Raw genomic sequence first — 740217 nt, forward strand, 5'->3', positions numbered from 1 at the left:
ATATTGGGCATAATGAACTGGCAAAACAGCTTACAGGAAAGGATAAAGCTAACATTACCGGCTATTACAAAGCAGGTATAACCCAGGTTTGGAACCGTGCAAAAGAGAATGCTTTTTACCGGGGCATCCCTTTTATATGGTGCAGCAACAATTTAACGGTATCGTTTGCCATTCAATGTGGCTGGTACAAAAATTTAACAGGCGATGAAACTTTTGATGCGTTGGAACAGGCAAATTTCGATTGGCTTTTCGGTTGCAACCCTTGGGGTACAAGCATGGTTTATGGCCTACCAAACGGTGCAGATACGCCCAAAGACCCCCACTCTGCCTTTACACATTTGAAAAATTATCCTATAGATGGCGGTTTAGTTGATGGCCCCGTTTATACAAACATCTACAAAGGCCTTATTGGAATTACATTGGCAAATGAAGATGAGTATGAAGATTTCCAAAGCAATTTAGCGGTTTACCACGATGATTACGGCGATTATAGCACCAATGAACCAACCATGGACGGAACCGCATCATTAATTTACTTACTCGCAGCAAAGGAGGCGCAGGCAAGGCCAAAAAAGTTGGTGCCTCTGCAGCCAGAGGCGAAACCAAATTTTTAGGCGCAACAGTTCGTGGCGATTCCAGCATCAAGAAATTAGCCCTGGTATTTACCGGTGATGAGTTTGCGGATGGAGGCGAAATCATTAGAAAAAGTTTAAATGACGATAATGTAAAAGCATCATTTTTCCTCACGGGAAATTTTTATAGGAACCCAGCTTACAAGGCGTTAATTGAAAGCCTTAAACGAGATGGGCATTATCTTGGGCCACATTCTGACAAACATTTGCTTTACTGCGACTGGACTAAAAGAGATAGCTTACTGGTTACGAAAGAACAATTTGAGAAAGATTTGGACGCAAACTACGTCGAACTGGCTCGATTTGGGATTAGTAAAGGTGACGCTCCGTTCTTTTTGCCGCCTTACGAATGGTACAATAAGAAGATAGCCGACTGGACAAAAGATCAGGGCTCGAGTTTATTAAATTTTTCTCCAGGAACCCGTTCTAATGCAGATTACACCTATCCGCAATTAGGAAAAAGTTATAAAACTTCAGAAGAGATTTTTAGGTCGATTACGAGCTATAACGAATCCCATCCCAAAGGATTAAATGGTTTTATTCTGCTGTTACATATTGGTACCGACCCTCAGCGAACTGATAAATTTTATGAAAAACTGCCACTGCTGATTAAATATTTAAAGAATAATGGTTATGAATTAAAAAAAATTGATGATTTATTAAGCCAATAGGTATTTATCACGAAACAAGTTTTAAAATAAATATTAACTTTGCCTCAAATAATTTAGAAAATGAGTACACAAGAAAATAGCAACAATAACTTCAACTGGCTTTATTATGCTTTAGGTTTGTTTTTCGGTATGCTAACAGGAGCCGTAATTACACAAAGCTATATTTTCGCTTTATTAGGTGGTGTATTAGGTTTGCTAACCGCAGGCTTATTCTTAAATGCCATTGTAAAAGGTAGAAAATACTAGTCTTTGGTCGCTCAAAACATCCTATTTAGGCTTTAATAATTCAAATGGGCGTATTTGATTTAGAAATCACGCTTGCTCATTACTGATGAAAACAAACCATCTTCAAATGAAAAATATCTTCATTGTTGTTTTCGTTCTTTTATGTTTTGGTAGCAAAGCACAAGAGGCAAACGGTGCCGATGTAAAATTTGCACCTGCAGACCCTAGTCCGGCAGATATTGTTTACTTTCCTATGAACGCAGCGAAAGTTAAAGCCGAAGATGCAACTAAACCGGTAATACGTGTTATTTACTCACGCCCACAAAAGAAAGGGCGGGAAATTTTTGGCGTACTGGAACAATTTGGAAAAGTCTGGCGTTTCGGCGCAAATGAAAGTACAGAAATTCAGTTCTTTAAAAAGGTAACCGTAAGCGGAAAAAAAATTAAGCCGGGTGTATACAGCTTATTTGCAATTCCAAATAAAGATACCTGGACAATTATTATCAACTCGCAAACTGACAGATGGGGCGCTTTTACTTACGACCAGGGAAAAGATATTGTGCGGCTGAACGTTCCGGTAAAAACTTTAACAAAACCAATAGAATACTTTTCGATAACGTTTACACCACTAACAGGCGGCGCAACTTTAATTGCAGCCTGGGATAAAACACAAGTCGAGCTGCCAATTGCTTTTTAAGCTTTTAAAACTATTAAACAAAAAATGCTTCAGAATTCTGAAGCATTTTTTGTTTGTGGTAGTTCTTAGAAAACAGCTCTAACTAAGCTTTTCCCTTTTAAGCTAAAGCGCCGCCCATATAAGGGTCGGTTACGGTAACTTGTCCAGTCTCAATTTTTCCTGCGTAGCGATGTTTAAAAACATTGTTTCCGATCTGGGAGATGGTAAAGTCGTACCAGTAAAAATTTTTTGTCAGGTTTAAAATCACATTTTTGGTCGTTTTCGATTTCAATATAAAGCTTTGAGTTTCAGCTTTATATTTATTATCAACAATCTGAATCTGTACGGGAACCATGCCGGTATTCTCAATAATAAAACTAAGATTACCTGTTAAACTTTTAACAACAAGGCCACGCTGTTCTGCCACGGCTTTTATATTAATTGAAGGATTTTTTTTACTTCCGGTAAAATGCCTGTAAAATCCATTTGGTCCGGTAATTCTAAAATCATAAACTTCGTTGTCAAAATCTTCAAGGCTTATTTTTTCTGTTATTGTATCGCCAGCCTTAACGGCGTAGGCCCAAACTTTGCCTTTTACGCCTTTAAAATTTGCATTGGTGTTCATGTTAAAAGGTGCGCCCACGGTTTCAATTGCTTCACCAAATAATGTTTTTGCCGATTGAAAAGTAAGCTCAATTTCGTTCGCTCTTAAATTCGCATCAACAGCAAGTTGGTAAGGAAGCGCACAGGCAGGCTTTGTACCCTGCTCCTGCTTCGGCGCATATGCAGATGTTTGGCTCGAAAAAGACTCGAACTTGTTAATTTTAGCGATTTCTGTTTTATTTAATGCAGTTGGGCCAACTTGCGCCGGCTTATTCTTTGCATTGCTGATGTTTGTTACAACAGTTTCACGTTTCAGTGGTGCCGGCGATGTAATATCCCCGCCGTTGTACGGGCGAAAAACAGAGGTCAAATCGCCACAAATATTTCGCCGCCAATCGCTGATGTTATTGCTCCTGATATTTTTACCGGTTTTTTTGCTCAGCCATTTCTCCAGAAACATCAATGATGAAGTATGATCGAAAACCTGCGAATTTACAAATCCACCTTTGCTCCAGGGCGACGCCACAACCATGGGTACGCGGTATCCCAGGCCAATCGGACTGCCTTTTTTAGCTTCGAAATCTGGAGGATAATTTATCCCTGCAGAGACCTTGCCGCTCGATGGATCATCAGGGTTAGGTACAACAAACGGTGGCTGATGATCAAAATAACCATCATTTTCATCGTACGTTAAAATGAAAATTGTTTTCTTCCAAACCTCCGGGTTTTTAGTTAAAATATCTAAAGCCTCACTTACATACCAGGTACCATAAAGCGGAGAACTGGTATGGTCAGAAAAACGTTGCGGCGCCACCAGCCAGGAAACTGCCGGAAGTTTGCCGTCATCAACGTCTTTTCTAAACTGATGAAAGATATCGCCTTTGGGAATGTTAACGGTTTCAGATTTTCCCTCATCATTGGTAAACGTAAATGGCGCCAGCTCAAGGTAATTCTGTTCATTAATGTTCGTTTGAAAAGCTTTATCAATAAGGTTTTTCTCCCGCTGTGATAATTTATCATATTTGCCCTGAACCTCTGCCGCAGATAATGGCGGTTTTACGGTGTTGTCGCCATTTTTTCTAAAATAGGCAGACAATTTAACGTTATGCCTTTTTACATATTCAACAGGGTTATCGCCATAGTTGCCTAACCAGTCGTCAATTTCTCCCTCCGGAAGCTTTGATGTCCACAGTTCGTTCTGATAAATGCGCCAATCGATGCCATTATCTTCCAGGGTTTCCTGGAAAGTAGGCCAATCTACAAAGACATTGTTCTGGGATTCGGCCTGGTCGTTATTTACAACCGCAACCCGGTTTGCACTCTTTTCTCCACGTACAGTCCCTGTAAAAAAGAATAGTCTGTTGGGCGTAGTTCCTGTTAAGGATGAGCAGAAATGTTGGTCGCACACGGTAAAGGCATCCGCAAGTGCGTAATAAAAAGGAATATCATTTCTATCGTAATAAGATAGCGTCATGGCCGATTTTACCGGAAACCACTTGTCGTATCTTCCTCCATTCCTGGCGGCAACCTGGTCATTCCAGGAATGTGGCAAACCACCCTGCCAGGTAATTTTAGTTTTGTTAATGTCGACATGGAACGGAGCGTAAGTATAGCCCTGTCCATCCTTCTGCAGCCAAACTTTGTTTCCATCTGGCTGAATGTGAGGATGAGGATCGTTAAATCCGCGAACGCCTTTCAATTTGCCAAACATATGGTCGAAAGAGCGGTTCTCCTGCATCAAAAATACAATATGCTCTGCATCTTGAAAAGTAGTGCCGGGCTCGGCATTTATAGCCATTGCCTTCACAATCGAACCTGGCAACGCATTAGCCAGGCCCGTACCGCCAGCAAAAAGTGCTGCCTTTTTCAGAAATTCTCTACGTGAATCCATTTGCCATAAAATTATTGACCAATGCAAATGGGCAAGGACAAAGCAGCAGTGCTGTTAGTCCGTTGCTCATCTTTACTTTTGGTAAACCCGTACATAATCAACTTTCATTGTCGCCGGAAAGATGGCGTCATCAACTCCCTTTTTTCCGCCCCAACCGCCACCGACAGCGATATTTAAAATGAGGTGGAAGTTTTGGTCGAAAGGCCATTCAGGAGCACCTTTTCCTGTATTTTTGAAACTTAAATATTTTTGGTCGTCTACAAAAAAGTCCATTCTATCTTCATACCATTCAATGGCATAAATATGGTACGCATCATAAGGATTTATTTTTACCCCTTTGCCAACCTGGGTGTGTATTATGTGGTTAAATTTCTCTGTGTGCACAGTTCCATAAACACTGTCTGGCTCATAACCCACATGCTCCATGATGTCGATTTCTCCGCTTTTTGGCCATTTTCCATACTTCCAATCGGTAGGTAACGCCCAAATTGCCGGCCACAAACCTCTACCCTTAGGCAACATAGCCCTTACTTCTACTCTACCATACTTAAAATCGAATTTGTTTTTGGTTGCCAACCGTGCCGACGTATAGTGATTTTTATCTTTATCAGCTTTTATAGCTGTAAGAAGCAGGTTTCCTTTAACAACTTTGGCATTCGCAGAATCTGATTCCGTATAGTATTGAAGCTCGTTGTTTCCCCAGCCATTTCCACCAACATCGTAACTCCAGTTTTTCGCTAGAGGCAATCCTTTATCATCAAATTCATCTGCCCACTTTAATTTCCAGCCAGCCGCAACCGGTGTTTTCTTCAGTTCTTCAAAAAGCAATTCTGGCTCATTTGTAGTTATAAATTCTACTTTGTGTGCTAAAAGCCATTGCATTTCAGGCACGGTATTTACGGTCCACGCATTAACCGTTAAGCCTAACCGATGTGCGTTTTCTATCCACCCGTCTTTCTGGTAAATGCTGTAATGATAATCTACACCAGGCATCTTGTCGTTTTTCACCTGTTCAGCACTAATGTCTCCTTTCAAATACGCAACTTTAGCTTTCGGCAGCACTTCTAATATGCGCTTGCAGTAATCGTAATCAAAACTGATGTATTCTGTCCAATCTAAAACGCCAATCTTTTTAACCATTTCAATACATTTGTTGGTTACGTCGATGCCGCGTTCTTTACTGATCAACGAAGGCTTTATTTCCAGGATGAGTTTAGTGGTTTTTTGCTTTTTGCCCTCTTTCAGGTAGGCTTCAAGCGTAGGGATTTTCTCACCGTTACTCATCGTTTTAGTTAAAAGCTCATCGTATTTTACCTTTTCGATGGTTAACCCCTGAAATTCCGGGTCGTGATTAATGACCAGCACGTTATCTGCCGTCATCCACACATCAAATTCAGAACCATAGCAACCTAATTTTACAGCTTCTTTTAAAGATGCGATAGAATTTTGAGGAAAGCTATTCTTCTTCCATGCACCGCGATGCGCAATTACCTGGTTTTTATTCCAGTTAAATTTTTGGGCGAAAGAAACCGTGAAAATGAATAACATTAATGTCGAAATAAGTGCTCGTTTCATATTTGGGGTGATTATACAAAAAATCAAAAGTAGATTTTTCTAATAAAACTAGTTTAAAATCTATGTAACCTTTGTATTAACTATTAACAAGATAGAAATTTTAATCATCCATATGAAACCCCTAAAGTTTAATTTATCGCCTCCAGATAAATTAATTGAAATAAACACGTTACCTTAAAGACGTTTCTTTTAATTGATACGAACAATTTTTACATTTACGTTGATATGGTGAGCAGTAATTACAACGATTTGTTGAGGAAGATAGATGAGTTTATCCGTAAATTTTATTTGAATAAGATTTTGCGGGGTGCCATTTATTCGGCCACAATATTGCTTGCCCTATACCTGTTGGTGTTTTTAAGTTTGTATTATTTCAATCCAACGGCCGGGTATAAAACCTTTATATTTTTTGCTTACTTGTTGCTCGGCGTGGTATTGGTTGGTTTGCTGATTATAAAGCCACTGCTTTCGATGCTCAAATTAGGCAAACATTTATCTTTTGATGAAGCTTCGATCATAATCGGAGATCATTTTTCTGACATAAAGGATAAGCTTTTGAATACGCTACAGCTGCACAAACTTGCTGAAAATGCACCAGGTAATCAGCTTATTTTAGCCAGTATCGATCAGAAAATTCTCGACCTGAAACCGGTTCCTTTTTACACCGCCATTCGAATAACCGACAACCGGAAATATTTAAAATTCCTCTTTATTCCAAGTTCGATAATTTTATTAATCGCCTTTATTGCGCCATCTATTTTGCGGGATGGAACCAATAGTTTCTTCAAATATGATGAATACATTGCTCCCAAAGCGCCATTCAGTTTTACGGTTTTAAACAAAAACCTGGTTGTTACCCAGGGCGATGACCTTACCATTAATTTGAAACTTGCCGGCGATGAGCTCCCTGCAGAGGTTTACGTAGAAGATGGAAAAAACACCTATAAACTCGATAAGAAAACCATCAGCCAATTTAATTACACCGTTAAAAATATTCAGACCGATAAGAAATTGATTTTTAAAGGCGGTGGCTTTAGTTCGGCCGCTTTTACGATTAGCGTGAAACCACGCCCGGAATTGTTGAATGCTACAGCAACATTAACCTACCCTGCTTACTTAGCTAAAAAGCAAGAAGTTATTGCAAATGTTGGCGATATTCTTTTACCTGAAGGAACCCGCGTAACCTGGAATTTTAAAACAGGCAAAAGCAATTCGCTTCTGTTTATTTTAAACGGAAAACAAAACATTTTAAAAGTTGATGATGATGAATCTGCATTTAATGCTACGATTCGTAATAATTCTAAATATAGTGTCTCACCAAAAAATGAATTTGTAACCCTAAGCGATTCTTTAACACACCAAATTAACGTAATTAAAGATCAATCACCGGCAATCCGGGTTGAAGAAAAACCAGACTCTGTCAATGCTAGAGCAGTTTATTTTAGCGGTCAGGTTAGCGATGATTATGGTTTCAGCAGGCTAAGTTTTAAGTACAACGTTAAAGAAAACAATAAAATTATTCGTTCCTTCAGCAAGAATATCAGCGTTAATGCAAAGGCAACCCAAAATACATTTTTCTACTTCTGGGATGTGAAAACGGCATCGGCGAAACCCGGACAAGAAATTGAATACTATTTTGAAGTGGCTGATAACGATGGCGTAAATGGTGCAAAAGTAACTCGTTCTGACGTAAAAACATTTAAGCAGCCAACCAAAAAAGAAGCTGCCGAGCAAGTAAACGCAAATAGCCAGGCGCTAAAGCAAAAAGTGCAGTCTGCCATCCGGCTGGCCAATAGCATCGAAAAGGAAAGCAAAAAAGTAGCTGAAAGCCTTGTTGATAAAAAACAGATTTCCTTTGAAGATAAAAAGCAGATTGAAGCATTACTTGATAAGCAAAAACAACTGGACCAGGCGGTTAAAGAAATTAAGGAGCAAAATGATAAAAACATTCTGCAGCAGGAAGACCAAAAGCAAACCGAAGAACTTATAGAAAAGCAAAAACAAATCAAAGATTTGTTTGATAATGTGCTCGATGAGAAAACCAAAGAGCTTTTGCAGAAATTGCAAAATTTGATGAACGAGAAAAATAAAGACCAAACGCAGAACGAACTTTCTAAAATGCAACTGGACAATAAAACGCTCAAAAATGAACTGGATAGAATCTTAGAACTTTATAAGCAGCTGGAATTTGAACAAAATTTCCAAAACGATATCGATAGATTAAATGAACTGGCTAAGGCACAGAAAGAACTGAGTAAACAAACTGCAGATAAAAAACCAGATAATGAATCGCTGAAACAAAAACAGGATGCGTTAAACAAGGAGATGAAAGATTTGAAGGATGATTTGAAAAAACTGGAAGAAAAAAACCAAACCTTGGAAAAACCAAATCCATTTGAAAACCCGGAAAAAGATATTCAGGAGATTCAAAAAGAGCAACAGGATGTTAAGGATGCATTAGATAAAAAAGACTCAAAAAACGCAAGCCAGAAACAACAGAAAGCCGGAGAACAGATGGAAAAGCTTTCGAAGAAAATGAGCGAAATGCAGCAACAGGGTGAGGAAATGGAAAATAATTTGAATGCTAAAGAATTGCGAAAACTGCTCGAAAATCTCCTCACCACATCTTTTGAACAGGAAAAAGTAATGTTAGCGCTGAAAAGAATGACGTCAGCAGATCCATCTTACACGACCAATGTGCAAAAACAGCGTAGCATTAAAGACAATTTAAAAACTATTGCCGATAGTTTATATGCTTTAAGTAAGCGTGTGCCTCAAATTGAATCAACGGTTAATGAGGAAATGAATAAAATAAATTTCAACCTCGATAAAAGCTTAGAAAGTTTAGGCGACAGGAGAACGCCTGAAGCTAATCGCTATCAGCAATTTACAATGACTTCTATAAACAATTTAAGTTTGATGTTGAGTGAGGCGCTGAATCAGTTGCAGAATATGCAGAAAAATTCAAAACCTGGAAGCGGCAAAAAGCAAAAGCAAGGCATGAAGCAGCTTTCTCAAATGCAGGAACAACTGAACAAGAGCATGCAAAAGGCCCGTGAGCAAATGCAAAAATCTGAAGGTAACTCTGGAACTATTGGTAAAGGACAGATGAGCCAGGAGTTTGGAAAGATGGCACAACAACAGCAGATGATTCGCCAGGCATTGGAAAAAATCAATCGTGAGGAAAATAAAGATGGTTCAGGGAAAATGGGCAACCTAAACGAAGCCATCAAAGAGATGAAGCAAACGGAAAGTGATTTGGTGAATAAACGTTTGCAGCAAGAAACGCTAAACAGACAAAAAGAACTGTTAACCAAGCTTTTAGAAGCAGAAAAAGCAGAACGCGAACAAGAGGAAGATTCTAAACGTGAAAGTAAAGCAGCCAAAGAATTTCCTCCGACTTACCAGAAAATGATTGAACAATTTAGAAAAGAGCAACAGAACGGAAACGATTTGCTACAGAAGCTGCCACCAAGCTTAAACTATTATTACAAAAATAAAATTGCCGAATATTTAAAATCACTAAATGTAGAACGCTAGTTCTTAACGCTAATAATATCTGAATTCTTCATATAAGCTTAGTGAAGGCACCATTTGCAACATGAGAAAGTGGTGCTATATTTTCTTAAATTTGCAGTCTTAAATCATTTATATGCCTGCAATTTCCTTTTTCACAGAATCTGTAACTTATAACCTTCCTCAAAAAATAAAGGTTAGAAAGTGGATTAAATCAACCATAGAAAAAGAGGGTTTTAAATTGCAGGAACTTAATTTTATATTTTGCAGCGATGAATACTTGCTCGGCATTAATCAGCAATATTTAAACCACAATACATACACAGACATCATCACCTTCGACAATTCTGACGTAGAGAAAATGATTGTAAGTGACATCTTTATTAGTATTGAGCGTGTAAAAGAGAATGCAGAAACGTATAAAACAACCATTTTTGATGAGGTATGCCGCATTATGATACACGGTACTTTGCACCTGCTCGGTTATAAAGACAAGGGTAAGGCTGCAAAAACCCTTATGACGCAAAAAGAAAACGAATACTTAAGTTATAGAACCGAAGCGGGTATGGCTTAAACTTTACTAATTCGTCTCGGTTCTAATCATTAACCATTATCGTCGCTTGATTTGAGTAACCTTCGGCTATCACTCAACCCAACTGGAATCATCCATTTTTTGTTGTAAAAACTGAATTTGGTCAAAGCTTCCATCTAAATCATATTGTTTCATCCTGTTCGTCTAATAGTTCTTGGCGTTGGTCGATAATTTCCCTATGCTGGTATATTAACGCAAATCTGCGTGCAACTTTTCTGCGGGCTTGCAGTCTTATATTCGAAAACAACAACAAAAAGATTTAAAAATATTAAGATATACAGTTATGAAAAACTCTATTAAAACATTATTCGCAGCAGCCTTAACAACAATCATTTTAGGCACAGCAAGCGTTTCGGCAATGGCCACCGAAAAAAACAACAATTACACAAACCTAACATCGGTAAAAAACATCAGTAAAATTAAAATCAGCGGAAACGTTAAATTAATTTTAGTGCAGGATGCTAAAGAAAGCGTTGAAGTATACGACAATTACTTCGCAAAAAACGCACTAGTGCAACAACAAAACGGCGAACTTAGAATAAGCTCTTTCACAGCAACACCATTGTTGGTTATTGCGCACGTAAATAACCTGTTAGCAATCGAAGCCTCAAATACTTCCACAGTTAAAACCGCTGGAAATTTTAATCTATTGAATTTGAGCATTGTTTTAAATGACGCAGCAGTTGCTAACATTAATGCAAATACAGTTAATTTAAATACAAATGTTGGGGGCGCTTCCAAATTAACTTTAAGTGGCGCAACAGACAGTTACACTTCAATCCTGGGTTCTACAGCAAAAGTTAACATGAATGATTTTGTTGCCGCAGATACCAATGTGAGCGCTGCACCAATTTTTGCTGCCTACAACGCCAGCAGGTACCAAGATATTAAAGTTGATGTTTTGGAATCAATTTTTTAGACATCAAATCAAGATAAAGTTTAGTTTTAGTTAATGATTGAAGCAGCGGCGGAGCGATTCCGGCCGCTGTTTTCTTTTTTAGATGTACATCATTAAAGAAACACTATTCAATTTGAAAGGTATTTTGCGGTTCCAATCTTAAAACGAATTCTTTGTATATCAATATTTTGCCATTTTAATTACTTGTAGATTCGCTTTTGAGGCATCACTGTGGACTGCCAAATATTTTATACTTACTTTTGCACTAATTTTCCTTTATAAATCCGAAATACAAATAAATTGAGCACATTAATTGCGGCAGAAAGCTTAGGACATGGTTACCATGACGAATGGCTGTTTAAAAATTTAACCTTAGGCATTAACTCTGGTCAGCGTGTGGCGTTGGTTGGAATTAATGGTGCTGGTAAAAGTACACTTTTGAAACTACTGGCTGAACGATTCCCTCCGCTTGAAGGTAAAATCGTAAAAAACAAAGCAGTGAAAATCGGCTTTTTGGATCAGGAACCTCAATTTACCGAGGGCTTTTCAATAAGCGATCACATATTTTCTTTGGAAAATAAGCAACAACAATTAATAAAGGAGTATGAGGAACTAATTGAAGATCCGAATCCAGATGAAAAAACGCTTAATCGTTTGTATGAAGAGTTAAGCGAGCATAATGCCTGGGAGTACGAGCATGAGATTAAAACCATTTTGAACAGAATGGGGATCACGCATCTTCAGCAAAAAATATCAACGCTATCTGGCGGACAAAAAAAACGTTTGGCTTTAGCGAAGTTATTAATTGAAGATCCGGAAATCTTAGTACTGGACGAGCCAACCAATCACCTGGATATTGATACCATTGAGTGGTTAGAAAAGCTTTTAACAACAGGACAAAAAACGATCTTGTTAGTTACTCACGACAGGTATTTTCTGGACAACGTTTGTAACACAATAGTAGAATTAGATAGAGGCAAAATTTTCAACTATAATGGCAATTACGCTTATTACCTCGAAAAGAAATCAGAAAGGGAGGCGTTAGACGCTACAGTTCAACACAAGAACCAGCAATTGCTCAAAAAAGAACTGGAGTGGATGAGGCGCATGCCCCAAGCCCGTGGGACGAAATCAAATGCGAGAATTAATGCATTTTACGACTTAGAAGAGAAAACGAAGAAAAAGGCTGATAATCAAACCATTAGCCTTCAAATGAAGATGTCTCGTCAGGGTGGCAAAATTGTTGAAATTGAACACGTCGCAAAGTCTTTTGATAGCCGTGCAATTATAAATGACTTCAGCTATACTTTTAAAAAAGGTGACAGGATTGGCCTGGCTGGTAAAAATGGTACAGGAAAATCAACATTGTTAAATATTATCACCAGTCAGCTAGCGCCAGATACTGGCACTGTGGACACGGGAGATACAACGGTTTTTGGTTATTATAAGCAAGGTGGTTTAACCTTCGATCCTAAAGAAAGGGTTATTGACATCGTTAAGTCTGACGCCGAATATATTAAGATGGCCGACGGTTCGATTATTACTGCCTCTGCCCTATTAACACTATTCTTATTCCCACCAAAGAAGCAACATGGCATGGTGGAGAAGTTAAGTGGTGGTGAAAAAAAACGCCTTAATCTAATGAAGGTATTGATGCAGAATCCGAACTTTTTGATTCTTGATGAGCCGACAAATGATTTAGATATTGATACGTTAAATGTACTCGAGGAATTTCTTGAAAATTTTCCTGGTATATTGATGTTGGTTTCGCACGATAGATATTTATTAGATAAGATGAGTGACCAGTTATTTATCATGGAGGGCGAAGGCGTAGTAAAAATCTATAATGGAAATTACTCTGAATATAGACTAAGTTTAGAGCAGCCTAAAGTGAAGGCTGAAGCGAAAAAACCGAATCCGGTTGTTGATCAGCCCGTTGTAAAATCAGCGAAGAAGTTAAGTTTCAAAGAACAAAAAGAACTTGAAGAAAGTGAGAAAGGAATGGCAGAAGCCGAAATGAAAATCGCTGAGTTAACAAAACGCCTACAGGAAATAGACGCTTCCAATTACATAAAAATACAAGAAGTGTCTGATGAAATTGAAGTGTTTAAGGAGAAGTTGGACGAGCATACTATGCGCTGGCTAGAGCTATCCGAGTAGCAAAAACAATTCCAAAGAAATGAAACCGTTATTGTTCCACGTGGAACAATGTTGTAATATAATAGTGAATGTTTCACGTGAAACATAAATAAAATTTAAGATGTTTTCAAAATACGATTTGATTGTGGTTGGTGCAGGACACGCAGGGTGTGAAGCTGCTGCTGCTGCTGCTAACTTAGGATCATCTGTTTTACTAATAACAATGAATATGGGCACCATTGCTCAAATGAGTTGTAATCCGGCTATGGGCGGTGTTGCTAAAGGACAAATTGTACGAGAAGTCGATGCGATGGGCGGATATTCTGGAATTATTTCCGACAAGTCAACTATTCAATTCAGGATGCTTAATAAGTCCAAAGGGCCGGCAATGTGGAGTCCCAGAGCGCAGATTGATAGAATGCGTTTTGCGGAAGAATGGCGTTTGGCTTTAGAAAGAACACCTAATGTAGACATGTGGCAGGACAGCGTTGTTGGCCTTTTAGTAAACGACAATACGGTTTATGGCGTTAAAACTTCTCTAGGTATTGAAATAGAAAGCAAAGCAGTAGTATTGACCAACGGAACCTTTTTGAACGGCGTGATGCACATTGGTGAAAAGAAGTTTGGTGGTGGTAGAACAGCTGAGCGGGCATCGACCGGGATAACCGAGCAATTAGTTGAACTTGGCATGGAAGCTGGCCGGATGAAGACTGGTACCCCACCCCGGGTAGACGGCCGTAGTTTAGATTATTCTAAAATGGAAGAGCAATGGGGAGATGAAAATCCTAATAAATTCTCTTTTACTGATACCAATGTTTCGACTGACCAACGCTGCTGCTGGATTACTTATACCAATAATGAAGTTCATGAAACATTGAAAGAAGGCTTTGAAAAATCTCCAATGTTTACCGGCAGAATAAAAGGATTAGGTCCGAGATATTGTCCTTCAATCGAAGACAAAATTAATCGTTTTGCAGAGCGAGACAGACATCAGATTTTTGTTGAACCTGAAGGATGGAATACCTGCGAAATTTATGTAAATGGTTTTTCAACTTCACTTCCCGAGGATGTTCAGTTTAAAGCGCTACGCTTAATACCAGGATTTGAGAACGCCAAAATGTTTAGACCTGGTTACGCGATTGAGTATGATTTCTTCCCCCCTACGCAACTATCCTTAACTTTGGAAACAAAGATAATTAACAATCTCTTCTTAGCTGGCCAGATAAATGGAACTACTGGTTACGAAGAAGCAGCTTGTCAGGGATTTATGGCAGGTATCAATGCGCATCAAAAAATTAACGATAAACACGAATTGATTATGAAACGATCAGACAGTTATATTGGTGTTTTGATAGATGACCTTGTAACCAAGGGAACGGACGAGCCATATCGTATGTTTACTTCCAGAGCAGAACATCGCTTGTTGTTGCGACAAGATAATGCAGATATTCGCCTCTCACCTATCGGTCATGAATTGGGCTTGATATCTGATGAACGTTTAGAAAAAGTAAATCGTAAAGTAGCTGCAGCAGACGCTTTGGTAAAGTTTACCCGTAGTCAAGGTATTGAAATGGTTGACGCAAATCCAATGTTGGAAAGTCTTGGCTCAAGCGCACTAAATCAGAACGTGAAAATTCACAGTCTTGTTGGTCGACCTCATGTGGGCTTGCAAGACATTATTAAAGTGAGCAAGCCTTTGGCTGAGGCAACGAAAAATCTGGACAATGAAACCATAGAACAGGCAGAAATTAAAATTAAGTACGAAAGCTATTTCGAGAAGGAAAATGAGATAGTTGCTAAAATGCTGAAGATGGAAGACAAAGAAATTAGAACAGACTTCGACTATAATACCATCGTATCTATCTCGAAAGAAGCCCGTGAAAAATTATTTAAGATAAAACCGCGTACCTTAGGTCAGGCTTCCCGAATTTCAGGTGTTTCTCCATCTGATATTTCGGTTTTAATGGTCTACATTAATAAGTAGCTGAATATCAGATATTTAAATAAAATTTTGTTGACTTAAAATTAAGCGATATAGAGAGCTAAAATTATTTTTTAATCATAGTTATTGAAAAACTATAAAAATTCGTCAGAACGTTTAAAATATGCCAAATTTAAAAACACAGTTTTTTAACTTAAAAAGTTTAGGAGTGTTAATGCTCTCGCTTATATTTTTTGGCTGTGCAAGTATTCAAACACCGCAAGGCGGACCAAAAGATAACAAAGCACCTAAGGTTGTTAGCATGGTTCCCAAAAATCAAACGAGAAATTTTAACGCAAAAAAAATCCTTATTCAGTTCGACGAGTTTTTTAAAATCCAAAATGAAACCAAAGAATTTTCAATTTCACCGGAATTGGAAAAAGCACCAATATTGAAGATTAAGAAAAAGGTGTTGGAAATTACAATGCCGGATACTTTAGAAAAAAACACAACCTATACTTTAAACTTCGGTAAAGCCATTGCCGATATTAATGAAAGTAATGTGATTAAAAATCTGTCTTATGTATTTTCTACCGGAAATGAAATCGATTCTTTAAGCTTAAGCGGAAAGGTTACCAATTCATTAACCGGCGAATTTGAAAAGGAGGTTACTGTTTTAATCTTACCGATAGAAAGAGATACCTTGTTCGGTAAAAAACGTGCATCAATTTATACACTAACAGATAGTTCTGGAAATTATAAATTAAATAACCTCAGGAAAGGAACCTACAAAGTTTATGCATTAAAAGAATCAACTGGTGGTGGAGATAAGGTTTACCAGCAAAGTTCTGACGAGGTTGGTTACATTAAAGAACCTTTGGTAATCGATAAAAATGTAGACAATGTAAACTTACAGGTTTTTAAAGAACTGGCACCAAATTTCAGGGTTCTGGAGAGAAAAATAAATGCCGATGGAAGCATATCGTTAAGCTTTACTCAACAACTTAAAAAACCGAAATTAACAATTACAGAACCGGGTGCCCTTGATGTTTCAAAATTAGTGAGGTTTAATAATACCAACGATTCGGTAAAGGTATGGTTGAATGATATGAGCTTTGATTCTGTTAAAGTAGCTATCCAGGACCAGGGTAAGTTGCTGCAGGTAGTTAACCTGTCAAGGGGAAAAAAAGATACTTATACCCGCGATATTACCCCGGCAGACAATGCCGGAGCCGGTAAACTGAGCCCTTACCAACGCTATACCTTAAATTTCCCGTCTCCAATAGTTTCTGCTGATGCATCCAAAATTATATTACTCGACGATTCTATAAAACGAACCAACTTCGAATTGGTAAAAGACAGCGTTGATTTCCTCAAATATTACTTAACTTTTCCCTGGAAAGCAAAACGTAAATATGATATTAAATTTACGGCTGGAGCGTTTACGGGTCTGTTCAATACAAAAAATAAAGAATTTATTAAGCGGTTTACCCTGGATGTACCTGAAAATTATGGCAGCCAGTTCGTTTTAAATGTTTCTGTGCCAGATACAACTTCAAGTTACATCGTAGAGATATTAAATGAGAAAAAAGCCGTGGTAAGGTCGTATCCTATTAAATTAAATACGAAACTAAGCTTTAATCACTATCCGGTGGCAAAATATCTAATCAGGGTAGTTTATGATCAAAACCGCAATGGAATCTGGGACACCGGAAATATCAAGGCCGGCAGCCAACCAGAAAAGGTTTGGTATTCCAAAGAAGAAATTACGCTTCGCCCAAACTGGGATATAGAAAACAAATTGATTATTCCACCCCCACCTAAAGAATAATTAAGGATTAATGAACCAGTCAGAATACATGATGTAATTATCTGGTAATTTGTTCAGTAAAGCCCTTTGCTCTTCGGTAATGGGCTTTATTTTTTTGGCCGGCGTTCCTGCGTATAAGTATCCACGTTCGCAAACGGTATTTTCCAAAACAACCGAGCCGGCTGCTATGATACAATACTGCTCAACAACAGCGCGATCCATTACTATCGCACCCATGCCAATTAAAACATTATCTTCAATAGTGCAACCATGAACAATTGCATTATGCCCTACAGATACCCGGTTGCCAATATGAGTGGAAGCCTTAAGATATGTTGCATGTATTACGGCACCATCCTGGATGTTAGACTCATTTCCAATCGTAATGGCATTTACATCGCCTCTAACAACCGCATTAAACCAAACCGAACAGTTATTGCCAATTTTAACATCGCCAACAATTGTGGCGTTCTCTGCAATGAAGTTATCTTTTCCTATTTCAGGATATTTATCTTTTACCGGAAGTATTAAAGGCATGTTATGGTTATGGTTTATGTAGTTTTATTAATATGAGATCAGAGAACTATAAGCATGGCGAATTCTAAAAAACGGTATCCACTAATTGTTCTGCATGTTCAGGATAATCTGTAGTGAAATGTAAGCCGCGGCTTTCTTTTCGCTGCATTGCCGATTTTATAACCAAATAAGCAGTTTGTATAACATTTCTCAACTCGCAAAGCTTAACCGAAACCTTATTTTTTTTATAGAATTCTTCGGTTTCCTGGTAGATTAGAAATAGCCTGCGGTGTGCCCGTTCCAAACGAAAATCTGAACGGACAATGCCAACATAATCGCCCATTACCTTCTGTAATTCTCTCAAATTATGCGTCACCAATACATCTTCATTCGTTTGTGTAACCCCTTTAGAGTCCCACTCCGGAATGTTATCAGGTATTATATTATTTTTAAAATTTTCGATTGCATCCTGATAGATTCGGTGTGCAAATACGGTAGCTTCCAATAAAGAATTAGATGCTAAACGATTAGCACCATGTAACCCCGTAGATGAACATTCCCCACAGGCATAAAGGTTTTTAATGGAAGAGCGACCATACTCATCTACCAAAATACCACCACACATGTAGTGAGAGGCAGGCGTAACGGGGATAAAATCCTTGGTCATGTCGATACCAATAGATAAACACTTGGCATATATATTAGGAAAGTGCTTTAAAATATCTGCTTTCTTGCGCATGGTGATGTCGAGATAAACAAATTCATCACCCGATTTTTTCATCTCATTATCAACTGCCCGGGCTACGATATCACGGGGTGCGAGCGATTTTCGGTCATCATATTCCTGCATAAATTCTTCGCCATTTTTGCGTCGAAGAACACCGCCAAAACCCCGAACCGCTTCAGAAATTAAAAAGGAAGGGTACTCTCCGGGATGGTATAGCGCAGTTGGATGGAACTGAATAAACTCCATATTCCGCACTTTACCTTTAGCCCGGTAAACCATTGCCATTCCGTCGCCCGTGGCAATTACAGGGTTGGTGGTGGCAGAATACACATGTCCGGCACCACCCGAAGCCATTACGGTAACGTTTGCCACAATCTTTTCCACATCGTTAAGCTCTGTGTTAAAGGCATATATACCGTAACAGTTAATATCTTCAGTACGTTTATCAACAAATTCACCAAGGTGATGCTGGGTGATTAACTCGAGGGCAAAGTAATGTGTTAATATCTCTATGTTCGGATTCTCATGAATTTCGTTCAATAGTACCCGTTCAATTTCGTATCCGGTGATGTCTTTATAGTGCAAAACACGGTGTTCGGAATGGCCACCTTCTTTCGCTAAATCGTAGAAACCAGCGTTGTCTTTATCGAAATTTATACCATAGTCAATAATCTCCTGAATGCGCTGAGGACCCTCTTTTACAACGATTTCCACAATCTTTTCATCACACAATCCATCGCCTGCAATCAAAGTATCCTGAATATGTTTTTCAAAAGAATCGCCTTCATCCACAACAACTGCAACACCGCCCTGTGCATACTTGGTGTTCGATTCATCTTCATTTGATTTGGTTACGATTAAAACCTTGCCGAACCTGGCAGCCTTTAATGCAAAACTTAAACCCGCTATACCTGAACCAATTACCAGGAAATCTACTTTTCTCATCTAAAAAACATTTACTTTATCAACGATGTTAACAACTATAGAGGAAGTGTTAACTCAGTGTCTAAATTCTACTAACAAATAAATTTGAATGTTTAAAGCTACTGTAAAAAGACAATTTGCCACAATCTTTTACTCAATTTTTAAGCACCTTTGTACAAGTAATTAACTTTTCACACACTTGTAAACAATTAACATTCCAATATTGATAAAATTTAAGTCGTTTTTCGATAGTGCTGTAAATCAATCTTATCATATTACAAAAATGTAATCTGAATGTTAGTAAACGATTAACAACTTATCTGAAAGAATTATTTTTTGAAACTTGCCAACATTACCAACACACTAATAAACAAACAAGATCTATTTATTTAAAATAACTTATTAATTATTGAGACGTGGAAAGCTTTATCTTTGACCAACGTCTAAATTCAAAAAGGAAAAATAATAATGAACATCGATGTCTTAGAAGAAATTAACAAAAAGGGATTTGTAGATGAAGCGATAGATCCAACGCTCGACCTTTTTGTTGAAATCGAAAAACTAAAAAAAGAAAAAAATGCGATAATATTAGCGCATTACTATCAAGAACCTGATATTCAGGATATTGCAGATTATATCGGTGATAGTTTAGGTTTATCGCAGGAAGCTGCAAAAACGGATGCCGACGTAATTGTTTTTGCTGGTGTACATTTTATGGCAGAAACTGCAAAGATTCTCTCGCCGGGTAAAAAAGTTTTGTTACCAGATGTTAAGGCGGGTTGTTCTCTGGCAGACAGCTGTCCGCCACATTTATTTAAAAAGTTTAAAGAAAAATACCCCGATCATCTGGTAATTACTTATGTAAATTGTACTGCAGAGCTGAAGGCGCTTAGCGATATTGTTTGTACCTCTACCAATGCGGTACAAATTGTAGAAAGTTTACCAAAAGACCAGAAAATTATTTTTGGTCCGGATAGAAATCTTGGCGCCTACGTGGCTAAAAAGACTGGAAGGGATTTAGTGTTGTGGAATGGCGCCTGCATGGTGCATGAAATTTTTTCTCAGGAAAAGATTATTAAATTGAAAGAACGTCATCCGGAGGCAAAGTTTATTGCGCACCCGGAGTGTGAGGAAGTGGTTTTGAAAATGGCCGATTATATTGGCTCAACAACAGGTTTGTTGAAATACACAATTGCTAACCCCGCAAAGGAATTTATTGTGGCAACCGAAAGCGGAATCATACACCAGATGGAGAAAGCTTGTCCGGATAAAACCTTTATCCCAGCGCCCCCAAATAATAGCTGTGCCTGTAATGATTGCCCTTATATGAAGCGGAATACGCTCGAAAAACTTTATTTATGTTTAAAGAATGGTTTACCAGAAGTAACTGTTCCTGAACATATTATAGAAAAAGCAAGGAAACCAATTCAAAGAATGCTAGATATTTCTGCAGAACTGGGATTGTAAGAACTGAGTTTCGCCGGTGATGAAAATAAAATAACTAATGAAAGCAAACAACATTTTAAAAAACTACGCTGGCTTATTATGGCTTTTAGCAGGAATAACTGCCGGAAGCATAGTCGGTTTAATTTTTGGAAAAAGTGTTGAAAGTATCAAGCCGCTTGGCGACATATTCCTAAACCTGTTGTTTACAGCGGTAATTCCACTGGTATTTTTCGCTGTTTCATCGGCCATTGCGAATATAGACAGAAGCAAAAAATTAGGAAAGTTATTAACTGTAATGGTGTTGGTTTTTTTGTCGACCATCTTAATCTCAGCACTTTTAACGCTTTTTGCAACCTGGATTTTTCCAATTCACCAGCAATTAGGCGGCAGTACAATACCTTTGGAAAAAGAAAAAATGCTATCATTTGGCGAACAAATGACGCAACTTTTAACCGTTGGCGAATTTTTCGAAATTGGAAGCAGGAAAAATATGCTGGCACTGATTATCTTTTCGGTATTGGTTGGTTTTTCTACACTATATGCCGGAAAAGATGGTGATGGTTTCAAAAATTTTCTGGTTTCGGGAAATGAGGTGATGAAGAAGCTAATCATCCTGATTATGAAGCTTGGACCAATCGGTTTAGGTGCTTATTTTGCTTATCAGGTTGGTGTCTTTGGTCCGCAGTTATTTGGTACTTATGCAAAAGCACTCGGTTTATACTATGGCGTTGGGGCTTTTTATTTTATTGTTTTTTTTACGCTTTATGCTTTTGTAGCCGGGGGCTTTAAAGCCATAAAAGTATTTTGGAAGCATAATATTGTTCCCGCCTTAACTTCCATCGGCACTTGTAGCAGCATAGCAACAATACCTGCAAATTTAGAAGGAACATCAAAAATGGGTGTACCTGCTTACATTGCAAATGTTACCATTCCTTTGGGTTCAACACTACATAAAGATGGTTCGAGCATCAGTTCAATTGTAAAAATAGCGGTTGTTTTTGCAATTTTTGGTAAGGATCTGGTACATGTCGACACGATAATTTTAGCTTTAGGTATTACCGTTTTGGTTAGTATTGTGGAGGGTGGAATACCAAACGGAGGTTATATTGGCGAACTGTTAATGATTTCTGCTTACCAGTTACCGCCAGAAGCCTTACCACCAGCAATGATTATTGGCACTTTGGTAGACCCAATGGCCACCTTGTTGAATGCGACCGGAGATAACGTTGCAGCAATGTTGATTGCAAGATTTACAGAAGGTAAAAACTGGATGGAGCAAAAGGAAATTTTGTAAATTCTTTTGATATATTTTCTAAAAAATCGGGGGCTTCGCCCCTTTTATTAATAGTATTTGAAATTAAATGCCTGTAATAGGTTAAGATATGTTTGAAAATAAAGAGCGCACAGATATAAACGAACTAGGGGAATTTGGCTTAATAAAACACCTAACCTCTAACTTTAGAATTAGGAATGATTATTCGGTAAAAGGCGTTGGCGACGACGCCGCAGTTTTGGATGCAAAAGGAAAACAGACTTTAGTTTCAACGGATTTACTTTTAGAAGGAATTCATTTCGATTTAGCTTATGTGCCTTTGATGCATTTGGGTTACAAAGCTGTGCAGGTTAATTTGAGCGATATTTATGCGATGAATGGTACTGCAAGTCAGATTACTGTTTCCCTGGGTTTATCCAGTAAGTTTCCACTCGAAGCGGTTGAAGAAATTTACAAAGGAATTGAACTGGCTTGTAATAAGTTCAATATTGATTTAATTGGCGGCGATACATCATCGAGTAAACAAGGCTTGGTAATTAGCATTACGAGCATAGGTTATGCGGATGCTGATAAAGTGACTTACAGAAATGGCGCTCAGGAGCATGATTTGCTTTGTGTTTCAGGAGATTTGGGCGGCGCTTACGTCGGACTTCAAATTTTGGAGCGGGAGAAATTGATTTACCTGGAAAATCCACAAATTCAACCAGATTTAGAAGGGAAAGATTACATTATAGAACGCCAGTTAAAGCCCGAAGCAAGAATGGATATTGTTGCGCTTTTAGAAGAAATGAACATTAAGCCAACGTCTATGATCGACGTTTCTGATGGTTTAGCTTCAGAAATTTTGCATTTGGCCGAACAGTCTGATAAAGGGATTACGATTTACGAAGAGAAAATTCCCTTAGATCCGATGACATATGAAACAGCCCGCGAACTCGGCATCGACCCTACAGTTTGTGCCTTAAGTGGTGGCGAAGATTATGAATTGTTGTTTACTATCAGTCAGGAAGATTATAAAAAGCTTAAACACGATGTTGACATTACAGTTATTGGACATGTTACGGACAAAAACTCAGGCTGCAAAATGGTTTCAAAATCGAATAACGTGCACGAGTTGAAAGCACAGGGATGGAACGCATTTAACAAATAATCATAATAATCTTCATCGCTTCGTTGCATTAGCAAACGAAGCGATTACTCATCCTCCAGATATTTAATATCGATCTGCTTGGTCGTTTTTGCACCGAGCTTTTTGATTTTTTCGGATGTGTTAGTCAGGTTTCCTGAACCTGAAGAAAGTTTGTTGACTGCTTTATCATAAGCATCCTGTCCATTTTTTAAATGCTTTCCGATGTTTTCCATATCAGTAACAAATCCAACGAATTTATCATACATGCTACCGCTCAAACGGGCAATTTCCATTACATTTCTGTTTTGTCTTTCCTGTTTCCACATGCTGGCAATGGTGCGTAGAGTTGCCAGCAAAGTTGATGGACTAACGATTACCACCCGCCTATCCCAGGCAAAATTGAAAAGTTCCGCATCTTTTTGAACCGCAACACTAAATGAAGATTCAATCGGCACAAAAAGCAAGACAAAATCCGGAGAATTTATTTTATACAAATCCTGGTAGTTTTTTGATGACAACTCCTGGATGTGGTTTTTAATAGAGGCTAAATGCGCCTTTACAAAGCCCTCACGCTCTTCATCTGTTTCTGCAGATATCGAGCGCTCGTAGGCAAGCAAACTCACCTTAGCATCAACAACAAGGTGCTTATCATCGGGCAAATCTATAACCACATCGGGTTGGAACCGACCGCCTTCGGCGGATGAATGCGAGGCCTGAATGCGGTATTCCTGATCTTTGACCAAACCTGATCGTTCTAAAACCTTCTCCAAAATTATTTCGCCCCAGTTTCCCTGTTTCTTACTGTCGCCTTTCAGGGCTTTCGTTAAGTTGTTAGCATCTTCCTGAATCATTTTGCTCTGAACCTGAAGTTCAGAAATTACCCCTTTTAAAATGTTACGCTCATCCGATTCTGCCTTATAAACCTTTTCTACTTTCTCTTCAAAAGCTTTAATGTTTTCTTTCAGTGGATTTAAGATCAAATCTAAATTTGTTCTGTTTTGCTCTACAAATCGTGTCGATTTCTCTTCAAGAATTTTGTTGGCAATCAACTCAAAATCCTTATTTAATTTCTCCTGCGATTGCTCATAGCTTTGCTTCTGCTCTGCTAATTTTTCTTTCTCTGCAAGGTAAAAAGACCGCGTGCCTTCCAGCTCCCGGTTTGCGTCAGCCAGCCGGTCGCGTTCTCCCTGCAATTCGTCAATTAAGCGCTGTTGCTCTTGTTTCAGAAGTGCCGTAATATGTTCTTTCTCCGATATCAAATTTAGAACCCGTTCATCGGCTTTGGCTAAGCTTATTTTTAAAGATTCATTTTCAGCTTTTATATTTTCAAATTCTTCGATAGAGAACAACGCAACGGCAGCTTGTGGCTTTTTAAAAAAAAGCAGTACCAAAACAATTAAAATAACAACTAACAAAGCAACAGCCGCGGTTTCCATAATGATAAAAATTTTAGTAAAAATCGAGATTTAAAACTGCTTTACCAAAATATTTTGCTTTTCTGGTCGGGCATGTACCGGTACTTATCAGAAAATCTGATAATCTGTGATTTACTTTCATTATCATTGATTTTCGAAATACAGATGAACGAATTAACGATACTCATTTCTTGTCAGGATAAAGTTGGCCTGGTTACTGATATTACACGTGTTTTGGCTGAACACAATTTAAATATTGTTGCGATGCGGGAGTTTGTAGATGAAACAAAAAAGGCATTCTTTACGCGTATTGCCTGCACGGGGATTTTAAACGAAACCGATAAACTTCAGACAAAACTTCTCGAAAATTTACCTGCCGATGCAGTGGTAAACCTCGCTACGCAAGCTGGAAAACGAATAGCTGTTCTGGTTACTAAAGAATACCATTGCCTTGCAGAAATTTTAGTAAAAAATCAGTTCGAAACCCTTGGCGCTGATGTTAGATGTGTGATTGGCAATTACGAAACACTACAAAATTTTACAGAAAAGATGGGCATACCTTATTTTTGTGTGAGCCATGCCGATAAAGATAAGCATGAATTTGAAGCAGAGCTGAAAGATATTATCAATAGACATGAGGTGGATTACATTGTTCTGGCCAAATTTATGCGCATCCTTTCAGCTGATTTCGTAAAGGATTACTCAGGAAAAATCGTAAACATTCATCATTCATTTTTACCTGCATTTATTGGAGCGAACCCCTACAGGCAGGCTTTTGAACGTGGTGTAAAAATTATTGGCGCAACGGCTCATTTCGTAACGGATAACTTAGATGAAGGGCCAATTATAACTCAGCATACCACACATGTCGATCATAATTTTGGGGTTAAGGAAATGGTTAGGGCCGGAAAAGAAATAGAGAAAAAAGTATTGCTGGAAGCGCTTGCGTTGATTTTTGAAGACCGTGTTTTTGTAAGCGGCAATAAAACGGTTGTTTTTAAGTAAGATAGATCTTAATCATAAACTTTTTAAAACCAATTCTGCTACGTCTTCGCCGGTTTGGCTGCCCATCGCAACACCCATGCCGTTACACCTAACGGCACAGTAAACTTTCGGGCGAGCCTCTTTTACAATCGGTTCCAATTCATTTCCAAAAGCCATAATTCCACTCCAACGCTGGTCGATTTCGAAATCAGTTTCAGGAAGTATAACTTCGCTCAAAAGTCTTTCTAAAGCATTCTGAACGGTCGCTGTTAAACCGAAAGCTACAGTCTCTTCCCCTTTAAAATCCAGATTTCTACCACCACCTAATAAAACTCTGTTATTAATATTTCGGAAATAATAGTAGCCTTTATCGTAATGGAAACTACCTTCTATTTTAAGCTTTTTAATTGGTTTTGTAATTAACACTTGTCCGCGGCCAGGTTTAACATCCAAACCGGCAATTAGCTTGTTTACGAAAGCATTTGTTGTTATAATAACGCTTTTAGCGCTAAATGAGCCGTTTTTGCTTTTTATAATTAACTTCTTTCCTTCCAGAATTTCCTCAACATCGCAGTTATTAAAAACCATACAACCTAGGTGCTGTGCGTATTGTATCAGCGCAAGCATCATTTTTCCGGTATCTATTTGTGCCTCATGCCGGTTTGCTATCAAACCCGTTATCCCTTTGAAACCAGATTTTAAAATTTTGTTGTCATCAATGCAGAAATTGTATGAACCTGTAACAAACTTCAGCAGCTGGTTATAATGTTCAATTTTCGCTACACAAGTTTCGTAAAGCGGAATGTCATTGCTTTTAAATAATTCGTATCCACCCAGTTGTTGATAATCCATCGCTTTATCGCCCAGTATGGCTCTTAATTTCAGTAAGCCTTTCCAACGCTTTTCAACCAATGCCGCCAGCTTTTCCGAACCACTTGTACGCTCTTGTTCCATCAGTTCAGAAATGCTTCCAAAACAGGCGAAACCTGCATTTTTGGTGCTTGCGCCAGCCGGTAAAAAGCCCCTTTCCAATATGGCTACTTTTAAACCTGGCGCCGTTTTTTTCAGGTGAATAGCGGCACTTAAACCAACAATTCCGCTCCCGACAATGATTGTGTCGAAATCAAAAAAAGAGGTTGTTTCCCAGTAAGATAGTTGCTTGGCCATGCATTAAAAATATAACAAATATGTTGGTTTTTAATATAGGATCGCTTTTTGATATACCGTTAAACGAAAAACATACACAAAAGAAAATGGGAGTTTATTTAATTTTAATCATCCCGGTATTATTGCTGAGCATGTTTGTACAATGGCGCTTTAGGAATAAATTTTCTAAATACGCAGAAATGCAATTAAGCTCGGGCTTATCGGGTAAGGAAGTGGCAGAACGAATGCTGCATGATAACGGCATATTCGATGTGAAGGTGATGAGTACCGAAGGGCAACTTACAGATCATTACAATCCGACAGATAGAACCGTAAATTTAAGTACAGATGTATATTATAGCCGAAGTGTAGCTGCGGCAGCCGTGGCAGCACATGAGTGTGGTCATGCTGTTCAGCATGCAAAATCCTATAGCTGGCTAAATTTAAGGAGTACGATGGTTCCGGTGGTAAGCATTTCTTCAAATTTGCTGCAATGGGTTTTGTTAATTGGCGTAATGTTGCTAATTGTTAACGTAACGCCAATTGTGTTAGCAATCGGTGTTGTAGGCCTGGCCCTGGTAACGGTGTTTAGCATTGTTACTTTACCGGTAGAATTCGACGCCAGCAACAGAGCATTGGCATGGTTAAAAAACAACCAGGGCGTAATGCAAACGCAGGAAGAAAATACTCAGGCTAAAGATGCATTGTGGTGGGCCGCTATGACCTATGTTGTCGCAGCCGTAGGTGCATTGGCAAACTTACTTTATTACGCATCTATGCTTTTCGGACGTAGCCGTGACTAAGATATTTTCATCTACTTATGAAAGACAATTAGCGGTTCGGGATTAATTTCTCGGCCGCTTTTGGTTTTAAATAAGTTTTGATTTACCTTGTCGAGGCGAACCAAACTTTGTGATTCTAAGCGTGAGAAATTTTATTTTTTTGAAGCGCTAGAGCAGTGATTCTTCGCTTTAGTTCTGTCCCGCCAATACTGCAATCTTTTGGTGATAGTTTCCCGGATTATGAAAGTACCAGCAACCAAAAGGATTTCCGTTTATGTCGGGGCTATTTAACAAAGTATTGCTTAGCCTGCGCAATTTTTAACTATATCTTTGAAAGCAACGTAATGTTGAGGAAACCAAACTTTGTTTCTAAACCCGATAGAGCCAGGTAGCCCGCAGCGAGGTACGAGCAAGGCTACAGGCGATAGTGGGGCTACAAGCCGCCATGATCGCAGAACCTTTCATTTCCAAAAAATCTTTGTGCATTATCAATGCGAGAAATGATTTTTTGAAGCGCAAAGCCTGTAATTCTTCGCTTGGTTCTGTCCCGCCAATACTGCAATCTTTTGGCGATAGTTTGCAGGATTATGAAAGTACCAGCAACCAAAAGGATTTCCGTTTATGTCGGGGCTATTAACAAAGTATTGCTAAGTGAACAGAAGAGGGTCTGTAAAAACAGAGCCTCAATTTCCAAAAAACTGTCTGAATTATAATTTAAAACGAGAATTAATTTTTCTTACACAAGCAAATCAACCATCAATACAGATTTGAAAGCGCAGGCATAGAATTAGTTTCGATTATGGAAGGCTGAAGAGTGTTAATTTAATTTATAGGGCGCTACGAGCTGAAATTCGGGTATATCAACTTCGAATTCGGCATCATCTACCAGGCGGGTCATCAGGTATTTACCTTGCATGCTGCCCATATCGGTTTTTAAGTTGCAACCTGAAACGTAAACATGGCTTTCACCAGGCTCTATTACCGGCTGCAGGCCAACAACGCCCTCGCCTTCAACTTCCCTGCGGCTGCTGTTTGAGTCGAAAATAAACCACTGACGGCGCATTAATTGCACCGGATAATCAGATAAATTGGAAATTTCTACGCGGTAGGCGAACATAAAATGTTCGTTAGCAGGATTTGAATATTCCGGCTGATAAATAGTTTCTACTGAAACTTTAACCCCATCTGTAATTGCTGTAACCATGATGATTTAACGAATGTACAAAAAGCAATTCAAAAATCAAGCCATTTGGCTGGCCGGATCGTAGTTGGCAAATTTTTCTGCCACTTCGTCTAAAATGCTGTAAATGTTGCTGATATCACCCTCCGAAACCAGGCGCATACGGTAAGGCTTGAAGTCAGGTAAGCCCTTGAAATAATTTGCATAATGGCGGCGCATTTCAAATACACCGGTTTTTGGGCCTTTCCACTCAATTGATTTTTCGAGGTGGGTTCTGCAAACCGTAATCCGCTCGTCGATAGTTGGGCCGGCGAGGTGTTCGCCTGTTTTAAAGAAGTGCTTAATTTCCCGGAAAATCCATGGATAGCCAATCGCAGCACGGCCAATCATAATTCCATCCACCTCATATTCCATCCGCCAGTCTGCTGCTTTTTCAGGACTATCGACATCACCGTTTCCAAAAATTGGAATTTTTATTCTGGGGTTGCGTTTAATTTCACGAATCAGCGACCAATCTGCCTGGCCTTTATAAAGCTGAGCCCTTGTTCTGCCGTGAATGGTTAAGGCCTGGATGCCAACATCCTGAAGCCGCTCGGCAACCTCATAAACATTTTTTGTATTGTCGTCCCAACCGAGGCGGGTTTTAACCGTTACCGGTAAATGCGATGCCTTTACTACAGCATCTGTCATTTTAACCATCTTATCAATATCCTGGAGCAAGCTCGAGCCCGCCCCTTTACAAACTACATTTTTTACCGGGCAGCCGTAATTAATATCAACCAAATCCGGACCTGCAGCCGATGCAATTTCTGATGCTTCACGCATGTGTTCAATATCGCCACCAAAAATCTGAATGCCGATAGGCCGTTCGTATTCGAAAATGTCGAGTTTTTGAAGGCTCTTTGCGGCATCACGAATCAATCCTTCTGATGAAATAAATTCGGTGTACATCATGTCTGCGCCATTTTGCTTACAAACAAAACGAAACGGCGGGTCGCTAACATCCTCCATCGGAGCCAGCAATAACGGGAACTCACCTAAATCTATATTTCCTATCTTAACAGACATTTTCTATCTTCATCGATTAATAAAACATACAAAGGTACAAATAATGAATGTTGTAACGCCAAATCAGGAAGAAATGAATCCTTTCCTGCAATTACTTTTACTTTTATTTTACGCAATAGTTGGCGCAATTTTATTCACAATTATCTCATGCTTAATCATTTTGGCTATTTATGGCCTTGGCATAGTTAAAGATATTAGTTTAATTACCGCAGGAGATCCAAGATTTACTGACGCACTTAAAATACTTCAGATTGGCACCTCGATAGGGATGTTTGTTGCTCCGCCGTTAGCGCTTGCCTATACAAATAGAAAGAAACCTTCAAATTTTTATGCTTTCGGGAAGCCCAAGGCCGTATTATTAATTTTGGTGCTTATTATCATGATTGCTTCGATGCCGTTTATGGAATGGGTTGCGGTTACCAATCAGAAAATGGTTTTGCCATCGGGTTTAAAGTGGCTGGAAGATTGGATGAAGGAGAGCGAAGAAGCGACAATGAAGATGACCATCCAACTTTTAACCATGCGGAATAACTGGGATTTTATCGTAAACCTGGTTATGATAGCGGTTTTACCGGCCATTGGTGAGGAACTGATGTTTCGTGGTGGCGTACAAAGGTCGTTAACTAAGGCCTTTAATAACCCGCATGCAGCAATTTGGTTATCAGCCATAATTTTTAGCGCCATCCATATGCAGTTTTATGGTTTTGTGCCCAGGCTGCTGCTTGGCGCCGGATTTGGTTATTTATATTATTTTAGCGGAAGCATTTGGTACGCCATGTTGGGCCACTTTATAAATAATGGTTACGCAGTTTGTGTAGCTTTTTACATGCAGAAGCACAATATGCCACTTGATAAAGCAGAAGACCCGATTGGATTTCCATGGTACGGCTATTTAATTAGTGCAATATTAACCATAGCTTTGTTTAAACTTTTTAATGATACAGCACACCGTGAGCGAAAATTGGGTTAAAGTATACACAACAGGCGATGCATTTGCCGCCGAGGTTTTAAAGCAAGGTTTAATTGAAGAAGATATTCCTGCCGTTGTAATAAATAAGCAGTTATCGGCTTACAATTTTGGGGAAATTAATGTTTTGGTAAATAAAGCAGATTTCGATAAGGCCATTGAATATATTGTTAAAAATGAAATCGAATAGCACGGTAAATCCCAACTGTTTTACCCTTTCAATTTTTAGATTTTAACCATGAAAACCAGAGCAATAACTGCCTTCTTTTTTACCATTGTGATGTTGGGCTCCGTGTTTTTAGGAAGCTATGTTTTCACGGCATTCTACCTTATTCTGAGCATTCTTTCGCTTTTCGAGTTTTATAAGCTGATAAAGAATTCGGGCATTCGGCCGCATAGAAATATTGGCTTGGCTGCGGGTTCGGTAATCTTTTTAATGGCTGCCGGTTTACATTACTTAAAATATGATGTTAAGTACCTTTTGCTTTGCATCCCATTGATTTTTTCGGTATTTATTACGGAGTTATACAAGAAGAACAAAATTCCTTTTGCCAACATATCTTACACTTTTGTGGGCTTTGTTTACGTAACCTTTCCCTTCTGCTTTTTCCATGCGCTGGGGTTTCTAAGGAATTGGAATGCTTACAATTTTCACTTTCCGCTGGCATTTTTACTAATGCTTTGGGCAAATGATACCGGAGCATACCTGTTTGGTGTAAGATATGGTAAGCGGAAATTATTTGAGCGGCATTCGCCCAAAAAGAGCTGGGAAGGTTTTTTTGGTGGCATGTTTACGAGCGCAATAGTTGCCTATGGCTTATCTTTCTTATTTAAAGAAACAACACCAACGGTATGGGTAGGCATGGCCATATTAATTGCATCTTTCGGTACGCTTGGCGATTTAGTGGAATCGATGCTAAAGCGCAGTTTAGACACAAAAGACAGCGGTGGTTTGCTTCCTGGTCATGGCGGTTTGCTCGATCGTTTCGATGGTTTGTTGCTTGCTGCTCCGGTTGTTTACGCTTATCTCTATTTAATTTTGTATTAATATTTCTTCGAAGATTGTGTGGGTTTGGCTTTAATTAAAACCTAACTGTAACAAATTTACAGCAAGCATATTAACCTCGGCTTTCTGTTATATATTTGGTATTAACCAACCAAACTTTCCCGAAAATGATAAAAAACTACTTTAAGAGGTTATGTTTTGCCTTTTTAATGTTGAGTTGTGCAACTGCTTTTGCACAGGAAGTTCCGACGCCAAAATCGCACTTCGGTTTCGACATCGGCGACGATTACCAGCTCGCAAACTACACACAAACAGAAGCTTATTTCAAAAAACTTTCAGAGACATCGAAACGCGTTAAACTTGTCGATATCGGGAAAACCGAAGAAGGCCGGAGCCAATACATGCTTATCGTTTCTTCGCCAGAAAACCTGAAAAAACTAGAAAGGTATAAAGAAATATCGCAGCAACTGGCGCACGCCGAACTCAGTACTGAGCAGGCCAAAGCTTTGGCGCAAGAAGGTAAAGCAGTAGTTTGGATAGATGGTGGCTTGCACGCAAATGAGGTTGTTGGCGCACATCAGTTAATTCAAACTGCGTACGAGTTTGCATCTAAAACTGATCCGGAAACGTTAAAGATTTTAGATAACGTGATTATCCTGTTCACGCATGCCAATCCTGACGGGCAGGAGCTGGTAAGCAACTGGTATATGAGGGATAAAGATCCGAAGAAAAGAACTTTGTCGGGCTTACCAAGACTTTACGAAAAATACGCTGGGCATGATAATAACCGCGATTTTTTTATGCTAAACCTCAAAGAAACGCAAAATATGGGCAGACAGCTTTTTGTAGAGTGGTTGCCCCAAATTATGTACAACCACCACCAGGCAGGCCCAGCCGGAACGGTAGTTGCAGGTCCGCCTTACCGAGACCCGTTTAACTATGTGTTTGACCCAACAATTTTAACAAGTTTAGATGCTGTTGGTGCCGCAATGCACAACAGAATGAACGTTGAAAATAAGCCTGGTTATACACAAAGAGGCGGCTCAGTTTATTCAACCTGGTATAATGGCGGGTTAAGAACGACAACATATTTCCACAATATGGTTGGTTTGTTAACGGAGATTATTGGCAGCCCTACACCTTCTGACATTCCACTTGTTCCGTCGAGGTTGTTGCCAAGCGGTGACTCGCCAAACCCAATTACACCTAGAAAGTGGTATTTTAAAAATTCGATAGACTACTCCGTTTCGTTAAATTATGCTGTTTTAGGTTATGCCCAGCGCTATCGCGATGAGTTGCTGTACAACATTTACCAAATGGGCAAAAACTCTATCGACAGAGGAAAAAAAGATACCTGGTCTTTTTCTCCTAAAAAAATCGATGCAATAAATGCTGCGGCCAAAACACCAGCTTCAACGGGTGCCGGCGAATCAGGTAGGGCCAGAGGTGTAATGAGCATGAAAGCCTTTGATACGGTGATGAAGGCGCCGTTAAATCGCGACGCCAGAGGTTATATTTTATCTGCAGATCAGCCCGATTTCAACTCAGCGATTAAATTTCTTAATGCTTTAATAAGAACAGGAATTTTGGTGCAAAAAGCAACCGCGGCCTTTACCGTTGCGGGCAAAGACTATCCGGCAGGAAGCTATGTGGTAAAAACCGATCAAGCTTTCAGGCCACACGTTTTGGATATGTTTGAACCACAAGACCACCCAAATGATTTTAAATATGAAGGTAGTGCTCCAATACCACCTTACGATGCGGCCGGTTGGACCCTAGCTTACATGATGGATGTGAAGTTTGATAGATTGCTTGATGATTTCTCGGGCCCTTTTCAGCGGGTTCCTTTCGGACAATTGTTAAAGCCGGAGAACAAGTTAAATGCAGGGCCGGGCTATGTGTTGGCTTCCGCACAAAACGACTCTTACACGGCAGTAAACGACTTGTTAAAGGCTAAAGTTGAGGTCTATCGCTCCGCAGAAAATGGAGACTTTTATGTTCCGGCTTCCGGCAACGCCAAAAATATTTTAGAAAAAGCAAATGTTAAGCTGAAATCTGCAAGTGCGCCAAAAAATAAAATTAAGGTTACTGCCGGAAGAATTGCCCTTTGGGATACTTATGGTGGCTCGATGGCTTCAGGCTGGGTACGCTGGATGATGGAGCAATATCACTACAATGCAACGGTAATTTATCCGCAAGATATAGACGCCGGAGATTTGAAATCGAAATACGATGTAATTGTATTTGTGGGTGGCGCTATACCGGCATTGCCTACTGCGGGCGCTACTGCACGGGGCGGAGGTGGTTTTGGTGCGCCAGGTGCGCAGGACATACCCGACGAGTTTAAAAAACAAACCGGAAGAATAACGCCTGACAGATCAATTCCTCAACTTAAAAAATTTCTTGAAGATGGCGGTAAGATCGTAGCAATTGGTTCAAGCACGAACTTGGCTTACCATTTACAGTTACCTGTTCGCAATGCGATGGTTGAAATTGTAAATGGAACAGAAAAAAGACTTCCTGATGAAAAATATTATGTTCCGGGGAGCGTGCTCAATGTAGAAGTTGATAATAAGCAGCAAGCAAACTGGGGCATGGAGCATGAAGCCGACGTTTATTTTGACAACAGCCCGGTTTTTAAATTAACGGGAGATGCCATTGCATCAGGGAAAATAAAACCGTTAATGTGGTTCAACTCTGCAACACCATTGCGAAGCGGATGGGCCTGGGGACAAGCATATTTACAAGATGGCGTAACAGCTTTTGAAGCCAATGTAGGCAAAGGAAAACTTTACGCTTTTGGTCCGGAGATTGCGTTTAGGGCACAGACGCATGGAACGTTTAAATTGATATTTAATCAGTTGTATAAATAGATTTTCTTGTAAATAAAAACGGCCGCTTCAATTGAAGCGGCCGTTTTTGTTAGACTTGTTTGGGTTTATTTTGAATAAGGAAAGTTTCTCGAAACCTTTCGCATCATGTGTTCAACCAAATCATCGGTAGATGTTGTGATGCTATCGTTCATCGTTTTAAAAAATCTCCAGAGTAAATCACCAGAAGTGCCGCTATTCAGCGTAAGTGTAAGCGTTCCGGTACCGGTTTTGCCGCCAAAACCGCCAAACAACACGGCTGATGCGATGGCTCCTGCTTCGGTTTTTGTTTGCTCCGTTTCAAAACTGCCGCCTAAAACCGCATCAACACCAAGAATTTTCGCAACTTCATCTTTCGTCATTTCATCTAATTTATCAGCAATACCAGCTTTTTTTAACAAGATATTTGTTTTATCTACATCCTGAAATTCTACCGTATAGTCGCCCGCTTTGCGGAGCAAAAATGTGTACATACTCGATTGGATGGATTTAGACATCGTTTTTTCCTGATCTCTATTTGCCTCTGCATTAAAGTTTTTTGGCATTTTCTTATAAGAAATCTTGGTAGCAAAAGGAAGAATTGCTACGAGCTTGTGAGTGGCTTTTTCCGATTTAAGTTTCGGGCTTTCAAAAATCTGCTTTGAACCTTCAAGCTGGGCTTTGGCTGCAAAAGAAGTCGCAACCACTAAGAGCGATAATAGAATTTTTTTCATCATTAAATAATTTGTTTAACCAAACATAAAGAATAAAAGCAAATCCTGAGCATCAAAACTAACTTTACAGTTTTTACTTTCTGTTTACGCGGCTCAATTCCGGATTGAGTAGTTTTACACAATGAAAGTAGAAGTCTGGTCGGATGTAATGTGTCCGTTTTGCTATATCGGGAAGCGTCATTTTGAAAAAGCGATGGATGCTTTACCGTTTAAAAACCAAATCGATGTTGAATGGAAAAGCTACCAGCTAAACCCGGAGTACCACAACACAAGCAATGAAACGATTTACGATTATCTTTCGAGAAGTAAAGGAATGCCGGTTGAACAGGCCAAACAGATGACAAAGCAGGTTTCTGACATGGCGGCTGATGCTGGTTTAACAATAAACTTCGATAAAAATATCCCCGCAAATACCTTTGATGCGCACCGGTTGATTCATTTGGCGGCGAAACACAATCTTCAGGATTTGGCCGAAGAAAAACTTTTTGAAGCACACTTTGTACGAGGCCTGAATATCGGTGAACATGCAGTATTGTTGCAACTGGCGCAAGAGATGGGATTAGACAGGGAAGAATCATCAGCGGTTTTACAGGGTGCGCAATTTGCCGAGGCTGTTCGATACGATGTTTACGAAAGCCAGAATTTGGGAATTCGCGGCGTTCCGTATTTCGTAATGGATAGAAAATACGGCGTTTCTGGCGCCCAGCCTGTTCAAGCATTTACCGATGCCCTGACCAAAAGCTTCGCCGAATGGAAATCTGCTCAGCCTAAAACAAATCTAACTTCACTAAATCAAAATGATGGTGCGAAATGTGATGAAAACGGCTGTGCGTTAGAATAATTCTCTTGGCTTACATCACTCATTTTCTAGATCTTCCTTCCGTGCACTCTAGGTTTCTTTGGCAACAATCAAACACCACGGGTAATGAAACAAAACAACTGAATAATTTCTCTGTCTTACTTCGCTCTGCTTCCGTGAATTCCGTGTTTCTGTGGCAATAATTAAACCAGGCAACAAAAAAAATTACTGTGAACTAAAACAATTTTTTTGTCTTATTTCACTCTGTTTTCTACACTATACTTCCATGAACTTCTTGATTATCAGGCAATAATAAAAAGCCATATTAACTAAACAACAAAACTGACAGCAAGAATATTCTCCAAAAATTTCAGTGTGCTCAGAAAAATTATTCTCCCAGCCGCAAAACTCCCCGCATTAAGTTATTTTCCCTTTAGTGGCGTCAAAAGGTATTCCAATCCATTAACCCGAATTTCAAACATAGTTGCCATTAAATCGCCCAGTTTGCCTTTTGGGAACCCCTTATCTTTATACCAAAGCAGATAACTTTCGGGAATATTGCAAATTAAATAACCTTTGTATTTGCCATATGGCATTTGCATTTTAACCAAATCAAGCAATAGTGTTGGGTCTAGCATTTTAATCAATCAGTTCTAAAGTTTGAATAGCTTCTTCAACCGTTTTCACGTTATCAAAAGCGATACGCAAAGTATTTTTAACTTCCTTTAAATTGCACATTCGTGGATGATTTTGCGCAAAACTTAAAATCTTTGTAAAAGTCTCCGAATCGAAGTATTTCGATTGCTTATCACTTAAGAAATAACCACGTAAACTATTTTTCTTGAAACTGATTTTCTCGAAACCCAGTTTTTTGCCTAACCATTGCAGCCTCACAACGCTCAACATGGTTTTAACCTGCGGTGGAACAGGGCCAAACCTATCCGCTAAATGCTTTTCGAAAACAGCGAGTTCTGTTTCATTATCAAGTTTAGATAACTCGGTATATAAATTGTAACGTTCAGTAATATTGGTTATGTAAGCATCCGGAATGTATAATTCCAAATCAGTATCTACCTGTGTAAAACCGACATAAGGACGGGCGGGTTCGTTTTCAAACAATCCTTTAAATTCTGCTTCTTTTAGTTCCTGAATCGCCTCATCTAAAATTTTATGGTACATTTCGAAACCAATTTCTGCAATGAAGCCACTTTGTTCCGCACCAAGTAAATTGCCACTTCCACGGATGTCCAAATCACGCATTGCAACATTAAAGCCACTGCCCAAATCGGAAAATTCTTCTATTGCACTTAAGCGTTTTCTTGCTTCGGATGTTAAGGTAGATAAAGGCGGAGAAAGCAGGTAACAAAATGCTTTCTTATTGCTGCGGCCAACGCGGCCACGCATTTGGTGCAAATCGCTCAACCCAAACATGTGCGCATGGTTGATGATTATTGTGTTGGCATTTGGAATGTCTAATCCGGCCTCAATAATTGTGGTGGCCACTAAAACGTCTTTTTCTCCGTTGATAAAATCGAGCATTACATCTTCAAGCGCATCGCCATCCAACTGCCCATGTGCAATGCCAATTCTTGCTTTTGGAACGAGTTTCTGAATTAAGCCCCCCAATTGCATCAAATCGTTTACTCGGTTGTGTATAAAGAAAACCTGACCGCCTCTATCCAATTCAAACTGCACCGCTTCCTGAATTAGCTTATCATTAAAAACATGCAATTCGGTACTAACCGGCTGGCGGTTTGGCGGTGGCGTGCTAATTATCGATAAATCCCTGGCGCCCATTAAGGAGAAGTGTAAAGTACGGGGAATAGGCGTTGCCGTGAGCGTTAAGGTGTCAACGTTTACGCGAACAGCTTTAAGCCGCTCTTTGGCGGTAACGCCAAACTTTTGCTCCTCATCAATAATCATGATGCCGAGGTCTTTAAACTTAACATCCTTACTTAGTAAACGATGTGTACCGATTAGTATGTCAACTTTTCCTGCTGCCGCTTCTGCCAGCGTATCCTTAATTTGTTTGTTGGTTTTAAAACGGTTTATGTAATCTACCGTAACCGGGAAATCTTTTAGTCTTGACGAGAAAGTTTTGAAATGCTGTAGCGCTAAAATCGTTGTCGGAACTAAAATTGCAGCCTGTTTACCTTCGGCAACGGCTTTAAATGCCGCACGAACGGCAATTTCTGTTTTACCAAAACCAACATCACCGCACACCAGGCGGTCCATTGGATGTGGAGATTCCATGTCTTTCTTAACATCCTGAGTGGCCTTCAACTGGTCGGGTGTATCCTCGTAAATGAAGGACGCCTCTAATTCAGTCTGAAGATAGCCATCGGGTGAAAACGCGGTTCCGGCTTGCGTTTTACGTAAAGCGTAAAGCTTAATTAAATCGCGGGCAATGTCTTTAACTTTTTTTTTTGTGGTTTTTTTCAGTTTATCCCAGGCATCGGTACCCAGTTTATTCATTTTCGGAACGCCACTTTCTTTGCCGCTATATTTTGCGATTCGATTTAGCGAATTGATGTTAACATAAAGCAAATCGTTATCAGCATAAATTAAACGAATCATTTCCTGGGTTTTGCCGTTAACTTCAACCTTTTCCAAACCGGCATATTTTCCAATACCGTGATCTATATGTGTAACGTAATCGCCGGATTTTAGCTCTCTGAGGTCTTTAAGCGTAATTGCCTGACTTTTCTGATAACCCTTTTTAAGCTTATACTTGTAGTAGCGGTCAAAAATCTGGTGGTCGGTGTAAAAAGCAGTTTGAATTTGCGCATCAACAAAGCCCTCTCTTAACATGCTGTTAATTGGTGTAAACTTCGCAGTCTTATCAATATCTTCCAAAATGGCATATAAACGTTCAATTTGTTTGGGCGAATCGGTAAAGATAAAATTCACGATACCGGCTTTCTCATTCTCTTTTAAATTGTGAATAAGCAGGTTGAAATCTTTATTAAATGATGGCTGCGGTCGGGTTTCGAATTCAAAGCGATTTTCGGTCTGGTAAAAAAACTGCTTTCCGAATTCTATAATCGGGAAATCCTGAAGGTGATCGCCAAGCAATTTTTCATCAGTAAAAGCGAATTTAGGGTCAATCCATTCGGGGTTTTGCGTCTTATCGGCAAGCGATAAAGCTTTCCAAAGTTCTACTGCCTTTTTAAAGCCAGCTTTAACAATGTCTAGCGTAAACTCAACATCTTTAAACCAAAGCTGGGTGTCGCCATCAATGTAATCTAAAATGCTGATGTTGCTTTCCGTTAAAAACTTTGCCTGCACATTTGGCACAATCGTAAGCGATTTAACATCAGCTACAGAAAGCTGACTTTCAATTTCGAAGCTTCTAATGCTTTCAACTTCATCGCCAAAAAACTCGATGCGGTAAGGCAAATCAGAAGAAAAAGAAAAAATATCTACAATACCACCGCGGATGGAAAACTGCCCGGGTTCGTAAACAAAATCCCTCCGGTCAAAATCGTAATCTATTAAAAACTCATTTATAAAATCGATACCCAGCTTAGCGCCTAAACTAATTTCCAGCGTGTTTTTCTCTAACGCAGACCGGTCAATTACCTTTTCTGCAATGGCTTCAGGGTAAGAAACAACAATTTTTCCGTATTCAGAATCGTGGTTAAGCTCATTCAAAACTTCGGCACGGGCCAAAACATTTGCTGTATCAACCTGTGTAAAATCGAAAGATTTTCGGTAGGATGACGGAAAAAGTAAAACTTGTTTATCCAGAACACTCTCTAAATCAGATTGGAAATAAGCAGCCTCCTCCCTATCAGGCAAAACAAAAAGCAAAGGCTTATGCAAAATAAAGTATGATGACAGGGCAACAATTGCATCTGCAGAGCCCACCAATCCTTTCAATTGGATTTTTGGATTTTTAGAAGTATTCAACGCTTTGGTAAATTGCGTTACCCTATCGTCGGTTTTGTATCTGTTTATTAAATCGCGAATATTCAAGGCACAAAAATAAGCTTATCTTTTATATTTAACCGTAAACTTCTGTAAAGGTTTTTTAAGTTTGCAGCTACATTTTTGTTAAATGCAAAATATTTCTTCGAACCGGTAAAGCACTTGGTCGTGTAATTTTTAGCGTTGGTCGAATTAATGCCTCTTTCTGTAACAAAACTTTTTCCTTTACTTCTAAACAATATAAAAAGCGAAACATGAAACACTTAAAAAGCTTGCCTTTAGAACTTTTTTTCTGGGTAACAGCGTTAGTGTTAATGGCCGCAACAAATGCAAACGAGCATCACTTTACACTTTGTCCGCTGGCTAATTTAGGCCTCGCAGATTGGTGCCCGGGGTGTGGATTGGGAAGGTCAATAAGCCATATTTTACACGGCGAATTTACAAAAAGCTTTTCCGAGCATTGGTTAGGTTTTCCCGCTTTAATAATTATAGTGTACAGGATAATCACATTGATAAAACACAAAACGAGCAAAAAATATTTAACAACAAACACATAGAAATCATGGATATATATCAATCACCTCTAATGTCGTTACCAGGTATAACACCAGAGGAATATTCTTACTTACAACAAGCAACCACCGGCTTAACCGAACAACAATTGCGTAATTTCCTGATGGTTTACAGCAGCAAAAGGAAAAACCCTTCAGATATGTTAATTTTTTGTCTAATCGGCTTATTTGTGGTGCCAGGTTTACAGAGATTCATTGTTGGCCAAATTGGAATGGGCATTTTATACCTTTTAACCATCGGTTTATGCTTCATTGGGTCTATTGTAGACATTATAAACCACAAAACACTGGCTTTTGAACACAACCAGAAAATGGTTTTCGAAAGTTTGCAAATGGTTAGAATGGGCGGATTTCAATAATTCTGCTAATTTTTAGAAAAGCAGGGGCAGCAGCAATTTTTAATGTTAGTCCCGCCATACACTACAAGTCCGCACCCGATGAAAAATCGGGTTTGCGGGCTTTTTGTTTCTGTCGGGTTTATAAAAAACAGCTCTCCAAAACTTACAAAGTTTCTCGCCCGCCTTATCTTTTAAGCTTCGTATTTTTGCTCAAATTTCTATCTTTATGCCATGAGGTTATCAGAAATAACAAATTATCTGGAAAGCATTGCGCCATTAAACTACCAGGAAGATTACGATAATTCGGGTTTAATAGTTGGCGACCCAAATATGGATATCCGGGCGGCGCTTGTTGCGCTCGATTGTGTAGAGAAAATTGTTGATGAGGCAATTTCTACCGGATGTAACCTGATAATTACCCATCACCCGATAGTTTTCAAAGGACTGAAAAAGCTAAATGGGAAAAACTACGTAGAGCGGGTTATTTTAAAAGCAATTAAGAACAACGTTGCCTTATACGCCATACATACCAATCTTGATGCGGTGCATACAGGTGTGAATGCCAGAATTTGCGAAAAACTTGGCCTTAGTGGTATAAAAGTGCTTTCACCAAAAGCTGGATTGTTAAAAAAGCTGGTAACATTTTGTCCGCAGGCACAGGCCGAGCAGTTACGTTCTGCGCTTTTCTATGCCGGCGGTGGAAACATCGGCAATTATAGTGAAACGAGTTTTAATGCCGATGGCTTTGGAACTTTTAAAGCAAATGAAAATGCCGATCCCTTTGTTGGCGAAAAAGGCGTTCGCCACCATGAACCGGAAGTTAGAATTGAACTTATTTATCCAATTCAATCAGAAAGAAAAATACTAGTGGCGCTTTTTGAAAACCATCCTTACGAAGAAGTAGCTTATGATTTATATAACCTTGAAAACAAACACCAGCAAGTAGGTTCGGGTATGGTTGGCTGGCTCGAATATGATATGGAAGCCTACGATTTCCTCCATATGGTTAAAGACAAAATGCAGGCAAAAGTTGTTCGCTACACTTCAGTTTTACCAAAAAGAATAAAAAAAGTTGCAGTTTGTGGTGGCTCCGGAAGTTTCCTTTTAAAAGAAGCCATCGCCGCAGGAGCAGATGCCTTCATTACTGCAGATTTTAAATATCACGAGTTTTTCGATGCCGAAGAAAAACTTATCATTGCCGACATCGGACACTTTGAAACTGAACAATTTACATCAAATTTATTGGTTGAAATTATTCAGAAAAAATTTACTAACTTTGCAATCCGTTTAACGGAGCAAAATACAAACCCCATAAATTACTTGTTTTAATGGAACAAACCGTAGAACAGAAGCTAAAGGCTTTATACGAATTACAAAATATCCACACAAAAATCGATAAAATCCGTCAGGTAAGAGGCGAATTGCCAATGGAAGTTGCCGATCTTGAGGATGATGTGTTAGGATTAGAAACCAGAATTCAGAAAATTAAGGCAGATCTTGATGATCTTGAAGATTCTATCGTAACCCGTAAAAATACAATTAAAGATGCCCAGGCAGCTATTAAAAGATACGATACTCAATTAAAGGAAGTTAAAAACAACCGTGAATACGATGCTTTAACTAAAGAAATTGAGATTCAAGGTTTAGATATTCAGGTATCTGAGAAAAAAATTAAAGAACACGGTTTCGAAATCACTTCAAAAACTGAAATCTATGAAGCTGCAAAAGCTGAATTAGAAGGCAGAAAAAAAGATTTAGAAGTTAAGAAAGGCGAACTTGATGTAATCACTTCTGAAACTGAAAAAGAAGAGCAGGAATTACAAAAGAAAGCTGATAAAGCAGAGCCAACCATAGATGAGCGCTTGTTAGTGGCTTACAAACGTTTACGCAAAAATGCTGTAAATGGTTTAGCTGTGGTAACAATCGATCGCGATTCTTGTTCAGGTTGCTTTAATCAGATTCCTCCTCAACGTCAGTTAGATATCCGTCAGCGTAAAAAAATTATTGTTTGCGAGCATTGCGGACGTATTTTAGTTGATGAGGCCCTAACCCACGAAGTGGCAGAAGCTTAATCTTAAAAACAAATTATTTAAAAAAGTCCCGACTAAATCGGGACTTTTTTGTTTTTGCGCCAAACTCAAAATCTTTTAAAATTATTTAAATGGGTACAGTATTTGTGCATAAAGGAAAATATTTGATTGATAACCCAAATGACCAAAAGCTTACGATTCCTATCTGTTCTGTTTCTTTTAATTTTTTTCAACACACAGGCGCTTTTTGCCAATTTCGACTTTAATACCAACTGCTTAAATGCTTACAAAAGTATTTTCGAACTAAAATTAGGAAATGCAAAGGCATACATCTCAACAGAAAAAAAACAGCACCCGAACAATTCCATCATCTTTTTGCTCGAAAACTATGTAGATTACTTTACGCTTATCACCTCAGGCAGCAAAACGGACTTCGACAAGCTTAAAGCCAACAAATCGGTTAGGCTTGATAAAATAAGCGATGATGATAAAAATTCGCCCTACTACCTATATGCCCAGGCCGAAATTAATTTACAGTGGGCTTTGATAAGAGGAAGATTTGGCGAGTATTTTAATGCAGCAATGGAGATTCGAAAAGCAAACGCTATGTTGCAGGATAATGCTAAGAAATTTCCCGGATTCTTGTTAAATAATAAAGGCCTTGGCCTAATAAATACCGTGCTTGGTAATCTGCCAGATGGTGCTCTAAAAAGCACGTTGGCAACTTTTGGCATTAAAGGCAATATGGAAAAAGGACTGTCCATGCTGGATAAACTTGCAGACGGCCTTCCAAAATCAACCTACGAACCGTTTTACGAAGAAGTAGTTTTCTATTATGCGTATGTGCTAACCGATGTGGCCCATAGTCCTTCTGCGTACGCAAAAACGATGAGATTTACAGAACGAATTGCCGATACGAGCCTTTTAAAATCGTATTTGCAGAGTTACGTCTGCATTAAAACTGCCCACAATGATGAGGCGATTACTATTTTAGCTAAAAGGCCAGAAGGAGGCGTTTATCAGCCATTTCCTTACTTAGATTACCTGGAAGGAGTTGCGCACCTGAATAAGCTCGATTTATCGGCATCAAACTATTTCAATAAGTTTTTGCAAAACAATAAGGGTGCAAACTACATTAAAGATGCAAACCTCCACCTCGCGTGGATTGCGCTGCTTAAAGGCGATAAGTCGAATTATACATCTCTTATTTCAAAAGCCATTAAATCTGGCTACACTTATAATGAAAAGGATAAACAGGCTCAAAATGAAGCTTCGGCACCTGCCCCGCCTGTAGATTTGCTTAAGGCCAGATTATTATATGATGGTGGCTATTTAACAAAGGCAGCTCAGTTGTTAAATGATAAACAGGCTACAGATTACGCTACGGATAAAGACAAGACCGATTTTAGCTACCGAATGGGAAGAATATTTGATGATTTAGGTAAAGATGACCAGGCACTAACTTACTATCAGGCAGCCATTTCACAAGGTAAAAACCTTAAATATTATTTTGCATCGAATTCTGCTTTGCAGATGGGCAAAGTTTACCAGAAAAAAGGAAATAAAGCCAAAGCCAAAGAAGCTTTTAATACGGCCATTTCAATGAAAAATCACGAATATGAAAACAGTATAGAAAGCCAGGCAAAGGCGGGCATTAAGAGGCTGGGCTTTTAAAACCGATAAACAAAAGCGTTTATATGCATTCCGGCTCCAACTGAAGCGAACACAGCCACATCGCCTTGCTTAACTTTATAGCCTTTTACCTGCTCTTTTAGTACTAAGTCTAAAAGCGTTGGTACGGTGGCTACCGAGCTATTTCCCAGCCAGCTAATTGTCATCGGAACCAGGTTTTCGGGTACCTCATCCGAGCCGTATAATTTAAATAAACGCTTCATAATTGCAGTGTCCATTTTTCCATTTGCCTGATGAACAAATACGATGTTTACATCTTCAATGGATAAGCCAGCTTTGTCAATTGCTTTTTTAATTACCTGCGGAACTTGTATAACGGCGAATTCATAAAGCTTTCTGCCATTCATTTTCAGGTAAAGATTGCCATTATCTTCATCCGGATGAGCACTTCTTCCCATTGTTAACAAACCCCCATGTTGCAATGCATGCGTTTCTGTTTTGTGTGCAAGTATACCCGTTCTTTCTTCGGCTGTTACACCTTCAAAAATTACGGCTCCGGCACCATCCGAGAATATCATGCTATCTCTATCGTGCGGGTCGATAATACGCGAAAGCGTTTCAGCGCCAATAACAAGTACCCTCTTCGCATCGCCACTTTTAATATAGTAATCTGCCTGAATGCTGCCTTGAACCCAGCCTGGACAACCGAAAATAATATCGTAAGCAACGCAATCCGGGTTTGAAATGCCTAGTCTCTGCTTTACTTTAGAGGCGAGCGCCGGCAAAATATCAATGCGGTTGCTGCTTAATGGAATGTCGCCAAAGTTGTGGCAAAATATAATGTAATCCAGCGTTTCCCTATCTATGCCGGCATTTTCAATTGCTTTTTCTGCTGCTATGGCTCCAATTTCATTGCTCAATTGTTCCGGACAAGCATAGCGGCGTTCAACAATTTCAGTAATTTCAGAGAACTTATGGATAATCTCAGCATTTTCTTTTTCTAAACGATTTCCGTTCTCAAAAAACGTCGAGTTTAAAAATTCATCACCGGTAATAATGTTCTCGGGGATATAGCTGCCCGTGCCGATAATAACTGTATTTATTGTTGCGCTCATAATTATAATACCGCATACTAAAACGGTATGTAGTATAAAAATATAGTTAATAAATTAGAAATGAAAATAATTTAAGAAAAATCGTCAACAAGGAATACAAAAAGCTCCTTTGGGCCATGTGCGCCTAACACCAACGTTTTTTCAATATCTGCCGTTCGGCTTGGTCCGGTTATGTTGCTAATCATCGATGGAATTTGACTTCCGTATTTTTTTTTTAAAAGCTGAAAAGCATCTTTTAAATCCAAAACCAGTTGGCTTGTTCGGGCAATAACAATATGGTGATGCGGGAAAATGCTTAATCTTCTTCCGGCTGCGCTTTCATTAGTCACCATAACGCTACCGTTTCGGGCAATTAGCGCTTCGCACATCGTAATACCAACCTCTGCCTGTTCAAAGTCTTTATCTGTTTGGTAGAATGGAAATTCGTATTTGGCCAGAAAATCCTGTAACTCAGGTTCCCAGCAATAAATTTTTCGCCACTTGAATTTATCTGCAAGCTGAAGCATATTTTCGATAAAATCTATACCGTCCTCACAAAAGATGAAATTGCCGGATACTGCGGTAAGCTGTTCGGCAAACAACACCTCTAATTCATCCGTGTTTTTTTTATACAGCGCAGTTTCTTCCAAATTAGGATAGGGATTTTCACGTTTTTCTAAAAGCGCTTTTCTTATCTTCTTTAAAATTTGCTCTTTCGCCGTTGTATTATCTGCCATCTCTTAAAAATAAAAACCCCGGATTTTTTACATCCGAGGTTTCAAACTTATGCATAAATGTTTTGTTTTAAAAGCCCTTTTGGCTTAAAATTAAGCCTCTACCGGAGGAACGTTGTTTGTTCCGCCTTTGGCCAGCTCTTCAGTAATCTCTGCACCGAAAGGACGTTTGCCGAAAATGTTCTCCAAATCGTCTTTAAATAATACTTCTTTATCAATTAAGATATCGGCAAGTTGAACCAATTTATCTTTATTTTCCTGAAGCAGATTAATGGCTCTCTGATACTGACTCTCAATTAACGCAGATATTTCCTTATCAATTAATAAAGCTGTTTCTTCAGAATATGGCTTATTAAAGTTGTATTCGTTCTGGCCTGAAGAATCGTAATAAGTAATGTTACCAAGTTTTTCATTCAAACCATAAATCGTAATCATTGCTCTGGCTTGCTTATTTACTTTTTCAAGATCGCTTAACGCACCTGTTGAAATCGTGTCGAAGATAACTTTCTCTGCTGCACGGCCACCCATCGTTGCACACATTTCATCAAGCATTTGGTGCGGACGAACAATTAACCGCTCTTCTGGTAAATACCAGGCTGCACCTAAACTTTGGCCGCGGGGAACAATGGTAACTTTAATTAAAGGCGCTGCATGTTCAAGCATCCAGCTCACGGTAGCGTGGCCGGCTTCATGAATTGCAATGGCTCTTTTTTCAGACGGAGTTACAATTTTATTTTTCTTTTCTAAACCACCAACAATTCTATCAACAGCATCTAAAAAGTCTTGCTTATCAACCGCTGTTTTGTTTTTTCTTGCTGCAATTAAAGCAGCTTCATTACAAACATTGGCAATATCTGCCCCAGAGAATCCCGGAGTTTGTTTTGCAAGGAATTCTGTATCTAAACCCTCGGCCATTTTAATTGGCTTCAAGTGAACTTCGAAAATTTCCTTACGCTCACGAACATCTGGTAAGTCAACATAAATTTGTCTATCAAAACGGCCTGCTCTTAATAATGCTTTATCCAATACATCGGCCCGGTTTGTTGCCGCTAAAATAATAACATGTGTATTAGTTCCGAAACCATCCATTTCTACCAATAACTGGTTTAAGGTGTTTTCACGCTCATCATTACCACCCATTACACCATTTTTACCTCGGGCACGACCAATAGCGTCGATCTCATCGATAAAAATAATACATGGAGATTTGTCTTTAGCCTGCTTAAATAAGTCTCTAACCCTCGAAGCACCAACGCCTACAAACATCTCTACGAAATCAGAACCCGATAATGAGAAGAATGGAACCTGAGCTTCTCCGGCAACTGCTTTTGCTAATAAAGTTTTACCAGTACCCGGCGAACCAACAAGCAAAGCACCCTTTGGTATTTTACCCCCAAGCACAGTATATTTTTGAGGATTTTTTAAGAATTCAACAATCTCCTGAATCTCTTCTTTGGCGCCTTCTAAGCCCGCAACATCTTTGAAAGTTGTTTTAACATCGTTTTTTTCATCAAAAAGCGTTGCCTTCGATTTGCCAATGTTGAAAATCTGGCCGCCGCCACCTGCACCACCGCCCATACGGCGCATCATAAAAATCCAGAAGGCGATTAATAACAATACCGGAACAATAATGGTTAAGAACCAACTTGCAAGCGGGTTATTTTTTGTTGTTGGCTGTGCCAAAATTCTTTGGTTGCTTGGAATGTCTTTTTGCGAATCAGCAAGTAACTTATCAAGTGCATCCGGCGAGCCCGCAATAAAATAAGCTGTTGGGCCCGTATTATTATTGAAAGTACTTGTACTCTTAAACTGTTTATATTCTGGCTTATTTAAACTGTCTTTTTTTATGTAAACTTCTGCTTTTACAATATCATCAGATTTGTAAGAAATTATCTTTTCTACATCGCCTTTTAAAAGCATTTGCGTTTCAAACGTTCTGTAAGATACTTCTTTTCCGCCTTCTGTTGTGAACAGGAACTGCGCAGCAACAATAGCGATTATTATGGCAGCATAAACCCAAAAAATATTAAATTTTGAAGGTTTCTGGGGCTTTTTAGGAATATTTGGCAACTTTTTACCGGGTTTGCCGTTTTCGTTTGTATTTTGATTATCGTTCATTTGTTTCGTTCAAAAGGTGTGGTTATGGTTAGGCGCTCTGGTAATTTGTGCTCTCGGCATCGCCCCATAATTCTTCTATGCCATAAAAGTGGCGCTTTTCGGTCTTAAAGATGTGCACAACCACATCAAAGTAATCTAAAATTACCCAATCAGCAGATTCAAAACCTTCTTTATGTCTTGGGTCTGTTTGTGTGGCTTTATATATTTCCTTTTCTACACTATCGGCAATAGCTTTTACCTGCGTTGCAGAGTTTGCGCTCGCAATAATGAAATAATCCGCTACTGATGTATGAATGTTTTTGAGGTCCAACCGCACAATATCTTCTCCTTTTTTCTCTTGTATGCCGTGTACGGCCAACTCAGAAAGGTATGTAGAAAGGGCTACTATTTTCTTTTTTACCATTAAAATGCTTTAATTTTGGAATTACAATAATATAAATTCAACACTTGCAAAATAACACTTTTTCGACACTATTTGTTGGTCAAAATTTCATCAAATTAAAAGAGGTTGATTCTACTAATAACTATTTAAAGAAACTGACTTCAAATTCCGAGCCATTACCCGAAGGTACTGTAATTATGGCAGATCATCAGTTTGCCGGACGAGGACAGCAGGAAAGCGTTTGGCAAACCGAACCAAGGAAGAATATTAGCGCAAGCATCTATTTAAAACCATCTTTTTTGCCCCTAAAAAAGCAGTTTTATTTAAATATGGCTGTAAGTTTAGCAGTATCTGAAGCCCTTTCTGATTTTCTTCCGCATCCGGTAATGGTAAAATGGCCTAATGATATTTATTACAATAAAAAGAAACTTGGTGGCATACTTATAGAAAACACACTGACAGGTTCAACCATTAAATCAGCGGTTATTGGAATAGGGTTAAATATAAACCAACAGAACTTTACCGGAGATTTAGGCGCCAAAGCAACATCTTTATTTCAAATTTTACATAAAGAAGCAGATTTAGAGTTTGTTATGACCAAAATATTCGTTTATATGGAAAAATACTATCTAAATTTGAAATCAGGAAAGTACGATTTTCTACATCAGCAATATTTGAAATGCCTGTTGAACTATAACCTAAGCGCCGGCTATCGTCAGAATGGTAGGGTTTTTGAAGGAATAATTAGAGGCGTGGAAGATAACGGCTTGCTAAATATGGAAATTGATGGTAAATTATTTACGTTCAATTTTAAAGAAATAGAATACATACACACAAATTAAACACATAATGAAAAAAATCACCTTAGTATTGTCGCTGGTTTTATTTACCATCGCGGGGGCATTCGCCCAAATCGAAAAACCAGTTACATGGGCTTACGTCGCTAAAAAGACGAGTAAAACTGAAGCTACTTTATACATAAAAGCGTCTATTGAAGACAGATGGCATATTTATTCTCAAAACGTAAAAAGTGGCGGACCTGTAAAAACGACTTTCACATTTTCACCTTCAAAAGATTTCAGCCTGGTTGGTAAAACTGCAGAACCAAAAGCGATTGTAAAATACGAAGACACATTTAAAATGAATGTTAGCTATTTTGAAGATCAGGTAATTTTTCAGCAAAAAATAAAGCTTAACAAAGGCGTTACTGCGGTAAAAGGTAAAGTTGAGTTTATGGTTTGTAATGATCGCCAATGCCTTCCGCCAGAGGAAGTTGAGTTTAGCATTCCGGTTAAATAATAATATCCAAAAACAGAAAGAGTTCCGAACATTCGGAACTCTTTCTGTTTAAAGTAAAATCTCCAGTTCGCTTTCTTTTACATCATCGTTTTGTGTATTTTCGCCAGAATAAACACACACACATGAAAAGGGTTTTATTGTTACTTATGCTGACTGCAATATTTTTTGCGTTGCCGGCTTCAAAAAGTTTTGCCAATACAAAGCAAGACACAACCACATCTGTGCCAGATGATATCCAGTTTACGGAGGTAGGCTCCGCACAAGATAGCGCAGCAAACAGCGTGGTTAAAGATTCTGCAGCTAAGAATGAAACAGTGGCGGTTGTTAAAACAGTAAATGAAAAACCTGTAGAGACCGGTTCATCGAAATCACTCCTTTCCATATTTGCAGCAGGCTTCATCGCTGGCCTGATTGCTTTTTTGCTTCCATGTATTTTTCCCATGGTGCCATTAACAGTAAGCTATTTTACAAAACGAGCCGAATCCAAAGGCAAAGGAATACAGGGAGCCATAATTTATGGTGTATCTATTATTGTAATATATGTGGTTTTAGGCTTGCTGATTACCTTAATATTTGGGGCAAGCGCTTTAAATGAGCTGGCTACCGATGGCTTCTTCAACGTATTTATCTTTTTAATATTATTAATTTTCGGGATATCGTTTTTAGGCGCTTTCGAAATTACGTTACCTAGTTCATTTGTGAACAAAATGGATTCTAAATCAGATTCCAAAGGCCTAACCGGGATATTTTTTATGGCAGCTACGCTAGCCGTAGTTTCTTTCTCATGCACCGGTCCACTTATTGGCACCTTATTGGTAACCGTTGGGCAAACCGGGGGCTTTTTAGCGCCGGTTATGGGTATGTTCGGTTTCTCTCTTGCGCTGGCTTTAATATTTGTAGTGTTTGCAATTTTCCCTAGCTGGATGACTTCACTACCAAAATCTGGTGGCTGGTTAAATGCAGTAAAGGTTGTTTTAGGTCTGATTGAAATCGCCCTGGCTTTAAAATTTTTATCAACGGCAGATCTGGCCTACCATTGGGGAATTTTAGACAGAGAAGTTTTTATTGCCATTTGGGTTGTAATCGCCTTCATTTTGGGTTTTTATTTATTAGGAAAAATAAAGTTCTCTCACGATAGTGATTTGAAATACATATCCATTCCAAGATTATTTTTAGGTGGAGCAGCATTTGTGTTTGCGTTTTATTTGATTCCGGGTTTGTGGGGCGCTCCATTAAAGGCAGTTAGCGCTTTGGTACCACCACTGTCAACGCAAGATTTTGTATTGAACCAGGAGAGCGGAACCATAGTCGATTCAACAAAAACACACCCAAAAAGAAAGTATGCCGACTTTTTGGAAATTCCCTTAAAAATTGATGGTTTCTTTGATTATCAGGAAGCACTAGCTTACGCCAAAGAAAACAAGAAGCCACTTTTCCTCGATTTTACTGGCCACGGTTGCGTTAATTGTCGGGAAATGGAAGCAAAAGTCTGGTCAGATCCGCGGGTGCTTAAAAAGTTAAAGGAAGATTATATTGTTGTGTCTTTATACACTGATGATAAAACAGCTTTGCCAGAAGGCGAACAATTCTATTCCAAAATACTATCAACCAAGGCAAATACGGTAGGTAAAAAGTTTAAACACCTGCAGGCAGAAAGATTTAATACAATTTCGCAACCTTATTATGTACTTTTGGGTACCGATGAAAAAGAATTAGTTTCTCCTCCAATCGGAGTAGAATTTAACATTGACAAATATTTGCAATATCTGGATAAAGGACTTTCAGAATTTGCTAAGAAACAAACAAATGAATAAGATAAAGAACATTGGTGTTTTAACCTCCGGAGGGGATTCTCCGGGCATGAACGCCGCAATTAGGGCTGTTGTTAGAGCCTCAATTTATTATGATATTGAAGTAACAGGTTTCCTTCGTGGATATGAGGGCCTAATCACAGACGATTGTATGCCTATGGATCGCAAATCGGTGGCGAACATTATACAGCGTGGAGGTACGATTTTAAAAACGGCACGTAGCGAAGCTTTCAGAACCGCTGAAGGAAGAAAAACTGCTTACAATAATTTAAAAAATAGGAACATCGATGCGCTTGTTGTCATCGGTGGAGATGGAACTTTTACCGGCGCAAATGTTTTTGCAAATGAGTTCGATTTTCCGATTGTTGGTTTACCAGGCACGATCGATAACGATTTGGCGGGTACCGATTTTACAATTGGCTACGATTCGGCTATAAACACCGTTATAGATGCGGTTGATAGAATCAGAGACACTGCCGAATCTCACGACAGGCTTTTCATTGTCGAGGTTATGGGTCGGGATTCCGGCCTAATTGCCCTTCGAAGCGGTATTGGCGTTGGCGCTGAAGCAATTCTTATTCCTGAAGCTAATATGGGTGTAGAAGATGTATTGCATAAACTCGAACACAGCCGTAAAGATAAATCATCAAAAATTATCATTGTAGCCGAAGGAGACGACGCTGGTGGTGCTTTCAAAGTTGGTGAAATTCTCCAGTCAAAATACCCGCATTACGATACGAAAGTTTCTGTACTCGGCCACATTCAACGTGGTGGTAAACCCACCTGTATGGATAGGGTTTTAGCCAGCAGGTTGGGGGTATCGGCGGTAGAAGGTTTAATAAATGGCGAACGTGGCGTAATGGCCGGTCAGGTAAACCGCGAAATGGTTTTTACCCCGTTCGACCACGCGATTAAACACATCGATGCAGAAAAAGTAAGCTCTACCTGGATAAAACTAATTGATATATTATCCTTTTAAATCAACTATCGGATGTTCGGGCCACAATCCGGACACCCGATAGATCTACAAATTTTCGAGAATTACAGCAGTTCCGCTTGCAGTTACCATAAGCATGCTCCCGCCCGTTCCAACGGTTTCGTAATCCAAATCTACGCCAACAATCGCATTGGCCCCAAGTGCTGCGGCATACTGTTGCATTTCGTTTACGGCGGTATCTTTAGCTTCCCTTAAAACCTGCTCATAAGCGCTGGAGCGGCCGCCAACAATATCCCGTATTCCGGCAAATAAATCTTTAAAAATGTTTGCCCCGATAATTGTTTCTCCGGTAACAAGACCAATGTATTTTACAATTTTTGTGCCCTCAACAGAAGGCGTTGTGGTTACTAACATAGGTTGATTTTTTTTAGTATTAGAACGGTTTCTCAACCAAATGTTACATTTTTTTTTCGAAAAGCAAGGTTCTGTTTTCCATCTGTTCCACCTCTCCTGCTATTCATTTCAAGCTGCGCAATAGAAAAAATTGCTACGCTTTACATTGCTATCAGGTTTATTTAAATTTGGTTTTTGGTGCTATTTCCGCTTCAATCGCAACCAGGTACAAAAATAAATTTATGTAATCCTAACAAGATTTGCATCAGTTTAAAAAAGACCAACTGTTATGAAGCCATTTAAAACCCTAATCACTATCTCCCTAATTTTACTTGCATTTTTTTCACAGGCGCAAATGCCTGTACTGAAAATTCAGCAAGCCGAAACAGCGCAGGAAAAGGAAGCTGTTAAGCTTAAAAAAATAAGTATCGATGTTCAAATCACCGGAAATATTGCAACCACCGTTATGACGATGACTTTTCATAATAGCAGTAGCCGGATTTTAGAAGGAGAACTTACTTTTCCAATGCCTGAAGGTGTAAGCATTAGCCGATACGCGTTAGATATAAACGGTAAGATGCGTGAAGCTGTTCCTGTTGAAAAAGCAAAAGCGACTGAAGTGTTTGAAAGTATCGAACGGCGTAGAGTAGACCCCGGTTTGTTAGAAAAAGTTGAGGGCAATAACTTTCGAACAAGAATATATCCTTTACCCGCACACGGCAGCCGGACTATAATTGTTGGGTACGAAGAAGAACTCAATTTTAGTAGCGGTAATGCTTTACGGTACCATTTGCCTTTAGATTATAGTCAGCCGATCGAGAATTTCTACCTAAAAACAACTGTTTATGAAAGCATTATTAAACCTGAACTTGGCGAATTACCAGACGGCAGCTTCGATTTAAAGGCTAACGGAAATACCTATGTCGGCGAAATCAACAAAACTAATTATCAACCCAAAAACGGTTTAACAATTAATCTCCCTAAAAGGAATGATTTGCCTGAAGTGCAAATGCAGAACGCATCCAACGGCTATTATTTTCTGGTAAACGTTTTCCCAAAAACCCAAAGCCGCCCAAGACAATGGGCAAATCAAATCGGTTTAATCTGGGATACTTCTTTAAGTGGTTTGCAGCGAGATGTTAAAAAGGGGTTGGAACTTTTGGGATTAATTATAAATGAGAAACAAAACCTAACCATAGAATTAGGCCTGTTAAATAACAATTTTAAAAATGGCGGAACTTTTAATATCATAAACGGAAACTGGGCATCATTAAAAGAAAAATTGGAAAGCTTGGTTTATGATGGCGGCACAAACTTTAGCGCTGTAAATGCCCTGCACTTACCGGCTGATGAATATCTTTTTTTTAGTGATGGCTTATCAACCTTCGGTAACAATACTCTGGCTTTAGTTAAGCCAGTTCATTGCATAAATACATCACTGAAGGCCGATTTTAGCACCTTAAAATACATCAGCTTAAAAACAGGCGGTCAGTTTATAAACTTAAATTCAGTTTCTGTAAACGAAGGTTTTAAGCATTTGAATCAGCAAAATCTACAATTTTTGGGCATAAAAAACGGGTCTGATATTCGCCAGAGCTACCCATCTATGCATGTAAGCGTAAACGGACATTTTTCTGTAGCCGGAATTTTGAACGGCTTAAACACCGAGTTTGTTCTTCAGTTTGGCTACGGAACCACAGTAGTTGCATCGCAAACCATTCGCCTAAATGCAACTGAACATGCTTTAAACAGCATGGATATAAGCAGGGTTTGGGCGCAAAAGAAAATCTCTGAAATGGATATTCAGTACGAAGAGAATAAAGATGATATTAGTGTTTTAGGCAAGCAATTTGGAATCGTAACAAGGAATACAAGTCTTATTGTTTTAGAAAATTTCGAAGATTATTTGCGCTATGACATTACACCACCGGCAGAATTGCGCACCGCGTACGAGTCTGTTTTAAAGCAGCGCAGTGTCGACATTCTAGAGCGTAAAACCGATTTGCTAAATACTGCAGTTGCAATGAGTAAGGATTTAAAGACCTGGTGGAACACAAACTTTTATGATAAAGAACCCATAAAGAAGCAAGATGATTACCCGACTCCGGCACCGATATCAATGGTGGAGCCTGCGCCCCCAATTCGAAGGGCGGTACAAAATGGCGTGCCGGCGAGAGACGTTGTCGCTGTAGTACCGCCGCCGGCTAGGCCCAAAAGCAGCCCTCCTGCAACTTCTGGTATTGGCAAACTGGACGAAGAGAAGTCATTAAACGAAGTTGTAATAGTTGGTTATGCTGCACAAGCAAAGCGGATGGAAACCACAAGCGCAATAGCTGTAGTTAGACCTCAGGCCGATGGCGTAAACTCGCCCCTGCAAGGTCGTATTGCAGGCTTAAACATTCAAAATAAAAACACAGCCAGAAATGTAGAAACACAACCTGAAATTATTATACCTGAATTTAAAAGCGATAAAGATTACATGAAAAATATGGTTGGAAAACCAGATAGCGCTTATCAATCTTATTTAAAAATGCGCCCGGATTATATAACCACGCCAATGTTTTATTTTGATGTTGCCAACTGGTTTTATTCAAAAAAAGACAGCGTAAGGGCACTAACTATTCTAAGCAACATTGCCGATTTAGATCTGGAAAATGCCGATCTATACAAAACCCTGGCCTATAAATTAAAACAAACAGGAAATTATAGAGAGGAACTTTTGTAACCCACAAAGTGTTGCAATGGCGCCCCATGGATGCGCAAAGCTATCGCGATTATGCTTTGGCGCTGGCCGATAATGGTCAGTACCAAAAATCGCTTGATAATTTATATAAGGTACTAACTCGAAGCTACAATGCCCAAACATCCGACAGCAATGAAGGCATTGAGGAGATTATCATTCCTGAAATCAACAACCTGATTGCCAAACATGGTAACAAACTAAATGTAAAAGGAATTGATAAAAGGTTAATTCAACCGTTACCTGTAGATGTGCGTGTGGTGTTAAGCTGGAATAAAAATGATACTGATATTGATTTGTGGTTAACTGACCCGACAGGTGAAAAAGGTTATTATGGAAACAGCACAACCAAAATTGGTGGCCGAATTAGCAATGATTTTACTTCAGGATATGGGCCAGAGCAGTTTATGATTAAGAAAGCCGTAAAAGGCAAATATAAAATAGAGGTAAATTATTTTGGCGACAGGCAAATTAACATCAGTGGACCAACAACCGTAACTGCAGAAATTTATACCCGTTATGCGACCGGGAAGCAACAAAGAAAAGTAATTGTGTTGCCAATGGCTTCGGGTAATAGAGAGGGAAATCTGGTTGGAGAGTTTAACTTTTAGTTAGAGCCTCAAAAAAAAGCCTTAAGCGAGGCAAGAACATTTAAACATCGCTTAAATGTTCTTGCCTCGCTTAAAAAGTTTAAATCTAGCTAATCACTCAGCTAAAAAACCAATAGAAAAATTTTTAAAGCAGCAATGTCGCCACCTCTTCCCAGGTGTTTACGCGTTCATATTCTGTAACCAATAAATTATGTGGTGAAGTGAAAAGTAAAGGCCTCCCCTGAAAATTAACGAAGTTTTTGGTACGGTCATCAATAATAATATCCGCTTGAATAATTTTATTCCCGCAAAAAATAATGTGTTGCCAGTCGATAAAAGGAAAGTGCTCCTCCAGCCAATCGTATTTATCTACCAGAGAGTTGCGAAATTCCATGGCAGCCGAAACAATGTAAACATCGTATTTTTGTTGCAAAGCTTTAATCACACGCTGACTGTCGGCAATAACGCCTAAATCCCGAAAAAAGCCAGGCTCATTTATGTATTCAAACCATTTTTGGTTTACATCTTGTGGAACATGGTGATAAATTTCGTTGCCGGCATCAATTTTCAAATCCAGCGGCACGTTGTAATCTCTATTGTAAAGTTTAATAAATTTCCCAAGGGCATCGGCAATAACCTCGTCCATATCAATGGCAATTCTTTCCATATTCTATCTGCAAATATTAGGAGGCAAATCTCCTGAAAATAAACAAATTAAACTATGTTTTTAATTTGCAGATTTTTTTTATCTTTGCAGCCCGCAACACGAAGTTCCGGGAATATGTTGTATACATAAACAAAAAAAGAAATGGCAACCAAAATCAGATTGCAAAGATTCGGTAAAAAAGGAAAACCTTTTTTCCACGTAGTAGTAGCAGATTCACGTGCTCCACGTGATGGTAAATTTATTGAGCGTTTAGGTTCATATAACCCAAACACCAATCCTGCAACTATCGAAATTAACTTCGAAAAAACTTTAGCTTGGGTTAACAAAGGTGCTGAGCCTACTGATACAGCTCGTGCTATCCTATCTTACAAAGGCGTTTTGTACAAAAAACACTTAGAAGGTGGTGTTAAAAAAGGTGCTTTAACTCAGGAACAAGCTGATGAGAAATTCACTGCTTGGTTAGATGCTAAAGCAGGTAAAATTTCTGGTAAATCAGAAGGATTAGCTACTTCAAAGGCAGACGCTCGTAAAACAGCTCTTGCTGCTGAAGCTAAGAAAAAAGAAGATAGAGCAGCCGCTATCGCAGCCAAAAATGCACCAGTTGCAGAAGAAGTTGCCGAAGAAGAAGTTACTGAAGAAGCACCAGCTGTTGAGGCTGAAGCAACTGAAGAAGCTCCTGCAGCTGAAACTAAAGAAGAAGGCGCAGAATAATTTTTATTATTTTGTTTTGAAAAATAGCGTTCCGAATTCCGGAGCGCTATTTTTATATAAAGAGATTTTTATCGGGTGTCGTTATTGGCAGCTATGCATCAATACCGGTACTCAACAGCAGATTACACCTGATGACCAGTCAGGCTCGTAATCGTTATCAATACTGAATTTGCAGGTTTATGAAACACGAAGAAGCATTTTATATAGGCTACGTTACAAAAAGCAGGGGGCTGAAAGGTGAGGTTCAGGTTTTCTTTGAATTTGACGAGTATGAGCAATTAACATTCGATGTCCTTTTCGCAGATATGAACGGCAAACTTGTGCCTTACTTCGTTTCGTCTGCAAAACTGCAAGCCAATAAAACGGGCTATTTCAATTTTGACGATGTAGATCATATCGATAAGGCTCAGGCGTTGTTGAAAAAGAAGCTCTATTTACCGATTGCCCAGAAGCCCGAACGTGATGAAAACGAATTTTTTTACACGGATTTGAAGGGCTTTACCGCTATAGATGAAACATTAGGCGAGCTTGGCGAAATTATTGAAGTAAATGAATACCCTCAACAGTTTATTGCAACGGTTTTATACAAAGGAACTGAAATTCTGTTTCCGCTTAATGAGGATTTCATTATTGAAATTGACGATGAAGAGAAAATCCTAACGCTTGGCTTGCCTGAAGGTTTGCTGGATATTTATCTTGAAAATTAAACCTTAAATTTGACCTATGCGTTTCGATATTATAACCGTTTTGCCCGCTTTACTGGAAAGTCCGTTTGCCCATTCTATTTTGCAAAGGGCGCAAAAGAAGGGTATTGCCGAAATTGTTTTGCATAATCTTCGTGATTACGCAACCAATAAACAGAAAAGTGTAGATGATTATCAATATGGAGGTGGTAGCGGTATGGTTATGAGCATCGAGCCCTTCGCAGCCTGTATTGAAAAGCTTCAGGCAGAGCGAAATTACGACGAAATTATCTTTATGACGCCTGATGGAGTTACCCTAAACCAAAGTACAGCGAACGAACTTTCAATAAAAGAAAACATCATCATTTTATGCGGGCATTATAAGGGGATAGACCAGCGCATAAGAGACATTTTTGTAACCAGAGAGATTTCTGTTGGCGATTATGTTTTAAGTGGCGGAGAACTGCCCGCTGCGATTGTGGTAGATGCTGTGGTTCGTTTGATTCCCGGGGTTTTAAATGATGAAACTTCTGCCCTTTCTGACAGTTTTCAGGGAGAGCTTTTAGATGCGCCTGTTTATACCCGGCCTGCAGATTGGCGTGGACATAAAGTGCCTGATGTGTTATTGAGCGGACATGAAGCAAAAGTAAACGAATGGCGCCATGAACAGGCTTTAGAGCGTACTCAGAAACGCCGGCCTGACCTTTTGGAATAGAAGCATTTAACATCTTGGAATGTGGAATTCTAAAAGATTGTGGAAAAAATTAAATTAGACTTTTTTATATCAAAATATTTCCCTAATATTGCAATCCGATTTTCAAGGTAAAGAAAGTTGGTTTAATAGCTTAAAATCATGGATTTAGTAAAATTTGTTGAAGAGCAGGCCATCGCGAAAAAAGATTTTCCTGCGTTCAAGTCTGGCGATACAGTGAGCGTACACTATAAAATTCGCGAAGGTAATAAAGAACGTGTTCAAATTTACCAGGGTGTTGTTATACAACGTAACAGTGCAGGTGCAAACGAAACTTTCACTGTTCGTAAAATGAGCAACGGTGTGGGTGTAGAGCGTATCTTCCCTGTAAATTCTCCAAACATTGAGAAAGTGGAAGTGAATAGCTATGGTAAAGTTCGTAGAGCGAAATTGTTCTATTTACGTGCTTTAACTGGTAAAGCTGCCCGTATTAAATCTTTAAGAAAATAATATTCTTTATTACAAGATATAAGCCTTCACGATTCAAAATCGTGGAGGTTTTTTTGTTTCCATTATATTTGTCGAATAATTTAAAGCCGGTATGTTAGATTCAGCATTTTTTGAGCAAACTTTTTGGGGCAATACCGTAAAAGCTTACTGTTTGTTTAGCGTTATTCTTTTGCTGGGCTTACTGTTCAAAACCATTGTTTCAAAGCTCTTAAGTAAACTCTTATTTAAGTTATTTAAAAGCTTTTCGCAACAAAATCACGATGAAACTTTTGTCGGATTGCTGCTCAAACCGATAGAAATTTTTATTCTTTTTTCTACCCTGTATCTCTCCATAAATCAACTTAAACATCCATTAGAGGTAACGGTTTTTCATTTCAATAAACTAGTTGGAAAAGTTAAAGAACACATTCCGGTAACCATTGGCGAATGCATCGACAGGATATTTTTGTTTTTAATTATTCTTTCAATCTTCTGGATTTTCCTTCGGATTATAGATTTCATTTCGCATGTTTTAACTTATAAGGCATCGCTTACGGAAAGTAAAGCCGATGACCAGTTGGTACCGTTTTTAAAAGAGTTATTTAAAACCATTGTTGTTTTTATTGGCTTTTTTACGCTCTTGGGTTTTGTGTTCGAGGTTAATGTTTTAACCCTAATAACCGGATTAGGAATCGGCGGTATTGCGATTGCCCTGGCCGCAAAAGAGAGTCTGGAAAACTTACTTGGCTCCTTCACTATTTTCCTCGATAAACCTTTTACTGTTGGCGATTTGGTTAAAGTTGATGGCGTAGAAGGAACAGTTGAAAAGGTTGGTTTCAGGAGTACACTTATTCGTACAACCGAGAAAACAATGGCAACCATTCCGAATAAGGGGATGATAGATGGTGTTTTGGAAAACATGAGTTTGAGGAATTTCAGGCGGGTGAAGTTTTCATTCGGAATAACCTATGAAACCACTGCCGAAACCATTAAGAATATAGTTGATGAGATAAGAACATACATTAGGGAACACCAGGATACCAGCGATGACGGCAATGCGTATTTTGAAGGTTTTGGTGATTCTGCTTTGAATATTGAAGTAATTTATTTCGTTTCAATTACAGCCTACAATGATTATTTATCCATAAAGCAGGAAATCAATTTCAAAATTATGGAAATCGTAATGCGTAATAAATCCGATTTTGCGTACCCAACCCAAAGGCTGATTAGTGATAAGCCTGCAGCTTCGGCCACGGCAGAAAAAGAAGTTGGAAATGATACAACCGATTAATTAAGGGCTTAAGGATTATACCTTTATCAGGATGATAAGCTAAAGCCTTTCAATTTGCCAAAATAAACAGGCTAATCAGATTTAACCTAAAGTTGCTAAGGTTGTGATTCCCCCTTTAACAACATCGTTTAAGGCCACATTAACCTTTGTTCCAACCGGAAGAAATACATCAACCCTCGAGCCGAATTTGATAAAGCCAAACTGTTCGGTTTGTACAACCTGATCGCCTTCTTTAACATACCATACAATTCTGCGGGCTAAAGCGCCGGCAATTTGACGAAAAAGTACAGGCGTGCCATTTTCATGTTCTACAACGGTTGTTGTGCGCTCATTTTCCGTAGATGATTTGGGGTTCCAGGCAGCTAAATACTTACCCGGGTGGTATTTAAAAAACTTCACAACACCTGAAATCGGGTTGCGGTTAATGTGAACATTTACCGGCGACATAAAAATCGAAACCTGTAATCTTTTATCCTTAAAATATTCTCCCTCTTCAGTTTCTTCGATAACAACAACTTTTCCATCTGCAGGACAAATAACTAAATCCTCACCGGCAGAAAAGCTACGCCTTGGGTTGCGGAAGAATTGTAAAACAATTAAAAATAAGGCAGCCGAAAAAATATAAATAAACCAACGCAACCAGGTTACATCATAATATTTGTAATCTACAAATGCGTTAATGATGAAGATAAATAATATGCTCAAAGCTATGGTTGTATAGCCTTCTTTATGTATGGTCATTCTGTTTGGAAATTATTGGGCAAAGGTGCGAAAAATAAATTAATACAATTCAAAAAATTATGCTTCTGTTGCTCTGTAAATGTCAGTTAAATTGCGGCCAAGTCCATTGTAATCTAAGCCATAGCCAACAACAAATTCATTTGGAATTTCAAAACCGATATAATCAAGTTCGGCTATTTCATATTTCAGAGCCGCCGGTTTAAGCAACAGGGAACTCACCTTTAATGAAGCAGGTTTTTTTTCCTTTACGATTTTAATAATATGGCTCAGCGTTAAACCGGTGTCTACAATATCTTCAACAATTACAATGTCGCGGCCTTCAATATTATCAGGCAAACCAATTAATTCTTTTACTTCACCAGAGCTCGATGTACCTTCATAAGATGCTACACGCATAAAGGCAACCTCACAAGGCACGTCAATTTCTTTGATTAAATCGGCCATAAATAAAAAGCTGCCATTCAAAATCCCGATAAATAATGGACATTTCCCCTCGTAATCAACATTCATCTGGATACCGAGCAGTCTGATTCTTTTGCTTATCGTATCGCTTTCCAGAAAAATCTCGAATTCCCTGTCTTCTACTTTTATTTTGTTCATGAGTATCTTTTGTTGTTGAAAAATGAAAGCAGATTGCAACTATTGGTTCTTTTCCATCTCCTTTTCTAATCGTCGTTGTTCTCTCCGTTCCTGCCTTAACTGCTTTTTAGTTTTTGCCGTGTCTGCTGGTTTAACCCCGGTCCGGTTTGCTGTATCTTTTTTTCCTCCGCCAAAAATCCTGTCGAAAAGATTTTTGTTTTTGTCCTGCATTACAACTGGCGCAACATCTGCATCGTCATCATTATCAAAAACAGATGTATCTACAGCGGCCGTATCTGGTGCTAAATATTGGCGTAAACCTTCCCTTAACCGAACGTTATAAAAACCATAACCTGATGTATCAGAAGGCGTTAAGCCTCTCCTTGCCATAATATTGCCCATAAACCTGAAATAGTTGAACATGTATGGTTTAAGACTTCCATCGGCCATAAATTTGTACATAGAAGCCTTCGGCTTTGGAACAATGCTGGCAAGAAAAAGACCGTCACCGATGGTTAAATCCGCAGGTTGCTTCCCGAAATAATATCTTGCCGCCTCTCCAATTCCATATATATTCTGGCCCAGTTCCATAATATTAAAATAAACTTCGAGCATGCGCTGTTTACTAACCAAATGGTTGTGTTCAATCAGCCAAACAATCAAAATTTCTTCGGCTTTACGGGCGAGGGTTTTCTGGCGACTTAAATAAACGTTTTTAACAAGTTGCATGCTTATGGTACTCCCGCCGCGTTTAAATTTTTTCTCTTTAAAATTCACCGCTATCGATTTACGGATGGATTCCTCAACAAACCCGTTGTGGGTAAAAAATGAGGGGTCTTCCGCCGTTAATACTGCATTTATAAAGTTTTTAGAAATTGCACTTAAGGGCGTAAAGTTAGGGTTCGACGGGCCAATAGTGATGTCACGCATCGGTTTTCCGTACTCGTAAGGGGTGTAAACAAACGGACTGTTAATTTTTTGGAGATTGGTTTTGCCCCATTGTAATATTTTAAAATCTACAGGCGTTAGGGTAGAACTAAATTTTACACTGTCCGGAATTGCAGTATCGAGGTAAAAATTTAGGTTGTATTTTATTTTTCCCTGAACTTTCAAGCCATCTAATGATTCGAACAAGCCTTGTGGAAAAGCTTGAAAAATAGACTGCGCATCTTGTTCTTCTGCATTTAATTTTAATTCGTAGATTTTATTTTTTCCTAAGGTATATTTAACAAAGGGATGAATAGACGCATTTTTTAAATAAGCTGTTGAGGTACTATCTAAGGCAATATAATTTGGCCCCACCAACACATCGGCATCTAGTTTTGCGCTTTGTACAATAATATCATTACTTGCAATCCTTGGTTGGTTTATCAGCATGTTTTTAACCGACCATGAACCAGAAATCTTATAGTCATCGCCACTATATCTTGCATTTTTCAGTTCGGTTTGTAAAGTATCAAAACTTAATTTTGCGTGGAGTTTGTTGTTTAGATATGGCAATTCTAATTTTTTTCCGTCGGCGTAGGCACTTATGCTCAATTGCTTATTTCCCGGGTCAACTTCTCCATCTAAATGCCAGGTGGCTTCGCCTCCATTAACATTTATTGTCGACTTTAAATCTCCGCCGTCAATTGTTGCCACTGTGGCAAAACTCAATTTAGCCGTATCGTTGTCATTTAGCTTGAACACCATGTTTTTAACATCCATGTCATCAGGTATTTTATACAAAACCTCATTAAGGATGTTGCTGGCAATGTCGGCGAGATTAACTTTATTTTTTGTAGCGGTGCTGTCTTTTTTCTTCCTTTTAAGTAAGAAATCGATGTTTGTTGTAGAATCTTTTAGTACAACATTAACGAAGCCGTTGTTAAGTTTGAGTTCGGCTAATTTTACATTACCAAAAATAAGAGGCCAAAGTTTTACCCCTACACTAAGTTCGGAAATGTTTGAAAGGGTATCCCGTTCTTTTGGAACCACCGAAATTGCGGTCATTTTTACCGTGCTTAAACCCGTAAAACCCGCCGAGCCAATTTTAACATCCAGGCCGTAATCTTTATCTGCCTTCGCTATCGCTTTTGCAACCATTTTTTTAAGCAAAGCTTCTCTTTTGCTGTACGCAACCGCACCTAAAGCGACACAAACAATTAAAAAAATACCTAAAACCCAGGCTCCAATTTTTAAATATTTTTTAGGGATATTAATTTTAGGTATGCGCATACAGTCGTTAAAATGGTTAATTGCTTAAACGTAACAATTAAATGTTTATTTCGTGTTAAAATTACAGTTTAAAAGCCTAAATAAAAGTATTTGTGGCTATGTTTTGTTAATTTTGAATTTAAATGAATACGATGCAGATTAGCCCGCAACAAGTTTTAGATGCCTTAAAGAATGTAGAAGATCCCGATCTTAAAAAAGACCTGGTAACCTTAAACATGATTAAGGATTTACAGATAGTTGACACACAAGTAAACTTCACCCTCGAGCTGACTACGCCGGCATGCCCGATGAAGGAAATGCTTAAAAACGCATGTACAAATGCAATAAAACATTTTGTAAATGCCGAAGCGGAGGTAAATATAAATGTAACTTCACGGGTAACACAGCCAAGCAATTCTTCATCATTAGATAATATCAAGAACATTATTTTAGTTTCATCGGGTAAAGGTGGGGTAGGGAAATCTACCGTAGCCAGTAATTTGGCGGTTACCCTTGCTAAAGATGGCGCAAAAGTTGGCTTAATTGATGCCGATATTTATGGCCCCTCGGTACCTACTATGTTCGATTTGGTTGATGCCAAGCCGGGAGCGGAGGAAACTGCAGATGGTAAAACAAAAATTATTCCGATAGAGAAATACGGCATTAAACTGCTTTCGCTAGGCTTTTTTGCAGATCCAGGCCAGCCGGTGCCCTGGCGTGGACCAATGGCTTCAAACGCAGTTAAGCAGCTATTTAATGATACCAACTGGGGCGAACTCGATTATCTGATTGTCGATCTGCCGCCAGGAACTGGCGATATCCACATCACCATTACACAAAGTTTCCCGATTTCGGGAGCTGTTGTGGTTACCACTCCGCAACAGGTTGCGCTGGCAGATACACACAAAGGTTTAGCAATGTTTCGTATGCCTGGCATCAACATTCCGGTTTTAGGGGTTATCGAGAATATGTCGTACTTTACCCCTGCGGAGTTGCCTGATAACAAATATTATATTTTTGGCAATGGCGGCGGCCGAAAACTGGCAGAACGCTTCGATGTTCCCTTTTTAGGAGAAATTCCAATTATACAAAGTATTGCAGAAGCCGGAGATAGTGGAAAACCGGTTGCCCTAAACCAAAACGCCCAGCTAAACACGATATTCGGTGATATTGCAAGTAAGATAGCACAGCAGATTTCCATTAGTAATGCGCAAATGGCTAATTGCTAAAAAATTACTATTTTTATATTTTAAAAATTAAATAATGAATTTAACAGAACAAGTAGAACAGGCATTAGAGACTATCAGACCATATTTAATGGCCGATGGAGGTGATGTTTCTGTTGAAGAAATTACATCAGAGGGCGTGGTAAAGCTTAAGCTTTTAGGCAATTGCGGCTCCTGCCCAATGAGTTTCATGACCATGAAATCCGGCATTGAACAGGCCATTATGAAAGCCGTACCCGAAATTACATCGGTAGTTGCCGTAAATATGGCGGAGCAAGATTAACACTATTTAACAAGCGGTTTTAAGTATTAAAATTACTTTTGTCTTAATGAGATATTGTGTTACCCTAATTTGTCTTCTTTTTTCTGTAGCCACATTTGCACAGCAGAAACCTGCAAAGGATAAACTTATCCAGTTTTCAGGAATTATTACGGATATTGACAGCAGTAACGTTATCCCATATGTTACCATTACCAACCTTTCGGCCAACAGCAGGCGGGTTGGTGCAGATTATCGTGGTTATTTCACCTTCATTGTAAACCCTGGCGATACCATTCTTTTTACAGCTATTGGTTACAAGAAATTCTCAACCATTATTCCCGAAAGCACGCCAGATAGTAAGTACACCATTATGGTTAAATTGCAATCAGAGGTAATTAACCTGCCAACGGTCCGCATTTTTCCATGGGCTACAACTGAAGAATTTACCAGGGAATTTTTGTCTATGAAACTTGCTGATGATGATTTGGCGATTGCAAAGCGAAACCTTTCTAAATCATCAATTAATGGCTTAATACAAAGTCTGCCACGCGATGGCGGGGAAATTGGAAGCCAGAATTACCGCTATAATTTTGATAGAATGGTGAACAAAAATATGGTTCAGACCAATCCGCTGCTGAATCCTTTTGCATGGGGTAAGCTTATGCAGCAAATCTTTGATGGCGATAAGAAGCGAGGTGAAAACGAAGACTAAAAAAAAAGGAAAACGTTGCCATTTTCCTTTCTGAATTTTCCATCAGTTTTATCTTCTCTTGCTCTTATTCGGAAACTTCATCTTATAATCTGTTTTGATATTTCCTTTTGAAATCGCATCCAGCTTACTTTTAAGCATCGTTTTGCGCAAAATACTTACCTTATCGGTAAATAACTTTCCTTCAATATGGTCATACTCATGCTGAATCACACGAGCAGGCATTCCGTCAACATCATCGGTATGTTCAACCCAGTTTTCATCAAAGTATTTAACCTTAATGTTTGGCTTGCGCATAATGTTTTCGCGAATATCAGGAATGCTTAAGCAGCCTTCGTTAAAGTTCCAGGGTTCGCCGGTTTCTTCTAAAATCTGCGCATTTATAAACACCCGTTTGTAACCCGGGTTTCCATCTTCATCTTCGCCTGTATCAACAATAAAAAGACGAATTGGCAAACCGATTTGCGGCGCAGCCAAACCAACGCCGTTTGCATAATACATGGTGTCAAACATGTTTGCAATCAACTCTTTTAATTCAGGATAGTCTTTATCAATATCGGTTCCAATTTTCTTTAAAACCGGGTCTCCGTATGCTACTATTGGTAATTTCATTTGTAATGTATTTCTTTCAGGCAATTGAGCCCGAGGGTATTCATTTGAACTTTTTGTTAGCCTAAACTTGTCGAAAGCTGTTATTTTGTGATCATTTTACAAACTCCTACAGGCAGGCCAATATTATTTCACAATGCAAAAATAACAATTATTCCAGTATTGGACTGAAAGTAAAAACATTCAACTCCTCAGGATTTAAAACCTCATCGGCAATTTCGGCGATTTCTTTCGTTGTAACCTTGTTTATTTTTTCGAAAACCTGCTCCAACGAATCGATTTTATGATGGTCGATAAGACTTTTCGCCATCGAAATAATTAATCCAATCCTATTTTCTTCACTTAAAGCAATTTGTCCGATGAATTTGTTTTTCGCTTTTTGTAATTGCAGTTCATTCAGCGGATTAGCTATCAACCTCTTCATCTCTTTAAAAATTAATGATAAGGCCCTGGTGTGTTTTTCTTTGTCAGTTCCGAAGTAAACCGAGAATATTCCGGTATCGCTTAATGGCGAAAAATTCGATTCTATTGTGTAGGCGATTCCATATTTCTCCCTGATTTGAAGATTTAAAACCGAACTCATGCCGTTGCCACCGAAAAAATTATTTAAAAGCATTAAACCAGCTTTTTGTTCATCATAAGTAGAATAGGTTTGCTTGCCCAAAATACAATGCGATTGCATTATTGGCTTATATATCGTAGTATTTGTTGGGTTTAAAACAGCAGGTCGTGTTCTGTGCAGCGCTGGCGCATTCTCTTCAACATCCGCAAAATATTTGCTGCCTTTTTTAACAAAACCGTTTAAACTGTAGTTGCCTAAAACGGCAACAACGATTTCGTTGGTGCGGTAATTTGCCCTGCGGAAATCGATAACATCTTCGCGGGTAAAATGGCTCACACTTTCGGTTGTGCCCAAAATGTTGTTCCCTAAAGCGTTACCAGCGAAAAGCATGTCTTCGAAGTCGTCATTAATGGCTTCTTCAGGTTGGTCCAGATAAGAAGCAATTTCATCCAGAATCACGCTTTTTTCCTTGTCCATTTCCTCCTCAGGGAAAGTTGAGTGGAAAATAATATCGTTAAATAAATCCAATGTTCTGTCCAGATATGGGTTTAAAAAAGACGCGTGAACGCAGGTATATTCTTTGGTGGTGTATGCGTTCAAATCTGCCCCAACACTTTCCAGGCGGTTTAAGATTTGGTTGGTGCTGCGTTTTTCAGTACGCTTAAAAATAAGGTGCTCAATAAAATGCGCAAGCCCGGCCTTACCTTCAGGCTCATCGCGAGAACCCGTGTTAATAATTATGCAGGCATGAGATATTGTCGAAGCCGATGGCACATGCAACAAGCGGATGCCGTTCGGTAAAGTATGAACATTGTATTCCATTGAGGTGCAAAGATAGCGCAAATTGCTCACAAAGCCTCCGTATCCGCATATTGCAATTGTAAAGCGGAAATCAATTTATAGTTTCTTAAATAGCCCCGACATGAACGGAGATACTTTTGGTTGCAGGTACTTTCATAATTAATTGAAGAATAACCGCATTTGCGGCGCTAAAGAAATCATATTTCACCCTCAGATTATATAGAAAGATTTTTTGGAAATGAAAGGTTCTGCGATCATGGCGGCTTGTAGCCCCGCTATCGCCTGTAGCCTTGCTCGTACCTCGCTGCGGGCTAGCTGGCTCTATGGGTTTATAAACAAAGTTTGGTTCCCCGATCATAAAATTAAATGCAAAATGTATTAAAAAATAGGGAAGGCTACGCAATACTTTGTTAAATAGCCCCGACATAAACGGAAATCCTTTTGGTTGCAGGTACTTTTATAATCCGGCAAACTATCGCCAAAAGATTGCAGTATTGGCGGGACAGAACCAAAGCGAAGAATCACAGGCTTTGCGCTTCAAAAAGGCAAACCTTCTGGTATTCTCAACATAAAATATTGAGAAAATTTTTCACGTTTACAATAATTGAGTACGCTTGGTTCCTTTCGCTTGCGTTCTTAAATTTTGATAATGCCCCGCAAAATATTTTATTTTTCAATTCCTTCGAGTGCAAATAGAAATGCCCACCTTAAAGATACATCTTTCAAATAATCGAACCTGCCGGATGCTCCGCCGTGGCCGAATTCCATGTTTGTTTTGAGAAATAGAACATTCTTATCAGTCTTTGTGGCACGCAGTTTAGCAACCCATTTTGCCGGTTCAAAATATTGCACCTGACTATCGTGTAAACCGGTTGTAACCAACATATTTGGATAGGCTTTCTTCTCTACGTTTTCATAAGGAGAATAGCTTTTCATATAGTCGTAGGCATCTTTTTTCTTCGGATTTCCCCATTCATCGAACTCGTTGGTGGTTAACGGAATGCTTTCATCCAACATGGTATTTACAACATCAACAAATGGAACGTCGGCGATTACGCCATTCCATAAATCTGGCGCCAAATTTACTACCGCACCCATTAATAATCCGCCTGCGCTGCCTCCATGGGCATATAAATGGGCTTTCGAGGTATATTTCTGTTCAACCAAATATTCGCCTGCAGCAATGAAATCAGTAAAGGTGTTTTTCTTCTTCATCAGCTTTCCGTCTTCATACCACTGGCGGCCCATTTCTTGTCCGCCGCGAATGTTCGCGATAGCGAAAACAAAGCCTCGATTTAGCAAACTCAACCTCGGGGAAGAAAAAGTTGCATCAGTACTTGAGCCATAAGAGCCATATGCATACAGTAAAAGCGGTGCCTTGCCGTTTTTTTCAAACCCTTTTTTGTAAACCAATGCCACCGGTATTTTGATTCCATCTTTTGCAGTTGCAAAAACGCGTTCTGTTGCGTAATCGTTAGGATTGTAGCCACCTAGAACTTCCTGCTGTTTCATTAACTTTTTAGTTTTTTGCTCTAAATCGTAATCGTAAGTAGCGCTCGGAGTGGTTAACGAAGTGTAAGAATAGCGGAGGGTTTTTCCGTTGTATTCGGGATTAGAGCCGATTCCTGCAGCATATACAGGTTCATCAAATTTAAGGTAATAATCGCTTCCGTCTTTTTTCAAAACCCGTAATTCTGTTAGTCCGTTTTTACGCTCAGATAAAACCAGGTAATTTTTAAATTCATCGCCATACTCCAGTAAAACATCTTTACGGTTTGGAATCACTTCTTTCCAATTTTCCTTTGCGGTTTTATCCAATGGGCATTCCATCAGCCGGAAATTTTTTGCATTCCAGTTGGTTACGATATAAAATTTATCATCAACGGGTAGCACATCATACAAAACGTCTTTAAATCTGGGCGAAAAAACTTTGAACGCCGATTCAGGCTGGTCTGCGTTTATCATCCTATACTCAGAAGTTAAAGTCCCTTGAGAGCCAATAAAAATATACCGTCCGTTTTTTGATTTGCTAACGCCAATGTAGTTCGAATTATCCTTTTCATCATACACTATCGCATCGCTTTTAGCATCCGTTCCAAGTACATGTTTTTTTATCTTTTCACTTAATAACGTTACCGGATTTTTTGAGGTGTAAAAGAAAGTTTTATTATCATTTGCCCAAGCTACGCCACCTTCGGTGTTTGGAATAGCATCTTTGTAAATCTCGCCGGTTTCCAGGTTTTTAACCTGAATAGTGTATTGTCTTCGTGAAACTTTATCGACACCAAAAGCGAGTAATTTGTTATCAGGACTAACGCTAAAACCGGTTGCACTGTAATATGAATGACCTTTTGCCAAGGCATCAACATCAAGTAAAACTTCTTCTGCGGCGGCCAAACTGCCTTTTTTACGGCAATATTTGTAATATTGCTGCCCATCTTCTGTTCGGCTATAGTAGAAATAACCATTTTTTAAAACAGGCACCGATTCATCTTTTTCTTTAATGCGGGCCTTCATTTCTTTGAATAAATCAGACTGAAAAGCATCAGTACTTTTCATCATTACATCGAGGTATTTGTTTTCTGCTTTTAAATAATCTACCACCTTGGTGCTGTCTGGCCCTTTCTTAAAATAATCAATCATCCAGTAATAGTTATCTACCACGGTATCGCCATGGATAATTCTTTTATGCGGGTTAATTTCGGCTATGGGAGGTTTAGCATCTGGCCATTTAATTGGTTTCATTTCTTGTTTTTTTGGGTTATTGCAGGCTGTAATTGCGCCAAGCAAAAATAGCGAGGGTAATATACGTTTCATCATGATGGTTCGGTTGAGGTTGATGCAATTTAACGAATTTTTGCTTCAAATTGATTTAGAATATATTAAGGTCGTTTCCTGTAAAACAGAGCCCGGTTTTGCATCGCAATAAGTTTAAGCTTGTTGTTCCTGATGCTTGCTATTGCTTAAAGCCTTGTAGGTTAGTGCACGTAGTTAAATGAGCTGCCCAAGGCACGGCGGCATTTGAAAATTGCTTCATGTAAAATTCTATTACCAGCACGATAATCTTCGGTGAAAAATCTGGCACCAGATTATCATTTTCGCAAAAAATTCCTAATCATCTTAATTGTATTCCTTTTGGAAAAAAATAGATGTTAAATTGCCGCTTAATTTTCTAACAAAGCCTTCATTGGTGGTGAGGGTTGGAAGGAGCCAAATGAATTTAGGGTATAAAAAGATAGTTGTCAAAATCGGGTCGAATGTAATTACACAGGAGAACGGGCTACCAGACGAATCGCGTATTCAGCACCTGGTTAACCAGCTTGCTGAAATCAAAAAGCAGGGAATCGAAGTAATCCTGGTTTCTTCGGGTGCTGTGGCATCTGGCAGGAGTTTAATTAAGGTTTCGGAAAAGCAAGACGCCGTTACCACACGTCAACTTCTGGCGGCTATTGGTCAGGTAAAACTGATAAATACTTACGCTAATTTCTTCGACGTTCATAAAATAAAATGCGCCCAGGTTTTGGTTACCAAAGAAGATTTTCGCGATAGGGCACATTACCTTAATATGAAGAACTGTATGCAGATTTTGCTGCAAAACGAAGTTATTCCGGTGGTAAATGAGAACGATGTGGTTTCTGTAACTGAACTCATGTTTACAGATAATGATGAACTGGCCGGCTTAATTGCCTCGATGTTAAATGCCGATGCGCTGGTTATCCTTTCTAATGTAAATGGAATTTACAATGGGGACCCAAAAGTTCCAGGCTCGACGGTGATTGAAGAAATATCAGGGTCTGCTTTAAATCTCGCATCATTTATCCAAACAGGAAAATCGCAATTCGGTCGCGGGGGTATGATTACGAAATCTACCATGGCGCAAAAAGTGGCGAAACTGGGCATAACGGTTCACATTGCAAATGGAACTACCGACGATGTGCTTACTTCTTTGTTAAAAAATGAACTCGTTCATACCCGTTTTGCTCCGGAAAAGTCAAAATCGGGCAAAAAGAAATGGATTGCGCATTCAGAAACTTCTGCAACGGGTGTAGTTAAGTTAAACGACGGAGCGAAAAGTGTGCTAACCTCGGGAAAGGCAACAAGTTTGTTGCCGGTCGGCATTGTCGAAATACAATCTGACTTTTTAAAAGGCGACATAATTAAAATAATTGATGAAAATAACCAGCTCATCGGTTTAGGCATTGCAGAATATGGTTCGGAAAAGGCAAGAGAAAGAATTGGCCAGAAAAAGCAAAAAGCTCTGGTACACTACGATTACTTTTACGCTGCAATTTAAGTTGCGAGTGTAAAAAAAGGGCAAGAAATCCGTTACTTTCTGTTGCATTTGCACAAATCTGCTGGCACAGCGCTAAACAACCTGACAGGCATTGATACTATAAAAATGGACTATAAACAATACTTCGAAAATGCAAAACAAGCAAGCCGAAAGTTGGTTGGCTTAAGCAAAGAAACCGCTAATAATGTGTTGGCTGATCTGGTGGATGCTTTAATTTTGCATACGCCGGAAATTCTGATCGGGAATGAAAAGGACATAGCGAAAATGTCCATCGAAGACCCAAAGCACGACAGGCTGAAATTAACCGAACAGCGTATTGCTGATATTGCTAACGATGTTAGAAATGTAGTTAATCTGGCTAGTCCGCTGGGCGATATCCTTTCAAATAAAACATTAGAAAACAAGCTTAGAATTCAAAAAGTCCGCGTTCCTTTAGGTGTTGTTGGCGTAATTTACGAGGCCCGCCCTAATGTTACCGCCGATGTTTTTTCGCTTTGTTTTAAAACAGGAAACGTGGCAGTTTTAAAAGGAGGCAGCGATGCCGAATGCTCAAATCTGGCCATTGCAAAAGTGATTAAAAACGTTTTGGCAAAGCACGAAATTGATCCGAATGTTTTAACGCTTTTGCCTGCCGAAAGAACGGCAACTGAGGCGTTGCTGAATGCTAGAGGGTTTGTAGATGTGTTAATTCCCCGTGGTAGTTCATCCTTAATTAACTACGTTCGGGATAACAGCAAAATCCCGGTTATTGAAACGGGCGCAGGTATTGTGCACACTTATTTTGATGAATCCGGAGATTTAGAGAAAGGAAAAGCCATTATTTTTAATGCAAAAACCAGGCGGGTTAGCGTTTGCAACTCACTGGATTGTGTGTTAATTAATCGAAACCGCCTGGCAGATTTACCAGAGCTTTTAGCGCCTTTAGCTGGTGGAAAAGTAATGCTTTTTGCTGATGAACAAAGCTATGAAAAACTGAAACCTACTTATCCCGAACAACTTTTAAGCAGAGCGACTGAAGAGCATTTCGGAACCGAGTTTTTATCGCTGAAAATGGCGGTAAAAGTTGTCGATGATTTTCAGGAAGGTTTAAATCATATTGCAGAATATAGTTCTAAACACAGCGAAGCAATAATTTCGGAGAGTGCCGCCAACATTACAAGGTTTTTAAATGAGGTGGACGCGGCCGCAGTTTATGCCAATGCATCAACTGGGTTTACTGATGGAGCGCAATTTGGCCTCGGTGCAGAAATTGGAATTAGTACCCAAAAGATACACGCCCGCGGGCCAATGGGCTTAGAAGAATTAACGAGCTATAAGTGGGTTGTGCGTGGTGATGGGCAGATAAGGCGATAAAAACCTACTCATTGTCATTGCGAGACACGAAGCAATTTTAATGCTTTTCTTATCAACCCAATGAACTAAATCTCAAAAACCGCTCCTCTTTCTGGCGCTACAACATTGAAACCCTCTTCCTGTAACGCAGCGGCTAAACTTTGCAAACCTTTATCTTCGCCATGTACCAGAAACACCTGTTTTGGCTGCCCGGTTTGTTTTACCGTTCGCATCAAATCATCATGGTCGCCATGGCCGCTAAGCAAGTCAGTTTGGCGAATGGTCGCGTAAACCATCATCTCGCGGTCTTTGATCCTAACAATTGGTGCCCCGCTCAAAAGCTTGTAGCCGAGCGTTCCTTTAGCGCAGTAGCCGATAAAAAGAATGGTGCAGTAGTAGTTTTGGATGTTATAATAAAGGTGATCCTGAATGCGGCCCCCTTCTAACATACCTGCCGAAGAAATGATGATGCATGGGTCGAAATAATTCGAAACATCCTTACTTTCTTTCATGGTTTGCACATATGCCAAATGCTCAAATTCAAATTCGTCACCCATGGTCTTATAAAAATCTTTCGCCTCCTGGTTAACAAGATCATGATGTTTGCGGTAAACATCTGTTGCATGGATCGCCATAGGGCTATCAACGAAAATCTGAACAGGCGGCAGCAGTTTTTTCGTAAAAATCTGGTTCAAAGCAAAAACCAGCGATTGTGTTCTGCCAATACTAAACGCTGGAATAATCAAGCGACCAGGGGTTTTAATACAGGCTTCTTCAATTTCCTTAACCAGTCTTTCCTCCAGGGTTTGGTCTTTGGTGTGGTAGCGGCCGCCATAAGTAGATTCGCAAACAAAATAATCAACTTCAGGTATGGGTTCTGGCTTTACCAGCACCGGGTAATGTTCGCGACCAATATCACCGGAAAACGCAATTTTTTTCTCGGCTCCATTGTCATTTACCGTTAATACCGCAGCTGCGGCGCCTAATAAATGCCCTACAGGTACAAAAGTTAAACTAATATCTCCATTTATTTTAAATGGCTTGTTAAAGGCAATAGTAACAAAACGATCAATCGTATCCATTACATGCTTATGCAAATAAAGTGGTTTCGGGCCGCTAAAATTACCGCGTTTTGTACGGGGCTTGCGACTTTGTTTTCGTAAAAAAAGCTCTACAGAATCGAACAAAAGGATAGACGTTAAATCGGCTGTTGGCGGCGTACAAAGCACTTGTCCGCCAAAACCCATACGTACCAACGTTGGTAAATTACCAGAATGGTCTATATGTGCATGCGTTAAAATCACCAAATTAATACTAGCCGGGTCGAAAGGAAATTGTTGGTTATCTTCTTGGTAAGTTTCCTTTTCGTAATCTAAACCACAATCTATCAGTATTTTATAATGCCCAACCTCGAGCAGGTGCATGCTTCCTGTAACTTGTTGCGCAGCGCCCCAAAACGTTAACTTCATCTTTCTTTCTGTAGGGTAAATTGTTGGGTGTAAAGTAGTACAATTGGCTGAATTTTAAAACAAGAGCAGGTAATTTTTTGGTTAATCGCATGGCTTAACATGTCTATTTCCGGCTATGCTGCTCTTAAATTTTTTTTGAAAAGCAATTGCAGTGGTCTTTTTGTTAACGTAGTCCCGCTTTCCATTACAAGTCCGCACTCGTTCCTCGTTTGCGGGCTTTTACATTCCAATCGGGTTTAGCAAGAGGCGCTGGCGGTGCTATTTCTGGCTAGTCGCCAACCATAGTTTTATAAACCCGATTGCAGCGAAAACCCAAAGCTTTTTCTGCTTTGGTCGCAGAAAAAAGCGGGACAGAAAACCTCCAAGAAAACCGGGCCTTTGATTTCCAAATCATTAATTAGAAAAATGCTTTAGTATTCGGTTAATCGCATCGCTTAACATGTCTATTTCCGGAAATGCTGCTCTTAAATTTTTTTTCGAAAAGCAATTGCAGAGGCCTTTTTGTTCATGTAGTCCCGCTTTCCATTACAAGTCCGCACTCGTTCCTCGTTTGCGGGCTTTTACATTCCAATGGGATTTAGCAACAAGCGCTGGTGGTGCTATTTCTGGCTAGTCACCCACCATAGTTTTATAAACCCGATTGCAGCGAAAACCCAAAGCTTTTTCTGCTTTGGTTGCAGCAAAAAGCGGGACAGAAAACCTCCAAGAAAACCGAACCGTTCATTTCCAAATCATTAATTTTAAACGCAAATTAATTTTCTAAAACCCCTATCTTTGTTAAAAAATTTAGCCATGCAAGAACCATTTGACATAGAAATAGGCCAGGTAAATTATTCGGTTTTTCCTGAGGGAAACGATTCATATACCATTTTCAAAGATGGGAAAGAGTACATCCAGATTCAGAAAGATACGTCTTCAATTTGGTTGAAGATGGATTACAAAACTGAGCTTCCAATTTTTGAGGAAGATGAAGAAGTAAATGCGATTGGGCAGGCCATTGAAAGTTATGTGCCCGATGAAGAGGATGAAGAAGAGGAGGAGTTATAAGAAAAAAGTCACGGCCTAAACCGTGACTTTTTTTTCTTTAAGCTACCTGGTACAATTGGCGGTCCAGGTACCGTTAGTGTTTGATACCCCTATTTTTAGGGTACTTGCATCTATTGTAATTCCGATTACGCCGGTACCAACACTAATGTATGTGTTGCCACTTTCCTGAAATTTTACCCCTGTAATATCAGGAATGTTGTTTCCAAAAAAGAAACTGTAAGTGTCGTTAACCTTTGTTACGGTTACTTTGCCATCAGTGCTGTTAATTTGCGTAGCACCTTTGCTGTAAGAAACGGTTCCTCTGTATGTTCCAACAAAGAAATCACGGTCTGCCGGGTCGGTGTCTTTTTTACACGAGGCCATTACCGTTAATGCTATTAAAAGCATGCTAAAAATTTGGACTGTCTTTTTCATAGGGGTATTTTTTCAGTTTTGAATTGCTGAGGTAGGCAGCAAATTCGGTTAATAAAATGTAACATGCCCTTTACAACGACTATGCCAAACGGCATTTGCAACAGCTGAAAACGAATTTAAAGCCGTATTAAAAAGAGTTCTATTTGTTGGTAACCCATTGCAAAACAGATACTTGACCGTTAATTTTTTGCTAGCAGGCGGCAAAGTTAAATCATTTCCAACCATTACGGTTTTAGTTATTACATTCCAAAACAAACTGTTTAGTTTAATGGAATGTGTTGTAAAAATTTTTTAGCCAATTAATATTTCCTATTTTAACGGTATAAACTACGCCAAGCAGCCCGCAGAATGAAGCTCTCAGATAATTTACATAAACTACTTCCTTTTGGTTACCTTTTTCTGGTGGTGCTTGGAATACTCAAAGAGAGTATTTTCTACTACCAGATTGGCATCAATATTCTAAAATATTCTAGTCTGATGGATATTTTAATAAGTCCGATTGCTACGTTAACATCAAACCTTATTGTATTTGTGGCGGTTATAATTTTCGCAATTATTTTGTACGCATATCCTGCTTTTTTAGCGAAAAGGCTCGATAAGAAATGGGCACAAAAATTATCAGGACTAAAAAATGCGGAAACGCTTAGCGAAGAAAAGGTGGCGAATCATTTCACCAGCTTTTTTGCCGTTCTCTTTGCCTGTGGCTTATTTTCTTTTTTTATTGGCATTGGTTTTGGCCAGGGAAAAAGGCTGGCGGCGAAAATAAATTCGAATACGCTCAAATACAACCACATTTTAAATTATGGTACCGGCGATTCTGAAACAATTTACCTGATTGACGTAAATAGTGTTTACTACTTTTATATAGCTAAAGGAAGTAGAACAATCAAGATATCGCCGGTTGGCTCAATTAAAAATATGGAATTAACAATTAATGAAAAATTGAAATGACCGAGATAAAATTAGAGGAATTAAGCAATGAAGAATTGCTGAAAAGAGAAAAAATGGTAAAGTCGGTAACCTACACGCTTGCAGGAATGTTATTTGTATTGTTTGCACTAAGCATGTTTTTAACTTTTAAGAAAGGTTTTACACCACTAACCGTTATCCCAATTGCTTTAATGCCTATTGTACTGGCTAATTTAGGAAGTATCAAAAAGATACAGGCTGAACGTAAATTGAGGGGTTTATAGCAACTAATGTTCTCTTTAATATCCTAAAAATCCCATTGTAACCAGCACCAAAATACATATTCCGTAAGCGATTATTAACGCTGAAATGATAATGCTGACAATAGATAAAATTCTGGCAATTTTTAAATGTTTAATTTCTTGCAAACTATAATCTGACACTTTAAGCGCCGACTTTTTTAGCTCATTCCGGGTGAGCATTAACACTGGTATAGCCAAAACCAAGCCTGCAATGTCGACAAACCACGACAGCAAGGAAGACGCCAGTGCCGCCATAGACAGGTATAGTAAAAGATCAGGTTTTTTCATTGATAGCGGGCTATTTCGATAGGTCTTTTGTATAATTAGCCTTTCCGTTAATATCTATAGTCTCGCCTAAAAACCGGGGTTCGCGGCCCCGCCAAACATCAATAACGGCTTTAGCAATTGCCAGGCATTCGCGGAATGAAACATATTTGTAGCCTAAGTACTCACCTTTATTTGCAAAAAATCCGCATGATTTTATACCGAGTTTATTCCCAATATAAATGCAACGGTTAAGGTGATATTTTTGAGAAACCAGAATTGCCGAATCAACTTTGAAAATTTTCTTGGCCCTATACATGGTCGAGTAGCTATCAAAACCTGCGTAATCGACATAAATTTTATTGGTATCCACACCATTTTCATAGCAATATAACTTCATCACGGTAAGTTCGTCGTGCTCATCCTGTCCGTTATCGCCCGAGAGCAAAATTTTAGCTACTTTGTTGGTCTTGTAAAGCAAAATGCCAGCATCCAGCCTGTCTTTTAAATATTTGCTCGGTTTATTGCCATTTATACCTGCGCCAAAAATAATGGCAACCATCGTGTTTGGTGTGTCTTTTTCAGAAGTATAAATCAGATTTTCGGTTTTACTTTTTACGAAATAATTTGTGGCAACAACAAGCAAAACTCCAATTAAGCAGAGCCATAGAGCGGATTTGAAGAGCGGGTTAAATTTTTCATTTTGGGTTTAAACAGTTTTGATTGTAATTTAGCTGGGAAGTTCAGGAAGAAAATCTTGAGCTATACGCAAAATGTTTTTTGTTCCAACCCTTTCTATTGGTATGGTTTTCAAGGAAACTAAGCCCTTTAACTTAAAAGTAGTCGGAACAAGACATTCGATAAAATGTATTAGCCAGCAAACAATTGCTTTTTAAAGGTCAGTTTTTGGCCATCCCAGCTAAACACCCAAGCCGATAGATATTCGCCGCACACTTCCTCCTCATCAGGATGTTTTTTTGAGTAGTCGCCATTTGTATTGGTGCCATAACTTATCGTTACTTCATTATCTATATGTTTGATACTGTACATGAAATAGCAACCTTCATTTTTAGGTTTATGTACATAATCGAGCGTATTTTTTTCGCTTAGGTCATTTAATTTTAAAAACTTAAAAAGATTTGAGAACTCTTCGAAATCCCAGTACTCATACAACCTTTCAAAATTATCATTAAACATTTCTTTAGTAAGTTTATTCCCGTTTTCAATGCGTTGTTTATCAAAATCCGCGTTGATATCGTAAATTGTTAAAGTGCTATCTGCCACAGGAAAGTTGAAGAAAGTGGCTATTTCGGTCTTATTCTTAGTTTCCACGGCAACTTTAAATCTATCTAACTCGGCGATTAACTTTTCCTTTTCCGTTAAGGTTTTACTTACCGTTTTCTGCTGTATTGTCTGCGCAGTATCAATGTGCTTCGTGGTATTTTCATTTGGTTTTTTGCTTTCATTACAAGCCGTAAAGGCGATTGCGAAAAGCACAGCTGAAATTATTTTTTTCATCTTATTTTTTTGTGTAGCGTAGCAGTTCCTTTTTGTTCCATAATATCTCTAAACCATCACTTTCCAATTTTTTAATTATTCCTTTTCTGTAGAAATAATAGTCATCTTTAAAAACGGTTAGGGTGTCATTTTTCAAGGTGTAGCGCATGTTTCTGTTACCATTAAAACCATAAGCGTAGTACCTGTCTTTGGTAATTTTAAATCCATTATTTTCATCTTCCATCCAAATTCCAAACAAACTATCAGGTTTAAACTTTGGATTTGTTATCTGAAAAAATTCGGGTTTATTTTTAAATTCCTCATGCAGAAATACAATTGCTCTTCCATTAACTTTTTGCAATTCATGTTTACTGCTGTCTTCGGTAATTAAACGCGAATATTCTGTTGTTTCACCGGCATGGTGCCAAACCATTGGCACAGTATCGGTAATGTAGCCCTCTTTTTTGAGAATTACTCCTTCCAAAGTACTCGCTTTAAGTTTGAAAAATCCGTTTTTATCAGTTGTGGTTGTACCGGCATATTTATCAGCCAAATCTTCTTTAACGAAAACACCTTCAATTGGTTTTCCAAACTCATCTATAATTATGCCCGCGTAATAATCATGAGTCTTTTGCTTGCAGGCGCACAACAATACCACCAACAAACCTAAAGTAATCAGAACTGAATTTGTTAAATGGAATTTTAACCGACTTAAAATGTTCCACGATTTTAATAGCTTCATGTTTTTATCAGAAAATACGGCAATATAATGAAATATGATTTTTTAGCCAGTTTAATAAAAAGTTCATCTTGTTTTATGATGATAAAAGTTACCCTGCCCAGCCATCTCTATCTAAACTTCTGTAATTGATGGATTCTGCAAGGTGTTCGAGTTCTACGCTTTCGCTTCCATCCAAATCAGCAATTGTTCTGGCTACTTTCAAAATTCTATCATAAGCACGGGCCGATAAACCCAAACGCTCCATTGCCGATTTTAAGAGTGTGGTTCCCGCCTCACTAATCTGGCAAACTTTACGAACCATTTTTGGGCTCATCTGTGCATTGTAGTGCAAATCTGCTTTATCAGCAAAGCGTTGGTCCTGAATTTCCCTGGCCTTGATTACCCTTGCCCTGATGAGTTCACTTTTTTCAGTTTCCCGCGAGGATGCCAGCTCTGAAAAATTAACGGGTGTAACTTCAACATGTAAATCAATCCTGTCTAAAAGCGGTCCGGAAATTTTGCTAAGGTATTTTTGAACTACGCCAGGCGCACAAACACATTCTTTTTCGGGGTGGTTATAAAATCCACACGGACAAGGATTCATGGATGCCACCAGCATAAAACTTGCAGGGTATTCTACAGAGAATCTTGCCCTCGAAATGGCAACTTTTCTATCCTCCAGGGGTTGGCGCATTACTTCCAGAACGGTCCTTTTAAACTCAGGAAGTTCATCTAAAAACAGCACACCATTATGCGCTAAAGATATTTCTCCTGGCGCAGGATTTATGCCTCCGCCTACGAGGGCCACATCAGAAATGGTATGGTGTGGTGAGCGGTAGGGCCTCACCGTCATCAGTGCATCTGCGGCAGAAAGTTTGCCCGCTACCGAATGTATTTTAGTGGTTTCTAATGCTTCGTATAAATTTAACGGAGGTAAAATGGTTGGCAAGCGTTTCGCTAACATCGTTTTACCAGCACCTGGCGGGCCAATTAAAATTACATTATGTCCGCCTGCTGCGGCAATTTCCAAAGCACGTTTAATATTTTCCTGGCCTTTAACATCTGCAAAGTCATGTTCATAATTACCTATGTTTTTTAAAAACTCTTCCTTGGTATCGATTTTTACCTGTTCAAGGCCTTCACTTTTATTGAAAAAGGCAATTACCTGCGCCAGTGTTTCTACGCCGTATGCAACCAGGCCATCAACGATAGCGGCCTCCCGTACGTTTTGCTTAGGCAGAATGAAACCTGTAAAGCCATCTTCCTGCGCCTGGATGGCAATTGGTAAAGCACCTTTAATGGGTTGAATTGCACCATCAAGCGAAAGCTCGCCCATGATAAAATAATTTTCTAAATCATTTGCCGGAATCTGGCCCGAAGCTGCTAAAATGCCAATTGCAATAGGTAAATCGTAGGCAGAACCCTCTTTTCTGATGTCGGCAGGAGCAAGATTAACAACAATCTTTTGCCTTGGCATCCTAAAACCTGCAATATGGATGGCGCTTTCTACCCTTTGCAAGCTTTCCTTAACGGCATTATCGGGCAGGCCAACCATGTAATATTTATTGCCGGCGCTAATGCTTACCTCAATTGTTGTTGTTAAAGCATTTACGCCAAACACAGCACTCCCATAAGTTTTTACAAGCATTAAATTTCATTAAAAAATTGGGATGTTATTGTTATTCGGGGAGGATTAATGGTTTTACTAAGATATAAAGAAATATTTAGATACCACTGGTTGAAACCAACGGTAATAAATTGTAGGCGCTTTGCCTTTACGGTTATAATAGTGAGCGTAAGTTGGTTAAAATCAAGAGAATTGAAACCGTAAATATTTTATTCGGGTGCATTATGCCTGTTTCAGTTTCAATACAAACTACTTTAGCAGTCGGCTTTTTACTGGCAACAAACGCTTCAGCCGAGGTGCAATATCTAACTAACAAAATCGAAAAAACAAAAAAATCCCGGCCTTTTCTGGCCGGGATTTGTATATCTGCGATACGTTATCTTCGCTTTAGTCTTTAGTCTTTCTGCTTTGCAAATTAACCTTTCTACTCAAAACCTACCGTTTCCCAAAAGGCATTTTTGGCATACCTTTCATCATCGCTGCTGCGGCTGCCGGATTCGAAAACTGCTTCATCATTTTACGCATGTCTTCAAATTGTTTAATCAGTTTGGTAACCTCTTCTATTTTGCTTCCAGAGCCTTTTGCAATACGTAAGCGTCTGCTTTGCTGAATCGCATCAGGATTTTCCTTTTCAAATGGAGTCATCGAATTAATGATGGCCTCGATAGATTTAAAAGCATCATCTTCAATGTCAACGTTTTTCATCATTTTGCCAACACCCGGAATCATGCCCATCAAATCTTTCATATTTCCCATCTTCTTAATTTGTTGAATCTGGTTGTAGAAATCGTTGAAATCGAATTTATTCTTGCGGATTTTTTTCTGTAATTCGGCGGCCTCTTTCTCATCGAACTGCATTTGAGCACGTTCTACCAATGAAACCACATCACCCATACCTAAAATACGCGATGCCATACGGTCTGGATAGAACACATCCAGTGCTTCCATTTTTTCGCCGGTACCGATAAACTTAATCGGCTTATTTACAACTGATTTAATTGAAAGTGCAGCACCACCACGGGTATCGCCATCCAGTTTGGTTAAAACAACGCCGGTAAAATCAAGCCTGTCATTAAATATTTTGGCAGTATTTACAGCATCCTGTCCGGTCATCGAATCCACAACGAATAAAATTTCATGTGGCTGTGTTTTCGCTTTCACTTCCGAAATCTCATTCATCAGAGATTCATCAATCGCTAACCTACCGGCTGTATCAATTATAATTACATTGTTTCCATTTTGTTTACCATGCGCAATACCTTCCAGGGCTATAGCAACAGGGTCTTTCGATTCGCGGTTTGCATAAACCGAAACACCAACTGATGTACCTAAAACCTCCAATTGATCTACCGCTGCAGGGCGATACATATCACCGGCAACTAATAAAGGTTTTTTGCCTTTGCCTTTTAAGTGCAGGGCTAATTTACCGGCAAAAGTAGTTTTACCCGCACCGTTTAGGCCCGCAATTAAAATTACAGTTGGGTTTGCCTTTGTTTCCAATTCGGTAACCTCGCCACCCATTAAAGCAGCAAGCTCATCGTTCATTATTTTTGTGAGCAACTGGCCCGGCGAAACCGTAGTTAAAACGTTCTGGCCCAATGCCTTCTGCCTTACGTCATCCGTAAATGCTTTTGCGGTTTTATAGTTAACGTCGGCATCTAATAATGCTTTACGAATCTCTTTCATGGTTTCCGCCACGTTAATTTCCGTAATGCTGCCTTGTCCTTTTAATACTTTAAATGCTCTGTCTAGCTTGTCTTGTAAATTATCAAACATGTTTCTTTAAGCTAAAAAGCCAATCGCTGTGGGCGAAAAGCCAATGTTTTTAATAAAAGGCAAATGTATCAAATTTTGATTGTAAATCGCTGCACCTCAAAGTCAAAAATATTTACCTTAAAGATTGTAAAAACCATATTTTGAAAACGAATGTTCGGTGCCTTTGGCAGGCTGCAGCCCCGCCATCCGCTGTAGCCCTCATAAAATATTCGGGGCTGCCGCTACTGTCGGGTTTAAGCACCGGGGTATGCCACCCAAACGTAAAAAAGAGCAGTCAGTTTGCCACTTAGCCCCGGGTGCAGCGGTACCCTGCAGCGGAGGAGGTACGACGAAGCAAAGCGTACAAGCGAAACACGGGAAAAAAGATACCTTGGTTAGCAGAGCAATTGCGCTTCGAAATAACCATATTTTTTTTATTGGGTGCAACATTTTAATATACCGGGAGTCTTATATTCACTAAACCAAAGAAATGAGATTCTATCTAGCCCTTTTTTTTCTGTTCGCATATTCTTTTTCCAGGGCACAAGACCCCGCAAAAGAAAAGCAATTATCGGCTGTGAGAACAACTGAAACGCCAAAAATTGATGGGCTTTTGGACGATGCCTGCTGGGTAAACGTACCTGTGGCCACCGATTTTTTTGAAATTAGACCTGTGCCCGGAAGAGTTGAAAAGCAAGACAGAAGAACAGAAATGAAAGTGCTTTATGATGATGTGGCGATTTATGTGTATGCCCGCATGTATGATGATAAGGATAGTGTTTCCCACGAACTGGTTTCGCGGGATAACATTGGTAACGCCGATTTTATTTCGATAATTGTTGACCCGTTTTATGATAAAATGAACGGAAACGGCTTTTTTGTTACTGCAGCGGGTGTGCAGTTTGATGCAAAATACTCGCAGGTTGGAGATGAAGACCCAAACTGGAATGCCGTTTGGGAAAGTGCTGTAAAAATCGATGAAAAAGGCTGGACTTGCGAAATGAAGATTCCTTATTCAGCGCTACGTTTTTCGAGCAAAGACGTACAAAATTGGGGCTTAAATTTTAGCCGGAGAATACAACGTACCAACATCCAAACGTTTTGGAATTTTGTAGACCCAAAAGTTAACGGCTTCATCAATCAGGAGGGGCTATTCTCGGGCATTAAAGACATAAAACCGCCACTGCGCCTTTCCTTCTCTCCCTACATTTCTGCCTATGTTAACCATTATCCGGTAAATCTTCCCGGCGTTAAAAACACCACTTCGCGGTTTAATGGCGGTATGGATGTAAAATATGGTATAAACAACAGTTTTACGCTAGATATGACGCTTGTGCCTGATTTTGGCCAGGTGCAATCTGATAACCGCATTCTTAACCTTACGCCATTTGAAGTAAAATTTAATGAGAACCGCCAGTTTTTTACCGAAGGAACGGAACTGTTTAATAAAGGCGATTTGTTTTACTCTAAAAGAATTGGGTCTATACCTGCTTATTACAATTACAGTGGTATTGGCGCAGGCGATAAAATTGTAAAAGACCAAACGGAGGCGAAAGTTTTAAATGCAACTAAAATTTCGGGGCGTACGGCGAAAGGTTTAGGTATTGGCATTTTTAATGCGATTACCAACAGTATGCAAACCGAGGTAGAAGATGCGCAGGGCAATTTACGGAATGTAGAAACCCAGCCACTTACAAATTATAACATTTTGGTTTTCGACCAATCGTTAAAAAATAACAGTTCGGCAACGTTTATAAACACCAATGTTTTAAGGCAGGGAAGTGCTTATGATGCCAATGTTAGTGCTTTGCTTTTTAACTTAAATAACAAAGGCAATAAATACTTTATTAATGGTGGCGCAAAAATGAGTTATATAAAAGGTGCCGAAACCAGTACTGGCTACAGTTATAGCCTAAGGCTTGGCAAACAAAGCGGCAACTTTACCTGGAGTTACAACCAGGTTTATGCCGATAATAAATTCGACCCTTCGGATATGGGCTTTTTTACCAACAATAACTTTTTAGATCAAAGGATTGGTTTTGGGTACAACATTTTTAAACCCGGTAAATGGTACAATGAGTGGCAAAACTGGTTTAATACTTCGTATTCTCGAAGAGTGGCACCGGGCGACTATCAAAGCTATGGAATTGAAGCAGGCTCGTATGTGCGGTTTAAAAATTTATGGTCGGCGGAGGTGGATGTAAACTATGATGCTAAAGCCAATGATTTTTATGAAGCTAGAAACGGACAAGTTTATAAGGCACCAGAAAACTTTACAGTAGGTCTTTATATAAATCCAAATCGGGCGAAGGCTTATAATTTCGGAGGTAATATTCGTTACCGCGAGCAGCAGCTGTTTAAGGGGAAATCGTATAACTTTTACTTTTTCCAAAATTTCAGGTTAAACGATAAAATAGCCTTTGGGTTAGATGTAAACTTCAACCCAAATTATAATTATGTAAACTGGGTTACCGCACAAGGAAATGAGGCAATTTTTTCTAAATACGACCGGAGAACGGTAGAAAATTCTTTCGATGCAAAATATACCTTTACCAATTTAATGGGTTTAACCGTGGTGCTAAGGCATTATTGGAGCGATAGAAGAAATAAGGATTTCTACCAGTTAAAGCCCGATGGCAATTTAACGGATTACCAAGGCCCTGCACTTACAGGAACGGATAGAAATTATAACGTGTTTAACATCGATTTAATTTATACCTGGCAGTTTGCGCCTGGCAGTACACTTTCAGTATCATACAAAGATGCGGCCGAAACTTACGACACCTTTTATACGCAACGATACAATAAAAACCTGAGTGGTATACTAAACTCGCCTCAAAATAACAGCTTATCAGTAAAGGTTTTGTATTATATAGATTACCTGGATTTGAAGAAAAAGCACAAAAAAATTTAAAGCCAAAAGGCTTTAGCAGCATGTTTTATCTGGGAAATACGAATGCGAAGCCGAGCGCCAAAGTTTGGCTGGCTTGCACTTTGTTGGTGCCTGTATCCATATCATAAAGTAAAACACCGGTTAAGCTGGTGTTCATGTACCGGTTAATCTTCGCAGTTAACGCTACATCGAGCCTATGGTCTACACGTTTAACGGCAATGTCTTCGTAAGGAATAAACATTGCATAACGGGCTTTCAAATTTGTATTGGTAAAGATGTCTTTATCAAAGGCTGCTACGATTTGAAATGCCAGTTCATTTCTAAACTGCTTGCCAGGCGTTACGCCATAGTTTTTTGGATTTGTTCGGTATAAAGCCGTATCGAGTACAAAAGTTTGGCGGGCCGTTCCGGTACCAATCCGCGTAGAAAAATATTTATTTGGCTTGTATTCAAAACCGACAGATTCGGTTAAATAGCCGGGGCCCATAAATTTGGAAATTAGCGTAGCAGTTTCCGTTCCGTTTACGGTTGCATAAGAGTAACCATTATCAAACTGAGATTCAAAGTTTACAGAACCGAAAAAATACCAGTTTTTCGACAATTGGAAAGAGGCTTTATTATCCCAGAAAATCCTGTCGTTGGTTTTCTTTTGTAGTTGGTCTTTGTTTTTAATTTTTCCGTATTGAAGAATCACCTCACTCACATAGCTGTAGCTATTTTTACTGTATTCGGCTTTCCAGTTTAGTAAGCCACCAACCGCGATAGAGTTTACACCTCCACCTTTCCAGTTATCGCTAAACTGCGCCTGGTTAATATTTATTCCGATGGCTGTTTTGGTTTTCCAGTAATTTACCTTGGCATTCACAATAGCAGGCCGAAGTTTAACCGGTTCAAACTGCAAAGGTAGTGTTCTGCTTGGCAGCGGACTGCGTTTAAGCTTAATGTTCAGATCCTTCGTGTTGATTGGAATGGTATCAATCTCCTGTGCATATAGTTTCGCAGAACTGAGGCTTAAAATGATGATTAAGGAAATTAAAAAATTCTTCATTGGTTACAAAGAAAAAGAAAATATTCAGAGATTGAAAGATTTAGCAAATGATTTTGCTTCGAAGAAACCAATTTGGAATCAGTTTCTAAAAATGCTTTTTATCGATTATCCCGCAACCAACCAAACCAATTGCCTTTTTTAAGGTAGTTTAAATCGTGCTCGTGCTTATAAGCTTCTTCCTCGAAAATAATTTTTCGGTAGGCTAAATCGTGTTGTTTATGTCTGGCTAAGTTAATGAGGTAATTACCTAAATAAAGGATGTAAAAAGGCAAAATTAAGAGTTCTAATTGCTGCCTCAGGTGTATTTTCTCGTGATTTATAATTTCCTTATCCGTTTTGTAGCTTTCCTTTTTCAATAAAATAAACGGAAAAATAGCCATTCCTGCAGCTGGCAAACTTTTTACGATTAAAATTGGCGCTTTCAAAACTTATCTGTGCTTAATTGTGAAGTGGTGGCAATCGCAAGGCCTGTGGATTTAGGCGATAGCTTTTGTAAGCATTTCTAACAAACAGGTTAAAGGCGTAGTCATTAGCATCGAGCACGAACTGATAGGTTGGGCGGTATTGCTCCATAAAATCTTTCAGTTCGGCGCCATTAATGCCCAAAATTTGCTGTACGAGATTAGGTGTAAAACGATAATCGATCATGTCCTCTTTATAATCTTTCTCTAAAATTTTTTGAAGGTGACGGGCATTTTTCCCCTGCCTGCTTAAGAGATTATAAATGGCATCAATACCTAAACCAACACCGCCACTTCCCAAATTCAGTAAATCTTTGCTGCTGCCGCGGTCAGTTGCATATTTATATTCTTTCAGTGCTTTTTCATATTGCGCCTGCGGCGAAAGTCTTTTCTGCTGTATTAAAACATCCCTCAAACGGATACCCAAAGAATTTAGCTGAAAATAAGCAGCAGGCTGCCCTTTAAAAATAACGGTATCCACACCGTAACCAGATAAAGCGGCAACCAACGTGTCGCCCGGCATTGCATAAGTACTAAACTCGCCTTTGGTGGTATTGTAGAGTCCATCGCCGGTTCTGGTGTTGTAGATGTAAACTTTTGCCAGCCGTTGTTTAGTTTCTTTATCAATAACAATGCCCTGCACAGGTTTGTTTTGCGCAAAAAGCATCGCCGAAAGGCTAAAAGACAAGATAAAAACAGCTAAAAATTTCATTGGATAACAAAGCTACAACATAACTGGCTGTAAGCATTTTGATTAACATTATTTAACCTTCAATACCTGGCCAAGTTTAATTGCATCGGTCGTCATATTGTTCAGCAACTTTAAATCATCTACACTAATGTTAAAACGTTTCGCAATGTTGTAAAGTGTATCCCCTTTAACAACTGTGTAAGTTCCGTCTGCCAGAATTGGTTTTGCACCTGCTGGTGGTGTATCTACAGGTGTAAATTTTGCCTTTTCCTGCGGGATGTTTTGATTAATCTCCGAAAAAACCCGGTCTTCGCGGGCAATTTTTTGTTTCTCTGTTTCAGACTGGTCGTATTGATAGAGCTGATATTTTTCTATCGTATTAATCAACAAGTCGGGATATTTTGGATTTGTTGCATACCCGGCCTGCTTTAACCCCTGAGCCCAGCTTTTGTAATCATTTTTATCCAGTTGAAACAAGGCGCTGTAACGTTTCCGTTTTAAAAATTCTGAATGATCTTTAAACGATTCGCGGGCATCCTTGTAAACCCTAAAACAATCGTTTTTCTGGTCATCATCTCTAAAATAGTTCTTCCCTTTCCAATCTGAAGTACATTTAATACCAAAATGATTATTCGCATATTTTGCCAAATCGCTGTTGCCGCTTCCCGATTCTAAAATTCCCTGTGCAAGCGTTATACTCGCCGGAATACCGTATGCGTTCATTTCTTGAATGGCAACAGATTTAAATTCATCAATGTAACTTAAGGTATTGTAGCTTTTATAAGTGTTGTTATTGGCCTTGTTGGCAGCCTTTTCTATCTGTTTGTTATTTTTAGAAAATTTACGTGTGGCGCACGAGCTAAATAACGCCATGGTTAGTACCAGATAGATGTATTTTTTTTTCATTTGAACGATTAGTTTTTCCAGGGGTTTCGCTTTAAAGCTTAATTTTCTGACCAGGCTTTAAATTTGCCTTTTTCATTCCGTTTTTCAGCATAATCGCCTTTACGGTTGTACCTTTCTTTTTGGCAATAACGCTTAAATTATCGCCGCTTTTAATGGTATACGTGTTTGCTTTTCTTAGTTTATTAATTTTACGGTGGTAGGTGCGGGTGGCATAAACGGGTTCTTCATAACCCTCAGGGCGTTCATCATATTGGTAAAGTTCGTACTTTTTCACCAGTGCAATAACCTGATTTGCCCAGCTCCTGCTATGGGCATATCCCGAGCGCTGTATGCCTTTAGCCCAGCCTTTGTAATCGTATTGGTCGTACTTTCCGAACAGACTGTTAAAAGGCGATCGGGTTTCCATTATCTCGACGAAATGGCTGTAAGATTCATCAGCGCTTAAATAATCGCGGTAAGAGGAACGAATTTCTATGTTATTATTTGGCCCCTTAACGCCAAAGTGGTTGTTAAGGTGTTGTGCAATGCGGCTATTTCCCGCCGCAGATTCGTGAATGGCTACGGCCAAAATTAAGCTGGCCGGAATTTTATGGTCACGCATGAGCGTTTGTGCAAATTCTACGTGCTCAGCAATATAATCTTCGGTAACCTGTGCCTTTGCCAGCAAACCTGACAAAAGCAAAAAACATAGACTAAATATTTTTATCATAATTGTAGTTTTGTGTTACCCTTTAGTGCTTTGCTAACGGATGTTCTATTTCTTTCTAATCATAAACAAGCCATCCCGAACCGGAAGTATTAATTTTTCAACACGTTCATCATCAGCTATTTTATCATTAAAACTAGTTATATTTTTGGTGTCTTTGTCTTGTTTCTGCTGAAGTACTTTTCCACTCCAAAGCACGTTATCAACAATTATTATCCCGCCCGCACGAACCCTGTCGAAAATTAGATCATAATAAAAGCCATTGTTTTTTTTGTCTGCATCAATGAAAACGATGTCGAAAACTTCATCTAAATCGTTTACGGTTTCTGTGGCATCACCTAAAATATATTTAATCTGAGTGTTGTAGCCGGATTTTTCGAAGTTGGAGCGAACCATTTCCTCAAGTTCGGCATTTATGTCTAAAGTGTAAATTATCCCGTCTTTTGTTAAGCCTTCGGCAAGGCAAATTGTGGCATACCCGGTAAAAGTGCCGATTTCCAAAATCCTCTTCGGCGCAACCATCTTGCTTAGCATCGATAAAACCCTACCCTGATAATGACCGGAAAGCATGCGTGGCATTAACACTTTAAGGTTCGTTTCGCGGTCTATATTTTTAAGCAAATCGCTTTCCGGTTCGCAGTAAGCAAGGAGTAGGTTTTGTAAATCGTCGTTTATCAGGCTCATTTTATTTGATTATAAACGGTTCATTTCCATAAAATATTGCAAAATCAGTGTGGCGGCAATCGTATCAACACGCTCTTTGTTTTGCCTGTCTGTTTTTTTCAAGCCACTATTTAGAATTGCCTGATGAGCCATTTTTGAAGTAAAACGCTCATCAACCCAGTGTTGCGGGATGCCTGGAAAGGCCTTTTTCAACAAAGTGGAAAAGCCTTTTGCATGTTGCTTAGCGTCAGAGTCAGAGCCATCCATTTGCTTCGGATCCCCGATAACAAATGCTTCTACCTGTTCGGTTAGCAGGTATTTCTTGATAAATTCTATGGCGTCTTTTGGGTGTACGGTATCCAAACCAGTGGCAATAATTTGCAAAGGGTCTGTAACCGCGATGCCAATTCGTTTTGTTCCGTAATCAAAAGCTAAAATCCGAGCCATAGAAAATAATGAAAGCCCCAAAGGTAAGGTTTTTTAAGAAATCAGGTTTTTCGGCCAGAATCTGCTGCTTGCGTTAAGGCAAAAACTATGATCCTGCTCTTTTCATTTCATCGGTTGCGCCCCCGTTTGAGCGCTTAACTGCTTTTAGCGGTTTACCAAACCGGTAGGTAAAGCTGAGTACAAAAAGACGGCTGTCACGCGTGAGTTTGAAATATTCCTGGGCCTGTGGAAAATCTGTCAAACCCTCCATCGCCTGCGTTAAAAAGATATCTCTTACATTAAATTTAACGTTCGCTTTTCCTTTTAGCATCGATTTTGAAATCCCCGCAGAAACCTGGCCTGTTGGGTAAAGTAATTCCTGTAAATCATTACGGGCTTTAGTTATGTAGTAGCCAGAAATTTCTGCGTTTAGCGTTTTGTTTAGGTTAAACTGATTATTAACACTAAACTGAAACTGATTTACCGAAGAGTTATAACTAATGTTTTGATAGCCGTCGAGCTTTTTATAGTTGTAATTCGCCTGACCATTAAACGACCACCATTTTACAGGATAAAATTGAATTGAAGTAGATACACCAAGGTTTCGCAGCTCACCCACGTTGCCATCGGTATAAATTAAAATGTTGGTGCCTTCTGAAAGAAAAAGTTGAGAAAAGTAGTTTTCGACAACGCTGTAAGAAATTGTTGTCGTTAATAGTTGCTTAAAACGGTGGCTCAGTTCCATGTTCCAGCTGTATTGTGGCACTATAAAAGGGTTTCCTCTTTGCAGGGTATACTTATTTACAATAAAAACAAATGGATTTAGTTTTTGATAGGCCGGCCGGTCTATCCGTCTGCTTGCGGTTAAGGTTAAAGCATTTAAAGAGTCCAGGTCGTAACTCAGGTATCCCGAAGGAAAAAAGTTACCATATGTTCTCGAAAAAGACGAATCGGGCTTTATGGCATTGCCAAGCTGATGTGCCTTATAATCTGTGTGCTCATAGCGCAAGCCAACCTGTGCGTTCAGTTTGCCAATTTTACGCTCAAAACTGCTGTAAAGTGCATTTATAGTTTCCTGGTATTGAAAATGATTGCTTCTGTTCAAATCTACTGAGCGAGTAGCGCCATTCGAATTAATGTATCCCGCTGTGTTATCCGTATTTATTGATGATGATTTAAATCCAGATTCAAGCTGTGAATTTTTGCCGAAGTGGATTACATGGTCTGCTTTGGCCGATAATATTTTAATGCTTGATGGAATTTCGATATCTGTTCCCGTAACATAACCATTAACCGAAAGCAACCTGTTCGTAAATTCCTGGTCATTGTTCATGCTATACTTCAATACGTCTAAATCAACAGATAAATCCTGGTCGTTTCCAATAGCTTGTTTTAGACTAAAATTTATGGCGCCGTTTTTGAATTTATACTGGCTTAAGCTGGTTGTAGAAACTGCAGAATCTATAAGGCCAGAGGGTTGCTTCCAGTTTGCAACGGCGTCACTGCCGCCAGTTCGGTTAATTAATGTTCCGCTTAAAGCCAGGCCAAGTGTGGTGTTTTTTGAGGCATAAAAATCTAAACCGGTCTTTAGAAACGAGTAATGCGTTAAATTTTTTATCGCCGTTGTCTGGTCGAGGATTCCGGTAATTGAATTTTCCTTACCGAAATAATTTCTGGACGCAAGTATATCTGTAAAGTTATTGTTTGCATTAAAACTCGCAGTAGCAAAGGCGTTTACGCTGCCTTTCCGGTAATTTAAAAGCAAGCCATTATTGTTTTTATAATCTCTACTCCATCCGCCAATAATTGTTACGGAACCATTAAAACCTTCCTGCGTATTTTTTTTCGTTTTGATATTAATAATTCCACCATTTCCACTGGCATCATATTTTGCCGATGGATTTGTGATAAGTTCTATCTGGCTAACCTGCAAAGCGCTCATGCCAGACAACATATTCGTTAAATCACTTCCCGAGAGGTAAGTTGGCTTTTCATCAATCATAACCAGAACTGTAGATTTCCCCTGCAAACTAATGTTGCCTTCTTTATCAACCATAACACCAGGAGATTGCTCGAGCAATTCTAAAACCGTGGTGCCCGTATTCGTAGTGGTGGCGTCTACATTGAGAATAACTTTTCCTTTAATGTGTTGTATGGGAGGTTTTCTTGCTTCGATAACAATTTCTCTTAAAACCTGGCTGCTGGGTAAAATTCTAATATTTAATGCAGAGATTGCAAATGGCGATTTGATTTGAGTGGTTTTGTGCGGTTCGTATCCAACAGCCTTTACATTAAAAAAATACGTTCCGGCAGGCGGGTCGTTAAAAAGAACAGCTCCTTTTTTATCTGTTTTAGCAGATTTGAATAATTTTGTGCCTTTAGCAAGAACGAGTTCAACCGTTACGTTTTCGAAAGGTTTGTTCCTTTCATTTATAACAGTTATTTTAATGGTTTTTATCTTTTTTTGGCTAAAGCTAGTTATTGTTGAGAGCAATAAAAAAAGCAATAACAAAGACTTTAAAAAGTTCATTTGTATAAGTAATAGTTAGTTTTGGTCGGGTCGATTGGGTTTCAAAGATAATGAAAACCAAGTATATATGTTAATCTTCGAAAGTTAAATATTTTGACTATTGTCATCATCGCTACGCAGCCTTTATGCCACTATTTTTAGGTGTTTGTGGTTTCGTTTCCGTCAAATTCTATCCTTAAATACCAACAATTCATATCTATTTCTTATTTTGCACCAAATGCAGTTTAAAGAAATCATAGGGCAGGAAAAGATTAAGCAACACTTGATTCAAACGGTGAAGGAAAACCGTGTAAGTCATGCGCAGCTTTTTTTATCGCCTATTGGTTCGGGTGCGCTACCTCTGGCGGTAGCGTATGCACAATATGTAAATTGCCTGGATAAAGGTGCTACAGATAGCTGCGGCGAGTGCTCTAGCTGTAGAAAGTATGAGCGGTTAATCCATCCCGACTTGCATTTTTCTTACCCTTTCTTTGCCTCCACAAGTATAAAAACGGCTGTTGATGTTTTGGATGACTGGCGGAATATGCTGTTGCAGGACCCGTATTTTGATATGGACATCTGGCGCTCAAAACTGGAGGCCGCAAATAAGCAGGCCAACATTCCAATTGGCGAATGCCATGATATTATTAAAAAATTAAGCTACAAGGCTTTCGAAGCTGAAACAAAAGTGCTGATAATGTGGTTGCCGGAATACCTCGATAAATCGGGCAATGCTTTGCTCAAATTAATTGAAGAGCCACCTGCAAATACCCTTTTTATATTGGTTGCTCAAAGTCAGGACCAGATTTTAACAACCATTTTATCGCGTACGCAAATTGTAAAAATCCCTAAATTAAGCAGTGATGATATTTCTGGTTATCTACTCACCAACAGTGGTTTAAATTCACACCAGGCAGTTGATTATGCTTTTTTAGCTGATGGAAACCTGATAGAAGCAAAAGCGCTTGCTGCCGATGTGCAGAGCGACAGTTCCGGGATATTTACAAGCTGGTTGCGTATGGGCTTTGGAAATAAAGTGCCCGATTTGGTTGACTTTACGGACGAAGCTGCCAAATGGGGCAGGGAAAATCAAAAGAATTTTTTAAAGTTCGGGATTAACTATTTGCGGGAATGTTGCCTGCTTATAAGTGGTGCCGATGCATTAGTAAAATTGCCGCCGTTAACCATGGAAACGGCGAAAAAGTTGAGTCAGCATGTATTAACATTGCCAATGGCAGAAGCAATAATTGCTGAGCTCGAAAAAGCACATTACCACATTGAAAGAAATGCAAACCCAAAAATTCTGTTTTTAGATGTATCTTTACAATTGGTAAAAATTATCAAGTTTAAAACGCTCCCTCAGGGGACTCAATATATATACAATTAATTATGGGATGTGGAAGTTGTTCAACAGGTGGTGGTTGCACCCCTAATGGATGCAAAAGTAATGGCTCATGCGGCACCGGTGGTTGCCAAACAATGGAAGTTCACGATTGGTTATCCAACCTGGCTATGCCTTCTAGCTATAAACCTTTTCAGGTTACAGAAATAAAATTTAAAGGCTCCAGAAAAGAGTTTTTTCTAAATAACGATAACATTTACCTCGAAATTGGAGAACTTGTTGCGGTTGAAGGTCCGACAGGCGGCTTCGATGTAGGTCATGTTTCGCTCACAGGCGAACTGGTAAGGGTGCAAATGAAGAGGCGTAAAACGCCATTAGACCAGGTAACAAAAAAGATTTACCGTAAGGCTACAGAAGCCGATGTGGAAAAGTGGAACGCGGCGAAAGAAATGGAATGGGAAACCATGCATAAAGCACGCAAGCTTGCACTCGATTTACGCTTATCAATGAAAATAAGCGATGTAGATTATCAGGCAGACAAAACGAAGGCGACATTTTTTTATACCGCTGATGGTCGTGTAGATTTTCGCGAGTTAATTAAAAAAATGGCTGAAAGTTTTCGCATCCGCATTGAAATGCGCCAGATTGGTATGCGCCAGGAGGCCGGCCGTTTAGGCGGAATAGGTTCTTGCGGCCGCGAATTGTGCTGCTCTACCTGGCTTACAAATTTTAAAACGGTTTCAACAGCTGCTGCTAGATATCAAAACCTTTCTTTAAACACTTTAAAGCTCGCCGGACAGTGTGGTAAGCTTAAATGCTGTTTAAATTATGAGCTGGATACTTATTTAGATGCTTTAAAAGACATTCCAGACAGGATTGAAAACCTGGATACAGAGGCAGGCTACGCCCGTCATCAAAAGACTGATATTTTTAAAAAAATTATGTGGTTTAGTTATCAGGGTGATGAAAACTGGATTCCGGTTGCTGCAGCCCGCGTTAAAGAAATCATGGCAATGAACAAGGCGGGTAAGAAAGCGCCTAATTTGAAAGAAGAAGCCGTGCAAATTGCGGCCCCGGTTGTTGTTGAAAAATCTTTTGATTATGAAAATGTTGTTGGTCAGGATAGCTTAACGCGTTTAGATGAGCGTTCAAAAAACAGAAATAACAACCAGAACAGAAATCAGAAAAACAACAGAAACAACAGCAATCAAAATAGAAGAGATCGCGTTCAGGGTGGTGATAAGCCTGCAACCGCAAGGCCTCAAAATCCAAATCAACAGAAACCTCAGCAAAACGGTCCGAAACCTCAGCAACAAGCTGGTCAAAAATTGCAGCAGGGTTCCAGACCTCAGAATAATCAAAAACCACAACAGCCGCAGGCGCAAAAACCCGTAGTTAAGGCCGAAGGTGCGCCCTTGGTGGCCGGCGAGAAAACACCTGAGCAAGCCAGAAATAGAAACAAAAACAACCGAAGGAGAAATAATAACCGCAGAAATAACAACAATGGTTCTGATAATAAACCGGCTGCAGAATAAGCACGTTGCGCTTATTGGTTTCTTGCTTTTTGTTACTTTCCTGGCGGGATGTAGTTCCAGCGTGGTTGACAGTAATGCCGAGATACCCGAAAGGAAATGGACTTATCGAAACCACCTTTTAGTTCCATTCGAAATTAAGGATAACACTAAGCCATATAACATCTATTTTAAACTTAGGCATACCTCAGAATACCGGTATGCCAACATTTTCGTTTTGGTTCATTTTAAAGATGGCCAAAATAAAGTAACAAAGCGTTATCAATTTAAACTCGCTAAAAATGATGGCGAATGGCTTGGCAGTGGTTCTGGAAACGTTTTTAATTATACCTTCCCGTTGTTTACGGATTTTCGTTTCGCCCACAACGGCAAGTTTGAACTAGAAATTGAACAGAACATGCGTGATAATCCGCTTTTAGAAGTTAGTGATATTGGTGTATTGGTGGGGCCAAAGTAATGTGTTAACCGTTCTTCAATTTTCATTTACAGAAGGTTATAGATTTCTATTTTTCTTAGCAGTATTCATCACTTATTTTTGTTCCCCCCTGATTTAAAAAAACCACAGAGCGTTTCAATTTGCGTTTTGTGCAAATCGGTTCCATCGCCGTTACTAATTAAGTGGGTATGTGTTTATAAGTATGCCAACAAACTTTCGAGCTTCATTCCCCTCGAGCCTTTCAGTAATATCAATGCATCCGATATTTTATTGGTTTTGAGGTAGTCTGCTGCCTCATCTGGCGTTTCAAAAAAGACCGCATTATAATTTTTGCTTAAAGCATAAAAATATTTGCCGATAAATATGATTTGATCCAACCCTGAGTTCATTGCTTGTTCTGCAATTCGTTTGTGTTGTTCCTCAGATTCGGGCCCAAGTTCAAACATATCGCCTAAAATGGCCACTTTCCTATTTGCCGTTAGTACAGCGATATTGGCAAGTGCTGCAGTCATACTGCTCGGGTTTGCGTTATAAAAATCGCAAACAACAGTGTTAGTTTCTGTTTTGGTTAACTGCGAACGGTTATTTTTTGGATGGTAGTTTTCTAATCCCCTGTTGATTTCTTCCGGTTCCATATCGAAGAAATCGCCGATACAAATTGCGGCCAGAATATTTTCGAAATTGTAGCTTCCTGTTAAATGAGTATGTACGGTTGATAACACTTCATGATTGGTCCATTCAACAGAAATAAAAGGATCGCTGCTTTGCAACTTTCCTTTAATTGTATTCCCGTTTTCAGTTCCATAAAAAATCAACTTTGATAAGCCGGCAGCCTCACTCATTTGCATTAAATGGGAATTATCTCTGTTGATGAAGGTATAGCCATGATTCGCTTTTAGATAGGCGTATAATTCTGCCTTCCCTTTTTTAACGCCCTCGAAACCGCCAAAGCCATCTAAATGCGCCATGCCTACATTGGTAATAACGCCATGGGTTGGTTGCGCTATAGTACAAAGCAACTCAATCTCTTTTTGATGATTGGCGCCCATTTCTATAACGGCAACTTCCACATCATTGCGAATGGATAAGATAGAGATTGGAACCCCAATGTGATTGTTCAAATTGCCAAATGTGGCGAAAGTTTTATACCGCTCGGCCAATACCGCGTTAATCAGCTCTTTGCTTGTGGTTTTTCCGTTGCTGCCCGTAAGTCCGATCACTGGTATGCTTAACTGTTTCCGGTGGTGCTTTGCCAAGGCCTGCAATGCCGTAAGTACGTCCTCAACCAACAGGCAGTTTCCTGCTTCCGAGTATTCTGCTTCATCAACAACCGCAAATGCGGCACCCTTTTCAATGGCCTGCGCCGCAAATGTATTTGCATTGAAGTTGTCGCCCTTTAATGCAAAAAAAATACAACCTTCAGCAATGTTGCGTGTATCGGTAGAAATTACCGGGTGTTTTAGGTAGTGCTCGTATAATTCTTCGGTTGTAATCATGCTGATTTAAAAATATTTCGGGTAAAATTAAGCTTTCGCAGGAACAAAAAACAAAATTAGTACATTAGATAAAATTATCCATTATGAAGAAACTTTTTACCATTTGTTTATCTGCTATTTTCTCCGTTCTACTTGCTCAGGCACAGGTAAAATCTCCCGATGAATTTTTGGGTTATGAGCTTGGGGTTCATTTTACACCACATCATAAAGTAGCTGAATATTTCAAACAAACAGCTGCTGCGGCCTCAAATGTTGTAAAGTTAGTTGAATATGGAAAAACGAATGAAGGCAGGCCGCTTATGGTTGCCATTGTTTCTTCTGCAGAAAATATTAATAAGCTTGAAAAGATTCAAAAGGATAATTTGTCGCTCGCGGCCGGTACAACTAATGCTGTAGATATCCGCTCGCAGCCTGCTATCCTCTGGCTAAGCTATAACGTTCACGGCAATGAAGCAAATTCTATGGAAACGGCCATGAAAATGCTTTATAATTTAGCTTCCGGAAAAAATCAGCAGGCGAATAACTGGCTAAAAAACACAATAGTATTTATAGATCCTTGTCTAAATCCGGATGGAAGAGACCGCTACGCAAATTATTTTAACAGTGTTGTTGGCGAAAAACCAAATTCAGATCCATCATCAAGAGAACACATAGAACCATGGCCAGGTGGCCGGCCGAACCACTACTACTTCGATTTAAACCGCGACTGGGCATGGCAAACGCAAATCGAAAGCAAGCAAAGACTGGCACTTTACAATCAATGGATGCCTCAGGTACATGTCGATTTTCATGAGCAAAGCTATAACGACCCTTATTATTTTGCTCCTGCTGCAGAACCTGTGCATCAAGACATTACGCCCTGGCAGAAAAGCTTTCAGGTTGTAGTTGGTAAAAACAATGCGAAATACTTCGATGAGCAAGGTTGGCAATATTTTACAAAAGAACGTTTCGATTTACTATACCCATCTTACGGCGATACTTATCCCTTATATAATGGTGCAATTGGCATGACGTACGAGCAGGGCGGCATTAGGGCAGGTTTATCCGTTGTTACAAATGATGGAGATACCTTAACATTGAAAGATCGCATCGCACATCATTACACAACAGGCATGTCGACTTTAGAAGTTACCTCTCAAAACCACGATAAGCTTTTAGAAGAATATAAAAAGTATTTTCAGCAATCGCTTACCACAGCACCAGGAATTTACAAAACCTATATCATAAAGCCTGATAACCTTTCGAGGTTGAAAAAATTGGCGGAACTATTGACAAAGAACAAAATTGAATTTGCATACGGTGGCGATAAAGCCGGAAGGGGTTATGATTACGATTCTAAAAAGGAAGAAAATTTCACTTTAGGCAGAAATGATTTAATTGTAAATGTTGCGCAGCCGAGGGCCGTGCTTGCTAATGTTTTACTCGAGCCACAAACTTTGGTAACCGATTCGAACACTTATGATATTACTGCCTGGGCCCTGCCGTATGTTTATGGCTTAAAAGCTTATGCATCAAAAGAAAGTATAAAAGGAAAATATGACAACATCGAGGAGCGCAAAATCACTTCTTCGAATCTGGATAAACCATTAGCCTGGCTATTTGGTTGGGGAAACAGTGAAGATTTGCAATTGTTGGTGGCTTTACAGAAAGAAAATATAAAAGTACGGCAAGCAGATCAACCGTTTTCGGTGAGTGGTAAAGATTATCCTGCAGGTACGCTTATCGTTTTGCGTGTAGAAAATGAGAAGGGAATAAAAGAGCTTAAGAGCAAGATTGCTAAAATTTCGAACGAGCTCGAAAAACCCGTTCAGGCGATATCGACCGGTTTTGTAGATAAGGGCAAGGATTTTGGCTCTTCTGTTTATCCAATTTTAAAACAGCCAAAAATTGCGATTGTATCCGGAAATGAAGTTTCATCACTTGCCTTTGGAGAAGTTTGGTACTATCTGGAGCATGATCTGGGCCTAACTCCGAATATAATCAATGCCAGAGACGTCAATAATTTAGACCTCAGCAAGGTAAATACCTTAATTCTTCCCGATGGAAATTATGGAAGCTTTATTGATGAAGGCTTAAAAAGCTGGATAAACAGGGGCGGAAAGTTAGTTTTAATGGAAGATGCCATCGAGAGTGTGTTGGAGAAAAAGGGATTTGATATCAAAAAGAAATCGGCTGTAGTAAAAAAAGACGAAAAACCGGAGGCAAGCAAGCTTTTATTTAAAGACAAAGACCGCGATGACTATGAGAATACCATACCGGGTGCAATTTATAAAATCAATTTAGACGCTTCTCACCCATTCGCATATGGCATCGGGAAAAATTACTATACCTTAAAAACAGATCGAAAAATTTACGAACCCTTAGCAGAAGGCTGGAATGTGGGTCAGCTGACCGACAAAAGTTTAATGGCAGGCGTTGTTGGGAAGAAAGTGCGGGAAGACTTAAAAACCGGCCTGCTTATCGGTGTTCAGGATGCGGGAAAAGGTTCCATTGTTTACCTCGCGAACGACCCATTATTCAGGAATTTCTGGGAAAATGGTAAAACCCTGTTCGGAAATATAATTTTTTGCAGCTATTAGGCCGGTTTTTTGAGGTAATCAAACTTTCTTTTTCAGGAAAATCATTTTTATCACAAATCACCTGAAGATATTCCTAAAACATTTATATAATTGATATGCCGGGTTTTTAATGCCCTTTTTTAGCTTGTCCTAATCTTATTTTAACAAATGAAATGTTAAATGTTAAAATTTGTTAAAAATAAATTTGGTGTTATAGCCAACTAACTATATTTTAGCATATTATTACTAATCATTAACTAACTTTTTTAACATGAAAAAACTTCTACAAAGTTTGTTCATACTTATGTTCGTTGCTGTAACAGCAATGGCACAAGAAAGAACAATTACTGGTACGGTTACTGCCTCGGATGACAAATTGCCAATCCCAGGAGTAAGTGTAAAAGTAAAGGGAACATCTGTCGGTGTTTCAACGGGCGCTAATGGAGCCTACTCTCTTTCGCTTCCTTCGGGCTCAACCACACTTGTATTCTCAAGTTTGGGGTATGCATCTAGAGAAATTTCCGTAGGCTCATCGAATGTCGTTAATGCTACACTAGCTTCGGATACTAAGCAACTCGGTGAGGTTGTAGTTACAGGAGCTCTAGGTATTAAAAGACAAGCCAAGGAAATTGGTTACTCTACAACAACAGTTACAGCCAAAGATTTAACAGCTACTAACGTAACAAACATTGCAAATGGATTAACAGCAAAAGTTGCTGGTTTGCAAATTAACACTGTTAACAATGGAATTGACCCTGCAGTGAGGATTACATTGCGTGGAGCAAGGTCTATCAATGGTAACAACAATGCATTAATCGTTTTAGATGGTGTTCCAATTCCGGGAGGAACCTTGAACGCAATTAACCCGAATGATGTTGAAGATGTAACTGTGCTAAAAGGCTCGAGTGCTTCTGCATTATATGGTTCTGAAGCTTCGAACGGTGCGTTAATTATTACAACCAAAAGAGGTACTGCCGCTAACAAGCCAAAAATAACTTATTCAAACTCTTTTCAAATTAATAAAGTAGCCTATTTCCCAGATATTCAAACAAAATTCGGGCCGTATGGTGGCGAGACTGTTGCAGATGGTTTTCGTGATCCAAACACAGGTTTCCCTTTGTTTACTGGATATGAGAATCAGTTATATGGACCAGCCTATAATGGTGCTCAATATCAGTTAGGTGCTCCGCTTGCAAATGGTGAAAAAAATATAATCACCTATTCTCCACTTGAAAAAAGTCCGATAGAGGCGTTTTTCAAAACGGGTTTAACAGAGCAAAATGACCTTTCTTACCAAAGCGGTGATGCGGACAACAACTTTTATTTTTCTGCTCAAAATGTTTATAACAAAGGTGTAATTCCAGATGATTTATCAAAAAGAACTTCTTTGAGGGCATCTGGTACAAAAACTTATGGTATTTTTAAATTAGATTACTCAGTTGGTTATACAAATTCTAGTTCTAGTACGTTCGGTGTAAACTATTCTACAAATGCTACAACTCAGATCTTATATGCCAATTTGTTTCAAATGCCAGCATTCATTAATATTGATGATTTAGCTGAAGGCGATAACAGTAAGTTTTATAATCCAAATGATTATTACAGTGCTTATAATGTGAATCCTTATTGGCAGATTAAAAACTCAAGAATTAATCGTAAAGGCGATACTTTTTTGGGTAATATCAGTTTAAATGTTAAGCCAACAAAGTGGTTCGATGCAACTTATCGCTTATCACAAAACTTTGGTATAAACAATTACAAAGCTACACGTAAAGAAGTTCAGTTTTCTGCATACGCAGCTTCAGATCCACTTGGTGTAAGTAATATTCCATCCCGTTATGGAGCAGCTCGTAAATCGCCTGGTTTTGTTCAGGATTACACACAATATGGAGATGGTTCAACTAACTTTAACTCCCTTAATGCTCAAGGTTCTTCTCGTTTACAGCAAGATGTTTTCTTAAAATTCAATCATACGTTTTTCGATGATTTTAAAACAGATTTATTATTAGGTAATACGATTTGGCAAACTAAGGCCCGTACTCAGAACGATCAAAGTTCAAACCTTTTAATCCCTGAATTTTATAACATCGGCTTAATTTCTGGTGCGCCAACAGTTTCACAAAACGATTATTTTGTGCGTCAGATTGGTGTATATGGTGCTTTGAATATCGGTTATAAAGACATTGCATTTATTCAGGCCACAGGTAGAAATGACTGGGATTCACGTTTATCAAAAACTAAAAGATCATTATTTTATCCATCTATCTCTGGATCGTTCGTGTTCACAAACGCTTTCGAAGCTTTAAAAAACAATAAAATTTTATCTTACGGTAAATTAAGAGCAGCAGTTTCTAAGGTAGGGCAGGTAAGTATTGCGCCTTATTCAATTAACAATACTTTTTCGTCAACATCAGGGTTTCCTTACGGAGGCTTAGGCGGTTTATCATTAGGCACAACAAACAATAACCCATTGTTAGAGCCAGAATTTATAAACGAGAAAGAGTTTGCAATCGAATTAGGTTTATTTAATAACCGCGTGAATTTAAACGCTACCTATTACAAACAAAATAGTAAGAACCAAACATTAAGCGTGCAAACTTCTGCTTCTACTGGTTTTAATCAAGCTACTATTAATGCAGGCGAAATCGCTAACAATGGTTATGAGTTTGAATTAAATGGAACAGTGCTTCCTGTATCTCAAAATTCAGTAGGTTTGAAATTGGGCGGTAACTTAGGTATATACAATTCGGAAGTTGTTTCATTACTTCCTGGTAGCTCTCAATTCCAAATTACTCAGGGTTCAACTACTGCCGTTTATGCAGTTGTTGGTCAGCCTTACCCTTCATTATTGGGAACAGATTACAAACGCGATAATCAGGGAAGAGTTGTAGTTGATGCTTCTGGTACAACTGCTGGTTATCCTCAGTTGGGTTCAGGTTTAACAAACTTCGGTAGAACAACTCCAAAATATGTTTTGGGTTTAAATATGTCTGCAACCTATAAATTTGTTACATTGTCTGCAGTAGCAGAATATAAAAGTGGTTATGTTATCTTGAACTCAATCGCTTCTACATTAGATTTTGGTGGTATTTCTGCAACAAGTGCATCAGCAGATCGCCAACGTTTCATCTATCCTAACTCTGTTATTGAAACTTCTCCAGGTGTTTACGTTCCAAATACAACAGTTCCTGTTGTTGACGGTAACTATGGCTTTTGGCAAAGTTCTAATTATGGAACTGCAGCTACGCCTTTCGTAACAAGTGCAGCATTCTGGAAAATTAGAGAGATGACGTTAAATTTCAACTTAACGCAGTTTATAAACAAAACGAAGGCAATTAAAGCTTTAAACTTCGCATTAACAGGAAGAAATTTATTTCTGTTTAGACCAAAAGATAATCCTTACACAGATCCTGAATACAACTTAGATACTTCAAATGCAACGGGTGTAACAAATGCGAATCAAACGCCACCTACAAGAATATTTGGTGCTAACCTTCAGATAACTTTTTAAAAGATAATTATATGAAAAAGATATTTTCGATAATAGCGCTTTCTGCACTGATCAGTATAACTGGTTGCAAGAAAGACTTCCTGAGTTTGGAAGTAAATCCTAACGTACCCTCAGTTGCTACGCCTCAATTCCAGTTATCTGGAGCTTTGGTTATATCAGCGAATTTATACAATGCCGCTACCACTACTTCTGGAGCAATTAGCTTAGCATCGGGTGCATACTCGCAAACAACCGGTGTTTGGATGGGATACTGGACAACCAGTGGTAACTATGTTCCAAACTCTGCACTTAACACAAATAACTTTACGAATTCAGCTTATCAAATTTGGACGCAATTTTATTTGAACCTTTCTAACTACACCGATTTAGAGAAAAAAGGAACTGCAGACCCTACATTGGTTTATTTTTCTTCGATTGCAAAAATCATGAAGGCTTTAGAATTCCAAACGTTGGTAGATACATATAATAATGTGCCATACAGCCAGGCATTTAAAGCTCCGGAAATTTTGTTTCCTGCTTATGATAGTGGTGATGTAATTTATGATGACTTAATGAAACAGCTTGATGCTGCAATTGCTGGAATTAAATCTGCACCAGCTTCTGCAGTAAATCCAGGAACTTCTGATGTCATGTTTAAAGGTGTGATGACAAATTGGGTTAAGTTCGCAAATACCATTAAGTTAAAATTGGCGATTAGGCAATGGAATAAACTACCTGCAAAACAGGCTGCATTAAAAACAGCTGTTACAGCGACTGCTGCTGACGGATTTATTGATCAAACTTTCCAGGCAGCTGTAAATCCTGGTTATACAAATGATGATGCGAATGGACAAAAACAAAATCCATTTTATGTTAGTTATGCATTTACAGCAACTGGAGCAGTTTCCCTTCCGGGCGATTATTACAAAGCGAATGCGTATGCAATTAATAAATTAAGATCAACAAATGACCCTCGCTTATCCAGGTTATATGCACCGGCTTCGGCACCAGTAGATCCTTTAGTTCCTTTTGTAGGTAATGTTTACGGTTCAACTGCGCCAACTAACAACCCTAAAACGAGTAGTATTGGTCCTGGTTTATTGAAAAGCGCAACACAAGATGCTGTAATTTTAAGTTCATCCGAATCTTTATTCCTGCAATCTGAAGCAGCGCTTTATGGTATTTTAACTGGAAACGCACAGGCATTGTACGAAACTGGAATCACAGCATCATTTACAACTCTAGGTGTTCCAAATGCTGCAACCGCTGCTGCTACATATTATGCTCAACCTTTAGCAAATATCAGCTGGACAGCTTCTACTGATAAACAGGCAGCTATCATCAATCAAAAATGGACAGCGCTTAACGGATACGGTAATATTGAAGCTTATAATGAATACAGAAGAACTGGTTTTCCAGCAGATGTACCAGTTTCTACTCAGTCTACCCAACCAACAGTTCCTAGCCGTATTTTCTATCCTAATACTGAGGTAGCAAACAATGGTGATAACTTAAAAACGCAAGGGACAATTAATCAATTTACATCCAAAATATTTTGGGCTAAATAATTATCAACATGAAAAAATTTAATATAAATAAATTATTTCCAGTTTTACTTGTAGCATTAGCTCTCAATTTAAGCTCATGCTTAAAATCAAGAGATACTTATGTAGACTTTAGTCAAGTTGGAACGACGATTGAGTTGCCGTTAGCCGCTTTAAATCAAGAAACAGGCGTTAGGGTTGTGGCTAAGGCTTATCCGTCTAGCGCCACTCCTGCTGATTTGCCTGTAGTAGTAAACATTGCTTCGCCAAAAACTTTAGATCGCGATTTAACAGTAACATTGGCGGTGAACGCAAATGATGCTATTGGAAAGTTAAATACTGCTGTTCCTACAGGAGCTTATGTGTTAATTCCTAGTAATGGATATTCTGTATCAAGCCTTCAGGTTACAATACCTGCAGGTCAGCGTACGGGAACGGTTAATTTTAAAATTAATTCGTCTCTTATTGGTACAACTAACAAAAAATATATATTACCAGTTTCTATAGTAGATGGTGGCGGTGAACAAATTAGTTTGTACAGCACAGTATACTATAACATTACTGCAAATTAGAAACTCATTTGTATTACGTTGAAGAGCCCGGTCAGAATGACCGGGCTCTTTTTTTGTTCTTTAGATTTTTATATGCCGACAGAAGATTTTAAGAAATGACAATTGGCTCTACCCAAAAAATTTGTTTGTTGATTTTTAAGATATGTCACAGAAATATCACATTATAAACTAAAAAGGTTAAAAATTGTTAAAGATTTTTTTTTGAAGACTATATTTAGATTTTTAATAAACTAATATCAAACTAACTTAAATTTCATGAAAAAACTTTTACAAAGTTTGTTCGTGTTGATGTTTGTTGCGGTAACTGCAATGGCTCAAGAACGAACAGTAACTGGTACGGTTACCGCGAAGCAAGATGGACTACCAATTCCAGGCGTGACCGTAAGAATCAAAGACACGAAGATAGGGTCTACGACAAATGGTAGCGGACAATATTCGCTTAAAATTCCTGCTGGCTCAGTTCAGTTGGAGTTTTCTTCAATCGGATATATGCCTGTAACGAGAACCTTGGCGGCTGGCGCCAGTTCAGTAAACATCTCATTAGAAGGCGACAACAAAGATTTAGATGAAGTTGTGGTTACTGGTTATGGGTCTGGAAGAAGAGTTTCGTCCTCTGTAGGGTCTGTTGCTACTGTGAGTGCAAGAACGGTTGAAAACAAACCTGTTGCTAACGCATTTGATGCATTGCAAGGTAAAGTTGCTGGCTTACAGGTTTTTACATCTTCTGGTGAACCATCACAAACAGCAAGTATTAGATTACATGGTGTTGGCTCTTTAGGCGCTAGTAGTGCACCATTATTCTTGTTAGATGGTATCCAGGTTGATGAGAGCAGTATATTGAACATGAACCCTAATGATATCGAAGCGGTTTCTATATTAAAAGACGCTTCTTCAACTTCAATTTACGGTGCTCGTGCAGCAAATGGTGTGGTTTATGTTACTACAAAACGAGGCAGAATTGGTTCGGATGCAGTAATTACCGTACAAGGACAATATTCAGTAGCGAATCCAGCAAGCGATAAATTTTACAGAAATTTCTTAAATACAGCTCAATTAAGTCAGTTACAAATCGAACAAGGATTAAGAACGCCGGCTGCAACAGCTGCTCTATTAGCTCAATATCCTAATGACACAAAGTGGTATGACTACTATTACAAAAAGGATGTTCCAACCTATCAAACTGATGTTACGGTTTCTGGTGGCGGCGGCAAGACTGCTTATTACATCTCTGGAAGTTTTTATCAGGGCGAAGGTAACCGTTTCCGCTCGGGCTTTGACAGATATACACTTCGTTCGAATTTAACCTCAACTTTAAATAATTACATTAAAATTGGCTTAAACTTATCGGGCGGTTCATCAGATACTGAAACTAACGGATTGGCTACAAATGATACCAATGGACCATTAGCATTATTGGCTCAACCTTGGTTTTCACCATATGATGCGAATGGAAATGAGTACTATGGTACAATTATTCCAGGTTGGGGCAGATACAGCCCAAGATATATTGCTGATAACACACCATATAACAGAAACAGATTAACATTTAATCCAACTGGTTTTGTAGAAATTACTCCTGTAAAAAACTTAACAATTAAATCTCAAGGGGGTATTGATGGTTACATCGATAGAGAAACAAGTGCTAGATTAGCATCTGACGTTCGTTTCCCTGGAGCAGGTACATTATCTGAATACTACTCTAGAAGAATTAATAAGACAGTTACTAACACGATTGAATACAAATTTTCTTTAGATAAGCATAATTTCACTGTTCTCGGCGGACAAGAGTACGTGGATGGCATAACTCAGGAGTTTGGTGCAAACACAAGCAGACTTCCAAATGATAACCTTTTTATTCTTCAAAATGGAGATGCATCTAACAGAGGTGTAAGTTCTTTTAAGAGCGAATATACATTCAAGTCTTTATTCGGTAGATTAGAATATAATTTTAATAACAAATACTTCCTTGACGCTTCAGTTCGTGAAGATAAGTCGTCTCGTTTTGGTGCAAACAAACAGACAGCTACCTTTTGGTCAGTTGGCGGTATGTGGAGAGCAAAACAAGAAGAGTTCTTAAGGAATGTAGAGTGGTTAACTGATTTAACAGTAAGGGCAAGTACCGGTACAAGTGGTAATTCGTCAATTGGTAACTATGAGAGTTTGGCAACTGCTGCAGGTAGTCCGAATTATAACGGTCTTCCAGGTGTTTCTCAGAATGCACCGGGTAATCCAGATTTAGGGTGGGAGAAACAACAGAAAACTACAGTTGGTTTTAAAGCGGCATTTTTGAATAAAATTCGCCTTGATGTTGAGTTTTACTACCGCGAAACAAGCAGCCAGCTAATTAACGTTCCACAGGTTTATACCACAGGATATTCATTAGTGAGAACCAATATTGGTGCTTTACAAAATAAAGGTGTTGATATCACTTTGGATTTTGACGTATATACTAATGATAAGCACAATGCTTTTGTAACGCCATACATCAATGCAAACATGAACAGAAATAAAATAACCGAATTGTTCCAGGGTAAAAATTACTACGTAAACCCAGGTACGGGTGTTTTATGGGCAATTGGCGAACCAGTTTCTTATGTTTATCCAATGTGGGCAGGTGTTAATCCAAGTAACGGTTTACCTCAATGGTACATTCCTAATGCTGGTGATGCAAGTGTACAAACAAGAACTGATGCTAACGCTGTAACCAGTTCGTTTTCTGCTGCTAATTTACAGCAAAACACAGGTATTCAAAGGTATGCCTGGTTAAACGGAGGTTTTGGCGTTAATGCAGGTTATGAGGGAATTTTCTTGAATATTGATTTTACTTATTCTAAAGGTAAGTACATGATAAACAACGATAGGTATTTCTTTGAAAACCCAACTACTTTTTCAGGTTTTAACCAAGCCACAACCGTTTTGGATTATTGGAAAACGCCAGGTCAAAATGCAACGTTTCCAAATTTAACACAACAGTTTACACAATTCGATAGTAGATTAATTGAAGATGCTTCATTCCTTAGATTGAAGAACTTACAACTAGGTTATAATCTTCCCAAATCTATTCTTGAAAAAACAAAAGCAATTAAAGGCGCCAAAATATTCTTCCTATCAAGGAATCTGTTAACATTTACAAAATATTCAGGTCCAGATCCAGAGGTTGATTCAAACTTAGCTTTGGGCTCAAACCCTAATACAAAACAAGTTGGATTTGGCTTACAATTGACTTTTTAATAAATAACAAAAAATACTTCACATACAATAAAGTTATGAAAAAAATAATTTTAGGATTAGTTGGGTTGGCAGTGACTTTAACAGTGATTACATCTTGTAAGAAACTGGATTTAAAGCCATATGATGCCATTGACATCGCAACTGGCTTCAATACTGTTCAGGATGCAAAATATTGGAATTCAGGCTTGTACTCTGCATTGAGGGCTCGTACCTACGGAACATACAATGTTCCACAAGAGGTTCAGGGTGACCAGCTAAATGCATCTGGTGATTTCGGTAACAGAAATGGTGCTTTCCACCGTTGGGGTGCGTTTTTAAATGCAGATGATTTTTCTGGCGTTTATCAAGGTTACTATAGTGGCTTGTCTAACGTAAATGTTATGATAAAAGGCTTCGAACAAATTCAGGCAACTGCAGGTGCTCAAACTGACAGTTTGAACACTTACAAAGCGGATGCTAGAATGATGAGAGCATATTATTATCATGAATTAGCTGTAAGATATGCGAAAGCATATAATCCTGCAACGGCCGGAACTGATTTAGGCGTTCCTTTGCTAACTGAATTTGATCTTACCGTTAAGCCATCTAGAGCAACTCTAAAAGCGGTATACGATCAGATTTTAGCGGATATTGCAATAGCGAAAACTTTGAACAAAAGAGCAAATGTTAAGGGTGCAAGATATTTTACACCTGATGCTGTTTTAGCATTTGAAGCGAGAGTTAGATTAGCCATTCAGGATTGGGCCGGCGCATATGCTGCTGCAAGCACACTAATAGCTTCTGGCAGATATCCTTTGTACAATACTGCTGCTGGTTTGAAATCATATTGGGCAACTGATGCAAGCCAGGAGGATATAATGCGCATAAACGCAACATTAACTGAACCGGTTAATACAAACACCATCTACTTGGGCCTTAATGGAGCAGGAGGTTTTTTCCAACCTGATTTTATCCCAACCCAAACGGTAGTAGACAGCTATGACAATGCAGATATTCGTAAAAATGTATACTTTGAGCAAAAACTTATTCAAATTCAAGGTGTAAAATATAACAATGTTTGGTTAGTAAATAAGTTCCCTGGTAACCCTGGCTTGTTTACAACAACTTTCACGAATTACCAGAATGCAAATAAAGTTTTCCGTATAGGTGAGGTTTATGCAATTGCAGCAGAAGCAGCTGCAAATCTAAACGATACTCCGAATGCATTAACCGCCCTAAATGGTTTACGCCAGGCTCGTGGTTTAGCTGGATTATCTGGTTTATCAGGCGCAACGCTTACAAATGAAGTTAGAGCAGAGCGAACCCGTGAGTTGAATTTCGATGGTTTCCATCTGTGGGATTTAAAGCGTTGGGGATTAGGTTTTACAAGGGGTGCTGCACAAGTTCCTGCAGCTGTTCAGCAAAGTACAGGCTTTACAGGCTTAACCATTGCGGCGGCTGATCCTAAATTTATTTGGGGACTACCAACAAATGATATCATCTTAAATCCAAACCTGGTTCAAAACCCAGGTTGGTAATATATTTTCTTATTAAACCCCCGATGTAAAACGTCGGGGGTTTTTTTTTGGACTGAAAATTAATACGCATCTCAATAATTTGCAAATACGGTTTATTAATCTTTAACATTAAGGCCGTAAAAGGTGACGGTAAATCTCTGAAGCCTTCACTAACGCTACTATTTCTCGAAGTTTAGATGATAGAGTGGAACTGGCGCCAGGCAAACCGGTAAAAGAATGCGGATATGATGCTTAAATATGGCTCAAGTAGCTAATAAGGTGGCGATTTTACAAAAAGGTTCAAGTTTTTCACTGGCGTTAATTTATTATGCTCACTTTCTCATTAAATTTCAAATTAATTGGGCTAAAATCCTTTAAACCCTACTTAATCAGTAGCATTTCTTATTGTAAAATTTGCATTACCCTGTACTTTTATATACATTAGTAGGAAACTAATTAATCTTAACTAATTTTATGAAAAAACTTTTACAAAGTTTGTTCGTCTTGCTATTTATTGCAGGAGCCGCATTCGGGCAAGAAAGAACAATCACAGGAACAGTTACAGGTAAGGAAGATGGTCTCCCACTTCCCGGGGTAAGTGTTAGAATCAAAGGCTCATCAGGCGGAACTATCACCGCCGCAGATGGAAAATACTCCATCAGAACCACCGCAACTACCGGTACATTAGAATTTTCTTCAATTGGGTTTACATCCCAAAGCAAAAGCATCGGCGCCGGCGGCGTTGTAAATGTTGCGTTATCAACAGATGCTAAAACCTTAACCGATGTTGTTGTAACCGGCTACACAACGCAATCAAAAAGAGACGTAACCGGCTCTATCGCCAGTGTTAGCGGCGAAAAACTTAAGAATCAACCGATCCAAAGTTTTGAACAGGCCTTAGCAGGTAAAGCTGCTGGCGTTAACATTATTCAGCCAAATGGTGTTTTAAACAACCCGCCAGTATTTAGGGTTCGTGGTTTTAACTCCATCTCATTAAGTTCTTATCCTTTAATTATTGTTGATGGAATTCCGGTTTTCACAGGAGATCAATCTTCAAACAGTGCTGCCGGCAATGCCTTAGGGGATATCAATCCGGCCGATATAGAATCAATCGACATCCTGAAGGATGCAGCTTCTTCTGCAATTTATGGATCAAGAGCGGCTAATGGTGTCGTTGTAATTACCACTAAAAAAGGTAAACAAGGCGTTACAAAAGTGAATTACGAAGGTTGGGTAGGAACCACAAAAGCCCAAAACCTTACGCCACTTTTAAATGCGGCAGAATATGTTTTAATTAAAAATGAATCACGAACCAATATCGGTCTCGCACCGGCGTTTTTCTTGCAAAACAGATCTGATGGCTCTCAGGTTGAAACCAATTGGTATGATTATGCTTACCGTACAGCAACCTCTCAAAACCATGCATTAAATTTCTCAGGAGCGAATGAAAAAACATCTTATTATGTTTCAGTTGGCTATGGTAATCAACAGGGTTTTATTCTTGGTAACTCATTCGAAAGAAAAAATGGTCGTGTTAATCTGGACCATAAATTATTTAAGAACGTAACAATAGGTACAAATTTTTCTTACAGTAACACCTTAAATAGAGCACCTAATACAGGCTCGTTGCCAGGGCAGGCATTTTCTACAGTGGGCTTGGGCCGATTGGCGATTGTACTTCCACCAAACGTTTCTCCATATAATGAGGATGGTTCTTACAACATGAATGCTTCCGGTGCGATCGGTCTGGGCGCTAACACCATTGCTTCCAACTATCCTAATTCAGCGGTATTGGTAAATGAAGATAAGAATACATCAGAAAGTGATCGTATCATCGCAAACGCTTATGCGTCTATTCAAATCGTTAAGGGTTTAACGTTTAAAACAACTTATGGATTGGATAACCTTAAAATTGATAACAATTCATTCGTAAACCGTTTACAAGGTGATGGCTTTGCATACATCGGAGGGGCAACCAGTAACTTTGTTAAAAATGCCCGCTGGAACTGGTCTAATACATTGAATTATAGTGGTGTATTTGGCGACCATTCCTTAGGTGCGTTTATTGGTGCTGAAGATCAATACACAAAATCTTCGGGTTATGGTGCAACCAGACAAGGGGTAATTGATCCGTTTATTCAAGTGTTTCAAGGCTCTTTTTCAACCATCACACCTGCAGGGTTAACCCAGGGCGACAATGCATTCCGTTCCTACTTCGGAAGCATCAATTACGATTACAAAAAGAAATATTACTTAACCGGTTCATTTAGACGGGATGGTTACTCTGGTTTATCGGCAGGTAACAAATATGGTAATTTTGGTGGTGCTTCAGTAGGTTGGGCGCTTTCAGAAGAGAACTTCTATAAAGGTTCTGGACTTAGTGAAATTTTAACACGCATCAAATTGCACGGTAGCTATGGCGAGGTTGGTAATATCAACATTGGTAATTACCCAGCCCTTTATTTATACAGCCCAGGTTTATATGGTTCTTCTCCGGCGCTATCTTTTTCGCAGGCTGGTAACCCAGATTTGAAGTGGGAAACAAGTAAGAAAGCAGATGTTGGCGTTAATTTAGAGTTTTTAGCCGGCAGGTTCTCTTTGGATGTTGATTATTACCACAATAACATCGATAACCTGGTTCAAAACGCTCCTCAAGCTCCTTCTAAAGGTATTCCCGGGAATACAATTACAACAAATGTTGGTAAAATGTATAACAAAGGTTTTGAGTTTACCATCAACTCCAAAAACATCAACAATGACGACTTTACCTGGTCGACTACTTTAACTTTCAGTACACTAAAAAATGAGGTTACTGAGTTGGGTAATAATAACGCTGACGTTTTTGGTGCAACAGGACTGGAAACTGCAAACATTACTCGAGTGGGGTATCCAATTGGATCGATATATACCGTGCCAACCGCTGGTGTAGACCCTGCAACTGGAGAAAGAGTGTTTATCAACAGGTTTGGCCAAAAATTAAGATTTAGTTTTGCCAGGGCAGCAGCTGCACGCTATCAATATTTAGACGGTGCAAATGCAGGCCAAAATGCACCAGCAATTGATGCCGCTTTAGATGCAACAATTACTGGCCAGTCGATTCCAAAATGGTTTGGCGGTTTAGACAACAATTTCCGTTACAAAGCCTTTGACTTAACCATTGGCGTAACCTTTTCTGGCGGAAATAAAATTTACTACGGTTCATTGGCAGGTTTAAGAGATCAGCGTTTCTGGAATAACGAAGCTGGTGTATTAAACAGGTGGACAACTCCAGGTCAGATTACTGATGTACCTCGTCTGGTTTATGGTGATAATACATCAAACGGTTCGGCATTTGCTCAATCGCAAAATGTATTCTCAGGTAACTTTTTAAAAGTACGCAACCTGGCTTTAGGCTACACCTTGCCACAAACAGTTTTACGTAAACTTGGGGTTAGTAGTGCAAGGATATACTTACAGTCGAGTAACCTTTTGATCATTTCAAACTATCCTGGACCTGATCCGGAGGTTTCTGTTAATGGTAACTCTACAACAACAGGAAACAGCGGTAACCTTGCACCAGGTGTAGATAGAAACTCGGTTCCATCGGGAAGAACATTCACTTTCGGACTTAATGTTGGATTTTAAATAAAGAGATTATGAAAATTAAAATAAATAATAAATTAAAATATCTTTTCATTGCTGCACCGATGGTATTTGCGTCGTCATGCAAAAAAGATTTCTTAAATACTGCACCACAGACTGCACTGCCTATTGAAGATGCATTTTCTAACCCCGACAGGATTTTATCACAGGTAAATGGTATTTACGCAGGCGTAAAAAATGGCCAGTTTTATGGTGGCCGTTACCTGATATACAACGACATTCGTGGAGAAGATTTTATCGTTAATAAACCAAACGGCGTAACTGGTTTGGATACATGGCGTTTCAATGTAACTTCTGGAACAAATGAGGTGGTGAATTTGTGGGGTGCTGTGTACGCCGCAATTAACCGTGCAAATTTGGTTATAGAAGGAGTTGCTGCAAATGCTTCGTTATTAACGCCGGTAGTTTCGAAACAATACATTGCAGAAGCTAAGTTTCTACGTGCCCTATCTTATTATAGTTTATTGCAGTTTTATGCGAAACCATATGTAACCGACAATGGCGCAAGTTTGGGTGTTCCGCTTCGGTTAAAAGGCGAGAAAGACCTTACAGGTAACGATTTAAAAAGAAGTACTGTTGCCGAGGTTTACACACAGATACTAAAAGATTTGAATGAAGCAGAACCTGATTTAGCATTAACACTTCCCGCAATAAGGGCTTCGAGAAATACCGCCATTGCCCTTAAAACCAGGGTTTATCTGTCCATGGGCAACCTTGCTTCGGTTGTAACCGAAGCAAACAAAATTGTTTCGGCAACAGCACCATTTGCAGCAACAACAGGTACACCTTTAAAACTGGAAAGTAACCTTGCTACAGTTTTTGGTGGTGCTTATGTTGGCAACGCTTCTGCTACAGAAGTTGCCCTAACTTTTCCAATGGCAGATTTAGATGCGCCGGGTACACAGAACCAACTCGCTTACTACTACAACGTTGCTACAAATGGCGCAGGTGGTAACGAAGAATTCTTTTTAAACCCTACAGGCATTTTTGCTAACGCAGCATTTGCCGCAGGCTCTACGGATGCAAGAAAGGGATTAACAGCTGTTTCGGGTGCGAATACATACTTAACCAAATTCAAAAGGCCTTCACCATACACAGACTATGTTCCGGTAATCAGGTATGCTGAGGTATTACTTAATCTTGCTGAAGCAACGGTTGTAAGTGATCCGACAAGATCTATCGCCTTGCTTACCGCGGTTAGACAGCGGTCAAACCCTGGTTATGTATTTCCGGCGGCTGATTTACTTCCTGCTAATTTGAAGAATACCATTTTAGCAGAGAGAAGAATCGAATTCCTCGGAGAAGGATTAAGGGCACCTGATATAATGCGTTTAGGCTTAGGGTTTGTGGCAAAAAGCGGGTCACAAGGTACTGCGCCAGCTATTCCATTCAATACGGCAGGTTATATATGGCCAATTTCATCTACAGAAATTCAAAATAATAAACTGGTCGTTCAGAATTAACAACGAATTATCGATTACAAAAAAAGCCGGCAATTGCCGGCTTTTTTTGTTTACTGATTTACTATTTCTTATCAACACTATATTTGCCCGGACCAATAAAGAGCAGTCCGAAAAATACAATGCCCAATTCAATTGCATGGCTTGCACCGCTTAGTCCATCGCCTTTGGCAAAGTGGCCCAGAGCAGCAATAATCATGGTGATGATTAACAAAATTAACACAGGCCTGAAGAATAAGCCAACAATTAACAGGAAGCCTCCGAAAGTTTCTGTTGCAGCGGCCATAAACCCCCAGAAAACAGGTAGAAAATCGATGCCAACAACTTTCATGCTGCCGCCAAGTTTTGCCCAGCCATCAGGGCCGCCTGCAATTTTTGGAAAGCCGTGAATGATAAACATAACGCCTAATCCAATCCTTAATAAAAGCAATCCGGTGTTGCGGTACTTTCCTAAATTATCTAATACTGCCATCTTATATATATTTAAAATCTACATTATTTGTTTCGATAGTTAACTCAACGGTTGCACCAACCACCATTGCCATGTTGTTATCGATATGACCGCTTGGGAAATTGAAGCACACCGGGTAAGTGTATTCTTTAACAAGTTCCCATATTACTTCGTCTGCAGTTTGTCCGAACGGAATTTTCTCCGGCGAAATTTCATTGAATGCACCAATAATCAAGCCCCGCAATCTTGATAGCTTTCCGGCTCTTTTGAGCATCCTTAACATTCTGTCGATAGAATATTCATGCTCACCAACATCTTCCAGAAAAAGGATTTTATCTTCAAAATCCATCTCCGATACCGAGCCTTGCAGCATGCAAAGCAAGGTTAAGTTGCCACCAATTAAGCTGCCGTTACAGGTTCCTGGCCTGTTATTAAAATCGCTTTTATAAGCATAATGGGGCTTTTCGCCAAAAAGTGCCTTTTTCAAGGATGCTAGCGCTTCACCGGTCGAATCATCAAAAGTATAAGGCATTTGCGCATGCATCGATTGTGTGTTGTACCGGGCAAAAACATGGGCCAGCAAAACCGTAATATCGCTAAAGCCAATTATCCATTTAGGATTTTTTTGAAAAGCAGTAAAATCGAGGGAATGTATAATGCGCAAGGTGCCATAGCCACCCCGTCCGGCAATAATCGCCTTCACCATAGGGTCGTCTAAAAAAACCTGTAAATCTGTAGCCCTCAAATCATCATCGCCCGCAAACTGATTGTGTTCCGCATACACACTTTTCCCGATAACCACATCAAGTCCCCAGCCCTTAAGAACGGACACGGCAGAATCTATGGATTTTGGGAGTTTTTTCGCCGGACAAACAATCGCGATTTTATCACCTTTTTTTAAGTATGGGGGCTGTATAATCATGGTTAAAACAATATCTTTGTCAAATTAAATGAATTGTTTTGGATAATAATAAAATAAAAAGATATACAGTTACTGCGGCGCTACCATACACAAACGGGCCGGTGCACATCGGGCATTTGGCTGGGGTGTATATTCCTGCCGATATTTATGCCAGGTACCTGCGTTCTAACAAACGCGACGTGAAGTTTGTTTGTGGGTCTGATGAGAACGGTGTTCCCATTACCTTAAAGGCTAAGCGGGAAGGCATTACGCCGCAGGAAGTTGTAGATAAGTACCATAAAATTATCGGCGATTCTTTTAAAGAATTTGGTGTTTCTTTTGATATTTACCATCGTACATCTTCGTCAACCCACCATCAAACTGCTGCCGATTTCTTCGAAACCCTTTACAATAAGGGTGTTTTTACCGAAGAAATTACCGAGCAATATTACGATGAACAGGCAAAACAGTTTCTGGCCGACCGCTACATTACCGGAACCTGCCCAAACTGCGGTAATGAAAACGCCTATGGCGATCAATGCGAAAATTGCGGCACCACGCTCAACGCAACCGATTTAATTAATCCAAAATCAACCTTATCAGGTAATAAGCCAATTTTAAAAGAAACCAAAAACTGGTTCCTGCCTTTAGATAAGTACGAGGAAAGGCTGAGAACCTATATTGAAAGCCATAAAGAATGGCGCCCTAACGTTTATGGGCAATGCCAAAGCTGGCTTAATGCTGGCTTGCACCCACGTGCCATGACCCGCGATCTGGATTGGGGCATTCGCGTGCCGCTTCGAGATGCTGAAGGCAAGGTTTTATACGTTTGGTTCGATGCTCCGATTGGATACATCTCCGCTACAAAAGAGCTTTGTAATTATGCAAAACTCGATGTATGGAATCCTAAGGCAGAAGAATATTACATCAGCAATTACGAAGCCGATAAATGTGGCTGGGAAGAATACTGGAAAGATGACGATACTAAGCTGGTGCATTTCATCGGTAAAGATAATATCGTTTTCCACTGCATTATTTTCCCGGCAATGTTAATGGCGCATGGCGGATACATACTTGCAGACAATGTACCTGCGAACGAATTTTTAAACCTCGAAGGACAAAAAATTTCTACCTCCAAAAACTGGGCGGTTTGGTTAAATGAATACCTGCGGGAGTTTGAAGGCAAACAGGATGTTTTGCGCTATGTTTTAACAGCTACTGCTCCCGAAACAAAAGACAACGACTTTACCTGGAAAGACTTTCAGGCAAGAAATAATAACGAACTGGTAGCCGTCTTAGGAAATTTTGTAAACCGCGTTATTGTACTTACCCATAAGTATTTTAACGGCACCGTGCCAACCTTAATGGAAATTAAGCCGGAAGATCAGGCGGTTATTGATGAACTTTCCGGTTATCCTGCTAAAATTGCTGCTTCTATAGAAAACTATCGTTTCCGTGAGGCGCTTTCCGAAGTAATGAATGTTGCCCGTTTGGGAAATAAGTACCTCGCCGAAACTGAGCCCTGGAAACTGATTAAAACGGATGAAGACAGGGTTCGCACCATTTTACACATCTCCCTGCAAATTTGTGCAAACCTGCAGATTTTAATCGAACCGTTTTTGCCATTTACTGCAGATAAGTTAATGAAGATGCTAAACAATGGTAAACCGGGCTGGGAAGATGCAGGTTCCATTACATTGATAAAACGAGGACATGACATTAACGAAGGTGTGCTCCTTTTCGAGAAAGTTGAGGATGCTGCAATTGATTTCCAGATAGAGAAACTGAACCAGAGCAAGGTTACCAACGCAACAGCCTCTGCGCCCGTTCCGGTAAAAGAAAATATAAATTTCGATGATTTTTCTGCAATGGATATCCGCGTGGCAACCATTATAGCTGCCGAAAAAGTAGAGAAAACGAAAAAGTTGCTCAAACTCACCGTAAATACCGGCATTGATGAGCGAACCGTAGTTTCTGGTATTGCAGAACACTACAAGCCAGAAGAAATTATAGGCAAACAGGTTAGCATTATCGTAAACCTTGCGCCTAGGGAAATTAAAGGTATTTTATCTCAGGGGATGATTTTAATGGCCGAAAATGCAGAAGGGAAACTTGTTTTTGTATCACCAGCTGATAAATTTGAGGAAGGCAGTGTAATCAGATAAGCGAAACCGCCGTCTTTCTTTTCAACGATAGCATTAAAAAAGCCCTGCCTGGTCAGGGCTTTTTTAATGCCCCAGTGTGTGCTTAGGTTTCTAAAAGGATAGCGCTAGCCTTTGGGATAGTCATGGAAATAGCCGGGGGTCTATCTCTAAATTTGCTTCATAAAATTTAGAAAACATGAAAAAGATTCTTCATATCATTTCAAGTCCCCGCGGCGAGGCATCTATGAGTATAAAATTAGGCAAAGCCATAATAGAACAAATTCAGGACAGCTATCCTGGTGCAACCGTTCAGGAGCGTAACCTGGCAAAGCAACAATTTCCACATCTTGAAGAGGCACACCTTGCCGCCTTTTTTACGCCGGCAGAAAACAGAAGTGAGCAAAGCGTTATAGCCATCCGCCATTCGGACGAAGCAATTGCAGAGATTCAGGATGCCGACATTATTGTTATCGATGTGCCCTTTTATAACTTCGGTGTACCCTCCACACTTAAAGCCTGGATAGACCACATCGCAAGAGCCGGTGTTACATTTAAGTACGGTGCAAATGGCCCTGAAGGCTTAATTACAGGCAAAAAGATTTATCTGGCAATTGCCTCGGGCGGCATCTATTCTGACGGCCCTATGCAAGCCTACGATTTTGCCGCTCCTTATTTAAAATCGGTATTAGGCTTTATGGGCATGACAGATGTGAGCATCTTCCGAGCAGAAGGTGCATCAATTCCGGTTATCCAGGATACTGCTCTGGAGAAAGGTATTGCCAGTATTTTAATTGATTAACCGCTTTGCAAACCTTGCAGAAACGGATGTTTCTGCAAGGTTTAATTTCAGGTTGTAGCAAGGTGATGGTACTAATCAAAAACTAACTACTCGAGCTAATAAATATTAATCCAAGCATCATCAAATGAGTTTTGCTGCTTAATTGAGTGGTTTCAATCGTTCATGCCATCAGTAACAAGTGCTAAAAAAGCCGCATGTTTTTAGGCTTATTCGCAAGCAAGCAAATGGTCAACTTAAATCAGAAACCATGTATCCAAAACATATTAAATTATGCTGCTTCGTTTACCTGTTAACAATTTTAAGGAGAAGAGTGCTCAAGAAAGATGTGGCTGGCAAAAAATGGACTTCTTTACAGATGCTAAAGGAATGTAAAGATGGTATTTTTGAGTTAAAACTTTTATTATATTTGCGGCACATAGTCGGTCCCGTAGTTCAACGGATAGAATAGAAGTTTCCTAAACTTTAGATATGAGTTCGATTCTCGTCGGGACCACTCAGCAATAATTTAAAAACCAATCCTGTAACTTCAGTTACAGGATTTTCTTTTATTAACCAAGCTACTTACTTTACCACATCTGGATACATCATTTTGTAATACGCCATTATCGTGATTACTTTCGGGTCTGTACTGTTCTCCATGCGTGTACCTCTTTTCACGAATATGAAGTTTGTGCTGAAAAAATTCTTGCCATTCTTATCGGTAGAGTTTCCCTGATAGGTAAAAATCCAGGCATCAAGTTTTGGAACATCCCAGAAGTAAGATTCTCCGTTGCCTTTAGTATCGCTTTGCTGGTACGCTGGATAGGTTTTTTTTAAGTAGGCTACAATTGCTTTAGTTTCCTGCTGGTTTACCGAACTGTAATTGAAACCGAGGTAATTGTTGCGCTGTTTCGAGCTAAGGAGTATAGACAGGTTGCTGTAGTCGGCGGCATTCCCATTGGGAAAAGTATAAGAATTAAGTTCAATTTCGCCAATTGCGTATTTTTCCAGCTTGGCTGTATTGAGTATTGCTAAACCGAGGTTGGGATCTGTATCTTGTTTGAGCTCGTTATTTTGAAGCACAACAGCTGGAACTTTCGAATTGAGCTTTAGCGAAAGAAGATCCGTTTTGGTTTGCGAGTTGCAGGAAAGGATAGTTATAAGCATCAAAAGTGCAAAGGGAAGTTTCATATTCTTAATTTTAGTAAATGTCTTTTTAGCATGGTATAGTAGCTGGCGTAGCAACTGCCTGAACCTTTGGCGCAGCTTATTCATACACTGCTATTAAATTTCCGGTATTTCTTTCTGTCGCCCACCCGTTTCCGGAATATTGCTTAAAGGTGTGCCTTTTCAGTCAGTTGGTTAGCGTTTTGGGTTCGTATCATCGTTCATTGCTTTTTCTTCAATAAATTTAATACTTCCTGTTGATTCATTTTGGCCTGCTCAACTGAAAATACAGCCTTGGTCAGGATTTCCGTTACCAGCGTTGTTTCAACGTTTTTCCCGCTTTGCATTACGCGGTCCGTCCACTTAAGTTTGCCGGGCGTGCTTGCCTGCATTAACAGGATGCGGTCGGTTATCTGCCTGTCTTCTATATTTCTGTGCGATTTAATTACCAGGCCGCCGTCCGGTTCATAGCTGACGTTTTTAGTAAAACGCAGTCCGTCCTCATTAAAAGCTTTTACAAACAATATTTTCCCGGTCCGTCCGTATTTGTAATTGCATTGCCAGGTATCAAGAATGTCGTCAGACTGACTTCGTGCCGTGCTAACCTGAGCCTGTTTAATCTTAAGCGCTGGTTTTTGGTTACCGTAAATTGCAATGAGCGGAAGCAATTCTGCAATCGGATAATCACCGAGGTTATCTTCCAGCAAACCTATAAAACTCAGAATTTTATGGCTCCCATTTACTTCTTGCTTAAATTTTAGGTAGCTCGATGGAAAAAGCTGGTATCGGTCACCTTTACCGATGTGTACCAGGTGCTGAGCGTCGTCAAAGCGAATTTGAAGACTGTCAACCTCATTCTGATTCGAAAACAGGCGCTCGGCTATGAAGAAAAGGCCCTTAGCGGTGGCCGCGAACCGATACCCAAGTGCATCGGAGATGATTCCATCTGTTAGGGTGTAAGCAAAATACTCGTCTCCAGTTGGAGATGAGGTGTACAACAGTGTACTTGCAATACTTTCAGTTGCTGTACCATCGCTTGATTTTACCGTTTTGCTCAATAAGAACGCATTGCTGATTTTTGCCGGCTCTTTTTTTACCTGGCCTGCACAAGTCAAGATTGTGAACAGGCTTAAGATTAGGTTTCTAATCATTTCGAATTGTATATACTTAGCAGCCTTTAGGTCCAGGTATTGCTACTTAAAAGATTTTAACAAAGCCATGTAAACTGAAGGGAACTAAATCGATGAAAACCAAATATTTAAGTCAACATTCGCAATGATATCAGGCAAAGTTCAATACCGCATTTAGGCCATGATATTGTTTACTTCAGCAACAAACCGCTCTACTTTTTTCGTGCTGAAAAAGCTCGATAGTATCATTGCATCTTCCTTATCGGTTCCGGGCCGTAAAAAATAAATCCGAACGTCTGTTCCTGAATAGATAAGATTAGTAGATTTCCTGACGGTTTGAATCCCGTTAAAATCATCAAAACTGTAAACTTTGTTGCCCAGGCCAATTGGGCTGCTGCGCTTTACCAATCGCGACGACTTATCAAAGATGGTCTCCGTAAAGCCGGCCAATATGATTACCGGGCCGCCGATAAGGGTAAAGAGCATAAAACACATTCTGCCTATGCTAAAATCGTGGCCAAGCCAGGCAGCAGGCGTTAATTCGTGGATGCCTATGGCCAGCAGAACCAGGCCGAGCAACACGCCACCCATTTTGTTTTTCTTTATCGTGTAGGTACCGCCCTGCACGTTAAAAAACTTATACTGGTCTATCTGCTTTGGAATGAAATCGCCTGGTGCATCGTGGAGTTCGAGCTGGCGGTGTATCGGGGTAATCACCTCATCAACAAATGCGATTGCATTGGGGTCATCATTTTTTCCATAACTGGAAGAAACCGGTATGCCTTTGCCGTAGCGGTTGTCTTTCTTAAAAACGCGATAGGTATAAGAACCCGCAAGGTTAGAAACCGGTGAGATGCCGTAAATCTTTGCAAAGGGAACAGCCGATACAGGCAGAAAGCCAAAGAGTTTCCTGCGCATAATGCCCTGCCCGGTTTCAAACTCTACAGCTGTTCCGGCCCAGGCCACAAAAAGTGCAATTACAACCGCCATTACAATCAGCAATGGCAGAGACGATGCAATATCATTTTTCAGATAGTACACATATACAAAATATCCGGCAACAAAAATGACTGCCAATACCCCGGCGAGTATGTATGATAAGCCGTAAGGATAAACAACAACCCGGTCTGGCTCAATCCTCCAGCGGGTTTTAGATAGCGATTTTAGTGACAAGGCGTTTAGTTTTTACGGTTAAACAGCGAAAAAGTATTTTGGTTTGAATGCGCAGGCAAATAACAACGTCGCGAAGATTTGCACATCGGTTTCCGAAGGCAATTAACAAAACATATTTTAAAATATCGCATTAGCTGCGGTAGCGATGAAAGAAATTAAAAAACCGCCATTCAACCGATAGTCTTTTATCCTAAGCTGAGATTTGAAACTTCTTGAGTGCTTATCAGCGCATCATAACATAACAAAAGGACAGGTAGACAAGCGGTTCGTCGATTCTACTAAAAAATGAACGGGCGTTCGTCTAGAAATTACAGGCGTTGGTCTGCTGCCTACTCTTGCTGGTATAATACGGCATTTTTAGCTGAAACGTTTCCTGGGCGACGGCGTCTTAATAACAAACAATAACAAAAAACTTAAAATATAAAAGATATGAAAACCTTAGCAAAATCATTATTCGCAGCAGCATTAACAGCAGTAGTATTCACTTCATCGGCCATGGCAACTTTCGCCGCAGAGCCAGTTAAAGCAGAAACAAAACAAGCCTCATTATCGAAGTTCAACAGAATTTGGGTGAGTGGAAATGTAAAAGTTGTTTTAAGCCAGGGCAACAAGCAGGATGTAGCCGGTAAAGTTAACTACGATGCTGCAAAAACTTCGGTAACTACCGACGGCAGAACCTTATTCATCAATTCAACCGAAGCCGATCAGGTTACCATAAATGTTACGGTAAAAGATTTAGAAAGAATCGAAGCCTACGGCGAATCAATCGTTAGTACCGAAAATAATTTTGATGTAAAGAATCTTCAATTATTTTTAAGCCAAAGCGCAACAGCGAACATCAAAACTACAGCAACAAGTTTATACACAGTTGTAAAAGACAGCGCAGTATTAAGGTTATCAGGTTCAGCAACTGAAAGCACCGTAATTGCCGGTAACATGAAAAATGTAAAAGCCGCTAACTTTGCCAGCCTTAAATCTGAGGCTTTTGCTTCTCAGGCCATTATGGAGGCGCAGCAAAATGCAATGGTTTTGGCAAAATAAAAAGCACAAACACACAATCAATAAACGGAAAGCTGCCCTTGGGCGGCTTTTGTCGTTTTTGCTGAAAAGAACGTTGGCAACCTAAATAAGTTTAAAAATGTTGCAGGCAAATTAATTTAAAGTATGCCCATTCTTTTCGTTAGTAAGGTAAAAACGCCTTTGGGCAGGGTATAGCCGGGTGTAATTGTCCAGCCTTCATCTGTTAACTCTAAGGTGCCATTGTAAAGGCTGTCTACATATATTCTGAATTGATTAGGATAATCTCTGACACGATTTACAACGATGGTCATCGATTTAAACACCACAATCCTGGTGTCTGTTTGAGCGTTACTGAACATTAAAATGAGGAAAACTTGTTTGGTTAGGGGATTAACTTTCGAAGATATGTCAAGAATTTGAAAAATCCATGCTTTAAAACTTCTGGTTTTGAGAATTGATAAACGGTCAGGCCTTCAATAGGTTAAAACCAACAACGTCCTTAACAATTGAGGAAGTTGTTGGGCTTTAATCAGACAATTTTCCACCTGAGTTTCCAGGCAAGAAAGGCAAGCAGGCCCAGGCCGGCAAGCCACCAGAGCCAGCCGCTTTGCCACCTGAAAACCTTCAAACTGTTACCTTCCTGTTTGGCGCTCGCCTGCCAGCGGGTAGCCGAACCTGTGGCCGTTTCCCTGCTTGAATTTCTGCTTTGTTTCAAGCTTTTACGTTGCCGGGCTTCAGTCCGCAAATCTACCCGACTTGCTTCTCCAGAAAAACCTTTCTGGGACGAGAAACTGAACGTTCCTTTCGGCCAGATGCGGACGCTAGTGGCAATTTGCAAACTGTCTTTGAGTTCTAAGGAAATAATGGTAAAATCTTACATGAAGCATAACTTCGAGATTAGAGGAAAAACTACTCGAAGAAAGTAAGGACATTTTCTAAAAGAAAGTTATAACCAATATCACATACTAACTGCACCTCACCATTGCCTTTACCTTCTCAAAAATTTACCTTACTTTAGAAAAGTAAATACTTATAATGCTCGAAGTTACTTGCGCCATTATTTTTAAGAATAGCCACGTATTGATTGCCCAGCGTAGCACCAATATGAAATTACCTTTGAAATGGGAATTTCCTGGTGGAAAGGTAGAGCCTGGCGAAAGTAAAGTAGCTTGCCTGGCGAGGGAAATTAAAGAAGAATTAAATCTGGATATCAGCATTGATAAGGACCTAACAGATGTGTTGCACAATTACCCAGATTTTTCGTTGCGCCTCTATCCTTTTATTTGTGCATACCAAGGTGGTGAGCTTAATGCAGTGGAGCATGCGCAAGTAAAGTGGGAAAAGATAGCCAACCTAATGGCGTACGATTGGGCAGCGGCAGATGTGCCAGTAGTGAAAGAATTAATGGAACTATATCAATGAATTTAGGCATATACGAACAGTTAATTACAGGCGTACTTAAAACGAAACTTGATAGTTTAGACAGGCAATCGTTTTACATCAATACCGCTCCTATAGATAAAGAGGAAGCCTCGAGAATACTCGCCCAACATTTAAGTTCGGCCATGCACCAGGCTTTTGGTTTAATTAAAAAAGATGTTACTAAGCAGATTGAGATTGCTAACAAAATTATAGTCCTTTTACAGCAGGAGATAGCGCAATATGATTTCAAAGAAGACATTATCGATGCAGAGGCAACGATCCTAAAGGCTGTTTTTACTACAATAGACAATCATTATAGTGATTTAGACCTGCGCTTAAAAGAAATTACACCACAAACAAGGCTTACACAAAGTGAGCTCTTTACTGGTGGGAATGTAGGTTTGTCTTTAGAAAGTGAACTCAAGAAGGAAATAGCATCAGCTAACCGCATTGATTTATTGGTGTCCTTCATCAAATGGAAAGCGATAGTAATTTTAAAATCGGCATTTGAAGATTTTACTGCCAATGGTGGCCATTTAAGGGTAATTACCACCACTTATATGGGCGCTACCGATGCAAAGGCAATTAGAGAATTAGCCAAACTACCTAATACAGAAATTAAGGTTTCGTATAATGTAGATAAAGAAAGACTCCACGCAAAGGCTTATCTATTCTACAGGAATTCTGGATTTCATACGGGTTATATTGGCTCTTCCAATTTTTCGCGGTCTGCACTAACGGATGGCTTAGAATGGAATGTTAAGATTACGACTAAAGAAATTCCGCACATTATTGCAAAGTTTCAGAAGACTTTCGAATCTTACTGGCAGCATGCAGAATTTGAGCTTTACGATGATCAGCTCCATTACGAAAAGCTAAGTGGTGCCATTAAAAACAATCGGATTGGAAAAGCAGAAGAGGGTATTATTAATTTTTTCGATATTAAACCCTACCATTACCAATTGGAGGTATTGGAAAAATTGCAGGTAGAGCGTCATATTCATGGCAGGTTTAAAAACCTAATTGTAGCAGCAACAGGTACAGGTAAGACAATGATCTCGGCTTTCGATTTTAAGCGGTTTAGACAGCAAAATCCTCAGGCAACCTTTCTCTTTATTGCACATCGAAAAGAGCTACTAACGCAAGCCCGCCATACTTTTAGAAATATTTTACGGGATGCCAGCTTTGCCGAACTTTGGGTTGATGGATTACAGATTACGGATAAAAGACACGTTTTTGCCTCTGTACAAACGCTCAACAATCAGTTGGAAGCGATGAAGGTAAGTGCAGATTATTATGACTATATTATTTTAGATGAAGGACATCACGCTACCGCCAATAGTTATCGAAAGGCGCTTAAGTATTTTACACCGCAAATTCTTTTAGGGCTTACCGCTACGCCGGAGCGCATGGATGGCGAAAGCATTTTACCTTATTTCGATAACCATATTGCTGCAGAAATACGCTTGCCAGAGGCACTAAACCAGAAACTGCTCACCCCCTTTCAATATTTTGCTATTGCTGATAGTACCGACCTATCTCAGGTAAGGTGGGAAAAAGGGAGGTATGTAGCGAGTGAGCTGAGCAAAGTTTATACGGCTAATCATAGGCGTGTGGGTGAAATTATTAGGAACCTAGAGCAGTATACGAAAGATTTTGAGGATTTGATTGCGATAGGTTTTTGTGTAACTAAAGATCATGCGCTGTTTATGAGCGAACGGTTTAATAAGGCCGGGTTGAAGTCTAAATCATTAACCAGTGATACGAGTAGCGAAGAACGTGGGCTAGCTTTAATGCAGTTGCGCACCAAGCAGATTAACTACTTATTTGTGGTTGATATTTTAAATGAAGGCATAGATATTCCTGAAATAGATACCCTATTGTTTTTAAGGCCTACAGAAAGCTTAACTATTTTTTTGCAACAACTTGGAAGAGGCCTTAGATTACATGATGGAAAGGACGTGCTTACTGTATTGGATTTTGTAGGTAATGCCAATGCCGAATACGATTTTGAAGGAAAGTTTAGGGCGCTGATTGGTAAAACCAATACAACAGTACAAAAAGAGATTGAGAATGACTTCCCACATTTGCCCTTGGGCTGCGCTATCGTTTTAGAGAAGCAAGCGAAGGAGACTATTTTAGCCAATATTAAACGGGCTACTAATTTGAGCAGAAAAAATCTGATCCATAAGATTAAGGCTTATGCGCAACATACCGACTTGCCTTTAACTCTAGCTAATTTCTTGCATATCTACAACCTGGATATCAATTTAATCTACGCCAGAAACAGCTGGTCGAAGCTGTGTCATGAAGCCGCTGTGATAACAAACTATAACCCATTAAACGAAAAATTATATACGGCCATGCTGAGGAACAAGTGGCTAAGCACCAGTTCGCACAGCTATTTCTCTTTTCTACTTAAGTTGGCTAAAGCAGATTTTGTGATTAGAGACAAAAAATTCTCTAAAACGGATGAGCTCATGTTGGTGATGTTGCACTATGACTTTTGGCAAAAACCTACAGACAGCAGTCTTATTGAAAGCATTGAAGAAATTGGCAGAAACAAAACTTATGTAGCAGAAATTATTTCGTTTTTAACCTACCGTTTGGCTCAAACAGATTTTGAGGAATATGATTTAACAAACCTATCTTATGAACAGCCTTTGAAGCTCCACGCTAGGTATACGAGAGACCAGGTATTGGTTGCCTTTAGATTAAGTACTTTGGTTAGCCAATCTAGCAATCGCGAGGGCGTGGCAGAAAACAAAGATTTAAATACTGAACTACTTTTTATAGACCTGACTAAATCGGAAGAGGATTTCTCTCCTACTACCCTATATGATGATTATGCCATTAATGAGATCTTATTTCATTGGCAATCTCAAAATCAAACCCGTAGTGATAGCGGCAAAGGTTTAACTTACATTAATCACCAGGAACTAGGTAAAAAGATATTGCTTTTTGTAAGGGAGGCTAAAACGAACCAATATGGGAATACCCAAGGTTATGTTTTTGTTGGAGACGCTAACTTTATTAAATACGAAGGTTCTAAACCGATGTCTATTACTTGGGAGTTGCAAGAACCTATCCCAAATTACTTGTGGAAGGATTCAGCTAAATTGGTGAGTGGATAAAGAATTTAAATCATCAGCGTTCTAAACGCTGAACTGATTTAAAGCCTCGTGCAGTGGTAGGTGCTTTGTTTAGCGCTCTGCTCTTATTTCACTTTATGGAATCAAACTCCAAGATAAATTCGTAGGTGCATGTTTCATTAAGGCACAGGTGTTGTTGCATTAGTAATCTATCCGATAGGATTTCCGTCCTGACACCGCATTTGGGGCAGGTAGTTGGTTGGTCGTTGCCTAAAAATATATCTGTCATTTATACTATCTATTTATTGGCAATATAATAATTGAGTGCCACAAGTAAACATTTGTTTAGATGTTGTCACTACAAATCTAAACCGATTCTAAACTTAAAGAATATTTCGTCAATGTTGCGATTATGAATATCTTGCAATTGAATGATCCCTAATCATGAGCGCTTACCTATATACCTGTTAACGGCCAGTTTTAACAATACAGCTGCGGCTTATAAATTTTACTGGTTCCTAGCTATTTTAGACGAGGTAGAAGACGGACAATATTACATCCCTAAGCAGCGGTTGTTTATCGGCATGGTTGCTGCAAGCTGGTATACAATAAATTATTTCCAGATTAGTTTCGGCAAGCAGGACCAGTTGCATGATAAGGTAAAAGAAATTGCTGCGGCAGAGGGAATAAGTATTGATGAGGAGCGAAATAAAATAAAAAGCCGCTTAACCAACAGCAACCGGTTATCTACACAACAGTTATTGTGGCATTTTAACAAGCAGGTACCACATTGGTTTTTGAGTCCGTGGTTTCCGCAACAAGGCGAAACGCGAAAATCCATTTATGAGGCATCGCAGAATTTTGAAAATGATTGCCTGTATTCGTTAGAACAGACGCACATTACGATTAATCCCATCTGGGTAGATTACCTGAAACGTAATGCCGGGATTTTAAAAAGCTTTTGTTACTGGAAGCTGAGTTTATACTTACAGAAACACAATCCTAATGTTCCGGATATTCCGAATAAGCTGATTAAACCCGCAAAAAGAAATGGCCTGGCAAAACAGCGAAAAGTTTGGGATGTAGTGATAGATGAGTTGGGCGGTGTAGATTGCATTTACACCAATACCAGGCTTTACAAGAAAGCTTTTGCCGTGGAGCATTTTATCCCTTATGCTTTTGTATCACATGATTTATTTTGGAATCTGATACCCGCTTGCCCTTCTTTCAACAGCGCCAAATCGGATAAGTTGCCGCGGCTGGAAAAGCATTTTGACAAGTTTTATAATCTACAGAAAACGGCTATTGAGGTAATTAAATACAGGCTCCCAAAAGAGAAGTTATTGGAGGATTACTTGAGTATCTTTCCTGATTTAGATGGCGTAAAGGAAGTGCCAGAAGATTATAAATTAAAGTTTAAAAGCACAATAGAGCCTTTAATGACCATCGCCGGTAATAATGGCTTTGAGTTTATGAGAGAATGATGTGTGCTGCCAGTATGCTTTCAAAAATGACTTAACCCCTTACTTCTTCGGATGCCTATGGCGTGGGTAATTCACTATAAAGATCAGCAAGAAAACTATGGCAAGTAATGCAGCAATAAGAAGGTAATCGGCCATTGCGGATGTTCATTAAAGGGTTATTTGTTGAACAGCAGATATGGCTAACCCATAAAAACAGGCTAAAAATAGGGAGGATGTGATTTAACCTGAACTGGCTTGGGGGATACACAAAGATAAAGAATATTGCGAAAAGATTTAATGCAAAAGGGGGATTAAACAATCCCCCTTGATTGATTAGCTTTTATCTTTAAATTCTGGCTTGATGAGTGCGGCCATGTTTTTCCGCAGCTTGAGCACTTTCGGCCTGGATACATTTTGAATGTAACCATTGCCGGGGTTGAGCTTATAATAATCCTGGTGGTAATTTTCTGCGGGGTAGGAAACTTTAAAAGGTACCACCTGGGTAACGATTTTATCGGCATAATGCTTACTTGCATTTACCTTTGCAATTACCTGTCCGAGTGTTTTATGCTCCTCGTCGTTTCTGTAAAATGCCATCGAGCGGTAGTCTTCACCCTCGTCTGGGCCCTGCCTGTTTACCGTAGTGGGGTCATGGGCGTAGAAAAAGGCTTCGGCAAGCTGCGCATAGCTGATTAAGGCCGGATCATAGTACACATCAACCGATTCGGCGTGGCCGGTATTGTCTGCGCAAACCTCTTCGTAAGTTGGGTTTTTAACCGTTCCGCCTGCGTAGCCGGATACAACCTTATCTACGCCTTTAAGTTCGCTCATGCCTTCTTCCAGCGCCCAAAAGCAGCCGCCTGCAAAAGTTGCCAATTGCTGGTTGGCTGTTGGTTTAGGTAAATCAGCAAAAGCATTTTCGTTTTTGCGGGTTTGTGCATCGGTGCATGAGGCGAGGAAGGCCAGTCCGAGCAGCCACAATTTATATCTTTTCATGATGATTTGATTTATTTGGCGGGGATAAACTTGAGGGCGTAAGAATTCATGCAGTAGCGAAGCCCGGTAGGTTTAGGTCCGTCATCAAAAACATGGCCCAGGTGCAGGCCGGTGCTGGCCTCTACCACTTCGTCTCTAACCATTCCGTCTGATGCATCGCGAACAATTTTGATGGCTTTAGCATCGATGGGTTTATAGAAACTTGGCCATCCAGTGCCCGATTCAAATTTCGTATCCGAGCTGAAAAGCGGTTTGCCGGTTGCTGCGCTTACATAAACGCCTTTTTTGTGGTTATCCCAATAGGGGTTTTTATAAGGCGTTTCGGTTCCGCTGTTTACCATAATATCATAAGCCTGGGCAGATAGTGCTTGTTTCCAGTAGGCAGCTGATTTTGCGGCCGGGTATTTTTTAATATCGCGGGATATTCCCCCTGCGTTTGAGGTTTTATTTTGGCTGCAGGCATTTAATGCGAGTGCCACCATGAGTATGCCGAATAATTTTAGTGTTTTCATATGGGGTATTGGTCGTTTAAAGTTTATAATCCTTACAAACAAAGCCGCTGGAATTTTTTGTCCAACTGGCTGTTATGGTAAGATTTACGCATAAAAGGGGTAAATGGTTCTTCATGGATTTGTAAGTAATGATGTGGGGTAAATGAGGCCTGCGCTGTAGCCTAGCCTGGCTCTATTTGGTGGCCGCAAAAACCCCGGGCATCTAAGAACTTGAAATAAGAGCTTAGCCAGGGCGGATTGCGCTGTTCAATTGTAATGATCATTTGACGAAACTTTTCAATTTTTTTCGGGTTATTCGAAGAAATTCTACCCTATGGAAAATAGTAACCCAAATGATATGGATGCTGCATTTGCGGCACTCCAAAAGAAGTTTGAAGCCGGTGTTGTCGAATCTGTTTTGAGTGAGAGTGGTGCTTTAACTTATATTGTTAAAGATGGCCTGGATTTAACAGAATATGCGGCAATGGCGAAGCAGGTATTAGAAACCCATGGCGAAGTTGCCCACGATTTTAAGGGCAGAGTGGTTAACGAATCGAAAACAGACCATGCAGATTTTGAGTACAAATCGGGATGGCCCTTGGATCACCTATCGGAGGGAGAAATTGAATAAGCGCTAACGCTCTCTAAAACCTTAAAAAAATGCAAAAATTAAAACGGGCCTTTTAAACAAAACGTATATATAGCAAACGCTTAGCAAAATGAGCCGCAAACGACTTCTCATCCTCGACGACGATTATAATATCTTAGATTCCCTTTCTAGCTTGTTCGAGTATGAGGACTATAACATTGTAACCTTAAGCCAGATTTACACCATTAATATTTTCGAAGACATTAGCCTCTTGAAACCAGATGTAATTTTAATGGACATTAACTTTGGCAAGTTTAATGGCATGGATTTATGCCTGAAACTAAAAGAAAACACGCAAACAGCCGCGTACAAAATTATTTTAATGAGTGCCGGCGATTATGGCGCAGTGGCTTTTAACGCCAAGTGCGATTACTATATTCAAAAACCTTTTCAAACAGCATTATTGCTCGCCACAGTTGCGCAGCTGGCTTCCTAAGCTTTTTACTGGTCTTCAAATTCTTCGAAAGCCAGCTCCATTGCAGATTTTTCCGCATAGATGATTTTCTCTTTTTCAGATACTTGCTCTACCTTGGTAAAGATGGTTATCGAGTTTGCAAGGGTGTTGACTTCAAAAGCCGGTAAAAGCTCCTTTAATTTAATCGGGTTGATTTTTAAAACCGTAGTGTTACGGTTGTACCTGTCGAAACTTTGCTGTCTAATCATTACAATAACCTTCTCCTATTTGGTAGTTGCCCCTGCTTTTCATGGGTACAACTTCACCACTTTCTAAGTAAATTTTATATAAAGGCGCTCCGTTTGCCGGTGATGTTTCTGTACTGATGGCCATAATTTTGCCACAGAACTTCTTTTTGCAACCGGCGATCAAAATTATCAGAAATGCTGTAAAAAGTAATTTTCTCATAATTGAGCCAGCTGTTTCAATTTTAATACCAAGAACAACAAAAAGCGCTATAAGTTGTAGGATTAATAATATAATCTTGCAATAAATGGAATGTTTACGCTGCGGTTTTTCTGTTGAATTACAAGGTTTTATGCGATTCAGGTACTTGGGGCAATGTTTTCCAACGAAGAGCAGCTATTTAACAGTTTAAGTAATTTTGTTGTTCACTGCCCTAAATCTAATCTGAAACAAATGATTTTCAATTCCTTGTTTTGCATACAAGATTCGGGGCTTAGCAAACATGCGCTTCCTGAAAGTTCCGCACTTTTGAATCATGAAAAACAACAACATTATGGAATTAAAAAAAATAGCATTAGGTAGCGCAGGACTTGAAGTTGTACCAATCGGTTTAGGTTGTATGGGGATGACAGGTTTTGAGGAAGCACATATGTATGGGCGGGCCGATGAGCAGGAAGCCATTGCAACCATTCATCGCTCCTTTGAACTGGGCGGCAACTTTTTGGATACGGCCGATTTATATGGTCCGCTTAAAAATGAGCAGCTTATTGCCAGGGCCATTGCCGGCAACCGGGATAAATATACCATTGCCACGAAGTTTGGCTGGGAAATTAACGATGAAAATAAAGTAACCTGGGCCATTAACGGCAAAAAAGATTATGTTAAAAAGGCAGTAGAGCGATCGCTGAAAAACCTGAATACCGATTACATCGATTTGTATTACCTGCATCGCCTGGATAAAAACACGCCGGTTGAAGAAACGGTCGGTGCCATGAGCGAATTGGTAAAAGAAGGTAAAATTGGCTACATCGGCCTGTCGGAAGTCTCTTCTGAAACGGTAAGAAGAGCACATGCCGTGCATCCGGTTACGGCGGTACAGAGTGAATATTCGCTCTTCGAACGTGGGGTTGAGGAGCGGGGTGTTTTGCAAACCTTAAAAGAACTGGGCATTGGCTTTGTGGCTTACTCCCCGCTGGGAAGGGGATTTCTATCCGGACAAATCCGCAATATTGATGACCTGCCTGAAAATGACTTCAGAAGAGGAATACCGCGTTTTCAGGAAAGCCATTTTCACAAAAACCTGGAACTTGTTGCCGCAATTGAAGCTTTGGCTGCCGAAAAGAACATCAGCTCAGCACAACTGGCGCTCGCCTGGATTATGGCCAGGGGCATTGTGCCTATTCCCGGAACGAAAAGGCGGAAATACCTGGAGCAAAATATCGCCGCCGCCAGCATTGTGTTGTCCGACGCCGATTTGAACAGGCTGGAAAGCATCGTGCCGCTGGGTACCGATACTGGTAATCCTTATGATGAGTTTAGTATGGGCCTTATCGATTAGCAATATTAATGGCTGCATTTTATACCGGTGCAGCCGTAATTCTAAAATTCTTTATCCTTAATTCGTATTATGAACGCTATTAAATCGATATCGCAGTTCCACAAGCTGTTGTCTTTACCAGAGCCGCTGCACCCGCAGGTAAGCGTGATTAACCTGGCCAAATGTATTTTTCTGGAAGATGAAATCTGGAAGGGATTTGTGAATATGTTCTATTGTGTGGCGCTCAAAAGAGACGCAACCGGGAAGATAAAGTACGGCCAGCAACATTACGATTATGACAAAGGCGTACTCAGCTTCACGGCGCCCAATCAGGTGCAGCAACTCGATCTGCACAATATGGAATGCGGTTCCGGATACCTGCTTATTTTTCACCCCGATTTCTTAATCAAGCATCCGCTGGCGGCTGCTATTAACAATTATGGCTTCTTCTCTTATGCCGTTAATGAGGCGCTGCACCTTTCTGCTGAGGAAGAAGAGGATTTAATTGTTATCCTCGATAAAATAAATAAAGAATGCAGCCATATAGACCGGCATACTCAGGAGATTATTTTATCGCAGATTGAACTTCTGCTGAATTATTCGAACCGCTTTTACGAGCGCCAGTTTATTACCCGCAGAAACAATAACCACCAGGTTCTCGCAAAATTTGAGCAACTGGTTAACGATTATTTTCATAAAAATGATGTTGCAAAACATGGCCTGCTTACCGTGCAGCATATTGCGGGGCAGATGAATTTAACGCCGAACTACCTGAGTGATTTGTTGCGTGTACACACGGGGCAGAATACACAGCAGCATATACACGAGAAACTTATCGAAAAGGCGAAGGAAAAGCTTTCGGCAACAAGCTTATCGGTAAGTGAAATTGCTTATGCACTGGGTTTTGAGCATGCACAATCTTTCAGCACTTTATTTAAAAAGAAAACGAATATGTCGCCCGTTGAATTTCGGCATGCCTTTAGTTAGCCAACCAGAGGGATGCCCTTAGTTATTAGATGCTAAGCTTGAGGTGATTTTTGCCAGGGTTTGTTCGCTGAAATTATGTTTTCCGTTTAGCCATTTATTAACTTCAGCTACGTGCGTATCCATTAGCTGGGCGAGGTTGCCTGCGTTTAGGCCCTTCTCATTAAGCATTTCGGCAACCTTGCCTGCAGTTTCGAGGTTTATTTGTGTTAACTTTTCAATTGCCGGATTGCCATTTTCTTTTATCCAGTTCGAAACCATATCTTCTTTCTCGGTACTCATGATCTACTTTACGCTTCTTTAAAAACTGCGGCAAAGATATTAATTTGACGGCATCCTTAAAATGGACTTCATTAAAAAAGCGTTCGAAGACAGTTAGATCTTAGCTATGTCCGGTACCACTAAATTGCCCGGTGTTTGTATCTAACGGGGTTTCTGATATCTTCGGTACGGTTTCGTGGTAAGAAGCAGCTAATACATCTACATAGTCTTTCAGTTTTGCGAGTTTTTGATTAACGACTTCCTGCGCTTCTAAGTTGTGCTCTGGCGCACCATCCATTGTTTTAATTACATCGAGTGCATAATCGATAAAATCTTTGGCGTTTTCTGAAAGTAGTGGTTTTGGGCTGATCATATTTCTGGTGCAATGGTTAAACTTTGAAAGGAACAATTTAAGGCAATTAAAGTTTTGAATGTTTGTATCGGGGTTTGCGACAAGCCGCCTTCCTAAACGTTCCTCGCCATAAAATTGGCAAAGCTGGAAAACAGAGCAGCGTTTTAGTATAGGCTTTTCCCGAGGCCAGGGTATGCTTAAAAGTTGTGCATCTTTTTGATTATTAGTTATTTGCAAATTAAATATTTTGATTATTTTAGCTAAAAAAACAAATCGAAATGAAAACGCTCAAAGTTCTCCTCGTCCTCTTCGGACTCATTATCCTATTGGTTGTTGCCGCAGGAAGCTACGTTAAATTTGCACTGCCAAATGTTGGCGATGCCCCTAAAATTTCTATTAACGCTACACCAGAGCGGATTGAAAATGGAAAGTACCTGGCAAACCATGTTACAGTTTGTATGGACTGCCACAGCTCCCGTGACTGGACCAAATTTGCTGGTCCGATGAAGGCTGAAGGATTTGGTGCAGGCGGTGAGGTGTTTAATCAGCAGATGGGTTTTCCGGGTGTATACTACGCGGCCAACTTAACCCCTGCTGCGCTAAAAAACTGGACTGACGGAGAAATATTCCGGGCGGTAACCAGCGGTGTAAACAAGAATGGAAAAGCACTTTTTCCGGTAATGGCGGCACACCGCTTCGGTAAAATGGACAGAGCGGATATTTACGACATCATTGCCTACATCAGAACACTTCAACCAATAGAAAAAAACATTCCAGAATCAAAGTCTGATTTTCCGGTTAATTTCATCATCAATACCATGCCGCAAAAGCCTGCTTTTGAGCAGAAGCCTTCAACAGCAGATACCGTAAAATACGGCGCTTATTTAGTTAATGCAGCGGGTTGTGTAGATTGCCACAGCAAAACAGACAAAGGTGCGGTAGTTAAAGGTACCGAATTTGGGGGCGGAATGGAATTTGTTCAACCGGGCGGTACGGTAACTACTCCAAACATTACTTTTGATAAAGCAACCGGTATCGGCAGCTGGAGCGAGCAGGCGTTTGTGTCTCGATTTAAGCTTTACGCCGACTCTTCATATCATGCACCAGCAGTTGGAAAAAACGAAATGAATAGCCCAATGCCCTGGATGATGTATGCCGGAATGAAGAATACAGATTTGAAGGCCATTTATGCTTATCTGAGAAGTTTGAAACCGATTATAAACCGGGTTGAGAAGTTTAAACCTGCGAAATAACAGTCTGGATTATCGATAAACTGCGATGAAAACATTGAAATATTTTCTAATGGTGATTCTGATGGCGGGCGCAGGTTCTGTGGTTGCACAACAAACTGCGCCTACCGCTGCAGATCTTATCATTTATGAAAAGGCGGTAGATAAATTGTATCCTGCAGATCGAGAAGTACCTTATCCTAGACAATTTTTTATTGGCGAGCAAAGTCTTTTGGAGATCGGGGTGTACCTGTCAGAAGAGCATACAAACGATAGCATTTCTACGTTTCTCAGTAGTGGATGGTCTTTTGTGCGCAAGTTTAAGTCGCTCGTTCCTGATAGGCGCTGGAAATCGGTTTCAACCAAAACCTTCAAAGGCAGCGCCCGGAAAATAAAAAACAGCGTCGACCAGGAAGTTTTGATGTTTAGTTCTGTGCTTTATGCAGATAATGGTTCACAAGCTTTTGTCGTCAGCCAGTCCTTAAGTAACCGTTTGATTCAGAACAGGTTATTTTTTTTCTTTGAAAAACGCAATGACTTGTGGTTTTTGCGAAGCGTTCAATTGCCGTATCTGGAATAGCAGGAGTGCTGGGACGTTTTTTGACGTCGCTCAAATTTTTATGTGGATTGAAGTGATGACCTCTTTTTTTCTGCTATTTCCTTTTCTCGGTTGGCCACCGAAGGGCTTTACTTTTTTGCTTGATCAAAAAAGTAACAAAAAAATCAAGGCTTGGAACTGATATCGGCTATCCTCGTCGAAACTTTTATTGCGGCAGCGCAAGCACCCGATGAAAAATCGGGCAGGACGCGCTGCCTTGTACAGAATTATTTTAATGGTAGTGCAAAAGTTTCAACGGTCTATCCTTCTATCCGTTCCTATGCCGAACAACATGGCGCAAATTAGAGGAATAACAAGTTTCTTGCTTGATCCCTTCTCTTCCGGAGAAGGTGCCGGTAGGCGGATGAGGCATTAGTGCAAAACTTTCAACGGTCTACCCTTCTATCCCTTCCTATGCCGAGTAGCAAGGCGCATATTGCAGGGATAACAAGTTTCTTGCTTGATGCCTTCTCTTCCGGAGAAGGTGCCGGTAGGCGGATGAGGCATTAGCGCAAAACTTTCAACGGGCTATCCTTCTATCCGTTCCTATGCCGAACAACATGGCGCACATTGCAGGGATACTTAGTTTCTTGCTTGATCCCTTCTCTTCCGGAGAAGGTGCCGGTAGGCGGATGAGGCGTTTGTGCAAAACTTTCATTTTTTCTGCCACGAGAACAGGTTACAGGTAGCCAGTTTTTCTATTTAGATAAGTTATCGGGAAAAAAGCCGTTATTATTTAAAAATCAGAAACCCTATTAACCTGTTAAAAATGAATTTTATAAAGAACTATTTATTTTCTGCGCTCATCGGATTATCAGTAATCACCATGTACGCTTGTAAAGCAAAGAAAATGGTGGCCAAGCCTGATCCGGCGCCTGTTGCAAAACCGGCTCCTCCTGTTGAAGAGAAAAAGCCCGAACCAGCACCGCAGAAAGTGGCAGAACAAGCTGCTCCGGTTGATAAGCCTAATTTTAATTTAGATAACATTCAGTTTGAATTTAATTCTTCCGTTTTGAAAACGGCATCATTCTCTATTTTGGATAAAGCGGTAACAGAAATGAAAAAATCGCCCGATACGAAATTTGTCTTAAACGGTTACTCATCCGCAGAAGGCACACCTGAACATAATTTTTCATTATCTGAAGACAGGGCAAACTCGGTAAAGTCTTATTTTGTAAATGCAGGCCTTAAAGCTGCTAACTTCACCATTGTTGGACACGGAGAAAAAGATCCGATTACCAGTAACGATAGCGAAGAAGGCAGAATGTTGAACAGGAGAACAGAGATTAAAGTTCAGCAATAAGCTATCTTACTAAATGATAATTAAAAGGAGTGCGATTGTACTCCTTTTCTTGTTTCGCATGTTGCGGTTTGCTTAATTACAAGGAGTCATTGCACATATTCTTATCCCGATATTTTTGTCATAAACTTTTAAAGCTATATATAATTTACAATCTTTAGTGTAAAATAGTATTCGAATTAAATAACTTTGTTAAGCAAAGAAAATCGATTTAGCTAACTCCTTTAGAAATATATTTAAATGATTTTAATAATACTTAATGTAATTTTCTGCATTTCCTTTATCGGTTTTGCCTACGTTAACCTCAATGATAAAGACTCATGGCTATGGGTTCCCATTTATATGGCTGCTGCAATTTGTTGTGGCCTGGCTGCTGCGGGTTTATTTTATCCTTACGTTTACCTTGCTTTAATTGCATTTTACTTAATCTATGCGACTAAAATTTTCTTTGCAAAAGATGGCGTCCGCGATTGGATTACAAAGTACAACAAGCCAAGTCTGGTAGAAAGCATGCAGGCTACAAAACCTTACATAGAGCAAACCCGGGAGTTTTTCGGCTTGCTTATTATTGCCGGTGCCTTGCTGATAAACTATTTGGTTACGACAGGGGTTTTTGCATAAATAAAACGTGTTTCTTATGGCGATTAGTGATGATTTTGCGAATATAAATAAACTGCTTTTAAACATTATAGAAGATAATACCGAGCAAAGTGCGTTTGAATGGCTTAAAATGGCGGGTTCTGCCGGTGAAATCAACAAATTAGGGCAGGCTTTTGTAATGCTACCCCGAAAAACAGGAAAAGCTCGCCTGCGGGTTTCAGATTTGCAGAAGCAAGGCGCCGAAGCAGCAGGGATAGCATATGTAATCGATTGGAGTATTGATAGGTTGGCCAGGGTCTGGCTGCTGAGCATTCAGAGTTTTACTGATGCTGAAAAATCACATCCGCTTATCGAGCAATTATTTTTAGCTGCGGAAATGAATGAAGCCGTGGCTTTGTATTCGGCATTGCCTTTTTTAGCTGAACCAACAACCTGGGTGAAAAGATGTGCTGAAGGTATCAGAAGCAATATTGGTTCGGTTTTGGAATCGATAATGGAAAACAATCCTTATCCTTCAACATACCTTGATGAGGCTGCCTGGAACCAATTGGTTTTAAAAGCCTTCTTTACTGAGAAAAACGTTGGCAAAATAAATGGTTTAGAGGTGCGTGCCAACGAACAGCTTGCTTTAACACTGAGTGATTATGCCCGTGAGCGGTATGCCGCCGGGCGAAAGGTAAACCCGGAATTGTGGCGGTTAACTGGTCCCTTTATAAATGAACAGATTTTCGAAGCCATTAAGATTGGTTTAAATAATAATGATAAGGCAGAACATGAAGACATTGCACTTGCCATTTCTAAGTCTGATTATGCACCTGCCAAAGCATATATCAGCCAAATTCCCGAACTTAGCACGCCAGGTAAATAGAAAAAATCCGACTACAAATTAAAATGTTATAAAATGTGTTGCAGCAACTCAATTGAAAGAGATAAGGCGATGATGGGTGAACCTGAAGCCTTTGATATAAGTGCCGTAAAGGGAATGAAGTTTTTCGATCCGCATGTGCACATGACTTCCCGCACAACCGATGACTACCAGGCCATGGCTGATGCCGGTGTTGTTGCGCTGATTGAGCCGGCCTTTTGGTTGGGGCAGCCACGTACCGGTCTGGATAGTTTCAGAGATTATTACAGCAGTCTTATCGGTTGGGAGCGGTTCCGCTCTTCGCAATTTGGCATTAAACATTATTGCACCATTGGCCTAAACTCTCGCGAAGCGAATAACGAGGCACTTGCTGAACAGGTAATGGAAATTTTGCCTCTGTTTATTTATAAAGAAGGTGTTGTAGGTATCGGTGAAATTGGTTTTGATGACCAAACCGCTGCCGAAGAAAAGTACTACCGCCAGCAGTTGGAACTGGCGAAAGGAGCCGGCCTTCCGGTTCAAATCCATACGCCGCACCGTGATAAGAAAAAGGGAACCCAGCGCAGCATGGATATTGCCTTGGAGCATGGCTTGGATCCTTATCAAATCATTATCGACCATAACAATGAGGAAACCGTAAAAGAGGTTTTAGACCGTGGTTTCTTTGCTGCTTTTACCATCTATCCATTTACAAAAATGGGCAATGAACGGATGGTGGAAATCGTAAAACAATATGGTTCGGAACGCATAATGGTAAATTCTGCTGCCGATTGGGGCATAAGCGACCCCTTGGCAGTGCCTAAAACTGCGGCGTTAATGAAGCTCAAAGGCATCAGCGATGCGGATATAGAACTGGTAACTTACCGCAATGCCATTACCGCGTTTGCGCAAAGCGGACAAATAGACGAAGCTGATTTTACCGCGCCTAAAAACATAGACCAGACGGAAAAATTTGAAGGCAATACCATTTTACGTGGCGGGCAACAGCCCCGTACAGATAAATCTTCGATCATCATCAGTTAAGTAGCCTTGGGAAAATTATTCGCTTACCTGCGCATCATGCGCCCTGCAAACATTGTAACATCGGTTGCAGATATTCTTGCCGGTATTGCCATTTCAGGTATTCTGATTAACGGCAACGGTACGCCTTGGTTAACAATATTTTGTCTGTGCCTTTCCACCGCCTGTTTGTACGGTGGCGGTATTGTGTTTAACGATGTTTTTGATGCCGAACTTGATAAAATTGAAAGGCCGGAACGTGCAATACCGAGCGGCATAATCAGTTTAACGAATGCAACGATTTTAGGAACAGCATTGCTGATTTCGGGAATTGTGCTTGCAGCCTTAACAAGTTTAACTTCAGGCTTACTGGCGTTTGGTGTAAGTTGCTTTGCATTACTATACAATAAAATTGGCAAGCATCATCCTTTTTTCGGTCCGCTAACAATGGGCATTTGCCGCGGTTTAAACCTATCGCTCGGTTTAAGCATTGTGCCGGCTATGTTGCAACAACATTATTTACTGGCTATAATTCCGGTGATTTATATCTTTTCGATAACCATGACGAGCCGTGGAGAGGTACATGGCGGCAATACGAAGAACCTTTACCTGGCGGCGGTTTTATACGCAGTTGTAATTGGCAGTATTGCCTGGTTTAGTTTTACAAACGACCGTTTGTTATGGTCGCTGCTCTTTCTTTTACCTTTCGCCTGGATGATATTCAGGCCATTATCCAAAGCCATTAAAAATCCCATCGGGAAAAATATTGGTGGCGCAGTAAAGGCTGGTGTTATCTCCTTAATTTTGATGGACGCCGCCTGGGCGGTAACTTTCGATGCATTGTTGCTCGCTTTCATCATCGCGGCATTGTTGCCCTTATCTATCTGGCTCTCGAAATTATTCGCTGTTACCTGATTTCTTAACTTTAGCAAAAAGATTATCCACTTTATATGGAACATTTACAACAAAGCTTTACTGTTCAATACAACTTTAATGTCTTCTTTACCTCTTCGCTTTTTTCAGTTGAAAATGATTTATTTAACAACTTTCTGGCTGGTCTAAACCCGGCAAAGGCGGCAAAAAAGATTTTTTTCGTATTAGATGAGGGTGTTGTAAATGCACATCCTGATTTAAAGGCATCGATAAAAAATTACTTCGAAAAATACAATCACACACAGTTGGTTACTGATTTTCTGGTTATCCCAGGGGGCGAGGTCGTAAAAAACGAGACACAATATTTTGATAAAGTATTGGAGGCGGTAAACACTTACGGAATCGATCGTCATTCATTTATCGCGGCCATTGGCGGCGGCGCTGTGCTTGATATGGTTGGCTATGCGGCAAATGTTTCGCACCGTGGCATTAAACATATCCGCATCCCAACAACAGTTTTATCGCAAAACGATTCGGGTGTCGGCGTTAAAAATGGCATCAATTATTTTAATAAAAAGAATTTTTTAGGTACGTTTTCACCACCTGTTGCCGTTTTTAATGATGCTTTGTTTCTGCACACTTTATCTGATCGCGATTGGCGCTCAGGTATTGCCGAGGCGGTAAAAGTAGCTTTAATTAAAGACCGACAATTTTTCGAATGGCTTGAAGCAAATGCCGAAGCAATGGCAAACCGCAACATGGAGGCAATGAATTATCAGATATGGAAGTGTGCAAAATTGCACATGGAGCACATCAGAAGCGGCGATCCCTTCGAAAGCGGTTCTGCCCGCCCGCTCGATTTTGGCCACTGGAGCGCCCATAAGCTCGAGTACCTCAGCAATTTCGAAATCAGGCATGGAGAAGCCGTGGCTATGGGCATTGCGCTAGATACTGTTTACGCACAATTATCCGGAAGGATAAGCGAAGCTGATGCACAAAGGGTTATAAAACTGATCCAGGTGCTAGGATTTGAATGCACACATCCATTGTTACAGGTAACTAACGGCGATAGTCCGATTTTACAAGGCCTGGAAGAGTTTCGGGAACATTTGGGTGGCGAGTTAACCATTACTTTGTTAACAGGAATTGGCAGCGGAGAGGAAGTTCATGAAATGGACACAGCATTATTAAAACAGGCTGCGGAGATACTCAACCATCAGGCAAATCTTCAATCTACAACTTAACTGTTATGGAAATTAATTCAGCACATTTAACTTTCTGTACAAATATTTATGCAGGCGAAAGCTGGGCGACACATTTTTCAGTTTTAAAAGATAGCTTTCCGGTTTTAAAAGCTTCATTATCTCCAGAGCAACCAATGGGTATCGGGCTACGCCTGTCTAACCTTGCAAGCATCGAAATTTTAGAGGCGAATCATCTGCATGAATTTAAAAAATGGCTAAACGATAATGGTGGGTATGTATTTACCATGAACGGATTTCCTTATGGAGGCTTCCACCACACGAGGGTAAAAGATCAGGTTCATGCGCCCGACTGGACAACCACTGAACGCCTTGAGTATACCATTCGCTTATTTCACATCCTTGCAGAGCTTATTCCTGAAGGGATAGACGGCGGGATTTCAACTTCTCCTTTGAGTTATAAACCATGGTTTTCTGACCTGGAAGAGCGCCAAGTTGCCACCATTGTCGCGACCAAGCATATTTTAAAAGTTGCCGAAGAATTGAGCACAATTAAAGCGAAGAGCGGAAAAACCCTCCACCTGGACATTGAGCCGGAACCAGATGGCTTCTTAGAATCCGGCCCCGAATTTATCGACTGGTATGAAAATGTTTTGCTACAATCCGGTAAGCTCACCGGCGACGTGATACGAGAACATATTTGTTTATGTTATGATGTTTGCCATTTTGCGATCGGTTATGAGCCGCATGCTGACATTATTGATGAGCTGAAAGCTAAAGGAATTTCTGTAGGAAAAATCCAGATTAGTGCAGCTTTGAAGGCTAAATTACCTGAAGTTGCTGAAGAAAGAAATCTGGTGATTAATGCGCTTGGCCGTTTTGATGAGCCGACCTATTTGCACCAGGTAATTGCGCAACAGCATGATGGGCGCTTAATCCGTTACCCGGACTTATCAAATGCTTTGGCTGATAAAGAAAATACAAATGCCAGAGAATGGCGGGCGCATTTCCATGTGCCGATTTTTGTTGAAGACATGGGCTTAGTGCAGTCTACCCAGGCAGACATTAAATCCGTTTTGGATTATCATAAAAAAAATCCCTTTACAAACCACTTGGAGGTAGAAACTTACACCTGGGAAGTGCTTCCGGCAGCATTAAAGGCGCCTCTAAACGATTCAATTATACGCGAGTTGCGTTGGGTAAAAAATATTTTAGAATTTTAAGTTATGCATAAAACAGTTGTTATAGATATCGTTGGCTTATCTTCATCCGTAATTGGCGAGCATACGCCTTTCCTTAAAAAATATATCGCAGGCAAGAATTTTACCAACATCGAGCCATTATTGCCAGCGGTAACTACAAGTGTGCAATCTAGCTACCTCACCGGAAAATATCCTTCGGAAAATGGCATTGTTGGAAATGGCTGGTACGATAATGTGGACAGCGAAATTAAATTCTGGAAACAATCTAACAAGCTTGTTAACGGTGAAAAAATTTGGGACAGCGCAAAAAAAGCAGATCCATCTTTTACCTGCGCTAACATGTTTTGGTGGTATAATATGTATTCCAATGCCGATTATTCGGCAACACCACGTCCAAATTACCTTGCCGATGGCCGTAAACTGCCCGACTGCTATACACAACCCGCCGAACTTCGAGATCACTTACAGCAAAAATTTGGACAGTTTCCTTTATTTCAATTCTGGGGACCAGGCGCAAATATTAAATCGAGCCGGTGGATTGCCGATGCCGCAATGGAAACCGAGCAGCTGCACAACCCAACCCTTAGCTTAATTTACCTGCCTCATTTAGATTATTGCCTCCAAAAATTTGGTCCGGATTTAAATAAAATTAGCACTGAATTAATTGAAATAGATAAGCTGGTTGAAGAACTGGTTACCTTTTACGAGAAAAAGGGCGCCAGAATTATTCTGCTTTCGGAGTATGGCATCGAACCCGTGAGTAAACCGATACATTTGAACCGGATTTTTAGAGAAAACGGTTTAATCGGGATTAGAGAAGAGCGTGGTTTAGAATTGCTGGACCCCGGAGCTTCCAAGGCATTTGTTGTGGCCGATCACCAGGTTGCACATGTTTACATAAATGATAAAAGCGTTACCGAACAGGTAAAAAGCCTGCTTAAAAATACGCCCGGAGTAGATTTGGTTTTAGATAAAAACGAACAGCAACAACACAATATTAATCACGAACGCTCGGGCGATTTTGTGGTTACAGCGAAAGAAAACAGCTGGTTTACTTATTATTTCTGGCTCGATGATTCGAAAGCACCGGATTATGCAAGGTGTGTTGATATCCATAAAAAACCCGGTTACGACCCGGTAGAAATGTTCATGTCATCTAAGCTTCGCGCCGGCTATAAACTGCTTAGAAAAAAGTCGGGATTTAGATATGTGATGGATGTAATTCCACTCGATGCGACGCTCGTTAAAGGTTCTCACGGAAGAATTGGCGTGGCTGATGCATTTAAAGCTGTTCTGATTACGGATTGGAAAATAGACAAAAGGCTTGCAGCGCCGGGGGTATATGATGTAATCTGGGAAGCGCTGACGAAGCAATAAAGCGCCGGTTCGGAAATTTTTCTGCAATTGTTTTTAAAGGTATAGCGCCCGTAATTTTTACTATTTCGGAGCGCAGAGGGCAGTAGTTCTTCGAATTGGTTCTGTCCCGCCAACACTGCAATCTTTTGGCAAATGTTTGTACAAATTTTAGGGTATTTGCAACCAAAAGCATTTCCGCTTATGTCGGGGCAATTGAACAAAGTATTGCAGGAGGTGGTTATTTCAATCAAAAGAGAATGGCAACAAACCTTCGTATCTAAACCCGATAGAGCTAGGTAGCCCGAAGCAAGGAATGAGCAAGGCTACAGGCGATAGCGGGGCTACCGACCGCCATAAACACCGAAGTGTTCATTTCCAAACATTAATTCTCCCAACTTTAACGGTTAACTAAGAATTTAGCGCCCGTAATTTTTTGCTATTTCGGAGCGCAAAGGGCAGTAGTTCTTCGAATGGGTTCTGTCCCGCCGACACTACAATCTTTTGGGCAATGTTTGTACAAATTTTAAGGTATTTGCAACCAAAAATATTTCCGCTTATGTCGGGGCTATTAACCAAAGTATTGCAGGTGGTCATTATTTCAATCAAAAAAGTATGGCAACTAACCTTCGTTTCTAAACCCGATAGAGCCAGGTAGCCCGAAGCGAGGAACGAGCAAGGCTATAGGCGATAGCGGGGCTACCGACCGCCATAAACACCGGAGTGTTCATTTCCAAACATTAATTCTATCACTTTGAACAAAGATTGCGCTGCGTAAATATTATTATCATTTAGATTTTTCGACCACCCTCCCGAGACAATGGCTTCTATAATTATTGATAAGCACCGAAATTAATCATCCAGCAGATGCCATATTTGTCTTTAAAGCTTCCAAAGTAATCGCCCCAAAACTGATCTTCCAGCGGCATTTCGATATCGCCCCCGGCTGATAGGCCATTAAACAGGCGTTCAGCTTCTTCGCGGCTATCCGGACTAACACTGATATACATACTGTTGCCCTTGGTTAGTACGTGTTTGGCAGATGGAACACAGTCTGATGCCATAAGAACGAGGTTTTCATTTATTGGCAGCGAAATATGCATGATAAGGTGCTGCTCCTCCTGAGGTAATTTATCTGCATCTGGCATGTCGCCCATTCTCATTAATGCAATAAATTCCCCTCCAAAAGTCGATTTGTAGAAGTTGAAAGCTTCCTCGGCCTGGCCGTAGAAGTTTAAGTAAGGGTGCATTTTAATCATTTTCGTTTTTTTGTTAAACGAAACTAATCAACCGAAAGATGATTAAATGGGTGTGTTTAAGACAACTTTAGGGTACAGCGAATTTAAAAACACTCTACTTCCCAGCAACGCTCCCAGCTTTTGCCGGCTTCGAGTTTTGTAATCCCTTCTTTATTTGTTAGTTTCTGGTTGTGGTTAATGCCATCGGCTACGCCACACCAAGGCTCGAGGCATACAAAAGGTGCATCTTTAGCTGCCCAGATTCCAAAAAATGGGAAGTCATCAAAATGGAAGTGCAAACCATAATCATTTTTGGTATTTAATAAACTGATGCAATTGCTCTGGAGTGTTTTAAAAACTAAAGCATCATTATAAAAAAGGTCGTGTTTTAGCGTTAACTTATGGCTGTTCAATTCAATTGTTTCCGTTTCGTTGGCAACTAAACCTTCATCGAGTTTCCAAAAGGTTAACCGTTCATCATCATTAAATGCGAGGTAATAATCCTCATATTTAGTGCCTGGCGTATTGGGCACAGCAAAAGCTGGATGCGCACCGAGCGAAAAATACATTTTAGCCGTGCCTTTATTCGTAACCGTGTAGCTGATGCTTAGCTTCCTTTCAATGATGCGGTAATTGAGTTTTAATTCGAATGGGAAAGGATAAGCTTTTATAGTATCAGCGGTATCTGTTAGGGTAAAAACGGCCTCCGTATTCGTTAGTTGTGTTGCTGTAAACTCATGGTCTCTGGCAAAACCGTGCCTTGGTAAATGGTAGGTTTTATCTTTATAAATATAGCTGTCGTTTTTTAGCGAGCCTACTATCGGGAATAAAACCGGACTATGTTTGCCCCAGAAATTTGCATCGCCATTCCACAAATATTCAATCTGAGTTTCTTTACTAAAAAGCGCCTGTAGTTCTGCCCCTTTTGTCGCTATTTCTACTTTTAAAAAGTCGTTTTCAAGTCGTATCATTACATTTAAAAGTAACAAATTTGGCGCAACTTTTAACTGCCTTTCGAAAATAGTTAAAATTTTTTCCTCCCGAATTGTTTTGCCAAGCTTGTTTGCTTACATGTTTTCACTATTTTTAAACCATAACAAATAGAATTTAGTAAATGCGGAAGAATTGTGATGAACACGATGTTGAACCGGCAGTTTGCAAGCTGTTCCCTGAGTTACATGGAGGGCGAGCTGTATATTTTGCAACTTGTAAACTTGGCATCTGGCTTCGCCGATGTTGCTTAGTATTAATCAACTCCAAAAAATAAATATGGCTATCGATTTAAGCAAGCTTACAAATACAAAAGTTAAGGCGGCCATTGTTGCGTTACAAAAAGGCGATGCCAAAGCGTGGTTTGCCATGTTTGCCCAGGATGTTGCGCTTTATGATGATGGAAACCAGATGCAGTTTAACAACTTTTTTAAGAAAGGTTTAGGTCGCGAGTGGTTTACAAGTATTGATAAGGTAGAAAATAACGGCCTTGATGTTTATGGCAATTTCCATTCCAGTCAGTGGGGCGATTTTAATACCTATTTCAAATTTAAAATTAACAAAGAAGGCAAAATCAACCGGCTGGATATTGGCCAGGAAGATTAATTTAGGTTCGGTAAGCCTGCAACTGGAAATTAGCTGTTTTCTTCCCAAATGCAGGCGATGTTTACGATGGTTTGCACCGCTTTTTCCATATCCTGCACACTCACCCATTCCCGTTTGCTATGAAATGCATGCTCACCTGCAAAAATGTTGGGGCAAGGCAAACCCATAAACGATAACCTGGAGCCATCGGTACCTCCGCGAATGCTTTGTTTTTTTGCTTTTACGCCGGTGCGTTCTATTGCCTCAATGCCATAAGCAACAATTTGTGGATGCTTATCCAATACCTGTCTCATATTTCTGTACTGTGCTTTCACTGTTAAGTTATAGCTCGAATTCGGGTAATTTTTAATCACCTTTTCAACAGTTTCTTTCAATATGTTTTCGTGTTCTGTTAATTTCTCATCGGTAAAATCGCGGATAATAAACTGCGCTTCGGCTTGCTCTACCTGCCCTTTTATGGCAACGGGATGAATGAAACCTTCTTTTTCTGCAGTAGTTTCGGGCGTTAGGTTAAGTTTTGGCAAAGCCGATAAAACATCGCCCAGTATTTTTATGGCGCTCTCCATTTTCCCTTTTGCAAAGCCCGGGTGCGTACTCACGCCGTTTATTGTTAATGTTGCGCCATCGGCAGAAAATGTTTCATCTTCAATAGAACCTAAAGTTTCGCCATCAACGGTGTAAGCAAAATCGGCCGCAACCTTTTTCAGGTCGACCTTATCTACACCCCGCCCTATCTCCTCATCAGGTGTAAATAAAACTTTAATACGGCCGTGTTTTATGTGCCGGTTTTCCATTAAAAAACCAACGGCTTCCATAATTTCAGCAACTCCCGCCTTGTTATCTGCGCCAAGTAAGGTAGTGCCACTGGCGGTTATGATATCGTTTCCAATTTGGTGTTCGAGATCCGGATGATCGGCAAGTTTAACTACTATCGATTCGTCATCAGGTAAAACAAGATCCTGGCCCTGGTAGTTGCGATGAATGATTGGTTTCACCTGCGCTCCGCTGCAATCGGGCGACGTATCCATGTGTGAACAAAAGCAAATTACCGGCATATTTTTAGGTGAGGTAGCAGGAACAGTTGCATATACATAACCGTTTTCGTCCATGTGCGCATCGGTACAACCAAATTCCAAAAGTTCTTTAACAAGTTTTTCACCAAGCGTTTTTTGCTTTTCCGTTGATGGGCAAGTTGGCGATTCTGGGTCAGATTGTGTATCTATTTCAGCGTAGCTGATGAATCTGTTTGCTAATGTTCCGTTAAAGTTTTTGTACATTGTCATAATTACAAAGCTAAAAGTTATGGATATTCAATAAACATATTATTTTTGTAAAAAAACAATATGACGTATAAACCACTGAAGCTTACATCCCTTACTTTTTTTTTCCTGTTCTTTGCCCTTTTTTCTGAAGCTCAGTCAAATTACTTTAAATGGTCGTATGGTTTTAGTGGAGGTCCAAATTATTCTAAAACTGATGTTGTTAAAGGGAATTGGGGTTACACGATTGCCGGTAACATCGATCATCATTTTACACCTTTTATTACAGGCGGATTGGAAGCCCAGTACGGCATGGTTCAGGGTGGCGATATTGTTACCGATGCCCATAACAGGCAGTTTGTAAATAAATATACCGGCATAAACGCCAACCTGAAATTTGCGCTGGGTGAATTCATAAATTACAATAAAACCAATTTCTTATACAATATTAAAGGCTTGTATGCCGGCATTGGTGTTGGTGCAATAAACAACAATATAACAGATATTGTGCGTTACAAGCCAAGTTGGGCAGAATATGATCCCGGATACGGGCCATTTCCAGGCGAAGATAAAAGTGTAAATCTTTGGGTGCCGGTAAATCTGGGTATCAACTTTTATTTTAATGATGGCTGGGGTTACGTTCGTTATGTGCTTAACTTTAATGCGCAAAGTAATTTTACTTTTGGCGAGGGTTTAGATGGTTATAACGACCCCGAAAGCAGATTTAAAAACTACGACCCGGACACGTACAACGTTTACAGCGTTGGCTTTAAATATTATTTCGGTAATATTAAAGTTTATCGCAAAACACTCTAATAATTCCTTAAATCTTAATATCCCAACATGAACAGATTATTCGTGTTTTTGTTGCTTTTTAGCAATGTTGCTGTTCTGGCTCAGCAAACCCCCTACGAAAAAAGCGGTAAAAAGGAAACAACAACCTACAAGGCTGCAATTTCTTACTATGAAGCTTTAGCAAAAAATCATCCCCAGGCAAAACTGCTAACTTATGGTAATACCGATTTTGATAAACCGTTACATTTACTCGTTTTATCGAAGGATAAGGTTTTTAACCCGAGCGAAATACGGAAACAACATAAGCGGATTTTTCTGATTAATAATGGCATCCATCCTGGTGAACCGGAAGGTATTGATGCCTCTATGATGTTGGCACGCGATTTACTTAAAGGCAATAGATTGCCGGCAAATGTTGTCATCTGTATCATTCCTATATACAATATTGATGGTAGCTTTAACCGAACCGGAACATCACGGGCCAACCAGAACGGGCCTGTTGCCTATGGTTTCAGGGGGAATAGTAAAAACCTCGATTTAAATCGTGATTTTATCAAAACTGATTCTAAAAATTCTGCCGCTTTCCAGTTGATTTTTAATACCTGGCAACCTGAAATATTTGTCGACACCCATACAAGTAACGGCGCTGATTACCAATATGTGATGACGCTCATTCCGACGCAAAAGGATAAATTAAATGGCCTCCTATCCGGGTATTTAACCAAAACATTGGTGCCGGATTTGTATAAAGCAATGGAAGCGAAAGGTTACCCAATGGTGCCGTACGTAAATTCAATTGGGGAAACGCCGGAGACCGGAATTACCGGCTTTATTGAGTCGCCACGTTATTCTACCGGATATACCACCCTGCATAACGCCATTGGGTTTATGCCAGAAACGCACATGCTGAAATCATTCGATTTACGTGTTGATGCAACCTACAAGCTGCTTCAAAGCTATGTGGATGTTATACAACGCGACGCGAAAATTATTGGCGAAAATAAACGTAAGGCGGATGAATTGGTTGCTGCACAGAAAGCGTTTCCACTGGAATGGAAGCTTAACAGGAACGATGTAGATAGTATACCATTTAAAGGTTTCGAGGCAGGTAAAGAGCCCAGCGCAATTAGTGGCTACGACAGGCTTTTTTACGATAGGAGCAAACCATTTACCAGAAACATTAAAGCGTATAACAAGTTTGAGGCTGCCATAAGCATTCAAAAACCAGTTGCTTACATTATACCGAAAGCCTGGGATAAAGTTATCGCTTTGCTTAAGTTGAATAATGTAAAAGTTGAACAGCTTAAGGCAGATACGAAGCTTAAAGTTGAAAGTTATTATATTGATGATTTTAAAACCGGAACCAGACCATATGAGGGCCACTATTTGCACAGTAGCGTAAAAGTTAGGCCGGTTGAACAGTCTTTACAGTATTATGCAGGCGATTTTCTGGTTTACACAAACCAGGCGAGCAACCGTTATATCATCGAAACGCTGGAACCCCAAGCAACGGATTCATATTTTAACTGGAATTTTTTCGATTCAATTCTGGATATGAAGGAGCATTACTCGGCTTATGTTTTTGAAGATACAGGTGCAGAATTGTTGAAAAATAATCCTGAATTAAAAGCTAAATTAGAGGCGAAAAAAGCAGCCGACACCGCGTTTGCGAAAAGTGGATCGGCCCAGTTGGAATTCGTGTACAAAAATTCTGACTATTATGAAAAAACACACAACAGATACCCGGTTTCGCGTTTAGTAACAAATGTAAAACTCGAATTAAACTAAACTTAAATGGAATTTTTTAACGTGGCGCCAGTTGCCTCACTTATTTTTGTTTTCACCATTATTACAAGTCTTTATGCATTTTACGATAACAGCCTTTATGGGAAGTTTATGCTGCATCCATACAGCGTTGCAAAGGGTAAAAATGTTTTCACTTTAATTACGAGCGGGCTAATCCATGCAGATTGGATGCACCTGGCGTTTAACATGTTTACCTTCTATGCCTTCGCTTTTACACTGGAAGCGATGATGGGAAGCTGGCGATTCGGCTTACTTTATTTTGTTTGCTTAATTCTGAGCGACATCCCTACAGTGTATAAATATAAAGATAGCTTTAACTACAATAGCCTGGGCGCTTCGGGTGCAATAAGCGGCGTACTTTTTAGTTTTATACTCTTCAATCCAACCTCAGGAATCAGAATTTTATTTATACCTTTTGATATTCCAGCTTATATTTTTGGCTTTCTTTATTTGATTTACTGCGCTTATGCGTCAAAAAACTCCAGAGATGGCATAAACCATGATGCGCATTTCTACGGCGCTTTAACAGGCCTGATTTTCACTATTATATTTGTGCCAGGCATCATCCAGAATTTTATTACTGCTTTAACCGGCGGCAGGTAAACAGGGCTTTGCGAAGAAGCTCATCGGCTCATCAGGGTTCTTAATGATTTCGAACTTAACATAGCCCCAGGGTTTCCAGAAGTTTTCCAAAACCTGGGCATAAATTTTATGTTGCCAAACATCAAAAAGCGGTTTGCTCATATTTCCGCGAAGAGGCATTGCTTCTATATAGGTTGTGCCTTCTACAGGCATAAAAGTGTATTCGGGCAATCTGTTAAAAAGGTAAGCAGAATAATAAAACCTGGCGGTTAACTCCTCAAACTGTTCTGCACTTAAAGCTTTTCCTTTAACTTCGTCAATTATTTCCTGATGGTAACGTTTGTTGGTTCCATTATCCTGTAAGCAGGCAATAATCCCAAAATTCTTCATTTTTAACGAGAAGGTAAGCGTGTTTATCTCATCGCGAAAACTAAATGGCGTTGCTTCATCTTCGAGTTTTACCACGATTATAGACCATGGTGTAAAATCCTCAAATTCTAAACTCGTGTATAAGTTTTGCATCATGAAATTCAGGTTGGCAAATTTCATCATTAAAGATTGCGACATATTCAAGCCATCTGCTGTCATTTCTTTGCGCAAGGCTGAATGCATTTCGATGTACACAAAGCCATATAAAAACTTACCAATCCAGTTGAACAAGTCAAGTTCTGGCAATGTTGAAACGGCATCAAATCCAGCTTCAAAAGCCTGCTCAATTTTTGCCTCCAAAGGATTTAAAAACTGTGTATTTACTTCGCTGTTTACCGGAATAACCAGGGTATTGTACGAGCGGATACTTTCATCAAGAAACTGAATTTGCTCTTCGCCGCTTAAGCCCGCTTGTTTTAGCAGCCATTTAGGAATTAAAGGTACCTGCAAAACCGGGGAATTGAAGGTGTTGCCGCTCAGAAAACATTTCTTGTATAAAAAATCGAAACCCTGGAAAGGATTGTATAAACCGGTATTCATCGATGCAATATTAGCCATTATATTTTTATGGCTTTGCAGCGATATTTTATTTTAACGTTGCGATTACAACAAAGGATGCTTTTTTAAAAAAGTTCGGGATTGCGAAACACTTAACAACCTTTCTTTTGAAATATTGCTTCATGCATCGCAATCACGAGGAATTCATGCTAGTAATTATTATAGTAGTAACTAATGTCGTCTACCAGCTGACTGTAAATAGGCTTCGTGAATTCAAGAAATAAGGTTGTTGGTGGTGGCGGCAAAACCTCTCGTCTTCTCGTCATTGCTAACTGCTGCTTGTTCAATGCTCTGTCATCACCTTTATAACTTGCCCAGCTATCGCTCCATACATAAGTGCCTGGAAATTTTTGCTGGCGAACTATCTTTTTACTTTGCCAATCGGTAATGGTCATATCCAATAACCCAGATGAAGAAATATTTTTCTCAAAAATACTCAAACTGGCCTTTACGGTTCCGTAAACCGGTTTTCGTTCTCTTGTTTCGCCAATAACCACACTATCTCTTTTTAGCCTTTCTACCCGTTCTTTAACATAAGTCTGGCCAACAACAAAGTCGTCAAAGTTTAAGCTCAGCACCTGGTCTGGAACAACCTTCTTACTGGTAGCTTGTTCCTCCGAATAGAAAATAACAAACTTATTTCGCGAATAGTTGCCAATAAACTGATCAATTTGTTGTTGAAAATAATCGCCACTTAGCTTGTATAAGCCACTGTTAACGTAGATGGGCTGAACCACCACCCTGGTTACAGCGGCCCAGTACGCTTCGTCCATTTTTGCTTTTACATCTTTATAATTCGGAGCCAGATTTTGTACTTTTTCAAATTCGTAGTAAGCTTTTTTAGCCGACTGGCGGTTGTTTGCATTTAAGAATGCTACACCCGAACTATACCTGGCCATGGCTGCATTGAATTTGCTATCGGCCAATTCTTTTACATATTTGGCAGGATTTGGAACCGTGGTTAAACATGCCGGGCAGCTGTTAATATCATCAGCAAGCTGGTTAATTTTTTGGTAATCGTACATTATCGACTCCCATCTGAATAAATCATTAGAAATTTTTGCCTCATCAATTTTCCTTAGGTGATCCTGCAAGGCTAAATTATACGCCGTTGATAAAACCTGTAATGCTTCGCCGTTTTTAGGCGAATTCTGTAAGCGGCTAACAGCTTTAGAAACCGAAGCATCATAATCACCTTTTTGCAAGGCTTTTTTTCCTGTGGTACATCCTCCAATAATTATAAAGGATAAATAAATAAAATACCGTAATCTTGAAATGTTTTTCATGGCAGGAGTGGTTTGCGTTAAACAAATATAATTTGTGAAGGCCAAATTTGCCTTATTTATTTAGTAGACGATTGAAAATGAAAATTAGTTGCAAGCAGTTTGAATTAGAGTTAAAACACCCTTTTTCAATATCGAAATTTACCCGCACCAGTACCCCGCTGATGCTATTAAAATTACAGTATGAAGGTTTTACCGGCTATGGTGAAGCTTCGATGGTACCATATATGGGTGAAAGCTACGAAAGTGCTAATGCATTTTTAAAGCTAGTTGATTGGAGTAAATTTAAACATCCGTTCAATTTTAAAGAGATTATTGCTTACCTGGACAACCTGGCTCCTGGGCAGCCGGCCATTAAAGCAGCTATAGATATTGCTTTGAATGATATTAATGGGAAAATTCTAAATAAACCCTGCTACGAGATTTATGGCGCAGAGCCGGCGAAAATGCCTGTAACTTCCTATACAATCGGTATTGACACGCCAGAAGTTATCCGCGAAAAATTAAAGGATGCAGAAGCCTTTAAGGTTATAAAAGTTAAACTCGGCCGGGATAACGACAAGGAGATTATTGAAACCATTCGCAGCATGACTGATGTTCCGCTCTATGTAGACGCAAACCAGGGGTGGGCCGATAAGATTAAAGCAATTGATTTGATTTACTGGTTGCATGGGCAGGGTGTGGTGTTGATAGAGCAGCCGATGGATAAAGCTAACCTGGACGGCAATGCCTGGTTAACAGAACGCAGTCCGATTCCTTTGCTTGCCGATGAAGCTGTACAACGGCTGGCAGATATGGATAGCCTGAAAGGTGCTTACCATGGAATAAACGTAAAGCTGATGAAAAGCTGCGGCATGTACGAAGGCCATCAAATGATTTTGAAAGCACGTTCTTTTGGTATGAAAGTTTTAATCGGGTGTATGAGCGAAACCAGTTGTGCAACCTTGGCTGCGGCCGCCCTGGCGCCCTTATGCAATTGGGCCGATTTGGATGGGCCCTGGTTAACAAAAAATAATCCTTTCGAAAATCCTGCCTTCGAAAATGGAAAATATACCTTAAAAAATTTGCCTGGACTGGGTTTGGAAGGTGTTACTGAGGATCTTTTTCCTTATACGATTTCCTGATTTCTTTCATCAGTTGAATCTTAAAGTAGAAAAGACAAGCGGCAGTTCCGACAAGAAACGCTGCTGGCAGGTATTTGCCATTATTGTAGCACCAAATCAATCCAAAAATGGAAAGTATAATGCCCAGGTTGTAAAAGATATTTAATGCGAATTTTTTACCCATAATGGTAGATTTATTGATTGCCAATTGAGGAATTTTGAATGAGCGAATGTTTATCAGCACTTGGCCAGTGCTATTATCCGTTCATTCAAAATTCAATTATTATTTCTAGTAAACGGGCATGTTGGGGTCAAAAGCTTCCTGCCACGCCAAAATACCGCCTTTTAAGTTGTACAGGTTATCAAAACCATACTGTGCCTCAAGCTGCATAACCGCTGCCGCACTTCTTTTGCCACTTCGGCACTGCATAATTACCGGCTTGTCTTTAGCAACTTTATCAGCTTCTATCAAAATCCCGCCTAGTGGAATGTTTTCTCCATCAAGATTAGAAACTTCGTATTCGAATGTTTCCCGAACATCAATCAACTGAAAATCTTCTTTATTGTCGATTTTCTCCTTTAGCTCTTGTACTGATATCTCTTTCATGTAAATATATTTTTTCAAATATACGAAAAACAGTTAACCAGTTAGCAAGGCATTGTTGCGCATCGAATTTAAAATCATTAGCAATTTAAAACTTTTAACACCGGGCTGCCAGCATTTTATTTAATTAAAAAATTGCCTTCGTTGTATTTGTAAGTTGCTGTAAAATTGCTTTTTAAGATTAATTTTAAATAGAAAAGCACTGAAAATAGTTTCAAAAAAACTGTAACAACTTGCGTTGTCAGGCGTTTAATTATAAATATTACACATGAATAAACTAAACCGATTTTTTTGGTTTTGCTCTGGCGCCCACATCCCGACACTGGAAAAGTATTCTTCAGAACAAAATAAATATACAGGCATTGGTGCCACAATTTTTTTTACAGGCTTATTTGCGGCCCTATCTGGGGGTTATGCAATGTACTTTGTTTTTAAAGGCGATGATTTAGCGATTATTTTCGCAATCATTTTTGGCCTTTTATGGGGTGCGGCAATTTTTAATATGGACAGATACATCGTTTCCAGCATTAATAAAAGTGCATCGACAAACAAACAGATTTTACAGGCTACGCCACGTATTTTGCTGGCCATTATGATTGGTATCGTTATCTCCCGCCCCATCGAATTAAAAATTTTTGATAAAGAAATTAAAGAGCGGCTTAAGGTAAGTTACCTCAACGGGCAACGCTCTAAAATTGATACGCTCAATAAAGCCTTTGAAAATAAATATCAGGTCGAATTCGGAAGGTTAAATCAGCAAAAAGCAACGAGAGATTCGCTGGAAAAAGGCATAAAGGCCGACAGGCAAAAACTGAATTTTGAAATTTTTGGAAACAAAACAGCTGAAACCTCAGGCGTGTTGGGTTATGGCCCTTTTGCCAAACGCAAGGAAGCAGAGCTGCAGCAGCGCACATCAGAATTAGATACGCTAAAAGCGAGTATTAATAAGGCAGAATCTTTTATCGATAAACGGAAAGAATTTGACGGCCTTTTCACAGCCAAAATTTTTACGGATAAACAGTTGGATAGTTTAGCCAACATAGCCGGTTTTGCAGATAGAAACTGGGCATTGGGCCAGCTGAAGTTTAACGCCGATGGAACAAGTGATAACAACACCGCTTTAGCGGTAACTTTTATTGGGTTGCTGTTTATCTTTTTCGAATGTTTGCCGGTTTTTGTAAAGCTTATGAGCGCCCGTGGTCCTTATGATTATGTTATTGCTGATGGCGATGAAATTGCAATTTACGAATCGAAAAAGGATAAAGATTTTAGGTTTGAGGTAGCGGATAATATACATGAAACTAAGGTTGATTCAGAATCATCAAAAAGAAAAGAAATTATAAAAGGAAAAGCCTACCGTGATTTGGAAAAATACGATTGGGATAAAGATTAACAAGCCTTGAGCCGTGGCCGGTTTAACTGAAATTGATTTTCGTGATAGACCAAACACCTTTTATATATTTCCTTAGCCTTTTTTCTGTAATTTAAGCCCATCAAATCCTTTTTATGAAGAAAATTCTTGGAGCCACAGCGGCAATGTTTTTGTCGTTGGGCGTTTTTGCTCAAAACGAAATAAGTTATACCGTTTCATTTCCCAATGCTGTTCATCATGAAGCTGAGGTGAGCATGTTAATTCCTAATGTGCCGGCCGGAAAACTAACGGTTAGAATGAGCCGCTCATCGCCAGGAAGATATGCAACACATGAGTTTGGTAAAAATGTTTATGGCCTTAAAGCTTTCGATGATTCGGGAAAAGAACTGCTCTTAAATCAATCGGCCGGCGATGTTTATGAAATCCCAAATCATGGCAAGAGCGTAAAAATTACCTACACAATTTTTGGTAATTGGATTGATGGCACTTATGCCGGTTTTGATGAAACTCATGCACACATGAACATTCCCGCAACTTTTGCTTTTCCTGTCGCGATGGACAGCCGGGCCCGTTTGGTTAAATTTAACTACAGCGGTAAACAAAACTGGAAAGTAGCTACGCAGTTGAAACCGATGGGTAATGATACCTATTATGCATCGAACCTGCAGTATTTTATGGATAGTCCTACAGAAATTGCAAACTATAAAACGGCAAGCTGGCAGGTTAAAAATACGGATGGTAAAATGCAAACCATTCATTTGATTTCGCACTCAAACGATAATCAGCAAACGGTAGACAATTATGCTGTGATGCTTAAAAAAATGGTTGATGAACATTTGGCCGTTTGGGGAGAATTCCCTGCCTATGATTATGCCAATTATTATTTCCTTCAGGATGTTTATCCAGACAATGCAGGCGATGGTATGGAGCACAGAAATTCGACATCAATTGTTCAGCGGACACCAAAGATTGAAGGTTATGAATCAAGCTTATTAGGTACGTTTTCGCACGAATATTTTCACAGCTGGAATGTGGAAAGACTTAGACCAAAAACCCTGGAGCCATTTAATTTTACACACTCAAACATGAGTAACGAACTTTGGCTTGCCGAGGGTTTTACACAATATTATGGTGCTTTGCTGTTAACACGGGCGGGTTTTAAAACAGTAGAAAATGCTTCTCAAACCTTTAGCGGATTAATTAATGCGGTTTTAAGTTCTCCTGGCGCTAAAAACTTTTCTCCAATCCAGGCAAGCCGTTATGCTGTTTTTGCAGATGCAGGTGTTGCGATAGATCAAACTAATAAAGGAAATATTTTCCTTTCTTATTACACTTATGGTGCGGCAACAGCGCTGGCTTTAGACCTTCGCCTTCGGGCTGATTTTAAGTTAACGCTTGATGATTACATGCGGGCGTTATGGAAGGCCTATGGGAAACCAGAAGTAGCTTATACTGTTCCAGATTTGGAAAAAACACTGGCGGTGTTAACGAAAAATCCAGCTTTTGCTGCCGATTTTTTTAAACGATACATTTACGGAACGGAAAAGAATGATTATGCAAAGCTTTTACTTAACGCGGGTTTTGTACTTCGTAAAGCAAATCCGGGCAAAGCTTATACGGGTTTAATGCGTTTAACATTTGAAAATGGCAAAGCCGTTTTACCACAAACCACAATCGGTACGCCTGCATATGCTGCCGGGTTAGATGTTGGCGATGTGCTTTTAACAATGGATGGGGTTGAGGTAAAAGATCAGGCTGCATTAAACAAAATAACCGAAGCTCACAAACCTGGCGATGTCGTGGACGTAGCCTACGCTTATCGTGGCGAAGCAAAAACAACAAGATTAACCTTCACGGAAAACCCTGCTTTAGAAATTGTATCTGTTGAAAAGACAGGTGGAAGTTTAACCCGGGAAATGGAAAGTTTTAGAGATAAGTGGTTGAGTACACAGGTTAAAACCAAACAATAATCTAAGTAAAAAAACTAAATTAGCAGAACTAAAAATTATACTAACACATGAAAAAACTTTTCTTTTTAGCGTTGGCCGGCATGGCAACTTTACAGTTGAACGCTCAAAAAATTGATAAAATTATCACTAGAGAATATACAGACCACCTCATTAAGACCTTAAGTGCTGATGATATGGAAGGTCGCGGTACGTTTACGCCAGGAATTGATAAAGCGGCTACTTTTATCGAATCTGAGTTTAAAAAAATTGGCCTGCAACCATTAACAGGCGAGCAAGCATTCCGCCAAACTTTTTACAAATATAAGTTAACACCAGAGCCTGCAGTAGTTGTAATTGATGGAAAAACAATCCCTCAGGAAAATATTTTGCTGGTTGGAAGAACGGTATCGGCTAAATTTAACCAAACGGGTACGGAGGTAGTTAGGTTAGATACCACGAAAGCATTTTTGCAGCAATACCGCATGCTTGGGCGTGGCGCCAAAAAAATCGTTTTGGTTGATAATAAATTTGCCGCAGATTTTAAACGGTACAAATCTTTCGCAGCTCGCCCGGCAATTGTGGATGAGAAAGAATTGCAGAATCCTGCTCAGGATGCTACGGTTTTCGTTTTAGGCGTAAGTGATGCAAAAGAATTTAATGTTGAGGTAAAAAGCAAATCAGAAAAAATGGCGCTTTTTAATGTTGCAGGTATGATTCCAGGCAAATCGAAAGCTAAAGAACTGGTTGTTTTTTCTGGTCACTATGATCACCTTGGGATTACGAAATCTGTAGATGGTGATAGCATCGCAAATGGTGCAGATGATGATGCTTCTGGTACTACAGCGATGATTGCCTTGGCTAAATATTATAAAGCGCAAAAAAACAATGAACGTACTTTAATTTTCGTGGCTTTTACTGCGGAAGAAATCGGTGGTTATGGAGCAAGGTATTTTTCAGAGAAATTAAATCCCGATGATGTCGTTGCGATGTTCAACATTGAGATGATTGGAAAAGATTCTAAATTTGGCAAAAACACAGCCTTTATAACTGGTTACGAACGTTCTGATTTTGGCAAAATTCTACAGAAAAATTTAACTGGAACAGAGTTTACTTTCCATCCGGATCCATATCCAGATCAAAATCTTTTTTATAGAAGTGATAATGCCACTTTAGCAGCCTTAGGGGTTCCGGCACACACAATAAGTACTGATAAAATTGACATCGACAAATTGTACCACACCGTGAAAGATGAATATGGCTCGCTGGATGTAGAAAACATATTGGCTACAATTAAGGCGATTGCCAAGAGTGCAACTACAATTGTGAACGGAACAGATACGCCGACCAGAATACCGAAGTTGAAACAATAAGATTGCCAGATAAACATGGCCATGCAGGAGGTAACAATTTAAAGCGAGAAAGAATTGTTGTTGTGCCCATCCGATAGTAGCGGATGACGGATATTTTAATAAAAAGCCATGAATTAACTGATTTCGTAATTTAATCTGTTAATTTATGGCTTTCTTGTTGAGTGGTTAAAACTTGTATTCCATTACGAAATCATCCATGAAATAGCCACCACCAATATCTATTTTAACAGGTTCTTTCACCGTAAAACCTGCCTTCAGATAAAAATCTTTGGCCTTGTTGTTTTTGTTTACATTCAATTGTAAGGCAGAAGCACCAGCCTCTTTAACCTGGTTGAAAACTTCATTAATTAAAATTTTGCCAACACCCTTTCCATGTGCGGTTGGTAAAACATAGAGTTTATGCAATTTGTAAATACGCTCTTCATGGCCAACAATTGAATAGCCTGCAAAACCATACTGGTTTTCACCTTCTTCGGCAATCAGAAATGTATGGCCCTCCATAAATTGTTTAATCAACTCGCCTTTGTTATACATTTTATCTAACATATAATCGATTTGCTGCTGACCGATGAGCTCCAGATATGTTGAAGGCCAGGTTGCTAAGGCGATATCGCGGATAAGTTCTACATCCTGTTCTTTTGCTTTTCTTAGGGTAATCATAGTGGTTCACTTATATAAACTGGTTGTCCTGAGAAGGTAAATTCCACAAAGCCATCTTTAACTACTATAAAAACTTCTTCTTCATTTTGAGTTAGGTTTGTAACTTCAAGATAACGGTTGCCGTGAATTAAAAATTCGCTTCCGGCAGGTTTCCACACAGAAAAGCCAGATTTTATTGGATAGTGTTTCGCCTTTTCGGTGAAAACAACAAGGTTAATTTTGTCTTCAAAACCGGCAAATTTCTCTAAATCAAATTTTTTGGTGATAATGTTTACCGCCGGAAATTTCTCCTCATAAAGATGGTTTACGGCAACCATAAGGGCATCTACCGGGCCCTGGATAATCTTAGTGTCTTCCTGAACATCTGCTTCTTTGCCGTTTACCAAAACATCAACTTTAATGCCCAGCGAACGTATTTTATCATAATTTTCCCCGTTAACTAGAAGCGTTGGACTCCACTCTAAAAGCTGCCCAAGCAGTTCTTCATTAAAATTTCCGAGTTCATCAATGTATAACGCCGGCTCTTGTTTCTCTTTTACGATATGGTGTGAAGACATAATGCGAAGGTAAGTTAAATTAAGATTTTAGGATTACGATTTTAAATTTTTTGAATGCTTAAACTGCAAAATTTAAAAATTTAGGTCCCGAAGTAATTTAAAACTAAGTGGTGGGATTATCCTTTAACCGCGTCATAAAAGGTCTGATAAGCACCAATAAAATCATCGGCAAAATTGATGGCACCTGAAACAGCAACGCCATAAATTCCGCTTTGCATTAAGGCATTTACATCATAAATTTTTATGCCGCCTACAGCTAAAACAGGCATTTTTATTTCCAGATCACTCAACACTCCGATAATGCTTTTGTACTTTTCTACAGTAATTAAGGGATAGTTATTCGGTTTGGTTTCTGATGAAGCATAGGGACCTAATCCTGCGTAATCTGCGCCTTCCTTCGCAATACGAATCAAATTTTCAGGTGTATTTGCCGAACCGCCAAGCGTAATATCGTTACCAACCAATTTGCGCAACGCTGTAAAATCTGCATTCATATCCTCAATATGAAAGCCTTGAATATCAGCTTTGCCATTTAAATGAATATGGTTTGTTACAATAAGTGTTGTTCCCCAGTCATCACAGATTCCAGCAATCGAATTAATATCATTTAGAAGTTCATGGTCAACTTTACTTAAACAACGATACTGAACCCATTTTGCGCCGGCTTCGCAAGCGTTTTGTGCCTGCTCAATGTGCGTTAAATGTGGTATATCGTGCGTAATGTAATGTAGTTTTTCAATGTATTTCATGCCAGGTTTTTTAAGAATTAGCAGGGTTTCAAACGCTTTCGATTTACAAATTCTAAAGCCCAAAAAAGTAATTGCAAGGTACGAAGCAATTACTTAAAATTAAGCATGCTTTGTACCTTGCAATCTGTGTGGTCTTATATCGCCAACCGGATGAAATCGAAGTTACGCACCTTTTACCTTACTGTTAAAATTTAACATTTAAGCTTAGCAAGAAGTTAGTACCCGCCTGCGGATAGAAGAAATTTTCGGTTACCCTGCTCCCACCTAAAAGGTAGCCGTAGGTGTAGCCATTACTTTCATATTTTTTATCGAAAATGTTGTTTACCAGTAAGCCCAGGTTTACATTTTTAACGCCGGCAAATTTAAAATCGTAACCGAAACGGGCATTGCTTACCCAATAACCATTAATTGTTCTGTCGTTATTTTGGGTATTATCCATGTATTGCTTGCTTACATATTTGCTCTGTAAAGCCAGGGCAAAACCTGCAACTGGCTTGTAAACCAACTCGCCAAAAAGTACGGCTGCCGGCGAATATGAAATATCCGTTAAAGCATAGTTGTTTACAACTTGTCCGCCGTTATCGTAATCGTCATAATACTCCGTAAAGTTTTTTATTTTATTTCTGCTTAAGGCCGCGTTTGCATTTAAAACAAACGATCTGTTAATAATGTATGAACCATCCAACTCAATTCCCAAACGGTAACTTCTGTCAACATTCTGACGGTAGTTGCCACCAACATCGTTTATTTTTCCAGTTACAACCAGCTGGTTTTTGTAAAACATGCCGTAAGCGTTTGCGCCTAAATTAAACTGTTTGTTTTTAAAACGATAACCTAACTCAACATCATTTAGCCGCTCTGGTTTCGGGTAAACACCAACGGCCGCGTCGGTGTAATCATCGCGGTTTGGCTCTTTATTGGCAACACTGAATGAAGCATATACGTTGCTTTCCGGATTGATAAAATAGGTTGCGCCAAACTTCGGGTTAAAGAAATTCAGGGTTTCATTAATGGCCAGGGTGTTCAGTTTATTTTCTGTTCCGGCAATATCATAGTAAACACGGCGGTACTGCAAATCTGCAAATAAACTTAGGGCTTCAACCGGACTATAATTTACTTTTCCGTAAGTATTAAAATCTGTTTTAAATCCTTCATTATCGTAATAATGTCTGTCGATATCTCCGTTTGATGCATATTGAGCCCAAATAATTTGGCCAAAGTGAGCGCCCTTATATTCGTTATAAGCACCACCCAGCGTAAAATTTAAATTCTTTTGAGGCACATAATTAAATGCATAAGTAACCCCATAAAAATCGTTATCCAACCAGCGGCGGCGAATTAAATCGGTTTCGCTAATTGTTGTGTTACCAATAACTACCGGTTTCAAACCGTAATCTGCCAAATCATTCTGAACCCTGTATTCTTCATAATAGCCCTCACCCTGGGTATAATGTAAAGCACCGTTAAAGCTAAACTTATCAGAAAATTGTCTTGCGTAAAGCAACTGATAATGATTTTGCCAGTAATTGTCTGTTTGGTTGTTGTAAAGGAAACTATTGTAAGTTCTGCCAGCGTTTAAAAGGTTATCGGCATCCGTCTGGCTTAAGCCGTTTCTGTCAATGTAAGCCTGCATTCCTGCAACATCGTTATTCAGTCGGGATTCAGGGATGCCATTCCACGACTGATAGGTTTTTTCAGCACCTGCGAAAACGTTTATCCTCAATAAATCTTTATTTCCGTGGTAAGCGCCAGACATAAAATAAGATTTTAACAGAGATGATCCTCTGTCTACATAGCCATCAGAACTGATTCTCGATAAACGGCCATCAAAACTAAATCGGTTATTAATTAAGCCCGTGCCAACTTTTACGGTATTTTTCCAGGTATCGAAACTCCCGAAAGTGCTGTTTACTTCTGCATAAGGCTCCATTTCACTGGCCGTAGTTTGAATGTTTAAACTGGCACCAAAAGCACCCGCACCGTTCGTTGATGTTCCAACACCTCTTTGAATCTGAATGTTATCCACTGATGAAGCAAAATCAGGCATGTTAACATAAAAAGTTCCCTGACTTTCGCTATCGTTAATCGGAATACCATTTACGGTAACATTTATCCGGCTATTATCGCTTCCGCGGATGCGAATACCGGTGTAACCCACGCCCGCACCTGCATCTGAATTAACAACCACACCAGGCGTATTCTGCAAGATAAAAGGTAAATCCTGCCCGAAATTATTTTCCTGAATTTCTGCTTTAGTTACATTCTTGTAGGTAGTTGCAGATTTTTCATTTGCCCTTGTGGCCCGAACAATCACCTCATCGGCCAAAAAGGCCTGGGCAATTAGAGAAAAGTTAACCGTTTGATTTTGATTAAGTTGAACCGATTTTTCGGCAGACTGGTAACCCAGATAGCTTACACTGATATTGTAATTACCGCCAGCTAAATTTGCCAGCGTAAAATTTCCTTCAGCATCAGTAAGAACGGCAGTCTTTTGATTTTTTACCCTAACGGTGGCGCCTGCCAAAGGTTTTTGATTGTTGTCTGTAACTTTACCCGTTACAGAAATTTGTGCCAAAACGAAGAATGGCATCATTGCAGTCAGAACCGCAAAAAGTAATTTTTTCAATGTTAATTGTTTTTAGTTAAACCCATCGGAAATAGGGGTACTCCCGATTTCAGTTAAACTTCCATAACTCCAATCCCTACGCCGGCATTACCCGGATCAGGTGCATTTAGGGCTCGGGTTTTAAAGCCTGGCGTTTAGGTTCGCATATGCAAAACCTATTACCTTTCACTTTTTACCGTTCACCGTAAAATGGGTATGATCTCAGCCCGTTTTTGTGTTATTTAAAACAAGGCACCCCTAATGATGTGGCAAATGTAGAAAATAATTTAACAATAAGGTAGAAAAAATGTTGCCTGGCTTTTAAGTTTAGAAAAGCAGGTTTCTGTAACCATCGGTTGGGTTTTGTCCCGCTTTCCACTCCAAAAAAAGCAGAAAAAGCTTTTGTTTTCCGTTGCAATCGGGTTTATTTTACCCGGAATTTTACCGATGTCTTGGCCATTTAAACCCGACCTCAGCGAGATGCCCCCAATTTTTCATTGGGGCAGAAGCGTGGGCGGGAACAAAGGCAGCCATGATTTGCTGCAATTGCTTTCCAAAAAAATTATGAAGGCAAAAACTCGTCAATTGTCGCTATCGCATGTTGCATACGAGCCTCACCCAAGCCACTAACAACCTTATAATTTGCCTTAAGTGCTTTTAATTCCTTGTGCCAAACATCCATAAAATATTGCCTCTGGTTAGGGAAATCGCGTAAAGGATCATCCTGCCATGGCAAATCAATGTCCATTAACAGATACAAATCGTAAGGTCTCTTTGGTAGCGCATCTAAAACCACCTGCGGTGTTTCGCCGAGCATTTCATCGCTCCATATTTTCACGGTTACAAAGGTTGTATCGCAAATTATAAATTCGCTTTCTGCAGTTACCAGTATGGCATCTTCCAAAGCAATTTGCCCATAATACATATTTACTTCATCCTGTAAAGTGTATGGAGCAGTCAAATTTTCACAGTAATAACGGGCATATTCGGGTACCCAGGAAGCCTTATAATATTTCGCTAAAAGTTGCGACATGGTTGATTTGCCGGTGCTTTCCGGACCAACAATGGCAATTTTTTTAATTGAGTTGTTCACGATATGTTTTTCTCCAATCTAAATATCCCTTATACGCAATGGCGATAAGGACGAAATACAGAACAGCACTTAAATTTAAATGCTTGTAAATAAATAATGGGATGTAGCAGATATCAACAAAGACCCACAACAGCCAGTTTTGCAGAACTTTTCGGGTAAGTAAAATCTGCGCAACAAAGCTAACTGACGTGCAAAAGCCATCTGCATAAGGCACTGTGCTGTTTGTGTAGCTTGCCATAAACCAACCCAGCAATAAGCTTAGTATAATTATCGATGTAACTGAAACAAGCCAGCCTTGTCGCGTTAGCAAGGTAATGGGTTTTTGGCTCTCAGTTTTTTTGCTGAACCAGAAATACCAGCCATAAATACCGGTGAAGAGAAAATAAATTTGCAGGGTCATGTCGCCATACATGGCTTCTTTAAAAAAAAGAAAGCCGTATGCCGTAACACTAATTAACGATATGGGCCAGTTCCAGATGCTCTCCTTTGCGGCGAGATAAATGCAGACAAATCCTGCAATTACGGCAAGCCATTCAAGCGAGCTTGTATGCACAAACTGATCTGCTAAAAATTCAATAAATGTGCTCGCGGCAATTGTCATTAAACCAAAAATATAAACAAAAAGCAGATTAAAGAAAAAATCCGGTCGAGGAGGGCTCCTCTGACCGGATAATAAACCAAACAAACTATTTATGAAGAAATCCTCGTTGCGGTTAACTACTCCGCGAGGAAGCTTTAGATTGAACTAAAGTATTTACAAAACGCAAATACGTTGAGCTTATTACAAGATTATTGCCAATTCTGCGAACATCAGTGTTTCGTGACGTAAACATGACTTCGAACTGGTGGACCTTGGTATTTTAGGTAAATTGTGCTCTCGTTATCGGTTTAAAAACGTATTACACCTATGTTTTTTTGTACAAATAGGTGTACACTACCTTAAATTGTGTTCAATTTGTGAAACATTACAAGCGAAGAATCGTTTATATTTAACACTATTTAACGTTGCATTAATTTCTGCAGATAAAAAATTAATCAAAATAGATTGAGTTATGAAAAAGTTGAATATTATTTTAGTCACAATGGTTATGATTTCACTTGTAGTGTTTTCATTTACCAACATAAGGCTGGGTGGAATTACTGGTAAAGTAACGCCTGCCACAGGTGTTTCTGCTGTAGCTTTGGTTGCAGGTACAGATACTTTAAGGGCAGAACTCAACCAGGGCAGTTTCGCCTTTACCAACCTTAAAGAAGGGGTTTACAAAGTATGGATAAAAGGTAACGCACCATATAAAGATGCAACGATAGAAAACGTTGCAGTGAAAGATAGCGCAACCACTGATTTAGGCGAAATAAAATTGCAGCAATAACTAAATCAGCGGAAGAAAAGTTTATAAAGAGGGTTATAGCGACCCTCTTTTTTATTTTGAAAAAAAACGGCTCAAAATACTTCTAAAGGTGTATCTTTGCATCCCGACAGAACAGTTGGGATTTTCTTCTTTAAAGCAAAAAACCTCCTTGCTTCTAGCCTTTAAAACAGGCCAACACTTTAGAAATTTAAATATTGTATTAAGCTTTATCATGCCTAAAGACACCTCCATACGCTCAGTATTGATTATCGGTTCAGGTCCAATTATTATTGGCCAGGCTTGCGAATTTGACTACTCGGGTTCACAAGCGGCGTTATCCTTAAAAGAAGAAGGAATAACTGTTTCAATTATCAACTCAAATCCGGCTACGATTATGACGGATAAAGTAATCGGCGACCATGTTTACCTTCGCCCCTTATCTGTTGATTCAATTGAGGTAATTTTGCAAGAGCATATCGACTCGGCAGATTTGCCTAAAATTGACGCTGTTTTGCCAACAATGGGCGGCCAAACTGCGCTTAACTTATGTAAAGAAGCAGAAGAGCGTGGCGTATGGGAAAAGTATGGTGTTAAAGTAATCGGTGTTGATGTTGATGCAATTGAGAAAACCGAGAACCGCGAATCTTTCCGCCAGTTAATGGTTGATATTGGCGTTGGTGTTGCGGAATCGAAAATTGCCAACTCTTTTCTGGAAGGTAAAGAAGCTGCACAGGAAATTGGTTATCCGTTAGTAATTCGTCCATCATACACTTTGGGTGGTTCTGGCGGTGGTTTTGTACACAAGAAAGAAGAGTTCGACGCCGCATTGAAACGTGGTTTAGAAGCTTCGCCTACGCACGAGGTTTTAGTAGAGAAAGCAGTTTTAGGCTGGAAAGAATATGAGCTCGAGTTGTTGAGAGATAGCAATGATAACGTGATTATCATTTGCTCAATCGAAAACTTCGACCCAATGGGTATCCACACCGGCGATTCAATCACGGTTGCGCCAGCAATGACATTATCCGACCGTTGTTACCAGGATATGCGTAACCAGGCGATTAAAATGATGCGTGCTATCGGTAATTTCGCCGGAGGTTGTAATGTTCAGTTCTCGGTAAATCCGGCAAATGATGAAATTATCGCCATCGAAATCAACCCACGTGTTTCGCGTTCATCAGCCCTGGCAAGTAAGGCAACAGGTTATCCAATTGCTAAAATTGCAGCGAAACTTGCCATAGGTTACAACCTTGATGAAATCGAAAATCAAATTACTAAAACTACATCAGCATATTTCGAGCCTACTTTAGATTACGTTATCGTAAAAATTCCACGCTGGAATTTTGATAAATTTAAAGGCGCCAACAAAGAATTGGGTTTGCAAATGAAATCGGTTGGCGAGGTAATGGCCATTGGCCGTACTTTCATCGAAGCACTTCAAAAAGCTTGTCAGAGTTTAGAAATTGGCAGAGCGGGTTTAGGTGCCGATGGCAGACAAAACCGCAACATTAATGAGATAATGGATGGCCTGGAGCATGCTTCATGGAACCGTCTGTTTTTAATAAAAGATGCGATGACGATGGGCGTGCCTTTGGAATCCATCCGCAAGGTTACAAAAATTGACAAGTGGTTTTTAAATCAAATTCAGGAACTTGTTGCCTTAGAAGTTGAGCTAAAGCGATATTCTTTAAATAACATTCCCCAGGACTTCTTTTTTACCCTGAAAACTAAAGGATTTTCAGACATTCAGATTGCGTGGCTGTTAGGCAACGTTACTGAAGATGAAGTTTACGATCGCCGTAAGGCTTTAGGCATAAACAGGGTTTATAAAATGGTAGATACCTGTGCTGCTGAATTTCCGGCGCAAACGCCTTATTATTATTCTTCTTTTGATGAAGAAAATGAATCGGTAGCATCAGACCGTAAAAAAGTTATTGTTTTAGGCTCTGGACCAAACCGTATCGGCCAGGGTATCGAATTCGATTACTCTTGTGTGCACGGATTGCTTGCCGCCAAAGAATCAGGTTTCGAAGCCATTATGGTGAATTGTAATCCTGAGACGGTTTCTACAGATTTTAACATGGCCGATAAATTATACTTCGAGCCGGTTTTCTGGGAACATGTTCGTGAAATTATTGAGCTTGAAAAACCAATTGGCGTTATTGTTCAGTTGGGTGGACAAACAGCTTTGAAAATGGCTGAAAAACTAACCGAGAAAGGCATCAAAATCATCGGAACATCTTTCGAGAATATGGATATTGCTGAAGACCGTGGCCGTTTTTCAGATTTGTTAAAAGAACTGAATATTCCTTATCCTAAATATGGTGTGGCTGAAAATGCTGAAGAAGCCATTGTAGTAGCAAACGAAGTTGGTTACCCGGTGTTGGTTCGTCCGAGTTATGTTCTCGGCGGACAAGGCATGAGCATTGTAATTAATGATGAAGACTTGGAGAAAGCTGTAGTGAAATTATTGGGTGATTTGCCGGGCAACCGTGTCTTAATCGACCACTTTTTAGATAGGGCAGAAGAAGCAGAATCTGATTCGATTTCTGATGGCGATGATGTACATATTGTAGGTATGATGGAGCACATTGAACCTGCAGGTATTCACTCAGGCGATTCGTTCGCGGTTCTGCCAACTTTTAGTTTATCTGAAAAGGTAACAAAAGCTATGGAAGAATATTCCATTAAAATTGCAAAAGCACTTGATGTTCGCGGCTTGTTGAACATTCAGTTCGCAATTAAAGATGAAAAGGTTTATGTAATCGAGGCAAATCCAAGAGCTTCACGTACGGTTCCATTTATAGCGAAAGCTTATGATGTTCCTTACATTAATATTGCGGCCAAAATTATGTTAGGTGTAGCGAAACTGAAAGATTTCACAATCGAACGTAAACTAAAAGGCTATGCGATTAAAGAGCCGGTTTTCTCTTATGAGAAATTCCCTGAAGTTGCAAAGGAGTTAGGTCCGGAAATGAAATCTACAGGTGAAGCCATTCGTTTCATTAAGGATTTAGAAGACCCATACTTCCGCAAGCTTTACAAGGATAAATCAATGTATTTAAGTAAATAATTAAAAAAAGGCCGGTGTTTTAAATCACCGGCCTTTTTTTGTTTAGGCTTTTAAGCCGAGAAGCCAGTAAAGGCTTAACAGGTCTCTAATTCTTCATTCTACCTTGTTCCGATTCGGTTCCTGTTGAGCGTCTGCGTGCTGGCTTAATCTCATTCTTGCCAAAACGATAAGTGAAACTGATTCTCGCAATCTGACTTTCATTTTTTTGGTGAACATCATATTTCAAACCCGGATAACCGCTAGACAAATCATTTTTATAAGTATTAAATACATCAGACAAAGCCAGTTTCAAACTTGCTTTTTTATTCATTAGCGATTTGCTTAGGCCGGCATCGACAGAATAACGCGATTTTATCCGTAATGTTCCATAATCCAGTGGAGATTCGTAGCTGCCATTTAGCTCTGCAGTTAAGCCGCTAACGATGGTAAAGCTTTGTTGAGATTTAAACTGGAAAGATGTTTTACCTGTCTTCAAAGCGGTTCCTGCTAAATCAGGGGCTTCAAAACTTAGGTAGAAAACGTTTAAATTATTATTCATTTGCCACCATTTAGCCACCTGAACAGGAATATTCAGGTTTGCATTGTAGCTGATATTTTTGGCTAAATTCTCGTTCGTTTGGTATAACGCTTTCTGTGCCGCATCTGGCAACAATACTTCTGTAATTACGTCGGTTGTTCTGCTGTAACCCAACGAAAGCATATATTTTTGTTTAAAAGTATAGCTCAATTCAACGTTGTTTGTGTACTGAGGTTTTAAGAATGGATTTCCTTTGTTATAAGTATATTGATCCAGGTAGTAAATGAAAGGGTTCAAAGCATCGTAACTTGGGCGGTCAATCCGGCGACTGTAGGAAAAGCCAAGCTGGTTATTTTTAGAAAGCGTTTGTTGTACAAACAGCGTTGGAAAAAAGTCCCAATAGCTTCTTTCTACAATTGTATTTGTGGTAACAAGATTTCCCTTAGAATTGGTTTGCTCAACCCGCAGGCCAAGTTGTATACTGGTATTTTTAAATTGTTTGTTAATGTTTGTGTAAGCCGCATTAACATTTTCATCATAAATAAACTGGTTGCTGCGACGAACATCATTTTGCCAGTTATTGTTTACCAATTCCTCCGCCTGTAAATCGTTATCAGTTTTAACCCAGCTGCTTTTTACGCCTGCTTCCAACTTAACGGTTTTGCTTAAACCAACATTATAATCGGCTTTGAAAGCTTTGATATCTATTTTAGATGGCGTATTATTTCGGGTATAAATAACCGGACGAATCCTGTTGCCGTTAGCGAAACGATAATCATTCTCATAATCTGAACCATCGTTTCCGTCATATTTCGAATAATCTACATCAACAGAAAGTTCGGAGCCAGCGGTATCTAAAACTGATTTGTAATTTAAATTGTAAGACAGGTTATTGTATTTATTGGTTTGGAGACTGTTTGAAACCAGCGAAGAATCGACTTTTTGAAACGAGGGGCCAATTAAAGTATTATTCATTGATGCTTCCGTGCCATGGTTAAAATACCCGTTCACCAACAAGCCGATTGTATTTTTCTTATCGATGAAATAATCTATACCCGCTTTAAAATTGTTGTTTTGTTGCTTCCGCCTGCTTTCGCCCGCCTGCATAAAATAAGTATCTGGTGTGCCATTAGAGATTCGATCTATAGTTATCAAATTCTGCCGCTCTGTGTTGCCGTAATTGTAGTTGCCAAAAAGGTTCAGTTTCTGAGTTCTGTGATTTAGGTTTAAGCCTGCATTTCCACGAAAATTTTTACCATATCCGGCGGTTGCGTTTAAACTCCCATTAGTACCACCACTTTTGCTTTTCTTTGTTTTAATATTGATGATACCAGAGTTGCCCGAAGCATCGTATTTTGATGATGGATTGGTAATTAATTCTATAGTTTCAATCTCAGAACTCTGCATATTCCGAAGTAAATTTGCTACATCTGCACTGCTCATGTAGGTCTGCTTTCCATCAAGCTGAATCAAAACGCCTTGCTTTCCCTGCATCGAAATGTTATCATTCTGATCTACAGATACTCCGGGTGCTTTTTGCAAAACCTCCAGGGCATTAGAGCCAGTCATAACAGCACTACTCGAAACGTTCATAACAACTTTATCCATTTTCCTTTCGATTAGCGGTTTCGTTATGGCTACGGTAACTTCCTTTAAATTTTGAGTAGCTGAAACCAGCTGAGCGGTGCCAAAGTCTACTTTCTGATTTTCATTTAATATGGAAATTACTTTACTCTTAATTGTTTTGTAACCCATGTTGCTGGCTTTATAAAAATAGTCGCCTTTGGCAGAAACTGTAAAACCAAAACTTCCATTCTGGTCTGTCAATGCTGTTTTAACAACGCTCGAATCAGCTGCTTTTAACAAGACTACAGTCACAAAGTCTGCAGGTTTTTTATTTTCATCAAGGATGGTCCCGGTAACATTGGTTTTTGTTGTGGTTTGCGCAAAAATGCTCGCTGATGAGAATACGGCTGTAATTACTAGTGCAATTTTGTAAAATGTGTTCATTGGTTTAAGGCTTATTTGTTTAAAAATTTGGCAAAAGATTTCCATAACGCATTTAAATGCATTTTAATCAAATTGCTAACTATTTAAAGCTTAGTTTGGGAAACGAACGGCTTCCAACGTTTAGTTATTAATAAGACGACCGTTTTTTAAAAAGGTTACACAGTTTTTTAAACAAGTACTTTTTTGAACAAAAAAAAGCCACAGATGAGCTGTGGCTTAATGTTTTAGTCATAAATTTAAATTCTATTTCACACCAAGAACATCAACACCTTGTTCGAAAACAACATCAACAGGTATATTTTTTCTAGTCAATCTGTCTAAATCAGACTGTAATTCTGTAGGAATGATAGCCATGGTTTTTTGTGCTTTTTCAACAGCGGCTTTGTCTCCATTGCCTTGCAAAGTGATGATGAAAGCACTTAGATCATTCATCGCAGTTGCAAATTTGTCAAAATTAACTTTGTAAGTGCCTTTTGCTGTTCGTTCAAATGCACCTTTTTCTTTAAAATAATTAAAGCACTGCATGTTGGCTTTTCCGTGAGCTTCTGATACACCAAAACGGACCGAGCGTAAAATACCGGCCATAAATGTTGTGTAATAATCCTTTATGTCGCCTGTTAATTCGCCCTTTTTTAGCAAGCCGGTAACCATATACAAACCTAAAATATCAGCTTTACCTTCTTCCAGCCAACTATATTGTTCTTTTAATGCGGCACGTACAAACCCTTTTCCTGTTACCGTTTTTTTTATGCCTAATCCGTGGGCCACTTCATGGAACATTACATTGGCAAAAAATGCATCGAACTTTATAAATTTCTGTTGTTCTGCATCGATAAGTTCTTTTGATATTGGCATTAAGATTTTCTCAAACTTGGCCTGCATGGCGTTTTTAAGCTGAGAGCGGCGTGTTCCCTTTTCCTGCTGAATTTTTTCGTCGTTAGGCAGATTTACGGCAATCGTTTTCGAGCCCGCATTACAATCACCGGCATAGTACACAACGTCGTAGGCATTCAGTTCAGAATCTGTTCCTGGTGTTTCAGTTTTATATTTTGCGGCAACAGGTAAATTTTTCTGCAGTTCTGGAAGTAACTTTACGTACTTCGCAAGGCGTTTACTCCACTCTTTATCTTTTATTAAAACGTACGCTTCGTAACTCGTTCTCGCATTAAAAAGCTTGTCTTCATAATTTTCAATCGGGCCAATAATTAAATCCAGGCCATTGCTCTTCATGTCGAGCCAGGCGTAGTCGCTGGCTGTAAAATTATCTGTAACTAAAGCATCGGCCCTTAGGTTAAGGTATTTCTTTAATCCGGCATCTTCCGTAATTAAGGCAGCTTGTTTTAGTAATGACGAAGCTTTTTGCAGTTCAGCAGCAAAAAGAATGTGGTATGGAACTGTGGTAAGTTTGCCTGCAGAATCTTTCTGAATAACAGAATAGGCGCCAAACTTATCGGCCAAAGTAGATTTTTCAATTTCGGCTTTGCTTATCCCGTAAGGGTAAAAAGATGCACCCTCTGGTTTTACGCCGATGCCTGCAACGAAGGGTTTATCATTATTTAATCTATCCCAGGGACCATAATTTATGTTTACGAAATCGCGGGTTTTTTCATCTTTAATTGATGCAAGTAAGCTGTCTCGCTGAGGGTAAGCTTGCTTCCAGTAAAGGTCATCCATAATTTCGGCCGCCTGGATTAGCAGTGGCAAAACCTTTCTGTCGTTTATGCTTAGCTGGTTTAGGTTTGTAGATAATTTAACCCGTTCATAAATTGGTAACCGTTGGGCAACATAATTTATAAGGCTATCTTTTTGAACTACATTGGCAGATTTTCCATCTGTTGTTTTTGATGTATTTGTGCAAGCTGAAAATAGTGCTGCTGATAACGCTATTGCGGTTAGCAGGCCATTTGCTTTGGATGGTTTCTTCATTGTTGATGTAAATTGCCACTAAATTAGTAAAATTTGAAAGCTTTGTATAAAGTTTGATGCAAAGGATGAACTTTAGCATAACTTTGTACCTTCATTGCATTAAATAAAACAGTTATGTCAGCATTAAACCCAGTCAAAAACTACCTCCTACCAGTAATTGTTTTCGCTCTTTTTGTTTCCTCTTGTAGTACAGCCAAATATGCGGCCACCGAGAAAGTTTATAAAGAAAAAGCTAAAGGTTTTTCAAATATAATTCTGGCGACTCCGCCTGAAGGTCAGCTTTACGATTCTGTAAATGCGGCAAACCAACAATGGATTGGTTCTGTAAATTTTGGTATCCGGAAACCAAATTTTGTAGTTATACACCATACTGCTCAGGATAGCTTAAACCAAACGATAAAAACATTTCATTCTACCAGGGCCGGAACAAGCGCACACTATGTTATTGGCCGCGATGGAAAGGTTGTTCATATGGTGAATGATTATCTGCGTGCAAACCACGCCGGCGTTAGTAAGTGGGGAAAAGACACCGATCTCAATTCATCCTCGATTGGCATAGAGCTGGATAATAACGGCGTTGGCGATGTGTGGCAAGATGCGCAGATTAACAGTTTGCTTAAATTACTAGCAACCCTTAAAAAAACTTATAACATTCCAACAGCAAATTTTATAGGGCATGCCGATATTGCGCCGGGACGAAAGAACGACCCCAAAAATTTCCCGTGGAAAAAGTTAGCCGATAAAGGTTTTGGTTTCTGGTATGATAACATTTTGAAGAACCCACCGGTAGATTTCGATACAGAAAAAGCGCTTAAATTTATCGGTTACAATACCGCGAATTTGCCTGCCGCAATAGAAGCTTTTAAGATTCACTTTATTCAATCTGACATCAGTAAAATGCTAACGCCTGTTGATATTCTGGTGCTTTACAATATTTACACGAAGTATTAAATTTTTGAAACTTAGCATTTGAAAGTGCTACGCGAATTTTTGGTAGGTTTTGACCTCACGGCGGTTTGCTCAAAAAAAATTGCCATAAAAAAACACGGATGAGTTTCGAACTCATCCGTGTGTATCATTTAAAATGCTGAAATTTTAATTTGGTTTTTTAAAGGTATCTTTTAATGTAACCGTTCTGTTGAAAACGAGTTTATCTGTTGTTGAATCTTTATCAAGGCAGAAATAGCCTTTGCGGATAAACTGATAACGTCCATCCAAATCAGCATCGGCCAAAGCAGGTTCAATGTAGGCATTTGGCAAAACGGTTAAGCTTTCTGGATTTAAGTAATCTTTAAAATCGCCTTCCTCGGCATCTGGGGTTTCTGATGTAAATAATCGGTCGTACAAGCGAATTTCTGCAGTTTTTGCATGTGCTGCACTCACCCAATGGATGGTACCTTTAACATTGATGCCACTGGTATCGTTACCGCTTTTTGATTCTGGAATATAGGTGCAGTGAATCTCTGTAACGTTTCCGTTTTCATCTTTCACAAAATCTTCGCACTTAACGATGTAGGCAAATTTTAAGCGCACCATTGCTCCAGGTGCCAAACGGAACCACTTCTTTGCCGGAACTTCCATAAAATCTTCACGCTCTATCCAAAGCTCATTGCTAAAAGGGATAATTCGTGTGCCGCCGCCGTCTTCTGCCTCGGGGTTATTTTCTCCTGTTAAATCTTCAGTACCTTTCTCGTAATTGGTAATAACTAATTTTATTGGATCTAAAACGGCCATCACACGATTTGCGGTTTTGTTTAAATCCTCACGGATACAGAATTCGAGCAGGCTTAATTCTATTAAATTTTCGCGTTTTGCAATACCGATACGCTCACAGAATTCGCGTATGCTTTTTGGAGTGAAGCCTCTTCTGCGTAAGCCCGAAATTGTAGGCATGCGTGGGTCGTCCCAGCCGCTTACCAGGTTTTCGTTTACCAGTTGCAATAATTTCCGTTTACTCATTACTGTCGAAGTAAGGTTTAAACGTGCAAATTCGTATTGTTTAGATGGAAAAATCTCCAACTGCTCAATAAACCAATCGTAAAGTTCGCGATGCGAAACATACTCTAAGGTACAAATGGAGTGCGTAATGTGTTCAATACTATCGCTTTGCCCATGCGCAAAATCATACATTGGATAAATGCACCATTTATTTCCTGTACGGTGATGCGCTGCATGTTTTATGCGGTAAATAATGGGATCACGCATTAACATGTTCGGGCTCGCCATGTCTATTTTCGCTCTCAAGGTATAAGCCCCGTCGGCAAATTCGCCGTTTTTCATTCTGGTAAAAAGCTCCAGATTTTCTGATACACTTCGATTTCTGTATGGGCTGTCCTGACCAGGTTCTGTTGGCGTGCCTTTTAAAGATGCAATTTCGTCTGCAGCGCTTTCATCAGCATAAGCCAGGCCCTTTTCAATTAGTTTAACCGCAAAAGAATATAATTCATCAAAATAGTCTGATGCATACAACTCGTTTTTCCAGTTAAAACCCAACCATTTAATATCTTCCTGCTGACTATTCACGTACTCCGTTTTTTCTGTTACCGGGTTGGTATCATCAAAACGCAGATTTGTGTAGCCACCATATTTTTGTGTTAGTCCGAAGTTTAAGCAAATCGCTTTCGCGTGGCCAATGTGTAAGTAACCATTAGGTTCTGGCGGGAAACGCGTAACCAAGGTTTCATACTTGCCAGTATTTAAGTCGTTCTCAACAATTTCTTCTATAAAGTTCAATGACTTCTCTTCACTCATAAAAACCTGTAAATTAGGAATGCAAATGTAAAAATATTAGTGCAATTCTGGTTGTTTTGCTTAATGATTAATTTGAATTGCAAAATCGATACATTTACACCAACTTAATATTCAATATGAGCAAAATATTAAACCGCCCAATTCGTGTTTTAGTGGCAAAAGTTGGGCTTGATGGCCACGATCGGGGCGCTAAAGTTATCGCTACATCACTTCGGGATGCTGGAATGGAAGTAATTTACACTGGTTTGCGCCAAACCCCTGAAATGGTCGTAAACACGGCACTGCAGGAAGATGTAGACGCTATTGGAATCTCCATCCTGTCTGGCGCACACATGACAGTTTTTCCAAAAATCATCCATTTTATGAAAGAAAAACAACTTGATGATGTTTTGCTAACAGGTGGAGGAATTATTCCCGAAGGAGATAGACAGAAACTTGCTGAATTGGGCGTTGGTGAGTTGTTTCCGCCAGGCACAACGATGGCTAGTATCGTAGAATACATTAAAAACTGGGTTACAGAAAACAGAAATTTTTAAGTTATGGCATATCAGAATCTATTATCAGAAGTTAAAGAAAACATTCTTTACGTTACCATAAATCGGGAAAAAGCATTAAATGCCTTAAATAAAGAAACGCTGAGCGAACTGGCTGATGTAATCGCTTATGCCGAACAAAGTGAAGATGTGAGTGGCGTTATTATTACCGGAGCAGGAGAAAAAGCCTTTGTTGCCGGCGCAGATATTAAAGAGTTCTCAAATTACAGTGGTAAACAAGGAGAAGAATTGGCAAGGCATGGCCACGAAACTGTTTTTAATGCCATTGAAAATTCTTCCAAAGTTTTTATTGCTGCCGTTAACGGTTTCGCACTCGGCGGCGGACTCGAGTTAGCAATGGCCTGCCACATCAGGATTGCATCAGAACATGCAAAATTGGGTTTGCCTGAAGTTACCTTAGGATTAATTCCGGGTTACGGCGGCACGCAACGCCTAACACAATTGGTTGGAAAAGGAAAGGCGATAGAAATGATAACCACTGCCAATATGGTTACGGCCGCCGTTGCCGAACAAATTGGACTTGTAAATTATGTGGTGCCACAGGCAGAATTAATCGGCAAAGCCGAAGAAATACTGAGTGCGGTTAAACAACGAGCGCCACTTGCTGTAGCTGCGGCCATTAAGTCGGTTATTGCCTCATTAAATGGACGTAATGGCTACGCAACGGAAATTGAGCAGTTTGGAAAATGCTTTGAAACGGCAGACTTTAAAGAAGGTGTATCAGCGTTTACGGAAAAACGAAAGCCGCTGTTTTCTGGCAGATAACATTTTGTCTGATTAATTCGAGCGTATTTTGCCAAAGTGTAGAAAAAATTTCCCAATAAGGAATATTTTCTTTACTTATGTACTCCAATGTCCTAACACATTAAAAAGAAAATATTAATTGTAGACGATGAAGTAAATATTGGGCTTTTGCTATCAAAATTTTTGACTAGGAATGGCTTCAATGTCGCTAATACAATTACGGGTAGTTCCGCTATGAATATTCTTTCTAAAGATACCTTTGATTTGGTGCTGTGCGACTACCGGCTTGATGATACGGACGGGCGTGAGATACTCATTAAAATTAAAGAAAATTACCCAACAACCGGCGTAATTATAATCACAGGCTATTCGGACATTAAGTTAGCTGTAGAGTTAATAAAGCTGGGCGCATACGATTACATTACCAAGCCTTTATATCCTGATGAGATTTTAAATACCATTAATAAAGCGCTCGAAACCCAGCGGGCACTCAATGAAAAAGTAGGGTCATCAAACAAAAACAATTCGCAATCAGAACCAGAGTACGCCAATCATACCGATTATATAGACGGGCAGAGTGAAGTATCGGCAACATTGCTGAAACAAATCCAGCTTATTGCGCCAACATCTTACAGTATCATTTTAACAGGCAAGAGTGGCACGGGAAAGGAATATGTAGCGAAAACAATTCACCTGAATAGTTTAAGGAAAGATAAGCCCTTTATTGCAATGGATTGTGGTTCTCTAACCAGGGAGCTCGCCGGAAGTGAATTCTTCGGGCATGAGAAAGGCTGATTTACCGGGGCGCTATACACTAAAATTGGCCATTTTGAGCAGGCTAATGGCGGTACACTTTTCTTAGACGAAATTGGAAACCTGTCTTACGAAATTCAGGCAACTTTGCTGAGAACGGTTCAGGAACGTAAAGTTAAACGAATTGGCAGCACTAAAGAGATTGATTTGGATGTTAGAATTATCGTAGCAACGAACGAAAATCTGGTCGAAAATATAGCGAAAGGTACATTTCGTGAGGATTTGTACCATCGTTTCAACGAATTTTCGATACACATTTCTTCCTTAAAGAAAAGAGGCAAAGATATTTTAGTGTTTGCAAACAAGTTCTTAGCTATTGCAAATGAAGAACTGAGTAAAGATATAAAGGGCTTTTCTGAAGGGGTAAAAAACTGCTTTTTAAATTATAGCTGGCCCGGTAATGTTCGCGAGTTGAAGAATGTAGTTAGGCGTGTAGCCTTGTTGAGCGATGGTAATGAAATTCAGGTTGATGTTTTGCCTCTGGAGCTTGCTAACTATGCCAAAGATTTCGACGGAGATAAGATATTAGATCAAGTTAAAGCTAAGTTTTCAGATAAGCTAAAAGATTTAAAAAACGCCGCACAGGAAGCCGAATACGACGCAATTTTGCGGGTATTAACGGAGGTAAACTTCAACAAAACAAAGGCAGCTCAGATTTTAAATATTGATAGAAAGACGCTTTATAATAAGATCAAAGCAATTCAAATCCAGGGCTTGGAATAAATCATTTAAAATCAAACAAAATACTACTTTTTGCTATTTAAAGAATACCAATAACTTATTATGTCGGTTTTCTCTTACAAGCAGCGCAACAACATTAATCTTGTTATTATAATTGCGCTTGGCTTATTGATCGCTTACTCACTTCAGGGAATCTTCAGTGCAATTTTAAGTACGCTTGTGCTCTACACAATAATGCGTCCGGGTTACATTTATCTGGCTGAAATTAAAGGATGGAACAAGAGGTTAACCGCTATACTTCTGATATTTATTTGTATCGTCCTTATTGTGCTCCCCTTTTATGCACTTAGCAGCATGGTTATCAGCAAAATATCTGAACTCAGAAATAATGAGATTTTTTTTAAAAATTTACTGGTTAAGCTGCAGCACCTTGTTCCTGTAAAGATAAACGAAAGCCTAATTCAGGATGGAATGAATAGAATCGGAAACTGGGCAACGCAACTTTTCCCTTCGCTTATATCCAGTGCTGTAAATATTATACTCAGTTTGCTGGTGATGTTCTTTTTATTGTACTTTATGTTAATCGAAAGAAAAACATTCGAATTATCGTTGATAAAATATGCACCTTTCAGAGAACAGAATGCACTGCGTTTTGGCGATGAAATGCGGAATACAACTTACGCAAATGTTCTGGGGCAGGGATTGATTTGTCTGGTACAGGGCTCTTTAGTAAGCTTATCTTTTTATGTTCTCGGCTACAAAGATCCGGTTTTTTGGGGGGTGATAACAACTTTTATCTCCTTTGTGCCCGTTTTGGGGCCTCCGGTAGTATTCGTTCCGGCGGCAATATTGCAAATTGCAAATGGAAATAATTTTGCGGGTTGGGCAATGTTAATTTTCGGCTTTGTGGTTATTATCAATATCGATAATGTGCTGAGATTTATTATTGCAAAAAAAGTTGGCAACATTCACCCCATCATCACGGTAATTGGCGTAATTATTGGTATTCCTTTATTCGGAATTTTAGGGCTGGTTTTCGGCCCGTTGCTACTTTCCTATTTTATCCTGCTCGTTAAAATTTACGAAACCAGTACACTCGCATCAGAAAGATTGGAAAGAATTAAAACAAATAACGAGCATAATGAGTTATAATTTATAGCTTAACGATAAAATAATATAGCACAGTTATATTGTAAATGTTAAACCCTTAAAATACATTAATTATGAATGATAACTCGAAAGTTGTAGTTGCCCTATTAGCGGGATTAGCTGCCGGAGCTGCTTTAGGAATTTTGTTTGCACCTGAAAAAGGTGATGAAACCCGCGACAAGTTAAGTCAATCGCTTAAAGATCTTGGTGATTCTATCAGAGATAAAGCTGCCGATGAAATCAATAACTTATCAAGCTTAAAAGATAAGGTTGTTGATTCTATTAAAACGAAATTGAGAAGTGTAGAGGAAGAATATAGTGACGACGTAGAGCACGCATAACAAAATATAACTAACCGGATACTTTGGGTATCCGGTTAAATTTCATCTGAATTATGCAGGAAAATAAAGATAAAAGTTTAGAAGATCTGGTAGATGATGCCAAGGGCTTTTTAGAAGCCAGGGTAGAGTACACAAGGCTTTACCTCTTAGAAAAGGCATCGAAAATATTTGCTGATTTAGTAACCAGTACCGCGGTTATTGTTTGCTTTATACTGGCTTTTTTATTTGGCTCGGTAACACTCGCACTTTACCTTTCGGATTTGTTGAACAGTTACGCAGGAGGTTTTGGGTGTGTTTCTCTAATCTATATCCTATTGGCTGTAATCGTCTATTTAACCAAAGATAAATACATTGAAAAGGCAATTATAAACGTTGCCATAAGAAAGTATTTTGATAAACTTGCAGATAAGGAGGAAGAGGATGAGAAGTTATAAAACAGTAAGAAACCTTGATGATTTGCTGGCCAAAAAACTGGAACTGAAAGTAGAGTATACGCTAAAGCAAAATATGCTTAAGGCAGATGCGAAAAACTTTCTTCATCAGTTTACGCTTGGCTCCCTTATAAAAAGGTATGCAACGCCGAATAATCTTTTTAAGGTTGATGATAAACTAAATTTAAGCGGCACCGCAATGTCTTTGTTGCTACCGATGTTTATGAACAAAACCTTATTTAGAGGTGCTGGCTTTTTAACCAAAGCTGCGGTTGGTTTGGTTTCGGGAAAAGTTGGAAAATCACTCGACGCAGAGCATATTTCAGCAATCTTTAATTCTGTAAAAGGTTTTTTTACTAAGAAGACAGAGAAAAAAGCTAAGAAATTTGTTGATTATGGTATTCCGCCAGATAGTGAAACGTACTAGCTTAATTGCTTGGATAAGAAACCATAAAAATATTAAAAGCCACTTAACGTAAAGATAAGTGGCTTTTTTGTGTATTGTCCGTACTTGTAATTTTCACTATTGCGTAATGCGAAACGAAATTTACAAATCGGTTTTAATTTTAAGTTCTTTCAATTGCTTGTCGTCAATTGTACTCGGACTATCAATCATTACATCTCTGCCTGAGTTATTTTTTGGGAAAGCAATTACATCCCGGATTGAATCTAAACCTGCAAAAATTGAGGTTAAGCGATCGAAACCAAAAGCGATACCGCCATGCGGTGGTGCACCAAATTCGAAAGCATCCATTAAGAAACCAAATTGCTTTTGCGCTTCTTCTGCACTAAAACCCAAATGTTTAAACATCAATGCCTGTAATTCTCTATCATGGATACGGATTGAGCCTCCACCAATTTCAGTTCCGTTTATAACCATATCATACGCATTTGCACGAACGTTTTTCGGGTCGGTATCTAACAAGGTGATATCTTCCGGTTTTGGCGAAGTAAAAGGATGGTGCATTGCATGGTAACGTTCAGTTTCTTCATCCCACTCTAAAAGCGGAAAATCTAAAACCCAAAGTGCCGAAAATGTATTTTTATCGCGTAGGCCCAAACGGTTGCCCATCTCTAAGCGAAGCTCGTTAAGCTGCTTACGCACTTTATCTGTTGAACCGGCCAGGATTAAAATTAAATCGCCTTTTTCAGTGTTAAATGCCTTACTCCATTGTTGCAAGTCTTCTTCGTTAAAGAATTTATCTACAGATGATTTAATTGTTCCATCTTCATTGTGGCGGGCATAAATTAAGCCAGTGGCGCCAATTTGCGGTCGTTTTATAAAATCTGTAAGTTCATCTACTTGTTTACGGGTGTAGTTTGCGGCGCCTTTTGCGTTAATGCCTACAACCAGTTCGGCGTTATCAAACACAGGAAACCCTTTGCCTTTTACTAAATCGTTAAGCTCAACAAACTTCATGTCGAAACGTGTATCCGGTTTATCAGATCCATATAAACGCATGGCATCTGCATATTGCATACGCGGCACTTCCGGCAAGTCGTAATCACGTACTTCTTTAAAAAGCGTACGAATTAAACCTTCAAAAGTGTTTAGAATATCTTCTTGTTCGATAAAAGACATCTCGCAATCGATTTGCGTAAATTCAGGCTGACGATCGGCCCTTAAATCTTCATCTCTAAAACATTTAACAATCTGGAAATACCTGTCGAAGCCGGAAACCATAAGCAGTTGCTTAAAAGTTTGCGGCGATTGAGGCAGAGCATAAAACTCGCCGGCATTCATACGGCTTGGTACCACAAAATCTCTGGCGCCTTCCGGTGTAGATTTTATTAAAACCGGCGTTTCTACTTCGATAAAGTTTAAGGCATCGAGATAACGGCGAACAGATTGAGCCATTTTATGGCGCAAAACGAGGTTATTGCGAACCGGGTTACGGCGCAAATCCAGGTAGCGGTATTTCATCCTTAACTCATCACCGCCATCAGTTTCATCATCAATTAGAAATGGTGGCAATTTTGCAGCGTTTAAAACCTCTAGTGCGGAAATTTTGATTTCCACATCACCGGTTGACATTTTTGGATTTTTATTGCTCCGTTCTACAACTGTACCCGTTGCTTTAATTACAAACTCCCGGCCTAAGGTTCGGGCGGCTTCGCAAAGTGAACGATTATCATCCATGTTAAAAACCAACTGGGTAATACCATAACGATCGCGAATGTCTATAAAAGTCATGCCGCCTAAATCTCTTGATTTTTGTACCCAACCACACAGGGTTACACTGTCGCCCAAATTTTGAAGGCTTAATGCACCGCAAGTTACTGTTCTTAACATATTTGTAATTCTAAATTAAGCGGCAAAAATACCGATTTTGTTTTAAAGTTAGGCAGGGAAGATTTAACGATTTTTTTTAGTCAAAGCCCGGTACTAAAAACGGCTCGCAGACATTAATATTTCTCTTCTAAAACGACTTCGACAGCAACAACGCTCCATTCATTGCCGGTATTTCGCCAATGAAAAACTTCTTCTGTTTGGATGGTTTGTTTTTTGGAGAACAGCAACAATTTTGGCTTGATGTTAATTGATTTCCGGGCAACTTTTTCTGTGAAAACATCGCCTTCGATGGATGATTTTATTCTGTACTGACTTGTTTCAATTCTTTTGGTTCTGCTAAAATATTTTCTTACCTCTTCTGCAAATGCGCTTTTATCGAGCTTGGTTTGGTCTGCCTGCGTATAGGTAAGCGAATCATCAAAAATTGATAATAAAGTAGCCAAATCTTTGCTTTCCAAAGCAGAGTTTGCCTTTTTATGTAATGCGTTTATGTTAGTGATTATTAAATCGGTTTCCATGGTATGAAGTTAATTCTTTGTTTCAGGGATTTCAAATTTATGATGAATTGATAGCTCCTTTTAATAACATTTTTTGATAGTTGAAAGGTTTTGGTTTTGGGAATTAACCTTTATTAAATAAACCCGATTGGCGGGAAAATACTTTTTCGCAGCGAATTTGCATTCTATAACAGGTTATTTGATAAAAAGTATTGTACCAAAAGCGGGACTAATGTAGCCAAGTAAGCAGTGTATTTGCTTTGCTAATTATTAAATCCGGCCTTTTGCGGGCATATGGAACTTTCTTTGGTTTTTTTTATACCTTGATGCAACGTTTTAAAATCCCTTATGTCTTATAATCAGAATTCGAAATTTTGGAAGCCGTTTACGTAGATAAAAACCTGGAACTTGTAAAAGAGTGCATGCGTGGCAGCAGAGCAGCACAGTTTGACTTGTACAAACTGTATGCGAAAGCGATGTATAATGTAGCGCTGCGGATTTTGAATTACGAGGAAGAGGCGGAAGATGTTTTGCAGGAATCTTTTCTGGATGCTTTTACCAGAATTGTAGATTTTAGGCAGGAAACTACCTTCGGATTGTGGTTAAAACAAATTGTGATAAACAAATCGATTAACTACCTCCGCAAGCGGAAATTTGAATTTGTGAGTACTGATGAAATATCGGAAGTACCGGATGAGGTTACCGCCGATGAGTATGAGATGCAATTGCAGGCCGGTGAGATTAGGCAAGCCATTACACAGCTGCCAGATGGTTACAGGGTGGTATTAAGTTTGTATCTGTTGGAAGGCTATGACCATGAAGAGATAGCACATATTTTAAAAATTAGTGAAAATACAAGCCGTACACAATACATGCGGGCAAAGAAAAAGTTAAAAGGCATATTAGAATTGAAAGGGATGAGCGATGAATAATAGATTAGAAACCTTTGTTAAGGAAAATCGAAAAGATTTCGATGTTTTCGAGCCATCGGCAAGCCTTTGGGCAAAAATTGAAACTGGGCTGGATAGCAAGAAGAAAGAAAAAAAGTCGGTAAAGCTGTATTTATGGATGAGTGCAGCGGCGGCTATAATAGTTGTTTTCGGTTTAGTTTGGCTATACGCAGGAAAGGCAAGAAATCACGATTTAGAAATCGCAGATGTTAACGCTGCGGCAGCACAAAAAGAAATTCAGTTTGCAAGTTTGATTACTGAAAAAAGGGATAGCCTTGCAATTTTTGCCTCTGCAAATCCGGATTTATACAAAAAGTTTACTGATGATTTAAAGAAACTTGATGAAGATTATGAAAGGTTAAAAGCCGAGCTGCCTACCACGCCAAACCAGGTGTTTGTAGTAAAGGCAATGGTTAAAAACCGCGAAATACAGTTAAACTTATTAAAACAACAATTGCTGATTATTAATCAGGTTGACGATTACAAAAAAGTTAATCAGATATAGTAAACATGCGCTCACCACATTTATTTTGCTATGAACCGGTCGGCAGGTTTTGAGCGGCTAAATGTTTAAAATTAACAACACATGAAAACAATAAAAATTATTTTAGCCATTGTGGCTTTCATCGCCGTAAAAGCAAATGCCCAACAAGTTGTGGCCTTTGCACCTGCAGAAACTTATGCAGTAAATACCGTAACAAATACTAAAATAAATGCTGGTATTGGCAGTTCGATTAATATTGAGACTGGCAGTGATGCAGAACGGACCAAAACTTTTAGCAAAACTTTTAGCGTAGATAATAGCGACAAGATAAGCCTTAACAACCAGTACGGTTCTATGAGCATTAAAACCTGGGATAGAAAAGAGGTTAAAGTTGATGTGGAGATTAAAGCTTACAGCAATTCTGATAAAGATGTTCAGAAGCTGATTGATGAGGTGAGTATCGACGCCAATAAATCTGGCGACCTGGTTTCAGTTAAAACAAACATGGGCGATAGAGATGGTAATTATGGCCGGAAATTAAGAAACGGCGTAACCACCTGGAGACGGGAAATTAAAGTTAATTATGTTGTTTACATGCCTTCGGTAAATGCTTTAAGCGCTCAACAGGAATATGGTAGTATAGACCTCGGAGATTTTTCGGGACCAACATCGTTGAAAGTGCAATATGGTAATATAACTGCGGGTAGTTTAACCAATAGCAACAATTACCTATCTGTAGAATATGGCAAAATGACGGTGCAAAACTTAAATGCAGCCGTGGTTAAGCATGAATACGGTGGTGGCGTTAACATTGGCTCAGTTGGTACCCTGCAGTTAGATGCCGAATATGTTCCGGTAAATGTTAACACGATATCAAAATCAGCAAATATTAAAATTCAATACGGAGCTGGTTTAACTGTTGGCAGCATAGCTGGTAATTTGTTGCTTAACAGCGAATATGCGAAGGTTAACATTAATAGCATAAAAGGAAATACCGTTATTAAACAAAGTTACAGCAGTTTAACACTTGCCAGTGTTGGTAAACTTTCACTTAAAACCGAATATACCAATGTTACCGTGGGCAGCCTAAATGGCGATGCATTAATTGATATGGATTACAACCGCTTAAGTGTGAATGAGATTACGCCAGCTTGCAGAAACTTTACCTTTACGGGTGAGTATGCAAGCATAGGCCTTGGGTTTGCAAGCAATTACAACGCAAACTTCAACATTTCTACAACTTATGCGGGCTTTAAATATGGCTCAAGCGTTTCATCTAAACTGGTTAGTGATGATGATGAAAACAAAAAATATAGTGGCAAAATTGGCAGCGGCGGCTCGGCTAACGTTAACATCAAAACCGAATATGGTGCTGTAACTTTTAAATAAAATTTTCAGGTAAAACACAATATCAGGTTCTGCCAGTTGTTTTGGCAGGACTTTTTTTATATTTAACTTAATGAAGCATTGCCTGTACATCACTTTTATTTTTCTTGCTTTTTACGCGAGGGCGCAAAATGCCCCCGTTAAGTGGGCCACCCAGGGGACTTTTTTTGAAGAACTGACTGGAAAACTTTTGCCTGATTTTTCGGGCGAGACACTAAACGGAAAATTTTTTTCCAAAAAGAACTTACAAAATCAAATTGTTGTAATCAATTTCTGGTTTGAGGAATGTCCGCCTTGTGTTAAAGAAATGCCAACGCTAAATAGGTTAGTTGAGGAGTATAAAAAAGACAATGTGAGGTTCATCGCCATTACTTATGACGAGCGCAAGAAAGCCAGGAAATTTCAAAGAAAAACGGGGTTTAAATACGAAATAATTTGCTTAACAAAAGACGAAATCCGAAAGCTTAATATTAACCATGGTTACCCTTCAAATATTCTTGTTGGCCGCAACGGTAAAATAATTAAAGCAATAAGTGCAATTTCCTTTACGGATGAGGTAGAGAAAATCAAAGCGCAAACTGTGGATTTTGATTTAAAGCTTAAGAATGAAATTATAAATTCAGGGAAGTAGAAACAATCAGGCATTTTTCTATGTTGGTTAATTTGGATAAGGTTTTTTTATATCTTCGCCTATCAGACTTATAATTTTTTATGGATTTTTTAGCAACACCGGAAGCCTGGATTTCTTTACTAACCCTAACTGTTTTAGAAATTGTTCTGGGTATTGATAACATTGTTTTTATATCCATACTTTCAGGAAAACTGCCGGCTCATCAGCAAAAAAAAGGCAGGCAGTTGGGGCTGGGCCTTGCTATGATTACCCGTGTTTTATTGTTGCTATCGTTAACCTGGATAATGACACTAACCACACCTTTGTTTAACATCGGCAGTTGGGTTGGGGTTACCAACGGCGAATGGTTTGAGAAACTTGCAATTTCTGGCCGCGATTTAATTTTAATCGTTGGTGGATTATTCCTTATTTATAAAAGTACACACGAGATCCATAACAAACTGGAAGGTGAGGAAGATGTAGAAGGTGGCGGTAAAGCACATTCTTTTTGGGCAACCATTGTTCAAATTTTACTGCTCGATATCGTCTTTTCTCTAGATTCTGTAATTACCGCAGTTGGCATGGCCGACCATATCGAAATCATGATTGCTGCGGTTATTATTGCGGTTATCATTATGATGTTTTCGGCCGGGGCAATAAGTGATTTTGTTAACAACCATCCTACGGTTAAAATGCTGGCGCTGTCGTTTTTATTGTTGATAGGCGTTTCACTTCTTGCCGAAGGGTTAGATCAGCACATTCCAAAGGGATACGTTTATTTTGCAATGGCATTTTCTGTTTTAGTAGAAATGCTAAATCTGAAAATGAAGAAGAACAGTAAAAAACCAGTAAAACTTAGAAGTTCGCCTAAGGAATAGGTTTTAGTATTGCATAATTGCGAAGCCTTATCGCTGGCAATCGTTACCAAACTTAATTTATGGCTGATATTTCCGCTAAAAAGGCATTCACTATTTTCTCAGCGCTAATTGTCTGGCTCGCTTTGCTAATCCAGTTTAAGGTTAGTTTAAAGTTAGCCAATGGCGATTACGTTGCGACAATTAAGCTGCTGCTCGCTTTTTTCACGATTTTAACAAACCTTTTGGTAGCAATTTGCTTTACCGTTGTATCGTTTTTGCCTAAGCGAAGGATTGGGATTTTTTTCTCAAAAACATCAACCACGACAGCGCTTACGGTATACATTCTGGTTGTTGCCATAATTTACAATCTGTTGTTGCGGGGTCTTTTGTCGCCGGTTGGCTGGGCCCGTGTATCTGATGAACTATTGCACGTTGTTTCGCCACTTATTTTCCTCGTGTTCTGGGTTTTCTTTGTCGAGAAATCTTGCTTAAGCTATAGCTCTGCTATTAAATGGCTTATTTATCCAATGCTTTATATATTCTTTATCCTGATAAGGGGATATTTTGTCCATAATTATCCTTATCCCTTTATTGATGTGGTAACCCTAGGCTATACCAAGGCGCTCATCAATGCTTCGATGATTGTAATTTTCTTTTGGCTGCTGTCTTTACTGCTGATTTTTATCGGCAAAAAATTTCCCGGCGCTAAAGAACGTACTCTTCGTTAATTGGCTTTACCGGTTCAGGGATATCCTGTTCTTCGAGCATTTGCAACAAGTTAATTTCGATAGTTCTGGTAATTTGATTTAAAGGCACACCAGCAGAATTGTTTTCGAAGGGATTTACCAAACTCATTCCGTTTATTTGGGTTGATACGAAGACAAAGCCAATTAACCAGCCTAAAAATATGGATGAAATACCTGCAGACTGGCTGATAACCAAAGTAAACGTTACCACAAATAACCAGATAAATACTTTTGTTAAATAGCTGTATGTTGTTGGGAAAATCGTGTTTTTAATGCGCTCACTCATACCCATTGAATCAGAAAAGCGGGTTAACATCTCATTAATTTCCATAAAGCGAAAACCATCAATTGCACCGAGTTTTGAAAGTATTTGTAAATCTCGAGATTGTATGTTTAAAAGTGCGTTATGCGCATTCGTGTGCTTTGCAATTTCTTTTAAATCTTCTTCCGTTAAATATTTGGTGTGAATTTCATCTACCGCTCCGCGAAGGCTGGCTTTTAAAGCATAGAGAAAACCGATGTGTCGGCAAACCATCCGTTTAACGATAACATCTTCTCCATCCACATAATTAATTAAGGCCCTGGTATAAGATCTGGAATCGTTAACCAAAGCGCCCCAGATTTTTCTGGCTTCCCACCACCGGTCGTAGGCCTGGTTATTATTGAAACCGATAAAAAATGCTATCGCAGTTCCTAAAACGGTTGGTATAATGGTTGGTATTTCAAAATGATGGGCAATTAAATAAGCCCTGACGAAGTAAGCTGCAGTGCAGGAGGCAATCATAATTAAATCGACCTTCCATGTGTTTCTTAATATTCTTGTTAATCTAATATTCTGTATTAAAAGCATAAGTTTGGTTTTCCGTATGAAAATACAAAACTACAGCAGAAATGTTTTATTTGTAACATTTTAAATCGTTCGGTTTGCCTCTGATTAATTTTGGCCGAAATGTTTATCTTAGAAAACCAAATATTCCCACTTACATGAGCGAAACACTGCCGAAAAATAATATTTTCAAAGTTATAGGTGCATCATCTTTAGGAACTTTGATAGAATGGTACGATTTTTACATTTTCGGCAGTTTAGCAGTAATAATCGGGCATCAGTTATTTCCTGAAGATGCCGGAGCTTCAGCGCTGATAAATACGCTTGCTATTTTCGCTGCAGGTTTTATTGTTAGGCCATTTGGAGCACTTGTTTTCGGGAGGCTTGGCGATTTAATTGGCCGGAAATATACCTTTCTGCTCACCCTGGTATTAATGGGTGGCTCAACTTTTCTTATCGGCCTTATCCCATCATATAAAACCATTGGCTATGCGGCGCCTATTCTCGTTCTTATTTTAAGGCTTGTGCAGGGCCTGGCGCTTGGAGGCGAATATGGCGGCGCAGCAACGTACGTAGCAGAGCATGCACCAAAGAACAGGCGGGGTTTTTTTACCAGCTGGATTCAAACTACGGCAACGCTCGGTTTATTCCTCTCTCTCGGCATAATCGTTATTACCAAGAATATTTTGGGCGCCGAAAATTTTGCTGATTGGGGCTGGCGGGTGCCATTCTTGCTGTCGATTGTGTTGGTTGGCGTTTCGATTTATATACGCATGAAAATGCATGAATCTCCTATGTTTTCCAAGTTAAAGTCGGAGGGGAAGGTTTCCAAGAATCCATTGAAAGAGAGTTTTAATAATAAGGCTAACTTTAAAATGGTTTTGCTTGCTCTTTTTGGCGCTACAATGGGGCAGGGCGTTATCTGGTACACCGGCCAGTTTTATGCACAATCGTTTTTGGAGAACACATGCAAGCTCGAGTTTAACGATTCGAGGTATATTCTACTTTGGGGAATAGCTTTTGCCACACCTTTTTTTGTGGTTTTTGGCGCCTGGAGTGATAAAGTTGGGCGGAAATGGATTATGCTAACCGGAATGCTTTTAGGCATAATCTTTTACAGGCCAATTTACAAAACCTTTTTAAGCGATACCAGTGAAGAAAACTTTGCTAAAAATGAACTGGTTTCAAAGATTCAAGGCTCGCCGGTATTTGTTGCCGTGCCAAACTCTAACGATACCCTAAGAACTGTAGAAACCAAGTTTTCTTTTAAAGATGGCTCTGGTTATTCGAAGGTGATAACGGATACTGTTTCGCTTTCGAAAGTTTTTCAGCGAGGAACCGAAGTAGTTAAAAATAAGATTTTACCGGAACCGATTTTCTGGAAGTTTGTTGGGCTGGTATTCTTTCAGATTTTATTGGTTACTATGGTTTACGGGCCAATTGCTGCATTTTTGGTCGAACTTTTTCCAACAAAAATCCGCTACACTTCAATGTCCTTACCTTATCATATCGGCAACGGTGTATTTGGAGGTCTGGTTCCGTTTATTGCTACACTTATTGCAAGCTTTGAAGGTTCTACGCCACTTTCAGGCCTTTGGTATCCAATTGGCATTGCAGCATTAAGTCTTGTAATCGGAACCATTTATTTATCGAACAAAAGAGACGAAAAGCTAAACGATTAAATTATGAACACGATAAAAAGATTTTTGGGTTTATGCTGGATAGCTTTAGGGCCAATTGCAATGACTTTCTTAATTATTCAGGCGATAAACAAAGTTGGTTTAACGCATACAGAAATCGAGCGAACTAACGCCATTCTACAATGGGGCATCATCATTTTCATATTTTTCCCAATATGCTTAGGTTTAATGATTTTCGGTTATTATGCGTTTAAAGGCGAGTACGAAAAACTTAAAAGTTAGCTTTTAAAGGGCTGAAAACAAACGCTGCGAAACAGTTCGACGATTTTACAAAACCCGTAGTAACAAACCTTTTAAATATTCTCCTTCGGAGAAGGAAATGCGAACAGGGTGATCCTCAGGTTGGCAAAATTGTTTTATAATCTGAACTTCTTTTCCGGCATCGAGTGCAGCCCAGGCAATAATTTGCTTAAAAGTTTCGATATCAACCGCACCGGAACAAGAAAATGTAGCCAGCAAGCCGCCCGGTTTTAGCAGTAACATGCCGAGTCTGTTCAAATCTTTGTACGCCCTTGCAGCTCTATCTAATGCCGAACGGGACGGTGCGTATTTTGGTGGATCTAAAACAATAACATCAAATAATTCTCCCGATTCTCTAAAAGCACGGAGTTGTTTATTAACGTCAGATTGTATGGTAGTTACTTTTGCGGCCTCAAATTTATTAAGGTCAATATTTTGTTTCAGCGTATCAATAGCCAAAGCAGAACTGTCTACACTGGTAACGGCTTCAGCACCATTTGCCAAACTATTTAAGCTGAAACCTCCACTATAACTGAAACAATCTAAAACCTTTTTGCCTTTTGTGTAGCTTGCTAAAATTTTCCGGTTATCACGCTGATCGCAATAAAAACCAGATTTTTGGCCTTCGGCGATATTGATGTTGTAAACAATTCCATTCTCTTTTACTTCCAGGAATTCTGGTGGATTTTCACCCCACAAAAGTCCGTTTTCAATTGGTAAACCTTCATGCCCGCGAGCGGTTGCATCACTTTTATCAAAAATTCCTTTTGGATTAAGCTCGCTTCTAAGAATTTCAACAATGTCGGTTTTTACCTTTTCAATACCCGAACTTAGAATTTGAAGGGACAAAAAATCAGCATACTTATCTACAATTAAGCCGGGTAAAAAATCAGCTTCGGAGAAAACCAGTCGGCAGGTATTTGTTTCTTCTGTCAATATAAATTTCCGCGAAGCGATGGCTTGTTTTAAACGATTTTGATACCAGTTGCGATCTATAACCTGCTTTTCATCCCAGTCCAGCAGGCGCACCGCTACGCGTGAATTGCTGTTAAAGTAGCCGTAACCTAAAAATTCATTGTCGAAGGCGAACACCTTCACAACATCACCATCTTCGGGTTTTCCTTTAACTTTTTCTAAAGCACCAGAGAATACCCACGGATGCCTTTGTATTGCTGCTTTTTCTTTGCCCTTTTTTAAGATGATATCTACCATTGTGCAAAGGTAATAATTACTTTTCAGTGTGTAAGTAAGCCAGGCGTCCTACTAAAGGTATGTTTGATGGAAAATTTAAAGAAATCGGTTGCCCAGGTTTTTTTGCATCCTAACCAGTTCTGTGTCTAAAATTTTGGTTTCAAACTCCGTAACTGGTCGTTTGGCTTCAATCATGGAAATTAATAGTTCCGTTGCAACCTGGCCAATTTCGAAAGCGGGCTGTTTAACTGTAGTTAACGAAGGACTAAATAATTCTACCAGATTTGAATTTGTAAAACCTGCAATGGCAATTTTATGAGCAACCTCCGGATTCGTTTTCTTCAGGGCCATAATGCAGCCGGTCGTTAACCTATCGCTCGAAATGAAAATCCCATCGGGTTTAAGCGGTAGAAGTTGCTTAACAGCATGTTCCAGTTCTGCGCTGTGCATACCCCCATGCTGACAAAATTTAACAAGTTCCTCATTAAATTCGATATGATATTTGGCCAAAGCGGCTTTATAACCTTCCAGCCTTTCTTTAGTGTTTGATAAAGTTTCAGAATTGGTTAGGTGTGCAATCGTCCTTTTTCCTGAGAGAATAAGATGTTCAGTTGCATCGAATGAGCCTTTAAAATTATTGGCGATAACTTTATGTGTTTCGAAATTATCAGGCACTCTGTCGAAAAATACAATCGGTAAGCCTTTTGCGTACAAATCTCTCAGGTAATCAATGTCCTGCGTTTCTGATGAAAGGGCAATCAATAAACCATCAATTGACCGGGAGGCAAGGTGCTCAACGTTCAGTTTTTCCTGTTCATGGGATTCGTGGCTTTGTGAAATAATTACGTGGTAATCGTTGGCGTAAGCAATTGATTCGATACCGTTAATAACCTGAGAAAAGAAATTGTTGGCTATTTCACTTACGATAATTCCTATCGAATAACTGCGGCGCTCCTTCAAACTGCGGGCAATCGGGTTTGCACGGTAATTTACCTTTTCTGCATAGGCTAAAACGATCTTTTTTGTTTCATCACTGATTTCGTAACGGTCTCTTAAAGCCCTGGAAACCGTAGATGTGGAAAGTCCGAGGGCTTTAGCAATGTCTTTTATGGTCGATGTTTCAAATCTCATTTTACGAACTTGCCCACAATTTACAAAAAATATATCTACAAGGCCGCCCAATGGCTATTTTTAATAAACGTCTGAAGTACGTTTTTGGGAACGATTGCACAGTTTTTTAACTAAAATGACCGTCAAGACATTTTTAGTTTGTAAAATTGTTACACTATAAAACCAAATATTAACGATGAATATTCTCTTTAACTAAGAATAATATTCTACATGCGAGCGATTGCATGAATCAAATCAAATTCAGATATGTTATGAGCAGAATTCTACTTTTACTCACTCTTTTTACTTTTTATTTCGGCCTGGCCGGGGCGCAGACCAGGCAGGTTTCTGGAACAGTTTCAGAGAAAGGCGGCGAAACCATACCAGGTGTTAGCGTTTTAATTAAAGGAACTAAAACGGGTACCCAAACAGACGATAATGGAAGGTTTTCAATAACGGTTTCACCGGGCGCTGTTTTGGTGTTTAATTATGTTGGTTACACGTCTAAAGAGCTAGCGGTTGGAAGCCAAACAAGCTTAAAGGTACTTTTAGAATCGAATTCTACTGATTTGGAAGAAGTTGTTGCCATTGGATACGCAACGGTAAACCGTAGAGATTTAACCGGGTCGGTATCTTCGGTCGGCGCTAAGCAATTGAAAGATATACCGAACAACTCTCTGGCAGAAGCAATTTCCGGACGATTGGCTGGTGTTCAAATTACCGTTTCTGAAGGTACCCCAAATGCCACTGCGCAAATTAGAGTACGGGGTGGCGGTTCGATTACACAAGATAACACGCCTTTATATGTTGTTGATGGTGTGCAGGTAGAAAACGCACTCTCGGTTTTATCTCCGCAGGATATCGAAAGTATCGACGTTTTAAAAGACGCATCGGCAACAGCCATTTACGGTTCGCGTGGCGCTAACGGTGTGGTGCTTATCACAACAAAAGGCGGTCGGGAAATGAAAACAACCATCAACTATAACGGCTTGGTTGGTTTTAGGCAGTTGGCGAATAAACTTGAGGTATTGAACCCTTACGACTTTGTGAAATATCAGTACGAGGCAAGTCGTGGTAATGCAACAAGCGAGAGTTTGTATGCTGGTTATTATGGCACTTTCAATGATTTGGAAAGCTATAAAAGCACCCCTTTTGTAGATTGGCAGGAAGAATTATTTGGCAGAAATGCTTTAATGCAAACCCACAATGTTAGCGTTACCGGTGGAGATGCAAAATCTACCTTTAATTTAAGTGTAACTTCAAATACTGAAGATGGTGTAATGCTTGCTTCTGATTTCGACAGAAAGCTAATAAACTTCAAATTCGACCATAAATTTAATGATAAACTAAAAGTTGGTTTTAATGTACGCTATAACAATACCGTTGTAAACGGCGCTGGAACGAGTAGCGAAGGTTCATCATCTTTAAACAGGTTACGCCAGGCTGTAAAATATCGTCCGTTACTGGTTAAAGGTCAGGATATTTACGCTTACGACCCGGATTATGCCAGTGAAACAAACGGAAACAGTTTATCACTTGTAAATCCATTATTATTAAATGAGGCAGAGTATAAAAAGGCATTTACAAATGTTACCAACTTTAACGGGTATTTTAACTATAGCATCTACAAAGGCATCTCTTTTAAAAGTACATTAGGTGTAGATTTTAATAATAACAGAACGAATGTATTTAATGATATCATCACAAACGAATCAAGATTAGTTGGCTCTTCACAGCCAATTGCATCAATTGCAACATCTAACCGCCAAACCATTAACAATTCAAATGTGCTTTCGTACACAAACTCGGGATCAAAAACTGAGTTTAGTAAACACCACAGCATTGATGCCTTAATCGGTCAGGAACTTTATCAGGATAAAATTCAGGCGTACTATACCGAAAACAGGTTATTTCCCATTGGGATAACTGCTGAACGGGCTTTGGCAAACATGTCTTTGGGTACAACTCCTGCCGGAGCAGCAACATCAAGCGATTTAACAGCAAGATTATTCTCGGTGTTTAGCAGATTTAATTATTCATTCGATAAAAAATACCTGCTAACCTTAACCATGCGTGCCGATGGGTCTTCAAAATTTGCTGAAGGAAACAAATGGGGTTACTTCCCTTCAGGTTCAGTAGCATGGAGAATTTCGGATGAAAAGTTCATGGAAAAGTTTAAGAATTCAATCAGCCTGAATGATTTAAAGTTAAGGGTAAGTTATGGCGAAGCTGGGAACAACCGTATCTCTGATTTTTTATACACAACGCAGTTTAAGCCAAATGCTTTTTACGATATAAATAACACTTTGGTAACGGCGTTGGTTGCAACGGAACTGGCTAACCCGAACCTGAAATGGGAAACTACAATATCGCGAAACATTGGCTTGGATGCAGGTTTCTTGAACAATAGACTCCAATTCTCACTCGATTTGTATAGTAATAAAACTAATGGCCTGCTTGTAAATAATCCGTTTCCATCAACCAGCGGATATGCCTTCCAATTGCAGAATATTGGTTCTACAAGCAACAAAGGGATAGAATTTCAAATTAACGGAACCCCTGTGCAGACTAAAAATTTCTCGTGGTCTACTAATTTCAACATTTCATTTAATAAAAACCGGGTCGAAAGCCTTGGCGATTACCAAAAGTCTTTCTTGATTAATTCTGGTTGGGCAGGAACAAACGTACCAGCCGATTATCAGGTGGCAGTTGGGCAGGCCGTTGGTAAAATGTATGGATTGGTAACCGATGGTTTTTACAAAATAGAAGATTTTAACTACGCTAATGGCGCTTATACTTTAAAACCAGGTGTTCCCAATAACTCCAGTGTTACTTCTTTGGTGCCAAAACCTGGTGTAATTAAATTTAAAGATCTAAATGGCGATGGCATTGTCGACATAACTAATGACCGGACAATTATTGGAGATGCCAATCCTAAATTTACCGGTGGTTTTAATCAGTCATTTACCTACAAAAACTTCGACTTAAATGTGTTTGTAAACTTCCAGGTTGGCAATGATATTTTAAATGCCAATAAACTGGAGTTTACAAGCGGCTATACAGCGAACGGAAATTTACTGGCAACTATGAACGGCAGATGGCGAAACGTAAATGATCAGGGCGTTGTAGTTACAGACCCGGGAGAATTAGCGGCTTTGAATGCAAACGCTACCTTATGGAGCCCGTTAACAAGCAACAGTTCTTTCTTCGTTAATTCTTACGCTGTAGAAGATGGCTCGTTTCTGAGAATAAACAACATCACCCTGGGATATACTTTGCCAGCTGATTTACTAAAAAGATTTAAGATCAACAGAATGCGCTTGTACGCTACAGTTAACAATCTTGCAGTTATAACAAACTACTCCGGCTACGACCCAGAAGTGAACACCCGCCGTGCTACCGGTACAACTCCGGGTGTAGATTACTCGGCTTACCCAAGAAGCAGGGCATTTATTTTCGGCCTAAACTTTACGCTATAACATTCTAATTAGAGCAACAATGAAAACTAATTTAAAACTTATTATAAGCGGACTTTTTATCACCGCAACCATCTTCACGATATCTTCCTGCAAGAAATTTTTAGAAGTAGAACCTATTTCATCATTCGGTAACGACTATGTTTTTAGCAACGTTACCAATGCACAAAAAGCACTTTTAGGTGTTTACTCATCACTTGGTGGCGACCAGGGCTATGGAATTCGTTTAAGTATGTATTACCCTTACGATAGTGATGAAATGATGGGGCAAGGCGGAACGCCGTATCCTGATAATGAAAGAAGGGACATTGCGCACTATAACGTGCAACCTGCAAATACTCAACTTGCCGGGCCATTTAATCAGTTGTACGTAGGCATCGAAAGGGCTAATATCTGCATCGATAACATTCCGAAAATGGATGCATATACTAACGGTAGCGCATCAGACCAGAAAGAATTAAAGAGATTGTATGGCGAAGCGTTAGCTTTAAGGGCACAATTTTATTTCGAAGTGGTAAGAAACTGGGGCGATGTTCCTGCTCAGTTTACTTCATCAATTAATGTTTCAGACCCTTACAACGCAAGAACAGACAGAGATACAATTTACAACCGAATTATTAGAGATTTAGCAATCGCGGCGCCGCTGGTACCTTGGCGCACAGAATCTTCGGTTACAAGCGACAGGATGAGCCAGGGCGCCATCAGAGCTTTGCGTGCCAGATATGCACTTTTTCGTGGCGGATATTCTTTAAGACAGGATAAAACCATGAAACGTAATGCCGATTACAAAACATTCTATCAAATCGCGAGAGATGAATGTGCAATTATTATGGCAAGACCTGATCATAAACTTAACCCAAGTTTTCAATCGGTTTTTAAAGATGGTGTTAATGCACATAAATTTGAAGCTAACGGGGAAGTTTTATGGGAAGTGGGTATGACGGGCGGAAGCTCTGGTGTTGGAGATAGTAAATTAGGCTATTATAACGGCCCACGACAATTCACCGTGCCAACGCCGGGTACCACTGCCGTAGGTAATGCTGCGCTAACAATTCTCCCGACATATTTCTACGCTTTTGATGCAAACGACAGAAGACGCGACGTAACTTGTGCACCTTACGATATCAACCTGGATATGACTTTACGTCCGCGTAGTTTAGTAACCATGCTCGATGGTAAATTTAGAAGAGACTGGCAAGTTCCATCGGTTACAACCAGCGCATCACAGTATTTCGGTGTTAACTGGCCGGTTATCCGCTACGCTGATGTGTTGCTGATGTTTGCTGAAGCAGATAATGAATTGAATTCGGGGCCGTCTGCAGTTGCTAAATCTGCGTTTGAACAGGTAAGAACACGCGGGTTTGGCGGCAACGCTGCTTTAATAGGTACAACACCTTCAGATTACCTGGGTTTCTTTAACGCAATTGTTAAAGAACGTCAATTCGAATTCGGCGGCGAAGGAATTAGAAAATACGACTTGATTAGATGGAATTTACTTTCGACTAAAATTGCAGAAACCAAGGCGAATTTGGCTTTAATGGTTGCCAAAGCTGCACCTTACAACAATTTGCCAGCAACCATGTATTACACCCCAAATCAACCTACTGTTGTTTGGTTAAATTCATTTTATGCACCCTCGCCTGCAGCGCCGGCTGGCTCGGCAAGCGTGGCCTGGAACGCAACTACAATTAATACAACATTACTGGCCTACTATGCAGTTGCCTTTACTCCGAATAAAAGCGAATTGCTTCCTTTACCTCAGTCGGTTATTGATGCAAACCCTAAATTGGGCGGACAATTGTACGGTTATTAGTCGGTAAGTTAACAGAACAAAAAATTAGAGGGCGATGTAATTATCGCCCTTTTGCATTTAATAATTTAATAAATTGCTTCACAAATCTCCGCTATGCCCATTATCAACAAACGATTATTTATCTGGAACCTAAGTTTCATCTTGATCTTTATCAGCGGTTTAAGCATTCGCTCCAACGCTCAAAACCGGCTGTATCCGGCTGAGATTACCGTAGATAAAAATGGTAATGGCGATTATAAAACCATACAGGAAGCAATAAACTCGATTCGTGATTTGGGAGAGAAAGAGATCAAGATTTTTGTAAAAAAAGGCACCTATAAAGAGAAGGTAATCATCCCTTCATGGAAAACAAAAATCCATTTAATCGGCGAAAGCAAAGAAAGCACGATTATTACCTTTGATGATTATTCAGGAAAATTGATTTCTTCAGGTAAGGATGCTTTCGGATTGAACAAGTTTTCAACCTATACCTCTTACACATTTTTGGTGCAGGCAAACGATATTTTTTTAGAAAATTTGACCATTGCAAATGTTTCCGGACGGGTTGGCCAGGCCGTTGCACTCCATATTGAGGGTGATAGATTTGTGGCTAATAACTGCAACTTTTTAGGTAATCAGGACACGTTATTTGCGGCTGGCGAGAACAGTCGCCAGTTTTATGCCAACTGTTTTATCGAAGGTACTACCGACTTTATCTTTGGAAAGGCAACGGCGCTTTTTGAAAATTGTACCATTAAGAGCTTAGCTAATTCTTACATCACGGCTGCGGCTACTTCGTCAAATCAAAAGTTTGGACTAGTTTTTATTAGTTGTAGGCTTATCGCTGCCGAAGGGATTGATAAGGTTTTTTTAGGTAGACCATGGAGGCCTTTTGCAAAAACTGTTTTCATTGCTTCAAATTTGGGCAACCACATTGTTGCTGAAGGCTGGAATCCATGGAAAGGTGATGCGATGTTTCCTGATAAAGAAAAAACTGCTTTCTACGCAGAATATAAAAATACCGGCCTAGGTGCTGATGCAAAAAATCGGGTTTTTTGGGCTAAACAGCTAACCGGTAAAGAAGCGAAACTTTACACAATTCAAAATATTTTAGCAGGAACTGATAATTGGAACCCAAAAAAATTAAAATGAAAAAAGTGATATTCAATATTGCTGCTGTGGCGGTAATGGTCGTTTTGGGTGCATTCAGTTTCATCCAGCGAAAAACTACCCTGTTCATCATTGGCGATTCTACTGCAGCAAATAAACAACCCAAAGCCTACCCGGAAACAGGTTGGGGTATGGAATTACAATCGTTTTTTAAAGCTGATGTTGTAGTTGATAACCGGGCATTGAACGGAAGGAGCACGAAATCGTTCAAAGCTGAAAAACAATGGGAGGCGGTTTTGGAAAAGCTCGTTCCCGGCGACTATGTCTTGATAGAATTCGGGCATAACGATGAAAAGATTGATAAACCTGGAACTGGCACATCCCTACAAGAATTTAAGGCCAACCTTGTCAACTATGTTCAGGAAGCAAGGAGCAAAAAGGCAATCCCGGTACTGCTTACGCCAATTGCGAGGAGAAGTTTTAAACAGGGAGTTTTAGCAGATACTCACGGCGGTTATCCTGGTGTTACCCGGAAACTTGCCGATTCTTTAAAGGTTCCTTTAATTGATATGCTGATTAAAACGGAGCGATTACTGACTAATCTCGGTGATTTGGGTTCAATAAAACTATTCAACTATGTTGATTCTGGTCATGTAAATTATCCTGCCGGGAAAAAAGATGATACACATTTGAGTCCGTATGGGGCAAAACAAATTGCCGCTTTGGTGGTGCAAGGAATTACAGAACAACATTTGAATTTGGCAAAAAAACTCAAATAAATTTCCCATTACATCATTTCGACCTTTTGGAGAAACCTCTGAATTTGATTTAACAATTCAAAGATTTCTCCATTTGGTTATATTAGTCGAAATGCCTATAAATTCTGCTAAAAAATATACTTTGTACTTAAAAAATTCGAATCATTGTCGCCAACAATTTCATTTAATAACTTTTTGTTGTTATCGGTAAGCTTGGTAGCAACGAGCGAACGTATGGAGAATGAACGCAATGCATCAACAACCGAGAGTGTGCCTTCTGCACTATCTTTTCTGCCTGTAAATGGAAAAACATCCGGGCCACGCTGGCATTGGCAATTAATATTAACGCGACTAACCTGATTAACCAAGGGATCAATTAGCGATGATATCACTGCAGCGTTGTTACTAAAAATACTAACCTGCTGGCCGTGTGGCGAACCAATCAGGTACTCAATAGGCTCTTCGAGGTCATCAAATGGAACAACCGGAATAACAGGGCCGAATTGCTCTTCACGATATAATTTCATATTGGCATTTACCGGGTACATAATTGCTGGATAAACAAATGTTTCAAGCGTTTCGCCTCCGTTTTTATTCACCACCTTAGCCCCGTGAGCAATTGCATCGTCAATGCATTCTTTCAGATATTCGGGTTTATTTAGTTCAGGTAGCGGCGTTAAAGCCACACCTTTTTCCCAGGGCATACCAAATTTCAATTTTTCCACTTCTGCCGACAAGCGTTTCAAAAATTCCTGCGCCAAACTACGGTGAACGTAGACGATCTTAATCGCGGTACAACGTTGTCCGTTGAAAGAAAGCGAGCCTAAAACCGTTTCAGAAACTGCTAAATCTAAGTCTGCGTCTTTAGTTATAATGGCTGCATTTTTGGCGTCTAAACCCAAAATGGCTCGCAGGCGATTTACTTTCGGGTGCAACTTTTTAAGCTCATTAGCAACTTTACTCGAACCTATTAACGTTAGCACATTAATTTTTCCCGATTTCATTAAACCTGGCACAATGATGTTTCCGCGGCCGTAAATCGTATTTACAACCCCTTTTGGAAAGCTCGAACGAAATGCCTCTAAAAGCGGATAATGCAATAAAGTGCCGTGTTTAGGTGGTTTGAAAAGGAGCGTGTTGCCCATTATCAAAGCCGGAATTAACGTTGTAAATGTTTCGTTTAATGGATAGTTGAAAGGGCCCATGCAAAGTACCACGCCAAGCGGAGAACGGCGAACCTGCGCAACAATTCCCTGCTCAATTTCGAATCGTGATGATTGCCTGTCGATGTCTTTCAAAGCATCAATTGTTGCATAAATGTATTCAACTGTACGATCAAATTCTTTGATGGAATCGGTATAAGACTTACCTATTTCCCACATAATTAATTTAGCAACAATATCTTTTTGCGCTATCATTTTATGCGTAAAATTCTCCACACAGCTAATGCGGTCGGCCACACTCATGGTCGGCCATTGTCCGCGGCCATTATCATAAGCTTCAACGGCTGCATCCAGCGCTTCAGTAGATTCTTTTTCGGTGCACACCGGAAAACTCCCAATGCGTTTTCGTTTCAATCCATCAGCGGTTTTAACGCATACCGGAGAAAATACTTCATTAAAAGGACCACTCCAGGTTTTCATTTCGCCGTTAGAAAGAAATTCTTTTTGATTAATTTCTTCCTTGAGCCTGAATTCATCCGGAATCTGGCTTTCATCAACGAAAATATTTTCGAGATTTAAAGTTGTGCTCAATTTGGTTTGTTTTTAGGGTTTATAATTATTTAATCTATAGTTTAAGTATAGATTTTAGTTGCTTCTTAAACGGAACCTTTGTGTTCCGTTTGGGTAATTATTTTAGTTCGATAACTTTATATTTGGGTACAAGTGTTTTCATTACGCTCCACCCAATCAGATAGCAAACGGCACATATAGAAAAGATGATAAAATAGCCCGCCTCTTCGCCTTTGAAACCCATGAAAACTATTTTGTTTTTACCGGTATAATCAAATAATAATCCCGAACCTTTGTTGATGATGAAAGAGCCTAAGCCGCCCGCCATACCGCCTATTCCGGTAATGGTGGCAATTGCCTTTTTAGGAAACATATCGCCAACCGTTGAAAATATATTTGCCGACCAGGCCTGGTGTGCTGCGCCTGCAATGCCGATGATAATCACAGGAATCCAATATGTTATGTGGCCGAGGGGTTGAGCCGCTAAAGCCAACAGCGGGAAAAAAGCAAAAATAAGCATTGCCCGCATCCGGCCCTCATAAGGGTTCATGCCTCTCTTTTCAACAAAATATGTTGGTAGCCAGCCGCCTATAATGGATAACAAAGTAATCATGTAAAGCACAAACAGTGGGAATGCACTTTGGGTAGAATCCATCCCATAAACTGATTTTAGGTAAGCTGGTGTCCAAAATAAAAAAAACCACCAAACACCATCGGTCATAAATTTACCGAAAGCAAAAGCCCAGGTTTGTTTGTATTTAAAGCAATCGATAAATGATACTTTTTCTTTCGTTTCTTCTACATAGTCAACAAGTTTTCTGTCATTAATTACATCTTGCTGAATGTAAGCTAACTCTTCGGCGCTAACTCGTTTGTGTAACTCGGGCTTGTTGTAAACGAATACCCAAAGGCCCATCCAAACAAAACCTAATGCACCAATAATTATGAAAGACATTTCCCAGCCATACGCTTTTGCTATAAATGGAATTGTAATGGGTGCCGCCAGTGCACCAACGGTTGCGCCGGCGTTGAAAATACTGGTGGCAAATGCCCTATCTTTTTTCGGGAAATATTCTGCAGTTGCTTTTATGGCTGCCGGGAAATTCCCTGCCTCGCCAACGGCTAAAACAAAACGTGCAAAGATGAATAAGGTAACACTTACCGAAACAACCATTCCGGTATCATTTATTCCTGCAATTATTTCTTTAGCGCCTTCGAAACTAACAAGCCAGTGGCCAGAGATTACACCAGATGTGGCAATGCCGCAAAATGCATGTAAACAAGCACCAACAGACCACACCCCAATTGCCCAAAGGAAACCTTTTTTTGTATCCAGCTTATCTACAAGTCTACCTGCGAAAAGCATAGATATTGCGTAGAAAATAGAAAATAAGGCTGTAATATTTCCGTAGTCGTTATTATCCCAGTGGAATTCAGGTTTGATAAAATCTGTCCAGGTTAATGAAAGAACTTGTCTGTCCAGGTAATTAATTGTGGTAGCAAGAAACAGCAGTAAACATATTGTCCATCTGTATTTGCCTATCTTTGGTTGGTTCATTTGGTTAGGTGTTTTTCTTTTACTTATTCTGCTGAATTAACTCAAGCGCCAGTTTTGTATTCTCGTGCAGTTCATCGTAAAGGCCTTTTGCCATAACATCTTTGCTGATGAGTTTGCTACCCATTCCAACCGCACAAACGCCCGCTTTAAACCAGGTTTTAAGGTTATCAGCATTTATTTCTACACCACCGGTCGGCATAAAAAGTTGTCCGGCAAACAAATCTTTGATAGAAGAAATAAATTCGGGACCTAAAATATTTGCCGGAAATATTTTAATCAGCATCGCTTTATGTTCCTGGGCAACACTAATTTCTGTTGGCGTCATACAGCCTGGAATCCATAGCATACCAATTTTATTGGCAATTTCTGCTACAGCAGGATTTACAATTGGCGCAACGATAAAATCTGTTCCGGCTTCAATAAATGCATTTGCATCTGCAGGCGTTTTTATCGTGCCAATACCCAAGTATAAATCTGGCATTTCCGCATCGCGAATTTCTTTCAGCTTTTTAAAATTGGGCAAAGCAGATTTTCCTCTGTTTGTGTATTCGAAAACACGAATGCCGGCCTTATACAACGTACGAAGGATTTCGACACTGCCTGCTTCGCTATCCTGATAGAAAAGAGGCAACATGCCCTGTTCCAAAATCGCGTCTAAAATTTTATGCTTATTGGTTATCATCTTATTATTCTATTTTCTATATCGGCAACTGTGCTTGTTGTTGCATCACTTGGAATATACAGTTTGTCGTAAGCGGCTGCGGTTGCAAAGTTCAAGGTATCTGCCTCACTTAAATCGTTGTAAAAGCCATAAATTAAACCGGCCATAAAACAATCTCCGCTTCCAACTTTATCTAAAATCTCATCAGATACATATTCTGGTGAAACTGTTAATTGCTCATTTGTGTAAAGCGCCGTATAATATCTGATGCCCTTGCCATTGTCGAACCTGAATGTATTTGCAACAGCTTTGCAGGCGCTAAACAAACTTAATATTTCTTTGGATGTATCTTCTGCCTGTTGCAGTAACGTTTCCTTTTCATAACCTTCAGCAGGTTTTAAATCGTCGTGTAGTTCGGTTCCTAACATTTTGTTAGCTGCCCATACGTTGCCCATAATCAGCGTACAATATTTGGCGAGTTCAGGCAAAATTTCATTCGGCTCTTTACCATATTTCCAAAGCTTTGCCCGATAATTTAAATCCAGGGAAATTGTAATGTTTTTTGCGCTCGCAACTTTTAATGCTTCCAAACAAACATCAGCAACCGCCTGGTTAATTGCAGGACAAATGGCGCTGAAATGAAACCAGCTTACACCTTCAAATAACTCATCCCAGTTTATCTGGCCAACTTTTAAACTGGCGAATGATGAATTTGCCCTATCGTAAATTACACCGGCGTTTTTTAAATCTTTTCCTTTCGGCAAATAGTATAGCCCCAAACGTTCGCCACCATAAACCATGGGTTTAGTATCTACATTTTTTTTATTCAGGTAGTCGGCAATTTCTTCGGTAACCGAATTTTGCGGCATGGACGATAAATATGCAGAAGGAACGTTCCACAGCGCTAAAGCTGTAGCAACATTTAACTCGGCACCGCCAACATAAAATGGCAACTTATTTTCTTTTAACCAATGGCCATCCATATCCGGACAAATACGCAAAAGAATTTCTCCGAAGCTTAAAACTTTTTTTCCTTTTTTTAATGAAGATGATATTTGGTTGCTCATTTATTGTGATTACCCGGCCGGTTTTTAATGTTTTTTTCGCTTTCCCAAAATATTAAGGAAAACGATTGAAATGAATTGAATCCTCTTTTTTAAGCTGAAAAGCCTGTTTTCAGCTAGAATTTAAAGTAATTTTTTGCGTTAAAATACGAAATATCCTGCACTATTTTGCCAATCCACTCTAAGTCGTTTGGTAATTCGCCCCGCTCAACATCTTCGCCAAAAAGGTTACAAACTATTCTTCTGAAATACTCATGTCGCGGAAATGAAAGAAAACTTCTCGAATCGGTAAGCATGCCAACAAGTCGGCTCAAAAGTCCCATATTCGATAATGCGTTCAGTTGTTTTATCATGCCATCTTTTTGATCCAAAAACCACCAGGCAGAACCAAACTGAACTTTCCCTGCGATGGAACCATCGTTGAAATTTCCAATCATGGTTGCAATTAATTCATTATCTGCCGGATTTAAATTGTAGATAATTGTTTTCGCAAGTTTATCCTGATTGTCCAACCTGTTCAAAAACTTAGAAAGCATTCTTGCCTGACTGAAATCGCCAATAGAATCCCAGCCTGTATCGGGGCCTAATTGCCTTAGCATGCGGGCGTTGTTATTGCGTAACGCACCCAAATGATATTGTTGTACCCAGCCTTTTTCGTGGTCCCACTCGGCAAAATAGATTAACATTGCCGATTTAAACTTTAAGTTCTCCTCGTAAGAAATACCTTTTTTACTACGAATTTTCTCAAAGATTGAGGTAATTTCAGCATCTGTATAATCTTCTGCATAGATTTGTTCCAAACCATGGTCAGATACTGAACATCCGTTTTCGGCAAAGTAATCGTGCCGGCTTTTCAGTGCATCAAGATAATCCTGAAAACCTGTGATCGTTTTATCGGCAACGGTTTCCAGTTTATCAATGTATTCATTTAAACCTTCAAGGTCGTCGCTGTTCATTGCTTTATCAGGGCGGAAAGCAGGCAACATTTTAAGGTTTGCACCTTCCCTTGCAAGTTGTTGATGGAAGTTTAAGCTATCCAGCGGATCATCGGTCGTACAAACCGCCTCAACGTTCATTTTTGCCAACAGCCCACGAACCGAATATTCTGCAGTTTGCAATTTTGAAGAACACTCATCATAAATTTTTTGCGCCGTTTTACCGGAAAGCAAATCGGTGATTCCGAAATATCTTTGTAACTCTAAATGTGTCCAATGATATAAGGGGTTGCGTAAGGTGTAAGGAACCGTTTCAGCCCACTTTTCAAATTTTTCATAATCAGAACCAATTCCGGTAATAAATTTCTCGTCGACACCGTTTGCCCGCATTGCCCTCCATTTGTAATGGTCGCCGTATAACCAAACCTGACTGATGTTTGAAAACTGAACGTTGTTTGCAATTTGTTCAGGAATCAGATGATTATGGTAATCAATAATCGGCATCGACTTTGCAAAGTTATGGTAAAGCTTTTGCGCTGTTTTAGTTTCCAGAAGGAAGTTCTCGTCTAAAAAAGGTTTCATTTAAAGGAATGTTATTCAAGATATTGCGCCGTAATTTCAACCAATTATCTTTTTGCTCTGTTAAATATTATTTTATTTATTAACCATTTGTTTCATCATATTTAATAACGAAACGGCTATAAACTTACACCACGTTTCCATGGAATAAAGTCATCTTGATTTAGCAGTACTGCTTTCGGAATTACTTCTCCGCTCGCAGCTTTAATGCAATATTCAAGAATATCTTCACCCATTTGTTCAATCGTTTTTAAGCCTTCGATAACCGGTCCGCAGTTGATATCGATAATGTCGCCCATACGTTTTGTAAGCGCATTATTTGTTGATACCTTTATTGTTGGGCAAACCGGATTGCCGGTGGGCGTACCTAAACCGGTAGTAAATAAGATTAAAGTTGCTCCTGATGCTGCTTTCCCGGTTGTTGCTTCAACATCGTTTCCTGGTGTACAAACCAGGTTCAGGCCGGGTTTAGTTGCCGGTTCTGTATAGTCCAAAACGTCTTCAACCGGCGATGTACCACCTTTTTTTGCCGCACCGGTACTTTTAATCGCATCGGTAATCAAGCCATCTTTTATGTTTCCCGGCGATGGATTCATGAAAAAACCAGAGCCGACATTTTCTGCAGCCTGATTATAAGCGGTCATGAGTTGAATAAACTTACGAGCCGCCGTTTCATCTTTGGTTCTGTCGATTAGCTGTTGCTCCGCTCCACAAAGTTCCGGGAATTCGGCAAGTAAAACCGTTCCGCCGAGGGCAACCAGTAAATCGGAAGTGTAACCAACAGCCGGATTTGCACTGATGCCACTAAAGCCATCACTACCACCACATTTAACACCTAAAACTAGTTTGCTAAGTGGCGCAGGCTGGCGCTCAATCTCATTAATTTCGGTTAAACCGATAAAAGTTTTTCTTATCGCTTCCTTAACCAATTGTTCTTCGCTTTGCGATTGCTGCTGTTCGAAAATGAATAATGGTTTATCGAAGTTCGGGCTGCGCTGTTTCAAGTCATTCACAAAATCCTGAACCTGTAAATTCTGGCAACCTAAGCTTAAAACCGTAACGCCGGCAACATTTGGATGATCGGCATAAGCGGCCAGCAGTTTACTTAATACAGCCGCATCCTGGCGTGTGCCACCGCAACCGCCCTGGTGATTCAGAAACTTTATGCCGTCAACATTTTTGAAAACGCGGTTTGCAGCAGGGTTTGGCAGGCCAAGAGAACCGGGATCGGCTTCCTGTAAGCTTTCGCCGTTCTTGTAAGCATCAACTAACTGATGCGTGTAAGATTTGTATTTATCGGTAACGGCGTAACCCAATTCGTTGTGTAAAGCCTCCCGAATTACATCAAGATTGCGGTTTTCGCAAAAAACAGTTGGGATAAATAACCAGTAATTAGCTGTTCCTACGCGGCCATCGCTGCGGTGGTAGCCATTGAAAGTACGGCCCTCAAACTTTGAAACATCTGGAGCATGCCATTCGTAGTGATATGGGCGAAACTCAAAGGGATCTGATGCATGTTTAGTATTTTCAGTGTCCATTAAGCCACCCTTTAAGATGAAGTGCTGCGCTTTTCCAACCAAAACACCATACATCATAATCGGGTCGCCAGGATTCATATCCTGCATAAAAAACTTATGCTTTGCGTGAATGTCATCCTGCAAGGTATATTCGTGTCCATCGTAAATCACCGTTTCGCCCTTTGCTAAATCTTGCAGGGCAACCAAAACGTTATCATTAGGATGAATTTTTAAAATTCTTGTTACCATTTTTAAATTGTTCTTTCTAAATGCAAGTTACTCAATGTTTCGATTGCACCTGTATTTTGTAATAAATCAACGTAATTTTTTATTGCTTGGTTAAAGCCGGGATAGTTGTTCAAGTTCTTATCCCATAAACGTCGGTCTCCTAAAATATTATCGATTGCAGTTTCCGGGTTTTGCCAGTAATTGTACAAAATCTCTGCAAATTCATCCTGAACGGGATAGGTTTTTCCGCTTACATTGGCAACGTATTCTTCACCATCTTTTGTGGTATTCATAAAGATGATGTATGCTGCCAAACCTAATGCAATAAGTGGTGGTACCTCATTTTTCTGACTATAATATTTCCTGATTAAAGGCATATTACGCATTTGCATTTTCGAGGTGAAATTTAATGTTATAGCCTGCCACTGGTGCTCGAGGAAGGGATTACTGAAACGATCTATCACGCTAGAGGCAAACTCAACAGCATCCTGATAAGTGATGTCGTCGTTTTCTAACGAATGGGCAATCTCCTGGCGCATTAAGTTAGAAACATAGGTGGCAAAAACGTCGTTCGCCATGGCCTCTTTTACCGTATTAAACCCCGATAAAATTGCCAAACCGCAACTTAAAGTATGCGTTCCATTAAGTAGACGAAGTTTAAGTTCTTTAAATTTATTTATGGAAGGCACGATGAAGATTCCTTTATCAGCCTGCTCAAAAGACAAAATATTTTTAACTTTCGGGTTAGCAGATTCAATTGCCCATAGCCTGAAAGGTTCGGCCATGATCATTAATTCATCTGTATAGCCCAAGTCAGATTCTATTTTTTTCTGTTCATCAGCAGGAAGCTTTCCCGGAACAATTCTATCTACCAGGGTTTTACAGAAATGATTTGCGGTTTTTAGCCACTGCTCGAAATCCCAGCTTAGTTTGTTTTGTACAGAAAGCTTTAACAAAATTTCTTTTAATTTATCGGCATTGTCACTAATCAACTCTGTTGGCACGATAACCATTCCGCTTTCTTCAGAACCATTAAAAGCCTGATATCTTTCATGTAAAAAAGCAAGTAATTTACCAGGATAGGATTGAGGTGGTGCGTCAGTTATTTTGTCTTCGCTCATAACAATACCAACTTCTGTGGTATTTGAAATTACCACCTTCATCTCCGGGTTGTGCGCTGCCTTTAAAATTTCGTCCCAATCCTGCGAAGCAGATAAAACGCGGCTTATTGAAGAGTTAATTGTGTTTTCTTCTACGTTTGCGCCATCTTCTATTCCTTTTACGCAAAGGGTGTAAAGGTTATCTTGTTTAGAAAAGGCATCTGCGCCACCTCTTGAAGTTGATTTTACCACCAAAACACGACCGTTGAAAATGCCTTTTCTATTGGCTTTATCGATGAAATAATCTGGTAAACCCCGAAGTAAAACGCCTGTACCAAACTGAATTACTTTTTCTGGCAATTCTAAAAGTTCTGCCGAAGGAATATTTACATTTTTCCCGTTGATGTTTTTTAAATTTTCTTTGCTTAAAATCATGTTCTTAAGATTTCGCCGATGGCGAGTTAAACCTATTTCATTCCGTTGGATGCCAACCACTTCGGATAGTCTTTTTCTATTAATTTTTGTGCCCAGTTGCCGTACCAGCCGTAGCCATTTCTGCGTTCAGGGCTCAATTCTTCGAGTTTCAACTTTACTGTGTTATCGCGGTCGCCGAAAATTGGTATGTTTTTATTTAGATCATAAAAACGTGCCCAAACTACCGCACCATTATCCGCAATTAAGCCCGAGCCTGTTTTTTCTCTATCGAAACGATACCCAACAATTTTATATTCCGTAAACCATTTTAAAGCGCTGGTAATAGAATTTTTAATTTCCGTTGACGGGTTTTTGAATCGCATTAAAAAACGTACAATGCTTACCGATTCGCTGGTACTCAAAGATGCTGGTTCAAAGGCTCTTGCTTTTGCAGGTAACATGGTGTCTTTGTCATACTGGGCCGCCCAAATGGTTGGGTTTCCATTTTGCTTCACCTGCGTTTTTAAGATGCAACTCAGCCCCTTACTTACCGCATTTTTAGCCTTTTCGATGTAAGCAGGGTTTACATTTTCAAAATCGTTACTCTGTGTTACAATGTCTTGCAAAATGTTTAAAACGTTAATCATTGCATCATCGTTGTAGGTAATTTCAGAGCGATAAAGTGCTTTATCTGGATAATATTGTGGCCAGCCGCCATTCGCATATTGTGCCTCCAGAATAAAATCCAAGCCTTTTTCGGCAGCCTTCAGATAATTTTTATTTTGTGTTTTTTTGTACGCTTTTACCAGGTAAACCACTTCTCTACTGGTTGCTTTATTATCAAAAGTGGCGTGTAATACAGTTGTATTTTTTATCTTCTCTTTAAGTTCTGGCGTTAAAGGCGAATCGTAATTTACCACGCTTTTATCTTCCAGCTGTTTAGGCCAGCCACCATTGTTTAACTGGTAAACCAGCATTTTATCGGCGGTAGAATCAGCAGGTAATTGCGCTCGGCAAGACATCAGCAACATGTGGCACGCCACGCACAAGAAAAGCTTTAAGTTCTTCATTCTATTTCTTTGTTGCCGGTACTTGTTTAACTAACCAGTTCACCAAATCGTTAGTGGCTTTGAAGTTTTCGAGGTCTTTTGGTAATTTTCTGCCGTCGATGTACTCATTGTAAAACCAAGGGTCGCCTATTGCGAAAACAGTTCCTTTTCCGTATTTTGCTGTCGCGATAATTACATCGCCTTTATCTGTAAGCGCAGAAACTGCCGGCGTTTTGGCTACGATTGTGGAAATCTCTTTGATGTATACTTTCCTGGCCGTTTTAAAAATTCCATTGCCCGAAGGAATGTTAACAGCGCCCTGTTCGAAGTTTGAGCCCTGAACTTTATTGCGGCTGTCTTCGTTAAAATGAATGCCAAAAGTTTCAGGCAGCACATTAAATTTTGCGATTTCACAGTTGCCAACGTCATTCAGCAAAAGCACTAAAACACCCCCCGCTTTTACCCATTCGCTAATTTGCTTTGCATGGGCAGCATCCATATAGTTCGGTTTTGCAGTCTCCTTTTCAGTATCCGGATCAACAATAATATAAATATTTGATCCCTTTAAATTCGCAGTTGTTGGTGCAGATGCAAGGGTTGCAGTTTTAACACCGGCATCATTAAATACCTTACCAAAAAGTGAGAATCCGTTGTTGTCGTCCTCGTTCCACAGGTAATGAAATGGAATTTTCTCGCCTGTTGGCCCGGTCATGTATTCGTTATTGAAAAAATTATCTACCGTTACGGTGTAACCTTTGCCGGGTTTAGGTAGTGCGGCGATTTCCATTTCGCTCGCAGCACAGATAAATGCTCCAACACCTTTTGGGTCGTTTGTAATCACTTTTTCGCTTATGTAATACTCGAAGCTGCCATCGCGATATTTCGGTTTACCGCCCAGGCCCGAAACTGATACTGTTTTCGTTAGGTTTACCCTATCAGCGCCTGCAGATTCTATAAACTCTTTTTTCAAACCCGCATATCCCTTACTCGCTGCGGTGGAGAAGGACTGTGGCAAATAGCCTTTGCGAACTCCTTTCGCAAAGCCATAAACAAACATGCTCGATGCAGAGGATTCAAGGTAGTTGCCTTTTCTGGCGGGCATGTCTAAAATGTCGTACCAAACACCGGATTTTGCATCCTGATACTTTAACGCCGCGGTAGCTGTACGGTTTAAAATGGCAACCAATTCTTTATATTTTGGGTGAGTCTTTGGAAAATTGTCGAGCACATCAACCAGAGCCATTATATACCAACCCATTGCCCTGCCCCAAAAATTAGGAGATTTTCCGCTTGTTTTATCAGCCCACTTTTCTAGTCTGCTTTCATCATACCCGTGATAAAGTAAACCTGTTTTCGCATCTCGCGAATTTTTTTCCATCAGGATAAACTGGTTCGCAATGTCATCAAATGAAGCGTCTTTTTTCATGAGTGCAGCATATTCCGCATAAAACGGTTCGGCCATGTACAAGCCATCCAGCCACATCTGGTTTGGATAGATTTTCTTATGCCAGAAGCCGCCTTCTTTTGTTCGTGGCTGGTTTTGAAGCTGATTGTATAATGTTGTTGCCGCAGTTAAATATTTCTGTTGTCCGGTAACTTTATAGAGCAATAATAAAGAACGTCCGTTCTTAACATTGTCGATATTAAAATCTTCAGCCTTGTACGTTCTTATCGCTCCCGCCTTATCAACATAGGCATCCATCGAGCTTTGAATGTACTTAAAGTAATCACCATTACCGGTGTTGCGCCATATCTGTGCTGCGCCTTCCAAAACCACGCCCATATCGTAGCTCCATTTTGGCCCTTTAGCATCTTTTAGTACCATGGTATCCTGAAACAAGGTTTCCATGGCAGTTAAAGTAAGCTGCTCTGATAATTTTTTTTGCGCAAAAGTGCTGTTTGCTAATAGCGCTAAAACCGCGATGGTAAATAAATTATTTAAGCTTAATTTTTTCATTTTATTTAGAAATTTCTAATGCTGTCTTATTTGCTTCTTCGCTAAAAGCTGATGTTTTTTTTGCCTTTGAAACATCGGTTCCACTAACTTTTACACCCTTCGTTTTTTCTCCGGTGATGTTAAATAAAAGTTCAGTGCCATTTTTATATTGAAGCCCGTTAATATTAATATTTGCGCCGTTCTGTATCCGGACAATTGGATTAGTATTGTCGGTAATAACATTAACATTTTTAAGGAAAATATCAGATGCTTCAATAATTTCAATCCCTTTTTTAGCCTTGATGGTTACGTTTTCCAAATGAATGTTTTTGATGTTCATTTCCGGGAGGCCTCTTACGAAAATTGCTTTTTCAGCGCCGTTTGCTACCACATCTTTTATGTAGAAATTTCTGAATTGTGGCGTTGCTTCGGTAACCGGAACCATTACCGTTTTAATGGCTTCGCGTTTCTCACCTGCCAAAGGAACCGGATCTTGCGCCGCATAATACATGTCGAACAAGATTGCTTCACCAGGAATATCAATCATATTTATATTGTTTACATAAATATTTTCTACTACGCCACCCCGGCCGCGGGTTGTTTTAAAACGTAGGCCGATATCCGTTCCAATGAAAGAGCAATCGTAAACCCAGATATTTTTTGCGCCACCACTCATTTCGCTGCCAATTACAAAGCCCCCGTGTGCATGGTAAACTACGTTATTTCTTATGATCACGTTTTCAGTCGGCATTCCACGCTTTCTACCAGATTCATCTCTGCCCGACTTGATGCAAATGCCATCATCGCCAACATCAAAAGTACTGCCTTCAATTAGCACATTCTTGCAGGATTCAACATCAACTCCGTCGCCATTTTGGGCAAACCAGGGATTTTTTACCTGAAGGTTTCTCAGTGTTAAATCTTCGCACATTAATGGATGCAGGTTCCAAGCGGGCGAATTTTGAAAAGTAACACCTTCCAGAAGAATTCTTTTGCAACTTGTTAGTACGAGCAGGTTGGGACGTAGAAAATCTTTAATATCTTCATAATCTGCAGCGGTTTTACCGGGAACAATTACACCTGCATTTTTTGTTTTAGAACCTTTAACAGTTTTTTGAGATGGGTACCAGAGCTTCCCATCCTCGCTAACCGAACCGCCCGAAGCAACTAATTTCTGCCACTGTGTTTCTGTTAGTTTATCTTTTTTAACCATGCGCCATGCGCCGCCATTACCATCAATTATGCCGGTGCCCGTAATTGCGATATTAACCAGATTTGTTCCTGATATAGGGCTTTGATTACGCCAGGCTGGCTGGCCTTCCCAATTGCCTTCGATTAATTTATATTGATTAAAATCGTCAGTAAATTGAAGAATTGCATCGCGTTTTAAGTGCAGGTTTACATTACTTTTTAATTCGATTGGACCCGTTAACCATAAACCTGAAGGAATTAAAACAACGCCGCCGCCTTTTTGGCTTACCGTAGCAATTGCCTTATTAATGTTAGCCGTATTTAACGTTAAGCCGTCGCCTTTGGCTCCGAATGCAGTAATGCTTGTTGTGTCTTTTTTAAAATTAACTTGCTGAATAACCGGGATTGCTTGTTTCTGGGCAAAAACAACAGGCGTAGCCATTAAATTTAAGCCAACTAAAACTGAAAATACAAAATAGATTTTTCCTTTAAAAAGATTCATGTTTTGCTTCGTTAAATTATACTTGGTTATTATTAAAACAAGTGTACGGTCTTTAACCTGAAAACAGAAGAGAAATCTATGCAATCGTTGCCAAAGAAAATTGGAGGTATTTCAAGCTAAAAGCTGTTAAGTATTTTACTATCAAATATTTAACTTTTTATTTTACTTGCGGAACCCACCCTTGGAAAACGTTTTCCAAAGTGTAGGCTTTATATTCGCTTTCCGTTAACTGATGCGACCAGGGCACCCTTTGGTTTGCATTTGCGCCCTTGCCTGTGCTTTTATATTCTGCGTAATAGGCCGTCTGTTCGTTCGTTTCCTTACCCCAGTTATTCCATCCAGTAGGGTTTATGAGCGACGGTAACTCGCAATTTAAATAAACAACTTTTGCGAAAGGCCGCCACGGTCTACCCAAATAAAAGCTGCTTTCGGCGGCGTCGCCGGTTATTTTGCAATTGTTAAAAACATATCCGAATTTGGTTGTGTCTGCTGTGGAGGCGGCGGTAATGTAACCCGCTTTTTTGCAAAAAACGGTACATTTTTCAAACCACGCGGTAGAAGCGCCGAAGATGAAATCAACCGTGCCTTCGATGTAGCAGTTGTAATAGTATTGCCGGTTTTTTGCACCATAGGTATAAAGCGTATCCTGAAAGCCGATGAATCTGCAGTTGTTGAAAATTAGCTTATCCCCGCCGGCCCAAACGGCTACAGCTTGGCCTACAGGGCCCGACGAATTTTCGAACGTGATGTTTTCTGCACTGAATCCTTCGCCATAAATATAGAAACTTGATGAGCCAGACGTTCCTTTTTCTTCTCCGAAAATGTTTTTCTTCTGGTTATAATCATCATAGGTTAAAATGGTTTCTAGCAGACTTTCGCCGATAAATTTTACGTTTTTTTTAGATGCAGCTAAAACAAGTTTCTCTTTATACTTACCTTTTTTAATGAAGATTATGGTGGTTTTGTTCCTGAAATCGGGTACAGCGTTAATCGCTTCCTGCACTGTCCTGAAGTTTCCTGAGCCGTCAATCGCGACAACGAAATCGGGTTTAACCTCGGTTGCATTTCCGCAAAGGGAAAACGATAAAAGCATAAGAAAGACGAGATTTTTCATATGATAGATCGATAAAATCAAATCGGCACGTTTGCGGTAAACCTTAAACGCGGCCGCAGATAATTAATATATGATAGACAATTTTACTCATTAAACTCATTTGCAGAGCAGGTTCGCCTAAAATAAACATCGCAAACGATAACGGGAACGATTGCACAATAAAGATTGGATTAAAATCAAAAATCACTTAATCTTGTTAAACCAAATATAACCAATCGGTTTTCAAAAATCATTGTATGAAACTGTTGTTAAGCATACCTTTTCTTTTATTAACCTATTTAACTTCTTCTGCACAACCCGGAAAAACAAATTACGTTTCTAAAGTTTGGGTGTCTGATTTAAGAAACGGCAGCTATAAAAATCCTGTGCTACATGCCGACTATTCGGATCCTGATGCCATTCGTGTTGGTGATGACTTTTATATGGTTTCTTCGAGTTTCGATGCGGTTCCAGGTTTGCCAGTTCTGCATTCGAAGGATTTGGTAAACTGGAAAATTATAGGTCATGCGATGTTGCGCCAGCCACCCTTTGAACATTTTGAAAAAACACAGCACGGAAACGGTGTTTGGGCACCAGCAATACGTTACCGAAATGGCGAATTCTACATTTATTACCCCGACCCGGATTTCGGAATTTACCTTGTTAAAACAAAAAATATAAACAATAGCTGGTCTGCACCTCAATTGGTGGTTGCCGGCAAAGGCCTTATAGATCCTTGCCCGCTTTGGGATGAAGATGGAAAAGTTTACCTCGCTTACGCTTATGCAGGCAGCCGTGCGGGTATAAAAAGTGTACTCGCTATACTGCCATTAAACGCCGGTGGAGATAAAGCAACAGCTACCGGGACAATTGTATACGACGGACATGAGTTAGACCCAACCATAGAAGGGCCAAAGTTTTATAGAAGAAATGGTTATTACTATCTTTTTGCACCGGCTGGTGGTGTTTCTACTGGCTGGCAAGTTGTGCTGAGGGGTAAAAATATTTATGGGCCGTACGAGCGCAAAGTAGTTATGGACCAGGGTTCCTCTGGCATAAATGGCCCGCACCAGGGTGCCTGGGTAAATACCAAAACTGGCGAAGATTGGTTCCTTCATTTTCAGGATAAGGATGCTTATGGACGAGTAGTTCATCTGCAGCCTATGAAATGGATTAAAGACTGGCCGGTTATTGGATTCGATAAAGATTCTGATGGCAAGGGTGAGCCAGTTTCAATTTTCAAAAAGCCAAATGTGGGCACAGTTTATCTGCCGGAGACGCCGGCAGAGAGCGACGAATTTAACTCGCAAAAATTAGGTTTACAGTGGCAATGGCAGGCAAATCCTCAGGCTACCTGGGCCTTTAACGATGCTGCAAAAGGGGTGCTTAAATTGTATACTGCAAAAATTCCTGATGAAGCTAAAAATCTTTGGGATGTACCTAATTTATTGTTGCAAAAGTTTCCGGCCGAAGCATTTATGATAACCACAAAGCTTGAATTTAAACCAAATCCTAAGCTCGTTAACGAGCAGACCGGGCTGGTAATTATCGGTAGAAATTATGCCACACTCAAGCTAAAAAATAAAAAAGACGGCATTCATCTGGTTTATGGTAATTGCAATGATGCAGATAAAGGAAATAACGAAAACGAGAAAGAAATCGCCAAGCTTAAATTTTCAACCATTTATTTAAGGGTTGAAGTAAAGCCTGGCGCAAAATGCCAGTTTAGCTACAGCGAAGACGGGCTAGCATTTACGTCGGTTTCTGATGAATTTAAGGCGGTTGCGGGCCAGTGGATTGGCGCAAAAATTGGGTTGTATGCAATAAGAGCTTCCCAAACTAATGATTCTGGTGTAGCTGAATTTGACTGGTTTCGTGTTGATAAACTTAAGTAAATATGAAAAACAGACTGCTTTTTGCCTCGTTATCTTTAATTGCCTTTTCTTTTTCTTTTACAATAAAACCAGCCCCTGTTAAGGTTTTTTTAATTGGCGACTCTACAGTTGCAGATTATAGTCTTGAAAGTAATTATAAACAAAAAAAGTACCCGATAACTGGTTGGGGGCAGGTTTTTCAACAATTCTTAGTTAAAGACAGCCTAAAGAAAGTTAACCATTTAATTAAAAGCGACAGCGCTATAGTTGTTGATAAGGCGGTAGGCGGCAGAAGCACAAGAAGTTTTTTTGAAGAAGGTAGGTGGAAAGATGTTTTTCAGTCTTTGGAAAAAAACGATTTAGTTTTAATACAATTTGGGCACAACGATGCTGCAAAAGATAAACCTGAAAGATATACACCAATTAAAGCGTATAAAGATTTTTTAAGGATGTATGTAAACGAAACCAGGAAAAAGAAAGCCGTTCCATTTTTGATTACGCCTGTGAGCAGAAATTACCCCTGGAAAGATGGCCAATTGAGCAACGCTCACGGTGATTATCCGCAGGCAGTTAGAGACGTTGCTGCGGAGCTAAAGGTGCCACTGGTCGACTTAACCATCCGCTCGGCAGAATATTTTACCAGTAAAGGCAAGGATTTTGTATCAGCGAAATATTTTATGAACCTGGATTCTGGTCGATATGAGGCTTATCCAAATGGCCAGAAAGACAATACGCACTTTCAGCCAGCAGGTGCAGCCGAAGTAGCGCGGTTAGTCTTTAATGAGCTCAAAAAAGTTGATATCAGGAAATAATTTTATCTGGCGGCTAGGCCAGATAAAATTTCCTTTTTAGCCAACCATCGTTCTGGAAGTTATCGCAATCCTGTTCCATGCATTAATGGTTGCAATTGCGATAATAATTTGGGCTAAATAATGCTCGTCGAAAAGGCTTGCTGCTTTGTTATAGGATTTATCAGAAACATGACTGGTAATTAAAGTTACCTCTTCGGTTAGTGCTAAAATTGCCTGTTCTTCTTCGGTAAATAAATTTGTTTCTCTCCAGGCATTAAGCAGATAAATCCTTTGTTCAGTCTCCCCTAACTTTCTTGCATCGGTGCTATGCATGTTGATGCAAAATGCGCAGCCATTTATTTGCGATGCCCGCAGCTTAATCAATTCTTTGTGGGTAGGCGTTAAAGCACTTGATGCTAAATATTTTTCTAAAGCATACATAGCCTGATAAGCTGCCGGCTCTGTTTTCTGAATGTCTATTCTACTTTCCATTTTTATTTTGTTTAAATTAAGTTGTAAAAATCGGCATTGGTTTTCTCAGAAAACTTAATCTAGTTTAAGAAATAATCCAGGCTTCGGAAAATACTTATAGTTATAATTTATATATTTGATATTATAAATCAATTTTAGCTATATGACTTTAGTTCAGCTCGAATACATTGTTGCCGTTGATACTTACAGGAGTTTTGTAACTGCTGCTGATAAGTGTTTTGTTACACAACCTACGTTAAGTATGCAGGTGCAAAAGCTTGAAGAGTTGCTGAGCGTAAAAATATTCGACAGGAGTAAGCAACCTGTAAGTCCGACGGAGATTGGATCCCAGATTGTTGCTCAGGCAAGAATTATTTTGCAGGAAAGTGGTAAGATAAAAGAACTAATCAGCAGTCAGCAACAGGATGTTTTGGGAGAGCTTCGAATCGGTGTTATTCCTACGGTTGCACCATATCTGCTACCTGAAGTTATATCATCAATGTTAGAAAAATATCCGGAATTAAAATTGATGATCTGGGAATATACAACTGAAGACATTATCCATCACTTAAAAACCGGCGTTTTGGATTGTGGTATTTTAGCAACACCTTTAACGGATGTAAACATTGTAGAAATGCCGCTTTACTATGAAAATTTTGTGAGTTACATTAGCAAAAACAGTAAGCTTTATAAAAAGAAAGCGGTTGATGCTGAAGATTTGAACGATGAGAATATCTGGTTGTTAAATGAAGGTCATTGCATGCGAAATCAGGTCTTAAATATTTGCCGCTCTACAAAAAATAATCGTTTGCAGGGCTTAGAATATAATACGGGAAGCGTTGAAACCCTTGTGAGAATGGTCGACTTAAATGGTGGTGCTACCTTACTTCCCGAGCTTGCCATTGCCGAGTTAAACACCAAACAAATTAATAAAATAAGACATTTCAAATCGCCGGAACCTGTAAGAGAAATCAGCTTGGTAACGCATAAAAATTTCATAAAAAAGCGCATGTTGAACGCGTTGAAAGATGAAATTTTAGAGATTATCCCTAAAGCAATGAAGCAGAAAAAGAAAAAGGATATTGTTGGAATTTAACGCCGTTCCAATAAATCAATACTGTTAAAATCTTTTTTATTGGAAACATGATCGGCCAGTTTATAGCCTTTAGTATTGGGGTTTTTATCATCCAGAAAAATTAAAATTAGTAACGAGATTATCGGTATAATAAAGGATATGAAAAACCAGAACCAAAAGTTTCTACCGGTTCTTTTTGCCAGAAAACCCGCCAGAAGCTGAGGAGAAAGCAGCAGGCAAAGTACAAGAGACCCGACTAAGATTTCAGGCATTGTAATGTTATTGAAGGTTAATTTACTTTTTCGGGTTTAAGTAAAAGGCCGTTTATATCACCTTCAACCTCTTCTTCTTCGCCTTTTTTCTTTTTCTTGTTGGCTTTACCGCTCAAACGGTCTTCAATTATTTTGTCGTATTTCGCTTGCTGTTCGCCTTTTAAAACATTTCGAATGCTTTTTGAAGTTTCATTTTGCATTTTGTAATACTTGTCAACATCGTCTTCTTTGGTATGGCCCGCCTGTTGTCTCTTAACTAAATCTGATTGTTCTTTAGCCTGATTATAGGTGAGGCTGTAGATTATACTTTTTTGGGTGTCGTTAAGTTTTAGCTTTTTATCCAAATCTTCCACATTTTTCTTCGCAATCTCAGTTGGCGTTGGCGCTTTCTGTTGCGCCATAGATAACGTAGCAAAGCCAACAACCATTAAAAATAAAACTATAACCTTTTTCATTTTGGTAAAATATTATATGCGAAGGTATTAATTAATAAGAAAGCCTGCAAATTGTGTTTGCAGGCTTTTCAAAATCTTATTTAGATAATGCTGGTTACAACGCTTTTTTATAAAGTTCTGCAACAGCATCCCAATTAACAACATTCCAGATAGCCGCTAAGTAATCCGGACGTTTGTTCTGATATTTTAAATAATAGGCATGTTCCCAAACATCAATACCCAAAATTGGCGTACCTTTTACTTCGGCAACATCCATCAAAGGATTATCTTGGTTAGGCGTAGAAGAAACCTGAAGTTTTTTATCAGCACCAACTGATAACCAGGCCCAGCCAGAACCGAAACGTGTTGCGCCAGCTTCCTGCATTTTAGTTTTCAAATCAGCAAAAGATCCAAAAGTATCTTTTATTGCTTTTGCTAAATCGCCGGTTGGTTCGCCACCTTTATTCGGACCTAAAATGTTCCAGAATAAAGAGTGATTATAATGTCCGCCACCGTTATTTCTAACTGCAGCAGGGTATTTAGAAATATTTTTTACGATATCCTCGATACTTGAGTTCGCTTCAGGCTTACCTTCTAACGCTTTATTAAGGTTAGTAACATAAGCTTGGTGATGTTTGTCATGGTGGATTTCCATGGTCATTTTATCAATATGCGGTTCTAATGCATCGGTTGCGTAGTGTAACGCAGGTAATTCAAAAGCCATAATATTTATATGTTTAAAGTTTAAAAAATGTTTCTTGAAGCAAATATAACATTCGAAGGTTAAGTTTTGTTCACGTTATTATCATCAATTGGTTTTGTAGCGATTACTTATCTCCTTTTGGCAAAGAAACTTTTCATTAACATGGCGCACTCTTCTGCCAATACGCCACCTTTTAGCACAGTTTTTGGATGTAGTAAATTGGTACCTTTAGATAAAAATCCGCGTTTTTCTTCACGGGCGCCGTAAACTATCCTGCTTATCTGCGTCCAGTAGCTAGCGCCTGCACACATTACGCAAGGCTCTATCGTTACGTATAATGTGCAATCGGTTAAATACTTTCCGCCGATAGTTTGGCTTGCCGACGTAAAAGCCTGCATTTCTGCATGGGCAGTAACATCATTAAAACGTTCGGTTAAATTGTAACCACGGCCAATTACCCGGTTTTTGGCAACTACAATGGCTCCGATTGGAATTTCATCTTCTGCCAGGGCTTTCTGCGCTTCTGCCAACGCCAGCTTCATGTAATGAACATCTTCTGCTTCCGGATCGTTACCCTCGAAATTATAAAAACTCATGTTCAAATATACCTTATATCATTTTACTTCCGTTAGGAACTTTTCCATTGAGCGTTGTTAAAACGATATCGCCATTTTCATCGGCAAAACCTGTAACCAAAAACTCCGACATAAATTTTCCAATTTGTTTTTTTGGAAAATTAACCACACCGATAATCTGTTTGCCTGGCAACTCCTCTTTTTTGTAAAGTTTAGTTATCTGGGCACTACTCGTTTTGATTCCAAATTCACCAAAATCTACCTTGAGTTTGTACGCAGGTTTACGTGCTTCAGGAAAATCAAAAACCTCCAGAATTGTTCCGGCCCGTAGTTCTACTTTTTCAAAATCGTTCCACGTTATTTCTTCCATAACTTTAATTTTCGCCTAAATTAAAAATCTCGCGTGTGATTAGGCGGCTTGATAAAATTTTAATTTAACACAGATTTTATTTTTTGAATTGCTACATTTAAAATACAAAACCGAATTATATTTTAATTTAATGAAAAATTCCCTGCTCGATTCGAAAGATTACATTGTTTTTCTTGTCTACTTTGTTATTGTTTCAGCCTACGGCTTATACATTTATAAAAGGAAAAAATCGGCAGAGGGCGGTTCTAAAGACTATTTTTTGGCCGAAGGTTCATTAACCTGGTGGGCAATTGGTGCATCGCTGATTGCATCAAATATCTCTGCAGAGCAGATGATTGGCATGAGCGGTTCGGGTTTTAAACTGGGCCTTGCAATATCCGCTTACGAATGGATGGCTGCCGCTACGCTGATTGTTGTAGCAGTGTTTTTTATGCCCGTTTATTTAAAGAACAAAATTTTTACAATGCCTCAGTTCCTGCATCAACGCTACAATTCTACCGTAGCTATGATTATGGCCGTATTCTGGTTGATGCTTTATATTGTGGTAAATTTAATGTCGATCCTATATCTTGGTGCGCTTGCCATTAGTGGGATTTCCGGTTTCGACATCTCCATTTGCATTTGGGCACTTGCAATTTTCGCTATTATAATTACACTTGGAGGCATGAAAGTGATTGGTTATACTGATGTAATCCAGGTGTTCTTCCTTGTACTTGGCGGATTGGTGGCAACCTACATTGCATTAAACTTAATTTCTGATGGAAAAGGAATTAGTGCCGGATTTACAATGCTGAAAGAAGGTGCTTCTGAACATTTTCACTTAATCTTTAAAAAAGATAATCCCAACTATATCGATTTGCCGGGCTTGAGCGTGCTGATTGGCGGTATGTGGATTGCAAATTTAAGCTACTGGGGTTGTAACCAATACATTACTCAAAGAGCTTTAGGTGCATCACTACCGACTGCAAGAGGTGGTTTGCTCTTTGCCGCATTTTTAAAAATGTTAATGCCGGTAATTGTTGTTGTTCCCGGAATTGCCGTTTATTACATCATAAAGAATAACGTTGGTGGTATAAATGCGTCGCAATTGTTAACTTCAACAGGAATTTCTGACCCCAATAAGGCTTACCCGGCCTTGTTAACTTTACTTCCTGCCGGGTTAAAGGGACTATCTTTCGCGGCATTAACAGCGGCGATTGTCGCGTCTTTAGCGGGTAAAGCAAATAGTATTGCCACCATTTTTACGCTCGATATTTATAAAAAAGCGTTTAATACCGGAGCTTCTGAAACCAACCTTGTTAACGTTGGTAAAATCGCCGTAATTGTTTCAATGTTTTTGGCCGTGATTCTGTCATTCGGCTTTGGCGAAGGTTTAATGGGCGAAGGCAAGCAAGGTTTTCAATACATTCAGGAATATACAGGCTTCGTTTCTCCGGGTATTTTTGCCATGTTTATTTTTGGCTTTTTCTGGAAAAAGACCACTTCCAACGCAGCGCTTTTTGCCACGATAGGTGGATTTATCTTCTCTGTAATTTTAAAATTCCTGCCCAAATGGACAGACTTATCCGGCCTTCATCAGTTTGGCTGGTCGGTAGATAATGGTAAAGGTGTTTTTGAAATACCTTTTATGGATAGAATGCTTATCGTTTTTGCCTGCTGCGCAATTGGTATGTACATTATCAGTATCGTAGAGAATAAAAGGGGAGTTGTTCCAAATGGTTTGGAGATTGATACAAAGATGTTCAAAACAACCACTGGGTTTGCAATTGGCGCACTCTTAATTATCGGTCTTATTGTTGCACTTTACACCATTTACTGGTAGAAAGCATTCTACAAAACTGCTTTTCCGGAAAAGAAATGCTTTTTATTTGTATGAGATGACCTAAACGAAAGTTTATGTTCGCAGCTACTGTGCGCAAGGTCCATCGGGTATCTCCTTACTAATTTTTACCACTTTGGTAACCACTAAAGTCGAATCAAAATCGGCGGCAACGGTAGCGGTGTCTGATTTCGCGAAATAACCTTCCAGCTCTACATAAACTGGCTCGTATGGCTTTTCAAAATTTAAGTTGCTATAAGAAAGTTCAAGATTTTTAACACTATCGGTAACCCAGTATTCGCGGCCGTCTTCGCAAAGCGTAAATGATTTCATTTCCGGACCAAAGCTATACAATCCCTTCACCGTTTTAATTTTACTCGCCTCTACTTGTTTCTCCGACCTGTTACAAGCGGTAAGGGCCACGCCGAAAAGCATAACAAATACTGTTGCTTGTTTAAATAAATTCATTTTTATAGTGCTTGATTAATTTGATCTATCTTCTTTACGCTAAATTTAGATGACAAAGCAGATGCCAAAAATGAGAAAATCCCGACGGTTACAAAAACTAATATGAAATCTTTCCACTTTAGCCCTATTGGATAGGAACTTATAACCGTTTTATTTTCTTCACCCATTTTAATTAGGCCATAATTATGTTGTAAGAAGTAAAAAATAAGGCCGATTATGAGTCCGAGGACACAGCCAGACATCGTAATCATCATCCCTTCCAACAAAAATATGCGTTTAATTAACTTTTTGCTAGCGCCCAAACTGCTTAAAATGGCAATGTCTTTCACCTTATCAATAACGAGCATTGTTAAAGAACCAATGATATTAAATATAGCGATTATCAGGATAAAAGTTAAAATGATGTAAACCGCCCACTTTTCGGTGTTAAGAAGGTGGTATATCGATTTGTTTTGTTCCATCCTGTTTTTAATCGAGTAACCCGGGCCAGCATGTTCCTCAAGTTCTTTCTTAAAATCATCAACATTTACGTTTGGTTGTAAATTAATCTCGATGGAGGAAACATTTTTTTCTTCACCCAAAAGTTCTCTGGCAAAATCTAAAGGAACAACAATTCCATTGTCAAACTCTTGCTGCACTTCAAAAACCCCGCTCACTCTTATGCCTTTATTAACAAAATCGTCAGCCGGATTTATATTGTTTACAGCAATGTTCTTCTTTGGTGAAAATATCTCAAGTTCTGTAAACGGATCGACGGTGTTTACCGTTAAATAACTTTGTAGTGCAGATCCTATTACTGCACTATAACCACTTTTGTTGTTTAAAACGAAACGGCCCTCTCTAATTGTACTATCTAGCTTAGGGTTTTTCAAATAATCGTAGCTTACGCCCTTAACCATACCAACCGCTTGCTTATTGTTGTACTTTAACAAGGCATTTTCTTGCAGCACCTCAGTGTAAGAGTAAACCTTAGTATTATTTTTTAAGTCGTTAAAATACCTGGTGTCAGGATTAAAGGTTTTTCCTTTTGCAGGAAGAATCGCTAATTCCGGCGTCATGGTATTAAACATGTTTAGGATGGTAACCTCGAGGCCGTTGAATATAGAAAGGATAATAATTAAGGCCGCACTGCCAACCATAACGCCAACCATAGAAATGCCCGAAATAAGGTTAATGGCATTTGTAGATTTCTTAGCAAATAAATACCTTTTGGCAATATACAGAGGTGTGTTCACGGGTTAAAGATAAGGGAAAATATGAGATGGAAAACCGCTGATTTAATAGCGCAACTAAGTTAAAAATGCCTCAGCTTGTTACCCACGTTATATTAACATTAAAAGAAGGGATTATGTTCTCGTTCAAAGCCGATTGTAGTTGCAGGGCCATGTCCGGGATAAACCTTTACGCCATCGGGCAATGGGAAAAGTTTGGTTTTAATGTTCTCAATTAACTGTTGATGATTGCCCCCCGGCAAATCCGTACGGCCAATACTTCCATAAAACAGCACGTCGCCGCCAATTACGATACCATCTGCCTTGCTATAAAAACATAAATGAGCCGGAGAATGGCCTGGCGCAAAAATCAGTTCCAGCTCGCTGTTCCCAAATTGAATGGTGCCTGTTTCGGGCAAAAAGGTTTCCGGCTCCGGAGAAAGTTCGTAATGTGTCAAGCCCATTTGAGGCGCATAACCTGGCACAGCATGAAGTACCTGTAATTCCCCCTGATGAAACTGAGGTTTTAAACCCCAGGTATCGAAAACAAATTTATTTCCAAAAACATGGTCGAGGTGACAGTGGGTATTTAAAAGTAAAACCGGTTTAAGTTCGTTTTCCTTAACAAAAGCTACAATTTCATTCTGTTCTGCTCCCTCATACATACCCGGATCTATGATTACACATTCTTTTGTTTCATCGGATAAAATGTAAGTGTTTTCGCTGTAAGCGCTGAACGTGAATTTTTTTATGCTAATCATTTGTAGTTAAAATCAAGATATTATTTTTTCCATTTAAAAGTCGATATCATCCTGTCAATATCTTTTTTGATGAATTTTAGAACAGGTTCAATCGAATCGTATTGTGGCCGCTCGTTAAAGTAAAGCGCTCCTCTAAAGTAATGCTTCGTACTGTCGGTTAAAAAAAACTGAACGGATGAGGCCGTATTACCTTCAATAGCATAATATATGCCATAAACTTTCCTATCAGGATAGTTAATTAATTTCTGGTCGATAGCACTTGCTTTTATAGTATGCTTAAATGCTAGTTTTCTGGCATCTTCAACCATTTCATCATAGGCCGCTTTATCGGCAACATCGTAATAAGTTAAATGCAAATATCCGTTAAACTGAGTAAAGTGCAGATTATACCAGTTTTCTTCAGCATTTTTACCCTTATCGGCTTCCATTTTAGCATAAACCGGATATTGGAAACTAAATGGCGCTGAAGAGCTAAATTCCCGGTATTTCTTTTCAGGGTAAACAATGCGGAAATACCCTCGTGGTTTCGGACTATAATCGTTATTTTGGCAAGCAGCTACACACAAGAGAAGCAACACAGGTAGAAAAAACAGATACTTCATTTTCATTTCGCTTCTTTGTTAGTTTTATAGTTAAACGCCGGTGAAACTTTTACGGCAATTAGCCGATATTATTCCAGATACACCATGCCTTTTCAGCTTGTTTGTAAAGCATTTCCAAGCCATTTTTAACATCAGCGCCCTGCAATTTTGCCTTGGTTAAGAAAGCAGTTTCCAATGGATTATAAACCAAATCATACGCCAGATATTCATCATTTAGAATTGAATAATCTATTTCTGGCTGCGTATCCACATTCGGCAACATTCCAAGTGGCGTAGTATTAATCAGCAGCTTGTGGCGCTCTAATATTTCTTCCGAAATTTCGCTGTATAAAATGGCTTTTGGCGTTGGTTTACGTACCACAACCAAATATTCTATACCCAACTTTTCCAAAACATATTTCACAGCTTTCGCCGCGCCACCATCTCCAAAAACCAGCGCTTTAGTGTGTTGCGATTTAAGCAAAGGTTTCAAAGAAGCCTCAAACCCATAAGCATCCGTATTATATCCTTTCAAATAGGTTTCGCCATCGAAATTTTTAATTGATATGCAGTTTACAGCGCCAATCTTTTCTGCCGCTTCTTCAATTTCATTTAAATAGCACAGAACGTTTACTTTATGCGGAATGGTTACGTTTAGTCCGCAAAGCGATGGATTTGCCACTAATAAATCGGGCAGCGACTTAATATTTTCGATGGGGAAAAGCTCATATTGATGGTCTTTAATGCCTTCGTTTATAAACTTTTCGGTAAAATATTTTTTGGAAAAGGAGTGAGAAAGCGGATAACCAATTAAGCCGTAAGTTTTCATTTTGCTATTTTACGATAAAACGAGGCACAAGGAAATCTTTTCAAAGGGATTTAGAGATTGCTTTGTGCTTCGCGATAACGAGTTTTTGATTATTTTGCTAAGTTCAGGAAATGATCAAATGTGTCTCCACGTAATCCTAAACGAATTGTTTCCAAAGGAATAACTTCTGCGGGGGCAATGTTACCCAGGTTAACATTTGTGCCGATTAATTTAATAAACCAAACCTGCTGTTCTTTTTGTGGCGCTTCCCAGATAATACTTTCTTCTGGAATTTGCGTTAAAATTTCATCAACCAAGCCTTCTCTAACTTCTCCGCTGCCTCGGTAAATTCCAACATTTCCACCCTCTCGAGCTTCGGCAATAACCTTCCACGAGCCAGCTTCCATTTCAGCTTTCATTAATTTAATCCATTTGTATGGGGCAAAAATTTTGGCTGCATCTTTACTTCCAACCTCCGAAATTACGGTTACCTGCTTGGAAAGTTTACTGATAAACTCGCATTTTAAATCGTGTTCAATTTCAATGGAGCCATCAGATACTTCTGCATACTCCATTCCATATTGGTCTAAAACACGCTGGTAATCGTCAAACTGATTGCGGATAATGAATGCTTCGAACAATGTTCCGCCAAAATATGTTGGAATGCCCGCACTTTTATATAAAGCTAATTTTTCTTTAAGGTTTGGTGTAACATGTGATGTTGCCCAACCTAATTTTACGATGTCTGTGTATACGCCGGCAACTTCAATAAAATCTTCCACCTGGCGAAGGCTTAATCCCTTATCCATAACCATTGTATAGCCTTTTTGGCGTGGTTTAGCCGGACGTTCGGGAACGTTTAATAATGGGTAATTCATATGGGTACAAAAGTGAAAAAAAATTTGAGATTTATTTGTTAAATTTTTCTCACAAGGCTTTTACCTGATATATCGGTTTATGACATTAATAATGGCGCTGTTATCCTGCAATTGTGGAAGGTATTCAAACAAGATATAATGTTTATCAGGGTCGGTTGTTAAAGCCGTTTCCAAATACCCAAGGGCATCTGCGTAGCTGCCAAGGGCAAATAAATAAGCAACCATTCTGTAATAAAGCTCGGCAGCTTCCGGATTATTTTTTATTGCTTCGGCCATCGTTTCCGATGCCTCCAAAAGTTTTCCCTGCTCGTAAAGCACAGTGCTAAAATCCAGCCAGGCTTCTATATCAAGCGGGTTATACTCCAAAACTTTCTCATAAGCAGTTATAGATTCTTCTATTTGATTGAGCTTATAATGCGCATCGGCCATTGCAAACCAAAAATCAGGATTCTCACCTTCTAAATCGATTGCCTTTTTATAAAAATGTAACGATTCGAAGTAACGTTCTTCATGGTTTAAGGTAACACCAATTCCGAACCAGGCATCGGCCATTTTCGGATCCATCTTTACCGATTTTTTGTAATAAGAACGGGCCTCATCCATTTTTTCTAACTTTTCGTAGCACTCGCCAATTGCACAATAAGTATCGGCATTAGGCTGTTCGTACTCAAAAGTCTGTTTATAAACCTCTATCGCCTCATCATATTTATCTAACTGAACCAGGGCATTACCTTTGTTAAAATAGGCAGAGCTAAAATCTTCCTTAATTAAGATGGCGTAATCATAAGCATCAATTGCTTTTTCAAATAAATTAAGCTTATGGAAACTGTTGCCTAAGTTGTACCACGCAGCGTAAGAATATGGATCGGTATCAATGTATTGTTGATAAAATTTGATGCTTTCTTCCTGCTTATCTAAAACATCATAACAAAAAGCCAGTTCGTATAGCCCGTCCTGGTTCTCCATGTTTTGCTCCAAACTCATTTTTATATAAGTAATGGCACTCTCGTAGTCAGACATGCTTTGGTAAACGTATGCTATCTGCAAAAGAATTTCATCGGTACTCTCTGCCAGGCCCAGGGCTTTCTCATAATTCTCCAAAGCTTCACTAAACCGTTCGGTATTTTGATAAATGTTGCCACGAAGCAGGTAAATATCAGGCTCTGATGGTTCTAAAAGTTCGGCCTTTTGCAGCGCTAAAAATGCAAGTTCGTTGTTATTTGTTAAAATAAATAAATGCGCTTGTTTAATTAAAAAAACGGTGGCATAAGGGTGTTGACTAACTGCATAATCAACTACCTGTAAGGCTTTTACCGGGTCATTTTTTTCGATGTAAAAATCAACAATGTATTCAAAAGCGCCTGCATCGAAAAAATACTGGTCCTTATTCCGGATCATTTCTTCGTAACGTTCTACTGAGCGTTGAGCATCTTCATTGGATTCAAAAAAGAATTCTTCTTCCATATCGTTATACTATTAAAGAACCGTGCCATTTAGCAGAAAAACACATTATAAGTTTACAATATTTACCAATGTGGTTAAAAAATAATTATTAACATTGATTGTTTATTTCGATGTAAATCGCTGAAAATAAACGCTATCGATTGAGTATCTATGTGTGAATAATCAAAAATATTACGCTTCGGCGCAGTTCCTTTTCCCTTCTTCTACAAAAATAACATAAATTTATATTAACAACCGTAATACATGAGTCATGAAAAAAGTAGTCATTTTGGCGCTGGTATGTGCATTTTTTAGTAAAACAGTTATGGCGCAAAACAGGGATGAAGATGCTGTTAAACAGGCTGTAAATAATCTTTTTCTGGGGATGAAAAATGGCGACAGCACATTAGCTGCTTCGGCATTTGCAACAAAAAGTATTTTGCAAACCATTGTTAGTAAAGATGGTAAAAACTTCGTAAAAGCGGAGCCCGTTAGCGAATTTCTAAAGTTTATTGGTACGCCGCACAGCCAGAAATATGATGAAAGGATTGTTTTTACAAAGATATTGATAGATGGACCGCTGGCGAGCGTGTGGACGGATTACAAATTTTATGTCGATGAAAAATTTAGTCACTGCGGCGTGAATTCTTTTCAGCTTGTTAAGGGCGATAAAGGTTGGCAAATCGTTTATATTATCGATACCAGAAGAAAAGACCAATGTAAATCTTAGCTTTGAAATTGAAGTAGATGGAAATTTAACGTGTAAATATAGTATGAAAACAGATATTCAATCGATATTAAAGACATTAGGAATTGACCGTGTTAATCCGGCTTTTAGCACCGGAAGTGAATGGGGTGGCACTGCAAATGGCGAGGTTATCGAGAGCTTTTCTCCGGTTGATGGAAGCAAGATAGCAACGGTGAAAGTAACCAGTGCGGCCGATTATAATTCTGTTGTTGAAAAAGCACATGAGGCTTTTATTTTCTGGAGAACGGTACCATCACCAAAGAGAGGCGAAATTGTTAGGCAGCTGGGCGATGCGCTGCGCAGTAATAAGGAAGCATTGGGCACATTGGTTTCGTATGAAATGGGCAAGAGTCTGCAGGAAGGTTTTGGTGAAGTACAGGAGATGATTGACATCTGCGATTTCGCTGTTGGCTTATCCCGACAACTGTATGGGCTAACCATGCACAGCGAGCGCCCAAGTCACCGCATGTACGAACAATGGCACCCGCTCGGAATTGTTGGCATTATATCGGCTTTCAATTTTCCCGTTGCCGTTTGGAGTTGGAATGCAGCATTGGCATTGGTTTGCGGAAATGTGTGCGTCTGGAAACCATCAGAAAAAACGCCTTTAACCGGAATCGCCTGTCAAAAAATTATAGCCGGAGTTTTAGCAACAAATGATATCCCTGAGGGTGTATCTAACCTGATAATCGGAAACAGCACGATTGGCGAACTAATGACTAATGATAGCCGGATACCGCTAATATCGGCAACAGGATCTACGAGAATGGGCAAAGCTGTTGGTGCAGCTGTTGGTGCACGTTTAGGCAAAAGCTTACTTGAATTGGGAGGCAACAATGCAATCATAATCTCTGAACATGCAGATTTAGACATGAGCTTAATAGGCGCAGTTTTTGGCGCCGTTGGTACCGCCGGACAGCGATGTACTTCTACCCGCAGATTAATAATTCACGAAAGTGTATATGATTCTTTTCAGGCTAAACTGATTAAAGCTTACGGGCAGTTGAGAATCGGCGACCCACTGGATCAGAATAATCATGTTGGTCCTTTGATAGACAAGGGCGCAGTTGCTGCTTACCTTAGTTCGATTGAAAAGTGTAAAGCCGAAGGTGGAAATTTTGTTGTTGAGGGAGGTGTTTTACAAGGTGAAAATTATAAAAGTGGTTGCTATGTTAAACCATGTATTGCCGAAGTAGAAAATAATTTCAAAATCGTTCAGCATGAAACATTTGCACCGATTTTATACTTGATAAAATATAAAACCCTTGATGAAGCAATCGCTTTACAAAACGGCGTTCCACAAGGACTATCCTCCGCAATTATGACACTAAATCTGCGTGAGGCAGAACAGTTTTTATCAAATCAGGGTTCTGATTGCGGGATAGCAAACGTGAACATTGGCACCTCTGGCGCAGAAATTGGTGGCGCTTTTGGTGGTGAAAAAGAAACTGGTGGTGGCAGAGAAAGTGGTTCTGATGCCTGGAGAGCTTATATGCGCAGACAAACCAACACCATCAACTATTCGCATACATTGCCACTGGCTCAAGGTATAAAGTTCGATTTGTAGGTTGCACCTGTAATTATTCTTGAACTAATAACGAATTGTTTACCATGCAAAAAACGGTGAAGGAATCGCTCCTTCACCGTCATCATTAACTAAAACTAAACTATGTATGTAGATTATTAGAAAAGTTTTTCTAATAAGTCGATTTTTAAATCTTCGTAGCGAGATAAGTTACGGGCATAATCTGCTGTTCTTGCAATGCTTATGTTCGTATTTTCTGAAGCAAACTCATCCATTTTCAACTTAGCTTCGTTACCCAGAACCGCAACGTGGTTTTCTGTCGTTCCTTCTAAATTCAAATTTGTTCCATCGTTAATTGTTGTGATTAAATTAACTGTATTTGCATTAATACTTGCCGATGCACTATCTCTTAGAACTACTTTAAGGTCTAATAAATTGAATTTTCCAGCGGTCGCAACTGATGATGTGTTCGAGGCTTCTATGGATGAAATATTGTTAACATGCGCAATTACAGTTAAAACATCTTTGCTGAAAGAACTGATGCGTAGCTCTGAACCTTGTTGCTGCACCAATGCATTGTGCTCATAATATTTATCGAAAACTTCGATACTTTCTTTCTCATCCTGAATGAGAATCAGTTTTACATTTCCGCTCACTGCAATTTTTGTGATGTTTTTTACTTGTGTCAAAGCGGTATAGCTTGCATTATTTTCTGTGGCTGATGCTGATGTTGTTGCGCTGCTTAAAGCAACTATTGTTAAAGAGGCAACGAATAAGTTTTTAATAGAATTTTTCATGATTTTAATATTTTTATGTTGTGAATCTTTTTTCTTTAACCTTGATAATTAGGTTGTTTTGAATATAAGACGACAACATTTACAAAACGTTTCAGCCAATACCGGTGTATTATACCATTAACCAGTAATTATAGACGAACGCCCGTAATATCTATACCAAACAGCACCTGTTTGCCTGGTTAATTAGCAAAGGGATTATGTAGATGTTAAACCAACATAACAAATCTGTTAAATTTTGTTAATGCGTGTTTAAACTAAAATATTAGTTTTATCTTAGTCAGATAAACTAACATCTATGAAACGATTATTACTCTCGATGTGCTTTCTGGTTTTTTATATTTTATCTGCTGAAGCACAAAGTTTACACACAATTAAAGGACGCGTTATCGATACGGCCTCAACAACAATTTTAGGGAATACCTCTGTTTCCCTGCTAAACGCAAAAGACTCTACCATGGTAAAGTTTACGAGGGCTTTGGAAAATGGCTCATTCGAACTGGGCAATATCCGAAACGGGAAGTATATCTTGTTAGTATCTTATCCGAAATACGCTGATTTTGTGGATCACTTTACGCTCGATTCATCTAAAAAAGACATCGATTATGGAAAAATCAACCTCACAGGAAAGGCCCAAATTTTAGCAGATGTGTTAATTAAAGGTAACCGCTCTGCAATAAAAATTAAAGGCGATACAACCGAATTCGATCCGCAGGCCTATAGTATAGAACCGAACTCAAAGGTCGAAGATTTAATTAAGCAGTTTCCGGGGATAGAGGTTGATAAGGACGGAAAAATTACAGCCCAGGGCCAAAAGAATGTTAAAGTTTTGGTTGACGGCGAAGAGTTTTTTGGCGATGACCCAACCCTGGTTACGAAGAATATCAGGGCAGATATGGTAGATAAAGTTCAACTTTATGACAAAAAGAGCGACCAGGCGACTTTTACCGGAGTAGATGACGGAGAAAAAACCAAAACCCTGAACATAAAGCTGAAAGAAAATGCTAAAAATGGTTATTTCGGTAAGGTTCTGGCCGGCGTAGGTACCGACGATTTTTATCAGGGCCAGGTTATGTTTAATAAGTTTGCGGGTAAAAAGAAATTCTCTGCCTACGGCATTTTAGGCAACAACGGCCAGGTTGGTTTAGGCTGGGAAGATAGTCAGAAATATGGCTCATCTGGTGGCGCAACCGTTAGCGATGACGGGGGGATTTATTTCACCAGCGGTGGAGACGACTTCGATTCGTGGGGCGGGCAATATAGCGGACAGGGTATTCCGGTTGCCAGAACTGGTGGCCTCCACTTCGATAATAAATGGAATAACGATAAAGAAACCTTAAATACAAATTACAAAATCGGCTCTTTAAGGGTATCTGGTGATAGAAATACCATTAGCCAAAATAACCTCTCTACAGGCATCATCAATAATACCTCTAATCAAAATTTTGACAATGATGCGTTCAGGCAGAAATTAGATGCCATGTATGAAATTAAACTCGATTCGACCTTAACTTTAAAGGTAAACGTTGACGGAACCTTAAAGCATAGTACAACTTTTCAGGATTATTCGACATTAAGCACACGCGGAGATAACAGTTTACTAAACACCAGCGCCAGAACGTTAACAAATGATGGCGACGATAAGATTTTCAATATTAATGCTTTTTTAACCAAAAGGTTAAAGAAAAAAGGTCGCACATTGTCACTTAATTTAAGTCAATCGGTTACCGACAGCAAAACGGAAGGGTACCTTAATTCTAAGAATAGTTTTTTCAATACTACAGGAAGTGCCGATAGTACGGTAAATGTAGATCAGTATAAGGTAAACAACATTACCAATAATGTTTTTAAATCGAATCTGGCTTATACAGAACCTATTTCTAAAACGCTAACGCTTGTTTTAAATTACGGTCTTAATTTAATTAATGGCCGGTCAGACAGGCAATCTTTTAATCAATCGGTACCCGGCAGATACAATATTTTCGATACGCAGTTTAGTAATGATTATCAGTTAGATCAGGTTATTAACCAGGGAGGCGCAACTTTTAACTATAAAAAAGGTAAAACCGTTGTTAATATTGGCTCTAAATTTAGCGATGTAGACTTTAAGCAGGAAGATTTATACAACAATAAAACCTACAACCGCAATTTCGTGAATTACATGCCACAAGCCATGTATCAATATAATTTTTCTCAGCAAAAATCTTTTAGGTTTAATTACAACGGAAGTACAAACCAACCGTCATTAGATCAGATTCAACCCATAAGAGTAAATACAGATCCTTTAAATATTACGCTTGGTAATCCGGATTTGAGGCCATCGTTTAGAAGCAACTTTAATGCGAGTTATAATTCTTACAAAGTGCTAAGCAGTCAATCCATTTACGTTAGTGGCTTCTACAGTTTTACATCAAATCCAATAGTGAGCGATGTTAATACCGATGCTGCGGGTAAAAGCACTTACAGGGCTGTAAACTTGTCTGGCAAAACGCCGTCAAACTTCAGTGTTTATTCAAGCATCAGCAGAAAGATTAAGGGCATTGATTTACAAACCGGACTCGGCTTTAATATGAATGGCAACACTTCTTATAATTACATAAATAGTGTTTTAAATGAAACAAAAAATATGACTTATAACCCAACGCTGAACATCTCAAAATATAAGGAAAAGCAGTACAACTTTTACGCATACTTTGGGCCAAGTTATACCACTACAGAAGCATCTGTACAGCGGGCATTTAACAGCAACGGCTGGGGCGCTATGGGTTATTTTTCGGGCAATGTTCAATTACCAGGCAAGTTCGAAATATCTACAGACGGCCAGTATACTTACAGGGGCAAAACTCAGGCCTTTAATGAATCTTTTACCCAGTTTTTATGGAATGCAACGGTTAGTAAAAAGTTCTTCAAATCTCAAAATTTAAAAACATCCATTACAGGATTTGATTTACTGAATCAAAATCAGGGCTTCAATCGCTCGGCCTCTAACGGCAACATTACTCAAAGCACGTACACAACTATCAGACGATATTTTATGTTCTCAGTTAGCTGGGATTTCAGTAAAATGGGCGGCGGCGTTAAACCTCAAAACTAAAAACCATGAAAAAGACGTTAAAACTTATAATCTTTTGTACAATAATTTTTATAACTAATCATTGCTTCGCACAAAATGTACATTTCGTAAAAAATGGCATTATCGAATTCGAAAAAAGATCGAACATGTATGCGCTTATCAAGAAGCGGATAAATACCCGCAACGAAACTTACATGCAGCAAGCTTTTGACGCTTATAAGAAAAATAACCCTCAGTTTAAATCTGCAAAAAGCACTTTAAAATTTAATAGCGACAAGGGCTTGTATAAATTCGAAGAAGAATCTGTTCCTGCAAATAACAACTGGCTAAACAGCAATCCGATTGCCGATTTAAAAAACATTATCGCAACCGATTTTAAAACTGAAACGAGTATAACACAGAAAAGCGTTTATGAGGCAACTTATTTAGTTAAGGATAGTATCCGAAAAATTAACTGGAAAATTACCGATGAAACCAGAGATATTGCCGGTTACGAATGCCGCAGGGCAAACGCAATTATAATGGATTCTGTTTATGTTGTGGCTTATTATAGCAATCAAATTGCAGTTTCAGGTGGGCCAGAATCTTTTGCAGGCTTGCCGGGCATGATTTTAGGTTTGGCTTTACCACATGAAAACATTACATGGTTCGCTACAAAGGTAACAGAGGTAACCGTGCCTGAAAAAGAACTGCTGCCACCTACAAAAGGCAAACCTGTTGATAATGCTGGTTTGAAAAAGGTTTTAACTGCGGCCATGAAAGATTGGGGCGAATATGCTCAGCCAGATCTGAAAGCTTTTTCGCTCTAAATTGCCTTATTGAAATTATGTTTAATTTCGCGTAATTTCACAATGCAATGTATCAGCCACTTTTTAATCATATTGAAAGATTTATAGATTTAAGTAATGATGACCATGAAATACTGGAACCATTACTTAAATCTTTTTCAGTAAAAAAGAAGACTTTGCTATTAGAACAAGGGCAAATCTGCCGGGCAAATTACTTTGTTGTTAAAGGCTGTTTGAGGTTGTATTTTATTGATATTAAAGGTGTTAAGCAAACCACTCAGTTTGCTATCGAAAATTGGTGGATTACCGATTTGACCAGTTTTTTGTTTCAAAATGCCTCAGATTTTTTTATACAGGCGGCAGAAAACACCGAAATAATTGCGATTGAACAGCAAGACTATGAACGCATTTTTAGTCGGTTGCCGAAAATGGAAAGGTATTTCAGACTGGTCCTGCAAAAAAACCATCAGGCATCTCAAAGAAGGATAATGTTTTTGTACAGCTTTACAGCCCAAGAAAGATACCACCATTTTAATAGCTTGTTTCCTGAATTTGTACAAAGGATTCCACAATATATGCTTGCTTCTTATTTGGGCTTTACGCCAGAATTTTTAAGTAAAATACGAGCTAAGCGATAATTCCTGCCAAGAAAATTAACCGGAACCCAATTAAATCTTACTTTTGCTGAAAAAAAACTTTTGGGTAAAGATAAACTTAGGCGATTTGCAGAGATAGAAACATTTGCAAACGTGTATCAATTAGAAGAAGGAAAGCCATTGCAGGGTAAATGGGCTGAAGAAAACTTTAAAAACAACAATCCTGTTGTGCTCGAGCTTGCTTGCGGAAAGGGCGAGTATTCGGTTAATTTAGCCAGCTTGTTTCCGGAAAAAAACTTTATTGGTGTAGATTATAAAGGAAATAGAATTTGGCGTGGTGCAAAAACGGCTATTGAAGATGGAATAAACAATGTTGCTTTTTTAAGAATTCAGATAGAGAATTTGCTGGATTATTTTGGGGAAGGTGAAATAGATGAAATCTGGATTACGTTTCCTGATCCGCAACCGCAAATTAGCAGGGAGAAAAAGCGCTTAACTTTTCCAGCTTTTTTAAATAAGTACAAACACATTTTAAAGCCGGGCGGATGCGTAAACTTAAAAACAGATAACGACCAGCTCTACAGTTACACCTGTGAAAAAGTGGAAGAATTAGGTTTAAAAGTTCATAAAAATACCGACCATTTATACACGTCGGCGCTTGTAGATGATGTCCTCTCTATAAAAACGTATTACGAAAAAAAATATTTACTCAACGATAAAAACATAAACTACATCCAATTTTCATTCGAGTAATGAATACCACTTTTTACGAACAGGTTTATGAAATTGCCAGGCTTATTCCATTAGGAAGGGTAACTTCTTATGGTGCTATTGCCAAAAGCTTAGGCGCAGCCAAATCATCACGCATGGTTGGTCATGCGATGCTTTATGCTGGTATGGCACACCCTAAGGTGCCTGCGCACCGGGTTGTAAATAGTAGCGGATTATTAACTGGAAAGTTTCATTTTAATCCGCCAGCACTTATGGAAAACTTACTTGCTGAGGAAGGTGTGGAAGTAAAAAATGATAAGGTTGTAAATTTTAAAAAAGTATTTTGGAATCCGATGGAGCTTGAAATTTAAGTTGCGGCGCTTTATAAGCTGCCTTCACAAATCATTCAAGAATCGTAAATTCATGCTTTCAAATTCAGTAAAAAAATCATTCAACAATTAGTATTATGGGCAAATTAGTAGAAGAATTTAATGGCTATCGTGAAAAAATGAACGATAGGATAATGGAAACCGCCAATACAAACATTAAGCGGTTTTTTGCTTTAGATACCACCTCCTATGCAGACGGGGCCTTAAATGTTAAAACAAAAGAGATGCTTGGTCTTGTTGCATCAATGGTTTTGCGTTGCGACGATTGCATAAAATATCACCTCGGCAAATGCCATGAAGCTGGCGTTGACACAAACGAAATGAACGAAATTTTTATGATAGCCAACCTAGTTGGTGGCAGCATTGTAATTCCGCATTACCGCAGAGCGGTAGAATACTGGGATGAATTGAACGAAACGACCGGTCTGTAAATTAAAATTTCTAGCAAGTTGATGTTCGTGTCAATCTTGCTAAATCTAAAATTCTGGCTTGTTGTAGGCGTCTACCAGCTCGGTTACTTCTTTAGTATTAAGCGTTGTAGTCGCTTCAACCTGTTCTTTTACACTTGGCTTATCTCCAAGTTTTTGTAATAATATCGTTTTAACCTCAGCTTTTTTAGATTCGTCGGTTATTGCTTTAATCGGAATTTCCTGCAGCGGACCAGCGCCTGGTTTCTCAATAAAATATCGGATAACCGGCGCACCCGCAGGGCGCTCGGGCATGTTGCGGCCGCCACCAATGCTAACGCCGCCGCCTAAGCCCATACCGCTATAGCCGCCAGTGCCTGCACCAATCCCTATTGATGGACTAAACCTTACTCGTTTTTGCTTTTGAACAGGCATAAGTTTTTCGCCACCAAATGCGTATAAATTCACCTTACCAAGCGCCAGAACTTTCACAAACCGGTACTCCAGATTTTTCCCTGTTGCGAAACCTTTGCTCAGATAGGTGTTGCCATTCCAGAAGAAATGTTTAATGTCTTTTGCCGGTAGAACCATGTCAGTTTCATCATTTGCACTAATTAAAACGGAAAAATAATCTGTCCCTTTTATTGTGCCGCGAAGTACCTCGTCGTTATTTTTTACAATAAAATCCTGACACGAAGCGGTTTCGATACCGAATACAATTGCAATGAAGACCAGCAGGTAAACTCTCATGATAAACTTAATATTTAGGATAACGCAATTTTAATGCTTTTGGCACATCATTCCTAAAATTTCATGCGTTTTAGTTTCTTCAGATTATTAACTTTGGTAAATTACAATGCTTGCAAATTTATTTGCCGGCTTTATAAATTTGCGGAATCAAATGGATAACAATAATAAAAAACTCTTTCTTTTAGATGGAATGGCGCTGATGTACCGGGCGCATTTTGCACTGAGCAAAAATCCTCGGTTTACTTCCTCAGGTATCAATACATCAGCTGTAATGGGCTTTACCAATACATTACTTGATGTTTTAAAGAAAGAAAAACCAACACATATTGCAGTAGTTTTTGATACTGAAGCACCGACGGAACGCCACACCTCTTTCGAAGCATACAAAGCACACCGGCAGGCAATGCCCGAAGATTTAGCTGCAGCCATGCCTTATGTGATTAAGTTGATAACAGGCTTTAATATTCCCGTAATTACTTCTGATGGTTATGAAGCCGACGACATTATTGGAACATTGGCCAAGAAAGCCGAAGCAAAAGGCTATCAGGTTTATTGCATGACGCCAGATAAAGATTTTGCCCAGCTGGTTTCGGAAAACATTTTTATTTACAAACCTGCACGCATGGGTAACGACATGGAAATTCTGGGCGTGAAGGAGGTTTTAGCCAAATGGGAAATTGAAAATGTATTGCAGGTTATAGATATATTAGGCTTATGGGGCGATGCTGTAGACAACATTCCCGGCATTCCCGGCATCGGCGAAAAAACTGCGAAGCTTTTAATAAAGCAGTATGGTTCGATGGAAAATATCATTGCGAATGCCCACGAGTTAAAAGGAAAGCAACGTGAAAACGTAGAAAATTTTGCAGAGCAAGGCTTGCTTTCTAAAAAACTGGCAACAATTCTTCTTGATGTTCCGGTTGAATTGGATGAAGTCAGCCTCGAACTTTGCGATCCAAGTAAAGATTTATTAGAACCGCTCTTTACAGAATTAGAGTTTAGAACATTAGGTCGGCGGGTTTTTGGCGACGAGTTTTCGGTTACCACGGCCAAATTCCAGGAAGGCACACAAACTGATCTATTTGGCAATCATCCTGGCGAAACCATTCAGTATACAAATACGCTGGAGGAAGAGGAGCCTGCGGAAAAACTGCCGCCAAAAACAATCGAAAATACCGAACATAATTATCAACTGATAGAAACTGCTCCCCAACGTGCAGAGCTTATTAAATTATTACTAAGTCAGAAAAGAATTTCGTTCGATACGGAAACTACCGGCACGGATGCAAACATGGCCGACCTGGTCGGCTTGTCATTTTCGATAAAACCTGGCGAAGGCTATTACATTCCGGTTCCCGAAAATAGGGATGAGGCGCAGGCAATTGTTGATGAATTTAGGCCGGTACTTGAAAATGAAGCAATTGAGAAAATAGGGCAGAATACCAAATACGACATTTTAGTTTTTAAATGGTATGGTCTACAAGTTAAAGGTAAACTGTTTGATACCATGCTGGCGCATTACCTTATCGACCCCGATACCCGCCATGGAATGGATATTTTATCAGAAAATTACCTCGGTTACTCGCCAATTTCTATCACAAAACTGATTGGTCCGAAAGGTAAAAACCAAGGCACCATGCGTGATGTTCCTGTTATTGACGTGGTTGATTATGCGGCCGAAGATGCGGATGTTACGTTGCAGTTGGCGCATATATTTGAGCCAAAACTGAAAGAATTGAACGCTGCTAAACTTGCTGAAGAAATTGAAAACCCGCTGGTTTATGTTTTGGCCGATATTGAAAAAGAAGGCGTACGCATTGATATCGAAACCTTGAAGGCTTACTCCAAAGAGCTTGAAACCGATATCATTAAGTTCGAACAAAACGTTTATGATAAAGCCGGAATCAAGTTTAACCTGGCCTCACCGAAGCAGCTTGGAGAGGTTCTATTTGATAAGTTGCAACTAGACCCAAAAGCAAAAAAAACCAAAACCGGCCAATATCAAACCGGCGAAGATGTGCTTCTTGCTTTAGCCAGCAAAAGTGATATCGTTCAGGATATATTAGATTTCCGCCAGCTGCAAAAGCTAAAGTCTACTTATGTTGATGCACTCCCGTTGATGGTAAATCCTAAAACTGGAAGAGTGCATACCTCTTACAATCAGGCAGTTGCCGCAACCGGAAGGTTAAGTTCCAATAATCCGAACCTGCAAAATATTCCGATAAGAACAGAAAGAGGACGGGAAGTGCGAAAAGCATTTATCGCCAGAGATGAAAATCATATTCTTTTATCGGCCGATTATTCGCAGATAGAGCTCAGGATCATTGCAGAAATTAGCAAAGAAGAAAATATGCTTGATGCTTTTAGTAAGGGAATTGATATACACACCGCCACGGCAGCAAAAGTTTATGGAATTGGTATTGACGAGGTTGACGGTACGCAGCGGAGAAATGCCAAGGCAGTGAACTTTGGTATCATTTACGGGCAGTCTGCATTCGGGTTGTCGCAGAATTTAGGCATTCCGCGTAAAGAAGCTGCGGAAATTATCGAACAATATTTTGCGCAGTACCCGGGAATAAAACGATACATGAGCGATACTATGAATTTTGCACGTGAAAACGGTTTTGTAGAAACCATCATGGGTAGGAGAAGGTATTTGCGAGACATTAATTCTGCGAACCAGACCGTAAGGGGTTTTGCTGAACGAAATGCCATCAATGCGCCAATACAAGGTTCTGCAGCCGATATGATAAAAATTGCCATGATAAACATTCATCAGGAAATGAAAGCGCAGGGACTAAAATCTACCATGACCATGCAGGTGCATGATGAGTTGGTTTTTGATGTTTTAAAGCCGGAGAAAGACATTATGAAAGCTATTATTCAAGACAAAATGGCTAATGCTATTAAATTAACTGTGCCGATTGTAGTCGAAATTGGCGAAGGCGATAACTGGTTGGCCGCACATTAATATGAAAAGAATTCTGTTCTTAGTTTTGAATCTGATTTCGCTTGTGGCTTTTGCACAACAGAGTGATACCTTGTACAGTTACACTAATATTGGTGGTAAAGAAGTAAAAAAGGAAAAAGCGGTAAACGTTTATAAAGTGTTTCGCAGAGATAGTACAAGCTGGGTAAAAACCACTTCCGATCATAATTTAATTATGCTTAAAAAGGAAACGTTTAAAGATTCCACCCTTAGCGTTTTAAATGGAAGTTACACAGATTATGCCAGCGGAAAAGTTAAGTTAAAAGGTTATTACATTAAAGGGAATAAAACCGGAGCCTGGGTTAGCTACGATACCGCAGGACGGGCAACGGAATCTGAAGTTTACATTATGGGTAAGCTGAACGGGCCTTACACCTCATATTGGCCTGCGGGAAATACCAAAGAAGAAGGACACTATGAAAATGGTAAACGTGCTGGTAATTGGAAGTTTTATTACAAAGATGGTTCGATTGCCTCTGACGAAACGTACAATGATAGTTATAACTTAGTTGATAGCAGTTATTTCGATCCCAATCATAACCCAACCAGTAAAATTAAAATCATCAATCCACCAATGTTTCCGGGAGGGATGCCTGCATTTTATCAATTTTTAGGACGATCAATCAGGTATCCCACAGAAGCCTTCAAAAATCAAATTTCTGGTACGGTATATTGTTCATTTGTAGTAGACGCGGCTGGCAAACTTCAGGAAATTAAGGTTATTTCTTCTCCTCACTATAGTTTATCTGACGAAGCTATGCGGATACTTCGGTATTCCCCGAAATGGATTCCGGCCTCTGTATTGGGCGATCCGGTAAGGGTGAGGTATAATGTTGCTATAAATTTTAAACTTTAGTATACTCACACCAATTTTTCTTATCTTCATTAAATCTTCATCCCGATTAATCAATTTTATATCAAATAAACGAGTAAAACAAAAAATTAAAAACATGAAAAAATTATTGAGTTTAATCGCAATCGCAGCATTTGGTTTAACTACAGCATTTGCTCAAACACCTGCAACTATAGCTCCGGCTAAAAAAGTTGTTAAAAAAGAAGTAAAAACCACAACTGCTCCAGTAAAAGCTGGTGCTAAACAAGAGGCTAAAAAGGTTGAGACTAAAACAACTACTACGGCATCAAAGGTAAAAGCAGATGGAACGCCCGATATGCGTTTTAAGGATAATAAAATGAAGGCAGTTACTAAGGTTGCTGGTCCGACTAAAAAAGATGGAACTGCAGATATGAGGTATAAAGCAAATAAAGCTGCCGCTAAAAAGAACTAGGTTTAGGTTTAATAATTGAAAGGGTTCCAGATGAAAATCGGAACCCTTTTTTTTATAAATCTATCGTTTCGCCAATTTTTGGCAGTAATAGTGTTTTGTTTTCACGTTTAAACTTTGCAACGGCATCGTCTGTATCAATGCTAATTGGCGGGAAGGTGTTGTAGTGTACGCCAATAACCTTATCGCAATCGATATATTTGGCCGCAATAACGGCATCATCTACGCCCATTGTGTAATGGCCGCCGATTGGTAAGATTGCATAATCTAAGTTGTACAATTCGGCTAATAATTTCATTTCGAGTGTTAAGGCAGTATCTCCGGCAAAATAAACTTGTTTACCCGCCAGTGTGAGCACAAAACCAGCTGGATTTCCTCCATAACTACCATCCGGATTTGAACTGCTGTGTACCGCCCAAACGGTACGTAATTTTCCAAACGAAAGTTCCTGGGTTCCAAAATTGATATCGGTAACTTTTTCTACACCCTGTTCCTTAATCCATTTTGCAACTTCTACCATCGCAATTACTTCGGCGTTTGTTTGCTTGGCCAGTTCAACCAGGTCCGCAACGTGGTCGCCATGGCCGTGACTAATTAAAATATAATCAGCTTCTATTTTAGAAGTATCGATTTCTTTGGCTAAAGGGTTTTGCTTTATAAAGGGGTCAAAAAGAAATTTCTTGCCATCAGCTTCAATTAAAAAGCACGATTGGCCGTAGTAGGTAAATTTCATATCCAGTTGATTTATTTTTATGAATGAGGATTCTTGATTAATTTTCGTGGTGAAGGTTAGCCTTATTGGCCAAACATGCCACCGAGCCCGCCAAGCATATCTTTTGCTGAGGCTTGCATCTCTGTTGAACTAACTTCTTCAGCATTGGCAAGTGCCTTATTAATCGCTGTTAGCAGTAATTCTTCCAGTTCTTCTTTATCTGCATTTTTCAAGAAATCTTCATCAATTGCAACACCCGTAATGGCCTTGTTTGCAGTCGCAGTAATTTTAATAGCGCCGTTTTCTACCTCGCCAAAAACCGAAATAGTATCTAAACGTTTCTTAATTTCTTCGGCCTTTTGCTGTGCCGCGAATAATTTATCGAACATAATTTTGTGTTTATTATAAAAACGAATTTAAGCTAAATTGTTTTTCAGAATGCCGTTTTTGTGTAAATGAAATGCAAGGAAAAAATAAAAAAAAGCCTCGAGCATAGTTCGAGGCTTTCATTTAATCTTCGTCACTGCCAGGCAAGCTGCCATTTCCATGGTATGCGCCTTTTCTTATTATCGGCATATTTAAATGTTTGTACAAATCATCAAGATGCATCAAGCTTCCGTTTGTTAAATTTCCAAGGAAAATAACAACTATGTTTTTATCTAAATCCCGGACATAAATATGGCGGAAACCGTGCCACCAGCCTGTATGATAAACAACTTTGTCCATCTTTTCGCCGTCGAACATTCTCCATCCATAACCATAGTTAAAGTGACCGTTAACGGGTTTATTCCGGCCAACATAAGATGAATCGGTACTTTGTTTATTTATAAAACGATTGCTTTTGAGGTATTTGTCGTATAAAACCAAATCGTGTACGGTGCTGTAAATTCCTTTGTCGCCAACCGGTCCATCCAAAAAGTTTTGCGCTGCCGAGTATCTCCACGTCCGGTCATGACCAACAACATCAACCGGAACTTTTTCATATTCTGTAGTGCTGTAAACATGCGTATGTTTCATTCCCGCAGGTTTGAAAATGTGTTCCATCATGTATTGTGAGTAACGCTGGCCGGTAACTTTCTCAATGATTGCTCCCAATACCATAAAGTTAGAGTTATTGTAGTGAAAACGGTTATCTGGTTTTACATAAGGATTCGGTTTGCGCTCAGCAATTATATCCATTACCTCCTGGTTGGTAACTCCTTTTTTCATGTTACGCTTTTCTTTGCGCCAAATGTCATCTATAAAATAAACATAATTCATCATCCCGCTGCGGTGCGTTAAAAGCAATTTCACAGTAATTCCATCATAAGGAAAATTAGGAAAGAATTTTTTTACATCATCATTTAAAGACAGCTTTTTCGCTTCAACCAGTTGCATAATTGCTGTTCCGGTGAATGTTTTGGTGATAGAAGCAAGCTCAAATTCTGAATTAATTTTTAAGCTGTCGCGATGCAGATAATCTGCCCAGCCAATTGCTTTTTCGTACAGGATTTTACCATCTTTTGCAACCAGCATATTGCCATTAAAGCCATATTTTTTGTGCAGATTATCTACAAAATCGGCTATCCATTTATCGCCCTTAGCCGGATTGTAAACCAGTAAAAGGCTGTCGGCTTTGTCATCATCTTTAGTTCTGATTTTTGCATCGGCGGCTTTTTTTTCTTCGGATTTTTTACTGTTACAAGCGGTTAAAAGAGTTAAGGAGATGGCAATTGCCGGAATTATATATTTAAAATTCATTTATTCAGGTAGACTAAATTTAAAACCTGAAAATTAAAGAATTTTGAAGCCAAAAAAACAAAGAGTTTTAAACATTCTTACAATTTTTGTTGTACCAGCACTCAAATAAGTGGCCGTCGTTTCCATAAACCGGGTCGTTATCGGGCCGCTCCACTTTTGCAATATCTTCATCAGCTTCAGGCCGCTCTTCAGGCTTTCCATACCTCATATTGTAATCCGAACCTTTGGGGTAGGCACCTAACACAGTAAAATCATCGCTGGCTCTTAGTCTTTTATGAGCAACACCTGCCGGAATCACAACCACATCACCCTTATCTAATTCAATACAAACACCATGTTCGCCGCCAAATTGCACATCGGCATTGCCACAAAAAACCCCCATAACTTCATGCGTATTGCTGTGGTAATGATGGTAGTCGAAAATCCCGTCTACCCAGGTGTTCGAGTAGCCATTCTGTGCAAAAACAGTTTTAATCACCTCGATTTTATCATCAGGATGCAACCTGAATGCTCCTTTGTAAATCATTAACGGGTAAACCGGGTTGTTTGGAAAGTTTCCGTTTTCTTCGATTGTATGGGAAACCAGGTATGCTTCCTGAATTAGTTTTTCTTTATCCATGATTAATGTGTTTCCTAATTAACAAAGTTATAAAGAAACAGTTTAAATTTAGTTTGATACCAGGTACGCACACCCGAGCAGAATTTAGCATGGGGCCCGCCTGCTATTTTAACCGGCAGGCTTATACTTATTTTTGATATAACTTACTTTTGGGTATCTGCCCAAGCATTCATTTTGGCTTCAAAAACAGATAAAGGCAACGAGCCGTCCCTCAGTACTTCGGTATGAAAAGCAGCTAATTTAAATTTTTGGCCTAATGCTTTTTCATATTTTGCTCTTAGTTCCCGTATTTTCATAGCGCCGGTTTTATAGCCTAATGCTTGTGCCGGAATCCCCATGTAGCGTTCTATTTCTGCTGTGGCGCCTTCGGTACTTATGGCTTCATTATCGGTCATATATTTTATTGCCTCTTCTCTTGTCATGTTTTTAGCATGGATGGCAACATCGACTACCAATCGAACTGCCCGGTGCATCTCATCTCCTAAAGCGCCCATGTGCTGATAAGGATCTTGATAAAGACCTAATTCTTTACCTAAAGATTCGCAGTATAATGCCCAGCCCTCTACGTATGCATTATGGCCTCCAAAGCGGCGAAAGTTAGGAAGAGCGGTATTTTCCTGTGTCAGGGAGATTTGGTAATGATGTCCGGGAATGGCTTCATGCAAAAACAGGGATTCCATTCCTGATGTAGTGTTAAAAGTTTTTGCATCTAAAATTGGAACATAAAAAATGCCAGGCCGCTTTCCATCTGCCGATCCCTGATTGTATTCGGCACTCGCCGATGCCGCCCGGAATGCTTCCGTTTGTCGGATTTCAAAAGGTGTTTGAGGCTCTTTTTCAAACATCTTTTTCAAATTTGGTTTCATTCGCTGATGAATATCTTCAAAGGCTGCCAATATCTCTTGAGGTGTTTTGTAGGGCATAAACCTTTTATCCGTTTTCATGTATTCGAAAAAAGCTTTCAAATCGCCTTTAAACCCGACAAGATTTTTTATGCTATCCATTTCACCTTTTATCCTGGCAACCTCTTTCAAGCCTGTCTGGTAAATTTCTTCTGGGGTCTTGTTTGTTGTGGTTTGTTGCCTAACCAAATAAGCATACCATTCGGCGCCGCCTGGTAAAGCCGAATAACCAGATGTCGACCTTGCTTTTGGCAAATATTCATTTTTTAAATAGTCGCCAAGTTTTTTATAAGTCGGAATAATTACCTCCATTATTGCTTTGCGATAATCTGCTGTTATTTTCTGTTTCTCTGTTGGCGAGAATGAAGCGGGAATCAGTTTAACAGGGCCGTAGAAAAGGCTTTGCTCGGGCGTAGCAACAACCATGCTCTGCATTTGTGGAATCATTTTCGACACTAAAGCCTTTGGCAGTACGTAGCCTGCACTGGCGCCTTTTTTAAAATTGCCGATGGCGGTATCGGCCCAAACAGCAAATGCATTGGCACGTTTTAACCAATCATCATAGTTTTTAATTGTTTTAAAAGGCTGTGCACCGGTTCCAGAACCCAGCTGACCAAAAGTTAAGGGCAAAGCAAACATTTGATTGAATGGGAAATATTCAGTATGATATTTGAATCCTTCGAGATTCATATCAATTTGGTCTTTCATGTAATCGAAAGAAAGTTTGTTGTTTCGGTCAAGACTCTCTCTGTCGTACCGTTTTAAGCTATCTAAATACCGCTCATTGAAGCTTTTATTTGAAGCGATATAAGCTTGTGAACCATCATTTGGAAGCAAATCATTATAGCGTTCATCGCCAATGTAGGTGGCAGAAATTGGACTCAGTTTTAATCCATCCTGGTAATAGGTTTCGCACATTGAAGCGAATTTTTTATCTGCATCTGTGCCATTAGCTTTATCGCTTTGTTTACAAGCTGCAAATGCACTTGCGGCTATTGCCAAAAAAAATAGTTTCTTCATCTGGTTTGGTTTAGGTTCTAATCAAAAATAGTAAAATTTGATGGATTGCTGTTATCCCGGCAGATGAAGGAGATTCACACAGATTTTAAACAAAAATATACTTTTAGGATATTGGTTCAAATTTATCTGCGATATCTGCGTAAACCAGCGGGAGTTTTTTAGGCTAAGTGCTGTGCGAACAGTTTTTATTTTCCCGTAGATAAAAAAGATTCACACGAATTTTTTGATAATAATCTAGTTTTGGGATCTGGACATCAATTGTTATCTGCGATATCTGCGTAAATCAGCGGGAGTTTTTTAGGCTAAGTGTTATGCGAACAGTTTTTATTTTCCCGCAGATAAAATAGATTCACGCGAATTTTTTGTTAATAATCTATTTTAGGGATCTGGACATTAATTCTTGTCTGCGATAGCTGCGTAAATCAGCGGGAGTTTTTTAGGCTTAGTACTATGCGAACAGTTTTTATTTTTCTGCAGATAAAAAAGATCACGCGAATTTTTTTTTAATAATCTAGTTTAGGGATCTGGACATCAATTCTTGTCTGCGATATCTGCGTAAATCAGCGGGAATTTTTTTAAGGCTTATTACTATGCGAACAGTTTTTTATTTCCCGCAGATAAAAAAGATTCACTTGAACTTTAGATTATTAATGCCGAAACCAAAAGCTTTAAGCAGCCAATTATTTGCATATCTTAGAATATTCATCCCATTAACTTAAAGAAATTTAATATGGATGAAAACGATCTTTCTTATCAGATAAGAGGTGCAATATTTACAACATATAATTCACTTGGGCCAGGCCTTCTAGAATCTGCCTACGAAGTAGTATTAGCTTATGTGTTAACGAAAAGCGGCTTGCATGTTAAACGGCAAGTCCAGATGCCAATACTATTTGACGATAATGAATTAGATGCCGGATATAGAATCGACCTGTTGATAAACAGCCTGGTAATCATTGAAATAAAATCTGTTGAAATTTTATCTCCGGTTCACCACAAGCAAGTCTTAACTTATTTAAAGCTATCCGGTTTAAAATTAGGGCTGCTCGAAAATTTCAATACAGTAGATATCAAAGGCTCGATTTTTCGCAAAGTTAACGGCCTGTAAACATCAGCAAGAGCTATTTAAACAAAAAAGCCACTCCTTAAAAGGAATGGCTTTGTATAACTGTAATTTTTCGCAAAGCGAAAATTAAAATCGATTAAGCTAACAACCGTATTGGTTCTTCTAGTAAACCTTTCAACGTTTGTAAGAATTGTGCTCCGGTTGCGCCATCAACCACACGGTGATCGCATCCTAAAGTTAATTTCATTACATTACCAGGAACAACAGCGCCATTTTTTACAACAGGCACTTGTTGAATGGCACCCACTGATAAAATTGCTCCATCAGGGGAGTTGATGATTGATGTAAACTCATCAATACCAAACATACCTAAGTTAGATACTGTGAAAGTGCTTCCTTCCCAATCAGATGGTTGTAGTTTTTTCGCTTTTGCTTTTCCTCCAAAATCCTTTACTTCCGCAGAAATGTGCGATAATGATTTGCCATCTGCAAAACGAACAACTGGCACTAATAAACCGTCTTCAACAGCCATAGCAACACCAATATTCGTATGCTCATTAAAACGGATTTTATCGCCACCCCATGATGAATTAACTGCCGGGTGTTTTTTCAGTGCAACCGCAACAGCTTTGATAACGATATCATTGAAAGAAACCTTAACAGGCGCAACTGTATTAATTGCAGTACGGGCTGCCATTGCATTATCCATATCAATACTTACAGTTAAGTAGAAATGTGGGGCAGTGAACAAGCTTTCTGCTAAACGTTTAGCAATTACTTTACGCATCTGCGAAACCGGTTGCTCGGTAAATTTAACCTCACCAACAAAAGTTGGGATAACTGGTGCAGCAGCTGTAGCTTTTTCAGCAGCAGCCGGAGCTGATTCTGATTTCGCTGGAGCAGCCGCCGGCTTATAATTTTCGATATCTTTTTTGATAATACGTCCGCCTTCTGCACTACCAGAAACCTGCGATAAATCAATCCCTCTATCTTTGGCGATTTTTTTAGCTAATGGAGAAGCTTTAACGCGACTATCAGACGATGAACTTTCTGCAACTGGAGTAGAAGAGTTTGTATCAGCAGTTGTTGCTTGTTTTTCTTCTTTCGGAGCTTCTTCTTTGCTTTCAGCTTTTGCAGCCGGAGCAGAACCGCCCGCTAAAATTCCGCTAACATCTGTCCCTTCAGGCCCAACGATAGCGATAATTCCGTTTACTTTAGCCGCCTCACCTTTTTCTACACCAATGTGTAGTAAAGTTCCGGTTGCATAACCCATAACCTCCATAGTAGCCTTATCGGTTTCTACATCAGCTAAAACATCATCATCCTTAACCTGGTCGCCAACTTTTTTATGCCATTCGGCAATAACGCCTTCAGTCATGGTATCACTTAACAAAGGCATACGAATTACCGTAACACCTTTTGCTGCTAATTCTTCTTCAGTTAAGCCGCCGCCCTGAGCAGGAGCTTCCTCATTTTCCGCTTTTGGTTTTTCACTTTCTGCTGCCGGTGCCTTATCTTCGGTTTTGGTGCTTGCTGCTCCATCACTGCCAGATTCAGCATCCAAAGCTGCTTGAAAGTCTTCACCTTCTTTACCGATAACGGCCATAACAGCATCAACCGGAACAGCTTCACCCTCTTTTACACCAATGTATAAAAGTGTTCCATCCCAATAAGATTCCATATCCATTGTTGCCTTGTCAGTTTCTACCTCTGCCAAAACATCGCCGCTTTTCACTTTATCGCCCACTTTTTTGTGCCACTTAGCCAAAACCCCTTCGGTCATGGTGTCGCTCATTTTGGGCATTTTAATTACATCAGCCATTATATCTAATTAATTGAAATCTTAATAATATTAGTCCATTACGTAAGGGTAGTTCTCAGTCATGTATACATCTTTGTATAATTCAGATGCATCTGGCCAAGGAGACTCTTCTGCAAATTTCACAGCCTGGTCTACAGTAGCTTTAACTTTAGCTTCTACCTCTTCAATCCAGGCCTGGTCTGCATACTTTTCTTTAAGAATTGTTTCTCTTGCATGCTCCACCGGATCTTTTGCTTTATAATCCTCTAATTCTTCTTTAGTACGATATTTTGCAGGGTCAGACATGGAGTGACCGCGGTAACGGTAAGTTCTCATTTCTAAGAACGTTGGCCCCTCACCTTTACGGGCACGCTGAATCGCCTCATCCATTGCATTGTGTACAGCAACCGGATCCATTCCGTCAACCGGAGCGCATGGCATATCGAAACCCAAACCAATTTTGTAAATATCAGTCATGTTGGTGGTACGTTGTACCGAAGTACCCATTGCATAACCATTGTTTTCGCAAACAAAAATTACCGGCAATTTCCACAACATGGCCATGTTAAATGTTTCGTTTAATGCACCCTGGCGTACAGCGCCATCGCCCATATAACAAATGTTAACATTATCTGTTCCTTTATATTTTTCTGCAAAAGCAACACCAGCACCTAGCGGAATCTGACCTCCAACAATTGCATGGCCACCATAAAAGTTGTGTTCTTTGCTAAACATGTGCATAGAACCACCTTTACCCTTCGAGCAACCTGTAGCTTTACCATACATTTCTGCCATAATGCTATCGGCACTAACTCCTAAAGCTAAAGCATGAGCATGATCACGGTAAGTAGTAATCATCGAATCGCCTTTTTGCATTGCAGATATTGCGCCTGCAACCACAGCTTCTTGCCCAATGTATAAATGACAAAAGCCACGAATTTTTTGTTGTCCGTATAACTGGCCGGTTTTCTCTTCGAATTTGCGCATAAGCAACATCGATTCGAACCATTTCAACCAAGTATCTTTATTTATTTCTACTGCACTCATTTTAGGATATTTGTTTTTTTGCGACAGCAAATCTAATTTTTTTATTGTAATTTTTGGCACTTTCTAATGTAAAAACATCATGCACTTACCTACAATCGTAGATTTAACAGTTGTTTTATGTTTAATTCTCCATCATCCCGCCTATTTCGCTCAAAACAACGATTTTACAGATTTTAAATTGACAGTTAATCAACCATTTCGTTTTAATTAATGGTAAAATATAATTTTGTTAAACGACTGATTACCGTAATTTATTAATTTTTATTAGAAAGGCAATTACAGTGGTTTTTGCGTTAGGGCAGCCCCGCCATTCGCATTATCTTTTTTGTAAATTTTACGAAAAATTTCAATGTACCTGCTCAAAAAAGTATAATCGCTGCTGTCGGGTTTAAGTAACAAACCGGTTTGCGCATTTTTTTAAGGATTTCTAACCCATCATGTCCGTTCCTAAAAACAAAAAAGGAATGTAGCTAGTGTTGGGAATCTTTTATCCCGCGTGGTAAGCTGCTTCGTGCTTTGCTTCCAATTTAAACTGGCAAATTAATGCATTTAGCCTATCACAAAAAAGGTAGAGATGATTATTTCGAAAGTGTAAATTATTGTTCCAGGAAAACAAGCCAATGATGATAAACCTGATAGAGCGGAAATACTTTTTGTTGCAAACCATTGAAGTAATCTGCTAACAATCACAAAAAGATTGAAGTGATAGCAGGATTTTCGGACTGAAAGAAATACAGGCTGTGCTTTCCAGATTATTTTAAGTTTTTGGGCGTCAATTATTGTGTAAAAACCGTGAAAATGTTAATAACTTTTTATTTTAAACGTAAAACATTTGGATGACATTTAGATTATTGATATTTTTGGACACCAACAATAAGCCCATGTGGTGTACGTTAATGTGTAAGTGAGTTACCCAAACATAACTGTATAACATGATTAAAAAATTTTTGTTTTCATCCCTAATCGCTATTTGCACGCTCTCAGCCGCATTTGCGCAAACAAAAACGAAAGAATCCGGAAAAGAATTAACAGACCCAGACAATCTTGCATCTCAGTATTTCTCGCAGGTTATGGGTGTTGCAGTAGATGCGACTTCAAACTTGAAATTGTACAAATTTGTTTACGAATGGATTGGAACCCCTTATAGTTTCGGCGGAAACACAAAAAAAGGCATTGATTGTTCAGCTTTTACGAAAGCGATTTACGACAAAGTTTTCAACACTACAATTAGAAGAAATTCGAGAGATATTTTTAGCATGGTAGACCCGCTTTCTAAAGAAGATTTAAAGGAAGGTGATTTGGTTTTCTTCAAAATAAAAAGCAGAAGCATTTCTCATATTGGTATTTACCTTGGCGATAATAGGTTTGCACATGCATCAAGCTCTCGCGGTGTGGTAATTAGTAATTTGAACGAGCCGTATTACAGCCGTTATTTTTACAAGGGTGGAAGAATTCTTGAATCATTTAAGAAAGATTTTACGGTAGAATAACCCGATTGACGATTTTCGATTTAAAAAATATAATCCTTTCCATTATTTTGGGAAGGATTTTTTTATAACATAACACGACTAAATGAAGTTAACCAATAGCATAATTTTATCATTCCTCATTGTAATCATATTTCTTAGCTGCACCGGTAATAGTGCTCAGGTAACTGTTTCAAAGCAAAAAGCCGATACTATTATCACGAAAATTAAGGACACAATTTCGATAACAGCTGTAGGTGATATCATGCTGGGTTCGGCTTTTCCGGCAACCGTAAACCTTCCGCCCGATGATGCGGTGAACAGTTTCCAGGCCGTCGATAGCTTACTTAAAGGCGATATTGTTTTCGGGAACTTGGAGGGCTGTTTTTTAAACGCTGGGAATTCGACCAAGTGTAATGGCATAAATCCGAACAATTGTTATGCTTTTCGCATGCCCGAACGTTACGCCGGGATTTACAAAAAAGCAGGATTTAATGTGTTAAGCATTGCAAATAACCATGTTGGCGATTTCGATGCAAAAGGAAGAAAAAATACCGTGAAGATTTTAGATTCTTTAAAAATACATTACGCGGGACAGGTTAATAAACCGTTCGAAATTTTCGAAAAGGATAGTGTTAAATATGGTTTCTGTGCATTTGCACCCAACGAAAACACCGTTTCTATCAATAAAATTGATAGTGCTAAAGCATTAGTTGCCCGGTTAAAAAAGCAAGTTGATGTTGTAATTGTGTCTTTTCACGGCGGCGGTGAAGGGGCAAGGTTTGAACATGTAACCCGAAAAAATGAGATTTTTTATAACGAAAACCGTGGTAATGTTTATGCATTTGCGCACGCAGTTATCGATGCAGGTGCGGATGTGGTTCTTGGTCATGGGCCGCATGTAACCAGAGCGGTAGAAGTTTATAAAAATAAATTTATTGCTTACAGTTTGGGTAATTTTTGCACTTACGGCATGTTTAGCTTAAAAGGGAACAATGGCATTGCCCCATTACTTCAATTGAAAATTAACTCGAAAGGCGATTTCCTGTATGCAGATGTGGTTTCTGTACAGCAAGACAAAATTAATCGATTAACGGTAGACGAAAATGAAAGGGCTTTTAAACGAATTAAGCAATTGACTGATGAAGATTTTACAGGCCATAAGCTTTCCTTTGAAAATAGCAGAATCACTTTAGCAAAAGAATAAGTTAGAATCGTTTGTTCGGCAGGTCGGAAGTTTTAATATTACCAACCACAAATAAATTTTACAATGAAAAAAGGATTAATTCTTCATTATATCGTAGGTGTAGCAGCGGCAATTTTAGTTTTAGCTGCCGCATTTTACATTAACAAAAACCCAAAAAATTTATTATCTGCGGGCATTATTATTTTAGCCGGGTCATTGGTTGCTTATAGCCAGTTTCTAATTATTAAAGGCAAAAGGAAATAACCAACTAATTGTTATACGTTCTAAGAAAAACTACAGATGGTTCATACCTTGGTTTAGAAATTTGAGAGCGCCAGGCTTTTTTGGCCCTAAGCCTCGTCCTTAGTATTTTTCACTAATCCAATTCCCGAAACAAAAAATATTAATCCAATTACACCGTAAACGAGTAATCCACGGGTTTGCTGGCTATGTTGTACGAAACCCCAACCTGCATAAATTAATCCAATTATTCCTAAAATGGTTAGGACGGTTCCAAAAGTGCGTTTTACGTTCATAGTTTTAAAATTATCAGAGTAAAGACAAAAAAAATTGATTTTTGTTTGCGCTTAGAAAAAAAGATGAGATAATCCAAAAAACAAGCCACAGATAAGCAGATAAAATCTGGGCATCTGTGGCTAGAAATGCAACGGTAATTTTATAACTAAACTGGAACTACCAAACGCCCAACCTGTTTGCAGGTGCTACGTACATTTTGGCCGTTGCGGGTATGTTAAATGCTTTATAGAAAGCTTCCATATTGTAAACCGGGCCATTAACACGGAACATTTCGGGGCTATGTGGGTCAGTTTTTAAACGCACACGCATGCTTTCATCGCGGCTCTTCATTCTCCAAACCTGTGCAAAACCTAAAAAGAAGCGTTGGTCTGGTGTAAAGCCGTCAATCTTGTCACTGCTTTGGCCTTGTTTGGTTAATTTGAATGCATCGTAAGCAATGTTCAGCCCGCCAATATCTGCCAGGTTTTCGCCAAGGGTTAGGGCACCGTTAACGTGCTGGTTATCTAACAACGAGAAATTGTTATAAAATGCCACTACTTTATCTGCTTTAGCTTTAAATTTAGCAGCATCGTCTTTTGTCCACCATTCTTTTAAGTTACCGGCAGCATCATACTGGCGCCCCTGGTCGTCAAAACCATGAGTCATTTCATGGCCGATAACTGCACCAATTGCTCCGTAGTTGATCGCATCATCGGCATTAAATGCAAAAAATGGAAATTGCAGAATTCCGGCCGGGAAAACAATTTCATTAAATGATGGATTATAATATGCATTTACAGTTGGCGGCGTCATTCCCCACTCTGTTTTATCTACAGCTTTGCCTAGCTTATCTATCATCTCTTTGTAGTCATGCTTCTTAGCTGATTGAAGATTTGCGTAATACGTGTTTTTTGAAATTTCGACATCATCGTATTTTTTCCACTTATCCGGATAGCCGATTTTTTTAACAAAAGCGTTCAATTTCTCTAAAGCTTTTTTCTTAGTTTCAGGAGTCATCCAGTCTACTTTTTTAATCCTGTCTTCGTAAACTTTTTGCAGGTTGTTCACCAGTTCGAGCATGCGTTTTTTAGCCTCTGGTTTAAAATATTGTTCGGCATAAAGCTGTCCTAAAAGTTCGCCAAGGTTTCTGTCGGTGTTGCTTACCATGGTTTTCCACCTTTCAGTTTGTGATGGCTGGCCATATAAAGTTTTACCGAAGAAATCGAATTTAGCCGTTCTGAATGATTTGGTAAGCGCATTGGCCGAGGCATTTAACGCGTCGAATTTCAATTTCTCTTTCCAGATTGCAATAGGCTGGCTCTTTATCAACCCCGAAAGTGCCTGATAGTATTTTGGCTGGCGAACAATTACCGTATCGGTAGTAGCGCCAAGTTTATTTAAAACCAGTTTGAAATCGATATTTGGCATCTGTTTCTGGAAATCTGCCACAGCAAATTTATTGTAGTTTTTCTGCGGGTCACGAAGTTCAACAGGTGTAGAATGCGAAGTTGCAAGCGCTGTTTCAAGTTTCAAAATGTCATCTGCGTACTTTGCTGCATTAGCAGAATCGCCCGATAAGGTGAATATCTTGTTGATGTATTTTACATACTCCGTCCTGATTTTCTTTGCCTTATCATCTTGGTCCAAATAGTAACTACGCTCTGGTAAATTAATACCAGACTGCATAAAAACCAGCGCATTTTTTGAACTCATTTTATCATCCGGTTCAATACCAAAACCCAACAAGTCTCCCTCGCCTTCTTTGAATCCATCGGCAATAAAATTGATTAAATCTTTATCATTTTTTATAGCATCTATTTTTGATAGCAATGGTTTAACCGGCTCTGTACCTAATTTTTCGATGGTTAGGGAATCCATTCCACTTGCGTAAAAATCTCCAACTTTTTGTTCGGCGGTGCCGGCAGTGGCACTGCTCTTTGCGGCGTGCTCTAATATGCTTTTTAAGTTTTTCAGGTTGTCGTTATAAAGCGTATAGAAGGAGCCCCAGCCGGTTTCAGTTTTAGGAATCTGAGCATTTTTCATCCATTTTCCGTTGGCGTAAAGAAAAAAGTTATCGCCCGGCTTTACGGTAGTGTCCATTCCGTCGGTATCAAAAAATACAGTTCTTTGGTCTGCTTCAGTAGCCTGATGATTTTTATCGTTCTGGCAGGCTGCCAGTAATAACAAGGCAGCTGCAGGCAGAAATAAATTCTTTTTCATTTGAATATAATTTAGTTAGGAAAAAATAAAGCTACAAAAACCATCATGTAGTTTGTATGAATTTTTTATAACTTCATAAAAAAATCTAATTATGCAATACGCAATTTACATTCTTATATTCTTCGGAATCATTATCCTGCTGAGCTCGTTTGTAACAGTTAAACAGGGTACAATTGCCGTTATAACCGTTTTCGGTAAGTATCAAAGGCAATTAAGACCAGGCCTGAACTTTAAAATTCCGCTCATTGAGCAGATTTACTCCCGCATTTCCATTCAAAACAGATCTGTAGAGTTGTCTTTCCAGGCGGTAACGCAGGATCAGGCAAATGTTTATTTTAAAGCTATGCTTTTGTATTCTGTTGTAAATCAGGATGAAGAAACCATTAAAAACGTAGCCTTTAAATTTGTTGATGCAACCAATTTGATGCAAGCATTAATCAGAACCATTGAGGGTTCTATTCGTGCCTATGTGGCTACACAAAAACAAGCTAACGTTTTGGCTCAGCGTAATGAAATCGTTTTGCATGTTAAGGAGCAAATAGATCAGGTTTTAGATGGTTGGGGCTATCACCTGCAAGATTTGCAGCTCAACGACATTACCTTCGATGAAGAGATTATGCGCTCAATGAGCAGGGTTGTGGCTTCCAATAATTTAAAGGCAGCTGCAGAAAATGAAGGTCAGGCTTTGCTGATTACCAAAACAAAAGGTGCTGAAGCTGATGGTAATGCAATTAAAATTGCAGCTATGGCCGAACGTGAAGCTGCTCAGCTACGTGGACAGGGTATTGCGCTGTTTAGAGAGGAAGTTGCAAAGGGTATGACAAATGCCGCACATGAAATGCAACAGGCAAATCTTGATACTTCGGTTATTCTATTTACCATGTGGACTGAAGCCATTAAGCAGTTTGCTGAATACGGTGAAGGGAATATTATTTTCTTGGATGGCAGCACAGAGGGGATGAATAAAACCATGAAGGAAATGATGGCCATGCAGTTGAACAGGCAAAATCAGCCTGGACAGCAAGGAAAATAAGATTAAAAGCCAAGTTGTAAAGCAAAAAAAACCCGATAAAATTTAAATTTTAGCGGGTTCTTTTCAAACTAGAATTTAATTATTCTTAGGCATTAACCCAAGGTTCATAACGTAATTGCCAGATTGTTGCATAAAGTCACCCATTACATGTAACGACTCATCTTCGATAAAATCAAACGAATCTTGCTTAGTGTTTTTTTCACCCTTTTTTATCGGTGGCAAACCTCTGGCGGTTCTCAATTCGTTTACTCTTGCCAGGGTTTTGGTCTCCTGAGCATCGCGTTCTGCCTTTAATTTTGCTTCGTTTAGTGTTACTGAAACCTCAGCATCACGTTTTTTAAGCTCAGCGATGTCCTGTTTAAGGTATTTAAAATCCAATGAATTAGCAATACGTTGCTCGCTGTTTTTGATTAAGCTCGGTTTTACCGCAGTTAAATTTGCAACTGCCTTAAAGTTCGAGCTTGGAATTACATCCCAAGGTAATGCAGACGGCTCGGTATCTTCGCCAATTTTATCCATTGGGTATAAAGATGGAAATACAACATCTGGAGTTACACCTTTGTGTTGCGTGCTGCTGCCCGCTACACGGTAAAATTTAGCCATCGTAAGGTTAATTTGGCCAAGGTTAATATCTGCTGCATTGGTAGATGATGGCGCTGTTCCAGTTGTCTTATTTTTTGTAATTAAACCTGCTACCCTTTGCAACATACTTGGGTTAACTAATTTGTTTAAATCGATAGAAGACTGAACAGTTCCTTTGCCATAAGTCTGGCTTCCCATAATAATACCGCGACCATAATCCTGAATTGCACCGGCAAAAATTTCAGAGGCAGAAGCGCTCAACCGGTCAACCATTACACCAAAAGGTCCATCCCAGGCCACACCTGTGTTTTCATCTTCGTCAACCTCAATTTTGCCGCGTAAATCTTTAACCTGTACAACAGGGCCTTTATCGATGAACAAACCCGTTAATGAAATGGCTTCAACTAACGAGCCACCACCATTGCCGCGTAAGTCCATTACAATGGCATCAACCTTATCGAACGTTTTTAACGAATCAATAAGCTTTCTTACATCACGGGTAGTACTTTTATAATTTTTATCACCAGCATTTGCAGCTTTAAAATCGGCGTAAAAGGCAGGTAGGGTAATGATACCCATTTTATATTCCTTACCATTCTGGGTTACAGTTTTTACTTTTTTCTTGGCTGATGTTTCTTCTAAAACCACTTTATCTCTAACAAGTGAAATAATAACTGGTTTAGATGACATTTCCTTACCAACCGGAATCACTTTTAAGCGAACTTTTGTGCCCTTAGCGCCTTTAATTTTAGAAACGGTTGCATCTAATCTCCAGCCTACAACATCTTCAAACTCTCCATTATCACCTTGGGCAACCGCGATGATTCTATCGCCAGGACTTAATTGTTTATCCTTGAAGGCAGGTCCGCCGGCAATAATTTCCGAAATTTTAACCACTTCATTTTCCAGTTGTAACCTTGCGCCAATGCCTTCAAATGAGCGAGACATATCTTCATTAAAAGCAACTGCATTTACCGGATTAAAATAATTTGTGTGCGGATCAATAGATTCTGTAAAAGCATCCATCAAAATTTGGAACACATCCTGGTTATTAGTTTTGGAAGTTTGCGATTGAAGATTCTGATAACGCTTGGTTAAAGTTTCTACGTTTTTAGCCTGCGCAGTGCCCGCCAGGTTTAAATTAATGAGTTCATATTTGATACGTTTTCTCCAGGTATCGTTTAAGGCCGTTGTAGAAGTTGCCCAAGGCATTTTTTCTCGGTCGTAAACATAAGTATCTGTCTGATTGAAGTCGTATTTATTTTTAATCTGCGCAAGTGAATAACTGAAATATTCATTTAAACGCTTCGCATAAACATTATAGATAAAGAATGGGCCACTTAAATCTCCGTTTTTGAAATCATCATCAAGCGTAAACCTGTATTTTTCAAACTCTTTAATATCGGATGCCAGAAAGTAATTTTTGCCCTGATCCAGTGCTTTTATGTATTTATCCAAAATCAGCGAAGAGATGGAGTCATTAATCTCAAGCTTTTTATAATTGTAACTTTCAATAAGATTTACCACTTCCTTAATAACCAACTGTTGCTGTTCGTCTGGCTTCACATTAGTTACACCCTCTACTACTGGTTGGGTTTTCGGGGCCGCGTGGCAGGCAATAACCGCGGCAGTAAAAAGTACAAAAAATATTCTCTTCAACATCTCTTTAAATAATTTAAAATCCATTTCTATATTCTATATAGCCAATATGATACCATTTTATCAAATAAACAAACAAGAGACAGCATTATTACCGTCTCTTGTTAAATGTATCAAATTTAGCCAAAAGGTTTTTATTTAGCAATTGTCTTAAAATAACGTTGGAGGCCACTTTTTGTTTTAAAATCAGGCGATTACGGCTTCATTATTTTAACAAAAATTAACAATTACAAATTCAGGATACTGAAATGCCTGTCTGGCAGAAAACTTAGCGTAGTCTTTGTTGGAATGGAATAAGGAGTGGCTGAAAAGTTACTTAACAACACTCATGCGTGCTATTTAACACAAAACCTCTCGGTTGAGCAACAAAAATCTATTTTTTGGGAGAAACTTTATTCGCAATCAATTCACGTGATTCTTTAATCTGTGTTTTATATTGATTACTTTTTAAAGATTTGGCAAGCAGTTCAGCTTGATTTAAATCTTTAGTGGCTAAAGTGAAATCTTTCTTCCTGATTTTGACCTGAGCAAGTCCCAAAACCGATTCTATATAAGCGTTGCTACTTCTAAGCTGTTTCGCAAGGATGCCTTGTTGTGTATAAAACCACATTGACTGTGTATACTTATTATCAGCAAGGTAAACTTTGCCCAAAATGTTGTAGGTATTCATTTGCCCAACTCTACTACCCATCTTTGAGTAATTCTTCAATACAACATTCAACAATATCTGTTCAGCATCTGTAAAACGGCCTAACTGGTAGTGCATATTGCTCATTTTAATCAATGCCTGGCAATATAAACCAAAGTTTTTTACCGCATTAAATTCAAAGGCAGCTTTGCCAAAAAGGGTTAAGGCTTCATTAAAATCGCCTTTTTTTTCCAAACCTTCTGCATCTTCAAAATAATTTGTGCCTTCGGCGAGGTCATATTTAGAAACCGCAATATTTATGGCGCTTCCCCCTATCCCAGGCTCCTGGTCAGACTTATCGATATTCTGTGCTTGAATTTGTAGGGAGGCAAAAAGGCTTAAAAAAGCGATAACCATTTTAGTCATGCAACAAAAATAATACTTTAAATCAATTTTTAGCTAAATACCTGTAAATTAACATCAAAAGCCGCCCATACCATGTAAGGGTGCGAATCGCAATGGTAAATTTCGCCTGCCGACGTAATTCCGATCACACCAGCGAAACCATCAAAAGCCTTAAGTTCGTTGAAAGATTTATCGCATGCATCTTTTAAAAGAAAACCATCAGTAACACGGGTAACAATTTTTGCCGCCAGCGCCCCACTTACAATGTCTTCGCCAACTCCAGTGCACGAAATACCGGCAAATTGATTGGCATAGTTTCCGGCAACTGTTGCAGAATCGCTTACACGACAAGGAATTTCGAAACCTTTACCGCCAGTTGAAGTACCCGCGGCTAAATTTCCGTCACCATCCAAGGCAACACAGCCAACAGTACCTTTGTTATTTTGTTGGTTTACTTTCGCTTCGTATTCTGATTTTCGCTGAGCTGTTATGGGGTCGAAATAGGTAAAACCGTTGTCCCGGGCAAATTTTTGTGCGCCTTCGCCACTTAACACTTTATCGTCATAAACGAGGAGGCTTTGGGCAATTTCAATAGGATTTTTAACATCCTCTATATTAATTACGCCACTAAATTTTTCGGTTTTCCCATCCATTAACGATGCACTTAAGCGAACTTTTCCGTCGCTCTGGATTTGAGAGCCAATGCCGGCGTTAAACAATTCATTGTCTTCAAGCAAGGCAATTGTATAAACAACCGTTTCCAATGCAGTGTGCGTTTTTAGGTATTCATGACCCAAAGTTGCGATATGACCCAGTGCATCTTGTTTCGCCTTTTTGGTTTCCTGATTTGTAGAAGATTCGCTAAAAAAACCGCCGTGTATAATTAATTTCATTGTTATTATCGAGATTTAGCATCAATTATCGAGATGTCATTTTCAAAAAATAATGGCTGTTAACTGAAAACTGAATTAGCCTATCGGAACCACTTTCGGATGGTGGATAACCAAACTATGGTCCGTTAGATCATAAACGTCGCCATCGCACATAACGTGTACAACCATATTTTTTATCGAAACAGGCTGTCCCATTTCAACATCGGTCAGGTTTGTATCAGCCATTTGACGGCCATCTACTAAAATAACCATGCCCGAACCAATAGCTTCCATAACATGACCATCAGAAACAAATAAACCGGTGTCTTCGCCCAATCCAATGCCTAAAATGCCAGGATTGCTGGCCGCGGCATAGAGCAAACGTCCAATCCGGCCACGTTGTACAAAATGGGTATCCACAATTACATCATCTATAAAACCTAAACCGCCGGTAATTTTCACCTCTCCCTTAAGTAAGGCGTCTTTACTGCTTCCCTGGTAAATCATATTCTTAGAACTTGCCGCTGCCCCGGCAGAAGTTCCGGCAATAACCACCGCCTCGTTTTTATACTTCTCTAAAAGAATCTGGTGAATTTTCGTTCCGCCGAAAATTGATGAAAGGCGCAACTGATCGCCGCCGGTAAAAATAATTACTTCAGCTGCTTTTATGCGCTCGCAGTTTTCTTCGGCGTTTGCTTCCTCGCGGTTAGTCACATTTAAAACACCAACATTATGAACGTCCAGCTGAGCGTAGGCTTTAATATATTCTTCCCCAACTTTTTCGGGCATTAACGATGCTGTTGTAATAATTTCAAAGCGTGATTCGGTGTCTTTAATTGACTCTGTTGTAATTCTTTTTAAAATTCCACGTTCAAAAAAATTCATGTTCTCTGGCAATCCAAATTGCGTTTCTGCAAAACTGCCAGTATTTATCGCGCCACCAATGATGATGAGTTTACCTTTCGGAACCATTCTTTGTGTATTATTATAGTATCAAAAAACCCAAATATATCAGGATAAGATAAAAAACACGACTTTTTTTGTCAATAATATTCATTTTATTAACAAAAGTTGAAATAATCCCGAGGAAAACCAGCTGCATTCCTGCTGAAAATAAAACAATTGTGCACAAAATTTGATTTAGCTAATTGCTGTACCTACTTTCAAAATAAATGCATAATTTACAATCATCAATTACCTCCTTAAAAATTAAATTAAATAGGCCGTAGCGAACGCTTGTTTAATAAAAAACGACAAAATATTACATGAAGATATCAAACATACAAGTATTAAGAGGGCCGAATATCTGGTCTATAAGTCGCAAGAAACTAATACAAATGCGACTGGATTTGGAAGAATTAGAGCAAAGGCCAACTAACACCATTGAAGGATTTAGTGAACGTATAGAGAAATTATTGCCGAGCATGTTTAGCCACAGATGCTCGAAAGGCGTTGAAGGCGGTTTTTTTGCCCGCGTTAAAGAAGGCACCTGGATGGGGCATGTTATCGAACATATTGCCTTAGAAATTCAAACCATTGCCGGTATGGAAACTGGTTTTGGCAGAACACGCCAAACCAAAACCGAAGGTATCTACAATGTTGTTTTCAGTTATCTGGAGGAAAAAGTTGGCGTTTATGCAGCAGAAGCTTCGGTAAAAATTGCACAGGCCTTAATTGATAATGTTGAGTATGACCTGGAACCTGATATCCGCAGGATGAAAGAAATCCGTGAACTTGAAGCACTGGGGCCAAGCACCGGCTCCATCGTTCAGGAAGCGGTAAGCAGGAGTATTCCATGGATACGACTGAACAAAAGTTCTCTGGTACAATTAGGTTATGGTAAAAATCAGGTTCGCTTTAGGGCAACTATGACAGAAAAAACCAGCAGCATTGCCGTAGATATTGCCAGCAACAAGGAGGAAACAAAACGATTGTTAACCGAAGCCGCAATTCCGGTGGCATCGGGTGTTACCATTTCCAACCCCGATGATTTGGAAGCCTCAGTAAAAAAAGTTGGTTTTCCATTGGTTTTTAAGCCTTTGGATGGAAACCATGGCAAAGGCGCTACCATTAATGTGAAAACGCTTGAAGCCGCGAGAGCTGCATTTGAGTATGCGAAAACATATTCCAGACGGGTTATCATAGAAAAATTTATTACCGGGTTCGATTTCCGTGTACTGGTTATAGACCATAAAGTTGTTGCGGCGGCGCAACGCGATCCGGCGCACGTAAAAGGAAATGGCATACACACCATTCAACAATTAATTGATAAGGAAAATGAAGATCCTCGCCGTGGTTATGGGCACGAAAACGTGCTTACAGAAATCGCTGTCGACCGTGATACACTTGATTTGCTTGCAAAAAAGGAATACACCCTGGAAACCATTCCAGAAAAAGGTGAAGTTGTTTACTTAAAATCGACCGCGAACCTAAGCACGGGAGGTACATCAATTGATGTTACAGATATCGTTCACCCGCAAAATATCTTTATCTGCGAGCGCATTTCCCGCGTAATCGGTTTAGATATTTGTGGCATTGATATTATGGCCCAAAACCTAACGCAACCGCTAACCGAAAATGGTGGTGTTGTTTTAGAAGTTAATGCAGCTCCGGGTTTCAGAATGCACCTTGCGCCTAGCGAAGGCTTGCCAAGAAATGTTGCGGCCTCTGTTATAGATATGCTTTATCCTCAAGGTAAACTATCGCAAATTCCAATCATTGCCGTAACTGGTACCAACGGAAAAACCACAACAACCCGTTTGATTGCACATATCATTCGCAGTAATGGCAAAAGAGTCGGCTATACCACTTCCGATGGCGTGTATGTACACAATACGATGTTGATGAAGGGCGATACCACCGGACCAGTAAGTGCAGAGTTTATTTTGAAAGACCCCACTGTAGAGTTTGCAGTTTTGGAAACCGCCAGAGGGGGTATTTTAAGAGCCGGCCTGGGCTTTAATCAATGCGATATTGGTGTGGTAACCAACATTCAGGAAGACCATTTGGGCATTGCAGACATCCATAACCTCGATGATTTAACCAGGGTTAAGGCTGTAGTAATCGGTGCCGTTCGCCGCAAAGGCTGGGCAGTTCTAAATGCCGACAATGGTTACTGTGTGAAAATTGCAAGAGATGCCCGGTGTAACGTTGCCTATTTTAGTATGGATGAGAACAATCCGGTTATTAAAGAGCATTGCCGTAAAGGCGGTGTGGCGGCAATTTATGAAAACGGCTACATCACCATAAAAACCGGAGATTGGAAGCTACGCGTTGATAAAGCCACTCACATTCCATTAACTTTTGGTGGCTCGGTTAATTTTATGATTCAGAATGTTTTGGCGGCAACACTTGCTGCCTACTTATGGGGCTATAAAACAGACGATATTCGTTTATCACTGGAAACTTTTATTCCATCGGCAGCCCACACGCCAGGCAGGATGAATGTTTTCAGGTTTAAAGACTTTAAAGTTTTGGTCGATTTTGCCCACAATCCTGATGGTTTTAACGGCGTTAAAGCTTATCTGCAAAGTGTAGAATCAACCGAACATGTAGGCATTATTTCAGGTACCGGTGATAGGCGGGATGAAGATATTATTGAAACCGCACGCATTGCAGCGCAAATGTTTGATAAAATTTACATCTGCCAGGAGAAATATTTACGTGGCCGTACTCAGGAAGAGTTAATTGATTTACTTATAAAGGGTATTCATGAAGTTGATCCCAATAAGGAAATTATAATTAATAACAAAAGTACCGAGTGCTTGCAAGAAGCTATTAACAATGCCAAGAAAGGATCTTACTTAACAATTTTGAGTAATACGATAGATAACACCATTCAGAGAGTTACCGAGCATTTGGATAAGGAACTGGAAGCTTAACTAAAGTTATCATAACCAAAAAAGCCCTTTTCGATATTATCGGAAAGGGCTTTATATTTGATTAAGGCAAAGGTTTATGCCTGCGAATCGCGTAATCTTTTAATTTCATCGTGCGACTGTCTTAAAGCAGCTTTCTGATCTGAAATCAAAGCTCTGATGTTTGAAGCTAAATCTTCTTCTTCCAAAGCCATTTTGTATGCGTTTTGAGCAGCGTCTTCGCCAAACTCACAATTATTTAAAACAGTCTGACGGTCGTGGCCCGTAAATAAAGCTTTTACGTCCATCCATCCTCTGTAGATTTTGCCAGAAGTTGTTGTTCCAGTTTCGATATCTTCTCCAAAAGCAGAAACCTCTGTAGCAAGCGCCATTTTGTATTTTTGGCTCTCCTCAATCATATTTAAAAATAAAGATTTTAAGTCGGCATCGCCATCTTTTAATTCCTGACGTGCTTTTTCATAACCTTCTATACGGTCGTTGTTAATTTGAATAAGGTCGTTTAAAACCTCTGCAGTTGCTGATGTTGTTTTCATGTTTTTTTAAGATTTGATGTTACTATTCCAACAGGATGCAAAGGGAAAGGTTTGTCATTTTTATCAAAACTTTATTCTTAATAGCTATATTTAGGTTTTACCGGCTAATGAAGTTGTGGTGTTAGCTTTTTGTTACGCGTAAGTCGCAACTTTTTTACGATGCTTTTCTGGTTTACTAAAGCAAAATAGCCAATTTGCCATTAACAAAAGCAGAATAGTATGGTCACTAAATGTTATAAATCATGAGCGCTTTTAATCAGAATCCGCCCGATGGTGGTACAGTTTATACCGAAACAAACCTAAGCCAATTATTTCCCGAGCCATTAAATGCAATTACAAGCTGTTTTTTTCTGGCAATTGCAGTTTACTGGACTTTTAAGCTTTGGGGCGATTTTAAACAACACACGTTTTTAAGCGGTGCGCTGGTTTTGCTTTACATTGGCGGCATCGGTGGAACCACCTACCATACCTTTAGGCGCTGGCCAATTTTTATTATGATGGACTGGATGCCGATTATGTTGCTGTGCCTTGCAGCCGGAACTTATTTTTTAGGAAAGATTACCAAATGGTATTTCGCCGCCCTGATTGTTTTAATCTACTCCTTTTTTCAATTTTTCCTTCGAAAGCAATTTAAGGGTGGAGATTTTCAAATTTTCATAAACATAAATTATGCTTTTATGGCAGCTTTGGTGCTATTTCCCGTATTCGGTTACCTGCTAAAAACCGAATGGAAAAATGGTAAATGGGTCGGTTTCGCCCTGCTGTCGTTCATATTTGCACTTACTTTTCGCATCGCTGATAAATGGGAAATTCTAACTGTCGGCACTCATTTTCTATGGCACACCTTCGGTGCAGTTGCATCGTTCTGTATGCTTAACTACATTTATTTAATGAACAAGAGAGAAATTAAACCCACTTAATATTCTTAAAAGGAGTAAATATATTACCTTAGCTAAAATTATTTAAAATGAAGAAATTATTAATTTTAGCGGCTCTCGTTTTGGGTATAAATCTCAGTTCGAATGCACAAGGTATTTTAAGTAAAGCAAGTTCTATTGCCTCATCAGCAGGCTTAGATGTTGGCAGTTTAACATCAGGCATTATGGGAAAATTAACACCGTCTTTAAACTTAAGCGCTGCTCAACAGCCCACTGTTACCTCAATGATAAAAGACTTTTTAGTTCAAAAGGCAACGGCGTTGGCTGCTAGGAAAACGGAGCCAGCTGCGGCTACAAATAAAGTAAAAAATCTTGCTTCTGGTTTACGGTCTAAGTTGGCTACGGTTTTGACTGTGGCCCAATTGGCCAAATTTACGTCACTAAAACCAGCAGCGCCTTCTGCTTCGAATGTGCTTTCGCAATTATTCTATTAGTATCTTATTAGAAACCGTCGGGTTTTGCTAATTCTTTTGGCTTAGAACTGTATCACAGTAATTTTGAATGTGCCTTTGTGTAATCTAGCTTTTTCTGGTTACCAATGGCATACTCAATTCCGCCATATAGATGTTTCAAAAACATATCATCTACCCAAGATTCATCTGTGTGGCCCATTGATGTATAGAAAGCCCTTCCTCCATCATAGCTATGGTACCAGCTAAACGGATGGAAATTTCCATTTGTGCCGCCTTTGTAAGACGATTCATCAATGGTAACCAAAACTTTAATGTCAGGATTGATATCTTTGAAATTATATAATTCATCTCTGTGCATCCAAACGGAATCAGTCATGAATTTTGTAGATGGATGCTTCCTATCTTTAATTACAAAACGAGCATTTTGTTGTTGCGGGTGACTTGTAAAGTAAGCACCGGCCAATTTTCCGTACCAGGGCCAGCCATATTCTGTATCGGTAGCTGCATGCACGCCTACATAACCGCCCCCAGCCTGGATATACCTTTCGAATGCAGATTGTTGCGCATCATCCAAAACATCGCCGGTTGTGCTCAGAAAAATAACGGCAGCATAATTTTTAAGGTTTGCTTCTGTAAATAGCGACGCGTTTTCAGTGGTATCTACCGTGAAATTATGCGCTGCGCCGAGCTTCATTATTGCTATTTTTCCTTTCTCTATGGATGCGTGCCTGAAACCTTTTGTTTTTGAAAAAACCAAAACCTTTGGCGTCTTTTTCGAGGTATGGCTTTGAAATAAAATAATAGCGGCGAGAAGGAGGCAAATGGAAAATAATCTTTTCATAATTTTTGGTTAGCGATGTTTCCACTAAATTAAGAAAGTTGTTTGATAATTTCTCTACATCTTTCTTCTACCTGCCTGCAAACTGGTTCAAATAGGCTATTATCCCAGTATGGGTCTGTAACTTCATCGTTATCAAGAAATAGTTTCACCTTTTCTTGCTCAGCGTTATTTCTGGCAAGGCTTTGAACATCGCTTAGATTGTTTCGATCCATAACAAGAATCAAATCATAGATTTCGAACATGTTCTGATTAAATTGCCGGGCTTTCTGTTTGCTAATATCATATCCCAGCTTCTTGGCAGCAAAAATACTACGATGATCTGGAGCTTTTCCAACGTGCCAGTTTCCGGTTCCGGCTGAGGCAATTTCCCAGTTTAGATTTTTTTCTTCGGATAAATGACGCATTATGCCTTCTGCCAGAGGCGAACGACAGATGTCGCCAAGGCAAACCATGAGTACTTTCAAATTATTTGGATTGAGCCTTATAAACGTAAACTATAGTGTAAATTACGCCGCCAGGCGCATTACTCGTGGTGGTTTGGGTTAGCTTATCGCCTTTCAGCAGCATCGGAGAAGTTCCGTTAGCCGATAAAATAACTTTTTCGCCATCTCTTTTCCAGGTTTTTATATCGGTTGATACATACATGTCACAAAGCGCCCCGTTCGAGCTCATTGAATAGGTGCCGTCTGTCGAAAAGTTTATCATCATATTGGCAACGCAACTATTTGGCCCCATCAACTCAATATAATTTGTTGTTGTTTTAGCACCGAGGGTCATGGCGGGGCTTACCGTTGCCGATTCGATAACCCACGTTTTTGCGGTAAGCGTCTTGTCAGCATCTTTTTTGCAGGCCGCTGCAACACAAATAAAAAGTATTATAATTAGTTTTCTCATAGTTGATTTAAAATCAGTTTGGCCAATTTACCCATTATTTAGGGCTTTCTTTTTACACGTTAAGGTTATTAAAACGAAGAAATAAGGATTAGGTTTTTCTTTCCATTCGGTTGTTACCTTAAACGTAAGAAGCCAAGAAAATGCTACACAAAAAAACGCCTCAATTTTGAGGCGTTTAACTTTCTTAAACTTTTAAGCGTAGATGTCGTTTAACATTTTAGCAAGCCGAATACCACCTTTTAGTAATTGCTGGTTCAATGTTTCGGCCCAGTCAAAATTATAGCGATAACTTAATTTCGAATCGGGTTTTGTGTTTTCATATATTTTGCCGCAAACCAGATACGATTCATAAATGCAATCTTTTAAACTTGTATTTCTCCAGTTGTAAAGCTGAACGGCAGATGGATGATTAATTGCTTTGGCATATTCGGTGTAACTCAATTGTTGGTATTCGATGAGCTGTTCGTCCCAAACGCGATGCAAATTCGATTTCTCGTTGAACCATAACACTGAAACACGATTTCCGCCGAGGTCTTCTTTGTGTGCCACATGCATTGGCTGACATAAATCGCCGGCAATATGAATAAGCATTCTCAAAGCCAGTTTTTTCTCATCTGCAGTGCTGCTTGCTTTTTTCAAAACTGCAATCAGCTCTGGAATTTTATTATACAAACTTGGCGACTTTTCCGCTTCCAGAATATTGTAAACACCCTGCTTATCTAAGCCACCCGGAAGGTTTACGAAATGCCAGTTGTACATGTAATTGTAAGTTGAGTCTGATTTAATAAAATCGCCCCAATTGGCAGACATGGCAATACTTTCCGGTCCCAGAATTGCCTGAATGGCTTTACGCGTTTTTGCATTAATGTAGCTATCCGCAATTTCACCTACAACCCGGTGCCCAATCATGCCCCAGGCATTTGCATGAATTGGTAAATATGCCATTGAGCAAATCAGCGCCGCTGTTGCCAGTTTCTTTTTAATCAATTTTGAAATCATTTTTATAATTCTTTTTGTACGCAGGTAACTTTTTCTTTTAGTGATAATTTGATTTCCCGTTGGTCGCTTAAGCTTTCCAAAACCAATGTATCAGCAGATTTTTTCTTAATAAGGAAGTTTTTATCATAGCGGCCAATGCGGTAACAACCAGAAATCTTTTGCTTGTAATTGGCATGCGTAAATGTAGCACCAACAAACAGCGTATCGCCTTTTACGGCATAAACGCCTTTAGCATACTCTTTCCAAATGCCATTGTTGTAGCAAGAATCTTCGTACAAATTCAATTTGCTTCGCGTAACCAGGTCGATGTAGATAGAATCGCAGGTTATTTTAAAATGGTGCTGAGTGTAGTTACTAAGTTTGTTGCTGAAAGCAACAGAATCTTCATTCCAAATACCCTGCATAAATTCTTCGCCTTTACCCTGGATATTAGGGCGGGGAGAACAGGAAAGCTGGAGAATGGAAAAGGTAAAAAGTATAATGTACAAATGCCTTAACCCTATGGAAGTTTTTATTGTTTTTAAACTGAAATGTTTGCTTTTTGATTGTGGCATTTTTCGCAAGGCGATTATTTTTTAAGCAATGTTTTGAGTTAAATAAACCCGATTGATGCGGAAAGCGTTTGATAAACCTGCATGGTCTTAAAGACCTGCAGGTTTGAAAAAACTTGAAGCAAAAAGCGGGCCTTCGAATCCGAAGAACGAATTGCCCTGCTTTTCAAAAACTCCTACTATTAAAAACCATCTCTTTCTAACGCCTGAATATAAACTATAGAAAGAAATTCCTCGCTTAGAGTGGGGCCAGGAGGTGCTGATTATTTTAAGCTGCCAACCATATCTTCCGGACGAACCCATTCATCGAATTGTTCGTTGGTTAATAAACCCAGTTCAACAGCTGCTGCTTTTAAGGTTTTATTTTCTTTATGTGCTTTCTTTGCAATCTTGGCTGCATTTTCGTAACCAACATGAGGATTCAAGGCGGTAACCAACATCAACGAATTTTGTAAATGTTTTTCAATTTCAGGTAGGTTGGCTGTAATGCCTTCCGCACATTTATCAGTGAAAGAAACACAGGCATCGCCAATTAAGCGAGCCGATTGCAATACATTCGCTGCAATTAGCGGTTTGAAAACGTTAAGCTCGAAATGACCGGACATCCCTCCAACCGAAACAGCAACATCGTTACCAATTACCTGAGCGCAAACCATAGTTAAAGCTTCCGGTTGGGTTGGATTAACTTTCCCGGGCATAATTGATGAACCCGGTTCGTTGTCTGGAATTACAATTTCGCCAATGCCACAACGTGGACCAGAGCTAAGCATACGAACATCGTTTGCAATCTTCATTAAAGCAACAGCGGTACGTTTTAGTGCGCCGGAAAGTTCTACCATTGCATCATGCGCCGCCAATGCTTCAAATTTGTTTGGAGCCGTAACGAATGGTAAACCGGTTAATTCGGCAATTTTTTGAGCCACTAAAACATCGTAACCCTTGGGTGTATTTAGTCCGGTACCCACAGCGGTTCCGCCTAAAGCAAGCTCAGCAACCATAACCAATGCATTTTTAATTGCCCTGATGCTGTTATCGATTTGCTGCACGTAACCTGAAAACTCTTGTCCCAAGGTAAGCGGTGTTGCATCCATAAAATGTGTGCGGCCGGTTTTAACAATTGAAGCAAATTCTGCAACCTTTTTGGACAAAGTGTTGCGCAGTTTTTCTAAACCCGGAATCGTATTTTCAACTGTTAACTTATAGGCAGCAATATGCATTGCAGTGGGGAAGGTATCATTCGATGATTGCGATTTGTTCACATCATCGTTTGGATGAAGTACTTTTTTATCATCAGCTAATGCGCCACCATTTATTACATGGGCACGGTTTGCAATTACTTCGTTTCCATTCATGTTGCTTTGAGTTCCAGAACCAGTTTGCCAAATTACCAGTGGAAACTGATCGTCTAAATCGCCAGCGATTATTTCATCACAAGCCTTAGCAATTAAATCGGCTTTATCTGCAGAAAGTACACCAAGTTCGGTATTTGCCAATGCAGCTGCTTTTTTAAGGTAACCAAAAGCATGGATAATTTCTTTGGGCATCGAACCCTCCGGGCCGATTTTAAAGTTATTGCGTGAGCGTTCGGTTTGTGCACCCCAGTATTTATCGGCAGGCACCTGCACCTCGCCCATGGTATCGTGTTCTATTCTGAAACTCATTATATTTTTGATTTTTGTTGGCGCAAATTTAAGTTTTTTGCCTAGAAAGCAAGGTATTATATTCGATATTTATGAAGACAGGATTTGATGGGTGATTAGATATCTTATGTTTTATTTTGGAAAGTTGCTGTACAGTTTTTGGGGTTGAATGGTGGATTACAAAAGTTCATCGCCGTTCGGCAACTTTGTTTGAAAGCAAGGGCAGGGATTACAAAATGACGTTTATTGTTTTTATAACAATGGTTGATAGCAAGGGCAAGGATTATAAATGTTCAAGTTCATTGCCCCTTATTACACTGAGTGAAACAAAAGGCAAGGATACAAATAAATTTATTGTCGTTCGGCAACAAACTCTTGTTGGCCATCCAATTAACACGGGTGCTTTATCGCTTGTAAAATCCTTTAATGTTATTATGATGGATAAATGCATCGTCTTTCTCACAACCTTCCAATCTTGCTGTAAAACATCTCTATGGTTATTAAACCTTTTTGTACTTTTGCGGCTATGTCAGTTATTAAACCTTCTTTAGCAAAAGGAACACGCGATTTTTCACCTGTAGAAATGGTTAAGCGTAATTTTATTTACGATACCATCAAATCGGTTTTTAAGAAATATGGCTATGCAGAGATTCAAACACCAAGCTTTGAAAACCTTTCTACCCTTACCGGAAAATATGGCGATGAAGGCGATAAACTGATTTTTAAAATTCTGAACAGCGGGGAGTATTTAAAAAATGCAAAGAAGAAATCATTCGACTTCTCCGAAGAAGAGAATAGCAATAAGCTAATCCCTTTAATTTCAGAAAAAGCACTTCGTTATGATTTGACTGTGCCATTTGCCCGTTACGTGGTGATGCATCAGCATGAAATCACGCTACCTTTTAAACGCTTCCAAGTGCAGCCAGTTTGGCGTGCCGACAGGCCACAAAAAGGTAGGTACAGGGAATTTTATCAGTGCGATGTTGATGTTGTTGGTTCAGAAAGTTTATTAAACGAAGCCGAATTTATCCTGATTTACAACGAAGCTTTAGCAAAATTAGGTTTAAAAGACTTCACGATAAAAATTAATAATAGAAAAATTCTATCAGGCATTGCTGAAATTATAGGTAAACCCGATTTAATTATCGACATGACGGTTGCCATAGATAAGTTAGATAAAATTGGCTTGGATGGCGTTAGTAAAGAGCTGTTGGAACGAGGTTTTACTGAAGATGATTTAGACAAACTCCGCCCGGTGATTTTGCTGCAAGGAACTAATGAAGAGAAAATAATCAGTTTAAAAGAGGTTCTGGCAGAATCTGAAACAGGTTTGAAAGGCATTGCCGAAATTGAACGGGTTTTCGACTATGTAGAAAGTTTAATTTCTTATGCGCTGCCACTAACAGCAAAAATTGATTTAGACATTACCCTGGCTCGTGGGTTAAATTATTACACCGGTTGTATTTTCGAGGTTAAAACCAATGAAGTTGCCATGGGCAGCATTGGTGGTGGTGGCCGTTATGATGATTTAACAGGGATGTTTGGCTTAAAAGATTTAACAGGTGTTGGCGTTTCTTTTGGTGCCGACAGAATTTATGACGTGCTTGAAGAACTCGATCTTTTCCCGGCATCAGCAGAAGTTGGTACAAAAGTTTTAATCAGCAATTTCGATGCTGAGGCAGAAAAATATGCTTTGCCAATTTTACAACAATTCAGGAATGCTGGCATACCTGCCGAACTTTATCCATCATCAGCGAAGCTGAAAAAACAAATGGCTTATGCAGATGCAAAAAACATCCCTTATGTTATTTTAATCGGTGGCGATGAAATTGCCAGCGGCGAGTTAACGTTGAAAGATATGCAAAGTGGCGAGCAGAAAAAACTGACTGTTTTGGGTATTATGGATTTGCTAAAATGAAAGGTTAAGCACAATAACTAAGGCGTTCCCCCTCGAAAGCGAAGCACATAAAGGTGAAGAAAACCAAGCCAGCTTTTCTTCTGCCTGGTTTTTAATGGTAAACACTATCTGCCAACCCTTAATAAAATTGGGAAATGTACATCTTTGGTAGCATCGCTACCCCAGGCCTCTTTTAGTTCGGTAAACATGTATTCGAGTGGATTTCGCTCATTTGCATTCTTATAATGTTGCAAGGCTGACCAGGTATTCAGATAACCTATCATCTGATTAAAATTCCACGAAGTTTTTATCTGAAAATGTGGCGCAACGATTTCTTCAAAAGGAAACGGAATCGTTTTATAACCTTCTTCTATATACCTCCGTTCACTATCCCAGTATTTTCCAAGAATGTCTTCATACAATTTATGAATTGCCCTGTCTACCTTTTTATCGATAAACATTAAACCGTAACCAATAACTGCCAAAACTCCATCGGGCTTAAGCGTTCGTTTCACCTCGGCATAAAAAGCTTCAAAATTAAACCAGTGTATGGCCTGTGCAACGGTTATTAAATCGAAACTGTTGTCGGTCACATCGGCCTTATCCGATGATTCTACCCGGTAGACAATGTTCGGTAATTTGCGTGCCTCGTTCAATTGTTTTTCGCTTATGTCAGTAGCGTAAACCGCTTTAAAATGCTGCGCTAAAACGCTGGCAACTTGCCCGTTACCAGTTGCGCAATCCCAAGCGGCATCTCTGTTATTAACCAGGCCGAAAAGGTAATCATAAAGCTCTTTTGGGTAGGTTGGGCGGTAAATTGCATATTCGGCTGCCTGTGTAGAAAAGTTATCTTTCATGTTATAAAGATTTGATTTTAAACCAACGACTTAGTGATTTTTTAAATACGTTCTTGCAAGTAAATTATTCTGAGGCTATATTACGATATAATAAACAAAAGATGGCGACTTGTGTTTAACATCTCTTTTTAAAATGAAGTTATTTTTACGTTATGAGTCAGGCATTAAACGAATTGGGAGAAGTAGGCGAAGTTAAGTACCGGTTAAAATCTATTTTTGGCGGTTCGGTAGGGAATTTGGTCGAATGGTATGATTGGTACACTTATTCAGCCTTTGCTTTGTATTTTTCGCCGGCATTTTTTCCGAACAGCAATCCAACGGCTCAGCTTTTAAATACGGCCGGTATATTCGCTGTTGGTTTTTTAATGCGCCCTATTGGTGGCTGGCTTTTCGGCAGCATTGCTGATAGAATGGGCCGTAAAAAATCCATGACCCTTTCTGTTTTAATCATGGCCATTGGCTCGTTAATTATCGGTTTAACGCCAGGGTACAAACAAATTGGTGTTGCAGCGCCACTTCTGCTTGTATTTGCGAGGTTAATCCAGGGGCTAAGCACAGGTGGTGAATACGGAACTTCAGCAACTTACCTGAGCGAAATGGCAGCTAAAAAACATCGTGGATTTTACTCGAGTTTTCAATATGTTACCTTAATCGGCGGACAATTATTAGCCCTTGGTATTCAACTGGTTTTACAAAACTGGCTTTTAACACCAGCCGAACTCCATGATTGGGGCTGGCGAATTCCCTTTTTTATCGGGGCCATTCTTTCGTTTATTGCCCTTTACTTACGAAGACATATCGACGAAACTGCAGCATTTAAAATCAAAAATAAAGAAGAAAAAAAAGGCGGTATCGCAGTGCTGATGAAATATCCAAAAGAGATTTTTACTGTTGTAGGTTTAACCCTGGGCGGCACGATTGCCTTTTATACTTTCAGTACCTACATGCAAAAGTTTCTTGTAAATACCGTACACTTAAGCAAAGAAACATCAACAACATTATCGTTTGTTTCACTTCTTGTATTTGCGATTATGCAACCCTTATTTGGGCTTTTATCTGATAAAATCGGGCGGAAACCATTACTAATCGGATTCGGAATTTTAGGTACACTATGTACCGTTCCAATTTTAACAGGCTTAGCCAATGCAAGCAATACAACAGTTATTTTTCTATTGATGATTGCCGCCCTGATTATTGTAAGTGGTTACACGAGCATTAATGCGGTGGTAAAAGCAGAACTTTTTCCTGCAGAAATAAGGGCTTTAGGGGTAGGTTTGCCGTATGCGTTAACAGTCGCCATTTTTGGCGGAACGGCAGAATATTTTGCATTATGGTTTAAAAATATTGGCCACGAGAACTATTTCTATTGGTATGTAACGGGCTGCATATTAATTTCACTAATCTTATACACGACAATGAAGGATACCAAACATCATTCTAAAATAGAAGATTAAGAAAAGCTTATTTTTGCGTTTCAAAGCTTTTTTCTATCCTAACCAATTGCTTTAGGTGGTGTTTAAGATGGATTTCTATAAAACGTAGCCATTGCTGCGCATTCAAATAGCCCATTCTTGGATGTTTTGTTTTGGAGTATTTGCTTGCATTCGATATAGTCGGGTAAGTATTTTCTAAGGCTTTTTCAAATTCCAGGATAAAATCCAATGCCTCCGTTTTACTAATTTTTTTAACCCGGTCCGCCAGTCTTTTCGGCACCTTATATTTCTTCGCGGGCGGTAGAGAACCTAAAAGTAAAATCAGTTTTACAACGAAATGTGTTGGTCGGTTTTCGCCTTTACCTGTGGCGCTGTGTTCGAGGGCAATTAAAGAAAGCAGGCTCGAATCGAATATATGAGCGTAAACCTCGCTAAAGCTCCAGCCCCCAATAGGCGGAGTTGTTTCAAAGCGCTCATCCGAATAAGAAGAAAGCTTTGCTTTGTAAGCATCGATGATGAGGTGGAGCGAAATCTTAACTTTGCTTGTATTCATGGGTAAATGGTTAGGCGGTTTACAGTAAAGTCAACAATTCTTCGAGTTGAATAATTTCTTTGTCTACATCTTTTGGTTTCTCTTTCTGGGTTGGATTGAAAAAGATAGCTTCCATACCGAAATTTAATGCGCCGTAAACATCTGCTTCCAAACTGTCGCCAATCATTATGCTCTCGTCTTTGTTGGCATTTGCTTTTTCAAGTGCATATTCAAAAATCATGGGGTTAGGCTTGTTAACACCAACATCTTCAGAAATAATAACATTTTCGAAATATGGGTTTAAGCCAGACAAATTCATTTTTGTTAGCGTAGTTTCTTTAAAGCCATTGGATATGATGTGTAAAGTGTATTTCTCCTGCAAATAGGCAAGTACATTTTCGGCACCGGTAAACAAATTTGTTTTGGTAGGCGAAATGCTCACATAATCATCTTCAAATTGATTTGGCACTGCATCAGGATGAATGCCCAACTGAATAAAAGTTTTGCTGAATCTTTCTGCCCTTAAAAAATCCTTGGTTATTTTTCCCAAATGATAATCAGCCCAAAGCTGGTGGTTATTTTCGGTATAGGTGGCAATAAAATCAGCACACGATTTTAGTCCAAGTTCGCCCAATTTATAAGTATCATAAAGCTCGTTTAGTGTCTCTTCTGCATTGCGGTCAAAATCCCAAATAGTGTGGTCTAAATCGAAGAAAATGTGTTTTTTGTTGGAGTATTGCAATTGGTTGGCGTGGGTTAAAATGTATAATTTATTGTATCCAAAGCGCTGAATGCTGTTGCGTCAAATCGCTCGATTGATAAATTGTAAAACTGTTAGAAATGCTCAGGCTCTGAGTTCCTCTACAATCAGCAAATCATGGCTAAACCTTTTCTCCGTAGGCCAAATCACCGGCATCGCCTAAACCAGGCACAATGTAAGATTTGCTGGTCATTTCTTCATCAATGGCACCGAACCAAAGTTTTGCCTTTGGCAAATTGGCTTTTACATGTGCAACACCTTCGGTGCTCGTAATTGCAGCTACGATATGTAGCTCCGCAATTTTATACCTGTTAATTAGTTCTTTACAGCACATCACCATACTTTGACCTGTAGCCAGCATTGGGTCGGCCATAATTAAAATCCGGCCATCCAAATCGGGCGTGGAAATGTAATCCATCTGAATAATGAAATCTCCGTTTTTTTTAACTTTACGGTAGGCAGAAATAAAGCAGCACTCGGCCTTGTCGAAAATATTAAGCAGGCCTTGCTGCAGCGGCAGGCCGGCACGTAAAATGGTTGCCAAAACGGGTTGTGTTTCCAAAAACTCGCATTGCGAAGTTCCCAGTGGAGTAATCACTTCTCTTGAAGTGAATTTTAGTGTTTTGCTAATCTCATAAGCAAAAAATTCCCCCAATCGTTCCAGGTTTTTGCGGAAACGCATCGAATCTTTTTGAATGTTTTCATCACGCAACTCCGCAATGAAGGTGTTTGCGATGGATTTTGTTTTGCTTAGGTCGAAGGTCATAACATTCATTTAGCCGGCATATTTTAGCATTTCGTTAAAAAGAGCCTTCCATTTTTTAAATTTAACATTTTCTGATAGATTTTTCAGTTGCCAGCTGCTATAAAATTGTCCATCTACAAGTTTTACAGCGTCGATAAGGTCTTTTATCATGTTTATTGCATCGGCAACAGACTGATAATGAATTGCTGTATCGGAAATTGCATATGAATTTACTTGAATTGGCGTTACTTTCTCAAGTTGTAAGTCATACCAGTTGAAAGATGTACATGTTCCGGCTCTGAAGCCAGTTTTGTCTGGATAGCCCATAGAATAATCTGCACTAATGCCCGCTGAAAGCAGACTTAGGTAACAGGCCGGAAGTTTTAGCAGGTCTAATTGCTGGCTTTTGAAATTGATGTTATTCGACTGCATTTTAGCGAGTTGTAACAGACCACTCTTCAAGGCGGAAGATTTTTCCTTATCTGTTGAACAGGGTTGGAGTAAACCGACTTGTTTGCCGCTTAAAAAAGCAGCGCTGTTGTTAAAATTTAGCCTGTTTTTTTCATCCTCAGGAAAGCTGATAAAATAAATAGCTTTTCCTTTTAGGGTGTCAAAATTTAAGTCGTGGATTATTTGCTGCGGGTTAACACCTAAGCCCGTCACTTCATCGAAAACAGTGCTCAAAAACTTCTGTTTTTTATCAAACATCTTCCTAAACATAAACTTTGTTTTTGGCAAAAAACCTGTTGGCACATCTGGCTTTAGGGTAAAGTTTATGGTCGGGTAGTATTGAAATTTTTTCTCTGGAAATTTAAAAGAAGGATATTTCTTCTTCACCATATTCTTCAACAACAGGGCCCATTCATCAATTATTGGCCTCGGCAAAAGCTTCCACTTATGCTGCAAGCTGTCTTTTGCCGTAAAATCCTGGTCCGACTTAAAGTGGTGAACATACTCCTCGTATCTGCTTAAAATAAAAAAAGATGCTGCGAAAACATCAAAAGGCAATGCGGCATCTTCAACGGGGAAAGGAACCTGGTAATCTCCAAACGGAATCGTTTTTAGCTTAATTACCTCAACTTTGTTCGATAACAGTAGACCTACATTCTTGAAAAAAAGTTCATCACCAAGAGGCTTGTCGCCATAACTTATTTTCACGTGTCCGCTTTGCAGAAAATGTTCTTTATTTCCGGTAAATTCTGTTTCAACTTTTAAAACAGCATTGAAAATAAAGTTAAAAATGTACTTTATCCTTGGCGTTAAAAGTTGGGAATAGACAATTATATGCATAATTACTTACCAGATGGGATGTACAAACCAAAGTAAAATAAAACCATTCTCCTGCCGGTTACTGCCGCTTGAAAATGTAAATAACACCTTTGGGTATGCTAAAATTAAAGGAAATAAGCTGCTTTTTAATTAGTTAATACAAAAATTACATTTAAAAGTTTGCGGTGAAACTCCTATCCGGATACAGCACTTTGCTACTTTTTCTATTGGCACCTTTTACAACATGAATTATACTCATCTGGTCGTCAAACATATCGTATAGTACTGTGCTATTTACTTCAACCGCTTTTGGCGGTGTAACTTTTTCAGCTTCCAAATAGATGTTTGTCGCCTCATGGTCGATTTCAAAACCAATATAATTCAATGCAACAACCTTTCCGTTTGCCTTAATCTGTAAATGCGACAACAAATATTTTTTCACCAAAGCGTCCATTTGAGCTTTTAGGTTAGCATTACTCAAGTCGGTTTTTTGCTTGTAGAGTTTCACCAGAATCGCCTCAAAATCATCGCTAAATATCCTTGTACTAACTTCAAGCGTTTTGTCCTTCGCATTTATGTTCACTTCCGTTGTGCTTACATGTAGCGGATGTTTGCTTTCTTTATGCATGCCGCCCAGCGCAAAAACCAATAATAAAGTAACAAATTTGGTATTTAAGAAATGCATTTTAATGATTTTATCGTTTTTATAATTAAAACTCTAATTTTAAGGCTTCAAAAGTACTAAAGCTTCGCTCACAAAGCTAATTTATTATAAATGCCGTTACAAGATTTCATCTTTTACTTCAAATTGGGGTGGGAACATATTATAAGTGCCGATGCCTTGGATCATCAGTTATTTATTTTAGCACTTGTTGCAATTTATAGTTATAAAAATATTAAACAGGTTTTAATTTTGGTAACCGCCTTCACAATCGGGCATTCGTTAACTTTATTTTTAAGTGTAACAGATGTAATCCGCTTTGAAAGTAAATGGGTTGAGTTTTTAATTCCGTGTACAATTGTATTTACTGCAGTAAGTAATTTATTTAGAAGGGATTTTTCATCACGATCTATTAAAATAAATTACTATCTGGCATTAATTTTTGGTTTGATACACGGTATGGGCTTTGCAAATTCGATACGGATTATGCTGGCAAAAGACCAAAACATTGGCTGGGGCCTTTTTGGATTTAATGTTGGCTTGGAAGCCGGGCAGATTTTCATGGTAATTATTATTTTAGGCCTTACCTTTATGCTGTTTAATTATAGTAAAATTAAGCGCCCGAGTTGGGTGTTATTTGTATCAGCAGCCGTATTTAGCCTGGCTTTAAAAATGGCTTTAGAAAGAATTCCATTTTAACAGAACATAAACGATGAATAAACTATTTACTTTAACCGGCCTGATGCTTTTTGCCGGCAGTTTGGTAATGGCCCAGAACATTCAAAACAATCCTGGTAGTAACCACGGCAACAAATTTGAACAATTGGGAACCATTTTGCCAACGCCGAACGAGCAGCGTACAGCAAGTGGTGCCCCCGGTGTAAAATACTGGCAACAACGTGCAGATTACAACATTAAATGCTCGCTCGATGAGAAAAATTTGCTCTTAACAGGGAGTGAAACCGTGACCTACACCAACAACTCGCCAGATCCTTTAACCTACATCTGGTTACAGCTCGATGAGAATGAGCACAGCACCGATAAGAGTTCCAACTACCAGGATGCTACCAAGATGCCAACGGTTGGCACCACACAAAGCATCGATAATTTAGCTTCGAAAGCCAATAACGGATTCGGTATTAATGTATTGAAACTCACCGATGCTACAGGAAAAAAATTAAGCTACACCGTAAACAAAACGATGATGCGAATTGATTTGCCTGTTGCGTTGAAAACGGGGCAGAAGTATATTTTCAACATCGACTGGAATTACAAAATTACCGATAGGATGACTGTTGGCGGTAGAGGTGGTTATGAGTTTTTCCCGGCAGATGGAAATTATCTTTTTACCATGACGCAGTGGTACCCACGTCTGTGCGTTTACAGCGACTTTCAAGGCTGGCAGAATCACCAGTTTACGGGCAGGGGCGAATTCGCACTAACTTTTGGCGATTTCAAAGTGCAAATGACGGTTCCAGCCGATCACCTTGTTGGATCTACAGGTGAGTGCATCAATTATAGTGCAGTGCTAAACCCTGCGCAGTTAAGCAGATACAATTCTGCAAAAACGGCAACTGCTCCTGTAGAAATTCAAACACTTGCAGAAGCTAAAACGGCCGAAGGTAAAAAAGCTTCAGGTAACAAAACCTGGGTTTTTCAGGCTAATAACGTTCGCGATTTTGCATGGACTTCTTCACGCAAGTTTATTTGGGATGCGATGCCACAAAAAATTGCTGCAAATAATAATACCGTAATGTGTATGAGTTTTTATGGTAAAGAAGCCTACAATTTGTACAGCAAATTCTCTACCCGGGCCGTAGCGCACACCATCAAAACCTATTCCGATTTTACAATTCCTTACCCTTACCCGGTTGCCCAAAGTATTGAGGCGGCAAATGGAATGGAATACCCGATGATTTGTTTTAACTATGGCCGTACAGATGCTGACGGAACTTATAGCGAAAGCACTAAAAATGGTATGTTGGGTGTAATTATTCACGAGGTTGGACACAACTTCTTCCCGATGATTGTGAACAGCGATGAGCGCCAGTGGACCTGGATGGACGAAGGTTTAAATTCTTTTGTTGAGTACCTTACGGAAGAACTCTGGGATAATACCTTTCCAAGTAAGAAGGGCCCGGCTTATACCATTGTAGATTACATGAAGCTCCCAAAAGATGAACTGGAACCAATTATGACCAATTCTGAAAACATAACCCGTTTCGGTCCGAATGCCTACTCGAAGCCTGCTACAGGTTTAAATATTCTCCGCGAAACCATTATGGGAAGAGACCTTTTCGATTATGCTTTTAAAGAATACTCCAGAAGATGGGCATTTAAACATCCACAACCAGCCGATCTTTTCCGCACTATGGAAGATGCCAGCGGCGAAGATTTAGATTGGTTTTGGAGAGGCTGGTTTTATGGAACCGAGCCATGTGATATTTCTTTGGATACCGTGAAATTTGCCAAAGCAGATTTTCCTACAACCATACCCGAGGCAAGGGCACGAATGGTTAAGGTTGATAAGCCTGCCGTAAATGCATTCCAGGACATTTCTAAAATTAGAAATCGTGAAGATAAAAAAATCAGTTTTTATACAGATAAAAATCCCGCAGCTCAGGATTTCTATTACAAATACGATAGAGGTTTAGTTGCTGTTGATACGGCAACTGCTGTAAAAACGCAGGGCACAATGCCGTTTGAACCTGTGCCAAGCGCAGAGCAGACCAAATATGAAAACAAGTTTTTCTACGAACTTAATTTCAGTAATAAAGGTGGCTTGGTGATGCCAATCATTGTGGAGTTTACTTATAAAGATGGTACAAAAGAAATTGATAGAATTCCGGCTCAGATTTGGAGACATAATGAATTAAAAACCTCTAAATTCTATGTAAAGGATAAAGAGGTTGAATCCATTTTAGTTGATCCGTTAAGAGAAACAGCTGATATTGATACTTCAAATAACAGCTGGGGCGGGAAAGCGAAGGAAAGCAAATTCAGGGTTTTCAAAGCGAAAGCTGCTTCATCCGTTCGTGGCCAATCTGTTGGTGTAAACCCAATGCAAAAAGCTGCAGGTAAATAACAACCTTTGGTAAACGATGCTATAAAGGCCTTGCCAGTTTCTGGCAAGGCCTTTATTTTTGGGGTTAAGCGAATATTTTTTTAGATGACAGTATCGGAAGGTTAAAGCAGGCATAAAAATTCCGAACAGTTACTGCGTCCTGTTCCAAACCAAATTACCCGGCTGATGTTCGCTGAATAATCTCGCAGAATACAACATTCCTGACTTTTGGCTGTTTAGTTCTTGCACGCAAAATCGTATATTTGATACACAGATGAAATTCAAAATTACTTCAGCATATAAACCAACCGGAGACCAACCCAGCGCCATAAAGCAACTTGTAGATGGTGTGAACGCAAATGAGCATTATCAGACTTTGCTCGGCGTTACCGGTTCCGGAAAAACATTTACCGTAGCAAACGTTATTGAGCAAACGCAGAAACCAACACTCATATTAAGCCATAATAAAACGCTGGCCGCCCAGCTCTACGGCGAGTTTAAAAATTTCTTTCCGGAAAACTCCGTAAACTATTTTGTTTCTTACTACGATTATTACCAGCCCGAAGCCTTCATCGCTTCGAGCAATACATACATTGAAAAGGATTTAAGCATAAATGAAGAAATTGAAAAGCTTCGCCTGCGAACCACTTCTTCTTTAATGAGTGGCCGCCGCGATATTATTGTCGTGTCGTCCATTTCTTGTATTTATGGTATGGGGAACCCTGAAGACTTTTCACGAATGGTTTTTCGATTTGGTGTCGGGTTAAGAATTTCGCGAAACGCATTCTTACACAGCCTGGTAGAAATCTTATACTCAAGAACGACAACAGAATTTAAACGTGGAACCTTTAGAGTAAAAGGCGATACAGTTGATATCTTTCCGGCATACTTAGATTATGCTTACCGCATTTCTTTTTTTGGAGATGATATAGAAGAGCTTTCAGCAATCGATCCGGTTTCCGGGAAAACACTCGAAAAACTTGAAGATATGGCCATTTATCCGGCTAATCTTTTCGTAACCCCGAAAGATAGGTTCAATCAATCGATTTGGGGGATTCAGGAAGAGCTCGAAATTCGTAAAAATCAACTCATTGCCGACAGGCATTTATTGGAAGCGAAACGACTCGAGGAACGTACAAACTTCGATATCGAAATGATGAAGGAACTGGGATATTGTTCCGGTATCGAAAACTATTCCCGCTTTTTTGATGGCCGCTCTCCAGGTATGCGCCCCTTCTGCTTACTTGATTATTTTCCTGATGATTACCTGATGGTGATAGATGAAAGTCATGTCACGGTTCCGCAAATACGTGCAATGTATGGTGGCGACCGCTCGCGTAAGCTCTCACTGGTAGAATACGGATTCCGTTTACCTGCGGCATTAGATAACAGACCCTTGAATTTTACGGAGTTTGAAGCGTTGGCGCCACAAACCATTTATGTAAGCGCAACACCTGCCGAATATGAACTTGAAAAATCTGAAGGGGTTGTTGTAGAGCAGGTAATTCGACCGACAGGGTTGTTGGATCCGGTTATCGAAATCAGGCCGGCCATTAACCAGGTTGATGATTTGCTTGATGAAATTGACATTACCATTAAGCAGGGTGGACGAATTCTGGTTACCACCTTAACCAAACGAATGGCCGAAGAATTAACCAAATATTTAGATAGGTTAAACATCAAGACCCGTTACATCCATTCGGAGATTAAAACATTAGAGCGTGTTGAAATTTTGAGGGGTTTGCGTTTGGGAGAGTTCGATGTTTTAGTTGGCATAAACCTGCTGCGTGAAGGGTTAGATTTACCTGAAGTGACGTTGGTTGCCATTTTAGATGCGGATAAGGAAGGTTTTCTTCGTTCGGAGAAATCACTAATCCAAACAATAGGCCGGGCTGCCAGAAATGATAAGGGTAGGGTAATTATGTATGCCGATAGCATTACTGATAGTATGGAGAAAACAATTTCGGAAACCAATCGTCGTAGGGATATTCAAATTGCTTATAATCTGGAACACGGCATAACGCCATTAACGGTTGGAAAATCCCGCGAAGCGATCCTGGAACAAACTTCTGTGCTCGATTTCTCGCAGAAAGCGAGCGATAACAAGGCGAGAGCTTATGTAGAAAATGCCGAAATTAGCATTGCCGCAGACCCAATTGTTCAATACATGGGTAAAGCTGAACTACAAAAAGCCATCGATAATACCCGCAAGGATATGCAGAAGGCCGCTAAGGACATGGATTTCTTGCAGGCAGCCAAACTCCGCGATGAAATGTTTGCGCTGGAAAAAATGTTTAATGAAAAGTTTGCAAAATAGACGCTACTTTTGTGCCTCAAAATAGTATGGACGGACAAAATAGAAAAGATATATTTCCCGGTTTGGAAGTTGGGATAATCCTGAAAAAGGATCAAAGAAGTGGAAATGTTACTTACGGAATCGTTAAAGATTTATTAACTTCATCATCATTCCACTCCAGAGGGATAAAAGTAAGGCTAGATGATGGCCAGATTGGAAGAGTTTGTGAAATTGTTGAAGATTAACTATTTGTAATCAAATTGCAATTAATCGGTTAAAAAGTAACAAAATAAATCTCGCTACGTCTATATTTGTAACAAACAGTAAAAAGAATGCCATTAATTAAATTCCTTTTCATAGCAGTTTTAGTACTTTGGGTAATCAGAATTCTGATACGCCTTTTGTTGCCAATGCTTTTTGGTAGCCTTGCAAGTAAAATGCAACAGCAGGCTAGTGGGCAAGCACAACAACCTAAAAGAAAACCAGAAGGGTCTATTTCAATCGACTATATGCCGCCAAAACCAAATCAGGGTAAGACGGATAAACTTGGCGATTTTGTAGATTACGAAGAAGTTAAATAATTTAAAGTCCTGATAAAGTCAGGACTTTTTTGTTTCTGCAGCTTGTTTAATTGTCAGATTTCTTTTCGCCAATAAGTTTGTTAGATAAGTTTTTAAAATTAGTTTTTCCAAGATTGAACCAACAAGACCGAAAGGTGCTTCAAATTCGAAAATATCTGTCATCTCTGTTAAATCACCAACTTTCTTAAAAAAATGCTGGTGTTTCATGTACTTAAAAGGACCTTTACTCATTTCATCAGTGAAGCGACACGGAGCTTCCATATCAGTTATTCGCGATGTAAGTTTAAATTTTATTCCGAAGTGCCTGGCTTCCCACGTAACAGACTCTCCCAAATTGATTAATCCGGTTATCTTTCCTGTAACTGCCTTTTCATTTGAATCTATCATTGATTTAACGTGTAGGTCAATGTTTCGTGATAAATCAAAACAAATTTTGGTAGAGGCATTTACCAGTGTTTTTAATCTTATTCTTTGCATCTTGCTTATACACGTAAACTCAAAATATCGTGAAAAGCTTCTTCCATTGTAGCAAATTGAAATTTAAACCCTGAATTCAAAAGTATGGTTGGTTTTACCCATCTGCTTTTTAAAATTAATTCGGTTTCCGTACCTATAATTTTGGCGCCAATTTCCAATAACCAGGCTGGTGCAGGTAATCCAAATGGCACTCCATATGCTTTTCTTAAAATCCTCATCATTTCAACATTTTTAACGGCATTCGGTGCGGTACAGTTTACCGCACCGCTAATTTCGCTATGGTCAGTTAACCATTCTATGCTTTGTGCAACATCCTGTTCGTGTACCCAGCTTACATATTGCACGCCATCGCCTTGCTTGCCGCCCATTCCCAGTTTGACTAAATTTAAAAGTCGTGGGAAAGCGCCGTCCGTTCTGCCCATAACAATGCCCATGCGCAATGCTATCTTCCTGGTTTTAGGGTTGCTTGTTTCAAAAAACACTTGTTCCCAGGTTTTGCAAACGTCAATCGAAAACCCGTAGCCGATGGTGCCGGTCAGGTCATCCTGAGTACTGTCTTCTGCGTGGCGGTAAATTGTAGCTGATGTTATATTGATAAAAAGCTTTGGTGGTGTTGCTAACTTTTCCAAAACTTTATTTAAAAGCTTAGTTGGTAAAACGCGGGAACTAATAATTTCCTCCCGGTTTTTTGCCGTGTAGCGGCAGTTTACATTTTTGCCACAAAGGTTAACCAGCAAATCTGCGCCTTCCAGAATTTCAATCCAGGGGCCTTCAGTTTTTCCATCCCAAACGAGGGTTTTAATATTACCTTCATTTGTTTTTGCTTTTCTGGTGAGCATTATAACTTCATCAGCTATGCTGCTAAAGTGTTTCGCTAAAACCCCTCCGAGATAACCATTGCCTCCCGCGAGGATTATTTTTCTGTATTTCATCTTTATAAACTGAAGATTAAACCTAATACAATTAATCTGTATAAAACCCAGGTAATGCTCATTGCAACACCAATTTTCAAAATTTTACTTCTACGTAAGTGTTCGAGCAACATCAATCCGGCTGTAGTTAAGAAATATATAAGAAAAACAATTGAAGGAATCTCCAGCCATTGGTTTAGCATGAGCAGAACAAGCAGTAATATTGACCCTGCAAAAGAGATCGTCATCATATTTCCCAGATAATGCCACAACTTTTCTTTTTGATGGAAACTAATAATTAGTCCTTGAAAAAAAATCTGTCCGCCACAAATGATGTATTCGCGATAGCTGTTTCCAAGTGGTACAAAGTCAGTTAACCGTTTCGCATACAACGTTAAAATGTAAGCCGTAATTAACCAGGTAAATAATAGATAAGCCACCCGGTATTTGATTTTAAAATTTGGTTGCAAGCTGTTTGCCTTAACTGTGGCAGGAATGATAACCTTTCTGTTATAGGATACAAAGGCATAAAATTTAGTCATTAACCAATGGAAAGGAGCGAAACTAAAGAGTGGTTTAAAAACTGGCAAGGCATTTCCTAAGATTTTAAACAAGCTGTTTATCCCATAAGTTACTTCGCCGGTTTCGGTATTAACCAGAGCAATTTCATTGGCAGCTCTTTGTTTATCAATAAGCCGGCAAACAGATTCAGGTGGATTTTGATAGGCTTCACGGCCATTCTTTGGCAACATATCCAGCTTTATGAATGCTTTAGTGTAGGCGAAACACATTGGACATTCTTCGTCGTATAAAATGATGTGGTTTGCTAATGTTTTCATGATTTATATTTTAGAAGTTTCAGTAAAAAATGAAAGTATGTTTGGAAAAAATAAGACTCTTGCGAAGTCTCTATATTTTCTGCTTTAAAACGCTGCGGAGTTTATTTGAAAACCTTCAAAATCGAACTCCAAAACCAGCTTTCTTCTGCTTTCAGCATGGTTTCTATTGTTTTGTCGGCATTTTTAGCAAGTTTATTAATATCTGTAACTGATTTTTTGAAAGTTTTAAACTCCGGGTCTTTTTCATCTCCTGTAACGGATGATAACTCACCAAGAATTTTTAAAATAGGTTCCAGTTCGCGTTTTTTCCGCTCTTTGGCAACCTGCCTGGCAATGTTCCACACATCCTTATCCGCAAAGAAATATTCCTTCCGCTCTCCCGCCTTGTGTTGCTTTTCAATCAAGCCCCAGCCCATCAGGTCGCGTAGTGTCATATTCGCATTCCCGCGAGATATGCTTAACTGCTCCATAATGTCTTCAGTAGTAAGTGCCTCAACAGAAATTAAAAGCAGTGCATGCACTTGTGCCATGGTACGGTTTATGCCCCATTCAGAACCTAATTTGCCCCATGCCTCGATAAATTTTAGTTTTCCTTCTGCTAATTCCATGAACAAATATAATTATTTTTCTAAACTTTCAAAAATTATTGAAACTTTATTTATTTTGTTTAATTTCATCGATTAACATTTGCCAATCTTTACCTTTCTCGTTTAGTGTATAAAGTAAATTTGCCTGGGCCGAATCAAAATACACTGATAATTTTAGCACAGGCAAGGCAAGGGAGGGTTTAAACATAGTTCCCGGTGCGAAGCCAGGTTCATTATTTTTTGCCCGGTCTCTGTCGAATTTTACGGTTGTGTTAACGTATTCCTCATGCTGTTTTTCTCCTTTGATGTACGGTATTAACCAATCAACAGATTTTTTCATTGATGAACCTTTTGGCGATTCATAAGTGTAAAGGTTTCCGCCGCCGGCGCTTCTTATTAGTAGAGCAAGCCTAAGCATTGGTTCCAAATCGTAAATGTGGTAATGCATGGCATCCCGCTCCTTAAAATCGTGACTTGTACCATCTTCGTTGAGGTTAATTTCGATGTGTTTTTTAAGGCGGTCTATGGTCCAGCTGATAAATTCCTGGTTATTTAAAGCATATCCGATTTCGCCAACTACTTTTAACCGATGTGCATTCCAGTTGTTAATTCCTGTGCCCTGGTTTCGGTTCATTCTTTTGCTGTTAATCTCTGCCAAAGCCGTAGCCTTCAACCAATCAGCAATTAAAGTTTTGTCTGTTGGAATAACATCATCTTTTATCAAATCGTAAGCTTCTATCGCTTTATCTAAATTGGTATCATCAATCGGGTCGCCATTTGGTTGATTTCTATTTGCCCAGGCCAGCAAAAATTCCTCAGCCTTCTTAAGGTATTTCTCTTCACCTGTAATTTTAAATTGCAGGGCCAGTGTGTACATTTTGTTCATATCGCGAAGCGCTAGGGCTGTGCGCTCCTTTTTCGGGTTTCCACGAAGCAATCCCTCAGTACGGATGGTGTCTACCGGATTTGGCGTCTGTGCTAAAAAATCCTCTGCAGCTGCTTTGAAATTCGTGTATAAGGATTTTGTCTCCGGGTCATCTTTAATTTTCCGTTTTAAAACCGCGATTTGTTCATTGCTTAAGCCAACGATTTGCGCATTAGATGTGCATATGAATAGCGAAAATAATAGTGTGATTACCGTACTTTTCATGATAAATATTTTTGCTTAGAGTTGTCGTTTTTACAAATCTAAATTTTTAATGTAAAGGCATTCAATTTATTCCTTTAATATACCGTTCAAATTTTTATTTTTGACGTTCGTTTAAACTTAAACAAACCTTAATGAATAACTGGTTTAAAAACAATGGCACCCATATAGCCATTATTGCAATTTTTGTAGTCATTTGTTTTGCCTACTTCAGTCCTGTTTTGCAGGGTAAAGCACCATCTCAAAGCGATGTAATCCAGTCGCAGGCGATGCAAAAAGAGATTATGGACGTGAAAGCGCAAACCGGCACTGCTCCATTGTGGACCAACCAAATGTTTGGCGGCATGCCTGCTTTTCAAATCTGGGTTCCTTATGCCTATAATGGCGCAACCTATGGCATTGCATTAATTACGAAGGCATTACCGAATCCGGTTGGGACTGTGCTTTTGCTGCTTATAGGTGCTTATTTTCTTTTTATTGTATTAAAAGTAAACCCATGGCTTGCCGCGGCAGGTGCAATTGCTTTTACTTTTACAACATATAATTTTGTGCTTATATCAAGCGGCCACAGTAGTAAGGCCTTGGCAATTGGCTTTTTTGCGCCAATAATCGCAGGCATCATTCTAACCATGCGGGGCCGTTATTGGTATGGAGCCAGTTTAACTGCTTTATTTCTGGCGCTGGAAATCCGAACCAATCACGTGCAGATGACGTATTACCTGATGCTATCGATTATTATTTTTGTTGGCGTTGAGTTGTATAAAGCGGTTAAGGCGAAAACATTGCCCGCACTCGGAAAGTCGCTGGGTTTTTTAGCGCTTTCGGTTATCCTTGCGGTCATGATAAATGCTGGCCTGTTGTGGTCTACAGCAGAATATGCAAAAGAGACCAACCGTGGCAAATCTAACCTAACGGCAACTGCTGCTGCGGGTAAAGATACGGGCATGTCTAAAGAATATGCTTATCAGTGGAGCCAGGGTATAGGTGAAAGTTTTACCTTTTTAATACCTGATTTATATGGCGGTGCAACCGGTGTTGATGAATTGGTAAAGCCCGAGAGCAATATGTACAAAGCAGTTTCGGAAGTTACCGGAGGCGATCCTGGACAAACCGATAATGCAATCCGCTCATTGGCGCAAAACTTTAACATGCAGGAATATTGGGGCGATAAACCATTTACTCAAGGCGGCTATTACTTCGGTGCAATAATCTGCTTCTTGTTTGTTTTTGGATTGTTTATCGTTAAAAGTCAGCTTAAATGGTGGATTTTAATTACGACAATCCTTTTTATGCTACTTTCATTTGGCAGGCACCTGCCGTTTGTAAGTGATTTATTCTTCGATTATTTCCCACTTTACAATAAGTTCAGGGCGGTCGAATCTATCCTTGCTGTTGTGGGTTTGGTTGTTCCTATTCTGGCAATTCTTGCCGTTAAAGAGATTCAGGAAGAAAAAATTGATCAAAAAGTGCTGGTTAAAAAATTGACATGGTCGGCAGGTATTGTAGGTGGCATTTCACTTATCATCGCGATTATGCCAACCCTCTTCTTCAGCTTTAAAACCGCCAACCATGCTGATGCCGTTCAGGCGCTTACGCAAGCCTTACAAAACAATGCTGCAATTGCTCAAAAAATTGCAAACGGTTTAGTAGAGGATAGAATTTCCATTGCACGTTCTGATGCATTTCGCTCGTTCATTTTCGTTGCCATTGGCTTTGGAATCGTTTGGGCATTTATCACCAAAAAACTGAACATGCAACTGGCTTTCGGTTTATTAACCTTCGCAGTTTTAATTGATATGTGGCAGGTTGATAAAAGATATCTAAACAATAAAAACTTCGAAGCGAAGCGAGATCTTTCAGATTATTTTCAGCCACGTGATGTGGATACTTTTATTGCGGCAGACAAAGATCCTAATTTCAGGGTGTTCGATTTATCCATCAATACTTTCTCTGATGCCAGTACATCTGCTTTCCACAAAACAGTAGGTGGTTATCACGCAGCAAAGCTGAAACGTTTTGATGAGTTGATTCAAAATCAGTTTTCGAAAAGCATCAATCAGGATGTTTTAGATATGTTGAACACTAAATACATCATCACGCAGGACCAGAAAACAGGCTCGTACAAAATGCAACGCAACCAAACTGCTGCCGGAAACGCGTGGTTTGTAGCGAGCGTTCAATATGTTAAAAATTCTGATGAAGAGATGAAAGCCATAAGCAGTTTCGATGCGAAAAAAGAGGCAATTGTTGATGAAAGCTATAAAAACCTGATGAACAGCAAACTGCTAGGTACCGGACAGGAAGGTTTTATCAAACTGACCAATTACAATCCTGACCACCTTACTTACGAATACTCTACCGCTAAAGATGTTATTGCAGTTTTCTCAGAAATTTACTACAATAAGGGTTGGAAAATGTATATCGATGGCGTAGAGAAACCATATTTCAGAGCAGATTACGTTTTACGGGCAGCTCAGTTAGAGGCAGGAAATCACAAGCTCGAGTTCATTTTTCATCCTAATTCTTATTATACTGGTGAAAAAATTTCGTTGGCGGGCTCAATCATTTTAGTACTTGGATTAGGCTTCGGTATTTACTCAGAAAATAAGAAAAAGAAAGTAGCTAATGCTTAATTAGGTCGGTTTCGACTTACTATTTCAAATACCTTCAGCATAATCGGCTGGAGGTATTTTTTTTATCAGTCATCTCAAAATACTTATTAATCAAACGATTAAATTTAACAATACCGTAACATTTGTTTGATATTCAGAGTCTTACCTTTGTTTATAAATCAGATGATATGTTAGAATCATTCTTTGCGATTTGTCTTTTAATCGTTGTACTTTATTTCTTTAGTCCTTTTGAGGTAAAACTCGATGAGGAAGAAGAGTGGTAAAATAGCCTTCCAGTATTTAAACTGCTTTTCTGAAGCGGTGATACAATTCCTAGCCCCTAAAATTTTCATTTATGGATAAAAGAAATGTCGATTTAGTCGTAATCTCCGATGTACATCTGGGTACCTATGGCTGCCATGCAAAAGAGCTTTTAAAGTATCTCAAAAGCATTAAACCAAAAACGCTTATCCTCAACGGCGATATTATCGATATCTGGCAATTTAGCAAAAGCTACTGGCCCGAATCGCATATGAAAGTAATTCGTAAGCTGATGAAATTCGTATCTGAAGGCGTTGAAGTTCATTACCTCACCGGAAACCATGATGAAATGCTGAGAAAGTTCGATGGTATGGAGATGGGTTCCTTTCATTTGGCAAATAAGCTTATTTTAGAACTTAACGGTAAAAAGGCCTGGTTTTTCCATGGCGATGTTTTCGATGTAACGATGCAACACTCCAAGTGGCTTGCAAAAATGGGTGCTGTAGGTTACGACACATTAATTTTGATAAACAGTTTTGTTAACTGGGTATTAAATGCTTTCGGCAGAGAGAAAATGAGTTTCTCGAAAAAAATAAAAGCCAAATTTAAAGACGCAGTAAAATTTATAAACAGCTTTGAACTGGTTGCTGCAGAATTAGCAGTAGAAAAAGGATACGATTATGTGGTTTGCGGCCATATACACCAGCCAGAAAAGCGGGAAATAGCTGTAGATAATGGTAAAGTGATGTATTTAAACAGCGGTGATTGGGTAGAAAGTTTAACGGCACTTGAATACCATGAGCAATCCTGGTCGGTGTTTAAGTACGACCATAAAGATTTTATTAAAGACGAAATGGACGACGGCATCCTTTCGGATGCTGAAGATTTAAAAAGCAAACTGGATATAAATATTCTTTTGCAAAATATAAAATATGAAATTGCCTGATAATTTTAGATATTCGGCCTTTATCAGATGAAAATACTTTACGCAATTCAAGGTACGGGCAACGGGCACATCAGCAGGGCAAGAGAAATTATCCCTTTGCTCCAGAAATATGGCGAGCTAGATATTTTAGTAAGTGGAACCCAGGCCGATGTTAAACTCAGTCAGCCGGTGAAATACCAGTTGCATGGCTTCAGCTTTATCTTCGGTAAAAAAGGCGGTGTAGATCATTTTAAAACCTGGCTGAGCATGAATCTCTTTCGTTTCAGGAAAGACATGAAGCAACTTCAGCTTAAGGATTACAACCTGATTGTTAACGATTTTGAGCCGGTAAGTGCCTGGGCCTGCAAATTGCAGGGTATAGAATGCGTTTCACTCAGCCATCAGGCTGCTTTTAAATCTAAAAAAGTGCCCCGGCCCAGAACTATAGATTGGGGCAAGGTTATTCTCAGTCATTATGCGCCAACGAAATACCACATCGGCTTTCATTTCGACAGGTACGATAATTTTATTTACACGCCAGTAATCCGTTCCGAAATCAGGCAGCTGGAAAGTAAAAATCTGGGTCACTACACCGTTTACTTACCCGCTGTAGACGACCGCCGGCTGGTAAAATTGCTGGTGCAAATTCCAGGCGTAAACTGGCAGGTGTTCTCCAAACACAGTAAAGAAAGTTATCAGGAGCAAAATGTTTCGGTTTCACCTGTAAACAACGAAATGTTTAACAATAGCCTTGCAACTTGCGAAGGTCTTTTTACCGGTGGCGGCTTTGAAGGCCCTGCCGAAGCGCTCTTTTTAGGCAAGAAGCTTTTGGTTGCGCCTATGCGGTTTCAGTTCGAACAACAATGTAATGCTTATGCGCTCAAACAATTTGGTTTGCCGGTAATTTGGGGAAGTACCAGAAACTGGTTGCCAATTGTAAAGCAGTGGGTAGAAAATCCGCAAAGACATGAGTTTCATTTCCCTGATGAAACCGCAAAAATTATAGATGACATGGTTAAAAAGTACGCAAGAATATAAGCCACGACGTTGAAAACTTTTCGCCAAAAGAATTATTACTCAATCCCATCCTACACCACACCGACAAAAAATTCTGTGTTAATCTGTGTTTCTGTGGCAAAAAATCTGTATTAAAAAGAATTACCATCCTAAAACAACACTGACAAAAATTCTGTGTCAATCTGTGTTTCTGTGGCAAAAGGAAATCTCTATCAGAAAAGAATTACCATCCTAAAACAACACCGACAGAAAAATTCTGTGTCAATCCGTGTTTCCGTGGCAAAAGTAAATCTCTATAAGAAAAAAATTACCATCCCCAAACAACACCGACAAAAAATTCTGTGTTAATCCGTGTTTCTGTGGCAAAAGTAAATCTGCATTTCTGCGGCAAACAGAGTACGGATCCAAAGAAAAAACCCGTGGAACATTCAACATGATACTTGGTGTTTCTTCCTCAATCCTTAAAATAATTTCTTTACTTTGCCAATTCTACAAAAGGCATGATTAATCAGTTTAGAAAGTTAAATCCAGTTAACCTCATTTTGCTGTTAGCATATACGTTTTTTATGCGTATTGTTATCTTTTATGAATTGCCTGCCCAGTTAAATTTCGATTTTCTGGAACCTTTTGCAAGACTATTAATTAACATCAATTTCGAAAAGGCTTTTTCTCCTTCAACAAATGTTTTTTTTGCAACGGTGTTAGTCTTTATTCAGGCGCTTATTTTCAACAGGGTTATTAACAATCATAACCTGCTGGCAAAACCCAGTTTCCTGCCTGCGCTTATGTACATAACCGGGGCAAGCTTGTTTCTGCCATTTATGATTTTAAGTCCTGCTCTAATCTGTAACTTTCTTTTAATCTGGTTAATAGATAAATTTCTCAAGCTCAACAAAAGTTTAAACTCTATAACAACCGTGTTCGATATCGGGATGATAATTGCCATTGGCACTTTAATTTATTTCCCGTTTATGGCTATGTTACTGATGATTTTTTTGTCATTACTTCTTTTTCGATCTTTCAACTGGAGGGAATGGGTTGCAGGCCTGGTAGGCTTTTTAACCGTGTTCTTTTTTCTTGCCGTATTTTATTTCTGGAAAGATAACCTAACCTCATTTTATCAAATCTGGAAACCATTGGGAAACAAATTTCCATCTGTTTTTAAAATCAATTATAACGACTACCTGGTGTTAATTCCGGTTGTTGTGATAATCATACTTGCCTCCCTGCAGCTAAGGGAAAACTTTTTTAGGAGTTTTATCAGCACCAGAAAGGGTTTCCAAATGTTGTTTTTTATGTTTCTGGTATCGGCTGCGAGTTTTTATTTAAAGCCCGATTTTAGAACATGGCATTTTCTACTCTGTGTACCCCCAGGAGCGGTGCTTTTGGCTTATTATTTTAGCAACGCGAAGAAAAGGTGGTTTTACGAAACACTCTTTCTTCTGTTTGTACTTTCTGTACAGTACTTTCTCTTTGTTTAACCTTTTTTAACAAAATGATTCCTCGAAACTTGTTAAAGATTAATAGCTTTGTGGCACGATTGCAGAGTTTTTGTGCTTTTCGATGGTGGGAATGAAGATGGGGTTATTGATTCTTATTCAGATAGATGCATAATTTAAGTATTGATATCGGTAATACTTCAACCAAGATTGCAGTTTTTGCAGGTAAGGAAATTATACATTATCAGCGTTTCGATGCCTTAACGGTGGATGAACTGCTGCTGTTGATTGAAAAGTATAGCATCAACAAATCGATAATAAGTACTGTAGATGAAGAAATTGATGCACTTGAGCATTATTTAAAGCGTAGTACAGCATACATTCGTTTCTCTGCGATGCTTACAAATGGCGTGCAAAATAAGTATCAAACGCCGGCAACGCTTGGTTTAGATAGGTGGGCGGCTATGTTGGGTGCAAATGGGGCGTTTCCGGGCAATTCCTGTCTGGTGATTGATGCCGGAACGTGCATAACCTATGATTTGCTTGCTGCAGATAGTACCTATTTCGGCGGTAGTATAAGTCCGGGGATAGCCATGCGCTTTAACGCTGTACACCAGTTTACGGGTCGGTTGCCTTTGGTAAGCTGGAATGCGGAGATGGAAATTCCGGAGGGTAGAGATACAAAAACGGCGATACAAAATGGTGTTTTGCAGGGCGTAATTAATGAAATTTCAGGGTTTATAGCCCTCAACAATAAAAAAGAAAGTGCCTTAAAGGTTATTTTAACGGGTGGCGATGCAGATTTTTTGTTTAACCAATTACAAAACAGCATCTTTGCGCCTCAAATAATAAAAGATCCCTATTTGGTTTTAAAAGGATTAAATGAAGCTATTGCAGATTAAAATGTACAAAAGAATAAATTATATTGCAGCCATACTCGTTCTAGTTTGTGGTTTAGGTGTTCAGGCACAGGTTACCACGTCATCACCGTATTCCAGATATGGACTTGGAAATGTTAAAGGTTCTTTACTGCCACAACTTCGGGCAATGGGTGGAATATCTACTGCAGTTGGTGCAATAAATGGGTTTAACTACATCAATATGCAAAACCCGGCTTCATATTCCAGCATCAATTTAACCACAATTGATATTGGTATGAGTGCGAGTATTACCGATTTGTCTAGGAGCAACTTAAGTGAATCAAGCTTTAACGCTACTTTTAGTCACATTGCTTTCGCGGTGCCGGTAACTAAAAAATCTGCATTGAGTTTTGGTATCCTGCCATATTCCGATTTAGGTTACAGTTATAAAAATTCGGTAAAAGTTGATACGCTTTCCGTTGCACAGCTTTATGAAGGAGAAGGCGGCTTATCAAAAGCCTACCTGGGTTATGGTTACAAATTCGGCGATCACTTAAGCATTGGCGGTAACGTTGAATATATTTTTGGCAATTTGTTAACGACAAGAGCTACCGAATACTCTACCACAGGCGCAGTAAATGCAAAGCTTCAGAATAAAAACAGTGTTGGTGGTTTAAATTATTCTTACGGTGTGCAGTACAATTTCGATTTGGCACCGAAGGTATCAATGACTTTGGGCTATTCGGGCAGCAGTTCGGGTAACGTAAGCTCTAAACAATCTTTTTATGCAACACATTACACCCGCGACGCCAATGGGAACGAAAACACCGCACTCGATACATTAAGTGCAGTTGTAAATGCAAAATCGAACCTGAGTTTACCGCTTACGCATAATTTCGGTATTTCGATACAGGAAACTGATAAATGGTTAATTGGTGCAGATTTTAGAATGAGTAAATGGGCTGATGTGAGCATAAACAACGTTAACCAGGGTTTGCAAAACAGTTGGGGTGCGTCGTTGGGTAGTCAGTTTACGCCAGATATCACTTCATACAACAGTTATTTCAAACGCGTTGATTACCGTTTAGGCGTTAATTATGATAAAACTTACATTAAAATAGGCAATCAGGACATTAAGCAAATGGGTGCTTCAATAGGTTTCGGTTTTCCATTGCCTTCTGCAAACGGCTTATCGTTCTATAAAATCAATTTCACCACAGAAATTGGCCAGCGTGGAACTTTAACAGATAATCTTGTAAAAGAAAAATATATTAACTTTCATTTAGGCTTTACTTTAAATGATAAGTGGTTCCGTAAGTATAAGGTAGACTAATTGATGCGTAAGGCATTTTTATATGGCTTAATTTTCCTGATACCAGTTATCTTGGTATCCTGTGGAGATGATGACCTGAAAAAAGCCAATCCGGTTACCAGTCAGAAAATACTGCTCAACAGAGATAGAACCATCGGTGTCGAAATCATTTACAGTGATTCGGCAAGGGTAAAGGCCAAAGGCAATGCGCCGATTATGGATAAGGTAACCACCCAAACTGGTAGCACCTATCAGGAAATGATCAAAGGCGTAAAAATTGATTTCTTCAATGTTAATGAGCCGGGCGTAATTGATGGCACGTTAATTTGCGATTACGCCATCCGAAAAGAACAGGAACAGAAAACTTTCTTCAGAAAGAACGTGATTGTAAAAAATGCCAAGGGCGATACCTTTTCATCAGAAGAACTCATCTGGGATGAAGCCAAAAAGATTTTTTACTCAAAACAGCGGGTGGTGGTTAAAACCATAGACGGCAACATTCTCGAAGGCGTAGATTTCGAAGCACCGCAGGATTTCAGCACATATACGTTCAATCAGGGAACGGGTCAGGCTATATTGAAGGATGCAATAGCGCCTTAAAATCATCGTTTTCCGAGGCTCTATTTGCTTAAAAATTAAACAGTTGATAAATAAAATTTTGTGTTTTCTTTTTTGAGGCAAATTTGTATCTTGCGCCCTCTTAAAAAAAACTAAATAATATAAAGTACAATATGGGATTAATGACATTTTTGCGTAACCGTGCAGGCTATATACTGGTGTTTGCTATAGGTTTTGCAATTGTTGCATTTTTAGTAGGTGATGCAATTAACGTGGGTAAGCCTTTCTGGGCCGCAAACCAAAAAACAGTTGGTTCTGTTGATGGAAAAGACATCAGTATCGATGATTTCGGGCCGAAGGTAGAGCAAAATTTAAATCAGTTTAAACAACAATACGGTGGTAGTGCTAACGCACAAATGACTGCAATGGCTGTAGATCAGGCATGGAACGCAGAACTAGCCGGCGTTCTACTAAATAAAGAATACGATCGTTTAGGCTTAACCGTTTCTGAAGATGAATTGGTTGATTTATTGGTTGGCCAGAATCCAAGTCCATTAATCAAACAATATTTCACAAATCCACAAACTGGTCAGTTAGACCGCATGCAGTTAAACAGCTTTTTGAAGTCGAAAGATCCACAGGCTCAAAACCAATCTGCCATGTTGCAAACTGAAGTTAAAAATCAAACGTTACAACAAAAATATTCTAACTTAATTCGCAACTCCGTTTATGTAACTTCATTGGAAGCGACTGATGAATACACCAACCGTAATAAGCTGGCGAATTTCAAGTATGTAAATTTAGATTACACAACAATTCCGGATGCATCTGTTAAATTGACTGATGCAGATTATTCTGAATATTACGATGCAAACAAAGCACGTTTCAATAATCCACAGGAAACGCGTTCATTTGAATATGTTGCCTTCAGCATCAAACCTACAAAAGCAGATTCGTTAGCGGTTAAAACGCAGATTGATAAGCTTGCTGCAGACTTTAAAGTAGCTAAAAACGATTCGCTTTTTGCAGCAATTAATTCTGATGTTAAAATACCTTTTACCTACATTACTAAAGGGAAATTGGATCCTGCTGTTGATTCGGCTGTATTTTCTTTGCCAGCAGGTAGCTATTATGGTCCGGCTTTATCTGGTAACTCTTATAAAGTTATCAAAGTGGTGTCAACCCGTACTTCTCCCGATTCGGTAAAAGTAAGCCACATCTTAATAGACCCGGCTAAAGTTGGCGGCGAAGATAAAGCTGTTAAACTAGCCGATTCGTTAAAAGGCGTAATTGCAAAAGGTGGCAGTTTCGCTGAACTGGCAAAAACATTTAGTGTAGATGGTTCGAAAGATCAAGGTGGTTCTATGCCTGCATTCGCACGTGGTGCCATGGTTCCGGAATTTGAAAACGCAGCATTCGATGGAAGCGTTGGGGAGCTGAAAGTTGTTAAATCTCAATTCGGTTACCACATCATGAAAATCGAAAAACAAATCGGTTCATCTAAAGTTGCTAAACTTGCTTATGTAGAGAAATCTTTAACCGCAAGCAGCAAAACTCAGGCTTCAGCATATAAAGCAGCTAGTAATTTCCTTGCCGATGTTAAAGGCAGCGACTTTGCTAAACTTGCAGAAAAAGATAAATTAAAAGTTGCGGTAGCTGATAAAATCACTGCGACACAAGGCTTCGCACCAGGCTTAGATAGCCCGCGTAAATTAATTCAGGATGCTTATGCTGCCGATAAAGGCGACGTTTTGCCTGAAATTTACACCATGGGTGATGCTTATGTTGTTGCCCGTTTAACTGATGTTAAGCCTAAGGGTACTTTGCCATTAGATGCGGTTAAGAAAGAAATTCAGCCAATGGTGCTAAATGCGGCAAAAGCTAAAATGCTGAAAGCAAAATTCGAAGGTGCTGGAAAGGCTGGTTTGGCGCAAATTGCATCTAAAGTTGCCCGCCCGATAATGCCGGTTCAAAACATTGTGTTTGCAAACCCGATTATTCCAGGCATTGCACAGGAAAACAAATTGGTAGGTAGTGTATTTGGTGCTCAGCCAGGTAAAGTTTCTGCTCCAATAGATGGCGAACGTGGCGTTTATGTGTTCTCGGTAGATGGATTTACAAATCCTGCTCCGATTGCAAATATGTTTAAGCAAAAAGAAACGATGATGTTAACTTTAGGCCAGCGTTCATTAGGCGCAGCTTTCCAGGCTCTACAAGATAATGCGAAGATAAAAGACAATCGCGTGAAATTCTATTAATTAGAAATTGCGTAATTTTGTAACCGTTCCAAGTCACATTGGAACGGTTTTTTTATTTTAAGCATATGGAAATTCAGGAAAATTTCGTCAACAAAGTTGGAAATAGTGGTTTAATTACTTTAAATCTCGAAGACTATTACCATTCGGGGGAACGGGTTGTTTATGACATTAAAGAAAACCTTTTCCATGGTTTAATTCTTAGGGAGAAAGATTTTAGGGAGTTTATCAAAACCCACGACTGGTCGCAATACCAGGGTAAAAACGTTTCTATTATTTGTTCTGCCGATGCAATTGTGCCAACTTGGGCCTATATGCTTTTAGCGAACAAATTAAAACCTTACGCAAACGAAGTTGTGTTTGGTGGTTTAGATACGCTTGAAGCGGTTATGTTTTCAAAGGCACTTGGTAAAATTAACCCGCAGGATTTCGCAAATGAACGGGTTGTAGTAAAAGGCTGTGGCGATATTGACATTCCGGTTTCTGCCTATGTGGAAATTACCAACTTGCTTACGCCTGTAGTGAAAAGCATTATGTTCGGCGAACCATGCTCTACTGTTCCGGTATTTAAAAGGAAAGATTAATTTTTGGTTTGCTTTTTGCATATCTTGTAAAGATAACTGCACTATTTGTTTATTTTGCAGGCATTAACACACAATTGAGACACCAAGCAAATGAAAAGATTATCCGTCATTTTCACCTGTATCCTGTTTACTTTAATTGCTGCTGCGCAGGAATTGCCGCTCAAAAAGGAGGCTGTTTTTCAGGAGGGAGAAATTCTAAGTTATAAACTGCGGTACGGTTTTATCACAGCTGCGGAAGCTACTATAAAGGTTCAGAATTCAGATTTAAAGTTTGATAACAAGCCAACCTGGAAACTAACTGTCGATGCGCAAACCTCTGGCACTTTCGATGTTTTTTATAAAATCCGCGACCATTACGATTCCTATATTGATAAGAAAGATTTACTGCCTTATTTCTATCAGGAAAATATTAGGGAGGCTAGTTATAAAAGACAAGATAAGGCCCGCTTTTCGCAGGATGCAAAAAAAGTGGTTTCTAACAGGGGCACTTTTACAACACCAACAACGCAAACTTTCGATTTAGTTTCTGCTTATTATTTTGCCAGGAGTTTAGACATTTCCAAACTTAAAATTGGCGATAAGTTTAAACTTAATTATTTTCTTGGCGATGAAATTTCGGCTCTGGAAGTTGAATATGTTGGCAAAGAAACGGTAAAAAATAAATTAGGCAACATTCGTTGTTTAAAATTTAGTCCTTCAATTAAACCTGGAAGAATCTTTAAAAAAGACAGTCGTTTGTATCTTTGGGTTACCGACGATGGAAACCGTGTTCCGGTAAAAGCACAGGTTGAAATACTGGTTGGCGCAGTAACCATGGAATTGAAATCTGCACAGGGTTTAAAGTATGCGTTAGCAAAAGATTAATGATGATAGAAGTAGAACAGGTGCTCGTGCACGAAGATGTTTTAAAGGAAAACTTTGTTTGTAATTTGAGTAAATGCAAAGGGATTTGCTGTGTAGAAGGCGATTCTGGTGCACCCTTAGATAACGATGAAAAGGCCGTACTGGAAGAAATTTACCCGAAGATAAAGCATCTTTTAAATGAAAAAGGCATCAAGGCGATTGAGGAGCAAGGTGTTTATGTTGTAGATGAAGATGGCGATTTGACCACACCCTGTGTTGATAAAAATAAGGAATGCGCATACGTGCTTTTTGAGAGTGGCATAACGAAATGTGCCATCGAGAAAGCTTACGAGCAGGGCATTGTAGATTGGCAAAAACCTATTTCCTGTCACCTATACCCAATCCGGATTACTAAATACCCCGAGTTTGAAGTGTTGAATTATGATCGCTGGCACATCTGCCATGACGCATGTACTTTCGGCCGCGAATTAAAGGTGCCTGTTTACAGTTTTTTAAAAGGACCACTTATCCGCAAGTATGGCGAAGCCTGGTACACCGCACTCGAAGAATCCGTAGCTGCAATGTAGTCTGCCATCGAAATTGTTCGGGAACGCATCAGCACTTGTTCGGGCGCCGTTCGGGAATGCCTTAGGTGCTGTTCGGGAAAGCTTCGGGAAACGTTCGGGAAGAAATTTACTCAACCTCGTATCAACTTTGTGAACTCTTTGCCTGCAAGCAGATAAAGAGACGAGCAAGTGACGATGAAATTAATTGCTTGTTAGAATTTTTAGCTAAAACTTGTGCCAGTAATCAGGAAAGAAAGGAAAATTACACACATAGCAATAAGATCTTGATTAATTCAGGTGTTGGGCTGCTGGCATGCGGCATCGTTATTTGTTTGTTCAATAGCCGCCTGGTAGTCCATAAATCAAATTATCTCGCTTAGATGTTCAACAACAATTGGTTATTTGTAATAACTATGTTATTTTAGCCGTTTGAAAAATCATTTATACCCGATTATTTAATTGTAACGTGAAGAAAATTCTAATTACCGGTGGTGCCGGCTTTATCGGCTCTCATGTAGTACGCCGTTTTGTAAATAACTACCCTGAGTACGAAATTGTAAATTTAGATAAGTTAACTTACGCGGGTAACCTGGCTAATCTGACTGATATCGAGAACAAGCCTAATTACAAGTTTGTAAAGGAAGATATTACAGATGCGACAGCAATGTTTGAGTTGTTCAAGGCTGAGAACTTTGATGCGGTAATTCATTTGGCTGCTGAAAGCCACGTCGATCGTTCAATTTCTGATCCAACCGCTTTCGTTATCACAAACGTAATCGGAACGGTTAATCTATTAAATGCGGCCCGGGAATATTGGAAAGGCGATTACGATAAAAAAAGATTTTACCACGTGAGTACCGATGAGGTTTATGGTGCTCTGGGCGATGAAGGTATGTTTACTGAAACGACTGCTTATGATCCACATAGCCCTTATTCGGCTTCAAAAGCAAGTTCTGATCATTTTGTTCGTGCTTATCACGACACTTATGGCATGGACTGCGTGATTTCAAACTGCTCAAATAATTATGGCTCACATCATTTTCCGGAGAAACTGATTCCTTTGGCCATCAATAATATTAAAAATAATAAACCGGTACCCGTTTATGGTAAAGGGGAAAACATTCGCGACTGGTTATGGGTTGAAGACCATGCCCGTGCAATAGATGTTATCTTCCACAATTCAAAAACTGGTGATACATACAATATCGGCGGCCATAATGAGTGGAAGAACATTGATTTGATTAACCTCCTTTGTACAATTATGGATCAAAAACTTGGTCGTGAAGAAGGAACATCGGCAAAACTGATTACCTATGTAACCGACAGGGCCGGCCATGATTTGCGTTATGCAATTGATTCGAGCAAATTACAGAATCAGCTGGATTGGGTACCAAGCTTGCAGTTTGAAGAAGGATTAGCCAAAACAGTTGATTGGTACCTGCAAAATGAAGACTGGTTAACGAATGTAACATCGGGTAACTATCAATCATACTACGAAAAACAATACAATCATAAATAATGGAAATTCAGGAAACAGGCTTAAAAGATTGTATCATCATCAAACCGAGAATTTTTGAAGATCCCCGGGGTTATCTTTTCGAGAGTTTTAATAAGAAGACTTTTGAAGAAAAGACAGGTTTATCAGGTAACTTTGTTCAGGATAACCAATCTTTCTCCTCTTACGGCGTAATCAGAGGCTTGCACGCGCAATCGGGCGAATTTGCCCAGGCTAAACTGGTTCGTGTACTTAAAGGTGAAGTTTTAGATGTGGCCGTTGATGTTCGTCCCGGCTCTCCTACCTTTGGCAAACACATCTCGGTGCGTTTAAGTGCTGAGAACAATTTGCAATTATATGTTCCAAGGGGCTTTCTACATGGCTTTTCTGTTTTAAGTGAAACGGCAGAGTTTTTTTATAAGTGTGATAATTTTTATCAGAAATCTGCAGAAGTAGGCATCATGTACAACGATGCAGATTTAAACATTGATTGGATGGTGCCGGCCGATAAGGCATCGGTATCAGAAAAAGATTTAATCCTCCAACCCTTCTCTTCGTTAAAATAATATGGCTAAAATATTGGTAATTGGTGCGGGTGGGCAGTTAGGGCAATGCCTTAAAACCGTGGCAGAGCGAAGAGGTATCGATGATATCGTTTTTCCCTCAGAAAAAGAAGCAAATATTTTGGATGCTGAAGGATTAAATACCTTACTTCAAAATGAAAAGCCATCTTTCGTAATCAACTGTGCTGCTTATACGGCAGTTGACAAGGCCGAGGATGAAGTAGAATTATCAAAAGCAATTAACGAAACCGGTGCCGGTTACCTTGCGAATGCATGCAAAGGCAACCAGGCAACCTTAGTACATATTTCTACAGATTTCGTTTTTGAAGGTAATGAAGTAAAACTTCTGAAGGAAGATGATGTGGCCAATCCAATTAACGTTTATGGCCTTACCAAATTATATGGCGAGAAAGCGGTTGAGGCAAACCTTGCTGAGCATTTTATCATTCGTACCAGCTGGCTGTATTCGGAATATGCAAATAACTTTGTTAAAACCATGCTTAAACTTGGTGCAGAGCGGGACGAACTGGGTATTATTGCTGATCAGGTTGGAACGCCAACCTATGCCGTCGATTTAGCCAATGCAATTTTCGACATTATCACAGCAGGAAATAACAGCTATGGCGTTTACCACTACAGCAATGAAGGCGTAACCTCTTGGTTTGATTTCGCCAGGGCGATATTCGATATCAGCGGAACAGCTGTTAAGGCGAATCCCATTCCGGGCTCCGCCTACCCAACCAAGGCCAGGCGCCCTGCATTTTCTGTAATGGATAAAACTAAAATTAAAGAAACATTTGGGCTAAATATTCCTTATTGGAGAGATAGCTTAGCTATTTGTATAAATGCAATAAATAGTAATAAATTTAATGAAACATATAGATAGAGGATTTTGCAGGCATTTGTATAAAATCTAAAATCTAAAATCTAAAATCCAATGAAAGGTATAATCTTAGCCGGCGGTAGCGGAACCCGTTTACATCCTTTAACTTTAGCTTGCAGTAAACAAATGATGCCGGTTTACGATAAGCCGATGATTTATTACCCGCTGTCTACACTAATGCTCGCGGGCATTAAGGAAATTCTAATTATTTCGACGCCTCACGATTTGCCAAACTTTGAGAAGTTGCTCGGCGATGGGGCGACACTTGGTTGTAAATTCAGTTACGCTGTTCAGGCAGAACCAAATGGTTTAGCACAGGCTTTTGTTATCGGTGAAGAGTTTATCGGTAAAGATAAGGTTGCCTTAGTGTTGGGCGACAATATTTTTCATGGCGATGGAATGGCCAAATTATTACAGGCAAGTTCTAACCCTGAAGGTGGGGTTGTATTCGCCTACCAGGTTTCCGATCCGGAACGTTATGGTGTGGTAGAATTTGATGCTAATAAAAATGCGATTTCAATTGAAGAAAAACCAGTCCAACCTAAATCTGATTATGCAGTTCCCGGATTGTATTTTTACGATAACGAGGTTGTGGAAATTGCAAAGAACATCAAACCTTCTCCAAGAGGTGAGTACGAAATTACCGACATTAACAAAGTTTACCTGGAAAGAGGGACACTAAAAGTAGGGGTTTTAAGTCGTGGAACCGCCTGGTTAGATACCGGAACGTTCACGTCACTGATGCAGGCAGGTCAGTTTGTTCAGATTATTGAAGAACGCCAGGGTTTAAAAATAGGGTGCATCGAGGAAATTGCCTATAGAATGGGATTTATCGATGCAGATCAGCTTAAAGCGATAGCCACCCCACTGGTTAAAAGTGGTTACGGCGCATATTTGTTGAAACAAATTAAATAATTTCTTAGCAGGTTATTCAAAGCGACCCGGGCTTTAAGCTAGGGTCGCTTTGATTTAGTTCAGCTTCGAAATACATCAGTTGTACGCATCCGGGTAAATCTTTCAGGCCCTTATAACAGCGCCATAAAAATCTTCCTTTATCCTATTAGGCTGCCGTGGGGATGAAATCAGATTACTTAGTCTTTTCGTAGCGCCTATACATCATGCGCCGGTTTTTAAACAAGTCTTTTTTTTATCTTTACCGCATAAACGAATAAATGGACAACAAAACGCGGATTGCAATTATTGGGTTAGGTTACGTAGGCTTGCCATTGGCAATTGAGTTTGCTAAAAAATATCCGGTTATCGGCTTTGACACGAATGAAAGCAGGATAGCAGAATTGAAGCAATGCGCCGACGCCACCCGTGAGGCCAATTTAGACGAACTGCGGGAAGTTTTAAATCTTCAAGGCGAAACTGGTTTGCAACTTAGCGCCCATCTCCCGGATATCAGTTCATGTTCTGTTTACATTGTTACCGTTCCAACGCCGATTGATCATTTAAAAAGGCCTGATTTACAACCGCTTCTTGCCGCCTCAAAAATGCTTGGCATCGTATTAAAGAAGGGAGACATTGTAATCTACGAATCGACGGTTTATCCCGGCTGTACAGAAGAAGATTGTGTGCCTGTGCTCGAGAAAATTTCCGGGCTGGCATTTAACGAGGATTTTTTCTGCGGCTACTCCCCTGAGCGGATCAATCCCGGCGACAAAGTAAATACGCTTACAAAAATCAAAAAAGTTACCTCCGGTTCAACGCCCGAAATTGCAGCTCAAATCAATGCGCTTTACGCCAGCATCATTACCGCAGGTACGCACCTGGCACCGAGCATTAAAGTTGCCGAAGCATCTAAAGCGATAGAAAACGCACAGCGGGATGTTAACATATCTTTCGTAAATGAGCTGGCATTAATTTTCGACCGAATGGAAATTGATACCTCAGATGTATTGGCCGCCGCTTCCACGAAGTGGAATTTTTTAAATTATAAGCCAGGCCTGGTTGGCGGGCATTGTATTGGTGTCGACCCTTATTACCTTGCGCACAAATCTGAATCTCTCGGCTACAAGCCGGAAGTAATCTTATCTGGTCGCCGGGTAAACGATAATATGGGTATGTTCGTTGCCAATAAAGTAATTAAAATGATGGTGGCCGCAGACAAAACCATCAAAAATTCACGGGTACTCATTTTAGGCTTCGCATTCAAGGAAAACTGCCCTGATGTGAGAAACACAAGGGTTATCGATATCTACAAAGAACTAAAATCATTCTCTATCAACGTTGACGTTTACGACCCCTGGGCAGATGTTCAGGTTGTAAAAAACGATTATGATATTGACTTATTGGAGGTGGAGCCTACGGAACCTTACGACGCAATTATTTTGGCTGTTGCCCATCAAAAATTTCTCAGTTTTGATTTCCGGTCTTTCAAGAATCAAGGGTGCATCATCTTCGATACCAAATCCTTAATTGACAGGAATTTAGCTGATGCGAGGTTGTAAATTGAATAACTAGAAATAACTTGTTGATTTTAGACTTTCATGTCACCGATAATATTATATATATTTGCAGGCTTATAATCTATGAATTAATTTATGAAGGTTGCTCTTATAACGGGTGTTACTGGACAAGATGGTGCCTACCTAGCGGAGTTTTTGCTAAAAAAGGGATATTTTGTTCACGGAATAAAAAGAAGGAGCTCGCTTTTCAATACAGATAGAATTGATCACCTTTATCAGGATCAGCATGAGAAAGATGTCAATTTTAAACTGCACTACGGCGATTTAACCGATTCAACCAACCTAATCCGGATTATCCAGGAAATTCAGCCAGATGAAATTTACAACCTGGCAGCAATGAGTCATGTTCATGTGAGTTTTGAAATGCCGGAATATACTGCAAATGCAGACGGCTTAGGCACTTTAAGATTGCTCGAGGCCATCCGCATCTTAGGTTTAACTCAAAGAACTAAAATTTATCAGGCCTCTACGTCAGAATTATATGGTTTGGTGCAAGCAGTTCCCCAAAGCGAAACTACTCCGTTTTACCCACGCTCACCGTACGCTGTAGCAAAAATTTATGGCTACTGGATTACGGTGAACTATCGCGAAGCTTATGGTATGTTTGCCTGCAATGGTATTTTATTTAACCATGAAAGCCCGTTAAGAGGCGAAACATTTGTGACGAGGAAAATCACAAGGGCGGCAACGAAGATTTCTTTAGGTCTGCAGAACTGTCTGTATCTTGGTAACCTTTCTGCTCAGCGGGATTGGGGCCATGCAAAAGATTATATCGAAGCCATGTGGCTGATTCTTCAACAAGAAAAGGCAGAGGATTACGTAATAGCAACCGGCATTACCACCACTGTACGTGATTTTGTACGCATGAGTTTTGCCGAACTGGGTATTGATATCGAATTCTCGGGCAAAGATGAAAATGAAAAAGGCGTGGTTATTAACGTCGACGAAGAACGGGCTCTAGCTTTGGGTTTAAATGCCGAAACGTTAAAACTTGGACAAACTGTTGTTAGGGTTGATCCAACATATTTTCGCCCAACGGAGGTTGACCTGTTATTGGGTGATCCAACCAAATCAAAAACACAGTTGGGCTGGCAGCCTAAATATGATTTGCGTGCCCTTGTGGAGGACATGGTACTTTCAGATCTACATTTAATGAAAAAAGATGACTACCTTAAACAAGGGGGTTTCAAAACACTAAATTATTTTGAGTAAACGTGAGCTTGAATGACTCAAAAACAATACCTATGAAACAAAAAATTTTTCTTTTACTATCCCTCATTCTTTTACTGTTCATCTTTACAACGGATGTATTTGCGCAGAGCAATTATGGATCTGTTAAAGTAGATGAATTATCTGATATACAAATTAGACAACTAATTCAACGTGCAGAGGCTTCAGGATACAGTGATGCACAGTTGGAACAAATGGCTGCTGCTCAAGGCATGAAAGCGGAAGAGGTTTCAAAACTTAAGATGAGAGTCGAAAAGATAAGGAAACAAGGCAACTTGTCAACAAGCACTAAGCAAAGTGCGGCTGTAAGTGGAAACAATTCGAATAGAACCGACAGGCAATATCTTGGCGATTCAAGCGATAGTACCGGTTATAGTCAGCCAACAAAGCAAGAGTTAATTGATAAAGCTTTTGAAGATTTGAAGCCTAAAATATTTGGCTCTGAACTTTTTAAAAATTCCAACATTACTTTCGAACCCAACCTGCGAATGGCAACACCTGCAGGTTATGTTATTGGACCTGATGATCAGCTACTAATTGACCTTACTGGCGACAATGAAGCGAATTATGATTTGAAAGTTAGTCCGGACGGTTCCATTCGTATTGAATATGTTGGTTTGGTTAAAGTCGGAGGACTAAGTATCGAAGAGGCAAGGTCTAAAATCAAATCATTAATGTCGTCAACCTATCCGGGTTTACGCTCGGGCAGAACGAACTTAGCCATTAATCTCGGAAACATAAGAGGAATTAAGGTTATATTAAATGGACAGGTAACCAAACCTGGTACTTATACGCTAAGTTCATTATCAAGCGTATTCAATGCCCTCTATGCGGCTGGTGGACCGAACGATAATGGTTCTTATCGTAAAATTCAGGTGGTTAGAAACAACAAAGTTGTTGCTACAGTCGATTTTTATGACCTAATCATCAATGGAATGCAAAAGGGCAACATCCGTTTACAGGACCAGGATGTAATTAACGTTCCGGTTTATGAAAACCGTGTTGAAGTAGTAGGTGAAGTAAAAAACCCGGCTATTTTTGAAACAGTAGCCGGAGAACACTTTCAGAACGTTCTTAACTTTGCGGGTGGATTCTCAAATATCGCGTACCAATCAGCCGTTAAAGTTTTTCAGAATACAGCGAGAGAAAGAAAAATCAGCGATATCTTTGCAGCAGATTTTAATACCTACGTGCCAAGAAATGGTGATAAATTCTTTGTTGAACCGATTTTAGATCGTTTTGAGAACCGCGTCGAGATTAGTGGTGCTGTTTTCAGGCCGGGCTATTTCGAACTTGAGAAAGGCATGACGCTTAAGCAATTGATCCAAAAAGCAGATGGATTGAAAGAAGATGCTTTTATGAGCAGGGGTTACATTTCAAGATTAAATCCGGACAATACCGCTGGCTTGGAAGCTTTCGATGTAGCTGCCATTATGAATGGTAGCCAGCCGGATATCCCGCTTAAAAGAGAAGACCGGATAACCATCTCGTCAATTTTTGATTTAAGAGAAGAATATAAAATTACTGTACAGGGCGAAGTAAGAGAACCAAATCAATTCCCTTATGCGGAGAACATGAGTCTTGAAGATGCGATACAAATGGCCGGCGGTTTTAAAGAAGGCGCTTCACCGAGTAGAATTGAAATTTCCCGACGTGTTCGCAACAGCGATGTTTTATCTAAGTCTGCAAGTACCGCCGATGTTTATACGGTCAACATTGATAAAAATTTAAAATTGCTTTCGGATACAACGTTCAGATTACAGCCCTTTGACATCATTTCTGTAAGGAATGCTGAAGGTTATGTAGTTCAAAAGCAGGTCAAAATCGAAGGCGAAGTATTGTACCCAGGTACTTATACCATTAAAAGCAAGGATGAGCGGATTTCAGATTTAGTGAAAAGAGCTGGTGGCTTGACCGTTTTAGCTTACAGCGATGGTGCTTCATTGAAAAGGCCAGGAAAAGATACAACCTTATTCCAAAGCCAAAAAGATTCTTTACAAAGGGAGTTAGTAATTAAAAGAGCAAAATATGGTAGCACTTATTCCATGCAGGATTTGATTCGTGACAGTAAATCCGATGAAAGAAGAGAGGAAAATCAGGCTAGGATTATGAACTTGCAACGTTCAACGCAGTCGGGTGTAGATACCACTTCTTTCAGTAAACAAGCCCAAATTATCGCATCCGATATGGTGGGTATTGATTTAACAAAGATTTTAAAAGAGCCGGGCAAGCGAAATGATTTATTATTAGAAGATGGTGATATAATTAGAGTACCTAAACAACTACAGACTGTGCGTGTTAGCGGCGAGGTTTTAAATCCTAACAATATCGTTTTTAAGTCTGGTAAAAGCTTCAAAAACTATGTGAACGGTGCTGGTGGCTTTACAGCAAGTGCACTAAAGGGTAGAGCTTATGTTAAATATGCTAATGGATCAGTTGAAGGCGCAAGAAGCTTTTTATTCTTTAACAACTATCCAAGGATTAAACCTGGCGCAGAAATTTTAGTCCCAAAACGTGCTGAAAGAGAGAAGATTACTGCTGCGGCCTGGATCGGTATTGGAACAGGATTGGCATCTTTGGGTGCAATAATAGTGAGTTTGCTAAGGTAAGTGTCAATTGTTGAGATAGTTTATTTTTTGGTTACTACTTAAATAATCATGGCTCAATAGTCAAAACGTAAAGAAAATGGCAAGAGAAAGTCAGGGAAATATAGTTAATGATAATGATGAGGTTTCGGTAAGAGAAATCATAGTTAAAATAATCGATTGGTGGCGTTATCTTTTGTCTAAGTGGCTGATTATACTAGCCTGTGGGGCCCTTGGTGGTGCTTTGGGTTTCACATATGCTTATTTTAAAAAGCCGGTTTATACGGCAACTACAACTTTCGTTCTAGAAGACCAAAAGAGCACCGGCTTAGGGAGTTTAGCAGGTTTAGCATCAATTGCAGGGGTAGATATCGGGGGCGCCGGGGGGGGGCTTTTTCAGGGTGAAAATATATTAAGTTTATACAAGTCCAGAGCAATGTTACAAAAGACATTACTGACACCTATTGAAATAAATGGTAAAAAATTACTTTTGATCGATTTGTATATTGATATCAATAAATTGAGAGAAAAATGGAAGGCTAAGCCTGAATTGGTCAATTTGCAATTTTCTTCCAATGAAGGAATTCAATCTAAAAGATTAGTAAATTCTCTCCGAATTCAAGATAGCATTTTAGGTGTCGTCGTTACAGACATAAATAGAAGTTACCTACAGGTAACTAAGCCTGACAAAAAACTAAGTACAATTGAGGTTGGTGTTAAGGCTACTGATGAGGCTTTTGCTAAAAAGTTAAATGATGAATTGGTAAAAAATGTAAATCAATTTTATTTGAATACCAAGACAAAAAAAACCCTCCAAAATGTGAATATCTTGCAGCATAAAACGGATTCTGTCCGTGCTGTGATGAACGGTGCAATATATTCAGCTGCTGCAGTCGCAGATGCTACCCCAAATTTGAATCCCACTCGCCAAGTGCAACGGATAGCTCCAGTACAGCGTTCCCAGTTTTCTGCGGAAACAAATAAAGCTATATTGAGTTCGTTAGTACAAAATTTAGAGATGTCTAAGTTGAGTTTAATGAAAGAGATGCCTTTACTAGAGATTATTGACCGACCAATATATCCCCTGAGTGTCGAGAAAACTAGCAAGTTTTATGGAGTGATTATGGGAGGATTTATTTTAGGATTTTTAGCTATTCTTTTCTTTTCTATCAAGCGATATCTTGAAATCGTAATTAAGGATTAAATATCGTTATTTATCAATCTCAACTTAATTCAAGATATGAGTTTACGGAAGCAGGCGTTATCGGGTATAGTATGGACTTACAGTCAGCAATTTGGTGGACAGCTCGTAACTTTTCTTGTTTCGCTCATTTTATCGAGGGTTTTAATCCCTGAAGAATTTGGGCTAGTGGGAATGCTAACTGTGTTCGTTGGGATCGGAACCGTATTGTTTGATGGAGGGCTTACAAGTTCTCTAATTAGAACCAAGGAGCTAGATGCCGCCGATTATTCGACAGTGTTTTATTTCAATTTCGCTTGTAGCGTCTTGATATATTTGATTCTATATATTTCAGCGCCATTTATAGCTGACTTTTATCATCAGCCTCAGCTCGAGCTTATCGCCCGTATTTATGGCTTAACGTTTATAATCACCGCATTCGGTGCCGTACAAAATACAATACTGACCAAGGAATTAAAATTTAGAAAACAAGCATTAATTACTATTTCTTCTCTGATTATAAGCAGTACATGTGGAATAACTTTAGCTTTTTTAAAGTATGGTGTCTGGAGTCTTGTTATCATGGCAGTAGTAAATGCATTTATAAATAGCTTGTTGCTCTGGTTAACGACTGGTTGGTATCCGATTAGAGTTTTCGATAGAGAAAAGTTTAATAACCACTTTCATTATGGATACAAATTAACGCTTTCTGGTATATTGGATATTATTTTTACCAATATATATCAAATAATCATTGGGAGAGTATACTCGCCTACTCAAGTTGGATACTATGCCAGAGCCAACTCATTAATGATGCTTCCAGTTGGCAATATCTCTGGGGCATTAAATAGAGTAGTTTTTCCAATCTTTTCAAAAATCCAAGACGATATTCCAAAACTCAAAGCAGCTTATAAAAAAATTATGCTTATGGTGTTATTTATTATTACACCTGCAATAGTTTTTATGGCGGTATTAGCTCAACCTTTAATTATTTTTTTATTTTCAGAGAAATGGTTAAAGATGGTTCCAATATTTCAGATTATCTGCCTAACTGGCGTCTTATACCCAATACATATGTATAATTTAATAATATTACAAGTAGTTGGTAAAAGTGATCTTTTTTTGAAGCTGGAAGTCTTCAAAAAGATAATTGTCGTCATCATATTGCCTATATCTTTATATTTTGGTTTTTATGGATTACTCTGGGGGCAACTCATATCATCCGTTCTAGCATTGTTTATAAATACACACTACGCTGGAAAAATATTAACTTACAGCATGTTCGCCCAACTTAAAGATCTACTTCCTGTTTTTCTTTTTGCATTAATTTCAGGTTTAATTATATACCTTATAGATCGCCAATTGATTGAACAAAGTAATATCATCAGATTAGCGACTGGGAGCATATTAGGCCTTAGTACTTACATCCTCATCTCATGGGCATTCAAATTTGAAAGCCTCGCTGACATTAGAAATTTTATCTTAAAAAAATGATACCAGTAACGAAACCTTTTCTCCCACCAATCGCAGACTACCAAGAATATTTAGAAGGAATCTGGGCTCGGCAATGGTTAACCAATATGGGGCCACTTGCAAGTAGCCTTGAACTCAAGTTAAAGGAATTTTTAGGAGTGAACCACTTGCTTTTTGTTACAAATGGGACAGTTGCACTTCAGATGGCCATAAAGGCTTTGGAGTTGAAAGGTGATATAATTACTACACCTTTTTCCTTTATCGCTACAACAAGCTGCATCGTTTGGGAAAATTGCAATCCAGTATTTGTTGATATTGATGAGCACTCTTTAAATATCGACGTTAGTAAAATTGAGGCCGCTATAACAAAAGATACCTCAGCTATTTTAGCTACCCATGTATATGGAAATCCTTGCGATGTTATAGAGATCGAAAAAATAGCAAAAAAACACAACTTAAAGGTGATATACGATGCAGCTCATGCTTTTGGCGTAAAAGTTAACGGGCGCTCGATTTTTGAATTTGGAGACGTTTCGACCTGTAGCTTACACGCAACTAAACTTTTTCATTCGGGCGAAGGTGGATTAATAGTCACTAACAGTAGTATTCTACTAAAGAAACTCGCTTATATCAGAAACTTTGGGATCTCAGGATTTGACACGTTTGCAGAATTAGGTATTAATGGGAAAAATTCAGAATTTCATGCGGCGATGGGTCTTGCTAATTTGAAATATATACACGCCATCGATACAAAAAGAAGATTACTTTTTGAACGGTACTCTGAAAAGCTAAGAAACATGAAAGTGAAAGTTCCGGTTTGGCATCAAAAATCACATAATAACTATGCCTATTTCCCGGTAATCTTCGACTCTGAGGAGTTGATGTTAAAATGTATTGATATATTAAAGTTAAATGAAATAGGGAGTAGAAGATATTTTTTTCCATCTTTGGCTTCCGCTCTGCCATATCTTGAACCAAAAGAAATGTCTGTAACTGACGATATTGCAAAAAGAGTTTTGTGCCTACCTTTTTATTATGATTTGACGATAGAAGAAGTTGATCATGTCTGCAGACTTTTATTACGCACACAAAATAATTAAAATGAAAAAGGTCTTAATAATATCAGACAATTTACAATTGTGTTTACGCACTCTACCAATATTCGAGGAATATTCACACGAATTTGAGTTCGATTATTCAATCAGCCCATTTTCAGACAAAAAACAATTTAACGAAAAGCTTCTGGGGGCTGTTAAAGTCTTTGATTTAAGATTGGAAGCCGACGTTAATTTGATAATAAAGCATTACTCGTTAGTTATTTCCATTCATTGTAAACAACTTTTTCCCGAAAGTCTGATAACAAACATTAGATGTATTAATATTCATCCTGGTTACAATCCAATAAATCGGGGCTGGTATCCCCAGATATTCTCTATCATAAATGATAGCGAAATTGGCGCTACGATTCATGAAATCGATGAAGATATTGATCATGGAAATATCATAGCTAGATCTTTTGTGAAGAAAGAGATGGTTGATACTTCCAAAAGCTTATATGACAAAATTCTAGAAAAGGAGATTGAATTATTACGCGACAATATAGAAGCTATTCTATTCAATACTTACGATACAATTGTCCCTGAAGATGAAGGGAATTTATATTTAAAAAGGGATTTTAAAGAATTGTGCAAACTAAATTTGGAAGAAAAACTAACAATGTTAGAAGCTATTAATAGACTGAGGGCACTGTCTCATGGAGAATTAAATAACGCATATTTTATAGACCCAGATACCGGTCAAAAAATATTTGTAACTCTTAATTTGAAATACAGCTGATTGTTTCAAATGAGTTCTTAGAATGCGTTTTTATTAAATAAAAAATATTAAACTACTCATGACAAAACCACTTCTAAGTGTAGTAATGATTACATATGGACATCAAGATTGTATTGAGCAAGCTGTAGATAGCGTCTTGATGCAAGTAGGTGAATATGACCTTGAACTGATCATTGCCAATGACAGGTCACCCGATAGAACAGATGACGTTGTAAAAAGGATTCTGGATACAAATGAAAGAAGCCATTGTATAAAATATTTTGTAAATGAAACTAATCTAGGGATTATGCCAAATTTAGTGAAGGCAATGCAATCCTCAAGTGGTAAATATATCGCAATTTGTGAAGGAGATGATTACTGGACTGACAAGCACAAGTTGCAAAAACAACTCAACTTTCTGGAAAATAATGCTGAGTATTCTATGGTTTGCCACAATGCGATGAAGGTTTATGAAGGCATTGATAAAATGCCCAGCCTTTTTACGTCAAATAAAACCTCATTTGATATACCAATGTCGACCATTATAAATAAATGGATAATTCCAACAGCTAGCATGTTCTTTAGGCGGAAGTTTATAGACACGCTTCCAAATTGGGTTAACGATATATACAGTGGTGATTATACACTCGCGCTTCTATTACGCCATAAAGGTAAAGTTCATTTTATGAATGAGACAATGTCTGTATATCGCATAAATTACTCTGGGTCAAGTGCAAGCGCTTTATATGGAAAGAAATTAGCATTTGTCACCGAACAACAAATTAGATTACTGAATCATTTTGATGAACTGACTAGCAGCTTGTATGCTAAAGATATACGTTCAAAGATTACAAACTTAAAGAAAGAGCTTAGATTTTACAACCTTAAGTCACGAAGTCTGCTTCGGGCTTTTGTTAATATGCCATTTACTTTTTCTAAAAGAATGATAACCAGATTTTTAAGAAGTTTTCAATAGATGTATGATCTGAAAATATCAATCAGCAGTGTTAAATACTTTGTGTTTTTGCTATTGATTTATTTGTTTATATATAATCCTCCATTCGCATCTTTGCCGATTTCCATCATGGAGATACTTTTAATCATAGGATGTGTATATCTAAGTATTCAAAAAAAGTGGTTAATTCTAGCATCAGATTTTAAGGGCGAGTTGTTAATTTTTTTCATTATAATCACTTATTGCCTAGCAAGGGAATTTTTCGGTAGCTCTATTTTTTTCAGAGTCAATATTTTCTTTCTTACTCAAACCATATTCCTTCCTTACTTTTTGGTAAGTGCTTACTTTAACATAAAAAATCACAACAATCTCATTAAGGATTTAATTCTCGTGGGAAGTGTCGCTGCATTCTTCACTCTCATTATGATTTTGCTTCCCTCAGTTGCTGATTTTATAAGATATCAAGTGTTGAAAACAGATGATTTTACCGAATTGGTATCTTTTCGGTCATTTGGTTTATCAGAAGGTTTAACATTTGCCTTTGGCACTGCTCAAGGAATCATTTTTGCTCTCGCTCTTTTTAATGCAAAAAAAAATCCTTCATATTATTTTCTGCTCCCACTACTGTTGCTGTCTATAATTTTCAATGCCAGAGTTGGATTAGTGCCGGTTCTTTTTAGTCTTGTTTATTTTACTGTTCTAAAACTCAATATAAAGTTATTACTTGTAATCGCATTAATTACCATATTATTTTATTTAGTGATTTTCCAAACTAGCTTATTTAAGGATTATGCTCAAACCATTGAGTGGGCATTCGACTTTTTTTTGCAATCATCGGATTTTATTAGCGGTCAATCGACTGCAGATACCAATACATTTGATACGCTTTTCGGGCGAATGGCTGTATTGCCAACTGACATTAATGGTTGGATTTTCGGCAGTGGTGAAAACATTTTTACTTCAGAGCAGAATAATTCAGACATAGGTTATCTAATACAGTTGAATTATGGTGGAATTACATACCTGATTTTATTATTTTCGTTAGTATTTTATATGCTTTTCAGAATGAGAATAATTAACAAACAATATAGGTGGCTGATTTTGTTGTTTGCAATAACTATTTTACTCAGCAATGTTAAAGGGTTATTCATCGCCATTATTCCAAGCTTTCGACTTATAGCTTTAATCTATGTTTATCTAATTTTGGAGCGTAAAAATAAACAACTTGATGCACAAATTTCAAACGATGACTTATTAAACCATATTCATGGATAAAAAAAAACACTTAAATCCCTTCAAGATCATTGTGGTGACTTTCGACTACTTTCCTGACAACTCACCTAACACTTATCGGTGGCATAATATATTGAAAGAATGGGCGATTGATGGGCACGAGGTTTTTGTAGTTTCTGCTCAAAAAGCTGGATTCTCTGCTTTTGAAATTGTCGAAGGAGTAAGAGTTTATCGAACAGGAAAGTCTTGGTTTGAGACGCTAAAGTCGAAGTTACCTAAAACTAAAGTACTTGCCGGTCAGAACAATCAGACTGAATCGTACCTTATCAAAGAATCTACAGCCAAGCGTATTTACAATGCTACGTTTAAGAAAATTTATTTTCCTGATTTTGCTTTTCTTTGGCTTAGCCCAGCTAAAAAATTGGCTTCAAAGTTGATTCAAGAACATAATATAAATAATTTAATTACCGTATCGTGGCCATTCACAGATCATTTAATTGGTTATCAACTGAAAAAAAGGCATAATATAAACTGGATAGCCGATACGATTGATCCATTTTATCTTAGTGATGCTGTTAACAATAGTTTTTTATATAAGAAGGCAAATTATCGATTGGAAAATAAAATCCTTTTGGAGGCATCGTATATTACCGTTTTAACAGAAAAACTAAAACAAAAATACCTCGAATTGTATCCTGGCCTGAAGGATAAAGTTATTGTAAATCATAATATATTTTTACCTTATGATTTGACTAGAAATATTAGGGGAAAAAGTAACAAAATCAAGCTTGTTTTCTTTGGCACGTTAACGCCGAAGTCGCGGTCGCCTATCACATTACTTAAATTGATGGCTCAAATTGATAGATTAAGTTTGGGGTCCAACATAGAATTGCACATTTATGGAGACACAAATCAATGCAATCGTGAATTTGGGGATTTCGAGTTTCTAATAAATAGAAACGTTTTTGTTCATGGGATAATCACGAAAGAGCAGGTAAAGAAATATGGTGAGTCTGCCGATATTTTAGTCAACATTGGAAATACAAATGAATATCAAGAGCCCTCAAAATTAATTGAGTACATATATTTACAGAAGCCGATTTTGAATGTATGTTCTATAGTAGATGACTCTTCGAAAGAAATTCTCGAACGTTATCCTATGAATTTCAACTTTTATAAGGGAGATTTGGACAATCATGATAAATTATCGCGGGTGATTAAATTTATCGAAAATGGTAATTCGAAGGCCTTTGACAGCAGCGAAGTTCTGCAGTTTTTAAAAAAATATTTAGTTGAATATGTGCAGGGTATTTATTTCAAACTGCTTACGTGATCCCTTGCCATTTATTAATATTGCCATTTAAACTACTAATGTGAAAGGTTATATATATTTGCCAGAAAAGTTAAATATCTTTGCACATCTATTATGAATTTAAAACCAACTTTTTCAATTTTAACGCCAACATACAATTGTGCAAAGTACATTTTAAGTAGTTGGCAAACCTTATGCTTACAGACTGAAACTAATTGGGAATGGGTAATCGTAAATGATGGCTCAACTGATGATTCTTTAGAAATATTAAATTCCTTGAAGGATGAAAGAATAAGGATCCATACTTACGATGACAATCGCGGAAGAGGTTTCGCTAGAAATTTGGCATTATCAAAGGCTTCTGGGGATATCATAGTAATTTGGGACATTGATGATCTGTATTTTCCGGATAGGCTTGAAAAAATAAAAAATGCTTTTCTAAATAAGGACATTGAATATTTTTGCTCCTATGCTTTGATAGTCGACAACCAGCTTAAGATAAAAGGTGTAAGAAGATTTCCTTCGGATATTGTATTTAATAAAAGTTTTGTTCACCCAACGTTAGCATTCAGGAGTTCTTTATTAGGTTCTTTAAAATACGGGGAAGGTGTTGCGGGTGAGGACTTCGAACTAATGGTTTTTCTTGAAAAGAAATGTAAAGGCTTTTTCTGCGAAGAATTCTTGATGCTGTATTTAGAGGATAGGGAGATAAATCTCTACAAAACCCTTCATTTTCACAAAAGTTTTGTTCAATCAAGTAAAAGGCTGATTCAAGAAAATGTTTTAAGGTTAACACCTTTAAGCAAGCTTAAATTTTATGCTACGGCATATCTTAAAACTATTATCCTTCACCTGATGAAAATCAAGCCAAGTTTATATCTTAAAACCGTGAAGTTCAGGCATCTCGAACTTCTGAACTTTGATGAGCTACCTCAATATAGAAAAAACTTTATAAATTCTTTGAAAAAATAGAAAAGCAGGCTCTTTGCAAATACAAACAAAATAATGGAAATACATAAAAAAACACTACTAATTACTGGCGGTACTGGGTCATTTGGTTCTGCCGTATTAAATCGATTCTTGCAGACGGATCATTTCAGTGAAATTCGAATTTTTTCACGTGATGAGAAAAAACAAGACGATATGCGGAATACCCTTAAGAGTGATAAACTGAAATTTTATATAGGGGATGTGCGAGATCTACATAGTGTAGAAAGAGCAATGCATGGTGTAGACTATGTATTTCATGCTGCCGCATTGAAGCAGGTGCCATCTTGTGAATTTTTTCCAATAGAAGCTACAAAAACAAATGTTTTCGGAACACAGAATGTAATTTCAGCTGCGATTGCTAACAAAGTAAATAAAGTGATTTGTTTAAGTACTGATAAAGCAGCATATCCAATTAATGCTATGGGAATCTCGAAAGCATTGATGGAAAAAGTTGCCATCGCAGCCTCCAGGGATTCGACCGAAACAACTGTATGTTTAACCCGATACGGTAACGTAATGGCGTCAAGAGGGTCGGTTATTCCTCTCTTTCTAAAGCAAATTCAAAGTGGACAAGCCTTAACTATTACTGATCCAAATATGACAAGGTTCTTAATGTCATTAGAGGACGCCGTTGATTTGGTATTGTTTGCATTTGAGCATGCCAATCCTGGTGATTTATTTGTTAACAAAGCACCAGCAGGAACTATTAGAGATTTAGCTCAGGCGCTTAAAGAATTGTGTAATGCCGACAATGAAATCAAAATTATAGGTACCAGACACGGTGAGAAGCTGTACGAAACCCTCTGTACGCGTGAAGAAATGATAAAAGCGCAAGATATGGGCGATTTTTACCGTATCCCGGCGGACAATAGAGATTTAAATTATGCACAATATTTCTCAGAGGGGGAAGAGGAAATTTCTGCTATAGAAGATTATCATTCACATAACACTGAGCAACAGGGTGTAGCAGGCATGAAAAAACTTCTTTTAGGGTTGCCATTAATAAAGAGGGAAGTTTTAGGAGACTTATCGGCTGTGCAATACGCTGGATAATGGGCAACCAGGTAGATTGCATAAAGGGGGGTACTCATTCCGATCATCGCGGTACTTTATCATTCGTTAATGATTTTGATATGAGTCAAGTGAAGCGGTTCTATCGAATTAGGCACAATGACACTGCTTTCATTAGGGGTTGGAGGGCGCACAGAATTGAGCAACGGTGGTTTCATGTTATTGAAGGTGGTTTCAAAATTAATTTAATCAAAATAGACGATTGGACGAAACCTTCTCCTGCACTTAGTCAGCAAGAGTTTGTTCTACAAGCTGCTGATAATGTCGTGTTACATGTTCCCAAAGGATATGCAAGCGCAATTTGTGCAATTAAAGCGGACTCTGAGGTTATGGTATTTGCAGATTACTCGATTGAACACGCTAAGAATGATGATATTTTATTTCTAATAGATTATTTTAAAGCATAATTAATAAATGAAACTGAGAATAGGTATTACAGGCCAAGAAGGCTTTGTAGGACAGCATTTATACAATTCATTAGGATTGTATCCTGAAGAATTCGAGCAAATTCCATATCACCAAAGCTTTTTTAAAAATCCGCTACAGTTAGAAAATTTCGTGAGCCAATGCGATGTGATTGTGCATTTGGCGGCAATGAACAGGCATAACGATCCACAGATTTTGTATGATACCAATATCGACTTGGTAAAACAACTTATTGCTGCGTTGGAAAAAGCAAATAGCAAGGCTCACATCTTGTTCTCTTCGTCTTCACAAGAAGAAAGAGACAACTTGTATGGCAAAAGTAAAAAAGAAGGGCGTGAACTATTTATAAACTGGGCAAAAAGAGCAGCAGGGACTTTCACAGGCTTGGTCATCCCAAATGTTTTTGGTCCTTTTGGCCACCCTTACTACAATTCATTCATTGCAACCTTTTCACATCAGCTTACTCATAACGAACAACCAAAAATCGACGTAGATGGGGATGTAAAATTGATTTATGTGGCTGAACTTGTTGATATTATTCTTAATGAAATTCGAAGTAAAAAAGGTAATCCAGTTTTACTAATCCCCGAGACTTCAACCCATAAAGTTTCTCAAATTCTAAGCTTATTAGAAACCTATAAGGAGCAATATTTCCTGTCTGGAATAATCCCGCAAATTAATTCCCGATTTGAATTAAACCTCTTTAACACCTTTAGGTGTTATATCGATATCAAAGAGCATAACCCAGTTAAACTTGTAAAAAATACTGATGCGAGAGGAGCTTTTGTAGAGATTATTCGATTAAATGTTGGCGGGCAGGTCTCATTTTCTACAACAGTGCCGGGTATCACAAGGGGAAATCATTACCATACACGCAAAATTGAAAGATTTGCAGTGATTAAAGGAAAAGCATTAATCCAGTTGCGGAGAATCGGTACTGATGAAGTTTTAAACTTTTATCTTGATGGAAACGAGCCATCTTTTGTCGATATGCCAATCTGGTACACTCATAACATCAAAAACATTGGTGAAGAGGAGCTATATACCAATTTTTGGATAAACGAATTTTACGACCCTGCAGATGCAGATACTTATTTTGAGACAGTTTAAATTATAAGAAAACATAAGATTGATGAAAGAGAAATTAAAAGTAATGACGGTTGTTGGTACTAGGCCAGAAATCATAAGATTGGCTAGAGTGATGGCTGCTTTGGATGCATCAGATGCAATTGAGCATGTAATTGTACATACAGGTCAGAATTATGATTATGAATTGAACCAGATCTTTTTTGATGATCTGGCTATTCGTAAACCAGATTTCTTTTTAAATGCCGCAGGTAAAACGGCTACAGAAACTGTTGGGCAGATTTTAATTAAAATTGATCCACTATTAGAAACCGAACAGCCAGATGCTTTTTTAGTTTTGGGCGATACTAATAGCTGTTTATGTGCTATTCCTGCAAAAAAACGCCACATACCTATTTTTCATATGGAAGCCGGAAACCGATGTTTCGACCAGCGTGTTCCTGAGGAAACTAACAGAAAAATTGTCGATCATGTATCTGATGTAAATTTAACTTATAGCGATATTGCAAGGGAATACTTGTTAAGAGAAGGCTTACCAGCTGATAGAATCATCAAAACTGGTTCGCCTATGTTTGAAGTGTTAACGCACTACATGCCATCAATTGAAAACTCAGATGTGTTAGCTAAATTGAAATTAGAAAAACACAAATATTTTGTAGTCTCCTCACACCGTGAAGAAAATATCAGCAGTGAAAAAAACTTTACCGGTTTAATGGAAAGCCTAAACCTCATTGCTGAGAAGTATGGTTATCCAATTATTGTAAGTACACATCCACGTACTCAGAACATGATTAATGCAAAAAAAATCGAGATGCGACCTGAAGTGCAATTTTTAAAGCCGATGGGCTTCAATGATTACAACGCTTTACAAATGCATTCTTTTGCCGTATTATCTGATAGTGGTACGATATCTGAAGAGTCCTCAACTTTAAATTTCCCCGCATTAAATTTAAGAGATGCTCATGAACGCCCTGAAGCGATGGAGGAAGCATCTGTAATGATGGTGGGTATGAATAAGGAGCGCATTATGCAGGCACTTATACAACTTAAATATCAAAAAAGAGGCGCTGAAAGAAACTTTAGGAAAGTAGCTGATTATTCTATGCCAAATGTTTCTGAAAAGGTTGTTCGTATCATTATTAGCTACGTTGATTATATTAAAAGAGTTGTTTGGAGCGAATGATATAAATGAATATACTATTTTTAACATTAGTAGAGATTAATGATATTAAAGAGCGTGGAATATATCATGATTTATTACGCAAATTTAGTAGTAAAGGTCATGATGTAACCATCGTGACACCAGTCGAAAGAAGAAAGGGAATTGCAACTAACTTAGCGGAAAAAAATGGTGTTTCAATTTTGCAAGTAAGAACATTTAACATTCAAAAAACTAATATCATAGAAAAAGGTATCGGTACTCTTGCAATAGAATTCCAATACCTGTCTGCAATTAAAAAATATGCTTCGAATAAAAAATATGATTTGATTATTTATTCAACACCTCCTATTACTTTCTATAAGGTTATAAAATATGTTAAGGAAAAAGATAACGCTTATGCTTACTTGCTTTTAAAAGATATTTTTCCTCAGAATGCAGTGGATATGAAACTGATTAAAGAAGGTAGTATAATTCATAAGATCTTCGAAAAAAAGGAAAAAGCCCTGTATCAAATCTCAGATACAATTGGCTGCATGTCGCAGGCGAATGTAGATTTTCTATTGAATCACAACCCCGAAATCAGTAAAGCCAAAGTGGAGGTGAATCCTAACACGATAGAGCCAGTTGCTTTTAACTATTCTCACCAACAGAAAATGGCAATCCGCGAAAAATATCTTATTCCAACCAATAAAAAGGTTTTGGTATATGGCGGAAATTTAGGGAAGCCACAAGGTTTAGATTTTTTGTTGGAAACTATTTTAATGACTGAACTCAATGAGGCATTTTTTTTAATCGTTGGTAGCGGAACAGAATTTCCAAGGATAGAAAATTGGTTTAAGGAGCATAAACCAACTAATTCAAAACTTTTACAATACTTACCAAAAGAAGATTATGACCAGTTGTTATCAGCGTGTGATGTGGGACTAATATTTTTAGATAAAAATTTTTTAATACCTAATTTTCCTTCAAGATTATTATCGTATTTAGAAATGGAAAAGCCAGTACTTGCTGCAACAGACCCGAATACCGACATTGGGGATATCATTGAATTTGCCAATTGTGGTTACAAAGTGTCTGCAGGTAACCAAACAGAAATGCAGAGCAAATTAAAAAAATTAGTTTTAGAGGATGATCTACATGAACTTGGTAAAAATGCAGGAATTTTATTGTTAAAGGAATATCTGGTAGACAGGACTTTTAATCTAATTGCTGAAAAGAGATAAGCATGTATAAGACTTTTATAAAAAGATTGATTGATATAGTAGCTGCTTTGTTAGGCTTGTTGGTTTTAAGTCCTATTTTTGTTGTGGTATTTGTTGGATTGTATATAGCAAATGATAAAAAACCTTTTTTTTTCCAGTTACGACCGGGAAAGGGTGGCAAGTTATTTAAAATCATCAAGTTTAAGACGATGAATGATAAGAAGGATTTAAATGGCGCTTTATTGCCAGATGCTATGCGTTTGACTAAGGTGGGTGTATTTGTTAGGAAAACTTCCTTGGATGAAATACCGCAGCTATTAAATGTTTTGTTAGGAGAAATGAGTTTAGTTGGCCCGCGACCGTTATTGCCAGAGTATTTACCGCTGTACAGCACTGAACAAAACAAAAGGCATAATGTAAAACCAGGTGTTACAGGTTGGGCTCAAGTAAATGGTAGAAATGCAATTGGTTGGAGCGAGAAATTTGAGTTAGATGTTTGGTATGTTAACAATCTCTCATTTGCATTAGATGTTAAAATATTGTTATTAACTATAAAAAAGGTAATTAAGAAAGATGGTATTTCAAAAAGCGGTGAAGCTACCATGTCTAGATTTGAAGGGTAAAAATTATGATTAAAGATATTGCGATTATTGGGGCTGGAGGCTTTGGGAGAGAAGTAAAAATGCTAATTGATCAGATAAACTTAGTTAGGCCACAGTTTAACTTTTTAGGTTATTATGATGATGGGATCGCTCTAGGTACTCTGATTAATGGCTATAGCGTTTTAGGAGGCATTGAGGATATTAACCTTATAACCGAAGAAGTATATATAGTGGTTGCAATTGGCTTGCCTTCCTTGAAAAGGAAATTGATTGAAAAAATTACTAATTCAAACGTTAGTTATCCTATATTAATACATCCCAATGTTATTTTAGGTGAAGATGACGTATCTATTGGCGAAGGGACTATTGTTTGTGCAGGAAGTATGATTACTGTGAATATTAAAATAGGAAAGCATGTAATATTTAACTTAGGTTGTACAGTTGGACATGATACGGAAATTCACGACTATTGCTCATTTATGCCCTCTGTTAATGTTTCTGGGGAAGTTGTGATTGAAAATGAAGTTTATGTTGGTACTGGTGCTAAAATTATAAATCAATTATCTATTGGAACAAAGACAATAGTTGGAGCAGGAGCGGTTGTTTACAAATCACTTCCTGCTAATTGCACAGCTGTTGGCATCCCGGCCAAGCCAGTAAAGTTTAACGATTAATATATATATACGCTATGAAAGAAAACGATTTTGTTAAAAATTTTGCGCTGCAGTTTGATGAAACTGATCCTGAATCTATTTCATTAAGTACCAATTTTAAAGACCTTGAAGAATGGAGTTCATTAGTTGCACTATCCGTGATGGCAATGGTTGATGAAGAATATGGCGTTAGAATTACCGCCGATGATTTTAAAAATTCTTCAACCTTGGCTGATGTTTTTGAAACTATAAAAAAGAGATTGTAAATGTTTTCTCTTCAGGATAAAAGAATTTTAGTAACCGGAGGTTCTTCCGGCATTGGGAGACAAATTTCGATTCACTTAGGAGAACAAGGTGCAGAAGTTACATTGGTAGGCAGAAACCTAGAGCGCCTGCAAAACGTAACAGCAGAAATGAAAGACGGCAATCATAAATGTTTTTCTTTTGATTTGACTAAGCAGAACGAAGTGGCTGCTTTTATTAAACAACAGATTCCATTTGATGGTATCGTTTTTAACGCTGGAATCGTAGATTATTTGCCGATTAAATTCATGTCGGATGAAAAAATAAACAAAGTATTTGATGTTAATTTTAAAGGTGCTGTGTTATTGTGTCAACAGCTGATCAAAAATAGATTGATAACAAAAGGAGGTTCTTTGGTATTCATCTCATCAATTTCCTCAAAATTAGGCATACCCGGAACGGCATTGTATGCTGCATCTAAAGCCGCTATCTGTGCATATTCAAAAGTTGTCGCCTCAGAATTGGCAGCTCAGAAGATTAGGGCTAACTGTATTTGTCCGGGAATTGTTATCACACCGATGACAGCCAATGCAGAAGAGGTTAGTACAACTTCGTTAGAAGACGCAGAAAAAGAATATCCTCTAGGTTATGGCAGACCTGAAGACGTATCAGCACTAGTTACCTATCTTTTGAGTGATGAAAGCAGGTGGATGACCGGCACCGATCTCATTTTAGATGGAGGTTTAACATTAAAATAATATGATTAAAGCATACATAAAGGCAATTTCCTACTATTTACCTGAAAAGGTTCTAACAAATGAAAGTATAAATAGCGATTTTCCAGAGTGGTCCGTAGATAAAATTTCTAGTAAAACAGGGATTTTTAATAGACACATTGCTGCACAGAATGAATTCTCTTCAGATATGGCTTTGAAAGCAGCAAATATACTTTTCACTGACCATCAAATTAAGCCTTCTTCTATAGATTTTATTCTTTTATGTACGCAAAGTCCAGATTATTTATTGCCTACAACAGCGTGTATTTTACAAGATAAATTAGGTATTCCAACTAATGCGGGGGCCTTGGACTTTAATTTAGGATGTTCAGGATATATTTATGGATTAGCACTAGCAAAAGGACTAATTTATGGCGGAATTGCAAAAAATGTGCTGTTAATTACTTCAGAGACATACAGCAAGTTTATTCATCCGCAAGATAAAAGTAATAAAACAATTTTTGGTGATGCAGCTTCTGCATCATTGATTAGCGCTGATGAGGGAATTGCAGAGATATTAGATTTTGAACTTGGCACAGACGGTCAAGGTGCAGAAAATTTAATTGTTAAACGAGGAGGAGTGCGATATGATAAATCTATTTTAGGGGTAAGCGATAAGAAAGATGATTTTGGAAATATTACAAATGAAAATAATTTGTATATGAATGGGACAGAAATTTTCAATTTTACATCGAGCGCAGTTCCCAGTCTTATAGAGGAAGTTCTTAAAAAGAATAAATTACTTAAAGAGGATGTTGAACTTTTTATTTTCCATCAGGCAAATAAATACATGTTAAACCATTTAAGAAAAAAAATCAAAATAAATGAGGATGATTTTTATTATTTCTTAGAAGATTGTGGAAATACTGTTTCATCAACTATCCCAATTGCATTAGCGAATGCAATCAAGGATAAGAGAATTAAAAATAATGTACTTCTTGCCGGCTTTGGTGTTGGATACTCTTGGGGCGGATGTATAATTAAAGCAATTGAGTAAAGCTAGTGTTAAAAGATATGAAAGATAAAATTTGGCTTTCTTCGCCACACATGGGAGGAACAGAATTGAAATATATTCATGAAGCATTTGACGAAAATTGGGTTGCACCTTTAGGCCCAAATGTCAATGGTTTTGAATCTGATTTAGAATCCTTTTTAAAGGAAGATGTTAAGGTTGCAGCGCTTTCTGCCGGAACCGCAGCGCTGCATTTAGCATTATTACAATGCGGTGTTAGCTATGCAGATGAAGTTATTTGTCAGTCTATGACATTCTCCGCATCTGCTAACCCAATTGCCTATTGCGGTGCACGACCAGTCTTTGTCGATTCGGAAACAGATACCTGGAATATGTGTCCGGCTGCTTTACGTCAGGCAATCGAAGATAGGATAGCAAAGGGCAAAAAGCCAAAGGCGATTATAGTTGTTCATTTATATGGCATGCCTGCAAAAATGGACGAAATAATGATGGTTGCGAACGAATTTAGCATTCCGGTTATTGAAGATGCCGCAGAAGCATTAGGCTCAAGGTACAAAGGGCAAAACTGCGGAACCTTTGGTAAGTTTGGTATTCTTTCATTCAACGGCAATAAGATAATTACAACCTCTGGTGGCGGGGCCCTGGTATGCAATTCTAAAGAAGACAAAGATAGAACTGTTTTCTTATCTACACAGGCCAGAGACGACGCTCCACACTATCAGCATTCTCACATTGGCTACAACTATCGAATGAGTAATATTGTTGCTGGGGTAGGTAGGGGTCAAATGGAGGTGTTGCCACAACGGGTTGATGCAAGAAGAAAGATGCATGATTTCTATCTACAGATATTAAAAGACGTTGAGGGTGTTGCGGTGTTTTCTGAACCGAGTCAGGATTATTATTCCAATCACTGGCTTTCCGCAATAGTAATTGATGAAACAATTACAGGGAAAAATAGAGAAGCGCTTAGATTGGCTTTTTCTAACGAAAACATTGAATCGCGGCCATTATGGAAGCCGATGCACCTACAGCCGATTTTTGAAAATGCGCCTTTTTATGGCGATACTGTCGCTGAAAATTTGTTCACTTTTGGGCTATGTTTACCTTCAGGCTCGAACCTTTCAGATATTGATCGCGAAAGAATATCCGTGGTACTAAATTCTTTTTTTTAAAAATGTTTTAATCAACATTACATAGTTTCAAAATTTGGTAATCTATTTGATAAGAATATTATAACTATCTTTACATTAATAAAGACTATAAATCTTGTTTACTCAAATCAATATTGTTCCCCGCTGGATTATTTTTCTTCTGGATCTTTGCATCTGTACAGCGTCTATGGTGTTTGCTTACACCTTAAAACATAACTTTGATCTTACATCCGTTGATGTACCCGAACTGGCGAGAAATCTGTTGATATTTGGTGTGATTAATTGCGCTGTTTTCTTACACATCAAAACCTTTGCGGGTATCATCAGATACACAAGCGCACAGGATTCATTCAGAATTTTGATTGCTGTGGTAATCGGCAACGGAACGTTTTTCGTGTTGAACCTTATTGCCCTAACCTTTTTCAAAGTCGCAATTATTTCGAACATCATACTCATCACGACATGTTTATGTAGTTTCCTGTTTCTTATCGTTTACAGGGTTTTGATTAAGTATTTTTTTATGTACATCAAAAACCTTAAGCTTCATAAAGTGAAAGTTATCATTTATGGTGCAGGAGAAGCTGGATTGGCTGCTAAAAGAACTTTTGACCATGATGGGATGGTGAATAAAACCATCGTTGCCTTCGTTGATGATGATGAGCGGAAAGTTGGTAAAACCATAGATGGCGTAAAAATACTTGATGCAAAAAAATTAGGCAATCTCGTTGCGGAGCACGAACTGGATGAAATCATTTTTGCGTCTTACACTATTCCGGAAGAGCGTAAAGATTCAGTAATCGATACGTGTTTGGAAAATGATATCAAAGTTTTAAACATTCCACCTTATGATGTTTGGGCAAATGGGCAACTGCAACCCGCTCAAATCCAAAAGCTTAATATTGAAGATTTACTTAACCGAAAACCCATTGATATTGATATAGATGGAATCGGGAAAATGCTGGATAGAAAACGCATTCTAATTACTGGCGCAGCTGGTTCCATCGGGAGCGAAATTGTAAGGCAGTTATCCAAATTCGATGTGGGTTTAATTATTTTATGCGATCAGGCCGAATCAGCTTTGCATGAGTTATATCTCGAATTGGAGGAGGGTAATAAGAATAAAAATTTCCATGCATTTATTGGCGATGTTCGGGATGAACAACGTATGGACGTTTTGTTTAATACCTATAAGCCGCACTATGTGTACCACGCTGCCGCCTATAAGCACGTGCCCCTGATGGAAGATAACCCTGCCGAAGCGATAAAAGCAAATGTGCTGGGTACCAAAACCATTGCAGATAAATCCGTTAAATATGGCGTTCAAAAGTTTGTGATGATTTCGACTGATAAGGCCGTTAACCCAACAAACGTGATGGGCGCTTCCAAACGCATCGCGGAAATTTATGTTCAGGCCTTAAATAATTCGCTTAGCGAGAATAATTTTATATTCAGCAATGGTTTGAGTTACATCAACGAACTTGAAGCAAAACCAATTACTAAGTTCATCACCACACGTTTTGGCAACGTTCTTGGCTCAAATGGTTCCGTGATCCCTCGTTTCAAACAACAAATAGAAAAGGGTGGCCCGGTTACGGTAACGCATCCGGAAATTACGCGTTATTTTATGACCATTCCCGAAGCTTGCAGACTAGTACTCGAAGCAGGTTGCATGGGTAAAGGCGGTGAGATTTTCGTGTTTGATATGGGTAAATCCGTAAAAATCGTGGAACTTGCTAAAAAGATGATTCGCTTAGCAGGTCTTGAACCGAATGTTGATGTTAAAATTGAGTATTCAGGGTTGCGCCCGGGGGAGAAACTCTACGAAGAATTACTGAATGATAATGAAAACACGATGCCTACACATCATCAGAAGATTATGATTGGAAAAGTTCGTCAATATGTCTTTGAAGATGTTGTAAATCAGATTACAGCGCTAATTCATTCTGCTAAAAATAATAACGACCGGCAGGTTGTCGTTAACATGAAAAAACTGGTTCCGGAATTTAAAAGCAAAAACTCTGTTTTTGAAGAGCTGGACCATATCTCTTAAACAAACACTCATGATGAGAAGATTTGTAATCACGGCATTCGCGTGTTTACTTTTTGGTTCCTGTGCCAAGGAGGTTAAAAATGAACAGGAGGTTTATTTTAATGACTTCGAAAGCAGTAATTTAAGCAAAATTGCTAACGGGACAGTAGAAAGCTATAATAACACTAAGGTTTTAGGCCGTTATAATGCTTCTGGCTTCGATTTAAACTTGACTGACCTGCCACAACATAGATTGGTTGAAATATCTTTCGATTTGTATATCCATGACAGTTGGGACGGAAACAAAACCAGTAACGGAATTGACGGGCCCGACATATGGAAAATGATTGTTGACGGTAATTTGTATGTAAATACCACATTTTCAAATTCAGGCTGCGACGCTTTAGGTTGCCCACCTCAATCTTACCCTGCAGATTTCCCAAATTCGAACAATGACCCTAAGACTGGTGCGGCCAATTCAAACCTTCCAGGGGTGTGTAATCTCGCCGGCAAACTTGGCGGAACAACGATGTACCGCATAACTAAAGTTATTGAGCACAAAAATGCCAGCCTGATTTTGCAATGTAGAGATCAGCTTGTACAAACAAATACTAGCGACCCTAAATGCGATGAAAGCTGGTCGGTAGATAATATTCGTATTAAAACCATTAATTTATGAGAAAACTGATTACGCTGATAGGGGTAATGTCCTGCCTGGCTTGTATTACAGTTAATGCTCAAACTTTACCTGTTGGTACAGTAGCACTCGAAGATTATTACCGCAGAATGCAGCTCTCAGGCAAGCTCGATTCTACTGTTTCGTTCACGGTAAGGCCAATAATACCTACAGTAGCTTTTGGCGTTAAGGATTTTGCCTATCCGGATACTACCGAAACGAGGTATAATATGCTCAATGCAGATTATCAGGGCGTTTCTAAAGACGGGAAGTTTAAGTGGCAGCTTCTACCAATGGGTTTGCTTTTACAAAACAATTCACACCATCCTTATGGTTGGAATGATGGCGCAATGATTCCGGCGAAAGGGCTTCAGTCTTTAATTACCGCCGGTATTTACGCAGAATATGGCCTATTGTCAGTTCAATTTAAGCCGGAAATTGTAATGGCTGCGAACAGTAGTTTTGATACGTTTGATAAAAACCACTATGACATTATAACGGCCAGATATTACGACTTTTATAATAATATTGATTTACCAGCGAGGTTCGGTAATGCCGGAGTAACCAAAGCTTACTGGGGCCAGAGCAGCATTCGCGTAAATTATAAGGCACTATCTTTTGGCCTATCAACAGAAAACCTATGGTGGGGGCCCGGCATGCGAAATTCATTGTTAATGAGTAACACTGCACCTGGATTTAAACACCTGACTCTGAACACCCGCAAACCGATAACCAGTCCTATTGGTTCTTTTGAAGGGCAGATAATAGCCGGTCGGCTGGAAAATTCGGGCTATGGCGTTTTGGAGCCGGAGCGGACTTATCTCGGCCAACCGTTGTATGTTGCAAAGCCGGACAATTGGCGTTATTTAGCCGGCCTTGTGTTTACCTGGCAACCAAAGTGGGTACCCGGACTATTTTTAGGCCTCACAAGAAGTTCGCAAAACTATGGGAATGGTTTAAATACTTTTGGTGATTATTTCCCATTTTTTGGATCGAAAAGTCAGTCGGCCGCGGCTGAAGCCATCAACAAAAGAGATCAGCGAAATTCTTATTTTATGCGCTGGTTATGGCCACAGGAAAAGGCAGAAGTCTATTTTGAATATGGGAGGAATAATTACTCAGGCAATTTAAATGATCTGGCCCTGGAATCGAATGTGTCCAGAGCTTACATTTTTGGTGTGCGTAAACTATTCCCGTTTGGTACAAAAAAAGATGAAAACTTATTAATTAGTGCTGAGGTTACGCAAATGCAGGAAACGGATATCTCAAAGGTGATGAATTTGGATAGCTGGTACACCAGCAAAAATATACGCCAAGGCTATACCAATTTGGGTGAGGTTTTAGGTGCCGGAATCGGTCCTGGCGGAAATCATCAATCCGTTGAAGTAAGTTGGGTAAAAGGTTTAAAAAGGCTTGGCTTACAATTCGAGCGCCTTATACACAACAATGATTTTTATTACTATGCCTATGTGGATTCAAGAGATTATAGGAGACACTGGACGGATTTAAGCATTGCAGCTAGCGGCGAATGGAACTACAAAAACTTTATTTTTAATGCGAAGTTACAGGGTATTCAGTCGCTGAACTATCAATGGTATCTTATTCAGGCGCCAGACCAGCCTTATATGACACCGGGTAAGGATGTTTTTAATTTGCAAATTCAGGCAGGTCTTACATACCGTTTTTAAAACAGGAATAAATAATGCGAAAGGTTTCGAAAATTTTAATAATTCTTATTGGCTTTATTTCCAATCAACTCTATGCGCAAACAATTCCTGTTGGAACGGCCGTTACTGAAGATTACTACCGCAGGTTGCAGTTGCTCGGCAAACTAGATTCGTCAATTTCGTTTAGCAACAGGCCACTGTCTGCAGAGGCGCTAAACCAGGAAAATATTTTTAATCCTGAAACAGGTGATTCCTGGTTAAAATCCGCAGGCCCCGTACGATTTGCAAACGGAAAAGGCATTTTTCAGATTTTGCCTTTCTCCTGGCAACAGCAAATAAATACCCACCATCCTTACGGCTGGAACGACGGTGCAATGATACCTGCCAAAGGATATCAAACGCTGATTTCTGGCGGTTTTTATGCAAAGTTTGGTCCTCTAAGCATTCAGCTTAAGCCTGAATTTGTTTATGCGCAAAATTCGGCTTTTCAGAGTTTTGGAAATGATAGAAGTGATTCAGAATTAAGTATTTATTACAGTGGTAATTATAATCTTTTGGATGCACCGGAAAGATTTGGTTCTTCTGCTTATAAAAAACTTTCGTGGGGGCAAAGCAGCGTCAGACTTACTGTTGGTCCTGCTTCATTAGGTTTATCCAATGAAAACTTATGGTGGGGGCCAGGTGTAAAAAATAGTTTGATGATGGGGAATAATGCAGCAGGGTTTAAACATGTAACACTGAATACTGTTAAGCCAGTAAAAACTTATATTGGCAGTTTCGAAGCACAAATTATCGGTGGAAGACTTGAAGCTTCAGGCTATTCACCCCTTGAAAAAACAAATCTTTCTAACGGTGTTGCTGCTTATCTTCCAACGAGAAATGACTGGAGGTATCTGGCCGGCGTAAACTTAAATTATCAGCCTAAGTGGGTACCTGGGCTATTTTTAGGTTTTACGAGAACATTTATGTCATATGGCCCAGATCTACAAGGACTGGATGACTACATTCCTTTCTTTATACCTTTCCAAAAAAATAAAATTGGGAATGGCGCTGGCGATGACGCCTCGGCAAGGGACCAGAGAACGTCGCTTTATGCAAGGTGGCTTTTTACAAAGGCGCATGCAGAGATTTATTTCGAATATGGATTAAATGATAATTCTTATAATTTTAGAGATTTCATTGGTTCTCCGGAACACTCCAGAGCCTATTTATTCGGCTTACGTAAAATGGTGCCCCTGCGTAATAAGACAGATGAATTTATTCTTTTTGGCGCTGAGCTAACACAAATGTCGCAAACCATTGATGGCTTACTTTTGAGGGACGCCGGAAGTTTCTATTATCATGGAGAAGTGAGGCAAGGTTACACCAATAATGGAGAGGTTTTGGGAGCCGGCTCTGGTACCGGTGGGAATTTGCAATCGTTTGAGGTTAGTTGGGTTAAAGGCTTGAAGAAAGTCGGATTTACATTTGACCGTTTGGAACACAATAGAGATTTTTATGATTATGCAGGGTTCGGCAATGCTAAAGGCGGCAGCAGGAGCTGGGTAGATTTTGCAATGGCTGCTGAAGGTAACTGGAACTATAAAAACCTTTTGTTCAATGCAAAATTACAGGGCATTAAATCATTAAATTATCAGTGGAGACAAAAGGATTTTACGGATACGCAGTATTATATCCCAAACAATACGGTATTTAATTTTCACGGAGAACTTGGGGTAGCTTTTAGGTTTTAATTGCTGGCTAAGGTTATTCAACTTTGTTCAGGATTAAAATTATACAGTCGTCGGCTGCGCATGGCTGATAGCGCAGGAAAGTTGCTATTAGTGGTTCTTCGACTCCGCTCAACACGGTTATACGATTGGCAGACCTAGAAATTTCAATCCCTTGCCAATCAGGTAAAAACAGCAAATAGTGTTTCGTTAATTGAGTAAATTTAGGCAAGAAATCTTTTGCTACGCTCAGCACTGTAAGACCAACGTAACTTAATCCTTTCGCCTGATGAGGAGAAACAAACAGTAGAAAGCCCCGAATAACAGGCCGCCGATTAAGATTCCGGTAGAATAACGCATTCTATTTTTCTTTAACGGCATTTCTGGTTCATCTACAATTTGGAAAGTAGGTGTTTCCTGCATCAGCATTGATCTGCTTACCTCAAGGTTTTTAATAATCTCCGAGTAAATGGTTTGCAATACACGTTTATCCCGTTCCTGCAGCTCGGCACCAACACCGATTGTTGCATAGGCTGGGTTCGCATCTAACATTATTGCATTTGCGCCCGCAGCGGCGTAGGTTTTTCTGTTTAACAGCCTGCCAATGCTATCAGCCCTTGTTTGCAGCCTGTCTACATTGATCCGCAACCTTTTAGTTTTGGTTTGTATGTAAAAAAGCGTTGCTTCTTCAATTAATCTCGTGCAAACTAAACCGGCAAGCTGCTCATTTTTCATGGTGGTCGTAAGCGCAAAAAAGCCAAGTTTTTTATCCGGTTTGCTTACGGATAACTCTTTTTCCGTTAGCTTAATGATAATGGATTGCAGTAAACTATCTTGAAGACGGGTATATTTCTTAGTGTCTGCCGGAAACATGACGATTTCTTTCTTGGTATTGACTTTCAGGTCTTTCCAATCTTCCTTCAGCTTATAGGCATCTGCATATTTATCCGCTAAGGTGTAGGTTCCGTTGCTATCAAGCGGGGTTAAAATGGTTTGCTTCACCATTTTCTGGCTCGTTAATAATTGCAACACGTTATCCCCTGCTAATACACCGCTCGTTCCGCCGGTTAAACCGCCAATGTCGAAACCCATTTGGCCAGCCAGCGATGACAATAAACCGCCACCACTTGATTTTCCTTCTTCTACAACAAAGGTTAACTTAGCGGTATAGGTAACCGGCCAGAAATAAGCCAAAGCAATACCTGCCGCACCACCGATAAGGCCAATGATTAAAATCCGAATCTTGTGTTTCCACAAGTATTTTAAGTCCTTTTTACGTGCATTGATCATGCTAGCAAAAGAAAATTCCTCTTCAACCGTTGTGTATTTTACATTGTTTTCTACAGACTGCATAGTTTTATTTAAAGAGGATAGCAATCAAACTAACGATACCGGTAAGGGCCGATGCGATTGTGGTTATTTCTGCAAAACCTAATTTATTTTTACCCGATTTTTCCGGAACAACAATCTGGCTGCCCGCGGTAACTTTTGGATAATTTTTTATAAAAAGGAAGCTTTTTACAGGTGCATTGATTCCATTTGCATATTTAATGTAAGCGCCTTTTAAGCGGGCATTTTCAGTTATTCCACCAGCGGCATCAACATAATACTTAAAGTTTGAATTCGCATAACGTAATAACTGAGGATTATTTACTGATCCGGTAACCTCAACAAGCGGTACATTTTTCGGAATAAATAAGCTGTCGCCCGGCATCAAAACCGTTGCATCTTTCGATTGGCGTTTTCGTTTGCCTGTTAAATCCATATCAACTCTTAAGCCATTGCGGTAAACCTGGGTGTTTTCCAAAGAACCCATCGGGGTGATGCCGCCAGCTCGTTTAATGAATTCAATGCCGGTTTCGTCCCGTCTTTGTTGTGCATAGTCGCCAGGAAACAACACTTCGCCACGTACCTTAACATTACCGATAGCACGGTAATTAACCAAACGCGGAACATAAATATAATCCAAAGGTTCTAAGAGGAAACTCCCTGTTGAGGAGGTCAAAGCCGAATCGAGGTTTATGGTAATTACACTTACCAGTTTGTTCGAAAGTGTATCTGTTGTGTCTTTTATCAGCCTTGAAATTTCTATTCTATGATTTGCTGCATCATTTTGAAATCCCTGAGCCATGCTAACCACATCGGCTACACTCATACCTCTGCGGTATTGGAACGTTCCCGGAGCCCTCACATAGCCGCCGATGCTGATTGACGTTTCATCTCTCAAATCTTTGGTCGACATGATAAACACTGAATCCTCCCGCATTAATGGGATATCCTGCTCCTTGCCTGACATGATATTGCCAAGATTGAACGAAATCATTTCTTTCTCTAAATCCGGCGTTGTTCTTTTTATGTAACCGTTACCCAGAACTGCATCATCCCTTAAGCCATCAGCTTTCGCGATTATCGATTTAAGTGTAATGCCTTGACTCAGTTCAAAAGCACCAGGCCTGTAAACCGCCCCTTCTACTACAACCCGGTTTGCAAAACGATCCAGAACTGCCCCAAAATATACGGAATCCGCATTTTTTAAAGTATATCTGTCGAACATGTCTGATGATATATCTTTAATGGTTCTTTCCTTTTCGCCAACCTGCGTTACCTTTGCGGTTCCTTTGTATGCTAAATCGCTAAAGCCACCGGCATAAGTGATCAAATCACTTAAAGTTTCTGAAGGTTTCAGCTCGTAGGTGCCCGGTCTTTTAACCGAACCATCTATCGCTACGCGGGTGGTGTAAACAGGAATACGGATTACATCCTGATCTCTTAAGCTTACATTTTCTGATTGTGTGCCTTTTTGAAGGAAGTTGTACAAATCGACAACCTGTATTACCCTGTTATTTCTTATCAGTTCGATTTTTCTAAGCGAACCACGATATGTTGGGCCACCACTCTGATATAATGCATTAAAAAGTGTCGATAATGAAGAAACTGTATAAGTTCCCGGGGTTGCAACATCACCAATAATTGTAACCCGAATGCTTCTAACCGTTCCCAGATTTACATTAAGCTTGGTTTGGCCGGATGATAATGCTGGATATGCCTTAACCATTTTAGATCTGATTTGAGACGTTGCCTGTTCAATGCTTAAACCATTCACGTAAACTAAACCTGCATATGGTATTTTAACATAACCCTCGGGCGTAACTTTCGCGTTGGTAGTGGTTTCATTTAAACCGGTCAACATAATGGTAAGTTCATCGTCCGGGCCAATAACATAACTTTTCGGCGTTGCGATGCGAATGTTGGGTTCAAATTTTAAGTTCGGATTGCTAAAAAACTCATAACCATAAATTGGACTGGCCTTTTTTACCGGTTTCGGTTCCCAGGATTTTGTAGTGTCGCGGTTGGCTTGCGCTTGTGGTTTTGCCGCCTGTGCTGTAGGTGGAGCGTTTTTAGCAGTTTTACCACCAGATTGAACCTGGGCTAAACGCTCTTTATATTTATCAACCTCTGCCGGATCCATGCCTTTGGAAACCAGTATTTTGATGGCATCGGCTTCTGAAATACCGGAGGATTCGAATCTTTTGGATATTTCGAGGATTTGTGCATCCGACAGTTGCTCTACTTTTACCTTACTCAGGTTATCTGTGGATATGGCTTGCGCTAACAGACGCTTTGATGGTAGAATGAAAGCGATAAGCAGGACACAAAAAATATATTTTAAGCGCATGACTTGTATTTTAATATTAAATAGTTGCAAATATAAACTAAAAAACTAAATGGAGGGTTGAGCTTATCGAAGTTGATAATTGTTTGGTCATTGTTTAAGCCGGAGTATACAATTTTCCTGCCATTTTTGGTGCAAGCCATTGGTTTATGTATAATCCTTTTTTGGTTTGATATGCAAAAGAAAATTAAAATTATCTCAAAGGATGGAATTTTATCAGCAGCTAAATTGATAGCACTTGCATCATAGTTTGATGTATTACTTGCTTAATAAATTAAGTAATTCATTTTTGTATGCAGTTGTAATGCTGTCCCAATTGTATTTTTTGGTTAAACCCTTTGCAACCCTTTTCTTTAATGCAGCAACCGTATCTGTGTCCAACTCGAGTGTTTTCAGGGCATGCACTATTGCATCTATATCCTCGTCAAAGAACAAGCCGAACTCACCATCGTTCAACATCTCTCTGTTAAACACTGTATCTAAAGCTAAAATAGCACAGTTGTTAGACATGGCCTTCAACATTGCAGGGTTTGTGCCGCCATATTTGTGGCCATGAATGTAAGCGAATGCATGTTGATATAGTGCCATCAATTCCTGTTGGTCGTTCACATAACCGGTAAAAATCAATCGATCGTTTTGTAATGCTTTTAATTTTGAAGCATATTTGTCCGTATAAGGCACATCTCCAACTACAACAAGTTTCTTTTGGGAGTCTGATTTTAAAAAACCGCTGATAATCAGATCAGCATTATTATCAGGAATCAATCTGCCTACAATTAAATAATAATCATCAGGCTTAAGGTTTAACCTTTCGATGGAATGCACTGGCGATGGACTAAAATTTGGCGCACCATAGGCAATTACTGTAGAATCTTTATCAAATTCTTTCAGATAAATTTGCCTCATGCCCTCGGCATCTGTTATAATCTTATCATAAAGTTTGGTCGCCATCTTTGCCGACCAATAGAAATATTTTGCCCCGAGGCCCTTCCATTTAGGCCGCAGCCATTCTACGCCATCAACATTAATCATGGTTTTCTTTCCTGCTAGTTTCGGAATCCAACCCATTGGGCCGGCAGCCAGGTTTACAACCAACAAAACATCAGCTTTACTAAAAGTTGCGTGTACCATCGAAAAAAACGAATGAATAATTTGGTTTAAAGATTTTTGAGGAAGTGTTGGGATGTAATGGAGGTAAATTCCGTTTACCTGTACTGGCTTGTTTTTAAACAAATTTCTTTGGCAATAAACATGTACCTCAACGTTTTGTTTAACCAGTCTTTCACTCAATTCTTTAACGAAGGTTTCGAAGCCGCCATAAACATATGGGTAACCCCTCGAACCAATAATTGCAATCCTCATCATTTTTTATCTTACAACGCTGGAATTATTTTCTTTAGACCTTCAAAGTGTTTCTGCGGATCGAACAAATCACCTGCATGTTTTTTAGCATTTGCGCCTAATTTATCAATTAATGTTTCATCATTGTACAAAACTTCTATTTTTTTAGATAGCTCATCTTCATTACCGGCGCTAAAAAGCAAACCTGTTTCACTGTCGACCACCGTTTCTGGAATAGCACCAAGGTTAGATCCGATAACAGGTTTACCCAAAAGCATTGCTTCAACAATGGTAAAGCCTAAAACTTCATACCATTCTGAAGGGCAGATTAAAAAGGCAGATCTTTGAATGAAATCTAAAACTTCAGATTTGTTTCTTTTGCCTAAAAATGCAACATTAGTAAGCTCATTTTGACTAGCAAACTGTTTTAATTCATGCTCCTGTGTTCCATCACCGATGATTTTTAGAGCAATATCAGGAAGCGTCTGCATTGCTTTAAGTAATGTGTGTACACCCTTAATTTTTTCCAGTCGCCCTACAAACAATATAAACTTCTCTTCCGAAGCTGCAGACTGCAATTTTGGTAGTTTTCCGGTATTGTAGGGATGATAAAGCTGATAAAGTTTTTCATTAAAAAAATTGAATTCCTTATATTTCTGATAGGAAAAAAAAGAGGGACAAATAAAATAATCAACATCTTTATAATATCCCCTAATGTGTTGAATATAGTTCTCTGTGGCAGCCACGATGCTTGGCAAAAGGCTGTTTTTTTTGCATTTCTTTAAAACCGCGTTGTAAAATTTGCCACCCTTACAAGATTCGCAGATTGAATCATTACTAATAAAGGTGCTTTGCGGGCAAATTGCAGTATAATCATGCAAAGTCCAGATAATAGGAATTTTCTTTTGTCTAAGAATTTTTATAATACTTGGTGTAATGTAATGGTGAATTAGATTTAGATGCGCCAGCTGAATATCGACATCGTTTAGCAATTCCTCCAAACGCTCTATTGCCTCTTTCGAATAAATACTTTTCGATAAAACCTTTAGTCCATCGCTAAAATTCTTTTTACGATTAAGTGCCTGGTAGTCAATTTTCGTAACAAAATACTTTTGGTAGGCTGAAGGAAGGTTCCGTTCATCATCCATTGAAAAAGGGATAACATTATGCCCGTTGTCTTCATAAAGTTTCTTCACGTTTTCAATATATGTCCAATCTCCTCCGCTCGGAAACCAGGTCCAGTTTGCAACTAAAATATTCATGGTTGCACCGTCTTTACAGCGTAACATCTAACAACACCACCTTGATTACAAAGTGAGGCTAAAGATTCTAAAATGGTTGCTAAGGGAAGTACAACAAGCAAGCCCGTGAGCAAGCCCAAGCTTTTTTTGTTTTTTAAATCTGCTATGAGAAAGCCTTTATAACCAAACCAGCTAAAAATCGTTTGCACCATTCCAACAATACCCAAATGTAGAGAGAAGTAGGATTCACGCTGAACAACACAGCCGCTATCTGCTATAACTTTTTTCAAAATGGCTGGGGTAAAATGACTGATGTGGCGTGGTACATCAAGGTGAAGCCATCTGTTACCTGCCCATTTTGATTGCCAGCTATTAAAATTCGGAACTTCAATCACCAGTGTCCCATTAAGTTTAAGATTGGCCGTTATCAGGTTATTAAGTAAGTTTTCTGAAAGATGGATATGTTCAAGAACGTGGAACATCGTTAGCACATCAAATTTTTCACCGAACACCATCCCTTGCTTATAATAATCGGAATTGATTTCCAGACCAAAGTGATCTTTTGCATAACGAGCACGAGGAACGGAACTCTCTACACCTTTTACAGCGTATCCTTTTTCTCTCGCAAACTTGAGGAGAAGGCCTTTTCCGGAACCAAAATCAAGCAGCGTATTTGATGATGGATTAAGCTTTCTGATTTTATTAAGTACAAGGTTGTATTCAAGTTTTTGAATTTTAAAGAAAATACTTTCTTTGGTATCCTTAACTGTATAATCCTTTTCGTCGTAATAAGCCGAAATATCTATATCATGGGTAAAATAAGTGTAAACGTGATTGCAGTTTTGACATTTCCTGATTTGATAGGTTTCGTTGGAATCTGTGACAACTTTAAAAACAATTGAATCTGACTTTGTTTCCTTATTTATACAGACAGGGCAGGTAATGTTAATCATATTGCAAAAATGAACCTCTTTTAGAGGTACATCGAGGGGCAAAGTTAATAAAATAATGCTAGCGGATTTTATCAAATTCCCTTAACAAGGATTGCGCCGTTTTCTCCCACGAGAATTGTCTTAATCGTTCTTTACCCTTTTTGATTAAGTCTTGTCGCAATAATTCATCTTCCAGAACCATCTTTAGCTTAGCGGCAATATCTTGTATGTCGTGAGGATTGAAGGTTAAAACTGCGTCGCCGCCAATTTCAGGTAAACTCGTATTATTTGATACCAGTACAGGTAAATTATACTTGAAAGCTTCCAGCACAGGAATTCCAAAACCTTCGTTAAGTGAAGGAAATGCATAAACTGATGCATTGCGATATAGTGAAGCCAAATCTTCATCAGCAAGGTAGCCTGTGAAAATGATGTCCTTTTCTAGCCCTGAATTGCTTACCGCCAACCGGATCTCATCGTGATCGTAACTAAATTTCTTCGTTTCAATTTTTCCTGCCAAAACCAACTTTACGTCTTCAAAGCCTTTATCTTTTAATATTTTGAAGGCGTTTATTAGCGATGGAATATTTTTCCTTTTATTTAACACACCTACATGTAGAATATACCTGCCCTCAATCAAGCGTTTATGTTCTTGATGCTGGTTTTTGAAAGACTTGGGCCCTTCGTAGATTACAGGCATTTTTGTTAGCGGGATATTTGAAAAGCGATGAATTTGCTGCCTTGCATAAATGCTAGGTGTTACAACTATTGGCGAACGCCTTGCAGCGGGCAATGCCGTCCACAAGGTGATTTTTAGCCATATCTTATTGAAGTGTTCCGGATTCTCGAAAAAGAAAGCATCATGAAAAACTGGAACCGTTTTATAACCGAGGTGAATATAGGGTGCTACGTTATCCGTACAGAAAACAATATCGACGCCTTTAAAGAACGCCTTAAGCGGAAGGCTGATTTGCTTCCAAAACTGATACCTGAAATGGCCAATAAGATTAAGCATCTTATTTTTTCCAACGTAAACAGGTAAAAAATTATCTAGAAAAAAAAATTGATAATTTGGGTCGGTATTCGCTTTATAGACTTTGCATAGTTCTTCCAAATAGGTTTTTGTGCCTGTTTTGGCAACTTTTAAATCGCGGATATCAATACCTATTTTTAGTGGTTTATGCATTTGGCGTTAAATCTAATTCCGGTTCTACTTTAACCTTAACTTTTGTTGAAATAACACTTACGAATAATCCGGACAAGAACCATGTTAAATAGGAAATGTACGATGATGATTCGATCTCCGATGTTAATGCCGGAACTATGAAACCTACCTTGATCATTAATATCGCTAAGCAAATCTTTTTTTCTTTTCCTTCCAGGTTATAAAACCATTTGAGACTTTCCTTAATGAAGCATATGTAAATTATCAGATATAAGAGCAAGGCAATTACTCCGGCTTGAACCCCGATAATGATGAACTGGTTTTCTCCTCCGATGTTTTCTCCCAATGTTCCGCCAATACGGCCTGAAGAACCTAAACCTAAACCAAGTGGGTTTGCTATTATTGCCAGGGCACCCTGAATCCATTCTACCAAATGGCCAACACTGGATGGATTGCTGAAATTTAGGGTATTAATTATAACCATTTGGATACCATCGTTTTGATCTTGCTCCTTAGTTAGCAGGTACACCACATAAATAACCAAAATTGCTGCGCCTGCATGGATTGTGTTTGTAATGTATTTTCGTTTGGTAAATAATGAGTAGGCGTAAACTAAAATAAAGTAACTAATAAAGGCCGACCTGGAAAATGCAAAGATAATGCAGGTTAGGGTTGAGAGCAAGGCAATATAACCGAAGGAATCTATTTTAAGTTTGTATTGATTTGTTGTATATAAAGCTGCCAAAACAGATATTGCGATAATTGTTGAAGATGCAAACTCCAAAGGATTGGCAAAGAAACTCGCGAACCTTTTGTAGCCACCTTCAGATTCAAAAGTCCATGTTAAACCATAATTACCGCTTGGCTCGAAATTAAATAGATAAAAGTTATAATCGGCATACCCGGTATTCGTTTGCAGGTGTTGGTTTGAAACAACTTCTGTTAACATTACAACGGTAGCAGCTATTGCAAGAAGCAGGATGTAATGAAAATATTTACTTATGTAAATCTCTTGCGGTTTAAACAGGCGGCCACAAGCATAAACCAAAACAAAAAAAGAAAGCGTTCTAAAGGCCATTAAGCGATCCACTAATCCCTGTTCCCCGATAGGTAGTATTGCATAAATCAAAGTGTAGGCGAAGAATGCGAGTATCAGGTAATCTAAATAATGAAGCTTTATTTTTGTTCTGAGATTCCAGATGCTTATCCCGAGAATGAGGATAATAAAAATCTCTTTAAACGATTGGAGATAAACAATTAAACCCTTAAAGCCGAGCATAAAAGTTACCGAAAGTGCGGTTGTATAAATAGAAAGGCCAAAAATTAAAAACAGAACAAAGCCCTCTTTTTTGCCTTTTATTATATCCAGCAGCGCAAGGGCAAATGCAGACAGATAAACCAATGGAAAAATAATCATCATAGCCAAATGCTGCTTTTTGGAGTAAATAATCCTTCCCGAATAGCCTGAACCAGATAAGCGGCTTTTTTCCTTCTATTTCTCAACATAAAATAGCACAATACCATGCTATAGTAAATTGAATTATTGATAAACATAATTACGAAAAAAAACGGATTTGCATACTTACGCAAAAACAAGATTTTGTTTCTATTCACATAATAATGAATTATCGGACTTAGAGTCCCTTCGCTAGTTTTGCTTTTTTGTTTGCCTGATACACCTGCTTCATGATAAACTTTAGTTGTTGGCAGGTAGTGTAATTCTCCACATTGTTCTCTTAGCCGAAACGATAATTCAACATCTTCGTAATAAAGGAAAAATTTTTCGTTTAATAAGCCAATTTCTTTTAATGCACTGTTTCTTACCAGAAAACAACAACCAGTAAGCCAATCTACTTTTTCGGGCGTTTTTAGTGCTTGCCGGCTTTTACTGTTTTTAGAATAGGTAAACCCAAAGTATGGATTAAAAAATGAGCCCCCGTTCCATAATTGATCTTTATCATTGAGGTAGTATATGGCAGGTTGTACAGCTACCGCATTTGCGTTGGTATTTAGGTGCGCAGTTAGAGGCGTTAAAAAATCTTCGTCAACCTCAGTATCGTTGTTTAGCAATAAAGAAAACGTGTAGTTATGCTCGATACTAAATTTCAGTGCTGTATTATTACCTCCAGCAAATCCAAGGTTTGCTTTGTTGTCTATGTAAATGTGTTGCGGAAACTTAGATTTTAAGATCGAAAGAGAATCATCGGTTGAACCATTGTCTGCGATAATTAAATCGTAATCTTCCGAATTACAATTTTTAATTATCGATTCGATACAATTTGCGGTATGCGTTGGTGTATTCCAGTTCAGCAATATAATGGCAACCTGTTTAGACATGCTTTTCTGATGATTTTTTGATAACATATTCATACATCAACAGGGCGCTACCTTCCACAATAACGGCATAAAAGCCAAACCATTGCTGCAATTGCTGATTGACCAATAGCCACGCAGCAAGCGAAGATATTACCAATAAAATCAGCGCAATCCGGAAAATGGAAAGGGTATCGTTTTTAAGTAATAAATCAAGCACGTTTAAAACGTTTAACGCAGCAATTGTGGGCACAAAAGCCATTATCCTTAAGAAATCAATAGCAGTTTGATTTTGTTCGCCAGATAGTAATTGAATCACAAAACCAGGCAAAATAAATAAGCCCAGTGATAAAAGAAAGAATGCAGCGGCTATGATTTTCTTCATCTTATTTTTATACGCAATCCATGTTTGTGGGCCGTCTTTAAACAATTGTGCCGCATTTGGATATATCGCGTTAGACACCGAAATAATTAGGATGCGAGAGGAACCAACCACCTTGTCGCAAAGTGAATATGCGCCGAGCCAGGTCGGGTTGCCCCACTTTGCTAAAGCAAAAATCATTAGCGATTGCTGCAAATGAACAGAGATGTTATTGATGGTTAAAAAAAAGTTGTCTTTTGTTATTTTAGACAGTTCAGTTTTTTGTGGCCGTGTAAAAGAGAGTTTATATTTTTTAAATACATACACGAGCAATGTGCCAAATGTTGCAACGCTGGCCATGCCCATAATAAAGTTAACCCATTCAGAATCTTGTGGCCCTTTAATAAATAAAATGATTAGCGCTATGATAAGCACTTTTGATATGAGGTTGGCAATATTATAGAGCTTGAGCTTTTCAATTCCGAGGTAAAAAAATAATGGGTTTAAAACCTCGGCTAAAACGAGTGGAATGGATAAAACGATGTAAGTGTAGTATCGGATATTAGCCCAGAACAAGATAAAAACAAAAATAGAATAGGCAAAAAAAATGAGAATCCTAATCCAGAGGGTGTTGTTTAATACAATATTTAAAGCTTTTGGGTTATTACTGTTTGTAGCTACGTCCCTTATACCAGATTGATTTGTTCCGTAATTTATGATGATACCGGAAAGACCTGAAAAAGTGTTTGCAAGCATAACCATACCCAAATCGTTGATGCCAATTATCCGCGTTATGATTGGATACATGAGCAGGAGTAGCAGCATATTAGAAATCTGAATACTACTCAGATTTAAAAAATTGGATACTATTTTAGTCTCTCTTAAATTACTTACAAAACTTGTTAAAATTTGTTTCAAAACTATCAGGCAGCTGTTTGGCAAATTTATAATAAATAAAATACAATCAGGCCATTTAATCGTTTTTAGGAAAGGGAATGAATTGGCTTGTTTTTTGTTCTAGCATTCGCGGCCGACTTATACACGCGTAGGTTTTATTTTTAACAAGCAAATTATCCGTATTCTAAGCAAGCTGGCTATATTTGGCAAAATTTTACCCAATTAATGATTGAAAGTAACAGTACTTATTTTAAGACAATAAGTATTTTAATAGATCTTCTTCTAGTAAACCTTTCTGGTTACCTCGGCTATATAATCGCTTATGGTACATTTGGGATGTCTGACGGGCGTGGAATAAATTTTATACACATCCTGCTCATCAATTTTGTTTGGTTTAACGTTACCCAGATTACAAAGCTATATCAGGATATGTTTGTGAAGGATGCAATTCCCACAATCAGGCAATCGCTTTGGAGCTTAATGTTCTTTGGCATAATCATATTTTTACTGGTGGTTTACCTTAAAGATTTTAGCGTATCCTATCGTTTATTAATTTACACCGGCATTCTCTTCGCTCCATTATTTTTAACAGGAAAAGTCGTTTTCTTATTGCTACGTCGTTCCAGCCGAGCGAAACTCATCAATTATAAAAAGGTAGTTATAGTTGGCGCCGGCCCGTTGGGCTTGGATTTGAAGAATCATCTGGAGAAGAACACTCATTTAGGCTATAAGGTAATTGGTTTTTTTGATGATGACCCTGTTAAATTAACCCAAAACCATGTACTTGGGAGAGTAGATGAGTGTATTGATTACGTTAAAAACACAACCATTTACGAAATTTATTGCGCATTACCGGATAGAGCATTATCTAAAATTGATGTGCTCATGCGCCAGGCCGACAAGTCGATGATTCGTTTTAAACTTGTGCCAGATGTAAAAGACTATTTCAAAAAGAATGTAATGGTACAGTTATATGGCCATTTGCCTGTTTTAAGCCCAAGAACAGAACCATTGGAAATCTTCAGCAATCAGGTTATGAAAAGGATTTTCGATGTCTTATTCTCGGCGGTCATCATTGTTTTTATCATGAGCTGGTTACTACCAATGGTGGCAATTCTGATAAAAATTGATTCCAAGGGCCCTGTATTTTTTAAACAACTCCGTTCAGGAAAAGATAACAGGTCTTTTTATTGCCTGAAATTTAGGAGCATGTATGTAAATCGCGAAGCTGATACAAAACAAGCCAGCCCGAAGGATGAACGCGTAACCAAATTTGGTGCCTTTATGCGAAGGAAAAGCATTGATGAAATGCCACAATTTTTTAATGTGCTGCTGGGAGAAATGTCTGTTGTTGGTCCGCGGCCGCACATGTTACAGCATACCGCCGAATACTCTGCCCTGATAGATCAGTTTATGGTCAGGCATTTTCTTTTACCTGGAATAACGGGCTGGGCTCAGGTAAATGGTTTCAGAGGCGAAACCAAGGAAGATGGTTCTATGGAAGAGCGTGTTAAAGCTGACATCTGGTATCTGGAAAACTGGTCGTTGTTGCTGGATTTAAAAATAACCTTTTTAACGATTTGGCAGGTTTTGGCCGGACATACAAAAGCCCATTAGCATCAGAAACAGAGAACTATTTATAAGAATCTATAATAAAATCAATCAACGGAATAATTTTCCGTCCTTTGCTCAATTATTTCAAATGTGAAAAATATGGTTATGAAGAAAATTTTACCCTTTATATTATTTATGCTCACGATGGGTGAGTTAAGCGCTCAATCACAATATCAACCTTATTCATACCAGTTTTATCAGAAACTTAACAGAGAAGTTTACAGTCCCGACACTCGTTTCCATACGAGTTTGAAACCATTTTTTATAGATGATAGCCTGTTGGTTGATCATGGTAAACTGCTTTTAAGTGTTGGCGTAGATTCTTTAAGACATTCATGGGTTAGCAGAAAGTTATTTAATGAGCATTTGATAGATATTCAAAAGCCAGACTATACTTTTTACGCTGATTTCCTGCCAGACTTTCAAATCGGCAAAGACTTTTCAGGCAAACAAAATGTATGGTTAAATACCAGAGGTTACCAGGTTGGCGGTACCGTTGGCAAAAAGTTTTCATTTTACACCAGCGGCTTTGAAAATCAAGGCCAGTTTGCAAAGTATTATACAGACTATGCCAGGAGCAAGAATGTGGTTCCAGGTCAGGCATATAACAGAGATTATGGTTCAAACGCGGGCAAAACATCTTTAGACTGGTCGTACGTAACAGCCCTGATTTCGTATACGCCAATTAAATATTTAAATATAACCGCAGGGTACGACAAAAATTTTATTGGTGATGGATACCGTTCAATGCTTTTATCAGACGTGGCATCACCTTATCCTTTTTTAAAACTAACAGGTAAATTGGGCAACGTGCAGTATATGGCTTTATGGGCAGCAATGCAGGATCCAAATGCACCCAAATTATCGTACGAATCTGGAAACAGGAAGAAGGGTGGCGTTTTCCATTATCTCGACTGGAATGTAAATAACAGATTATCTATAGGCTTTTTCGATTCTATTATCTGGGGGCAGACAGATGATTTAGGTAATAACAGAGGCTTCGATTGGGGTTATGCGAATCCAATAATTTTTCTTCGTCCGGTTGAAGCCTCCAGTGGCTCGCCAGACAATTCTTTAATAGGACTTACAGCCAAATACAAAGTTGATAAGCAACTTGCCGTATATGGGCAGTTTTCGCTGGATGAATTTGAAGCCAAGAACTTCTTTTCAAATAACGGCAGTTCCCGCAATAAATATGGCTGGCAGCTTGGTATCAGAGGCGCAGATGTTTTTAAAGTAGAAAACTTAAATTATTTACTAGAATATAATACTGCCAAGCCATACACTTACACCGGCAGAACAAGCATTGTTAATTATGCAGCTTACAGCGAACCATTAGCCCATCCTTTTGGTGCGAATTTTAGAGAACTGGTTGGCATTGCAAATTATTCTTACAAGCGGTTTGATTTTACGGGCCAACTCATGTATGCTAAATATGGTTTAGATTTAAATGGGCAGGATTATGGCAAAAACATATTCATTAATTATTTAGAGCCTGCAAATCAATTCGGAAATTATACAACACAAGGGTTGCGTACCGACCTGTATTACGCAGAGGGTAGAGTAGCTTATATTATCAATCCGAAATATAACCTTCGTTTGGAAATGGGTGGCCTATTCCGCAGGGAACGCAATGCAGTTGGTGCCACGAATGCCGGAATCATCACTTTTGGATTACGTAGTTCGTTCAGGAATTTGTATACGGATTTCTAGTTGCTGGAAACACATAAATAATAAAGGCCTCATCTGAATAACAAATGAGGCCTTTTTTTTATTATTGAAGCTGATTCGGTTAGCCTACCATCGTATTGGTTGTACGTTTAACGCCAACTTTTCTAACGGCTTCAATTATCGATGCCTTATCATAACCACATTCTGCCCAAAGTTCTGCCTGTTCGCCATGCTCAATAAATTGATCAGGAATACCAAGGCGAACCATGTTAGACGTGTAGCCATTATCGGCCATAAATTCTAACACTGCAGAACCTACGCCGCCTTGAAGCGTTCCATCTTCTACAGTAATAATATGTTTATATTTTGAGAAAACCTCATGAAGCATTTCCTCATCTAATGGCTTAACAAAGCGTAAATCGTAATGGGCAGGGTAAAGGCCTTCGCTGTTTAATTCGGCTCTCGCCTCTACTGCAAAGTTGCCAACATGGCCAATTGTAAGTAAGGCAACCTCCTCGCCATCACAAATTTTACGTCCCTTTCCAATTTCAAGCGCCTTGAATGGTCGTTTCCAATCCGGCATAACACCGTTTCCACGGGGATAGCGGATTACGAAAGGCCCTGCATTTTCAAGCTGTGCGGTATACATTAAGTTTCGCAGCTCCTCCTCGTTCATCGGTGAAGAAACCACTAAATTCGGGATACAACGCATAAAAGCGATATCATAAGCGCCATGGTGGGTTGCACCATCGGCACCAGCTAAGCCTGCTCTGTCTAAACAGAAAATAACATTAAGTTTTTGTATGGCAACGTCATGGATAACCTGATCGTAAGCCCTTTGCATGAAACTTGAGTAGATGTTACAGAAAGGGACGAGTCCCTGTGCGGCTAAACCTGCAGAAAAAGTTACTGCATGTTGTTCTGCGATACCCACATCAAAAGCACGTGTTGGCATAGCTTTCATCATTATATTTAATGATGAACCAGATGGCATTGCCGGCGTAATACCAACAATTTTATCATTTGCCTCTGCCAATTCAACCATTGTATGGCCAAAAACATCCTGGTATTTTGGCGGCTGTGGCTTATCAGGAATACTTTTTTTAATTTCACCTGTAATTTTATCGAACAAACCTGGCGCATGCCATTTCGTTTGATCTTTTTCTGCCAATGCAAAGCCTTTACCTTTTACCGTGACACAGTGCAGCAATTTCGGACCAGGAATATCTTTTAAATCTTTTATAATGGCAGCTAAGCGTTTAACATCATGCCCGTCAACAGGTCCAAAATATCTAAAGTTTAGCGATTCAAATAAATTACTCTGCTTAAGTAAAGTGCCTTTTATGCTTTTCTCGATTTTCTTAACATACTTATGGGCATTAGGTCCTAATTTCGAAAGTCCTGTTAATACCTGAGATATATCATCGCGAAAGCGATTGTAAGATTTTGAAGTTGTAATGTTTGTAAGGTATTCTTTTAAGGCGCCAACATTGGGGTCGATAGACATGCAGTTGTCGTTCAAAATTACCAGAACATTACTGTTTTCGATTCCTGCATGGTTTAAGCCTTCAAACGCCAGGCCTGCAGTCATGGCGCCATCGCCAATTACCGCGACGTGTTGCCTGTCGGTTTCGCCTTTAATCTGCGAAGCTACAGCCATACCCAGCGCTGCCGAAATGGAAGTAGAAGAGTGCCCAACACCAAATGTATCGTACTCACTTTCGCTAATTTTGGGGAACCCACTAATGCCTTTGTAAATACGGTTTGTGTGGAAAAGATCGCGGCGGCCAGTTAATATTTTATGCCCGTAAGCCTGGTGCCCAACATCCCAAACAAGTTTATCATAAGGTGTATTTAAGGCATAATGAAGTGCAACCGTAAGCTCTACAACACCTAAACTGGCGCCAAAGTGGCCACCGTTTACACTCACAATATCAATAATATATTGACGTAATTCCTGGCTTATTTGTTCTAAGTCAGCTTCACTAAATTGCTTTAAATCAGCAGGATAGTTAATTTTAGATAATAGGGGGCCAGCTTTTACTTGCATTCGGTATTTTGGGTAAAAAACAAGATACAAAGAAAGGTATTTTTGTTCTAATATTTAAGAAAAAAAAGTTCAATAAACACAACCAGGCCCGCGTTATTAAAATGTAGGCTTAATTTAATGCAAACATTTGATTAACATGCATTTTAAATTTCGAGGTATTAAAATGTATTTGATATTTCAGTATGTTTGTTTTTAGCAATGCAAGCAGAAAATTTTGAAATAAAACTTCCCGTTTTTGAAGGCCCGTTTGACCTGTTGCTGTTTTTTATAGAACGCGACGAGTTAAACATACAGGACATTGAAATTGCCAAAATCACAAATGATTTTCTCGCCTACATTCACAAGTTGCTGGCCCTTAATGTTGAGGTTGCGAGCGAGTTTATCCTCGTGGCCGCCACGCTGATGCGCATTAAATCGAAAATGCTGTTGCCAAGAATCGAGGTGGATGATTCCGGGAACGAAATTAATCCTGAGGAGGATTTAATTGCGAGGCTCATTGCATACAAACAGTTTAAATCTGTAGCCGAAGAACTGAAAGTTTTCGAACAGGCAAGAATGCAGCAAGAACGAAGGGGAAATATTGAGCTTGATTTAGCGCTGGCTGCAGAATCGTCTGTCCACCAGGATGAACTTCTATCCCTCGATTTGTACAAGTTGTTGATGGTTTATCAAAAAACCATGGAGAAATATGAGCTGCGGAGCCAGGAGGTTAAACACACAGTTGTCCAGTATCCTTACACTATCGAGCAGCAAAAAAATTTTATCACCAATCTTTTAAACATTAATAAACAACTCGATTTTGCGCTCGTATTAAAAAACTCAGAAAATAAGGTGCACTTTGTTTATAATTTCTTGGCGATTTTAGAAATGCTGCAACAGCAAATCGTTGAGATAAGCATTGGTAGTGGCTTTAATAACTTTAATGTAAAAGCAATGGCATAATAGGCGCCTAATTAACTTGTAATTTCTTACTTTTGCCAAAAAAATAACAAACCCAATATAAGGATGAAACGCGACAACCAAATTTTTGAACTTATTGATAAAGAGCTAAACCGCCAGGAGCACGGCTTAGAGCTTATCGCATCAGAAAACTTTGTGAGCAAGCAGGTTATGGAAGCCGCTGGCTCCGTACTTACAAATAAATATGCCGAAGGCTTGCCAGGTAAACGCTATTATGGCGGTTGCCAGGTTGTAGATGTGGTAGAGCAAATTGCTATCGATAGGGCAAAACAATTATTTGGTGCAGCATGGGTTAATGTACAGCCGCATTCTGGTGCACAGGCAAACGCTGCGGTAATGCTTGCAGTTATTCAGCCGGGCGATAAAATCTTAGGTTTTGATTTGTCGCATGGTGGTCACCTAACGCATGGTTCTCCAGTAAACTTTTCAGGGAAGTTGTACCAGCCATTTTTCTACGGTGTAGATAGAGAAACAGGCTTAATAGATTATAAAAAGCTCGAAGAAGTTGCACTTGCAGAAAAACCTAAATTGATTATTTGTGGTGCTTCAGCGTATTCGAGAGAGTGGGATTATGCTTTTATTCGCTCAGTAGCCGACAAAGTTGGGGCGTTGGTTCTGGCAGATATTTCGCACCCGGCGGGCTTAATTGCAAAAGGGCTTTTGGCTAATCCGCTGCCACATTGCCATATCGTAACCACTACAACGCATAAAACTTTACGTGGTCCTCGTGGCGGTATGATTATGATGGGACAGGATTTTGAAAACCCGTGGGGTTTAAAAACACCGAAAGGCGAACCGAGAATGATGAGTAATTTGCTCGACATGGCAGTTTTCCCGGGTACGCAAGGTGGACCATTAGAGCACATTATTGCAGCTAAAGCGATTGCTTTCGGCGAGGCGCTAAGTGATGAATACGGTGTTTACATTAAGCAGGTTGCCGCAAATGCCCAAGCTATGGCGAAGGCCTTTGTTGCAAAAGGTTACGGCATCATATCAGGCGGAACAGATAATCACCTGATGTTAATCGACCTTCGTAATAAAAACATAACCGGTAAAGTCGCCGAAAATGCGCTTGAAAAAGCAGAAATTACCGTAAATAAAAATATGGTTCCTTTCGATGATAAATCACCTTTCGTAACTTCTGGTATCCGCGTAGGTACGGCAGCAATTACCACCCGTGGCTTGAAAGAAACAGAGATGGAAAAAATCGTTGAGTTGATTGACCAGGTTTTGACTAATCCGGACGACGAAGCAAATTTAAGCGCCGTTAAAGCTGAAGTTGAGCGTTTGGTAAGTGCATTTCCACTTTATAAATAAAACATTCACCGAAAGGTTGAAACTGAAAATTAATTAGGACAGTCTCTTGGAAAAAAACTCTAAAATATACGTTGCCGGACATCGTGGGATGGTTGGGTCAGCCATTTATCGCAAGTTGCAGAAAGAAGGTTACACCAATATTGTAACCAAGGTTTCGGCAGAATTGGATCTTCGTAACCAGCAGGCGGTAGGTGATTTCTTTGCTGAAGAAAAGCCTGATTACGTTTTTCTTGCTGCTGCGAAAGTTGGTGGCATTGTTGCAAATAATACCTACAGGGCCGATTTCCTTTTCGAAAATCTGGCGATTCAAAACAACGTTATACATAACGCCTATTTAACTGGCGTTAAAAAACTGATGTTTTTAGGCTCGAGTTGTATTTATCCAAAAATGGCTCCGCAGCCGTTAAAAGAAGATTACCTGTTAACAGGTACGCTTGAGGAAACAAATGAACCTTATGCCATTGCGAAAATTGCGGGTATAAAAATGTGTGATGCCTACCGCGATCAGTATGGCTGTAATTTTATTTCTGTTATGCCAACCAATTTATATGGCTATAACGATAACTACCATCCACAAAATTCGCATGTGTTGCCAGCCTTAATTCGTAAAGTACACGAGGCAAAGATTAACAATGAAGAGCAGGTTACCGTTTGGGGTTCTGGTTCGCCGATGCGCGAATTTCTTTTCGCTGATGATTTGGCGGATGCCTGCTATTTTTTGATGGAAAATTACAATGAGCCAAATTTGATTAATATTGGTGTTGGTCATGACTTAACCATTAAAGATTTAGCGCTTCTAATTAAAGATGTTTTGGGCTACGAAGGAACGCTAGTTTTCGATGCAAGCAAACCAGATGGCACGCCGCGTAAATTAATGGATGTTAGCAAACTTCACAACTTAGGTTGGAAACATAAAATTGAATTGCCCGAAGGAATTGCTTTAGCCTATGATGATTTTTTGAGCAGATATTAGTTTGTTTGAATTGAGATAATTCAGAAAACGCCCTGTATTTTTATGCAGGGCGTTTTTGTTTGCCCTAAATTTTAGAAGCCCTGTAAAAAGTAAAGGGCCGATATTCTTTTGAAGAAATATCGACCCTTACCATCTAAATTAACGCTCTCGAATATATAACGCACCGAATTCTAAAATGTTTTAGAAAGTTAAAAAAAAGCTAAAAGTTTTCATAACATCCTAGCGTGGAAGGGAAAGTTCTGTTTGTGTTTGTTAAATCTCTATTTAGATAGCTGTTAAAGTAAGGATCTCCACTTAAGTCCACGCCTTGCTTTAGTGCCGCACTTCCATTAGAAACCCTGAAGTTTGCTGACGTTTTTGATGTAAACCTAGGGTCGGCATTAATAATGTTTTGTGCAGTGAAATTGGTGGCAGTTGTTTTAATTAGATTGCGATTAATCTTGTTCTGCGGAGCAATACCGGGCTTATTTTGAATGTTCAGTTCGTTCTCCAAATCTCCCCAGATTATATTATTTGTTAACTCGATTTCTAACTTATTGTATGCTTTCGCTGATAAATAATCAGAAAAGGTTAATGCTGCATTTTTGCGTGGAAAGTTAGGGTTTATCCCAGCAAAAGTGTTTTGTTTTAGGTTGTACTTTCCACCACCGATGGCGTAAATTAAGTAATTTCCACAATTGTAAACCAAGTTATTAAAAGCAATTAATTCTGAATGGTAGCCAATATAGGCAGCAACCTGCATGTTTTTAATTACGTTGTTGCTTAATATTAATTTTGGATTTGCATTGGCCGATAATGAATCTGAAGTAACTGCGACGGATGCATTTTTGATAATTGCATGCTTGATTACACCGCCACCATTCTGTTTAAAATATAGCCCTTTCCATTGTCCGGGTTCATCCTCATATGCGTCTTCCAGCCTGTCGCTACAGAAATTTATCGGCGCATTAGGCGAACCATTTGCACTTAAAAAGCCTTCGATATTCATTGTCGCATCCTTGTGGAAATAAACCTTTGCTCCGGGTTCTACCGTTAAAGTTGCACCGTTCTTTACCGTCACTGCTCCGTTTATAATGTACGGCAGGTTTTTAGTCCAGCTGATAGATTTATCAATATTTCCATTATTAATAAAAACTGCATTCTGTCCGTAAGCTAAAAGCTGGATTGTTTTTTTATTTCCGTTTGAGGTCAGGATGATAGAATCCTGAACTAAAAAAGCTGTGCTTTTGGCATCGGGATTTATAGTTACTTTAACAAAAAGGTTTATCGAATCCTGTCCGTTTAAAACCAGGTTGGTTGTACCTAAAGTATTTTGTCCATTAATGTTTAGCCTAAATGAAGATGCGTTTCCGCCTGAAAGCTTAATCTCCGAAATATTAAGTGCACCAGCATTTTTGTTTGAAATCTTAATTCTTTTGGTTGTAGAGCCAATGCTTGTGAAAATGGTGTCGAAGAGTATGCTGTCTGCTGAGAACGAAAGTTTGGCATCAGCATCTGTAGTAATGCGCTCATCTTTCCGGCAAGCCGATATCATAATCACAATTAGAAATAATAGGCTAACGAGTTTAGGCATACATCAAATATGAGGAAATTATTCTGCGAATGCCAAAGCTGCAATGCTTACCATTGCTGCGCCATTTTGGAGCAATACATTTGCGCATGCTTCAAGCGTGGCGCCGGTCGTAATAACATCATCAACAAGCAAAACGTGTTTGTTTTTAATTGCTTCTTTGTTCTGGACCTCAAAAACCTGCTTCATATTTTCATACCGGTTGTATCGGCTCTTTTTTGTCTGGCTTTCTGTTGAAATGGTTCTAATTAGCGTATCTTCACTAAAGGGCACATCCATCTTTTCAGCAATGCCCTGTACAATAAAAACACTTTGGTTATAGCCTCTCAAACGCTGTTTTTTTTGGTGCAAGGGCACCGGAATAATCAAATCGATATTTTTATAAAGCGGACTATTATTTAGCCGTGCGCCCAGCAGGCTGCCGAGCATTAGCCCAACATCAGTTTTGCTGTTATACTTTAGGTTATGAATCAGGTTTTGAACTTTAGCACCTTTTCTAAAATATAACATTGCCATCGCGGCGTTCAATGGTAATCGTCCCCAAAGCTGTTTGGCAACGCGGTTATCTGCATGGATATGATAATCTGTATAGGGCAGATCGTAAAGGCATTTGGTACAAATCAGACTTTCATTTCGAAACAAGGAAGTTCCACAGGCGTTGCACAAATTTGGAAACAAAAGCGCAATCAAATCAGCGCCCCAATGCCTGAATATTGATTTGTTTGAATTTAGAATTTGCATGGTGAAGCGATGCTATTAGCTATATTAAATATAACATTTCCGGCAACATTTCCAAAATGTAAGCATCTTAGCTTACCGAAACTAAATTAAGCCTTCGCTTCTTCTTTCACGGCAAGTTGCCCACATGCGGCATCAATGTCTTTTCCACGGCTACGGCGAATGTTGGTATTTATGCCCTGGCTTTTCAGGTAATTCGAAAAGGCATCAATTTTATCACCTTCGGCATTAGTAAAATCAGCAAAAGAAATTGGATTATACTCAATTAAGTTAACCTTGCAGGGAATGTGTTTACAAAACTTTGCTAAATCCATCGCATCAGAAATTTCATCGTTAAAATGATTGAAAACGATGTATTCGTAAGTAACCGGATTTTTAGTTTTAGCAAAATAATATTTCAAGGCATCAGCCAGCGCTTTTAAAGAATTTGCCTCATTAATTGGCATAATCTCGTTTCGTTTTTTATCGTCGGCGGCGTGTAGCGAAAGTGCCAGATTAAATTTAGCACCATCATCACCAAGCTTTTTAATCATTTTCGCAATTCCGGCTGTTGAAACTGTAATGCGTTTATAGCTCATGTTTAAACCATCTGGAGCGGTAATGCGCTCTATTGATTTAAGTACATTTGCGTAATTTAAAAGCGGTTCGCCCATGCCCATGTAAACAATATTGGTTAATGGGTTATTGTAGTTTTGTTTTGCCTGCTTATCAATCAATACAACCTGATCGTAAATTTCGTCGGCATTAAGATTGCGTTTACGGTCCATATAACCGGTGGCGCAGAATTTACAAGTTAAGCTACAGCCCACCTGCGAACTTACACAAGCCGTCATCCGGTCTTCCAGAGGAATCAAAACGCCCTCTACAATATTTCCATCTGCTAAGCGAAAGGTATTTTTAATCGTATGATCGTTACTAAACTGCGAGTTGTTAACCTGAACAGCGTTAATGGCGAAACTATCATCTAAGGCTTTGCGCAAATCTTTAGAAAGATTGCTCATTTCATCAAAATTAGTTGCCGATTTTTCCCATAACCACTGGTAAATTTGTTTCGCCCTGAAAGCAGGCTGCTGCATTGCAACCAGATGTTGCTGGAGCTGTGGCAAATCTAATGAGCGGATATCGGTTTTTTTTGCTGTTCTTTCTAACATTTTATTTTTCCTGTAATAACCCGACGCGGAAATTATGAAGATCTTTGATCGTTTCTTTCCGCCAGGTGAATCTTTGTGTCGCGACAAATGATTCATGCAAAGGTACTTAAAAAGCCTCTAAGCTGAAACAGTAATGCGTAATGCACACATTTGAAATTCAGAATTTTACAAATTTTTGGCTTATCTTCCTCTTTGTCTGCCGTTTGATTTTCCTGTTGCCCTGCCTTGCGCAGACTTTGCATTTCTGCCTGAAGAACTCTTTTTAACGCCCGCTTTTGCAGATGCATTTCCTGAAGATTTTTTTGCTCCTGGTTTATGAGCAGGTTTTGAGGGTTTGAAAGATTTTTTGGGCTGTTCTTGTTTTTCTTCAGATATTTCTTCCCAGGAATTGGTTTTCTTTTTGGTGTTTTTCGGTTTTGATGCCGCCTCTGATGAAGACTTTTCAACACTTTTCATGATGTCCTTCAGTTCCGCTTCCGAAAGTTCCCTAAACTCTCCGGCTGGGATGCCTTTGAGGTTAATGTTCATAATTCTGGTACGCTCCAGTTTAGTTACTTCATAGCCAAAATGTTCGCACATCCTTCTGATTTGCCTGTTCAGCCCCTGAATTAAAATAATATTGAACACAAACGGCCCAACCTGGCGCACTTTGCATTTACGCGTGTTTACGCCTAAAATCGGTACGCCGTTACTCATTTCGAATATAAAATCTTCAGTAACCGGTTTGTTAACGGTAACCAAATACTCTTTCTCATGCTTATTTCCGGCCCTTAAAATTTTATTAACAATATCGCCGTTATTGGTTAAAAAAATTAAACCAGATGAATCCTTATCTAAACGACCGATCGGGAAAATCCGCTCACTATGGTTTACATAATCAACAATATTATCTTTAACATTTGATTCAGTAGTGCTGGTTATCCCAACGGGCTTGTTAAAAGCCAAAAGAATAAAGTTCGACGCTTCTTTCGGTTCAATGTTATGTCCATTCACCATTACACGGTCGCCCGCCAGCACCTGGTCGCCGATTTTTGCTCTTTTACCATTGATAAAAACCGTCCCCTTTTCGATAAATCTATCTGCCTCGCGGCGAGAACACAAACCACTTTCGCTAATAAATTTGTTTAACCGGGTTGCAGAGTTGTTGTTCATACTGCAATTTTACGGAAATAAATTGTTTAATTAATCAGAGTTTCGACGGCGATTTCGCAGTTAAACCAACGCCTAAAATAATTTGCCACCGAAACCCTGATTCCCATCAAAGGCTTTTGCATGCCTTTTTTGCTGCTCGGCTTCAGTGGCAAATAAGCTAATTAAACCCTTTCAGCTAATTAAAAATTCTGTTCGTCTGCACTTGGTCCGTAGCTTCCCGGAATCGGAATGTTTAACAACCTTAAGTAAACACCCAACTGTGCCCGGTGATGAATCGTTTGGCTAAAAGCAATCCGCATCATTTCATATTTGGTTAAATCGCCTAAAATTTGCTCGCCATTCCTTAAAATCCACTGTTTATCAAAGGCTTGTAAGTCCGCTTTTTCCAGTTCAGCTTTGCCGTTTTCATAGCTTTCTGTTAATATCCTAAGCAAATCTTCATTGCTTTCTACCTTTTTTTCTTCGTAAGGTGCTGTTGCGAAGTCTAACCCATCGGTTGTAAAGGCCAAAGTTACCCAACTCGGTAAATCGGCAATGTGGCTCGCAAGCGATTTCATTTTCATGCTTTTTTCATGCGGCGCCCAGTCAAATTTATCGACAGGTACCAGCGCCAAAAATTTTTTTGTAGTGTTAAACTCGGCTTCGAATTCTTTCAGTAATGCTTTAATAATGTCCATGTTCTTGTGTTTTGTTCGTTCAATTGTATTTAATTCCATTAATAATAGGTCTGCTATGCTCATGGTGTTTTAGTTTTGTAATACAAAAGAAACAGGAGCGGGTGACAACCCTATGGCAGTGTAAAAATTATTTGAAATTTTTTTTAGAAAAGCAGTATTCGGTAATTCTTCGCTTAATCAGTTCCCGCCATTCGCTTTAATACGTTGTTAACCGAAAACGTTAACACTGCGTGTTCGCTGCTGTCGGGTTTATTAAACCCAATATAATGCACATCTGTTAAGCCTGTACAGCAAGGTGATCAAACCAGGTTAGGGGAGTTTAAAAATTTACTGGCAGCATGCTCATGTAATCACTTAATGGCATGTGCTCGGTTTTTAAGAAAGCTTTGTTAAGCGTTTGCAAAGAAATGATCCTGGTTAAATTAAAATCACGGTATTGATTTCTGAAATGGCACCAGGCAATAAGATGCCAGCTAAATGCATAAAATATTAAACCAATGGGTTCCACTTCGCGTTTACTCGTTTCGTCTTTCGCATTTTTATACTCGAGCGCTACCATGTTTCTTTCAGATATTGCCTGTTGAATAAGCGAGAGGTATTCGTAGTTAAATTTCAAACGATCAGGAACCTGCAACTTAATGTGCTGGTTCATCATTTCAAGCTTTTCTTTCTGACTCGTTTTTAAAACCGCCTTAACCTTGGTAAGGGCTGCCACGTAATGCGATCGGATTGAGTTATCGGCAAAACCATTAACCAAACTTTCTACAAGAAGTAAAGCATTTGCCTCATCCATATTAAAAGAAACTGGCGGCAAAAAATAGCCCTGAACTAAAAAATAACCCTTGGGCTGTTCAAAACCAACGGGTATGCCCTGTTCCTGTAAAGCTTTAACGTCTCTGTAGACGGTGCGAATACTTATGCAAAACCGCTCAGAAATTTTCTCGGCAGTTATGTATTTTCTCGACTGGAGTAGCGTTAAAATCCCAAAAAGGCGATCGATGCGGTTCATTAGTTTTGGCTTGGTTAAAAGTATAAAAATTGCCAGAAAAACATGGAATCTACAGAAACTATTCTTTTAAGCTTTGATATTTTCTGAATTGAGGGGTCTTAATTTCTTTCCGATTTATTTTGCAGGTAACTCAATTTTGGCTGGCAAGCCTAAAAAAAATCAAAACTTCACATTGTCTTATTTGTATTAACTAGTTAAAACATGTGTTTTCAGCAAATTGTTCGTTTAAACAAGAGAATACAATTTACATTTAATGGCAGTCGAAATCCAAAAACGTTTCTTCAGGGCAGTAAAAAGTAAAGTTATTATTGGCTTTTTATTCGCCTGCTTTGCTTTGGTATTGGCCTGGGGCATCAGTAAGTTCGCTTTTACGCGGATGCTTAACACCGTTGAGGAAATATCTGCACCCAATGATAGATTGCGAATCGTTAACGACCTGTCGCACAAAATTGCAAGGCTCGACCAGTTGCAAAGAGACGAAGCTTTTAACAAGCAGGGCAATTCGAGTTTTTTAAAAGAATCGAGAAAATTACGTTTAAGTTTAGATACACTTCGCAGGCTTTATAAAGGCGATTCGTTGCAGCTGGCACGAATCAAATCCATAAGAAACCTATTGGTAGAGCGGGATAAACAATTCCTCTCTTACTTACAGGTTCGCGAAACTTTGGTAAACACTAAATCATTTTCTGATGAAGTTAAAAAACTCAACGTACTTGTTGCAACCCGTTCCCGCCAAACTGATAGCGCTGTTTTAACCACCGAAACCACCACCTCCACCACCACAGTTGCACCAGATAACGAAGAAAAATCGCGGGGTTTTCTAAGTAAGCTCTTTGGCAAAAAAAAGGCTGATGTTTACAAAATTATTAATGAAGAATTTAAGGTAAAACGCGATACGCTGAATGCCAGGGCCGAAGACAGCCTTATGAAAAGCATGACTGGCTCACTCAAAAATATTGAGGTAGAGCAGCGGCAAAAAAGTCAGAAGTTTTTAAAACGCGAGGCCGATTTATCAAATGCGAGCAACGCTTTAACCAATCAGATTTTACAAATTTTACGCGAAGTTGAGGGGCAAGCCGTTGCCCAGGTCGATTTTAATGGCGTACAGGCGAAAGAGGTGGTAAACGATGGAATCACCCAGATTACAACAATTATCATCGCCTTCTTTTTGCTTACAGTTATACTCCTTTATCTAATTTTGACCGACATCACGAAGAGTAATCGCTATCGGAAGGAATTGGAAATGGCTAAAGACGAAGCCGAATACCATGGCAAGGCGAAGCAGCGATTTCTTTCTAATATGAGCCACGAAATCAGAACACCTTTGCAGTCTATTTTAGGTTATGCAGAACTCATTGCCCAACAGGATAACCCGAAAAAGAAAGATATAAATGCGATTTACCAGTCGTCTATACATTTACTTCAGATTGTAAATGAGGTACTGGATTATAACCGAATTATTTCTGGTGAGTTTAGCTTTAACAACCAGGTTTTCGATATTCGAAAAATCTTAGAGGAAGTAACTTCTGTGGTTAGGCCGTTGGCAGAACAAAAATCGCTGCTTTTGGTTACCGATTTTGATTTGGACGATGTCGAATTTATTAAAGGTGATGCCTTTCGGTTAAAACAGATACTTTTCAACTTGCTCGGTAATGCTGTAAAATTTACGTTGAGGGGCGAGATTAATCTTCGGGTTTCGTGCAAGAAACAAATAGACAATCTGCATTTTAATTTTACGATACAAGATACAGGCATTGGTTTCGAGGAGAAAGATATGTCAAGAATTTTTAATGAATTTGAGCAGATAGAATCGCCGGAGCAATATGTGCTCAACCAAACCGGAACAGGTTTGGGCTTGCCGATTGTAAAGTCGCTGATTGAGGCGCAGGGTGGAAGAATCCACGTAAAAAGTAAACCAGGAAAGGGGACAACCTTTAACGTTTACCTAACCTACCAGCAAACTACCGAAAAGGTAACCGATGCACTTGATTTGGAGCATTACGCAATCGTAAACCCTGGTACGGTTTGGGTTATCGATGATGACAAACTTATCCTCGACCTTTGTGGTTTAATATTCGAAAAAAATGAAATTCCATACAGAAGTTTCAATGAGGTTGCCGATATTTTGCGTCAGGAGCCTGATGAAAATTTAAAGTATGTGCTTGTAGATATGCGCCTGCCCGAAATGACTGGACTGGAACTCCGGCATTTGTTGAAGAAAAAGCTTCCTGCTGATGTTAAGTTTTATGCCATAACCGCACAGGTTTTGCCAGAAGAAAGGGAAGTGGTTTTGAGCGAAGGATTTGATGGTTTAATAATGAAACCTTTCAGAGCCGCAGATTTACTTTCTATTTTTGATAAAACAGAAATATTAACCGAACAGCCCGAGTTCGATTTCTCATCAATTGAGAAAATGACTTTTGGCGACCAAAAAATGCTCGCGAAAATTCTAACCAGGTTTAGGCAGGATTGTGTTGACGATGCTGCAGAACTGGAAATTTACCTTGAAGAAAATAATCACGATAAAAGCCGGCTAATTGTACATCGCCTCGCCGGTAGAACGGCACAAATGGGCTCTAAAACCCTCGCCCAATCTTTCAGGTTGCTCGAGCTTGAAATTGCTGAAGAGGGTTTGTCAACAACAATTAAAACTGAAGTTGTTATACAACTTAAAAAGTTAAATGCTTTAATTAAAATGATGGAAGAAATGGAGTTTGCTGGCTAAACCTCTTCGCTACATCGCTTTTCTTAAACTTTCGATCGGTACAGAACCAACGCCTGTTTAAACTGAATTTAGACGCTTAAAGCAAAAACATATGCTTTAAGGAAATCGCCCTTTTCCTCCATTTTATTTGGTAAAGCAAAAATTTTTATTGCATTTGTTGACTTTGGGTTCCATTAGTAGGGCGAGCAGGTTTGACAATATTTGCAGAGTTAAAACCGGTTCTAATCAATACCGTACCTTTCCATTTTTGCATAAAGCGTCTTTCTGTCGATATTTAACATTTTCGCTGCCTTGGATTTATTATGCTTTGCTTTGAGTAAAGCCTCGGCAATCAAAGTCTTTTCATTCTGTTCGTTAACCGCTTTTAAATCTGAAGAACTTCCTGGCAAGGTTTGCTGGTTAACGGAAATCATCATTTCATCGGGCAAGGCATTTACCTGTGCAACATCGCCAGGCGTTAACAACACCATGCGCTTAATTACGTTGCTCAGTTCGCGAAGATTTCCGGGCCAATCGTAGTTAAGTAGTAAAGTTTTGGCTTCGGCAGAAATGCTTTTTACATTTCTTTCCAAATTTCGGTTCGATAAACCGATGAAATGGTTAATGAACAGTTCCAAATCGCCACCCCGATCCCTCAAAGCGGGCAGCTGAATTTTAAATTCATTTAACCGATGGTATAAATCCTCCCTAAACTCGCCTTCCGCAATGCTGTTTACTAAGTCATCATTTGTTGCAGTAATAATCCGTACATCTACGGCAATTTGTTTGGTGCTTCCTAGAGGTAAAATCACCCGCTGCTGTAACGCACGAAGTAATTTAATCTGCACCTCGTAACTTAAATTTCCAACCTCGTCTAAAAATAATGTGCCCCCATTAGCCGCCTCAAACTGGCCTTTCTTATCGTTCAATGCGCCAGTAAAAGCACCTTTTATGTGCCCGAACAACTCGCTTGCAGCCAAATCTTTTGATAAAGCACCGCAATCAATCGCTATAAAAGGTTTGTCTGCCCGCTTACTTTGCTGGTGCAAAGTTCTGGCGGCAAATTCTTTTCCTGTTCCACTTTCTCCCTGAATAATTACCGACATATCTGTTGGCGCCACCAAGGCAATATGTTCATATAATCGATCTGCGATGGCGCTTTTGCCTTTTATAAAATCGGCATCATTTCCCTCCAGCTTTATTTCTTTCGAATCTTTTTTATTCAAAGAGTTTTTGATCACCATCAAAAGTTCATCGGGATTAACCGGCTTGGTAATGTAATCGAAAGCGCCCAATTGCATGGATTTTACAGCTGTACGAACATCGTTGAAGCTCGTCATCACAATAATGGGGGTAAAGAGGCCAAGGTTTCTGGCATGACTGATTAAGTCAAAACCGATCCCGTCGGGCAAACGGTAATCAATTAAAAACAGATCAAAAGACTCATTTTCAATTAATTTTAAAGATTGTTTAATGTGGGTTACGAGCGTAACCTCATGGTTGTTTTTAGTTAAAAAACCTTCAAGTAACTGGGCAAATGTTGTATCATCTTCTAAAATCAGGATTTTCGCCATACAACAAAAATAAGAAAAGCCAGTTAAAAACTGGCCTTTCTAATACTAGGTAGATGTAATATTTGGGATTTATTGAACTGGTTTACCATCTTTATCAATTTTCACAGAACCTGTTTCTGCTTCTTTTTTAACATTGATAAGGTAATATTCTTTTGTGCCTTCTTTAACAGACCAAGCTTCGGTTGCGGTCCAGCCTTTATAAGCATCAGATTTTAACGCCGTGGTTACAGGCTCCGGTAATTCTTCTAATTTTACGGGCGTTTTTACAGCGCTATCCTGTACTGCAATTACAGCAGCAGTTTTTAATGTATTTACTTCACTAGCTTGTACTGCTGAGAATCCTGCAAATGCCAGGAATGCAGCTGATAAAATTAACTTTTTCATCTTTTTTATTTTTAAGGTGATAAACAATGTTGTGTAACTGATTATTAACAGTTCAACTACTATGTTTCAAAATGTTATATGTTTCTTGCCGAAACAATTTTGTGGTTCTGATAATTAAGTGCAGCCAAAGGCTGCACTTATGTTGATTATGCCTTAATCGGGCTTATCTTATTGAACTGGTTTACCGTCTTTATCAATTTTCACAGATCCAGTTTCTGCTTCTTTTTTAACGTTAATTAAGTAATACTCCTTAGTGCCTTCTTTTACCGACCACGCTTCAGTTGCGGTCCAGCCTTTGTAAGCGTCAGATTTTAAAGCAGTTGTTACTGGCTCTGGCAACTCTTCCAATTTCACTGGTGTTTTAACTGCGCTATCTTGAACTGCGACAATTGCAGTATTTTTGAAATCTTTTACTTCACTTGCTTGTACTGCTGAGAACCCTGCGAACGCTAAGAATGTAGCTGATAAAATGAACTTTTTCATAGTATATGATTTTTTAAAAATTAATATGTGTAACATACTCTTCCATGTTTCATAATGATGCCAAAGCTTGAGCAAAATCCTAAAATGTTCAATATCAGTTTATTGCATTTTATTTCGGAATAACAACCTGTAGACTTTCTCCACAGGTTGTGGGTATTAACATCATATTTGCCAATAAACGCACATTAAAAACACTATAAAGACGAATTTAGATTCGAAAAGCAGGGTCGGAAGTAAATTTTTTTGTCCGTCCCGCTAATGTTGCTGCCGCGAAAAGCGGCATTCACGTATATCGGGTTTATTTAACTACTGCCGGTGCTAACATTTACGAAAAACCAAGTGCCAAATAAAATGCCTGTAGAGGAGAGATTGAGATAGGTATTTTGCTTTTCATACGCTACCAAAAAGAAATCCTGTTAAGGATAAATTTCAAAAAACTTTTTTACCGAAAGATTTTTTTTTCTATACTTGCAGCCCGATAAAAGCCTCCTTAGCTCAGCTGGTAGAGCAACTGACTTGTAATCAGTAGGTCATTGGTTCGATTCCGATAGGAGGCTCTTTTTAATTTACGCTTTTCAGTCCTGGTTAAGTGTTCGTTGAAAATCTAAAACTACTCAATCGCGTTTATTTACGTAGATCACAAATCATAATTCGTAAATCAAAAATCTTAAATTCGCTGCATGCTAAAATACATTTCAGCCGATTGGATTTTTCCGGTGAATAAACCTCCAATGCAAAACGCAGTTATAGCTTTTAAGGCAAACGGAGAAATCGACGCTGTTTTAACCGAAAACGCTGCTCAAAACCTTAACGTGGAAATTGTTAAGTATGAAGGTGCGATTGTTCCTGGCTTCGTAAACACACATTGCCATTTAGAACTATCGCACATGTTAGGCCAAATACCTATGGAAACCGGTTTAGTAGAATTTGTGCAAAGCGTTATTGAAAGCAGGCAGGCTGACGCTGAAAAGATTAGTTTAGCCATGCAAAATGCCGATAAACAGATGTTTGATAATGGAATTGTAGCTGTTGGCGATATCTCTAATCAACTCGTATCGAAAGAAATTAAACAGAACAGTAGAATATATTACCACACTTTTGTAGAAGCAATGGGTTTTAATCCGGAAAGGGCAAATACCATAATGGATTTTGCAATTAGCCTGAAAAATGACTTTTCGCCATTGCCAGCATCGATTGTACCGCATGCACCATACTCAGTTTCACCGCAACTTTTCAGCTTAATAACGGAGCATGCAGCACGCGAAAATGCTTTTATGAGCATCCATAATCAGGAAACGAGCAGTGAAAACGATTTTTTTAAATCTAAATCAGGTGGTTTTCTAAATCTCTATAAATTCTTGGGTTTGGATATTGAATTTTTCAAACCTACCGGGAAAACATCGTTACAAAGCTGGCTGCCATTTATCAAAACCCAGAAAACATTATTGGTACACAATACCGTTTCGAGCCCGCAAGATGTTGAATTTGCTAACCGAAATAACCAAAATTTATATTGGTGCCTTTGTCCGCAGGCCAACCTTTATATAGAAAATGAACTACCCGATGTTGAGCTGTTTATTAAAGAAGATTTAAAGATTACCTTCGGAACCGATAGTTTGGCGAGCAATCATCAGCTAAATATTCTGGCGGAGATGAAAACAATTCAAACCTATAAAAAGGTTACTTTCGAAAAGCTTTTGCAATGGGCAACCATTAATGGCGCCGAGTTTTTAGGTTGCGATGAGAAATTTGGAACAATTGAGGTTGGTAAAACGCCTGGTTTAAACCTCGTTCAGCTATCAAAAGATTTTATCATCGAAAGCGAAAAAGTGGTTAAAATAGTATAAGTGATGAATCCAATCTGCAAACTTTTAAACATCAAGTATCCCATCATCCAGGCCGGAATGGTTTGGTGTAGTGGCTGGCGACTGGCTTCGGCTGTGTCGAATGCCGGAGGATTAGGCATTATTGGGGCCGGCTCCATGTATCCCGAAGTTTTGCGTGTACATATTAAAAAGTGTAAAGAAGCGACAAAAAATCCATTTGCGGTAAACATTCCGCTTTTGTATCCCAACATCCAGGAAATTATCAATATTGTTGTTGAAGAAGGAGTTGAGATTGTCTTTTCCTCAGCGGGTAACCCTGCCAGCTGGACCAGCTTTTTAAAAGAAAAGGGAATCATCGTTGTTCATGTAGTTGCCAACACAAAGTTTGCATTAAAAGCCCAGGAAGCCGGTGTTGATGCAGTAGTTGCTGAAGGCTTCGAAGCCGGCGGACATAATGGCCGTGAGGAAACAACTACCATGTGTTTAATTCCGTTGATAAAGGCAAGGGTTAGCATTCCTGTGATTGCCGCAGGCGGAATTGCCAGCGGGAAATCCATGCTGGCGGCTTTCGCACTTGGGGCAGATGCGGTTCAAATCGGGTCTGCATTTGCGGTTGCCGAAGAATCATCGGCACACCCGGCGTTTAAGCAAAAAATTATTTCAGCAGTAGAGGGCGATACCAAACTGGCGATGAAGAAGCTGATTCCGGTGCGGCTCTTAAAAAATGAATTTGCTGATGCCGTTTCGCAGGCAGAGGCAGATGGCGCCAACAGTAACCAGCTTTTAGAAATGCTCGGAAAAGCTAGGGCAAAACTTGGCATGTTTGAGGGCGATATGCAAAATGGCGAACTCGAAATTGGCCAGATATCCGCCATGCTTAGCGAAATTAAGCCAGCGAAAGTGATTTTGGAAGAAATTTGGGAAAATTTCAATCTGGAAAAAAACAGAATTTCAGATTTAAAATTTTAAGTGATAGTAAATGAATACAAAATATTTAATGGCTGCCAGCAGTATTTGCCTGGCTGCAGCTGGTCTTGTTTGTAGTTTCGCTCCGCGTGAAATCATGATTTACGCTGGATTGGCTGAAGCAGAATTAGTACAAATGATAATACAAATTCTTGGTGCACTATACCTTGGGTTTGCTTTGTTAAACTGGATGGCAAAAGGAAATTTAATTGGTGGTATTTACAGTAAACCAGTTTCAATCGGCAACTTTTTTCATTTTTTAACGGGTGGATTGGCGCTCGCAAAATACTTTTCTAAGCATCCTGCTGATTCCATCTTGTTAGTGCCAACAATTATTTATTTAATTTTCGCTATTGCTTTTGGTTTAGTTTCGTTTGGAGGGCATCAATTAAAAAAACAAGCCTAACATTGTTAACTTTGTATTGATATGAAACACCTTAATATTACGATTACCGGAAAAGTTCAGGGCGTTGGTTTTAGAGAAACCACTAAAATTGTAGCTAATCAAATGATGGTTAATGGTTTTGTTAGAAATGAAAAAGACGGTTCTGTTTTTATAGAAGCGGAAGGGGAAGAAGTTTTTTTAGAAGAATTTGTAAACTGGTGCAACGAAGGGCCTGATCGCTCCCGCGTGGAAAATGTTGCTGTTACAGAAGGCGATATGAAAAACTATCGTAATTTTGAAGTCTTAAGAAAGTAAAGCGATTTGCGGCTGTAAATTCAGGAATTTAATCCCTGGAAAATCCCGATGAAAACAAATTAAACAAGAAATCCAGCATCTAAAATCTAAAATCAATTGTCTGTATATAAAAAGTTTCTTGGGCAAACAATGGTGTACGGCATTAGTACTATCGTTTCTCGTTTGCTCAACTTCATCTTAACTCCAATCTTTACCAGAACTTATGCTGCTGCAGCTTATGGCGTTTTCACGAAAATGTATAGCTATGCATCATTGATTAACGCTTTATTAGCGTTTGGTATGGAAACTACTTTTTTTCGTTATTTAAATAAGCATGAAGATAAAAAGCAGCAGGTTTATAACAATTCTTTCTTGGTAATCGCTTTTATTTCACTTCTGTTTTTAATTACAGGGCTAATCTTTACCGACCCCATTACAAAATGGCTTCTTAATAACGATATGTCGCAGTTCCAAGACCAGCGTCGTTACGTTCAATATTTCTTATGGTTGCTGTTTTCTGATGCGATTTGTATCATCCCTTTTGCCAAACTAAGAGCTGATGGCAAACCGTTTCGTTACAGTTTACTTAAATTTTTGAATATACTGACTTACGTATCCATTTGTCTGTTTTTCATTTATGGAATCCCTGCAATTATTAGAAATGATTGGCCTATGGCCGATTTTTTTAAAAGCTTTTTTCGTGAAAAATGGATTGGCTACGTTTTTATAGCGAATCTGATTGCGAGCGCTGTTACTTTCAGTTTACTGATCCCTGAGTTTTTAAAGCTTCAATTAAAATTCGATAGGGTATTGTTTACAACTATGCTTTCTTACAGCTGGCCTGTTTTGATAGCAAATTTATCTTTCATCATTAATGAAAACCTCGACAAGATATTGCTCGATAAATATTCTACTGAGGCACAGGTTGGTATTTATGGTGCCGTTTGCAAGATCGCTATCTTTATGAGTATTTTTAATACTGCATTTAGGTTAGGGGCGGAGCCTTTCTTTTTTAGTCATGCAAAAAATGCGAACGCAAAACAAACTTATGCCACGATTCTTCAGTATTTCGTCATAGCGCTTACGCTGCTTTTTGTTGCTTTGGTCGCTAACATCGAAATTCTTAAGTATTTTATTGCCCGTGATGAAGCTCATAGAGCAGAATACTGGGTTGGTTTACCTGCTGTTCCATATCTGTTGCTAGGTTACGTATGCCTTGGAATTTATATGAATTTGTCCGTTTGGTACCGTCTATCAGACCAAACCAAATTTGGTTTATACATTTCACTTGTTGGGGCTTCTATAACTATTATTTTTAATATTTTACTAATTCCAAAATACGGTTACATGGGTTCTGCATGGGTTTCAATGGCCGCCTACGCAACGATGACGATAATTTCCTACATCCTCGGGCAAAAATATTACCCAATTCCTTACAACCTAAAAAAGATTTTAGCTTACATTATCGTTTCTACTGTTATCGTTTTTTCTTCATTTTTCATTTTTAACAGAAATATTTACATTGGCAACGCAATGCTTATTGCCTTCATTGCTGGTATCGCTTATTTTGAAAAGAAAGATTTGATGAAAATCCTGAAAAGGTAAAAAATCGAACATTCGAACTCATTCATTTTTAATATGGAAATTAAAATTATCAATAAATCTCAACACCCATTGCCACAATATGAAACTGCACATGCTGCGGGGATGGATTTGAGAGCATCAATAAGCGAAGAAATTATTTTAAAGCCTATGCAGCGTGAACTTATTCCAACTGGTTTGTTTATCGAATTGCCTGTAGGTTTCGAGGCCCAAATCAGGCCGAGAAGCGGGCTTGCTTACAAGCATGGAATCAGTATTGTAAACGCTCCGGGTACCATAGACGCGGATTACCGCGGTGAACTTAAAGTTTTATTAATAAATTTATCAGATACCGATTTTAAAATCGTTAATGGTGATAGAATTGCTCAAATGGTTGTCGCTAAACATGAAACAGTGATTTGGCAACCGGTAGACGCACTTGGCGAAACAGGCAGGGGCGAAGGAGGCTACGGGCATACCGGGAAGCTTTAGGTAAAATTAGAAATGCTTGATTGAAAGCATTATTATACGGTCGCAAGTCGAACACTCAGTTATACAACCACAAATTCAAATAATCACGCATCCAAATAAATATGATTAGAGGATATGTTTTTCTTTTAGTGTTTGTTATTTGCTGCAAAACCAATGCGCAAGTAAGGCCAGCGTATGCTTTAACCAGTGATAGCAACGTGGTTAAGCAATTATTTTTTGCTGGTTTGAAAGAAAAAATGGCTGATAACTTTGTTGGAGCTACAACGAATTTCAATAAGGTTTTAAGTATCGATCCCGCCAATCATGCCGCATATTTCGAGCTTGCCAACGCAAATCTGCGCCAGGACAGAATGGCTGAGGCAGAACTGAATATTAAGCAGGCCGTTAAATTTAATCCGGACAATAAATGGTATTTAAGGCTGCAGGGAGAAGTTTATAAACGAACCAATAAAATGCCTGAATTAATTGCCGTCTTTAATCAGCTAATTCGCGTAGAGCCTGATAATGATGCGTATTACTTTGATAAAGCCAACGCCCAGTTTTTATCCAACCAACCTGAAGAGGCGAAAAAGACATACGATACCATTGAAAAGAAATTCGGCGAATCGAGGGAATTATCAAACGCAAAAAGACGTTTTCAAAATAATGGAACGGCCAGCGACAGCGACATTGTAAAGTTATTGGAAGGCAACCAGGCCGATGCAAAAAATTACTTATATGCTGCAGGATTACTTTTGCAGAAAAACAATGATTCGGAAGCGCTAAAAGTATTGCAAAAAGCGCAAAGTCTGGAGCCCAATAATTTCGAGGTTAATTTGGGCTTGGCAGATATTTACCGCCGACAGAAAAAGGATACAGAAGCGTTTGCGGCCCTGAAGCTTGCCTTCGAAAGTGAAGAAATGCCGGTTACTGAAAAGCTCAAAATTCTTGCAGCATTAATGCCGAAAATGGACCAACCTATTGTTACAAATAATGTCAGCGATTTAAGTAAGCATCTGGCGGAAAAAAATCCTGGCGATGCGAAAATAATTGCTTTATACGGCGATGTATTGTATCAGCAAAATAAACTGGAACAGGCATTGGTGCAATATAAAGCCGCTTTAAAGCTCAACGAACAGGTTTATGCCGTTTGGGAGCAGGTAATCAACATTCAAACTTTGCTTGGGCATTATGCGGATGCGGTAACGGTTGGAGATGAAGCGTTAACGATTTACCCCAACCAGGGAAGTTTGTATTATTATATGGCTTACGCTTTATTTAAAACAGGTAAATTTGATGCTGCACAAACCACTTTAAAGAATGCCCTTCAGTTAGATGTAGAAAATAAGAGCTTACAGGCTCAGGTTTATGCTTTGCAGGGCGACATTTACATCAATCAAAACAATTTTGCTTTGGCGAAAACTGCTTTCGAAAAGGCAATTGAAACCGAGCCGGATAATTACCTGATCATGAATAACTATGCCTACTACCTGGCATTAAAAAATGACGACCTTGAAAAGGCAGCCAAATATGCAGAAACAGCGGCTAATGCTTTGCCTGAAAACTCCTCGGTAACAGATACTTATGCATTCATTCTTTTTAAGCAGCAAAAGTACGATTTAGCAAAGGTTTGGATAGAAAAAGCCTTGCAAAACAATAGTAGTAAGAACGGTGTTTACTTGGAGCGTTTTGGCGATATCCTTTTTATGAAGGGTGATAAAGAGGCTGCGGTGCTGCAATGGCAAAAAGCAAAAGAAGCCGGAAACGGTTCAGAATTATTAAATAAAAAAATAAATGAAAAGAAGTATTTTAAATAGCCTGGTTGTTTTAGCTGCCGCAATTTCGGTAACCGCCTGTAAGCCAAAAAAGGAAATTGTGGCTGCACCTCCTGCCAAAGAGGAAACAAAGGCTGATAATTCTAAGGCGGAAGCTTTAACGTTGTTGAATAGTAAACAGTTGAAGTTTAATACGCTTTCATTAAAAGCAAAAGCTACGCTCGATATTAACGGCGATGCAAATGATGTTACCATGAACTTTCGAATGAAAGACAAGGAAACCATTTGGGTAAGCATAACAGCTCTTGGCGGTTTGGCTGAAGTTGCCAGGGCCTTAATTACGCCCGATAGTATTAAAATCCAAAATAAATTAAAAAGCGAATACTTAAAAAAGCCTTTCAGTTACATTTACAATTTTACCAATAAGCAGGTTAATTTTAATACCCTCCAGGCTGTTTTAACAGGCAATGCAATGGGTGAGTTTTTAACGGAGCAATCAGATGTTAAGCAGGCAAATGGTGTTTGGGTAGTTTCTGGCGCAAAGGAAAACTTAGACTATAAATTATTTTTCAATACCTTGCTTAAGGTTGCAGAAACCAACTTAAACGATGCTAAAAGCGGACAGGCTTTAAAGGTTTCCTACTCCGATTATCAAAAACTAAATGAATCTTTATTTCCCGGCGCTTTAAAAATTAATACCCTTTCTGGTGCGAAAAAGATAAATATCGATTTGCAGTATGTTAAAATTGATGGCAATGTTCCGGTCGATTTTCCGTTTACTGTACCAAAGAGATATACGCTGGTAAATAAGTAATCCCTCACCTTGTGTGAAGTTTAGATGAAGAACACGCTTCAACTGCCAATAATGCCATTCGTATATCAATTTTAATGTATTTTTACTGCGAAATTTTTATACTTTTGGCTTAATGAAGCTACACAAACTTGTATTTATTCTGTTTTTTAGTGTGTTTGCCCTGTCGGCTTCGGCTCAAACTGCAAACGAACTCAGAAGGAAAAAAGAAGCGATAGAACGCGATATTGAGCAACTTCAAAAAAGTCTTAATAAAACTGCTAATGGCAAGAAACTCACATTGCAACAAATCAATGTAATTAATACCCAAATTAGATTAAGGCAGGATAAAATCGGTGCGATTAACTCCGAAATAAAAAATCTCGATAATCAAATCTCTCAGAACACAAATACCGTACATACTTTGCAAGGCCAGTTAGGCGACTTGAAAAAGGAGTATGCAGGCATGATTCGTTTTGCCCAGCGAAATAGAAATTCATACGATAAAATGATGTTCATTTTTGCCGCAAAAGATTTTAACCAGGCGTATAAACGCATAAAATATTTACAGCAATTTAGTCAGTACCGTAAAAAACAGGCTGGTTATATAGAAAATACTCAGCAAGATCTGAATGGAAAAATCAAAGTTCTGGATAGAACATTGAGAGAGAAAAGTGATTTACTTAAAGAGCAGGAGCGTGAACGAGAACGTTTAGGCAAAGATAAAAGCCAGCAATCGGCTGTGCTGAATAATTTAAGCAAGCAGGAGCGCACTTTTAAACAGGATATTGCCTCGAAGAAGAAGCAGCAAGCGCAAATTGACAGGGCAATCAGAGCTGCTATCCAACGGGCTATTGAAGAAGCGCGACGAGAAGAGGCGAGGAAGAGGGCAGCTGAAGAAGCAAGACTTGCTGCCGAGGCAAAAGCGGCTGCGGCGAAAGCTAAAGCAGAAAACAGACCAGCTCCGGCTGCGCCGGTTGCAGCTAAGGCTAAAACTAATAGTGAGGCACTTACCGCTACGCCGGAATCGGCAAGATTGTCTGATGGCTTTGAAAATAACCGCGGTAAGTTACCTTGGCCAGTTACAACAGGTCAAATAACTGAACGTTTCGGTATGCACAAGGTAGATCAGGCGTCGTACACAAATAATGGCGTGGATATTACTACGGCCGCAGGGGCTCCGGTAAGAGCTGTTTTTGCAGGCAAGGTAATTAAGGTTGATTACATACAAGGCCGGGCTGTTGTAATTATCATGCATGGTGATTATTTCACTATTTATCAGAACTTAAGGGATGTAAAAGTTTCGACAGGAAGTTCTGTAGAAACGAAACAAGTTTTAGGTGCCGTTGCAACAACAGGCGACGACGCGATTTTAAAATTCCAGATTTGGAGGGGAAATTCCATCCTTAACCCAGAAGCTTGGATAAGTAAATAACTTTAGGCAATTAAATGTTTATATTTGTATAAAATAGATTAGTGATGTATCAAGGCACGTTATTAGAGTTTTTAAACATGGGTGGATCGGAGATCGTACTCATCTTAGTAGTGGTACTTTTGTTATTCGGAGGTAAAAAATTACCTGAATTAGCGAGAGGACTTGGAAAGGGAATCAGAGAATTTAAAGATGCCTCTGATGGTGTAAAGCGTGAAATTCATAGAAACATCAATGCTATGGATTTAGACAAAGAAGAAGCAGAACAAACTGTTGCAAATAATAATAACGAACACCATCACCCAACTGAAACCGCAACAACTCCATCGGCGGCAGCTGCAGAGCCTGTAACACACACCGGCGCAGATGTTCCTTATCCCTCAAGCACTCCCATCGACGAGAAAATAGTAACTGACAGTCAAAAAGTTTAAACAAAAAAGTTATGTTAAATACAACAATAGCAGCAATGCTTGGCACACCCGAAATTATCATTATTGCAGTAGTAGTATTGTTATTGTTCGGAGGTAAAAAAATTCCTGAACTTATGCGTGGCTTAGGTAAAGGTGTAAAAGAATTTAAAGATGGTAAAGATGGTGTTGATGGAGAACAAGTAGACCCGTCTAACCGTGATAAGACTATTTAATAACCATAGTTTTTAGTTTTGAAGAAATACAGTTCTCTTAAAGGGATACAAGCGCTCATTTCACAAAAGCAACTATCTCTACCCGATTTATTGGCTTATTATTTTAAGCAAATTAAAGAAAATGAACACCTCAATGCATTCAACGAGGTGTTTTTTTATTCGGCAGAAGTTCAGGCGAAAGCAGTACAACAGAAAATTGAGGAAGGCAATGCCGGCAAACTTGCGGGCATGGTTATCGGCATTAAAGATAATATATGCTATAAAGATCATATCGTAACAGCATCTTCAAAAATGCTCGATGGTTTCGTTTCGCCATATTCTGCTACCGTTGTACAACGTTTATTGCAGGAAGATGCCGTAATCATCGGTAGGTTAAATTGCGATGAGTTTGCAATGGGTGGTTCTAATGAAACCTCTTACTTTGGGACTGTAAAAAACGCAGTAAACCCTGATTTGGTTCCCGGTGGTTCTTCTGGTGGTTCGGCAGTAGCCGTTCAGGCAGATATGTGCCTCGCCGCTTTAGGTACAGATACTGGTGGTTCAGTACGCCAGCCAGCAGCTTTTTGTGGTCAAATCGGTTTGAAACCTACTTACGGTAGAATTTCAAGATATGGTGTTATCGCATATGCTTCTTCTTTCGATCAGGTTGGCCCAATTACCTCATCTGTAGAAGACGCTGCTTTGCTTTTAGAAGTTCTGGCAGGCGCAGATGAAAATGATTCGACGGTTTCCCCTTTGGACGTTCCAGCGTATTCTGCAAATTTAAATCAGCCCGAACCTAAAAGAATAGCTGTTTTAAAAGAAACAATGGAAAGCGAAGCGCTTGACCCGGAAATAAAATCGGCAATCTTAGAATCAATAGAAAGTTTGAAGGCTCAGGGACATGTAATCGATTATGTTTCGTTCGATTTACTCGATTACCTGGTTCCAGCTTATTATATTTTAACAACTGCAGAGGCATCATCAAATCTGTCCAGATATGATGGCGTGCATTATGGCCATCGCAATGTTGAAGCAAAATCTTTAACCGAATTGTATAAATTATCACGTGCAGAAGGTTTTGGGGAAGAGGTAAAGCGTAGAATTCTTTTAGGAACATTCGTTCTAAGTGCCGGATATTACGATGCTTATTATCAGAAAGCGCAGCAAGTTAGGCGCTTGATAAGAGAGAAACTAGATGTTTTATTCCAGGATTACGACTTAATTTTATCGCCTGTGGCACCAACGCCACCATTTAAAATTGGCGATAACATGCAAGACCCTTTGGTAATGTACATGGCGGATATTTTTACAGTTTTGCCATCATTAAGCGGCAATCCCGCCATCGCTTTGCCAATAGGCAATAATAAAGCTAATTTGCCGTTAAGTATTCAGTTTATAGCCAAACATTTTGAGGAAGCGCAATTACTAGCCTTTTCTCAGGCATTTTTATCACAATAACCGTCGTTATAAAATCAGAGCCAGCTAAAAAATTGCTTCTCTGTATTTTTTGCTTTTTGGTTCAATCCCGTCCATAAAAGTGAGCTGCGGTTTTAATAACAAATGGCCCATGATTAAAAAACTACTCTTTACTACGTTTTGTGCTTTAACCGCATTCGTGTCTTATTCTTTTGGACAGCAAATTTTAAAAGTCGACAGCCTCTACAAGAAATCAAATAACATTTTCGTAAATAATGATACGGTAACGGTTCCACCTGTTATTGAAAATCCTCTACTGCTCAGCCAAAATTACATTTACAAGCTTCGTTTAGATTCAATTACGAAATCAATTCCTTTGCCGCACAATGAGTATGTGCAGCAATACATTGACATTTATGCAAAACGTAAAGATATGTTTGGCAAAATGCTTGGCCTATCAAATTACTATTTTCCAATATTTGAAAAAGCATTAAAAGATTATAATATTCCGCAGGAAATAAAATATTTAACCATTGTAGAATCTCAAATGGATCCACATGCGGTTTCTAGAGTTGGCGCCACGGGAATCTGGCAGTTTATGTTTGGAACCGGGAAAGCTTACGGACTTAAAATGGACAATTTTGTTGATGAACGAAAAGATCCTGTTCAAGCCAGTTACGCCGCCGCTGCGTATTTTCGCGATGCATTTGAAGAATTGGGGGATTGGCTATTGGCCATTGCAGCTTATAATTGCGGTAAGGGAAATGTAACCCGGGCAATTGATAAAGCTGGCTCCAGAGATTTTTGGGTAATCAGGCAGTATCTGCCAAAGGAAACACGTAACTATGTTCCGGCATTTATTGCTGCGGTTTACGTGATGAACTATTCTTCAAAACATCAGATTACGGAGCAGGCCTGCAACTTATTCTTAAAAACAGATACCATGCAGGTAAATCACTTTGTGTCTTTATCTGCGTTAGCCAAGGTTTTAAATATCGATGATGCCTCTCTTTTTGCATTGAATCCATCATACAAAAAGAAAATTGTTAACGGCACATCAGACTTACCAAAGCGGTTGGTTTTGCCAAAAATAAAAGGCGCCGATTTAGCTGCAATGTACGATGTACTTAACAATGAAGATCTCGATAATAAAATGCAGGTTATCCAGGCAAACACGGATGATGCTAGAGAACTTAGAAAGAAAAAACCTGCTTCTGTGAGCTCGTCGGCCATTATTTATTACAAAGTGTCGCCAGGGCAAAGCTTAAATACTGTTGCCGAAAAATACGGTGTTGAAGTGCAGGATTTAAAGGTTTGGAACAACCTGAAGAGCAAAAATATTGTGCCCGGCCAAAAGCTTAAGATTTACACCGCAAGGAAGACTATTCTAAAAGCTCCTCTTTTATACTCGAGCTATATCGTAAAACGTGGCGATACACTATCTGAAATTGCTGAAAAGTTTGATGGTGCTACAGTTCAGAACATCAAAAGAGATAACAGGCTGGCCAGAGCAGGTTTGCAGGTTGGCATGGTTTTGAAGATTAGTAAAGGCTAGTTTTTAGCATATTCGCTTCGAGCCAAAACTGGCGCTGATGCAAACAGGATTTGTGTAAACGATTTGCTTCGCCACTTCATTCATTTTCGTATTTATTTCAACCCTCCGTAAAAGAATTGTACCTTTGCACCGTCACTAGTTAGTTACAATTAATGAGTAATACGAACAGAAAGCAAGATGCCCTTGATTACCACTCGCAAGGGCGGCCGGGAAAGATACAGGTAGTACCAACAAAACCAACAAATTCACAACGAGATTTAACTTTGGCCTACTCGCCTGGTGTTGCAGAACCTTGTTTAAAAATAGCCGAAAATAAAGAAGACGTTTACAAATATACCGCAAAAGGAAACCTGGTTGCAGTAATTAGTAATGGAACCGCGGTTTTGGGTTTAGGTGATATTGGTCCTGAAGCCGGCAAGCCGGTGATGGAAGGTAAAGGTCTGCTATTTAAAATCTTTGCCGATATCGACGTTTTTGATTTGGAACTCGATACAAAAAATGTTGATGATTTTGTAAAAATTGTTAAGGCTTTAGAGCCAACATTTGGGGGCGTTAACTTAGAAGACATTAAGGCACCTGAGTGCTTTGAGATAGAGCGTCGGCTAAAACAGGAGATGAATATCCCTGTAATGCACGATGATCAGCATGGAACAGCAATTATTTCTGGTGCGGCATTATTGAATGCTTGTGAAATTCAGAAGAAAAAAATAGATAAAATTAAAGTTGTGGTAAGCGGTGCGGGTGCTGCGGCGGTATCCTGTTCGAAAATGTACTTGTCGCTCGGTGTAAAACGGGAAAACCTGGTAATGTTCGATATCAATGGTTTAATTGATATTCACCGCACTGATTTAGATGATATGCGGATGAGCTTCGCGACATTTAGAACAGATATAAAAACCATTGGCGACGCAATGAAGGGTGCTGATGTATTTATCGGCCTTTCTGCAGGTAACGTGATACAACCAGATATGCTTGTTGGTATGGCGAAAAACCCGATTGTGTTTGCAATGGCGAATCCAAATCCGGAAATTGCTTACGAACTTGCAGTTAAAACCCGCAAAGACTTGATTATGGCAACCGGCCGGTCTGATTATCCGAACCAGGTTAACAATGTATTAGGTTTCCCTTATATTTTCCGCGGTGCTTTGGATGTTCGTGCAACAACAATTAATGAAGCGATGAAAATTGCTGCAGTTAAAGCAATTGCAGAACTGGCAAAAAAATCCGTTCCCGAGGCTGTTAATTTAGCTTACAATGCAAGAAACTTAAAATTTGGCAGAGATTACATCATTCCAAAACCTGTTGATTTTAGGTTAATTACTGAGGTTTCTATCGCGGTAGCGAAAGCTGCTATTGAAAGTGGCGTGGCCCGCAAAACAATAACCGACTGGGATGCATACAGTGAAGAACTTAGAAAACGGTTAGGATTAGACGACGCAATTATGCGCTCGATAACCAATAAAGCCAAATCAGATCCCAAACGTGTGGTTTTTGCTGAAGCAGATAATTATAAAATCTTAAAAGCAGCCCAAATTGTTCGTGATGAGAAAATCGCAATCCCGATACTGCTCGGTAACAGGGAAAAAATACAGGCAATTATTGATGGACATGCTTTAGAACTGGATGGTGTTCAAATCATCGACCAGATGCAGGAGCCTGAGAAAACCAAAAAATACGCCAATGCTTTATACAAAAAGCGTCAGCGTAAAGGCATTTCTGAGCGTGATGCCATTAAACTTCTCAGAGATCGTAATTACTTCGGTGCCTCGATGGTTGAGTTTGGGGAAGCTGATGCTATGATTTCTGGTTTGACCAAAGATTATGGTTCCACTATAAAACCTGCATTGCATGTTATTGGTGCAGATCCTGAGGTGAAACGCGTAGCTGGTATGTACATGATGATGACCAAGAAAGGGCCAGTGTTTTTTGGAGATACAACTGTAAATGTAGACCCGACTGCTGAAGAACTGGTAGACATTACTTTGTTAGTCGAAAAATCTGTTAAACAATTCAACATCAAACCAAGGGTGGCAATTCTGTCTTACTCCAATTTTGGATCTAATGATGGCGTTGTGCCTGAAAAAGTTAGGAAAGCAGTAAATATCCTGCACAAGCAACATCCTGAAATTGTGGTAGATGGCGAAATGCAAGGTAATTTTGCAATAAACAATGAATTATTGAAAGATAATTTCCCGTTCAGTACTTTGGTAAATGCCCCTGCTAATACTTTAATTTTTCCTAACCTGGAGTCGGGTAACATTGCATATAAACTATTACAGGAGTTGGGTGGCGCCGAAGCAGTTGGGCCAATATTGCTTGGTTTAAATAAACCGGTGCATATTGTACAACTCGGCAGCTCTGTACGCGAAATTGTAAATATGGTTACGATAGCAGTTGTAGACGTTCAGGCTAAGGAAGACTTGGCCGGTACTTCAAAACGCAAAGGTATTTTTGCAAAAACGCCCGCAAAGAAGTAAATTGATTTTGGATTTTTCCCACAAGCATAAAGACACAGATTTAAAACCGTAAAACGGATGTACGCTTACATTGATGGTAAATTAACTTTTAAAAACCCGGCTTACGTTGTTGTAGAAGCCGGAGGAGTAGGCTATCACATTAATATTTCGCTAAATACCTACAGCAGCCTGGGTGATGCTGAGCGTTGCAAACTTTATACATGGCTTCATGTAAAAGAGGATGCGCATACTTTGTATGGCTTTGCAGATGAAGGTGAACGCAGATTGTTTTTACACCTGATTTCAGTTTCTGGCATTGGCCCAAATACCGGCCAGATGATGTTATCGTCTATTACGCCGGTAGAGATACAAACCGCAATTGTTAAGGCCGATTATGCGCTAATCCAGCGCATTAAGGGGCTTGGAGCAAAAACAGCTCAAAGGTTGGTGCTGGAATTACAGGATAAACTGAAGAAGGAGGGCGTAGATTCACTAATTTCTATGCCTCAACACAATACCGTTAAAGATGAAGCGTTATCTGCATTAGTAATGCTCGGTTTCGCCAAACAAACTGCCGAAAAAACTATCGATCAGATTTTAAAAGTAACAGAAGGAACGCTTTCGGTAGAGCAGCTAATTAAACAAGCTTTGAAAAATTTATAGATCTAACCGCCTTTGAAGAGAATATTTACCCTACTAATTCTCATCCCACTTTTATTTGCTTCTGAAAACGCCATATCGCAGGTTGTTACAGGCAAAGCGGACACCGCTATGTCTAAAAACAACTTTAGCCTCCGCGAAAAACAGCTTCTTGGATTAAACCCTACCACAAATCCCTTTTATCCGCTTCCTAACGGTTTGAAAAGGGTGGTGGAATACGATGCCAAAAACAAACGGTATGTTGTTAAAGATTTAGTCGGCGATAAATACGTTACCAATACTCAATATTTAACGGTTGACGAATACCAGCGCCTGGTGAATAGTGAGATTAAAAGGGGAAACTGGCGCAGTATTTCTAATGCGGAGGTTAGCGATTTCCGGAACACCGGCATTATTCCTAAAATACAGGTAAATACCAAGGCGTTTGAAAAGCTTTTTGGCGGTACAACCATCGATATTCAGCCTCGTGGAGAAGCAGAACTTACTTTCTTAGGTCGGGTAAATAAAAATGAAAATCCACTATTTAATGAAAGGCAAAGGGTTCAAACGAACTTCGATTTTAACCAGCGCATTCAAATGGATTTGGTTGGAAATATCGGAACAAAATTAAAAATCAAGAGTAATTACAATACGGAGGCGCAGTTTGATTTTGAGAACCAGATTAAATTAGATTATACCGGCGGCCCGGATGATATCATTAAAAAAATTGAGGCCGGAAACGTAAGTTTGCCCCTTAATACAAGCTTAATTACGGGAACCCAGGCGCTGTTTGGATTAAAAACACAGTTGCAGTTTGGTAAATTGAATGTAACCAGCGTTTACACGCAACAGAAATCTCAATCGAGAGAAATTAAAATTACCAATGGTGCACAATCTAATGAGTTCCGTTTAAGTGCTGATAACTATGAGGCAAACCGGCACTATTTTTTATCACAGTATTTCAGAAATACTTATAACAAAAATCTCGCAAATGCGCCGGTTATCACCTCTCCAATTCAGATAACAAAAATCGAGGTCTGGATAACAAATAAATCCGGTAGCACCACAGATTCGAGAGATGTTTTAGGCTTTCTGGATTTAGGTGAGAACGTACCCTACAACACTGCCCAAATTACTGGTGGCGGGTCTGCCTTACCCGGCGGAACGACTGCAACCGGATTTACGCAACAATCGAATAATTTATTGCAGAACTTGCCTCCGGGAGCTCGGTTTACTAACTCAAATGATGTAATCTCTTATTTCCAGGCAAATGGTGCTACTGATAACTTTGCGAAGCTTACTTACGCTAGAAAATTAACAGAACGGGAGTTCACTTTTCAGCCTCAGCTCGGCTACATTTCTTTAAACAATGCGCTTAATTCTGATGAAGTTTTGGCTGTTGCCTATCGCTATACATACAATGGAGTAGAGTATCAGGTGGGTGAGTTTTCAACCGATGTAACTTTTGATGCAACCAACCCGAAAGTTTTGTTCGCAAAGTTATTAAAGAATGAAACCACAAAAATTAATTTGCCAACCTGGGATTTGATGATGAAAAACATCTATTCAATTGGAGGTTATCAAATCAGCAGCCAGAATTTTAGATTAGATATTTACAGAATTGACAACGAAACCGGGGTGGAAAATCCGGTTATGACGGAAGGGCAGAACACCGCAAATAAGCAGTGGATAAGACTGGTCGAATTTGATAGGTTAAATCAGCAAAACGAGCGGAAATCGGATGGTGTTTTCGACTTTGTGCCGGCAAATAATGCTTTCGGTTCCGCAACAAATTCTTATACGGCAAACAGTTCCGCAACATTTGGTTCAAACTTTTCCGCTTCAGGATTATCCTCTCTAATTACAAACACCAATACGGGTTACATAACCATCGATCCGGCAAACGGGCGCATAATTTTTCCTATTATCGAACCATTTGGTAAAGATTTAGCAACTAAATTTCTTCCATCCGAACAAGCGTTAGTTGATAAATACACTTTTACAGCGCTTTACGATTCTACTCAAACCATTGCTAAACAACTGTTTCAGAACAAGAATCGGTACATTATCAAAGGTAATTATCAATCTGATGTTTCTTCAGAATTTAGTTTAAATGCCATCAACGTTCCGGAAGGCTCTGTAAAAGTTTTTGCGGGTACCATGCCTCTAACTGAAGGCGTCGATTTTACAGTCGACTATCAGGGCGGCCGCGTAAGTATTATAAACCAGGCGCTTCTAACTTCTGGTCAGCCCATTAGGATTACGACAGAAAACAACGAACTTTTTGGTTTACAGCAAAGGTCTTTGTTTGGAACGCGGTTAGATTATCGCCTTAATAATAAACTTAACCTCGGGGGTACCATTATGAACCTCACCGAGAAACCACTTACACAAAAGGTAAATATTGGTGAAGAACCTATATCAAACACCATCTGGGGTGCTGATATCAACTACAGCTCACCGTCAAGGTTTTTAACCAAGCTCGTAGATAAGTTGCCTTTAATATCGACCAAAGCACCGTCGAGTGTTACTTTTTACGGAGAATTTGCGCAACTGATTCCTGGTCACCCGAAAGCTCTTAATTTTGCAGGGAGTAAAAATGGTGTAAGTTACCTCGATGATTTCGAAGCTTCGAGGTCGGTTATTGATTTAAAAAGTGCCATTTCGTGGCAACTTTCTGGTACGCCTCAGTTGTTTAGCGAATCACAGTTGGTAAATGATTTAGCTTATGGCTACAACAGGGCTAGAGTAGCCTTTTACAATATAGACCCAACTTTTTACAATTCGGCGGCATCTACAACGCCTGCAAATATTCGTAACAATCGAAATGAACTTTCTAATCATTATGTTAGGGAAGTAATTGAGCAGGAAGTATTTCCGTTCAAACAAACGGCAACAGGCCAGGCCCTAAACATTGCAACGCTTGATGTTGCGTATTATCCAACGCTTCGCGGCCCATACAATTTTAGAACAACTGGCTTTAACAGAGATGGTACTCTATTAAATCCGCGAAATAACTGGGCAGGATTTCAACGCAAAATAGAAACAAACGATTTTGAGGCTTTAAATATTGGTTTTATAGAGTTTTGGGTGATGGACCCGTTTATTTATAAACCAAATTCTTCGGGTGGAGATCTGTATTTCAATTTGGGAAATATTTCTGAAGACATTTTAAAGGATGGCAGGAAAGCTTTGGAGAATGGACTGCCCGCAACTAACGACCCGACTAAGTTCGACGAAACAACCTGGGGACGGGTACCAAAATTGCAGCCGGTTGTTCAGGCTTTTGATAATAGTCCTGATGCCCGCAAGGCGCAAGACGTTGGTTTAGATGGTTTATCGAATGAAAACGAAAGGGCTAAATTTGCAGGGGCAATTAACTTAATTAAAGGACAGTTGAGCCCTGCTGCAGCGGCCATGATGGATGCCGATCCATCATCCGATGACTACACATATTTTAGAGGTCCGGCGCTTGATCAGCTGAATGCAGGAATTTTAAAACGGTACGAAAAATATAACGGTCCGGAAGGGAATTCGAAAACCGCTCAGCAGTCTCAGGAAGAATTGGGTATCGAGAATTCAGCTTCAACATCATTGCCTGATGGTGAAGACATCAACCGAGATAACAATATGACGCAGAGCGATGAGTACTTTCAGTATAAATTCTCGATGCGCCCGGCGGATTTAGTTGTAGGCCAGAATTTTATTACCGATAAAGTAACCTCGCAGGTTAGGCTTGCAAATGGTAATACCCAGGCGGTTTCCTGGTATCAGGTTAGAATTCCAATTGGCGATTACCAGCAAAGAGTTGGCGGAATTCAGGATTTTAAATCCATTCGTTTTTTCAGGATGTTTATGACCAACTTCGCCGATACTACCGTAATGCGTTTTGCAAAACTGCAGTTAATTAGAGGCGAGTGGCGGGAATTTAACGCTACAAATACAGCCGACCAGGTTATTGTAGATCCATCGCTGCCGTTATTAACGCCAGATAATTCGTCGATAGAAGTTTCTACTGTTAATATTGAGGAAAACGGCAAACGTTCTCCAATTCCATATGTTACACCTCCGGGAATCATCCGCGAACGCGATTACAGTAATTACCGTGGCGATACCCGCTTAAATGAACAATCGTTATCTGTAACCGTAAAAACATTGAGAGACGGCTATGGAAGAGCTGCATTTAAAACAGCTTATAGCGATTTCCGTTCCTATAAGCATTTAGAAATGTTTGTGCATGCCGAGGCGGTGAACAATCAGGTTTTAAACGATAATGACGTTGCCGCTTTTTTGAGGATCGGAACGGATAACCAGGATAATTACTACGAATATGTTTTACCATTAAAGGTAACTTCTCCAGGCACCACAGACCCTGATGCGATATGGCCTGCAGCAAACCAGATAGACATTGACTTAACATTGTTTCAAAATGCAAAGCTCGCCCGTAATTCGGCAAAGCAGGCAAATGGTTCGCCATGGCCAATAAATCTACCGTTTACGTATTCTGATGGGGTAAGAACGATTATCGTAAAAGGCCAGCCAGATATGAGTAAGGTTCGGGTTTATATGTTGGGTGTTAAAAACCCATTGCGGAGCCAGGTTAATCCCGAGGGCGATGATGGGCTGGATAAAAATGTTTTAGTTTGGTTTAATGAGTTGAGGTTAACTGAATTTGATGAACGTGGTGGCTGGGCTGCAACCGGGCGGTTAAATCTTAAATTAGCCGATTTTGCAGACGTTAACATATCAGGCAGCAAATCTACGATAGGTTTCGGTTCGATAGATTCAAAAGTCAGCGAGCGCAACCGGGCCGACAATACTTTGTTAGATGTGTCATCAGCCGTAGAATTGGGCAAATTTTTACCTCAGAAATCAGGTGTAAAAATTCCGATGTATGTAAGTTATTCGAAGCAGGTTTCCACGCCTCAGTATAATCCTAAAACACCGGATATAGAATTAAAAAATGCGCTGGAGCAAGCTACAAAGGCAGAAAAGGATTCGATTTTAAACTTTGCACAAGATTATACGGTTAGAAGGGGAATAAATTTTACCAATGTTCGCAAAGAACGTATAAATAATAGCAAGCCGGTAAGGCTTTGGGACATCGAGAATTTCTCCGCAAGTTACGCTTATACGCAATACGATCACCGCGACTTTATTAACCAAAGCAGTATTCAAAACACGTACAGGGGCTCGTTGCAATACAGTTATTCGCGGGAAGCGAAGAGTTATGCGCCATTTGAAAAAATCATAAAATCGAATATGCTCGCCATATTGAAGGATTTCAACTTCAGTATTTTGCCGAGCGCAATTAATTTCAGGGTTGATGTAGATCGACTTTATTCGGAAAATACGTTGAGAAATAACGATCCTAATAATGCAATTCCATTATTGCAAAGTGGTTACGGAACTACCTTTAACAAAAATTTCCGCATGAGCCGCATTTATGGCATTGCCTGGAATTTAACCCGCTCATTGCAGCTTGATTTTAATGCGACCAATTACTCCATTATAGATGAACCAGACGGCAGGATTGATGGTTTGAAACGCGATACAGTTTGGGAAAACTTGAAACGTTTAGGCCGTACGACAGATTATAATCACAATTTAAATGTTACCTATGCGGTTCCGATTAATAAAATTCCGGGTTTAAACTGGATTACTTTATTAACAAAATACGGAACAAACTTTAACTGGCAAACTGAACCTCTGGCAACCCTTATCGATCCGAATATAAATTTAGGTAATACCATACAAAATAGCAGAAATATCCAGGTAAACCCCACCTTAAACTTAACTACCCTTTATAACAAGTTTGGTTTCATCAGAAACGCGGGCAACATTCAGGGGGGCAGTAAAGCAAAGAATTTCTTCATCAACCTGGTAACCAGCTTAAAAAATGTAAACATAAACTACGTGCAAACAAAGGGTACGTTCTTGCCTGGTTACTTGCCAAGAAGCAGGTATTTTGGTATTGATAATGTAAGCGGAGCGCCTGGATTGGGCTTTGTTTTCGGCAGTCAGCGAGATATACGAGACATGGCCTTAAACAACGGTTGGCTAACAACTGATACTTTGCAAACGCAAATGTACGTGAACACGCTTCGGGAAGATTTTCAATTAACCGGACAGCTGGAGCCGATAAGGGATTTGAGAATTACTTTAAGGGCGAACCGTGCACAAACGAGAAATTTCTCGACCAATTTCAGATACGTAGCCAGTGTTTCTTCTTTCGAGAACTTAAGTGCAATTACAACCGGCGACTACAGCATTTCTTACATCACCCTGGGTACGGCATTCAAAGAAAGTAATGCCAATACGGTTTCTGCATTGTACAACCGCTTCATGTCTAACAGAATGATAATTTCGCAGCGTTTGGGTGGTCAAAATCCAAATTCAGCCGGACAAGCAAATGGATTTGCCGACGGGTATGGCAAAGAAAGTCAGGATGTCGTTATCTCGGCATTTTTAGCAGCGTACTCGGGGAAAGATGCTAGCACATCCTCAATGAACTCGTTCCCTAAAATCCCCCTACCAAACTGGAGTTTAACCTATAGCGGTTTAACGAGCATTCCATTTATTGCAGATAGATTTTCTTCAATCGATATTAAACATGGTTATCGTTCTGCATATAATATTAACGGCTACAATTCGCTGCTTCGCTATCAGGAAAATAACGGCTATTCGAGCGCAAGAGATGCCAATAATAATTTTCTTCCTCAGTTCCAGTTTGCTCAGGTTACGGTTTCAGAATACTTTTCGCCGCTAATTGGTGTAGATACAAGATTAAAAAACAACCTTACTGCAACTTTCGAATTAAATCGTTCGCGGTTGCTGGGTTTAAGCTTGTCAAATAGCCAGCTCGCACAGTTATCAGAAAATAATGTGGTGTTAGGTTTAGGCTATCGTACCACAAAATTCCGTTTTCCTTTTGGTTGGTTTAAAAGTTTAAAGATGGATAACAATATGGATTTTAAGCTTGATGTTGCCATTAGAGATAACAAAACAGTTATTTACCGGGCAGATGTTGAGGAAGCCGAAATTTCATCTGGCGCTAAGAACATTACCTTAAGACCTAGCGTTGATTATGTTTTAAATCAAAAGTTTAATATCAAACTCTTCTACGACTCTAACATTACGAAGCCTTATACGTCTCAAACCTTCAATACCTCATTTAGTAATTTTGGATTTAGTTTGAGATTTACTTTAAATTAATGGTGATATTTATGGTGAGAAAAAAATTGTCATTCATCTTCTTTCCGCTCAATCATAGGTTCTTCAGTTGTTAGTATATCGAAGAAATTATTTTGACCAATAATCCTGTAAAAGTCTATTTTCTGAAATTGCTAGCTACCATGTATTTTTTATATATGTTTTAGGAATTGGAGTCCTCTCTGAATTGAGATTTTTTAATTTGCCAGAAGTATGAAAAGCCTTCAAATTTCTCCTCCTTAAACTCATGATACTTAAATTTTAAATATCGTTATCCAATGCTGATTGATTAAATTCAGTTGAAAGGCCATTGATATGGTAATCGGCAAATGACAAAACGCTGTCGGTTAAGCTACATTTTGATCGTTTAGTGTCTTTAAATAAAGACATGATTATTTATTTTTTGTCGCATTATTCGATAACATACTCAAGCAAAATATTTTATTTTTTTAGTGTGTATAATGTACACTAAGGAGCTTAAAACAGGTTTATTCTTTCAGTGTTTAGGGTGCTGACAGATTATTAATGAAAATGGTACGCATGTTGTAAAAAGAGGTTAACCTAACTTTTGAAAACATGTTTAAGAAATATAAAACCCGAATTTTATTTGTAAATGGGGATGTCGTTATCCTCAATCAGATTCAAGATGGCCTCGATAAGTGTCGTGTATTTATTGATGGCATAGAAAAGGGATGTCTAATTGAGCGTAATGGGTTTCTTGTGCCAGTTGATGACGCTAAGATTCAAGCCTCAATTATTGAAGAAATAAATAACCTCGCAAGAGGGTCAATTGCCGCTTAATCTAGAACTCTTTACTTATTGCCAGTCCATCTTCGGGAAGGCACGTGAGGCCGCAGTTATTTACGATATGCTTCTATCTTTAACAAACGGAAATCCCTTTTGAAATACTTAACGGGCTAACAATAATGAGTTTTAAACCTGACCTTGCCATTAGAGATAACAAAGCAGTTATTTACCGGCAGATGTTGAGGAAGCCGAAATTTCAGCTAGCGGTAAGAATATCACCTTTAGACTTAGCGTTGATTATGTTTTAAATCAAAAGTTTAATATCAAACTCTAAAATCATAAAGCCTAGTACGTCTCAAACCTTTAATACCTCGTTTAGTAATTTTGGATTTAGTTTCAGATTTACTTTAAATTAATGATAACTTTTTTGGTTAAAATTGGTAAACCTTAACATTTTTAGCGTTAAAAAACTGAAATCTTGAAAATCCTAACTAACTTTGGAACAAACAAATTGAAAACAAATGAATTTTCCATCAGAATTAAAATACACCAAAGACCACGAGTGGGTTAAGGTAGAAGGTAGTGAAGCATTAATTGGCATTACAGATTTCGCACAACGCGAACTAGGCGATATTGTTTATGTTGATATAAACAGCGTTGGTTCGGAAGTTGCAAAAGAAGAAGTTTTTGGCACTGTTGAAGCCGTGAAAACTGTTTCTGACCTATTTATGCCCGTAACCGGAACAGTTTTGGAAATTAATACTGAATTAAATGATAATCCTGAATTGGTGAATTCTGATCCTTATGGTAAAGGTTGGATGGTGAAAGTTTCATTATCTGATTTAGCAGAAGTGGAAGATTTATTATCGGCAGATGCATACCAATCTTTAGTTGGAGCCTAGTTCGAATACTGTGTTCAAAGCACTAAAACATCAAAAGTGGGCCATTTTCTGGACTGCCGTAATTTTAGTGCTTTGCAATATCAGAATGCCCGAAACCAAAAGTGGCGGTTTCTTTTTTGAGGGTTTTGATAAAATGACCCATCTTGGATTCTTCTTTATTCTATCGGTACTTCTTTTTTACGGAAAGATAAAATACCAGAATAATTTTGGATTTAGAACCTTAACAATTTTCAAAATCATTTTAATCAGTGCATTAATTGGTGGAGGAATTGAGTTATTGCAATGGAAAGTTTTTACTTATCGTTCTGCTGAATGGTGGGACTTTGCCTGCGACATGTTAGGCTGTTTTATGGCTGTATTTAGCTACATTTTACTGCATAAGTTAAATTTCGATGAAAAGAAAAATTAGTTTAATCTGCTTAGTTGCCCTTTTGGGTTTAAATGGTTGCGGTATTTTTAAAAAAGGCTGTAACTGCCCTAAGGTTTACTACAAATCTTACCCTGCTGCCCGCAAATAAACTATTAAACCGTTTAATTTACAGCATAACCATGGATTTTGGCGCTGTATTTAAAATGTTACCGAACTTTTAACACTCCTTAACAAACCTTTGGACAATCCTTAAGTCTGATAGCATAGTTTAGTAATACTTATATTTATATTTTGATGAAAATTTACGTTCGCGGAGCAATATTTCTTGTTCTAATTTTTTGTGGATACTTTGCACAGGCGCAGAATACTGGTTCGGTTAATGGCCGGGTAATTAATGCTAAAGATAAAAAGCCTGTAGATTATGCTACAATCGCAATTAAAAGTTTAAAAGATTCGAGCGTTGTCGCATCTGGCCAATCAAATCCTGATGGAACTTTCTCTTTTAAAAATATCCCGGCAGGTAATTACAGAATAATTGCCGCATTCCTTGGTTTAAAAACCACAAATAAAAATGTAACTGTAGCAAAGGCAGCCGTAAATGTTGGCGATGTTGCCATGGCTGATGATGGCTTAGATTTAAATACCGTAAACGTTACTGCGCAGGTGCCAACCGTTGTAGTAAAAAAGGATACGCTTGAATATGATGCAAAATCTGTTAAAGTTCGAGAAAATGCTGTGGTTGAGGATGTGTTGAAGAAACTGCCTGGCGTTGAAGTTGCGAAAGATGGTAGCATCAAGGCGGGCGGTGAAACCGTAACAAAAGTTAAGGTTGATGGTAAGGAGTTTTTTGGTAGTGACCCATTATTGGCGACGAAGAATCTTCCTGCTGATATGGTAGATAAAATTCAGGTAATTGATGAACTATCCGAACAAGCGCAATTTACCGGCGTTGATGATGGTACAAGAACCAAAATCTTAAACATCACAACCAAAAGCGGTATGAAAAAAGGCTACTTCGGCAATAGCACTGTTGGTTATGGAACCAATGATCGTTACGATGCGAGTTTAAACGTGAACAAGTTTAATAACGATCAGCAATTTAGTTTCATCGGACAGTTTAATAACGTAAACAAACAGAACTTTGGCGGTGGTAACGGTCAGGGCAATGGTTTTGGCGGTGGTGGTAACGGTCGTGGCGGCGGCGGCGGTGGCGGTGGCACATCTGCTGGTGGCGGTATTACGACAACTAATGCAGCCGGTTTAAACTTTGGTGATACTTACAAAGATGGCACTCAGATTCAGGGAAGTTATTTTTTCAATAAGTCTTCTGTGTTTAATGAGCAAACCAGCAGTACTCAAACGCTGTTGGGTAATACCTCTCAGAATGTAAATAATTACTTAAACAGCAATAGTGATCGGTCTAACCATAGGTTGAACTTTATGATAGACACCAAACTCGATTCTTCTACAAGTATTAAAATTCAGCCCAATATTGCCTATACTGAAAATGATGGGCTGAGCCTGAATAATTATGTTAGAAATAACGTAATTGCTACCGGTGCCTCGAATACAGTTGGTAATCAAAGTTACACAACAAGTAATTCCACGCCGGTGATTAATAACAATATTTTAGTGAGGAAAAAATTCAAACGCAGAGGTCGTACATTGTCGTTAAATGTAAACACATCGATAAATGATAGCGATTCTGACAACATCAATTATATTCTCGACAACAATACTGTAAATGGCATAACTACACAGAAACTTACAAATCAGTTGAACGATTTGAACAGCCATAATATCACAAATTCCACAAGGGTTGTATATACAGAGCCATTGTCAAAAACAACAAGTTTAGAATTGAATTATCAGAATGGAATAAACAATAGCACATCTGACAGGAATGTTTTAAACTTTAACAGCATTACAGGTAACTTCGATATTGTTGATAATACCTACTCAAATCACTACGAAAACCAAACGCTTACAAATGCTGCCGGTTTGAGCTATACCGTTAACCAAAAGAAGTACAATTTCAATATTGGTGTTGCCGGTCAGCAAACTCACAGAGAAAACACTAACCTTACAACTGGCGTGGTGTTCTCTCAAAACTTTGTGAATTTAACGCCATCTGCTCAGTTTAGGTATAACTTTAGTAATAGTAAGAGATTAACGGTAAATTATAGAGGAACAACGCAACAACCAACAATCGATCAGATTCAACCAATTCCTGATAATACAAATACTCAATCAGTAATTATCGGTAACCCGAACTTGAAACCTGCTTTTAACAACACATTGAGCGTTAGATACAATAATTTTGCCTTCGCAAAAATGCGTTTCTTTGCGGTGTTTTTAAACCTTACACAAACGTTTAACGCCTTTGCTTCAAGTCAATCTGCGGTTACCGACCCGAACGATGTTAATTATGGCAAAATTGCTTCTCAATATATTAATGTTAACGGAAATTATAGTGGTAATGCAAATATTGTATTAGGCCAGCCAATTATCCCGAATAACAAATTGAATTTAAATGCAACGTTAACTACACAATACTCAAGAGGAACAAATATTACCAGTGGTATTGAAAACATCACGAATGTGCTTACAGTAGGAAATACGTATAGGTTTGTGACCAATTTGGATAAATGGGACATTACAGCAGGAATTGGCGGAACATATAACCGTGCAACATATTCTGCACAACCCAATTCGAACAATACTTTTTACACCATTACGCCAAGTTTTGATGTTTCTTATGTTTTACCGGGAAACATTCGCTTAGCAATAGATCTTGATTACTATAAAAACACAGGTCGCGGAGATGCGTATAACACAGACTACACGCTGGTAAATTCTTACATCAGTCGCCAGTTCTTTAAAAACCGCGGTACATTTAAAATCGCCGTTAATGATGCGCTTAATCAAAACCAGGGTATTAGTCGTACAGCTACAGCAAATACAATTACCGATTTAAATTACAACGTTTTAAAACGTTATTATATGTTCTCATTCACTTATTCACTAACACGTATTGGCGGCAGAAATATCGGTAACGATGTTCAAATGCCAGGTATGGGTGGCCAGGGTGGAGGCCGTCCTCGGTTTTAAGTGAAAAAAACTTGATGCTTACAAAAAGGCCTGTTCGAGATTCGAACAGGCCTTTTTTGTTTAATTGCTTTTGTATTTCAATTGTTACCTCACCTAAACAAACCCTCGCCAGAGTTTAAAGTCTTAGATAAAGAACACACGATGTAACCAAATGAAGATACTTTTTACCAGCCTGCTCCTGCTTTCTTTTTCTTTTGTTTATGCCCAGCAAAAATCGGGATCGGTTAGTGGAAGAGTTATTCAATCTCAAGATAAGAAACCCGTAGATTACGCCTCTGTTGCCATTAAAAATTTGAAAGATTCGAGCGTTGTTGGTGCTACAACCACGGCGACAGATGGCAGGTTTATTTTTAAAAACCTCCAACCCGGCAGCTACCGTTTGTACGCCGCTTTTCTGGGCTTAAAAAATGCAAATAAAGATTTTAACGTTGCTGCAGATAAAGCAGATGTGAACCTTGGCGATATTATATTGGCCACAGGAAGCATCGATTTACAAACGGTAGAAATTAAGGCAGAGGTGCCGCCTATCGTGGTTAAAAAAGATACGCTGGAATTTAACGCAAGTTCGTTTAAAACGGTGGAAAATGCTGTTGTTGAAGATTTGCTTAAAAAATTACCAGGCGTTGAAGTTGATAAAGCAGGGGCGGTAAAGGCACAAGGTGAAACCATTACAAAAGTTAAAGTGGACGGTAAGGAATTTTTTGGAAACGACCCTTTGCTTGCAACTAAAAACCTCCCTGCAGATATGGTTGATAAGATTCAAATTATTGATGAGCTTTCCGATCAGGCACAGTTTACCGGTATAGATGATGGCACACGCACGAAAATCATTAATATAACCACGAGGAAAGACAAAAAGAACGGCTACTTTGGAAACAGCAGCGCAGGTTACGGCTCTAATGACAGGTACGACGTGAACGCGAACGTAAACCGGTTTAATAAAGACCAGCAAATGAGTGTTATTGCTCAATTTAACAATGTAAATAAACAAAATTTTGGCGGCGGTTTAGGTGGCAACGGTGGTGCAGGTGGACGAAGCACTGGTATAACCACCACAAATGCTTTAGGATTTAACTTCGCAGATACTTACTCAGACCAAACTCAGCTTAGTGCAAGTTACTTTTTTAATAAGACGGAAAATCTTATTTTAAGAAACAGCATTACACAAAACCTTTTGGGCGATATCACAACTGTATTCAACAACAACCAAAATAATGTTTCTGATAGGTTAAATCACCGGTTAAATTTTATGATTGATACTAAAATCGATTCACTAACATCGCTACGTATTCAACCTACCCTAAGCTACACCAATAACGAAAGTTTAAATAATAGTATTTACACCAGAGATTACAGCAGCTATGTAACGAACGGAACACAGGCTTTAAACAATCATTCTACTGCTCCATCAATAAGCAACAACATATTGCTTCGAAGAAAATTTATGCGCAGAGGCAGAACCCTATCGCTAAACTTTAATACAAGTATTAATAATAACGACGCTGATAACTACAATAACATAATTGATAATACGATAAATGGGGGGATTACGACACAAAAAGTAACCAATCAGTTTAACGATCAGCAGTCAGAATCAATTAATCAAAGTTCGCGATTGGTTTACACCGAGCCAATATCTAAAATTCTTAGTTTGGAATTTAATTACCAAAACGGCTACAATCATAATACATCCGATAGGTTTACCTATAATTACAATCCGGCAACGCTGCAATATGATTTACTCGATTTAACCTACAGTAACTCTTATGAAAATACCATTTTAACAAATTCGGCGGGTTTCAGCTTCAATGGAAATGGCAAAAAGTACAATTGGAATATTGCGATGGCGGTTCAGAATACAGACCGCACAAACAATAATTTGACACAGCATTATGTGTTAAAACAAAATGTATTCAATTACACACCGTCGGCCATGTATCGCTATAATTTCAGTAATAGCAAACGGCTCGTAATCAATTATAGAGGAAGCACTACTCAACCCACCATCCAGCAGCTACAGCCCATTCCGAACAATACTAACACGCAAAGTATTCCGCTTGGCAATCCAGATTTAAAGCCTGAGTTTAACAATACTTTGAGGGTTGCATACAACACTTTTGCCGCTGGTAAAAACAGGTCGTTGTTTATCAATCTTAATCTTACACAAACCTCAAATAAAATCGCAAATAGCAGCAGCCTAATTCAAAGTGGAATAAACCAAGGTAAAATTGCGGTCCTTCCGGTAAATGTGAGCGGAACTTACACGGGGTCAATCGCTTCATCTTTAAGCCTTCCAATTATGGCTGAGAATAAATTAAATTTCCAGATAAGTGCAAATGGCAGTTATGACAGAGACGTAAATTTTACCAACTCGCTAAAAAATATTACCAACAGCTGGTCGGTTACAAATGGCTACCGGCTGGTTTCAAATCTTGATAAGCTCGAGCTTACGGCAGGTGTAAGCGGTTCTGTTAACCGATCTACCTATTCAGTTCAGCCAAACTCGAACACCAGGTATTATACTTTTAGCCCGAATATCTCTGTAAGTTATATGTTTCCCGGAGATATTCGCTGGTATGTTGATGCCGATTATAACCAAAATACCGGGCGAGGAGAGGGCTTCGACACGAAGTTTACCCTCGTAAATTCCTACATCAGTAAGCAGTTCTTCAAAAATCGGGGTACGTTCAAAGCGGCCATTAACGATTTGCTAAACGAAAATCAGGGCATTACCAGAACGGCAAATAATAATACCATTCAGGATGTTAGTTACAATGTGCTCAAACGCTATTTCATGTTTTCCTTTACTTACACACTTAACAGAATGGGTGGGAAAAACAGAAATAATCTGCGTAGTAACGGAATGGGCGACAGAAACCGGGGCGGAGGATTTGGAGCTGGCGGTGGAAGAAGGAACTAAAATCATTTTCCTGTAAATCATGCGTTAAAATTTAACAGTTATCACTGTCTTATTTGGAATAAATCTAAAGAAAGGGTAACTTGCAGACAAATTAAGCACATGAAACTTTCACACTTAAAAGTTGGCGAAAAAGGAACAATAATGGCTTTTACAGATCTTGATTTATCTGTTAAGTTAATGGAGATGGGGTGTTTGCCTGGCGAAGTTGTGGAAGTGGAACGTTTTGCGCCATTAGGCGACCCAATGGCTATTCGTGTTGCAGGTTATCAGCTTTGCTTGCGTAAAAGCGAAGCAGATGTCATTATCATTCAATAATAGTTGCTTTGGATATTAAAGTTGCATTAGTTGGTAATCCCAATACAGGTAAATCTACTCTGTTTAATCGTTTAACCGGCTTAAATCAAAAAATTGGAAATTTCCCGGGTATAACCGTCGATAAAAAGACAGGTTATATGAAACTTCCCAACGGAAAAGATGTGGAGATTATTGATTTACCCGGCACTTACAGTCTATACCCGAAAAGCAGTGACGAGAGCATCGTTTTTCAGGTTTTGGCAGATAAGAACAACAAAAGTTTTCCTGATGTTATTGTCTTGATTGCCGACGCTTCGAATCTTAAACGTAACCTGCTTTTATATTCTCAGGTTGCTGATTTAGGTATTCCAATGGTTTTGGCTTTAAATATGATAGACCTTTCAGCCAAACAGGGAATCGACATAAACCTGAATAAGCTTGCTCAGAAACTGGGTGTTCAGGTGGTGTCAATTTCGGCCAGGAATAATATTGGGATAGATACACTTAAGCAGGCTATAGCAAACACAAATAAAGTTCCAACGCAGTTACAGGATGTAGATGTTAACATACTTGCACCTGCTGCTATTAACGCCATCAAATCGAAGCTAAATTCCAGCAACGATTACTATGCGCTTCAGGTTTTGCATCAGCACGAACATTTAACTTTTTTTACAGAAAAGGAGCAGCTGGAAATCGAAGAGATCGAGGTATCCAACAACTTCGAATCTTCAAAGGTGCAGGCTGCAGAAACAATTGCACGTTACAAGCATTTGGGTACAGTTTTGGCCGATGTAGTAGTGGATAAAGGCACAGCAGAGAAATTTTCATTCAGCGATAAGTTAGATGCAGTTTTAACACATAAAGTTTGGGGTTTTGCCATTTTCCTTGCCATTCTTTTTACCATTTTCAATGCAATTTTTGCATGGTCGTCTTATCCTATGGATTGGATAGAAAGTGGTTTTGGTTTTATAACAGCCACAGGCCATCAATATCTTCCGGCTGGCATGCTTACCGATTTAGTGCTTGATGGCATCGTTGCAGGCCTGGGTGGCATTTTCGTTTTTATTCCTCAAATCGCGATTCTATTTGCCTTTATTTCCATTCTGGAAGACACCGGTTACATGGCCCGCGTTACTTTTATGATGGATAAGATTATGAGTAAAGTTGGCCTCAATGGTAAATCAGTGGTGCCAATGATTGGTGGTTTGGCTTGTGCTGTACCTTCAATTATGGCTGCCAGAAATATCGAAAACTGGAAAGACAGGATGATAACGATAATGGTTACGCCCCTGGTAAGTTGTTCGGCCAGGCTTCCTGTTTACATTCTAATCATTTCGCTCATCATCCCTTCAAAAACGATTTTAGGTATTTTTAACTTGCAAGGCCTCGCTTTAATGGTGATGTATTTAGTTGGTATTATCGCTGCGGTTCTTGTAGCCTGGGTGATGAAGTTCATCATCAAAACAAAAGAACGGGCATATTTTATCATGGAGCTACCCGTTTACCGCATGCCTCGGTGGAAAAATGTTTTTTACACCATGTATGAGAAATCAAAAACCTTTGTTTTTGAAGCCGGTAAGGTAATCATCGCAATTTCTATTATTTTATGGGTAATGGCCTCGTTCGGCCCTGGAAATCGTTTCGAAAATATCGATAAAAAGTACCAGAGCGCCATGCTCGATTCTACAAAGGCAGATCATACTAAAACTTTGATCGCGACCGAGAAACTCGAAAATTCTTATGTTGGCATTTTGGGCCATCTGATAGAGCCGGCAATCCGGCCTTTAGGTTACGATTGGAAAATTGGCATCGGTTTAATTACTTCATTTGCCGCACGCGAGGCATTTGTAGGCACCATGGCCACCATTTACAGTGTAGATGGCGGCGATGAAGATACCACTACCATCAGGGAAAGGATGGCTGCATCGGTAAATAGTCGTACAGGCTTACCGGTTTATTCTTTCGCAACGGGCATTTCGCTCATGTTGTTTTATGCCTTCGCCATGCAATGTATGAGCACTGTTGCAATCGTTTACCGCGAAACTAAAGGCTGGAGATGGCCCGTTATTCAGCTGGTTTACATGACCGCCATGGCCTATTTTGCAGCATTAATTGCTTACCAGATACTTAAATAGACTTATTTTAGCTATTCGAAGAGCAATTTTCTGCAACTATTCAGGTCCCTTCCCGCTTTTCGTTTTACTGCGCCCACAGCAGAAAAAGCTGCGGCTACGTGTTCACTGCAATCGGGTCTAAGTGGCAAAAAACATCCAGATATTATTGGTTAAATCCAAAACGCTTATTACAAAAAGCTTTCGCTACAACTAAGGCAATTAAGCCATCATTCTAGCCAAGTTCAATCTGCCTCTTAATACTTTCTTCAAGCGAAATTAACGTTTCAGTTCTTTGAATACCATTTACAGCCTGTATTTCTTCGTTTAAAACGTGGCGGAGGTGATTGGTATCTCTACAGATAATCTTAGCAAACATACTGTAGGCGCCCGTTGTATAATGTAACTCTACAACTTCTTTAATTTTACTTAGCTGGTCAACCGCATCTTTATACTGAATGCCTTTTTCAAGATATATCCCCAAAAAAGCACAAATATCATAGCCGGCTTTTTGAGGGTCGATTATCAGGTGTGAGCCTTTAATGATACCCATTTCCTGCAGTTTTTTCATCCTAACGTGTATAGTGCCACCAGAAACAATCAAATCTTTTGCTATTTCGGTATAAGGTTTCGTGGCATCAAGCATCAGTTGTTTTAAAATGTCAATGTCCAGGTTGTCAATTTCTAAATTGGAATTGTCTTTTTTAAGCATATTTTCGAATTTTGATAAGCGAATATAATAAAAATTATCAATATTATAAAAATAAAATTAAATGTTTAAAATATTTGCAAGATATTGATTGTTCCTTTACATTTGTATCAAGCAAGTAAGAAAAAGGGACGTTCTTTAACAATTTGCTAAACATAATGTAGGGTGGTGAAACAGGCAGACACACCTCCTTGTCTCGGTGGTGGAGAATATGGGAAACCGGTAACGGCTAACTACTCCTTGAAGGTTCGATTCCTTCCCCTACAGCTAGTTTGGAGTTCGCGATTATGAGTAGAAGGCCCCGGCTGAAAACTGAAAATTGCGGCCTCAAACTTAATTAGAATGTTGGGTGGTGAAATTGGCAGACACGCCTCCTTGTCTCGGTGGTGGGGAATAATGGGACAAACGCAGTTTATTGGGTTGACCACAATTAATTTTTTGAACTGTAGCTAACTACCCCTTGAAGGTTCGACTCCTTCCCCAACAGCATTTTTTATGAATAATAAGTTAGTTAATTGAGCAATCCCGGATGGGTTGCTCTTTTTCTTTTTAGACTTTTTTCAAACCGCTCTGTAGCTATTCTAAAGCAATTTATTTATCTTTGGTAATCGTTTGAGACCTGTTGAAATCGTTTGAGGTTTACACTAGGTTTACACCAGATTCACACTATGGCTTCAATTAGGTTAGAACTTTACATATCAAAGACTCTTAGTGACGGAAGGCATCCCATTACCGTCACCGTTACCAAAGATAGGAAAATCAAACGTAAATCTTTAGGCCGGGCATTCAAAGATGAGTGGAATGATATTGACAAGGTTGTAACCAAAAAGAAAAAAACCTACGTTTTCGAGAATCAGGAAATTTCCGAGCGTTTTCTTTTCTACAAAAAAATATTCAACTCACTGAAGTATTCACTTAAGCCCTGGAATGCTGAAGATGTATTTGTCGAGGAGCCAATCGAACCTGGTGAAACAATGGAATCTTTCCAGGCTCATGCCGATGCCTACCTCGCAACACTTAATCCGAAATCTGGATACTATGACACCGTGAAAGGACGCATTAACAAAATAAAACGATTCAAGCCAAAGCCTTTTTTAATTTCTGATATTGATAATGCCTGGATAAAGAATTTTGAAAAGCATTGCAAAGAGAAGGAGAAAAACAGCACTGGTGGCATTGGGAATTCCAACAACACAATTAACGATACATTTAAAACTATTAATACAATCGTTTCGTTCGCCGGCCAGTCAAACATCTATCTTGAAAAAAGGAAGAACAAAACTGATGAGATTGTCAGATTGAAGCTCACGCCAGAAGAGATTACCAAAATTGAAAACCTGGAACTCAAGGGTGATGCCTTCCATTACCGGAATGCATTTCTAATTCAGTATTACGGCCGAGGCATCCGTATAGGTGACGTTTTGCGGCTTCGAAAGGTCAATATAAAAAATGGGTATTTGATTTATATAACTGGAAAAGGTAACAAGCCTCACTCAATAAAGATTGTTCCCAAGCTTGATGCAATCCTATCACTTTATTCCCATGGTGACGGATTCTTAATGCCGTTTATGAAAGGGGAAGCATCACAAAGCAAAGATGATTTAAACAATCAGGTTACCTACCGCACCACCAAGATAAATGAAACATTAAAGGATATCATGGCGGAGCTGAAAATCAATAAAAAGATTACCTCCCATAATGCCCGGCATTCGTTTGCGGCAATGGCAGATAAAAAGCTTGGTGGAAACTTAAAAGATGTTCAAGCAATGCTCGGCCACTCCTCAAGAGCAATGACCGAACGCTATATTAAAGAGCTGCGAAAATCCGAAGAAATGGATGATATCGCAGATAAGCTTTTTGATTAAAAATCAGTTGAAACCTTCGTGCTTTTGGTTATGTCGAACGTATCGCTAAAATCCTTGCTCATGTAATCAGCAACCTTTAATGTTGTCGGATTATCTCTGATATATTGGCGCTTATTTCTGCTCAAAAAGTCATCAGCTAGTAAGTCAGTGCCGGTATCATTAATTAGAACTTTTACTGCTTTGAAAATTACGTCGGAAATAATGACGCGGTATTTATTGTCTTTGACCTGGATTATCACATTCGCATTCAATCCATTGTTTAGCAGAGATGGTGTTCCCATCAATGTGCCCCCGTATTTCCTATAATTGACAATGAAATCCGTGAGCCTTCCACTAAATTGGTCACCGTTCTGATTTGGACTATCAGTAAGCTGAAAGCTTTTCGCCCCGGGTAAAAAGGATTTTAGTTTTGCGATTAATTCTTCTTTGTTAAGTGTTGATGCATAAACTTTTTGAAAAATAATTTGTTTCTCTTTCAGCACAAAAGAGGTTCCGATTATGCTGTCTTGAATTCCGGGAGACAAGGTTACTTTTTTCAAGTCAACCTGCCCGAAACAGAAGACTGGTAATGCGAGAATCGCTAGTAATAGTTTTTTCATTAGTTAAAACTGTTTTTCATTTATTATGTCCATGATGTTATAGCCGGTCACTTTTTGGAAGGCGTCCTTAAAGCTTTGTTTCATGTTTTCGCTTTTTATCTGGTAGTAAAAGGCAGTACGAGATATCCCTAAGTCCTTTATCAAATCTACTATTTTAATGTCTTTTCTTTTTAGGAATGCCAATACATTTTTGATAATAGATTCCTTGTCAACTTCTAGGGAGTGCCCCGCTGCGTCAACCATCAGTGATTTACCGTCAATTTTTAGAATTTCGCCAATCTCAATCGCCTTTTCCATCGAAAAATTGCTTCTAGTTTCTAAGGCAGCAACATACGCTTGATTACTCCCAAGCTTTTCTGCAAATTCCTTTTGAGTGTAGCCAGCAGCTTTACGTGCTTCTTTAAGTTTATCGTTCTTAAGCATTTGCTATCTACTTTTCTTTATTATTTGAACAACGCTAAATATTTGCTCGATTTCATCTAAGTAAAGCTCCTCATCCTCATATTTCGGATTGAGAGAATGAATTGTTATTATTCCTTCCTCTACATTATGATTCGTTATTTGCTTTATTAGTATTCCTTCCGTCTTGTGAACCAGAACCCAGGTGTCATAATTATGGGTATGCAGTTTGTAAACCCACTGATGTTTTGGAAGGTCGCGGCCTATTGCAATCCTTCCGGGAAAAATGCTCTGTTCGGCTAACTCTTCGCTATCAAGGCACACCATACTATCGCCCCGAACTTCGAAGCCAAGGTAAGTGCCTCTATGCTCTTGCTCAACCGCAATTACGACATATTCAAAATCATCAAAGTATTCGGGGTCTGCAAAACCTCTCAAGTATCCGGCATAGGCTTTTGCAGGAACAACTTTTACCTTCATTCCAATAGTGCCATCGGCCGTATAAACGAACTTCTTGCTTAACCCGTCCTCATCCTCTGTTGTAGGATATAGGCTGATTGGCTTAGCCTCGTGCCTCGGATTTTTGTACTCATCATTGGGCTTAATCATTGGAAGACTTCCAGACTGTAGAAATTCTTCATTTAAATCAGGGAAGGTATTTAGAATTTTCTCCATGAAAGCAGGTTTAATAGCAGTGCCATTTTGGGCCATTTTGCCAAGCCTGCCATTTCCAACCATCAACATCTGCTCCGCCTCTCTTAAGCTCAAACCTCTGTACTTCAAGAATAAGGAAAGCCTTTTGTGTTGCTCGATAATTTTTTCGTTTTGATTTTCAGGCATTTAGAAATTTCTATTATTATTTCTACAATATTTCTATGAACTGTAGAAATTTCTATTTATGTTTGTGTACACTAAACAAAGATAGTAATTATTTAAAACCATAACACATACCCCAAAAGAATGAAAACTACCATTTCACACATTTTGTCAGGATACGGAGTCGAGCTGTTTGTGCACGATGATAATGTTCTGTTAACTTATCAGCGGTCTGTTCTTGACCTTGAAGATTCTAAACAGTTTATCACCAGTAAGCTTAAGGATTTTGCTTTCGCCTGCCCAAAGCGTAAAGCAGCTTATAAAGCAATGGCCGGGGAGAATGAATCGGACCAACTTAAGCAGTGCGTTAAATGCATGTTTGCAAATTTCGATGGAACACCTGATTTAACTGATGATGGAAAGCTTACTCCGGAGTATGTTGATTGCCCGAAAAGACACTATTGCGCTCACGTCGGAATTGGTTGCCTTCCAACTAAAAAAGTACAGGCATTGACCAGTCGTGAAAATTCCCTTTTACCGTTCATACACCTTCCGAATAAAGAAATAGCAAAAAGGCTTTTCATCTCGGAACATACCGTAAAAACACACATTAAAAGCATTAACAAAAAGCTTGGCGTATCAAGAAAGCCAGAAATAATGCATTCAGCAAATCAATTAATTAATTAACGATGAAAGTAGACGTAAACGAATTGGAATTTATCCGGGTGAACGCTCCTGACGGCTTTTATTCAATAGTTGCCGCTAACCTCACCGCCAAAGGAATGCCGACTACGAGGTTCCAGGTAAACAATGAGATAAGGAATTTAAAGGATGAGTTCAATGAGAATATCATCACAGAAGCTCGCAAGGTTTTCAGCCTTTTAACTGACGGTTTAACATTCCAAAAACAACTGGCATAATGGAAGTAGTAACAGTCGAATCTGGAGCATACCAGGATATGCTGCACATGTTTAACGAGATGAAAAATCTTGTAGAAAACAACGAGAAGGCGATTAAGAAAGGCAACATCACTGTGCTTTCAGCGGAGGAGGTTGCAGAATGTACCGGTTATACAGCTCAAACCATTTTAGCATGGAAGGATGAGATTGGCTACCACACCAAAGGCAGGTTAATCAGATTCTTTCCGGAAGACGTGAAAGACTGGCTTCAGAGGTACAAAAAGAAATCTATTCTGAACCCCCTAAAAATTAGATAACACATACACCCAAAAGAATGATCATAAAAAAAGGGAGCTGCTACCAACAGACCCCCTTTCATTGGAATTCGAACTAAAAAAATCCCAAAAGAATGAAAACAAAAGTAGCTAAAAACCCGAACACTCCAAACACCAACCTGGAGACATTAATCTCAAATCTTGAGCAAATGAAAAACGATAAAAACTGGCATCAGATAATCGGAGTTGGTTCCGCTTCATACGGCGAAGGTATCAGTGATGCAATTGAGGCAATTAAGGAGTACGACAATCGAATTAAAGTTGAATTGTGGGATACCGACAAAATCGGCCTTAACTGCAAATACAATTATGTCACCAGCGTAATGGATGAGGATGCTCCAGTGTTGACTCGCTTAGTTTCTTTCGATGAGTTGGAAAACTATGTAAGGGAATCAGAGCTGAATGTCTTTTGTATTGGTCCGAACGATTACGAGATGATGAGTCCGTGGGATTATGCCATCGACAGTTGGGAAGATGTGAAGCAATTGTACTGGGATAACTATTTAAAATTTCAACTGGAAGGAGAGCTTAACAATGGGTAATGCAGATTTCTTGATTAAAGACCTTGAGTCGATGAAAGTAACAACTTTTTTCGGTAGCCAATACTGGATTGGTTACAACCAGGCAATTGATGACATGATTAAAACTGTTCGCTCAAGTGCCGGCGTACTTGATGCAGTCGACAAAATGGTAACAAAGGAGGTTCAACATGCTTAGAATTCAATCAACTGCTTTGCCTCCAGAGAGAATGCAAAACACAGTTAAAGAGGGCGGTTTATGGTTTGCGGACCACCAAAAAGCGTTGCTTACTGAAGCAAAAAAGATAACCAGAAAACCTAAAAATGAGGTAAAAATATTATGCTTCTGGTTCTGGAAGCTAGTAATCATTCTGGTATGCATTTACCTAATTATCACACACATATTGTAATGGATAATCAAGAATTTTTAAAAGACCTATTGCCGAAATTGAAAAAGGTTGTTCCGTGCAAGTGGCGAGTGCAGAGCTTCAGCAAATTTAAAGCGGAAGCGACGGTTGTTGCATACATAGATGCCCGGGAGTGCATGGATATCTTAAATGAATTCGCCATTTATGGATGGCACAGAGAGCATTACTCAATAAATAATAAAGAGTATTGTAAAGTAGGTATCGTGATGCCTGATTTGTCAATTCAATGGCGAGCAGACTGCGGCACACAATCAAATACGGAAAAGGAAAAAGGCCAAAGTTCGGACGCTTTCAAACGCGCCTGTGTAAATTTCGGAATTGGCTCTTTCCTTTATGACTTACCTCTTGAAAAACTACCAGCAAACGAAAAGAAAATTGATGGCAACTGGCCATATGTAATTAACGAAGAAGGTAAACAAGTTTGGGACTTAACGGAATATATCAATAAAAAACATGGCGTTGTTCCCCCGACAGCTTCAGCAAAACCAAAGCTGAATGAAGCCGCATTAGCTAAACTGCTACCAAGAGTCCAGGCTAAAGAAGCTGGTGTTCTTTACAAAACTATTCAGGCATTTCAGTTAACAGAAAATCAATTCAACCAATTATTATCAGCATAGAAGAATGAAAAATTTAAATCTATTCCTCCAACCAAAATCTGAAATCGCTACCATCCCGATTGAGGATAAAAAATTATTAACCGCCTCTAAAGCGGACCTTTCCGAAATGGCTAGCATCATCATGGAATCAGTTGATGATGGAGAGGCTGATGCACTCGATACGCTTATAATGGCTAAAAAGGGGCTCTATGTTTTTGATAGCATTGTCGAAGGACTGAAGGGGAAGTGTACCCTGCCCGAAAAAGGCTATAGCCGCCACAATGTTGAAATGAGCGAACGTGCTACAGGCGTGAAATGGCACTATGACACCTGCTGCGACCGGGAATGGAATGAATTAAATGCTCAGAAAATTGATATTGAGCTAAGGCTAAAAGAGCGCGAAAACTACTTGAAAGGTTTAGGCAAACCGCTCTTCGTTGAAGCTTCGACCGACGAACAGAGCGGTGAGGTTATTGAAGAACATACAATCTATCCAGCTGTACGTGTTGCTGGAGAATCTTTAATCCTGAGCCTTAAATAATATGGAAAGCTACAGCTACGCAATTACCCCGACCATGCTTAACGCATATAACAGGTACATCAAAAATGACGATGACGAAAGTTTCGAAAGCTTATTCGCGACGATAAACGGAACCAAAGGCGATTTGCCTGAGCATGTTTTAAAAGGTATCGTTTTTGAGAAATTAATCAACGAAATGATAGATGGATACATCCCGGAACAACACGCGGATTGTTACCTTTTTAAAGAGATGTTTTTCGACGTACATGTTGTCGATAAGATTTTTCTTAAGCTGAAGTTTTGCCAAACAAAACAGGAAAAAGTTTCAATTATCGTTCCTAGCCATCTAGGAAATATAAAACTCCATGGGGTAACTGATTTTGGCTTCCCCGAAATGATTACCGATTTAAAAACCACAGAAGTTTACAAATGCAATAAGTATAAAGACAATACCCAGCACTCAACGTATTCTCTGATTAGGTTTCTAAAGGAGCAGCCATTAAAGTGCTTCAAGTATTTAGTAACCGACTTTGAGCGAGTGTATCAAGAAACCTATATGCCCAACGATAAAATGCGCAAGAATCTCTTGTATAACGTTTACGAGTTCATTGGATTTTTAAATCACTACCAAGAGTATATCACTAATGGAAAAATATTCGGCGCTTAAGATGAAGCTATCAACACTTCCTCGACAGTTTGTAAAGATCAGCAAGTACTGGTACCAGGATAGCAAAACCGGCAAGAAAATACACGTTGATAAGATTGAGAACTCGTTACCTAAAAAACTGAATCACGAACAGATAGTAAGTAAACGCTGGGATTTAAATTATTAAGAAATGGATATCTATTTAGTAAGGCAATTAAACAACACTTTCAAGTGTGCTTACGACACCGACCTAGACAAGATGAAGCGGATTAAGCCGAATGAAATGGTGATTTGTAGCGTGACCAAACCGCGTAATATTCAGTTTCACCGGAAGTTTTTTGCCTTGCTAAATATGATCTTTCAGAACCAGGAAATATATCAGCATTTAGATGATTTACGGCACGATTTAATAATTGAGGCTGGATACTTTGAAGAGAGGCCGAACCTATATGGTGAGCCGATTAAAAAGCCAAAAAGCATATCTTTTGCTGCGATGGATGAGCATGAATTTAACCAGTTGTATTCGGCTGTACTGGATACAATTGTTCGCTGTTTTCACTTCGACAAACAGGATATTATTGATAACGTGGAGGAATATTTCTGATGGAAAATCAGTCTTTCGAATGGTCTGAAAGTGGCTTGCAGTTACTTGAAACCATTAACAAAATCATTGAAGACAATGGCGGAATACGCGCCATGTTTGAGGTAGTTAATATTGAGGTTAACGAATCTGCATTTGCAAGGGAATCCCGCCTCAAACTCGACCTTTTAAAGATAATTAGGAAATACGGTCTTCCTATTAATGATGCTTTGCCCATCTTAAAAATGACCAGAAGCCAGTACGAACGATTTAGAATGGAGAACACAAAACATGAGTAAAAAACTAGGATATACATGGTACCCAAAGGACTGGAGAAGCTCTCGCAGAGTGTTCAGGTTGAGCCTGGCAGAGCGTGGATTTTACCGCGAACTCATCGACATGGCCATGTCAACTGACAATAAAATCGTTTTGGAAATTGACATTTGGGCAAGAGAATTTGCATGTACTGAAGCAGAAATTTTAACTTTTTTAGAAAAATTTCAAAAATTAACTGATGAAAATGGTGACGGCATGGTAAAAATTAAGGGTAATATTATCAGTATTCCAAGTTGTGAAAATCGTCTAAATTTAATACGCGGAGGCAGAAAAGGAGGCGAGACAAGCAAGCCTATAGTTAAGCCTAATAGCAAGCCTTTTGAAAAGCCTACCGCCGAGCCTAATAGCAACCAAAGAGAAAGAGAAAGAGAAATAGAAAAAGAAAGAGAAAGAGAAATAGAAAGGGATTCTGTTTTTGAAAATTCGGTTTTGAACTTTTTTGGTTTGACTGAAACTGCGAACTATCAGCAAGCTCAAGCCCTAAATGCTTTCATCTACGTTCAGACCCTTAACGGCCGGCTCGAATATTTCAAAACTCAATTTGCAGATTACTCCCGGTTAAAAGCTGATAAAAAGTATCTGCACTCATTCGGCAATTTCATCGGTGACCAGAAAGAGCAATTTTCCAACGGTATTTGGGATTCACAGAACTGGGGGGAGAAATTGAAGTCAAAAGAAATTCCAACTCACACACCTTCGGAAGGTTACGTTTTCGGAGCTAAACCAACAGGAGCCGTACGTCATGCATAATTTGGGCAAATTACCTCCGCAAGCTATTGAGGCCGAAATGGCAGTTTTGGGCGCGCTAATGCAGGATTCATCTGCTTTCCACCAGATAAATACTTTCATCACGGCCGACAGTTTTTACACGGACCAAAACAAGTTGGTTTATTCCGCCATTGCCAATTTGCATGCTAAAAATCAGCCGATTGATTTCCTTACCGTAACCCAAAAGCTTAAAGAAAACGGACAGCTCGAGCAAGTTGGGGGCGGTTACTACGTCACCAGTTTAACCGGCAAGGTTTCATCCGCTGCCAATGTTGAAACGCATGCAGGTTATGTACAGCAGAAGTTTTTGCAGCGCGAAATGATTCGAATTGCCACTGACGCAATTGATGACGCCTACAACGACACATCCGACGTGTTCGAGCTTTACGATAATGTTGGCAATGATTTGTTCAAAAAAATGACCGCTAACATTGGCAAAGAGGCATCACCAATCCGTGAGGTGATAGTCGAAAGGTTAGAGGTTTACGATAAGCCTACCACGCTTGGCTTGACCGGAGTTGGCACAGGTTTTCCAGCATTAGACAGGTTAACAGGCGGCTGGCAAAAATCGGATTTAATTATTCTGGCTGCTCGTCCGGGAATGGGTAAAACTGCATTCGCTTTGAACCTGGCTCGCCATGCTGCAATCCAGCACAATGTACCGACTGCAATCTTTTCGCTCGAGATGAGCAAAGCGCAGCTAGTTGACCGGATGATGAGCGCTGAAACGGATATCTACTTTGACAAGTTTAAACGCCGGGATTTTAACAATGTCGACTGGCAGAAAATTCACGGCAAAACACACGATTTAATCGACTCAAAAATATTTATTGATGATTCTTCATCGACACCAATTCAGTCATTACGTTCGAAAGCAATCCGCTTGAAACACACCCACAATATCGGGTTGATAATAGTGGATTATTTGCAGCTAATGAAAGGCGATAGGGAATCGAAAGGTAATCGCGAGCAAGAGATAAGTTCAATTTCTCAAGGCCTGAAATCAATCGCTAAAGACTTAGATATTCCGGTGGTCGCTCTTTCACAGTTAAGCAGGGCAGTAGAATCCAGACCAGGTTTAAATGGTAAACGCCCGTTGCTTTCTGACTTAAGAGAATCAGGTTCGATTGAACAGGATGCGGACCAGGTAATGTTTCTCTACCGGCCAGAATATTATGGTGTAACCGAGGATGAGCAGGGTAGGTCACTTGAGGGTTTATGCGAAGGAATTATCGCAAAAAACAGGCAGGGACCGCTTGAAACAGTCGGCTTTAAATTCTATGGCTCGCGCATGAAATTTGTGGATTTAGAGGATGATTATGCAGAGCCGGTCCAAGCTCCGACGCCAGTAAATTATTACGAACCAAAAGAGAATTTCAATTCGATAACAATCCAACCGTCCAAATATTTTGATGCGGATGGTGAACCGCCATTTTAATCTAAAACCCAAAAGAATGAAAAATTTAACCGCCACTACCAAGGCAAACAATTCAGTAAAATTGATGCATCGCATGGATTATCTATCTCTATGGCCAGATAAATATTTTGATTGGGCAATCGACGATCCGCCATATTTTGATGGTCCACAAAAGAAGAAATTCTTCGGAAATGAGATTTCTCCAATCAATGTTAAAAGGGTCAACTATAACCCTATTGCGTCATGGGACGTTCCAAAAGAAGAATACTTTAAAGAACTTATCAGGGTAAGCAAAAATCAAATAATTTGGGGATGTAACTATTATCAATTCCAATTTGGTCCAGGGAGAATAATTTGGGATAAATGCAATGGGGAATCATCGTTTTCAGATTGCGAAATTGCATTTTGTTCATCTCACTATTCTGTACGACTATTCAGATACATGTGGAATGGTATGATGCAGGGCCGTTCCATCACAGAAGGCCATCTTCAAAAAGGGAATAAAGCCCTTAACGAAACGCGAATTCATCAAAATCAAAAGCCTGTAGATTTATACAAATGGCTCTATCAAAAGTATTGTAAGATAGGCGATAAAATTATTGATTGTCATGTCGGATCTGGGTCTAACCGAATCGCAGCCTATGATTTTGGATGTGAATTTAATGGCTGCGAATTAGATGAAACGGTTTTTTTAAAACAGGAAAATCGATTCAGCACATATATAAAGCAGCAGACTTTATTCACACCGAAGCAACTGGCATTTTCATGAACCGTGGCACTTTGTTTAGCGGACCTTAAATGGAGAAACGAATCAATAAAGGCAGGTGGTAACGCAATTGTGCCGCACTAGCCTTGCAGATTTTTATGGCTATTGCAGAACATGAGAAAATAATCATGAATCAGTAAAGGTAGGGACTTGTGACCGTAGTGGTTGCGAGTCTCATTTTTAAGAAACCGGAATTATTTCTAAGTAGTGGAGTTATGTACTGAACCTATCACCCTTCTAAGTTCACTTATCACTGTTTCTTTGCTAAATAGCCATTTATTTTTTTTAAGTCTTTCGAAAATTTCCTCTATAACTATGTTACGCTCTCTATCGTTATAATAAAAGTCTATTCCTTCATACTGTCCAACGACTTCTTTGACAGTTTTAGTTAAGAAATTCATTGCATTGCGTGTGTTTTCATTACTTTCCTGTAAAGGTGAACTGATTGAGTTTTGGGTTCTTTGCTCGTGCATGATCGTATTCATTTGAGTCGATAATTTTTCGAGCGATGACATGACGAAATCATTGAATTGTATGTCTTTGGTTTCAATTCCTTTAACGTCAAAAGTACCGAAGTCTTTTAAGAATGTAGAGTAGCCTGGTTCCTTAGCTTTTTCGGCGGTTCCTTGTATTAGGGATTTAAGTTTTTCTTTAAAAGCTAATATCTTTCCATGCCTTAAATCGCGTGGATATATCAAATGCTCAATCGGGGAAGTATCAAACGAGATCTTTGTTTCATCATCAACAATCACGATAGTTGCTTTGTCAAAAGCTAATCTTAACCCTAATTCAAACATCACGTTAGCATTCTGCTTACTTACATCACATATTACAATATCATTAAGATAAAGATTCTGGACAATCCTTTTTTGAATTACCCCGCTAAAGTCAGCTGCACTCACTAAGTCACAATCATAACCACATTCATCTGCGACCTCGACAATTAATCCTTTCACCTCAACCCAGTGATCAGATGTTAGATCATCCATTGTTGAAATAGGCATGACTATGCCGCATTTTGGGCGCGACTGCGCTATTTGATCTTTTTCGGTTTTTTGTGTCATGAGAACATTTTTTAGCTAATATATAAAAGTAAATCTACAAGGTCATACAAATCTTGCGGTATGGCAACATAATTAAATCTCCTGTTCCAGGAACAGGTAACACATCATTCTTTGGATGATAGCTAACTGTTAAAAATTGTTAAATGAAAAATAATGAACAATTCCATGTTCAAAATGTTATATTTTCGTATACAAAAAACGGGTTTTGTGTAACAAATTGGGGGGTTCGTGTAAAGAAACCTCATTTAGGCCTAAATTGAAATATTTTGGTTCAAGTAAAAATTTATATATAAATTTAAGTCGAATTAGTGCTCTTCTGAAAAGATAGTGATTATAGCATATTTTTTATTGCGTATTGTTTACGGCAATAAAAATTGATACTTTTGCAACCCTTTTAACGTTAGACTAAATCTGACAATAGTGATATTTAGTGTAAAATATGTCAAAAAAAATAAAGATTCCAGAAGATTATATAGAGGGTATTGAAAAAATTCGCTCTTTCACGGAAGATGAATTTGCAGCTCTAAACGACATGATAAGGGCATTGCCGAAGGGCATTAGTCGGAAAGCTTTTTTCGAAGCAATTAGTAATCATTTAGGTCAAGCCGAAGATAAAATGGCTGAAGCGATTTTCAATTTCGGAAGTCTGCTCGCCTCTGATGATTATGATGACTTCGAAGAGGTGGCCAGAGATATCACGAGTTCTTTTACTGAAGCAGAGGTAAATGAAGATCGGGACTTTGGCGAAGAGGAGGTTAAATTTTTGGAAGATAGAATAGCGAATCTTTTAGTCAATCTTACAAATGTTAAGTTAACCTTTCAGGCATATGAATTAATTCGGAATTCGCAGAATCCTTTATTACACTCGTCTGTGAAGACGGATCTTCGTTTGATCGTTGAAAAGGATAACATCACTAGCACGAAAAATGGTGTCATCTTTTATAATCTAGAGCTTAGATATAGCAGTTCCAAAGGGATAAGGAATGAAACTCTCACATTGGATCAAGCGGACTTGATACTTTTAAAAAGACAGATAGAGGAATCTCTTAATCAAGAGGAAACTTTAAAGTTGAAGATGAAAGATATTACGTTCGTAGATACCACAATACAATAGCTATGGATTCAAACCATGATTTAAGATGTCTTCGCGATGTACCGCAGGAGGCAAGTCGTTATATAGTAACAAATAGGGGAAGAGAATCAAAATACTCATTCGATGATATACTTATGCCGCGCAAATCGGCAACCGTGGGATTCGATCTAAGTAATGTATTTAAACCTGCTAAACAAGGAAATGATTTACTCCCGTTAGTTCATTTAGGTAAGGTTCATTTTTTTCCAACGGAACTGAAAGAAATTGTTGATGAGATCGTACACTCCCAATCTTATTTAGAGTTACAATTTGATTGGGATAATTATGGATCACTAGCATTGGATCATGATGTCTATAAGATTGCTATTGATTGGCTAATTCAGTACTCACTATTTTTACATAAAACCTGGAATCTTGTTACTAAAGGGTTGGAGATCAACATGTGTGCAAATGGAAGTCTAGATTTCTCATGGGTCACCGAAAAATCACGTCTTTTAATAAATTTTAAAAAGATTGATGGAACTGTACGCGCCCTGTTTTTTGGCTATAACTTGTCAGTAAATGACAAAATCACTAAAATTGAGAAACGTGGGGAAATAGATTTAACTTCATTCGATGAGTCATTTGCTGTATGGATGAAATCGTTAGCTTAGAAGGCAAGATGCCTTGGCCAGTTGAAACAATTCCTGATGAAAGCAATCTATTTAGAAGACTTCATTTTGCGGCGAGAGTACGAAAAACTAGGACACCGGGCGAAAATGCTTTCACTTTACGAGAAGGTGAAGCGTATCTTTCATTTAATTGGGACAAATATTTTGGAATAAAAGAAAGTTTTCTTGAGATCGGTTTAAATCTTAATCGAAAGCAAACCGATTGGGTTAATATTCGTGACTATGACCTTTTGAAGTATTCAACCAAATTTCTGCGGGCGATGCCAGAGGTTGAAGAGATATTACATGAACCACTTTTTAATGGCGATCCATCACCAATTGGGCTGCCAAACAATCGTTCGCATTCAGGTTTGTTTTTAGTTAGCGATGATGACACAAAATTTAGAAGTGTGTTGGCTGAATATTCGCAACAAAATATTAATGACTGCAATTGTCATTTCGAACATTCATCCATTGATGCTGAGTTGAATGAGTTAAGAGAAAGGGGTAACGACACTCCTTTCCATAAGGTATAAATTTGATAGATATCGGCTAATCAGCCGATATTTTTATTTATCGGCTTTTCACCCGATATTGGATATATTGAAAAATTTGAAAGTTAAATTTTGATACCGTCTTTCCTCATTTCGTTGAGTAGAGGTTGAACATTTGGAAGTTCTTTAATGTCATCAAAATTTATTGGTTTTATTTTTTTAGCATAGTCCTCCAAAAAACCATTTTTCCGGAAATAATCTCTGTCGGAATACCAAGGATGGTCTAAGGCCATCGGAACATTCCAATCTTTAGCGGTTGCATCTGATGAAAAATTTAAGCCATCAATAATAGCCCTATCAAGTGCGGTTACATCAAATTCAGACGGATTAATAATTGTCATCAAGTGAAGTGAACCTTCTTGATAAACAATAAATTGTATGCGCTCCAATGGATGCTCGATTTCTGGCAGCGTTTCCAAAAGCATGTACAGCCAACCTTTCAGGCTATGATTCTCATCTAGTGATTTTGATAAATGAACGTAAATGCTTCCACCGAAATAAAGAATTTTTTCATCTGGCAAAGCGTGTTGTATATTTTGCGCCAACTGTTTGCCGTATAAACCTTTGTTTTGTTCTAGCTCCATAATCCGTTATCATCGATATATTTCCCAAACGCGTCAACCATTTGTTGCAACATTTGGCGACCACTGTTCTGTTCCCAGCCATTCGCCCCCTTTCTGATAGTACCGATTAGCACGTCACCTATACTAAAAACTTGAAATGGGGTTCCGTCGGTGAATTGAGTTATTCGGTAATCGCAAGAAGTAAATTTGGGGTGTGAGAAATGATAAATAAAGTTAACCATAATTTTTAATAAGTTATTAGTGGTCTTCGTGTTCAATTGCAGCGCCAATCTTTTGCACTAAATCCTCTGCAATCAAGTCTTTGGTTTTCCAGATTATGGAGGGATGGCCCTTTACGAATTCGGAATAAATGATGCCAGCATAAACCCCGTCCAAGCTGACATGATATTCGTTTTCACGCTCTGCTTTCACCGCCACGTCGTAGGTATTGATTTTAAAATTGTATATCAGCATAGTTTTTACCTTTCAACATCTGTTAATTCAGATAGTTTTTCAATCAATGTGTCGAGTTCAGCCTGGGTATACTGGTCTGTATAGTTTTGGAAGCAGACATCCCATTCAAACCGTTTAACAATCATTCCGTAATAATAGTTATCCATCATGATGTGATAGCAGTTTCCGCCAGCTCCTGATGGTGAGCTTAAATTTACCACTTTGGTTTCATTTCCAAACACTGCAATAAAAATAATGTCGCCACTTCGCATGAACAAAGTTTGAAAATACTAAAATATTTAGCAAAAAAACTTTTAAACAAAAAATGCATATGTCTGTTTATTAGTCATTTGTAATTAACAGATGAATATGGTTATGGAACTAAAAGACTATCAACTCAATATTTTATCCTTAATAGCAGAGGGTTACTCAAGTGAAGAAATATCCAAAAAAATACATTTAAGCAAAAGGACTGTGGAAGGAATTCGTTTAAAATTGATTCGGACCTTCAAAGTTAAAAATACACCCTCGCTGATTTATCATGCCTTAAAAAAGGGCGTTATATAGATGAAAGGCAGAAATACATCCATATCCCTGCCTTGACTCTAATTAATCTAATGTGTCATAATAACACAATCTAAATGACCAAGGTTTTAAAAAAAAAGCAGGTATAAATTAATATGCCTGCTTTCTATCTAAATTAACGCTCTCAGTTTGTGAAAATTGATGTGAGTTTCTCACGCTCATGCCCAAAGTTACCTATTTCCGAAATCTTAGCCAAACAAGAAAACCAATTACGACTGCAACGCCAATCACCATTGCGAACGTTCCAACTGTTGGCTTGGTATCTTTGCTTTTCACTGCATCAAGCGATTTGGATTTACTCTCCCTTTGAGATTTATCGATGCTGTCTTTTTCGAGTTTGCTCATAGCAGCTAAATACCTCGAGCTGTCCGTAATGTTTGTGCTGTTAGTTATCTCCCGGTTGATAACCATTTCGTTAAATGGAATAGACTGCTTTTTGCCACCTTTTTTGATGTTGGCCGTCAGTGTATTGTTAACCGGATCCCGTGTTATTGTCAACTCCACTCCATTGCCCTTTAAAGTTAAAGCAGTATCGCCCTTTAAGCTTTTAGCTGTGTCGATTTTAAACGTTCCGGTCAATTCAATCGGGCCGTCATCTGGAGCAGATTTGTAAGATATAGTTTCTTTGAGCGTTGAATTGCTTTTATCGAAATAATACTTATTTGCTGAAACTACGCTGTCAACTTTCAAAGTGCTGACCGTAACATCAGTTTTTACCGACTCCTGTTCTGAATGTTTCTCGAGCTTCTTGTTTTTCAATATCCTGCATCCATTACTGGGTAGAATAAACAAGAGCGCAATAATGATTAATACAAAATTTTTCATTTCTTTTTAGGTTTAATAATAATTGTACTTTGTTTATTGTTAAGCTGGAGGTAACGTTCAAGTTTCTCATAGCTGTTATCTGCTCGGTGCAGCAACAAACCGTTAAGGCTATCAATTACCTCGTCTTTGTTTTTCACTTCCTTTTTTAAATCGGCTTTTTCGGCCCGCTCATTCTCGATTGTTTTATTCAAATTGGCGATAGTTTCTTTTGAACTATCGGTAAACTTGTAGACGAAAAACCACATCACAGAAATGGCAACAAGCATGTAGTATGTTGCCGGAGATTTCACCACCTGGCGAAATGGAACTTTAGGTATATTCTGCATCGTAGTTTAATTAAGGCTTTCTCATGCCAGCAGCAATTAGCCTGGTATCGTAATTATATTTTCTGTAGTTTTCGCCATTGTAGTAATAAGCGAATGTTTTCGCATCACCCATTTTTAAAGCCGTGTCGAGCTTTTTATTTGACTTAATGAATCGTATAGCCAGTTCAAGTTGATTCCGCTCGGAAACCTTCGCAAAATCCCACATCTCGCCAACGGTTTTAAATCCGAGTAGCTTGTAATGAAATCCCATGACCTGCATTAGTCCAATTGACGTTGATTTCATGGCCGCTACAGGACTGCTTGCAAATGCGCTATTAAATGCTTTCCACTCGGTAGATTGACTTTCTACGCCATTGACTTGCCAGGTTACATTCTTCGTGTCACTTTTCCAATCGAGCTTGTTTCTTTTGAACCAGGAAGGTTCAAACTGAATGATAATCTTTCCGGTGTCGGTTGCAAAACCAATACCTCCAGATTCTACTTTCACTACGGCGTTGAGGTTGCCGTAGGTATAACCGTTTTTAGTGGCGAGTTCGGCTATCTCGCTTTTTATTAATCTTTCCACACCAAATCCCTTTCACGTTTTTCATTCTATTGAGCGCCTGCTCCACTTACCTTCGATTTAAACGAGGTTAAATCCGTTACTGCTTCCTGCCAACTTTTAAAATAGTAGTTTGTTCCCATGGTGACAAATGTTGACGAACTGTCCTGCATCTGGTTTAACGATGCGTACTCGGCCGGGTTCCTGTCTTTATTTGAAAAATTGGCTTCAAACGTTATGTTTCTATCTACAAAAACCCTGCCTCCAGTAGCATAGATGTCCGCCAGTCCACCATCCCAATCTCGGATGGTATTTAATCGGCCAACTGTGTTACCAATTATTTCAGCGTCGGTCGTTAACAGCTTTCCTTTTGATGCATTGATTGCGTTCTGTAGATATGGAGGCAGCTGAACCTCGAATGCTCCATACTTAAAAGAGTTATAGCAAATGTTATTATAAATTTTAATGGTTTTCCTCGTTCCGGTTAAGCTCACGCCCCATGCCCGGATTAAATTGCCCTGGAAGTTGGTGAGCTTGTTATCGTGCAAGCTGCCGTTTCCAGTCATCGAAAAAATACCACTGTGAGGACCGTGATTTGCATCAGATAAACCCTCGAGGTTTTGATTGCTAATTGTGTTGTAGGCAATTTCATAATCTTCAGATGCACCCATCCAAACGATGGAAGCCCAGTCGCAATTGTTAACTTTATTATTGATGAACTTAAAGCCTTTGTATAAGCCCGCTATTTTGCCAGTGTTTTCATCAATACCTCCGCCGGCATTAAAAAGCGAATTTGAGTTTTCAAAAACACAATTTTCAATTTTCCAGTTCAAATGCACTGTCTTGTCAGTTCCATCGTAAAAAGTGTTTGCAGCTTCGTTCGTTATTGTATAGTTTTCAACGTTAGCGAAGGTCATGTCATGCAGGCAAAGCGTATTGATAAACCCGCCGATGGTGATGGCTCGATAGCTTTGTGATTTCCATTTAAAACCGAAAACCTCAATGTTGCTACCGTTACCGATATACATCGACCCGGTTAATCCAGTTACATCAGTTCCGTCAACTTTTACATTATTGCCATTGAAAGAAATTAAATCATAATTACCGGGCTTAATCTTTACGTTCTTATTCGAGATGTCTCCCAAATTTAGCTGACCTTTACCGTCACCTGCAACAATCCAACCTGGTGAAGATACGGGCGGCGCTGTTACAGGCGGAGTGACTGGAATCCGGTCATATAATTCTTTCACTTGTGTGGCCGTAATCGACGACGCGCCAGAGTAATTCAAAATAGTTCCGTCATCAACTTTTACAGTCGAATTGACAACCTTTGAGTACTTGTGTTTCTTCTTTCCTTTATCAGTAAAAGTTTGGGCCATCGAACCAGCAGTAAATGCCAGCAAGGCCAGAGATAGTAATAATTGTTTTTTCATAATTTTCATTTTAAAGTTCTTTGAATTGCATTGCGTTTATCCCGGTATAGCCATCGCCAACCTGCACGGCTCTAAACCAAATCGGTATTGTTCCACTAACCGGCACCACCTCTTTGTAATACCAGCATATCTTTTTGCCTGCATCAGGAATACCCATCGAGAACCAGTTTGCACCATTGTCAAAGGATACTGCCGTTTGAGATGAGTTATCTGGATAGTCCAATCCATTCGCTGTTGTTATGCCGTAGGTTTTGGAGTTATCCAAACCTTCCAGGCTAAACTTTAATAATGACTGACTGCCTCGGTAACACAACATGCTTGTAGCATATCTCCATACATCAGGAAAGTTTGCAGGTTTATTTGTCAACTCTGTTGGGTTTGTTCCATCAACCCACGGATAAGATTCAGTCTCATCAAAAAACGAGTTGGCATCTCTCCGTAACTTGAGAGTGCTGGCCGCTCCGGCATCAGTTAATAGAGTATTTGCCTCGTTATCATTGCCCCAAATATTCCAGCCAGGTATCGCAGATTTTTGCGATGCAGAATTGTTCATCGACACATTAAATGTGCGACTCGTACCGCTTGCTATTGGCGCCTTCAGTGACGCCATCATCATCCTTCTAATCATTACGGCGCTTGGTTTATCGAGTAAAGAATCAGCGTTGAATTAATATACTGGCAGTAGATGTAGTTTACAGTGGAAGCCACATAATTTCCAGAGCCGGAAAGTTTCTTAAACTTCGAATCAAATGTTGGCGCTGTAGCACTGTTGTGAATAACCAAGGCGACCACCCCAACTACGGCACTAGTCGCGGACCCGGTAATGTTCCCTGCCAAAGGCGCAGCAAATGTTCCCTGAATATTGTCGGCTGCAAAACTTAGCGCGAGACTCGTTCCTGCCGTTGCTGCAATATTTGCTTTTAATGCTAAGGCTGTATTTACAGCCGTGGCGCTCGGAGCTACAGTTGTACTCGCGTTTAAGCTGTTTTGCACCTTTGCAGCAATGGAGCTAGTCAATGCTTTTATATCAGCACCGATGGCAGTTATTAAAAGGCCGATTCTTGCTGATAATGTCATTATACTTTAGCAGTTGTATAAAGTGAAACCAAATCGGTATCGGGATTGCCCAGTTCCACCGAACCATATGCATCAATGTTTTGCCTTGCCTGTAATTTTTCTGCCGCTGAAAAGGTTTGAACGCTATCGACTGAAACACGCTTGCCAAGGGCAGAGACAATTCCTGCAGTTCCGCTAACATCACTTGCGATGTAGTCTGCAATTTCCTTAAGGGTGTCATAAGCCGTTGCAGGAACTCCACCTAAAAGCTCATTCTTTAAGGCCAGAATTTGGCTTTTAATCTTATCGATAGAATAAGTTTTCGTTGCTCCTGAAACAGCCGCATCATCAATCACCGCCGAAGCTCCGCCGGTGTTTGCCAGGGCGAAAATTTCGTTTAGGGCAGCAACGATGTTTGTCTTGTTTGACGTGCTCAAAGCAGACAGGTTTCCAATCGTATTTGTTAAGCTTTTAACGTCTCCTCCAATCGCTTGAGCGAGCAGCGTTATCCTTTGCTGTAATGTCATAATTTTGATATTTGATATAATAATGTTAAGTCCGTATCTGTATTGCCGATATCCTCTTTCAACTCTTCCACCTCCTCGGCCGCGTCGGTACTTACAACTATTTCTACCTCTACCGGTGGCGCTGGCTGAACAATCAGCTCAATGTTTAATTCCTGATTTTCGATTTCCATATTAAAAATTCTTTTCAACCGGAAACTCAAACGTCTGGTACTTTTCTACAAAGCCAGTCGAGTCGGTAAACTTTAAATCACCAACGTGAAGGCCTATTTTTGCAGGAAATAGTTTGATTTTTGGAAAATTGATTTTTCCAGTTAAGCCGCCAGGCTCAAGTATCAACAGATGCTCCGGGTCCGTTTCTTCAGTAGACCACTTGTAAGTAAGGCGGCTTTGCGAATCGTAAATGGCTAGCTCAACACTGTAGCCTGCAAGTGATTTGTAGACGTCGCCTTCCTTAATTCGTACAGAGAATGGACGCATCCCTGTTTCGAAGTAATACTCTTCCGTTATCCTTGTTACACCTACTTTCGACATGATTATTTTTTTACGAACAAAGCCTCAACTTTGGCTACTTCTGCCATCACCTCGCCAAGTAAATCAACGTCGGTAGGAGCGCCGTTAAAGTTTATCGAGTTACTCCCGCCTACAGAATAAGTCATGTTGAAAAACTGTGTCGGCGCTGTCTCTTTTGATGCATCCACACTAATCAGTTTTGGAGCTTGGCCGTTTTCTGATTCATAATTTAAGTTGACTTTCCAGTCTCCGATTTTACCTCCCAGGTATTTCTTTTCGGATGTTTTTGTTACTTCCAATGCCATGATTATTTTACTTTATCAATGAAATATTTAATTATTTGCTCTTTAATCCATAGAATGTAATCAAGGCTTTTTAAAAGCATAATTATATCCTGAAGCTCACTTTGTTCAACTTCTACCGATTCGCCTTTGTGCAAAGATTTCGCGATATCGTGCAGCTCAATTGTTCTCGAGCTTTTATAGATGTCGTTGGCCAGCGTTTTTACGATATTGTTTACAATGGTGACTTCACCATTTAAATCGGTTACGACAATCTCATTCAGATTAATGCTTGTTTTGGTAGGTTGTTCTTTTACTTTTTTCATTCTTGCTTATATTAATCCCAGTACGAGACCGGAAAATCCTTCGACATTTATTTCTTGAGCAATCACCCGACGCGATACTGTGGTAGGATTGCCGCCTGAATACTGAATGTTATTTATGATAAATCCACCCTCGACATCTAGCTTTACATAGCCTAAGTCAGAAAGGGGCGCGCATCCGATTGAATGCCTTGAGTCGCCATTGTAAAACAGATGCATACCTGATGCGCTAAGTGTTGATTTTTTAACGCCTGTCACGGAGTTAACAGCTATGCCCGCGCCATATTCAACCGTGCCGTCAATCCTCACTCTTTCTATGGCCGTGTCATCATCCAGGGCAATTAAATCGATGTTGTTCTTGATGATTCTGATATTGTTTTCAGAGGAAAGAATTTCAACACGTTTGTCGTTGTTTGACGTCCGAATGCTTTTGGAAACAATCTCGAGGGATTCAATGTAACCGGCATTGACGATGTTGGCGCGTATCGCACCGGCATCGAGTAAATTAGTATTAACCTTTCCACCGCTCACTAAGAACTGGCCTCCAAGCGCCCATTGTTCAATATCCTGAAAGGCCGTATTTTTTAAATTGGCTGTTAGATTGTTATAGGCTGTATTTGCAGCAGTAGCAGCATTTTGCGCTGTTTGTATTGCTGCCGCAGTATCCGAAATAGACGGACTCCAAGCCGTAGCTTTTTGGCCTTTTTCGATTTTAATATCTCGAACATATAAATAAACATAAGGTATATAAGCAAAGTCAATAAAGTTGTAAACGCCATCAAAATTACTGGCATAAAAACTTAATTGGTAATATTGCGGTGTTGTTGATATAGTGATACTTTGGTTTAAATTATCGTTAAGGTCAACAGATATATTATAATTGCCATTACCAAATGCCCAAAAACTAACCGTGTACCATCCTGCGTATTCTGAAAATGATGCGCCACCACTAACTATTGGCGATATTCTGACATTACTAAGAGATTGACTATTTCCAACCATAGTAAATCCGTTTCTATTATCTGCATCTGTGTTTCTTGAAACAAGATAACCACCAACACCACCGGCAACATCAGGATATACAAGTATTCCCGTATAATTAGGACTGTTTGAATAAAGATTTACCCCACCAATAGCCAAACTATTAACCAATTGCTGTGAATAACCCACGGCATCACTACGTGCGGAGCTCGCTTTGGCTGCCGCATCAGCAGATGCCGCAGCAATTGCCGCAGTTTGGGCCACATTTGCTTTCGATGTGGAAACACTGTCTGCATATGTTTGGGCTGCAGCAATTGCTGCAACGGTTTTTATATCTGTGTATCCGTTTGCATTGGTGACTGCTGTTAAAAATTTAGCCTGGCTGTCGGCCTTGGCCTCGGCCAAATTTGCTACTGCCTGTGAAATCCTGGCCGCCTCCTCTGCACTTACTATACCATCTGCATACGTTTTCGCCACTTCTCTCTCTAAAGCACTTTGTGATGTGGCATAATTAACCGCAGCCGTTTGTGCAGCGTTTGCCAAATCAATTGCATTTTTATCTGTATCATAAACAGATGGGCTCCATGCCGTAGCTTTTTGGCCTTTTTCAATTTTAAAATTTTGAAGTCTGAAATACTGCCAACCTATGCCTGCAAAATCAACAAAGTTGTAAACATTTGGTGTGGCATCGTGCAGAGTAACGAAGAAAGTAAAAGCAAATTTTTGCCAGGTATCAACACCATTATAGACTATTGTTTGTGGGTCCTGGTCACAAGCATCAACTTGAAAAACACCGTTTCCATTGCTTGAAACTTCACCAGAAACAGTCCAAAAACCGTTGGCATCTATAACATTTCCTATTCTTAAAACTCCATTGGTTGAACCCTGCGAACCAACCGCACCGACACCGTTTAAAACATTCACCCCACCGTAATCACCATTCTTTCGATATTGCGGATTCTGTAAACCACCGGATGCATTTAACGGTGAATTACTACTGAAAGTGTTAACACCACCTATCTGTAAATTATTAACTAATGCAGTAGCATTTATTAAAGCTGTGTTTGCCGCAGATGTGGCAAAACTCTGTGCATTACTCTGTGCAGTGTTGGCAACTGTTTGTGCAAAATTTTGAGTCGCAGCATTACCACCAGTAACTGTTATTTCTCCTTTAAACTTTCCGTTCGTCAGATAGACATTTTCGCCATACAAGCCGTATCCAGTCAATGCACCAAAATCAGCATCAACTATCCCGTTTAATCTTCCTAAACGGACCTTAGTTTTGCCAGACAAATTTGCAGAGTTAATACCATCCAAAACATCCATGTAAGGTGCATTGGTATCGCTTGCAGTTAAATACAATAAACCCTGTCTATTGGTATTCGATGTGCTACCAAACCTTGCAACCACATCGCCCGCCGCGGGTACGCCCACACCATCGATGATTGTGATGCTGAAAGCACTACCATCCGATGCAACGTAAATAACCCTGGCAAAATAGTATTTGATACCTGTACCATTCCAAACCTGGCAACGTAGTAGATCGTTTACCTGGAAAGGCACTAATATGGTACCGTTTGCAGTATCGATAAAACAATCCCAGTTAGCTCCGCTTAGAGCCGTAACTCTTAATAATTTAATTGTATCTGTAACTGCCAGGGCACCGTTTGTTGCATTAATTTTATTGACAGTCAGCTCGTAAACATTCATCTGTTTGCGTACGGTCAGGTTGTCGAAAGTAGCATTGCCATTTTCATCAACTAAGAATCCATAACCAGTAAAACCACTAACAAATGCAGGCGAGCCAACAGATTTAAATTTGACATCGTTATTGGTTTTCACTGGCTGATTTAACCAATCCGCAAATAGAGCACCTGACCATTTACCGGAGTCTAAAGCATAGTCGGCCAAGTCAGCACGTAACGCACGAGTAGCTAAATCAGCAATGTTTGAATGGTTGGCATTCGTAGCGTAATCAGATAGATTCGAATGATTGGCATTTTGAGCAAAGTCTGCAAAGCCTGCATTAGTCTTTAATCCATCAAGTAGCAGATATCCGCTTTCTTCACTTAGTCTGCTAACAAGTCCTGAATTAGGAGTTGATGGATTCGACGGCGGATTGTTTACTCCTGATGGCTGGCCGATGCTCACGCCAGTTTTATCCTTTAGATTTCCAGTGTCAGTTCCTGTTTCATAAGGTACGATGACATTTACTGCATCATTAATCCCTTCGAACAAAACAAGCTTGTATTCTTCATTCAGGATATCAAAATCACCGCTTAATACCAGGTAGTTTCCGACTTCCTGATTGATATGGAATAAGCTGATAGGAGATACAATTTGCTGTGAGGCAAACTTCGCATCAAATATGTTTTTCGGCCTTGAATTCAGTCTTAAAATGCTGTCTGCCACAACAAACAACAGCGGTTTATTTTCAGACAAGCCGAAACCAACTCGATTCCATTGTGACGTAGTATTTCCGCCAACTAAAATTTGACTGGTCCTTAAATTACTGGCCTCATCCCCATGAAGCAATAAAGCCGGGTCGCCAGAATAAGTTAAGTTTTTAGGTTGAATCAATCTTAAATATTCGCCGACGGCTGGAGTCAAGACCGCGTCCGCCACTGAAACACTTAAGCTTAAATTATCGAAATGAGTTTCGCGGGGAGAGTAATTGTTGCCGCTCTTTCTATAGACTTGAGCAAAAGCAAAAGTCAATTGGTAATCGGTTGAGCCTGCAGGAATCTCAAAGTTTACATTGAATATTTTATTGGCAGCAATATCGCCACCATTCAACTTTATTCCGTACGGCACGCCAGAACCAACCCATCCATCTTTCGAAAAGTATTGGCCCTGATTGTTGGTAATTACTAACTGAAGCTCGTAGTCGTTCAATGGCGAGCCAAGATTGTAAACAACCATTTCAAAGCTGATTGTTACTCTCTCATTTGCTCTAACCTGGATTGGATTTGTGGAGCGAACCATCTGGCCGGCTCCGGTATCGGCAGCGAAAACAATTAACGAGTGACCAGTAACAACAGTTGTTCCAGTAGATAAATCAGTTTCGGTACTATCGGCCACACCTGCATTAACTCCGTTAAGTTTTTCCCATCCCGGAAAGAATCCGTTAACTACAGTGTTGAAATCTCCGTTTGACGCGGCATTTTTTACAAATCCATATTGATAGTAAGCCATGGAGTTTTTGAAAGCTCTGGCCTTTGAAATATCATGCGTCCGGTCAAGTACCGGAGCTTCATCATCCGCCGCGCCTGCGAAAATGACATCGTTAATATTAAACTGCTGAATGAATGCTCCAGTGTAATCATATTTCCAAGCTGGAACATTTCCTTTTGTGGCTTCTAATGTGTTTACGATATACCATGCGCCTTTTGCCTGGCATAACTTAGCGCCATACCTGACTAAAATTGAACGTAAAACTTCATGGCATGAAAAAGGATTTGAACTCGAATCGATAAACCTGTCCTGGTTGATTGATGACTGCGCGAGTGGGCAATCACTTAGGTTCATGTGAGATTCAAAAAGGTTAACACCAATTATAATCGGCAATGATAGACCAGTTTTAGCCAGACATTTAACGATGATGTTTTTATCCGTGTCGAATCCTTTGTAAGGACCGACATCGCTAAACGGAACCTCTTTTAAGTTTCCTAAGGTATCAGTCGCTTTAATGCCGATATCGTAGCTGTCGTTATCATAAGGCTTGCTTAAGCCTTCAGGTAGATTGAAGCCAGACCAATACAAATCACCGTTCAAAAAGATATCGGTTCGCCAGTCTCTCTCGTCTTCAGTCTCTAACACATCTGCATTGAAATTGGCGTTTGAAACAAGCGTAAGCGATAGCTCACTGCCATTGATTGTCTCCGTAACGATGTCAGTATCTTTCTGTTTGATACGAAATCCAGAAACACCGATTCGTTCGGGATTCGCGATAGGAGGGTTAAGTTCGCGTTTATTTAAAACTATGCGTACAGGGATTCCCGATAATGAACATGTTAAAACCTCGAACTTTGCATTGTACACCATATCTCTCTCACAAATCGATGTAAATATAACAAAAAGTAGAACAATTGTTTAAATTTAAATTCTATTTTGTTGTTTCTCGCCTCGTTTGAAAGCGACATAAATTGCATCATTCCCGAGCCTGATTTCTGGTATCATCACCTGCTGGCCTCCGCCTTCCGGCAGTAAATCTTTCAACTTATTCAATGGAGCGATTACTTCAGGATTGTTTGAAGCTCCAGCGTATTCACCCATTAAGCCAAGGGTCGGGCCGTAAGCAATTCCGCCGTTAGCAAAAGCTCTTACATTTCCGCCCGATGCTTTTTGGGTATTTTTCCCCACTGCCGATGCAACTGCCTTCAAGGCTACACCAGCGGCAATCACTGCAACGGCCGCCCCAATGCTTAAAGGCCCACCTGCAAAAACAGCTTTCTTCAAAGCTTCGAATGCAGTGGCTGCCAAGCCGAACTTAATCAATTGGTCACCAAAAGCACTTAAGAACGTTGCCATTCCTTGGATAATAACATCGCCAATACTTCCACTATTTCCCGAAAACATCTGACCGATAGCGGTTCCAACATCGCCAAGGGTACTGCCAATCCCTGAACTTATTAACTCGTTAACAGTTTTAGTGAAATCAACGACCTTTTGAGTCGATTCTGCGAGAGTTTTATCGATAGTCAGATTGCGGAGAGTCAGGTCTGGCTTTATTGTAAACTCCTTCGATTTTACTTTATCGATAACAACATCTAAACTTGCAGAATAAGCGAGCATTTTAGATGACAGGTTCTGGACCTCCCTGCTATTTTCTTTAAATCCGGCGTCAATTAAAGCGTCCTTTGCCGTTCTATAGGCGTTCGCTACATTTTCAGTTCTTTTAGCTAACCCGTCTAACGTTTGATCGGAATTGATTTTACTTAAAGTTTTCTGCAAGGAATCAAAAGCATCTTGAGCGGCTTTCGCCTGGTCACTCAAAGTTGCTACAGATTTGGTGGACGTCGTTTTCTTCACGCCAGTACCGTTGCCATCATCCGAAGTTACGGTATCTCCGTTCTCGCTTCTGACTGTAGCTTTTACGTCAAATGAAAGTTTATCTTTAATCAGAGCAGCAACGGCGGTGTTAATGCTTTCAAACTTTTTTCCGAAGTCTTTTAAGCCAATAAACTCAAAAAACTTCGCAACTAACTTTCCGCCCGCAGTAACAACGCTTGTGATGATGCTTAATATTCCATTCCAGATATTTTTGGTCATATCGAGCAGTATCGCTCCGGCTTTTCCCCACTCGCCATTTAGGATTGCGGAGCCAGCTTTGAAAATGCTCCCAATAATGTTGAAAACCGTCTTGAAGTAGGTAGATACCAAACCAAAATAGAATTTGGCAACGGCGATGATATCCGCTCCCCATTTATCCCAAAATGATTTTAAATAACCAACAAACGAACGCCAAGCGTCTTTTATAAATTGTATAGCTGCGTCAAATGCATTTTTGAGCTCATCGAAAACTGCCTTGCCATCGCCGGAAGTAAAATACTCAACGATGTCATCCCAGTATTTAATAATAAGATAGACGGCAGCACCAATGGCTGCAACTACTGCAACTACCGGCAAACTAACAGCTGCGATAGCGCCGCTTAATATTGATAATCCACTTATTATTGTTGGAATCACTGAAGTTGCAAGAAGCCCGATGATGTACATTAACGGACCGATTGCAGCGGTCAGGCCGGCGACAACTAAAATTGCCTTTTGCACGCCAGGACTTAGGTTTTTAAACCATTGGGTCACTTTCGACAACCCTTCAACTATTTTATCTGTTAAACCCGAAATGTCCAGGTTCTTATTGATAATTTCGCCAATTTCAGAAAGATTTGTGAAGACCCCGTCTTTCAAGTTTTCGAATGCAGCGTTTACACCGCCAGTAACAGGGGGTAATTTATCAAGACCGTTGACAATGGTATCAACCACTTGAGCGGATGTTATACCCAATTTTTGCAATTCATCACTTCGAGCAGTGCCGAATGCCTCTTTAAGTAATGGTGTTACCTGTGGAATTGCATCTTTAATGATATTTAAATCTTCGCCGAGCGGAAAATCAGTGTTTGCTAATTGAGCAAGTCCGTAGGTAGCTCTTTCAAATTCTGCTCTGCCTTTACCGACAGTAGCAACCGCATTACCAAAAGCTTTGATTGACTTTTCTGCCTTTTCAGCAGTAAACCCTATAACCTGAAGATTAATTGAACCTTCCGTAACCTCTTTTAAACCGAGACCTGGTAGTTTTGCTAGTTGCGTTAATCTGGAGAACTGAACATTTGTTTCTTTAGCAGAACCTGTAACCGCTGTCAATCCATTTTTTAAAGATTGGATATCGCCAAAAGCTTTTATAGCCGCACCACCAAAAGCAAGAATCGGAAGCGTTAATGACGTAGTCATTTTTGCACCAATGTCTTTTGCAGCCTCGCCAAATTTCTGAAGCTTTGCTTGAGCGGCCGCAAGAGTTTGCTCTAAACCGTCAATCTTTCCTAATAATTCAACTACGAGTGTTTCTGTCATTTCATGCTCTCAATAAAAGCCGCCATAGCCGCTTTTGATATCCTCTTCCCTACACTTCCACGTTTTGCTCTCACCTTTACATCTGTTGGGAGCGGCCACCATGAAGCAATCTCCTTAGTTGGTTTTTTAGGGTCTGCATTTACACGGTAAACCATATAATTAATGGCCCGAGTATGCTCCCATTGTTTTAATTGTGTTTTTCTTAAACCATCTGCATAGAAAGACCATTCCTTCCACGTCATGGCATAAAAATCAAACAAGCTTACACCAAGCTCCCCGACTTCAGTTAGAACTTGTCTTTCTGTAATCGGGGAGCTTTTTAGTTTTTTGCTGCTTTGCCTTTGGGTTTATCTCCAGTCGAATAACTGTCTGTGAAAGTACTGAACACACCCATCAGGGTTTCCAACGGCACATCATCAATCCAGATGAAAACATCATCGACGGTAAAGTCTGGTGTCTCCTTTTTAATCATGCAATTGTTAAGCAATCCGAAGTAAATCAAATCTCCAATCACATCAAATGAAAATACCAGCGCTTCGCCGCTCATGATATTGTATTTAGCACCGAAATCCAGTAAGGCCCGGTTTCCGAACTTGATGCCTCTTTTAATTCCGCCTAGCTCCAGGGTTGTATATCCGTTCATTATGGTGCTGGTTTTTTAGTTACCGGAACACCTAAACCTGCAATCGACATAGTAAATGCCAGTGGGTCATCTGAATTTGCATCTTCTTTGTAAGAGGTGATGATGCCTTCACCTGCTCGGTATACCGTACCGGCCACGTTTGCCATTTTCCATTGTGCTTTTTCGCCTAAAACCGACATCTCAAGTAATTCTTGAAATACAGCTTCTGATGCTACGCCGTCGGACACTGCCTGACCGCCACCCTCGAAATCAAAAGAACCTTTACCGGCAATACCATCTCGGTGGCCGCTTGTACATTTGTTATTAACTTCTTTTAATTCCCTGGTATAAGAGAATGAGTTGGTGTCTAAACACGCTACCATCCTGAAATCAGTGTCGGCAGCGGTTAAGCCACCAGGCCAAATACTTCTTTTAACAAAAAGGAAAACATCCTTCCCCCCGTAATACGCTCTTGTTGCCATTTCCTTTTAATTTATTTGTCTTATAATATGCTCAAACCTGATAAGCCGTCTAAATATTCTTTGGGTCGATGAGTTACTGGTTAGCTTGTGCGAATCACCCATTTTTAAACTTACATTCTGGAAATCCTCACTAATCAGGAATTCCGTTTTGCTGTTAATGTTTAGCATGATTTGACCAGCTATCAAATCGGCTTCTCTGCTACTACCAGTCTGATTTAATGGAACTGAAGTAACGATATCTAATAGGGTAGTAGCCTTGTATCCAAAATCACTTTTATTACTGTCTTCAGTCGCAGTTTGCGTGGATACAATAACATAAGGAGTTTGCGCTCCAGCAGGAATGGCACCCTCCTCATAAGCTTTCAGATTTAATCCGGTAAGCTTTCCGATGTATGCAATTCTTAAGGGCAATAAAACCTCTATCATTTATTTAAATTTTTCTTTACGGTTTCCCGTAAGTTTTTTATCAATTCATCTCTATGGTTAAAATATGCAGGAAAAAAAAACGGCCGTGCTGGAATATTAATATCTCGCTTGCCTTCACCTTTAAACTGCATCGCATAATCACTTAGTTCAGTCGGAACGTCTACCTCTGTACCGGTTCCAAATTCGATATAAGGAGCGTAATCAGCGCCAACTCTAATCACCCAATTGAGGCCTTTGTTTTTTGGGTAATTGCTAATGCTATTTTTCAAGAATCCCAAATCAACCGGCGCTGCATTTCCTGCATCAATAACTATCAAATCGGCAGCATCCCGAATGTCGTTTTTCATATCCATCTGGATATTTCCCGGCATCGTGCGGAGCTTCCTGACCAAAGCATCCATTCCCTTAATCTTCACGTTTGGTAATGGTTAAAATCCATTCCTTTAAATCAACCTCATCACTATCAATTGTTAGAATGGTGTGGTTGATTCCTTTATATTTTACATCGTAATTTGCTTTAGGCTGAAAACCTTTCCGCATCCTGATGTTAACCTGGTATACAGAATTTAACCCATCCTGTAAGGCTTCCAGTGTTTTCACTGATTTAACAGACTTAACTTCCGCCCACGTTTCTAAAACTTCGATAGGAGTGGCAATCGAGCCACCAGCACCATCTGGAAACTCGGAGTAATCAATGAAGATTACTTTCTGTTTTAATCTGCCGCCATTCATATTCCTACTCTCCGCCTGAAAGGCTTTAAAATCTCTTTGGCATTGATATCAAGCATGGCCACACCCGACTTGTCTATGTCATTCCTGAATTCAAAGTGTGTATGAACCATTCTTAATATCGCCAATTTTATTGCAGCTGGGCACGTAGCGGCCGTATATCCTACAGTTTGCAAATCACCTGCTTTGTCGATTATTGGAGCGAATGGCATATACGCCAACTCGTTCTCGTAATCGCCTATTATTTTTATTTTGCGCACCCCAATTGACAAACCAGTGAACTTCTCGCATTCTTCCCTTGAGGATTTAATCAATAATTCAATCAACCAATCGAAATCATCGAAATCAACCTGTAAAAAGTCCTTAGCCTTCTGTAAGTCCAAAACCTCGCTCGTCACGTCTTCGATTAATTCGAAAGTGATGGTCGGCTCGTATTTACGTTCAGGATATAATCTCATTACTTAGTGGTGATATCGGTTTTTAGTTCTTTGGTTTCAACTGGTTTTTTTTGCTCTTTCACTTTTGCCGGCACAATTTCTTTGTCAACCTTTGCACCTTTTGTAGTTACTTCCTTTGCCACCTTTTTTCCGATTAAGTCGTTACCTAATATTTCAGAAACCTCGTAATCAGAACCCTCTTTAAAATCCAGGTAATCTGATGTGAATCTTAACTTCATAACTTTAAATTTTGCAAGTAATAGGGGAATCGAACCCCTATAGAAAACCGTTTACTTATTCGCCGTCGCCTGGAGTTTCCTCACTAGCTCCAGTGTATTTTCCGATATAGCCCGCTTTTAGAAATTGAGCCGCCAGTGTCGGATGAATACTAAATTTTTCGCCTTTTTCGGCGTACGGATGTTTATCCGTTGCAACGACATTTACTTTGTCTTGCAATTTGATTGCTTTTGCTTTTTTATCTTCAGCCATGATATGAATTTGTTTAAGCCCCTAATGAAAGGGGCTAGGATTAAGCTACATTTAATTTGATTGCTGCCTTAACAGTTGCGAATGAATCATACAGGAATGCACCAGTGTCAATTGAGTTCACATATGCATGCAAACGTTGCTCAACGATGATTGTCATCATGTTTTTAGAGAAATCTTCACCGTTGTAACCGGCTTTAATCTGGATTCCTTTGTAAGGACGAACTTTGAATTTCGTCATGTCGGCCACTAAGAAATAACCTACCGGAATCTCATCAGTTTCTACGATTGTTGTAGCACCAATTCTACGGCCGTCAGCAGTTGTGAAGGCCGGTAAAACATATTGGCCGTTCTGACCTTTTTTAAGGTCCATGTTTGCTGCATCAATCGGATTGATGTACGCGCGGTTAGGACGGTATTTTAATGAAACAACTTGCGCAATTGCTGCGCGTAGAGCTCCATAATTATCTGGGTCCTCACCTTTAACTGTAGTTAACACGTAACCACCAGCATATTTCACTACACCTTTAGGTTCATCCGCTTGTGCGCCTGTACCAGTACTATTTAATAGAGCCTCGTTTGTGCGTCGTTTAACTACATTAATACCGTCAGAATTAATCTCCGATGCTAAGAAGTCTAAGTCTTCTAAAGATTCAGTCGAAACATTAAAACGAACCGCAACCTTTTTCGCGTTTGAGGTTTCTGCCTTCACAGAGAAGCTACGTAATGGTTTTAATTCACCCTCTCCGATGAAGTCTGCATTACCTTGCTCATTGTATTTGTTAATCCATACAATTGTAGCTGCATTAGTTCCACTGGTATCTGCATCTGCTAGGATGTTTAAGTCACCCTCTGGCGCTTTGTTGATTCCAGAAACAACTTCGACAGAACCGATGTACGGGCTGTTTGTTGCATTGACACCACCAACCATAATCGGCGCGGCCGCCTTTACGGTTACTTCCTGGAAGCCACTGTCTCCAGATTTTAGTTTTGCAACATCTAACCCTTTAACTGCAACCATCAATGGTGAATCTTCTGAACCACCTTTGCCGCCTTTTTGAAGTTTAACATCTAATGCGTCAACTTGATTTTTTAACGCTGTTGCTGCATCTTTTATGGTCTGCAATTCTGAAGAATTATCTTTGCCTTCTAAAGCTGTGATTTTATCTTCCAAAGCTTTGAATTGCGCTTGTGCAGCATCTTTAGCTTTACCCTCAAGGGTGCTTGCCAGCTTCGATTCAATTCCAGCCAATAACTCTTTCACTGTTGGCTCACCGTTACCACCGCCCCCGCCATCGGAGTTTAGTTTTGCTCTAAAGAATCTTGAAGCTGAAGCCGAACCTGGTCCCATCACGGGAATAAATTTCTTGTTCATAATTTTTAAATAATTGATTTTAGCTCTAATAATAAATTCGCCTCCTTTAAGGCTGTGATGGTCGGCTCAATCTCAAGAGTGGTGTCTTGGCCCGGCTCCGTTGTGAGTGACTTTAAAATATTTTCTATTTGAATTAATCTGCTATCTGAATACGGTAGGTTATAAGCCTTAGTCAAAAGCTCCATAACGCCGTAATGCGATTTGATTGTTTTGATGTCGCCAACTATGGCTAGCTCGTTAGCGGCCCATGAGGATAAGAATGAGTATTCGCCCAACCAACTGTACTCTGTAATTTTGCGTGAATCTTTAGTGTCACGTTTTGTCTGGCCATAACCAATAGACAGTTCAGCATGCAATCCATGCTCTTTTAAAAGGATGATATCAGTGAACATGTCACGACTAACTTCTTTCTGGAGATTAAATTGAGTAACCGTCCTAAGTCCGTACGGGTCTAACGGGTCAATCTCTAGCGGAACGCCTAATGAAATGGTAGTGTTGTGGTCTTTCAGAACGCGGATGCGTTTTCTGTTTTCTTTGACAGTTTTTGTGAAGCTGCCAGGCATGGATATATCCTTGTCAGAATCCTCGTTGTGATAAACGTTGGCAAAAGCATCGACAACGCCTTTCTTCTCATCTAAATCCTTAACGTCTGTAGTTAATCTTTTATATTCCATCTCACCTAATCCACCTCACAAAAAAAGCTTACCTAATTGCGCCCGACATCCCTAAATCCCCTTTTTGCAATTGGTAAGCCTTCAGTCAACCTCACAAATCCTTAAGCACATTCAAAGATAAAAAAAATACTTATAATAAAACAAATGTTTTGAAATAAATAATATTTGTTTACATTTGCTATGGGAAATTTTGAGTGACTGCTTTTCTGTGGTTTTTGGGATGTATGGTTTGAGCGGTGTGGATTTAATTATTTGCACCGCTTTTTTGTTTCCTTCGATCATAATTAGATTTCTGGTGGTGCAATGTGCAGCACGTGCGGTTTTGGTCCGCAAGATTTAGGTTCGAATCCTAGCCAGGAAACACGCACCTAGATAGGGGTTCTTTGGTTTGAATAAAGTAGTATGCAAGGGAGGCCATAATCATGAGTGAGGCCGAGTACGATTCGGAAAGGATAACGCGCTAGATACGTAGCTGCTTCGACGCTGTTTGAGAAGCTTAAAATATAGGGACAGTCGAATTGCATATGGAATAGGATAACTTGTAGCAGGAGAACCCCGTAACGAAATTCAGTAAAGTGGGAAGCCTTTACTTTGGCAGCTGGAAAGACAGCAATGACCCTAGGATGAGGATATGTCCTCTAGGGGGTAAGCGCGACACTGGAAACGGTTCGCGCTTATGTCGGTGAGAGCGTTAATGAAGATAGGGGCAAAGTGATTTTTATTAGTGCGGTTGGTGCCCCCTTCTTTTTAAATTACCGAACTGATTTAGAGCAGGATTTTTTTTAAAACTTCTGCTAATTCACCTTTTGTAATTAACTCATCCGACGTATGAGACAGTTCTTTGATTACTTCGGCCAATTTCTCATGTTGTTGTTGTAGAAGGAAAACAGGGAACGAGATAAAATCTACACCTTGTTGACCAGATGAGGCCATGTATTCTGCTTTTTTTTTATTGATTAATTCTTGATTTAACATAGCGTTTTTTTTAACAAGATAGAGTATTTATAATGATCCAGAAAATAAGATAAACAAAAAACCATTTTAACCAGCCACTACCAATGGCTTAAATCACAAAAGAATGAAATTTCTAAAACAGTTATTCTGCAAACACGACTTTGTTAAATCAAGGTTAGTTAAAAAAGGCTACGCTCTACATGGGCAGCTAATCCTACAACAATACACCTGCACTAAGTGCAGAAAGAAAACAGAAAGGAGCATGTACGATGAGCTATAGCAATCCAGGTGCAAAGCCAATAGTTAGCCAGCGCACCGTAATCATTTCGACGCTCGTTTTTATCTTTTTACTAATTGCAGCCGTTTTTATCGGGTGTGAAAAGAAAGAGGTCAAGCCATGCAAAACATGCGTCGACCCGAAATCACTAAAAGAGAAGAAAATTATTTAGCCAAGAAATATTGGCCTGATGAAAAAAGCATCTCTTGGCATGGTTTGCAAGCATCGAGTTCAGCCTGGGTCATTGGTTTTCGTTTTGGCATCAATGACAATAGGCCACACAATACATAGATGACTATTGTGTTGACTACGATTACTGACCCTACAAGCGTGAGAGACTCTTTATTTGATTCAGTCATAAAGTAAATATAACTAATTAACAATCAAGATGAAAGTATTTGGATACATCCTCATAAAATGGAATGAATTAGCTCGGTTAAAAGCCGAGCTTAAAACCTTTAAGGAGCAAAACGAGATTTATAAAAATGCATTGAAAAGGAGGCCTTATGAGTAAGGATTTATTTGGCAATGAGCTTCCGGTAGACGCTTCCAACATCAAAAACAGATCTGGAGCACTCAAGATAAACCCTTGCATTGCTGCTTACGGTAGTGGACCCGGCGGCATGAAATGCAAAACATGCGCGCATCTCTTCTGCAAATCGTATGGCAAGAATTACTATAAATGTGACCTAAGAAAGGATACAAACGGACCATCAACAGACCATAAAGTTAACTGGCCCTGCTGTCCAAAATATAAAACGATTACATAATTCGGTATATTGTACAAAATTTCACTCTCATGGATACATTAAAAGATTTCTTTTCAACTTTCAAGGATAGGTTAACGAGTCCGCTATTCGGCTCTTTTGCAATTAGCTGGTTAATCTGCAACTGGCGAATCTGGATTGTTTTATTTTTTTACAAGCAAAATGAAGTCAAACTCGACGGATATGGGTCTTTCATTGACCTAATTAATACCAGGCAGAATAATTGGAACATGTGGATTTTACCCCTACTTTCTGCCTTGGTCTACACATTCGCTTATCCTTGGCTTAAAAACGCAATAAATGAGTATCATGCGAGTTTAACCATAGACAGTGATTCGAGGATACTAAAAAAATCCAAAGACGGTTATGTATCCATTTCCGTTCATCAAGAATTAGTGGAACAACTGGAGGTCAAACGAGAAGAGATAACCAAATTTTATACGAATAGGTCAAAGATACTTGACCAGAATAGCCAACTAATTGCCGAGGCTCAGAAACAAGTAAGCGCTCAGCAAGATCTCCAAACGAAAATCAACGACTTGAATAAGGAAATTATAAGTATCAACGAAACGAACACAAAGATGGCAAAGCCGCTTGAATTCATGAAAGGTAAAATCGATATGACGTTTTCGAGAAACGGAACAGAAGTATCTCAGAAAGCATTTTGGTTTACCGACAATGGGTTAATGGTTTATCGAACGATAGACTCGGGGGATGCAAAATCGGTCATCCCGGATGGTAATTATGACATAAAGAATGTTGTTGTAGATAGATTTAATAAGGAATTTTCCTTTTTTGCGGTTCCGCAGTTAAGTGAAATTGCGGTTAGTTATTCATTTATGTTTTTGTACACAGACCGTAAGCATGTTAAAGGAAAACAAGATGGGTTAATTGACGTCGCGGGACAGCCAGAATTTGAAATAACTAACTAATATATGACAGGAGAACAATTATATGAATACCATTTAGCTTTTCGTGACTACAGCGGAAGCGACCGTGACGAGTATGCGCAAGACCTTGAGACAGCAGTTGCCTTGTTCGGCAAAGAGAAAGTGTTCAAGCTGCTCGAACAAGCAGAAAAGGAAGACAAGAAAATTGAACTGATTGAAGATTTATCTGTGGAAGGTGAACCGACAGGAATGAGACTGGTCTAAGTCAAATGTACCTTTTCGCCATTTCTCTCAATTATATTTAAAACGTTGATGGCGTGCAGCCCGTTCGTGGAGAGGTAAATCTCGAAATGAACAATATCACCCCTTTGATAGGTTAAGTCAGTCAATTTAGCATGAAATTTAATCCTTTGGTTATTGCCATCTTCAATGATACCGACCTTTGCAACTTTGTTGTATGAGCGAATTATCCCTGTTCTGATCATAACTTAATTAATTTTAGTAAATCTAATTAATTTTACTGATTATCAATACATTATAAATACTTTTCAATATAGGCAATCATATCATCATACAACTCTGGTGCAATTTGTTTGAAATATGCGTTGCCTATAAATTTGTTCTCGAATGCGTGGGCAATAAACTCCGCCTCTTTTTTACCTTCAAGGCCGTAATACTTTTTAGTGTGCCCGAAACCATAGCGAGGATTCAGAGCCATTAATGTGTCTGAAAAAGCCGATATCCGTTCAATTTCATCTGCATTGCGAGTTGCAGAGGCATCAATTCTGAATTGCTCATCTAATCTTTGATATCCGCCGTTTTTCGACAGTATTTTACGATGCTTATTCATAAGTTCCTGCACAATACCATCCTTACGCATTCCTTTCTGCCAGTCGATTGCGTGGCCGTATTCATGATACACTACTGATTCGGCTTGCCATTTACTAGCTTTCTCTCGTGAGCCTGGTTGTAAATTAATTACTTTAGTGAGAGTGTTATAATGACTACCTACATCTCGCCTTCTTGTCAGTGGCACTATTTCGGTCATCGATGTGAAGATTGTTTTATCGATGGTAACTCCAGTATCCTTTTCGTAATCCTTGATATTGATTGGAATTCGAGGGTCGTTAGGTTTCTCAACCGTGCGGCCTTGTTGAGCCATCAATCGTATCGCTAAACGCTTGCTCATGTAGTAAATCCTACACCTGCAGTTCACGCAATTCTTAGCGCCTCCTGCAGGGTCACCAGGTGCATCCATTCTGGCACCTCCAACTACAAACAAATCACCTTTTGGAATGATGAGCGATTCAATCATCGCACGGTGCGCGTCGCGGGTCCGGCTGTCATTGGTAGCGCTCCATTGCTTATAGGTTTCTTGACCCGTTTCTTTCTCCCATGCTTCAGCGCCGAGTTTATGTCCGTGCGATGCGGAGCGTGTTGCTTCAGTTCTGGCAATGACGGTTGAGCGATAAACGGTAAACGGCTCGCCAGCCTCTTTTCTGATTAGAGCTGCGATTTGTCGAGGTGCTAAACCATCGGCGGTGCCGGCAGCAACTATAGTTCTGATTCTGTCGAGAGTGGTGTCGTTTATTTTGGTGATATGGTCTCCAGTGTTGAGCAATACCCATTGCTGAATTTTCCTCAACCAATCTGTGGATATCTCTGTTCCGATGCCGGCTTTAACAGGATTATGCTTGCGTAAATCGAGGTACTGAAGCTTTGCACTATCCAATTGCACATTGATAGCAAAGCTTTGCATAGCACTCCTCAAGGGCGCCGGATACATAACCAAACCTGCTATATTTCCGCCGTTCTCAATGAAATTAGCCGCCGTTTTAAATTGAGATTTTAGCGCAGCATAAAAGATTCTGGCTCCTTTGTTCTCATGCCTAGTTGCCAGAAGGTCAATCTGTCTAAGCATGATTATTTATAGTCTATATCACCAACACGGTCAAATGCTTTTTCAAAATCTAATGGATTGCTTTGCGATAGTGGCACGATTCCAGCCGGTATGTAGCATTCGTCAAATTCCTTTCCCTTCGCGTCATAGTTCATTTGTGCGCGTTTCTCGTTAGGGTCAATCCACCAGGCCTTTTCCAACCACTCGGCTAATGCCTTCATGTCATCCTGAAGTTCAGAATAAACACTTGTGTCGAAATCCAGAAAGTATTTTTTATTGTCCGCCTTTATCCATCCAGGTAACAACCACTGATTAAGAGTGTCACGCAAAGCGGTAAGCTCTGGCAAAACTGCGTCGGTGATGGCGGCCTTTCTGGCTTCAATCATGTTGTTATACGTCTTATTCTCCGGGTCATTGAAAAGGGCAGAATTTACATGAAAGACATTACATAAAGTTCTTAAGTCAGCAACGATGCTTTCCAGAATTCCCAAGTCAACAGGAGAAGAGCCAATCTGCAACCAACCAAGCTTTGAGGAAGCAGCGATTATCTGCTTAAAGTTGCCTGGTCCGGTCATTTTTTTATCAATGTGGTTCTGGAGTGCCTCGCGCTGTGGGTCTGAAAGGCTTGCACCTCCGTCTTCATAAAGAACACCAGTTAAACCACCGTTTTGAAATGCCTTAGTTGATGCTTCATAACCAGAATTGCTTCTCAAAACAACATTCGATGCGGCCATAAGCGGCGACTGTCCTACGATATGAGGGTTGTTCACTGTGAATGCAGGATTGAAATAACGATAGTGTGCCACATTCTCTCTCGGTAACATATTATCGAAATCATAATCGAGGCGATATCCTTTTACTGCTTGGTACTGTCCGCCTGCAATTGGATGAGTATATTGTGAAGGCAAAACGTGAAGTTCGACGAACCTTGTTGGTTCTGATTCAGGGGCAAAACCGTAAATAAAAGTGTTGCCTGTAAGAAGCCTGTAAACCGCGCAGGCATACTTGAACTCTGACGCACTCATCTCCTCGTTAGCCTGTACATTCAGCATCGTTAAGAGTTTATGCTCCCCTTCATACTCTTTTAAAGCCTTCTTTTTGATGGTTTCCGCTACTTGCAGGCTCTCTTTTGTTGGGTTTGTAGTCAGCGCTTTGTATTTTCTGAATTCCTTATCATTGGTTATTTCGTACAACATAACGGGGGCCATCGAAACCTTGGAGGCGATAAAAGTAACGATGCTGTATACATCAGCATTTTTCTGATGAGCATCGCTAATGTATTGCTGCATGTTTTCAAATTGCCCATAAATCGTGTTATTCATAAAGCTGCCATGCAGAACTGAAATACCACCTGTTAGCACATTAAATGCGCTCTTAATCCTCTTCACAAAATCCATCCTACCAAAATTTAAATACTTTTCTAATGTCAAACCAGACACGCATCATTATCATGTCTGAATAATCCGGCGATCTGCCGATATTTTCCTTTACTACCTCTTTGGGGATGATGGCCTTTTTGCCATCTTTATCCATGTCTTTCTGTTTAATTTCACCAATCTCTTCAACTATTTTGTCTTTCATGTCTGTGTCCTCACATATTATATAGAGGCCGTTAGAGTTGATTTTTTCTGCTAGTTTGTAACTACATTGAGACTTGAGATTTGAATAGTTCTCCTTGTTTATTTCTTTCTTTTCACCATCTTCAGTCTCTTTTTCCACTTCAACAGGCGTACTATTATTGACAAAGCCATTGCAGCCTAAAATATCCGTAACACCTCCGCCGACTCCATCATCATCCACTATGATATCCGATAAAGGCACTGAATATTCTTCTGCAAGTTTTTTAATTAATTCAGCAGCTTCAGTGACCTTATTTTTGTCGAGCGTTACTATTTTAATTAACCTCCATCCGGACCAGACCCCTACAACCGTTTTATCACTGCCGAATCTTGCAATGTCCGCTGTTATATATTTTTTACCCTCTTTGACGAATGTGTTGGTGAACGAATTGATGATGCAATCATAATTTACTAATGCATTAGGGCTATCATCATACTCCCAATTGCCATGTAGAAGACGTTCCTTTGCATTTTTATCTTTCAAAGATTTAAGATTGTCAATATAATGCCGACTTATGTGCTTATTGTCAGTTACGAGTGCTTTGATAAACTTTAATGCTTTGGGTAGCTTGGAATCTCTATTGGGAACATAGAAGGTGCTGTACACCCAATTTTTTGCAGGGTTACAACTACCCAGTATTTTCGGCGTCAATCCAAATTCATCAAGCTTAAACCTTATCCGTGACTTTACAATCTCCCAGGCTTTTAAAACAATTTGATTGCACTCATCAATGAAAGCCCCAGTAATCTCTAATGAGCCCAGGCTATCAAAGTTTTTATCTGAAGGGTATTGAAATAAATCCTTTAGATATATCTCGCTACCATTAGAGAACACAATCCTGTTTTTTTGCGCGTTATATTTATAATCCACATCAGCAATCAGCCTGAATAGCTTTGCAACTTCAAAGAACGTATTGAGGGTAGTTTCTTCTAGGGCTTTCAATTTAGCCCTTCCTATTAGCCATCTAGTGCCGGGGAATTTTAAGCAATTGATAGTTATCCAACTACAACCAAGGAAAGATTTACCACCTCCGGCACCACCACCGTACAATACTTCCGTGGTTTCTTTATCCCGTAAGTAGGAGAGACATAACTTCTGTTTTTCAGTTAAATCAAGTATTTCAGATAGCTTAATCGTCGAGGTCATCTATGAACGAAATCCTTTGCACTGTTTCAACCTCACTTTTTTCTCGCCATTTTTTCGATTGCCTGTTTTTCAGCCAGAATATTGCAGCTGTTGTATCGGGTGGGTAAATCTTGGTAACTGGCACTCGTTCAATCGATGAACCCATGCCAGCACCCATTGATACAACTTTAATCTCCTCATCAGGGTGTTCGAACCCCATGGCTCTCTGATATAAACGATCAGCGACATTTCCATCAGCAATAGCTTTCCCCTTTTTTATGGACTCCGAAAACTCAATTACGTCTTTCTTCCAAAGATTAATTGTGCTCTCAACTACATCAAAGAAATCAGCCATTTCAGCATCAGTTGCCCCTAACAAACAAAGTTTATATGCTTGTTCTGCATACTCGTCCTTATAGTCAGTTGGTCTACCTCCTTTGTTGCCCAGTGCATTCTTGTTCTTCTTTGGCGCTCCCATTTTATTTTAATTTGTATAGTCTTCGCGACTTGACCCGTTTTCCGATCGGCCAAAATGGGTTTATCCATCCGGTGAGCGGAACTATAAAATATAAAATACCGTAGGCTATCGTTTTGCCGCTCTCTACCTGTCTATAAATCCTGATACCGAAAAACTGGATCAGGTAGTTTAATATTTGAAGCTTTGTCATCACCACCAGAATATGCCGCCGTAAATAGCGGTTATTATTACCCCAAATAGAAACGAGAAAACAGGAGTCATATCCGTGCCTTCAGCGTCTCGGAACATGCCTCTCAAAATCAATATCATCACTATCATGTAAATGATTAAATGCCAATGTATAGTTATCATTATGCTGGTTCTTTAAGTTTTGCTTTGTAAGTTTCGATGATGTCGATTAGATAGAATCTATCCCACTTGAATGGGAGTTTTGATTTGCGCTCAATCTCTTCTACGGATTCGAGACCAATCTTACTAACCAGGTTTATCCGGTAGTCAATAAGGTTTCCATGTAGGTGAGTGTTGCATCGAACGCATGATGCGTGTACGTTTCTATCATCGAAACGGGTTGCCGAATATGTCGAGGCTCTGTAGTGGCTCGCGTGGCAATTGGTTATTGAGATAATGGCAGGGCAGGAGATACACCTGGCATAACCATTTTTACAATCTCGGTTTCTGATATAGGCATTAAAGTGCTTAACCGCTATTTGGATTAATTGCGGAACCGATTTGTTTTTATACTTTTGAATCGCTGAAGCTGTCATTTAAATACTTATATCAATACAAATGTACTAAAATAAGTATTAAAAGTTACATGTCGGATTGGTTAAGAATTTTTATTTTTTCATCCGCTTCGGTTTCGGTTAAGATGGTATCAACGACTTTTAAAAACGGGTTTCGTTTCTCGAGTCCTACCAAATATCCGCCGTTGAGATAATCATATAAATTCATTTTGATGTGAAGCCCGGTCGAGCTGTCAAAAAGAATATTGAAGATGTCTTTTGGCACTTATGTTTACACTAAATATACACCGTTTCCAAATATAGCCTTTAGGATTAAATAAAGCTAATTTATTGCAATCCCGGATGGGTTGCTCTTTTTCTTTTTAACAGGATTTCTAAAAATGCTAAAAAAAAAGGAGCAAATTAATTTGCTCCTCAAAAATTTATGTTTATCAGATATTAAACAGTCATAACGTCTTTTTCTTTGGCTTCAGCGTGCTTATCAACCTTAATAATATATGCATCAGTTAATTTCTGTACTTCAGCTTCGCCGGTTTTAATTTCATCATCAGAAACGCCTTCACCTTTTAGCTTTTGAATTTTGGTATTGGCATCTTTACGTATATTCCGAACAGTAATCCGGCCACGCTCTGCTTCTTCTTTTACTTTTTTAACCAGGTCTCTTCTTCTCTCTTCAGTTAAAGGCGGTACAACCAGGCGAATAACAATTCCGTCATTCTGGGGATTGATACCAATATTAGCAACCTGAATCGCTTTTTCAATAACTGTTAAAAGAGATTTTTCCCAAGGCTGAATTACAATTGTTCGTGCATCGGGTGTGTTGATACTTGCTACTTGCGAAAGGGCTGTAGCGGCGCCATAATAATCAACAAAAATGCCATCAAGCATTCCTGCAGATGCTTTTCCAGCCCTGATTTTGGTTAATTCAGCTTCACAATGATCGATAGCTCTGTCCATCGCAGATTGAGCATCCATTAATTGCAATTGTATTAGGTCATTCATAATTGTGTGTATTTCTACAAAAATAATAAATTTTTAAATACTATTTTACTAATGTACCAATAGCTTCGCCGTTGGCAATTTTCATAAAGTTGCCGTGTTTATTCATATCAAACACAATAATTGGAACCTGGTTTTCTTCGCATAAAGTAAATGCGGTCATGTCCATTACGTTCAAACCTTTCGCGTAAACCTCTTTAAAAGAGATTTCCTCATACTTAGTCGCCAGCGGATCTTTCTCCGGGTCGGCGGTGTAAATGCCATCAACACGGGTTCCTTTAAGCACTGCATCAGCCTTAATCTCAATCGCCCTAAGTGCAGCTGCAGAATCTGTTGTGAAATACGGATTCCCCGTTCCAGCTCCAAATATAACCACACGGCCTTTTTCCAAGTGCCTTACAGCTCTTCTGCGAATGAAAGGTTCGCAAATCTGTTCCATCTTTATTGCCGTTAACAAACGGGTTTTTATACCAACTTTTTCAAGGGCATCTTGTAAAGCCATAGAATTGATTACCGTGGCCAACATACCCATATAATCTGCCTGTGCTCTGTCCATCCCACTTTTCTCGGCACTCAGGCCTCTGAAAATATTTCCTCCGCCAATAACGATTGCGATTTCTAAACCTTTGTCGTGTACTGCTTTAATGTCTTCAGCATATTGTTTAACACGTTCATTATCAATACCGTATTGTTTATCGCCCATTAGCGATTCGCCGCTGAGCTTTAGTAGGATGCGTTTGTATTTCATGACCTCAAAAATATCAACAATTTTTTAATACCCGCTATGCTTTTTAACAAATGATGTAATTATTTAGATTGATAGCGTTTCGCCATTGAAAATCACCTTTTCTAATTTCAGATCCTTATCCAGAACGAGCAAGTTGGCCTGATAACCTGCTGCAACTTTTCCGATTTGATTGTCTTTTTTAATCAACTTAGCAGGATAAACTGTTGCCATCTTTATAGCCTCCGGCAAATTAATACCACAGTGTGCTACGCAATTTTTAACAGCCTGCAACATGGTGAGCGATGAACCTGAAAGCGTACCATCGGGCATTACAAACTTGTCGCCGTTTTGAATATGCTGGTAAGGCCCCATGCTGCATGCAGTCACCGCATCCGTAATTAAAAATAGTCTTTCCTTAAGGAGCTTCTTCGCAAACTTTACAACTTCATAATCTACGTGCTGGCCATCGGCAATGATGCTTGCCATTGCTTTGTCGTGGTTAAAAACAGCTGTAGGTATTCCGGGCTCGCGGTGGTGGATAGGACTCATTGCATTAAAAAGATGCGTTGTGGTTTGTATTCCGCGGTTATATGCACTGGTTGCCTCTTCAAAGGTAGCATTACTGTGGCCTAGAGAAACCAATACGTCATTATCCAATAAGTGCTGGATAACTTTTTCATCCTGGCATTCCGGGGCAATGGTAATCATTTTAATTACGCCATCACCAAAATCCAGCAACGCTTTAATTTCTTCAAGAGATGCCTGCCTCACATATGCAGGAACGTGTGCCCCAAGCCGCTTTGGATTAAGAAACGGACCTTCTAAATGCAAGCCTAAAAAGTTTCTTGCTGATGAACGGTATTCTTTTGCTGCTTTAATGCATTCGTTGAAAACCGCGGGTGTGTTGGTTGCCATACAGGCAAGAAAACCTGTTGTTCCTTTCTTAAGTAGATCATCTTCCATTATCTTTAAAGATTCAACGGAAGGTTCTGCTGAAAACAGGCGGCCGCCCGAACCATATATTTGCAAATCTATAAATCCGGGAACCATAAATTTCTCCTGATGCGAATTTGCATCGCCTGCTGTAATGGAGGCAATTAAACCGCCATTTATTTCGATGTTTTGATTTTCAGCAAGAATATCGTTTGCAAAAAGATTTATATTTTTAATTGTTATCATATTTATTTACGCTTAAGCTAAATTATGGTTTAAACAATTGTCTAAAAAATTCAAGCAAAAAAAAATCCCGATTCTCATCGGGATTTCATTATCATTTACGAGTGCTTATGCACCTAATTGTACACGTTTGAAAGCAGAAACTGTTAAACCTTTAGATGTGTTATCTAAAAATTTACGTACATCTACAGAACCATCTTTAACAAACTCCTGGTTTAATAAAGTACTGTCTTTGTAAAATTTATTTAGCTTACCAGCAGCGATTTTTTCAACCATTTCTTCTGGTTTACCTTCAGCACGAATTACATCTTTAGCAATTTCGATTTCACGCTCGATAGTAGCAGGATCAACACCATCTTTATCAACAGCAATTGGGTTCATTGCAGCAATTTGCATTGCAACATCTTTTCCCGCTTCTGTAATATCTGCACCATTAGCACCTTCAAACACTACTAAAACGCCCATTTTGCCGTTAGAGTGAATGTAAGAAACGATTTTTTCGCCAGAAATATTTGCGTACTCCTGAATAACGATTTTTTCTCCGATTTTACCGGTTAATTCAGTGATGGTTTCCGCAACCGTACGGCCATCTTCTAAAGTAATCGCTAATAATTCTTCAGTGTTAGCAGGGTTGTTTGCAACTGCTGCAGCCAAAACTGCCTGAGCTAAATTACGGAAATCCTCAACTTTAGAAACTGGTTCAGTTTCGCAAGCTAAAGCAACTAATTTACCGTTTGTGCCATCTGCTGAAACATTGATTGATACCAAACCTTCAGATGTTGCATTACCCGAACGAGCGGCAGAAACTTTCTGACCTTTTTTGCGCAATAAATCAACAGCAGCTTCGAAATCGCCATTAGCTTCTACTAAAGCTTTTTTGCAATCCATCATACCAGCGCCAGTTTGTTGGCGTAATTTATTTACATCTGCGGCAGTAATTTGTACTGTAGACATTTTATTTCCTTTTTAAAGTTTTTAAATAAAAAAATTATGGGTTATAAGTTACATGTTGCAAGAAATCCCGTAACACATAACCTGTAACCCACAACCGAATTGATTATTCTTCTGTTTTAGTTTCTTCTGATGAAGGCGCTTCAACTTCTGCCTCTGCAGTTACCTTTTTTGTAGTTGGTCTTTTTTCGCCAGCTGCTCTAGGTTCTTTAACTTCAGGTGCATCAGCCGCAACTTTCGCTGCTACTGCTTCTTTTTCCGCTTCGTCATCTTTTTCGCGTTTGCGTTCTTCCAAACCTTCTTCAATTGCTTTGATAATTACATCAGTAATTAAAGAAATTGATTTTGTAGCATCATCATTCGCCGGAATCGGGAAATCGATGTTAGAAGGGTCAGAGTTCGTATCAACCATCGCAAAAGTTGGGATGTTTAATTTTAACGCTTCAGTTACTGCAATATGCTCTTTCTTAACATCAATTAAGAATAAAGCTGCAGGTAAACGGTTTAAATCAGCAATACCACCTAAAAGTGATTCTAATTTAATACGCTCACGCTGAATCATCAAACGCTCTTTTTTAGATAAAATAGCATAAGTACCGTCTTTAGTCATTTTATCGATGGTAACCATCTTTTTGATTGACTTACGAACTGTAGCAAAGTTAGTTAACATACCACCTAACCAACGCTCGGTTACGAAAGGCATGTTTACTTTTTTAGCTTGCTCAGCTACGATTCCTTTTGCTTGTTTTTTTGTTGAAACAAATAATACTTTACGTCCTGATTTTACGATTTGTTTAATCGCAGCCGCAGCTTCTTCAGTTTTAGTTAAAGTTTTATTTAAATCTATAATGTGAATTCCATTACGCTCCATGAAAATGTAAGGAGCCATTTTTGGATTCCATTTACGGGTAAGGTGACCAAAGTGTACACCTGCATCCAATAAGTCTTGATAAGTTGTTCTTGCCATTGTTCTTGCCTCCTGTGATTAACGTTTACTGAATTGGAATTTCTTACGAGCTTTAGCACGTCCTGGTTTTTTACGCTCAACCATACGCATATCACGCGTCATTAGGCCTTTAGCACGTAATGCAGGTTTTTTCTCCGCATCTAGTTCAACAATCGCTTTAGCAATAGCTAAACGAACAGCTTCTGCTTGTCCTTTTACTCCACCACCTTGTACGTTAACAGTAATATCGTAACGGCCTGTAAGCTCAGAAACCTCTAAACTTTGGTTCACGATATATTGCAAAGGTAAAGTTGGGAAATAAACTTTGTGATCTTTACCGTTAACGGTAATTGCGCCAGCACCATCTTTTAAGTAGATGCGTGCAACAGCTGTTTTTCTTCTTCCTGAAGTGTTAGTAACTGACATTTCTTAAAGTTTAATGGTTTTTGGAGATTGAGCTGCATGTGGATGAGTTTCACCAGCATACACAAAAAGATTGGTGTAAAGTTTTTTACCCAATTTAGTTTTCGGTAACATACCACGTACCGCTTTCTCGATTACACGTTGAGGGTGTTTCGCCATTAACTCTTTTGGAGAGATAAAACGCTGACCACCTGGATAACCAGTATAAGAAACATATTGCTTTTCGCTGAATTTGTTTCCTGTCAATTTAACCTTGTCTGCATTGATAACAATCACATTATCTCCGCAGTCTACGTGTGGGGTGTACTCAGGCTTGTTTTTACCACGGATGATCATAGCGATCTTCGATGACAAGCGCCCCAAAATCTCGCCTTGTGCATCAACAACAATCCACTGTTTGTTAACAGTTTTCGCATTGGCAGAGACAGTTTTGTAACTTAACGTATTCACTTGCTTGTATTTAATTTATTAAACAATTATTTATTCCCATTAAATTTGGGACTGCAAAGATAGATAGAAAAGTTTTATTATCAAATAGTTGGTGGTAAAAAAGTTTGATTGTTTATCGTCATTGCAGAGAGCGCAGCGATGTGGCAATCTTATTGGAAGATTGTTTGAGGCATCTGTTTCATCGGCTGCAGATGCTTCGTGCCTCAGCGTGATAGACTTTCTATAGCCTTTTTTTCGACCGTAATTTGAGCGTTAATATTTCCAATCTTACTTTTATCAAGGACAGTCGAAATGTAAATACATATGAATGCACCAAGCGAAATGGCAAGGCCTATGAGAAAGAGGATAAACGCTCTTGCAATTGTTTTGTGGTATGAAGATTAATGAGAACTGATTTTAATGACTTAAAGTAAATATAATGTATCGATGCAAATATTTTACTGAACTCACGTAATCAAGCTACAAATCATCTGGCTTAAAACCAATTCTTTTTCTCGGTTCAATTTTCTTTTCCATCAATTTATCAAGATAACTAAAAACCAGCTCTATATTTTTATCCTGATTGTTTAATTTTCTTTTGATGTCTTCAATCTCATATTTCATTTCTCCATTTTCAGTCAACCATTGCCTTAATCTTGTAAAGATTCTAACTATTTGAATATTAACTTGAATAGCCTGCTGACTGTTTAGAACACTAGAAAGCATCAATACACCATGTTCAGTAAAAGCAAAAGGAAGTTTTCTTGTACCACCCCTACTTTTCTTTGATGTCACAATTTGTGATATCAAATAACTCCATTCTTCTTTCGTTAATTGAAACATAAAGTCTTCAGGAAATCGTTCGATATTTCTTTTGATTGCTTGATTTAAAGTCCTAGTTTCAACGCCATAAAGCTCAGCCAAATCGCGGTCTAACATTACCTTATGACCTCGAATTTCATAAATTTTATTTACTATATATTTTCAGGGATGATAAAGAGCGTTTGTTCAGCTGCCATATCATTATTTGGATTTAATTTAAAGATACTAAAAACAGATTTGATTGAAGTCGCAAGTTGCAACTTCAAACAATAAACTTTACCTGTTGTTATTTACATATTCCCTTAACCAACAGATTTCTTTATGCAGTATTTAGACCATTTTTTCGGTTATCCAATTCCTTTGTTTTTTAAGAATTTAATTATTGGAATATTGGCTGTATTACTTGGAATGTTGGTCAAATTCATCATCCACAAAACCTTTATATTACTCTCTCGCTGGTGGGATTTTATCATCATCAAATCTACAATGAAACATTTAAGGCGGCCAGTTGCAGTCTTTATTCCTTTACTGTTTCTTAACTTTTCGTTGAATTTAATGGTGATGCCGGCGGTTATCAGGTTGCCGTTAGATAAAGCACTTGAAATTGCGCTAACGGTAACATTTGCCCTTATCTTGATAAGATTGATTAATGTACTTGAAGATTATTTTTACTTAAAGTACGACTTAAACAAAGAAGACAATCTAAAAGAGCGAAAAATAAGAACGCAACTTCAATTTGTGCGAAAGTTTATTGTGTCTTTAATCATACTCATCACGGCAGCCATCATTTTGTTAAGTTTCGAAAGTATGCGTAAAATAGGAGCAGGGTTGCTCACCGGGGTAGGTATAGGTGGCATTATCATCGGTTTCGCTGCGCAGAAGTCGCTCGGTAATTTGTTGGCTGGTTTTCAAATTGCCTTTACGCAACCCATCAGGATTGATGATGTTTTAGTAGTAGAAGGTGAATGGGGAAAAGTAGAAGAAATTACCTTAACTTATGTTGTGGTAAGCATTTGGGACCAGCGCCGGTTGATTTTGCCGATAACTTATTTCATTGAAAAGCCTTTTCAAAACTGGACCAGAGTTTCAGCAGATTTGTTGGGAACTGTTTTTCTTTATCTCGATTACACGGTTCCGATTGAGCCACTACGTCAGGAAATGACAAGGCTTTTAACCTCAAACCCACTATGGGATAAGCGTGTAAATGTAGTTCAGGTTACGGATAGTACCAAAGATGGCTCGATAGAGGTGCGTTTTCTAATGAGTGCTGCAAATTCATCAAGAGCGTTTGATTTGAGGTGCAACATCCGAGAAGCGATGATTTCATTTATTCAAGCTAATTACCCTGAAAGTTTGCCAAAGAAAAGACTAGAGTTTAAGGATAAGCCTGAGGAGTTATAAACCGTCAGGCTGAGCCTGTTGAAGATTGCTTAGTTATTCTACAGGCCCAGATTGACAAATTTACAAAGCTATTTAAACATGCCTTTCAGCTGCGCTAATTTTTCCTGCAAATCGCCATCAGCATCTTTTGGCTCGTTACGGGGCTTAAAGTTTTGCTTCTGATTACCCGACTTGAAATCTTGTTTTGTGTTTTCTGCAAATGGCTTTCGGCTCTGGTTATTTTGCTTAGCGCCTTCTTCAGTTTTCATTGAAAGTGAAATTCTTTTGCGGGGCACATCAATTTCCATAACCGTAACCTGAACTTTCTGGTGCACTTTTACAATATCGTTCGGATTTGCAACGAAACGATTGGCTAACTGGCTTGTGTGCACTAAACCATCCTGATGAACGCCAATATCTACAAAAGCCCCAAAATTGGTAATATTTGTTACAATTCCTGGCAGTTTCATCCCAATTTTTAAATCGCCGATTTCATTTACACCGTCAGTAAAACTAAAGGCTTCAAACTGCTCACGCGGGTCGCGACCAGGTTTGGCCAACTCTTTTAAAATATCGGTAAGCGTTGGTAAACCAAGTTCGCCGGTTACATATTGTTGTGGTTTAATCTGTTTTTGGAGTTGGCTATCTTTTATTAATGCAGATACCGTTGTGCCCAAATCTTTCGCCATTTTATCTACTACCGCATAACGCTCCGGGTGAACGCCGCTTGTATCTAAGGGGTTTTCCGCATTGCGGATACGTAAGAAACCTGCGGCTTGTTCGTAAGCTTTACCGCCTAACCGAGGTACTTTTTTTAAACTTTCGCGGTTTTTGAACGCACCGTTGGCGTTTCTGTAATCTACAATGTTTTGCGCAAGGCTTGGCCCTAAACCAGATACGTAGGCTAGAATCTGTTTAGAAGCAGTATTTAGCTCAACGCCCACAGCATTTACAGCACTTATCACGGTGTCATCCAAGCTTGCTTGCAATTTGTTTTGGTCAACATCGTGCTGGTACTGACCAACCCCGATGGATTTTGGGTCTATTTTCACCAGTTCCGCTAAGGGATCCATTAACCTTCGGCCGATAGAAACTGCTCCACGAACTGTGATATCCTGTGTTGGAAATTCCTCGCGGGCAACTTCTGAAGCCGAATATATTGATGCACCACTTTCATTAACCATTACGATGGTAATATCTGGCAAATTTAAAGCCCGAATAAAAGATTCAGTTTCTCTTCCGGCAGTTCCGTTGCCAATAGCAATGGCTTCGATACTATGCTTTTCGCAAAGCTGGCGAATGGTTGCTTCCGCGTTTCTTACGTTCCCCTGTCCGGTATGTGGATAAATGGCTGTATTTTCCAATAGCTGACCTTGCTCATCCAAACAAACCACTTTACAGCCTGTTCTAAAACCGGGGTCAATCGCTAAAACGTTTCTCTGTCCCATTGGAGCGGCTAACAACAGCTGGCGGGCATTTTCTGCAAAAACCCGAATGGCTTCCTCATCTGCTTTTTGCTTTGTAATCACGCGAAGCTCAGTTTCCATTGCTGGTTCGAGCAAACGTTTATACCCGTCTTCCAGCGCCTGATGCACTTGTTTTGCTGCTGCGTTGTTTCCGGTAACAAATTGATTTTCCAAAATTGCCAACGCATCCTCTGCAGGAGGCAAGGCATCTAAACGTAAAATTAATTCCTTCTCACCCCGGCGCATGGCTAGCACACGGTGAGAGGCAGCCGTTTTTACCGGTTCATGCCAGTCGAAATAATCTTTGTACTTAATGCCTTCTTCTTCTTTGCCTTTAATTACTTCCGATTTAAATACCGCTTTTTCCTGAAAATACAAACGCATTTTTGTTCGTGCCTCAGTGTTTTCCGCAATCATTTCTGCGATGATATCGCGTGCGCCGGCCAAGGCCTCTTCCAGCGAGTTGACCCCTTTTTCTGTATCAATAAATTTCTCTGCAGCAGCATTTAAATCAAAGTTTTGTTGTTTAAAGATTTCCAAAGCCAGGGGCTCCAAACCTTTTTCCTTCGCCATCGAAGCCCGTGTTTTGCGTTTGGGCTTATAAGGCAAATAAATATCTTCTAAAAGCGAGATAGTTTCAGCTTCGTTTATCTGTTTTTCAAGCTCTGGCGTTAACTTTCCAAGCTCAGTCATTGATTTTAAAATCGCTTCCCGGCGCTTGTCAAGCTCGCGTAATTGCAGAACTCTGTCGCGAATTGTCGCAACCTGAACCTCATCTAAACTCCCGGTTAGTTCTTTCCGGTACCGGGAAATAAAGGGCACAGTTGCGCCCTCATCTAACAGATTAATAGTGGCTGATATTTGTTTTTCCGCAACCTTTAATTCGGCGGCGATTATTTTATGATGAGTGTGCATAGTTTAAAATTAAAGGGGCAAAGCTAATCAGGATTCGCGGTATTTAAGGTTTTTTAAAGGGAAGTTTTCCACCGAAATTTGTGAGTAAAATTATAAAAAAAGGAAAAGAACAAGCATTGTTTTAACCGGGCTTTAGGCTAAATCCAGATGAAAAATCGGCATATACCGCTTCAATCCCGTTTAGGTAATTTGGATATTGCTACTATTTTTTGGTTACATGATGGAGAGATAGAAGTTATGGAAAAGTAAAATAATCGCATCATATTTATAAGATGAAAAATGTAATCGTTATTCTGCTGGCATTTTGTCTCGGGTGTACAAATAAAGCGTCTGAGAAAAAAGAGAATGTTAATGTAGAAGTTCAGGTAATACTTAACACTTTTGCAAATGGAATTTGCTGGGTGTCGGAAAATGACTTTAAAAATATGCACGCTGAAATACATCATCTTCCACTAAAAAAGGCAAAAAGAACCAGGAAATACACGGTAACAGACTCACTTTTATCCATGCGTGAATTTAGATTTGCACATAGTGATACGGCAGGGAAATCCATTAAAAAGACTGTGCCTTTCCGATTTAAAGCCTTTAAAAATTCTAAAGATATGGTTGGATTCGAAATTATAAAAGCATCTAAAAACGTTGCAGAATTAGATTCTAATTACAATGGAAATTTAACTTTTAGCCGGGTAATTTTTAATAAAGAAGGAAATCTTGCCAAATACTATTTTGAACAAAGCAAAATGGTTGGCATAGGAAGAGGTTGGGGAATGGGTACTTATATTTATGCGAAGAAAATTAAAGGAATTTGGGTCTTTGATAAGAAAGAAGAAGTTTGGATAACTTAGGACGTCTTCTTCGCCACTTTCTCCAAATCTCTTTCTGCTTTAAACTTCGTAATTCTTGTAATTAAATCTAAAGGCATGGGTTTATCTATTGGAAACTGAACAGCTCCTTTGCTCCATTTATAATCTCCGAATTCATGCTTAAAAGCTTCAATGCCAGAGCCTGTCGGGTAAAAGCCAATATGATTTTTATAAGCTGCAAAATAGACCAACACACTGCGTTGTTTAAATGCAGGCATTTTATAGCTTATAAGTTCTTTTGCATCCGGTACGGCTTTTTGAATAGTCTCTCGAACTTGTTGTAGAATTTCCCGCGTTTTTAGCGGAAATGAGGCAATGTATTCATCGATGGTTTTTGGTTCTGATTTTTCCATAATCTAAGTTTGGAATTGCAAAAAAAACACAATTTATTCGCTAATTAGGATATCGTATTTGTGTAATAGACCTGCTAAACCCGAGACAGAAAACCTTGCCTTTTTAATACGATTATTGTCGGGATCTATAGAAAAACTGTAAGCTGTTTTAAAATCGGCTTTTTCGAGATTTGTTCTGTCAAATGTTGTGCGAAGCAAATCGCAGTTTTCGAATATGGAATTAGATAGATCGCATTCTGAAAAATCGACTTCATGAAGCTGGGTGTTTTTGAAAGTCGTGTTCTTTAGTTTCAGTTTGTAGAAAGAGGAATGGTCTAATTTGCAGTTATTAAAACTGAATGCCAAACCGAAATCGTTGCAGTTTTCGAAATGGAGGCCAAGCATTTTACAATCACTGAAAGTGATATCGTTAAGTGAGGTTTTGGTTAAGCTTGCTAAACTTAAATTACAAGAGATAAACTCACAATCGAGGAATTTAACGCCGCTTAAATCGGAGTTGGAGAAGTTGCAGTTAATGAATTTGCAATTTTCGTATTCAGCTTTTGGTAAGGCTCGCAAAGAAAAATCTTCTTTGCTGAATGTTTGCTCGGCTATATAATTCTCGGACATGTAATGTGGTTTTTTGTTGTAGCGAAGTTAAAAAATATCGTTCGGTTTTTAAGGTTTGAGCAGGAAGTGAACCGGGTTTTTTACACGGGTTTTGGTAAAATAAACCCGACAGGAATGATTCCGATTTTTCATCGGATTAATGGATGGCGGGGCTGCTGTTTCTGAAGAATTACTGAATGTTGGTTTTCAAATATTTACCAAGGAAACACAGAATTTATTTTTTTAAAATGAGATTGCTTCGTGCCTCGAAATGATGTATAATGCAAAAATCCCCCAAATTGCTTTGGAGGATTCTTATATTTTGGTTCCCGGGCCGGCCGAGAGTTTTCTTTATTTCGTTGCGTACATTACTTCTTTAACTGCTTTTACAACTTTCTCTGCGTTTGGCAAACTAGCGGCAATTAAAGTTGGCGAGTATGGAAGTGGAACATCCGCACACGTGATGCGTAGAACTGGTGCATCTAAATAATCGAAGGCTTTTTTCTGAACCATGAAAGCGATTTCGCCTGAAAGTGATGCTAATGGCCAGGCTTCTTCCACAACAACTAAACGGTTTGTTTTCTTAACAGACTCGATAATTGTGTCATAATCAATTGGGCGAACTGTACGTAAATCGATAACCTCTACATTGATTCCTTCTTTGGTTAATTCCTCTACAGCCGGGTTAACCACGCGTGTTAACATTTTACCAAAGGTTACAATGGTTACATCCGTGCCTTGTTTAGTTACGTTTGCTTTACCGAATTCGATATAATATTCTTCAGCAGGTACATCACCTTTATCGCCGTACATTACCTCCGATTCCATGAAAATAACCGGATCCGGATCTATAATTGCTTGTTTTAATAATCCTTTTGCGTCATAAGGAGTTGATGGAACAACCACTTTTAAACCTGGAGTATTTGCAAACCAGTTTTCGAAATTCTGAGAGTGTTGTGCACCTAATTGGCCTGCGTTACCAGTTGGACCGCGGAAAACCATAGGGCAAGAGAACTGACCACCACTCATTGATAAGATTTTAGCAGCGCCGTTAATAATTTGGTCGATTGCTACTAATGAGAAGTTGAAAGTCATGAATTCCACAATTGGAATAAGGCCTGCTGTTGCAGCTCCAGTTGCAATACCTGCGAAACCTAATTCGGCAATCGGGGTATCGATAATGCGTTTCGCACCAAATTCATCAAGCATGCCCTGACTCACCTTGTACGCTCCGTTATATTCTGCTACTTCTTCACCTAATAAAAAAACGCGGTCATCTTTACGCATTTCTTCTTGCATGGCTTCGCGTAGTGCTTCTCTAAATTGGATTTCTCTCATTGTAAATTTTAATAACGGTGGCAAATATAAATATTAATCGCTACCAAACCAAAGGGAATTAAGCCTGTATTTTGTAATAATTATGGTTGATAATGGTGATTTTTAAGGCTTTCGGCTCAGCATTTTAACATCGATACGAAATTGGCTAAAATTTTATTTTGCAATGGTTTATCCGAGCTTGTTTTTGTACTAGGTTTACTGGTTTTTACAAAATATGTTCGCCAAAATCAATGATATTTCCATTATTATCTTCAATAAAAAATTGGCGCATGTTCCGAACCATATTTTTTAGCTCGCTCTCCGGATGAAGTACCTGCTGTGTATTATATTCTCCCGTTGATTTAATTTAGAAATAGAGCCAGTATTTTTTAGGTAGGCTAGCTTTTAAGTCGGCCAAAACTTAAAATATACCCCCTTTACTTAAAATTAAACAACCATCCGGTTTTAATGAAAATTTAAGCCCAAATTTCTAGGTGATTTTTACTATCGGATGTTTTTTGAGATTCAAGCATCGGAACTGCGTGTTTCGAGATTTTTTCAATGATTAGGGTTCAGCAATCCATAAATTTCGCTGTCTAAAAACTGTCCTCTGAAATAAAAATCCTGTTTAAAATGAGCTTCTTTTACAAAACCATGTTTAATAAGCATTTGCCTCGATGCATTATTTTCTACATTAATGTTTGCCTTGATGGTATGCAGGTTCATTTCAGTAAAACCGAACTGAATTGTTCTTTTCAGCGCTTCAGATATAAATCCTTTTCTCCAGAAATCTGGATGAAGCATGTAACCAATTTCTGCCCGATGATTTGCAAAGTCATTTCGCCAGTAACCGATTGAACCAATCATTTGGTCCGGATTTTCTTTAAGTGCAATTACCCATGCCAAATTGTCGCCGTTTTCAAAACCTTCATTAAAGGTGGTTATAAACGTTTTAATTTCGAATAATTCTTTGGGCCGCTCGCGGTCGATATACTTCATAACTTTTTCATTGGTACGCATCGCGAATAGCGTTTCTGCATCCGAAAGGGCGTGCTCGCGGAGGATTAATCGTTCCGTTTCGAGCGTCGGAAATTTTGTGAAGTTGAGGGTTAGCATTTTTACTCCTTTGGTATTTCAAATTTAAATTTATCGCCGAACTCTTTTACTTCGTCTTGAAAAGTTTTTTTACGATGATGGTTTTCCTATATAATTATTGACAATCTCTAAACTGGATTCACTAACAGAAACTGCGAAATAATCGTCCTACGAAATAAAGATTTCAGGAGTAGTTTGTTTTTATTTATCTCGTGGGCAGATTCTCCTTTAATCAATTTTGCAATTTTAGCTACGGTTTGTTCTTTTCCAATCGATATCAAGCAGCTATATTCCTTGCCGTTGGTTTCAACCAACGGATAACTAATTAACTAAACTGGCTTTAGCCAGCTTACTTCCCAAACAAAGTTTTATAAATGGAATACTTGTAATTATCGGGGATTTCGCTGGCCTTAAAATACGGTGAGCCAAATAATTCACTGAGTTTTTCCTTAAGTCTGGCTAAAAACAAAGGTTTAATTTCTTCAAGAAAATCTCCCCGCAAAACCTGTCTGTTAGATTTAAACCAAACGCCACCATAAATTGGGTCGTTCATGGTTTTTACGATATACAGATTTGGTTCTACGCAGGTTTTACCGGCGAATTGTTCATAAGCATATGTGTAAAGCAAAGTCTGGATAAGTGCTTTGTTGATGTGTTTTCCGTCCGAATTAAAAAGTTCATCTACATCTTTAAAAGTCAGTTTATCACTTCCGGTTTTATAATCAATGATTTTTGTCACTCCATCTTTAACATCAACCCTATCAATATAACCGAAAATTTTAATACTTTCTTCTTTTCCATTAAGCGGAAAAGTTATTTCGGCCTCAACTTTTTGTTCTAAACTGACAATAGTGAAGGGCGTCTGCGAAATATCCTGATTGAGAATAATATTTACGTAGGCATCAACAATCGCAAGAATAACTTTTTGCATACCCTTATATTCCATTACCAAATCAGGATGTTTAAACATCACTGCGTTAAAAGCTTTCTGAATTAACATCGGCACTTTTTTTCGCTGCGCCGCAATGCGCTCTTCGGTAATTTCTGCCGTTTTTAAATCGGCATAGAAGTATTCCATCACTTTGTGCAAAATTGAGCCAATTTCATTTGCCTCTACAACTGCGCTGATTTCCTTGGGCTCTTTTATTTCTGCAATATAATTGAAGAAAAAGTCGATTGGATTGGAAATATATTGAGTTAATGCCGATGGAGACAGCGATTTCGTTTTATTCAGGTAGCGGTTCAGTTTCCCCTGGATAAAGTCGTTGCCGGTCTTTTCAATTTGAACCTCTTTAAACTGTTCAGTTTTTACTTCGAGGTTAAGTTCATTGTAAGTAAAGTCGAAACCACTCTCATATTCCAGTTGTTTCAATATTCTACTGGCTTCGCCCGAAGTCGATTCATCGGTTAGGCTATTGTACACTAAATTAATGCTTTTTGCCCGCTGCATTAACCTATAAACCATGTAAGATGAAATTGCATCGAGATTTTCGAGCACTGGCAGGCCATAAACGCGGCGGATAGAATCGGGGATAAAGCTATTTCCTATGGATGATTTAGGAATGATTCCTTCATTGAACCCGAGAATTACCACTTTGTCGAAATTTAAATTTCTCGTTTCCAGCAAACCCATCACCTGAATTCCATTCAGCGGGTCGCCGGAGAGTGGAACTGCAATCGCCTGCAGCGATTTCTGAACCAGATATATCACAAAAGGAATTTCTTCCATTCCGATGTGATTATTGAAGGTATCATGTAAGCGGTTCAGTTCCTGAATGGTTTTTACAAAGAGTTCGGCATCAATTTTCTTTAGTGTTTTTGCGTTGGATAATCTCGTTAAAACAAAATCTAAAACTTCTAATAAACTGGAAACAACCGACTGAGGATTTTCAATTTTTTTATAGAAGACTTCAAATAAACCACTCTGCCGCAACAATCGTTTGTGGTCAATTTCAACCTGATTTTCTTCGAGCAACGCAGTCATGATTTTATCACGCATTTTTTGCGTTAACCCAGTTAAGGGATGTGTTAAAAAAGCTTCAACATTTTTGTAGGTTACTTTACTGGCCTGCAAAATCTCCAGCTGACTGGTCAACCACAAATCAACCAAGCCGAAAATACTTGATGTAGATAGCGCAAAACCCATCGTTACATTAAGGTCGACTGGTGTATCGTTATAACTCGTCGGGATGGTTTGTAATGTGGGAATCAACAGGCTTTCATCTGCTAGAACCACTACCGTTTTACCTACCGTTTCCGCATTTGTATAATCTTCTTCTAAAATATTATTGAGAATTTTGGCTTGCGCCGATTGCCCCTGAACCTTAAACACATTAACTTCATGCTTGCCCGTTTTCATTAAACTTACACGGTTTGCAAACTCATTTTTCAGTCCGAGCAGATTTAAGTTCTTTCTCAGAAACAAACCAGCCTCTTGGGCGGTATCATCTAAATAATAACCATCCGCATCGAAGTAAAAAAGCGCTTTTTCTGCCTCTTGTAACTGGGTAAAAATTCTCGCCTCAGCACTGCTCAAGGCATTAAATCCAACGAAAATAATTTTCCCTTTATCAAAATTAGAAATAAATTCATGGTGGCTTGTGATATCATCTGCCAGATGTCTATAAACTAAACCATTGGTTAAATAACCTTGTTTTTTTAGCGCATCATGGAATTTATTGTACAATTTTGGCATCCTTCGCCACATTTTGATAAATAATTCCTGCTGTTTCTTATGCTTGCCCTCAGAGTAGGAAGTCCAGAATTGAGATAGGAACTGGTACTGCTCCGCACTTAAATAATCGAAATCCTGGTTAATTACTGAAATATCTTCCAAATCGCGGTAGAGCTTTTCTGCATCAACTAAGTCGGCATCGATCTGATTAAAATCACTCAAAATGATTTTAGCCAGAGGGAAAAACTTATGACTCGAAATGGTTTCCAGTTTTTCTTCTGCTAAAAGTTGGTTGTAAAGTTTGTGTAGCGTGAAAAACTGTAGGTAAAAATCGGCAATTTTATAACTGGTAGAGCAGGCAAAAAACTCCTGAATAGTAAAAAACGAAGGACTAAAAAATGGCCTGCCAATAATATCGGCGAAATGTTTTTGCAAATACGCAGCAGGCCTTTTATTATTGAAAACTATAGCACAGTTTTCCAGTTGATTTCCAAATCTGGCAACTAAATCTTCTGCAACTTCTTGTAAAAATGGTTTCATCTCCATAGCTTAAACTAACTTGAGTTTGCCTTTAACTGCGTAAAAAAGATAGGTTTTAATATTGCGGTAACCCATTTCACTAAGCAAATTCCGATAGGAATCTACCTGTTTAATGTGGCTGTCGCTCTCCTCCAAAGTAAATTTATAATCAAGAATGATAACTTCATCGGGATTAATCATTACGCGGTCTGGTCGGTGGAGTTTGCCATTCGCATCGATAATGTTTTTCTCGGTAATGCTTTCAGTTGCGCTGCTTAAAATTTCTTTAAGCTCTGGATGATTTAAAACCTCCAAGGCAGAATCAACTAGTTTCTGTTTTTCTTCCTCCTTAATTATGCCTTGTAAAACAAGGTTTGAGGTATAATCTTCAACCCCATTTTCGGTGGTAGCACTCGCTAAAATATCGTGCAGCAAGGAGCCTTTTCTCCCCGATTTTTCAATGTTCACCAGATGTTTTAAATGCTTTTCTTCTGATGAAACATAAAGTTCGGATAGCCGGGTAGTGGTTGGGTAACTTTTTAAATTGATGAAATTTGTATCATCATGTTTGTTGTCAGTCGCCACATAATCTACGATTTCATAAATGCCGGTCTCATCAAACTGGTCATCGAAAGTGTGGTTAATAACATCACCCATATTCGATAATTTTGGTTCTTTCTTAGTCATTGTAGCGATATAAAGATAATCTTTAGACCTCGTTGTGGCCACGTAAAGCATGTTCAAAGCATCCATATTATTATAGAGCAATTCCTCGTAATATGCTTTTGCGATAGACGAATCTGCCAGTGCCTCATTATATTTTAAAGGAATTCCGCGAAGTTCTTTGTAGGCGGTATCTTCTGATGAAACCCAGAATGTCGAATTTGTTTTACCCTTCACTTCCCAGTTACAAAAAGGCACAAAAACAGCTCTGAATGCCAAGCCTTTCGATTTATGAATGGTAATTATCTGTATTGCATCTGCACCCTCTGGCGATGGAAGCGACTTTTTCACACCGTCTTCATCCCACCAGGTCAGGAATGAAATGATTCCCTTTTCGCCAAGTTTTCCGGCGTTAGCTGTTAAATCTCTGAAAGCAAGCAAATAGGGCAGGTGCTGACTTAAATTTTTTAGGTTGTAAGCCTCAAGCAAGATTTCAACTAATTCTGCCAATGGAAGTTGTAACCAAGATTGCCAGTTTTCGCAAAGCGATGGCGGCAAAACGTTACTTAAGGTACTTAAAGAAACATTGTTGAGGTTTAGATAAAGATTTGCGTGAACTTCTTTTTCGTGTAGAGCATGATAAAGCGCAATACAATTGGCTTTGTATAACGCCGTTTGCGCATCTAAACCAATTAAGGTTTTTAACGTGTTGATAATAAGTTGCACAGCGGTATTATTGGAAATCAACAGCGCATCGCCCGACAGTACAGGTAATTTTTGTTCCATCAGTTTTTGAACTGTGAGCATTGCCTCACTATTGGAACGAACTAATATTGCAATGTCTTTTAAGGCATAATTTTGCTCGTTTTTCAACAGAAAAATTTCCTTAATGATATCATCTAAAGCGATGTCCCTAAAAACGGTTTCGGTAAAGCGAGGCTCGTCTGGCGCATTATCTTTACCAAACCTTTTAATCTTTATGGTTCCACCTTTTAGCGTATTGGTCGCGAAATTTTGGGTAGAACCTGCGTATATATCGGTAATTATGGAATCATACTTTTCGCCAGCCCACCATGCCGAGATGCTTCCAGGTTTACTTTCCAGGTTTTGGTTCAATTCACTCTGAAGCGTTGCCGGTATAGAGTGGTAAAGGAAATTATTAAATGTGATGATATTTTCGGCACTACGATAGTTTTCTTCTAAACTTTCTTCGATAACATTATGTGCACCAACATCCAATCTCGCATGTTTGTGCAGGATATTCCAGTCGCCATTTCGCCAGCGGTAAATAGATTGCTTTGTATCGCCAACAATTAAATGATCTGTTAAATCAAGGCTTGGGGTAGCAATAGCATTGGTTAAAAGCGATTTGAAACTTCCCCACTGACTGGTTGAAGTATCCTGAAATTCATCAAAGAGAAAATTCCGGTAACGATTACCAACTTTTTCCCAAATGAAAGATGGATTATCTCCTGCATCTTCGGTAATTCCGGATATTAACTTTTGCGCATCGCTAATTAAAAGGTTATCATTTTCTGCCCTGTATTCCTTTAAAAGCACTGCAATTTCTTGCATCAACCTTAAATAATAGAGGTTTTTGTTGAAAGCTATGGCGAGCTGATAATTTGGCAAATGCGCCACGTAATGTGCTTTAATCTTTTGTAAAATGGGATTTATGGTTTCATAAACCTCCTGAACATTTGCGTTTTTCTGGAACCATTCTTCGGGGTTATCAATCAACTTGAAAAGCGATTCAATTTTAGAAAAATCGCCCCGGGCAACTGCAATTAGTTTTGTTAAAGGACTTTTCGACTTTCCTTTAAGTTGCTCGTTTTCTACCCCTAAAACTTCGAGTGCCGTATGTGCATCGGTTGCCAGTTGAATGATTTCACCTTCAAAATTTTTGAGCTCATCCTTTGTTATGGTAATGTACCTTTTGAAAAGTTCGTCGATGTTTTCTAATCCTAAGGCTTCAACTGCAGCTTCAAAAACCTGAAATCTTTCAGAGAAAATTTCTCCGATAAGATTATATAACTCAGTTTTGTAGTTCCAGCTCTTATTATCGCTAATGCGTTCGATAGCTAAATCGATAATCCATTGCAATAGTTGTTTATTGTCGTTTAAAGCCTCGTCGAGTTTGTTCACCAAATCATCCTTAACTTTATCATAATTCATTTCTAAATTATAGTCTGCGTTTAAACCAAGCTCAAAAGCGAAACCACGAATTACTTTCTGTACAAAACCGTCGATCGTACTCACAGAAAAGCGGCTGTAATCGTGCAGAATTTTTCGGTAAATGTTATCTGCTTTCAGCTTCAAGCCTTCGGGTTTCAGTTCTGGGTAGGCAAGTAAAATAAGCTTACGGTAATCTTCAATTTTTTTGGATGGATCGCCCTTTGCTAATCCGACAAGCACTTCCAGAATTCGCGACTTCATTTCCTCCGTAGCCTTGTTTGTAAATGTTACGGCCAGGATTTCGCGGTATTTATTTTCGCCGGAAAAAAGCAAAGTAAGATAGTGGGCGGTTAAACTGAACGTTTTACCGGAACCGGCAGAAGCTTGCAGAATTTTGAGGGGTTGAGGCATAAAATGATTTCGCTTTTCAGAATTTTAAACTTACAACAATTTAAAATTTTCCCGAAATCATAGTATCAACAAATTGGTGGGCGAGTTGCTTACTCTTTGGTCTGAAGCAAAAAACTAAATACCTTTCTTTTTCTTTTTTGCTAAAACCTTGTGGCTAATTCTAGCCGGGCGTTCGGCCATTTCAATCGGCATGCCTAATAAATCCCTGATTACGACCGAAGCGCATGCGCCACCGAAGGCAGCCGGAAGGTAAGACACTGTTCCATAAGCCGACCGTTTGAAATTGCTGCCGTCGGTCATAATCATTGAATTTTTATCCATTTGTTCGGTAGAAAAAACAGCTTTTATCCTGTCGGCGCCAACAAGCTTATTTAGCCGTTTGCGAACGTAACTGGCAAAAACACATTGATAGGTATCAGGCAACATCGTAATCCTCAATTTCGTTGGGTCCATTTTACCACCAGCGCCCATGGAACTTACAATTGGAATGTTTTTTTCCAGTGCCGTAGAAAGTAGCGTTATTTTTGGCATAACACTGTCAATGCAGTCCATTATGTAATCAAACTTCGACTCGAGGATTTCTCGACACTTTTCAGGCGTAAGAAAACTTTTTACCACATGCAGTTTCAGCTCAGGATTTATGGAACGCAAACGATCTTCCATTATCTCCGCCTTGCTTATGCCATGATTTGTTGCCAAGGCCGGTAACTGTCGGTTACGATTGGTGGGGTCAACCACATCACCGTCGACGATGGTCATTTCTCCAATGCCCGAGCGGCAAATAAACTCAGCAGCGAACGAACCGACGCCACCGAGGCCGATAACCAAAACATGTTTCGATTGTAGAGTATCAATTCCATCGTTTCCTAATAGTAGGACGGAGCGTGAAAGCCAGGTTGTATCAGACATAATTGCATTTTTCTTTCCAAAGAAACACTGATTTACACAGAATATTCTATTTGCTTCTGTGAATTTTGTGTTTCTGTGGCGGTTTTTTTTTGCCACAAAAGCACGGATTTACACAGAATATTTTCATTGCTCTGTGATTTTTGTGTTTCAGTGGCGGTTTATTTTTTTGCCACAGAAGCACAGATTTACACAGAATATTTTCTTTGCTTCTGTTATTTTATGTTTCTGGGGCGGTTTTTTTTTGCCACGGAAGCACAGATTTACACATAATATTTTGTTGATTCTATGATTTTTTGTGTTCTGTGGATATTTACCGTGGAACCACGCACAAATGCAAACTCTTGCCGTTATTGTGGGTTCTGACTTCCACTGCACTTCTTTTATAATAAATTCAATCCTTTCCAGTTTGCAAAAATACGTGCTTTGAGTTCATCAACCGAGCATTTTTTTAAATTTGCTGCGGCCTGATAAATCTCTCCAATCGTAATTTCAGAATCATCCGTCTCCAGGAAAAAGTTTTCGTTTTGTGCAAGCAATTTTGCTGCTCCAGAATCCTGTTTTAGAATTGTCTCTCCGAATGAAAGCAAAAATCCCTTGTTAATTAGTTGCCTGCCCAACTCTTCACTTTTATTAAAACCGTGGATAATCATCGGAACACCAAACTGTAGCCTTTCCTTCAATAAAATCAGTTCAGCAAATGCTCTAACGCAATGTAAAAGCAATGGTTTGTTCAGTTCCTTTGCCACAGTAACCTGTTGCGTCAATATTAAGGTTTGATTCTCCAAACTTTCGCCTCTAAGTTTGTCTAAACCGCATTCGCCAATTAATTTTACATTTGGTTGTTTAGCCAGAACGCTCAAGTATTTCAGTTGGATGTCTAGTTTATCTAACTTCGCATACCATGGATGCAAGCCAAGCGATATGGGCCGGGTTTTCGGCATCGCAAGAAATACATCACTGGTTAACGACAAACTTTGGATACTTTCCACACCTTTTTGCCTGGCAGTTTTATGCGTATGTACATCTAGAAAATCCATAACAAAGCAAAGATATGGTTTTGTATATTGTATTTGTTCTGTAAAGAATTCGTTGGTACTCTATTAAGTTTGTAGACTTTTTTATTTTTGCCTTAATACTCAAAAGATTATGAAAAAATTGTTCACAATAGTAGCTGCGGTTCTGATTTCAGCTGCCGCTTTTAGTCAGGCAAAAACAGAGGGCGTTCATATTTACAATCCTGAAGCCAATGCTATGGCAGATTTGAAAGCTGCAACTGAAAAAGCCGGAAAGGCAAACAAACACGTTTTGGTTCAGGTTGGCGGCAACTGGTGTTCCTGGTGCATAGCTTTTCATAATTTGGTTGATACAACTGCAGTTTTAAAACAAACCATAAACGATAATTACGAATATGTTTTGGTAAACTGGGATAAAGACCACCACAACGATGAGGCTATGAAGTACCTTGGGTTCCCGAATCGTTTCGGCTATCCGGTTTTTGTGGTTTTAGACGGAAAAGGAAAAGTTTTGCATATAGAGAATTCTGCATACCTGGAAACGGATGAAATTGCAGCAAATGGAAAAAAGAAAGTGGGACACGACGTAAAGAAAACGATATCATTTTTAAAAGGGTGGACAGTTGCGGCAGTCAATCCCGAAACATATAAACCCAAAGCCAAGTAAAATTAGGTAGAAGTATATCCCTTAAAAAAGCCGAAAGTTAGCAGTATTTAGCTGTTAACTTTCGGCTTTTTAGTTTAATCATTTGAGGTGTTATCATCATCCTTTAAATCATCAAGATTTAGTTCATATGATGCTTTTGACGCTTCATCAGCTTGTTCCAACATATTTTTATCATGCTCTATGTTAGTATCGTCACCATCTAATTCGTTAATGTTTTCAGTATCATCCTCTCTCCGCAACGCATCATTAGGGTCGTTAGAATATTCCTCGTTTTCTGGGTCTATCATAATTTTAGGTTTTATAAATAGATAATGATTTAGAGTAAGGAATTGTTTTAATTTATCTCAAAATGGATCAGCAAGAGCCTTTTACCATCTAAATGGTTTTGCAGGTTATGTAAAAAAGGAAATCAAGATGTATAAAAAAAAAAGCCGGATTTTTGAGCAAAATCCGGCTTGATGTGTTGAGAAACTATCTTTTACAAATTTGCGCCATGGCAGTTTTTATACTTTTTGCCACTACCGCAAGGGCAGGGTTCATTTCTGCCAACTGTTGCCTCCTTACGGATTGGTTGTTGAGGAACCGCCTCGCGGGTATCTCCAAATTCAATCCCAGGCTCTTCTTGTCCAAACTCTTGTTTGGTAGTTTGCAACTTAGGCTGTTTTTTTGGAGCAGGTGCTTCCTTTACATCTTCGGGTTCTTGCTGAACCGGAATACCACCTTTATACAAGAAACTTACCACTTCCTTATTAACCGCAGTTAGCATGTTTTTAAATAAGTTGAAGGCTTCCATTTTGTAAATCACCAACGGATCTTTTTGTTCATATACCGCATTTTGAACAGATTGTTTCAAATCATCCATTTCACGCAAATGTTCTTTCCAGCTGTCATCAATTAAAGCCAGAACAATTGTTTTTTCGAACGAACGAACTACTTCTTTTCCTTTATTGTCGATGGCTTTTTTCAAATCTACCGCTACCTGAATACCACGGATACCATCTGTAAATGGTACTACGATTTGTTCGATATGCTGACCGCGTTCTTCGTAAACCTGCGTTAAGACTGGCAAAGATTGCTGAACTATTGCTTCCGATTTACGGGCATAAAATGCTTCAGCTTCTTCAAATAACTTTTCTGTAAGCTGTGCCGCATTGGTTGATGAGAACTCTTTTTCAGTAATCGCAGTATCTAAAGAGAAGTTTTTAATTACTTCTAATTTAAATCCGTCGTAATTTGCTTCTTGTTTGTATTCGTTAACAATATCTTCAGCAACGTCGAAAACCATGTTATTCATATCAACATCTAAACGTTCTCCGAACAATGCATTTTTACGTTTAGCATAAATTACAGTACGTTGAGAGTTCATCACGTCATCGTATTCCAATAAACGCTTACGAATGCCAAAGTTGTTTTCTTCTACTTTTTTCTGTGCCCGTTCGATTGATTTTGTAATCATAGAGTGTTGAATAACCTCTCCATCTTCAATACCCATACGAACCATGATACTCGAAATCCGTTCCGACCCGAATAAACGCATCAGGTTATCTTCCAACGAAACAAAGAATTGAGACGAACCCGGATCGCCCTGGCGTCCAGCACGGCCGCGTAACTGCCTGTCTACACGGCGAGATTCGTGGCGTTCCGTACCTACAATCGCTAAACCACCGGCATCTTTAACGCCTGGGCCTAACTTAATATCGGTACCACGGCCAGCCATGTTTGTTGCAATTGTAACCTGACCTGCCTGCCCTGCTTCGGCAACAATATCAGCCTCTTTCTGGTGCATTTTCGCGTTCAGTACATTGTGTTTAATGCCACGAAGTTTAAGCATTCGGCTCAGCAATTCTGAAATTTCTACAGAGGTAGTACCTACCAGAACCGGCCTGCCCGCTTCCGTGAGCTTCACAATCTCATCGGCAACAGCATTATATTTCTCACGAACTGTACGGTAAACGTAATCTTGTTGGTCCAGTCTGGAAATGTTTCTGTTGGTTGGAATTTCAACTACATCTAATTTGTAGATAGACCAAAACTCACCAGCTTCTGTAGTTGCTGTACCCGTCATACCGCAAAGTTTGTGGTACATACGGAAATAGTTTTGCAGGGTTACTGTAGCGTAGGTTTGAGTAGCATCCTCAACTTTTACATTTTCCTTTGCCTCAATTGCCTGGTGTAAACCATCAGAGTAACGGCGGCCATCCATAATACGACCGGTTTGCTCATCAACAATTTTAATTTTTCCTTCGTCAATGATGTACTCAACATCAATTTCGAATAAGGTATAAGCCTTTAAAAGCTGATTTACAGAGTGAATACGTTCTGCCTTCACCGAATAGTCACGCATTAAAGCATCTTTCGTTACAACTTTTTCATCCAAAGGCAAATCAGATTTCTCCAATTCGGCAACTTCGGTACCAACATCTGGCAGGATGAAAAAGTTAGGGTCTTCTCCAGATTGGGTAATCAATTCAATACCTTTTTCCGTTAGTTCTACCTGATTGTTTTTCTCATCGATATAAAAATACAACTCAGAATCTACTTTCGGCATATTCTTAGACTGATCTGCCATGTAGTGATTTTCTGTTTTTAACAATAAACCACGAACACCGCTTTCACTCAAGAACTTAATTAGCGCTTTATTTTTCGGTAAACCACGATAAGCCCGAAGCAAAGCTAAACCACCTTCGCCTTCTTCTGTACCCGTGTTGCCGGCGTTGATTAGTTTTTTCGCTTCATTCAAAGCTGAAGAAACGTACGCTTTTTGTGCATTAACCAAACGTTCGATACGTGGTTTTAACTCATAAAACTCGTGTTCATCGCCGCGTGGTATCGGACCAGAAATAATCAATGGGGTACGGGCATCATCAATTAAAACTGAATCGACCTCATCCACCATTGCAAAGTGTAACTTTCTTTGAACCAGTTGGTCGGGCGTTTGCGACATATTGTCACGCAGGTAATCGAAACCAAATTCGTTGTTTGTTCCGTAGGTAATATCAGCCGCATAAGCTTTTCTGCGTTCTTCAGAATTTGGCTCATGTTTGTCAATACAATCAACGCTGATGCCGTGAAACTCGAATAAAGGACCATTCCACTCACTATCACGTCGAGCAAGATAGTCGTTCACGGTTACGATGTGAACACCTTGTCCGGCAAGGGCATTTAAATATGCCGGAAGCGTACTAACCAAGGTTTTACCTTCACCAGTTGCCATCTCTGCAATTTTACCACTGTGTAGAACGATACCACCGATTAGCTGAACATCGTAATGAACCATGTTCCAAACAACTTCGGTACCCGCAGCATCCCAGCGGTTTGCCCACTGTGCTTTATCGCCAACAATTTTAACATTGCTTTTTCTCGCAGCATAATCTCTATCAAACTGCGTGGCTGTAACTTCCAGGTATTCATTTTCACTTAAACGGCGGGAGGTTTCTTTTACCACTGCAAATGCCTCTGGAAGTATTTCCAAAAGTACTTTTTCCAGCTCTGCATCACGATCTTTGCCCAGAGCATCTACCTGATCGTAAATAGCAGTTTTTTGATGAAGATCTACATCTTCACCCTCTGCATCTGCCTTCAAGGCAGCAATTTTGGCGTCAATATCAGCTAAAAAGGAAGAAATCCTACCTTTAAACTCTATTGTTTTAGCCCGCAACTCATCGTTGCTTATTGAAGATAGCTTTGCATATTCTTCATTTATTTTAACAACCAGCGGCTGGATGCTTTTTATATCTCTTTCTGATTTACTTCCGAAAACCTTCGCTAAAAATCCTAACATTATTATATATTAAATCGTATTAATTAAAAAATTGGTGTTTTGCAACAACCAAACCACTGTCTTGCGTAAGTCAGTTTGGCAGTTGTTGATAAAAAGGGGCGAGAAATCACCTTTGATTGAGGAATTCAGGAACTAAGGGCTGTTATTTTTTGGCTTTTTCCTTATGGTTAAATCAGTAATTACCTGATTTGAATTTACATGTTTCTCAATCTTAAGAGGCGTTTGCGTTCCGATTAGCGCAAGGCTTGTGTACGATAGCAAATAAGGATTGCGCTCTTCGTTAAGTTGAACGGAGCTTTTCCCGGTATCGTTAACGCTGATTTTATGCTCGCTGCAATATTCGTTTAATATCCTAAGCCCTTCTACACGCTCAGCCCTCGCTAAATGTGTTAAGCTAAAAAATACTAGAGATATGGTAACGAGGTGTTTCATCAAGCCGCAAAGCTAGTTTTAATCTTTTACAAAATGAAATTACACCATCTCAAAAAGCGTACCCCAATTTATGACCTCTTATGGTGTAGGCGAAAATTGCACAATCAGCATTTTTAATCAGCTTAAAATCGTCACAATGTGGTTACTATTCGCTGCGTTTTAAAATTTTATTTGGTTACTTGCAGCACGGAAAAATGCTCTTTCTGTATGCTGTGGTAATTTACACAGACAGAAAGGTCGGAGATAAAAACATTCTTTTGGCCATAACTATCAACTCAATTAAATACAACTTGTAATGGAATCGCCGGGTAAAATATTTTTAGCAGATCAACGAGGCTTTGTGCAATCAACTATTTTGCGGCGTTACAGTACTTTCAATTTTGAGCAATATTTTAACGATAACAGCATGCCATTCGGCGATCTGTTTCTTTTTAATGACGATTCAATTTCTGGCGGAAAACTAACATTCTTTCTTTCGAAAGAAGATTCGTATCAAATATTTATGCCTGTAACTGGCCGATTAGACATCGTTTTCAACGGCAAAGAATATGCATTGCAATCAGGCCAGGTTCAAATATTTAATGTTGGAAAAGGTGAAGTTTTAGAAATCAGTAATCCCTATCAAAACGATGCTGTAAACTATATTCAAATTGGCTTAAAAACCGGCTTATTCTTGTTGAGGCACAGCGAGATGCTGTTTAATTTCGATTTTGAAAAAGACAAAAATAAACTTGTCGAAATCGTTTCAAATCCGAAACTAGCTTTTAAATTAAGCGCTGGCATTTTTGGAGCCAAAGCAGAAACTACTTACAGGCTGCGCTCTGCCGAAAGCAATGCTTTCCTGTTTGTAATTGATGGTGCCTTCGAAACTTCGGGCAGATTAATGCACGCACGTGATGGACTAGCCCTTTGGGAAACGGAAACTGTAAAATTTCAGGCTTTATCTAATAATGCTATCGTAATGGTTTTTGAAATGTTGGAGCCAGGTTTCTAAACTCATGGAAGCAGGAGAAGCGTAGCTAAATGGAGATGGTTTCGATTTGCAGTTTGTTTAAAAATTTCTCTGCTAGAGTCGGGATAAGGGTTAGCAGAAACATTATTTAAAAACAACCTCGGTTGCACCGTAACCAAATTTTTCTTTTCGGGCATCCATATAAGTTTTTATATGAGGATTTTTACTTATTATTTTATGGATTTTATCTCTCAAAGTTCCGTTGCCAGCACCATGTATAAACACTATTTTTTCGAAATGATGTACAATTGCGGCATCCAAAGCATTTTGAAAATGAGACAATTGAATTTGCAAAATTTCATCTGCTTCTAAAAAGTGGTGGTCATCGCGAAGTTTCTCAATATGCAAATCAATTTCCTTTGCAGGTGCCTCAACCGTTTTCCTTTCGGCGGGCGACTTGAAAAAGCTTTCCTTTAATTTTTGCGGGTCAATTGTAGCTGGTGCCAATTCATCTAAACGCACCAGCCAACCCTTGTTTTTCAGTTGAGGCAACGATTTCTGTTCAACGGAGAAATCTTTCGCTCTAAATTTTTTCTTAATTACCAATGGCTCTGCAGGTTTAACATCAGCCTTGCTGAACAACAAAACCTGAAACGTAAACGCTGGCCAGATATCTAAATCTGCCAGCGAAGCAGAATAGATTAACTTCGACTGGTAAGCCTCCAAAATTCCGTAAAATGAACCGGCGTATTTTTCCTTCCGCTCAGAGGTTAGTGTGGCCAGAAGTACGTGTTCAGATTGATTCTGTAAGTGAAAATGCACCACGTTGCCCGCTTTATCATCTGTTGCTATAGCAACGTAAATTCCATTTTCGATTTTGCTAACGCTTGGTACATTAACCTGGATTGGCTTGGGTACATCTATCTCTTCTGCAACAACGCCATGTCCGTGTACAGAGGTTAGGTTGCTAATGGCCACAGGAATTTCAAACCCATCTTCATCAGTAACGCCCAAAGTTTGCGAATCGATAACTTTTGTTACATATCCTTCGCGTTTCTCATCAACAAAACGCACAAAATCGCCCAGCTTAAATTTCATCTTAAAATATTAAATTGATGCTCTGAGTTGCTCAGAAAATCGGTTTATACAAAGGTACCGATTTTTGGTTAGGCTACGATGAGCATATTGCGAACTTGTTGCAGTTCGCCATTTTGAAGTCGTGCATAATACACGCCCGGTGCATAGCGTTGATTTTCAAAATTGATGTTGTAGGTACCTTCATCTTTTACAGCGTCCACAACGGTTGCCATTAGCCTGCCCATGGTATTGTAAACCTGAATTAAAACATGCCCACCTTTGGAAGAATATTTTATGGTAGTAGAAGTAGTAAAAGGATTTGGGTAATTTGAAATTAAACTCTCACCACTTAAATGGTTTGCCTGAGCCAGACTTGTAGACATGCAATTCGTTCCGGGCTGGATTAGAGGTAAAGACTGGAAATCTTTTAACATTACATTAGATAACGTTGCCTTATCAACGCAGAACCATTTCTCGAGCAAGGTAGCATAAACCGATCTGAAATCGTATTGCATCGGAACATTATCGTTTACGGAAGTACTTGCCGAAATGGTTGGGTTTTTCCCCAAAACACCACCTTGTATGGCATCGCCAAAAACAATGAGCGGAGCTGCAGCACCGTGATCTGTCCCGTTACTGGCGTTTGATTTTATCCTCCGGCCAAATTCTGAAAAGGTCATTCCGGCAACTCTCTTTGCGGCGCCAAGCCCTTTTAAATCATCCATAAACGCTTTGATAGCATCGCTCACTTTTTGAAGCAGCACGGCATGTGTGCCGGTTTCATTTGCGCCTGTGTTTACCTGAGCGGCATGCGTATCGAAAGAGCCAATATTTACCATGTAAAGCCTGGTTTTTAAGCCGCCACCAACTAATCTGGCTACAACTTTAAGCTGATCGGCGAGGCTGTTATTGCTCGGGTAGGTTCCTTGCTTGGTTACTTTGCCAGCTGCAGTTTTTATAACTGAAGCGTACTGTTGCGTTTGTTGGGCAACCTGCCTAACATAGGTTAGTTCTTTACCAGCATTGGTGTTCGGAGCCGGCGATTGAATACCATTTATCAGGTTGTAAAAATTTACCGGGTCAGAAATTGCCATCCCCATATTTACAGAAGGCCCTTGAAAAGCCGGCGAAATAAATGAGCCGATTTGAATGGCCAAAGGATCTGGCATTACCGTGTTGGGGTAACCAATCGGAAAGTTGGTGTACTCCTCGGCGAGGTACCTTCCTGCCCAGCCGCTATCAATTACCTGGTCGGAAGCTGATGCGGAAAGCCAAATGTCAGTCGCTCGGAAATGACTGAAATTTGGTTGTGGATAACCAACAGACTGAATAACCTGAACTTTACCATCATCATACAAACCGGCCAGGCCAGACATTGCGGGGTGTATACCGGTGTTGTAGCCTGAAAGTTTTATAATTTTATTTTTTGGAAGAATTATGTTCGGACGGGCCAGCGTTAAGTTATCGTACTGATCCAAAGGGAGAATCATATTTAAACCATCGTTGCCGCCGTTTAATTGAATTATAACTAAAACATGGTCGGTTTCCTGGTTAGCCGCCGTTATTGCCGACAGTAAGCTTGAGGCACCAAAAGCCTTAAGGGAAAATCCGCCAAGCATTGATGGGATTACGACACCCGCAGGCATTGCTTTGGTTAAAAATTCACGTCTTTTCATGATAGTTGGTACTCTTCCAGGTTCATAATATATTTATAAAACTCCTGTAAACGTGTTTGTACTATAGTAGTTTTTGCCGTAGTTGGAGCCGCTTTGTAGTCGGTCCAGGCTGTGGTCCAATAGGCATCATTAACCTGATTACTCAGCAAAATGCTTTTTAAAAATTTTTTCACATCAGCGCTTACGTCAATGGTATATAGGTGTGCAATCGCTTCGTCTACAACTACATTTGGGTCTTCCGGCTTGCTAAATTTCGCCGTGTATGCAATTGGATCGATAACTATTTTTTTTCCGTTGCGGGTGTAACCTGTACTTATAAATCTATCGGTAAAAATGTTCCGTTTTGGTAAGGTATCCGAGTTAATCCACAATTCGTAAAATTGAGGAACCTGATAGTAGGCGGGCCAGCCTGAAACATTTGGCGGGTCGCCGAGGTTTTGTTGCAGGTTAGAAGCCGTACTTCTTAAATAATCGCTCATGTAATAAACGTTTACGTAATCAGAAGCATCAGGGAAAACAATTTCAAATTCCCTGGCCAAGCCAACAACAAAATCAACAGGTGCTTTTATGTTGCAGGAGCGGTTTTGTTGGAGATAAAAGTGGCTGCTGGTGAGCAATGCTTTTAAAACAGGCTTAATTTCATAGTTTGCCGTTCTAAAAATTTCTGCCAGTGGCGTAATTATATTAGCTTCAATGTCGGCACTAATGTCATAGTAAACAAAAAAGCGGTATAGTCTGCGGCAAACGTACTTACTTACCTCAACCTGAGTAAAAATCATGTCGAGTAAATCGTCTACTTCTTTAGCGCCATCAGTACCCGTTCTCCCTTTAATTAACTTATTTCCATAAAATGATGAAAATTGCTTATCTGTTATATCGTGCCTTGAGGTGTTAAAAACTGATGTTATGTTAACACCATCAAGCGTATAGCCAGTAAGCAATCGGGCAGCGGCTTTAACATCGGCTTCGGTGTATTTCGAATCGGGTCCTTTTCCAACGGTGAACAGTTCCTGTAATTCCCGGCTGTAATTCTCATCGGGAGCGGTTTTTGTACTTGCATAACCGTTAAGGTAGCGAAGCATTGCCGGGTCTATAGTTACCTGTTTAACCAGAGATTTAAAGTTGCCAAAAGCCATGCTTCGCAGCAAATTGTTATGCTTGTATATGTACCGTGCGTCATCAACAATATCCGCTTCGGTTGAAAAATGATTGTGCCAAAACAAAGTCATCTTCTCTCTCAATGAAACTGGCTGGTTTAGCATTTGTGTTAACCACCAGGCCTTAAAAGACGCAACCCTCCGGCTGTTAGCCGTTCCATCGGTATAAATTGCATTTACCCAGATTTGCCCTGCCGGCACATTTGCGTCGGTATAGCCAGCATCGTTGTAATTGTTAACCGGTGGATTTGGAAGTGGAAGGTCTTTCAATAGCAAATCAACAACCTGACTCACAGATTGGCCCGCAAGGCTACTAATGTCACTTCTTTTCGCACCAAAAAGCGTGCGTTTTAGTAAATGATTTAATTCTTTTGTCCCGAAATTTCCTGAGTAAACGTCTATTGCCATAAATTCCTATAGAATCGCAATAAAACTAAAAATTAATCAGCTGAAATTCAGTTATTTTACACGAAATGTCAAAATTCAGTTACGAAACGGCATTTTACCACCGGATTAGCGCACTCGCCCAGGTGAAACCTGATCCGAAAGCTGCCAGGCAAACCAAATCGCCGCCTTTAATTTTACCGGCTTCCCAGGCTTCACACAATGCAATCGGTACAGATGCAGCTGTTGTATTTCCATATTTCTGAATGTTGTTAAAAACCTGCTCATCTTTTAAGCCAAGCAGCTGTTGCACATACTGGCTAATCCTCAGGTTTGCCTGGTGTGGTACCAACATGTCTATGTCTTTCTCGGTTAAATTATTAGCCGCCAAAGCCTCTTTAATTACTTCCGGGAATTTAACCACTGCTTTTTTAAAAACAGCAGGGCCATCCATAAAAGGTAGTGCGACACCGCTTTCCAGTATTTCAGGCGTCATAAATAAACCCCCTAATTCCTGATTAGGGAAGGCCGGCTTATCTTTGAGCCATTTATTTGCATGAGCGCCTGGATAATGCATAGCCAGGATTTCAGCGTCGGCACCATCGCTGTGTAAGTGTGTACTCAAAATGCCTTTGCCAGGCTCATCGGTTGGTTGCAATACAACTGCGCCGGCGCCATCTCCAAAAATTACCGATACATTTCTGCTTCGCGTTTCAAAATCCATCGCAAACGAGTGTTTTTCGCTGCCAACAACCAAAACATTTTTGTACATACCCGTTTTTACAAATTGATCGGCTACAGACAATGCATAAACAAAGCCAGAGCATTGGTTACGGATATCAAGCGCACCAATTTCGCCCATTCCCATTTCGCGTTGCAGCAAAACTCCACAACCAGGAAAGTAATAATCAGGGGTAAGCGTAGCAAAAATGATAAAATCAACATCTTTTATGGTAATGCCTGCCCGTTCTATTGCAATTTTTGAAGCCTCAATTCCCATGGTGGTTGTCGTTTCTTCATATCTATCCGCAAAGCGGCGCTCTTTAATGCCGGTGCGTTCCTGAATCCATTCATCACTTGTGTCCATAAAACGGCTCAGGTCGTTATTGGTATAAATATTTTTGGGAACGTAATAGCCGATTCCTGCAATTTTGGATTGGTGCATACTTGTTTATATTATGATTTGGTTAAGTAAAGTTAAACATTTATTGCCTAAGCCATTATTAATCGTAAAACAACAAAATCTTAATGGTTGATACCAAATACTTGATACTAATGTTTATTTTTGCGCCATGTCTACAGAAACCAAAGAAGAGACCTTTACGCTCGAAGAAATTTTAACTTCTATAAAAACCGTACATCGCCTTATTTTGTGGAATGATGATGTAAATACCTTTGAACATGTAATTTACTGCATGATGAAGTATTTGGATTACAACGAATCTCAATCAGAGAAAATTGCCTGGAAAGTTCACAACGAAGGTAAATGCCCGGTTTTAGAAGGTTCATTTACTGAAATGGAAATTTACCGGAAAATTTTACAGCAAGAAGGCTTAACAGTAAGTGTAGATTAATGCTACGCTAAACCTTTTAATAAAGTGTTAAGTTCTGCCTGCGTGGTTTGGGTTTTATCTTTAGCGTACCAGCTGTGAAGCTTTTCTGATAAAATCGTCATTTCACTCGTTTCCTTCCTCCACTCTTTAAGCAATTGCTGTAAAACCTGTGGCCTGGGTGCCCAGCTAGCCAAAACCTTATCGCCCGTTTCATTTAAAACCAAAAGCACCGGAATCGCCCTGCCGCCGTTGGTTAAGTGTGCATCAATCAAGGGCAAATTTTTATCGCGGAGTACAAATTTTAACTCAATTTTGCCGAGTGAAGCCGTTGCAATTTTATTAAATACCGGAACAATTTGAGCCGCATCTCCACACCAACCTTCAGTAATTACTAAAAACTTATAATTTTCTTGAAGCTGCTTAATAGATGAAAGTAATTCATCGGTTAAGCTAACCGTTTTATCCACGCGGCTCATCCTTTGCACATTCATCTTGGTGTAGTGCAAATCGTAGGTAACATCGCCTGTGGCCTTTCCTTCTAAAAGAAGTCGATCTATCAAAGCACGGTAGCTTAAATAATCCATTCCCTGCCCGCTAAAAATTTCGCTGTAATTAACCATGGTTTTTAAAAATTATGTTGCAAATAAAGGGAGAAAATCAACGACAATAATCATTGATTTGCAAGAAATATCTATTCTAATTTCGTTAGCAAACTTTAATTGCAGAGCTTTTGATTTACCTTAAACTTAAGCTTCCATTAATTTACTAACATGCTGGGTTAAAGCCACAAAATCGGCAACTGTTAATTGTTCAGCTCTTTTTTCGAAGTAAATATGGTCATCCATTTTATCTTTTGGCATCACGGCCGAAACGGCATTGCGTAACGTTTTTCTACGTTGGTTAAAACCTGCTTTAACCACCCGCCAGAAGAGCTTTTCATCGCAGTCTAAATTTTCAACTTCATTTCTTGTTAATCTGATAACAGCAGAATGTACTTTTGGTGGCGGGTTAAAAGTGCCCGGTTTAACCGTAAACAGATATTCAATTTTATAATATGCCTGAAGAAAAACGCTTAATATTCCGTAATCTTTAGTGCCTGCCGGAGATGCACACCGTTGTGCAACTTCTTTTTGAAACATCCCAACCATTTCAACTACCTTATGGCGGTTATCTAAAATTTTAAATAAAATCTGAGATGAAATATTGTAAGGAAAGTTGCCGATGATGGCAAATTGACCAGGGAAAATAGAATCAAAATCGAGTTTTAAAAAGTCGCCATTTATAAGTCGGTCGCCCAGTTGCGGGTATTTTTCATTAAGAAAATGAAAAGATTCTGTATCAATATCGATTAAATAAGTTTGTAAATCCTGGCGTTGCAGCAAAAAATCAGATAGAATACCCATCCCGGGGCCCACCTCTAAAACCTGATTATACTTTTCGGTATTAACCAGACTTTCTACAATGCGGTTTGCAATTCCTTTATCGGTTAAAAAATGCTGACCTAAATGCTTTTTCGCTTTTACTAAACTCATACCCTTAATCCTGAAAATTCAAGACCTTTTAAAATTTAATTGTTGGCAAAGATAGGCTTAATATTCCTTTGCGAATAACTTCGTGTTCTTTGCCGTTTCATTTTTTTTGATGTCTTTAGCCGAAAATCATTAATTTGCGCTAAAATTTTCCATTAATTATGAGCAATAAACTTAAAATTGGCATCAGTATTGGCGACGTGAACGGCATAGGTTTAGAGGTAATTATCAAAACATTATCCAATCCGGCTATTTTAAATTATTGTACTCCAATTGTTTATGGTCATACAAAGGTTTCGTCTTTTCATAGAAAGGCAAACAACCTTGGCGACTTCACTTTTAACGTTATTAATCATGCCAATCAAGCGCAGCTTAAAAAAGCAAATATGATTAATTGCTGGGAGGAAGATGTGAAAATTGAGCTTGGCCAAATAACCGAAACCGGTGGAAAATATGCCCTCTTATCATTAGAACGTGCAACAGCCGATTTGGTTGCTGGCGATATCGACGCCTTGGTTACTGCGCCAATTAATAAGCACAACATCCAATCGGAAACGTTTGCATTTCCCGGCCATACCGAATATTTGCAAGAAAAAAGCGGAAGTGAAGATGTGCTGATGTTTTTAATTAGTGAGAATCTGCGTGTTGGTGTGGTTACAGGTCATATTCCGGTAGCGGCTGTTCCAACAGCAATTACCAAAGAAAAAATCCTCAATAAAATAAAACTTATAAACGAAAGCTTAAAGAAAGATTTCTGGATTGAGAAACCAAAAATTGCGGTTTTGGGTTTAAATCCTCATGCCAGCGACAATGGTTTGTTGGGCACTGAAGAAGCTGAAATCATTTCGCCGGCCATACAGGAAGCTTACGATAAGGGTATTGTTTGTTTCGGGCCCTATCCCGCCGATGGCTTTTTCGGCAATGGCAGCTACAAACAGTTTGATGCCGTTTTGGCGATGTATCACGACCAGGGTTTGATTCCTTTTAAAACACTTGCTTTTCATAACGGAGTGAATTATACGGCCGGTTTAAATTTTGTTCGTACTTCGCCAGATCATGGTACAGGTTACGATATTGCCGGCAAAGATTTGGCTGATTCTACCTCGTTTACAGAAGCCTTATTTTCGGCAATTCATATCGTAAAAAACCGGAGAGAGCAAGAAGAAATGTTAAGCAACCAGTTACGCACAGGCGGAAAAATTGTCGAAACACAGTTCGACATTAAAGATGATGCTTCATAAAATTAACAAATCGCTTTTTTTTTGAAAAGCAAAGACTTGCATTTCATCGGTTTCGAAAGTCCTGCTTTCCCTGCAAGCCCAATTAAAAAATTGGGGCTTTTCGTACAATCAGGTTTATTTGGCTAAAATTGTGCTTGCAACTCAAAAATGATGAGCGCCACAACAAATCGATACATTTTGCCAATTATCGTGATTTCGCAGTTTCTCTGCACCTCACTTTGGTTTGCCGGTAATGCGGTACTGGCAGATATTACGGGCAATTTTCCTCAAGAAATGAACCTTTTAGCCAATTTAACAAGCATGGTTCAGCTTGGTTTTATTGGCGGAACGCTGGTTTTTGCATTTTTTGCGCTATCCGATATTTTTTCGCCTTCGAACGTTTTTTTCGTTTGCGGTATTGCTGCGGCGCTATTTAACCTAGGCATTTGCCTTGATGTGAAAGAAGTTAATGTCTTGCTGCTTTTTCGCTTCTTAACCGGATTTATGCTGGCCGGAATTTATCCGGTGGGTATGAAAATCGCTTCAGATTACTTTAAGGATGGCTTAGGCAAATCTCTGGGTTTTTTAGTTGGCGCCCTGGTTTTTGGTACTGCATTTCCACATTTGCTAAAAAATTTTACGGGCAGTTTTGCCTGGGAGTACGTTATTTATGCCACGTCCGCATTAGCAGTTTTGGGTGCATTTTTAATATTTATGCTCGTTCCAGATGGCCCGTTTCGAGTAGCGGCACAGCAATTTAATTTAGTAGCATCGTTAAGTGGTTTCAAAAACGCGAGTTTTAGAGCGGCAGCGTTTGGCTATTTCGGCCACATGTGGGAGCTGTACACTTTCTGGGCGTTTTTGCCAGGTATGTTGCTGCTTTACAATAGCACGCACCCGGCGGCAACAATTAACGTATCGCTGTTTTCTTTTTTGATAATCGCATCAGGAGGCATTTCCTGTATGGTCGGCGGATTACTTTCGCAAAGATTTGGAGCAAAAAGAATCGCCACAATTGCACTCGCCCTTTCAGGTTTATGTTGTTTACTTTCTCCTTTATTTCTCTTTAGCAGCTCCATGTATTTATTCCTGACTTTTTTGTTTACCTGGGGTTTATCCGGCACCGCCGATTCGCCATTATTTTCTTCGCTTGTGGCCAAGCATGCGCCGGAAAAATTAAGAGGAACATCTTTAACGCTGGTTAATTGCATTGGGTTTGCAATTACAATCATCAGTATTCAAATGATCAATTTGTTCGCGAAAGAAATCAATTCACACTATCTTTATATGTTGTTAGCCATTGGGCCTGTGTTGGGCTTAATAGCATTAACGAAGCCAAAAAAATAACTTTATGTCAAAACTTTCTCCAATTATACAGCCAGAAGATTTAACCTGGTTAAACCAGGATGATGAAATTGTAATTATTGATGCGAGTGCCGGCTCTAAAACGCGTTACGAAACTGAGCATTTAGCTGGCGCATTATTCGCTGATGTGAATGAAGATTTAGCTAATGTTGGCGATTTTGCTTTGGGCGGTCGCCACCCATTGCCTGGTTCTTACCAATTTGCCAATGTTTTACAAAAACTTGGCATTACAAAAAATACCCATGTTATTGTTTACGACGATAAAAATGGCGGTAACGCTGCCGCCAGATTATGGTGGATGCTAAGCGCAATCGGGCACGAAAAAGTTCAGGTGATTAATGGTGGCTACCAGGCCGCTGTGAAAGCTGGTTTCCCGGTAACTGATAAGGTTGAAATCCCTAGAGCGGTCGAAAAATACGATGTGCAAAACTGGACCTTACCGTTATCTGATATCAGCGAAGTTGAAAAAGCAGCTAAAACCGATGGCTACAAGGTTATTGATGTCCGCGATGCAAACCGTTACGCCGGATTAACAGAACCGATTGATTTAATAGCCGGCCACATTCCGGGCGCAACGAATATTCCTTTTACCGAAAATTTAGATGCAGAAGGGCGTTTTTTAAGTCCTGAGGTTTTAGAAGCCAAATATTTAAAAGTTTTGGAGGGTGTTGAGCCTGGACAAGTAATTGTTCACTGTGGCTCTGGCATTACTGCCTGCCATACGCTTTTAGCGATGAATTATGCAGGTTTGCCCATTCCAAAGCTGTATGTTGGTTCATGGAGCGAATGGAGCAGGAACAACAAAGAAATGGTTTTGGCTAAAAATTAAGCGCTTGGTTTTTTAGCAAAGGCCGTTGTTAATTAAACCCGATTGCCGTGAAAATACTTTTTTTTTAATAGTACTGCTTACAGGTAAAAAAAAAGATTGAACAGAAAGCGGGAGTTTCCTGACCGATTAGCAATGACACTGATTTTCAAAAAAATAATATTTCAGGCCGGGATTTTGAAATTTCGCTTTAAGAATGGCAACAATTTTTAAAAAAACATTTTTAATCTAAGTATTTTATCCCTACATTTGCAGGCTAAAATTTTACAGTACTTTGAACCCGCTAAAACAATTTTCTGTACCGTTTACCGGATTAAAATTGGGAAGCCATCAGTTTGAATATGAGCTTGATGACACCTTTTTTAACGCCTTCGAGTACTCGTTAATTAAAAGTGGAAATTTAAAAGTAAACCTGGAACTTGAGAAACAAGAAACCATGTTGCTATTAAAATTCAAAGTTATTGGTACGGTAAGTTTAGATTGCGATAAATGCTTATCTGAATTTCCATTGCCGGTTAATTTGTACGAAAGGCAGATTGTAAAATTTGAGGGCGACAATCTGGAGAGTGATGATGACGAGATTATCTCACTTAGCAGAAAGGAAACGTCAATTGATATTTCGGGGCCTTTATACGAAATGATTAACGTAGCGGTGCCTTATATTAAAAACTGTGAGCAAGCTGGTAAGGAGTGCGATCAGGAAATGATTGATAGATTAGAACAACTTTCTATCGATAAACAGGCTGAAGAAAATGAACAATCGAGCGACCCGCGTTGGGAAGCACTTAATAAGTTAAAAAAATAATTAGATTATACACCAATGGCACATCCAAAACGGAAAATCTCGAAACAGAGAAAGAATAAAAGAAGAACCCACTATAAAGCAGTGACTCCTTCTTTAGCAACATGCTCAGCAACAGGTGCTATCCACGTACCTCACCGTGCTTACAACGTTGATGGTAACCTATACTATAACGGTAAATTGGTTATCGAAAATACTCAAATCGGGTAATTTTCTTAAAAAATTGTTTGTGTTTTCAGCGGCTTTAGTCATACCTTAGTCAACTGAAATTTTTAGGATTAACCTAAACTAACACAGACAGATTTTTTCTATGAAAATAGGCCTCGACATAATGGGCGGAGACTATGCTCCTAAAGCAATTGTTTTAGGAGCAATAGCAGCTCATCAATCGCTAAACGCTGGAGAACACCTCGTTCTTATCGGCGATACCGAACAGATTAAACCAATTCTCGCAGAAGAAGGATTTAATCCGGATCATTTTGAATACGTTCATACTGATGAAGTAATTGGTATGGGCGAACACCCCACAAAAGCAATTGTTCAGAAACCTAAATCGAGCATAGCTGTTGGCTTTAACCTTTTAAAGGAAGGCAAAATCGATTCGTTTGCAAGTGCAGGCAATTCTGGCGCTATGCTTGTTGGCGCAGTTTTTAGCGTTAAAACAATTCCGGGCATTATCCGCCCATGTTTATGTACAATTCTTCCGAAAATAAAAGGTGGCACAGGCTTATTGCTTGATGTTGGCGCTAATGCAGATTGCAAGCCAGATATTTTATTGCAGTTCGGTGTGTTAGGAAGTTTATATGCAGAAAATTTATGGCAAATAAATTCCCCTAAAGTTGCGTTATTAAATATAGGCGAAGAAGATGAAAAAGGCAACATGCTCAGCATGGCCACTTTCCCTTTAATGAAAGACACGAATTTATTCAATTTTGTTGGTAATGTAGAGGGAAGGGATTTGTTTAATGATAAAGCGGATGTTATTGTTTGCGACGGTTTTACAGGGAATGTAGTGCTAAAATTAGCAGAATCATTTTATGTGCTTACCGTAAAAAAAGGCATGAAAGATGAATTTTTCGATCGTTTCAATTACGAGCAATACGGAGGCAGCCCCGTTTTGGGCGTTAATGCTCCGGTTGTAATCGGGCACGGAATTTCAAGTCCGCTGGCGGTGAAAAACATGGTTCTGCAATCGCGTGAGATGATAACAACCGGATTAGTAGAAAAAATTAGAGTGGCATTTAAATAATTCATTAAAATTTTTAAAATGAGTAAAATTCACGCTGCTATTACAGCAGTAAATGGTTACGTCCCCGACTATGTGCTTACAAACGCAGAGTTAGAAACCATGGTTGATACTTCGGATGAATGGATTACCAGCAGAACTGGGATTAAAGAGCGCAGAATTTTAAAAGGAGAAGGGCTGGGAACATCAGATATGGCCGTTCATGCTGTAAATGGTTTGCTAAAAAAGAGAGGTATTGATGCAAAGGAAATTGAATTAATTATTTTTTGCACCACTACTCCTGATTTTACTTTTCCTGCTACGGCTAACGTTTTAGCGGATAAAATTGGTGCTTCGAATGCCTGGGGTTACGATCTACAAGCGGCCTGTTCTGGCTTTATTTTTGGCCTTTCTACAGGCGCCTCTTTTATAGAATCAGGAAGACATAAGAAGGTATTGGTTGTTGGCGGCGATAAAATGTCGTCGATAATTAATTACGAAGACCGTACAACCTGCATTATTTTTGGTGATGGCTGTGGTTGTGCATTGCTCGAGCCAAATGAAGAAGGCCTCGGCATTCAGGATTCGATTTTAAGAACTGATGGTGCAGGAAGAGATTTCTTAGGTATGAAGGCGGGCGGTTCAGTTAAGCCGGCAACCCACGAAACAATTGATGCAAGAGAGCATTATGCGCATCAGGAAGGGCCAACAGTGTTTAAGTTTGCCGTTACAAACATGGCAGATGTTGCTGCAGAAATTATGGAACGCAACAGCCTTACGGCTGACGATGTTGCATGGTTAGTCCCTCATCAGGCAAACAAACGTATTATAGATGCAACCGCAAACCGAATGGGTGTAACAACCGATAAGGTAATGATTAATATAGAACGCTACGGCAATACCACAAACGGAACAATTCCATTATGTTTATGGGAATGGGAAAGCAGGTTAAAGAAAGGCGATAACATCGTATTGGCTGCTTTTGGTGGCGGTTTTACCTGGGGTTCTATCTACCTTAAGTGGGCATACAACAGTTAGTCGGTTTTTTTCAGGCAGCGTCATATTAATAAGGGGCTTGCTAAATAAGAACACTCAAACAGCTAACCAACTAAAATTTAAAACAAAAAAAGTATAACTTAGTTAATTCAATAAACACTATTTTTTACAATAACTAGCCTAAAAAATGGATATCAAACAAATACAGGAACTGATTAAATTTGTTTCTCGTTCTGGTGTAAATGAAGTTGCAATCGAGCAAGAGAATTTCAAAATTACAATTAAAACAAACCAGGCGCCTACGGTTGTGCACGCAACTGTACCGCAAGCTCCGCTTTTACAGGCAGCAGCACCGGTTGCTACAGCTCCTACTGCACCGGCAGCTTCAACTCCAGCTGTTCCAGCTGCAGAAGATACCTCGAAATACATTACCATTAAATCGCCAATGATTGGCACCTTCTACCGTTCATCAAGTCCGGATAAGCCTATGTTTGTTAACGTTGGTGATGAAGTTGCAACCGGTAAAGTAATTTGTATCATTGAAGCAATGAAGCTTTTCAACGAAATTGAAAGCGAAGTTTCAGGCCGTATCGTTAAGATTCTGGTTGATAATGCCTCGCCGGTAGAGTACGACCAACCATTATTTTTAGTAGAACCTATTTAAAAATTGATTTCACATATTTGAGGTGTGTGCACTGTTTCAGTTACAATAGTAATTGTCAAAGAATCGGTGTAGTCCATCCATGGGTGTAATCATCAATTAAAAAATCATGTTTAAAAAAATACTAATTGCCAACAGGGGCGAAATCGCTTTGCGTATTATCCGTACCTGTAAGGAAATGGGCATCAAAACGGTTGCAGTTTACTCTACTGCTGATAGGGAGAGTTTGCATGTACGTTTTGCTGATGAGGCTGTTTGTATTGGCCCACCGCCAAGTAAAGATTCATATCTGAATATCCCAAATATTATATCAGCTGCAGAATTAACTAATGCAGATGCGATTCATCCGGGTTATGGCTTTTTATCCGAAAACGCTAAGTTTTCGAATATTTGCCGCGAGTATGGCATTAAATTTATCGGTGCAACGCCCGAGCAGATTAATGGTATGGGTGATAAAGCTTCGGCTAAAGAAACCATGAAAATTGCGGGTGTACCAACAATTCCAGGTTCTGAAGGCTTGCTTACCAGCGTTAAAGAAGGTATTGGAATTGCTAATGAAATGGGTTATCCGGTTATACTTAAAGCTACTGCCGGTGGTGGTGGCCGTGGTATGCGGGTGGTTTGGAAAGATGAAGATTTTGAAAATGCCTGGGATAGTGCCCGCCAGGAATCTGGTGCCGCCTTTGGTAACGATGGTTTATATTTAGAAAAGTACATCGAAGATCCTCGCCACATAGAAATTCAGATTATTGGCGACCAGTTTGGTAAAGCCTGCCATCTTTCAGAAAGAGATTGCTCTATTCAGCGCCGTCACCAGAAATTGGTTGAAGAATCTCCTTCTCCGTTTATGACAGACGAACTACGCGTACGAATGGGCGAAGCTGCGATAAAAGGTGCAATGGCCGTAAATTACGAAGGCGCCGGAACAATTGAGTTCCTGGTAGATAAGCACCGTAATTTTTACTTTATGGAAATGAATACCCGTATCCAGGTAGAGCACCCGGTTACAGAAGAGGTAATTAATTTCGATTTAATTAAGGAGCAAATCAAAGTTGCCGCTGGAATCCCTATTTCAGGTAAAAATTATTTTCCGGATATGCATGCAATTGAGTGCCGGATTAACGCAGAAGACCCTGCAAATAATTTTCGCCCGTCGCCAGGTAAAATTACCAATTTTCACTCGCCAGGCGGTCATGGTGTGCGTGTAGATACCCATGTTTATGCAGGTTATCAAATTCCTTCAAACTACGATTCGATGATTGCAAAGTTGATTTGCGTTGCTCAAACAAGGGAAGAAGCCATTTGTACTATGGAACGTGCTTTAGGTGAGTTTGTAATCGAAGGTGTAAAAACAACCATTCCATTTCACTTACAGTTAATGAAAGATCCGAACTTTAGGGCCGGAAATTTCACAACAAAATTTATGGAAACATTTGAATTTTCAGAATAATATAAACTATTTCTATATTTAACACGTAAATACCATTCTATTCATTTAGAATGGTATTTTTGTTTTCAACATGAGCGACACTAAAAAATCATTACTTACAAAAGCTATCGGACAAAAGAGCACAACCCTCGAGGCAGAAATGTCTTTTTTCGATCACCTCGATGTTCTCCGTAAACACTTAATCAGAGCCGTAATCGCCATCGCTGTCTTTACAGGAATCGCATTTTACTTTAACGAAGAAATTCTTGACAAGATAATTTTCGGGCCTAAAAAACCAGATTTCTGGACTTACAGAATGATGTGTAAACTGGTTGAACATTTCCCATCTTTAGGCAAAGACATGTGTATCACCAAAATCAACGGTGAAATTATCAACACTGAAATGGCAGGCCAGTTTAATCTGCAGCTTAACGTTTGTGTTATGTGTGGTATTGTACTCGGTTTTCCGTATCTCCTGTGGGAAATCTGGCGCTTTGTTAAGCCTGCTTTACATGATAAAGAACGTAAATCTGCAAGCGGATTTGTGTTTTTTGCATCGGTACTTTTTATCATCGGTATTGTATTCGGATATTTCATTATCTGCGCATTGTCCATTAACTTTTTAACGGGTTACACGGTCAGCTCTGAAATTAAAAATACATTCACGGTCGATTCATATGTATCCTCTATTGCTACTTTAACACTTGGAACAGGTATTATTTTTGAATTGCCAATCATTATTTTCATTTTATCGAAATTAGGCTTGATGACGCCAAAGCTAATGCGTTCGAGCAGGAGATATGCCGCGGTTATTATTCTAATTATCGCAGCAATAGTAACGCCAACACCAGATATTTTAACAATGCTTACAGTAGCTGCACCATTGTTTTTATTGTATGAGGCCAGTATTTTTGTTTCGGCATACATCGAAAAAAAGAAGAAAAAAGCGGAGGCTGAGTTCTACGCTAACTAACAAAAACATTACGCAGAGATTTCATATTTCTCTATAAATTTGACGGATGACAAACACCAAAATTAAAATTGCAATTGGTTCAGATCATGCAGGTTTCGACCAAAAGGAATTATTGAAAAATTTTTTGGCAGACTATGAAGTTGAGGATTTCGGAACACACACGGCAGATTCTGTAGACTATCCGGATTTTGCTCACCCGGTTGCTTCGGCTGTAGAAAACGGTGCTTTTGATTTTGGCATTTTACTTTGCGGCTCTGCAAACGGTGTTGCAATAACGGCAAACAAACACCAGGGAATCAGAGCCGGTTTGTGCTGGGAAAATGAAGTTGCATCTTTAGTTAGAAAGCACAATAATGCCAACGTATTATGTATTCCGGCACGTTTTGTATCTGATGCGCTTGCAACAGAGATTACAACCACTTTTTTAACTACCGAATTTGAAGGTGGTCGCCACCAAAACAGGGTTGATAAAATATCCTGCTAATTATCAGAAACTAACTTTTACTATATAATGAACAAAAAATTTTTAACCCTTGGCTTAGCTTCCGTACTTAGTATTGGCTGCTTTGCACAAGTTAAACCACTTGTGGCCAACAAGGATGCAATTAAATTTGGCAAGGCGATTAATCCTGCCGATGGCTTTAAACACCTTTCTGTTTTAGCTTCTGATGAGTACGAAGGTCGTGAGACTGGTACAAAAGGCGCCTGGATGGCAGCAGATTACATTCGCAACTATTTTAAATCAATCGGTTTAAAAGGACCGGTTAACGGCGAATATTTCCAGAAAATTGATCTGGTAAATGTTACCCTTAAACAAAGTCAGTTGACCGTAAATGGCCAGCCAAAAGAGTATCAAAAAGACTATATCGTTTCTCCAACCTTAATCAGTGATAAAGGATTTACGTTTTCAACTGATCAAATTGTTTTTGTGGGTTACGCAATAAACAAAGGCGGTTACAACGATTTCGCCGGAACCGATATAAAAGGTAAAGTGGTAATGATGTTTAGTGCGGGTGATCCGACTGTGAAAGCCGGAACGAGAGTAGACAGACAAGCTTATCGTGCCATGCTTGAATCAAGAGCAAAATATTTTGCTGAAAATCAGGTAAAAGCCATTATTCTTATCGACCCAATGGTTGATAGAATTACGGATAACACAAAGCAAACTTTAAACAAAGGACGGGTATTCGTTAAAACGAATGCTGCCTTAGAAGCGCAGAAGCAAAATGATATCCCGCGTATTTCGATTTCTACTACTGTGGCGAACGAGCTCTTAAAAGCATCAAACACAACAGTTGCAGATTTACAAAAGAAAATTGTTGATAGTCAGGCGCCGGCTTCTCAGGTTCTAAACGTTCCATTTTCTGCCAGTGCGGCAAAAACTGAAACGCCTGTTCGGTGTGAAAATGTTTTAGGTTTCCTGGAAGGTTCTGATCCTGTACTTAAAAAAGAAGTATTGGTTTTAACAGGTCATTATGATCACATTGGATTGGTTACTGATCCAAATGCGACAGATAAAGTTAATAACGGTGCCGACGATGACGGCTCTGGAACAACTGGTGTTTTGTTAATGGCAAAAGCATTTGCTGATGCAAAAAAAGCAGGTAAAGGGCAAAAGCGCAGTATTTTATTTATGACTGTTGTGGGTGAAGAAAAAGGCTTATGGGGTTCTGAGTGGTATTCAGAGCATCCGGTATTTCCTGTTGAGAACACAATTGCAGACTTAAACACAGATATGATTGGCCGCATTGGCGAGGAATATTTAGGTAAACCAGATTCTGCAAACTACATCTACTCCGTGGGTTCGAAAATGTTGAGCAGCGATTTGGCTAATTTGCAGGAACGTGTAAATGCAACCTACACTAAAATGAAGCTGGATTTTAAATACGATGATCCGAAAGATCCTGAGCAAATCTATTACCGTTCAGACCATTACAATTTTGCGAAATTAGGCATTCCGATTATCTTTTATTATGATGGTATGTTGCAACAAGACTACCACAGACCAGGTGATGAGGTAAGCAAAATTAACTTCGAATTATTAGCAAAAAGGGCACATTTAACCTACTATATTGCATGGGAGTTGGCTAATCAGGCTAAACGTCCGGTTGTTGATATGGATGGAAAAGGTAACCCAAAGAAATAATAAAGTAAAAATATTGAGCCTCCCGATTATTCGGGAGGCTTTTTTATGCACATTACTTTTGGCGGCAATAGAAATTCCTATCTTTGAGATATGATGAAAACTGCCGAAGAATTTTTAGAGAAATCTGATGAGAAAGCGTTCGATTTACCGCATCGTAAAACCATTAATTATAATATTGGCAAATACAATACGGCAGTAGAGCGAGGCTTATCAAAGTTCGAAAACCTCGAGGCATCAAAAAAGAAAGCACATGTTGTAAAATGGCGTGTGATGGAAAATCTCGATAAATTTCTGCCCGAGTTTGAATCTAATTTCCAGCGCAGAGGCGGAAAAGTTATCTGGGCAAACGATGCCGAAGAAGCGCAGCAGGAAATCTTAAAAATCATCAAAAGAAAAAACGGAAAAACGGTTATCAAATCTAAATCGATGACGACCGAAGAAATTCACCTGAATGATTTCCTGGAGCGTAATCAAATAGAATCGTTAGAGAGTGATTTAGGCGAATATATTGTTCAGCTGCTCGGCCAGGCGCCTTACCATATTGTTACCCCTGCAATGCACCTTAGCGCAACAGACATTGCGCAGTTATTTCACGATAAATTCGGAACACCGATTGACGCTACCCCACCTCAACTCGTTCAAAAAGCAAGAGAATTACTTCGTGATAAATATTTAAATGCCGACATAGGCATTAGCGGCGGAAACTTTTTAATTGCAGATACTGGGAGTATTGCCATTACCGAAAATGAGGGAAATGCCCGCCTGAGCACCACTTTCCCTAAAATACACATTGCCATTGTTGGCATAGAAAAAATAATACCATCAATTGCAGATCTTGATTTGTTTTGGCCTTTACTTGCTTCGCACGGCACCGGGCAAAATTTAACAGTTTACAATACCATTTTAAGCGGCCCCCGCCAACCGAATGAAACTGACGGACCGGAAGAAATGTACGTCATTTTGTTAGATAACGGGCGTACGAATTTGCTGGCTCAGAAAGATCAGCGACAAGGTTTGTATTGCATCCGTTGTGGCGCCTGTTTAAATGCCTGCCCTGTTTATAAAAATATTGGCGGCCATACTTACAATACCACTTATAGCGGACCAATTGGCTCGGTAATTACACCTCATTTAAAAGGGATGGAAGAGTTTAAACATTTAAGCTACGCCTCCAGCCTTTGCGGAAAATGCTCTGAAGTTTGTCCTGTAAAAATCGATATTCATAAAATGTTATTGCTGAACCGTAGAGATGCGGCAACAAGCCACGAAAACGGAAAGGTGGAAGAAGTGGGTTGGGGCATGTTTAACCGTATGATGCAAAATCGTAAATGGATGGATTTTTTTGGTGGGAAATTTAAAAATTTCATGCTGAAAACATTTTTTAGAAAAAGTTGGGGTAAATATCGCGAGATGCCTAAAGTTGCAGACAAATCTTTCGCGAAGCAATGGGAAGAGTTGAAAAAGAGCAAGGAAAATTAACGGGAACTCGAATTGTTGAGTGCAGTTTCCTAAATTCAGGATAGCGTATCGGCAAAATGCTTCGCCCAATCGCAAGTGTTTTTTGAAGGCGTTTTTTCCAATTGCAAGCAGCATCTGTCAATTCATTTGCGTGAGCTAAAGTCTAAAGAGCAGATACTATGTTAATTTTAAACAGAGAACCTAAGATAAAGACGCGAGTGTTTTTTTAAATTCACCAATCAGGATTTAGTTAAAGCTGAAGAATGGTCGATTTTTTTTCAAATTTTATATGCATTTCAACCGCCGGGACAAAGACGACAAAATCTTACTGAATTTATATAAAAGATTGCTTTATCCTCGGATGGTAGAGGAAAAGATGCTTAAACTTTTGCGTCAGGGCAGAATTGGAAAATGGTTTTCAGGAATCGGTCAGGAAGCCATTGCCGTCGGTTCTACTTTGGCCATGCAGGCCGACGAGTATATTCTGCCAATGCATCGTAATCTCGGTGTTTTCACCTCCCGGGATATTCCTTTAAAAAAATTAATGGCGCAATGGCAAGGTAAACGATCGGGCTTTACCAAAGGCCGGGATCGGTCCTTTCATTTTGGTACACAAGACTATAAAATCATCGGCATGATTTCTCATCTCGGGCCTCAAATGGCTTTAGCTGATGGGATTGCATTGGCCGACGTTTTGAACAACCAGCAAAAGGCGACTTTAGTTTATACTGGCGAAGGCGCAACAAGCGAGGGTGATTTTCATGAAGCAGTTAACGTTGCTGCTGTTTGGAACCTGCCTGTTATTTTCCTGATAGAAAATAATGGATATGGCTTATCTACGCCAAAATCAGAGCAGTTTAAGTGCAAAAACCTTGTCGACAAGGCCATAGGCTACGGCATTGAAGGTGTTCAGATTGATGGTAATAATATTCTCGAAGTTTTTGATACCATTAATCAACTGGCAAATGAACTGAGAAAAGATCCGCGTCCTGTGTTGGTAGAGTGCTTAACATTTAGAATGCGTGGACACGAGGAGGCTTCTGGTACCAAATATGTTCCTCAGGAATTGTTCGATGAATGGGAGAAGAAAGATCCCTTAAGCAATTTCGAATCCTATCTGGTTGAACAAGGTGTTTTAACGCCTGATTTAGTAAGTGCTATAAAAAGTGAAATCAAGAAAGAAATAGAATTGGAGGTGGAAGAAGCCTTTGATGAACCTGAACCTGAGGCAAACCCTGTGCGGGAAGAGACAGATATGTACTTTCCTTACCAGCAAAAGGTCGTTGTACCTGGTCAGTCATCCACCGAAAAAAGATACTTAGATGCGATAAGCGATGGGTTGGATTTGGCCATGCAGAAATATCCAAACCTTGTGCTAATGGGACAAGACATTGCGGATTATGGCGGCGCTTTTAAAATTACCGACGGCTTTACCGCAAAATTTGGAAAAGGCCGGGTACGGAATACACCCATTTGCGAATCGGCAATTGTTGGCGCCGGTTTGGGCTTATCCATTAATGGCTATAAAGCCGTGGTAGAAATGCAGTTTGCCGATTTCGTAACCGTCGGTTTCAATCAAATTGTAAATAATTTGGCAAAAACCCATTATCGCTGGGGTGAAAAGGCAGACGTTGTAGTTCGGATGCCAACCGGCGCAGGCACAGGTGCAGGGCCATTCCACTCGCAAAGTAACGAGGCCTGGTTTACTAAAACCCCAGGGTTGAAAATTGTTTATCCGGCTTTCCCGGATGATGCAAAAGGCCTGCTGCTTGCCGCGATAGAAGATCCAAACCCTGTGCTATACTTTGAACATAAATATCTGTACAGAAGTTTATCTGCACCTATTCCGGATGGTTACTATACCACAGAGATTGGAAAGGCCGCAACCTTGGCGAATGGCAATAAATTTGCAATCATCACCTACGGCTTGGGCGTTCATTGGGCATTGGAATTTATCAAAAACAACCCCGATTGCGGTGCAACTTTAATCGATTTAAGAACCCTGCAGCCCTGGGATAAAGAGACGGTTTTAGCAGCAGTAAAATCTACAGGACGAGTTTTGATCTTACATGAAGATACCTTAACAAATGGTTTTGGTGCTGAAATTTCGGCGTGGATAAGCGAACATTGTTTCCAGTATCTGGATGCGCCGATTTTACGGTGCGCCAGTTTGGATACCGCTATACCAATGAGCAAAGTGCTTGAAGAGGATTTCCTGGCTAAAGCAAGACTGGCAGAAACGATTGATAAGCTATTGAAATATTAGGCTTGGTTTATTGTTGAAATTTATCAGTTGGAGTCGTCTTTTAGGAACAATTAACAGTAAATCCTTTTTAAATTAAAAAAATATAAATGAGCAGTTTTAAAGTTGAGGGGAACATAGTCGATATCAAATTGCGAAATATTTACTTCGGCGGAATTGAGGTAGAGGATGGGAAAATAAAAGCCATTAGTAAAATTTCGGGTGCTAAAATTGATACGCCTTTTATTCTTCCGGGCTTTATAGACAGCCATGTTCACATTGAAAGCAGTATGCTCATTCCTAGTGAATTCGCCAGGTTGGCAGTAGTTCACGGAACAGTTTCTACCGTTAGCGACCCGCATGAAATTGCCAACGTTTGCGGTATGGAAGGTGTGGAATTTATGATTGAGAATGGTGAAACCGTCCCTTTTAAATTCAATTTTGGCGCTCCAAGTTGTGTTCCTGCAACAATTTTCGAAACCGCAGGTGAGGAGTTAAATCATGATGACGTTAAATCACTTTTACAGCGGCCAGAAATAAAATATTTAAGTGAAATGATGAATTTCCCTGGCGTGCTTTACAAAGATGAAGAAGTATTGAAAAAGATTGCTGCTGCACATGCGCTTGGGAAGCCGGTTGATGGGCATGCACCAGGTTTACGTGGCGATGCGGTTCAGCAATATATTGACGCAGGCATTTCTACAGATCACGAATGTTTCACCGCTGAAGAAGCACTGGATAAGCTCCAACGCGGAATGAAAATCCTTATCCGCGAAGGAAGTGCGGCAAAAAATTTCGAGGCTTTGATTGATTTACTAAATGACTGGCCAGAAAAGATTATGTTTTGCAGCGATGATAAGCATCCCGATAGTTTAGTGGAAAACCACATTAATAAACTTTGTGCCAGAGCAGTTGCCAAAGGAATTAATATTTTCAACGTTCTTCAGGCTGCCTGTATAAATCCTGTTAAGCACTATAAACTTGATGTAGGCGTATTGCAAATTGGTGATGCTGCTGATTTTATTGTGGTACAGGATTTACAAGACTTCAACGTTTTGCAAACTTATATTGAAGGTGTGCTGCTTGCCGAAAACGGTAATGTTGTTGGGGATTGGGTAAAACATACCAATGACGGCGCATCGGTAAATCAGTTCGATTGTAGCGTAAAAGACGTAAAAGATTTTATTTACCCTTATACCGGGCAAGATACAATTCCTGTTATCGAAGCATTGGATGGTCAGTTAATTACGAATCGAATTTCGGCAAAGCCATTCGTTTCAGACGGAAACATGGTTTCCGATTTGAAGAATGATATTCTAAAAATGGTTGTTGTAAACCGTTACCATAATGCGCCAGTAGCCATTTCATTTGTTAAAAACTTTGGTTTAAAGCAAGGGGCAATTGCATCCAGTGTGGCGCACGACAGCCATAACATTATCGCCGTAGGCGTAGATGATGAAAGTATTTGCCATGCTGTAAATCTGGTTATTAAAGCAACCGGGGGCGTAGTAGCCGTTGGAAATGGAAGGGAAGAGGTGCTGGCGTTGCCTGTTGCAGGTTTAATGAGCAATCAAAACGGCTATAAAGTTGCAGAAAGTTATACGCTGATTGATAAGTTTGCAAAAGAACTGGGTTCTACCCTGGTTGCTCCATTTATGACGCTTTCATTTATGGCTTTGCTGGTTATCCCGCGTTTAAAACTCAGCGACAAAGGCTTATTTGATGGAGATAAATTCGAGTTTGTTTAAATTTTTACAGGCTTTCAAAGTAGAACAAACATTAATTGATGATAGGCGCTATGGCTCAATAAGAAAAACTTCAGCCAGAGGATTGAAAAGATATATCCTTTTATCATCGAGACAGACACAGCGGTAGCGTTTTCTAATCCTTTCGCCTTTTTTAAACCGTCGCCCGTCTTTTATCTTGAAGACAGAATCTGTAGGGATTTGCTCTAAATGTAAAGTTTCAGTTTTATCAGAATCGTATTTTTTCAAAGCCCTCGAAAGATGTAAATCCGAGCAACTAGATGCTGCAGGATTCGCCATATAATTATCAATTGCCTTGTGGATATCTGAAGGAAAAATGTTCATGTCGAAAAATGGCACCATCATGCGTTGAAAGTTCTTTTTCCATTCCGAACCGTGCGGCTTAACTTTGTTTTTGTAGTCGTTCCAGGTTAGCAGATGCGCAAATTCATGAACGGTTGTAACCAGAAAAGCGTAGTTATTTAAATTAAAATTTACTGAAATCCGGTGGCCTTTATCCCGAAAAGGGTGACGGTAATCGCCAAGCTTAGTAGAGCGGGTTTTCGCGATTTTAAATTCGCATTGAAAATAATCTATCCATTTTGCAATTAGCGGCGCCGCCTCTGGGGGCATGTATTGTGCTAAAAGGTTAACTTTCTCCATTTAACCGCAAAGTTCGCAAAGTTTTTCGTTGTTTCAGCGAGGTTCACGATTTTAACGCCCTATTCTTCAGACGGAAATAACGATGCCAGCACCAGTTTAATTTCGCCAAAGGAGTAATCTTTGCCAAGAAATTCACGAATGGTGGCCATCGATTTTGTTTTCTGGCTTTCAACAGCGTCACTAATGTTTTTAATTTTGTTCTGCTTAACTAACTTCGAAACATCAATTTGCTGTGTTGACACATAATAAGCTAAATGCCCTTCAATCGTTCCAACAGAAAAACCACGCTCTTTCGCAATTTCTTCTAAACTTTTGCCTTGTTCAAAAAGTTCAAAACTGATTAACTTCGTATCTACCTTTGGTTCCTTTTTCTTCTTTTCAACAGCCGACTTCACTTTCAAAACCTGACCTTTCAGCTGAATCGCTTTTTGCAACTGGTTGTTACGTTCAGCAATGTTTAGCAAGGCATCTGTATCCGCTTTGCTAAATTCTTTGCCATGGATAATGGCCAGCAATAACGCCTTACTTTTGTGCATTTTTTTCAGCTGTTCATAAACAAGGATTTCCAGTTCCAAGAGTTCGGTTAAGTAAGTTTTAATCCCCTTCTCTTCTTTTACCGATTCAATTTGCGCCAAAAATTTATCAGATACTTCTTTTACAAGCGGATTAAAATATTTTAGCGCTGCCTCTACTCTTTTCGAAACGTTAAACAAAGTGTGTTCAGTTTGTTGTGCAAAGAGATTTTTGAGCTGATTAATGAAAGTGTCGGCAGTAGCCGTAATTTTCTGAAATTCCTTATACAAATCCATCGTCCAGCTGTCATAACGTTGCTTGGTCGATTTTGCCTCACTTTTATCGAAGGTTTCTACATGCTCTTTCAGGTAATAACGAACAAGGTTAAAATCGAACGCTGCAAGTAAATAAGTTCTGATAAAATCGTAACTCTCAAAACTAATTTGCTGTTTAAGAATATCTGCAGGCTGTTTGGTGTTTGAGAAATAATGAATGTTTTGATCCTGCTGTAAGCCATTTTCTCGCAGGTGCGAAGTGAGCACCAAGCCTTTTAACGAGCGTAAACGCGAAAGCGCGACGTAGGCCTGGCCGGGCGCAAATGCATCCCCAATGTCAATTATTGCCTTATCAAAAGTTAAACCCTGACTTTTGTGAACCGTAATTGCCCAGGCTAATTTTAATGGATATTGAACAAACGAACCCGCAACATTTTCTGCAATTTCATTAGTGGCTTCGTTCAATTTATACTTTACATTTTCCCAGGTATATGGCGAAACGGCAATAATGGTTTGCTCTTCCGGCAGTTTAATTTCTACAATATCCTTTTCGATATGGTGCACAACGCCAATTTTGCCATTGTAATAGCGTTTATCGGCAGTCATGTCGTTTTTAATAAACATTACCTGTGCGCCAACTTTAAGCTCTAAACTTTTTTCATTCGGATAAGCATATTCGCTAAACTCGCCGGTTATTTTGGCATCAAAAAAATAAGATTTTGTTTTCAGTTGCGTCAGCCTTTCCCTGTTAATCGCATCAGCTTTATTGTTGTGCGTAGTTAGCGTGATGTAATTTTCATTGGCGGCAGGCTTAAAATCCTGCTTAAAATGTTGGCGAAGCAAAGCCGTATCTTCTGGTGTTATTTTGTTGTTTCGGAGGTTATTCAGCAGATCAATAAATACGGCATCATCCTGCCGGTAAATCTTATCCAGTTCAATATATACAGGTGGGTTATTTTGAAGTGCAAGCGCATCGAAAAAGTAAATGCTCTTGTAAAAACCAGCCATAACCCGCCACTCATCATTTTTAACTACAGGAGGTAATTGGTGCAAATCGCCAATAAAAAGCAGTTGTACGCCGCCAAAGGGCACATTTCTGTTTCTGCGAATGTACCGAAGTGAAAAATCAATTGCATCGAGCATATCCGCACGCAACATACTCACCTCGTCAATTACAAGAAGTTCGAGCTCCTGGATCATACGCCTTTTATTGCCCTGCATATTTAAATGCTTAACAATTGTTCTCGGCGTATTAAAATTAAAGGTGATGTTTTGATTAATTAAATTGCCTGCAGCATCAGGAAAGAACGCCCCAAAAGGCAGTTGAAATAGGGAATGTATGGTTACCCCCGCCGCATTAATTGCCGCAATGCCGGTTGGTGCGCAAATTAAGGCTTTTTTATGCGTAAGCTGGATTAATTTCCTTAAAAAGGTTGTCTTACCAGTACCTGCTTTCCCGGTTAAGAAAACATGTTTTGAAGTGTAATTAATAAATTTTGCAGCAATTTCTGCAGGCATAGAAATTTCTTCCAATTGTGGCATCGACTTAAAATTTTGGTTTGCTTTACTTTGGAGGGATTACTAAAGCTAACAACTTTAGCACAAAAATAGGCATGATTTATTCATAATCTGACTGGAAAATTGATTTTTCTTTTTTGGAAATTTACGTTCGGCTTTCTATTGTAAACTGCTTCCTGCCTTTCGCTGTAGCGCCGAAGAAAAATCGGCGGCTGCCGCTTCAGTCAGATTTAAAATGTTTGCTCCGGCGCTTTTAGGTGGGCAAACAGAACCACGAAGCGCTAAAGAGGTTTAATAAACCCGACAGTAATGGAAATACTTTTTTATGCAGCTCACGAAAAGGAATTTTTGACTTGTTATGCAACTTGAGGCGTGATTATGAGCAGAACAAAAGCTTAAAAAAGATTGAAATAAATGGCGGGGCGGTCGTTCCCAAGCAACACTAAATTTGCTTTTCTAAAAATATTTATCAGGCTTTTAAGATAGAATGGTTATTACAAACATGCGCTTGCAGATTAAACAATTAAGCAGTTTAAACAGTTAACCAAAATTCTTATCTTTGCAGGCTGATGAAACAAAATTATTCAAATCTTATCGCAGTTAAATTTCTTTAACCTAGGTTTCATCACCCTTTTTTACCCAAAATTTTATTATGCTTAACCCTGAGATAGAAAAACGTAAAACCTTTGCAATTATTAGTCACCCCGATGCGGGTAAAACCACATTAACGGAAAAGTTTCTTCTTTTTGGTGGTGCAATTAATACGGCTGGAGCGGTGAAACGTAACAAAGCGAACCAGAGCAATACTTCCGATTTTATGGAAATTGAGAAACAGCGTGGAATTTCGGTGGCAACCTCGGTAATGGGTTTCGAATACAGCGGCAAGCGAATTAATATTTTAGACACCCCCGGCCACAAGGATTTTGCTGAAGATACTTACCGGACTTTATCGGCCGTAGATAGTGTAATTTTGGTTGTAGATTGTGTGAAAGGTGTGGAGGAACAGACGGAGAAATTGATGTCGGTTTGCCGGATGCGGAATACGCCGGTAATTATTTTCATAAATAAAATGGACCGCGAGGGGAAAGAGGCTTACGATTTGTTAGATGAAATTGAGGAAAAACTTAACATCAGTTTATGCCCGCTTTCATGGCCTATTGGGCAGGGACACACCTTTAAAGGCGTTTATAGCATTTACAATAAACATTTAAATTTATTCAATTCTGATAAAACCAAGGTTACTGATTCGGTTGTGGCTGCAAATGATTTGAATGACCCTTCTCTGCTGAATTACCTTAAGGAAAATGAAATAAATAACCTTAAAGATGACGTTGAACTGGTAGATGGCATTTACGGTAAAATTGAGAAAGATTTATATACTGATGGTTTGGTAGCGCCTGTATTTTTTGGGAGCGCGATAAATAACTTTGGTATTAAGGAACTTTTGGATACGTTTATCGACATTGCGCCTAGTCCGCGGCACAGAGAAGCTGAAGAGCGTGACGTTTTGGTAGAAGAGAAAAACTTTAGTGGATTTGTATTTAAAATTCATGCCAATTTAGACCCTAAACACCGGGATAGGATTGCCTTTTTAAGGATATGTTCTGGCAAATTTGAACGAAATAAATTTTACTACCATACCCGTCAGGATAAGAAACTTAAATTTTCTAACCCGATGGATTTTATGGCAAATGAGAAAAGTATTGTTGAAGAGGCATGGCCGGGCGATGTAGTTGGCTTGTATGATAGTGGCAACTTTAAAATTGGCGACACGTTAACAGAGGGCGAAAAATTACAGTTTAAAGGCATTCCGAGTTTCTCTCCATCGATTTTTAAAGAAGTAGAAAATATGGATCCGATGCGTACCAAACAGTTGGAAAAAGGAATTGAGCAATTAACTGATGAAGGTGTGGCACAACTATTTGTGATGCAGCCCGGAAACCGGAAAGTAATTGGCGCAGTTGGCGAATTACAGTTTGAAGTGATTAATTTTAGACTGGAGCATGAATATGGTGCAAAATGTAGGTTCCGTACGCTAAGCTATACGCGTTCCAGCTGGGTAACTTCTACCGATAGAAAAAAATTAGATGAGTTTGTGAAGCGTAAGCAGCAGCATATCGGTTTCGATAAAGAGGCAAATCCTGTTTATTTATCGGATAGCGAGTACATGATTAATTTAACCAAGCAGGATTATCCTGATATCGATTTCCATAAAACAAGCGAGTTCAAAAGCTAATTGATAATCGAATAGAAAAATCTTAAAAGCAAAAACCTCATTTATTACAATGAGGTTTTTTGCGTTCCGGCGATTGCTTTTACTCAGCTACCTTTGTTAAGGTTTGGGACTAAAGCGGCTACAACTTTCAGGCAGCGTTTATCTATTTTCTAACACCTAGATAAATTTCTACTTCCGAATCTGCGCCTTGCTGAGATTTTTCGCTATAAACTTCAAAATCAGCATTATACGTTCGATATAGTGCGATGTTATCTTCCCAGATTTCTTTCCAAATATCTACAACTGCTTGTGGCATTTCCCCTTTTGCTTTATATTTTAAAAGCTTTTCATTTGTAATTTCCCTGCCCACCAAACCATCAGGTATAATGTTCAGGGTGCTTACCCGCTGGCCGATAATGGCGGTATATTTTCCGGTATAATCACTTTCGTAATCCGTATAAACAGCATAAATGTCGTCGCTCTCCTTGTTTGGGATTTTATTAAAAATTTCTTCGAGGTAGAACTGCTGCCAAAGTTTTCCCAAATCTGATGCAGCTTGATTGTTTTGATTGGTCGTTTCTGTTGAGATGCCGATAATTTTGAAGTTTTCCATGGGTAAATTTTGAACGAAGATAGTGTTTATTGAGAGGTTAAACAGACAGTTTTTTCGTTGAGCGCTTGTGTTTAAGTAAAGCGAAAAGGCTGGGATAAGGTTAATTCAAAACTTAGGGTTTTGGTTTCCGAATCATCTTTATTTTAGCGCCACATTTTTAACTCCTTTTTATACCTTTGTTACAAAATATGCAGGGCTTAGTTATTAAATCTACCGGAAGTTGGTATAGCGTTTTGGCCGATAATGGTAAGCGTTACGACTGCCGTATTGTGGGCAAATTCAGAATTAAAGGTATTAAGACGACCAATCCGATTGCCGTTGGCGACCGTGTAAAATTCGAGCTCGAGAAGGATAGCAACCAGGGTTTGATAAACGAACTGATGCAGCGGAAAAATTACATCATCCGCAAATCCATAAACCTGAGCAAACAGGCGCAAATTTTGGCCGCGAATCTAGATATGGCCATCTTGCTGGTTACGCTGGCATCTCCAAGAACATCTTTAGGTTTTATCGATAGATTTTTAGTTACCGCCGAGGCCTATGATGTTCCTGCCGTTCTGGTATTTAATAAACTCGATTTGTTTAGTAAAGAAGGTTTAGAAATACTACAGGAATTTAAGGATATTTACGAAAACATCGGTTATCCATGCTACGAAGTTTCGGCTTTGAAAGGCATCAACATTCCAATCGTTCAGGAATTAATTACCAACAAGATTACACTGATTTCCGGCCATTCCGGTGTTGGTAAATCTAGTCTAATTAATGCCTTATTGCCCGACAGGGATTTGCGTACCGGCGAGGTTTCTGATTGGAGCGATAAAGGGCAGCATACCACTACTTTTGCCGAAATGTTCGAACTGCCGCAAGGTGGTTTTATTGTAGATACGCCCGGAATCAGGGAGTTGGGTATCATCGATATCGAAAAAGAAGAACTTAGCCATTTCTTCCCTGAGATTTTCAAAACCTCTCACAATTGTCGTTTTAACAATTGCAGGCATGTTAATGAACCCGGATGTGCAGTTATCGAAGCCGTAAACGAAGGTGATATTGCTGTGTCACGCTACGAAAGTTACCTCAGCATTTATCATGGCAATGATACAAGGCATTAAATTAGCTTTACACCAAGTTCAAAAAAAGAACCGAAATTTTATCTTCTCGTAATAAAATCTTTTAGGTAGCTACATTCGCTAATTGCTGTGTTGTAAAATGGCGTTTTAGCATATTTAAGTTTCAACTCTTTGAAGTATGGATTGTGATAGTTTGCAGTTAAAAAGTTTTGATATTTTACGTCTTTTGTATCATAATAACTGAAAGAAACAGTATTGTAATTCATGATAATCTGTTTCTGCGCACACTTTGCAAGCATGAAAGTACACTTGGCTTTAAAATCAGCATTTGTGCTTAAAGCCCTCGCCTTTAAATACCACAATTTGGCGGTCTGCGCTTTTTTGTAATCTACATCATAACCAAATTTAGGTGCGCTGCTGTTATCATAAGATGACCAGTCGTAGCTTATCAAAAACCAGCTGTTTCCGTAATAACCTGTTTGATAAACTGCATTTGCCATTTTATAATAGTATAATGCCGCATTCTTTTTATCGCTGAGCGTTAACTTTTGCAACCTTAACATTTCTGCTGCAAAAGTTTTTTTTGTTATTGATGTTTTGGCAGAAACATACCTTTTTGGAAAATCATTAATGGTTTCGATAAACGGATTGGCGTAAAGCTTGGTCTCGCCTTCGCTGGCATACCAGTTTTCGGGATTAAAATAGTTGTATCTTGGCGATACCTTGCCGAACATCTGCACGGCTTTAGCGTACTGATGTGTGCGCAGGTAAGCTGTGCCGTAAAGCTCATAAAAGTCATCATTATTTAACTGGTTTAAGGCTTTAGAAAGTAAGCCAACAAGGTTATCTTTTGGCTTGGCACTTTTGAAATCTGCCAGATGTTGCATATTCAGCGGACTGAGATATTTTTGCCAAAAGGAGGTGGTTTGGTAGCTTATGTTTTTAAATAATGAATTTTCATTTAAGTATTTATATTTCAAATCACCTTTTACCATTGCAAGTGCAGCTTTGGCTGTATCGCCCATTTTCATGTATGCGGGCGCTAAAATCTGTTGGTAAAAATTCCTTGTCGTTATGGTAAAACGGCTGTTTCCACTTTCTGACCGATTATAGTTGTAGTTTTCAGTTCTTGTTTGTTGCTTATTTTCCTCAAAGCGTTTTTCGTCGAGCCATTTAAGTGCTGGCAGCAAATCATTTTCATTAAATGAGTTTCCTTTTTGGATATTTTTCGATTTAATCAACAAGTCTACAATTCGGTATTGGTTAAGTAGCTTTTCCGGCAGTTTCTCGGGATTTAAGCTCTTAAGGTAATTCAAAGCAAGTAAATCCTTATTTTCCATCCACGAAAGGTAAGCGGCTGTTAAAGTTCCTAATGCTGGCTGCGGATATTTCTTTTCTGACGCAAGCTTTACTGCAAAATCTTTTATCTGACTTAGGTTTTTAAGATTAAGGTTTTGAACGCTGTCGCGATACTTCTTACTACTCCCATTATCTAGAAAATAATAGTTGTAACCAATTTTCGCGATATCATTATCTTTAATTAAAGCTTGTTCAAGTTTGTTTATTTCTCGCACCAGAAGTGCTCCGTTTAGTTGGCTTTTTGGGTTGTATTGATATACCTTTTGTAAACTTGCCAAATCGAATTCGGAGTTTCCGAAGCCATTAATTGCCCAAATGTTGGTTTTCTCCTCATCGTTTTTAGCATATTTTAAGGCGCCATTTATCGGCGAATCGGTGTAGTAATAATTTTTGTAAGCCTGTATTCTGCGCTCTGGATTTGATGCAAACACTTTAGAAAAGATATACGCAGCCTGGTCCGGGCTTCCGAGTTTCCGGATAGAACCAGCATACAAAGCCTGGCTCCAGCCCTTAACTGCGCTGTTACTTTTGATGGGATTGATGTACTTCTCGTAAACGATTTTGCAATCTTTATAATTCCCCGAATAATGAAACATCCGGGCAGATTGGTAGGCGTAACGCAGTTTCAGGAAGTCATCCCGCTCTGCTGTTGTCAATTTTAAGGCTTCCTGTGCTTTGGCTTCCATTGCGGTAGAATCTCTTGGTTCCGGGTCCCATTCATTCCATCGTGCATTGGCTAATGGCTCGCAGCTTTTAGCAAAAGTGTAATAGTTTAACGCCTGTTTTTTTCTCGTCAACGCTGTAATAAAAGTATTGTTCTTTAAGCTGCCTGGCAATTCGTCCAACGAGTTTCCATCGTAGCCCGCAAGTTTTACACTTGCTGCGCTGTCTAAATGATACATCACTTTGTGTACATCGGCTGCTTTTACATCCAGGTAAGTTGCCCATTCTTTACTGTTAATTTCTGCTTCGTCCACAACCGCTTCTTCGCTGTAGAGGTAAGCCATTTCGGTAAACGCGAATGGTACATACTCATCGCCCTCCGTATTGTTATGGAAATATGAAACATAATAATCATAGGGATCTACTTCACCGCCACAGGCCAGGTTAACCGCTATTTCCAAAAAGTAGGCAACGAGAAAGGCGCTAAAAATTATCGATAACTTTCTGAAGTTCGTCATGTTTAAATGTATTTAAAAGGTCGTTGTCGAGGTGGTAAAACACCAGATTACGTTCTTCTGGCTTTAAATGTCGTGATAAAAACCGAGATGCTGTAAGCAAGTCATCCGGAGTAACTTCTTCCAACCTTATAACGTCTCCCGTTCTTAACCCGGCTTGTGGATAATCAATCATCAAATCAAAAAGTGTCGATTTTCCCCGTCTCTTAAAAAGTTTTTTATCGTTTATCTGGGCTTTTGATATCCGTTTTGAAATGCCCGCATATTTCTCTTTCCTAAACACAACTGCCCAATTAAATAATGGCAACGCAACATCGATTTTAAGAGGATAGGTTTCCAGCTTGTCGCTGAGGTAAGTCTCCATTTCCTTCATGTCCAAAATTGAATTCTGTTCTCCATATTTTCTAAGATTGCCCATGTTGTAGCACATGAGCATCACTTTTGTAACCGGAGGAATTCCGCTTGATGCCAGGTTTTTTACCTGATGTAGTCGCAAGGTTACCGAAATCTGTTTTCGCTTAAGTAAAGGCGTTAATTTGAGTTGATTCAGGAATATGAAGTACTTATCTCTGGTGGTTTTTGTCCAGTCGCAATCTATCTGCAGTTCGCTAAAGGTTTTCTTGCCTGCCTGATTTACTTTCGAATTAACAAATTTAGAAATGCGGGATGCGAGCAGTTTGCTATCGCCTTCTGATAAATTATTGAAAATGTTATTAACCAGGTAAACAACCGGAACAATGGTGGTTTGTTTTGGTAGAGAGTCCTCAAAACTTACAGGCGAAACAGGCACGGGTTCTTGCGTATCCGGATTGATATCTACATCCATAATGCGGACATAAAGCGATTTGGATTTAAAATCGTTTAGGTATTTTGTTTCTGCTTTCTGGTTCGTATAAACCGTTCGCCAGAAATAAAATGTTGGATGCACTGCAAATTTAGGTTTGCAGGCGGCAAACAAAAGTGCAGTAATTAGTAAAATACCTATCTTGCGCATATATTTTGATTCCCAAAAGTAGTATAAAATGCGTGCAGTTTTACAAAGAGTTACTGAAGCCAGTTGTGTAGTCGAAGGAAAAATAACTGGTCAGATAGAAAGCGGGTTTTTGGTTTTGCTTGGCATTGAAGATGCAGACAGCAATGAAGATGTTGACTGGCTTGCTCAGAAGCTTGTAAATATGCGTGTTTTCGCTGATGAGAATGACCTGATGAATAAGGCTTTGGCAGATATTGGAGGCAGCATCCTTTTAATCAGTCAGTTCACCTTATTTGCATCAACAAAAAAAGGAAACCGGCCTGGCTTTACCAAAGCTGCCAAACCCGATGTTGCTATTCCGCTTTACGAGCAAATGATTGAAAAGCTTTCTGCGTTGCTTGGGAAGAAGGTGGAAACCGGAATTTTTGGGGCAGACATGAAGATTTCTTTGGTAAATGATGGCCCGACGACGATTTTTATCGACACAAAAAATAAAGAATAATGAAGAACAGGTATCCCCATTTCATCGAGTCCGGTTTGCTTGCATTTTTTTTCCTGCTTAAAATTGTTTTAAGTTACGTTTTAGTCAACAACGTGTATGAACTTCACCGCGATGAGTTTTTACATTTAGATCAGGCCAATCATCTTGCCGCAGGTTTTACTTCGGTTCCGCCGCTAATGTCGCTCTTTTCATTAATAATTCAGTTTTTAGGAAATGGCGTGTTTTGGGTAAAGTTTTTTCCTGCCTTTTTTGGTGCGCTAACGATGGTTTTTGCCTGGCAAATTGTAGGCAAACTGAAGGGTAACCTTTTTGCGAAATGCCTGGTTGCCATTGCTTTTATTTGCTCGGTTTACATCAGGCTTAACATTCTTTATCAACCAAATTCGTTCGATGTTCTTGCATGGACAGCTATGTTTTATTACCTGATTGGTTATTTTGAAACCAACAAACCTGGCATGCTTTACAAATTTGCAATATGGACAGCCTTAGGCTTTTTAAATAAATACAATGTGCTTTTTTTGGTGCTTGGCATTTTACCCGCAATTCTAATCACCCCAAGAAGAAGCATTTTTATCAATAAGCATTTATATTTCGCGATAGGACTGGCCTTGTCAATTATTTCTCCAAATGTAATCTGGCAAATACAACACAACTTCCCGGTTGTAAGCCATATGAAAGAACTTGCCGAAACACAATTAGTAAATATAAAACGGATTGATTTTTTTAAGGAGCAGTTGCTTTCTTTTATCAGTGATATTTTTCTGCTATTGGCGGCTTTTGTTGGTTTCGCTATCTATAAGCCTTTTAGAAAATACAGCTGGGTAATATTTAGTTACATTTTCACCTTATTAATTTTTAGCTATTTTAATGCGAAAAGTTACTATGCATTGGGGCTCTACCCGGTATTGTTAGCCTTTGGAAGTGTATACATAACTGAAGTGATGGGTAAACGGTACATTCTACAAACAGTTCTGGTGCTCTTTATTGTTGGCTCATTTGCGTACATCATTCCGATTATGATGCCTGTTTATACCCCCGAGAAGATAATCGCAAACCATAAGCGATTTGAACGCGTTGGCGCTTTGCGTTGGGAAGATGGAAAAAATCATGATTTACCACAGGATTTTGCAGATATGCAGGGTTGGAAAGCTTTGGCTGCAATTGTCGACGTTGCTTATTCGAAAGTAAAAGATAAAGCTGCCGTGGTGGTCCGTACGGATAATTATGGGCAGGCAGGCGCAATTAATTACTACTCGAAATACAGAAACATCAATGCAGTTTCTTACAATGCAGATTACCTCTATTGGTTTAAACTGGACAGACCCGTTAAAGACTTAATCCTTATCAGAGAAGCGGGAGAGGAAGATCCGGAAAGGAAGAAAGAACGGCCATTTTTTGAAAAAATTTCGAAAATTGGAGAACTAAAAAGTCCTTTTGCAAGAGAAAAAGGTGCAACGGTTTTTTTACTGGAAGGCGCCAAAATAGACATCAACAGGAGATTAAAGTTAGAAATAGAAGAAGAGAAAAATGACCATTAACGAAGCACAGGAAACTGTAGATAACTGGATTAAAACAACCGGCGTAAGGTATTTTAATGAACTTACTAATACGGCTATTTTAATGGAAGAGGTTGGCGAGGTTGCCCGTATCATGGCCAGAAAATATGGCGAACAATCTTTCAAAAAAAGCGATGAAGATGTTAATTTGGCTGATGAAATGGCCGATGTGCTTTTCGTTTTAATCTGCCTGGCTAATCAGACTGGCATTAACCTAACCGATGCCCTTAAAGAAAATCTTCAAAAAAAAGCCATTCGGGATGCTGACAGGCATAAAAATAATGATAAGCTGAAATAATGCTACGCTGAGTAAACTAACCTACAAACTCCATCAAAGTTCTATAGGCCACAAAACGATTTTTGAATTTCTCATTTAAATCGTGTTGTAAAGCCGGTGCGTAATCTTGCTGGTATTGGTTATAATTTTCAAGATTTTCTGCAACGTACTGTGCGCAATAAGTAACGCCTTCATTCGGCGAATCCAAAACTTTAAGCAACCTGTGCGATACAAACATGCCCGTAGCCATCACTTCAGGTATATGAATTTCTGTCATCCATTGCAACCATTCTTCAGCAGCTGCATCATCTAAAATTAAAGTAACATTGTATAATAACATAAGGCAAAGATAGTAATTATGGTATTGTGTTGCAGAAATTGATAAGATTACTGAATTAAATTTAGTCTGAAATCACAACCTGAAATTGTTAAATTGTATTAATTTTTCGGATAGTCATAAATTTTTCGAACTTAGTGGATTGAGAGCAAATTAATCCCTTCATCCCCAAAATGAAAAATTTTCGCCCGTATAGATTTTTTAAAGCCTTTATAATAATTGGTTTTTTAACCATGGTATGTTTTTTTGCTTTTGCATCAGAAGACAGACATGTTTTTGCCAGTAATTTATTTTTAAGAACGCTTGCAGATCTATATTCTGTTTTCCAGTTTCCAACACATACATTTTTCGGCAGGTTTTTAGGTGCACACCTTTGGTTATACTTTTTAACCTTAGTATTTAATGCTGCAATGTTTGCGTTCATTATCGAATTTGGGCTTTCCACAGAGGCAACATACCGCGAAAATAAACACAAAAAGGAAAACGCAGGCTAAACGCCATCACCGCGTAAGTTTCTAAATCTCTTCCTGGCTTCTGCACTAAACATGCTACCCGGATAGTCTGTTATTAGCTTCTGAAAATAAATCTTTGCCTGTGGCAGATCATTTAACTTCTTTTCGTAGAGGTCTGCCAGGGTAAATAATGCATCGTCCGTCCAGATTCCATCTTTAAACTCTTCTGTAATTTTTTTTAGGACAGCCGTTGCTTTTTGAAAGTCGTCAGATTTAATAAAAATTTTTGCTTTGCTCATTAGAATGGCATCACTTAACGAGTTTTGCGGGTAAGCAATCGAAATGCTGTCGAGTTTTTGAACGGATTGCGCTGGTAAGTTGCGAAAGAGCAACATCTCTGCATCTGCGTACATTTTCAGTGCACTGCTATCAGTTGGGTTTTGCGTATTGTCAGAAATCAACAAACTTAAATTCAGGGCATCATTTGCGATGAGCTGCGAAGTTGCCGCCTTCAAAATAAGGCATTGTCCGTTGCTGTATTCAAAATTTCCCTGATAGAAAGATAGTTTTGCGCTTTTAAAACGGGCTTCATTACCAATGGGCTGCCCTTCGAACTGTTTGCTTACCTGTTCGTAAACTAAAAATGCTTCCCAGGGTTGCTTTGTCAGGATGTAAATATCGCCTAAATCGAGCTTAATCTGGCCGACATCAGACGAACTTACCCCGGGCATTTTTATGGCTTCCTCGAGCGCAAGTTCTGCTTTTTTAGGAGCGTTAAGGTAATATGCCTGCAGAGTGGCCCACTTTTTTATCGCAAACAGTGTATTTTTGTTTTTGCCATTTTCATCCATCAAAACCTGATAATCTTTAGCAAGCAAATCCAAATCTGCTGTATTGTATTTGCCTTTGGTTTGAATGCTGTATTTTGTGTTAAGCATTTCAATTTTGGCTGGTAAATAGTATTGATTGTCTTTCCCTTTGCTTAATAAATATTCGTAGGCTTTTATAGCAGTTTCGTATGCACCGTTATCTACAAAAGTATAAATTACATTAAAAAGTGTGGCTCCATCGGCTTTTGTGCGCTTATCAAATGCAATGAGCTGCCGTAATGCCATATCATATTCCTGTTGCTGTATGTAATTCCAGGTAAGTAGCTGAATGTAAATTTCTGCATCCGGATCCTTTTGGATTTTTTTTAAAATACCGGTTTGAAACGCCTGGTAATCGCTCTTATCCTCAAAAACCATTGCCAACACAGCTTCCGCCTGCGGCAACAGTTGAGGTGTTGAAGGCAGAATATCCAGATACTCCTGCATCAACATTGGCTTATCTTTTTTAAAACGATAAATGTTTAAAAGTTCAAAAGCAAAGGCTTTATCGTCGCCTAGTATTTTTCGTCCTTGTTTAAATGTCTGCACTGCGAAATCATAATTTTCAAAGCGATAAAAATTATTGGCAAGCATTCTTATTTTAAATTCATCCTTCGGAAGTTTAGCGATAACATCGTTAAAAATTTTATTTGCTGTTTGGGCGTCGCCTTTTTCCTGGTAAAGTTTTCCTAACGCGATTTCGTAGATTTCTGCCTGTGGCGACTGTTTAATTTGTTTTTTAACAATTTTTTCGGCAACATCGTACCGTTTTAACTTTAATAATGTATTGAAATAAATGTCGAAATAGCCCTCATTATCCGGGTTGGCGAAAAGTTTTTCGAAAATAACCGCTGCTTTTTCGTAATCCCCATCCTGGTAAAACTGAATGGCTAAATCACTTTCATCGGGTGCGAGTTGCCTGTTCTGCCGAAAGTTTTGTGCCCCGGCCTGAGCCCAGATAAAAAAGAAAACAATTACAATGAAGCGGGTCATAAAACTAAATTATAAGATTTAAATGTAACATTTTAATACATCTTTCTTAGAAGTGTAAACAGATATAAAACGTATTTTAAATGTTACCTGTATTTTATTTTCTGTGTTTATTATTAATACTAAATTGGAACCGGAGCGTTGCTTAAAACTGTTAGTAACATTGTTACTGTATTTGCCCGTTAAGCCGTTAGGTTATTATATTTTTGTCTTCCAGTTAGGAAAATATTTATGTTGAAAAGAATTATTCTATTGATTTTAGTTGCTTTTATTTGGGCCTGTAAGGGCGATAAACAAGAGCAAACTATACCTGTAGATAACTTTTTTCGTACGCAGGATAAAGCCTATTATCATGTTTCTCCGGATGGAAAATCCCTTTCCTATTTAAAGCTTCAGGATAAAAAACTCGATCTTTTTATAGAAGATATTGCAACCGGAACAGTAAAACAACTTACCCATTTAAACGAAAAAAGTATCAGTTTTTACTTTTGGACGAGCAACAACGAGCTTATTTATTATACCGAAGATGAGTCGAAAGAACGTAAGTCGGACCTTTTTGTGGTGAGTAAGGATGGGAAAAGCCAGAAACAGCTCAGTGCAAATGAGAAGAACCGGCTTAGGGTTATAGAGGATCAGTTAATTGATGATAAATATATAATTGTTGCTTCTAATAAGCGAGATTCTACCGTTTTCGATGTGTATCGTTTAAATGTGAGAACTGGTAAGATGGATATTGCAGCCAAGAACCCGGGAAACATAACTGAATGGGTTACGGATAATAAAGGTATACTTAAAATTGCGGTTGCGAGTGATGGCGTTAATGAGACGCTGCTGTACCGCGAAAATGAAAGTCTGCCTTTTAAGCCTGTTACCACCAACAACTTCCAAACTACCTTACAGCCTGTTGCCTTTGCAGAGAATGAGGCAGATGTTCTATTCGCCATTTCAAACGTAAACAGGGATAAAAATGCACTGGTTGCCCTCGATTTAAAAACCGGGAAGGAAAAGCAGGTGTTGTTTGGCAACGACACTTTAAATGTTGTTGATGCAAAGTATTCCAAAACCAAGCAGAAAATGATTTTTGTGACTTGTGAAACCTGGAAAAAGGAAAAATTTTATCTTGATGACAGTACAAAAGTTAGGTATTCGAAAATTGATAAGCTTTTGCCAAATACCGAATGGCGTATAATGGATAAGGATAAAGGTGATAACGTTTTTGTTGTGAGAACTTATACCGATAAAAATCCTGGGTCTTATTTCCTTTACGTTGCCGACCAGAATAAACTGAAGAAGCTCGCTGATATTAATCCTTCAATTGATGAAAAGGATATGAGTGAGATGAAGCCAATAAGCTATAAAAGTAGCGACGGCCTTACCATTAACGGTTATTTGACTTTGCCAAATGGTAAAAAGCCGGTTAATTTGCCTGTAGTTGTTTTACCTCATAACGGACCCGGTGGTAGAAATTCATGGGGCTACAATGCCGATGTTCAGTTTTTTGCAAATCGTGGTTATGCGGTTTTGCAGGTTAATTATCGCGGTTCTACCGGATATGGCAAATCTTTTTACGCTGCTGGCTTTAAAGAATGGAGCGATAAAATTCAGGCCGATGTAAATGATGGCGTAAAGTGGTTAATTGCACAAAAAATAGCCAATCCGAAGAAGGTAGCCATATACGGTAACGGTTTAGGTGGTTTTATCGCCTTAAACTGCTTGTATAAAAATCCTGATATTTATAGCTGCGGCGGCTCAAATTCTGGTGTGATAAGTTTATTTAGTTATTTAACCACCATACCTCCGTTCTTGAAATCTAACTTGCAGATGTATTACGAAATTTTCGGCAACCCGGAAACAGATACTGATTATACTCGTTTCGCATCGCCGGTTTTTCATGCAGATAGATTTAAAGCACCGGTTTTTATTGCTCAAAATCCTAAAGATCCGCGTGTTAACGTTGCTCAGGGTGTTCAGTTTGTAAAAGAACTTAAAAAGAGAAATGTTCCTGTAACTTACATCGAAAAAGAGGAGGGACCCAACCCGGTTTTACGCCAACAAGGCAGAACCGCGTTGTATAAAGCGTTGGAAGGTTTTTTACAGGAAAACCTGAATAAGAAGTAAGCTATGGCTCTGGAGAAGAAGAGTGGTTATCGTAAGAATTTTTCTTTGAGTGTTACGTTCATAGCGCTCATTTCTATACTTTTTATTCTCTCACTTTTTCTCGCTTTCAACTACAGCAAAAAGTCGATCGAAAATGAGTTCGTTTCCGAAAAGGTTAACGTTTTGGAAGAAAGCATTAAACCTTACAACGAGTTCTTTCAAAATAAAATGCCTGAGGTTTCTTATTATAATGGCTTTCTAGATTCGGCTACGGCATCTAAATTTGTAGATACAATTGCGCTTAAGTTCCCTTTCATATCTAAAGTTAAATTTTACGATTCTGAAGTTCGAAATACACCTGTAAAGGATGGCATGAATGCCGGACATTTTTCAATAGGCCCGAAATCAATATTTCAGTTTGGAAAAACCGTTAAACCAGATTCAGTTAAGCTGTTTTCAGAATCTGATACGCGTTCTTTTAAAGTTGATGACGATTTTAACGGCATGGCGCTTAAGCTTGTTCGTTTTATAGATAAGTTAGATACTGCTTCAGTACCTAGTCAGGAAGAATTATTTACTAACTTTTCGGTTGTACTTTCAAACAAAATTACCTATTTAAATATTCCAAGGCGGGAAGATTTGAAGGTTTACAAAGAAATGCTGCAAAGTAAGTTAAACCCTGCGCCAGTTTATCAGCAGGATATGCTTGTTTTTCAGCTCGACCCGCATAAAATCAAAATCATCAATACCCGTCCGCTGCTTTATCAGAATATTAGAGTAGAGCCCTTAACGTACGATCCTATTGATACATCAGATGAAAACATTACAACGGAAATTGCTTTGCCCGGAGCGTTTTCCGATTTTAAATTATATTTTACTTCGTCAAAATCTTATATCAAAAAAGAGATTTTTATCTACTTTATGCCAATTGCCTTAGTGCTTTTATTGGTTTATGGTGTACTGTTACTGGTTGCATTTTTAATTTATAGAAATTTAAACATCAATAGTAAAATGTTTAAACTCCAATACGATTTTGTAAATAACTTAACACACGAATTTAAAACGCCGGTTAGCGTAATTAAGATTGCAGGCAATAACATAAAGAGCGCTACCGCACTCAGCCAGAAGGAACAGCAGCTTTATGGCAAAATTTTAGATGAAGAAGCCGATAAATTAAATGGTTTAATGAATAAGCTGCTGGCTTTTACGCAGATTGAAAATAAGGCAATAAAGCTGAATCAGGAAGAGGTAAATATTAAAGATTTTATTGAAAGTACCATAGAATCGCATACGCTGAAGCACCCGGATTTTGCAATTACATACGAGGTTTCGGGCTTTAAAACTTTTATAACCGACCCGGTTTTGTTGGGGAGTTTATTTGATAACCTGGCAGAAAACGCTTATAAATATTCAAATCCAGGTAATAAGAAGTTAAACATTAGTGCTAAGCTGATAAAGGGCGTTCTGGTGTTTAGGTTTACAGATAAAGGAATTGGTATCCCATCTTCAGAATTAAATAATATATTTAAGAAGTTTTTCAGAATTCAGAACGAATATAATCAAATGGGTAGCGTTGGACTTGGTTTGGCTTTTTGCAAAGAACTGGTTAACTTTATGCAGGGCGAAATTACTGTAAAAAGCAAGGTAGGCGTTGGCACAGAGTTTAAAATCGTTCTTCCGTATAATAGCTAAAATGAAATGAAACAGTGAAAAATTTAATTTTTTGCCGACCTTAAATTTTTCATCCTAATAATAACACATAAATGTCTAAAGAAGTAAAAATTTTAATTGTAGAGGATGATGAAAATCTCCGCTTTTTAGTAGCTCACAGATTAAAAACCGAAGGCTACAATGTGCTCGAAGCGAATGATGGCGAAGCAGGTGAAAGAATGATTGTTGCAGACCAGCCCGACATCGTTTTATTAGATTGGATGATGCCTGGAAAACAAGGCGCTGAGGTTTGCGAAAGTGTTCGTAAACAAGGCTTTGAAAACCTAATCATTATGATGACCGCCAAGGCGCAAGATGTAGACAAAATCGACGCTTACAATTTCGGCGCATCAGATTACATTACGAAGCCTTTCAATATGGATGTTTTGGTCGCAATGCTGGAGAGTAAAGTTAAATTTATCGTAAATAAGGATACTGCCGAAATTCATCGTTTTGGAAATATGGAGCATCACCCAAATATCCATACCTTATTTAGAGATGGGAAGAAAATTGAGCTTACGATTTTAGAAAACCGCATTCTGCTTTATTTCTTGCGCAATCCGGGTAAAGTGATTAACCGCGACGAATTAATGCTGGTGGTTTGGGGTTACAATTCTGATGTGAACACGCGTACGTTAGACATGCACATTGTTCGGTTGCGTAAAAAGATTGAGTTAAATCCTGATAACCCGCAACTGCTGCAAACCGTTCGTGGTGTAGGTTACCGCTTTAATGCAGGATAAAACTTAATATCCTGCTGCGTAATGATTGCGTTCTAGAATTAGATTTTTTGGAATGATAGAAGGGTTGAGTGATAGATTGCTTGGTCGATTGATTATGCAAACAATTCTATCATTCATTCAATCAAAAATCGCTCTTTCAGAATTAACCTCTAAGCCCGTTTTAATGTAAAAATCGTTATCTCGGGCAAAATACCAACTCTTCCAGGATAGCCCAGGAAACCGTAGCCAACGTTAACATACAACTGTTGTTTCTGTTCCTTATAAAGGCCGGCCCATTCTTTATAGATGTACTGCACGGGGCTCCATTGATATTCTTTTAGCCGAACGCCAAATTGCATGCCGTGCGTGTGCCCGCTAAACATGGCATCAATTTGTGGGTATTTCTGCAAAATCTCGCCACGCCAATGCGATGGATCGTGACTTAATAACAGTTTAACGGGTAAATCATCCGTATTCTGAACTGCAAGCTCCATTTTTCCATATTTTGGAAAGCGGCCCATTCCCCAGTTTTCTATGCCTAGAATTCCAATTTCCTCTCCGTCAACTTTAAGTCGCCGATTTTCATTCATCAGCAAATCGTAGCCCATAACTTTATGTACATCAACCATATCCTTAAGGTTTTTTACTTTAGCTGGTGATGACTCCTTACCGAAATAATAATCGCCGTAGTCATGATTTCCCAGCGAAGAGAAAACGCCCAACGGTGCTTTTACTTTTGAAAAAATATCCTGATATGCGCTTACCTCTCTGGTAAGGTTATTCACTAAATCGCCCGTGAAAAAGATAAAGTCTGGTTTCTCGCCTGATAACATTTCCACGCCTCCTTTTACAGCCGTTTTATTGTAAAAGCTGCCAGAATGGATGTCTGATATTTGCCCTAATCTAATGCCGTCAAATGCTTTAGGAAGATTTGGAAGAATCAGATTGACCCTTCTCACCTGGTAATCGTATGCGCCAGAAATAATACCCCAACTTAATGAAGTTAGCGGAACTGCCGCTGCAACCAAGCCTGCTTTTACCAAAAACTCAGATCGCGAAATTGCTTCAGTTTCAGCAACCGGTTGGTTTGTATTAACCTGTTTTTTTCTGAAGAGTTTGATGGAAAGTCTTCGCAAATCATCCAAAATTAAAAAAGGCAACATGGCCAATTTGCAGGCCACTGTTAAAAAGAATGCCACCAGAATTATGGCCCTTAGCGTAAGAAAAAGATTGAGATAAATACCCGCGAACACACCAATGATAAGTAAAATGCTATAACTCCAGTATAAAATGCCGAAGATTTTTTTAGTTTTTGGTTTCCATTTGAAAACCGAAACAATGGCTTTGAAAAAATAAATATCAAATGCGGTAATGAGTATACAGGCAGCAATAATAAAGGGTAGTCTTCCCATAAAACGGGTAATTCAATTTAAATTAAAAAATAAGGCAGGTTAAAATAACCTGCCTAAATTAAAGAAAAATAATATTTAAACTTACCGGAAATCATCTTCATCTTCCTCTTCATCAAATTCGGCATTAAACAAACTGCCAAACATATCAGAGAATCCGAAGCCGCCATTTAAAAAGTTTTTGCTTAACTGAGAATATTCCGCAAGGCCATGAAGCACAAATTCCATTAAAAGCAACGTTTGATTTTCGCTAAGCTTAGGGTGAAATTTCTTAACGGTATCGTATAAGCTTGGCACCAACATCAACGCTTTTTTGTATTGAGCATTGGTTAACGTATCGGTAACATCAACATTGTTTCCCTCTGTAAACCATTCTGTAATTTCGGTATACGGATTTGCCGTTTTCGTTTTCTTCGCTTTTTCAGGATCCGGGAAATAACGGGCAAACAAGGTTTTTACAGCTTTTCCAATTAATGTTGTTGCAACGTGAGCAGGTCCTTCTAATTCACCTTCGTAAACCAATTCTATTTTACCGGTAATGGCAGGAATAATTCCCGCTAAGTCAGACAAACGAACAAAAGTGTTCTTCTCGCCGGCAATGAGCATTCTCCTCTCGGCAGTGCTGATTAAATTTTCGTAAGCAGAAATGGTTAACCTTGCAGAAACACCAGATTTCTGATCGATATATTCGCTTTTCCGGGCTTCAAACGCAATTTGTTCTACCAGGTCTTTCACCAAACCATCAGCCTCAATGTTCGATTTTTGTTCTTCGGTAAGTTTGGCTTCCTGAAAGGTAATTTTGCGTGATACCTCAATACTTTTTGGATAATGGGTTAAAATCTGACTTTCAATTCTATCCTTTAATGGGGTAACAATACTTCCGCGATTGGTATAATCTTCAGGGTTCGCGGTAAACACAAACTGTATATCCAAAGGCAAACGCAATTTAAAACCGCGAATTTGTATGTCTTTTTCCTGCAGCATATTAAACAAAGCCACCTGAATACGTGCCTGTAAATCGGGTAATTCGTTTATTACGAAAATGCTGCGGTGCGCCCTTGGTATTAATCCAAAGTGAATCACACGTTCATCGTTGTAAGTTAATTTCAAGGTAGCAGCCTTTATAGGGTCAACGTCGCCAATTAAATCGGCAACGGTAACATCCGGCGTAGCCAGCTTTTCGGTATAACGTTCGCTACGATGTAACCAAGCAATTTCAGTTTCGTCGCCTTTTGTGGCAATTTCATTTCTGGCGAACCAGGAAATTGGGTTTAAAGGATCATCAAAAATCTCGCTTCCTGCAACGTAAGGCACATACTCATCTAACAAGTTAACCATTAGGCGGGCAATGCGGGTTTTTGCCTGTCCGCGTAAACCTAAAAGCAAAATATTATGACGAGACAAAATGGCCGTCTGCAATTCAGGAATAACGGTTTCGTCATAACCAATAATGCCTTCGAATTCTGTTTTCCTATCTCTGAGAACTTTAATCAGGTTTTCTCTTAATTCTTCCTTAACCGACCTCGATTTATATCCTGTGGTTTTTAATGCGCCTAATGTTTTTTCTTGCATCTTTTTTAAAAAGGGTTTAAGGTATGAGTTTCCAGGTTTAAGTTTCGGCCATCGCTTAACTTATACTTAAATCTCTCCTTGTTAATGTCTTTATGTGTTTGTTATTGTAGTGGTTATGTTTAACCGTTAATCTTTTGGCTTCAACCTTACTTTACGGTCTTTCTTCTATTCTTAATGTAATCCTCAAAAATGTATTCACCCAATCCGTTTAATGAACTGTAAAAAGCCCTTCCGCCATTAATTTCGGTAAACTGCCGTACAAATTGCTGCAGGTAGGGGTCTTTGGCTATCATAAATGTGGTAATGGGAATCTTTAAACGTTTGCATTGGGCAGCCATGTTCAAAGTTTTGTTAATCACTTTTCTATCCAAACCCATGCTATTTTTATAGTACTTGCCATTTTCTTTCAAGCAGGTGGGTTTCCCGTCAGTAATCATAAAAATCTGCTTGTTGTGCGTTTTGCGCCGGCGCAGTAAATCTGTAGCCAATTCTAATCCGGCAAAGGTATTGGTATGGTAAGGGCCAACCTGCAGGTAGGGTAAATCCTTCACCGTAATTGGCCAGGCATCATTTCCAAAAACAACAATGTCTAAAGTATCTTTCGGATATTTTGTTTTAATCAGTTCGGCAAGTGCCATTGCAACTTTTTTTGCGGGCGTAATTCTGTCTTCGCCGTACAAAATCATCGAGTGCGAAATATCAATCATCAGCACAGTAGAGGTTAGGGTTTTAAAATCCTTTTCCTCAACCTCTAAATCCCGATCTGTTAGCGTAAAATCACCTATGCCATGGTTAATCTGGGCATTTTGAATCGAGGCAGTCATGTCAATCTGGTCCAGGCTATCGCCGAAACTATACTCACGTCTGTCTGCATTTTTCTCCTCTCCAATGCCAGACTGATTGCTGTTATGGTTACCGCGACCGGATTTTTTAAGCTTTCCAAAAATCTCATCCAACGCAGATTTCCGAATTGTTTGTTCAGTTTTGGCCGTAATCTTAAATTCTCCCGATTGGTTATCCTCAGTCAGGTAACCTTTATCTTTCAGGTCATCAATAAAATTGCCGATTCCATAATCGTTGTTGGTTAATTTGTATTGTTTATCGAGTTCGTTCAGCCAGCTCAAAGCCTCTGCAGCATCACCAGCTGTATAATTTAGCAATTCGCTAAATAATTTCAGCAACTCATCAAACCCACCTTTTGGCGTATCGCCAGGCTTATAATCAGAAAAACGAAAACCTCTCATGTAAGTGTATAAACGGATTACTAAAGGTAAAAGTTTCGATTTGGATTAATTTAAGCGGGGTGTCATATTTAGTTGGCTGGCTGGGCGTAAAAGCTAAAGCTGAATGAGCCGCTAAAGCTGAACCTCCAATTAAATTGGATTTCGGCGTTCGCCAAGCTACGCAAGGGTCGGGCTTTTCAGGGCTCCGCTTCGCTACGGTACCGATGAAAAATCGGTACTGAACCCTTACAATCCCTAACGCAAAACCCAAGGCATTAAAAAGCCAAACTGTGTATCATCTAAAGCCTTGTTAGCCCCAGGCGAATTAAATCCTGTAATCCTATGGAAAACACATCAAAACAGAAGAAGTAAAACAAATATTGCGAGCAATTAACCCAACGCCATGTGATAAATTTTTCTGTTATACTCCGGGTTTGCTCCAATCTGCGAGGCCACGAAAGCACCCACCTTACACGCGTTATCCAGAATGGTTTCCATCGGGTAGCCCTGCAAATAGCAGGCAACAAAAGTGGCTAAGAAGGCATCGCCAGCACCAACGGTATCTGCAACCTGAACTTTGTAACCAGGGTGTTTAAATAATTTTCCATCTTTTAACACGCATGCGCCTTTCTCTCCAAGCGTTAAACATATAATCTCTATGTTATGGGTTGATGAAAGCTGTTTCAATAGCTGCTCATCCGTGTTTCCGGTTAAGCCAAAAGTGTCTTTTACCCAAAGTAACTCATCTTCGTTTATTTTTAAGATATCGGCATGCGCTAAAAGCCCGGCAATAAGTTCTTTGTTATAAAAAGGCGCACGCAAATTAATATCAAAAATTTTAGTCTTGGCCTTTTCTAAAAGTGAAGTCACTGTTTGCTTTGAATGTTCATTGCGGCAGGTTAAGCTGCAATAAACTAAAGCATCTGCCTGCTTAACCGCCTCGATGTTAGCTTCAGTAAGTTGAATATCATCCCACGCAACCGGCTCTTTTATGGTGTAAGTAGCCTGGTGTGTTTCATCTAGTTGCACAACCACCGTGCTGGTAGGCAGTTTCGTGTTTACCTGAACTAAATCGGTAGGGAAACCATTTGCCGCAAGAAAAGCTAATAATTCTTTTCCATTATCGTCATCGCCAACAGCGCTTACGAAATTACTTTCTATACTTTGTTTATGGAGGTTTAACGCAACATTCATACTAGAGCCGCCAGCCTTTTTCCCATCAGGAAAAACATCCCATAGTATTTCGCCGATTGTGATAACTTTATTTTGCATATGGTTGGGTTGAAACTGTAAAGAAACAATTTTTCTGCATCGAACGGAATAATTTGTTTTATATCTTTACAACAAGAGCCAATAAATATGAAGACAATTTTAATCCTTGCTTTTCTTATATTTTCACTAGAAAGCTTTGCACAAACTGCAAAAGACAAACAGGCCATTTTAAGCGTACTCGAAAACCAGCGTCTTAACTGGAACAAAGGAGACCTCGAGGCCTTTATGCAAGGCTATGTAAAAAGCGACAGCCTGCTATTTGTTGGCAGCAAAGGGCCAACTTATGGCTGGCAGCAAACGTTAGATAGTTATAAGAAAACTTATAGTGGTAAGGCAGGTATGGGCCAGCTAACTTTCGGTATTAAAAAAGTTAACTTTTTAAATAAAGATGTGGCTTTTGTTTTGGGAAGCTGGCACTTAAAACGCCAGCAAGATGAACCACAAGGCTATTTTACATTGCTTTTTAAAAAGCTTAATGGCGACTGGAAAATATTTGTAGACCACTCTAGCTAGAAATAATTAAGCTTAAGGTAGAAGGTAAAACGGAAAATCTTTCTGTTGTGCGAGCAAGAAAAATTTCTCATTGCAATGCACTATTTATTTTACTGAATTTTATTCTCCTAGTTTAAAATCTTTATAATAAAAATCTTTGTCGTCGTCGGTTAAGTGACGGATAACCCTGCACGGATTTCCCGCAGCAAAAACGTTATCCGGTATGGATCTGGTTACCACGCTTCCTGAACCAATTACCACGTTCGAGCCAATTTTTACACCTGGGTTTATCACTACGTTTCCGCCAATCCAAACGCTGTTGCCGATTGTAATTTCCTGTGCCCATTCATGCTCTTGATCTCGAAGATGGGCGTGAATAGGATGCCCGGCGGTATAAATTGCAACATTTGGCGCAATAAAAACGCTGTTTCCAATACTTACTTTAGCACAATCCAAAATCACGAGGTTAAAGTTTGCGTAGAAGTTTTCGCCAATCTCAATATTATAGCCATAATCGCAACGAAAAGGTGGCTCGATGTAAAACATTCTTTCTGTTTTGCCAAACAATCTTTTTATTAATTCTTTACGTTGTTTAATAAATTTCGGTGCAAGGTTATTAAATTCAAAAACAAGCTCACGGGCCTTTAACCGTTCTTTTGATAATTCTGCATCGCCTGCCTGGTAGGCTTTTCCGGCAAGCATTTTTTGTTTTTCGCTAAGTATTTCGTTTTGCATTATTTAGATTGAGTTTTTCGGAGCGGTTAAATTTTTCATTGCTTCTGCTCAAACAGGCTTTGTATAACCATTACTGAAACAAAAAACGGGGCTACCGATACATCGATTCCCCGTTGAAATTGCTTTCCCCAAACCGATTAAACGTGGTTCGGGATATTTTATTTTAAGGTCTTCCTTTTGCTAATGCTTTTTCTGCAATTTTAACTGCTTTCTTCTCTCTCCAGTTTGCATACTTCTCTTTAAAGGTCATTTTTATAAGGCTGTCGATAGCGCCATGGGTAAACAAACTCCAAACGCTGGCTACCTTGCGACTAATCGATTGGTCCCATGCACGCAGGCTTAATGAGAACGAACCATCCAAATACTTCATCCAATGCCACATTCCGGTCGGCATAAATAAAGTATCACCATGCTCTAAGAAAACTTCGTACCCCTCAACACCATTTAAGGCTGGGAATTTTTCAAAATCCGGGTTTGCTACATCATAATCTTCCAAAGCATAAGTCGCATTTGGTAAACAATACAATCTATCTTTCCATTTGTTATCGAAAAGCACAATGTGTTTCCTTCCACCAAAATGTGTGTGAAAAATGTGTGGCAAATCGATATCGTAATGAAGGAAAGTTACCGAGTTGGAACCACCGAAAAACATTGCTGGCATGCTTTCAATGAAACCGCCCATCAAATCTTTAGGAATTTTTACATCGTTAATCAAGCTCGGGACTTTTTTAAATAAGTTGAAGAAAAATATTCTAAGCTCTGTGGGTTCACGCTTAATTAAATCAAGGTAATCGCCAAATTTCATATGTGCTGTTGCCGCGTTAATCGGCTTAGACGGGTCGGCTTTCGAGTTATCATACAATGGCACTTCCAAATCGCCACCAATTTCTTTTAAATATTCCGTTGTCCATTTTTCTCTTGCAGGCCAATCTTTTGTTAGGCCCCTGATAACTAATGGTTTTTTGGTTTTTAAATAGTTTTTTTTGAAATCTTCCGGAGTAATGTGCTCAACGATATCAACTGGTTTTAGAATGAAACTCATGCGCTTTAAAATCTGTTATTTGTGCCGAACAACAAAAATGTAAATTTTATTTTACAAAATAGAAAAACAAAAACAAATGTGACGTAAATTACTTAATTCAAAATTTACGTTTTCTTAACCTAGGCTAAAATTTTTCTGACAGCGATTTCCGCATAGGCAGCATCCCATAAATCGATGCGTTTTTGTAGGGCCGACTTTGCTGTTTGCTCAGCTTCAAGCCAAAATGCCTCATCGTTTTCACATAATTTTTCAGTCATCGCTAATGCCAAATGACTGTGGTGATCGCCATCAACCTCAATGTGGCGTTCCAGGTAATATTTAAAAGTAGAAACACGCTCTGGATTTGTGGTATTCAAATCGTTTACCATGCTCATAAACATGTTTGGAATTAAATCTTCACGCCCAAAAGTAAAGCTCGCGGCCTGTAAATGCTTTTTGCCACTGTTTATTGTTGCGAAAGTAGCATTGATAAAATTTCTGGCAGATTGCGGTACCTGTGCCAACTCGAATGCCATTTCAAAATCGCGGCCTTTTTGCAACGAAATTAAGAAGTTGTTAATCGGCCCAACGTTCGCTCCACATTGAACCATTGCATCCAGATAAATTTCGAAATGACTTTTAATGTTGCCTTCTGCATCAAGGTCACTTTCTTCTCCGGCAACAATTTCGTTAATTAATTGCCTCGTAACCGCATCGCCAACAGGAAACCATGGTAGCGTAGTACAAGTAAGGTTAATTTGTAATGCCTTCAATAACGACATGAAATCCCAAACTGCAAAAACGTGGTGCTCCATAAATACACGAAGATCTTCCAACTCATTTATCTCCGAATAAATCTGATGGTTTATTATTTGTTGCCTTAGCGGCTCAATATTTTGCTGAATTCTTTTTAGGCTGGGATGCATCTATCCTGATTGTTAATTTGGGTTTTAAAACCGGTTTGTTTTTTGATTCGCTTATAATGGCTCAAAATTAAACACTTATCATCATCAATTGCTACGAATTCTAAAACCTGAAAAGCGGCTGACAAAATACATGCCTGCCGATTAATTTTAAGCAAAAAAAACGTCTCTGCAATTTGCAGAAACGTTTCATCTTAAATTATAGGGATGTGAATATTATTTTGGCATCAAAACAGTGTCAATCACATGGATAACGCCATTTTTTTGATTTACATCTGCAATTGTTACTGTACTCATTCCGCCTTTAGCGTCAGTAAGCATTAATTTTTTGCCCATCATGTGCGCTGATAATTTTTCGCCTTGTACAGTTGTAAATTCTGCTTTACCACCACCAGCTTTAATAGCTTTTGCGATTGCTTTGCTGTCCATTTTGCCAGCAACTACATGGTAAGTTAAAATTTTTGTAAGCAAAGCTTTGTTTTCTGGTTTTACTAAAGTCTCAACTGTTCCTGCAGGCAATTTAGCGAAAGCAGCATTAGTTGGAGCGAAAACCGTGAACGGGCCAGCACTTTTTAGGGTTTCTACTAAACCGGCAGCTTTTACTGCTTCAACAAGTGTAGTGTGGTCTTTAGAATTTACTGCGTTATCTACAATATCTTTAGTAGCGTACATTGCTGCTCCACCTACCATTGGGTTTTTTTGAGCGTAAACTTGTGTTGAAATTGCCATTGTGAAAACAGCAAATGCTGATAAGATTAATTTTTTCATTATTTCTAATTTTTAAGTTCTGTTATTTGTGTTCATTTACGACAGGTAACAGATACTTGGTTTTTTAGAAATTAACTTTTTAATTAACTAGCTGTAAATAAGGCTTTTAATTTTTTATTGGAAAGGTTCTCCAATAGTTCTTCGGGGAAATCAGTCCGTCTTTTTGCTAAATCCCCGGAGAAAAACCGGGGGATACCGCTTCAATACGGTTTAGATAGATAAGGCTGTGCAAGCCACTTAAACTTCTTAGCGAAGCGGTATCAACAGCTCAAATTTTTACAGCTACTATATTACCTTGGCTTCTCTTATTTTTTTTGAAAATAACTTTGGGAAAAATCGTTTCAGTAAAACCGCTTTTGTTTCGCTCCCTCCAATGTATACTTCTTCTTTTTTTGCGCTAATTGCCTTAATAATTTCTCCTGCACATTCTTTGGCACTCATCCCATTAGCTTGCGCATCGTCCATCGTTTCCTGTTTCTTTCCTGAGGCCGTTAGTGCATTTATTGAAACATTTGTTTTTATAAAACCCGGGCAAACAATGGTAATATCGATATTCTTATCGTAAACCTCAGACCGTAATGAATCGAAATAACCATGTAAAGCATGTTTCGAAGCCGAATATGCCGACCGAAATTTAGTTCCGAATTTACCTACCAAACTGCTTATTACAACGATTTGTCCGCCACCGCTCTTAATCATTAATGGCAAAACGGCTTTGCTTAAAACTACTGTTCCCCAAAAATTGGTGTCCATAATTTTCTGCTCTGTCGTTAAACTGGTTTCCAAAGAAAGGGCTCTCTGACTAACACCACCGCTATTTATCAATATATCAATCTTCCCAAAAATTTTGATTGCATCTTCGGCTTTATTCAATAAAGTTTCAGTTTCACTTAAATCGAAGGCCAAAACATGTACGTTAAATGAATTTTGGCAATTCCCCTTCACCCTGAACAACTCATCACGGTTGCGGCCTGAAATAATTAACTTATCTCCAGCCTTAAAATACTCGTAAACCAAGGCTTCCCCAATTCCGGAAGAGGCACCTGTAATCCAAACTATTTTCGACATATAAAATTATAATGGAATGATAAATTTTTAATGATAAAGTATAAGTTCTCGATTGGTTAGCTGAAAGCATTAATCCCAGATCGATTTAATCATTTACAATAAACAACTCAGCTGCAATATGGTCGGCAAAAAGTTTTCCATTCTGGCTCAGCCTGATTTTATTCTCGTCAATTACCAGCCAATCCTTATCTAAGTTACGAAGGTTGTGCAGTGTTTCTTTCAGGAAATCAGTACCAAAAGCGGTCTTAATTTTTTGCAAATCGGTTCCCCACATCGTTCTGAGAGAGGTCATCACATATTCATTAAAGCGATCGTTTAAACTGAGTTCTTCAACAATTTCAGGCAACTTGTTGCCCTCTAGCTTTTCGATGTAAAGTGTATTATTAGCGGGGTTCATGTAACGGTTTTGTCCATCGAAACCATGTGCCGATGGCCCGATGCCAATGTAATTAACGCCTTTCCAATAATTTGTATTATGAACAGCATAACAACCCGGCCTAGCAAAATTCGAAATTTCATAGTGCTCAAAACCTGCTTCGGTTAACGCTTTCATCAAAATAATAAACTGTTCCGCACTTTGGCTATCATTTACCGGAGTTTGTTTTTTGGTCTTTATTGCGTGTGCCAGTGCTGTTCTCGGCTCAACCGTTAGCGCATAGGCAGAAATGTGAGGCACTTTTAAATCAATTGCTTTCGCGATGTTGTTCAACCATTTTTCATCGGTTAACATCGGGTAGCCATAAATTAAATCGAGTGTTAGGTTTTCGAAGCCAGCATCCTGACTTCTCTTAATGCAGGTTTCTGCCTCCTGTGAATTGTGCGCCCGGTTCATCCAAATTAGATCCTCGTTAAAGAAAGATTGAACCCCAACGCTGAAGCGATTAACCGGCAGGGCTTTTAATTCTTTCAATTTTTGTGGCGTCAAATCATCCGGATTTGCCTCAATTGTAATCTCTGCATCTCCAGCGACTGAAAAGTTGTGATTTATTGCATCGAAAATTCTCTGCAAGGCAGCTTGAGGTAAGATTGAAGGTGTTCCACCGCCAAGATATATTGAACCCACGTTGCCGGCAATCCTATCTCTTTTCATCGAAATTTCCTTGCAGATGGCTTCCACCATCTCATCAGCATATTGCAGTGATGTACTGAAATGGAAGTCGCAATAGTGACACGCTTTTTTGCAAAAAGGAATATGAATATAGATACCGGACATTGCTACAAAGATACAGCATTATCTAAATCCATTTATTTTCTTTAGGTAAACAATGAATATTCGACTACTTTTGCGATGTTATTTTTAGAATATGCCGAAGGTCATTTTATTTTTATTCGCGTTTCTGTTTTTTGCAAACTTTGTTGCTGCACAACAGATTCCGGCTAAGGTAGATTCAATCTCGGTGGTTAAGTATCAATACCGGCGATACCGGCCTGATTCAGCTACGCTGGCCAGACAGAAATACGTCACCGATTCCATAATTCACCATACCTGGGTTTTGCCAGAACGTTTAATTAATCGGACGGCGCTGCTAGATAGTGTGCAAAAAGAGTATTTATTCCCAAAGCTCGATTTACTGGCCTGGCAAAAAAGGTATCAGTACGCCAAGAAAAAGGTTAATCCCTACCAGCTTGGCAGGCGTATACCGAAAGGAAATGTGGGTCTTCTCGGATTTATTTTTGCCATGCTTGTCATTTTCGCTATACTAAAAAACGCCTTCAGCAAGCAGCTCTCCGCAATTGTTCAATCCTTTTTCAGTAACCGAATTCTAAACAACATTAATAAAGAAGATAACCTCTTCAGTTCCTGGCCTTTTTTGTTGCTCTTTATACAATTCGGATTCATTTTAGGAATGTTTTTTTTCCTTGTTGCACAGTATTACGATATGTATCAGGCAAAAGATGGCTTTAAATTTTTCTTTAGCATTTCGATTATAATCATCGTTTTTTATGCTTTAAAGCTTATCATACTCAGGTTTTTAGGTTATCTTTTTAACATGCAAAAGCCTGTTAATGAGTACATTTCCATTCTGTATTTGAGCTACTTTAATGCTTCATTGCTATTTATACCACTTGTTGTCGCTTTTGCCTTATCTCCACTAAAATACGGGTTAATATACATCAGCCTGGCTATCTTACTTTTAGTGATAATTTTTGCTTTCCAGTTGCTAAGAGCCGGGATTACAATACTTTCTAATAATAAGTTTTCGAAAATGCATTTAATTCTGTACTTTTGCGCCCTCGAAATATGTCCTGTCTTAATACTAATTAAAACGATAGGTTTGTAGCAGAAAAAGGAAAATGCAAGAAAAGAACGACTCTAGAATCCGTAAAGTGAAAAGTGTTTTAGTTACTTTACCGAAGCCTGAAACAGAAAAATCTCCCTACTACGATTTAGCTAAAAAGCATAACCTTAAAGTCGATTTTAGATCTTTTATTCACGTGGAAGGTGTGCCTGCGAGGGATTTCAGAAAAGACAAGATCAATTTGGCAGATTTCACCGCTGTGATTTTTACCAGTAGAAATGCAGCTGATCACTTTTTTAGAATATGCGAGGAAATGCGTTACGACGTACCTGCAGAACTGAAATATTTCTGCCTTTCTGAAACGATAGCTTTGTATCTTCAAAAATACATACAATACAGAAAACGAAAAATTTTCTTCGGAAAGCAAACGGCTGCAGACTTGGCTGAAGTTTTGAAAAAGCATGCCAATGAGAAATTTTTATATCCATGCTCGGATGTTGCGACAGAAGACACGATGAAATTTCTCGAAAAAAGTGGTTACAATTTCACGCCTGCCGTGCTTTTTAAAACTGTAGTTAGTGATCTTTCCGATTTGGCGGAAGTGTTCTACGATGTCATCGCATTTTTTAGTCCTTCGAGCATTCAATCGCTTTTTAAAAATTTTCCCAACTTCCAACAAAATAATACTAGAATTGCGGCGTTTGGAGTTAATACAAGTAAGGCTGTAACGGATATGGGTTTAGTTGTTGATATTGCTGCGCCAACACCAGGCGTTCCATCAATGACTATGGCTATTGAAAACTACATCAAAGTTTCTAACAAATAAAGATTCCCTCTATTTTTTTCCTGAGTAACAATAAACTACAGCATTCGGAGTTATAGCAGAATAATGTGGCAAAATTTAACGAAAATGTTAGGTATAGGTTCTTAAAAAAACATACTTATACCCTAATAAAGGTACTTTCGTGTAAAATTTTATATATTGTTGCTTAATTAAATCATTTTTGATACAATTGCTAATTGTGTTTAGTACACTATAAAGGATATATGAAGAAAATCTACTTACTAGCTATAATTGGTTTAACGGTACTTCTTGAGAGCTGCGGCCACGGTGGCCAGGGTGAACTTGTGGGTTCATACAACCGAAAATTTAAGAACCAGCGTATTCCCCTGGGCATGGTTTATATTCCGCCAGGTCATACACCACTTGGTGGTTCTGATGAAGATATTACATTTTCACAGGCCGGCCCAAGCAGAATGACTACAATCAGTGCTTTTTTCATGGATCAAACCGAAATTTCTAATGCTGAGTATCGTCAGTTTACGAAATGGGTAAGAGATTCAATTGCCATTGTAATGATGGGCTATCCGCAACAATATATGATGACACAAAAAGGTGCCGCCGCTGGCGCACTTGGTGGTGAAAAATATATCGACTGGAAAAAGGTTGGAAATGGATCCGGGATTTGGAGCGGCAAAGGAAAAGGTGCCGCTGCTGCAAACGCAAGTCAATTGGATAATATGTATTATTCAGGTTTAGATGCTTTGCCAGGACGTAAGGAGATTGATGTTCGTAAGTTGGAGTACTCTTATGGAATTTTAAATCTTGATAAAGCTGCTCTTGGACACAAAGATCCAAACAGCAAGCGCCAGGATTATATAGATAGGTATAGTATTGCTGTTTATCCGGATACAATGGTTTGGAAGACAGATTATTCATATTCTCAAAATGACCCGATGGTTCGCGGTTATTATAATCACCCGTCTTATGATGATTATCCCGTTGTAGGTGTAAGCTGGGAACAGGCGAAAGCTTTTTCACACTGGCGTACGCAGCTTTACCAGGGCGTAGCATCTGCAAGAAAAATGCCTATGAATGCACGGATGGATTATGATTTACCTGCAGAAACTGAATTTGAGTATGCCGCAAGAGGTGGAAATACCAAAACTAAATATCCATGGGGCGGTCCCTACATCAGAAATACTAAAGGTTGCTTACAAGCTAACTTCAAGCCGGGCCGTGGTGATTACTCAAGTGATGGTGGAATTTACACCGTTGGTGTGCGTTCGTACTTCCCAAATGATTATGGCTTGTACAACATGTCTGGTAACGTAGCCGAGTGGACAAAAACGGCCTATAATAAATCATCAGGTCCGTTATTGCATGATTTAAACCCTAACTTTACCTACGTTGCAGGTAAAGATGACAGCAAATATTTAAAACGTAAAGTGGTAAAAGGTGGTTCGTGGAAAGATACTGGCTATTTTTTACAAAATGCTGTATCAACTTATGAGTATCAAGACCAACAAAGATCTTACATCGGTTTCAGATGCGTTTCGGCTTACCCTGGAACTGATTTAAGAAACTAAATAAACCAAAACAACTAAAAACTAAAGAAAAACATTAAAATTTTATGGCAGCAAAAAAACAACCAAGCTGGTTACACGTAGCGATTTCATGGGGAGCAAGTATTGTAATTGTTGGGGCATTATTTAAGATTTTGCACATTGGCGGGATATTGGGTAACTATATGATAGGTATCGGTCTTGGCGTTGAGGCAATCTTATTCTTCTTAACCGGATTTTTTCCACCAGAACCAGAACCAGCATGGGAGCGGGTTTATCCTGAATTGAGGGAGGATTTTAAAGGTGAGTTGCCAACAGCACCAGCCAGACCGGTTGCTGCAGTTTCTGCGCCAACATCTGCAGCTTTAGATAAAATGTTATCTGATGCTAAAGTGGGACCAGAATTAATTGAAAGTTTAGGCAATGGTTTACGCACCTTTGGTGATAAAGTAGCCTCAATATCGAGCGTTGCAGATGCATCACTGGCAACAAATGAATTTACAGGTAAAGTAAAAACGGCTTCAGCTGGTTTCGATAATTTGAGTGCATCTTTTGAAAAAGCGACCGCTAACTTGAAAGCAATGGGTGAAAGCAATGTAGATTCTCAGGCTTATCATGATCAGGTAAATAACTTAGCGAAAAACTTGTCGGCATTAAACGCAGTTTATGAGTTAGAATTGCAAGATTCGAGCGCACATTTAAAATCGATGAATAAATTTTATTCAAACTTATCGCTTACCATGCAAAACTTTAACGAATCGATGGAAGATTCTAAACAGTTTAAAGAAGAAGTGAATAAGTTGGCTAAAAACCTATCATCTCTTAATGCGATTTACGGAAATATGCTTTCGGCTATGAACAGCCCTCGCGTATAATTTATCTAGTTTTTAATTTTAAATAGAAAGCTACATAAAAAATGGCAGGCGGAAAAGAAACAACAAGGCAGCGGATGATCAATATCATGTATTTGGTATTGTTGGCCATGCTAGCCTTAAACGTATCAGATACAATATTAGATGCATTCAAAAATATCAATGATAGTTTGGATACGTCAAAAAACAACGTAAATACAGGTATAGAGCAGCTTTTTTCTTCTTTCGAGAATTCTAAATTAAAGGAAGAACCAGCTCGGGCTCAACCAATTTACGAAAAAGCGAAGCAAGCAAAAGCTGCAGCTGACGACCTGAACAATTACATTGAAGGCATTAAAAAGCAGTTTACCACAGCTGGTGACGGAATTAATCCGGAGACTGGTGACTTGACCAATCGTGATAATCAGGATATTGCTCCAAATTTGATGATTAATCAAAAAGAGGGCGAAAAGTTGAAGGCTAAAATTAACGCAACCCGCGAAAAGCTGATTGCTTTGCTAAACCCTGAAGATAGGGCAGGCGTAACTTTTTCTTTAGAAGCGAAAGATCCGGTTAGAAAAAGAAAAGGTAACTGGCAGGAAACATTATTCGGTGAGGGCACTCCATTAACCGCGGCAATGACAATTTTAACCAAACTTCAAACCGATACAAAAAATGCAGAGGCCGAAGTAGTTAAAAAATTGTTCGGAAACATGGATAAAGCTGTAGTTAATATTGATAAGTTCGCCGCAGTTGCTGTAGCGCCAACTTCTTACGTTATCCAGGGTCAGCCATACACCGCTGAGGTTTTTTTAACAGCTAGTGATTCCCGGTCAAATCCTGACATCACTGTTGGCGGCGGTAAGCTGTCAGTAAAGGAAGGTAAAGGAACTTATACCGGCAGTACAGGAAGCGTTGGCGTGTTTAAGTGGGTAGGAACGATTCGCGTTCGTCAAACCGATGGGCAGATTAAAGAGTACAAAACGCCAGAACAAAGCTATCAGGTAGCGAAACCTTCGGCTAACGTTTCATCAGATAAGATGAATGTGATCTATGCAGGTATTCCTAATCCGTTCTCTGTATCAGCGGCTGGTTTTCCTTTGGAAAGTGTTAATGCAAGTGCCTCTGGAGCTTCGATGAGTAAAACTGGCGCAGGCAAATACAATGTACTTGCAAGTGGTTCTCAGGTTGGTTCGGAAGTGTCAATCAACGTTACAGCATCAAATGCAGGCAAAAGCATTAGTCTTGGTTCACAAAAATTTAGGGTTAAGGCTATTCCAAAACCTACTGCTAAAGTTGGTGGCAGGTCTGGTGGCGATATTGCATCAGTACAATTGAAAAGCGAATCGGAAATTGAAGCGGATTTAGATGATTTTCCGTTCGATGTAAGATTTAAAATTCAGCGCTATAAGCTAACAATTATAAAGCCCCGTTCTGATGCTATTACGATTTCGGGTAGCGGCGGTGGTTTCGCAGGTGCTGTTAGAACTGCTATAAATTCGATTACGCCAGGTACAAGGGTGTTTTTTGAAGATATTGTTTCTGTAGGGCCAGATGGTCGCCAGAATGTTTTGCCTTCATTGGCGTTTACAGTTAAATAGAAGAAGATGAAAAGGATTTTAAGCATCGCTGTATTGGTTTTATCTACCGGATTTGTTTTTGCACAAACGCCTTTAAAAAAGAAGGGTGTGGCAACAACTACAAGTAACAATGCTGGTAATACAGTTGCACCGGTTGACAGCACTAAAAAGTTAACCGTTAAGAAGAAGCTAAAGGTGCCGCCAAAAGATGGTTTTTACGCCCGCAAAGACATAGACAGTACGGAAATGGTTCCTTTGGCGGATGTACGTGAGGAGGATGTGTTCTATGCTAAGAGAATCTGGCGTGAAATCGATCTTCGTGATACGGTAAATTCATCGCTCAAGTCTCCAAAATCCAGACTGATTGATGTTTTGATCTCCGCAGTAAAATCAGAAGAACTTACAGCCTATTCGCCATTTGATACGTTAAATAACGAAGATGATGCTTTTACAAATCCACTAACTGCCGATACTGCTTTAATGCAGGCTGCAGGTACTGTAGAGGTTACAGATTCGAAAGCAGGAACTGTAAAAACGGTTGCAAACGACTTGAATCCTGAATCATTTTTGAAATTTAGAATTAAAGAAGACTGGATTTTTGACGTTAAACGTTCGATATTCGAACCTCGTATTGTTGGCATTGCGCCAATGAAATTTATTGAATCTTCGAAACAATGGCAGCCGGTTTTTTGGGTAAGTTACGATGAACTCAGGCCAATAATAGCGCATAAAAGGTTGATTAATACCAACAATGATGCCTCTACGCTGAGCTTTGATGATTTTTTCATCCGCCGCTTATTCAGTAGTTATATTGTTAAGGAATCCAACCCGGGAGATAACAAGTTAAGAGACATCATTACCGACCCAAGGGAAAGGTTAATGGAATCAGAAAAAATTAAGAAATCGGTTCTTGATTACGAACAGGGACTTTGGGAATACTAAACAAAAAGCTTCGATTTTTATCGAAGCTTTTTTTATTTACCTTACTTTAGTTCCTGGGAACTAATACCGCCTTTACGCTAGAAAGCTAGGCTTGTTTAAAGTATTCCAATAGGGTAATAATTTGCTTTTTGTTGAGCACTTCACTTAACTCTTTTTCTGTTGCTTCTTTAATTTTTTTAACAGATTTAAAATGAGTAAGCAACCTGTCAGCTGTTGTTTTTCCAATAGCCGGAATTTGTTCCAGTTCAGTTTTCAAGGTACCCTGATCTCTTTTCTTCCGGTGAAATGTGATTCCAAAACGGTGGGCTTCATCACGCAGTTGTTGAATAACCTTTAACGTTTCAGACTTTTTATCAAGGTATAGCGGGTAAGAATCGCCGGGATAAAATAATTCTTCCAAACGTTTTGCTATACCTATTATTGTAACTTTATTTTCGATACCAAGCAGTTTCAAGCTTTTTACGGCCGATGATAATTGCCCTTTACCACCATCAATAATTATCAGCTGCGGCAGTGGCTGGTCTTCATCTAACATTCTCCTGTAACGCCTGAAAACTGCCTCCTCCATGGTCGCGAAATCATTCGGTCCTTCAACAGTTTTCACATTAAAGTGGCGATAATCTTTTTTCGACGGCTTCGCATCTTTAAATACAACAATTGCCGAAACCGGATATTTTCCCTGGAAATTTGAGTTATCAAAACATTCTATATGCTTGGGAAGTTGCGTTAAACGCAAGTCCTTTTGCATGGTCGTTAAAATCCTGTCGGTGCGTAAATCTGGATTCAGTTTCTCGTATTGATTCAGTTTTTCTTTTTTAAAAAACAAAACGTTTTTTTGAGAAAGCTCCAGAAGTTTCTTTTTCTCTCCTAGTTTTGGTACAGTAAAACGTAAACTTTCGTCTTCCAGCGAAGGTTCAAAAGGAACAATAATTTCCCTTGAGGTGCTGCTAAATTTTGTTCTGAACTCGAGCAAAGCAAGCGTTAATATTTCATCGTCGCTTTCATCTAACTGCTTTTTTACTTCAATGGTCTGTGTTTGGATAATCGTTCCATTCATCACCTTCAGGTAGTTTACAAATGCATAACGTTCATCGGAGGCAATGCTCACCACGTCGACATTTGTAATTGCGCTGTTTACCACTGTTGATTTACTTTGGTATTTCTCCAAAACCTGTAACCTCCTCGAATATTGATGTGCCAATTCGAAATTAAGATCTTCAGATGCTGTTTTAATAACGCTTTTAACATCGCGGATAACGTTGCCGATTTTACCATTTAAAATCTCTTTTATTTCCGCAATATTCTTATCGTAATCGCTTTCTGTCTGGTAAGCCTGGCATGGCCCTTTGCAATTTCCAATCTGATATTCCAGGCAAACCCTAAACTTTCCTTCTGCGATGTTTTGTTCGTTTAATGGTAGCGAGCAGGTTCTAAGCGGATAAGTTTCTTTTATCAAATCGAGAATAGTGTGCATCATTCCTATCGAACCATAAGGGCCAAAATATGTCGAACCATCCTTTATAACTTTTCTAGTCCAGTAAATCCGTGGATAATTTTCGTTTTTAACAATAATCCAGGGATAGGTTTTATCATCCTTTAAGTTGATGTTAAACTTAGGCTGATGCTTTTTTATCAGGCTGTTTTCGAGTAACCAGGCGTCAATTTCGGTATCAACAATGGTAAAGGTTATCTTTCTTATTTTCGAAACCAGTACCCGTGTTTTTCCGTTAAACTGATTTTTATCGGTGTTGAAATAGGAGCCAACACGGTTACGCAAATCCTTCGCTTTTCCGATATACATTAACTTTCCATCCGCATCCCAATATTGGTATACGCCAGGTTTATGCGGAATTGCCGTTAATGCTGTTTTATGGTCGAAACTGCTCATTTAAATACAAAAATAGAATTTCGGAAACGAAAATCTATTTCTCAAGGGATATTATTTGTGAAGATATTTGTGGTATCAGCCTTTAGAAACCAAGCTTTTCATCCAATTCGGTTGTGCCTTCCTCTTGCTTTTGGTATAAGTTACAATCAAATACAATTGAAACGCCAGACTTTGGTGCTTCAAAATCTGCATGACTGATCTTTAAACCTGGATTTGCATAAACCCGCTTTATAAAACCTGCAAATATTGGGAGCGCTGTATTGGCACCTTCCCCCTGGCTGGTACTTAAAAAGTGGAATGCCCTATCCTCACAACCCGTCCAGATTCCTGTTACCAGCTGAGGTGTAATCGCCATGAACCATCCGTCAGAATTGTTCTGCGTGGTACCAGTTTTGCCGCCTATTGGTGCATTTACTTTATATTTATTGATTAGCCGGTATCCTGTTCCCCCCGTTACTACACCCTTAAGCATTCTGGTCATAACGTACGCAACTTCCTCACTCACCACAGGCTTCGGAATTGCTTTTTGAGAGAATAGTACAACACCATTTTTATCTTCAACCCTAAGCAGGTAAACTGGTTTCGTGTAAACACCTTTATTAGCAAAAGTACCGTAAGCACCAACCATATTGTAGATTGACGCATCGAAAGTACCAAGCGCAATAGAAGGGTAAGGCGGTACGTTCGGTATACCCATTTTCGTTGCAAGCGCAGAAACCGCAACCGGGCCAACTTGTTTCATCAGGTATGCGGTTACATAGTTTTGTGAATAAGCCAGGGCTTTTTGTAAAGTAATTGAACCAGGTAGAGGTGCACCTGAAGATTTCGGTGTCCAGGGTTCGCCATATCCATCAATCGTTACAGGAACATTTGGCACTGTTAAGCATGGCGAAAAGCCGTTTTCTACAGCAACCGTATAGGTAAAAGGTTTTGCTGTAGAACCTACCTGGCGGGTTCCCATTTTTACCTGGTCGTACTTAAAATGTTCATAATTTATGCCTCCAACCCAGGCTTTAACATAACCTGTAGTCGGGTCCATGCTCATCATAGCATTTCTTAGCAACATCTTGTAATACCGTACCGAATCAATCGGTTTCATTGTGGTATCAACATTTCCTTTCCAGGTAAAAATTGTTAAGTCTGTAGGCGTGTTAAAATCGGCCTTTATCTCCTCATCAGTTTTGCCTTCCAGCTTTAGTGATTTATATCTGTCAGAACGTTTAACACCCTGTTCAATCTGCAACGCCTTATCCCTGAAAGGATTTCTTCCTTTCCAGCTATTGATAAACTGTGCCTGCAATACTTTCATGTATTCTTTTTGAGCCTCTTCTGCATATTGCTGCATATCATAGTTAAGGGTTGTATAAACCTTTAAACCATCGCGATCTAAGTCGTAAGGCGTTCCATCTGGTTTAGTTATTCCCTGCTCCTCAAAAATATTTTTTATGTCGGCTTTTAACACCGAGCGGAAGTACGGTGCAATGCCATCATTTACAGTTGCCGCATTAAAATGGAGGTTAAGTGGTGTTTCTTTCTCTTCGTCGAATTGTTGTTGAGTTAAAAAATCTGATTTAACCATCATGGCCATTACCGTATTTCTTCTCGCTTTTGAACGCTCAGGATTGCGTGTTGGAGAATACATGGTTATGCCTTTTTGCATGCCGACCAAAGTTGCTGCCTGTGGAACTGTTAATTTATCTGGTGTAGTGTTAAAGTAAACCCTTGCCGCCGATTTTATTCCATAGGCCTGATTTCCGAAATCGACCGTGTTAAGGTACATGGTGATAATCTCTTCCTTTGTGTAATTTCTTTCAAGCTTAACTGCCACAACCCATTCTTTAAACTTCTGCATAACCCGTTTAAAAAAATTCCGTTGTCTGCCTTCTTCCGAAAATAGATTAAGCGCCAATTGCTGCGTAATGGTACTGCCACCTTGTTTTTTTCCGATTAAATTATAACCTATGATGGTAAATGTACGTTGAAAGTCTATTCCGGAATGTTCTTTAAAACGCGTGTCTTCCGTGGCAATTAAGCCGTTTATTACATTTGGTGAAATTTCTTTATAGGTAACGTTCGAACGGTTTTGTACGAAATATGTTCCAAGCGTTCTACCGTCGTCGGCAATAATTTCTGATGCCTGATTGCTTTTTGGATGTTCAATATCTCTGAAAGAAGGCAAAGTTCCAAAGAGGCCAAAACCCATCATAGAAATGAAAATGGCAAATAGTGCAATTCCGCCGATTACAATTTTCCATATTCGAAGGTTGTATCTTTTTTCGTCGGCTGCAGAAAGTGGTTTGTTCATTTTAATAATTGTTTTTGTAAAACTCCAGATAATCGTTAACACGATTTCTATCTGTTAGTTTTTCGAAATTCTCTTTACTGATGATGAAACTCTTGTATTTATTGGCTGGCACCTTCATTATGTTTTTCAAGGAACTTTTAATGCTCTCTTCATAAATTTTTGCATCTTCCAAATCCACAAAACTGGTTACATAAATTAGTTGGTCATCATCTAACTCTACCAATTTATGGGCCAAATCATTATCAGGATAGTTACCGCGGTTAAACTGCCCAATCCCAAATCTCGAAGAGCTCAAAGTTAAGGAAGCATCTGCAACATCTATCACATAATAGTAAGTATTTGATGTTGCCGTGCTAAATATGCTAGCTGGCTTAGCTAAATCTGTATCAGCTTCAACTGGTTTTGCTGTTTGTTTTTCGGTAGTTTTTGGCGTAAGCTCTGGCGTAACTGCGGCATTTATATTTTCGATAGGCTTTGGTTTCGCATTAGCAGGTGCGGCCTGACTTACAAATCTCGGTTCTTTTGCATCAAAATCTATTAAAGCAACAGGACGACGTTTAAATTCTTCCATGTTTGCCTCGATGTACTTTAGATGGTCTCTCACCAACGGTGTGATGATTAAATCATTTGGATAATTTGCTGTAATCGAATTAAATTCCGTTAAAAGTGCATCAACTTTTGCAGTTCTGCCAACGGAAATCGCTTTTAAATAAGCATATTGAGGTGCCAAGCCACTGTTTGGGTAAGCAGTTATATTATCTGAAGCTTGTTTAATTACTCCCGGATAATTTTTTTGAGCGTATGCATCAAATGCATTATTGTAACCTTGGTTAATTGCATTTTCGAGCGCATCTTGTTTTACAGAATAAGATGGGTCTAAAATCGTTTTTGCGAAGTTAGATTCAGGAAACTTTGTTAAAACCGCCTGGCGATATTCGTTCGATTTGCCTTCTTCGTTGCCTTTATAATTCAAATAAAGACTGTAATAAATTGCAGCAAGATGGTTGTTATCAGGAAACCTTTTTAACAATTCGAGGTAAACCTTATTTGCTTCAGCTTTATCGTTAAGCTCCTGCTGATAGAAGCTTGCAATTTCGAAATGAGCATCGATTATTTTTTGGTTTGATGTGGCAACCAAAGCAGGGGTTAGTGGAAGTGCATCAGCAAATTGTTTTTCTAACGATGTTTGGTCTGCTTCCGTTGAGGCCGTACCGGTGTTTAAAGGCGTAATTCCATTTACAACATTTCCACCCGCCAAAATCTGGCTTGTTTCCTGGGCGGATGAACGCACACTCTGGCGCCAGTTATCTTCGAGTTGCCGGTTTCCCCAACGCTTTTTGAAATCGGCGAAGCCATTACTGATTGCAGCATTGTTATTAAAGTAAAATGTATTGCCGCTGCCAACACTACTTGCAGAAACGGTTACATTTTCACCCGGGAATGAGGAACTGTTCAGCACTTGCGCATTATTGTTTACAACGGTAGACACTTCAACTTTCGGCCTTAAATAATCTTTAATTTTTGCTGCTCTTTCGCTCTCGGGCAGTTTTGCAATTGCCTGCAAAGTGTCTTCCTTCGAAATTAAGGTGTACCGGTCTGACAGATACTGGAGGTTTTCGGCTTTTTTTACAATGTTATCGTAATCCGGGAAATTTTTTGGTAGAATTAAAACTGTGCTGTCGTAGTACCTTTTTGCCTTGATGTAGTTTTTAAATTCACTGAAATTCAAATCAGCAATTTTTAAATAAGATAAGGCTTTTTGATTTTGATTTCTCGTGCTGTTTTTAACTGATTTTATGTAGGCGTCTTCCGCTTTTGAAAAGTTATTTTCTTTTGCGAATAATTCGCCAACCTGATAATAAATCTGGTCAGTATAATCGAAATTTTTATCATCTTTAAGCAATGCCAGCAATGCCTTATCTTCATTTATTTTGTAGCCACTAATTAAGGCCCGCAGTTTAATTCGCTGCAGATTTGCATGGAAATACATCTCAAAAGGCGCATTACTGTTTTCAACCTTGGTATAATTAATAAAGGCATTTTGAAGGTCGTTTTCCTTCTCCTGTAGCTGTGCAAGAATATATTGCCAGCGAATTCTTAATTGCTTTTCATCAGCTGTTCTTATGGCGGTTTCCAATAATAAAATCGCTTCCTTGTTTCGTTTCTGATAAATACGCATCTGCGCAGTTGTAGCCAGGGGCTCAGGCAAATCTCTCTTCAATTCATCCTGAGCACGTAGCATGGTGTCAAGAATCTTATCTGCATAAACCATATTGTTCAACTCCATCTGGCTTCTCGCTTTCCAGTTCATCGCCATGATGAAAGTTTTTAAATTGTTTTTATAGGTTTTGGCGGTGTAATCAAAGTATTCAGAAGCGATAAAATAATTCCCTTTCAAATAATTGGCCTTACCCAAAAGCATATATGCATCATCTATATAATTGCTAAAGCTTTTTTCGTTAATAATCGCCTGACCTTTAAAAATAACATCGTCTAACGGCTTGTTCGCTACCGATGGTGTTAGCGTCAGAGTGATTTGCGGTTCGGGGTCTAAATAAACCGGCAATATTTTTTCGTAATTATCAGCATAGGTTTGCAGCAAACCTTCATTGTATTCTGTTAATAAAACATTTGAGTTATAGATATAGTTATACCGGGCCGTTAAGTTTTGCATCTTTCGGTCTACGGCAGTATCTTTATTGGCTACACAGCCGTAAATAAAGAATGCACTGAAAAGTAAAATGAAGGGAGATAGGGTTTTGTCGGTGTATTTTTTCAATTATAAAAAATCGCGTTAGTTATATACAATAAACAAAATATAGGTAAAAATATTTTACCTGGCAAAAATTTAATTATCCAAAGTTAACTTAATTATTGTATTATAAAATGGAAAAGCCAAACCTCGAAGACAGCAAAAAAAAGGTTAATGCCGCTGCGAAATATTCTGCAATAGGCTTCCAAATGATAGCGACTATCGGGCTGTTCACTTTTATCGGTTACAAAATAGACGAACACCGGCACAGCAAAACCAACATTATTACCGCAGTTTTTGCGCTGGTTGGTGTTGGCATTGCCCTATACCAGGCAATTAGGCAGGCAACTAAATAATTGCTAAAGGTTATATTGCTAGCCTGTTTAAAAAGATGGGGCAAACAGTTAATTAAGTGAATTCAGCATTAGGATATTTACCTCAGCTAACCAATTAACGGGTTTAACTGCTTCAGCAATCTAACAATAATTATTTTCTCACTACTTAGTTGATACTAAAAATCTTATCTTTGCGGGAGTTTTTATTTGCAAACATTATTCCGTTGAATCTAGCCAAATTTACCAGTTTCTATTTAATATTTGTTGGGGTTTTAATAGGCATTATTGCGATTCTGCCGACGATTTTTCCTGGCACGCAGCTTTTCGTTAAAAACTTTTGGCTTCTGTTTGGCTTCTTAGCAGGCATCACTTTTATAGCTTATTTGCTTGTCGATATTGGAATAAAAAAAGACCCGGAAGTAGGAATTATGGCCATTATGGGATCGATTGCTGTGAAGATGATTTTTTGTATGGCTTTTGTGTTGATTTACAGTATAAAAGAGAAGGGATTAGGTGTTGTGTTTCTCGTAAATTTTTTTTCTTTATATTTATTGTTTTCTGCCTTTGAAATATACTGTTTGTTGCGTAACTTGCGCCACCAAAATTTAAAGTAAAAATCTGCCAATAAATGGATTGTAACCAAGTTTTAGTATCTAAAGTTAAGAAGGTAATTGTTGTTTTTACGCTTTTAATCGCGTTTTTATCTATCAAAATTGATACTTTCGCTCAAGCTGATAGTGCTGTTGTTCCTGTTGATAGTGCTGTTGCTAAAACTGCAGAAGAAGTTTCTGGTGAGCATGCTGCTGTAGCGCATGGCAAAGAAAAATTCGAGCCGACAAAAGTGATTATGGAGCACATTGCAGATTCGCACATGTGGCATCTTTGGGGTCACACTTCCTTGCCTCTTCCTGTAATTTTATATACTAACGGTGGATTGGAAGTATTCTCTTCGGCGCATTTCCATCATGGTGAAGAAGATTATCAGGGTAAATACAACAAATACCGTTTAGAAGAAGACCATGTAAAGGTGGTTGGTGCCGATGGCAAAATTGATGAAGAAGCATCTGTTTTAGATTTCTCTATCACCAAGAACGTTGCGGCAATGTTTGTTGCTATATTTGTTATCCTAATCGTTTTTATTTCGGTAGCCGGTGCTTACAAAAAGCGTGTTGGTAAATCTCCAAAAGGTTTGCAGTCTTTCATTGAGCCAATCATCATTTTTGTTAGAGATGATATTGCTAAACCAAATATTGGTCATAAATACGCCAAGTTTATGCCGTATTTATTAACTACGTTTTTCTTCATTCTGTTTAATAACATATTTGGTTTAATCCCGATTTTTCCGGGTGGTGCGAACGTTACTGGTAACATTGCTTTAACTTTTGTTATGGCGCTAGGAACGATGATAATCGTCAACATTAACGGCAATAAGTATTATTGGAAACACATTTTTAAACCAGATGTTCCATTTTGGTTGTACCCGATTATGATTCCTGTAGAGCTCATTGGTATCATTTCTAAGCCGTTCGCTTTAATGATTCGTTTGTTTGCTAACATTACAGCCGGTCACATCATTGTATTAAGTTTAATATCGTTAATATTTATTTTCGAAACATTGGCTATTGCTCCGGTTTCAGTTGCATTCGTTTTATTTATGGATGTGTTGGAATTGTTAGTAGCATTTTTACAGGCCTTTATTTTCACATTACTTACTGCCTTATTTATTGGTATGGCAGTAGAAGAACATCATTAATAGAAACTATTTTTTACAAATCAATATAAATAAATTAGTTATGGTAGGTTCAATCGCGGCAATTGGTGCCGGTTTAGCAGTAATCGGTGCAGGTATCGGTATCGGTCAAGTAGGTGGTAAAGCAATGGAAGGTATTGCTCGTCAACCAGAAGCTGCATCAAAAATTCAGACTGCAATGATTATCGCTGCTGCCCTTATTGAGGGTGCTGCTTTATTCGGTGTGGTAGTTGCATTATTAGGTAACAATCCTCAGTAATTCAAACTGGAAAAAATTAGATAGAGTATCTAACGATTGGTTATTTACTCTATCTTAATTAACAAGATTAAGATTAAAAAAATTAGATAAAATGGATTTAGTAACCCCAAGCATAGGATTGGTTTTTTGGACATCATTAGCGTTTATCTGCTTATTGATTCTACTTAGAAAGTTTGCATGGAAACCTATTTTAGGTGCTATTCACGAACGTGAGCAAAGTATTGATGAGGCGCTAAACAAAGCTGAATTGGCAAAGCAAGAAATGGCTCGTTTAACAAGTCAGAATCAAGATTTGATGCAACAAGCCCGTGCTGAACGCGATGAAATTTTAAAGGAAGCTAAAACCTTAAAAGACGGTATCTTAAACGAGGCTAAAAAACAAGCTCAGGTAGAAGGTGCTAAATTAATTGAGAAAGCTAAAATCGAAATCGAAAACCAAAAGAAAGCGGCGCTAGCTGAGGTTAAAGACCAGGTTTCTACTTTATCATTAGAAATTGCTGAACGTGTTTTACGTACGCAGCTAGATGATAAAACTAAACAAGAAGCTTTAGTTGCTAACTTGTTAAAAGACGTTGAATTAAATTAAGTTATAAGTATTACGTTTTAAGTTTTAAGTACTAGGCGCAGTTGCAAGGTTTTTTAATCCGCAACTAAAACTTATCACTTATCACTTACAACTTACGACTCAAAATATATGTCAGAAATTAAAGTTGCAGGCAGATACGCCAAATCATTATTAGACTTAGCCATTGAAGGTAATACTTTGGAGGCTGCTTACAATGATATGGTATTATTTAAAAAAGTGGTTGATGCAACCCCGGAACTTGAGGCCATACTGAAAAATCCGATTATGCCACTTGATAAAAAAGCTGGCATTTTGAATGGCATTTTTGGTGATAAAGTAGGAAAGTTAACCCTAACATTCTTCAAAACTGTCGTTAATAAAGGCCGTTCGGTTGTGTTATTTGCTACGGCTAAACAATTCATACATCAATATAATGTGCTTAAGGGTATCGTTACTGCTGATGTTACAACAGCAACTCCGTTAAGTGCTTCAGCTAAAGACGAAATTGTTTCCATTGTGAAAAAAGAATTAGGTGCAAATCAGGTTGTGTTAAACGAAAAAGTTAATGCGAATTTGATTGGCGGATTTATACTTAAGGTTGGAGATAAGCAATTTGATGCAAGTATTGCCAGTAGCTTAAGTAAACTGAAAAAAGAATTTGCGGCTTAGGAGCATAAAATAGTTGGTATCAAGAAAGGTTTTTGAACTTTGAGGGATACTGAAATAACAGAAGAGCTACAGCACAATAACATATAAACCCGATTGACAGCGGTATTTTTGTCATCCTGAGTATAATGGACGGACAAAAATTAAGCAGAAAGCGGGACCAAAATAACAAAAGAACTACAAGATTTACATTTACAAAAAGATATAATTAAAACTATGGTAGAGGTAAGACCAGACGAAGTATCGGCAATTATCAGACAGCAATTGGCGGGCTTCAAATCAGAAACCGAACTGGAAGAAGTTGGTACCGTATTGCAAGTGGGCGACGGTATTGCCCGCGTTTACGGTTTAACTAAAGTTCAATCGGGAGAGTTGGTTGAATTTGCAAACGGCCTGCAAGGAATTGTATTAAACCTTGAAGAAGATAACGTTGGTGTGGTACTTTTGGGTGCTTTTGACGAGATTAAAGAAGGTGATACAATTAAACGGACCAAAAAAATTGCCTCTATTAAAGTTGGTGAAGGTATGCTTGGCCGCGTGGTTAACACTTTAGGAGAGCCTTTGGATGGTAAAGGTCCGATTCTTGGTGAAACTTACGAAATGCCTTTAGAGCGTAAAGCACCAGGTGTAATTTATCGTCAGCCGGTAAATGAGCCTTTACAAACTGGTATTAAAGCAATTGATGCAATGATTCCAATCGGTCGTGGTCAGCGTGAGTTGGTTATTGGCGACCGTCAGATTGGTAAAACTGCGGTTTGTATCGATACCATTATTAACCAGAAAGAATTTTATGAAGCAGGCCAGCCTGTGTTCTGTATCTATGTAGCTATCGGTCAGAAAAACTCTACCGTTGCAAACATTGTACGTACACTTGAAGAAAACGGCGCTTTACCATATACAGTTGTTGTTGCTGCTTCGGCTGCTGACCCTGCTCCAATGCAGTTCTACGCTCCGTTTGCCGGTGCTGCAATTGGTGAGTTTTTCCGTGATACGGGTAGACCAGCTTTAATTGTTTATGATGATTTATCTAAACAAGCGGTTGCTTACCGTGAGGTATCGTTATTACTTCGTCGTCCACCGGGCCGTGAGGCATATCCAGGTGATGTTTTCTACTTACACAGTCGTTTGTTAGAAAGAGCTGCGAAAATCAACGCGAATGATGATATCGCGAAAAACATGAATGATTTGCCAGAATCGATTAGACACATCGTTAAAGGTGGTGGTTCATTAACAGCTTTACCAATTATTGAAACACAAGCGGGAGACGTTTCTGCTTATATTCCAACAAACGTAATCTCGATTACTGATGGTCAGATTTTCTTAGAGTCGAACTTGTTCAACTCTGGTATTCGTCCGGCAATTAACGTAGGTATTTCGGTATCGCGTGTGGGTGGTAACGCTCAAATTAAATCGATGAAAAAAGTATCAGGTACTTTAAAGTTAGATCAGGCTCAATACCGCGAGTTAGAGGCGTTCTCTAAATTCGGTTCTGACTTAGATGCTGCAACGAAATCGGTTTTAGATAAAGGTGCACGTAACGTTGAAATGCTAAAACAAGCGCAATTCTCGCCATTTACTGTAGAGAAACAAGTTGCAATTGTTTACGCTGGTACTAAAAACTTAATGCGTAACGTTCCGGTTAACAAGGTTAAAGAATTTGAAACAGAATTTTTAACTCAACTGGAAATGCGTCATCCTGAAACTTTAGCGGCGTTAAAAGCTGGTAAATTTGATGATACCATTACTGGTGTTTTAGACACGGTGGCAAAAGAGATTTCAAGTAAATACTAAATAGAGTTCAAAGTTAAAAGTAGAAAGTTCAAACTTTACACTTTTAACTTTTTACTTTACACTTATTAAAGAATGGCTAATTTAAAAGAAGTAAGAAACCGGATTGCATCGGTACAATCAACACAGCAAATTACCAAAGCTATGAAAATGGTTTCGGCTGCCAAGTTGAAACGTGCTACGAATGCAATTATCGCTTTACGTCCTTATGCAACTAAACTGAAAGAGATTTTAGGAAACCTTTCGGCGAGTTTAGAGGGTTCTTCATCGCCTTTTATTCAAGAGCGTGAACCTAATAAGGTTTTAATTATAACAGTATCATCAAACCGTGGTTTGGCTGGTGCTTTTAACATGAACGTAATTAAAGCGGCTAACAATTTAATAGCTGAAAAATATAGCGAACAGTTGAAAAACGGTAACGTTAGCATCATTTCTATCGGTAAGAAAACTCAGGACTTTTACGAGAAACGCAAATACAATGTTATTGGCAACAATAACGAAGTATATTCTGCACTTACTTTTGAAAACGTAACTAAAATTACCGATGCTATTATGGCTGGTTTTATTAAAGGTGACTTTGATAAAGTAGAAGTGGTTTACAATCGTTTTAGAAATGCCGCTGTACAGTTTATTACAACGGAGCAATTGTTGCCTTTGCCAAAGGCGGAAGAAGCTGAAGTTAACACTGACAAGAAATCTACAAATGTAGATTATATTTTAGAACCTTCTCAGGAAGAAATCGTTGAACAGTTAATTCCAAAGTCGATAAAAATTCAGCTGTATAAAGCAGTACTTGATTCACACGCATCCGAGCATGGCGCACGTATGACATCAATGGACAAGGCAACTGAAAATGCCGGTGAGTTATTAAAAGCATTAAAACTTTCTTATAACCAAGCTCGTCAGGCAGCAATTACAACTGAGTTAACGGAGATTGTGAGTGGTGCAGCAGCATTAAACGGATAACCATTAAAGTCTTATCGGTATAATTTAAAATATTAATCCCGTTTCTTAATTGAAACGGGATTTCTTTTCATAAGATTTTTTATAATCCATAATCATTATGTTTTTATCGGATTAGAATCCGAAATTATTATTATATTATTGGATTGTAATCCATAATTATTATACATTTGTTTTATAATTACTTGTTATGATAGTAAGAAAACAAATTGATTATGCATTGGCAAGACTATTTAAAGGTAAAGCATTTATTGTTTTTGGTCCTAGGCAATCTGGTAAAACCACATTTGTAGAACAATTGCTAGCAAAGGTTGATAAAAAGACTTTATACTTAAATGGTGATGATGCAGATGTAAGGGAAAATTTAGCTAAACCGAATGCCACACAAATTGCACAAATTCTTGGCGATTATGAAATTTTTTTTCTTGATGAAGCACAGCGTATTAAGGATGTAGGGTTATTTATCAAAATCATTGTCGATAGATTTAGAAATGTGCAAGTTATTGCAACAGGCTCATCAGCATTCGAATTGTCAGGAAAGATTAACGAACCATTAACAGGTAGAAAATATGAAATGATGCTTTTGCCTTTTTCTTATATCGAGTTGGTACAAGCAACAGATTTTGTTACCGAAGAACGTTGTTTAACGCAACGTCTAATTTATGGTTCTTATCCCGAAGTAATTAATCAGCCAAACCATGCAGAGGAACATTTAAAACTATTAACCGATAGTTATCTATACAAAGATCTATTTGCACTTGAAGAAGTAAAGAAACCTTTGCTCTTTGAAAAAATTGTAAAAGCTTTAGCATTACAAGTTGGGAGTGAAGTAAACTTTTCAGAATTGGCGCAACTGGTAAAAGCCGATCAAAAAACCGTTGAAAAGTATATAGATTTATTAGAAAAGGCTTTCGTGATTTTTGTTTTACCAGCATTTTCGGGTAATGTTCGTAACGAGATTAAGAAGAATAAAAAAGTATATTTTTACGATACTGGTATTATAAATGCAATAACCAGGAATTTCAATCCTTTAAGCAATCGCAATGATGTTGGCGCATTGTGGGAAAATTATATGATCAGCGAGCGTAAAAAGTACCTGCAACAAAATCAAATAGAAGCAGAATTGTTTTTTTGGCGAACCACGCAACAACAAGAAATAGATTATATTGAAAAAAGAGCTGATAAACTTTTGGCTGTTGAGTTTAAGTGGAATGAAAAAGCAAAAGATAAAATTCCAATAACGTTTACAAAGGCGTATCCAGATGCAGAAACATTTATTTTATCGAGAGCCGATAGAGGAAGTTTTTTGAATGGCGAAGTTTCCAGTTTTTAAAATAAAGAAACCCATTTCAATTAAAAAATGGGTTTCTTTATTTTAAAAATAAGTATTCTCTGGATTAATTATCAACCGTAAATATCCATTCTCAATTTTTTTAATGTTTGTGCCATCGCCCCAATAGACTGATGCATTGAATTTTGCTTCTAACAAATATTTTCCTGATTTAAGTTTCTGCAAGTTTGTGACTTCAAATTTAGATTGGCTTTGTAATTCAGGCTTTAACAGCGCATGATATGCAAGACTAGCGTAGCCATATGTTTGCAGACCATAATTATCCCCAAATAATTCGAAAACAACGCCGTCTTGTGAATTATTTCTAGTAAAATCCATGGCGAATTTACGTTCGCCCATAGAAAATAAATCTAATTTGTTTTTAGGTACAAATAATATGGTTTGGTTGGTTTGTTGCTGAGCTTGATTTTTGTTATATTTTTTTATTAACGATACCTCAATTCCATTTCTATCCTCATCTTCAAAAAGGAAGCCGACTCCAAACATCACAGAATCTTTATCTCCCGAGGTATACTCTTTCTGCTTCACTAACGAATCAAGTTTGACATTAGCTACAGCATTTCTTAATGAGTTACTCCTATTTTTTGATTTTTTTTGTACCATTTGCTTTCCATCAATGATGTACGAAATTGAATCTCTTAACAGCTCCAATGGATCAGTTTTTTCAACGGTAGGCGGCTCAATGATTTGACTTTCCTTTTTGCAGGCAGCAAGGAAAATCAGGGCTATGGCGAGCCCGATTAAACTTTTGTTTTTCATATTCATTATTTTATTTGTGTGTGGTTAAAAGTAATAAAATTCTATAACTAAGAAGCTAATAGATGCATGGTTGTATGTCGTTTTAAGAAAAACAGTCTGAAAATTATTCAATTAGAATCCACCTTACATTCATAGGCAGTTTAATATCTTTGTATCAGAATTTTAATTATGAAAAAATACATCTTTCTCATTTTAACACTGGTTCCTTTTTTTGTTAATGCCCAATCTCCTGCCAGAGATTACACCAATGCCGTGCTTTGGCAGCAAACATCTGGGGAATACAAGGCTTTATGTTTTCAGGCTTATAATTTTGCTCGCTTATCATTAAAAGAATCACTATGGGCAGATACAAGTCGAAAACCTAATTGTGTTATCGTTGATATAGATGAAACCGTTTTAGATAATTCGCCATTTCAGGGACATGAAATTAAGAAAGGTTTGAGTTATAATCCTGCAGACTGGACCGAATGGACTAGTTTATCGCAAGCAGATACCGTTCCTGGTGCTTTGGCTTTCTTAAAATTCGCAGCATCAAAAAATATTGAAACCTTTTACCTAAGCAATCGTGATGAAAAAGACTATTCGGCAACGTTAAAAAATCTACAAAAATTCGGGTTTCCATACGCAGATGATACGCATTTGTTGGTTTCTAAAGGTAGTTCCAATAAAGAACCACGCAGACAAAAAATTGCAGAAACACACAATATTCTTTTGCTTTGCGGCGATAACCTAAGCGATTTTTCGAATTTTTTTTATCGTGAAAATAAGAATACTATTGAACAAGTAAATTCAAATCAAACCTTATTTGGTACAAAATATATTGTGTTACCAAACCCAATGTATGGAGATTGGGAAAAGCCTTTATACCAAGGAGAGAATTTAAGTGATAAAGATAAAGCTAAACAGCGTTTAGAACGATTAAAAAGTTACTAAACATTTATAATAATTCAGCAATAAGTATTACTTTTGCTGCATCATAAAAATAACATTATGGAGAACAGCGAATTAAAGCACAATACAGAAAGTATGAAAACGGCTAACCAGCCAGGAATTTATAAAATGATGATTTTTGGGGTACTGGTTTGTATGGTTGGTACTTACGCACGTTTCGCGTTCGATTCCTGGATACTATCTCTTGTATCATGGATTATCCTTTTCATCGGAGCAATCATAAGCATTAAAGGCGTATTCAAGATTTTAGACGCATAAAATATTTTCTTTCGGAATATAAGAGCCAATTATGTGAGCAACATAATTGGCTTTTTTGTTTTCCGTGCGATCGTTTTTATGGAAACCAACGTTAAAACAAATCTAAATACAAACGCAGAACATTGTTGGGTTACCTAAAGCTGTTTTCTGTATAAAGGGAAAATAAGACGTGGTAAACAAACCGTAACCGTCTAACTTCTAATGGCCATTTGAAGCAATATTTTAAAATGATGAATTTTTTAGAACCACAAAATCATGAAAAGGAATATTATTGCTATCGCCATAATTGCAGGCCTGTTTGGCTGCCAGAATGCTAAAACAAATAACGAAAGTGACAATGCTGCCGAAGCTCAGGAGATTGCACTATCGCCTGCTGCAGACACCGCTGCAACAACAAAGATTGTAAAAACAGCCGATATGCGCTTCCGCGTAAAAGATGTTCAAAACACGAAAGAGCAGCTTAGTACAACGATAAAAGCGCAGGGGGGAAGCGTTACCGAATTTTCTATCCAGAGTTCTGTTCTTGAAACAGACAAAATTAAGCAATCTGCTGATTCCCTTAAGGAAATTACATCGTACCGTACAGACGGATATCTGGTGGCAAAAGTGCCTTCAGAAAACCTCGATGATTTTACCAACACCATCGCAAAGATGGCGGTGTTTGTAGATAATCAATCAATGAAAATGGACGACCAAAGTCTTGCTTACCTTGCCAACAAAATGAAGGCGCAAAATAGGGTTGCAGCCTCTGCACAAATTGGTGATATTTCAAGAAAAAAGGCTTCAAATATCCAGACGTCATTAACTTTGAAAGATGATTATGTAGACCGAAAGCTTGATAATATGAGTATTGATTCGAGGGTGAAATACAGTACGATTACACTTAGTTTTTACCAGGACAACACAATAAAATCGATGGTAGTCGCGAACGACAGGTTAAAAGATTACCGTCCCGCTTTTGCCAACAGGTTTTGGCTGAGCATTGTAAATGGCTGGACAATTTTTGTGGAAATAATTCTCGCCCTTGCCAACCTCTGGATGGTCATTCTTGTGGGCGCCACAGCATTCTTTACCATAAGGTATTTTTTAAGGAAGAATAAATTGGCGATGGAACTGGCCACAAGAAAATTAGTGGATCATCATCAGTAGTCTCAAAGCCGAATTAAAGATTTGCACTTAATTGCCGCTGGTAGTTCGCCGGCGGCAATTATTTCTTAGCCTTTACAGCCAATCCCTTTACTTTAGTTTTGTTATCGCTCACAAAAGATTCCCAGCCCGAATAGGTTTTTGATTTTCCACCGGATGTTATTTTCTGGAAAGAGTGGCAAACAGCTACCGCTAACCCATCGGTTGCATCTAAAAACTCAGGCGTTTCCTTAAAGTTTAATAATCGCTGTAACATGGCAGCTACTTGTTCCTTAGTGGCATTTCCGTTGCCCGTAATAGATTGTTTAATCTTACGCGGCGAATATTCTGTAACAGAAATGCTTCGCGAAAGCGCAGCGGCAATTGCAATACCCTGGGCCCGGCCCAATTTCAAAAGCACCTGAATGTTCTTTCCGTAAAAAGGTGCCTCAATGGCTAAAACATCTGGTTTATATTGGTCTATGAGCACAACTGTTTTCTGGAAAATGCGCTGAAGCTTTAAAAAAGGATCATCAAGATGTGTCATTTTTACAACTCCTAAACTGATGAGTTCTGTTTTATTTCCCTTCTCTAAAATTACGCCATAGCCCATCACCGCAGTACCGGGGTCTATACCCATAATTATCCGTTCCTTTTTTTCGTTCAACATTACAGCAATATTAAGCATATTTGCAAACTAAAAAAGATAAAACTTGACGGCTGGTAACAAAAAAATATTTTCGTTAATAATCAAAGCAGTAATTGTTGTATTCGCTTTTTGGTTTGTTTACCATAAAATTGTTGCCAATAAAAATCTACAAAATTTCGAATCACTTTTAACTGGTTTGCCAACAGCAGAAATTGTAAGCGTTATTGGTTTCGTCTTTTTGCTCATGTTTGTAAACTGGTTTCTGGAAGCTGCAAAGTGGAAGCATTTGATGAGTCATATAGAAAGGATAAGCTTTTATCGTGCGGTGGAGTCTGTTTTTTGTGGTTTAACGCTGGCAATTTTTACGCCAAACCGTCTTGGTGAATATGGCGGACGGGTTTTTTTTCTATCGCCTAAAAGAAGAATTGTAGGCGTAGTTGCTATGGCCGTTGGTAACATTGGCCAGCTGGTTTTAACCAATATTTTTGGTGCCATTGCTTTGAGTGCATTTATTTATCGCTTCATCGAATTAGATTATCGTCTTTTTTTTGCCATCCAGATTCTCGTTGTCGTTTTTTGCCTGTTTTTTATCGTTTTCTATTTTAACATCCAATGGCTCAATGGCATCTTACTATCATTCAAATTTACCCGTAAATACAAGAAGTTCTACAGCATTTTGGGCCGGTACAGAAAGGCCGAATTATTCAGAATTTTATTGTTTTGCCTTGCCCGTTACGTTGTTTTCAGTTCACAATATTTTATACTTTTCATTTGGTTAATACCTGGCTTGCATTATGCGGATATCATTATGATGATTAGCATTTTGTTCTTCGTACAGTCGACATTGCCTTCGCTTGATTTGTTCGATGTTGGTATAAGAAGCGTTACTTCCTCATACTTTTTCAGCTACATAACCCAGCACGATGTTGCTGTTATCGCATGCACAGCAAGTATTTGGCTTATAAATATTATTATTCCTGCTATATTAGGCACATATTTCGTTTTTAAACTCAACTTTTTTGGAAATTCTAAAACTAACTAGCCTTTTATCTGCCGCGTTGACCATCGTTTACGGTTTTTTAGTATTCACTTTTATTAAAGGCTGGTCTAAACTGCCTTATTTTATCTCTAACAATAAAGCTCCGAAAACAAAAGTCTCCATTATTGTTGCTGCCCGGGATGAGGAACTGAACATTGCCAAAACCATCGATGATTTAATCGCTCAAAAATACCCACGGGCCTTAACGGAAATCATCATCATTGATGACCATTCGACCGATAGAACTGCGGAGATAGTTTTAAGTTACCAGGAAACTAACGTTAGGCTTATAAAGTTAAATGAAGACAGAGCGCTAAATTCTTATAAAAAAAAGGCCATACAAACTGCTATCGGAACCTGTACAGGCGATCTGATAATTACCACCGACGCAGATTGCCGGATGGGTGAAAACTGGCTTACTACTGTTGTTGCCTTATACGAAGAGAAGGATTTCAAAATGATCTCATCACCCGTGGCCTACTTTCAGGAGCGAACATTATTTGAACGATTGCAGTCGTTAGAATTTTTATACCTGATTGGTTTGGGCGCTTCAACGATTGGAAATAAATCGCCGTCTACCTGTAACGGTGCTAACCTTGCGTATGAAAAAAATATTTTTTATGAAGTTGGCGGTTTCCAGGGGATAGACGATCTCGCTTCCGGAGATGATGAATTACTGCTGCATAAAATCGCCGCAAAATACCCCGATAAAATAGGGTTTTTGAAAAACAGAGATGCAATCGTTTACACGCACGCAAAAGAAAACTTAAGTTCTTTCATCCAGCAACGTAAACGCTGGGCATCAAAAAGCACGCGTTACAAAAACAAAGCAATTATTGTTCTCGGCGTTTTTGTGTGGGTTTTTAACATAAGTATTCTGGCAAATTTTGTAACAGGATTATTTTTTGAAGGCTATTTGGCGATTACATTTTATCAGTTGTTAGTTAAAATGATTTTAGAAAGCTTATTTTTATGGAACGTTACGGGCTTTGCAAAGAGACGAAGCCTTTTAGTTTTAATCCCTGTTTTAAATGTTTTGCATATTCTTTACATCATATACATCGGCATTGCCGGCAACAGCGGAAAATACAATTGGAAAGGGAGAATGGTTAGGTAATGGATAATAGTCCGTCGAAAAAAGTATGGTTGAAATTTAGGCGCAACAAGCTTGCACTAAGTGGTCTTATTTTTATTCTTTTGTTGATGTTGATGGGGGTTTTAGGCTACCTGATTATGCCAGACGATTCTCCAAATGCCAACAATCAAAAGGTACAGATTGCGAAAGAGAAACCCGGCGCCAAATTTACTTTTATGATTATTGAACGCTATGATCATATCGGGAGCGCAGGCATCTTCGAACGGATGCTTAACGGACAGAAACCCAATTTCAAAAGTATCCCGATAACATCATACAGAATTGTGGGAAATAGTGTTTTTGCAACGGAATTTATTGGCGAAGAAAAGGCAACAGAAACCAGGTACGACTTAAAAGAGTTGTGCAGGCCTTGCACAATATCATCTAATACGCAAACACGCGAAGCCCTTTTTAAAAAGAACAATATCTATCAAAAAACTTTCCTTCTCGGAACGGATATCTACGGCCGTGATTTATTAAGCAGACTTATTTTAGGCATTAGAGTATCGCTTTCGGTAGGTTTAATTGCGGTACTAATTTCATTATTTATCGGCGTAAGTTTGGGGGCTATTGCGGGCTATTTCGGCGGTAGGGTTGATGCTGCGATTAGCTGGTTTATGAACGTGGTTTGGTCGCTGCCCTCTTTATTACTTGTTATTGCCATTTCATTTGCTTTAGGAAAAGGTTTCTGGCAAATATTCATTGCTGTCGGATTATCCACTTGGGTAGATGTAGCCCGGTTGGTGCGTGGACAGGTTATGGCCTTAAAAGAGGTAGAATTTGTCGAAGCCGCGAGAGCTTTGGGATACAGCACCTCGAGAACGATAATTAAACATATTTTACCAAATATCGCCGGACCAATTTTGGTTGTAGCGTCAGCGAATTTTGCTTCAGCAATTTTGCTGGAAACAGGCTTAAGTTTTTTAGGTTTCGGAGCGCAACCACCTATGCCAAGCTGGGGTAGCATGATAAAGGAACATTTCGGGTACATCATTATGGATGCTGCATACCTGGCTGTTTTGCCCGGATTGGCAATTATGTTAACTGTTTATGCATTTAATGTTTTGGCTATCGGTTTAAGGGATGCTTTCGATGTAAAGGGGCAGAATGTTACGGTTTAGCTAATAGATAAACGGAATTAAACGCTTCGTCCGCTCCATATATTTTAAATAATCGTCTCCAAACTCGCCCTGCAAAGCATTTTCTTCAACAGAAATTCTGTAAATAAAGGCTGTAAAAATCGGCACACAAATTATTATTAAACTTAACCAGTTCGAAAAGGTAATTGCAAGTCCTAAAAATGCAAGCAAAACACCGGTATAAGATGGATGACGGACAATTGAATACAGTCCATCTTGTTTTAAGTCTTGATTTCTTGCTATCTGCACATCAACTGTAAATGCCTTTCCTAATTGTTGTATCGCAATAAAACGCAAAATAAACCCTGTAATTGCCACGAGCATCCCAGTGTAACGGAGGTATGGTTGTAAGTTAAAAATTTCGAAACTCGTAAACTGCGATGAAAAACCACCTAGAAACATACTTACACAAATGGTTACCCATAAAATAGTCAGGCTGTTTTTGTCTGCTCCATTACTTTTCCTTTCGGCTTTATTTCGCAGTTTGTAATTTCGATGGATTTCTGTTAGCAGAAACAGCAAGCCAAAAATAATTTGGAAATATCTTGTTACTATTTGCATCTTCTATTTTTTAATTTTCTTTTTAGCGGCTTTAGCGAAAGGATTAAATGCCAAAGCGAGGTTTAGCCAGTAATCTAACTCTTTATTTTGGTTAACAACGTCTTCCGAAACCAAAATATAGCCATTCATTTGCTTAGTACCCATTTTCATTTGTTCCCAACCATCTTTATCATTCAATAGATTAAGGCATTCGGGGTCAACCCTCAGCATAATCTTATCTTTCATAACGCCGATACACATTTTGCCAGCAACCATAAAAACCAATCCGCTGAACATGATTTTTTCTTCAACATCTGGTAGATCTATTAGTTTTTCGGCAATTCGATTGGCCAGTTGGCTGTTAAAAGGCATGGTTAATTGTTTAAAACTAATTTACTTAATCCGCATCCGTTTACCAAAATTTAGCCGTTTATAATTAAATTTGCATCGATGTTGTTAAACTGTTATCAGGAAGATTTTTTAGAAGCTGGCTGTGATGAAGCTGGACGAGGCTGCCTGGCCGGCCCTGTTTTTGCCGCTGCGGTAATTTTGCCAAAAGGTTTTTTTCTAGAGGGCTTAAATGATTCCAAGCAGTTATCGCATGAGCAAAGAGATTTACTGCGGCCGGTAATTGAAAGGGAAGCATTGGCCTGGGCGGTTGCGTCATGTGATCACGAAGAAATAGATGAAATAAACATCCTCAATGCGTCATTCCTTGCCATGCATAGGGCAATTGAGAAACTTCACACCCAACCTCAATATCTTGTTATTGATGGCAATCGTTTCAAAGCTTATCCTCAAATTCCACACAGTTGCATTATTAAGGGTGATGGGAAATACTTAAATATTGCTGCGGCTTCGATATTAGCGAAAACACATCGCGATGAGTACATGGCAAACCTTCACAACGATTATCCACATTATAACTGGCAGCAAAATAAAGGTTACCCAACTATTGCACACCGCAAAGCGGTAATAGAAATTGGCTTGTCGCCCTTTCACAGAAAAACTTTTAATGTTACCGATCCGCAGCTCGAATTGTTTTCGAAAGCAGTCTAAATTTTGTATTTTCACAACATTGTGAAAATTCTGTTAATTACTAAGCGGATTCCCTTCCCGCCAAATAGTGGTTACCCGATTGTGGTTTACAACACCATGAAAGGCTTGCTGCAACTTGGCGCAGACATCACTTTGTTCAGTTTAAACCCTGTAAATGCCCGCCTTGATTTGGAGGAAATCTCTGATCCGGTGTTTGAAAAAGTGAAAACCTTTACTGAAGATATTGATACTGAAGTTAACATGTGGTCTGCATTTTTCAATATTTTCACCAACGAATCTTACAATGTTTCCAGATACTATACAGAAGATGCGGCGAGGCAGTTGGAAAATATTTTGCGTGAGCGCACTTTTGATATTATTCAGTTTGAAGGGCTTTTTGTTGTGCCATATATAGATGTGGTTAAGGCAAACAGTAATGCGAAGTTAATTTACAGGGCCCATAACATCGAATTTACCATGTGGGAAAGACGCTCTTACTCGGAACGTTTCCTTATCAGAAGAAAATATTTAGCTTTTTTGGCCCAACGCTTAAAGGCTTATGAAACTGAACAAATCAATCGCTTTCATCATATTTTTGCAATCAGCGAGCCAGACAGGCAGAGCATAATAAAGTTCGGCTGTGAAATTCCGATGAGCGTTTTTCCGGTGGCGATTGACATATCGAAATACAAGGTTGATAAAAGTAAAACCAGCTTTCCAACCTTATTTCATTTGGGCGCTATGGATTGGCGGCCAAACCAGGAAGGATTGGAGTGGTTTCTTGACGATATATGGCCGGATATTGAGAAGCTAAACAAGGACCTACGTTTTTACATCGCCGGTAAAAACATGCAAAAACATTTTTTTGAATACGATTCTGATAATTTAATTGTTGAAGGAGAGGTTTTTGATGCTGTTGAATTCATGAATTCTAAGGCGATTATGATTGTTCCCTTGATTTCAGGAACTGGTATGCGGGTGAAAATTATTGAGGGCATGGCCATGCAAAAATGTATCATCGCAACAACTACAGCCGCAGAAGGCATCAATTGCAGGCATGGTTACGATATTTTAATTGCAGATTCTGCTGATGAATTTTACCGTTCCATCCTTCAATGTATAATTAACCCGAAACGCTGGATGGAAATTGGCGAAAATGCCAGGAAAACCGTCGAAAATGATCACGGTGTTAATTTAATATCCTCGAAGATGTTAAATATTTATAATGAATTGGTAAAAGTATAGTCTTACAAATCGGGCTTAAAATACAATAAACCAAATTATCTGGCCAAAATTTCGCAGTTCTTACATATTCAGCCTTTTTCTTAGTAGTTTTGCCCGCAAGAATTAGATTGTATGAAAAACACCGCATTAACAGAAAAACACATCGCTTTAGGCGCCAAAATGGTTCCATTTGCAGGCTACAATATGCCCGTAACTTACGAAGGTATAAATGCAGAACACGCAACTGTTCGCAATGGAGTTGGTGTTTTTGACGTTAGTCATATGGGTGAATTTATTTTAAAGGGCGAAAATGCGCTTGATCTAATTCAACGCGTTACCAGCAACGATGCCTCGAAGCTTTATGATGGAAAGGTTCAGTATTCTTGCCTTCCAAATAAAGATGGTGGCATTGTGGATGACCTCTTAGTTTATCGCATCGATGAAAAAAGCTACATGCTGGTTGTAAATGCATCGAACATTGATAAAGATTGGAACTGGATTACACAATTTAATGATAAAGGCGTTGAGATGCACAACATCTCTGACAGAACTTCTTTACTGGCTATTCAGGGCCCAAAAGCGGCCGATGCGTTGCAAACCTTAACTGATGTTGATTTAGCTTCGATGGAATATTACACCTTCGTTAAAGGTACCTTTGCCGGAGTTAATAATGTGGTAATTTCTGCGACTGGTTATACCGGCGCCGGTGGCTTTGAAATTTACTTCGACAATGAACATGCTGATAAAATCTGGGATGCGATTTTTGAAGCCGGAAAACCTTTCAACATAAAACCGATTGGTTTGGGTGCCCGCGATACTTTACGTTTAGAAATGGGTTTCTGCTTATATGGAAATGATATCGATGATAGCACTTCGCCAATTGAAGCCGGATTGGGATGGATTACAAAGTTTTCGAAGCCATTTACAAACTCAGAAAACCTATTGGCGCAAAAGGAAGCTGGTATTCAAAAAAAACTTGTTGGTTTTGAAATGATTGACAGAGGTATTCCCCGCCACGATTACGAAATTGCCGATGCGGAAGGAAGCATTATCGGCAAAGTTACATCGGGTACGCAGGCACCATCCTTGCAGAAAGCGATAGGAATGGGCTATGTTGCAAAAGAATTTTCTAAAGAAGGCACGGAAATTTTCATCAACATCCGCAATACGCCAATTAAAGCTAAAGTAGTTAAATTTCCTTTTTACAAATAATAATGTTAATGCTCAGGCTTTTAGGTTATTAGTATAACCAACGCTTTTTGCTTTTGAGTTTTAACCGTTAACCGTTTCCTCGTGTCAAAAAAAATAGAAGTTTGTTTAACCCCGGCGCTGATTGATTTATACGATATTGAAGAAAGTATTGTTGTTGTAATAGATATTTTAAGGGCAACTTCATCAATAACGTATGGTATAGATAATGGCGCAGAAGCGATAATACCTGTTGCTAATGTAGAAGATTGCCTTAATTATACAGATAAAGGTTACTTACTTGCCGCAGAAAGGAATGGTGAAGTTGTTGCCGGATATGATTTTGGTAACTCCCCTTTCTCTTATACCAAAGAAAAGGTAAACGGAAAAACTGTTGTGTTAACCACCACCAATGGTACCAAGGCTTTACATTTAGCCAATAAAAGAGCATTCCAGGTTGTAATCGGTTCTTTTTTAAATCTTGATTCGCTTTGCGATTACCTTTCCCTGCAGAACAAAAATGTTTTGCTTTTGTGTGCCGGCTGGAAAGATCAGTTTAATCTGGAAGATACCTTATTTGCCGGAGCTGTTGTAAACAAACTGCGTAAAAGCTTCGAACATTTCGATGATTCCAGCGTGGCTGCTGAGGATTTGTATGCCATTGCAAAAAGCGATTTGCGACAGTATTTGCATAAATCTTCACACAGTCATCGTTTGGCACAGCTAAACATTGAAGAAGACGTAGTTTTCTGCCTTCAGTTAAATGTCTGTACGGCAATTCCGGTTTTAGAGGGTGAACGATTGGTTGCGCTTAAATAATGGCTTTATCTCTAGCCTGATAAAAATCCTTACCTGGTTATCAACTCAGAAATCGTAGGGTTATTTCTTATGGTGAGGAGCGCTTCCTCGTGTGCCAGCCAGTAAATATCTTCGGCCCGTTTCATATCAAAGGTACTTATGGCGCCTAAGCCTTTCGGCTCAATCATTACGTCGCAAAATTTTGCTTTCCGTTCCATATCATGATTGATCGACATAATCCCGGCACGACCCATCAGGTTGGTAATTCCTGTTATTTTATCAACAGGTTTTAAGTGGTTGCAAGATGAACCAATTATAAAATCGCATTCTTTCATCAAAGGCTCTACCGGGAAATTATTCAGAATTCCGCCATCAACATACATTTGGCCATCAATCATTATAGGTTTAAAAATTCCAGGTATGCAACTCGACGCGTGAATAGCACGAATTAACGGTCCTTTTGTAAAATAAACCAATCTGCCTTCGCTAAAATTAACCGCCGCAATGGTGAGGGGAATCTTTAATTTCTCAATCGTATTTTCTGGAAAGTACTCCTTTAAAATCACGGAAGTGTTTTCGATATTAATTAACCCCAGCGAACCAACTGCAGGGCGGACAAAACGCCAAAGTTTTGTTTTCAAAAAGATGCTTAAACCCTCTTCGGGGTCTATACCTGCCGCAAAAAAAGCGCCTGCTATTGCACCTGCGCTCGTACCACTGATGTGACTAAACGTAATGCCTAAATTGCTGAATGCCTTTAAAACACCCAGGTGTGCAATTCCTCTTATTCCTCCTCCAGATAATACAATGCCAACTTTCATGTGTAAAGGTTGATTACTTTATTCCAAAATTCTTCAATTAATAGTTCTTTTTACCGATAATTTACAATCGGACGCTGGCAGTGAAAATTACTTTCTTTTAGGCTTGTATTTAGATTCGTTCAAAATTTTTTGTGCGTCATTATCCGCCATGAGGTGCTGCAGTGTTACTTTTGGGTTTTCTTTCATGTATTTTCTCACAATCTGCCAGCCTGTCCAAACGCCAAGCTTCGGTGCAGATTCCCGGTTGTCACCAAGGCCAGGTGTAAATGGACCATCAGAAAGGTAAACCTGTATTTTCTGGTAATCTGTTTCATAAAGATTGTTGTTTTCAAGAAAATAAGCCCAAATATCGGGTTCGAAATTTTGCGCCCAGCCTAATTGATCTGTTGTGTATCCAATTTTCGTAGAATCTGCAACATTTTCGGGCAATACCTGGTCCAGAAAATAAAGAATTTTTCCCTGAAAAATCATTTTAGACAGCAATGTGCGGTCTGCATCAGGCTCTGGAAAAAGTTCCTCATGTGCAAAAGTTTCTGCCACTCTCGGAACAATATTTTCTGGCGTAAAGCGCCTCGACATATACAGTGGAACACTTTCCACAATGCCGCGATAAAATTTGCTATCCTTACCCAAAAAAGTATCTAAACCAATGCCGAGATAGCCATCTCCGATAGGCGTTGGATAGGAAAACCCCGAAACAAACGTAATAAAACGAGGGATGGAAGCCTTCGGATAATAATATTTAATGTATTTAAAAGTTTCTGTTAAACCCCTTTCCTGCACTTTCAGGTTTGGGTAAACACTATCAACTTCCTTCATTAAATCATTGTAAGCCTGGTCTTTATACAAGGTGTTAATGATTTCATCATTTGTGTATTCTGGCGTTCCAACCATTTTGTGAATGTAATCATCATAAAACACGCCATATTTTTTTGCAAGTAATTTGCTGGTTTGCTCAAGGTTTTTACCTTTTCCGGCAAGCAGTTCGGTATCAAATCGTTCTATTTTAATGTCGACCTTAACATCACTTACGTCGGGTCTGCTGCTGCGTTTACAAGAAATAAATATCAATGCAAACAGAAAAATTAGATAGATTTGCTTGTGTTTTACGTTATACTTCATTTATAACAAATATAATAAGACATACCTATGAAAAAAATAACGGCAATTTTAATTTTCTCCTTTTTAACCACGGCGGTTTTTGCGCAAAATTTCGCTGGTCAGGGTTTTGGATTTAGATTGGGTTTAACGGCTACACCAACGGTTGGTTGGATAAAGCCCGAGCAAGGTAAAACTGAAGGCCTTGGCTTAGGATTTTCTTATGGTTTGATGGGTGACTTTAATTTTGCGCCCAACTATAGTTTTTCTACCGCCTTAACCATTACTACAATTAACGGCAAAAGTACCGAGCTAAATATAATGCCTTATCATTCTTTGAGCGGTACAGGAACACCAGTTGCTTACGATTTGAGATATAAATTACAGTACATTGAATTGCCGTTGACCATAAAACTTAAAACCCTCAAAAATGATGGCAGGCGTTGGTATGGGCAGTTTGGATTATCCAACGGATTTAACATTAGCGCAAAACAAAATGCTTCGAGAAATGGTTCTCAAGTAGGTGACAACCAAAATATTTCAGACTGGACAAGGTTCTACCGGGCCGGACTAATCATCGGTGGTGGGGGCGAATTTGACATTTCAGGCAATACGAGTATCCTCGCGGGCATCACGTTTAACAATGGTTTTACCAATATCGTAAAAGACTCTTCGAGGGATACCAAAAATCATTACCTGGCACTCAATTTCGGCTTGTTTTTTTAGTCGGATAATCTGGTACCTTAACTTATACAAATGCAATAATGAAAATAGCGCTGGCACAACTCAACTATCATATTGGTAATTTCGAAGCCAATACAAAGAAGATAATTAACAACATCCAATTGGCTAAAAGCAAAGGTGCCGAACTTGTTGTTTTTGCCGAACTTGCGGTATGTGGCTATCCGCCACGCGATTTTTTAGAGTTTGATGAGTTTATCTCGCTCTGCGAACTTGCAGCCCTGGAGATTGCGAAGAACTGTAAAGGCATCGCCTGTATTATCGGTTTGCCTGTTAAAAACGATATTTTACAAGGCAAGGATTTGTTTAATGCAGCATATTTTATCGAAGATGGCGAGGTTAAGGCGATAACAAAGAAAGCGCTGCTGCCCACCTATGATGTGTTTGATGAATACCGGTATTTCGAACCTTCTACAACATTCAGTTGCATAGATTTCAAAGGGAAAAAAATTGCTTTAACCATTTGCGAAGACCTTTGGAACATCAATGATAATCCATTATATGTTTCAAGCCCGATGGATGTGTTGATTAAGGAACAGCCTGATTTAATGATAAATATTGCAGCGTCGCCTTTTTCTTATACGCATGATGATGAACGGATAAAAGTGCTTTCTGATAATGCAAAAAAGTATAACCTGCCTGTTTTTTATGTAAACCAAATAGGTGCGCAAACGGAAATAATTTTCGATGGTGGCAGCCTTGTTTTTGACGCAGAGGGAGCTTTGAAAGCTGAAATGAAATATTTCGAGGAAGACTTGCAGGTTTTCGACCTGAAAGAGGTAGAGAATGTTAGAAATAAATATCCGCAAGCCGAGCGATTAACCGATATCGAACAAATTCACGATGCTCTAATTCTCGGCATTCGTGATTATTTCCAGAAATCTGGATTTACTAAAGCCGTTCTTGGCTTGTCTGGAGGAATAGATTCTGCCGTTGTTTGTGCCCTTGCCTGCAGCGCTTTAGGTGCAGAAAACGTTATGGCAGTTTTAATGCCATCTAAGTTTTCGTCTGACCACTCCATTCAGGATGCTTTGGATTTAGTGAAAAACATAGGCTGTATGCATGAAATTATTCCCATTAAAGACGCCGCAGAAGCTTTCGACAGGATGCTTGCTCCGGCTTTTAAAGGAATTCCATTTAACCTTACCGAAGAAAACATCCAAGCCAGAATACGCGGTACAGTTGTTATGGCAATGAGCAATAAGTTTGGATACATTTTACTTAACACATCAAACAAAAGCGAGTGTGCAGTTGGTTACGGTACGCTCTACGGGGATATGTGTGGCGCAATTGGCGTAATCGGCGACGTATACAAAACGCAGGTTTTTGAGCTGGCGAAATACATCAATAAAGAACGCGAAATCATTCCGGTCAATACAATTGTAAAGCCGCCATCTGCTGAGCTACGGCCCGACCAGAAAGATTCTGATTCGCTACCGGAATACGACGTTCTGGACAAAATATTATATGAGCATATTGAATTAAAACAAGGCTCTGCCGCTTTAACGGCAAAAGGTTTCGACGAAACTTTAGTGAAAAGAATTTTGAAGATGGTAAATATTGCAGAATTTAAGCGCTATCAAACACCGCCTATTTTAAGGGTTTCGCCAAAAGCTTTCGGCATGGGTAGAAGAATGCCTATTGTTGGGAAGTATATGACATAAATCATTAAACGCGTTCGGATTGTTGCTATCTATTTAACTTTAAGTATTTTAGCAGATATCATTAAACCAAACGCTCTCATGGTAAAAAATGTAACTGCAGCAATGCAAAGTTTGATAGGCAAACATATTAATTCTTTTAGCCAGATTCCTGGTGTTGTAATTATTCACGAAACGATAAACTGGACAGTTGTTTACATGAACCAAAAAGGCCTCAAACAACTCGGACTATCATTGGAAGAGGTTTGTTCGATGACAAATGCTGAATACTACGGCAGGTTCTTTAACGCTGAAGATGCCAAAGACTATGTGCCGAAAATTGCTGCTTTTATGCACAGCAATAACCAGGAAGATACATTAAGCTATTACCAGCAATTAAAGTTTCCGGCTAAAGATAATTGGCAGTGGCATTTATCAAGCACTAAAATATTTGCACGTGATAATGCTGCAAAACCGATTTTGTCAATAACCATCTCAATCCCTGTTGATGCTATGCACCATATGGCTGCTAAAGCCGATCGACTTTTAAAAGAGAATGATTTCTTAAGGAAAAACTTCAATAATTTTTCGAAGTTAAGCAAACGGGAGAAGACTATTCTGAAGGAAATGGCCTTAGGAAAAACTTCCAATGAAATTGCAGATGAACTGCACATTTCGCCAACTACAGTTGATACCCACCGAAGGAATGTGAGGGATAAACTAGGCACAAAATCTTCGTTCGAGATTTCGCAATATGCAAGGGCTTTCGATTTAATTTAGCCGGAAGTGATTAACCCTGAGCCTGGCCTTACTACAACAAGCTCAGGGTTAAATATTTCTATGCTAATGTTGCATCAACAGAAATTGTTGTATCTAACAGTTTGGATATTGGGCAATTTTTCTCTGCATCAGCTACAAGTTCATCAAATTTTTCTTTCGAGATACCCGGAATTGTTGCGGTTAGCGTTAAGTGAGATTCTGTGATTTTTCCCTGAGCCGGATCTAAGTTTATGACACATTTCGTTTCCAGATTTTCTGCTGTGAAACCTGCTTCATCAATTTTAAAAGACAGCGCCATAGTAAAACAACCGGCATGTGCTGCGGCAACTAACTCCTCTGGGTTTGTACCTACGCCTTCGGCGAAGCGAGAGCCAAATGAATATTGTGTATTGTTTAAAGTGGTACTTTGGGTAGTTAAATTGCCTTTACCTTCTTTACCAGAACCTTGCCATACGGCTGTTGCATTTCTTTTCATTAGATTTTTATTTTATGGTTGATTTTTTTGCCTTCTAAACAACTAAAGATAATTATAAGTTTGTTTAAAGAATGCTATTAAATGTTAAGCCATTGTAAGCAATTATTCAGCATCACTTACCTGGGTGTCTTTCTGTTTAATATTCGCTCGTAGAGATTGCATCAGTAAAATTCCAATACCAATCATAATTGATATATCCGCAAAATTGAAAATGCCGGTTTCAAAGAAATAGAAATTCATGTGCATAAAATCAGTTACCGAACCGTGAACAATCCTATCGTAAAGGTTTCCTATGCCGCCACCAATTAACAAACAAAGTGCAATTTGTACGCTGGTTTGTAAATTCCGTTTTGTAAAAAGAAAATACAAGCCATAACTGAGGAACAAAAGTGGTAAGCCCGATAGAATAATCAATCTGAAAAGGTATGGCATTTGATCGCCCAAACTTAAGAAAGCGCCCGTGTTTTCAACTTTTGTAAGGCTAAATCTATCTTTTATTATAGTGATGTATTCGTACTCGCTTATTTTGCGGCGCACTATATTTTTCGAAACCTGGTCGCAACCTACATTTAAGAGTAAAAAGAAGGTTAGTAAAATAAGTTTTGTGGTATGTTTCAATTTCATAACGATTTAACGAATGCCAGATTATAACATCAGCGCATTTCTACTTTTTTACCCATTTTTTATACGGGATAATCAATGCCAGGATAACTGCGGCGGCAGATAATAATTTGGCAATTATATCGCCGCTTTTAACGTAGAAAGTAATCTCATCATTAAGATTTATGTTGGCCTTTATGGCAGTTCTTGTCCACCATTTAGTGCTTTGTGTAACATCTCCCCGTTGATTAATGAAACAGGAAATTCCTGTATTTGCAGATCGGGCAATATCGCGATGCGTTTCTATAGCCCTAAGTTTAGCATACATTTCGTGTTGCGATTTCCCGGAGGTATTTCCCCACCAGCCATCGTTCGTTATAATGGCAATAAACTGGGCTCCATCTTTAACCTGTTGCCCAATCCAATCGCCCCACAAACTTTCGTAACAAACAACAGGTGCTGCTCCGATGCCGCTTTGAGCATACAAAACGCTCGGCTTATCTTGCCAGCCCCAACCACCAACGCTTCCACCTAACTCGGAAAATACGCCATCCATAAACGAAAAAACCTTTGGAAACGGCATTTTTTCTGCACCGGGAACTAATTTGGATTTGTGGTAAAACTGAACGTTCGCAGAATTCTCAACCTGCATGGCCGAATTAAAATTATCGTAATAAAGGCCTAAATCCTGGCTGTACTTCGCAGAAACAGTTCTTTTATCCGGATAAAATTTTACGCTTTCTATGCCCGTAATCAGCGTTCCGTTTTTGTACTTGCTTAAGAAGTCTTGCAGCGTTAAAAAATCGGGGTTAGTGCGAATTCGATCTTCATCAGCATAATTTGGGATTGCCGTTTCCGGCCAGATAAAATATTCAGTATTTGTTTGTCCGATAGAATCGGATAAATGAGTTAGTATTTTAATTTGTTCTGCCGACGGGATGGATTCAAGCTTTTGGTATGGATCTATATTTGGCTGAACCACGACTACATTGCTGGGCGTACCTTTCTGGCTTGCGCTAAAGTATTTTGTGAGCGATATGCCCACGGGAATTAGCACCAATAGGGCCCAGATTCCTGCCAACCTGAACTTTAAATAACCAGTTTGAGATCTTAATTTTTTGTAAGCTTCAAAAGCCAGAATGTTACTTGCCAAAATCCAAAGTGAGCCACCATAAATGCCGGTATAATCATACCACTGAGCCAGTTGATGCATGCCAGCGAGGCCATTTCCGAGCGTCATCCAGGGGAAGGCAAGGTCCCAGCTTTGCTGTAAATATTCTAATGCAATGTAAAATGAAACTAAACCCAAGTAGGCGACTTTCTTGCTGGTATACTTCTCTAATCTATAAAAAAGCCAGAAGGCAAATGTCATTAAAAGGGCACCTAAACCATAGGGGATTAGCGAAACGGGAATGGCTACCAACGTACCGTTGTAAGCACTTATGGCATTATAAACCCAATAAGTCGATGCTGTATTCCAGATTAAAAAGGTTAAGCCGGCGGTTAAAAATATTTTTTTGCCTGTTTTTTTATATCCGCTTTTCCCGATGCTTTCCAGCGCAATAAAAAGCGGCACCAACGCAATCAGCAACAGCGGTGTGGTAAATGGCATTGGTGGCCATGCGAGCCAAAGAAGAAATGCGCTTAAAAAAGCGAGCAGGTAGGTTTGTCTGGAGTTCATTTGTTATGCTGAAATCGGCAAATATTGTAGTATTGATTTAGCAGCGAATTATAAATAATTTTGTCGCTTCGGCTGGCTCAACACAGCAATGCGATATTAAAAACTATCTAAAATAGCAGCTTTTTTTGCCTCATATTCTTCCTGGGTAATCAAATGCTTATCGTACAAAGTTTTTAGTTTGCGCAATTTCAATGTCGTCTCATCTTCAGGCTCTTCCACAACCTCTGCAATTTGAATTGGCTCAGGTTCAGCAATTTCTTTTTCTACACTATGGAAATCGGCAACGGGCTGTGGCGAAGGATTTAGAGTTGATGCCATTGCCCTGTTTTCTTCAAGCTTTTGTTGGTGTAGTAGCTCCTTGTAAGCTTCCAGCTGCTGGTTTGCGGCCTGATGTAACTTCCTTGCCTGAATTTTTGGAATAAATTCTGTTACAATGTTTTCTCCATGCTGCGGCACGCAGATAAATTTAGAGCCAAAAAACTCTTCTTTAAAAGAAACTTCTTTTACACTTTTCCATGAAATATCTTTGAAATTCATCGTTAGGCCAAGGTTGCCAGGCTCGCAGTAAAAAATGCGTTTGTTGGTAATGGCAATGCTATCCGGCAATAAGTTTACAGCGGGTTTTTTCTGTACACCGAGGTACAAAATTTCCTCGCCGCTGGTTAAAAGGTCGTTTAATTTTCCAATAACCTTTTCAACAGCCTTTGGGTCTTGCTCATCACTTAAAAATCTATCTATACTAATCATAATGTTTAATTTTTCTTTGAGATAGCTTGCTACCTCCTTTGGTAAACTGGTATATCGTTTATTATTTCTGTATACGATGTTATTAAGAATGGCTACTCATCAACATCATTATACTTGCTTTTACTCTTAATTGCTGGCTTCCCTGCAATGCAAATTACAAATTCTCCTTTTAAAGTATTGTTTTCGAAATGTGATTTTATTTCTACCAGCGTTCCCCGAACGGTTTCTTCGAACATTTTTGTGAGTTCGCGGCTCACCGAAGCTTGCCTGTCTGCGCCTAAATATTGCGCAAATTCCTCCAATGTCTTCAATAAACGGTGCGGACTTTCGTAAAGTATAATGGTACGGTCTTCTTCAGCAAGTTTTTTAAATTTAGTTTGCCGCCCTTTTTTAACGGGTAGAAAACCTTCGAAACAAAAGGACTCTGCAGGTAAACCCGAATTAACCAGGGCCGGAACAAATGCTGTTGCACCGGGCAAACACTCTACAGGTATATTATTTTTTATCGCTTCGCGAACCAGAAAGAAGCCGGGGTCGGAAATTGCGGGTGTTCCGGCATCAGAAATCAACGCAATTTTTTGCCCTTCCTGTAAAAATCTAATTATTTCTGATGTGGCTTTGTGTTCGTTGTGCTGGTGATGTGAGAAAACGCGTTTATCGATACCAAAATGTTTTAGCATTGGAGCACTCGTACGGGTATCTTCGGCAAGAATTAAATCGCATTCCTTCAAGATCCGGATAGCCCGAAAAGTCATGTCTTCTAAATTGCCTATAGGCGTAGGTACGAGAAATAGTTTGCTCATTTGTTTTTTTTAGATTTAGGAACTACGATCTGAGCATTTCAATAAAATCTAAAATCGTAACCCGTAATTCGTAATTCAATCTTATCTTTGAAAAAAATTAAATAATGCTGCAAGTTAATTATATCCGCGAAAATAGAGAGAAAGTTTTAGAACGTTTAAGTGTACGCAACTTTAAACAACCAGAGTTGGTAGATGAAATCATCAAGATAGATGAAGAGCGTCGTTCTACCCAAACTTCTTTAGACAACGTTTCCGCAGAGGCAAATGCAGCAGCCAAACAGATTGGCGATTTGATGCGCACCGGTAAAAAGGATGAAGCTGAGGCAATTAAAGTTAAAACGGCAACACATAAAGAAAGCATTAAAATGCTTACTGAAAAATTGAATGAACTTGAAACGGCGCAGTTTAATGCTGTTGTTCAGTTGCCAAACCTTCCGAATAATTTAGTGCCAAAAGGCTCAACTGCTGAAGAGAACGAGGTGGTTTACCTCCACGGTGCTCCTGCAGAATTGCCAAATAAAGCCTTGCCACATTGGGAACTGGCGGCGAAATATGACATTATCGATTTTGAGTTGGGTGTTAAGATAACTGGCGCAGGTTTTCCTGTTTATAAAGGAAAAGGTGCCAGATTACAACGTGCTTTGATAAATTTCTTTTTAGATCATGCTACTGCCGCAGGCTATAAAGAAATGCAGGTTCCGCACCTGGTTAACGCCGCCTCTGGCTTCGGCACCGGGCAGCTACCCGATAAGGAAGGCCAAATGTATCATTCTACTGTTGATGATTTGTACCTGATACCTACTGCGGAAGTTCCGGTAACTAATTTATACCGCGATGTTATTATTAAGGAAGAAGATTTGCCGATTAAAAACACGGCTTACACACCTTGTTTTCGCAGAGAGGCGGGCTCATACGGCGCACATGTACGTGGTTTAAATCGTTTGCATCAGTTTGATAAGGTAGAGGTTGTGCAGATTACGCATCCCGATAAATCTTATGAAACGCTGGAAGAAATGAGCACTTATGTTCAATCTTTGCTACAGGAATTAGGCTTGCATTATCGTGTTTTGAGACTTTGCGGTGGCGATATGGGTTTCACATCGGCGATGACATACGATATGGAAGTTTGGAGCGCAGCACAAGAACGTTGGCTGGAGGTTTCTTCAGTTTCAAACTTTGAAACTTATCAGGCGAACCGGTTAAAATTGCGCTTTAAAGGAAAAGAGGGTAAAGCTCAACTGGCGCATTCGTTAAATGGAAGTGCTTTGGCATTACCTCGAATTGTGGCATCAATTCTGGAAAATTATCAAACTGAAAACGGAATAAAAATTCCTGAAGCTTTGGTAAAATACACCGGTTTTGACATTATTGATTAAGATAGGCAGCTGGTCTAAAATTCCGCACTGAGATAATAATTGATTCAAAAAACAAAAGCTTTGCAGTTATGCAAAGCTTTTTGTTTTTTATATGATAGATGTAGTTGTGTACTGATTATAAGATCAAAATCAATAATAAAATGATGATGATAATTGCACCAACTGATAAGTAAACGCCACCAGAAACTGCACGAGCCTGACCCTTCAACTCTCTTAATTCATTACGTAAAGCTTTACGTTCAGTTTTTGTTAGGTTAGATTTGTCCATGTCTCTGATTTCTTCAACACGGGTTTTAATTTTTTCTAACTTCAAAGATTGTTCAGCAGTTAATTCCGTTGGGTTTTTTGCCTTTTCAGCAGCCTGAACTGAATTAAAACTAATTCCTAAAGAGAAAATAAGGGCTAAAGTGTAAATGAATTTTTTCATAATATTTATTTTTTTAGTGTTTCGATGTGTACGTAACAAAAAACCTACCAAAATGTTCTGGTAGGTTTCAAAGTGTGGGTAATTAAATGTTAAATAATTTATTTGATTTCGAAAACAGCATTAATTGTAAAGTTTAACTTTATTTTTTTGAAGTCAATTTCAGGCGCTGCATCTGCAGATTCAGCCATGCCTGCTTTCATCATGTAGTTTCTGTAAACAGGTTGTATTATGTTATCACCGCCATCCATTATTTCGATTACGTTACCCAATTTGTCGCCTAAAGCGGTAAGCATGTACGTTGCCTTCTCTTTTGCATTTAGCAGCGCTTTAATCTTCAAGTCTTTCTTTAAAGTTTCAATTTTAGAATAGTCGTAGCTTTCGATATTTGTGCCCGCAATCCCCTTGGCATCAATCTCGTCTATTATCGAGTTAAATTTATTTAAATCGCTTACTTTTAAACGATATTGTTTACTCGCTAAGAAATCGGGATTTTTCTTTTTCTCGGTCGCGTAATTCCAGCTGCTTAAATTGCTTATTGTCAAATTTTCTTTCGAGATTCCTGCTTTTTGTACAGCAGCATAAAGTTGTTTTTCCAGTTCGGTGATTTCGACTTTCTTTTTCCCGTTTAAATATTCCTTCAACGAAATGCTGATGTAAATAATATCTGGCGTAACCTCGGTTTCGGCAGAGCCGCTAACGTTAATTTTTCTACGTAAATCTGCCTGCTGAGCCATTGCAGATGAGAGGCCTAAAAATGCAACGAGTGCAATTGCGATTAACTTTTTCATATTCAAATTTTCTTTGTGTGTGCTTTAATGATGTAAGAATGATACAAATTCCACACCGGGATTTTAAAATCCATTGTTTTTTATAAGTTTGGGTTAGTCGTAACCGGCAAAATAAGCCTGGTTATTTAATCATCCACGAAATAAAAATTAGCGGTTGCGTTTGCTATGAGGTTTATTAACAGCGTTTTGAGATGGCTGTAAATTTTAGAGCATGCTTGTTACCGAAATAAATTTAGATAAAATAATTTTATTTCAGTTTTGGGTGTTATTATGCATTTAGTCCTAAAAGGAGATTTTATCCTGGCCATTTAAACCCGACAGAAGCGAGCACGAAGTAAAGCGTATGGCGGGACTAAAATAACCGAAGACTGCTGAAACCTGATTTTCAGATTATTTTTGATGGAGAAAATAAAAATATGCGCTAGGTTTTATGCTTAAATAGAAGGAAATATAAATGATTATAAAACCTTGCGCAGCAGAAATTTCTGCAGAATTTTTTACCCAGTTCTGGGTTCCGAGAATTAGAATTAAACTTTAGAAACCTTAACAGCAGTTGGTCCTTTTTGACCCATTTCTACCTCGAAAGTAACTTTATCGCCTTCTTTAATTTGAGTTACGCAACCATTAGCGTGAACAAAAATGCTATCCTGAGTTTCAGTGTTTTTTATGAAACCGTAACCTTTACTATCGTTGAAGAAGGTAACTGTTCCTTTTTTAACAGGATTTTCATCAATAATATCCTCTTGTCTGGAGATACCAATTTGAATGTCTTCGGTATTGATAACTTTCTTCTTTTTCGGATCTGGTGGAGTAGAAGAGATGTTCCCGTTTTCATCAACGTAAGCCATCATGTCTTCAAGCGCTAAGCCTTTTTTAGCATTCGCCTGACGTTCTTCTTTTTTCTCTTGTTTGTCTTTTTGTTTTTTTAATCGTTTTTTTTCGTTCTCTTTTTTACTGTATGTTGCCTGAGATTTAGCCATATTTATTTAATTGTTTTTGTTTTTAGAAAGATGAGAGGAAATGGAGAATTATCCAAAGATAACAATACTAAAACGAAAACACGATTTTATTCCGACAAGCGTTGTAGGCTGATGTTTTTTTAGCCGCAGAGAAAGCATTCACACGGATTTCAATTTGTTTTTGTGTTTCTGTGGCTGATATTAAAATGGTGTAGGTTTTTTAATTTTGCCACGGAAGTACGATTTACACAGAATTGGGTTTCGTTTTTCTGTGTCTTCTGTGTTTCTGTGGCTGGTATTGAAACTGATGCAGGTTTTTTAATTTTGCGACGGAAGCACAGATTTACACAGAACTGGGTTTCGTTTTTTCTGTGTCTTTTGTGTTTCTGTGGCTGATATTGAAACTGATGCAGGTTTTTTAATTTTGCCGCGGAAGCACAGATTTACACAGAACTGGGTTTCGTGTTCTGTGTGTTTTTATAAAGCAAATAATAATCTTTGATTATTTGTTAGTGGATAATTGCAGGTGTTGCATCCAGTCTGATTTATCAATTTGATAGACAAAATTCCATTTGACTGATTCACCATAATAGGCGATTTCTTGCTCGCCAATTTTTTTTGCGCCAAGTTTTTCTGTTGCTTTTTGCGAACGAAAATTGGTGGCACCAATGTGGAGAATTATACGCTCTACAAACTGGAAAGCATAATCCAACATTAATTTTTTTAACGAGGCATTATGTCCTTTGCCCCAATAATTGCGGCCAATAAAAGTGTAGCCCACTGCTACCGAACCATGCTCTTCATCTACTTCGTAATACCTCGAACTGCCAACTACATTCCCGGTTGCAATGTCGTAAACAATAAAAGCACCTTTCGATTCTATGGCGCCTTTGAAGAAATTTTCAAAAACTTCGCGTTTGTAACGATCTTTATTTGGGTGTTGCTCCCAAATTAGTGGATCGGAAGCTACGGCATAAAGTTTTTCAAAATCCCCGGCCTTTAACGGAACCACTTCAATCAAATCATTCGATAAAGTTGGTTGTAAATCCAAATTCATAAATGTTATATAATGAAATTGTCGGAACACCGTTTTTAAGCATTCCGACAAATTCAATAAAAATATTATTCTACTAATCCTTCAATTTCTACAACCTCATTCGCCTCTTTCTGATAGTCGACTTTCTCAACCTCAAAACCGAAAAGACTTAAAAAATCAGATCTGTAGCCAGGTAAATCACCTATCGCCGGTAAAGTTTCAGTAGTTGCCTCCTCCCAAAGCTTTGCAACTTTTGCCTGCACATCATCACGCATCTCTAAATCATCGATTCTTATTCTTCCTTTTTCATCAACAGGAACGTCGTTTCCCGTGTACAATCTTTCTGCGTACAAACGCTGAATTTGCTCGATTGTACCCTCATGGATTCCTTCCTCTTTCATTATTTTGTACAATAACGAAATGTACAATGGAATAACCGGAATTGCAGAACTGGCTTGTGTAACCAAAGCTTTATTCACAGAAACGTAAGCGCTTCCCTCAATATCTTTAAGGCTATCGGCAATGGTAAAGGCGGTAGCTTCTAAATCATCTTTTGCACGGCCAATTGTTCCTTTTCGGTAAACAGGTTCGGTTAATGCAGGGCCGATGTACGAATAAGCAACGGTTTTAGCGCCTTTGGCCAATAAATTTTCAGCCTTTAAAGCATCAATCCACATTGCCCAATCTTCGCCGCCCATCACAGCTACAGTGTTTGCAATATCATCTTCAGTAGCTGGTTCAATTGAAATTTCGGTAACATTTCCGGTGTGGAAGTCTACCGTTTTGTTTGTGTAGGTTCCGCCAATTGGCTTTAACGTAGAACGGTGCGAAACTTCAGTGTCAGGGTGTTTTCTAACCGGCGAAGCCAAGCTGTAAATCACCAAATCTACCTGACCCAAATCCGCTTTAATAAGTTCTATTGTTTTTGCCTTAATCTCTTTCGAAAAAGCATCGCCGTTAATACTTTTTGCATACAGGCCCGCTGCATGAGCCTCTTTTTCGAAAGCTGCACTATTGTACCAGCCAGGAGAAGCCGTTTTACCAGCCGATGGCGCTTTTTCAAAAAATACACCGATTGTAGCGGCATCAGAACCAAAAGCAGCGGCAATACGAGATGCCAAGCCGAAGCCGGTTGACGCTCCGATAACCAATACCTTTTTTGGCCCGTTGATAGCGCCTTTAGATTTTACATATTCAATTTGGTTCTTTACGTTCTGAGCGCAGCCATCAGGGTGAGCAGTTAAACAAATAAAGCCCCTCATTCTCGGTTCAATAATCATTTTGTTCTTATTTTACGTTTGCAATTTGAAATCAACTCGTTGTAAAAAGCATTTTCTGAGCTAAATCCTCAACGAAGATAAATTTTTAATTCTTTACCACTAAAAGAAAATCAATTTATCATTTCCCAGATCGATAAAACTGTTCTTTTATATTTAACAATAATTTAATTTTGTGTTTCAGCATTAGTCAATTTCTCCTAATTTAGCAGCAAAATGCCCGCTTGCTGCTGGCTGAGGTAAACCGGATTATCTTTATTATGAGAAGACTACTATTTTTGGCGATGATTAGTTTCATGGCATTAGGGAAACTTTCTGCACAAACCCAATACCAAAATTCTGGTTGGTTTATGTTTTTAAACAACACGAAGTTTAATAAAAAGTGGGGCTTGCAATTCGACCTACAAGTTCGTTCTTCTGATGACTGGAAATCTGTTCGAAACACTTTGGTACGCCCTGCAGTTCAGTATTTTATTAACGATAAAAACAATGTTGCGTTGGGCTATTTGTGGCAGACAACGCAGAACCAATTAATAGGCAGCTCCAATAACGTTATGCATGAACATCGTATTTTTGAGCAGTACATTTATACCCATAAACTAAGTTCGATACTTGCAACCCACAGATTCCGGGTGGAGCAGCGGTTCATCGAGCGGCCTAACGAAGATGTTTTCGCCCAGCGTTTCCGATATTTTTTCCGGTTTATTCAACCTTTGGTCAAAGTTGAAACAGGTTTTACAAAGGGGCCGTTTGTGGCACTCCAGAATGAGGTTTTCCTAAATATTCAGAATAAGGAAAAAATTAACAATAGTGTATTCGATCAAAATCGGTTATACCTGGCCGCGGGCTATCGTTTTTCTAAAAAGTTTGATATCGAGGCCGGATATATGAATCAGGCGGTAAAAAACACCTCCAATCATACAAATAATAACATCATTCAACTAGCTGTTTATACAAGGTTTTAATCTGGTTTTAATGACTCAAAGTCATTTTTTGTAGCAGATTAATTACAAAGTGTTAAAGGGCTTGTAATAGTTGTTGCTTTTCGCTCAATTTGCCGCGTGAAAAGATTTTCTATATTATTTTTGGCGCTCCTGTTCGGCAAGCGGATGCAAGCTCAGGAAGTTGAAACATCATCAAAAAATGTTGCACCAACTTCAAAAAGTTTATTTAATCCCGAACATAAAAGAAAAGATTCGCGAAAAGGTGATTTCTATTTTCACTGGGGTTACAACAATTCATGGTATGGTAAAAGCGATATCAGATTTCAGGGACCAAATTACGATTTCACTTTAAAAGACGTTGTCGCACACGACAGGCAATCAAAATTGAGCTGGAATTATTTAAACCCGGGCTTAATAACAGTTCCTCAGTATAACATCCGTTTCGGCTATTTCATCAAAGATAATTATAGCATTTCAATCGGTTGGGACCATATGAAGTACGTAATGGACATACCACAATCGGTTTCTGTTACCGGCCATATCGGCGCCAAGATTACTCCAGAAAATGTTCCAACAGGTTCCTTGGCAGGAGATTACAATGGCCAAACCATAAATGTAAAAGAGAGTATGTTAACTTATGAACATACTGATGGCTTCAATTATGCAAATATTGAGGTTGAACGTTATGATGACATCTGGGTTGCCCCGGGGGGAAATACTTCATTAACACTAGAAACCGGCTTAGGTGGTGGTTTAATGGTTCCACGTTCTGATGTTCGCCTTTTCGGCTTAGGTAGAAACAACCATTGGAATATTTCTGGATATGGGGTTTCTGCTAAAATCGGACTAAAATTCTATGTTTGGAAAAATATTTATCTTCAGAATACCACTAAAGTTGGCGCAACTAACTTAACAAATGTGCACACAACCGGTTGGGATGAGTATGATAAAGCCAGTCAGAAAATAAACTACCTCGAAAATATGTGGACTGTAGGCGTTCACTTTTAGTTACTCAGTTAAACATCCAGCAACCTTCGGTGGTAGTTAATCTGCCCGAGGTGATAGGCGAGGTGTGTGCTTAAGTGAACAAGGAAAAACTCAGTCGAGGTTTTTTCTTCAAGTACCAACAGCGGATATTCGTTTATAAGTTCTGCTTCGCTTAGATTACCGAGTGATTGCTCAATAACAACGATCGTTTGGTCAATACATTGAAGAAGTTCGTCGCGTTTAATATCCTTTAAAGAAAATTCTAAGGGCCTGTTTCGAACATAATCTGTGCCACCGATAGTGGCGCCAATGTACAGGTTTAAATTTCCAATTAAATGAAGGCACAAATTACCGGCCGAATTAGCAATAGTATGCTCAACCTTCCAGATGTTACATTCCTGGCGATATAACTCAAGCTCGCCTTTCAGTTTTTTAAGGTCTCGTGTAAAAAGAGATGTTAAAATTGGTATTAGCATTAAGCAAATTTTTTGCTCTAAAGTAATCATAACGATTCGAATGCAATTCGAAAATTCAGGTTAAAAAAAAAGCCCTGAAATTTTCAGGGCTTTCTTAAGCTAAAATTATCCTTCAATTAGATTTTTCTAATTCTTCCAGAACCAATTACTGTTTTTTCTACGGTCGCGTTGCCCGAATAATTTACATTGCCCGAACCGCTTATTACCGCTTTAATGCTTTTATCTGCCTTGATTTCAATCGTTCCAGAACCGCTTAAAGTTGTCGAAAGATCTTCAACAGTAAAGTTTTTTCCTCCAAAATTTCCAGAGCCGCTAATTACAACTTTGGCATCGTCTGCAGAGCCATCGATATTCAATTTTCCAGAGCCGCTAATTACGCCATTAAAGTCATCTACGTTGGCAGAAACAGTTATAGTTCCTGAGCCACTTAGTGCAGATGATAATGTTTTTGCGGTAACTCTACCTTTTACACTCATGTTACCAGAACCGCTCATGGTTAAGCTGTTTAGCGTTTTTGCAGTAACGTAAGCCGTAATTTTTTTGTTTTCATATTTGTGTTCCCAGCTCGTCCAGCTGTTTTGCGGACGAATAATCAGCACATTGCCTTTAACTTCTGTTATCAAGGTAGAAATCGCATCCGCATCACCCTCAAACCGGCAACTTTCAGTATTGCCAAGCGTAATAACAACGTTAATTGGTCCTCCAGCGGCCACACCAGAAAAATTTTTAACATCTCTGTCATCACCTGAAAGTTTTGAAGCACTAACTTTTATTGGTTCAGTAGCTATTGCGCTGAAACTTGAGCTGAATAAAACGGCCGCAAGTAAAATTGAAAATATTTTTTTCATCATTCTAGAAATTAAACCTTTGCTGTTGCCAGCCAAGGCACGGTTAATTAAGGATTTTTAATATAAGACGACGATTTTCTCAATAAGTTGCATGTAGGTTAACTTTTTGTTGAAACGGACTAATCGGAACTTTTTTTGATGGAGATGTAGAATAGTGGGTCGTTTTTAAAATTGTCAGCATTAATGGTTGAACCAAGTTTAATTGTTTTCCAATTGTTTGTGGGCTTAATTAAACTATATGCGCCTTCTTTTAAAGTAACCCTAACAGGCATATCGAATTCTTTTACATCGCTTACCCAACGGTAACTTAGCAATCCATTGTTGATTTTATATTCCAAAACCGGAATTTTGGTGTAACGCAGATATTGGTCAAAAACCTTATTTAGCTTTATTCCGCTTTTCGTCGAAATGTACCGCTCTATCTCATCTGTTGTCACCGTTTTATGGTAAAAAGTTTTGCTTAAGCCTCGTAGAATTGCTCTAAATTTCTCGTCATTATTAATTAACTGGCGGATGGTGTGGATTAAATTAGCCCCTTTTGGGTACATATCTCCGGAGCCTTCTTTGTTTACGCCATATGGTCCAATTATCGGAACATCATTTCTAATAGTTTTTTGAAGCCCGATTGCATACTCATTTGCTGCCGCCTTGCTTTCTGTGCATTCTGTAAACAACACTTCAGAATAATTTGTAAAGCCTTCGTGTATCCACATATCGGCAATATCTTTTGCCGTAATACTGTTTCCAAACCACTCATGCCCGCTTTCGTGTACCGTAATAAAATCCCATTTCAAGCCATGTCCTGTCCCGCTTAAGTCCCTTCCCAAATAACCCTTTTTAAACTGTTCCGTATGCAACAGCGCTTTGATGCTCCATGCCCAAGTGTGGTGCCTGCACAAGCTTATACCCGTCTTTATACCATGGATAAGGCCCGAACCAGTACTCGAAACACTTAATCATCGGTTTTACGTCAGCATCCCAATGTGGGCGGGCTTTCGCACTATCCACCTGTAGTGCCCAAAAATCTAAGCTTAACTTTCCATTTTCTCCGACGTAGCTATCTGTCCAATGTGCATATTTTCCAATGTAAAAGGTTACGTCGTAATTATTAATCGGATTACTTACAAACCAATTGTGTTGTTTATAACCGCCTGGTTTATCAACAATACTTCTTAATCTACCATTCGATATCTCCTGTAATTCTTTCGGTACGCTGATGCTGATAAGCATGCTGTCTACTTCATCACTTTGATGATCTTTGTTTGGCCACCAAACACTGGCGCCCAAACCCTGGCACGCTACCGATACGAACGGATTTCCGGCAGAATCTTTTTTAAAGATTAAGCCACCATCCCACGGTGCATTTCGAGCCACAGTCGGATTCCCTGAATAAAAAACCGTGAATCTATCTTTACTCCCTTTTTTTATTGTATTGGGAAAAGTGATGAAAACAGCATTATATTCTCTGCTAACGGCCAATTCGTTACCCTTGTAAACTACTTTTTCAATTTTTAAGTTCGAGAATAGATCAAATTGCAGTTTTTTGAAATCCTGAGTTGCTGTGAAAGCAAATTCATTGCTTCCGCTAACTGCCCTTTGTTCCAAATCTATTTTAACATCTAAATGGTAATAATTGATATCGTAACAGGTGCGCAACGGCGTTAATGTACCTCTAAGGCTATCAGCTCTGGAATTAGCTTGGTTTTTACCCAGCATTTGAGCTTTCGAAGCTGAAATCGAAAGGGCTAAACCGAGAATCAAAAATATTTTTTTCATTTTTTTAAATTTACGCCATGCTGCGATGCATCTTTTTTATTATTGTTTCGCGTTCAAAAATGGCGAAAAGACTTCCTGTGACTGGAACATTTCGTAATTTTCAAAACGAATTATGTTTATCCGAAATTGATAAGATAATCAGTTCTCTCGTTCGCGAATAACGATTGGTTTTTTAACAGCAGTAGCTCACAACGTTATTTAATCACGTCAACCTCAATAAAACTATCATTAAATATCGTCTGCGTAGCTTTTATATAATCGGCTTCTGTTGCTTTATATGGATTATCGACAAATTTCTGCGGGTTTCGGGCAAACAGCGGAAAAGCAGTGCTTTGAACCTGAATCATAATTCTGTGGCCCTTTTTAAAAGTGTGTAAAACATCCTGCAATCTGAAATTTACATCGGTTTTTTTGTTTGCAACCAAAGGCTCAGGTTTTTCAAAACTATTGCGGAAACGGGCCGGCATAATCTCCGACCGAACCATTTGCCAGTAATTGCTTAGCGTAATGTTTTTATTTGGGATATAAGGATTATTCGGTTCATCTGCAGGGTAAACATCTATCAGTTTTACAATAAAATCTGCATCTGTTCCCGTTGTTGCAACTTTAAGATGCGACATAATCTCGCCACCAAGCGTAATGTCATTCTCCAAAACCTCTGTCTGAAAAACCAAAACATCGGGTCTGCGGCCCGCAAAACGCTGGTCTTCACTCATATAATTGTGAGGTGTAAAGCCCAGTGTTGTGGTTAAATCTTCTGTGTAAGGAACCGGTTTCAGCGGGTCGCTCAGGTAAGCTGATTCGCCTGCAGTTGTTGGCGCATTCATGCTCAATTTGCCGTCAGCGCCTAAAAATAGCTTTTGCCTGCTAGCTTTTTCCGTTGGCCATTTATCAAAAGTTTCCCAGTTCTTTTTGCCGGTATCGTACATATACGCTTCGGGTAAACCGGTGTTTTTATCGCCTTTGCCCTTTAAAAAATGATTAAAGAATTTCGCCTCTATATTTTTTTGATAAAATGTAGCAATACTATCGCCAAAATACACGTTGCTGTGCATTGTATGGCCAGTTTCCCGGCTCCATCGCCCATGCCCAAACGGGCCCATCACGATAGTATTATAAGCATTTGGGTTTTTCTTTTCAATAGACTTATAAATGTTTAGTGGTCCGGATAAATCTTCTGCATCATACCAGCCACCTACAACCATCACAGCCGGCTTAATTGTGCTATAATGTTTCAACAAGCCACGTTTTTGCCAGAAATCATCATAGTTAGGATGATTTACGGTTTCCTGCCAAAAAAAGTTATCCTTATAATATTTGTCGGCATTGCTTAGCGGACCTAAATCCAAAGCAAACTGGTAACCATCTTTTGTATTTGGTTTGATGGTTTGTTTGCCATACCATGCGCTGGTCTCCGGTCCGGCTTTTTGAACCCCGAACACGGGAAAAGTGAAAAAATAACTTTGTAAAAATGAACCGTTGTGATGAAAATCATCAAAGAAAAAGTCTGAAATTGGTGCTTGCGGGGAAGATGCTTTCAACGCTGGATGATTGCTCAATATGCCTGCTGCGGTGTAAAAACCTGGATATGAAATGCCCCACTGGCCAACTCTGCCATTATTATTTGGAATATTTTTTACCAGCCAATCGATTGTATCATAAGTATCAGAACCTTCATCAACATCAGTTTTCGCTTTTTTATTGTCGATAACCGGTGTCATATTTGTAAAAGTACCTTCGCTTTTATAACGGCCCCGCACATCCTGCATTACCACAATATAACCTTCCTTCATCATCAAATCAGATGGGCCGAGTTTTGCAGGAAATTTATCTTCGCCATAAGGCGCTATGCTGTAGCAGGTTCGCTGCATAATCATTGGGTATCTTTTATCTTTCGAAGCATCTTTGGGTGTATAAATGGCTGTAAAAAGTTTAACACCATCACGCATCGTGATGTAGATTTCCTTTTTGGTAAAATTTTCTTTTGGGTAACTTCCTGTTTGAGCAAAACTTGCAGAAGCCGACAGGATTAGAGCGAAAACAATAAGTTTGATGTATTTCATGTTTATTTATTTTAAAACGGATACGCTGATGTATGAACTGTTTGAAGTGTCGTGGTATATCTTATGGGTAGCTTTTTGAAAATCACCGGGTTCTGCCTGATAAATGTCCATAAATTTCTGAGGGTTTCTATCGGCTAATGGAAACCATGAATTTTGAATCTGAATCATTATTTTGTGTCCCTTTTTAAAAGTATGTGCAACATCTGGCAAGGCATAATTAACTTTAGTAATGGCACCAGGAACAAAGGCTTCAGGTTTTTCGAAAGTGTTGCGATACTTTCCGCGTAAAATTTCACCTCGTACCAGCATTTCGTAACCGCCCATCATTATGTTGTTTGGATTCGGGCTGGGATTTGGTTCATCTTCCGGGTACACATCAATCAATTTTACAACATAATCGGCATCAGTGCCTGTTGTAGAAACCACAAGGTTTGCCAATACAGGTCCTGTTAAAGTAATATCGTCCTTTAAAGCATCTGTTTGGTAAGTTTTCACGTCAGGCCTTCGGGCAGCAAAGCGCTGGTCGTCTATCATATATTCTCGTGTGCGTTTAGCTTGCACACCATCCTGGTATGGAACCGGATGGTTGGGGTCGCTTACGTATTCGTCCCAGCTATCGGTTCTGCCAACCTTCTCAAAGGCAAGTTTTCCGTTAGGCTGCAAATAAAGATTTTTAGTTTCAACCTCTTTTGGTGGCCAGCTGCCAAATTTTTTCCATTCATTGCTTCCGGTTACGAAAATATTAGCTTCAGCGGCTTTAAAGTCGCCTTCGCCTTTTAAATAGTTTTTAAAAAATGGCAACTCAAATTGTTGCTGGTAATCGATACTGGTGGTTTTCCCAAATTTAATATTCCCAAAAGAAGCGCCATCGCTTCTAACCCAGCCTCCGTGAAACCATGGTCCGGCTACCAAAATATTATTGGCTTCAGGATTTTGTTTTTCGATGGCTTTATAAGTTGCGAAAGTTCCGTAAGCATCCTCAGCATCAAAAAAGCCACCTACAACCATAACGGCAGGTTTAACATTTTTAAGATGTGGAATGATGTATCGTGCCTTCCAGAAGATATCAAGATTGGGGTGTTTAACCAAATTGTTCCAAAACTTAATGCTATCCGCAAAATATTTATCCTTTAAATTTTTAACCGAACCCGATTCGAGGTAAAAGCGGTAGTTATCTTGTATTGGAAAATTGAAACCTTTCGGCCCTTTGTCTGGTGTAATAGGTTTTGGTCGCGGAACACCGAAACCACTCATGAAACTAAATGCATCCATTAAAAACAAGGCGCCGCCGTGGTGGAAGTCGTCGCCGATAAACCAATCGGTAACCGGTGCCTGTGGCGAAACGGCTTTCAAAGCCGGGTGTGCGTTGGGTAGCGAAGTTGTCGAATAAAAACCCGGATAGGAGATTCCATAAATACCTGCATTACCATTGTTGTTCTTTATGTTTTTTACCAGCCAGTCAATGGTATCGTACGTATCTGTACTTTCATCGATATCTTTCTTTCCCTTTTTTAAAGTTTGTGGACGAATATCCTCAAAAGTCCCCTCACTCATCCATCTTCCGCGAACGTCCTGATAAACGAAGATAAAACCTTCACGCATCATGGCCGGAAAATTCCCAAGGCTAAGCTTATACTTATCTTCCCCATAAGGTGCAACCGTATAAGGTGTTCTGTTAATGAGAAAAGGGTATTTTTTGGATTGATTTTTGGGTATATAAATTGATGTAAAGAGTTTTACGCCGTCACGCATTGGTATTTGTCGCTCTATTTTTGTGTAGTTTTCCCTTACATATGCCGAATCCGGTTGCTGAGCAAACATTTCGTGCGAGACGAACAAACAAATTACGATACCTAAAATTTTACTGAGGTTCATTTTATGATTGGTTTAGAGAATAAAATTTAAATATAGTCTTTCTCCGAATTGAATCGAAAAAACAGCCCGTAAAAGGTTTGTTAGAAAGCTAATAGAAGTGGTTAGTCATTCCAGTATCAGAATTTAGTTAAATTAGGTTAAGAGGTAATCTTTTAGGGTTTTTCAACGTCATATAGATAATTGATTTAAATAAAAACAAATGAAAAGGTTATTAAATAAAGGGTTGGTTGTTTTCGCTGTTGCGGCGATGGTAACAACATTAAGCATTGATACTGCTTCTGCTCAGAGACCAAGCAGAGGTGGCGGTGGCGGAAGCAGCATGGGCGGCGGTGGCCGTTCTGGCTCCATGGCACCCTCGCGTGGTGGTTTCTCAAGGCAGCCTTCAATGCAGGCGCCATCGGGTAACCGAATTTCGCAGGCACCAAACCGTGGAAGCTATAACTCTGGCGGGCTAAACCGCCTTAGCGGAGGCCGACCTGAGCGCCTGGGTTATCGCCCAAATTCTGGTTACAGACCAGGAATTGGTGTAAGGCCCGGTTATGGTTACCGTCCGGGCTATGGCTATCGTTCTGGTTACCGAGGAAGAGCTTATTTTGGTTATTACAATTACTACAGGCCATTTATCGGTTTCAGGTTAAACGTTTTGCCTTATGGCTACTATCCGTTTTATTACGGCCCCGACCAATATTATTATTCTGGCGGATTATTTTACCGTCAGTACGAAAATAATTACCAGGTGGTTGTGCCGCCAGTGGGTGCAGAAGTTCCAAACTTACCCTCTGATGCAAATCTGGTTACAATAGATGGTGTAGATTATTACGAGTATAAAGGTGTTTACTACACCCAGGGCACCAATAAAGATGGCAAGGAAGTTTATATTGTTGCCGGTAAAGATGGTGTTTTAAATACAACCGACGGACCTGTTGATACACACCAAATTGGTGATATCATTAATGTTTTGCCTGATGGCTGCAGAGAAGTAACCATTAAAAATGAGAAATATTTTGTTTCTCCCGATGATGTTTACTACGAAGAGGTAACCAGCGGCAATACTACAACTTACCGTGTTATCGGAAAGCTATTTTAATAAGTATTAATATAATTTTGAACCGCTTTGATTTAATATTGAAGCGGTTTTTTATTGGCCTAAATTCTATATTTTTGTCAGATAAAAAGAATTGGTTTGAAAAAAATATCACACAAAACCATACTGGGTTACCTTGCATTTGTTTTGTTGCTTACCTCATGTTCGGCAACCAAACAATTAGCGCTGCAGCAAGAAACCACAGTTTCATCAATAAAATTTTTGGATGAGTACATTGTGCCATTAAATCAAACTTTTCAAAATACAATAGTCGGGGGCTTATCCGGTATTGATTATGATGAGAAAACAGGTAAATATTATTTGATGAGTGATGATCCGTCGCAGGTTAGCCCGGCGAGGATTTACACTGCCAAAATTGACATCAATAATTATAAAATTGATACCATTAATTTTACAGGGCTTATTCCAATTTTGCAAAGCAACGGACAACAATACCCAAAATACGGATCAGTTAAAAGTTTAAAGGCAGATGGTGAATCGGTTAGATTTAACCCGAAAAATCAACGTCTAGTTTGGAGCAACGAAGGCGAGCGGCTATTTAAAAATGGTGATTCAATTCTCGTTCAGCCCGCACTTACATTTTTAACCTCTACAGGGAATTTTGTTGATACGATTCCATTGCCGAAGGGTTTTCATTTTACAAAAAGCGAAAACGGGCCAAGAAAAAATGCCCTTTTCGAAGGCATTACTTACGCAGATAATTATACAACCCTTTATGCAAGTCTGGAAGAACCACTTTATCAGGATGGAAGGCAAGCCGCTTTTGGCTACGACAGAGCGCTAACCAGAATCTTGAAATTCGATGTAAAGCGTAAAAAAAATACAACGCAGTATGCTTACAACCTGGGCGATTTACCTGTAAACCCAACAGTAGAAAGCGACTGGAATTTAAATGGTATTTCCGAAATTCTGGCCATAAACCACCACACACTTTTAGTTATGGAGCGTGCCTGGGCCAAAGGGCACGATGACCACACCTTTATAAAACTTTACCTTGTTGATTTAAAAGACGCTGAAAACGAAATCGATAATAAATCTTTTTTAAAAACCCCGCCAAAGCCATTAAAGAAAAAGTTGCTTTTTGATTTTGATAGCCTGAACATTCATATCGATAATTTTGAAGGCGTAACGTTCGGACCAAAGCTTCCGAATGGCCATAAATCTTTAATTTTTTGTGTTGATAATAATTTCGGCAAAACCCAGGTGCAGCAATTTTTTCTTTTCGAAGTTATGCCCTGAGCACGGTTCGTTTTATTGGTTTTAAGCCAGAATTTTACCGCATCGTGTCTTTGCTTTAAGCTTTTGATTTTCAGCTTTCGGCCTTTTTTCCCTACCTTTGTATAATCAAAATTATCAAGAAATTATGCAATACGATGTCGTTGTTATCGGTTCAGGGCCGGGCGGTTATGTAGGCGCAATCCGTTGTGCTCAGTTAGGTTTAAAAACTGCGGTTATAGAAAAATACAAAACTTTTGGAGGCACTTGCTTAAATGTGGGTTGTATTCCTTCCAAAGCTTTATTGGATTCTTCAGAGCATTTCCATAATGCCGCACACACCTTTACCACTCACGGTATCGATTTAAAAAACCTTAAGGTTAATATGCCGCAAATGATCGCCCGTAAAGACGATGTTGTGGCCCAAAATACTGCAGGTATCACTTATCTGTTTAAAAAAAATAAAATCGATTCTTATGAAGGCGTAGGTTCCTTCGTTGATAAAAATACCGTGCTAATTACCAAGGCAGATGGTTCTACCGAAACTTTAACGGCTAAAAACGTAATTATTGCTACAGGCTCCAAGCCTACAGTGCTGCCGTTTTTGCCGGTAGATAAAAAACGAATTATTACCTCTACTGAAGCTTTAAATATTACCGAAGTTCCAAAAAGCATGGTCGTAATTGGTGGTGGCGTTATTGGTTTAGAATTAGGTTCTGTTTATGCCCGTTTAGGCACTAAAGTTTCCGTTGTAGAATTTCTTCCATCTATTATCGCAACTATGGATGCCAGTTTAGGGAAAGAACTTCAGCGTGTGTTGAAGAAAAATCTGGGCATGGAATTTTACATGGGTCATAAGGTTACCGGCGCTACAACAAAAGGTAAAAATGTTACGGTAACTGCCGAAACTCCAAAAGGCGAAACCATTACTCTTGATGCTGATTATTGCATTGTTGCGGTGGGCCGTACGGCGTACACAGAAGGATTAGGCCTGGATAAAATTGGAATCACAATCGAAGAGCGGGGCAAAAAAATCCCTGTAAACGAGCATTTAGAAACTTCAGTTCCTGGTGTATACGCTATTGGCGATGTAATTACCGGTGCAATGTTGGCGCACAAAGCCGAAGATGAAGGTACCTATGTTGCTGAAACTATCGCCGGACAAAAACCACACATCAACTATAATTTAATCCCTGGTGTAGTTTATACCTGGCCGGAAGTAGCCTCCGTTGGTTTAACAGAAGAGCAATTAAAAGAAAAAGGTACAAAATACAAGGCCGGTTCATTCCCTTTCAAAGCGAGCGGACGTGCTAAAGCAAGTATGGATACCGACGGGTTTATTAAAGTGTTGGCCGATGCTTCAACTGATGAAGTTTTAGGTGTGCACATGATTGGTCCGCGGGCTGCAGATATGATTGCTGAAGCTGTAATTGCAATGGAATTCCGGGCATCTGCAGAAGATATTGCACGTACCTGCCATGCGCACCCAACATACACAGAAGCCTTAAAAGAAGCTGCTTTAGCTGCAACTGATAACAGAGCGATACACATTTAACAAGAAACATCGAGCTAAACGTTTTCCAAAATTAAGTCTTTGGTTTTGGTTAAAAGCTTGAAGTTCTTTTAAAAAAGCCGGTAAATTTTTATCGGCTTTTTTGCATTCTGAACTTTTCTTCATTTTTACCAGTTCTTACGAGTGTTTTCGCTGTTTAGAAAGGCATTTTAAAAAGTGTCTTTAACGAAAATTTGCAACTTTTTTTCCGGTAGCCGGGATGATGACAAAATACACCTACAGCAGTTTTAGATGGCACTCCGCAAGTTCTTTCCTTACATTCGTAAATATTTCGACGATGTTGGTTTTATACATTTTTGGGCATGCCCCAAGCTGCGCAAGGGTCGGGCTATCCGTTACAATCTTTTTTGAAGAAAATCAAAAAAGGATTTCCACTACTATCCCTCATGCAAAACCCGAATCATCATCACTTCGCTTTCAACATTAGGCTTTTCCAAATTAACCCCGATTTGCTGCTGGCTATTGCCCTTCGTTCTTAATTACAGGCTTTCAATCCTTCCTTCGCTGCGGGTTCAGCTTCATCATTCCTTAACAAAATGATAACAAACAAGGTTAAAAAATAGGCGTTCGCGAAATTTATTTTTGCGGTTCAGATATTATAAAACCATGAACTGTAAAAAACTTTTCGTTGCCCTTTTAATGGCAATGATGGCTTCAACTGCCTGTAAAAAAATCTCAGAGCCTGTTGAAGAAACCGAAAATATCGTTGCCGAAGACATAACAAGTTTTAAAGAAATTGCCACAATCGACCTGGGTGGAGAAACATCTGCGGAAATATCTGCCTACGACCCATCCACGAAAAAACTCTTTGTAGTGAGTAACGAAGGTGGCGCAAAGGTTGAAGTTGTTGATTTAGCCAACTATCCAACGGTAACCAAGTTTAAAACGTTAAGTTATCCCGCCAATGCAGGCATAAACAGCGTTGCAGTTTCAAACGGTTTATTGGCCATTGCTTTGGATGGTGCTAGTAAGCAGGGAAATGGCGACGTAGTTGTTTTAAAAACTTCAGATTTATCTGAGGTTAAAAAAATTACCGTCGGGGCAATGCCGGATATGGTAACATTTAGTCCTGATGGAAATTACATACTTTCTGCCAATGAGGGCGAACCAAGTGATGATTACACGGTAGACCCAAAAGGAACAATTTCGATAATAAATATTAAGGATAATTATTCGGTTAAAACGCTTGACTTTGCCTCGCTCGAATCGCAAAAGGCTAACCTGGTGGCTGGTGGTTTCCGGATTTACGGCCCAAATGCGAGTTTTGCACAAGACATTGAGCCGGAATATATTGCAATCAGTGCTGATTCTAAAAAGGCTTATGTAACCTTGCAGGAAAATAACGGTGTAGCTGAAGTAGACATCGTTTCAGGCTCAATTACTAAAATCAATCCTTTAGGTACAAGAGACATCAGCCTTGCTGAAAATCCTTTCGATGTTAGTGATAAAGACAACAAAATTCTTTTATCTAACTGGCCAATAAAGGCATTTTACCTTCCCGACGCAATTTCATTCTTTTCAACTGGCGGCACGTCTTATATCGCACTTGCAAACGAGGGTGATACGAGGGCCTGGAAAGGTTACGATGAAGAAGTACGTGTTAAAAGTTTAAAGTTAGACCCAACAAAGTTTCCAACAGCGGCAACTTTACAGCTCGATGGAAATCTTGGCAGGTTAACTGCAACCAAAGCTTATGGCGATACAGACGGTGACGGCGATTACGACGAAATATATGCTACCGGTGGTAGAAGTTTAAGCATTTTAAATGCAAGCACTGGGGCGTTAGTTGCAAATATTGGTAAAGATTTAGAACAACATGTTATCGATGCTGGCAAATATGACGATGAGCGCTCAGACAATAAGGGTGTAGAAGTTGAAGGTGTAACTGTTGCACAGGTTAATGGTAAAATGTTGGCATTTATCGGCCTTGAACGCGCAGATATGGTTGCAGTTTACGATGTTACCACACCCGCTGCCCCAAAATTTGTTCAGCTATTCTCTACCGGAGATGCTCCGGAAGGCGTGTTATTTGTGAAACCAAAAGATAGTCCCAATGGGCGAAGTTTACTGATAGTTGCCAGTGAAGGCGATGGAACGGTGAAATTCTTTCAGCCAAACAAAATATAAATTTTAAAGCCCCGCCAATAAACGGGCTTTTTTATTGTATGTAAATGATAAAAATCGCTTCGGATTTACAAAGGAATTAAAGACCTTTGCAACACCGCTTATTATCATAATTACAAAGTTTTGGAAGAGTCTACAACAAACCAGGAATCATCAAATCAAGCAGAGATTAAACCTGTTTTGCGAAGCTCTCCAAACCGCATCCGGCTGGCGGTTTCTTTGTTTTATTTTGGTCAGGGCATTGCTTTTGCCTCCTGGGCAAGCCGGATTCCAGAGATAAAACATAGTTTAAATCTGTCAGATGGTGAATTGGGTAGCATTCTGCTGGCGCTGCCACTTGGGCAATTAATCACCATGCCAGTTTCCGGGCGGCTTGTTACCAGATATGGAAGTAAGAAAATATTAACCATTACAGCACCACTTTATGTGCTAGCGCTTAGCAACTTGGGTTTGGCAACAGCACCATGGCATCTAGCTGTCTTTTTACTTATTTTCGGCATTGTAGGCAACATGTGTAATATTGCCGTAAATACCCAAGGCTCAGAAGCTGAAAAATTATTTGGGCGCCCAATTATGACCTCTTTTCACGGGGCCTGGAGCATCGCTGGTTTCACCGGGGCTTTAATAGGCCTGCTTATGATAAATCTCCACATTGTTCCCTATCACCATTTTTGGATAATTGTTGGGATAATTTTTATAAATATCTTTTTGAACTACAAGCACCTCGTGCCCGGAAAGGGTGCAAAAGCAGAAAGGAAGCCTAAACTATTTAGAATGCCCGAAGGTGCGCTATTGCAGTTGGGTATGATTGGTTTTTGTAGTATGGCCACAGAAGGGGCAATGTTCGATTGGAGCGGCGTGTATTTTAAGGATATCGTAAAAGCGCCATCATCTTTAATCATACTGGGTTACGCATCATTTATGGTAATGATGGCGACCGGACGTTTCGTGGGCGATAAAATTATTGCAAGGCTCGGACGCAAAAAAACGATACAAATTAGTGGGTTAATTATTTCCAGTGGTATGTTTTTATCCGTTTTCTTTCCCTACGTTTTAACAGCCACTTTCGGTTTTATGCTTGTTGGAGTAGGTGTTTCTAGCATCGTACCAACAGTTTATAGTGTTGCCGGTAAAAACGGAAAGGTGGCGCCAGGCATGGCAATTGCAATGGTTTCCAGTGTAAGCTACCTCGGGTTTTTAATGGGGCCGCCGCTTATTGGCTATATTTCTGCGCTATCAAGCCTTCGCTATTCATATGCTGTTATCGGTTGCTTTGGTCTGTTCGTAAGTTTCCTTGTCACGAAAATCAGGGCCATCGCGTAAGGGCTTTTATCCGGGTTTCTTTATCAGGTTGTGTTCCTGCAAAGCAGCTATTGCAATTTCTATTAATCGTAAATTCTCTTCCTGATGACCATGTTGCACCTCAACATTAATGTAGGGGATGTTATTCTGCATTGCATAAACGGACAATGATCCATCATTTTCAACAAATTTCGATTGAAGCATTACATTAACATTGGCTTTCTTTAAACTATTGAAGAGTTTCAAATCAGTAACGTACAGCATATCGTCTGCATCCATTTCGAAATTTATGTAAACGGAATCTGCAGCACTTGCAAGGTCGTAACCCGGCAAATAAGAGGCGATTCCAAAACCACCGTCTGCGTTGTTGTGCAGGGTTAAAATGTAACCTAAAGATTTTGGGTTATAAAAATCGATGATTTGTTTACCGGCGGCATTTAAAGTTTTTTCGACTTCGTTAGAGCTAAATTCATCTTTTTTAAGCCTGGTGTTAATACCTCTTTCCGTGTAAATGGCGTTTGGGTCTATGCGGTAAACATCATCCATGTAGCTAAAATTATAGTCGCGAACACCTCCGTATTGGCTGTCAACAAGTTCACCTCCGCTCCAGCGAATATAATCGAAACCCGCTTTAACACCTGTATCTTCGTTATCGTGTACCACCAGAAATCTTATTCCGTTAGGTTTATAACTGTATTTAACAAGGCTAATGTTTAAATCGTATATTGTAATAAAGGAAGAATCTGATGTCATTGCATCAAAAACGGGAGGATGCTGGGCATGTGTAACGAAAACGATGAGTGCCAGAATTATTTGAGGGATAATTTTAAACATACAATCTAATATACAAGGAATCGGTGTTATTTGTTTCGGCTCCTATATTTTATTCTATTTTTTGACTTAAAAACTGAGTCAAATAAAAAGAGCTGCCTTTTTGGGAAGGCAGCTCTTGGTTGATTGTTAATCTGGATGTATATTAATGCGTTGCGTCCACGTCGTATTCCAAAACGTCTTTGTGATCGTACGGCTCTTCGAGCAGTTCATCAATGGTTTTACCTTTTTTGTTAAGGCCAAGTTTATCCAACATTCTATCGAAAATTAAGTAAACAACAGGCACTACAATAAGGGTTAAAAATAATGAACTGGTTAAACCACCAACAATAACCCAGGCCAAACCATTTTTCCATTCGGCACCTGCACCACTCGCCAAAGCAATTGGAAGCATACCGAACACCATGGCAATGGTGGTCATTAAAATTGGCCTCAAACGGGCATGGTTAGCCAAAACGAGCGCTTCTTTGGTTTCTTTACCTTCGGCCTTTAAATGGTTGGTAAAATCGACAAGGATAATTGCATTTTTCGCTACTAATCCCATCAACATAATTAAACCTAATATGGTAAAAATACCGATTGAATTATTGGTTAAAGCCAAGGCAAGGAGCGCCCCGATTAAAGCTAGCGGTAGTGAAAACATTACAACCAGTGGATAGATAAAGCTATCGTACAGTGCTACCATGATTAAATAAACCAATATAATCGCTGCAAGCAATGCAATCCCTAAGGTACCAAAACCTTCCGATTGATTCTCCTGATCGCCGGCCCAAACATAACTAACGCCAACCGGAGCCTTCAATTTACCATTTTTTTGATATTCCTCTAACTTCGCCTGGAAATCTGTAACAACAGTTCCTGTTGGTCTGCCGATAGATTGCGCTTTTACCGAAACCGAAGTAGATTTATTTAAACGTTCCAGCTGACTTGGGCCTGAACCTTCGGTGATGGTTGCAAATTGCGATAACTTAATTGGCGCACCAGCTGTGTTAATGAAAATCAGGTTTCGAACGTCGTCGATATTCTTTCTGTTAAAAGTCTGATATTGAATATTGATATCATACTCGTACTCGCCTTTTCTGTACTTGCCATCGGTGTTTCCGGCAAATGCAGTTTGCATGGTAGAACCTACGGTTGATAACGTTAAACCAACTGCAGCCATTTTATCCCTGTCTACCTGAACATTAATTTCCGGCGTTCCTTTTTCTACTGATAATTTAATCTCTGTAGCACCCGGAATTGTAGCCAGTAATTTTTGTGCACCTTCTGCATATTTCAAAGCGCTATCTAAATCTGAACCCATAACCACAAGTTGGATAGGCGCATTTTCTGCAATACCCAAAATACTAATTGGCACTGTTTTAACTTTGGCTCCAACTAGCTCTTTTGCTAAAGCACGACTCATTTTCGTCGCAAAAACATCAGATGAAACACCTTCACGTTTTTCACGCTCAACTAACCTTACATTTATTTCTGACTTGTATGCTGTTGCCTGGGTACCACCAAAATCGCCGGTAGATTGACCAACGGTCGTGATTAACTGCGTAATTTCTGGTTGCTTACTCAAAAACGCTTCCGCTCTTTGTGTTAAGAAGTTGGTTTGCTCAAGTGATGCATCTTTTGGAAGCTCTAACTGCACAAGGAATTCTCCTTTATCCGATTTCGGGAAGAACTCCGAACCGATAAAACCTGCACCTAACAAACCGCATGAACCTAAAAACATTACAAATACAATGATTAGCGTTAAGGCTTTGTGGTTAAGCGACCAGTTCAAAATGCCTGTAATCCACATGGTGAATTTCTTTAACTGTTTCTCAAACCAAAGGATGAAACGGCCAAATACATTTTTACCTGTTATGTGCTCTAGTTTACCAAACCTCGAGAATAAAAGCGGAACAATTGTAAACGATGCAAGCAATGAAAGTAATGTTGCAATAATTACAACCACACAAAACTGGCGCAAAATATTCGAAACTAAACCTGTACTCACCGCAATCGGGAAGAACACAACCACAATTACAAACGTTATGGATACAACCGTAAAGCCAATCTCACGGGTCGCATCAGACGCTGCCCTGACCTTATTTTTGCCCATTTCCATGTGCCGCTGGATGTTTTCCAATACCACGATAGCATCATCCACAAGGATACCGACCACAAGTGACAGACCAAGCAGCGACATTAAGTTTAAGGTAAAACCAAATAAGCTAATACCAATAAATGTTGCAATTAACGATGCAGGAATGGAAACCATTACAATTAGCGCATTACGCAAACTGTGCAGGAAGAAAAGCATTACAAACGCTACTAAAACAACCGCAAGAATTAAATCGTGTATTACCGCATCAGCCGATTCTAAAGTAAAAATCGAACTATCGTTCACAATCTTAATATCAAGTTTATTCGCTTTGTATTCCGAATTTAATTTGTCGATAATGGCATGTACGCCTTTACTCACCTCTACCGCATTCGCATCACTTTGTTTAATAATTTGGATTGCAATCGAAGCCTGGCGATTTACGCGGGCTAATTTTTCTGTTTCTTTTTGCGCATCCTGAACATCGGCAACATCACCCAAACGAATTTGAGCACCATCTTTAGAAGTTGTTAGCACAAGATTTCTTAACTCCTCGATGCTTTTATATTTACCCGACAAACGGATAAGGACATCCTGATTCAGGGTTTTAACACTTCCCGTAGGGAAATCAAGATTAGAGCTCAAAATCATTTGCTGCACCTGAGGCACAGCAAGATTATAACCCTGCAATTTATCAGCATCTAAAGAAACCTGAATTTCCCGTTCAGAACCACCAACTAAGTTAACTTGTGCAATACCGCTAACCCTGGAAACCACGGGAGCGATACGTTTATCGATTAAATCGTAAAAGGTAACGTCGTCCATGTTTGCCGAAGCAGTCATGGTAATAACTGGTAAATCATCTAGCGAGAATTTACTTAATGATGGCGTTTTCACATCTTCAGGCAAATCGGCAAGTATTGCATTTACTTTACGTTGCGCATCATTTAATGAAATATCGATGTTTGCTTTATCGGTTAAGGTGATGGTTACAGTAGATAAACTCTCAAACGAAACGGAGTTTATTTTCTTAATGTTTTCCATCGATGATACCGCATCTTCGATTTTTTTGGTAACCGTATTTTCTACCTCCGCAGGCGATGCGCCGGGGTAAATAGTAGAAATAGATACTACGTTGTTTGAGAATTTTGGAAGTAATTCATAACCCAACGAAAAGTAACTTAATAGCCCAAGTAGTGTAAGTGCGGTAAAAACCACAATTACCAGCGAGGGCCTTTTTATAGATATGTCTGTTATCTTCATTTTAATTTTTTATTGCGACTGGAAAATATTGTCCTTTCAACAGGCTCAGGCTTACAATCTGCAAACTGAGTTTTGTAAACTGAATTATTTAACGATGCTAACCGCAGTTCCTTCAGCAAGGTTAATCTGTCCGCTGGTAATTACTGTTTCGCCTTCTTTCAACCCATCAAGGATTTCTACATTATCGCCCAGAATACGACCGGTAACAACATTACGCACTTTCGAGGTGTTGTTCGATTTATCAAGCACGAAGACCTGGTTGCTGCTCACACTACCCACAAATGATGTACGTGGAATTAAAATGCTCGGCGCCTGTTTCGGGAAGTTAAATACTGCCGTTCCGTACATACCTGCTCTCAAACTGTTTTTAGTGTTGTTGCTAACCTCAATTTCAATAGGGAAGTTTAAGGTTGCATCGGCCTTTGCGGCAATGAATGTCACTTTTCCAGAGAACTTTTCGTTAGGAAAAACTGTCGATTTGATAGCGATGTTATCGCCGATTTTTAAACTTGCCACCTGCGATTCGTTAACGTTTACTTTTAGTTTCAATTTCGAAACATCAACCAGTTCAAATAATTGAGTTCCCTGTGCGGTAACAAAAGCACCAACTTCAATATATCTTTTGTTAACAATACCATTTATTGGCGATTTGATGTTCGCATCACTCAATTTACGCTGAGATGCCTGCAAGCGCAATTTCGCATTTCTTGTTGCCAGTTTAGCCTGGTCTAACTGTTGTTGAGTTACGCCACCTGTTTCGTAAGAACTTTGGTATCTGGCTTCGTCTCTTTTTGCGTTTTCGAAAGTTGCCTGGGCAGTTTCTCTATCTGTATTGATAATTTCCGCATCAATGCGGGCCAAAACCTGGCCTTTGCTCACGCGGGAACCTTCATCAACATAAATTGCCGTTACACGACCAGCATTTTCTGATAAGAAGTTTAATTCTTGTTTTGGAACAAAATTTCCGTTCGCAACAAAATCTAAATCCACAACCTTTTTTTCAACTGAAGCAACACGAACGGCAACAGCCCCGCCACCTTTAGCAATGAAAGCAGTTTTTTCTTCGTTCTTCTTTTTATTGTTGCTTAAAACATAAGCTATTGCACCAAGGGCAACAACAACTACGATAATTATGGTAATTACTCTTTTCATTTCTATTGTACTAGCGATTTAATATTTCCGTTTGATTTTATTAATTGTATTTCGGCAACCTTGTAGTTAAGTAAAGCTTGCGTATAACTGTTCTGCGCACTGGTTAACGAGTTTTCTGTTTCAAGTAAATCCGTTAAGGAGGCTAAGCCGTTGTTGTAATTATTTTGTGTGCTCTTGTAAATTTCCTGTGCCAGTTCGGCATTTTTACGTTGCGAATTGATGGTGTTCAGGTTGTTGCGCAACTGTATTTTAGCATTTTCATAAGCCAGGTTTAGCGAGTTTGTAGATTCTTTCCTGTCCTCTTTAGCTTTAAGTATATCCACGTTTGCCTGGCGAACCTTCGACCGGGTTAAAAAGCCATTAAAAATTGGAACCCTTAATGTTACACCAATTGCTGATGCACCATAACCAATCGCTGCGGCATTTGAGCTTAAGAAATCGAAACCATCACTCTGGCTGGAGTAGGTGTAATTTCCTGTTAAGGCCAATGTTGGGTAATATTCGGCAACATAAGCTTTTCGCTGGAGCGATAAAAGTTTATCCTGATTATTTAAAAGCTTAACCTCTGTTCTGTTTGCTAAATCAACGGAATCTGCAAACTGAGGTAAAACAGTCACTTCTGTCAACTCTGTTGCCGGTAAAGTAATTTGATTTGAAACCGGCATACCCATAGAAAACTTCAATTGGTTTTCAAGCTGGGTGATTGCGTTGATGGTTTGATCCCGTTGTGTATTTAAATTAGTCAGGTTAACATTAATCCTGTCAACGTCAATTTTACGGGCTAAGCCGTTCTTATATTGGTTGCCAACAATTTTCTCAACTACTTTAACATTTTTGATGTTCGTATCAATTACGTTTAGCTGTTGTCTGTTAACCAAAACCTGGTAGTAATTATTTGCAACAAGTTCAATTATCTGTTCTTCAGTTAATTGAGAAGTTAAGTTGTAATATTCCTCACTGGATTTTGCCGCTTGTAAGCCAGTAAAAACCTGCTGATTAAACAGTTGCTGCGAAAGCTGAACGCCGGCCGATGAATTCCAGTTCTGACCCAGTTTAATGGCCTGTGTTTGTCCACCGAAGTTAGCGACCAATTGCCCGATAATGGGATTGTATGTTAAGCCCGCGTTGCCAGTAAGCTGTGGCAATGCCTGCGCACGAACTTCCTGTACTTTGTATCTTCCCCGTTCAATGTCTAATTTAGATTTACGAACATTGGTGTTGTTTTGGAGCGCATAAGTAAGCGCATCCTTTAAGGTAACCTGCTGCTGTGCAGTTACCAGTTGAGGTAAAGCCATGCCGATTATCAGGATGAGCATTAATTTTACCAGTTTTACTCTAAGCATAATATGTTGTTTTTGTTTTTGGGTTCTTTGTTTTTGTAGTGTTAAGCCTCTATTAAGTATCAGATTTTTGTACGTTGGAAGGTATCAGTGCTTATTATCTTGTAATTTTAAAATTCAAATGCTGATAATGCGCTTAATTTTATTCCTTACGTTTCTCAGCACTTAAGGCCTTTTGTAAAAATTGTTGAAAGGTCTTTTTGCTTTTGTGTCATTTTATTAACGGCCTTTTTATCCGGTAGCAAGTCTTTTCCTAATTCCATAATGCACATATTTGTCAATCCCATAAGGCTCTCCAGGTATAGCTCTGCTACGTGGGCCATGCTCTCATGTTTAATTTCTCCTTTTTCCTGTGCCCTTTCAAAAATCTGTGCGTAAAAGCGCTTTTCAGCGTCTTTCAAGGTTGTAAGTTTCGTTTTCATGGCTGCATCGTTAAAAATATCGGGCAAACCTTCTGATATTCTCAACATGAAATATTTCATAAAAAACGAGTTGCGAATGTCGATAGTTTGAAATAAAGTATTTTCTAAAGTCGCGTCGGGATTATACTTTTTCTTTAACGAATCGAAATAATCAGTAAAAACTTTCTCTATTACACCTACTATTAGGCTTCTCTTATCAGGGAAATAATAATAAAGAGAGGGTTTTGAAACGGATAAATCTTCAGCAATATCATTCATTGTTGTTTTACCAATCCCGAAATGAATAAAGCGTTTTATAGCACCTTCAATAATCTGTTCTCGCTTTTTATCGGCTACAATCATTTTACTTTTCTACTTTCTGACTTTTTTAATATTTTAGTCAAAAATAGATCTTAAATTTCAAATGTTAATCAATCGATTAAAAAATAATTACATCGTTACATTTTAATGACATTCAATTCCTTCCGGATTGGTTTATATATATTTACAAACTAAAATCCACATATTTTGTCAGTATTGTTGTCCGTTTTAACCGTGTTGCTTACCATATTTTTTATGGAATGCCTATCGTGGTTTATTCACAAATATTTATTCCATGGTCCGCTCTGGTTTATGCACAAAAGCCACCATGAACAATCGAAATCGTTTTTTGAATGGAATGACTTGTTTGCAATTATATTTGCCGGAATATCTTTGTTCTTGATGTTTATAGATGGCAAAAATTTTGGTGTTAAGTTTTTCATTGGTGTTGGCATCACTTCTTATGGTATAATTTATTTTGTAGTTCACGATTGGTTTGTTCACCGCAGGTTTAAAACTTTTAAAAGTAACAACAGCTACCTTCAGGCAGTTCGTAAGGCACATAAAATCCATCATAAAAATATGGGCAAGCGAAATGGAAAAGCGTTTGGGCTGCTGTTTGTTAGGAAAAAGATAATACAGTGAATTGCTGAAGAAATGGAATTCAATATTCCAATAACTTAATCAAAAGGATTATTCCAAGAACCTTTAAATCGGTTATATCTCTCTGGCGTTAACCTCACTTTACGCCGCTTTTGCTGGCCTTTTCACGATATGCTGTCTAATAAAATGAAATCCATTCAAATAAAAACATACTAAATTTTATTTTACTTTTGTGCACAACACAAAATTACCATGCTGCAAATTCAGGAAAACGTTTCGCTTAAAACCTTTAATACTTTTGGAATTGATGTAAAAGCTGCTTTTTTTGCTGAAATATTTGATGAGGAAGATTTAAGAACGTTATTCAAAAACGAATTATCAAAAGCAAATAAGCTGCTCATAATTGGCGGTGGCAGCAATGTTCTATTTACTCAAGATTATGATGGCCTTGTTATCAAAATCAGCATTCAGGGCATTGCATCGAAGGTTGATGGCGATACCGTTAAAGTTACGGCAGGAGCAGGCGTTGTTTGGAATGATTTTGTTACCTACTGCGTTGAAAATAATTATGCCGGTGTCGAAAACCTCACATTAATTCCGGGTACTGTTGGTGCATCACCTATACAAAATATTGGCGCTTACGGTGTAGAATTAAAAGATGTGTTTGAAAGCTGCACGGCTTTTGAAATTAAAACGGCCGAAATTAAAACTTTTAGCTACGCTGATTGCCACTTTGGTTACAGAGAGAGCATCTTTAAGGGCGAATTGAAAGGGCAGTTTATTATTACCTCCGTTACCTTCGCTTTAAAAACTGAAGCCAGATTAAACACTTCCTATGGCGCAATTGAAGCGGAACTGCAAAAACGAGGTATTGAAAGTCCGGGAATTGCCGATGTATCTGCTGCGGTTGCACACATTCGCGTAAGCAAATTGCCCGACCCATCTACGATAGGTAACGCCGGTAGCTTTTTCAAAAACCCCGTAATCGAAAAATTTGAGTTTGCAGATGTTGTTGCAAAACACCCTGATGTGGTACATTACCCAACAGCTGATGGTAAAATAAAACTGGCGGCTGGCTGGCTGATAGAACAATGTGGCTGGAAAGGAAAAATTCAAGGCAATACCGGTACATGGAAAAATCAGGCTTTGGTGCTCGTAAATCATGGAAACGCTTCTGGCAAAGAGGTGTTTGACTTTTCTGCCCAAATCATAGACAGTATAAAGTCTACTTTTGGAGTCACTTTAGAACGTGAAGTAAATATCATGTGACCAAAAACCTCACTGAATCGAAGTTTTGAGTTTCGATAGCGTGCCAGAAATTTTTGGTACTAAGTTTGTTTAGGTTAAGACAGAACAGAATACAATTCATTTGTTTTTTAAATCTTACCTAAAGCTACACATCATGACAAAATTTGAATTCAACCATCTAGTTAACCACCACTCTGTATCACTAAGATCATATGCTCTAAATTTTACAAAAGATGCTGAAGATGCAAATGATCTTGTTCAGGATACAATGTTGAAAGCAATAACTTATTACAACAAGTTTAAAGAAGGTACAAACTTAAAAGGTTGGTTATTCACAATCATGAAAAACACTTTCATTAATAACTACCGTCGCTTAGTAAAAACAAATACATTAATAACACAAAGCGAAGACATTTCTTCTGCAAATCTTTCTTACAGCGCAACTAAAAATCAAGCTGAAAGCAAATTTGTCTTAGGAGATATCGATAAAGCATTGGCTCAGTTACCTGAAGAATATTATGTGCCTTTTATCCGTTACTTCGAAGGTTACAAATACCATGAAATAGCCGATATGTTAAACATTCCTATTGGAACCGTTAAAACTCGCATCCACGTAGCGAGAGGAATACTAAAAAAATATTTAAAAACTTATTCAAAAGATATTGCAATAGCTGAAATGGCTTAAGCAATTTCTTTCAAAAATTCAAGGTCTGGAGCATATCCAGGCCTTTTTGTTTTTACGTATGTTAGATAATGCCGTCATTAATAGGTTTGAGAATGTGAATGGATGCAGCTCGGAGATTAATTCTGGAAATTTGTGTACCCGAACCAAATCTTATTTATCGGTTCGGAAAATATCGTGGAAGATATCCCGGCAGTAAGTTTAAAAGCTTAGCAACCCAAAATGTTGTAAAAGCAAAAGGCCTGGAATAAATCCGGGCCTTTTTGCTTATCATATATTTGGTTAGTTGATTCTTATGTTTTATTTCAACAATATTCCTTCTCTCTAATTTCGAAACAAATGCAAACCCCGAACAATTATGCGTTTTGAGGATATTTCACAGTGTTTTTGTTTTGTGGTTATAAAGATAAGGGAAATTTTAAGTTTGTCAAGCTTTTTTTAACTTTTTTTTTATTTCTTTTGCTACCACTTGTCCTGATATGATTGCAGGAGGCACTCCAGGGCCGGGAACGGTTAATTGGCCGGTATATAAAAAATTTGTTACGTTACTTTTCATACTTGGTTTAAGGAAAGCGGTCTGTTTCAAAGTGTTTGCTAACCCATATGCGTTTCCCTTAAAGGCATGGTAGTCTTCAACAAAGTCTTCCATTGCATAGCTTCGTTTAAATAAAATGCTTTCGCGTATGTCGTTACCAGTTAAATCTTTAAATCGCTTTACTAGCAAGCTGAAATATTCTTCTCTTTTTATTTCGCTATCCTGTAAACCCGGTGCAATTGGAATAAGAAAGAACAGATTCTCACAGCCATCCGGGGCAACACTATCATCCGTTACGGAAGGACAACAAGCATAGAACAGTGGTTTGCTTGGCCATTTTGCGTTGGTGTAAATTTCTTCGGCATGCTCATCAAAACTTTCGTCGAAGAAAAGGTTATGGTGCAGAATATTAGTTAATTTTTTATTTAAGCCGATGTAGAAAAGTAAACAAGACGGGGCCATGGTTCGGCTGTTCCAGTATTTTTCATCATATTTCCGGTGCGGCTTACTTAAAAGCTCCTGTTCAATGTGGTGGTAATCTGCATTGCCAACAATAAAATCAGTTTTAAAGTTGCCTTTATTCGTAACAATTTCTTCAGCAACATTACCTTTCACTTCGATTTTTGTTACCTCAGTATCAAAGTGAAACCTAACACCTTGCGTTTCGGCAATGTTTTGCATCGCCGCAACAATTTTGTGCATGCCACCAATTGGATACCACGTTCCTAAAACCAAGTCGGCATAGTTCATTAAACTATACAGTGCTGGTGTATTTTGTGGGGTGGCACCTAAAAACAATACAGGAAATTCCAACAACTTTCTAAGTTTTTCATTTTTAAAAAGATTATGGACGTGTTTTCGCATATTTCCAAGAAGCTGAAGCTTTATACCGCTTGCGGCTAAACGCGGGTCGAAGTATTCCATTACGCTATGCGATGGTTTGAACACATACTCGTTCATACCAACATCATATTTATATTTAGCCTGGGCTAGAAAAGATTCCAGGTTTGTGCTACTGCCCGGTTCCAGTTCTTCGAAAAGTTTATATAAATCTTCGAGTGTGGAAGGAACATCTAAGGTTTCATTCCCGGCAAAATAAATTCTGTATGAAGGACTTAGCCTTTTAAGCTGATAAAAATCTGCAGTGGTTTTTCCGAAAAGATTGTAATAGTTTTCGAAAACGTCGGGCATCCAGTACCAACTGGGTCCCATATCGAAAGTAAAACCATCTTTTTCCCATATCCTTGCCCGGCCACCGGCCATTTCATTCTTTTCTAAAACAATAACGTCGAAACCATCTTTTGCCAGCAATGCTGCCGCAGATAAGCCTGCAAAACCAGCTCCAATAATGGTTACTATAGGTTTTTTATCCATTGCATAAAGAAAGCGATTTTTCAGCTATTTGTTTTAAAGAAATTTTTTACCCTGCAACTTTTCTAAAGCGGGCCTTTTTCGTTTAGTTGTGTCAAGTATTTAACATCTGCACTAATTCTGCGTTTCAGCCTTGATTTTAACTTCAGTGTTGTGCTTGTAGCAAATTGCAGCGCTTCCAAAAGCAAAAATGCTTTGCCGACAAAACCAAATTCGTTTTATTACCTTTGCTTAAACACATGAATAAACTACCTATTTTACTCTTTTTGCTTTTTGCATTTACGAATGTTTGCAGGGCGCAGCTTTCGCCGAAAGAAATTGCAAGGCTAAAAACCGATTTAGTTAAGGCGGTAGACAATGCTAAGCTTACAGATTCTTTAGCCAGCAAGCTGGAAAAGCTGCAAAACAAGACGGCGCTCGTAACGGCTTACACCGGTACATTGGAGGCTTTAAGAGCCAAACATACCTGGAATCCCTACAATAAAATTAAGTATGTAAAAGTGTCGATGAGAACAATGCAAAAAGCCATCGATTTAGATAAAGAGAATATGGAAATTCGTTTTATGCGGTTTTCCATCCAGCATTTTACGCCTTCCTTTTTAGGTTTTAGTAAAGATTTGGTTGTTGATAGAAAAGAAATCGTAAAGCACTATCAAAACAACAATTTTGGCATTGCTGATAAAGAATTAATTAAAAACGTAGCTAAGTTTATGATTGATAGCAAGCGTTGCACCGATCAGGAGCTTAAAATTTTAAAGAAGTTTAGTTAAGATGAATTACACGTACTTACTCATAAACATTGGGGTAATATTATTTCCTTTAATTTTATCTTTTGATAAGAAGGTATATTTTTTCAGCAAGTGGAAATACGTGTTGCCTGCAATAGCAATAACGGGTGCCTTTTTTTTAATATGGGATTTACTTTTTGTAAAGCTTAACGTTTGGTCGTTTAATTCGAATTATATAGTCGGCATTAAGCTTCTCGGGCTTCCACTTGAGGAGATTCTATTCTTTTTGACAGTGCCTTATGCCTGCATATTTATATATGAATGCCTTAATGCCTATTTTCCGAAAAATGATTTGCAGAAGTACAGCTTTTCGCTTAGCAACCTCCTCCTCGGGCTTTGTATTGCAATCTTATTTTTTGGTTACAGCAGGTGGTATACGCTTATTAATTTTGGTTTTCTTTTTGTTGTACTGGCGTATGTAGAGTATGCTAATGTGGAGTTCCGGTTTATGTATAAGTTTTACAGAGCTTATCTGGTGGCCTTAATTCCATTTTATATTGTAAATGGTTTTTTAACGGCCATCCCGGTTGTAATGTATAACAACAACGAAAATTTGGGCTTCCGGGTGGGCACTATTCCGGTAGAAGACCATTTTTATTTAATGGGGCTTTTGCTGATGAACATTTACCTTTACGAGTTCTTTAAAGGCAGAAGCCAGGCCATTTCAAATAAACAGATTGAAAAAGGAACTAGTCTTTAGGCCCTTAGCAACCGCAAAAATGTAAAGTTAACTGGCCAATTAGCCCCGATTGCAGCGGCACGAATCCCGATTTTTCATCGGGAGAAGTACAGCGAAAGGCGGGAACAATGGTTCGAAATTGCAGATAAAATGCGCTTCCGGAAAAAAAAATATAAATGGATTTACCAGCTTTTACCAAACAACAGCTCGCTCTAAGAAACGGACAAGATAAGCCGCAAATTTGGGTGGCATATAAAGGTTTGATTTACGATATGACTGATAGTCGCCTGTGGAGAAATGGAAAGCACTACGAGCACTGGGCAGGGCAAGACTTAACTGATGAGTTGCCAGATGCGCCACATACAGAAGCCGTATTTGAGAAATTTGTGGCGATAGGGAAGGTTATTTAATGTAAAAAGCTGCAGATGCACTTTATATCAGTGTACACCTGCAGCTTATTATTGCGATTTGGCCTATCCTTTACTAAACTGTTTATCAGGCGTCAATTGTAAAAGCACTTAAGTTAACAAACTCCTGAATCCTTGCTGCAACTTCCTCGTCCGTTAGGTTTAACAGTTTTTCTGTTCCAAATTTCTCAACACAAAACGACGCCAGTGCCGAGCCGTAAATTATTGCATTTTTCATATTGTTAAAATTGACGGTACCCACCTTTGCCAGATAGCCAATAAAACCGCCCGCGAATGTGTCGCCTGCGCCGGTTGGATCGAAAACCTCGGCAAGTGGTAACGCTGGGGCAGAGAAAATCTGATCTTCGTGGAAAAGCAATGCGCCATGTTCGCCTTTTTTAATAATTAAATATTTTGGGCCCATGGTAAGGATTTTCTTTGCCGCTTTTACCAACGAATACTCTCCGGAAAGTTGGCGGGCCTCTGCATCATTAATGGTCAATACATCAACCATTTTAATGGTTTCCAGCAAATCATCCATCATAATGTCCATCCAAAAATTCATGGTGTCCATTACAATTAATTTCGGCCGGTTTTTAAGTCGTTTTATTACTGTTTGCTGAACTTGTGGTGTTAAATTTCCGAGCATTAAGTAATCACAATCCTGATAGCTTTCCGGAATAATCGGATCGAAATTTTCCAGAACGTTTAGCTCAGTAACTAAAGTATCGCGACTGTTCATATCGTTGTGGTATTTGCCCGACCAAAAGAAAGATTTTTCGCCTGCTTTAATTTGTAAGCCTTCTGTATCGATTCCATGTTCGGTAAACGTATCAATATCTGATTTATGAAAATCATCGCCCACAACAGCAACGATTTTTGCTTCGTTATAGAAGTAAGATGCAGCTAAACTGGCGTAAGTTGCAGCACCACCAACAATTTTATCAGTTTTTCCGAATGGCGTTTCAATAGCATCAAAAGCTACAGTACCTATGATTATCAGGCTCATATATTTTAAATTGAATTTTTTTAAAAATTTTTCACTGCAAATATTGCATAAATAATTTAAAAGCCCTAATATTGCATTCCCAAAACGAACAAGGGTATATGTGCTGCAAAGCGCAGAAAGCCTCGTTTTAAGGGAAACAACCAGCACTCCTTCTTAGCTCAGCTGGTTAGAGCATCTGACTGTTAATCAGAGGGTCGCTGGTTCGAGCCCAGCAGAGGGAGCAAAGATCCTCACAGCAATGTGGGGATTTTTTATGATATAATTGCCAGATGATTTTGGCACGTTTTATAGAAAGTAGTAATAATATTCCTTCTTAGCTCAGCTGGTTAGAGCATCTGACTGTTAATCAGAGGGTCGCTGGTTCGAGCCCAGCAGAGGGAGCTCACAATTGCTGAGTTAGCCCCACTCCGTCCGAGTGGGGCTTTTTATTTGCATATAGGAATTCTCCTACCCATTTAAATAGTTTCTCAATTACTGCAAATTAGTTTCTCCTCATTAGGCGCTTGCTAGCGCACGCCTGTGGCGTGTGAAATGGCGTAGAATAATAAATGAGTTTTAGAAATTAAATACGATGACGATTTAGAACTTGCACACTCGACACGCGTGCGCCAACGATGGGTTTTAACCGCGACTAAAAATTTGAATTATTGCTGATTTGCGGATTGCGTACGAACTTATTCACCAACAGGCACTTACTTATAGTGATTATTGTAAATAAAATTGTAAACTTTGTCAAATCAAAATCAAAAGTAAATGGAAAGGCTAAAACATCTGTTAAATGCGAACCCGAAATCTTTATTAGCGGTAGCGCTTTTTATTTTGCTTGGATTATGTTCTGCCTTTAGCTTTACAGAGCACGATGATTTTGATTCGGCCAGGGAAGGAATAATGCTTCGGGCAATCGGTCACAAAATCCTTTTACAGTCTGGCGACAGCACTTCCCGGGTGCTCCCGGTAACAAAAATAGCCGAAAATAGTTATCAGATAAGATTTGAAAGAGCATTTACTTTCCATCCAGATTCTGTTGTCAAAATTGTTAGCCAGGCGTTGGCCGAAAATAAATCTGCAAGTGATTATGTTGTGAATGTTTTAGATTGCACGGGCAAGGAGGTCATATTTGGCTATTCTATATCTGAAGGCGGCAAAAGTAATTTAGTGCCCTGTTCGGGCAGAAAACGAGAGGTAAATTGCTACCGCATTAATTTGATTTTCAAAAATAATGGTATAACCAATGCTCAGAAAGGATACCTGATAGGGGGCTTACCACTTTTGGCATTTATTGGGTTAATGATTTCCAAGTCTTTCAATATTCGAAAAAGAGTGAAGCAAGTTAATGCGCATGAAGACACTATTTTTACGATTGGGAGCTTAACTTTCGATGCTAAAAAGCGCCAGCTTAGTGCTGGTGAGAAAGTAACCGAGCTCACCGCCAAGGAGAATAAGTTATTGTTAATTTTCGCTAAATCGTTAAACTTAATTATTGAGCGGAGCAGGCTGCAAAAAGAAATTTGGGAAGATGAGGGCGTAATTGTTGGGCGGAGTCTGGATGTATTTATCTCTAAGTTGCGTAGAAAACTGGAACAAGACCCCACAACACAGCTAACTAATATCCATGGCAAGGGCTATAGGCTGCAAACGGCTGTTTAGGTTTTGCTAAATTAATTAATAATCTGAATGTACCGCTGTAAATTTGGAAAGCCCGACGGTGAGGTAACTTAAATATTCAAGAGATATAATTAACGCCCCTGAAAGATAAGGCTCAAAGCTTTTGGGTTTTAAAATGCTTAGAATATTTCTTTTATAAAAGTAATGGTCTTCGCAAAATAGATTGAAAAGGTCAAATCTTTTTTCGAGATCGTTCATGGCTAAAATAAATGCCGCGGTTTCGCCTGTTGGAATAAAACCATTGCACTTACTGTCTTTTACTCCTCCAAACTCGGTAAAATTTTTATCGAAATTTTCATTTTTGATGAGGAAAACGTCCAACATTTCTGGCCTGACATGTGGTGCCAAGGCCAATAGTAAAACAATTCTTTCAGGAATAGAAGTTTGGTCCCTTTTAATTACTTCTGCATAAAAGGATTCGTCTAAAGTCATATCAGGCGCTTCGATATCATAAATACTTTTGTATTTAGTTTGCTGGCCAAAATGAAGTTTCAGACTTGTGTCTATCACTTCAGCAAGCCAGTCTAACTCCTGGGTTATCGCCTGCGCATTTTTTTTTATGATCCCCTTCATCGAAGATTGTTTTAGTTCTTACAAGTTAAGTTAGCTAATTTTTCGGAATTAATTTTTTTTATTTGTCTGATATTGAACTAATTATTTGCTCTGAAAGTTAAATTGTGCAAAGCTCTTTGTTGCGGTCATTTTCAACGTTTTGTGAAACTGGCTAAAAGTCAAATTCCAGCTGCGTATCGTCTGGTTTTTCGTGTGCAACATCATCATAAAAGCGAGATAAGGTTATGCCAAGAAGCCTTACTTTTGTAAACCCGATATCTGCTTCAGCCAGTAGCTTTATCGCTTCGGTATAAATTGTTTCTGCTTTGCTAATTGGGTTCGAAAATGATTTGCTGCGGGTAATTTGCTTAAAATTTTCGAATTTTATTTTAAGGGTTACCGTTTTACCTTTTAACTGATATTTTTCCAGCCGGTTGGCAACAGTTACACTAATTTGTTGCAACAAGGCATGCATTACAGCATCCTCATTGGTATCTTCTTTCATGGTGTCTTCTGCGCCAACCGACTTCGTTTCACGATTGGATTGGACCGCTCGTTCATCAATTCCTCTTACAACCCGATAGTAAAATTTGCCTGTTTTTCCGAATTGGGCAATAAGTTGTTGCTCCGTAAGTTTTTTCAAATCAGCGCCGGTATTAATTTGCATTGCCTTCATTCTGGCGGCGGTAACCTTGCCTACGCCGAAAAATTTCTCAACGGGCAATTTTTCCATAAAGCTTTCTATTTTCGACGGACCGATGAAAGTCAAGCCATCGGGCTTGTTCATGTCAGAAGCAATTTTTGCGATGAATTTATTTACAGAAACGCCCGCCGATGCGGTTAAGTTCAGTTCGCTTTTTATTGCGTCTTTGATAGACTGCGCAATATCAATGGCCGAACCAATGCCCAGCTTATCTTCGGTAACGTCCAGATAGGCTTCATCTAAAGAAAGTGGTTCTATGATATCAGTATATCTGCTAAAAATTTCTCTGATTGATTTTGAAACAGAGCTGTAGGCATCAAATCTTGGATATACAAATATCGCTGTAGGGCAGAGTTGATAAGCTTTACTGCAAGACATTGCGGAACGGATGCCGTATTGCCGGGCTTCGTAGCTTGCCGTCGCAACAACGCCACGACTATCCGGTTTGCCGCCAACAACTAGCGGTTTGCCACGGTATTCGGGAAAATCACGCTGCTCAACAGATGCATAAAAGGCATCCATATCAACATGAATAATTTTTCTAACTATCGTCGGATTTTCTTCAGACATTGTATACGCCGAAGTTCGGAATTATTATTCTGAATTTGGAACTGCATTTTTACTTTAGAAAATAAAGAAGGTTGCCCGATGGCTATATCAGGAGTTTAGTTAACCTGGTTTCGAGTTGACAGCTTAATTAAGCGGGAAAAGTAACACTTTTCTTCTCTGGTAGAGGATACTAACGATTATTATAAAGAGCGTTTAAATTTAATTAAGCAAATGGGTTACTTTATTTAACAACGAATCCATTTCAAAAGGTTTTTCCATAAAGTCGTTTGCACCGGCATCCAAGGCCGATTGTCTTATATCACGGCTTGCCGAAATCATTAATATTGGAATTTCTTTAAATTCCGGGTCATTCTTGAGTTGTTTACAAATGTCCCGTCCATCATGTCCGCTCATCCAAATATCTAATAAAATAAGGTCTGGTCTTTTCTTCACTGCATCAATAACTGCTCCGCCATCATAAGTAAAATCTACCTCATATCCCATAACCTGTAGTATCATCGTAACCGCATCAACTATACCCTCATCATCATCTGCAATTAGTATTCTTTTATTTTCCATTCATTTATTCTTCATAACGTTGTTGCGGGTAATTACAATTATTACGCTAACAATTCGGTACTGTATTAATGCTTTATGCAGGTATTTTGTTTTTATAAATATAGATTATTTTTATCCTTGCCAGCATAAACAGGCGAACAATGTTTTTTCGCTAAATGCATTTATGTTTTTGGTATAGGTTATTTATTGTGCATAAGTGTATTTAGTACTTTAATATTTTATATTTACAGCGTTATTTTTTAATATCAGCTTTTAAAGCCAAATGGATAGTATTAATATAAAGAAATTAGCTGAAGCCTTAAATTTATCTACTTCTACAATTTCTCGTGCATTTAGAGACAATAGCGACATAAATGCGGCTACCAAAGCGCTTATTTTGGCGAAAGCAAGAGAACTAAATTATCAACCCAATCATTACGCGAGTAATTTAAGAGAACAAAAAAGCAAAACCATTGCGGTAATTGTTCCCGAACTTGCAAATAATTACTTCTCGCAAGCAATACACGGTATTGAACGTGTTGCCCGTGAAAACGGTTATCATATTTTAATTTACGTAACCGACGATGATTACAAAAAGGAGGTTAATTTTATTCGCCATTTGCACAATGGCCGTGCCGATGGAATAATAATGTCTGTTTCTGGCGAAGCAAATGATCATAATTACCTTAACAAATTCGGAACCAATCGTTTACCACTTGTTTTTTTTGATAGGATTTATGAAGATATTGAAACGCCGAGGGTAATTACAAACGATTATAACAGCAGTTTTTTAGCAACAGAACATTTAATTGAGCAAGGCTGCAAACGTATCGGTTACCTGGTTGTAAATAAAAGCTTATCTATTGGTAAAACGCGTATGCAAGGGTATATAGACGCACTTGCGAAACACAATCTTGTATTTGATGAGCAGCTGATTGTAGATTGTAGTAACAGTTACGAAGAAAATAGTGTAATCATAAAAAATGCTCTAACGGATTTAAAGCCGGATGGGCTTTTTACATCGGTTGAGCGTTTGGCCTTCGCGACCTATTATGCCTGCTACGATTTAAGTATCTCTATCCCAAAGGATATAAAAATTATTAGTTTTTCAAGTCTTGAAATAGCGCCTTTGTTAAACCCCTCTTTAACTACAATTACGCAGCCTGCTACCGAAATAGGTACCGAAGCAGCAAAAATGCTGTTTAAAATTCTCGATTCGAATGTAGATAAAAACCTGGCATCCGAGGTGGTTTTACAGTCGAAAATCATCATGCGAAATTCGACCTCAAACGCCCCAAAAAACAATTAAAAATAGCGTCATTTTCTGAGGCTTTTCTAATCAAAAAAAATCAACACTTAGTGTATTTTAGGCAGAATTAAGGCCGCTCTTCGGGAACGTTCCCGAAAAATCACATCATTTTTAGCCGAAATCGTCGGGAACGTTCCCGAAAATACATGCAAAAATCACTTAGTGTAAAAATTACACTTTATTTTAAACTTTTAATATTTTAAACAATTGATTATAAGTACATTATATTTAATAGACTTAATTTTTGTCAAAAATAATAATCCAAAAAAATAGAATTTTTTGATGATGGCAAATTCCAAAATTGCGGCTTGAAATATATTTTCTAAATAAATTTTGAATTATCATTATGTGCTGTAAATTAGGCCTATGTGTAAATCACTATAATATTTAACCAAATTTTTATACTTAAACGAGCTTCGAATATGAAAGTATTTTACCTGTTAAAACAGGGGCTTTTGGTGCTGTTAGTTTTTTCAGCATTAATCGTAAAAGCACAAACCGGGTCTGTATCCGGTAGGGTGCTTGATGAAACCGGCCAACCACTGCCTGGCGCTTCCATTTATGTAAAAGGAACAACCAGAAGTACATCTACCGATGGAAACGGTAATTTTAAACTGGCGGGTTTAACGAATGGTTCCCTAACCATATCTGCAAGTTTTATCGGTTACCAAACTTTAGATAAAACTGTGAATGTTACCGCTAATGCAACCGAAAATTTTCAACTGGTTCCTGATGCGCAAAAATTGAATGAAGTTGTAGTTATCGGTTACGGTACTGCCGAAAAGAAAAACCTGACCGGTTCAATTACCACGGTTGGATCTAAAGACTTCCAAAAGGGTACAATTACGACACCAGAACAGTTAATACAAGGTAAAGTTGCAGGTGTTAACATTATTAACGGTAGTGGTGCCCCTGGTGGTGGTAGCCAAATCCGTATTCGTGGTGGTGCTTCATTAAATGCAAGTAACGATCCTTTAATTGTGGTGGATGGTGTTCCTTTTAGTGGTAACGGCATTGGAAATGCTCCAAGTCCGTTGTCGTTAATTAACCCTAACGATATTGAAACTTTTACCGTGTTGAAAGATGCGAACGCAACTGCAATTTATGGTTCAAGAGCCTCTAACGGTGTTATTCTAATCACGACTAAAAAAGGCGGTTCCGGCGCACCGGTAATTAACTTTACAACAAATAATTCAATTGCAACTGTAGCTAAAAAAGTTGCCATGCTTTCTGGTGATGAAGTTCGTGCATACGTTAATGCAAACGGTTCGGCAGCTCAAAAAGCGTTATTAGGTACGGAGAACACAGATTGGCAAGATGTAATTTATCGTACAGCTTTTACTACTGATAACACCCTTAGTATTTCAGGTTCATTTAAAGGTTTGCCTTACCGCGTTTCTGCAGGTTATCTGGATCAGCAAGGTGTTGTAATCAAAAGTGATTTGAAAAGAGCTACCGGTGCACTTACACTTTCACCAAGATTGTTTACCGACCACCTGAAAATTGATTTGACGGTTAAAGGTTCACTAACAGAATCTCAATATCCAAATGATGGTGCAATTGGTTCAGCACTTCAATTCGATCCGACTAAACCTGTTTACGCGGCCAATCAGTTTGGTGGTTATTACGAATGGATTAACGGAACGGTTCCAAATCCAAACGCTCCACGAAACCCGTTAGCACTAATTGAGTTACAAAATAACCATGGTAACGCAGCAAGAAGTTTTGGTAACGCAAGATTTGATTACTCGTTCCACTTTTTACCAGAATTACATGCAAACTTAAATTTGGGTTACGATGTATCTAAAGGTTATGGTTCTACATCAGTTCCTGTTTTTGCAGCTCAAAGCGCATCAACAAGCGGTTCTTATTCAAGCAGAAAAAACTTAGAACATGATAAATTTTCAGAGTTCTACTTAAACTATGCTAAAACTGTAGAAAGTATTAAAAGTAGATTTGATGTAACGGCAGGTTATGGTTACTATGATATTGCCCAAACAAACTTCAATTTTAACACTTATAAAGGAACTGGAGAGTTATTAACTACACCGGTTTTCCCATTCTCGATAGAGCAAAATAAATTACTTTCTTACTACGGTAGGTTCACTTATACATTTGCTGATAAATATATCCTTAATGGTACCATGCGTGCTGATGCTTCTTCTAAGTTTTCTGAGCAAAATCGTTGGGGATACTTTCCATCAGTTGGTTTTACCTGGAGAATTATTGGTGAGGACTTCCTGAAAGATAGCAAAGTAGTTTCTGATATGAAATTACGACTAAGCTACGGTGAAACCGGTAATAAAGACGGAATAGGAAACTACGAATACTTATCGAGATATTACGCAAATAGCAACAACGGACAGTACCAGGTTGGTAACACCTTTTACAACTATTACAGCGCAGCTGGTTACGACCCTGATTTGAAATGGGAAACTACAACAACATATAATGCAGGTTTAGATTATGGTTTCTTAAAAGGTAGATTATACGGAAGTTTAGATGTTTACTACAAGAAAACAAAAGACTTGTTAAGTGTGGTAAATATTCCGGTTGGTATCAATTTTACAAACTTATTAACTACTAACGTTGGTAATATGGATGTTAGAGGTGCTGAAGCAAGCTTAAACTTTGTTGCTATCCAAAAAGAGAATATTACATGGGATTTTGGTTTCAATGCAGCTTACAACAAACGCAAAATTACCAACTTAACTTTAAATCCTGATCCAGGTTCTAAAGTGAGTGCAGGTGACATTACAGGTGGAACCGGGGTTACATTAAAGTACCATGCAGTTAATCAGGTGCCTCAATCATTCTTTGTTTATAAACAGGTTTACAATGCAGCAGGTGCACCGCTTGAAGGTGTTTACGCAGATTTAAACGGCGATGGCGTTATTAATACAAGCGACCAATATTTCTTTAAATCACCTGATCCAAACTTTACTTTTGGTTTCAATACCTCATTCACTTACAAAAAATGGACTGCAAGCACTGTTTTGAGAGCAAATATCGGTAACTATATTTACGATAATATATCTTCGAACTTTGGTATTAGAAACAACGTATTGAGTACGCAAGGTATTCTAAATAATTCTAGTGTAGACATCTACAACACAGGCTTTCAGGCTAACCAGTTCTTAAGTGATTATTACATCAAAAACGCTTCGTTTTTAAAGATGGATAATGTTGGCCTTGCCTATAATGTTGGTAAACTTTCTCCTAACGGAAATACAACACTCCGCATTTCAGCAAACTGCCAAAACGTATTTGTCGTATCTAAGTACAAAGGTGTTGATCCTGAGTCGATTTCGGGTATAGATTATAACCTGTATCCTCGTCCGAGAACTTTCACTTTAGGCTTAAATGTTGGTTTTTAATTAATTATGAAAATGAAAAATTCATTTAAAACAATATTAGCATCTGGTTTGATTATTCTTGCTTTGGCTTCTTGTAAACAAAGCGACTTAAATTTAAAACCAACGAATGATGCAACTGCAGATGTGGTTTATGCAACCCCTGCAGGTTACAAAAATAGTTTAGTTAAGCTTTACGCTACTTATGCGTTAACCAGTCCGGGCGGTTCTGATAATAGTGATGTAGGTGGTTTAAACTCAGGCTTTGCAGATTTTTTAAGGTTATTCTGGACTTCGCAAGAGCTTACAACAGATGAGGCGATTTGTGCCTGGGGCGATACCGGTATTCCAGAACTTGATTACTCTACACCGAGTGTAGATAATCAGTTTCTAAGAGGTTTGTACTCTAGAAGTATTTTGCAAATTACGTTCGTAAACGAATTTCTTCGCGAAAGTACAGCAGAGAAATTAGCAACCCGTGGTATTACTGGTGCAGATGCTACCAATATACAACGTTATCGTGCTGAAGCCCGTTTCCTGCGTGCTTATCAGTATTGGGTATTGATGGATGCCTTTGGTAATCCGCCTTTTGTAACAGAAGCCAATGAGATTGGTAAAGTTGCCCCACTACAAATCACCAGAGCTGCCTTATTTACTTATATAGAGTCTGAATTGAAGGCAATCGAAACCGATTTGGCTGAGCCGCGTACTAATGAGTATGGTCGTGCAGATAAAGGTGCAGATTGGGCTTTGCTTGCCAGAATTTACTTAAATGCGAACGTTTACACAGGTACTGCAAAATATACCGAAGCAATTACCTATTCGTCTAAAGTAATAAATGCAGGCTATGCTTTAAAAGCTAACTACATGGATTTGTTTAGAACTGATAACAATGTAAATAACCTTGAAACCATCTTATCTATAAACTACGATGGTATTAACGGAACAAATTATGGCGGTACAACCTTCTTAATTAACGCTGGTATTAATGGCGATATGAATCCTGGAACATATGGTGTTCCAAATGGTGGTTGGGGTGGTAACAGAACGCGTGCGAACTTGCCTGCCTTGTTTCCAGATCCAAATGGAACACTTGATAAACGTGGTGCTTTCTTCGGTGCCAAAACAGGAATCGACGATATAGGTGTGTTTACTGACGGCTTACGCGTTACTAAATTTAAAAATATTAGTTCTACAGGCGTTACGCCTCCATCATTAAACGGTACATTCAGTTCATTGGATTTTCCAATTTTCCGTTTAGCTGAGCAGTATTTAATTTATGGCGAAGCGGTAATGCGTGGCGGAACAGGCGGCAGTACAGCACAAGCCTTAACTTATGTAAATCTTTTGCGTGCACGTGCTTATGGCAATGCAAGCGGAAATGTTTCTGTATTATCTACTGATTTCTTCCTGGATGAACGTGGTCGTGAGTTGTATTGGGAAGGCCATCGCAGAACTGACTTGGTTCGTTACGGTAAATACACTGATGGTAGCTACTTATGGCAGTACAAAGGTGGCGTAAAAGCTGGTACAGCTTTACCTGCGTTCCGCAACTTATATCCGCTTCCAACAGCAGATTTAATTGCAAATCCAAACTTGAAACAAAATCCAGGCTATTAATCTTAATTTTAGATAAGATATGAAATCAATATTCTTAAAATCAATGACATTAAGCTTAATCGCTCTGTCGTTATGGTCATGCAAAAAGGATGAAACAAAAGCCGTTGCAACAACAGGCACTGGTGCTCCATTGCAAGCTTCAGCAACCAATGTGGTTTTAGATAAATCGAAACTTACCTCAACGGTTGTAACATTTACTTTGGCCGATGCCAACTTTGGTTACCAGGCAGCCGTTTCAAACACCCTGCAACTTGCAGTAAAGGGAACTAATTTCGCCGCACCGAAAGAAGCTATTTTAGATGCAAAAGCAACTACTAAAGCCTATACTGGTTTAGATTTTAACAATTTGCTATTGGCTTTAGGTATTCCAACCACAGCCAATACTGATGTTGAGGTTAGGATTAAATCTTCCATCTCCAACAGTGTGGCGCCTGCTTACAGTAATGTAGTAACCATTAGTGCCCGGCCGTTCCCTTTAACAGCCTGGATTTATGTTCCTGGAAATTATCAGGGATGGAACCCGGCTACTGCAGATAGTTTAATCTCTGCAACCGGTAACGGTGTTTACACGGGCGTAATTGCGTTTGATGGTGACAAATTTAAAATCACTCCTGCTAAAAAATGGGATGTTGCCTATGGAGATGCTGGCGGTGGTAAACTGAGTACTTCAGGAGGAGACATTAGTTCTATATCTAAAGGTGCAAAGCAACTTGTTGTTGATTTAAATGCAAACACTTTTACCATCAAAGAATTAGTGTGGTCGATTATTGGTAACGCAGTTCCGGGAAGTAACTGGTCTGTTGATACAGATATGAAATTCATCAATGATGGTAAAAATAGCTGGACAATCACTACGCCTCTAACTGCTGGCGAACTTAAGTTCAGGTTAAACCACGATTGGGGAACAAGTATTGGTGATGGCGCTAACAATGTTGCTATCGCTACTGCTGGAACTTACAAATTAACATTAACACTTAACGCAGATGGTAAAACGGGAAGTTTTACTGCGGTTAAACAATAACTTTTACAACCCTGCAGAAAAACTAATTTTTGCAGGGTTTTTTTAAGCCCTTCGTTACATGATCCCATTTCGTTTTTTAGCACAAATTCCTCTTCATTTTCTAATCCTAAATTAATTTTAAGCCATGCTTAATGGTCTCAAAAATTCTTAAATAAGCTGTACACCAGCTTCATTGGTCTCCATCTGAAATTTAGAAAATGAAAAAAATATATCTATTATTCCTTATCCTTTTTGTTGGAAGTAGTTCATTCGCTCAAAAATTAGAGCGCATAGAACCGATGTTCTGGTTCGCCGGGATGCACAATCCAAAGCTACAATTGCTTGTTCATGGCGATAACATTGCTGCAAGCACAGTTACATTAACTTACCCTGGCGTAAAACTGGTTAAAGTTAACAAAGTCGAAAATCCTAATTACCTTTTTATCGATTTGGAGCTATCGTCCTCGGTAAAGGCTGGTAAATTCCCCATAAACTTTTCTGCCAACGGCAAAAAGATATCTACTTACACTTACGAATTAAAAAGCCGCGATAAAAATGCCAGCAGGATTCAAGGTGTAACTCAAAAAGATTTTATTTACTTATTGATGCCTGATCGTTTTTCGAACGGCGATAAAAGTAATGATGTTGTTAAAGGCTTAGCCGAAATAGCATTAAACCGCGACAGTATGTATTACCGTCACGGTGGAGATATTCAAGGCGTGATCAACCATTTAGATTATCTGAAGGATCTAGGAATCACAACCGTTTGGATGACTCCAGAAATTGAAAATGATATGGAAAAGGCATCCTACCATGGTTATGCCGCTACTGATCATTATAAAATAGATCCCCGATACGGAACCAACGAACTCTATAAAAAATATGTGGAAACTGCTCATGCTAAAGGCATGAAGGTGATAAAAGATATTGTTCATAATCATATTGGCACCGGACATTGGTTTTTTAAAGATTTGCCCATGAAAAGTTGGGTACATCAATGGCCAAAATATACCCAAACCAGTTACCGCGACCAAACCGTAATGGATACACATGCGTCTGCGGCAGACCGTAAGAAAATGCTCGATGGCTGGTTTGTTCCATCAATGCCTGATTTGAACGAGTCTAATCCTTACGTGCAAAATTATCTAACACAGAACCATATCTGGTGGATAGAATATGCAGGTATCGATGGGTTACGTTTAGATACCTACCCCTATAACGACCCCGAATATATGGCCGACTGGGCAATTAAGCTTAAAGCAGAGTTTCCTAAGCTTTCCATTTTTGGAGAAACCTTTGTTTCTGGTGTGGCAAATCAGGCTTATTTTACTGAGGGCAATACCGTTAACCGTGGTTTTGATACGCATTTGCCAGGTATTACCGATATGGCTGTTAAGGAAGGAATCTATGAGGCTTTAAATGGAAAGAACGGCTGGACAGATGGCGTGAATCGCCTGTATGATGTTGTTGCCCATGATTTTCTATACAAAGACCCAACTTTAAATTGTATTGCGCTGGATAACCACGATATGAGCCGGTTTTATTCTGTTGTTAATGAAGATTTCGACAAATTTAAAATGGGCATCGCTTTGCTTTTAACCATGCGTGGCATTCCTCAAATGTATTATGGTACAGAAATTTTAATGAAAAATTTTTCTAACCCCGATGGGTTGGTACGTGCTGATTTTCCTGGTGGATGGGATGGTGATAAGAAAGATAAGTTCATCGCCGTTGGCAGAACAAACAAAGAAAATGAAGCATTTAGTTTTGTAAAAACCCTGGCCAATTATCGCAAAAACAGCGCTGCTTTACAAAGCGGAAAGTTAATGCAATTCGTGCCCGAGGATGACATTTACGTTTATTTCAGGTACAATACCCAGCCAAAGGGATCGGTAATGGTTATCGTGAACAATGCAGACAAAGCGAAAACTTTGAATACCGAAAGATTTGCGGAAAGAACAAATGGAATTACTACCGCAAAAAATGTAATTTCAGGAGAAAATATGTCGGTAAAAGAAATTAAAGTGCCAGCTAAAACAACGTTAATTTTAGAGTTGAATTAAATCATTGCCGTTAACTTCCGTTAACGGTTATTACAAATATACCATGCAAGAAACATCAAACATACTACCTTCAACCGCTCAAATTAAAGCCTGTCTTTTCGATTTGGATGGCGTACTGGTAGATACCGCCGTTTACCATTACCAGGCCTGGAAACGCCTGGCCAACACAATGGGTTTTGATTTTACAGAAGAACAGAATGAGCAACTTAAAGGCGTAAGCCGGGTAGAAAGTCTGAACAAAATTTTGGATTGGGGTAAGGTGGTTAAAACAGATGCTGAAAAAGAAGAACTGGCTACTTTAAAAAATAGCTGGTATGTAGATATGATTACGAAAATGACACCGGCCGAAGTATTACCGGGAACGGTTGATTTTTTAACCTCTATTCACAAAGCGGGATATAAACTCGCACTAGGTTCGGCAAGTAAAAATTCAGGAATCATTTTAGAGAAAACTAATCTTGCTCATTTTTTTGACGAGATTGTGGATGGCAATATGGTTACCAAATCAAAGCCAGATCCGGAGGTTTTTCTTAAAGGTGCGGAACTTTTAGGCTTTAAACCTAACGAATGTGTGGTGTTTGAAGATGCGGTGGCTGGTGTAGAAGCCGCGAAGCGTGGCGGCATGAAAGCCATTGGCATCGGCGAGAAAAGTGTGCTTACGCAAGCAGATGTGGTGGTAAGCGGACTAGATAAATTAACAGTTAAGGATTTAGAAGAACTATAATAAGGTTTAAGATGTAGGGTTTAAGCATTGGCGATTTCGGTCCTGACACTTAATACTAACTACTTGATACTAGATATGAAGAATTACATTAAAGCGGATGAGTGGAACATTATCGAAGAAGGCTTTGATCCACATTTAAATAAAATTTCGGAAAGCATTTTCAGTTTGGGTAACGGCCGTATGGGGCAACGTGCCAATTTTGAAGAAACATACAGTGGTGAAAGTTTGCCGGGGAACTATGTAGCGGGTGTTTATTACCCTGATAAAACCCGCGTGGGCTGGTGGAAAAACGGATACCCGGAATATTTTGCAAAAGTATTAAATGCCGCAAATTGGGTGGGTATCGAAGTAAAGATTGATGGAGAGATTTTAGACTTAGCCACCGCTGAGGTAAGTGATTTCAGGCGTGTGCTAAATATGCATGCCGGTATTTTAGAGCGTAGCTTCACCGCAAAGTTAAAAGGGGGTAAAACGGTAAAAGTAAAAGCAACACGTTTTTGCAGCATCGCCGATGATGAAGTTGGCGCAATCCGCTACAGCATTACTGCCACAAATTTCGATGGAACTGTTACCTTAATGCCTTTCATCGATGGCGATATTAAAAACCAGGATAGTAATTACGATGAGAAATTCTGGACATTGGTTTCTGATGAAATCAATGGAACAGAAGCTTACATAAAACTAAGAACAAAGAAAACAGCGTTCGAGGTTTGCACCGGAAGCAGCATTGAATTGTATAGAAATGCGGAAAAAGTAGCCATAAAGCCAGAGGCTGTTCGTAGAGAAAAGTTGGTTGGGCAAACTTTTTCCGTAGAGTTAAAAGCAAACGAAGAGATTACGCTGATAAAAATCGCGGCTAATTTATCTTCAGAAAATTATGAGAAAGAATCGCTTTTAAAGGAAACGAAAGCAGTTATTGCCAAAGCAACTGCGAAGGGTTTCGATGTTTTATTAAGCGAACAAACCGAGGCCTGGGCAACGAAATGGGAGGAAAGTGATATTGTTATTGAAGGCGATATTTCGGCACAACAAGCCATCAGATTCAATATTTTTCAGTTATTTCAAACTTACACAGGTAAAGACGATCGCTTAAATATTGGTCCGAAAGGTTTTACCGGAGAAAAATACGGCGGTTCTACTTATTGGGATACAGAGGCATACTGTGTGCCGTTTTATCTTGCAACTGCTCCGCAGGAAGTAAGTAAAAATTTATTGATTTACCGCCATAAACAGTTAGGTAAAGCAATTGAAAATGCTGCGAAATTGGGTTTTAAAGACGGAGCAGCTTTGTATCCGATGGTTACCATGAATGGCGAAGAATGCCACAACGAATGGGAAATTACTTTCGAAGAAATTCACCGTAACGGCGCTATTGCTTTTGCCATTTACAACTATATCCGTTACACGGGTGATGAAAGTTATCTTTCGGACTTCGGTCTCGAGGTATTAATCGGCATTGCCCGTTTCTGGAAACAGCGGGTAAACTGGAGTGGAGAGAAACAAAAGTATGTAATGCTTGGTGTTACCGGACCTAACGAGTACGAAAATAACGTAAACAACAACTGGTATACCAATTTGCTTGCTACCTGGTGTATGAAATACGCAACCGAAGCTGCTGGAATTGTAAAAGCGCAACAGCCGGATAGATACGACAACTTGTTAAAAAGTCTGAATTTCGACACCCAAGAATTTTCGGACTGGGCAGACATTATCGAGAAAATGTATTACCCTGAAGATAAAAATTTGGGCATATTCTTACAACAAGACGGCTATCTTGATAAAGAACAAACATTAGTGAAAGATTTGCCGGCAAGCGAAAGACCAATTAACCAGAAGTGGAGTTGGGACAGGATTTTGCGTTCTCCGTTTATTAAACAAGCCGATGTTTTGCAAGGATTGTATTTCTTCGAAGAGGATTACGATTTGGAAACCATTCGCAGGAACTTCGATTTTTATGAGCCACGTACCGTTCATGAGAGTTCTTTATCGCCTTGCGTACACAGCATTTTAGCCGCTAAACTGAACGATGAAGCACGTGCTTACGAATTCTATTTGCGTACCGCCCGTTTAGATTTGGACGATTACAACAATGATACAGAAGATGGTTTGCACATCACATCGATGGCAGGAACCTGGATGAGTGTTGTGGAAGGCTTTGCCGGCATGCGTGTTCGTGATGGTAAACTGCATTTTAATCCGTTCTTACCAACGCAATGGAAATCTTTCTCTTTTACTGTTGGTTTTAGAGGGGCTACCCTGAAAATTAACATTACCGAAAATGGAATAACCATTAAAAACCACAATGGTATTGATTTGGAAATCGGCATCAAGAACCAGCTTTATAATTTAGCCGGAAATGCAGAAATTGAAGTTAATAACGCAGCCCTGGTATGAGAAAGACTGATGGCTTAGCGCTTAAAGGTATAAAGATTAAACAGCAAGGCTTAACAGGCTTGACGCGTTTCTCTGCTCCATGCTTCTTAAATTCCGGAGGCCGCTGGTTTAATTTTATAGCGCTTTCGGTTATCTTTGCCATGCTCTCTCAATCATCCTTCGCACAAAAAAAGAGTAAACAAATGAACGATAAGCAAATCGTTATATATCAGTTATTGCCCCGCTTGTTCGGAAATAAAAACACCGCAAATATTCCCTATGGCACCATTACTCAAAATGGATCGGGAAAGTTTAATGACATTACAGATAAGGCTTTAGATGGAATTAAAGAATTGCATGCTAATTATGTTTGGTACACCGGTGCGCTCGCCCATGCCAGTTTAACCGACTATTCTGCCTACGGAATTAAGGTTGATGATGCCGATGTGGTAAAAGGCAGAGCCGGTTCACCTTATGCTATTCGCGATTATTATGATGTAAATCCTGATTTGGCCGTGGATGTTAAAAATAGGATGCAGGAGTTTGAGGCTTTGGTAAAAAGAACACACCATAAAAATTTAAAACTTCTTATCGATTTTGTTCCCAACCACGTGGCCAGAAGCTACCATTCTTACGCTAAGCCGAAACAGGTTGTAGATTTTGGCGCTGAAGATGACGTAAACAAAGCATTTAGTGCGACAAATGATTTTTATTATATTCCAGGTCAGCATTTTGTAGTACCCACCAACGGAGAAAAAACGCCGCTATCTGCTTTGCAAGATGGTAAGTTTGATGAGAATCCGGCGAAGGCAACCGGTAACGATGCATTCACCGCCTCGCCTAGATACGACGATTGGTACGAAACCATTAAATTGAATTATGGTGTAGATTATCAAAACGGCAAACAAAATCATTTCGAACCTATCCCTCCGGTTTGGATAAAAATGAGAGATATTCTAATCTTCTGGACTAAAAAAGGTGTCGACGGTTTTCGTTGCGATATGGCAGAAATGGTGCCTATCGCATTCTGGAGCTGGGTTATTCCGCAGGTAAAAAAGGTTAACCCTAATTTGATTTTTCTTGGCGAAGCTTATAATCCGCTGGTTTATAAACAATATTTAGACGAAGGGAAATTCGACTACCTCTACGATAAAGTGGGTTTGTACGACGGCCTTAAAAAGTTAATCAGAAACGAACCATCTGCAGATGTAAAAGACATTCGAAATGTATGGCAGGTAGAAAGCGCTGGTTTTGGCAAAAATATGTTACGCTTTTTAGAAAACCATGATGAAGAACGTATTGCATCGGCAGGCTTTGCAGGGAAAGCTGAACTGGCTTTGCCTGCAATGGTGGTTTCGGCAACTTTAGGTTCTGGTCCGGTAATGCTCTATTTCGGGCAGGAAGTGGGCGAGCCAGGCATTGGCCGGGAGGGGTTTGGAGGAGATGACAACCGGACCACAATTTTCGATTATTGGGGCGTTCCGAATCATCAGCAGTGGATGAACGACGGTTTGTTTGATGGAATGAAACTGAACGAGGAACAACGAAATTTACGAGCGTACTACAAGCAACTCTTAAAAGTAACCTCAACAAGTGATGCGGTTATAAACGGGGAAATTTACGATGTTCCGCAAACTGGAAATATGAACAATCGCATGTATGCATTTATTCGCTATTCTGGCAAACAACGCCTTTTGGTAGTTGCTAATTTTGACAGAAACCAAAGCCTGGAGGCTAACATCGAAATTCCTAATGCCGTTTTGAAAGTTAAACATTCATCTCCAGTTACGGATTTATTAACTGATATAAGATTAAATATACCCGCAGGTACAAGTATCCCTGTAAAACTTGGTCCGGTTTCGGCACAGGTTATAGAATTTTAAACCTTTATAATTAACCTCAAAATACACAAAGAAGAAGTACATAACTAACAGCTTTTAAAAAGTAGCCTGATTTTTTTCTTTGAAAATGCTGAGCGCTTTGTAGGGGAAACCGCTGCTTTGTTATCGTGGAAAGACTAAACCAAATAAAATGAGCTTAAAAACAATATTCGAAAACCCGAAACTAACGCTTGCACAGATTATCAACATGAGTGTTGGTTTTTTCGGAATCCAGTTTGGTTGGGATTTACAACGTGCCAACATGGGGCGTATTTATGAAAACCTTGGGGCTAACCCCGATCAGGTTCCGTTGTTGTTTTTGGCTGCTCCTTTAACTGGTCTTCTGGTTCAACCTGTTATTGGTTACCTGAGCGATAGAACCTGGCATCCAAAATGGGGCAGAAGAAGACCATATTTTATGATTGGAGCAATTGTAAGCAGTATTGCCTTGATCATTATGCCACATAGCAGCGCCCTTTGGATGGCTGCAGGATTATTATGGGTATTAGATGTTTTCGGCAACATAGCCATGGAACCTTTTCGTGCCTTCGTTACCGATAAATTGCCCGACAGCCAGGTAAACCGTGGTTTTATCATGCAAAGCATGATGATAGGTTTGGGCGGAAGCGTTGCCTCTGCTTTGCCCTGGCTCATGAATAATGTTTTCAGCTTGCAAAATACAGCAGCACAGGGAGAGATTCCGGAAAACGTGAAATTCTCCTTCTACATCGGTGCTTTCTTCTTTTTTGCAGCGGTATTGTGGACAGTTTTCACAACCAAAGAATATCCCCCGCAAGATGTAGATTTCAAAGAAAAAGTTCGCGAAAGCAACAAAGGTTTTGGTGGCGGCGTTTCTGAAATTCTTGGCGCATTAAGAAACATGCCCAAGCGCATGCAAATTGTTTCTTTAGTACAGTTTTTTACCTGGCCGGGTTTGTTTTTAATGTGGTTTTATTACACTACCGCAGTGGCTGTAAACCTTTTTGGTGGTAAAGATGCTGCTGACCCGGTTTATGCCCATGGCGCTGATTTCGGGAGTTTAACCCTGGCGTATTATAGCGTAATCACCTTCCTTTTCGCCCTGGTTTTACCCAAAATTGCCGATGCTTTAGGACGCAAAACCACCCACGCATTATGTTTAATATGTGGTGCGATTGGATTAATCAGCGTAGCATGGGTACACGATAAAAACATGCTTTACCTGTGTATGACGGGCGTTGGCATTGCCTGGGCAAGCATTCTTTCTATGCCTTACGCCATGTTGAGCGGCTCTTTACCAAAAGATAAAATCGGGATTTACATGGGCATCTTTAACTTTTTCATCGTATTGCCTGAAATTATCGCATCATTAGGTTTTGGGTGGCTAATGCGCAATGTACTCAATAACGACAGACTTTTAGCGGTTCAGCTTGGTGGCGGATTAATGATTTTAGCAGCACTTATCTGTTACATATTTATTAAAGAGCCTAAAAATACCAACCAGGTTTTGGCAGCAGAGCTTGGCATCGAAGAAAACCGGTCAGTTTAACGCCCTTCGGCTCGCCAGTTACATAGTATAATCTTATTGCGAACCAGTTCGCCTGGTTGCCCGCAACTATGATTTTCCAATAAATCCAATTAAAATGAAAAAAGTTATTTACCTACTGTTGTTGCTTACCGGTTTAAATGTTGGCTGTAAAAAAGCATCGACAGATGGTGGCGTCGTTCCTCCGCCAAACGGTCAGGCTGCTGATTTGCCTGCAGGTGCCAAAGATGGCGTGGCATTCATCAATAATGGAACTTCAGCGATAGTTACCTTATACGCACCCGGCAAAACCAGCGTTTCGCTAATTGGCGAATTCAATAACTGGTCTCCAACGGCATCGGTAATGAAAAAAACAACAGACGGAAATACCTGGTGGATTCAGGTTGATAACCTTAATCCGGGCACAGAATACGCTTATCAGTTTTTAGTTGATGGAAGTTTAAAAGTTGCCGACCCATATTGTGAAAAGGTTTTAGACCCAGCGAACGATAACTACATTTCTGCTTCAACCTATCCGAATTTAAAAGCTTATCCAACGGGAAAAACAACCGGTATAGTAAGTACAATGATTGCAAACCAGCCTGCTTACACCTGGAAGAATGCCAATTTCATCAGGCCAGATAGAAATAATCTGGTTATTTATGAACTGCTAATCCGTGATTTTACGACCGAACACACTTACGCGTCTACACTGACAAAGCTAGATTATTTGGTGAATATGGGTGTTAATGCTATTGAACTGATGCCTGTTAACGAGTTTGAAGGAAATCTTAGCTGGGGTTATAACCCTTCCTTTTATTTTGCTCCTGATAAATATTATGGAAGCAAAACCGCACTTCAGAATTTTATTGATGAATGCCATGGAAAAGGTATAGCAGTTATTATGGATTTAGTCCTGAATCATTCATTCGGGCAATCGCCAATGGTACAGCTCTATTTTGATGGCTCAAAGCCAGCGGCAAATAGTCCGTGGTTTAATGTAGATGCCAAACACCCTTACAACGTTGGTTACGATTTTAACCACGAAAGTGCAGCCACAAAATATTTCGCCAAAAATGTAATGAAGTTTTGGATGCAGCAGTACAAAGTGGATGGATTTCGTTTCGATTTATCTAAAGGGTTTACACAAAAAGTTTCTACAGATGATGCAACAATGAGCGCATACGATGCGGGTAGAATTGCAATTTGGAAAGACTATAATGCTTACATAAAAAGTATCGACCCTAATTTTTTTGTTATCCTGGAGCACTTTGCCGATGCAAGTGAAGAAAAAGTTTTGGCTGATGACGGCATGATGCTATGGAATAATTTAAACTACAACATGAATGAAGCAACGATGGGCTGGCTTGGAAGCTCCGATTTTTCATGGGGATTTTATGCTAAACATGGTTTCACAAAATCAGATGGCCTGGTTACCTACGCCGAAAGCCATGATGAGGAACGGTTAAACTATAAAAACATTTCATTTGGAAACATGTCTGGCAGCTACCTGATAAAAGGAAACCTGCCAACATCTTTAAAACGCGAAGAAATGGCAGCAGCCTTTCTTTTTAGCATCCCCGGGCCCAAAATGGTTTGGCAGTTTGGCGAGTTGGGTTATGATGTCAGCATTGACTTTAATGGCCGCACCGGCGAAAAACCGATTAAATGGGATTACTTTACAGACCCCAACAGGAAAGCACTTTATGATGCGTACTCGAAGTTTGTCAAACTTAAAAAGAACAATAGCATCTTCAATACCACAAATGCCGCTTATAATTTAACAGGTGGTGTAAAGTACATCAAACTCAGCGATGCAGCGAATACCGTAGTGGTTGTTGGTAATTTTGATGTGATTAATCAAAATGCGAATATAGATTTTGGCGCTCCGGGTACATGGCTTGATGCGGTTGGCAATAATGTAAACCTTTCATCGAACATTTACACCGCAACTTTGGCATCTGGTGAATACCATATTTTTAGTAAAAACGCTTTAAAGTAAGCAGGGCTGTTTGGGCTTTATGTCGTAAGATTTTGAAGCAATTTTTAAATCGTAGAATCAGTGGCTTTTTTGGTTACAATCTTAGCTATTTTAGTTAATATTGTTTTAACAACTAGCTGAAATATATGGAGAACAAATTAATGCATCACTTGCTTTGGGAACGGTTACGTTCTGGCGACAAGGATGCTTTTTTTGATCTTTATGCTGCGCTGTATTATCCTCTGGTAAATTTTGGAATCAGGGTTTGTGCTGATGCAGATATTTCCGGCGAAGCCACCGATCTCGTTTTTACAACCATTTGGGAAAAACACAGTACGCTCAACCGTGTCGATAATGTTGAAGCCTACCTTCGAACGTTTCTTAAGCGGAAACTATTGAGAATACTGGAGCGTAGAAAAAAGTTGAATGTTGCATTAAGCAATGCCGGCGCCGATGGCGATTGGATGGAGATGAGTTATGAAGAATTTATTGTAAAAGTTCAAAGTGACGAACTGGTTCGATATCAGTTAAAAAACGCACTTGATAAGCTTACTTTCAGGCAGAAACAATTAATACACCTTAAATTTTTTGATGGACTTAGTTACGAACAAATCGCTCAGCAAACCAATCAAACAATAAAAACAGCCTATAATACCGTTTATGACGCATTGAAAGTTCTACGTAAAGAGCTTAAGGCTTAAATGCAAGGTCAACCTGAGGATAATTTTGTGGTTTCTAGTTTTCTCTTGCTTATATGAGCGCATCCTGCAGTTTGGGTGAGGCATTTAAAATGATGTTTCGCAAAACAGCCATATCTGATTCAAAATATTCCACTTCTTCCTGGTAAAATGAGGTAATAGACAAATAAAATTTCTTCGTTTTAAGCATCTGGAGTCCAAATATTCTGGTTTGTTAAAAAAAAGTTAAAATTCTTTTAGGAAAAAGTAAACTTTTTGGGCACTGATAAGTAAAAGCCAAATAATAATGATTGATAGAAATCAATTCAATGCAGAAGATTTTCTTGTAGAAAGTACATTTCAGCAGTATTGTGCGGGAAACGATAAGCTTTGCAGTGAATATTGGGAGAAGTATATTGCGGCTCATCCAGAACAGGCAGATGTTATTGCCGAAGCAAAAAAATTACATTTCATTTTGAGCGGAAATAAACGTCCGTTAAATAATCAACTGAATGCTTTAAAAGAAAGCTATAACAGCGAGCATTCGCTAAAACTTGGCAGAAATTACACCTGGCTTAAGGTGGCCGCTGCCATATTGCTTGTGTTGAGTATTGGCTTCCTTTACCGGGCTTACGAGGTTGGCAACACGGAAGTCGTTTCGATAGCAAAAACGTTTCACACCAAAAGCGGCGAAAGGAAAAAAATTACGCTTCCGGATGGGTCAACAGTTTTGTTAAATGCACAAAGCTCATTATCGATAGGAAAAGAATTTAATCAGACTTACCGTGAAGTTACCTTAAAAGGAGAAGGCTATTTTGATGTTGTGCATAATAAAAGTAAGCCTTTTAAAGTGCACACCGCAGAATTTAACATTAATGTGTTGGGTACTGCTTTTAATGTAAAGGCCTATCCCGACGAGATATCATCAGAAGCAACTTTAATTAGAGGGTTGATTACTATGGAAGCCGTAAATGGCAATGGCGGAACGATAACGCTTAAACCGAGTCAGAAAGTAACCTTCTACAAAACTGAAGCAGTTAAGGAAACGCAGAAAGCTGTAAAGCCTGTGGCAACCCGCCCGGAAATTATAATAAACCATTACACTTTAATAAAAGACAGTACAATTGTTGAAACCGCCTGGACGCAAAACAGGATTGAAATTTATGATCAGGATTTTGATGAAATAAGAGCAGTTCTGGAAAAATGGTTCAACGTTGAAATCAAATTTACAAATCCTGAAATTGAAAAATATCGGTTTACGGCAACCTTTAGTCACGAAAGCATTGAACAGGTGATGTCGGCATTACAGAAAGTAGAAAATTTTAAATATGAGATAAAAGGAAATCAGGTAATTATTTCGAAGTAGAAAAAAGGACGGTGTTGGCGCACCGCCCTTATAAATTCTTTTTGATCAATCAATGGCAGTTTATGCGCAAACAGATTGCTGCCAGTTAATTATGCAACCAAAAAAACAAAAATATGATTTATTATTACTTACTGCAAGGGCGTACGAGATACAGAACGCTTTTAAAATTCATTATGCTAATGAAACTAACCTGTATTATGGTTTTCATTACCTGTCTTAATGTTTCTGCATCGGTTTTTTCTCAGGAAAAAATTTCTCTCGATGTTAAGAAAACAAAACTAGCCAGGGTTTTACAGATTATAGAGCAGCAAAGCAGTTATCATTTTGTATACAGCTCCTCTTATGTTCCTGTTAATAAAGATGTAAGCATTACGGTAACCAACATTCCGGTTACTGATGTTTTATCTGCAATCCTTAATAGAACAAATCTAAAGTATTCGGTTTCTGATGGCGGATTGATTGTCATCAGCAGAAATAAAGAAGTTCCTATTGGCGGCACGGTAAAAGATGCGCAGGGTGGCTCATTACCTGGTGCGTCTGTTAGGGTAAAAGGTACGGCGATAGGCACATCAACCGATGTTAACGGGAAGTTTTCTTTAAATGCCCCGGAAAATGCGGTATTGGTAGTTTCATACGCGGGTTTTCAAACTAAAGAAATTTCGGTTGGCTCTCAAACAAACTTCGATATTGTTTTAAGCGAAGACAGCAAACAACTAACCGATGTTGTGGTAACGGCGTTGGGTATTAAAAAAGAAAGAAGAGCGCTTGGGTATTCGGTTACGCAAATTGGAGGCGAAACATTAACGCAGGCCCGCGAAAATAACATTACAAATTCTCTTGTAGGTAAAGTTGCCGGTTTGGATATTGCTGGTACTTCGGGCGGTGCGGGCGCTGCAACTAACGTAACCATACGTGGGGTGTCTAGTTTAGGCCCATCTAGTCAGCCGCTTTATGTTGTAAATGGTATACCGATGGAAAGCGCACCCGTTGGGTTCGGCAGTACAATCGGCATTGGAAACAATGGCGGCCAGTACGATAATGCGCCCGATTTAGGTGATGCGATCAGCAACTTAAATCCTGATGATATAGAAAGTATTTCGGTACTTAAAGGTGCTGCGGCATCAGCCTTATATGGAAACAGAGCTAAGGCAGGCGTAATCCTAATTACCACAAAAAGTGGAAAGGGAAACAGCATTGAGTTTAGCAGTAATTATGTTGCTGAACAGGTTATGGATAGAACGAACTGGCAATATGTTTATGGTCAGGGTGTTAACGGGCAGAAACCAACCACCCAACTGGCAGCGGCTTCTACAGGAAGTTCGAGCTGGGGTGCAAGATTAGATGGCAGCAATGTTATCCAGTTTGATGGCGTAAGCAGACCGTACAGCGCACAGGAAAATAACATTAAAGATTTTTACAGAACTGGTGGAAGCTGGACAAATACACTAGCTCTAAATAAGAGTTTCACCGGCGGCGTAATTCGTTTATCGGCAAGCGATTTGACTAATAATTCTGTAGTACCAAACTCTGGGCTCGACAGACAAAACTTTACCTTATCGGGAACTTTTGATCCGGTTAAAAACCTAGTTATCGATGCAAGAATGAATTATATTCTGGAGCAGGCAAAAAACCGGCCGATGCTATCAGATGGTGCAGGAAACGCAAATTACAACGCAGCATTTTTACCAACAAGCGTTAATATTGCAACGCTTCAGCCAGGTAAAAACGCCAATGGATCTGAGCTTTCATATAACACTGGCAACCCTTATGCAACAAACCCGTGGTTTGCCGCCAATGATTTTATCCATGATACGAAAAGAGAACGTTTATTAAGCTCTTTCAGCGCAAAATATACATTTGATAATGGTTTGTTTATACAGGGAAGGGCAGGTAGAGATTCATATAATGATAGCTACATTTCGGTAACTCCTTCTGGTACTGCCTATGATGCGGATGGTGGCTACACAGAACAAAACAGTAAGTTTTCGGATATCAATATTGATGGATTAATTGGTAAATCTTTCAAAATTGATAATTTTTCTATTACGCCAAACCTTGGTGCAAGTTACCGCCGTACAAAGAGCGAGGGCATTACAAACGGCGGTTCATCATTTCAAATATTTGGGATTTATACGCTCGCAAATACCGGCGGTAAATCAGTTTCTGCTTATAAGTTAGATCAGGAAACACAATCGGTTTATGGGACTTTAGAACTTGCCTACAAAGATGTTTTATATTTAACGGGTAGTGCCAGAACAGATTGGTTTTCAACATTAGCCACACCAGGTAAAGACAACAAACTCGATGTAATTTATCCATCCGTTAGTGGCTCATTTGTGTTTTCAGAACTGTGGAAACCATCCTTTTTAAGCTTCGGTAAATTAAGAGCAGGTTATGCAATGGTAGGGCAGGCAACAAGCCCTTTCCAAACCCAGCTTTATTACAATTTACGTAGTGAGGCCAACAATGGTGCGCCACTTGGTAATATCGTAAACAGCTCCATACCAAATTCATCTTTGCGTGCATCAAAAGCTACAGAGTTGGAAATTGGTACGGAAATGAGGTTTTTTGGGGATAGGTTGAGCTTTGATGTTACCTGGTACAACAAAAAATCAACCGATGAAATTCTTCCTGTTCCAACCTCAACAACTACCGGCTACAGCGGAGCGGTTTTAAACATTGGTAAGCTTAGAAACAAAGGGGTAGAAGCTTTAATTTCTGGCGTGGTTTTAAAGGCCAACGATTTTAAATGGACCTCAAGCGTAAACGGTTCTTATAATGATAACAAAGTTTTAACCCTTGCGCCAGGCACGGCGTCGCAGTTATTGGCAACTTCAAGAAGCAACGTTGGTTTCTTACAAAATCTTGAAGGCATGGCTATCGGACAGGTTATGGCATACGATTTTCTTTATGACGCAACTGGCAATATTGTAAAAGATACCAATGGGGCGCCGCAAAGAGGTGAACTTAAAGCTTACGGATCTGCTTACAACAAATGGGCAGCCGGCTGGAACAATGAATTCAACTACAAAGGTGTTAACTTATCTTTTTTAATAGATGGGAAATGGGGCGGAAAGATTTTCTCGGCCACAGATTACTATGGCTATGTTTTTGGATTACATCAGGCAACGCTCGAGAATCGTGACGCTTTAGGCATTAATGCTGCAAATTATTACAGCACCTACGCAAACAACGTTTCGAAACAGTTTGTACAGGATGCCAGCTTTATAAAATTCAGACAGGTCATTTTGGGTTACAATTTCCCTGCTAAAATGTTCAATAATAAAATTAAGGGCTTAAATCTAAGTTTCGTTGGTCGTAATTTATTTATTCTGATGAAGAAAACTGATAACATCGATCCGGAATCGAGTTATAATGCAACTATTCCAGGTATGGAATTGGGCGGTGTGCCACCAGTGCGCACATACGGTTTAAATTTAAGTGTTAAGTTATAATCCTTTAAAAGAATTGAAAATGAAAACGATCATAAAATTATACGTACCACTTCTATTATCTGGGTTAGTACTAATAGCCGGATGTACAAAAGACTTCGAAAAAATTAATACCGACCCATTATCGGTGAGTCAGGATCAAAACAATCCTAATTATTTATTATCTACCGCACAGTTAACCTATACAGGAAGTACCGATTTTGCCTATGAAACCTGGCGGGGAAATTTAATTTATGCCGCCACCATGATGCAGGGTATGTCATCGGTAATTAGTTACTGGGCCGGAGATAAATACATGCTGAACGAAGGTTACACCGCTGCTTATTGGGAAAAGGCCTATCCAGATCAGGTTAAATATGCTGTTGATTTGGTAGAATCTACCAGAGGCAAAGCGCAGTACAACAATGTTCATCAAATGGGTAGAATCTGGAAAGCTTTAATCTTCGAAAGATTAACCGATTTATATGGAGATATTCCATACTCGGATGCTGGAAAGGGCTACTATTCTGCAATCCTTTATCCTAAGTACGATACGCAACAGGCGATTTACACAGATTTATTAAAAGAAGTAGATGAAGCATCAACAGCTTTAAATGCATCAGGCGATCCCGTAATCGGCGATTTGGTTTTTGCGGGTGACTTAGCTAAATGGAAACGTTTCGGCAATAGCTTAATGTTGCGCATGGCGATGAGGCTAACAAAAGCCGATGCGACCCTGGCACAAAGTTACATTACTAAAGCCGTTGGCAAAACGATGACGAGCGATAGTGACAATGCATTTTTTAAACATGATGTTAATGGTGGCCGTGTAACTCAAAACAGAAATGCGCAGGTTTTGCTCGGCGATGGCGGTCAGGAAAATTTCTACACTAGATGGAGCAGCACCTTTATTAATTATCTGAAAACAAATAACGACCCGCGTTTAGGTAAAGTAGCGGTAACTAAGTTGTATTTAACAGATGTTCTTAAAACACAAAACCCTGCATTTATAACCACGGCATCGGTGCAGAAAGGTATGCCTAACGGTAAAGACTTGAGTGGTATTGCCGGTAGAGATGTTCGTCAGGATGCCTCTTATACGGATTTTACCGATTATTCTTCGCCAAATCCGGGTATGCTAAAGAGGGATGGAAATACCTTTATTTTAACTTATGCAGAATCAGAACTGCTATGGGCAGAGGCTGCACAGCGTTTTAATATTGGTGGTTCTGCTGCATCACATTATAATGCAGGCGTTACATCAGCAATGACTTTTTTATCGCAATATGATCCAAACATGGCCGTAAGTGCGGGCGATGCTACGACGTATTTAGCTGCCCATCCGTATGTAGCTGCAAATGGCTTGGATATGATTGCCACACAATACTGGGCGCATACCATCACCATGTTAGATTTTTACGAAACCTGGGCCAACTGGCGTAGAACAGGTCTACCGGCTTTGGTTCCGATAATTTATCCAAATACGAATACAGGCGGCTCAATTCCACGCCGTTTCCCTTATCCACTAGGCGAGGGCGTATCAAATGCGGCAAACTACAAAGCGGCGTCTGCTGCGGTACCCGGAGGAGATAAACTTGTTGGTAGAGTTTGGTGGGATAAATAACTTTCTTAATTTTTATTTTAAATGGCATTGTGGATTCACAATGCCATTTTTTTATGGTAACATTTTCAATGGTTTTTTGATTAGCGAAGCTTAAATTAGATATTTATGAACCAAACCAGAACTAATGAAATTTAAACTTTTACTAACTACCTTTTTTTTAGGAAGCCTTTTTGCAAATGCGCAGCAAACGCCAAGGCGCACACCTGCTAAAGAAACTGTAACAACATCTCAGGTTACCATTAAGGAAGAGGCAAAGCCATCAGGAAACGAGCGGACCATCAAGGTGGAGAGTTCGGTTATTACCAATCATTCGGTCAGCATCGATGGCAAATCGATACCTTATAAAGCTACTACCGGAACTTTGCCTGTTTGGGATGAAGACGGGAAAGCAATTGCAGGCTTGTTTTATACCTATTATGAGAGAACCGATGTACAGAACAAAGATAAACGGCCTTTGGTCATTTCATTTAATGGCGGCCCGGGCTCTGCTTCGGTTTGGATGCATATTGCTTATACGGGTCCGGTGGTTTTAAATATTGATGATGAAGGCTATCCCGTTCAGCCTTACGGTTACAAAGAAAATCCTTACTCAATTCTTGATGTTGCTGATATTGTTTACATCGACCCGGTGAATACTGGTTATTCAAGAGCAATCAACAAAGATATTCCAACGAATAAATTTTTTGGTGTCAGGGCCGATATCAAATACCTGGCAGAATGGATAAATACATTTGTTACCAGAAATAACCGCTGGGCATCGCCAAAATTTTTAATCGGCGAAAGTTACGGAACAACACGTGTTTCTGGCCTTGCCCTGGAATTACAAAATAGCCAGTGGATGTATTTGAATGGTGTCGTTTTGGTATCGCCTACAGAGCTTGGCATTGAGAGAAGCGGCCCGGTTGATGCAGCTTTGCGTTTGCCATACTTCGCAGCCACTGCCTGGTACCACAAAGCTTTAGCTACAGATTTACAATCGAAAGATTTAACGGCAATGTTACCCGAGGTAGAAAGTTTCACCATCAACGAAGTTATTCCGGCGATTGCCCAGGGCGGAATGCTTAGTGTCGAAAAGAAAAAGTCAATCGCCGCGAAAATGGCCCGCTACTCCGGAATATCAGAAAAGGTATTTTTGGATTATAACCTTAATGTTCCTACAGATTTTTTTTGGAAAGAGTTGTTGAGAGATAAAGGCTTCACCGTTGGTCGTTTAGATTCCCGTTACAAAGGGATTGATAAAATGGGCGCCGGCGAATCTCCGGATTATAATGCAGAATTAACCTCATGGCTACATTCTTTTACCCCGGCAATTAACATGTACATCAGGAATGAGCTTAATTACAAAACGGATTTGAAGTATAACATGTTTGGTTCAGTTTATCCTTGGGACAACTCAGGTGACAAAACCGGCGACAATTTAAGGCAGGCAATGGCACAAAATCCATACCTTCATCTGCTGGTACAGTCGGGTTATTATGATGGCGCCTGCGATTATTTCAATGCTAAATACAGCATGTGGCAGTTAGATGCTGCGGGCAAACTTCAGGATAGAATGACCTGGGAAGGCTACCGAAGCGGACACATGATGTACCTACGCAAAGATGACTTAAAAACTGCAAACAACCACATCAGGGATTTTATTAAGAAAGCGCTGCCAAAAAGTGGCGAGGCAGCTAAGTTTTAACCAGCTTTGTAGATTCGATGGATTTAAAGACGCTTTCACGGTTATTTACAATTCAATTTGCCAGGCGTGGTAAAGCAAGGAAGTGTTAATGTTTAACTAAAACTGTTAACTGCAAACTAAAAATAAATACTTATTTTTGTAACCCAATTATGCAGCAAATAAAAACATCATTCGATTTTGAAAAGCCTATTGCAGATTTAGTTCAGCAGATAGAAAAGGTTAAACAAGTTGCCGAAAAGACTAAGGTAGATATGACTGCCACTTTAGATGAACTTGACGGCAAATTAAATGAAACCACGAATAACTTATATAATAATTTAACCGGTTGGAATAAGGTTCAAATGAGCCGCCATCCCGACAGGCCGCAGACACTCGATTACATCAACATGATTTGTGATGATTTTATTGAGTTACACGGCGATAGAACGGTTAAAGATGATAAAGCCATTGTTGGTGGTTTTGCAACCATCAATGGCCAAACGGTTATGGTTATTGGTCACCAAAAAGGAAAAAACACCAAAGAGCGCCAATATCGTAATTTTGGAATGGCAAATCCTGAAGGTTACCGGAAAGCATTGCGTTTAATGCGCCTGGCAGAAAAGTTTAACAAACCGGTAATTTCTTTTATCGATACGATGGGTGCTTACCCGGGTTTAGAGGCCGAAGAACGCGGTCAGGGTGAAGCGATTGCCAGAAACTTATTAGAAATGTCGGTACTAAGGGTTCCAATTATTTGTATTGTTGTGGGTGAGGGTGCATCTGGCGGGGCTTTGGGCATAGGCATTGGCGATAAGGTTTACATGCTTGAGCATACCTGGTATTCGGTAATTTCTCCTGAATCCTGTTCTTCAATTTTATGGAGAAGCTGGGATTTCAAAGAAAAAGCAGCCGAATGTCTTAAACTTACCTCAGATGATATGTTTGGTAACAAACTCATCGATGGAATCATCCCAGAGCCTTTGGGTGGTGCACATCAAGATCCTGAATTAATGGGGCAAACCTTAAAAGATTATATTTTAAAAGATTTATCATCGTTAGGAAAACTGAAAACAGACAAACTTATCGAACAACGAATTGAAAAATTCTGTGCGATGGGCGTTGTTAATGAATAATATTTTTTTTTAATATTGAAGTCCTGCCTGGTTATCCATGCAGGACTTTTTTATTTAAAATATGTTTGGTTTTGATTCCAGCAATAAACATTTCGTTTGGGTTTTGTCATGGTCGCATTCAACTTTTGCGAATGCGTTACTTTGCAACTTAGTCGCTAGGTATAAAGCGCTCGTTAAAACGAGCGCAAACCAAACCCCCATCGAGCGCAAACCAACAGCCACAACTTAATATTCGTATCGGCAATAATAACAGGCAGCTTAGCCCAAAAAAAAAGCAGCTACAAATTAATGCAGCTGCTACTAAAATATTTTTGGAACTTATTGCCCGGGTTGCTGACCAAAATAACTGGAAAATCTTGCTTCAAGTCCTGAAAATTGCTTTTCAAGTTGCGTACTAACTTTCGTTTGTCCCATTGCTTTCGAAGTTTTAATCATCCTGTCCAGATAATATAACCCCGTTTGAACGTTTTGAGTACCTGTTATGCTTCCTTTTGATGCAGAAATATCAGCAAGATAGGTAAGTTCTTTTTCTATGTAATCGCCAGATTTCAATAAAATATCATTCGCTCTAGCAGTTTCCCCAAGTTTGTAAAGATTTTCTGCCATGTAGTATTTTACAACAACCGTTCTTATCCCGAAAAATCTATCAGGCATAACCGTATAAAACTTATCGATTACTTTTTTCGCTTCATCAACTTTCCCTTCTTTAATCAGGCTTCCTGTTAAACTGCTGAAAAGATTTGTAAAGATAAAGGTATCGTCAGACGATTGTGGATCTAAATATTTGGCGGTTTTTATATTGCCCCATTTAAATTTCTCCATTACGTTTTTATAAAGAACTGGGGTGTTTAACAATTCCTCTCTATCTTCTGAAGAGGTAGTGTCTGCTTTGAGAGGTAATAAGCGCAAGGCCAAACCTTCACTATACAAATATTTATCTAATCCATTATACTGTTCTGAAGGTACTGTAGAAGCGAAATAAATCGGACGTTTCCAGTTATTATGCGCAAGGATATCGAGCATAGCCAATGTACCTTTAGTAACATAACCTTTGTTAAACTTCCATTGCATTTCTGAAGCAATTTTGTCTGCATTCGCTGCCGGAACAGTTCCTGTATTTATAACATCCTGCAGATTGATGGTTAATTTAAAGTTTTTTGTTGGCAGGAAGTTTGATTTTGTACCATCTTGCATGGCTACTTTATCGTCGGGACTATCAGACAATAGTAAATCGACCACATTTTTAAGTTCCACATTTCCCGCGATTTTATAATCATCGTAAGGCATTACATCACGCTCGCCCTGCACAAACTGCGATTCTTTCATCGATATTGGTAAAGGTTCAGAGTCGTTTTGTTTTTGCTTCATGCCATTTATATACCAATCGGTGTCAAACAAACTCAGGTTAACGATACGTACATCCGGACGCACCCGTTCAACTTCCTGGATATACCAAAGCGGGTAAGTATCATTATCACCATAGGTGAATAGTATGGCATTTGGTGCGCAGGATTGTAGGTAATCTAATGCGATATCATGAGCGACCATTTTTGTAGAACGATCATGATCGTCCCAACCTTGTTGCGCCATTATAACCGGAGCAGCAAACAAGCCAATAACAGAGGCTGCAATTGCACCGGTTGCAGGGGTAAGCTTTTTAAACAGCCATTCCTTTATCGCTAAAACCCCTAGTCCAATCCATATTGCAAAGGCGTAAAACGAACCAACGTAGGCATAATCACGCTCACGCGGTTCTAACGGTTTCTGATTCAAGTATAAAACAATTGCAATCCCTGTAAAGAAAAATAATAAACCAACTACCCCGGCATCTTTCTGGTTGCGGCCAAAATGCCAAATTGCACCCATTAAACCGATAATCAATGGCAAGAAAAAGAATCTATTGTATGCTTTATTATCAACCGTAGACGGCGGCAAATGACTTTGATCGCCATGCCAAATTGCGTCGATGGGTTTTATTCCGCTTAACGAAGTACCTTCGAAGCCGCTTCCCTGTCCTTGTTCATCATTTTGGCGTCCAACAAAGTTCCATCCAAAATAGCGCATATACATATAACCGATTTGGTAGCTGAATAAAAAGCCAACATTATCAACTAAGTTTGGTTTTTTGCTATCGTCCAAATGCATCCACTCCTTGTAAAACTCTGCGTGTTTTTGGTCATCGCTGTACATACGTGGTAAAAAGGTATTATCTGCGTATTCGTAATCGTTCTTTTTGCCTGCAACTTCATACTTTTCAGCGCCTTTTCTCCATATTGTTTTTCCTTCAGTTACACCGGTTCTTTCCGAGTTGTAATTCGGTCCGAAAAGTAATGGTCTATCGCCATATTGCTCTCTGTTTAAGTAGCTTAAAAATGAGAATGCATCCTTAGGGGCGCTGTTGTTCAAATTTGGGTCGGCTTTAGCTCTGATGATTATCATCGCAAACGAAGCGTATCCAAAAATGATTAAAACCGTAGAAATAAGGCCTAAATTGAGTAATCTCTTTTGATGTTTGATGGAGTAGCGAATACCCCACACGAAGGCGGCAATAATTAAAACAGCGAAGAATAAAACGCCGGTTCCAAAGCCTAAACCCAAAGTGTTAACGAAAAACAAATCGAAGTATGCGCCAAAAGATACCAGATACTGGATAATTCCATATTGGATAACGCCCAAAATTAAGATACCAACGATAAGCGTTTTAAAAATGCCCGAAGTTGTTGCTTTGCCTGTTTTTTTGAAATAGTAAATAAAGGCAATTGCTGGTATGGTTAAAAGGTTTAACAGGTGAATACCGATTGATAAACCCATAATATAGGCGATGAATAAAAGCCATCTATCGGCTTTTGGCTCATCAGCGTGGGCTTCCCATTTCAAAATACCCCAGAAAACGATAGCTGTAAATAGAGATGACTGAGCATAAACCTCAGATTCTACTGCAGAGAACCAAAAACTATCTGAAAAGGCGTAGGCCAATGCACCAACAACACCGGCGCCCATAATGCTTATTAATTGCCCTGATGTTAAGCTTTCACCAGCTTTAACTATAGTTTTTTTAGCGAGTGCGGTAATTGTCCAAAATAAAAATAGGATGGTTGCAGCACTTGATAGCGCAGAACCAATGTTCATCCAATAAGCAACTTTGGTTACATCTCCGAAAGCAAATATGGAGAAAAACCTTTGTAGCATTAAAAATAAAGGTGCTCCGGGTTGGTGAACAACCTGCATTTTCAACGCAGATGCGATAAACTCGCCACAATCCCAGAAACTAACTGATGGTTCTAATGTTAAGACGTATGTTATGGTAGCAATTAAAAAACAAACCCAGCCCGTTATATTATTAACTTTTGAATAATTCATTGGTTTTTGATAATGATGATTAAATATTCCTGCACATAAAAATGCTGCCGAAATTAATTAATATAGTCGATAAATGAGGAATAACTCCCATTGTTTTTACACTTTTTAACGCAATTGAGTCTGCTGCGCCGGTAAAAATTACACAAAATTGCTCTTAAGTAAACCAAAACCCGCAAAGTGCTTTTGAAACAGTACTTTACGGGTTTTGGCATAATGGTGATGTTCGGATTAGCTTCCGGCAAATGGGGCAAACCTGTTTATAAACTGATTGTATTCTTTTTCCAGTTTGTTGCTCAAATCGGTTTGCTTATAGGCTTGGGTCAGTTTTACCATCTGGCCTAAATAAGTCATATAAACGTGCACATCTCTTTCAGACGATAACTTGTTTTTACTTTCCGAAACATCTGCCAGGTGTGTAAGTTCTTTCGTCATGTAATCTGCCGATTGATTGATAAATGCATTTGCCCGGGCTAAATCATTTAATCGATAAAGGTTTTCTGTAAAATAAAATGAACTCATTACATGTCTCATGCTGTAAAATTTAAGCGGCATCACCTGGTAGTATTTGTTCACAACGGCTTTACTTTCTGCAATCCTGCCTTCGTTAATTAAGCCAGTAATTAAACCATTAAACATATTCGAAAACATGGTCACATCGTCTGCCGATTGTCGGTCTAAATGGTTAGCGTATTTAATATTTCCGTAGTTATAATTGGTTACCATATTGTCGAAAAATGGCTTTACGTTAACCTGCTCAAACATTTCCTGCTTCGAGGTATCTGGCTTAAGCGGGAGGAGCCGATAGTTCAATCCTTCAGCATATAAATATTTATTTAAACCAACATACTGCTCATCGGGCATTGCTCCACTGAAATATATTGGTCTTTGCCATTTGTTGTGCGTTAAAATATCCAGCAATGCCAAGGTTCCTTTTGTAAGGTAATTGGAATTATACGTCCACTCCATTGTACTGGCAATTTTACCCGCATCCTCGGTAGGAACAGTTCCCGTATCAAGAACTTCACGTTGGTTTACACTTAATTTGAATTTTTTAGTAGGAAGGATATTTGCCTTTGAACCATCCTGAAGTGTGATTTTGTCTTCATCATTATCAGATAACAAAACCTCCATTAGTTGTTTCAGTTCTACGCTTTGGGCAATTTTATAGTCCTGATAGTAAATTACGTCCCGTGTTCCCTCGGCATATTGGTTGGGTTTCATTGAAATTGGTAGCGGTTTAGAGTCGTTTTGCTTGCGCTTCATACCGTCTATGTACCAATCTGCCGTGAATAAACTCAGGTTTACAATCCGTACATCCGGCCGGATATTTTCAACTTCCTGCGCATACCATACCGGAAAGGTATCGTTATCTCCATAGGTAAACAGGATGGCGTTTGGTGCGCATGATTTTAAATAGTCGATTGAAATGTCTCGTGCCAGATGGCTTTCCGAACGGTCGTGGTCGTCCCAACCTTGCGTAGCCATAATAACCGGGGCAGCAATAAGCGCTGTTAGTGAAGCAAAGACAGCGGCTTTTTTTTGCGTCACTTTTCTAAAGACCCAATCTTTTAGTCCGAATACGCTTAAGCCAATCCAAATTGAAAATGCATAAAATGAGCCTACATAAGCGTAATCACGTTCACGCGGTTCGATAGGAACAGAGTTTAAGTAGAGCACAATTGCAACCCCGGTGAAAAAGAACAAGAGCCCGATTACGCCTGCTTGCTTCTGGTTTTTTTTGAAATGCCACACCGCACCAATTAAGCCCAGAATCAACGGAAGGAAGAAAAACCTGTTGTAAGCCTTATTTTCAACGATAGAAGGCGGTAGATTTTTCTGATCGCCAAAACGAAGCGCATCAATAGGTTTAACGCCACTTAACCACCCGCCGCCATTTTCGCCAAGTTGTCCATCCTGGTTATTTTGCCGGCCAACGAAATTCCACATAAAGTAGCGCATATACATTTGGCCCGCCTGGAAAGAAAACATGTAATTTATGTTGTCTAAAAGGCCTGGTTTGTGCGAGTCGTCAAAACCCATCCAGCTTTTGTAAAACTTTTGATGTTCAGGTTTATCGCTGTACATTCTTGGTAACAAAGTTTTTTCTGCATAAACGTAATCTGATTTGGTTCCGGCAGGTTCATATTTCAATTCGCCCTTTTTATATAATTTTCCCGTTTCTTTAACGTCTATTTTTTCTGTGTTGTAATTTTCTCCAAACAGTAATGGTCTGTCTCCATACTGAGCACGATTTACATAGTTTAAAAAGGTAAAAGCGTTTTCAGGGTTTGTGTTATTGAGGTTTGGCTTGGCATGCGCCCTTATAATCAGCATTGAAAAGGAACTATAACCGAATATTAGTAAAACGGTTGAAACCAAAGCAAGATTAAGAAACTGTTTCTTTTGTTTAACCGAGTATCTTATTGCAAAAACCAATGCAGAAATTATTAACACCGCGAAAAATAAAACGCCCGTTCCGAAGCCGAATCCCAAAGTATTTACAAAAAATAAATCCATGTATGCAGCCGCTGCTACTGAGTATTGAATGATGCCAAACTGAACAAAGGCGAGCATTAGAATAGAAAGTAAAAAAGTTTTAATAATCCCTTTGTTGGTTGGGTTTGGTGTTTTTCGAAAATAATAAACAAACACAAGGGCAGGAATAACCAATAAGTTTAACAGATGCACACCAATCGAAAGGCCTATCACATAGGCTACAAATGCCAGCCATCGGTCTGCACGGGGCTCATCTGCCTGCGATTCCCATTTTAAAATCCCCCAGAAGGCAACGGCTGTACAAAGCGACGATAAAGCGTAAACTTCTGCCTCAACTGCCGAAAACCAAAAGCTATCCGAAAAAGTATAAGCAAGTGCGCCTACAAGGCCTGCTCCAATTATGCTTAGCGTTTGGGAGCCAGTTGGGGCTTGGTTTCCTTTTATCAAAATCCGTTTCGCGAGGGCGGTGATTGTCCAGAAGAGAAAGAGAATTGTTGCAGCACTGGCCAGGGCAGAAGCCACATTCATAAAATAAGCTACCTTAGTTTTATCACCTAGTGCAAATGCCGAAAACGCTCTCTGAATCATCGAAACCAGTGGCGCTCCAGGTTGGTGCACAACTTCAAGTCTGAAGGCTGAGGCAATAAATTCGCCGCAATCCCAAAAACTTGCAAATTTATCTAACGTTAAAATGTAAGTGAGGCTTGCAATAAAAAAACATAACCAGCCGGTTAGGTTGTTAATTTTCGAGTATCTCATAGTTCGTTTAGTAATTGATAGTAAAAGGGTTATAGGTTTGACCTATAAAGTCGGCTTTTAATTGAAAACGTTGCATGGTGCGAACAGAAATTTTCAATCTTTTCGAAACGGAAATAAATTTTACTTTTTTTTTGAAATCACTCTTGCATATTTAAAATATGCTGCCTACATTTGCATTCCCTTTCGGGGATATATCCTCGATAAGTAGTTTGTCCGATAGTATAAGGGTAGTACGACAGTTTTTGGTACTGTTTGTCTTGGTTCGAATCCAGGTCGGACAACAAAATTTAGCATCGGATCATGTATTTAGAAAATGCATGATCCGATTTTTTTTAAACCGTAAACTACTCACGGATCATGCCATTGCAGTTTAACCCGGTTAAATTATTTTCCGGAACAGGTTCAAGAGGATTATCATTAAAAATTGCTGAAAGTTACGGCAAGCCACTTGGTGATGTTACTATCCACAAGTTTAGCGATGGTGAGTTTCAGCCTTCATTTGATGAATCAATTCGGGGCTGTGATGTTTTTTTAATCCAATCTACTTATCAGCCCAGCGATAATTTAATGGAACTTTTATTAATGGTAGATGCAGCGAAACGCGCATCAGCACATTATATAACAGCAGTAGTTCCTTATTATGGTTTGGCCCGTCAGGATAGAAAAGATAAACCGCGTGTTGCTATCGGTGCTAAATTGGTTGCGAATTTGTTAAAATCAGCAGGCATTCACCGCATTATGACGATGGATTTGCATGCTGCGCAGATACAAGGATTTTTTGATATTCCGGTTGATCACTTAGATGGTTCGGTAATATTTGTTCCTTACATTAAGAGTTTGAACCTGCCAAATTTAACTATTGCATCACCAGATATGGGTGGTTCGTACAGGGCTCGTACCTTTGCGAAATTTTTTAATGCTGAAGTTATTATTTGCGATAAACGCCGTAAACGTGCTAATGAAATCGAATCAATGTCGATTATTGGCGATGTTACCGGACAGGATGTAGTACTGATTGATGACATTTGTGATACCGCCGGAACCTTATCAAAAGCTGCGGCGTTGATTATGGAAAACGGTGCAGCAAGTGTACGTGCAGTTTGTACGCATGCTGTATTATCAGGCAAAGCAATTGAAACGGTTGAGAACTCTGTGCTGTCAGAATTAATCGTTACCGATACGATTCCTCTAAAACAGGAAAGTTCGAAAATTAGAGTGCTGAGTACAGCTAGTTTATTTGCAAGGGCAATTGCCAATGTAAATGAGCATGGTTCAATCAGCGATTTGTTTAGAGTATAAAACGTTGGTCGCTATTCGTTTTACGATTTAGCGACAGACGCAAAAAGAATTTTAATAAATAAATATAAATAAAATGAAAACAATCGCAATTAGCGGTTCTCCAAGAGAGAACGTAGGGAAACGCGATGCCAAGGAACTTCGTTACGAAGGTAAAGTTCCGGCGGTATTGTATGGTGGAAAAGAGCAACAACACTTAGCTGTGGTTATTGCTGATTTAAGAGATGTTATTTATACCCCGGAAGTGAACTTTGTAGAGATTGATGTTAACGGTGCTAAAACTAAAGCTATTGTAAAAGACACTCAGTTTCATCCACTTACCGATGTATTAATGCACATCGATTTTCTTCAGTTATTTGATGAAAAAGAAATCGTAATGGAAATCCCTGTAAAATTAACAGGAACTTCTCCAGGCGTTAAAATGGGTGGTAAGTTAATCCAAAAATTACGTAAACTTCGTGTTAAAGCTTTACCTGCTGATATGCCTCAAAACGTTGAAGTAAGTTTAGAAAAATTAGAAGTTGGTAGCTTATTCCGTGTTCGCGATTTACAAGGCAACAAGTATGCTATCACTAACACACCTGAAGATACAATCGTTTCAGTTGCAATGTCTAGAGCATTAAAACAAGCAGAAACTGAAGCTGCTAAAGGTAAAAAATAATCAGAATCTCGAAGATTTTTTGATTACAGAATTAAGCGGTGCATTTATTGCACCGCTTTTTTTTTGATCAACCTTTATCTCTGTTGATTTTTCCCTTATTGCTTCTTCCTTGTTGGTCTTTTCGCTTTAAGCCTTTACATTTGCAGCTATGAAATATTTAATAGTTGGTTTGGGTAATATTGGTCCGGATTATGCGCATACCCGCCATAATATTGGATTTGATATTGCCGATGAGCTGGTTAAAGGTTTAGGCGGAAGTTTCGAAAACATTCGCCTGGCTTATTATGCGGAGGTAGGTTTTAAAGGCAAAAAGCTCCATGTAATTAAGCCAACCACTTTTATGAACCTAAGTGGCAAAGCGGTAAACTATTGGATGAAAGAACTTAAAATTGTACCGGAAAATGTTTTGGTGATTGTAGATGATCTGGCTTTGCCGCTGGGTAAACTTCGCTTAAAACTTCAGGGAAGTTCTGCAGGCCACAATGGTTTAAAAAGTATTGAAGAAGTTTGCGGCGGACAAAATTATGCCCGTTTGCGCTTTGGCATTGGCAGCGATTACCCTAAAGGCAGGCAAGTTGACTTCGTTTTAGGTTTATTTGATAAGAAAGAGCAATTAGAATTGCCTGCGCTGATAGATAAAAGCGTCGAATTGATAAAAAGTTTTGTAACGGTCGGCCCTGCGCACACCATGACTGCTTTTAACAAATAGTTTCCTGCTCATGGCGTTCGTCACAAACGTGATGAAGCCTTTCGCCCACAGGCAGGCAGCTGTCCCGCCGGAGACTAAGATGCTGCGTTAGCGAAGCGTGTTTTTTGCAAAAATGACTACAAAAAAAAAGACCTTCAAATGAAGGTCTTTTATATTATGTTATTTAATGATTACTTAACCTGTTCCTGAGCTCTTGCGATATAAGCATCAACTAATTGTGCTTCCTGGCTTTCCGGGTACTGCGTTTTAATTTTAGTATAAGCTTCTACGGCACCTTTAAAATCTTTCAGGTTTTCATTCACTAAACCTAATTTCTTTAAAAACATAGGAGATGTAAATTTGCTCGATTTATCAGCAGCCTTCTTATAATAAGTAACAGCCTGTTTATAATCTTTTAATTCACTGTAAGCATCGCCCAATAAACCTAAAGCTAAAGGATCTGCAACCGGACTGCCAGTAGCGCTGTACTTACTCAAAGCATCAATTGCTTGTTTGTATTCGCCTTTGCGTAAATAAATACCTCCTAAATAAAGGTTTGCTAAATTTGCTGATTTTGTATTATCGTAGTCTTTAGCAATTTGCTCTAATCCCGGATAACCACCTTCGCCTTTAATTGCTTTATTCGATAAAGAATCAACACCAATTAATTGCTCGGCTTTGAACATTTTGCTCGCAGCTTCCTGTGCACGATCTTTTAAATATACGTTTTGGTACCAAATATAAACACCAATTAAAACGATTACAGCTCCTGCTATAAATAACAGGCTTTTATTATTTTCCTGTAAAAAAGAACCTTTTCTAATAGGTTGAGTTGTCTGATTATCTGTTGTAGACATGTTTGTTTAAAAAATTAAGATTGCAAAAATACGTTTTTCAATCAAAGTATCAACCTTTATTTTCAAGTATTTAATTAAACAATAGTTATTTAGGGGCAGAAATTTTCAAGTTTTAAATTATCAACGCAATAAACTAATTAGCGTATTAAACCAGGTTTTGTTGTCGCTAAAAAAGCCAGTGTGGTTTATCACCAGATAAACCGTTTGGCTTTCGGAGTGGTTTATAAATGATTTAATTCTAATTGGTTGCCAGAACATGCCCAGGTTTTTTACTGACGAGGCTGGAAAGAGTTCGTCGAAACCCATGTAAACTTCCTCAATGTTTGAAAGCGGCAGTTCTAAATGCTCATCGCCTGTGATAAATAAGCCGTTGGATGCAAGTAAAATATTGCCCTCGTGATTATGCAAGGGCTTTAAAAAAGAAAACATGCCCGCAAACCTTTTTATCCAACCAAAATTTTTCTCGTTGTTAAGTTCGTAATCGTAAGACCAAAGGACATTTCCTTCTAACATTTTTTGTGCTACCATATATTTATACTTGCGATGAATGTAAGCTTTAATTTTTAACATTGAACATTTGAAGGGTAAAAATTAGGTAAATTGCGGCATAATTATGTGGTTGAAGAACATTACCCTTCTTAATTTCAAAAACTATGGCGATGCAGCAATCAGCTTCTCTGATACCGTAAACGTTTTTACAGGCAATAACGGCTCAGGAAAAACGAATATGCTCGATGCCATACACTACCTTTGTTTGTGTAAAAGTTATTTTAACCCGATTGACGGGCAGCAAATTAAAACCGGCGAAGACATTTTTATGATTCAGGGCGATTTTGACAGGAATTTGAAAAATGAAAAAATTAGCTGTGGCGTAAAAAGAAATCAGAAAAAACAATTTAAGCGCAACAAAAAAGAATACGATAAACTTGCCGATCATATTGGACTGTTTCCTGTTGTAATGGTTTCGCCCTATGATGTAAACCTGATTATGGAGGGAAGCGAGGAGCGAAGAAAGTTTATTGATAACGTGATTTCGCAGACTGATTCACATTACCTCGATCAGTTAATAGCTTATAACCGCGTGCTGGCAAACAGAAATGCGTTGCTAAAACAAATTGCCCTTACTAAAAGGTACGACGCTACGTTGCTTCAAATACTCGATGAGCAATTGATTAACGCCGGTAAGAAGATTTTTGCCATTCGTAAGGCCTTTATGAATGAGTTTATCCCTTTGTTTAACCAGTATTATAGCTACCTTACTGATAACAAGGAAACCGTTGAATTGTCTTATCTATCGCAGCTAAATGAAACTCCTTTTGATGAGTTGTTGCAGAAATCTGTTGAAAAGGACCGCGTTTTAGAGCGTACGACAACTGGAGTTCATAAAGATGAGCTTGCTTTTATAATAAGTGGAATGGCTTTGAAAAAATTTGGCTCCCAAGGCCAGCAAAAGTCATTTTTGATTGCGTTAAAACTGGCTCAATATGCCTATCTCGCAAAAAATAAAGGCTTTAAACCATTATTGTTATTGGATGATATTTTCGACAAACTAGATGATAGTCGCGTGCAGAAGCTTATGCAAATGGTTTCTCATCACGATTTCGGACAAATATTTATTACTGATACAGGAATCGAACGAGTTAAATCAATTTTTAAAAAGATAGAAGTTGATGTAACTTTGTTTGAAGTAGAAAACGGACAAATAAAGCATGCGTAAACCTAATGATGTTACCTTGAAAGATGCCATCGGCAAAATGCTTGATGTGTACAGGTTGCGCCGTAAATTCGATGAAACCTCCATCCTTGCCATATGGCCCGAAATTATGGGTACGGCAATAGCGAACCGCACAAAGCAAATTTATATCCACGATAAAAAGCTTTTTATACGCATCGAATCTTCCGTAATAAAAAATGAACTCGTATTGGTAAGGCAGGGCATAATTCAAAAACTAAATGCGCATGCGGGCAGCGAAGTGATAACAGAAATGATCTTTTTGTAAACAAAAAAGCTGAAGTTTTCGTCTTCAGCTTTTTCGTAAAATTAATACTTAAAGTAATTTATAATTATCCTTTACCACCAAATACCTTGGATAATATCCAGATTATTACCGCAACTACGATTACTACGACTATAATTCCAGACCAAACGCCGGCTTTAAATATACCTTCTACAAGTTCGCAACTGCTTAAGGTGGTGCATAAAAATGCAATCAGTACTAAAGGGAATGTTCTTTTCATGATGTTAATTTTGATATATCTAACATCTTAATAAGAAATAATGTTTTACAATTTATTATTTACCGTTAACTTTTAAAAGCTCGATTTCGAAAATTAATGTACTGTAGGGCGGTATGTCTGGTCCGTAACCACGCTCACCGTAGGCTAAATCGTAAGGCACAAATAACTTATATTTAGATCCTGCGTTCATCAGTTGTACGCCTTCTGTCCACCCTTTTATAACCTGGTTTAAAGTAAAAGTAATGGGCTCACCACGATCATACGAGCTATCAAACTGCTTTCCGTTTAGTAACGTTCCTTTATAATGAACCAATACAGAATCAGATACTGATGTCGGTTTTGCGCCTGTTCCCGCTGTTAAAACCTCATACTGCAGGCCGCTAGCGGTTGTTTTTACGCCGGCACGTTTGCCATTTTGCGCTAAAAAAGTTTTCCCTTCGGTGATGTTTCCGGTAAACTTTCCTTTATTAGCGTTCGTAAGTGCATCATTAATGCATTGTTGTGCCTGTTGTTGATTTAAAATTACGTTGCCGCCTGTAAATGCATCCTTAAGGCCTTTCAATAATACCTCGTAATTCATGGTAGAAAGTCCGGTTGTTTTTAGGCTGGCCCCTATAGATGAACCGAACGCATAGCTAACAGAATCTAAACTAGATTTTAAAGCTAAAGGTGCTGCGGTTGTCTTAGTTGCGGTAACTGGCTTTTTTGCAATAGGCTTTTTTGTCTGTGCAATAGAGTTAAAAGCAATGCCTAGAGCAAATATTGTTACGATAGTTTTTTTCATTTGTGTGTTTTTATTATTGTTTCCTAACGGAGGAAAACGATTTGTTATTATTTATGGGGCGAAAGATACAAAACTTATAAAACAATAAAACCCCGACTAATCGAGGTTTTAAATTCTATTTAAACCGTTTTTTAGAAACGTTCGTCAGCTTTGAAAAAGAAATTTCCTTCGATTTCAGCATTTTCGTCTGAATCTGAACCATGTACTGCATTCGCATCGATAGATTTCGCATATTTCTGGCGGATTGTACCTTCTGCAGCTTCAGCCGGATTTGTTGCACCGATTAGCTTTCTGAAATCTTCAATCGCATTGTCTTTCTCCAAAATTGCCGCAACAATCGGTCCTGACGACATGAAGCTTACTAAATCTTTGTAAAAAGGACGTTCTGCATGTACTGCGTAAAACTGACCAGCAGTTTCATCAGTTAGCTTAGTATATTTCAATGCAACGATTTTAAATCCTGCATTTGTGATGTCGTTTAAGATTGATCCAATATGGCCGTTTGCAACCGCATCTGGCTTAATCATGGTAAAAGTTCTGTTAGTGCTCATTGTGCTTTAATATCAAATTTTTTGCAAAAGTACATTTTAATTGCTGAAAGATAAATGTTTATTAAATCTTTACTCATTTATGGAGAGCGATTTCAATGCCAAATTAAGGTTGATGTTTTTTAAAATTTTTATTTCTCCCGAAATAGCCTTTTAGATGAGTTTAAGATGGATATTTAACTAAAATGGTTTTCTATTTAAAATAAGTCTAAATAAAATTTGGAAATTACCCTAGCGATATTACCTTTGCGGCTGTTTAGAATCAATCCAAATAATCATGAATAAAAAATTTACCCGTATCTCAAATCTGATAATCGTAATGCTACTTTTATCAGTAAACTTAATAGCCCAAAACAGAGTAGCAGGCATTAGCGGCCAGGTAAAAACCAGCGATGGGAAAGCTGCACCATATGTGAGTGTTGGTTTAAAGAACGGCGGCAAAACCACGCAAACCGATCAGAATGGTAACTTTACAATCAATAATTTAACTGACGGAAAATATATCGTTAAAATTTCTGCCGTTGGAGTAAAAGCCATGCAGCAAGAAGTTACAATTATTGATGGGCAGTCTGCCACCGTAAATTTTTCGATTTCAGAATCGGCCTCTCAGTTAGATGAGGTTTCAATCAACGGATATAAAACACCAAATAAAAAGCCGGTTAATTTAGGAAAGATAGCGATTGCACCAATTGATTTGCCTCAGGCAGTTCAAATTGTCGGTGCTCAGGTAATTCGTGATCAGCAAGCAAATACGCTAGGTGACGTAATGAAAAACATTAATGGCGTGGCTTTGGGCGCTAACCGAGGTTCGGTAGGCGAAAACTTTTACGCAAGAGGCTATAGCCTGGGTTCAAATAATGTTTTTAAAAACGGGGCCAGAACAACAATTGGCGGAAGTCCGGAAGCAAGCACTTTAGAATCTGTTGAAGTTTTAAAAGGTAGTGCTGCAATCTTGTATGGCGGCGTTAGTGGTGGCGCAGTAGTAAACATGGTTACGAAGAAGCCGAAATTTGAATATGGTGCTGAAGTTTCTATGCGTGTTGGCAGCTACGATTTATACAAACCAATAGTAGATATATATGGTCCTATCTCTAAAAAAGTGGCTTTTAGAGTAATTGGCACTTATGAATCAGCAGGGAGTTACAGGGATAATGTTAGCTCAAAAAGGTTTTATGTAAACCCCTCTCTATTATACAAAATTGGCGAAAACACCGAACTGATTGTACAGGGAGATTACCTGAAAAGTAATTTTACCCCAGATTTTGGAATCGGAACAGTTGGTAATGCGCTTGCTCCTTTGGCGAGAAATGTATTCGTTAATACAAACTGGGCATACAACAAAACCAATACTTCAACGGCCCAGGCTGTATTAAATCACAAATTTAATGATGATTGGAAACTAAACGTTATTGCCGCTGTGCAAGCCTATAACAGAGACTATTTCTCGGCCGAACGCCCTGCTGCTAACGCTGCGGGCATTTGGAACAGAGCGCTAACCCGCTCTGATATTGAGGAGTTTACGTTTAATCAGCAAGTAAATTTAACTGGAAATTTTAAACTGGCCGGATTCAAAAATAGCCTTTTGGTTGGTGCTGATGCAGACCAGTCTAAAACCAAAACCGGTGGCTTTGCTTCAACAAACGTTTTGCCTGCCGCTGCGCCTACCTATTACGATAGCGTAAATCTGTTAGACCCATCATCTTTTGATAAACCAAGTAATTTTAATATGCCCAACACCACTTTACTTACAAATACAAACGCGAATGTATTTAGAATGGGTGGTTTTGTTCAGGATTTGATATCATTAACTGAGCAGTTTAAGGTGTTGGCCGGAGTTCGGTGGTCGTTCCAGAAAACGCCAACAACAACCATAAACACACTTGCCAGCGGTGTAGATTCGAAGGGAAGCGCCGCTGATAAAATTGATAAGGCTTTTTCTCCAAAATTTGGTTTGATCTATCAGCCGGTTTCATCAACTTCAATTTATGCAAGCTACTCTAACAATTTCACCTCTAATACAGGCATCGATATTGCAACCAATGGTCCAATGGGGCCATCAATAATCGACCAGTATGAAGCGGGCATCAAAAACGATTTCTTTAAAGGAAAGCTTTCGGCGAACCTAACGGTGTACAGAATTAAAAATGACAAATTTGCGCAGACTGCTTTAGCAGATCCAACAAAACGTGAATTTTCCGGCGCAACTGCAAGCGATGGTGTCGAAATTGATGTATCGGGAGTGGTGCTGCCTGGTTTAAACTTTATAGCCGGCTACGCTTATAATTATATGCGATACACATCAACATTGGCTGTTACCGGTATTGTTGAGGGCGAACGTGTTGTTGGAACAACAAAAAACACCGCAAATGGAACAGTATTTTATACCTTTCAGGATGGTGCGGTTAAAGGCCTAAAATTTGGCGCATCAGCTTTTTATACAGGTGATAGAAATGGTGGACGGAACACAACAAAAAACAACTCTTCATCAGGTATTATTCCTTTAAGCGCTTTTACAACCTTCGATTTTTCGGCTGGCTACAGCTGGAAAAAGATTTCACTGCTTGCTAAAGTTGCGAACATCTCTAATGAGTTAAACTATTTTGTACATGAAAATTATAGTGTGAACCCAATTCCTCCACGTCAGTTCGTTACAACGTTATCTTACAAATTTTAACAGATAACCTTATTTAAAATAAGCGGGTTAGCCTTTAATGGAGGCTAACCCGTTTTCTTTTCATAGCGAAATTGGAGCACGCTTTGAAACATTATCATTAATGAGTTAAATAAGAGCTCAACTAATACTAAATTTACTTAGCTTTGCAGCGCAAAAATTATGCTTACATTAACAGAGTTAAAATCCTTATTGGCTACGCCACAGAAAATTGTAGTCACCACACATCACAAACCTGATGGCGATGCAATGGGTTCGTCTTTAGGTTTATATGGCTATTTAATTCAAAAAGGCCATCACGTAAAAGTGATAACGCCTACCGATTACCCTGTGTTCTTACATTGGATGCCAAATAATGCCGACGTCGTTATCTTTACAGAAGAACAAGAAAAAGCCGCGAAACTGGTAGAAGCAGCAGCGCTGATTTTTTGTTTGGATTTTAACACACTAAGCAGAATTAATGAGTTAGGCGAACTGGTAAGAGCTGCTTCAGCGAAAAAAGTAATGATTGATCATCACTTAGACCCTGAGGATTTTGACGATTACCGCCATTGGGATATTAATGCCTGTGCAGCCGCTCAATTGGTTTACGATTTTATTGTTAATCAGTTAGAGGATGAAAAAGGAATTAATAAAGATGTTGCATCATGTCTTTATACAGGAATAATGACAGACTCTGCATCGTTCCGCTTTCCTCTGGCTACATCAAATGTATATCGCATTGCGGCAAACCTTATCGATTTAGGCGCCGAGCACTGGAAAATTCATCAATTGGTTTACGATAATGCGAGCGAAGATCGTTTGCGCTTTCTTGGTTATTGCTTATCGAACAAACTTGAAGTTTTCCACGAGTTTAACACGGCAATTATTACGGTTACCAAAGATGAACTTGCAAAATACCACAGTGCAACCGGCGATACGGAAGGTGTAGTAAATTATGCTTTATCCATAAATGGAATTCGTTTGGCGGCTTTAATTATCGAAAGGCCAGATAAAGTGAAGTTATCGTTACGCTCTACTGGAGATTTTCCTGCCAACGAAATTTGCAAAAAGTATTTCAATGGAGGTGGGCACAGAAATGCAGCTGGCGGTGCGTCAGATAAATCACTAACTGAGGTAATTGAAGAGTTTAAGTCGATATTGCCAGAATATAAAAGCCAGCTATTGTTATAATAGTGCTATACTGAATTAAGAAAATCAATAATTAAATAATAAAATCTGCTAAGCAGGGTTTAAAAAAGGAACAATCAATTAAAATAATGAAACCTGCGAAGCAAGCTTCATGACAAATAAAAATCAATAGACAAATAATGAAAAAAGGAATAATTATTCTATTTGCAGCAACGTTAGGCTTAGCTGCTTGTAACAATTACAAAAAAGGTGAAGGAGATTTGCAGTACAAAATCTTAAAAGATGAAGGCAAAGAAAAAATCAAAGAAGGCGATTTCGTAAAATTAAACGGTATACAAACTGTTGAAAGCGCTACAAATGCGGACTCGACTTTAGTAAACACTTATGACAATGAACGTCCAGCTTTTTTCCCGATTAGCAAATCAATGTTTAAAGGCGATTTAGTTGCTGCTTTAAAAATGTTAGGCGAAGGCGATAGTGCGTCGTTCAAATTGAATTTAGATTCGATGGCAAAATATTCTGGCCAGCCAAAACCAGCAGGTTTGAAAAGTAACTACGCAACCTTTACAGTAAAAATTGAAAAGGTATTGCACAAAGCTGCGAATGAAGCAGATTCTACTTTCGAAACAAAGAAAAGAAGTTTCTTCGAGACAGAATACAAAGCTTTAATTGCTAAAAATAAAGCAAACGAGTCTGCAAAAATCAAAAAATACATCGACGACAATAAATTAGAGGTTAAATCTACAGCTTCGGGTTTACAATATGTTATCGAAAAACCGGGTAATGCTGAAAGAGCGGCTTTAACGGATACTGTGATGGTAGATTATACCGGCCAGTTTACAACTAAAAAAGGCGACGGCAAAATCAATGTTTTCGATACATCAGACGAAAAGATTGCTAAAGAGGCAGGTATTCACTCACCAATGGCTCAATATAGTGCTCGTCCGTTGGTGCTGAGTCAATTGGCTCCAGGTTTTATCGAAGGCGTTCAATTAATCGGCGTTGGTGGTAAAGTTAAAATTATCATCCCATCAAAACTAGGTTATGGCGAAAACGGTGGTGGACCAATTAATCCATTTACACCTTTAGTTTTTGATATTGAAATCAAATCTATTAAAAAAGGAAATCCGGTAACGGCTGCGGCTCCACCGGCTCCGGTTGCACCAGCTCAATAAGCGGTTATAAATCATTTTCAAAGCCCCGGAATTTCACATTTCGGGGCTTTGTTGTTTGATAAACTTTTCCCTAATCTTCGAACGATAACAATTATCTTTGCGATATGATTTTTACCGATACCCACACCCATTTATACTACGAGCAGGATGCTGAAAAACAAGCTCAATTGATGGAGCGTTGCTTTGAAAATGATGTAAACCGGTTGTTCCTGCCTAATGTAGATGTAGCTTCAATTGCAATGATTGATGATTTGGTAAATAAGTATCCCAATCATTGTTTCGCAATGGCTGGCTTGCACCCCTGCGACGTGAAAGATGGTTTTGAAGAGCAACTTGATGTTATATATAAAAGCATAAGCAACAGGAAAATATATGCAATAGGAGAGATCGGAATTGATTTGTACTGGGATAAAACCACATTAGATAAGCAGAAAGATGCGTTTCATAAACAAATTAGCTGGGCGAAAAATTTATCACTGCCAATCGTGATCCATTGTCGCGAGGCTTTTGATGAAGTTTTTGAAGTGTTAGAAAGCGAACGTGATGAGAAGCTGCGGGGCATTTTTCATTGTTTCACAGGAAATTTAGAGCAGGCAAAACAGGCTATAGATTTAAATTTCTATTTAGGCATAGGTGGCGTTGTTACTTATAAAAAGGCTGGTCTTGATGCTGTTTTGGCTAATATACCCCTGGCAAACCTGGTGCTCGAAACCGATGCTCCTTATCTGGCCCCGGTTCCTTTTAGGGGGAAACCGAATGAAAGCAGTTACCTGATCTACGTTGCTCAAAAACTAGCCGAAATATATCAGGTTTCAATTGAGGAAATTGCAAGTGTAACAACTGAAAACTCAAAGAAAATTTTTGGAATATAGTTTCATTCGTAATGGCTGATGTACCAGTTATTTTACAATTAGAGTAAAACTAAGCTTTAAATAGAAATCTTTTACGTTCTTTTGCGGTGAGCAACCTTTACCAAACCAAATGAACAAAATCCTTATAATTTATACTGGTGGCACAATCGGTATGATAAACGACCCGGTAAACGGGATGTTGGTGCCTTTTAATTTTGAGCAGATAAAAGAAAATGTGCCCGAATTAAGTCGCCTTAATTACCACCTGGATGTTCATTCTTTTAATCCGGTTTTGGATTCGTCCAACATCGATCCGGAAATTTGGAAAACCTTAGCCGAACTTGTTTACAAAAATTACGATTTGTACGATGGTTTCGTTATTCTGCATGGTTCTGATACAATGGCTTTCACAGCTTCGGCATTGAGTTTCATGCTCGAAAATCTCAGTAAACCGGTCGTATTAACCGGCTCCCAGTTGCCTATCGGAGAAATTAGAACCGATGCAAAGGAGAATTTAATTACTGCGCTTGAAATTGCGGCAACAAAAGAAAACGGCAAGGCTTTAGTGCCCGAAGTTTGTATTTATTTCGATGCGCAACTTTTTAGAGGAAACCGTTCGATAAAATATAACATTGAAAAGTTTGAGGCATTCCGCTCACCAAATTATTCAATTCTGGCAGAGGCGGGTGTTCATCTGCAATTCCACGAAAATTACATCTTAAAAGCGCCGGCAGAGCCGCTTATTCTGCGCACAAATTTCAATTCTAATATCGGCGTTCTAAAGTTATATCCTGGCATTACACCGCAAGCCGTCCAGGCAATTACCAATTCTCAGGTCAATGCAATTATTTTAGAAACTTTCGGTTCAGGTAACACCACAACGGCTAAATGGTTCCTAGACGCATTGAAAATGGCGCTCGATAACGGCAAAATTATCATCGACATTTCGCAGTGTAAAAAAGGTTCTGTGCAACTCGGAAGATATGAAACAAGCCGCGAATTGCAACAAATGGGTATTCTGAGTGGTTTCGATTTAACATTCGAAGCTACCGTTACCAAGTTGATGTTTGTGATGGGGTTGGATTTACCAATTGAGGAAAGTAAAAAGCTAATGGAGCAATCGCTACGCGGCGAGTTAACCAATTAAGTAAAACTTCTGCAATTATGATGCAAGTCATTCCGGTTATGAGTAATTAGCCCTATTTTTGTTGGTAAAGGTTAAAGTAATGGTTAAAGATGATTTGATTTATCTGAAACCTGATGCTTATTTTTAACACTTACAATATGAAAATAGAACAAATATATACTGGTTGTTTAGCGGAGGCTGCTTATTACATAGAAAGTAATGGCGAAGCGGCAATCATCGATCCGCTGAGAGAAGTTTCCACTTATCTAAAGAAAGCGGAGAAAGCTGGCGCAACAATCAAGTATATTTTTGAAACTCATTTTCATGCCGATTTTGTTTCGGGCCATGTAGATTTAGCAGAGAAATCTGGTGCCAAGATTATTTACGGCCCAACCGCTAAAACTGATTTCCAATCACATATCGCTAAAGATGGCGAACAGTTTAAGCTAGGCAACTTAACCATTACCGCATTACATACGCCTGGGCACACGCTGGAATCAACCACTTATTTATTAACTGATGAACAAGGTAAAGATTATTGCATTTTTAGTGGTGATACCCTTTTTATTGGTGATGTAGGCCGACCTGATTTGGCGCAAAAAGGACATTTAACCATGGAAGACTTGGCAGGAATGCTTTTCGATTCATTAAATGAAAAAATTAAGCCATTAGCCGATGATGTGATCGTTTATCCGGCTCACGGTGCTGGTTCTGCCTGCGGTAAAAGTATGAGCAAAGAAACTTTCGACACTCTCGGCCATCAAAAAGGAGTTAACTACGCCTTAAAAGCGCAAACAAAAGAACAATTTATTGCTGAAGTTACCGATGGGATTATGCCGCCGCCACAATACTTCGCAAAAAATGCGGCCATTAATAAAGGTGGGGTAGAAAGTATCGACGGTGTTTTTGAAAAAGGACTTGTTGCGTTGACTCCACAAGAATTTGAAAATTTAGCCAACCAGACTGGCGCAATAATGCTTGATACCAGAGACCCGCAGGCCTTTGCAAAAGGTTTTATTCCGAATGCAATCAATATCGGTTTAAACGGGCAGTTTGCCCCTTGGGTTGGTGCTTTAATTACCGATTTGGAACAACCAATTTTGCTGATAACCGATGAGGGAAAACAGCAGGAAGCCATTACGCGTTTAACGCGGGTTGGTTATGATAATACGATTGGATATTTAGACGGAGGCTTTGAAAGGTGGACTGACGCCGGAAAAGAGATCGACACCATAGAATCAATCTCCGCCGAAGCTTTTGAGGAGGCTGCAAACAAAGGTGAAATTACAGCTCTGGATGTTAGAAAACCTGGTGAGTATGAATCTGAGCACTTAGCGTTTACTTTAAGTCGGCCGTTAGATTTTATTAACGATTGGACAGGAGAAATTAATCCAAAGGGAGCTTACTATATCCATTGTGCAGGCGGCTACCGTTCGATGATAGCGGCTTCAATTTTAAAATCCCGTGGTGTAGAAAATGTTATAGATGTTGCCGGCGGTTATGCTGCAATAAAAAATACTGGTTTAGAAACCACTGATTTTTTGTGCCCGAGCAAGGTGATGACTAGTTAATTGCGTTAAGGAATTAAATAAAAGCTTTCGAAGTTGAATATCGAATTAGATAGGCAATATCATAAATAAATAGAATCTATTGGCAAATCAAAAACATTACGATGTATTAATTATTGGCAGCGGCCCAATCGGAATGGCTTGTGCTATAGAGGCAAAAAGAGCGAACTTAAGTTATGTAATAATTGAAAAAGGTGCTTTGGTAAACAGCCTATTCAATTATCCCGTTTTCATGACTTTTTTTTCAACTTCGCAAAAACTTGAGATTGGCGGTGTTCCGTTTGTAACCATCAACCCTAAGCCAAATCGGAATGAAGCCGTTGAATATTATCGTCGTGTTGCTGAGAAATTCGAATTAAACATCAACCTGTTTGAACGTGTTGAAAAGGTTGAAAAACCGAATGATATTTTCGAGATTTCGACTTCCAAATCCAATTATACCGCTGGGAATGTAATTGTTGCAACAGGTTTTTATGATGTACCATTAATGATGAATATTCCCGGTGAGGATTTGCCAAACGTTACGCACTATTATAAAGACCCACATTTGTATGCCTTTCAAAATGTTGTGGTTGTTGGCGCAAACAATTCTGGTGTCGATGCTGCGCTCGAAACCTATAGAAAGGGTGCAAATGTTACTATGGTGATTCGCAGCGGCGATTTGGGTCCTCATGTTAAGTACTGGGTGAGGCCGGATATTCAAAACCGAATTAAGGAGGGCGAAGTAAAGGCACTTTTTAACGCTGAACTTTTGGAGATTAGGCCAGGTGAGGTAGACATTAAAACGCCGGAAGGTATAATCACCATTGCAAACGATTTTGTAATCGCCATGACGGGCTACCAGCCGGATTTTTCCATGCTACGGAAATTTGGGATCAACTTACCTGAAAGCCTTTGCCCTGTTTACAACGAAGAAACAATGGAAACAAATGTTAAAGGTTTATACCTCGCGGGCGTGGTTTGTGGTGGCTTAGATACGCACAAGCTTTTCATTGAAAACTCCCGGGTTCACGCAGAAATTATCATAAAAAATATTATGAATTAGATCGTTTGCAAAACCGGAAGGCTATTGTATTTTCGGATACAAAAACATAAATCCTTTATAAAGGGCGTTATGCAAAATTGTTAAATGATTTTCCGCCGGAAGCGGCAGATATTCCACTTTAATGTTATTCTGTTGTCGCAAAAGTGCTAATAAATCCTTCGCGTCGTTCTCCATTTGTTTGCCTTCAGTACCTGTTGATAGGTAAACCTTCGTGCCCTTTGGCAATGCTTTTTGTAAATACTTCGGTGCCTGGAGTAAAAGCGACTCCTTATTCCACCACAAACTCGGACTAACTATCAAATAACCGGTAAAGAGCTGAGGCTTTTTCAGGAGAATTTCTGTCGCCAATAACCCGCCCAGCGATTGGCCGATAATCGTTTTTGAGTTGCTTGTTTTGTATTTTTTCTGAATAAGAGGTTGAAGTTCTTCTTCAATGAATCGGATAAAATTTTCTGATTTGCCTGTGGTTGGGAAATCTTTCAAATCCTGTTCGATGGAGGTAGGAAAGGTAAAATCTCTCCGTCTATCCACATTTGCAATGCCTACCAGGATAGATTTCGGCATGGCTTCAATCATCGTTAAAAATTGAATTAAACCTGCTACATGAATAAAATCTTCATTTGCAGAACCATCCAGAAGATAAATTACGGGGTAAGTTGTAGCAGAATCGGTACTGTAGCCTTCGGGCAAGTAAATGTTGAGTGCTCTGTTCTCTTTTAAAGTTGCGGATTGAATGGTCTGAACTTCGCCAATTATTAAAGGCTTGGCCTGTTCTGTTTTCTGCGCAAAAATATGACAGGATACAAGAGTTAAAGACAGGATTAGGCTAGCGCAAAACTTCATACAAATGGGTTAAGAAATCGAAAAATAAAAACTACTGCTGTGATACCGGTATCTTCAAAACATTGCCAACAAAATTGTCGATTGCAAGCTCTACACTTGGTAAATCTTTGGAAGTTATGTACGACCCTAAAACATGATTTCCACCGTTAGGGATAGCGATTTTCTTTTTCAACTCTGGCGCCGTTCCCAATTCGTTAAACATTTTAAGCATCGCATCAATACGAATTACAGGGTCTTGTTCGAGGTTATTTTTGAAATAATAAAGCATTAAAACGGGTTGTTTTACTTTTGTGAATACCGATTTTGTCATTGTACTTTCAACAAGTTCTTCAAGTTCAACCAATGATTCCAGCCTGTAATTGGTGTACCAATATTTTCTATATTCATCGCTCCGTCTATCTAAAACATGTCTTTCATCACCTCCAACAACCTTTCTGGCTATCTGCAAGCCCCAAGGGTCGTTTAAAAGCCATGCGTTTTTATCATTAATTGCCGCATTGGGCGAAATTAAAATTAAACTATTGATTTCCGGATAAATGGTCGCGAGTTTTATGGCTACTGTTCCGCCTGTTGAGGTGCCGATAATAATAACCTTTTTACCCAGCTTTTTTCCAATGGCGAGTGCCTGCTTGCTCGTTTCCCAAAGTTTATCTGCAGTGAAAAATTGCATTGGCGCAATGGTATCGATACCATGTTCTGCCAAACGCGGAAGAAATAAATTTGCCTTCAGCTTTTTCGCCAGGTTTAAATGTGTCGGGTTTCCTTCCATTTTCGAGGCCGAGAAACCGTGTAGGTAAACAATAGAATATTCCGTTTGCTTGTGGGTAGAATCAGCCCATATGATTTCAGCTTCATTACCTGGTTTAATTTTTTGACCACTTTCGATGGTTTTGATATAGGTTTCCAGTTCAGAAATGTCGGGTACCCTGGTTAAATCTTCATTGTAAACAGGCTTTTTGGGTTTAGGCCCGGCGAAATATGTTCCGATTAACAAAACCGAAAGACCTAATAGAATTTTATAGCGTTTTTTCAATGCAATATTTTATTAAATGTAAACTTTTATAGGAAATTAACCTAAGTTTGCAATCAAAATTTTTCGACTTAATGCCGGGAATCGAACAGATAAAAAAACCTATAGCAGCTGATATTAAAGCGTTTGAAAAAACCTTTAAAGATTCCATGCACAGCGATGCCCCGCTGCTTGATAGGATTACCCATTATATTGTTAAACAAAAAGGCAAACAAATGCGCCCAATGTTTGTGTTTTTTGCTGCGAAACTTTGCGGCGGAATTACAGAATCTACCCACAGAGGCGCAGCGTTGGTAGAGCTTTTACATACTGCCACTTTGGTGCATGATGATGTTGTGGACAACGCTTATGAACGCCGCGGTTTTTTCTCCATCAACGCTTTATGGAAAAATAAAATTGCCGTTTTGGTTGGCGATTATTTGTTAGCGAAAGGTTTGTTGTTATCTGTAAACAATAACGAACATAGATTGTTACAGATTGTATCAGAAGCAGTTAAACAAATGAGTGAGGGTGAGTTGTTGCAGATTGAGAAAGTTAGGAAAATGGATATATCTGAAGAACTTTACTTCGATGTTATCCGCCAGAAGACTGCTTCTTTAATTGCCTCATGCTGTGCTGCAGGAGCAGCGTCGGCCGGGGCCGATGATGCAACTGTTGAAAAGATGCGTTTATTTGGCGAAAAAGTTGGTATTGCCTTTCAAATTAAAGATGATACTTTTGATTTTGGAACCGACGATGTTGGTAAACCTTTAGGAATCGACATTAAAGAGAAAAAAGTTACCCTACCGTTAATTTATGCTTTAAGTAACTCCGATAAACCGGAGCGCAAAAAAATTATTAACCTCGTTAAGAACCACCAGGACGACCCGGCGAAAATTCAGCAGATTATAGATTTTGTAAACGCAAAGGACGGCGTATTTTATGCAAATCAAAAAATGCAGGATTATCAAAACGAGGCATTCCAGATTTTGCATCAATTTGAAGCTGGAGAGGCAAGAACAGGGTTGGAACAACTCGTACTATACACCACCGAACGTAAAAAATAATGAGCAACGAGTTACTTTTCAGCATAGGTTTTCTGCTATTCATCACGCTTATCTTAGCGCTCGATTTAGGTTTATTCAGTAAAAAAGAACATGTTGTAAGCTTAAAGCAAGCGGGCATAATGAGTTTAATTATGGTTGCCTTCGCCATTGGCTTTTATTTTATTCTGATAACCGAAGGCCAGGAGCTGCACGGAATTAAAGATTTTGCGCACCTGAAAGAAATTGTTGTCAAACATCAACACCATATTACCTTAATCCCCGACAATTTTGAGCAAAGCTTATCCATTTATAAGCAAAACCTTGGCTTAGAATTTTTAACGGGATATGTAATTGAATATGCGCTGTCTGTAGATAACATATTTGTAATTGTGCTAATATTTTCTGCTTTCGCAGTTGAAGAAAAGTATTACCACCGTGTGCTTTTCTGGGGTATTTTAGGTGCAATTTTAATGCGCTTCGTTTTCATTTTCGTTGGTGCTGCATTAATTACCAAATTTGCCTGGATACTTTATGTTTTTGGCGCATTCCTAGTTTTTACCGGTATAAGGATGTTTTTTAGTAAAGAAGGCGATGATAAAATCGACCCTGAAAATCATCCTGTAGTAAAATGGGCATCGAAAATCTTCGCGATTCATCCTAAATATGAAGGCAAAAAATTCTTCGTAAAAATTAATGCAAAAAGAATGGTCACACCATTGTTTTTGGTTTTGCTAATTGTTGAGTTTACTGATTTACTTTTTGCTGTCGATTCTATACCGGCCATTTTTGCAGTAACTAAAGACCCATACATTGTGTTTTTTTCAAATATATTCGCAATCATGGGACTTCGGTCTATGTTCTTTTTACTTGTAAATATTATCCACAAATTCCATTACTTAAAAACGGGATTAGCATTTCTGCTAACCTTTATAGGTGTAAAAATGCTTGCTCATTCTTACCTCGAGAAATGGGGTTTCACAACCGAACATTCGCTAATTGTCATCTTAAGCATTCTTGTTATTAGTGTTGTAGCCTCTTTAATTTTTCCGAAGAAAAAAATTCACGTCGAATCTTAATCTTTGATTATTTCCGTAATCCACTCAAAGTTGTTGTTGTAAGTTCGCCGGTTTCTTCCAAATTCCTGACTGTGGTCTAACCTGCTTTATACTTGCGGCAGATAAAATAATAGTGCGGAACTTGCTAAGGCCAGGCAAAATATACGTTACAGCGATTCGTATAAATTAATATTTTGTATTTTCAACCCATAAATCGACAACCCAAACCGACATTTCATGAAATATTTTTTCGCTTCTGCATTACTTTGCACTTCTTTTATGGCTCAGGCTCAGGACAATTTCGGCGACGTTTTTAAAAAAATCAATACCGACGTTCAACAAAATTCAAGAGCTTATCAAACACTTAAACAGGAAACTGAAACCATTGGCCACCGGTTAACAGGCTCTGCGAATGGCGCAAAGGCAGAACAATATGCTTTCGATTTGTTGAAATCTTATGGTTGTGATGTTCGATTTCAGCCCTTTGAAGTAGAAAGCTGGGCGAGGAAAACCATCAATGTTGAAGTTGGTAGCGATAAAAACAGTCTGCTAAAGATGAAAGCTGTTACCTTGGCGCATTCACCTGTTACAGCAGATATTACTGGTGATATTGTTGATGCCGGTAACGGCATGGAAGTAGATTATCAGGCAAACCCTGCTAAATTCAAGGGTAAAATTGCATTAATTTACTTGGGCGTTTTGCCAGGTTCGGCAGCTGGCACAAAGTCATTACACCGGTCGGAAAAAACGGCTATAGCAACAAAGTATGGCGCTAAAGGCGTTATAATTATAAACACCGTTAAAGACGGCGTATTGTTAACGGGAACGGCCTCAGTAACCGGTAAATTAATCCCAATACCTGCGGTTTGCATTGGTTTGGAAGATGGCATGCTGCTTAAAGAAAAGTTAAAAAATCAAAGTCAGGTTGCGCATATTGCCATGACGAACTTTTCCGGATTGATTAAAGCAAGGAACGTTATTGCAACGTTTAAAGGCTCAGAAATGCCCAAAGATAAGATTGTTGTTGGCGGGCACCTGGATAGCTGGGATTTAGCAACAGGCGCAATTGATAACGGCATCGGCTCTTTTGCAATTATGGATATGGCCCGTACCTTTAAAAAACTTAACTTAAAAACGAAACGCACTGTAGAGTTTGTTTTGTTTATGGGCGAGGAGCAAGGTTTGCTAGGTTCGGAGGCGTATGTAGATCAGGCGAAAAAAGCTGGAGTTATTGGGCAGGTTAAATTCATGCTTAATTACGACATGACTAATGATCCTAAAGGATTTTCGACTTCGAGAGCAGAGATGAAAGAATTGTTTACTGCCTGGGGCGCTGAAATTGTTAAGATTGATACAGGTTTCAAAAATTTATTCAACGCAGGCGCCGGTTTGCATAGCGATCATCAGCCATTTATGCTGGAAGGAATCCCTACGGGGGGCGGAGCCGGTGGAAAATTACCAAATAATTCAGGCCCTTTTTATCATTCTGATGGTGATAGTTTTAAGCTGGTTGATGAACAGGAACTTAAAAATACGGTTCGATATAGCGCAATGCTTACCTATGCCTTGGCTAATACACCGAAAATTCCGGTTGGCGTGCAAGGCGAAGAAGAATTGAGAGCGTTTTTAGAATCGCAAAACCTTAAGGAGCCACTTACTATAGCAGGGGAGTGGCGGTGGAAATAAAACCGGAGACTATCCGCTAATGTAGCTTTCCAGCTGTGAAATAGTTTGTTTTTGATCTGCGATGATGAATTTAACCACATCGCCGATTGAAACCATGCCCTTAACTTCATCATTTTCTACAATTGGTAAATGGCGAATGTGCTTTTCTGTCATTAATTCCATGCAATAGTCGATGGTATCAGTAAGTTTAATGGAAATGGGATTCGCGGTCATCGCCTCTTTTATCATCGTATCTTTTGAAGATTTGCCTTGAAGGATGATTTTTCGTGCATAATCGCGTTCTGTAAAAATGCCGGAAAGCAGTGCGCCTTGCATAACAAGAACTGCACTAATGTTTTTATCAGTCATGACTTTTAATGCATCTAAAACCGAACTGTTCTCGGTTACAGAGATAATGCGTGCCTGTTTGGCATCTAACAGATGTTTTACACTTTTCATAATTGTTTAATTTGGTTGTCTCAATTTAACAAATAATCGCCTGTAAATCAAACTTTTATTCGTGTTGTTTATATTTTTTCAAAAGAGACATCTACCACGATCTTAAACCGGAAAGCAATGGCAGAGTCCTTTTAAGGATTTTGGTCGTCTGGTTACATAAGGCTATGGACATTAAATATCGAAATCATTTATTTGGTTTTGACTTGGACCCGTTGCGTAAATTTTTAATTAGGAGTAAGTGTTAAGTTAATCGGAGCGTAATCAAGGTTACGTTTAAAAAATGATGTTATGTTTTTGAAAATTTTGTATATTGTAATTCACGATGTTGTGAAGCCATCTAAATTTTAAATGGTTAAAAGAATGATTTCAAAATTGACCACAGAATAACTAAGATGGTGATAACAGCAGGTTTCTCATTTATTCTTATGATTATCACTCTAGATTGTCCAGCCCAACAACCTCAATGTCTTTTAGCTGACAGGTCCACACGGAATCCTGATAAGGCTTGACGATAGTCTATGGAAGTTCTTTCGAATGCACTTTCTATTTTCAGTTGTGGATACTTAAATCCAAGGCAAGACCATTTCAGTTTTGCATTAAAGATTGGTTAAAATTTCCCTAATAAAATTGTTGATGTTCGTACTGAAAGTAAGCGTGTTGGAATAGAGGAGGTGATTAAGCTCTTGATGTGTGTTGCCCTCAAACTTAATAAATATGAAAACGATATTTTTTACAATACTTCTGATTTTAACCGTGGTTGTTTCTTATTCTCAGGAGCGAAAAAAACTTTATTTCTTTGCCGATACAGCGGGGAAGAATCATGATAAGAGATTGTCTATAATTTATGGTAGTCCTTTTGAAAGGACCTTTGTTTTTAATTGCAATTGTATAGGCGATTATAAGGGGATTTTTAGCTTCGTTAAACGCATTGGCAAAAAGTTTCCAGAAAAATTGGTTAGGAAATGCCCGTCAGGAGAGTACATTGGGGTAAATGAGCTCATCAAGCTGGTTGTCCAGGATGGTTACTCCTTTGATGTTCATCATGAATTAGTGATTGTTGAACCGCTAAAAGGCAAGTATAGGGTAAGCAATGTAAAAAGAGAAGTTTTGCCGCCTCCATTAGACGACACTATCTATATCCATTAACTAAATGAAGTTACTATTAGTGCAATAAATGGACTTAAGCACACAAAGGAGTATGTTTAAATGGAGACATAACTAACGGTATTTGTCTGATTAGTTAATAATGTATAAATGAAAAATTATATTTTTTGCATGCTAGTAACTGTTATTAGCTCTACATGCATTGCTCAACAAAAACAAAAACTTTATTTTTTTGCTGATACCTCTGGACTTCAACATGACAAGCGACTATCAATTACCCAAGGCACTCCTTTCGATCGGACTTTTATGTTCAACTGCAATTGTATTGGTTCTGAAAAATGGCATTTTAATCTTCTAACGCGAATTGGCAAAAATTTCCCTGACCAAATTGTCGATAAACGACCAAATGGAAAATATATTGGGATTAATAAAATCATTAAATTAGTCGTAAAATACGGATATGACTTTGATGCATATTATGATTTAATAATTGTCGAACCGTATAAGGGAAGATATCGGATAAATAAAGTCAAAAGAGAGGTATTAAGAAATACCTATGGAAAAGCAACAAATCCTCGGACGACTCAACATCAGTTATACGAGGCATATTGAAATTTGTGAGTCAGTCACGTGAGCCCGCAACCATTGCCATTAAAAAGTTATAATCCACAACTTTGAACCTATTAATTTATAAGGCTTTGATATTGATTAAACTATTGCTTAATTTTGGGCATTGGGAACGGTCACTTTCCAGGAAGGTGTGCAAATAGCATGCAAATAGAATTTAAGTTAATAATAACTACTTAATTTACAACAATTTAAAATAAATATATATGTCATCAGTAGAGACAACTTACATCCCTTACAAAGTTAAGGACATTTCACTGGCAGAATGGGGCCGTAAAGAAATCGAATTAGCCGAAGCAGAAATGCCAGGTTTAATGAGTTTACGTAAAGAATTCGGTCCAACGCAACCGTTAAAAGGTGCTCGTATTGCAGGTTGCCTGCACATGACTATCCAAACGGCTGTATTAATCGAAACATTAATTGCGCTGGGTGCTGAAGTTACCTGGTCATCATGTAATATATTTTCGACTCAGGATCACGCCGCTGCTGCAATTGCTGCTGCTGGAATTCAGGTTTATGCCTGGAAAGGTTTAAATGAGGAAGAATTTGATTGGTGTATTGAACAGACGTTACACTTTGGTCCTGAGCAACAACCATTAAATATGATTTTAGATGATGGTGGCGATTTAACCAACATGGTTTTCGATAAGTATCCGGAGTTAATCGCAGCAATTAAAGGTTTATCAGAAGAAACGACAACAGGTGTTCACCGTTTGTACGAGAGAATGAAAAACGGCACATTGCACACACCTGCAATTAACGTAAACGATTCGGTAACAAAATCTAAATTCGATAACAAATACGGTTGTCGCGAATCTTTGGTAGATGCAATTCGTCGTGCTACTGACGTAATGATGGCCGGTAAAGTAGCTGTTGTTTGTGGTTATGGCGATGTTGGTAAAGGTTCTGCAGAATCGTTAAGCTCTCAGGGTGTACGTGTAATTGTAACTGAAATCGACCCGATTTGTGCTTTACAAGCTGCGATGGAAGGTTACGAAGTTAAACGTTTAGATACAGCAATTAAAGAGGCTGATATTGTAGTTACAACTACAGGTAACTGTGATATTGTTCGTGAGAAACACTTCCGTGCTTTAAAAGATAAAGCTATCGTTTGTAACATCGGTCACTTTGATAACGAAATTGACATGGCCTGGTTAAACGGTGCTTATGGCGATACTAAAGTTGAAATCAAGCCTCAGGTGGATAAATACACAATTGATGGAAAAGATGTAATTGTGCTTGCTGAAGGCCGTTTGGTAAACTTAGGTTGTGCAACTGGTCACCCAAGTTTTGTAATGAGTAACTCATTTACGAACCAAACCCTGGCACAAATAGAGCTATGGACTAACACTGCTGCTTACGAGAATAAGGTTTACACTTTACCTAAGCATTTAGACGAAAAAGTTGCCCGTTTGCACTTAGAGAAAATTGGAGTAGAACTAGAAGTTTTAGATCAACACCAGGCAGATTACATTGGCGTTCAAGTTGAAGGACCTTTTAAATCTGACGAATATCGTTACTAAAATAGTTGCGAGTCTAATGTTAAAAAGGGATGTGCAAATTGCATATCCCTTTTTTTTTAAGACTATAGTGGCGGTTTCCTAGTCACAACAATTAGCCTAAAATATTTCAAAACGGCGCATCATCATTCCTAAGAAATCTCATTGCTGCTATGAAAATTATACCACATTACTTCAACACTATCCTTCAGTCCCTTCTGTGTTTGCATGGCCAAAAAGTTAAAAACCATCACTACTAAATCTTAATAAATTGAAAGTCTGAAAAGCAATTTAATTCAACACCATCCTTCCGTGGCTAAAAAGCAAAGAAGCAATAAACCATTTCCTCATAAATTCCTTTACTAAGCGCTCCTTACTTGCTAACATTCTGTGCTCGCTACGCTTCTCTATTTCCTCAATAAAGTAATTCTTTTAAGCTAACTTTGAAAAAAGAAAACAATGAAAAAGTTAGTATCTGCTTTATTTCTATTCGTTTACGCATTAAGCGCAAATGCTCAAACAAGCCCAAAGGCCAACACAACAAAGATAATTACTAAACAAACTGTTGATATTGCCTGCGGAGAATGTCAGTTTAAAATGAAAGGGAAAGATTGTGAGCTCGCCGTTAAAATCGACGGTAAGCCTTATTTCGTTGATGGAAAGGGAATTGATGATTTCGGTGATGCACATGGAGAACATGGCTTCTGTAACGCAGTAAGTAAAGCTGAGATAACGGGAGAAATCGTAAATAATCGCTTCAAGGCAAAGGAAATTAAATTGTTGCCAGGCAGAAAGTAATTATGTAACGGTTAAAGTGAAGTTTTGAAGTGCGAAACTATTGCCTATCACTTAGTGGAGTTTTCTGGAAAGGTGATGGTGTACGTTTAGTTTTCTTCAGTTTGCGGTTGAGTTGAAGTGCTGCTAAAATTCCTTTTCTAATCCCTGGCGTAGGTCGAAAAGTAACCATTGCTTATCGGTAACATCATTTTGTTTGGTTTTCAATAGTTGAATAAAATCTTTTACGCCAGTTTCTTCATTTCCGTTACCATGAATCAATACAATGCTGCCTTCGTTTGGCTCTTGCCCTTTCGCCAGCCAGGCATCACTGCCAATAGGAATTAAGCCATAGGCTTCAATTTTCTGTACTATCGCTTTATCTGAAACCAAACCCGGAAAACGGAAAAAAGCAGAAGGTGTTAAGCCATTTTTTAACATCAGTTTCTCGTTTTCAAGCACCTCTATATCTAAATTGGTTCCTGGCGCAAGTAAAAAATTTTCTGCAAGAGGCAAACTGTTCACTTCGTGGTTGTAACTATGGTTTACCCACGTAATATTCAATTCTTTTTTGTCAGCAAAACTTTTCAACCAATTTAAATCTTCCTGGTGTTTAATCATCCATTTTCCAGATACAGAGATTGCCAAAGGCGCTGGCTTTTCAATCTTTTTAAACTCATCGAAAACGGATTGGAATATTATCCTGTCTAATGGTTTGTGAGATGGGCATAAATCAATCGTTAAGGTAATACCTTTCTCATTAGGGATGGAATGGTCTATTCCGGCGTTCTGCAATTGCAGATCTTTTGCAGTAGCGGCGTCCAGTGCTCTTACGTAGGCGGTATTTTTAAAAAGGGCAAGTACATTAAAATAGTCTACACTTTTTAAGGAATAATTGTCCGCTAAATCAACTTTTGTATCAAGCGTTTTAGGATCAATCAAAAGTAAATACTTTGTATTGTTGTTTGTAAAACTCCTCATCGCAATTAATTGTTCGTTCGCTTTGGTGGCGATTGAAAAATTTACTCTATAGCGTTTTATGGCTAGAAAGTTTTGCGCCGAAAGTTTCAGGGTTGATATCAGCATCAATAAAAACAGGCTCATTAATTTCGACAAGTTCATCATTCCTTATTTAAAATCTTTCTAATTTAGTTCAAATCCGTTATCTTTACATCAGCGCCATGAACAAAGAAAAAGTAAAATTATGGTTTAAGCGGGTTGGATTAGTTGGGTTTTTATTTTTCCTGATAAAGGGAATAATTTGGCTTGTTGTGTTCTATTTTATCGGGAAAAACGTTACTTGAAAGTAAACATCATATTAGCCAGGAAATTCCAGATAAACACAATTACGATTGCAAAAAATTTTGCTACATAAAAGTTCGTTCCGTTTTTGCGTTGGTGAAAAAGGTAAATTATAAAAGTATTAAGTGCCAGTCCTATTAAACTTACCACCAAAAATTTGCTAAACTCTGTGCCCCAATGTGTGTTTGTGCTTTGGAAAGTCCATACGCGGTTTATCAGGTAATTATTAGTTACTGCAAGGCTAAAACCAATCGCGTTTGAAATATACTTATCAATTTTAATTTTTTCTTTAAAAAGCCAGGTTGCGCCAAAATCAATTGCCATGCCCAGCAAGCCTGTTAAACCGAATTTTATTATGCGAAAAAATAAGTCCATGCTAATGTAGCTTAACCAAATAGAAATGCTCTAAAACCTCTTTGCGGGTTTTAGCATTCAAAAACTTACCCGTTAGTTTTGTGATGTGAAAATATTCAAACTTTTTCAGTACTTCCGCACGATAATCACTTCGCAGCTTGGGTAACTCTGCTTCGGAGACGTAAATAACCAAATCTTTCAGATTTTTCGTCTTGTCCAAATCGGCATAATTGTGGAGGTATTTTACTTCGCCTGGCGCATAGAAATCGAAAGAAAAAGCATCAATGTAATTTAATACAGCAGGTTTAGCCCTAGGGTAATTTTCTTTAAGCCAGTTGCCGGCCTGCATGCCAGACTGATACTTCAATACCGCGGGATAAAAGAAAATAAAAAGAAATAAGGCCAGCGTAATTGAAACCGCTGCGCTGCGACCAATTAGGGTTTTTACTTCCTGCCCTCTAACATAAGTAAATGTGAAGATGGCACCGGCGAGAATGACGAACATAACCATTGTCGAATTTTCGAAACCGAAAAAGAACCATATGGTTAGAAGCAGACTCAGAACTATTCCAAGTATTATATTCTGAGTAATAAGAAAAGCTTTGAGTGTTTTACCCTCAAGTTTTTGAAGGAATAAAGCGGTTATTATAGAAAATTGAGGAAAGATAATTAATATGTAATGAGGCAACTGAAACTTAGAAAGTGAGAAAATTAGGAAAGTGACGGCTGCGCTTGCCCAGATAATAATACTTTCTGGCGCTAGGTTGTTTCGGTTTTTCCTTTTAAAAAGATTTATAACTGCTGCATAAAATAATACCGACCAGGGTAAGAATGCCCAAAGCGTTGTGTGTACAAAAAAGGAAACATCACCTTTCCCCTTTATCGGTCCGTTGTTAAAAAAACGGCCAAACTGGCTATCCCAAAAGAAAAATTTCAGCCCCGAAACACCAGTTCTTCCGAAAACGACCCTTTCAGGGTGTAAATCAAATTGATTATAAAGAGCGTATAATTCTGGCGTGATAAAAACAAAGATTAGAACGATAGCAATGTACCATTTCGGATTTAGCAGTTGCTTGTATTGTTTGGTTAGCAACCAATAAATAATAAAGCCGGCAAACACCGGGATGAGCACAAAAATGCCTTTAATTAGAATTGCACAGGCGGCAAAAAAGGCTCCTGCCACGATATGCCAGAAAGAATAATGATGCGCTTTATAAAAATGGTATATCGATGCAAGCGTAAATGTAGTAATGTAAATTTCGGCACGCACATCGAAAGTTGACGTAATAATATGTAGCGCACTTAAAAAGATTAATGCGCTGATGATGCCTGTTTTGTCACCGTAAATATCTTTAGCTAACTTATAAAGGTACCATGCCCCAAGCAGGCCGAAAAGAAAGGATGGAAGCTTGTAAGCAAAGGATGAAATGCCAAAAATCTTGAACGATGCTGCAGAAATCCAAAACGTAAGGTGTGGTTTATCCAACCAATCGGCCCCGCGACCATACAAATTAAACCAATCTTTAAAAAGAATTATATTTTTAGACATCGATGCGTAAAGTGCGCCATCGGGTTCCATTACGCCCCCGAAAAGTGCGGGAATGCTCGCGAGTACGAGTAAAACGATTAAAAATTTATATAGTGTAGTGTCCTTTAAATTCATATTGCTTTAAGCAAATATGAGCAAAAAAAAGTCAATTTTATTTATGGTTTCCGATTAACAAAGGCAAAGTCTTATCTTTGAAGCATGACAAAGTTATCGGTTAACATCAATAAAATTGCCACATTACGCAACAGTCGCGGTGGTAATAATCCTGATTTAGTTAAAGTTGCATTGGATTGCGAAGCCTTCGGGGCACAGGGCATTACGGTGCATCCGCGGCCTGATGAGCGTCATATTCGTTATCAGGATGTTTACGATTTGAAAGCCGCAATTTCAACAGAATTTAACATAGAAGGGAATTGTAAAGAGGATAAATTTGTCGATTTAGTTTTGGCCAACAAACCTGCTCAGGTTACTTTGGTGCCAGATGCAGAAGGGCAAATTACTTCAAATCATGGGTGGGATACCATAAAGCATAAAGAATACCTGAAAGAAATGGTTTCGGTTTTCCAGAAGGACGGCATTCGTGTCTCTATTTTTGTCAATCCGAATGTTGAAATGGTTGAAGGAGCTGCCGAAACCGGAACAGATAGAATAGAGTTATACACCGAAGCTTATGCACACAATTATTATGCAGATAGAGAAAAAGCTATCGTAAATTATGTTGCTGCAGCTCACCACGCAAACCGCCTAAAACTAGGCATCAATGCTGGTCATGATTTGGATTTGCATAACCTGCATTACTTTGCGCAAAGCATTCCGGGTTTGCTCGAAGTTTCCATTGGTCATGCCTTAATTAGTGATGCACTTTATTTAGGCCTCGAAACAACCATTCAAAAATATTTGCAACAGCTAGCCTAAATCCTTTATTATTAAAGCGAAACGCTAAAACCGCAATACTAAACAGTTGCGTTAATTGTCTGATTATCGATGTTTTCATGCTCAGATACAAAAGCCCATGTCTTTAACATGAAACTAATTAATTGATACGATATTAATGTTAAAAGGAATTCTCCTTGTCTTTTTCGGTGCCTGTAGCTTCGGTATCCTATCTACGTTTGTAAAACTCGCTTATCATGATGGCTACACCCTGGGTGATGTAACTGGTGCGCAAGCTTTTTTCGGCGCAGTAATCCTTTGGGTTTTGTTCTTTGTGCAAAGCAGAACGACCACATACAAATCCAAACAAATCAAGTTTATTACCCCCTGGTGGAAAATGATTCTCGCAGGTTCCTGTACAGGTTTGGTTTCAATTTTTTATTACCAGTGCGTTAAACTCGTGCCCAATTCGGTAGCCATTATTCTGTTAATGCAATTTATTTGGATGAGCATTTTACTTGAGTTTTTAATTTATAAAAAGAAACCTTCAGGTTTGCAATTTTTCGCAATTCTCCTGGTTTTAGCAGGAACAGTTTTGGCAAGTGGTATGGTCGAAACCTCTATCTCAAATCTTAATTTGACGGGAATCTCGTTCGGATTACTTGCTGCGATTTGTTATGCTGGCTTTTTAATGCTAAGCGGGAAAATCGGAAATGAATATCCTGCGCTTAAGAAAAGTGCATTGATGATTTCGGGCGCCTGCATTTTAATTTTCATCATTTTTCCGCCTGTGTTTCTATTCAATGGAGCATTAAACGGAAGTTTGCTTAAGTGGGGCTTGATTATTTCCGTTTTCGGAACCGTAATTCCTCCATTGTTTTATGCAGAGGGCGTTCCTAAAATCGGTACGGCATTAAGTTCCATTTTAAGTGCTGCAGAATTACCGGTGGCCGTTATGATGGCAGGATTTGTTTTGCAAGAAGAAGTTTCTTTTTTGCGATGGGTTGGCGTATGCATAATCCTGTCAGCAATGGTTCTTCCAAATCTAAAATATTTGAAAAGGACATCAAGTAAAAGCTTATAAGTCTAAACCGCTTCTTATTGGATTTTTTTTGTACTCACCCAACTTTCAGCGTTCCACCTTCAGACTGTTAAAAAAAATAAATACCTTTAAAAAGCAAAAATCTATAAACATGAAAAAATTAACCATTTATATTTTAGCAGTTCTTTTTATCGGCTTCGCCGGATGCAAAACCAAAACCACCATCAATCAGGATGAAGCCGGTTCGGTGATTACAGAATTTTTAACGGCAAATCCAGAGTATAAAACGACCCGTTTCAACTTCGGCGAAATCAAATTCAGTAGCAAAAGCGATAAGATAACACTGGCAAAATATAAAATTTTAGAGCGTAAGGGCATGGTTTCTCTTACCTTAAAAGAGGCTAATAAAAAGTTTTTATCAAAAGACAGCAGTTTTGTTTATCACATTACGCTTACAGAAAAGGCGAGTCCTTTAGTTTTAAAACAAGACGAAGATAAAGCAACTGTTAAGGTTGTAGAATACGTATTATCTGATGAAAAGCCAGTCGATTTCTCGCAGGTTAATTCGAGTACTGCCAAAGTAACGGTATCACTAAAAAAGGTGAATACGGATTTTGCCCCATTTGATAAAGATGCGAGTGAAAACAGCAATTTTATTACGAAAACCTATAAACTTAAATTGAGTAAGGATGAAGGCTGGAAAGTACAGAACTAGCGTAAACCATGAAACAGGTTTTAAGCTTTTTTCTTAACAAACCAATTTTTAAATCTCTTAAAAATATCTTCCTTTTTCGCTTTGGGTTTGCCATCGTGAGTTAAGTTATTATCGTAATGATTTTGTAGTTCTTCAGCATACTTTTTCTGTGCAGCTTTTCCCTTACTGAGGATTTTTATATAGTCTACTACATTGAAATTGAGCGTGCTGTTAAAAGAAACTGCGTGATATTCGCTTCTCGATTTCGGCTGCTGATTTTCGTTTATTTCTGCGCAGCTGTTTTCTGCAAAGTAATCGATGTGGAAAATTTGAGGATTTAGCTTTTTGAGTCTTTTTGTGGCCCGTCTTTCGTTTCGCCACGGGTGCTCGTTTTTGTAAAGTTGTGCCAGCAAATAATCTTTTTTCCAGAGCGTAACCTGATGCGACATTAAGAACTCAGATTTTTTATTGTCGATTTCTGCAACATTAAACCCATCAATAAACAGCTCTGTTGGTTTCGTTTTGTAAACGGTCGAGCTATGAAGTTTCACATGCTTCCAGTCGTTTTCTTCCGCTAAAGCAAAAAGCTGGGTAAAAAAGCTGCGGTTTACCGGTTTGCTAAGCCACATATCTTCCTGGAAGTAGAGAATATAATCTTCCTTAATTTGAGTATTTAAAAGATAAGAAAGTCGATCGGCCCAGGCTCCGTTACCCGATTTTATGTTTTCAAAACCGCTTATCTTAACATCTAGTTCTTCGGTAGCAAAATAATATTGCCCGGGAATTTTAAAATCCCAGTGTTCGGAGAAAAAATGATCAAAACCTTCGTATAGAAATTTGTAACGATCGCAGGCCTGAACTAAAATGGCAACGTTATTTTTTGATCTTGACATTTAAATGTATTGTTTAGTCAAAGGTAGGAAAACTTTAAAAATCACGTGTCTTCGCAAAAAATGGAAATTCGAGTTTACCCGCCGCACAACAGCTTCGTGAACGAATTTTATTTTTGTAAAAGCACTGCATTCCAAATAAACGAAATTCATGCCAAATTAGACAAACGTTTGTCATCATCCTTGTTAATAAACTGTGCCTGCTTTATAGCTATTTGCACTAAATAAGACACCTTTTTTACACTGCCTGATAGCGAAATACAGCATCGTTTTTGCTACCTTTGCAGCAAATTTATTATTCATAACCGCATGAGCTTAAATATCCATTACAAGGAAGATTTTCAAAATCGTCATATTGCACCAAATGAGGCAGATACAGCCGAAATGTTGCAAACTGTTGGCGTAAATTCTATTGATGAGCTAATTGAACAAACTGTTCCAACAGCTATTAGATTAAAGCAACCTTTAAATTTGCCGGCAGCGAAATCAGAAACTGAATATCTTGGCGCTTTGAAACAAACTTCATTGTTAAATAAAGTTTTTAAAAGCTTTATCGGTCAGGGTTATTATGATACCATTACGCCTGGGGTAATTTTGCGTAATGTGTTCGAGAACCCGGGATGGTATACTCAATACACGCCATATCAGGCAGAAATTGCGCAAGGCCGTTTACAGGCCCTGTTAAATTTTCAAACCATGGTTATTGATTTAACCGGAATGGAAATTGCCAACGCTTCGCTTTTAGATGAAGGTACTGCGGCGGCAGAAGCAATGTTTATGCAATACAGCACTCGTAAAAACCAATCGGCGAAGAAATATTTCGTGTCTGAACTGGTTTTTCCTCAAACAATAGACATTTTAAAAACCCGTGCAAATCCTTACGGTATCGAACTGGTTATTGGCAGTCATCTAGATTTTCTGGCTACAGAAGATTTCTTTGGGGCAATCGTTCAATACCCTGCAGGCAACGGAGAAGTTTTCGATTACAGAAACTTTGCCTCAGACTTACACACTCAGAAAATTAAGTTAACCGTTGCGGCAGATATTTTAAGCCTAACCTTGCTAACGCCTCCGGGCGAGTGGGGCGCTGACATTGTTGTAGGTACAACGCAGCGTTTCGGAATACCGATGGGCTTTGGTGGGCCGCATGCAGCATTTTTTGCAACAAAAGATGAATACAAGCGCTCCATTCCAGGGCGTATTATAGGTGTTACCATAGATAGCCACGGAGATTACGCCCTGCGTATGGCATTGCAAACCCGCGAGCAACACATCCGTAGAGATAAAGCCACTTCAAACATCTGTACAGCACAGGCGTTATTGGCAATTATGGCTGGTTTCTACGCGGCTTATCATGGCCCGAAAGGCCTGAAAGCTATTGCAGAGCGCACCCATGGTTTAGCCATCAGCCTGGCTTCAACCTTAAAAAGCCTGGGTTACGAACAATTAAATTCAGCTTACTTCGATACCATTCGTTTTGACTTAGGCGATTTAAAAGGCGGCATCCATTCAGGTTGTATTGATAACGAAATCAACTTAAATTATGTGGGCAATGTGGCTACAATTTCAGTTGATGAAACCACAACTTTTGAAGATATTACTTTAATAGCTAAAATTTTCGCAAAAGTTAAAGCTGTCGCGGCAGACCAGCTTGAAGTAATAGAAAATGTAGAAACGGTTATTCCGGCAGAGTTACAGCGTACGTCGGCTTATCTGGAACATCCAATTTTTAATTCGCACCATTCAGAACATGAAATGTTGCGTTACATAAAATCATTAGAGGCAAAAGATTTATCGCTTTGCCACTCGATGATTGCTTTGGGTAGCTGTACCATGAAGTTAAACGCTACGGCAGAAATGATTCCAGTTACCTGGTCTCACTTCGGTCGTGTTCATCCGTTTGCTCCGGCCGACCAGGTGTTGGGGTATTACTCGGTTTTTAACGAACTGGATAAATGGTTGAGCGAAATTACAGGCTTTGCAGCAATGAGCTTGCAGCCAAATGCAGGCGCACAGGGTGAATATGCCGGTTTAATGGTTATTCGTGCTTATCATCAGGATAGAGGCGATTTCCACCGTAACGTTGCGTTAATTCCTGCATCTGCTCACGGTACAAACCCTGCATCGGCGGCAATGGCCGATATGAAAATCGTTGTTGTAAAATCGCTGGAAAACGGTAACATCGATGTTGAAGACTTAAAAGCAAAAGCTGAACTTCATAAAGACAATTTATCGTGTTTGATGGTTACTTATCCATCAACCCACGGTGTATTCGAAGAAAGTATCATCGAGATTTGCGAAACCATTCACGCAAATGGTGGTCAGGTTTACATGGATGGAGCAAACATGAACGCCCAGGTTGGCTTAACAAGTCCGGCTAATATTGGTGCCGATGTTTGCCACTTAAATTTACATAAAACCTTCTGTATTCCTCACGGCGGTGGTGGTCCTGGTATGGGCCCAATCGGTGTTGCTAAACACCTGGTTCCGTATCTTCCTGGTCATGCCGTGGTCGATATCGAGAAAGGAAAATCAATTTCTGCAGTTTCATCAGCACCTTGGGGCTCGGCGTCTATTCTCATTATTTCTCATGCATACATTGCAATGATGGGTGCCGAAGGCTTAACAAATGCCACGAAATACGCCATTTTAAATGCAAACTACATGAAAGCTCGTTTAGAGCAACACTATCCGGTTCTATATTCAGGTGCTCAGGGTCGTTGCGCACACGAAATGATTTTGGATTGCCGCTCTTTCAAAGCTTTCGGCATAGAAGTTACCGATATAGCAAAACGCTTAATGGATTATGGTTTCCACGCACCAACGGTTTCGTTTCCGGTTGCAGGAACCTTAATGGTAGAGCCAACAGAATCTGAGCCAAAGCACGAATTAGATCGCTTTTGCGAGGCTTTAATTGCGATTAAAAATGAAATTACCGAAGTAGAAAACGGTACTTTCGATAAGATCGATAATCCATTAAAAAATGCCCCTCACACTGTTGCCGTTATTACAGCAAACGAGTGGGAACATGCATACAGTCGTCAAACCGCTGCATTTCCGCTTCCTTATGTGCTAGAACGCAAATTCTGGCCATCAGTTGGCCGCGTAAACGATAGCCATGGCGACCGCTCACTAATATGCGCTTGCCCGCCGGTGGAAAGTTACCTGGAAGAAATTGTCCCTTAATAGCAATTTACGATAAGCGTTGGGTTGGGTATTGTAAATACACCTATCGTTCAAAGGTGATTTGCAATCTCTTTAAAAATTATCTGCAAGTTTTGTGAAAGCATTTTCATACAGCTTGCAGATTTTTTTTTTGGAAATGACTGTCGGTATTTAATGGCCGGTTTCAGCCCCGCCATCCGCTTTACTCACACAAGAAAATTGTGTTTCGTGCCCGCTTTTGTCGGGTTTAAAAACAACAGCCAGGCACATGGCGGCAAAGTAATTTGCCCAACTTTTGTAAATGTGGGGAATAAAGATAGGCTTGACGGAGTCAAAGAATTATTCGTATTTGAAGTTATCAGCTGTTCCATGGTTTTTCCATAGGATACATATCGGGTAACCTACTGTGATTTAACTAAATTCGCCAAAATGCCATAAAATTCCTGATGGGTCATGCAGAAAACATTCTTTACCCCAGGTTTCGGTTTTTATTGCACTAAGCTTCACATTTTCGTATCTGGCTGGTAAACCGAGTGCTAAAAGTTCATCATAGAAACGATCAACATCATCAACTTCCATAAAAATCATTGTATTATCTATCCAATCTTTCACATAGGCATTTTGCAGGTAAAAGGCCATTTCTCCACTTTTGAAAACCGACATGCTGTCGCCCAAGGTTACTTCTTGGAAACCTAAATCACGGTAGAAGCTTCTTGAAGTTTCAAAATTTTTAGCGCCGATAAACGGTCGGATGGATTTTGCGTTGTGGTTCATGATATAAATTTAAACAAACAATATTATTATAAAAATATTTTACGTTTTGCAGCCTTAAATAGCACCAAAGCTATAACGGGATTTAAACGGGATTGAAGTGATATACTTTTTTGTTTCACAGGTTCTTACAACCTCGAGATGCATGTTACAAAAAAGATTTAACGTAAAGCCCGGCTAACATTCACCATAGTTCTGCATTTGCTTTTCAAAATAATATAAACAAGCTTTAATATTAAACCTCGACAACTAATTTAAGTCAATAGACTGATTTTAAATAAATCCGACTATTTTTGAAAAACTTAACATAGGTCAATAACAAGGGTCGACCTTAATTATATCTTTGTACCATAATTTAAAAACCAGAAAATGAAATTAAAAATCTCTTCAATCTTTTTATTAGTTGCAGTTGTATCATTATCAGCTTTTACAACTATTAAACCAGTTGCTTACACTGTAGATGCAGCAAAATCGACCATTACATGGGTTGGTAAAAAAGTAACAGGTTCTCATAACGGAACAATCGCTTTACAATCAGGTACGCTAAATGTTGATGGAAAAAAAGTAACAGGCGGTACTTTTACTATTGATATGAATTCAATTAAAGATGCAGACGGTAGTGCTAAATTAGAAGGTCACTTAAAAGCAGACGATTTTTTCGGTGTTGCTAAATTCCCGACTTCTACTTTCGTAATTACTAAAGTTGCCGGTTCTGGCGCTGCGGTAACAGTAACAGGTAATTTAACAATTAAAGGAATTTCTAAGCCATTAAGTTTCCCTGCAACTGTAGCTGTAAATGCTGATGGTACTGTTTCTGCTTTAGCAGGTAAAATTACTGTAGATAGAACTAAATATGACATCCGTTACGGTTCTAAATCTTTCTTCGATAGCATTGGCGACAAAGCAATTGACGATAATTTCGAATTAGCTGTTAAATTGGTAGCTAAAAAATAATTATTCCTGTTTCGGAATTTAGGAAAGTCCTGGCAATTTTGCCGGGACTTTTTTTGTTTTATAGGCTTTTCTAAAGATTTTTGGAAAGCAACTTCAGTAAAACTATTAGTGTTTGTTCCCGCCATTCGCTGTAATCTTTTTCAAACCTAAAAGGTTTTTAAAACCTTTTAGGTTTAATCAAAAGTATTTTCGCTGCTGTCGGGTTTAGAAACCACAGAACTGCAAGAAACGCAGCTTGCAAATTGCAGGTTTGGCTAAAGCCTTGCTCGCCTTATTTATTTTCCGTCAGCTAAAGCTAGGCGGTAATGAAATCCATAGCCAATCGGTTTTACCAGCTTAAGTGCTTTTGCTTTAGCCTATAGGCTTTAGTCTTTCCCCCTAAACCTTTCGCCTTTCTACCTTCAACCTCAAAATTATCTTATCCTAAATCCGCCTTCAACCGCATCTACAAAACCTGTAGCAGCGCTTTTTCCATGGTAGAATAAACATTCCCAGTTTTCATCGGCGGCACGTTTACCAAATTCTTTACGTAACTCCATGGCCTTGCGCCCGTCGAAATCATATTTAGCGATAAAATTTTTCACCAGTTCTTCGGGTTCTGGTAACACATCGCCACCAAAAAAAACTTTTTGCTTTCCCTCTGTTAACAGAAAAACCTGGTGATTGGGGCAATGAGCGCCAGTAAATTCAAAGGCGATTGTTTCATCCAAATTACCGTTGCCTTCTACAAAGTGGAGTTGCGCATTTCTCTGAAGAAATGCAAAGATATCGGCATGGTAGGAAGATGAAGTGCTGCTGAAGGCAGTTTCCCATTCGCCACGATTAATCACATATTCCGCATCCGGGAAACTAAGTTCAGTTTTATCGCCAAGTTTATGAATCATACCGCCAGAATGATCATAATGTAAGTGCGACATTAGAACTTTGGTTACATCAGTTGGGTCGAAACCGGCATTGCGGATGTTTTTATGTAAAACAAGTTCGCCATGGTCATCGCTAAAACCCAAACCTGTATCAAACAGAATCAAATCGTTCTTCAGTTCAACCAAAAACGGTTGAACATTGATAAACAATGAGCCCGGCCTGTCTTTAAAATTATGTATGGCCGTGTCGAAAGGAACGAATTTCTTCGACGCATCAACAGAATAGGTGCCTTCGAATAAGGTATGAACTTGCAAAATGTAGAGATTTAAATTAAAAAAGTATATTTACTGTTCGGAAACAAATATAATGGAAAAAAGATGGGTGCTGACATCAAATTGCAATGATGACACGGTAAAGAAAATAACGGAACAACTTAATATAGATAGCTCGCTTGCTCGGATTTTAGTTCAAAGAAACATTTGCGATTACGAATCTGCCAAAGACTTTTTCAGGCCGGATTTAGATCACCTTCACAATCCTTTTCTTATGAAAGATATGGATGTGGCCATTGCAAGGATTGAGCAGGCACTTAACACACACGAAAAGATTCTCATTTATGGCGATTACGATGTTGATGGCACCACTTCGGTTGCTTTAGCTTATAGTTTCTTTTCTCAGCTTACGCAAAATATAGAATACTACATTCCTGACAGATATTTGGAAGGCTACGGCATTTCTACCGCAGGTATTGACTACGCAAATGAAAATGGTTTTTCGCTAATTATTGCACTGGATTGCGGAATAAAATCGCTTGATAAAATAGACTACGCAAATACGCTTGGCATCGATTTTATAATTTGCGACCACCACTTGCCAGGCGATCAACTTCCAAAAGCGATTGCAGTATTAGACCCAAAACGGGCCGATTGCGAATACCCTTTTAAAGAATTGGCAGGTTGCGGAATTGGTTTTAAGCTGGCGCAGGCTTATGCGCAAAAACATCATCTTCCAAAAGAATCATATCTGCAATATCTTGATTTGGTAATGGTGAGTATTGCTGCAGATATTGTTCCGGTTGTTGGTGAAAACAGAATACTGGCTTATTATGGTATTCGAAAGCTGAATACAAATCCTTGTGAAGGTTTACGTGCTTTAATGGAGGTTTCTGGCAAAACGGAAAACTACACCATAACCGACGTTGTGTTTACATTAGGCCCCCGGATAAATGCCGCCGGAAGGATAGACCACGCCAAACATGCGGTTGCCATGTTACTTTGCCAGGTTGATGGAAATTCGCTGGAACAAAGCGAGCTTATTAATTTAAAAAATACCGAGCGGAAAACTTTCGACCAGGACATTACAAGAGAAGCTTTGGCGCTAATTGGCGATAGCGAAATTTTAATTAACAAAAAAACAACCGTTGTTTTTAATGAGAATTGGCATAAAGGTGTTATTGGAATTGTAGCTTCCCGTTTAACAGAAAAATATTATCGTCCAACAATTGTTTTAACCAAATCAAACGGCCATGTTGCAGGTTCTTGCCGTTCGGTGGCCGGTTTCGATTTGTACGAGGCCTTAAGTGGTTGTTCACATCTGTTAGATCAGTTTGGCGGACATAAATTTGCTGCCGGTTTAACCATGCAGCAAGGCAATGTAAATGCCTTTGCCGATAAATTCGAGGAAATTGTTTCGGCAACAATTACCGACGAACTTTTAACGCCAATGATTAAGATAGATGCCGAAATAGAGCTTGCTCAGATAGACGGGAAGTTTTATCGGGTATTGGCGCAAATGGGGCCTTTTGGTCCGGAAAATATGGCGCCAATATTTGTTACGCACAATGTTTACCTTGCCCAGCATGCAATGGCTGTTGGCGCAAATCATTTAAAAATAAACATAAAGCAACAAAATTCGTCTATTTTTGAGGCCATTGGTTTCGGGTTAGCAGAATTTCAAAATCTCCTGCAACCAAAAGTTCCATTTTCTGTTTGTTATACAATAGAAGAAAATGTGTGGAGAGATAAGAAGCGTTTGCAACTAAATATTAAAGGAATAAAAACTAGTTAAACAGCCCGCTGTGCCCAACACGCTTCAGATTCTGTAGAAAAGTTTCTGAAATGAAATAAGAAGGCATGGTGTGAAAATACAGATTTAGATTTGCAGTAATCGTAAATCGTAAATTAAAAATCGTAAATACGAATGATATTAAGAGCCGAAAATCTGGTTAAAAAATATAAACAGCGTACCGTTGTTAATGATGTGTCTTTCAACGTAAGTCAGGGAGAAATTGTGGGTTTACTTGGGCCGAACGGTGCTGGTAAAACCACTTCTTTTTATATGATTGTTGGTTTGATAAAGCCAAATGAAGGGAAGATCTTTTTGGAAGATCAGGATATTACCGAAGATGCCATGTATCGCAGGGCGCAAAAAGGTATAGGCTATCTTGCGCAGGAGGCATCGGTTTTTAGAAAACTGACTGTAGAGGAGAACATTCTTGCTATTTTGGAAATGAGCAAGATGAGTAAGGAAGAGCAGAAAGAGAAACTCGAGGAATTGATTAACGAGTTTAGCTTGCATAAAGTTCGTAAAAACCGCGGCGATTTACTTTCTGGAGGCGAACGCCGGCGTACAGAAATTGCCCGTGCATTGGCGGCAAACCCTAATTTTATACTTCTTGATGAACCTTTTGCCGGAGTTGACCCAATTGCCGTGGAGGAAATTCAAAGTATCGTTGCTAAATTGAAACACAAGAATATCGGCATTTTAATAACCGACCATAACGTTCAGGAAACGCTTTCCATTACCGATAGAGCCTACCTTCTTTTCGAAGGAAAAATTCTTGAACAGGGTGTTCCTGAGGTTTTAGCCGAAAATGAAATGGTGCGCAAGGTATATCTTGGTGCAAACTTTGTGTTGAAACGTAAAACCTTTGAAGTTTAAATCGGTATTATGGCAATCGTAAATTCAATTTTTACCTGGTTGATGAAGAAGCGAATCCATCAGATTGAGCTTTTTATGAAGTATCCTTATGATGTTCAGGAGGAGTGGTTTCATAGCCTGATAGATAGTGCAGAAAATACAGAATGGGGAAGGAGATACGATTATAAGAGTATTTTAACCACCCAGCAATACCAGGAGCGGGTTCCAATTCAAAATTACGATACGTTGAAGCCATATATTGAGCGCATGCTAAATGGCGAGCAAAATATTTTGTGGCCGTCAGATATCAAGTGGTTCGCAAAATCATCAGGCACAACGAGTGATAGAAGCAAATTTATTCCCGTTTCAGAAGAATCTCTGGAAGAATGCCACTTTAAAGGTGGTAAGGATATGTTATCCATTTATTGTAACAACCGGCCCGATAACCAGATGTTTACTGGTAAAGGATTGGTTCTAGGCGGAAGTCATCAGGTAAATCAATTAAACGAGGATTGTTTTTATGGCGACTTATCAGCCGTACTGATTAAAAACCTTCCGATTTGGGCAGAATATTACAGAACTCCGGATATGTCTATCGCCCTGATGGATAATTATGAAATCAAGATGGATAAAATGGCGGAGGCGACTATTCATGAAAATGTAACCAGCATTTCCGGCGTGCCAACCTGGACAATTGTATTGGCTAAAAAGGTTTTGGAGTTAACCGGGAGAAAGAATCTACTCGAGGTTTGGCCAAACCTGGAACTTTACGTTCATGGGGCGGTAAATTTTACGCCTTATCGTGAACAATTTAAAGAGCTCATCCCCTCTGCCGATATGTACTACCTGGAAACATACAACGCATCGGAAGGTTTTTTTGGAATTCAGGATCAGGATAACTCCGATGAGATGTTATTAATGCTAGACTATGGCATTTTTTACGAGTTTGTTCCGATGGAAAATATTGCTGAAGAAAATCCGAAGGCACTCTTGTTGGGCGAGGTCGAAATCAATAAAAACTATGCAATCGTTATCTCAACCAATGGCGGCTTATGGCGGTACATGATTGGGGATACCGTTCAATTTACCTCTTTGCTGCCTTACCGGATTAAAATAACCGGGCGAACGAAACATTTTATAAATGCTTTTGGTGAGGAAGTAATTATAGATAATGCTGAGCAGGCGCTAACCAAAGCATGTACGGAAACCGGTGCGGGGATTAAAGATTATACTGCTGGTCCGATTTATTTTAAAGGCGAAAAAGCAGGTGGGCACGAATGGATTATTGAGTTTGACAAACAGCCTGATAATTTTGAGAAGTTTGTTGATGTGATGGACAATACACTGAGGGAAATAAATTCTGATTACGATGCAAAACGTTTTAAAGATATGGCTTTGTGCCGCCCGAAAGTTCATAATGTACCGGCCAATACTTTTTACGATTGGTTAAAAACGAAAAATAAACTGGGGGGGCAACATAAAGTGCCGCGTTTAGCGAACGAGCGAAAATACCTCGATGATATTTTAGAAATGCTGAAATCCAAAGCATAAATACTTAAATTAAATTTTTACGTTGGTTCATAATCACTTAAAGCATGAAGTTTAACAGGAAAAAGATATTGGATTTCTTTAAAAAGTCAGAAAGCAAAGCATCAGCTATACTTAATGATAAAGCTAAAGCCAGCAACACGATTAAAGAAGCGCTGGGTAAAGCTGTTTCGAACAAAGGCGAACTCGAGGGCGTTTGGGCAAAAATGGTGTTGCTTTTCGCTATTGCCAAAGATTATGTAAACGGTGATTATACCGAAATCCCGAAACGCTCAATTATTGCCATTCTAGGCGGGTTGATTTATTTTCTATCGCCAATTGATGTAGTGCCTGATTTTGTTCCGGTTTTGGGATTTATTGATGATATTTTTGTGCTCAATCTGGTTTACAAACAAGTTTTGAAGGATTTAGAGAAATATAAAGTATGGAAAGACACTCAAATCGATTACATAGAAGATGCTGACGCAACAGAAATCTGATATATTTGATTGGTTAAGTGGCCATTTGCTAAGTTGCCCTTTCAAAGCGCAGTTCGGTTTCGACTGTCCGGGTTGCGGTTTGCAGCGTTCCGTTTTAGCCCTGCTAAAAGGAAATCTGGTCGAATCTTTCAAATTCTATCCCGCAACAATCCCGCTTCTTGCATTATTGATTTTTACCTTTATACACCTTAAAGTTGATTTTAAGTTTGGTGCCCAACTTATTAAATTGGTGTTTACGGGTATTGCGGTAATTATCTTAATCAACTACATTTACAAAATATACAACCATCAACTTATAAACTAAAAACGTCCTTTTATGTCTGAAGAACAAGAAAATCCTCAACAAAATCCATTAGAACCAATAAAGAGCAACATTCCGCCTGCCGAACCCGTACAGACGCCGCCGGCAACGCCTCCGCCATTTCAGCAACAGCCACCATTTGGCCAGTTTGGAAATGGCATGGGACAACAGAATTTGCCAAACGCTACTGTTGCATTAATTTTGGGCATTTTATCCATTCCAGCCTGCTGCTGTTATGGATTAGGTTTGGTATTCGGAATCGTGGCCTGGGTTTTAGCGGGAAAAGATATAAAACAGTATAATTTAAATCCCGGCGCTTACTCTTTGTCATCTTTAAAAAATACCAAGGCTGGTAAAGTTTGTGGCATTATCGGTGTAATTTTGAGTGCGCTTTACATTGTTGCCCTTGTTGCAATGATTATAGCCTTTGGATGGGCAGCGCTACGCGATCCAGAGCTTATGAAAGAGTTGTTAAGAGAAAAAGGTCTTAAGTAAACATTTTTCTAAACTTAATTTTACCTTAAAAATATAAATCGAACGGCTCATGCTGTTCGATTTTCTTATTTTTGTAGTCTGATATTGTAAATAAAAAACTCACGATAATGTATCCAGAATATTTAGTAGAGCCAATGCGTAAGGAATTAACTAACGTAGGTTTTGAAGAATTAAAAAATGCTGAAGAGGTAGACCAGGCCATTAAAGGCGAAGGAACTGTTTTGGTTGTTGTTAACTCCGTTTGCGGTTGCGCGGCAGCAAATGCACGCCCGGCAGCAAGAGCTGCAGCAGCACACGAAAAACATCCTGATAAATTGGTAACAGTTTTCGCCGGAATGGAGAAAGAAGCTGTTGATCAGGCTAGAAATTACATGATGCCTTTCCCGCCATCATCACCAGCAATGGCTTTATTTAAAGATGGTAAATTGGTTCATATGATTGAGCGCCATCAAATTGAAGGCCGCCCTGCCCAAATGATTGCCGATAACTTAATTGGTGCTTTTGAACAATATTGCTAATTAAGCAGAAGCTAAAAAAGCAAGGATTATTTTAATTAATCCTTGCTTTTTTTATGTTCAAGTTTGTAAAGAGCTTTGATTTTCCTAACGCTAAAAATCTTTGTTAAGTAACTTTTCAAGTTCTCCAAAAGATACATTCATTCTAACTCTTCCTTGTTTTGCGTAAGATATTTCTCCTGTTTCTTCCGAAATAATTACCGCAACTGCATCGGTTGTTTCCGAAACACCTATACCGGCTCTATGCCTTAAGCCAAATTGAGATGGCAACTGGTCGTTATCGGTGAGCGGTAAAATACAGCTGGCACTTTTTATTTTATTTTCTGATATTACCACAGCGCCATCGTGCAGCGGACTGTTTTTCTGAAATATGCTTTCAAGTAATCGCTTAGATATTTTGGCATCAACAACCTCACAGCTATTTGCAAAAAACTGTTCATCATAAAATTTGACAAAAACGATTAAGGCGCCTGTTCTGGTTTTCTTCATCGTTTTACAGGCATCGATTATTGGCTTAATCCGCGTTAGGTTATTGCGTTCAATTTCCTTGCGACCGAATAAATAGCCCCACCAGGCTTTATTTTTTTGAAGAAATGCATTTTTTCCAATCAGCAAAAGAAATCGCCTGATTTCAGGGTGAAAAATCACGATAAGTGCAATGATACCAACACTCATAAACTTTTCTATGATTGTTGTAAGCAACTTCATATGCAGAACGTCTACAACTTTGTAAAACACTGCTATAATGAGCATACCAACCAATAGGTTTACGGCTAAGGTATTGCGGATCAGGGTGTAAACGTAATAAATCAAAAGCGCAACCAGCACAATATCTACTACATCTGTTACGGTGAATTTTACGAAGTCGAAATCTAATCCTTTCATCAGCGACAAGATAGTTTTTTTTGTTTGATTTGGTTTATTGTTCGAATTGAAAAATTGTTGAATTGTTTAACTCTGCAGCTAATTCAGTGTTCAAATTAATTATCCGATTCGTAAGGTAAGTCACTCATAATCGTCAACTAAGCGTCGCAGGTAACGAGCTAAAACCGTCATACAATTAACCCGGCAATTCTAACCGTTCAATCAGTTTTACACATTCAACTGCCTCTTTAACATCGTGAACCCTTAAAATTTTAGCACCCTTTTGCAGCGCAATTGTGTTGAGTACTGTCGTTCCATTTAGCGCTTCGGCAGCGGTATTACCTAAAACTTTGTAAACCATTCCCTTTCTCGAAAAACCGGCCAGAACCGGGAGATTGAAGATTTGAAATTCCTGCAGCTGGCTCAAAAGTACGTAGTTATGCTCGGTTGTTTTACCAAAGCCAAAGCCTGGGTCGATAATTAAATCATGAACTTTCAAGCCTTTTAACTTACTGATTTTTTTGGCGAGATAATCCATAATATCGAACAGAACATTTTTGTAACCTGGGTTTTGCTGCATCGTTTGTGGGGTTCCAAGCATGTGCATAAAAATGTAAGGAACCTGTAGCCTGGCTACCGTGTCGAACATATTGTTGTCGAGCTCGCCTGCTGCAATATCGTTAATCATATGCGCACCGGCCATAATGGTTTCTTCGGCCACTTTTGCTCTAAAAGTATCTATTGAAATTAGTGCTTCCGGCAGGTTTTTATGCAGAGCTTCGATAACCGGAATTAATCGGCCAAGCTCTTCATCCTCAGAGATATTTGTAGCACCCGGTCTGGAAGAATAGCCGCCTATATCTACAAAGGAAGCGCCTTCATTTAAAAATTGTTCTGTTTTTTTTAGCACCTCGCCGATAGATTTGGTGCGGCTGTTGCTGTAAAATGAATCTGGCGTAATGTTTAAAACCCCCATCACTTTTGGCGTACTTAAATCAAAGATTTTTCCTTTAATATTCAGGCTTTGTTTTGCTTCAAAAAAGTTTTTTTCTACCATATTAAGCCCTTTCGGGATTTGGGTTTCGCATTAAAAATGTATCTTTAGCTTTTGTTTTTTCTAAACAAAAATACATTAAAACTAAATAATTATTGGCCTTGGCACAAACAAATACCGCTACCGAATTTGATGATGTGATTACAGTTTGCAGATCCTTATTCCTAAAAAAAACGAAAGATTATGGTACTGCATGGCGCATTTTGAGGCCGAGTTCGATTACCGATCAAATTTTTATAAAGGCCCAACGAATCCGCACTTTGGAAGAAAAGAAAGTGAGTATGGTGGGTGAGGGAATCACCTCAGAATATATTGGGATTATCAATTATTGCGTAATTGCAATGATGCAGCTGGAGCTTACAGAAAACGACCCGATTGAACTGCCTTTTGATGTGGTGCAATCCGTTTTCGATGCCAAGGTAAGTGAAACTAAAGATTTAATGTTTGCGAAAAACCACGATTATGGCGAGGCATGGCGAGATATGCGCATAAGCTCGTTAACAGATTTGATATTAATGAAGATTTTCCGTGTTAAGCAAATTGAAGATAATGATGGGCAAACACTTGCATCTGAAGGTGTGAGCGCAAACTACCAGGACATGTTAAATTATTCGGTTTTTGCATTGATAAAACTTGGCGTAAAATAGATGAAGAACACAGCACTAACCTTTTCGAGAATATTTGTAGGCATTTTATTTATCTTTTCCGGATTGATAAAAGCAAATGATCCTTTGGGTTTTGGCTACAAACTTCAGGAGTACTTTGAAGTTTTTCACATTGACTTTTTAAGCCCGATTGCCACCGGAATCGCTATTTTTCTTTGCACGTTAGAGGTGGTTCTTGGTGCATTACTTTTGCTCGGTTTCTGGGGCAGAAAGGTAAGCTGGGGCTTGCTTTTGCTCATCGTGTTTTTTACAATACTTACGTTCGTTTCTGCATTTTTTAAAGTGGTAACCAGTTGTGGTTGTTTTGGCGATGCAATTCCGCTAACGCCATGGCAGTCGTTTAGTAAAGATTTAGTGCTCCTGGTGCTTATCGTTTACATTTTTCTAAACAAGGCTTTAATCCGGCCGGCATTTAAAAGTTTTATCACCCAGCGAAATATATCGATAGCGGTTATCCTAGTTTCACTTTTATTCGGTTTGTATACCTACAACTTTTTACCTGTGGTAGATTTTCTGCCATATAAGGTAGGGGCCCATATTCCGTCGCTTATGGTAATTCCTCCCGGGGAACAACCCGATGAATATCAAATCATGTATCATTTGAAAAATAAGGCTACAAAAGCTGAAAAAGACATGAGCGATAAAGAATACCTTAAAACCGAAATATGGAAAGATAATAACTGGGAAATTATTGGTGAACCCGCCAAAACCCTTGTTAAAAAAGGTTACGAACCTAAAATTAAAGATCTTATCATAACCGATGCTTCAGGAACAGATTATACAAAGGAACTTATCGAAAATCCTTATTACAGTTTGGTTTTTGTTGCCTACAGTCTAAACGATGCTAATCTTAAGGCAATTGGCGACCTAAATGCTTTGGCAATGAATGCAACGCAGCAATTTAATATCCGTACGGTGCTGCTTACTTCAAATTCTGCTGTTGATGCGGAGAAGTTTATTAAAAAGACCAATCTTTTTTCGGAGGTGTTTTATGCGGATGCCGTTCCGCTAAAAAGTATGGTTCGAGCAAATCCGGGGGTGCTGCTTTTAAAAAACGGTGTCGTAATTAACAAGTGGCATTTTCATAATGTGCCTACATTCGAGCAGTTAAGCACTAAATATTTCAGCAAATAAATGTTAGCCTATATCATAAAAAAACTTCTTTATGGCTTGCTGGTTATGGCGGGGGTTGTGTTTGTTGTGTTTGTGTTATTTAATATTTTGCCTGGCGATCCTGCGAGGATGACGATGGGTCAGCGAGCCGACGTTCAATCGTTAGAAGCTGTAAGAAAGGAATTTGGCTTAGATAAATCCAAACCAGTGCAGTTCATTCTATATGTGAATGATTTGTCCCCGATTTCCATCCTTGATAATGACAGCACTGCGCAAAAAAAATATCGTTTCGTAAAGCTGCTTAGTTTCAACGAAAAGGCTTTAGTTATAAAGTGGCCTTACCTCCGAAGTTCTTATCAAACCAAAAGAGATGTTACTGCGATACTCTCTGAAACTGTTCCGAACACTTTTGTGCTGGCGCTAACGGCCATGATTTTCGCCACGATTATTGGTGTTTTTCTGGGTGTTCTTTCTGCCGTTTACAAAGATTCCTGGGTCGATAAATCGGCAAATGCTTTCGCTATTTTGGGTATCTCAGCACCATCTTTTTTTGCCGGTATTATTATCGCATGGTTATTTGGTTTTGTATTAAGCAATTATACCGGCTTAAGAATGAGTGGAAGTTTATACAGTTATGACCCTTTTAAAGGTGAAGTTTTAACGCTTCGCAATTTGTGGCTTCCAATGATAACTTTAGGACTAAGGCCTTTAGCCATTATTGTGCAGCTAACCAGAAGCGCCATGCTCGATGTTCTGGCGCAAGACTATATCCGCACGGCCAGGGCAAAAGGTTTGGGTAAAAATGCAATTATCTATAAGCACGCCTTAAAAAATGCGATGAACCCGGTGATAACTGCTATTTCTGGATGGTTTGCATCATTATTGGCAGGTTCCTTTTTTGTTGAATACATTTTTGGATACAACGGCTTGGGCAGAACAACGGTTACTGCGCTGGAAATGTCTGATTTTCCGGTAGTAATGGGTTCTATTTTGTTTATTGCCTTTGTGTTTGTGGTGATAAACATTTTGGTCGATATTCTTTATGCCTACATTGACCCAAGGGTGAAACTCGCGTAGAATTACAGAGAAATTAGTTGTCTACGCATCGCTGATAACTGTTTACTCAGAATCACAATACCAGAGGTAAACGGTTAATTTTGACAGCTGCACACTAATTTTTGCAAACATCAACAACTTTGTAGAAGTCAAATCACTCAATAGAAAAAAATATAAGAATGAAAATTTTTCTCGTTGGATATATGGGCTGCGGCAAAAGCACCAAAGCTAAGCAACTTGCACATCGGCTAGATTGCCCGGTGATAGATTTAGATGCAGAAATTGTAAATAAATCGGCCAAACCGATTGCAGAATTTTTTGAAGCTTATGGCGAAAATGGTTTCAGGGCGTATGAAAGTGAAATGCTTAAAACATATAACTACCCCGAAACCTGCGTGGTTGCAACTGGCGGTGGTTTGCCATGCTTTTTCGATAATATGGACTGGATGAATGCGCATGGTGAAACTGTTTATCTCGAAATGGAGCCATCGCAATTGGTTTCGAGATTGCATAACCGCCAAAAAAGACCATTGATAAAGGATTTAAACGATGAACAGCTCCTTGAATTCATCAAGTTAAAGCTCGAAGAAAGAAACACCTTTTATAGAAAGTCGAAAATTGTTATCAACGCCTTCGATTTAGACGCTGAGCGATTGGAGGAAGCGATACGAAATGCTTAAGGCCGGGCAGCTAATAAATAAGCTAAATACTGATGAGATCTTGATCGATGATTTTTGCAGATAATAAAGCTAATGGGATGCCACCTCCCGGATGCACGCTACCGCCGCAAAAATACAGGTTTTTTATTTCCGGACTGAAGTTGGGGTGCCGTAAAAATGCAGCGAATTGATTGTTGGAACTGTTTCCGTATAGCGAACCCTGATAGGAGCCTGTTCTGCTTTCTATCGTCCTGGGGTCTAAAATTTGTTCGCAGGCGATATTAGCCGATATATCTGTTTTTAAAATTCTGTTGAGCTTTTTAAGTATGTTTTGCCTGGCTAAATCAATAAGCTCATCCCAGTTTTGTCCGTTATTTGCAGGCACATTAATCATTACAAACCAGTTTTCATTACCTCCAGGCGCATCATTTGCAATGTGTTTTGAAGTAATGTTGATGTAAATTGTCGGGTCGTCATATATCGACTTTTCTTTCCAGATTGCATTAAATTCTGCCTCGTAATTTTCCGCAAAGAAAATATTGTGTAAGCCTAATTCGGGATAGATATTTTTCATTCCCCAATAAAAAATCAACGCTGAACTGCTCCGTTCCTGGTTTAAAAGCTTTTTAGGTGCCTTGAAATTTTTCAACAGGTTTTTGTAAGTAAACCAAACATCTAAATTGGAGATTACGACACTTGCCTCTACCAACTTTCCATTAACCTTTACACCTGTTATTTTTTTCTGCTCGGAAACAATTGCTTCAACAGGTTTATTGTAGTGGAATTTAACGCCCAAATCTGTTGCCAGTTTAACCAAAGATATTACAATTCCATACATGCCACGTTTGGGAAGAAAAGCTCCGAAATGGTATTCAAAATGGGGGATAACGTTGAGCGTAGCGGGTGCCTGAAATGGATTTGAACCATTATATGTTGCATACCTGTCAAACAGTTGTGAAATACGGCTATCCTTAAAAAAACTTTCGTTTGCAGCATGCTGAGAACGAAAAGCGTCAATTTTGCCAAATCGAAATACAGATTTGAGTGTATCAAAATGCAGATAACTTTTCAATTTGTGCAAGGTTCGTTCGAGGAAGACTTTGTGGGTTACATCATAAATTGTTGCACTCTTTTTTAAAAATCTTTTAATTTCTGCTGCAGAAGAATTTGTTTTTTCGCCCACTTCGTTCGCGAAGATTTCCACATCTGAGGAGCCCGTTAGCCGGAGGCCGTCCTCATAAAAGTACCTGCAAATCTCATCAAGCTTTTCGTATTCAAAATAATCCTTGGGTTCTTTTCCCGCCAACTTAAAAAGTTCATCAACATATTGTGGCATTGTAAATAAGCTTGGACCGCCGTCAAATCGAAAACCGTTCATTTCAATTTGCGATAGTTTTCCGCCGGGATAATCATTCGCTTCAAAAACCTGTACGTCAAATCCTCTAACGGCCATTCTTATGGCAGATGCAATGCCTGCAATTCCGGCCCCAATTACTACTACTTTCGGCATATGAAATATATAAAGCTATTTCAACGCCTCCACGTACGCTTTTGTTTGTTTTTCCAATTCGAGCGTGGCCACTTTTATTGATGAACCAATTCTGGTTGTTTCGGCCTTCACCGGCATTTTGTTTATTGTAGCTAAAGCATCAATATACCATTTACTCCAGGTTTCAATAATGTGCTGTTCATCAGCAGCAGGCTTTCCTGCTGCAATTGCTTTTTTACTCAATTCAAACTCCGTTTTTAATCTTGTTAAAGCATCCAATTTAACTTGTGTAACGGTTTTACTTGCCATATTTTCATCGGCAGAGATTAATGAATACGCAGCTGTTAAAGCACTGATGCCAACATTTTTCATTTCCGTTGGAGAAACTTTATCTATCCTATCGTTATCTGTGTGGTAAAATACATCGGTAAAGTGCCACATCAATAAACCGGGAATTTTAGCCTGAAGAAATGGCGTGTGGTCGCTTCCACCTTCGAAAGGATTATAATTTACCGTCCAGTTGGCAAACTTACCCTGGGATTTACAGATATCGAAAATAAAATCGTTGAAGTAATGCGGGAAAAGGTCTTTTTCTTTTACGTCTCCGGCGCCCCATTCGGTATGTTTATCCGTACCACGGGTCCAGATGGCAGAAGGGTCGGGCATTTTTTCAATCAGAAATGACCCGCCTGTTTTTTTAGTGTCCTCACCAACCATATCCAAACTCATTCCCCACAAAATACCTTTTGCACGTGCTGTATCTTCGGTTATGTATCTTCTGGTCGATACAATTTCATCGCCCCATAAAAATGTGAGTGTACGTTTTGGGATTATCTTTTTTGCCTGATAAAGTTCGGCCGTTAGCCTTGCCATTTCTGCCAGAGTACCAACACCGCTTGCGTTGTCGTTTGCGCCCGGTTCCTGCACGTGCGCACTGAAAACAAACCGCTCGTCTGCTTTTTCGCTTCCTTTTACGTTTGCAACAATGGTTAATTCCTCGGACTGGTAGATTTTGGTCTCGATATTTACCTTTAGCTTTGTTGTACCTTTTTTACACTCTTCTTTAAGTTTTTCTTTCGCCGAATAAGATAAAAGCAACGTCCAAACCTCACTATTGGGCCGCATGCTGCCAAATTGAATAGAAGTTTGATGTACTTCTGGTTGCGTATATTTTGGCATCGCGTAGCCAAGAACGCCAATGGCACCAGCCTTAACTGCGGTAGGCAATAACCTCGAAGGGTTACTCTCTGAAAACAGTATTTTGCCTTTCAGATCCAGTTTTTCCATCTCGGCTGGCACAATCTTATCGATAAATACCAAATCTGCGGTAACGCCCTCAGCAGGGGTAGACACGCAGTTTATCGGAATCATATTGCGATTTGTTTTGAATGAAATTAGCGGCTGAGCTGTTCCGAGAATTTCTATACTAGCGTTGATGGGTTCCCAGGTTTTGTTTTTCATCGCCCGCTTTTCAATGCGATAGGTTAGCGGCGCTTCAAATTCGTTTTGCTTTTGCTCGACAAAACCGGCTTTTTTCAGAATGCCTTCAACGTTATGTATGCTGGCATTAAAGCCCGTATTGCCCGGAACTCTAAAAAACTTTTCTACAAAAGCCGTGGTTTCATAGGCATTGTTCTCTTTAAAACCGGATCTTGTAAGTTTGAAATATTGTTCCGTTGTATTTTGGGCGTAACTCGAAAATCCCACTAAAAGCAGGCCTGTAAAAATCTTAGTTTTCATTAATCAGCTATAAAGGCTGAAAGATACTAAGAATACGCTTCAATGTTGCGTTTTACTTCAATCATAACGCTTACCTTTTCTATTTTTTAATCCTTCATCAACGGATAACGGACCAGAGCCGGTTACCCAAAACAAAACAAGTAAAAACAACACCAAAACCGAGAGCCATAACTCTGAATTTGGCATTGAAAACCCTCGCGTCAGGTTTACAAATAACACGGCGCATAACAATATCGGGATTTGAATTACCGCGGCAAACCTTGTTACCAAGCCAAGCGTTAACAAAATGCCACCAACTAAATGCGCAAAAGCAACAATATGAATGGCAACACTGATAAGCATGCCCGAAAACCCAAATACATTGTTTTCGACAATTAGATTTTGTAATGCCGATGTATCGCTAATGAAAGAAACACCTTTGCCAAAAATTACCAGGCCTAACAGGATGCGAAGAAAATCAAGCCATTTTGATTGATGAACATCTCCCCAGTGTTCAATTTTACGGATAACGTTCATGATGAACCTCCTTTTTTTGAATTGTTATATTAAGTTACCTATTTAATTTGGTTTAATCAATAACAATTTGAAAACTAAATATTTAACAAAAACCAGGATTAATTTCGAGCTTCTACCGATTGACTTTCTTAAGAAACGATTTCAAAATTAATCATAAGGTAATCTGAGCGACTGCTAAATTTACACATCAGGAATTAACATAAAATTAATTTGAACCGTTTCGGTTTTTGGTCTAAATTTTGTATTATTGCTTAAATACATAAGTTTTTTATCATGAGCAAAGAAATATTGGACTTTTCCGTACAGGTAGATGAAAAGTTCGACCTAAAATTTAACTGGGCCGATGGTTTTTGGGGCGCAGCTTTTAAGTTTTTTGGAAAATAATTTTCACTAATCGAACATTTCTCAACGAACAGTTTTACGTTCGGGGCCAATACTATTGCTTAAATTTTTAATAGTTCTTTTTATCTTCCGGCTTTCTGCCTTCAACCTTTAACCTCTTTTTTCTATCTTTGCGGCATAATGAGTAGAAGAAAACCTGGTGCGGTAACTATAATTCCGAATGTGCATGTAATCGATATTGCGGAAGAAGGAAAAGGTGTGGGCAAAGCTGACGAGTTGGTTGTTTTTATAGACAAAGCGGTGCCCGGCGATGTTGTTGATGTTCGGTTAACAAAAAAGAAAAAGAATTTTGCGGAGGCCGTAATTGAACAGTTGCATGAAAAATCGACATTACGCACCGATCCTTTCTGCCAACATTTTGGTACATGCGGTGGTTGCAAATGGCAGCACATGGGCTACGAATCTCAGTTAAAATTTAAACAGAAGAATGTTGAAGCAGCCTTACAACGTCTTGGCAAGATAGACACCTCTATTACCGAGCCGATTTTGGGTTCAGCGAAAAACAGGTATTACCGCAACAAGCTGGAATTTACTTTTTCTAACAAACGGTGGTTGGAAAAAACCGACATGGAACGTGAAGATAATTTCGATATGAATGCCCTTGGTTTCCATGTTCCATTACGTTTTGACAAAATATTGGATATTGAGCATTGTTATTTGCAGGATGATCCATCAAACCAGATTAGAAATGCTGTTCGTAAGTATGCTTTGGAAAATGAGGTTTCATTTTATGATTTGAGAAACCACGAAGGCGTTTTGCGTAACCTTATCATCAGAACTTCCAGTACTGGTGAAATCATGGTAGCGGTTATTTTCGCATATCCGGAGCAGCGCCAAATTGATTCGATGATGACTTTTCTTAAGGTGGAGTTTCCGCAGATTACCTCCTTACTTTACATCGTAAACCAGAAAAAGAACGATACTATTTTTGATCAGGAAGTCAATGTTTTCGCTGGTCGCGATCATATTTTTGAGGAAATGGATGGCATCCGTTTTAAAATCGGTGTAAAATCTTTTTATCAAACTAACTCAGAACAAGCCTTTGAGCTTTATAAAATAACGAAAGAATTTGCGGGTTTCGCTGGCAACGAATTGGTTTACGATTTATATACCGGGGCCGGAACCATCGCAAATTTCATTGCAAAAGATGTTCGGCAGGTTGTGGGTGTAGAGTATGTTCCGACGGCAATTGAAGATGCAAAATTTAATTCTGAGCTGAACGGCATCGGCAACACTGTTTTTTATGCGGGTGATATGAAAGATATTTTAACTGCCGATTTTGTTAAAGAACATGGAAAGCCAGATGTTGTAATTACCGACCCGCCAAGGGCAGGAATGCATGCGGATGTGGTACAACGTTTGCTGGAAATGGAAGCTGAAAAAATTGTTTATGTAAGCTGCAATGCTGCAACGCAGGCAAGGGATTTAGAGTTGCTTAAAGAGAAATATGATGTTGCCCGGATAAAACCTGTAGACATGTTTCCGCATACGCAACATGTAGAAAATGTAGTTTTATTAAAATTTAAAGGATTTAATTGAGTGATTTGTGGAGTGGTTTTTGGCAAATAGTTTATTCATTTAGTCCCATTCAATCAATCAGTCATTCAAGATTCAACAGTTAAAAATGGATAGAGAAGAATTATTGGGCGCAACGCCGGAAGATAGCGGAGCACCACAAAAAAAACAGGAAAGTCCGTTGATAAGTCTGGAAAAGGACCTGGAGTTTTATGCAGATGCGATAAAAGAGGTTTCAATAGAAATTATGGTAGAGGGGATTTCTGCTTACCCTATTTTTGTTGCACACCAGCACGAAGTAAAACTGGGTGAAATTATCTTAAACAAAGAAGAACTAAATACCGACTGGACCATACAGGCCTCCACGCTGGAAGAATTTGTAGAAAAGGGAATTATAAATAAAGAGAAGAAAGAACAGTTTCTGAAAGTTTACAAGAAACCTGAGAATTTTATGTGTGTTTTTGTCGTCGTTCCTGAAGGGGCAAACTTTATTTACTATCCTTACAAAAAAGGCTAAAAGTTGAAGAAGCTTATTTCTAAGCAGGTTATGGATGTTAATTTGCTCCCTTTTGATGTTTTTTTATATAAAAAATCGCTGCTTTGCATCCGCAAAGCGAGCGATAGTAAAATTAATTAAACCTAAAACTAACTAATTTACTTTTGTAACATCACCACTTTTAGATGATGACGTTTTCTTTAATGATGCGTTGCCTTTATAGTGTACATCGCTTCCGCCAGAAGCACCCGCTTCTAAGCCTTTTGTTACATGTATATTTGCGTCTGAGCCGCCTGATGCGCTAACTTTAGCATAATCAACCACGAAATCATAAGCATCAACATCGCTGCCGCCGCTGGTTTGTAAAATCATATTTTCTGCTTTGCCGGTCAAGGTAACATCGCTGCCACCGCTGGTTTGCAACTCGATATCGGTACAAATCAGGTTTAGTTTAACGTCCGAACCACCCGATGAACGCAGTGCAAATTTGCCTGTTTTCACTTGTCCCTGCGAGAAAACATCGCTGCCGCCTGAAGCAGTAAGTGCCGCCAGCGTTTTAAAATTTACATATGCTTTAATACTCTGATTTTTAAACATAGAACCCCAATGCACGCCTTCTTTCATTTTAATTACCAGGTTGCTGCCTTTCTGCTCTACAACCACATTTTCCAGTAAATCTGAAGTCGCTTTTAGCGTTAAACTTTCGTTGTTTCCCTGGGTTAAATACAAATCGATGCCACTGCTTACCGTGATGTTGCTAAAGTTTTTTACCGCTACATTTTTAGATTGTTGCGCATTTGCAACTAAACTGGAGGTAGCAAGAAGAAATATTGTAGCAGTTGTTTTTAAGAAATTTTTCATTGGAAGTTTATTTAGATTTTGTGTTTTGAAGGGATGATTGAATTTTGTTTTTGTTATTCGGTTAAATATTAGACGCAGAACCGGCCAAAACGTTGCAGCTAATCCAAAATTAATTTTGAAATAGTTTGAATTTAAGCCTTAAAATCGTTCTTTTTGTATTCAAACCTTTTTAAAAATGGCCGCGACGCAACTGTTAATTCTCAATAAAAAACAAATACAGCAAAAAATTGATCGTATAGCTTATCAGATTTTGGAAGATAACCTTAATGAAAAGGAAATTGTACTTGCCGGAATTTGGGATAGAGGCTACAAACTCGCTATTCGTTTGGAAAAGGTATTGAAGAAGATCTCGGATTTTAAGCTCACGTTGCTCCGTATCGATTTGGAAAAGCAAAGCAGTAAACTGGTTGCCACCACCGATTTAAATGAAATCCAGTGGAAAAATAAAGTTATTATTCTGGTTGATGACGTTTTGAACAGCGGTAAAACGCTCGCTTATGGCTTAGGTGTTTTTTTGAATACGCCACATAAAAAAATCCGCACAGTTGTGCTGGTAGACAGGAGCCACAAAATTTTCCCGATTGCCACCGATTTCGTCGGACTTGAGCTGGCCACGATTTTAAAAGAACATGTTGATGTTGTAATGGATGTTGACGGCGAAGAGGACCGTGTTTATTTAAGTTAATCTGATTTATTTAAATTTTGTGTTTACACACACATTTGCAATTATTCCTATTTTTTCGCAACTTTCCTGAATGTACTATCCACGAAAAAATAACATCATCCATAAATTTTTTTCCTGGTACATTCAATTTATCGTTGATAAAGATTTCGCTGCCTTCAATTACGAAAATGTTGCCCTCAAAAAGGATGCGTCAGTTTTGGTTTTGGCCAACCATTTCAGTTGGTGGGATGGTTTTTTGATATTTTACATCAATAAAAAAGTATTTAAAAAGCAGTTTCATGTTTTGGTTAATGCAGAAAATTACAAAAAGGTTGGCTTTTTAAAATATCTTGGAGCCTTTGCAGCCGAACATTCGGGTAAAGATGTTTTGGAAACCTTAAATTACGCCGGAACTTTGCTCGATAATCCGGAGAACCTGGTTTTGGTTTTCCCTCAAGGTAAACTGTATTCCAACCACCTCAAAACTATAAGCTTTGAAAAAGGGGTTATGCAAATGATAAATTCCAGTCAGAAGAAAATTAATGTTGTTTTTGCAGCCACTTTTATAGATTTTTTTTCGAAGCGTAAATCATCTGCATATACCTATCTGCAGAACTGGGAAAATGAAGAATACATTAGTGTGCAGTTATTGAAAAGTGCCTACAACAAACATTACGATAATTCTGTTGTTAAACAAACACAAATTACCGAATGACAATTTTTATCTACGCAGCATTAATCTTTCTCATTATTAGGTTTTCTGTCACCGTTTTTAACTTCCTGTCAAACCCAAAGCTTCCACGAACCATTAAGCATTACCAGGAAAAAGTATCCATATTAATTCCTGCCAGAAACGAAGCTGAAAATATCCTTCAATTATTACAATCAATAAAAGAGCAGGATTACACCAATTATGAGGTAATTGTGTTGGATGATGGCAGCAGCGACAATACTTTCGAACTGGTAACTCAGTTTTCAGAAAAAAATACGCAGTTTAAAATCTTTAAAGGATTGGAATTACCAGAAGGCTGGCTGGGTAAAAACTACGCATGCCACCAGCTTTCAGAAATGGCAACCGGCAAATTTCTGCTTTTTGTTGATGCTGATGAGGTTATAAAACGCGGATTGATTAATAGTTTAATATTTCGGGTAGAACGTAATGGATTAAGCTTGCTGAGTATTTTTACCAATCAGATAATGATAAGCTTCGGAGAAAAGTTAACCGTGCCATTGATGCATTTTATACTGCTGAATTTGCTGCCGCTCCGCTTGGTGAGATTTTCTAAAAACCCAGCTTTTTCCGCTGCGAGCGGGCAGTGCATGTTCTTCGATGCAGAAAATTATCATAAAAATCATTGGCATAAACGGGTTAAAAACCGCGTGGTAGAAGACGTAGAGATAATGAAGCTTGTAAAGCAGGCAGAATATAAAACCGAAGCATTGTTGGCTAACAGTTTAATTTACTGTCGTATGTACAAAAACCTGGCTGAGAGTATCGACGGCTTTAGTAAAAATTTACTGGCAGGTTTTGGTAATAACATCATAATATTATTACTTTACCAGCTTTTGGTGGTTAGCTGGCCCATTTTGTTATTCGTAAATTACGATGTACATCTGCTGGTTCTACCGCTAACGTTAATTGTTTTAAGCAGGATGATGATTTCTTTTTTATCAGGGCAAAATGTGTTGTTAAACCTTGTTTTGCACCCGGTACAAATGCTGTTCTTTCTGTTTATCTCAGTTAAATCAATTTCTAATCATTTACAAAAAAAGGGAACATGGAAGGGCAGATCGATAAAAACGATTTAAAAATTAAAAAGCTGGCATTAGCCGTAATCATCATTTTTCATCTCGTTGGTTTGCTGGGGTTTCTAATTCCTGTTGCCCAGCCATATTTTATTAAGCTTGTTCCTTTTCACTTACTTTTAATGTTTGCTGTTATTGTGTGCACTTACAATGCAGATATTAAACGGCTGGCGCTCTTTGTTTGCGGCGTTTTCTTATGTGGTTTCCTGGTAGAGGTTTTAGGTGTTAAAACAGGCAAAATATTTGGTAGCTACTACTATGGTACAACACTTGGGTTTAAAATTGCAACGGTTCCACTACTGATGGGGGTAAACTGGGTTATCTTAATTTTCAGTACCGGCCAGATGATTAAAAGTTTAAAAATCCGTAATGGCATCCTTGCATCGTTAATTGGTGGTTTGTGCTTAATTACCTTCGATTTTTTCCTGGAACCGGTTGCCATGAAATTTGATTACTGGCATTGGGATTGGCACGAAATTCCGTTGCAAAACTACATCGCCTGGTTTGTAGTTTCGGTAATTTTACTCAAATTCTATTACGCATTGGGCCTGAAACAACAAAAGTACATCGGCACAGCAATGTTTCTTTCGCAATTTATATTTTTTGTTGTCTTATACATGACAACTCGATAGCATAATTTTGCTTAATTTTGTAACGCAATGAATCAAAATTTACAAGTCACTATCGATAAATCATCCGGCTTTTGCTTTGGCGTAGTCTATGCAATTGAAATGGCAGAGGATATTTTGGATAACGAGGGTTATTTATATTGTCTTGGTGATATCGTTCATAATGATGAAGAAGTTGAACGCCTCACAAATCGTGGTCTTAAAATTATTGATCATGATGTGCTCAAAACGCTTAAAAACGAAAAGGTTTTAATTCGTGCACACGGCGAAGCGCCCTCTACTTATCAGCTTGCCTTAGAAAACAATTTAACACTAATTGATGCATCTTGCCCGGTCGTGTTAAAGCTGCAGAACCGGATAAAAAGTTCGCACGATGATGATGAACAAATCCTGATATTCGGGAAACATGGTCATGCGGAGGTTATTGGTTTGCAGGGTCAAACGGATGGGAAGGCGATTGTTTTCCAGGATTTAGCGGAGCTTGATAATATAGAATTGCCTTCTAAATTTACCCTATACAGCCAAACCACAAAGAGCGTAGATAAATTTTATCATATTAAGGATGAACTTTTATCGCGGGGTTACGAGGTAAAAGCTAACGATACCATTTGCAGGCAGGTTTCTAACCGATACCAGGAGTTGGAAAATTTTGTAAGCCAATACAATAAAATCATTTTCGTATCAGGTAAAAAGTCATCCAACGGAAAGGTGCTTTATGATGTTTGCAAAAAATACAACGACGATTCTTACTTCATTTCAAATGTAGAAGAACTGGATAAAAACTGGTTTAACGAAAATGATAAAGTGGGGATTTGCGGCGCAACCTCAACACCAATGTGGCTTATGGAGAAAGTTAAAACCGCTTTAGAGCAGTTTTAGTCTTTTTAGGCAATCAATTTTCTGTTAAAACTGTTAATGAGAAAAAGCCACTTGAAAGTAAACCAAAATTATACTGGAGTTCTTATTGCCTGCATCGTAATCACTTGCTGGTTTATATCACTTTTTTTTCTACTAAGCTGGGATTTTAAGTGGAGTAATCCTTTGGTTTATATGATGATTTTTGTCCAGATGCATTTGTACACAGGTTTATTTATAACTGCTCATGATGCCATGCATGGAACTATCTCGCCTAATAAGCGGCTTAATAATTTTTTTGGCTTTCTGTCTGTCTTTTTGTACGCAGGTTTTTTCTACAATAAACTTTATAGCAAGCACCACAAACACCACTCGCATGTGCATACCGAACACGATCCTGATTTTGCACCTCATGGCTTTTGGAAATGGTACTATAGCTTTATGATGAATTATGTAACCGTAATTCAGCTTGTTATTATGGCGGTTGCTTACAATGTTCTTAACATTTGGCTCAGCGAAAAAAACTTACTGGTCTTTTGGGTGCTGCCATCGTTGCTCAGCACTTTTCAGTTGTTTTATTTCGGCACCTATCTGCCACATAAAGGCGAACATGATAACGAATATTATGCGTCAACCCTCCGCAAAAACCATTTTATCGCTTTTATAACCTGTTATTTTTTTGGATACCATTTGGAGCATCACCAGAAACCGTCTATGCCCTGGTGGCAATTGTATAAAACCAAATAAATTGCTTTTTACTAAATCCTGATACATTATACTAAATACTTGGCGGTAAAAAAGCGATATTTGCGCCACAAACATATTCTTTATTTAAATGAGCAAAAAGGGAATTTTACTGGTAAATTTAGGAACACCCGATAGTCCTGCGGTACCTGACGTTAAAAAATATTTAGATCAGTTTTTAATGGATGAACGGGTAATCGACATTCCTGCATTTAACAGAACTTTGTTGGTTAAGGGGATTATAGTTCCTTTCCGAAGCCCTAAAACTGCGAAATTGTATAAAGAAATCTGGGGTGAAAATGGTTCTCCTCTGCTATATTATAGCAAATTACAGGCAAAAATGCTTCAGGAAAAGCTGGGAGACGATTACCACGTAGAACTTGCAATGCGTTATCAAAGTCCGTCGATAGCGTCGGCCCTTGCAAATTTGAAAGCTGGTTTGGTAGAAAGCATTCAGGTAATTCCAATGTTTCCACAATACGCATCTGCGAGTACAGGTTCGGTAATGCAGCTGGTCATGGAGTTGGTAAGTAAATGGCCTACGGTGCCACCAATCTCGTTTATCAATTCTTTTCATGATAATGAGCTGATGATAAAGGTGTTCGCCGAAAATGCCAGGAAATATAAGCCCGAAACTTATGATCATATTTTATTCAGTTTCCACGGTTTGCCTGAACGACAACTGCTAAAGTGCGACCATACTGCCAGCTACTGCTTAAAGCATTCGGATTGCTGCCAGACACTTAATGATACCAATAAGTTTTGCTATTCTGCACAGGGACACGATACTGCAAGATTAATTGCCAAAGAACTTAACCTTTCAAAAGAAAACTATACAGTTTGCTTTCAGTCACGTTTGGGTAAAGAGCCTTGGGTTCAACCTTATACTACAGATGTTTTAAAGAAACTTGCATCAGAAGGTAAGAAAAGACTTTTAGTTTTTAGTCCTGCTTTTGTTGCCGATTGCCTTGAAACACTTTATGAAATTACGGTTGAATATCATGAAGAATTCAGGGCGCTGGGTGGCGAACATGTTCAACTCGTGGAGAGTTTGAACGATAGCCCCGTTTTTATTGAAGCTTTAGCTGGAATGGTGAAGTAGATTTAGTTTAAATTCTTCAAAATTACTTCCGTTGCGCCTTTTTTATCCTGAACATATTTCTTTGCTGAAAACGAGGATTGTTCATTAGATTTAAAATATTCGAAAGCGTCCGTCAATTCGGACGCATTTGATATGCTTTTGGCTGCGCCAATGGCAAGTAAATCTTTCGCTTCCTGGAATTTGTTAAAGTTCGGGCCAAAAATTACAGGTAAACCAAAGGCTGCGGCCTCCAGCGTGTTATGGATTCCGGCACCGAAGCCACCACCAATGTAAGCTATCTTTCCATATTGATACAAAGCGGAAAGCATCCCGATATTATCGATAATTAAAACCCGGGAATTAATGTGGGGGTTGGCTTCGTATGTCGAATATCTCGTCGTTTTTCCAAAGGCATTTTCAATGCTCGTTAGATGCCCTTCATGAATTTCGTGAGGGGCAATGATAAATTTCCAGTCTGGATATTTTGCAGGCAGTGTCGCCAGCAGTTTTTCGTCATCAGGCCAGGTGCTGCCACAAATTAGCACAGGCGAATCGCCACAAAACGAAGCTATTTCTGGTATTGCTTCTGCATTTGCGGCATTTTCAAAAACCCTGTCGAATCTCGTATCACCACTTATGCTTACGTTTTCGAGGCCAATTGATTTAAGTAACAAGCTGCTCTCCTGATTTTGTACAAAGAAATGGGTAACATATTTAAGTATGTTGCTGTAAAAGCCTCCGTAGCTTTTAAAAAAAACCTGGTCTTTTCTAAAAATCCCGGAGATGATGTAAAGTGGAATGCCTTTTTTATCAAGCTGTTTGAAATAGTAATACCAAAACTCATACTTTGTAAAAATGGCCATCTCAGGATTTACCAGTTCGATGAAACGCTTTGCGTTGGTTTCGCTGTCAAGCGGTAAGTAAAAAATTCCATCGGCTAATGCGTAATTTTTTCTGATTTCGTATCCCGAAGGAGAGAAAAATGTAATGACGATTTTCTTTTTAGGGTGTAATGTTCTAAACTTTTCCAGAACGGGTCTTCCTTGCTCAAATTCGCCAAGCGATGCAAAATGAAACCACACATTTTCATTTCCTGGCTGAATTTTTTGGGCTATCTGATTGAAAATCTGCTTCCTTCCGGAAATAAAAAGTGCCGCTTTCTGATTAAAAAAGGAGAAAATCCAGATAATCGCACCATAAATTTTAATTCCTAATATATAAAGTAAAAGCATTGATTGGATTTTATTATCTTCGTGCCAAGATAAAACGAAAATATTTAAAATCCCCTATTAAATATATGAAAATAGCCGTAGTTGGTACCGGATACGTAGGTTTAGTAACCGGAACATGTTTAGCAGAAACAGGAAATAATGTAATCTGCGTAGACATTAATGAAGCCAAAGTTAAGAAAATGCAAGAAGGACAGGTTCCCATTTATGAGCCGGGTTTGGATTTGCTGTTTCACAGAAATATTGAGCAAGGCAGGTTGCATTTTACGACCAACCTTGCAGAAGCAATTGAAGAAGCACAGATTATCTTCATGGCTCTACCAACGCCTCCGGGAGGAGACGGTGCGGCTGATTTATCCTATATTTTAGGTGCAGCTAAAGACATTTCTAAAATTATCAAAGAATACAAAATCATCGTTAACAAATCTACCGTTCCGGTTGGAACAGCGGATAAAGTGAGGGCAGTGTTCGCAGAAAATACAGCTATAGAAGTTGATGTGGTTTCAAATCCTGAATTTTTACGCGAAGGGGTTGCTGTTGAAGATTTTATGAAACCTGATCGGGTAGTTTTAGGAACAAAAAGCGAAAGAGCGAAAAAGTTAATGACAGACCTTTACGGGCCATATGTTCGCCAGGGAAATCCGATTTTATTTATGGATGAACGTTCTTCAGAATTAACAAAATATGCGGCCAACTCTTTCCTGGCAACAAAAATTACCTTTATGAACGAGGTTGCAAACCTTTGCGAACTGGTAGGGGCTGATGTTGATGCGGTAAGAAGAGGTATAGGCTCGGATGATCGTATTGGTAAACGTTTTCTATTTCCCGGAATCGGTTATGGCGGTTCTTGTTTTCCGAAAGATGTTCAGGCTTTGGTAATGGCAGCCGACGAAAATACCTACGATTTTCAAATCTTAAAATCCGTAATGGAAGTTAATGAGCGCCAGAAAACAATCCTGGTTGATAAAGTTTTGAAATATTACAAGAACGGCATCGCGGGCAAACATTTTGCACTTTGGGGTTTGGCTTTCAAGCCTGAAACAGACGATATCCGCGAAGCACCTGCTTTATATATTATTGATGCTTTGGTTAAAAACGGTGCAACCGTAACTGTTTTTGATCCGGAAGGAATGTCGAACGTTAAAGGTGTAATTGGTGATAAGGTAAAATATGGCGATAACCAATATGATGCCTTAGAAAATGCTGATGCGCTTTTAATTGCAACAGAATGGTCGGTTTTCAGAAATCCTGATTTCGATAAAATAGAGTCAACCCTTAAAAACAAGGTTATTTTTGACGGACGGAATTTATACGACCTCGATAAAATGGTAGATTTAGGATATTATTACAACAGCATTGGCCGTAAACTGGTAGATTAATATGAGCAGTAAAAGAATTTTAATTACCGGCGCAGCGGGCTTTTTGGGCTCTCACCTTTGTGACCGTTTTATAAAAGAAGGTTACCACGTAATTGGTATGGATAACCTGATAACAGGCGATTTGGCCAATATCGAACATTTGTTTCACCTCGAAAATTTCGAGTTTTATAATCACGATGTTTCGAAGTTTGTCCATATCCCAGGCCAGTTAGATTATATTTTGCACTTCGCATCTCCTGCAAGTCCGATTGATTATTTAAAAATACCCATCCAGACTTTAAAAGTTGGTTCTTTAGGAACACACAATTTATTGGGTTTAGCAAGGGCAAAGGGCGCCAGGATGTTAATTGCTTCAACTTCTGAAGTTTATGGCGACCCAAGCGTGAATCCACAACCTGAAGAATATTGGGGAAATGTAAATCCGGTTGGTCCGAGAGGTGTATATGATGAAGCGAAACGTTTCCAGGAAGCAATTACAATGGCTTATCATACCTTTCACGGTGTAGAAACTAGAATTGTTCGTATTTTCAATACTTATGGCCCAAGAATGCGCCTGAACGATGGTCGTGTTTTACCTGCATTTATTGGTCAGGCATTAAGAGGAGAAGATTTAACCGTTTTCGGTGATGGTAGCCAAACCCGTTCATTTTGTTATGTAGATGACTTAATTGAAGGTATTTATCGTTTATTGATGAGCGATTATGCTCAGCCGGTAAATATTGGTAATCCGGATGAAATTACCATCAAACAATTCTGCGAAGAAATTATAAAGTTAACGGGTACATCGCAAAAGATAATTTACAAGGAACTTCCTCAGGATGACCCGAAACAACGCAGACCAGACATTACCAAAGCACAGGCTTTGTTAAAATGGGAGCCGAAAGTTGGACGTGCCGAAGGATTAAAAATTACCTACGACTACTTTAAATCATTGCCTGAAGAGGCCCTGGCAAAAATAGAACACAAAGATTTTCATAAATACAATCGTTAAAAATGTCTAAAATTTTAGTTACCGGAGGTACCGGATATATTGGTTCGCACACCGTTGTTGAGTTACACAATGCAGGTTACGAAGTTGTAATAGTTGATGATTTATCCAACTCAAGTATCAAAATTTTAGATCAGATTGAAGCCATTATCGGCATCAAACCAGAATTTCATCAGTTTGATTTGTGCGATACGGCCAAGGTAAACGATTTTGCTGCAAAATATAATGATATCACCGGTATCATTCATTTTGCAGCTTTTAAAGCCGTTGGCGAATCCGTTCAGAAGCCTTTAAAATATTATAAAAACAACTTCTTTAGTTTAATCAATCTTTTAACTGCGTTTGATAGAAAGATAAATTTCGTATTCTCATCTTCTTGTACCGTTTATGGTCAGCCCGATAATTTGCCCGTTACGGAGCAAGAAAAAGTGAAGCAGGCAGAATCTCCTTATGGAAATACGAAACAAATTGCTGAAGAAATCTTAACGGAAACAGCTGCAGTTACACCAGATTTAAATGTAGTGGCCTTACGCTATTTCAACCCGGTTGGCGCTCATAAAACAGCCTTGATTGGTGAGCTTCCAAACGGTGTGCCGGCTAATTTAGTTCCTTTTATTACGCAATCTGCAATTGGTAAGCGTGGGCCGATTACTGTTTATGGCGACAATTACAATACACCGGATGGCAGTGCAATTCGTGACTATATACATGTTGTAGATTTAGCGAAAGCACATGTTGCTGCCATTAAGCGTATGGAACATGCTGAATCTGCCTCTAATTACGAAGTCTTTAATATTGGCACAGGAAAAGGTTCTTCTGTTTTAGAAATCATTAAAGCCTTTGAAACTTCAACAGGTGAGAAATTAAATTACCAGATTGGCCCAAGAAGAGACGGTGATATTGAGCAAATTTATGGCGATGTAACAAAATCCAGAGAATTACTTGGCTGGCAAACGGAATTAGACGTTAATGAAATGATGCGTTCTGCCTGGGAATGGGAAAAATACATTAAAGCAAATCCGTTTTAGATGAAGCTTGCGGAGCATAAAGACTTAAAAAACGCCATTACAGATTTACCTGTTAAAGAGAAAGATAAGTTATTGCTGCGCTTAGTTGCAAAGGATAAAGTTTTAACAGAACACCTTCATTATCGCTTATTGGAAGATGAAACTGATTTAGAAAATCGTAAGGAACAGCTTAAATCGGATTTTACAACAGAAATTGCGGAGCTTAAAAAGCTAAACGTTAAAGAGGCACTCGCAAAAGTAAGGAAAATGATTACCTCGGTAAATCATTTCTACAAAGTAACCAAAGATGCTTTTGGAGAAGTTGAATTAAAAATTTTCATTTTGTCTTCAATCCCTCTGGATTACAAACGATCACTTTTTGGCTATAAAGATTTTGGCTTTCTTTTTGCAACCTTTTACCTCAAAACCGTTCAGGTTACGCTAAATAAACTCGCTAAACTTCACGAAGATTTGCAGTTTGACTTGTCGGAGCAAACAAACAAATTGCTTGCTAAAATTTATTCATCTAAATTAGCAGGAGCAGCAGAGGCATCAAATTTGCCACGTGCCGTTTAAAACTGTTTAGTTTACTATGTTCGGATTATTCAAAAAGAAAAAGTCAACTCCAGAATTTAACTTTTCAAATATTGGAACTGATATGCATTCGCACATCATTCCAGGTATAGACGACGGGGCACAGACGCTTAGTGATGCCTTAATGCTAGCCAGGAAATTCAAGCAGCTTGGTTACCGAAAGCTTATTGCAACACCGCATATCATGGCCGATTATTTTCGCAATACGCCTGATACCATTAACCGGGCGCTCGATGTTTTAAGAAAGGGATTGCTCGAAATTCAATTGGATTTAGAAATCGAAGCTGCGGCAGAATATTACCTCGATGAAACCCTTGAACGAAAAATCAAACAAAAAGAGGTTTTAACTTTTGGCAGCCACTACCTTCTTTTTGAGCTTTCTTACATAAATCCTCCTCAAAATCTTTTTGATTTTATTAAATTGATACAGGATTGTGGCTACAAACCGGTGCTCGCACACCCAGAAAGGTATCCTTACTACTACAGTTCTTTAGAAAGTTACCATCAGATAAGGGAAACAGGTTGCTTACTTCAATTAAATTCTATTGCCCTAACAGGTTATTATGGAAAAGGTGCTGCTAAAGTGGCCGACGAGATGGTTGAACACCATTTGGTTGATTTTATTGGCAGCGATATGCACCACCTTAAACATGCGGCAGCATTGGCCGAAAGTTTAAATACCCCTGCTATGCAAAGGTTGTTAACTACCCACCAGTTAAATAATGTTTTGCTTTAAGCTAATAAATAAAGGCTACTCGTATCTAAGCGCCTCAACAGGGTCTAATTTCGAAGCTTTTTTAGCAGGATAGTAGCCAGAAAGAATACCTACGCCTACGCAAATAACAAATCCTCCAAAAATAAATAACCATGGAATAATGAACGAGCCGCCCATGGCGAGCGATATCAGGTTTCCAATTACAATTCCCAGAAATATCCCCAAACTACCGCCCATTAAGCAGATTACAACCGCTTCGATTAGGAACTGCCGGCGAATAACTTTAGGATTTGCACCAATTGCTTTTCTGATTCCAATTTCGCGTGTTCTTTCGGTAACTGAAACCAACATAATGTTCATCAAGCCGATAGATGCCCCGATTAGTGTAATAATCCCAATTGCCACGCCACCAATGGCAACGAAAGCAAGGTTTTCGAAAAGCGTTTGCGCAACAGCATCACTTTTGGTAATTTCGAAGTTGTTAGGTTCGCTGATTTTAACTTTTCTAATGTTTCTGAATAACGCCGTTGATTCACCAATAATATTTTCCTGCATGTCATTCGTTGGCACCATTACCGTTATGGTATAAGATGGATTGGCATTAGCATTGATTTGTTTTGCTTTTAGCAATGGCACGTAAACAGCTCTGTCGCCACTAAAACCCATACTCGAACCTTTCGATACCAGAATACCCACAATTTTGAATCGATTATTCCCCACGTTGATGAGTTTATCGATCGGGTCCTGATTTTTGAAAAGTTTATCCACAACTTCACTACCAACAATACAAACATTGCTGCCCATTTCAACTTCCGACTTACTAAAATTCCGACCTTCAGATAAGCTCAGGCCTTGTGAGGCAAGTCCGTTTTCGTCGATGCCCTGAACGTTTATATTAGGATTGGTTTTTAAACTTCCGTTTTTTATGGTAGAACCACCACTGGCAAAAACGCTCACTGCAACCGTTGCGGGTGTATTTAAACTGTCTTTGAATTTAACAGCATCTTCATATCTGATAGCCTTGAAGGGTTTTGGGCGTTTGCCCTGGCCACCTATTCTAATGCCCGTGCCGCGGTTACGAATTGTAAATGAATTAGCGCCCATGCTGCTAAAAGCCTCAGTCATGCTTGTTTTTACAGCATCGAGTGTTGTTAAAATACCGACTAAAGCACTCAAACCAATGGCAATAATTAATGCCGTTAGCATTGTGCGCAAGCGATTGCTTTTAATAGATTGTAATGCCAGCCTGATATTTTCTCTGTAATTCATTTAGTTATATAGCGTAATTGCGATGGTTTTTTCTTAGAAGATCCCTAAAAATAAAAAAAGTCCCGATGTTTAGACAAAGGGACTGTACAATATGTTACAATATTATTTTCTTTAGGCCGAAAAACTGGTGCCGCAACCGCAGGTGCTCGTCGCATTTGGGTTAACAAAAGTAAAACCTCGGGAGTTCAAACCGTCTTGCCAGTCTATCATCATGCCCATTAAATACATTTGATGGGCCTTGTTCATGAAAACCTTAATTCCATCAATGAAAAACTCCTGATCGCCATCTTTTCTCTGGTCGAAACCCAAAATATAATTCATCCCCGCGCAACCACCACCTTCTACACCAACACGCAAACCATAGTCATCACCAATTTCTTGTTGATCTTTTAATTTATATAACTCTTTTGCTGCGCCTTCTGAAAAAGTTACTGGTGCAAATGCTGTATCAACTGTTGTGCTCATGTTATTTAAATTTTATCTGTTACAAATATAAATAATAATGCACATTTTTGCTTTTCTCTGGTTTTAAAATTACCGTAGATAAACAATATATATGAATGTACAGCAAATAATCGCAGATGTTTTGGTATTGGGAGCAGGCGTTTTTTTAGCGCTAATCGCAATTTATTACGTTTTGAAAAATGATATCCAACGTTTCTTTAACCTAAAAACAATCGAGCTGAATAAAGAAAGCAGGGCACATATCTTGCCCTTGAGGCTGCAGGCACATGAGCGACTAATAATTTTTGTTGATAGAATTAACCCTGCGAATCTTTTGGTGCGTCTGCATCAGCAAGGCATCGCGATTGCCACGCTGCAGGCCGGGATATTAAACGAAGTGCGTTCAGAATATCAGCACAACATTACACAGCAACTTTACGTAAATAGTGAAACCTGGAATGTTGTACGCAAATTAAAAGAGGATTCGATTGCGATGATTAATAACGCGGTACAAAATATACCGGCAGACGCCAACGGAATTGAACTGAGTAAAGCGATTCTGCAGCATATGGCCAGTATTGATGAGAATCCTTACGACTTAACGATTGAGTTGATTAAAAAGGACATTCAAAAATTGTTCTGATGCAACGACGTGGTTAATTGCGTAAATTTCTTAGTCTTTTATCATCAATAAACTGGCTTTAATGCCAACTAACCAAATAAATATGAGCGATAAAAAACATATAACAACATCGGGCATAGAGATTAAAGAGCTTTATACCTCGGCGCAGCCAATGGAAGAAAAGCCCGGGGAATTTCCCTTTACCAGGGGCATTCAAAAAGATATGTACCGCGGCCGGTTATGGACCATGAGGCAGTATGCCGGTTTTTCTACCGCAGAAGAATCAAACAAACGCTACCATTATTTATTAGGGCAAGGCACAACGGGCTTATCTGTCGCCTTTGATTTACCAACACAAATAGGCTACGATTCGGATCATGAAATGGCTGACGGAGAGGTCGGCAAAGTTGGTGTCGCAATTGATTCTTTAAAAGACATAGAAATTCTTTTTGATGGGATTGAATTGAAAAACATCACAACTTCGATGACGATTAATGCAACCGCATCAATTTTGCTGGCCATGTACATTGCACTGGCAAAAAAGCAGGGTGCAGATTTGAAACAAATTTCGGGCACAATACAGAACGACATCTTAAAGGAATACGCCGCCAGGGGAACCTACATTTATCCTCCAAAACAATCTATGCGGCTAATTACCGACATTTTTGAATTTTGCAGCAAAGAAATTCCGAAGTGGAACACCATTTCTATTTCCGGATACCACATCCGCGAGGCGGGTTCTACGGCAGTACAGGAATTAGCCTTTACTTTGGCAAACGGTAAAACTTATCTCAAAGCAGCAATAAATAAAGGTTTAGACATAAATGTGTTTGCCAAGCGCCTGTCTTTTTTCTTTAACTGCCACAACAATTTTTTCGAAGAGATTGCAAAGTTTAGGGCAGCACGGAGAATGTGGGCCAAAATTACCCGCGAGTTAGGCGCAACGGATGAGAAGGCTCAAATGCTGAGGTTCCATACACAAACTGGTGGCTCAACATTAACCGCACAGCAGCCTTTAAACAACATAATTAGAGTAACCAACCAGGCAATGGCGGCGGTTTTGGGTGGTACTCAATCTTTGCATACGAATGGTTTTGATGAGGCACTATCGCTACCAACAGAAGCGGCAGCGAAGATAGCATTGCGAACACAACAGATTATCGGCTTCGAAAGCGGGGTTACAGATACTGTCGATCCCTTAGCAGGCTCTTTTTTCGTGGAGAACCTCACCAACGAAGTTGAAGCAGCTGCATGGCTTTATATCGATAAGATCGATGCGATGGGCGGTTCTGTAAACGCAATTGAAAGCGATTACATGCAACAGGAAATTGCTTCCGCGGCCTATCAGTATCAAACTGAAATAGAAGATGGTAGCCGGGTCTCGGTGGGCGTTAATAAATTTACTCAAAAGGAAGAAGGTTTAACCGAGGTTTTTAATATTGATGACTCGATAAGAAAACTGCAAACGGAGAAGCTGGATCTTTTAAAAAAGGAGCGAGATAGTATTGCGGTAAAACACGCATTGGAATCTATCATGGAGGCCGCTAAATCAGAAACCAATCTGATGCCTTTGATTATCGATGCCGTAGAAAAGTACGCAACACTTGGCGAAATTGCTGATGTACTGAGGGGTACTTTTGGGGAATATTAAGAGCTGTTGCTGGGGTGTTCCGACATCGGGGAACGAGCGGAAAACAATCAATTAGCGCACAATTTTAAGTTATGATTTTGTAATGGCTTTAATAACAAGTGGTTTAACTAAAAAATGGTTCACAATCGCTTAAAAAAACTGCCTCTGGTACATTAGTGGCCTGGAATTTGCTTTTTAGTTGCAGATTCGAAATAAAGGCTGAAATGCTCGGTAAAACGATTTTTGTGTGGAAAACCAATGTTAATAAATAGTTATCCACACTAAAAATTCAGGTTAAGTGAGGTACCCTACTGCTTATGAATACGTTACAAAATAATTGAAATTTTTGTTTCAAATGTTGATAATTTTATCAATATTCGTAGTCCCGAAACGGACCATCCCGTAAATTCGAATCGGCACTGAAAACCAATAAATTATAGAAATCGCAATGGAAAAAACTTGTACAGAAGTGTGGAAGAACTGTCTTCAAATTATTAAGGATAACATCCCGAACCAAAGTTTCAAAACCTGGTTCGAGCCTATCACAGCCCTTAAATTGGAAGGTAAGGTTTTAACCATTCAGGTACCAAGTTTATTCTTTTACGAATGGCTTGAAGAACATTATGTAGGCTTACTCCGTAAAACGGTGAAAAAACAACTTGGAGAGGATGGCCGGTTGGAATATAACATCGTCGTAGATAAATCATCTAACAGCGGCAGTCCTTACACAACAAACATGCCTTCAAACGGGAATGGGGCAGAAGCAAAAGTGCAGTCGATGCCTATCCCGGTTTCGATAAACAAAGACATTAAAAATCCGTTCATTATTCCCGGATTAAAAAAATTGAATGTCGATCCTCAATTGAATTCCAATTATACTTTTGATAATTATATTGAGGGAGATTGCAATCGCTTGGCTCGCTCTGCAGGCTATGCAGTTGCGGCAAAACCAGGTGGGACATCATTTAACCCATTGATGATTTACGGTGGCGTTGGTTTAGGCAAAACGCACCTTGCGCAGGCAATTGGAAATGAAATCAAACGCAGCATGCCAGATAAACTGGTTATTTATGTGAGCTGTGAGAAATTCTGTCAGCAGTTTGTAGATTCATTAAAGAACAACACAATCAACGATTTCGTGAATTTCTACCAGGCAATGGATGTGATCATTATGGATGATGTACATAACTTCGCCGGGAAAGAAAAAACTCAGGATATTTTCTTCCACATTTTTAATCATCTTCATCAGTCTGGTAAGCAGGTAATCTTAACGTCAGACAAAGCACCGAAAGATTTAGCTGGCCTGGAAGAGCGATTATTGAGCCGTTTTAAATGGGGCTTATCTGCCGACTTGCAGGTTCCTGACTTGGAAACCCGCATAGCGATTTTAAGGAAGAAGATGTATGCCGATGGTATTGAATTACCTGGGGAAGTTGTAGAATATGTTGCCCACAACATCGATAATAACGTTCGGGAACTGGAAGGTGCTATGGTTTCTTTATTGGCGCAGGCCACTTTGAACAAAAAAGAAATCGATTTGAACCTGGCTAAGCAAATGCTCAAGAATTTCATAAAGAATACTTCGAAAGAAATTTCTATGGAATACATTCAGAAACTTGTTTGTGAATATTTTGAAGTTCCGGTTGATATGGTTAAATCTCAGACCCGGAAGCGTGAGATTGTCCAGGCCCGTCAAATCTCGATGTATTTATCTAAAAGTCATACAAAATCATCTTTGAAAACAATTGGTGCCTTCTTTGGCGGCCGAGACCATAGTACTGTTATATATGCTTGCCAAACCGTTGAGGATTTAATTGATACCGACAAAAAGTTTAAAGCTTACGTGCACGATATTCAGAAAAAATTAAAAATGAGCTAAGACATTAGGTAAAACTAATCATCGTACAAAAGCCATACAAAAAGAAAGCCTCAGATAATTCTGAGGCTTTTTTTGCAAAAGGGTTTTTATTTTATAGGTTTTCCAGTTCTGCCAATCCATAGCATAAAGCTGCCACGTGCAGTGCCTGTGCAATTTTGTTCTCTTTTATAAGCTGCTTAACCTCATCAACAGTATATTCTTCAACATTGAGAATTTCGTGCTCATCCAGATTCTGTTCGTGTGTTTTTTCGCCACCAGTTAAAAGGTAAGTAAATGTTATATTGTTCGCGGTTGCAGGGTTTGGATATAGCTCGGCAACAAGTTTGCATGTTTTAAAACTATAACCGGTTTCTTCCAATAGTTCACGTTTAATTGCGTATTCTGGTGCTTCATCGCCATCCATTACGCCACCCGGAACTTCAAGTGAAACAATATCGGCTGCATGCCGGTATTGGCGAACCATCAAAATTTTTCCTTGCGCTGTTAAGGCGATGGCATTAACCCAGTTTGGATATTCCAAAACATAGTAGTCGTTTTTAACCACGCCATCAGGAAGCTTAACTTCATCCACGCGTAATGTTGCCCATTTCTCTCTTACCAAATATTTTGAGGCGAGTTTTTGCCACTTCTCTATAATCATTTCAAATAGGTTAACACTTAAATAAGCGTTCGTTAAAAATACTGTTTAATTAGATTCTGACGATGCATGTTTACCAAATGGACAACCTTATGTTTATCGGCAAGCGTTTGGTAGATCAGGTTCAGTTTTGGCGCAATTAATTTGTTTCGCTCATCGCTTACGCCTAACTCGTAATATAGAAATTCACTCAAAGAATCGAGCTTTTCAGCAGGAAAATCAATACCCTTCAGCCAAGCTTCAAACATGGTTTGGTCGGTGCTTTCCAGGATGTCAATCGGCAGATTAAAACCTGCCTCCATGGTTTCCTCGAAAACTTGTTGGGCCTCGTCCAAATTCCCCTCCAGTTTTAAACCCATTATTTTGGCCAAAACCTGGGCAAGCTTTTGAATCTCGGCCGTTATTAAATCTCTTCTATACATTTTTATTCTATAAAGTTGACCAGCTTTTAAGCCGGGCGGTAAAAAGTAAACTCAGCATCAACGAACTTCAAAACAAGGTGATAATTAAGTAACCTGTAAAAAAGGCTGAATAATCAATCCTTATTTTCGTGGTTTACCAACTGCCGCTAGAGCCACCGCCGCCAAAACTTCCGCCTCCGAACCCACCAAATCCGCCACCACCGGAAGATCCACCGCCGCCCCAGCCTCCGCCTCCGCTGCCTCCACGTCCGCTTCCGCCAAACAACATGGCCCAAAACAGCGCATTCGAAGCACCGCGACTGCCGATAACTTCGCCATTGCCTCCACCGCCACCTTTTCTCATAATTATGATTACTATAATTATGATGATAATGATCACAACCACACTCGCAGAGCCTCCCTTCTTGGCCGAAGCCCTGGGATTATCATTTTTATATTCGCCTTTGGTATACTTTATAATTGATGTCGTACCCGCATCCAAACCGGCATAATAGTCGCCGGCTTTAAAGTTTGGCTTGATATCATTGTCTATAATTCTTTTCGCATATATATCTGGCAAAGCACCTTCAACGCCATAGCCTGTTTGAATTGATATTTTCCTGTCGCCAACGGCAACAACAATCATAATTCCATTATTTTTTCCGCTTTGGCCAACGCCCCACTTTCTGCCCAGCTCAACCGCATATTCGTTAATGTCGTAATCGCCGACAGATTTTAATATGGCAATTGCTATCTGTGTTGATGAAGAATCATCAAAGGCGACTAATTTCTGTTCCAATGCCTGCTTTTGGCTCGCAGACAAAACATTCGAATAATCGTTAACCAATGTTGTCGGCTTTGCCGGGAAATCCTGGGCAAAGGCAAAAGCAAAAATTAAACTGAAGAACGATAAAAGAAGTAATTTTTTCATCGTCTTAGTTGGTTTCTTTATCATCCATGTAAATAATATCATTTGGTAACTCATTTATATCTCCCGTTTGATAAGGGAAATATAGCGCTAGCTTTTCGCCAGCCAGGGCAACTCCGGCAATAATTCCATCTGCAAGGTTCCCCTTAGCAAAATGCGCTGTCATGGCAATTTGTGTGGTTTCCCAAAAATTATCTGGTACAACTCTGTTTATTCCTGAATCGCCAATGATTGCAAACTTATGATCTGCGTGGGCAAGATAAATTAATACGCCGTTCCGTTGTGCAGTTTTATCCATGTCAAGTTTCGCGAAATATTCAGTTGCTCTTTCAAACGCATTACCGTCACAATGTTTATCAATGGCAATTCTAATTTCGCCAGAGGTTGCCTGCTCTGCATCGGCGATAGCTTTGGCAATTTTATCTTGTTCAATATCTGAGAATAATGACATCTTTCTATTTTAAATTAATGAAAAAGGGTAATAAATGTTTCTGAACAAACACCCATTACCCTCAAATGTTATTATTTGGCGAACTAAAATTCTACTTTAGGTGCATTTTTGGCAGCAGCATCGGCTTCAAAATAGCCTTTAGGCTTAAAGCCGAACATTCCTGCAGTTAAGTTTGTTGGAAACGAACGGATTTTACCATTGTATTCCTGCACAGCATCATTGAAGTCTTTACGGGCAACCGTAATTCTATTTTCGGTACTTTCCAACTGGGCAGATAAATCACTAAACTGTTGTGTCGCTCTTAATTCAGGATATGCTTCAGTAATAGATAGTAATTTTCCCAACGCCTGGCTCAGCTGACCTTGCGCAGCCTGATATTTTTGAATGTTCTCTGGCGTTAACTCATCAGCCTTTACCGTCATTTGTGTTGCTTTGGCACGTGCTTCAACAACGGCAGTTAATGTTCCTTGTTCAAATTTTGCTGCACCTTTTACCGTACTAACTAAATTCGGAATTAAATCTGCCCGTCTCTGGTACTGGGTTTGAACAGTTCCCCATTTCGATTTTACATTTTCATCAAGTTTAACCATGCTATTGTAACCGCATGAGCTTAAAGTGCTAACTGCAATTACAGCAGCTAAAATTCCAAATACTAATCTTTTCATTTTTATGGTTTTTGTCTAATTTGTCAAATTGAATTATGGTCAATTTACTAATAAGATTACAAAATCTGTACCTTTGTTACAATTCAGGATAAAAACCTGACAAGTTGTATGCAAAAAGATATCGAAATTACGCTTCTTCCTAATCATGTTGAGCAGGCTGAAGTCATCAATCAAAAATTAGCTGATGCGTTAAACATTCCTTTAAAGCGAATTAAGGGTTATGAAATTGCAAAACGCTCCATTGATGCCCGCTCCAGAAAAGTTATTTTCCGATTGCAGATTAAAGTCTTTATCGATGAAGAACCAATACCTCAGGTTTATACTGTAAACTATCAAAATGTCAGTAATGCGCAACCTGTCCTAATAATTGGAGCAGGGCCGGCAGGTTTGTTCGCTGCTTTGCAATGTATCGAAAACGGTCTGAAGCCTATTATTATCGAACGCGGAAAAGACGTAAAACAACGTCGACGCGATTTAGCGGCCATAAATAAACAAGGCCTGGTTAATACAGAATCTAACTACTGCTACGGAGAGGGCGGGGCAGGCACCTATTCAGACGGAAAATTGTACACCCGCTCCAACAAACGCGGCGATATTAACAAAGTTCTGCAGGTTTTCGTAAATCACGGAGCAGAACCTGATATTGCTGTTGATGCCCGCCCGCACATTGGCACTAATAAGCTGCCACACATCATTACTTCAATTAAAGATACAATCTTAAATGCCGGCGGTGAGGTGATGTTCGATTGCCAGATGACAGATATTTTAATTGAGTTTGGTCAAGTAAAAGGTATAGAAATTAACTTCGAAGATAAACTACACGCCAATAATATCATTCTTGCTACCGGCCATTCTGCAAGAGACGTTTACGAATTACTACACAAGAAAAACCTTTTAATTGAAGCGAAACCTTTTGCTTTGGGTGTAAGGATAGAACATCCTCAGGAAATAGTAGATTCCGCTCAGTACCATTGCGATATTCGCTCAGCGTTTTTACCTCCAGCCTACTACAGCCTGGTAGAACAGGTTGGTAGTCGTGGCGTGTTTTCTTTTTGTATGTGCCCCGGCGGCATTATCGCTCCCTGTGCAACCGGCGAAAATGAAATCGTAGTAAATGGTTGGTCGCCATCAAAAAGAAATAATCCGTTCGCCAACTCGGGCACCGTTGTTCAGGTTACGTTAGATGATGTTCAGGGTTATGACCCCTTAAGAATGTTGAACTTTCAATCCGCGATTGAAAAACTGGCCTTCGAAGCTGGCGGCGGAAATTTGGTGGCCCCTGCTCAAAGGATGGTGGATTTTGTAAACAATAAACTTTCAATCGATTTGCCGAAAAACTCATACTTGCCCGGCACAAAAAGTGTTATGTTAGATAACGTTTTACCAGATTTTGTCTCCAGCAGCTTAAAAGCAGCATTACCGTTGTTTGGAAAAAAAATTAAAGGCTATTATACAAATGAGGCAATTTTGGTTGGCGTCGAGAGCAGAACCTCATCTCCGGTGCGCATTCCCAGAGATAAGGAAACCTATCAGCACCCACAACTTAAAGGCTTTTATCCATGTGCAGAGGGTGCTGGCTACGCAGGTGGAATTGTATCAGCCGCAATCGATGGAATCAATTGTGCCAATGCAATCCTTTTAGCAAAATAGAAAAACATAATTTTACAGCGATTGTTGTTCACTTATGCTTAATCTACCCAGCGAAATTAAAAAAGCTTTTAACGGCGATGCGTGGCATGGTAACCACGTAATGCAAACATTAAACAATGTAATGCCAGAAAATGCCTTTCAGCATTTCATACCAAATGCGCATTCTATAGCCGAAATTGCATTACACCTAACCAGTTGGACAGAAGAGGTATCTTCAAGATTAAATGGAAACCTTGCCGTGGAGCCTGCAATGGGCGATTGGCCTCCGGTTCATGACCAAACCGCTCAAGGTTGGGAGAAAATTATTTTTAATTTTAAAGTCGCCAACGAAGAACTGATCAGGGTTTGCGAAAACATAGATTCCAACCAATGGGACGAGAAAACCAATGATGAACGCAATTTGCCATTAGGTAGCGGCGTTACCAGGGCAGAATTGGTAAATGGTTTAATTCAGCATCATGCCTATCACTCCGGACAAATAGCACTTCTTTCAAAATTTTAGTTTATGAAAAAGACACTCATTATCGGTGCATCGCCCGATTCCTCGAGATACGCGTACAAAGCGGCTCACATGTTAACCCGTTTTAATCACCAAATCGTTAATGTAGGTATTAAACGTGGCGAGGTTGCTGGCGTAGTAATAGAGCAACCAGAAAAAATTCACAACGATATAGATACGATAACACTATATATTGGGCCGGCTTTACAAGCACAGTATCACGATTATATTTTAGCAACTAAACCTAAACGCGTTATCTTCAACCCTGGTACAGAAAATTACGACTTAGAAAAACTGTTAGATGCAAATGGAATTGAACCTATCGAAGCCTGCACGCTGGTGCTGTTGAGTACCGGGCAATATTAATTTTTAGAAAAGCAGGGTCTGTGCTGCTATTATTGTCAATCCCGCCCTCCATTTCAAATCCTCGCTTCGTTCCTCAGCTTGCGGGTTTTTCATAGGGGTCCGGTTTAATTAACCTCTTTTACGTTAACTATTAAACGGCATCAGCCAGCCCTTCAAATCTAAATCATGCTATAAACTCTCGTGGAGGTCTCGGCGTATAAAGTCAGTTTACATTTTTTCTTAGTGTAAATCACACACTTACATATTTATCAATAAAAAAACATCGTATCGTTTCGTCTGCATCAATTTTTTTTCTACTTTTGCAACCCGCTTCGGAGGAAGGGAAAAGGTTGAAAGGATATAGAAAAGGGCTTGAAATTATTTTAAAATATTTCTTGCGGGTGAGGAAAAAGTGATTACCTTTGCAACCCTGTTCGGAATGAACGGGAAAGAATGAAAAGCTGGGTTAAGGGATTTGAGAGGGCTGAAAAAATAAAAAATATTTTATTTGGAAGTTAAAAAAAGATTCTTACCTTTGCACTCCCAACGATAACGAAGGGAAAACAAACCGGAACGGCGGATGCTGGAAAGGGAAAAAAAAGATTGAAATGAGCGTTTAAGAAACGGAAGACTAATAAGACTTCAGCAGATTAAAAGCTTAACGATATATAAAAGGCCGCCGCGAGGTACTGTGCCGAACAAGTTCTTAAAAG

At 39.1% G+C, this 740217-nt stretch carries 669 protein-coding genes, 6 tRNA genes and 1 pseudogene (1 of these 676 running past the window's edge); 378 read left to right on the forward strand and 298 right to left on the reverse strand.

Translation table 11 applies throughout. From position 1 onward, the window contains the following. The 4 genes from AC0IWT_RS16565 to AC0IWT_RS16580 form a co-directional block, all read left to right on the forward strand. On the forward strand, positions 1-614 hold the 3' portion of the coding sequence (locus tag AC0IWT_RS16565; RefSeq protein ID WP_471797986.1) for a glycoside hydrolase family 9 protein. The gene continues 1231 nt to the left of window position 1, outside the view; only the last 614 of its 1845 coding nucleotides appear in the window; its start codon lies off the left edge, out of view; it ends in the stop codon at positions 612-614. An 83-nt stretch (positions 615-697) separates the two neighbouring features. Then, complete coding sequence (locus AC0IWT_RS16570) at positions 698-1303, forward strand: polysaccharide deacetylase family protein (protein ID WP_471798504.1); 606 nt, start codon at positions 698-700, stop codon at positions 1301-1303. Between the two features lie 60 nt (positions 1304-1363). Beyond that, positions 1364-1549 carry a hypothetical protein gene (locus AC0IWT_RS16575; RefSeq protein ID WP_056869207.1) on the forward strand — a complete coding sequence of 62 codons (186 nt, stop codon included), beginning with the start codon at positions 1364-1366 and terminating at the stop codon, positions 1547-1549. A gap of 106 nt (positions 1550-1655) precedes the next feature. Continuing rightward, entirely contained in the window at positions 1656-2225 is a 570-nt protein-coding gene (locus tag AC0IWT_RS16580) for a DUF2911 domain-containing protein (RefSeq protein ID WP_471797987.1), read from the forward strand. A 97-nt stretch (positions 2226-2322) separates the two neighbouring features. Here AC0IWT_RS16580 and AC0IWT_RS16585 read toward each other — a convergent pair whose 3' ends face one another. Both AC0IWT_RS16585 and AC0IWT_RS16590 read right to left on the reverse strand, forming a co-directional pair. Then, positions 2323-4698, reverse strand: a complete 2376-nt coding sequence (locus AC0IWT_RS16585; protein WP_471797988.1) for a phosphocholine-specific phospholipase C — start codon at positions 4696-4698, stop codon at positions 2323-2325. Between the two features lie 72 nt (positions 4699-4770). Beyond that, positions 4771-6273 (reverse strand): glycerophosphodiester phosphodiesterase family protein, encoded by a 1503-nt coding sequence (locus tag AC0IWT_RS16590; RefSeq protein ID WP_471797989.1) that lies wholly within the window; start codon positions 6271-6273, stop codon positions 4771-4773. 225 nt (positions 6274-6498) lie between these two features. Between AC0IWT_RS16590 and AC0IWT_RS16595 the strand changes: the two genes are divergently transcribed. From AC0IWT_RS16595 to AC0IWT_RS16620, 6 genes are all read left to right on the forward strand, one after another. Next, the gene (locus AC0IWT_RS16595) at positions 6499-9813 is read left to right on the forward strand and encodes a DUF4175 family protein (RefSeq protein WP_471797990.1); all 3315 of its coding nucleotides are present in this window, start codon (positions 6499-6501) and stop codon (positions 9811-9813) included. A gap of 112 nt (positions 9814-9925) precedes the next feature. Further along, positions 9926-10363, forward strand: coding sequence for an rRNA maturation RNase YbeY (ybeY, locus tag AC0IWT_RS16600; protein WP_471797991.1), 438 nt, complete (start codon positions 9926-9928; stop codon positions 10361-10363). A gap of 301 nt (positions 10364-10664) precedes the next feature. Continuing rightward, a complete protein-coding gene (locus AC0IWT_RS16605) occupies positions 10665-11300 on the forward strand; it encodes a GIN domain-containing protein (protein ID WP_471797992.1) in 636 nt (211 codons plus the stop codon). Between the two features lie 279 nt (positions 11301-11579). Then, the gene (locus AC0IWT_RS16610) at positions 11580-13439 is read left to right on the forward strand and encodes an ABC-F family ATP-binding cassette domain-containing protein (protein WP_471797993.1); all 1860 of its coding nucleotides are present in this window, start codon (positions 11580-11582) and stop codon (positions 13437-13439) included. A 100-nt stretch (positions 13440-13539) separates the two neighbouring features. Next, on the forward strand, positions 13540-15402 hold the full coding sequence (gene mnmG / locus AC0IWT_RS16615) for a tRNA uridine-5-carboxymethylaminomethyl(34) synthesis enzyme MnmG (RefSeq protein WP_471797994.1): 1863 nt from the start codon (positions 13540-13542) through the stop codon (positions 15400-15402). A 121-nt stretch (positions 15403-15523) separates the two neighbouring features. Further along, positions 15524-17170, forward strand: a complete 1647-nt coding sequence (locus tag AC0IWT_RS16620; RefSeq protein WP_471797995.1) for an Ig-like domain-containing protein — start codon at positions 15524-15526, stop codon at positions 17168-17170. Here AC0IWT_RS16620 and AC0IWT_RS16625 read toward each other — a convergent pair whose 3' ends face one another. Continuing rightward, positions 17171-17686 carry a gamma carbonic anhydrase family protein gene (locus AC0IWT_RS16625; protein WP_471797996.1) on the reverse strand — a complete coding sequence of 172 codons (516 nt, stop codon included), beginning with the start codon at positions 17684-17686 and terminating at the stop codon, positions 17171-17173. A 64-nt stretch (positions 17687-17750) separates the two neighbouring features. Beyond that, positions 17751-19337 (reverse strand): L-aspartate oxidase, encoded by a 1587-nt coding sequence (nadB, locus tag AC0IWT_RS16630; RefSeq protein ID WP_471797997.1) that lies wholly within the window; start codon positions 19335-19337, stop codon positions 17751-17753. 447 nt (positions 19338-19784) lie between these two features. Between nadB and nadA the strand changes: the two genes are divergently transcribed. The 3 genes from nadA to thiL all read left to right on the forward strand — a co-directional run bounded on the left by nadA (position 19785) and on the right by thiL (position 23185). Beyond that, a complete protein-coding gene (gene nadA / locus AC0IWT_RS16635; RefSeq protein WP_471797998.1) occupies positions 19785-20783 on the forward strand; it encodes a quinolinate synthase NadA in 999 nt (332 codons plus the stop codon). A gap of 37 nt (positions 20784-20820) precedes the next feature. Then, the gene (locus AC0IWT_RS16640) at positions 20821-22056 is read left to right on the forward strand and encodes a dicarboxylate/amino acid:cation symporter (RefSeq protein ID WP_471797999.1); all 1236 of its coding nucleotides are present in this window, start codon (positions 20821-20823) and stop codon (positions 22054-22056) included. 88 nt (positions 22057-22144) lie between these two features. Then, the gene (gene thiL / locus AC0IWT_RS16645) at positions 22145-23185 is read left to right on the forward strand and encodes a thiamine-phosphate kinase (protein WP_471798000.1); all 1041 of its coding nucleotides are present in this window, start codon (positions 22145-22147) and stop codon (positions 23183-23185) included. 44 nt (positions 23186-23229) lie between these two features. Here the strand turns inward: thiL and AC0IWT_RS16650 are convergent, their stop codons facing one another. Beyond that, complete coding sequence (locus AC0IWT_RS16650; RefSeq protein ID WP_471798001.1) at positions 23230-24600, reverse strand: DNA recombination protein RmuC; 1371 nt, start codon at positions 24598-24600, stop codon at positions 23230-23232. A gap of 144 nt (positions 24601-24744) precedes the next feature. Here AC0IWT_RS16650 and purU point away from each other — a divergent pair, with 144 nt between their 5' ends. Next, positions 24745-25584: a formyltetrahydrofolate deformylase gene (purU, locus tag AC0IWT_RS16655; RefSeq protein WP_471798002.1), complete on the forward strand. Its 840-nt coding sequence runs from the start codon at positions 24745-24747 to the stop codon at positions 25582-25584. Between the two features lie 12 nt (positions 25585-25596). Here purU and AC0IWT_RS16660 read toward each other — a convergent pair whose 3' ends face one another. After that, positions 25597-26730 (reverse strand): NAD(P)/FAD-dependent oxidoreductase, encoded by a 1134-nt coding sequence (locus tag AC0IWT_RS16660; protein WP_471798003.1) that lies wholly within the window; start codon positions 26728-26730, stop codon positions 25597-25599. Between the two features lie 86 nt (positions 26731-26816). Here AC0IWT_RS16660 and AC0IWT_RS16665 point away from each other — a divergent pair, with 86 nt between their 5' ends. Continuing rightward, a complete protein-coding gene (locus AC0IWT_RS16665) occupies positions 26817-27512 on the forward strand; it encodes a zinc metallopeptidase (RefSeq protein WP_471798004.1) in 696 nt (231 codons plus the stop codon). Positions 27513-28308: 796 nt separating this feature from the next. Here AC0IWT_RS16665 and apaG read toward each other — a convergent pair. Both apaG and dusB read right to left on the reverse strand, forming a co-directional pair. Then, positions 28309-28695, reverse strand: coding sequence for a Co2+/Mg2+ efflux protein ApaG (apaG, locus tag AC0IWT_RS16670; protein WP_056869188.1), 387 nt, complete (start codon positions 28693-28695; stop codon positions 28309-28311). Positions 28696-28731: 36 nt separating this feature from the next. Beyond that, the gene (gene dusB / locus AC0IWT_RS16675) at positions 28732-29739 is read right to left on the reverse strand and encodes a tRNA dihydrouridine synthase DusB (protein ID WP_471798005.1); all 1008 of its coding nucleotides are present in this window, start codon (positions 29737-29739) and stop codon (positions 28732-28734) included. 43 nt (positions 29740-29782) lie between these two features. Here dusB and AC0IWT_RS16680 point away from each other — a divergent pair, with 43 nt between their 5' ends. The 4 genes from AC0IWT_RS16680 (at position 29783) to AC0IWT_RS16695 (ending at position 34585) form a co-directional block, all read left to right on the forward strand. Then, positions 29783-30709 carry a lysostaphin resistance A-like protein gene (locus tag AC0IWT_RS16680; protein ID WP_471798006.1) on the forward strand — a complete coding sequence of 309 codons (927 nt, stop codon included), beginning with the start codon at positions 29783-29785 and terminating at the stop codon, positions 30707-30709. Next, the gene (locus AC0IWT_RS16685; RefSeq protein ID WP_082491279.1) at positions 30675-30896 is read left to right on the forward strand and encodes a putative signal transducing protein; all 222 of its coding nucleotides are present in this window, start codon (positions 30675-30677) and stop codon (positions 30894-30896) included. Before AC0IWT_RS16680 ends, AC0IWT_RS16685 begins: the two co-directional genes overlap by 35 nt. Before the next feature lie 48 nt (positions 30897-30944). Continuing rightward, positions 30945-31754 carry a phosphatidate cytidylyltransferase gene (locus tag AC0IWT_RS16690; RefSeq protein ID WP_471798007.1) on the forward strand — a complete coding sequence of 270 codons (810 nt, stop codon included), beginning with the start codon at positions 30945-30947 and terminating at the stop codon, positions 31752-31754. Between the two features lie 125 nt (positions 31755-31879). Continuing rightward, positions 31880-34585, forward strand: coding sequence for a M14 family metallopeptidase (locus AC0IWT_RS16695; protein ID WP_471798008.1), 2706 nt, complete (start codon positions 31880-31882; stop codon positions 34583-34585). Positions 34586-34650: 65 nt separating this feature from the next. Here the strand turns inward: AC0IWT_RS16695 and AC0IWT_RS16700 are convergent, their stop codons facing one another. After that, positions 34651-35298, reverse strand: a complete 648-nt coding sequence (locus AC0IWT_RS16700; RefSeq protein ID WP_235528475.1) for a hypothetical protein — start codon at positions 35296-35298, stop codon at positions 34651-34653. A gap of 118 nt (positions 35299-35416) precedes the next feature. On the opposite strand from AC0IWT_RS16700, the gene AC0IWT_RS16705 reads away from it, so the two are divergent. Next, positions 35417-36136 carry a DsbA family oxidoreductase gene (locus AC0IWT_RS16705; RefSeq protein WP_471798009.1) on the forward strand — a complete coding sequence of 240 codons (720 nt, stop codon included), beginning with the start codon at positions 35417-35419 and terminating at the stop codon, positions 36134-36136. Between the two features lie 380 nt (positions 36137-36516). On the opposite strand, the gene AC0IWT_RS16710 is transcribed toward AC0IWT_RS16705, so the two are convergent. Then, the gene (locus AC0IWT_RS16710; protein ID WP_056086366.1) at positions 36517-36732 is read right to left on the reverse strand and encodes a DUF3820 family protein; all 216 of its coding nucleotides are present in this window, start codon (positions 36730-36732) and stop codon (positions 36517-36519) included. 1 nt (position 36733) lies between these two features. Next, the gene (gene mfd, locus AC0IWT_RS16715; RefSeq protein WP_471798010.1) at positions 36734-40072 is read right to left on the reverse strand and encodes a transcription-repair coupling factor; all 3339 of its coding nucleotides are present in this window, start codon (positions 40070-40072) and stop codon (positions 36734-36736) included. Positions 40073-40278: 206 nt separating this feature from the next. Between mfd and AC0IWT_RS16720 the strand changes: the two genes are divergently transcribed. The 5 genes from AC0IWT_RS16720 to AC0IWT_RS16740 all read left to right on the forward strand — a co-directional run bounded on the left by AC0IWT_RS16720 (position 40279) and on the right by AC0IWT_RS16740 (position 44638). Next, the gene (locus AC0IWT_RS16720) at positions 40279-40581 is read left to right on the forward strand and encodes a DUF2752 domain-containing protein (RefSeq protein ID WP_471798011.1); all 303 of its coding nucleotides are present in this window, start codon (positions 40279-40281) and stop codon (positions 40579-40581) included. A 5-nt stretch (positions 40582-40586) separates the two neighbouring features. Continuing rightward, positions 40587-40955, forward strand: coding sequence for a TM2 domain-containing protein (locus tag AC0IWT_RS16725; RefSeq protein ID WP_056086359.1), 369 nt, complete (start codon positions 40587-40589; stop codon positions 40953-40955). A gap of 210 nt (positions 40956-41165) precedes the next feature. Continuing rightward, positions 41166-42263 (forward strand): Nif3-like dinuclear metal center hexameric protein, encoded by a 1098-nt coding sequence (locus tag AC0IWT_RS16730; protein ID WP_471798012.1) that lies wholly within the window; start codon positions 41166-41168, stop codon positions 42261-42263. Continuing rightward, a complete protein-coding gene (locus AC0IWT_RS16735; RefSeq protein ID WP_471798013.1) occupies positions 42263-43006 on the forward strand; it encodes a zinc ribbon domain-containing protein in 744 nt (247 codons plus the stop codon). The genes AC0IWT_RS16730 and AC0IWT_RS16735 overlap by 1 nt, the downstream gene beginning before the upstream one ends. 138 nt (positions 43007-43144) lie before the next feature. Continuing rightward, a complete protein-coding gene (locus AC0IWT_RS16740) occupies positions 43145-44638 on the forward strand; it encodes a tetratricopeptide repeat protein (RefSeq protein WP_471798014.1) in 1494 nt (497 codons plus the stop codon). On the opposite strand, the gene AC0IWT_RS16745 is transcribed toward AC0IWT_RS16740, so the two are convergent. The 4 genes from AC0IWT_RS16745 to rsfS form a co-directional block, all read right to left on the reverse strand. Then, positions 44635-45711: a 3-oxoacyl-ACP synthase III family protein gene (locus AC0IWT_RS16745; protein WP_471798015.1), complete on the reverse strand. Its 1077-nt coding sequence runs from the start codon at positions 45709-45711 to the stop codon at positions 44635-44637. The genes AC0IWT_RS16740 and AC0IWT_RS16745 overlap by 4 nt on opposite strands. A 71-nt stretch (positions 45712-45782) precedes the next feature. Beyond that, positions 45783-46427, reverse strand: coding sequence for a LutC/YkgG family protein (locus AC0IWT_RS16750; protein ID WP_471798016.1), 645 nt, complete (start codon positions 46425-46427; stop codon positions 45783-45785). A 90-nt stretch (positions 46428-46517) separates the two neighbouring features. Continuing rightward, positions 46518-48542, reverse strand: coding sequence for an ATP-dependent zinc metalloprotease FtsH (gene ftsH, locus AC0IWT_RS16755; RefSeq protein ID WP_082491278.1), 2025 nt, complete (start codon positions 48540-48542; stop codon positions 46518-46520). Between the two features lie 28 nt (positions 48543-48570). Continuing rightward, positions 48571-48945: a ribosome silencing factor gene (rsfS, locus tag AC0IWT_RS16760; RefSeq protein ID WP_056869173.1), complete on the reverse strand. Its 375-nt coding sequence runs from the start codon at positions 48943-48945 to the stop codon at positions 48571-48573. A 44-nt stretch (positions 48946-48989) separates the two neighbouring features. Here rsfS and AC0IWT_RS16765 point away from each other — a divergent pair, with 44 nt between their 5' ends. The 4 genes from AC0IWT_RS16765 (at position 48990) to pfkA (ending at position 53013) form a co-directional block, all read left to right on the forward strand. Next, the gene (locus tag AC0IWT_RS16765) at positions 48990-49766 is read left to right on the forward strand and encodes a biotin--[acetyl-CoA-carboxylase] ligase (protein ID WP_471798017.1); all 777 of its coding nucleotides are present in this window, start codon (positions 48990-48992) and stop codon (positions 49764-49766) included. A gap of 7 nt (positions 49767-49773) precedes the next feature. Next, positions 49774-50223 carry a protein-disulfide reductase DsbD domain-containing protein gene (locus tag AC0IWT_RS16770; protein ID WP_056869171.1) on the forward strand — a complete coding sequence of 150 codons (450 nt, stop codon included), beginning with the start codon at positions 49774-49776 and terminating at the stop codon, positions 50221-50223. Between the two features lie 122 nt (positions 50224-50345). After that, positions 50346-52037 carry a protein-disulfide reductase DsbD family protein gene (locus AC0IWT_RS16775; protein WP_471798018.1) on the forward strand — a complete coding sequence of 564 codons (1692 nt, stop codon included), beginning with the start codon at positions 50346-50348 and terminating at the stop codon, positions 52035-52037. Next, a complete protein-coding gene (gene pfkA, locus AC0IWT_RS16780; protein WP_056869169.1) occupies positions 52030-53013 on the forward strand; it encodes a 6-phosphofructokinase in 984 nt (327 codons plus the stop codon). The genes AC0IWT_RS16775 and pfkA overlap by 8 nt, the downstream gene beginning before the upstream one ends. A gap of 45 nt (positions 53014-53058) precedes the next feature. Here pfkA and AC0IWT_RS16785 read toward each other — a convergent pair whose 3' ends face one another. After that, complete coding sequence (locus AC0IWT_RS16785; RefSeq protein WP_056086323.1) at positions 53059-53385, reverse strand: heavy metal-binding domain-containing protein; 327 nt, start codon at positions 53383-53385, stop codon at positions 53059-53061. 268 nt (positions 53386-53653) lie between these two features. On the opposite strand from AC0IWT_RS16785, the gene AC0IWT_RS16790 reads away from it, so the two are divergent. Together AC0IWT_RS16790 and AC0IWT_RS16795 are read left to right on the forward strand one after the other, a co-directional pair. Next, positions 53654-56089, forward strand: a complete 2436-nt coding sequence (locus tag AC0IWT_RS16790; protein WP_471798019.1) for a VIT domain-containing protein — start codon at positions 53654-53656, stop codon at positions 56087-56089. Positions 56090-56115: 26 nt separating this feature from the next. Beyond that, the gene (locus tag AC0IWT_RS16795; protein ID WP_471798020.1) at positions 56116-56715 is read left to right on the forward strand and encodes a YfaP family protein; all 600 of its coding nucleotides are present in this window, start codon (positions 56116-56118) and stop codon (positions 56713-56715) included. 124 nt (positions 56716-56839) lie between these two features. Here AC0IWT_RS16795 and AC0IWT_RS16800 read toward each other — a convergent pair whose 3' ends face one another. Then, the gene (locus AC0IWT_RS16800) at positions 56840-57361 is read right to left on the reverse strand and encodes a 5' nucleotidase, NT5C type (protein ID WP_471798021.1); all 522 of its coding nucleotides are present in this window, start codon (positions 57359-57361) and stop codon (positions 56840-56842) included. A gap of 141 nt (positions 57362-57502) precedes the next feature. On the opposite strand from AC0IWT_RS16800, the gene AC0IWT_RS16805 reads away from it, so the two are divergent. The 5 genes from AC0IWT_RS16805 to AC0IWT_RS16825 all read left to right on the forward strand — a co-directional run bounded on the left by AC0IWT_RS16805 (position 57503) and on the right by AC0IWT_RS16825 (position 61226). Next, on the forward strand, positions 57503-58072 hold the full coding sequence (locus AC0IWT_RS16805) for a 30S ribosomal protein S16 (RefSeq protein ID WP_471798022.1): 570 nt from the start codon (positions 57503-57505) through the stop codon (positions 58070-58072). A 179-nt stretch (positions 58073-58251) separates the two neighbouring features. Beyond that, positions 58252-58779, forward strand: a complete 528-nt coding sequence (gene rimM, locus AC0IWT_RS16810) for a ribosome maturation factor RimM (protein ID WP_471798023.1) — start codon at positions 58252-58254, stop codon at positions 58777-58779. 16 nt (positions 58780-58795) lie between these two features. Then, positions 58796-59470, forward strand: a complete 675-nt coding sequence (trmD, locus tag AC0IWT_RS16815; RefSeq protein ID WP_056869164.1) for a tRNA (guanosine(37)-N1)-methyltransferase TrmD — start codon at positions 58796-58798, stop codon at positions 59468-59470. Positions 59471-59608: 138 nt separating this feature from the next. Continuing rightward, entirely contained in the window at positions 59609-59956 is a 348-nt protein-coding gene (gene rplS / locus AC0IWT_RS16820) for a 50S ribosomal protein L19 (protein WP_056869163.1), read from the forward strand. Positions 59957-60047: 91 nt separating this feature from the next. Next, positions 60048-61226: a mechanosensitive ion channel family protein gene (locus AC0IWT_RS16825; RefSeq protein WP_471798024.1), complete on the forward strand. Its 1179-nt coding sequence runs from the start codon at positions 60048-60050 to the stop codon at positions 61224-61226. Positions 61227-61307: 81 nt separating this feature from the next. Here AC0IWT_RS16825 and AC0IWT_RS16830 read toward each other — a convergent pair whose 3' ends face one another. From AC0IWT_RS16830 to AC0IWT_RS16840, 3 genes are read right to left on the reverse strand one after another with little or no spacing between them, the layout of a single operon-like run. After that, positions 61308-61967, reverse strand: a complete 660-nt coding sequence (locus AC0IWT_RS16830; protein ID WP_471798025.1) for a phosphatidylserine decarboxylase family protein — start codon at positions 61965-61967, stop codon at positions 61308-61310. Positions 61968-62024: 57 nt separating this feature from the next. Continuing rightward, positions 62025-62567, reverse strand: a complete 543-nt coding sequence (gene hpt, locus AC0IWT_RS16835; RefSeq protein ID WP_056869160.1) for a hypoxanthine phosphoribosyltransferase — start codon at positions 62565-62567, stop codon at positions 62025-62027. Between the two features lie 39 nt (positions 62568-62606). Continuing rightward, the gene (locus tag AC0IWT_RS16840; RefSeq protein ID WP_056869159.1) at positions 62607-64763 is read right to left on the reverse strand and encodes a transglycosylase domain-containing protein; all 2157 of its coding nucleotides are present in this window, start codon (positions 64761-64763) and stop codon (positions 62607-62609) included. 131 nt (positions 64764-64894) lie between these two features. On the opposite strand from AC0IWT_RS16840, the gene AC0IWT_RS16845 reads away from it, so the two are divergent. From AC0IWT_RS16845 to AC0IWT_RS16855, 3 genes are read left to right on the forward strand one after another with little or no spacing between them, the layout of a single operon-like run. Next, positions 64895-65971: an Mrp/NBP35 family ATP-binding protein gene (locus AC0IWT_RS16845; protein WP_471798026.1), complete on the forward strand. Its 1077-nt coding sequence runs from the start codon at positions 64895-64897 to the stop codon at positions 65969-65971. Positions 65972-66005: 34 nt separating this feature from the next. Beyond that, positions 66006-66251 carry a NifU family protein gene (locus AC0IWT_RS16850; RefSeq protein WP_056869158.1) on the forward strand — a complete coding sequence of 82 codons (246 nt, stop codon included), beginning with the start codon at positions 66006-66008 and terminating at the stop codon, positions 66249-66251. 46 nt (positions 66252-66297) lie between these two features. Beyond that, positions 66298-66942 (forward strand): peptidase associated/transthyretin-like domain-containing protein, encoded by a 645-nt coding sequence (locus AC0IWT_RS16855; RefSeq protein ID WP_056869157.1) that lies wholly within the window; start codon positions 66298-66300, stop codon positions 66940-66942. Positions 66943-66990: 48 nt separating this feature from the next. On the opposite strand, the gene def is transcribed toward AC0IWT_RS16855, so the two are convergent. The 3 genes from def to AC0IWT_RS16870 form a co-directional block, all read right to left on the reverse strand. Continuing rightward, the gene (def, locus tag AC0IWT_RS16860) at positions 66991-67551 is read right to left on the reverse strand and encodes a peptide deformylase (protein WP_056869156.1); all 561 of its coding nucleotides are present in this window, start codon (positions 67549-67551) and stop codon (positions 66991-66993) included. A gap of 148 nt (positions 67552-67699) precedes the next feature. Next, on the reverse strand, positions 67700-68932 hold the full coding sequence (locus tag AC0IWT_RS16865) for a M16 family metallopeptidase (RefSeq protein ID WP_471798027.1): 1233 nt from the start codon (positions 68930-68932) through the stop codon (positions 67700-67702). Positions 68933-69577: 645 nt separating this feature from the next. Further along, a complete protein-coding gene (locus AC0IWT_RS16870; RefSeq protein ID WP_471798028.1) occupies positions 69578-71731 on the reverse strand; it encodes a S9 family peptidase in 2154 nt (717 codons plus the stop codon). Positions 71732-72125: 394 nt separating this feature from the next. On the opposite strand from AC0IWT_RS16870, the gene proB reads away from it, so the two are divergent. Continuing rightward, the gene (gene proB, locus AC0IWT_RS16875) at positions 72126-73205 is read left to right on the forward strand and encodes a glutamate 5-kinase (RefSeq protein ID WP_471798029.1); all 1080 of its coding nucleotides are present in this window, start codon (positions 72126-72128) and stop codon (positions 73203-73205) included. A 105-nt stretch (positions 73206-73310) separates the two neighbouring features. Then, positions 73311-74558 carry a glutamate-5-semialdehyde dehydrogenase gene (locus AC0IWT_RS16880; protein WP_471798030.1) on the forward strand — a complete coding sequence of 416 codons (1248 nt, stop codon included), beginning with the start codon at positions 73311-73313 and terminating at the stop codon, positions 74556-74558. Between the two features lie 65 nt (positions 74559-74623). Here AC0IWT_RS16880 and AC0IWT_RS16885 read toward each other — a convergent pair whose 3' ends face one another. Beyond that, positions 74624-76006: an MBL fold metallo-hydrolase RNA specificity domain-containing protein gene (locus AC0IWT_RS16885; protein WP_471798031.1), complete on the reverse strand. Its 1383-nt coding sequence runs from the start codon at positions 76004-76006 to the stop codon at positions 74624-74626. A gap of 792 nt (positions 76007-76798) precedes the next feature. Between AC0IWT_RS16885 and AC0IWT_RS16890 the strand changes: the two genes are divergently transcribed. Next, positions 76799-77053 (forward strand): hypothetical protein, encoded by a 255-nt coding sequence (locus AC0IWT_RS16890; RefSeq protein ID WP_056869151.1) that lies wholly within the window; start codon positions 76799-76801, stop codon positions 77051-77053. Positions 77054-77095: 42 nt separating this feature from the next. Here the strand turns inward: AC0IWT_RS16890 and AC0IWT_RS16895 are convergent, their stop codons facing one another. Continuing rightward, positions 77096-77467, reverse strand: a complete 372-nt coding sequence (locus AC0IWT_RS16895; RefSeq protein WP_056869150.1) for a hypothetical protein — start codon at positions 77465-77467, stop codon at positions 77096-77098. Positions 77468-77815: 348 nt separating this feature from the next. Here AC0IWT_RS16895 and AC0IWT_RS16900 point away from each other — a divergent pair, with 348 nt between their 5' ends. Next, the gene (locus AC0IWT_RS16900) at positions 77816-78418 is read left to right on the forward strand and encodes a hypothetical protein (protein WP_471798032.1); all 603 of its coding nucleotides are present in this window, start codon (positions 77816-77818) and stop codon (positions 78416-78418) included. Beyond that, a complete protein-coding gene (locus tag AC0IWT_RS16905; protein WP_056869148.1) occupies positions 78415-78660 on the forward strand; it encodes a hypothetical protein in 246 nt (81 codons plus the stop codon). Before AC0IWT_RS16900 ends, AC0IWT_RS16905 begins: the two co-directional genes overlap by 4 nt. Positions 78661-78675: 15 nt before the next feature. Here the strand turns inward: AC0IWT_RS16905 and AC0IWT_RS16910 are convergent, their stop codons facing one another. The 6 genes from AC0IWT_RS16910 to ffh all read right to left on the reverse strand — a co-directional run bounded on the left by AC0IWT_RS16910 (position 78676) and on the right by ffh (position 84563). Beyond that, positions 78676-78966 carry a hypothetical protein gene (locus AC0IWT_RS16910; protein WP_471798033.1) on the reverse strand — a complete coding sequence of 97 codons (291 nt, stop codon included), beginning with the start codon at positions 78964-78966 and terminating at the stop codon, positions 78676-78678. A gap of 10 nt (positions 78967-78976) precedes the next feature. Then, complete coding sequence (locus AC0IWT_RS16915) at positions 78977-79588, reverse strand: SanA/YdcF family protein (RefSeq protein ID WP_471798034.1); 612 nt, start codon at positions 79586-79588, stop codon at positions 78977-78979. A 224-nt stretch (positions 79589-79812) separates the two neighbouring features. Beyond that, positions 79813-80460, reverse strand: a complete 648-nt coding sequence (locus AC0IWT_RS16920) for a hypothetical protein (protein WP_471798035.1) — start codon at positions 80458-80460, stop codon at positions 79813-79815. 1 nt (position 80461) lies between these two features. After that, entirely contained in the window at positions 80462-81181 is a 720-nt protein-coding gene (locus tag AC0IWT_RS16925; protein WP_471798036.1) for a carboxypeptidase-like regulatory domain-containing protein, read from the reverse strand. Positions 81182-81269: 88 nt separating this feature from the next. Next, positions 81270-82808: a YifB family Mg chelatase-like AAA ATPase gene (locus AC0IWT_RS16930; protein WP_471798037.1), complete on the reverse strand. Its 1539-nt coding sequence runs from the start codon at positions 82806-82808 to the stop codon at positions 81270-81272. Positions 82809-83222: 414 nt separating this feature from the next. Next, on the reverse strand, positions 83223-84563 hold the full coding sequence (ffh, locus tag AC0IWT_RS16935) for a signal recognition particle protein (protein ID WP_471798038.1): 1341 nt from the start codon (positions 84561-84563) through the stop codon (positions 83223-83225). Between the two features lie 469 nt (positions 84564-85032). On the opposite strand from ffh, the gene AC0IWT_RS16940 reads away from it, so the two are divergent. After that, positions 85033-87456 (forward strand): DUF5916 domain-containing protein, encoded by a 2424-nt coding sequence (locus AC0IWT_RS16940; protein ID WP_471798039.1) that lies wholly within the window; start codon positions 85033-85035, stop codon positions 87454-87456. 25 nt (positions 87457-87481) lie between these two features. Here the strand turns inward: AC0IWT_RS16940 and AC0IWT_RS16945 are convergent, their stop codons facing one another. The 8 genes from AC0IWT_RS16945 to AC0IWT_RS16980 all read right to left on the reverse strand — a co-directional run bounded on the left by AC0IWT_RS16945 (position 87482) and on the right by AC0IWT_RS16980 (position 94866). Continuing rightward, complete coding sequence (locus AC0IWT_RS16945) at positions 87482-88483, reverse strand: DUF3078 domain-containing protein (protein WP_056869141.1); 1002 nt, start codon at positions 88481-88483, stop codon at positions 87482-87484. Positions 88484-88581: 98 nt separating this feature from the next. Further along, complete coding sequence (locus AC0IWT_RS16950; RefSeq protein WP_200940301.1) at positions 88582-88908, reverse strand: hypothetical protein; 327 nt, start codon at positions 88906-88908, stop codon at positions 88582-88584. Positions 88909-88921: 13 nt separating this feature from the next. After that, positions 88922-89656, reverse strand: a complete 735-nt coding sequence (locus AC0IWT_RS16955; protein ID WP_471798040.1) for a hypothetical protein — start codon at positions 89654-89656, stop codon at positions 88922-88924. A 48-nt stretch (positions 89657-89704) separates the two neighbouring features. Then, a complete protein-coding gene (locus AC0IWT_RS16960; protein ID WP_471798041.1) occupies positions 89705-90541 on the reverse strand; it encodes a glucosaminidase domain-containing protein in 837 nt (278 codons plus the stop codon). A gap of 31 nt (positions 90542-90572) precedes the next feature. Continuing rightward, positions 90573-91250: a glucosaminidase domain and LysM peptidoglycan-binding domain-containing protein gene (locus tag AC0IWT_RS16965; protein WP_471798042.1), complete on the reverse strand. Its 678-nt coding sequence runs from the start codon at positions 91248-91250 to the stop codon at positions 90573-90575. A gap of 45 nt (positions 91251-91295) precedes the next feature. Next, complete coding sequence (locus AC0IWT_RS16970) at positions 91296-91931, reverse strand: O-methyltransferase (protein ID WP_471798043.1); 636 nt, start codon at positions 91929-91931, stop codon at positions 91296-91298. Positions 91932-91940: 9 nt separating this feature from the next. Continuing rightward, positions 91941-92357 (reverse strand): Holliday junction resolvase RuvX, encoded by a 417-nt coding sequence (ruvX, locus tag AC0IWT_RS16975; RefSeq protein ID WP_056869136.1) that lies wholly within the window; start codon positions 92355-92357, stop codon positions 91941-91943. 85 nt (positions 92358-92442) lie between these two features. Next, positions 92443-94866 (reverse strand): outer membrane beta-barrel protein, encoded by a 2424-nt coding sequence (locus AC0IWT_RS16980; protein WP_471798044.1) that lies wholly within the window; start codon positions 94864-94866, stop codon positions 92443-92445. 217 nt (positions 94867-95083) lie between these two features. Between AC0IWT_RS16980 and AC0IWT_RS16985 the strand changes: the two genes are divergently transcribed. From AC0IWT_RS16985 to AC0IWT_RS16995, 3 genes are read left to right on the forward strand one after another with little or no spacing between them, the layout of a single operon-like run. Continuing rightward, complete coding sequence (locus AC0IWT_RS16985; protein WP_471798045.1) at positions 95084-96232, forward strand: DNA polymerase III subunit; 1149 nt, start codon at positions 95084-95086, stop codon at positions 96230-96232. Positions 96233-96234: 2 nt separating this feature from the next. After that, on the forward strand, positions 96235-97722 hold the full coding sequence (locus AC0IWT_RS16990) for a PSP1 domain-containing protein (protein WP_471798046.1): 1488 nt from the start codon (positions 96235-96237) through the stop codon (positions 97720-97722). Further along, positions 97691-98176 (forward strand): gliding motility lipoprotein GldH, encoded by a 486-nt coding sequence (locus AC0IWT_RS16995; RefSeq protein ID WP_471798047.1) that lies wholly within the window; start codon positions 97691-97693, stop codon positions 98174-98176. The genes AC0IWT_RS16990 and AC0IWT_RS16995 overlap by 32 nt, the downstream gene beginning before the upstream one ends. A 173-nt stretch (positions 98177-98349) precedes the next feature. On the opposite strand, the gene AC0IWT_RS17000 is transcribed toward AC0IWT_RS16995, so the two are convergent. Then, positions 98350-99651, reverse strand: coding sequence for a UDP-N-acetylmuramoyl-tripeptide--D-alanyl-D-alanine ligase (locus AC0IWT_RS17000; protein WP_471798048.1), 1302 nt, complete (start codon positions 99649-99651; stop codon positions 98350-98352). 83 nt (positions 99652-99734) lie between these two features. Here AC0IWT_RS17000 and AC0IWT_RS17005 point away from each other — a divergent pair, with 83 nt between their 5' ends. From AC0IWT_RS17005 to AC0IWT_RS17040, 8 genes are all read left to right on the forward strand, one after another. Beyond that, positions 99735-102230 (forward strand): M14 family metallopeptidase, encoded by a 2496-nt coding sequence (locus tag AC0IWT_RS17005; protein ID WP_471798049.1) that lies wholly within the window; start codon positions 99735-99737, stop codon positions 102228-102230. Positions 102231-102480: 250 nt separating this feature from the next. Continuing rightward, complete coding sequence (locus tag AC0IWT_RS17010) at positions 102481-105720, forward strand: SusC/RagA family TonB-linked outer membrane protein (RefSeq protein ID WP_471798050.1); 3240 nt, start codon at positions 102481-102483, stop codon at positions 105718-105720. A gap of 11 nt (positions 105721-105731) precedes the next feature. Continuing rightward, positions 105732-107267: a SusD/RagB family nutrient-binding outer membrane lipoprotein gene (locus tag AC0IWT_RS17015; RefSeq protein ID WP_471798051.1), complete on the forward strand. Its 1536-nt coding sequence runs from the start codon at positions 105732-105734 to the stop codon at positions 107265-107267. 8 nt (positions 107268-107275) lie between these two features. After that, a complete protein-coding gene (locus tag AC0IWT_RS17020; RefSeq protein WP_471798052.1) occupies positions 107276-107815 on the forward strand; it encodes a DUF1735 domain-containing protein in 540 nt (179 codons plus the stop codon). Positions 107816-108070: 255 nt separating this feature from the next. Then, positions 108071-111046 carry a SusC/RagA family TonB-linked outer membrane protein gene (locus AC0IWT_RS17025; RefSeq protein ID WP_471798053.1) on the forward strand — a complete coding sequence of 992 codons (2976 nt, stop codon included), beginning with the start codon at positions 108071-108073 and terminating at the stop codon, positions 111044-111046. 35 nt (positions 111047-111081) lie between these two features. Continuing rightward, positions 111082-112563 (forward strand): RagB/SusD family nutrient uptake outer membrane protein, encoded by a 1482-nt coding sequence (locus AC0IWT_RS17030; RefSeq protein ID WP_471798054.1) that lies wholly within the window; start codon positions 111082-111084, stop codon positions 112561-112563. A 453-nt stretch (positions 112564-113016) separates the two neighbouring features. Continuing rightward, on the forward strand, positions 113017-116166 hold the full coding sequence (locus AC0IWT_RS17035; RefSeq protein ID WP_471798055.1) for a SusC/RagA family TonB-linked outer membrane protein: 3150 nt from the start codon (positions 113017-113019) through the stop codon (positions 116164-116166). A gap of 11 nt (positions 116167-116177) precedes the next feature. Continuing rightward, on the forward strand, positions 116178-117647 hold the full coding sequence (locus AC0IWT_RS17040) for a RagB/SusD family nutrient uptake outer membrane protein (protein ID WP_471798056.1): 1470 nt from the start codon (positions 116178-116180) through the stop codon (positions 117645-117647). A 61-nt stretch (positions 117648-117708) separates the two neighbouring features. Here the strand turns inward: AC0IWT_RS17040 and AC0IWT_RS17045 are convergent, their stop codons facing one another. Together AC0IWT_RS17045 and AC0IWT_RS17050 are read right to left on the reverse strand one after the other, a co-directional pair. Next, positions 117709-118116 (reverse strand): DoxX family protein, encoded by a 408-nt coding sequence (locus AC0IWT_RS17045; protein WP_471798057.1) that lies wholly within the window; start codon positions 118114-118116, stop codon positions 117709-117711. Between the two features lies 1 nt (position 118117). Next, a complete protein-coding gene (locus tag AC0IWT_RS17050) occupies positions 118118-119017 on the reverse strand; it encodes a S66 peptidase family protein (protein WP_471798058.1) in 900 nt (299 codons plus the stop codon). 38 nt (positions 119018-119055) lie between these two features. Here AC0IWT_RS17050 and metG point away from each other — a divergent pair, with 38 nt between their 5' ends. From metG to AC0IWT_RS17065, 3 genes are all read left to right on the forward strand, one after another. Beyond that, positions 119056-121161 carry a methionine--tRNA ligase gene (metG, locus tag AC0IWT_RS17055; RefSeq protein ID WP_471798059.1) on the forward strand — a complete coding sequence of 702 codons (2106 nt, stop codon included), beginning with the start codon at positions 119056-119058 and terminating at the stop codon, positions 121159-121161. A gap of 175 nt (positions 121162-121336) precedes the next feature. Continuing rightward, complete coding sequence (locus tag AC0IWT_RS17060) at positions 121337-121939, forward strand: FMN-dependent NADH-azoreductase (protein ID WP_471798060.1); 603 nt, start codon at positions 121337-121339, stop codon at positions 121937-121939. Between the two features lie 421 nt (positions 121940-122360). Further along, a tRNA-Arg gene (locus AC0IWT_RS17065) sits at positions 122361-122432 on the forward strand. A gap of 68 nt (positions 122433-122500) precedes the next feature. Here AC0IWT_RS17065 and AC0IWT_RS17070 read toward each other — a convergent pair. The 3 genes from AC0IWT_RS17070 to AC0IWT_RS17080 form a co-directional block, all read right to left on the reverse strand. Further along, positions 122501-123193, reverse strand: a complete 693-nt coding sequence (locus AC0IWT_RS17070; RefSeq protein WP_471798061.1) for a hypothetical protein — start codon at positions 123191-123193, stop codon at positions 122501-122503. A gap of 113 nt (positions 123194-123306) precedes the next feature. Beyond that, on the reverse strand, positions 123307-124236 hold the full coding sequence (locus AC0IWT_RS17075; RefSeq protein WP_056869079.1) for a hypothetical protein: 930 nt from the start codon (positions 124234-124236) through the stop codon (positions 123307-123309). Positions 124237-124389: 153 nt separating this feature from the next. After that, entirely contained in the window at positions 124390-125388 is a 999-nt protein-coding gene (locus tag AC0IWT_RS17080) for a hypothetical protein (RefSeq protein ID WP_471798062.1), read from the reverse strand. A 429-nt stretch (positions 125389-125817) separates the two neighbouring features. On the opposite strand from AC0IWT_RS17080, the gene AC0IWT_RS17085 reads away from it, so the two are divergent. Beyond that, positions 125818-126429, forward strand: coding sequence for a GIN domain-containing protein (locus AC0IWT_RS17085; RefSeq protein ID WP_471798063.1), 612 nt, complete (start codon positions 125818-125820; stop codon positions 126427-126429). 116 nt (positions 126430-126545) lie between these two features. Here AC0IWT_RS17085 and AC0IWT_RS17090 read toward each other — a convergent pair whose 3' ends face one another. Both AC0IWT_RS17090 and AC0IWT_RS17095 read right to left on the reverse strand, forming a co-directional pair. Beyond that, complete coding sequence (locus tag AC0IWT_RS17090; RefSeq protein ID WP_056869076.1) at positions 126546-126767, reverse strand: hypothetical protein; 222 nt, start codon at positions 126765-126767, stop codon at positions 126546-126548. Between the two features lie 170 nt (positions 126768-126937). Further along, positions 126938-127246, reverse strand: a complete 309-nt coding sequence (locus AC0IWT_RS17095; RefSeq protein WP_471798064.1) for a hypothetical protein — start codon at positions 127244-127246, stop codon at positions 126938-126940. A gap of 197 nt (positions 127247-127443) precedes the next feature. On the opposite strand from AC0IWT_RS17095, the gene AC0IWT_RS17100 reads away from it, so the two are divergent. The 3 genes from AC0IWT_RS17100 (at position 127444) to AC0IWT_RS17110 (ending at position 132406) form a co-directional block, all read left to right on the forward strand. Further along, positions 127444-127830, forward strand: coding sequence for a (deoxy)nucleoside triphosphate pyrophosphohydrolase (locus tag AC0IWT_RS17100; protein WP_471798065.1), 387 nt, complete (start codon positions 127444-127446; stop codon positions 127828-127830). Beyond that, the gene (locus tag AC0IWT_RS17105; protein WP_471798066.1) at positions 127827-130964 is read left to right on the forward strand and encodes a DEAD/DEAH box helicase; all 3138 of its coding nucleotides are present in this window, start codon (positions 127827-127829) and stop codon (positions 130962-130964) included. Before AC0IWT_RS17100 ends, AC0IWT_RS17105 begins: the two co-directional genes overlap by 4 nt. Positions 130965-131353: 389 nt before the next feature. Next, positions 131354-132406, forward strand: a complete 1053-nt coding sequence (locus tag AC0IWT_RS17110) for an HNH endonuclease domain-containing protein (RefSeq protein WP_471798067.1) — start codon at positions 131354-131356, stop codon at positions 132404-132406. 312 nt (positions 132407-132718) lie between these two features. Here AC0IWT_RS17110 and msrA read toward each other — a convergent pair whose 3' ends face one another. Next, complete coding sequence (gene msrA / locus AC0IWT_RS17115; RefSeq protein ID WP_471798068.1) at positions 132719-133381, reverse strand: peptide-methionine (S)-S-oxide reductase MsrA; 663 nt, start codon at positions 133379-133381, stop codon at positions 132719-132721. Positions 133382-133392: 11 nt separating this feature from the next. After that, the gene (gene msrB, locus AC0IWT_RS17120; RefSeq protein ID WP_471798069.1) at positions 133393-133893 is read right to left on the reverse strand and encodes a peptide-methionine (R)-S-oxide reductase MsrB; all 501 of its coding nucleotides are present in this window, start codon (positions 133891-133893) and stop codon (positions 133393-133395) included. Positions 133894-134206: 313 nt separating this feature from the next. Here msrB and AC0IWT_RS17125 point away from each other — a divergent pair, with 313 nt between their 5' ends. Together AC0IWT_RS17125 and AC0IWT_RS17130 are read left to right on the forward strand one after the other, a co-directional pair. After that, entirely contained in the window at positions 134207-134503 is a 297-nt protein-coding gene (locus AC0IWT_RS17125; protein ID WP_471798070.1) for a hypothetical protein, read from the forward strand. Between the two features lie 88 nt (positions 134504-134591). Next, on the forward strand, positions 134592-134957 hold the full coding sequence (locus tag AC0IWT_RS17130; protein ID WP_471798071.1) for a response regulator: 366 nt from the start codon (positions 134592-134594) through the stop codon (positions 134955-134957). A gap of 5 nt (positions 134958-134962) precedes the next feature. Here the strand turns inward: AC0IWT_RS17130 and AC0IWT_RS17135 are convergent, their stop codons facing one another. Together AC0IWT_RS17135 and AC0IWT_RS17140 are read right to left on the reverse strand one after the other, a co-directional pair. Continuing rightward, positions 134963-135184, reverse strand: coding sequence for a hypothetical protein (locus AC0IWT_RS17135; RefSeq protein WP_056869069.1), 222 nt, complete (start codon positions 135182-135184; stop codon positions 134963-134965). Further along, positions 135177-135383 carry a hypothetical protein gene (locus tag AC0IWT_RS17140; RefSeq protein ID WP_157274799.1) on the reverse strand — a complete coding sequence of 69 codons (207 nt, stop codon included), beginning with the start codon at positions 135381-135383 and terminating at the stop codon, positions 135177-135179. The genes AC0IWT_RS17135 and AC0IWT_RS17140 overlap by 8 nt, the downstream gene beginning before the upstream one ends. Positions 135384-135714: 331 nt before the next feature. Between AC0IWT_RS17140 and AC0IWT_RS17145 the strand changes: the two genes are divergently transcribed. Both AC0IWT_RS17145 and AC0IWT_RS17150 read left to right on the forward strand, forming a co-directional pair. Then, the gene (locus tag AC0IWT_RS17145; protein ID WP_471798072.1) at positions 135715-136719 is read left to right on the forward strand and encodes an aldo/keto reductase; all 1005 of its coding nucleotides are present in this window, start codon (positions 135715-135717) and stop codon (positions 136717-136719) included. Between the two features lie 69 nt (positions 136720-136788). Continuing rightward, the gene (locus tag AC0IWT_RS17150; protein WP_471798073.1) at positions 136789-137685 is read left to right on the forward strand and encodes a helix-turn-helix domain-containing protein; all 897 of its coding nucleotides are present in this window, start codon (positions 136789-136791) and stop codon (positions 137683-137685) included. Positions 137686-137703: 18 nt separating this feature from the next. Here the strand turns inward: AC0IWT_RS17150 and AC0IWT_RS17155 are convergent, their stop codons facing one another. Together AC0IWT_RS17155 and AC0IWT_RS17160 are read right to left on the reverse strand one after the other, a co-directional pair. Beyond that, positions 137704-137964, reverse strand: coding sequence for a helix-turn-helix domain-containing protein (locus AC0IWT_RS17155; protein ID WP_471798074.1), 261 nt, complete (start codon positions 137962-137964; stop codon positions 137704-137706). Between the two features lie 100 nt (positions 137965-138064). Beyond that, entirely contained in the window at positions 138065-138316 is a 252-nt protein-coding gene (locus AC0IWT_RS17160; RefSeq protein ID WP_471798075.1) for a hypothetical protein, read from the reverse strand. Between the two features lie 257 nt (positions 138317-138573). Between AC0IWT_RS17160 and AC0IWT_RS17165 the strand changes: the two genes are divergently transcribed. The 10 genes from AC0IWT_RS17165 to AC0IWT_RS17210 all read left to right on the forward strand — a co-directional run bounded on the left by AC0IWT_RS17165 (position 138574) and on the right by AC0IWT_RS17210 (position 148540). Next, positions 138574-139548 carry a c-type cytochrome gene (locus tag AC0IWT_RS17165; protein WP_471798076.1) on the forward strand — a complete coding sequence of 325 codons (975 nt, stop codon included), beginning with the start codon at positions 138574-138576 and terminating at the stop codon, positions 139546-139548. A gap of 25 nt (positions 139549-139573) precedes the next feature. Then, complete coding sequence (locus AC0IWT_RS17170; protein WP_471798077.1) at positions 139574-140104, forward strand: hypothetical protein; 531 nt, start codon at positions 139574-139576, stop codon at positions 140102-140104. A 787-nt stretch (positions 140105-140891) separates the two neighbouring features. Continuing rightward, complete coding sequence (locus AC0IWT_RS17175) at positions 140892-141425, forward strand: OmpA family protein (protein ID WP_471798078.1); 534 nt, start codon at positions 140892-140894, stop codon at positions 141423-141425. A gap of 237 nt (positions 141426-141662) precedes the next feature. Continuing rightward, positions 141663-142043, forward strand: a complete 381-nt coding sequence (locus AC0IWT_RS17180; protein WP_471798079.1) for a transmembrane 220 family protein — start codon at positions 141663-141665, stop codon at positions 142041-142043. A 16-nt stretch (positions 142044-142059) separates the two neighbouring features. After that, a complete protein-coding gene (locus AC0IWT_RS17185; RefSeq protein ID WP_471798080.1) occupies positions 142060-142890 on the forward strand; it encodes an EboA domain-containing protein in 831 nt (276 codons plus the stop codon). 33 nt (positions 142891-142923) lie between these two features. Continuing rightward, positions 142924-143910 (forward strand): TatD family hydrolase, encoded by a 987-nt coding sequence (locus AC0IWT_RS17190; RefSeq protein WP_471798081.1) that lies wholly within the window; start codon positions 142924-142926, stop codon positions 143908-143910. A gap of 6 nt (positions 143911-143916) precedes the next feature. Continuing rightward, positions 143917-144801 (forward strand): UbiA-like protein EboC, encoded by an 885-nt coding sequence (gene eboC / locus AC0IWT_RS17195; protein WP_471798082.1) that lies wholly within the window; start codon positions 143917-143919, stop codon positions 144799-144801. 35 nt (positions 144802-144836) lie between these two features. Further along, positions 144837-146003 (forward strand): 3-dehydroquinate synthase, encoded by a 1167-nt coding sequence (locus AC0IWT_RS17200; RefSeq protein WP_471798083.1) that lies wholly within the window; start codon positions 144837-144839, stop codon positions 146001-146003. 5 nt (positions 146004-146008) lie between these two features. Beyond that, positions 146009-147184 carry a metabolite traffic protein EboE gene (gene eboE / locus AC0IWT_RS17205; RefSeq protein WP_471798084.1) on the forward strand — a complete coding sequence of 392 codons (1176 nt, stop codon included), beginning with the start codon at positions 146009-146011 and terminating at the stop codon, positions 147182-147184. A 3-nt stretch (positions 147185-147187) separates the two neighbouring features. Beyond that, entirely contained in the window at positions 147188-148540 is a 1353-nt protein-coding gene (locus tag AC0IWT_RS17210; protein ID WP_471798085.1) for an alkaline phosphatase family protein, read from the forward strand. An 809-nt stretch (positions 148541-149349) separates the two neighbouring features. Here AC0IWT_RS17210 and AC0IWT_RS17215 read toward each other — a convergent pair. Together AC0IWT_RS17215 and AC0IWT_RS17220 are read right to left on the reverse strand one after the other, a co-directional pair. Continuing rightward, on the reverse strand, positions 149350-149775 hold the full coding sequence (locus AC0IWT_RS17215) for a VOC family protein (protein WP_471798086.1): 426 nt from the start codon (positions 149773-149775) through the stop codon (positions 149350-149352). 83 nt (positions 149776-149858) lie between these two features. Next, positions 149859-150725 carry an aldose 1-epimerase family protein gene (locus AC0IWT_RS17220; protein WP_471798087.1) on the reverse strand — a complete coding sequence of 289 codons (867 nt, stop codon included), beginning with the start codon at positions 150723-150725 and terminating at the stop codon, positions 149859-149861. Between the two features lie 298 nt (positions 150726-151023). Here AC0IWT_RS17220 and AC0IWT_RS17225 point away from each other — a divergent pair, with 298 nt between their 5' ends. Then, complete coding sequence (locus tag AC0IWT_RS17225) at positions 151024-151350, forward strand: hypothetical protein (RefSeq protein WP_471798088.1); 327 nt, start codon at positions 151024-151026, stop codon at positions 151348-151350. 29 nt (positions 151351-151379) lie between these two features. Here AC0IWT_RS17225 and pepT read toward each other — a convergent pair whose 3' ends face one another. Beyond that, positions 151380-152633 carry a peptidase T gene (pepT, locus tag AC0IWT_RS17230; RefSeq protein ID WP_471798089.1) on the reverse strand — a complete coding sequence of 418 codons (1254 nt, stop codon included), beginning with the start codon at positions 152631-152633 and terminating at the stop codon, positions 151380-151382. Between the two features lie 60 nt (positions 152634-152693). Here pepT and AC0IWT_RS17235 point away from each other — a divergent pair, with 60 nt between their 5' ends. Genes AC0IWT_RS17235 through AC0IWT_RS17245 form a run of 3 tightly spaced genes read left to right on the forward strand, consistent with a single transcriptional unit; the run spans position 152694 to position 155813 of the window. Next, entirely contained in the window at positions 152694-153425 is a 732-nt protein-coding gene (locus AC0IWT_RS17235) for a hypothetical protein (protein ID WP_471798090.1), read from the forward strand. 27 nt (positions 153426-153452) lie between these two features. Next, positions 153453-155192: a M14 family metallopeptidase gene (locus AC0IWT_RS17240; RefSeq protein WP_471798091.1), complete on the forward strand. Its 1740-nt coding sequence runs from the start codon at positions 153453-153455 to the stop codon at positions 155190-155192. Between the two features lie 6 nt (positions 155193-155198). Further along, on the forward strand, positions 155199-155813 hold the full coding sequence (locus AC0IWT_RS17245) for a rhomboid family intramembrane serine protease (RefSeq protein WP_056869047.1): 615 nt from the start codon (positions 155199-155201) through the stop codon (positions 155811-155813). Here AC0IWT_RS17245 and AC0IWT_RS17250 read toward each other — a convergent pair. After that, a complete protein-coding gene (locus AC0IWT_RS17250; protein ID WP_471798092.1) occupies positions 155796-156779 on the reverse strand; it encodes a hypothetical protein in 984 nt (327 codons plus the stop codon). The genes AC0IWT_RS17245 and AC0IWT_RS17250 overlap by 18 nt on opposite strands. Positions 156780-156928: 149 nt before the next feature. Further along, positions 156929-158065, reverse strand: coding sequence for a hypothetical protein (locus AC0IWT_RS17255; RefSeq protein ID WP_471798093.1), 1137 nt, complete (start codon positions 158063-158065; stop codon positions 156929-156931). Positions 158066-158142: 77 nt separating this feature from the next. Between AC0IWT_RS17255 and AC0IWT_RS17260 the strand changes: the two genes are divergently transcribed. After that, positions 158143-159186 (forward strand): dipeptide epimerase, encoded by a 1044-nt coding sequence (locus tag AC0IWT_RS17260; RefSeq protein WP_471798094.1) that lies wholly within the window; start codon positions 158143-158145, stop codon positions 159184-159186. Here the strand turns inward: AC0IWT_RS17260 and AC0IWT_RS17265 are convergent. Together AC0IWT_RS17265 and AC0IWT_RS17270 are read right to left on the reverse strand one after the other, a co-directional pair. After that, positions 159152-159373 carry a DUF6358 family protein gene (locus AC0IWT_RS17265; RefSeq protein WP_471798095.1) on the reverse strand — a complete coding sequence of 74 codons (222 nt, stop codon included), beginning with the start codon at positions 159371-159373 and terminating at the stop codon, positions 159152-159154. The two genes, AC0IWT_RS17260 and AC0IWT_RS17265, sit on opposite strands and share 35 nt — an antisense overlap. An 81-nt stretch (positions 159374-159454) precedes the next feature. Then, positions 159455-159772 (reverse strand): rhodanese-like domain-containing protein, encoded by a 318-nt coding sequence (locus tag AC0IWT_RS17270; RefSeq protein WP_056093557.1) that lies wholly within the window; start codon positions 159770-159772, stop codon positions 159455-159457. 265 nt (positions 159773-160037) lie between these two features. On the opposite strand from AC0IWT_RS17270, the gene AC0IWT_RS17275 reads away from it, so the two are divergent. The 3 genes from AC0IWT_RS17275 (at position 160038) to AC0IWT_RS17285 (ending at position 164460) form a co-directional block, all read left to right on the forward strand. Then, a complete protein-coding gene (locus AC0IWT_RS17275; RefSeq protein WP_471798096.1) occupies positions 160038-161162 on the forward strand; it encodes a DUF4407 domain-containing protein in 1125 nt (374 codons plus the stop codon). Between the two features lie 113 nt (positions 161163-161275). Further along, positions 161276-163111 (forward strand): M61 family metallopeptidase, encoded by a 1836-nt coding sequence (locus AC0IWT_RS17280; RefSeq protein WP_471798097.1) that lies wholly within the window; start codon positions 161276-161278, stop codon positions 163109-163111. A 47-nt stretch (positions 163112-163158) separates the two neighbouring features. Then, positions 163159-164460, forward strand: a complete 1302-nt coding sequence (locus tag AC0IWT_RS17285; protein ID WP_471798098.1) for a M20/M25/M40 family metallo-hydrolase — start codon at positions 163159-163161, stop codon at positions 164458-164460. A gap of 165 nt (positions 164461-164625) precedes the next feature. Here the strand turns inward: AC0IWT_RS17285 and AC0IWT_RS17290 are convergent, their stop codons facing one another. From AC0IWT_RS17290 to pnuC, 6 genes are all read right to left on the reverse strand, one after another. Next, positions 164626-165120 carry a GNAT family N-acetyltransferase gene (locus AC0IWT_RS17290; RefSeq protein WP_471798099.1) on the reverse strand — a complete coding sequence of 165 codons (495 nt, stop codon included), beginning with the start codon at positions 165118-165120 and terminating at the stop codon, positions 164626-164628. Next, on the reverse strand, positions 165117-165677 hold the full coding sequence (locus AC0IWT_RS17295; protein WP_471798100.1) for a thiamine pyrophosphokinase: 561 nt from the start codon (positions 165675-165677) through the stop codon (positions 165117-165119). Before AC0IWT_RS17295 ends, AC0IWT_RS17290 begins: the two co-directional genes overlap by 4 nt. A 116-nt stretch (positions 165678-165793) precedes the next feature. Beyond that, entirely contained in the window at positions 165794-166426 is a 633-nt protein-coding gene (locus AC0IWT_RS17300; RefSeq protein WP_471798101.1) for a thiamine phosphate synthase, read from the reverse strand. A 184-nt stretch (positions 166427-166610) separates the two neighbouring features. Continuing rightward, the gene (locus tag AC0IWT_RS17305; RefSeq protein ID WP_471798102.1) at positions 166611-169052 is read right to left on the reverse strand and encodes a TonB-dependent receptor; all 2442 of its coding nucleotides are present in this window, start codon (positions 169050-169052) and stop codon (positions 166611-166613) included. A gap of 541 nt (positions 169053-169593) precedes the next feature. After that, positions 169594-170124: an AAA family ATPase gene (locus AC0IWT_RS17310; protein ID WP_471798103.1), complete on the reverse strand. Its 531-nt coding sequence runs from the start codon at positions 170122-170124 to the stop codon at positions 169594-169596. Further along, the gene (pnuC, locus tag AC0IWT_RS17315) at positions 170108-170725 is read right to left on the reverse strand and encodes a nicotinamide riboside transporter PnuC (protein ID WP_471798104.1); all 618 of its coding nucleotides are present in this window, start codon (positions 170723-170725) and stop codon (positions 170108-170110) included. The genes AC0IWT_RS17310 and pnuC overlap by 17 nt, the downstream gene beginning before the upstream one ends. A 451-nt stretch (positions 170726-171176) precedes the next feature. Here pnuC and AC0IWT_RS17320 point away from each other — a divergent pair, with 451 nt between their 5' ends. After that, complete coding sequence (locus tag AC0IWT_RS17320) at positions 171177-171494, forward strand: carboxypeptidase regulatory-like domain-containing protein (RefSeq protein WP_471798105.1); 318 nt, start codon at positions 171177-171179, stop codon at positions 171492-171494. 211 nt (positions 171495-171705) lie between these two features. Continuing rightward, the gene (carB, locus tag AC0IWT_RS17325; RefSeq protein WP_056870172.1) at positions 171706-174543 is read left to right on the forward strand and encodes a carbamoyl-phosphate synthase large subunit; all 2838 of its coding nucleotides are present in this window, start codon (positions 171706-171708) and stop codon (positions 174541-174543) included. A gap of 85 nt (positions 174544-174628) precedes the next feature. On the opposite strand, the gene AC0IWT_RS17330 is transcribed toward carB, so the two are convergent. Further along, positions 174629-177070: a TonB-dependent receptor gene (locus AC0IWT_RS17330; RefSeq protein WP_471798106.1), complete on the reverse strand. Its 2442-nt coding sequence runs from the start codon at positions 177068-177070 to the stop codon at positions 174629-174631. A 243-nt stretch (positions 177071-177313) separates the two neighbouring features. Next, a complete protein-coding gene (locus tag AC0IWT_RS17335) occupies positions 177314-178996 on the reverse strand; it encodes a dipeptidyl-peptidase 3 family protein (RefSeq protein WP_471798107.1) in 1683 nt (560 codons plus the stop codon). 114 nt (positions 178997-179110) lie between these two features. Between AC0IWT_RS17335 and AC0IWT_RS17340 the strand changes: the two genes are divergently transcribed. After that, the gene (locus AC0IWT_RS17340; protein WP_471798108.1) at positions 179111-179947 is read left to right on the forward strand and encodes an N-acetylmuramoyl-L-alanine amidase; all 837 of its coding nucleotides are present in this window, start codon (positions 179111-179113) and stop codon (positions 179945-179947) included. A 144-nt stretch (positions 179948-180091) separates the two neighbouring features. Here the strand turns inward: AC0IWT_RS17340 and AC0IWT_RS17345 are convergent, their stop codons facing one another. Further along, on the reverse strand, positions 180092-181747 hold the full coding sequence (locus tag AC0IWT_RS17345; protein ID WP_471798109.1) for a glutamine--tRNA ligase/YqeY domain fusion protein: 1656 nt from the start codon (positions 181745-181747) through the stop codon (positions 180092-180094). 116 nt (positions 181748-181863) lie between these two features. Between AC0IWT_RS17345 and AC0IWT_RS17350 the strand changes: the two genes are divergently transcribed. The 7 genes and pseudogenes from AC0IWT_RS17350 (at position 181864) to AC0IWT_RS17380 (ending at position 186887) form a co-directional block, all read left to right on the forward strand. After that, positions 181864-182283 carry a cobalamin B12-binding domain-containing protein gene (locus tag AC0IWT_RS17350; protein ID WP_056872738.1) on the forward strand — a complete coding sequence of 140 codons (420 nt, stop codon included), beginning with the start codon at positions 181864-181866 and terminating at the stop codon, positions 182281-182283. Positions 182284-182286: 3 nt separating this feature from the next. After that, complete coding sequence (locus AC0IWT_RS17355) at positions 182287-183066, forward strand: enoyl-CoA hydratase/isomerase family protein (RefSeq protein ID WP_471798110.1); 780 nt, start codon at positions 182287-182289, stop codon at positions 183064-183066. A 99-nt stretch (positions 183067-183165) separates the two neighbouring features. Then, positions 183166-184581 (forward strand): annotated as a pseudogene (locus AC0IWT_RS17360) (sigma-54-dependent transcriptional regulator). Between the two features lie 60 nt (positions 184582-184641). Further along, positions 184642-185691 carry an AI-2E family transporter gene (locus tag AC0IWT_RS17365; protein WP_471798111.1) on the forward strand — a complete coding sequence of 350 codons (1050 nt, stop codon included), beginning with the start codon at positions 184642-184644 and terminating at the stop codon, positions 185689-185691. 71 nt (positions 185692-185762) lie between these two features. Further along, positions 185763-186029: a YtxH domain-containing protein gene (locus tag AC0IWT_RS17370; RefSeq protein ID WP_056872734.1), complete on the forward strand. Its 267-nt coding sequence runs from the start codon at positions 185763-185765 to the stop codon at positions 186027-186029. A 53-nt stretch (positions 186030-186082) separates the two neighbouring features. Next, positions 186083-186463: a phage holin family protein gene (locus AC0IWT_RS17375; RefSeq protein ID WP_471798112.1), complete on the forward strand. Its 381-nt coding sequence runs from the start codon at positions 186083-186085 to the stop codon at positions 186461-186463. Continuing rightward, positions 186450-186887, forward strand: a complete 438-nt coding sequence (locus AC0IWT_RS17380; RefSeq protein ID WP_471798113.1) for a hypothetical protein — start codon at positions 186450-186452, stop codon at positions 186885-186887. Before AC0IWT_RS17375 ends, AC0IWT_RS17380 begins: the two co-directional genes overlap by 14 nt. A 120-nt stretch (positions 186888-187007) precedes the next feature. On the opposite strand, the gene aspS is transcribed toward AC0IWT_RS17380, so the two are convergent. Together aspS and AC0IWT_RS17390 are read right to left on the reverse strand one after the other, a co-directional pair. Further along, positions 187008-188753, reverse strand: a complete 1746-nt coding sequence (aspS, locus tag AC0IWT_RS17385; protein ID WP_471798114.1) for an aspartate--tRNA ligase — start codon at positions 188751-188753, stop codon at positions 187008-187010. A gap of 113 nt (positions 188754-188866) precedes the next feature. Next, positions 188867-189271 (reverse strand): nuclear transport factor 2 family protein, encoded by a 405-nt coding sequence (locus AC0IWT_RS17390; protein WP_471798115.1) that lies wholly within the window; start codon positions 189269-189271, stop codon positions 188867-188869. A 401-nt stretch (positions 189272-189672) separates the two neighbouring features. On the opposite strand from AC0IWT_RS17390, the gene AC0IWT_RS17395 reads away from it, so the two are divergent. From AC0IWT_RS17395 to AC0IWT_RS17420, 6 genes are all read left to right on the forward strand, one after another. After that, entirely contained in the window at positions 189673-190182 is a 510-nt protein-coding gene (locus AC0IWT_RS17395; RefSeq protein WP_056872754.1) for an RNA polymerase sigma factor, read from the forward strand. After that, positions 190175-190705: a hypothetical protein gene (locus AC0IWT_RS17400; RefSeq protein ID WP_471798116.1), complete on the forward strand. Its 531-nt coding sequence runs from the start codon at positions 190175-190177 to the stop codon at positions 190703-190705. Before AC0IWT_RS17395 ends, AC0IWT_RS17400 begins: the two co-directional genes overlap by 8 nt. 81 nt (positions 190706-190786) lie before the next feature. Next, positions 190787-192073 (forward strand): hypothetical protein, encoded by a 1287-nt coding sequence (locus AC0IWT_RS17405; RefSeq protein WP_471798117.1) that lies wholly within the window; start codon positions 190787-190789, stop codon positions 192071-192073. 70 nt (positions 192074-192143) lie between these two features. Next, entirely contained in the window at positions 192144-192701 is a 558-nt protein-coding gene (locus tag AC0IWT_RS17410) for a TlpA family protein disulfide reductase (protein WP_471798118.1), read from the forward strand. A gap of 80 nt (positions 192702-192781) precedes the next feature. After that, positions 192782-193558: a TerC family protein gene (locus AC0IWT_RS17415; protein WP_471798119.1), complete on the forward strand. Its 777-nt coding sequence runs from the start codon at positions 192782-192784 to the stop codon at positions 193556-193558. 59 nt (positions 193559-193617) lie between these two features. Continuing rightward, positions 193618-194265, forward strand: coding sequence for a Pr6Pr family membrane protein (locus AC0IWT_RS17420; RefSeq protein ID WP_471798120.1), 648 nt, complete (start codon positions 193618-193620; stop codon positions 194263-194265). On the opposite strand, the gene AC0IWT_RS17425 is transcribed toward AC0IWT_RS17420, so the two are convergent. Next, positions 194243-195133, reverse strand: a complete 891-nt coding sequence (locus tag AC0IWT_RS17425) for a bestrophin family protein (RefSeq protein ID WP_471798121.1) — start codon at positions 195131-195133, stop codon at positions 194243-194245. The genes AC0IWT_RS17420 and AC0IWT_RS17425 overlap by 23 nt on opposite strands. A 134-nt stretch (positions 195134-195267) precedes the next feature. On the opposite strand from AC0IWT_RS17425, the gene AC0IWT_RS17430 reads away from it, so the two are divergent. After that, positions 195268-196791 carry an MFS transporter gene (locus AC0IWT_RS17430; RefSeq protein WP_471798122.1) on the forward strand — a complete coding sequence of 508 codons (1524 nt, stop codon included), beginning with the start codon at positions 195268-195270 and terminating at the stop codon, positions 196789-196791. 3 nt (positions 196792-196794) lie between these two features. Beyond that, complete coding sequence (locus AC0IWT_RS17435; RefSeq protein ID WP_471798123.1) at positions 196795-197031, forward strand: DUF6814 family protein; 237 nt, start codon at positions 196795-196797, stop codon at positions 197029-197031. Positions 197032-197076: 45 nt separating this feature from the next. Here AC0IWT_RS17435 and AC0IWT_RS17440 read toward each other — a convergent pair whose 3' ends face one another. Further along, positions 197077-198261 carry a class I SAM-dependent rRNA methyltransferase gene (locus tag AC0IWT_RS17440; protein WP_471798124.1) on the reverse strand — a complete coding sequence of 395 codons (1185 nt, stop codon included), beginning with the start codon at positions 198259-198261 and terminating at the stop codon, positions 197077-197079. Positions 198262-198336: 75 nt separating this feature from the next. Continuing rightward, the gene (locus AC0IWT_RS17445) at positions 198337-199371 is read right to left on the reverse strand and encodes a LacI family DNA-binding transcriptional regulator (RefSeq protein ID WP_056872722.1); all 1035 of its coding nucleotides are present in this window, start codon (positions 199369-199371) and stop codon (positions 198337-198339) included. A gap of 251 nt (positions 199372-199622) precedes the next feature. Here AC0IWT_RS17445 and AC0IWT_RS17450 point away from each other — a divergent pair, with 251 nt between their 5' ends. From AC0IWT_RS17450 to AC0IWT_RS17465, 4 genes are all read left to right on the forward strand, one after another. After that, the gene (locus AC0IWT_RS17450) at positions 199623-202829 is read left to right on the forward strand and encodes a SusC/RagA family TonB-linked outer membrane protein (RefSeq protein WP_471798125.1); all 3207 of its coding nucleotides are present in this window, start codon (positions 199623-199625) and stop codon (positions 202827-202829) included. A gap of 19 nt (positions 202830-202848) precedes the next feature. After that, complete coding sequence (locus AC0IWT_RS17455) at positions 202849-204639, forward strand: RagB/SusD family nutrient uptake outer membrane protein (RefSeq protein ID WP_056872720.1); 1791 nt, start codon at positions 202849-202851, stop codon at positions 204637-204639. A 93-nt stretch (positions 204640-204732) separates the two neighbouring features. Next, entirely contained in the window at positions 204733-205770 is a 1038-nt protein-coding gene (locus AC0IWT_RS17460; protein ID WP_471798126.1) for a pectinesterase family protein, read from the forward strand. Next, positions 205767-206507, forward strand: coding sequence for a rhamnogalacturonan acetylesterase (locus tag AC0IWT_RS17465; RefSeq protein WP_471798127.1), 741 nt, complete (start codon positions 205767-205769; stop codon positions 206505-206507). The genes AC0IWT_RS17460 and AC0IWT_RS17465 overlap by 4 nt, the downstream gene beginning before the upstream one ends. 107 nt (positions 206508-206614) lie before the next feature. On the opposite strand, the gene AC0IWT_RS17470 is transcribed toward AC0IWT_RS17465, so the two are convergent. From AC0IWT_RS17470 to AC0IWT_RS17520, 11 genes are all read right to left on the reverse strand, one after another. Then, positions 206615-208240 (reverse strand): NADP-dependent glyceraldehyde-3-phosphate dehydrogenase, encoded by a 1626-nt coding sequence (locus tag AC0IWT_RS17470; protein WP_471798128.1) that lies wholly within the window; start codon positions 208238-208240, stop codon positions 206615-206617. Positions 208241-208337: 97 nt separating this feature from the next. After that, entirely contained in the window at positions 208338-209777 is a 1440-nt protein-coding gene (locus tag AC0IWT_RS17475) for an MFS transporter (RefSeq protein WP_471798129.1), read from the reverse strand. Positions 209778-209796: 19 nt separating this feature from the next. Then, positions 209797-210459 carry a bifunctional 4-hydroxy-2-oxoglutarate aldolase/2-dehydro-3-deoxy-phosphogluconate aldolase gene (locus AC0IWT_RS17480; RefSeq protein ID WP_200940375.1) on the reverse strand — a complete coding sequence of 221 codons (663 nt, stop codon included), beginning with the start codon at positions 210457-210459 and terminating at the stop codon, positions 209797-209799. Beyond that, on the reverse strand, positions 210456-211505 hold the full coding sequence (locus tag AC0IWT_RS17485) for a PfkB family carbohydrate kinase (protein WP_471798130.1): 1050 nt from the start codon (positions 211503-211505) through the stop codon (positions 210456-210458). The genes AC0IWT_RS17480 and AC0IWT_RS17485 overlap by 4 nt, the downstream gene beginning before the upstream one ends. A gap of 113 nt (positions 211506-211618) precedes the next feature. Then, positions 211619-213019, reverse strand: coding sequence for a glucuronate isomerase (uxaC, locus tag AC0IWT_RS17490; protein WP_471798131.1), 1401 nt, complete (start codon positions 213017-213019; stop codon positions 211619-211621). 116 nt (positions 213020-213135) lie between these two features. Beyond that, on the reverse strand, positions 213136-214782 hold the full coding sequence (locus AC0IWT_RS17495; RefSeq protein ID WP_471798132.1) for a UxaA family hydrolase: 1647 nt from the start codon (positions 214780-214782) through the stop codon (positions 213136-213138). 2 nt (positions 214783-214784) lie between these two features. Beyond that, the gene (locus AC0IWT_RS17500) at positions 214785-216296 is read right to left on the reverse strand and encodes a tagaturonate reductase (protein WP_471798133.1); all 1512 of its coding nucleotides are present in this window, start codon (positions 216294-216296) and stop codon (positions 214785-214787) included. A 32-nt stretch (positions 216297-216328) separates the two neighbouring features. After that, positions 216329-217345: a pectate lyase gene (gene pelA, locus AC0IWT_RS17505; RefSeq protein ID WP_471798134.1), complete on the reverse strand. Its 1017-nt coding sequence runs from the start codon at positions 217343-217345 to the stop codon at positions 216329-216331. Between the two features lies 1 nt (position 217346). Beyond that, positions 217347-219281 (reverse strand): glycoside hydrolase family 88 protein, encoded by a 1935-nt coding sequence (locus AC0IWT_RS17510; RefSeq protein ID WP_471798135.1) that lies wholly within the window; start codon positions 219279-219281, stop codon positions 217347-217349. Between the two features lies 1 nt (position 219282). Further along, complete coding sequence (locus AC0IWT_RS17515) at positions 219283-220953, reverse strand: glycoside hydrolase family 28 protein (RefSeq protein WP_471798136.1); 1671 nt, start codon at positions 220951-220953, stop codon at positions 219283-219285. Between the two features lie 157 nt (positions 220954-221110). After that, entirely contained in the window at positions 221111-222067 is a 957-nt protein-coding gene (locus tag AC0IWT_RS17520) for a pectinesterase family protein (protein WP_471798137.1), read from the reverse strand. 236 nt (positions 222068-222303) lie between these two features. Here AC0IWT_RS17520 and AC0IWT_RS17525 point away from each other — a divergent pair, with 236 nt between their 5' ends. Continuing rightward, the gene (locus AC0IWT_RS17525) at positions 222304-223941 is read left to right on the forward strand and encodes a glycoside hydrolase family 43 protein (RefSeq protein WP_471798138.1); all 1638 of its coding nucleotides are present in this window, start codon (positions 222304-222306) and stop codon (positions 223939-223941) included. A gap of 2 nt (positions 223942-223943) precedes the next feature. Next, a complete protein-coding gene (locus AC0IWT_RS17530) occupies positions 223944-224732 on the forward strand; it encodes a rhamnogalacturonan acetylesterase (RefSeq protein WP_471798139.1) in 789 nt (262 codons plus the stop codon). 36 nt (positions 224733-224768) lie between these two features. Here the strand turns inward: AC0IWT_RS17530 and AC0IWT_RS17535 are convergent, their stop codons facing one another. Then, on the reverse strand, positions 224769-225203 hold the full coding sequence (locus AC0IWT_RS17535; RefSeq protein WP_471798140.1) for a carboxymuconolactone decarboxylase family protein: 435 nt from the start codon (positions 225201-225203) through the stop codon (positions 224769-224771). Positions 225204-225345: 142 nt separating this feature from the next. Between AC0IWT_RS17535 and AC0IWT_RS17540 the strand changes: the two genes are divergently transcribed. Further along, the gene (locus AC0IWT_RS17540; protein WP_056872706.1) at positions 225346-226278 is read left to right on the forward strand and encodes a hydrogen peroxide-inducible genes activator; all 933 of its coding nucleotides are present in this window, start codon (positions 225346-225348) and stop codon (positions 226276-226278) included. Here the strand turns inward: AC0IWT_RS17540 and AC0IWT_RS17545 are convergent. From AC0IWT_RS17545 to AC0IWT_RS17565, 5 genes are all read right to left on the reverse strand, one after another. Then, positions 226275-226529, reverse strand: a complete 255-nt coding sequence (locus tag AC0IWT_RS17545; RefSeq protein ID WP_471798141.1) for a hypothetical protein — start codon at positions 226527-226529, stop codon at positions 226275-226277. The two genes, AC0IWT_RS17540 and AC0IWT_RS17545, sit on opposite strands and share 4 nt — an antisense overlap. A 17-nt stretch (positions 226530-226546) precedes the next feature. Then, positions 226547-226984, reverse strand: coding sequence for a hypothetical protein (locus tag AC0IWT_RS17550; protein WP_471798142.1), 438 nt, complete (start codon positions 226982-226984; stop codon positions 226547-226549). Between the two features lie 94 nt (positions 226985-227078). Then, on the reverse strand, positions 227079-227687 hold the full coding sequence (locus tag AC0IWT_RS17555) for a superoxide dismutase (protein ID WP_056872703.1): 609 nt from the start codon (positions 227685-227687) through the stop codon (positions 227079-227081). A 107-nt stretch (positions 227688-227794) separates the two neighbouring features. Further along, positions 227795-228262, reverse strand: a complete 468-nt coding sequence (locus AC0IWT_RS17560; protein WP_471798143.1) for a nucleoside deaminase — start codon at positions 228260-228262, stop codon at positions 227795-227797. 13 nt (positions 228263-228275) lie between these two features. Continuing rightward, complete coding sequence (locus AC0IWT_RS17565; RefSeq protein ID WP_471798144.1) at positions 228276-228611, reverse strand: tRNA-binding protein; 336 nt, start codon at positions 228609-228611, stop codon at positions 228276-228278. 130 nt (positions 228612-228741) lie between these two features. Between AC0IWT_RS17565 and AC0IWT_RS17570 the strand changes: the two genes are divergently transcribed. Continuing rightward, positions 228742-230433, forward strand: coding sequence for a sodium/sugar symporter (locus AC0IWT_RS17570; protein WP_471798145.1), 1692 nt, complete (start codon positions 228742-228744; stop codon positions 230431-230433). 84 nt (positions 230434-230517) lie between these two features. Here the strand turns inward: AC0IWT_RS17570 and AC0IWT_RS17575 are convergent, their stop codons facing one another. From AC0IWT_RS17575 to AC0IWT_RS17605, 7 genes are all read right to left on the reverse strand, one after another. Beyond that, positions 230518-230898, reverse strand: a complete 381-nt coding sequence (locus AC0IWT_RS17575; protein ID WP_056872699.1) for a hypothetical protein — start codon at positions 230896-230898, stop codon at positions 230518-230520. A gap of 2 nt (positions 230899-230900) precedes the next feature. Next, positions 230901-232133 (reverse strand): ABC transporter permease, encoded by a 1233-nt coding sequence (locus AC0IWT_RS17580; protein WP_471798146.1) that lies wholly within the window; start codon positions 232131-232133, stop codon positions 230901-230903. Positions 232134-232231: 98 nt separating this feature from the next. Beyond that, entirely contained in the window at positions 232232-232870 is a 639-nt protein-coding gene (locus tag AC0IWT_RS17585; protein ID WP_471798147.1) for an MBL fold metallo-hydrolase, read from the reverse strand. Positions 232871-232890: 20 nt separating this feature from the next. Beyond that, entirely contained in the window at positions 232891-233472 is a 582-nt protein-coding gene (gene gldD / locus AC0IWT_RS17590) for a gliding motility lipoprotein GldD (protein ID WP_471798505.1), read from the reverse strand. Positions 233473-233530: 58 nt separating this feature from the next. After that, on the reverse strand, positions 233531-234280 hold the full coding sequence (locus AC0IWT_RS17595) for a shikimate dehydrogenase family protein (RefSeq protein WP_471798148.1): 750 nt from the start codon (positions 234278-234280) through the stop codon (positions 233531-233533). Between the two features lie 89 nt (positions 234281-234369). Then, positions 234370-235137: a phosphosulfolactate synthase gene (locus AC0IWT_RS17600; protein WP_056872694.1), complete on the reverse strand. Its 768-nt coding sequence runs from the start codon at positions 235135-235137 to the stop codon at positions 234370-234372. A 60-nt stretch (positions 235138-235197) separates the two neighbouring features. Continuing rightward, positions 235198-236601, reverse strand: coding sequence for a tetratricopeptide repeat protein (locus AC0IWT_RS17605; RefSeq protein ID WP_471798149.1), 1404 nt, complete (start codon positions 236599-236601; stop codon positions 235198-235200). Between the two features lie 250 nt (positions 236602-236851). On the opposite strand from AC0IWT_RS17605, the gene AC0IWT_RS17610 reads away from it, so the two are divergent. Both AC0IWT_RS17610 and amaB read left to right on the forward strand, forming a co-directional pair. Continuing rightward, entirely contained in the window at positions 236852-237310 is a 459-nt protein-coding gene (locus tag AC0IWT_RS17610) for a nuclear transport factor 2 family protein (protein WP_471798150.1), read from the forward strand. Between the two features lie 43 nt (positions 237311-237353). Continuing rightward, positions 237354-238895 carry an L-piperidine-6-carboxylate dehydrogenase gene (gene amaB, locus AC0IWT_RS17615; protein WP_471798151.1) on the forward strand — a complete coding sequence of 514 codons (1542 nt, stop codon included), beginning with the start codon at positions 237354-237356 and terminating at the stop codon, positions 238893-238895. A gap of 116 nt (positions 238896-239011) precedes the next feature. On the opposite strand, the gene AC0IWT_RS17620 is transcribed toward amaB, so the two are convergent. After that, positions 239012-239650 carry a GIN domain-containing protein gene (locus AC0IWT_RS17620; protein ID WP_471798152.1) on the reverse strand — a complete coding sequence of 213 codons (639 nt, stop codon included), beginning with the start codon at positions 239648-239650 and terminating at the stop codon, positions 239012-239014. Positions 239651-239945: 295 nt separating this feature from the next. Here AC0IWT_RS17620 and AC0IWT_RS17625 point away from each other — a divergent pair, with 295 nt between their 5' ends. The 6 genes from AC0IWT_RS17625 (at position 239946) to AC0IWT_RS17650 (ending at position 245635) form a co-directional block, all read left to right on the forward strand. Further along, positions 239946-242741: an outer membrane beta-barrel family protein gene (locus AC0IWT_RS17625; protein WP_471798153.1), complete on the forward strand. Its 2796-nt coding sequence runs from the start codon at positions 239946-239948 to the stop codon at positions 242739-242741. 5 nt (positions 242742-242746) lie between these two features. Beyond that, positions 242747-243529 carry a GLPGLI family protein gene (locus tag AC0IWT_RS17630; protein WP_471798154.1) on the forward strand — a complete coding sequence of 261 codons (783 nt, stop codon included), beginning with the start codon at positions 242747-242749 and terminating at the stop codon, positions 243527-243529. A 47-nt stretch (positions 243530-243576) separates the two neighbouring features. Next, positions 243577-244146 carry a Crp/Fnr family transcriptional regulator gene (locus tag AC0IWT_RS17635; RefSeq protein ID WP_471798155.1) on the forward strand — a complete coding sequence of 190 codons (570 nt, stop codon included), beginning with the start codon at positions 243577-243579 and terminating at the stop codon, positions 244144-244146. A 60-nt stretch (positions 244147-244206) separates the two neighbouring features. After that, positions 244207-244857 (forward strand): tRNA (guanosine(46)-N7)-methyltransferase TrmB, encoded by a 651-nt coding sequence (trmB, locus tag AC0IWT_RS17640; RefSeq protein WP_056872686.1) that lies wholly within the window; start codon positions 244207-244209, stop codon positions 244855-244857. Further along, positions 244857-245186 carry an MGMT family protein gene (locus AC0IWT_RS17645; RefSeq protein WP_471798156.1) on the forward strand — a complete coding sequence of 110 codons (330 nt, stop codon included), beginning with the start codon at positions 244857-244859 and terminating at the stop codon, positions 245184-245186. Before trmB ends, AC0IWT_RS17645 begins: the two co-directional genes overlap by 1 nt. Positions 245187-245281: 95 nt before the next feature. Then, positions 245282-245635, forward strand: coding sequence for a carboxymuconolactone decarboxylase family protein (locus tag AC0IWT_RS17650; RefSeq protein WP_056872684.1), 354 nt, complete (start codon positions 245282-245284; stop codon positions 245633-245635). Between the two features lie 45 nt (positions 245636-245680). Here the strand turns inward: AC0IWT_RS17650 and AC0IWT_RS17655 are convergent, their stop codons facing one another. Continuing rightward, positions 245681-246361 carry a hypothetical protein gene (locus tag AC0IWT_RS17655; protein WP_471798157.1) on the reverse strand — a complete coding sequence of 227 codons (681 nt, stop codon included), beginning with the start codon at positions 246359-246361 and terminating at the stop codon, positions 245681-245683. A gap of 151 nt (positions 246362-246512) precedes the next feature. Between AC0IWT_RS17655 and polA the strand changes: the two genes are divergently transcribed. The 3 genes from polA to AC0IWT_RS17670 all read left to right on the forward strand — a co-directional run bounded on the left by polA (position 246513) and on the right by AC0IWT_RS17670 (position 250636). Next, positions 246513-249332: a DNA polymerase I gene (polA, locus tag AC0IWT_RS17660; RefSeq protein ID WP_471798158.1), complete on the forward strand. Its 2820-nt coding sequence runs from the start codon at positions 246513-246515 to the stop codon at positions 249330-249332. Position 249333: 1 nt separating this feature from the next. Continuing rightward, complete coding sequence (locus AC0IWT_RS17665; protein WP_471798159.1) at positions 249334-250206, forward strand: TonB family protein; 873 nt, start codon at positions 249334-249336, stop codon at positions 250204-250206. 94 nt (positions 250207-250300) lie between these two features. Continuing rightward, on the forward strand, positions 250301-250636 hold the full coding sequence (locus AC0IWT_RS17670) for a hypothetical protein (RefSeq protein WP_471798160.1): 336 nt from the start codon (positions 250301-250303) through the stop codon (positions 250634-250636). Between the two features lie 52 nt (positions 250637-250688). Here the strand turns inward: AC0IWT_RS17670 and AC0IWT_RS17675 are convergent, their stop codons facing one another. The 5 genes from AC0IWT_RS17675 to AC0IWT_RS17695 all read right to left on the reverse strand — a co-directional run bounded on the left by AC0IWT_RS17675 (position 250689) and on the right by AC0IWT_RS17695 (position 255626). After that, entirely contained in the window at positions 250689-251366 is a 678-nt protein-coding gene (locus tag AC0IWT_RS17675; RefSeq protein ID WP_471798161.1) for a metal-dependent hydrolase, read from the reverse strand. A gap of 62 nt (positions 251367-251428) precedes the next feature. Continuing rightward, positions 251429-251734, reverse strand: coding sequence for a YbaB/EbfC family nucleoid-associated protein (locus AC0IWT_RS17680; protein ID WP_056872678.1), 306 nt, complete (start codon positions 251732-251734; stop codon positions 251429-251431). A 121-nt stretch (positions 251735-251855) separates the two neighbouring features. After that, on the reverse strand, positions 251856-253085 hold the full coding sequence (locus AC0IWT_RS17685; protein WP_471798162.1) for a serine hydrolase domain-containing protein: 1230 nt from the start codon (positions 253083-253085) through the stop codon (positions 251856-251858). Between the two features lie 67 nt (positions 253086-253152). Then, positions 253153-253704: a hypothetical protein gene (locus AC0IWT_RS17690; RefSeq protein ID WP_471798163.1), complete on the reverse strand. Its 552-nt coding sequence runs from the start codon at positions 253702-253704 to the stop codon at positions 253153-253155. A 143-nt stretch (positions 253705-253847) separates the two neighbouring features. After that, entirely contained in the window at positions 253848-255626 is a 1779-nt protein-coding gene (locus tag AC0IWT_RS17695; protein WP_471798164.1) for a DUF885 domain-containing protein, read from the reverse strand. Positions 255627-256356: 730 nt separating this feature from the next. Here AC0IWT_RS17695 and AC0IWT_RS17700 point away from each other — a divergent pair. Continuing rightward, on the forward strand, positions 256357-256734 hold the full coding sequence (locus AC0IWT_RS17700; RefSeq protein ID WP_471798165.1) for a GxxExxY protein: 378 nt from the start codon (positions 256357-256359) through the stop codon (positions 256732-256734). A gap of 94 nt (positions 256735-256828) precedes the next feature. Here the strand turns inward: AC0IWT_RS17700 and AC0IWT_RS17705 are convergent, their stop codons facing one another. Further along, complete coding sequence (locus AC0IWT_RS17705) at positions 256829-258514, reverse strand: 2-oxo acid dehydrogenase subunit E2 (RefSeq protein ID WP_471798166.1); 1686 nt, start codon at positions 258512-258514, stop codon at positions 256829-256831. A 30-nt stretch (positions 258515-258544) separates the two neighbouring features. After that, a complete protein-coding gene (gene pdhA / locus AC0IWT_RS17710; protein WP_056088996.1) occupies positions 258545-259540 on the reverse strand; it encodes a pyruvate dehydrogenase (acetyl-transferring) E1 component subunit alpha in 996 nt (331 codons plus the stop codon). A 932-nt stretch (positions 259541-260472) separates the two neighbouring features. Between pdhA and AC0IWT_RS17715 the strand changes: the two genes are divergently transcribed. From AC0IWT_RS17715 to AC0IWT_RS17725, 3 genes are all read left to right on the forward strand, one after another. Next, positions 260473-261030: a C40 family peptidase gene (locus tag AC0IWT_RS17715; RefSeq protein WP_056872672.1), complete on the forward strand. Its 558-nt coding sequence runs from the start codon at positions 260473-260475 to the stop codon at positions 261028-261030. Positions 261031-261112: 82 nt separating this feature from the next. Then, on the forward strand, positions 261113-262213 hold the full coding sequence (locus AC0IWT_RS17720; RefSeq protein ID WP_471798167.1) for a CapA family protein: 1101 nt from the start codon (positions 261113-261115) through the stop codon (positions 262211-262213). Positions 262214-262276: 63 nt separating this feature from the next. Continuing rightward, a complete protein-coding gene (locus tag AC0IWT_RS17725; protein ID WP_056872670.1) occupies positions 262277-262456 on the forward strand; it encodes a hypothetical protein in 180 nt (59 codons plus the stop codon). A gap of 86 nt (positions 262457-262542) precedes the next feature. On the opposite strand, the gene AC0IWT_RS17730 is transcribed toward AC0IWT_RS17725, so the two are convergent. Beyond that, a complete protein-coding gene (locus tag AC0IWT_RS17730) occupies positions 262543-262728 on the reverse strand; it encodes a hypothetical protein (RefSeq protein WP_056872669.1) in 186 nt (61 codons plus the stop codon). Positions 262729-262885: 157 nt separating this feature from the next. Continuing rightward, positions 262886-264928: a M13 family metallopeptidase gene (locus tag AC0IWT_RS17735; protein WP_471798168.1), complete on the reverse strand. Its 2043-nt coding sequence runs from the start codon at positions 264926-264928 to the stop codon at positions 262886-262888. 91 nt (positions 264929-265019) lie between these two features. On the opposite strand from AC0IWT_RS17735, the gene AC0IWT_RS17740 reads away from it, so the two are divergent. Continuing rightward, complete coding sequence (locus AC0IWT_RS17740; RefSeq protein ID WP_056872667.1) at positions 265020-265961, forward strand: SPFH domain-containing protein; 942 nt, start codon at positions 265020-265022, stop codon at positions 265959-265961. A 75-nt stretch (positions 265962-266036) separates the two neighbouring features. On the opposite strand, the gene AC0IWT_RS17745 is transcribed toward AC0IWT_RS17740, so the two are convergent. From AC0IWT_RS17745 to AC0IWT_RS17760, 4 genes are all read right to left on the reverse strand, one after another. Continuing rightward, entirely contained in the window at positions 266037-268229 is a 2193-nt protein-coding gene (locus tag AC0IWT_RS17745; protein ID WP_471798169.1) for a carboxy terminal-processing peptidase, read from the reverse strand. Positions 268230-268575: 346 nt separating this feature from the next. Further along, a complete protein-coding gene (locus AC0IWT_RS17750; RefSeq protein ID WP_471798170.1) occupies positions 268576-269256 on the reverse strand; it encodes a hypothetical protein in 681 nt (226 codons plus the stop codon). A gap of 29 nt (positions 269257-269285) precedes the next feature. Then, positions 269286-270128 carry an isoaspartyl peptidase/L-asparaginase gene (locus AC0IWT_RS17755; protein WP_471798171.1) on the reverse strand — a complete coding sequence of 281 codons (843 nt, stop codon included), beginning with the start codon at positions 270126-270128 and terminating at the stop codon, positions 269286-269288. A gap of 75 nt (positions 270129-270203) precedes the next feature. Further along, positions 270204-271079 (reverse strand): cyanophycinase, encoded by an 876-nt coding sequence (locus tag AC0IWT_RS17760; protein WP_056872663.1) that lies wholly within the window; start codon positions 271077-271079, stop codon positions 270204-270206. 293 nt (positions 271080-271372) lie between these two features. Between AC0IWT_RS17760 and cphA the strand changes: the two genes are divergently transcribed. Next, complete coding sequence (cphA, locus tag AC0IWT_RS17765) at positions 271373-273988, forward strand: cyanophycin synthetase (protein WP_471798172.1); 2616 nt, start codon at positions 271373-271375, stop codon at positions 273986-273988. Positions 273989-274062: 74 nt separating this feature from the next. Here cphA and AC0IWT_RS17770 read toward each other — a convergent pair whose 3' ends face one another. Further along, positions 274063-274518 carry a ferritin-like domain-containing protein gene (locus AC0IWT_RS17770; protein ID WP_471798173.1) on the reverse strand — a complete coding sequence of 152 codons (456 nt, stop codon included), beginning with the start codon at positions 274516-274518 and terminating at the stop codon, positions 274063-274065. Between the two features lie 242 nt (positions 274519-274760). On the opposite strand from AC0IWT_RS17770, the gene AC0IWT_RS17775 reads away from it, so the two are divergent. Next, positions 274761-275438: a hypothetical protein gene (locus AC0IWT_RS17775; RefSeq protein WP_471798174.1), complete on the forward strand. Its 678-nt coding sequence runs from the start codon at positions 274761-274763 to the stop codon at positions 275436-275438. A gap of 47 nt (positions 275439-275485) precedes the next feature. Continuing rightward, positions 275486-275890, forward strand: coding sequence for a hypothetical protein (locus tag AC0IWT_RS17780; protein WP_471798175.1), 405 nt, complete (start codon positions 275486-275488; stop codon positions 275888-275890). 52 nt (positions 275891-275942) lie between these two features. On the opposite strand, the gene AC0IWT_RS17785 is transcribed toward AC0IWT_RS17780, so the two are convergent. The 6 genes from AC0IWT_RS17785 to fumC form a co-directional block, all read right to left on the reverse strand. After that, positions 275943-276710, reverse strand: coding sequence for a ThuA domain-containing protein (locus AC0IWT_RS17785; RefSeq protein ID WP_471798176.1), 768 nt, complete (start codon positions 276708-276710; stop codon positions 275943-275945). A gap of 29 nt (positions 276711-276739) precedes the next feature. Next, on the reverse strand, positions 276740-277174 hold the full coding sequence (locus AC0IWT_RS17790; RefSeq protein WP_471798177.1) for a low molecular weight protein-tyrosine-phosphatase: 435 nt from the start codon (positions 277172-277174) through the stop codon (positions 276740-276742). 1 nt (position 277175) lies between these two features. Next, positions 277176-277604 (reverse strand): hypothetical protein, encoded by a 429-nt coding sequence (locus AC0IWT_RS17795; protein WP_471798178.1) that lies wholly within the window; start codon positions 277602-277604, stop codon positions 277176-277178. A 192-nt stretch (positions 277605-277796) separates the two neighbouring features. Continuing rightward, positions 277797-278603: a S1/P1 nuclease gene (locus AC0IWT_RS17800; RefSeq protein WP_471798179.1), complete on the reverse strand. Its 807-nt coding sequence runs from the start codon at positions 278601-278603 to the stop codon at positions 277797-277799. 2 nt (positions 278604-278605) lie between these two features. Beyond that, positions 278606-279157 (reverse strand): fumarate hydratase, encoded by a 552-nt coding sequence (locus AC0IWT_RS17805; protein WP_082491719.1) that lies wholly within the window; start codon positions 279155-279157, stop codon positions 278606-278608. A 260-nt stretch (positions 279158-279417) separates the two neighbouring features. Beyond that, positions 279418-280815, reverse strand: a complete 1398-nt coding sequence (gene fumC, locus AC0IWT_RS17810; protein ID WP_471798180.1) for a class II fumarate hydratase — start codon at positions 280813-280815, stop codon at positions 279418-279420. 505 nt (positions 280816-281320) lie between these two features. Here fumC and hisS point away from each other — a divergent pair. Continuing rightward, a complete protein-coding gene (gene hisS / locus AC0IWT_RS17815) occupies positions 281321-282712 on the forward strand; it encodes a histidine--tRNA ligase (protein WP_471798181.1) in 1392 nt (463 codons plus the stop codon). Between the two features lie 104 nt (positions 282713-282816). Here the strand turns inward: hisS and AC0IWT_RS17820 are convergent, their stop codons facing one another. Next, entirely contained in the window at positions 282817-283548 is a 732-nt protein-coding gene (locus AC0IWT_RS17820; RefSeq protein ID WP_471798182.1) for a class I SAM-dependent methyltransferase, read from the reverse strand. A gap of 152 nt (positions 283549-283700) precedes the next feature. Here AC0IWT_RS17820 and AC0IWT_RS17825 point away from each other — a divergent pair, with 152 nt between their 5' ends. Continuing rightward, complete coding sequence (locus tag AC0IWT_RS17825) at positions 283701-285002, forward strand: MFS transporter (protein ID WP_471798183.1); 1302 nt, start codon at positions 283701-283703, stop codon at positions 285000-285002. A gap of 7 nt (positions 285003-285009) precedes the next feature. Here the strand turns inward: AC0IWT_RS17825 and AC0IWT_RS17830 are convergent, their stop codons facing one another. From AC0IWT_RS17830 to AC0IWT_RS17850, 5 genes are all read right to left on the reverse strand, one after another. Continuing rightward, positions 285010-285534, reverse strand: a complete 525-nt coding sequence (locus tag AC0IWT_RS17830; protein WP_471798184.1) for a DinB family protein — start codon at positions 285532-285534, stop codon at positions 285010-285012. 19 nt (positions 285535-285553) lie between these two features. Beyond that, positions 285554-286255 (reverse strand): YjjG family noncanonical pyrimidine nucleotidase, encoded by a 702-nt coding sequence (locus tag AC0IWT_RS17835; protein ID WP_471798185.1) that lies wholly within the window; start codon positions 286253-286255, stop codon positions 285554-285556. A 139-nt stretch (positions 286256-286394) separates the two neighbouring features. Beyond that, positions 286395-287039 carry a uracil phosphoribosyltransferase gene (upp, locus tag AC0IWT_RS17840; protein WP_471798186.1) on the reverse strand — a complete coding sequence of 215 codons (645 nt, stop codon included), beginning with the start codon at positions 287037-287039 and terminating at the stop codon, positions 286395-286397. A 9-nt stretch (positions 287040-287048) separates the two neighbouring features. After that, positions 287049-288308 (reverse strand): DUF7033 domain-containing protein, encoded by a 1260-nt coding sequence (locus tag AC0IWT_RS17845; RefSeq protein WP_471798187.1) that lies wholly within the window; start codon positions 288306-288308, stop codon positions 287049-287051. 151 nt (positions 288309-288459) lie between these two features. Then, on the reverse strand, positions 288460-288972 hold the full coding sequence (locus AC0IWT_RS17850) for a DUF6702 family protein (protein WP_471798188.1): 513 nt from the start codon (positions 288970-288972) through the stop codon (positions 288460-288462). A 90-nt stretch (positions 288973-289062) separates the two neighbouring features. Between AC0IWT_RS17850 and AC0IWT_RS17855 the strand changes: the two genes are divergently transcribed. The 5 genes from AC0IWT_RS17855 to AC0IWT_RS17875 all read left to right on the forward strand — a co-directional run bounded on the left by AC0IWT_RS17855 (position 289063) and on the right by AC0IWT_RS17875 (position 294889). Then, the gene (locus AC0IWT_RS17855; protein ID WP_471798189.1) at positions 289063-289647 is read left to right on the forward strand and encodes a HupE/UreJ family protein; all 585 of its coding nucleotides are present in this window, start codon (positions 289063-289065) and stop codon (positions 289645-289647) included. A 13-nt stretch (positions 289648-289660) separates the two neighbouring features. Continuing rightward, positions 289661-292033: a M1 family metallopeptidase gene (locus AC0IWT_RS17860; protein ID WP_471798190.1), complete on the forward strand. Its 2373-nt coding sequence runs from the start codon at positions 289661-289663 to the stop codon at positions 292031-292033. Between the two features lie 253 nt (positions 292034-292286). Then, positions 292287-294329, forward strand: coding sequence for an excinuclease ABC subunit UvrB (gene uvrB, locus AC0IWT_RS17865; RefSeq protein ID WP_056872644.1), 2043 nt, complete (start codon positions 292287-292289; stop codon positions 294327-294329). 26 nt (positions 294330-294355) lie between these two features. After that, positions 294356-294553 carry a YwbE family protein gene (locus AC0IWT_RS17870; RefSeq protein WP_056872643.1) on the forward strand — a complete coding sequence of 66 codons (198 nt, stop codon included), beginning with the start codon at positions 294356-294358 and terminating at the stop codon, positions 294551-294553. Between the two features lie 87 nt (positions 294554-294640). Next, complete coding sequence (locus tag AC0IWT_RS17875) at positions 294641-294889, forward strand: DUF4834 family protein (protein WP_056872642.1); 249 nt, start codon at positions 294641-294643, stop codon at positions 294887-294889. Positions 294890-294907: 18 nt separating this feature from the next. Here AC0IWT_RS17875 and AC0IWT_RS17880 read toward each other — a convergent pair whose 3' ends face one another. The 5 genes from AC0IWT_RS17880 to AC0IWT_RS17900 form a co-directional block, all read right to left on the reverse strand. Continuing rightward, positions 294908-295276 (reverse strand): SRPBCC family protein, encoded by a 369-nt coding sequence (locus tag AC0IWT_RS17880; RefSeq protein ID WP_471798191.1) that lies wholly within the window; start codon positions 295274-295276, stop codon positions 294908-294910. A 95-nt stretch (positions 295277-295371) separates the two neighbouring features. Beyond that, positions 295372-296298 carry a TIGR01777 family oxidoreductase gene (locus AC0IWT_RS17885; protein ID WP_471798192.1) on the reverse strand — a complete coding sequence of 309 codons (927 nt, stop codon included), beginning with the start codon at positions 296296-296298 and terminating at the stop codon, positions 295372-295374. A 2-nt stretch (positions 296299-296300) separates the two neighbouring features. After that, positions 296301-297116, reverse strand: coding sequence for a DCC1-like thiol-disulfide oxidoreductase family protein (locus AC0IWT_RS17890; protein WP_471798193.1), 816 nt, complete (start codon positions 297114-297116; stop codon positions 296301-296303). Between the two features lie 101 nt (positions 297117-297217). Then, positions 297218-297724 carry a GbsR/MarR family transcriptional regulator gene (locus AC0IWT_RS17895; protein ID WP_471798194.1) on the reverse strand — a complete coding sequence of 169 codons (507 nt, stop codon included), beginning with the start codon at positions 297722-297724 and terminating at the stop codon, positions 297218-297220. A 46-nt stretch (positions 297725-297770) separates the two neighbouring features. Then, entirely contained in the window at positions 297771-298853 is a 1083-nt protein-coding gene (locus tag AC0IWT_RS17900) for an alginate lyase family protein (RefSeq protein ID WP_471798195.1), read from the reverse strand. A 131-nt stretch (positions 298854-298984) separates the two neighbouring features. On the opposite strand from AC0IWT_RS17900, the gene AC0IWT_RS17905 reads away from it, so the two are divergent. The 41 genes from AC0IWT_RS17905 to AC0IWT_RS18105 all read left to right on the forward strand — a co-directional run bounded on the left by AC0IWT_RS17905 (position 298985) and on the right by AC0IWT_RS18105 (position 345717). Further along, positions 298985-301483, forward strand: coding sequence for a YfhO family protein (locus AC0IWT_RS17905; RefSeq protein WP_471798196.1), 2499 nt, complete (start codon positions 298985-298987; stop codon positions 301481-301483). A gap of 334 nt (positions 301484-301817) precedes the next feature. Beyond that, positions 301818-302669 carry a UDP-2,3-diacylglucosamine diphosphatase gene (locus AC0IWT_RS17910; RefSeq protein WP_471798197.1) on the forward strand — a complete coding sequence of 284 codons (852 nt, stop codon included), beginning with the start codon at positions 301818-301820 and terminating at the stop codon, positions 302667-302669. Between the two features lie 27 nt (positions 302670-302696). After that, the gene (locus AC0IWT_RS17915) at positions 302697-303686 is read left to right on the forward strand and encodes a glycosyltransferase family protein (protein ID WP_471798198.1); all 990 of its coding nucleotides are present in this window, start codon (positions 302697-302699) and stop codon (positions 303684-303686) included. Positions 303687-304165: 479 nt separating this feature from the next. Further along, entirely contained in the window at positions 304166-305146 is a 981-nt protein-coding gene (locus AC0IWT_RS17920) for a DUF6427 family protein (protein WP_471798199.1), read from the forward strand. Positions 305147-305271: 125 nt separating this feature from the next. After that, on the forward strand, positions 305272-306006 hold the full coding sequence (locus AC0IWT_RS17925; RefSeq protein ID WP_471798200.1) for a type III pantothenate kinase: 735 nt from the start codon (positions 305272-305274) through the stop codon (positions 306004-306006). After that, positions 305987-307297 (forward strand): hypothetical protein, encoded by a 1311-nt coding sequence (locus AC0IWT_RS17930; RefSeq protein ID WP_471798201.1) that lies wholly within the window; start codon positions 305987-305989, stop codon positions 307295-307297. Before AC0IWT_RS17925 ends, AC0IWT_RS17930 begins: the two co-directional genes overlap by 20 nt. A gap of 3 nt (positions 307298-307300) precedes the next feature. Beyond that, entirely contained in the window at positions 307301-307876 is a 576-nt protein-coding gene (locus AC0IWT_RS17935; protein WP_471798202.1) for a hypothetical protein, read from the forward strand. A gap of 140 nt (positions 307877-308016) precedes the next feature. Continuing rightward, entirely contained in the window at positions 308017-310092 is a 2076-nt protein-coding gene (locus tag AC0IWT_RS17940; RefSeq protein ID WP_471798203.1) for a peptidylprolyl isomerase, read from the forward strand. A 65-nt stretch (positions 310093-310157) separates the two neighbouring features. Further along, entirely contained in the window at positions 310158-310673 is a 516-nt protein-coding gene (locus AC0IWT_RS17945; RefSeq protein ID WP_471798204.1) for a DUF2480 family protein, read from the forward strand. 90 nt (positions 310674-310763) lie between these two features. Further along, on the forward strand, positions 310764-311537 hold the full coding sequence (locus tag AC0IWT_RS17950; RefSeq protein WP_471798205.1) for a DUF3108 domain-containing protein: 774 nt from the start codon (positions 310764-310766) through the stop codon (positions 311535-311537). Between the two features lie 2 nt (positions 311538-311539). Then, positions 311540-312103: a DUF3109 family protein gene (locus AC0IWT_RS17955; protein ID WP_056872744.1), complete on the forward strand. Its 564-nt coding sequence runs from the start codon at positions 311540-311542 to the stop codon at positions 312101-312103. A gap of 445 nt (positions 312104-312548) precedes the next feature. Next, a complete protein-coding gene (rfbB, locus tag AC0IWT_RS17960; protein ID WP_471798206.1) occupies positions 312549-313601 on the forward strand; it encodes a dTDP-glucose 4,6-dehydratase in 1053 nt (350 codons plus the stop codon). Further along, positions 313601-314143, forward strand: coding sequence for a dTDP-4-dehydrorhamnose 3,5-epimerase (gene rfbC / locus AC0IWT_RS17965; protein ID WP_471798207.1), 543 nt, complete (start codon positions 313601-313603; stop codon positions 314141-314143). The genes rfbB and rfbC overlap by 1 nt, the downstream gene beginning before the upstream one ends. A 1-nt stretch (position 314144) precedes the next feature. Next, positions 314145-315026, forward strand: a complete 882-nt coding sequence (rfbD, locus tag AC0IWT_RS17970; RefSeq protein WP_471798208.1) for a dTDP-4-dehydrorhamnose reductase — start codon at positions 314145-314147, stop codon at positions 315024-315026. A gap of 51 nt (positions 315027-315077) precedes the next feature. Next, a complete protein-coding gene (gene rfbA / locus AC0IWT_RS17975; RefSeq protein WP_471798209.1) occupies positions 315078-315938 on the forward strand; it encodes a glucose-1-phosphate thymidylyltransferase RfbA in 861 nt (286 codons plus the stop codon). 257 nt (positions 315939-316195) lie between these two features. Further along, complete coding sequence (locus tag AC0IWT_RS17980) at positions 316196-317476, forward strand: nucleotide sugar dehydrogenase (RefSeq protein WP_471798210.1); 1281 nt, start codon at positions 316196-316198, stop codon at positions 317474-317476. Positions 317477-317569: 93 nt separating this feature from the next. Further along, positions 317570-318706 carry a GDP-mannose 4,6-dehydratase gene (gene gmd, locus AC0IWT_RS17985; RefSeq protein ID WP_471798211.1) on the forward strand — a complete coding sequence of 379 codons (1137 nt, stop codon included), beginning with the start codon at positions 317570-317572 and terminating at the stop codon, positions 318704-318706. A 32-nt stretch (positions 318707-318738) separates the two neighbouring features. Next, positions 318739-321333, forward strand: coding sequence for an SLBB domain-containing protein (locus AC0IWT_RS17990; protein ID WP_471798212.1), 2595 nt, complete (start codon positions 318739-318741; stop codon positions 321331-321333). 76 nt (positions 321334-321409) lie between these two features. Further along, a complete protein-coding gene (locus AC0IWT_RS17995) occupies positions 321410-322513 on the forward strand; it encodes a Wzz/FepE/Etk N-terminal domain-containing protein (protein WP_471798213.1) in 1104 nt (367 codons plus the stop codon). Positions 322514-322549: 36 nt separating this feature from the next. Continuing rightward, positions 322550-323983: a lipopolysaccharide biosynthesis protein gene (locus AC0IWT_RS18000; RefSeq protein ID WP_056870461.1), complete on the forward strand. Its 1434-nt coding sequence runs from the start codon at positions 322550-322552 to the stop codon at positions 323981-323983. Continuing rightward, positions 323980-325062 (forward strand): DegT/DnrJ/EryC1/StrS family aminotransferase, encoded by a 1083-nt coding sequence (locus tag AC0IWT_RS18005; RefSeq protein ID WP_056870462.1) that lies wholly within the window; start codon positions 323980-323982, stop codon positions 325060-325062. The genes AC0IWT_RS18000 and AC0IWT_RS18005 overlap by 4 nt, the downstream gene beginning before the upstream one ends. 1 nt (position 325063) lies before the next feature. Continuing rightward, complete coding sequence (locus AC0IWT_RS18010; protein WP_471798214.1) at positions 325064-325798, forward strand: dTDP-4-amino-4,6-dideoxyglucose formyltransferase; 735 nt, start codon at positions 325064-325066, stop codon at positions 325796-325798. A gap of 58 nt (positions 325799-325856) precedes the next feature. Beyond that, positions 325857-326753, forward strand: coding sequence for a glycosyltransferase family 2 protein (locus AC0IWT_RS18015; protein ID WP_471798215.1), 897 nt, complete (start codon positions 325857-325859; stop codon positions 326751-326753). A 108-nt stretch (positions 326754-326861) separates the two neighbouring features. After that, entirely contained in the window at positions 326862-328007 is a 1146-nt protein-coding gene (locus tag AC0IWT_RS18020; RefSeq protein WP_157274865.1) for a hypothetical protein, read from the forward strand. Next, a complete protein-coding gene (locus tag AC0IWT_RS18025) occupies positions 328000-329298 on the forward strand; it encodes a glycosyltransferase family protein (protein ID WP_056870466.1) in 1299 nt (432 codons plus the stop codon). Before AC0IWT_RS18020 ends, AC0IWT_RS18025 begins: the two co-directional genes overlap by 8 nt. A gap of 93 nt (positions 329299-329391) precedes the next feature. Next, the gene (locus AC0IWT_RS18030) at positions 329392-330249 is read left to right on the forward strand and encodes a glycosyltransferase family 2 protein (protein WP_056870467.1); all 858 of its coding nucleotides are present in this window, start codon (positions 329392-329394) and stop codon (positions 330247-330249) included. Positions 330250-330282: 33 nt separating this feature from the next. Then, positions 330283-331320, forward strand: a complete 1038-nt coding sequence (locus tag AC0IWT_RS18035) for a polysaccharide biosynthesis protein (RefSeq protein WP_471798216.1) — start codon at positions 330283-330285, stop codon at positions 331318-331320. After that, positions 331320-331745: a WxcM-like domain-containing protein gene (locus AC0IWT_RS18040; protein ID WP_471798217.1), complete on the forward strand. Its 426-nt coding sequence runs from the start codon at positions 331320-331322 to the stop codon at positions 331743-331745. The genes AC0IWT_RS18035 and AC0IWT_RS18040 overlap by 1 nt, the downstream gene beginning before the upstream one ends. A 7-nt stretch (positions 331746-331752) precedes the next feature. After that, on the forward strand, positions 331753-332874 hold the full coding sequence (locus AC0IWT_RS18045; protein WP_471798218.1) for a polysaccharide biosynthesis C-terminal domain-containing protein: 1122 nt from the start codon (positions 331753-331755) through the stop codon (positions 332872-332874). Positions 332875-332896: 22 nt separating this feature from the next. Then, positions 332897-334033 (forward strand): non-hydrolyzing UDP-N-acetylglucosamine 2-epimerase, encoded by a 1137-nt coding sequence (gene wecB / locus AC0IWT_RS18050; RefSeq protein WP_056870471.1) that lies wholly within the window; start codon positions 332897-332899, stop codon positions 334031-334033. 5 nt (positions 334034-334038) lie between these two features. Continuing rightward, positions 334039-335235: a glycosyltransferase family 4 protein gene (locus tag AC0IWT_RS18055; RefSeq protein ID WP_471798219.1), complete on the forward strand. Its 1197-nt coding sequence runs from the start codon at positions 334039-334041 to the stop codon at positions 335233-335235. A gap of 2 nt (positions 335236-335237) precedes the next feature. Then, a complete protein-coding gene (locus tag AC0IWT_RS18060) occupies positions 335238-335837 on the forward strand; it encodes a sugar transferase (protein ID WP_056870473.1) in 600 nt (199 codons plus the stop codon). Positions 335838-335842: 5 nt separating this feature from the next. Further along, positions 335843-336490 (forward strand): acetyltransferase, encoded by a 648-nt coding sequence (locus tag AC0IWT_RS18065; protein WP_471798220.1) that lies wholly within the window; start codon positions 335843-335845, stop codon positions 336488-336490. A gap of 14 nt (positions 336491-336504) precedes the next feature. Beyond that, entirely contained in the window at positions 336505-336735 is a 231-nt protein-coding gene (locus AC0IWT_RS18070; RefSeq protein WP_056870475.1) for an acyl carrier protein, read from the forward strand. Next, a complete protein-coding gene (locus AC0IWT_RS18075; RefSeq protein WP_471798221.1) occupies positions 336736-337470 on the forward strand; it encodes an SDR family NAD(P)-dependent oxidoreductase in 735 nt (244 codons plus the stop codon). 1 nt (position 337471) lies between these two features. After that, the gene (locus AC0IWT_RS18080; protein WP_471798222.1) at positions 337472-338485 is read left to right on the forward strand and encodes a ketoacyl-ACP synthase III; all 1014 of its coding nucleotides are present in this window, start codon (positions 337472-337474) and stop codon (positions 338483-338485) included. Between the two features lie 17 nt (positions 338486-338502). Then, the gene (locus AC0IWT_RS18085) at positions 338503-339633 is read left to right on the forward strand and encodes a DegT/DnrJ/EryC1/StrS family aminotransferase (protein WP_471798223.1); all 1131 of its coding nucleotides are present in this window, start codon (positions 338503-338505) and stop codon (positions 339631-339633) included. A 94-nt stretch (positions 339634-339727) separates the two neighbouring features. After that, a complete protein-coding gene (locus tag AC0IWT_RS18090) occupies positions 339728-341662 on the forward strand; it encodes a polysaccharide biosynthesis protein (protein ID WP_471798224.1) in 1935 nt (644 codons plus the stop codon). Positions 341663-341672: 10 nt separating this feature from the next. Continuing rightward, positions 341673-342320, forward strand: a complete 648-nt coding sequence (locus AC0IWT_RS18095) for a hypothetical protein (RefSeq protein WP_471798225.1) — start codon at positions 341673-341675, stop codon at positions 342318-342320. Then, a complete protein-coding gene (locus AC0IWT_RS18100) occupies positions 342317-344005 on the forward strand; it encodes a capsule assembly Wzi family protein (RefSeq protein ID WP_471798226.1) in 1689 nt (562 codons plus the stop codon). Before AC0IWT_RS18095 ends, AC0IWT_RS18100 begins: the two co-directional genes overlap by 4 nt. 14 nt (positions 344006-344019) lie before the next feature. Then, positions 344020-345717, forward strand: a complete 1698-nt coding sequence (locus tag AC0IWT_RS18105; RefSeq protein ID WP_471798227.1) for a capsule assembly Wzi family protein — start codon at positions 344020-344022, stop codon at positions 345715-345717. 249 nt (positions 345718-345966) lie between these two features. On the opposite strand, the gene AC0IWT_RS18110 is transcribed toward AC0IWT_RS18105, so the two are convergent. The 9 genes from AC0IWT_RS18110 to AC0IWT_RS18150 all read right to left on the reverse strand — a co-directional run bounded on the left by AC0IWT_RS18110 (position 345967) and on the right by AC0IWT_RS18150 (position 357637). After that, the gene (locus AC0IWT_RS18110) at positions 345967-347046 is read right to left on the reverse strand and encodes a Wzz/FepE/Etk N-terminal domain-containing protein (protein WP_471798228.1); all 1080 of its coding nucleotides are present in this window, start codon (positions 347044-347046) and stop codon (positions 345967-345969) included. A 4-nt stretch (positions 347047-347050) separates the two neighbouring features. Further along, positions 347051-349369 (reverse strand): SLBB domain-containing protein, encoded by a 2319-nt coding sequence (locus AC0IWT_RS18115; RefSeq protein WP_471798229.1) that lies wholly within the window; start codon positions 349367-349369, stop codon positions 347051-347053. A 255-nt stretch (positions 349370-349624) separates the two neighbouring features. After that, complete coding sequence (locus AC0IWT_RS18120; protein WP_471798230.1) at positions 349625-350731, reverse strand: DUF1972 domain-containing protein; 1107 nt, start codon at positions 350729-350731, stop codon at positions 349625-349627. 8 nt (positions 350732-350739) lie between these two features. Next, complete coding sequence (locus tag AC0IWT_RS18125) at positions 350740-351969, reverse strand: glycosyltransferase (protein WP_471798231.1); 1230 nt, start codon at positions 351967-351969, stop codon at positions 350740-350742. Further along, positions 351966-352901, reverse strand: coding sequence for a class I SAM-dependent methyltransferase (locus tag AC0IWT_RS18130; RefSeq protein WP_471798232.1), 936 nt, complete (start codon positions 352899-352901; stop codon positions 351966-351968). Before AC0IWT_RS18130 ends, AC0IWT_RS18125 begins: the two co-directional genes overlap by 4 nt. Before the next feature lie 58 nt (positions 352902-352959). Further along, entirely contained in the window at positions 352960-354066 is a 1107-nt protein-coding gene (locus AC0IWT_RS18135; RefSeq protein ID WP_471798233.1) for a glycosyltransferase family 4 protein, read from the reverse strand. Next, positions 354059-355465: an O-antigen ligase family protein gene (locus AC0IWT_RS18140; RefSeq protein ID WP_471798234.1), complete on the reverse strand. Its 1407-nt coding sequence runs from the start codon at positions 355463-355465 to the stop codon at positions 354059-354061. Before AC0IWT_RS18140 ends, AC0IWT_RS18135 begins: the two co-directional genes overlap by 8 nt. After that, a complete protein-coding gene (locus AC0IWT_RS18145) occupies positions 355462-356382 on the reverse strand; it encodes a glycosyltransferase family 2 protein (RefSeq protein WP_471798235.1) in 921 nt (306 codons plus the stop codon). Before AC0IWT_RS18145 ends, AC0IWT_RS18140 begins: the two co-directional genes overlap by 4 nt. Beyond that, positions 356375-357637, reverse strand: coding sequence for an oligosaccharide flippase family protein (locus AC0IWT_RS18150; protein ID WP_157274867.1), 1263 nt, complete (start codon positions 357635-357637; stop codon positions 356375-356377). The genes AC0IWT_RS18145 and AC0IWT_RS18150 overlap by 8 nt, the downstream gene beginning before the upstream one ends. 204 nt (positions 357638-357841) lie before the next feature. On the opposite strand from AC0IWT_RS18150, the gene AC0IWT_RS18155 reads away from it, so the two are divergent. After that, on the forward strand, positions 357842-359233 hold the full coding sequence (locus AC0IWT_RS18155) for an undecaprenyl-phosphate glucose phosphotransferase (protein ID WP_471798236.1): 1392 nt from the start codon (positions 357842-357844) through the stop codon (positions 359231-359233). A 102-nt stretch (positions 359234-359335) separates the two neighbouring features. Then, positions 359336-360943 (forward strand): gliding motility protein RemB, encoded by a 1608-nt coding sequence (locus AC0IWT_RS18160; protein WP_471798237.1) that lies wholly within the window; start codon positions 359336-359338, stop codon positions 360941-360943. A 79-nt stretch (positions 360944-361022) separates the two neighbouring features. On the opposite strand, the gene dxs is transcribed toward AC0IWT_RS18160, so the two are convergent. Further along, on the reverse strand, positions 361023-362951 hold the full coding sequence (gene dxs, locus AC0IWT_RS18165) for a 1-deoxy-D-xylulose-5-phosphate synthase (protein ID WP_471798238.1): 1929 nt from the start codon (positions 362949-362951) through the stop codon (positions 361023-361025). 198 nt (positions 362952-363149) lie between these two features. Between dxs and AC0IWT_RS18170 the strand changes: the two genes are divergently transcribed. From AC0IWT_RS18170 to fcl, 3 genes are all read left to right on the forward strand, one after another. Further along, positions 363150-363893, forward strand: a complete 744-nt coding sequence (locus AC0IWT_RS18170; RefSeq protein ID WP_471798239.1) for a segregation and condensation protein A — start codon at positions 363150-363152, stop codon at positions 363891-363893. 63 nt (positions 363894-363956) lie between these two features. Continuing rightward, positions 363957-365228, forward strand: coding sequence for a serine hydroxymethyltransferase (gene glyA / locus AC0IWT_RS18175; protein WP_471798240.1), 1272 nt, complete (start codon positions 363957-363959; stop codon positions 365226-365228). A 46-nt stretch (positions 365229-365274) separates the two neighbouring features. After that, entirely contained in the window at positions 365275-366201 is a 927-nt protein-coding gene (fcl, locus tag AC0IWT_RS18180) for a GDP-L-fucose synthase (RefSeq protein ID WP_056872065.1), read from the forward strand. A gap of 199 nt (positions 366202-366400) precedes the next feature. On the opposite strand, the gene AC0IWT_RS18185 is transcribed toward fcl, so the two are convergent. The 6 genes from AC0IWT_RS18185 to AC0IWT_RS18210 form a co-directional block, all read right to left on the reverse strand. Continuing rightward, on the reverse strand, positions 366401-367774 hold the full coding sequence (locus tag AC0IWT_RS18185) for a hypothetical protein (RefSeq protein WP_471798241.1): 1374 nt from the start codon (positions 367772-367774) through the stop codon (positions 366401-366403). An 18-nt stretch (positions 367775-367792) separates the two neighbouring features. Further along, entirely contained in the window at positions 367793-368512 is a 720-nt protein-coding gene (locus AC0IWT_RS18190) for a ComF family protein (protein ID WP_471798242.1), read from the reverse strand. Positions 368513-368598: 86 nt separating this feature from the next. After that, entirely contained in the window at positions 368599-369660 is a 1062-nt protein-coding gene (gene rlmN / locus AC0IWT_RS18195) for a dual-specificity RNA methyltransferase RlmN (RefSeq protein ID WP_471798243.1), read from the reverse strand. 180 nt (positions 369661-369840) lie between these two features. Beyond that, entirely contained in the window at positions 369841-370812 is a 972-nt protein-coding gene (gene rluF / locus AC0IWT_RS18200) for a 23S rRNA pseudouridine(2604) synthase RluF (RefSeq protein WP_471798244.1), read from the reverse strand. 179 nt (positions 370813-370991) lie between these two features. Then, a complete protein-coding gene (locus tag AC0IWT_RS18205; protein ID WP_471798245.1) occupies positions 370992-371552 on the reverse strand; it encodes a DinB family protein in 561 nt (186 codons plus the stop codon). A gap of 256 nt (positions 371553-371808) precedes the next feature. Beyond that, the gene (locus AC0IWT_RS18210; protein WP_471798246.1) at positions 371809-372498 is read right to left on the reverse strand and encodes a helix-turn-helix transcriptional regulator; all 690 of its coding nucleotides are present in this window, start codon (positions 372496-372498) and stop codon (positions 371809-371811) included. A gap of 253 nt (positions 372499-372751) precedes the next feature. Between AC0IWT_RS18210 and AC0IWT_RS18215 the strand changes: the two genes are divergently transcribed. Further along, positions 372752-375223, forward strand: a complete 2472-nt coding sequence (locus tag AC0IWT_RS18215; protein ID WP_471798247.1) for a hybrid sensor histidine kinase/response regulator — start codon at positions 372752-372754, stop codon at positions 375221-375223. A 221-nt stretch (positions 375224-375444) separates the two neighbouring features. Here AC0IWT_RS18215 and AC0IWT_RS18220 read toward each other — a convergent pair whose 3' ends face one another. The 3 genes from AC0IWT_RS18220 to AC0IWT_RS18230 form a co-directional block, all read right to left on the reverse strand. Next, on the reverse strand, positions 375445-376776 hold the full coding sequence (locus AC0IWT_RS18220; protein ID WP_471798248.1) for a sigma-54-dependent transcriptional regulator: 1332 nt from the start codon (positions 376774-376776) through the stop codon (positions 375445-375447). Positions 376777-376845: 69 nt separating this feature from the next. Continuing rightward, on the reverse strand, positions 376846-377160 hold the full coding sequence (locus AC0IWT_RS18225) for a hypothetical protein (RefSeq protein WP_056872057.1): 315 nt from the start codon (positions 377158-377160) through the stop codon (positions 376846-376848). 168 nt (positions 377161-377328) lie between these two features. Then, a complete protein-coding gene (locus tag AC0IWT_RS18230; protein WP_471798249.1) occupies positions 377329-377643 on the reverse strand; it encodes a hypothetical protein in 315 nt (104 codons plus the stop codon). Between the two features lie 484 nt (positions 377644-378127). On the opposite strand from AC0IWT_RS18230, the gene AC0IWT_RS18235 reads away from it, so the two are divergent. The 17 genes from AC0IWT_RS18235 (at position 378128) to sov (ending at position 401069) form a co-directional block, all read left to right on the forward strand. Then, positions 378128-378200: transfer RNA gene (locus tag AC0IWT_RS18235), tRNA-Thr, on the forward strand. A gap of 123 nt (positions 378201-378323) precedes the next feature. Further along, positions 378324-379490 (forward strand): amidohydrolase family protein, encoded by a 1167-nt coding sequence (locus tag AC0IWT_RS18240; RefSeq protein WP_471798250.1) that lies wholly within the window; start codon positions 378324-378326, stop codon positions 379488-379490. 3 nt (positions 379491-379493) lie between these two features. After that, complete coding sequence (locus AC0IWT_RS18245; protein ID WP_471798251.1) at positions 379494-380438, forward strand: NAD(P)H-dependent flavin oxidoreductase; 945 nt, start codon at positions 379494-379496, stop codon at positions 380436-380438. A gap of 10 nt (positions 380439-380448) precedes the next feature. Then, complete coding sequence (locus AC0IWT_RS18250; RefSeq protein ID WP_200940358.1) at positions 380449-380841, forward strand: hypothetical protein; 393 nt, start codon at positions 380449-380451, stop codon at positions 380839-380841. A 21-nt stretch (positions 380842-380862) separates the two neighbouring features. Continuing rightward, positions 380863-381135, forward strand: a complete 273-nt coding sequence (locus AC0IWT_RS18255) for an acylphosphatase (protein ID WP_471798252.1) — start codon at positions 380863-380865, stop codon at positions 381133-381135. A gap of 96 nt (positions 381136-381231) precedes the next feature. Beyond that, complete coding sequence (locus AC0IWT_RS18260; RefSeq protein ID WP_471798253.1) at positions 381232-382719, forward strand: lipopolysaccharide biosynthesis protein; 1488 nt, start codon at positions 381232-381234, stop codon at positions 382717-382719. A gap of 33 nt (positions 382720-382752) precedes the next feature. After that, positions 382753-383187 carry a dUTP diphosphatase gene (dut, locus tag AC0IWT_RS18265; RefSeq protein WP_471798254.1) on the forward strand — a complete coding sequence of 145 codons (435 nt, stop codon included), beginning with the start codon at positions 382753-382755 and terminating at the stop codon, positions 383185-383187. A gap of 101 nt (positions 383188-383288) precedes the next feature. After that, positions 383289-384983, forward strand: a complete 1695-nt coding sequence (locus tag AC0IWT_RS18270; RefSeq protein ID WP_471798255.1) for a tetratricopeptide repeat protein — start codon at positions 383289-383291, stop codon at positions 384981-384983. Continuing rightward, positions 384961-385755, forward strand: a complete 795-nt coding sequence (gene lolB1 / locus AC0IWT_RS18275; protein WP_056872049.1) for a lipoprotein insertase outer membrane protein LolB1 — start codon at positions 384961-384963, stop codon at positions 385753-385755. The genes AC0IWT_RS18270 and lolB1 overlap by 23 nt, the downstream gene beginning before the upstream one ends. 112 nt (positions 385756-385867) lie before the next feature. Continuing rightward, positions 385868-387166, forward strand: coding sequence for a murein hydrolase activator EnvC family protein (locus AC0IWT_RS18280; RefSeq protein WP_471798256.1), 1299 nt, complete (start codon positions 385868-385870; stop codon positions 387164-387166). A gap of 44 nt (positions 387167-387210) precedes the next feature. Beyond that, positions 387211-387594 carry a Sec-independent protein translocase subunit TatA/TatB gene (locus AC0IWT_RS18285; RefSeq protein WP_056872047.1) on the forward strand — a complete coding sequence of 128 codons (384 nt, stop codon included), beginning with the start codon at positions 387211-387213 and terminating at the stop codon, positions 387592-387594. 11 nt (positions 387595-387605) lie between these two features. Next, positions 387606-387806, forward strand: coding sequence for a Sec-independent protein translocase subunit TatA/TatB (locus tag AC0IWT_RS18290; protein ID WP_200926302.1), 201 nt, complete (start codon positions 387606-387608; stop codon positions 387804-387806). 18 nt (positions 387807-387824) lie between these two features. Beyond that, a complete protein-coding gene (gene gatA, locus AC0IWT_RS18295) occupies positions 387825-389246 on the forward strand; it encodes an Asp-tRNA(Asn)/Glu-tRNA(Gln) amidotransferase subunit GatA (protein WP_471798257.1) in 1422 nt (473 codons plus the stop codon). 109 nt (positions 389247-389355) lie between these two features. Then, the gene (locus tag AC0IWT_RS18300; RefSeq protein WP_471798258.1) at positions 389356-390759 is read left to right on the forward strand and encodes a lytic transglycosylase domain-containing protein; all 1404 of its coding nucleotides are present in this window, start codon (positions 389356-389358) and stop codon (positions 390757-390759) included. A 152-nt stretch (positions 390760-390911) separates the two neighbouring features. Next, a complete protein-coding gene (locus AC0IWT_RS18305) occupies positions 390912-393236 on the forward strand; it encodes an NADP-dependent malic enzyme (RefSeq protein ID WP_056872044.1) in 2325 nt (774 codons plus the stop codon). 57 nt (positions 393237-393293) lie between these two features. Then, positions 393294-393878 (forward strand): Holliday junction branch migration protein RuvA, encoded by a 585-nt coding sequence (gene ruvA / locus AC0IWT_RS18310; protein ID WP_471798259.1) that lies wholly within the window; start codon positions 393294-393296, stop codon positions 393876-393878. A gap of 12 nt (positions 393879-393890) precedes the next feature. Then, positions 393891-401069, forward strand: a complete 7179-nt coding sequence (gene sov / locus AC0IWT_RS18315; RefSeq protein ID WP_471798260.1) for a T9SS outer membrane translocon Sov/SprA — start codon at positions 393891-393893, stop codon at positions 401067-401069. A gap of 258 nt (positions 401070-401327) precedes the next feature. On the opposite strand, the gene AC0IWT_RS18320 is transcribed toward sov, so the two are convergent. After that, complete coding sequence (locus AC0IWT_RS18320; RefSeq protein WP_471798261.1) at positions 401328-401456, reverse strand: hypothetical protein; 129 nt, start codon at positions 401454-401456, stop codon at positions 401328-401330. A gap of 186 nt (positions 401457-401642) precedes the next feature. Here AC0IWT_RS18320 and AC0IWT_RS18325 point away from each other — a divergent pair, with 186 nt between their 5' ends. From AC0IWT_RS18325 to feoB, 7 genes are all read left to right on the forward strand, one after another. Continuing rightward, on the forward strand, positions 401643-401867 hold the full coding sequence (locus AC0IWT_RS18325) for a hypothetical protein (protein ID WP_471798262.1): 225 nt from the start codon (positions 401643-401645) through the stop codon (positions 401865-401867). Between the two features lie 467 nt (positions 401868-402334). Continuing rightward, positions 402335-402715, forward strand: coding sequence for a glycine cleavage system protein GcvH (gcvH, locus tag AC0IWT_RS18330; protein ID WP_056872040.1), 381 nt, complete (start codon positions 402335-402337; stop codon positions 402713-402715). 10 nt (positions 402716-402725) lie between these two features. Continuing rightward, positions 402726-403124, forward strand: a complete 399-nt coding sequence (locus AC0IWT_RS18335; RefSeq protein WP_056872094.1) for a VanZ family protein — start codon at positions 402726-402728, stop codon at positions 403122-403124. 255 nt (positions 403125-403379) lie between these two features. Continuing rightward, complete coding sequence (locus tag AC0IWT_RS18340) at positions 403380-406196, forward strand: outer membrane beta-barrel family protein (protein WP_471798263.1); 2817 nt, start codon at positions 403380-403382, stop codon at positions 406194-406196. Positions 406197-406347: 151 nt separating this feature from the next. Continuing rightward, positions 406348-409116 carry an outer membrane beta-barrel protein gene (locus tag AC0IWT_RS18345; protein WP_471798264.1) on the forward strand — a complete coding sequence of 923 codons (2769 nt, stop codon included), beginning with the start codon at positions 406348-406350 and terminating at the stop codon, positions 409114-409116. A 99-nt stretch (positions 409117-409215) separates the two neighbouring features. Continuing rightward, entirely contained in the window at positions 409216-409431 is a 216-nt protein-coding gene (locus tag AC0IWT_RS18350) for a FeoA family protein (RefSeq protein WP_056872037.1), read from the forward strand. An 8-nt stretch (positions 409432-409439) separates the two neighbouring features. After that, complete coding sequence (gene feoB / locus AC0IWT_RS18355; RefSeq protein ID WP_471798265.1) at positions 409440-411545, forward strand: ferrous iron transport protein B; 2106 nt, start codon at positions 409440-409442, stop codon at positions 411543-411545. 211 nt (positions 411546-411756) lie between these two features. On the opposite strand, the gene AC0IWT_RS18360 is transcribed toward feoB, so the two are convergent. After that, entirely contained in the window at positions 411757-412233 is a 477-nt protein-coding gene (locus AC0IWT_RS18360; protein WP_056872036.1) for an Lrp/AsnC ligand binding domain-containing protein, read from the reverse strand. A gap of 156 nt (positions 412234-412389) precedes the next feature. Between AC0IWT_RS18360 and AC0IWT_RS18365 the strand changes: the two genes are divergently transcribed. The 3 genes from AC0IWT_RS18365 (at position 412390) to AC0IWT_RS18375 (ending at position 414095) form a co-directional block, all read left to right on the forward strand. Then, a tRNA-Asp gene (locus AC0IWT_RS18365) sits at positions 412390-412497 on the forward strand. A gap of 76 nt (positions 412498-412573) precedes the next feature. Then, positions 412574-412717 (forward strand) — tRNA-Asp (locus tag AC0IWT_RS18370). A 181-nt stretch (positions 412718-412898) separates the two neighbouring features. After that, complete coding sequence (locus AC0IWT_RS18375) at positions 412899-414095, forward strand: tyrosine-type recombinase/integrase (RefSeq protein WP_471798266.1); 1197 nt, start codon at positions 412899-412901, stop codon at positions 414093-414095. Here the strand turns inward: AC0IWT_RS18375 and AC0IWT_RS18380 are convergent. Genes AC0IWT_RS18380 through AC0IWT_RS18390 form a run of 3 tightly spaced genes read right to left on the reverse strand, consistent with a single transcriptional unit; the run spans position 414092 to position 415933 of the window. Then, positions 414092-414694, reverse strand: a complete 603-nt coding sequence (locus tag AC0IWT_RS18380; protein ID WP_471798267.1) for a hypothetical protein — start codon at positions 414692-414694, stop codon at positions 414092-414094. The two genes, AC0IWT_RS18375 and AC0IWT_RS18380, sit on opposite strands and share 4 nt — an antisense overlap. Positions 414695-414697: 3 nt before the next feature. Beyond that, the gene (locus AC0IWT_RS18385; protein WP_471798268.1) at positions 414698-415117 is read right to left on the reverse strand and encodes a helix-turn-helix transcriptional regulator; all 420 of its coding nucleotides are present in this window, start codon (positions 415115-415117) and stop codon (positions 414698-414700) included. A 3-nt stretch (positions 415118-415120) separates the two neighbouring features. Then, positions 415121-415933 (reverse strand): S24 family peptidase, encoded by an 813-nt coding sequence (locus AC0IWT_RS18390; RefSeq protein WP_471798269.1) that lies wholly within the window; start codon positions 415931-415933, stop codon positions 415121-415123. A 120-nt stretch (positions 415934-416053) separates the two neighbouring features. Between AC0IWT_RS18390 and AC0IWT_RS18395 the strand changes: the two genes are divergently transcribed. The 14 genes from AC0IWT_RS18395 to AC0IWT_RS18460 all read left to right on the forward strand — a co-directional run bounded on the left by AC0IWT_RS18395 (position 416054) and on the right by AC0IWT_RS18460 (position 423721). Then, positions 416054-416596 (forward strand): helix-turn-helix domain-containing protein, encoded by a 543-nt coding sequence (locus AC0IWT_RS18395; RefSeq protein WP_471798270.1) that lies wholly within the window; start codon positions 416054-416056, stop codon positions 416594-416596. A 2-nt stretch (positions 416597-416598) separates the two neighbouring features. Next, a complete protein-coding gene (locus AC0IWT_RS18400) occupies positions 416599-416829 on the forward strand; it encodes a hypothetical protein (RefSeq protein ID WP_471798271.1) in 231 nt (76 codons plus the stop codon). Next, a complete protein-coding gene (locus AC0IWT_RS18405; protein ID WP_471798272.1) occupies positions 416829-417125 on the forward strand; it encodes a helix-turn-helix domain-containing protein in 297 nt (98 codons plus the stop codon). Before AC0IWT_RS18400 ends, AC0IWT_RS18405 begins: the two co-directional genes overlap by 1 nt. Positions 417126-417217: 92 nt before the next feature. Next, positions 417218-417685 carry a hypothetical protein gene (locus AC0IWT_RS18410; protein WP_471798273.1) on the forward strand — a complete coding sequence of 156 codons (468 nt, stop codon included), beginning with the start codon at positions 417218-417220 and terminating at the stop codon, positions 417683-417685. Then, positions 417678-417860, forward strand: coding sequence for a hypothetical protein (locus AC0IWT_RS18415; protein ID WP_471798274.1), 183 nt, complete (start codon positions 417678-417680; stop codon positions 417858-417860). The genes AC0IWT_RS18410 and AC0IWT_RS18415 overlap by 8 nt, the downstream gene beginning before the upstream one ends. Positions 417861-418070: 210 nt before the next feature. Next, a complete protein-coding gene (locus AC0IWT_RS18420) occupies positions 418071-418706 on the forward strand; it encodes a Rad52/Rad22 family DNA repair protein (RefSeq protein ID WP_471798275.1) in 636 nt (211 codons plus the stop codon). A gap of 4 nt (positions 418707-418710) precedes the next feature. After that, positions 418711-419226 (forward strand): hypothetical protein, encoded by a 516-nt coding sequence (locus AC0IWT_RS18425; protein WP_471798276.1) that lies wholly within the window; start codon positions 418711-418713, stop codon positions 419224-419226. Between the two features lies 1 nt (position 419227). After that, positions 419228-419872 (forward strand): hypothetical protein, encoded by a 645-nt coding sequence (locus AC0IWT_RS18430; protein WP_471798277.1) that lies wholly within the window; start codon positions 419228-419230, stop codon positions 419870-419872. A 1-nt stretch (position 419873) separates the two neighbouring features. Continuing rightward, positions 419874-420038, forward strand: coding sequence for a hypothetical protein (locus tag AC0IWT_RS18435; RefSeq protein ID WP_471798278.1), 165 nt, complete (start codon positions 419874-419876; stop codon positions 420036-420038). Positions 420039-420041: 3 nt separating this feature from the next. Further along, entirely contained in the window at positions 420042-420455 is a 414-nt protein-coding gene (locus tag AC0IWT_RS18440; protein ID WP_471798279.1) for a DUF1367 family protein, read from the forward strand. Beyond that, a complete protein-coding gene (locus AC0IWT_RS18445) occupies positions 420455-420730 on the forward strand; it encodes a hypothetical protein (RefSeq protein WP_471798280.1) in 276 nt (91 codons plus the stop codon). Before AC0IWT_RS18440 ends, AC0IWT_RS18445 begins: the two co-directional genes overlap by 1 nt. Positions 420731-420836: 106 nt before the next feature. Next, positions 420837-421517 carry a hypothetical protein gene (locus AC0IWT_RS18450; RefSeq protein ID WP_471798281.1) on the forward strand — a complete coding sequence of 227 codons (681 nt, stop codon included), beginning with the start codon at positions 420837-420839 and terminating at the stop codon, positions 421515-421517. Continuing rightward, on the forward strand, positions 421510-422973 hold the full coding sequence (dnaB, locus tag AC0IWT_RS18455) for a replicative DNA helicase (protein ID WP_471798282.1): 1464 nt from the start codon (positions 421510-421512) through the stop codon (positions 422971-422973). Before AC0IWT_RS18450 ends, dnaB begins: the two co-directional genes overlap by 8 nt. 16 nt (positions 422974-422989) lie before the next feature. Continuing rightward, positions 422990-423721 (forward strand): DNA methyltransferase, encoded by a 732-nt coding sequence (locus AC0IWT_RS18460; protein WP_471798283.1) that lies wholly within the window; start codon positions 422990-422992, stop codon positions 423719-423721. A gap of 197 nt (positions 423722-423918) precedes the next feature. Here the strand turns inward: AC0IWT_RS18460 and AC0IWT_RS18465 are convergent, their stop codons facing one another. Beyond that, complete coding sequence (locus AC0IWT_RS18465) at positions 423919-424782, reverse strand: hypothetical protein (protein ID WP_471798284.1); 864 nt, start codon at positions 424780-424782, stop codon at positions 423919-423921. Between the two features lie 439 nt (positions 424783-425221). Here AC0IWT_RS18465 and AC0IWT_RS18470 point away from each other — a divergent pair, with 439 nt between their 5' ends. Genes AC0IWT_RS18470 through AC0IWT_RS18480 form a run of 3 tightly spaced genes read left to right on the forward strand, consistent with a single transcriptional unit; the run spans position 425222 to position 427061 of the window. Next, on the forward strand, positions 425222-425896 hold the full coding sequence (locus tag AC0IWT_RS18470; protein WP_471798285.1) for a hypothetical protein: 675 nt from the start codon (positions 425222-425224) through the stop codon (positions 425894-425896). A 2-nt stretch (positions 425897-425898) separates the two neighbouring features. Beyond that, positions 425899-426528 carry a hypothetical protein gene (locus AC0IWT_RS18475; protein WP_471798286.1) on the forward strand — a complete coding sequence of 210 codons (630 nt, stop codon included), beginning with the start codon at positions 425899-425901 and terminating at the stop codon, positions 426526-426528. Beyond that, positions 426507-427061, forward strand: coding sequence for a hypothetical protein (locus AC0IWT_RS18480; protein WP_471798287.1), 555 nt, complete (start codon positions 426507-426509; stop codon positions 427059-427061). The genes AC0IWT_RS18475 and AC0IWT_RS18480 overlap by 22 nt, the downstream gene beginning before the upstream one ends. 83 nt (positions 427062-427144) lie before the next feature. Here the strand turns inward: AC0IWT_RS18480 and AC0IWT_RS18485 are convergent, their stop codons facing one another. From AC0IWT_RS18485 to AC0IWT_RS18495, 3 genes are all read right to left on the reverse strand, one after another. After that, positions 427145-427663 carry a hypothetical protein gene (locus AC0IWT_RS18485; RefSeq protein ID WP_471798288.1) on the reverse strand — a complete coding sequence of 173 codons (519 nt, stop codon included), beginning with the start codon at positions 427661-427663 and terminating at the stop codon, positions 427145-427147. 237 nt (positions 427664-427900) lie between these two features. Then, the gene (locus AC0IWT_RS18490; RefSeq protein ID WP_471798289.1) at positions 427901-428116 is read right to left on the reverse strand and encodes a hypothetical protein; all 216 of its coding nucleotides are present in this window, start codon (positions 428114-428116) and stop codon (positions 427901-427903) included. A 5-nt stretch (positions 428117-428121) separates the two neighbouring features. Next, positions 428122-428367: a hypothetical protein gene (locus tag AC0IWT_RS18495; protein WP_471798290.1), complete on the reverse strand. Its 246-nt coding sequence runs from the start codon at positions 428365-428367 to the stop codon at positions 428122-428124. 103 nt (positions 428368-428470) lie between these two features. Between AC0IWT_RS18495 and AC0IWT_RS18500 the strand changes: the two genes are divergently transcribed. Then, positions 428471-428662: a LuxR C-terminal-related transcriptional regulator gene (locus AC0IWT_RS18500; protein ID WP_471798291.1), complete on the forward strand. Its 192-nt coding sequence runs from the start codon at positions 428471-428473 to the stop codon at positions 428660-428662. A 192-nt stretch (positions 428663-428854) separates the two neighbouring features. On the opposite strand, the gene AC0IWT_RS18505 is transcribed toward AC0IWT_RS18500, so the two are convergent. From AC0IWT_RS18505 to AC0IWT_RS18625, 25 genes are all read right to left on the reverse strand, one after another. Next, positions 428855-429505 (reverse strand): hypothetical protein, encoded by a 651-nt coding sequence (locus AC0IWT_RS18505; protein ID WP_471798292.1) that lies wholly within the window; start codon positions 429503-429505, stop codon positions 428855-428857. After that, entirely contained in the window at positions 429502-429831 is a 330-nt protein-coding gene (locus AC0IWT_RS18510; RefSeq protein WP_471798293.1) for a hypothetical protein, read from the reverse strand. The genes AC0IWT_RS18505 and AC0IWT_RS18510 overlap by 4 nt, the downstream gene beginning before the upstream one ends. A 10-nt stretch (positions 429832-429841) precedes the next feature. Continuing rightward, positions 429842-430396, reverse strand: a complete 555-nt coding sequence (locus AC0IWT_RS18515; RefSeq protein ID WP_471798294.1) for an N-acetylmuramidase family protein — start codon at positions 430394-430396, stop codon at positions 429842-429844. Between the two features lie 26 nt (positions 430397-430422). Further along, positions 430423-431805 carry a hypothetical protein gene (locus AC0IWT_RS18520; RefSeq protein WP_471798295.1) on the reverse strand — a complete coding sequence of 461 codons (1383 nt, stop codon included), beginning with the start codon at positions 431803-431805 and terminating at the stop codon, positions 430423-430425. Positions 431806-431815: 10 nt separating this feature from the next. Further along, positions 431816-432433 (reverse strand): hypothetical protein, encoded by a 618-nt coding sequence (locus AC0IWT_RS18525; protein ID WP_471798296.1) that lies wholly within the window; start codon positions 432431-432433, stop codon positions 431816-431818. Then, complete coding sequence (locus tag AC0IWT_RS18530) at positions 432433-432882, reverse strand: hypothetical protein (protein ID WP_471798297.1); 450 nt, start codon at positions 432880-432882, stop codon at positions 432433-432435. Before AC0IWT_RS18530 ends, AC0IWT_RS18525 begins: the two co-directional genes overlap by 1 nt. Next, positions 432882-433388 (reverse strand): hypothetical protein, encoded by a 507-nt coding sequence (locus AC0IWT_RS18535; protein WP_471798298.1) that lies wholly within the window; start codon positions 433386-433388, stop codon positions 432882-432884. The genes AC0IWT_RS18530 and AC0IWT_RS18535 overlap by 1 nt, the downstream gene beginning before the upstream one ends. Further along, on the reverse strand, positions 433385-433558 hold the full coding sequence (locus AC0IWT_RS18540) for a hypothetical protein (protein ID WP_471798299.1): 174 nt from the start codon (positions 433556-433558) through the stop codon (positions 433385-433387). Before AC0IWT_RS18540 ends, AC0IWT_RS18535 begins: the two co-directional genes overlap by 4 nt. 1 nt (position 433559) lies before the next feature. Continuing rightward, positions 433560-433919, reverse strand: a complete 360-nt coding sequence (locus tag AC0IWT_RS18545) for a hypothetical protein (RefSeq protein ID WP_471798300.1) — start codon at positions 433917-433919, stop codon at positions 433560-433562. 2 nt (positions 433920-433921) lie between these two features. After that, positions 433922-434203 carry a hypothetical protein gene (locus AC0IWT_RS18550; protein ID WP_471798301.1) on the reverse strand — a complete coding sequence of 94 codons (282 nt, stop codon included), beginning with the start codon at positions 434201-434203 and terminating at the stop codon, positions 433922-433924. A 2-nt stretch (positions 434204-434205) separates the two neighbouring features. Further along, positions 434206-434505, reverse strand: a complete 300-nt coding sequence (locus AC0IWT_RS18555) for a hypothetical protein (protein WP_471798302.1) — start codon at positions 434503-434505, stop codon at positions 434206-434208. 6 nt (positions 434506-434511) lie between these two features. Beyond that, the gene (locus AC0IWT_RS18560; RefSeq protein WP_471798303.1) at positions 434512-439527 is read right to left on the reverse strand and encodes a hypothetical protein; all 5016 of its coding nucleotides are present in this window, start codon (positions 439525-439527) and stop codon (positions 434512-434514) included. A 54-nt stretch (positions 439528-439581) separates the two neighbouring features. Then, complete coding sequence (locus AC0IWT_RS18565) at positions 439582-442053, reverse strand: tape measure protein (RefSeq protein ID WP_471798304.1); 2472 nt, start codon at positions 442051-442053, stop codon at positions 439582-439584. After that, a complete protein-coding gene (locus AC0IWT_RS18570) occupies positions 442050-442295 on the reverse strand; it encodes a hypothetical protein (protein WP_471798305.1) in 246 nt (81 codons plus the stop codon). Before AC0IWT_RS18570 ends, AC0IWT_RS18565 begins: the two co-directional genes overlap by 4 nt. A gap of 77 nt (positions 442296-442372) precedes the next feature. After that, positions 442373-442696: a hypothetical protein gene (locus tag AC0IWT_RS18575; RefSeq protein ID WP_471798306.1), complete on the reverse strand. Its 324-nt coding sequence runs from the start codon at positions 442694-442696 to the stop codon at positions 442373-442375. Next, the gene (locus tag AC0IWT_RS18580) at positions 442696-443157 is read right to left on the reverse strand and encodes a phage tail protein (RefSeq protein WP_471798307.1); all 462 of its coding nucleotides are present in this window, start codon (positions 443155-443157) and stop codon (positions 442696-442698) included. The genes AC0IWT_RS18575 and AC0IWT_RS18580 overlap by 1 nt, the downstream gene beginning before the upstream one ends. Positions 443158-443163: 6 nt before the next feature. Further along, positions 443164-443583, reverse strand: a complete 420-nt coding sequence (locus AC0IWT_RS18585; protein WP_471798308.1) for a hypothetical protein — start codon at positions 443581-443583, stop codon at positions 443164-443166. Further along, positions 443580-443999: an HK97-gp10 family putative phage morphogenesis protein gene (locus AC0IWT_RS18590; protein WP_471798309.1), complete on the reverse strand. Its 420-nt coding sequence runs from the start codon at positions 443997-443999 to the stop codon at positions 443580-443582. Before AC0IWT_RS18590 ends, AC0IWT_RS18585 begins: the two co-directional genes overlap by 4 nt. Beyond that, positions 443989-444315: a head-tail adaptor protein gene (locus AC0IWT_RS18595; protein ID WP_471798310.1), complete on the reverse strand. Its 327-nt coding sequence runs from the start codon at positions 444313-444315 to the stop codon at positions 443989-443991. The genes AC0IWT_RS18590 and AC0IWT_RS18595 overlap by 11 nt, the downstream gene beginning before the upstream one ends. Next, on the reverse strand, positions 444312-444770 hold the full coding sequence (locus tag AC0IWT_RS18600; RefSeq protein WP_471798311.1) for a head-tail connector protein: 459 nt from the start codon (positions 444768-444770) through the stop codon (positions 444312-444314). The genes AC0IWT_RS18595 and AC0IWT_RS18600 overlap by 4 nt, the downstream gene beginning before the upstream one ends. Continuing rightward, positions 444770-444988 (reverse strand): hypothetical protein, encoded by a 219-nt coding sequence (locus AC0IWT_RS18605; RefSeq protein ID WP_471798312.1) that lies wholly within the window; start codon positions 444986-444988, stop codon positions 444770-444772. Before AC0IWT_RS18605 ends, AC0IWT_RS18600 begins: the two co-directional genes overlap by 1 nt. Positions 444989-445043: 55 nt before the next feature. Beyond that, on the reverse strand, positions 445044-445238 hold the full coding sequence (locus tag AC0IWT_RS18610; protein WP_471798313.1) for a hypothetical protein: 195 nt from the start codon (positions 445236-445238) through the stop codon (positions 445044-445046). Between the two features lie 40 nt (positions 445239-445278). Further along, positions 445279-446610 (reverse strand): phage major capsid family protein, encoded by a 1332-nt coding sequence (locus tag AC0IWT_RS18615; protein ID WP_471798314.1) that lies wholly within the window; start codon positions 446608-446610, stop codon positions 445279-445281. A 5-nt stretch (positions 446611-446615) separates the two neighbouring features. Continuing rightward, on the reverse strand, positions 446616-447284 hold the full coding sequence (locus tag AC0IWT_RS18620) for an HK97 family phage prohead protease (protein ID WP_471798315.1): 669 nt from the start codon (positions 447282-447284) through the stop codon (positions 446616-446618). A 765-nt stretch (positions 447285-448049) separates the two neighbouring features. Further along, positions 448050-448259 (reverse strand): hypothetical protein, encoded by a 210-nt coding sequence (locus tag AC0IWT_RS18625; protein WP_471798316.1) that lies wholly within the window; start codon positions 448257-448259, stop codon positions 448050-448052. Between the two features lie 1055 nt (positions 448260-449314). Here AC0IWT_RS18625 and AC0IWT_RS18630 point away from each other — a divergent pair. Both AC0IWT_RS18630 and AC0IWT_RS18635 read left to right on the forward strand, forming a co-directional pair. Further along, on the forward strand, positions 449315-450214 hold the full coding sequence (locus AC0IWT_RS18630; RefSeq protein ID WP_471798317.1) for a hypothetical protein: 900 nt from the start codon (positions 449315-449317) through the stop codon (positions 450212-450214). A 3-nt stretch (positions 450215-450217) separates the two neighbouring features. Further along, a complete protein-coding gene (locus AC0IWT_RS18635; RefSeq protein WP_471798318.1) occupies positions 450218-450436 on the forward strand; it encodes a hypothetical protein in 219 nt (72 codons plus the stop codon). Here AC0IWT_RS18635 and AC0IWT_RS18640 read toward each other — a convergent pair. From AC0IWT_RS18640 to AC0IWT_RS18705, 14 genes are all read right to left on the reverse strand, one after another. After that, a complete protein-coding gene (locus AC0IWT_RS18640; protein WP_471798319.1) occupies positions 450433-450657 on the reverse strand; it encodes a hypothetical protein in 225 nt (74 codons plus the stop codon). The two genes, AC0IWT_RS18635 and AC0IWT_RS18640, sit on opposite strands and share 4 nt — an antisense overlap. A gap of 50 nt (positions 450658-450707) precedes the next feature. Beyond that, entirely contained in the window at positions 450708-452093 is a 1386-nt protein-coding gene (locus AC0IWT_RS18645) for a phage minor head protein (RefSeq protein WP_471798320.1), read from the reverse strand. 2 nt (positions 452094-452095) lie between these two features. Next, positions 452096-453469, reverse strand: a complete 1374-nt coding sequence (locus AC0IWT_RS18650; RefSeq protein ID WP_471798321.1) for a phage portal protein — start codon at positions 453467-453469, stop codon at positions 452096-452098. A gap of 1 nt (position 453470) precedes the next feature. Continuing rightward, positions 453471-454838, reverse strand: a complete 1368-nt coding sequence (locus AC0IWT_RS18655; protein ID WP_471798322.1) for a terminase large subunit domain-containing protein — start codon at positions 454836-454838, stop codon at positions 453471-453473. After that, positions 454822-455295 carry a hypothetical protein gene (locus AC0IWT_RS18660; protein ID WP_471798323.1) on the reverse strand — a complete coding sequence of 158 codons (474 nt, stop codon included), beginning with the start codon at positions 455293-455295 and terminating at the stop codon, positions 454822-454824. The genes AC0IWT_RS18655 and AC0IWT_RS18660 overlap by 17 nt, the downstream gene beginning before the upstream one ends. 350 nt (positions 455296-455645) lie before the next feature. Beyond that, positions 455646-456059 (reverse strand): recombination protein NinG, encoded by a 414-nt coding sequence (locus tag AC0IWT_RS18665; RefSeq protein WP_471798324.1) that lies wholly within the window; start codon positions 456057-456059, stop codon positions 455646-455648. 417 nt (positions 456060-456476) lie between these two features. Continuing rightward, the gene (frr, locus tag AC0IWT_RS18670) at positions 456477-457040 is read right to left on the reverse strand and encodes a ribosome recycling factor (protein ID WP_056872035.1); all 564 of its coding nucleotides are present in this window, start codon (positions 457038-457040) and stop codon (positions 456477-456479) included. Between the two features lie 40 nt (positions 457041-457080). Next, positions 457081-457785 carry a UMP kinase gene (pyrH, locus tag AC0IWT_RS18675; RefSeq protein ID WP_056872034.1) on the reverse strand — a complete coding sequence of 235 codons (705 nt, stop codon included), beginning with the start codon at positions 457783-457785 and terminating at the stop codon, positions 457081-457083. Positions 457786-457848: 63 nt separating this feature from the next. After that, positions 457849-458943 carry an N-acetylglucosamine-6-phosphate deacetylase gene (nagA, locus tag AC0IWT_RS18680; protein WP_471798325.1) on the reverse strand — a complete coding sequence of 365 codons (1095 nt, stop codon included), beginning with the start codon at positions 458941-458943 and terminating at the stop codon, positions 457849-457851. 105 nt (positions 458944-459048) lie between these two features. Beyond that, on the reverse strand, positions 459049-459894 hold the full coding sequence (gene tsf, locus AC0IWT_RS18685) for a translation elongation factor Ts (RefSeq protein ID WP_471798326.1): 846 nt from the start codon (positions 459892-459894) through the stop codon (positions 459049-459051). Positions 459895-459997: 103 nt separating this feature from the next. Further along, entirely contained in the window at positions 459998-460858 is an 861-nt protein-coding gene (gene rpsB, locus AC0IWT_RS18690) for a 30S ribosomal protein S2 (RefSeq protein WP_056872031.1), read from the reverse strand. Positions 460859-460876: 18 nt separating this feature from the next. Then, a complete protein-coding gene (gene rpsI, locus AC0IWT_RS18695) occupies positions 460877-461263 on the reverse strand; it encodes a 30S ribosomal protein S9 (protein WP_055913282.1) in 387 nt (128 codons plus the stop codon). 3 nt (positions 461264-461266) lie between these two features. Beyond that, on the reverse strand, positions 461267-461710 hold the full coding sequence (gene rplM / locus AC0IWT_RS18700) for a 50S ribosomal protein L13 (RefSeq protein WP_010602007.1): 444 nt from the start codon (positions 461708-461710) through the stop codon (positions 461267-461269). A gap of 459 nt (positions 461711-462169) precedes the next feature. After that, positions 462170-462667, reverse strand: a complete 498-nt coding sequence (locus AC0IWT_RS18705) for an ORF6N domain-containing protein (protein ID WP_471798506.1) — start codon at positions 462665-462667, stop codon at positions 462170-462172. A gap of 165 nt (positions 462668-462832) precedes the next feature. On the opposite strand from AC0IWT_RS18705, the gene AC0IWT_RS18710 reads away from it, so the two are divergent. After that, on the forward strand, positions 462833-463912 hold the full coding sequence (locus AC0IWT_RS18710; protein ID WP_471798327.1) for a mechanosensitive ion channel family protein: 1080 nt from the start codon (positions 462833-462835) through the stop codon (positions 463910-463912). A 68-nt stretch (positions 463913-463980) separates the two neighbouring features. Here the strand turns inward: AC0IWT_RS18710 and AC0IWT_RS18715 are convergent, their stop codons facing one another. Continuing rightward, a complete protein-coding gene (locus tag AC0IWT_RS18715) occupies positions 463981-466272 on the reverse strand; it encodes a Tex family protein (protein WP_471798328.1) in 2292 nt (763 codons plus the stop codon). 272 nt (positions 466273-466544) lie between these two features. Between AC0IWT_RS18715 and AC0IWT_RS18720 the strand changes: the two genes are divergently transcribed. Next, a complete protein-coding gene (locus AC0IWT_RS18720) occupies positions 466545-467117 on the forward strand; it encodes a hypothetical protein (protein WP_471798329.1) in 573 nt (190 codons plus the stop codon). Here the strand turns inward: AC0IWT_RS18720 and AC0IWT_RS18725 are convergent. The 8 genes from AC0IWT_RS18725 to AC0IWT_RS18760 all read right to left on the reverse strand — a co-directional run bounded on the left by AC0IWT_RS18725 (position 467114) and on the right by AC0IWT_RS18760 (position 478876). Further along, the gene (locus AC0IWT_RS18725) at positions 467114-467488 is read right to left on the reverse strand and encodes an iron chaperone (RefSeq protein ID WP_471798330.1); all 375 of its coding nucleotides are present in this window, start codon (positions 467486-467488) and stop codon (positions 467114-467116) included. The two genes, AC0IWT_RS18720 and AC0IWT_RS18725, sit on opposite strands and share 4 nt — an antisense overlap. A gap of 33 nt (positions 467489-467521) precedes the next feature. Further along, entirely contained in the window at positions 467522-468097 is a 576-nt protein-coding gene (locus AC0IWT_RS18730; RefSeq protein ID WP_056872027.1) for a pentapeptide repeat-containing protein, read from the reverse strand. Between the two features lie 330 nt (positions 468098-468427). Then, positions 468428-469414 carry a pyruvate dehydrogenase complex E1 component subunit beta gene (locus AC0IWT_RS18735; RefSeq protein WP_056872026.1) on the reverse strand — a complete coding sequence of 329 codons (987 nt, stop codon included), beginning with the start codon at positions 469412-469414 and terminating at the stop codon, positions 468428-468430. Positions 469415-469951: 537 nt separating this feature from the next. After that, positions 469952-470509, reverse strand: a complete 558-nt coding sequence (locus AC0IWT_RS18740) for a GNAT family N-acetyltransferase (protein WP_471798331.1) — start codon at positions 470507-470509, stop codon at positions 469952-469954. 328 nt (positions 470510-470837) lie between these two features. Beyond that, positions 470838-473702, reverse strand: coding sequence for a PD-(D/E)XK nuclease family protein (locus AC0IWT_RS18745; protein ID WP_471798332.1), 2865 nt, complete (start codon positions 473700-473702; stop codon positions 470838-470840). 9 nt (positions 473703-473711) lie between these two features. Continuing rightward, positions 473712-476930, reverse strand: coding sequence for a UvrD-helicase domain-containing protein (locus AC0IWT_RS18750; protein WP_471798333.1), 3219 nt, complete (start codon positions 476928-476930; stop codon positions 473712-473714). Positions 476931-477044: 114 nt separating this feature from the next. After that, positions 477045-477839 carry a tRNA threonylcarbamoyladenosine dehydratase gene (locus tag AC0IWT_RS18755; RefSeq protein WP_471798334.1) on the reverse strand — a complete coding sequence of 265 codons (795 nt, stop codon included), beginning with the start codon at positions 477837-477839 and terminating at the stop codon, positions 477045-477047. Positions 477840-478219: 380 nt separating this feature from the next. Beyond that, the gene (locus AC0IWT_RS18760; protein WP_471798335.1) at positions 478220-478876 is read right to left on the reverse strand and encodes a TatD family hydrolase; all 657 of its coding nucleotides are present in this window, start codon (positions 478874-478876) and stop codon (positions 478220-478222) included. A gap of 109 nt (positions 478877-478985) precedes the next feature. Here AC0IWT_RS18760 and AC0IWT_RS18765 point away from each other — a divergent pair, with 109 nt between their 5' ends. Continuing rightward, positions 478986-479519, forward strand: coding sequence for a thioredoxin family protein (locus AC0IWT_RS18765; protein ID WP_471798336.1), 534 nt, complete (start codon positions 478986-478988; stop codon positions 479517-479519). A 74-nt stretch (positions 479520-479593) separates the two neighbouring features. On the opposite strand, the gene AC0IWT_RS18770 is transcribed toward AC0IWT_RS18765, so the two are convergent. From AC0IWT_RS18770 to AC0IWT_RS18780, 3 genes are all read right to left on the reverse strand, one after another. Then, on the reverse strand, positions 479594-479806 hold the full coding sequence (locus tag AC0IWT_RS18770) for a hypothetical protein (protein ID WP_056872021.1): 213 nt from the start codon (positions 479804-479806) through the stop codon (positions 479594-479596). A gap of 191 nt (positions 479807-479997) precedes the next feature. After that, entirely contained in the window at positions 479998-483300 is a 3303-nt protein-coding gene (gene secA / locus AC0IWT_RS18775) for a preprotein translocase subunit SecA (RefSeq protein WP_471798337.1), read from the reverse strand. Positions 483301-483432: 132 nt separating this feature from the next. After that, positions 483433-483732, reverse strand: a complete 300-nt coding sequence (locus AC0IWT_RS18780; protein WP_471798338.1) for a hypothetical protein — start codon at positions 483730-483732, stop codon at positions 483433-483435. Positions 483733-484027: 295 nt separating this feature from the next. Here AC0IWT_RS18780 and AC0IWT_RS18785 point away from each other — a divergent pair, with 295 nt between their 5' ends. After that, on the forward strand, positions 484028-484726 hold the full coding sequence (locus tag AC0IWT_RS18785; protein ID WP_471798339.1) for a pirin family protein: 699 nt from the start codon (positions 484028-484030) through the stop codon (positions 484724-484726). A gap of 102 nt (positions 484727-484828) precedes the next feature. Here AC0IWT_RS18785 and AC0IWT_RS18790 read toward each other — a convergent pair whose 3' ends face one another. The 4 genes from AC0IWT_RS18790 to AC0IWT_RS18805 all read right to left on the reverse strand — a co-directional run bounded on the left by AC0IWT_RS18790 (position 484829) and on the right by AC0IWT_RS18805 (position 490143). Further along, positions 484829-485782 (reverse strand): Smr/MutS family protein, encoded by a 954-nt coding sequence (locus AC0IWT_RS18790; protein WP_471798340.1) that lies wholly within the window; start codon positions 485780-485782, stop codon positions 484829-484831. A gap of 68 nt (positions 485783-485850) precedes the next feature. After that, complete coding sequence (locus AC0IWT_RS18795; RefSeq protein ID WP_471798341.1) at positions 485851-487437, reverse strand: DUF1501 domain-containing protein; 1587 nt, start codon at positions 487435-487437, stop codon at positions 485851-485853. After that, the gene (locus AC0IWT_RS18800; RefSeq protein WP_471798342.1) at positions 487434-489002 is read right to left on the reverse strand and encodes a DUF1800 domain-containing protein; all 1569 of its coding nucleotides are present in this window, start codon (positions 489000-489002) and stop codon (positions 487434-487436) included. The genes AC0IWT_RS18795 and AC0IWT_RS18800 overlap by 4 nt, the downstream gene beginning before the upstream one ends. Before the next feature lie 94 nt (positions 489003-489096). Further along, positions 489097-490143, reverse strand: a complete 1047-nt coding sequence (locus AC0IWT_RS18805) for a 3-oxoacyl-ACP synthase III family protein (RefSeq protein ID WP_471798343.1) — start codon at positions 490141-490143, stop codon at positions 489097-489099. A gap of 127 nt (positions 490144-490270) precedes the next feature. Here AC0IWT_RS18805 and AC0IWT_RS18810 point away from each other — a divergent pair, with 127 nt between their 5' ends. Then, the gene (locus tag AC0IWT_RS18810) at positions 490271-490552 is read left to right on the forward strand and encodes an ATP-dependent Clp protease adaptor ClpS (RefSeq protein ID WP_056872013.1); all 282 of its coding nucleotides are present in this window, start codon (positions 490271-490273) and stop codon (positions 490550-490552) included. A 2-nt stretch (positions 490553-490554) separates the two neighbouring features. On the opposite strand, the gene AC0IWT_RS18815 is transcribed toward AC0IWT_RS18810, so the two are convergent. Together AC0IWT_RS18815 and rsmA are read right to left on the reverse strand one after the other, a co-directional pair. Next, positions 490555-491151 (reverse strand): thioredoxin family protein, encoded by a 597-nt coding sequence (locus AC0IWT_RS18815; RefSeq protein ID WP_471798344.1) that lies wholly within the window; start codon positions 491149-491151, stop codon positions 490555-490557. A 126-nt stretch (positions 491152-491277) separates the two neighbouring features. Further along, positions 491278-492063 (reverse strand): 16S rRNA (adenine(1518)-N(6)/adenine(1519)-N(6))-dimethyltransferase RsmA, encoded by a 786-nt coding sequence (rsmA, locus tag AC0IWT_RS18820; RefSeq protein ID WP_056872011.1) that lies wholly within the window; start codon positions 492061-492063, stop codon positions 491278-491280. A 158-nt stretch (positions 492064-492221) separates the two neighbouring features. Between rsmA and pdxA the strand changes: the two genes are divergently transcribed. The 15 genes from pdxA (at position 492222) to ade (ending at position 509151) form a co-directional block, all read left to right on the forward strand. Continuing rightward, positions 492222-493301 (forward strand): 4-hydroxythreonine-4-phosphate dehydrogenase PdxA, encoded by a 1080-nt coding sequence (gene pdxA / locus AC0IWT_RS18825; RefSeq protein ID WP_471798345.1) that lies wholly within the window; start codon positions 492222-492224, stop codon positions 493299-493301. A 147-nt stretch (positions 493302-493448) separates the two neighbouring features. Continuing rightward, entirely contained in the window at positions 493449-494627 is a 1179-nt protein-coding gene (locus AC0IWT_RS18830; protein WP_471798346.1) for an MFS transporter, read from the forward strand. 4 nt (positions 494628-494631) lie between these two features. Further along, on the forward strand, positions 494632-495474 hold the full coding sequence (locus tag AC0IWT_RS18835) for a sulfurtransferase (RefSeq protein ID WP_056872008.1): 843 nt from the start codon (positions 494632-494634) through the stop codon (positions 495472-495474). Between the two features lie 271 nt (positions 495475-495745). Further along, positions 495746-496276, forward strand: a complete 531-nt coding sequence (locus AC0IWT_RS18840) for a YceD family protein (protein WP_056872007.1) — start codon at positions 495746-495748, stop codon at positions 496274-496276. A gap of 15 nt (positions 496277-496291) precedes the next feature. Further along, the gene (rpmF, locus tag AC0IWT_RS18845) at positions 496292-496483 is read left to right on the forward strand and encodes a 50S ribosomal protein L32 (protein WP_025143959.1); all 192 of its coding nucleotides are present in this window, start codon (positions 496292-496294) and stop codon (positions 496481-496483) included. A gap of 100 nt (positions 496484-496583) precedes the next feature. Continuing rightward, on the forward strand, positions 496584-497522 hold the full coding sequence (gene plsX / locus AC0IWT_RS18850) for a phosphate acyltransferase PlsX (protein WP_056872006.1): 939 nt from the start codon (positions 496584-496586) through the stop codon (positions 497520-497522). A gap of 18 nt (positions 497523-497540) precedes the next feature. Further along, positions 497541-498536 (forward strand): beta-ketoacyl-ACP synthase III, encoded by a 996-nt coding sequence (locus AC0IWT_RS18855; RefSeq protein ID WP_056872005.1) that lies wholly within the window; start codon positions 497541-497543, stop codon positions 498534-498536. Between the two features lie 145 nt (positions 498537-498681). Further along, a complete protein-coding gene (gene accB, locus AC0IWT_RS18860) occupies positions 498682-499158 on the forward strand; it encodes an acetyl-CoA carboxylase biotin carboxyl carrier protein (RefSeq protein ID WP_056872004.1) in 477 nt (158 codons plus the stop codon). A 106-nt stretch (positions 499159-499264) separates the two neighbouring features. Beyond that, positions 499265-500605 (forward strand): acetyl-CoA carboxylase biotin carboxylase subunit, encoded by a 1341-nt coding sequence (gene accC / locus AC0IWT_RS18865; protein WP_056872003.1) that lies wholly within the window; start codon positions 499265-499267, stop codon positions 500603-500605. A 70-nt stretch (positions 500606-500675) separates the two neighbouring features. Then, positions 500676-501557 (forward strand): twin-arginine translocase subunit TatC, encoded by an 882-nt coding sequence (gene tatC / locus AC0IWT_RS18870; RefSeq protein WP_471798347.1) that lies wholly within the window; start codon positions 500676-500678, stop codon positions 501555-501557. A 46-nt stretch (positions 501558-501603) separates the two neighbouring features. Next, positions 501604-502041, forward strand: a complete 438-nt coding sequence (gene rpiB, locus AC0IWT_RS18875; protein WP_471798348.1) for a ribose 5-phosphate isomerase B — start codon at positions 501604-501606, stop codon at positions 502039-502041. Between the two features lie 27 nt (positions 502042-502068). After that, a complete protein-coding gene (locus AC0IWT_RS18880) occupies positions 502069-503703 on the forward strand; it encodes a M28 family peptidase (RefSeq protein WP_056872000.1) in 1635 nt (544 codons plus the stop codon). A gap of 90 nt (positions 503704-503793) precedes the next feature. Further along, complete coding sequence (locus AC0IWT_RS18885) at positions 503794-505182, forward strand: LutB/LldF family L-lactate oxidation iron-sulfur protein (protein WP_471798349.1); 1389 nt, start codon at positions 503794-503796, stop codon at positions 505180-505182. A 268-nt stretch (positions 505183-505450) separates the two neighbouring features. After that, a complete protein-coding gene (locus tag AC0IWT_RS18890) occupies positions 505451-507427 on the forward strand; it encodes an alpha-ketoacid dehydrogenase subunit alpha/beta (protein ID WP_471798350.1) in 1977 nt (658 codons plus the stop codon). Positions 507428-507513: 86 nt separating this feature from the next. Next, positions 507514-509151 (forward strand): adenine deaminase, encoded by a 1638-nt coding sequence (gene ade / locus AC0IWT_RS18895; protein ID WP_471798351.1) that lies wholly within the window; start codon positions 507514-507516, stop codon positions 509149-509151. A gap of 48 nt (positions 509152-509199) precedes the next feature. On the opposite strand, the gene AC0IWT_RS18900 is transcribed toward ade, so the two are convergent. Then, entirely contained in the window at positions 509200-509811 is a 612-nt protein-coding gene (locus AC0IWT_RS18900) for a SprT-like domain-containing protein (protein WP_471798352.1), read from the reverse strand. 59 nt (positions 509812-509870) lie between these two features. After that, positions 509871-512141 carry a helix-turn-helix domain-containing protein gene (locus tag AC0IWT_RS18905; RefSeq protein WP_471798353.1) on the reverse strand — a complete coding sequence of 757 codons (2271 nt, stop codon included), beginning with the start codon at positions 512139-512141 and terminating at the stop codon, positions 509871-509873. A 628-nt stretch (positions 512142-512769) separates the two neighbouring features. On the opposite strand from AC0IWT_RS18905, the gene AC0IWT_RS18910 reads away from it, so the two are divergent. Then, positions 512770-514353: a peptide chain release factor 3 gene (locus tag AC0IWT_RS18910; protein ID WP_056871994.1), complete on the forward strand. Its 1584-nt coding sequence runs from the start codon at positions 512770-512772 to the stop codon at positions 514351-514353. 142 nt (positions 514354-514495) lie between these two features. Here AC0IWT_RS18910 and AC0IWT_RS18915 read toward each other — a convergent pair whose 3' ends face one another. After that, positions 514496-514945, reverse strand: a complete 450-nt coding sequence (locus tag AC0IWT_RS18915; RefSeq protein WP_471798354.1) for a GyrI-like domain-containing protein — start codon at positions 514943-514945, stop codon at positions 514496-514498. A gap of 188 nt (positions 514946-515133) precedes the next feature. Here AC0IWT_RS18915 and rsgA point away from each other — a divergent pair, with 188 nt between their 5' ends. Beyond that, positions 515134-516054, forward strand: coding sequence for a ribosome small subunit-dependent GTPase A (rsgA, locus tag AC0IWT_RS18920; protein WP_471798355.1), 921 nt, complete (start codon positions 515134-515136; stop codon positions 516052-516054). Between the two features lie 38 nt (positions 516055-516092). Here the strand turns inward: rsgA and AC0IWT_RS18925 are convergent, their stop codons facing one another. After that, positions 516093-518552, reverse strand: coding sequence for a hypothetical protein (locus AC0IWT_RS18925; protein WP_471798356.1), 2460 nt, complete (start codon positions 518550-518552; stop codon positions 516093-516095). Next, positions 518518-519543, reverse strand: a complete 1026-nt coding sequence (locus AC0IWT_RS18930) for a hypothetical protein (protein WP_471798357.1) — start codon at positions 519541-519543, stop codon at positions 518518-518520. The genes AC0IWT_RS18925 and AC0IWT_RS18930 overlap by 35 nt, the downstream gene beginning before the upstream one ends. Before the next feature lie 28 nt (positions 519544-519571). Between AC0IWT_RS18930 and dtd the strand changes: the two genes are divergently transcribed. From dtd to AC0IWT_RS18945, 3 genes are read left to right on the forward strand one after another with little or no spacing between them, the layout of a single operon-like run. Further along, positions 519572-520024 (forward strand): D-aminoacyl-tRNA deacylase, encoded by a 453-nt coding sequence (dtd, locus tag AC0IWT_RS18935; protein WP_471798358.1) that lies wholly within the window; start codon positions 519572-519574, stop codon positions 520022-520024. Further along, positions 520024-521562, forward strand: a complete 1539-nt coding sequence (locus AC0IWT_RS18940) for an ArnT family glycosyltransferase (protein WP_471798359.1) — start codon at positions 520024-520026, stop codon at positions 521560-521562. Before dtd ends, AC0IWT_RS18940 begins: the two co-directional genes overlap by 1 nt. Continuing rightward, positions 521552-521878, forward strand: coding sequence for a nucleotide pyrophosphohydrolase (locus AC0IWT_RS18945; protein ID WP_056871987.1), 327 nt, complete (start codon positions 521552-521554; stop codon positions 521876-521878). The genes AC0IWT_RS18940 and AC0IWT_RS18945 overlap by 11 nt, the downstream gene beginning before the upstream one ends. Before the next feature lie 16 nt (positions 521879-521894). Here the strand turns inward: AC0IWT_RS18945 and AC0IWT_RS18950 are convergent, their stop codons facing one another. Then, a complete protein-coding gene (locus AC0IWT_RS18950) occupies positions 521895-522197 on the reverse strand; it encodes a DUF4286 family protein (protein ID WP_471798360.1) in 303 nt (100 codons plus the stop codon). A 230-nt stretch (positions 522198-522427) separates the two neighbouring features. On the opposite strand from AC0IWT_RS18950, the gene AC0IWT_RS18955 reads away from it, so the two are divergent. Next, positions 522428-522688, forward strand: coding sequence for a hypothetical protein (locus AC0IWT_RS18955; RefSeq protein WP_471798361.1), 261 nt, complete (start codon positions 522428-522430; stop codon positions 522686-522688). Here the strand turns inward: AC0IWT_RS18955 and AC0IWT_RS18960 are convergent. Continuing rightward, positions 522685-524508 carry a tetratricopeptide repeat protein gene (locus AC0IWT_RS18960; protein ID WP_471798362.1) on the reverse strand — a complete coding sequence of 608 codons (1824 nt, stop codon included), beginning with the start codon at positions 524506-524508 and terminating at the stop codon, positions 522685-522687. The genes AC0IWT_RS18955 and AC0IWT_RS18960 overlap by 4 nt on opposite strands. 228 nt (positions 524509-524736) lie before the next feature. Here AC0IWT_RS18960 and AC0IWT_RS18965 point away from each other — a divergent pair, with 228 nt between their 5' ends. From AC0IWT_RS18965 to AC0IWT_RS18975, 3 genes are all read left to right on the forward strand, one after another. Then, positions 524737-526623: a S9 family peptidase gene (locus AC0IWT_RS18965; RefSeq protein WP_056871983.1), complete on the forward strand. Its 1887-nt coding sequence runs from the start codon at positions 524737-524739 to the stop codon at positions 526621-526623. Between the two features lie 3 nt (positions 526624-526626). Continuing rightward, positions 526627-528294: a sensor histidine kinase gene (locus AC0IWT_RS18970; protein WP_056871982.1), complete on the forward strand. Its 1668-nt coding sequence runs from the start codon at positions 526627-526629 to the stop codon at positions 528292-528294. 71 nt (positions 528295-528365) lie between these two features. Then, positions 528366-529055 carry a response regulator transcription factor gene (locus AC0IWT_RS18975; RefSeq protein WP_056871981.1) on the forward strand — a complete coding sequence of 230 codons (690 nt, stop codon included), beginning with the start codon at positions 528366-528368 and terminating at the stop codon, positions 529053-529055. Positions 529056-529204: 149 nt separating this feature from the next. Here the strand turns inward: AC0IWT_RS18975 and AC0IWT_RS18980 are convergent, their stop codons facing one another. From AC0IWT_RS18980 to AC0IWT_RS18995, 4 genes are all read right to left on the reverse strand, one after another. Continuing rightward, positions 529205-530446: a metallophosphoesterase gene (locus AC0IWT_RS18980; protein ID WP_471798363.1), complete on the reverse strand. Its 1242-nt coding sequence runs from the start codon at positions 530444-530446 to the stop codon at positions 529205-529207. Between the two features lie 81 nt (positions 530447-530527). Further along, a complete protein-coding gene (locus tag AC0IWT_RS18985) occupies positions 530528-532015 on the reverse strand; it encodes a magnesium chelatase (protein WP_471798364.1) in 1488 nt (495 codons plus the stop codon). Positions 532016-532161: 146 nt separating this feature from the next. Continuing rightward, a complete protein-coding gene (locus AC0IWT_RS18990; RefSeq protein ID WP_056871978.1) occupies positions 532162-533259 on the reverse strand; it encodes a vWA domain-containing protein in 1098 nt (365 codons plus the stop codon). Positions 533260-533628: 369 nt separating this feature from the next. Beyond that, positions 533629-534510: a carbohydrate kinase family protein gene (locus AC0IWT_RS18995; RefSeq protein ID WP_471798365.1), complete on the reverse strand. Its 882-nt coding sequence runs from the start codon at positions 534508-534510 to the stop codon at positions 533629-533631. An 87-nt stretch (positions 534511-534597) separates the two neighbouring features. Between AC0IWT_RS18995 and AC0IWT_RS19000 the strand changes: the two genes are divergently transcribed. Further along, positions 534598-535023, forward strand: coding sequence for a YybH family protein (locus AC0IWT_RS19000; RefSeq protein ID WP_471798366.1), 426 nt, complete (start codon positions 534598-534600; stop codon positions 535021-535023). Between the two features lie 99 nt (positions 535024-535122). Here the strand turns inward: AC0IWT_RS19000 and AC0IWT_RS19005 are convergent, their stop codons facing one another. From AC0IWT_RS19005 to hemW, 6 genes are all read right to left on the reverse strand, one after another. Continuing rightward, the gene (locus AC0IWT_RS19005) at positions 535123-535737 is read right to left on the reverse strand and encodes a sugar O-acetyltransferase (protein ID WP_200940357.1); all 615 of its coding nucleotides are present in this window, start codon (positions 535735-535737) and stop codon (positions 535123-535125) included. Between the two features lie 163 nt (positions 535738-535900). Then, the gene (locus AC0IWT_RS19010) at positions 535901-536779 is read right to left on the reverse strand and encodes a cupin-like domain-containing protein (protein ID WP_056871974.1); all 879 of its coding nucleotides are present in this window, start codon (positions 536777-536779) and stop codon (positions 535901-535903) included. A 119-nt stretch (positions 536780-536898) separates the two neighbouring features. After that, positions 536899-537684, reverse strand: a complete 786-nt coding sequence (locus tag AC0IWT_RS19015) for a DUF3050 domain-containing protein (protein ID WP_471798367.1) — start codon at positions 537682-537684, stop codon at positions 536899-536901. Between the two features lie 213 nt (positions 537685-537897). Then, a complete protein-coding gene (locus tag AC0IWT_RS19020) occupies positions 537898-538449 on the reverse strand; it encodes a fasciclin domain-containing protein (RefSeq protein ID WP_082491637.1) in 552 nt (183 codons plus the stop codon). Positions 538450-538734: 285 nt separating this feature from the next. After that, positions 538735-539517, reverse strand: coding sequence for an SDR family oxidoreductase (locus AC0IWT_RS19025; RefSeq protein ID WP_471798368.1), 783 nt, complete (start codon positions 539515-539517; stop codon positions 538735-538737). An 85-nt stretch (positions 539518-539602) separates the two neighbouring features. After that, positions 539603-540730, reverse strand: a complete 1128-nt coding sequence (gene hemW, locus AC0IWT_RS19030; protein ID WP_471798369.1) for a radical SAM family heme chaperone HemW — start codon at positions 540728-540730, stop codon at positions 539603-539605. 91 nt (positions 540731-540821) lie between these two features. Between hemW and AC0IWT_RS19035 the strand changes: the two genes are divergently transcribed. From AC0IWT_RS19035 to porN, 6 genes are all read left to right on the forward strand, one after another. Continuing rightward, positions 540822-541799, forward strand: coding sequence for a DUF4271 domain-containing protein (locus AC0IWT_RS19035; protein WP_471798370.1), 978 nt, complete (start codon positions 540822-540824; stop codon positions 541797-541799). 13 nt (positions 541800-541812) lie between these two features. Continuing rightward, positions 541813-542583, forward strand: coding sequence for a uroporphyrinogen-III synthase (locus AC0IWT_RS19040; protein WP_056871971.1), 771 nt, complete (start codon positions 541813-541815; stop codon positions 542581-542583). A 221-nt stretch (positions 542584-542804) separates the two neighbouring features. Further along, on the forward strand, positions 542805-544127 hold the full coding sequence (gene porK, locus AC0IWT_RS19045) for a T9SS ring complex lipoprotein PorK/GldK (protein ID WP_471798371.1): 1323 nt from the start codon (positions 542805-542807) through the stop codon (positions 544125-544127). Positions 544128-544171: 44 nt separating this feature from the next. Next, complete coding sequence (porL, locus tag AC0IWT_RS19050; RefSeq protein WP_471798372.1) at positions 544172-544978, forward strand: type IX secretion system motor protein PorL/GldL; 807 nt, start codon at positions 544172-544174, stop codon at positions 544976-544978. 41 nt (positions 544979-545019) lie between these two features. Continuing rightward, the gene (gene porM, locus AC0IWT_RS19055; protein ID WP_056871968.1) at positions 545020-546555 is read left to right on the forward strand and encodes a type IX secretion system motor protein PorM/GldM; all 1536 of its coding nucleotides are present in this window, start codon (positions 545020-545022) and stop codon (positions 546553-546555) included. A gap of 6 nt (positions 546556-546561) precedes the next feature. Next, positions 546562-547476: a type IX secretion system ring subunit PorN/GldN gene (gene porN / locus AC0IWT_RS19060; RefSeq protein WP_471798373.1), complete on the forward strand. Its 915-nt coding sequence runs from the start codon at positions 546562-546564 to the stop codon at positions 547474-547476. An 85-nt stretch (positions 547477-547561) separates the two neighbouring features. Here the strand turns inward: porN and uvrC are convergent, their stop codons facing one another. From uvrC to porW, 3 genes are all read right to left on the reverse strand, one after another. Further along, the gene (gene uvrC / locus AC0IWT_RS19065; RefSeq protein ID WP_471798374.1) at positions 547562-549364 is read right to left on the reverse strand and encodes an excinuclease ABC subunit UvrC; all 1803 of its coding nucleotides are present in this window, start codon (positions 549362-549364) and stop codon (positions 547562-547564) included. An 82-nt stretch (positions 549365-549446) separates the two neighbouring features. Next, entirely contained in the window at positions 549447-551669 is a 2223-nt protein-coding gene (locus AC0IWT_RS19070; RefSeq protein ID WP_471798375.1) for a transglycosylase domain-containing protein, read from the reverse strand. Between the two features lies 1 nt (position 551670). Continuing rightward, positions 551671-554448 carry a type IX secretion system periplasmic lipoprotein PorW/SprE gene (gene porW / locus AC0IWT_RS19075; RefSeq protein ID WP_471798376.1) on the reverse strand — a complete coding sequence of 926 codons (2778 nt, stop codon included), beginning with the start codon at positions 554446-554448 and terminating at the stop codon, positions 551671-551673. Positions 554449-554555: 107 nt separating this feature from the next. Here porW and AC0IWT_RS19080 point away from each other — a divergent pair, with 107 nt between their 5' ends. From AC0IWT_RS19080 to AC0IWT_RS19120, 9 genes are all read left to right on the forward strand, one after another. Continuing rightward, positions 554556-554777 (forward strand): AtpZ/AtpI family protein, encoded by a 222-nt coding sequence (locus AC0IWT_RS19080; RefSeq protein ID WP_056871963.1) that lies wholly within the window; start codon positions 554556-554558, stop codon positions 554775-554777. Positions 554778-554926: 149 nt separating this feature from the next. Further along, positions 554927-555370, forward strand: coding sequence for a hypothetical protein (locus AC0IWT_RS19085; protein WP_471798377.1), 444 nt, complete (start codon positions 554927-554929; stop codon positions 555368-555370). Between the two features lie 14 nt (positions 555371-555384). Continuing rightward, positions 555385-556509 (forward strand): F0F1 ATP synthase subunit A, encoded by a 1125-nt coding sequence (gene atpB / locus AC0IWT_RS19090; RefSeq protein ID WP_471798378.1) that lies wholly within the window; start codon positions 555385-555387, stop codon positions 556507-556509. Positions 556510-556549: 40 nt separating this feature from the next. Next, positions 556550-556765, forward strand: a complete 216-nt coding sequence (gene atpE / locus AC0IWT_RS19095) for an ATP synthase F0 subunit C (protein WP_056087863.1) — start codon at positions 556550-556552, stop codon at positions 556763-556765. 91 nt (positions 556766-556856) lie between these two features. Further along, positions 556857-557351, forward strand: a complete 495-nt coding sequence (locus AC0IWT_RS19100) for a F0F1 ATP synthase subunit B (RefSeq protein WP_056087866.1) — start codon at positions 556857-556859, stop codon at positions 557349-557351. Between the two features lie 108 nt (positions 557352-557459). Then, positions 557460-557999, forward strand: a complete 540-nt coding sequence (gene atpH / locus AC0IWT_RS19105) for an ATP synthase F1 subunit delta (RefSeq protein WP_056871961.1) — start codon at positions 557460-557462, stop codon at positions 557997-557999. A 213-nt stretch (positions 558000-558212) separates the two neighbouring features. Beyond that, positions 558213-559787 carry a F0F1 ATP synthase subunit alpha gene (gene atpA, locus AC0IWT_RS19110; protein WP_056871960.1) on the forward strand — a complete coding sequence of 525 codons (1575 nt, stop codon included), beginning with the start codon at positions 558213-558215 and terminating at the stop codon, positions 559785-559787. A gap of 72 nt (positions 559788-559859) precedes the next feature. Then, positions 559860-560750: an ATP synthase F1 subunit gamma gene (atpG, locus tag AC0IWT_RS19115; protein ID WP_471798379.1), complete on the forward strand. Its 891-nt coding sequence runs from the start codon at positions 559860-559862 to the stop codon at positions 560748-560750. Between the two features lie 187 nt (positions 560751-560937). Then, positions 560938-562080: an ATP-binding protein gene (locus tag AC0IWT_RS19120; RefSeq protein ID WP_471798380.1), complete on the forward strand. Its 1143-nt coding sequence runs from the start codon at positions 560938-560940 to the stop codon at positions 562078-562080. Positions 562081-562122: 42 nt separating this feature from the next. Here the strand turns inward: AC0IWT_RS19120 and AC0IWT_RS19125 are convergent, their stop codons facing one another. Continuing rightward, positions 562123-562857 carry a hypothetical protein gene (locus AC0IWT_RS19125; RefSeq protein ID WP_056871957.1) on the reverse strand — a complete coding sequence of 245 codons (735 nt, stop codon included), beginning with the start codon at positions 562855-562857 and terminating at the stop codon, positions 562123-562125. A gap of 168 nt (positions 562858-563025) precedes the next feature. Here AC0IWT_RS19125 and AC0IWT_RS19130 point away from each other — a divergent pair, with 168 nt between their 5' ends. From AC0IWT_RS19130 to AC0IWT_RS19140, 3 genes are all read left to right on the forward strand, one after another. Beyond that, a complete protein-coding gene (locus AC0IWT_RS19130) occupies positions 563026-563790 on the forward strand; it encodes a 5'-nucleotidase, lipoprotein e(P4) family (RefSeq protein WP_471798381.1) in 765 nt (254 codons plus the stop codon). A gap of 57 nt (positions 563791-563847) precedes the next feature. Further along, on the forward strand, positions 563848-564066 hold the full coding sequence (locus AC0IWT_RS19135; protein ID WP_056871955.1) for a hypothetical protein: 219 nt from the start codon (positions 563848-563850) through the stop codon (positions 564064-564066). A gap of 255 nt (positions 564067-564321) precedes the next feature. After that, entirely contained in the window at positions 564322-565215 is an 894-nt protein-coding gene (locus AC0IWT_RS19140) for a DUF4349 domain-containing protein (protein WP_471798382.1), read from the forward strand. Between the two features lie 58 nt (positions 565216-565273). On the opposite strand, the gene ruvC is transcribed toward AC0IWT_RS19140, so the two are convergent. Beyond that, positions 565274-565861, reverse strand: a complete 588-nt coding sequence (gene ruvC / locus AC0IWT_RS19145) for a crossover junction endodeoxyribonuclease RuvC (RefSeq protein WP_471798383.1) — start codon at positions 565859-565861, stop codon at positions 565274-565276. 43 nt (positions 565862-565904) lie between these two features. Between ruvC and AC0IWT_RS19150 the strand changes: the two genes are divergently transcribed. Genes AC0IWT_RS19150 through AC0IWT_RS19160 form a run of 3 tightly spaced genes read left to right on the forward strand, consistent with a single transcriptional unit; the run spans position 565905 to position 569135 of the window. Continuing rightward, a complete protein-coding gene (locus AC0IWT_RS19150) occupies positions 565905-566882 on the forward strand; it encodes a hypothetical protein (RefSeq protein ID WP_471798384.1) in 978 nt (325 codons plus the stop codon). Continuing rightward, a complete protein-coding gene (locus tag AC0IWT_RS19155) occupies positions 566860-567996 on the forward strand; it encodes a glycosyltransferase family 2 protein (RefSeq protein ID WP_471798385.1) in 1137 nt (378 codons plus the stop codon). Before AC0IWT_RS19150 ends, AC0IWT_RS19155 begins: the two co-directional genes overlap by 23 nt. Beyond that, positions 567996-569135 (forward strand): ABC transporter permease, encoded by a 1140-nt coding sequence (locus AC0IWT_RS19160; protein WP_471798386.1) that lies wholly within the window; start codon positions 567996-567998, stop codon positions 569133-569135. Before AC0IWT_RS19155 ends, AC0IWT_RS19160 begins: the two co-directional genes overlap by 1 nt. Here the strand turns inward: AC0IWT_RS19160 and AC0IWT_RS19165 are convergent, their stop codons facing one another. Further along, complete coding sequence (locus AC0IWT_RS19165) at positions 569136-569714, reverse strand: methyltransferase family protein (protein WP_056871952.1); 579 nt, start codon at positions 569712-569714, stop codon at positions 569136-569138. A 3-nt stretch (positions 569715-569717) separates the two neighbouring features. Then, positions 569718-570065, reverse strand: a complete 348-nt coding sequence (locus AC0IWT_RS19170) for a TfoX/Sxy family protein (protein WP_056871951.1) — start codon at positions 570063-570065, stop codon at positions 569718-569720. A gap of 78 nt (positions 570066-570143) precedes the next feature. Here AC0IWT_RS19170 and AC0IWT_RS19175 point away from each other — a divergent pair, with 78 nt between their 5' ends. The 4 genes from AC0IWT_RS19175 (at position 570144) to AC0IWT_RS19190 (ending at position 573962) form a co-directional block, all read left to right on the forward strand. After that, a complete protein-coding gene (locus AC0IWT_RS19175) occupies positions 570144-570752 on the forward strand; it encodes a ribonuclease HII (RefSeq protein ID WP_056871950.1) in 609 nt (202 codons plus the stop codon). 21 nt (positions 570753-570773) lie between these two features. Beyond that, a complete protein-coding gene (locus AC0IWT_RS19180; RefSeq protein WP_471798387.1) occupies positions 570774-571976 on the forward strand; it encodes a glycosyltransferase in 1203 nt (400 codons plus the stop codon). Between the two features lie 111 nt (positions 571977-572087). Next, positions 572088-573167: a glycine cleavage system aminomethyltransferase GcvT gene (gcvT, locus tag AC0IWT_RS19185; protein ID WP_471798388.1), complete on the forward strand. Its 1080-nt coding sequence runs from the start codon at positions 572088-572090 to the stop codon at positions 573165-573167. A gap of 81 nt (positions 573168-573248) precedes the next feature. Continuing rightward, on the forward strand, positions 573249-573962 hold the full coding sequence (locus AC0IWT_RS19190; RefSeq protein WP_471798389.1) for a 2-phosphosulfolactate phosphatase: 714 nt from the start codon (positions 573249-573251) through the stop codon (positions 573960-573962). 29 nt (positions 573963-573991) lie between these two features. Here the strand turns inward: AC0IWT_RS19190 and AC0IWT_RS19195 are convergent, their stop codons facing one another. Together AC0IWT_RS19195 and gldB are read right to left on the reverse strand one after the other, a co-directional pair. Further along, the gene (locus tag AC0IWT_RS19195; protein ID WP_056871946.1) at positions 573992-574762 is read right to left on the reverse strand and encodes a patatin-like phospholipase family protein; all 771 of its coding nucleotides are present in this window, start codon (positions 574760-574762) and stop codon (positions 573992-573994) included. Between the two features lie 87 nt (positions 574763-574849). Next, complete coding sequence (gldB, locus tag AC0IWT_RS19200) at positions 574850-575884, reverse strand: gliding motility lipoprotein GldB (protein ID WP_471798390.1); 1035 nt, start codon at positions 575882-575884, stop codon at positions 574850-574852. A gap of 27 nt (positions 575885-575911) precedes the next feature. Between gldB and AC0IWT_RS19205 the strand changes: the two genes are divergently transcribed. The 3 genes from AC0IWT_RS19205 to AC0IWT_RS19215 all read left to right on the forward strand — a co-directional run bounded on the left by AC0IWT_RS19205 (position 575912) and on the right by AC0IWT_RS19215 (position 579021). After that, complete coding sequence (locus tag AC0IWT_RS19205) at positions 575912-576586, forward strand: porin family protein (RefSeq protein WP_471798391.1); 675 nt, start codon at positions 575912-575914, stop codon at positions 576584-576586. 38 nt (positions 576587-576624) lie between these two features. After that, entirely contained in the window at positions 576625-578265 is a 1641-nt protein-coding gene (locus AC0IWT_RS19210) for an NAD+ synthase (protein WP_471798392.1), read from the forward strand. 78 nt (positions 578266-578343) lie between these two features. Continuing rightward, the gene (locus AC0IWT_RS19215) at positions 578344-579021 is read left to right on the forward strand and encodes a response regulator transcription factor (RefSeq protein WP_471798393.1); all 678 of its coding nucleotides are present in this window, start codon (positions 578344-578346) and stop codon (positions 579019-579021) included. 58 nt (positions 579022-579079) lie between these two features. Here the strand turns inward: AC0IWT_RS19215 and AC0IWT_RS19220 are convergent, their stop codons facing one another. From AC0IWT_RS19220 to rsmI, 5 genes are all read right to left on the reverse strand, one after another. Next, positions 579080-579496, reverse strand: a complete 417-nt coding sequence (locus AC0IWT_RS19220) for an OsmC family protein (protein WP_056871941.1) — start codon at positions 579494-579496, stop codon at positions 579080-579082. Positions 579497-579598: 102 nt separating this feature from the next. Continuing rightward, complete coding sequence (gene lspA, locus AC0IWT_RS19225) at positions 579599-580120, reverse strand: signal peptidase II (protein WP_056871940.1); 522 nt, start codon at positions 580118-580120, stop codon at positions 579599-579601. A gap of 40 nt (positions 580121-580160) precedes the next feature. Further along, positions 580161-581777: an apolipoprotein N-acyltransferase gene (lnt, locus tag AC0IWT_RS19230; RefSeq protein WP_471798394.1), complete on the reverse strand. Its 1617-nt coding sequence runs from the start codon at positions 581775-581777 to the stop codon at positions 580161-580163. A gap of 96 nt (positions 581778-581873) precedes the next feature. Beyond that, complete coding sequence (locus AC0IWT_RS19235; RefSeq protein ID WP_471798395.1) at positions 581874-582524, reverse strand: PH domain-containing protein; 651 nt, start codon at positions 582522-582524, stop codon at positions 581874-581876. Between the two features lie 92 nt (positions 582525-582616). Further along, on the reverse strand, positions 582617-583327 hold the full coding sequence (gene rsmI / locus AC0IWT_RS19240; RefSeq protein ID WP_471798396.1) for a 16S rRNA (cytidine(1402)-2'-O)-methyltransferase: 711 nt from the start codon (positions 583325-583327) through the stop codon (positions 582617-582619). A gap of 104 nt (positions 583328-583431) precedes the next feature. On the opposite strand from rsmI, the gene serS reads away from it, so the two are divergent. Then, a complete protein-coding gene (gene serS / locus AC0IWT_RS19245) occupies positions 583432-584703 on the forward strand; it encodes a serine--tRNA ligase (RefSeq protein ID WP_471798397.1) in 1272 nt (423 codons plus the stop codon). Positions 584704-584818: 115 nt separating this feature from the next. Here serS and AC0IWT_RS19250 read toward each other — a convergent pair whose 3' ends face one another. The 5 genes from AC0IWT_RS19250 to fabV form a co-directional block, all read right to left on the reverse strand. Continuing rightward, positions 584819-585130 carry a hypothetical protein gene (locus AC0IWT_RS19250; protein WP_056871935.1) on the reverse strand — a complete coding sequence of 104 codons (312 nt, stop codon included), beginning with the start codon at positions 585128-585130 and terminating at the stop codon, positions 584819-584821. Between the two features lie 98 nt (positions 585131-585228). Next, positions 585229-585918, reverse strand: a complete 690-nt coding sequence (locus AC0IWT_RS19255) for an SIMPL domain-containing protein (RefSeq protein WP_471798398.1) — start codon at positions 585916-585918, stop codon at positions 585229-585231. 527 nt (positions 585919-586445) lie between these two features. Continuing rightward, positions 586446-586898 (reverse strand): cold-shock protein, encoded by a 453-nt coding sequence (locus AC0IWT_RS19260; RefSeq protein WP_010601333.1) that lies wholly within the window; start codon positions 586896-586898, stop codon positions 586446-586448. 481 nt (positions 586899-587379) lie between these two features. Then, positions 587380-587934, reverse strand: coding sequence for a GNAT family N-acetyltransferase (locus AC0IWT_RS19265; RefSeq protein WP_471798399.1), 555 nt, complete (start codon positions 587932-587934; stop codon positions 587380-587382). A 65-nt stretch (positions 587935-587999) separates the two neighbouring features. Further along, positions 588000-589193 carry an enoyl-ACP reductase FabV gene (gene fabV / locus AC0IWT_RS19270; protein ID WP_471798400.1) on the reverse strand — a complete coding sequence of 398 codons (1194 nt, stop codon included), beginning with the start codon at positions 589191-589193 and terminating at the stop codon, positions 588000-588002. Positions 589194-589450: 257 nt separating this feature from the next. On the opposite strand from fabV, the gene AC0IWT_RS19275 reads away from it, so the two are divergent. Together AC0IWT_RS19275 and AC0IWT_RS19280 are read left to right on the forward strand one after the other, a co-directional pair. Further along, entirely contained in the window at positions 589451-590155 is a 705-nt protein-coding gene (locus AC0IWT_RS19275; protein ID WP_471798401.1) for a DUF2490 domain-containing protein, read from the forward strand. 96 nt (positions 590156-590251) lie between these two features. Beyond that, positions 590252-591142 carry a hypothetical protein gene (locus AC0IWT_RS19280; protein WP_235528602.1) on the forward strand — a complete coding sequence of 297 codons (891 nt, stop codon included), beginning with the start codon at positions 590252-590254 and terminating at the stop codon, positions 591140-591142. An 8-nt stretch (positions 591143-591150) separates the two neighbouring features. Here the strand turns inward: AC0IWT_RS19280 and AC0IWT_RS19285 are convergent, their stop codons facing one another. From AC0IWT_RS19285 to AC0IWT_RS19310, 6 genes are all read right to left on the reverse strand, one after another. Continuing rightward, positions 591151-591597 carry a DUF1572 family protein gene (locus AC0IWT_RS19285; RefSeq protein ID WP_471798402.1) on the reverse strand — a complete coding sequence of 149 codons (447 nt, stop codon included), beginning with the start codon at positions 591595-591597 and terminating at the stop codon, positions 591151-591153. Between the two features lie 116 nt (positions 591598-591713). Then, the gene (locus AC0IWT_RS19290) at positions 591714-592448 is read right to left on the reverse strand and encodes a head GIN domain-containing protein (RefSeq protein WP_235528601.1); all 735 of its coding nucleotides are present in this window, start codon (positions 592446-592448) and stop codon (positions 591714-591716) included. A gap of 116 nt (positions 592449-592564) precedes the next feature. Further along, positions 592565-593272 carry a M1 family metallopeptidase gene (locus tag AC0IWT_RS19295; RefSeq protein WP_471798403.1) on the reverse strand — a complete coding sequence of 236 codons (708 nt, stop codon included), beginning with the start codon at positions 593270-593272 and terminating at the stop codon, positions 592565-592567. A gap of 10 nt (positions 593273-593282) precedes the next feature. Further along, a complete protein-coding gene (locus tag AC0IWT_RS19300) occupies positions 593283-594221 on the reverse strand; it encodes a gluzincin family metallopeptidase (protein WP_471798404.1) in 939 nt (312 codons plus the stop codon). 194 nt (positions 594222-594415) lie between these two features. Beyond that, positions 594416-596284, reverse strand: a complete 1869-nt coding sequence (locus AC0IWT_RS19305) for a CocE/NonD family hydrolase (RefSeq protein ID WP_471798405.1) — start codon at positions 596282-596284, stop codon at positions 594416-594418. 6 nt (positions 596285-596290) lie between these two features. Next, positions 596291-598159, reverse strand: coding sequence for a CocE/NonD family hydrolase (locus AC0IWT_RS19310; protein ID WP_471798406.1), 1869 nt, complete (start codon positions 598157-598159; stop codon positions 596291-596293). A gap of 199 nt (positions 598160-598358) precedes the next feature. Between AC0IWT_RS19310 and AC0IWT_RS19315 the strand changes: the two genes are divergently transcribed. From AC0IWT_RS19315 to AC0IWT_RS19335, 5 genes are all read left to right on the forward strand, one after another. Next, entirely contained in the window at positions 598359-599246 is an 888-nt protein-coding gene (locus AC0IWT_RS19315; protein ID WP_471798407.1) for a DUF6515 family protein, read from the forward strand. 96 nt (positions 599247-599342) lie between these two features. After that, entirely contained in the window at positions 599343-600503 is a 1161-nt protein-coding gene (locus tag AC0IWT_RS19320) for an esterase-like activity of phytase family protein (RefSeq protein WP_471798408.1), read from the forward strand. A gap of 124 nt (positions 600504-600627) precedes the next feature. Beyond that, complete coding sequence (gene lpdA, locus AC0IWT_RS19325; protein ID WP_471798409.1) at positions 600628-602034, forward strand: dihydrolipoyl dehydrogenase; 1407 nt, start codon at positions 600628-600630, stop codon at positions 602032-602034. 624 nt (positions 602035-602658) lie between these two features. Continuing rightward, a complete protein-coding gene (locus AC0IWT_RS19330) occupies positions 602659-604179 on the forward strand; it encodes a choice-of-anchor I family protein (RefSeq protein ID WP_471798410.1) in 1521 nt (506 codons plus the stop codon). A gap of 120 nt (positions 604180-604299) precedes the next feature. Continuing rightward, positions 604300-605499 carry an MFS transporter gene (locus tag AC0IWT_RS19335; protein WP_471798411.1) on the forward strand — a complete coding sequence of 400 codons (1200 nt, stop codon included), beginning with the start codon at positions 604300-604302 and terminating at the stop codon, positions 605497-605499. Positions 605500-605505: 6 nt separating this feature from the next. Here the strand turns inward: AC0IWT_RS19335 and AC0IWT_RS19340 are convergent, their stop codons facing one another. The 5 genes from AC0IWT_RS19340 to AC0IWT_RS19360 form a co-directional block, all read right to left on the reverse strand. Then, positions 605506-606312 (reverse strand): hypothetical protein, encoded by an 807-nt coding sequence (locus tag AC0IWT_RS19340; RefSeq protein ID WP_056871917.1) that lies wholly within the window; start codon positions 606310-606312, stop codon positions 605506-605508. A gap of 142 nt (positions 606313-606454) precedes the next feature. Beyond that, a complete protein-coding gene (locus AC0IWT_RS19345; protein WP_056871916.1) occupies positions 606455-609649 on the reverse strand; it encodes an efflux RND transporter permease subunit in 3195 nt (1064 codons plus the stop codon). 84 nt (positions 609650-609733) lie between these two features. After that, on the reverse strand, positions 609734-610801 hold the full coding sequence (locus AC0IWT_RS19350; RefSeq protein WP_471798412.1) for an efflux RND transporter periplasmic adaptor subunit: 1068 nt from the start codon (positions 610799-610801) through the stop codon (positions 609734-609736). Positions 610802-610803: 2 nt separating this feature from the next. Next, the gene (locus tag AC0IWT_RS19355) at positions 610804-612144 is read right to left on the reverse strand and encodes a TolC family protein (RefSeq protein WP_471798413.1); all 1341 of its coding nucleotides are present in this window, start codon (positions 612142-612144) and stop codon (positions 610804-610806) included. Between the two features lie 155 nt (positions 612145-612299). Next, the gene (locus tag AC0IWT_RS19360) at positions 612300-612905 is read right to left on the reverse strand and encodes a TetR/AcrR family transcriptional regulator (RefSeq protein ID WP_056871913.1); all 606 of its coding nucleotides are present in this window, start codon (positions 612903-612905) and stop codon (positions 612300-612302) included. A 165-nt stretch (positions 612906-613070) separates the two neighbouring features. On the opposite strand from AC0IWT_RS19360, the gene AC0IWT_RS19365 reads away from it, so the two are divergent. From AC0IWT_RS19365 to AC0IWT_RS19375, 3 genes are all read left to right on the forward strand, one after another. Then, entirely contained in the window at positions 613071-613508 is a 438-nt protein-coding gene (locus AC0IWT_RS19365; RefSeq protein WP_471798414.1) for a sterol desaturase family protein, read from the forward strand. Positions 613509-613718: 210 nt separating this feature from the next. Then, the gene (gene murB, locus AC0IWT_RS19370) at positions 613719-614735 is read left to right on the forward strand and encodes a UDP-N-acetylmuramate dehydrogenase (protein WP_471798415.1); all 1017 of its coding nucleotides are present in this window, start codon (positions 613719-613721) and stop codon (positions 614733-614735) included. A 133-nt stretch (positions 614736-614868) separates the two neighbouring features. After that, positions 614869-615399 (forward strand): RNA polymerase sigma factor, encoded by a 531-nt coding sequence (locus tag AC0IWT_RS19375; protein WP_056871906.1) that lies wholly within the window; start codon positions 614869-614871, stop codon positions 615397-615399. Positions 615400-615823: 424 nt separating this feature from the next. Here the strand turns inward: AC0IWT_RS19375 and AC0IWT_RS19380 are convergent, their stop codons facing one another. Next, positions 615824-617305, reverse strand: coding sequence for a phytoene desaturase family protein (locus AC0IWT_RS19380; RefSeq protein ID WP_471798416.1), 1482 nt, complete (start codon positions 617303-617305; stop codon positions 615824-615826). Positions 617306-617541: 236 nt separating this feature from the next. On the opposite strand from AC0IWT_RS19380, the gene AC0IWT_RS19385 reads away from it, so the two are divergent. The 3 genes from AC0IWT_RS19385 to AC0IWT_RS19395 all read left to right on the forward strand — a co-directional run bounded on the left by AC0IWT_RS19385 (position 617542) and on the right by AC0IWT_RS19395 (position 619179). Continuing rightward, positions 617542-618072 carry a hypothetical protein gene (locus AC0IWT_RS19385; RefSeq protein WP_157274948.1) on the forward strand — a complete coding sequence of 177 codons (531 nt, stop codon included), beginning with the start codon at positions 617542-617544 and terminating at the stop codon, positions 618070-618072. Position 618073: 1 nt separating this feature from the next. Continuing rightward, positions 618074-618790, forward strand: a complete 717-nt coding sequence (locus AC0IWT_RS19390; RefSeq protein ID WP_471798417.1) for a lycopene cyclase domain-containing protein — start codon at positions 618074-618076, stop codon at positions 618788-618790. Between the two features lie 155 nt (positions 618791-618945). After that, positions 618946-619179, forward strand: coding sequence for a cytochrome b5 domain-containing protein (locus AC0IWT_RS19395; RefSeq protein WP_471798418.1), 234 nt, complete (start codon positions 618946-618948; stop codon positions 619177-619179). A gap of 85 nt (positions 619180-619264) precedes the next feature. On the opposite strand, the gene AC0IWT_RS19400 is transcribed toward AC0IWT_RS19395, so the two are convergent. Then, positions 619265-620185, reverse strand: a complete 921-nt coding sequence (locus AC0IWT_RS19400) for a PfkB family carbohydrate kinase (protein WP_471798419.1) — start codon at positions 620183-620185, stop codon at positions 619265-619267. Between the two features lie 147 nt (positions 620186-620332). Between AC0IWT_RS19400 and AC0IWT_RS19405 the strand changes: the two genes are divergently transcribed. The 3 genes from AC0IWT_RS19405 (at position 620333) to AC0IWT_RS19415 (ending at position 621832) form a co-directional block, all read left to right on the forward strand. Further along, positions 620333-620406 (forward strand) — tRNA-Asn (locus tag AC0IWT_RS19405). A gap of 86 nt (positions 620407-620492) precedes the next feature. After that, positions 620493-620566 (forward strand) — tRNA-Asn (locus tag AC0IWT_RS19410). A gap of 372 nt (positions 620567-620938) precedes the next feature. After that, the gene (locus tag AC0IWT_RS19415) at positions 620939-621832 is read left to right on the forward strand and encodes a winged helix-turn-helix domain-containing protein (RefSeq protein ID WP_471798420.1); all 894 of its coding nucleotides are present in this window, start codon (positions 620939-620941) and stop codon (positions 621830-621832) included. A 15-nt stretch (positions 621833-621847) separates the two neighbouring features. On the opposite strand, the gene AC0IWT_RS19420 is transcribed toward AC0IWT_RS19415, so the two are convergent. The 3 genes from AC0IWT_RS19420 to AC0IWT_RS19430 form a co-directional block, all read right to left on the reverse strand. Then, entirely contained in the window at positions 621848-622423 is a 576-nt protein-coding gene (locus tag AC0IWT_RS19420; protein ID WP_471798421.1) for a hypothetical protein, read from the reverse strand. A 151-nt stretch (positions 622424-622574) separates the two neighbouring features. Further along, positions 622575-623675, reverse strand: coding sequence for a DNA polymerase IV (dinB, locus tag AC0IWT_RS19425; RefSeq protein WP_471798422.1), 1101 nt, complete (start codon positions 623673-623675; stop codon positions 622575-622577). A gap of 198 nt (positions 623676-623873) precedes the next feature. Then, entirely contained in the window at positions 623874-624233 is a 360-nt protein-coding gene (locus tag AC0IWT_RS19430; RefSeq protein WP_056871896.1) for a response regulator, read from the reverse strand. A 262-nt stretch (positions 624234-624495) separates the two neighbouring features. On the opposite strand from AC0IWT_RS19430, the gene AC0IWT_RS19435 reads away from it, so the two are divergent. The 16 genes from AC0IWT_RS19435 (at position 624496) to AC0IWT_RS19510 (ending at position 651913) form a co-directional block, all read left to right on the forward strand. Continuing rightward, on the forward strand, positions 624496-625521 hold the full coding sequence (locus AC0IWT_RS19435; protein WP_471798423.1) for a LacI family DNA-binding transcriptional regulator: 1026 nt from the start codon (positions 624496-624498) through the stop codon (positions 625519-625521). Positions 625522-625943: 422 nt separating this feature from the next. Beyond that, positions 625944-628898 carry a SusC/RagA family TonB-linked outer membrane protein gene (locus AC0IWT_RS19440; RefSeq protein WP_056871894.1) on the forward strand — a complete coding sequence of 985 codons (2955 nt, stop codon included), beginning with the start codon at positions 625944-625946 and terminating at the stop codon, positions 628896-628898. A gap of 12 nt (positions 628899-628910) precedes the next feature. Next, positions 628911-630494: a RagB/SusD family nutrient uptake outer membrane protein gene (locus AC0IWT_RS19445; RefSeq protein ID WP_471798424.1), complete on the forward strand. Its 1584-nt coding sequence runs from the start codon at positions 628911-628913 to the stop codon at positions 630492-630494. Positions 630495-630513: 19 nt separating this feature from the next. Next, positions 630514-631515, forward strand: a complete 1002-nt coding sequence (locus tag AC0IWT_RS19450) for a SusE domain-containing protein (RefSeq protein ID WP_056871892.1) — start codon at positions 630514-630516, stop codon at positions 631513-631515. Between the two features lie 197 nt (positions 631516-631712). Further along, positions 631713-633557, forward strand: coding sequence for a glycoside hydrolase family 13 protein (locus tag AC0IWT_RS19455; RefSeq protein ID WP_471798425.1), 1845 nt, complete (start codon positions 631713-631715; stop codon positions 633555-633557). 43 nt (positions 633558-633600) lie between these two features. Then, on the forward strand, positions 633601-634281 hold the full coding sequence (gene pgmB / locus AC0IWT_RS19460; protein WP_471798426.1) for a beta-phosphoglucomutase: 681 nt from the start codon (positions 633601-633603) through the stop codon (positions 634279-634281). Positions 634282-634356: 75 nt separating this feature from the next. Then, entirely contained in the window at positions 634357-636675 is a 2319-nt protein-coding gene (locus AC0IWT_RS19465; protein ID WP_471798427.1) for a glycoside hydrolase family 65 protein, read from the forward strand. After that, the gene (locus AC0IWT_RS19470) at positions 636672-638537 is read left to right on the forward strand and encodes an alpha-amylase family glycosyl hydrolase (protein WP_471798428.1); all 1866 of its coding nucleotides are present in this window, start codon (positions 636672-636674) and stop codon (positions 638535-638537) included. The genes AC0IWT_RS19465 and AC0IWT_RS19470 overlap by 4 nt, the downstream gene beginning before the upstream one ends. 148 nt (positions 638538-638685) lie before the next feature. Beyond that, positions 638686-640062, forward strand: coding sequence for an MFS transporter (locus AC0IWT_RS19475; protein WP_471798429.1), 1377 nt, complete (start codon positions 638686-638688; stop codon positions 640060-640062). Positions 640063-640156: 94 nt separating this feature from the next. Then, entirely contained in the window at positions 640157-642040 is a 1884-nt protein-coding gene (locus AC0IWT_RS19480) for an alpha-amylase family glycosyl hydrolase (protein ID WP_471798430.1), read from the forward strand. A gap of 125 nt (positions 642041-642165) precedes the next feature. Continuing rightward, complete coding sequence (locus tag AC0IWT_RS19485; protein WP_471798431.1) at positions 642166-642720, forward strand: RNA polymerase sigma factor; 555 nt, start codon at positions 642166-642168, stop codon at positions 642718-642720. Between the two features lie 283 nt (positions 642721-643003). Beyond that, positions 643004-644062: a FecR family protein gene (locus AC0IWT_RS19490; RefSeq protein ID WP_471798432.1), complete on the forward strand. Its 1059-nt coding sequence runs from the start codon at positions 643004-643006 to the stop codon at positions 644060-644062. A gap of 179 nt (positions 644063-644241) precedes the next feature. Continuing rightward, a complete protein-coding gene (locus tag AC0IWT_RS19495; protein WP_471798433.1) occupies positions 644242-647517 on the forward strand; it encodes a SusC/RagA family TonB-linked outer membrane protein in 3276 nt (1091 codons plus the stop codon). A gap of 19 nt (positions 647518-647536) precedes the next feature. Beyond that, complete coding sequence (locus AC0IWT_RS19500; RefSeq protein WP_471798434.1) at positions 647537-649117, forward strand: SusD/RagB family nutrient-binding outer membrane lipoprotein; 1581 nt, start codon at positions 647537-647539, stop codon at positions 649115-649117. 124 nt (positions 649118-649241) lie between these two features. Next, positions 649242-650801 carry a S10 family peptidase gene (locus AC0IWT_RS19505; RefSeq protein ID WP_471798435.1) on the forward strand — a complete coding sequence of 520 codons (1560 nt, stop codon included), beginning with the start codon at positions 649242-649244 and terminating at the stop codon, positions 650799-650801. Positions 650802-650950: 149 nt separating this feature from the next. Next, positions 650951-651913, forward strand: a complete 963-nt coding sequence (locus tag AC0IWT_RS19510) for an acetyl-CoA carboxylase carboxyltransferase subunit alpha (protein WP_471798436.1) — start codon at positions 650951-650953, stop codon at positions 651911-651913. A 318-nt stretch (positions 651914-652231) separates the two neighbouring features. Here the strand turns inward: AC0IWT_RS19510 and AC0IWT_RS19515 are convergent, their stop codons facing one another. Both AC0IWT_RS19515 and AC0IWT_RS19520 read right to left on the reverse strand, forming a co-directional pair. After that, the gene (locus tag AC0IWT_RS19515; RefSeq protein ID WP_471798437.1) at positions 652232-655273 is read right to left on the reverse strand and encodes a glycosyltransferase family 117 protein; all 3042 of its coding nucleotides are present in this window, start codon (positions 655271-655273) and stop codon (positions 652232-652234) included. A gap of 228 nt (positions 655274-655501) precedes the next feature. Continuing rightward, positions 655502-658528 carry a glycosyltransferase family 117 protein gene (locus AC0IWT_RS19520; protein WP_471798438.1) on the reverse strand — a complete coding sequence of 1009 codons (3027 nt, stop codon included), beginning with the start codon at positions 658526-658528 and terminating at the stop codon, positions 655502-655504. A gap of 357 nt (positions 658529-658885) precedes the next feature. Here AC0IWT_RS19520 and AC0IWT_RS19525 point away from each other — a divergent pair, with 357 nt between their 5' ends. The 3 genes from AC0IWT_RS19525 (at position 658886) to pth (ending at position 661194) form a co-directional block, all read left to right on the forward strand. Further along, the gene (locus AC0IWT_RS19525; RefSeq protein WP_056871880.1) at positions 658886-659827 is read left to right on the forward strand and encodes a ribose-phosphate pyrophosphokinase; all 942 of its coding nucleotides are present in this window, start codon (positions 658886-658888) and stop codon (positions 659825-659827) included. Positions 659828-659900: 73 nt separating this feature from the next. Further along, a complete protein-coding gene (locus AC0IWT_RS19530; protein ID WP_056871879.1) occupies positions 659901-660485 on the forward strand; it encodes a 50S ribosomal protein L25/general stress protein Ctc in 585 nt (194 codons plus the stop codon). 148 nt (positions 660486-660633) lie between these two features. After that, on the forward strand, positions 660634-661194 hold the full coding sequence (gene pth / locus AC0IWT_RS19535; protein WP_471798439.1) for an aminoacyl-tRNA hydrolase: 561 nt from the start codon (positions 660634-660636) through the stop codon (positions 661192-661194). Between the two features lie 170 nt (positions 661195-661364). Here pth and AC0IWT_RS19540 read toward each other — a convergent pair whose 3' ends face one another. Continuing rightward, the gene (locus tag AC0IWT_RS19540; RefSeq protein ID WP_056871877.1) at positions 661365-662030 is read right to left on the reverse strand and encodes a tetratricopeptide repeat protein; all 666 of its coding nucleotides are present in this window, start codon (positions 662028-662030) and stop codon (positions 661365-661367) included. Between the two features lie 120 nt (positions 662031-662150). Next, complete coding sequence (locus AC0IWT_RS19545; protein WP_056871876.1) at positions 662151-662600, reverse strand: hypothetical protein; 450 nt, start codon at positions 662598-662600, stop codon at positions 662151-662153. Between the two features lie 43 nt (positions 662601-662643). Between AC0IWT_RS19545 and recF the strand changes: the two genes are divergently transcribed. Further along, positions 662644-663747 (forward strand): DNA replication/repair protein RecF, encoded by a 1104-nt coding sequence (recF, locus tag AC0IWT_RS19550; protein ID WP_471798440.1) that lies wholly within the window; start codon positions 662644-662646, stop codon positions 663745-663747. Continuing rightward, entirely contained in the window at positions 663740-664030 is a 291-nt protein-coding gene (locus tag AC0IWT_RS19555) for a DciA family protein (RefSeq protein ID WP_056871874.1), read from the forward strand. The genes recF and AC0IWT_RS19555 overlap by 8 nt, the downstream gene beginning before the upstream one ends. 64 nt (positions 664031-664094) lie before the next feature. Here the strand turns inward: AC0IWT_RS19555 and AC0IWT_RS19560 are convergent, their stop codons facing one another. The 3 genes from AC0IWT_RS19560 to AC0IWT_RS19570 form a co-directional block, all read right to left on the reverse strand. After that, entirely contained in the window at positions 664095-664268 is a 174-nt protein-coding gene (locus AC0IWT_RS19560; RefSeq protein ID WP_200940356.1) for a hypothetical protein, read from the reverse strand. A gap of 55 nt (positions 664269-664323) precedes the next feature. Next, on the reverse strand, positions 664324-665052 hold the full coding sequence (locus tag AC0IWT_RS19565; RefSeq protein WP_471798441.1) for an FKBP-type peptidyl-prolyl cis-trans isomerase: 729 nt from the start codon (positions 665050-665052) through the stop codon (positions 664324-664326). A gap of 131 nt (positions 665053-665183) precedes the next feature. Continuing rightward, positions 665184-665603 carry a nucleoside-diphosphate kinase gene (locus AC0IWT_RS19570; protein ID WP_056871872.1) on the reverse strand — a complete coding sequence of 140 codons (420 nt, stop codon included), beginning with the start codon at positions 665601-665603 and terminating at the stop codon, positions 665184-665186. A gap of 274 nt (positions 665604-665877) precedes the next feature. Between AC0IWT_RS19570 and AC0IWT_RS19575 the strand changes: the two genes are divergently transcribed. The 7 genes from AC0IWT_RS19575 (at position 665878) to AC0IWT_RS19605 (ending at position 675167) form a co-directional block, all read left to right on the forward strand. Next, positions 665878-668274 carry a TonB-dependent siderophore receptor gene (locus AC0IWT_RS19575; protein ID WP_471798442.1) on the forward strand — a complete coding sequence of 799 codons (2397 nt, stop codon included), beginning with the start codon at positions 665878-665880 and terminating at the stop codon, positions 668272-668274. 159 nt (positions 668275-668433) lie between these two features. After that, entirely contained in the window at positions 668434-669444 is a 1011-nt protein-coding gene (locus AC0IWT_RS19580) for a DHH family phosphoesterase (protein ID WP_471798443.1), read from the forward strand. A gap of 137 nt (positions 669445-669581) precedes the next feature. After that, the gene (locus tag AC0IWT_RS19585; protein WP_056871869.1) at positions 669582-670577 is read left to right on the forward strand and encodes an FKBP-type peptidyl-prolyl cis-trans isomerase; all 996 of its coding nucleotides are present in this window, start codon (positions 669582-669584) and stop codon (positions 670575-670577) included. 104 nt (positions 670578-670681) lie between these two features. After that, positions 670682-671449: a TatD family hydrolase gene (locus AC0IWT_RS19590; protein ID WP_471798444.1), complete on the forward strand. Its 768-nt coding sequence runs from the start codon at positions 670682-670684 to the stop codon at positions 671447-671449. A 109-nt stretch (positions 671450-671558) separates the two neighbouring features. Beyond that, positions 671559-672575 (forward strand): asparaginase, encoded by a 1017-nt coding sequence (locus AC0IWT_RS19595; protein WP_056871867.1) that lies wholly within the window; start codon positions 671559-671561, stop codon positions 672573-672575. Between the two features lie 137 nt (positions 672576-672712). Further along, the gene (locus tag AC0IWT_RS19600; RefSeq protein WP_471798445.1) at positions 672713-674125 is read left to right on the forward strand and encodes an MBL fold metallo-hydrolase; all 1413 of its coding nucleotides are present in this window, start codon (positions 672713-672715) and stop codon (positions 674123-674125) included. Positions 674126-674204: 79 nt separating this feature from the next. After that, positions 674205-675167, forward strand: coding sequence for a YpdA family putative bacillithiol disulfide reductase (locus AC0IWT_RS19605; protein WP_471798446.1), 963 nt, complete (start codon positions 674205-674207; stop codon positions 675165-675167). Positions 675168-675188: 21 nt separating this feature from the next. Here the strand turns inward: AC0IWT_RS19605 and AC0IWT_RS19610 are convergent, their stop codons facing one another. Together AC0IWT_RS19610 and AC0IWT_RS19615 are read right to left on the reverse strand one after the other, a co-directional pair. Next, positions 675189-676010 (reverse strand): alpha/beta hydrolase, encoded by an 822-nt coding sequence (locus AC0IWT_RS19610; RefSeq protein ID WP_471798447.1) that lies wholly within the window; start codon positions 676008-676010, stop codon positions 675189-675191. 31 nt (positions 676011-676041) lie between these two features. Further along, positions 676042-677043, reverse strand: coding sequence for an alpha/beta hydrolase (locus AC0IWT_RS19615; RefSeq protein ID WP_471798448.1), 1002 nt, complete (start codon positions 677041-677043; stop codon positions 676042-676044). 71 nt (positions 677044-677114) lie between these two features. Here AC0IWT_RS19615 and AC0IWT_RS19620 point away from each other — a divergent pair, with 71 nt between their 5' ends. From AC0IWT_RS19620 to AC0IWT_RS19630, 3 genes are all read left to right on the forward strand, one after another. Then, positions 677115-678086 carry a polyprenyl synthetase family protein gene (locus AC0IWT_RS19620; protein ID WP_471798449.1) on the forward strand — a complete coding sequence of 324 codons (972 nt, stop codon included), beginning with the start codon at positions 677115-677117 and terminating at the stop codon, positions 678084-678086. After that, positions 678086-679141, forward strand: coding sequence for a TerC family protein (locus AC0IWT_RS19625; RefSeq protein WP_471798450.1), 1056 nt, complete (start codon positions 678086-678088; stop codon positions 679139-679141). The genes AC0IWT_RS19620 and AC0IWT_RS19625 overlap by 1 nt, the downstream gene beginning before the upstream one ends. 216 nt (positions 679142-679357) lie before the next feature. Then, entirely contained in the window at positions 679358-680806 is a 1449-nt protein-coding gene (locus AC0IWT_RS19630; RefSeq protein ID WP_471798451.1) for a M28 family peptidase, read from the forward strand. A gap of 9 nt (positions 680807-680815) precedes the next feature. On the opposite strand, the gene AC0IWT_RS19635 is transcribed toward AC0IWT_RS19630, so the two are convergent. Beyond that, a complete protein-coding gene (locus AC0IWT_RS19635; RefSeq protein WP_471798452.1) occupies positions 680816-681244 on the reverse strand; it encodes a CBS domain-containing protein in 429 nt (142 codons plus the stop codon). A gap of 714 nt (positions 681245-681958) precedes the next feature. Between AC0IWT_RS19635 and AC0IWT_RS19640 the strand changes: the two genes are divergently transcribed. The 4 genes from AC0IWT_RS19640 to AC0IWT_RS19655 all read left to right on the forward strand — a co-directional run bounded on the left by AC0IWT_RS19640 (position 681959) and on the right by AC0IWT_RS19655 (position 685272). Continuing rightward, complete coding sequence (locus AC0IWT_RS19640; protein WP_471798453.1) at positions 681959-682390, forward strand: hypothetical protein; 432 nt, start codon at positions 681959-681961, stop codon at positions 682388-682390. Between the two features lie 108 nt (positions 682391-682498). Continuing rightward, on the forward strand, positions 682499-682960 hold the full coding sequence (locus AC0IWT_RS19645) for a hypothetical protein (RefSeq protein WP_471798454.1): 462 nt from the start codon (positions 682499-682501) through the stop codon (positions 682958-682960). Positions 682961-683181: 221 nt separating this feature from the next. Further along, positions 683182-684498, forward strand: coding sequence for an adenosylhomocysteinase (gene ahcY, locus AC0IWT_RS19650; protein WP_056871859.1), 1317 nt, complete (start codon positions 683182-683184; stop codon positions 684496-684498). Between the two features lie 435 nt (positions 684499-684933). Beyond that, positions 684934-685272 carry a DUF6370 family protein gene (locus AC0IWT_RS19655; RefSeq protein WP_471798455.1) on the forward strand — a complete coding sequence of 113 codons (339 nt, stop codon included), beginning with the start codon at positions 684934-684936 and terminating at the stop codon, positions 685270-685272. Between the two features lie 123 nt (positions 685273-685395). Here AC0IWT_RS19655 and AC0IWT_RS19660 read toward each other — a convergent pair whose 3' ends face one another. The 3 genes from AC0IWT_RS19660 to AC0IWT_RS19670 form a co-directional block, all read right to left on the reverse strand. Next, positions 685396-686352 (reverse strand): polysaccharide deacetylase family protein, encoded by a 957-nt coding sequence (locus tag AC0IWT_RS19660; protein ID WP_471798456.1) that lies wholly within the window; start codon positions 686350-686352, stop codon positions 685396-685398. Between the two features lie 192 nt (positions 686353-686544). After that, the gene (locus tag AC0IWT_RS19665; protein WP_471798457.1) at positions 686545-686925 is read right to left on the reverse strand and encodes a GtrA family protein; all 381 of its coding nucleotides are present in this window, start codon (positions 686923-686925) and stop codon (positions 686545-686547) included. Position 686926: 1 nt separating this feature from the next. Next, on the reverse strand, positions 686927-688567 hold the full coding sequence (locus AC0IWT_RS19670) for an ArnT family glycosyltransferase (protein ID WP_471798458.1): 1641 nt from the start codon (positions 688565-688567) through the stop codon (positions 686927-686929). 84 nt (positions 688568-688651) lie between these two features. Between AC0IWT_RS19670 and AC0IWT_RS19675 the strand changes: the two genes are divergently transcribed. The 3 genes from AC0IWT_RS19675 (at position 688652) to AC0IWT_RS19685 (ending at position 691083) form a co-directional block, all read left to right on the forward strand. Further along, the gene (locus AC0IWT_RS19675) at positions 688652-689368 is read left to right on the forward strand and encodes a pyridoxine 5'-phosphate synthase (RefSeq protein WP_471798459.1); all 717 of its coding nucleotides are present in this window, start codon (positions 688652-688654) and stop codon (positions 689366-689368) included. A 136-nt stretch (positions 689369-689504) separates the two neighbouring features. Next, positions 689505-690410, forward strand: a complete 906-nt coding sequence (locus AC0IWT_RS19680) for an EamA family transporter (protein ID WP_471798460.1) — start codon at positions 689505-689507, stop codon at positions 690408-690410. 109 nt (positions 690411-690519) lie between these two features. After that, complete coding sequence (locus tag AC0IWT_RS19685) at positions 690520-691083, forward strand: hypothetical protein (protein ID WP_471798461.1); 564 nt, start codon at positions 690520-690522, stop codon at positions 691081-691083. Positions 691084-691103: 20 nt separating this feature from the next. Here AC0IWT_RS19685 and AC0IWT_RS19690 read toward each other — a convergent pair whose 3' ends face one another. Then, a complete protein-coding gene (locus AC0IWT_RS19690; RefSeq protein WP_471798462.1) occupies positions 691104-691955 on the reverse strand; it encodes a hypothetical protein in 852 nt (283 codons plus the stop codon). 306 nt (positions 691956-692261) lie between these two features. Here AC0IWT_RS19690 and gcvP point away from each other — a divergent pair, with 306 nt between their 5' ends. Further along, entirely contained in the window at positions 692262-695138 is a 2877-nt protein-coding gene (gcvP, locus tag AC0IWT_RS19695) for an aminomethyl-transferring glycine dehydrogenase (protein WP_471798463.1), read from the forward strand. 390 nt (positions 695139-695528) lie between these two features. Here the strand turns inward: gcvP and AC0IWT_RS19700 are convergent, their stop codons facing one another. Then, a complete protein-coding gene (locus AC0IWT_RS19700) occupies positions 695529-695891 on the reverse strand; it encodes a VOC family protein (protein ID WP_471798464.1) in 363 nt (120 codons plus the stop codon). Between the two features lie 366 nt (positions 695892-696257). Between AC0IWT_RS19700 and AC0IWT_RS19705 the strand changes: the two genes are divergently transcribed. After that, a complete protein-coding gene (locus AC0IWT_RS19705) occupies positions 696258-696842 on the forward strand; it encodes a YceI family protein (protein ID WP_056871847.1) in 585 nt (194 codons plus the stop codon). Between the two features lie 413 nt (positions 696843-697255). On the opposite strand, the gene AC0IWT_RS19710 is transcribed toward AC0IWT_RS19705, so the two are convergent. After that, positions 697256-698020 carry an MBL fold metallo-hydrolase gene (locus AC0IWT_RS19710; RefSeq protein WP_471798465.1) on the reverse strand — a complete coding sequence of 255 codons (765 nt, stop codon included), beginning with the start codon at positions 698018-698020 and terminating at the stop codon, positions 697256-697258. 52 nt (positions 698021-698072) lie between these two features. On the opposite strand from AC0IWT_RS19710, the gene recJ reads away from it, so the two are divergent. From recJ to AC0IWT_RS19745, 7 genes are all read left to right on the forward strand, one after another. Beyond that, the gene (gene recJ, locus AC0IWT_RS19715) at positions 698073-699773 is read left to right on the forward strand and encodes a single-stranded-DNA-specific exonuclease RecJ (RefSeq protein WP_471798466.1); all 1701 of its coding nucleotides are present in this window, start codon (positions 698073-698075) and stop codon (positions 699771-699773) included. 132 nt (positions 699774-699905) lie between these two features. Continuing rightward, positions 699906-700646, forward strand: coding sequence for an LPS export ABC transporter ATP-binding protein (gene lptB / locus AC0IWT_RS19720; RefSeq protein ID WP_056871844.1), 741 nt, complete (start codon positions 699906-699908; stop codon positions 700644-700646). Positions 700647-700655: 9 nt separating this feature from the next. Beyond that, the gene (locus AC0IWT_RS19725) at positions 700656-702176 is read left to right on the forward strand and encodes a GH3 auxin-responsive promoter family protein (RefSeq protein ID WP_471798467.1); all 1521 of its coding nucleotides are present in this window, start codon (positions 700656-700658) and stop codon (positions 702174-702176) included. Positions 702177-702220: 44 nt separating this feature from the next. Beyond that, positions 702221-702652, forward strand: coding sequence for a YkvA family protein (locus AC0IWT_RS19730; protein WP_056871842.1), 432 nt, complete (start codon positions 702221-702223; stop codon positions 702650-702652). Beyond that, positions 702630-702956 (forward strand): DUF2752 domain-containing protein, encoded by a 327-nt coding sequence (locus AC0IWT_RS19735; protein ID WP_056871841.1) that lies wholly within the window; start codon positions 702630-702632, stop codon positions 702954-702956. The genes AC0IWT_RS19730 and AC0IWT_RS19735 overlap by 23 nt, the downstream gene beginning before the upstream one ends. Before the next feature lie 12 nt (positions 702957-702968). Further along, positions 702969-703448, forward strand: a complete 480-nt coding sequence (locus AC0IWT_RS19740; protein ID WP_471798468.1) for a CCC motif membrane protein — start codon at positions 702969-702971, stop codon at positions 703446-703448. A gap of 107 nt (positions 703449-703555) precedes the next feature. Then, complete coding sequence (locus AC0IWT_RS19745; protein ID WP_056871840.1) at positions 703556-703966, forward strand: BrxA/BrxB family bacilliredoxin; 411 nt, start codon at positions 703556-703558, stop codon at positions 703964-703966. A gap of 90 nt (positions 703967-704056) precedes the next feature. Here the strand turns inward: AC0IWT_RS19745 and cdaA are convergent, their stop codons facing one another. After that, positions 704057-704848 carry a diadenylate cyclase CdaA gene (gene cdaA, locus AC0IWT_RS19750; protein ID WP_056871839.1) on the reverse strand — a complete coding sequence of 264 codons (792 nt, stop codon included), beginning with the start codon at positions 704846-704848 and terminating at the stop codon, positions 704057-704059. Between the two features lie 175 nt (positions 704849-705023). Beyond that, positions 705024-705884, reverse strand: a complete 861-nt coding sequence (gene folP, locus AC0IWT_RS19755) for a dihydropteroate synthase (RefSeq protein WP_471798469.1) — start codon at positions 705882-705884, stop codon at positions 705024-705026. A 98-nt stretch (positions 705885-705982) separates the two neighbouring features. Here folP and AC0IWT_RS19760 point away from each other — a divergent pair, with 98 nt between their 5' ends. From AC0IWT_RS19760 to AC0IWT_RS19775, 4 genes are all read left to right on the forward strand, one after another. Then, positions 705983-706528, forward strand: coding sequence for a DUF1599 domain-containing protein (locus AC0IWT_RS19760; protein ID WP_471798470.1), 546 nt, complete (start codon positions 705983-705985; stop codon positions 706526-706528). After that, a complete protein-coding gene (locus AC0IWT_RS19765) occupies positions 706529-707680 on the forward strand; it encodes a BT_3928 family protein (RefSeq protein WP_471798471.1) in 1152 nt (383 codons plus the stop codon). After that, entirely contained in the window at positions 707681-708736 is a 1056-nt protein-coding gene (locus AC0IWT_RS19770; RefSeq protein ID WP_471798472.1) for an ABC transporter permease, read from the forward strand. 158 nt (positions 708737-708894) lie between these two features. Beyond that, on the forward strand, positions 708895-709395 hold the full coding sequence (locus AC0IWT_RS19775) for a shikimate kinase (RefSeq protein WP_471798473.1): 501 nt from the start codon (positions 708895-708897) through the stop codon (positions 709393-709395). Positions 709396-709417: 22 nt separating this feature from the next. On the opposite strand, the gene crtD is transcribed toward AC0IWT_RS19775, so the two are convergent. The 3 genes from crtD to AC0IWT_RS19790 are packed head-to-tail and all read right to left on the reverse strand — an operon-like array spanning position 709418 to position 713119. Next, positions 709418-710884 carry a 1-hydroxycarotenoid 3,4-desaturase CrtD gene (gene crtD / locus AC0IWT_RS19780; protein ID WP_471798474.1) on the reverse strand — a complete coding sequence of 489 codons (1467 nt, stop codon included), beginning with the start codon at positions 710882-710884 and terminating at the stop codon, positions 709418-709420. Between the two features lie 15 nt (positions 710885-710899). Beyond that, positions 710900-712603 (reverse strand): M28 family peptidase, encoded by a 1704-nt coding sequence (locus AC0IWT_RS19785; RefSeq protein ID WP_471798475.1) that lies wholly within the window; start codon positions 712601-712603, stop codon positions 710900-710902. A 57-nt stretch (positions 712604-712660) separates the two neighbouring features. Then, entirely contained in the window at positions 712661-713119 is a 459-nt protein-coding gene (locus AC0IWT_RS19790) for a DoxX family protein (protein ID WP_471798476.1), read from the reverse strand. 273 nt (positions 713120-713392) lie between these two features. Between AC0IWT_RS19790 and AC0IWT_RS19795 the strand changes: the two genes are divergently transcribed. The 3 genes from AC0IWT_RS19795 to AC0IWT_RS19805 all read left to right on the forward strand — a co-directional run bounded on the left by AC0IWT_RS19795 (position 713393) and on the right by AC0IWT_RS19805 (position 715553). Further along, complete coding sequence (locus AC0IWT_RS19795) at positions 713393-713503, forward strand: hypothetical protein (RefSeq protein ID WP_056871831.1); 111 nt, start codon at positions 713393-713395, stop codon at positions 713501-713503. Positions 713504-713641: 138 nt separating this feature from the next. Continuing rightward, positions 713642-715060 (forward strand): 23S rRNA (uracil(1939)-C(5))-methyltransferase RlmD, encoded by a 1419-nt coding sequence (gene rlmD, locus AC0IWT_RS19800; RefSeq protein ID WP_471798477.1) that lies wholly within the window; start codon positions 713642-713644, stop codon positions 715058-715060. 85 nt (positions 715061-715145) lie between these two features. Beyond that, positions 715146-715553, forward strand: a complete 408-nt coding sequence (locus AC0IWT_RS19805; protein WP_056871829.1) for a hypothetical protein — start codon at positions 715146-715148, stop codon at positions 715551-715553. 132 nt (positions 715554-715685) lie between these two features. On the opposite strand, the gene AC0IWT_RS19810 is transcribed toward AC0IWT_RS19805, so the two are convergent. Further along, entirely contained in the window at positions 715686-716393 is a 708-nt protein-coding gene (locus AC0IWT_RS19810; RefSeq protein ID WP_056871828.1) for a head GIN domain-containing protein, read from the reverse strand. A 175-nt stretch (positions 716394-716568) separates the two neighbouring features. Between AC0IWT_RS19810 and AC0IWT_RS19815 the strand changes: the two genes are divergently transcribed. The 7 genes from AC0IWT_RS19815 to hemH all read left to right on the forward strand — a co-directional run bounded on the left by AC0IWT_RS19815 (position 716569) and on the right by hemH (position 722193). After that, positions 716569-717078, forward strand: coding sequence for a phosphoribosyltransferase family protein (locus AC0IWT_RS19815; RefSeq protein WP_471798478.1), 510 nt, complete (start codon positions 716569-716571; stop codon positions 717076-717078). 70 nt (positions 717079-717148) lie between these two features. Then, positions 717149-717772: a 1-acyl-sn-glycerol-3-phosphate acyltransferase gene (locus AC0IWT_RS19820; protein WP_471798479.1), complete on the forward strand. Its 624-nt coding sequence runs from the start codon at positions 717149-717151 to the stop codon at positions 717770-717772. Then, positions 717769-718866, forward strand: a complete 1098-nt coding sequence (locus tag AC0IWT_RS19825) for a glycosyltransferase family 2 protein (protein ID WP_471798480.1) — start codon at positions 717769-717771, stop codon at positions 718864-718866. The genes AC0IWT_RS19820 and AC0IWT_RS19825 overlap by 4 nt, the downstream gene beginning before the upstream one ends. After that, positions 718836-719495: a carotenoid biosynthesis protein gene (locus AC0IWT_RS19830; RefSeq protein WP_471798481.1), complete on the forward strand. Its 660-nt coding sequence runs from the start codon at positions 718836-718838 to the stop codon at positions 719493-719495. Before AC0IWT_RS19825 ends, AC0IWT_RS19830 begins: the two co-directional genes overlap by 31 nt. Positions 719496-719522: 27 nt before the next feature. After that, a complete protein-coding gene (locus tag AC0IWT_RS19835) occupies positions 719523-720371 on the forward strand; it encodes a 4-hydroxy-3-methylbut-2-enyl diphosphate reductase (RefSeq protein ID WP_471798482.1) in 849 nt (282 codons plus the stop codon). Positions 720372-720407: 36 nt separating this feature from the next. Then, positions 720408-721094 (forward strand): fatty acid desaturase, encoded by a 687-nt coding sequence (locus AC0IWT_RS19840; protein WP_471798483.1) that lies wholly within the window; start codon positions 720408-720410, stop codon positions 721092-721094. Between the two features lie 88 nt (positions 721095-721182). Further along, entirely contained in the window at positions 721183-722193 is a 1011-nt protein-coding gene (gene hemH, locus AC0IWT_RS19845) for a ferrochelatase (RefSeq protein ID WP_056871821.1), read from the forward strand. 2 nt (positions 722194-722195) lie between these two features. Here the strand turns inward: hemH and AC0IWT_RS19850 are convergent, their stop codons facing one another. After that, positions 722196-723404 (reverse strand): 3-deoxy-D-manno-octulosonic acid transferase, encoded by a 1209-nt coding sequence (locus tag AC0IWT_RS19850; protein WP_471798484.1) that lies wholly within the window; start codon positions 723402-723404, stop codon positions 722196-722198. 65 nt (positions 723405-723469) lie between these two features. Between AC0IWT_RS19850 and AC0IWT_RS19855 the strand changes: the two genes are divergently transcribed. The 5 genes from AC0IWT_RS19855 to AC0IWT_RS19875 are packed head-to-tail and all read left to right on the forward strand — an operon-like array spanning position 723470 to position 728105. Beyond that, the gene (locus AC0IWT_RS19855) at positions 723470-724780 is read left to right on the forward strand and encodes a UDP-glucose dehydrogenase family protein (protein ID WP_471798485.1); all 1311 of its coding nucleotides are present in this window, start codon (positions 723470-723472) and stop codon (positions 724778-724780) included. 1 nt (position 724781) lies between these two features. Next, positions 724782-725771 carry a UDP-glucuronic acid decarboxylase family protein gene (locus AC0IWT_RS19860; RefSeq protein WP_471798486.1) on the forward strand — a complete coding sequence of 330 codons (990 nt, stop codon included), beginning with the start codon at positions 724782-724784 and terminating at the stop codon, positions 725769-725771. A gap of 2 nt (positions 725772-725773) precedes the next feature. Next, complete coding sequence (gene galE / locus AC0IWT_RS19865; RefSeq protein WP_056871817.1) at positions 725774-726796, forward strand: UDP-glucose 4-epimerase GalE; 1023 nt, start codon at positions 725774-725776, stop codon at positions 726794-726796. Further along, the gene (locus tag AC0IWT_RS19870) at positions 726797-727351 is read left to right on the forward strand and encodes a hypothetical protein (RefSeq protein WP_471798487.1); all 555 of its coding nucleotides are present in this window, start codon (positions 726797-726799) and stop codon (positions 727349-727351) included. 16 nt (positions 727352-727367) lie between these two features. Continuing rightward, positions 727368-728105 carry a tyrosine-protein phosphatase gene (locus tag AC0IWT_RS19875; RefSeq protein WP_471798488.1) on the forward strand — a complete coding sequence of 246 codons (738 nt, stop codon included), beginning with the start codon at positions 727368-727370 and terminating at the stop codon, positions 728103-728105. 15 nt (positions 728106-728120) lie between these two features. On the opposite strand, the gene AC0IWT_RS19880 is transcribed toward AC0IWT_RS19875, so the two are convergent. Beyond that, on the reverse strand, positions 728121-729353 hold the full coding sequence (locus AC0IWT_RS19880) for an ABC transporter permease (protein WP_056871814.1): 1233 nt from the start codon (positions 729351-729353) through the stop codon (positions 728121-728123). 111 nt (positions 729354-729464) lie between these two features. After that, positions 729465-729818 (reverse strand): HesB/IscA family protein, encoded by a 354-nt coding sequence (locus tag AC0IWT_RS19885; protein WP_056871813.1) that lies wholly within the window; start codon positions 729816-729818, stop codon positions 729465-729467. 91 nt (positions 729819-729909) lie between these two features. Between AC0IWT_RS19885 and AC0IWT_RS19890 the strand changes: the two genes are divergently transcribed. From AC0IWT_RS19890 to dnaA, 3 genes are all read left to right on the forward strand, one after another. Continuing rightward, positions 729910-730440 (forward strand): DUF7935 family protein, encoded by a 531-nt coding sequence (locus tag AC0IWT_RS19890; protein ID WP_471798489.1) that lies wholly within the window; start codon positions 729910-729912, stop codon positions 730438-730440. An 82-nt stretch (positions 730441-730522) separates the two neighbouring features. After that, positions 730523-732070, forward strand: coding sequence for an acyl-CoA mutase large subunit family protein (locus AC0IWT_RS19895; RefSeq protein WP_471798490.1), 1548 nt, complete (start codon positions 730523-730525; stop codon positions 732068-732070). Between the two features lie 427 nt (positions 732071-732497). Then, positions 732498-733928: a chromosomal replication initiator protein DnaA gene (dnaA, locus tag AC0IWT_RS19900; protein ID WP_056871810.1), complete on the forward strand. Its 1431-nt coding sequence runs from the start codon at positions 732498-732500 to the stop codon at positions 733926-733928. Positions 733929-734019: 91 nt separating this feature from the next. On the opposite strand, the gene AC0IWT_RS19905 is transcribed toward dnaA, so the two are convergent. The 5 genes from AC0IWT_RS19905 to AC0IWT_RS19925 all read right to left on the reverse strand — a co-directional run bounded on the left by AC0IWT_RS19905 (position 734020) and on the right by AC0IWT_RS19925 (position 737010). Beyond that, a complete protein-coding gene (locus AC0IWT_RS19905) occupies positions 734020-734568 on the reverse strand; it encodes an NUDIX hydrolase (protein WP_471798491.1) in 549 nt (182 codons plus the stop codon). 32 nt (positions 734569-734600) lie between these two features. Beyond that, entirely contained in the window at positions 734601-734987 is a 387-nt protein-coding gene (locus tag AC0IWT_RS19910; protein ID WP_471798492.1) for a hypothetical protein, read from the reverse strand. Between the two features lie 133 nt (positions 734988-735120). Then, positions 735121-735897, reverse strand: a complete 777-nt coding sequence (locus AC0IWT_RS19915) for a TPM domain-containing protein (RefSeq protein WP_471798493.1) — start codon at positions 735895-735897, stop codon at positions 735121-735123. A 4-nt stretch (positions 735898-735901) separates the two neighbouring features. Further along, positions 735902-736345 (reverse strand): TPM domain-containing protein, encoded by a 444-nt coding sequence (locus tag AC0IWT_RS19920; RefSeq protein WP_056871807.1) that lies wholly within the window; start codon positions 736343-736345, stop codon positions 735902-735904. 83 nt (positions 736346-736428) lie between these two features. Then, entirely contained in the window at positions 736429-737010 is a 582-nt protein-coding gene (locus AC0IWT_RS19925) for a LemA family protein (RefSeq protein WP_056088417.1), read from the reverse strand. Positions 737011-737118: 108 nt separating this feature from the next. Here AC0IWT_RS19925 and AC0IWT_RS19930 point away from each other — a divergent pair, with 108 nt between their 5' ends. The 3 genes from AC0IWT_RS19930 to AC0IWT_RS19940 are packed head-to-tail and all read left to right on the forward strand — an operon-like array spanning position 737119 to position 739525. Then, entirely contained in the window at positions 737119-738660 is a 1542-nt protein-coding gene (locus tag AC0IWT_RS19930) for an NAD(P)/FAD-dependent oxidoreductase (protein WP_471798494.1), read from the forward strand. 34 nt (positions 738661-738694) lie between these two features. After that, positions 738695-739162, forward strand: coding sequence for a DinB family protein (locus AC0IWT_RS19935; RefSeq protein WP_471798495.1), 468 nt, complete (start codon positions 738695-738697; stop codon positions 739160-739162). A gap of 3 nt (positions 739163-739165) precedes the next feature. Continuing rightward, positions 739166-739525: a CoA-binding protein gene (locus tag AC0IWT_RS19940; protein WP_471798496.1), complete on the forward strand. Its 360-nt coding sequence runs from the start codon at positions 739166-739168 to the stop codon at positions 739523-739525. Positions 739526-740217: the final 692 nt, after the last annotated feature.

Source organism: Pedobacter sp. AC464, assembly GCF_979253075.1.

Bases quoted from the DNA above. Each gene is read 5' to 3' on its own strand.
- AC0IWT_RS16575 (WP_056869207.1), top strand. From the start codon at position 1,364: ATGAGTACACAAGAAAATAGCAACAATAACTTCAACTGGCTTTATTAT.
- AC0IWT_RS16580 (WP_471797987.1), top strand. From the start codon at position 1,656: ATGAAAAATATCTTCATTGTTGTTTTCGTTCTTTTATGTTTTGGTAGC.
- AC0IWT_RS16585 (WP_471797988.1), bottom strand. From the start codon at position 4,698: ATGGATTCACGTAGAGAATTTCTGAAAAAGGCAGCACTTTTTGCTGGC.
- AC0IWT_RS16590 (WP_471797989.1), bottom strand. From the start codon at position 6,273: ATGAAACGAGCACTTATTTCGACATTAATGTTATTCATTTTCACGGTT.
- AC0IWT_RS16595 (WP_471797990.1), top strand. From the start codon at position 6,499: ATGGTGAGCAGTAATTACAACGATTTGTTGAGGAAGATAGATGAGTTT.
- ybeY (WP_471797991.1), top strand. From the start codon at position 9,926: ATGCCTGCAATTTCCTTTTTCACAGAATCTGTAACTTATAACCTTCCT.
- AC0IWT_RS16605 (WP_471797992.1), top strand. From the start codon at position 10,665: ATGAAAAACTCTATTAAAACATTATTCGCAGCAGCCTTAACAACAATC.
- mnmG (WP_471797994.1), top strand. From the start codon at position 13,540: ATGTTTTCAAAATACGATTTGATTGTGGTTGGTGCAGGACACGCAGGG.
- AC0IWT_RS16620 (WP_471797995.1), top strand. From the start codon at position 15,524: ATGCCAAATTTAAAAACACAGTTTTTTAACTTAAAAAGTTTAGGAGTG.
- AC0IWT_RS16625 (WP_471797996.1), bottom strand. From the start codon at position 17,686: ATGCCTTTAATACTTCCGGTAAAAGATAAATATCCTGAAATAGGAAAA.
- nadB (WP_471797997.1), bottom strand. From the start codon at position 19,337: ATGAGAAAAGTAGATTTCCTGGTAATTGGTTCAGGTATAGCGGGTTTA.
- nadA (WP_471797998.1), top strand. From the start codon at position 19,785: ATGAACATCGATGTCTTAGAAGAAATTAACAAAAAGGGATTTGTAGAT.
- AC0IWT_RS16640 (WP_471797999.1), top strand. From the start codon at position 20,821: ATGAAAGCAAACAACATTTTAAAAAACTACGCTGGCTTATTATGGCTT.
- thiL (WP_471798000.1), top strand. From the start codon at position 22,145: ATGTTTGAAAATAAAGAGCGCACAGATATAAACGAACTAGGGGAATTT.
- AC0IWT_RS16650 (WP_471798001.1), bottom strand. From the start codon at position 24,600: ATGGAAACCGCGGCTGTTGCTTTGTTAGTTGTTATTTTAATTGTTTTG.
- purU (WP_471798002.1), top strand. From the start codon at position 24,745: ATGAACGAATTAACGATACTCATTTCTTGTCAGGATAAAGTTGGCCTG.
- AC0IWT_RS16660 (WP_471798003.1), bottom strand. From the start codon at position 26,730: ATGGCCAAGCAACTATCTTACTGGGAAACAACCTCTTTTTTTGATTTC.
- AC0IWT_RS16665 (WP_471798004.1), top strand. From the start codon at position 26,817: ATGGGAGTTTATTTAATTTTAATCATCCCGGTATTATTGCTGAGCATG.
- apaG (WP_056869188.1), bottom strand. From the start codon at position 28,695: ATGGTTACAGCAATTACAGATGGGGTTAAAGTTTCAGTAGAAACTATT.
- dusB (WP_471798005.1), bottom strand. From the start codon at position 29,739: ATGTCTGTTAAGATAGGAAATATAGATTTAGGTGAGTTCCCGTTATTG.
- AC0IWT_RS16680 (WP_471798006.1), top strand. From the start codon at position 29,783: ATGAATGTTGTAACGCCAAATCAGGAAGAAATGAATCCTTTCCTGCAA.
- AC0IWT_RS16685 (WP_082491279.1), top strand. From the start codon at position 30,675: ATGATACAGCACACCGTGAGCGAAAATTGGGTTAAAGTATACACAACA.
- AC0IWT_RS16690 (WP_471798007.1), top strand. From the start codon at position 30,945: ATGAAAACCAGAGCAATAACTGCCTTCTTTTTTACCATTGTGATGTTG.
- AC0IWT_RS16695 (WP_471798008.1), top strand. From the start codon at position 31,880: ATGATAAAAAACTACTTTAAGAGGTTATGTTTTGCCTTTTTAATGTTG.
- AC0IWT_RS16700 (WP_235528475.1), bottom strand. From the start codon at position 35,298: ATGATGAAAAAAATTCTATTATCGCTCTTAGTGGTTGCGACTTCTTTT.
- AC0IWT_RS16705 (WP_471798009.1), top strand. From the start codon at position 35,417: ATGAAAGTAGAAGTCTGGTCGGATGTAATGTGTCCGTTTTGCTATATC.
- AC0IWT_RS16710 (WP_056086366.1), bottom strand. From the start codon at position 36,732: ATGCTAGACCCAACACTATTGCTTGATTTGGTTAAAATGCAAATGCCA.
- AC0IWT_RS16720 (WP_471798011.1), top strand. From the start codon at position 40,279: ATGAAACACTTAAAAAGCTTGCCTTTAGAACTTTTTTTCTGGGTAACA.
- AC0IWT_RS16725 (WP_056086359.1), top strand. From the start codon at position 40,587: ATGGATATATATCAATCACCTCTAATGTCGTTACCAGGTATAACACCA.
- AC0IWT_RS16730 (WP_471798012.1), top strand. From the start codon at position 41,166: ATGAGGTTATCAGAAATAACAAATTATCTGGAAAGCATTGCGCCATTA.
- AC0IWT_RS16735 (WP_471798013.1), top strand. From the start codon at position 42,263: ATGGAACAAACCGTAGAACAGAAGCTAAAGGCTTTATACGAATTACAA.
- AC0IWT_RS16740 (WP_471798014.1), top strand. From the start codon at position 43,145: ATGACCAAAAGCTTACGATTCCTATCTGTTCTGTTTCTTTTAATTTTT.
- AC0IWT_RS16745 (WP_471798015.1), bottom strand. From the start codon at position 45,711: ATGAGCGCAACAATAAATACAGTTATTATCGGCACGGGCAGCTATATC.
- AC0IWT_RS16750 (WP_471798016.1), bottom strand. From the start codon at position 46,427: ATGGCAGATAATACAACGGCGAAAGAGCAAATTTTAAAGAAGATAAGA.
- ftsH (WP_082491278.1), bottom strand. From the start codon at position 48,542: ATGAACGATAATCAAAATACAAACGAAAACGGCAAACCCGGTAAAAAG.
- rsfS (WP_056869173.1), bottom strand. From the start codon at position 48,945: ATGGTAAAAAAGAAAATAGTAGCCCTTTCTACATACCTTTCTGAGTTG.
- AC0IWT_RS16770 (WP_056869171.1), top strand. From the start codon at position 49,774: ATGAAAAAAATCACCTTAGTATTGTCGCTGGTTTTATTTACCATCGCG.
- AC0IWT_RS16775 (WP_471798018.1), top strand. From the start codon at position 50,346: ATGAAAAGGGTTTTATTGTTACTTATGCTGACTGCAATATTTTTTGCG.
- pfkA (WP_056869169.1), top strand. From the start codon at position 52,030: ATGAATAAGATAAAGAACATTGGTGTTTTAACCTCCGGAGGGGATTCT.
- AC0IWT_RS16785 (WP_056086323.1), bottom strand. From the start codon at position 53,385: ATGTTAGTAACCACAACGCCTTCTGTTGAGGGCACAAAAATTGTAAAA.
- AC0IWT_RS16790 (WP_471798019.1), top strand. From the start codon at position 53,654: ATGAAGCCATTTAAAACCCTAATCACTATCTCCCTAATTTTACTTGCA.
- AC0IWT_RS16795 (WP_471798020.1), top strand. From the start codon at position 56,116: ATGGATGCGCAAAGCTATCGCGATTATGCTTTGGCGCTGGCCGATAAT.
- AC0IWT_RS16800 (WP_471798021.1), bottom strand. From the start codon at position 57,361: ATGGAAAGAATTGCCATTGATATGGACGAGGTTATTGCCGATGCCCTT.
- AC0IWT_RS16805 (WP_471798022.1), top strand. From the start codon at position 57,503: ATGGCAACCAAAATCAGATTGCAAAGATTCGGTAAAAAAGGAAAACCT.
- rimM (WP_471798023.1), top strand. From the start codon at position 58,252: ATGAAACACGAAGAAGCATTTTATATAGGCTACGTTACAAAAAGCAGG.
- trmD (WP_056869164.1), top strand. From the start codon at position 58,796: ATGCGTTTCGATATTATAACCGTTTTGCCCGCTTTACTGGAAAGTCCG.
- rplS (WP_056869163.1), top strand. From the start codon at position 59,609: ATGGATTTAGTAAAATTTGTTGAAGAGCAGGCCATCGCGAAAAAAGAT.
- AC0IWT_RS16825 (WP_471798024.1), top strand. From the start codon at position 60,048: ATGTTAGATTCAGCATTTTTTGAGCAAACTTTTTGGGGCAATACCGTA.
- AC0IWT_RS16830 (WP_471798025.1), bottom strand. From the start codon at position 61,967: ATGACCATACATAAAGAAGGCTATACAACCATAGCTTTGAGCATATTA.
- hpt (WP_056869160.1), bottom strand. From the start codon at position 62,567: ATGAACAAAATAAAAGTAGAAGACAGGGAATTCGAGATTTTTCTGGAA.
- AC0IWT_RS16840 (WP_056869159.1), bottom strand. From the start codon at position 64,763: ATGCGCATACCTAAAATTAATATCCCTAAAAAATATTTAAAAATTGGA.
- AC0IWT_RS16845 (WP_471798026.1), top strand. From the start codon at position 64,895: ATGCAGATTAGCCCGCAACAAGTTTTAGATGCCTTAAAGAATGTAGAA.
- AC0IWT_RS16850 (WP_056869158.1), top strand. From the start codon at position 66,006: ATGAATTTAACAGAACAAGTAGAACAGGCATTAGAGACTATCAGACCA.
- AC0IWT_RS16855 (WP_056869157.1), top strand. From the start codon at position 66,298: ATGAGATATTGTGTTACCCTAATTTGTCTTCTTTTTTCTGTAGCCACA.
- def (WP_056869156.1), bottom strand. From the start codon at position 67,551: ATGAAATTACCAATAGTAGCATACGGAGACCCGGTTTTAAAGAAAATT.
- AC0IWT_RS16865 (WP_471798027.1), bottom strand. From the start codon at position 68,932: ATGGAATACAATGTTCATACTTTACCGAACGGCATCCGCTTGTTGCAT.
- AC0IWT_RS16870 (WP_471798028.1), bottom strand. From the start codon at position 71,731: ATGATGAAACGTATATTACCCTCGCTATTTTTGCTTGGCGCAATTACA.
- proB (WP_471798029.1), top strand. From the start codon at position 72,126: ATGAATTTAGGGTATAAAAAGATAGTTGTCAAAATCGGGTCGAATGTA.
- AC0IWT_RS16880 (WP_471798030.1), top strand. From the start codon at position 73,311: ATGGACTATAAACAATACTTCGAAAATGCAAAACAAGCAAGCCGAAAG.
- AC0IWT_RS16885 (WP_471798031.1), bottom strand. From the start codon at position 76,006: ATGAAGTTAACGTTTTGGGGCGCTGCGCAACAAGTTACAGGAAGCATG.
- AC0IWT_RS16890 (WP_056869151.1), top strand. From the start codon at position 76,799: ATGCAAGAACCATTTGACATAGAAATAGGCCAGGTAAATTATTCGGTT.
- AC0IWT_RS16895 (WP_056869150.1), bottom strand. From the start codon at position 77,467: ATGAAAAAGACAGTCCAAATTTTTAGCATGCTTTTAATAGCATTAACG.
- AC0IWT_RS16900 (WP_471798032.1), top strand. From the start codon at position 77,816: ATGAAGCTCTCAGATAATTTACATAAACTACTTCCTTTTGGTTACCTT.
- AC0IWT_RS16905 (WP_056869148.1), top strand. From the start codon at position 78,415: ATGACCGAGATAAAATTAGAGGAATTAAGCAATGAAGAATTGCTGAAA.
- AC0IWT_RS16910 (WP_471798033.1), bottom strand. From the start codon at position 78,966: ATGAAAAAACCTGATCTTTTACTATACCTGTCTATGGCGGCACTGGCG.
- AC0IWT_RS16920 (WP_471798035.1), bottom strand. From the start codon at position 80,460: ATGAAAAAAATAATTTCAGCTGTGCTTTTCGCAATCGCCTTTACGGCT.
- AC0IWT_RS16925 (WP_471798036.1), bottom strand. From the start codon at position 81,181: ATGAAGCTATTAAAATCGTGGAACATTTTAAGTCGGTTAAAATTCCAT.
- AC0IWT_RS16930 (WP_471798037.1), bottom strand. From the start codon at position 82,808: ATGCTTGTAAAAACTTATGGGAGTGCTGTGTTTGGCGTAAATGCTTTA.
- ffh (WP_471798038.1), bottom strand. From the start codon at position 84,563: ATGTTTGATAATTTACAAGACAAGCTAGACAGAGCATTTAAAGTATTA.
- AC0IWT_RS16940 (WP_471798039.1), top strand. From the start codon at position 85,033: ATGAGATTCTATCTAGCCCTTTTTTTTCTGTTCGCATATTCTTTTTCC.
- AC0IWT_RS16945 (WP_056869141.1), bottom strand. From the start codon at position 88,483: ATGAAGAATTTTTTAATTTCCTTAATCATCATTTTAAGCCTCAGTTCT.
- AC0IWT_RS16955 (WP_471798040.1), bottom strand. From the start codon at position 89,656: ATGAAATTTTTAGCTGTTTTTATCTTGTCTTTTAGCCTTTCGGCGATG.
- AC0IWT_RS16960 (WP_471798041.1), bottom strand. From the start codon at position 90,541: ATGAAAAAAAAATACATCTATCTGGTACTAACCATGGCGTTATTTAGC.
- AC0IWT_RS16965 (WP_471798042.1), bottom strand. From the start codon at position 91,250: ATGATAAAAATATTTAGTCTATGTTTTTTGCTTTTGTCAGGTTTGCTG.
- AC0IWT_RS16970 (WP_471798043.1), bottom strand. From the start codon at position 91,931: ATGAGCCTGATAAACGACGATTTACAAAACCTACTCCTTGCTTACTGC.
- ruvX (WP_056869136.1), bottom strand. From the start codon at position 92,357: ATGGCTCGGATTTTAGCTTTTGATTACGGAACAAAACGAATTGGCATC.
- AC0IWT_RS16980 (WP_471798044.1), bottom strand. From the start codon at position 94,866: ATGAACTTTTTAAAGTCTTTGTTATTGCTTTTTTTATTGCTCTCAACA.
- AC0IWT_RS16985 (WP_471798045.1), top strand. From the start codon at position 95,084: ATGCAGTTTAAAGAAATCATAGGGCAGGAAAAGATTAAGCAACACTTG.
- AC0IWT_RS16990 (WP_471798046.1), top strand. From the start codon at position 96,235: ATGGGATGTGGAAGTTGTTCAACAGGTGGTGGTTGCACCCCTAATGGA.
- AC0IWT_RS16995 (WP_471798047.1), top strand. From the start codon at position 97,691: ATGGTTCTGATAATAAACCGGCTGCAGAATAAGCACGTTGCGCTTATT.
- AC0IWT_RS17000 (WP_471798048.1), bottom strand. From the start codon at position 99,651: ATGATTACAACCGAAGAATTATACGAGCACTACCTAAAACACCCGGTA.
- AC0IWT_RS17005 (WP_471798049.1), top strand. From the start codon at position 99,735: ATGAAGAAACTTTTTACCATTTGTTTATCTGCTATTTTCTCCGTTCTA.
- AC0IWT_RS17010 (WP_471798050.1), top strand. From the start codon at position 102,481: ATGAAAAAACTTCTACAAAGTTTGTTCATACTTATGTTCGTTGCTGTA.
- AC0IWT_RS17015 (WP_471798051.1), top strand. From the start codon at position 105,732: ATGAAAAAGATATTTTCGATAATAGCGCTTTCTGCACTGATCAGTATA.
- AC0IWT_RS17020 (WP_471798052.1), top strand. From the start codon at position 107,276: ATGAAAAAATTTAATATAAATAAATTATTTCCAGTTTTACTTGTAGCA.
- AC0IWT_RS17025 (WP_471798053.1), top strand. From the start codon at position 108,071: ATGAAAAAACTTTTACAAAGTTTGTTCGTGTTGATGTTTGTTGCGGTA.
- AC0IWT_RS17030 (WP_471798054.1), top strand. From the start codon at position 111,082: ATGAAAAAAATAATTTTAGGATTAGTTGGGTTGGCAGTGACTTTAACA.
- AC0IWT_RS17035 (WP_471798055.1), top strand. From the start codon at position 113,017: ATGAAAAAACTTTTACAAAGTTTGTTCGTCTTGCTATTTATTGCAGGA.
- AC0IWT_RS17040 (WP_471798056.1), top strand. From the start codon at position 116,178: ATGAAAATTAAAATAAATAATAAATTAAAATATCTTTTCATTGCTGCA.
- AC0IWT_RS17045 (WP_471798057.1), bottom strand. From the start codon at position 118,116: ATGGCAGTATTAGATAATTTAGGAAAGTACCGCAACACCGGATTGCTT.
- AC0IWT_RS17050 (WP_471798058.1), bottom strand. From the start codon at position 119,017: ATGATTATACAGCCCCCATACTTAAAAAAAGGTGATAAAATCGCGATT.
- AC0IWT_RS17060 (WP_471798060.1), top strand. From the start codon at position 121,337: ATGAAAAAGATTCTTCATATCATTTCAAGTCCCCGCGGCGAGGCATCT.
- AC0IWT_RS17070 (WP_471798061.1), bottom strand. From the start codon at position 123,193: ATGAATAAGCTGCGCCAAAGGTTCAGGCAGTTGCTACGCCAGCTACTA.
- AC0IWT_RS17075 (WP_056869079.1), bottom strand. From the start codon at position 124,236: ATGATTAGAAACCTAATCTTAAGCCTGTTCACAATCTTGACTTGTGCA.
- AC0IWT_RS17085 (WP_471798063.1), top strand. From the start codon at position 125,818: ATGAAAACCTTAGCAAAATCATTATTCGCAGCAGCATTAACAGCAGTA.
- AC0IWT_RS17090 (WP_056869076.1), bottom strand. From the start codon at position 126,767: ATGTTCAGTAACGCTCAAACAGACACCAGGATTGTGGTGTTTAAATCG.
- AC0IWT_RS17100 (WP_471798065.1), top strand. From the start codon at position 127,444: ATGCTCGAAGTTACTTGCGCCATTATTTTTAAGAATAGCCACGTATTG.
- AC0IWT_RS17105 (WP_471798066.1), top strand. From the start codon at position 127,827: ATGAATTTAGGCATATACGAACAGTTAATTACAGGCGTACTTAAAACG.
- AC0IWT_RS17110 (WP_471798067.1), top strand. From the start codon at position 131,354: ATGATCCCTAATCATGAGCGCTTACCTATATACCTGTTAACGGCCAGT.
- msrA (WP_471798068.1), bottom strand. From the start codon at position 133,381: ATGAAAAGATATAAATTGTGGCTGCTCGGACTGGCCTTCCTCGCCTCA.
- msrB (WP_471798069.1), bottom strand. From the start codon at position 133,893: ATGAAAACACTAAAATTATTCGGCATACTCATGGTGGCACTCGCATTA.
- AC0IWT_RS17125 (WP_471798070.1), top strand. From the start codon at position 134,207: ATGGAAAATAGTAACCCAAATGATATGGATGCTGCATTTGCGGCACTC.
- AC0IWT_RS17130 (WP_471798071.1), top strand. From the start codon at position 134,592: ATGAGCCGCAAACGACTTCTCATCCTCGACGACGATTATAATATCTTA.
- AC0IWT_RS17135 (WP_056869069.1), bottom strand. From the start codon at position 135,184: ATGATTAGACAGCAAAGTTTCGACAGGTACAACCGTAACACTACGGTT.
- AC0IWT_RS17140 (WP_157274799.1), bottom strand. From the start codon at position 135,383: ATGAGAAAATTACTTTTTACAGCATTTCTGATAATTTTGATCGCCGGT.
- AC0IWT_RS17145 (WP_471798072.1), top strand. From the start codon at position 135,715: ATGGAATTAAAAAAAATAGCATTAGGTAGCGCAGGACTTGAAGTTGTA.
- AC0IWT_RS17150 (WP_471798073.1), top strand. From the start codon at position 136,789: ATGAACGCTATTAAATCGATATCGCAGTTCCACAAGCTGTTGTCTTTA.
- AC0IWT_RS17155 (WP_471798074.1), bottom strand. From the start codon at position 137,964: ATGAGTACCGAGAAAGAAGATATGGTTTCGAACTGGATAAAAGAAAAT.
- AC0IWT_RS17160 (WP_471798075.1), bottom strand. From the start codon at position 138,316: ATGATCAGCCCAAAACCACTACTTTCAGAAAACGCCAAAGATTTTATC.
- AC0IWT_RS17165 (WP_471798076.1), top strand. From the start codon at position 138,574: ATGAAAACGCTCAAAGTTCTCCTCGTCCTCTTCGGACTCATTATCCTA.
- AC0IWT_RS17170 (WP_471798077.1), top strand. From the start codon at position 139,574: ATGAAAACATTGAAATATTTTCTAATGGTGATTCTGATGGCGGGCGCA.
- AC0IWT_RS17175 (WP_471798078.1), top strand. From the start codon at position 140,892: ATGAATTTTATAAAGAACTATTTATTTTCTGCGCTCATCGGATTATCA.
- AC0IWT_RS17180 (WP_471798079.1), top strand. From the start codon at position 141,663: ATGATTTTAATAATACTTAATGTAATTTTCTGCATTTCCTTTATCGGT.
- AC0IWT_RS17185 (WP_471798080.1), top strand. From the start codon at position 142,060: ATGGCGATTAGTGATGATTTTGCGAATATAAATAAACTGCTTTTAAAC.
- AC0IWT_RS17190 (WP_471798081.1), top strand. From the start codon at position 142,924: ATGTGTTGCAGCAACTCAATTGAAAGAGATAAGGCGATGATGGGTGAA.
- AC0IWT_RS17200 (WP_471798083.1), top strand. From the start codon at position 144,837: ATGGAACATTTACAACAAAGCTTTACTGTTCAATACAACTTTAATGTC.
- eboE (WP_471798084.1), top strand. From the start codon at position 146,009: ATGGAAATTAATTCAGCACATTTAACTTTCTGTACAAATATTTATGCA.
- AC0IWT_RS17210 (WP_471798085.1), top strand. From the start codon at position 147,188: ATGCATAAAACAGTTGTTATAGATATCGTTGGCTTATCTTCATCCGTA.
- AC0IWT_RS17215 (WP_471798086.1), bottom strand. From the start codon at position 149,775: ATGATTAAAATGCACCCTTACTTAAACTTCTACGGCCAGGCCGAGGAA.
- AC0IWT_RS17220 (WP_471798087.1), bottom strand. From the start codon at position 150,725: ATGATACGACTTGAAAACGACTTTTTAAAAGTAGAAATAGCGACAAAA.
- AC0IWT_RS17225 (WP_471798088.1), top strand. From the start codon at position 151,024: ATGGCTATCGATTTAAGCAAGCTTACAAATACAAAAGTTAAGGCGGCC.
- pepT (WP_471798089.1), bottom strand. From the start codon at position 152,633: ATGACAATGTACAAAAACTTTAACGGAACATTAGCAAACAGATTCATC.
- AC0IWT_RS17235 (WP_471798090.1), top strand. From the start codon at position 152,694: ATGACGTATAAACCACTGAAGCTTACATCCCTTACTTTTTTTTTCCTG.
- AC0IWT_RS17240 (WP_471798091.1), top strand. From the start codon at position 153,453: ATGAACAGATTATTCGTGTTTTTGTTGCTTTTTAGCAATGTTGCTGTT.
- AC0IWT_RS17245 (WP_056869047.1), top strand. From the start codon at position 155,199: ATGGAATTTTTTAACGTGGCGCCAGTTGCCTCACTTATTTTTGTTTTC.
- AC0IWT_RS17250 (WP_471798092.1), bottom strand. From the start codon at position 156,779: ATGGCTAATATTGCATCGATGAATACCGGTTTATACAATCCTTTCCAG.
- AC0IWT_RS17255 (WP_471798093.1), bottom strand. From the start codon at position 158,065: ATGAAAAACATTTCAAGATTACGGTATTTTATTTATTTATCCTTTATA.
- AC0IWT_RS17260 (WP_471798094.1), top strand. From the start codon at position 158,143: ATGAAAATTAGTTGCAAGCAGTTTGAATTAGAGTTAAAACACCCTTTT.
- AC0IWT_RS17270 (WP_056093557.1), bottom strand. From the start codon at position 159,772: ATGAAAGAGATATCAGTACAAGAGCTAAAGGAGAAAATCGACAATAAA.
- AC0IWT_RS17275 (WP_471798096.1), top strand. From the start codon at position 160,038: ATGAATAAACTAAACCGATTTTTTTGGTTTTGCTCTGGCGCCCACATC.
- AC0IWT_RS17280 (WP_471798097.1), top strand. From the start codon at position 161,276: ATGAAGAAAATTCTTGGAGCCACAGCGGCAATGTTTTTGTCGTTGGGC.
- AC0IWT_RS17285 (WP_471798098.1), top strand. From the start codon at position 163,159: ATGAAAAAACTTTTCTTTTTAGCGTTGGCCGGCATGGCAACTTTACAG.
- AC0IWT_RS17290 (WP_471798099.1), bottom strand. From the start codon at position 165,120: ATGATTACCCTAAGAAAAGCAAAAGAACAGGATGTAGAACTTATCCGC.
- AC0IWT_RS17295 (WP_471798100.1), bottom strand. From the start codon at position 165,677: ATGTCTTCACACCATATCGTAAAAGAGAAACAAGAGCCGGCGTTATAC.
- AC0IWT_RS17300 (WP_471798101.1), bottom strand. From the start codon at position 166,426: ATGAAATACATTGAAAAACTACATTACATTACGCACGATATACCACAT.
- pnuC (WP_471798104.1), bottom strand. From the start codon at position 170,725: ATGACAATTGCCGCGAGCACATTTATTGAATTTTTAGCAGATCAGTTT.
- AC0IWT_RS17320 (WP_471798105.1), top strand. From the start codon at position 171,177: ATGAAAAAGTTGAATATTATTTTAGTCACAATGGTTATGATTTCACTT.
- carB (WP_056870172.1), top strand. From the start codon at position 171,706: ATGCCTAAAGACACCTCCATACGCTCAGTATTGATTATCGGTTCAGGT.
- AC0IWT_RS17330 (WP_471798106.1), bottom strand. From the start codon at position 177,070: ATGAACACATTTTACAAAATTGCACTAGTAATTACAGCCGTATTCTCA.
- AC0IWT_RS17335 (WP_471798107.1), bottom strand. From the start codon at position 178,996: ATGAAGAAACCATCCAAAGCAAATGGCCTGCTAACCGCAATAGCGTTA.
- AC0IWT_RS17340 (WP_471798108.1), top strand. From the start codon at position 179,111: ATGTCAGCATTAAACCCAGTCAAAAACTACCTCCTACCAGTAATTGTT.
- AC0IWT_RS17345 (WP_471798109.1), bottom strand. From the start codon at position 181,747: ATGAGTGAAGAGAAGTCATTGAACTTTATAGAAGAAATTGTTGAGAAC.
- AC0IWT_RS17350 (WP_056872738.1), top strand. From the start codon at position 181,864: ATGAGCAAAATATTAAACCGCCCAATTCGTGTTTTAGTGGCAAAAGTT.
- AC0IWT_RS17355 (WP_471798110.1), top strand. From the start codon at position 182,287: ATGGCATATCAGAATCTATTATCAGAAGTTAAAGAAAACATTCTTTAC.
- AC0IWT_RS17365 (WP_471798111.1), top strand. From the start codon at position 184,642: ATGTCGGTTTTCTCTTACAAGCAGCGCAACAACATTAATCTTGTTATT.
- AC0IWT_RS17370 (WP_056872734.1), top strand. From the start codon at position 185,763: ATGAATGATAACTCGAAAGTTGTAGTTGCCCTATTAGCGGGATTAGCT.
- AC0IWT_RS17375 (WP_471798112.1), top strand. From the start codon at position 186,083: ATGCAGGAAAATAAAGATAAAAGTTTAGAAGATCTGGTAGATGATGCC.
- AC0IWT_RS17380 (WP_471798113.1), top strand. From the start codon at position 186,450: ATGAGAAGTTATAAAACAGTAAGAAACCTTGATGATTTGCTGGCCAAA.
- aspS (WP_471798114.1), bottom strand. From the start codon at position 188,753: ATGTTAAGAACAGTAACTTGCGGTGCATTAAGCCTTCAAAATTTGGGC.
- AC0IWT_RS17390 (WP_471798115.1), bottom strand. From the start codon at position 189,271: ATGGAAACCGATTTAATAATCACTAACATAAACGCATTACATAAAAAG.
- AC0IWT_RS17395 (WP_056872754.1), top strand. From the start codon at position 189,673: ATGCGTGGCAGCAGAGCAGCACAGTTTGACTTGTACAAACTGTATGCG.
- AC0IWT_RS17400 (WP_471798116.1), top strand. From the start codon at position 190,175: ATGAATAATAGATTAGAAACCTTTGTTAAGGAAAATCGAAAAGATTTC.
- AC0IWT_RS17405 (WP_471798117.1), top strand. From the start codon at position 190,787: ATGAAAACAATAAAAATTATTTTAGCCATTGTGGCTTTCATCGCCGTA.
- AC0IWT_RS17410 (WP_471798118.1), top strand. From the start codon at position 192,144: ATGAAGCATTGCCTGTACATCACTTTTATTTTTCTTGCTTTTTACGCG.
- AC0IWT_RS17415 (WP_471798119.1), top strand. From the start codon at position 192,782: ATGGATTTTTTAGCAACACCGGAAGCCTGGATTTCTTTACTAACCCTA.
- AC0IWT_RS17420 (WP_471798120.1), top strand. From the start codon at position 193,618: ATGGCTGATATTTCCGCTAAAAAGGCATTCACTATTTTCTCAGCGCTA.
- AC0IWT_RS17425 (WP_471798121.1), bottom strand. From the start codon at position 195,133: ATGCTTTTAATACAGAATATTAGATTAACAAGAATATTAAGAAACACA.
- AC0IWT_RS17430 (WP_471798122.1), top strand. From the start codon at position 195,268: ATGAGCGAAACACTGCCGAAAAATAATATTTTCAAAGTTATAGGTGCA.
- AC0IWT_RS17435 (WP_471798123.1), top strand. From the start codon at position 196,795: ATGAACACGATAAAAAGATTTTTGGGTTTATGCTGGATAGCTTTAGGG.
- AC0IWT_RS17440 (WP_471798124.1), bottom strand. From the start codon at position 198,261: ATGGTAGATATCATCTTAAAAAAGGGCAAAGAAAAAGCAGCAATACAA.
- AC0IWT_RS17445 (WP_056872722.1), bottom strand. From the start codon at position 199,371: ATGAGATTTGAAACATCGACCATAAAAGACATTGCTAAAGCCCTCGGA.
- AC0IWT_RS17450 (WP_471798125.1), top strand. From the start codon at position 199,623: ATGAGCAGAATTCTACTTTTACTCACTCTTTTTACTTTTTATTTCGGC.
- AC0IWT_RS17455 (WP_056872720.1), top strand. From the start codon at position 202,849: ATGAAAACTAATTTAAAACTTATTATAAGCGGACTTTTTATCACCGCA.
- AC0IWT_RS17460 (WP_471798126.1), top strand. From the start codon at position 204,733: ATGCCCATTATCAACAAACGATTATTTATCTGGAACCTAAGTTTCATC.
- AC0IWT_RS17465 (WP_471798127.1), top strand. From the start codon at position 205,767: ATGAAAAAAGTGATATTCAATATTGCTGCTGTGGCGGTAATGGTCGTT.
- AC0IWT_RS17475 (WP_471798129.1), bottom strand. From the start codon at position 209,777: ATGAACCAACCAAAGATAGGCAAATACAGATGGACAATATGTTTACTG.
- AC0IWT_RS17480 (WP_200940375.1), bottom strand. From the start codon at position 210,459: ATGATAACCAATAAGCATAAAATTTTAGACGCGATTTTGGAACAGGGC.
- AC0IWT_RS17485 (WP_471798130.1), bottom strand. From the start codon at position 211,505: ATGAGCAACCAAATATCATCTTCATTAAAAAAAGGAAAAAAAGTTTTA.
- uxaC (WP_471798131.1), bottom strand. From the start codon at position 213,019: ATGAAACCTTTTTTAGACGAGAACTTCCTTCTGGAAACTAAAACAGCG.
- AC0IWT_RS17495 (WP_471798132.1), bottom strand. From the start codon at position 214,782: ATGGTAACAAGAATTTTAAAAATTCATCCTAATGATAACGTTTTGGTT.
- AC0IWT_RS17500 (WP_471798133.1), bottom strand. From the start codon at position 216,296: ATGATTTTAAGCAAAGAAAATTTAAAAAACATCAACGGGAAAAATGTA.
- pelA (WP_471798134.1), bottom strand. From the start codon at position 217,345: ATGAAGAACTTAAAGCTTTTCTTGTGCGTGGCGTGCCACATGTTGCTG.
- AC0IWT_RS17510 (WP_471798135.1), bottom strand. From the start codon at position 219,281: ATGAAAAAATTAAGCTTAAATAATTTATTTACCATCGCGGTTTTAGCG.
- AC0IWT_RS17515 (WP_471798136.1), bottom strand. From the start codon at position 220,953: ATGAATCTTTTTAAAGGAAAAATCTATTTTGTATTTTCAGTTTTAGTT.
- AC0IWT_RS17520 (WP_471798137.1), bottom strand. From the start codon at position 222,067: ATGAAAAATCTCGTCTTTCTTATGCTTTTATCGTTTTCCCTTTGCGGA.
- AC0IWT_RS17525 (WP_471798138.1), top strand. From the start codon at position 222,304: ATGAAACTGTTGTTAAGCATACCTTTTCTTTTATTAACCTATTTAACT.
- AC0IWT_RS17530 (WP_471798139.1), top strand. From the start codon at position 223,944: ATGAAAAACAGACTGCTTTTTGCCTCGTTATCTTTAATTGCCTTTTCT.
- AC0IWT_RS17535 (WP_471798140.1), bottom strand. From the start codon at position 225,203: ATGGAAAGTAGAATAGACATTCAGAAAACAGAGCCGGCAGCTTATCAG.
- AC0IWT_RS17540 (WP_056872706.1), top strand. From the start codon at position 225,346: ATGACTTTAGTTCAGCTCGAATACATTGTTGCCGTTGATACTTACAGG.
- AC0IWT_RS17545 (WP_471798141.1), bottom strand. From the start codon at position 226,529: ATGCCTGAAATCTTAGTCGGGTCTCTTGTACTTTGCCTGCTGCTTTCT.
- AC0IWT_RS17550 (WP_471798142.1), bottom strand. From the start codon at position 226,984: ATGAAAAAGGTTATAGTTTTATTTTTAATGGTTGTTGGCTTTGCTACG.
- AC0IWT_RS17555 (WP_056872703.1), bottom strand. From the start codon at position 227,687: ATGGCTTTTGAATTACCTGCGTTACACTACGCAACCGATGCATTAGAA.
- AC0IWT_RS17560 (WP_471798143.1), bottom strand. From the start codon at position 228,262: ATGAGTTTTTATAATTTCGAGGGTAACGATCCGGAAGCAGAAGATGTT.
- AC0IWT_RS17565 (WP_471798144.1), bottom strand. From the start codon at position 228,611: ATGGAAGAAATAACGTGGAACGATTTTGAAAAAGTAGAACTACGGGCC.
- AC0IWT_RS17570 (WP_471798145.1), top strand. From the start codon at position 228,742: ATGAAAAATTCCCTGCTCGATTCGAAAGATTACATTGTTTTTCTTGTC.
- AC0IWT_RS17575 (WP_056872699.1), bottom strand. From the start codon at position 230,898: ATGAATTTATTTAAACAAGCAACAGTATTTGTTATGCTTTTCGGCGTG.
- AC0IWT_RS17585 (WP_471798147.1), bottom strand. From the start codon at position 232,870: ATGATTAGCATAAAAAAATTCACGTTCAGCGCTTACAGCGAAAACACT.
- gldD (WP_471798505.1), bottom strand. From the start codon at position 233,472: ATGAAGTATCTGTTTTTTCTACCTGTGTTGCTTCTCTTGTGTGTAGCT.
- AC0IWT_RS17595 (WP_471798148.1), bottom strand. From the start codon at position 234,280: ATGAAAACTTACGGCTTAATTGGTTATCCGCTTTCTCACTCCTTTTCC.
- AC0IWT_RS17600 (WP_056872694.1), bottom strand. From the start codon at position 235,137: ATGAATTACCCATTATTAAACGTTCCCGAACGTCCGGCTAAACCACGC.
- AC0IWT_RS17605 (WP_471798149.1), bottom strand. From the start codon at position 236,601: ATGGAAGAAGAATTCTTTTTTGAATCCAATGAAGATGCTCAACGCTCA.
- AC0IWT_RS17610 (WP_471798150.1), top strand. From the start codon at position 236,852: ATGAAAAAAGTAGTCATTTTGGCGCTGGTATGTGCATTTTTTAGTAAA.
- amaB (WP_471798151.1), top strand. From the start codon at position 237,354: ATGAAAACAGATATTCAATCGATATTAAAGACATTAGGAATTGACCGT.
- AC0IWT_RS17620 (WP_471798152.1), bottom strand. From the start codon at position 239,650: ATGAAAAATTCTATTAAAAACTTATTCGTTGCCTCTTTAACAATAGTT.
- AC0IWT_RS17625 (WP_471798153.1), top strand. From the start codon at position 239,946: ATGAAACGATTATTACTCTCGATGTGCTTTCTGGTTTTTTATATTTTA.
- AC0IWT_RS17630 (WP_471798154.1), top strand. From the start codon at position 242,747: ATGAAAAAGACGTTAAAACTTATAATCTTTTGTACAATAATTTTTATA.
- AC0IWT_RS17635 (WP_471798155.1), top strand. From the start codon at position 243,577: ATGTATCAGCCACTTTTTAATCATATTGAAAGATTTATAGATTTAAGT.
- AC0IWT_RS17645 (WP_471798156.1), top strand. From the start codon at position 244,857: ATGAATACCACTTTTTACGAACAGGTTTATGAAATTGCCAGGCTTATT.
- AC0IWT_RS17650 (WP_056872684.1), top strand. From the start codon at position 245,282: ATGGGCAAATTAGTAGAAGAATTTAATGGCTATCGTGAAAAAATGAAC.
- AC0IWT_RS17655 (WP_471798157.1), bottom strand. From the start codon at position 246,361: ATGAGAGTTTACCTGCTGGTCTTCATTGCAATTGTATTCGGTATCGAA.
- polA (WP_471798158.1), top strand. From the start codon at position 246,513: ATGGATAACAATAATAAAAAACTCTTTCTTTTAGATGGAATGGCGCTG.
- AC0IWT_RS17665 (WP_471798159.1), top strand. From the start codon at position 249,334: ATGAAAAGAATTCTGTTCTTAGTTTTGAATCTGATTTCGCTTGTGGCT.
- AC0IWT_RS17670 (WP_471798160.1), top strand. From the start codon at position 250,301: ATGAAAAAATTATTGAGTTTAATCGCAATCGCAGCATTTGGTTTAACT.
- AC0IWT_RS17675 (WP_471798161.1), bottom strand. From the start codon at position 251,366: ATGAAATTTACCTACTACGGCCAATCGTGCTTTTTAATTGAAGCTGAT.
- AC0IWT_RS17680 (WP_056872678.1), bottom strand. From the start codon at position 251,734: ATGTTCGATAAATTATTCGCGGCACAGCAAAAGGCCGAAGAAATTAAG.
- AC0IWT_RS17685 (WP_471798162.1), bottom strand. From the start codon at position 253,085: ATGAATTTTAAATATATAATTCCGGCAATTGCCATCTCCTTAACTCTT.
- AC0IWT_RS17690 (WP_471798163.1), bottom strand. From the start codon at position 253,704: ATGGATAAAGAAAAACTAATTCAGGAAGCATACCTGGTTTCCCATACA.
- AC0IWT_RS17695 (WP_471798164.1), bottom strand. From the start codon at position 255,626: ATGAAGAAACTATTTTTTTTGGCAATAGCCGCAAGTGCATTTGCAGCT.
- AC0IWT_RS17700 (WP_471798165.1), top strand. From the start codon at position 256,357: ATGGATGAAAACGATCTTTCTTATCAGATAAGAGGTGCAATATTTACA.
- AC0IWT_RS17705 (WP_471798166.1), bottom strand. From the start codon at position 258,514: ATGGCTGATGTAATTAAAATGCCCAAAATGAGCGACACCATGACCGAA.
- pdhA (WP_056088996.1), bottom strand. From the start codon at position 259,540: ATGAGTGCAGTAGAAATAAATAAAGATACTTGGTTGAAATGGTTCGAA.
- AC0IWT_RS17715 (WP_056872672.1), top strand. From the start codon at position 260,473: ATGATTAAAAAATTTTTGTTTTCATCCCTAATCGCTATTTGCACGCTC.
- AC0IWT_RS17720 (WP_471798167.1), top strand. From the start codon at position 261,113: ATGAAGTTAACCAATAGCATAATTTTATCATTCCTCATTGTAATCATA.
- AC0IWT_RS17725 (WP_056872670.1), top strand. From the start codon at position 262,277: ATGAAAAAAGGATTAATTCTTCATTATATCGTAGGTGTAGCAGCGGCA.
- AC0IWT_RS17730 (WP_056872669.1), bottom strand. From the start codon at position 262,728: ATGAACGTAAAACGCACTTTTGGAACCGTCCTAACCATTTTAGGAATA.
- AC0IWT_RS17735 (WP_471798168.1), bottom strand. From the start codon at position 264,928: ATGAAAAAGAATTTATTTCTGCCTGCAGCTGCCTTGTTATTACTGGCA.
- AC0IWT_RS17740 (WP_056872667.1), top strand. From the start codon at position 265,020: ATGCAATACGCAATTTACATTCTTATATTCTTCGGAATCATTATCCTG.
- AC0IWT_RS17745 (WP_471798169.1), bottom strand. From the start codon at position 268,229: ATGGATTTTAAATTATTTAAAGAGATGTTGAAGAGAATATTTTTTGTA.
- AC0IWT_RS17750 (WP_471798170.1), bottom strand. From the start codon at position 269,256: ATGACTAAAATGGTTATCGCTTTTTTAAGCCTTTTTGCCTCCCTACAA.
- AC0IWT_RS17755 (WP_471798171.1), bottom strand. From the start codon at position 270,128: ATGAAATTAATTATACACGGCGGTTTTTTTAGCGAATCTTCTACAAAT.
- AC0IWT_RS17760 (WP_056872663.1), bottom strand. From the start codon at position 271,079: ATGGTTCCGAAAGGTAAACTCATCATCATTGGTGGCGCGATAAATACT.
- cphA (WP_471798172.1), top strand. From the start codon at position 271,373: ATGAAGATATCAAACATACAAGTATTAAGAGGGCCGAATATCTGGTCT.
- AC0IWT_RS17770 (WP_471798173.1), bottom strand. From the start codon at position 274,518: ATGAAAACAACATCAGCAACTGCAGAGGTTTTAAACGACCTTATTCAA.
- AC0IWT_RS17775 (WP_471798174.1), top strand. From the start codon at position 274,761: ATGAGCGCTTTTAATCAGAATCCGCCCGATGGTGGTACAGTTTATACC.
- AC0IWT_RS17780 (WP_471798175.1), top strand. From the start codon at position 275,486: ATGAAGAAATTATTAATTTTAGCGGCTCTCGTTTTGGGTATAAATCTC.
- AC0IWT_RS17785 (WP_471798176.1), bottom strand. From the start codon at position 276,710: ATGAAAAGATTATTTTCCATTTGCCTCCTTCTCGCCGCTATTATTTTA.
- AC0IWT_RS17795 (WP_471798178.1), bottom strand. From the start codon at position 277,604: ATGAGAAAACTAATTATAATACTTTTTATTTGTGTTGCAGCGGCCTGC.
- AC0IWT_RS17800 (WP_471798179.1), bottom strand. From the start codon at position 278,603: ATGATTTCAAAATTGATTAAAAAGAAACTGGCAACAGCGGCGCTGATT.
- AC0IWT_RS17805 (WP_082491719.1), bottom strand. From the start codon at position 279,157: ATGCCACAATCAAAAAGCAAACATTTCAGTTTAAAAACAATAAAAACT.
- fumC (WP_471798180.1), bottom strand. From the start codon at position 280,815: ATGAGTTTCAGAATAGAACACGATACCATGGGCGAGGTGCAGGTGCCT.
- hisS (WP_471798181.1), top strand. From the start codon at position 281,321: ATGTCAGTTATTAAACCTTCTTTAGCAAAAGGAACACGCGATTTTTCA.
- AC0IWT_RS17820 (WP_471798182.1), bottom strand. From the start codon at position 283,548: ATGAAAGATAACTTTTCTACACAGGCAGCCGAATATGCAATTTACCGC.
- AC0IWT_RS17825 (WP_471798183.1), top strand. From the start codon at position 283,701: ATGAGTCAGGCATTAAACGAATTGGGAGAAGTAGGCGAAGTTAAGTAC.
- AC0IWT_RS17830 (WP_471798184.1), bottom strand. From the start codon at position 285,534: ATGAATACAAGCAAAGTTAAGATTTCGCTCCACCTCATCATCGATGCT.
- upp (WP_471798186.1), bottom strand. From the start codon at position 287,039: ATGACCTTCGACCTAAGCAAAACAAAATCCATCGCAAACACCTTCATT.
- AC0IWT_RS17845 (WP_471798187.1), bottom strand. From the start codon at position 288,308: ATGCATATAATTGTCTATTCCCAACTTTTAACGCCAAGGATAAAGTAC.
- AC0IWT_RS17850 (WP_471798188.1), bottom strand. From the start codon at position 288,972: ATGCATTTCTTAAATACCAAATTTGTTACTTTATTATTGGTTTTTGCG.
- AC0IWT_RS17855 (WP_471798189.1), top strand. From the start codon at position 289,063: ATGCCGTTACAAGATTTCATCTTTTACTTCAAATTGGGGTGGGAACAT.
- AC0IWT_RS17860 (WP_471798190.1), top strand. From the start codon at position 289,661: ATGAATAAACTATTTACTTTAACCGGCCTGATGCTTTTTGCCGGCAGT.
- uvrB (WP_056872644.1), top strand. From the start codon at position 292,287: ATGAAATTCAAAATTACTTCAGCATATAAACCAACCGGAGACCAACCC.
- AC0IWT_RS17870 (WP_056872643.1), top strand. From the start codon at position 294,356: ATGGACGGACAAAATAGAAAAGATATATTTCCCGGTTTGGAAGTTGGG.
- AC0IWT_RS17875 (WP_056872642.1), top strand. From the start codon at position 294,641: ATGCCATTAATTAAATTCCTTTTCATAGCAGTTTTAGTACTTTGGGTA.
- AC0IWT_RS17880 (WP_471798191.1), bottom strand. From the start codon at position 295,276: ATGATAGATTCAAATGAAAAGGCAGTTACAGGAAAGATAACCGGATTA.
- AC0IWT_RS17885 (WP_471798192.1), bottom strand. From the start codon at position 296,298: ATGAAATACAGAAAAATAATCCTCGCGGGAGGCAATGGTTATCTCGGA.
- AC0IWT_RS17890 (WP_471798193.1), bottom strand. From the start codon at position 297,116: ATGAAAACATTAGCAAACCACATCATTTTATACGACGAAGAATGTCCA.
- AC0IWT_RS17895 (WP_471798194.1), bottom strand. From the start codon at position 297,724: ATGGAATTAGCAGAAGGAAAACTAAAATTTATCGAGGCATGGGGCAAA.
- AC0IWT_RS17900 (WP_471798195.1), bottom strand. From the start codon at position 298,853: ATGAAAAGTACGGTAATCACACTATTATTTTCGCTATTCATATGCACA.
- AC0IWT_RS17905 (WP_471798196.1), top strand. From the start codon at position 298,985: ATGAATAACTGGTTTAAAAACAATGGCACCCATATAGCCATTATTGCA.
- AC0IWT_RS17910 (WP_471798197.1), top strand. From the start codon at position 301,818: ATGGATAAAAGAAATGTCGATTTAGTCGTAATCTCCGATGTACATCTG.
- AC0IWT_RS17915 (WP_471798198.1), top strand. From the start codon at position 302,697: ATGAAAATACTTTACGCAATTCAAGGTACGGGCAACGGGCACATCAGC.
- AC0IWT_RS17920 (WP_471798199.1), top strand. From the start codon at position 304,166: ATGATTAATCAGTTTAGAAAGTTAAATCCAGTTAACCTCATTTTGCTG.
- AC0IWT_RS17925 (WP_471798200.1), top strand. From the start codon at position 305,272: ATGCATAATTTAAGTATTGATATCGGTAATACTTCAACCAAGATTGCA.
- AC0IWT_RS17930 (WP_471798201.1), top strand. From the start codon at position 305,987: ATGAAGCTATTGCAGATTAAAATGTACAAAAGAATAAATTATATTGCA.
- AC0IWT_RS17935 (WP_471798202.1), top strand. From the start codon at position 307,301: ATGCGTAAGGCATTTTTATATGGCTTAATTTTCCTGATACCAGTTATC.
- AC0IWT_RS17940 (WP_471798203.1), top strand. From the start codon at position 308,017: ATGACATTTTTGCGTAACCGTGCAGGCTATATACTGGTGTTTGCTATA.
- AC0IWT_RS17945 (WP_471798204.1), top strand. From the start codon at position 310,158: ATGGAAATTCAGGAAAATTTCGTCAACAAAGTTGGAAATAGTGGTTTA.
- AC0IWT_RS17950 (WP_471798205.1), top strand. From the start codon at position 310,764: ATGAAAAGATTATCCGTCATTTTCACCTGTATCCTGTTTACTTTAATT.
- AC0IWT_RS17955 (WP_056872744.1), top strand. From the start codon at position 311,540: ATGATAGAAGTAGAACAGGTGCTCGTGCACGAAGATGTTTTAAAGGAA.
- rfbC (WP_471798207.1), top strand. From the start codon at position 313,601: ATGGAAATTCAGGAAACAGGCTTAAAAGATTGTATCATCATCAAACCG.
- rfbD (WP_471798208.1), top strand. From the start codon at position 314,145: ATGGCTAAAATATTGGTAATTGGTGCGGGTGGGCAGTTAGGGCAATGC.
- rfbA (WP_471798209.1), top strand. From the start codon at position 315,078: ATGAAAGGTATAATCTTAGCCGGCGGTAGCGGAACCCGTTTACATCCT.
- AC0IWT_RS17980 (WP_471798210.1), top strand. From the start codon at position 316,196: ATGGACAACAAAACGCGGATTGCAATTATTGGGTTAGGTTACGTAGGC.
- gmd (WP_471798211.1), top strand. From the start codon at position 317,570: ATGAAGGTTGCTCTTATAACGGGTGTTACTGGACAAGATGGTGCCTAC.
- AC0IWT_RS17990 (WP_471798212.1), top strand. From the start codon at position 318,739: ATGAAACAAAAAATTTTTCTTTTACTATCCCTCATTCTTTTACTGTTC.
- AC0IWT_RS17995 (WP_471798213.1), top strand. From the start codon at position 321,410: ATGGCAAGAGAAAGTCAGGGAAATATAGTTAATGATAATGATGAGGTT.
- AC0IWT_RS18000 (WP_056870461.1), top strand. From the start codon at position 322,550: ATGAGTTTACGGAAGCAGGCGTTATCGGGTATAGTATGGACTTACAGT.
- AC0IWT_RS18005 (WP_056870462.1), top strand. From the start codon at position 323,980: ATGATACCAGTAACGAAACCTTTTCTCCCACCAATCGCAGACTACCAA.
- AC0IWT_RS18010 (WP_471798214.1), top strand. From the start codon at position 325,064: ATGAAAAAGGTCTTAATAATATCAGACAATTTACAATTGTGTTTACGC.
- AC0IWT_RS18015 (WP_471798215.1), top strand. From the start codon at position 325,857: ATGACAAAACCACTTCTAAGTGTAGTAATGATTACATATGGACATCAA.
- AC0IWT_RS18020 (WP_157274865.1), top strand. From the start codon at position 326,862: ATGGAGATACTTTTAATCATAGGATGTGTATATCTAAGTATTCAAAAA.
- AC0IWT_RS18025 (WP_056870466.1), top strand. From the start codon at position 328,000: ATGGATAAAAAAAAACACTTAAATCCCTTCAAGATCATTGTGGTGACT.
- AC0IWT_RS18030 (WP_056870467.1), top strand. From the start codon at position 329,392: ATGAATTTAAAACCAACTTTTTCAATTTTAACGCCAACATACAATTGT.
- AC0IWT_RS18035 (WP_471798216.1), top strand. From the start codon at position 330,283: ATGGAAATACATAAAAAAACACTACTAATTACTGGCGGTACTGGGTCA.
- AC0IWT_RS18040 (WP_471798217.1), top strand. From the start codon at position 331,320: ATGGGCAACCAGGTAGATTGCATAAAGGGGGGTACTCATTCCGATCAT.
- AC0IWT_RS18045 (WP_471798218.1), top strand. From the start codon at position 331,753: ATGAAACTGAGAATAGGTATTACAGGCCAAGAAGGCTTTGTAGGACAG.
- wecB (WP_056870471.1), top strand. From the start codon at position 332,897: ATGAAAGAGAAATTAAAAGTAATGACGGTTGTTGGTACTAGGCCAGAA.
- AC0IWT_RS18055 (WP_471798219.1), top strand. From the start codon at position 334,039: ATGAATATACTATTTTTAACATTAGTAGAGATTAATGATATTAAAGAG.
- AC0IWT_RS18060 (WP_056870473.1), top strand. From the start codon at position 335,238: ATGTATAAGACTTTTATAAAAAGATTGATTGATATAGTAGCTGCTTTG.
- AC0IWT_RS18065 (WP_471798220.1), top strand. From the start codon at position 335,843: ATGATTAAAGATATTGCGATTATTGGGGCTGGAGGCTTTGGGAGAGAA.
- AC0IWT_RS18070 (WP_056870475.1), top strand. From the start codon at position 336,505: ATGAAAGAAAACGATTTTGTTAAAAATTTTGCGCTGCAGTTTGATGAA.
- AC0IWT_RS18075 (WP_471798221.1), top strand. From the start codon at position 336,736: ATGTTTTCTCTTCAGGATAAAAGAATTTTAGTAACCGGAGGTTCTTCC.
- AC0IWT_RS18080 (WP_471798222.1), top strand. From the start codon at position 337,472: ATGATTAAAGCATACATAAAGGCAATTTCCTACTATTTACCTGAAAAG.
- AC0IWT_RS18085 (WP_471798223.1), top strand. From the start codon at position 338,503: ATGAAAGATAAAATTTGGCTTTCTTCGCCACACATGGGAGGAACAGAA.
- AC0IWT_RS18095 (WP_471798225.1), top strand. From the start codon at position 341,673: ATGATGAGAAGATTTGTAATCACGGCATTCGCGTGTTTACTTTTTGGT.
- AC0IWT_RS18100 (WP_471798226.1), top strand. From the start codon at position 342,317: ATGAGAAAACTGATTACGCTGATAGGGGTAATGTCCTGCCTGGCTTGT.
- AC0IWT_RS18105 (WP_471798227.1), top strand. From the start codon at position 344,020: ATGCGAAAGGTTTCGAAAATTTTAATAATTCTTATTGGCTTTATTTCC.
- AC0IWT_RS18110 (WP_471798228.1), bottom strand. From the start codon at position 347,046: ATGCAGTCTGTAGAAAACAATGTAAAATACACAACGGTTGAAGAGGAA.
- AC0IWT_RS18115 (WP_471798229.1), bottom strand. From the start codon at position 349,369: ATGCGCTTAAAATATATTTTTTGTGTCCTGCTTATCGCTTTCATTCTA.
- AC0IWT_RS18120 (WP_471798230.1), bottom strand. From the start codon at position 350,731: ATGATGAGGATTGCAATTATTGGTTCGAGGGGTTACCCATATGTTTAT.
- AC0IWT_RS18125 (WP_471798231.1), bottom strand. From the start codon at position 351,969: ATGAATATTTTAGTTGCAAACTGGACCTGGTTTCCGAGCGGAGGAGAT.
- AC0IWT_RS18130 (WP_471798232.1), bottom strand. From the start codon at position 352,901: ATGATTAACATTACCTGCCCTGTCTGTATAAATAAGGAAACAAAGTCA.
- AC0IWT_RS18135 (WP_471798233.1), bottom strand. From the start codon at position 354,066: ATGCATAAACCACTAAAAATAGGTATTGATATCCGCGATTTAAAAGTT.
- AC0IWT_RS18140 (WP_471798234.1), bottom strand. From the start codon at position 355,465: ATGATGATTATTTTTCCATTGGTTTATCTGTCTGCATTTGCCCTTGCG.
- AC0IWT_RS18145 (WP_471798235.1), bottom strand. From the start codon at position 356,382: ATGTCTAAACAGGTTGCCATTATATTGCTGAACTGGAATACACCAACG.
- AC0IWT_RS18155 (WP_471798236.1), top strand. From the start codon at position 357,842: ATGATTGAAAGTAACAGTACTTATTTTAAGACAATAAGTATTTTAATA.
- AC0IWT_RS18160 (WP_471798237.1), top strand. From the start codon at position 359,336: ATGAAGAAAATTTTACCCTTTATATTATTTATGCTCACGATGGGTGAG.
- dxs (WP_471798238.1), bottom strand. From the start codon at position 362,951: ATGCAAGTAAAAGCTGGCCCCCTATTATCTAAAATTAACTATCCTGCT.
- AC0IWT_RS18170 (WP_471798239.1), top strand. From the start codon at position 363,150: ATGCAAGCAGAAAATTTTGAAATAAAACTTCCCGTTTTTGAAGGCCCG.
- glyA (WP_471798240.1), top strand. From the start codon at position 363,957: ATGAAACGCGACAACCAAATTTTTGAACTTATTGATAAAGAGCTAAAC.
- AC0IWT_RS18185 (WP_471798241.1), bottom strand. From the start codon at position 367,774: ATGCCTAAACTCGTTAGCCTATTATTTCTAATTGTGATTATGATATCG.
- AC0IWT_RS18190 (WP_471798242.1), bottom strand. From the start codon at position 368,512: ATGCAAATTCTAAATTCAAACAAATCAATATTCAGGCATTGGGGCGCT.
- rlmN (WP_471798243.1), bottom strand. From the start codon at position 369,660: ATGTTAGAAAGAACAGCAAAAAAAACCGATATCCGCTCATTAGATTTG.
- rluF (WP_471798244.1), bottom strand. From the start codon at position 370,812: ATGAACAACAACTCTGCAACCCGGTTAAACAAATTTATTAGCGAAAGT.
- AC0IWT_RS18205 (WP_471798245.1), bottom strand. From the start codon at position 371,552: ATGAGCATAGCAGACCTATTATTAATGGAATTAAATACAATTGAACGA.
- AC0IWT_RS18210 (WP_471798246.1), bottom strand. From the start codon at position 372,498: ATGAACCGCATCGATCGCCTTTTTGGGATTTTAACGCTACTCCAGTCG.
- AC0IWT_RS18215 (WP_471798247.1), top strand. From the start codon at position 372,752: ATGGCAGTCGAAATCCAAAAACGTTTCTTCAGGGCAGTAAAAAGTAAA.
- AC0IWT_RS18220 (WP_471798248.1), bottom strand. From the start codon at position 376,776: ATGGCGAAAATCCTGATTTTAGAAGATGATACAACATTTGCCCAGTTA.
- AC0IWT_RS18225 (WP_056872057.1), bottom strand. From the start codon at position 377,160: ATGAAAAAGTTAATTTTATCAGCTGCATTCCTGGCATTTGCAGGATTC.
- AC0IWT_RS18230 (WP_471798249.1), bottom strand. From the start codon at position 377,643: ATGAAAAAGTTCATTTTATCAGCTACATTCTTAGCGTTCGCAGGGTTC.
- AC0IWT_RS18240 (WP_471798250.1), top strand. From the start codon at position 378,324: ATGCTAAAATACATTTCAGCCGATTGGATTTTTCCGGTGAATAAACCT.
- AC0IWT_RS18245 (WP_471798251.1), top strand. From the start codon at position 379,494: ATGAATCCAATCTGCAAACTTTTAAACATCAAGTATCCCATCATCCAG.
- AC0IWT_RS18250 (WP_200940358.1), top strand. From the start codon at position 380,449: ATGAATACAAAATATTTAATGGCTGCCAGCAGTATTTGCCTGGCTGCA.
- AC0IWT_RS18255 (WP_471798252.1), top strand. From the start codon at position 380,863: ATGAAACACCTTAATATTACGATTACCGGAAAAGTTCAGGGCGTTGGT.
- dut (WP_471798254.1), top strand. From the start codon at position 382,753: ATGGAAATTAAAATTATCAATAAATCTCAACACCCATTGCCACAATAT.
- AC0IWT_RS18270 (WP_471798255.1), top strand. From the start codon at position 383,289: ATGATTAGAGGATATGTTTTTCTTTTAGTGTTTGTTATTTGCTGCAAA.
- lolB1 (WP_056872049.1), top strand. From the start codon at position 384,961: ATGAAAAGAAGTATTTTAAATAGCCTGGTTGTTTTAGCTGCCGCAATT.
- AC0IWT_RS18280 (WP_471798256.1), top strand. From the start codon at position 385,868: ATGAAGCTACACAAACTTGTATTTATTCTGTTTTTTAGTGTGTTTGCC.
- AC0IWT_RS18285 (WP_056872047.1), top strand. From the start codon at position 387,211: ATGTATCAAGGCACGTTATTAGAGTTTTTAAACATGGGTGGATCGGAG.
- AC0IWT_RS18290 (WP_200926302.1), top strand. From the start codon at position 387,606: ATGTTAAATACAACAATAGCAGCAATGCTTGGCACACCCGAAATTATC.
- AC0IWT_RS18300 (WP_471798258.1), top strand. From the start codon at position 389,356: ATGATTAAAAAACTACTCTTTACTACGTTTTGTGCTTTAACCGCATTC.
- AC0IWT_RS18305 (WP_056872044.1), top strand. From the start codon at position 390,912: ATGAGTAATACGAACAGAAAGCAAGATGCCCTTGATTACCACTCGCAA.
- ruvA (WP_471798259.1), top strand. From the start codon at position 393,294: ATGTACGCTTACATTGATGGTAAATTAACTTTTAAAAACCCGGCTTAC.
- AC0IWT_RS18320 (WP_471798261.1), bottom strand. From the start codon at position 401,456: ATGTCTTTATTTAAAGACACTAAACGATCAAAATGTAGCTTAACCGAC.
- AC0IWT_RS18325 (WP_471798262.1), top strand. From the start codon at position 401,643: ATGTTTAAGAAATATAAAACCCGAATTTTATTTGTAAATGGGGATGTC.
- gcvH (WP_056872040.1), top strand. From the start codon at position 402,335: ATGAATTTTCCATCAGAATTAAAATACACCAAAGACCACGAGTGGGTT.
- AC0IWT_RS18340 (WP_471798263.1), top strand. From the start codon at position 403,380: ATGAAAATTTACGTTCGCGGAGCAATATTTCTTGTTCTAATTTTTTGT.
- AC0IWT_RS18345 (WP_471798264.1), top strand. From the start codon at position 406,348: ATGAAGATACTTTTTACCAGCCTGCTCCTGCTTTCTTTTTCTTTTGTT.
- AC0IWT_RS18350 (WP_056872037.1), top strand. From the start codon at position 409,216: ATGAAACTTTCACACTTAAAAGTTGGCGAAAAAGGAACAATAATGGCT.
- AC0IWT_RS18360 (WP_056872036.1), bottom strand. From the start codon at position 412,233: ATGCTTAAAAAAGACAATTCCAATTTAGAAATTGACAACCTGGACATT.
- AC0IWT_RS18375 (WP_471798266.1), top strand. From the start codon at position 412,899: ATGGCTTCAATTAGGTTAGAACTTTACATATCAAAGACTCTTAGTGAC.
- AC0IWT_RS18380 (WP_471798267.1), bottom strand. From the start codon at position 414,694: ATGAAAAAACTATTACTAGCGATTCTCGCATTACCAGTCTTCTGTTTC.
- AC0IWT_RS18385 (WP_471798268.1), bottom strand. From the start codon at position 415,117: ATGCTTAAGAACGATAAACTTAAAGAAGCACGTAAAGCTGCTGGCTAC.
- AC0IWT_RS18390 (WP_471798269.1), bottom strand. From the start codon at position 415,933: ATGCCTGAAAATCAAAACGAAAAAATTATCGAGCAACACAAAAGGCTT.
- AC0IWT_RS18395 (WP_471798270.1), top strand. From the start codon at position 416,054: ATGAAAACTACCATTTCACACATTTTGTCAGGATACGGAGTCGAGCTG.
- AC0IWT_RS18400 (WP_471798271.1), top strand. From the start codon at position 416,599: ATGAAAGTAGACGTAAACGAATTGGAATTTATCCGGGTGAACGCTCCT.
- AC0IWT_RS18405 (WP_471798272.1), top strand. From the start codon at position 416,829: ATGGAAGTAGTAACAGTCGAATCTGGAGCATACCAGGATATGCTGCAC.
- AC0IWT_RS18410 (WP_471798273.1), top strand. From the start codon at position 417,218: ATGAAAACAAAAGTAGCTAAAAACCCGAACACTCCAAACACCAACCTG.
- AC0IWT_RS18415 (WP_471798274.1), top strand. From the start codon at position 417,678: ATGGGTAATGCAGATTTCTTGATTAAAGACCTTGAGTCGATGAAAGTA.
- AC0IWT_RS18420 (WP_471798275.1), top strand. From the start codon at position 418,071: ATGGATAATCAAGAATTTTTAAAAGACCTATTGCCGAAATTGAAAAAG.
- AC0IWT_RS18425 (WP_471798276.1), top strand. From the start codon at position 418,711: ATGAAAAATTTAAATCTATTCCTCCAACCAAAATCTGAAATCGCTACC.
- AC0IWT_RS18430 (WP_471798277.1), top strand. From the start codon at position 419,228: ATGGAAAGCTACAGCTACGCAATTACCCCGACCATGCTTAACGCATAT.
- AC0IWT_RS18435 (WP_471798278.1), top strand. From the start codon at position 419,874: ATGAAGCTATCAACACTTCCTCGACAGTTTGTAAAGATCAGCAAGTAC.
- AC0IWT_RS18440 (WP_471798279.1), top strand. From the start codon at position 420,042: ATGGATATCTATTTAGTAAGGCAATTAAACAACACTTTCAAGTGTGCT.
- AC0IWT_RS18445 (WP_471798280.1), top strand. From the start codon at position 420,455: ATGGAAAATCAGTCTTTCGAATGGTCTGAAAGTGGCTTGCAGTTACTT.
- AC0IWT_RS18450 (WP_471798281.1), top strand. From the start codon at position 420,837: ATGTCAACTGACAATAAAATCGTTTTGGAAATTGACATTTGGGCAAGA.
- dnaB (WP_471798282.1), top strand. From the start codon at position 421,510: ATGCATAATTTGGGCAAATTACCTCCGCAAGCTATTGAGGCCGAAATG.
- AC0IWT_RS18460 (WP_471798283.1), top strand. From the start codon at position 422,990: ATGAAAAATTTAACCGCCACTACCAAGGCAAACAATTCAGTAAAATTG.
- AC0IWT_RS18465 (WP_471798284.1), bottom strand. From the start codon at position 424,782: ATGACACAAAAAACCGAAAAAGATCAAATAGCGCAGTCGCGCCCAAAA.
- AC0IWT_RS18470 (WP_471798285.1), top strand. From the start codon at position 425,222: ATGTCAAAAAAAATAAAGATTCCAGAAGATTATATAGAGGGTATTGAA.
- AC0IWT_RS18475 (WP_471798286.1), top strand. From the start codon at position 425,899: ATGGATTCAAACCATGATTTAAGATGTCTTCGCGATGTACCGCAGGAG.
- AC0IWT_RS18480 (WP_471798287.1), top strand. From the start codon at position 426,507: ATGGATGAAATCGTTAGCTTAGAAGGCAAGATGCCTTGGCCAGTTGAA.
- AC0IWT_RS18485 (WP_471798288.1), bottom strand. From the start codon at position 427,663: ATGGAGCTAGAACAAAACAAAGGTTTATACGGCAAACAGTTGGCGCAA.
- AC0IWT_RS18490 (WP_471798289.1), bottom strand. From the start codon at position 428,116: ATGCTGATATACAATTTTAAAATCAATACCTACGACGTGGCGGTGAAA.
- AC0IWT_RS18495 (WP_471798290.1), bottom strand. From the start codon at position 428,367: ATGCGAAGTGGCGACATTATTTTTATTGCAGTGTTTGGAAATGAAACC.
- AC0IWT_RS18500 (WP_471798291.1), top strand. From the start codon at position 428,471: ATGGAACTAAAAGACTATCAACTCAATATTTTATCCTTAATAGCAGAG.
- AC0IWT_RS18505 (WP_471798292.1), bottom strand. From the start codon at position 429,505: ATGAAAAATTTTGTATTAATCATTATTGCGCTCTTGTTTATTCTACCC.
- AC0IWT_RS18510 (WP_471798293.1), bottom strand. From the start codon at position 429,831: ATGCAGAATATACCTAAAGTTCCATTTCGCCAGGTGGTGAAATCTCCG.
- AC0IWT_RS18520 (WP_471798295.1), bottom strand. From the start codon at position 431,805: ATGAAAAAACAATTATTACTATCTCTGGCCTTGCTGGCATTTACTGCT.
- AC0IWT_RS18525 (WP_471798296.1), bottom strand. From the start codon at position 432,433: ATGATTAGAAGGATGATGATGGCGTCACTGAAGGCGCCAATAGCAAGC.
- AC0IWT_RS18530 (WP_471798297.1), bottom strand. From the start codon at position 432,882: ATGACATTATCAGCAAGAATCGGCCTTTTAATAACTGCCATCGGTGCT.
- AC0IWT_RS18535 (WP_471798298.1), bottom strand. From the start codon at position 433,388: ATGACATTACAGCAAAGGATAACGCTGCTCGCTCAAGCGATTGGAGGA.
- AC0IWT_RS18540 (WP_471798299.1), bottom strand. From the start codon at position 433,558: ATGGAAATCGAAAATCAGGAATTAAACATTGAGCTGATTGTTCAGCCA.
- AC0IWT_RS18545 (WP_471798300.1), bottom strand. From the start codon at position 433,919: ATGTCGAAAGTAGGTGTAACAAGGATAACGGAAGAGTATTACTTCGAA.
- AC0IWT_RS18550 (WP_471798301.1), bottom strand. From the start codon at position 434,203: ATGGCATTGGAAGTAACAAAAACATCCGAAAAGAAATACCTGGGAGGT.
- AC0IWT_RS18555 (WP_471798302.1), bottom strand. From the start codon at position 434,505: ATGAAAAAAGTAAAAGAACAACCTACCAAAACAAGCATTAATCTGAAT.
- AC0IWT_RS18560 (WP_471798303.1), bottom strand. From the start codon at position 439,527: ATGGTGTACAATGCAAAGTTCGAGGTTTTAACATGTTCATTATCGGGA.
- AC0IWT_RS18565 (WP_471798304.1), bottom strand. From the start codon at position 442,053: ATGACAGAAACACTCGTAGTTGAATTATTAGGAAAGATTGACGGTTTA.
- AC0IWT_RS18570 (WP_471798305.1), bottom strand. From the start codon at position 442,295: ATGACGTGGAAGGAATGGTCTTTCTATGCAGATGGTTTAAGAAAAACA.
- AC0IWT_RS18575 (WP_471798306.1), bottom strand. From the start codon at position 442,696: ATGAACGGATATACAACCCTGGAGCTAGGCGGAATTAAAAGAGGCATC.
- AC0IWT_RS18580 (WP_471798307.1), bottom strand. From the start codon at position 443,157: ATGGCAACAAGAGCGTATTACGGGGGGAAGGATGTTTTCCTTTTTGTT.
- AC0IWT_RS18585 (WP_471798308.1), bottom strand. From the start codon at position 443,583: ATGATAGAGGTTTTATTGCCCTTAAGAATTGCATACATCGGAAAGCTT.
- AC0IWT_RS18595 (WP_471798310.1), bottom strand. From the start codon at position 444,315: ATGAATGGCGGCAGATTAAAACAGAAAGTAATCTTCATTGATTACTCC.
- AC0IWT_RS18600 (WP_471798311.1), bottom strand. From the start codon at position 444,770: ATGAGATTATATCCTGAACGTAAATACGAGCCGACCATCACTTTCGAA.
- AC0IWT_RS18605 (WP_471798312.1), bottom strand. From the start codon at position 444,988: ATGAAGTTAAGATTCACATCAGATTACCTGGATTTTAAAGAGGGTTCT.
- AC0IWT_RS18610 (WP_471798313.1), bottom strand. From the start codon at position 445,238: ATGGCTGAAGATAAAAAAGCAAAAGCAATCAAATTGCAAGACAAAGTA.
- AC0IWT_RS18615 (WP_471798314.1), bottom strand. From the start codon at position 446,610: ATGAACAAGAAATTTATTCCCGTGATGGGACCAGGTTCGGCTTCAGCT.
- AC0IWT_RS18620 (WP_471798315.1), bottom strand. From the start codon at position 447,284: ATGGAATATAAAAGATTAACTACAGACGTTAAGGATTTAGATGAGAAG.
- AC0IWT_RS18625 (WP_471798316.1), bottom strand. From the start codon at position 448,259: ATGTTAAATCAAGAATTAATCAATAAAAAAAAAGCAGAATACATGGCC.
- AC0IWT_RS18630 (WP_471798317.1), top strand. From the start codon at position 449,315: ATGGATACATTAAAAGATTTCTTTTCAACTTTCAAGGATAGGTTAACG.
- AC0IWT_RS18635 (WP_471798318.1), top strand. From the start codon at position 450,218: ATGACAGGAGAACAATTATATGAATACCATTTAGCTTTTCGTGACTAC.
- AC0IWT_RS18640 (WP_471798319.1), bottom strand. From the start codon at position 450,657: ATGATCAGAACAGGGATAATTCGCTCATACAACAAAGTTGCAAAGGTC.
- AC0IWT_RS18645 (WP_471798320.1), bottom strand. From the start codon at position 452,093: ATGCTTAGACAGATTGACCTTCTGGCAACTAGGCATGAGAACAAAGGA.
- AC0IWT_RS18650 (WP_471798321.1), bottom strand. From the start codon at position 453,469: ATGGATTTTGTGAAGAGGATTAAGAGCGCATTTAATGTGCTAACAGGT.
- AC0IWT_RS18655 (WP_471798322.1), bottom strand. From the start codon at position 454,838: ATGACCTCGACGATTAAGCTATCTGAAATACTTGATTTAACTGAAAAA.
- AC0IWT_RS18660 (WP_471798323.1), bottom strand. From the start codon at position 455,295: ATGGGAGCGCCAAAGAAGAACAAGAATGCACTGGGCAACAAAGGAGGT.
- AC0IWT_RS18665 (WP_471798324.1), bottom strand. From the start codon at position 456,059: ATGACAGCTTCAGCGATTCAAAAGTATAAAAACAAATCGGTTCCGCAA.
- frr (WP_056872035.1), bottom strand. From the start codon at position 457,040: ATGAATGACCTAATACAATTGCAATTAATGGATGCTCAATCTGCGATG.
- pyrH (WP_056872034.1), bottom strand. From the start codon at position 457,785: ATGAAATACAAACGCATCCTACTAAAGCTCAGCGGCGAATCGCTAATG.
- nagA (WP_471798325.1), bottom strand. From the start codon at position 458,943: ATGATAACAATTAAAAATATAAATCTTTTTGCAAACGATATTCTTGCT.
- tsf (WP_471798326.1), bottom strand. From the start codon at position 459,894: ATGTCTACAGTACAAATTACTGCCGCAGATGTAAATAAATTACGCCAA.
- rpsB (WP_056872031.1), bottom strand. From the start codon at position 460,858: ATGGCAAGAACAACTTATCAAGACTTATTGGATGCAGGTGTACACTTT.
- rpsI (WP_055913282.1), bottom strand. From the start codon at position 461,263: ATGTCAGTTACTAACACTTCAGGAAGAAGAAAAACAGCTGTTGCACGC.
- AC0IWT_RS18710 (WP_471798327.1), top strand. From the start codon at position 462,833: ATGCAGTATTTAGACCATTTTTTCGGTTATCCAATTCCTTTGTTTTTT.
- AC0IWT_RS18715 (WP_471798328.1), bottom strand. From the start codon at position 466,272: ATGCACACTCATCATAAAATAATCGCCGCCGAATTAAAGGTTGCGGAA.
- AC0IWT_RS18720 (WP_471798329.1), top strand. From the start codon at position 466,545: ATGAAAAATGTAATCGTTATTCTGCTGGCATTTTGTCTCGGGTGTACA.
- AC0IWT_RS18725 (WP_471798330.1), bottom strand. From the start codon at position 467,488: ATGGAAAAATCAGAACCAAAAACCATCGATGAATACATTGCCTCATTT.
- AC0IWT_RS18730 (WP_056872027.1), bottom strand. From the start codon at position 468,097: ATGTCCGAGAATTATATAGCCGAGCAAACATTCAGCAAAGAAGATTTT.
- AC0IWT_RS18735 (WP_056872026.1), bottom strand. From the start codon at position 469,414: ATGAGAGAAATCCAATTTAGAGAAGCACTACGCGAAGCCATGCAAGAA.
- AC0IWT_RS18740 (WP_471798331.1), bottom strand. From the start codon at position 470,509: ATGCTAACCCTCAACTTCACAAAATTTCCGACGCTCGAAACGGAACGA.
- AC0IWT_RS18745 (WP_471798332.1), bottom strand. From the start codon at position 473,702: ATGAAACCATTTTTACAAGAAGTTGCAGAAGATTTAGTTGCCAGATTT.
- AC0IWT_RS18750 (WP_471798333.1), bottom strand. From the start codon at position 476,930: ATGCCTCAACCCCTCAAAATTCTGCAAGCTTCTGCCGGTTCCGGTAAA.
- AC0IWT_RS18755 (WP_471798334.1), bottom strand. From the start codon at position 477,839: ATGTCTGATACAACCTGGCTTTCACGCTCCGTCCTACTATTAGGAAAC.
- AC0IWT_RS18760 (WP_471798335.1), bottom strand. From the start codon at position 478,876: ATGGATTTTCTAGATGTACATACGCATAAAACTGCCAGGCAAAAAGGT.
- AC0IWT_RS18765 (WP_471798336.1), top strand. From the start codon at position 478,986: ATGAAAAAATTGTTCACAATAGTAGCTGCGGTTCTGATTTCAGCTGCC.
- AC0IWT_RS18770 (WP_056872021.1), bottom strand. From the start codon at position 479,806: ATGATAGACCCAGAAAACGAGGAATATTCTAACGACCCTAATGATGCG.
- secA (WP_471798337.1), bottom strand. From the start codon at position 483,300: ATGTTAGGATTTTTAGCGAAGGTTTTCGGAAGTAAATCAGAAAGAGAT.
- AC0IWT_RS18780 (WP_471798338.1), bottom strand. From the start codon at position 483,732: ATGAAACACCTCGTTACCATATCTCTAGTATTTTTTAGCTTAACACAT.
- AC0IWT_RS18785 (WP_471798339.1), top strand. From the start codon at position 484,028: ATGGAATCGCCGGGTAAAATATTTTTAGCAGATCAACGAGGCTTTGTG.
- AC0IWT_RS18790 (WP_471798340.1), bottom strand. From the start codon at position 485,782: ATGAAATTTAAGCTGGGCGATTTTGTGCGTTTTGTTGATGAGAAACGC.
- AC0IWT_RS18795 (WP_471798341.1), bottom strand. From the start codon at position 487,437: ATGAAAAGACGTGAATTTTTAACCAAAGCAATGCCTGCGGGTGTCGTA.
- AC0IWT_RS18800 (WP_471798342.1), bottom strand. From the start codon at position 489,002: ATGGCAATAGACGTTTACTCAGGAAATTTCGGGACAAAAGAATTAAAT.
- AC0IWT_RS18805 (WP_471798343.1), bottom strand. From the start codon at position 490,143: ATGCACCAATCCAAAATTGCAGGAATCGGCTATTACGTTCCCAAAAAT.
- AC0IWT_RS18810 (WP_056872013.1), top strand. From the start codon at position 490,271: ATGTCTACAGAAACCAAAGAAGAGACCTTTACGCTCGAAGAAATTTTA.
- AC0IWT_RS18815 (WP_471798344.1), bottom strand. From the start codon at position 491,151: ATGGTTAATTACAGCGAAATTTTTAGCGGGCAGGGAATGGATTATTTA.
- rsmA (WP_056872011.1), bottom strand. From the start codon at position 492,063: ATGAGTTTAGTAAAAGCGAAAAAGCATTTAGGTCAGCATTTTTTAACC.
- pdxA (WP_471798345.1), top strand. From the start codon at position 492,222: ATGAGCAATAAACTTAAAATTGGCATCAGTATTGGCGACGTGAACGGC.
- AC0IWT_RS18830 (WP_471798346.1), top strand. From the start codon at position 493,449: ATGATGAGCGCCACAACAAATCGATACATTTTGCCAATTATCGTGATT.
- AC0IWT_RS18835 (WP_056872008.1), top strand. From the start codon at position 494,632: ATGTCAAAACTTTCTCCAATTATACAGCCAGAAGATTTAACCTGGTTA.
- rpmF (WP_025143959.1), top strand. From the start codon at position 496,292: ATGGCACATCCAAAACGGAAAATCTCGAAACAGAGAAAGAATAAAAGA.
- plsX (WP_056872006.1), top strand. From the start codon at position 496,584: ATGAAAATAGGCCTCGACATAATGGGCGGAGACTATGCTCCTAAAGCA.
- AC0IWT_RS18855 (WP_056872005.1), top strand. From the start codon at position 497,541: ATGAGTAAAATTCACGCTGCTATTACAGCAGTAAATGGTTACGTCCCC.
- accB (WP_056872004.1), top strand. From the start codon at position 498,682: ATGGATATCAAACAAATACAGGAACTGATTAAATTTGTTTCTCGTTCT.
- accC (WP_056872003.1), top strand. From the start codon at position 499,265: ATGTTTAAAAAAATACTAATTGCCAACAGGGGCGAAATCGCTTTGCGT.
- tatC (WP_471798347.1), top strand. From the start codon at position 500,676: ATGAGCGACACTAAAAAATCATTACTTACAAAAGCTATCGGACAAAAG.
- rpiB (WP_471798348.1), top strand. From the start codon at position 501,604: ATGACAAACACCAAAATTAAAATTGCAATTGGTTCAGATCATGCAGGT.
- AC0IWT_RS18880 (WP_056872000.1), top strand. From the start codon at position 502,069: ATGAACAAAAAATTTTTAACCCTTGGCTTAGCTTCCGTACTTAGTATT.
- AC0IWT_RS18885 (WP_471798349.1), top strand. From the start codon at position 503,794: ATGATGAAAACTGCCGAAGAATTTTTAGAGAAATCTGATGAGAAAGCG.
- AC0IWT_RS18890 (WP_471798350.1), top strand. From the start codon at position 505,451: ATGCATTTCAACCGCCGGGACAAAGACGACAAAATCTTACTGAATTTA.
- ade (WP_471798351.1), top strand. From the start codon at position 507,514: ATGAGCAGTTTTAAAGTTGAGGGGAACATAGTCGATATCAAATTGCGA.
- AC0IWT_RS18900 (WP_471798352.1), bottom strand. From the start codon at position 509,811: ATGGAGAAAGTTAACCTTTTAGCACAATACATGCCCCCAGAGGCGGCG.
- AC0IWT_RS18905 (WP_471798353.1), bottom strand. From the start codon at position 512,141: ATGCCACAATTGGAAGAAATTTCTATGCCTGCAGAAATTGCTGCAAAA.
- AC0IWT_RS18910 (WP_056871994.1), top strand. From the start codon at position 512,770: ATGCTTAACCCTGAGATAGAAAAACGTAAAACCTTTGCAATTATTAGT.
- AC0IWT_RS18915 (WP_471798354.1), bottom strand. From the start codon at position 514,945: ATGGAAAACTTCAAAATTATCGGCATCTCAACAGAAACGACCAATCAA.
- rsgA (WP_471798355.1), top strand. From the start codon at position 515,134: ATGCAGGGCTTAGTTATTAAATCTACCGGAAGTTGGTATAGCGTTTTG.
- AC0IWT_RS18925 (WP_471798356.1), bottom strand. From the start codon at position 518,552: ATGACGAACTTCAGAAAGTTATCGATAATTTTTAGCGCCTTTCTCGTT.
- AC0IWT_RS18930 (WP_471798357.1), bottom strand. From the start codon at position 519,543: ATGCGCAAGATAGGTATTTTACTAATTACTGCACTTTTGTTTGCCGCC.
- dtd (WP_471798358.1), top strand. From the start codon at position 519,572: ATGCGTGCAGTTTTACAAAGAGTTACTGAAGCCAGTTGTGTAGTCGAA.
- AC0IWT_RS18940 (WP_471798359.1), top strand. From the start codon at position 520,024: ATGAAGAACAGGTATCCCCATTTCATCGAGTCCGGTTTGCTTGCATTT.
- AC0IWT_RS18945 (WP_056871987.1), top strand. From the start codon at position 521,552: ATGACCATTAACGAAGCACAGGAAACTGTAGATAACTGGATTAAAACA.
- AC0IWT_RS18950 (WP_471798360.1), bottom strand. From the start codon at position 522,197: ATGTTATTATACAATGTTACTTTAATTTTAGATGATGCAGCTGCTGAA.
- AC0IWT_RS18955 (WP_471798361.1), top strand. From the start codon at position 522,428: ATGGTATGTTTTTTTGCTTTTGCATCAGAAGACAGACATGTTTTTGCC.
- AC0IWT_RS18960 (WP_471798362.1), bottom strand. From the start codon at position 524,508: ATGACCCGCTTCATTGTAATTGTTTTCTTTTTTATCTGGGCTCAGGCC.
- AC0IWT_RS18965 (WP_056871983.1), top strand. From the start codon at position 524,737: ATGTTGAAAAGAATTATTCTATTGATTTTAGTTGCTTTTATTTGGGCC.
- AC0IWT_RS18970 (WP_056871982.1), top strand. From the start codon at position 526,627: ATGGCTCTGGAGAAGAAGAGTGGTTATCGTAAGAATTTTTCTTTGAGT.
- AC0IWT_RS18975 (WP_056871981.1), top strand. From the start codon at position 528,366: ATGTCTAAAGAAGTAAAAATTTTAATTGTAGAGGATGATGAAAATCTC.
- AC0IWT_RS18980 (WP_471798363.1), bottom strand. From the start codon at position 530,446: ATGGGAAGACTACCCTTTATTATTGCTGCCTGTATACTCATTACCGCA.
- AC0IWT_RS18985 (WP_471798364.1), bottom strand. From the start codon at position 532,015: ATGCAAGAAAAAACATTAGGCGCATTAAAAACCACAGGATATAAATCG.
- AC0IWT_RS18990 (WP_056871978.1), bottom strand. From the start codon at position 533,259: ATGAGAGGTTTTCGTTTTTCTGATTATAAGCCTGGCGATACGCCAAAA.
- AC0IWT_RS18995 (WP_471798365.1), bottom strand. From the start codon at position 534,510: ATGCAAAATAAAGTTATCACAATCGGCGAAATACTATGGGATGTTTTT.
- AC0IWT_RS19000 (WP_471798366.1), top strand. From the start codon at position 534,598: ATGAAGACAATTTTAATCCTTGCTTTTCTTATATTTTCACTAGAAAGC.
- AC0IWT_RS19005 (WP_200940357.1), bottom strand. From the start codon at position 535,737: ATGCAAAACGAAATACTTAGCGAAAAACAAAAAATGCTTGCCGGAAAA.
- AC0IWT_RS19010 (WP_056871974.1), bottom strand. From the start codon at position 536,779: ATGAGTTTCATTCTAAAACCAGTTGATATCGTTGAGCACATTACTCCG.
- AC0IWT_RS19015 (WP_471798367.1), bottom strand. From the start codon at position 537,684: ATGCATCCCAGCCTAAAAAGAATTCAGCAAAATATTGAGCCGCTAAGG.
- AC0IWT_RS19020 (WP_082491637.1), bottom strand. From the start codon at position 538,449: ATGAAAAAATTAATCTTATCAGCATTTGCTGTTTTCACAATGGCAATT.
- AC0IWT_RS19025 (WP_471798368.1), bottom strand. From the start codon at position 539,517: ATGTCGAAAATAGTTTGGATTACAGGTGCCTCTTCCGGAATTGGGGAA.
- hemW (WP_471798369.1), bottom strand. From the start codon at position 540,730: ATGTCCGGTATCTATATTCATATTCCTTTTTGCAAAAAAGCGTGTCAC.
- AC0IWT_RS19035 (WP_471798370.1), top strand. From the start codon at position 540,822: ATGCCGAAGGTCATTTTATTTTTATTCGCGTTTCTGTTTTTTGCAAAC.
- AC0IWT_RS19040 (WP_056871971.1), top strand. From the start codon at position 541,813: ATGCAAGAAAAGAACGACTCTAGAATCCGTAAAGTGAAAAGTGTTTTA.
- porK (WP_471798371.1), top strand. From the start codon at position 542,805: ATGAAGAAAATCTACTTACTAGCTATAATTGGTTTAACGGTACTTCTT.
- porL (WP_471798372.1), top strand. From the start codon at position 544,172: ATGGCAGCAAAAAAACAACCAAGCTGGTTACACGTAGCGATTTCATGG.
- porM (WP_056871968.1), top strand. From the start codon at position 545,020: ATGGCAGGCGGAAAAGAAACAACAAGGCAGCGGATGATCAATATCATG.
- porN (WP_471798373.1), top strand. From the start codon at position 546,562: ATGAAAAGGATTTTAAGCATCGCTGTATTGGTTTTATCTACCGGATTT.
- uvrC (WP_471798374.1), bottom strand. From the start codon at position 549,364: ATGAGCAGTTTCGACCATAAAACAGCATTAACGGCAATTCCGCATAAA.
- AC0IWT_RS19070 (WP_471798375.1), bottom strand. From the start codon at position 551,669: ATGAACAAACCACTTTCTGCAGCCGACGAAAAAAGATACAACCTTCGA.
- AC0IWT_RS19080 (WP_056871963.1), top strand. From the start codon at position 554,556: ATGGAAAAGCCAAACCTCGAAGACAGCAAAAAAAAGGTTAATGCCGCT.
- atpB (WP_471798378.1), top strand. From the start codon at position 555,385: ATGGATTGTAACCAAGTTTTAGTATCTAAAGTTAAGAAGGTAATTGTT.
- atpE (WP_056087863.1), top strand. From the start codon at position 556,550: ATGGTAGGTTCAATCGCGGCAATTGGTGCCGGTTTAGCAGTAATCGGT.
- AC0IWT_RS19100 (WP_056087866.1), top strand. From the start codon at position 556,857: ATGGATTTAGTAACCCCAAGCATAGGATTGGTTTTTTGGACATCATTA.
- atpH (WP_056871961.1), top strand. From the start codon at position 557,460: ATGTCAGAAATTAAAGTTGCAGGCAGATACGCCAAATCATTATTAGAC.
- atpA (WP_056871960.1), top strand. From the start codon at position 558,213: ATGGTAGAGGTAAGACCAGACGAAGTATCGGCAATTATCAGACAGCAA.
- atpG (WP_471798379.1), top strand. From the start codon at position 559,860: ATGGCTAATTTAAAAGAAGTAAGAAACCGGATTGCATCGGTACAATCA.
- AC0IWT_RS19120 (WP_471798380.1), top strand. From the start codon at position 560,938: ATGATAGTAAGAAAACAAATTGATTATGCATTGGCAAGACTATTTAAA.
- AC0IWT_RS19125 (WP_056871957.1), bottom strand. From the start codon at position 562,857: ATGAAAAACAAAAGTTTAATCGGGCTCGCCATAGCCCTGATTTTCCTT.
- AC0IWT_RS19130 (WP_471798381.1), top strand. From the start codon at position 563,026: ATGAAAAAATACATCTTTCTCATTTTAACACTGGTTCCTTTTTTTGTT.
- AC0IWT_RS19135 (WP_056871955.1), top strand. From the start codon at position 563,848: ATGGAGAACAGCGAATTAAAGCACAATACAGAAAGTATGAAAACGGCT.
- AC0IWT_RS19140 (WP_471798382.1), top strand. From the start codon at position 564,322: ATGAAAAGGAATATTATTGCTATCGCCATAATTGCAGGCCTGTTTGGC.
- ruvC (WP_471798383.1), bottom strand. From the start codon at position 565,861: ATGTTGAACGAAAAAAAGGAACGGATAATTATGGGTATAGACCCCGGT.
- AC0IWT_RS19160 (WP_471798386.1), top strand. From the start codon at position 567,996: ATGGATAATAGTCCGTCGAAAAAAGTATGGTTGAAATTTAGGCGCAAC.
- AC0IWT_RS19165 (WP_056871952.1), bottom strand. From the start codon at position 569,714: ATGCAAATAGTAACAAGATATTTCCAAATTATTTTTGGCTTGCTGTTT.
- AC0IWT_RS19170 (WP_056871951.1), bottom strand. From the start codon at position 570,065: ATGCCTTTTAACAGCCAACTGGCCAATCGAATTGCCGAAAAACTAATA.
- AC0IWT_RS19175 (WP_056871950.1), top strand. From the start codon at position 570,144: ATGTTGTTAAACTGTTATCAGGAAGATTTTTTAGAAGCTGGCTGTGAT.
- gcvT (WP_471798388.1), top strand. From the start codon at position 572,088: ATGAAAAACACCGCATTAACAGAAAAACACATCGCTTTAGGCGCCAAA.
- AC0IWT_RS19195 (WP_056871946.1), bottom strand. From the start codon at position 574,762: ATGAAAGTTGGCATTGTATTATCTGGAGGAGGAATAAGAGGAATTGCA.
- gldB (WP_471798390.1), bottom strand. From the start codon at position 575,884: ATGAAGTATAACGTAAAACACAAGCAAATCTATCTAATTTTTCTGTTT.
- AC0IWT_RS19205 (WP_471798391.1), top strand. From the start codon at position 575,912: ATGAAAAAAATAACGGCAATTTTAATTTTCTCCTTTTTAACCACGGCG.
- AC0IWT_RS19210 (WP_471798392.1), top strand. From the start codon at position 576,625: ATGAAAATAGCGCTGGCACAACTCAACTATCATATTGGTAATTTCGAA.
- AC0IWT_RS19215 (WP_471798393.1), top strand. From the start codon at position 578,344: ATGGTAAAAAATGTAACTGCAGCAATGCAAAGTTTGATAGGCAAACAT.
- AC0IWT_RS19220 (WP_056871941.1), bottom strand. From the start codon at position 579,496: ATGAAAAGAAATGCAACAGCCGTATGGCAAGGTTCTGGTAAAGAAGGT.
- lspA (WP_056871940.1), bottom strand. From the start codon at position 580,120: ATGAAATTGAAACATACCACAAAACTTATTTTACTAACCTTCTTTTTA.
- lnt (WP_471798394.1), bottom strand. From the start codon at position 581,777: ATGAACTCCAGACAAACCTACCTGCTCGCTTTTTTAAGCGCATTTCTT.
- AC0IWT_RS19235 (WP_471798395.1), bottom strand. From the start codon at position 582,524: ATGATTAGTATAGATAGATTTTTAAGTGATGAGCAAGACCCAAAGGCT.
- rsmI (WP_471798396.1), bottom strand. From the start codon at position 583,327: ATGAGCAAACTATTTCTCGTACCTACGCCTATAGGCAATTTAGAAGAC.
- serS (WP_471798397.1), top strand. From the start codon at position 583,432: ATGCTGCAAGTTAATTATATCCGCGAAAATAGAGAGAAAGTTTTAGAA.
- AC0IWT_RS19250 (WP_056871935.1), bottom strand. From the start codon at position 585,130: ATGAAAAAATTCATTTACACTTTAGCCCTTATTTTCTCTTTAGGAATT.
- AC0IWT_RS19255 (WP_471798398.1), bottom strand. From the start codon at position 585,918: ATGAAAAAGTTAATCGCAATTGCACTCGTTGCATTTTTAGGCCTCTCA.
- AC0IWT_RS19260 (WP_010601333.1), bottom strand. From the start codon at position 586,898: ATGGCTAAATCTCAGGCAACATACAGTAAAAAAGAGAACGAAAAAAAA.
- AC0IWT_RS19265 (WP_471798399.1), bottom strand. From the start codon at position 587,934: ATGAATTTGGATTTACAACCAACTTTATCGAATGATTTGATTGAAGTG.
- fabV (WP_471798400.1), bottom strand. From the start codon at position 589,193: ATGATTATTGAACCGAGAATGAGGGGCTTTATTTGTTTAACTGCTCAC.
- AC0IWT_RS19275 (WP_471798401.1), top strand. From the start codon at position 589,451: ATGAGAAGACTACTATTTTTGGCGATGATTAGTTTCATGGCATTAGGG.
- AC0IWT_RS19285 (WP_471798402.1), bottom strand. From the start codon at position 591,597: ATGCTAATACCAATTTTAACATCTCTTTTTACACGAGACCTTAAAAAA.
- AC0IWT_RS19290 (WP_235528601.1), bottom strand. From the start codon at position 592,448: ATGATGAAAAAAATATTTTCAATTTTACTTGCGGCCGTTTTATTCAGC.
- AC0IWT_RS19300 (WP_471798404.1), bottom strand. From the start codon at position 594,221: ATGAAAAAAATATTTTTGATTCTCGGTTTAGCCCTTTCGATTTCAGCT.
- AC0IWT_RS19305 (WP_471798405.1), bottom strand. From the start codon at position 596,284: ATGAAATACATCAAACTTATTGTTTTCGCTCTAATCCTGTCGGCTTCT.
- AC0IWT_RS19310 (WP_471798406.1), bottom strand. From the start codon at position 598,159: ATGAACCTCAGTAAAATTTTAGGTATCGTAATTTGTTTGTTCGTCTCG.
- AC0IWT_RS19315 (WP_471798407.1), top strand. From the start codon at position 598,359: ATGAAAAGGTTATTAAATAAAGGGTTGGTTGTTTTCGCTGTTGCGGCG.
- lpdA (WP_471798409.1), top strand. From the start codon at position 600,628: ATGCAATACGATGTCGTTGTTATCGGTTCAGGGCCGGGCGGTTATGTA.
- AC0IWT_RS19330 (WP_471798410.1), top strand. From the start codon at position 602,659: ATGAACTGTAAAAAACTTTTCGTTGCCCTTTTAATGGCAATGATGGCT.
- AC0IWT_RS19340 (WP_056871917.1), bottom strand. From the start codon at position 606,312: ATGTTTAAAATTATCCCTCAAATAATTCTGGCACTCATCGTTTTCGTT.
- AC0IWT_RS19345 (WP_056871916.1), bottom strand. From the start codon at position 609,649: ATGAAGATAACAGACATATCTATAAAAAGGCCCTCGCTGGTAATTGTG.
- AC0IWT_RS19350 (WP_471798412.1), bottom strand. From the start codon at position 610,801: ATGAAAAGAGTAATTACCATAATTATCGTAGTTGTTGTTGCCCTTGGT.
- AC0IWT_RS19355 (WP_471798413.1), bottom strand. From the start codon at position 612,144: ATGCTTAGAGTAAAACTGGTAAAATTAATGCTCATCCTGATAATCGGC.
- AC0IWT_RS19360 (WP_056871913.1), bottom strand. From the start codon at position 612,905: ATGATTGTAGCCGATAAAAAGCGAGAACAGATTATTGAAGGTGCTATA.
- murB (WP_471798415.1), top strand. From the start codon at position 613,719: ATGCTGCAAATTCAGGAAAACGTTTCGCTTAAAACCTTTAATACTTTT.
- AC0IWT_RS19375 (WP_056871906.1), top strand. From the start codon at position 614,869: ATGACAAAATTTGAATTCAACCATCTAGTTAACCACCACTCTGTATCA.
- AC0IWT_RS19380 (WP_471798416.1), bottom strand. From the start codon at position 617,305: ATGGATAAAAAACCTATAGTAACCATTATTGGAGCTGGTTTTGCAGGC.
- AC0IWT_RS19385 (WP_157274948.1), top strand. From the start codon at position 617,542: ATGAATAAACTACCTATTTTACTCTTTTTGCTTTTTGCATTTACGAAT.
- AC0IWT_RS19390 (WP_471798417.1), top strand. From the start codon at position 618,074: ATGAATTACACGTACTTACTCATAAACATTGGGGTAATATTATTTCCT.
- AC0IWT_RS19395 (WP_471798418.1), top strand. From the start codon at position 618,946: ATGGATTTACCAGCTTTTACCAAACAACAGCTCGCTCTAAGAAACGGA.
- AC0IWT_RS19400 (WP_471798419.1), bottom strand. From the start codon at position 620,185: ATGAGCCTGATAATCATAGGTACTGTAGCTTTTGATGCTATTGAAACG.
- AC0IWT_RS19415 (WP_471798420.1), top strand. From the start codon at position 620,939: ATGGAAAGGCTAAAACATCTGTTAAATGCGAACCCGAAATCTTTATTA.
- AC0IWT_RS19420 (WP_471798421.1), bottom strand. From the start codon at position 622,423: ATGAAGGGGATCATAAAAAAAAATGCGCAGGCGATAACCCAGGAGTTA.
- dinB (WP_471798422.1), bottom strand. From the start codon at position 623,675: ATGTCTGAAGAAAATCCGACGATAGTTAGAAAAATTATTCATGTTGAT.
- AC0IWT_RS19430 (WP_056871896.1), bottom strand. From the start codon at position 624,233: ATGGAAAATAAAAGAATACTAATTGCAGATGATGATGAGGGTATAGTT.
- AC0IWT_RS19435 (WP_471798423.1), top strand. From the start codon at position 624,496: ATGGATAGTATTAATATAAAGAAATTAGCTGAAGCCTTAAATTTATCT.
- AC0IWT_RS19440 (WP_056871894.1), top strand. From the start codon at position 625,944: ATGAAAGTATTTTACCTGTTAAAACAGGGGCTTTTGGTGCTGTTAGTT.
- AC0IWT_RS19445 (WP_471798424.1), top strand. From the start codon at position 628,911: ATGAAAAATTCATTTAAAACAATATTAGCATCTGGTTTGATTATTCTT.
- AC0IWT_RS19450 (WP_056871892.1), top strand. From the start codon at position 630,514: ATGAAATCAATATTCTTAAAATCAATGACATTAAGCTTAATCGCTCTG.
- AC0IWT_RS19455 (WP_471798425.1), top strand. From the start codon at position 631,713: ATGAAAAAAATATATCTATTATTCCTTATCCTTTTTGTTGGAAGTAGT.
- pgmB (WP_471798426.1), top strand. From the start codon at position 633,601: ATGCAAGAAACATCAAACATACTACCTTCAACCGCTCAAATTAAAGCC.
- AC0IWT_RS19465 (WP_471798427.1), top strand. From the start codon at position 634,357: ATGAAGAATTACATTAAAGCGGATGAGTGGAACATTATCGAAGAAGGC.
- AC0IWT_RS19470 (WP_471798428.1), top strand. From the start codon at position 636,672: ATGAGAAAGACTGATGGCTTAGCGCTTAAAGGTATAAAGATTAAACAG.
- AC0IWT_RS19475 (WP_471798429.1), top strand. From the start codon at position 638,686: ATGAGCTTAAAAACAATATTCGAAAACCCGAAACTAACGCTTGCACAG.
- AC0IWT_RS19480 (WP_471798430.1), top strand. From the start codon at position 640,157: ATGAAAAAAGTTATTTACCTACTGTTGTTGCTTACCGGTTTAAATGTT.
- AC0IWT_RS19485 (WP_471798431.1), top strand. From the start codon at position 642,166: ATGGAGAACAAATTAATGCATCACTTGCTTTGGGAACGGTTACGTTCT.
- AC0IWT_RS19490 (WP_471798432.1), top strand. From the start codon at position 643,004: ATGATTGATAGAAATCAATTCAATGCAGAAGATTTTCTTGTAGAAAGT.
- AC0IWT_RS19495 (WP_471798433.1), top strand. From the start codon at position 644,242: ATGAAACTAACCTGTATTATGGTTTTCATTACCTGTCTTAATGTTTCT.
- AC0IWT_RS19500 (WP_471798434.1), top strand. From the start codon at position 647,537: ATGAAAACGATCATAAAATTATACGTACCACTTCTATTATCTGGGTTA.
- AC0IWT_RS19505 (WP_471798435.1), top strand. From the start codon at position 649,242: ATGAAATTTAAACTTTTACTAACTACCTTTTTTTTAGGAAGCCTTTTT.
- AC0IWT_RS19510 (WP_471798436.1), top strand. From the start codon at position 650,951: ATGCAGCAAATAAAAACATCATTCGATTTTGAAAAGCCTATTGCAGAT.
- AC0IWT_RS19515 (WP_471798437.1), bottom strand. From the start codon at position 655,273: ATGAATTATTCAAAAGTTAATAATATAACGGGCTGGGTTTGTTTTTTA.
- AC0IWT_RS19520 (WP_471798438.1), bottom strand. From the start codon at position 658,528: ATGAGATACTCGAAAATTAACAACCTAACCGGCTGGTTATGTTTTTTT.
- AC0IWT_RS19525 (WP_056871880.1), top strand. From the start codon at position 658,886: ATGCCATTGCAGTTTAACCCGGTTAAATTATTTTCCGGAACAGGTTCA.
- AC0IWT_RS19530 (WP_056871879.1), top strand. From the start codon at position 659,901: ATGAAAACAATCGCAATTAGCGGTTCTCCAAGAGAGAACGTAGGGAAA.
- pth (WP_471798439.1), top strand. From the start codon at position 660,634: ATGAAATATTTAATAGTTGGTTTGGGTAATATTGGTCCGGATTATGCG.
- AC0IWT_RS19540 (WP_056871877.1), bottom strand. From the start codon at position 662,030: ATGTCTACAACAGATAATCAGACAACTCAACCTATTAGAAAAGGTTCT.
- AC0IWT_RS19545 (WP_056871876.1), bottom strand. From the start codon at position 662,600: ATGTTAAAAATTAAAGCTTACATTCATCGCAAGTATAAATATATGGTA.
- recF (WP_471798440.1), top strand. From the start codon at position 662,644: ATGTGGTTGAAGAACATTACCCTTCTTAATTTCAAAAACTATGGCGAT.
- AC0IWT_RS19555 (WP_056871874.1), top strand. From the start codon at position 663,740: ATGCGTAAACCTAATGATGTTACCTTGAAAGATGCCATCGGCAAAATG.
- AC0IWT_RS19560 (WP_200940356.1), bottom strand. From the start codon at position 664,268: ATGAAAAGAACATTCCCTTTAGTACTGATTGCATTTTTATGCACCACC.
- AC0IWT_RS19565 (WP_471798441.1), bottom strand. From the start codon at position 665,052: ATGAAAAAAACTATCGTAACAATATTTGCTCTAGGCATTGCTTTTAAC.
- AC0IWT_RS19570 (WP_056871872.1), bottom strand. From the start codon at position 665,603: ATGAGCACTAACAGAACTTTTACCATGATTAAGCCAGATGCGGTTGCA.
- AC0IWT_RS19575 (WP_471798442.1), top strand. From the start codon at position 665,878: ATGAATAAAAAATTTACCCGTATCTCAAATCTGATAATCGTAATGCTA.
- AC0IWT_RS19580 (WP_471798443.1), top strand. From the start codon at position 668,434: ATGCTTACATTAACAGAGTTAAAATCCTTATTGGCTACGCCACAGAAA.
- AC0IWT_RS19585 (WP_056871869.1), top strand. From the start codon at position 669,582: ATGAAAAAAGGAATAATTATTCTATTTGCAGCAACGTTAGGCTTAGCT.
- AC0IWT_RS19590 (WP_471798444.1), top strand. From the start codon at position 670,682: ATGATTTTTACCGATACCCACACCCATTTATACTACGAGCAGGATGCT.
- AC0IWT_RS19595 (WP_056871867.1), top strand. From the start codon at position 671,559: ATGAACAAAATCCTTATAATTTATACTGGTGGCACAATCGGTATGATA.
- AC0IWT_RS19600 (WP_471798445.1), top strand. From the start codon at position 672,713: ATGAAAATAGAACAAATATATACTGGTTGTTTAGCGGAGGCTGCTTAT.
- AC0IWT_RS19610 (WP_471798447.1), bottom strand. From the start codon at position 676,010: ATGAAGTTTTGCGCTAGCCTAATCCTGTCTTTAACTCTTGTATCCTGT.
- AC0IWT_RS19620 (WP_471798449.1), top strand. From the start codon at position 677,115: ATGCCGGGAATCGAACAGATAAAAAAACCTATAGCAGCTGATATTAAA.
- AC0IWT_RS19625 (WP_471798450.1), top strand. From the start codon at position 678,086: ATGAGCAACGAGTTACTTTTCAGCATAGGTTTTCTGCTATTCATCACG.
- AC0IWT_RS19630 (WP_471798451.1), top strand. From the start codon at position 679,358: ATGAAATATTTTTTCGCTTCTGCATTACTTTGCACTTCTTTTATGGCT.
- AC0IWT_RS19635 (WP_471798452.1), bottom strand. From the start codon at position 681,244: ATGAAAAGTGTAAAACATCTGTTAGATGCCAAACAGGCACGCATTATC.
- AC0IWT_RS19640 (WP_471798453.1), top strand. From the start codon at position 681,959: ATGAAAACGATATTTTTTACAATACTTCTGATTTTAACCGTGGTTGTT.
- AC0IWT_RS19645 (WP_471798454.1), top strand. From the start codon at position 682,499: ATGAAAAATTATATTTTTTGCATGCTAGTAACTGTTATTAGCTCTACA.
- ahcY (WP_056871859.1), top strand. From the start codon at position 683,182: ATGTCATCAGTAGAGACAACTTACATCCCTTACAAAGTTAAGGACATT.
- AC0IWT_RS19655 (WP_471798455.1), top strand. From the start codon at position 684,934: ATGAAAAAGTTAGTATCTGCTTTATTTCTATTCGTTTACGCATTAAGC.
- AC0IWT_RS19660 (WP_471798456.1), bottom strand. From the start codon at position 686,352: ATGAGCCTGTTTTTATTGATGCTGATATCAACCCTGAAACTTTCGGCG.
- AC0IWT_RS19665 (WP_471798457.1), bottom strand. From the start codon at position 686,925: ATGGACTTATTTTTTCGCATAATAAAATTCGGTTTAACAGGCTTGCTG.
- AC0IWT_RS19670 (WP_471798458.1), bottom strand. From the start codon at position 688,567: ATGAATTTAAAGGACACTACACTATATAAATTTTTAATCGTTTTACTC.
- AC0IWT_RS19675 (WP_471798459.1), top strand. From the start codon at position 688,652: ATGACAAAGTTATCGGTTAACATCAATAAAATTGCCACATTACGCAAC.
- AC0IWT_RS19680 (WP_471798460.1), top strand. From the start codon at position 689,505: ATGTTAAAAGGAATTCTCCTTGTCTTTTTCGGTGCCTGTAGCTTCGGT.
- AC0IWT_RS19685 (WP_471798461.1), top strand. From the start codon at position 690,520: ATGAAAAAATTAACCATTTATATTTTAGCAGTTCTTTTTATCGGCTTC.
- AC0IWT_RS19690 (WP_471798462.1), bottom strand. From the start codon at position 691,955: ATGTCAAGATCAAAAAATAACGTTGCCATTTTAGTTCAGGCCTGCGAT.
- gcvP (WP_471798463.1), top strand. From the start codon at position 692,262: ATGAGCTTAAATATCCATTACAAGGAAGATTTTCAAAATCGTCATATT.
- AC0IWT_RS19700 (WP_471798464.1), bottom strand. From the start codon at position 695,891: ATGAACCACAACGCAAAATCCATCCGACCGTTTATCGGCGCTAAAAAT.
- AC0IWT_RS19705 (WP_056871847.1), top strand. From the start codon at position 696,258: ATGAAATTAAAAATCTCTTCAATCTTTTTATTAGTTGCAGTTGTATCA.
- recJ (WP_471798466.1), top strand. From the start codon at position 698,073: ATGGAAAAAAGATGGGTGCTGACATCAAATTGCAATGATGACACGGTA.
- lptB (WP_056871844.1), top strand. From the start codon at position 699,906: ATGATATTAAGAGCCGAAAATCTGGTTAAAAAATATAAACAGCGTACC.
- AC0IWT_RS19725 (WP_471798467.1), top strand. From the start codon at position 700,656: ATGGCAATCGTAAATTCAATTTTTACCTGGTTGATGAAGAAGCGAATC.
- AC0IWT_RS19730 (WP_056871842.1), top strand. From the start codon at position 702,221: ATGAAGTTTAACAGGAAAAAGATATTGGATTTCTTTAAAAAGTCAGAA.
- AC0IWT_RS19735 (WP_056871841.1), top strand. From the start codon at position 702,630: ATGCTGACGCAACAGAAATCTGATATATTTGATTGGTTAAGTGGCCAT.
- AC0IWT_RS19740 (WP_471798468.1), top strand. From the start codon at position 702,969: ATGTCTGAAGAACAAGAAAATCCTCAACAAAATCCATTAGAACCAATA.
- AC0IWT_RS19745 (WP_056871840.1), top strand. From the start codon at position 703,556: ATGTATCCAGAATATTTAGTAGAGCCAATGCGTAAGGAATTAACTAAC.
- cdaA (WP_056871839.1), bottom strand. From the start codon at position 704,848: ATGAAAGGATTAGATTTCGACTTCGTAAAATTCACCGTAACAGATGTA.
- folP (WP_471798469.1), bottom strand. From the start codon at position 705,884: ATGGTAGAAAAAAACTTTTTTGAAGCAAAACAAAGCCTGAATATTAAA.
- AC0IWT_RS19765 (WP_471798471.1), top strand. From the start codon at position 706,529: ATGAAGAACACAGCACTAACCTTTTCGAGAATATTTGTAGGCATTTTA.
- AC0IWT_RS19770 (WP_471798472.1), top strand. From the start codon at position 707,681: ATGTTAGCCTATATCATAAAAAAACTTCTTTATGGCTTGCTGGTTATG.
- AC0IWT_RS19775 (WP_471798473.1), top strand. From the start codon at position 708,895: ATGAAAATTTTTCTCGTTGGATATATGGGCTGCGGCAAAAGCACCAAA.
- crtD (WP_471798474.1), bottom strand. From the start codon at position 710,884: ATGCCGAAAGTAGTAGTAATTGGGGCCGGAATTGCAGGCATTGCATCT.
- AC0IWT_RS19785 (WP_471798475.1), bottom strand. From the start codon at position 712,603: ATGAAAACTAAGATTTTTACAGGCCTGCTTTTAGTGGGATTTTCGAGT.
- AC0IWT_RS19790 (WP_471798476.1), bottom strand. From the start codon at position 713,119: ATGAACGTTATCCGTAAAATTGAACACTGGGGAGATGTTCATCAATCA.
- AC0IWT_RS19795 (WP_056871831.1), top strand. From the start codon at position 713,393: ATGAGCAAAGAAATATTGGACTTTTCCGTACAGGTAGATGAAAAGTTC.
- rlmD (WP_471798477.1), top strand. From the start codon at position 713,642: ATGAGTAGAAGAAAACCTGGTGCGGTAACTATAATTCCGAATGTGCAT.
- AC0IWT_RS19805 (WP_056871829.1), top strand. From the start codon at position 715,146: ATGGATAGAGAAGAATTATTGGGCGCAACGCCGGAAGATAGCGGAGCA.
- AC0IWT_RS19810 (WP_056871828.1), bottom strand. From the start codon at position 716,393: ATGAAAAATTTCTTAAAAACAACTGCTACAATATTTCTTCTTGCTACC.
- AC0IWT_RS19815 (WP_471798478.1), top strand. From the start codon at position 716,569: ATGGCCGCGACGCAACTGTTAATTCTCAATAAAAAACAAATACAGCAA.
- AC0IWT_RS19820 (WP_471798479.1), top strand. From the start codon at position 717,149: ATGTACTATCCACGAAAAAATAACATCATCCATAAATTTTTTTCCTGG.
- AC0IWT_RS19825 (WP_471798480.1), top strand. From the start codon at position 717,769: ATGACAATTTTTATCTACGCAGCATTAATCTTTCTCATTATTAGGTTT.
- AC0IWT_RS19830 (WP_471798481.1), top strand. From the start codon at position 718,836: ATGGAAGGGCAGATCGATAAAAACGATTTAAAAATTAAAAAGCTGGCA.
- AC0IWT_RS19835 (WP_471798482.1), top strand. From the start codon at position 719,523: ATGAATCAAAATTTACAAGTCACTATCGATAAATCATCCGGCTTTTGC.
- AC0IWT_RS19840 (WP_471798483.1), top strand. From the start codon at position 720,408: ATGAGAAAAAGCCACTTGAAAGTAAACCAAAATTATACTGGAGTTCTT.
- hemH (WP_056871821.1), top strand. From the start codon at position 721,183: ATGAGCAAAAAGGGAATTTTACTGGTAAATTTAGGAACACCCGATAGT.
- AC0IWT_RS19850 (WP_471798484.1), bottom strand. From the start codon at position 723,404: ATGCTTTTACTTTATATATTAGGAATTAAAATTTATGGTGCGATTATC.
- AC0IWT_RS19855 (WP_471798485.1), top strand. From the start codon at position 723,470: ATGAAAATAGCCGTAGTTGGTACCGGATACGTAGGTTTAGTAACCGGA.
- AC0IWT_RS19860 (WP_471798486.1), top strand. From the start codon at position 724,782: ATGAGCAGTAAAAGAATTTTAATTACCGGCGCAGCGGGCTTTTTGGGC.
- galE (WP_056871817.1), top strand. From the start codon at position 725,774: ATGTCTAAAATTTTAGTTACCGGAGGTACCGGATATATTGGTTCGCAC.
- AC0IWT_RS19870 (WP_471798487.1), top strand. From the start codon at position 726,797: ATGAAGCTTGCGGAGCATAAAGACTTAAAAAACGCCATTACAGATTTA.
- AC0IWT_RS19875 (WP_471798488.1), top strand. From the start codon at position 727,368: ATGTTCGGATTATTCAAAAAGAAAAAGTCAACTCCAGAATTTAACTTT.
- AC0IWT_RS19880 (WP_056871814.1), bottom strand. From the start codon at position 729,353: ATGAATTACAGAGAAAATATCAGGCTGGCATTACAATCTATTAAAAGC.
- AC0IWT_RS19885 (WP_056871813.1), bottom strand. From the start codon at position 729,818: ATGAGCACAACAGTTGATACAGCATTTGCACCAGTAACTTTTTCAGAA.
- AC0IWT_RS19890 (WP_471798489.1), top strand. From the start codon at position 729,910: ATGAATGTACAGCAAATAATCGCAGATGTTTTGGTATTGGGAGCAGGC.
- AC0IWT_RS19895 (WP_471798490.1), top strand. From the start codon at position 730,523: ATGAGCGATAAAAAACATATAACAACATCGGGCATAGAGATTAAAGAG.
- dnaA (WP_056871810.1), top strand. From the start codon at position 732,498: ATGGAAAAAACTTGTACAGAAGTGTGGAAGAACTGTCTTCAAATTATT.
- AC0IWT_RS19905 (WP_471798491.1), bottom strand. From the start codon at position 734,568: ATGATTATAGAGAAGTGGCAAAAACTCGCCTCAAAATATTTGGTAAGA.
- AC0IWT_RS19910 (WP_471798492.1), bottom strand. From the start codon at position 734,987: ATGTATAGAAGAGATTTAATAACGGCCGAGATTCAAAAGCTTGCCCAG.
- AC0IWT_RS19915 (WP_471798493.1), bottom strand. From the start codon at position 735,897: ATGAAAAAATTACTTCTTTTATCGTTCTTCAGTTTAATTTTTGCTTTT.
- AC0IWT_RS19920 (WP_056871807.1), bottom strand. From the start codon at position 736,345: ATGTCATTATTCTCAGATATTGAACAAGATAAAATTGCCAAAGCTATC.
- AC0IWT_RS19925 (WP_056088417.1), bottom strand. From the start codon at position 737,010: ATGAAAAGATTAGTATTTGGAATTTTAGCTGCTGTAATTGCAGTTAGC.
- AC0IWT_RS19930 (WP_471798494.1), top strand. From the start codon at position 737,119: ATGCAAAAAGATATCGAAATTACGCTTCTTCCTAATCATGTTGAGCAG.
- AC0IWT_RS19935 (WP_471798495.1), top strand. From the start codon at position 738,695: ATGCTTAATCTACCCAGCGAAATTAAAAAAGCTTTTAACGGCGATGCG.
- AC0IWT_RS19940 (WP_471798496.1), top strand. From the start codon at position 739,166: ATGAAAAAGACACTCATTATCGGTGCATCGCCCGATTCCTCGAGATAC.